We start from the raw sequence: 884,569 nt of genomic DNA on the forward strand, positions 1-884,569 counted from the left end.
CATCATTGGTTGAAAGTTCTTCCACAAAAGAAGAATCTTCGGCTGTAGAATCAAGTAAAGAATCTGAAAGTACTTCTGAGAGTCAAGCAGTAGTGGAAACTACTCCTTCAAGCAGCAGTGTTAGTCAAGGAGAAGCAACTCCTTCTTCATCTGTTGTAGATCAAGAGGAAGTACAACCTTCAAGTAGTGCGGCGGCTGAAACGACACCATCTTCTTCATCTACTGCGCCAGCAGGTTCAACTACAACGGTCCAATCAGGTGAAGGTCCTAAACAAGTTGCAGAGCGTGCAGGTATTACGATCGATCAACTGTTTGAATTAAATGGAATCGATCCAAACAACTACTTCCTTTACCCAGGACAAGAGTTACGAATTAAATAATCATGAGACATGTTAGAAAAAGAGTCATCTGATACTCAAGACTCTTTTTCTACAGTCTCTTTTTGTATGAAGGTAGATAAAAAAAGAGTGCATCCATGAAGTTGTTTGCACTGTTGACTGTAAAAAAAGAAGGCGCAGTGACTTTGGTCGCAGCCCCTTCTTTTTTGAGAAAAGGGAGTTAGAAAATGACAAGAATCAGTATTGCAATAGACGGACCTGCTTCTTCAGGAAAAAGTACTGTTGCGAAAATTTTAGCAAAAGATTTCAACTATATTTATACTGATACAGGAGCAATGTATCGCGCAGTGACCTATCTGGCTATAACTCATCAGATTGCTTTTTCAGACGAAACGAAGTTAGTAGAATTATTGGATCACTATCCGATTTCTTTTAGTCAAGAAATTGATGGGCAGCATGTATGGGTAGCAGACGAAGATGTTACAACAGCTATCCGTCAACCAGATGTGACTCGAGCTGTTTCGGAAGTTTCAGCACATAAAAAGCTTCGTGAAGCGTTAGTGGCGATCCAACGTCAAATTGCTAAAGACGGAGGAGTCGTGATGGATGGACGTGACATCGGAACTTCAGTATTGCCACAGGCAGAAGTGAAAATCTTTTTAGTTGCCAGTGTCACTGAACGAGCACAGCGACGATATAAAGAGAATCTCGAAAAAGGAATCCCTACAGATTTAGCGACATTGACGGAAGAGATCCAAGCACGCGACCATTATGATTCCACCAGAAAAGCATCACCATTGAAACAAGCAGAAGATGCAGTTCGAATCGATACCACTGGTAAATCGATCCCGCAAGTCGTGCAAGCAATCAAAGATGTAGTCAACGAAAAAGGCTATCGTTTGTGAAAAAATGAAAAATTACGAAAATTCCGCTTTTTTTAGAGTAAAACAAACGAAATCGCTTTATTTTTTTTAAGTAATCAATTAAACTTAAAGCAGTACCGTGGTTACGGCAGAATGTTGGTTAGGAGGACAAGTGTTATGACAGAATTTGAACAAAATCAAACAGATAACAATCAATCGATGGAAGATGCAATGAATAGCGTCCAAGAAGTAAATGTCGGTGATGTTGTCAAAGGCGAAGTGTTAGTAATCGAAGACAAACAAGTGGTTGTAGGGATCGAAGGGGCTGGAGTAGAAGGCGTCATTCCTGCAAAAGAGTTGTCAACTTCACCTGTCGAAGAGATCAACGATATAGTAAAAGTTGGAGATGTCTTGGATCTAGTTGTTATCAGTACGATTGGCAAAGATAAAGAAAACGGGAGCTATTTACTTTCCAAACGTCGTTTAGATGCGAAAAAAGTATGGGAAGATATCGAAAAAGATTTCCAAGCTGGAAATGTGATCGAAGCACCAGTGACAAACGTCGTGAAAGGCGGATTGGTCGTTGATGTAGGCGTTCGTGGCTTTGTACCAGCTTCAATGGTGGAAGACCATTTTGTTGCTGATTTTTCAGAATACAAAGGGCAAACGTTGACGTTCAAAATCGTTGAAATCGAACCTTCAGAAAATCGCTTGATCCTTTCACATAAAGCAGTTGTCGAAACTGAAAAAGAAGAGAAGAAAAAAGCAGTTTTAGCAAATATTCATGAAGGCGACACGATCGATGGTCGTGTAGCACGTCTTACTGATTTTGGTGCTTTCGTTGACTTAGGCGGAATCGATGGACTAGTCCATGTATCTGAGATTTCTCATAGCCATGTTGCTAAGCCAAGTGATGTCTTAGCTGTAGGCGATGAAGTAACAGTGAAAGTACTATCTATCAACCCAGAACAGGAACGTGTATCATTATCGATCAAAGATACGTTGCCTGGACCTTGGTCAGATATCGAAGAAAAAGCGCCAGCTGGATCAGTCTTAGACGGTAAAGTGAAGCGTTTGACAAGTTTTGGTGCCTTTGTGGAAGTATTCCCTGGGGTAGAAGGACTTGTTCACATTTCTCAAATCTCACATAAACATATCGCTACACCTCATGAAGTTCTTCATGAAGGCGACGATGTGAAAGTGAAAGTGCTAGAAGTAAATCCTGAAGAGCATCGTATTGCTCTTAGCATCAAAGCTTTAGAAGAAAAACCAGCTTCTGAAGAAGAACCTAAAGATGTAGAATCTTATGAATTGCCAGAAGAAAACACTGGATTTACAATGGGAGATCTTTTAGGGGATGCATTAAAAGAAGAAGTAGAAGGAAACACATCAGACGATTCAGAAAAATAATCGTATCGTTTGGTAAAATCAAAAGCAAGCGGATCGAAAATCTTAAAAAGGTTTTTGATTCGTTTTTTGTTTTTGATGGTTGTTTGAAGTTAGGGGGAAGTAGCGGAAATAGTAAATATGAATCCGTAACGTCGAGAGAACTTTTTAGTATAGTAGGCTAGAATAGACTTTTTTTGATTGTAACTTTCAAATAGGACAGGTTTTACGATCAAAAAGCTGTTTTTGACTGAAAGGAAGATAAATACTTTGTTTATTTGTCAGTCTATGCTTGAAAGTTAGTGAGACATTCGTTAAACTGAATAAGATTGGAAACTTGTGAGGAGGAAATAACTATGGCAAATCCAACAATTGCAATCGTTGGCCGCCCGAACGTCGGTAAGTCTACGATTTTTAACCGCATCGCTGGTGAGCGTATCTCGATTGTCGAAGATACTCCTGGAGTAACTCGCGATCGCATTTACGCAAAAGGTGAATGGTTAGGTCGTGAGTTTAGCGTGATCGATACAGGTGGGATCGATTTAGGTGATGAACCATTTATGGATCAGATCAAACACCAAGCTGAGATCGCCATCGAAGAAGCGGATGTGATCATCTGTGTGGTTAGTGGACGTGAAGGTGTCACTGACGCGGATGAGGTCGTTGCAAAAATATTATATCGTAGTAACAAACCAGTGATATTAGCTGTTAACAAAGTAGATAATCCTGAAATGAGAAATGACATCTATGAGTTCTACTCATTAGGGTTAGGCGATCCATACCCAGTATCTGGGAGCCATGGATTAGGTATTGGTGATATCTTGGATGAGGCAGTGAAATTCTTTTCTGATGAGAATGAAGAGGAAGATGATGATACGATCAAGTTTAGTCTGATTGGTCGTCCAAACGTCGGTAAATCTTCTTTGATCAATGCAATCTTGGGAGAAGATCGTGTCATTGTTTCTGATATTGAAGGAACTACACGTGATGCAATCGATACGCACTTTGTATCAGAAAATGGTCAAAAATTCTTGATGATCGATACCGCTGGGATGAGAAAGCGCGGCAAAGTCTACGAAAATACTGAGAAATACAGTGTGATGCGTGCGATGCGTGCCATCGATCGTTCTGATATTGTTTTGATGGTATTGAACGCAGAAGAAGGAATCCGCGAACAAGATAAACGAGTAGCGGGCTATGCTCATGAAGCTGGCCGTGGTGTGATCATTGTGGTAAATAAATGGGATCTTGTCGAGAAAGAAACGAATACGATGCGTGATTTTGAACAAGAAATCCGCGAAGAATTCCGCTATCTCGATTATGCACCGATCGTTTTTGTTTCTGCAGTCACAAAGCAACGGCTTGAACGTTTGCCTGAAATGATTGAAGATGTAAGCATGAATCAAAACTTACGGGTATCATCTGCTGTTCTTAATGATATCATCATGGATGCGGTGGCCATCAATCCGACACCAACGGATAAAGGAAAACGTTTAAAAATCTTCTATGCAACTCAAGTAGCTGTTAAGCCACCGACCTTCGTTGTTTTTGTCAATGAAGAAGAGTTGATGCACTTTTCTTATGAACGTTTCTTAGAAAACCAAATTCGAAAAGCATTTACCTTTGAAGGGACATCGATTCGCATCATTCCTAGAAGAAGAAAATAGGCATTTTAACACATCAAGTAGAATTTTTCAAAAAAAATAGTTGGTTTTAAATATTACGTTTTCATGACTAAAAAAAGCATGTGAAAATTGGTAAAAACCTTGCTATTAAGCGGTTCATATGATATCGTGATAACAGAATATTGAACTTGATCAATATTTCTTTTAAACTTCTGGACCACTCAGAATGTTTTTAACTAAACTGATGTTTTACATCATATCTCTTGTGGAGGAGGTGAATCTATCCATGGCAAACAAAGCAGAATTAATCGAAAAAGTTGCTTCAGCTACTGACTTAACTAAAAAAGATGCAACTGCAGCAGTAGATGCTGTATTTTCAACTATTCAAGATGCTTTAGCTAACGGCGAAAAAGTTCAATTAATCGGTTTTGGTAACTTTGAAGTTCGCGAACGCGCAGCTCGTAAAGGACGTAACCCACAAACTGGTGAAGAAATCGAAATCCCAGCTAGCAAAGTACCTGCATTCAAACCAGGTAAAGCATTGAAAGATGCTGTTAAATAAGACAGCTAAAAAGCACTTGTAGCTCTCCTGCTACAGGTGCTTTTCTTTATACATGACGTGGGGCCTAAGCATAAAAAATGAGAAAGGCTCCTCGTTCGCTCCCGTGAGTTGTAGGAACTAGCAAAGTTTCGTGGAGCGGGTCTTTTTACAACTTAGCCCATAGTGTTCAGAGACCAACTCCTTGAAAAAATCCATTCTTATTGTCAGCGGAGCTGAACGGTCTTTTCACAACCTTATCCACGGTGTTCAAGAAGCAACTCCTCAGCAATAAGCTCTAGATTTCCAAAATATGAGAAGCTATTTTAGAAATCTAGTTCTTATTTGCTCGGAACTGTGCGCTTCTTTCACAACCTTTATCCACGGTGTTCAAAGACCAACTCCTTGAAATAAGTCTGGATTTTTCAAAACATGGAGAGCTGTTTCGAAAAAATCCATTCTTATTGTCGGCGGAGCTGAATGCTCTTTTCACAACCTTATCCACGGTGTTCAAGAAGCAACTCCTCAGCAATAAGCTCTAGATTTCCAAAATATGAGAAGCTATTTTAGAAATCTAGTTCTTATTTGCTCGGAGCTGTGCGCTTCTTTCACAACCTTTATACATATCTTATCCTTTTTCGTTTTTACTTACTAATGTTAAAATAAGGGAAAGGAGGGATGCACATGGAATTGGATTATGAGTTGCATGGTGAAACAGCTAAAATCTTTTATGCAGAAACTTTAGTTAGTCAGTTAAAGTCGCTGAAGATCGAGCAATCTGTGCTGTTTTTGACGAATCAGCGGTATTATGACTTATTTGCTGATAAAATCAATCAGTTGTTTGCGAATCCTCGTAAGATTGATTGGTACATCTGTGCAAACACGCAATGCAATCATTTGATCGAATTAAGCAATCTACTTACTTTTGCCAAACGTTATCCTGAAAATGAAGCATTCCTCATTATTGGTTTCGGAAACGAAGGGATCATGGACTTGGCTGGCTTTTTTCAAAAACATACACCGCTGGAATCGAAGCTATGGCTTATTCCAGTATCTATTCGCTCGATGGCTCGGGCATTGACACCAGAGCGAATCATTTTGCAGCTGCCTAACCAAGTTGTTCTTCAAACGCAGACCCTCCCAGAACGAATCGTCTACGATCAAACCATCAGTGAAAAACAAATCAGTGGCAAACAAATCGATTTTTTGACTTTTGCTTTTTGTGGGATCCTATGCGACCACTCATTTTTACAGACATTATATAAAAATTATCCAACTACGCAGCAGTTATACCATCGGCCATTTACTGGGATGTTGGAAGAAATGATCTATTTTTATCAAGAAGAGGCTGACAAACTCACAAATTATGGTAAACTGTTTGAACAAGCTTTTTATTTGTCAGAAAACGGGCATTTATTATCTGCTAGTATGAAAAAATTACTAGGGATGCTTTTCCAATTTGTTTGGAACGTAGAGATCACAAAGATGCCTTTTCAACTAAAAAATTTTTTTATATGGTTAAAGCATCTCAATTATCCAATCGGTTGGCCAGAGCAGCTATCGAAAACGGATTATTTAGAAAATGTTCTGCAATTAGCTGAAAAAAGCAAAAAAATTCTCATTTTGGAAGAAATCGGTATAATAGGTGGTTACCAATCACCAACTGAGAAAGAATTATTGAAAACTATGGCAACTTACGAAAAGATTGTCAATGAGATAAGAGGGATTAAATGAATACAAATAGTGAAAAGATGCTACAAGCATTATCAGAGGAAGACTTAACGCAAGCACAGCTATATCTAGCACAGGCTCTAAAAGAAGATCCAGCAGATGTATTAGCTGAATTGGGAGAAGAATTATTAGCGCTCGGTTTCTTAGAAGAAGCGAAACAAATCTATGAGCAGTTACTCGTACAATATCCTGAAAATGACGAGTTGAATATTCCATTAGCGGAGATTGCGATCGAAGACAATGAGATCGATCAAGCGTTTGATTATTTAGAACGAATTTCTAAAGACAGTGAATATTACCCACAAGCTTTATTAGCGATTGCTGATCTATATCAAGTAATTGGCATACCAGAGGTCAGTGAAGCAAAATTGAAGGAAGCAGCAGTGTTATTACCAGAAGAACCGCTGATCCAATTTGCTTTAGCAGAACTTTATTTTTCAGTTGATCGTTTTAAAGAAGCAGCAATGATCTATGAACGTCTGCTATCTTCTGACATAGATGAAATCTCTGGTATTTCTATGCAAGAACGCATGGGTCAATCGCTTAGCATGCAAGGAGAATTTGAAGCGGCGATCGAACCATTAGAGAAAGCACTCCAAGAGGAACGAACAGATGACCGTCTTTTCCAACTTGCTTTTACGAATCTTCAACTAAAAGAAAATGAAAAAGCCATCAATTACCTCCAAGAGTTGCGAGAAGTCAATCCGCAATATCAGTCTTTATATCTTTATTTAGGACAAGCATTACAGGAAGAAGAACTGATCGAAGAGGCTCAAAAAGTTTTAGAAGAAGGAATAAAGGAAAATCCATATCAAGTAGAACTTTATCACTTGGCATCAGAGAATGCGTTTCGACTTCATGATAAAGAAAAGGCTGAAAAGCTGCTGTTAGAAGCGCTTGAGTTAGGAGAAAAACAAGATGAAACGTTATTGACGTTAAGTAATCTTTATCTAGATGATGAAAGATATGAAGATGTGATCGAAGTCGTGAACCAGATGGAGGAAACAGCTAATCCTTATGCAGAATGGAATCTAGCCCATGCGTATAATGAACTAGAAGATTTCGCTGTAGCTGCTGTCCATTATGAACAAGCGTATCATGAACTAGAACATGAACCAGACTTTCTGAAAGAGTATGCCTTTTTCTTACGTGAGGAAGGACAACTAGAGCGAACACGAGAATTACTTACCCATTATTTAGAACATGAACCTGGAGATTTGGAGGCATTGTCAGTCTTAGATGATCTAGCAGAGAGGTGAGAAAGATGCTGATAGATGTAAGAGAAAAAAAGAATTTTTTGACTTGGATGGTGAATCACGTCTCTTTTAGTCGAAGGGAAGTTTTTTGGATCTTAAATTATTTAGCAAACCATGAAGCGATATTGAGTAATGTTCACTTCGTGGAGGGAGCCAACCAAGCAAACCGCGGCTTACAGATTAGTGATCTGTCTTTCGATGGGGAGCCAATGAAGCTGTTTTTGGAAGGAAAAGAATTTACCGATACAGATCAAATTTTTCATGAGATCCGTTTGAATTGGAAAAGACCATTATATGTAGAATGCTTATTTGAGAATGCGTGGCAAACACGAGAGTATTTAATGATATTGGAGGATAATCCTTTTGCTTCATGGGATGATTCGATCAGTGAAGAAGATGCAGAATTGATCGAACATTACTTTAAAGAAAAAGAGCAAGAAGCACGGTTGAAGATGCTCTATGCACAAATCGATCAAGCATTAGAAAAAAAAGACAAAGATGCATTTCTTGCATTGTCAGATGAGGTCAATCGGCTCATTCTCAAAAATAGTTCGGAAATGAGCGAGCATACACGAGAACGTCCGTAACAAGGCGTAAAAAAGTATTTTAAAACCCCGTATTTCCAAAGTCAGGAAATACGGGGTTATTTTGATGGCGAAATCAGGCAGTTTGGTTATTATAATCGCTTCAACAATTTTGTTTGAGGTTTAAGATAAGTGAACCCTTCTCCTTCTACTTCATGGACGTTGATCACAGAAACAAATGCTTTTTCATCAATATCATGGATGATTCGCTTCACTTCGGTTATTTCACTTGAACTAACGACGATGTAGATGATTTTCTTCGACTGTCCAGAGAAACCACCTTCACCAGATAAAAACGTCACACCGCGTTCTAAACCTGTCATAAGGAGTGGGGCAATCTCTTCATTTTTATTCGATACGACCAAAATTCCCTTAGCAGCGTAGCCACCGTCTAAAATCGAATCAATGACTCGACTAAATACGTAAGAGACGATCAAGGTGTACATCATTCGTTTTAGATCAATATAAGAAAGGGAAGCAAGTAGGACAATGACATCTAGCGCCAACAGCGAACGCCCCATGGAGATGCCATAATTTTTCTCTAAGATCCGTGCGATGATGTCACTACCACCGGTTGTTCCACCCATCCGATAAACGAGACCGCTACCGATACCAGCAACTAATCCAGCAAGTAACGATACGATCAGCAGATCATGTTGTAGATTGATCTGTAAAGGTACACGTTGCCAGATCCAAAGAAATGCAGACAGCGAGAGCGTACCTAAGACGGTGTAAGCCAAGGAACGTTTACCGAGGATCTTACCACCGATAAGGATCAACGGTATATTGATAAATAAGGTAGAATAGGCGGGATCGATCCCAAAAAGTGCTTTAAGTATCAAGGTGATACCTGATACACCGCCTTCTGCTAATTGATTAGCGATATTCAAATAAACTAGACCAAAAGCATAGATGCTTGTCCCGATAATGATAAGCACTATCTCTTTGATTGTTTTTAATGAAGTCATCAAATCCCTACTTTCAAATGATTAATTTTTCAAAATATTTCAACTTTTTACATTTCCTTACATAATGTAGCATGGAATATTCATTTTCACAATTGCTCTTGCCTAGGATTTGACAGAAAATTTTGGTAAGATAGTGTGTGAGGTGAAACAGATGAGTGACGAACGTTCATTAAAAAGTATGCAAAAAGAAGTAGATGACTATATCCAACAATTCAAGGTGGGCTATTTTTCACCGCTGGCGCAGATGGCTCGATTAACCGAAGAAGTAGGCGAACTAGCACGAGAAGTGAACCATACATATGGAGAAAAAAGTAAAAAGGCCTCTGAACCTGACAATTCTGTTGCGGAAGAATTAGGAGATGTATTATTTGTGACGATGATCATGGCGAATTCTTTAGAAATAGATCTAACGGAGATCTTTGAAAAGAATATGGCGAAATTCAATCAGCGAGATCATGATCGATTTGAACGAAATGAAGAGAAATAAGAGACACGGAAGAGGGAAAATGATGAAATTAAAAGAATTACCACAGGAGTATGAAAAAGCCATCCCAGTATTGAAAAAACTAGAGAATGCAGGTTTTGAAGCATATTTTGTGGGAGGAAGTGTCAGAGATACCCTTTTGAAACAAAACATTCATGATGTGGATATCGCTACAAGCGCATTTCCAGAAGAAATCAAACAACTTTTCCCGAAAACAATCGATATTGGTATCGAACATGGCACAGTGTTGGCTCTAGTTGACGATGAGCAATACGAAATCACCACCTTTCGTACGGAATCGACGTATCAGGACTATAGAAGACCTGATAGTGTTGAATTTGTCCGTTCATTGGAAGAAGATCTCAAGCGACGGGATTTTACCATCAATGCATTTGCTTTAAAGGAAGATGGACAAATCATTGATCTGTTTGACGGACTATCTGATTTAGAGAACCAGGTCCTTCGAGCTGTGGGAAACCCCCATGAACGATTCCATGAAGATGCGTTGCGCATGATGCGTGGCTTGAGATTTGTTAGCCAGTTAGGATTCGAACTTGAGGCAGAGACGGCGCTAGCAATCCAAGAAAACCATCATCTATTAGAAAAAATCTCTGTAGAACGTATCAATGTCGAGTTTGTCAAGATGTTGCTAGGACAAGAGCGTTCGGCAGGACTTCGTGCCTTTGTTGAAACAGAATGCTACGTTTATTGTCCAGGATTGAAGGAATATGGGGAAGCATTATTGCGTTTCGCTGATTTACCTAAAAAACCGTTGAGAACAGAAAGTCAGGCATGGACATTGCTGATCGATCAATTAGGTCTTGAAGAAAAAGAAATCCGTTCATTTTTAAAACAATGGAAATGTTCCAATCAGATGATCAAAGAGGTCCAGTTATTAGTATATGGATTGAAACAACGTAAACAGCACTTTTTAGAGGCACTTGATTTATACCGTTTGGGAAGAGAATCCGCTTTGAACGTAGAGGAGCTGATCGGCTATTTTGCTGAAACACCTGAGTTGCAGCAAGTGGCGGCAAATTATGACAAGCTTCCTATCAAATCGTTAAGTGAACTTTCTATTGATGGAAATCTATTGTTAGAAACAAGTCAAAAAAAGCCTGGAAAATGGGTAAGTGAAGCGTTGCAATTAGCTGAACTTGGCGTTATTACAGGAGCAGTTGCTAACGATAAAGATGAACTACTTGTTTATTTAAAAGAGCAAAATATAGGAATCTGACAATTCAAAGGTATTGCTCACGAGTGTGGGACAAAAGTAAGAAACACTTTTGTCTCATTCTTTAAAAACGAATAAACGGTGGGAGCAAAAGCAACTCCTTCTTAAATAAGCCGAAATCCACAAAAATTTGAAAAGCAATTTTCGTTGATTTCTTCTTATTTCTCGGAGTTAAACACTTCTATCCCAGCCTCATTCCCGTAGAGGATTTTCTGGTAAAAAAACGTTAGATGTGACCATGAAGCGATGTTTATGCTAAACTAAAGATGAACCAGAATAAATGACGTCAAAAAGGGGATTTTTTAATGAGTAAAGAAATGACAGCGCTAAAATTTTATTTCCGAAACGGCGAAACTTGGACAATCAACCGTCGCCATATCGGGGACTTGTGGATCAAACAAATTACAACTAGCTTTGGTCGGATCAACGGCAGTGAGTTCATGGAGATCCATCCATGTGCTGGATTTAAAATCGAAATCTTCCATGAAGGGGATTCAGTGGCAACGCATGATATCAATTTGGGCGGACTTGAGATGGGAATGTTCAATCGCGCATTGAAATATGAAGATATCGAACGCATGGAAATCCTATACCGTAATGGTACGCCAGACCTTGTTTATTTCCCATACCTTGATAAAGGAACAGAAGGTCTAGATAATCAATATCAATCAACAAAAATCAGTGAAAAAACAGGCAATCTTTATATCGTAATCAATCCAGAGCAACGAGTAGATGATGTTTATGGAGAATTTTTTGAATAGATCCGTCATGTGAGCCGGACGATCATAAGCCAAGAAGGGGAGGACAGTCGCGTATAAATGTCCATTTTCTTGGCTTTTTTCTGTACTTGCTATTTTATGTTTTTTGGAATAGAATAAGCTTCGGAAATTGAAGCAAACTTATGAACAGCTAAAAGTATAGAATAGCTTAAGAGAAACTTGGTTGTTTTTCATTTACACTAGCTTTTGTTATAATGGTAAAAGTTTGTATATAGGAGATCTTAAAAATGAGAGAGAGTTTTGAACAACAAAAAAAATTGTTGTATGATCGTTACGGCGTGTTTTCAATGGAAGATCGTCGTCAAATTCTTTGTAAGCTACGTAAAAGAAATATACTCATGTACCGCCAGTTAGAGCGCTTGAAACATGATCTATTGCGTTTGGAATCCAAACGCGTACAGTGTGAACTGGAAGGAAATGCGATTCAAGTCGAAGCGGTAGAAAATAAAATATTGAAAAAGAAAGAACAATTTCTGAAGGTACTTGCTCAAAATAAAAAATAAAGGGGATGGACCATGGAATTTGCAGAGTTAGTTATTGTATTTGCAGTAACGATTACGCTATCTAATATAGCTAGCCGCATCTTACCAATGATTCCAGCTCCACTGATACAAATATTCCTAGGAATTGTCTTAGGCTTGACTAAATGGGGGCAATCCATCAATTTTGAACCGGAATTATTTCTGGTCATGATCATTGCCCCATTGCTATTTAGAGAAGGTGAAAAAGCAGATATCTCCTCGATACTTAAAAACTTCGATACGATTTTGTTTTTAGCTTTCGGTGGTGTGATTTTGACACTGGTCGGAGTTGGAGTGACCTTATCTTTTCTATTACCAAGTGTCCCGATTGCCGCTTGTTTTGCTTTTGGTGCAGCACTCGGCCCGACCGATGCTGTAGCAGTCAGCTCATTGTCTGGACGAGTAAATATCCCTAAAAAGGCGATGCACATTTTGGAAGGCGAAGGATTGTTGAATGACGCATCTGGCGTTACCGCGTTTCAATTTGCGTTAGCTGCTTTGATCACCGGTTCATTTTCAGCAGTCCATGCTGGATTTAGTTTAGTGATCTCAAGTATAGGCGGAGCAGTTGTGGGTTTCTTACTTGTTTGGGTCAAAAGAAAAGTCATCAACTTGATTGAGAAAGCTTCGGCTAGGGATGTCACAGGCTATTTATTGATTGAATTGTTATTGCCATTTTTAGCGTATGTTTTAGCAGAAGTATTTGATGTTTCAGGAATCATTGCCGCAGTGGCAGCCGGAATACTACAGGCTTCCGGTTTTAGAAAAATCACGGTGTTTGATGCAGAATTATCGAGTTTATCCAATAGTACATGGACAACGATTGCCTTTACCCTTAATGCGTTAGTGTTCATTTTTCTAGGGATCGAACTTACACAAGTCTTTTCACCTGTTTGGGGAGATGGTGTCTATCCAAACGGCTTGCTCCTAGCAACGATTTTGTTGATTTCTGTTATCTTGTTTGTGATCCGTTTTGTATCGATCAGCCTCTTTTATATCTTCAAAGATGGTTTTGAAAATTGTAAAAAACAATTGAATGAAATATTGATCTTGACGTTTGGTGGAGTAAAAGGAACAGTGAGTTTAGCAACGATCTTTATCCTACCTTTTTCGATCAATAACATGATGTTCTACCAACGATCGTTACTTTTGTTTTTGACCGCCGGAGTGATCTTGGTTACTCTGATCGTGGGTATCGTTGTGTTACCAATGTTGACTGAAACAGAAGAAGCGAAAAGCACGGATCTGAATGCATTGATGATCTTAGAAGAAGTTGTTGCTATATTAAAATCTGAAATGAAACAATTAGACAAGGATTCCAAAGAATTTTTAGCGACAGATGCGGTGATCGAAAACTATCAGGAACGGATTCGTGATTTATATTTAGCAGATCTTTCTGACGATGAGAAACAAGAAGTACAGGAGATCCAAGCACTCATACTATCGATCGAACGTGACGGATTAGATGAAAGTTTTCGTTCAGGAAAGCTTTCTGCTAATGGCTATCGTTTTTATTCTCGTTTTCTTTCGAACTTCGAGCACTCGATCACTAGTCAATTTCTCTCATTCGTCGGTTTTTGGTTTATCTTCGTTCGTCGATTGATCCGGATCATTTTGCATCCTAAGATGTTCTGGGAACGACGCCATTCTGATCGACAAACATTTATTTCAGAAAAAGATATACAGGAAATCCGAAATACCTATCAAAAAAATACACAATTGATCATTGAAAGTTTAGAAAACTTAACAGATGTTTACGATGAAACAATGGTTGATTTTTTTATTCAACAAAGAAAAATCCAAGGAATCAAAATGGTTTCAGGAAATCTTATTTCAGCGTGGCTGATCCAACAAGATAGTCTGTTTTCGAAAAGAATGCTGCGAGGCTATTACCTTGAACGTAAAATCGTTGATGAGTATGAAGAAGCAGAAAAGATAACGACATTTTCTGCGAACATTTACCGTAAAAATATCAACTTATTAGAATCCTATACAATGAATAAACCAACCGATAATTTTTCGTTTAGATTTGCTTTAAGAAAGAGGAGAAAACCTTTATCTGAAGCAGAAATGAACGATAGCAATGAAAAATGAATTCGTTGATTAGCAGCGAATAGTTGAAAACTTTCTTTCGGCTATTCGCTGTTTTTTATACTACGATCTAGACAAAACTGGAAGAGCAAAGAGCTACTCCATCGGAAAATAAATGGAAATTCACAAATACTTGAAAAGCGATTTCCATGAATCCTTTTTTATTTCTTGGCGTGAAATATTTCTGTCTCGACCGCTCCTTTTTATTAGAAAAACATATCTAAAAACAAATTGTTTATGATACAATGTCCAAGACGAGGAGGGAATGTATTGAAAGAATTAAAAGTAACTGACCTCAAAAAAACTTATGGAGAAAAAGATTTGTTCGATGGAATCTCCTTTTTGATCCATGAAAAAGATCGTATTGGTCTGATTGGGACAAATGGGACTGGGAAAACAAGTCTATTAAATATTTTAGCGGGAATCGATACAGGTGACGGAGATCGTCAGACTGTTTTTTATCCGAATGATTACCGAATTGGTTATCTTTCACAAGCATCAGCATTGGATGAAGGTTTAACGGTGCTACAAGCTGTTTTTCAAGGGAATAGCCCGATGATCCGTGTAGTAAGAGAATACGAAGAGGCGCTGATTGCTCTGTCTGCAAATGGGGATGATCCAGCAATCCAAAAACGTTACTCAAAAGCCGAAGAACAGATGAACAAAGAAGATGCTTGGACGACTGATACAAATGCTAAAATCATTTTACAGAAATTAGGCATCAGTGAATTAGAGAAAAAAATCGGTGAACTTTCTGGTGGGCAAAAGAAACGCGTAAGTTTAGCTCAAGTGTTAATCGATGAACCTGATTTACTATTATTAGATGAACCAACGAACCATCTTGATTATGAAGCAATCGAATGGTTAGAAAATTATCTTAGACAATACCGCGGCGCATTGCTGATGGTCACACATGATCGTTATTTCCTAGACCGCGTGACAAATCGAATCTTTGAACTTGCGTTTGGAAAACTCCACGAATACAAAGGAAATTATGAAGCCTATGTACTAGAAAAGGCAGAAAGAGACCGCGTGGAAGTTGAGCAGGAAGAAAAACGAAAACGTCTTTACAAACAGGAATTAGCTTGGATGCGTGCTGGAGTACAAGCAAGGGGAACAAAACAGCAGGCACGGATCAATCGATTTGAGGACCTCAAAGAAAATCTCTATCAAGTGAATCACGAAGAAGATCTTGAGTTGAATATCGCAACAAAACGTTTAGGGAAAAAAGTATTAGAAATAAAAGACGGTAGCTATGCTATTGATGGCAAACAGCTATTGGATCATTTTGAGTTATTGATCCAATCAAAGGAACGACTAGGTATTACTGGGAAAAACGGTGCTGGAAAATCAACATTACTGAATATCTTAGCAGGTCGTATCCCATTAGACAAAGGAACACTGTCGGTAGGAGAAACAGTACGTTTCGCTTACTACACGCAGGAAAATGAAGAAATGAATCCTGAAAAACGGATGATTGCTTATTTACAGGAAGCGGCAGAGGAAGCACAAACGGCGGATGGTACGCAGATCGGTGTAGCAGAATTACTCGAACGATTTTTGTTTCCACGATTTATGCATGGAACGTTGATCAAGAAACTTTCTGGTGGCGAAAAACGTCGCTTGTATTTGTTGAAATTATTGATCCAACAACCGAATGTGTTGCTTTTAGATGAACCAACGAATGATTTGGATATTGCGACTTTAACGATTTTAGAAGATTATTTTAGAAGTTTCCCAGGAGCTGTGATCACAGTTTCCCATGACCGTTATTTCTTAGATAAAGTTGCAGAAAAACTGTTGGTGTTCCAAGGAGATGCAAGACAAGTATTATATTATGGAAATATGTCGAGCTACTTGAGCAAACAAAAAGAAGCAGAGCAAACAAGTGACAAAACAAAAAGAAAAATAGAACCAGTAAAAGAAGCGGCAACGAAAAAGAAGCTTTCTTATATGGAACAAAAAGAATGGGAAACGATTGAAGATGAGATCGCTGTACTTGAAGAAAAGATCGACCAACTTCAAGAAGAAATGAATCATCAAGGAGATGATTTTACTCGCTTGCAGGAGTTGCAAACAGAGGTTTCACAGACTGAAAGTAAACTAGAAGAAAAGATGGCACGATGGGAATACCTAAGTGAATGGGCAGAAGAATAGGAGGAGTAACATGGAGCAAGCATATCTCGATTTAGGAAGAAAACTACTCGAAGAAGGACATGAAAAAGGCGATCGTACGGGTACAGGTACACGGAGCATATTTGGGTACCAAATGCGGTTTGATCTGCAAAAAGGCTTTCCATTACTGACGACTAAACGTGTTCCTTTCGGATTGATCAAAAGTGAATTGCTGTGGTTTTTAAAAGGAGATACGAATATCCGTTTTCTGTTGCAAAACAATAATCACATTTGGGATGAGTGGGCATTTGAACGTTATGTCAAAAGCGACGAATATCAAGGTCCTGACATGACAGACTTTGGTCACCGCAGTTTGACTGATCCAGTATTCAACGAGCAATACAAAGAACAACATCAGCTATTTTGTGAAAAAGTCTTGACTGACGATGCCTTTGCTAGAAAATTTGGCGATCTTGGACACATCTATGGATATCAATGGCGTCATTGGGAAACAAAAGAAGGGGGCTTCATTGATCAAATCAAAGAAGTGATTGAATCAATCAAAAAAACACCCGATTCAAGACGTTTGATCGTTTCAGCATGGAATCCAGAAGACGTACCAAGTATGGCATTACCACCGTGTCATACAATGTTTCAGTTCTACGTTGCTGACGGTCGTCTCAGCTGTCAGTTATACCAACGGAGTGGCGATGTCTTTTTAGGCGTACCATTCAATATTGCAAGTTATGCGTTATTGACACATCTGATCGCACATGAAACAGGTCTAGAAGTCGGAGAATTCATCCATACTTTAGGCGATGCACACTTGTATTCCAATCATGTCGAGCAAATGAAAGAACAATTATCACGCGAGGTTCGTGCATTTCCTACATTGAAGTTGAACACAGAAAAAGCCTCTGTTTTTGATTTTGATATGGAAGATATCAAAGTAGAAGGATATGATCCACATCCTTCTATCAAAGCACCTATCGCAGTATAAGATAGAGAGGATGAGCGTATGTTAGCTGCAATCTGGGCACAAGATGAGAATGGTTTGATTGGAAAAGAGAATAAGCTACCTTGGCGATTACCCAACGATCTGAAATTCTTCAAACAAATGACTGAATCGAACACTCTGGTCATGGGCAGAAAAACGTTTGAAGGAATGGGGAGTCGTCCGCTGTCAAATCGTCACACGATTGTATTGACGCACAATCGGGATTATACAGCAGAAGGTGTAATGGTGATGCATAGTATAGACGAAGTGTTAGCGTATGAGAAGGAAACGGATGGAATTATTTTTATTGCTGGAGGATCAACGATTTACAAGGAATTTCTCCCTTTTTGTACAGTCCTTTATCGTACAGTGATCCATCACACGTTCGAAGGCGATAGCTACTTTCCTACGCTTGACTGGGAGGATTGGTCAATGATCAATGTCAGTCAAGGAGAAACAGATGAAAAAAATCGTTACAATCACCAATTTGAAACCTATCAAAGAAAAGAAAACCAATCAGAAGAGTCTCCTGAATAAAAAAGATGAGTGTGAGGCAAAAGTAAAGAATACTTTTGCCTCACACTCAAGCATGAATATACGACCGAAACAGAAAGTGACTTTCACAGAGTTCACTACTTCTGTTTCGGTCTCTTTTTTTAGGTATAAAACAAGACTGAAAAGTAAATAAAACCAGCACCTAACATAACAAAGAGATGCCACACCACATGCATAAAACGAATGGAATGCAAACTATAAAAAAAGGCACCAATGGTATAGGAGAGACCGCCAGCAACTAGCAAAATCACCCCAGTTAGACTTAACGAGTGGTACAAAGGACCCGCTGCCACTACACAGAGCCATCCCATCAAAATATAAATAAGCGTGGAGATTTTTGAGACTCGCTGTTGTTTATGAAGGGTCAATGATTTATAAATGATCCCCAAAATCGCAAATAGCCAGATGGCCCCAAACAAAGTCCAACCTAGCCAGCCACGGATACTGATCAAACAAAAAGGAGTATAACTACCAGCAATCAACAGAAAAATCGTGCTGTGATCCAGTACTTGAAAGACTGTTTTTGCCTTCGTAAAAATCAGCGCATGAAACAAGGTAGAAGTCAAAAATAGCAAAATCATCATAGAGCCATAAATGGCATAGGAGACGACATGGACGGATGAATGGAGTCTAGCACCCTTCACTAAAAGAATCGCTAAACCAGCAATACTTAGCCCAGTTCCGATACCATGTGTGACAGCATTGAAGACTTCGTTTAAAATACGATAGGTACGATTGAATTTTGTGTTTTCCATGAAAACGGCTCCTTCCCGAATGTATTTAATGAAAAAACCAGACTTGTCTGTTATACTAAAAAGAGTAATTGCCTTTATTTTAGTTTACCACGAAGAAGGCATCTTGTTAAAGGAAGAGTGAGATAGAATGACAAACGTAAAAATCGTAACAGATTCTTCTTGTACAATCGAAAAAAGTGTGCGAGATAATTTAGATATCCACGTGATGCCGTTAGCGATAATGATCGACGGTGTGGTTTATCCTGATGATGATCAGTTAAGTGGAGAAAAGTTTATGGAAATGATGGCACAAGCAAAGTCATTGCCAAAAACGAGTCAGCCACCAATTGGGGAGTTTATTTCGATGTATGATTCTCTTGGAGAAGATGGCAGCGAAGTCATTTCGATCCATATGACAAAAGGATTAAGTGGAACTGTTGAAGCTGCTCGCCAAGCAAGTAATCTAACAAAAACAAAAGTAACGGTGATCGATAGCGACACCACCGACCAAGGGCTGTCTTTCCAAGTTATCCGAGCAGCTGAATTAGCAAAAGAAGGAAAATCGGCAGAAGAAATTCTAAAAGAAGTCCAAAAAGTACAAGAAAATACAACACTTTATATTGGAATATCTACTTTAGATAATTTGGTCAAGGGTGGCAGGATCAGTCGGACCACTGGGCTACTTTCTAGTGTCTTGAATATCCGCGTTGTCATGAATTTTACCCATGGTGAATTGATCCCAGTTGCAAAAGGCAGAGGCAAAAAGACATTTGATAAATGGTTCAACAATTTGAAAAAAGAACTAAAAGCTTTACCAAATGTTCGACAAATCGGTATCTCACATGCTGATGCCGCGGAACTCGCTCAAGAGTTTAAGGAAGGGCTGCAAGAATTATTCCCAGATATGAATATCCCCGTTTTGCACACAAATCCGGTTATTGCTACGCATACAGGTAAAAACGCCTTTGCGATCATGTATTACGTCGATTAGTTTAATTTGAGAGGATAAGACAGTGGCCGGTCCATTGTCTTATCCTTTTTCTTTTTCTTTTGGAAAAATTATTTATTTTTTTCGTAATTACTACTTTTTTAGTGGAAAGTTTGATAACATAAGAAACAATCGAATAATATGAGGTGAAAAGAATGAAATTTACAAAACGACAGGTATTGCTCGTTTTGTTCCCGCTACTGATTGCCGTTATCGTTTTTGCGGGATTATCGTTATCGGTCCCAAAAGCGGCGCCTTTGTTAAAACCAGCAGCAACTGCTAATAAGGCGACAGATCACAAGGAAAAGATCCATTATGTAGCAATCGGTGATTCCTTAACCGAAGGAATCGGCGATCAAACGAAACAAGGTGGTTTCGTTCCATTGGTTGCAAATGATTTGCAAGATCGATATGATTTGACAGCTGTTGAAATCGAAAACTATGGAGTAAATGGTGAACGAAGCGACCAGATCCTAAAAAGAGTGAAGAAAAAAGAAGCAATCCAAAAAAATATCGAATCTGCAGATTTTATTACATTGACAGTAGGTGGAAATGATTTGATGAAGGTCATCCAAAATGATCTTTTTGGAATCAGCATCAATTCGTTCAAGAAGCCAATGAAAAAATACCAAGAAAATGTAACAAAATTGATCGAAGAAATCAGATCTCTCAATGCACACGCACCGATATACGTGCTTGGTATCTATAATCCGTTCTATTTGAATTTCCCAGAAATAACGGATATGCAAACAATTGTGGACAACTGGAATGCTAGTACAGAAAAAGTTACTAAAGATTCTAAAGATTGCTATTTCATCCCAATCAATGATCTGCTCTACCAAGGATTGAATCAGGAAGTTGGAGTGGCTGAAGAAGGAACGACCCAATCTAGCACAGGTGAATCTTCTTCTGGCACAAAGAATAATGTGCTATATGAAGAGGATCATTTCCATCCCAATAATCTAGGCTATCAGTTAATGGCAAATGCTGTTCGTGATAAATTGATAGAAACGCAAGAACAATGGCTGCCAAAGGAGGATAAGTAGCGATGGAAAAACGCTCAAAAGATGTATCAACGGAATCAAAAAAGAAGAATTACTGGAAATTCGCTTTCTTGATCCTTTTAGGAATCGTACTCGGTTCGTCTATATTTTTAGGTACTCGGATTTTTGCTAATCGAGAGCCTGAGTTTGCCAAAGTACCGGAAATCACTGAACGACAAGGTGATCCAGTCTTAACGATCAATACGAATAAAGAAAAAGTCAATCAGATGATCAGCTTCTTTTTATCTGACTATCAAAAAGATCAAGATATCCAGTATAAATTTTATTTAGAAAATGAAGCAATGTTGAACGGTACGTTTGAAGTACTTGGTTTTCCAATCAATTTTTATCTTTATTTTGATCCTTATGTGATGGAAAATGGGAACGTCCAGTTAAAAGCTCGAAGCCTTTCAATCGGGACACTCAGCTTGCCGATCAAAGATGTCATGAATATGATCAAACGTAATTACAAATTACCTGATTGGATCGAAATCAACACGGACGAACTAACGATCATGCTTCGTTTAGATCAGTTCCGTATGCAAAATGGTATGTATATCAAAGCGAACAAAATCGATCTGGTCAATGATGACATTCGTTTTAGCTTATACCTTCCTAAAGATACGAAGCAAAAATCAACAAAAGAATCAACGAATGAAAAAACAACTGATAGTAAAAGTACAACACAGAGTAGCAAACAATAATGATTTTTAGGGGGAATTGAAATGGAACGAGCTATTTTCGCTGGTGGATGTTTTTGGTGTATGATCCAACCCTTTGATACATTACCGGGAATCCACACGATCATGTCAGGCTATACAGGAGGTCATGTCCAAAATCCAAGCTATGAACAAGTAAAGGCTAAGACAACAGGGCATACAGAGGCAGTAGAGATCATCTATGATCCGAAAAAGATCACGTATGAAGAATTGTTGGAAATCTATTGGCAACAAACGGACCCCACGGATGCATTCGGACAATTTGAAGACCGAGGAGAAAATTATCGACCTGTTATTTTCTATACTACAGAGGAGCAGCGTGTGATTGCTGAAAAAAGTAAGCAAAAATTAGCTGAAAGTGGACGATTTGATGAACCAATTGTTACCATGATCGAATCTGCGAAGCCTTTTTATTTAGCAGAGGATGAACACCAAGATTACTATAAAAGAAATCCTGAAAATTATGAACGAAACCATGCAAGAAGAGCAGCATTCATAAAAGATAACTGGGAGGAAAAAGAGTGAACCGAAGCTTTTACCATTATTTGATGACACTACGTGGAGGAAAACATACGGATATGATCTCCTCTTTTGCAACCGATGCTGGGAAGGATATTCAATTCCCAAAACACAGTACAAGCTACGAAGAAATTTCAGATTACTTAGAATTGAATGTTGATTACCTACCTTCAATGGATATTTTTGATGAAGTATGGGAAAAATATTTAGAAAATAGTCATTGAGCAGGTTGTCTGCGTAGATAATTGGATGAGCTCTTTGGGTCGCATGAACATCGCATTGGTTATTGTAACTGGACATCTTGCGGATGTTTTTGAATCATTTGTAAAAAGAGACGGGAACAAAAAAGTGTGCAACTTTCTAGCAAGAGATGCTTTTTGTTTCTGTCGTTTAAGCGTGTTTTGAGTGTGAGGCAAAAGCATTCCTTACTTTTGCCTAGCGCTCTTTTTTTGTAAAGATAGTGTTTTCAAATGAGGACGCATAAAAGTAAAAAAATGCGACTGATCACAATTTGTTAAAAATTTAAAAAAGCTACTCAGCTAGTCGCATTTTTTGGTTAGATTTTCTATAATGGAGAAAGAAGGAAAAAATTAAAGGATGGATTGATGGATATTGACAAAAAAACAACAATATATAGACCGTTTTTGGCTTGTATTTAAATATGTCCTCTGCTCCATTTTTATTGTATTCATCATCAGAGGATTTGTTCTGATTCCAGTTCCAGTTGAAGGAAATTCAATGGAGAACATACTGAAGCAAGGCGATATGGTAGTAATGGAAAAATTTTCAACAATTAAACGGTTCGACGTTGTTGTTTTTCAATTGGCAGATGGAACGATTTACATCAAACGAGTGATTGGCTTACCTGGTGAAACAATCAGCTACGAAAATGATCAGTTACGAGTAAATGGAAAAATAGTCAAAGAACCTTTTTTGACAAAAAATATCAAAACAGACCATGAAAGTTTACCGTATACGACAGATTTTACTTTAGAAGAATTGATCAATCAAAAAAAATTGCCAGAGAATAGCTATTTTGTTTTAGGAGATAATCGGCGGGTCTCAAAAGATAGTCGATCATTTGGTACGATTTCGCAAGAAGATATTTTAGGGAAAGCTCGGTTCGTTTATTATCCACTACACGAGATAAAATGGATTAGCTGAATCTGGCTATATGATGAGAAAAACGAATGAGCAAAAGTGTATAACTCCAATAAATAAGAAGAAAATAACGAAAATCACTTTTTAGATTTTTGTGACTTTTGACTTATTTATGAAGGAGTTATTTTTGTTTCCAATAGTTATTTTACGCTCTTTCTTTCAAGACTGTTATTCTAAACTAAAAATAAATTTTAGTACAGATATTTGAGGTGAATAATACAGTAATTAGTCAAAATAGTTGCCATTTTGAAGGAGAAAAGAGAAGATAGAACCAACAATTACATCAGATAAGAGGGGTTGCTCATGCGGTACCATATCATGGAAAGTCGAGATATCCGTAAAAATTTAGCCACTGAAGAATACTTAATGAATCATTATGCTGGCAACGAACCATTATTGCTGTTATACATTCAGGAACCATGTGTGATCATCGGCAGAAATCAAAATGTTTACGAGGAAATCAATCAAACTTACGTACAACAGAAAAAAATCACGATCACACGGCGAACTTCTGGCGGCGGAGCGGTGTATGATGATCTTGGGAATCTTAGTTTCAGCTTTGTCACAAAGAAAGATCAGACAGTATTTGGCGAATATAAAACTGTTACCTCACCTATTGTACAAGCGTTAAAAAACATGGGCGCAACAACTGTTGAAGCTAGTGGACGCAATGACCTGTATGTTGATGGTATGAAATTTTCAGGTAATGCAATGTATACGAAAAAGAATCGGTTATATTCCCATGGAACATTGATGTATGATGTGGATTTATCTGTATTAGATAAGATATTGACAGTCTCAAAAGAAAAGATAGAGTCCAAAGCAACGAAATCAGTACGGAAAAGCGTCACAAACATCAAGCCATACTTAAGTCCTGAATTCCAATATGTGCATATTGAAGATTTCCGTGATGCGCTTTTAAAAGAACTTTATCATGTCACTGATTTAGCTGAAATTGAAGATAAAAAATTAGTACTGACTTCTGCAGATAAGCAAAAAATCAGCGAATTAGTGAATGACCGCTACGGCAATGATGAGTGGATCTACGGTGAGACACCAGTGTTCACTTTGACTCGTCGTACACGCATTCCAGCAATAGGGATCATCGACATCCGTTTAGCAACAAAAAAAGGGAAAATCACAGATATCCGTTTTTTCGGCGATTTTTTTGGACAAAAGAATATCAGAGAGCTTGAAGAGGTTCTTAAAGGTCAGCCATTTCTATATGAATCGCTTAAAACTAAGCTGAATGAGGTCAATGTTTTAGAGTATATCACTCATTTTAGTACGGAAGGGTTACTTGATTTACTTTTCGGAGAGGACGTTTAGAATAGTTGCATTATCCTTTGACTGGTAAAAATCAAAAAATTAAATATATATTATTGAATAAAAATTAAAAAACTCTCAATATGCGAATGAACACAGTAAAAGATATTGTTACACTTTTTTTGCTCGTGTCGCTCGCTATGAGAGCTTTTTTGTTAAGGCATCTTCATCCAAACTGGTTCTAAAGTGTTTCCATCTAAGTCTTGGACTTCCAGGGAGAACATTTCTTCCTCTGGTATCCCCATATCGACTGCATGATAGTTACCGCCGTTTGCTTTTGCAATTTCTGCAAATTCTTTGACAGCATCTGCATTTTCTACACTAAACGAAATCAAGGCCCCACTAGATTTGTGATTGTCTGCAATTTCTTTATCTTTCAAGAACTTTTTATAAAAATCGTGAGAAAGTAGCATGATCCAAAAGGTATCATCCCAAACCATCGAACTCGCCTGTTCATTTGAAAATTCCTCGTTTTTTGTAAAACCTAATTTTTCATAGAAAGCGACAGAAGCATCCACATTCTCCACTGGAAAATTAACAAAAACCATACTATTCATTTTCAACAGCTCCTTTCTTTTACTCATCATCCGCCTTTTTGTAAACGTTGTCAAAAAATTTCAACTATTTGTTTAAGGAATATATACGAATTTACCTGAAAGTTTCTTGTTTTTCTGCTTTTGTATGTATTTTAAAAAATGTATATTAATTCTTAAATAGGATTATTTTTGTATGATAATTATCAATGTATATAAATCTTCAATGGTCTGTACTATAATTAAGAAGGAGGTGTGGTAAAAGTAAAGAAGCTTCCACCACAGCCTTAGTACTAGGATAGTATAGATACTAATATCAGAAAAATTTGACTTCTGCAGGAGGGATAAAAATGATTGTTCAACGTTTTTTATCATCTAAAATAAACGAATAGTGTTCAAACCGCTAGTTAATCGATTGATCGTATCAAAGAGTGTAAAGTGACAACTCGTTGTGACTACACACAGGCTAGTCTATCTCCTGATACATATTCCTTGAGGATGATCAAATCCATTGGTTACCTACTTAGGTCAACAGCACTATTAGTAGTGAAAAATGGAGGCCTTTATGAAAAACTATTTTTTGAATCACAAATATTTAACAATTGCTTATCTGCTTGCAGCCATCTTTGCTTCTTTTATGACAGTTTGTATTGCGTTCATTTATCAACTGTTATCCGATGCAGCCACCAAAGGAGAGATGGATCACTTCATCAAGATCGCGGTCATTGCCCTTATTTATTTCTTTGTTGAAGTGATTTCGGATTATTTATCCAGACTTACCTCAACTCGACTTGTCCAATCCATCATGGATTCGCTAAGAGATGACTTGATTGATCATTACATGGAAGATGACTTAAAAAAGAATATAGAAGAGCCCTCTTCAACTAGAGTGGCCCATGTTACCAATGACTTACAGATCGTTGAAATGAATTTTTTAAGACAACTGGTCTACTCAGTACAAGTTATTGCAGTATTTGTTTTTGCCCTGTTCTCATCATTCCTTGTCAATGGGTTATTAGCAAGTGTAATGATTTTATTGGCTTTTATCCCATTAGTTAGTCCAATATTGAGTAAACATGTCTTAAAAGGAAAACGTTCAAATTGGCAGAAAAAAAAGAATAGTTATTTAAAAAAATTTGAAGAGTTCTCAATGAACCTTCCGTTCATTAAAATGAGCAATGCAACAACTCGTTTTAAGAATCGATTGACAACTAGTAGCAATGAAACTAAGACTGCAGCAATCGACTTTGAATCCTCACAGGGCAAGACCTTCACGATCATCTATGGCTTAGGAAGTATTGTTTATTCAGGAACATGGATCGTGGGAGGGTTCTTTGTATTGACTAATCGAGCAACATTACCAGAACTAATTGCTATGACGACATTGATGGGAACGATTGCCGGTCCAATCCAAGCTTTTTCAACGTGTTATACTGAAATTACTTCAAGTAAACCAATCGCAGATCAACTCTTATCAATTATCAATGAGGACAAACAAGAAATCACGCGTGTCAATGAAATTTCGAATATTCAAAATATCAGCCTAGAACATGTTTCATTTGGCTATAAACAAAGCATCCTAACCGATATAAATTATGTGTTTAATCGGGGAAAAACGTATGCCATAAAAGGAAAAAGTGGTTCCGGGAAAAGTACGTTACTTGAGCTACTTATGGGGATCAGACAACCCGCAGTGGGTAAGATACGAATGAATGAAACTGAGATTAACACAATAAAAAGAAGTAGTTTATTTGATCAGATTGCGTATATCCCACAGAAAACTGCTATTTTTGAAGGTACATTTGTCGAAAATGTCACATTATTCCAAACGGCTGATGAAGTATTGTTAAAAGAATCATTAAGAAAGACAGGTTTGAATAAGTATATTTCTAACAATAATAATGAACCTCTTTACTTAAGTTCAGAAAATAAACTTAGTGGTGGAGAAGAGCGACGGTTGGACATTGCACGAGGAATTTATTCAGATGCAGATGTATTCATATTTGACGAGCCTACATCTGGTTTGGATCAAGAAAATGAAAATCTGATTTCAACCATTATAAATGAGATTACTGATAAAATTGTAATTGTAGTCACACACTCTGAAAATCATGCGTTTATTCACTCATTTGATACAGTATTACAACTAAAGAATAATCAGTTGTCAGAAATAAAAGATATCTCATAGTTGCTGAAAAAGAAAAAGTGAACTAGATTAACGTATAGATTAATGTATCCAATACACGCGGGATAATGGGAAACAAAATTATCAAGGAACTGCCAAAAACAGGGGTTAGTATTTAATATCGAAACAATTTATGATAAAATGTGAAAGATACTCAGCTATAAAATAACATATGATGAGAATGAGTTTTTTTAAATTGATGAAACTTATGAAGGCAATTTTAGCTAAAAGTATGGAAGATCAGGGTCAAAGAAACCTTGATACGAAAGGAGTTTATTTCACACTATGACTATCCAATGGTTCCCAGGTCACATGGCGAAAGCACGCCGTGAAGTATCTGAGAAAATGAAATATGTAGATATCGTTTTTGAATTGGTGGATGCGCGGTTACCTTTATCTTCAAGAAACCCGATGCTGGACCAGATCATCCAACAAAAACCACGATTAGTATTACTGAATAAGGCAGACTTGGCAGATCCCCAGCAGACTAGATTGTGGCAAGACTATTTTAAAAAGCAAGGTCATTCAGCACTTGCAATCACGGCACAAGAAAGTAAAGGAATCAAAGCACTGATTCCTGCGGCAAAAGAAGCCTTAAAAGAAAAACGGGAACGTGATGCAGCTAGAGGGATCAAGCCTCGTGCGATACGGGCAATGGTCCTAGGAATCCCCAATGTGGGTAAGTCAACATTGATGAATCGACTAGTTGGGAAAAAAATTGCACAGACAGGGAATAAACCCGGCGTAACAAAAGGTCAGCAATGGTTGCGTTTAGGCAGCGAACTCGAATTATTAGACACCCCAGGGATACTATGGCCTAAATTTGAAGATGAAGAAATCGGCAAAAAATTGGCATTGACTGGTGCAATCAAAGATCAACTTGTGCATTTAGATGATTTAGCGATCTATGGACTAGATTTTTTTGCGCGCTATTATCCAGGAAGAATAGCAGAACGCTATAACATATTGGAAGATCCAGAACAGAAATTAGGTTCTGAACTCCTGATGGATATTACCGCTAAACGGGGCTATAAGGATGACTATGAACGTGGGAGTGAAGTCGTCGTATTCGACATCCGTCAAGGAAAATTAGGACGCTACACATTAGACCGTTACGAAGAAGTGGTTCAAGAAGAACATGAGTGAGTCGATTCAAAGTATCAAAGAGCGCTTAAAAGCCATTCATTCGCTAACAGATCCAACTATTGAAGAATTTCGGCAGGACTCACGTAAAGGCGTAAAGCAAGCATTGGTTGCTTTTGAGAACCGCTTAAAAAAAGAAGCATTGATCAAAGAAAAATATCAAGAAATGTCGATTTTTGAAAAAAAGGGCTATGAAAGTGGTCATGAATGGATCGCAGGGATCGATGAAGTAGGTCGCGGACCATTAGCTGGACCAGTTGTGGCTGCAGCAGTCGTTTTACCTAAAAATGAAGAAATCCTTGGTTTAAATGACTCCAAACAATTGTCAGAGAAAAAACGAGAATTGCTTTATGCGCAAATCCAAGAAAAAGCGATTGCTATCGGGGTCGGGATAATTGATGAAAAGACGATTGACGAGGTCAATATTTACGAAGCAAGTAAACTTGCGATGATCCAAGCAGTTGAAAAACTAGCTGTAAAGCCTACGTATTTATTGATTGATGCGATGACGCTTGACTTACCGATCCAACAAGAAAAGCTCATCAAAGGGGATGCACGTTCTGTATCGATTGCTGCGGCAAGTATTATTGCCAAAGTTTATCGAGATGATCTGATGAAACAGTATGACAAGTTGTATCCTGGCTATGGTTTTGATCACAATGCAGGCTACGGCACGAAAGAGCATTTACTTGGTTTAGCAGAAAAAGGCGTGACACCGATCCATCGCAAAACATTTGCGCCTGTAAAAAACTATTTGCTTTAAAATAATTGATCGCCTCTTGCGCATGTTACTTATGAGAAAGAGAGGCGATCTTTGTTATGTATAAAATAGATTTATTTTTGGTAAAATTAGCATGCGTTAAAGGGTTGAGCATCCAAAGAAAATGGCAAGTGATTCAAGAGCTGCTGAAATCTGGGAAAAAAGAATTATCCCTAACAGAAATCATTGCTATTGCAAAAATCGGCGACTCCCGTCACCTATTTGAAGAGAGCTGGGCAGAGATTTGTGCAAAACAGGCAGATAGCTTGTCAAAACAATCAGTCGTGACATGCCTAGATAAAAAGTATCCATCGCAACTACTGCATCTTGCAGCGCCCCCTATTGCACTTTTTTACCAAGGTGATCTTTCGTTGTTGGAGAGAAAGATGATCAGTGTCGTTGGTGGAAGAAAAACGTCTGTTTTAGCAAAAAAAGTAGTGCACCATCTATTGGCTCCAGTCGTTGAAGCAGGAGTTGTGATCGTGAGTGGCTGTGCAAAAGGCATCGATACCTATGCACATCAAGCGGCAATCAATTACTCTGGCAAAACAATCGCTGTCATTGGCACAGGGATGAATAAAGTCTATCCTGAAGAAAATCGTGCATTACAAGCAGAGATAGGAAAAAATCATTTGCTACTCAGTGAATTCCTTCCTGATACAGGACCGAAGAAATATCATTTTCCGATGAGAAACCGGCTCATCGCAGCTTTATCAGAAGGAACCTGTGTGATTGAGACAAGAGAAAAGAGTGGTTCTCTGATCACTGTCCAGTACGCTTTGGAGTTGGGAAAACCCATTTTTTCTGTTCCAGGAAATATTTTGACAGAACATTCGAAAGGTTCCCATCAATTGATACAAGATGGCGCAGTTTGCGTGGTTTCTGGTCAAGATATAATGGTTGAATTAAAAGAATAACAACGAATTTATCATTGGCTTTTCTTGACAAACGTTTTCTGAATGGATATGATAAGCTACGATTTGTATGAATCCTATATATATATAGTAGGAACACGACAATGGAAAGGAGTCCATTCAGTAATGGCATATAAATATTTAGTGATCGTTGAATCACCTGCAAAGGCCAAAACGATAGAAAAATATCTTGGTCGTAATTATAAAGTAATGGCTAGTGTTGGCCATATACGTGATCTACCTAAAAGCAAAATGGGGATAGATGTTGAGAACAACTATGAGCCTCATTATATTTCAATTCGCGGTAAAGGCGATGTCATCAAAAGTTTGAAGTCTGCTGCCAAAAAAGCACAAAAAGTTTATCTCGCAAGTGACCCGGATAGAGAAGGGGAAGCAATTGCATGGCATCTTGCTTATTTATTAGGATTAGACTTAAATGACAAGAATCGGGTAGTTTTTAACGAAATCACAAAGGATGCGGTTAAAGCAGCCTTCAAAGAGCCACGAACGATCGATGTTGATCTAGTCGATGCCCAACAAGCACGAAGAGCATTGGATCGTCTAGTAGGTTACTCGATCAGTCCGATTCTTTGGCGCAAAGTGAAAAAGGGGCTAAGTGCTGGCCGAGTTCAATCCATAGCTCTGAAGATCATCATTGATCGCGAACAGGAAATCCGTGAATTTATTCCAGAAGAATATTGGAGTATTGATGGGAATTTCAAAAAAGCGCGTAAAAAATTCAAAGCGAATTTTTGGGGGATCGACGGGAAAAAGAAAAAATTACCAGACGCACAATCCGTGAAAGAAGTCACTGAGCGAATCGATGGACAAGATTTCACTGTTCAAAAAGTTGAGAAAAAAGAACGGAAGAGAAATCCAGCCAATCCGTTTACGACTAGTAGTCTTCAACAAGAAGCTGCCAGAAAACTCAACTTTAGAACACGTAAAACGATGATGGTCGCTCAACAACTATACGAAGGAATTTCTTTAGGAAAACAAGGAACAGTTGGTTTGATCACTTATATGCGTACTGACTCGACACGTATTGCTGAAACAGCGAAAGCGGAAGCGGCTGATTTTATCGAAGAAACATACGGAAAAGAATTTTCTAGTCATGCCAATCGTAAAATCAAAAACGCTCAAGGGGCACAAGATGCCCATGAGGCAGTACGACCAACGAGTGTATTGCGTACACCAGATGAAATCAAGCAGTATCTAGATAAAGATCAATTGAAACTTTATACATTGATCTGGTCACGGTTTGTAGCAAGCCAGATGACACCGGCGATCTTAGACACAATGAAGGTAACCATTGAACAAAACGGCGTGATTTTTATTGCGAATGGCTCAAAGGTTAAATTTAAAGGGTTCATGCAAGTGTATGTCGAAGGACGTGATGACGGCAAAGAAGACAAAGAAAATATTTTGCCAGATCTTGCCGAAGGAGACGTTGTCCAATCTACTGATATTGAACCAAAACAACATTTTACTCAACCACCAGCACGATTTAGTGAAGCAACGTTGATTCGTGCATTGGAAGAAAATGGAGTAGGACGTCCATCCACGTATGCACCAACTTTAGATACGATCCAACGTCGTTATTACGTCAAATTGACGCAAAAACGTTTTGAACCAACAGAACTTGGTGAAATCGTCAATTCATTGATTTGCGAGTTCTTCCCACAAATCGTCGATATCCACTTCACCGCTGAAATGGAAGGCGATTTAGATAAAGTGGAAGAAGGAAAAGAAGCTTGGGTCAAAGTAGTGGACCGTTTCTATAAACCTTTTGAAAAAGAACTAACAAATGCAGAAGAAAAAATCGAGAAGATCCAGATCAAGGATGAACCTGCTGGCTTTGATTGTGACATTTGTGGACATCCGATGGTCATTAAATTAGGTAAGTATGGTAAATTCTATGCATGCAGTAATTTTCCAGAATGTAGAAATACCAAACCAATCGTCAAAGAAATCGGTGTAACTTGCCCAGTTTGTCATGAAGGACAGGTCATCGAACGTAAATCTAAGAAAAATCGTATTTTTTATGGTTGTTCTCGTTTTCCAGAATGTGAGTTTACTTCATGGGATAAACCTGTCGGCAGAAATTGTCCAAAATGTGACCAATATCTTGTAGAGAAAAAGGTTAAAGGCGGCAAACAAGTCGTTTGTGTAAATGGCGATTACGAAGAAGACATCCAAAAATAAGAAATGAAAAGAGGTCAATCATTGAAAACTGTTAATGTTGTAGGAGCAGGTCTTGCTGGAAGTGAAGCTGCGTGGCAGATTGCGCAAGCAGGAGTCCCTGTTCGTTTATATGAAATGCGTCCAGTAAAATCAACTGAGGCACATCACACAAGTAATTTTGCTGAACTAGTCTGTTCCAACTCCCTAAGAGGCAATAGTCTAGCAAATGCGGTCGGTTTGTTGAAAGAAGAAATGCGTCGTTTGAATTCCGTAGTCATTACTTCAGCTGATGAAACAGCTGTTCCTGCTGGAGGAGCTTTAGCGGTTGACCGTGATTCCTTTTCTGAAACCATTACGCGAAAAGTCAAAGAACATCCTTTGGTAACAGTCGTCAACGAAGAAATAACTGCCATACCAGAGGGCATCACGATCATTGCGACAGGTCCGTTGACTTCTCATCCTTTGGCGGAAAGTATTAAAGAATTCAATGGATCAGAAGGATTTTACTTTTATGATGCGGCTGCGCCAATCGTCGATAAAGCAACGATCGACATGGACAAAGTCTACTTGAAATCTCGCTACAATAAAGGGGAAGCAGCTTATTTAAACTGTCCAATGACAGAAGAAGAGTTCAAGGCTTTTCATGAAGCATTAACGACAGCAGAAGTTGCCGAGTTGAAATCTTTTGAAAAAGAAAAATACTTTGACGGCTGTATGCCGATCGAAGTGATGGCACAAAGAGGCTTCAAAACAATGCTGTTTGGTCCTATGAAGCCAGTTGGATTAGAAGATCCAAAAACGGGCAAAAGACCGTATGCAGTCATTCAGCTACGCCAAGATAATGCGGCAGCATCTTTGTATAATATCGTCGGTTTTCAAACGCATTTGAAGTGGGGCGAACAAAAACGTGTTTTCCGGATGATCCCTGGATTAGAAAATGCTGAGTTCGTGCGTTATGGTGTGATGCACCGTAACAGTTTCATGAATTCGCCAGAATTATTGAAGCCTACGTATCAATCGACAAAACGCGAAGATTTATTTTTTGCCGGACAAATGACGGGTGTCGAAGGGTATGTTGAAAGTGCCGCCAGTGGTCTACTTGCAGGTATCAATGCCGCTCGTTTGGCAAAATCTGAAGAGCCAATTGAATTTCCACAAGAAACTGCTATCGGCAGCATGGCATACTATATCACACACGCAGAAGGCAAACATTTCCAACCGATGAATGCAAACTATGGATTGTTCCCTGAGTTACCGAAACGTATTCGTGATAAAAAAACACGCTATGAAACAATTGCTCAAAGAGCATTGGAAGTGGGCGAACAATTCAAACGTGAATTATTTGAAGAAGTTCCTGCCAATTAGACAAAAGAGGGTAGAAGCGTTTAACTACGAGAAATAAGAAAAATTTCATGGGGATTTCTTTTCAAATTTTTGTGGATTTTGATTTATTTTCGAGGGAGCTTCTTCTTCTACCCTCTACTCGTGTTGAGAGTGTGAGACAAAAGTGTTCCTTACTTTTGTCCACGCTCTTCTTTTGGTGGGGAACTTTTCTTTTCAATGGTCGATAAATAAAAGAAGACGCCTTCTTTTTGTCAAGATAATTGTTTTAATTGTGAATAAACTTAGAAATATTGGTTAAATTCTGACAATTTATTTGTCTTTTTATTTTTGCTATGCTAAATTTATCTCTGGGATCAAAAGGAAGGTGATGAAATGACAGAACAACCATGGAAAGAAAAATTTTTACGTTATTTAATCGTTGAACGAGGGTATTCCGAAAAAACAAGGGAAGCGTATGAAGAAGATATCAACAACTTCCATCAATTTTTGGCTGACTCTGGTGATGACGATTTGTTAAAAGTAAAACATATGGATGTACGCGTGTATTTGAGCTACTTGACTGATGAGATGTACAGCAGAAATTCGATTAGTCGAAAGATCGCCAGTCTACGTTCATTTTATCAGTACCTTTTAAAAGAAGAGCTAATCATTGAGAACCCTTTTTCCTATGTGCACCTCAAAAAGAAAAATTTAAAATTGCCCCGCTTTTTTTATGAAGATGAAATGCAGGCACTATTCGATAGTGTAACGGGAGAAAAACCGTTGGAACTGAGAAATCGAGCATTATTAGAGATTCTCTATGGTTCGGGTATCCGTTTAAGTGAATGCAGCAATCTGAAAATGTCGGATATCGATCTTGATTCGGAAGTCATGCTGGTCCATGGGAAAGGAAACAAAGAACGATATGCGCCGATTGGATCATTTGCACATGATGCTTTAATAGATTATGTTGAAAATGGCCGTCGAGTCCTGATGACGAAGTATCAGAAAGAGCATGATATCGTTTTTGTCAATCATCATGGAGAACCAATCACACCAACAGGCATTGAATATGTTCTAAACCAAATAATAAAAAAAAGCAGCTTAGATAGTTCGATTCATCCCCATATGCTTAGACATACATTTGCAACCCACCTATTGAATAATGGTGCAGATCTGCGTACGGTGCAAGAATTGCTTGGTCACGCGAACCTCTCAACGACCCAAATCTATGCGCATGTAACCAAAGAAAGCTTACAAAAAAATTACCGTTCTTTTCACCCAAGAGCGTGAGATAAAAGAGAAAGTTAACTATTTAGGAGGAAATAACTATGGTAGAATCACAATTCCATTCAACGACAATCTGTGCTGTTGAAAAAAACGGCAAGTTCGCAATGGCGGGCGATGGTCAAGTAACGATGGGAGAATCTGTTGTTATGAAAGGCACTGCCAGAAAAGTACGCCGCATCTACAATGATGAAGTGGTTGTCGGTTTTGCTGGAAGTGTGGCAGATGCTTTTACTTTAGAAGAAAAGTTTGAAGGAAAGCTAAATGAATATAACGGCAACTTGCAAAGAGCAGCAGTAGAATTGGCGCAAGAATGGCGCACACAACAATCGATGCAAAAATTAGAAGCAATGCTGATCGTTATGAATGATAAAGAAATGCTTCTAGTATCGGGGACTGGTGAAGTGATCACGCCTGATGATGGTATTTTGGCTATCGGTTCAGGAGGTAACTTCGCATTAGCTGCCGCCCGTGCAATGAAAAACTATGCTCAAAATGATATGAGTGCAAAAGAAATCGCAGAAAATGCATTGAATATCGCAGCAGATATTTGTATTTTCACAAATCATAATATCATCGTGGAAGAAATATAGAGGTGAACAAACTATGAATGAATTAAAACAAACACCAAGACAAATCGTCAGCGAATTGGACCAATACATCGTTGGTCAACATGACGCTAAAAAATCAGTTGCTGTAGCATTACGTAACCGCTACCGCCGTCTACAACTAGATGAAAAAATGCAACAAGATATCACACCTAAAAACATGTTGATGATCGGACCGACTGGGGTAGGTAAAACAGAAATTGCCCGCCGTTTAGCGAAAATCGTCAATGCACCTTTTGTCAAAGTCGAAGCAACTAAATTTACTGAAGTAGGTTATGTAGGGCGCGATGTCGAATCGATGGTGCGTGATCTAGTTGAAAATGCGATCCAAATCGTAGAAAAAGAACAATATAGCCGTGTATATATGGATGCGAAAAAGAATGCTGAAAAACGCTTAGTAAAAGTGTTGGTTCCTGGTATCAAAAAAGAACAAAAACAATCTGGCAATCAATTTGAACAGATGATGAATATGTTCAATATGGCGCAGCAAAATAATGCAGAACCTCAAGAAGATGTCACTGAAGACATCCGAGTGAATCGCAAAACGGTATTGGAACAGCTACAAAAAGGTCTTTTGGATAATCGCGAAGTAACGATTGAAGTGGAAGATCAAAAGAAACCAGCACCAATGATGAACAACGGACTAGAGCAAATGGGTATCGACTTGAATGAAACACTAGGAGCTTTGACACCTAAGAAAAAGGTCGAACGCACAGTGACAGTCAAAGAAGCCTTAGAATTATTGACAAAAGAAGAATCTGCTAAACTTGTCAAAGATGCGGATATCCATAGTGAAGCAATCAAATTAGCAGAATCAAGCGGGATCATTTTTATTGATGAAATCGATAAGATCACGTCAAAATCACAGCAATCCGGTGAAGTATCAAGAGAAGGGGTCCAACGTGACATTTTACCAATCGTTGAAGGCTCACAAGTAAATACGAAATATGGTACGATCCAGACTGACCATGTCTTGTTCATTGCTTCAGGGGCGTTCCATCTGTCAAAACCTAGCGACTTGATCCCTGAACTACAAGGACGTTTCCCGATCCGTGTTGAATTGGATGATCTGACGGCAGAAGACTTCATCAAGATCCTGACTGAACCAAACAATGCGTTGATCAAGCAATATGTGGCTTTGATCGGTACAGAAAATGTCTCAGTAACGTTCACAAAAGAAGCGATTGAGAAAATTGCACAAATCGCTTATGACGTGAACCGCGACACAGATAACATCGGTGCGCGTCGCTTGCACACGATTCTTGAAAAACTATTGGAAGATCTACTATTTGAAGCACCTGATATGCAGATGGGGGAAATAACCATCACAGAAGCATATGTGGATGAAAAGTTGGGCTCAATCGCGGCAAACGAAGACTTAAGCCGCTATATTTTATAAAATCGGAGGAAGAAAATGACGGATTTATTGACAAAGACCCGCAAGATAAATAAACTCTTGCAACAAAAAAATACTTTTGATATGCAAGCAGATTTACCTTACGATAAGATGGCTGTTACTCTAGGTGCTATTTTAGATAGTAATGTATATATCATCGGTAGTGATGGTGTACTTTTAGGTTATAATGAACGTCACGATGTAAACAACGATCGTGTAAAAAGCATGTTTGTTGAAAAGCAATTTCCCGATTCTTATACAGACACTGTTGGTCAACTAAATAAAACAGAAGCGAATATTCCTATCACCAGTGAAATCACTGCTTTTCCTTTTGAAACCAGAGAAAAGTATCCTTTTGGTTTAACCACTGTTGTACCGATCTTTGGTGCAGGGGAACGTTTAGGGACGATCATTCTTGCGAAAATGGAACAAGCTTTCAATGATGATGATCTAGTATTGGCTGAATACGGCGCAACAGTAGTTGGGATGCAGATCTTGTATCAAAAATCTCGAAGTATCGAAGCCGACGTTCGCAGTGCGACTGCGGTCCAGATGGCGATCAATACGTTATCATACAGTGAGTTAAAAGCGGTGCAGGCGATTTTTGATGCATTAGAGGGAGATGAAGGCCGTTTGACGGCTTCAAATATTGCTGACAAGATCGGCATCACTCGTTCAGTGATCGTGAATGCATTACGCAAATTAGAGTCAGCCGGTATCATTGAATCTCGTTCTCTGGGGATGAAGGGCACGTATCTAAAAGTTTTGAATTCTCGCTTTAAAGAAGAATTGACTAAGCACAGCTATTAACTGATTCAATCTAAAAAAGCAGTTCAACATTTATTCAAATAGAGGAAAAACTTATAGACCTGAGACACAGCTATCGTCTCAGGTTTTAGGATTTAATGATGGAGGAATTACTATGACTGTTATCATTCAAAATGATCAATTGATTGCTGAAATCGCTGAACATGGCGCAGAATTGATTAGTTTAAAATCAAAAGAATCAAATTTGGAATACATTTGGCAAGGTGATCCTGAATACTGGGGACGCCATGCGCCAGTATTATTTCCATTTGTCGGTCGCCTTAAAGATGACCAATATACTTATCAAGGGAAAACTTATTCGATGGGGCAGCATGGCTTTGCTAGAGATATGGATTTTGAGGTCATTGAGCAAGGCGAGGAATTAGCTAGTTTTATGCTAAAAAGTACTCCTGAAACAAAGAAAAATTATCCATTTGATTTTGAACTCGTCATTTCTTATGAACTAGGTGGGGATGGGATCACTGTTCATTACCAAGTAGCGAATGTTGGAGAAGAAGAAATGTTCTTTTCGATTGGTGGGCATCCTGCCTTTAACGTTCCACTTGAAGAAGGATTGATTTTTGAAGATTTTTATCTTGCATTCTCACCAAGAAAATCTAGATTGCGTTTACCTCTAAATGGTCCGTATATCGATATGGATCAAAAAACATTGGGCCAGACAAATACGAATCTTGCATTGATGCGTGAATTATTCGATCAGGATGCGTTGGTCTTTGAGACAAAAGGGTTGAACGCTTATGCTATCAGAAGCGAAAAATCGAGTCATAGTGTGACTTTGAGCTACAAAGATATGCCTTACGTGGGTATTTGGTCTCCTTATCCCAAAGAAGCGCCGTTCGTATGTATCGAACCTTGGTGTGGGATCGCGGATACAGTGGACAGCACAGGTAAGCTGATGGAAAAAGCCGGAATCAATCAATTAGGGGCACATGAAATCTTTAAAACAAAATATTCGATTACAGTAAAATAGAACAGAATTTCAAGAAATATGTTAAAAAACAATAAAAAAAAGCGTGGGACAAAAGTAAGAAACACTTTTGTCTCATTCTTTATAAACGAATAAACGGTGGGAGCAGAAGCAACTCCTTCTTAAATAAGCTGAAATTCACAAAAATTTGAAAAGCAATTTTCGTTGATTTCTTCTTATTTCTCGGAGTTGAACACTTCTGTCTCAACCTCTTTTTGTCTCACTTGCTCTCTGCTTTTCAATTATTCTTTTTGCTGCTGTTCAAGCCAAAAGGGACTCTACTTTCAGTTTTATCTTTGATACGTTTGATATTGTCTTTGTGACGATAAAAAATAAAAGATGACACTAAGAAGGCAATGATCGTAAGCAACCAGTTAGGCTCAGGTAAAATGCTAGGGGCAATATAAGGCAAGAAGATCGTGGATAATGTGATCAACACTGCACTGATCATACTGCTCAAACTAACCATGCTTGTACAAAAAAGACTAACGATGAAAATAATACACGAATAAACGAAAAAGAGTGGATTGAATCCCAAAAGCATGCCGGCACTTGTAGCTACAGCTTTTCCGCCCTTGAATCCTGCAAATATCGGGAATGTGTGCCCTAAAATCGCACAAACACCAAACCAAAGCGGATTAATGCTCGTAACGTGGAAAATAAACGGCAGACAAGTTGCCAATGTTCCTTTCAGGATATCCATGAACAAAACAATGGTTCCTGCGGTTTTACCTAGTACTCTGAATGTATTCGTCGTGCCAGTATTGCCGCTGCCGTGTTGACGAATATCTTTTTTAAAAAACAATTTGCCTACCCAAACGCCCGAAGGAATCGAACCTAAAAGGTATGCTACAATAAATAATAAGATCAATTTCATTTTTAACCCTCTTTCAAGTTGAAAACTAAGGTTTATTTTAGCATGAATAGTAAGCAGGAACAATCGGAAAAACTTGAAAGATCAGACGAAAGGAAGCGTAAAATAGATGGCATTTGAAAATCCAACGCAAGAAAGAATCTTTGATTATTTAAAAGAAGCGAAAACGATCGCGGTCATAGGCTTAAGTAATAAGGAAGAGCGTACGAGCTATAAAATTGCTCAGTTGCTCCAAGACAAGGGATATCGAATTTTACCAGTCAATCCTGTTTTAGCAGGACAGGAAGTCTTAGGAGAAAAAGTATTTGCACGTCTTTCAGATATAGATGAACCTATCGATATTGTCGATATTTTTCGTCGCAGTGAATTTTTACCAGAAATCGCCGAAGAGTTTTTACAGACGAATGCAAAAGTTTTTTGGGCGCAGTTAGGGATCCAAAATGAAGAAGCAGCGAACATACTCCAAAAAGCAAATCATGAAGATGTCGTGATGGACCGTTGTATCAAGATCGAGTGGAACAAAATGCAAGAACAGAACAATGGTTAGAAAAACTCAAAAGACAGAGAAATGCCAAAAGAGAAATGGCTCAAAAAGAGCATATGTGGGTAGGAAACGAGGTATTAAATAGTTTTTAATTCGCTTCTACCCTCTTTTTTTTCAGGAGCTTTTCTAGTATGATTATCGTGGTGCGGTTTTTACCGCAAAGTATTATTGAAGGAGCGTTTGCCTTGGCAAAAAAAGTAAAGAACGAATATAATGATGCGTCAATCCAGGTTCTTGAAGGATTAGAGGCAGTCAGAAAAAGACCAGGGATGTATATTGGGTCGACTGACAGCCGAGGCTTACATCATTTAGTCTATGAAATCGTCGATAATGCTGTAGATGAAGCATTATCAGGATATGGAAATGAAATTGGCGTAACGATACATGAAGACAATAGTATCACCGTCGTAGATAGCGGACGTGGAATGCCAGTAGGGATGCATGCATCAGGTATCCCAACAGTCGAAGTGATTTTTACGGTATTGCATGCCGGCGGGAAGTTCGGCCAAGGAGGATATAAAACCTCTGGAGGACTTCATGGTGTAGGTGCCAGCGTTGTAAATGCATTGTCAAAATGGCTGGTTGTCACGATCGTACGTGATGGCATTGAATATCAACAAAAATTCAGTAATGGCGGAAAACCAAACGGCACACTGAAAAAAATCGGCAAAACTAAAAAAGCAAATGGCACGACCGTCCATTTCTTGCCAGATGATTCGATTTTTTCTACCACAAAATTTTCTTATGAAATATTATCAGAACGTTTGAGAGAATCAGCTTTCCTATTACGCGGCGTACGGATCACTCTCTCTGATTTACGTGGAGAAGAGCCAGTTAATGAAGTCTTTCATTATGAAGAAGGAATCAAAGAATTTGTCGATTATTTGAATGAAGAAAAAGATACATTGACACCAGTTGTTTATTTCTCTGGTGAAAAAGACGGAATCGAAGTGGAAGTAGCTTATCAATATAATGATGGCTATTCTGAAAATGTCTTGTCTTTCGTTAACAATGTTCGAACAAAAGATGGTGGTACCCACGAAGCAGGAATGAAAACTGCTATGACAAAAGCATACAATGAATATGCTAGAAAAGTGGGCTTGCTGAAGGAGAGAGACAAGAACCTTGAAGGTAGTGATTTTAGAGAAGGTCTCGCCGCTGTCCTTTCAATTCGCGTGCCAGAAAACCTGCTTCAATTCGAAGGACAAACAAAAGAAAAACTAGGGACACCAGTAGCACGGACCGTCGTAGATAACGTCATTGGTGAACAAATGGGCTTTTATTTACAAGAAAATAGTGAAATGAGTCAAATGCTTGTTCGAAAGGCTGTAAAAGCCAGAGAAGCGCGAGAAGCAGCACGAAAAGCGCGAGAAGAAAGCCGCAACGGCAAGAAGCGCAAAAAAGGGGAATCTCTCTTATCAGGGAAATTGACGCCTGCGCAATCACGTAATCCCAAAAAGAATGAATTGTATTTAGTCGAAGGGGATTCAGCCGGTGGGTCAGCGAAACAAGGACGAGATCGCAAGTTCCAAGCTATTTTGCCGCTTCGAGGAAAAGTTATCAATACCGAAAAAGCGAAGATGCAAGATATTTTAAAAAATGAAGAAATCAATACCATGATCTATACGATCGGTGCGGGTGTCGGTCCAGAATTTTCGATTGAAGATTGCAATTATGACAAGATCATCATCATGACCGATGCAGATACGGATGGTGCACATATCCAAGTATTGTTGTTAACTTTCTTCTATCGCTACATGAAACCTTTGATCGAAGCCGGGAAAGTCTACATTGCTCTACCGCCATTATACAAAGTATCTAAGGGACAAGGGAAAAAACAAGTAATCGAATATGCTTGGACGGATGATGAGCTTGCAGCAACGATCAAGAAGATCGGTAAAGGCTATATGCTTCAACGTTACAAAGGGCTTGGAGAAATGAATGCGGAACAATTATGGGAAACAACGATGGACCCAACATCACGTACGTTGATCCGCGTTCGGATCGATGACGCAGCCCAAGCAGAGCGTCGTGTCACTACGTTGATGGGAGATAAAGTCGAGCCACGTCGTAAATGGATCGAAACCCATGTCCAGTTTACTTTGGAAGAAGATGGAAGTATCCTTGATAAAAAAGAAGAAGTTGAGATCACACCATCTGTTTCAAACGAATTACTGGATGAAGAGAAACAAACAGATCAAATTGTTGTAGAATAGGAGGTCACCTGATGGAAAATCGTCAAGAAGTACAAGAGCTAACGCTAGAAGAAGTAATGGGTGACCGCTTTGGACGTTACTCAAAATATATTATCCAAGAAAGAGCGTTGCCTGATATTCGTGATGGATTGAAACCCGTTCAAAGACGGATTTTATTTGCCATGAATAAAGATGGTAATACTTTTGATAAAGGCTTTAGAAAATCTGCTAAATCTGTTGGGAACATCATGGGGAACTATCACCCTCATGGAGATAGCAGTATCTATGAAGCAATGGTTCGTATGAGTCAAGATTGGAAACTAAGAGAAGTCTTGATCGAGATGCACGGAAACAATGGGAGTATGGATGGAGATCCACCAGCTGCCATGCGTTATACAGAAGCCCGATTATCACAGTTGAGTGGTGAAATGTTGGCAGACATCGAAAAAAACACAGTGGATCTTGTCTGGAACTTTGATGATACAGAAAAAGAACCTACTGTTTTACCAGCCAGATACCCTAATCTGCTGGTCAATGGATCGACAGGGATTTCAGCAGGGTATGCAACAGAGATCCCCACACATAACTTAGCGGAAGTGATCGATGGAACGATCTACATGATCGACCATCCAAAAGCCAGTTTAGACAAGTTGATGGAATTTATCCCAGGACCAGATTTCCCAACTGGCGGAATCTTACAAGGGAAAGATGAAATCAAAAAAGCCTATGAAACAGGACGGGGCAAGGTCATACTTCGTTCAAAGACAAAAATCGAGGCCATCAAAGGGAACAAACAACAAATCGTGATCTCTGAGATCCCATATGAAGTAAATAAAGCAACGCTTGTCAAGAAAATGGATGAGATCCGTTTGAATAAAAAAATCGATGGAATCGCTGAGGTACGGGATGAAAGTGACCGAACAGGGTTACAAATCGTCGTGGAACTAAAAAAAGATGCAAATGCACCTGGAATCTTAAATTATTTATTCAAAAATACAGAACTGCAAATCAACTACAATTTCAATATGGTCGCTATCGATCATATGACACCTCATCAAGTTGGCTTGGAAGATATCTTGAGTAGTTATATCGACCATCGAAAACAGGTGATCACGAAGCGTAGTCAATTTGATTTGGAAAAGGCGCAAAAACGTCAGCACATCGTTGAAGGATTGATGAAAGCTTTATCGATCCTTGATGAAGTGATTGCGACGATCCGTGAAAGTAAAGATAAAAAAGATGCAAAGAAAAATTTAGTGGATGTTTTCCAATTTACTGAAGAACAGGCAGAAGCAATCGTGACACTGCAATTGTATCGTTTAACGAATACAGATATCACGGAGTTACGTGCAGAGTCAGAAAGCCTGATTGCTCAAATCACTGAATTGAATAAGATCTTGTCTGATGACAAAGAACTATTCTCTGTGATGAAAAAAGAACTTAGCGAAGTCAAGAAAAAGTACGCGAATGCTCGTATGACGAAGATCGAAGATGAAATCGAAGAAATCAAAATCGATACCAAAGTATTGGTGGCACAAGAAGACGTTGTTGTCAGTGTGACCAGAGAAGGCTACGTGAAACGAACTAGTCTACGTTCATATAGCGCCTCTAAACCTGAAGAAATCGGGATGAGAGAGGGCGATTACTTGCTATATTCCGGAGAACTGAATACATTGGATCATCTTCTCCTCGTCACGAACAAAGCTAATGTCATTTATCGTCCGGTCCATGAGTTGCCTGATTTGAAATGGAAGGATGCAGGGGAACATATCTCGCAAACGATTTTAAATCTTTCTGTAGATGAGTCGATTTTGGCAGTCTTTCCTTACAAAAAAATCGATCCGGAGAAAACATTTGTGTTCATCAGTAAACAAGGATGGATCAAACAAACGAGAATGACAGAATTCGAACCATGGCGTACGTACAAGAGCCGTCCGCTTAGCGGGATGAAGCTGAAGAGCGAAGACGATGAATTAGTCGCCGTTTACCTTGAAGACGGTCAGACAGCCTTAGATGTCTTTTTAGTCACACATCAGGGCATGGGACTACGTTATCCGCTCCAAGAAGTGCCAGTAGTTGGGACAAAAGCAGCTGGTGTCAAATCGATCAATCTTAAAGAAGAAGATACTGTGGTCAATGGACTCTTAGTGATTGCTGAAGGAGATACACCGATCGTGATCGTTACTCAGCGTGGAGCCGTTAAACGAATGTTAGCACAAGAAATCAGTCAAACCTCGCGTGCGAAGCGTGGTGTCACAGTTTTGCGTGAATTAAAGAAAAATCCGCATCGTATCATTTACATGTCGGAAGGCAAATCGAAAGAGATGACAGTGATCAACCAAAAAGGACAAGAGCTAGTCATTGATCCAACGGACTATCCGATTGGTGACAGAACATCCAATGGTTCCTTTGCAATGGATGAAAAAAGCGGTGGCGAAGTCATCAAAGTAATTGATTCACCAGAGATTTCGATTGACGAGTAAACTGTTATGGTATTTTTTGATAAGAGGGTTATCTGTACTAATACAGATAACCCTCTTATTTCACGTTTGTTAATAAAATATTAATAGATATTGTTCAAAAATATGAAAGTGTTCACAATGGCTAAACACTGGTAAATCAACGTTGGTCCAATGTCTATACTAAAAAGCTTTTATTTTGTTAAATAAAAAACAAGAAAACCCTTGCAAAGGTCTGCTTCTGTGTTATACTAATCACGTAAAAACTGTTACATTAAACAGAAAATAGGAGGTCCATACAATGGAGCAATGGAATGGATTTAAAGGAACGAAATGGAAAGAAGGCGTGGATACACGCGATTTTATTCAAAATAACTACACGGAATACCGTGGGGATGACAGCTTCTTAGAAAAACCAACAGAAGCAACAGAAAAATTATGGGCAGAACTACAAAAATTAAATGATATCCAATTCGAACGTAACGGTGTTTACGATATGGATACAGAAATCGTATCAACGATCACTTCACATGACGCTGGCTACTTGGATAAAGACTTAGAAAAAGTTGTTGGTTTACAAACTGACAAACCATTGAAACAAGCATTCATGCCTTTTGGTGGAATCAACATGGCAAACAATGCACTAAAAAGTAATGGCTATACACCAAATGATGAATTGACACATATCTTTACTGATTGGAGAAAAACACATAACCAAGGTGTTTTCGATGCGTACACTGCTGAAATGCGTGCTGCACGTAAAAACAAGATCATCACTGGTTTACCAGATGCTTACGGCCGCGGACGTATCATTGGTGACTACCGTCGTATCGCTTTATATGGAATCGACTATTTGATGGAACAAAAGAAAAAAGATCATGATATGACTGGTTACCATACAATGAGTGAAGACGTGATTCGTCTTCGTGAAGAAATCACAGAACAATATCGTGCATTAGCTCAAATGAAAGAAATGGCTGCTAAATATGGCTATGATATTTCAAAACCAGCAGCAAATGCAAAAGAAGCTGTACAATGGTTGTACTTTGGTTATCTAGCTGCAATCAAATCACAAAATGGTGCTGCGATGTCTATCGGTCGTGTTTCTGCTTTCTTAGATATCTACATCCAACGTGACTTAGACAATGGTGTGATCACTGAACAAGAAGCACAAGAATTGATCGACCATTTAGTGATGAAACTTCGTATGGTAAAATTTGCTCGTACGCCAGAATATAACCAATTATTCTCAGGTTTCCCAATCTGGGCAACACTTTCCATTGCAGGTATGGGCTTAGATGGCCGTTCATTAGTAACGAAGAATGATTTCCGCCTATTGCATACATTGACAAACATGGGACCTTCTCCAGAACCAAACTTAACTGTTTTGTATTCAGAACATCTTCCAGAAGGATTTAGAACTTATGCAAGCAAGATCGCTATCGAAAGTTCTTCGATCCAATTTGAAAATGATAATCTATTACGTGAACAATGGGGTTCAGATGACTGCGCGATCGCATGTTGTGTATCTGCAACAGTTGTCGGTAAAGACATGCAGTTCTTCGGTGCCCGTGCAAACTTAGCGAAAGCTTTATTATATGCTATCAATGGTGGTGTAGATGAAGTTACAGGCGCACAAGTTGGACCAGAATATCGTCCGATTTCTTCTGAAACATTAGACTTTGAAGAAGTAAAACATAACTTCATGAATGTGATGGATTGGTTGGCTGAATTATATGTCAATACATTGAACATCATCCACTACATGCATGATAAATATTCTTATGAAGCAGCACAACTTGCATTGATGGATTCAGAATTGAAACGTACGTTTGCAACAGGTATCGCTGGTATCTCACATGCTGCTGACAGCTTGGCTGCAATCAAATATGCAAAAGTAAAACCAATCCGTAATGAAAAAGGAATCGCTGTAGACTTTGAAGTAGAAGGCGACTTCCCTAAATATGGTAATGACGATGATAATGCAGATAAATTAGCAGAATGGATCTTAGAATACTTCATGACACAGATCAAACGTCATAAAACTTACCGCAACTCTACACCAACAACATCATTGTTAACTATTACTTCAAATGTAGTGTACGGTAAAAATACAGGGAATACTCCGGATGGTCGTGAAGCTGGAAAACCTCTTGCACCAGGAGCAAACCCAAGTTATAATGCAGAACAAAATGGATTATTAGCAAGCTTGAACTCAACAGCTAAAATCAATTATGCATATGCTCGTGATGGTATCTCAAATACACAAACGATCAACCCAACTGGACTTGGTAAAGATGAAGATACAAGAATCGGTAATCTACGTAATGTATTAGATGGTTACTTCTCTAAAGGAGCTTACCATTTGAACGTGAATGTATTCAGTAATGATTTATTGCGCGATGCGATGGAAAATCCAATGAAATACCCTAACTTAACAATTCGTGTATCTGGCTATGCTGTTAAGTTCCGTGATTTGACAAGAGAACAACAACTAGACGTCTTGATGAGAACATCACACGACAGAATGTAATCAACTTGAGGGCAGGACGACTCATTGTCCTTGCCCTCATCTTTTAGCTTTGCTCAGAAGAATATTTTTATAAAATGAAATCAAAGAAAAGAAGTGATCCCTATGGTAGAAAAAACAATTGGCTATGTCCATTCGATTGAAACGTTTGGTTCAGTAGATGGCCCTGGAGTTAGATTTGTCGTTTTTATGCAAGGCTGTCGCATGCGCTGCGAGTTTTGCCACAATCCTGATACGTGGAATATCGGCGGAGGAAAAGAATATACGGCAGATGAGATTTTAGATCAAGCTGAACGTTATCGTTCTTATTGGGGCTCAGAAGGCGGTATCACCGTTAGTGGAGGAGAGCCGTTGTTACAGATCGATTTCTTGATCGAACTATTTCAAAAAGCAAAAAAACGCGGCATACACACCACACTAGATACATGTGGTAAACCTTTTACACGTGATGAACCTTTCTTTTCTCGTTTCCAAGAGTTGATGAAATATACTGATTTATTACTGTTTGATATCAAACATATCGATAATGAAGAACACAAAAAATTAACGCATTGGGGCAATGAAAATATTCTGGACATGGCTCAATATCTCTCTGAAACCGGCAAATCAGTCTGGATCAGACACGTGTTGGTCCCAGAGCGAAGTGACTATGATGAATATTTGATCCGCTTAGATGCATTTATCAAAACATTGACGAATGTAGCGAAAGTAGAGATCCTTCCTTATCACACGATGGGAAAATATAAATGGGAAACACTTGGCTTGAAATATCCTTTAGAAGGTATCGAACCACCAACAAAAGAGCGTGTTGAAAACGCCAAGCGCTTGCTTCATACCGAAGAATACAAAGGATATCTTACAAAATAGCGAGGGACGGAAAAGAAGATAAGTATTGCTTCTTTTCCGTTTTTTGCTATTATTAAATAGGAGAAATCACAAAGGAGCGAAAAAAATGTCAAAAATTTTAGTTTTTGGACACCAAAATCCGGATACAGATGCAATTGGAGCAGCGATTGCTTTCTCACATTTGCAAAATCAATTAGGTAAGGACACTGAAGCTGTGGCTTTAGGAGAACCTAGTGAAGAAACACAATATGCATTAGATTATTTCAAACTTGCTGCCCCTCGTGTCGTAGCTTCTGCGAAAGACGAAGCTGCACAAGTGATGCTTGTCGATCATAACGAATTCCAACAAAGTATTTCTGATATTGCCGATGTTGAGATCTTGTCAGTTGTCGATCATCATCGTATCGCTAATTTTGAAACAGCGAACCCACTTTACTATCGTGCAGAACCAGTCGGATGTACAAGTACGATCGTATTGAAGATGTACAAAGAAAATCAAGTGGCTATTCCGAAAGAGATCGCTGGGATCATGTTGTCTGCAATCATTTCAGATACACTGTTGTTCAAATCACCAACTTGCACACCAGAAGATGTAGCAGCAGCGAAAGAACTTGCTGAATTAGCCGAAGTTGAGTTAGAAGCTTATGGATTAGATATGCTAAAAGCTGGTACGAACTTAAGCGATAAAACAGCAGCAGTCCTTCTAGACTTAGATGCAAAAAGCTTCCCAATGGGTGAAGCAAATGTGCGGATCGCTCAAATCAATACCGTTGACCTAAACGAAGTCATGGATCGCCAAGCAGAGCTTGAACAAGCGATGGCTGAAGAGATGGCTAAGAATGGATATGATTTGTTTGTACTAGTTGTTACAAATATTTTAGATAGCGATTCTGAATTATTGGTAGCAGGAAATGCAATCGATAAAGTCGAAGAAGCTTTCCAAACAAAATTAACAAATAATCGGGCACTATTGAAAGGCGTTGTTTCTCGTAAGAAACAAGTTGTCCCTCAATTGACAGCGGCATTTAACTAAAAAATGATCAAATAGTGGCCAGTGAAAAGGTGGGATGAAAGTCAACGCGACGATTCTCCCGCCTTTTTTATTCAATGAGAAAACAACGAAGAAGGGAACTAAATGAACTATTTCTATTCAAATAGCAAGAAAAAAAAGCTAGGAAAAATAATCGAGCAACCGATTTTTTCGGAATTTGTGGCATATATGTATGAAAATCAACAGCACGAAATTATTTTAAGAGAACTAAAAACAAAATTTCCTCAGAAAAAATTCGAACATTTTTTAGATCAATTGATCGAAGAAAAATTGGTGCTCCGTGAAAATAGACGATACATGTTGAATTTTCCAATCTTCAACAATGAAAAAGACCTTACTGAAAGTCAAAACATCACAAAAGAACTCCTGCCACAACTGCGGGAATTATCACAAGAAGAACAGCAATTAGCTATGGGGGAAGAGGTTTGGCGTTATTGTTTTGAAGGTGAAGAAGATTATTTTTATGGAACAACTGCGGATATTCTTCTTGTCAACAAAGTAAGTGCTGGAAATGAAGAGTATCAGTTTATTTCAGTGAACCATGAGAAGGAACTACCAGTCACCTTGGCAAATTATTTCTACATTCAGAAAGAACAACTACCAATGCCAAAGAATTTTACGGACTTAGCACATACTATCGGTGATGTGAACGAATCCTATTTCTTCGACCAGATCGAGGTCAACTTAGAACGAATCCAAAAACAAAAATACAAAAAACGCCGACCAAGCATCTTTTTTGATGCACTTGTTTTATCGGCTACTATAGAAACAAATGAAATCGAAGAAATACGATTACCAATCTTTCATCCAAGTGAAGAAAAAATCGTTTTCCCTGTTTTGGACACCAAGATCGTTCCAGCAGAACGGGCATATATAAAAAGAAAAGTATATGAATCTTTGATTGCAAAATTATCTTTGACTGACTACTCTTACATTTTAGAAAAACGATAAAAGAGGTCGAGACAAAAGTGTTTCTTACTTTTGTTCCACGCTCTAAATAAAAAAGGCTGAAGCAGAAGCAACTCCTTCTTATTTCTCGGAGTTGATGACTTCTGTTTCCGCCTCTTTTTTCACTTTCCACATCATCCACCCAAGACTCAACATGAATAACAAATCTAAAAAGTTGCCGGTGATTTGAATATTTTCTGGGTCAAAGGTTGGTGCTAACGCTAAAATAAAGAAAGAAAACATGCTATAACCAAAACAAAAAAGTGGGATGAACTGGATATAACGCGGTAACTTTAACTTTTTAAAAACCAATGAGAAAATAAAATAGGTGAAAATAGATAAGATGACGACTAATCCATTGATTATAAAAAAGAATAATGAGGACTGATCAAACGAATAAAAGAAAACACTGATCAAAGAAAGAACTTTCAATGCAGTGAAAACTCCGGCAGCCTCATTCATCGTCCCTGGCAATTGGTAAAATACATAAGCTTGAAAGTAAACAGAAAACAAAAAACCGCACAGCGATGAAAGAATCAATAGATAAGGGAATTCTTCTATCTGAGTAAGCTCAGAGTGGTTCGATAATAACCAACCAAACGCATTGCAGGGAGTGCTAGACGTCTTCAAACAAGCGTAGCTTAAAAATAGGATAGTAGTTAATAAAACAAAAGTAGAGCCTGTCAGTAAAAATCTGGTGGTTCTTTTTTTTATATTCATAAGTTCTCCTGAAAATAGATTGATATGAATATAATAACAAAATGATGAGTATATGTCGATGGGTTTTAATCAAAATGAAAAGAAACGACTAATAGGAACAGACTAATTTCATTTTATTTCTTTTGATCGTTGAAAGAAACGCTCAATGTGATTGACGTTTACGTACTTTTTTCGTCCAGAATCCACCAGAAATGTATTTTGGTTCATAAGAGATGATAAATGCTCGTGCTTCGATTTCTTTTATCAAATGATAAAGTTCTCTTTCATTTTTTCTAGGAGAAAGAATTTCTAGTACAACACGTTCTCCTTCAAGACCCATAGCAGAACTTTGAGTAACGCCATACCCGTGTTGTCGCAAGATGAGTGGCAGATGTTGTTCTACTGTACTGCTAGTTGGCAAGATCGTAGTGACCATGATATAACCTAGTGCTAACTTGTCTTCGATCAAGATGCCAACGCTGATCCCAACAGCATAGCCTAGGGCATAGACAAACAGATTCAAAGGATTGTCTAGACGGTCTAACACAAGAGATAACCCGAGAATATAAATCGTGATCTCGACCATGCTGACTAACGGGGCAATCAGACGGTACCCCTTCATTGTTAACATAAAGCGTAGCGTATTAAGTGTGATATAAGCAAAATTAATAAAAAAAATCATCAGTAACATACGTGTATCGACCATAATAATCTCCCTTCAGTTCGTTCTAAAGTCCATATTATCCTAAAAATTATAGAAAAAATTAAAAAATGAGTTTTAAAATGCACAAAAAATGATAAAATGATTATAATAGAATTATAGAAAAATATAATACAGGTACAGGAAGATGGTGATAGAAATGAAAACAATCAATCGAATAATCAGTATAACTCATATAGCTAGTATTGTCGCTTGTGTATATCTCGGTGTATATTCCATACAACAACCGATCGAAACAAACGATCTACTATTCCAAATATCGTTGACTGATGGATTGATTTTAAGCATTTTTTTGTTTGCAACCATATTTATCGGAAATATTTTCGGAAGTATTGCAAGTTTCTTGAATTTCTCGATTTATCCTCTTCTTTCTTTAGGATTAGGTGTGACAGGAATTTGTGCACTTCTTTTATTTTCTAAATCTTTTAATTTATTTTTAATTTTATTTGGTATAATCAGTTTATTCCAAATTGTAGTTAGTATCTGGCTATTATTTCGGTATGTGACACTTATGAAGATAGGGGAGTAATCACTTGAGTCCACTCATATTGAAACGAACAGTAAAAAATATTCCACTTCTAGAGGTCGTATTGGAAGAGTTAAGAGATGAAAAGATTCCGATAGTCATCTATTATCATGGTTGGCAAACCAGTAAAGAACTTGTATTGACACAAGGAAGAAAATTTGCCAAGAAGGGCATTCGTGTTTTATTACCGGATGCGATGAACCACGGTGAACGAAAACAGCCAGTGTCTTCTGTCCCATCCTATACTTTTTGGAGTAGTATTTATGGGAATTTATTCGAATTTAGTACATTGATCGAACATTTAGATAAAAGAGGAATACTCCACGAAAAGGTAGCGGTAGGTGGTGTATCGATGGGCGGGATGACCACTTGTGCCTTGTTGACTCGACATCCACGTTTAGTTGGCGGTATCTGTTTGATGGGGTCACCAGCACCGATTCAATATGGAAAAGAAATCCAAAAAAGAGCAAATGAATACCATTATAAATTGCCCGCAGATTACTTTGATTTGATTTCTTGGGTCGAAAAATACGACTTGTCCTTACATCCAGAAAAATTAGGTGGACGCCCATTGTATTTTTGGCATGGTGAAAAAGATGAAAAGATCCCATTTGCACATACGAAAGAATTCGTTGATGAAAACCGAGATACAGCTTTTGGTGAGAAAATCGTTTTTCGTTCTTCTATAACCGAACGACATATGGTGAAGGTACCTTTGATGGAAGAAGCTGCTGATTTTCTAGCTAAGATGATGGATAAAATAGAATGAGGATGCAACAGTTTTATCTATAAAAGAATAGCACAAATAAATCGAAATGCCATTTCTTGGTCTAGATATGGATTTCGGTTTATTTGTTTGATCTAAGTTGCTGTATTTTTGATTTTTTGCATAATTACGGGTGGAAATTTGCTATACTATTCTTAATGAATAAAACGTTTTTACCATGGAGAGGAGTTTTTTATGCCGACTTTAGCCGATGTTGCCAAAAAGGCCAATGTTTCCAAAATGACTGTTTCCAGAGTGATCAATCATCCTGAACAAGTAACAGACGAATTGAAAGAGTTGGTTTTTTCTGCAATGGCAGAACTAGATTATCGCCCGAATATAGCTGCTAAAGCACTTGTTTCAAATCGTTCCCAAATAATCAAATTATTCATCTTGGAAGAGATCGATACCACCGAACCTTACTATATGAATTTGCTGATGGGAATCGCAAAATGTATCGGAAAAGCCCATTACTCTTTACAATTAGTGACAAACGATGCCTTCGATGTGGGTTCCTGTGACGGCTATATCATTACTGGTGTTAGAGAGAAAGATTTTGATTGGATCGATCGTTTGGAAAAGCCTGTGGTATTGTTTGGCGAAAATCGTTTTGGGTACGACTATGTAGATAGTGACAACCATTATGGAACGGCAAAAGCTACACAATATGCGTTAGATAACGGTTATCAGACGATCGTTTATATTGGTATCGATGAAGATGAGCCTTTTGAGTTATCTAGAGAGAAGGGCTATCTTTCCATAATGAAGGATCAAGATCTTCCATCTAAGATTTTACGGTTTCCGAATCATTCAACGATGGCTGAAAATTATTTGACAGAAAATTGGCAGGATTTTCAAGAAAAAACTTGTTTCATCTGTAGTTCTGATCGACTAGCCCTAGGTATCGTCAGAGGGATCACCAAAGAAAAAGGGCGAATACCAGATGATTTCGGCGTGATTGGCTTTGATGGTGTATTTCTTGATCAAATCAGTTCACCGAAATTGACTACAGTGAAGCAAGACATTGTTCGAATGGGAGAAGTATGTGGTGAAATGTTGCTGAAAAAAATCGCTGAAAAAGGTGAGAGTCAAGGATATCGTCGCTTTTTCCCTGAGTTGATATTAAGAGAAACCACTCGCTGAATGAGAAAGTAGTGGATTTTAGACGAGGTTACTATTGAAAACACCAAATTTATGCTATTATTTAGAAAAGCTCCATTGATGAGAAGGATGGTTTAAATGAAAGAAATTAGACGAAAGCATTTTCGTTTTCCCGCCTACGATGATGTAACAGGTGTAAAGCTACCGAAAAAAGAAAAACGTGTCTTGTTTGATGGACATGATGAGTTATTGACAGAAATAACAAAGCAACCAATGTTTGAACCAATGCAAGAATTCCATTTTGCAGAGGATAGTGAAAAAGAACAACGCAAACGGCGCAAAGTAGGTCATTCCAAGAAAACAACTGTCGTCAAAGAAGATTTGGAAAAATACAAAGAACATCTGCCTGATTACACAGGACACAAAGAAGTGGGAAAAACGTTACCGAAGACCCAAAACCGGTCATTTTCAACGACTAGATCTTCGAATGAAGGACGTACGCAAAGGACAACGGAGACGCATAGAACGAGAAGAGAACGTTCTTATTTTGTGCCAAAATATGTGCCAGCGTCGATTATTTCCGAACCGAAAGAGCAGACGATTCCGGATAGCGAATTGATCCAATCAATGAAAAAAACGGAAGATTCTTATTTATTATTTGATAATGAACAAGTACCTTATCAAGAAAAAAAAGTAGATGAACCTTCTGTCAAACTTTTCCATAAGGCAGAAAAGAGCACGCCAGAACAAAGTAAAAAAGAGCGTAGCCACGGTATTTTGGAACGATCTTTACAAGGATTGATCGAAGACCAAGGGAATTCGTTAGGTGAAAACAGTTATTTCAAAAAATAAAAGAGGCCGAGACAAAAGTCGTTTAAGTTTGAGAAATTGAAAAAAAAAAACGAACAATACGTTTTTTGTATTGCTCGTTTTTTTTTTGAAAATCAGTCAAATTGTTCGGCAGAATCCAATCCTTCAAATGGTTCAGAGGATGTTCTCTTGAAAGATTTGAATGAAAGTGGGATCTCCAGATACTTCACTTTGTTCAAAGTGTATGAGAGGATCGAGCAGCTGATCAATGTATAGAAGAAATGCCGTAGGTCCAAATAGAGCAAGGAAACGACTAAGATACTAAAAGTGATCAAAAATAAACTTTTTCCGATTTTTATCTGAAAATATTTTTCAAACGCTTGGTAGAGGATGTCTGTTCCGCCAGTACTTCCACCAAAGCGAAAAACAAGCCCACAACCAATCCCAGAAAGGAGCCCAGTCATCAGACTATTCACCAAAAGATTCTGCACCGCAAAATGTATATGAAGACTTTCCCATGTACGCAAAAAGAAAACCAAAGCAAAAGTACCAACAATTGTCCGTAAAAATGCTTGCTTTCCAAAAATGAACAATGAGAAAAGTAATAAAGGTAAATTGATCAACAAGGAAGTGATAGATGGAGCAAAGCCAAATAAATTATTTAATAAAAGTGCGATACCAGTAACGCCGCCATCTGCTAACTTTGATGGGATATTGATCCCGGTCACGGCTAAGCTGTAAAGTGCAGCCCCCAGAGTAATACCAACTAGATCAATCAATAAATTGTTTTTTTTCATGTCTAACCTCTTTCCTTTTGAAAATTTTCAGCAACTTCTTTATTATACTGATAGATACTTATTCTTCAATAGGAAAAATAAAAAAATAGTCAGAAAAGGGGAAAAAGATGCGCGCTGCAGATTTGTTGACAGTTTTGTCAAATCCACCTACAAAAAAAACTTACGAAAGCATCGAATTAACAGCCGACAGTCGATCCTATCCTTTGACCGGTGTCGAAATAACTGAAACTGGGCAATGCAATTTTTTATTTACCCAAGGACAAAAACAACTTCCGATGAAAGAACTATTGGTTTTTTTGATGAAAAATCGTGAGAAAGAAATCTTTTATCAAAAAGATAAAGAAAAATTACCTTTATATGGAATAAAAGAGAAGGATCAACAGTTGATCATTTAACAAAATATTTTTATTTTATTTAGGAAATAAGGGGAAAAGTACAACGTTTATGATCTCAAAACAACTGATTGTTACATTTTTAGTAAAAATAGTTGGTTTTCCAGTATAATAATCGTTGAACAAGCCAGTAAAAAAAATCTCCCCCACGAGGTCCAATATTTACTGGCTGTTTTAATTTATATTCGATAATCGCGCACTTTGTGTCTTAGAACATAAGGTGTGTATTTTTTTGCCTTTCTCCAAACAACTATCTTCAAAGAAAGAATATGAGGAAGTCGGAAGAAATTTTGAAGAGGTACGGATCAATGTATATTTTTTGTACCAGATTCTCTTCCCATAAATGAGAATGTTTGAGGAAAGCAGAAAGTATTTATCCATGCTGTTTTTGTACGAGGTCAATTTAGTTGGGGAATTGTTGTTCGTTGTTTATACTTGAATTATAGCTAGAAAGGAAGGTCTTATGAATAATTTTATACAAACGCTCAACGAGCGAAAAGGTGAGTTACTGACAGCTACCTTTCAACATCTATCCATATCACTGATTGCGTTGTTGATTGCGATCTTGATCGCGATACCAATTGCTATTTGGTCAGTCAACCATAAAAAAATGGCTGAAGTACTACTACAAACGACAAGTGTTCTTCAAACTATACCCTCACTGGCGTTATTGGGGTTGTTGATTCCATTTGTTGGAATCGGTACTTTGCCAGCATTGATCGCTTTGGTCATCTATGCGCTATTACCGATTTTTCAAAGTACGTATATTGGTCTGAGTGAGATCGATCCGTCAATTGAAGAGGCAGCTCGCGCATTTGGTATGTCTAGAATGAGGCGGCTGATCAAAGTAGAACTTCCTATTGCGCTTCCTGTCATTATTTCAGGTATTCGAACAGCTTTAGTGTTGATCATTGGTACGGCTACATTAGCAGCTTTGATCGGGGCTGGTGGTTTAGGAACATTCATTTTATTAGGGATCGACCGTAATACACCTGTCTTGACGTTGATTGGTGCGATCAGTTCAGCGTTACTAGCCATTGTCTTTAGTAGTTTGATCCGACTTCTGCAACATTTAAAGCCTAGATACACAGTGATTACATTGATCGTTATCCTGTTAGGAATCGGTGGTGCTTCATTGGCTCAGAGTGAGATATTCAAGGAAGAAAAGATCACTATTGCTGGTAAGCTTGGGGCGGAGCCAGATATATTGATCGAGATGTATAAGGAATTGATTGAGGAAGAAACAGACACTAAAGTTGAACTGAAACCTAATTTTGGTAAAACAAGTTTCTTGTTCAGTGCTTTGGAGAATCAACAAATCGATATTTATCCTGAATTCACAGGAACTGTTTTGGAAAGTTTAGTGAAGGTTCCTGACAGTTTAAAAAATAAAAAATTAAATGAAGAAGAAACCTATGAGCAAGCCAACACTTTATTGAATGAACAATTCAAGATGCGTTTGTTGCAACCGATGGCTTATCAGAATACGTATGCACTAGCGGTTAAAGCCAGCTTTGCACAGGAAAATGGACTAAAAACGATTTCTGACTTGAAGAAAATAGAAAATCAGATCAAAGCAGGATTTACTCTAGAATTTATTGATCGATCAGATGGTTATAAAGGCATTCAAGAAACATACGGATTGGATTTTCCAAGTGTACAGAGTATGGAACCTAGTCTAAGATACCAAGCAATCAATAATGGTGATGTGAACATCGTGGATGGCTATTCGACTGATAGTGAATTGAAGCAATATGGGTTAGTCACCTTAGAAGATGATCTAGGACTGTTTCCAGCTTATCAAGGGGCACCTTTGATGACAACTGAATTTGCCGATACACATCCGAGGATCGTTAAAGCACTAGAGAAACTTTCAAACAAAATCACTGAAGAACAGATGATCGACATGAACTACCAAGTAAACGTGGAGAAAAAACAACCTGCAGAAGTCGCTCATGCATTCTTGATAGAAGAGGGACTACTGAAGGAGGAAAGCAAATGACCAAGCTGATTGAATTTAATAAAGTCCAAAAAAAATATGGGGACAAATACGCAATTAAAGAATTAGATCTAGCCATCGAAGAAGGAGAAATCTTTGTGCTAGTGGGCCCTTCTGGTAGTGGAAAAACGACTTCATTGAAGATGATCAATGGTCTTTCTCAGCCTACTTCAGGTGAAGTCTCTTTCAAAGGGAAAGCATTGAAAGACTATGATCTGCAAAAAATGAGATGGAATATGGGGTACGTACTGCAGCAAATTGCACTGTTCCCGAATATGACGGTCAAACAAAACATTGAAGTCATTCCAGAAATGCTAGGTTGGGAAAAAACGAAAAGGGAACAGACGGCAGATCGTTTGTTAGAAAAAGTTGGACTTGATCCCACTAGCTATAGAAACAGGATGCCTCAGGAACTATCAGGGGGAGAACAACAGAGAATCGGGATTATTCGAGCATTAGCAGCAAATCCAGAGGTGCTTTTGATGGATGAGCCATTTAGTGCGCTAGATCCTTTGTCACGGGCCTCTTTACAGGACCTGGTATTGTCTTTGCATCAGGATCTAGGAACGACGATCGTCTTCGTTACGCATAATATGGATGAAGCAATCAAACTAGGAACAAGGATAGCGGTAATGAAGGATGGAGAGTTGATCCAATGCGAGACACCGGAACAATTATTGACCAATCCGAAGAACGAGTTTGTGCGAAGCTTTTTTGATGATTCCCTTTCTCAAAAAGAACAAACTGTAAAAGAGATCCTCTTGGCCAAGAATTACACAAAAGGAATCAGCGAAAAAGATCGTCCTGTGGTTCAATTCAATACACCATTGAATGAAGTTTTTGCATTGCTGGTTGACCATGAATCTGTAAATATTCAGGAAAATGAACGTATTTCTGGTGAAATCACGAGAGGAGATATGTTTGCTTTTCTAAGTAGAAAGGAAGAAGACAATGAAAAAGTATGATGCGGTCGTCATCGGTTCAGGAGTTGCTGGGTTAAGTGCTGCGTATGGGTTGAAAGCGGCAGAAAAACAGGTGCTTGTCGTGGAAGAAAACCTTTGGGGCGGAACTTGCCCAAATAGAGGATGTGACCCGAAGAAAATTCTATTAAATGGTGTTGAAGCAAGAAAAAGAATCGAACAACTCATTGGTAAAGGTTTCTCGGATGTACCTCCTGTTGATTGGGCAGAATTGCAAGCATTCAAACGAACATTCACAGATCCTGTTTCTAAAAATCGCCAAGAAGAACTAGCGGCTGCAAAAATCGATCATTTATCTGGTACTGCTCAGTTTATCGATTCACTAACGATCAAAGTGGGAGAAGAAACCATCACGGCTGAGCATTATATCCTTGCGACTGGGCAGCGACCAGCTATTTTACCTATTGAAGGAAAAGAATTTCTGCAAACTAGTACGGACTTTTTAGCGTTGGAAAAATTGCCAAAAGAGATTATTTTTATCGGTGCAGGTTATATTGCATTTGAATTAGCAATGATTGCTCATGCTGCTGGAAGCAAAGTAACAATCGTTCATCATAATCAGCAACCTTTAAAAGGATTTGAAGAAGAGTTGGTCAACAGTTTAGTTGAGCAAATGCAAAAGGCAGGGATCACTTTCATTTTTGACTTTGAGTCACAGCGTGTCATTCAAGAAGCATCTACGTATCGTCTTGTTTCAAAAGACAAAGAGTTACAGGCAGATGCAATTTTCGTTGCGACTGGTAGAAGACCGAATATTGAACATCTGCAACTTGAGCAGGCAGGTGTACACACAGTGAAGCAAGGAATCGTCGTCAATGAGTATTTACAGACGAGTAATCCGAATATCTTTGCATGTGGGGATATTATCGCAAAAAATGAACCCAAACTAACGCCTGTTGCGACGTTTGAAGGGACTTATGTTGCTGATTATTTAACGGGGAAAACAGCACCTATCCACTATCCGGTAATCCCAACGATCGTTTACAGCAGTCCGAAGGTGGCACAGGTCGGACGAACAAAAAAACAGGCAACTGAAAAAGACCAAGTGACCGATGTATCAATGACAGATTGGTTCACCTACCGTCGAGTAAACGAACCTCTAGCGAAGGCTCAACTTACCTATGATGCGAATGATTTTTTAGTTGGTGCTGCTGTTATCAGCGAACAAGCAGATGATTTGATCAATGATCTAACTCTATTGATCAATCAAAAAGTAAAAAAAGCAAAGCTAGATCAATGGATTCTCGGATATCCAACTTTAGCTAGTGATCTTTCCTATTTGCTGAAGTAAAGTACCTTGTTACTAAAAATAAGTTGTGTTACACTAAACGAAAATAAAGATTGTTTCTGGGGATGTCGTCGACGACATGAGAGTAAGTTGTGAACTTAGACCCATCGAACCTGTCAGTTAACACTGGTGAAGGGAGAAACGTAGTAAACGCTTGAAGTTGGGCTTTCTATGTTGCGCCCGATTTCAGGCGTTTTTGATGTGCCCTTGAAACATGTGAAAAGGAGGGGAGAAATGAAGAAAAAAATTTATCCAGTTGTAAGCATTATTTTCTTACTAGCCCTTTGGCAACTACTAGTAACGATTTTTCACACGCCTGCATTTATTTTACCAAGTCCGCTAAATGTCCTCTCAGCACTATTCGCAGATGGGGCTACGCTCGTTTATCATTCTCTCGTAACGTTAGAAGAAGCCGTCATCGGTTTGGTCATTGCGGCCTTACTTTCTTTTGTGACGGCTATTGCTATGGACCACTGGCAAATTTTTAAAAATTCTTTGTATCCACTTTTAGTCGTCTCACAAACATTACCGATCATGGTCCTTGGACCGCTTTTGGCGTTATGGTTCGGGTTTGGGCTGTTTCCTAAAGTGATTTTAGTTATTTTGATGAGCTACTTTCCTATTGTGGTTGCTTTTGCCGATGGGTTAAGTAAAGTTTCAAGTGAACAGATCAGCTTTTTTAAAACAATGGGAGCGAATGAATGGCAGCTGTATCGGATCATCAAGATTCCGCAAGGATCAAATGATTTCTTTTCGGGATTGAAAGTAGCTGCGACCTATTGTGTAAGTGGCGCAATCGTTGGAGAGTGGCTAAGTGCGCAAGCGGGTCTAGGGTATTATATGATTCGTGTAAAAAATAGTTATCAAATCGATAAGGTTTTTGCAGCTATTTTGTGTGTGATCATCCTAAGTCTATTGTTAAATATGCTCACTGTACTGTTAAAAAAAGGATATTACTATATCTTATATCATTCATAAAAGGAGAAAAAAATGAAAAAAATTTGGTTACTCATTCCTTTATTATTTGCTTTAACAGCTTGTAGTACAGGATCAAAAGCAGCACCGGAAGAAAAAGGATTAAAGAAAGTTACAGTAGTACTTGATTATGTGCCGAACACAAATCACACCGGTATCTATTTGGCAAAGGAAAAAGGGTATTATAAAGATGCAGGCTTAGATGTGAAGGTCATCGAACCAGGAGATGATTCAACGAGCATCGGTCTAGTCGGCGCAAACAAAGCTCAGTTTGGTGTCAGTTATCAAGAGGATGTGACGTATGCACATGTGGATGGTCAAAATATTCCCGTTAAGGCGATCGGCACGATTATCAAACATAACACATCAGGATTTGTTTCACTAAAAAATAGTGGAATCAACTCACCCAAAGACTTTGAAGGAAAAACGTATGCAGGGTGGCAAAGTCCAAGCGAAGAAGCTGTACTGAAAGCCACGATGAACAAAGAGGGAGCAGATTTTTCTAAATTGACGATCATTGGCAGCAATGGTGAAGGTCCTCAAAGCTTGGGGAAGGAAGCAGATATCCAATGGTACTTTGAAGGATGGGATATGATCAAAGCAAAAGAGTTGGGGATCGACTTGAATTATATGCCTTTAAGAGAATTGGATAAACGGTTAGACTATTATACTCCGCTGATCATCACGAATGATCAGATGATCAAAGAGGACCCTGATACAGTCCAAGCGTTTATGGATGCTACTAAAAAAGGTTATCAAGAAGCGATGGAAAATCCTAAAGAAGGCGCAAAAATCTTACACAATTACGCAAGTGACTACGAACAATCCTTTTTAGATGCTTCACAAGAATTCTTATCGAAAAATTATACGGATGATCCTGCTAAGTGGGGAATGATGGATGCGAAAGTATGGGATAACTATACTGACTTTATGAAGGAAAATGGTCTGATCAAAGAGAAAGTATCTGCGAAAGAATTATTTACGAATCAGTTTATCGAATAGGAGAAGGAAGCATGTCGATAGAAGTTGAACACCTCAGCGTAACCATCAATCAACTTGAAATTTTAAAAGAGATTGATCTGTCCATCCCCAAAAATACATTTACGTCGATCATTGCTCCAAGTGGTGCCGGAAAATCAACTTTATTGAAAGTGTTGACAGGAATTCTGGAACCTTCCTCTGGCAAAATTCTGATAGATGGTCAAGAAACAAGTAAGTTGGATACACTATTTAGTTATATGCCACAAGAAAATATGCTATTGCCATGGCTAAGTGTCTACCAAAATGTGACGTTATATCAAAAAATCAACCATAAGACAATTGATAAAAAACAAGTATTAGATGATTTAGCACTTTTTGGGTTAAAAGACTATCAGCATTTTTTGCCACCGCAACTTTCAGGTGGGATGCAGCAACGAACAGCGCTATTGCGAACAATGCTAAATCCGGCACCCTACCTTTTATTAGATGAACCATTTGGCTCGTTGGATGCGATGACATGCTCACAGATGCAAGATTGGTTACTTTCTCTTCCAGAAGAAATGAAACGGACGACTATTTTAGTCACCCATGATATCGAGGAAGCAATCTATCTTTCAGATCAGATTTTTGTCTTGTCGCCACGACCGGCGAAAGTTCTGACCACCATCAAGATTCCTTCGGTGGAAAGAACACGTGCATGGCTGATCGGTCAAGCTGCTTTAAAACAAGAAATCTACCAGTTATTGGGAGGTGATTCGATTGCTTAGTGATGCCCATTGCCACTTGGAAGGAAACCAAGAACTTGCAACACTCCAACAAGAAAATGATGTCTTGACGATCATCAATTGTGATTCTCCCGAGGAATGGCACAAGAATCAGCAATTAGCTGTTGGTCGTCATCAATATCTAAGTTTTGGTCTCCATCCCTGGAAAACAGAAGACTATACTTTTGAAGAAATCTACCCTTATCTTCAACAAGCAGCCATCATTGGTGAAATAGGGCTTGATCGTGTTTGGACCAATATTCCTTTAACGCACCAAGTCAAATTATTCCGAAAACAACTAGCGTATGCCGCATTAACGGATAAACCAGTTGTTTTGCATACCAAAGGATGTGAAAGAGAGATATTGACGTTCATCAAAGAATATCCGAATCGCTATCTTGTTCATTGGTACTCTTCTCTGGAATTACAAAAGGAATATATCGAAGCAGGTTGCTATTTTACGATCGGTGTCGATTTAAAAATAAATCAGGCAGTGCAACGACTAGCAAAAGGAGTCCCTTTCAATCGTCTATTAGTCGAAACAGACGGATTAGGGGCAATCGAATGGGCATTAGGAACTCCTGCTCCTACAAAGGAATACTTAATGCTACTTGAAGACCATTTCCATCAGATCAGTAAAATTAGGGAAGTTTCTCAAGAAAAGTTAGAGAAACAAGTTCAAACGAATTTGTTCGAGTTTTTAAGGATTTGAACATGCTTATGATTTCTTTTTGTTGAGTCTATGCAATGTACTGTCCTTGCATAACGAGTTGATTTTGACAGCGAATTTTTAAGTCAAAATGGTGCTCTTTATCAAAAAATGATTGCAAAAAAAGAGTCAAACTTCTGTCCGCTGAATTGCGAATGATGAAGTTTGGCTCATTCTTTTTCTTAGAAATTCTGGAATCTTAAAAGAAAGTCACCAGACCGCCCAATATAAGAATCATGATTGGCAGATAGCGTGGTTTAGCAGGCGAACTTTCCTTGTTGGTAGTAAAAATCTTGGCCAATAACCAATAACAAGCAAAGCCACAGACGCCACCAAAGGTATTTGCGAGCAAATCATTGATATCAGTTGCTCGATGCAAGGTAAACAGTTGGCTGAGTTCAATCGCAAGCGAAGCACAAAAGACCAACAAACAAGTATTTTTCAGCTTTTGAAAAACTGGGCTAATCCAAGGGGCTAAAAATCCCATAGGCATAAAAATGAGGATGTTCAAAATAAAGCTGCGGGAAAAGCCATCTGCGAGAAAGCCCCATTCGATGTTAGGATTGAAAATTTTCTCATCTAAATCATGCAAGCGGAAAAATTCCGCTAAACTTGGGGTACCAAAGATATTTGTTAAGGCAATCACCCAAAAAAAATACAGGCAACATGATGCCAGGCTGACGCGCAGTTTTTGCTTCCAACTGGCGTTTACCAACGAGAAGTGCAAGGAAACGAGCAAAACGAGCAAGCCCAAGATGCTGAGTGGACTGATAACAAATAAGTCCAAAATTGAGTCGAGTAAAGAAAGCTGTTGTTGCATCACGTCATCCTCCTTTAAGGGTTATTTTGGATACTAACGCGCCAATCTTCGAGCTTTAAGTGAGCGGAAAAAGCGCTTGATGCTAGAAAAGAAAACGACCACAAAACAAATCCCGCCACAAATGACAATTATAGTAAGTGTTGTCATCATCGTACTCATGAATGACACTTCAAAGTTGTACTGCAAGCCGCTCAGATAATAAGACCAAGGATTTTTTATGGCAAACACTAAGACAAAACTTGTGAGTACGGTCATGAAAAACCAAATTTGCCAACGGGATTCAGGTGTTAAAAGATACTCGCTTTCATGTTCCAAACTGATGACCTGAAACTTGCGGTATGCCCAGTAGATGAAAGAAATACTGATAAGTAAAAACAACAGGCTCATATACCAATGTCCAGTCGTTTTGCCGATTTCAAAAATAAATAAAGTGTTGAAGTCGAAATCACGTAAAAAGTGTGCGTGTAGCATGCGGATCATACTCAATAGACCACCTACGGCACTTGGAATTTGACATAAAAAAATCAAAAAGACAAACCAAGTCAATGGACCAAACACCAAATTACCTACCATTACTCCAACAAAGACACTTAGGCAAAAGAACACTATGATCAACGAAAAACTATTCACAACAGAGGCGAACATATCTCCTAGACTCGCATTTAAGTACGGTTGTGGGATTCCTAAACGAAGAATAGCCAAATAGATGAGTTGACCAACGAAAATCGTTGCTAAAAATGGTAAGGCAAGGTAGAGCAGCTTTTTGGCGAATAATTCTTTCCGACTGACAGGTAAGCTAAATAAAAAGCGTGTGAAATGGGTTTTCAGATCGACAAAAAATAAGCAAAAACCAATAAAAGAGGCTAAAAAAAGTGCGAACAGTGTAGCTAAGTTGCTCGATTGGTTGAAATAAGTTTGATTTGGGTCGGTTTTTGCGATATTTTGTCTGAAAAATCATTTTTATGGTAGACATACAGTTGGTGTTCGATATATTTTTCAAATGAAGCGTAGGGAATATGTTCTTGTTTTTTCTCATCCAAATAAGTGTAGTGCTCCGGATAGGCGTTAAAATCTGCTTTTAATTCTTTGTCGGTAGTTAGATAGCGCTCGTTATCATGCCAATTTTTAACATTACTCCAAGCATTGAAGGCAAACATGAGCAATATCAAACCAATCAATGGCAACAAGATTTTACTGTAACGCGTGAGATAGATATTTTTTACCATGTGATTCTTCCTTTCTAGCGGGGCATTTTTTCTTTTAAGTTGGCTTCGAACAAATCTTCTAAACTTAAGGGCAGCTCTTCAAATAAAACTGGTTGAAGTGTTTGGATCTTATTAGCCAAATCTTGATTAAAATCTTCAAAAATCGCAGTTATGACACGTCCTTGAATGGTCAATAATCTTGAGTGTTCTTTGACAAGTGATGGGATTTTTTTTGTTTTGAAAACCATTTGGATTTTTTTTGCGGATTCTCGCATTTCTTCCAGACGATAATCTTTAATGATGGTTTGATTTTTCAACAACAAGACGCGATCAGCTAAATTTTCAAGTTCATTTAAATTGTGTGATGCAATCAATGCGGTGCGCTGATTGTCACTGATATGTTCTAATAATAAGCCGATGACATCTTTGCGTACAATCACGTCCAAGCCATCAAAAGGTTCATCAAGCAATAAAAAGCGCGCGTTCGAGCTGATAGCTAAAATCATGTTAAACAAACCCTGCATACCTTTTGACAAGCCATGATAATTCACATGAAAGGGCAGCTGATGCGAGCCTGTCAATGTAAGAAATAAATCTTGGTTAAAATTCGGATAGGCAGTACGGTAAAACTGATTGATCGTTTTCAACGTGTAGGGTGCTAAAAAATTTTCTGCTTCATCAATGTAAAACAATTCTGATTTTGACTGTGTTGCGGTCAACAGCGAGATACCATCAAGTTCGATCTCTCCTTTGTCGGGTAAATATTGACCGGTCAGTGTACGAAACAAAGTGGTTTTGCCAGACCCATTACGACCAATCAAGCCGACGATTTCGTTTGCTTTAAGTTCAAAATGAACGTCGTTGAGAATTTGTTTACCTTCAATCATTTTGGAAAGTTTCATGACTTTCATGTTCAGGACCTCCTAAGGCTGCTTGAGTTTGTTCAATCCAAGTAATGAGCTCTTGTTCTGTGACTTTAAGATGTGTTGCTTCGATGACCAGATCGTTCATCTGGTCTTTTAACTGTGCAATGCGAAGTTCATCGCGCGGCAATTTTGCAAAATCTTTGACAAAGGTTCCTTTGCCTTTGATTGTGATTAAAACTTGCTCGGCTTCCAAAACTTTGTACGCTTTACTGACTGTGTTAGGATTCATCAACTGTTGTTTTGCCATTTCACGTACTGAGGGGATCTTGTCACCGGGCTGTAAAATACCTTGGAGAATCGCTTCTTTAATGCTAAGCATCAACTGTTCGTAATAGGGTTTGCTGCTGTTTTTATCAATCGTAATCATGGCGTTGCTCCTTCCATTTGATACCGTACCCTCGTGTACTAGTATACGTAGTACACTAGTGGATGTAAAGTTTTTTTCTAAAAAAGTTTTATAGAATACTGGACAATAAGACAGAAAGTTGAAGTGAATGGTGCCGAAGCGTATTAGTTCGTGAAGTGAGAAGAGGTCGAGACAGAAAGGTCGGTAGCTGAAACGGTTTTGTTCAGTTTTTTAGAATAGAAACTAATTTGAAATAGTTATATTTGTTATTAATAAATTTAGTACTGTTATTCAAACATAATTGTGCACATTGGTGTAATTATAAAATGATTTTTAATATTACTATGTTTATATCTTAATCTAGTTATAGACATCTTTCGTTTAGTAAATTAAAATTGAATTATGGGGGAGTAATAAAATGGCAAATAGTTCTATCAGGAGGGGAAAATGGAGGAAGTATTAAATAAGCAGAGTTTGATACAACTCGCTTTATTAGAGTTGTTGTGGAACAAAGAGTGGGTGACAGTTTCTGAAATAGTCAAGGAAATCGGCGGGGTTGAGAAAACGATCCGCACAGATATCAAACAGCTAAATGAGATTATTGAACCATTAACAATAGAGACATCCTTTAAACATGGCGTTTTTTTAAATAAAGAAATGTGTATTTCTAAGACACATCTGTATGCGCTCTTTTTACAAAAGAGTGTTGAATGTCAGCTACTTGAAATGATTCTTTTTAATCCTCATATCACGAAAGGAGAAGTGTGTGATCGACTGTATATTTCTGAAACACAATTGAATCGATTGCAAATGAAACTAAATAAAGGGTTTGAAAAATATGGCATAAAAATCACCACTAATTTAACAATTGTTGGGGACGAAAGGAATATCCGTAAATTACTTTCAAGTCTATTTTATGAGAAATATCTTTCCCCAGACCATTTTTTCAAAGAAAAAGAATTTCAATTGATTGATCAGGTGATCCGAAAATTCTATAAAGCAAATACGGCGATCATTGCTGCGAACAATCAATATCATTTTTTATTGAATAAAATGCGTATGAAAATACTTGTGGCGATCTATCGTTGTAAATCAGACTATTTTTTAGAGCAAAAGCAACATTTCTTCGATTATACGATGATTACTGAAGACAAAGAATTGAATAAACGGTGGCAAGTTGTCTTTGGAATCTCATTGACAGAAAAAGTTCTGCATAACATTTTTGAACATTATTATGCTCCTTTTAAAGTCACTGAAACCTGTCTTGAGTTAGGAACGAGCCAGTTTGCTTTAAAGACTAGACTTGAACAATTGATTGGTAGGATTTGTCAGCAACTGAAAATCGAATGCCGAAACCAAGATGCTTTGATCCATGCAATTTTATGGAGTAGTTTTCTAACAGTTGGTCCAAGTTATATTTTACACAATACGAAAGAAGAATTCGTGTTGGAATTATTGAGAGATAAGCAAGCAATCGCCAATGACTTACAAAAATATTTTGCCGACATTTATTCTGACCTATCCCTATCGGCTGAGGATAAAAATAATATTCTTTACCAGTCTATTTATACATTAGTGACCCAATGGCATGAGTTTCGTGTAGAGATTCGTAAGACGATCATGAAAATCAAAGCAGCATTGCTACTAGATGCGCCGGAAGAACATATGATCATGTTAAAAGAAGAAATCGAATATCACTTTAGAAATATGTATAAAGTAGATATTTTATTACCAGATGATCCAATCACTTTTTCCCGCTTGAATTGCTATGATTGTATTTTAACTAATTTATTAAATATTGATGAGTTGGGAGAAGTAAGCGTGATTGGTATACCAAACTATTTTGGAGAAGAGTTCATAAAGAAATTGCATCTTTTTTTTAATAGTAAAAAAAATGAGCGAAGGATTTAAAGCAACACTTTTGACATAGGTCTTGAGGAATAGAAGAATAAATAAGATACATAAAGAGATACGTTCAATCAGGCCTATCTCTATTTTTTTGAGTTTTTTTCTTGGACACGATTTTTATGTATCCTATTTTTATTATTTGAAAAAAACAGATGAAAAAATGCAATTCCAATTGGAGTTATTTATAAATGGTCGACTAGGAAATGTAAGAAGTCTTGACATAGAAAAAACTAAAATGTAACGTTGCTAATGTTATTTTACCAAGCGCTCGGTATATTACGGTTATTTTTAGGCGAGCGGTTGTGCTAAAAATTATTTAGAAGAGTTTTTTCGTTAAGACGAGAGGTGGAAGAAAAATGAGAGAAATATTAGACGGGCGCTTGAAACGTCAATTAAATATTTTAGAGATACTTTGGGAAACAGAATGGATCACGACTTCTGAATTAGCAGAAAAAGCTGATAGCTCGGAGAAAACGATCAGAAATGATCTTTCTCAAGTGAATGAGATGATCGCTCCGTTGTCTATTGAAACCTCTTTTCGATCAGGCGTCATTTTAAAAAAAGATCTGATGACCCCAAAGTCATTTATTTATTCTAAGATACTCGAAAAGAGCTTAGAATACACACTTTTAGAAACAGTATTTTTTGGAATTGTCCATTCTAAAGAAGAGCTAAGTGACATCTTGTACGTTTCAGAAACACAGGTGGCACGTGTCATTAACCGTATCAACCATGAGTTGCGCTTTTTTGATTTTCAAATAACTAAGCAACTGGAAATTATCGGTAATGAGGGAAACATTCGGGACTTTTTTGCAGTCTATTTTTCGGAAAAATATAGTTTGCCTGAGAAGTTGATCCAGAAAGACGAAATCAATTTGATCTCAGATATCATTGAATTGTTTATTAAAGAAAATATGATCTGGGCAATCGTATACAATGACAATCATCTATTTTTAGGAAATATAAAATTCCAATTGTTTGTTTGCTTAACCCGCTTGAAGCAAGGGTACAAGATGCCCTCAGATATTACTCCGTTTAGTTTTTCACATCTATCAAACAAAAAGAAAATAATTACCAATATACATAATATATTTGATGTAGAAATCAAAGAAGAGAATCTTCCACAATTATTCTATGAATTTTATCAACCAATCCATCCCACAGCACGATTCAATTATGAAGGAATCGACATTGATTCTGTAGCAATCAAAAATGAAATCAAAGCTGTCATCACTTTACTAGAAGAACAGTTCCATCTCCTTTGCGAGAATAAAGATAAGCTTGTTCATGATATTTATTGGACTACGTTAAGTGCTGTCAGGCCAACTTACGTCCTACATAATAAGAAGGCAGATTTTTTTGAAAATACGTTGAGAGATAGTCCAGATTTGATCAATGCATTAAGAGATGAGTTCTTTGATATTTATTTTTCGTTAGGAAATCCGTTTCTTTCTTATTTGGATGAAATGATCCATCAATCTGTTTTTAAATTGCTTACTTCCTGGTCTGAGTTATGGGTCCAAGTAAGAGCCAGCAAAGTCAGCATAAAGGTCGCCCTTTTATTGGATAGTTCGTATGATCACATGAGGATGCTGAAAGAAGAAATCCAGTTTTATTTTAGACACAATATCAAAATAGAGATAATGAATCCTTCAACGAGAATCCAAAAAGATTATTTGCAAAAGTTCGACTGTATTTTAACAGATATCTATTCGCAAGACTATTTTGGTATTCCTACCATTGGTATCTCAGACTATCTTGATGAAGATGTGATCAATAAATTAGTTGATTATTATCACACTAAATTGAATGCAGGAGCCAGAGTATGAACAGATGAACACTCAAGAGAGAGTAAGTATGATCTGGATGACTGACGTTTTGTTGAAGCGCTTTTTACATTTTTTAACAGGATGTTCAAGTGAGTTTTTCGTCAATTTACCAACCTATCGGTAAAACTTGGTTTTAATTATTTTTCGCTTTTTAGCATAATTATAGCTGTGGAAGTTGCGTCATTAAGTAATGGAGGTGAAGAATAAATAAAAAAATTTTTGTATATTTTGACAGGTATTATACTAATCAATTTAGGTATTACAACAAACTGTCATGCGCAAGCCACAGATACACAAAATGTTCGTGTCGAAGCAACGATAGGACCATGGGATGTCAGTTCAAACAATCAAGGAAATGGCGCTGGAACAAAAGAAAAACCAACTATAGCAATTCCACCATCTGATTCAGGTTCTTCTGCAAATCTTCCACAAACTGGCGTAAAAAAACAAGGTCATATTCTAGCAATCGGATTGCTGCTTTCTATTTTTTCGGTAGTGATGTTCGTCACTGTGAATCGGGAAAAAGACAGTTGGGGCAAAGTGGGTATCGCTATCAGAACGAAATAATTCACTATTTCAATAAGGAGAGAAAAAAGAAAAATGAAAAAATTGACAAGTATGATTCTTTTATCGTCTGTTTTACTAGGCGGCTTGGCTGTTGGAACGATGAATGCTAGTGCAGAAGATCTAGGTTGGATCCCTGGTCAACCAGATCCTGCACCAGGACAAACGATTAAAGGTGAAGACAATGCAAGCGTTGCTGTTTCTGGATGGGTCGGAGAATGGACGCCAGTAGATCCAGAAGATAAAACATATGTAGATATCACTGTTCCAACAACAGTTCGTTATGCGAATGCGATGTCTGAAGACGGAAAAATTCTTCCAGATATCTTATCTCCGCTATATACGATCACAAATAATTCAAAAGTACGTGATGTGATGGTTGAAGTAGCAAGTTTTTCTGAAACAGGAAAATCAGGTGTCAAACAAGACTTGTTCTTTACACCAGTCAATGAAGCAGGCGTACGTTTACAAAGTGCTGCAGGACAGTTATTAGATACACCGACTCATTTATCGACTATCGGTATGGGACAAAGTAAATATTTGAAATTCGAAGGTAAGATCGCTGAAGGATTCAAAGCGGATGAAGTCATCAAACCTTCTTATACAATGACGTTCAATTTTACAGCTTTAAAAAATTGAGTGACGCCAAGTAGTTAAATGTAGCATAGAGTTATTTTGGAAACCCGTGATCAGGTGTTTTCGCACATATTTTTTAGGTGAACAACGAGTCGATAGAGCAGCAAGATTACTCGAAATGAACATCAACTTAAAAATGTCACTATTTGCAAAAATCAAAGCAAAAGCAGCAACTTTCAGCAACGACAGAGAAGGGAGTGTTTAAAATAGCACATAGTAACAATGCAACACAAGACAAGAATAAAAAAAGAACATATATCCTCATAGCTCTAATAGTGTTGTTTTTCGCACTCGGAGTTGGTGGATACTATTATTTTAATCAATCTCCCCCAAAGGTCGTTACTGGACTTCCAGAATTAGACAAGAATATTTCTAAATTGAACAACGACGATCTATTGAAATTGATGCAAACTGAAGTAGATAAAGACAATATTCGGATTACATTAAAACATGAGATTGAAGTAGACAAGAACGGGAAAGCAAATGTCGATATTCGTAATAGTGGAGAGAATGCGTACAACATCCAAGTAGAATATTATTTAGCCACTAATCAGAAAAAATTGTACGTTTCAGGGTTAGTACCGCCAAATAATGGAATCGCCACTGTTCCTTTTGAAAACATACCGAATAAAGGGGAGCATACTGTAAAAATCTATTGTAAAATGTACGACAAACAAGAATTGATCAACACAACAACGATTGATGGAACCATAATCGTAAGTTGATGATTCAAAATAATGGGTAGCATAGACTTTGGGGTAGTGCTAGTACACATTGATTACTCATTTTGGCTAATGATTAAAGAGGATTTCTTTTGGGGAAGAAGTCCTCTTTTTTATGGCAAGGCGGCTTATATTTTTACCTAGAGGTAGGAAGATATAGGTTTGTTTTTAAGATCGACATTTCATAAAATAAGTATATAAGTAATTTGAGTTAGAGGAGGGAAGAAGATCAAGCCAATTAGTTTAGAAAGAAAAAATTATCGTTTTTATGAATTAGAAAAGGTTCAAATACACAATCAAAGAGAAATTTGCGAGTCACTGATCGTTCATTCTGAAAAGACCCTTTTGAATTATGATGTCTTGAACAAAAAAAATATAAACTATAAGAAAGCCATTAAACGTTGGTTGACACATCTATCTGCATCTAAGTCAGTCTGTTCTAATTGGACAGTCTTGGTTGAATGGCGTGTCTTGTTCGAGGAGTACTCTTTACAAAAATTATCAAGTAGAGAAATGAAATTATTCTTTTTACAAGTCGTACAGACATTTCAAAAATTTTATGGTATAGCAAATATTATTTATGCAAGTGTACATTTTGATGAAGAGCAACCACATCTACATATCGGTCTGATTCCAATGAAAGAAGGACGTTTGAATTCTGCTCAAATGATCACTAAATATAAAAAGAATGAGTTGGAAACTGAACTTTCTTTGAAGCTTGAGATGATTCTCAAACAAAAAAAGACCGTAATTTCTGGAAACAACACATCCAGAGCACATATTTCTTTAAATACGAATAGTCAGCGTTTAGAATACAAGCAGCTTTATGACAAAATCGTGAATACATCTATTTTGCCCTCAGAAATTGGAATAAAAAAGCCAGAGCAAAATAAACGAGATCCACAGAGCAAGTTTATGAGAAAAAAGAATAAAACAATAGAAGAATTTCAAAAAGAAAATGATTATTTGGAATATTTAGTAAAACAACTAAAAGCAGAAAAAAATTATTTAGTGAAGGTCATTCGAGAAGCTGAAAACAATATCCAGCAATTGGAAAAGCAATTGTTTTCGACCCAAGAGCCCAATCAGAAAGTAACAAAGTTTCAACAAAAAAAATACGCAAAAAAATTGGCTGAAACCTAAGGATTCCCGCCAATTTTTTTATTTTCTATTTGTACTTCTTAGTACCAACCGTTAGCTAACCAGAATGCTTGGGCAGCATCCCATGAACCATAACGTGAAGTAACATATTGATCGGCTACACGTTCTTGGTTAGCAGCAGAGTAGTCACCATTCAAGTATGAAGCATCTAATTGGTAACGTCCGATGTAACGGCCGTTAGTTGCTGTGTAAGAACCGCTTGATTCTCTTTGAGCGATCCATTCTTTCGCTGAGCTTGTGCTTGCAGCTGGTGCTGCAGTTTCAGTCACAACAGGTTGTGCTGCTTCTGCAGGAGCAGATTGAACTGCTTCTTGTTGGACAGGTGCGGCAGCTGGTTGTGCTTGTGTTTCTTGAGGTGCAGAGTAAGTTGTTTCTGCAACTGCTGCTTGGTCTCCTGTAGGGATCGTTAATTGTTGACCTGAATAGATCAGGTTAATATTTGAAATCGAATTATGTTCTGCAATAGTTTGGATCAAGGAGTTATCACCAACGTATTTTTGAGAAATCGTTGATAGTGTATCACCTGATTGAACGGTATATGCTTCGTCCGCATGTGCAGATGTACCCATAAAGAATAGAGCGCCGGCAGCCAAAGTTGTTCCTAAAAGTAATGTTTTAAGTGATTTCATGTAAAATCTCCTTCGTCGTTTTAAAAAGTATTTGTTGTGTTCAACGAGGATTACTTTAACACGTGAAAATATTTCATAGGTAATAGCTTCGTGACACTTTGTGACAAATCTACGTTTTTTGTAATAAACGAAGTAATATATGTAATTGAAAAAGCTTTCTTTGCTTTTAAATCAAGTAACTAAATTTATGAAATTCACAAAGCCAAACTATTAAGAAAAGGTAAAATAGGTAGGTTAATTATATTATTTGCACCGATTTTAGAGAATCAACATAAAAAAGCAGAGTTCGATACCTTAGGATTTATTTTCAAAAAATAAGAAAGAACGCTAAAAATTTGTATTTCTAATCCTTAAGAAATAGTAGCTTCTTTTTGAATAGATACCACTGTTTAACTAAGTGTAGAGGGTAAGATAAAAGCAACATCACTTTTATCTTACCCTCTACGATTTATTTAGTGTTTCTATTACACTCTTTTGTTTATATGAATGGATCTATCGTTCGACTCTATTTGTAAGTAGCGGAAAGAATTTCAAACAATAAATAGCACAAATACCTACGACAATATAGATGACTTTCGCTAAAATTGTTGTAGAACCGCCAGCAATCGTAGCAACTAGATCAAATTCTAATAACCCAACCAATAACCAATTCAATCCTCCAACGATCAATAGTGTTAAAGCAATTACGTCTAATGTTTTCATTGTTATTTCTCCTCTCCTATCTGACATAAGTTCATTATAAACGAATCTAGAGGCTACGGCTAAAATACTGCTTGTGAGGATTTTAGTGATGGAGCAATTTATTTGAAAAATACGCTATTTTTCGAATAAAGTTTGTGTGCTGATTGTACCCTAACAATGGTAACCCCGATAAGAAAAGCATTCTCAAAGCATAAGGTGAGTGGATCATATAAGAGTTGAGAGGGAGGATTAATAGGTGAAGGTGAAAAGTTTCGAACACAGCAAGAAACTTTTATCAAGTAACTAGCAGATAATTCTTGCAAAAGAGAACTTGTGTTCGTATAATTATTGTAAGAGGTGAGTAAAATGGAACATAAATATGGAACTGTAAGTAAAATCAGAACACTCAAACTTAATGCCCGTCCATTGATCCGTTTTACCTTAGATAACGTGAACTGTTTGATTGCTGCCCATAGTCTAAACTTCTTGGCAGAAGTCGATGAGGGAATGAAGCTATATGTGAAAGGCTACTATAACCAGCGAAATCAATTCGTTGTCAGGGATTATACGGTCTTAGGTAAATCCAAAATTGCTGTGATTTTCGAAAAGAGCAAGTATCCAAAGAGAAATTATTCAAAATAGATGATTGTAAGGAACATAGCTTTTTTATAGAAAACGTATCGTCTAGAAGGATGTGGTTAGACTATTTTCTTCTATATAATATAATTTTTGCGAGTGAGAGAAATTCTCTTTATAGATGAAGAGGATAGGGAGAGGGAATTAAAAGTTATCAAAAAAAGCGAAGGTACCTATAAACGCGTTTCTCACATGGCAGTCCCACGCTTTACTGAATATGATGAGGTCGTTATATCAGTAAGATTGGTCATCTACAGGTATGATCCATTATTGATCAATTGACATTTTGTGGAACCTATAGAAGATAATCCTTGCATTGTTTGGATATCCATGCTATATTAAATAAGTAATCTAATTTGAAACGTAATCTGAGCGATATATTCACACTATAAAAACTCCTTTTACTAAGTAATATTAATTGCAACAAAACACGTATGATATACGTATTAGGAGGAAATATATATGAATAACGGTACAGTAAAATGGTTTAACTCAGACAAAGGTTTTGGATTTATCACTGGTGAAGATGGACAAGATGTATTTGCACATTTCTCAGCTATCCAAGGCGAAGGTTTCAAAACATTAGACGAAGGTCAAGCAGTGACTTTTGATATTGAAGATGGTCAACGTGGCCCTCAAGCAGTAAATATCGTAAAATAATGTTGAACTTTAACCACCTCTTATGGGGTGGTTTTTTTATTTGTCGTAAAACTGTCTCCATACATTACATATGAAAATTGACAGGCTCAAAAAGTGCGGGTAAGATATTTATATCACCTTATACTTTATTGGGTCTGTTTTTTATTTTTTACTCTATCTGTAAGCTGAATAGTGAGAGGTGCCTGTTTTGCAACAGTTGCCGTCTAGCTGCAAAGTGTTCTCATTATGGAGTCAGCTGGCTCAGGGAGTTTACACCATTCAGTCATAGGATTTAGTCTTATAAGAATTTCAGATAAGAAGTGAGGAGGCGGAAAAATGGCGATTACTGTGAATATCTATTATAGTGGCAAAAATGGCAATGCAAAAAGATTTGCAAAAGAAATGATTTCAACTGGGACTGTCGATGCGATTCGTGCAGAAAAGGGTAATCTTAAATATGAATACTTTTTCCCTATGGATGATGAAGAAACGGTCCTTCTGATTGACAGCTGGACGGATCAGCGCGCAATTGATCATCATCATGATTCTCCTATGATGACCCGTATTGCTGAACTGAGAGAAAAATATGATCTGCATATGAAAGTAGAACGCTATATAACGGATGAAAATGGAATTCCTCAAGAAGATTCAACATTTATCAGAAAGTAGATAGATAACTGAAAATGCTATTACGTTTTTTTATAAGTTTCCTTATACATCTTTGAGAGAGTCACTGTTGCTCTTTTGGTGGGACGTGTATTCCTCCTATGAGAAAACGATAAAGAATCAAAATGAACTTTTTATAACAAAAAAGAGGGCAAGAAAAGCTGATCACTTTTCTCTAGCCCTCTTTTATTATGCAGATGATGGGACTCGAACCCACACGAGCGTTAGCTCACATGACCCTCAATCATGCTTGTCTGCCAATTCCAACACATCTGCGTGAATCTAAAAATTATAGTCCTACCAATAAAAAGCATGCCTACGTTATAATAGAAACAACAATTAATGATAGCGAGAAATGAGTTAGATGTCAAGCCGAAAAAGGAGTAGAAACATGAAGAAATACGATGGTGAATTTGCTTTATTGGGGATGCTTATCGGGATTCCAATTGGGATGATTTTCGAAAATTTGATGTTTGGTATCGTACTTGGAATCATCATTGGCATCGCGATGGATTGGTTAGCAAATTTATGGGATAAATATCGCTAAAACAAAGAAAATGACAATAAAAATTTTAAATAAAAAACAAATTTTATTTTGGTTTTATGAAAAATATAGCAAATTTGGAAAGAATAGAGTATGATATTGGAATAAATATGTAAATAATAAAAAATCAGAAATTTCTAACTTTTTTTGAAAAGAGGGATTGGATAGCGTTATGAGAAAATTTGAAAAATCCAATAAACTAGAAGGTGTCAGTTACGATGTACGTGGCCCAGTTCTGGAAGAAGCAGAACGTATGCAAGAAGAAGGGGTCAGCATCTTAAAATTAAATACTGGGAATCCAGCTCCCTTTGGCTTTGAAGCACCGAATGAAGTCATTCGTGATCTGATTATGAACGCCCGTGAGTCAGAAGGTTATTCTGATTCGAAAGGGATCTTTTCGGCAAGAAAGGCAATCCAACAATATTGTCAAGTCAAGAAATTCCCTAATGTGACTATCAACGATATTTATACTGGAAATGGTGTCAGTGAATTGATCACTATGTGTATGCAAGGGTTGTTGGATAATGGAGATGAAGTCTTAGTTCCAATGCCAGATTACCCTTTGTGGACAGCCTCTGTTTCTTTGGCAGGTGGTAATCCAGTTCATTATATTTGCGATGAAGAAGCAGAATGGTATCCAGATATTGCAGATATCAAAGCGAAAGTGACAAGTCGTACGAAAGCAATCGTCATCATCAATCCTAATAATCCGACTGGGGCGCTTTATCCAAAAGAACTTTTAGAAGAAATCGTAGAAGTCGCAAGACAAAACAATTTGATCATTTATTCAGATGAGATCTATGATCGTCTCGTTATGGATGGTAGGGAACATATTCCAATTGCGACCCTTGCACCTGATCTTTTTGTCGTTACCTTAAATGGGTTATCTAAATCACATCGAGTGGCAGGATTTCGCGTTGGCTGGATGGTGTTAAGTGGCGACAAATCAAATGTACAAGGCTATATAGAAGGACTAAACATGCTTTCTTCGATGCGTCTTTGTTCGAATGTCCTTTCGCAACAAATCATCCAGACCGCATTAGGTGGGTACCAGAGTGTGGATGAATTACTTCTGCCGGGTGGTCGAATCTATGAACAAAGAGAATATATCTACAATGCAATCAATGATATTCCAGGGCTTTCAGCAGTAAAACCTAAAGCAGCATTTTATATCTTTCCAAAGATCGATACAAAACGGTTCAATATTTTCGATGATGAAAAATTTGTACTAGACTTTCTCCATGAACACCATATTTTACTTGTTCACGGTGGAGGATTCAATTGGCCTCAACCTGACCATTTTAGAATCGTTTATCTACCAAAAATGGATGATTTAAAAACAACCGCTGTTAAAATGCGTGAATTTTTATCAACCTATCGACAACAATAAAATTCAAAGCAAAGTGTTTACCTGAAAAGAGCCAAACGCAAAGGTTTAGGCTCTTTTTGGTGTGAAGGCTAATAGAGTGAGGAGTAGAAACTAGCGAAGACTAAAATATTATGATGGGTCTTTTCTTGATGTTTCTTCAGTCGTAAAGTAAAATACTTGTATAATGCGAATATGCATATTTTGAGGAGGATACTTATGGAAACGTTAGTCGATTCCTTTGGTACAATCATAAAAGAAATTCGAAAAGAACAAAAAATGACACAAAAGATGCTTTCGCAAGATATCTGTTCACAAAGCGTTTTGAGCAGAATCGAAAATAACGAAGAATTACCAAATGTTGTTGTAATGGCACAAATCTGCCAGCGACTAGGGGTAACGATCGATCATGTCATGAATTTATCAAAGGGAAAAGTTCGTTCTGCCTTGAAGCAATTCGAATTAACAGATTTGTACTTCCAGCAGCGAGATTATCGAAAATTAGAACAAGTGATCAAATCATCAACGATGATCGAAAATCTCTATGATGCAGCAGATTATCAGAAATATTACTATTATTTAGGTGTGTGTGAGTTCACTCTTCGAAAAAATATTACTCAAGCACTTAGTTATTTAAAAGAAGCGTTAACTTATTCAAGCCAAAAAGATCGTATCCAAGTGTCAGATGTAGAGATCCAATTGATCAGTTGCATTGGAAAAATTTACGGTGTAGCTGGAAAAAGTGGTGAAGCAAGGTATTATCTGAGCCGCAGCATCCAATTATTCCATGAATCGATCCAGGATCGAACAAAGAGCGAATTTACGCAGATTTTTTATAACTATGGAAGCTTTTTATTGCATCAAGGAGAAATCGAGGCTGCCTTAGAACAGGTGAATCAGGGAATCAGATGGGCGCAAGAAAAGAACAGCTATTACTACTTGAACGATCTATTTATTTTGAAAAGTTTGATTTTTAAAAACAAAGGAGAAATAAATAAGGCGTTGTTCTATGAGGAATTAGCGCAAGCGGTGAAAAAAATCTCAAAAAGTTTATAAATGGTTTAGACCATTCTTGACTTCTCTCTGAAATAAGAGTACCTTAAAGGTAGCAAATCAAAGGAGAGAGTAGAATGAGAACATTTATCTATGCAGACAAATTCTTTTTGGCATCTGGTGTCAAAAATGCAGGTTATCTTGAAATCACTGATGGACTTTTTGGAGATTATTCTCAAAAAACACCAGAGGGAGAAGTCAATATCATCGACCAAAGCGGAAAATGGATCGCACCTGGTTTAGTGGATACACATATCCATGGTTATATGAACCATGATGTGATGGATAACGATGCAGAAGGCGTGAAAGCGATGTCTGAAGGCCTGTTGTCTTGTGGTGTTACATCATTCTTGCCAACAACGTTAACATCAAGCAAAGAACGCTTACGTGACGTTGCGGAAACGATCGGTAAGATGTATCAAGAAGCTCCAGGAGCAAAAATCAAAGGTATTTATTTTGAAGGACCTTTCTTTACAGAGGAACATAAAGGTGCGCAAAATCCAAGTTACTTTGGTGACCCAGATTTGAATACTTTCCATGAATGGCAAGAAGCTTCTGGCGGTTTGATCAAAAAGATCGCATTAGCTCCAGAACGTAATGGTGTAGAAGAGTTTGTTAAACAAGTAACTGAAGAAGGCGTGGTTGTTTCTTTAGGTCACAGTAATGCAACGCTTGACGAAGCACAAAAAGCAGTTGAAGCTGGTGCAAGTGTCTTTGTTCATGCTTATAACGGTATGCGTGGGTTGAATCATCGTGAACCTGGGATGGTTGGGGCATTATTGTCACTTGAACATGTTTTCTCAGAATTGATTTGTGACGGGCATCATGTCCATCCAAATGCTGCACAAATCCTAATGGAAAAAGCTGGCCATGACCATGTGGCATTGATCACTGACTGTATGATGGCTGGTGGGATGCCAGATGGAAACTACAATCTAGGCGAATTTCCTGTAGTAGTAAAAGAAGGTACAGCACGTTTAGAGTCTGGTAACCTTGCTGGAAGTATCTTAAAATTAAAAGAAGCAATCAAAAATGTCGTTGACTGGGGATTAGCTACACCAGAACAAGCAGTGATGATGGCAAGCTTAGTTCCAGCTATCAGCTGTAAGATCGATGATACTTGCGGAAAAATTGCTAAAGGACGCGATGCTGACTTTATCGTATTGAATCCTGATATGACGTTAGATGCCACATATTTAGATGGTGTAGAACGTTTCCACGCTTAAATTCCTATTGCTTAAGCGTGAATGGAACAGTTAACAGCAAAATAAAGTAGAGCATAACCGATTGGAGAAATAAAGTAGACTCCAATTCAATGACTATAAATAAAAAATGTATAAAAATAGTGGAACTCTTTTTATGATTGGTTCATAGAAGGCGTTTCAGTATGATAAAAAGTGGGGCGATGATCAAAAGACAATTTGATTATTGCCTCGCTTTTTTATAGAAGAACTATTAGCTCTAGGTACTTTCTTTATTGTTAGATATCTAATGATTAGAAATGTAATTATTTTGTTGACAATTTTGTATGATGCGTGTATATTCATTTCGAATAGTTAGATATCTAATTATTTTGAAAAGGGGGATTCATTTTGGATAAAATGGTCGTTTCCAATTTACTACGGTCAATCATGAACAAATCTCGCGAATCGATGGAGCAACGGGTCAAGGATATGGATGTCAGTCCGCAACAAGGGCGAATGATCTCTTATATTGCGCAAAATGAAGACAAGGGTTTGATTCAAAAGGACTTAGCAGAAGTATTTCAACGCCGTGGAGCAAGCATCACGAGTATGTTGCAAGGGTTAGAGAAAAAAGGGTATATCGAGCGACGCATTCCTGCAGATAACGAGCGACAAAAAAATATCTATGTTCTACCAAAAGGAAAAGCGTTAGTTGATGAAACAAATGAAGCCTTTTATGCAGCTGAGAAAGAATTGGTCCATGCGCTGAATGAAAAAGAAGTCCAACAATTGACGGAGTTGTTAAGAAAAATCGATCGCAGCCTTTAATCAACAAGCAGTGTTTACCTGCTTGTAGCAAAATAGTTAGAAATCTAACATTTGAAAATCTAACAAAAGAAGGAATTACCATGGAAGAATTTGAAGTGAATGAATCAAATATTTATTATTTAAAAGAAAGTCCGATTCGCAAAGCCATTGCTCATTTATCGATTCCAATGATGGTCGGGATCTCAGCGACAACGATTTACAATTTGATCAATGCGTACTTCATTGGTTTGATCCACGATACGAATATGATGTCCGCAATTACCTTAGCGATGCCTATCACGATTATTTTAATGGCTGTTGGAAATATGTTTGGCGTCGGTGGAGGCAGCTTTATCACACGGTTGCTAGGTAACGGAGACACCCAAAAAGGGAAGAAAGTTGCTGGCTATTCTTTCTACGCAAGCATCATTTTGGGGATTATCATCGGTATCGTAGCGATTATTTTTATGAATCCCATTGTTCATGTACTAGGTGCGGATGGTCAAACTATGCTTTATACTAAACAATATATCACGATTTTATTTGCTGGTGGCGGGGCTTTTATCTTGAACTTTGCCTTAGAACAATTGGTTCGTTCAGAAGGGGCTTCGAAAGAATCAATGTACGGTATGTTCATTAGTGTTGCGGTCAGTATCATATTAGATGCCTTGCTGATTTTAATCTTTAACCTCCATGTAATCGGCGCAGGGATATCGATCGTGATCGCAAATCTTGCCTCTACAATTTATTATATTTGGTTTTTGGAGAATAAAAGTGAATCATTGCAAGGTTTTTTAAAGCATTTTAGACTTTCATTCAAAGATCGGTTAGAAGTCTATAAAATTGGTATCTCTGAATTGTTTAAATCGGCTTTTATGATCGTTACAACATTATTATTGAATAATTTCTCTGTTGAATATGGTGACAATGTTGTTGCCAGCTTTGGTATTGCTGTTCGAATCACTCAGTTACCAGAATTTTTGACAATGGGCTTATTCCTAGGAGCAATGCCGCTATTTGCCTACAGTTTTTCTGCCCATAATACAAAACGTTTAAAAGAATCGTTGAAGGAAGTTTCGCTGTGGATCGGAGGTATCTCCGTTTTCTTTGCGCTCATTGTTTACCTATTCCGAGTGCCTGTATTGGAGTTATTTACTAGTGATCCAGGTGTCATCCAAGTAGGATTGACAATCCTGGCTGCACAATTGGTCTCTTCAGTGTTCAACGGCTTCTCAGGTCTATTTACTGGCATCTTCCAGGCCTCTGGTTATGGATTTCAGACAGGCGTGATGTCAACGATCCAAGGCACTTTTTTTATTCCAGTTGTTTCGCTATTGCATCACTTCTACGGCTTGGATGGTTTGATCTGGTCAATGACGATTACAGAAGGTATCGCGTTTATTGCTGGTGTAATCATGCTTGTTCCCTACTTGGGAAAATTGAGTAAAAATGAGCTACCAGCCTTGCAAGTACAATGAGAAGAGTAATCAAAAAGAGGTCGAGCGTGTGACAAAACTAAAAATCAGTTTTGCCACAGACTCTCGAATAAACGGTGGGAGCAAAAGTAACTCCTTCGGAAATAAGCCGAAATTCACAAAAATTTGAAAAGCAATTTTCGTGAATTTCTTCTTATTTCTCGGAGTTAAACACTTCTGTCCCAACCTCACATTGTTTCTATTTCTTTGGTTGGTTCCGAAAATGAGATTTTAGAAGTAGAAAGATACACAAACAAAGTTAATTGGAATGATTTCATTTAAGAAAATATCCATCTTGCAAAAAGCTTGGTATTTTATCGATCAGTATCTCTAACTTAAATGACACAAAGTGGTGAAACTGATTCACTTATGGAGAAAAGGGTCTTTCTGTAAGATCTCAGTTGGTAGATGTTTGACGTTAGTGATATTTTTCAACAAAAAATGAAATCGTTCTTGCTTTATTTGGTACGGTTAATAGTGGCGTATCAAAAAAGGGTTGACACACTCTTTATCTGTGCTATTATAATCCTATAAATAGAGAACGGTTGCAGACGTGCTGTAACCTTGAGGCGTGTTACTGTCAGAAGGCAAACCTCATACTTGTACCCGAGGGGTGAAGTATGAGGTTTTTTAGTGCCTAAAAATGGAGGAAAACATGAAAATCAAAAAGTTTTTAAATAATAATGTGGTGTTATTAAAAAAGGGTAGTAATGAAATCATCGGATTTTCTACAGGCATCAGCTTCAAGAAAAAAACAGGAGATGATGTGGAGGAGAGCGATTTTGAAAAGATTTTTGTCTTGGATACCCACGCGATGCTGGAACATTTTAGCTATCAATTAAGCAAGTGTGATCCCAAATATGTAAAGTTAGTTACTCAAATCGTTGAGTACGCTAAACAGAATTATCACTTAAGAGTGAACGACTATATTTATTTGACTCTTCTGGACCATATTGATTTTACAGTGAGACGTCTGAGGGAGAATATGGTCTTCAAAAGTCCGCTACAATATGAGGTTCGGCGTTTTTATCCTGACGAGTATGCAATCGGGGTGTACGCAGTGCAATTACTGGAACGAGAACTTGATTTGGAAATTCCAACCGAAGAAGCTATTTCAATTGCCTTGCATTTTGTAAATATTCAATCGACGAAAAGAGACATGACTGTTACCAATAAAATCACAAAATTTATTGAAGATGTCTTGACTATCGTTCGCTATGAATACACTCAAAGCTTTGACGAAAACAGCTTTCATTTTTCACGATTTGTCACACATCTACATTATTTTGCTCAAAATGTGATCAATCATACCATGCCTAGCTATGAGCAGACGGATTTATTCGAGCAAGTAGAAAAAATGTATCCTAAAGCGTTTCACTGTGTTGGGAAAATCAAAATCTATATTAAAAATACTTATAACATAACTATTTCTGAGAATGAAGAAATTTATTTAACCTTGCACATCCAAAAACTGACAGAACAAATTGAAAAGAGGTAAAGTCATGGACTACAAACAATTAGCTGCTGACATTTATGAAAAAGTTGGCGGAGCAAAAAATATTCAACATGTTACACATTGTGCTACCCGTTTACGGTTTACATTAGCCGATAGTAAAAAAGCGGATGCAGAAGGGATCAAACAGCTACGAGGTGTAACTGGATTAGTCGAAGGAAATGGACAATTCCAAGTAATTATCGGACCAGATGTTTCCAGTGTATATGCACAATTACCAGGGACGGGAACAGCTGAAGAAACAGCTGAAAAACAACAATCAGTTATTTCACGGTTGTTAGATTTTATTGCCGGATGCTTTACACCAATGATCGCAATTGTAGCAGCTGGTGGGATGCTACAAGTATTATTGTCTTTATTACAGCTTTCCGGATTATTAGCAAAAACAGATGACACATACCTTGTGCTTTATCAAGTTTCTCAAGCAGCATTCTTCTTTATTCCGGTATTTTTAGGTAACTCAGTTGCCAAACGATTGAAAATCGATCCATTTTTGGGTAGCTTTATTGGTGCTATTTTTGTGATGCCGGGGTTGACTGAATTGATCAGTCAAAAGGGCGGAATCTCTCTATTAGGCTTCGCGATTCCAAATGTCAGTTATAACGCATCAGTACTTCCAGTACTATTAAGTGTTTGGTTGATGTCCTATGTATACAAATTTGCAGATAAAATTTTACCCAACAGTGTAAAGTTTATCCTGCGTCCGCTGATCTCAGTGATTGTGATCACGCCTTTTGCTTTATTGCTTTTAGGCCCTTTAGGTGTGATGATTGGGAACTACGTAGCAGAATTCTTAAACTACTTAACAAATAATTTTGGACCATTGGCAGTCTTGTTTATGGGAGCCTTTGCACAATTGCTTGTGATGACAGGAATGCATACGACATTGACACCAATTTTATTAACCTCTTTAGCTACTTATGGCTACGACAATTTGATTGTACCAGGAATGCTTTTGGGGTTAGCAGCTGAAACAGCGATTTGTTTGGCTGCTGGAATCAAGGCGAAGGATACTGAATTCAAACAATTGAGCTTTTCTTCTGCAATCACAGCTTTGATGGGTGTGTCTGAACCAGCCTTATATGGTGTGACGTTGCGGTTGAAGAAACCGATTATCGGTATGATTTTAGGTGGAGCAGCTGGGGGTCTGTATTTCGGATTGATGAATATCAATACTACCGTCATCATTGCCTCTTTTGTTGCCTTGCCATCTTACAGCAATGTTTTACATGCGGTGATTGGTTCGTTGATCACGTTTGTTATTGCCTTTGGTTATACTTGGATCATGGTGAAAGATGCTGATTTTCCAAATGCGAATATACCAAGTAATCAAACTGCTGAAAAAAAAGAAACAAAAGCGGAACTTTTAAAACAGGTGGCGACTGAAACGATGATCGAGGCACCATTATCAGGTGCTGTGATTCCTTTAAGCGAAACGAATGATCAAGCCTTTTCTTCTTTAGCTTTAGGGAAAGGGTTAGCAATCAAACCGACAGACAATACAATCGTAGCTCCTTTTTCAGGAACAGTATCCGCAGTCTTTCCCGGGAATCATGCCATTGGTCTGACTAGTGATTCTGGAATTGAATTGTTGATCCATATTGGCATCGACACTGTGAATATGCAAGGAGAATCTTTTGTTCGAGAGGTCAATGAAGGCGATCACATTCACTCTGGTCAGAAACTGCTACGTTTTGATTCACAAAAGATCAGAGAGGCAGGTTATGAGGATACTGTGATGATCACAGTAACGAATACATCAGATTATTTGGATGTCATACCAGCGACGGATAGTAAACAAGTAAGCGCCAATGAGCAATTTTTGGCTGTATTTTAAGAAAGGCGGGAAAAGATAAATGAGTTTTCCAACAAATTTTTTATGGGGCGGTGCATCTGCTGCCAACCAATATGAAGGCGGATATAATGAAGGCGGAAAAGGCTTGGCCTGTGCGGATCTTATCAGCGGAGGAAGTCATACTACTTCACGCCAAATTACGACGACTGTAAAAGAAGAGCTACTCTATCCGAGTCATGAAGCAACGGATTTTTACCATCATTATAAAGAAGACATTGCCTTGTTTGCAGAAGCGGGTTTTAAAGCCTTTCGTCTATCGATCAACTGGACGCGGATTTTTCCAAAAGGGATGGATCAAGAGCCCAATGAAGCTGGACTGCAATTTTATGATCAGGTGTTTGACGAATGTAAAAAATACGGGATTGAACCTGTAGTAACGATTGCTCATTTTGATGTCCCTGCGTATTTAAGTGAACAATACAATGGATGGGCTAGTCGAGAAGTAATCGATCTATATGAACACTACGCTGCGACAATTTTTGATCGCTATCAAGACAAGGTCAACTATTGGATCACTTTCAATGAAATAAACACAGCGACATTAACGATTGGCAATTTTCTTTCTCTTGGTCTGCAGGTTGGAGAGTCTCCCTTCATTGAACAACCCGATGATCCACAAATGCGATATCAGGCATTACATCATCAATTTGTCGCCAGTGCGAAAGTGGTAAAGTTAGCACGGGAAAAATATCCGCATTTCCATATGGGCTGTATGATTTCCTATATGCCAAGATATCCATATACCTGTCATCCAAACGACGTCCTATTGGCTAAACAAGAAGAAAACATGCATTCAAAATTCTGTGGAGATGTTCAAGTAACTGGGAAATATCCGTATTATGCAAAAAACTACTTTGCAGAACATGGAATTGACATCACATTTGCTGAAGAAGATGCTGCGATACTTGCGGAAGGAACGGTAGATTACTATACATTTAGTTATTACTTGACCTTATGCGTCTCCGCGGATGACGAAGTAGAAAAAAATGGACACAGCATGATCGGCGGCTCTGGTGTAAACAATCCTTATCTCGAACAAACAGAATGGAACGCCATGATTGATCCAGTGGGCTTACGCATTGCGCTAAATGATATCTATGATCGCTACCACTTACCGATGATGATTGTTGAAAATGGGATTGGAGTGTCTGAAGAACTTACGTCAGAAGGAATGGTCCACGATCAGTATCGCATCGATTATCTGCAAAAGCACATTATTGAAATGGAGAAAGCATTAGAGGACGGGGTCGATTTATTTGGCTATACGATTTGGAGTGCAGTGGACATCGTTAGTGCCTCTACAGGTGAAATGAAGAAACGCTATGGCTTGATTTTCGTTGACAAATATGATGATGGTACTGGGACATTGAAGCGTTACAAGAAAGATAGTTTCTATTGGTACAAGGAATTGATTGAATCAAATGGCGCTAATCTGATAGTAAGATAAGAAACAGATTCCATTGTCATCGATTAGCTTACGATCAAAAAATACTCTCGTTAACTGTGAGGGGCGGGTTATTTAATTGGAAATGATGTCATAGCATTGAGAAAAAAGCTTCCTATATGAATGAGAAATTCCAGAAAAAATCACTTGATTTTTCATTTCTTTTATTGGTTCCGAGAATGAGATTTTAGGAATAGAAAAATTCGCAAACGACGGTGGTTATTTGAGCATCTGTAGCAAAACTGATTTTTAGATTTGTCCACATTCATTTTATCAAGCAATAACTCTAACTTAAATGACACAAAAATGATAGTTGAATACGAAGAATGATTCCAAAATAAAATGGATCTTAGATAATAGACACTGGTAAAAAAATGTCAGTGAAACCATTATCTAGGGTCCATTTTAAAATCTGGTCGTTTTTTATTAAAAATTCCTAATGTTTAAATGATTTTGGGAAGCTAGTTGTTCATTACTAGTGAAAGGTCAAAAACAGAAGGGAGAAATATGGAAAATAAAAATCAGAAACTATACCTCGCTCAGTTTGTTGCGACTATTTTTGTGGTAATGATTCATTCTGGAACGGTTATAGGAAACCCAATTGCACACTTCATCTTGAAAAGTATGATCTGTCGGTTAGCTGTCCCTTTTTTCTTTATCAATAATGCTTATTTTTTTCACATAAACGCCTCTAAGTCAGGCTATAAAAAAAGATGGTTAGTAAAAATACTAAAGACGTACTTAAAATTTTTTCTGCTATACATACCTTTTGGCATTCAATTGATAAGTCAGTCAATGGATAATCAATGGAACTATTTACCTATAGTCGTAGTTTTCAGCTTTCTTTATTCAGGAAGTTTTTATCATCTGTGGTATTTTCCAGCTCTACTTTTTTCACTATTGTTTGTCAGAATAGGTATCAATAAACTTGGTTATAGCTGTACGTTTAGTATTTGTTGCGGACTATTCATTGTAGGATCATTGGAGACATATTCAGCATATATATCTAATTACACCGTAGTTTCGATTTTACATAAGTATTTAGATTTATTCCTTACAACGAGAAATGGGTTGTTTTTCAGTCCGATTTTTGTTTTGGTTGGCTGCTATTTAGCGGATAATAGAAATAGATTAGTAGGAATGAAAAATAAGTTTTACTTGGGATTGGTCATATCTGGTTTGTTAGGAGTAGCAGAGGGAATTCTTGTTTTTCGAAATCAAGGAATAGATAAGAATTTTATGTATTTTACGATTGTATTTTGTGGCTGCTTGTTTGCTATTCTTTTACTTTCTGAAAATACAAATCGAGATTTTGAAAGCATAAAGTCCTATAGTCAGGGAATATTTTTGCTTCACATGATTCCAATACAATTATTTAATTTAGTGCAAAATGAGATAAGTCCTATGTACGGAGTTTGTCGTGGGATACTAGGGGTCACTATCCCTATAGTAGGCATCAGACTTTACAGATATGTAAAGAAACGCTCTTCTGGTGTTCATTTTTTAAAAATAGAGTGATTTCACAAAATAAAAAAACTAGCGAGGAGGTGAGAGCAATCAAAGATTACGTGATAATATTGAGAATTAAATCGGGAGACGTAGATGCATGGGGGTTACTAGTAGAAAAATATTACGATACAATCTTCAATTACTGCAGAAGAAGATTTTTTGGGAACACGATTTTAGCAGAAGATCTGACGCAGGATGTGTTTTTAAAAGTGATAAGTAACATTGATTCCTATAAATTTTCTGGGAAATTTTTCAATTACCTTTTCACTGTAGCGGTAAATGCATGCAATAATTACAGCAAAAAACAGAAGTTTGAAGAATCGGAGTTTGATGAATCCTATGCCGATCACTCCAATCTAAACTCAAAAAATAAAGAAGTAGCGGATAGTAAAGGGGATGAGATCCAGAATGCTTTAGATGCTCTCCCAGAATATCAACGAGAAGCAATCATCTTGCGATTTTACTATGACATGAAGGTGAAAGAAGTAGCAATGGTTACTGGTACAAGCGTGGCCACAGCTCAATCAAGAATTCAACAAGGCCTAGATAAGCTAAAGAGATTATTAAAAAGGGAGGACTTTTATTTTGAATAAAATAGAGCGAAAAGAAAAAAGTTCTGGTCGAAATGAGTTGGAAAAAAAGATAATTGAATTAGGTACAAAACAAATGCTCAAAAATCAATTAAGCCAAACATCTTACCTAAGTCTATTTTTTTCAGCGATAAGATTTGTAGGATGGAAACTTTGGGGGATACAAACATTTCTATTTATTTTTTCTCTGTTACTTTTAAATGCGAATACTGAAACGGATTTTGAGAATGTACTAAAAGGTATAACAGGTCTGGTTTTATTTTCTGGTGTTTTTTTTACAGATGCGTTGTTCAAGAGTTATACCAGCGATATGTGGGAGTTAGAACAGACCTTTAAGTATGATCTGAGACAACATACAACGATGAAGATGCTTGCTTTTGGGAGCTTTGATCTATTACTGATTATAGTACTCTCACTTTTTGCCAAAGAGCTTTTTTCAATTTCTTTTTTGCAGTTTGCTCTTTTCTTATTCGTTCCATTCAATATTTTTTGTATTGTTCTTTTTTCTGTATTCACTGTTTTACGAAAAAAGTTATCTACTGTTTTACTTTGGGGGAGTTCGGGAGCAATGGTTGGGCTCACGATAATATTGGAAGGTTTACTAAATGTCTATGAGCTGCCAGTTCACTATTGGGCAATTACATGTGTAATGACGTTATTTGGATTGGTATTGTTAGCCAAACAGATGATGAAACAGCATCATACGGGAGGAATATTCATATGAAACTCGAAATAAAAAATTTAACAAAAACATTTGATGGTGCAAAAGCTTTAACAAATGTATCAGTTACTTTAAATCCAGGAGTTTATGGATTACTAGGGGCGAATGGCTCAGGAAAAACAACGTTGTTCAGACTGATTTGCGGAGTAATTAAGGCAGATGAAGGGAAGATTATTTACAATGGTGAAGATATTTCGTTAAATGGGGAGATGTTTAGATCAGTATTAGGGTTTCTCCCCCAAGATTTCAGTTATTATGCAGACTTTACAGGGTTGAAGTTTATGCTCTATATCGCTGCATTAAAAGGCTTAAGAGGAAAGTTAGCGAAACAGAGATCCTTGGAATTACTTGATTTAGTTGGGTTATCGGAGCAAAAAGGCAAGAAAATCAAGAAATATTCAGGTGGAATGAAGCAACGCTTAGGTATTGCACAAGCGATGATCAATGACCCCGAAGTGTTGATTCTTGATGAACCTACAGTTGGGTTAGATCCGAAAGAACGGGTGAGATTCCGAAATTTGATCAGTTCGTTATCAGATAATAAGATAATCATTTTATCCACTCATATTGTTTCGGATGTTGAATCTATTTCGGATGAGGTACTTGTTTTAAATAAGGGAGTTATCCAGGATCGAGGTTCCGTGAATCAATTACTGAAAAAAATTGAAAATAGTGTTTGGGAAGTGAGAACAACACAGAGAGAAATGAAATCGTATTATCACAGTTTTTCTATCAGTAATCAAAAATATGAGGGAGATGATGTGGTATTACGGATAATATCCGCAAAAAAACCAGCAAATAATGCGGTCCAAGCTAAAGCAAATCTAGAGGATCTATACCTTTATTATTTCAGAACGGAGGTTTTAGGAGAATGCAGATTTTAAAATTTGAATTTTTAAAGATTTTTAAAAATAAATCATTCATTGGTGCTTGGGTCGTTCTATTGATGAGTATTATGGCTATCATATTCATTGGTTTTTTTCACTCACAATTGATGAGTGACAAGCATTCATCAATTTCAGGGCGAAGTGCTGTCGAAAGAAATCTAGAATTTGCAGAGAAGTACAAAGGTGAACTGACAGATAAAAAAGTAAAAACGATCATCACAGATTATTTGGACATCTACCAAGAAAAGGTAAAAGAAAAAAAGCAAATTTTTGATTATTTCCAATGGACGGTTGTCGATACCTTTACACCTGTTACTGAACAAGATATCTACATGGAAATGATCGATTCAGTTAGAGCAAAAAAAACATATACGATTGATAATGTAAAGATTTTATCAATGCACGATGTCGGTTATAAAACAAAAAAATTTCCAATCTATATTGGTAATTTTATGACTTGGACAGATCTATTACAAGTTAGCGCTAACGCATTTATTCCGATTGCTTTATTTGTCATCTTGTTTTGTTCCATCTTATTTGCAAATGATACATCAAAGAATTTAGTTCCATTGTTATTATCCACCAGATTTGGTCGAACAAAAATGATCCGTTCAAAAATTATTGTTGGCACGGTATTGACTATCGGTACGTTTTTGGTAGCTCAATTGATTATTCTTACTGTATTTGGATGTTTTTATGGATTTAGTGGATGGGATACAAGCGTACAGGCTAATCTAGATTGGCGAATAGTCGATTTTCCTCTTGAATGGAATATGTTACAGACATATATATTTGGTATTTGCTTCCACCTTATCGGCTTACTATTTGTTTCAGGTTTTACGATGTTAGTATCGAGTTTGTGTAGTTCGCCTTTTAGTACGTTGGCAATTTCTTTGGGGCTGTTTTTTGTCCCTCAAGCATTGAAGCAACTTCTTGTGACTGGTCTACCAAACAAAATTCTTTATCTTTTCCCAATCAACACTTTTGAAATAGACAAAGTATTGTTATGGATGAGTCGGGATAATATGTTTTTCTTTCACTCTTTTATCGCTAATATCAGCTTGATTGCGATGGTGATGTTGGGAATGAAATTTGGGAGCGATTTGTTGGTATATTTACGAATGAAAAAGTTAAGCTTAGCGTAATGTCAGACTCGACTAGCTAAATTTTTGAACAACGGATGGTTAAATGGAGGCTGGGACAGAAGTGTTTGACTCCGAGAAATAAGAAGAAATTAACGGAAATTGCTTTTCAAATTTTCGTTAATTTCGGCTTATTTAAGATGGAGTTGCTTCTTCTCCCACGCTCTATTTTGGTTTATTTGAAGTAGTGCTCCTTTGAACTGACCAATCGATCAAATGATTTTATTTAGAGAAAAAATAAGTGATCGATTGAGTAGAGTTTGCGTATTTAATTAGTAGATGGGCGAAACTAGCATGAAAGTGAAGAATCTCATCTGGAAAATGAGAACGTGGAAGCAACAATACTTGTTCTTCATTCGCAAATAAATGATCGCCATCGATCGTTCGAGCCACCAACCGATAGTTAGTGAATAGTTGCTCGAAAAATAGGGTATCAGAAGATTGGTCAGCCATTGTTGAAAAGATACTATTTTTTAAATGCGGTAGTGGGGGAAAGAACACTAATTCTTCGAAAGCATCGATTTGTTTTTTTCTTAACCATTCGAGTGTCTCGTCAAGGGAATATTTTTTTTTGGATAACTGCTCAAACAGAATAAACACCTACTTTTTATTTGGGATAACTACTTTGAAATCGATCGTTGTGTTAGGTGCCAGTCCTTTTGCCTCTAAAATGATGATTTCTGGGATCAATTCTTGTCCTGAATATTGAGGAATCACACGGTAGCGGATCGTTTCCCCTTTATTCAAAGCATGACGAATTTTTAATTCATAATAGTTCATATATGGATCATTTACAGGATACTGATATAAAGTGACCAGATTTTTAGGGTCATCACCGCTACCACCAAATTGTTTTGCGATCAAATGACCACGGGAATGATCGTATTTTGGACCAGAGATGAAACCAGGTGGGCGTATTTTTCGATTAGCACTGGTTCCAGTATTGATCATTGCCTTTTTCAATAAAGCTTCTGCGCCAGTTGGTCGTTTCAAATGATCAAGCGGATCGTAGCTGATCCAGCCTTCTGACGTATCCTTTAGCTCGCTGTTGGTAAAAGTGGCAGGACCTGATTCTTGAGGCCCACTGTTGGTTCCCACGGGTTTTAAGTCTGCTTTAGTGGGTAATCCAGAACTTCGGTGTCCAATTGAACTATCCGTGATTTTCGTATTCTCAGATACTTGATTTTGCGAAGTATCATGAGCGGATGGATCAAGTCCATACCAGCTGGCTGCGCCAACGATCAGTAGGGTGACCAATGTTCCCCACAGTTTAGTTAAGTTTTTCATTTTTTCACCTCGATTATTAGTATAAACGATAATCAAATGCAGGCAAAGAAGAACACGAAGAACAAATAAATCGATGTTATTTGCGAAAGAAGCTATACAGGAAATTCTTCTATTGGTATGATAGACGTAGAAGATGAAGGAGGCGAGAAAATGATAGGGGGAGTGTCACTAGAAGTTATCTATTGGTATACCTTATTGGTGTGCGCTGGAATAGCAATCATTCTAGTCGTTTTTGGAGATGTATTTGATTTTGATGGGCCGATCGACCCGATGCTTATCGTTCCTTGGTTGACGTTTACTAGTTTGTTTGGTTTTTTAGGAGAACGTTTAACACCGTTGCATTCCGTACTGATACTTATTATTAGTGGCGTTATTGCAACCGCTTTAGTTTTTTTGCTTAATTTTTACGTGCTGATGCCGATGAAGAACGCTGAATCGACCTTATCTGCGTCCGAAAAGACATTAGAAGGGCAAATGGCTGAGGTGGTCACACCGATACCGGTAAAAGGAATGGGTGAGATCAGACTAAAAAGTGTCACTGGTTCGATCAGCCGACCTGCCTGTTTTTATGCACCACAAGATTCACCTGCTGAACGTGGCGAACGAGTACTTATTATTGAAGTGAAAGATAGGGTCTGTTACGTCACACCTTATGAAGAGATGTTAAAAATGTAAAGGAAGTGTATTGGATGATAGTACCAGAGATTTTTGTAGTAATAGGTGTTGCAGTGTTAGTGTTATTGATGTTGTTGATTGTTTTTGTCGCAAAATACCAAACAGCTAAACCAGATGAAGCGCTGATCATCAGCGGTAGTTACTTAGGAAGTAAAAATGTCCATACCGATGACAGCAACAATAAAATCAAGATCGTACGAGGCGGAGGAGCGTTTGTTTTACCTGTGTTTCAGCGTTCGAACCGCATCAGTTTGCTTTCTAGTAAACTGGATGTATCCACGCCAGAAGTCTACACGGAACAAGGGGTCCCTGTGATGTGTGATGGAACTTCGATCATCAAAATCGGTTCGTCCGTAGAAGAAATCGCTACTGCTGCTGAACAGTTTTTAGGCAAAACAAAAGAAGAACTAGAAAATGAAGCACGAGAAGTATTAGAAGGACATCTGCGTTCGATCTTAGGTTCAATGACTGTGGAAGAGATCTATCAAAATCGTGATAAATTTAGCCAAAGTGTTCAAGAAGTCGCCTCAGTGGATCTAGCAAAAATGGGGCTGATCATCGTTTCCTTCACAATCAAAGAAGTACGAGACAAAAATGGATACTTAGATTCTTTAGGGAAACCAAGAATCGCTCAAGTGAAGCGTGATGCAGATATTGCCGAAGCCGAAGCGTTTAAAGAAACGCGTATCAAAAAAGCTGAAGCAGAAAAAGAATCACAAGCTGCTGAATTACAACGACAAACAGAAATCGCTGAAGCGTTGAAAGAAAAAGAACTGAAACTTGCTACTTACAAACAAGAACAAGATATAGCAAAGGCCAAAGCAGACCAAGCCTATAATTTGGAAAGTGCACGCGCGCAACAACAAGTTATTGAACAAGAAATGCAAGTGAAAGTCGTTGAAAGACAAAAACAAATCGAATTAGAAGAAAAAGAAATCATCCGCCGTGAAAAGCAATATGATTCAGAAGTGAAGAAAAGAGCAGATGCAGACCGTTATGCCAAAGAACAAGAAGCTCAAGCTCAAAAAGCTAGAGAAGTAGCAGAAGCGGAAGCTGAACAGTTCCGAGTAGAAGCGTTAGCACAAGCCGAAGCGAATCAAACACGATTGGCAGGGCAAGCCGAAGCGGAAGCAACGTTAGCCAAAGGAAAGGCAGAAGCCGAAGCAAAACAAAAAATTGCAGATGCTTTCAAAGAATATGGAGAAGCTGCTGTGTTGAGTATGGTGATCGAAATGTTGCCACAATTGATGCGAGAAGCTGCGCAGCCTTTAGGGAATATCGAAAAGATTTCTGTAGTGGATACAAGTAGCGGTACTGGAGAAAATAGCGGGGCGAATCGAGTAACAAGTTACGCAACGAATCTTTTATCATCCACTCAAGAAACATTAAAAGAAACGACTGGGTTAGATATCAAAGACATCATTGAGAACTTATCCAATCGCGGAACGATGAAACAAGTCAATCTATACGATACAAAAGCAGACTCAGAAAAATAACATCGAATAAATGGATAATGAAAAAACTAGTGTCTCTATCCGATAGATTCCCTTTAGCTTTAAAGAAATATTTAGGGATATCTGATGGGGGGACACTAGTTTTTTATATGTATTACTGGTCAAGATGATTGTTTTGTTTCTTGATCTGTTCCTCGACTTTTGCTAGATCCTCACGCAGTCGTTCTTCTCTTTTTTTTAGTTCAACAAGGTCTTCTGCTAATTCTTCTTTCTTCTCGATTTCTGGCGGGCGCAAGAAGAAATTGATTCCTATTGCAATAAATGTTCCGATAAAAGTATCTAGGACTCTTTGAATCGCATACAAGGAGGATTCACCTTGCGGAATACTTAAAGAAATCAAAAGTAGCGTAGAGATGGCGGAAATGATACCTGGATTATTATCGATTCCGTCAGATACAACAATGACAACGATAACTAAAAGAGGAAGCAAAAAAAGTTCTACGAGAAAATCATTGTGAAAATAGTTTTTGACAAAAAAATAGAAAATCCCTAAGAGTCCTCCTAATGTATTGCCGATGATTCGTGAACGGCCAAAGGAAACTGTAGTAGTCAAATCTTGTCTTAATGAGAAAACAGCAGACAAAGCGGCGATCATAGGAAGGCCGCGATTAGATACATGAAAAAACAAAATACATAAGAAAACGGCTAAAGCAGTTTTTGTGGTTCGCATACCGAGGCGAAAACGACCAAATTGCATAGAGTGATCTCCTTATTCTCCTTTTTAATAGGATAACTAATTTTCGGGAAGATTGCTAGTGTTTCGTTGTTGCTTTTAGTATAATCCTAAGAAAAGGAAGAGGTGACTTATGCGTATTGGATTACGAACAGTGAAAACGGTTTTGAGCAGTATGTTGTCGATGGCGGTTGCCCATGCCTGTTCCTTGTTGTTTTGGCCCTCAGCAGGGATCATTGCATTATTGAGTGTTGGGAATACGAAACGGTCGACTTTATACACAGGTATCTATCGAATCACGGCCTTTATTCTTGCTACATTGGTTGCTTTTATTAGTTTTTCTGTTTTAGGATATACGATTCTAGGTTTTGGGTTATTTTTATTGTTGTTCATACCTGTGACAGTCTATTTTAAATTGACCGAGGGAATCGTTGTCAATTCAGTATTAGTTACACACTATTTAAGTGAACAAAATATGAGTTGGTCTTTGATCGGCAACGAAGCAGGGTTGATGGCAATTGGCGTTTTATTTGCCCTGCTTGCAAATATCTATATGCCGAATACCAAACGAAGACTTCAAGAAAAACAATTGGTGATCGAAGAAAGATTTCGCATGATCTTAAAGAATATGGCTCAGTTTCTTCTTTCAGGTGAGCAGATAGAGAATGAAAAAGCCTGTGAAGAATTGCTTGTTTTTATTCGTACTAGTCAAACAGATGCCAGAACACACCAAGAAAACTTTTGGTTGAAACAGACACAATATTATGAGACTTATTTTTCGATGAGACGTGCGCAAGTGAATGTGATTAGAGATATGCAGGATACGCTTCAAAGAATCAAACGCCCAGATTTATATGGCAAACATATCTACGGTTTATTGATCTATACTGCAGAGACTTTTTCTGAAAGAAATGATGGGAAAGAGTTGCTAGAACGAATTGAAGCAGTGTATGACCTATATCGTGACATGCCATTACCAAAAGATCGATTAGAATTTGAGGAACGTGCAGAGTTATTCCAATTTCTACAATCTTTTAAGAGTTTTATTGAAATAAAAGCAGAATTTTCGCAACAAGTTAGTTTTTAGAAGAGAAATCACTGGATAACAGACGGAGAAACAGTACATTTCTAGGTGGATCACTAATGTAGCTTGATGTTTCTAAGCTTTATGGAGACGCGCAAAAAAGAAAACCTCCAGTTTTTGTTGTAACCAATGTGGAACAGAAGCGATATACGCGACAGTTGGGTTTACTGATACTGGAGGTCCATATTTTTAATGTGTGGTAGAGCCTATTTTTCTTTTTCCCAAAGTTTTTGCATGTCATCGAGGATAGCGATGACATCTTTCGTTAAGAAAAGTGATTTGTTAGGGCGCTCACCGGCGATTGTTTTAGTCATATTTTCAATTTCATAGTTCATTGCCTGTGCAGTATAACCACTTTCGATCCATTCTTTGGTGCCATCGTTATAGGTTATTTCTGCACGATCAGCACGAGGATAATCGGTGATCGTTAAGTAACCATTCTCAAAGGCAACGATCCCAACTTTCGGCATTTTGGCTTGGAATGTAAGACTGATCGTCGCCATTTCATTTTCTTTGTTCCTTAAAAGAGTGACAGATTGTTCATCGACGCCAGTCTTAAAGGGAACCATGCTGGATGCGATGACTTCTGGTTGAGAACTTAAAAAGAAACGAGCGAAGGACACTGCATAGGTACCGATATCTAACAAAGCTCCGCCAGCAAGTTCTGGATTAAAAAAGCGATTGGTTGGGTCAGGTTCTTTGTAACTGCCAAAGGGTGCTTGGATCATTTTTAACGCTCCTAGTTTTTGGGAGTCGATCAAAGAGCGTAATTGCTGATAAAGTGGCATATTGAAAATGGTCATAGCTTCCGCTAGAACTAACTGCTTTTCTTCTGCCAATTTCATGGCTTTTGCTAATTCATCTTTATTCATTGTGATTGCTTTTTCGCACAAGACGTGTTTGTTTGCATGCAGTGCTTGCAAAATATAGTCGATATGCTGCCGGTTAGGAACAGCGATATAAATGATATCGATTGCTTCATCATTCAAAAGTTCTGCATAACTGCCATATGCTTTAGGAATAGCGTAGCGTTTGGCGAAAGTTTCTGCTTTTTCTAATGTTCTTGAGGCAACCGCTGCCAATTCGCTCGTTTCTTGTTCAAAGCTGTTGGCAAATTCATGGGCGATCGAACCTAGACCGACGATGCCCCATTGATACTTTTTCATACTTCAAAACTCCTTCTCGTGTTATATTTAATAGAGAGTCTTATCATTTAGCACTCTGTGTTTCCTGACTTGATTATAGCAAATATCTCTTTGTTTTTTCAGTCAAAACACTTTAGTAAGAAAGAATAAAGAAGTAGTGATTTTTTTAGGAATTTTAAGTAAAATAAATTAGAGGAGGAGATTATCGTGCATCAAGTATACGTTGATCTTATTATTAGTGTATTACTCGAACAATTCGAGACAGAAAAGAATTTTTTAGATGATTATTTACTGATTAGCGAGGAGCAGTGGCAAGGTTGGAAAACTGGAGAAAAGAATCTTCCTTCTGAAGCCATGCAAAAGATCAAAAATCTCTTTACAGATTATGAATGGATGCTGACACAAAAGATTTTACGTCAGACGATCATTTTCCCTGAAAAAAGGACGACTGCTGTAGCAGAATATAAACAAATCAAAACGAGGATCGCTCAAAAATGGTTAGGAGCAGGGATCGCTAATGTAGAATTGATTCCGTTGAAAAATGATCAATATCTCAGTCGGTTTCTTGACTTGAAAGTAAGTATTAACTATGATGAATGGGGTTATGATGACATCTTGAATTTTCGTCTGCCTGCTGATATCCAAAAGCAGATCGAAGGAGAAAAGGTGGAACTCCTGGATTGGGTAAACGAAAATTTAGAAGAAACTTACGTTCATGAAAAGGAAGAACCAAAAGAAGAATGAAAGGATTTTTTAATTGAATAAAGTATTAGGATTTGCAGCGGTCGTGATCATGATCGGGGCTATGGGGTATGTCATAGTCAGTGAGCAACATACATCAACTGCCGTAGAAGCTGAAAAACAAACAACGGAGAAAGTTCAGACAACAACTTCATCCAGTAATGAAAAGAAGACAAGTACTTCAACTAAGAAAACAAAAAATAACCTACCAGATGTTAAGGCTGAGGACTGGGAGTTGATTCTTGTTGGACCCGATCATAAGCTCGATCAAGAAATTGATGAAGCAACACAATTGACTGCTTTAGACAATGGGTATATGATCGATAAACGCATCAAAGCAAATTACGAGGAACTTGAGAAAGCAGCTGAAGCAGCAGGGTTTCCGTTAGTGATGGTCTCGGCTTATCGTTCAGTTTCCTCTCAACAAGCTGTCTTTTCCCAAAATGTACAACAAGTGATGAGTAGTAAAGGTGTTTCTGAAGATGAAGCAACAAAGATCACAAAGCAGACGATCACAGTTCCTGGGTATAGTGAACATCATACGGGGCTGGCTGTCGATGTAGTAGATCACAATTGGTACAACAATTATACTTCTCAACTGCTAGACGCAAGTTATGGCGACCAGCCAGGTGCGAAATGGATCGCTGAGAATGCGCCGAAGTTTGGGTTCATCGTTCGATATCCAAAAGATCGTCAGGATATAACGAAAATCACTTATGAGCCATGGCATTTGCGTTATGTAGGAAAAGAAAGTGCGGAATATATCACGAAGCATGATCTGACGTTGGAAGAGTACTTGGATCAATTGAAAGAAAAATAGGAGTATCCGATGGCCAAAAAAAAATGGAAAAAGCAAAAGCGTAAAAATGTCCGTATTATTGCTGTTGTTTTGGGTGGCATATTGATCATGATGGCTTTTGTTCTTTCTTTACGAAGTTTGTCCACACCTTTTTCAGATCAACCACAAGAAACTGAAGCAAAAAGCCATCAACAGTTTATTGATCAGCTTGCTCCTCATGCGAAAGAATTACAAAACGGTTATGGAATCTTGCCTAGCATTATTTTAGGACAAGCGATCCTTGAATCGAATTGGGGAAAAAGCACCTTAGCTAGCGAATACCACAACCTTTTTGGGATCAAAGCATACGGGGATCAAAAAAAAGTAAATCTAGAAACCAAAGAATATGTGAATGAAGAATGGATCACGATCCAAGGCGATTTTCGCGTATATGATTCTTGGGAGCAATCGATGGATGATCACACACAACTTTTTGTGAATGGCGTGGACTGGAACCCTGCATTATACGAGAAAGTAATTACAGCAACGAATTATCGTGAAGCCGCACAAGCACTGCAAGATGCAGGGTATGCGACGGACCCGACCTATGCACAAAAGATCATTCAAGTCATTGAGACATATCATCTGGATCAGTACGATCAATAACAGTCAAAAGGAAGTGGCACTATGGCGGAACAATTTATTCCGGAGATCATGACAGAATTACGTAAAGATATCGTAAAAGTACCCGAAGTAATCATGGAAGCAAGTGGAATCAAGATTTTTGGGAAATTGATCCGCTCCATCATCTTTACCACAGATATAGCAATTGTCAGAAATACAAATGCAAATGCGGTCATTGCCGTCTATCCATTCACGCCACATCCAGCAATTACTAAAAGCATTATTGAAGCAGCAGATATCCCAGTATTCTCTGGTGTGGGCGGTGGTCTTACTCAAGGTGCGCGGTCTTCTTATATGAGTCTGTTTGCTGAAGCGCAAGGTTCCCTCGGGGTAGTACTTAATGGTCCAACGCCATTAGAAACGGTCCAAGAAGTATGCCAAGTGGTGGATATTCCTGTAATCAGTACGGTCACATCGAAATATACAGAAATCGATGAGAAGCTTGAAGCAGGAATCACGATCATTAACATTAGTGCAGGAAAAGAAACTGCTGAAACAGTCAAATATTTTCGAGAAAGATACCCAAAGCTGCCTATTATAGCTACAGGAGGGCCGACTGAAGAAAGTATCAGAGAAACGATAGAAGCAGGTGCCAACGCAATTACGTACACTCCGCCAAGTAATGGTGAGCTATTCAGTCGGAAAATGGAAAAATATCGAAAAATCGAAAAAAATGATCAATCTTGACATTCCTAAATAAAGTTGGAAACAAAAAAGAGTGGGATAAACAGTCTTTATTGCTTCTGACTTTATTTTTTTAGTTTGATCTTTAAGAAAACCCGAACAAAATCGACGTTCAAAATTAGAAATATTAGATTTTAGAAAAAAACGATGAAACTTGGTTGTCAGTTTCAGAAACAAATGTTAGACTATTTTCAATATTTGAAACATAACAGTCGTTCAAGTACTTGGATGACTACGAAAAAAACTATCTTGATTTATCCGCCTATTTTTGGCATTTTTCATAATAAAAGTCAGAAAAACGATTGTTTGATTATGTAAGAGCTAGCGTATGCTTCGTTCTAGTAGTTGGTTATAATTGTTTTTCTGATCATCCTCTACTTATATATCGTCATGATAAGGTTGACAGTATCTAGCCAGTACCGTAAATACTGGACTATAAGTAAAAGAGTGTTTTGTACACCCTTTTTTACTTATCGTTAAGTAAAAGGGTGTTTTTTATTCACGCTGAACCGAGCGGAAAATAGGAATAATTGGACTTTTCTGTGAAAAGTGGTTATTTTTGTATTAATAAATGAAAAAGGAGCAAATAAAGTGAAAGAATTAGTTGAACGTATTCAAAAAGATGGACATGTTTTGGGTGAAGGAGTGTTAAAAGTTGATAGCTTTGTCACACACCAAGTCGATCCAGTATTGATGGAACAAATGGGACAGCGTTTTGCAGAAGTATTCAAAGAACAAGGGATCACAAAAGTAGTAACGATTGAAGCTTCTGGTATCGCCCCAGCTTTATTTGCGGCAAAAGAGTTGAATGTACCGATGATCTTCGCCAGAAAAGCGAAAAGCTTAACAATGGATGAAGAATTATTGACAGCATCTGTTTATTCATTTACGAAACAAGTAACTAGTACGATCTCTATTTCTCGTAAGTTTTTGTCTGCAGAGGATAAAGTATTGATCATTGATGACTTTTTGGCGAATGGACAAGCGGCAAAAGGGTTGATCGAACTATGTCGTCAGGCTGGAGCAGAAGTCGAAGGTATTGGCATCGTCATCGAAAAATCTTTCCAAGATGGTCGTCAATTATTGGAAGAGATGGGATTAAGAGTTGTTTCACTTGCGCGGATTGCTTCTTTATCCAATGGGCAAGTCGAATTTCTTGAGGAGGACGCATAATCGTGGAAAAAGAAACACAAAATGGCAAAGCCGCTGTCCTAGGCTTACAACATTTACTGGCGATGTATGCAGGTGCTGTAGCTGTTCCATTGTTGATCGGTACAGGCTTAGGGTTTAATCAAGAACAAATGACTTATCTTATTTCCATCGATATCTTTATGTGTGGATTAGCCACGCTGCTACAATTGACTGTCAACCGCTTTTTCGGTATTGGCTTGCCGGTCGTGCTAGGATGTGCGATCCAAGCAGTGGCACCCTTGATTTTGATTGGTAGTAGTAAAGGTGTTGGTGCCATCTATGGTTCGATCATTGCTTCGGGGATCTTCGTTGTTTTGATTGCCGGTTTCTTTTCTAAAATCAAAAAATTATTTCCGCCGATCGTCACTGGAACAGTTATCACTGTTATTGGGCTAACATTGATCCCTGTTGCTATTGAAAAAATGGGTGGCGGGGATTCAGCTGCCTCAAACTTTGGCGATAAAACGAATTTGTTATTAGCGTTTGTGACCATCTTATTGATCGTGGGGGTTCAAATGTTAGGAAAAGGCTTCGTTCGTTCGATTGCTGTCCTGATTGGGTTAGTTGGTGGTAGTCTTTTAGCAGCGTTCATGGGATTGATCGATTTGAGTGCGATCGGTCAAGCACCATTATTCCATGTTCCGCAACCTTTTTACTTTGGTAAACCAACCTTCGATGTTTGGTCGATCCTATTGATGATCATCATTTCAATGGTCAGTATGGTTGAATCAACAGGTGTTTACTTTGCATTAGGGGATATTACAGGCAAAAAAGTCGGAGAAGAAGAATTGAAAAAAGGATATCGTGCAGAAGGTCTAGCTGTGATTTTGGGTGGGATCTTTAATACATTTCCTTATACTGGTTTTTCTCAAAATGTTGGTTTAGTTCAACTTTCAGGTATAAAAACTAGAAAACCAATTTATTTTTCTGCCTTTTTCTTGATCGTATTGGGTCTGTTTCCTAAAATCGGTGCATTGGCACAGATCATCCCTGAACCAGTATTGGGTGGCGGCATGCTTGTTATGTTCGGTATGGTTGCTGTCCAAGGAATCCGTATGTTATTAGAAGTTGATTTTACAAATGATAAAAATCTTTTGATTGCCGCAGTTTCGATTGGGTTTGGCCTAGGTTTCAATATCATGCCGAACTTATTCAGTCAGTTGCCTGAAACAGTACAAATGTTTACAGGAAACGGTATCGTCATGAGTAGTGTGACTGCAATTATTCTAAACTTGATCTTTAATGGGTTCAAAAAAGATGAAGAAATACTGGAAGAAGCGATAACAAGAAAAAATAAATAGAAAAAATCAAATATAGAGGTTGGGACAGAAGTGTTTAACTCCGAGAAATAAGAAGAAATTCACGAAAATTGCTTTTCAAATTTTTGTGAATTTCGCTTATTTCCGAAGGAGTTGCTTCTGCTCCCACCGTTTATTCGGAGTTAGAGTCTGTGGCAAAACTGATTTTTAGTTTTGTCCCACGCTCTATATTTTTGCTCTAGATAAAACACGAACGATTTTGCAAATCATTTAGATAATATTCGAAAATTCTTTGACAACAAAAAAACTCATTGCTAAAATATGGATGTAAAAGAGAGAGAGGAGAAAGACATGAGTGCAACGGTTTCTGTGATTATGGGAAGTACCTCCGATTGGGAGACGATGAAAAATACTTGTGACATTTTGGATGAATTCGAGATTCCTTACGAAAAAAAGGTGGTGTCTGCACATCGGACACCTGATTTGATGTTTCAATATGCGAAAGAAGCACGTGAGAGAGGAATCAAAGTGATTATTGCGGGGGCAGGTGGTGCTGCTCATCTACCGGGGATGGTGGCTTCTCAAACGACACTACCAGTTATTGGTGTGCCGGTACAAACACGAACATTGAATGGATTGGATTCGCTACTATCGATTGTTCAAATGCCTGGAGGAGTACCAGTTGCAACGACTGCAATCGGAAAAGCAGGGGCAATTAACGCTGGACTACTTGCGATAGAGATGCTTTCAATGTATGATTTAAAGTTGGAGGCTAAATTAGCGCAACGACGCTCAATGTTAGCAGAAACTGTTATAGAAAGTAGTGATCAACTTGGTTAAACCTTTGTTGCCTGGATCAACGATCGGGATCGTCGGTGGCGGTCAGCTTGGCCGCATGATGGCGATCAGCGCGAAAGAAATGGGCTTTAAAGTAGGTGTTCTTGATCCTGTAATTGATTGTCCAGCTGCACAAGTGGCAAATTGGACGATTCAAGGAACCTACGATGACACGTTTGCACTAGAAGAACTTGCTAGAAGAACAGATGTTATCACTTATGAATTTGAGAATGTCAGTGTCGAAGCACTTAATGCGATTTTACCAATGTCATTTATCCCCCAAGGAACGGATCTATTGGCTATCACACAGGACCGGCTGTTAGAAAAGTCCTTTTTGGAAACAAACAACATCGTCATCGCTCCTTATGCGACAATCGTTAGCCCAACGGATATCCAAGATGCAATTGACGGGATCGGGTACCCTTGTGTATTGAAAACAACGCGAGGAGGATACGATGGAAAGGGACAATATGTATTGAGAAGTCGCACAGATCTTGCTCCAGCGATGGATCTGTTAAGAGAAGGGACTTGCGTATTGGAAGCATGGATCCCTTTTGAAAAAGAAATCTCGATCATGGTAGCAGGGAATGGTCAAGGCGAATATAGTACATTTCCAGTAGTTGAAAATATCCATCGTAACAATATTTTACACGAAACGATTGCACCAGCTCATGTTTCTAGTGAAGTAATCGAAGAAGCAGAGCGGATCGCTCGAGTAATTGCCGAAGCAGTGAGCTTGTCGGGCGTTCTAGGTGTCGAGTTGTTTTTGACGAAATCAGGTGGATTATACGTGAATGAACTAGCACCACGTCCGCACAATTCAGGACATTACTCCATCGAAGCTTGTTCGATGAGTCAGTTTGATGCCCATATCCGTGGAATTTGTGGTTGGCCGTTGAGTGACAAAGTTCGTTTGCTCAGCGATGCAGTCATGGTAAACGTATTAGGAGAACAACTGCTTGAAAGTTATCATCTCATCGACAAGAAGCCTGACTGGCAATTTCATTTTTATGGTAAATCACAAGCGAAAAAAGGACGTAAAATGGGACATATCACCATTTTGACTGAAGATATCCAACAAACATTGGATGAAATAAAGAAAACCAATATTTGGGATTAAAGGAGAATAATTGATGCTAGAACGTTATACACGACCTGAAATGGGCAATATCTGGACAGAACAAAATAAATATCAAGCATGGCTTGAAGTGGAGATCTTAGCTGATGAAGCTTGGGCCGAATTAGGAGAAATCCCTAAAGAAGATGTACAAAAAATCAGAGAACATGCTTCATTCGATATTGACCGGATTTTAGAAATCGAAAAATCGACACGTCATGATGTTGTGGCCTTCACACGTGCAGTTTCGGAAACGTTAGGTGAAGAGAGCAAATGGGTCCATTACGGATTGACAAGTACAGATGTTGTCGATACAGCTTATGGCTATCAGATCAAACAAGCAAATGATATTTTAAGAGAAGATTTGAAACGTTTTACAGCAATTATTGGCGAAAAGGCAAAAGAACATAAGTTGACAGTCATGATGGGGAGAACGCATGGGGTACATGCTGAACCAACGACTTTTGGTTTGAAATTGGCTACTTGGTATTCTGAAATGAAGAGAAATATCGAACGTTTTGAACATGCTGCCAAAGGAGTGGAAGCTGGCAAAATCTCTGGTGCAGTGGGTACGTTTGCCAACATCCCGCCTTTTATCGAAGAATATGTTTGTGACAAGTTGGGTATTCGCCCACAAGAAGTGTCTACACAGGTTTTACCACGGGATCTACATGCAGAATATTTTGCAACAATGTCCTTGATTGCAACGAGTATTGAGCGTTTTGCGACGGAGATACGAGGATTGCAAAAATCTGAGACACGAGAAGTAGAAGAGTTTTTCGCTAAAGGTCAAAAGGGGTCCTCTGCAATGCCTCATAAGCGAAACCCGATTGGATCAGAGAATATGGCTGGGTTGGCGAGAGTGATCCGCGGTCATATGGTCACGGCGTATGAAAATGTATCATTGTGGCATGAAAGAGATATCTCACATTCTTCAGCAGAACGCATCATTTTACCTGATACGACGATCTTATTGGATTATATGTTGAATCGTTTTGGGAATATTGTTAAAAATCTAACGGTTTTCCCTGAAAATATGAAACGAAATATGTCTGCTACGTTTGGCTTGATCTATAGCCAACGTGTCATGCTCAAATTGATCGACAAGGGTATGACAAGGGAAGAAGCTTATGACTTGGTGCAACCAAAAACGGCATATGCTTGGGACAACCAAGTACAATTCCGTCCGTTATTAGAAGAAGATCCAGCCATTACTTCGGTTTTATCGAAAGAAGATATCGATGACGCGTTTGATTATCGTCATCATTTGAAAAATGTGGATGTGATTTTTAAACGGGTAGGATTAGAATAAACAACGAATAGTTGAATATAAAAAAGTTACTGCATTGCAACGATCACTAGATCGGTTGCGAACTATCAGAATAACCAAAAAGGGTACGACAAACGGATTGTCGTACCCTTTTTTGTATCTATGACTGCAAGGTTCAAAAACTACGCGTAAACAGCATGATCTCCATAAGCAAAATGTTGTGTATGAAGTAGCTGTAATAATTCTTCAATAAAAGTATAAGTGAATTCTTGTTGATCGTAGGTCACTTGAATTCGATAATGGTTTTTAAAAAGTCTTTGTTCATGAATTTGGCAGATGACCAAATGATGCTTCGTGTTTGTTTGGAACTGAAACGTTCTTTTACGGCATTCCGTTCGTCGTTTAGCCGCACGGCGGATTTTACGGAAGGTATAAAAGCTCGTATCTTTGTTACATAAATAGACATCTTTGATTGAGAGCAAGTCATTATACAGACGGGCTTTCTCTTCTGGTGATAATTCAGATAAAAAACGTTTGGCATAGGTTGACTCTTCCATTCAATTACCTCCTTGAACAAAGTATCCAAGTTTATTTAATTCTACTATAGCACCATTTTTTATCTGTGTAAACGCTTGTCAAGATTTTCCATCAGCTTTAAAAGATAAAAACACGAACATTAGACAATTTTAATGGTGAAAATGTACATATTTTTATTGATTGATCTGACAAGCCTTGTTAAAATCAAAAGTGAAAACACGAACAAAAAGAAGCGGTTTGCTGATGAACGTAAAGTAACTAAGGAGATGGAACTGTGGATAAAAGAGATTTGCTCTATGAAGGAAAAGCCAAGAAAATGTATCGTACTAGTGATGAAGAAGTGATTTGGATCGAGTATCTCGATCAAGCTACTGCGCTTAACGGTGCAATGAAAGATGAGATCGTTGGTAAAGCAGAACTGAACAATCAAATCACAAGTAAGATATTCAATTATCTAAACGAGCAAGGTATTGAGAATCATTTTATTAAACAGCTATCAAAACACGAACAATTAGTAAAAAAATTAAATATCATTCCTTTAGAAGTAGTCGTGCGTAATGTCGCTGCAGGGAGCTTTTCTAAACGTTTGGCGATACCAGAAGGACAAAAGTTACCTCAGCCTATCGTTGAATTTTATTACAAAAATGATCAACTAGATGATCCATTTATCAATGATGAACATGTTTTGTTTTTGAAGGTAGCAACGATGGCAGAAATTGCTGAATTAAAGGAACAAGCAAAACGAGTGAATGATGCTTTGGTACCATTGTTCAAACAGATCGGCTTACAACTGATCGATTTTAAATTGGAATTTGGTAAAACCAGTGCTGGAGCTATTCTTTTAGGAGATGAGATTTCTCCTGACACGTGTCGCCTTTGGGATCTAGAAACGGAAGCCCACATGGACAAAGATGTTTACCGCCGAAAAATCGGTGAGATCGTTCCTGTATATCAAGAAGTATTGAATCGCTTAGAAAAAATCAATCAATAAAAAAACAATGGGTAAAAGGAGAAAAGCACATGTATTTTGTAAAAGTCTATGTCACCTATAAAGATTCTGTTTTAGATCCTCAAGGAGAAGCGGTCAAGAATGCCGTTCATCGTTTAGGGTATAACACTGTAGAAGAGATTCGAATCGGCAAATACTTCGAGATCCAAGTCTCTGCAGAGAAACAGGCAGTTGAAGAAACGATCGAAGCAATCTGTGACAAATTGTTGGCGAATGTCAATATGGAAACGTATCGTTATGAAATCGAACAATTGGAGGAAATCTAATATGAGATTTGCTGTGGTCGTCTTTCCTGGATCAAATTGTGATGCAGATATGTTATGGGCAATACGTGAAATCATGGGTGTCGAAGCCGATTACGTTCGTTATGATGAAACTTCATTAGCAGGTTTTGATGGTGTTTTGCTTCCTGGTGGATTCTCCTATGGCGATTACTTGCGTTGTGGAGCGATTGCCCGTTTTTCATCGATCATGGAAGAAGTGATTCGTTTTGCAAATGAAGGAAAACCAGTTTTTGGTACGTGTAACGGTTTCCAAATATTGACTGAAGCAGGCCTGCTTCCAGGTGTCTTGAGAAGAAATGATTCTTTACGCTTTATCTGTAAATCAGTGCCATTAAAAGTGAATAACCAGACACCTTTTACTTCGGAATATGAGGCTGATGAAGTCATTCAGTTACCTGTAGCACATGGGGAAGGAAATTATTTTTGTGATGAAGAGACCTTACAGGAATTGAAAGAAAACAATCAGATTGCCTTTACTTACGCTACTGAAAATATTAATGGCAGTGTAGCAAATATCGCAGGAATCACGAATAAAAAGGGGAATGTACTAGGGATGATGCCTCATCCAGAAAGAGCGATGGAAGAATTGTTGGGTTCAGAAGATGGAAAACGATTTTTTGCTTCAATGATCAAGAACTTTGGAAAGGTGACTGTTTGAAATGAAAACATTAAGTGAACCGAGTGCTTTAGAAATCAAAGAGAAAAAAATCTATTCACAGTGGGGGTTGACTGATGAAGAATATCGCATGATCGAAGAAGATATTCTAGGAAGAATGCCTAACTATACAGAAACAGGTTTGTTCTCTGTGATGTGGAGCGAACATTGTTCTTATAAAAACTCGAAGCCCATCTTACGTAAATTCCCAACAAGCGGTCCGCAAGTCTTACAAGGTCCTGGTGAAGGGGCTGGGATCGTTGATATCGGTGATGGTCAAGCAGTTGTTTTCAAAGCGGAAAGCCATAACCATCCTTCAGCAGTTGAACCTTATGAAGGTGCAGCTACAGGAGTTGGAGGAATCATCAGGGATATTTTCAGTATGGGCGCACGACCAATCGCCATTCTAGATTCATTGCGTTTTGGTGAGTTAGATAATTCTCGTACGAAATATTTATTAGATGAAGTTGTAGCTGGTATCAGCGGTTATGGAAATTGTATCGGTATCCCAACTGTTGGTGGTGAGATTGCTTTTGATCCATGTTATGAAGGGAATCCATTAGTTAACGCAATGTGTGTAGGCTTGATCGATCATCAAAATATCCAAAAGGGACAAGCTTCAGGCGTCGGGAATTCAATCATGTATGTTGGTGCAAAAACCGGTCGCGATGGTATCCACGGTGCGACATTTGCTTCTGAAGAGTTCAGTCAAGAAGAAGAACAACAACGTTCAGCTGTTCAGGTAGGCGATCCATTTATGGAAAAACTTTTATTAGAGGCTTGTTTAGAACTTGTTTTAGATCATGCCGATATCCTAGTGGGGATCCAGGACATGGGGGCTGCTGGCTTGGTCTCTTCAAGTTCTGAGATGGCGTCTAAAGCTGGTTCGGGTTTGGTTTTGAGTCTAGACGATGTCCCACAACGGGAAAGCCATATGACACCTTATGAAATGATGCTTTCTGAATCACAGGAACGGATGTTGATTTGCGTCAAAAAAGGCGCAGAAGCACAAGTACAAGAGTTATTCAAAAAATATGATCTAGATGCTGTGACGATCGGTAAAGTGACAGATGATGGACTTTATCGTCTATACCATCATGGGGAAGAAGTAGCAAATTTACCAGTTGATGCGTTAGCAGAAGATGCACCAGTCTATGAAAAGGAAGCAAAAGAACCTGCCCGGATTAAAGAATTCAAAGAATTGGGTCAATATCAGCCAGTGCTCACTGATCCTAACGAAGTATTACTTGATCTATTACGTCAGCCAACGATTGCTTCGAAACATTCGATTTATGAAACGTATGATTCACAAGTACAAACGAATACAGTGGTCAGACCGGGAAGTGATGCGGCAGTTTTACGGATTCGTGGGACAGAAAAGGCATTGGCAATGACTACTGACTGTAATGCTCGCTATATCTATCTGAATCCTGAAATCGGTGGGCAGATCGCTGTAGCAGAAGCAGCAAGGAATATCGTTGCAAGCGGTGGGCAACCACTAGCAATCACAGATTGTTTGAATTATGGCTCTCCAGATAAACCAGAAGTATTCTGGGAATTAAAAACATCTGCTGAAGGTATCTCTGAAGCGTGCAGAGTGCTAGGGACGCCCGTTATTTCTGGGAATGTTTCTCTCTATAACGAAACAGATGGTCAAGCAATCTATCCAACACCGATGATCGGAATGGTCGGTTTGATTGAAAAACAACAGAATATCACGACACAAGAATTCAAAGAAGCAGGGGATCTTATCTATCTGCTTGGTGAAACTTACGAGGACTTCAATGGCAGTGAACTCCAAAAATTACAATTAGGAAAAATCCAAGGAGATATCGAACACTTTGATTTGACGATTGAAAAAGAGAACCAACAAATAGTGTTAGCAGCGATTAAGGCTGGAGTAGTCGCAAGTGCGCATGATTGCGCAGAAGGCGGGGTAGCGGTTGCCTTGGCAGAAGCAGCTTTTCCTAAAGGATTCGGCTTAGACGTACGGACGACAATGACAACAGCGAAACTATTCTCTGAAACACAGTCAAGATTCGTTTTGACGACTTCGCCAGAGAATAAAGCAGCTTTTGAAACAATCGTAGGCGAAAAAGCGACATTGATCGGGCAGGTAACCACGGAAAAAAGAATCACCATCCAAGCTTCTGATGGGAAAATTGATGTGGCTACTCAAGTTGCCTACAGAAACTGGAAGGAAGCGATCGAATGCCTTATGAAGTAAAGAGTTTAAATGAAGAGTGCGGGGTATTTGGCGTATGGGGGCATTCAGACGCTGCGAGTATCACTTACTTTGGTCTTCATAGTTTGCAACATCGTGGGCAAGAAGGAGCCGGGATCGTATCGAATGATCAAGGGAAACTGTTAGGTCATCGAGATCTCGGATTGCTTTCGGAAGTGTTCAAAGATCAAAGAAAATTAAAGGCGTTATCGGGTGAGGCTGCGATCGGACATGTCCGTTACGCAACGGCGGGAAATGGAAGTGTCGATAATATCCAGCCTTTCCTATTTAAATTTTATGATCAGTCAGTTGGTCTAGCGCACAATGGTAACTTAACGAATGCACGCTCACTACGAACAGAATTAGAAAAAGATGGAGCGATCTTTCATTCTAATTCTGATACAGAAATCCTGATGCATTTGATACGCCGAAGTGGTGAGCAGACGTTTCTTGGCAAACTAAAACATGCGTTGAATGAGGTGAAGGGTGGTTTTGCTTATCTTTTACTGACAGAAGACGCCATGATTGCGGCTCTTGATCCTAACGGTTTTCGTCCGCTTGCGATTGGACAAATGAAAAATGGTGCGTATGTGATTGCTTCGGAAACTTGTGCTCTGGAGGTAGTGGGTGCCAAGTTTGTGCGTGACGTTCGTCCAGGAGAAATCGTGATCATCGATGATTCAGGTTATCGTATCGAAACGTATACAAAAGATACGCAACTAGCCATCTGTTCAATGGAATATATCTATTTTGCGCGCCCCGATTCCAATATTGCAGGGGTCAATGTCCATACAGCGCGTAAGAATATGGGACGGAATTTAGCAAAAGAAGCGTTAGTCGATGCTGACATGGTAGTTGGTGTTCCTAATTCATCTTTGTCTGCTGCTAGCGGCTATGCTGAAGCAAGTGGTATTCCTTATGAAATTGGTTTAGTCAAAAACCAATATATTGCACGCACATTCATCCAACCAACCCCTGAATTGAGAGAACAAGGTGTCCGGATGAAACTCTCAGCAGTTCGCGGTGTGGTCGAAGGAAAGAGGATCGTGATGGTCGATGATTCGATCGTTCGAGGAACGACGAGTCGGCGGATCGTTCGTTTGCTGAAAGAAGCAGGGGCGAAAGAAGTCCATGTCCGGATTGCTTCACCACCATTGAAATATCCATGTTTTTATGGCATCGATATCCAAACAAGAAAAGAGCTGATTGCAGCGAATCATAGTGTAGAAGAAATCAGACAATGTATTGAAGCTGACTCACTTGAATTTTTAAGTGAAGAAGGATTGATCCAAGCAATCGGTCTAGCGGAGGATGCTCCATATTCTGGTTTGTGTATGGCTTATTTCAATGGGGATTATCCTACTCCACTCTACGATTACGAAGAAAAGTACCAGGAATCATTAAAAGAAAAAGTATCGTTTTTTTGATTATTAAGGAGGACACGAACGAGATGGGAAATGCTTATGCGAATGCGGGTGTGAATGTCGAAGCAGGTTATGAAGTAGTCGAAAGGATCAAAAAGCATGTCAAAAGGACAGAACGACTTGGTGTAATGGGGGCTCTTGGCGGTTTTGGCGGGTGTTTCGAGCTTAGCTCATTCAGCCATTTGAAGGAACCGGTCCTAGTTTCTGGTACAGACGGTGTGGGAACGAAATTACTCCTAGCGATCGAATCTGGGATACACGATACGATCGGAATTGATTGTGTAGCGATGTGTGTGAATGATATTCTTGCGCAAGGTGCTGAACCACTCTATTTTCTGGATTATTTGGCAACAGGAAAGAATTCTCCAGAAAAGTTAGAAAAAGTCGTAGCGGGAGTAGCTACTGGCTGTGTTGAGGCCAATATGGCTCTGATCGGCGGCGAAACAGCGGAAATGCCGGGGATGTACACAGAAGACGAGTATGATCTTGCTGGTTTTGCGGTAGGCATCGCTGAAAAAGCGCAATTGATCACAGGAAAAGCAATCAAAGCTGGGGATGTCCTTCTTGGCTTGCCCTCTAGTGGTATTCATTCTAATGGCTATTCATTGGTGCGCAAAATCTTCTTTGAGAAACATGACTTTACATTATCTGATACGATCAGCGGATTATCAGAACCGCTTAGTGCAGAGTTGCTAAAACCTACAAAAATCTATGTTTCTTCACTATTACCTATTATGAAAGAGCAAAAAATCAAAGGCGCAGCTCATATCACTGGTGGTGGGTTTGTTGAAAATATCCCCCGCATGCTGCCTGAAGAAACAGCGGCTCGCATCCAACTAGGTTCTTGGCCGACATTGCCGATCTTCGATTGTTTGGAAAAATACGGCGAAATCCCGACGAATGAAATGTATGAAATCTTTAATATGGGCATTGGGATGGTATTAGCAGTAGAAGCCACTGAAGCTGACGAGATCATGGCGAAAATACAAAAACAAGGGGAAGCTGTTTATCGTATTGGAGAAGTCGTACCGTTAGAAACAGAAAAAGTGGAATTTGCTGAGGCAACAAGATGAGGATCGCAGTATTTGCTTCGGGAAATGGCAGTAATTTTCAAGCGTTGGTTGAGTATTTCCGTGAAAAAGGGTTAACAGATCAATTTGTGTGGCTTTTTTGTGATCAACCGAATGCATACGTTTTAGAACGTGCGAGTAAACTGGATATTTCGACAAGTGTATTTTCTCCAAAAGAATTTCAGTCGAAAAAAGCATACGAAGAAAAAATATTGGAATGTTTGTTGGACAAAGAAGTAGATATGATTGTTTTAGCAGGATATATGCGGATCATCGGTTCTACTTTACTAGATCAATATGAATCACGGATCATCAATATCCATCCTTCTTTATTACCTGATTTTCCAGGATTACATGGTATTCGTGATGCGTTTGAAGCAGGAGTAAAGAAAACAGGAGTGACGATCCATTACATTGATAAAGGTGTTGATACTGGTCCGATCATTTGTCAAGAAAGTGTAGAAATCAAAAAAGAGGATACACTGGAAGAGTTAGAAAGGCGGATCCATCAAGTAGAACATCGAATCTACCCAAAAGTGATTGAACAAGTTGTAAAAGAAATGAAGACGATGGAGGCTCATATAAAATGACAAGAGCATTAATAAGTGTGTCAGATAAAAAAGGCGTTATTGCGTTTGCTGAAGGGCTAATAGAAAATGGCATTGAGATCATCTCTACTGGTGGGACGAAGAAAGTGCTTGATGAAGCAGGTATTCCCACGATTTCAATTGAAGAAGTAACGGATTTTCCTGAGATGATGGATGGTCGTGTCAAAACCCTTCACCCAAAGATCCATGGGGGATTGTTGGGTCGTCGAGATCTAGCTAGTCATATGGAGGCCATGGCAGCTTCGCAGATCACGCCAATTGATTTTGTCTGTGTCAATTTATATCCATTTAAAGAAACGATCATGAAATCCGGTGTAACGGAAGAAGAAGCAATTGAAAATATCGATATTGGTGGACCAAGTATGTTGCGTAGCGCAGCTAAAAACCATCAGTTTGTGACAGCAGTCGTTGATCCTGCAGACTATCCTATGGTTCTTTCGGAATTGAAAGAACAGGGGGGAACGTCCTTTGCAACGAGAAAAAAATTAGCTGCAAAGGTATTTCGCCATACTGCTGCATATGATGCTTTGATCGCACAGTATCTAACTGGTCAAGTAGCTGAACGAGAACCAGAAAAATTGACGCTTACCTTTGATCGAAAACAGGATCTTCGCTATGGAGAAAACAGTCATCAAAAGGCAGCGTTTTATGAAACGGCATTGCCGGAAAGTTATTCGATTGCCCAAGCACAACAACTTCATGGAAAAGAATTGTCCTTCAATAATATTCGTGATGCGGATGCGGCGCTACGGATCATGCGAGAGTATCAAGAACCGACTGTTGTTGCGTTGAAACATATGAACCCTTGTGGGATTGGTTCTGCTTCAACGATTTTTGCTGCTTGGAATGCTGCTTATGAAGCAGACCCTGTATCGATTTTTGGCGGAATCATCGTTCTCAACCGAGAAGTAGATCTGCCTACAGCTGAAGCGATGCATAAGCTTTTTCTAGAAATCATCATTGCACCATCGTTTACACCAGAGAGTTTAGAAGTATTGAAGACGAAGAAAAATATTCGCTTGCTGACTGTTGATTTTACTGTGAAAGAGTCCACGTATACGGAAGAAACGGTTTCTGTTTTAGGTGGATTATTAGTCCAAGACAAAGATGTTGCGATGGAAGAGAAACAAGATTGGCAAGTAGTGACTGATCGAAAACCGACTGAAGAGGAACTAGCTGCTATGGCTTTTGCTTGGCGAGCGGTGAAACATGTGAAGTCAAATGCGATTGTTTTGGCAAATGAACATCAAACAGTAGGAATCGGTGCGGGACAAATGAATCGTGTGGGTTCTGTTAAGATCGCTATTGAACAAGCAGGAGCTAAGACCAAGGATGCGGTGTTAGCAAGTGATGCTTATTTTCCAATGGATGACTCTGTCGAATATGCCGCAAAACACGGAATCAAAGCGATCATCCAACCAGGGGGGAGTATCAAAGACCAAGCATCCATCGATATGGCAAATAAATATGGTGTGGCAATGGTATTTACTGATGTACGTCATTTCAGACACTAATACAAAGGAGTAGCAGATGAATATATTGATTATAGGTGCTGGTGGCAGAGAGCATGCGATAGGAAAGAAAATAAAACAGAGTCCGAAAGTTAACAAGGTCTATTGTGCACCTGGTAATCCAGGGATGACCATCGATGGCATCGAACAAGTAGATATCCATGAACTGGATCATCAAAACTTGATTGAATTCGCCAAAAAAAATCAGATTACTTGGACGTTCGTTGGTCCAGAACAACCATTGTTGAATGGGATCGTCGATGACTTTCAAGCCGCTGGTCTAAAAATTTTTGGCCCAACTCAATCTGCGGCGATAATCGAAGGGTCGAAAAGTTTTGCAAAAGAACTGATGGGAAAATTTGGTATTCCAACAGCTAGATCAAAGAACTTTACGACTTTTACAGCTGCAAAACAATATATCGAAGAACAAGGGGCACCTATCGTTATCAAAGCGGATGGACTAGCTGCTGGTAAAGGTGTCGTAGTTGCTTTGACAGTGGAAGAAGCAGTTCAAGCTGCGAAAGAAATGTTAGAAGATCATCGCTTTGGAGACAGCGGAAAATTGATCGTTGTTGAAGAATTTTTATCGGGAGAGGAATTTTCTTTACTGGCATTCGTCAATGGGAATGAGATATATCCGATGCCGATCTCACAAGACCACAAACGAGCATACGACGAGGATCGAGGTCCAAATACAGGCGGAATGGGTGCGTATACGCCAGTGCCACAAATCGCCGACGAGTTAGTGGAAGAAGCGATTCAGAAAATCCTTCAGCCAGCTGCTGATGGAATGGTAGAACTGGGACGTCCGTTCGTTGGTATTTTGTATGCTGGTTTGATTGCAACACCAACGGGGCCCAAAGTGATTGAATTCAATGCAAGATTTGGAGACCCTGAAACGCAAGTCGTCTTATCCCGTTTGAAAAGTGACTTTGTCCAAGTAATTGATGAATTGCTTAAAGGGCAGGCACCAAGTGAACTTGTATGGGAGAATGAGGGGTATAACGTGGGTGTAGTTGTTGCAGCTGAAGGGTACCCGGGCGACTACTTAAAAGGGATGCCACTCCCTGATTTTTCAACTGAGGATGTGACCGTCTATTATGCAGGCGTAAGGAAAGAAGAGGGTAATTTAGTTGGATCAGGTGGGCGAATCTACTTGGTAGAGAGTTCTGGTAAAACCTTGACTGAGGCAAGAACAAACATCTACACAGCGCTTGCGGCAAAAGATACGAATCAGACATTCTATCGGACAGATATTGGGGCAAAAGGGCTACGCGTAACATCGAAAAGTTGAGACTAGGGCAAGACACCGTATTTTTCTGGAGAATAGAAAAATACGGTGTCTATTTTTAAAGCCTTTTCATTAAAGTTGTGGTAAAATTATCCCGAAAAGAAAGGAAGTTTTGAGATGAAACAGATTCAATTGGGTGCATCAAGTCAGATGGTTTCCTCTGTTATTCTTGGTTGTATGCGAATCAACGGAGCAAAGGATCCAGTAAAAGTGATTGAAACAGCTTACGATAATGGAATCAATTTTTTTGATCACGCCGATATTTACGGAGGCGGAGAATGTGAATCGATTTTTGCTGATGCGTTGGCAAAAACGTCGCTTAAACGAGAAGACTTATTTATCCAGACGAAGTGCGGGATAGTTCCTGGTGTTATGTTCGATTTTTCAAAAAAACATATCATTGAATCGGTAGAAGGAAGCCTTCAACGTTTGAAAATGGACTATGTAGATGCGCTTTTACTCCATCGTCCAGATACTTTAGTCGATCCTAGCGAAGTGGCTGAAGCGTTTGATGAATTAGAAAAATCAGGGAAAGTTCGCCATTTTGGTGTCAGCAATCAAAAACCAATGCAAATCGACTTGCTTAAGAAGTATGTGAAACAGCCATTACTAGCCAATCAATTGCAATTTGGCTTAAAGCATTCTGGAATGATCGACCAAGGAATCCATGTCAATATGACTGATGATGGAAGCGTTGACCATGACGGTAGTGTATTAGATTACTCACGCTTGAATGATATGACTATCCAGGCGTGGTCTCCTTACCAATACGGATTTTTTGAAGGAGTATTTATTGGAAATGAAAAATTCCCTGAGTTGAATCAAGCATTGGATAACTTAGCTGAAAAATACGGAACGACTCCGACCGGTTTAGCAGCGGCGTGGATCTTGCGTCATCCTGCAAATATGCAAGTAATTGCTGGGACGATGAATCCTGGAAGGATCGAAGAAATTGCGAAAGCGTCAGAAATCCAATTAACGCGCGAAGATTGGTATGAACTTTATCGTGCAGCAGGAAATATCCTTCCTTAAACAATATGAAGCCGTTAGTCAGTTGAGGTTGATCTAACGGCTTTTTTACATAGAATAAAAAACACATAAACAAATAAAGAAAGGAAGAAGAACATGGCGACACATAAAGAGCTGTTGAAAGCAGAGAAAAAAGCATTGAACAAGCTTTTTGTGAGGGAACTTTCCAATGTTAGGAAAGAAACTCATGAACTTGATCAACTACAAAAAGCGATCGTAGTCCACGTTAATTATGGGAATAGCAAAGATAGAACAACTTTAGAGCAAAAATACGTAGATAGTCAGGTCGTTGATTTGTTGAATCAATATAGGAAAAAGATAGATGATCATTTGCCGAGATTACGCAGGGTGAAACAAATTGAAAAAGATATCGATTACGCCAAAAAATATTCCTATTATCAGGGTAGCCATACATTCAAAAGACTGAACTATGAAGAAGGGTGGGCTACATGGAAATTAGAGAATGCTGAAGGAATATACTATCCTCCTCCGTTGAAAAAGTATATCGAGCGTTTGAATACCACTTATGATGACGTTCACCTAAATACAGTTATACCTGTACATCCAATGAAAAATAAACTATATCCAGGTACATATACCAAAAACAATTCCCTTAGCCGAAGAGTCCTACATACGCAAAAAGCTCGATTGAATAAAGAAGTGAAAGAACAAATAAAGGTGATTGAAATAAGTGAAAAGGAGTTAGATAAAGCTACCACAAGTATTCTCAACAGTTGTGAAGACATTGGCAAAACGATCAGTGAGCTTGAAACATTGGAGTATCAGAAGTTGTGTGTCAAGCATAGCGAGTGTTTTGTTACATACATCGATCAATTTGTGGCTCTGGATCAAGTAAGAACTAAGCTTCATCAAACAAGAATAGCGTTGGTACATCATACATCTTTGAATACAGAGAATAAAATAAAGTATATCAATGCTAGTCAAACACTCAAAAAAGTCAACTACACACAGGATTCGTTTGCTGGAAATCTTCAATTGGCGCTTAAAAAGTATCAATCTCCCCAAATCCTTGAATTTTATGATGTTTATACGAATCGAAGCAGTCGAGAGAGAATAGCTAAAGCATTAAAAAAATGGGCAAGCTCTTAGCGAAAGTCGATAAAGAAAAAGAAGTTGTCGAGAATACGCAACCTCCAAAAATACAGCAAGAAACTCTTAATCATCCGGTGATAGAACGTGCTCAAAGTAATCAGTCGATCAACTCTCGGCGACTTGGTGTCGTCATCAATCAAGCAGTCGCTAACAGCACGAATGAGTCCTATATAAAAAGAAATCGGGAAACGGCTAAAAAAGTTGACCAACCTGATAGGAGCTCGATGCTCTAAGGGCACGGGTCGCTCATTTTTATAATCAACTACGTAAATACCTTTAAAAACGAACAATGGGCAAAAAAAACAAAATCTGTGGGGAAATGCTGATTTTGTTTTTTTGTTTGCTTTTTCTCTTGATTTTTTATTTCAATTAGGTTAAATTACATAGGGCGCTAAAAATAAGTGCTTTGAAAGTAAATAATGTTCGTGTTTTACCGTATTCGAACATCAGGAGGATCATGTCAATGAAAGTATTTGATTACGAAGATATCCAACTAATTCCTAATAAATGTATCGTGAATAGCCGTTCAGAGTGTGATACGACCGTTACTCTAGGAAAACACACATTCAAGATGCCTGTAGTACCGGCGAACATGCAGACGATCATCGATGACTCGATTGCAGAATTTCTAGCAGAAAATGGCTATTTCTATATCATGCACCGTTTTGATGAAGCGGCAAGAATCCCATTTGTCAAAAAAATGAAGGAACGCCAATTGATCAGTTCGATCAGTGTCGGGGTGAAAAAGGAAGAGTATTCTTTTGTAGAAGAGTTAGCCAAACAAGGATTAGCGCCAGACTATATCACGATCGATATTGCACATGGTCATTCAAATTCTGTCATTGAAATGATCCAACATATCAAAGCGCATTTGCCAGAAACTTTTGTGATTGCTGGAAATGTTGGTACGCCAGAAGCAGTCCGTGAATTAGAGAATGCCGGTGCTGATGCCACGAAAGTCGGCATTGGACCTGGGAAAGTATGTATCACTAAAATCAAAACAGGGTTTGGTACTGGTGGTTGGCAACTGGCGGCTCTTAGATGGTGCGCAAAAGCAGCAAGAAAACCGATTATTGCAGATGGTGGTATTCGTACGCATGGTGATATTGCGAAATCAGTACGCTTTGGTGCAACGATGGTAATGATTGGCTCGCTTTTTGCAGGACATGAAGAATCACCTGGAGAAACTAAAGTGGAAAATGGTGTCGTATATAAAGAATATTTCGGTTCTGCATCAGAGTTCCAAAAAGGTGAAAAGAAAAATGTCGAAGGCAAGAAAATTTGGATCCAACATAAAGGATCATTAAAAGATACGCTGATTGAAATGCAGCAAGATCTACAGTCTTCGATCTCCTACGCAGGTGGAAGAGACCTTGAAGCTATTCGAAAAGTAGATTATGTAATCGTGAAAAATTCGATTTTCAACGGAGATACGATCTAAAGAAGATCAATGAAATAAAAACGGAACTAGCAGAAAGTGGACTTCAATAAATAAGAAAAAATTCAGAGGAGTTGTTTTTCAAATTCCTAAGAATCTTATGTTATTGACACGAAGCAGTGGTTAGCTCCGATTTAGAGGGTGCGACAAAGGTGACTTTTCCTTTTGTCGTGCTCTTATTTTTTATTTTCTGTTTCTTTCTACGGAAAATCCGTTAAAATAAAGAAAAAAACTGGAGAAAAAACATGTGGAAAGAAATAGATAAAACGAAGGGACCAATCTATCGGCAAATGATGGATCAGATAATGAAAAATATCGAAAATGGCAATCTAGCTCCTGGGGAAAGATTGCCTTCTGAACGAAAATTGGCGGCTGCTTTTAGGACGAATCGGACAACAGTGGTACGTGCGTTGGATGAATTGCGTGATCTGGGAGTTCTTACTAGTCGACAGGGAAGCGGACGCTATGTCAATCAAACGGAATGGGGAAAGTTTTCTGTTCCGCGAATCAATTGGCGTGAACTTTTTTCTCAGCGCTATGAGCAAGTAGATGACTGGTATGAAGAACGGATCAAGGAAGCAAAAAAACAACCAGATTTTCTGGATCTTTTCTCCAGTGAAATGCCGAATAAACTATTGCCTGATGTACAATTTCCGGCACATACGATGGCAGAAATGATCACTGAAGAGCAAAAAATGACGGATCTAGGTTATCTTCCGTTAGTAGAAAAAATTGAAGGATATTTAAGTGACGAGTTTCAATTTGATTTTTCCCGCACACAGTTATTAGTGACGGTGGGAGGGCAACAAGCTATTTTTTTGATTTTACAAACACTTCTCTCCAATGGAGATGCAGTAGCAGTCGAATCACCTTCCTTTTTCTATCGTTTGGCTTTGTTTAGAGCAACAGGGACTCGTCTATTTGGTATCCCGATGGATGATGAGGGGATAGATTTGGCTATTTTAGAAAAGTCCATCCAAAAAAATAAAATCAAAGCTGTACTAGTCAACCCTAATTTCCAAAATCCTACCGGGAAAGTCATGTCGCAAAAACGGCGAAATGATCTAGTCGTACTGTGTAGGAAGTATCAGGTCCCGATTGTTGAAGATGATGTTTTTAGTGATCTTTCGTTTCAGGAAGTTGAAAAAAGCCCTGTTTCTATCCATTCACTCGATCCTGAAAATGTTCTATATGTTGGTTCTTTATCTAGACTACTTGGGAAGACGACAAAAATCGGTTGGATAATCGGCCCGCAAACGTTGATCTTCAAATTAGCCAAAGCGCAACAAATGATGGAATTCTCCATGAGTATCTTTACACAAATTGCTGCCACTGCAGTTTTCGAAGAAAGTTATGATGCGAAACTAGCGCTTGTACGTAACCAGTTGCAGGAAAAAAGTTTGTTGTTGCAGAAATGGGCACAGAAGCAGAACTTTTTCAATGTCTGGCCAATCAAAGGTGGATATTATGCCTGGGTAACATGGGAAGGAAAGAAAATGACGGCAGAAATTGCAAGTGAAGCGGTGGCAAAAGGGTTAGGCGTAGCCCCTAGTTGGTTATTTGGTCGGGAGACGAATGGGATAAGGATCAATTTCAGCAGACTTGACCAAGATCGAATGATTGTTTTTGCCAAACGAATGGAAGAATTGGCAGGTTGGTTGCAAGCATGAACTAAATGAAGGAATAAATAGTGCAACAGTTTGGAAAAAACCTGACTGTTGCTTTTTAGTTGAAAAAAATGCACATATAGGAGTAAATTAGAATATAAGTGTTTGTTTATTTTATCACTAATATCTTTAGAGCTTTTGCTTGGTTCGTGAAAAAGGTATAACAATAAGCTTTGTTTATAGTAACAGCTAGTATAGTGAAGGCAAAAAAAACAAGGGATAATGGCAAAAAAATGTAAACCGCTTTCTTGATTGTGATTGACTTCACTAATGTTGTAATAAAGCGGATATCTGTAATTTTTTTAAATCGTGAAAATTTGGGCTTTAAGCTTGTGTTTCTTAATGATACGTGATAATTTATAAATGAAGACGGTTAAATAGTGATACAGATTATATCGCTGTTTCAATCGCAGAAAGAAGAGATTTTCTTATAGATGAGAGAGGAATGTGTGATAATGGCAAACAAGAAAGCACCTATCGACTTCACTGCATTATTAGAAGAAGTCAATTCAGATTTTCCAGTATACCAAGCACTAGACCAAGATGGTAAAGTAGTAAATGAAAACCTTGTTCCTGATTTATCAGATGAACAATTAGTTGAATTGATGACGAATATGGTTTGGTCTCGTGTTTTAGATCAACGGTCAACCGCTTTGAATCGTCAAGGACGTTTAGGATTTTTCGCCCCAACAGCAGGACAAGAAGCAAGTCAGCTTGCAAGTTCATTTGCATTTGATAAAGAGGATGTATTGCTCCCAGGTTATCGTGATGTCCCTCAATTGGTTAAACATGGTTTACCTTTATCGCAAGCATTCTTGTGGTCACGCGGACATGCGGCAGGAAACTTTTATCCAGAAGAATTGAAAGCTCTACCACCACAAATCATCATTGGCGCACAATATGTTCAAGCGGCTGGTGTAGCACTTGGCTTAAAGAAACGTAATAAGAAAAATGTAGTGTTCACTTACACAGGTGATGGCGGTTCTTCACAAGGAGATTTCTATGAAGCAATCAACTTTGCTGGTGCTTACCATGCCAACGCAGTATTCTACATTCAAAATAATGGTTTCGCTATCTCAACTCCTCGTGAAAAGCAAACAGCTGCTAAAACACTAGCACAAAAAGCTGTCGCTGCTGGTATTCCAGGTATCCAAGTTGATGGCATGGACCCATTAGCAGTTTACACTGTATCTAAGATGGCACGCGATTGGGCAGTAAGTGGTAATGGCCCTGTGTTGATCGAAACGTTAACTTACCGTTACGGACCACATACATTATCAGGAGATGATCCAACACGTTACCGTACGAAAGATACGGATGACGAGTGGCAGAAAAAAGATCCATTGATCCGTTTCCGTAATTATTTGACTGAAAAAGGATTATGGTCAGAAGAAAAAGAAGAACAAGTTATTGAACAAACAAAAGAAGAAATCAAAGCAGCAATTGCAGAAGCTGATAAAATGCCAAAACAAAAAGTATCAGATTTCTTGAAAAATATGTTTGAAGTTTCTCCCCAAACAATCAAAGAACAAATTGCAATCTATGAAGCGAAGGAGTCGAAATAATCATGGCACAAAAAACAATGATTCAAGCAATCACAGATGCCTTAGCGTTGGAACTAGAAAATGACGAAAATGTTCTCGTTTTTGGTGAAGATGTCGGTAAAAACGGTGGGGTATTCCGTGCAACAGAAGGATTGCAAGAAAAATTTGGCGAAGAACGCGTTTTTGACACTCCTTTAGCGGAATCAGGAATCGCTGGACTTGGATTTGGATTGGCTCTTGAAGGATTCCGTCCGGTACCAGAAATCCAGTTTTTCGGATTTATTTTCGAAGCAATGGATGAAGTCGTTGCACAAATGGCACGTACGAGATACCGCATGGGGGGAACAAGAAACTTACCGATCACGATCCGTTCACCATTCGGTGGGGGTGTTCATACACCAGAACTTCACTCGGATAATTTAGAAGGATTGATTGCTCAGTCACCAGGGATTCGCGTAGTCATCCCATCAAATCCGTACGATGCAAAAGGACTATTGATTTCAGCTATCCGAAGTAATGACCCAGTCGTCTACTTGGAACATATGAAACTATACCGTTCGTTCCGCGAGGAAGTGCCAGATGAAGCGTATGAAGTACCTTTAGATAAAGCAGCTGTCACACGTGAAGGGTCTGATGTTTCGATCATCACATATGGTGCAATGGTTCGTGAAGCAATCAAAGCAGCAGACAATCTTGCAAAAGAAGATATTTCAGTAGAAATCATCGATCTACGTACGGTAGCACCATTGGATGTCGACACGATCATTCAATCTGTTGAAAAAACTGGTCGTGTTGTAGTTGTGCAAGAAGCACAAAGACAAGCTGGCGTAAGTGCACAAGTGATTTCTGAAATCTCAGAACGCGCGATCCTTTCTTTAGAGGCACCAATCGGCCGTGTTGCAGCACCAGACACTGTCTTTCCTTTTGGACAAGCAGAAAATATCTGGTTACCTAATGCTGCTGATATTGAAGCAAAAGTGAAAGAAATCGCAGAATTCTAAGAAGAGGGGACGTAATTAAATCATGGCATATCAATTTAAATTACCTGATATCGGTGAAGGTATCGCAGAAGGTGAAATCGTCAAATGGTTTGTTAAAGCAGGAGATACGATCAATGAAGACGATACTTTATTAGAAGTACAAAATGATAAATCAGTTGAAGAAATTCCTTCTCCAGTCACAGGGACAGTCAAAAATGTTCTTGTACCAGAAGGCACAGTAGCAAATGTAGGGGATGTATTGGTAGAAATCGATGCTCCTGGACACGAAGATAACGAGGAAAGCGGTGGCGATGCTGGTGTAGCAGCCAAAGAACAAACACCAGAACAGCCTGCAGCTGAACCGACTGCTGACACTGAAACACAAGGGACAGACGGTGGCATGTTTGAATTCAAGTTGCCTGATATCGGTGAAGGTATCGCAGAAGGTGAAATCGTCAAATGGTTTGTTAAAGCAGGAGATACGATCAATGAAGACGATACTTTATTAGAAGTACAAAATGATAAATCAGTTGAAGAAATTCCTTCTCCAGTAACAGGGACAGTCAAAAATGTTCTTGTACCAGAAGGCACAGTGGCAAATGTAGGGGATGTATTAGTTGAAATCGATGCCCCTGGTCATAACACTGCTCCATCAAGTGCAAAACCAGCTGTACCTGCTTCTGAAAAAGTCGAAACATCGGGATCAGCCGCTGTTGTCGAAGCTTCAGATCCAGATAAACGTGTGTTGGCGATGCCATCTGTTCGTCAATTCGCTCGTGAAAAAGATGTTGACATCTCTCAAGTGACGGCTACAGGAAAAGGCGGACGTGTGACAAAAGAAGATATTGAAAACTTCATTTCTGGTGGGGCTCCTGCAAAAGCAGAAGAAGCAGCACCTGTAAAAGAAACTGCTCCTGCTGAAAAAGCTGAAACAAAACCAGCGAAACCAGCTCAAGCATTCAAGTCAAATCTAGGTGATCTAGAAGAACGCGTAGCATTGACTCCTACACGTAAAGCTATTGCGAAAGCCATGGTCAACAGCAAACAAACAGCGCCTCATGTGACGTTACATGATGAAGTTGAAGTTTCTAAATTGTGGGATAACCGCAAACGATTCAAGGAAGTTGCAGCAGCCAATGGAACAAAACTTACTTTCTTGCCATACGTGGTGAAAGCATTGACAGCTACAGTGAAAAAATTCCCTATCTTGAATGCTTCGATTGATGATGCAAAACAAGAAATCGTATATAAAAATTACTATAATATCGGTATCGCTACAGATACAGATCATGGGTTATATGTGCCAAACGTGAAAGATGCAGACCGCAAAGGAATGTTTGCCATCGCTGACGAAATCAACGAAAAAGCAAAACTAGCTCATGATGGAAAACTATCTGCTGATGATATGCGTAATGGAACGATCACCATCAGCAATATCGGTTCAGTTGGTGGCGGCTGGTTTACTCCAGTAATCAACTACCCAGAAGTAGCGATCTTAGGTGTCGGTACAATTGCACAACAACCGATCGTGAATGGTGAAGGTGAAATCGTCGTAGGTCGAGTAATGAAACTTTCTCTAAGTTTCGATCACCGGATCGTTGATGGTGCGACAGCACAACAAGCAATGAACAATATCAAACGTCTTTTAGCTGATCCAGAGCTATTAATGATGGAAGGATGATAAACAAATGGTAGTTGGAGATTTTGCTGTAGAATTAGATACAGTTGTAATCGGTGCGGGACCTGGCGGCTATGTAGCAGCCATCCGCGCTGCTGAAATGGGTCAAAAAGTTGCAATCATCGAAAGAGAATATATCGGTGGCGTTTGTTTGAATGTCGGCTGTATTCCTTCAAAAGCATTGATTGCTGCAGGACATCATTATCAAGAATCACTTGATTCCACTATTTTTGGTGTAACAAGCGAAAATGTTACTCTTGATTTTGAGAAAACACAAGATTGGAAAGAAAACAAGGTAGTTAAAACACTTACTTCCGGTGTTGGATTCTTACTAAAAAAACACAAAGTAGAAACGATTGAAGGAGAAGCTTTCTTCGTGGATGATCATACATTGCGTGTGATCCATCCAGATTCAGCACAAACGTATTCATTTAACAATGCAATCATTGCTACTGGTTCACGCCCTATCGAAATTCCAGGATTCAAATTTGGTGGACGTGTACTTGATTCAACTGGCGGTCTAGCATTGAAAGAAGTACCTAAGAAGTTTGTGATCATCGGTGGCGGTGTCATTGGTGCGGAACTCGGTGGTGCGTATGCAAATCTTGGAGCCGAAGTAACGATTCTTGAAGGTTCGCCACAAATCTTACCAACTTATGAAAAAGATTTGGTGAAACTAGTGGAAGACGACTTTAAGAAAAAAGGAGTAACCGTTGTAACCAATGCCATGGCAAAAGAAGCAGTAGATAATGGCGATAGCGTAACAGTCAAATATGCTGTTGACGGGAAAGAAGAAACTGTGACGGCTGATTATGTCATGGTAACAGTTGGTCGCCGTCCAAATACTGATGACATGGGCTTAGAACAAGCTGGTGTTGAAGTTGGCGAACGCGGATTGATCAAAGTGGATAAACAAGGGCGCACGAATGTTCCGAATATATATGCGATCGGCGATATCGTACCCGGTGCAGCATTAGCCCATAAAGCAAGCTATGAAGCGAAAATTGCAGCTGAAGCTATCTCAGGCAAAAAGGTAGCTGTCGACTATAAAGCAATGCCGGCAGTTGCATTTACGGATCCTGAATTGGCTTCTGTCGGAATGACGATCAAAGAAGCAAAAGAAGCTGGACTAGAAGCGACTGCTTATAAATTCCCATTTTCTGGAAATGGTCGTGCCTTGTCACTTGCGAAAACTGAAGGCTTCATTCGTTTAGTCACAACAAATGACGATAATGTGGTCATTGGCGCACAAATCGGTGGTGTTGGTGCCAGCGATATGGTGTCAGAATTAGCTTTAGCCATTGAATCAGGAATGAATGCGGAAGATATCGCTTTAACTATCCATCCACATCCATCCCTTGGAGAAATCACAATGGATGCATCAGAATTAGCATTAGGATTACCGATCCATATTTAAAGATTAAAGAGAACTCTCTCTATCATTGAGTGATAATTGATTATCAATACGAGCCAAGTACCTAATTCCATTGAGTTAGGTACTTGGCTTTTTGTATGTACGTTAATTCTCAAATATGAAAAAATGGGACATCTGTCTATCTGGTTATTTGTTAAGATTCTCTTAGCGAGTAAATCTTTAGAACGTAAGAAAGAATGGAGAACCGTAGTTTTTTGCTTTCAATCATAGATTGCTTGAATAAAAAAGGAGTGGAGAAAGTGAATAACCCAGAAAAAAATCCTGAAGAGGTTTATGTAACGCCAACAACTAGAGATCTTAGAAATCATCCTCAAAGTGATAAGATACGGCAGATATTTGTTCGAAGTGAGGAAAATTTCTTTCGTCATTTATCGGATCTCTTTGTAAAAGAACCTGAAGTTTACGCTAAAGTTGAGGAAATCATTTTTGACAAGTTCCAGTTGTCTGTTCCTTCGTTATTAGAAATGGTTGAACGAAAAGGAGAAAACATTCTACGTGCTCCAGTACTCTTGCCAGAATATGAAGAACAGCGAAAAGAAGCAGTAAAAAAACTATATCTTGCCTGTCGAGATGAAGCGGAAACTGCAATCTTCAATGCCTATCATCGAAATGGATATTGCATCGCTGAAATTGTTTCGCCAAGTTTCAACCGCCTTATTGAAGAAACGAAGAACTTTGAAAGAAGAAGAGACAATGTGCGTTTTGCCGCACGTGCGCTTGAAGCTTGTCTTAAAAATCTACGTAGAGATAAGCCTATCAATCTGATCAATTTTTATACAAAACCGGCGAGACAGGGCAATGATAGATGAGTAGTGGTTGTTCTTTAGTTACAAGTGAGCAACAACTTCTCCCTAATAAAAACATATTGATGAACGAAGAAAAATCCACCAAGAGGCGAACAAAAAATGAGTGAAATCAGGCAATGACTTAAATTGCCTGATTTTTTGCCGTGATTGGAATGAGGCGGGGACAGAAGTGTTTAACTCCAAGAAATAAGAAGAAATTACGAAAATTGCTTTTCAAATTTTTGTGAATTTCGGCTTATTTAAGAAGGAGTTGCTTCTGCTCTCACCGTTTATTCGTTTTTAAAAAATGTGACAAAAATGCTTCTTACTTTTTCTCCCACGCTCAAAGAATGACGGGGATAGGGAATATGGAAGTTTAATTTCATGTTACATAATTATATTATGTAAACTAAAAAAAGTAAAAATAGTTGGTTGCTTGTTCTTTTCTATGATACACTGATTTTGATTATGATGAATAGGAGAATGAGCGATGCAAGAGTATCAATATCCATTAGACCTTGATTGGACGACCGAAGAAATGGTGATCGTCATGAAAATGTGGGAGGACCTAGAAACTGCAAATGAAAAAGGAATCGCAAACGATCAGTTTCTAAAAACCTATCAAAACTTTAAAACAGTGATCAAATCGATCGGTGAAGAAAAACGACTAGGCAGAGAATTTGAGAAAGCTTCTGGCTATTCCTTATACCGAACGGTTCAGGAAGCAAAAAAGAATACGAATAAAATCTTGAAGATAAACGGGTGAAGGCATGGAAAAACGAATCAGTGTGATCAAAGAGTGGCTTTATGAAGCAGGAGAAAAAATAAAAAATGCTGAAAATAAAAAGTTGACGATTGATCAAAAGACTAGTCGAAATGATCTCGTCACTAATATGGATCGTGAAATCCAAGCTTTCTTGATCGACAAAATCCACAGATTCAATCCAGAAGCCAAAATCCTTGCAGAAGAAGATGGATACAGTAAGGTAAACGATTTTACAGGACAGCTTTTCGTGATTGATCCAATCGATGGCACACTTAATTTTGTCGTAGAACGTGAGAACTTTTGTATTATGTTAGGAGTCTACGAAGATGGTAAAGGTCAGTTAGGGTTTATTTACGATGTCGTCAAAGAAGAACTTTACTGGGGTGGTAATGGAATAGGAGTGTATAAAAACGAAGAAGCATTGCCAAAGCCCTCCAACATTGGATTATCTCAAGGATTATTAGGAGTAAATGGTTATTTATTTAGTCATAACCGATTCAATGTCCGAACGATTGCAGAAAAAAGTATGGGAGCCCGCCTTTATGGATGTGCTGGTCTAGAATTGATTGCGATGCTAAAAGGGCATCATATTGGCTATATCTCTAATCTAAGCCCTTGGGACTATGCAGCGGGGAATATCTTACTAGAAGAGTTCGGAATGAAGTACAGTGGCATACTCGGTGATAAATTAAAATTCGCAGGACGTGAATATTATCTCGCTGGGACCGAGAAGGCTTATGAAGAAATGCGACGATTGATAAACGATTCACAATCCTCAAAATCATAAAAAAACCGTAAGTTTAAGAGAAAAATGGCGAGAATATTAATTTTCTCGAAAAAATGAAAACATTTTACTATATTTCATGAAAAAAATTTGCTATAATAAACAGTCGAGTAAAATTGCACTGTCATAAAGAACCGAGAAGGAGTTAGTTACATTGAACTATAGAAACGATATCCGTAACGTAGCGATCATCGCTCACGTCGATCACGGAAAAACAACATTGGTTGATGAATTATTGAAACAATCCGATACATTAGACGCACACACACAATTACAAGAACGTGCGATGGATTCAAATGCTTTGGAAAAAGAACGTGGAATCACTATTTTAGCGAAAAATACAGCGGTTGATTATAAAAACTACCGTATCAATATCATGGATACCCCTGGACACGCGGACTTCGGTGGCGAAGTTGAACGTATCATGAAAATGGTAGACGGCGTTGTTCTAGTTGTTGATGCTTATGAAGGAACGATGCCACAAACACGTTTCGTATTGAAAAAAGCATTAGAACAACATATTACACCGATCGTCGTTGTAAATAAGATCGACAAACCATCTGCACGCCCAGAGTTTGTTGTTGATGAAGTACTAGAATTATTCATCGAATTGGGTGCTGATGATGATCAATTAGATTTCCCAGTTATTTACGCTTCGGCATTGAATGGAACTTCAAGCTTATCTGATGATCCTGCTGACCAAGAACCAACGATGGCACCAGTTTTCGATACGATCGTTGAAAAGATCCCTGCTCCAGTAGATAACAGCGACGAACCTTTACAATTCCAAGTATCATTGTTAGATTACAATGACTATGTTGGACGTATCGGGATCGGCCGTGTTTTCAGAGGAACCATCAAAGTAGGGGACCAAGTAGCCTTGATCAAACTTGACGGTTCAGTTAAAAAATTCCGTGTAACGAAATTGTTCGGTTTCTTCGGTCTAAAACGTTTAGAAATCCAAGAAGCAAAAGCTGGAGATTTGATTGCTGTGTCGGGTATGGAAGATATCTTCGTCGGCGAAACAGTTACACCTGTTGATCACCAAGAAGCATTACCGATCTTACACATCGATGAACCAACTTTACAAATGACATTCTTAGTAAATAATTCACCATTTGCTGGACGCGAAGGTAAATTCGTCACTGCACGTAAAATTGAAGAACGCTTGATGGCTGAACTTCAAACAGACGTTTCACTACGTGTTGAACCAACAAACTCTCCAGATGCCTGGACTGTTTCAGGTCGTGGGGAACTACATTTATCGATCTTGATCGAAAATATGCGTCGTGAAGGCTATGAATTACAAGTATCACGTCCAGAAGTTATAGAAAAAATCATCGATGGTGTAAAATGCGAACCATTTGAACGTGTTCAAATCGATACTCCAGAAGAATACATGGGTAGTGTAATCGAATCATTGAGCCTACGTAAAGGCGAAATGCAAGACATGATCCATACTGGAAATGGTCAGATCCGTTTGACATTCCTAACACCAGCACGTGGCTTGATCGGTTATTCTACTGAATTCCTTTCTATGACACGCGGATATGGAATCATGAACCATACCTTCGATCAATATTTACCAATGTTACCAGGACAAATCGGTGGACGCCACCAAGGTGCTCTTGTTTCGATCGATGCAGGGAAAGCAACAACTTATTCCATCATGAGTATTGAAGAACGTGGAACAGTCTTTGTTGAACCAGGTACAGAAGTATACGAAGGAATGATCATTGGCGAAAACAGCCGTGAAAATGACTTGACTGTCAACATTACAAAAGCAAAACAAATGACTAACGTACGTTCTGCTACGAAAGACCAAACATCTGTCATCAAAAAACCAAAACAATTAACATTAGAAGAATCATTAGAATTCTTGAATGATGATGAATATTGTGAAGTAACACCAGAAAGCATTCGTTTAAGAAAACAAATCTTGAACAAAAATGTTCGTGAAAAAGCGTCTAAAAAGAAAAAATAATGCGTGATCAAGCATCATAGGAGGAGGGGATAAAATCCCCTCCTTTTTTAGTTTATCAGTCACAGTACTGAAAGAAAATGATTCTTTAGGCGATATTATAAAAGTACAACTACAATCGAAACCGATAAATCTAGCTGGTTTTGTACATAGCTGAAAATATCTGATTCTCTAGTAATGTTGTTCAAATATAAAAAGTTCGTAGCATGGAGTGATCTAGTACATCAGGTTAAGTGTTATTTATCTATAAAAAATATTTTTGGTATGCTTAAGATAACAAGTGTGTAATTGCTGCTATCACTGTCGACTAAGTAGGATAAAAAGCCTTTAGCTATGCTATTTTACAAAGAGGCTGCAAAAATCAAAGGGCGTGATGAAGTGCGCGTTTCAGCTAATGTGTCACCTAACATGGAAAGAAAATAGTTTATTCTAAAAATTCGATTGTGGTGATTATGCTCAGCTATTTCTGTGGAGAAGTAGATTTAGAAATAGAGAAAAACACACGAAATAACGGAAAAAGTCTATTAAAAGACTTTTTAAAAACTCAAAATAAGCTCTCTGATGTTTCATAGATGCATTTTGTTTCACGGATAAAAGGGTTGTTCTGAGTGACAACGAGAAGTAAAATAGTTCTTGCGTAATCTATTTAAATGAATGAAATATTGCCATCATTTTCTTAAAATATGTATAAAGTAGGGATAAGATGAACGAATTACTAAAAAAATATTTTGGCTATGACGAATTTCGCCCAGGGCAAAGGGAAATCATTCAAAAAGTGATGGAACATGAAGATGTGCTGGGTATCATGCCGACAGGAAGTGGGAAATCGGTGTGCTATCAGTTGCCAGCGTTGATGCTAGATGGTTTGACGATCGTCGTTTCACCCTTGATATCCCTCATGAAAGATCAAGTAGATGCGGCTAACCAGTTAGGGATAGCTGCAACATTTATCAATAGTTCGTTGAATGGCTATGAAACAGCAAGACGTTTCCAAGAACTTGAACAGAGGGAGATCCAGTTGCTCTATGTTGCACCTGAACGCTTTATCATGCCAGATTTCATTCGTTCGATGCAACATTGGAATGTCCAACTGCTTGCCATTGATGAAGCACATTGTATTTCCCAATGGGGGCATGATTTCCGTCCAAGTTACCTTCAAATGGCAGAAAAGTTGAATGAGTTGATCCAACGGCCAATCATTGTTGCATTAACAGCAACTGCAACGATAGCTGTAGCCGAAGACATCAAAAGACTTTTAAAGATTCCGGTCAAAAATCATATCCAAACCGGGTTTGCTCGCGAAAATCTACGGTTGCAAGTAATCAAGGATCAAAAAAAAGAACAATATTTGGTCGAATATCTGCGTATGAATCAGAAACAATCCGGCATCATCTATGCGGCAACACGCAAAGAAGTTGACCGTATCTATCATTTATTAAAAAAGTTTGGTTTCAATGCTGGTAGGTATCATGGTGGCATGAGTGAACGGGAACGAACGAAAATGCAAGAAGCTTTTCTGTACGACCGCGTAGAGTTATTGGTGGCTACCAATGCTTTTGGAATGGGGATCAATAAAAGCAATATCCGCTTTGTCATCCATTATCAAATACCAGGTTCTTTGGAGGCTTATTATCAAGAAGCAGGTAGAGCGGGAAGAGATGGTCTTCTAAGTGATGCTATCTTGTTATTTGCACCGCAAGATATCCAGATCCAGAAATTTTTTATCCAGCAATCACAACGGGAAGATTCTCAAAAGCAAAAAGAATATGAAAAATTAAAAGCTATGACTGAGTATGTCTACATTGAGGATTGTTTGCAGCAATATATCTTAGCTTATTTTGGAGAAGATGGTGTACCTTGCGAGCGTTGCGGTAACTGTTTAGATGATCGAGAGTTGATCGATGTTACGAAGGAAACACAGATGGTTTTATCTTGTATCAAACGAATGGGCGAAAACTATGGGAAGCAGATGTTGATGAAAGTGTTAGCTGGATCGAAGGAGCAAAAAGTGAAAAACTTCGGATTTGATCGACTTTCTACGTACGGTTTATTAAAGAAATACGCGCAAAAAGATATCTTGCAGCTGATCGAATTCCTTATCTCTGGTGGTTACTTGCTCTCTGTGAGTGGAGAGTACCCCGTTTTGAAGGTCACAGAGTCAGGTATCGCTGTTCTTACTGGAAAAAAACAAGTATTTAAGAAAGAACCAAAGAAAGTAGTTCAACTTTCAGATGAAGCTGCAGACAGTCTGTTTGAAACATTACGAGAACTGCGAACAGACTTAGCTTCTGAAGCTGGTGTTCCGCCATATGTCGTTTTTTCTGATTCGACGTTAAAAGAAATGAGCCAACAAAGACCACAAAACCGACTGGCATTTCTGCAAATAAAAGGTGTCGGTCAAAGTAAATTAGATAAATACGGAGAAGCATTCCTAGCCGTTATCAAAGAAGCACAAAGCGAAAAATGAAAAGTGCGTCCATCGTGCAAAACAAAAGGATAAAAAAAGGGAAAATCACCTTACGAAAACCGTGATTTTTCCCCGTTGGATTTTTAAGTATGTTATAATAAATAAACTTAGAATGGGGGTAGGCGTAGATGGATTCTCTGTCAAATGAATTTGCAGTCCAAGTATTGAAAGATGAAGCTGAACGGATCAAACGCTTGATCAAAAATCAAAAAAACAGCTTATGTATCTCGCAATGTAAAGCTTTTGAAGAAGTAGTGGATACGCAAATGTATGGATTCTCACAACAAGTCAATTTTGCGATACGTGTGGGGATAGTCGAAAAAACAGAAGGTCAGCTATTGCTGAGTGAATTAGAGCGTGAACTGAACCATTTATATAGTGAAGTTTACCAAGAAAATTATGATAAAAAAGAAATTGGCAAGGAGGAGTAAACTTGCCTAAGAAAGTTAAAAAAAGGCATTTATTAGACTATAGCATATTGATCCCATATTTGATTCTATGTGTATTGGGATTGATCATGGTCTATAGTTCGTCATCATATTTATTAATGGAAAACGGGACAAGCCCTTCCGCATCATTTTTTAATCAAAGTATTTTTTGGGTCCTGAGTCTAATTGTAATCGGGCTGCTTTACAAAATGAAAACCGATGTTTTGAAGAATCAGCGGTTGATCATGGCAGCAATCGCTGTGCTGACGATTTTACTTTTGATCGTTTTATTTTTTGGTAAAGAGATCAATGGTGCAAAAGGATGGATTCAGATCGCTGGATTTACGATCCAACCTGCAGAGTATTTAAAGATCATCGCAATCTGGTATTTGTCTTGGACTCTTTCCAAACGACAATACAGCATCCAAAAAGATTTTATCGGCACGGTCAAACGACCTCTTGCTTTGGTATTGGTATTGACGGCTATCGTTGCAATCTTGCCCGATTTTGGGAACGCAACTGTCATCTTTTTGATTACGTTGGTTTTGCTTTTAGCAAGTGGTATCAACTATGTATATACATTGATCGTTGGATTTGGTGGAGTTGGTTTAAGTGTGTTTACTATCTGGCTAGTCAATATCACTCACGGGAAATTTCTTCCTGAACGATTGCAATATATCTATAATCGTTTTGCTATTTTTCAGAATCCTTTTTCCGATGAACTCAATAGAGGGCACCAAATGGTCAACGGCTATTATGCGATGTTCAACGGCGGTCTATTTGGCCGAGGATTAGGGAATAGTATCCAGAAAAAAGGCTTCTTACAAGAAGCACAAACCGATTTCATCTACGCGATCGTAGTAGAAGAACTAGGTGTTATCATGGGGATCCTGATCCTTGCTCTACTATTCTTTATGATCACTCGGATCATTTTAGTAGGGACGCGTTCAAAAGATCCATTCAATTCATTATTGTGTATCGGGATCGGAGCAATGTTCTTAGTTCAAGTGTTCGTAAACCTTGGAGGGATCACTGGTGTTATCCCATTGACAGGTATTACTTTCCCATTTTTGAGTCAGGGCGGTTCTAGTCTCTTGATGCTCTCGATCTGTATTGGTTTTGTATTGAATATCAGTGCAGATGAGAAAAGAAAAAGCTTAGGTTTATACTAAAAAAGATGTAGGAGTGGTTCGATGGAAAAAGTTTTAGTTGCTAACAGAGGAGAGATTGCGGTACGTGTGTTCCGTGCTTGCACAGAATTAGGAATTAAAACTGTTGGTATCTACGCTGAAGAAGATGAGTATTCAGTGCACCGGTTCAAAGCAGATGAAGCATATTTGATTGGACAAGGGAAAAAACCGATCGATGCGTATTTAGATATTGAAGGGATCATCTCGATTGCAAAACAATGCGGAGCAGATGCTATTCATCCAGGATATGGATTACTATCTGAAAATTTAGGTTTTGCACAACGTTGTAAAGAAGAGGGGATCACTTTTGTCGGTCCCGATTTACATCATCTTGATATTTTTGGAGATAAAATCAAAGCAAAAGCAGCAGCGATCGAAGCTGGGATCGCATCGATTCCTGGAACAGATGGCCCGATTGCGAGTGTAGAAGAAGCACTAGATTTTGGCGAACGCTATGGTTATCCAATCATGATCAAAGCAGCTTTAGGTGGTGGCGGACGTGGGATGCGTGTCGCTCATGATGAAAAAAGCGCTCGAGAAGGATATGAACGTGCAAAAAGCGAAGCAAAAGCAGCGTTTGGTAGCGATGAAGTCTATGTAGAAAAATATATAGCGAACCCTAAGCATATCGAAGTCCAAATCCTTGGAGATAAGCATGGCAATGTGATCCATTTATTTGAAAGAGATTGTTCTGTTCAAAGACGCCACCAAAAAGTTGTAGAAGTCGCACCTTGTGTGTCCATGAACGAAGAACAGCGTCAGCGGATCTGTGAAGCTGCTGTCCAATTGATGAAACATGTGGGCTATGTCAATGCTGGAACAGTCGAGTTTTTGGTTGAAGGAGACGATTTTTACTTTATCGAAGTCAATCCTCGAGTGCAAGTAGAGCATACGATCACTGAAATGATCACAGATGTCGATATTGTAACGACACAATTATTGATTGCACAAGGAAAAGATCTGCACAAAGAAATCGGTTTGCCAGAACAATCAGGGATCAAGCTTAATGGTTCGGCGATCCAGTGCCGAATCACGACAGAAGACCCGTTGAATCATTTTCTTCCTGACACAGGGAAAATCGATACTTACCGTTCTCCAGGTGGATTCGGCGTCCGTTTAGATGTCGGGAATGCTTATTCTGGTTATGTCGTTACTCCTTATTTTGACTCTTTATTAGTTAAAGTTTGTACGCATGCAGCTGATTTTGACACTGCGATCCAAAAAATGACACGTTGTCTGAAAGAATTTCGGATTCGTGGAGTAAAAACCAACATTCCATTTATGTTAAACGTTATTTCTCATCCTGTGTTCCAATCCGGTAATGCAAAAACAACGTTTATTGATAATACAAAAGAACTATTTGAATTTCCACGTTTGAGAGACCGTGGCAATAAAACTATGAAATACATCGGTGAAATCACTGTCAATGGCTTCCCAGGAATCAAAAAAGGGGAAAAACCATTCTATGATAAACCACGTCTACCTAAAAAACTGATCACTCGGGATGAGTATCTCACTGCGAAAAATGTTTTAGATAATGAGGGGGCTGATGGATTAGTCCAGTGGATCAAGAACCAAGAAAATCTGCTACTGACTGATACGACCTTTAGAGATGCGCATCAAAGTTTATTGGCAACTAGAGTACGGACAAAAGATTTCAAAGAAGTTGCCCGTTTAACAGGAGAGGGACTTCCAGAACTTTTCTCAAGTGAGATGTGGGGAGGCGCTACTTTTGATGTGGCCTATCGTTTCTTGAATGAAGACCCATGGCAAAGACTAAGAAAAATCCGTTCCTTGATGCCTAACACTTTATTGCAGATGCTGTTCAGAGGATCGAATGCAGTAGGATACTCGAATTATCCAGATAACGTGTTAGTGGAATTTGTGAAAGAAGCGGCGGCACAAGGAATTGATGTCTTCCGGATTTTTGACAGCTTGAACTGGACACCTCAAATGGAAAAAAGTATTCAAGCAGTCCGAGATACAGGGAAAATCGCAGAAGCCGCAATCTGCTATACTGGCGATATCAACGATCCAAGTCGCGCAAAATACAATGTGCAATATTATAAAGATATGGCAAAAGAGCTTGAACAACTAGGAGCGCACATCATTGCAATCAAAGATATGGCTGGATTATTAAAACCTCAGGCAGCCTATCGTTTGATTAGTGAATTGAAAGAAACAACTGTTTTACCGATCCATTTGCATACACATGATACTAGCGGAAATGGGATCATCACCTATTCAGCAGCAACCAAAGCTGGGGTGGACATTGTCGACGTAGCCATGAGTGCGATGAGTGGAAATACGAGTCAACCGAGCATGAGCAGTTTATATTATGCGTTAGTCAATGGTCCTCGCTTACCTGAGATCAATATCCAAAATGCACAACAATTGAACCATTATTGGGAAGATGTACGCATGTACTATAAACCATTTGAAAATGGGTTGAACGCCCCTGAAACAGAAGTCTATATGCACGAAATGCCAGGGGGACAATATTCAAATCTCCAACAACAGGCAAAAGCAGTCGGTCTAGGACACAAATGGGATGAAATCAAACAGATGTATCACACAGTCAATTTAATGTTTGGTGACATCGTTAAAGTAACACCGTCATCAAAAGTGGTGGGGGATATGGCGTTATTCATGGTCCAAAATGATTTGACGGAAGACGATATCTATGAAAAAGGAGACACCTTGAGTTTCCCAGAATCAGTTGTCACTTTCTTCCAAGGTGAGTTGGGACAACCAGTTGGCGGATTCCCTGAAAAATTACAAAAGATCATTTTGAAAGGAAGACCTGCAATCAATGTCCGTCCAGGTGCTTTAGCTGAACCAGTCGACTTTGAACAAGTCAAAAATGAGTTAGCTGAAAAAATCGGTTATGAGCCTAAAAATGAAGAAGTTTTGAGCTATTTGATGTATCCTCAAGTCTTTTTAGATTATCAAAAAGCATACAATCAATTTGGCGATGTGACTTTATTAGATACACCAACGTTCTTCCAAGGGATTCGCTTGGGTGAAACAGTGAATGTCCAAATCGAAAGAGGAAAAATCTTGATCATTCGGTTGGATGAGATCGGTGAACCAGATATTGAAGGAAATCGCGTGTTGTTCTTCAATCTGAATGGTCAACGCCGCGAAATACTGATCAAGGATACTTCGATCATCAGTTCAGTTCAAACACGTTTGAAAGCTGAACCAACGAATCGCGAACAAATCGGGGCAACGATGTCAGGTTCTGTGCTAGAAGTGTTAGTGAAAAAAGGCGATAAAGTGAAAAAAGGTGACACTTTGATGATCACAGAAGCGATGAAGATGGAAACGGCGATCGAAGCCCGTTTTGACGGAGAAATTGCCCATATCTATGTGGCAAACGGTGATTCGATTGCGTCAGGTGACCTCTTGATCGAAGTGACTGAAAAATAAAGGTGGTGGGTCAGCATGAAACGGCTAGGATTATTTATCTTGATATTGCTATCAGTGATCGTCGCATTCTACATGCAGCCGGTATTGTTCCCACCCGTGCTAGAGGCAAAAAAAAGCCAAGAACAACAGACACAAAACCAGATGACGACGTGGAAATACCAGGAGCTTAAAGCAACTGGTTTTTCCACCTATATCGGAAAGCCAATCGAAGAGTTAGAACAGCATTTTGGAAAACCATATGATCGCTTAACTTCTGGATTTGGCTTTGAAACTAGATACTATCAGGATACCCAAGGACAATGGTCTTTCGAAGCAAATATCCAAGATGATAAAGTAGAAGCCGTCAAAGTATTAAAAGCAGATCATGAAACGATCGCACCTTTTACGCTTGGTATGACGATGCAAGATTTAACGGATATCACGACCATTTATACAAATTTCACATTTGAGTATCAAGATACAGAAGTCGGTATTGAGCTGATGGAAGAGGATATGAATTATCGACCACTGCTCGCCTTTGACAATCAGACTTTTGGTATTTTGTTTTTTGATCAAAGTACAGGTGATTTGTTCTCAGTAGTATATTTGAGTAAAGATAGTTTACTCAAATTGTTGCCTTATCAAGTGTTTGGTGAAGGGTTACCTCATTATCAATTAGAGGATGATGCAGATTGGGAAGAAATCAATCAAGCAAAGGAAAATAAAAGTTTTATTTTGTTGAATTCTTTGAGAAAACAAGATGATTTACCACTCTATCGAAGAAACATCAATTTTTCCGATAAAACGAATTTATTACTACACGATTATTTGAAAAAGCCAGAAGAATTTCTTTCAGAAGATCGGTTAGCAGAATGGAAGCAAACATTGGGTAGTGCAAAAACGGCTACAAAATTCACCCTAGCCAAAGACGAACTGGATAAGTTAACAGGAAAAGGCAAATTACAGCATGTCAATGGTGTATTTACTCACCCTGTCATCGATCCAACGTTCACTTTTTTATTTTTGTATAGCGATCCATACTATCATGATCGTTTCTTGCTTGATTCCCCTGATCAGTTAGGAATTGCTTTTTCTAAAGAAAATATGATAGTCTTGATGCAAGAAGAAGTTGAGGAGAGTAGCGATAGCAGTGATAATCAATGAAGAATTATTTGTTTTAGAAGATCAATGTAAACGTTTGGCGAAATGTATCATTGAAAGTCATACAATGAGCGAATACATGAAAACAAAAAAACAGATGGAGCAATCGGAAGAAGTTGCGAAGTTAAAAGCTGATTTCTTCAAAAAAAAAGAAGACTATGAAAAGATTGCGCCCTACAAAGAGTGCGCACCAGGGTACAAAGAAACGTATTTGGCTGTTAGAAAAGCCAAAAGACAACTTGATTTGAATGACTCAGTCGCCGCCTTTCGGATACAAGAAACCCAACTTCAAAATATACTCGATGAAATCAGTCGAGAGCTTGCACAAGCTGTTTCTTCGGAGATCAAGATCGATGCAGGCAATCCTTTATTTGAAAAAGGAAGACATGCTGGATGTGGAGGAAACTGTCATGGAAACAGAAAACAATCAATTTGAAATAACGAAGCGACGTGGACTGATCGTCTGGGTCTATAGCCTGAAACAACTAAAGAATCTCAAGAAGTTTGGCTTGCTTCATTATGTTTCAAGGAAAATGAAATACGTGGTCATCTATTTGAACGAAGAAACATTCGATCAAACAGAAGAACGAATCAAAAAATTACATTTTGTACGCAATGTAGAGCGCTCATACCGCCCTGATATTGAAATGAATTTTGCAGAAAAAATCGGATCAAAAGCACAAGTGAAAGATGATGGGTTCGAAGTAGAAGAAGCCAATACCAAAATTCGCTTGGCAGACCATGTATTCTAATTTTCTATATGAATAAAAGGTTCTAAGTCAAATAGTGTTGTTTTGAATTAAATCATGAAAAGGAGACGTTTCGGCGTTTCCTTTTTTGTGTAATTAAATGATCTCGTAAAGATTTTGTGGCTCTTTGTCAATAAGGACTGATGAGTTTTGTAAAGTGAAATCTGGGATAGAAGGACTGACCTTCTGTCTCAGATTTTTTTGTTATTTCACTTGAATCAATTGATTGATCAAAAAAATCCTGATTTTCATGTTCTCAAATGATTTAAATCCATAAGATAATCGTTTCAGTGTCTTGATATGGGTATTTTTGGCCTCTATTTTGCCATTAGAATACGGGTAAATCATAGCATTGTAAATCCCTTCTTCGTAAGTTAAAAGGTTTTGAAGTTTCGTGCGAAATTGGACATCAAGTGTTTCAGGAAGATTTTTTAATAAGGTAAAAAATAAGTCAGGTTCTTTGTCTCGAAAGGCTTCGGTCAGCTCATGGAAAAAAGTATAGGCTTCCTTTAAAGGCGTTGAAAACGCCAGTAATCGATCGATCATCATTGCTTCAGTGAGTAGCGGGTATTTAGGTGCACGAAAACTGCGCCATGTTTTGTAGTCATAGTAATTGATTTTTTGACGGTTTTTTAGAAGAAAGCGCCAGTTCTTTTTCACTTTCTCGGCTTCTCTTCGTTGCCCTAACTGGTGTAATCTTTTCATTTCTTGTACACGAAAATCATTGAATGCCTGATTCAGATGTTTGGTGATATGAAAACGATCAATGACGACTTTCGCATTCGGTAAGACACGTTTTGTCAATTGGAAGTAGGCGGCATTCATATCTGTCACTAAGTATTCCACCGCTTCAGGATTCGTACAGCGACTAAAATAGTGTGTCAAACGCGATAATTTACGTGTAGGCAAAATATCAATGAGTTTTCCTGTCTCGCCATCCGCACAAATAAAGCTCATTTTATCCTCAATCGAAGCGTGCGAACGAAATTCATCCACCATCAATACTTTTGGCAGGGTCCTTTTTGACGGCTTCGGAAGATAGTTTTTCAACTCTTTCAATGTACGAATCACAGTCGTCAAAGATACCTGACAAAGCTTGGCAATCAATGATAAAGACATCTTTTCGGCGAGTAAAGCAGTGATTTTCCATTTGACATGATTGGCAATCGAATGTCTAGGACGGACAAAGTAGCTTTGGGCTGTCCAATGACGCAAACAGTTTTTACAGGTGTAGCGTTGCTTTTTCAAACGCATGATCAGTGGCATGTGGTTGTATTCTTCAAAGCGGACAATAGTTTTCTTCTTGCCATTCTTCACAATGGTCGTTTGACCGTGAGCATCGATTACAGAGGAACCGCAATGTGCACAAGCACAAGGAGCAGGAGAGAGAACCGCATCGATGACCATCGTTTTTTTGTTTTGAAACAGCTCGTAAGAAACTTCAGTGATTACTAAATTTTGGTCTATTAATCGCAACATTTTTTTGATAGAATCATTCATAGAACATATCGTCCTCTCGTAGTTTATTTTGTGGTGATTTAATCATACTAGAGAACGATATGTTTTTTAATACCTAAAATGAAAAATGGGGCTGAAGAATCAATTTTGATTCATCAGTCCCATAAATTATAGAGCCGATTTTGTTGGATCAGAATTCTCTTTCTAAGATGACAAAACGTTCTAAAGCCAAATGCGATTCTTTTGATGACTTTGATCAAGTTGTTTTTACCTTCCAGTTTGCCGTTAGAAAAAGAAATGTTCGAATCTTTAATATTTAGTAGTTGTTTGATCATTTTGTCTATGCTTTTTTCTTTCATTTTGATATTCTTATTAGTGGACATTTGGTTTTCCTCCTATGATTGGGTTCGGCGATTTAATTATAGGACAACCAGATGTCTTTTTGTTATAAAAATAATTGGCGTTCCTACTCCTAAGAGTAACAACTCCGAATATTATAGAACCTTTATTTTGTCATGATTTAATCATACTAGGGAACGATATGTTTTTTTAATATCTAAAATGAACAATGGGGCTGATGAATCAAAATTGATTCTTCAGTCCCATAAATTATAGAACCCCTTTTTTGAGTGTCCACACGTAAATTTGATTCATAGATACAATGCAACACTGTCTTTTAATCAGTCAAAATAAGTGGTGGATCATCTTCAGCAAAAATAGATCAGGTAGATGAAACAAGTGTTATTATTTGTATAGTTAACAAAATTTAAGGATAATAATAGTGGGTGTATTGTTGCTTTTTTCCACAAACAATTGAACAACTCAGTAATTAGAAAGGTAAAGGTGTAATTACAATGAAAAAGTTTGTCTATTCTATGATGTTATTCAGTTTGTTAGGTAATTTTTTCACACCCATCGTTGCAACAGCGATGGAAAACGGAGAAGGAGTATCTACTACTGCAAGTGAAAAAACCATAAATTCTACATCAGGTGATACCCCAAAAACACTGCAGACAGAATCTGTTCCTCCTACTAAAGAGTCATCAAGTACTGAAGAAAGTATTCCCGTCGAGAATCACCTTCAGTTTGATCAAGCAAGTGAGTTTGTTAGTACAGCTGAGAAGAATGAATTAGCATTGAATTTAGTCGGAAATATCACTAGTTCTACTGAAAACAATCAAGCGATCACTTTTGAAATGGCTAAGTTATTTGTATTGAAAGATGCCAAAGATGAAGAGAAGAATATCCTGAATGACCAAAAAGAAATAATCGGAAAGTATACGGTTGATACAACGAAAAATGGTACCCAATTTACATTAGATTTTAATAAACTAAGTAAAGGCGATAACCGTTTCCGGCTTGTTTTACTAGGGACGAATACACGCGGACCAAATCGAACGGTTGATTTTTATCAAAAAGATAAAAAAATATTTCAATTAAACTTGCCAAAAGAAACAGAGTCTACTACACAGACAATCGAAACCAAAGAAACGTCAACCGAGAATAGTCAATCTGACACTCAAACAACGGCAACCACTGAACGGACTAAAAACGCAAGTAGTAATCAAAGTAAGAATGTGAATAAAGCAGTCCTTTCACCCGAAACAAAGAGTGAAGATGCTGGAGCAACACAGGATTCTAAACAAATGGATGAATTATTTGAGAAGTATGCTCCTGGTGACAACTTCGTGAAAAAAATTAAATTGACAACTGAGACTAACCCAGCAACGATCGATTCAGTCGTTGTGTTTCAATTGGACTTTGAGATTCCTGATACTGTCTGAACTGAAATGATGCCTGGTGATTATTACGAGATGGATTTTACACAAGGATTAGAAATCAGGGACCCTTCACCAAAAGGAGATTTACTGGATAAGAATAAAAATAGCTATGGTACTTACGAGTTTGATGCAAATACGCAAAAATTGCGTATTGTTTTTACGAAACAAGACAGTATGGAGTTTTTGCCAGCCAGCAGTGGTTCAGTTTCAGCTGATGTACATTTTGATAAAAAGAAAATCACTCAACCAGGCGAGACAACGATCACTTATCCGAGTAAAACGAATATCCCACCTGCTACTTTCATAATAAAACCATCTAGTGGAGCCTCTCTTAGTAAAGCAGGTCATCCAGATAGAGTAAATAGTCCAGATAAAGTGATTTGGGATATAGACTTCAACAAAGATTATAGCGACTTATCTAAGCCATTGATACGTGAACATTTTCCTGATCAACTGGTATTTGATAAACAGGAGAAAGGCGCAGTTTCTGTTTATCCGTTGAATCTGGATTTTGATGGAAACGTGGTGGGAGTAGACACGATACCTCTTGATCCAAAACAATATACAGTAGAGAATGATGGCTCGATTCAATTCAATATGGCTATCCAACAACCTTACCGCATCGTTTATACTACAACGATCAAAGATTCAGTAAAACCCAGTGACGGTGGAAAGCTAACAATAGGAAACAACGTGGAATTAATTACAGATACAACGAATCTACAAGCTTCGGCTTCTGTCGACCTTACTTATGAAAAAGCATTAGAAAAAGTTAAAACTGATTATGATCCTGTCGAACAAGTCTATAGTTGGCTGATTCGTTACAACTATGGTCAAAAAGAATTAACAGCTGACAATGTGATCTCAGACACGTATTCGGCAAATATGGATGTCGATCCAGATAGCTTTGCTATTTACCAGGTCAATTTTGACAGTGATGGTACTCCAGTCAATGGCGCACCAATTGATCCGAGTGCTTATACAATTGACACGACCAATAATCCATTTAAAGTGACATTTAAAAATAATGTACAGGCTGAAAAAGCAATCAATATCACCTACAAAACAAAGGTCAATAAAATCGTCACAGACAACTCTGGTATAAAGATAACGAATCAGGCACGGACTGAAAACCTCTCTTCATCGGCAGAAGTCCAAGCGAACCCTACACAACAAGTAATCATCAAAAATAAACCAACACTTGATGTAGGAAGGAAATCAGCTCATTATGTGGTTGATATAAATAAAAATAAGTATGAACTGGAAAATGCCCTTTTTACTGATACAATGAGCTACACAGATGAGGGGTATGTAATTTTTCCAACTAAAGTAAAAGTACCAGACAAGCAATCAGACTATGGGGTGATCATCCGTGATGTCTCAGAAAATGATCACATTTTGACAGGAGCAGTCCAATTTTTGGATGTGCATGGAAATGTACTGAACATGATAGGGGATGAAACTACAGCTGACTATGTTCTTTCTGTGCATTTAACTGAGTCTCAAAAAGGATATACGGATTTTAAGATAAAATTCCAAAACAGCTACACAAAGACGAGACATCAGTTCCAAATGGAATATTATGTCTCCTATAATCAGTTTAATGAAGAGTTCGAAGACCCAAATACGAGTATCAATTATGCGAATACAATCAAAGTTAATTTTGACAATAACGGTGAATCCTATGAAGCTTCCAGCAGTGCAGAGTTTAAAACAAACACTCAAGAAACACAACAAGGAATGAAGTTTGGCAGCTATGATCCAGCAACGAAAGAATTCACATGGACGATCGTGACCAACTATAATAACTTAGGGGTATCAAGAATTTATTTTCATGACCCAATCACTGGAAATCAAGTCTATGAACCGAATTCATTAGAGGTAACACGAGGAACAATCAATCATAACGGGCAGTTTCAGGCAACTACCAGTGATCCCTATAAAGGCAATCAGGTGGGGAAAAAATATCTTAAAGTAACTGACCCAGCACCAACCAGCGAGAACCAAGGAACATTAACTATAGATCTGGGTACAGATGAAGAGTACATTCAAGGCTGGAACGTGACAGGGGCTCCAATGGTCTTTCAGATCCAGTTCAAAACATCTTTGAAAAATCAGATTGTGTACGATCAATCTACGTATAGTAATGTGGCAAATGTTGATGTCAAGGGGATTAAACAAGATTTACCCGCTTCAGTCTCCGTGGCGTTCGGCGGACAATCTATTTTAAAAGATGGAAAATACAATGCACAAACTGGTAAAGTTGATTGGCAATTGGTGATCAATCCAAATCAATCATGGCTATCAAACGTTAAAGTTGAAGACAAACCAAGTGCGAATCAATTCATAAAAGCAAGCAGCTTCAAACTTTATACAGGAAAATACTCAGGAACGGGCAGTTCGATCACTGTGGAGCCAGATCAGCCCGTACCGACCAATCAATACAAAGTTCAGATCGATACTGACTCGACTGTAGGACAACAAACATTTACTGTAGATATGTCCGGTATCAAAGAAAAAAAGGATCCAAATCATGAGAACGAGTTTTTAAACGGAGTAATCGAAAAACCGTATGTGTTGGTTTATGAAACTGAACCGAATTTTACATCTAAAACTGAAACGGTCACTAATGATGCCATCATTTCAAGTGAGGGTGCTGAATTACCTGGGAAAGACACAAAGAAAGATGTTCAAGTGACTATTCAAGAGTCCAATGGTTTAGCGTATGGAACAAAAGGAAAAATCATTGTTCAAAAGGAAAATGGGCAGGGGGGAGTCGTTCCTAATGCTGTTTTACAATTGCTACGAAAAAATACTAAGACCAACCAATCCGATATCATTTACCAAGTAACAACAGACAAGCAAGGAATGGCCATATTTGGTAATTTGATTGCTACTAGCCCAATATATGAATACTCTGTCAAGGAGATCGAAGCACCAGAAGGTTATACAATTTCTCCTGAGCTACTAGTAGGAAAAAAAGTATCGATCAATACGGACAGCACTCCATTGACTACTTTTATTAAAAATGAACCTATCAAATTAATTTTTAATAAAACAGATGGAGAAGGGAAGCCACTATCTGGCGGATTATTTAGTTTGTTAAAAAATAAAGGAACTAAAGAAGCACCAAATTATGTTTCCGTACAGACTTTTGCAGCGCGAGAAAGAGGCGTAGATTTATCAGGTCTTAGCGACGGCCAATATCAAATCAGCGAATCAATGGCACCGGAGGGGTACCAAATCAATTAAACACCGATCGATTTTGAAGTAAAGAAAAATGCCGACAATACACGAAATGTTTTCGTAAACGATCAAGTGGTCTCAGATGGCGTATTGACGCTAAAAAACTACCAAGGTTCAGCCGTATTGAAGAAAACCGATGAGGTAGGTAAAACTCTTGCTGGTGCCCAGTTCAATTTGCAACATGCAAAACTAAATACAGGTGATTTTAGTGATTATGGGAATCAAAAATCTTATATTACAGATAATAATGGACAGTTGAATCTAACTGGCCTAGCCCCAGGGAAGTATAAATTGAAAGAAAGCAAAGCACCAGAAGGTTACTACTTGAATACGGAAGAAATTGCTTTTGAAATTCCTCAAATAGCAACTGGCAATGAGGCACCAATCCAGTTGAATGATGGCAAAGCATTGATCAATTATCAAGGAACTGCGACAGTAACAAAGAAATCTGAATCTGGGGAATTATTACCAGATGCTATCTTTGAAGTCCAAACGAGTAGTGGAAAAACAGTCCAAACAAATTTAGTGACTGATGAGAATGGGAAAGTTACAGCTAAAAATCTTGCTCCTGGCGCGTATCAATTTGTCGAAACCAAAGCGCCAAATGGGTACATGCTCAACACCCAACCGTTACCATTTACCATTGATACAACATCGGCAGGAAAGCCAGCGGCAGTGACTGCTAATTTTGTAAACTACCAAGGCGGAGTTGAACTAATAAAAATCGACGCTGAGGATAGCAACAAATATTTGGCGAATGCGGAATTTCAATTACTTGATAGCAAGGAAACAGTCTTGCGTAAAGAACTTAAGACGAACGGGGAAGGAAAACTAGCGCTAAACGATTTGGCACCTGGAAAGTATTTCTTTAAAGAAACTAAAGCGCCAGAGGGCTACCAATTGTCAGATAAGCTAGTTGGATTTACGATCCCAACGAAACACAACGGTAAACCCAAACAAATGGAGGTAGTAGTAAAAAATAGTGCGAATACTCAAAGTAGAACGACTCAATCGACCAAATCGGATCAATCAATCAAACCGGATCAGTCTACCAAGCACCAGCAATCTGGAAAAGGATATTATCCGAAAACTGGTGAGACTAAAAGCATGATCATGATCATTGGAGGGGTGATCCTTGTTCTAGTTATCGTTGGAGCCACTTATCTACGAAGAAAGCAACACGAAAAATAAATTTAGAAGGGTGGAATAGCAGGATTCAACTCTGAGAAATAAGCTTGACTTATTCTCAAAGCAGTTACTCCTGTTTCCATCATTTGTGCATGTTTAGACTGTGAGGCAAAAGCATTTCTTGTTTTTGTCTCACGGTTTTTTTGTCTTTCGAGGAATCACTAAAAGGAACATGAACACACGTATGGATCTTTTTTTAGGGAAAGAACACGAAGACTGTGCCAAAACAAAGCCAAAAAAGCGTTATTGTAAATTTTGCGAAACTAAAAAACTCCTTTTGACTAAATGAATAGCTGTAACGATTCATTGATCAAAAGGAGTGTCTATCTTATCTCTATCATTTTTTGAGAAAAGGATTGAGGGTATGCAGCTCTAAAAATATAGATAAGAAATCAAATAGGCTATAAAAAACGCGTAGAGGCCACAAATAAGATTTAAAATACCTAATAGTCTGACTGATCGAACCACTTTATTCATTGTTTCAAGAGGACGTAAAACAACCATCAATGGGTTATCAGGGTGGGTTTCCAAATAATCCATCCAGAATGCATGTTCTTTATCAGGCTTTGGTGTAGACAAAGCGATCACTGAGATGTAGATGAAGAGTAATCCTAAACTGATATACTCGCCAATAAAATTATCGGAAATGATTAATCCTATCCCTACTCCAACTGTAATAAATAGCAAGAGTGTTAAAAAAATTACGAGTTTAAAATTAGAATAACCGGTAAAATAAATTTTAAAGTAGGCTCTAATACACTCTTGTCTGTATTTCAAATCCTTATCAGATAAATCGGGATATCTCTCTTTTAATAAAGCATTTTGTTCATCTATTCTGGTTTTGTTTCTTCTGCCTCGAAGAATCGCAAGAAAAAAGTTTAGAAATAAAAGTACACAAAAAATAATTAAGTGGATGTTCGGATTTAGATAACTGTCAATTTCCATAGGGATACCTCGCTTGATGTTTAGATTTTTCTTTAAAATAATCTTGTCTTGTAGAGCTTAAGACTTATGTTTTAAATTTCTTATGTCGGTATTGTATCGATCATAGCGGTATGTTCAGAATTATGAGATGTAGATTTGAGCGCCAAAGATGATCGTAGAAGTTCTTTTTTTGATTGATGTAATATTGTCAGAGACTTTCGCTCCTTTCATTTTGAAGGTATTTCTAAATCGACGAAGTCTAGAGCGAGAGTCGAAAGTGACGAGAAACTGCTGTTTGACTCTTACGTAGTTTCTTCCACTTTCTGAAACATTAAATGATTACTGGAGACCTTCATTTTTAAATTTAGTATCAGTTTTAACTTTAGCCATAGCTTTTGTCTCATTGGAATTATCGACGCATCTACTTAATGACAGAAAACCAATTAGCCAATAGTTATGATATAATTCTTTATTTGCTGGGAGTAAATCAGCTCACCACCCTTGATAGAATGGTAACTAGTTCTAAGACTTAAATATAGTTTAGTTATTTTAATGGAAAAGTCAAGACAATATAATGACAAGAAACTGAAATTGTCTGTATATTGTAAAAAATGTATCGCAGTTTCATAGACAGAAAAAGTGATTCTAGCTAATGGCTTTTTGCTTTAGAACCACCCATTTGAAAATTTTGATCTTATCGTTGATTGAACCCATACTAGTTTTTGGAAAAGGATGAGAGAATACATAGGAGATGAATCCACTGCTAATAATCGTGTAATATGTTCGTTCTAAATGTCTAGTTTACGGTAACGTTTGATGAAAGAGGAAAGATAATATGAAACCTTGTTCTACGAAGAATCACATATTCGTAATTGCCATAGGTGTGAGTAATATACTTGTTGTTTCCACTAATTTAATGGGAATCCAAGTTTTTTTTTCGCTTTTTTTGGTATACTAGTAGCAGTACGATTTTAAGAGGAGTGAGTAAATGCGAGTCATTTCAGGAGAGTATGGAGGACGGCGCTTGAAGAGCCTGTCTGGGCCTAACACACGTCCGACAACAGATAAAGTAAAAGAATCAATATTCAATATGATTGGCCCTTATTTCGATGGAGAAGAAGTATTAGACTTGTTTTCCGGAAGTGGTGGTTTAGCCATCGAAGCAGTATCTCGAGGTTGCTCGCATGCTGTTTGTGTAGATAAAAACTACCAAGCGTTGAAAATCATCAAAGAAAATATTGCAATAACAAAAGAGCCAGAAAAATTTACTACGCTGAAACTTGATGCAGACAAAGCAATCGAAAAATTAGCGCAACTTGGGAAAAAGTTTGACTATCTTTTTCTTGACCCACCTTATGCTAAACAACAGATCATCGAACAAATCGAAAAAATGTCGGCACTTGATCTTTTCAAAGAGGAAGCTGTCATTGTCTGTGAAACAGACAAAGCAGTGGAATTGCCAGAAAAAATCACTTGTTTCGAGCAAATCAGAAAACAAACTTACGGAATCACTTCTGTGACAATATACCGAAAAGAGGACGATAGATGAAAAGAGCGCTATTTCCAGGAAGCTTTGATCCATTGACAAATGGACATTTGAATACGATTGAACGAGCAGCGAAACTATTTGATGAAGTAGTGATTGGCGTGTTTGTGAATACCTCAAAGAAAAGCCTATTTCCTGCTGAGGAACGAGTGGCATTGATCAAACAGTCAGTCCTACATATTCCGAATGTCAGAGTCGTTCATCAGGAAAGTCAATTGACGGTAGAGACAGCTAAAGAATTGGGTGCAACTGTGTTGATCCGAGGAGTTCGCAATATCAAAGATTTTGAATATGAAAGAGATATCGCACAGATGAATCATCATTTGTCTAACGAACTTGAAACCGTCCTTTTATTAGCTGAACCAAAATATAGTCATATCAGTTCTAGTTTATTGAAAGAGGTTCTTTATTTTGGCGGAGATGTAACAGAATATTTACCAGATGCAATCAACGAAGCATTAGCTAGAAAGCGTGAATCTAATGAACTTTAAAAAGTGGTTAAAAACGATTCTTGTTATTTTTCTGGGAATCTTTATCGTTGGCTTCGTAGTCGTTCCCCTGCCTTACTATGTAGAGTCACCAGGAGCAACGATCAACTTAAAGGAACTGATCACAGTGAATGATCAACAGGATAAAGCATCTGGTTCATTCTCTTTGACTTCTGTCGGCATTCGCAAAGCAACAGGTTTTCTTGCAGTAAAAGCAAAATTATCTAAATTTGAAGACTTGATCAGTGAAGAAGAGTTGACTGGTGGTGCGACGAATGAAGAATACAATCAGATGCAGCGTTATTACATGGAATCCTCTCAAAATGCAGCAATCGAGCAAGCATTGAAGTTAGCAAAGCTCCCTTATGAGATGGAGTTTAAAGGTGTCTACGTCATGAGTGTAGAGAAAAACTCTAATTTCTACGGTAAATTATCTGTAGGAGATACCGTGACAAAAGTTGATGGACAAAGCTTTAAGAGTGCAGAAGCATTTATGGAGTATGTGAAGAGTCAAAAAGTAGGGGACACTGTCAGCATCACCTATCTGCATAATGGGACAGAAAAGGAAACTTCAGGGAAACTGATCAAACTTCCAACTGATAAAAAAGCAGGTATCGGAATCACTTTGACAGATCATACAGCCATCAAATCTGATACACAAGTAACGATTGATTCAGGATCGATTGGCGGACCATCTGCCGGTTTGATGTTTACACTTGAGATCTATGAACAATTGACAGGAAAGAATCTTCGTCAAGGCAAAGAAATCGCTGGGACCGGCACTATCAATAGTGCAGGGGAAGTTGGTCGGATCGGTGGGATCGACAAAAAAGTTGCTAGTGCAGATCAAGCAGGTGTCGAAGTATTCTTTGCACCAGATGATGAGATTTCTAAGGAAATGAAAAAAGAATACCCAGAGTTACAATCAAATTATGAGGAAGCAAAAAAAGCAGCGAAAGAACTCAATTCATCAATGAAAATCGTTCCTGTAAAAACAGTACAAGATGCATTGGACTATTTAGAAAACATGAAATAGTCTGCCTTTATTCATAGAGTGAGGTCGAGACAATAGTCGTTTAGGTTTGAGAAATTGGAGAGAAAAACGAGGTTGGGACAGAAGTGTTTAACTCCGAGAAATAAGAAGAAATGAACGAAAATTGCTTTTCAAATTTTTGTGAATTTCGGATTATTTCCGAAGGAGTTACTTCTGCTCCCACCGTTTATTCGGAGTTAGAGTCTGTGGCAAAACTGATTTTTAGTTTTGTCCCACGCTCGTTTTTTTTTTTTGAAATTTCCGAAAAACTGACTTTTGAAGGCCGTTTATTTGAGAGAGGCTGTGACAGAAGTGTAGAGTTGTCCCACATTATTTTTTATGAAAGAATGATCGTTTGAATGATAAATCCAACTTTTTTTTACGTATTTGATTGTGAAGAGCAAAGTAGCACTTATCACTAAGAAGACAGAGGTATTCGCTATATTCAGTGAAAGGAATTGAATGAATGAAAAAAATCTACCAACATATCATTGATTCGCCTAAGCTTATTATCAGTGTTTTATTGAGCATAGCTCTTTTATTTCTTGGAACAGGGCTATTAGTGGGGAGGATCATTAGTCAAAAGGATGATGGACATGTGCCATTGAACCTTTCCTTAAATAGTTCTAACAGTTCTAACAGTTCTAACAGTTCTAATAGTTCTATAGTTACAGAAGAAAATATGCGGGAGGAGAAGAAAACTTACAAAGAAACAAGTAAAGAAACTATTCTGGTGATCAATTATGTAGATGTAAAAGGGGCAGTGAACAGGCCAGGCATCTATTCCTTTTCTTTGGAAGAAAGAGTCCATGATGTAATAGAAAAAGCCGGGGGATTGACGGGTACAGCTGATGGGAATCAAATCAATCTAGCAGCAAAGTTGATAGACCAACAATTGATTTATGTACCCGTAATTGGAGAAGAGATACCTGTAGCAGCTAAGGGCCAACAGTCTCATCCAGTAGAAGAGACTGAAAAAGACGGTCAGGAAGAAAAGATAAATCTCAATACAGCAGACTTGGCACAATTACAGCAGATACCGGGGATCGGCAACGTAAAAGCGCAAGAGATCATTTGCTATAGGGAAGAAAAAGGTTCATTTCAAAAAATAGAAGAATTACAAGAAATAACAGGAATAGGCGCAAAGACAGTCGAACAGATTAGAAATTGGGTCACAGTCACTGGTGAATGAACTATTCAAACACTTACGGTCCACAGTTTTACATACTTTTATTTCATTAGAATGGATCATATGATTTGCAGTTGTCTAAGTATATATTTAGCAGCACATATACCAAAAATCGAGGGAATGTGGTAAAGTTTCAGTAGATGATTTACCTATAGTGATTAATAGATTCCCATGACTCTAAAAAATGTTCAACAAACTAAAAATAGTTTCGCAACTAACGTATGTTTTAAGTGAAGACTAGATCTCATTCAGTGAGTAAGTACGGCTGAATAGTTTTAACAGGTGGGAACGCAATCAGTAAGCTATACGAATCAAAGAATCACTATTTATTAAAAATGTAAATAACTTTCACTTTGAAAATGCGAGGTGCTAATGGATGATGGAAAATAATGAGAGACTAGACCATACAAACAATGAATCAGGAAAACAAACAAATGAGCGTATCCCATGGGATCAGTATTTTATGGCTCAAGCAGTGCTGTTATCTTTGAGAAGTACGTGTACTAGATTAGAAGTAGGTGCTACATTGGTCAGAGAAAAGCGGATCATCGCAGGTGGCTACAACGGAGCTGTCAGTGGCGATGTCCATTGCATCGACGAAGGATGTTATGTAGTAGATGGTCATTGTTTGCGTACCATCCACGCAGAGATGAACGCATTGTTGCAATGTGCTAAGCTAGGTATCCCGACAGAAGGATCGGAAATCTATGTGACACATTTTCCTTGCTTGGCTTGTACGAAAGCCTTGTTACAAGCGGGGATCAAAAAAATCAATTATCTTCATGACTATCGAAATGATCCTTACGCACAAGATCTGATCAAGCAACTAGGTGTATCCGTTCACCAAGTGTCTTTAGATTCAACTCATTTTTCAAAATTACAAAAAGAATTATCAGGGGAACATGTTTAACGAATATTGCGATCGATTGCAAAATCGGTTGATTTTTCCAGCGATTTCTTCGATTTTTATCTGTTTACTTTATTACGTAGACCAAGGGTATTGTCGAATGATTTTCGCTGGCTTTTTTTGTTTTTTTCTGATGAAAGAAGGAAAGTGGGTCGCATCCATCTGTATGTTATGCAGTATATTGGTATTGGTTTCTTGTTGGATCAGAGAAACAGAAGCGATTGATCTTCGAAAGAAAATAGAAATTGTTGGAGTTATTTCAGATTCCATCAAAATAAATGGCGATAAAGTGACCTTTTTTGGAAAGACAGCAAAGCAACAAAAGATCCAATTAGACTATCAGCTAGACACGCAGCAAGAACGGGATTCATTTATCCAAATGACAAAACAAACCGTTCAACTAAAAGTAACTGGTGAATATCAAGCCCTTGAAAGGAAGAGCAATGAATTTGCTTTTGATCAGACAGTATATTTTAAAAATCATCGAATAAGTGGGCGTTTTAAAGTGGCAGCGATCCAAAATGTCAGACAAAAGACAACCTGGAAAAACTTTCTAACACGAAAAAAGGGAGAATTTACTCGTGGGATCGAGGAAAGGTTCCAGCCCAAAACAAGTGTTTATATGAATGCACTTTTATTTGGTTATAAAGATCACCGATTTATAGAATCGGAGCCTCTTTTTAGAGAAACAGGTCTGTTACATCTTTTTAGCCTATCAGGGATGCATATCCAATATTTTTTGGGGTGTATGTATTATCTTTTTCGTAGGGTTGGGGTTAGACTATCGGTCAGCTTTCTTCCGTTAGCGATGTTAACTATGGGATATGCGATTTTAGCGGGAGGCTCGATTTCTGTTTTAAGAGCAAGCAGTCTCTTTTTAATAAAACTAGTCTTGAAGCTTTTGAATATCCAGCTGTCTTCATTAGATTGTTTTTCACTTACACTTTGGATCATCTTATTGATTGAACCACTTGCACTTTTTCAAGTAGGTGGGCAACTCAGTGTGCTGATCAGTTTTTTCTTTGTTCAATTATTTAGCAGTACACAAAAATATCAAGGAATCAGAAGGCTGTTGCTATTTACTTTAGCAGTCTTTCCGCTAACTGCTTGGCATTTCTACGAATGGCCTATTCTAGGGAGCGTCTTCACGGTTCTTTTTTCTCCTTTATTTATTTCTTTTTTTCTTCCTTCTTTTGTCCTGCTTTTTCTCTTTGGTCATTCTTTTCCGAATGAGTGTCTTGATTGGCTTGAAACTGGCATCCAGTTGTTCGAACATTTGCTTGGATCATTGGATTTTTCCAATGTGATCACTGGACGTCCACCGTTGCTATTCGTTTTTTTCGCTATTGTCTATATTTTATGGCTGAATGAAAAGAAGTCAGAGAAGCTATTCCCTTTGTTTGCAAAGGCATCGATTGTACCAACTCTCCTATTAGGAATGCGTTATTTTCGATTAGAGTCTAGTATCTCCTTTATTGATGTTGGACAAGGAGATGGGATGGTACTGACTGCGCCACATCATCAAGAAACAATAGTGATTGATACTGGAGGCATGTTTACATTTGAGAAAGAGGACTGGCAGAAGCGGACTGTAAGACCATCTGCAGAATACAATTTGGTTCCATTCTTAAAAGGAAAAGGTATCAGTCGAATTGATAAATTGGTTTTAACCCATGATGATATCGATCATATAGGTGAACTAGGAACACTTGTTAAGCATTTTAAGATCAGTAAGGTGTACATCGGTTGGGGAGCAGGAAGGACTGAGCCTCTTAAAACACATCTCTCAGATTTAGAAAAGGCTGGAACGATGATCGCTGAAGTCAAACAAGGGGACTATATCGAAGGGTACTTCAACTTGTTCGTAGTATCGCCTGATAAGAAGGGGGATGGGATGAATGAAGATTCCATTGCATTATCTATGCTACATAAAACGCACTCTTTTCTTTTTCTGGGAGATTTGGATAAACAGTCAGAAGAGCGTATAGGGGACAGGTATCCTGAATTAAGAGCGGATGTGGTGAAGTTAGGCCATCATGGGAGCCAGACGTCTAGCAGTAGTAACTTTATCGAACAGTTGAATCCAACCTATGGGATCATTTCTTGTGGTCAAAACAATCGATACGGGCACCCACATGCTGAAGTGTTGCAGGAGATGGATCGTTTACAGATAACGATTTTAAGAACAGATACACAAGGGAGCATTTCCTTTACCTGGCATCCATTTTGGGCACCTAAAGGCAGGATAGGAACAATGCTGGACTAGCATTTCATTCGCGCACATGGTAGGATAAATTGGAAAGTGGTGAGTGAGATGAGTATCCAAGCAGATTTACAAAAAATCCGAAAAGAAAAGCTTGCTCCTTGTTATCTTGTCTTAGGTACAGAAAAATTTTTACAAGATCAAGTGAGAACTGAAATCCTGAAAAAAATAAAGATTGATGGAGAAGATGATCTGAATTTTTTGAGTTTCGATATGGAAAATTCAAGTATTGATGAGGTCATCGCTGAAGCTGAAACCTTGCCTTTTTTTGGGGATCAACGGTTGGTTTTTGTTGAAAATCCCTATTTTTTAACTGGAGAAAAAGGAACGAATGGCATCGATCAAAATACGGACCTATTAGTGAATTATCTGAAAGAGCCATTAGAAACAACTGTATTAGTCATCTTTGCCCCTTATGAAAAGTTAGATGAACGTAAAAAAGTGACGAAACAGTTAAAGAAAACAGCAATCACAATTGATGTAAAACAATTAGATGAAAAAGCAGTGCGACAGTATTTATTGAATACATTAGAGAATTCAGAAATCAAGATGGATCGACAAGCCATCGATTTATTTTTGCGGCTAACGGACCTTGATTTGTCGAAGATGATGCGAGAATTACAAAAAATCTTACTTTATGGGCAAGAACAAGAAGTGATCACTGTTAAAGAAATTGAACAATTAGTGCCAAAAACATTAGAACACAATTTGTTCGACATGACGCAATATATCTTATCCGGCCGTACGGAACAGGCATTGCGACTTTTTCAAGACTTAGTGACTCAGGGGGAGGAAACAATCAAAATCAATGCGATTCTTCTTTCCCAGATACGTTTGTTCTTACAAACAAAATTCTTAGTAAAGATAGGTTATCAGCAAGCGAACATCGCTGAAACATTGAAGATCCATCCTTATCGAGTAAAATTGGCGATGCAAGAGGTACGGAAATTTGATGAACAAACCCTGAGAAGGTTATTTGATGAATTGGTGGAAATGGATTATGAAATCAAAAGTGGAAAGATTGAAAAAGAATTAAGCTTTCAACTTTTTGTATTACGGACAGGGGAATTATTGAAACGATAAAAGAAAATAGGCGGGCTTTGGTTTTTATGAAGGAAATCGAGTCAATCGAAGAGGTCGAGACAAAAATCGTTTAGGTTTGAGGAATTGGAGAGAAAAGAGCGTGGGACAGAAGTAAGAAACAATTTTGTCCCAGCCTCTAAAAATGAATAAACGGTGGGAGCAGAAGCAACTCCTTCTTAAATAAGCTGAAATTCACAAAAATTTGAAAAGCAATTTTCATTAATTTCTTCTTATTTCTCGGAGTTGAACACTTCTGTCCCAGCCTCTTGCTTATTTTAATAAAATAAAAAAACCGGCCGCAGCCGATTTCCTTATTTAGCGATTTTCTTGCTTAAACGAGATTTGTCGCGGTTAGCTTTGTTTTTATGGATTAGACCTTTTGATTCAGCCATATCAACAGCTTTAACAGCTTCTTTATATAACGCATCTACGTTGTCAGCACCTGAAGCTACAGCATCTTCAAATTTTTTGATTGCAGTACGCATAGCGCTTGTTTGAGATGAATTTTTTACATTCGCGTTTTCGCTTGTACGAACACGTTTGATTGCAGATTCAATGTTTGGCATTAGTTTCACCTCCGATAAAATAAGTTCTTACGCGTGTTACCGCATAATTCAACATTCATTATTATACCTAAATCATGCTATCTTTGCAATATCAACATGACAAGTTTTTTTCCTTAACACTAAAAGAAAGAAAGATTTAATAAATTGGTGCCTGTTACGAAAGAGTTACACAACCAAAAAACGCTATTGTGGGAGACAATAGCGTTCAACCAAACGAGATAAGATTATCTTTTTAAACAAAATTTGAATGGGACTGTTTGGTACCAAAACATTATATAACAAGGATAATCGTTTGCAAAGCTTTTTTTGAAAAGGGATACGAACCTTGTTGATAAAGGAATTAGAACGATACCATACTAAAGTTATTTTATAACCTGTAACCGTTGGCATTACTGGTATTATTCTGGAGTGCCGATAATTTTAATATATTCATCGATATTTTTGATCATCATTTTTTTGATGACTAATTGATTCCGGCGATTCCATTTTCCGCTAACTTCTAAAACATATTTGTTTAATGGCAAGCGTAAAATATATTTGGCAAGATAACGATCCTTCAAAAGACCATTGATCACTCGATCTTCAAGCTGAAGATTCAACCCAGTCAACATCATTGGTTGCTCTTGTAAAACATACGTATCAATTAAAAGACCTTCAAAAGTTTCCATGAGCGTCTTCCTTTCTATAGCTGAAACATAGGAACAAACTTTTACATAATAAGAGATAAAGTTGTTCTGCAGTCTAGTATAACAAAAAAAAGAAGAAGGAGGCAAAAAGAAACAATAATTTGTTCTCTAACGCCTCTCGTATTTAGCAAAAAGTATAAAAAAAACTACCAGACAGAATTTTTATCATGTCTAGTAGTTTTTTGCAATTTGTCTGTTTGATAGAAAGAATAAAATAGCATACACGTCATAACTGCCCAACAGCTGACAAGCTAAAAATAGGTATTAAATACATTTTGGATCAAATCGGGAAATAGGAGATAAGCTAATCCTAAAATCAATAAAATAGCTAACAAAAACCAGCCAATCGTACCGAAAAAATATCTTAATTTTTCTAACATGTAATCACCTCAGAATAATTATAGCACGAACAGCTGGAATCACTCAGCCAAAACACTTTAAAAATAGCTATTTCCCAAATGCAAACAATTGCAGGATACAGTAGGCAATCCCAGAAGCAATTACTGGACCTGCGGCAATCCCTTTTAAGAAAACAACGCCTAAGATCGTACCGAAGACTAAGGCTACAGTAATCTGCGGATCAGAAGCAATCAGTCCAACTCCTTTTGATGAAAGGACTGCTACCAAACCGCCACAAAAGATGGCAACCCAGCCCATCGGTGATTTAAATGCATCTAACAAATCTTTTAAACTGATCTCCCCAGTAGCGATAGGAACTAAAATTGCAGCCGTAATGATCGTAACGCCAATATTGATCCCTTTCCCTTGGAGCCAAGTCAAGATTAACTTTGATGAGGGAAGTAACTTGAGTAACAGAACAAAGCCTGTGGCGATGATCAAACTTTGGTTTTTAGCTAATAATGCGACGAGCATGATCAGTCCTAAAAAAAGCCAACTTTCCATAAATAAAGAACCTCACTTTCCTTCAATCCATCATATCATTTTTTTATATCGGACAAAAGGGAAGGAGGTAATAATAGGCAGATCAAGTTAGGTGGACCTTATATAAAGGACAATTTGCACAACGAGTGGTAGCTTCTTTCGACTCCTTTAACGGTTTTAATAAGCGTAGTCCATTCAGTATGACCAAGATCGTACTACCTTCATGCCCAATCACGCCAAAGGGTAGCGTCAGGAATTGGAAAAAATTAGATAAAATCAACAAGCAGATCACCGCAATGGAGAAAATGATATTTTGTTTGATGATCTTTTTCATTTTTAAGGACAACTGGTGTGCATAGACTAACTTATCTAAGGCGTTATGGACCAATACGATATCCGCAATCTCCATCGCTGCATCTGTTCCTTGGCCCATGGCGATCCCTAAAGACGCAGTAGCAAGTGCAGGAGCATCATTCACTCCATCTCCAACCATCGCATTTGTCTGGTATTTTTCTTTTTCAGTTTGGATATAGGCTGTTTTTTCAGCGGGTGTAGAATTCGCATAGAAAGAGTCGATTCCGACTTGAGAGGCAATTGCCTTTGCAGTACCTTCATTGTCACCAGTTATCATGCTAGTATGGATCTTTTGTGAACGAAAGTAGGCGATTGCTTCACTCGCATTTTCTTTTGGTACGTCTAGTAAACCGAGCACCGCCATCAATTGATCGTTTTTAGTCAGAGCAATCACTGTTTTTCCTTGCTCCTCTAACTGCTGGATCGTTTTGATTTTGTCTACATCTTCGGAAGAAAGAGCTGATTTATTTAATTTGCCAATAGCCCAATGTTCGTTTTGATAGATGGTTTGGAGACCCAAACCTGTGATTTCTTCAATGGACAGTTGCTGTATATCTTGTGGCAGTTCCAAATCGAAATGAGTGACGATTGCTTGGGCCAATGGGTGAGTGGTCTTTTTCTCCATTGAAACAAGGAGTTGTTGAGAAAGCTCTTTTTCTGCAAAAAAGTAACTATCTGTGACGACTGGGTTGCCTTTGGTCAACGTACCAGTTTTATCAAAAGCGATTGCTTTTAACTCAGCTAACTGTTCTAAATAGATGCCGCCTTTTATCAATACGCCTTTTTTAGCCGAGTTAGACAGAGCGGCTAAGGTAGCTGGTGTGGCTGATGCTACAAGGGCGCAAGGGGAGGCAACGACTAATAACACCATCCCACGATAAAAGCTTTCTTGAAAACTCCAACCGAAAATAAAATAAGAAATGGCGATCATCAAAGGGACAATCAACAAGACTAGTTTGACATACGTATTTTCGATACGTGAAATGAAGGAGGCAGTTTTAGTTGGTGTATTTTGTGCTGCTTCGACTAGTTTGATGATTTTAGCAAAAACGGTATCGTCACTTTTCTTTGTGACAGAGATAGTTAGAGGATTGCCTTGATTTAATGTACCCGCTAAAACTTCATCTTGAAAAACTTTTTCTACTGGAATCGATTCACCGCTGATCGTTGCTTCATCGATTATTGCTCGTGGGCTTTCTAATAGGCCGTCGATAGGGATCGTAGCGCCTTTTGCGACAAATACGCGATCACCAATAGACAAATTTTCGATTCCTGTTTCTTGGATCTCACCCGAATCGGTCAAACGTTGTGCGATCCGCGGTTGGATATTCATCAAAGCAGTGATCTCTTTTTGACTCTTACTTGTAGTATATTCTTCTAATGCACCACTGAGACAGAAGATGAATGTCAGCATGGCTCCTTCAAAAAAGTTACCGATCAAGCAAGCACCAATGGCAGCAAGAGCCATCAATAGATCCACATTCAATGTTCGGTCATTCCATAGCTCTAAGAGACCTTCTCGTGTTTGCTTGAACCCACCGACAATAATGGCACTTAGGTAAAGATATGGTGCCAGACTAGCAATAAAGTGATCGGAAAGCCAACCTGTAACCATTAGTAAAAGACAAGCGATTGCTAACATAAATGGATTGTATTTTATCTTGTTCATTGTTCTCCCTCCTTTGCAAAATCAATATAACATATAATGAGTCTAATTGATAATAAAATTAGCTAATTGAGAACGATAATAGTTATCAATTAGCTATACTCCGGTAATTTATCGAATTTAAATTATAATTATTATAAACACTAGAATAAAAATAAACCGGCTTATCTCGAAAATAGTGAAAACTATTTTCTGATAAGCCGATTTAAAAGATATAGTCGAATAGGTAATACCTGATTCTAAAAGCAGAGAAAGCTTATTCATGAGAGGCTACTACATGGCGATGAACCAGTATCCAATCAAAATAACACCTAAGATGATTCGGTACCAACCGAAAGCAGTAAAGTCATTTTTCTTCAAGTAATTCAATAAGAATTTGATAGCTAATACTGAAACAATAAATGAGACTAAAGTACCTACAAGTAGGACGATCGTTTCTTCTGTTTTGAAAGAATTTCCTTCAGCAAGATATTTGACGATCTTCAAACCACTTGCACCGAACATTACCGGTATACCCAAGAAGAATGAGAATTCAGTTGCGACAAATCTTGAAGCGCCAATCAAAATAGCTCCTAGGATCGTTGCCCCAGAACGTGAAGTGCCAGGCACTAGTGCTAGTACTTGGAATAATCCAACTAACAATGCTGCTTGGTAAGTAAAGTCGTTAAGGGTGGTCCAACGCGGTTTTTTCGTTTTATTTCTTTTTTCCACAATGATAAAGGCAATCCCGTAAACAATCAAAACGATTGCTACTGGCAAGAATTTATGGAAATGTTCTTCTAACCAATCATCTAATGGAAGACCAATAATAATAGCAGGGATACAAGCGACAACGACTTTAAACCAAAGAGTCCATGTATCCTTTTTTTCAATTGTTGTCTTGCTTGGTGAAAAGGGATTTAACTTGTGGAAATATAACACGACGACTGCCAAGATCGCTCCTAATTGGATCACGACATTGAACATCGACATGAACTGTGTGCTAGCATCCAGTTTGATAAACTGATCGGCCAGAATCAAATGACCAGTACTACTGATCGGCAGCCATTCAGTAATCCCTTCGATAATACCAAGAATTGCTGCTTTAATGATATTTGCAAAAAACATAGTTTCCTTCCTTCCCAAATAAAAATACATCATTTAGTATACCGTTCTTTGTTTCTAAAACCAAATTGTTTCTCAAAGTTAAGAAAAATTTGAGAATTTCCAAAGAAAAAGAGCTTGGACAAAAGTAAGAATACTTTTGCTTCAAGCTCTAAAAATGGGATAAGAGGTGAGAGTAGGAGTAGCTCTCTTGAACAATAAGCCGAAATTCACACAAGTCATAACAGATTTCCTGTATATTCCTTCTTATTCTTCGGAGTTAAACATTTCTGTCCCAATTTCTTGATAGGACAAGATAATCGCGCTGAACGAATTATAGAAATGATTCCTTCGTATGCGTTTTTCCTTGTTCAATATAGTGGACGTCATTGATCCCAGCGATAGAAAATGTACCATCTTCATAGGTAACTTTTGTGACACTACCATTTAGAAGTCCTGCACGTACTGGTTGTTTGGCATCGATTAAGTTCAGTAGAAAACCAATAGTCAAACCATGAGATACGACTAATACGTTTCCGCCGCCTTGTTTCTCGCATTGATGGGCAATATCTTCGAAACCAGACCAAACACGCGCTTTCAAAGTTTCATAAGGTTCTGCCCAACCAGCTGTATCGAGATCGTAAATCGCATGCGCAATTTGTTCAAATGTGACATCTGTAGTAAACATATCATCATATGTTTTGAAGTTCAAGACACGAGGAATGACTCCCCACATCTCCATATCATAGCCGCCTTCTAAAGAACCAAAGCACCATTCACGAATACGCTGATCGATAAAGTAAGGGATCTCTTTTCCTTTGGCATGTTCACTTAAAATGATTCGAGCAGTTTCGATTGCCCGCCCGCTGTCACTGGAATAGGCCAGAGAAAAATCGACGTCTTTCAATCCTTTCCCAAGATAGTGGATTCCTTCTTGACCTTGTTTCGTTAATGGCGTATCACACCAACCTTGTACTCGTTCGATCGTATTGAACATCGTTTTTCCGTGTCTGACGATATAAAGGGTCGTTTTAGTCATGTTTATTCCTCCTTGAATGTTAAATTAGTAGGTTGTGTTGAAAAATGGATTCGTACGTTTTTCATGTTCGATCGTTGTTGCTTCTCCATGCCCGGGATAAACGATAAATTCATCAGGTAAAATGAATAATTGTGTTTGGATACTGTGTAATAATTGTTCTAAATTGCCAGAATACAAATCAGTTCGACCGATGCTACCTCTAAATAATGCATCTCCTGATACAACGAAATCATCAAAAATGAAGCTGACACTACCGATCGAGTGGCCAGGGGTCGGTACGACCCGAAAGCTCATATTTCCCAGACGATAAGTTTTCATCTCAAATTCATATTCAGCAGGAGAGACGATGATGTTTTGGATGTCATCGTGGCGGCCTAGCCCAGAGAGGTTCAAAATTGGATCACCCAGCCATTCTTGCTCCAAAGGACTAACATAGACTGGAATTTGATAGAAGTGGCGAAGTTCTTCAACAGCTCCAATATGATCATAATGGGTGTGTGTCAGTAAAATAGCGACTGGTTGTTGCTGTGTTTTTTCGATTTGATTTTTGAGCATATTTGCATCTTCTCCTGGGTCGATGATCAACAATGCTTCGTCATTATAGACGAGATAGCAGTTTTCCTCGATCATCCCAGTTTTCAATCTTTGAATGTGCATAGACGTTCCTCCCAATGCGTTCTTTGTTTTAGTATAACTCAATTGATGAGAGGAAACAAAAATGCTCCCTTCATTTGAAGATTATCTGAATTATCAGACTATATGAAAAGTATTTATAGATTTTAAACGTAAGGGAAGGAAGTTTTCATTGCTTTTTAATATGTACTTGTTACAGTTAACTCATCCAAAAATCCAAATTCTATATCCTATATCCCTGCCTAATCAGCAGGGTGTTTTTTTGTATCTTTGCGTAACTTTCTTTTTTCAGGTAATCTTATACACAAAGGAGGCGGAATGGGTGAAACAGTCAAAAATCTCGGTACGAAATCTAGTAGAATTCATCTTGAGGCGCGGAAGTATCGATAATCGTAAAAAAAGTAACCATACCGCATTAGAGGGCGCCAAGATCCATCGAAAATTACAAAAAGAAGCAGGGGAAACCTACGAAAAGGAAGTCTTTTTAAAAACAACTGTAGAGTTAGACGATATTCAATTAACAATCGAAGGTCGCGCAGATGGTATTTTTCAAAAAGATGGTCTTTATTATATAGATGAAATCAAAACTTCAGAACCTCGATTTGAAGATCTAGAACAGGAACAAGTTGATCTATTTTTTCATCAAGCGCGAGTTTATGCGTATATTTATTGCCATAAACAAGAATTAACAGAAATCAATTTACAATTGACGTACTTTCAAACAACAGAAGAGCAGATCACCAGAAAAACGGAGTATCAAACTATTGAACAGTTAGACGAGTTTTTTAAAAAACTGATAGCAGACTATGAAGAATGGATGATTTTTCGAGAAAACTGGCGGACGGTTAGAAATGCCTCGTTGATGGCTCTGAAATTTCCCCATGATAACTATCGGAAGGGACAGAGGGAACTAGCTGTAGCAGCGTATAAAACGATCAAGACAAAGCAAAAGCTATTTGCTGAAGCACCAACAGGAACAGGGAAAACAGTTTCGACTTTGTTTCCTACGTTGAAAGCAATCGGTGAGGAATCAGGTGAACGGGTATTTTATTTGACAGCTAAAACGATCACGAGACAAGTCGCAGAAGACGCGATGGTCGCATTCAATGATGCGGGTGCTGAAGTTAAAAGTGTGACGTTGACCGCAAAAGATAAAATCTGCTTTTTAGATGAAACCACCTGTAACCCCGATCAATGCCCGTATGCAAATGGTTATTATGACCGCATCAATGAAGGACTATGGGATCTATTGAATCATGAAAATCAGATAACTAGAGAAGTCATTGAAACGTATGCCAAAAAACATACATTATGCCCATTCGAATTGTCTTTAGACGTTAGCCTATGGTGCGATGTCATTATCGGTGATTATAACTATTTATTCGATCCCACTGTTTATTTAAGAAGGTTCTTTGAAGAAGAAAAGAACGAGGACAATATCTTCCTCATTGATGAAGCACATAATCTAGTCAATCGTTCCAGAGAAATGTATTCAGCAGAGTTATCCTATCGAGGTGCGAAGAATGTCTATGCGATCGTGCCGAAAGAATTTAAAAAGCTTCGTCGGCGCATCAATAAATTGTTGAAAGAATTTGATAAGATCCAAGAGCTATCCAACGAAGGCGGTTGGGACTACCACCACCAAAAAGCGCCAGCTGAATCCTTGATCACAGCGGGGTATCAGCTGAGTGAAGTCATACAGGAATGGTTGGCAGAATTTCCTGAACATGCGATTCAAGAAACGATCCTGCCATTCTACTTCGATCTCCTACATTTTTTAAAAATCAGTGAATTCTATGATGATCATTATGAAACGACGGTCGAGAAGACTTACCACGATTTTGTGATCAAAGAGTTTTGTATCGATCCTAGTTTATTTTTAGAGCAATCGTTAGATAAGGGGAGAAGCAGTCTACTTTTTTCTGCTAGTTTTTCACCATTGTCCTATTATCAAGAAACACTAGGCGGAAAGGAGAGTTTAGCTTATCGTTTACCAAGTCCCTTTCCAGAAGAAAATCAACAGGTATTGATTGCTAATTATATCGAAACGACTTATCGAAAAAGAGAAGAAAGTTCACCTAGGTTAGTTGAAACTATCAACCAATTCATATCAGGGAAAACAGGAAACTACTTTATCTTTTTCCCATCATATCAATATCTGGATCAAACAGTAGAGGCATTTAAGGAGCGTTATCCTGAAGTTCGTGTGTTGATCCAAGAGACAGTGATGAACGAAACGGAAAGAGAAGATTTTTTAGCCAATTTTAAAATCGATCCTGCAGAGACCTTAGTGGCATTTTGTGTCCTAGGAGGCATTTTTTCGGAAGGAATCGATCTAAGAGGAACACGTTTGATTGGTAGCATGATCGTCGGTGTAGGATTACCACAAATGAACCATGAACAAGAATTGATCAAAGAGTACTACGATGAAAAAGACAATCTTGGATTTGCCTATGCCTATCAGTTACCAGGCATGAACAAGGTATTACAAGCAGCAGGTCGTGTCATTCGAGATACGACAGATGAAGGAATCGTCGTCTTAGCTGATCGACGGTTCGCAACCAGAAATTACCGTCAATTGTTCCCAAACCATTGGCACCAGGCTAAAAACGTCAATAATATAAATGAACTATCTAGTGAAATCCACCGATTTTGGACAACTAGAAAGGGTTGAATCCCCGCAGAGCTTTGAACGAATGATTCGCTTAAATATAAAAAATGATCTGGGTCCTAGAAGAAGCATTAACTTCTCTGGAATCCAGATCATGCATTGTTGTGTCATTAACTTGATTCTCACTCAACGGTAGTTCGTGAATTGTAATTCGATCGGCAAATCTAACTTTCTCAACAAAGCAATAACAGCCTGCAAGTCATCACGGTTTTTACCTGTTACACGGATTTGATCTTCTTGGATCTGTGCTTTGACTTTCATTTTAGAGTTCTTGATTTCTGTAGTGATTTTTTTCGCATTTTCACGGTCGATGCCACTCACCAATTCAGCCGTTTGACGAGCTTTTCCACCTAGTGCATGTTTAGAATCAGAAAAATGGATATTTTTAATCGGTACATTCCGTTTGTTCAATTTTCCTAAAAGGACATCCTTGATCTGCTCAATTTTAAAATCATCGTCTCCAACGACTACTAGTTGATTATTTTCTAGCTTGATTTCAATCATCGAACCTTTAAAATCAAAACGATTCGTTAATTCTTTGATGGTTTGTTGGATCGCATTTTTTACTTCCTCCATCGATACTTCTGAAACGATATCGAAACTTGCATCCTTTGCCATATACGTTCTCCTTTTTACTTTTTTCTTTTATTGTATCATAGCAAGAAATTTTTTTTGAATCTTTACTAAAATTCTTCTCATTTATGTGCGAAGTATTTTCATTTAATTGAGAACCTGTTATTCTTACACTTGGAATAACAATGGAAGGAAGAGGTGCTTGTGAGCAAGATCATGACTGTGTATCAAAGAAATGAAAAATTGAAAAAAATAGTGGTCGTTTTAGTCACCGGACTGACCGCAGCGATTGCCTTGAATTATTTTTTGATTCCTGCAAACGTCTTTTCTGCAGGGATGAATGGGATCGCCCAGATCATTGCCTCGCTATTATCTGAATGGTTCCACATACAAGTGGATACAGGTGCCTTTATCTTTATTTTGAATATCCCTGTTTTTATCTTAGGTTTTCTGAAAGTTGGGAAACGGGCAACGATCCTGAGTTTTGTCAATGTCGTAGCAGTCTCGGTAATGACTACACTATTACCTACAGGACAAGTTACGGATAACATATTGATGAATGCATTAGTAGGCGGCGTTTTACTAGGTGTGGGAGTTGGCTTATCACTAAAGATGGGATTTACGACTGGTGGAATGGACATCATCTCATTGGTTCTGTCACAAACTACAGGTAAAACAGTTGGAAACTATATGTTGCTACTGAATGGGATCATTGTGGTGATTGCCGGATTCCTCTTTAATTGGGAAAGTGCATTATATACGATTATTTCGATTTATGCCATGACACAAGTGATAGATGCTATCCATACGAGCCATCAAAAGGTCACGGCAATGATCGTGACAGTCAGACCCGATTTGGTGACCGAAGCTATCTCACAAAAAATGGTACGTGGAATGACTTTGCTGCCATCAGTCGGTGGATATTCTAAAAAAGAAGGAAAAATGATCATGATGGTGATCACGCGTTATGAAATGTATGATCTAGATCAAATCGTACATGAAATAGATGATGATGCCTTTATCAACATTTTGCCGACCCATTCTGTTTTTGGCCGATTTGCGAATGAATCCGAACAAAAAATGTACCGGTCAACGGGTGTTTTTCCAGAAATAAAAAATACTGCACGAAAAAAATAAGTAATGTACTTATTTTAGATTAGCGGTAGTTTTTACTGTTGAGGAAGCAAGCTAAATGAGAATAGATGTTCTTGATTCTCATTTACAAACATCTAAAAAAAGAGTATGATAAATGAAAATCGCATGAAGGAGTGTGCAGAATGAGCGAAGCGAACCGAGAATGGTCAGCACAAGAAGTTGAAGCAATCAAAGAACAAATCTTAGCCGCATTAGAAATGGTCATCGATCCAGAGTTAGGTATCGATATCGTCAATCTAGGCTTGATATATGAAGTAGATTTTGATCCAGAAAATGGAGAAACAGTCATCAAAATGACATTGACGACGATGGGGTGCCCATTAGCTGATATCTTGACTGATTCCATCCACGATGCATTGAAAGAAGTACCAGAAGTATCCAAAGTTGAAGTGAAACTTGTCTGGTACCCAGCTTGGACGACTGATAAAATGAGTCGTTATGCAAGAATCGCATTGGGGATCCGATAAAGATTTTCGTTGATTTAACAACGTTATTCATTGAGTATGTAGTCTGAGCTGATTTTTTGGACTTCGGATACCAGATGAAATGAGGGTATTTTCGATACGGTTACCATATCTAATGAGTAAATAACTTCTGAACTCTTTTATTGACTTTTAGACAAAGTTGATAAAAGAGTTTTTTGTTATGCAGAATTTTGTCTCTTCGTCAAATCGTGTTGGTGGAGTCAAATTTGGATAAAACTTAGTGCGATATGCGGCGTGTGCTGTGTGTCGCATATTTTTTAGGTTTCAAAGATCAGTCCCTGATGTACATCCGTGCACGAAAATCATAGAAGCTGCGATAATCAAAACTAAAGCTTTCCAGTGTCTCTTTTCTATATTTTTGTCCCACAAAAAAGATGTAGGCACAGTTCATTAACATCAAAAAGTATAGAGCCTATTTTTCTATTGTCTCTTTTTTGACAATGGAGAATTATTGCTTATGCGAAAAATAGTATTAGCCAAAAAAGTCTTTACTTTTATCTTGTTACCGTTTACAATCTACTTGTACACAGTTGTACATGATGGTTCAAAGTTGTCTACTGTTGTGTATGCTTGTATGTAAAGAAATAAGGAGGTGTTTGAATGATTATAAATCGTGAAGTCTCAAAGCCAATTTATCTTCAAGTCGCAGATTATTTACGCAATGGAATCTACGCAGAAGAGTGGGGAAAGGGGGAAAAAATACCGTCTGAAAATCAAATTATGGCAGATCTAGAAGTGAGTAGAGGCACAGTGAAGAAAGCGGTAAATATGCTGGTTGAAGAAGGACTTTTACAGCAAATTCAAGGAAAAGGTACTTATGTAACTGAAGGGAATATTTCTTACCCATTAGGGAAAGGACTCTTATCTTTTGCTGAATCGTTGGAAAGCCAAAAATTGTCTTATGAGACCAAAGTCATCGCTTCTGAATTTCATAAAGCAACGAAGGAAATTGCTTCTAAGTTAGGTATTAATGTTGGTGATGAGTATCTGTATATGAAACGAATTCGGTATGTTGAAGGCGAAAAAGTAATGTTAATCGAAAATCGATTAAATAGTAATTTATGTAAAGGTATTGAAAAGCATGATTTTAATTTAGAAAGTTTATTTAAAGTAATAGAGCAGATTACTGGTACAAAAATTGCTTTCTCTGAAAGTAGATATGCTGCAAGAGTAGTTGGGGAAAAAAGAGCAAAAGAATTGGAAGTAGCTCCAGACTCACCAGTATTACACCTTGAACAGCTTGTTTACTTGGAAGGAGGAACGCCAATCGAATTCGGTAATGTATGGTTAAAGGCTAATAAATACTACCTTGGAACAATTCTACAAAGGGAGGAAATTTAAATGCCATTAGTAAATGGATATACATTATTGGACATTATCAAAGAAAGAAAAGTAATTGCAGGTGCCTTTAATACAACAAATTTAGAAACCACTGTTGGAATTTTACAAGCTGTGGAAAAAAGTGGGATTCCCACATTTATTCAAGTTGCACCTACAAATATTTCATTAGCTGGATATGATTATCTAGTAGACATGGTTTCTCGTTATGCCGAGAATATGGATACACCTATTGCATTACATTTAGACCACGGGAAAAAATTTGAAGATGTAAAAAAAGCAATTCGTGCAGGTTTTACTTCGGTTATGATCGATGGAGCAGCTTTTGATTTTGAAGAGAATATTGCTTTTACCAAAAAAGCGGTAGATTTTGCAAAAGCATATGGTGTTCCAGTGGAAGCAGAACTAGGGGCAATTTTAGGAAAAGAAGATGACCATGTATCAGAAGCTGATTGTAAAACGGATCCAACTCAAGTGAAAGAGTTTGTGGAACGAACTGGTTGCGATATGCTAGCGATCTCAGTAGGAAATGTACATGGTTTGGAGGATGAACCCAAAATTGATTTTAGTTTACTGAAAGAAATAAATGAAGTCTCTCCAGTACCATTAGTCATTCATGGAGGATCTGGTATTCCTGACGAGCATATTCAACAAATGGTGAATTATAATGTTGCTAAAATCAATATTGCGAGTGATTTGCGACAAAGTTATATTCGAAGCGTAGGGCGGGCGTATGAATCTAATCCCAATGAAGCAAATCTAATTAAAGTATTACAGCATGCTGAAGATTCAGTGTTAGAGACCGTTTATAATAAGATTTTAAATATGAATAGTGTGGTGCAAAAATCTTGAGTACATCATTAACAGAATTAGAAAATATTTTTGTCGATTTAAAAGTCAATGACTTCAATGAATTGATTCCATTATTGGCTCAACCATTAATTAAAAATGAAGATGTTGTAGAAAGTTTTCCTAACCAAGTTATTGACCGTGAACATACTTTTCCAACCGGGTTACCAACTCAACCCTATGGAGTAGCAATTCCACATACAGATGCAGAATTTGTAATAAATAATAAAGTAACCATTGCCACATTAAAAACTCCAATTCAAATGGAAGTTATGGGTGGAATGAATGATGAAAAAATCGATGTTTCCATCATATTTTTATTAGCCTTAGGGCATTCAAATAAGCAATTAAATGTGTTGCAAAAATTAATGGGTATTTTGAATCAAGAAGATGTTTTGACAAAAATAAAAAATGGAACAAAAGAAGAAATTTATAAAATTGCAAAAGAAGAGATTCAACTTTAAAAATTGGAGGGAAATAAAATGACTAAAAATCTATTATTTGTATGTGCAACAGGAATTGCAACTTCAACAGCTGTAGCTGAAAAGGTAATGGGATTTTTGAAAGAAAGAGGGTTAACAGATGTCAATTACTCTCAGACAAATGTTGCTTCGGTACAGTCAAATTCTGATAATGCAGACTTGATTGTTTCAACATTAAAAATTCCGTACGAATTAGATGTACCTATTATCAATGGTTTAGCTTTAATTACAGGAATTAATGAAGATAAAGTATTGAACAGTATTTATTCTGAGTTAACAGAAGGTGAATAATATGGGAGATATTGGAGCAAAATTGTATGATGGTGTGCAGTATATTCTAGGATTTGGTCCCACTGTAATGTTGCCTTTAGTGTTATTTATTTTAGCATTGTTCTTTAAAATAAAGCCTGCCAAAGCATTACGCTCGTCATTAACCGTTGGTATTGGATTTGTTGGTATTTATGCAATTTTCGATATTTTAACAAACAATGTAGGTCCTGCAGCACAAGCTATGGTAGAACAAACTGGCATTAATCTCCCTGTAGTTGACTTAGGTTGGCCGCCTTTATCAGCAATTACATGGGGATCACCAATCGCCCCATTCGTTATTCCTTTGACTATGTTGATCAATGTTATCATGATTGCCATTAAACAAACACGAACAGTTGATGTCGATATGTGGAATTACTGGCATTTTGCACTAGCAGGAACCTTAGTATATTATAGCACAGGTAGTTTCTGGTTGGGAATATTAGCTTCAGCAGTCATTGCGATTATTGTGTTTAAATTAGCAGACTGGGCAGCGCCAATGGGAGCAGAATATTTTGGTTTGGAAGGAATCTCATTACCAACGGTCTCTTCAATTACCTTTTTCCCTATTGGTTTAATCGGAAATAAAATTATTGATATGATTCCTGGTGTCCGAAATATTGATATCAATCCTATGACAATTCAAAAACGATTCGGCATTTTTGGTGAGCCAATGATGGTAGGTACAGTTCTTGGTTTGCTTCTAGGTATTGTTGCGGGATATGATCTTCAAGGGATTTTAACAACAGGTATTAGTATCGGTGCAGTAATGTTTATTTTGCCTCGTATGGTGCGTATTTTGATGGAAGGATTATTGCCTTTATCAGAAGCAATCAAAAAGTTTTTAAATGAACGATATCCAGATAGAGATGATTTATATATAGGGCTAGATATTGCAGTCGCTGTTGGTAATCCAGCAATTATTTCTACAGCTTTATTATTAACACCAATTGCAGTTCTTCTAGCATTTGTTTTACCTGGAAATACTGTTTTGCCATTAGGTGATTTAGCAAATTTAGCTGTAATGGCTTCAATGGTTGTTTTATCAACAAAAGGAAATGTATTTAGAGCTGTAATAATTGCTATTCCAATTATAATTGGTGATCTGTATATTGCATCAGCAATTGCACCTTTTATTACAGGCATGGCAAAAGATGTAAATTTCAGTTTTCCAGAAGGATCGAGTGGATTAGTATCTAGTTTCTTAGATGGAGGGAATCCATTAAGATTCTGGCTATTACAAATATTCAACGGAAATATTCTTGCTCTTGGTTTGATTCCTGTAGTTGGAGTAATTATATTCTGGATTTATAAAGTAACGTATAAACAAACTCATTTGATCGATGAAGGAACTTCTAAATGAGTGGAAATCTAGCTATCACAATTGATGTTGGAACAACGAATTCTAAAGTATCTTTATTTGAAATTACTACAGGAAAATTAATTGATAGAGAAACATTTCAAACAGATAAAAAAGAAGATACTTTTGGAGAGCTATTTGATTTAGAGTCGATTTGGTATCGACTTTCAACGATTTTAAAAACGTTTATTTCTACCAACACTGGAAATATTGATTCAATCAACATTTCCAGTGTTGGTGAAGCTGGGGTTCTTGTTGATAATAATGGAGATATCATTACGCCGTTGATTGCTTGGTATGATAAGAGAGCTACCAAATATATTGATCGTTTAACAGACGAGGAAAAAGAAAAAATTTATGATATTACTGGGCTTCCTGCGCATACTAATTATAGTTTACCTAAAATAAAATGGATGGTGGAAGAGTTAAAAATCTCTACATCTCAGCCGTTAACTTGGCTCAATATTCCTGATTTGCTGTGCTTCTTTTTGACAGGGGAAATGAAAACTGAATTTTCTATGGCAAGTCGAACACTTTGCTATGATTTAAACAAAAGACAGTGGTCAAAAGAAATTTTGAAAATGTTTGAACTCGAGGAGATAATTTGCTTTCCTGAAGTTGTCCGTTCTGGAGAGATAGTGGGTTATACAGATAGTGGAGAATTAAATAAAGAGCATATTTCTGTGAGAATTGCTGGACATGATCATATGGTTGGAGCATTGGGAATAGGATTAGAGCCTGATGAATTGTTAAATTCAACAGGAACAACGGAAGGGTTGCTATTGATTAGTGATACTAATTTTAACGATAATAAACACCTGGAACATTCATTATCGAATGGAATTTATACAAGGCCTCAATATTATACGTTATTCTCTTCCATGCCTACTGGAGGTAGCGCTTTTGCTTGGTACCAAGAGTTATTCAATAAGAGTAATTTATCATTTCTAAAAGAATGTGAAAATTTGTATCAAGACTATATGAATAATCATGTAAAACTGAACGACTCATTATTGTTTCTGCCTCATTTAAATGGTTCAGGAGCACCTTTTAAAAACAGTAAATCGAAAGGGCTTTTGTACGGTTTGAAACTTGATACAACGTCAAAAGATATCTTGCTAGGAATTTTAGTAGGATTGTCTTTGGAGATGAAATACGTAGCTAATTGTTTTCCTTTAGAAAGTATAAAACGTTTAGCCGTGATTGGTCCAGCTATTAATAATTCCTTGTGGCTACAAATGAAAGCTGATGTTTTAAATATGGAGGTAAAAGTTATAAAGATGGACGAAGCAGTTTCGTTCGGTGCATTAAAATCAGCATATCCAACTTTCTCTACGAAAACAGTCTACGAAAAATTTTCACCAAATCCAAAAAGAGCATCTGAGATGCATTCATTATTAGAAAAGTATACAAGATTGTACAATGTAAAGAAACAATTGATCATTGGTGAGGGAGGAAACAATTAGATATTCAGGTAAGAAAATTGTATTAACCTCTAAAAGTTAGACCAAAATGTAGTACACTCATAAAACTGGACTTGGTATAATAAACTAGATAAAAAGTTAAGGGAAAGCGAGAATCCAGATTATACCAAGATGCTCATGTGATAAAATGTTTAAAATTGTCGCTGTAAAACTAGTCATTGAAGAAGTATTTTCTGTAAAAGAAATTAGTCTACAGCTAAAGATTCACGCTAATAGCTTGTATCGGCGGGTTCAAGAAGTTGAAAAATATGGAGAAAGTGCGTTTCCTGAGTAAGGGAGCGCACTTTTTGATGTCCATCATAAAATAAAGAAACTTGAACAAGAAGGTTGTTGCCTATATATGTTCAAATGAGAATGGTAGCTGCTATTGCATTGATTAGAGGGTATGATTTGAGAGATGATGAGGTTCAGACTTTTGTTTATAGTTGCTTAGTTGGCAATGCTATAGCAGATACATTTAAAAACACAGGTGTGCAAGTAGGGAATAAAATTGCTTTAAACGCGGTAAATAAAATTCCGGGTAAAGTTTTAACTAAAATAAATCAAAGAATAGGATTTAGGTTTATAACTAAGGCTGGAGCAAAGGGAACAATTAATTTAGTAAAAGTAGTTCCGGTTGTAGGCGCTGGTGTAGGGGCGTCTATTGATTTTTCAACGACATGGGCGATTGCTAAAAGAGCAAAAAAGGTTTTTGAAGGAAACAATAGCATCAATCTGGAATAAAAGCACAGCCAACTAGTAACTAAGATGCTATTTCCACTTTCCATTTAAAAAGTGTCTCTTACTGGGTTAAAGTCATCCAGCAAGAGACACGTTTTATTCTGTTTCAAGTTATTGGGTAAGTTTCCAAATTGATTGGCTTTTTTGATTTGCTCAACGACTCAATATAAAAGGGATACACATGATCAATACAATGATACCGAAGATGAGCGAGTACATAGATACAATGAAAATTTTTGACATAAGATCTTTTTTCTTGTTTCTTAATTTTCTAACTGAATCAACATCTTTATTTTCGATAAATGCCACGATTTCTTTATACGTTTGAACATCGCTTTCTTTTTTTATTTTTTCGATTTTCAATGCTGCATACATAGAGATCAACCATAGTATAAGTGGTGGGGCGATCCACCAATAATTTGGTAAAAATAAGGATGGTCCAATCGAGATAGCAGATAATATACTAAAAATCATCATGATTTTAGTATATTTATCCATGTTTACTGCAGAAATTTTTTCTTTCATTTTTTCAACATCTCCTTTGACTAATTCATCTAAAGAAACATCAAAAAGAACACTGAGTAATAACAGGTTATGGACATCAGGATAACTACGCTCGTTCTCCCAGTTGGAAATAGTCTGTCGTGAAACAAATAACTTCTCGGCTAATTCTTCTTGTGAAAAATCACATTGCTTCCTAAATTTTTTGATTTGTTTACTTAGGTTCATTTTATTCGCTCCTTCTTCCTAAAGAATAGATCAATCGTTTTTTTTCAACTATCAAATATCTTTATTTTAGTTGAAAAAACAGTGTAAAAGTTCTTTTACATAGTTGGAAATACTGATTTAACAGCATTTAAAAAATTTTTTTTTGCTTAATTATTAAAGAGTGATTTTAAAAAATAGTAATCATTAAAAAGACAGTGGGAGTAGATCAATGAATCACTGTGGTGAATTAGATTTTTTAAAGTAATGATTTACATTTTATTATAGCAAAATAGTTTCTGCTATCTTTCTACAAATGAGTAAAAATCATTCTTTTATTTTTCTAATCGTATTTATAGTTAGAAGAAATACCTCATCACAAATTTGAGTGTCAAAATTGAATTCTTAAAAAAGTAAGTGATGATTTTACCTGTTTTTTTAGAATGTCTAACGATATAAATTGTCTATGTAATAGGGAGCAGAGTGCAATTGAGAAGTTATTGAATCAAAATAAGGGATGTAGTGAGGATATCTGATTTGCACGTGAAATAAAAAGTTACATTTCCACAATAAACTAAGTAATTTACCGCAAAGGTCTGATTCGATGATAAGTTACTTAGTTTATTTTCTATATATTTTTCTTGAAATGCTAGGATCGTTTTTTTACAACGGCTAGAAGATAGCTGATTCCTGTTCCTAGAAAAACTAGGATACCGGAGAATAAAAAGATGTAGCCAAGCCCAAGTAAATAAAAGTTTTCATGTAGGATTCCTGCAGTGTCGATATATTCAACTGAGGTGGATTTGATAAAAAAGCAGAAGAATCCTAAGAATAATAACAAGGAACCAATGAGAGCAGTGATCATATTGTACTTTGCTCGTTTTGTTTTACTACTGTCGTTGATTAATTTTTCTGTCAGATGATTCATGTTGTTTCCTCCTAAAATCAATTCATCAAGTGAAAGATGAAAAATAGTGGAAATCAAAATCAACATTTCTAGATCAGGTAGGTTTCGATTGTTTTCCCAATTGGATACCGCCTGTCTAGTAACAGTTAATTTTGTTGCAAATTGCTCCTGTGTGAGTTTATTTTGTCTACGTAGTTCTTTGATTTTATCGCCAAATTCCATTTTTTATTTTCCTTCCTTGATGTGAGTTCATCATAAGAATTTCCTCTTTGTTTTTCAAGAAAGCATGACTTGCATACTGAAAAATCAGAGGACAGCGTTGCTTGCATACCTTGTTTTCTTGATATCTAGCACCATTTAACGTGTTTAAACAGTATATGTTTTTATACGCCATTATAGCAATGAATAAATTCTAAAACCAAGATTACGGGATAGCTAAATAGAAGTTTTAAATTTTAACGAGTACTCGTTCTGGGTTAAGTTAAATAGATATATTATAGAAAGCGATTTCATGATATGATAGTTACATAAACAAATAAGGAGAAAGCAAATGGCAAAACGTCGAAGTAACTACTTGATATAGTTGGTTGGATAGAACTATATCGAGTACTGGAGTTATCCAACCAATTGATATCGACCCTAAAAAAACTCAAAGACTAAGGGAGCTAATCAAATGGATGAACAACGATTAAAAAAAGAATGGTTACAAAGTGAAAAGAGACAAAAAGAGTTTTCTGGCTGGGATTTTTCCTATTTAAACGATCGGTGGTACTGCGAAGAGCCAGTTTGGAATTACCGAGAGTTGGTTCTAACACATTTAAGTAAAGAAATGATGCTTTTGGATATGGGAACTGGTGGAGGGGAGTTACTACAGACTTTCCATCATCCTTATAGAAAAACTGCTGTAACAGAAGGCTATTTACCTAATTATGAATTGTTAGTAAACGATTTACAGCCCAAAGGTGTGACAGTTCAATTTGTAGAAAAAGATGGATATTTAGCGTTTCCAGATGACTCATTCGACTTGGTTATCAATTCCCATGAATCATTTTCGCTAACAGAAGTAAAACGCGTGCTTAAAAAAGATGGCTTGTTTATCTCGCAGCAAGTTGGGGATTTCAATGGAGTAAATCTAGCTTCGCGGTTGCTTAAAGGGTATAAGAAGGAAAGTTTTGATTTTCATCTTGCAACTGTAAAAAAAGAATTGGAAAAAGCTGATTTTGACATTTTACGGGAGGATGAAGCCTATTTAAAACAACTTTTTTTCGATATGCCTGGTTTGATCTATTATTTACGAACGATCAAATGGGAATATCCTGATTTTTCAGTGGAAAAAAATTTTGAAGAGCTACTTTCATTGTATGAAGAGTTGTTGAGGCATGGTAGCATTTTTAACATGCAACACCGCTTCGTGTTTGTTGCTAAAAATAGAAAATAGGTATCTAGCATGAACACCTGTAAAGTGTAAAGAATAGTCTGTTCATAGCAAATGAAAAATTAAAACGAGTGTGGGACAAATCTAAAAATCAGTTTTGCTACAGACTCTCGAGTATACGGCGGGAGCAGAAGCAACTCCTTCGGAAATAAGCCGAAATTCACAAAAATTTGAAAAGCAATTTTCGTTCATTTCTTCTTATTTCTCGGAGTTAAACACTTCTGTCCCAGTCTCTTTGACACGAACTTGATAGAAGGATAAGAACGCAGTAAGTCACTCTCAAAATAGATGAATGAGTGATTGGAGTGAGATTATTTTTACAAATATTTATTGTTGGCTAATCTACATTATTCATTATTTCCTAATGGTCGGCGGCAGATTCCAAAAGAAATACCTTCATTTTCGCTTATTTTGCTTTTTACGTAAGGAAGTGGGGAATGGGCGTATAACTCCTCGATTTTTGTAGCAATCGTTTGATCAGAGGAGGGTTGTTTATTTTTCAATTCAGTAAACCATTGCTTGATTTCTGTGGGATAAATATTTCCAGCAATAGAAGAAATAGCATTGAATCCTAAAGCTAGTTTTTCTGTTACAGCTGATTCACCACCCATGTAGACTTTTAAAGGTTTTTCTATTTTGGCGAGAAGTTCAGGAAGATGAGCTGGATCTCCGGCTTCTTTTATTCCGATGACCCAATCGTCTTTTAAAAGTGTCAAATAGGTGTCTATAGTAATGTCAAAGCCGGTACGACGCGGATTGTTGTAGAGTATCGTTGGCTTATTGGCGAAGGAGATCACCGATTTCGCATAGGAAATAGCTTCCTGTTGTGAAGGAAGAATATAAGGAGGAAAACCTAATAAGATTCCTGTGACTTCATTCGAAGTATTGATTTTTTGAGCGAGGATCTCTGCCTCTTTTTGGCGAATACTAGATACACCAAAAATGATTTCCAAATCATTACGTGTATTTAGCTTTTTTAGCGCGTCAAGTAACTGTAATTTTTCTAGTAACGTCAATGAATGTTGTTCGCCAGTTGAGCCGCCTACTAAAACTGATTGAACACCTTGAGTAGCCAAATAATCAATATGTTGTAACGTGGCTTTTAAATTTAAGGTTTCATCTTCATAAAAAGCAGTAGGAACAGCTACTTGAAAATCTTCATTTAATACCATGACATTTCCTCCAATTTTTATCCTGAGTTACGATCAATGAATAGATTGAAAAAATCAATGTGAAGTGCGGATAGAGTCAATATAAAGTGTTTGTAGTTTCTTGGTGATTGCTCCACACTGGCCATCAGCAATCTGTTTACCGTCGATTGAAATGACTGGTACGATTTCATAAATACTATTGGAAATAAAACATTCAGTGATTTTATCTAACTGAGTGACAGAAAAAGGAGTTTCACAGACTTTTAGTCCATTTGCACGGGCTAATTTTAAAATCTACATTTTAGTGATACCTGGCAAAACAAGGTTGCCATCAGGGTGGGTATATAAAATGTCGTCAACGACAAACCAGACATTTGAGGCAGATGCTTCTGTGATCTTTCCGTCTCTTTGTAAAATAGCGTCATCGAATCCTTTTCTGGCAGCTTCATCGAGTGAGAGGATATTGCCAATCAGACTTAATGATTTGATGTCACAATGTAACCAGCGGGTATCTTCAATGACCGTTGCGCGGATTCCGTTTTTTTGCATTGCAACGGGTCGTTCAATGGGGATCGTGTAGGCGAGATAAATCGGTGTTGTCTTCTTAGAATCTGGGATCAGATGCTGTCTGGGCGATACGATTCCTCGAGAAATTTGAAAATAGATTTCTCCTTCACTCACATGGTTTTTCTGGATAAGTTGTTGAAATTGTTCTTGAAGTTCATGTTTTTCGAATGGAAGAGTTAAATGGATTTTCTCAGCCCCAACCTTTAAACGATCGAAATGTTCTGAAAACATGAACATCTGTTGATCGTAAACACGGACTACTTCATATAGACCATCCCCGAAATGATAGCCGCGATCATCAGGTGAAATAGTGATTTCATCTTTGGGAATAAGTTGACCATTAAAAATTGCGTTCATAAAAATACCTCCTAAAAGTTCTAAACAAACGAGTAATGGGTGATTAGTCAGAATATTCATACATTTTGTCTGTTTGAGACGTACTTTAGCAAAATATCATGGGAATTACAATGCTTTTTTCCAAATACCTGTAATCATTCGCTGGATCTGCGAGTGTTTGTTACAATCAAAATATAAAAATAAAACGTGTTAAGACAGAAAATAATAGGAGGAAGTACATGAGACCAAAATCAAAAGATGAATTGATTGTAGCAGCGAATCAAAAATTTTCTGAACTATGGGAACAGATTGCAAAATTGAGTGAAGAAGAACAGCAAGCACCATTCTTATTTGATGAAGCGTTTTTAGCGAAGAAAAAAGAGGCCCATTGGCGAAGAGATAAAGACTTAAAAGATGTTTTGATCCATCTTTATGAGTGGCATCAGCTTTTACTAAATTGGGTCCAAAAGAATCGGAAGCAAGAGAAAATTCCGTTGCAAAATCCTTCGTGCATCAAACACATGAACAAGTGATGTCATTAGCAGAGGAATTTGATAATGCTGAGCTATTTGAAAAGAAAAAATTTGACTGGACAGGGAACACGACTCTAGGGAGTTACTTTATTTCTTCGACAGCTAGCCATTATGATTGGGCGATCAAAAAAATAAAGCAATCTCAGAAGTAGTAAGTGCTAGTCTAGTTTGGAATCGAAGAAAGACTAATATCTCACTAAAGGCTGTGATATTGTTTCGTTTCTGGGCTGTTGAATGACTTTTGTTTCTAAAGAGAATCTTTCTTGGATTTTTTTCATGCTGTTTTTTTCGATTTGAGAGGATGTATGGCTTAAGTTTTTATGTATTTTTCTTTGCTGATTAGATAGATGTGACAGCTTCTTTTTTATTTTATAAATTGTTTTAGTGGATATATTAAACTCTTCCTGGAGTTCTTTATAAGTGGAATTTGGATGTTCCCTCAATTTTTGTTCAACACGTTGGAATTTCTCAGCACGGTAGGTAGATCTCACTCCTAGCTGTTTTTTGATGTAGGTGATAGTTGTATATGAAATCTGATATTCTTTAGCAATCTCTTTGTAGGAGTGGTTAGGGTTAGTCAAAAGTGCGTGGGCTGCTTTTTGTGTTCGCTCAAAGCGAAACGATCTTTTGCGATTATTTTTCCCGACTGGTATTGTTGGATTGATTTCTTGTTGATTTAAAGAGAGAGGTATTGTATTGTCTACCCGCAAACTGCTATATGAGTCATTTGGAGATACGAAGTTAAGGTCTGCGAAAAGCTGATACTCTTCTGTAGCAAGGTAATGTTCTGAATGAAAATCAGATGTGCAGGGGGTATCAACGAATGAAGAGGAAGGCCATTTCATTTGTGATTGAAAATCCGGACTGTTTTGGAAATTATTGACTTGAGAAAGTAGCTTATCTTCTATCTGGGCGGATAATATGGTTGAATTGGTGCGCTCAATGGGCATAAAGAAACCTCCTAAAAATGTTTCTTTTATTTTACTTCTGTTAGTACGAAGATGGAAGACCAGTTTTTCTGAAAAAATAAAAAAAGATAGATAACCTGTCAAAAGGCTATCTATCTTTTTATTTTTTAGCTTAGTACCAACCGTTAGCTAACCAGAATGCTTGGGCAGCATCCCATGAACCATAACGTGAAGTAACATATTGATCGGCTACACGTTCTTGGTTAGCAGCAGAGTAGTCACCATTCAAGTATGAAGCATCTAATTGGTAACGTCCGATGTAACGGCCATTAGTTGCTGTGTAAGAACCGCTTGATTCTCTTTGAGCAATCCATTCTTTCGCTGAGCTACTTGTAGCTGGTGCTGCAGTTTCAGTCACAACAGGTTGTGCTGCTTCTGCAGGAGCAGATTGAACTGCTTCTTGTTGGACAGGTGCGGCAGCTGGTTGTGCTTGTGTTTCTTGAGGTGCAGAGTAAGTTGTTTCTGCAACTGCTGCTTGGTCTCCTGTAGGGATCGTTAATTGTTGACCTGAATAGATCAGGTTAATATTTGAAATCGAATTATGTTCTGCAATAGTTTGGATCAAGGAGTTGTCACCAACGTATTTTTGAGAAATCGTTGATAGTGTATCACCTGATTGAACGGTATAAGCTTCGTCCGCATGTGCAGATGTACCCATAAAGAATAGAGTGCCGGCAGCCAAAGTTGTTCCTAAAAATAATGTTTTAAGTGATTTCATGTAAAATCTCCTTCGTCGTTTTAAAAAGTATTTGTTGTGTTCAACGAGGATTACTTTAACACGTGGAAATATTTCATAGGTAATAGCTTCATGACACTTTGTGACAAATCTACGTTTTTTGTAACAAACAGGTTATCGTAAAATGTGAATAAAAATGAGAAAAAAGCCATAAAGTTTTATTATAGGGGCGGATGTGGGCTATCAAAATTAGAAAGTAATCAAAGGTAAAAGTTCAATAAAACACTTTTTTTCTAAAAAAAATGAGTAAAAATAGTCAAAACAGCGTATTTTTTTTTTAATTTGAAGGAGGATGTTACAATGAAAGAAACAAGGAGGCGATGATATGAGTAATAGATATTCAAAGATAATGGTAGCGGTGGATGGATCAAAGCAAGCGGAAAAGGCATTTTTGGAAGCCCTTGATTTAGCGAAAGATAATGAAGCAGAGTTAATCATTGTTTCTATTATCAATAAAGTGGAGTTGACTCATAGTGCTTATGCCTTCTCAAAGATCTATGCAGAAGAGAAACAAAGGATCGAAGTTGAAATGTTAAAAAAAATCCATGATGCAAAAGAATATGGTTTGACTGAAATCCATGCAATTGTTGAGACAGGTGATCCACGACAGTTGATTGGTACTGTTTTTCCAACACAAGAAAATGTGGATTTGATCGTGATCGGGGCTACCGGAAAAGGTGCAATCCAACAAGCATTGGTTGGCTCGACAGCTTCCTTTGTCGTTGCTCATGCCTCTTGCAGTGTATTAGTAGTGAAATAAAAGAGGGAGGGAACTATCATGGTACGTCCACAAGAAGTAAAGGCACCAAAGGAAAAAATCGAAGTGCTTGCTATTTTAGAAGATGGCACAAAAACAAGAAAAGGCTATTCCGTTGCTTTAGTCAAATGGTATGCAAAAAAAGCAATCGCTATAAGATGGGATGGGGACGATGCACAGGACAAAGGATTCCCAGTAACAGTAAATGGGTACCATCCTGCATGGTTCGTTTTACCAGATAAATTAACGGAACTTTATAGTAAAGATTACAAAGAATTGATCAGTACGATGCGATTTATTGAGGATTTGGACAAATAAAACATACTAAGATTAGAGGGTAAATTCATCGACGGATGAAATTACCCTCTAACGCTCTTTTAAGCGTATAGTTGGTTGTGAAAGAAAGACCGACCACACTTTCTTGGACTACGAGTCCCAAACAAAAAATGGTCTTCTTCACTGTCATTTTAAAACCTGGTTTAAGTATGTTGGGGCTTCGAGCCCGTGTAAAGGAAATTAGGAACGAAATGAAGCAGTGAAGAATCTTTCAACACTTCTTAGGAGATGAAAATTATGTATGTACTTGCTTTAGATGTCTCAATGGGAAAAAGTTATGTCGTTATTTATCATGAAAATACTTGTCTTTTTGAACAAGAAATTCTTCACGATAAAACACATTTCAATGCACTTCTTCAAGAAATTTATGCTCTTCCAGAACGACCACAAATCGTTTTTGAAGCAACGGGGGTTTATTCAAGAGTCATTGAAACTTTTTGTCAAAAGAATCATTTCGCCTATTGTTTATTAAACCCTTTAGAAGCGAAAAGACAACTGAATATTGACTTACGTTCAGTCAAAACGGATAAACGAGATGCCCATCGACTGGCACAAACACACGGTCAATTTTTGCGGAAACAAAAACAATCTCAAACAGAAGTCTATAAACAAACACGCGATTTTGCACGCTTTTATCAACAAATTGAAAGGGACATTAAACGCACGAGAATGAACCTGCATACCGCTTTACAATTGACTTTCCCAGAATTGGAAACACTTTTCACGAACAGGTTATCAAAACTCGCCTTGAATCTTGTCGAACTTTTCCCCCACCCTGATTACTTGGCACACTTAAGCCAAACTAAGGTAAAAAATGTGTTAAAGAAAAATACGGATAAAAAAATCTCCGATCAAAAAGCCTTGGCTAAAGCACAAACCTTACTTTCACTTGCGCAAAATTCTTATCCAGCTGAATCTGGACAAAGTATTTCTGTTCAAAAAGTCGTGTATTATGCCCAACAATTGAAACAATTGCTTGTAACAAAAGAACAACTCGCCAAACAGCTAGTTGACATTGCGAAACAAACAATAGAATTTGATTTCTATCAAAGTATCCCTGGAATTGGTGAACTTTCTGCAGGACTCATTATTGGTGAATTAGGGGATATTCGGCGTTTTTCTTCTCATAAGCAATTGAATGCTTTCGTCGGTGTTGATACCAGAAGATATCAATCTGGAAAATATACAGCCAAAGAACACATGAATAAACATGGGAATCCGAAGGCCCGAAAAAATTTGTATTTTATTATGATGAACATGATTCGACAACAAGCGGCGGGGCCCAATCATCTTGTGGACTATTACTATAAACTAAAAACGCAACCTTCGCCCAAAAAGCATAAGGTTGCGCTCGTCGCCTGCATCAACAAGCTCTTGAAATGTCTCCATTCGATGGTACGACATTCAAGTCCGTATGATTACTCATACACGGCCTCTAACGACCAATAAGGAATATATCCTTACCTAGAATTATAGCATACCTAATAAAAAAATTTCTAATTTATTAGGCTTATTTCGTATACTTTTTTCTTGATAAAAACCAATAGAAAAAAGTACTTGACTAAACGTAGGAAGAATGTGGGACAAATCTAAAAATCAGGTTTGCTACAGATTCTCGAATAAACGGTGGGAGCAGAAGCAACTCCTTCGGAAATAAGCCGAAATTCACAAAAATTTGAAAAGCATTTTTCGTGAATTTCTTCTTATTTCTCGGAGTTAAACACTTCTGTCCCAACCTCGCTCTTTCAGGAGTAAAAAATGAAAAAAGGTTATTTGGGATGAGTAAACTATATGAATCCAACCTTAAATCTAGCTTAAAAAGAGTTCATTTTAAGAATGAAAAAATCTATTGTTATACGTAAAAAATAGTTAGATGTCTTGGATCAAACAGGCCCATCCAACTATTCTTTGAATTTGATATATATTACTTTTGCTGTTTATATAAGTAGTAAATCCAAAGAATCAGAAGTAAAGAAGATATCAGTAGTCCTGCGGTATTCTTCATCAGGACAATGGGCGTTTCCCAATGTCGAAAGGAAAAGATTTGATAAGTGAAGTAAGCGCAAGGGAGGCTAGCAACTAAAATGGAAAATTTTTTCTTCGTCCATTTTATGTAGTAAAAAAGGATGCTCAACATGATAAAAAAAGGAATATAAAATATCAGTTGTCCGATTGCAATCATATAACGCCTCCTATTATTTAAAATCCCTGATACAAAATAACACTTTGTGAGATTATACGCAAGCGATACGTGGAAGTTTTCTTTATAAATGTTGTTTTTTTCATTCTTTTGATTATCTCCTCTGTTCTTGCTATAATTGTGTCGAAAGAAAGGATGAAAATTTCATGGATCAAGTAATGTTAGAAGTCGATTTACATTTAGTAAACAATATCCGCGTCATTTACTATCTTGTAAGTAACAGCGTAGAAAAAAGAGTATTAATCAACAAAATCAACGGGATATTAGCAAAAAAAGATGTTCATCATTTTAGTAATGGAGAAGATAGCTATTATAGTATTCCAGTTGAGAAAGTACTTTACACAACGGTGAATGTAAGGAAGGATCTCGACACAAAAACAGTCCACGACCCAATTTTTACCACTTATTGATGGGGAACGGAGGAAAACGATGAATCCATATGAAGCACTTATCCAGGATTTGATTGATGGGAAAATTGAGAAAATAGATGTCAATAGAGAAGATGTCATGCTCTTTCGTGAAGCATGGCTCAAATTAGAGGATCGTAAATATGTTGTAGGTAAAGCGCTACTCAATGGCAATGTAACTTATCATTATGATCCAACACGTTTATATTAAGTAAGCTGCTCGAAATAATCAGTACGAAAAGAGAAGATCCAACTACCACAAAATGTTTCCTAATTTGTGGCAGTTGGATCTTTTTTGTGGAGATCGGGTTGTACATCTGTCTGTTTTTTGTTCTATTTCATCATACACACCATCTTTTTGACAACAAACATCTGAATACATTTGTTTTTTTATGGAGTATCTGCTATTTTCTGAGCCAAAGTATGAGAGAAAATTACAACCATAGACGGATGAGCCTTTGTTTTTTTATTTATATAATGGAAAAGTAATCAACTAGGAGGGAAAAAAATGAAGGTATTAAAGATTTTAGTCGGCATTGCTTGTATGGCCGGTGTTATGTTATTTGGTTTAAAAATATATACGCAACATTCTCATAGCGAGATGGCAGGAGTCATGGATCAGCTAAATCCCCTTGTGACTAGGGGAGAAGTATATGTGAAAACCACGAAGCCTGAAGAGGTCAACTCTTACGGTACAGCTAAATATGTCCAGACGGCTGCCGACAGTGACGGAAATGAACGGACAATCGAATATAATGGCATTTCAGTTTTAAAAGAGAACTGCTATTTAAAAATCACGAATAAAGGCGCACATGTTGAAACTTACGAAGAAATAGACAAACAAGCAGTACCAGAAAAAGCATTAGCAATTATTGGATAAACTATATTTTTATTATGTAAACCTACGAATGGTTAAATCATAAACTCGTTGTTTTTTTTTGAAAAAACAAGCCAGATCATCTAAGAAATAGACGAAGCTATTTCGGATGATCTGGCTTGTTTCGCGTAGTGGTGTGCCTTTACACTATTTTTATTGGGATGGCAGGGTTCGAACCTACAATTGCTTGATTCAGAGTCAAGTGCCTTACCAGTTTGGCTACATCCCATTCAATCAACAAAAATAGTTTAGCACTTAATTAAAAAACGCAAGTTATTAATCTTTTGTGTAGAGTACTTCTTTAAGTAGGACTACTCGTTTCTCTATTTTTTTGATCAAACTGGACGGAAGAGAAATCAACGTTGCTGCAGATAATACTGTAGTAAGAAGCAGATATTCTTCCTGTTGGTTGCCGAGTATTTGATAAATTGTAGCTAAGCGTTCAATATACTCAAAGCGCGTATAACCAGTTCGAGTGATCAAAAATTTTAAAAGATCGATCGCTTTTGAATAGTCTTTCTCAGAATAATAACTGAGAGCTTGACGATAAAGTTTTATTTCCAGCTCATTGAGAGAAGCAGGGCTATAGCGGGTTGTCCATTCTTTTACTGATACTTTTCGTTGAACATTCCCTTTGGTATCTCTAACAAAAATAATCGGCATGTCATTTGGGTCTATCTTTTTATGAATAAATCGTTCCATTTCCCTTGCTCCTTTCTCTTTTTCTTTAGCTAGAGTATAAGATACTTTCAAAAAAATACTAGCTTTTCTTTAAAGTCAGCATTTGGCCGCCCATTGCCGTAAAAATTTTATTGAAATCGTTTATTGGAACAGCTCGATTTTTTTCTCCATAAGGATCATTGACATAGATCGTTGTATCATCATAACCTGTGACCACACAAGCGTGTATCAAAGGGGTTACTTTGACTTCACCATTGTTGGTTGTCCATGTTGTGAAATCACTGTCAGTAGGTACCTGAAAATCAATAGTGACAGAAGTCCATACCGGTTCTTCTTTTTGCAACGCTTTTCTGATATCTTTCAAGGTCGCGTCTGTTTTTGGTTCAGTATAATAATCTGTGCCGACGATTTCTTGAGCTAAAGCAGCAATAGGAGGAACATAGACGCCCATTGCCCAATCACCGCCAGTAATATCACCAACGAAGCCTTCATTTGGATCACCGTGAGTACCGTCTGCATTGAAGACAGGGACATAAGTCAACTGATCTGCTAATTGGTTTTTCGTCGTAGTGTATCCATAATAAGCTAAAAGCATCGAAAGGGAAGTTACTTCACATCCATTTTCTAAAGCGGGTGCATCAAATTGATTTTCTAAAGGAACATCAAGCAAGACTTCTTTTTTTTCTTTTGAGGAGGAGTTGCTGACTTGTTCTGCTGTGGAGAGAGAGGCTTTCTCACCCTCGTTTCGATGCAGAACATAGTACGTGCTAGAAAGAAAAATCAATGCTAGACTACCTAAAAACATGATTTTTTTTGCGTGTTTTTTTTTCATTAGAATACTTCCTTCGTCTAGTCTGTCATATAGTATAATGGTTTTTATTTAAAAACAAATGAAATTTGACTTTTCTAATTAAAAAAGAACAAGTTTCCCTTAAGAAATAACGATTGTTCTGTAAAATAAATAAAATATTTTGACTTGCCAACTGTTTTAATTGTGAAAACGAAATCAATACGCTATAATGCCAATAAGGTTAAAGAACAATTAATAAAAAACGAACTTTTAAAGACAATGAAAATTGAGATAGTACTACTACTTTTTTTGAGGATTATTCGTCTGTAAGAGTTTTAGCAGTTTAGGAGGATTTTGATGACGGAAGAAATGATCAATTTAGGAGAGCAATACTCATGTAAGCCAATCGGGTTTACACAGACAGTCGTTGGCGAAGTAGTTTCAAAAATGACAAACTGTGCCGTAGTCAAAGTTGCTCAATGCGCTTCTGAGGACCAAGATTTACTAGAAGAAAAAGCCAGTATGGTTGTGGCAAAATATGATACATTTGAATAAGAAAGAAAATATGGACATGCAACAACAGGTTTGATGCTGCAAGTCCTTTTACTATGTAGAGGTTTATTTCTTTTTCTGTGTGAGAAAAGGAAAGAGGTGTAGGTAAATGATTAGTCTATTTACGATATTATTGTTTTTATTTGTACTAGCGATGTGCTTGTTTCTTTGGCTTGTCCGCAGAGAAATCATCTATAAGACAGTTAGAAATCGCTGGGTATATTTAGTGGTGCCTTTCTTAGCTATATTAGTGTTATGGTTTACACTTATCAGTGAACCAAGTGTAGATGATTTAGCGAAAGGGATTTTATCAGCATTAGTCTTCATCAGTTTTCTACTCGATAGTCGGGGGATAACGGAAGAAGGGTTAGTGTTAAATAGTTTTGATAAGCGAGGAGTGCCGTTTTCTGAAATCAACAAGATTGTTCTTTATCAGCCCAAAGGTTCAAACGAAATCAAAATGAACTTTTTTCGTAATGGTTGGCGGGGTCCACTAATGAAATTCTCTGTTTCGATGGAAGAATTAGTTTCTTTTTTAGCGCAACATCTAAATGAGGATGCTGAGATCGATATCATGATCGATTCAGATGAAGGATAGTGTGTTGTTGTGAACAAGCATAGAAGAGATCATGATTTAGAAATGACCTTAAAAAAGCTAGGTAGTTACGGTTTTCGTAACTACCTAGCTTTTCTTTAGGATGCTTGTTTAGTCAAATACGCGGAAACGATCTTCGTCATTCATGTATTCTTTTTCGCCAGCAGGTGTTTCTGGTGAACCGAATACTAATTGAGCGCGTAATTTCCAATTTGAAGGGATGTCCCATTCTTTAGCTACAGCATCATCAATTACTGGATTGTAATGTTGTAAGTTAGCGCCTAGTCCTTGGTCTGCTAATGCAACCCATGTATTTGCAGTAGCGATCCCGTTTGATTGTTCTGACCAATCTGGGAAATTATCTGCATATAATTCAAATTGTTCTTGAAGTCCTTTGACTACATCAGTGTCTTTAAAGAATAGAACAGTTCCGTATCCGTTTTTAAATCCGGCTAATTTGTTTTGTGTGTTTGGGAATGCTTCAGCAGGTGTCAATGGACGAAGTGCTTCTTCAGTCATTTCCCATAGTTTTTCATGTGCATCGCCAAAAAGAATCACGGCACGAGTAGACTGTGCGTTGAATGCTGTTGGGCTTTCTTTGATTGCTTCTTTGATCAATGCAGTTAGTTCGTCATTAGATAAAGTGACATTACGTCCTAAATGATAGATAGAACGACGGTTTTTCAATGTATTTGTAAAAGTTGTCATGTTAAAATCTCCTTTGATTGCGTAGTGCATATTTTTTATGAGTACAAAAAGGAGTATATCATCTTACAAAAAGTAAGTAAAAAGAAATGCTCAGTAAAAAGAAATAAATTTTTTCTCTATGAAAAATGAATCGAACACAATAAATAAGGGAACGGTTACATTGCGATTAAACGAACTTCAATTCGCTTTTTCAAGATTGACATCTATATAATTATTAAATTCGTATATGTTTTTTCTTATTATTTTCCAATCGTTTTTTACTGATTTTTATAGAAAATAAGTATATATTTCTAAAATAAGTTTTTTAGCTATTTTTTTCGGGAAGTGTATATGTTATTTTCTGAAAATTTAAAGAATTGGGGTATAGATTATGGAAAATCAGCAAGACAAAGGCTTCTTCGGCCAGCCGAAGGGGTTGTCAACACTGTTCTTTACTGAAATGTGGGAACGATTTAGTTATTATGGTATGCGTGCATTACTTATCTACTATATGTACGATACTGTTACAAACGGGGGCCTTGGATTACCTCGTGCGTCAGCATTGGCGATCATGTCCATTTATGGTTCATTGATTTATATGTCAAGTATCGTTGGTGGTTGGGTTTCTGACCGCGTTCTAGGTGCGAAACGGACAGTGTTTTTCGGTGGTATCTTCATCATGCTTGGACACATCGTTCTTGCTTTGCCATTCGGAGTTTCTACATTGTTTATTTCAATGGCTTTGATCATTATTGGTACAGCCTTTTTGAAACCAAATGTTTCGGGAATGGTTGGACATCTCTATTCGAAAACAGACTTGCGTCGTGATGCAGGTTTCTCTATTTTCTACATGGGGATTAACTTAGGTGCGATGATCGCTCCAATCATTGTAGGAACGCTTGGTCAAAATTATAACTACCATTTAGGTTTTTCACTAGCTGCTATCGGTATGTTCTTCGGTTTGTTGCAATATGTGATCCAAGGACGTAAAACGTTGGATGGTGTTGGAACAGTCGCACCAAATCCGTTGTCTCAAGAAGAACGTAAAGGATTTATCCGCAACTTAGTGATTGCGTTGATCGTTATCGTAGCTATTTTTGGTGGTGCACAAGTTACAGGACATTTAACAATTGATTTCTTTATAAATACAATCAGTGTCTTAGGTATTTTGTTGCCGTTGTACTACTTTATCAAAATGTTGACTTCAAAAGATGTAACAACAGATGAAAAACCAAAAGTTTGGGCATACATCCCACTATTTATTGCAGCAATCATCTTCTGGTCACTACAAGAACAAGGTTCTTCGATTTTAGCGTTGTTTGCTAGTGAACGTACACAATCTACATTGTTTGGAATGACTATTCCAGCAAGTTGGTACCAATCATTGAATCCGATCTTTATTTTTGCACTAACACCAGTATTCGTCACATTATGGACAAAATTAGGGAACCGTCAACCGTCAACAGTGGTTAAATTCTCTTTAGGACTACTATTTGCAGGGTTGTCTTTCTTATTGATGATGCTTCCAGGTATGCTTTATGGAACATCTGGTAAAGTTAGCCCATTATGGTTGATCGGTAGCTTCTTGATCGTGGTTATCGCTGAATTATGCTTATCACCAGTTGGTTTATCTGCGACAACAAAACTTGCACCAAAAGCATTTGAATCGCAAACGATTGCCATTTGGTTCTTAGCTGATGCTTCATCGCAAGCAATCAATGCGCAAATCGCTCGTTTCTACACACCAGGTACAGAATCAATGTACTTTGGAATTGTCGGTGTGGTAGCAATCGTTGGAGCTGTTTTACTCTTTACGATCAAAGAACCAATCAAAAAATTGATGGGATCGATCCGTTAATCCATAAACATTAAAAAGAGGCAGTCGTTTATCGATTGTCTCTTTTTTTATTGTTCAAAATAGAGATGAAAGAACAAATGTTCACTCATTTTTGCTATAATAGATAAGAAACGGAATTCGATCATTAAGGAGGAGGAAAATGACTTTACAATTTATTCTTGGAACGAATCGGAAGGATCATCGCGCCACGTTGATCGCCGAAGCGATGGAGTGGCTGGCGCAAGAAAAAGACCATCAAGTATTTTTCCTTGTACCCAATTATAATAAATTTGAACAAGAGCAAGAGATTTTGGCGCAGTTGCGTAAAGAAAATGGTAAGGAAACATTCAGCACAACGAACGTTCAAGTCTTTAGTTTTTATCGTTTAGCCTGGTATCTGTTAGCACAAACGACTCTATTGTCTGGCAATGAGCTTTCAGAAGCGGGTTCGGCAATGATCTTACGGCAAATATTGGAAAAAAACGAAGAAAAATTAACGATTTTTCGTGGGGAAATCAATAAAAAAGGCTTTATTCAACAATTGCAGGATCTTTACAATGAAATGCGTGTGGGAAATATTTCTCCAAGCGATCTAGTTCTTTTCAAAGAAGAGAGAACACCAAAGGAAGAAGACCAGCAATTGAAATTAAAAGACCTCCAGCTTATCTTCTCTGAGTTCGAGGAGGAATTGATGAAGCGGGCGCTTAAGTTTGAAGATACTTTGACTGTTTTAGCGAGCTACATGAAGACGCTAGATATGGAAAATGTCAAATTTATCATCAGCGGTTTTTCTCGATTGAACGCACAGGAATACCAATTGTTGCAACTCATGATGGAAAAAGGGCATTTAGTCGTGGATCTGGTACTTGATCGACCTTATATTGCCGAGATGCCAGAAGTACTGACTTTATTCCATGAAACTGGAAAACTGTATTTTCAGTTGATCACTAGCGCAAAAGAACGAAAAGTGCCGGTTTTTGTTGAAAAATATGCTGTCGATCGAGCACTGCCACCTGCATTGCAGAGTGTATTAACGGTCTGGGAAGATACTTCAAGCAATAAAAAAGCCAAGCCGATAAAACTGGGGCAGCAAGAAGACTTGCATATATGGGAGGCTGAGAATCCAACTGAAGAAGTCAGACAATTAGCTGTTGAGATCCGCCGATTAGTCAGTGAAGAAAATTATCGTTATCGCGATATCCAAGTCTTGACGAAGGAGATGGGGCTTTATGCGAATCTGCTGCAACCTATCTTTAAAGAAATGGCGATCCCTTACTATGTCGATGAAGATCAGCTGATGGAGAATCATCCGCTCATTGAATGGATCAATAGTTTGTTTGCATTAGATCGTTATGCGTATCGTTTGAATGACATCATGCGTTTTTTCAAAACAGAGCTGTTCATCTGCCGACAAGATGAGGTACTTGATTTAAAAAATTGGCAGGTGATGCGAAACCAATTCCGCACAAAACTGGATGTGACAGAAAACGTCGCATTAGCATATAACTATCAGGGAACTTATTGGACGAAAGAAAAGGACTGGCAATTTGTTTCCTATGATTTTGAAGCAGAACAATTAGAAGACGTTCAAAAGTTAGAAAAACAATCAAACGAGATCCGCCACTTCTTCAAAGAAATGGTTCCTCCTTTTTTTGAAAAAATCAAAGAATGTAAGACTGGACAAGAAGGTGCGTCCGTTTTTTACCAATTTTTAGTTCAGAGTGGTGTCCAGCAGCAATTACTGTTTTGGCGCAATCAGGAAATCGAACGTGGGAATCTAGCAGAAGCAAGGAACCATGAACAAACATGGGAAGCATTGATCGATCTATTGGATGAATATGCGTTGATCTACGGAGAAACACCATTTGATTGGAGCTTGTTCCAAGAAATCATGTCTAGCGGATTAGAGAATTTAAGCTATGGGAAGATCCCAACGGCAATCGATCAGGTCAGAATCAACCGTTTGGAACTTGTTCGGCCAAACCAGGCGAAAATCACTTTTGCCATTGGCCTAAATGATCAAGTTTTCCCTGATCGTCATGAAACGAAAGGACTGCTTTCAAGTGAAGAAAGAGAAACACTGAACGCAAGATTGGGAGAAGAACAGTTTCTATTTGATCCAGCTAAAGAAACGATGTCCTTCGAGCCTCTACAAGCCTATTTCGTCTTTTCTTCTGCTACGGAACGTTTGTACTTGAGTTATGCGGAAAGTTACGATACGAATACATTGAAAATGTCTCCGTATCTACGGCGTATCCTTGAATATTTAACGATCCCAATCGAACGAAAAGAACATCTCCACTTGGATGGCGATCCTAGTTGTTATGTCGGCACGTATCGAAGTGCGATCAATATCATCAATGGTGTCTATCGTTTAGCTAAAGAAGAGAAACAACCACTTGCTGCTTACTGGCAGGAGTTGCGGACTGTAGTCTTACAGTCGAGATGGCGTAATTTTGCTTTGCGTATTTTCGAAAGCCAAGATCATTTAAACGTACCTGTCTCACTGCCGCAAAAGATGCCAGAAGAGCTTTATGGCAAGGAAATCTATACGTCGATTTCCAGAATGGAGAACTTCTATAATTGCGAGTACAAATACTTTGTACAGTTTGGGCTGAAACTCAAAGAACGGATGGTTTATGGCCTAACGCCAGCGGCTACTGGAGATTTTTACCATGAGTCGCTAGACCGTTTCTTCAAATTGCTTTTCTCAAATCAGTTGTCATTAGTTGAAATGACGGACAAACAGCGAAAAGAATTTACGGAAAAAGTACTGCAGGAAGTGTTTGGCGAATTACGTTTTGAGATTCTGGATAGTTCTGCCCGTATGAATTACATTCGTTATCAATTGGGGCAAACGATTCAAAAAGTAGCTTGGGCGTTGCAAAAACAAAGTAGAAATACTGGGTTGAAACCATTGCAAACAGAGATTTTATTTGGTCAAATCGCAGGTGCAAATGGTATCCCTGGCTTAGAACTTCCGTTGAACAATGGCGGGAAATTACATGTACGTGGAAAAATCGATCGAGTGGATGTCGCTGTTGAAGAAGCAGAAACATGGTTGAGTGTCGTTGATTATAAATCTAGTGGTCGTTCCTTTGATGTGACGGAAGCATATTATGGGATGGCAATGCAATTATTGACCTACTTAGATGTGGCATTGATGGATGCTGTCCGTCTCACAGGCAAGGCAGCTGTTCGTCCTGCAGGTTCCTACTATCTGCATGTCCATAATCCGGTACTGACGGATACTAACGAAGTAGAAAAAGACACATTGAAGAAATTCAGCTATGATGGTGTGTTTGTCGATGATCCAGGATTGTTGGAAGTGTTGGACCATTCTTTAGAAGCTAAAGAAAATTCTTTGATCTACCCAGTGAAAAAGAATGCGAAGGACGAATATCAAAAAGGAAGTTTCAGCAAAGATAAATTCTATACAGAAGAAGAGTTGCAGCTTTTTATGGCGCATAACCGAGCGAATATGCGTTTAGCGGGAGACAAGATCACATCTGGTGAAATCAAGCTGAATCCAGCATATAAGGACAAAGAACGAATTGCTTGTCAATTTTGTCCGTTTAGAAGTGTATGCACATTTGATGTGATGCTGAAGGAAAACAACTATCACCGCTTAGAAAAATTGAACAAAGAAGAAGCACTGCGTAGAATACTAAAAAGGAGCGAAGAAGAGTGAATCAAATTCCTTTAAAACCAGAAAATGAAAGATTTACCGATGAACAATGGCAAGCTATTTTTGATCAAGGAGACAACTTGCTTGTTTCAGCTTCAGCAGGTTCTGGGAAAACAACAGTACTTGTACGCAGAGTCATCGAGAAATTGAAGATGGGGGTCAATCTGGACGAGTTGCTGATAGTGACGTTTACCGAAGCGGCCGCACGAGAAATGAAGGAACGAATCCAGGAGGCACTACAAGAAGCAGTCAATACAGAAAGTGATCCCATTCGACAACAGCACTTCACTAAGCAGTTGGTCCTATTGCCAACGGCCAATATCTCAACATTGCATGCGTTCTGTCTGACAGTGATACGCCGTTATTACTATTTGATCGACATTGATCCGGTTTTTCGAATGTTGACAGATGAAACCGAAACGATCTTGATGAAAGAAGATGTCTGGGATGAATTACGAGAGGCGTTCTATGCTGAAAATAGGGAAGAATTTTTCCGATTGACGATGAATTTCTCGAATGATCGTTCAGATGATGGCCTAACCAATCTGGTCTTTTCGCTTTATGAATTTGCTCGTGCGAATCCTGATCCAGAAGAGTGGTTAACAAAGTTAAGTGAGAGTTATCGCTTAGAGAATGGACTCGCTGATTCTGACCTATACAAAACACAGCTTCGTCCGCTGATTTTAGCTGATATGCATCAATGCGTGCAACTGTATGAGGAAATGGTGCAATTAGCACAGGAAGAAGGTCTTGAAAAAATGTACGATCAGGTATCTGGTGAAAAAGGCCAGATACAAGTGATCTATGAATATCTGTTACAAGACCAGATTCCAGAAGCCTACTCTGGATTAGAGGCGCTGACATTCACAACGTTTAAAAGTAGTCGGAAAGCCGAATTGAAAGAACGCTCTGCTGAGGTCAAAGAGTTAAGAGACCGTGCAAAAAAAATCATTCAGCAACTTGGTAAAAACTACTTTCCTGTGTCACCAGAACAAATGGAAGAGTTGACCCAAAAAGCATATCCGTTAGTGAAAGAAATGACAAAAGTCACAAAGGCATTTATGAATGGTTTTAGCCAGCGTAAACGTGAAAAAGGGCTATTGGATTTCAATGATCTAGAACACTTTGCTTTACAAATATTAACGAAAAAAACCGATGATACATGGTTGCCTAGCGAAGCCTCCGATCATTATCGCAAGCAATTCAAAGAAGTCATGGTGGATGAGTATCAAGATGTCAATCAGTTACAAGAAGCCATTCTTTACTGGTTGCGTGAACCAAATGAAACAAACGGTAACATGTTTATGGTAGGGGATGTCAAACAATCCATTTATTCGTTTCGTTTAGCAGACCCGAGCCTATTTATCCAAAAGTACGAAGCCTTTTCTAAAACAGAAGGAGGACGCCGTATCGTTTTAGCAGAAAATTTCCGTTCCAGAAAAGAAGTACTTTCATTCACAAATTTAGTCTTTGAACAAATCATGGACCCAGTAGTAGGTCAGATTTCGTATGATGATGCGGCAAAACTTGTTCTTGGTTTTCCTGATTTTCCAGAAACTGAACAATTTGAACCAGAAATATTGATTTACGAAAAAGAACAGGAAGAAACGACGATCGAATTGCCAGTGGATGATATTTTAGAAGACAAAACAGAAGGCGAATTGTTCATGACTGGATTGAAGATCCGCCAATTGATCGATGAAAAATTCATGATCTATGATAAAAAAATGAAAAAAAATCGACCTATCGAGTATAGAGATATCGTTCTTTTGACCCCTACAAAGAAAAATAATCTGACGATTTTAGAGATATTCAAGACATTTGATATCCCTTTGGAAATGAATGACGCACAGAACTATTTTCAAGCAACAGAGATCCGAACGATGGTCTCTTTACTGCAATTGATCGATAACCCTTATCAGGACATTCCTTTAGTATCTGTTTTACGTTCACCGATCGTTGGATTGATCGAACCAGAACTTGCTAGAATTCGTTTAGCAGATCGGTCACATACGTATTATGAAGCAGTACTTGCTTATCAAGCTGAACATACAGACGAACTTGCAGATAAGCTGAATCATTTTGGTGAACAGTTGGAGATATGGCGCGAACTAGCCCGCCGTTCTTCCATCACAGATCTTTTATGGTCTATCTATTATCAGACAGGTTACTTAGAATATGTAGCTGGGTTGCCAGCCGGGGCGCAACGCCAAGCAAATCTCTATGCGTTAGTCGATCGGGCAAAATCTTATGAAAAAAGCTCATTCAGAGGTCTTTATCAGTTTGTACGATTCATCGAAAAAATGCAGGAAAAAGACAAAGATCTTGCAGAACCAGTTCTTGCATCTGTAGATAATGCAGTGCGTGTCATGACGATCCATGCAAGTAAAGGGTTGGAATTCCCAGTTGTTTTTCTATTGGATATGACAAAACAATTCAATCTCCAAGATTTAAGAAAAAGGTATGCCTTTGAAGAAAAACTAGGGGCAGGTGTCCGTTACATGGATCCTGATACGCGCGTTCTCTACGACACATTGCCGTATCAAGCAATAAAATTAGCTAAACAAAATAAATTATTGTCTGAAGAAATGCGTAAATTATATGTAGGATTGACACGTGCCGAACAAAAACTGTTTATCGTGGGTTCCTACAAAAATAAGGAAGACACGTTGAAAATCTGGTCAGAAGTGGCTGACCAAACCTCCCTTGTTTTAGAGCCGTCGACTCGTTTGAAAGGAAAGGGCAGTTTGCTGAACTGGATCGGTTACAGCTTGATGCGTCATCCTAAAATGAAGGAATACGCGGAAGATACAACGGTCCATAATCAGTTGGGACAGTCGGAAAGCCGCTTTTCGATCACATGGATGAAGCAACAAGATATTGTAGAGAACCGCCAATCATTGGCAAGTGAGACGAAGAAAGAACTTGAATCAGTGAAGGTAGATCAAACACCACTTCAAGAATCATTGAAAGCCCGTTTAGCTTACAGTTATCCCTACAAAGCATCGACCCAGACAACAAGTTACCAATCCGTTTCAGAAATCAAGCGTTTATTTGAAGATCCAGATGATACGTCTGATTCCAAACTAGTTTGGGAAAACAATGAAAAACGGAGATATAATCAGCAATTCCGTTATACACAAGACACTTTGGCAGAGCCGAAATTCTTACAAAAAAGCCAAAAAATATCTGCTGCCTCTATTGGAACAGCTACACACTATTTATTGCAGTTGCTTCCATTAGAGATGCCAACGAACGACTCCATCCGTTCTCTCTTAGAAGAGTTGGTCGCTAAACGGCTAGTCGATGAAAAAGTCGCTAAAAAAATCGATCTTTCTGGTATTTTGTGGTTTTATCAGACTGAACTTGGGAAACGGTTGGTGCAACACAGCGAACTAGTGAAACGAGAACAGCCATTTTCGATGCTCTTGTCTGCTGATCAAGTGTTCGATCAGTATCCAAATGAAGACGATGAATTGCTGATCCATGGGATCGTCGATGGCTACATCGAATTTCCAGAGTTTATCGAGTTGTATGATTTCAAAACTGACTATATTTCAAATGGTGAAAATCAAGCGGAAATAGAAACAATCGTCCAAAAATATCAAGGGCAATTGAATTTATACAAAAAAGCTTTGTCAGAAGCACTAGACAAACCAGTGACAAATGTGTATCTTATTTTATTGGGTGCGAAGAAAATAATAAATCTTAATAAATAATAATAATTGAGCAACTGCGACTTACACTTTGTAAGTAATATGCTATACTCTAAAAAAGAGGTGAGTAAGATGGAGCTAACACAGACAGAATTCACTCTATGTCCTAAATTTGAAAAAACTTTTTCGATATTAGGAAAAAAATGGAATGGGTTGATTATCGATGTATTGCTCGAAAACGGTCCGCAACGCTTTGTTGATCTCGCAGCGAAAATACCTATGGTGAGTGATCGCGTTTTAGTTGAACGATTAAAAGAGCTCGAACGAGAACGAATCGTCACAAGAAACCTTTCATGTAATGATTCTGGTCGTTCTGAATATATGCTGACTGAAAAAGGCGCAGATCTCCAAAAAGCAATGGTCCAATTGCAAGTTTGGAGTGAGAAGTGGGTCACTGAGGAAGAATGCAGTTGATTTTGTTTAGAAAATCTTGTAAACTAACGTTAGTTGAATAGATAAAGAACGATGACGAAAAAGAGTAATTTGGATAAACCTGACCAGGGAGATCTGTCATAGACTGTAAGCAGATCCTGTGTTTGAAAAATGAAGTTCACTTTCCGAGTTCGTCTGATGATCCAGACCGGCAATTGTCGTTAAAGAAAGTAAGTGTACGGTTTCGACCGTAAATTAGGATGGTAACGCGAAGACCTCGTTCCTTTACAGGAATGAGGTCTTTTTTGTATTTGAATTTTGAAGGAGGAAACAGGCAAATGTCTTTACAAGCACAACTAAAAAGCTTGAAAGAAGCTACAATCGTTAAAATCACGACTGCACAAGATTTGAAAGAATTAAATCAAATCCGTATAGAAACTTTAGGAAAAAAAGGACCAATCACTGAAGTCTTACGTGGAATGAAAGATCTTAGTCCAGAAGAACGTCCTAAAGTAGGGAGTTTTGCAAACGAGATCCGTGACCTCTTAACAGCTGAAATCGAGCGTAAAAAACAAGAATTAGAAGAAGCTGCATTAAATGCTGCATTAGAAAAAGAAACGATCGACATTACTTTACCAGGTCGTCAGGTAAAACAAGGAACACGTCATATTTTGACACAGATCATGGAAGAAATTGAAGATATTTTTGTGGGAATGGGTTACCAGATCGTTGAAGGAAATGAAGTGGAATCAGACCATTACAATTTCGAACGGATGAATTTACCGAAAGATCATCCAGCCCGTGACATGCAAGATACTTTTTATATCTCTGAGGATATTTTGATCCGTACGCATACTTCACCTGTCCAAGCACGTACAATGGAAAAACATGATTTCTCTAAAGGTGCACTTCGAATGGTCTCTCCAGGAAAAGTTTTTCGTAGAGATACAGATGATGCAACCCACAGCCACCAGTTCCATCAAATTGAAGGACTAGTAGTTGATAAGAACGTTACGATGGGTGACTTAAAAGGAACATTAGAAGTCGTAATGAAAAAAATGTTTGGAGAAGACCGTGAAATCCGCTTACGCCCAAGCTACTTCCCATTTACTGAACCTTCTGTAGAAGTAGATGTGAGCTGTTTCAAATGTGGTGGTGCTGGCTGTAATGTCTGCAAACACACTGGCTGGATCGAAATCTTAGGTGCAGGGATGGTTCACCCGAATGTCTTGGAAATGTCAGGGATCGACCCAGAAGAATACTCTGGCTTTGCCTTTGGTCTTGGACCAGATCGAGTGGCAATGTTACGTTATGGTGTCAATGATATCCGTAATTTCTATCAAAATGACTTACGTTTCTTAAGTCAGTTCAAAGGGGAGTAAAAAAAGCATGTTAGTTTCTTATAAATGGCTAAATAAATATATCGATCTATCAGCAGTTTCACCAAAAGAACTGGCTGATAAAATGTCTGTGACAGGGATCGAAGTAGAAGGAATCACTGTTCCAGAAGAAGGTTTGAAAAAAATCGTCGTTGGTGAAGTCATGGAGTGTGTGCCACATCCAGATTCTGACCATTTGTCGATCTGCCAAGTAGATATCGGTGAAGAAGAACTGTCACAAATCGTCTGTGGTGCACCAAATGTGAAAAAAGGGATCAAAGTGATCGTTGCTTTACCAAATTCACGCATTGCAGGAAATGTAAAAATCAAAAAAGGAAAAATGCGCGGACAAGTATCAAATGGAATGATCTGTGCGTTACAAGAAATTGGTTACTCTGATAGCGTCGTTCCTAAAGAGTATGCAGAAGGAATCTATTATTTGCCTCAAGATGCGGTCAATGGAGAACCAGTCTTTTCTTACCTTGATATGGACGATGCGATCATTGAGCTGTCGATCACACCAAACCGTGCAGATGCGTTATCTATGCGCGGAGTTGCCTATGAAGTGGGAGCAATCTATCGTCAAACACCGAAATTTGCAGATGAAAAACTAGTTGAAGTTGCGCGTAAAGCAGCGGATAAAATCGATGTAACCGTAGAGGATCAAGAATTAGTCCCTGCCTACCAGATTCGGATCATTGAAAATGTCAAGATCCAACCAAGTCCGCAATGGTTGCAAAATCTATTGATGAATGAAGGCATTCGTCCAATCAATAATGTCGTGGATGTCACAAATTATATCTTGCTCTTATTTGGACAACCGCTTCATGCATTCGATTATGATAAATTAGGTTCTAAAGAAATCGTTGTTCGCCATGCAAAAGACGCAGAAACAATGGTCACATTAGATGGAGAAACTCGTAATTTGACATCAGATAATCTAGTGATCACAAATGGAAAAGAACCTGTTGCATTAGCTGGTGTGATGGGTGGCCTTGACTCTGAAATCACAGAAACAACGACAACAGTTGCACTGGAATCTGCCTTGTTTGATCCAGTTTCGATCCGTCGTACAGCAAAACAATTCAATTTGCGCAGTGAATCTTCTGCACGCTTTGAAAAAGGAATCAACAAAGCAACGGTTGGTGAAGCAAGTGATGTTGCTGCTGCCATGATCCAGTCACTAGCAGGAGGAGAAGTACTAGAAGGTGCTGTCAAAGGTTCTGAATATCAAGCAAATGAAGTAGAAGTATCGATCACCTTGCCGCGAATCAACCAATATCTAGGAACAGCATTAACAGTAACTGAAGTGAATGAAATTTTTGAGGCGTTAGGTTTTGGTTATCAAGTGACCGAGGAGACATATACGGTCGTTGTTCCACCTAGACGTTGGGATATTCAAATCGAAGCTGACATCATCGAGGAAGTTGCTCGGATTTACGGCTATGATCGTTTGCCTTCTACATTGCCTAGCGGAGCAACTGTCGCAGGAAGTTTGACGAGTGAACAAGCAGCCACACGTAAGATCCGTACTTTATTAGAAGGTAGCGGATTAAGTGAAGCAATCAGCTATGCATTGACAACAGAAGAAAAATCTCGCCAATTCACAACAAAGGAATCACAAATCACAAGACTGGACTGGCCAATGAGTGAAGAACGTTCTGTCTTAAGAATGAACTTGATCAGTGGTCTATTGGATAATGTCAACTACAATGTGGCAAGAAAGAATAGTGATGTAGCGTATTATGAAGTAGGTCGTGTCTTCTACCAAGAAAATGATCCGTTGACACACTTGCCACAAGAAGTGAAACATGTTGCTCTAGCCTTGACAGGGACATGGCAGGAAAAGAGCTGGCAAGAAAAACCTGAAACAGTTGATTTTTATACGATCAAAGGTGTATTGGAAAACTTGTTTGAACAACTAGCAGTGGCAGATGAAATCTCTTATCAGCCAACTACTACCATGAAAGACATGCATCCCGGAAGAACTGCGGAAATCTATCTAGGAGAAACGTATCTTGGTTTTGTCGGTCAAGTTCATCCAAGCACAGCAAAAGCATATGATATTCCAGAAACATATGTAGCGGAATTCGATTTGTCTTCAGTAGTGTCAGCCGCTCAAAAGGGTATCACATTCCAAGCAGTGACGAAATTCCCAAGTGTGACACGTGACATTGCAATGTTAGTGAAAGAAACAGTGACAAATCAAGAAGTAATGACTGTCATTCGTGCAGCAGCAGGGAAATTTTTAACGAGTATCCAATTGTTCGATGTCTATCAAGGACAAAATATTGAACCAGGATATAAATCGTTGGCGTACAGTTTGACGTTTACGAACCCAGAAGCAACAATGACTGATGAAGAAATCAATCAAGCGATGGCTAAAGTAGAGAAAAAACTGACCGAAACAGTCCAAGCAAATATTCGATAATAAAAAAACAATGACTAAATCAGTACGATTTAGTCATTGTTTTTTTGTTTATCCGATTAATTGAAGTAGTTGATACCCATTGCAGTTTTGACTTCTGCTAATGTTTTCGCTGCTACTTTTGCGGCTTTTGCGCTTCCTTCACGAAGAATCGCCATGACCGTATCTGGATCTTTGGCTAACTCTTCACGACGGGCGCGGATCGGCGCGAATTCTTCTTCTAAAACATCGATCAAGTAACGCTTGATCTTCACATCACCAAGTCCGCCACGACGATAATGAGCTTTCATCTCTTCGATTGCTTCTTTATCTTTTCCAAAGACATCTAAATAAGTGAAGACCATATTTCCTTCAACTTGTCCAGGATCTTCGACATGAATATGATTTGGATCAGTATACATACTCATAACTTTTTTCTTCACGACATCAGCAGGATCAGAGATGTAGATTCCGTTGCCTAATGATTTACTCATTTTTCCGTTACCATCAATACCAGGTAAGCGACCCATTCCTTTTGGTGGAAAAACACCTTTTGGTTCAACTAAGACATCACTGTACGTATGATTGAAACTTTGCACGATTTCTTGTGTTTGTTCCAACATTGGTTTTTGGTCTTCACCTACAGGAACTAGATTTGCTTTGAAGGCTGTGATATCAGCTGCTTGAGAAACGGGATAGATGAAGAACCCAGTGGGAACACTTTCACCGAATTTCTTTTGTTCAATTTCTGTTTTGACTGTAGGGTTACGACGCACACGACCTACGCTGACTAGATTCAAATAGTACATCGTCAACTCTGCTAATTCTGGTATTTGAGATTGAATAAAGAGCGTAGATTTTGCTGGATCAAGTCCTACTGCTAAATAATCAAGTGCAACCTCTAAGACATTAGAAGATACTTTTTCTGGGTTTTTAGCATTATCAGTCAATGCTTGCATATCAGCGATCATCACAAATAGTTGATTGTTCTCGTCTGCTTGCATGTCGACCCGTGTTTTTAATGAACCAACATAATGACCTAAGTGTAATTTTCCTGTTGGTCGATCGCCTGTTAAAATAATATTTTTCAAAAAAGACACCTCTTTACGATTTCTAAGACTAAGCACTTCATATCTTACCGTTTTTTAGAGGAAGACACAACAGTTGCCAATCAAAATTCAAGTAAAATAGAGAAAAAAACGGTAAGATAGTCAAAGACTTGCTGGAAAAAGTATCTAGGAAAATTTCAAAGAAACTTTACAAGTAGCTTACCTATCAGATATAATATGTTCTATTATATATCTTTAAAGGAAATCTTACTAAATAATAATGGGAGTGTAATGTGATGGCAATGATTAAATTTGATAACGTAGAGAAATACTACGGCAAATTCCAAGCTTTGAAAAACATAAACCTTGAGTTTGAGAAAGGGGAAGTCGTCGTTGTCATTGGTCCTTCTGGATCTGGGAAGAGCACTATGCTTCGATGTATCAATGGATTAGAAATGATCACTTCTGGAAAGCTGTTGATCAATGATATCGATCTACATGATAAAAAGACAAAGTTAACAGAAGTACGTAAAAATGTTGGGATGGTTTTTCAACATTTCAATCTTTATCCAAATAAAACTGTGTTAGAAAATATCACTTTGGCACCAATCAAAGTGTTGAAACAAGATCAGGCAAGTGCTGTAAAAAATGCAGAAAAATTTTTGAAGAAAGTCAATATGTTAGATAAAAAAGATTCTTATCCATCAATGTTGTCTGGTGGTCAACAACAGCGTGTAGCGATTGCTCGCGGACTTGCGATGAATCCTGAAATGCTGCTTTTTGACGAGCCAACTTCTGCACTTGATCCAGAAATGATCGGTGACGTTTTGGATGTTATGAAAAAATTAGCACATGATGGCATGTCAATGATCGTGGTTACTCACGAAATGGGATTTGCTAAAGAAGTAGCAGACCGCGTGATTTTCATGGCTGATGGAGAAGTGTTAGAGGACAGTCGTGATGTGAAGAATTTCTTTGAAAATCCAAAAGAAGAGCGAGCAAAACAATTCATCAGCAAAGTAATCAATCATTAATCATCAGTAGGAGGAATAAGATGCGTAAAAAATCGATTATTCGTTTATTTTTCCTTTTAGGGCTCATGTTTCTGGTATTGACTGGCTGTAAAGGAAAAAGTGTTGCAAATGAAAACATATTAGAACGTAGTAAAAAAACAGATACGATCGTTTGGGGCGTAAAATATGATACCCGATTGTTTGGTATGATGGACATCAAAAGCAGCAAAGTAGAAGGCTTTGATATTGATATTGCTAAAGCAATCACTGAGAAGATTCTAGGCAAACAAGGGAAAGCGGAATTTGTGGAAGTGACATCTAAAACACGTATTCCCCTATTGAAAAATGGGAACATTGATGCAATCATTGCGACGATGACGATCACGGATGAACGAAAAAAACAAGTTGACTTTTCGGAAGTCTATTTTGATGCAGGGCAGTCATTACTTGTCAAAAAAGGAAGTCCAATCAAAAGTGTGGATGATTTGAACGCGGATACAACGGTATTAGCGGTTAAAGGTTCAACTTCGGCCATCAATATCCGAAAACATGCGCCAGATGCAAAGATCCTTGAACTAGAAAACTATGCAGAAGCTTTTACAGCGTTGCAGTCAGGTCAAGGGGATGCGATGACAACAGATAATGCTATTTTATTAGGGATGGCAGATGAAAATCCTGAGTACACTTTAGCTGGAGGAGCGTTCACGAATGAGCCATATGGGATCGCAATCAATAAAGGGCAGAAGGATTTCTTGGATGCTGTCAACAAAGCGTTGAAGGACATGCTTGCAGATGGCACGTATGAAAAAATCTACCAAAAATGGTTCCCAGGTTCAACGCAAGGGAAAGTGGATTAAGGAGGAAAAAGAATGGGTGAATTGATACAAACATACGGATCCACCTTCGTAGATGGATTTAAAATCACGATTTATTCAAGTATCTTAGCCTTGTTATTCAGCTTGATCATCGGTACATTGATGGCAATTTTCCAATTGTCGAAAAACAAACTAATCAGCGGTTTAGCAAAAGCTTATGTTGAATTTTTTAGAAATATTCCATTATTGATCATTGTGATGTTTTTTTATGTCGTTGTTCCTCTCTATTGGATCAGCTTTGACGGATTCCAGGCAGGAACGATCGGTTTGACAATCTATACATCTGCATTTATTGCAGAAACAGTGCGCTCAGGGATCCAAACAGTGCCAAAAGGTCAAACAGAGGCTGGATTGTCTGCGGGTCTTACTTATTCGCAGACGATGCGTTATATCGTTTTGCCTCAAGCATTTAAGATCGTGGTACCGCCGCTTGGCAACCAGTTTATCAATTTAGTAAAAAATTCTTCGATCTTGGCCATTGTTGCCGGTTTGGATCTAATGTACCAAGGAGACTTGATTGCGAGTGAAACATTCAATACATTCGATACGTATATCATTGTTGGGCTCTTTTACTTAGTGATTACTTTGCCATTGTCTTATTTGATGGTTTATCTTGAAAAAAAATGGGCAGTTCGTTCATAGAAAGGGGAGAACAGAATGGATTTTAGTGGCGCTTTTTCATGGATGAATATCCGCTTTTTATTAGAAGGACTAAAAGTCACGGTAGAAGTATCGTTGTTCTCGATCGTTTTTAGCTTTTTGATTGGCGGTTTGACAGGGGTCATCCGTTTCTCGAATATTCCTTATTTTTCAAAAATCTTAGGATTTGTGATAGATATCATACGAAATCTACCGTTATTGCTGATCATCTTTTTCACGTATTTTGCTTTACCGCAGATCGGGATTCAAATGAATATCTTCTGGTCAGCTGTTGCAGCATTAACGATTTTTGAATCAGCAATGTTATCAGAAATTTTTCGTGCCGGGTTGAATGCTGTTCCTAAAGGACAAATGGAAGCAGGCCTTTCGACAGGTTTGACTTATGTTGAAACCATGAGAACCATTGTCTTACCGCAAGCCTTTAAATCAATGATTCCTGCTATCGTCAGCCAATTGATCTCATTGATCAAGGACACTTCTTTGGCAGTGATCATTTCATTACCTGAATTGACACACCAAGCACGAATCATCTACGGGCAAAACACGAATTATGTCTTACCGATGTTCGTCGCGATGACATTCATGTACTTCGTTGTTTGTTATGCATTATCATTGCTTTCTTCTTATCTAGAAAGAAGCAAATACAGTTATTAAACCAGCCAAAATCTAGGCTATCTCAAGCTTTAAAGGGAAGCATAAATCCACGATCATTAGAAAAAACCGCTATTCGTAAAACGGGGCATTTTACGAGTAACGGTTTTTTTGAATAAAACACATGTGATATTTACTTTAGTAGCGACAAAAGTTATTTTGCAGTCAAGCTTAAGTTATCGATTTGTCTTAATAAGTTTTGTTTTGACATCTTTTCTAAAAAAGTAAGCAGCATTATCTCTGATAAAATGGCAGAATATAACCAAAAAGCGATCAGAGATTTCACTAAGTCTAATTGGATGTGAGGAGAAGCAGAAATGGAGATACAGACGAAGCGTCTCAGCATACGGAAGTTTGTTTCTGGAGACATCGATAGCTTTATGGACTATCGAAACAATGTTGACTGGATGCGTTATCAAGGGTTTAAAGGAAAGTCAAAGGCGTTCTACGAAGCTGAATTACTTCAGGATGTCTCTTTGGAAAAAGGGCTGCAGCTTGCAATCATTCATACAGACAAAAAGCAGTTGGTGGGGGATATCTATTTGAGAAAGGAAAATGATACCTATTGGATCGGGTATACTATTCATCCACAATATGCCAGAAACGGCTACGCATCAGAAGCAGTGACTGGAACCATAAATTGGGTCATCGATCAAGGAGGCAAGGTGATAAAGGCGGGTGTTTTACCAGAAAATGATGCTTCAATCAGATTGCTTGAGAAACTTGATTTTACTTATGAGACGAAAATAGAGGACGAATTGATTTATACCTATAACTTGTATCAGCGGTGACCAAAATCTATATCTAACCATGTTATATGTCTGTTGGCAAACCTGATTTTTAGATTTGTACCACATTCGGTTTTCAAATAATAACTATAGAAATAGCGGACATCAATTAAGAATGTAGGACTTGAAAAATAAGGGCAAAAAGTCCACAATAAGGAAGATAGAATTTATTGAAAAAAGGATGATACGAGTGACTGATAAGCGCCCAATCGGTTTTATTGATTCAGGGGTCGGCGGCTTGACCGTAGTGAAAGAAGCCTTGAAACAATTGCCAAACGAAAATATTTTATATATGGGAGACACTGCACGTTGTCCTTATGGTCCAAGGCCCGCAGAGCAGGTCATCAAGTTTACGTGGGAAATGACAAACCATCTGGTGGAGCAAGGAATCAAGATGTTGGTGATTGCTTGCAATACAGCGACAGCGGTTGCGTTGGAAGAAATCAAAGAAACGCTTCCCATTCCAGTTATCGGAGTGATCCTACCTGGAACAAGAGCGGCAGTGAAGAAAACAAAAAATAAAAATGTTGGTATCATTGGTACACTAGGAACGGTAAAAAGTGGTGCGTATGAAACAGCCCTTAAAGAAAAAGTACCGGAATTAGTAGTGACTAGTTTGGCTTGTCCGAAATTTGTTTCGGTAGTCGAAAGTAATGAGTACCATTCATCAGTGGCAAAAAAAATAGTAGCGGAAACCTTGACACCGCTTCTCTCTAAAAATATCGATACGCTTGTTTTAGGATGTACACATTATCCATTGTTGCGTCCGATTATTCAAAATGTCATGGGAGAGGATGTTACACTGATTGATTCAGGAGCTGAAACAGTAGGTGAAGTATCCATGTTATTAGACTATTTTGAAATCAGTAATTCGCCAAAAAATGGCAGAGAGATTTGTCGATTTTATACAACAGGTTCTGCGAAACTTTTTAAAGAGATTGCAGAAGACTGGTTACCGATCGACCATATAAAAGTAGAACATATTGATCTAGGAGGAGTATGAGACATGCGTCATGATGGAAGACAGACACAGGAGTTAAGAAAAGTAACGATCCAAACAAATGTTTTTAAACATCCGGAAGGTTCTGTTATGATCAGGTTTGGTGATACGACTGTTGTATGTTCTGCAACGGTTGAAACCAGTGTTCCTCCTTTTTTGAGAGATACCGGTACAGGTTGGGTCACTGCTGAATACAGCATGCTTCCTCGTGCGACGAATACGAGAAACCGCAGAGAGAGTAGCAAAGGAAAATTATCAGGTCGAACGATGGAGATCCAACGTTTGATCGGTCGTTCTTTGCGAGCAGTCGTTGACCTAGAAAAACTAGGAGAACGTAGTATCATTGTGGATTGTGATGTTTTACAAGCAGATGGCGGGACGCGTACAGCAAGTATCACAGGTGCGTTTATAGCATTGAAACTAGCTGTCGACAAATTGCTTCAAGAGAAGAAATTAAAAGAAGACCCTATCAAAGAACACTTAGCAGCAATCAGTGTAGGGATTCTTCCAGATGGAACCTGTGCAACGGATTTAGATTATGAAGAAGACTCTGCTGCATTGGTGGATATGAATCTCGTGATGACTGAATCAGGAAAGTTTGTGGAGATCCAAGGGACTGGTGAAGAAGCCACTTTTGATGGCGAACAATTGAATGAAATGCTTTTTTATGGAAAGAGTGCGATTGAACAGCTGATCTTGGAACAAAAAAACAGCTTGTTCACTCCAGAAGTGTCAGATACTTTGGAAAAAGACAAGACAATCGTCATCGCTACTAGAAATGCAGGAAAAGCAGAAGAGTTCAAAGCGATGTTTGGTAAAGAAGGATACGAAGTGAAGACATTGTTCGACTATCCAGAGTTGCCAGACGTGGAAGAAACGGGTTCGACATTCGAAGAAAATGCACGCTTGAAAGCGGAAACGATTGCTCATTTACTGAATCAACCTGTGTTAGCAGATGATTCTGGATTAAAGGTGGATGCTTTAGGGGGCATGCCAGGCATCTATTCGGCACGCTTTGCAGGGGAACATAAAAGTGATGCTGGAAACAATGCAAAACTCCTTTATGAATTGACGGAAGTACCAGATGAAAAAAGAACTGCCCAATTTCATTGTACGTTGGTTTTTGCTGCACCAAACAAGGATAGTTTAGTAGTGGAGGCAGAATGGCCAGGGAAGATCGTTAGGATTCCGCAAGGTGAAAATGGGTTTGGTTATGATCCGTTATTTCTACCAGATGGGTCTGATAAAACAGCAGCAGAATTACCAAGTGAAGAAAAAAATAAAAAAAGCCATCGTGCGCAAGCGATGAAAAAACTAAGCAAACAATGGAAAACATGGCTGGAAGGTGGGAAATAAGTGCGGTATTTAGTAGTAAGTGATAATCATGGCGATCGAGATATCTTAGTACAGCTGGTCGAACGTTACCAAGGAAAGATAGATCATTTCTTCCATTGTGGGGACTCAGAATTATCAGCAGAAGATGTGTTGTGGAATGTTTTTAATGTCGTTCAAGGCAATTGTGATTTTGGTCCAGGATACGAAACAAAGCAATTTATCGATACAGGGGTCGATAAAATATTGATTACTCATGGACATCTAGCGAATGTCCGTTTTGGCCTGACTCAGTTAGCGATGGCAGCTAAAGAACTAGGAGCAAATATGGTCTTTTTTGGACATACTCATCAAATCGGTTGTGAATTTGACCAAGGCATTCTCTATTTAAATCCTGGCAGTATTTCACAGCCTCGTGGCCCAATCCAAATCCCATCGTATGCAATTATTGATAGTACAGCAACCAAAATAGAGGTACAGTACTATAATCGTGCACACCAACCAGTAGAGGAATTGGCATTTACGTATGCACGCTAACTTAAAATTCTCTAATTTTTGCTAAAAAATCAATTGATTTTATGATTTGTGCATCCGTTTTCGGTAAAATAAGATTGTTGAGTGAAATAGAAATGGAGGGCATCCGATGATTGGACCTATTGTAAGAGATTTATTACTACAAAATCAGGAAACTTTTTTGATTCCTGCTGAAAATGTAGCAAATGTGATGTATCAACATCCTTTATCACATGGGTTGCTCGTTTTATCGAAAGTTGGCTACACGAAGATTCCTGTTTTAGGAAAAGATGACCGTTTTGTTGGATTAGTTAGTCTATCCGATGTGGTAAACAAGATGATCGACCTTCAAACGATCAGTATGGATCCTTTAGAAGGGTTGACAGTAGCCGATGTGATGGAGACAAATGTTCCAACGATCGACGAGAACTGGGAACTAGAAGATGTCTTGCATTTGCTGGTGGATTCGCCATTTTTACCAGTTGTGACAGAAGAAAAAGTCTTTAAGGGGATCATTACCAGAAAAGAATTATTGAAGGCTGTGAACTATATGGTTCATGAATTAGAGCGTCGGAACATCGTCTCTCCTAAAGTAGAAGAATTAAAAGAGAAAATCAATATCGTCAGTTAGACGAATGAGTAAAAATAAGGCAGTCGACTTTCTACCTTAAATGAAAAGTGTTTCAAAAGCACCCACTGAGAAGCTGTTTCTCTGAAAAAAGTAACTTATTTCAGAGGATTCAATTTTCTCAAAGCGCTTTTGAAACACTTTTTTGGTATAAAGATGAGTGAGGCAAGAGTAAAGTCACGTTTTTGCTTAAGCTGCTTTTACTAGAATGACAAATCTAGATTATTTTAAAACGATCGGTGTATTAGGGATCGTAAAGCCAGCAGCAGTGAGCTCTTTGACATAAGAGCTTAGAAATTCTTCTTTTAACGCAAACTGTTTCCCATTTAACACGTAGCAAACCGTGCGGATCGCAAAGTTACTGTTCCCTAGATCAACTAGACCAAAAATCTCTGGTTGTGTTTGTAGTTCATCATTGTATTTTTCTGCTAAACGTGTATTTACTTGTTCGATGATACCGTAGATACGGTCATATCCTTCTTCTGGAACGATCCGAATATCTAATAAAACTTGCATATTTGCCCGTGAAAGATTGCTGATCGTTGTGATATTACGGTTAGGAATAAAATGGACTGTTCCATCCGTTGCTTTTAGCTGCAATGTTCGAATACCGACAGAAACAACTGTTCCTTCAATCGTCAAGTTCGCCAATTTTACATAGTCACCGACATCCATTTGCTGTTCCATAATAATGAAAAAGCCTGTGATGACATCGCTCATAAATCCTTGCGCACCTAACCCGATAGCAACCCCGGCAATTCCAGCTCCTGCTAATAGTGAGCCAATTGGAACACCGATCACTGATAAAATCGCATAGATGAAGAAGAAACCCATCGTATAATGAAAAATGGTATTTAAAAGACTGTGTAACGTTTTTAAACGACTCTCGTTAAGAACCGTCTTTTTAGCATACTGTTTAAATGATTTATCCATCAGATATTTTCCGATCCGATTGATTATGCCAAATAAGATGATCAAAAAGACTAAATAAAGTCCTTTTTGGATAAGTGTGGCTAGAATCCCATCCCAATCGATACCGTTCCAAAAACGTTGAAAGGCATTTACCTGGTTTGCTGCCTGTTCCGTCAATGTTTCTCCTGTAGAAGTGGTAGATGAAGCAGTAGCTATTTGTAAAAGCATAAAATCCCCTTTTCTATACTATTTGATGTACTTGTATTGTAACAATAACTGACACAAAAGAAAATCTCCATGAAAATATTTTAACGGGATATCTTAATTTCAGAAATTCACAAAAATTCAAATGACAAATAACAGTGATAGTGCTAAAATATTCAAAAAGCAATGATTGGTGGAATGAATATGCAATTGGATTGGAATAATTTGGGATTTTCATATATTAAAACTCCTTGGCGCTATGTAGCAAAATGGAAAGATGGGCAATGGGAAAAAGGGGAGTTGACAGAAGATAATTATTTAACAATCCACGAAGGTTCTCCAGCGCTTCATTATGGACAACAATGTTTTGAAGGATTGAAGGCTTACCGAAGAAAAGATGGAAAAGTAAACTTGTTTCGTCCAGACCAAAATAGTCAACGTTTGAATCAAAGTGCAAGACGGCTATTGATGCCGATGGTACCAGAAGAAATGTTTATCGATGCGGTCAAACAAGTCGTTAAGGCAAATGATGAATTTGTGCCTCCATACGGTACAGGAGCCACTTTGTATTTACGTCCCTTATTGATTGGGGTAGGAGAAAACATTGGCGTCCATCCAGCGCCAGAGTACTTGTTTGTTGTCTTTTGTACACCAGTAGGCGCATATTTCAAAGGTGGATTGAAACCAACAAAATTTATCGTATCTGATTATGATCGTGCTGCGCCAAAAGGTACAGGAGCTGCTAAAGTGGGCGGTAACTATGCCGCAAGCCTGTTACCAGGAACTGAAGCACAGGAATTGGATTATTCTGATTGTGTCTATCTTGATCCTGCTACCCACACAAAGATCGAAGAGGTAGGGGCTGCGAATTTCTTTGGAATCACGAAAGATGGTCAATTCATTACGCCACAATCACCATCTATTTTACCAAGTATCACGAAATATTCCTTGTTGCAATTAGCAGAAGAACGTTTGGGCTTAAAAGCGGTTGAAGGGGATATCTTTATTGATCAGTTGGATCAATTTGCAGAAGCAGGCGCATGTGGTACAGCAGCTGTCATCTCGCCAATCGGTGGTATTTACTATGAAAACAATCTTCATGTTTTCTATAGTGAAACGGAAGTCGGGCCTGTGACAAGACGCTTGTATGATGAATTGACAGGCATCCAATTTGGCGATGTAGAAGCGCCAGAAGGGTGGATCCAAGTGGTGGGATAAACCATTTGGAAAAAAATTTAATAAAAAAGGAAAGAATCCGCATCATACGGATTCTTTCCTTTTTAGTTAGATGATTAAGATAAATGAACACCTTTATCAACATAGATGATATCACCGATCATCCCGCTTGAAAGGGGACTGATCAAGAAGGCGCAGGCGTTCCCAACTTCTTCGATCGTAACACCTTGTTGGTCAGGTGTACGTGATTCAGATAACTGGATCAGTTTTTGATAATCTTTCACACCAGTAACGGCTAATGTTTTGATTGCTCCCGCAGAAATGCCGTTGACACGAATCCCTTTAGGTGAGAATTCTGCTGCCAAGTAACGGATAGCGGCTTCTAGTGATGCTTTGGCGATCCCCATCATATTGTAATTTGGTATCGCACGTTCTGATCCTAGATAAGACATGCTGACGATCCCACTGTTTGGTGCAAGATACTTTTGCGCATATTTTGAAACAGCAATCAAAGAATAACTGCTGATATCTTGCGCTAATTGATAACCATCTCTGGAAATATCAGATACGTTACCTGATAGTTCTTCTTTATTGGCATAGGCGATGGCATGCACCAATCCATGGATCTCTCCAGCATATTCACCGATCGCGTTCATCGCTGTTTCGATACTTTCATCACTTGCCACATCACATTCAACCGTAAATGCGTCTTCACCGACTAACTTAACCAATGATTTTTTCATTCGTTCATTTTGATAAGTATAGATGATTTCCGCACCTTGTTTCATCATCGCTTCAGCACAGCCCCAAGCAATACTACGCTTATTGGCAACTCCCATGATGACGATTTTCTTTCCTTCTAAAAAAGACATATTGACACTCCTTTGATCCTAGAAAAATTTGATAGGTCGTAATAATGAAAAAATAAATGCAATAAATAACCTCTTGATTTTCTATTATTAGGCAAAATGCTTTGATTGTCAAACTATTTTTTTACAGAATAAAAAAAGATTGCTAAAACTTTAAGAATATGATACTTTGATAATCAAAGTAATAAACTAGGCGTTTAGCCGGAAGAGGGAGTAATTTATGTCTTACGTATTATCAGCCACAGAAGTGATGGACTTGATTCCTAATCGCTATCCAATTTGTTATATCGACTATGTAGATACTTTGGAACCAGGGAAAAAAATCGTTGCCACGAAAAATGTAACGATCAATGAAGATTTTTTCCAAGGACATTTTCCAGATAATCCAGTAATGCCAGGCGCATTGATCTTAGAAACCTTAGCGCAAGCAGGCTCTATCCTTATTTTGAAATCGGAAGAATTCTTGGGTAAAAGAGCGTATATCGGAGGGATCAATAAAGCGAAATTCCGTCAAAAAGTAGTCCCAGGTGATGTGATGAAATGCCACTTTGAGATCACAAAGATGAAGGGTGCGGTGGGAACAGCGTTATCCGCAGCATATGTCGACGACAAAAAAGTATGTGAATGTGAATTTACATTTATCGTTAACAAAGATGCTTAAGTAAATAATAAATTTTCTTAAAGAAAAGGGTAGGAATGGAAAGAGGATTTTAAAAAAATAAAAATGTAATCGTAGAAATGAGATATTTGTTTTTATGAATACGACTTATTATTGGCGTAATCTCTTCTAGTTCTGTCATTACATTAGATTGAAAAAGGGTGGGTCCAAAGCAATTTTGCTTTGGACTCACCCTTTCGTTTATTTTGCTTCTTGTAAAATATTGATTTTCTCGATCTTGATATCTTCCTTCGGTTTATCCGAACTATCTGTTTCAGTAGCGGCGATCGTGTCAACGACATCCATGCCTTCAATTACTTGTCCGAAGACAGTATATTGACCATCTAATGTAGGGTAGCCACCTTTTTTATAAGCATCGATGATTGCTTGAGGATAGTCATCTTTTAAAAGTCCGTCATGGACATCGTCAGAGTTTTGGACGATAAAGAATTGACTGCCGTTGCTATTTGGGTCTTGGCTGCGAGCCATTGATAGGGCACCACGGATATTGTAAAGCTGGTTTGAGATCTCTGTTTCAAAGCCTTTGCCCCAAATGCTTTCACCGCCAGTACCGTCACCTTTTGGATCGCCTCCTTGGATCATAAAGTCTTTGATGACTCTATGGAAAGTCAACCCGTCATAATAGCCATCTTTGGCGTGGGTCATAAAATTTTCTACGGCTTTAGGTGCAAGTTCTGGGAATAGTTTGATTTTGATCGTCCCTTTATTTGTGACCATTTCAACCAAATCTTCATTAGTTGCTACTTCATTTGTCAATTGTGGCAAAGTCAAAGAATTAAGATCCACGCTTTCTTTCGTGCTAGTTTCTGTTGTTTTTTCAGTGGAGTCATTTGTAGTTGAAGAAGAACTCTCTGAATTATTTTGTGTACAACCTGCGAAGAATAGTAAGGTTGCTGCTAATCCAATGCTTAAAAATAATTTTTTTGCTTTCATTTTTCTTTCCTTTCAAGTTGAAATTATTGTTATCTATAATGATAACAAACTATGGTACGAATACCTATCTTTTTACCTATAAAATTTTCGTTAAATTTTCTTTTAGAGGAAAGGTGTAGACCATTTGAAGTGCTTTTGTTATAATGTAAGTGGATACAAAAAGAAAACACAGGGGGATTTTATTGATGGGAAAATTAGGTATTTCGATCTATCCAGAACGTTCAACTTTTGAAAAGGATAAAGCCTATCTTGATTTAGCACATAAATATGGCTTTAAACGTGTTTTTACAAGTCTACTTCAAATCGATGGAGATAAAGAGCAAGTCTTAGCTGATTTTACTAAAGTCGTGGAGTATGCTAACAGCTTAGGGATGGAAGTAATGGTGGACATCAATCCAGCCTTATTTGATCAACTTGAGATATCATACGATGATCTATCTTTCTTTGATAAGATGGGTGCTTATGGTATTCGCTTAGATGTAGGATTTACTGGTGCTGAAGAAGCGAAGATGACGCGTAATCCTTATGGCATAAAAATTGAGATCAATATGAGCTCAGGAACGAACTATGTGGACAACATCATGAGCTATTCACCAAATACTTCAAACTTGTTAGGTTCCCATAATTTCTATCCTCATCGCTATTCTGGGTTAGGGTATGATCACTTTGTTTACTGCTCAGAAAAGTTCAGAAAGTATAATTTAAATACAATGGCTTTTGTGAACTCACAGGCTGCTGATTTTGGGCCATGGCCAACACAAGATGGTTTATGTACGCTAGAAGATCACCGCGACTTAGAGATTTCTACACAAGTCAAACACTTGATCCTGACAGGACTGATCGACGATATCTCTATTGGAAATGCTTACGCAAGCGAGGCTGAACTACAAGCGATGGCAGAAGCATTCCAAGCAGATTATCCTACATTGAAAGTTGATGTGGCAGAAGACATCACAGAAGATGAACGAATTTGTTTGTTCGACAATCTGCATAGTTATCGCGGTGACCGCTCGGAATATATCCTACGATCAACGATGACTCGTGTATATTACAAAGACAAACCGTTTCCTGCGCATAATACGCGTGATATGACCCATGGAGATGTATTGATCGATAACGTAGGGTATGGTCAATATAAAGGGGAAACACAAATTGCGTTGAAAGAAATGAAAAATGATGGACGTGTGAACGTTGTTGGACGCATTGCTGATGATGAATTGTTCTTGTTAGATTTCTTGAAACCATGGTCAAACTTCAAATTGATCGAAAATAAATAGTTGGCTTTGATACGAAAAAACAACCGCCAATGAACGATTAAAAATATACAATTCATAGTCCGGCCTTCACCAAAAAATGGATAGAATAGACGAAAAGGCATCTCATGTTATCCCTACGATCAAAGTGGGTGTATCATGAGGTGCCTTTTTTAGGAGAACAGCTACTGGGAGGAAGGCATCTAGCGGTCCTCTTTTTGTGAAAACAACTGTTTTTCATAGTTATTTTCTAGTTGTGCGTTTTGCCAACGTGTTTCAAAGGCCTTTCTTTTTAGTACATGTAAATTATTTTTTTGATAAAAGAGGAAAAAGTTTTTCATCTGATTTTTGATTTCATCGCTTAAACGGGGGTTATTCATCATTGTTTCACTAATTTTTTGATGCATGGTTTTTGTAGAAATGGGCCAAGTGATGATGTTTGTTTTTTTAGTATTTCTTGCCCAGAGTGCATATTGCAAGCCAAATTGGGATTGTTTAAGGTAGCAATTTCCGACCTTTTGTTCCTCTTTGAATAGGAAATCCAGTGGTCTGTTGGACTGGGAAATCTTGAGCAATTGCTTCTGGATAACAAATTTCTCGTCGTGTTTTAAGTCGGGCATAAAAGCGCTAGCGTTTAAATAAGTTGCTAATCGATGGATCTTTTTCATTGGAATAATAAAACGATGAACCGGAGCTGTGTGCTTCAAAGGATAACTTAGGTGATACCGTGCCAGAGTATCAACAAGGTCGACATGTAATGATTCATTCTCTTTCTTTGTACAAACGAAGCAACAAGTGTGACCACTGTATTTTGATACATTGAATCCTGTTGGAAAAAGTAGAAAGGAATGTTTGTTTTCCGAATCTAACTTGGAAAGTGCTTTTTTTAAAAGCTGAACACTAGGATATACAGAAATACTTCGATAAATTGACTTAGCCACGGTCAACCGATTTTTTTTCTCGACAAACTTTCTTGAAAGATCATTCTTAATTATATTTAAATAGATAGAATAAAGTTCTTTGAGATCATCTGGGTGAGGGGTTAGTCGATTTTCTACTAGATCAAGGACTTGGTTATGTATTTCCAGCATTCGGCGACTATAATTGGGATCTTTGCGATAGGTGGCAGTAATGGTTTCGTTCCACGCAGTCGCGTCAGTTAATTTAGTATCCATAAGATCACTCCTTTTTATTCTAGCTTAACACCAAAAGAAAAGCGGGCAGAACTTTCTTTGATAAAAAACGAAGAATATGATCTATCTGTTATCAAGCTATCTGATTTTATTAGGTAGGCTTGCATCTATGGGGCTGATTATTTATACTGATTTTAGAAAAGAGTGTTGGAATATTGAAATAAAGGAAGGTATGACATGAAACTTTGGATCAAAATAGCCATAGGAATCATCATAGTGATTATCGTGGCATTATTATTTGCAGGAAATTATTTTTATAATTACGCAGTCGTACCATCTGAAAAAGATTTTTTAGAAGACGACACACCAGGTACATCACAGGTAGTGAAGGAAACAGAAGCACAAAAATGGTTCAATGACAAAGAAAATCGCAGTTATTGGCACCTTACTTCAAAAGATGGCTTGAAACTTTCAGCCATTTATCTACCGGCAGCAACAAAAAGTGAGAAAACAGTGATTGCCGCTCATGGCTATATGGGCAACGCAGAAACAATGGCAAATTACGCAAAAATGTTCCATGATTTAGGCTATAACGTGTTAGTCCCAGATGCTCGCGGCCACGGAGAAAGCGAAGGAGATTACATTGGATTTGGCTGGCCAGAACGAAAAGATTATGTCCAGTGGATCCATCAAATCATAGAAAAAGAGGGGCCATCGCAAAAAATCGTTCTTTATGGTATCAGTATGGGAGCAGCTACTGTTATGATGACTAGCGGGGAGAAACTGCCTAATAATGTAAAAGCAATCATTGAAGATTGTGGATATTCTTCCGTTAGCGATGAACTTAGCTATCAATTAGATGACATGTTTCATCTGCCGGCATTCCCATTGATCCCAGTGACGAGTTTAATGACGAAAGTCAGAGCAGGGTATTTCTTTGGCGAAGCTAGTGCGGTCGATCAGTTAGAAAAAAATAAGCGACCAATGTTATTTATTCATGGGGATGCGGACACCTTTGTTCCTTATGAAATGTTGGACAAAGTATATGATGCAACGAAAGGGCCAAAAGAGAAATACGTAGTCAAAGGTGCTGAACACGCAAAGGCGTATTCAATCGATCCAGAAAAATACCAAACGGTTGTAAAAGACTTCTTAAATAAATATGTCCAATGATTTTCAGTTGAAATAAAATTTTTGTAATCCGTGTGCTCGAACGGAATATACGAAAGTTTCTCTTAAAATCAACAAATGGCACTAGGCCGAATGATCCCAAGAATGTTTCTTTTTGGTGGTTGTTCGGCTTGTTTTTTATAGTTGAACACTTCATCGAGATGCGCAATGAGGTCGAGACAAAAGTTGTTTAGATCTGTCCCACTCTCGTAGATCAAATGAAACTGAGATTGGTTCGACCTGTCTGTGATATATAAAAAAAGAAACATGTATAATCAAACTTATTTTTACTCCATACAAGACGTTTTTTTATGTGTTAAGGATATTTTTAACACGAAAGGTCACTTTGTTGTTATTCTTTTAGTATAAAAATAGAAAGCGAGGGGGGATCGAGTGGGAGAAACTCAAAGAAATAAATTGTCGGCGGTGTAGAAAGTGTCAAACAATCGCACTATGGGGATAAGTGTGAAGAGTAGATTTCGAGGGATTCGGTAAAAAGTCGACTAGTTGCTGTTGAGTGGCTAGTCGTACGATCGGATGAGGAGAAAATCGTTGAAGGGTAAAAATTTCAACGATCCGATTCGATCAAGATAAAAAAAGTGAAATAGTTAAAATACTGGTTACTTAGTTGTTTATCATTAGCAAGCTTTACGTTGTAGACAAAAGTATCGATTTATTTTCTTGCGAAGAAGATAAGTAGATGCCTTTGTCTTTTTTTTCGTATGTACCCCAACCAAAGTGTTTAAGAAACGATCATAGCTAGTATCTGTTTCTAATAGTCGATAGGCCATTTTTCATTAGTTATCTGCTAGGCTTATTCAAGGTGTATCTTCTAGAGAAAACTAAATTTCCAGATACAAATAAAAAAAGGACTATTTGTTTGGCATTACAATATACACTAGTAGTCAGAAAACTACATTAAATGTTGGAAAATATGCGAAGTATACTAGTGGTCATAATTGTGGGAACAGCGAGCCACTAATAAAATATAAAGGAGGATCCAAATGGATGAGAAACCTTTGTTAGGAAAAAATTATCAAGTATCGGAAAAAAGACAGAAAAATATAGAAAAAGAATCCTTGAAAGAAAAATATCACTATCAAAAAGCTTTAAATAGAAAAACTATCTCTCGCGAACAGAGGAAAGCGGAGGAGGAAACAAGGATTTTTTTTACTGAATTATTCCAGAAAGATGAAGGGCCTGAGAAAATCGAGCAGTATCATGCAAGAATGGTAGGTTTAGCGTGTAGCAAAAGTGAGAAGCAATCGTTTGTTAACGAAGAGTTTAAATCGTATTTATCCTATTGGGCAACTCTATTTAAAAACGGTAGCTTAACAAAAGACGCACTAAATCCGATGAATACTCCAAAAATATTGTTTCACCTATTGAGTGTTTCGCTAGAGAAGAGTGCAATGTTTTTAACAAGTAAATATGGAACCATTCGTTCCTTATATGAATTGAGTGCAAATACCAAGTCTTCATTTTTAGTCTATCCAGCTTTTTTCACGTCTGAAAATACTAACAGGGGGAAAGTAGGTGGCGTCGTTATCCGTAAGATCGATGACATCAACTATGAAATAATTGTCATAGATAAACATAATACTTATTTTAAAGATATAAGGAACAAAGAGTTAGAAAAATTTTTATCACAGGGGCCTAATGTTGCTCTAACTAGGTATCTTGTTCCAACCGTTAGAACACATCTTATAGCAGATCTGTTAACGTCAACAAGAGAGAGCAATAATAAGTTTTCTACATATGATGGATTGGATAAGATAAGCGTACAGAAAGAATTTCGAAAATACGAAGAGGTAGATACCGTGGATAAAGGCGATATCAAAAATTTTGAATGTGCAGTAAATTATGCAGTTTGTTCGGGGATTTTCAATGAGGAGTTGGTAAAAGAACCGCAGATGCTTTCACTTCCAGAAAATGTTGAAATCATCCATCAACTAGTTATTGATCATCTTAAAGGCATCGAAAAAAATTCACCGACATTTACAAGCAAACAGAAAAATAATCTAGCGATAGCGATAAAAAATATAAAGGCATCTGATCTTTCGTATGAAAAATCCTTTAGTATTCATGAAAAAAAGCAAATAGAGGAGAAAAAACTTAGTGCATTCCAAAAAAGTATGGACACAATCAAAAAACATCGGAAGTTGCCTGCTAAGTCAGGTGGAATAGACAATCCAGCCTTTTATGAAAAAGCACATTCAAGTGATTCACCTACTATTTAGTAGAGGAAAATGAACAGGCAGAACAAGCAGACAATCAGCAAAAAAAGTAGCGTTTCTACACAAAGTCAGGTTATAAAAAAAGATCAGTCAGTATTAGTGTAAAAAAAAGAGTGCGTGGGACAAAACTAAAAATCAGTTTTGCCACAGACTCTCGAATAAACGGTGGGAGCAGAAGCAACTCCTTCGGAAATAAGCCGAAATTCACAAAAAATTTGAAAAGCAATTTTCGTTAATTTCTTCTTATTTCTCGGAGTTAAACACTTCTGTCCCAACCTCTCTGTTTATGTCATTATTCAATTAAAATCAAAGATTTGCAAATTTTTCTAATAGACGAATCATTTGGCAAGTGAACCCATATTCATTGTCGTACCAAGCAACTGTTTTCACTAATTGGAAATCACCTGCTGTAGTTACTTCAGTTTGTGTTGGGTCAAAAATTGAACCTTGAGTCGTTCCGATAACGTCACCAGAAACGATTTCGCGATCGTCATACCCAAATGAAGGATTATCAACAGTATGTTTCTTGATTGCTTCGTTAACTTCTTCAGCAGTTACTTTTGTTTTTAAGATTGAAACTAATTCTGTTAATGAGCCATCAACGACTGGAACACGTTGTGCATGTCCTTGAAGTTTTCCTTGTAATTCAGGAATAACTAAGCCGATTGCTTTTGCAGCACCAGTTGAGTGAGGGATGGTGTTATCTGCTGCAGAACGAGCAGCACGTAAGTTACCACCTTTTACTGGGCCGTCTAGTAACATTTGTGTAGAAGTATAAGCATGGACAGTTGTCATTGTTCCTACTTCAATCCCAAATTCATTATTTAAAAAGTAAGCCATTGGTGCTAAGCAGTTTGTTGTACAAGAACCAGCAGAAATGATTTTGTCATTTGCATCTAACGTATCATCATTTACGTTATAAACGATCGTTTTCATTGCTCCAGCTGGTGCAGAGATCACGACACGTTTAACGCCTGCGTTCAAGTGGGCTTGTGCTTTTTCTTCAGAAGTGTAAAAACCAGTACATTCTAAAACAATATCGACACCATTTTCTTTAACCCAAGGGATCTTACTTGCATCAGGTTCAGCATACACGCGTGTAGTTTCACCATCAACTACGATTGAGTCTTCTGTTGCAGTAACTGTACCTGGATACGTACCGTGTGTTGAATCAAATTGTAACAATTGAGCCAACATCGTTGGGCTAGTTAAGTCATTGATTGCTACTACTTCAATATCATCTGATACTTCTTTGATACGGCGGAACGCCAAACGTCCAATACGTCCAAATCCATTAATACCTACTTTTACTGTCATAATCAAAAGTTCCTCCTTTATTTGGAGATTGTCGAATGCCCAATCTTCATTAATACATCTATTATTTTCCTCCTGTTGTTTTCATTTGTCAAAAAATTATACTTACAAAAGTAAAGTAACCTTAATTATTTCCGTTTTTGAGTCTTCGCAAGTAAGTAGGCAAGTCAAATCAGAGATAAAACAGACAAAAGGGAGAAACTTTGGCTGAAAAGATGGACAAAATGGCTTTTCACCGATAAAATAAATAGGACTTTTGTTTATTGTGGAAATTCAGGCAGTCAAGTAATTAAATATAAATAAATTAATAGGAGGACTTAAAGATGTCCATGTTTTTAGATCAAGTGACGATCGATGTGAAAGCCGGTAAAGGCGGCGACGGAATGGTGGCATTCCGCAGAGAAAAATATGTACCTGATGGTGGTCCTGCTGGCGGTGATGGCGGACACGGGGGTGCGGTGATCTTAGTTGTTGACGAAGGATTACGCACATTGATGGATTTTCGTTTCAACCGTCATTTTAAAGCTCAACCTGGAGAAAACGGGATGAGTAAAGGTATGCATGGCCGTGGATCAGAAGATACGTATGTCAAGGTGCCACAGGGAACAACAGTGAGAGACGCAGAAACAGGTGCTTTACTAGGTGATTTGATTGAAAATGGTCAAACACTTGTTGTAGCAAAAGGTGGCCGCGGCGGTCGTGGAAATATCCGATTCGCTTCACCAAGAAATCCAGCACCTGAAATCGCCGAAAATGGCGAACCAGGTCAAGAAAGAAAAATCGAATTAGAATTGAAGGTACTGGCTGATGTAGGTTTGGTTGGTTTTCCTTCTGTAGGTAAATCCACACTTCTTTCAGTGATTTCTTCAGCTCGTCCGAAAATCGGTGCGTATCATTTTACGACCCTTGTTCCGAATCTCGGCATGGTTACAACCAGCGATGGCAGAAGTTTTGCAGCCGCTGATCTACCAGGTCTGATTGAAGGAGCTTCCCAAGGCGTTGGACTGGGAACTCAATTTTTACGTCACATCGAACGTACGCGCGTTATCCTACATGTGATCGACATGAGTGGAATGGAAGGAAGAGATCCATATGAAGATTATTTAGCAATCAATCATGAATTATCTTCTTATAATCTACGTTTACTCGAACGTCCACAGATCATTGTTGCAAATAAAATGGATATGCCAAACGCTGAAGAAAACTTGGCAAAATTCAAAGAGCAATTGAACAAAGAAAAAACAGACGAGTTTGCAGATGACATTCCTGTTTTCCCAATTTCAGGCGTGACTAGAAAAGGAATTGATCCATTATTGAATGCAACAGCGGATCTACTTGAGGTTACACCAGAATTTCCTCTATATGATGAAGAAATCGAGGAAGAAACAGTACAATATGGCTTTAATCCAGATGAGCCAGAATTCAAGATCGACCGTGATCCAGATGCTACTTGGATCTTATCTGGTGAAAAGATCGAGAAATTGTTCCAAATGACAAACTTCGACCATGATGAAACAGTTATGCGCTTTGCCCGTCAATTACGTGGAATGGGTGTCGACGAAGCATTACGTGCTAGAGGAGCTAAAGATGGCGACCTCGTAAGAATCGGCGAATTTGAATTTGAATTCGTTGAATAATGGTAAATTGTTTCAAGTAGTAAAATAATAAAAGTTTGTTTTTGAGTATCTAAAGAGTGAGAGAAAAGTAGATTTGCTTTTTTCTTGCTCTTTTTTGTTATTTTTAAAGGGTATTTCTTTTGTTTTTTTGAAATAAACGGTAGAATGAATAAAAAGAAGAAGGAGTGTTTTCGATGAATAAACGAGTAATCATTTTAAATTTTCCTGTAGAGAGTCAAGCCTATCAAGCGTTTTCTGAAATCAAAAAATTCCATGCTGCTCGTTCGATCAAAGGAGAGCAAATGGCAGTCATCCGTCATGAACCAAATGGGGCCCATCAATTCAAAATTGAAGATTTTCTAGATTTTACAGGCAACAACAAATCATCCACTGGCGGATTGATCGGCATGCTGGTTGGCATTCTGGGAGGACCACTAGGGATTCTGTTAGGCTGGTTTGCTGGCGGAATGATCGGAGCAACACAAGACGCGAAAGAAATCAAAGATGCACAGACAGTTTTCGATTTTGTAGGAAGTAAAATCAGTGAAGGTACGACTGGGCTGATTTTGATTGCTGAAGAAGAAGACAACCGTCCATTGAATCAATTAGTGACAATGGAATTAGGGGGAGAAATCACTCGTTTGGACTACGATGATGTAGAAAAAGATGTCCATGATGCCCGAGAAGTCGAGGATAAAGCAAAAGAAGCTGCCAAGAAAAACTGGCAAGACAAACATCCTCAACAGGATGCTGATTCCGATCATCCAGCTGAATAACGATGAATGTGGGACAAAAGTAAGAAACACTTTTGTCTCATTCTTTAAAAACGAATAAACGGTGGGAGCAGAAGCAACTCCTTCGTAAATAAGCCGAAATTCACAAAAATTTGAAAAGCAATTTTCGTGAATTTCTTCTTATTTCTCGGAGTTAAACACTTCTGTCCCAACATCGTTTTTTTCTCCAATTTCTCAAACCTAAACGATTTTTGTCTCGACCTCCTTTTCGATTTTGGTTTATTTCTTATGATTATTGAAGCATTTTAGACTTTCGGTTGATTATCAGTTGATTTTCCCATAAAATTAATAGGGAACTTAAAGAAAGTCAGGTAGATTATGGAATTACAATTTTTAGGAACAGGAGCAGGAGTACCTGCTAAACATAGAAATGTGACAAGTATTGCATTAAAACTCTTAGATGAAAGAAATGAAGTTTGGTTATTTGATTGTGGGGAAGGAACACAGATGCAGATCTTGCGTACGAGTATCCGCCCACGAAAAATCGAAAAAATATTCATCACCCATTTACATGGGGATCATATTTTTGGATTACCTGGTTTACTTAGCAGCCGCTCTTTTCAAGGGGGAGATACACCGCTTGAAATATACGGACCTAAAGGAATCGAAACGTTTATCAAAACTTCTTTAGCTGTTTCGCAAACTCGATTAGGTTATGCGTTGAAATTTATTGAATTGACTGAGGATCAGCCAATCTTTGAAGACCAACAATTTTCTGTTTATACAAAGAAACTGGATCATGGCATCGATAGTTTTGGCTATCGGGTCGTGGAGCATGACCATAAAGGAGAATTGCAAGTCGACAAACTGAAAGAATTAGCTATTCCAGCTGGACCGATCTATGGTAAGCTAAAAAAAGGTGAAACAGTCACTCTTGATGATGGACGGACCATTGATGGCAAAGCATTTGTGGGACCGGATAAAAAAGGTAGGATCGTCACGATTTTAGGCGATACTCGAAAAACAGGTAATTCTGTCCTTCTTGCTCAGGATAGTGATGTACTCGTTCATGAAAGTACATTTAACAAAAATGAGGAAAAAATGGCGCGTAATTATTACCATTCAACTACGCATCAAGCAGCGGAAATCGCGAAGGAAGCAAAAACTAACAAATTATTATTGACACATATCAGTGCTCGTTATTTAGGCAAAGCAGCATTGGAACTTGAAAATGAAGCAAAAGAAATCTTTCCTAATACGTTGATCATGAAAGATTTTGAAACAATTGAAGTACCGTTTCGTGAGGAGGAATAGGTGTGAATCTAGAAGATAAAGTAGTGCTAGTAACAGGTGGTTCTGGAGGATTAGGCGCTCAAATTTGTTATGAAGCAGCAAAACAAGGGGCAATCGTCATTACATGTGCGAGAAGGATCCAGATGATCGGCGAAGTAAAAGAAGAATGCAAAAGATTGAGTGGAACAGAGGCTTATGCTTTTCAAGTAGACGTCAGTGATCCCGATAGTGTCGATGCATTGTATGAAAAAGTAATGGATGAAGTCGGTCGAGTCGATGTGTTAGTCAATAATGCGGGTTTCGGTATTTTCGAAGATTTTCTAAGCTTTGATTTAGGCAAAGCGTACGACATGTTTGAAGTAAATGTGTTGGGAATGATGGTCTTGACTCAAAAATTTGCACTTGATATGGCTGAGCGAAGACAAGGGCATATCATCAATATCGCTTCGATGGCTGGCAAAATGGCTACAGCTAAATCAACGATCTATTCCGCTACGAAATTTGCTGTTTTGGGATTTTCCAATGCATTGAGATTAGAATTGAAACCATTAGGCGTAGCCGTTACTACTGTCAATCCTGGACCTGTCGCTACAGATTTCTTTGATAAAGCAGATCCTAGTGGCAGCTATTTAGAAAAAGTAGATCAACTTGTTTTGGATCCAACCAAATTAGCGAAAGCAATCGTTCGTAATATGAAATATCCGAAACGTGAAATCAATAAACCAGTGATCCTTGAAATCGCAGCTAAATTTTACACGCTCTTCCCAACAATTGGCGATTATTTAGCGAGTGGTATTTTCAATAAAAAGTAGGTGAAGAAAAGTGAAAAAACAAAGTGGTGTGATCATCGGTTTTCTACTTGTTTTAGTCATTGTACTATTTGCGGTATTGAATAACAAAAATGTGCCTGTTAGTTTCGGTGTTGCTTCGTTTTCTGCACCGCTGATCCTAGTCATCATAGGTTCTGCGATCATCGGCGCATTGATTGTTTTTGTCACCGCCTCAACGACATTATGGCAACAAAAAAAACAAATCAAACAGTTGACACAAGAACTAGCTGAAGCCCAAAAAGATGTTGAAGCAAAAGTGAACGAGGCAAAAGAAGAACAACAGCGTGAATTCAGAAATGAACGCGCAGAACTTGAAGCTGCTTATCAAGCAGAACTGCAAGCAACGAAAGAACAACTGCAACAGTTACAAACACCAAAGGAAAATAATACGCCATCACCTAAACAAAGCTATAATTATTTTGATTGATCGGTTTTATCATGAATGTTTAGGCTAAGAAAATTGATAAAGACTATTTCTTGCGAGGCCCGAAAAAGTTTTAGGATTCCTTCCTCTTTTCGGGCTTTCTTTTTGTTTCTTTCTTCTTTTTTTTAGCGTTTTCCTTTGCTATAATAACTAAGTTAGGAGTGAGAACGTGAGACAAGCAAACTATGATTGGAAGTTAAGTGATATGGAGCCTTCCACATCCTTTCTCCAAATGATCGAAAAACAAGGTATCTCTCCTTTTATCGGCAAGATGCTATGGCAACGCGGTTATCGAGAAGAAAAGGAATTACAACGATTTTTAAATCCAAAAGAACAATCTCTTTATGATCCTTACTTGATGCACAACATGGACAAAGCCATCAGTCGGATTCAAAAAGCTGTGATCGAGGGAGAAAAAATCTTGGTTTACGGCGACTATGATGCAGACGGAATCACTAGCACGACAGTAATGAAAGAGACACTGGAACTCTTAGGGGCAGAGGTCGAAACGTTTTTACCCAATCGTTTTCTCCATGGATACGGCCCAAATCCTACTGTATACAAAGAAAAAATCGAAACAGGGGTCCAATTGATCGTCACTGTCGATAATGGCGTAGCAGGGAATGAGGCTGTTTCCTATGCACAGGAAGCTGGGGTGGATGTGATCATTACAGATCATCACGAGTTACCTGATCATTTACCAGAGGCCTATGCCATCGTGCATCCCCGTCATCCAGAAGGAAATTATCCTTTTCCGGATCTTGCTGGAGTAGGTGTAGCTTTTAAAGTGGCCACTGCTCTACTAGAAGAACCTCCGGCTGAATTCTTAGATTTAGTTGCTATAGGTACGATTGCCGATCTGGTTTCGCTGACGGATGAAAACCGTGTGTTAGTTTCTCTAGGTTTGGATGCTATCAAGCACTCTGAACGCATCGGATTACAAGCACTTTTCTCAGAAAGTGGCGTGAAGGCGAAAGAGGCAGATGAAACAATGATCGGTTTTTCGATTGCGCCTCGATTGAATGCCATCGGCCGTATGGGTGATCCAAATCCAGCTGTGGAATTATTGGCTACTTTTGATGAAGAAGATGCAGCGAGACAAGCCAAGAAACTAAATGAGATCAATGATCAAAGAAAAAAAATAGTGGATGACATCGCTCAGGAAGCACTAGGGATGATCGACGAAACGAATCAGATCCATTTACTTGCACACCCTAGCTGGCATGAAGGTGTTTTGGGGATCGTAGCTGGTAAAATCATGAACCAAACAGGCAAACCAACTATTGTTCTGGGTATAAAAGAAGATGGAACAGCTAAAGGGTCTGGTCGCAGTGTTGACGCACTGAATCTATATGAAATGTTGGATAAGATGCGTGATCTATTTACATTCTTCGGAGGGCACCATGCAGCTGTCGGTCTAACGATGCCAAAAGAAAATATCTCAGCTTTACAAGAACGCATGAATCACTATGTTGTAGAACAAGGAATCGATTTAACTAAGGGTCCTGCTTTAAGGATTGATGAAATCTTGACACCAAAAGATGCAACAGTAGAGTTGATCGATGCCTTGAAGTTACTCGCACCATTTGGAACGGATAATCCGGTTCCGCAGTTTCTATTCCGTCAGACTTCAGCTGAAAATGTAAAAAGGATCGGTACAGCGCAACAACATTTAAAATTAACGCTAGTAGACGATGGTGCACAATTGGATGCTGTTGCTTTCGGATTTGGTAGTGAAGAAAACGAACTATTGAATAACCCCATTGATGTGGTGGGGAAACTTTCAGTCAATGAATGGAATGGCCGCAAGAAACCGCAGTTGATGGTAACGGATTTTGGCGTCAATGGTTTCCAGATATTCGATTGGCGTTCAAAACGGTATAGAACCCTAACCGAATTCAAAGAAGATATCTTTTACTTGGCTTTTGAAAAAAATTCTCTTAAAGAGTTGAACAAGGAAATAAGAGAGAAGATCATACTCTTTGAAAGCCTTGAAAAGACGAAAGAGTTAATTGAAGGAAAAAATTACCACGCATTGCTGCTCGTTGATTGTCCCACTGATCTCCTTGTTTTGGAAGAAATCCTTACGTTTGGTTCATTTGATCGAATGTATTTATTAGGGGTTTCCCATGATGAAGCGTATTTAAATGGTGTCGGTACAAGAGAACAGTATGCGAAATTGTTCAAATTGATCCATACGCAAGATAAAATCGATATCCGTTATAAGTTAGAAGCAATTTCAACCTATTTGAAAATACCACAAAAATTATTAATTTTTATGATTCAGGTGTTTTTTGAGTTGAAATTTGTTACAATAGAAAATGGCGTTTTACAAAAAGTCGAAAAACCTGAAAGTCATCCATTGACTGAAAGTCCGCTTTATCAGCGGCGACTTAAGAAGATCAAAGTGGAGGAATTTTTACTATTGAGTGATATTCCAACTATTAAAAAAAGGTTAACAACCTAGGAGGAAACAAAGAGTGGATTTAAAAGATTATATTGCAAGCATTCCTGATTACCCATCAAAAGGAATCATTTTTCGGGATATCTCCCCACTTATGGCAGATGGAGATGCCTACCGCGAGGCCACAAAACAAATCGTGGACTATGCAAAAGAAAAACGAATTGACATGGTAGTTGGACCTGAAGCTCGCGGATTTATCGTTGGTTGTCCGGTAGCCTATGAAATGGGCGTTGGTTTTGCTCCAGTACGTAAGAAAGGCAAACTTCCTCGTGAAACGATCGAAGTAACTTACGGTCTTGAATACGGTACAGATACATTGACGCTCCACAAAGATGCAATCAAACCAGGGCAACGCGTATTGATCTGCGATGATCTACTAGCGACAGGTGGTACGATCAAAGCAACGATCGACTTAGTGGAAGAACTAGGTGGTGTTGTAGTTGGCTGTGCATTCTTGATCGAATTGATGGAACTAAAAGGCCGCGAAAAAATCGAAGGCTATGACATGATCACATTGATGGAATACTAATTGAATTTCGATTGACCTGATAAGAAGGCTAAACCGAAATCACTAGTCTAAATCACTTTCTTTTAAGCAACACCAAAAATTATAGAACCATTTTTTGAACAAGTCAGACCCTCCCAAAATTGGAACAACTATTTTGGGAGGGTTCGGCTTGTTTTTTGGGCTCTTTGTCAAATGATGTTGGTAAAGAGAAATCTTAGAATAATTTGGACAGAACAGAAAGAAGAAACCCTCTTTCTGTTCTGTTTATTTGGTTAAAAATGTTTTGCCATGACGAATCATGATCCGTAGTTTGAAATTGTAAAAGTTGCGAAAGCCGTACGCATTGCGTTTTAATACTTTGATGTGGTTGTTTAAACATTCTAATGGTCCGTTTGAATAGCTGTAGTGAAGCGCATTTTGGATCTGTGGCAGAAAATTTTTAAACGTTCGTAAAGTGGTTGTATAGGTTTCAGGCAGACCGCTAATGTCTCTAGTTAAACAATCCTCAAATAGTGACTGATCTCTTTTCTTTACCGCATAAAGAATGTCTTGGTATAACTGATAGCCTTGGCGTAAGTTGGGACAAGCAGCTAACAGTCGATCGACAATCTCACTTTCAGTCAAATAATCTTTAAAACTGGCACGCCAAACCCGTTTTTCATAGTTTAACTTTGCTTCTTCTTTTTGTAGGAGTTTCCAATAACGTTTCATTTTTTTCCCTAGTCCTCGTTGAGACTGAGAAGATCCTTTAAGTCGTACAGTGGTTTCTTTCACTCGGTGATTCAAGAAAGTTCTGCCAATATGTTGGACGATGTGGAAACGGTCGATGATCAACTGAGCATTCGGGAAAAGCTTTTTAACTAACGAAACATAAGGCGCATACATATCAATAACAATCAATTGAACGGCTTCACGAGTCGCTAATGAAAACCGAGAAAAATAGCGTTCTAAATAAGGCAAGCGTCGATTTTCGACAATATCCAATAATGCATGGCTTTGTCCGTCCATCATGATAAAACTCATTGCACTGGCAACACTTCGAACCGATTTGAATTCATCAAAGCATAAGACCTTTGGCAAAGTCTGTTTGAAAGGATTCAATGGGCGGTAGAATCGCTTCATGACACGATAGACCGAAGAAGTGGAAATATTTTTCTGACGAGCGATTTCCGTCATGGAAGTATTCTCTTTTAAGCGAGCAATAACAGACCAACGAACTTTTTGAGTAATGAAACAGTGTTTTTCAGCAACAGAGGTATCCGCTACGAATGTTCTTTGGCAAGACTTACATTTAAATCGTTGTTTCTTCAACTCCAGATAAGTGCGATACTCAGACACATCATTCAGTAACAACCGAACGGTTGTCGTCCCCCAACGAATGATCCTAGAGGGGACGACACAAAGACAATGGGGACACTCTTCTGGCTTGTACAGAAGAGTTCCTTTGTAAATCAAGCAAATTTGCCCTTTATATTTTTCTTTAGTTAAACAATTTTCCTCGAAATAGATATTTAGGTCTAGAATATTTAGGGTATCTTTGATAAGCTGAGTATGAGACATCTTGAATCCTCCTATGAATTGGTAGCCAAATTAATTCTAAAGGATTTCAGGGTGTCTTTTCTATATTTTTTTATACAAAAAAGATGTTGGCGAAGTTCACCAACATCAAAAAGTATAGAGCCGTTTTTTGTCTCTTTGTCAAATCGTGTTGGTGGAGACAAATTTGAAAAAAGCATAGTCCGCTATGTAGTGCGTTTTGTACCATGATTTTTTTTATCTGCAAAAATTCGTTCAATGAGTTGTTTTCTAACTAATACAATTACTCTTAAAGTTATTTATACGATTAATATAAAAATAAAAATACTGAAAACAACACTTCGAATTTAGGTGATTGTCCACAGTCTATCGTCACTTTTTTTAAAAAAAAGAAATTATTGTTTGGATAATTATTTGTTTTTTCTGCAAGGTAGAGAACCTTTTCAAAGGAATCATAAAAATAATTCATTATGTTATTATCAGAGAATGAATTTTGAAAGTAAGCAGCTGATTGGGTTGCTGTTATAGCGATAATAGTGGAGGAAGTATACTAAGCATACAAATTCATAAAAAGAAATTAAACCTGATCAACTTCTAATTAATTGAATAAAATAATGTTATTTCGTTGTAGTTAACTCATTATTTCTATATTTTGAAAAGGCACATCAAAATTTTCTATCCTATAATCAAAGATAGGAAAGCTTGAGTGTTTTCGTGGGGATTATCATTTTTATTATATTAAGACTCTTGAGTTTTACCTTAGAGAAGCTTTCAGCAGTTGGTAGTCTGAAATACGGTTAAATTTGGTTGAGCAGATTTGAGTTATTAATAAGAGAGGATGATGAAAATGCCCCAGACAGATTTTAGAGAAAAAACTGGTCGATTCTATAATGAGATGAATGATGAGAACTATAGTCCAAAGGCCACACAAGAAAAGCTGAATTTTATTGCCGATTCTATTGGCCAACAACCAACACGAGAAGCCCTGTTATCTCCAACAGGAATACTTTTTCTATTAAGTATCTTACAAAATTTAGAATTACCTTCAGAAGGGGGACCAAAACAAGAAAATGCTGTTCAAAAAACCTCCGCAGCGTTTGAAGCAAACACGGTGGTACAAACGAGGCATGAAAGAGAAAAAGTAAGAATTGATTCATTTCTATCAAGTTCTACGGTGAACACTACACGTGTGAATCAGCCTACACCGCTGAATCGAACAGAAAAAAGTGACGCCATACAAGAATCATCATCAGGATCTTCGAGACGTGTTTATATTTTGTCAGAAGAAGTTCATAACCTGAGCCTGGAACTCCATAAGTTAGCCTATGGTATTAAGGAACTTTCAAATTGTACGACAGAAAAAGAAACTTTTCAGTTAGGTGGAACGATTGAAAAAACTCATTTTAATACGATTTGTCAAACAGCAACTGCTAAATCTAATCAAGTGAATAAACAGGATCCAATTCAATCAAAGGAGATTAAACACTTTTTGTTTGCAAGTTCTTCGGAAAAGAAAAAAGGAACAGCTAATTCTTTTTCAAGTGGAGAGGCAGCTCAAATGTTGAGAAAAAACTTTCAAGCATTCTTTGAAAAAGAATATGCACAGAGCCATAACTCTAACGATAATGTGGTTTCGCAGCAGGCATCTTTTTGGGAAGAACTAACTGAAACGTTTTCTTCTTTTTTTAGTCAATTTGAACAGACAACCTATTCAGAACAACAGGGAGGTGCGCCAGGTGACTCGATTATGGATTGCTTTTTAAGTATGATGATGCGGACTTTTTCGGTTCACTATGAGAACCCGGAGTCAGTGGCTCAACGAACGAAACGAGATGTCAGTTGGCTTATCAATTCACATATCTCAAATCATTCCGAAACCCCAAAATCAACGAAAACGAACCCGTCGGAGCCAGAAAATAAACCCTCAACTTCGGAACAAAATGAGTTTGTTTTGAAAGAAGACGAAGTAGTTTTTTTGTCAAAGATTAGTCAGTTAACTAGTGATCTAGCAACCAGGTTAGATAGCTTTGTTCAAAGAATAATCCCAACCTTTGGTATTGAAGCAAAGCCACTTTCCGAGCAAGAGCAATCTTTGATGACATCAACTGAAGCGATTTTAATGGACGAACAATCTGATAGACCAACATCTTTGACCGATGACTTTGAGAGAAAACAAGTCGATCAAATGAATGAAACGATTATCACTAAACAATTACTTCTCACACGTTTTCCAGAGCCATTACCGATATTTTTTTATAATAACGAACTTTTTCAGAGGAAAAATGAAACAAGTAACGTAAATAAAAAACTTAAAGAATTTTTCATGAAAGAAAAATGTGCGAACGATACTACTCCCGATGTAGAATTACTAGAAATTGCTCAAAAATGGATTGGAAATAAAGAGATAGATAAATTGGAAAGAAAACATTTTTTGGCGTACATTATCCTTGAAAATTACGGAATAGAGAACGTGAGGTGGGGAGAATTTATATCTGCCGGTAAACTGCAAGATATCTTTTTACAGTGGAAAACCAATACGTTATTAGAAGATTATACATACAAAGAAATCACTGGTAAGACGAGTCAATATGATTTGTCTAAAACAGACCCCATCTTAGTCACTGCTTTTAATGAATATAAAAAAGAAAGAGATTGCATATTCGCTGAATTTACGAAGGGGGTACCACACACTATTCCTAGCACTCAGATACTCTCTCCTATCTATCATGAGGATAGTTTGTTTCATGCACGTGGAAAAACAGAAGAGGTAAATGAAGAAGTTTGGCACTTTCTTGCTAGTCAAAAATTTTCAAAGGATCTTACATCGTCAAGAGAATTAGTTCAAAAGGTGCAAGAATGGATCTTTGCGGGAAAAAATTATGGAACGATTATAGAAAGACAACATCAAGTTGCTGAGTTAATTTGTAAAGTATATGGGGGGACAACTGAAAATATGTCTCCCACTATGGCACGGCTCTATTTATTGCAATGGGAAGATAACAATGCACAAGTAGGGTACAGCTTTAGAGAAGTTGAAAAGGAAAAAGATGGCGAATCCACGAAAGATAAAGCAACTGAAACAGAGAATCTTGAGAAAAAAATCGCGGATTTTATTCGGGAAAATGACATTGAAGTCCCACAACTAAATAAAAAACTACCTGAACTTGATGAAAAACAAAAAGAGAATCAGCGTATAGAAATTTCTTCTTTGTTAGCTAAAAATGGAATGCCTTACGTGTATTTTGATCCTAAAAGTCTTATTCAAGCGGTCACACAGTGGCTGTTTTTTGGGACAGTAAATTCGGAGCTAGTGCATTCTGTTGAGCTAGATGTAACCAACTCAGAACCATCGAATTCTCTTGGAATTAAGGAAACTAGCCCAGAAGCATTGTATGCTTTTAAAATCAAGCAATTAGCCAATGTGCTCCTTGAAAAGGAGGAAGGAGAAGAAATCTCAGAAGAACTAGCAAATGACATTGTAGGTGAATGGCTAGCTGATACAACTAAAGAAGAGACCGAATTACAGGAACTTAGAACAAAAGACGAGTTCATACCTAGTGGTGTTACTTCTGTATGGCAAAGCCCAAAATTGCTGGGAAAAGTGGAAGCTTTTTTGCGTCAAGAGAGTTTGTTGCCACCTGGCAGAGCAATAAAAGAAACAGTATTAATTGCCGCAGGGAAATGGCTCATGCCAGAGGATAATAAAAATGTTTTTCACAAAGAAAATCTTCAAGCATTCGTCAAAGTAATAACAAAAGAATTGAATTTTTATGGAGGAAAAGGCGAGGAAATATCAGATAAAGTTGCCGAAATGATGGTGAGGAAGTGGGTATTTGAGAATATACTCGGAGGATCATTCGAAGAATACTTAGCTAAGAAAATTATGGAAGCACCAGATCCATCCATGTTTACTGTCTCTCAACTTGAAAGTGATCTTTACGGCGCTTTATCTGACTTCAACCGTAGAATCCCTGTAGATGAGTTTAAGAATCAGGTAATCGAACAGCAACATAATTTTGTTATGCTATGGAAAAATTTAATTCAAACATCACTATCTGTTGACATTAATCAGCTAGAAAAACAGGATTTGATTTCTCGTTCTGGACTATTTCCACAGATGATAGGGGGAAAACTATTAGAGTTTGTAGGGAATCCTAAAGGAATTAATGATTCACAAAAGAAAAGTCTAGGTGTAGCTTTCATGGATAGCGTAGTTGAAAAAAAAGAACTACGTTTTGTTGAGTTACAGGCAATTTTACTGCCCGCATTGCTTGCAACAGCACAACTAGAACCAGAAGCATTACGTGAAGCTTTCACTAAAGGAAATTATAAAGAAGTGGCCCTGAGTACTTTCTTTGGATACTGGAAAAGAGGTTATTTCAGAGTAGTTGAAGAACAAAAAGCAGTAAATACTTTGTTACAATCCTATCAAAAAGCAGCGCTTAATTGGCGTAGTAAAAAAGCTTTAGCAGAAGAAGTGATTCAAGCGTGCTATGATGCCGATGCACCACTCGTGGGCGATGTAATTCTCCATCCATTGGGCACTCCACCGTTTCACCAAAAAACACGCGAAGAGGAGATCGACTACTATCTAAGTGGAGAAAATCCTTGTCCAACATTGAAGAGGCCGCTCCCTGTTTTGGAAGAAAAATATAAAGAGTTGACAAAAAATGTGGCAGATACTTATGCGCGACTGGATAAGAAGATGATTGAAATAGCACTGCATGCTATGAATTCAACTGAGTCCGAATTTCTTTTTTCGCAAAAGACACAGATTTATGAAGCATCTGCAGAACTTCGAAAAGAAACTGCTACTAGTCGAGGATTTCCTATGTGGAAAAATTTATCATTAAAAGACACCGATTTGTTCATGGCGAAACGTGGTAAGGAAGAACGAGTGTATGGATTGAAAAAGTTGGGAAAGGACTTAGGGTATGCTGTCTATCGAGTAGACAAGGATCCAGAATTGTACAATAAACATGAGTTTTTTGCGGAGAAGTACGTCTATACGCGTGATCGATTAGAATTTAGTGTGAATAAAGACAGTCAGCTATTTAGCTCTTTGCATAGTCAATCTCTTAGTGCTCAAGAGATATTTGCCAGAGGCTTAGGCACGCTGCACTATGATAAATTCTATGACCGAATGTATAAAAGTGGAGATGAAAAAACAAGGAGAGAAAAAGGGATTGACATCCTTTTGGGTCTTATTCCTTTTTATGACTGTGTGACAGGAATCATCGAAAAAGATGCAGAAAAGGCGGTTCCAGCCTGTGTGATGGATGTTCTTTTATGGCTTCCAATAGTAGGACAGACGATTGCAATGACTGCAAAATTTGGAACAGGTGTGTTAAGAGAACTTCTAAAAGGAGGGATAAAAGGTGTCTTACGAAATAGCAAATATTTTCTCCCTACCCGTGCTGAATTATTAAGTTTGGGGATTGAACTGATTCGATACATCGATCCAGGTATTGAAACTATATATGATATAAGCAAATTGCTGCCCAAATTAACGCACTTGAAATTTAGAGTCCAAAGCACGGAAATAAAGAATCTGGTTACGTCGTTAGAAAAACTAACAAAAGAAACCTCAGTTGCTTCGGGATCCATTGTGAAAGCCCGATTGCCAAAAGGCGGCCCAGAGGTACCAGTGAAACTCATAGATAAACGTCTATATGTACAGGTGATAAATTCAAATGGAGATAAATTCGGTCAATATTACCTATTGAAAAATAAACAGTTAGAAGTTTATAAAGGTCCAGTAAAATTTTCAGAAGATCAGAAAAAATTGATTAATCAAGTAGCAGTCAAAATAAATGATGATCTGAATGTGTATGACAGAATAAATGCAAACCCTCAAGCGTATGGTGAAGGGAACGTCAGGACGGTATCCGACTATCCTCATAAACCAGATGAACGCTTGATTCAATTAAACAATCAATGGGTTCCAGTCAAAGAAACGGTGATTGCAGGGCACAGTGTACGTTACGATGTAGAGTTTGAGGGAATCCTGTATCCTGTAAACTTCAACGGTGCCGAGTGGTATTTTGAAGCAGTGACTTCGCCTTTTTTAGGAAAAAAAGTGGGGAACAAAATTGGAAAAAAACTCAGAAATTTCGAAACTCATTCAAAGCCAATCCTGTTTTCGGCACCTAATGAGAGAGGATTAGTGCGAGATGCTTCGGGAAGAACGTATATTAAGATAAAAAATCATTATGTACCGCTCATCTTATTGGATGAGAGAGCAAGACGTTACCATTTGGTGAAAAAAAATGCGAATAGCCCCATGATGATTCTAAGATTCCACCCAGAATTCAATCAATTTCGTGTTGAAACAGTCTTGGAGAGAAAAATCTGGGAAGCTGAACTTAAGTTGGAGTATGATAAATTTGAGGCAAATTATCACAGAACTGGAGGATCACAACCAGGAGGATCACAACCAGTAGGACCGCAACCAGGAGGATCACAACAAGTAGCCCTGCCACAATTCGATTTGAGTACGCGCTTCAGTTTTATACAGGAGATAGACAAACTTCCTATTGGTCCAGATAGATCAGATATGTGGAATGCCGTAAGACAAGCATCTGTACTGCCTCCATCAAATCAAATGCCTCTAAGTCAAATAATGATACAACGATTGTCGGTTCCAATGGATCTAACGGTACAACCTCAGAAATTGACTAATTTTATTCCAAATAGACCTAATGAGGTTCTGGCCTCCTCTTTGGAAAACGAGATTTATCTAAAGACAAGCATGATGAAGAATGATCTGAATCCCCACTTCACTTCACTTCCTAACCGGCCTAAGCTCGATTTTCAAGTAATCAAGGGAGTCGATACAAGGAACTCACCTGATTTTCTCAAAGATTTTCAAGTAGATCTTAAAAAGGGAGTTGATAAGGGAAGACGCGCATTTTCATATCTAAAAGATCGATGCCAACAATTGGCGAGTGTCCCAGATATTTCAGCTACCAAAGAAGGGCAATATTTGGCACAAATGTTCACAATAGAACATGCAATAGATAAAAATCAGATACTAAAAGAGATTAATCAAAGATTGCTATCAATAGCAGAAAGAGGGGAACGAATCCTTCAAGCAACAATAGATACAGGCTTTGAAAATATTTGGATTGCATCTACTGATTTGGTTTTGAATCAAAATACAGGGAGATACGAAACACAATTAGTAAAAAAAGTGGGAGTTTATGCATTCGTGATACCAACTGATCCACAAGCTAGAATGGTCTTTCTGGCCGATACTTTTCATTTGCCACCTGATCCAGTTATTGAGAGAAGAAGGGATCTATTCAAAGTAATTCTACATGAATCGACACATCTTGGTGCACGTACGGGTGATATAGCGCTAGCCCCGAGTCCACGGAAAGGTTATGAAATAAGTGGTAAGGAGCTGTTAGATGATTATCATAAAAACTTTCCTCAAATAGTAAAATCTCCGGCCTTTCATAATTTTGTCGATCGATTAGCAGAACAGCAAAATTTGCCGAATTTATCGCCACAGGCAGTTGAGAGAGCTTTGATTTTCGATGATATGTTACGAGTGAATTTTCACATGGAAGATGCTGAAATGATAGCAGTTATCATCAGAGACCTTGCCGAGCAAAGAAGTTTTGACTTTAAAAAAAGGGTAACAAGAAATCTTGATGAGCAACCATTAGCAGACCAACTAGCAACGATATTTAAAAATTACGCCTTGTCTTCTCTTTTTAATTTAGATCAATATCACTTAAGTCCTCACTTGAATCGAACACAAGAACAAGAGAATATAAAAAATAGTGCTGATCCTCATGAGAAAATGGAAGCAGAAAAGGAAAAAGATAAAAATACACCAAATGTGAAAAGAGAAGAAGAGAAGAGAAGTATATTAAAGGCTATAGCAACAGGAATAGAAAAAAGCAATGCTAGAAGATCAGTGAATAGAAAAAGTTCGAAAATTGGGGAGCTAGCAATAAATTAGGGATAAATAGACAGTCGTTTTCTGATTTAAACTGCAGAAGTTTCACCTAAAAATAAGTGTTACAAGCGCTATTGAATATATAAAATAGGAAAGTGTAATCAAGAGATTCGACAAACATGTGAACTTGAAATAGATAGTTGCAACAGCCATTTTTAAGACGAGTTACATTATGGAATTCAGTAAGGCTTAACCAAGAGACAACGAAAACATCCGTCAGTTATACATGGTAAAGAATGTGGGATAAAACTAAAAATCAGTTTTGCAACAGACTCTCGAATAAACGAAAGGCCAAAAGACAGGTTTTTCGTAAAATTTAAAAAAAACGAGCAATACAAAAAGCGTATTGTTCGTTTTTTTCTTCAATTTCTCAAATCAAAACAACTTTTGTCCCACTCCCATTCTTTTTGAAGAAGGGGGAGGAATAGTAGATTTTTATTCTGAAAATAAACAATCAGCTCCTTGGTTCATTAGGAGTGTCTGGAACTGTAGTAGGATTCTTGATAAAAGGGATCATCATGATGCCGACGTCGTTCAGACTGACGGTATTTCTTTTCATCCCACAACATGAACCACAAAGCAAACAACGGAACAAACACTAAAAGTGCTGGTCGAATACCAAAGTTACCAATAACAATACCTAAGAATAATACCATTAATACCAAGCCAAGACGTCTCATTGATTTCATGATTTCTCACCTCATTATTTTATGCGAACAAAAGTTCGTATTTATAGTATACGAACTTTTGTTCGATTTGTAAAGAGGGAAGTTGAAAAAATGAGCTACACCTTTTTACGGCACAGCTCATTGCTTTTATCTATTTCGAAAATTCATAGCATTCTAGTAAATATGACTGCGGTAAAGACCTACTACGCGACCGAGAATGGACACTTGATCCAAAATGATTGGTTCTAACAAATCATTTTCTGGCTGTAGTCGGAAGTGGTCTTTTTCCTTGTAGAATCGTTTGCATGTTGCTTCATCTTCTGCTGTCATGGCAATGACGATATCACCGTTTTGTGCAGTTTCTTGTTTACGGACAATCACGTTGTCTCCGTCTAAAATACCTGCATTGATCATACTTTCGCCACGGATCGTTAACATGAACAAACTGCCTTCTTCAGAAGAAAGATTAGGCGGTACAGGGAAAAAATCCGAAGCATCTTCGACTGCTAAAATCGGCTCCCCAGCAGTAACCACCCCAAGTACGGGAATCGTGGAAGGTCGAACCCCGATTTTTGCCAATCCTTGTTTTGTCAATTCGATTGCACGAGGTTTTGTTGGGTCTCTTTGAATAAAGCCTTTTTTTTCAAGCCTTGCTAAATGGCCATGTACAGTAGAGGTAGAAGAAAGCTGAACGGCTTCCCCGATCTCTCTTACAGTTGGTGGGTAACCTTTTCGAGACACTTGTTCATGGATATATCGTAAGACTTCGATTTGTCTAGTTTCAGTTTGTCGGGCCACAAGGTACACCTTCTTTCAATTAATAACTAAATCATATCATATAAAAGGTCTTGTTTCAAACAAATGTTCGTATTTATATTAGTTTATCTAGTTGTTTTTTTTCCGTTTTTTATATAATATGAAGTAGAGTAAAAGGAGGTCTCCATATGCTATCACCCGAAAAAATCGAGCGAATCAACGAATTGGCTCGGATAAAGAAAGAAAAAGGCTTATCAGAAGCGGAAAAAAAAGAACAATTAGAGTTAAGAGAAGAGTATTTAAATGCCTTTCGCTCGGGAATGAGACATCATATTGAAGGAATGAAAATCGTCGATCCTGAAGGAAATGATGTCACACCAGATAAATTAAAAGAAATCCAGAAGAAAAAAGGCTTACACAACCGGAAAAACAACTTTTAGTAAAAAATACTAAAAATCATTGCTTTTTCTAGTGGTATCTTATAAAATGGTATGTGAGTAATAAAGGTAAAAAAAACCTAAATTAATAGGAGGGGTTATTTTGTTTGACAAAATCGACCAACTAGGCGTAAACACGATTCGTACATTAAGTATTGAAGCAGTTCAAAAGGCAAATTCTGGACATCCGGGGCTACCGATGGGGGCAGCACCAATGGCGTATGCACTATGGACAAAACATCTGAAAGTAAATCCGACTACTTCTAAAAACTGGGCGGATCGTGATCGATTCGTATTATCAGCTGGTCATGGTTCTGCGATGTTGTATAGCTTATTGCATCTGGCGGGTTATCAAGTTTCGATTGATGATTTAAAACAATTTCGTCAATGGGATTCAAAAACACCAGGACATCCTGAAGTGAACCATACAGACGGTGTCGAAGCAACTACTGGTCCATTAGGTCAAGGTATTGCGATGGCTGTTGGGATGGCAATGGCAGAAGCACACTTAGCAGCAACATATAACAGAGAAAACTTCAACATCGTGGATCATCACACCTACGCTATCTGTGGTGACGGCGATTTGATGGAGGGCGTTTCTCAAGAAGCTAGCTCAATGGCTGGTCACATGAAACTAGGAAAATTGATTGTTTTGTATGATTCAAATGATATTTCTTTAGATGGCCCAACGTCAAAAGCCTTCACGGAAAATGTAGGGGCTCGCTATGAAGCATATGGCTGGCAACATATTTTAGTCAAAGATGGCAATGATCTTGAAGCAATCTCTAAAGCAATCGAAGCTGCTAAAGCAGAGACAGACAAACCGACATTGATCGAAGTAAAAACAGTGATCGGGTATGGATCACCGAAAGAAGGGACTTCAGCAGTTCACGGAGCGCCAATCGGTGATGAAGGAATCAAGATGGCAAAAGGCGTCTATGGTTGGGAATATCCAGACTTTACAGTTCCTGAAGAAGTAGCTGCTCGTTTCCACCAAACAATGGTAGAGGAAGGCCAAAAAGCAGAAGCTGCTTGGCATGAAATGTTCAAAAACTATAAACATGCGTACCCTGAATTAGCGCAACAATTTGAAGATGCGTTTGCTGGGAAGTTGCCTGAAAACTGGGATGCTGAATTACCATCTTATGATGAAGGCAGCAGTCAAGCAAGTCGTGTATCAAGTAAAGAAGTGATCCAAGAGCTTTCTAAAGCAGTACCAAGCTTCTGGGGCGGTTCTGCTGATCTATCTGGTTCAAACAATACGATGGTCGCAGCAGACAAAGATTTCACTCCTGAACACTATGAAGGACGTAACATCTGGTTTGGTGTACGTGAATTTGCAATGGCATCGGCGATGAATGGTATCCAATTACATGGAGGCACACGTATCTATGGTGGTACATTCTTCGTATTCGTTGATTACTTGCGTCCAGCCGTTCGTTTAGCAGCTATCCAGAATACACCGGTAATTTATGTGTTGACACATGATTCAGTTGCTGTTGGTGAAGATGGACCAACCCACGAACCAATCGAGCAATTGGCATCTGTAAGATGTATGCCAGGGGTTCACGTGATTCGCCCAGCTGATGGAAATGAAACTCGTGCAGCTTGGAAAGTCGCAATGGAATCAACGGATACACCAACGATCTTAGTATTGAGTCGCCAAAACTTACCTGTACTTCCAACGACAAAAGAAGTTGCGGATACAATGGTGAAAAAAGGTGCATACGTGTTATCACCAGCAAAAGGAGAAACCCCTGAAGGTATCTTGATTGCTACTGGTTCTGAAGTAGATTTGGCTGTAAAAGCACAAAAAGAACTTGCTGATGCTGGCAAAGATGTTTCTGTTGTTTCAATGCCAAGTTTTGATCTTTTTGAAAAACAATCAGCGGAATACAAAGAAAGTGTCTTGCCAAAAAATGTCAAGAAACGCGTAGCAATTGAAGCTGCTGCTTCCTTTGGTTGGGAACGTTATGTCGGCACAGAAGGAACAACGATCACGATCGATCATTTTGGTGCATCTGCTCCAGGAAATAAAATTCTTGAAGAATTTGGCTTCACTGTTGAAAATGTCGTTCGTACATTTGAACAATTATAAAAAATACTGTCATATATTTGGCTCAAAAATAATCCGTGTTTGAATCCTCTGTTTTCTAATGTGTTTTAGAATGATGAGTTGACGTCCAAACACTGAGAAAAAACTATCGACCGAGATTCTGCACAAATCCTCGGTCGATAGTTTTGTGTTCATAAGGAAAGAGTCATCAATGTAGTTCTTGTGTGCGAGTAGATGATCAGCAAGGGTGGCTCGTGTGAGAATCAAAAAATGATGAAAACAGCGTGATTGGAGACGGCAAAAAACAGGAAAACTTTGTTCATCAAGGGAGCCGAATACTAGAAAACTTGACAAATGCTTCAAATTAGATTAAGTTGTTTCTTATCGCATCAACAGAAGGTGTTCGGTATTCTGTTTTACGATCGATTTATGTTACGGATTATTTCGCTAATGTTACTTAAAGATTACAAAAAGTAAATTTTTTAAGATTAGTTTGAGTTTCCTGAAATTTAAAAGTATAATTTAATTAATTAAGTTTGTTTAAAGATAGAAAATTTTATTTAGAGTTTTTTATTTTTTGAGGAGGAATTCGAATGCAAGAGCTGAAGACCCGCAGTGCCCGACACCAGAAAAGTAAAAGAACTTTGGTGATCAATAAGAAGGCAATTGCTCCTTTAGTAGGGACAACATTGCTCGTTGGGCCAATGATGGTTACAGCAGCACCACAACATGTACGTGCAGACGAACAAGCGCCGCAAAATACAACTGATCCTCAAGCGTTTATCAATCAAATTGGTTGGTCTGCTTCAGAAGTGGCTGCAAGTAATGACTTGTACGCTTCTGTAATGATAGCCCAAGCATTATTGGAAAGTGCTTATGGAACTTCAGGATTATCCAGTGCTCCGAATTATAATCTATTCGGTGTAAAAGGTAGTTATGGTGGGCAGGTTGTTTATATGGCTACGCAAGAATATATTGATGGACAATGGGTAACGATGAATGAACCTTTCCGCAAGTATTCTTCTTATTGGGAGTCTTTCCAAGATCATGCGAATGTTTTACGTTCGACTAGTTTTTCAACTGGCGATTATCATTATTCTGGCGTATGGAAAAGCAATACGACTAGTTTCTATGATGCGACTGCCTATTTGACAGGTAGATACGCGACTGATCCTGATTATGGTACAAAATTGAACTCATTGATTAATACGTATAATTTAACTCGTTTTGATACACCATCTACTGGATCAACATCGTCTTCAACAAGTACTACGACGACAACAAGTACAACCACAACGACGACAACGAGTAGCAAATCAACTGCATCTTCTGGTGGTACTTATACGGTCGTTTCAGGAGATACTTTATGGGATATCGCCCAAAAGTACGGAATGTCTGTTGACGATCTAATGGCCAAAAATGGAATGTCGATGTCCAACTATTCTTTACTAGTCGGTCAAGAGTTGAATGTGTAGCTTTACTTATTATTCAGGCTCTTTGTCAATAAGGACTGATGAGTTTTGTAAAATCAAATCTGGGATAGAAGGACTTAACCTTCTGTCTCAGATTTTTTTGTTATTTCACTTGAATCAATTGATTGATCAAAAAAATCCTGATTTTCATGTTCTCAAATGATTTAAATCCATAAGATAATCGTTTCAGTGTCTTGATATGGGTATTTTTGGCCTCTATTTTGCCATTAGAATACGGGTAAATCATAGCATTGTAAATCCCTTCTTCGTAAGTTAAAAGGTTTTGAAGTTTCGTGCGAAATTGGACATCAAGTGTTTCAGGAAGATTTTTTAATAAGGTAAAAAATAAGTCAGGTTCTTTGTCTCGAAAGGCTTCGGTCAGCTCATGGAAAAAAGTATAGGCTTCCTTTAAAGGCGTTGAAAACGCCAGTAATCGATCGATCATCATTGCTTCAGTGAGTAGCGGGTATTTAGGTGCACGAAAACTGCGCCATGTTTTGTAGTCATAGTAATTGATTTTTTGACGGTTTTTTAGAAGAAAGCGCCAGTTCTTTTTCACTTTCTCGGCTTCTCTTCGTTGCCCTAACTGGTGTAATCTTTTCATTTCTTGTACACGAAAATCATTGAATGCCTGATTCAGATGTTTGGTGATATGAAAACGATCAATGACGACTTTCGCATTCGGTAAGACACGTTTTGTCAATTGGAAGTAGGCGGCATTCATATCTGTCACTAAGTATTCCACCGCTTCAGGATTCGTACAGCGACTAAAATAGTGTGTCAAACGCGATAATTTACGTGTAGGCAAAATATCAATGAGTTTTCCTGTCTCGCCATCCGCACAAATAAAGCTCATTTTATCCTCAATCGAAGCGTGCGAACGAAATTCATCCACCATCAATACTTTTGGCAGGGTCCTTTTTGACGGCTTCGGAAGATAGTTTTTCAACTCTTTCAATGTACGAATCACAGTCGTCAAAGATACCTGACAAAGCTTGGCAATCAATGATAAAGACATCTTTTCGGCGAGTAAAGCAGTGATTTTCCATTTGACATGATTGGCAATCGAATGTCTAGGACGGACAAAGTAGCTTTGGGCTGTCCAATGACGCAAACAGTTTTTACAGGTGTAGCGTTGCTTTTTCAAACGCATGATCAGTGGCATGTGGTTGTATTCTTCAAAGCGGACAATAGTTTTCTTCTTGCCATTCTTCACAATGGTCGTTTGACCGTGAGCATCGATTACAGAGGAACCGCAATGTGCACAAGCACAAGGAGCAGGAGAGAGAACCGCATCGATGACCATCGTTTTTTTGTTTTGAAACAGCTCGTAAGAAACTTCAGTGATTACTAAATTTTGGTCTATTAATCGCAACATTTTTTTGATAGAATCATTCATAGAACATATCGTCCTCTCGTAGTTTATTTTGTGGTGATTTAATCATACTAGAGAACGATATGTTTTTTAATACCTAAAATGAAAAATGGGGCTGAAGAATCAATTTTGATTCATCAGTCCCATAAATTATAGAGCCATTATTCATAAGCAAAGAAATGTCTAAAATGATATTTCTTTGCTTTTTTGTATTATAATAGGAAAGACGAATTATTCGCCAGAAGCTTCTGATTTGTATTATGATAAAGAAGAAGACGAGATGAGGAGGAATATACACATGACACAATTATATCATTCAATTACAGAGTTGATTGGGAGAACCCCGATCGTCAAGCTAAACCACTTGGTTCCTGAAGGGTCAGCGGAAGTTTATGTGAAACTTGAATTTTTTAATCCTGGCGGCAGTGTAAAAGACCGGATCGCATTAAGTATGATTGAAAAAGCAGAACAAGATGGAATACTGAAACCTGGAGATACGATCATTGAACCAACCTCAGGTAATACTGGTATTGGTTTAGCCATGGTAGGGGTAGCTAAAGGGTATAAAGTGATTATTGTCATGCCTGAAACGATGAGTATGGAACGTCGGTTATTGATGAAGGGCTATGGAGCAGAATTGATTTTGACTCCAGGATCAGAAGCAATCAGTGGGTCGATCAAAGAAGCAAAACGCTTAGCAGAAGAACACGGCTATTTCATGCCACTTCAATTTGAAAATCCAGCGAATCCAGCGATCCATGAAAAAACAACAGGACATGAAATCCAAGAAGCTTTTGGCGTCAATGGACTAGATGCGTTTGTGGCTGGGATCGGTACAGGTGGAACAATCACTGGGGCAGGTAGAGAGTTAAAACGAGTATATCCATCAATTGAAATCGTTGGAGTCGAACCTGCTGAATCTGCTATCTTAGAAGGAAAAGCAGCGGGACCACATAAAATCCAAGGAATCGGTACAGGTTTTGTTCCTGGTACACTAGATACTTCTGTTTATGATAAGGTGGTTGGCATCACAGGTGACGAAGCAATGGAGACTGCGAGACGTGTTGGGAAAGAAGAAGGCATTTTAGTCGGAATTTCTTCTGGAGCAGCAATTGCAGCGGCACTCAAAGAAGCTGCACTTTTAGGAAAAGGCAAAAAAGTATTGGCTATCGTTCCTGATAATGGAGAACGTTATTTGTCTACACCGTTGTATCAAGAACTTTAATAAAAAAGATAGTTGATGATAAATAAGTGTTTAGGATAAAATAATAGAGTCAAAGGCGTAAAAAGAGGGATTCATTCTTGATTTACGCCTTTTTTCGCAATATTTTAATTATTTTGAAATTTCTTTTCACGAAAAGTAGATTTTAAAAAATAAAAATAGTATGATAAGACGAGAATAACAACTTTGGGGTGTTTAAAAAATGGAGAACAAAATAGTCGAAGAAGCAATTGGTAAGTTAAAAAAAGAAAATATACGAATTACACCTCAGCGGTACGCGGTGCTAGAATACCTGATCGAACATCATTCTCATCCAACAGCCGATGAGATTTATCGAGCTCTGGAGCATCGTTTTCCAAATATGAGTGTCGCAACGGTATATAATAATTTGAGATTGTTTACCTCAATCGGGTTCGTACAAGAGATGAAATATGGGGATGCATCTAGTCGATTCGATTTCAGTTCAAAACGTCATTATCATGTCATTTGCGAAAACTGCGGGAAAATCGTGGATTTCCATTATCCTGGCTTGGAAGATATCGAAATGGCGGCAAGTCGCTTAACTGACTTCGAAATCAAAGAACATCGTTTAGAATTATATGGTCTTTGCCCAGAATGCAAGGGGAAGTAGTTTTGGGTTGCTTAGGACAGTAAACAAATATGGATGAACCAAGTTAAAAAAGCTAGTTTGACAAAAAAGTCACTAGCTTTTTTTATTTTTTTCTTAATCATTCACAAACTAAAGGACAATTGTGTGTTTATTCACATAAGTAGAGCTATTAAATCGGTGTTTATCTAAAAGAATGCTTGCAATACAACAAGCTTATCTTTGTGAATTCACAAGCATTAAACTGTTGTATCCGTTTTATTTTTGATATAGTGAAGTTTGTCAAAGGACAAAACGTTAATCGGAGGGATTCACATATGAAAGTTGTAGTAATTGGCTGCACACATGCAGGAACAGCAGCCGTAAAAAGTATCTTAAAAAATCATCCAGAAGCAGATGTTACGGTATATGAGCGAAATGACAATGTTTCATTTTTATCCTGTGGGATCGCATTATATGTTGGTGGTGTAGTAAAAGACCCAGCCGGTTTATTCTATTCTAATCCTGAAGAGCTTCATTCTTTAGGGGCAACTGTAAAAATGGAACATGATGTCACTGATGTAGATACTGAAAATAAAAAAGTGACAGCGAAAGATTTGAATACGGGAGAAGTTGAAACCGTTTCTTACGATAAATTAGTCATGACTACAGGTTCATGGCCAATCATTCCACCAATCAAAGGAATCGAATCAGAAAACATTCTGTTATGTAAAAATTATAATCAAGCGAATGAGATCATTGCCAAGGCTGAAGAAGCAAAACGCGTAGTGATCGTAGGTGGAGGCTACATCGGGATCGAATTAGTCGAAGCATTTGTTGAATCAGGTAAACAAGTGACGTTGATCGATGGACTTGATCGTATTCTTAACAAATACCTTGATAAACCATTCACAGACATCCTTGAAAAAGAACTTGTCGATCGTGGCGTCACATTAGCCTTGGGAGAAAATGTTTCCGAATTTATTGCAGATGACAACGGTAAAGTGAAACAAGTCGCAACTCCAAAAGAAACATTTGATGCAGATATGGTTATTCTATGTGTTGGGTTTAGACCGAATACTACTTTGATTAAGGGTAAAGTAGATACATTGCCAAATGGTGCCATCAAAGTGAATGAGTACATGCAAACGAGTGACCCAGATATTTTTGCGGCTGGAGACTCTGCGGTAGTGAATTACAATCCAAGTGGAACACAAAACTATATTCCTCTTGCTACGAATGCAGTACGTCAAGGTTTGCTTGTAGGAAATAATCTAACGGAACATAAAATGGCCTATCGTGGTACACAAGGTACGTCTGGACTTTATTTATTTGGGTGGACGATTGGTTCAACAGGTGTGACAAAAGAAAGTGCACCTATGAATAATCTTGATGTAGAAGCAACTGTCTTTGAAGACAATTATCGTCCTGAGTTTATGCCAACGACTGAAAAAGTCATGATGGAATTAGTTTATGAAAAAGGAACGAACCGTATCGTTGGCGCTCAATTTATGTCTAAATACGATATTACGCAATCTGCGAATACGATGTCGTTAGCTGTTCAAAATAAAATGACCGTCGAAGATCTAGCACTTTCTGACTTTTTCTTCCAACCACATTTTGATCGCCCTTGGAACTACTTGAACTTGTTAGCTCAAGCAGCTCTTGGCGAAATCGAAACAGCACAATAGTTAGAAGGCACCTGTGTATTTTTTCGTTTTAGTTAATGATGAAGGGAGGCTGGGACAGAAGTGTTTAACTCCGAGAATTTCGGCTTATTTACGAAGGAGTTGCTTCTGCTCCCACCGCTTATTCGTTTTTAAAGCATGAGATAAAAGTGTTTCTTACTTTTGTCCCATGCTCTTCTTTTTTTAAAATCAGGGTAGTGCGACGAATTAGTTGTTTTCTAAAGGATTTTCTGCCAAAATAAATAGAGAAAGACAACTCATGGATAAACGAACATGGATCGTCAAGAATGATTGATGGGGAGGAATAGTAAGATGGAGAAAGAATATTTTGTACAACAAGAGGCATTTATGGAGGATTATCAACAATTAGCGGCGCAAAAAGATGTGACGATTGAGTCGCTAGCGGATAAGATAATCAACCAATTGAATCAGACACAAGAAGATTATTATGAGATGCCTGCAGAAGAAGCAAAAGATGGCGTATCTCACCGCTTCCCATTTTCTCGCCGTATCTATTCAGATGAAAATGATGGAACGTTGAACACAGAATATACTTACGAAGGCGAACCCTATATTTTACAAACGGAAGATGATTTTTAAAAATAATGCTTTTAGCTATAGCTAAGCTAGGGAATCGATTGACCTGTCTATTTCAAAAAAACTTTTGAAATAGATGGGTCATTTTTTATAGAAACCGAAACACCAAATCCATTTTATTTATTCCGAAAAGTGAAAAGCTGCAAAATAAAAACAAAAAAATAAACCAAATTACCCAAGGGGATGGTCACTTGCTTCATTTAATTTTTTTACGTATACTGAGAATGAAGCGGAGGAAAAACCATGTTGAACTTAGAAAATTATTTAAAATCAGGTCAAACGATCATATCGAATTTATTGCTAAAAAATTATCATCGGATTGGACTCCAGTCAGAAGAATTTTTATTTATATTGCAGATACACATGGCACAGCTAGAAGGTGATTCATTTCCAGATCTGCAGATGATTGCTCTAAACATGGGTGTCAAGCAAGACCGTATTTATCAACTATTGAATCGATTAGTCAGCAATGGCTTTATAAATATCAAAACAGAAACGATCGATGGTAAGAAAGTGGATCGCTATGACCTTTATCCGATATATGATGTTCTGGGAGATTTTTTGGAAAAACAAAGCCGTAAACTAGAAGATATGAGTCAGGAGAAAGAAGTCCAGTCTGTCTACCAGATGTTTGAACAAGAGTTTGGGCGGCCTCTGTCTGCGATTGAATTTCAGCGGATCGGTCAATGGCTTGAAGAAGATCATTACCAACCAGAGATCATCAAACTAGCATTACGTGAAGCTGTCTTGAACCAGGCATACAGTTTCAATTATGTAGATCGGATTTTGTTGTCTTGGGAGCGTAAAAATCTCAAGACAAAACAGCAAGTAGAGGAAGATCAAAAAAGAAGAAAGCAACAGCTTTTGCAAAAAGAAGTGGACTCATCAAATCAACAAGAAGAGGAGCTTCCCAAAGTATCATTGAAAAACTGGTTGGAGGACTAATATGTTAAGTAAGCAGAAAACCATGGAAGCAATTGAAAAAATGTATCAGATGTTTCCTGAGGCTCATGGTGAATTACAACATAACAACCCTTATGAATTACTGATAGCAGTCATCTTGAGTGCTCAAGCCACTGATGTTTCTGTAAATAAAGCAACTCCTGCCCTGTTTGAGGCATTTCCTACGCCTGAAGACTTAGCGGCTGCTTCAGTTGAAGAAATCATTCCTAAAATCAAGACGATCGGCCTTTATCGAAACAAAGCAAAAAATATCAAAGCATGCGCACAACAACTGATCGAAAACTTTGGCGGTCAAGTGCCAACTACTAGAGAAGCATTGGTATCATTGCCTGGAGTAGGGCGGAAAACAGCCAATGTTGTCCTTGGGGATGCATTCGGTATCCCGGCGATTGCTGTCGATACACATGTCGAACGAGTGTCGAAACGTCTGAGAATCTGTAAATTGAACGCTTCGGTACTAGAAGTAGAAGAAACGCTCATGAGAAAAATACCAGAAGACTTGTGGGTGAAAACACACCATACTTTGATTTTTTTTGGTAGGTATCATTGTACGGCAAGAAACCCGCGTTGTGAAGTATGTCCGCTACTGGATATGTGCCAAGAAGGTAAAAATAGGATGAAGTTGCATAATAAAGATAAGTCATGAAGATCGAACGATAAAAATCGAACGAATGTGGGACAAAAATAAGAATTGACTTTTGTCTCGACCTCATTCGTTTTGCATAAACAGTAGCAACAGACTTATTGAAACCATGTTGTCTGCTTACCTCATATGTAGAGCAAAATCCAGGGATTCGCATTGTTTTTTGCGAATCCCTGGATTTTATTAAGCATATCATCCAGCTGAACTGCCACTAGCTTGTGATTCATTCGCATTACTTGACGGCGTCGTTGGCTCAGAGGACTCTTGTGGTGCCGATGAGCTAGATGCCGGCGGAGTGCTGCTTGATGATGAAGGTGCAGTACTTGATGATGTTTCACTACTACTTGATGACTCAGAACTCTGACTAGATGTCGTGCTTTCTGTTGAACTTTGAGTCGTAGTACTTTCAGTAGTAGAAGATGTTGAACTTTCTGGTATTGTAACAGTCGAATATGGAACTGTACTTGACGGTGTGGTTCTTCTTTGCGTATTGTTCACTTGATCTCGATAGTATAACTCGCCACCATAGCGAACAAGTCCACTTGGCATTTCCCAATCTTCATTTGTCACATTTGCCGATACATATTTCATCAATTCTCTATAAACATCTGAAGCTACATGAGAAGATTCGGATGTTACAGGCGTTAGCTTCTCGTTGTATCCAGTCCAAACAGAAATCGCATAATTTGGTGTGTAGCCGGCAAATAAAATATCAGGATACACGCCACTCGAAAGACCTATTTTTGCATATTCCTCATCGGTATAGTTAGATGTCCCAGTTTTTCCAGCTTGGAAAAGTCCAGGGATGAGTGCATTCGATCCAGTTCCTTGTGTGATCGTATCTTTTAGGATATCAGTGACCATATAGGCAGTTTCTGGTGACATGGCAGTTTTTCCTTCAGGTTCATACGTTTGTTCAGTGCCATCTTGGAAGACGATCTTATTGACATATTGTGGTTTATAATAGGTTCCGCCGTTGGCAAAAGCAGCGTAGGCAGCAGCCATTTTCAGTGATGATGCACCATATTTTGTCCCATCTTGTTTTTCTGTGTTACTTGAGATTGCATTTGACTGATGGATCGTACTGTACTCGATGCCCAGATCCTTCAAGAATGAGCTTACTTTATCAGAGCCGACTTCATTAAATAGTTTTACGGCAGGGACGTTTCTAGAAAGATATAATGCTTGTCTTAATGTGATCGTACCTAGATAGCTGTTATCCCAGTTACCAACAGGAGTCGAAGTTCCTTCGTAGTTATAAGGAGCGTCAGTAATCATTTTTCCAGTTGAGTATTTTAAATACTCGAATGCAGGGCCGTAATCAGTGACAGGTTTCATTGTAGAACCGAAATCGCGTGAAGTATTCACTGCTAGATTCATTCCTAGAGTCACGTCATCTGCAACATGGCGACCACCGATCTGTGCTTTCACTTCTCCGGTCTTGGTATCGATCAGTGTCGATGCAACTTGCATTTTGTCGTCCGGGTAATTGACGTATTCATCCGTATTCACAATGTTATAAAGTTGTTTTTGTGCATCTAAATCTAAATTCGTATAGATATCTAGACCGTCAGTATAGACATTCTTATCTGTTTTTTCTTGGACCTCATTAATGACTTCTTTTACGTAGTTATCAACGATTTTTGAATTATCTGCCTCTTTTTTCAATTCTTGGAGACCTTCATTTATCGGTGTATTGACCGCATTGTCATAATCGGTTTGAGAAATCTTGTCATTTTGCAACATCGTGTACAAAACAGTATCACGACGCTTCTTTGCTTGTTCAGGATACTGATAAGGGTCATAGGCAGATGGTGCTTGCGGCATTCCAGCCAATAACGCAGTTTGTGGCAAAGATAAATCGCCTAGTTTCTTACCAAAATACATCTCTGAAGCAGTTTCCATGCCATATAGTCCATTTGACATATATACTTTGTTCACATAATAAGTCAATATTTCTTGTTTTGATTTTTTCTGTTCTAACCTCACAGCCATCCAAGCTTCTTGTGCTTTTCTTTTTAATGTTTGGTCAGAAGCGTTTGTCGAGAAGTAAGAAAGTTTGATCAATTGTTGTGTCAAAGTACTTCCTCCTTGCAGTCCGCCAGAAGTAAAGTTTGAGACAGCAGAACCAATGATCCGTACAGGGTCGATCCCGATATGTTTATAAAATCTTCGGTCTTCGACAGAAACGATTGCATTTTCTAGCGTCTTTGGTAATTCATTTGCAGAAATCTTTTCGCGTTTTTCTGCACCTAGGTCTTCGAACAGTTCACCATCTTGGGTATAAAGTTTAGAAGAGACGGTGGCATCTAACGCCTTGTCAGTCAATGCAGGTGCATCCTTTGCGTAGAACCAGAAAAGTCCGACTCCCGCTAAAAATGCTACGCATACTAGTGACAGCACGATCAGAAAGATTCGTGCAATCAGGCTTTTCGTATTTTTCCTAGGTTTTTTTCCAGACTTCTTCGGTCCTTTTTTAGAAGAAGGGGTACTGCTACGTCTGGAAGTTCTAGTTTGTTCATTTGCCATTCTTGTGTTCTCCTTCAATAGTTAGTGTTGAGAGATACTGATCGACTGCATCTAAATAAGGGATACGTGGCGAAAAGCCAGTTTGGATCTCGATCCCCACATTTTCTATCAAAGAGAGCGGCAGAGATTTCCTACCGTTTTCCTTTTGAGCATGCCAATAGTCGATCAGGTGTGTACTATTTAAATAAAAGCAGCGCTTCAAAGATGAAAACCATAATAAGACAAAACAAATCCCATTTTGTTGCAGACAAGCTTCCATATGGCTGATTTGATGCGCATGAAAGTTTTTAAATGGAAAAGAAGTTCTATTCTTCGTTTCTTTTGCTTCAAAATCCAAATAGAAACCTCGATATACACCGTTATAATCTGTTGTGGAAGCTTGGGTGAAATATGCTTCCTTAATAACAGCGGCGCTACGTCGAGGATAATCTACTTTAACGATTTGTATTGGTGTTGGTTTTTTATGGATAACAGCTATTTGGCGTGCAAGGTAATACTCATTACTTTCGTTGATTGCTTCTTCAAAACGCATACCTCGGTTGCCGAATTCTATCGGTGCTTTTCTTTTTTCTTGAATTTTCTCTTCTAAAGAGGCATTCTTATGGTATGGTTGGCCATTCGGATAGCGTAAAACCATTTTAATCACACTCCTAGGCCATATTATAGCAAAAAAGGCGAGAGAAAGAAAAGGAAACTGAGATGGATAGTGTAAAAGTCATTTACTTTTCGGGATATCGGAGTTTTGAACTTGGTGTATTTAAAGAAAATGATCCCAAAGTAGCAGTTATTAAAAAAGTCTTAAAAAGAGAGATCCAGCAATTAGCAGAAGAAGGATTGGAATGGATCATTGTAAGTGGGAACCTTGGTGTGGAATTGTGGGCAACGGAGATCGTAGCAGAATTGAAACTTGATTACCCCGAGTTGCATCTAGGGATCATTTATCCTTTCATGGCATTCGGTAGCAATTGGAATGAAAACAATCAAGAAAAGAAAAGACTAGCAGAACAACTTTCTGACTATGTTGAAGCTGTAAGTCATCAGCCCTACCAGTCGCCAAATCAATTAAGAAATCACACCCGTTTTCTCCTTGAACACACAGATGGTTGTCTATTGATTTATGACGAAGAATTTCCTGGGAAAACCCAGTATTTTTTAAGGGATGCAGAAAAATATCAAGAAGAACATCCCTATGAAATTCGTTTGATCAGTATGGACGATTTACAAAATTTCAGTGAATAAATGAGATAGTGTTTGATTTATCAATATTTTTCCGATACAATGAGAAAGTAGAAATGTTATTATGTAAATGAGAACTAGAGGTGTAAATATGGCGAACTTGGTTTATAGTCCTAAAGACATTTTACAACAAGAATTTAAAACAAAAATGCGTGGATATGACCCCATTGAAGTCGATGAATTCTTAGACAATATTATCAAAGATTATGAAACTTACAGCAAAGAACTCCTTGCTTTACAAGAAGAAAACGATAAGTTGAGCGCAAAAATCGCTCAATTATCAAAAACTCAAGGAGCTGCTCCAACACGGGTGCAACAAACTGAAACACCTAAGAGCACAGCAGTAACGAATTTCGATATCTTGAAACGTTTGTCAAATCTTGAACGTGAAGTTTTTGGAAAAAAATTGGATCAACAAGCAGCAGTAAAAGTTTCCCAACCAAATCCAAATAACTACACAAATGTAAGTGATGACGATGATAATGAAAAAACTCGTCAATTCTAACAAATGAACGATCTTTGCGGTTTTCGGGTAATCGCGGTCTGACTTGATCAGGCTGAGGAAAGTCCATGCTCGCACAGACTGTGATGTCTGTAGTGTTCGTGCTTAGCGAAAAAATAAGCTAAGGTACTCTTTCGGGAGTAACGGCAGGAAAACGAGCTAAGGTCATATGACTATGCTTTAGTATCCTTGAAAGTGCCACAGTGACGAAGCGAATAGGGAAACTTATTCGGTGGAACGCGGTAAACCCCTCGAGCGAGCAACCCAAACAACGGTAGGGGCGCTTTTTGTCGGGGAATTAAGAACGAGACAAAAGGGCAGGTTAACTGCAGATAGATGGTTACCACGTTCTCCTTTCTTCCCTGAAAAGGAGGACGTACAAAACATGGCTTACAGAAAACCGCAATAAAACAGGGAATACCTTCCAACCATGTTGTGAAGGTTTTTTTAACATTTGAGATTAAACTTTCGTTTTGATTTTTCAAAAGCTGGACGAATCGTTCAGCTTTTCTTATAAATAAGGAGAATGATATGGACATTAATAGAGAATTTAATCTTGTGGCGACGGCTGCAAGCGGCCTAGAAGCATTGGTCGGAAAAGAGTTACGTGATTTGGGAATCGAGTGCGAAGTCGAAAATGGGAGAGCCAGATTCAAAGGAACGATGGAAACGATCGCGACAGCCAATTTGTGGCTGAGAACTGCGGATAGAGTAAAAATCGTTGTTGGCGAGTTTGATGCGTTTACTTTTGATGAATTGTTCGAGAATGTGAAAGCTTTACCATGGGAAGACTTTCTTCCACTAGATGCCGAATTCCCAGTGGCGGGCAAATCGATCAAATCGAAGCTTTACAGTACCCCCGATTGTCAGGCAATCACTAAGAAAGCCATCGTTGATCGTCTACGTACGTACTATCATCGACCAGCTTCAGTGCCATTAACGGAAACAGGTGCGCATTTTCAATTAGAGGTTGCGTTGTTGAAAGACCATGTGATGATTACTTTAGATACGACTGGACCAAGCTTGTTTAAAAGAGGCTATCGTTTGGAAAAAGGTGGCGCACCGTTAAAAGAAAATATGGCAGCTGCCCTAGTGATGCTGACGAATTGGAGAAAAGACCGTCCATTTTATGATCCCGTTTGTGGTTCTGGAACGATTTGTATCGAAGCAGCTTTGATCGGTCACAATATCGCACCTGGATTCAACCGAGAATTTGCCTGTGAATCATGGGATTGGTTCAGCAACGAAGTGATGAAAAATGTACGAGCTGCAGCAGAAGAAAAAGCAGATTATGACATCGAACTAGATATCACTGGCTCAGATATCAATGGCCGAATGATCGAAATTGCTCAGGCAAATGCTGAAGAGATCGGTTTAGGGGATTCAATTACCTTCAAACAGCGAGCAGTGAAGGATTTCAAGACTGAAAAAGAATATGGCGTGATCGTTGCAAATCCTCCGTACGGGGAACGTCTTGGAGAAGAAGAAACAGTTAGACGTTTGTATGAAGAAATGGGCGATGTTTTCCGACCACTCAAAACATGGAGCAAGTATATTTTGACAAGTGATCTTGCCTTTGAAGAATATTACGGACAAAAAGCAACAAAAAAACGTAAATTATATAATGGTGCTTTGCGTACGGATCTATTTCAATATTGGGGAACGCGTCCTCCAAGAAAAAGTAAAGAAGCGTAAAAAATAAAAATGGATGTTTGGAGGAATTAGTAATGAAGGAAAAGGAATTGCTACAAGAACTAAAAGAAATCAATCTACTGCAACAAGCCTTAGGGATTTTGGATTGGGATATCCAAACAGGGATGCCTGAAAAGGCAAGTAATGAGCGAAGTGAAGTAAATAGCTATCTCTATAGTATTTATTTCTCAAAAAAAATCGGTCCTAAAATCAAAGAAGCCATTCATTACTTTTCTGAACATCCTGATGAATTGTCTGAAACAGGAAAAGTCATCTTTGAAAAAGTAAAAGAAGACTATGAGTTAGAATATAAAGTACCAGAAGAACTGATGACGGCATTAACAGCGGCAACTTCTAGCGCACAAGTGCAATGGCAAAAATCTCGTGAATCGAAAAAATTTACGGATTTCCAACCAGCGCTAACAAAGAATATCGAATTGACGAAAGAATTGATTCCTTATTGGAAAAAAGACGAAGCAACGGACTATGACGTTTTGTTGAATCAATATGAACCAGGAATGACCGTTGAGATCTTAGATCGGGTATTTAATCAGTTAAAAGCGGGAATCCTCAAGATTCGTCAAACATTAAAAGAAAAAGGACATGAGCCTAGAACAGATTTCCTTTCACGAAAAATGACAAAAGCGCAGCAAGAAAAATTCGTAGTCAGCGTCATTGAGCAATTAGGCTATGATTTTTCAAGAGGCCGTTTAGATGATACGATCCATCCTTTTATGCTTGGTATCAATCATAATGATGCACGGATCACTACACGTTGGAATGAGCATGATTTCAAAATGGCAGTTTTTGGTGTGATCCACGAAGCTGGCCATGGGATGTATGAACAGGATATCGATGAAAAATATGCATATACGCCAATTTATCAAGGTACTTCTATGGGAATCCACGAGTCACAATCCCTTTTCAATGAAATCATTATTGGAAGCAACCGCAATTTCTGGGAGAAACAGTATCCATTTTTCCAAGAATGTGCAGAAGGTACATTTGATGATATCTCATTTGATGATTTTTACCGATCATTAAAAAAAACACAATCTAGTTTAATACGGATCGAAGCAGATAGCTTAACTTATCCGTTGCATATCATTATTCGTTATGAAATCGAGAAAATGATCTTTAATGAAGGGGTAGCCATTGAAGAATTACCAGAAATTTGGAATGATAAATATGAAGAATATCTGGGTGTTCGTCCTGAAAATGATGTAGAGGGTATCTTACAGGATGTCCATTGGTCAGGGGCTAGTTTTGGCTACTTCCCATCTTATGCATTAGGCTATATGTATGCAGCACAACTGCTACATGAAATGGAAAAAGAACAATCAATTGATGAAATCTTAGCTTCAGATGATTATTCACCGATCAAAGAATGGATGAAAGAGCATATCCATCAATACGGTGCGTCACGTAAACCAACTCAATTGATCCAGGATGCTACAAATGAAGGATTGAATCCTCAATATTTGATCGATTACATGGAAAAAATCTATTTTTCTGTCTACCAAGTCGATTAAAAACAAGGAGAAGTATCATTTATGGAAAAACTAGCTCAAATTGCTGAATATAGCATGAAGCAGTTGGCAAATGATCAGACGGGTCATGGAAGTGACCACACGAAACGGGTGGTCAAGTTAGCCAAAAGGATCCTAGTGACTGAACCTCAAGCTGATCCATTTATCACGCTTGCTTCTGCTTATCTGCATGATACGATCGATGATAAAGTTGTTCAAGATGAACAAGTAGCGAAACAAGAATTAAAACAATTTCTAATAGCAATCGATTTAAAAAAAGAAACGATCGATGCAATTTTCTTCATCATTGAAAATATGTCTTTTTCAAAAGGGATATCTGAACAGGCGCCAGTGCTATCACTAGAAGGTCAAATCGTTCAGGATGCAGATCGGATCGAGGCATTAGGAGCGATCGGCATTTTGCGAACAGCCTATTTTGGTGGAGGACATGGCCACCCGATTTTTGATCCAAAAATCCAGCCGACAAATTATACCAATAAAGCCGACTACCGTAAGGGATCAACTGTTATCAATCACTTTTACGAAAAACTCTTCTTATTACCAGATTTGATGAATACAGCATATGGCAAAGAAGAAGCGAAGCGCCGAGAACGTTTCATGCGTGATTTCTTGGTCGAATTTTTTTATGAGTGGGGCATTGATGATCCGGATTTTACACCGGATAGTTGGATAAAGAAGTCATACTGATGAAGAGCATGTAAAAAAAAGCCGAAACAAACCTCGGCTTTCAACTTTGTTTTTAGAATTATCTTACTGGTTGCCAGTATAATTGTAAAAGCTATTTGAATCTTGGATAACGATGCTGATACACAAGAAACAAGACGAATTTTACGGACACGACCTTTCAAATGGTTGAGTATTTTTTTCAAATGAGTGTCTCTGTTCCCACCGTTTATTCGGATTTAGAGTCTGTGGCAAAACTGATTTTTAGTTTTGTCCCACGCTCTCTTTTTTTTGAAATTTCCGAAAAAACTGACTTTTGGATGACATTTATTCGAGAGTCTGTAGCAAAATTGATTGTTAGATTTGTCCCACATTCAGCTTTTTTAAGTATAAAGAAAGTATGAATTTTTTTCTTGTTGTTGAGAGCAGAACGAGTTCATTCAGTTTCTCTAAGGTAACCTTGCCAAGAATCCATTTCTAATTTTTTGAGGTTTTCAGCGCTATAAGCAATGCGATAACCAGCGTTTTTATGGGTATAAAAAGAAATTGGTTCGCCCCGATAAAAAAAGTCGATTATCAATGTAGAATTTAGCCCATCTTTTACCGAAAAATTAGTTATGTCACTTTTGTTATAAGTTGTAACGGATGCTTTTCCCGAAATTTTTATTGCAACTATTTTATCTTTTATAAATACTAGGCAATAAGGTTTTTCAAACAGATTGGTGATAATTGAGGTTCGAGCTGATAAAAACAACCAAGTAGCGGATTTAGCAACAGGATTCATTCGACTGCTAGCAAGAATGTAATTACTACGGGGGTGCAAGTTATTCGCCAAAAGTAGTTCTTCAGCTTTTGTTTTATTAGGTGGTAAAAAGGCCATGAAATTTTTCTCCTTTTGATTATAGTCTAAAATCATCAATCCATTGGTTGGCTCACAAAATCTGTTCCCACCGATCTTGCTCCTTTCAAGTGGCTATTTAAGCATAAAGTTTTTCACAAGAGGGTATTCTTATGTGATAAAGCAATGCTTGCATTTCAATCGGAGCGCGGTATGAAAGATGTTGAATGTTCAATTGTTATGAACCATGTTTTTTAAGTGCTTTTACATCACGGATGGTTGTATAAATATCATATAGCATTAATAGAGTTGCAAAAGCACAAGCAATCCCTATCACAAAAGTATTCGTTACATATCTTATTCCAAATAATACGAATAGATAGACCGATAACTTCACACCGATACCTATTTTCTCACGTTTCACCCTATGTCCTCCTATGGTCGCTAGTTTGTTAAATAAACAATAAACTAAAAATAATCGCTGAACAAGTCTTATTTGTAATCTGCTATTTTTTTTACGAGATATCCTGCAAAATTTTCTTACATAGAGCATGCCTCACACAAAAATTTTGCATTGCAAATGGAATATGAGAAAACACTAATAAAAACGATGATTAATTGTTTTTTTATCAAGTCAAGAAGAAGTGATTTAGTATTTAAATTACAAAAAAATTCAGAAAATAGTTACTATTTTTCTCTCTATTGCCTTAACAGCATTTCTATACAATGTAGAAAAAAATAAACTAAAAATAACTTGGAATCAAAAAATTAAATAAGTTGGTTGGATAATAATCGTTTCATAATAAAACGTTATGTTTGAAAAAAGCGGTTAGATAACTCTCATTATTGATGTAAGCGTTACCAATAACGGGCATAATAACAGACGGGAGGATACTGTTTTATTCTGCATATAGTGAATCCCTAGGTTTTTGTTTCAAAAAAATGGAGGTGGCGAAATGTCTTCAGAAATACTGTCAGATTATTTGGATCGCGAGTTATCTTTATTAAAGGACCAAGGATTGTACAATACGATCGACATTCTAGAAGGAGCGAATGCAGCAATCATCAATGTTGAAGGACGGCGGTTGATCAACTTAGCATCTAACAATTATTTAGGATTTGCCAACCGTGCAGAACTAAAGGACGCATGTATCGAGGCTACTATAAAGTATGGCGTTGGTGCTGGAGCAGTTCGGACGATCAATGGCTCGTTACAGATTCATCAAGAGTTAGAAAATAAAATTGCCGAGTTTAAAGGAACGGAAGCAGCGATTGCTTTTCAGTCTGGTTTCAATTGCAATATGGGCGCAATCTCAGCAATCATGACGAAAGATGATGCCATATTATCAGATGAATTGAATCATGCTTCGATCATCGACGGTTGTCGATTATCAGGGGCGAAGATCATTCGAGTGAAGCATCAGGACATGACCGACTTAGAAGAAAAAGCCAAGACAGCAGTGGAAAGTGGACGTTATAAAAAAATAATGTATATCACGGACGGTGTTTTTTCAATGGATGGGGACATAGCTAATTTGCCAGATATGATACCTATTGCGGAAAAATATGGCTTGATCACTTACGTAGATGATGCCCACGGATCTGGAGTAATGGGCAAAGGAGCTGGTACAGTGAAACATTTCGGTTTGAATCATAAAATCGACATGCAGATGGGAACATTATCAAAAGCAATTGGTGTGGTCGGTGGTTATGTGGCAGGCTCGAAGTTACTGATTGATTGGTTAAAATCGCGCAGTCGCCCATTCTTATTTTCGACTTCTCTTACACCAGGAGCCGCAGGCGCAGCCTTAACTTCTATTCAACTAATGCAAGATCATCCCGAATTAGTTGATAAGGTATGGGAAAACGCAGAATATTTTAAAAACGAGTTGAAAAAAATCGGGTATGATATCGGCGTTTCACAGACACCGATTACCCCAGTTATTTTAGGTGATGAAACAAAGACCCAACGTTTTTCAAGCAAATTGATTGAACAAGGGATCTATGTGAAGCCAATCGTTTTTCCAACTGTACCATTAGGAACCGGGCGGGTCCGCAATATGCCGACTGCGGAACATACAAAAGAGATGTTAGACCAAGCAATCGCTGTTTACTTGAAGGTAGGAAAAGAGATGGGGATCATTTAAGAAAAAAATTATTTCCTTCATTTGCCGTAGCTATTCAACGAGAGCCACAAATCGATTTGCTTTCGCTAGATAAGAATAGAAAAAATAATTTGCAAAGGAGCCTTACGATGAAAAAAGTGTTAGTTACTGGATGTTTAGGACAAATTGGATCAGAATTGGTTACGCGTCTCAGACAAGATCTAGGAAAAGAAAATGTTATTGCCACAGATATTCGTTTACCTGAACAAAGTACGGATGATGAACTATTCGAAATTTTAGATGTCATGGATTATGAAAAGATGCGTAGCTTAGTAGAAACCTATCAAGTAGATACGTTGATCCATTTGGCAGCGTTATTGTCCGCTGTCGCTGAAGCAAAGCCGAAATTTGCTTGGGATCTTAATATGGTAGGTTTAGTCAATTCTTTAGAAGTAGCACGCGAATTTGATTTGAAGTTTTTCACGCCAAGTTCGATCGGCGCATTCGGTCCGGATACTCCGAAAAAAAGTACACCACAAGATACACTCCAACGCCCTACTACGATGTATGGAGTAACAAAAGTCGCCGGTGAATTGCTTTGTGATTATTATCATACGAAATACGGGGTGGATACAAGAGGTGTTCGGTTCCCTGGTTTGATCTCTTACAAAACTCTACCAGGTGGAGGTACGACAGATTACGCGGTGGATATTTATTATTCAGCGATCAAAGAGGGGAAATACACTTGTTTCATTGGTCAAGGTACCTCAATGGATATGATGTATATGCCAGATGCGATCGAGGCGATCATCCAATTGATGAATGCTGATCCAAAGAAATTGATCCATCGCAATGCATTTAATATCTCAGCAATGGCGTTTGAACCAGAGGAAATCAAGGAAGCAATCCAAAAGTTCATCCCTGATTTTGAAATGACTTATGAGGTAGATCCTGTTAGACAAGCCATTGCTGAGTCTTGGCCAGACTCATTGAATATTAGTTGTGCACAAGAAGAATGGGGCTTCTGTCCGAAATATGATCTACACGCGATGACACAAGATATGTTGACGAAACTTCAAGAAAAATTAGCGACCACAGTCTAACCCCTTCAAAAAATATAAAAAAGTACTTGACTAAACGTAGGAAAGAGGCTGGGACAGAAGTGTTTAACTCCGAGAAATAAGAAGCAATTAACGGAAATTGCTTTTCAAATTTTTGTGAATTTCGGCTTATTTACGAAGGAGTTGCTTCTGCTCCCACCGTTTATTCGTTTTAAAGAATGGGACAAAAGTGTTTCTTACTTTTATCCCACGCTCAGGGAGGAAAAGGGAGATGGAGAATAACGAAGTAGCACAATTAAATATCGAAGGAAACGAAGAAGGTTTAAAAAGAACCATGGGCTTTTTTACTGCTCTATCCACTGTGATGGGTACGGTGATCGGAGCTGGAGTTTTCTTTAAAGCGGCAAGCGTCGCCGAAGTGACGGGCTCTGTCAGCTTACATATGTTCTCATGGTTTTTAGGAGGAGTGATTTCAGTTTGTGCAGGATTGACTGGTGCAGAATTAGCAGCAGCAATACCTGAAACAGGCGGAATGATCAAATATATCGAACGGATCTATGGAAAAACTGCTGCATTTTTACTAGGTTGGGCGCAAGTAATCATTTATTTTCCCGCAAATGTTGCCGCACTATCCATTATTTTCGGTACGCAATTCGTCAATCTTTTTGGCTTGACAAATTCCTCGATCGTGCCAGTCGCTATCATTGCAGCTGTAACGATCATGTTGATCAATTTTCTAGGATCAAAAGTGGGCGGCGCCTTTCAGTCGATCACTTTAGTTTGCAAATTGATTCCCTTACTGTTGATCGTTTTATTTGGACTGTCTCGCAGTGGTGGAGTAGAATTTCAGCTTTTCCCATTTGAAGCAGGGAAAGATCTTCCGTTGTTTTCGGCACTAGGAGCGGGACTTTTAGCGACGATGTTTGCTTATGATGGGTGGATCCATGTGGGGAATCTTGCCGGTGAATTGAAGAAGCCAGCCAAAGATCTACCTAAAGCTATTTCTATAGGAATCATTGGTATCATGGTGGTTTATTTATTAGTCAATGCAGTCTTTTTAAAAACTGCTTCAATCGAAGGTGTCAGTGGCAACAGCAATACAGCTAGTGAAGTAGCAACAATGATTTTTGGCGGTTTTGGCGGTAAGTTAGTCACGATCGGTATCTTGATCTCTGTTTATGGAACAATCAATGGCTATACGTTGACTGGTATGCGCCTTCCATACGTGATGGCGAAAGAAAAACGGTTACCATTTAGTCAGTATCTGGGCAAATTGACCAATCAGACGAAAATACCTTTAGTAGCAGGTATCTTAGAACTGAGCATTGCTGTAGGGATGATGATGGTTGGTGGGTTTGATATGCTGACAGATATGCTCGTCTTCGTTATCTGGATATTTTACACGATGGTCTTTATTGGCGTGATTATTTTAAGAAAAAAAGAACCAGACCTGAAAAGGCCCTATAAAGTACCCATCTATCCAGTGATCCCACTGGTCGCAATCGTGGGCGGGATCTTTATCGTTGCTAGTACCTTAGTAACCCAAACAGTGCTGGCAGCTAGCGGGATCGCAATAACATTAGCAGGCATTCCAATTTATATCTATTTGAAGAGAAAACATGGACCAGGAGAGAGAACATGAAAGATAAGTATTCGAGTGTCTTCGATATTATCGGCCCGATCATGGTTGGTCCTAGTAGTTCCCATACAGCAGGTGCTGCAAGGATCGGAAAGTTTGCCAGAGAAATGTTCCAGGAAAAACCGACAGAGGTCGATATCTATTTATATGGTTCTTTTGGGAAAACCTATCGCGGACATGGGACAGACGTTGCCTTAGTGGGTGGACTCCTCGGAATGCTGCCTGATGATCCTAACTTAGGAGAGTCGTTTGCACTAGCTTATCGCGAAGGAATCGAGGTATGCTTTATTCCTTCAAAAAAAGAAATGGATCATCCCAATACAGTGAAAATCATCTTAAAATCGATCAATAAAAGTGTAGCTGTCACTGGTATCTCAATTGGTGGTGGAAACATTGAGATCTGTAAAACAGAAGAATATAACGAAACAGAGACGATCCAACATACATAACTATGAATCATCAGGAGGTTACTATGAAAATCAATTGGCAAAATGAAGTAGAGTCAATAAAAGAAGAATTAATGAATGATCTAAAAGAACTTTTGGCTATCGATAGCGTACGAGACATTGAACATCGAACGGCAGAATATCCCTTAGGACCTGGACCAGCTTTAGCATTACAAAAAGTATTAGCGTTTGGCGAAAGAGATGGATTCAAAACGAAAAATATCGGTAATTTAGCTGGACATATCGATCATGGACCTGAAGAAGCAGAAATGTTCGGGATTCTTGGACATGTCGATGTAGTTCCTGCTGGTCAGGGGTGGGACACCGATCCTTTTGAGCCGGTCATCAAAGACGGAAAACTATTTGCCCGAGGGTCAAGTGACGATAAAGGACCTTCACTTGCTGCTTACTACGCTGTAAAACTGATCAAAAAATTGAATCTGCCAATCAATAAAAAAATCCGCTTTATTTTCGGAACAGATGAAGAAAGTGAATGGACAGGTATCCATCGCTATAAAGAAGTAGAAGAACTACCAAAAGTTGGCTTTTCACCAGATGCAAACTTTCCGATCATCAATGGAGAGAAGGGTATCATCTCCTGTGAATTATCGTTTGAAAGTCAAAAAAGTGAAGCGAGTAAGCTGAAATTGGCAAGTTTTACTTCGGGGTTACGTTCAAATATGGTACCTAGCGAGGCTGTTGCGGTCGTAAATATAATAAAACTAGAGTTGATCGATATACTGGCACATGATTTTGATCGTTTTTTAGAAGAAAACCAGTTGAAAGGTACATTTGAATTAGCGGAGGATATCGCAACATTCAAAGTTACTGGAAAAGCAGTCCATGCACAAGACCCTAAACAGGGAATCAATGCAGCTACTTATTTAGGCGAATTTTTAAACCGTTATCAATTTGATTCGGATGGGTCAAATTACCTTTCTGTGATTGCCAACTATCTACATAAAGATTTCAATGGACATTTGCTTAATATTTATTGGGAAGATGAAGTGATGGGTCAAGTGACTTCAAGTGCCAATGTATTCAGATATGATACTGATGAAAAGCAAATCATTATCAATATTCGTCATCCAAAAGGAACAACAAATGAAAAAATTTTACAAGAGATAAGTGAATTGTTACAACCATTCGCTGTTTCAGCAAAAATCATTGGGGATATCAAACTGCCCCATTATGTTTCTGCAGAAGATCCTTTTATCAAAACATTATTGGAAGTTTATGAAGAACATACAGGTGAAAAAGGAGAAGAGCGCACGATTGGCGGGGGTACTTATGGCAGAGTTCTAGAAAAAGGTTGTGCTTTTGGCGCTCTTTTCCCTGGCCGTGAAAATGTAATGCATCAACCAAATGAATATATGTATGTCGAAGATATCTATCAAGCGACTGCTATCTATGCAGATGCTATTTATCGTTTAGTCCAATAGAAAGTGTGATATCGCTGACAGTGAGGGAGAATAAAAGAATGGTAACAATAGCTGAACTGATTTCTCTAGCAGCTGATAGTAGTCTAGCTGAAGTGATGATTGATTTAGAAATGAAAGTAAGCGGACGGACAAAAGAAGACATCTGGGGAGAAATGGCGAGAAATTTAGTGGCAATGGAACAAGCAGTTGAAAAAGGCTTGACTGGTGTAGCCTCTGTGACGGGATTTTCAGGTGGTGATGCACCGAAGCTCACTGATTATTTAGGAAAAATGTCGCCTTTTAGCGGGAAAAACACGCTGCAAGCAGCAAGAAACGCTATTGCAACGAATGAATTGAACGCATCCATGGGTGTGATCTGCGCAACTCCAACCGCTGGAAGTGCCGGAGTATGTGCTGGCGTCATTACAATGATGAAAGAAGTCCATGGGGTGAATGAAAATCAGCAAGTCAACTTTTTGTTTACTGCAGGAGCAATAGGATTAGCAATTGCCAATCAGGCGTCTATTAGTGGTGCCCAAGGAGGCTGTCAGGCAGAAGTTGGTTCTGCTAGTGCAATGGCAAGTGCAGGCCTTGTTGAGCTTGCTGGGGGTACCTCTGAACAATGCGGTCATGCCGTAGCACTGACTTTGATGAACACGATGGGATTAGTCTGTGATCCGGTCGCAGGACTAGTGGAGATTCCCTGTATCACACGAAATGCAATGGGGGCGTCACTTGCTTTGTTAACGGCAGATATGGCCTTAGCAGGTATCAAGAGTGCGATACCCGCAGATGAGGTGATACAAGCGATGGATCAAGTGGGAAGAAAGATGCCAACCATGTTCAAAGAAACGGCAGAAGGTGGATTAGCCGATACACCAACTGGTAGAAAAATTGCAGCACAATTATTTGGAAAACAATAAAAAGAATGGATAGATGAGCTGGTTGGTATAGCGAGTAGAAGATCAAGTCCTTTTTAGGATGGGCACTATTCATTTGATATGTTTCATTCAAATGAAGCTATTCCTGTAGGGATTACTATCAAGTAAGTTTGTGCATCAGTTTAAGGAAGAATCAACTTCTTTGCCAACCGGCTACTTTTAAAGGAGATAAAAACAATGAAAGAAGGCGTAAAAAAGAATCATTCAAAATTAGATAAAATTTTAGATGGTGTAGAGAAACTGGGGAATCGTGTGCCACATCCCGCAATTATTTTCTTGATGCTCATCGTGTTTGTGGCTGTATTATCACAAATTTTTCAAATGATGGGGCAGAATGCCACTTATGAAGTATTTAATTCAGATAGTGGACAGTTGGAATCAACGACAGTTCACGTAAAGAGTTTGTTTAGCGGAGAAGGTATTCGCTTTATCTTAACTTCAACGGTTTCAAATCTAATGAGTTTTCAAGCACTTGGTGTGACTTTAGTGGCAATGGTAGGCGTAGGTTTTGCAGAAGAAGTTGGCTTGATCGGTGCAATGATCCGCAAATTAGTGAAAGTTGTTCCTAAATCATCTTTGACTGCAGTCTTAGTTTTACTAGGAGTCATGTCAAGTATCGCTTCTGATGCGGGTTACTTAGTTTTGATTCCACTAGGCGCAGCAGTCTTTTATAAAGTGGGACGGCATCCTTTAGCTGGTCTATCGGCGGCGTTTGCTGGTGTTTCAGGCGGGTTCGGTGTCAATCTTGTCATTACACCGATAGATGGGATGCTTACTGAGATTTTGAATGATGCTGTACATATCATAAACCCGGGTTACTCTGTTGATTTGATGGCTAATTTTTATTTTTCGATTGTTTCTAGTGTGTTGATCGTCATCGTTTGTACACTGATCAATGAAAAATTGATCGAACCACGTTTAGGGACATTCAAAGAAGAGGAAGCCATCGCAAATGACGAACTCGAGGATGAATCAAAAGGGTTGCGTTGGGCATTGGTCGGCTTTCTAGTTGTATTGACATTTATTTTACTGATCACGATCCCAGAAGGAGCAGCGTTGCGCCATCCAGAAACTGGAGAATTGATTGGTTCTACGCCTTTCATGGATAGTTTGATTTCATTGATCCTGATCGTCTTTTTGGTTCCAGCTATTTGCTTTGGAAAAGCAATTGGCAAGATCAAATCAAGTTTAGACGTCGTTATGCCAATCATCAAAGTATTTAGTAACTTAGGTGGGATGATCTTCTTGCTATTGATCATCAGCCAATTTATTGCTTACTTCAATTTTACCAATCTAGGAACGGTTTGGGCAGTAAACTCGGCGACGATCATCGAAGGAATGAATTTAAGTAGTTTGTCATTGTTGCTCAGTTTCTTAGCGTTAGTATTATTGCTTGACTTTGTATTGGTAGGAGCTGTGCCTAAATTTGCAATCTTAACCCCCATTTTTGTTCCATTATTGTATCAATTGGGGATTGCGCCAGAAGCTGTTTTAGCCGCTTACCGTGTAGCAGACTCTCCAATCAACATTATTACACCATTGATGCCTTATTTTGCACTGATCGTGACATTTGCAGCAAAGTATCAGAAAAAAACGGGTGTGGGAACGATCATCTCGATGATGTTGCCTCACTCAGTCGGCTTGATTATTACATGGGTGATTTTGTTCATTCTTTTCTATGTATTCAATATTCCATTAGGCCCCGGTATCGAGATGAATCTGCACTGATCACATTACACTAATCAAAAATAGAACGACCTTGAGTATTAGGAAGCTACCTAATCACACAAAGTCGTTTTTTTATGTTTTGTTTTTTAAGTAGTTGAAGCGGCGAAACGCCCGCAAAAGGTTGAGTATGATCAAAAAAATCGCAATGATAATTGGTACCCAAATCAGATAGATCGGATAACCTACTCTTTCAGAAAGAGCTTTTACTGAGAATTGATCCAATTCTTGTAAGGCCTGTTGCCACGTTTGAAGGTTGAAAACCAGCATAAATCCTGAGATGATCAGGAGGATAAAACCTAGATAGTGGATAGTCGTTTTTTTGCGTATGTACGCAAAAACAAAATAAAGGATCAATAAAAACATAGGAACCCCAAAAACAAAGTAGATATTCAACATTGTTCATTCCCCCTTCATGTTTATCATACTTCAATTGATTTAATTTTAAAAATAATACCTCCATTACTTGCATATTTTGTAACGGTACTGATAAGATAAATATACATCTGGTGGGGGGATTTTTATGTCAAGTTATATTGAACCGATACGATTTGCGCTGATTGTTTTTCCGTTTTTAGCATTAGCGATCTCATTGGTTTTCTTTATTTATGAATATCGAAAGTATGGAACATTTATTTTAACGAGAGCAATTGTTTTGTACTCATTTGTCTTTTATTTACTCTGTGCATATTTTTTGGTGATCTTGCCATTACCTACGAAAGAAGCTGTGGCACAGATGACAGGGCCAAAAATGGAATTGCACTTATTCGCTACTTGGGAACATTTTAGACAAAATACAGTCTTAGTTTTATCCGATCCAAGTACGTACTTGCCCGCGATGAGACAAAGTGTTTTCTTAGAGCCAGTGTTCAATTTATTACTGATTGTGCCTTTTGGTATCTATTTAAGGTACTATTTCCGTTTTTCTTTTATCAAAACTGTCATTGCAAGCTTTTGTCTCTCATTGTTTTTTGAGTTGACACAGTTGAGTGGTCTTTATTTTATCTACCCTAGACCATATCGTTTATTTGATGTAAATGATCTTCTCACAAATACCCTCGGTGGCGCATTGGGCTTCATCATCGAACCAGTTTTCACCTTTATGTTACCAACTAGAGCACGAATGGATGAAATCTCATATGAAAAGGGTAAGACGGTTTCGCTTACTAGACGGTTGGTCGCCTATTTGATTGATTGGGGTTTCTTGTCTGTTTTGACTTTTATCATTACGTTGTTATTGCAAGCGGCTTTTAAAATAGGAAGTATCACTTCAAGTGGTGGATGGATATTTATTGAAGTCATCTTATACTTTATGCTAGTACCTTATTTGACTAATGGGCGAACCCTTGGGAAGAGAATCGTTCGTATAAAGATCGTAGCAGATGATAACTCAAAACTTCGCTTCAAATCATTGTTTGTCCGCTATGCGTATCTCTACTTTATTTTCTATGGTTTAAGCTGGACCGCACAATTAGTGCAAGAAATCTCTAATCATACAACGGGTGTGACTCAGATGACTTCAGTATTTATATATCTTGGGATTTTGTTTGCACAATTTATTTTCGTTTTGAACATCATTCTATCTTTTATCCGAAAAAAACGAGTCTTATTTTATGAGAAGGCAAGCCATACGCATACGATCAGTACGATTGAAGACAAGCATAAACAATAAGTTTCAGGGAGGCAGAGCTTGAAATAAGGAAGCAAAAAATTCCCGTATGTGTTATAATTCGAAAGTCGTGAAAAAATGAAAGAGAAGAGGTGCTAAAATGAGTAATTTTGAACAATTCCATTTTAAACCATATATCAATGAAGCATTGATGGAAAAAGGGTTCAAACAACCCACTGAAGTCCAAGAACGATTGATCCCATTGATCGCTAAAGGGAAGAATATCATTGGTCAATCACAAACTGGCTCAGGGAAGACACACACATTCCTATTGCCATTATTTGAAAAAATAAATGCTGAAAAAGAAGAAGTTCAAGTGGTGATCACTGCCCCTAGTCGGGAACTTGCAACGCAAATCTATGATGCTGCTAGTCAGATTGCGAAATTTTCAAGTCCAGAAGTCCGTGTATCAAATTTTGTCGGCGGAACAGACAAGCAACGTCAATTGAATCGTTTGCATCACCAACAACCCCATGTTGTAGTTGGTACACCAGGTAGAATTTTAGACATGATGAATGAGCAAGCGTTGAAGATCCACACAGCTTTTGCTTTTGTAGTGGATGAAGCGGATATGACATTAGATATGGGCTTTTTAAATGAAGTCGATCAAATTGCCAGTCGTTTACCTGAAAAACTGCAATTCTTAGTGTTCTCAGCAACTATTCCTGAAAAACTACGTCCATTTTTACGTAAATATATGGTCAATCCGATCATTGAAGAAATCAAACCGAAAGCAGTCATTTCTGAAGATATTGAAAATTGGTTGATTTCAACTAAAGGGAAAGATAAAAATCGAATGATCTATCAATTGCTAACGATCGGTCATCCTTATCTGGCAATCGTTTTTGCAAATACTAAGCAAAATGTGGATGAAATTGCGGACTACTTGAAAAATCAAGGTCTTAAAGTCGCAAAAATTCATGGGGGAATCACACCTCGAGAAAGAAAACGTGTGATGCGTCAGGTACAAAACTTAGAGTATCAATATGTTGTTGCTACGGATCTAGCTGCTCGTGGAATCGATATCGAAGGAGTGTCCCATGTCATCAATGCGGAAGTTCCTGATGATTTAGATTTCTTTATCCATCGCGTTGGTCGTACAGGACGTAATGGGCTGAAAGGAACAGCAATCACGTTATATTCTCCAAGTGATGAACAAGCAATCGATGGTATTGAAAAAATCGGTGTGACGTTTGAACCGATGGAGATCAAGAATGACGAAATCGTTAAAACGTATGATCGAAACCGCCGAACGAAACGGGAAAAATCAAAAGATACTCTTGATCCAACATTGATTGGTCTTGTGAAAAAGAAAAAGAAAAAAATCAAACCAGGTTATAAGAAAAAAATCGATTGGGCAATTGCGGAGAAAAACAAACAAGAACGCAAGATCGAACGAAGACAACAAACAAGAACTGCTAAGAAGAACAAGAAAAATTCACATAAATAAAACTTCAAAAGTGAGCTAGTCATCCTGGCTCGCTTTTTTCTTGTAAATCTAACAATCTCTAAGCTAGGATAAATAGATTGAATCAATAATACTGAGTGTTAGTGTTGTCTTATCTAGATTTTAGATACCAATCTACCTTGATCTGTCAGGTGTTTTACTGTTGTTTTGGATAAATATAAGGCTGTTGCTTTTCTTGATGAATAGCAAGCTTGCTTTCTCTTTTTGAAAGGATTTCTTGTGATTATAATCTTTCAAGGCTATTTGAACAAAAAATGTTTATGGAACAAGGAAAGAAATCTTCGAGAGTTGTTGACAGAAGAAATGAGAATACGTATACTAATAAGGTACGAAAAGGACATGGTTTGTTTGTTCAAAGACTGACAGAAAATTCTTTCTAGGCTGGAAAAAGAATAGTCTACATCCAAATTGCTCCCTTTTTTCTCTTGATAGCAATATCAACGCCACTCAGCGTTATCGAGTTTAAGAGGTAATGATCGAACATCATTGCAATCAAGGTGGTACCGCGAGTTTTCGTCCTTGGCTGTGATGGTGTTTTTTTGTACTTTAAAATCAAGGAAGAAGGTTATGAAATGAAACAATTAAGTAGTGCGCAAGTTCGACAAATGTTTTTAGATTTCTTTCAATCAAAAGGGCATACAATCGAACCGAGTGCATCGTTAGTTCCAGTGAATGATCCAACTTTATTATGGATCAACTCTGGAGTTGCAACATTAAAAAAATATTTTGATGGTTCAGTCGTACCAGAAAATCCAAGAATCACAAATGCGCAAAAATCGATTCGTACGAACGATATTGAAAATGTTGGGAAGACAGCTCGCCACCACACGATGTTTGAGATGTTAGGGAACTTTTCAATCGGGGATTACTTTAAAAATGAAGCTATTCACTGGGCATGGGAATTTTTAACTGGTCCTGAATGGATGGCTTTCGATCCTGAGAAACTATATGTGACTGTTTATCCCAAAGATACAGAAGCAAAACGTATTTGGCATGAAGAAGTTGGGTTACCAATGGATCATATCATTGACGTGGAAGATAATTTCTGGGATATCGGTGCTGGTCCATGTGGTCCAGATACAGAAATCTTCTATGATCGCGGAGAAGCTTATAATGACTTAGCAGAAGATGATCCTGAAAATTATCCTGGTGGGGAAAATGAACGATACCTAGAAATCTGGAATCTTGTTTTTTCTGAATTCAACCACAAACCAGATAATACATTTGAACCATTGCCACATAAAAACATTGATACGGGAATGGGGCTTGAACGGATGGTTTCCATTGTTCAGGATGCTCCAACGAACTTCGAAACAGATTTATTCTTACCGATCATCCATGCGGTAGAAAAATTAAGTAAGCAAGTAAAATACGGTGAAAATCCTGTTACAGATATTTCTTATAAAGTTATTGCCGATCATATTCGTGCATTGTCTTTTGCTATTGGAGACGGGGCTTTACCATCTAACGAAGGACGCGGTTATGTACTACGTCGCTTACTACGTCGTGCTGTGATGCATGGTAAAAAATTAGGGATCGAAAAAGCATTTTTATATGACCTTGTGCCAGTTGTTGGAGAGATCATGGTTAGCTATTATCCTGAAGTCCTTCAACAAAAAGAATTCATTGAAAAAGTGGTTCGGACAGAGGAAGAACGATTTAATGAAACAATCAATGAAGGATTGGAGATCCTGAATCAAGTCATCGCGGATGTCAAAAAAGAAAACGGTACAACACTTTCTGGAAAAGATATCTTCAAACTTTATGATACCTATGGATTCCCAGTCGAATTAACAGAAGAAGTGGCGGAAGATGAAGGGCTAAAAGTAGATCATGCCGGCTTCGAAAAAGAAATGGAAGCACAAAGAGAACGTGCCCGCTCTGCGCGTAGCACTGAAAAGTCTATGGGCGTACAATCCGCTTTATTGACAGATATCAAGGTTGAAAGTAAATTTGTCGGCTATGATCATATTGAATCAAATAGCGAACTTTTGGTGATCGTCAAAGGTGAAGAACTTGTAAGCGAGCTTACAGAAGGTGAAGCACAACTTATTTTTGCTGAAACACCATTCTATGCAGAAATGGGTGGACAAGTAGCAGATACTGGTTGGATCATTGATGCCTCTGGTGATATTGTGGCAAATGTCGTTGATGTACAAAAAGCACCAAATGGTCAATTTATGCATACGGTCGAGGTTCTTTCAACGATCAAAGAAGGACAAGTCTACCATTTATTGATCGATGCACCTAGAAGAAATCGAATCATCAAAAATCATACAGCGACCCATTTATTGCATAAAGCATTAAAAGAAGTATTAGGAGAACATGCGAATCAAGCAGGTTCATTAGTTGCTCCAGGCCATTTACGTTTTGACTTTACTCACTTTGGTCAAATCACAACAGATGAATTGATCAAAATGGAAAAAATCGTCAATGAAAAAATCTGGGAAGCTATTCCAGTCGAAACGATCGAAACGGATATTGATACGGCTAAAAACATGGGAGCTATGGCGCTATTTGGTGAAAAATATGGTCGTGAAGTCCGTGTAGTCAATGTGGGTGATTGGTCGATCGAACTTTGTGGCGGAACGCATGTAGCAAATACTGAAAATATCGGGATATTCAAAATCGTTTCTGAGTCTGGTATTGGTGCAGGTGTTCGTCGTATTGAAGCAGTAACAAGTAAAGAAGCATATGAACTTCTTGAAGAAGAAGAACAACAGTTGAAAGATGTCGCTGCAATCGTAAAATCTCCTCAGTTGAAAGAAGTAGTGTCTAAAACAGAACAATTGCAACAACAACTGAAAGAACTGCAAAAAGAAAATGAACAATTGGCTAGCAAGTTGGCAAATCAACAAGCAGGCGATATATTCAAGAATAGCGAAACAATCAATGGAAAAACAATAATCACAGCTCAAGTCAAAGTGAAAGACATGAACCAATTGCGTCAATTAGCAGACCAATGGAAACAAAAAGCGATTTCCGACATCCTTGTTCTAGCAAACGAACAGGATGGAAAAGTCAGCTTATTGGCTGCGATGACAAAAGAAATGAATGAAGCTGGTTTGAAAGCTGGCGATTTGATCAAAGCAATCGCACCAAAAGTTGGCGGCGGTGGCGGTGGTCGACCTGACATGGCTCAAGCAGGTGGAAAAAATCCAGCGGGTATTCCAGATGCATTGTCAGAAGCGAAAGCATGGTTGGCGAATCAATAAGAACAGTTACCTAATTTGAATGTGCAATACTAAGAGAGTGGGACAAAAGTAAGAAACACTTTTGTCCCACTCTTTAAAAACGAATAAACGGTGGGAGCAGAAGCAACTCCTTCTTAAATAAGCTGAAATTAACAAAAATTTGAAAAGCAATTTTCGTTGATTTCTTCTTATTTCTCGGAGTTAAACACTTCTGTCCCAACCTCTTTCTTGTTTTGTGCTGATTTGTAACCAATTAGTTGACAAATAAGCAAAACCTTTTACGATTAGGATAAAGAAAATAAGGAGGGAAACAGATGAATACTAAAAATAAAACATTTCGTTTGGTCATTCGTGCGATTTTATTAGCAATCATCATTGTTCAAGCAATGGTACCGTGGTTAGGGTTCATTCCACTAGGTTTTATAAGCTTGACGATCATCCATATCACAGTAATTGTAGCAGCCGTTGTTTTAGGACCAAAAGACGGGATGGTTATTGGCTTGTTTTGGGGGATAGCAACAATCATTCGCGCATATGCAATGCCAACGACTCCATTTGATACACTTGTCTTTACGAATCCGATCATCTCTGTTGTTCCTCGTGTTTTAGTAGGTCTAGTGGCAGGTCTTGTTTTTCACTGGATCTATCGAAGATATCACTCAATAGTTGTTGGTTCGGCAGTTGCTGGCGTATTGGGTTCACTGGTAAACACAGTGTTGGTTTTAGGATTTATGGGATTGTTTTATACGGGGGCTACTGCAGAAGCGTATGGAGTCGATTCTTCTTTGCTATTCAAAACATTAGCAGGAATCGCTGCAATCAATGGTATTCCAGAAGCAATTGGTGCAGGTGTGATCACCCCGTTGATTGCAAAAGCACTATTTTCAGCAACACCCCTTAAACCAGAATAACGAGAGAAAGGGTAAAAAAGTGACAAAAAAGAAGAAAATAACATCTGCGGAACGAACAAAAAAAGGGATCTTAGCTGGCGTTTTAGGCTTGCTCTCCAATCTGATCTTATTTATTTCGAAGTTAACGATTGGTCTCTTTTCTGGAAGTGTCTCGATCATGGCAGATGCTATCAACAGTTTGTCAGACACCGCTTCGTCGATTTTAACCTTAGTGGGTTTTAAGATTGCGGCAAAACCGGCAGATCCAGAGCATCCTTATGGCCATGAGCGGTTTGAATATATCAGCGGTTTGTTTGTTTCGATCATTATCACGTATGTCGGGTTTCAATTTTTAGAGACCTCGATTGGAAAAATCATCCATCCGGAAAGTCTTACACTTTCTCCGATTATTTTTATAGTGTTACTCTTTTCCATCATTTTAAAATTTGTCCAAGGACGAATGTATGTAACGATCGCGCAATCCATCGATTCAGAAACCTTACGTGCAACAGCTAAAGACAGCTACAACGATGTTTATACAACATTAGCAGTTTTGCTTTCGGCAGGGATCGAATGGTTGATGGGCTGGCGAATCGATGGGTATGTTGGGTTTGCTTTGGCAGGGTATATCCTGTTAAGTGGCATCATGATGCTACGTGACTTTGTTTATGAATTATTAGGAAGTCGACCAACAAAAGAAGAAATTTTAGCGATGGAAAAACTGCTATTATCCTATGAGAACATCTTAGGGTTCCATGATCTCCTTGTTCATAATTATGGTCCAAGTAAAAAATTTGCTTCTGTTCATATCGAGGTAGATGACAGTCTTGATTTGAACCAAGCCCATAAAATCATGGACATCATCGAAAAAGACTTTAAAAAGACTTTAGATGTAGAATTGGTTTGTCACCTTGATCCAGTGCCGGTAAACAATGAAAATTATCGAGAAATACTAAAAGTTCTTAAAAAGATCATCAAGGAAACTGGAGAAGGCTTGAAACTCCATGATCTTCGTATGATCCGTAATGGAAAGGAACTGCAGTTCGATGTGGTGGTACCTGAGAAGTTCAACTTTTCTGATGAAGAATTAGAGCGTGTGCTTCGTGTCCAGATCGAGGAAAGAATCGGCAATTATGATTTAGATATCACATTTGATCATAATTATTTGCTGTATTAAAGAGTCTTTTAAAAGACTCTTTGATTTTACGCTGAATGGTTAAAAATGAGAAAGTGAGCATGGTACAAAAGTAAGAAACACTTTTGTACCATGCTTTAAAAACGAATAAACGGTGGGAGCAGAAGCAACTCCTTCTTAGATAAGCCGAAATTCACAAAAATTTGAAAAGCAATTTTCGTGAATTTCTTCTTATTTCTCGGAGTTAAACACTTCTGTCCCAGCCTCTTTATCCAAAAGTGCTTGTAAGGCTTGTCGGGCTAAATGGTCGGCTCCTTTATTTTTACTTTCAGGTATCCACTGAAGTATCAATAATGTGAATTCCGAGAGAAGTGTCTGGATGGCTTGGAAGTACGAGATAAAATTTTGATTGGATGTATGATCTTTATCGATCGTTGAAACTAACACTTTACTGTCTGAATAACACAAGATGGTTTCTTTTGTGAGACCTTTTTCCTTTAGAATTGTTAAAGTTTTTAAAAAGACTTCAAACTCAGCTTGATGGTTTGAGCCTTCTGAAAGAGGGACCTTAAGCTGTTCTTGTCGGTTTTCGTGGACAATCAGTATCCCACCGCCACTAAGGCCGGGGTTGCCTTTTGTCGAAGCATCCATATATACTTTTATCATAAGGGAAACACACTCCTTTTTATAAAAATAGTGTTATGCTATAATTATACCATTACTAATTGATGCGAGGTTGAAGGATGAAAAAAATAATTCGCTGGCAGCCTGAATGGGCGCAGACGATCATTTATTGGTCATTGACCTTGATTATTTTATTTTTCAGTTTGATCTTATCTCTTGAGAATACTAGACCGTATTGGAAAAGTAATTTAGTCTTGGGGCTATTTTTAATTTTCCTATTTCTTGGTCTAAGACGTGCGTTTGTTTTGAACTCTCATTCGATAAAGATCAGGTATGCTGCATTTTGGAAAGATCGTGTGATTACCGTACAAGAGATCGACAAAGTCATTCCAGAAAAGCGAGGAGTTAAAATCAAGTACGTAGGAAAGACAGAACCTTCCTTTTATCTAATGCAAAAAAAAGCTCAGGCTTCATTTGTGTCATTTTTCAAAGACAATGAACGACAAGAGCAACTAGAAAATAAAGCGGCAACAAGAGGATTTAGTTCGGAGAAATAACTGAGAAAAACAGGGATCTTTCAGCTGTTCAAAAGATTTGACTATTTAGATAAACTACAGCAGCTGCGAGCTTGAATAAAGACTAAAAAAACGGCTATGTTTATACATAGCCGTTTCAGTATCTTCAGTTATCAATTACTTGTTTCTTTACATGGGCCGCTTGTGTACCACGATTTCCTTCAATCACTTCAAATTCAACAGGTTGATTTTCCTCAAGTGATTTGAAACCTTCTTCTTCGATTGCAGTAAAATGGACGAATATTTCTTCTGTCTCATCATAACTGATAAATCCGTATCCTTTTTTATTGTCAAACCATTTCACGATTCCTGTGGTCAAAGCACTCACGACCTTTCTAAAGTCTGATCATAGACTTTATTATAAAGAGTATTTATAGGTACGTCAAATAAATTAAAAAAGCTATTTTTTTTTAAATTAAAAACAGGTATAATTACTATTATCTTAACAAATGATCTATTTTTTGGAAATATAGTTCGTAAAAAGGAGTGTTTTGATGAAGAGCGATTTACAAATTTCGCAAGAAACAACATTAAAGCCGATTATTGAAGTTGCAAAAACAATTGGTATCCAGGAGGACGATCTAGAATTATACGGAAAGTATAAAGCGAAAATCAATTTTTCCACGATCAATGATCTAAAACAGAAATCAGACGGACAGCTGATTTTAGTGACTTCGATCAACCCAACGCCTGCTGGTGAAGGAAAGTCGACAGTGACAGTTGGCCTAGGTGATGCATTGAATAAAATCGATAAAAAAACAGTTATCGCGCTACGAGAACCATCTTTAGGTCCAGTTATGGGAATCAAAGGAGGCGCAGCTGGTGGCGGCTATGCACAAGTGTTACCGATGGAAGATATCAATTTGCACTTCACTGGAGATATGCATGCGATCACTTCGGCAAATAATGCGTTATCTGCAATTTTGGATAATCACATCCATCAAGGAAATGAGTTGAATATCGACGCACGAAGAGTTATCTGGAAACGTGTCGTTGATTTGAACGATCGTGAATTGCGAAAAGTTATTGTTGGTCTAGGCGGTCCGATTCAAGGTGTGCCAAGAGAAGATGGATTTGATATCACTGTGGCTAGTGAAATCATGGCTATCCTCTGTTTAGCTACTGATATCGATGATCTAAAATTGCGTCTGGCTCGAATCGTGGTTGGGTATACATTCGATCGTCAGCCAGTGACTGCCGGGGATCTAAAAGCAGAAGGGGCACTTGCACTTTTATTGAAGGATGCAATCAAGCCGAATTTAGTACAAACGATCTATGGCACACCTGCATTCATACATGGTGGTCCATTTGCGAATATTGCCCATGGCTGCAACAGTATTTTAGCGACACATACTGCACTTAAATTAGGGGACTATGTAGTCACAGAAGCCGGATTTGGTGCAGATCTGGGTGGCGAGAAATTTTTAGATATCAAAGTTCCCAACTTGAAAAAAGCACCCGATGCGATCGTGGTCGTAGCAACTGTCCGTGCATTGAAAATGCATGGTGGGTTACAGAAAGATCAACTAAAGACAGAAGATCTTCCAGCTTTGAAATCAGGTTTTAGTAATCTAAAACGCCATATCCGTAATATGGAAAGCTATGGTATTCCTGTTATCGTAGCCATCAATGAGTTTGTTTCAGACACAGAAGCTGAACTGGCACTATTAGAAGAGCTATGTGAAGATCAAGGTGTGCTAGCAAAACGGACAAGTGTCTGGGAAAATGGTGCAGACGGTGGTATTGAACTTGCTAAAGCAGTGGTGCACTTGATCGATAGTCAACCCGCCAATTACCGCCCACTATATCACGTAGAAGACACGATTGCAGAGAAAACAGCTGCTATCGTCAAGAAAATCTACGGTGGTAAAGGGGTCACTCTCAGCAATAAAGCAGAAAAACAAATTGCAGAGTTTGCTAAAAATGGCTGGGATAAATTGCCGATCTGTATGGCAAAAACACAGTATTCATTTTCTGATGATCCTACTTTGTTGGGTGCGCCAGAAGAATTTACATTAACGATCCGCGAATTTGTTCCAAAGCTAGGGGCTGGTTTTATTGTCGCACTAACTGGCGATGTTATGACGATGCCAGGGCTTCCGAAAAAACCAGCAGCTTTGAATATGGATGTTACAAATGATGGCGAAGTCATTGGATTATTTTAACGTAATTTAGGTAGACATCGCCCATCTTCTATGGGCAGAGTAATTTCTAAACATTTATGTTCAAAGAGAACCACACGAATTAATAGGCCATATGATCCGAAAGAGAGTGTTTTCGAGATCATTTGGCTTTTTATTATGAGTAGATATCTGTGAATGAAGAAGTGGAGTAAATAATCGGGAAGTTCTATGACTTTCCAATCCTTTGCCTACAATGGGATCAAGGAAAAAATTCAGTGGGCAACTGCCTGACTCTTTCTTGTTGGTGTATTTTAAGGTATACTAAAACAGAATAGGAGGGTGCATGATGGAGATCAAACTGACGAGAAAAACTGGTTTTTATGGAATGGGCAGCCCGCTTGTTTTGTGGATCGATGGCAAGAAGACGAAAAGTATCAGTAATAATCAGTCGATCACTCTTGACGTAACAGCACCATTTACGATGCAAATCACTTTTTTTTGGTTAAAAAGTCCTATTTATACGATCACACATCCGGCTGCTAGCTATGTGGTAAAGATGAATCTCTTATTGTTACAACTTTATCCCTTCTTATTCTTGGCTAGTGGGTTAAGTGCTGTGTACGTGCAACAGTTCGTTTACAGTTTAGTAGTGATCTTAGTCATGCTGGTTTTCTTTTTTTATATCAAAAACCAGGCGTATATAATCAAGGAGGAATGAAATGGCAAACTCTGACATTTTTTTAAGTAGTTTCAATCGCATCGAAAAATGGATGAGAGATGCAATGGGCAATGCTCGGAATATGGGGTTCACTGAGTTGGTACGAAGATTGACGCAGAGAAAAAATGCGGTGATCAAGAAGTACGAAGAAGATTTACTACAACTGGCACAGCTAAGGAACGCCATCGTTCATGATCGTATCGCAGTAGATTTTGTGATTGCTGAGCCTAATGACTGGGCAGTCAATAAGATACAGCAGATCGAAGGAGAGTTGCTCCAACCAGAGAACGTATTGCCTCGATTTTCAAAACATGTGACTGGTTTCGAACGGGATCTCCCGTTGTCAGAGTTGCTAGGAACGATTGCGAGAAAACGTTATTCCCAATTTCCTCTTTATAATAAAGGGAAATTTGAAGCGTTGATCACTTTACGGGTGATCGGTTTTTGGCTAGCGAAAGAAAGTCAAAAAGGAACGATCGATCTTACACGGAAAAAAGCTGCCGACTTGATTTTTAAAGATGGTAAGTATACGAATTATCGCTTTGTCTCAGCGAGTACTTATATTTTTGAAGTCGAAGAGATGTTTCGTGAGCAAGGTACATTGGAAGCAATATTGATTACCAAAGATGGTAATCCTAATGGCAATTTATTAGGAATCATCAGACCAAGAGATATTTATCATCAAGTAGAAAAGGATTGATTTTTTGTTAGCTATTTATTTTATTATCAGTGGCTTGTTGATCGGACTTGATCAGTGGGTGAAATGGTGGATCGTCCATGATTTAGCATTGGGAGAAACAAGATCGTTGATTCCTAATATTTTATCATTGAACCATATTCGTAATACAGGAGCCGCATGGAGTTTGTTAGAAGGCAAAATGTGGTTTTTCGCTTTGATAACGATCATTGCGGTAGTTGTAGTCATCACATTGATGGTCAAAAACCGTAAAACTGGCAATCGTTGGTTTATGATCGGATTAAGTTTGATTTTAGCAGGGGCGATCGGTAATTTCATCGACCGTATGCGGTTGGGATATGTTGTAGACATGTTCCAGACTGATTTTATAAACTTCCCTATTTTTAACGTAGCAGATGTGACACTTGTTTGTGGAGTGATCTGTATTTTGATTTATACTATTTTAGATGAAAAGGACCAAAAGAAAAAATGACCGAATTAAAAGCAACGATCCACCAGGAAACTGGCCGGATCGATAAAGTACTCACAGGTTTGTTCCCTGACCATAGCCGTTCTCAAATACAGCTCTGGTTGAAAGAAGGAGCAGTGTCCGTCAACGGGCAACCAGTGAAAGCAAACTATAAAGTAAAACCAGCTGATGAAATAGTGGTACTGATCCCAGAGCCAGAAACTCTAGATATCATTGCGGAGGATATTCCGTTGGAGATCGTCTATGAAGATGAAGCTGTCGCAGTGGTCAACAAGCCACAAGGTATGGTCGTTCATCCATCTGCTGGGCATACACATGGAACAATGGTGAATGCGCTGATGTATCATGTCAAAGATCTTTCATCGATCAATGGCGTGATCCGTCCAGGGATCGTCCATCGAATCGACAAAGATACTTCAGGTTTATTGATGGTCGCGAAAAATGATCAAGCCCATGAATCTTTAGCCAAACAGTTGAAAGACAAGACTTCCTTGAGAAAGTATGTGGCACTTGTCCATGGTGTGATCCCACATGAAAAAGGAACGATCAATGCTCCGATTGGACGTTCAAAAGTCGATCGAAAGATGCAAGCAATCCGTGAAGATGGAAAACCAGCAGTGACACATTTTCAAGTATTGGAACGCTTTGCCGATTATACTTTGGTAGAGTTACAATTAGAAACCGGTCGCACACATCAAATCCGTGTACACATGAAATACATCGGCTACCCTTTAGCAGGTGACCCGACTTACGGACCGAAGAAGACATTAAAGGGACATGGACAATTCCTTCATGCGAGATTATTAGGATTTGAACATCCCGTCACTGGACAACAGATGGTATTTGAAGCACCGCTTCCAGAAGTTTTTGAAAAAACTTTAGAAAAATTGAGAAAAGATATTGCTTTTTAAATAAGTTAACGGTATAGTATTTAACAACGAAAGCATAAAAAAACTAAATATGATTTCCTTTAAGTTTAGTCCCGTGAGGCTAAGAAGGGTGTGAGCAAAGCGACATATGGTGCGCCATATCGAACGTTGCTCTCTAGCAGAGTATAACTATAAGTGTACCCAAAGTATACGCTCAGTCTAAAACATTCCTCCTGTCCTCTTAGGGCAGGAGTTTTTTTGTGTAAAAAATGGAGGGGACCACATGCAAGCAAAAGAAGTTGTTGATCAAGTAACGATGAAACGTGCACTGACACGAATCACTTATGAAATTATTGAAAGAAACCACAGTATCGATGATGTCGTTCTTGTGGGCATAAAAACGAGAGGGATATACATCGCTTCAAGAATCGCTGAACGCTTGAAACAATTGGAAGGTATCGAGGTACCAGTGGGAGAATTGGATATCACACTTTATCGCGATGATAAAAAAGAAACACCAGATGAACCGGAACTACACTCTTCTGATATCCCTGTTTCATTAGAAGGAAAAGAAGTCATTTTGATTGATGACGTTTTATACACAGGACGAACGATCCGAGCAGCGATGGATGCAGTGATGGACTTCGGACGTCCAAGAAAGATCTCTCTGGCGGTTCTTGTTGACCGAGGACACAGAGAATTACCGATCCGTGCCGATTACGTGGGGAAAAACATTCCCACATCTAAAGTCGAAGAAATTCTTGTGGAGATGCAAGAGCTAGATGGGCAAGATCGAATCATGATCTTGAAAGAGGAAGAATAGGGGAGAACAGTATGTCAGAGAAAAAAGAATTCCATAACGATAACGTAGTATTAGATATCCACGACCGCCCAACTGTAGGCCACTGGGTAGGATTGAGTTTACAGCATCTTTTCACCATGTTTGGAGCAACCGTGCTTGTACCGATCTTAGTCGGTATCGACCCAGGGATCGCCTTGGTGAGTTCAGGATTAGGAACATTAGTTTACCTTGTGACAACAAAAGGAAAAATCCCAGCTTACTTGGGAAGTAGCTTTGCCTTCATCGCAGCGATGCAGCTTTTGATGAAAACCGATGGGTATCCGGCGATTGCTCAAGGGGCGGTCACTACAGGACTTGTTTATCTGATCGTCGCTTTTATCATTAAAAAAATCGGCTCGTCTTGGTTGGATAAAATTCTGCCGCCTATCGTCGTTGGGCCAGTTATCATGGTTATTGGGTTAGGGCTTGCGGCTAATGCGGCAACGAACGCAATGTACAATCAAGGAAAATACGATTTTAAATATATCGCGGTCGCATTGATCACATTGGCACTAACGATTTTCTTCAATATGTGGTTAAAAGGTTTTCTCGGACTTATCCCGATCTTACTAGGAATCATTTGCGGATATATCGTTGCTTTATTATTCGGTATCGTCGACACGAAACCAATCGTTGATGCTGCATGGTTTGCTTTACCGAACTTCGAAATACCATTTGTCCAATATGAACCGAAACTTTATCTAGGAGCAATCACAACGATGGCACCTATCGCATTTGTCACGATGACAGAGCATATCGGTCACTTGATGGTCTTGAACAAACTAACAAAACGGAACTTTTTCGAAGATCCAGGCTTACACAAAACATTAATGGGAGATGGTCTGGCACAGATCGTTGCTGCATTTGTCGGTGGACCTCCAGTAACAAGTTACGGTGAAAATATCGGTGTCTTGGCAATCACTCGTGTACACAGTGTCTTTGTAATCGGCGGTGCTGCAGTCTTCGCAGTTATCTTAGGGTTTGTTGGGAAACTAAGTGCTTTGATCCTAAGTATCCCTGGACCAGTTATCTCAGGAATCAGCTTCATTTTGTTCGGTGTCATCGCTGCAAGCGGGATGAAGATCTTGATTGAAAATAAAGTTGATTTTGACAAAAAGAAAAATCTATTGATTGCCTCAGTGATCTTGGTTGTCGGTATCGGAGGCTTAGTCTTCGAGGTTGGCACGTTCACTTTATCAGCAATGGCTTTAGCAACTGTACTTGGTATCATCTTAAATCTTATCTTACCAGAAACTTCACGTAGCGAAGAAAACTAAGGAGGAATCATCGTGATCATCAAATCAGAACGCATTAGTTTAAAACATCTATTGACAGTGGAAGCTTTAACGGACCAGGAAGTAATGGGACTGATCCGTCGTGGGCAAGAATTTAAACAAGGAGCAAACTGGACACCGCAAAAATCACAATATTTTGCAACGAACCTATTTTTTGAGAATAGTACAAGAACCCACAAGAGTTTTGATGTTGCAGAAAAGAAATTGGGTCTAGAGGTCATCGAGTTTGAAGCAAGCACGAGTTCTGTACAAAAAGGTGAAACCTTGTACGACACAGTGTTGACGATGTCAGCTTTAGGGGTCGATGTTGCGGTCATCCGACATGGAGATGAAAATTATTATGACGAACTGATCCAAAGCAAAACGATCCAATGCTCGATTATAAATGGCGGCGACGGAAGTGGTCAGCATCCGACACAATGCCTTCTTGATTTGATGACGATTTATGAAGAATTTGGCCATTTCGATGGATTGAAAGTAGCAATCGTAGGGGATATCACCCACTCTCGTGTAGCGAAATCGAATATGCAGATGCTTAAACGACTAGGTGCTCAAGTCTTTTTCTCAGGCCCTAGAGAATGGTACGATAAAGAATTTGAAGTTTACGGCCATTACGTTCCACTGGATGAATTATTAGATACAGTTGATGTAATGATGATGCTCCGCGTTCAGCATGAACGTCATGATGGAAAAGAAAGCTTTTCGAAGGAAGCTTACCATCAGGAATACGGATTGACGATTGAACGAGCAAAAAAATTACAAAAACATGCAATTATCATGCACCCAGCGCCAGTCAACCGGGATGTGGAATTGGCAGATTCACTAGTTGAAGGGTTACAATCACGAATCGTTCAGCAAATGAGTAACGGTGTGTTTGTCAGAATGGCGATTTTAGAAGCGGTATTAAACGGAAAAGCGTAAAGCTAGGAGGAAGAAAACATGAAAACACTCATTAAAAACGGTCAAATCAATACTAGAAACAACGAAACAACACCTGCAGAAATTTGGATCGAAGATGGAAAAATCAAAGCGATAGGAACTGGTTTTTCCGAGACTGAATTTGATGAAGTGTATGATGCAAAAGGGCAATTGATCACCCCTGGTTTAGTAGACGTCCATGTCCACTTGAGAGAGCCGGGATTTACATACAAGGAGACGATCGAAGCCGGTTCGAAAGCAGCTGCTAGAGGCGGTTTCACGACTGTATGTGCAATGCCTAATCTGAATCCAGTACCTGATACAGCAGAAAAATTGAAAAATGTCTATGATCTGATCAAACAAAATGCGGTGGTGAAAGTGTTACAATATGCACCCATCACCGAAAACCTTCGCAGTGAAGTATTAGTAGATCAAGAAGCACTGATCACTGAAGGAGCATTTGCTTTTACGAATGATGGCGTGGGTGTCCAGACAGCAGGAACGATGTATCTTGCAATGAAAGAAGCAGCCAAAAACAAGAAAGCATTAGTCGCACATACCGAAGATGAATCATTATTGTTTGGCGGTGTGATGCATGCAGGCAAGAAAGCAGAAGAATTGGGCTTGCCGGGTATTTTAAGTGTAACTGAATCTTCACAAATCGCACGCGATCTCTTATTGGCGGAAGCGACTGGCGTTCATTATCATGTCTGTCACGTCTCCACAAAAGAAAGTGTGCGGGTAATTCGTGATGCCAAAAAAGCAGGAATTCACGTAACTGCGGAAGTTTCACCGCACCATTTGATCCTGATCGATGAAGATATACCGGAAGATTTTGGCTTTTGGAAAATGAACCCGCCTTTACGCGGAAAAGAAGACCGTGAAGCGTTGATCGAAGGGCTACTCGATGGAACGATCGATTGCATTGCCACTGACCATGCGCCACATGGATTAGAAGAAAAAAGTAAGAGTTTCTTAGAATCACCATTCGGTATCGTGGGAAGCGAAACAGCTTTTCAATTGATTTACACGCATTTCGTTGAAACCAAACGCTTCACACTGGAACAAGTCATCAATTGGATGGCTGTGAAACCAGCTGAGATCTTCCAATTGCATGCTGGCACATTAACGATCGGGGCGCCTGCTGATCTAGCCGTTTTCGCTATCGAACACCTTAGCGAGATCGATAAAAAAGATTTCCTTTCCAAAGGGGAAAACACACCTTTTGTTGGGTGGAAGGTCAAGGGAGAAACGTTATTGACGTTTGTTGACGGAAAACTTGCTTGGCAAAAGGGGGAATAACCGCATGGAAAGATTACTGATTTTGGAAGACGGTACGGTATTTAAAGGAAAAGCATTTGGTGCAAAAAACAACGTCTTTGGCGAGATCGTTTTTACGACTAGCATGACAGGCTATCAAGAAACGATCACTGACCAAAGTTTCAATGGACAAATCATCACTTTTACTTATCCAATGGTGGGAAATTATGGCGTCAATCGCGATGATTACGAATCCATTTCTCCAACTTGCAAAGGTGTAGTAGTGAAAGAACATGCACGAGTTGCTTCAAACTGGCGCAGCCAAATGACGCTAGATGAATTTTTAAAACGTAAAGGTATCCCAGGAATTTCTGGGATCGATACGAGAGCGCTGACGAGAAAAATCCGTGAAGTGGGAACGATGAAAGCGAGTATCGTTGATGCAGGTGATTCATTTGAGCATGCGTTTGATCAATTGAAGGCAACTGTGCTTGCTACCAATCAAGTACAACAAGTATCAACGAATAAACCTTACCCAAGTCCTGGAACAGGACGAAATGTCGTGGTGATCGATTTTGGTTTGAAACACAGCATTTTAAGAGAACTAAGTAAACGTAACTGTAATTTGACTGTCCTTCCTTATAATACGGATGCAAAAACGATTTTATCCTTAGCGCCTGATGGAGTCATGCTGACGAATGGTCCTGGTGATCCTAAAGACGTACCAGAAGCAATTGAGATGATCCGAGGTATCCAAGGAAAAATCCCGATTTTTGGCATCTGTCTTGGGCATCAACTCTTTGCATTAGCAAATGGAGCAGACACGTATAAAATGAAGTTTGGCCATCGTGGATTGAACCATCCAGTGCGAGAAATCGCTACTGGGCGGATCGATTTTACCTCACAGAATCACGGATATGCAGTGGATGAGAAAACGGTGGACCCAAAACGATTGATGGTGACCCATGTTGAAGTGAATGACGGAACAGTAGAAGGAATCAGACACCGAAATTATCCAGCATTCAGTGTTCAGTTCCATCCAGATGCTGCACCTGGGCCACATGATGCTTTACATTTATTCGACGAATTCATGGAAATGATGGATGCAGGAAGGGAGCAATAAGAATGCCAAAACGGACAGATATCAAAAAAATCATGGTGATCGGTTCAGGACCAATCATCATCGGACAAGCTGCTGAGTTTGATTATGCGGGAACACAAGCTTGTCTAGCCTTGAAAGAAGAAGGATATGAAGTCGTCTTGGTCAACTCTAATCCAGCGACGATCATGACAGATAAAGAAATTGCTGATCAAGTGTATATCGAACCGATCACTTTAGAATTCGTGTCGAGAATCTTAAGAAAAGAACGCCCTGATGCATTGTTGCCGACATTAGGAGGCCAAACAGGCTTGAATATGGCAATGGAACTAGCTGAATCTGGTATTTTAGATGAGTTAGATATTGAACTTTTAGGTACAAAATTATCCGCAATCGATCAGGCGGAAGATCGAGATTTATTCAAACAGTTGATGGAAGAATTGAATCAACCAATCCCCGAATCTGAAATCGTGACAACAGTAGAAGAAGCTGTTGATTTTGCAAATAAAATCGGCTACCCAATCATCGTCCGACCTGCCTTCACATTAGGTGGAACGGGCGGTGGCATGTGCGAAAATGAAGAAGAGCTACGTGTAATCGCTGAAAACGGCCTGAGTTTATCCCCTGTGACACAATGTTTGATCGAACGGAGTATCGCTGGATTCAAAGAAATCGAGTATGAAGTAATGCGAGATTCAGCTGATAATGCAATCGTTGTTTGTAACATGGAGAACTTTGATCCTGTTGGTATCCATACAGGCGATTCGATCGTTTTTGCACCAAGCCAAACATTATCTGATCATGAATACCAAATGTTGCGTGATGCTTCGCTTTCAATTATCCGAGCGTTGAAAATCGAAGGCGGCTGTAATGTGCAGTTAGCTTTAGATCCAAACAGTTTCAACTACTATGTGATTGAAGTGAATCCTCGTGTTTCACGGTCTTCTGCATTAGCAAGTAAAGCAACCGGCTATCCGATTGCAAAATTGGCAGCTAAAATTGCTTTAGGGCTGACGCTTGATGAGATGAAAAATCCGGTAACAGGTACGACCTATGCTGAATTTGAACCTGCACTCGACTATGTTGTAGCAAAAATCCCACGTTGGCCTTTCGATAAGTTTGAAAATGGTGAACGAGTGTTAGGGACCCAGATGAAGGCAACTGGTGAAGTAATGGCAATCGGGAGAAACATCGAGGAATCCCTTTTGAAAGCTGTTCGTTCTCTAGAAATCGGGACTTATCATATTGAATTGCCAGAGTTAAAGGATGTCGAAGATGATCTATTGATCAAAAAAATGGTCAGAGCGCAAGATGATCGTCTCTTCTACGTAGCAGAAGCAATCCGTCGAGGTTTCCCGATCGAAGAAATTGCGGAATTAACAAAAATCGATTTATTCTTTTTAGATAAACTCCTTCACATCGTCGAATTAGAAAACCAACTAGCAGCACAACCGAATGATCATGAGCTACTAACGTTTGTGAAACAAAATGGATTTACGGATCAAAAGATCGCGGATTTGTGGAAAACTACCGCAAAAGAGATCAGACAAATGCGAACTGAGCAAAATATCCTGCCCGTTTATAAAATGGTGGATACTTGTGCCGCTGAATTTGAGTCACAAACGCCTTATTTCTATAGCACATATGAATATGAAAACGAGAGTATCCGCTCCGAGAAAGAATCAGTCCTAGTTTTAGGATCAGGACCAATCAGAATTGGCCAAGGAGTGGAGTTTGATTATGCGACTGTCCATTCTGTCAAAGCAATCCAACAAGCTGGATATGAAGCAATCATCATGAACAGTAATCCAGAGACCGTATCGACTGATTTTTCTATCTCTGACAAATTGTACTTTGAACCATTGACTTTTGAAGACGTCATGAACGTTATTGATCTTGAACAGCCAATGGGTGTGATCGTCCAATTCGGTGGTCAGACTGCGATCAACTTAGCAGAGCCGCTTGTTAAAGCTGGTGTGAAAATTTTAGGGACAACGATCGAAGATTTGGATCATGCAGAAAACCGTGATCTTTTCGAACAGGCATTGAAGCAATTGGATGTTCCACAACCGTTAGGAGATACAGCGACAAGTAAAGCAGAAGCTGTCGCAATTGCTTCAACTATCGGTTACCCAGTATTAGTCAGACCAAGCTATGTTTTAGGCGGACGTGCAATGGAAATCGTTGAAAATCAACACGATCTTGAAGACTACATGGAACATGCAGTCAAAGCTTCCCCAGAACATCCTGTACTGATCGATCGTTATTTGCTTGGTAGTGAATGTGAAGTAGATGCCATTTGTGATGGAGAAACAGTACTGATCCCAGGAATCATGGAACATATCGAACGTGCAGGCGTCCATTCAGGTGACTCGATGGCTGTTTATCCGCCACAAGCACTATCCGCTGAAATCCAGAAGACGATCGAAGACTATACGATCCGCCTAGCGCGAGGGTTGAACTGCATTGGCATGATGAATATCCAATTTGTCATCCATGATAATAAAGTCTATGTGATCGAAGTGAATCCTCGTGCAAGTCGTACTGTACCATTTTTAAGTAAAGTTACAGGTATTCCGATGGCACAGATCGCAACAAAAGCAATCTTAGGGCAGAAACTAAAAGACTTAGGCTTTGAAACTGGCTTGTATCCTGAAACTGAGAATGTCCACGTAAAAGCACCAGTCTTTTCATTCACTAAACTTCATAAAGTAGATACGTATTTAGGGCCTGAAATGAAATCGACTGGGGAAGTCATGGGATCAGATCAAAATCTCGATAAGGCATTGTACAAAGCATTTGAGGCATCGGGACTTCGGTTACCAGATTATGGCTCCGTGTTGTTCACGATTGCGGATGAAACCAAAGAAGAAGCATTAGAATTAGCCAAACGCTTTTCAGAAATCGGCTACAGCTTGTTAGCAACGAAAAATACAGCTACCTTTTTCGAATCACATGGGTTGATCGTTACGAAGGTTGCCAAAATTTCTGAGCATGTCCATGAAAAAAATGTTGTCGATTTGATCCGTGAAGGAAAAGCGCAAGTCGTAGTCAATACCATTGACAAAGACAGAGGAAATGCTTCGAAAGATGGCTTTATCATTCGCCGAGAGGCTGTTGAACATGGAACTCCGTTATTTACTTCATTAGATACTGCAGATGCAATCATTCGAGTAATGGAATCACGAGCATTTTCAACAAAAGCGATCTAAAAAGAAACGAGATAATGAAAATGTGAAAAGTCATGTACAAAGGTATCAATTGAGAAGAGTCTCTTCTTAGTTGATACTTAGGCAGGACACACACTGGAACGTCTCAAATGAGGAGAGTAGATATGAAACAAGAATTAATGAAGGTTATCAATCAAAGACAACTGGCACCACGCATTTATGAACTCACGTTAAAAGGAGAATTAGTCAATGAAATGAATTCTCCAGGGCAGTTTCTGCATGTTCGAGTGCCTCTTGCTGATTTGCTACTAAGGCGACCAATCAGTATCAACCAGATTGATCATGAACATAAAACTTGTCGGATTATCTATCGAATCGAAGGAGAAGGGACAAAGATCTTCTCAGAATTGAACATGGGCGATACACTCGATGTGTTAGGTCCTTTAGGCAATGGGTTTGACTTGTCAGGATTAGAACCAGAAGATGAAGTCTTCATCGTTGGCGGTGGGATTGGTGTGCCTCCTCTCTATGAGTTATCAAAGCAATTAAAAGAAAAAGGGATCATTCCAATTCATTTTCTAGGATTCGCCTCAAAAGACGTATTATATTATGAAGAAGAATTCAATGAATTAGGAGAGACTCGCATTGCAACAGATGACGGCACCTACGGAATCCACGGCAATGTCGGAAATTTATTGTTGAGTACAAATAAAAAGCCTAAAGCAGTGTTTGCTTGTGGCGCAAATGGACTATTGAAGACCGTCGAACAACTTTATTCAGACCATCCCAATGTCCAGCTTTCATTAGAATCTAGGATGGCTTGCGGCGTCGGTGCTTGCTACGCATGTGTGTGCCATAAGCCAGATGATGAGACAGGAACGAAAAGTGTGAAGGTCTGTGATGAAGGACCTATCTTCAAAGTTGGGGAGGTCATTTTATGAGTGGAAATCCTTTAGCAGTAAAACTTCCAGGGTTAGATTTGAAAAATCCGATCATGCCAGCCAGTGGATGCTTTGGTTTCGGAAAAGAATATGGAAAATATTATGATCTGAATCAACTAGGATCGATCATGGTCAAAGCAACGACACCTAAGGCAAGATTTGGCAATCCTACGCCGAGAGTAGCAGAAACACCTTCTGGTATGCTGAACGCGATCGGCTTACAAAATCCTGGACTAGATGTTGTGATGAAAGAATTATTACCTGAATTAGCTCACTACCAGGAATTGCCGATCATTGCGAATGTCGCAGGGGCATGTGAAGAAGATTATGTAGAAGTTTGTGCAAAAATCGGTGACGCACCGAATGTGAAAGCTATTGAATTGAATATTTCCTGCCCAAATGTCAAACATGGAGGTATCGCTTTTGGTACTGACCCAGAAGTTGCTTTTCAATTGACACAAGCGGTCAAAAAAGTAGCAAAAGTTCCAGTGTACGTGAAACTTTCGCCTAATGTGACAGACATCGTGCCCATCGCTCAAGCAATCGAAAGTGGCGGAGCCGATGGTTTCACCATGATCAATACACTACTTGGCATGCGGATCGATCTTAAAACCAGAAAACCAATTTTAGCAAATCAAACAGGGGGACTGTCAGGTCCAGCAATCAAACCTGTGGCCATTCGCTTGATCAATCAGGTGGCGTCCGTTTCAAAACTACCGATTATTGGAATGGGTGGTGTCCAAACTGTTGACGATGTGTTAGAGATGTTCATGGCAGGTGCAAGTGCTGTTGCTGTTGGAACGGCTAACTTTACCGATCCCTACATCTGTCCTAAACTGATTGAAGGGTTGCCAGTTCGAATGGCAGAACTTGGTATCGAATCATTAGAGCAATTAATCAAGGAAGTAAGAGAGGAACGAAATCAATGAATCAACGACCAATTATCGCGTTAGACTTTTCAACTTGGCAAGAAGTAGAAGAGTTTCTACAATTATTCCCAGAAGATGAGAAATTATTTGTAAAAATCGGCATGGAATTATTCTACCAAGAAGGACCAATCATTGTTCGTTGGTTAAAAGACGCCGGACACGATGTCTTTTTAGACTTGAAACTCCATGATATTCCGAATACTGTTGAAAAAGCCATGACAGGCCTAGCTAAATTAGGTGTAGACGTGACTTGTGTCCATGCAGCTGGTGGCATCCGAATGATGGAGGCTGCTCTAAGAGGATTAGAAGCAGGTACGCCAGAAGACAAAAAACGCCCGCTGTTGTTGGCAATCACGCAATTAACTTCAACAAGTGAAGAAGAAATGCACCATGACCAATTGATCGATGTTCCTCTTGAGGAAAGTGTCATTCATTATGCCCGATGTGCCAAACAAGCTGGTCTTGACGGAGTAGTTTCATCCGCATGGGAAGTGAAATCCATCAAAGAACAAACTGACCCATCATTTATCTGTCTAACCCCTGGGATACGTCCAGAAGGAACAGTTGCAGGAGATCAAACAAGAATTGTGACACCGGCTAAAGCACATGAAATCGGTTCTACGTTCATTGTCGTTGGTCGTCCGATCACATTGGCGCAAGATCCATATCAAGCGTATCAATCAATTAAAGAAGAATGGAGCCATTAATATGAAGTCAATTGAAACCACGATCGCAAAAGATCTATTAGAAATCGAAGCTGTTTTTTTGAGCCCTAGTGAACCTTTTACTTGGGCAAGTGGCATCAAAAGTCCAATTTACTGTGACAATCGGATCACGATGAGCTATCCAAAAGTTAGAAAAGAAATTGCACAAGGGTTAGCAGACAAAATCAAAGAAGCATATCCAGATGTTGAAGTCATTGCAGGAACAGCTACTGCAGGCATCCCACATGCAGCATGGGTAGCTGAAATTTTAGATTTGCCGATGGTTTATATCAGAAGTAAAGCGAAAGATCATGGTAAAGGAAACCAAATCGAAGGACGTATTTTTGAAGGGCAAAAAATGGTCGTAATCGAAGATCTGATTTCCACTGGCGGAAGTGTACTAGAAGCAGCAGAAGCTGCTAAACGTGAAGGGGCGAATGTTTTAGGTGTGGCTGCTATCTTCACGTATGAATTACCAAAAGGAAAAGCAAACTTTGCTAATGCGGAAATGCCATTATTGACCCTTACGAATTATTCCGTGCTGATTGAAGCAGCACTTGAAGAAAAATACATTGATGAAACAGAATTAAACCTATTGAAGGAATGGAAACAAGATCCTGAAAACTGGAAGAAAAACTGATTGCTTAATATCTGTAAAAAATATTTTAGCCTCAGAAATAAAATGGTATACTAGTGTTGAATAAACAACAAATAAAGAAGTATTCAAGACGAAAGTTTTGCTATGGACGAGTAGCTCGGTGATAAATCACGTAGAAAAAATTTTTTCTACGAGGTTTTAGAGCTATGTTGTTTTGAATGCTTCCAAAACTATTGTCATGGCTGGCGCGAATGGCGGTTTGTTTTAGAGCTATGTTGTTTTGAATGTTTCCAAGTCAGCAACTGTTTTTGGGTAGTGTTATTTGAAAATACGATATACGAGTGGTAGAGACTAGAATGCTTTCTTCTGGTTTCTATTTTTTTATATAAATTGGGGATGATTTTGTTAAAATTATAAAAAAATCAATGAAAATAAAACGTGTTATTTGCAAATTTTAGTTATTTAATGGTAGGATTATCGGAAAAAGTATTCCATTAAGGGAGGTCTATTTATGGGATTGAATGAATTTATTTTGGGATTGAACAACTTAGAAAAAATCACTCGGGCTCCTGGTTTCTTTAAATTCACCGAGCATACGGTAGCGGCACACTCGTATCGAGTGGCTTCGATTGCTCAAGTTTTAGGGGATATCGAAGAAGTAAATGGTCAAAAGATCGACTGGAAACTGCTCTATGAAAAGGCACTGAACCATGATTATACCGAGCGCTTCATTGGTGACATCAAAACTCCAGTAAAATATGCAAGTAAAGAGTTGCGGGGGATGTTGCAAACGGTAGAAGAGAAAATGACGGACGAGTTTATTAATCAGGAAATTCCAGAAGAATTTCAGGAAACGTATCGTAAACGTCTTTTTGAAGGAAAAGATGACACGGTTGAGGGAGAGTTACTAGCAATCTCTGATAAAGTCGATTTATTGTATGAATCTTTTGAAGAAATCATCAAAAACAATCCGGAAAAAGTCTATAAAGAAATGTTTATCGAAGCGGTCACGACAATCAAGTCATTTGATCATCGTCCATCTGTTCAGTATTTCTTCAATGAGATCTTCCCAGAATTACTGAACCAAGAATTCTATGGAAAAGAAGATTTTTTAGCAACAGTTTCGACTATTGTCAAGAAGACCAACAAATAAAACGAAAAAGAAAGCTCTGGAGGTATGGATTTGAAGAAAAATATGGATGTTGAATGGGGCTACTCGGGAGATAGAGGACCTGAACACTGGGCTGAGTTATGTGATTGGTTTGCCAAAGGAGCAGCTTTTTCTTTGCAGTCACCTATTCAATTAACTACATGTGAGGAAACAGGCGAGTCAAGTGAAACATTATCTTTCCACTATGAAAGGCAACGATTCACGGACAAAGAATTTAAAAATACGATTCATTTAGTTCCTTACGATCAACTTAGTTACGTTGAATTTAAAGGTCAAAAATTTTATTTGACTGATATCCACTTCCATATGCCTTCTGAGCATTTGATCAATGGAAAACAGGAAGATATTGAGTTCCACTTTGTGCATATGAATGCCAAAAAAGAAAATTTGGTCGTAGGAGTCATGTATCATTTAGCAACTGGAGAAGGTTGGTTATATGATCGCGAGAATGGTGATTCTTGGGACGTGGAGAAACACGAACATTGGACGAACCCAATCGTTTTATTCCCAGAGCAAAAGAGCCATTATCACTATGTCGGGTCGTTAACCACACCGCCGACTAGCGGTCCTATACAGTGGTTTGTAATGGACCAGATCCAAAAATTGAATAAGGACTTTTTGATTCCTTTTAAAGGGCAATATGCACAACCAAATAATCGACCGATCCAACCGCTGAAAAACCGAGAAATCAACTATTACACGGAGGCAAATCAGTGAATTTTCAACAATTGAAATATGTGGTTGCTGTGGCAAACAATGGAAGTTTTAGAGAAGCGGCTAAAAAACTATATGTTGCACAACCTAGCTTGTCGGCAGGCATCAAGGAACTTGAAACAGAGCTTGGGATCACTCTTTTTACCCGAACCAATCGAGGCGCCTTTTTAACCGAAGAAGGCCAAGAGTTTTTAAAACGAGCAGAACGAATCTTAGTGCAACTGGAATCGTTAGAAGGATATTATCTTGCGAATGAAAAGCGAGACAGTTTTTCTATTGCCTCACAACACTATGATTTTTTAGGCCCTTTGACAGCAAAACTGATTACTTCATTCAAACAAGAAATCAAACAATTTCGGATCATTGAAACGACTACTGCAAAAGTGATAGAAGAAGTCAAAGAGCAACATAGTGAAATTGGTATCCTTTATATGAATGAACACAATCGTTCAGGGATCAAAAGATACTTGGAACAAGGAGAATTGGTGACACAGGCTTTAGGGACTTTCAAGACACATATCTTTTTACGTCAAGAACATCCACTAAGCCAAAAAAAGGAGATAGCCAAAGAGGAGCTATTTCCATATCCCCAAGTGAGATTTACTCAAGATGGTAGTAATTTTCCTTATTTTTATGAGGATTTGATCGAGATTCCTGACCAAGAAACGGTGATCTATACGAGTGATCGTGGTACATTGATGAATATCGTTCTGGAAACAGATGCTTATGCTTCTGGTTCTGGAATCGTGATCGGCGAGATGAAAGAATACCTTCGATTGATCCCACTAGCAGATAGTCAAGAAAATGAGTTGGTGATCATTTACTCCGTGAAACGACCATTAAGTAAAATCGCTCAACGGTTCATCCACCATCTCACACAGCTAATCAAACAGGAAGAACCTCATTAGAAACAATTGGAATGATCGCTTGTAAAAGCTATTGTTCCAATTGTTTTTTTGTCTGTTTTTTTCGCATTGTAAATGATAGGATTGAAAGTAGTAGGAAACGAAAAAAGTAGTAGAAAGGCGTGAGGTGATGAAACAAAAACTGTCTAGACGAAGTGTTATCGCAAGTGTGATTTTTGTAGGTACATTGATTGGCGGGTTTGTCATAGCACAACAATTACCTGAATACGAAAATGTCATCCTGACTATTTGTCTATTAGTCATGTTTTTTAGAATGAAAATAACTGATTTTATACTAAAAACGAACAAAAAATCAAGAATATCCGCATGACTACAATATCTATTCGCCTCCGCCAGACGTGAAAATCGCTTATTTAGGCGGTATAACAGTAAATGGTGTGATATAAACTACATCGTTTTTGCAGAAAGGGTAGGATTATGAAAGAAATCGAAATCAAAGACAGAACTCCTTTGCTTGTCGAGCAATTGGTTGATGTATGGGAAAAATCGGTAAGAGAAACGCATCTTTTCTTATCAGGTGAGGAAATAGAAGAGATAAAAAAATTTGTGCCGACTGCCTTGATGGCCGTGCCACACTTGCTTGTTGAAACTGATAAAAATGCAATGCCTGTCGCTTTTATGGGAATTGATGACGGAAAACTGGAAATGCTGTTCATTGCTCCAGAAGAGCGTGGCAGAGGATTAGGTAGAAAGCTGTTGGGATATGGAATGACGAAATATGGCATAAAAGAACTCGTTGTCAATGAACAAAATCCACAGGCAAAAGGATTTTATGAACATATAGGATTTAAAGTTCGTGAAAGGTCAGAGATGGATGAACAGGGAAATCCGTATCCTATCTTGTTTATGGAAATAAGGTAAGTGATACAATTAACTACTACATGTTTTAAAGACAGTTTCCTATAAAAAATAGGCTGTCTTTTTTTTGTTAAAGAACTAGCTGAGTTAGCTAACTAACTGCACTTCTTAACGTAACAAAACTATGCTATATAATTGCTGTTTAATCGACAAACAGTTAAGGCTATTTCAGAAATTAAATTCTGAGTGTACAGAAACGCGTGATGTATGAGTATGATATACTATTGTACATTTAAGTTTGTTTAAGTTATTATTGAAATATACTTAAAATCACTTATTCTCGTAAGGAGAGTTCTATCGATGAATCAACAAAAACGATTACTGATAATAATGGAAAGACTGGAGAAAGAACAGTCGTTAACTTTACAAGATATGATGCGACTCACGGGTGCTTCTAGAGACACGGCTAGGCGAGATACAATAAAACTAGCAGATAACAATCTCGTGATCAGAACTTACGGAGGTATTAGTTTAGCAAATGCATTTAATAAAATAGATGGATATTTAGGACGAACAAATCAAGAACTTCAAGTAAAAAAAGAACTAGCTCGAGAAGCAAGTAAACTATTAGAAGAAAAACAAAGCGTATATTTAGATGTGTCGACCACAATCTCTCTTTTGCCCCAATATTTAGCGAATAGAAACATAAAAAAAGCTGTAACGAATTCGATTGACATTGCTGATCAATTTTTAAAGACTACTTCAATCCCTACTACAATCCTTGGTGGAACATTAAATAAAGAAAGTCGTTCAGTTACTGGCGGATACCCAATCTGGGAATTAACTAAATATCAGTTTGATATTTCTTACTTAAGTTGTGCGGGTATCAATAATTACGGAATCTATTATGCACATGAAGAAGACATCGCAATGAAGCAAGCAATTCGAGAGAAAAGCAATAAAATCGTGCTGTTATGCGACCATACAAAAATCAATTTATCTCATAATTACCTTGTCTACAGTTTTGAAGAAATTGACTACTTGATAACGGATAAAATAATTCCTGAAGACTTAGCCGTTAGAATAGGAAAAGATAAAATCATCTACACAAAGGAGAAAAGCCATGATTAAAACGATATTATTTGATGTTGATGGAACGATAATTGATACAGAATATGTTATGACACATTCTCTACAAAAAACGTTGCGTGAAGAACTAGAGAAAGAGCTCCCAATCCAAGAATTACATTATATTTTAGGGATTCCTGGAAGAGAAGCGATTAAAAAGTTTGTAAATACTGAGGAAGAAGAGGATATTCTCTTATCAAAATGGGGTAAAAATGTTCTCTTATTAGCAGAGAATGTCCGAGTTTTTCCACATGTAGCAGAAATATTACAGAAGTTGCACATAAAAGGGATTCAACTAGGAATTGTTACATCTAAAACAAAGGAAGAAATGAAGAACGAATTTGACCGATTTGATTTAAATCAGTATTTTGATATACAAATTACAGCTTCAGATACTAACTTGCATAAACCTTTTCCAGATCCAATACAAAAGGCAATTGACGAGCTAAATGTAAAAAAAGAAGAGACGATTTATATTGGTGATTCATTATATGACATGAAAAGTGCGAAAGCATGTGGAGTCACTTTTGGTTTAGCTAAATGGGGAGCCCAAAATATTGAAAATTTTCAAAATGTCGACATAGTTATTGACTCTCCTCAAGAAATACTTGACTTATTATAAAAATAGAAAAAGAGCGTGAGAGAAGGATGCTATGCTCCCCTATATAGGAATTTTATATTTCTGTGTCTACTAGACGGGGAGCGCATCATCGTGTTTCACGCTCTTTTTTGGCTCTTTGTCAAATGATGTTGGTAAAGAGAAATCTTAGAATAATTTGGACAGAACAGAAAGAAGGAAACCTCTTTCTGTTCTGTTTATTTGGTTAAAAATGTTTTGCCATGACGAATCATGATCCGTAGTTTGAAATTGTAAAAGCTGCGAAAGCCGTACGCATTGCGTTTTAATACTTTGATGTGGTTGTTTAAACATTCCAATGGTCCGTTTGAATAGCTGTAGCGAAGCGCATTTTGAATCTGTGGCAGAAACTTTTTAAACGTTCGTAAAGTGGTTGTATAGGTTTCAGGCAGACCTCTAATGTCTCTAGTTAAACAATCCTCAAATAGTGACTGATCTCTTTTCTTTACCGCATAAAGAACGTCTTGGTATAACTGATAGCCTTGGCGCAGGTTGGGACAAGCAGCTAACAGTCGATCGACAATTTCACTTTCAGTCAAATAATCTTTAAAACTGGCACGCCAAATCCGTTTTTCGTAGTTTAACTTTGCTTCTTCTTTTTGTAGGAGTTTCCAATAGCGTTTCAATTTTTTCCCTAACCCTCGTTGAGAGTGGGCAGTTCCTTTAAGCCGTGCCGTGGTTTCTTTCACTCGATGATTCAAGAAGGTTCTGCCAATATGTTGGACGATGTGGAAACGGTCGATGATCAACTGAGCATTCGGGAAAAGCTTTTTAACTAACGAAACATAAGGCGCATACATATCAATAACAATCAATTGAACGGCTTCACGAGTCGCTAATGAAAACCGAGAAAAATAGCGTTCTAAATAAGGCAAGCGTCGATTTTCGACAATATCCAATAATGCATGGCTTTGTCCATCCATCATGATAAAACTCATTGCACTGGCAACACTTCGAACCGATGTGAATTCATCAAAGCATAAGACCTTTGGCAAAGTCTGTTTGAAAGGATTCAATGGGCGGTAGAATCGCTTCATAACACGATAGACTGAAGAAGTGGAAATATTTTTCTGACGAGCGATTTCCGTCATGGAAGTATTCTCTTTTAAGCGAGCAATGACAGACCAACGAACTTTTTGACTAATGAAACAGTGTTTTTCAGCGACAGAGGTATCCGCTACGAATGTTCTTTGACAAGACTTACATTTAAATCGTTGTTTCTTCAACTCCAGATAAGTGCGATACTCAGACACATCATTCAGTAACAACCGAACGGTTGTCGTCCCCTCTAGGATCATTCGTTGGGGGACGACACAAAGACAATGGGGACACTCTTCTGGCTTGTACAGAAGAGTTCCTTTGTAAATCAAGCAAATTTGTCCTTTGTATTTTTCTTTAGTTAAACAATTTTCCTCGAAATAGATATTTAGGTCTAGAATATTTAGGGTATCTTTGATAAGCTGAGTATGAGACATCTTGAATCCTCCTATGAATTGGTAGCCAAATTAATTCTAAAGGATTTCAGGGTGTCTTTTCTATATTTTTTTATACAAAAAAAGATGTTGGCAAAGTTCACCAACATCAAAAAGTATAGAGCCTCTTTTTTTGAGCGTGGGACAAAAGCAAGAAATGACTTTTGTCTTGACCTACTTTTAGCATATGAAATAGTGAAAAAGAGGAAAATACGATGAGTGAAAAATAGTACAGTTGTAAAAACAGTTTTCTCTCATGAAGTGAGTAAAAATATTGCTTTTTTTTTGGTTTTAGGGGATTATATAGCTATAAAATGGAGATTTTTCATTAATTCTTCGTTTGAATTGGATTTTTTTAGTTAAATTATTTTTTTCTTACTTATTTTTGTTGTACAGATTTTGAAGGTGTTATAATCATAGATTGGAGCGTTGCCATGATTGAGCTAAAGAATGTATCTAAGCAGTATGGAAATACTCAGGCATTGCAATCCATTGATTTTTCTGTCGATGAAGGAGAAATCATTGGAATCGTTGGGAAAAGTGGATCTGGGAAATCTACGTTGCTTCGCCTGTTGAATCTGATGGAGGACCCGAGTGGAGGAAAAATACTTTTGGATGGCGTAGATAGTCAAACTTTCACAAGAAATGGGCGTCGTCAGCAAAAACAACGGATGGGAATGATTTTTCAAAATTATAATCTATTGGATAATTTACGCGTATACGAAAACGTGGCATTACCTTTGAAATTACAAAAAAAAGTCAATGGGGATAAACTTACACAATTATTAGACTTTGTTGATATGAACCACAAAGCGCAAGCTTACCCAGCAAATCTTTCTGGAGGAGAAAAGCAACGGGTTTCGATTGCCAGAGCATTAAGTAGAGATCCTCGTATCCTATTATGTGATGAGGCGACCAGTTCATTGGATGAGGAAAATACTGAAAGCGTTATACGCCTATTGCAAAAAACGCACGAAGCGTTCCAACCGACTATTTTCTTTGTAAGTCATGAACTTGAAACAGTCAAAAGCCTCTGTAAACGGATTCTCGTTATGGAACATGGAGAACTGATTGGCGAATTATCCAACAATCCCGAATACTTTGAAGAGGAAAACCTTACTTATTTTGAAAAGATAAAAAGGGGGCTTGACCATTGACACATACTAGTTTTATGGAGTATTGGCCCGCATTGCTAACAAGTTTGAAGGAAACAGGGATCATGATGTCGATTTCAATGGTGATTTGCCTTTTGATTGGCTTGCCATTAGGCTTGAGTTTGTTTTTGACAAACCCAAAAATGAAGGGTCATCACCCATGGCTGTATTGGTTACTCAATTTTTTAGTTACAGTTGTCCGTTCATTTCCGTATTTATTGTTTGTGATTGCCTTAATTCCAGTTACACGTTCTGTCCTAGGGAAAGCTTTTGGCCCTGTTCCTTCATCCGTTCCATTGAGTATCGTAGCAATTGCGATTTTTGCTCGGTTAGTCGAGCAAGTACTATTAGATGTGCCAAAAGAGATTGGTGCTCTGGCTAACTCCTTAGGAACATCCAGATTACAATATGTTTGGTATTTTTTATTAGTTGAAGCACGTAGTGGATTAGTATTGGCTTATACGACCACGACCGTCAGTATGGTTTCCTATTCTACTGTTATGGGAGTCATTGGTGGTGGCGGAATTGGCGATTTCGCTGTACGTGTAGGTTATCAGCGTTATGAATACGGTATGATGTATGTCGCCATCGTGATCATGATTGCGTTGGTCTTCATTTTACAAATGTTCGGTAATTTCATTGCCCAAACACTAGACAAACGAAAATAGGAGGAAAAAGAATGAAAAAGGTTTATCTGATTGTATTGGCTGCTCTTGCAACTGTGATTTTGGCTGCTTGTGGTGGAGGTAAAGAGGGGAAAGAAGACAAAGAAATCACGGTAGCTGTCCAGTTAGAATCATCAAAAGATATTTTAGAAATTGCGAAAAAGACAGCTGAAAAAGAAGGCTACACAATCAATATCATGGAAGTTAGTGATAATGTCGCATATAATGATGCCGTCCAACATGATGAAGCAGATGCGAACTTCGCACAGCATGAACCATTTATGGAGATGTTCAATAAAGAGAAGAAAGCTGATCTTGTAGCTGTTCAACCGATTTATTATTTCTCTGGAGGATTTTATTCTAAGTCATATCAATCAGCAGATGAGTTACCTCAAAATGCCAAAGTAGGGATACCTAGTGATCCAACGAATGAGGGCCGCGCATTGGCAATTCTTGCTAAAAATGGAGTAATCACATTAAAAGAAGGTGTAGGGTTTGATGGGACAGTCGCTGATATTGTGAAAAATCCTAAAAATCTTACATTCGAAAGCATTGATTTATTGAATTTAGTAAAAGCCTATGATGAAAAAGATATCGCTATGGTCTTTTGTTATCCTGCTTATTTGGAGCCCGCTGGTTTAACGACTAAAGATGCGGTGCTATTAGAAGATGAAGAAGCAAGTGAACATTACGCATTGCAACTCGTTACGCGTGAAGGTGAAAAAGACAGCGAAAAAATCAAGGTACTCAAAAAAGCAATGACTACCCAAGAAGTAGCAGATTACATCAAAAATAATTCAAAAAGTTCAAATATTCCCGCTTTTTAGATTTTAGCTAAGGAGTACAGTTAACTTTCTAACATAAAACTCTTCAAGTACAGTAAAAATGATGGCTCCCCCCGATAATGGGACAATAAAACAATCAATGATTTTTTGAACTACTCTTTCATCTTTGGAGAGTAGTTTTTGCTATATCAAGGATAGTAAAGACCTGGTATAATTGTTGACTTTTCTACAAAAAAGAAATACGGTTAAAAAAACTGTCAATTTTTCTAGGAGTGAGTGCTGTGATTTCATTAAAAGACAAATTTTTAAAAGAAAATATCCCTTTTGAACTATATGACCACCGGGCGATTTATACGAATGAAGATGCACTAGTCGTGAAAAAAGAGCAAGGATTTACTGGAACGGAAACAAAAAGCCTCTTTTTGAAAGATAAGAAAGACAACTATTACATCTATTTGACCTTTACCACTAAAAAAAGCGATTTTAAAAAGGTAAGTAAGCTGATCGGTAAGAGAGTTTCTGTTGTTTCTTCAGAAAAAATGGAAGAATTGACAGGTCAAAAACCAGGTGCTGTTTCTCCGTTTGGCTATACGTTCCATGTACCTGTAATCATTGATGAAGAATTACTATCCCATCAAAAAATCGTCTTTGCACCTGGAAGACCTGATCAAACGATGGTCGTGGAAGTGGCGGATCTAGAAAAAATCATCCAAGTCTTAGGGTTGGAAGTCTACTATTTACCAGTGGGAGAATAAAGAATGTCTGGAATTTTACGAGAGATCGGTGTTTTTGCTCGTTCTTTGGCTTCAATCAGTAAATTTGAGTTCAAAGAGATCCATTTGAAAAAAGAGCAATAGTTGCCTCTAGCAAATATGAGTCATTCATCTTCCTTACATTGATGCCAAGAATAACACGCATTGGATATCAAACCCTATACACCAAGCTTGGATAGGGTCGAATCATCTAGTGTTCCAACATGAGTCATTGCCCAAAAAGTTTAGAGGGATCCGCTCGCTTTGAATGGGAAAAAGAATTTAATAGGTGCCAACTTAGCTATGGGGGAAGTACAAAAGAAAAGTCATTTTGTTACACGCATCGAATGCTTGAACGTTTGTATTCGAAAAGAACGTGGGGCAAAAGTAAGAAACACTTTTATCTCATTCTTTAAAAATGAATAGACAGTGGGAGCAGAAGCAACTCCTTCTTAAATAAGCCGAAATTCACAAAAATTTGAAAAGCAATTTTCGTGAATTCCGGCTTATTTCTCGGAGTTAAATACTTCTGTCCCAACCTCTTTTTTGATGCGAAAAGGGAACGAGGCTAAAAACAACCATTCAGTAAGGGAAGGGATTGTATCTTTTTTCTATGTTGGATGGTTGATTTTTTGCTATGGTGTAGTTATCGATAGGTGGAGGACGCTAACTTTTGATCTGTATCAGCCCCAGTTCAAGCCCTTTGATGATGGCAGATACTGTTGAGTTCACCTCTAATTTATTGTTGATAGAGCAGATATGGGAATTGACAGTACGGCGACTTATAAATAATTTTTTGGCAATTTCATGCTGTGTCTGTCCAGTAGCTGCTAGTTTCAAGACTTCTAATTCTCTATCCGTGATTTTATTTGCGATCGATTGATCTGGTGACAAGAGTGTATGACCTTTGGAAATAAATTTGATTTTGGTGATCAACTCATCTAGAGAAACAGTTTTATTTATAAAGGCTTTAGCACCTAGCTTGAATGCCTCATTACGATAGACTTGTAAATCATAACCAGAAAGAAAAATCAGTTTAGTATGTGGGACTTGTTCCATAATTTCTTTTCCGACAACTAATCCGTTGACACTACCCATACGGATATCTAACAGAACAATGTCTGGTTTATTCTTAATAATAACTTTTAAAATATCAACTTTTTCCGAAAAAATATCAAATCGTTCAAAATAAGTGGATAAGGAAAACTGCATCGCTTGGGCAAAAAGTGTATGATCATCAAATAAAATAATATGCATGTGGCTAGATCACTCCCCATCGATTGGAATCATAAATGTAGTACTTAGGCCGTTGATTTGTATGTATGCTTTTCATTTTAGGAATAGCAAAGTGTTCCATTTTTTGCTACTAAGTTGGCAAAATCACGAAGAGAATGAGTTCCTTATGAAACGTGTAGTTTGGATGTACCCATTCTATTTTACTGTATTTAAATTTACTTGAGAATCCGTATATTGTGCAATTTACAATATAGAATTTTACACAATGTACCGATGCTTTTTTAATTCGTTGTGAGATAAACTTATTATAAAGAGTATTGTGGACTTAATAAGCAGTAGATAGTCTGTTGTTGGCTAAGCTATGAATTGCCTGTAACAAAATTTGATGTGTTATTTTTATTTAATGAAGGACTAATAGGAGAGGAGGATTGAATTCATAATTTTCACTGAGTGTGATTACTATATTACGGAAAAGACTCAATAATCAGGTTAGACTGGCCAATAGCTGCTATTTTCGAATTATAAAAATAATCTTTTTATAAATAAAGGAGGATATTCAAATGAAAGCAAGATATATCATGTTAACAGGGTTACTAGTATTAGGAACTAATATTCTTAATCCTTTAACTTCTCATGCAGCAGAGAATACTATACAAGAAGTGACAGAAACTATTGCTAATAGCCAAAATATAGAAGTTCCACCAACAGAAGTTAAAGATTTAATAAAAAATTTTACTGAACAAACCTCGCACACTGTTGAACAAAAAATGCGTGCAGGTAAAACAGTAAGTTTTAATCGTGGAAGTGCACTGATGTGGTCAAAGGATATCATCAGTTTTAACTATAGTGGTGGAAGAGTGACTAGTAGCAGTGGACGTCAGGAAGTTGGGTGGGTCTTTCCAAATATTGTTAGAAAAAAAGGAATAAGCAGGTATAGTACGACTAATTCCACACATAAATGGCGTGGTCAAAAGACAATTGGAGCTGGCACGGTTACGCCATGGGGAGATATCAAAATTTATAATTATGATTATACAGATCATTATGGAGTGCATAGTAATGGTGGTAGCAGTTGGTATTAAAGCAAGGAGAAAATAGGATGCTGAAGCTGAGTGATTTTTCAAAGAGTTTTGGAAGGAAAGTACTTTTTGAAAAGGTTTCGTTCACTTTTTATCAAAACGTAACTTACTATATTTACGGAGAAAATGGTATTGGCAAAACGACCTTGTTCCATTGTATATTAGGACAAGAAAAATTTACTGGGATGATCGATAAAGAATCATCTAGTATATTTTGTGTTTTTGATGATACGCCATTCTTTTTAAATTTGACTGGAGTGGATAACCTAGTTTTCTTTACAAAAAATAAAAATATACGATTTGAGATAGAAAAATTAGAGTCTTCGTACTTATCGAAAGGATTGCTGTATAAATCACGTGTAAGAACCTATTCTTTAGGCGAACGAAAGATGTTGGCTTTACTACTTGTGAGATTGCTCCATCCTAAAATTCTCTTGTTAGATGAAGTTCTAAATGGATTGGATCAAATGAATCGATTGCTTCTTTTCAAGACGTTAAAATATTTAAAGAAACAAGGAACGTTGATAATAATGAGTGGGCATGAATCACTGTATTTAAAGCTTTGTGATGAGCATTTATGGGTGAAGAATAAAACGATCGAAGTTGTACCGGAACACAAAGTGCGTACATTATTTTCTGTCGTAGAAGAAGGTGGGGCTGTTGCTGAGTGAACTGCATTATCAATGGAAGTCAAAAAATTATTTGATTTTTTTAGTGATTTCGATTTTTGTGACTGCAATGATGTATCTATCCCAAAGAAATCTGGTGAATAGCCATTTAGGCAGTTTTTATCAAGCAGTGGAGGATGCCGTAGCAAATGGTGAAAACATTACTCAACTGTTAGACGGAGATTTCCGTTTAGAACGTTCTAAAAATATAGAAATAATCGATAATCCTACAAAATACTATTTTATGGCATATCAAGCAAGTTTAGTAGCGATGTTACCTAAAAACGGAATCAACCAATTATTGTCTTCTTCGTTTTTTATTATTTTTCCCTTTATGAGTGGTATTTACGGAGTTGTTATCGCAAACGCAGAAATAAAATATGGAACGAACAAAGTGCATCGAACAATCTGTTCGCAGTGGCAAATCAACCAGTCGAAACTAATCGCTAGTATGGTAACTCTGACTAGCGTATTACTTATTTCAATTATGGTTTTCGTCGTGTTACAGCTATTGACGCCTTGGTTATTCCCAGTGGAAGTAATTCCTTTGATAGAGTTAGACAGCATAAATCAACTCTCCTTTATGCATCATTCACTCTATCAGATCCTTTTTGTTTTAGGAAATAGCCTGTTCTATCTTTTGATTATGTTCTATCTTACTCTAGTTACAAAAAATATGTTAGTGAGCCTATTTGTACTAAGTACATATACTCTGTTTTTACCGATATTAGGGAGATTCGACTTGAAAAATATCATTTTGACAATTTATCCGAAAGTGTTCAACACGAATGCGACTACTTTTCACATAAATGAGGGTATTGATCTGTCATTGAACATCTGGGTAGTGTTGTTCCCGATTTTTCTGTTGCTCGTATACGGCATCATCATGGAAAAAATTTTACGTTTCAAAGGTACAGGCTAATAGTTTCTTCCAAGTGACTATCGTCGAAGAGAGGCACTTGATTGAGCTTATTTTCTCGTGTATTGAGGATTTTAGAAGAAGTGGTGCCACAAACTATACTTCACGGATGGATTGGAAACATGTTTGCTTCTATGTATGATAAAATCGTATGATAAAATCAACGAGTGTGTATCAACAGTAAGCGGCATTCTACTTCGCGTTCTAAAAAACGAATAAACGGCTGAAACAGACGTAGCTCCTTTGGTTTATCTTTCGGAGTTACTTTTGTTTCAGCCGTTTTTTGGATAAGCGTTACTCTTTTTCTAGTTGATTGATTTTTTCTTCATCAGGTGTCACGATGATCGTTTTTTGATTCTCATAAATGACAAATCCTGGTTTTGCTCCATTTGGTTTACGGATATGTTTAACTTGAACAAGGTCAACAGGTACCTGAGCCGAGTGACGATATTTTGAGAAGTATGCGGCTAATTCGGCAGCTTGTGTGATTGTTTCATCTGTGGGTCGATCACTTTTGATAATAACATGTGAACCTGGGATATTTTTTGCATGGAGCCAATAATCCGTCTTTTTCGCCGTTTTCATCGTTAACTGATCATTTTGTAAATTGTTTTTCCCAACCAGGATCAATGTGCCATCTGAAGAACGGTATTGATCGGGTTGCGAAGGTTTTTTTCGTTTTTGTTTTTTTTGTGTCTTCTTTTTTAGATAACCTTCAGCTGTTAATTCTTCTTTGATTACTTCGATATCCATTGGTCCAGCAATCTCTAATTGAGAGAGGACAGATTCTAAGTAATCGATCTCGCTTTTGGCTTCTTTGATTTGCTGGCCGATCAACTTGACTGCATTTTTCAGTTTTTGATAGCGGTGGAAGTACTTTTGTGCGTTCTGATTAGGCGAGAGTGCAGGATCAAGTTTGATTTTGATTGGTTGGTCTTCTTCATAATAGTTAGGGAGCGTTACTTCTGTTGCACCTCTTGGAACCTGTGTCATGAAGGTAGTCAACAACTCACCATTTCTACGATAACTTTCCGCATTCTCAGAATCTTTCAGTGTTTGTTCTCGTTTTTTTAGTTTATTTTTGTTTCGTTTCAATTCATTCTCGATTTTTCGGATCAGTTCGCCACCTTGTTGCTTTGCACGATCTTTTTCAGCTTTGTCATGATAAAAAGCATCAAGCAATGTACTGAGGGTGTCGTATGTTTCTTCAGAAGTGGCTGACTTTGCAAAATAGTCGTAGGCGATGGGTGTGAAATAATCTTTATTTTCCACTTCATAATAATGAGGAGCTAGTTCCTTTTCTACAGCGGAAAAAAACGTTTGCCAAACGAGCATTTTTTCATTTGGTCGTTCTGCTAAACGTGCGACTAGTTCCTGTGCGGTATCAAAACCAAGTCCTTGGAATTGTTGCTGGAGCGCTTTTGGTGAAAGCTCGGTTTGTGAGAGACGATGAAAGATTTTTTCGTTGTCTGCACTAAAAGGATCAAGTTGTTCTTGCTCGGGAGGTGAAACGTACTCAACCCCAGGAAGCAATGAACGGTAGGTATTTTGAGAGCTTCCTATGTGTTTGATCGCATCTAAGATTTTACCTGTTTCTTTATTGACCAAGACGATCGTACTGTGACGACCCATCAATTCAACAATCAACACAATATTTTGCAGGTCTCCAAGTTCATCTCGTTTAGAAAAATGGAAATGGATCACTCGATCATTATCGATTTGTTCGATTGCTTCTAAAATTGCACCATCTAAATATTTTCGAAGCATCATGACAAAATTAGGCGGATTGTCGGGATTTTGATAGTCGATTTGTGTGATTTGCACGCGTGCATAACTAGGATGCGCGGACAATAACAAGCGATGATTTTTACCGCGTGAGCGGATAACTAAAATGATTTCATTTTCATAAGGCTGGTGGATCTTGGAGATTCGACCAGACAGTAGAGTTTCACGCAATTCATTGACCATTGCATGGGTAAATACTCCATCGAAGGACATGGTTCATTCCTCATTTCTTTTCATAAGTAGTTCTATTATAACGAAAAAAAAGCAGAAAGACCAATTTGCAAAGTTTGGGCATAAAAAGCGAGATTCTCTAAACAAAATGGAGGAAGAGTAAAAAAAGTAAAGGTTTCTTTTCATATCTTGGCAGTTTTTAGCTATAATAAAAGAAAAGATGAAAAGAAGGTGACAGTGGCTTGGCGATGATTGAAGAATTGGGCAAAAGAATCAAGGCAAGTTATACTCATTTTGCTGCAGATTTCGCAGAGAATCCAACAACATATTTTACCCGAGTACTGTTGGTATTGTTTTTTTCTGGGATGCTTACCATCATGATGTTTGTTTTTCCAGAAAAAATCAGAGAGGAACAAATCGATAGTTTAGTCTATGCAGATATCACATCTACCAAACTGCAACCTTTAGTTTTAAGTGATGCTTCCAAGACGATTGCTGAAAATAAAGCAATTTCTGTGATGTTCTGTGTACCAAAGGGTAAGCAATATGAAACGTTATTGGCAATTTTTAATGATCCAAAAGAAATGGAAGAATTGAATCGGCCGATTTATTTTTATCCGCTTATTTACGATATAAAGGAAACGGAACAAAAATATAAGATCAATCAGGAGAAACCCACGGTGATCTTTTTTAAAGACGGTAAAGAAGCAAATCGCTTGACGATAGAAAAAAAAGACAATCAAGCAAAGTTAGCACAAGAAATGATTCCAGAATTGAACCGACTTCCGTTAGCAAATATCAAAAAACTAGAGGATGAAATGGCGAAATCAGAGTCCGCCTCGACAAAAATAACAGAGGATCAAACAAATACAACCACTCGCTCAACTGATGATAATTGAGAAGAGCAAAAATAAAATTGTAAAAAGTAGTTGACGTATAGGATAAATTCGATTAGACTAATATCAATTATTAAGGAAAGGGTGATCCACAATGAACTTATCAAACCAATTTTTAGCAGTAACGAATCAAGCTTGGCGTAACTGGCGTAGATAAGTTGTATTGATGGCGAACTTTTACCGTAGATACAACTTTTTAGAGTACAAATCTAAAATTTGTATCTATGCTAGACAAGAAATTTGACTACCGCATAGATAACGTCTATGCGGTTTTTTGTATGTAAAAAGACAATTGCCGTCTAGGTAATTGTCTTTTTTTCGTAAGTTCGTATGTAAACCAATCTTGAATAATTAGTCATTAAGGAGTCCATGGGGGGAAAGAAAATGAAAAATAAGCGATTGATAACAGTAGTAGCACTTATAATGATCTATTTAGTCGGAACATTCATTTATGAAAAAATAAATGATTCTTCCACAGAATCAGCAGAAAAAACAACAAAAACAACAGTAGTTGGGGTATTACAATATGTGAGCCACCCAGCATTAGACGAGATTTATCGAGGAATCAAAGATGGATTGAAGCAGTCGGGCCTTGAAGAAGGAAAAAATCTTGAAATCAAGTTCCAAAACGGTCAAGCAGATCAAAGCAAACTAGCAACGATGAGTCAACAACTGGTTCAAGCGGATCCTGATGTATTAGTTGGGATCGCGACACCAGCAGCGCAATCCTTAGCGAATGTGACGACAAAGATTCCGTTAGTATTAGGTGCTGTGACCGATCCCGTGGGTGCAGGGTTAGTGAAATCCCTTGATAAACCAGGTGGAAACATCACAGGTGTATCGGATCAACCCCCTGTAGAAGCACAAATCAAATTGGCATCAGAAATTTTACCTAATGCGAAAAAGATTGGGATTCTTTACGCCTCTTCTGAAGATAACTCAAAATATCAAGTGAGCCAAGCAGAAGCAGCGGCTAAAAAAGAAGGATTGACTTCTGTAAAATATGCTGTTCCATCAACAAATGAAATTGCTCAGACAGTTCAAGTGATGAGTCAACAAGTCGACTTCATCTATGTTCCTTTGGACAATACGATTGCGAACGCTATGCAGACAGTAGTGAAGGAAGCCAACAAATCAAAAATACCAGTTATTCCATCTGTTGATACGATGGTTGAACAAGGTGGATTAGCAACAATCGGCATCAACCAATATGATTTAGGCGTACAAAGTGGAAAAATGGCAGCAACGTTAGCAACAGGTAAAGAAAAACCAGCATCAACACCTGTTTACGTTTTTGATAAAGGCGATACGATCATCAACGAAAAACAAGCGGAACTCTTAGGGATAACGATCCCAAATAAATTAAAGAAAAATGCGAAAATCGTTTCGAGTGACACAACAGAAACGTCAACAAAGGAGGATGAAAAATGATCGTATCAGCAATTTCACAAGGGATGTTATGGGCAATTTTAGGTCTGGGGATTTTCATGACGTATCGAATTCTTGATTTCCCTGATATGACGACAGAAGGTTCATTTCCATTAGGCGGAGCAGTTTGTGTAACAGCAATCACTTATGGAGTCACACCGATTTTAGCAACGATTCTAGGCGTACTTGCAGGTATGGTTGCCGGATTGGTCACAGGTCTTCTCTATACAAAAGGAAAGATTCCAGTAATCCTTGCAGGGATTCTAGTGATGTCAGGTTTGAATTCAGTCATTCTCTTTGTGATGAAAACACCTAATTTATCATTGTTGAATCATCCGATTTTACAAGATACATTTAAAGGACTACACTTGCCAGATTATTTCGATACTGTTCTACTAGGCTTGATTGCTTTAGGTATTTTGATCAGTGTTTTACTCTTCTTTTTCAATACAGATTTAGGTCAAGGTTATATTGCAACTGGGGATAATGAAACAATGGCACGTTCACTGGGAATCAAGACTGATCGCATGAAGATCTTAGGATTGACACTATCAAATGGCGTGATTGCATTATCAGGTGCATTGATTGCCCAAAATGATGGTTATGCGGATGTCAATAAAGGAATTGGCGTGATCGTGATTGGTTTAGCTTCTATCATTATTGGCGAAGTGATTTTCCAAGAATTGACATTAGCAGAGCGTCTGATTGCTATTGTGGTCGGCAGCATCATCTATCAGCTGTTGATCTTGATCGTTATCAAACTTGGATTTGACACGACATACTTAAAACTGTTCTCAGCAATCATCTTAGCAATTTGTTTGATGATTCCACAAATGAAGAAAGCTTTGAATCTTAAAACTGGATTCGAAAAGGAGGTCTAGTTATGACAGCAATCATCACGATCAAAAATGGAAAAAAAGTAGTTAGTAATGGGATGCATGAAGAAAAAATATTACTAGAAGATATCAATTTGACAATCCATGAAGGAGACTTCATCACGGTACTTGGTGGAAATGGTGCAGGAAAAAGTACACTTTTCAATACCATCGCAGGCACGTTGGAACTCAGCCAAGGAACGATTTCTTTTAAAGATCAGCTGATTACCAAATACCCAGAAGAAAAACGAGCTGCTTTTCTCTCACGTGTTTTTCAAGATCCAAAGATGGGGACTGCCCCTCGAATGACCGTTGCTGAAAATTTATTGCTTGCTCAAAATAGAGGTAAAAAACGTAAATTCCGTTTGCGCAATTTAAAGAACCAAAAAGAACAATTCTTCAAATTATGTCAAGAGGTAGGAAATGGGTTGGAACAACATCTTGATACCCCGGCTGGAGAGCTTTCAGGCGGACAACGTCAAGCATTGAGCCTTTTGATGGCAACTATTGAAGCTCCTGAATTGTTGTTATTAGATGAACATACCGCTGCACTAGATCCTAAAACAGCGAAACAGCTGATGACACTAACAAATGAACGTATCACGGGACAAAAGTTAACTTGCTTGATGATCACTCATCGTATGGAAGATGCGTTGAATTACGGGAATCGCTTGATCGTGTTACAAAAAGGACGTATTGTCAAGGATTTGACGAAAGAGGAAAAAGCACAACTTTCCATGAGCGACTTATTACAATTCTTTGAAGAAGTATTAGACTAATTACTTTTATTTAGCTGATAGGCAGTACGTCAAGTCATCTGAACTTTGACTTTCTTAGGGTACAGATGTGTGCTACCTTATATAATTTTACCTGAAATGATTCACTGCCATCCATGTCATCGTACTCCTCATGCGAACGATGACATCTGATGGCAGTTTGTATAAAAGGAGGAACATCATGATTTCTGGAAAAACAAAATTGGCCGGATTTTTTGCTTCACCTGCTTCACATAGTTTATCGCCAATGATGCACAATACGTCTTTTGAAGCCTGTGGTGTCGATGCCATCTATTTGGCTTTTGATGTCGATCAAGAAAGTCTTGAACAGGCGGTGGCAAGTATCCGCACATTTTCTATGCTAGGTGTCAATGTTTCGATGCCAAACAAAACAGCAGTGATTGATTATTTAGATGAATTAAGTCCTGAAGCCAAATTGATTGGAGCAGTGAATACTATCGTGAATCGCGAAGGTCGCTTGACTGGTTATAATACGGATGGGATGGGCTTTGTACGTTCTGTAAAAGAAACTGGGCATTCAATCGAAAATCGCAAAATCACTGTTCTTGGAGCCGGTGGCGCTGCAAAAGCAATCATTGTCCAAATGGCCTTAGAAGGCGCGCGGGAAATCGTCGTTTATAAACGAAAAAATGCGACTTTTCTATCTTTGAAGAGTTATTTCGATCAGGTCGCAGCTCAAACAGGATGTCTGATCCGTGTGTGGGATTATGCGGATGAAGGTCAGCTTGCTAAAGATCTCGCGTCATCAGATGTATTAGTGAATGCGACGGATATCGGGATGGGGACAAAAAAAGACAGTTTACCAATTGCGAATGTCGGATTGTTACATGCTGATCTAGCAGTATTTGATTTGATCTATTCTCCTAAAGAAACAAGACTGCTTCAAGAAGCAAAGAAGATTGGTGCGAAAGGATACAATGGTTTAGGGATGCTGATCCATCAAGGGGCGATTGCGTTTGAACTCTGGACACAAAAAGAAATGCCAGTACAGTTAGTGAGAGAAAAGATCGAGGGAAGATAAATGATAATAATAATGAAGAAATCTGCAACTAATAGTGAAGTCCGCAAAGTCATTGAAAGAGCCGAAAAAGAAGGACTAACTGTCCAAGTGAACCGGTTAGAGGAACAACAAGTCCTTGGATTGGTTGGAGAAACACGGTTGATCCAAGATGTAGCTTTTCTACGTTATGAAGGAGTAGAAAATGTAGAACGGATCACGAATACGTATAAGTTAACTTCTCGTATCTTTCATCCTCAAGATACAGTCGTGGATGTCAATGGTGTGAAAATCGGGGCTGGAAATTTTGTAACGATGGCAGGCCCTTGTTCCATTGAAGGTTTAGAGCAGATACGGGAAACGGCGAAAATGGCCCAAAAAGGTGGTGCGCAGATCTTACAGGGTGGTGCATTTAAACCGAGAACTTCTCCTTATGCTTTTCAAGGTCTAGGAGAAGAAGGACTCCGCTACATTCGCCAAGCAGCAGATGAATGTGGGCTGCAGGTGATCACAGAAGTCATGGATGAAGGACATATCGACATGGTGGCGCACTACAGCGATATTTTACAGATAGGTGCACGTAATATGCAGAATTTTCGCTTATTAGAAGCAGCCGGGAAAACGGGCAAGCCGATTGGATTGAAACGTGACATCTCTGGAACCATTGATGAATGGTTGAATGCCGCTGAGTATATTGCTGTTCAAGGAAATCAAAAAATCATTTTTATCGAACGAGGCATTCGGACATATGAAACAGCTACAAGGAATACTTTCGATCTTAGCGCAGTCCCAGTCATCAAAAAATTAAGTCATTTTCCAATCATCGTAGATCCTAGTCATGGGACAGGCGTGTGGGATCTCGTTTCCCCAATGGCTAGAGCTGGAGTTGCAAGTGGAGCAGACGGCATGATCGTTGAGATCCATCCTGACCCACTTCATGCTTGGTCAGATGGCCCGCAATCATTGAATGAAAAACATTATCTACGGATGATGAAGGAAGTCAAGATCATGACAGACGCCATGAAAAAAATCAAAGAAGAGAATGCTTAGAACTGATTTCGTTATTTTTTATTAAATTGTTGTCATTTTCAGTGTTTTTGATTCCTTGATATCGTATTCTTTAATTATATATGAAACAAGGAGGAACGAACATGAGTCGGATGGATCGCTATAAGAACATCCATAAAAAAGTAAAACCTCTTAAAGACGATTCAAGCAGTATCTTTAGAAGAGAACGAAAAAAAGAAAAGTATGTTGAACAAGATGATGCTACACGTATCTATCAAAATCATCAGGAATCTTCCAACAGGTTTGATGAGAAAGAGGCGGCACATCAGCGGCAATCAACACCCTACACCTATCAAAAAGCAACTGAACAAGAGGAGTCTACTTTTAAGAAAAAAGGCTTCTTCCACCGTAACAAAGGGATAAAACCACCGAAACAACGAAAAAAACATTCCTGGAAAAGAATCGTACTAGGAATCATTTTCTTTCTTCTTATTTACTCGATTGGTTCGTTCTTTGTTGGCAAGTTTGTTGCAGAACATGATAAAAGTCTTGAAAGTGCAACGACGGAAACTTTTAATGGTGTCCAATCTTCGAGTGGGGCCCATAATATCTTGATCCTAGGTAGCGATACGCGAGGAGAAGATGCTGGACGGGCAGATACGATCATGGTCTTACAATTAGACGGACCTGCCCACAAACCTAAACTGATTTCCTTTATGAGAGATAGTTTTGTGACGATCCCCGGCGTCGGGCAAAACAAGATCAATTCTGCTTATGCTTATGGTGGCGCAGACCTTGTAAGACAAACACTCAAAGAAAACTTTGGGCTCGACTGTCAGTATTACGCAAAAGTGGATTTCAAATCTTTTGAGAAAGTGATCGATGCATTGTTTATGACCGGTGTTAAAATCGATGCGGAAAAAGATCTAAATCTTGATGGAGTGGATATCAAAAAAGGAGTCCAAAAAATGGATGGACACGTCCTTCTTCAATATGCTCGTTTCAGAATGGATGAAGAAGGGGACTTTGGTCGAGTAAGAAGACAACAGCAAGTAATGAACGCTATTTTTAGCCAGTTGAAAAATCCATTGAATCTTATTCGTGCGCCTTATGCGGCTGGTAAAGCAATCGGCTATACGTCAACAGATGTTACTGCGCTGTTCATTGCCAAAAATCTTTTCTCGATTGCTCGTGGAGCAGGAGGGATCGATCGATTAAGTGTTCCTGTAGACGGTTCTTGGGATTACGGAAATAGCGAGTATGCAGGAAGTATTTTAGTTATTGATAATGAAGCAAATAAATCGGCAATCAGTGAATTTTTAAGTAAATAAAGTAAAATCGTTTATACGAATTGAGCGGATGAGATGAAAGTGATAGTTACTTTTGTCTCGTTCGCTTGTTTTATTGATAGCTAAGAAATCAAATCATCTCAAAGATAAGAAATGTAACTCAAAAAAGAGGTTCAGTAAGCTGATTTTTGAGGACTTGCAGTACTTAGTCGGTTTCAGACTATCCGATTTTATTTTTTGGGGATCGGAAAGAGTGGACTACCTTTTTTCATAAGAAAACGATTTTCTTATTGTCAGATGCGAATGTTTGTTCCATAATAAAGAAGTCTGAAAAAAGGCAGAGATAACGGAGGGAGAAGCAATGAAAACAGTCATTCTAGCTGAAAAGCCTTCTCAAGCAAAAGCATATGCTGAAACGTTCAAGCAAAGGAAACGTCACCCAGGATATTACGAAATCGCTGATCCTTTGTTCACTGGTGAAGTTACGATCACTTACGGATTCGGTCATCTAGTCGATATGTTGCCTCCTGGTGCTTACGAAGAGCGTTGGGCGAAATGGTCTTTGGCGAACTTACCGATTTTCCCCGAGGAATTTCGCTACGAAGTACCTGCGGATAAACGTGAGCAATTCTCAATCGTAAAAAGAGAGCTTCAATCTGCAGATACGATCATCATTGCAACTGATGGTGATCGTGAAGGAGAAGCAATTGCTTGGTCGATCATCATACAGGCAAAAGCATTCACGAAAAAAAAGAAATACCTTCGTTTATGGATCAATTCGCTGGAAAAAGAAGCGATTTATGAAGGATTCAAGCAACTTAGACCGGGGGAGCATTATTTCTCTAAGTATAAAGAAGCAAAAGCAAGACAAAATGCGGATTGGCTGATTGGTATGAATGGCAGTCCTTTATATAGCTTGTTACTGCAACAAAAAGGGATCGATGGCAGTTTTTCTTTAGGGCGTGTCCAAACCCCAACGCTTTATATGATCTATCAACTGCAAGAATCGATCAGAAACTTCAAAAAAGAACCTTATTTTGAAAGTGAAGCGAAAATCGTTTCTAAAAATGGCCGATTCATTGGGAAGATGGACCCGAAGAAAAGCTTCAAGACATCAGAAGAGTTAGTGAAAGAAATCGAACGGTTAGGGGCACATCTAGGGAAACAGCCTGGAAAAATCTTAGACGTATCAAAAAAAGAGAAACAGCTCAGCAGTCCACGTTTATTTTCTCTATCAAGTTTGCAGTCGAAAATGAATCAGTTGATGAAAGCAAGCGCAAAAGCGACTCTCGATGCTGTCCAAGGATTATATGAAAGCAAATTTTTAAGTTATCCTAGAACAGATTCTTTTTACATCACAGAAAATGAACACCAGTATTTAGTAAGAAACCTTGCCAAGTACAAAACATTTTTAGGTATCGAAAATGTTCCAACGCCCGATACTTATGCGAAGAAAAGGTATGTTGATGCGAAGAAAGTGCAAGAACACCATGCAATCATTCCAACAAAGACGATTCCTTCAAAGGAACGTTTCGCTAAATTATCTCGTTTGCAACAAGCAATCTATCTTCAAGTCGTACGAACTACGATCGCCATGTTTGCTGAAAACTACATCTATGAAGAAACAGTTATTCAGACAGGCATAGAAAATTTACGATTGAAAAGTACTGGTAGAATTCCTGTCAAAAAAGGGTGGCAGGCTATTTTAGAAACAAAAAATAAAAAGAAAGACCTCCAACAATTGCCAGCAGTTGAAAAAGATGAAGTCGTTGAAGTTGATTTGGCGAGTATCGAAAAAGAAACACAACCGCCTAAACCTTACAACGAAGGTACGCTGATTACTGCCATGAAAACAGCGGGAAAAACGCTGGATGACGAAGAGGCACAAGAAATATTGAAAGAAGTAGAGGGCATCGGTACAGAGGCAACCCGAGCCAATATCATCGAAAACTTAAAGCAGCGTCACTATATCGAAGTCAACAAGAATGAAATCACGGTGACTGCCAAAGGGATTACCTTGTGCAAAGCCGTAACAGGTGAGCCACTATTGACCAGTGCAGAGATGACAGCCCGTTGGGAAGGTTATCTCAGAAAAATCGGAAATCGCGAAGGAACTCCAGAAGTATTCCTTGAAAATATCAAAAAATTCATTCTTCATTTATTGGAATCTGTTCCAAAACAAATAGAAAAAGTCGACTTGTCTAAAGAAATCACTGGCACAAGACAAATCAAAGCAATGGAGAAGAAAAATGATCAGTTGGGACATTGTCCTAAGTGCAAGCAAGGGATCATCATGTTGTATCCTAAAGTGGCAACTTGTACAAATCCAGCTTGCGAATTTAAACTATGGCCAACGATCGCGAAAAAGAAATTGACTAAAACAAATTTGCGAGAGTTATTGTCTAAAGGGAAAACTAGCAAAGTCATCAAAGGTTTTACAGGCAAAAAAGGTAAATTTGATGCTGTGCTAGTGTTGAAAGATGATCTCACGATCGGTTTTTCATTTCCCTGGATGGACAAAACAGGAGACACAAAAAAAGAGACTTAAAGTGATTCACATTCAGATAGTACGTAAAAGCCGCACTACCAATACACGAGCAAATAAAATCATTAGGGAAATAAGGAGTTTTACCATTTGAAAAAAGTTCATTCATTTTTAAACTATTTTATGGGAGCAATCATGATCGTTGCTATCTATCAAGCATTACTTAAATACCCAGAGTATGGGACAAAATTATTGTCGATCAAACAAGATCCTACAGCTTATTCTCCAACATTGATTTTATCTACTTTGACAGCAATAGCAAAAGGCGCTACTTATTTTTTACACAAGACAAGTAGTATGCTGAAACGTAAAAAACAACGTAAACAATTGATCATGGTGGTTATCGCGATGGTCATCATCTATTTCTTACCTGTTCTAACACAACTGTTTCATCAATACATCTGATCATTGATTTGAGGTCGAGACAAAAGTCGTTTAGGTTTGAGAAATTGGAGATAAAACCGGCTCTTTGCCAAATGATGTTGATAAAGAGAAATCTTAGAATAATTTGGACAGAACAGAAAGAAGAAACCTTCTTTCTGTTCTGTTTATGGCTCTTTGTCAAATCGCGTTGGTGGGACAAACAGTTAAGGAAAATTATCAACAGATAACTGGGAGAACTGCAAAAAAGAAATAATCCTGAATCGTTCATCCTTGTCAAAATGAGTCGATTTTCTAATTGTTTACTTGCTATAGCAATAGATTTGGGAGATAAAATGCATACCCTCCGTTGATACTCAAGTTTCCATCTTTTATTCAGAAAGTTGGTAGAGAGATCAAAATTTTTATCACTTTTTGCGCATTTTATAGTTGACTCTAATATAAGCTAAAATCTATTTTTTGACGTACGCTATAATTGGTTTACGAACAATTGTAAAAAGGGGAGGGTGAAGTATGGAAGTTATTTCTCCAACAAATGCGAGAAAAAATCTTTATGAAATCATCAAGCATGTTGTGTCAGACAGCCAGCCTATTGAAATTTCTAGTACAAAAGATGGCGAAAGTGTTGTTATGATTAGCAAAAGTGACTGGAACTCCTTACAAGAAACAATTTACTTACAGAATGCGGGTGTTTTAGATCAAATCCATCACTTTGAAAATGAAGAAAGTGAAGATTTGGGTGAAATTGATTGGGATACAATATAAAAATTAATAAGAATGCCGGAAAGACTTGCCCAAACTGAAAGGTGCCAATTTGAATGACAAGTTTGATGAGCTAATTACAGTCATTAGAGAAAACCCTTATCAGAATCCACCACCTTATGAAAGTTAATGGGGTTACTTTATTATTCGAGACGCATAAATATTAAATATCGTTTAGTTTATAGCGTAGAGGATCAAAATAAAACAATTACTATTGTTTCTGTATGGCCTCATTATGAACACGGGTTTTAAGATGTAATTTTATTTTCTACAGAAATAGTTAGAATTATAAAAAACGAAAAGGCAAAATGCAGTTTCCGATTCTTCGAGTAGGGACTGTTTTTTTGCTTTTTATATTCGAAAAATTGTTATTATCTTTTTAATATTTCCTCAGGTTATACGGTTATCCGTTGTGTTGATTTACAGTAGTGATCCATGCAAGCTCATCATACTCGTATGTTCGGAAGCATTTGTATTTTTTGCGTATGTTTAAGTGTATGCAGTACTGAAATCTAAATCCACGAGTTATGGGTTTTACATGTCGCTTTTTCTTCTTTTGAGTGATGAATCCCACAAAAAAGAGCAATCTCTCTAATGGAAATTGCTCATTCGTATGGCTGATCGTTTTTCAATTTCAGAGATCGATCTGAAACTGTTTATTTCAATGACGAGGAACCTGCTCTGTCCAATTATAAAATTGTGTCTTGTCTGAAAAATCTGCCATATATAATCCATTTAAACCAGCTTTTTTTCCAATGGCACTCAGACTTATAACGATTTTTTCTTCTTCTGGTGGGAAATAGATTTTTCCTTTGATTGCAGTACTGCGAATATATTGGACGAGTCTGTTAATCAAAGCTTCTGGATTTTTTGTCGTTCTCAATTTCTTTGATACTTCTAGCAATACATCAGTGATATCCAGCATCTCTGGTGTCTGATCTTTGCGTTCTCTCAAAAGGGAGTATAAATCTACAATATCCTTTAATGCTTTGTTTTCAATGGAACTCATTTTAGGTCACCTCTTATTAGAATAACTAAAGACTAGCACTAGTAGTTGAAACTGTCAAAGAATATATCGAACTAGGAGAACGCTTGCATGATATAAAAAGAGCAACTATGAAACACATAAAAAAACATCAAAAAAATTTGCAACAAAAGATCAAGAATAAATGATTGAAAAAAAGATTGCATCTTACATTTAAATCAGAAAAATCCCTCTTAGTTCTAATAGAGGGATGAACTTGATGCTAACGTCCCTTCGGCGAAACTTTAAAAATTGGTCTTTTGTCTGGATGTAGCTTTGATTTAGTGATAGGTCTTTAGAAATAATCACTCGAGTTATTTAAATATAGAAAATACATAGGATGGACTTGTTTTTTTCATACCTAATAATGTTTTCATCCTTTCCATATTGTATTGCTAAATCGTTATTTTTATGTTGGAATAGAAGAGATAGAAGGAAGAGTTTGTAGCTTGATGTACTACTATAACAATAAACCAAGTTGGAGGTGGACTTGATCAGAAGGATTAAACAAAAAAGAATCAATGTTCGAAGACTTCTAGGCATATTAGGCTCGTATCTCGTTGCTTTTTTACTTCCATTTTTATCTGTTTCGTGGATCTGGTATATTACAGCAACGGAAAGTACAGAACAACAAGTGCGCTTGATGGCAAAAAATCAGATGATGCAGATCAATTACTCGCTTGAGAGCAACTTTTTGAAGTTGGCACATCTCACGGAGCGGATCACTGACAATCGCCAACTCGCTTTAAGTTCGCTGGATCATCCGTATTATATCAAAGAAGGCAAATCAATATTACATACATACAAAATAACTAGTGAATTAGTTGAGGAAGTCTATCTCTATTATCGGAATGACCGCCCCGAGATGCTTTACTCCTCATCAGGAAATTACTCACTGGAACTGTTTCTTAGAAAAACAGTTAAGAACGATCATCAGCTGGAAAAGAGACTACAAGAACAATTGGCTACGACTGATGCCAAGTTTATCACTATTGCTTCTGATGAGGAATTGCCATCTTCTTCCTATCTGTATGTTGTTCCAATACAAAACAAGGAAGGTACCGTACATAGTATCGCAATCTACGAAATCAAAAAGAACACTCTTACTAAAGTACTCGATGCGTATAGTCCTGCTAGTACAAATCTAAACTATATCATCGATGAAAGCTATCAATTAGTGACAAAGACGAAAAGTGAGGAGCTGAATACTTTTCTCAGTACGCCTTATTCCGTAGAGAAACTAATGACAAAAGAAAATGTGAAGATCAAGCAAAAACGATATCTTATCCAAAGTTTGAAGAATCCTTATTTGAATCTCTCGCTCCTTTCTCTTGTCGATCCAACAACGGCATTGCTTACGATCGAACGAGTTCAGACCAAAATGATTGTTTTGATCTTAGTGATTTTGTTTATGGGGTTAGTGATCGTCGTTTTATTTAGTATGCGTAACTTGCGTCCTATTCAAAAAATCGAGTACTTAGCACAGCAATTTCAAGAAGACCCCACACTTACGGTTTCTTCACTTAAAGAAGTCTCTGATACATTAGCAAAATTTCTCATTGCACACCAAAAATTGACTATTCAGAATCAGCTACAGATCCCATATGCAAGGGAGCAAGTTTTCCAGCGCTTGCTTAACAGTCAATTAGTGATCGATTCCGAATTGGAGCAGTTACTGACAGCTGTCCATATCAACTTTTCGACGGAGTATTATTTTATTGCAACGATTGATCTCAAACAGTTGGATCAATCGAAAGAACGAGTAAATAATCAGTGGGCTGAAGCAATCACAAAAAACTATTGTGCTTATGGAGTCGAGAATATAGAAAATCAGACCTTTGTTTTCGCGATTGGGTGTACATCTCTTGACGAGCAGGTTGAACTCGTCCAAATGATTACCGAAAGATGTTCTCAACCTATTCGGATCGGGGTTGGCTCTATCGTTCATAGTCTCGGTCAGTTAAATCGTTCCTATATTGAATCGCGAGCAGCGCTACGTTATCCGAATGTGAAAGGAACAATCCGTTACTATTCAGAACTAACTACTAAAGATAATGCTCTGAGTATCGAGTATCCTAGTGATCTACGCTTAAAATTAGTGAACTATCTTGAAAATGGAGAGTTTGATCACGTTTTAGAAACTATCAGAGAACTGATATCTTATGGAGAACTGAACTTGAAATCAGAAAATCTGCAAAAGTTATATGGATACTATCTACTTAATACGATCCTCCAAATAGGAAACGAACTCATCGGTAAAGGGATTTTCCATCACTTGGAAGAATTGCCTGATTTTTCTAGTTTGATCGAACTTGAAAACTTTTTAAACGAACTAGCAGAACGAATTTGTAAAAAAATGGGCGAGATACCAAAAAAACAACCGGAATGTTTGGAAGAACAAATCTTGGTCTATCTACAGCAGAATTTCCAATCGGCACAGCTTAGTTTAGAATCAACAGCTACAGCTTTTTCTGTTTCAGTTTCCTTCGTCAGTCGTTCGATCCGCAAAGAAAGCGGACTGACTTTTTCAAAATATATCCAAATGTTGCGCTTTAGAAAAATAAAACAAGAATTGGCAGAAACTGAGTTGCCCATCAAGGTGATCATCCAACAGAATGGGTATTATGATATCTCTAATTTTACAAGAAAATTCCGACAGATCGTCGGGATGACACCAGGTAAATATCGAGAAATGAACCGTGAATAAGCGGTGTTTGCACTATTTGAACATGAAAACAAAAAGCAGCTTTCTATGGATTGACGTCCTTGAGTAGGACAGTCTAACCCTGGAAAGCTGTTTTTTAGTCGATCTGTTCGATATTGGTAATGATGGCATCAGTGATTTTCCATTCACCTGCTTCAATCATAAACGTGTAATGGATTTGAGCGATATGGTTTTGATAATGGGTTGTTCCTTGATTACTCGTTCGTTGGAATACTTCAACAAACAAAGAATCTGGCCGTTGCTCAAGTACCTTGAAAGCTATCAGCTCGTGTTCTAGATCATAAGAATCAATACTTGATAGTTCTTTTTTTGTGTCTGCCTGCGCTTTGTCAGACAAAGTAGCCAGATAAGCTTCAAGGTTTTTTTCAGTGGCTGCGGCTAAATTCTTTTTTACTAAGTCGAGACAATTTTGGGCACTTTCTTTATCCGTTATCTTTCCTGAAAGTGTAGCAGTTGTTTGCCTATTTGATACTGTATCTTGGTGATCACTACCTAGCCAAATGAAAAACAAAAAGAAAGAAATGAGTAAAAAAATAAAAATTCGAATCATTTTGTACATGTCTTGTTCCTCACAAGGTTCTCTCCACGTTGCATCGCCTGAAAAGTAAAAAAGCCGATTGGAAACAAAAATAATGGGATAGCTAAGAAACAGAATAAAGGACACCAGAATACAAGTGCTGAGGTGAGGATACTACTGACAACCATCGCTAATGTTTGGAAAGGATTTAAGAACATCAAGAGAAATACACGTATGAAGTATTGGCTAAATGTTAGCTGGTATCGTAGAAAGACAGGCAGAAGATAGAATCCTGCCAGAATGAACAGACATAAAAAGAGCAATAAACTCAGATGAACGAATGAATGGCACAGAAAGTGTGCAGCTATTCGTAGATCGAACCAAAGAAAAAGCAAGATGCTGCTGTAGAAGAATCCTAATCGATTGATTGCCTTGAACTGACGGTTAGTCGTTTTTTTATACCATGATGCCAATTCTTGAGGCACTTCTTTGTTCGTAAAAAGGAATAGAAAAACCTGAAAGATGGTAGCAGTCGCTGGAAAGAATCCAAAAATGATCCCGCCTTTCAAGAGAGTCAGTAGCCAGAAAAACTGTAGTTTAAGCAAAAGTATCAGAAACGTTCCCAAACGATAAGATAGGTCATAAAAGGCGTTAGATGTAGGCATAAGATCCTCCTTGCTACGTTTATTTACTAAAAAGATACTATGAAAAAATTGCGAATACCATAGTATTCCTGATATTACACATTGGCTTTTTTTACATATTGTTTTTTCTGTCTTTGCCCAGTAGGTTTAAAACAAAGGAGAGGTGTGTAATGGAAAAAATCCGAGGCGATATTGAACAATCGAAAAATAGAGATGAACAAGAAGAGATTTATCCAGAAACAAAAATGCTGGAACGACGTTTAAGTTGGTTCCAAGATTTGAAATTCGGTGTCATTTTTCACTATGGACTATATGCGCAAGCAGGTATCGTGGAGTCTTGGCAATTGTCTGAAAAAGATGAATGGGCACGAGCTGGTAGAGCCTATCGAGAGAATATAGCAGATTTACGAATGGATTATTGGCAACTTATAAGGGAATTCAACCCCAAAAAATTGAACGCCGAAAAGTGGGCGGAACTTTGTCAAAAGGCCGGTTTTAGGTATTGTTTATTCACAGCGAAGCATCATGATGGCTTCAATTTATACAATACACTGGAAACAGAGTACAAAATCGGAGGTAAATTAAGTCCTTTTAAAAGAGATGTGCTTAAAGAAGTTTTCACTGCTTTTCGATCTGCGGGGTTAGCGACAGGTGCCTATTATTCTAAAGCTGATTGGTACTCGCCTTTTTATTGGTTAGATGATTCAACTATCAAAGGTCGGCATGTCAGCTATGATACACAAAAGCACCCTGAACTGTGGGAAAGATATGTTTCTTTTGTTCATCATCAAATAAAGGAGATCACTACTCACTATGGACCGATCGATTTTCTGTGGTTGGATGCTGGTTGGTGTGGACAAGGCAAAGAAGATCTACAGATGGACCGTTTGGCAGAGATTGCCCGTGAGTCGCAACCAGAATTGATCATTGTAGATCGAATGATGGGGGGACGTCACGAAAATTATGTGACGCCAGAAAGAAAAATACCTGCGCATGATGAGATTCCTTCAAAACCCTGGGAAAGCAACATACCTATAGGAAACGACTGGGGGTACGTGCCAAATGACGTGTTCAAGACAAGTCAGGAATTGATTGAGATGCTGATTGATGTTGTCAGTAAAGGTGGAAATTTGATTTTAGGTGTAGGGCCTACTCCAGAAGGAACGATCACCAAGGAAGAAACATTCATCTTAGAAGAAATCGGTGCATGGTTGCAAAGGTATGGTGAAGGGATCTATCATACGCGACCTCTAGAAAAAAAACAGAGTGACAATACCGAGGGATGGTATTTTACTTCGCATAAAGAAAAAGATACATATTACGCATTTCGTAGCATTCTGGAAATACCGCAATCTTTTATCAAGTTAAGTGAAATCAAAGCGAGTATAGACACAGTCGTTGTAGATCTAGCAACAGAAAAGCAACTGTCATTTCATGAGATAGATGGCGAATATCATCTACTTAGCAGTGAAATCACACGTCCCGCAAACGGAGCAATCGGACTTCGAATAACAAATAACAAATAACAAATAACAAATAAAAATGAAAGCGCAAACTATTTGTAAAAAGGAGGTTAACCAATGGGTTATCCAAATATTCAGGTACCATCGACAGGCAAAAAAACAAAGTTCCAGCAACTCAAACTGAAACTGAAAAAGAATCAACAACTTTATTTATTTGTTTTGCCCGCTTTTCTGGTGATCCTGATTTTCTCTTACGGACCGATGTATGGGATCATCATTGCTTTTAAAGATTATATGCCTTCTCTTGGTATATTAGGTAGTCCTTGGGTGGGGTTGAAACACTTTCAGCGTTTTTTTGAATCCTACTATTTTTGGGATCTAATCAAAAATACTTTAGGTATCAGTGTGTACTCCCTCATCGTTGGGTTTCCGCTTCCAATCATCTTGGCTTTAGCATTGAATGAAATCAAGGATGGTCCGTTTAAAAAAATCACGCAAACAGTGACTTATGCGCCCAACTTTATTGCGGTGGTGGTCATGGTAGGGATGATCATTGCTTTCTTATCTCCTTCAACTGGGGTGATCAACCATTTGTTGGAGTTCGCTGGTCTGCAACGAATCAACTTTATGACTGATCCTAAGTGGTTCAAAACGATTTATGTTTTATCAGGTGTATGGCAAGGCACTGGATGGGGCTCTGTCATTTATTTAGCCGCTTTATCTGGTGTCGATACCCAATTACATGAAGCTGCCACGATCGATGGTGCTTCAAGGTTGCAAAGAGTTTGGTACATCAATTTGCCAACGATCATGCCAACGATGGTCATTTTATTGATCATGAGTTTTGGTAGTTTGATGTCGGTAGGATTCGAAAAAGTCATTCTAATGCAAAATCCCTTGAACATGGAATCGTCCAATGTCATTGCAACATTCGTGTATCAGCAGGGATTGTTGGATGCTCAATATAGTTTTGCATCTGCAGTCGGACTTTTTAATTCAGTGATCAATTCCATTTTACTGATTTCAGTAAATAGCATTGCCAAACGTTTGAGTAATTCCAGTCTGCTGTAAAAAGGAGGTGAAAAAATGAAAACAACCACTCTTATCAAAGATACCAAAGCAGATAAATTATTCCTGGGTGTCCTATACACTTTTTTAGCAATTGCGTTATTGATCGTGCTTTATCCCTTGATTTATATCGTTAGTGCCTCGATTTCAAACCCGCACCTTGTAAATTCGGGGGAGATGTGGCTATTTCCAAAGGGAGTAACTCTAGAAGGCTATCGTACGTTGTTGGGAAATAGTAACATTTGGCGAGGGTATTTAAATACGATTTATTATACTTCGCTAGGTACGATGATCAACCTTCTCGTCACATTGCCCTGTGCCTATGCTTTGGCAAGGGAAGATTTCTATGGAAGAAAAGCATTTACCAATTTTATGCTCGTAACGATGTTTCTTTCTGGAGGGCTGATTCCTTCTTATCTGCTGATTCGTAGTTTAGGGATGTTGAATACAGTCTGGGCTCTCGTGATTCCGGGATGTGTATCAGTCTATAACGTCGTTGTCACAAGAACTTTTTTTCAGACAACGATTCCTAGAGAGATGGAAGAAGCCGCTATCGTGGATGGCTGTTCTAATTTTCGTTTGTTCCTAAAAATCGTTTTACCATTATCGACACCGATCATCGCTGTGATGGCTTTGTTTTATGGTGTTGGTCATTGGAACAGCTTTTTCAGTGCATTGATCTATCTTTCAGACAAATCAATGTATCCTTTGCAGTTGGTATTACGTGAAATCTTGATTTTACAAGATATGTCTTCAAATACAGTGAGCAATATAAGTGCGGACACAGCGAACATGCTGTATAGCAAACAGCAATTAGCTGCTGTAATCAAATATGGTGTCATGATTGTTTCAACGTTACCAGTCATCATCGTCTATCCTTTCTTGCAAAAATATTTTGTCAAAGGGATGATGGTAGGTTCAATAAAAGGATAACTAAGAAGGAGGATAAAACTATGAAAAAGAAAGTTATACGGATCATTTGTCTTATTTTATGTGTTACAGCAATCAGTGCCTGTGGAAAATCTGACAAAAAGGATACGGCAAAAACAACAAAGGCTGAATTGAATACAGATGGTCAGTTTCCAATCATTAAAAAGGGTCAAAAATTAACATTGAATCTGATGGCACCCAATGCTGGTTTGGCAGAATGGGAAGATATGCCAACACTCAAAGATTATCAGAAAAAAACAGGGATCTCATTGAAATATACGACACCGCCCCTAGCTGATTTCAGTACACGTTTGAATCTAGCTTTTGCTTCTGGTGATTTGCCAGATATCGTTTATGGGGCTGGCTCGGGTTCTTTGACTTCTGCTATGGAAATCGATTACGGTTCACAGGGGATTTTACTTCCTTTAGAAGAATACATAACTCCAGAACTAATGCCTAATTTTTACGCATTGACGCAAGAAGACCCGTCTTTATTGAAATCGATCACGACGCCAGACGGACACGTTTATTCTCTACCGATGGTCACTAGAAATGCAACATCGATTTGGTGGCAAGGACCAATGTGGTATAACGGCACTTGGTTAGATAAGCTGAATGTGACGGAGCTGCCAAAGACAATAGATGAATTCTATGAACTTCTCCTTCGTTTTAAAAATGAAGATCCTAATGGGAATGGTAAAGCAGATGAGATTCCGCTAACTGATGTGGATATGAATGGAACAAGAGTCTGGTTGCTTGCGGCTTTTGGTTTGAGGACAAGAGGGATCCAAGTCGATAATGATCAGGTCATTTATACCCCCACCACTGAAAACTATAAAGGCTATTTGACATTCATGAATAAACTTTATAACGAAGGGTTACTTGACAAAGAAGTCTATGGACAATCGGATGAACAGAAAAAAGCGAAGGGACAGAATGATCAACTAGGGATATTTTCCGACTACTTTAGTTTCTTCACCACGGGCCGAACGGAAATAGAAGCATTGAATGACCCAATGTTCCAGCCTTTGACGTCTGAGTGGTCAACTGATGCAGTGATTCCAGGAAGTCCTCGTCTTTCTCGAGGGACTTTCGCATTGACGAAAGTGAATCCTTCACCAGAAGCTTCTGTGCGCTGGGTAGATTATTTTTATTCAGAGGAAGGATCGAAATATTTAGAACAAGGTCCAGAAGGTTCTTTATGGGAATATCAGAAAAATGCTGCCGGTGAGAAGGTTCGCGTGTACACAAAAGGGATCGATCTGAAAAATACGGAAGATGAACGGGGGAAAATCACGCCAGCATACGGATTGACTACACCGAACATCGTCACCGACACTGGAGAATATAAACTTTTAACAGCACCAGATGAAGAAAAAGACACTCGTTTTGATGAGTGGGTAGCAAAGGAAACACAAGAGAAAATGAACGATATTGCAAAAGTTCCTTTTCCTCTTCTTTATCTAACGGTGAAAGAAAATGACCAAGTTTCGGCAACGGCAACCGATTTATCGACTTATATCGAACAAATGGAAGCAAAATTCATTACGGGAGTCGAACCGCTTAGTAAATGGGACGATTTTAAGAAAACGGTAGAGTCGATGGGCATCGAAAAATATCTTGAAGTCTATCAAACAGCTTATAACCGATGGAAAGAAAACTAGCGATATGAGGCACAAGACCTGCGACTATTTTCTACACGAGGATGGTCCAGGTTTTTGATGCAAATGAAACATGAAATACGTAGGAGGAATGTGAAAATAGATGGAACCATTTGAATTTGAGCGTGCCCAAAGAATTTTAGGAGAATTAAAAAAAATATCGCGTACAAGAAGAACAACGTATCGAACCAATCTATAAGAAAAATGATGAATCATGGGAACTCTATCAACAAGGCACTTTTTTTGGAAAAAAGAACAGGCATTACACATTAAAAGGTAGCTTTTCAGTGCCTAGCGAATGGAAAAAGGCGACGGTAGCGTTACGAATAGAGACAGTACTAGGGGAATGGGATAATACGACTAACCCACAGATGAATGTTTCGATCGATGGAACACTTATCCAAAGTATCGATGTCAATCATAGAGAAATCATCTTGGATCACTTCTTTTTTGATCGTTCCTTGGATCTATCGATCGAACTGTGGGCTGGACGGACAGAAAAAAAGTTTCCTTTGTACGTTTCATTGATTAAAATCGATCCAGAGGTGGAGCAAACGATTTACGATCTTTTCACGTTCCTTGACTGTTGGCGAGCAATTCGACAATTCGGCGGTAAAACAGAGATGTACCAGAAATTTGTAACAAAAGCAGTCAATTCCTTGGATTTTAGACAACCTTATTCTACTCTTTTTTACAGCAGTCTAAAGAGCGCTCGCAGAATTTTCGAAGAACTCTATCACTCTGCGGGAGCAATTGAAGAAAGGGTAACGGCAGTCGGACATACACATATCGATCTAGCTTGGTTATGGACGGTACAGCAAGCAATCGAAAAGGGGCAACGAAGTTTTCAAACTGTCCTCAAACTGATGGAAGAGTTTCCTGAGTATACTTTTCTTCAAAGCCAACCGCAAATGTATCAGTTCATTAAGGAACAGGCACCAGAGTTGTACGATGAGATCAAGCGTAAAGTGGTTGAAGGAAAGTGGGAAGTAGAAGGGGCGATGTGGGTAGAAGCAGACTGTAACTTGACCTCAGGGGAATCGCTTGTTCGCCAACTCCTTTATGGAAAACGATTCATCAAAAAAGAATTTGGCATCGATAGTCAGATTTTGTGGCTACCCGACGTTTTTGGCTATTCTGCAGCTTTGCCACAACTGTTGTTAAAAACGAACACGCCTTATTTTATGACAACGAAACTATCTTGGAATCAATTCAATCAACTACCCTATGATTCGTTTTACTGGCAGGGAATCGATGGCAGTAGAGTGCTGACACATTTTATCACAACTATCAGTGAAGGCTACAGCCCTACTCCCTATTACACGACATATAATGGCCTTTTAGACCCTTATACGATCAAGGGCAGCTTTGATCGGTATCAGCAAAAAAGTGCGCACAATGAAATTCTTGTGGCGTATGGATATGGTGACGGTGGCGGTGGTCCCACAAGACAGATGTTGGAAGTCCAAAGACGTTTGCACCGTCCTCTACCTGAGATGCCAACGATCACTGGGAATCGAGCAAGCGAGTTTTATCAGAGATTGGAACATTCGTTGAATCTTGATGATCCACCTGTTTGGTACGGTGAGTTATATTTTGAATACCACCGGGGAACATTGACCTCGATTGGCAAAAACAAAAAAGCCAATCGTCAATCTGAATTTTTTCTTCAAACGATCGAGAAACTATATAGTTGCTATGGACTGGCGATTTACCCGCAAGAGTTGGAAAACCTATGTAAAAAACTCTTACTCAATCAGTTCCATGATATTTTGCCAGGTAGTTCTATAAAAGAAGTGTACCAAGAAACAGATCAAGACTATCAGCTGATCACAAACAATGGAAATGCATTGATCCAGCAATTAACTGATTTTCTGGCAGAACAGAATAAGGATCGACTGCCTTCTTTGAAAGGACAGGAATACCTAACAGTCTATAATCCATTAGGGATCCAACGAGATGTAATCATTTGTTTTGCGGCAGAGAAACAAAGCAAAGATGCAAAGTTCCAGCAGCGAACGCACGACGGACAACTGTTGGTGAAGCTACCTCATATGGCTAGTCTAAGTAATCGGATTGTTCAACTCGTGGAAAACACAAAGAAAGCACAAGTGGTCCAGCCTATACAAAAAGAGTTTGAAACAACTGACTTTATCGTAAAATTCAACCGTTCTTTTGAGATCATTTCTTTATATGACAAAAGATACCAGCGAGAAATATTACCTGAAGGCACGATACTGAATCAACTAATTGCTTATGAAGACCTACCGATGAATTACGATGCGTGGGATATCGATATCTATTACGATAAAAAAGCATATTTTGTCGATCAGCTAAGTGAAGCCAAGCTAGTTGAAAAGGGGCCTATTCGAGATACGATCAAAGTCATTCGCCCTTTTGAGAATTCCGCGATTTGCCAACTCATTCATTTTTACCATGATACTGGCCGTATTGATTTTGAAACCACTGTAGACTGGCATCTACACCATTTGCTATTGAAAGTGCAAATGCCGATCGCTGTCAATACCTTAGAAGCAACTTTCGATATCCAATTCGGGAATGTCAAGCGAGCAGTTCATCAAAATACTTCGTGGGATCTCGCACGTTTTGAAAGCTGTGGTCAAAAATGGGTCGATTTATCAGAAGAAGGGTTTGGAGTCAGCATTTTAACTGATTCGAAATATGGATTCAACACAGCATATCAAAAAGTAGGGATTTCTTTGATCAAAGCAGCAACTGATCCATATCCAGACGCAGATCAGGGAATCCATAAGTTCACCTATTCCTTGTATGCACATCATGGGACTTGGAAGGAAGCAGATACGATGGAGCAAGCCCTAGATTTGAATGTTCCTGCGTTGATCTTACCGATTCTTTTAGATTGTGAAGATACAGCGTATTTCTCTGTTGACGAAAAAAATATTTTACTCGATACAGTGAAAAAAGCAGAAGAGGAAGAAGCGGTCATTGTTCGATTATATGAATACCATAATCGTCAAACAGTCGGTTCCTTGTCAGCAAAACGACATATTGAACGCGCTTTTCTATGTAATTTATTGGAAGAAGAGGAAGAGGAGTTACCGGTGAATGGAAACTGTGTAAGCATCAACTTCAAACCATATGAGATCCACACAATCAAATTGTATATGGAGTAATGAGATGATCGAAAACCTTCTTAAAGAGATGACTATAAGGGAAAAAGTAGGACAACTGAATCAACGTCTCTACGGGTGGCAAGTTTACGAAAAAGTAAATGGAAGAATCGAATTGACTGATTACTTCAAAAAAGAAGTAGCATATTTTGGGTCGATTGGGTGGATCTATGGTGTTTTTCGGGCAGATCCTTGGACGAACAGAGATTTGAATACAGGCCTTACGCAAGAAGAAGCATTTGAAGTCAGCCAAATGATCCAAACCTATTTGAGTGAACATACAAGACTTAAAATCCCCGCTTTTTTGACTGAAGAATGCCCCCATGGACATCAAGGACTAGATGCTACGACAGTACCTGTTAATTTTTGCAGTGGAGCCAGTTGGAATCCTGGACTTTATCAAAAAGTCCAAGAATGTGTTGCAAAAGAAATTCGTACAACAGGGGCGCATGTCGGCTTGATTTCTGCCCTTGATATTGCTCGTGATCCAAGATGGGGGAGAACGGAAGAGTGCTTTAGCGAAGACCCTTTTCTGACCAGTTGTTTTGCGGAAGCAGCTGTTAGAGGACTGCAAAAAGAAGATGGGCATCCTTTAGTCTTGGCGGTGCTAAAGCATTTTGCCGCCCAAGGAGCCAGTATGGGTGGGCATAATGCGGGACCAGTAGCCATTGGTGAACGAGAATTACGTGAAATGCATCTTCCGGCAGCGCTGAGAAGTATTCGAGCAGGCACTTCAGCAATCATGGCTGCTTATAATGATATAGATGGAGTACCTTGCCATATCAATCCCTTTTTATTGCAGAAGTTTTTAAGAGAAGAGGGCGGGTTTGAAGGTATCGTCATGGCAGATGGATGTGCGTTAGATCGTATTGCTGAACACTTTGGTGACCCCATACGTGCAGCAGCAGAAGCATTAAAAAGTGGGGTGGACATCAGTTTATGGGATCAGGTCTTCCCAAGATTGGAACATGCTATCGAAATGGGGAAGGTTTCTGTTGAAGAGTTAGATGATGCCGTCTTTCGTGTGTTGAAATTGAAGGAGAGGATGGGGCTGTTCAGGAAACAGTTGCCTAAGATAGCGGAAGTAGATATCGAACAAACGAAACGGTTAACAATCCAATTAGCAGAAGAATCGGTGGTCTTGTTAAAAAATCAAGGTGTATTACCATTGAGTCAAACAGAATCATGCAAAATTGCAGTAATCGGTCCGCATAATGAAAGTATTTACCATCAATTAGGAGATTATACGCCGTTCAAGATGAGAGAGCGATGTTCGACTTTGTGGGATGGATTACAGCAGTACCAGAAGGATAATATCGTATTTACACAGGCTAAAGGGTGTGGAATGACTTCTGGTCGTAGGGAGTTATTAGAAGAAGCAAAAGAGATAGCGGAAGAAGCAGAGGTAGTCATTGTGACATTCGGTGGTTCAAGCATACGTGAGTTTGAGACTACTTTTGATACGAATGGTGCAGCATTGAGTGGTTCGAACGAAATGACTAGTGGGGAAAATATCGATCTGTCTGACTTAAGTGTACCTGATTGCCAATCAGAACTGATCCAGGAACTAGCAAAACTTGGAAAGCCTTTGATTGGTGTGGTCATTACTGGAAGACCAGTCATTGTTTCGCCGCTAGCAGATTATTTTGATTCTTTACTCTATGTGGGCTATCCTGGGCAATATGGTGGCGAAGCTTTAGCGAATATAATTTTTGGCAAACGAAATCCTAGTGGAAAATTAGCAGTATCGATACCAGATGCAGAAGGACAATTACCGGTTTTTTATAATTTTAGAGATACCGCTTTTAACGAGAACTATCTTCATTTATCAGGAAAACCAGTGTATCGGTTTGGCTATGGTTTAAGTTATAGCAACTTCGTCCTCAAACATTCTGAAGTTTCTCTAGAAGGAAAACAAATCATTGTGTCTGGAACTATCGCTAATGACTCAGCGATTGATGGCAAAGAAGTTATTCAAGTTTATTTGAAAAAATACACCAATAAATGGCTCCCTAGGACAAAAATATTAGTAGGATTCGATAAATCAACGATTTATCCAACCGAAAATCAGCAATTCCACATCAACCTATCAATTTCAGAACTTGAGTTTTTAGGTTTGATTGCTGATGATCTAGTAACTGTACCGTTTATTGTGCAAATCGAGTGTGCCAAACAAATCGTTCGATTCCGATATGATCCAATAAACACGCTCTTTAATAAAATCTGTGACTAAGACAATTTCTCATGGCAAGTTACAAGTCGAAACTGATAAAATTTCTTTGAAACGGAAATCTTTATCAGTTTTTTAGTTGCGACCGCTATTAACTAGCGAATTTATCTGATCGATTAAGATAGAAATCGATTTTTGTACGTAAATAATAAATGAAAAAGTGTAAATGCTAAAAATCCAAGCACTTTTCCAAGTACTTTATTGATAAACTAGGCATTTGAGAGGGAAAAGAGGGGAAAGATACATTGAAAATGACACGCAAGTATAAAATTAGAAAATCTGGCAATAGCGATATTACGACTATTCATCCAGAAACAAAAAAATATATAGGTGTAGAAACTGGAGAATCAATCATTTATATTTATCAAACAGATAATACAGTAAAAATAGCAAAAGCTGAGGAAAAACTCGATATCGATAGCATAGTTGATTCTGTTATGGATCAATATAATCAACCTTTGAAAGATTTAGTTGATTTATGATTTTAGCATACAGCAGTTCCAGTAGTTTTCCTGTAGTTCATTATGTTTAAATGTAAAGTTATTCTTCGTTATTCTAAAGGTAAAATGATTGCTGTAAAAGATTCCAGCGCTTTAGATATGGCAATCAATCAACCGTCTCAGTCATTTTTGGGCGAAGATTTATACCCAAGCATTTATGACAAAGCTTCCATATTAGCAATAAACCTCGCAAAGAAACATCCCTTTTATAATGGTAATAAGCGAACGGCACTGCTAGCAATGGTCACATTCCTTGAAATAAACGGCTATACGACTGCTTTTTCTCAGAATGAAGCAGTTCGATTTATCTTAGCTATCACAACTAGCAAAAAAGAATTTGATATTCTAAAAAAAGATATTGCAATCTATTTGAAAGAAACAAATAAAATCCAGAAAAAGTAAACCTATCTATAAAGGAAAATCAACATTCTGGTTTTAACCATTTATGCCTACAAGTGTTAAATGGTTATTTTTTTCGTTTTTTGCTAATTACGTTCATTAAAAGATATTAGAGATAGGTAAAATAGTGGGGAGAATAGCCTAATATAAAATTTTCATATTCTAGTTTACATAATATATATTATACAAAGTAGATTCAATGTGGCGAATGTTAAGATTAAGCGCAACTATACATTACTTTTATATAAATATAGTTCGTCTTTTGCTCTTTTAAACCCTGTCGGTAAACTTAAATTGATACGATTGTTCGACAAAAACATTTTATAACAAATGAAATAATCTCTTGAAAATATCATGTAATTCTCGCGTATTCTAGTTTAAACTTTTGAGCTGGTGTTTTCCAATTTAGAATTTTTCTTGGTCTAGTATTTAAGTTTTCTACAGCGTCATCGACGATACGTTGCGAGACATTCTTAAAATTAAACGGTTTAGGGAAATATTCTCTAAGTAATCCATTATGATTTTCGTTAGAACCACGTTCATGAGGTGCATACGGATTTGCATAGTAAATTTTGCACCCGAAGGTGTCTTCAATAAGACCGACTTGAAATTGATTTACAAATTCAGTTCCTCGATCACAAGTAATAGATTTTACCCCTTGAGGATACATTTCTATTAGTTTTTTAATCGCTGCCATCATAGCGCGGCCTGTTTTATTAGGGAGTTTAATTGCTACGTATTGTCGTGTCTTTCTTTCGATAAAAGTTGCTAGACAGGTTGATATGCCTCGTTTTGAAACTACTGTATCAGCTTCCCAATGACCAAATTCTGTACGAAGCTGAACAGCTTCTGGGCGCAAATCAATGGTTCTATTTTCAAAGAAAGCTCGATCAATGCGAATCTTCGATCCAGATGACTTTACTTTATATCTTTTTCCATGTCTCCTAAGCTTTTTGATGTTGAAATCAATGGTTTTTGAGTAAATCCAGTTATAGATCGTGGATGTACATACCTTTACGCTTTTAATGGAATGTGCAATTTGTTCTGGAGAATATTTTAGATTCAGATATTTTAAAATAGTTTTGGTATTGTGAATCGTGGCTTTTTTAGTAACTCCACAGTTTTTTTTCCGCAATTTAGCGATATTTTGTGCACTTGAAGCTTGATAAGGCAACCGTGCGATACTGTTGGCTTTTCTAGCTTCAGTCCCCCGTTGAATCTCCCGAGTGATTGTTGAACGATGGCGATCTAATCTACGTGCTATTTCAGCTGGTCGTAATCCTTCGTCAAGATAGGCTTCAATTTTTCCACGCTCTTCAGCGGTTAAATGTTTATATACCATGTATCAAACTAGCTCCCTTGCTCTATTAATTACTACGGCAACGAATGATTTGACAATGAACCTTCACAGATATGAGATCCGCTTCCAACTAGGAGCTAACTTAAGACAAGTCAGCTCAGCCGATACAAGGCTATCATATCTGTGTTCATAATCAAATCGTACTCCCTGCAGTATGCAGGCAAATCGTATCATATTAAATAACGAGCATCAATATAAGTTTGTGGAGGTTTGTTGCGCTTTATTTTACTATTCAGGAGTAGATTCAATGTGAAATCAAACCTACTTCATACCAATTTAAACCAAAATTTGCTATTTTTGTCTTATTCAAAATTATAAAAAAATTTTGCACTGTTTCTACTCGTAAATCTTTATTTGCTAGAAAAATTTTCTGATTTGTTCGTTACATATTCCAAGATTTTATTTTTCAAATAGTTGAAATTATATCGTATTCTGTGAAAAATTTTTTAGAATAAATTATTGTTAATGATTTGCGCAGCAACAATTTTATAATTGTTGTTCATTTGTTCGGTTTTAAGCTGTATTTTGTGTGTACAGTCATCCGCATCTAAATTAATTATGTATTGGTATTGGATCTTGATTATCTAAACAGCTTTTTTGTCCTATATTAGTCATACTTGAAACTTATTCAATTAATAGTATGCCATCTACACAAAATTCTGGTTTAAAATAAGTTGAACGGCCTTTCCCAAAAACATGAAGATTTAGCATGACCTTGTCTCCTTTGTTCAAATGGGAAATATCAATCTTATTTGTCACATGATAAGAAAACAAACGTTTTTTATCTTCTGGAAGCTTAAAAATCAATGTTTGAGTATACCATTTGTGACCAAAACGATTTACCTCATAAATATTGACTTTGTGAACGATTACATATTCAATGCTTGTATATACAGAGTTGCTCCTTCCTTTAAAGTGATTAAAAAGATTGAGATAAAAGTAAAAAACACTTTTACCTCAATCTTTGTTTATCCTAATTACATGTTTGCGAATTTCTGTTCAATATTCTTTAGCCATTTTTGTCTTTTTTCTACCTTGCTCATTTTGACCATGTTTAAACTGATCCAGTTCACGTTTTTCATACCTGATTTCTTGAATGTCCCTTTTATAAGTGCTTTTTTTAAGGCATTCCCATAGGTTAATTTGTACATGATCTTAGGTGTATTCATCGTTGTAATAACTGTTGTGGCCTTTAATTTGGGTAAAAGACTTACCATACTTATCCCATTCTCTTTGTAGTCATAAGTCAATCCTGGATAAATGACTTTATCGATAAACCCTTTTGTTAATGCTGGCATCATTTCCCACCAAATCGGGAAAATAAAGACCAGATAATCTGCTTCTTTGATTTTTTCTGCATAGCTTATAGCAATAGGGTCAACTGCTTGATGCTTTACAAACCCTAATAGATCAGCGGAAGTCATCACAGGGTTAAAGTTCTCTTTATCTAGATCAATGACTTCATATTTCCCTTGAGCTCTTGAGATTCCTTTTACTACTGATTCCAGAATGGCGTGATTGTAACTTCCTTCATATGGATGGTTATAGATAATCAATGTTTTCATATTCGTTTCGATCTCCCTTTTTCTTTTGTGACTAAAGAATACAGGGAAATCATATAACTGTAATTAACAAAAGATAATTCTACGATTTGATTCTCTTTTTTATTCTGCTTAAAGAGACCGGCGTGATCCCTAAAAATGAAGCAATATAATGATCTGGTACACGTCGTACTAGTTCTGGTCTTTTTTCGAGCAATGAAATATATCTTTTTTCTGGGGATTCTTTGATTCTTGATAAGAAATATTCGGTATAAGCGATAAAACGTTCCGATAACTGATTCATCATCAGATGTATTAAATCAGGTGATTCTGCTAATAAATGCTCCAGTTTTCTTTTTTCTAAGACTAATAAATCAGTATTTTCAATTGTTTCAATGGTAAATATACTTGGTTTCCCAAGATGAAAACTTTCATAAGAAGCGACGATTTGCCCTTCAAAGAAAAACTGAAACGTGATATCTTTTCCGTCATCGTTATTCCAAAGACGAAGAGCTCCTTTTTTAATAAAATAGATTTTATCTGCTACTTCTCCTTCGTAAAGAAGTGTAGTATTTTCAGGTACTGATTTTTTATACCAGTAGCTATTTTCCGTTTCATTTGTTAGTTTTAACAAATCAGAGTAACTATCCATAGACATTGTTCCTCACCTATTCTCTTTTAGTTTAGAAGGAGAAATTCCTTAATAACGTATTTCCTTCAATTATAACTACTTTAGGAGAATAGTAAAACGTTCCAAAAATATTCGCCTATAAAGGTCACTACGGGTATCCTGAACTTATTTTTTGAGCATTGCCATTCTCTTTGATGTTGGTCCCTTCAATTTCGCGTATAGAAAAGCAATTTAAGCTAAAATCGATAAACAAATGCATGATAGAAAATCAACGAAATATAGACGGCTAATATGATCAATAATACTAAAGCAATAACTAAAGGTGTGATGGCTGCTCCTGTCTTCTTTTCCCAACTGAATGTTCCTTTTTTTCGCTTCCAAAAAATGGCTAGTACAATCATAATGAAAGTGGCGAACCATAATAAAAAGGCGATACCTCCTATTTTTATGACTGTTTCGTTAATTATACTAATTCCCATAGATCCCCCTCTTAACTACTTGGTTCTATTGATTGATCCGATTAATTTGTTTTAGAATAACTTTTCTTAAATTCTTTTGAATCAGTTTTTCCTTTTTCGAAATTATCCTCAATCGTTTTTTTCTGTTTTTGCATTCCTTTTTTTACTAAACTTCTGTATCTATGACGTTTCTTAAAAGCAAATAATTCATTAAAAATATCAATTATTGCATAGATTAAAGGAATGATCATTCGCAAAACATAACCTAATGTAGCAATCGTTATAAGGATAAATATGATTTTTGTACTGATAGAATGCTCGTCCAAATCGCTGAACATCGTTTTTATCCAACTAAAATCCACGTTGTTTGTTCCCTTCTCCAGTTTTTAGGTTGCAACGGTCAATATGTAGACATATCTTTATTTTATAGTCTGGAAAACGGATTAATGAAACGATAATTTCAAATGCTAGAATAATTTGTTCTATAAAAAAAGCCGGGATAAGTAATATATCCCGACTTTCAAAAGCATATTCTTTGCAATCATTTTTTATAATACAGTATTCAAAACATTTCGTAATTCACTAACGGATTTATGGAACTGTGCTCTTTCATCTTTTGTGATAGATAACTCGATTACTTCACGTACTCCATTCTCATCGACGATTGAAGGAACACCTGTAAAGATATCTTCTTCTCCATATTGACCAGTCAAATAAGCTGAAACTGGCAATACAGCTTGTTCATTGTTCAAAACAGCTTTGACGATACGTGCTGTACTCATCCCAATCCCATAGTAAGTGGCTTTCTTACGATCAATGATTTCATATGCAGCATTCTTTACTTTATCTGCAATGATCGTTAAATCAGCTTCTTCGAGGCGGTGATCTTTTTCAACAAATTCCATGATTGGTTTTCCACCGACTGTTGTATGTGACCATGCAGCTACCTCTGAATCCCCATGTTCACCTAAGATATACCCATGGACACTTCGTGGATCTATTTTTAATTTCAATGCGATTTCTTTTCTGAAACGAGTAGTATCTAGCGTAGTTCCAGTACCAATAACACGTGAAGTTGGTAATCCTGATTCTTTCCAAGCGATATAGGTCAAAATATCCACTGGGTTTGATGCCACAACTAATACCCCGTCAAATCCTGATCCCATGATTTGTTTGACAATGTCACGCATGATGACTGAATTTGTTTTAACAAGATCTAAACGAGTTTGTCCTGGTTTTTGGTTTACTCCTGCGGTGATAACGACTAGATCTGCATCTGAACATTCGCTGTAATCTCCTGACCAAACAGCGACATTTTCTTCTCCCCAAGCCATACCATCTAAAAGGTCCAATGCTTCCCCTTCTGCTTTTTCTTGGTTCACGTCGATTAGAACGAGTTCATTAGAAATTCCTTGGTTGATCATTGCATAAGCAATACTTGTCCCAACAAAACCAGTACCAACAATGACTACTTTTCTACTTGTTTTTTTCATGATATATAACACGCTCCCTTTCATCTCTTATGTTATTTTCATGAAAATTATAATGCCGACTATGTCATTTATCAATATAATGAAAGTTATACTTACTATAATTTTTATTTATAGAAAAACTCAACTAGATTGTCTGGGTACGTTCCCAACTTCTTCTTTTCCCAGTATGTATCGCCTGTTCTTTACCAATAGTAGCATGCAGGTCTTCCATCGATGCTATTCTTTGAATCATTCCTTGCCTATTCTTTTTTGCATGAGTAATTCTAGCATGTAGAGAAGAATTTGAGCTTATAGTAAGATAGCTTGTATCGGTGGACATAGATCTAAGAGTTTCTTTACTGGAGTTACTTATCGAGCTATTGAAACTGCTCATTTCTTTTTGTTCTTTTAGTTTTTGATAAGTCTTCGTACGAAAGAATTTGTGGATCGGGTATATGAACTTTTTCACTGTTCTCTCCTCCTGTTGAATCGGTTATTTTATTAGGGCTTTTGTTTATTTTTTGCATTTTCGAGTAGTGTTTGTTCTTGTTGTCTATAAGCTTCTGCTAGTTGTTTTTTAAACTTTCGTTGATGTTTTCGGTGGCGTTGCCCTTTTAAATACTTCATAAAGGCACGAAGGATCACAATAAATAAGTACATAGCAAAAAAGGCTGAAAAACCATACCGCAGAATATAGAGGAAAAAGTAAGCATAGGATTCTGCTAGATGATTCATGGGTGGTAATCCATCTTGATAAAATAAGAATGCCAGAAGTAGATCCATTTATTTTCTCCTATAAGTAATAAAAAAGAGGCTGTATCGCTGTACTACCTCCCCTAGTTTAGTTACGTTTATCTGTATTTTTTGTATTGCCCTTGTTTTGTCGTCATTTTTCCTGATGATTTTTTGTTTGCTGGTCCACTTGCTGTCATTTTTTTACTAAGTAACAGTGTGACAATAATGATTACTGCGAGTCCGCCTAAAATAAACACTAAATGATCGGATAAATAGTCAGAGAATCGTTTGAATAGATCAGTCTGTGCTACGACACCTGATTTGATTGTTTGTTGCCAAAAGGTTTCCATATAATGCCTCCTAGTTTGAGTTGAGAATAGTAATTTGGTTTCACATCTTAAAGCATAATATAAAAAGAAACTAAGCGACTAACACTTTTTTCTAAGTCAGGAAAAAGTGTTTTTTTAATTTTGGTCATCATTTTTGAGGTCAAAAAACAATAGGATTTGTTAGTTCTAAGCAATATGGCACCGAATTGTATCGCTGACAGTAAAAAAGCCACAGACCCATTTTTTTGCTTCTGGGTCTGCGACTTCTATTGCTTTGATTTAAACACTCTTTAAAGAAAGTATCACACAATTAGCCTTTGTGTTCTTTTTTTGAAGTCAATTCTTCAAATTTTTCTTTGACTTCATCTGTCAGTTTCTCTACTTCATTTTCGAAACGATTAGGTTTTGTTGGTTCATCTTCTTCTACAGCATTTGATCCAGATAATGCTACTTCTTTTTCTTCGCCGGAGTTTGTACCAGATAATGCTTCTTGTTTTTCTTCTGTTTCGCCAGAATTTGTTCCAGCCAATGCTACTTCATCATCTGATTTAGGCGCCATTGAACCTCTCAGACGTTTTCCCTTTTCCCCATTGTAATTTGTCATAGTTCTACCTCCTAGTCTTTCTTTTCTTTATAGTACATAAGAATAAAATAACTGTCAAAATATGTGAATAGAAAAGGGTTTCTTTTCTTTCTTTTTTTAAAATCAGCAATCAGGATGTTTCTTTTTTTCTATAAAAAACAATCCAAAAAATCTGCGTAGCATTTGTAACATCTTAACTGATTTTATTTTTTTGTGACCGGCAGAGAAAAGTTCTGTACATATCGCTATTTCTTCCTACAGACATTTTCATAGGATTTCGGAAATTCCAAAAAAGAACGAACAATACAAAAAACGCATTGTTCGTTTTTCCTCCAATTTCTCAAACGTAAACGATTTTTGTCTCGACCTCATTTTCTGTGTTTGATTGTGAGTATTAGAAATGTTCCCTTTTATTCGTTGATTACGAAACAAAATGTGGCATCAGTGAGTGCTTTTTTCATTTTCCTGGATTTCTTTGATTCCTTCTTCCAAGATGTTCATTTGAAGCAAGGTTTCTTCGTCTTTTATGATTTTTTCTGCACCATTGATCAATGTTTCATAGATGCCTTCGTATACACGGCTGTAGTCACCAATCTCTGAAATGACTTTTTCTTCATGATAGGTTCCTTCGCCATCTATATAAGTCAAAGTGCCGTAGTGTTGAGGTAAATCGATCCCAAAGTCTTGATTGTCAGGCATATAGAACATTTTTAAATGTTCTTCCTGACGATCCTTCGTTTGTTTGACGAACATGCCTTTTTTTCCATAGACGACAAAACTAGGGCGCTCCTTGATTCGGAAATAACTGGATTTGACTGAAATTTTCATCGTACCATAATAAAAATCAAGGTCGAAATAATCATTCATACGTCCTTTACCCAATAATTGACGAACATCATAGTGGATCGTATCTGGTTCACCAAAGTAAGAAATGACTTGATCTACTGTATGACACGCATGGCCATAAAGATAACTATTCGCTGTTGAAAATTCAGTAGTATTTTCTGGGATTTCTGGTCTGAAATAATCATAATGCATTTCGATTTCTAAGATGTCACCAAGTTTTCCGCTTTCGATCACTTTTTGAACCGTGAGAAAATCGGAATCGAAGCGGCGATTTTGATAGCACTGGATGAATAGCCCTTTCTCCTTCGCTAACGCAAACAATTCTTTTGCTTCTTTTGACGTCTCTGCAAATGGTTTTTCGACTAATACGTTTTTGCCTTTTTCAAGAGCCATTTTTCCGTACTCATAGTGGAATTGACTAGGCGTAGTGATAACGACCAATTGAATCTCGGGATCATCCCAAAGATCAGATAGCTGATTTGTATATTCAATATCGTCAAATGTTTCCCAAACTGGTTTTGATGGGGAAAAGATTTTTTTGATCTTGATCTTATCGGTTAGTTTTCGTGAAAATGGCAGATGGTAACGATTGGTACTTTTTCCATTACCTAAATATGCGATTGTTAGCATAATTATCCCTCCTTAGTAGATACTGTGAGTATACAAGGAAATCGCAAGCGTTGGTTGTTTTCAGGACAAACAGGTAAAAATGTTCAGTAACTCAGGAAAATCTCTTCGCACGGTGACAAATATGTTTAATCGTACATTTTTGATTTGGATAGTCAAACACGTGGATTTTCAGTATGATAGAGTTGGAAGGTGATTGAAATGTTAATTGAAGATAAATTGATTCGCCAAGATACATTTACGACAACGGAGAAACGGATTGCTGATTATTTGCAAGCAAATTTTGAAGCTGCCGTCTATATGACTATCGAGGAACTAGCTAAAGCGACCTATACTTCTCATTCAGCCATCATTCGGCTATGTAAAAAATTAGGATTTACCGGTTTTAAAGAATTTCGCTTGGAATTAGGGCGTGAGGTCCATCAATTACTAGCGCAATTTGATCAAACGATCGATGCGAATTTCCCTTTCTCAGAGCAAGATGATGGAGCAACGATAGCGAAAAAAATGGCTGAATTATCGATTCAGGCTGTGAAGAAGGCACAGCTACAAATTGAAGATCAGCCATTAGATACAATTGCGGAAAAATTGACACAGGCGAAGCGGATTTTTGTCTTTGCCAAAGGAGATTCCCAGATCACTGCAAGGAAATTCCAAAATAAATTGGTCAAACTAAATAAGTTCTTGATCTTGGCTGAAGAATATAGTGATTCGTCTTGGAATGCTGCGAATCTAACTAAAGAAGATTGTGCTGTTTTTATTAGTTATAGTGGAAGAATCCACCACTATGAGAAAATCATGTCCTACTTGAAACATGTAGGGACACCCACCCTTCTTCTGACAGGAAACGAGCATTCTGAAATGGCAAAAAAGGCGAGCATGTGTCTCGTAATCTCTCAAGGCGAGTTGGATTTTGTAAAAGTCGCTACTTTTTCTTCCCAGATTGCTTTTGATTATGTTTTAAATACGCTATATTCGATCATGTATGCCCAAAATTATACGGCGAATGTTTTAAACTTGAAAGAAAAGCAACAATTGATCCAACATGGGTTATTGAAGGAGTACCGTCAATAAAAAACTAGCTCCCGCTTGTCTTGGAAGTGATAAAAACCACTTGCCAATCAGCAGGAGCTAGTTTTCGCTTTATTTTTGTTGCTCGTTTCTTTGGATCAACTGCGCAATCAGCGAACCTAAAAAATGATAGCCAAGTTGTGATGGATGTAATCCGTCTGATTGTAAATAGATCGTTGGATCAGTGAAAGAACGTTCATACTGATAGAAGTCGATAAACTCGCTAGCGGTTTGCTCCGCTACTTTTTTAGCTAGTTGGGTGTATTCCACTAGGATGACTGGATCTGTCTGAGTTTTAATCTTTTCATCTACATAACTTGGTCCTACTAAGATGATCCGACTGTCTTTAAATTGATCTATGATGTCCAACAGATTTTCTTGAAATGCTTTTTTGTTTTTACGATCGTTGATTGCGTCATTGATGCCAATGTTCAAAACGACATAATCAGCGGTTAATTCTTGGTCAATCTGTGTCAATCGTTCCAAAGCGCTAGTCGTAGAATCACCTCTTTTTCCTAGATTGGTTATAGTAAAATCTGGTAACCCTAACGCACGCAGCGTGTTCAAAAGCTGCTGATCTAAGGCGTGTATGACTTCTCCTTCAAAAAGTCCTGCAGCGATGCTATCGCCAAATATAATGATTTTTTTCATTTGTGTCATCCCTTTTCTTTTATACACTTCAATCTTAGCACCCTACATAAAAAAGGAAAACTCTAAAGGGTAAAGTATAAAAAGATTTTATCCTTCGATCAAAATATCTGATCGATAACTGTTAAGCACGATAGCAGACTCGGAATGTTTCACAATAGAGGATTTCTTTTTCCGTAAAGGTCAGCCCATAGGTATGAAACACCTCTTGAAAATAGTTCAGATGGGCATAGCGCCATTGCGCAAGACTACGATCGTCTTCACCCTCAAGGTAAGCAAAATCGGCTGGAACATCACAAAAAGCGATTTCGTCTACAGTTATTGTTTGGATGACTGCCTTGGGTTGGCTCTTGCCATCCAGGATGATACTGTATTCTTTTTCCTTGGGAAGTGGTTCATCGTCGTAGTCAAATAACTTTTTGGCAGAACAGGTTCCAGTCTTTTTCCCCTCCAACACTAAGGCAAGTAAACTATCTGCCATCGACGGATTGCTCCCGAAAGCCCATACCTCATATGTGCTGTCTTTAGCTTCAGGATGCATCGTTACAAATTTTTCCCATAATTCGAGTACTTCCATGTTAGTCTCCCATCTATTCCATGGTTTTATTCATAGAATCATTTGATGTAATAGATATAAGGTTCTTTTTTGGTTCTTTGAATGACTACTTTATTGTTTTGTCGTTTCAATCGGAACTGTTTGTCTTTAGGATGTCTGATGGATGCGCGGATTCTCCCACCATTATCAAAAAGAATAGCATATTTTCCGCCTGATAGCATTTCATTCACTTGTCCTTCTTCATTTGGTGTCACGTTGATTTTGGAAGGCTTCTTTTTGTTCAAGCTTTGTATCGTAATTGACTGGATTGTTTCGTTTTGTAGTTGGAAAGACAAAGGATATTTAGTGTGACGAATCACTTGGTTCCCCCAGATACGATAGCCGAGATAAGTGATTAGTCCAACAATAAGTAAAAGTGTTCCAATCAGTAGTAATAAAAAGAGCTGTTGCTGGTTTTGTACTTTTTTGGTTGCATTTTCTGCTTGTTCTGGAGAATAAGGGATCCGGTGTCCGCGAACCAATAGTCGATGGCTATTGATCATATAAGGCGTACAAGTCAAGAGTGTAACAAGATCCTTGTCCGGTTCGATCCTCAAATCATCTGTATCTGTTGGTTCGACGGTCTTGATCTGATCGACTTGATATGCGTGGATACTTTTGTTGATTTCAATCAAGAAGGTATCCCCAAGTACTAATTTCGGTAAGTCAGTGAATAATTTTGCTTGGGGTAATCCTCTATGACTTGAAAGAACTGCGTGGGTGCTTTTCCCGCCTGTTGGATAGGAGGTACCTTCAAGCAATGATGCACCTTTTTCCAGAAGTACTGCACTAGTCTGATCAAAAATAGGTAACCGAACATTGATTTTAGGGATCGTCAAGATTCCCAACGTATGTTTTTGCAAATAGGTATCATCTGCTTTTTCTGGTTGCTCTTTTGTCTTTTCAAAAGGATCTGCTCCCGGGTTATTGCCTTCTTTTGCTAATTGTCGGTTTTTTTCTTCCATTTTCTTTTGGATTTGTGTCATCTTTTCTTTGTTTTCTGAGGCTGCTTGTTTCTGATAATGACTGATTACTTGTTGATCCAAATAATTATTCAACGCATCACTGACAAAAGGATAGGCTAATGCAAGAATACCTCCGAGTAACACTAGAAGCATGAGACAATCCCAGAATCTTCTCTTTTTCTTATTCATACTTCTCTCCTTTCGTTTATAAAAATCTGTAGCATGAAAAATCTCTTTTCTTTTATCTAAAAAATCTGAATAAATAACGGTAATAGAAGTATTCATTTCGTAAATAAGCCAGAAATCTCAAAAATTTGAAAAAACAAATTTCTTGATTTCTGGCTTATTTAGTGGAGTCTGGGACAAATCTAAAAATCAGTTTTGCTACAGACGCTAATTCCGAATAAACGGTGTCCAAAAGTCAGGTTTTTCGAAATTTCCGAAAAACCTGACTTTTGTCTTGACTTCCTTTCAAGAATTCGATTAATAACTTTTTCTTCTTGTGAAGTAGATACCTGCAATTACAAGAAGTACCGCACCGATACCGATATAAAGGTAGATCCCTTTGCCACCAGTTGAAGGAAGTGTTCCTTTGTGTTTGTTAGGCACTTTTTCTGGTGAAACCAGTTCTCCAGTTGTTTGGTAAGATGAGTCGTTTACATCAAATGAGATGCGGTTCGTCAACGGTACATAATTTTCAGGTGCTTTTATTTCTTCAAGATAATACGTTCCGTATTTCAAACCAGTAACATCGATCAAACCATTTTTTTTCGTAGTGAAAACTGTTGCTTGATCTTTTGCCGTTGTCCAGCTGACTGCTTTTGTTTGAGGGTCGATCACTAAATAGTTTGCACTATCTGAATCTTGATCTCTGACAACGAATTCTGCATCAGCTAAAGGTTCATCAGCAGAAACATCTCCATCGATCTTAACAAACCGTTTTCCACCAGTTACGACATCCACTGTTGGTGGTGTTTTGTCTTCAGTGTGTCCATTGTCTACATTTGCTTCATTGGTAAATCCTTTTGTTGGATCAGCTTGTTCATTCAAATGCATGAAATAAGTGAATTTCAATGTAGCTCCTGGTGTCAAAGAAGGAATATAAGCTGGGTCCACTGCGACTGTAAAGCCGTTTCCTTGTTCTGTTACAGTATAGTGTGATTGATCGATGATCGTGTTGCCATCATATAAGACGTATCCAGTTTTACCAGTTGGTGTGTTACTGAAGGTCAAAGCAGCATCATGGGTATCGACTAAATTGAATTTAGTATATTTATTTGCTGTTCCTTCTTTATCGGCAATCCCTTGTGGAATATTGACAGAGATCTCATATTGGATATCTTCTCCGATAGCAACATCCTTTCCATCTAGTTGAGGCGTTGTTTTTTCAACGTGTGACGTATCATTTTTTATGGTTTTTTCAACAGGTGTTTGACTTTCTTCGATAATCTCAAATGGCGTTTTTGTTTGATTGTCGATCAACGCTGCGTTATCTGGTGCTTTGACTTCTTCCAAAATGTAAGAACCTACTTCTAGGCTATCTACTGTCAATTTCCCTTTATCTGTTGCCACTTCAGTGAAGTCTGTACTACCGATGTCATAGGCGTTTCCAGTCACGAAATGTTTTGCGGCATTCTTATCTGTAGTCCAAGTGTAAAGGCCGTCTTTTACACCTTCGATATATTTCACTATGGCCCCTTCTGTTTTAGAAATAATGAATTCTGCGCCGTTCAATGCTTCATTTTCAGCTGTACCGATTTTTTTGACAACTAACGTACCGTCACTAGTTACTGTATTTTTAGGATAGACATGCACTGTGTTCAATTCTTCTGTCCCATATTTATAAGAACCGTCTGATTGTTTGATCATTTCATAAACTGGGAAAGCAATCACCATGTTTGTTGCTCGAATGACCCCAGCTTTTGGCTGTTCTTTGATGACGTATACGGCATCTTTTCCGTTTTGTGTTTTTGGTAAAGACAAAGTAAGATTTCCTGCTGCATCTGTTACACCTGTCGCAATTGGATTACCAGGCGTCAAAGACTGCACCGCTTGTTTCGCGTCATCTACTGATTCTCCATTGTTGCGGTGATCGTAAAACTCTGTTGTGACATCATAAACTGAAAATGTCACATCACCCAATCCTTGATAATGATCAAACTCGCTCATTTCTTTCCCTGTGTTTTGGATCAGCGGGTCTGGTAGATCGGTCATTTTTTTCTTATGGATGATGACTTGTGCTGACGTGTCAGCTGCATAAACATCTGCCGCGCTAAACCAACTTGCTAGGATCGGAACGATCAACAATAATGCACTTATTACAATTCTCTTTTTCATTTTTTCACTCCTATTTTTCTTTTGATAAGCATACTTACAACGAATAAAATCATACCAAGCCCTACGACAAACCATAGTGTTCTTCGTTGTTCATTTGTTTTAGGCAAGAATCCTTTTCCCTTTTCTTTTTTATTTATAACTTTTAAAGGGGCTGTTTCTTTTCCAGATTGCTGATAGCTGTATTTGGTTACCTCGAAAAGAATCGGGGATTTATTTAAGATATACCCAACTGGTGATTGGACCTCTTCTAACTGATAGTTTCCATAAGCAAATCCAATGATCGAAAATTTCCCGTCTTTATCAGAAGTGACTGTAGTAGCTTCCTCACGTTTCGTTGTCCATGTAGTATGTCCACTTTTGCGAGATAGATAGTTTCCCTCACTATTTTTTACGATAAAGGTGGCACCAGCTAAACCTATTTGATTTTCGTTGGCTACTTTGATGAAATGTTTACCGCCTGTGTAGACAACAGCTTTGTCAATGTATGAAGAAGAACCAACGTCTAATTTTCCTTCATTATTGATTGTTTCATCTGGAATTGCTTTATCGTTCAAACACATCTGGTACGTGAGTTTGAGTGCTTTTCCAACGTATTTCTGTAAGAATGTAAGATCAAAATCGACCGTAAATCCATTTGATTCTGTGTGTAAGCGATAGCCTTCTGTCATTTTCTGGCCGTTGATAGAAAGACGGATTGTTTCAGGTAGAAGTGTCAACGCGGCATCTCCTTGATCGCTGATTTTGAACCTGCTGTAATCGAGAAGATTCACAGGTATAGTCGTATTCAATGAATAATTGATCTTGTCACCTATCGCAAAATCACGTTTGCCTTCTTCAACTTTTTTTTCAAAAGGTGGTGCTGGATAGGTATTTTCTTCATTTTTAGGATATAAATGAATGGTTGCCAATTCTTGGTTGTCTGCATCATTGATCGGTAGAGCAACAACAAGGTTGGCTGCTTTTTCTTTGACTATTTCTGGTGCTTTCACTTCTTCAAAGAGATAGACACTATCACGCCCTTGGTTGTCTTTGATTGGCAGTTGGAAATTAGCAATACCATCTTCATTTCCCACTGTCTGGGTCACTTGTTCTGCTATTTGGTTACCTGTGCTAGCACCTTGAGCAGCAATTTTTTGTTGCGCGTCTTCCACGCTCATTCCGTCTCTTCTCAGTTGATAGAACGTATCAGTCACGTCATAAGCGGCGAAGGTCACATCATTCAATCCTCGATAGTTCTGTAAAAAAGTTTGCTCCTGTCCGGTGTTTAGTTGAGTCTCTGGTAATTTTCCATTTTCAAAAAGTAATTTATGCAGAGTGAATTGAACAGTGCGTGTTTCACTCTGTGCCTGGTTCTCCTTTGGGAAACTAAAGAGACAGAATGGAATCAAACAAAGAACGAGCCATTTTAGTTTTTTCATTTCATCACGCCCTTTCCGTGATTTCTCATGAAGAGATAAACACCTGAAAGACCTAGAGCAATAAGTCCTATTAGATAGATGCCAAGGCGGCCGGAGCCACCAGTTTCAGGTAGCGGTACTTTTGCTTGGTTCGTGACATCTAAGCTGATTTGATTATGTTGTTCTCCATCAACTAAGACATTCTTCACTGCAGTGCCATCAATCATGACTGTACCATTTTCTTGGATCACGACTTTCACACTCTGTTTCAGTCCTTGATAGCCTTCTGGCGTGTATGTTTCTGTCAAGATATACGTACCTGGCTGTAGATTTTCGAATAGGAAGGTGTCTGTTGGTTGTCCATCTTTTGGCAATTCGATATCCACACCATTACCTTGTAAACGAAATTTTGCTCCAGGTAATGCTTTTCCATTGTCTTCTTTTTTGTGAACGGTCAAGTCAAAGGATTTTAAGTGATTTTCATGTGTTAATGTCCACTGATCTGCTGTTTCAACATTGTTTCCGTCATAGTGGATCTCCCCATATTTATCGATCGTAAACATATAGTTACCAGGAATCGTATCATAGCCTTCTGGTCCTTTGGTTTCTACGATTCGATATTCTCCAGGATCATTAGCGCTGAATAAGGCCAACCCGGCAGCATCTGTCTCTTTTGTGGCTATTGTCTGGTAGTTTCCTGTGCTTGTTTTTTTCTGTAAATCAAAAGTTGCCTTTGCTAGATTGACTTGTTTTCCTTCTTGGGTCGTATACTTGCGAATGCCTATTGGGATCTTTTTGAACTGATTCGTGACCGTAAGTGTAATCGTATTGTCTTTGATCGACGTGTCTTTATTATCAATGGTCACCTTTCCTTCATCGGATACCTTGATCGTCCAAGTCTGTTTCTGAGACAACTCATGACCTTGTGGGGCTTTTAGTTCGGTCAAAGTATAGGTTTCCCCTTTGTCTAACCGTGCGTTGTCTGGTAAAGAATAAGTGCCGTCATGGTTATCTTTCAGTGTTACATCAAGTGTCCCACCCTTCAATTGAAAAACAGCCCCTTCTAGAGGTTGTTCACCTGAAGATGATTGTTTGATTACTTTCAAGTTCAATGGTGTAAACTGTTTGATGTTTTTCCAAGTCGTGTTGTTCAGCATATCTGAGGTATAACCAGGCACATCAAGTTCCGCGATAGCTTGGTAAGTAAAATCTTTCCCTTGATTGTTGTACTTTGGTAAGAACAGGTTTTCTTGATAGCCAGCTCCGCTTGTTTCAGAAAGTTGGGTGACATCATTTCGTGTCCATGTATCCCCTGTGTCACTAGCTGGTTTATTCAATTGGACAAAGCCTGTTTGCCAACTGTTGGGATCAATCGTTTGGGTTCGTTTCACTTCATACGTTACATGATCTGGTCGACTACTTTTATCATGGTCGAATTCTTCCCATTGTTTCGTAAAGTTTAGTTTGACGCCAGGTGCTTTCGCTGAAGGAATACCAAATTCTGCTATCTCGCTTGAATCAGATAATGGTTGGAACGTTGTGGTGCCATTGATCTGATACCAATAATCCGGCTTGAAGTTTTTACTTTCTGTTTGGATACGTACTTGGTAATGGATTTGGATCTCTTGGTCTTTACCTAAATAGATTTGATTGCTTTTGATAGTCGTGCCATCCATTTGGATCGATGGTGTCACTGTCAGTTGTTTACTTCCTACACTTTTTACGCTTAACGTATTGGGTTGATACACAAATGGTTGAGCAATTGGATCTGTCACTGCCCCATTAACGACTGTACCGGATATTTGGACCGCTTTTTTAGCTAAATAATCAGAAATATCTGATGCATGATCTGCAGATTCATAATAAAGTGTGCCATTTTGGTCACTTGAGACCATTTGTCTCATTTTGGCTTCTACTTGTGCTTTGGAAAGGTTCGCTTGATTGTCACTTTGCAACTGGATACCTAAGCCGTGGATCTCAATACCGCGTTGTTTCAGTGCCATTGCTTCACCGATCGTGGCGATGAATGTACTATTGATCGTTTTTCGATTGCCGTTTTGGTCATCAACATTATAGGTGGGAGAAATTCTAGAGGTGCTCCCAGAACCTTCCTCATTATTTGAAAATTCTGTACCATAATAGCTACCATCTGATTCTGTAAATACTTTTTGGTTTTTATATGAAAAAGTTGGCACACCATCAGTCAGCAAAACAATGACCTTTTTATGACCGTTCGGAGTAGAAAGCATAGTTCCGGCATCTCGCAATGCTTTTTGTGTGAATGTCCCTCCACTAGTACTGGAAGGTGTCACAGATTTCACTTGATCTTTGACTGAATCAAATGGCCCCATTGGAACAGAACCGTTATTGTAGCCATCGCTTGAATAGCCGATATAGCCCATGCTGATTTTATCTGTGATGCCGCTATTGCTTAATGTGTCTACGAAACGATTGACGCCATCACGGACTTCACCGATCCGATTGTTGTTATTCATACTGCCTGACCAGTCAACAACTAAGGCGATATCTAAAGGTGTTGTTTCTTTTTGGACATTCCCTCGGACGTTCAAGTAAACATCAAAGAGCCCTGGAGTAGTTGTTTCTTCCGCAAATTTACGAACAGCATAATCAGCTTCGTTACCTGTTCCGCCATATTCAATGTATGAATTGGTTTTATTTGTTGGGTCGCCATCCCATGTTTTTACACCATCCCATTGGTCACTGGCATTTCTATTTCCTTGATGATTCAAAACATCAGTGTTGCCCGCTGGCTGCCAACTAGCTGTTGGATAAGTTCCTTGAGCGTCTGTTGTATAATCTGCGTGGATAGTTTGATTCACTCTTAGGGGTGCGCCATTTGCGGCTAGAGTTGGCAAACTGAAAGGTTTGACAGCTGGAGAGTGATTCGTTTCCTGTGAATCTGTTGCGGTCGTTTCCGTTGTGGCAGATTCTGTAGAAGAACTAGGTGCAGAATTGGCATCACTAGTTGTTGTCTTCGTTGCCTCTTCTCCTTGTGTTAACGGTGTAATTGGTATTTTTTTGTCATCTACCAAGAGTTCATTTGCTTTGTTTGTATATGATTTTTCGTCGATTTTTAAGGATAAACGAATAGACTGACGAATATGTGGCTCGATTTGTAGCGTGATTCCTTGACTGTCTACATGGTACGAATAGCCCTCTTCTTTCGTAGGATCTGTGAGAGATAAATAATTCGTTCCTAGACCAATTATTTTTTCTTGTTTTTCCGCCGTCTGATTATTTACATTTACTTCCAAATCCAAATAATGGCTGTTTTCATTCTCAGTTGTGATTTTAGCTGATGCTATATCAAAGACAGTTGATACTTCAGCCATCGCAGCAACAGGAATAAAATAAGAGAAAACTAATGAAAATAGCACACAAATTATCCCTAACCTCTTTTTTAAAGTAATCATTCTTCCCCTCCTAATTTAATTTTTCATCTACTCCAATGTAAAAACGATGAGATTAAAATAAATAATTGCTCTTATTTTTTATTTATTATAAACTGATAGTTATTATACGAATGGTTCAAAAGATAATCACACCAATTTTCAGACTGGGTAGTTTCATTTGTGGAATTGATTCCTCTATTCGATGGGAGTTTGATTATATAAAAGGGTTGAGGGAGAAAACTTATGATCAGGTTGTTGGAAGAAAACTATAGAAAAATGGAGCAAATCATCCGAGTGTTGTCCATTTCTGACCAGTGGATGACAAAAAAAGAACTTGCAAAAGAAATTGGAAGCTCTGAGTCAACATTTATTCGTTATATCGAAGAGATCAAAATTCGTTGGGGAACGAAAGTGACGATCGAAACATCAAGGAAATTAGGCTATCGGATCGAACATTTTAATGCAGCAATTTACCTAGATGTTTTGATGGATATGGCACAAAGCTCAACGAACAGCCAGTTGCTACATGAGATCATCATGAATCCTGGCCAAACGATCGAATACTATTGCGAGACCCTCTCAATCAGTCGCTCTTCGTTTACGCGCAAGCTAAAACGCTGTAATGAGATCTTAGAGTCTTATTTATTGAAAATCATTGTTGATCAAGGTTTTCAATTAACCAGTCAAAAAAGCGAGATCCAATTGAGAATATTTGTTACCTTTTTCTTTTTGAATTTTTATGGACGTCATGAACTTCCCTATACGATCGATAAAGCGGTGGTCAAAGACATCATGGAAAGAAATCACTGCCAAATAAGCTTATGCGGTCAAGGGAGTACGTATGAACAGTCTTTTTATATTATGTATTTCATGGTGCATCTAATGCGGGAAACACAAGGATTTTACTTGGATCATATGCCATCTAAGGATTTGCGAAACATGCATGAATTGAAGAATAAGGACTATCTACTTTTAAAAAAAGAATTAACTAATCTGAATTATGATAGTTATGAAAAAGTTATAGATTATTTTACTCGTTCTATTTTTCAACAGTTCTCTTTTTCAGAGCAAAAAGATATCAGAGATAAAATACAGAGAAATTTACAAATTTGTGTATTTTCAAAAACGGCTGAGTGGGATTCAGACAATCTGGATTTCATCGTTCACTTATTGACTAACATTTATTTTTTTTCTCGTCTGTTTCCTTTTGACACGACACATCTGACGTATCGTGCCACTTTTTTTGCGGAACAAATACGAGTTAGACACACGCCACTTTATGCACGCTTACGAGCAGAATTACAGTTTTTTTCTACCTTGTTGGATACCGATTTCTTGAATTATTTATCGAGTTATGTTTTTTGGATGTTAGTCATTAATCCAGATGCGAATCAGTCATTAGTCACGAAGCGGATATTGGTCGTTAGTGACCTAGGCATCCAACATAGTCGTTATGTTGAGTCTTACGTCAGCGATGTCTTGGCTGTACATCGCGTGCGCTCGATCACAGATGCGATCACAGATGAACAATTAAAGTCATTTGATCTGACAAACTATGATCTAGTCGTGTCGAACCAGCCCATTACCAATACGCAAATACCAAGTTTATTGATTGATGATAGTATTTCATTCAGTGATGAAGATGATTTGATCAATCTATTTGGATTATGACATTCTTTCATATTTTTCAATCTTCAGATTATTTCCTAACGTAGAACACTAGTAGCAATAAACAAATTATTTTTCACAAAAAAGGCGGAAGATTTTGAGAACAACGCAAACTGTTTTCAGAATCTTCCGTCTTACTTTTATTGTATTAAGTTATTTAATTCCTGATTCTAGCCACTTTCTTTTGAAACGGAATTCTTGGATCAATTGGTCTTTGCTCCACCGATTTGCGATAAAATCAGTTAGCGTATCCATTGTTAGGTCCATCGTGAAGTAAAGAAAACTCAAGGCCTCATCTTTGGAGTCAATTGCAAAGTGATTGGCAGCCAATAAGCTGTACCATTCCTTCAACATGGATGAATCATCCGGGATATCCCTTCTTCGGTGGTTATTTAAATCGGTGCTTTCGGTCAATAATTTGATTGTTTGCCAGTAATTGCTCCCAGGCTTCAATGTAGCACACCACCCAAGATAATTTTCGATCCCAAGAAAAAAATCTTGGCTATCTTTCTCGATATACTGTAGGATATCTCGGTGGATCTGTGCGGAAAAATAGGAGATAGTAAAACGATAGGCATCTTCTAGGTCTTCGAAATACTTATAAAATGCCCCTCTAGACATTCCTATTCCTGAAACGATAGCAGAGACTTTGACTTGACTGATATGCTGTTCTGAAAAGTTCTTTAGTAAGACGTTGATGATCGCTTGTCGCTTTTCTTCAGCCAAGTTTAGAAAGGTTTCTTTAGGCATCAGCTAACTCCTTTCGTTATTTTATGTCCGCCATGTCTTCTTCCACCAAGTAGCCATCTTTCATGCGATACACACGGTCGCTCCATTTGATCATTCGCGCATCATGTGTGACCATAACAGTGGCCTTTTGTTTTTCATGCGCTTCTTTCACCAATAATTTCACCACTTCATATGCATGGTCAGTATCAAGGCTTGCAGTTGGTTCATCTGCTAAGATCAGGCTAGGATCATTGAACAGTGCCCTAGCAATTGCTACACGTTGTCTTTCTCCACCAGATAAGTCTTTTGGATAGCTGTCTTTCAATTCATAGATATCCAGCGATTTCAGCAACTCATCGATCGTTGTTTCTGCTTTCTTTTGATGGCTGACCTTATCTACTAGATAAAACTGTTCTTTGACTTTTAAAAAGGGAATCAGATTGGAACTTTGAAGGATGAACCCAATTTCTTTAAAACGGAGATCCGCCCGTTTCTTCTCTGATAGATTCAAAAACGATTGCCCGTTAATCGTGATCTCTCCTGATGTTGGATTCTGCAATCCACCCGAAATCGTCAAGAAGGTACTTTTCCCTGATCCAGAAGGTCCGATGATGCTGACAAATTCTCCTTGCTTCACTGTAAAGTTGATGTCTTTCAAGGCGGTTACTTCTGTGTGCCCTTTGCCAAATTTTTTGACAATATTTTTCATCGTTAAAATATCTTTCATCTTCTTATCCTCCTATTGCCGTGATTGGATCAACTTTTGCAATGGTCCGAACGGAAAATACGCCGCCGAGCATAGCAACTACGATCAAAACGCCACTATATAGTAGCCATTGATTCCAGAAGATCGCAAATGGCATCGCACTTGGCAAGATCAAACTAGTAAGATAAGCAAATGCTACTGCTAAGACCACACCGATGACCCCTACAATAAATGATTGAGCAATCAATGATTTTGCAATAAAAGCATTGCGGATGCCTTGTGCCTTCATCACGCCAAAAATTGCTGTCTTTTGTAAAGTGATCACGTACATAAAGATCCCTACAACTGCCGCAACGACTAAGAATAGGAAATAAACCATTGCGTTAAGTGTCATATTCTGTGCAGAGTACCCAGGTAAACTGTCAATAAATTCTGGGATCGCTAATTTTTGGAGCGTTTTAGACGCAGCATCCTGATTGATCGTAGCCTTTTCTTTTGTCACGATGGCATTGATTGGTGCCTGACTTTCAGAAGCAAATGGCTGATCACCAAATTTCAGGTGGGTCCAAGTGGCTAAATTTGTATAAATCACTGGAGAAACAGTATAGTACGTTTCTGGGAAAATCCCAACGATCGTTAATTCCTGATCATAACTGCCAATCTTCAATTTATCTCCAACCTTATACGTATCTTCCGCCAGATTTTGAGAAATAATGATTTCATTTTCTTTGGTAAACATCTGACCTTTTGTTATTTTGGGAAGTAAAAATGCATCATTCGTCGTTCCGAAAACAGCGACATTTTCTTTGTTTTTCCCTTTCACTGCCCCACTATATAAGCCAATCGGTGCTTTTTCTTTTGCATCGACGTGGTCAAGATCCCCTCTGGTCAATTGTGAAGCGGCAAATACTTGATTGGCATCTTCTGATAAGACGATTTCTTGGGCTCCCCAATCATCGATGGCTTTTTTGAATTCTTCGGCAAGTCCACTCGCCAGTCCTGACAGCATGAAAACGACGTACGCGATCAAAAACATAATGCCGATGATCAGACCATAGCGTAATTTCGCATACCGCATTTCTTTCATTGCTAAAAACATCTTTCTTCCTCCTCTAACCAATTTCTTCCAAGTGACAAATTGTCACTACAGATGAAAGTATATCCCTCGAGTGACATTTTGTCACTTGATATATTCTGAAAAAAATAAATTTTTTAGTTTTTCTCTTTTTTGAAGCCTTTCTTCCACATTTTCTGACTTCCTCCTCTTAGTCAAATAGAGTAAGATCAGAACGAATAGAAGGTATTTTATCGAATATTTATAGAAATAACGGGCTTTAAGTTTTTTTTATGGTATCCATGATAAACTTGAGAAGACCAACTATAATGAGGTGAACGAATGATAAAATTACTAATAGTCGAAGATGATCGTGTATTATCTGACAACATCAAAGAAATTCTTTCAGGCATTGGCGATATCACACAAGTATATGATGGCAGTGAGGGACTTTATGAATTAGAAAGTGGCGTCTATGATCTAGCTATCCTTGATTTGATGATGCCTGAAATGGATGGTTATGAAGTAGTAGCACTTGCCAGAAAGGCAAAAATAAAGACCCCAGTTTTGATTTTGACTGCTAAAGATGGCTTAGACGATAAGATCCAAGGTTTTGAACGCGGCGCAGACGATTATTTGACTAAACCTTTTTACCGTGAAGAGTTGCTCATGCGGACCAAAGCTCTACTAAAACGGTCGTTAGGCCTCTTCGACGAAAATACGTTTGAATACAAAGGAATGATTTGTGATCTACACAAAAATACTGTTACTTTTGCTGAAACGGTTTTGCCGATCCAAGGAAAAGAATTTGAACTACTTGTTTACTTTTTACAAAACCAGCGAATCATTCTTACCAAAGAACAGATCTTTGACCGAATCTGGGGATTTGATTCGGATACGACGATCACTGTCGTCGAGGTCTACATGAGTAATTTACGTAAACATCTGCGTCAGACAGGACTCGACAAAGAAATCAGAACATTACGGAATGTCGGTTATATCATGCAAGGAGAGTGATTTGATGAACGGGAGTATCTCTCGAAAACAGCGTAGGCGCTTTTTTTTAGCCAACGTCACAGCTTTTGCCCTGATTTTCTTTTTATTAGGTTTGATCACGCTCCAAGTCTTGAACCAATCCGCTTATCGAGAAACGGATCTTTCACTGGAAAAAATAGAGCCCGACTCTCGAATGGTCCAGCTTGAAATTGCCCGTTATCAACAAGGCAATCCTTTTTTGAATGTCTCCCCTCCTGGACAGGAAAATTCGTCGCAGCAATTAGGACCTATAGGGGATCGTTTCAACACACAGATCGTTCTCTGGTCTGCTTCTGGTGACATCCTAAATAAAGATGCTATAGGGGGACGATTCAACCAGCTGGAAGAATTGAAGCTCGACACGAAAAATCTCGGTACGATCCAGTCCATCGAACTAAAATCAGAAGGTTCGGAAGCACCGTTATCTTTTCGTTCAGTGACCCAAAAAGCGAGTTCAGATCAAGGAGAAGTAGCCTATATCCAAGTGCTCTCCAATACGAATCAGATCAAGAATTCACTCGCTAATTTTCGAACGATCATGATTGCTTGCATGGTGTTTTTTTGGCTGATCTCGATCGCTATCAGTTATTACTTATCAAATTTAAGTATGCGCCCTATCTTGGCATCATGGCGCCGTCAAAAAGAATTCGTAGAAAATGCTTCCCACGAATTAAGAACACCTTTGACGATCATTCAAAATAGTTTAGAACATCTTTTTACGAAGCCAGATCACACGATCCTAGATGAATCGGAAAGTATTGCGCAAGCACTTGCTGAAACACGGCGACTTACAGGACTAACCTCTGATCTATTGACGATTGCACGAAATGACTCAGATGAACGAACGATTGACAAAACGGTGATCCAGTCGACAACATTTTTAACCGAACTAGTCAAACCATTTGCAGAAATGGCAAAAATCGATGAAAAAAGTTTCACCTGTGAGTTAGGTAAAGATGCAAACGTGCAAGTGGATGCTAAAAAGATCCATCAGGTACTAGTGATCCTTTTAGACAATGCGCTAAAATATACACAAGCTGGCGATCAGATCATCCTTACTTCCAGTACGACACACAAAGACTGGACGATCCATGTGATCAATACTGGTCCTTCTATCAGCAATCAAGAGAAACAACGGATCTTTGAACGTTTCTACCGAGAAGATCACTCGCGGTCTAAAGGAACTGGTGGATACGGACTGGGCCTTGCTATTGCTAAACAGATCGTTGAACAACACCAAGGTGAACTGACAGTAGCAGATCATCAGCCGCGTGGAGTCGATTTTAAAGTTCAGATTCCCATCAAATAACCCGATTTCTATTCGTACAGAGCCAACGAGCGGTGGACAAAAGTGTTTCTTACTTTTGTCCACCGCTCGTTTTTTTTGAAATTTCCGAAAAACCTGAATTTTTATTTATTTTTTGGCAGAATTGAGATTTAAACTAGTAAGCTTACAAATGACTTAAGTCTTTTATAACTGGGGAAAAAAGTAAAAATAAGGTACAATATTACTAAAGAAACGGAGGTGTTTTCATGGATCAGAAAACAAGAAAAAATATTCAAGAAAAGCTAAAAAAACGTACGATGCAGCTGCCTCCTATCTTCCAGGAATTTTTAAAGGAAAATCAAAAGACGTTGTCATTGAGCAGCCGTTATGAATACGCAAAAGACTTCCATTTATTTTCAGATTACTTAAGAGATACCTATGCAGAAGATGTGACCGATCAGCTGATCATTCATTTAGAAAAAAGGGACTATTTGAATTTCTTACAGAAAGTCTATCGCCATACTCGTTCTTTTCAAACAACCGCTGAACAAGAAACGAATCAGCAATTCAAAAACGGTTATTATGGATTATCTAGAAAACAATATTCTTTGAATCATTTTCTTCGTTATCTTTACCAAACAGGCCGATTAAAAAAAGAGATCTCACTTTTGGGTGAAACCTTGCCTGAAACGACATCAGCCGCACCGCGATATGTGGATGCTTCATTACTTGAGAACTTCGATACCTTATTTATTCCTAAAAAGGGGTTTAAAACAACAAGAGAAGCGAGTTTTGAAGAAAAAAATCGTCCAAGGAATCTAGCGATTTTAGCTGTTCTCTTTTATTGCGGACTAAAAATCCACGAAATTGTCGAATTAAAAAGAAAAAACATCGAATTGAATAAACAAATGATCTACATCGATCGAAAGGTAAATCGGCTAGACAAAGCAGTTATTCCCAATGAAGCCCTACCTTACCTCACCCATTATCTTGAACTTACTGAAAAAGATACAACAGCCGAATCATTTGTCTTTCGTTCCTCTCATGATCAGCAGATCTCTCCACGAACGATACGACAAATCTTAAGTAAAGTTACAATAGCCAACAACCTATCGCCTGAGTTATGCAGAAAAACCTTTGGCTATTACGTTGGGCTTTATTTGGATGATTTAGATACTGTCAATTATTTATATGGAAATCGTTACCTTGATCCTCATTCCTTTGAAGAGATCAGTGAAAAAATGCGGGAGTTTTCGTATAGAGAATTTGCGAAAGAAGCACGGAGGAACAATCACTCCCTAATGATATAGATATATGTTCGATCAAAAATTCGTCACCGCATGAGTAGTTGGCGAATTTTTGATCGTTATTCTTTCTGAACACTTATCCCGATATCAGTGATTTTTTCTAATTCTTCGACGGTCAAATAAGCCCCAGTTTTTATAATTTCATCATCAATGACCACAATCGGTAAACTTTCCAGATCTTTTGTTTCCAACAAAGAAAGAATTTTAGGATTACTAATAAAAGGCAAGATAGAGTCATTTAAAAAATATAGATTCGTTTCTATCTGTTTACTTTTTGTCCGATTATAAAATTCCTTTAACATCGTATCCTCGTGTAATGATTGAAAAACAAAAAGATTTTCATCATTGTTTCTATTTAAAGCATAGTAAGAAATAATCATTTTGTCTATCCTCCTGCCGTATAAGAAACTGTTCCTACATAAAATATGTCATAAACTTGCATAGCTAATTTCACACTGTAATACTGCCTCTTTCCAGTTGAAGTACATTCCCCCACCTGTTGTCTTTGATACCTCACCTGATTGTTCGACAACTGCGCTAGCTTTAACCATATTTCCAGAAATCCCAATGCCAATAAGAGAAACTACCAAAATAAAAATAGACTAAAAAATTTTTCATCGCTTTTCCCTCTTGCTTTTTTTAAAGAAAGCGCCCTTTCAATTTTACTATATATCTTATTCTAAAAATGTATACTGTTATCTCGAGAACAAACGCTATTTTTAGTTCGATTTTTGATCCTTCTTAGGCTTGTATTTTGCTACATATATTTTGATTCTCCCTCCTTTAATAACTCCCCTAAGATACTCTCGCAATCTCGCCAATTGCAATAAACATCTTGAACATTTTAAGCTTTGCACACTCTGAAAATTTATTATAGTACATATGTACAGGATTAAACTTATGACAAAAAATTCACAAAGTTATCTATTTTTTGTTTGGTATTTATGCTAAGATTGTAGCTGTATTTGGAAAGTAAGTGATTATTTTCACATAATAAATCTGCTTTCCATCTTGTATACTAAAGAAAAATGGAGTGTGACCTATGGAAACTGTTGCTTATTCACCACTAAATCTTTTTTCAAATTTTCAAGACGCAGCAAATCAAACACCAGATGCTGCAATCATCTTTGATCAGCCCCTTTCCGCTTTTCCCGAACTTGGTTTTAAAAGCACTTACAGCGACACCTGTGCTCGCGTATTGACTCGTGCATATCAATTGGCTTCTCTTGGAGTTGGTCTTGGGGATAAGATCATGATCTATAAAAGTTCTGCTTTCGACACTTATTTACTTGCTGTTGCTTCTGCTTATTTAGGTGCGATACCTGTAATGACTTCGTACCATTTACCAACGGCGACAATGGAAGTCTTTGTTGATCGTTTAGAAGATCCTTTTATCTTATTCGATGAAGAAACAGCCGGACGTGTCGCGGGTATCACGAATGGAACAAAAGCAAAGAAAATCTCTGTTACTCAATTACTGGAACAATCTGCTGAGCCAGTAGAACAAAAACAATTACCTGATGACGAGATTTCTTACATGACCCATACTTCAGGAACTACGGGTATTCCTAAATTGATCTGCCATTCAGCTAATTCAATGGGCTGGCGAACAACATGGCAAAAAACAGTCTTCACTAAAATTGCAGAAAAAAAATTAGTGGCTTTTCATATCTCCCCTGTTCATTCTCGTTTCAATATCGGGATTTCTTCTTTGATGGCTATGGGCTTCCCAATGATGCCTTTGGCGAATCCTCAAGGTGAACATGTGGTATCGATGTTACAAAAATATCCACCGATTGCTTTAGAAACGCATCCAAACAATTTTGTTCAATGGAGTTTTACCGCAAAAGAACATCCTGAAGCATTTGCTGGTATAAGATACTACCACTCTACTTTTGATGCAATCAATAATCAAACGATGGAATCATTCCTGAATACTTCTGATACGAAGGATGCTCTATTCTTACAAGTCTATGGCCAAAGCGAATGTGGACCGATGATCCTTAAAGCGCATACACTTGAAAGCTTACAGACAAGTAACGCCAGAGATATGGGTGTGGGGTTAGGAGAGTTGACAAAAGCGCGTATCACAGATGAAAGTGGCGAAGTTGTCCCTGTAAATACGGATGGACATATCCAGCTTTTATCTAAAGGCCGGGCGTTGACCTACTATAAAGAAGACCAACGTTTCCAAGAAAATGTTTATGGCGCTTGGTGGGATAGCGGAGATTATGGCAGTATGGATGAAAATGGCCATTTATACTTAAAAGACCGGCAAGTCGATTTGATCGATACGATCAATAGCAATCTAGCCATTGAAGATTTTTTACTTGATTCCCTAGACTTTCTAGCAGAAGTTGTGATCGTACGGGATAAGGAAAATGCACCACAACCTATCATCGCTTTAGCACCAAAACAAGCAATGGATTGGGATCGTTGGTGGAATCAAGTACATGAGTTGCCACGTTTAAATAAACCAATCATCATGGACTATGACGAAATTCCTCGGACAGCGACAATGAAAGTCCAACGGTTGCAAATCGAAAAAGACTTGAAAGCACAATAAAAGAAACAAAGATCAAAAAAGAAGTTATACCAGAAGTGATCCGCTTCTAGGTATAACTTCTTTTCTTGTTGGTACATATAGTTTGTTACTATTGAAAAACTCACATATGGGTAATATCCTCTTCTGGCTCTACTCTTTTTTTCCTGAGTCTTGCTTTTCGATCGGCCTTCTATCCCTATGTTCTGCCTCTATTAGTATGGCTCTTAAGGGTCTTCTATCAGTAGTTGGGTATTTCCATTCTGAAAGGATATAATTTAAATTGTTATAGGTATGTAGATCTTCTTCATCTGAGCGAATGGCTATCATTTGTTTTCCTTTTTTTGTTAACGGGCTGGTTGTTCCACAGAGGGCTTTCAGTTTCTTTTCCGCTTGCATCTTTTTATAATTGTATTCTATGTCCCCATTACCATAAGAAAAAATTTCTAACGCTGTTTCAAGTTCCTTTTTTTCACGATAAAGCATGACTGCCTCGCCCTTATATTGCTTGATTTGCCACATTTTTTGCTCTAGTGAGTCTTTATTTTTTTCTAGGATGTCATCCAAGAATGGCTTGAGGCCCAAATAGGGATGTTTTTTTACTTGCTGAATCAAGTCGTCAAAACCTTGAAAATTCTTCTTGAATTTTGAATAGGCTACTGGCTTTAATTCTTGTTTAAGTTCAGCTATTTGTGATTTTATTTGTTTCTCGTTCTTTTGAAGCTGCTTGAGTGTAGAGTCTCTTAACTCTGTGTATCCCCTTCTTTCGTTTAGCAGCAGCCGAAGTAGATCATCCATATAGCGCATATCATTAAAATAAAGCTGGTGATGAGTATTAGGTCTCCTGAACCACTTCCATCTGGTGGAATCTTTATCGTAAGTTGGATGGTACTTCATATTGTCATTAAAATAGTTGATGATGTGCTTCTGGATTTTTGATCGCACTTCTGGAACTGACAGTAGTTCCTTATCGATGTTCAAACAGTCATCATAAAGATTTTGATAGGTACGAGCCAACAGAGCAAAGTCTTTTTCGAGTGGAACAAGTTTAGGATTTTCATTGTTGATACATGCAACCAATAGATTCTCTTGAAGTGTTTCATCGGTTATTTTTGTGAATTTGTGGTTTTTTATATATCTAGAGTAAGTGTCTATTTCTTTTTTATAATGTTTGTCTTGGTAATGCACCCAAGTGTCATTTCTAGGGATCAATGTCACCGGTTTTGGTTCAATACCACTATTTCTAACCGAATGATCTTCTTTAGATTTGTTGGCGGTTGAGCTCAATTTTGTTCGTCCAGTCTTAGTAAATGGGCGACTGGTTCCGCAGAGTGCTCTTAGCTCCTCTTCTTTTTTCTGCTTTTCTCCGATAATCTCCTTCACTTCGACAGATTTTTTTACGTATTTTTCTTTAAAAGGATAACCTGAGAATTTAGCTTCGATTGCTATCAGCTCCGAATAGACCTTTCTGATTTTTTTCAACTCATCATCCATACGGTTTATTTCGTTTGGGATATCCTGTCTATCTATACCCGCTATATATGAATCAAGTTGAATGTCCGACTTTGTTTGAAGTTTTTCTACTAGTGCTGTCAGTTCTTCTGTTGATGATCGGGCTTTCAGCTTTCGATAAGCCTTTCGTGTGAGCTGTAGTTTTATTTCTTGCGTTTTTTCTTTGAGATTTTGATACTCTCTTTCCAGGACTTTTAGTGTAGTATACCGCAATAAGCTATCATTAGAATATGGGATAGATGCCATAAGGAAATCCCTCCTTTTTGATTTGATTTGTTGAGGATTATGATCTCAGCGCTTTTTTCTGTTTTTCGAAATGATTCTTCTCTTTTTCATCCAGTTAATCGAGACTAGTCCGAGATTTCTACACTGCAATAGCATGTTTTAAATATTAGACATATCATATATGGGTAATCATCATTTCTGGTTCTGTCCTTCTTCTACATACATCCTTACTCTCAGAAACGTTTTTTCGCTTCTCTTTCGCTTGGTCCATCCTATCTTTGAGGAGCTTCGTATTAGTAGCGGATAAATTTGGCTCTGAAAAGACATGAGGTGATTTGTTCTGTTCCTCTTTTGAGCGGAAGTACATCATTTGTTTTCCTTTGTCTGTAAATGGGCTGATTGTTCCACAAAGAGCTTTCAATTTCTTTTCCACTTGCTTCTTTTCAGTTTTTATGATGTTGTATTCTTCAGAGCCTTTGTCATAAGAAAAAGTTTCTAGCATTATTTCGAGTTCCTTTTTTTTACGGTAGAGCATCACTGTCTCATCCCTGTATGTATTGATTTGTCCTATTTTTGGTTCTAGTGAGTCTTTATTTTTTTCTAGGATATCATTTGAGAATTTTTTGAGCCCTTGATATGGATGTTTGTCTACTTGTTTGATCAAGTCACCAAATCCTTGGAAATTTTCTTTGAATTTTGAATAGGCTGTTGGTGTAAGTTGTTGTTCAAGTTCATTTGTCTGAGCATTTATTTGTTTCTCGTATTCTTTAAGAAAATTGAGTGCGGTGTTTCTCACATTTTTATACTCGGTTCTCTCATCTTTCACAAATTTACGTAGCTTATTGATATAATAATCGTCATCGTAAAAACGAAAGATTAGGATAGAGGAATGCATTTTTTTGATCCACTCCCACCTTTTTTCAGTTTGGGGATATTCTGTCAGTTGCTCATTAAAATAGTTGATGATATGGCTTTGGATTTTAGAACGTATCTCTGGAGTCGACACAAAATCCTTATCGATTTTTATGCAGAGATTATAGAGTTTTTGATAGGTTCGAGCCATCAAAGAAAATTCTTTTTCGAGTGGAATAAGTTTAGGATTTTTATTGTTGATACATGCAACTAATACTGTGTCCTGAAGTGAAGCATCGGTTATTTTTGTAAATTTATGTTTAATTACATATTTAGTGTAAGAGAACATTTCTTTGTCATAATCTTTACCCTGATGTTTCGCCCATATGTCTTCTCTAGGGATCAATGTCAAAGCAATACCAAAATCTATACCTATAAATGAAACGTCTCGTTTAGGAGTTTTAGTGGCTAAGTTCAACCTTGTTCGTCCAGTTTTAGTAAATGGGCGACTGGTTCCGCAGAGTGTCCTTAGCTCATCTTCTTTTTTCTGCTTATCCCAGATTATTTTCTTCACTTCGATGGATTTTTTTCCGTATTTTTCTTTAAAAGGGTAATCTGAAAAATTAGTTTCAAGTGCTTTCAGTTCCAAATACGCCTTTCTGATTTTTTTCAGTTCTTCATCCATACGATTTATTTCGTTTGGGATATCCTGTCTATTTATATTCTTGATATATCTTTTAAGTTGTGTGCCTGATCTTGTTTGAAGATTTTCTGATAGGTTGGACAGCTCTTGTTTTACTGATCGATTTTTCAGCGTTCGATAGGCCGTTCGCGTGAGCAATGGTTTTATTTCTAACGCTTTTTCTTTAAAACTTTGATAATCGCTTTCAATCTCTTTAAGTACAGCGTAACGTAATAAGTTCTTATCAGAATATGTTACATATGTCATAAGTAAATTCCTTCTTCTTTTGTTAAATCAAGTATTACCCGCACTAGTTTTTATATAGCGGAGCACTATTCTGCTATTTGACCTCTTCTCTTTGAATAAGCACATATTGTTACATACAGTACTCTTCTTCGCCCAGTTAGTTGAGACTAGTCAGAGGTTTCTACACTCCAATAGCATGTTTTAACTACTAGACATATCATATATGGGTAATCATCGTTTCTGGTTCTGTCCTTCTTCTGCCTATATCATTACTCTTAGAAACATTTTTTCGCTTCTCTTTCGCTTGGTCCATCCTATCTTTGAGGAGCTTCGTATTAGTAGCGGATAAATTTGGCTCTGAAAAGACATGAGGTGATTTGTTCTGTTCCTCTTTTGAGCGGAAGTACATCATTTGTTTTCCTTTGTCTGTAAATGGGCTGATTGTTCCACAGAGAGTTTTCAGTCTCATTTCTACTTGCGTCTTTTCAGTTTTCACCAGATTGTATTCATCAGAGCTTTTGTTATAAGGAAAAGTGTTTAGTGTTTTTTCAAGTTCCTTTTTTTCACGATAGAGCCTAATTGCCTCGTCCCTATAGTTATTGATCTGTGCTATTTTTGGCACTAATGCATCTTTGTTTTTTTCTAGTATATCGTTCAAGAATGGTTTGAGATCTAAATAAGGATGTTTTTTTACTTGACCAATCAAGTCGCTAAAACCTTGGAAATTCTCCTTGAATTTTGAATAGGCTGCTGGCGTCAACTGCTGTTTAAGTTCATTTGTTTCTATTTTTAGTTGCTGTTCATATTTTTTAAGAAAATTAAGTGTAGAGTCTCGTAATTCTGTATATTCAGTTCTTTCGGTTAGTAGAAAATTATGTAATTCATTAATATAGCTTCTATCGTTAAATTGAAGTCGATAATCATAAGTATAAACTGTAGCACACTCCCACGTATTTAAATCTTCGTCAAGCCGAATTTTGCGAGAATAACCAACGGGCACTTTAACCCGCGCCCATATAATTCCATATTCATCGTTATAGGGCGAATATCGAGCAAGAGTTTCAGTAAAATAGTCGATGATATGTTTCTGGATCTTAGATTGCACCTCTGGAACTGACATGAGCTTCTTATCGCTATTCAAACAGTTATCATAAAGATTTTGATAGGAACGAGCGATTACCGAATATTCATCTTCAAATGGAATAAGTTTAGGATTCTCATTATTGATACACATGACTAATGGATTCTTTTGAAGTGCTTCATCTGTCATTTTTGTAAATTTGCGTTCATTCACATAGTTAGTGTAAGTGTACGTTTCCTTCTTATAGCGATTATTCTGCTTTTTCGCCCATAATCCTTTTTTAGGGACTAACACAAAATCCTTTTGTTCTGCCTCACTTTTATCTAGTTCATTCGCTTGATATAAATTAGAGGGAACGTTCAATTGTTCCTTTCCTTTTTTAGTAAAAGGGTGACTGGTTCCACAAAGTTCTCTGAGTTTGTCTTCTTTTGCTTGCTTCTCCCAGATGAGCTGCTTGACTTCGGTGGATTTTTTTCCATATTTTTCTTTAAAAGGATACTCTGAAAGTTGCTTCTCAATTTTTTTCTTTTCTATATACACTTTTTTTATTTCTGCCAGCTGTTTGTCTATATTCTCTAGTTTGCTTTGGTTATCCTCTGCATTTTTCTTTTTTAGGTTCTTCAAGTAATTTTGGAGGTGCTTTTTATTTCTCTGTTGCATCTCCCAGATACTTTCGGTTTCACTATCTTCTTGCATAGCTTCCAATTGACTTACTAAGTCGCTTTCACCATATATTTCTTCTTGCATAGTTTCCAAGTTGCTTTCAGGTCCGACATATATCTCTTCTCGTATAGCTTCCAGTTGAGTTTTCAATCTTTCTTTCCCCGACCAAGTTTTAAGGTTTCGATAGACTTCTCGTGTAACCTGTGATTTTAACTCTTCCATTTTTTTTTTGGAAAATTCATAGTTTTTTGTACTAGCGATCATCGCATTGTAATATACTACATTCTTCTCATGATTTTTATAAAGTACCATAAATAAATCCCTCGCTTTTTATTTATTTTGTTAAGTAGCACAATTCTTTATACTGTATCAGCCAAAAAGTGAGTCTATTTATTCATAAAATTCTTTTTCTCATTTTTGAAATCAGCATATTTTGTTACACACAGTATAGTAGACATTTGAAATAGAACTGAAACTTTTTTCTTTTATTTTTGGAATAATTATTTTCTTCTTTCAATAGTTAGTATGAGGTTGAGGTATGAAGCAAAATCTTTACTTCGTACGGAAACCATGTATCTAAAATTGGCTGACTTGAATATCCTCCAATTGGCTGTTTTCTTCTGCTTTCAATTTAGGTATACTGACCCTTGTGAAGTGGAGGGAAACGAATGAAAAAGATATTGACGATTGGCGGATCGGATCCCTTTGCGGGTGGCGGAATCCAATCTGATCTAAAAACGTTTGAGAACTATCATCAGTTTGGAATGAGCGCACTTACTTGCGTAGGGATGTTAAATAACGAAGGTGATTTTATTTTGCAAAATGTTTCGCCTGAATGGTTGGAGCAACAACTTGTTTCAATTGATCAGATGGTCAACCTAGATGGAATAAAGATCGGCCTCCTAAATTCTATGGCAGCAATCGATGTTGTGACAGAATTTGTAAAGAGACAGACAGATATCCCTATCGTTCTTGATCCGGTTTTGGCTTTCAAGGAAACAGACGATCTAGCTCAAGATACGTATAGTAAACATTTAGTTGATCACTTATTCCCGTTGGCGGATGTTGTTACACCAAATTTAAAAGAGGCTGCCTTGCTTACCGGTAAAAACGATTCATTCCAACTAGAGGAAATACGAAAAATGGCCAAAGAAATATATTCATTTGGCAGTCGATCGGTGATAGTCAAAGGAGGCGCTGGTTTATTTGGTGAAGATGCAGTTGATGTATTATATAGTGAAGCGGGATTCGAAAGCTTCCACTTGAAAAAAAGATCTTCAGTAACTGTTAACGGTGCTGGTTGTACTTTCTCTTCTGCTATAACAGCTAATCTTGTGAATGGTACTTCCCTTTCTAAGTCAGTCGCTAATAGTAAAAAATACGTGTACCAATGCATTATAAACGGCGTCATGATGAAAGATGGCACAGGAAGTGTCTGGTCAGGTGGCGAAATAAAGGAGGATGATTGGATTGACTACTAAACACATAACAATTTATGCTTTGATGATTGCTTTAACTGTGGCACTTTCACTGACAGTATTGATTCCAGTACCAGCAACAAACGGATTTGTTACTCTTTGTGAAGCGGGAATCTATACGACTGCTTCCCTATTCGGTCCGCTCGGCGGTCTGACTGTGGGTGCAGCCAGTGGACTCTTGATCGACTTGATCTCAGGTTATCCTCAGTGGGCTATTTTTTCTTTTTTGATCCATGGTCTTCAAGGCTTGATAAGTGGCTATTTTGCTAAAAAATCAACAACAAGCTGGATCATTGGCTTAGTCTTGGGTACATTCGTCATGGTCGTTGGCTATTTGTTCGCTGGGTGGTTTTTGTATGGATGGCCTTCTGGCGTAGCTTCTATCCCAGGAAACATGATTCAAAACATTGTAGGAATTGGCTTAGCAATCCCATTGACTTCAGCGATCCAACGTCTGCAATTAAATAAAAAAATCAGCAAATAAAAATGGTTGTATATAAAAAAGGAATGGTAATTATGGAACTGACAGAAACTCAGTTAAAAAAACAATTAACAGAAATGGTCAACGATGTTCTGACCGAAGCACATTTAAAAGCCGGTGATCTTTTCGTATTAGGTTGCAGCACGAGTGAGGTTGTTGGTGGTCATATCGGTAAAAATTCAAGCGCTGAAGTTGGACAATGGATCATCCAGACACTCAAAGAAATACTTGATCCTTTGAATATTTCACTAGCTGTCCAAGGGTGCGAACATTTGAATCGAGCATTAGTTGTTGAACGAGCAGTGGCCGGAAACAAACAATTTGAGATCGTGTCTGTCAAACCAGCTCTGCATGCAGGTGGCGCCTGCTCTGTCGCAGCATTTGAACAGTTTTCAGATCCTGTGGAAGTTGAACATGTTGTTGCTCAAGCTGGTATTGATATTGGCGATACGGCCATCGGGATGCATGTCAAACATGTTCAAGTACCTGTTCGCCCTAGAAACAACACGCTTGGTGCTGCTCATGTAACAGCATTGCGCTCACGTCCAAAATTTATTGGCGGTCCTCGTGCCGTTTATGAATAAAAAGCTTAAACTTAGTAAGAGCTGTTCAAGTATACAGGTATAGAAAAGAAAAAACGATATAAAAATGAAAGTATGAAAAGAAAGCGAGACAAAAGTCGTTTAAGTTTGAGAAATTAGAGAGAAAAGAGGCTGGGATTAAAGTAAGAAACACTTATCTCCCAGCCTCTTTTTTTGAAATTTACAAAAGACCTGACTTTTGGACGGTGTTTATTCGGAATTAGCCTCTGTAACAGACTTGATTTTTAAATTTTTCCCACATTCTTTCAGCTTATTACAATCTTGTTTTATAAATATCGTCATTTTTTTCGTTCCACCCAAACTTATATGTAAATATAAACGCTAAAATAAACGTCACGCACGAACCAATGATGGTAGCAAGAAATCCTTTGTCGATCCCCGCTTCAGGACTAATCAGAGATGGGACTCCTAATATACCTGTCGCAAGGCTATATAGTTTTCCACCAAATAGTGATGTAATCAATCCGCCTATAGCTGCGCTGATGCTGCCAATTATAAATGGCCTTTTTGCTGGGATATTAATCCCAAATAAAGCAGGTTCAGTAATCCCAAATAGTCCTGAGATACCAGCTCCCATTGTTACAGATTTAATATTTTTAATTTTTGTTTTTTTGGCGATTGCAAAAACTGCTCCAGTTTGGCCCATGGCTGCAACAAAGAAAACAATTGCTCCAAAATAACTGAAGCCGTTAGTAGCAAACTCCGTAGCAAAGATAGAGATGAATGCTTTGCTGATTCCCATAAATACTAATAGTTGCCATAATCCTCCTACGAGAGTCCTTGTCAAAATTGGACTGATTTTATATAAAACGTTAATCACATAAGTCACACTATCCATCGCATAAGTCAAAATTGGCCCTAAAACTAATAAAGTTAATGGTACAATAATGATGATTGTACACATTGGGACAAAAATCATTTTCAATATATCTGGAATAATCTTTCGTAATCGTTTCTCAATTAACGATGCTACCCATGCAGCAACGATAATTGGAAAAACACTGCTGCTATAATCTCTAAGAAGCAAAGGTAATTGAGCAAAAGTCATTGTGCTCTTTCCTGTAACCGCTGACAAAATATCTGGATATAAAACAGTTGCCGCAATTGCCATAGAAATGAATGGTTTCCCGCCAAATTTATTGGCAGCCGTATACGCTAAGAAGAATGGCAGAAAGTAAAATATCCCTTTGCCCATCGCATTAATAACTAAGTAAGTACCGCTAGTTGTATCAACTACATCGAGAAAGGTTAAGAGAGCTAAAATACCCTGTAACGTACCACATCCACCAAGTACACCAATAATTGGAATAAAAATTGCTGAAGCAATATCTGAGATAGTATCGATAATTCCCATTCTCTTATCAGGTGCTCCATCATCTAACTGCTCATCAACAGATCCCTGTGTTTTTCCCTCTAACAATTTTTCAGCTTCTTGATAATACTCGGTAACTTTATTTCCTATAATTACCTGTAATTCTCCGCCGCGATCATATAGACCCATCACAGCTTGAAGAGCGTGCAACTCTTTATCGTTAACCTTCGTGCGATCCAATAATTTGAAGCGAAGTCTTGTGAAACAATGACTGACAGAATGGATATTATCTTGTGAGCCCACAAATTCAATAATTTTTTCAACCGATTCTCGTTTGTTCATTCTGATTTCTCCTTCTATTAATGACTTAGTTCTCCTAGTTTATCTCTAGCTATTACATTCTTGTTTTCTAAGTTCTCAAATTCCTTTACGCTCGGACGATTTGTATAAACCACGATAATTGTTGCAAGTTTCTCTAACTCTTTCAACATTTTCAAATTAATAGTGGCGATTTTCGTTTTTGGGGTAACTTTTTCTCCAATTTTTACAAATATTTCAAAGGGTATTCCTGCTAATTCAACGGCATCAATCCCAATATGCACAAGAATTTCATCTTTTGCTTTTGTTTGAATCCCAATTGCATGTTTTGTTGGAAATATCGTCGTGATCGTTCCATAAACAGGCGAATAAACTATTTCTTGATTTGGTTCGACTCCATAACCATCTCCCAACAATCGGTTAGAAAATACCGGGTCATCAATGTCACTGATTTTTATCAATTTACCTGTACTTGGTGCATAAAATGCACAGTCATTTGATTTTCCTTTAAAAAAGTTAAACATTTCTTTATCCTTTCTAGCTACTTGACACAAGAAATAATCGGCTACTACTTAACTATTTCTTCTTGAGTTACTATCAGTCCAATTTTTATTGACACCCCATCTAAATCTTTTTCAACGATTGAATCTAGCATATTGTCACCTCTTTAAATCACATGTTCATTTTCTATTGGTTAAAAGCTAGCAATCGTAGTTTTTTATCTTGATATTCTAGTATGGTCACACTTGAATTGGTAATTTCTTGGAAAACGTTTGTATCGGGACTAATTTTATTTACAATATGACGGATCGTATTTCCGTGTGTCACTATTAAGATATCTGTCATTTCATTTGCATTTTCAAGTATTTTTGCTATCCCTCGCTCAAGGCGCAGTTGAAATTCACCATAGGACTCTGCATCATTATACGGGTCTAATTCTTTCATCGTATCAGAAATTTGTTGTAGAGAGAGTTGTTGAAATACATCCTTCTCCAGTATTCCGTGCTTTTCTGCTATTTTTGGGTAAACATTCCAACCATAATCAGCTTCAAATGATCCAAAAAAAGTTTCTCTAAATTCCTTCATAGGTACAGTAGCACCTGAATTCACATATTTATTCTCTTCCAAAATCAAATGAGCGGTCTGAATCGTTCGTCCTAAATCGCTTGTATAGATTCCAGAGAATGGGATATTTCCAAGCCTTTTTCCTGTTTTTCGAGCAATGGCTTCACCTTCTTTTGTCAATGGTGAATCGGACCACCCTTGCATTTTTTTATACTTGTTTAAATAAGTTTCACCATGACGAACAAAATATAATTTCACTGCTTTCCCTCTTTTCCAGATATTTGAAATAGGAGGTTGGGACAGAAGTGTTTAACTCCGAGAAATAAGAAGAAATCAACGAAAATCGCTTTTCAAACTTTTGTGAATTTCGGCTTATTTAAGAAGGAGTTGCTTCTGCTCCCACCGTTTATTCGTTTTTAAAGCATGGGACAAAAGTGTTTCTTACTTTTGTCCCATGCGCCTATTTCTTTAGTCTATTTTCCAAGAATTTCTTTTTCCATAATTATATGACGTTGTAACATATCATAACCACTGACATACGCTTCATTTTCAAATTCTGACATGATATATCCCGAAAAATCAGATTCTTGGATGACAGGTAAAATTTCTTCATAAGGGATACTTGCCTCGCGATTATTCTCCAACATCCAATGATATTTTGCGTGGAATTCAAACGTGTAAGGAATGATTGCTTTCAGACCTTCTTTGTCCCAATTTTTATTGAATTGAACAAAACCGTACATTCCTTGAACTGCTGGATAGATGGCTTCAGCAGCACCTAATTCACGCATCTTTTTCATCACTACATCCATTGGTTCATCACCATAACGCATTTCAGCTGCTATTTTTAAATGTTCCTCAGAGGCACCTGCTGCGATTGCTTTATCCCAATGTGGTTTATTCGGTTTTGTGGCAAAACAACCAAAATCTGGAATAAATCCGATGTGACTAGAACCAGATCTTTTAATCACTGCCAAATTTTCTTGAATATATGGTGTAGAAGGCGTTTCAGGGTTATGTATTTCAATTCCAACCTTTACATCGTACAATTCTGCATAAGGTACAAGCCTTTCCAGAACAGTCGGAGGGAGCACAAATTGAGCTCTTAAAATACTGCACCCTAATTTGTGTGCACTTTGAATATCAACGATTGCTGCTTCTAGCAACTCATCTTCAGTCAAATTACGGTCATATCTCATTCCTAAATCATTACTAGCAGAGTAACAAATTGGTCCAATTCCATACTTTCTTTTGCAGTCGTTGACTAATTCTAAAAACTCATTACTAATGTAAGGATAAGATGGAATCATTTGGGTTGCTACAATTTCATAACCTTCTGCGCCGCATTCAGCAGCTTTTTTTACACAATCTTCAAATGTATATGTGCCATTAGCGTACTCCATCGTAAATGTAAAAAGAGTTGCACCAAGTTTAATATTGCTCATCCTCTCACTCCTTAATCGAATAATTGTACTTCTTTTTCTTGTCCGCTATCTAAAGGCATAAACTGATGCCCTTGTCCAATCTGCATATAAGGAATTCTCAGCATCAAATGAACCTTGATTTGATGAGTTCCGGTTGTCAGACCATTCTTTTTTATTACCATGATTGTCGCTGGATCTGTTAGATTCCAAAATTCAGTGAAACATTCTTTTAACTGATTAGGCGCAAATTTTTTCCCGTTAATACAAAACCTCAGATTTTGATTTTCTATTTTTTCTCCATCTACCGTTACTTCAAACTCGTCAATTGCTGATAGATAATGTCCACGATAGTAACCTAATCGAATATCAAACTGATAGCCTATTTTTTCTCCGTTCGCCCAATTATTTTTTAATGTGTGATCGGTAATTACATCTACAAATCGCATTTTCATCGCAAAAGCCATTACGTAATTCCTCCTATCATCTTTATCCGATTTTCACTTCTTTACCCAATTCCGCTGATGTATAAATTGAATCCAAAATTTGTGTAACAACAAACGCTTGCTCTGGCTTAACTAAAGGTTCAGTATTATTAGAGACTGCTTCCAACCATTGTTTTGCTTCTAATACTTCGGGTGCATTACTGGCACCTTCAAAATAAGCAATATTTCCGGCTGAACTCAATTCCTCTTGAGTAAGCATCCCATTATGAGACTGATTCAGAATCAATTCATTCGTTTTATAACTCATACCCGAATTGATTTGTGCTCCTGCCTTTGTTCCGCATAGTGTCGTAGCCGCTTCTTTCGATTCTAAAATATTCAAAGCCCATGAAGTTTCTAAGAAAATTGTTGCGCCATCTTTCATCTTAATGAAGCCAAATGCAGAATCCTCCACCTCAAAATTGTCCGTATCCCATGGACCAAACATATTCCCTTCATCCGCCCCTGGCAAAGTTCCTAATTTATGAAAGACTGAGCCATTTACAGATTCAGGCTCATAATTGTTCATCATCCATAATGTAATATCTAACGCATGTGTACCGATATCGATTAATGGTCCACCGCCTTGTTGCGATTTATCAGGGAATACTCCCCATGTTGGCACAGCTTTTCGTCGAAGTGCATGAGCTTTTGCAAAATAAATATCTCCAAGACCGCCTTTTTCACAGGATTCATGCAGAGATCGCACTTCTTCACGAAATCGATTTTGATAACCGATTGTAAATTTTTTACCAGATTTCTTCCAAGCATCCATCATTTTTTGCGCAGCCTCTGTATTGTGTGCCATCGGTTTCTCACATAAAACATGTTTTCCAGCTTCAAATGCTGCAACAGTGATGGGACTGTGACTTATGTTCGGGGTACAAACATGGATGACATCGATGGATGAATCAGCGAGTAGCTCATTGTAATCTTTATAATACTTCGCTCCTTCAACTCCAAATTTTTCGCAAGCTTCTTTTGCTCTTTCAACCTTAGTATCACAAAAAGCAACCATTTCAGCCTTGTCCTTTTGTAGTGTCAACGCGGGAAAATGCTTTTGATTCGCGATGCCACCACAACCAATAATTCCAATTTTAAGATTTGCCATTTTTCTTCCTCTTTTCTTTCGTTCAGATCACGAAATTTCTAAGATAGCGTGTGCTTAATGTGACTGATTTTTTGATGTCTTCATAATTTTTTTCGAATGCTTTATCCTCGATTTCAATACAGGTAGCTCCTTCATAACCGATATCTGTTAAAGCGGATACATATTTACCCCAATCGACATCTCCTAAACCTGGAAGTTTAGGACTCATATATTCCAATGGAGTTGCCATCATTCCGACATCCTCCAACTTATTCTGATAGACCTTGATATCTTTATAATGAACATGGAAAAGCTTCTCCTTAAACTCGTATAATGGCTTGATATAATCAATTTTTTGCCAAATAAAATGAGAAGGATCGTAATTGATTCCTAGGTAATCACTGTCAATGCAAGAGAAAATTTTACGCCAATTACTTGGTGACGTCATTAGATTCTGTCCGCCTGGCCACTCAACTTCAGTGAAGAGCATTGGACAGTTTTCAATACCGATTCGAACATTTTTTTCTTCGGCGTATTTCATGATCGGTTTCCACACTTTTGCTATTTCTTCTAAATTCTCAGAAATTGTTTTACTTGGCATTCTTCCAATAAATGTGGTTACCAAATTGATGCCTAAGAGTTTCGATGCATCAATCACCGAATAAAGATGCTTGATTACTTCTTTCCTTTTTTCCAAATTTTCATCGAGTGGATTTGGATAGTAGGCAAGAGCGGAAATTTCAACTCCTTTTTTCTTGCAATACGCTAAAATCTTTTGCGCCTTTTCACTTGTTAAATTTTTAGTGTCAATGTGTGAAACTCCTGAATATCGACGTTCCACTTTTCCTTTAGGCCAACATGCTACTTCAACACAATCCAATCCATTTTCCGCAACAATATCAATCATTTCTTCAAAATTGCTTTGATCAAAAATTGCACTGACAATTCCTAATTTCATTATCTTTCCTCCTTATTCAAAGCTTATTGATTGGTTCATTTCACTCGATTGAAAAATTGCTTCCATTATCGAAAGAACCTCTCGAACTTCCGAGACTTTTATTAATGGTTCTTCTCTCCCATTAACTGCAGCAACAACATTCTTATAAAAGTCAGTCCATTCAGTCTCTACTTCCGGTAGTGGATCCTCATATAACACTCCCGAGGGTTGTGGAGCAAATTGGCGGGTTGGTCCTGCGATTGTTTCCGCGATTCGAGCGGGTAATTTATTCAGGAGTTCACTCGTTCTTACAATTCCGCCATCGCAGCCAAAAGAATTGATATATACTGTTCCACGATTTCCAGCAGCTAACCATCGTGGTTGATATTTTAAAAAATAAGTTCCTAGTTCAATGTGATAAGTGACTCCATTATCGAATTTCAATGTAATATTGAAATAATCATCTACTTCATCATTGATGATACTTCTGATATCCGCAAAAATAGTGAGTAATTTAGCCCCCTTCATCATCTGCATTACTTGATCAATCAGATGTACTCCCCAGTCATACATCATTCCGCCACCATATTTCTTATATAAATGCCACTCATGTATTCGACCATTAGCAGTATGTAGGTTTGACTCGATCGTATAAACATCCCCCAATTCCTTTTCGGTGACTAACTTTTTTACAATTTGATAATCTCGATCCCATCGTCTATTTTGATGAACCGTAAAGAACACATTATTCTTTTCTACTGATTCAATCATCTCGTCAAATTCTTTCACATTCAATGCTGCAGGCTTTTCGTCTATAACATTAAGACCTGCATTGGCAGCTTTGATGGTCATTTCTTTGTGTAAATGATTAGGAAGTGTTAATAAAACTGTGTTTATGTCTGCTTTCTCGATCATTTCATCTGCTGATCTATAAATTTGATATCCTTTTTCTTCAATACTAATAATTTTTGTTGGATCAATATCACAAATGGCTTTGATTTCAATACCATCCACACACGTAGCATTCTTTTCGTGCCATTTTCCCATGCCACCAAAACCGATGATTCCTAATTTGATGTTCATCTCTTTTTACCTCCCTCTTAATGATTACAACTAAAGTTTATCAATTTAGAAAGAAGAAAACTTCTCACTTTTTGCTCTGTAATCACTTATTTTTTACATTTTTACCGCACAAACAAAAAAAGCTGTCAAAAAAAGATCATCTTTTTTTGACAACTTTATTCTTCCATAGGACTGATTGTAATATATGTAAACTCGTTAGGAACTAAACATTCATTCAAAACTAGATAGCCATTGAGATCACTAGAGACCTGCTTGATGGTGATCTTTGGAACAGATACCATCATTAGATATTCTAAGTCCTTACTAGAAAGTGAACTTCGATAACCAATATCCTTCCACCCAGAAATAATGTTGCCATATTCCTGATTTACTTTGAAGCTTTTTATCTCAAAATTTTTCCCAGGTTTAAAATAAAAAATTAATTCTATATTTCTGCTCTTGTCATTCGAGAAAAGTTTATTAAGATCTGAAATTTCAATCTCATCTTCTCCAATCAGAAAATATTTTATATTTGGTGAAATATAGTTATGTAGTATAATTCCATAACGCTCATCCTCATCCTTACTAACAATTAGACCCTTTTCGTTTAAAAGAATGTGATCGTTCAAGAAATTCATGAACCGAAATGCATGAAATACTGGCTTAGGTATTCCACCTTTAGCAATCAGGCCGGCTCCACCATGCAAAACATCCCTAGAATCAATAAATTCGCTAAACAAATCAGATCCTACCCAATAAGCAATTCCATCAACTTTATCCATAATCGAAGCAAAGTTCTTAATTAAGTAGCTTCCTTTAAAAAGACTATCGTTGATGACATTACGATTGGATATAGTATTATTCCATTCAGTAATGATGATTTCTTTTTTTTGATAAGGTGATTCTTCAACAACCTCTTTTAATTCTGATACGATATTTTCTAAAAAATCATCATTTTCAACACGAACAGATTTTTTTTCACCGCCAGCTCTTACTTGATAGGGATAAATCAAACAGGAAATAAAATCAAATGTTACTCTTTGTTGATTAAAATAGTGTAAATTTCTCTTGTAATTAAAGAACTCGTCATTTTGAGCCATCGTTCCCGGTCCGCCGATTTTAACAAAAGAATTACTTTTTCGAATAGTTTGATACGTCTTCTTATAATGAGAGATTAATTCATCTAACTCTTTCTCATTCTGATAATGTTCAAAACTAAACTCAAACATCCATTGATTAACTTCTTTTCGGCCATAACGATTATTTACATGTTTCATGAACTGATTAATCATATCGAACCATTCCGTGCTGTTCAGAATAAACTTGAAGTCTTCATTTTCAAGTATCAATGTTTCTCGAACTGACCGATGAATCCTTCGAATTTTATACCTAAGTTCAATAAACGGGCACATCTCTTCACTAACAATGAAATCCAAGACACTGTCGATTTTCTCGAAGTTATATTTTGTAGTGATAGAAGGATCCATATTCATATTTTTTGTAAACAGGTTCCAAAATCGCACATATTTAAATCTAAGATTTTCTTTCAGATATGTCATGTGTTTTCTCAAATCAACTCGTAAAAGATCTTCTGCACTGCCGATGTTAATGATATTTTTCCATGGCCAGCGATTTATTTCACTCGATTGGGAGGGAAATACTTTGAAATGTTGAACGTTAGTCTGGAGCATGACCTGATCAGGAATATGTTCAATCTGATTATTTATAGTATTTTTAGCTAAATTTCCTTCATCTTGAGAAAATTTTTTCCGATATTCCTTAGGTGTACAACCGTATTTCTCTTTAAATTTCTTATTAAAGCTATTGATGTTGCTAAACCCCTTTTGAGTAGCAATCTCAGAAATTTTCAAAGAGGAGTCTATTATACTTTTAGTTGCTTGCTCTAATCGGTAATATGTTAGATACTCCAAAAAATTACTTCCGGTTTTTTTCTTAAAATATCTTGAAAAATATGCTGGCGAGAAATCAAAGCGATCAGAAATATCATCAAGAGTTATCACACTAGAATAATGATTTTCTATATACAGCAGTATGTCAAAAATACATTCATTTGAACTACTATTCTGGAAAAATCGCTTGACGGAGAAATTATTTACGAGTATCTGTAGAGTTTCCAAGGATAATGCGGATAAATGAAAATCCATTTGTCCTTTATTCTGCCTAATATAGTGAATGATGTCATTCAACTTATCCATTAGCAATCTACCTGATGTTTCCTCTACATCGATGATTTTTGTTTCGAGTTGGATAGTGGACTTGTTTGAATGCGTATTCAAAAGTTTGTTTGATAATTGGTAAATAATCAAGTATGTCTCTTGGTCAATACTTTCAATTTGGATATCATCGGTACCACAGACCATGATACCCTGATCTTGTATAGTCTTATCGAAACCATGTATCTGGACTTTCAACTTGCCTCGCACCAAATGAAGAATAAAGTACGGTGTCTCAAAATGCTTTTTAGTAAAGCTTCCTTCATAAATAATCAATCCACACGTTTGGTTTTCTTTACCAAATATCTGGAACATACTATTCTAACCTCAGTTCAACAGTGTTTGTTCAACTATATCAATAGATAAACAAAGTTTCAATCGAATTTTTATTCCATTGAATATACTTATCATATCACCTGTTATAAAGTGGGGAAATCAGTAAGAATAGATGGACCACAACGAGTGAAATAGTTGTTGCTACAAACATATATTAGATTTCACTTTATTTAATAAATTTTGATTAATGAAAAGGCAAAAATTTAGCTGTTCCCGATTTGCCACGTTACGATTCTTTATAGAAAGTAGTTGACACTAATCTGGATCAGCTTATTGCAGCTATTTCCATAAAACGGATAGGAGCAGATGAAGGATAAATATACCACTCACAGCTAATACAATCAGGAGTACACTAGGCCATAACTTTTGTTCTCCGTTTTTCTTATCATAGGAATCCTTCGTCGTACCGCCAAACATTAAACCCCAAAAATCAAAAAGATTCACTATACTCCCCTCCTACTTTCTTTATTATTATATATAGTTTACCAAAAAACGCTTTCTTTGTTCCTAAAGATCCTGAATTGGTAGGAAAGTACTCCTGAAATACTACTAATTCTCTAATATACAATTTTTGGTGCTATTTGGTGCTAAAATTTTTTAGTTCTAAATGGTGTTGGAGTTACACACACTTTCGAAATAAGTGATGCAATCCTTCCCTAAAGATGATGTTTATAGTTGATTGGCATAGTCTTTATTAAAAGTATCAACCAAAGGAAACATTTGTACTACATAATTTTCTGGTTTGATCTGTTGATGGTTCCTCCAATGAATTGCTGAACCGTAAAGCGCCCAGTTCAGCATTACAGAAAACACCTCAATCTCTGATTATGTAAACAATTAATTATTGTTTGTGTTTATATAAACAAAATAATGTAATGTTTGCCATTTGACAAACAATAGTAAAAATATTAAGCTTATTTCAAACATAATAAATTTTGTTTGGAGTGAGTTAGATTAAAAATGATATTGTTTATGAAATAGCTGATTATGCTCGGGGGTATTATCAGGACCAGGATCACTTCCATTGTTTGTATTGTGAAGCAGAATTTGAGAATGGTTTGATTTATCCTAGTGAGACAGCAACTGATCCTTGGAAAACGGCAGAAAAAGCGATGCAACAACATTTACAGCAGGTTCATCAAGGCCCTCTTTTTGCTTTGTTACAACAGAATCGCGAAATTAGTGGACTGACAGATATCCAACAAACTATCTTGAATTTATTTGCCCAGAGATTGAGTGACACCGTGATTGCACAACGTCTAGGAATTTCTAGTTCAACTGTCCGCAACCATCGCTTCAAATTGAGAGAAAAAGAACGACAAGCTCGTGTTTTTTTAAGTATGATGAATTTATTGGAAAGTGAGGACTACTTGCCACCACATATCGGTGCAAAAATGGTAGATGAGCGCTACCAGATCACTGCTAGCGAAAAAGCAACCATCATCGCCAATTACTTTACTGAGGGTGGCCGCCTCCGCCAATTTCCTAGCAAAGAAAAGCGCAAGATTATCGTTTTAGGAGAAATCGCAAAGCAATTTGAACCTGCTAAAAACTATTCAGAAAAAGCAGTCAATGAGATCCTGAAACGGTTTATTGCTGATTTTGTCACTCTTCGCCGCTATTTGATCGAATACGGTTTTATGCAACGGACGAAAGATGGGAAAACTTATTGGGTGGTGACTGCATGAAGTGGCGAAAATTAGATTGGCCACAGGATCAAACGGAATTTCGGGATTTTCTATTTGCAAATAAAGATTACTTCACTGAGTATCAAATGTATTCCCCTAGTGATGAGGAAATCGAACAAGAGTTTTTCTTATCGATACCAGCACATACTCAACTAACACAAAAAGAAGTATTTGGTATCTACCAAGCTGACCAACTGATGGCCGCGGTAGACTTACTGCATGATTATGAGCGTGGGACAAAAGTAAGAAACACTTCTGTCCCAGCCACTTGTTTAATTGAGTTGATTAGTTATAAGGTTCATCTATTCACTTCAAAAAACTTTTAAAAATCTTTATTGTTTTTTGTCGGATATATAACCTATATGCTCATAAAACTGATGAGCATTCATTCTCTTCTCCGATGAATTCAACCGGATTCCAACAAGGTTTCTTCTTTTAGCTTCCTCTTCAAGTGCCTCCATCAAGGCTCTGCCTACCCCAGAAGTTTGACAGTGCTTCGTTACAGCTAGACCTAAAACGTTAAACATTGGTTCTGAATAGATACTTTCATACAATTCAGCGTGAACATAGCCAATAGGAATCCCTATCTCCTCTTTTTCATAAACGATAATAAAGTGCTTTTCTTCATCCACTCCCAATTTTTTTATCTGACGTTCCATCAACTCTAGTGTTACATCATACCCTAATTCTTCAGCTGTTATATCTCTTAGATATTTTGCATCTTTAATAGATACTTTTCGAATCATATGGCCCTCTTTTCTATTTAACCTATTAAATCAATCGCTATTATCAAAAAATTTTGGTTAAAATGATAGAAGATAGCGAATGTTTAATCAAGTAAATACGTGGTTTTATTTTGTTGCTCAAATCCCCTACTCAATGTAGCTAACTGCTGTATGTTGTAGATAAATTCCTGAACTCTTTTCTTCTGTTATTCTTCTCTTCCGTTTATCTATAAGATGAATGTAAAAAATGAGTAAAAAAAAACAAAATATGATTTTCACTGTTTTAGGCTGGAAATGTTGATGCATCACGTTATGATAACAATTGAAAAACAACTTCTCATTTTAAAACTCACTCATAATAAAGGGAATAGCGATCCGCTAAAGGCAAATGTCCAAGGGAAAAATCGGTAATACCTTGCGCTAATAATGAATCTAGCAGAACGGTAATCGTTGCTGATTGTTTCGTCAAAGGTAAATAAACTTTACCGTTTGGAATTAGAATCAAATCCAACTGATTTTCTTTTTGCCACAATTGTAAGCCTGGGGTTAATTTGGGAAATAATAGAACTTGTTCTTGCACTGTTTCTTTTTCTTGACGATAAATGAAGCCTCCATCTCGCAAAAAGAGAATTGTATCACTGTATTTTTCGAGATTTTCCAGTAAATGAGAAGCAAGTAAAATGGTTTTCCCCTCCCTTCGTTTTTCTAATAGCATCTGAGAAATCAATTCCACATTGGTAGGGTCCAGACCGTTCATTACTTCATCCATCAACATATAGCGGGTATTAGCAACTAACTGCATCGCAAAACATAAACGTTGACGCATCCCTAAAGAATATTGGGCGACTTTCTTTTTGACGTAACCGGACATGTGTAGTTTTTCTATTATAAGTTGCGGGTCAAGTGAGGTTTCTGACCACATTTTTTGATACATTGTTAAGTGTTCCAAACCGGAAAGATAATCGTAAAGGTCACTTTGATCAGGCATCAAGGAAATCAGTTGATGAATTTTTGGCTCGTTTTTTACGGATCGATAAGTTATTTTATCCTCACCAAAAGTCAGTGTGCCACTAGAAGGCTGTACATAATTCATTAATGTATTCAGTAAAGTCGATTTGCCTGTTCCATTTGGCGCCACCAAACCAGTAATCGAACCAGTTGGAAAAATGACCGATAAATCTGTTAGAACTTTTTTATCCTGGTATTGGACATTCAGTCCTTTAACTTCAATCATAATAACCTCCCCTTTCTTCGAGAAAAAATGCTCACGATCAAAATCATGATGGCACTACTAATAAATAAAGTAACTAATCCACTTTGTAACGTATAGCTAATGGAACTATAGAGAAAACTGCGATAGCCGGTAATGATCTCCCCGAACCGGACATATGAAGTGGGTAGCCAATCAAAGTGATAATAACTACCGATCCCTCGACGGAAATAGCTCTGCTCTGAAAAAATCAGTAATAAAAGTATCATCACATTAAGTACTTCGTTTTTGAAGAAAAAACTCAAACAAAAATTTAAGCTAATCAAAAATAGTAACCACAAAATCAGGAAGCCACTCCAAATCAATAAATAATTTCCCAGAGATATGGTGTGGAAGTGTCCATTATTTAAAAAGTCATTGGTATGGATTGGAATCGGTAGTGAAAGATTTCCAAACCCTTTTTGTAATCCAATCAACAAGAAACTTGGGAGAAAAGATAGCAGTATACCAATGATACCCGTAAAAATTACAAGTGTTTTAATGAATAATCGCTGAATTTTCCCCAATGGATAGCCATCCACGATGCTTTGTCGTTCACGGTCTTTCACTAAAGAATTACCAGCAAAAAAAGCCGTTATCGTTAATAATAACAAAGGCAGAATGCTCTGGCTCAATCGATAAATAGTTTGCTAAGCAGTTTTTTCATTGAAGATACTGATAGTCAGTGGATTTTTGCTTTTAGCTAGAGCTTGATACTTGGCAATTTCTCGTTGAAAGGCAAAATGACCATCGTAAAACCCATATGGATTCTGTTCGGCATAATATTGATCAGGATAACGTAAGCTGTCGACGAGTTTTTGTCGGTAGATCTTATCGCTAAAAGCGTACCATTTCGCCGTTGTTTCCGCATATGCTTGATAGTTCTTAGCTGCCAAACTGTCCAAGCGTTTCTTGTCTAGCTGGTTCCATTTAGGATAAGTTTGCTGAGCAAATTTAACTAGCGGATGGGAATTTTCAGATACATCCAGTTGATCTAAAAAGGCTTGGCGTTCTTGAAAACGAACTTGGATTGCTGACGGATTGACGACTTCAATAGGAGTTTCTTGGGGAAATATGTGCCATGCATAAAACAGACTGGCAAAAAAAGTAACAATAAAAATTACTTGATTTTTTCGGTCGTGAAAGAAAAATTTCAATTCAAGCTTAAAATAATTTTTCATTTTTTCATCCTCCTTGGCCACTTCCAGCTGATTAGCCCTAATAAAATACCGGCCCATAAAAATAAAATAGCAATTCCTGACCAATAATTCCCTAATTGTGAAGTAGCTAAGTGTGAACCTTCTAAAACAGCTACTGGATTCAAATAATTAAAAGGTAAAAACCATAGCATTTTTGTAGTATCACCTAAGAAATATGGTATAAAGAAAGCTGCGAAGGAGAGAAAAATCGATAAATATAGATTCTTGGTCAAAAGATTCAAGCTATAAGAAAATATTGCAGAAAAAAGAGCAATCAAGAAGCTTAGTCCTAGCAAAAAGCCAGTGTATTGCCAAAAAGGAACGGTCTTATAAGTGTTCAGGTAGATTGCGACTGGATAAGTCAAACTTCCACTAGGTACGAATAGACTGGTGGCTCCAGCAATGATTACAGGAATCAGGAGACCAATCAAACTAACCGTCAAGTAAAAGATCAATTTTGTACTAATCCGTTGAGTTTTTGAAATGGGAAATCCTTGTACTGTTCGTAGATGCAACTGATCGCTCAGCCAAATATTGCAATTCAGTAGCGAATTTAGTAAAAACCATCCAAAACTGAAAAAATTAAAAAAAACTAAGACCGCCAAAATCACGCGATCATTTTTTGCGTACAATGGTTGTTTAGTGGCTTTAATATTTTGATAAAAAACTTGTTTCAATGCGTTTTGTTGCGGAGTTGGAAAATTTGTAGCATACTTTTTTGCTTGTGGTAAACGGAAGAATTCAGCCCGAACCGCAGTCATTTCTACCGCCGCTTGATTAAATAAATCATTGTCTTCAAACAAAAGGGACTGCTCCATACGAGCCAATAATTCTGTCTGTTGATTGAGGTTTTTAACCAATATCTTATCATTTGTAGAGGTCGATGTATCTTGCTGAAAATTTGCTAGCGTATTTTTTACTCCACCACGATCGGCTCGAATTTCAGCAAACAAAAAATCATTTTTTGCTGTTAAAGTAGCTACGAAACTGATCAATGTCAAGCTGATAATCATAAAAAAGAAGACGAGAAACTTTGGATTTTTGCGTTCTGTCAAAAATAAAGTTGTAAAATAATTCACGGGTAACACCTGCTTTCTCGGGGGACGGTTTGAAGGTTTTCTCTTCTTATAAAATTAATTTATTTTAATCCATTACTTTCCATAAAGCAATGAAATAAATAAAATTTTCACAAATTTTTTCATGCTACTCCTAAGTGCTAAATCTGAATAGTATCTCGATAATTAGCTATGACATAACTATAGATATTCCCAAGTATCCGATTCTGTATAACGAAACGCATCAAGCATAGATCAATCAGCACAAAAAAGAAACAAGCCCATCTACCTCATATAAAGATTTACAGCTATCTGATACAACAAGTATTTTTGACAAGACAAAAAATTTTCGGGGTTTGGTCATTGAATAAACAAATAAAAGAATGTGAGACAAAAGCAAGAAACACTTTTGTCTCACATTCTTTAAAAACGGATAAACGGTGGGAGCAGAAGCAACTCCTTCTTAAAGAAGTCGAGATTCACAAAATATGAAAAGCAATTTTCGTTAATTGCTTCTTATTTCTCGGAGTTAAACACTTCTGTCCCAACCTCTTTTAACTTAGTCAAAGTGAATTTTTTCCGATATGTTTCCGGTCTACTATAAAAGCAATCCCTTACTCTGCAAAACCAATATCACATGAAAAATATACTTTTATAATTTAGTGGATTTTGTATTTTTTTACAATTTCTTATATAAGCATGCTTCATAAGGTTCTAATGTACCCGAACTCTTGAATAATCGATTTTGCTGATTTGTGTTGGTAAGCAACAATTGCCAAGCATGTTGGCTCACTTCTTCAGTGAATGTATATTCTGCAGGATCATTCGTTAAGTTGACGATCACTAAGTAACGATCTTGTTCTAAGACTCTTTCGTAACTATATACCTGTGAATGCTCCGCAAGATGTTCGATGAAAGAACCATAGATCAAACCCATATGGGCACGACGGATTCGAATCATTTTCTTATAAAATTGTAAGATCGATGCGGGATCTTCTTCCTGATCTTCCACATTCAATACTGGATAATTTGGGTTGATCATTAGCCATGGCTGATTAGTCGAAAATCCAGCAAAGTCTTCTGCTGACCATTGCATTGGTGTTCTACCGTTGTCTCGGGTCGTGTCTGCAACGATGTCCAGCGCTTCTGACTCTGATTTTCCTTCTTGAATCAATTGTCTGAATAGACGTTTGGAGTCGACTGCATCGATTTCCTCAATTGATGTAAAAGGTGCATTGGTCATGCCGATTTCTTGTCCTTGGTAAATAAAAGGCGTGCCTTGTAAAAAGAAATACATCATTGCAATTGCTTTGGCAGAAATCGCCCAAAATTCTTCGCTCGTATCGCCAAAAACAGAAACCGAACGAGGAACATCGTGGTTTTCCATGTACAAAGCATTCCAGCCTTTGCCATCTAAAGAAGTCTGCCAGGCACTCAAGGATTTTTTTAACTGCAACACATCAAGTTCGCCTTCTTTTTCATGTTTCCATATCGAGATATGGTCAAATTCAAAAATCATATCAAAATAGCCATCAGGTCCTACCCACTCTGGTCCTTCCTCTGCCGTCACCCCACTGGCTTCGCCAACAGTCAGGATGTCGTACTCGTCAAAGACATCTTTTAGTTCATTCAAATGTTCTTCAATTCCTGAGACATTTTGAAAAGGTGAAAAAGGATTTTCGGTAGCTTTCACGGAGTATTTATCTTTTTTGACATGGGAAATCGCATCTAAACGAAAGCCATCGATACCTTTATCTAACCACCAACGGATCATCGTGAACAATTCATTTTTCAACTGTGTACTTTCCCAGTTCAAATCTGGTTGTTCTTTTGCGAAAATATGCAGATAGTATTGTTTGATTTCCGGCTCATATTCCCAAACGGATCCACCAAAAATCGATTGCCACTCATTCGGTTTTTCCTCAGGTATGCCATCGACCCAAATATAATAGTCATGATAGGGATTTTCTTTTGATTTTTTTGCTTCAATAAACCATTCATGCTGGTCGGAGCTGTGATTGATAACCAGATCCATGATAATCTTGATACCTGCTTGATGGGCTTCTGTTAATAATAGATCGAAGTCTTCCATGGTCCCGAATTTACCAAGAATCCCTTGGTACTCACTGATATCGTAACCGTTATCAATAAACGGTGAAGGATAAATAGGATTGATCCAAATAAAACCGATGCCAAGATCTTTTAAATAAGGGATTTTTTCACGGATCCCATTTAGATCTCCTATTCCATCCCCATTGCTATCCTTGAAACTCGCAGGATAAATTTGGTAGCCGACAGCTTCCTTCCACCATGCTTTTGCGTATGTCATTTTGCAGACCTTCCTTCCTGTAACTTTCTTTCATTATAAAGGAAGTTGCACCAATTGTGTGTCTGTTACCGTTAACATATAGAAGGAAGCCAGTTCAGATAGAGTCAATGGCTCACGATTTATCATCGTATTTTTTAAGCTACCTACCTTTTGATTATTCCTCTGTTTCCAATTTACCCACTACGAAGATGTACGAGCATGCACCAACTAATGCAATAGCAGCTATGAAAACAAGTGCGGAAGAAAAATTCCCATTTGCTACAAGGTAACCAATGACGATCGGAATAACAATGGAAGAAAGAGCGCCACATAGATTGAAGATACCGCCAGCAAGACCAAGCAAATTACTAGGAGCCAAAAGAGTAACAAACACCCAGGTGATTGTTGCAAGTCCATTTCCGAAAAAGGCAACTGACATAAAAGTGATGATCAGATATGGATTTGATGTGTAATTTGCTCCCATGATCAATAGAGTCAATAGTAACCCTGTGATGACAGGTATTTTGCGTGACATACTTTTAGAAAAACCACGCTTACTTAATTTATCCGATACATAGCCAGCTAATATAACTCCGACAAAGGCAGCTAGATAAGGAATACTTGATAAAAAGCCAGTTTTGTTCAAGGAAATACCTTTTTCTTCAGTCAAATAGGATGGAAACCATGTTAAGAAGAACCAGAATGTTCCACTAATAGCAAATTGACCAATGTAAATACCGATCAGCTTTTTTGTAAATAATTTTTTCAAATTTTCTTTTGTTAAACTAGCCTTGGGAGCTGTATCGCTGACTTCTTCAAAAACTGCTCCACCAGCTTTGATATAAGCCAATTCTTGTTGGCTCACCCATTTATTCTTTTTTGGATCAGAATACAAAACGTACCAAACAAATGCCCAAATGATCCCGATCACTCCTGTGACAATGAATAATCCTCGCCAACCGATGGAGTTATGGATCGCATATAAGATTGGCATGGAAAATGCTAATCCTAAAAACTGTGCAGAAGAATAAATACCGATTGCTGTTCCTCTTTCATTTTCGGGGAACCAATAGGAAATTGCACGATTATTTGCAGGCATAACTGGAGATTCAAAGAAACCTACCCCTAAACGTAATCCTAAAAAGTGGCCAAAATTATGGATACTTGCTTGAAATAGTGTCATTAGTGACCAACCAAATAAACTAATGAAATACATGATTCGCGACCCAAACTTATCTAGCAGGATTCCACCTGGCACTTGCATGGCTGCATAAATCCAGCCAAATGCTGAAAAAATCAATCCTTGTTGGACTGTCGATAAGCCAATTTCTTTTGCCAATTCGGGCATTGCAATTGATACATTCGTACGATCCATATAATTGATAACGATGTTAACAAAAACTAAAGCTAGAATCACATAACGCATTTTAAACTTATTTTTTGGTTTTTCAACATTTTGTAGTGTATTCATGTTATTCTCCTCCATAGATTCGGACTTCATATAATGACTTGAAATTGCTACCATTTGTTTGATGTAAATGTAGTTCTAATTGGTTTGTTTTCACTTTTCGGAATAGATGATTCTTTTGTCTGCTACGATTATCCTCTTCTTTTGCAAGTCGTACTCTCTCTCCATCAACAAGCGCCCAAATTTCATAATCTTTGATCAATTCAGGAATAATGTCAAAAGTAGTTCGGTGATGATGAAGATTCACGAGGTCTTCATTGACGTCATCATTTAAAGTCAATAAAACTTCTGAAATCGTTTGCGGTGTCTCCCAATTGAAACAAAGGACTTCCGTTTCTTTTGAACCAAGCTTAGATACCCATACATTTGGCGAACCAAATGGACGTTTATACCCGTTTGTGATCTGTTCTTTTGAATAACTCGTAGTGGGAACATTGAATACCACATTTTTACGATTGATTTTTTGATTTGTCCAATAAAGGATAGGTGATTCTCGCACATAATCATGTAACTCTGGTTGACGTAATTCTTGGATCGGGTCTTCAGTGAAGCTTAACACTCCAGGGATAACTGTTTCGCTAAGATACGTTACTACATGTTGATTTTTCTTTAATATTACAAATAAGTTCTCTGGTTCTGCAAGTGTCGGTAAAACAACAGGATACCATGCACGTCCTTTTGCTGACAGTTGAACCGTTTGTGCCCCTACTTTTTTCTTTGGAATGTAATTTTCTTTCCTACCAGTCGTGTAAAATTCAATTTCTAATTCTGTCTCTGCTTCTGCTTTTAATAAGAGATTCACTGTTTTTGGGTGATTTTCCAGATAAAATTGGAAGCCGACACTTTTTGTCAGTGGAAATTCTTGCAGCTGTTCAGCCTCCGTATCGATCGTTTGCAAAGAGCTTGTGGCACTAATCTGAGCAGTACGTGCTAAATCTTTGGAGTCATTATTTTTCAGTCCAATAACTGAAGCATCATTTTTCAACATTCTTTGCTGATACTCATTGAGATATGACGTATAGATATCTCTAGGCGAGCAATGCAATTCACTAGCCATTGCTGCTGCTGTTCCTGCTGCTTCGCCTAAGATTGCACAAGTAGCCATTACTCGGATCGTTCCAAAAGCTACATGACTAGCTGAGACATTACGGCCAGCGAAATAGAGATTTTCGATATTTTTTGAGTACAGCATCCGGTAAGGTAAATGATAGATTCCATCTGCTACGACATGACGAGCGCCGGCTGCATCTGTGTACATTCCTGTTGAGGGATGTAGATCGATTGACCAACCACCAAATGCAATGCGATCTTCAAAAAATGTTTGATCCTCGATATCTTTTTGAGTAAGCACGTAATCGCCAATAAACCGACGTGACTCGCGTTTTCCAGGAAGAGTCCCTACCCATTCTAAATCTAATGTATCAGCTTCATATTCTCCTGAGTTTTTGATATGATCCCAAATACCATACACTACTGATAACAGTTCATCTCTGATCTTTTCATTATCGTGGATCGTATCCAGCTCCCCGCCCCATTCAATCCACCAATAGGCACAACCATTATCAGTTGGATTCAATGTTCGATTTTTTATGATGGTAGTATCTGTGATTTTTTTCGCAAATGATGGTGCAATAAATTTAGTCTTTTCTCCGGTATCTTTTGTATAAAAAAGCAATGTGCTTCCTAACATTCGATCATCTGCAACTTCAGGTGCAAGAGATTCATCATACATTTCTCGACTTTCTCTTCCCATATGGAATTCTGCTTTTGCACCCTCTCCAACTATGCCATCACCTGTACAATCAATGAAGTACTCTCCTAAAAACTGATAGGTATTTTCTGCTCCTTGTGTTCGACCAATCACAGATGTGATCGTGTGTCCTTCTACTGTAACATCAGTGACTTCCGTATTTAAATAAAGTTGGATATTTTGCTCTTCTTTGACTTTTTCAAGCAATAACAGATCCCACTGAAAAACATTCCCCTGTGGATTTCTAAACTGATTTTCTAAAAATAATTCACCCATGATCCCTGTCTCGCGTGCGTATCGATTTACACCGTGTTTTGTGGCGCCACACACCCAGACACGAATCTCACTACTGGAATTCCCCCCTAGAACACCGCGATTTTGAATCAATACTACCTGTTTTCCTTCTCTTGCTGCTGCAATTGCCGCACAGATGCCTGCTAAGCCACCACCAATAACGATGATTTCACTTTGTATCTTTTTCATGTAACCGCTCCCTAATTCATGATAGTTTTATTATAATTTTTGTGATATATTTAACAATATACAAATTAGTCTTGTTTTTGGCTTTTTTTGACTTTTGGAGGTAAAACATGGAAGTGATAAAAATAATCGATCATATCTGGTGGGAAGAAAAAGAAGAATTTTTATTGGCAGAAGACCAAGATAGTTTTTGGGTATTGTATTTATTGGTTGAAGGAGAGTGCTACTATAAAATTGGCGAGGTTTCTGGGATTGCTAAGAGTCCTTGCGTATTGATCTGTCCACCCCATACTGTTTTTGAAAGAAAAGTTCTTGCCCCTCTTTCCTTTCATTTTTTCCGTCTGGATGTTGTCCCTAACCAATCCTATTTGAATTTATCCGCTGGGATGCACCGATTGACGAAAGAACGTTTAGTCATGGATCAAATGGTTCTAAAACAATATGTCTATGATCTGTCTGGATTCAGTTTTTTTATACGAACCCATAGCATCATGGACATACTTCTATTCAGCAGTATTTCTTATCAAAAACCGAATCAGTCGATTCCCCCACTGCGGACCCATAATTCACGTATTATCGACTTGTTGCATTATCTCGATAATCATTATCAAGAGGATTTTTCGATCCAACAACTCAGTGAAAAATATTCTTTCAATGCGTCTTATCTTTCTCGTTTGTTCAAAAAAGAAACAGGCTATTCACCAAAAGAATATTTGCTGAAGGTCCGCTTAAAAAATGTACAAAATCTCCTCATCTCAACTAATTTACCTATGGAAGAGATTGCAGAACTAACGGGTTTTAAACATGGATACTATCTGTCCAAATACTTTAAGAAGATTTTCAAGATGTCCCCAAGTACGTTTCGGAAAAAGCATTTATTGTAGCAGGTCTTTTTTTGATGCCATTCAAATAGTTGCAGATAAAGAATCAAATTAAAAAATGTCGGCAAAAAAGTTCCGAAAACGAATGTGTGACAAATCTACAGTTTTGCTAGAGACTCTCGGATAAGCAGCGTCCAAAAGTCAAGTTCTTCGGAAATTTCAAAAAAAAACGAGCGTGGGACAAAACTAAAAATCAGTTTTGCCACAGACTCTCGAATAAACGGTGGGAGCAGAAGTAACTCCTTCTTAAATAAGCCGAAATTCACAAAAATTTGAAAAGCAATTTTCGTTAATTTCTTCTTATTTCTCGGAGTTAAACACTTCTGTCCCAACCTCGTTTTTTTCTCTAATTCTCAAACCTAACCGATCATTCTTACGGTATTTCATAAATAACGTGAGATCAATTGGATCAATTGTTTCGGAAACTCATTCAAGTCGGTGATATCAAGGAAACGATTTTCACCATAGATTACTTTTATTTCTTCTTTGTCTTGTCCGATTGCTGCAGAAACAAAGACCACGCCTTGGCGCTCAAACTCTGATAAGACTTCTTGTATATCCTGTTTTGCTTTCTTCCCTGTATAATCAGGTAAAGCTTTAGGTTGTCCATCACTGATCACTAGCATCAATTTTGTCGTTGCAGCTTGCTGGCTAAGCTTAGTTGCAGCAATCCTCAATGTGGCGCCATCACGGTTATTTTGTCGTGCTTTCATCGTTACTAACTTATCTGTTAACCAACTAAAGTCATCTGAGAATTCTTTGTAAGAAAATAAGGATGTTTTCTCTCTTGCAGATACGTCAGCGGTATCCCCATAGATCATCAACGGGATATTTACGCGCTGTGCAAATTCTGCGACTGCGATCGTTGCTTTTTTGGCGGCTTCGATCCGATCATCACGGATCATCGAGCCAGATTCATCGACCCTGATAGCAACTGCCAATGAAGGCTGTTCGTGTGGAGGATTTTTCTTATCGAAATTCCGAAGATCACCATATGCCACACGACTGGCATCGAAACGCTGCCCTTCATATCTACTCTTTTGATAGGTCGCTGATTCGTCGTTTTCAAGTAGATCGAGGATCTGTCTGCTTAAAGAGTCGACCACTGGTAACACTTGTTTCCTTAATTTACGTGCCTCTGGATCATTTGGCGTAAATGTTGGTCGATGAATGATCAGCCCTTCTTTTTCGTGAATGGTTCCTTTCATTGCTTGACGAGCTTCTTTGTTTAGTTCACGCTTGATTTCTTTGTCATGAGCTTCCATATCGGATACAGACATCTTGTTGGAAATATCTTCTGCCTGATCTTGGTCGTCTTGACTTTTCCCTTCTACGTCCTCGCTGCGTTCTTCCTGCGAAACGGGCAAAGTTTCCTCTTGCAGTTCTGTGTGCTCTTTTTCTAGCGCTTTTTCAGTAGCTTCATTTTCTGTTTCAATTTTCTTTTCACTTTCAGAAAGGGAAAAAGTTTCTTCTGCTAATTGGTCAATATTCCTTTGGTCCGCTTCTTCAGCTGTTAACACTCTTCCACGAGCAGACGTTTGAACGTCAGAAGGCTTTCCCCATTTTTGTAACTGAATAAGTGTGCGCAGTTCTTCTAAAAGACCACTCTCTTCTAAACGTTGGGTCAAAATCTTTAATTCTTCTGGATCAGTAGTTAATTTATACAGTACTTTGGGATACAAGGATTCCAATACATCTTGCCCTTGTTTCCAGGTATTTGCCCAATAGAAATAGGAACGCATGCCGGCAACGCCCTTGATGGCATTTGCTTTAGCAGTTTCATCTAGAAGTCGGATGATCTCAGCCATTTTAGCTAACAGTTCTGGTTCTTGGATATTCGTTTTTCCTATTGCACGTTCAACCATTACTTCAAGAGTGGGTAGATCCATTTTTTCAGCATGCTGCATCCGGTCACGCAAAGATTCATTCAGCGGACGATTTCCTTGATAGTTGCGATTTGTGGTAATGATGATTACACAATCAGCATGGCGAGGTACGACTCCTGTTGGTAGATTCAATAGCCCATTAGGCTCTAGAGCAGAATTCAAGGCCACTAGGACAGAGGCATCTCTGATCACTGTTGGTTCTTGGATCTCTAATAAATACCCTTTCTCGATCGCATGTACGATTTCAGAAGGGTAATATTTGTAGCGGACTGTTTCTGACTTTTGCTCATCGATACGTTGCACAAAGTCAGCTAACTTTTGTTTTGCTAGATCGTCGTTCACTTGATAGTGATCCTTGATAACTTGTAAAACAGCATTTAGCGTATCCGTTTGGTTGATGGCATCGATCAAAGCTTGGTCCTCTTCTTCGTCGGAATCAATGACTGGCAAAAGAGCGCCAAAAACATCCGATTTGTCCATATCTGCAAAACAAGTCACTTTTGTATAAGGAAGTTGCAAATCAGCAGACAAAGCTTTTGCTAATTGTGTCTTACCAGACCCTGCATCACCTTCTAATAAAATATTACTGATTTTCATTTCTGGGTCTTCCCAGTTTTCTTTGATTTCAGCCGCAATCCTTAGTTCCACAGAACTTGTTCGATGACTTGCAGGCTTTTGCCAGATCATTTGTCGTTCAATTGTTGAAAATGAGCGATGATCTGTTAATGAAAAGTTATCCATATGACTTTCCTCCTAATACCCTAAATCATCTAATAGACGTTTTAAGATACGGAAACGTTCACCAATCAGTTCGCCATCTTTTTGTAAAGTATCGTAATATAAGATGATATCTTCATCGATCTTAGGATTTTTGGTATCGACTTCTACAGTCATCCGGTTTCCTTGAAGGCCAATGATATCGATCATCGGATTTTCCGGATCATAGAATTTTTCATAGCGATATGCATCTTGAAAATACAAGCTTCCTTGTGCTGCCAGTATCGCTAGATCCAAAATACGTGTGATTGGAAGTTCTTCTGATTGGCGTGACCATTTTTCACCAGTATGGCGCCATACTTTTCCAGATATATCGACTTTTCCTCGATCATTCCATTGGGCCAATCCCAGTGAGAGCCCTTTTGCATCGGTATGAAGCGCATTTTTTCCGTCTACTTTATCATAATCTTCTACAACGATTACAGGTTTATGTTTTAAGTTTGTTGGTATTTCCATTGGTTAAGCACTCCTTTATTTAGTAATTTACTAAATTAGTAATTTACTAGTTTACTAAAATTTGTCTTTGATTATACGACAGGAGCAATAAAAAAGCAAAAACGAGTGTCTCGCTAGTTTATTCATCTGTATGATCGTAATCGTACAAAAAAAGAAAACCAATGAACGAATCATTGGTTTTCTTTTTCTTAGTTAATCAATAGCTAAGTATTTGAGTAGGCCATGCCTCTTTACAAAACACTTACGAGATTTCAAGAGAACAGTTCTCTCTATTGAAGGATACTTTCAAGTACTAGTCTTTCTTGCTTCTCTTTTCAAATGAATAGAATAAAGAGGAATTATTGCGCTGAGATAGCAAGTCCGATTGCTTTTTCGCCTAAATGACTGCCGATTACTGGGCCAAAATGACCGATTTCAATCTCTGCATTCGGATATTGTTTTTGTAGTTTGGCTTTTTCTTCTTTTGCTACTTCTAAATTATTTGCATGAATGACGTATAGTTTCACAGGTGGTGCAATTTCTTCATTTCTTTGACCGATGATTTTTTCGGCGCGAGCAAAAGCTTTTTTACTTGAACGGATTTTTTCAAATAAAACGATCTTTCCTTCAGAGAAAGTCAAAATTGGTTTGATTTTTAAAAGCCCAGCAATCAAAGCCGCTCCGTTGGTCAAACGACCACCGCGCACAAGGTTGTTTAAATCGTCCACGATCAGATACGCATAGGTATTATCTCTAATCCGATCTACGTGGGCAATGATTTCTTCTAAAGAATGTTCTTTACTACTCATATCTAGCGCTGCTTCGACCATATGGCCCATGGGCATACTTGTGATCTTTGAATCATACGGAACGATTGTGACACCTTCCACATCTTCTTTCAGCCCGTGCAATGTATTCACAAAGCCAGAAATACCTGATGATAGATGGATGCTTAAAATCGTATCGTATCCTTTGTTTTTCAACTCTTCGTAAAGTGCCAAAACTTCTCCAACAGCTGGCTGTGAAGTCGTTGGAAAATCTTTGCTATTTTTTAAGAGTCCATAATATTCATCCGCTTCAATATCGATTCCTTCGTTGTAGATCTTACCATCTAAAATCACTGGGATTGGGATCACGAATAAATCTGGATGATTCTTGATTCGTTCCGGCAAATATGCCGTACTATCAGTAACTACTGCAAGTTTCATTTAATTAAGTTCCTCGTTTCAAAGAATTTTACCAGTCTTCCTAACTATATCATAAGAAGACTTATATTTGAACCTTTGTAAGAAAAAGTGAAGAATCTACTTTGGATCGAGATACCAAAGCAGATCCAAGTGAAAAAACGGAATCTGTTAAAACCATTTTTCATGTTTTGGAATGTTTCAGCTGATTTCTAAAAATAATAACTTCTATTCATATCATTCAAGTTTTGAGGGTGAGAAAAAAGCAACTTTTACTTTCCTCTCACCCTCTCTCTTCATATTCTTTCAGAAAAGTTGTCGAATCATTTGTTAAAAAGACCACATAATCAGTTTTCTTGGTGGCGATTTTTGAAGTTGCGTACGTGTTGCAACCCGTTTCTCCCGAATTGTGCGAATAAGAACGTGATGCCACCAACGATCCCGATGACCCCACAATAAACGACTGTATGTGCTTTTGAGGTCATTGAAAGTTGTGTATTCAGCATTAGGAAGACCAATGAACATACCACCAGCATGAAGAAAGTTGAGCGGAATGTTTTTAAGAAATACTGACTGATTCGCACAAATGGCGCAATTCGATATTCTTTACACATGTACTGGTACCCGCGAATAAAGACAATCCCAAAAGCAATTGTATTTGAAAAGCTCATACCGTATCCGCCTAATAAAGCTAACCCGATCACTTGGAACACCAATTTCAAAATGATGGCTTCCACTGTTAAGCGAATCGCTACTAAATGGTGGTTCAAGGACTGCAACATCGTCGATAAAATCGTAAATAAAGAAAAGAATAACGACGCCAACAGAGCAAATTGGAAATAGCCCACGCTGTCTGGATCATACCCGAAAAACAACGTGTATAAAGGACCTGCCAATAAGGACATGCCTGCTAACGACGGCAATAAGATCAAAACGGCAATCGAAAAGCTGTCACCGACTGTTTTTTCGATTTGTAGTCGGTCTTTTTTCTTCAAAGTACTAAGGATCGGCAGACTACTGATTGCCACGGTACCCACCATAGAGATCAATATCAGCGTCAATTTATTTGGATTGACAGATGCTCGGCTAAATAAAAACTCTAACTGCTGATCTGCAATCGCTGGTCGAAAGAAATGGAGCAATGGCTTCATCGTTACTTGATCGATCATTTGAACGATCGTGATAACTGAACCAACGAAAATAAAAGGCAATGTTTCTCGAATGATCGATACAGAAGCAGAACGATTTTCTTTCTGGAAATATCGACTTGAAATCAAGAAATCTTTCAATCTAAAGTAGTCATTTTTACGTCCTACAAAATACATATGGATGATCGCTGCGAGTCCACCAAAAAATGATGCCACAGTACTGATCAATACCGCTTCAACGATCGAACCGTCTGTTAATACGCGCAAATAATACGTACCTGCTAAAATCACTAGCACACGTACAGCTTGCTCGATGATCAAAGAGCTACCATAAGGGCGTAAGTTGTTCTTTCCTTGAAAATAACCTCGCATTGCACTAAGAATCGGGATTGCCACTAATGAAGGGCACAGGCTGCGAATCGCTAGAATCCCATTATTCACATTGGCAATCGGGCTGATTCCAGCAAGCAATGGTGCAAAAAGATACATCAATGCTGCCGAAACGATCCCAATCACGAACATGATGTTGATCGTACTGCGGAAAATCACGCCACATGCCTCTTGATCTCCTTCCTTCGTTGCAACTGCCACTTTCTTGGCAATAGCATTTGGAAAGCCGACTGTTCCTAACATCAAAAACAAGCCATATGGGAGATACCCGACATTGTACAGTGTTGTTGCTAACATGCCATCTTGGTTGTTCCCCATCATACTTAACCAAGGAATCAGATAAACGACTCCTAAGACCTTACATAACAAATTGGCAAACGTTAACCAGAATGTTCCTTGCATCAATTTTTTATTCATTAAATTTTCCTCGACTATCTATAGTTAAATCAATATCTCCCCTATTATAGCAAAAAAAAGCGAGAGGACAAATCACTGCTGAAATTTTATGCGCAATGAAAATAAAAAAGCCGCTCTCTAAGTTTAGAGAAGGCGAACTTTTATAACATGGATAATAGAAATACAGAAGCTAATCCGGTTAATACCGACAAAGCCATCGAGCGTGATTTGTAGGCTACTCCTGCCACTAATACCATCGCTAGGACTTTGATATTCCATGCGATATCTAAATGCTCATGGGTAATGAACACATCTTTGAACGCTAGAGCCGCAAAAAGTGCTACCGGTACATATTTCATCCACTCGCTAAACCAAGATGGTACTTTACGGTGTGTAAAATAAAGCATCGGGAACAGCCTAGGAACATAGGCTACCACGAACAAGCTTAATACTAAAAGCAACAGATACGTCTTAGTCACGATGATTGACCTCCTGATCTGGGAAATTGAAAAGCGGTTCGTTGACATGTTTGCCACGATTCTTTAGTCTCTTTAGCTTCTTCGCTTTTTCTTTCTTAAATGCTTTTTCCAGACCAAATCCAGCTAAAGAAGCAATGATCGTCGCAGCAATCAATCCAAACGTATTTTGGAAAAGTACCATGAAGATGACACCTAAAACACCTGAAAGGACACCTGTCAAAATCAGCAGCGCATTTTTCATCTGCATCACGAACATAAAGATAAACATTGCTGTCAAAGCAAAGTGAACAAGATCTGCATCAACACGAATGACTGATCCAAAGAAGTTCCCAATCATGTTACTACCTGCCCAAGAAGCCATTGAAAACCAATTTACATATAACGCTTTTTGCTTGTTCCATGTAGGATCAGTTGAATATTTCAAATAATTGACTGCATAATTTTCATCATTTAAAGACTGTGAAAAAACAGCTAAAAAACGTTTTTTTTTCTTTTTTCATAAATCCGGAAAGACTTGATCCTAACAATGTATAGCGTAATTCCAAGAAAAATACCATCAAAAGTGTGGTTGCAAAAGATGCTTGTGTTGTAAGCATCGAAGCAACTAAAAATTGCGCCCCGCCAGAAAAAACCAAAATAGACAGCAGTCCAGCTAAAATTGGATCAAAGCCAACTTTTTGTAATAGCACTCCACAAGCCAATCCAACTGGGATATAACTTAAACAAAGTGGCATTACTGCGTGCAAAGACTGAAGCCATGGCGCACTTTTCTTTTTATCCATCAAAAATGTCTCCTTCAATTACAACAAATAAACAGCGGATTCATTGTAACATAAAAAAACGAAAATGTAGCCGTTTTATCTAAAAACAAAATTATTTTTTTCTCATTTTCCGACTAATTCCTGAAATATTGCATCAAAAAACTGGGGATTTCCACATAAATAATACTGTGAAAATCCCCAAGGGTTCTTATTGAATCCGTTGATAATTTGGATCATACTTATCCGTTTCGATGTAAATATATACTTTTTTATCTACTAGAGATTGACGGATCGATCTTTCGATCTCATTGACGATCCTGTAAGCTTCACTTTCGCTTGATTCAAAAATATCGATCTTTGCGGCTACTAGTATTTCAGTTGGGCCTAAGTGAACTGTTTTGACATCAATCAAATGGGATACTTCAGGTCGCTCAAAAGCTTTTTTGATTTTTAGCAAGTCACTAGCAGTGACACTTTCTCCAATGATCAAACTGTAAAATTCTTTTGCCAAGAAAATGGCTGCGCCCATCAAAAGTAAACCGATCAACATGCCACTGATTGCATCAAATTCTGCAATACCAGTAACCATCGTTAAGATCGTTCCAAGCAAAGCAAGGATTAAACCAATCACTGCACAGAAATCTTCCGTGAAAATAATCAAGATTTCACTATGACGGCTCTCACGTAAAAATTTAAGTGTCGATAACTTTTCAGTGTTCAACTCATGGATTTCCTTCATCGCAATACGTAAAGAACTGCCCTCGATTGCCAAGCCGAAAAGTAGAATGATAATTACGATTAGTGGATTACCAACTTCATGGGAAGGATGTGTCAGTTTTTCGAAAGCTTCCATCACACCAAGCGCACCACCACCGAAGAAAAGCATCATTGCTACGATCGTACTAAAGAAGTATTTTGCTCGCCCTTCACCAAATTGATGCAGTTCGCTTTGCCCGCGACTTGCCCGTTTATCTCCAAAAAGTAATAGTATCTGGTTGCTACAATCGACAATACTATGGATACTTTCATTTAGCATTGCTGCACTTCCGCTGATCGCATAGCCGATAAATTTACTGATGGCCACTAGGATATTCGCTCCTAGCGCAGCAATCACTGAAAACATCCCGCTTTTCTTTAAATTTTCCATTGTTTTTCCTTCTTTCTTCTAACAGAGGCTGGGAAAGAAGTGTTTAACTCCGAGAAATAAGAAGAAATAAACGAAAATTACTTTTCAAATTTTTGTGGATTTCGGCTTATTTAAGAAGGTGTTGCTTCTGCTCCCACCGTTTATTCGTTTTTAAAGAATGAGACAAAAGTGTTTCTTCCTTTTGTCCCAAGCTCATTTCCTTTTCTTGTTGGTGCGACTACAAATGCTTAGATTTTTGCTAAATCAAATACGATCTGCTGATTTTTCTTTAGCACAATCTCCTTTGCGCCTTTCGTTGCACTTTTTCCATCAATCGTGAATGTCCAATATTTTTGTTTCTGCTTATCTTGTTTGTGGCCATCAATCGATGTAATGAATCCCTGCTCTTCTTCAATAGCAAAATTTTCTTTTAAAACAGTCAAAAGGTTGTCACCCGTCTTAAAAGACACTGTTTTACTTGAGAGCTGTTTACCATCTTCCTGGATAATGATGGTCGTTGTTTGCTGTTTTTGTTGTGTCTGTTCCGTCTTAGATTGCTGATTTTCCTCTTTGGATGAATCAACAGTTGTGCAGCCACTCAACAACAAAAGAATACAGCCGACAAGACTGAACAAATAGATTTTTTTCATTTTTTCCTCCCATTTAATCGATCAAACCGTTCGATGACGGGTAAAGCAAGTAGAAAAAATACAAGATTTCCCGTCGCATGGAACAGATCAAAACTGAGTCCTTGGATATAGTATACAAAAGGATTCGTTAACTGATAAAGTATACTATCAAAAATCGTCATGAACAAGCCAAAGAATAAACCTGCCAAAAAAAAGCAACTACCCGTCAACCATTTTTTCTCTCGGTTAAGGTGTGTTTGTACAACCCAAAAAAGAATTAAAATCAGACTAAAACTAATCCATTGTCCGATCATCCACGGGCCAATCCCAAAATAAAGATTACTTAAAAGGAGCGATAGCGTCATGACAAGCAATGCATCTTGTAGACCAAAGTACAGCACGACAAAAAGAAAAATGGCTGTCATCGGCTGCACATTAGGAATTAACTGAAAAATGATCCTGCCAACCACACATGCTGCAGATAACAGACTCAACTGAGCTATTTTTTTGGTCGTCATTTTTTGGCAACTCCCCTTTCGCTTATTTATACGGAACAAAAAAACATGTGACGGTCGCTAATCTGACCGTCACATGTTTCTAACTCAAGCACCTAGTTCTTGCGAACCATCAGTGGTACTAAAAATTCATAATTGATAAAGAAATCAATGACAGATCGATGGTAATCGCCAGATGAGATCGTCAATCCCGTTTGATTCTGTTCGTTCTTCGTGATCGTCAACGATTGACCTTTGTCTAACAGAACTTTGAATTTTTCCTCGGTCAATTTTTCGAAATCATACTGTGGATTCTTCATTGCAACAATGAAGATATCATCCAATACTGATTCGCTAAATTCAAATTCACTCTGTAGATTCAAGTGAAGTGGTTTAGTGTTATCAAGCAATGTTTGATTCACGATGAAGCCTAATTTTCTTGCGTGTGCTAAAAGCTGGTTCAGCTTGTGATTGAAAATCGTGATCTGTCCTGCAGAAAAGACCCGATCGACTGACCAGTAACGGATCAGTGATAACACCCGATCATCCTGAACGGTGACCTCCATCGTTTCTGGGATCACTTCTAATAAATTGATCGATTCTACTTGGTAGCGTTGATCGATTGTAGGTAGAACAAAAGAAAAGATCAAATGATTTTGCTCATCTAAACTATAATTGATGGAGAAATGTCTGGTTTCCCAACGATCGTAGGTAGTGGTCGATAACTCTAACCCAATGTCGTTCAGGGGTTTCAACAATTCATAAGTAAAGTACTCGATCAAGCTTGTCTTTCCAATTGGGGAAATCGGCTCATCTTTAAGTAAATAACGGTCAAAAGAATCTAGTAATCCTGAGAAATCTGCTTCAATCAGATATTTCCGTAAACGCAGATCTGCTAATTCTATCTCTGCTGTTTCAATCATATTCACAATATCCAGATGGTCTTTTTCTTTGCTATCAAGGTAAAGTTGATTTTCATCGACCGCGGGTTTACGTTCTTCTACTGGCTCATTCTCTTCGATGGTATCAGTAATTGATTCTGTTTCTACCTCAGGAGCAGCTTCTACTGTTTCTTCATTTTCTTGTTCAGCCAGTCCATCTAGCGATTCGATTGCTTCATTTTCTTGTTCTATTGGTCTTGTTTCATCCTTATGGCTCATTCCTCAGGCCCTCCCTCTTGAAACGTTGGTTCAGGATTTTCACTACCTAAATAAGTCATCAAAAAGTGGTGGATGGCTTGGCTGAATCCTTCTTTCCCACCAAAGAAACGCTTGATTTGTCGTTGCTCTTTTTCGACGATTGCCGCTCGAAGTTGGTCTGACTTTGCTTCTTTTAATAGTGTTTCTTTTTGTTGCTGGATTTTTTCAGGTTCTTCTATATAAGGTAGCCAGCCTAATTTTTCATTTGATAAAATTTGTTTTTGTTTCTCTAGCTCTTGGATTTCCTCTTCAATCTTTTTACGGTTCAAGAAGCCTTTATTATCATCTAAACTAGTGATTTTACGATTGATTTCTTTTAGTTCTTCATCTAGTCTTTCGATCTCCGCCTTAGCCGTGATCACCTTGGCATCCAGTTCATTGACCTGTTTGCTAAAATCATTCGGTTGTTGTGTAGCATAAAAGCCCCACTCCTCATCGATTTTTGGTAGGACAAAAATCTCTGGTAAACTTGCATCGATCCCAATCGTTGGTCTTTCATGATAATAAGAGCCAATCTTATAATAGCTCATAGTTGGGGAAATCGTTTCGACTAATTCCATAAAAGGAAATTCTTGAATAAAACGATCATGGATTTTTCGCATCAATAACTGATCGATTTCATGATTTTCATTTGAACTTTTTTTCAGTTCTTCCGTTAATTCACTATTGTATAACTGATAGATCTCTGGAATGTTTTCTTCCCTAACAGCTTTTTCAAAGGCTTGTAATGCTTCTAATAGCTGAGAAAGATTGGTGCTTGCTTTTTCTTTGATATCGTAAAAAGAAGCTCCTTCTTCATTCTGATCAATCGTTTCTTGTGGTTCTATTGGATTGGATTCCTTCATCCTACTTACCTCCTTACATTCTTAAAAAAACTCTGTATAGATACTTTAATAGTACCATTTTATAGAAAAAATTGTTACAACGGGCATCTTCTCCTATGTAAAATTCATTTTGTTTCGCTGTACGTTCAGTTCTCTTGACTTTCTGCAAGGTAAAAGTAAAACGAAAGAGCGGGAGTTGTCCCACTCTTTCGCACTAATGAAAGTTTTTATTTATTAGGCAGATCTCTGGTTGTGAAGTGGATACGCTGATTCTCATCACGAGTTAAAAGTGTTTCTTCATTCAAGTAAGAAAATTTCAATTCTTCTAAATCAGTATTTTCTAGCATTTTTTCATAACCGGTAAAAATAGAACGAATATATTGTTTATACGCGTTTTTCTTTTTCTGTCTTTTTTTCATGTGACACCTTCCTTATCACTCACTATCATACCAATGAATGTTTTACTAGACAAGCAAGTTTTTGCTAAATTAGGCATACTTTTCGCAAGTTGCCCTTTGGTAGTTGACGAAATCGAAAAAAAATGAAAAAATGCTTTAGTACTTAAGGAGGGAAACTAGTGAAAAAAATCGGTTTTGATTCAGAGAAATATATTGAAGAACAGTCTGCATATATTTTAGAACGAGTAAATCACTATGATAAATTGTATTTAGAATTTGGCGGAAAATTGGTAGATGACAAACATGCCAAACGTGTATTGCCTGGCTTTGAGGAAGATGCAAAAATCAAACTGTTACAAAAATTGAAAGATCAAGCAGAAATTTTGATCTGCGTATACGCAGGAGATATCGAACGCAACAAGATCCGTGGAGATTATGGTATCACTTACGATATGGATATCTTGCGATTGATCGATGAACTCCGTGGCTACGGCTTATCCATCAACAGCGTCGTGATCACTCGTTATAATGGTCAACCAGCAACAAAAGTATTTATCAATAAACTTGAAAGACGTAACATCAAAGTCTATAAACATGCTGAAATCGAGGATTATCCTGTAAATGTGGAAAAAATCGTTTCAGAAGACGGCTTTGGAAAAAATGACTATATTGAAACGACGAAACCAATCGTTGTCGTTACTGCTCCTGGTCCCGGTAGCGGAAAATTAGCAACTTGCTTGAATCAGTTATATCATGAAAGTCAAAAAGGCCATGCCGCCGGGTACTCAAAATTTGAAACCTTCCCTGTATGGAATGTTCCATTGAAGCATCCATTGAATATCGCCTATGAAGCAGCCACAGTTGACTTGAAAGATGTCAACATGATCGACTCTTTCCATTTTGATGCGTATAACAAAATAGCCGTCAACTACAATCGGGATATTGAAACTTTCCCTGTGATCAAACGAATCATTGAAAAAATCACAGGCAAAGAATCTGTTTACTTGTCACCAACAGATATGGGTGTGAACCGTGTTGGTTTCGGTATCGTAGATGATGCGGTAGTCCAAGAAGCATCGAAACAAGAAATCATCCGTCGTTACTTCCAAACAGAATGTGATTTCAAAAAGGGCTTGATCGATGAAGAAGCAGTCAATCGAATCAAATTGATCATGGAAGAAGTCGGCTTGCGTCCTGAAGATCGTAAAGTGGTGCTGCCCGCACACGATTACGCCAAAACGATCCAAAGCCCTACGAAAGACCCTGTAGCTGTCATTGCGATCCAATTGCCGAATGAAGTAATCATTACCGGACGTACTAGTTCATTGATGGATGCTTCGGCTGCGGTCATCTTGAATGCAGTGAAACATTTGGCACATATCGCTGATGATATCCCGTTGCTTTCACCACTTGTTTTGGAAACGATCCAAGGAATGAAATCAACTGCGCTTCATTCTTCTGTGGATACCCTAAGTTTGAATGAAGTATTGATTGCTCTATCCATCAGCGCTGTAACAAATCCAATCGCACAAGTTGCCTATGAAAAACTTGCAGAACTAGATGGCGCTCAAGCCCATTCAACAGTGATGGTCAATAAAAATGATGAACAAACATTAAAACAATTAGGAATCGATATCACTAGCGCACCACTCTTCCCTTCTGAAAATCTATACTATCAATAATTCGAGTCCAAGGACTGGAATCCACAAAAAAACTCTTAAAAGTTTCGTGTCATGTTGCTCATAAAGAACATGCTCGCAGAAACTTTTAAGAGTTTTTATTTTGTATAGGCCCTGATTTTCTCATGTATACGTTTCACTCTAAAAAACAGATGAAAATTGAACAGAAAAATTAGTAATTTAAGCGTAAAACAGGTAAAATTAAACGGAATTTTGATTAGGAGTGATTTTTTGAGTCATATTTTAGGAATTATCGGTTTGATTTTTATTTTTGGGATTGCCTTCTTGATTAGTACGGACAAAAGAGCAATCAAAATGAAACCATTGTTGGTGATGTTCGTCTTACAATTGGTATTCGGTTTCGTATTATTGAGAACCACGTTCGGTACGACGGTTGTTTCGTTACTGGCAAAACTATTTGAACAGCTATTAGCCTTTGCAGGTGAAGGAGTAAACTTCGTCTTTGCAGGGGTAGCAAATAAAGGGAGTGCACCATTCTTTTTAACTGTTTTGATGCCTATCGTGTTTATTTCTGCGATCATTGGAATCTTACGTTATATCAAGATCCTCCCCCTATTTATGAAAGGCGTTGGGTTAGGTCTAAGTAAAATCAACGGCATGGGTAAACTTGAATCATACAATGGCGTCGCCTCTGCCATCTTAGGACAATCTGAAGTCTTTATTTCCATCAAAAAAGAATTACCATTTTTATCTGAAAAGCGTTTGTTCACCATGAGTGTTTCTGCGATGTCCACTGTTTCCATGTCCATCGTTGGTTCATATATGGCACTGATCAACTCAAAGTATGTGATTACTGCTCTTGTGTTGAATTTATTTGGTGGGTATATTCTGGCATCGATTGTTAATCCTTACCAGTTGGATGAAAAAGAAGATGAGCTGATCATCGAAGAAGACAAAGAACAAACCTTCTTCCAAATGTTGGGTGAATATATTCTGGATGGCTTCCACGTAGCAATCACCGTTGCAGCGATGCTGATCGGTTTTGTGGCATTGATTGCCATGATCAACGCGATTTTTAGTGGGATATTCGGGGTGACTTTCCAAGAAATCCTTGGGTACATCTTTGCCCCATTCGCATTCATCAGTGGCATACCTTGGAACGAAGCCGTTGATGCTGGAAGTCTGATGGCAACTAAATTAGTAACGAATGAATTCGTTGCGATGACTGAATTAGCAAAAGGCAATTTCCAGTTCACTGAACGGACTACAGCAATCATTTCTGTATTCCTAGTTTCCTTTGCCAACTTCTCTTCGATTGGGATCATTTCTGGTGCCATGAAAGGATTGAATGAAGAAAAAGGAAATCTAGTTGCTAAACACGGGCTGAAAATTCTATTAACAGCAACTTTAGTCAGCTTTTTAAGTGCTATCGTCACAGGTCTATTAGTATAATAAGCAACCATTCAATTGCATTTTCTGAAAATACGCACTGTCGATTTTTAGAAATGCAATTTTTGTTAAGGAGTATCAATCATTACAAGGATTATCTACAAGCGTGAGGAGAGTAGAAAGATGAATAAATGTTATGTTTTTATCGGTCCTTCAGGTTCAGGAAAAACTTCGATCGCCGAAAAAATTTTTCGTCAAGACCAAAAAATCATCACCTATACCACTCGACGTCCACGGACTGGGGAACAAGATCAAAAAGATTATTATTTTGTTTCTCCAGAAGAATTCAATCAGATGATCAATGATCGTGCATTTGTTGAATGGGATGAGTACGCTGGAAACAAATATGGATCTAGCAAAGAAGAAATCACACAAAAGCTGGCACAGGATGATTGCTACACGATTTTGACAGCACCAGGTTTTTGGGCAGTTCATGCTGTTTTTGGTGAAAAGATCCAACCGGTCTTCGTCACGATCTCTCACACTAAATTGGAAGAACGCTTGCGAAGTCGCGGCGACTCCGACACACAGATAAACCAACGACTTGCGTTATTCCAAAAAGATCTAGAAGAGTTGATCGCGTTACAAAAACTGCCCAAATTGATCTGCTTGACGAATGATGGGAACCTTTCAGATGCAGTCACCCAATTTTATGCACAACTCAAATAGCATCAGTTTCATGAAGCAAAAAAAGTGCCTGTCAAAATTATCGAAAAAACCATGCAAATAGCCTAAACAAAAAAGATGCCTTACTAGCAACTGTTTTTGTTTAGGCTATTTTTCTAGCGATTATTTTTTACTTTTCCTCAACGATGGAATAAAGTGCTTCTACCCTCTTGTCATTCCTAAAGAAAGAATGAGGACGATCCAATAATTGACTGATCAATTCTAAATGATGCAACAACGTCCATTTTTTTAGTACACCTAGCCCTGGAAACTTCTGTTGATGGTAAATCATCAATAACTCTAAGAGTCCTTCTGTAATCACTAGCTGATTATGATTCCTCATGACCCATCTTTCTAGTTTTTCCGCCGCTTCAAAAAATTTCAACGCTTGGTCTTTTGCAGATTCATTGGTATCAGAAACAAAGTGTTTCACCCGCAAATTTCCATAAGCATCGATATACGTCACATGCAATGCTAAAGCTCGTCTGGGAAACCCTTTGTCAAAGTAGTGACTCCCTTCGATGGTAAAATCAGAGAAACCAATATAGCCATCTTCTCGAAAAAAGAGATAATCATCGCTAAAGAAATCATCTATTTTTTCACCATAGGCTTCTACATGTTTCCTTGTTTTAAACGATTCTTTGATCACGATTTTATTTTCAGGCAGCCAAATACGAATACGGCTATTATCTGGAATCAGAAACTGTGCATGTGTGTTCGCTAGAGCTTTCCAAATTTGTATCTCCTGTGGTTGGTGTTGTCCATCAAAGATAATCATATCAGGTGGATGATCGATGAGCCGTTCGTAGTTTTCTGGTGTAATGATCGATGCATTACGTAATGAACTATCTTCGAGAACCTCCCATGTATGCAGATGTTGGTCAAAGAGTTTAAATTGTCCTACTTGCGGGTTATCGATGATCGTCAAAGGATGCTTTTTTTTCTGGAATAATTCAACGACTCCTTTTAATGTAGCCGAATCACGAACCGGTTCAATGATCGGTTCTATCCTCTTCGAAAGAAGCCCTCGATTCACACTTTCTTTGAGCGCCAGTAGATCGAATTGTTTCCCTCTTAAGTAGGGATAATACATGATTTATCACTCCAATGGTTCCGTCGGTAAACGTTTGACTTGTTTTTGTTGACGTAGATATTCATAGTCTTGTTGTAAGGCATAGACTTCTTCTTTCAAATCTTGGATCGCTTGATTTTCCGTTTCTTCAATAAAACGTTCATAATACCGTTCTTTAGCAAAAGGATTTTGACTATCAGAGCGCTTTTTTAATTCTTTATACAATTGATCCGTTGGAAAATACTTCACGCCACGTTCCATTTGTTTCGCTTTTCTTACTTCTCGGAATAATGAAGCCATGAAACGATTCGTCAATGCCTCCTCTGCCACACCCAGCTCTCTTTTTCTTGCTTTTTTTGCAATAAAAAAAGTCCCTGAAGCAGGCATTTCTTCCTCTAACGCATAGGGACGATAGACCAACACCCCGATGTCTGTGGGGATTTCATCTTTGACGTCTTCGTAAAGCGTGCTTGGTAACACAAAATAATTATAATGGCCTACAAAAGATAATTTTGCCGTTGAACGGAAATCAGCCTTCGTTACTTTTAATTCATAACAACGCCATTCTCTACTGCCATCGAATTTTGTCAGACAACTTAACGTATCTACGATTCCTTGATCTTCTGGCATGGTTACCTCTTCTACGACGATCCCACCTTGTTCGATACAATATTGATAAAGAGAAGATTCCATTTCGATTGTCAAAGGAGTTTTCAAGACCCCCACCTCCGAACGTATTTTCGCTTTTTTTATTGTACCTTAAATCCAAGAAAAAATCTATCTGGATATAAATAGTAAAAAAGACGGGAACAAAGTGCCTCAAGCGGTGACTTTTGTTCCCGTCCTTCAATCGATCTTACTTAGAGTTACAGTGCTAGTTCTTTTTTATCTGTTGCGTGTTTTCTTTCGTTCTTGCATTATTACCGATAGCTAGGTGGTAAATGGAATTTTCCATGTTCCTCAAATAACTCACCTATCTGAAACAGCAAGTCTTCTCTTCCTCTAGCTGCCATGAATTGGATACCCAGCGGTAAGGAGTCTTTCGTCAGATGTGTTGGTAAACTAATTGCTGGCTGACCGGTCAAGTTTGCTAGTTGAGTATATGGCGTAATTTGCAAGCTCTCTTCAAACATCTCTGAGATGACTTCTAAGCTTTCTTTTTCATTGTATTCTTGGATATTTGCAATTTTTTCTCGAATCGCATCGCTTTGGAGATCTCTTGCTACTTCAGGAGCAGAAAAGGCAGTGGTTGGGGAAAGAAACAGATCAACCTCTTGGAATAATTCTTCCATTGTTATAGCTGCATGATCCCAAACATGCAACGAGCGAATATAAGTAGACGCTGACACTTTATTTCCATACTGTAATAATGTCCAAGAGATCGGTTCAAGTTCTGTTTGTCGGACTTGTCGACCTAAGCCATCCTCGATAGACTGGATCATCGCCGCGGTCTCTGCTCCATTCATTTGATAATACGATTGGATAAGCCGACGTCCATCCAATGGATAGTTGATCTCGATTACTTCATGTCCTTGTTGCTCTAAAAATAGCACTGCGTTCGCTACAGCTTGCTTTGCTTCTTCACTGATAACTGATCCAATCGGTGATGCAGTACAAACAGCGATTTTCAAGTGTTTTTTCTTTTCATGCGTTTGCCATTCTGCTGGCGCTACTTGATAAGGAGCACCAGTGTGAATTCCTCGTAGTCCCGTAAACAACGCTTTTGTATCTCTCATCGAAACGGTTAAGCCAAAATCAATTGCCGCACCTTGCCACCCTCGCCAAGCTTGTGGACCTACAGGCATCGTTCCTCTGGAAGGCTTTAACCCGATAAGTCCGCAAAAAGACGCTGGAATCCGAATCGATCCTCCCCCATCGCTGGCACCAGCCAATGGTAGGATACCAGAAGCGACAACTGCTGCTGCACCACCACTTGAGCCACCAGGTGAATAATCTGTATTCCAAGGATTTCTAGCTGGACCATAGATCTGAGCATCGGTGATATTTTTAAAGCCAAATTCTGGTGAATTTGTTTGTCCTAATGGCATAAGACCGATAGATTCCACTTGATTGACAAAGTTGGAATTTTTTGATGCTCGTTGTGTTTGAAATAATCTGGAGCCAAAAGTTGCCAGCCAGCCTTTTTTCTCTTGACCAAGCATTTTCAGCGGGAATGGTACACCATGTAGCGGATGGTCTGATTTTTCATTGAATTGTCTCTTCTCATCCAGTATCTTCTCAGGCTCGAAAGTGACTAGAGCATTTAGTACAGGATTCTTCTCATTGACTTTTTTTATGATATCTGCCATTAACTCCTCATGACTCAACTGTTTGCTTTTCAGTTGCCTTGCTAGTTCAATTCCATCTTTCAAGTATATCACTCCTTTTCTATAATTTTCCCATAACCCTTCTAATTGTACAATGATTTCGTTTGCAACCAGTGCGTCTTCTTCCGATTTGCTACTTGCCACCAATTTTTTATAGCGAAGGCATTTGATCCTTCTTTAACATTCGGATATTTCGTTTGAAACGATAAGTTAAAAAAAGCGAACGTACGTATAAATCAATCCCAATCGCTAACCATACACCTGCAATTCCTAGATTCAATACTTTCCCCAACAGTAGCACACCTAAGACTCGTGTGACCCACATCCCGAAGGCCGTGCTGTAGAGAGGCGTTTTGGTATCTCCCATTCCTTGTAACACACCAGCTAATATCAAACTGATAGCTAATCCTGGTTGATTGAATGCATCAATTCTAAGCGCAATAGTGATTTGCTTGATTGCCTCAGCGTCGGTTGTAAACCAAGGAGCAATATAGGGTGTGCCAAAAAACAATCCTATACCCAGTATACTTAATACAATGACCCCGTATTTAACAGCATAAAGAGCCACAAGTTTCGTTTCTTCAAACTCTTTTTTTCCAATACTGTTTCCTGCTAAAGTTGCGGCAGCGGTAGCTAATCCATAGGCTGGCATATAGACAAAACTTTCAATGCTTCCTGCAATCGAATGGGCGGAATAAGTTTTAGCACCAATGGCTACGATCAAGCCAAAATACAATACTTGTCCTAAGCGCATAACCAGGCGCTCTAAAGCCGCAGGAAATGAGAGCTTCAGTAATTCCAGATAATTGCTGCGTTGGAATAGTGACATGAAAGGAAAAGCTAGAACGGATGCTTGCACTTTTCGATACAATAAAATAGTTCCTAAGACTCTTGCAATAAGCGTGCCGATAGCTGTTCCCACTACACCAAAAGCCGGTATCGGTCCTAAACCAAAAATCAATATGTAGTCAAGGATGATATTCAGAATATTAGTGATAAAACCGATTTTCATCGGGGACTTCGTATCACCGATTGCTCGTAACATACTTCCCAATAAAATCATCGTGGCAATAGCAATTGATCCGCCACCTACAATACTGAAAAATTGTAATGCATAGTCAAAGGTCTGTTTTGTCGCACCCATTAAATTCAACAGCTGCGGTCCTACCAGAAAACTTACTAGACCTAAGATTAGACCTGAAACAATTGCTAACAATAATGACTGTTTAGCAATCAATGTTGCTTTTTCACTATCTCCCGCTCCGATATTTCTAGAAATCAAGGAGGATGTGCCGATCCCTAAAGCAATAAATACAGCAATATAAACATTTAATATTGCATTGGCTATACCTATTCCTGCCACAGCAAACAACCCAATTTGTGCGATCATCAAAGAATCGATGAACCCAACAGAGGTTTCCAATATATTTTCGATCGTGGCAGGAAGCGCCAACTTGATCAATTTTCTTTTAATAGTTGAGTCGTTATTTGATCCTGGCTCTCTTATATCCATCATCCATCACTCAATTCATTTTATTATATTGGGTAATCACACGTTTTAAATGGTCCATCTCTTCCAATAAATCAGCACCTTCACTTACATGCATCAACGAATGATCGGCTTGAGCTTCCAAAAGAATCTGACTTATTTTTTGAATCGCTGATCGCGCGGAATTCAATTGGATCAAAATATCAGCATAATCTTTATTCGAGTTGACCATTTTCTTGATACCCACTACTTGTCCTTCGATTTTATTCAAGCGTTTGATCAACTCTTCGTTATGGTGTTCGATCAAATGTGACATACAATAACCCCTCCAAAATAGTTTTATGGGGGTACCCCCCATCCCCTATGAATATATGCTTTTGTTTATTAGTTGTCAAAGAAAGCTTTTTATAGGATCAAATCCTCTCGACAGCTAAGGAAGCCTTTATCTCTACAAGAACATAAAAAAAGACAAAAGCGAGGAACACTTTTGTCTGGTTTTGTAATATTGACTCAATAATTTATAGGACCAATTATGATCAAGTCTGATAACTGACTAAATTACACATATGAAACTAATTCAAAGATATTGATTTATATATTGCTATACTTCTGACAAATTCTTAATGAAGTCTTTTCTATCCGTATAACCACATAAAACTGAGCATACATCAAAGATAGAAAGAATGAATTCTACGTAAATTTTTTCAAAATCAATATCCTGTTCATTTATGTTTTTATAATCAATATTACCTTTTGGATAATTCAAATACCTTCGTGAAAGTGGACTTGACTCTAATTTTATAAATCCATTTCCATGAGCTAAACAATTTCTTAAAAGATTGAAAAAACTCATTCTATTTAAATAATGTTTTTTTATTTCATGAGAATCTCTCAATGTAGCTAGTTCAATCAATTGATATAATTTTTCATTAATTAAATCTCTATTCTTATTTTCTAAAGTTTTTAAAAGCAGATAATTTTCATCTTTATTAATAAAATGTTCAAAATCTTGTCTATTAATTTTAAGATCCTGTTTCTGCTTGCTTTTTATAAAAAAATCAAGCGTTTTATTGTAATTCTGTTCAAATAAGATTGCCGTTTTATCTATTATTAAATCAACCATACTTTCAAATGAAATAAAAGCAAATAAAAATGCTGTCTGAAAACTTTTTGCTTTAAAGAATTTAAATGATTGAACTAAATATTGACGCCAAATATTGCCTTCTAAATTAATACTGTAATACTCTATATTGTTAGTTATTTTTGCACTGTTTAAATCAAAACTATCATACTCATTGTATAATCCACAAAATGTATATTTATTTTCAAAGATATCTTTGCTAAGAATTTCCATATTAGTAAGGGCCTCATCACACTCCGTTGAAGTTTCGATATCATAACAGCCGAAGTAATTACTAGGATTGTAATCTAAGACTAATTTAGACTTATTAATTTTGACTTTCCCATGACCAAAAATAAAATATCTTTCTGATCTTTGATGATCAATGTAAGTATTATTGAAATGGCAAGTGGAAGTTAAATGGCCCCTAGTAGCGCCTACTAGTCCAGCGACAAAGTCCGTAAATGAAAAATTATCGATGTCACTATACTCATTAATAGCTAGATAATTGTGATCTTCATCAAAAAAATTATCAATAAAATAATCTCGGTTCATATTTTTACCCAAATACTTTAGCATTAAATCATTTAAAGATTTTTTATCCCTTTCTTTAGTAAACTGATTACGACTACCTTCTCTGTGCTCTTTTTTCATAAACTACTCTCCTTATTAATTTCCATTGTAATATCAATTCTATTTTTTAAGCTACTTACCCTTTACTCAACCAATTCAAAGCTTCTTGCAATATTTCTTGTCTGTTGCAGTCGCTTTAATGTAACTCTCCCATTTTTGTTGGTTGGCGTTTTCCAAATTTAGAAACTCTTTTTTGTCTCTGTAACAAAAGTTCGGAATAAATGGTATTTCTTAATTCTTGACCATTAAGTCTAATCCCTGAAATATTTACTGTTACAGACATAGTTGTGTCTTCAGGTAAACCTTTTGGGACGCCCATAATTCCATTATATCACTAGAATTTACATCCATGAAAGGTACTTCAATAGCTTGGAAGTTATCACAAATACAATATTCTTTGCCTTTATTTTTTATGTTTACTGAACTATATGTTATCTTCCATTCCATACCTGTATCTAGCCAAATTATACTCTCTTTTATTATCGGAAAAAGCCTCTTTATCTCTCACTGTCAGATGAGAAAGACAATGACTAAAAGCAAGTTGCTACTGACCCACACATTCGAGTCGCAACTAATGTAAAAGAAAACCACTCTACTGTGAATAGAGTGGTTTTTGTGTTCCATTGGTAAAAATTGATATCGCTTCGCACAAACGTTTCAACATAGCAAAAATGAAAAATGCGAGTTTTAAAATCCATTTCCATTGCAATTGATTTTTAAAACTCGCATCACATCATTCGTTTCATTCATTCATCGTTTTCAGTTTTCCACGAAACTCAGCAATCGAATCGTAGCCTTTTTCTTCCATGATCACTGCTAATTCTTTTGTGATACGGTCAAAAATCGCTGGACCTTCTTTATGGAGTTCCGTGCCGATCTGCAGCATCGTGGCGCCACATAGGAGATGTTCATAGGCATCCTGCCCATTACGGATACCCCCTGTACCGATAATTTTGATTTCAGGGTTCAATCGTGTATAAAACGCTCGAACATTGGCTAACGCAGTTGGTTTTACATACTCGCCGCCTAATCCACCAAAACCGTCTTTTGGTTTGATGACCACTGAATCACTTTTCGGATCGATATATAATCCATTCCCGATACTGTTGATCGAATTGACATAAGTCAACGGAAATTGATTCAAGATCGCTGCCATTTGATCAAAATGTGCGAAATCAAAATACGGAGGAAGTTTGATTCCTAATGGTTTCGTGAAGCGAGCAAAGACTTGTTTCAATAAATCGAATGTAGCGTCAAAATCATATGCCAACTGAGGTTTTCCTGGAACATTGGGACAAGAAAGATTTAACTCTGTGATTCCTTTGAACGCACTATTTTCAATCATCGTGAGCATCTCTAAGTTTTCAGCTGCGCTCATACCCGCAATCGAAAAGAACAAAGGCTGTTTCCCTTCGTTTTCTTTCTCATATGCTAATGCGTAGTCAAGATAATAAGAAAAGCCAAGATTTGGTAATCCCATGGAGTTGATACTACCTAGTGGAACGTCAAAGTAACGTGGTTCTGGATTGCCGGCACGTTCAGTGAGTGTACAACTCTTGGTAATAAAAGCTCCTGCGGATGAACGGTCCAATTCAGCCAATTCGCTGACAGTCATACAGTGAACACCCGAGGCATTCATAAAAGGATTTGCAAAAGTGTGATTGAAAAAAGTCGTTTCTAGCGTCAAGTTATTCTCTCCTTTGATAAATCATTTTTTCCAGTGTATCATTCTCTCTAAAAAATGCAACTAAGAGTTGATAAAAATCAATCCTCTGTTTCTGTGGAAAGAACCTCACCTGTTTGACTATTTAATTTCACCTTCGTTGTTTGTTTCCCATTTTCGACTTTTACTTCCCAATAAGTGGTGCCTAAGTCTTTATCTAGATCCCAGTCAGTTGCTGTACCTCCACCAACTTTTTCAACTGCTTTTTGAGCAGCTTCCTCCGTTGACAACAAATTCGTTGTATCTAAAGCATCTTCTTCTTTCTTTTGGCTGTCATCTGGATCGAGTTTTTCAGGCATTTGAGCTTCCAGATCTTCTGTGTTGGCATCGATTTTTACTTCATATTCATTTTGGTCATCGGCACCTTCGATCTTGTAAAAATAGCTTCCCCAATCACTATCCAATTCTAAACTCGTCACTGCAGCATCTGGGTATTTATTTTGGAAAAGTTCAATTGCTTTTGTGACAGAAACTTTGATCACTTGATTTGTCTCATTTCCTGTACTACTTTGACTGCTTTCTTTAGCAGAAGTTCCTGTACTTGTTGTATCGCTTGTCTTAGTTGTCATAGTAGTAGCTGTCGTTTGACTTACAGATGTGTTCTCAGACTTTGTCGGCTGGCAACCTGCAAGTAGAAATAAAGAAAATAACCCACAATAAATAACTTTTGGTTTCATTTTTTCATATCCCTTCTTTCATAAATAATCCGGTTTCTTTCAGTATACAGAAGAAAAAAGTAAAAGTCATTTTTATACTATTTGTTCTTTTAAATAAAAAAAGCAGCAAAGAAATCAAAAATGCCTCTCAAAAGTTAGTTTGTTCTAACTTTTGAGAGGCATTCATTTTTTTTACTACTTTCAACGATTATGCACGGTGCATTGGAATATCATTGTTACCTGGTTGAACTAATAGATATTGGATTACATCAATATTGCTTGATTCAAAGGAAGCTGCACAAGCTTGCAAATACATATCCCACATTCGGTAAAAAGAATCACCCATTTTTTCAGTGACTTTGTCTTGTACCGCGTGGAAATTTTTCGTCCAATGTTCTAGTGTTAATTGATAGTCACGGCGTAAGCTTTCCAAATCGATCAATTGAAGATCGTTTTTAGTGATATTATCGACTAATTCAGTGACACCTGGAACATAACCACCAGGGAAAATATATTTATTGATCCAAGCATTTGTTGCGCCACCTTGTTGACGACTGATTCCATGGATCAACGCGGTTCCTTTAGGATTCAATAAGTTTTTCACTACTTTGAAATAACCTTCAAGATTATCAGAACCGACATGTTCAAACATCCCTACACTGGTAATATGGTCAAATGTTTCGCCTTTAAGCTCGCGGTAGTCCATGAGTAGGACACGGCATTGATCTTCAAGATGTTCTTCTTTGATTCTTTTAGTGATGTGGTTATATTGTTCTTCACTCAATGTGATACCCGTCGTTTTCAAGTTATACTCTTTCGCTGCAGTAAACATCAATGTTCCCCAGCCGCAACCGATATCAAGTAATGTTTCATTTTCTTTAATGAACAATTTGTCTAGTATATGGTGTACTTTATTGATTTGTGCTTGTTCAAGCGTATCTTCTGGAGTTTCGAAGTATGCACAAGAATAAGTTAATGTAGGGTCAAGCCACATTTCATAAAAATCATTTCCTAGATCATAATGAGAGTGGATATCTTCTTTGTTTTGTTGCTTGGTATGCTTCTCTTTTTTAGGAAGCCATTTTAGATAATCTTTTCCTCGTAAAAAACTATTTGCTTGTTGATAAGCATCATTGATCAATGCTTGGATACTTCCCTCAATCTCGATGCGATGATCCATATAAGCTTCACCTAACGCAAGAGATGCATTGTTGGTGATCTCTTTCATAGGGATTTCTTCGTGGATATTGATTTTGATTTGGGGAGGATTACCCGTATCTCCGTATTGTTTTGTCGTACCATCCCAATAAGTAACTTCAACTGGAAGTGAGAAAGAATGTGAAAATAATTGATTGTATAAAGTCTTCTCTAACATGATTTTCCTCCTTAAAAAAAAACTACCCTATAACGTTAATACTAAAAATTAAAAGAATCAACTAAGAAGGTCTCTTTTTTTCAGAAATTTTTCTCAAAACACGTCAAATTTTCATTTTTTTCGCATACATTTTCTCATAATTCAAGATAGTCGTCACTTGTTCGGCTCATCTTTAAATCCAGTCTTAGCAAAAATCCATAAAAGCAGCAACACAGCAACCGTTGATTGGATTCCTAACATCAGTACAAAATCAAAATGGACCAACCCTACTACAGCAGAAATAATTGAACCAACCCCGATCACATTCAGCATCAGATTCGCACTCTCTTTAAATGTATGAATGGAAGAGAAACGACTTTTTCGTGTCATCCACAAAAAGAATGCAGCGCCAAATAGGATCAGCGCAGTCATGATGAACAAAATGATCCCAAGACTCAAGCTATATGAAAGGATGATCGTCGGCCGATTGCTGGCATAAAACGCTTGTTCAAGAAAGAGTTGAAATTCTTGCGGCGTAGTCACACTAGCAGGGTCAAATGAAGAAAGATAATTCATTTGATATGTTCTGGTTGTATCCCCTTCTTTTTGTTGGATCGTCCATTTGTTTTTTTCAAAGTTGATGAATGCATTTTTTTCTGATTGTTGTGCTTTTAATAGATCAGTACCAATGAGTAGTTCATCCGATTCACTAATGATCATTGGCGCTGACTCTAATTCACCATTTACTACTTTTAATTGTGAAAAACGATTGACTCCTGACTGATCGATCAGCGATTCAACTGTCAAAAATTGTGCCATAGGAATTGCTTTTACTTGATTGGCATAAAATAGGGTAACAGGCACAACCATCAATGATACTAAGAAAAGAAAGATCAAACTGAAGTTAAGCCACGAAAGCTGTTTTCTTCCTGCAAACAACTGCCTAGGTCCAATTAAAGCAGAAAAATAATTCAATGGGAATGTTTGCATATTAACACCTCTATCCTTTTGTTCCTCCAGAAGTTAATCCTGTGACAAAGTTTTTTTGTAAAAAGAAGAATAATAAACAAATCGGTAGCGCAATCAAGATGGCTCCAGCGGCAAATAATGAGACCCGCTGATTCGTTACATCCGAGATGAACGTTTGTAACCCTACAGCGACTGTTTGGTTTTCTGGTGTACGAAGCAAGAATTTCGCTAACATGAAATCACCAAATGGTCCCATGAACGCCCATAAAGCTTGAACTGCGAGCATCGGTTTGACCAACGGCAAAACGATCTGCAAGAAAATACGGAAATGACCTGCTCCATCTAATTTAGCGGATTCATCTAAATCGATTGGGACTGTATCGAAATACCCCTTCATCAACCAGGTATTCATTGGGATTCCTCCCCCGATATAGATCATCGTCAAGAACCAATAGTGATCTAATGCACCGAGTAGAAACGCCATCACATAGAAGGCCGTCAATGCAGCCATCGTCGGAACCATTTGGATCACCAAGAAGAACATCAAACTTGATTTTCGACCAACGAAACGATAGCGGCTATACGTATAACCAGCCAATGTCACCACCGTTACTTGGATAGCCATTGTCAAGATCGAAATGACCAACGTGTTTTTATACCATGTGCCATATAACGTTTCGCTGAATAACCGAGTAAAATTATCAAGTGTCCAATCACTCGATAGATCTAAACTGAATGCTGCAATATTTCCTGATTTGAATGCCGTACTAGCAGTGATCAGCAATGGATAAATAATGATGATCGATAGAAGAATAAGAAATAGATAGGTAAAAAAATGAGAAACTCTTCGTTGGAATTTTGCGCTTGAATTAAATTTTTTCATCGTTTAGTCCTCCATATTGAATGCATTTGTCTTTTTGAACACCAGCAAGGAGACACAGATAACGATCGCAGAAATGATCAACGTGATCGCAGAAGCCATGGAATACTGTGGAGACGTTCCTGTTGTCAATTTATAGATCCATGAGATCAGAATATCTGTAGAACCGGCACCGCCACCAACACTACCAGGACCACCATTATTAAACAGATAGATCATTGAGAAGTTATTGAAGTTTCCTGTATATTGAGTAATGAACGTTGGTGCAGCTACGAGAAAAATCGCCGGCAAAGTGATATTTGAAAAACGTTTCCAAGCATTTGCTCCATCGATTTTTGCTGCTTCATATAGATCCTCCGAAATCGACTGCAATATCCCTGTAACCATCACATAGATATACGGGAACCCTAGCCAGCCTTGGACCATGATGATTGCTACTTTTGTCCAATTAGGATCTGTTTTCCATGAAATAGCAGAAATATCGACAAATGGCAGATTATTCAAAAAAGGAATGACCTGTGTATTGATTGCTCCGACACTGTCGTTGAAAATATTCGAAAAACTCATGATAGTGATAAATGCTGGCACAGCCCATGGTAAAAGGAAAATGATCCCAAAGATCCGACGAAACTTGATGAACTTTTGATGTGCCACTACTGCTGTGAAAATCCCTAATGTGATTTGTAGCGTTGTTGCACAAAGTGTCCAGATCACTGTCCAAGAGAACACAGATAGGAATGTGTTTCGATAAGAGCTTAAGAAAAAGATACTAAAGAAATTTTTTGCTCCCACCCAGTCAATCAGACTAGCCGGAGGGATATGCTTGAAATCATAATTTGTGAATGCGGTGAACAATGTCACTAATACGGGAAAAATAATGGTAAAAATCATTAAGAGATATGCTGGAAGCGTAAGTAAATAAGGAAACCCCTCATCCCCTACATTATGTATGACTTCCTTCATCGTACGATTTACTTTTTTATTTTCCTTACGCAAAGTAGCGACTCTTTTTGCGTCTAGTAGATTCAATCCATAAAAAATGAAAAAGATGATCGTAATGATCAATTGGAGCGTTCCTTGAATCAAAATAAATAGAGAATGGTCTTCCATCGGTACGCTACCTAATGTGATCAATCCTATCAATGATTGAAACCCACCTAAAATCATTTGGATGATGAATGCTAGAAAAATAACGATAAAGACAATTCCTTTAAATCTTTGTCCATTGGCAAATTGCCCTATGCCGGGGATAAGTGATAGTAAGGTCACTTTTTTTACATTGACTTCATTTTTGTCTTGTTGCATCTTGATGCCCCCTTATACTGCTGATCTATACAAAACTTGCTACTTAATGATCCAACTCGTCAAACGGCTATCCCTGTCTTTTGACAATAAATCAAAAACTCTCAAAATAAGAAAAACTATTTCGAGAGTTTTCTTTTTTCTCACTTCTATCAAAACGCTTCTTTTACAACTTCTACACTTTCTGATAAAAGCTTTGCTTGGAACATCTATTTTTAATGGAAAACTCTATTACTTTCTAGTGCGTGATTTTAATATTTTTGTTCAATTGCTTCTTTGATTGTCTTAACTGCATCAGTTGCAGATTCTTTTGGTGTCTTCGTTCCAGAAGCAGCATCGAACATCAAGTTTTCAGCACCAGTCCAAACTTCTGCCATTTCAGGGATGTTTGGCATTGCTTGCGCATTTTCATACTGGTCAATAACCGCAGTAGTCAACTCGTCATTTTTTGATTTTGCTGTTTCACGTGCAGTTTGGTTTGCAGGGATCTCATTGACCATTTCAAAGAATTTTTCTTGGTTCTTTGTGTTTGTCACATAATCCAACCATTTTTGAGAAAGTTCTTTGTTCTTAGAGTAATTACTTGCAACCCAGCCTTTTCCGCCACCAAATGGTTGATATGCTTCACCGTTGTCCAATGTTGGGATTTTTGCTACGCCATAGTTCATTTTATTGTCTTTATATGTTTGTGCTTGCCAAGGTCCGTCAATGATTGCTGCTGATTTGTTATCCATGAATTGTTGGCTAACGAAGTCTCCAGCACTCTTGATATCTTGCATTCCTTTAGGCCATACATTTTGGAACCAGTTTGTTGCATACGTGATCCCTTCAATCGAACCAGCGTTATCCAAACCAATATCAGAAGGATCTGTACCGTTATCACCGAACACATAACCGCCATAACCAGCTAATAAGCCATAAGAATAATAGAAGTCTGTCCATTTCGCTAAGAAGCCGGTATTTTTACCTGATTCAGATTCAAAAGCAAAACGATCATCTTTTGCTAATGCTTCTAAGTCTTTGAATGTTGTTGGTGCTGTTTCTACTAGATCTTTGTTGTAATAAAGTACCAATGTTTCAATAACTGCAGGTTCTCCGTAAATTTTGCCATCGTAAGTGACCTGAGCTTTGTCTGTTTCGTCATAATCCGCTTCGTTCCCTAGTTTTACCTCTGCTAGGTGTCCTTGTTGCCCTAACGCACCGATTCTGTCATAAGCCGCCATCATTACGTCTGGTCCTTTTCCTGCAGGTCCATCAAGCGAAAGTGCTTCCAATTGTTCGAACATGTCTTTTTCGACTAATTTGATTTTTACATCATTTTCTTTTTCAAAATCACCTTTGATTTCATTGATGTAATCTTTGTATCCAGAATCGACCGATACCGTTAAAGTCTTTTCGTCGCTTTCGCTGCTGCTTGTTGAAGAACTTCCGTTACCACAAGCTGCTAAACCACCTAGAATACCAAGTGACACTAAACCTAACCCCAATTTTTTCACATAGTTTTTCTTCACTTTCTTTTCCTCCGCTTCTTTGGATTCGTTGCTATATAAAAAGTATACTGTTATAAAACCACCTTTTGCAAACGCTTTCTGCATGTTACCGGTAACAACTTATTCACACATAATCAAAAATCCATATTGTTGGATCTCTGCTTTGCCATCATTCAGCAGTTCGCTGTTTTGACTGAACATGACTTCGCTTTGTTGCTCAATGAGGTACGCTTCTTGTCCCTGATTGAAGATGGCATGGATTTTTTGTCCATTTAATTCTCGTGAAAAATGGATGACATTTCGACTGTCATCGACCAACTCCCAACAGGTTGTTCCATTGATCAAAATCTCAGATAGTCGTTTACGCAAATAAATCAATTCTTTAGTAAATCCATATAATTCCAAATCCTGTTGTTCTTCTTCCCAGATCATACATTTACGACAATCTGGGTCTTCACCGCCAGTCAAGCCGATTTCTGTGCCATAATAGATGCACGGTGCCCCTTTTTGCAGAAACATGAATGTCAAAACTGACTTCATCAGCTCTTTATTCTCCTGACATAATGTCAAGATTCGAGCAGTATCATGGGAATCTAATAGATTGAACGTTCCCTCATTGACCTGGTCTTGATACAGCATTTGCTGATGATTCATTCCACTTACCATTTGCTGCGCACTGATCTTTTGCTTCACAAAATAATCTTTTATAGAATCCGTATAGGCATAGTTCATCACTGCATGGAATTCATCCCCTTGTAACCAAGCTTGTGAAGAATGCCAGATCTCACCTAAAATATAAATATCCGGTTTGATTGCAGTTACCGTTTCATGGAATTTTTTCCAAAAATGATGATCGACTTCATTCGCTACATCTAGGCGCCAACCATCGATATCGAATTCTTTCACCCAGTAAGCCGCTATTTCCAGCAGATATGCTTGCACTTCTTTATTTGCTGTATTCAACTTCGGCATGAAAGGCGTAAACGCAAACGTGTCATAAGCTAAATTCGCCGCAGTTTCGGGGATTTCCGTCATTTGGTACGTATCTACAGGGAAAGAATGGATATGGAACCAATCTTTATATTCAGAGTGTTCCCCGTTTTTTACGACATCTTGCCATTGTGGCGAATCACTACCGATATGATTGAACACCGCATCAAGCATGATTTTCATCCCTTTTCGATGCGCTTTTTCAATCAATTCTTTCAATTGTTCTTCCGTCCCGAATGCGGGATCAACTGCGAAATAGTCGATCGTATCATATTTATGGTTCGACATTGCTTTGAAGATCGGACAAAAGTAAATTCCATTGATTCCTAGATCCGTCAGATAATCTAGATGATCGATCACCCCTTGAAGATCCCCGCCAAAGAAATCATCGCGGTCAGGCGCTTTACTGCCCCAAGGCAACGTACCTTCAGGATCATTACTAGTATCGCCATTTGCGAAACGTTCTGGGAAAATTTGATACCAAACGGTTTCTTTCGCCCATTGTGGAACTTTGAAGCGATCGATCTCATGGAAATAAGGAATGCGAAAATAATAATTTGCCTCTGCTAAAGTAGCTGGCTCGTAAGGGAAAATACCTTGATCTCCATAAAAACACTCCATTCCATCGATTCCAACGATATGGAAGCCATACTGTAAGCGTCTCGTATCACTCGTTTGTTCGATCTCCCAATAGTCATGTACGAGTGTACTCAATCCTTTTTTCATCGGAACTTCCTGTAAATACCATTTCTTAGACGTAATGGTATAAGGATCGCCACTGATAACATAAACTTTTTTAACATCGTCCTTACTAGTACGCAGACGAATTCGAAACGTATCTTTTTCGTACAAAAAAGCATATTCACTTTCTGGACGGTGATAAATTGCTGCCGTATTCATATATTTCCTCCTTTTTTTAAGATTACGTACTCACTATAAAAGACCAAAAAGAAAAAGACAACGCTTTCAAAAATGTTATCGGTAACAGAATTTATTTTAAGAAAAGAAAAAAACAGTTCCAAATAGTGAAAAATCACCTCTTACTTAATGGAACTGCTTCGTAAATTCCTATGAAATCAATCGTTCTTTTTTCGTGCAATACCGTTCGATCTTTTTTGGCGCCAAAGTTATCCCATTACCGCTCCCATTCGGAACAACCAGTTTGCCATCCCTCAATACTGCAGGTTCTTCAACGATATCATCATGATAGTATCGCTTCGAAGCAGAGATGTCTCCTGGAAAAGTAAACTCCGGCTGGCTTGCAAATTGTAAATTAAGGGCTCTTCCAACACCCGATTCAAACATCCCGCCTAGCCAAACAAGCAAACCCTGTTCACGACAATAATCCACAATCATTTGAGCTTCAGTAATGCCGCCTACTCTCGGAATCTTCAAGTTGATGGCTCGGCAACTACCTAAAGCATGAGCTGTTTTGACATCCTCTAGCGTACGGATATTCTCATCTAAGCAAATCGGCGTTTTTAATCTTCTTTGCAGTCGTGCATGATCAACAAAGTCCCGTGTAGCAAAAGGCTGTTCGATCATGGACAGCTCCAACTGATCCAGTTCATCGAAAAGTGCTAGATCATTTATCGTATACGCAGAATTAGCATCTGCCATCAACAGTAGATCTGGAAATTCTCTTCTTAAAAGTTGTAGTGGCCGAAGATCATACCCTGGTTTTATCTTTAATTTCAAACGTGTATATCCTTGTTCGACATATGTTTTTGCTTTTTTCAAAAGCTGTGCATCACTATCTTCCATCCCCATACTCACACCTACTGAAAGTTGCATTTGTCTTCCAGCAAAAAGCTGTTGCAGACTAACACCCTTTCTTCTTGCGTAAAGATCCCAAACAGCCGTTTCAATAGCTGATTTTGCCATGAAATTACCTTGTACTCCTTGAAAAAGCGAATGAACTTCAGTGGGTGCAGAAAATACATGATCCTGTAATAAGAGAATCAGCTCTTTTTTGATGATGGCACGACTCATCTCGATCGTCTCTTCGATATAATTCGCTTGATCAAATGAAACTAGTTCTCCTACTCCTTGGTTCCCCAATTCGTCTTTTAGTATGAGTAAATCAAACTTCTTTTCAGTCAATACGCCATAACTCGTTTGAAATGGGGCTATCAAAGGTAAGTGTAACTGAAGAAGTTCTGCTTTTTCAATTCTCATTTTTTCTCTCCTCCAACCAATCACTCATCACCGATTCAAACAAGCTAGGCTGTTCGATATGGATACAGTGACCACTCTCTTGAACAACAACAAATTCAAAACGGTCGTTCTTTGTAACTAGTTTCCGCCCGATCTCTCTAAATTTCCAATCATATTCACCGGCAAGAAACAGTACCGGTACCTGTAAATCTGGGAGGAAAGGCCAATAATTTTTCTGTTTACCCGTCCCCATATACCACAGACTCATGGCGAGTCCGAAACGCTTTTGCCCCAGTCTTTCTTTTTCTATCTTTTTTCTTACTGAAAGAGGCAAATGCTTTTGACTTTCGAATAACGGCAAAGCTGTCCAATGCTCAACAAAATGAGAAAGTGGCGCCGTCATAATGTTTTGAGCAAGGCGATTGTCTTTCTTTTGACGTTGCCTTTTTAGCGATGCCGTTTCGATCCCTGGTGTCCCACTTTCTAAAACCACCCCAAGAATCCCTTCAGGTTGCTCAAGTGTCCATGCTAGAGCTGTTCTTGCCCCCATTGAATAGCCAAGTAAATAGAAAGAGTCTATATGCAATTTTTTAACTAGTTGAGAAAGGTCCACAACCAATGACGACAGTTGATACCGATATGGATGGACAAAGACATCCGTCTTTCCATGGCCAATCAGATCAATCCCTAAAAGATTGAATGAAGGTATTGAAAAAGTAAAGGTAGCCATCGTACCAGTAAAACCATGTAAGCATACTAGCACCGGTTGATTAGGTTTCCATTGATTCAACTTGCTGTAGGCGTAGTCGACTCCATTCACTGTCATCTTTTCAGTACGCATTTTTCTCACCATATTCTCTCAGTATGTCTTTCCACAGCAAGACAGGATCTTCTTGTTTTCCTGCTACTTCAACTAACGCCCAACTCGCCTGCTTGCGGCTTTCTTCAATGCTTTTTGCAAATTCAGCCATTGATTTTGGTTGATAATAATAGCCATCATATAAATTTGCTACTTTTTGTAAGTCAAGATTCAGTGGTGTTGCAAAGAGTGGATCGAAATCTTTTTTTGTCAAACTGTTTTGTGGCAGGAAAGAAAAAATCCCTCCGCCATTATTGTTCAAAACGACCAATGTGACGGGCAACTTTAATTGTCTGATCATTTGAAGCCCATTCATGTCATGGAACAATGCCAAATCACCGATCAATAGAAATAGGCGTTGCTTTTGAGTAGCTGCTATGCCGGCCGCTGTTGAAACGATCCCGTCAATCCCATTTACACCACGGTTTCCATAAATCACGAAGGAACGTTCTGTTGGTGTTGCCAATCGGTCAATGAAGCGGATGGCGTTACTGTTAGAGAGAAACAAGCTTTCTCCTTTTTCAATCAGCTGAAATAATTTTCTGCTTGCTGAACTCTCGCTAAAAACAGCGGAAGCTAACTGTTCTTCGATTACTTCATGTGCGTTTGTTGCGTAAGATTGCCAAATCGCTGACCATTCGCTCGATTCAGGAAAAGCAACTTTCTTAGCAACTTGTTGCACCGCTTCTAAAAAGCTTGGTATGCTAACTGGCAAATAGTAATTGCCTAAGTGTAACCAGTCTTGTCGCTTTGCACGTTCATCAATGACCACATACGTTGCTTTTTCTTGTTTTTCAACAAAAAGCAAGCTGTTTTTTGATACAGGCAAATTACCAAATTGCCAAATGACTTCTGGCTGCTCTGTGATAGGCCATGAAAAAATCAGTTCAGCGTGGGGAAGATAGTTTTTGCTTAATTTCCCGCACGCACTTAGATTCGTTAGCGGGTCCCCGATGATTGGCCAATCAACGATTTCTGCAAGTTCGATCAGTTGCTGCGCTTGTTCAATAGTCAATTCTCGACCGACGATGATCAGCCCCTTTTTGGTTAGCCAAGTTGGCAACTCAGGCAGTTCAAAACACAAGGATTTTCCAGGCTGGATATCCGTTCTAACAAGATCAGTAGTATCCGTTTGCGTTAAGTCTGGCAATAGAGGTTCTCGAAGTGGTAGATTGACATGGACTGGTCCTGCTGGATATTCTTTAGCGATTGCAACAAGTTCGCTTCCTTGCCAAAAGCTATAGCGTTGCATTACTCGTCCAGCTTCTGGAAGAGCTAACGACAAAAATTTCTTCACATGACTCCCATAGAGGTTATGTTGTTCCATTGTTTGTGGCGCCCCAGCTCCTTGCGCTTCAGGTGGACGATCTGCAGTCAATACGACTAGCGGAATCTGAGAAGCTTCTGCCTCACAGATTGCTGGATAATAATTTGCAGCAGCCGTTCCTGACGTACATAATAATCCCACAACTGTTCTCTCCCCTTTTGCTAAACCCAAAGCAAAAAAACTTGCCGAACGTTCATCAACATTGATATACGTCTCGATTTCTGGATCACGATGAAGCAAAAGAGGAAGGGGTGTAGAACGAGATCCAGGGCTGATCACGATTTTATTTAGCCCCGATTGCTTCATTCCATGGATAAAAGCCAGTAGGTACTTCGTCATTTCTTGTTTTGTCGTCATTCTTTCACTCCTCTTAGCATCGGTTGAAATTTCAACTGTGTTTCTTGGCGTTCTTCCTCTGGATCTGAATCACCAACAATTCCGCACCCTGCATATAATCGCCCAGAATTTTCGCTGAAAACGCCTGAGCGAATCCCTACAGCAAACTCACCAATGTCTTCCATAACGTCACACCAACCGATAGGTGCCCCATATAATCCTCTTCCAGATGGTTCCTTCTTTGCAAGCCACTGTATTGCCAATTCCTTTGGTTCTCCACCTAACGCTGGGGAAGGATGGAGTGCTTGAATCACATCGAAAAGAGAGACTTTTGGTTTCCTAATCCCAGAGATTGTCAGATAAAGATGTTGGATATCACGGTTTTTTAAAAGTTTTTTGTTAGAAACACTCAAGTTTCCTTCTGTATAATTTGCCAACTGCTTTGTCAATTTCTTCACGACAATGGCATGTTCATTATTGTTTTTGAGTTTTTTAAAAGTTTTTCCCCAAGTATTCGATCTTCTTCGTCATTTTTTCCACGAGTAGTCGAGCCCGCGATGCTTGCCGTAAAAAAGTGAGTAGCTGAAGCATGGAGTAAATGTTCAGGAGTTGCTCCGACAAAACATCTTTTTGTTGTTTCTAAAGCAAATACGTAAGTGTTCGCTTGTTGCCTGATCAAATTGTCAATCAAACGCTCAACTGAAAAATGCTCCATCCTCAAGTCCATTTGTCTTGCAAGCACCACTTTTTCCATTGGATTTCTTGGGTCACGTATTTCTTCTACACTTTCTTTGATGGACTGAAGAAATGTTGTTACATCTAATTCTTTTTTTCTAACAAAACTTGTGTTTGCGGAAAAGATGGAGTGACCTTCTCAAGTAGCTGATCCAATATCTGTACCCAATCTGTTATTTCATCAAAAAGTCTTTTTAAAGACTTTCCCTTTTTTTTTACTGTTATAACAACGTTCAATTCTTTTTTTACTTGTTTGATCAATACACTAGGCAACACAAAATATCCCGTTGACAAGTCCGCCCAAAATGCTTCTGTTTCCCGATTATTTTTATTGAAAGGAAAGCCCCCGAAAAGCACTGGTCGTTCTTTTCTCTCACCCATAAAGTAAAAACTTTTAAAAAATTCTTTTTTGAGCTGCTTGATTTGTAGTACATCCCCTATGGTTGGCTCATCTAAAAGATTTTTACCTAGCCCGACCAATCCAAATTGCCGATCTGGTGTTTGCCAAAAAAAGCGTGTTCCTTTATAGGCACTTGCCTTCGCAAAAATTGCTTCAAGTGGTTGGTAAGGAATCATGTAACTATAGCTTAAATAACGTGTTCTCTTAGGAAGATCATCAAACATATCTTCAGTAAAGTCGGTAATCAATATATTTCACTCTTTCTTCGGTCAAAAAAATTCGTTTTATATTTTTTCCTGAAGGCGTCTTTGGTATAGTGTGAACAACAAATAATTCATCTGGATGTTTATACGACGCTAATGGTTGTAATAACTGGCGAAGTTCTGGCTCTTCTAGAGGATCAAGCAACTTTATATATGCTACGGGGCGTTGTCCCCAAGTATCGTCTGTTTTCCCGACGACGACCGCCTCACTTATCTTCTCACTTCTCAATAACGCCTCTTCGATTTCCGCTGGGTAGATATTTTCTCCACCTGAAATGATTTGTTCATTCATCCGGCTAACAAGAAACAATTCGCCCTCTTCATCTAAATATCCCCAGTCCCCGGTACAAAACCATCCATCTGACGTCCAAACTTCGTGGACATGTTCATCATCGAGATAATTGGAAATGATTGAGGGACCACGTAGCAGAATCTCACCCGCAACATACGGTTCGATAGTCCCCTTTATTTTTACACGCACATTTGCCAATGGATAGCCTGATGATCCAGGTTTACATTCCTTATTTGTGGCAACAACCTGTGAACAAGTTTCTGTCATTCCATAAGACAGTACAATCGGCAAATGCTTTTCTTGACACGCACGAATCACTGCTGTGTCTACAGGCCCACCTCCTAATAAAACTGTACAGAGCTGTTTTGGATAGCCTCCTACAGGAATTAGAGGGAGTTGGTCTTTAAGCATCTTGGTAACCATTGAAATGTGGTTCACCTTCCCCTTTAAGATGATCTTATTGATTTTCTCAGCATCGAAATTAGGCAAAAGGTATACACTTATTCCCAAAACAAGTGAACGTAGGACAATCGATAACCCACTGATATGGTACAAAGGGACACAGCATAACCAAGAATCGCCAACTTTTACAGACAGCTTTTCTTTCGTAGCTAAACTACTCGCACAATGATTGGCAAAAGTCTGTGGCACTCCTTTTGGCTTTCCTGTTGTTCCTGAAGTATACATGATCGAAGCAATCGATTCATTCATATACCCACTATCAATCGTAGAATCAGTAGAAATAGCTGCTACCTCTTTGATCTTGGGTAAGAAGATCATTTGGATTTCTCTCATAGCTTGCTTTACTGGTGCAATTAGCACATCCGTCTGTGCATGACTCAATTGGTCCAAGATCTCATTTTTAGTCAACCGTGTATTCAAAAATTGGATCTCGATCCCTAGCTCCCAGAGTCCTAAGATCGATAGGTACATCTCCTCGCAGTTTTCACTTAAAATTGCCACTCGCTGCACATTTTTATCTATTTTTTGTAAATAGTACTGGGCGTATTTTTGGACATAGTGATTTAATTCACTAAACGTTAGACAGCGATTTTTAGAATAAAGAGCTGGTTGTTCTGGATGAAGCAAAGCTTGTTGTTGTAACCAGCTATTTGGTCTTTTACTATGGGAATTTGGGAAATTGTTCAAAATCTGGTTCTCTTTTTTCTTTGAATGCATCTCGTCCTTCTTGCGCTTCATCCATTGTATAGTAAAGTAAAGTTGCATCACCTGCTAATTGTTGGATACCTGCTAGACCATCGGTGTCCGCATTCAATGAGGCTTTGATCATCCGCAAGGCTAACGGACTTTTCTTCAGCATTTCCTCTGCCCATTCGATTGTCACGTCTTCCACCTTATCCAAAGGAACAACGGTATTGATCCAATTCATAGCTAGCGCTTCTTGTGCCGAATATTGTTTCGTCATAAACCAGACTTCTTTTGCTTTTTTATGCCCGATGACCCGTGCTAAATAGCCCGAACCGTACCCACCATCAAAACTACCGACATTAGGTCCCGTTTGACCAAATTTTGCATTTTCAGCTGCAATTGTGATATCACACACGAGTTGCAGCACATTACCGCCACCAATGGACCACCCTTTGACCATGGCAATGATCGGTTTAGGGATTATGCGAATCAACCGTTGCAGATCAAGAACATTTAATCTTGGAACTTGATCCTCGCCAACATAGCCGCCATTTCCTCGAACTTTCTGGTCTCCACCAGAACAAAATGCAAGATCTCCCGCACCCGTCAAAATAATTACACCAATATCTGAACGATCCCGACAAATAGTAAATGCCTCGATCATCTCAAAAACAGTTTTCGGGGTAAACGCATTATGGACCTCTGGCCGATTGATTGTTATTTTTGCTATTCTATGGTATTGCTCAAAAAGAATTTCTTCATATTCTTTGATTGTTTGCCAATTTCTCATGTTATTCCTCCTCTATTTGAACATACCCATTATACACAAAACTCAAAGAAAACGTTTGTAATTTTATCATTACTTAAAAAAATTCTGTTATACTAAGCAAAAATACTTAAGGGATTGAATATGATGAATTTAATTGATTATTTAAAAATCGAGACAGTTGTACTCTCGAAAAAACGAGTGGAACTTCTACTCTCTCTCGCCGATATCCATCACCAACCGTTCGGGTACTTACACGGGGGGGTCAGTGGTGTTTTAGTCGAGACAGCTTGCAGTATGGGTGCAAATCAGCACTTGGATTCCTCGCACGCCGCTGTAGGGATCGATCTTCATGTGCAACACTTAGACAAAGCTAGGTATGGCACCTTGCGAGTCATTGCCATCCCAAAAAAAATCGGTAGAAACATCCAGTTTTGGTCGGCAGAAGTATTGCTAGATGAACATATAATGATTGCCAACGGTACTTGTACATTAGCAATCAAAGAAATCACGTCTTCTTGATAAATGCTTATAAAAAATAGTTCTTTAGTAAAAAAACACTTTCCTTTACCGAGAAAAAAGACATGTTCCCCACTTAGAACTAGACTTTTACCATTTCCCATTCGCAAAAAAGCTTATTACTAAAGGTACTTCACTCCGAGAAACAAACAAGGATTCACAGAAATTGCTTTTTGATTTATGGTGAATCCTTACTTATTTTCCGTTGATTCTTTTTCTGTTCCCTCCGTTTATCTACATTTAAGACATGAAATAAAAGCGTTTCTTTCCTTTATTCCATTTACTTTTTTAAGAAACCTCTTCAACTTCTTCCCTTTTTTTTATTCTTCCTTTAACATTTCTTAATGAGTCCTTATTAGCCTAAAGCAAGACAATAGTAGCAAAAAAAGTTAGGCGCATCCAACTTAAATGTTAAACTATTATTAACTTTTAGAGATTATTAGGTTATACTAATAACATAACAATAAAATTAAAATAGAATGAGGAAGTGAATGGATGAATAATATAAAAAAATCACTTGGACTTACATAAAAATAGTCTTTGCGTTAACGATCTTAGGGGTAAGTATCAATATGTTCTTAGGGCCCCATCATATTGCAGCAGGCGGTGTAAGCGGGCTTGGTATCCTCTTAGAATCTGCATTAGGATTTGACCGTGCAATGGTCATCTTGGTACTGAATATCATTATGCTAGTATTGGCTCTTCTTTTCTTAGGCAAACAACCTTTCTTTAAAGTTCTCTTTGGAAGTCTTGTCTTCCCGCTGATCATTGCCATCATTCCTGAAACAATGATTACTCCTGATCGTTTGCTCTCGGTCATCTTCGGTAGTGCCATCTTTGCACTCGGTGTAGCAATTTTGTACAAAAATAACTCATCAAGCGGCGGTACAACGATCCCTCCACTGATCTTCAAAAAATATTTCCATTTAAATACCTCAATTGGCCTACTATTTACTGATGCTGTTGTCGTTTCGCTGAATTTATTCGTCTTTGGATTTGAAGAATTCTTATATGCGATCCTCTCTATCGTCATCACGTCAATCGTCATGTCTTATATCGAAACAGGAACGAATCGAAAAAAATCGATCATGGTCATGAGCGAAGATTCGCTAGAAGAAATCAGACGCCGTTTGAGTGCGGAGATTGGGCGGGGATTGACTCTCTTGGAAGCTAAAGGCGGGTATAATCGAAAGTCGAAAGAAGTGTTACTGATTGTTGTCACTGATCATGAATTTTCACGAATCAAACCATTGATTGAAGAAATCGATCCAACTGCATTCGTTATCGTCAATAGTGTAGCTGAGGTAATGGGTAGTGGTTTTACGTACCATCCAATCGAGTGACCCTGATCCATAAGAGCATGGGACAAAAGTAAGAAACACTTTTGTCTCATGCTTTAAAAACGAATAAACGGCGGGAGCAGAAGCAACTCCTTCTTAAATAAGCCGGAATCCACAAAAATTTAAAAAGCAATTTTCGTTAATTTCTTCTTATTTCTCGGAGTTAAACACTTCTGCCCCAACCTCTTTTTTAAGGTTACGTGTTTATTTTGATGTTATCCCAAAAATCTTTTTTCATTCTTTTTCTCCTGATCGTTTGCTGAACGATCCACACGAAACAGCATAGCCCCAGATTCCTGAAACAGACGTTTCTATTTTGGCAATCTGGGTCTTTCTTTAGCCATTCTTGTCCTTCTCCAAGCTATTATGTTTCTCTCAATGACCTTTTTAACGAGTACTGAAATCTTTTAGTTTGCTCTTTTCCGTTTAGTTGTATACAATTAAATTGTACACAACTAAATTTAAAGGAGTGTTTCTTATGAAAAAAATGTATTCTACAAAAATGATCAATACAGGTGGACGTTCTGGAGAAGTGCATAACCCTGACCATTCATTCGAATTAAATATTGCTGCCCCTGGACGTCGTGTCGAAAATGCGACAAATCCGGAACAATTGTTTGCTGCCGGTTTCAGTGCTTGTTTCAATAGTGCGTTGGAATTGATCAAAAACCAAAAAAACATTGCTGGAGCTTCTACTATCAGTGCACAAGTGTCATTGTATGCTGAAAACGAAATGAGCTTTGTTTTAGGTGTCGAAATTGAAGGACATGTTGATGGTCTATCATTAGAAGAAACACAAGAATTATTGGAAGCAGCTCACAAGGTTTGTCCTTATTCAAAAGCAACAGCAGGAAATATCGAAGTGACCTTGACAGCCGTTGAAGGCTAGACATTTTTAAAAAAATCAGCTATGCTAACAAAGGATTCTAATGAATGGGGTGAATGAAAATGGAAGACTTATATTTAGAAAATCAGTTGTGCTTCCCTTTGTATGCAGCCTCAAAAGAAATCACCAAATATTATACGCCACTATTGAAACCATTAGGACTAACCTATACGCAATATTTAGTAATGCTTGTCTTGTGGGAAAAACATCAAGTGACGATGAAAGATTTGGGTAAAATCCTTTGTTTAGATTCTGGTACGTTGACACCAGTGATAAAAAAGCTAGCAGAAAAAGAATATCTTACACGGGCAAGAGGCACTTTAGATGAACGGATCGTTCGCATCAGTTTAACGGATAATGGTAGGATTCTAGCAAAAAAAGCAGAATCGATTCCATCAGAGATTTTTGCTCATCTTCCTTTAGAACCTGATGAATTAGTCCTTTTGCAAAAACTAACAACTAAAATGGTGAATAATTTTCGTCATACTACTTGATTTGAAGTTACTGCTGACTTTTTGTATAAATTGTCAGCAGTTTTTCTTTCTTATTCTTGGAATCCACACTATAATCAATTACATAAGCTATTATTTCATTACACTTGGAGGTTGTTGTGTTGTCTGTTTATCAGCGTTTCCTGGCGAATGAAAAAGTTCGTCGTTTAACTGTTTTATTATCGATCATCGTTGTTCTCTTTCTTGTAAGGAGCATGATCACCACTATTTTACTTACCTTTATTTTTACCTATCTGATGATCCATTTAGTTCAAGTCATCCAACGGTTTGTGAAAGTTCCGACTGGCGCATTGACGATCATCATTTATGCCTTAGTCGTTTATCTGATCTATCTTGCATTTACAAAGTATATCCCTGTGCTGATCCATCAGACATTCGACATGATCCAATCAGTGATCAATTTCTACGAACATCAGCCAAAAGATGCTGATCCTGTTCTCTTGTATATCCATAATTACATTGAACGAAACGATTTTTTTGAGCAACTACAAAATGGTGCATCAATCGCATTAGGCTATTTACAAGATATCGGTAAGTTAGCCGTTGCTTTTGCCATGTCATTCATCTTAAGTTTCTTCTTTATGATCGAGAAGAAAAAAACAGTTGTGTTCTCCCGATTGTTTTTAAAGAGTGAATTTGCTTGGTTTTTCCAGGATATCTATTATTTTGCCTATAAATTCGTCAATACATTTGGCTTGGTTTTAGAAGCCCAATTCATTATTGCCTTACTGAATACATTATTGACAACCGTTGCCTTAGCCGCTTTTGGTTTCAACCAATTATTAAGCTTAGCCATCATGGTTTTCTTTTTAAGTCTGATCCCAGTTGCAGGTGTGATCGTTTCATGTGTCCCTCTTTCGTTCATTGCTTATTCTCAGGGAGGGATCAAAGATGTCGTCTATATACTTTTAACGATCTTAGTCGTCCACTTGATTGAGTCGTATGTCTTGAACCCAAAATTGATGTCAAGCAAAACAGAATTACCGATTTTCTACACCTTTATCGTTCTATTAGTTAGTGAACGATTCTTCGGCGTCTGGGGTTTGATCGTCGGAATTCCGATCTTCACTTTCTTCCTTGATGTCTTAAAGGTGAAGGAAATTCCTCAACACGTCACAAAGGAAACCAATCCCTGACCTAGCGCTTATTCGTATTTAGAGTGAGGTCGAAACAAAAGTCGTTTAGGTTTGAGAAATTAGAAAAAAACGAACAATACGCTTGTTGTATTGCTCGTTTTTTTTTGATATTTCCGAAAAACTTGACTTTGGGACACCGTTTATTTGAGAGAGGCTGGGACAGAAGTGTTTAACTCCGAGAAATAAGAAGAAATGAACGAAAATTGCTTTTTCAAATTTTTGTTCATTTCGGCTTATTTCCGAAGGAGTTGCTTCTGCTCCCGCCGTTTATTCGAGTGTTTGTAGCAAAATTGATTTTTAGATTTGTTCCACATTCACTCTTTTTTGATCATCTATTTAGTTATTAGTGGAAAAAAATGAAAAATCGTCCTATGATTAAATTACCATCATCAAAGGAGGCAATGTACAATGTGTACATCGATTACTTATTCAACGAAAGATCATTATTTTGGTCGTAATTTGGATTTGGAGATTTCTTATCATGAAGTGGTAACCATCACTCCTAGAAATTATCCATTTAAATTTCGGAGAGTGACGGATATCCCCACCCATTATGCATTGATTGGTATGGCAACTGTTGTCAATGACTATCCTCTCTATTATGAAGCAACGAATGAAACTGGTTTAAGCATGGCAGGACTAAATTTCCCTGGGAATGCGCATTTCTTTGAAGAAATGTCCGAAAAAACCAACATTTCTCCATTTGAGTTTATCCCTTGGGTCCTAAGTCAATGCCAAAATGTCTTCGAAGCAAGAGCATTATTAAAGGAAATCAACTTAGTCAACATCGATTTCAGTGAAGACTTGCCACTTTCGCCTTTACACTGGATGATAGCAGATCAAAAAGAGTCGATCGTGGTCGAATCTACAGTTGATGGATTGAAAGTATACGATAATCCTATTGGTGTATTGACGAACAATCCTACTTTTGATTACCAACTCTTTAATTTAAACAACTATCGACATGTCTCTACTCATACCCCAGAGAACACTTTTTCTAAAGATCTAGAGTTGACTGTCTACAGTCGCGGCATGGGTAGCATTGGTTTACCAGGCGACTTATCTTCTAGTTCCCGATTTATCAAAGCTGCGTTTACCAAACTAAACTCAGTTTCAGGAGATTCAGAAGCCGAAAGCGTTGGACAATTTTTCCATATCTTAAAATCAGTGGAACAACAAAAAGGGTTATGCGATGTTGGAAATGGTCAATTTGAATACACTATCTATTCCTCTTGTTGCAATATGGACAAGGGAATCTACTACTATACGACCTACACAAATAGCCAGATCACAGCGATCGATATGCATAAAGTAGAGTTAGACGATTCAAAATTGTTCACCTATCCGTTAATTGAACAAGAACAAATCAACTACCTCAATTAAACACGAAAAAAAGAGGCCAAGACAAAAGTCATTTAGGTTTGATAAATTTCAAAAAAAAACGAACAATACGTTTTTGTATTGCTCGTTTTTTTTTGAAATTTCCGAAAAACTTGACCTTTGAGCACCGTTTATTTGAGAGAGGCTGGGACAGAAGTGCTTATTTCCGAAGGAGTTGCTTCTGCTCCCGCCGTTTACTCGAGAGTCTATAGCAAACCTGATTTTTTAGATTTACTCCACATTCGATTGCTCCACTTTTGTTCCAATTGCTTATCCACTTCACTTTTAGTCGTTATTCTACCTATTCTTTCCACACTCCACTTCTTTTGTTTTTGACCTTCTATTCTTTAAAAAGAAAAATCCTCTTTACTACCCTTTCTTCATGTAAATCAATATAATGAAGAAAAAGGAGAAAGGAGAACCTATGACAAATAAACTTTACACTATGCCTTTTTCTACTGTCTATCCTCTTTACATTGCAAAAGTCGAGAAAAAAGGACGTTCAAAAAACGAAGTTGATCAAGTGATCGAATGGCTGACTGGGTATGGACAAGATGCGTTGAGCCAACAAATACAAAATAAAGTCGATTTTCGTACTTTTTTTGCTGAAGCACCCCATTTGAATCCTAAACGTGATTTGATTACAGGACTCATTTGTGGTATCCGCGTAGAAGAGATCGACGAATCACTTATGCAGAATATTCGTTATTTAGATAAGTTGATCGATGAATTAGCCAAAGGAAAGAAAATGGAAAAAATCCTTAGAAATTAAAGGCTCCCATAAGTTATCATTTGGTAAAAACAACTTTTCCAGTTAGAATAGAATCAAAGGAGGTTTGTGTTATGTTTGATATGGTGCGAAAGAATTTCCAACGCTACGCTTTTCTACGAGCAGCAATTTACATTATCGCCGGTCTGGCTATTGTGATCAATCCGACTGCGGTCTTTCACTTTATCGGCTATCTGATCACTGCATATTTTGCACTACTAGGGTTGATAAATATTTTAGAAGCGCATAAAAATAAAAAACAAACAGGTGATTGGGGATTTGGCTTGGTAAGTGGCATCGTCTTTTTGATCATCGCCTTGATCGTTCTAGTTTTTGCCTCTGCTATTGTATCGATCTTACCAATCATTCTTGGACTAGTGATTATTTCAAATGGATTATTTCAATTGTTCTTTGGCCTAAATACTAAGTCAAAAGGTTGGAGCTTATATAGTGTCTTGCTATTGATCGGCGGATTGATCTTATTATTCAATCCCTTCAAAAGCTTGATGTTCCTTTTCCAAATTTTTGGCGCTATTTTGATTTTTATGGGTATATCAGAAATTGTCAGTTTTTTCCGAGTACGTAAAATGTATTCGTAGGTTTCTCAAAGAAAGCAAAAAAACCTTTTGCACCTTTCGTGTTTAAAGGTTTTTTTGTTGAAATAGAGAATATTTTTTCTTGCTTTTTAAATAATATTTGTTATTAAACAGAAGTTTGATTATTCGATTGAAAGGATTGTTCTATTTTATGGAATTCATCGGTATTCTATGTCTTATTTTGATTTCAACGACTATTGGTTCGCATGTATCAAGACGAATCGGTATCCCGGCAGTGATCGGACAGTTATTAGTCGGTGTGTTACTTGGAGAAGCTGGGTTAGGCTGGGTCCATCCTAGTGTATTAGTCCATGATTTTTCTGAAATCGGGGTCATCTTATTGATGTTCTTAGCTGGTCTAGAAAGTGACCTTTCTTTACTGAAAAAATACTTTAAGCCAGGGATGTTCGTCGCGATTTTAGGTATATTGTTCCCTGTCGTGTTTGGTTGGTTGACAGGAGAAGCGTTCCAAGTTTCCAATAATGAAGCGATTTTCTTCGGAATCATTTTAGCGGCAACTTCAGTGAGTATCTCCGTTGAAGTATTGAAAGAATTGAACGTTGTCAACACGAAAGAAGGCTCGACTATTTTAGGCGCCTCTGTCGTTGATGATATTTTAGTGGTCTTGGTGCTAAGTTTTAGTTTATCCTTTTTGACTGGGGAGTCTTCCAGCAACCTTCCCCTTCCGCTGTTATTGGCTGAACAAGTCATTTATTTCATTTTCATCTTCTTATTGGTGAAATGGATCGCACCTTTTTTGATGTCCTTTGCTGAAAAAATTTACGCGAATTCGGCTATCATCATCGTTTCATTGGTTATTTGTCTAGGCATGTCGTTTGTTGCAGATTTGATTGGCCTAAGTTCTGTCATCGGCGCCTTTTTTGCAGGTATCGCTGTCAGCCAAACGAAAGTCAAACATGAAGTTTATCATAATGTTGAAGCGTTAGGTTACGCTGTATTTATTCCTGTCTTCTTTGTCAGTGTTGGATTAGAAGTTGATTTTTCAAACTTTGGTGAACAACTTCTATTTATTCTTGTATTGACAATCATTGCTATCCTTACAAAACTTTTTGGAGGCTATTTAGGCGCAAAAGTAGCAGGTTTTTCAACAAACAGTTCATTGATGGTCGGCGCAGGAATGATTTCTCGTGGTGAGATGGCATTGATCATTTTACAGATTGGACAGCAAAGCAAATTGATCGAGCCTCACTACTATTCTCCACTTGTCATCGTTGTTCTGCTAAGTACTTTGATTTCACCTTTAGTGCTTAAACATTTCACGAAAAAAGTGCATGAAGTATAGCAAAGCGCCTTATAGTATATTATGATTAGGGAAATGGATCTTCGTTAAACTAAAAGAAAAAAGAGGTTGCTCAATGGACAAGAGAATAAATCTGATCAGTGAGATGCTTGATTTAGCAAATGAAATCACTTGGTTAAACAAGCCGAAACTTGAAGAGGCCATCGAGGGATATCCGCTAAATGAAATCGAGTTGATCGAGAAGATAGCGAAACTTCCTGAACCCAATGTCACAAAATTAGCAGCTGCCAGCTACCTGACACGTGGCGCTATCAGCAAACAAACAAAGAAGCTTTTGGCAAAACAGTTAATTGAAAGTTACCAAAAACCAGAAAATAAAAAAGAACTATATTTTCGTTTAACGGAAGAAGGTAAGCGGCTGAACGACCGACATCAGCAGCTTCATCAAGAATTCCTTAAAGAAAATGAAGCCGTATTTGAGCAGATGTCTGCAGATGAATTCGATACCGTCTTCCGCTTTATCGGACGTTTCAGAGAACAGCTAAAAAAAACCGCAAAAAAAGAGGACTCAGCCATTTAAGGGTTGAGTCCTCTTTTTTTGTTGACAAGGAAACAAAAATCATCTACACTACTATTTGTTTACTAGGAAACAAAAAAACAAATAGAGGGGCATTCTTTTGACAACTATACAAACAAAACATTCATTGATCTTTGGTTTCACATCTGTCTTCATGGTGGGGCTTGGCTTAACGCTCATCACCCCTGTTGTCCCATCGTTAGTCGCATCTTATACCACTTCACCGCATCAACAAGCGGTGGCAGTTTCATTGCTGACTTCCGTCTATGCATTTGCTATGTTTCTAGCTAGTCCTATACTTGGTGCTTTAAGTGACCGTTTTGGACGAAGAATCGTTTTGATCAGTAGCTTGATTGGGTCTTCCATTGGCTACTTGATCTTCGGGTTCGGTGGTGCGTTATGGGTGCTATTTTTAGGTAGACTCATTGAGGGACTGACTGGCGGTGAGATTTCCGCGATATTTGCATACTTCGCAGATATCACCACTGAAGAAAATCGAACAAAATATTTTGGTTGGGTCAGCGCAGTTGCAGGTATCGGAACAGCTATGGGGCCATTGATTGGCGGTGCTCTCAGCCATTTTGGTTCTGCTGTCCCGTTACTTGTGGCTTCCCTCCTTACCTTCATCAATGCAATCTATGGTTATTTCTTGATGCCTGAAAGCTTGAACAAAACAAAACGGGCTTCTAAGATTTTTTTAGGACAACTCAATCCTTTCAAGCAGTTACGATCGATTTTTTCCATCACCTCGGTGAAATGGCTCATGGTCTGCGGCTTTTTTATTTGGTTACCTAATGGCTCACTACAGGCTATTTTTGCTCAATTTTCGATTGATACCTTTTCTTTGAAACCTCTCGCAATTGGCCTTACATTTTCTTTGATGGGCATTATGGACATCTTCTCTCAGACTTTTGTCATGCCCCTACTCTTGAAGTATCTAAAAGATCAGCAGATCATCCAGTTAGGGATCAGTAACGAAATCATTGGCTATGGTTTGATTTTTTTATCCGTTTTTATTCCGAAAGTCTGGCTTTTCATCATAGGAATGATCTTCTTCGGTTTTGGTGACTCCATTTTTGGACCTTCCTTCAATGGGCTGCTCTCCAAAAAAGCAGATGCTCGCGACCAAGGAAAGATCCAAGGCGGCGCTCAAAGCATCCAGGCATTGGCTAGAGTAATCGGCCCCATTATCGGTGGACAACTTTATGCCAGTATCCATCATGGACTTCCCGCGCTTATGGGTATCTTTTTACTGATCTACTCTCTCTTCTTATTAAAGCAGAAAAGTCGTTCCGATTTGACTCCCTATCAACGATAAAGAAAAAAGCTTCGATCAACCAAAGAATATCCCTTGGTTGACCGAAGACACTTCCAATCATTACTTATTAGATCAAGCGGATCGTATAGCTACTAGCGTACTTGAACCCAAAGCCGATCGAGGGAACAGCCAGTCATCAGTTAGTTTCATTACAGCTATAGTTACGATCAATGACTTGGTTTTATTGATAGGTTTGATTCAAGTATTGTAACAGTTCAGGGGCCCGTTTCGTTGCAGAATCCCCTTCTTCTTTATTTTCCAGCATGCTGACCATCAAATAACCATTCGTATCTGGATTTACAGCAAACAAGAAGCTATTTTCCTGGCCTTTTTCATCTTGTTTTTCTTTAATTTCTGCTGTACCAGTTTTTGCAGCGATCGGGATATTCAGTGAAGCTAATGAATGGGCCGTTCCATTTACATCTTGGACAACGTCCTTCAAATCTGGGATGATCGTTTGCACCGCAGATTGGCTAATGACATTTTTCTTATCTTTTGTTTCATGATCTAAAACCAATTTTGGATACACAAGCGTTCCATTATTGGCAAAGACAGAGTACATCGTTGCTTGCTGGATCGGATTGATCAACAGCTGCCCTTGTCCATAGCCAGTGTCTGCTAACAAAATGTCTGAATTGAAACTTTCCTCATTAGAGATTTGCGCGGGATTCATACTAAGCGGTAGATCTAGTTCTTCGCCAAATATAAATTTATTCAACCCATCACGGAAGGCCTTTTCGCCCATTTTCAGCGTTTCTTGTGCCATATAGATATTATCAGAATATACTAACGCATCTTTTAGATTTACCTGAGGGACATCACTCACCCGTGTTACTTGATACGAACCCCATGACGAATCTTTTTGCCATTTCAACCCACTGATTGCTAGAGATTCTTCTGGATTGATCGTCTGATTATCTAAACCGATGGCTGCGGTGATCATCTTGAACGTCGATCCAGGAGCATAGCCTGTCGCAAAACGACTGATGAATGGTTGGTTCTTGTTTTCTGAATATGCTTTATAGTCTTCCTGAGAAATACCATTGGTCATTTTATTTGGATCATAGCTAGGCGAACTTGCTAATACCAATAAATCTCCTGTTTTTGGTGAAGTCGCAACAGTCGATCCTGGTTTTCCCCCTAAGCTATCATAGGCTATTTTTTGTGCATCTGCATCAAGAGTCAATTTGATATCCTGCCCGTTTTTTACTTCATGATCGATCAACACTTTTTTCTCTGTACCATTTTCATCCGTAATACTTAATTTTCCGCCATTCGTTCCTCTCAGCTCTTTGTCATACGCCATTTCTAAACCAGATCGGCCGATTTTCCCATTACTACTTAATTCTGCATTTTTCTTGATATCTTCGGCAGTGATTTCTCCAATATAGCCGACCAACTGGGCAGCTGCTTCGCCTAATGGATAATAACGACCGTCAACTTCTTGAATAGTGGCACCACTAGGTAGTTCTGGTGTTTCACCATCGATGATTTTTAGGGGAACAAAATAGTCGGGTTGTACCCAGCTTTGAGAAATCGCCTGATTGATTTCCTCTTCAGTCAAATCAAACGATTTAGCGATAGCCGAGATATTCGCTGTTTTTTCTTCGCCTTCTCCTAATTTACCTGGTACGATTCCTAACTGTTTCAATTTGCCAGTTGTCGCCAAAGGCTTTCCATTGCGATCCAAGATATTTCCTCGTTTTGCTGTTTCAGCGGTCAAGCTTACTTTATCGTTGCCTGACATTTGAGGGAAGATCAAGTTAGGTTGCCAGTTGATTTTGGTTTGATCATTTTTTTTCGATAGAGTCCCTTCATAAGAAAGACCCTTTAGCTCTCCTAACGTAGTATTCATTTTTGCTTTATAACCAAATGTATACGTGTCACTGTCTTTCTTATCGATTTTCAGATTTGAAACTTCGATTCCTTTGACATCGACTGCACCATAGATATTTTGATACTTCTCCAAAACTTCTTTTTTTGAAAAGCTATTCTTGCCTTTATTATCTACTTGGATAAGTGCCACTGCTTTTTCATAGTCGCCCTTATTTAGCTCTGTTACAAATTGTTGGATCGTTTTTTCACTGGCTTTGACTGCCTTTTCTTCTTGTTGATGCTGGTAAAGAAAATAGCCGCCACAAGCCGCTGCAAGAACCAGAATAACTCCGCCACCAACAATCAGACCTGTTTTTTTCTTTCGATGAGTATCACTTTGTTTCATCTTTTCCCTCCACTCGTCAAATATATTCCGTTCCATTCTAACACAAGAAAAGAAGCTAGAACATAGCTTTGATTGCTTGTTCTAGCTTCTTTTACGAAAAACTTACTAATCTAAAAATTGCTTGAGAGCCTCTTGATTTTTGGTCAAATCTAATTCCAATACACTGCCAGAAGGCGTATCGTTATTGAAATCCCAACTTCCATCCACAGGAACAGATAACGTAGATATTTTTTTGTCTTCATTCAAAAAATCAAGTCCGCAATCGATCAATACGCTTTCCGGTAAATTTGTTTTGATGCTTCCTAATAATTTGCCCACCGCTTTTGGCAATTTGAGAATCGAAGTCACATCTTTAAGCTGTGAAGAGAGAGCCTTGATCACTTGTTGCTGCCGTCTGATACGGCCAAAGTCGCCTTCTTCATCTTCTCTAAAGCGTGCATATTGCAGCAATGTATTGCCATCCATGGTTTGCTCCCCTTTTTTGATATAGACCTCATCTAAATCCAGATCTTTTTCTGCGTTGATCTTCACACCATCTGGAAATAGTTCGTTCACACAATCAATAAAATCTTGGAAAGTGATGCTTGCATAATAAGGAGCTTCAAATTTGAAGTTTTCCTTTAAGGTCTTGTTAAGCAGATCCACGCCTCCGTATGAATAGGCCGCATTGATCTTATTCATACCATAACCAGGAATATCGACGTATGAATCACGCATGATCGATACTAATTTTGCTTCTTTTGTTTTTTGGTTATACTGTGCCACCATCAAAGAGTCCGAACGCCCTTCTTCTTCTTTGGATCGAGCATCTGAACCTATCAATGCAACATTGATGATCGTAGGTACATCTTTTGCTTCTACTTTTTGGACACCAGCTGATTGGTTCCCAGATGAGAATCCATGAACGAATTCAAAGGAAAAATAGCCGACTACGATGGCGATCGTTGCCAAAAAAACTAGAATTATTTTTTGAAATGTTTTCATTTCATATTCCTCTTTCTAATAAGAATCTCTTACTTGAAAAATCGATCGTTGTCCTTTATGATAATCCAAGCTGAGAAATTCTCAGTTCTTCTTTTTTAGTACTTTGGGTCGATCGAGCTGCAACTCGTCGACCTGTTTGTTTCTTTGCGTTTGTCTAGAGGTGATATTCAGACTTAAACCAACTGCAAAGGATAAAATGAAATAACTCGTGCCACCATAGCTAACGAACGGCAATGGTACTCCCGTCATGGGGATCAAGCCTAAAATACTTCCGACATTGATGCTTGTTTGCATGAGTAACCACGTACCGACTCCGATCAAAATCAAACTTGCTTGCTGATTTTGTGATTGGACACTCCTTTGAAAAATCCTAAAATACATCAGAAAAAGCAATAGTAATACAAGCAACGCCCCAATCAATCCGAATTCTTCTGCAATGATCGAAAAAATAAAATCTGTTTCAGATTCTGGCAAATAGCCTTTTTTTGTGATGCTGTTTCCTAATCCGCGTCCAAATAACCCACCATTATAAAGCGCGTAATAAGAATTACTCATTTGATATCCTGCCCCATGTTCATCGAGGAACGGATCATGGACCATCGCAATACGGCTATAGGCGTGTTCAAAAAAAGAGGGTAACAGTCCATGTTTTTCGAATAATATTACCAGTCCTGCAATCAGGATCAGACCAGCAACAGAAGAAAAGATAAGCACTACTCCTTTTTTTATTGGAATCGCTGCTGCCCAGATCATTGCTCCAGCAATTGTTAAGATCATGATTGCCCCTGCTATTTTAGGTTGAAATAAAACAAGCAGCGCCATTGTGCCAACGAGTAATAGCGGCTTATGGATCTTATCTGGCACCTTGTCACCATCTCTAAAAAAACGGCTAAGGTATAAAATCAAAAAGATCATTCCCAGTTCAGAAGGCTGGAACTGAATCCCTCCGATAGATATCCATCGTTGCGCTCCATTGACTGTGACAGCGAATAGACCGACTTTCATCATGAGCAATAGTAAAATAGACACCATGATACCGTAGTTTATTTGTTTAGGTTTCAGCAGTATGCGCAACCTGACAGAAAATGTGAACGCAATCATGCACCAACTAAGCAGAATAAAGCAGAATTGACGAACAAACAGACTCTTCGGATCTTCTTGCGTCACGAGCAGTCGATACGAACTTGCGCTATAAATTTCTAAAAGACCGACAATTGACAAGGCCATATATGGACCTAAAATCAACCAGTCGATCTTTCTATTTTTCCACATCGCATTTCTCCCTTCTTTGACACAAGTTAGGTGAACCACGAGCGGGTAAGCATCAGTTATTTAAGCACAAGAAAAGGTCAGAAACCTTTTCGAACAAGAATTCTGACCTAGCATCATCTCATCGTCCGAGTTTTAGCACTATACAACGTAAAGAAAAATCCTTAGCTATTTGAAAAAGCCTTAATCCGACAATTCCTGTTTGACCCATTGGCGTCTTTCGACGTTTCTGAGCAATAGCTTGTGTTTGTATAGGAGCCTCACCTAACAAGGTTATTACTATTTTTATTTTTTACAGATTAATAGTAATCGTCTGATCGTTTTTACGCAATAAATTCTGGGATAAAAAAACGAAATTAAACAATCTTTAAGATATTTATTCATCAATTGAACTCTACATAAAAAAATTCCTCTAAGATACTATATATGTTTTAGTGCTTAGAGGAATCGCTTTTCACTTTTCGGAATAAAAAGAACTATTTTACTTGTTCAATAGATTGAACAGCCCACCGATCGTTTGATCTTTTAGTGTGACTTCTTCCCCATCGATCGTTGCTTTGATGACTTTGAAATGGTCTTGTAATGGTGGTACTTCTAGGTATTGACCTTGAAGAAACTCATTTACTGATCCGTATTCTTTTTCCATTGGTTTTGCATCTTCTGCTACTTGATAATAAATGTTTAACATGTTAAAGACCCCTTATCTATGGGATAACGATTGTTACCCTTTTATAAATTAATTTATTTTAGCATAAACAAAGAAAAATAACAGCAGTATTTTTTACCCAACAGTTAGTCTGGTCGTGCCAACGTGATGATTTCACCAATCGTAGCATAATCACTTCCAGCAAGCCGGCTGATTGCATGAAGCGCTTCAGGATCGATCCGTCCTGTTTCTGGATCATAAACCAATTCATCCAAGTGATACGCTTCAATAGATAGCAAAAATAGATCGGCGGTCGTTACTGTTTCATTTTTGATTTCTACATGATCGTAAAGACTCGTTTCAAAGGTAACTTTCGCCTCATTCAGAATCGGGATCGGTGTATTCTCTGACTTTCTTGTCGTTAGATTCGTCAAGGCCAGTTCACTTTCGTCGTTTGGAAGACTTGCCGCTGTTTTGTTCACTTCAAGTAAAATTTCTGCATCAAGTACTTGGATCACCGCTTTTTTTCTTCCTACGATGTTTCTTGCAGTATCCTTCATTTCACCATCTTTTCTCTGGATTGCTAAGGATAACATCGGTGGATTTGAACTCACGATATTAAAATAGCTGAATGGCGCAATATTCAACACCTCTTTGTCAGAAATTGTCGATACGACGGCTACTGGTCTAGGAATCACCGAGCCGATCAATAATTTATAATTTTCTCTTTCAGATAATTCTGAAGGCATACGTGTAATCACTAAATCTCCCTACTTTCTTTCAATAATTGCTTGTACGTAGCAAGTCAACGTTGCTTTTAACTATCTATGAAGGCTGTCTCTTTGTCAAGAAACTCTTCCTTTTAGCAAAAGCAACGCATGTTTTTAGATGCTCAATACTTCCCAAGTATAATAGTTGCCCTCATGTACATTTATCCATATGATAGTTAAAAGGAGGCGCTTTTATGAAACGTTTCTTCATACTATCACTCTTGGGCCTGAGTCCCTTGTTTCTCAGTGCTTGTATTCTTGATCCTCAAAAAGAGAACTCCCCTATTTCACAAACAACAGTCGTGACTTCAAGTACTGCTCAATTAGAATCTAGTCAAACAACAAAGGAGGAAACAGTCATGCCGATTGTTCCAGAAAGTTTATTACAAGCTGTCACTGCCAATGATTTTCAACAAGTACAAGAATTATTGAAAAATCCAGACTACCCCATTGATGAACAAAATGAAGCTGGTGAAACTCCGTTGATGATCGCTACTCATCTGAATCAGCTTGATATTGCAAAGACATTGATTGATCATGGAGCGGATATCAATCAACAAGATGGGATACAAGACAGTCCTTATCTCTATGCTAGCGCGCAAGGGAAAACAGAAATTTTAGACTATATGTTAAAAAATGGCGAACCAGATCAGCAAATCGTGAATCGCTTTGGTGGAAATGCACTGATACCCGCTGCAGAAAAAGGACATTTAGAAAATGTCAAACTCCTCTTAGCAGATGAACGAGTAAACATCGATCATCAAAACAACTACGGGTACACAGCGCTGATCGAAGCAGTCGCTTTGAGAGATGGTTCTGCTATCTATCAGGAAATCGTTCAAGTATTACTAGATAACGGAGCAAACAAGGAGCTACGGGATAATTATGGAAAGACAGCTGAGGACTATGCTAGAGAATTAGGTTATTCACAACTATTGACCCAATTGACCACTACTTCCTAAAGAAAAAAGAGATTTTTAGATAAAAAGAACAGCCCATCAAAAGGTTTCTTTCTGAACCTATGGTGGGCTGCTCTTTTCGTTACTTTAAAGATATTTTAGAATAATCCTGCTTAATCTTCACTTATTATGAGCCTACTGTCTTATTCAAAAGTTAGTTTACATAATATTTATATAGTAAATATTATGTCGTTATCTACTTCTCTCTTCATAAATAAAAAAATGGGATAAAAGTAATCACTCACTTTTACCTCATTTTTTATTTTGAATACTCAAGAAGAACAGCAGTCACCAAAAAGTAAAATTGGACAAAAATCAATGAGCCAATTTCTAGACTTCCTCTTAGTTCTTAAAGTTCTTCACTCGTTGCTCTACGGATAGTACCACTAATACTATTTAGAAAGTACTTTTTGTGTATCTTCAACGATTTGTGCAGGCGTTAAATGATAACGTTCGTAGAGTTCTTGCGTTGGAATGCTATCAGTAAATTCTTTTTTAGAACCAAAATTCAAGACATTGACAGAAGAATCACCATAATAACGGCTGATTTTTTCGCCAAAACCACCTGCCAGGCTACCATCTTCTAAAGTCACAACAACTTGATGGTTTTCTTTTAACTGATCCAATGTTTCACGATCAAATTCTGTGATTGTTCCAGGATTGATCAATGTTGCATCGATCCCTGCTTTTTTGAATTCTTCCACTGCTGCTTTTCCAAGTTCAAGGAACCCACCTAAAGCCAAAACAGCTACAGTTTCACCTTCATTCAACACTTGGTACGCTGGTGTCGAGTAATCTTTGGCAATTGCTTCACCATGTTGTACGCCATGTGTTGGAATTCTGATTGCTACTGGTTGTTTTGTTTGCGTCAATGCCCAGTCAAGCATTGAAAGTAGATCTTCTTTAGTTGCAGGTGCAAGATATTTGATATTAGGGATACTTGAAAGATACGCAATGTCAAATGTTCCTTGGTGTGTACGATCGCTTGCAGAGATCGTTCCACCCCCAACCAAAATCACGGCTGGATTTTCATTGATTGCTAAATCATGTGATAATTGGTCATACGCACGTTGTAAGAATGTGCTTGATTGGAACACTACTGGACGAACCCCTTGTGAAGCTAAAGCTGATGCAAAAGTAATCGAATGTTGTTCCGCGATACCTACGTCAAAATAATGATCTGGATGTTTTTTCTGATACTCTTTCAAACCAAACATACCTGGAATTGCCGCATTGACAGCAACGATTGGTGTCTCACTATTCGTTGTTTTTTCATCCAAGTAGGCAATGATTGCTTGATTCAACGTTTCGCCAGTTGCTGGATGTTTTGCTTCACCAGTTGCTAGATCAAAAGGAACATGCCAATGGTATTTCATCTTGTTTTCAATTGCAGGTTCATATCCGTGACCTTTTTCAGTATGCACATGAAGAACGATTGGATGATCGATATCCTTGATTTCTTTAAATACTTGGATAACTGTTTCAAGATCATTTCCATTTGCTACATAACGGTAGTCAAATCCCATCGCTTTGAACAAGTTATTGTCACTTTGACCATTGCTTTCACGCAATTCTGCCAAATTTTGATACAAGCTACCGTGATTTTCATCAATCGACATTTCATTGTCGTTGACCAATACGATCAGATTTGAGTCCAATGCTCCGCCGTTATTCAATCCTTCGTATGCCAAACCACCACTCATTGAACCATCACCGATAAATGCCATCACATTTCCTGTTTCATGTTTCAAATCACGGGCTTTTGCTAAGCCTACAGCCAAACTGATAGAAGTTGATGTATGCCCTACCGTAAAGTAGTCATGTTCACTTTCATGTTGATTAGAATAGCCTGTTACTTCATGATAATGTCCTTCTTCAAAACCGTTCTTACGGCCTGTCAATAATTTATGCCCGTAAGATTGATGGGACACATCCCAAACAATTTTATCCTTTGGTGAATCAAATACATAATGAAAGGCAATCGTTAATTCAGTTACTCCTAGGTTAGGACCCACATGTCCACCGACTGCGCTATCTTTCTGTAAAATCATTTGACGCATTTCATCAGCTAATAACGTCATTTCTTCAATTGTTAATTGTTTAACGTCTGCAGGACCATTTACTTTGTCCAATATACGTTCAGTTGTAGTCATGAATTGTTCTCTCCCTTATCAGCTACTTATCCGCGCTGCTTTTTGCAAGAAAATAGAGTTTCTAGCACAGGAATCATTGTACTACTTGGAGTCAACTCTAAGTCAAGGGGATTTTCAAAAAAAATAAAAAAAAGAGGAGCGATTTTTCTAGCAAGTAAACATCTATATGTAACTTTCTAAAATTTTTCATCAAACAGCTCTTTCTCTTTTCATTGTGAACACTTGCGGATATTATGAAAAGAAGGAGCCTGTCTCTTCATTTCGGTTCTGAGCTTCTTCTGTATAAAAGTATTTCATTCTCCATCTTTGCTTCTATAAATATTTCCTGAAAACTTAAAGGTCCTTGGATCTTCTATTGATATAGCTGCATCAATAGAAAAAAAATATTCCCAATGTTATGACCAAACTCATCACTAAATAGAAAAGTTTTGTCTTTCGCGACATTTGCGATTCCACGTCATTCCCAACTTTCTATAGTTTATTTATGTACAATTCGATTTTAGCATGTTGATTTTCTGTTGTTGTGAAGGTCTCCGAACATACTGAAAAAGCATCATGAACGACAAAAATCTTCGGCAATCGATAAGTATCAGATGCGTATATACTATTATTAGAAGTAAAAATATTGTTTGCAATGAAGACAAAAAAGTCCAAACGACGTCTGAACTCTTTCTATCCATAGAGAAAGGGACAGATGTGTTGTACTCCGAGAGATAAAGTCGAATCCCTGAAATTCATCAACGATGATTTTTAGGAAAGTCTTTTTATCCTCTTCACACATCTGTCCCTACTACATATTCTTACTTAATGGATCGACTTAAAAGTCCTCTTATAATTTACGAGCAAAGAAAGAGACGATCAATACAAGTATGATTGCTCCAATCAATGAAGGAACGATTGCCATTCCACCGATTACTGGACCCCATGAACCTAGTAAAGCTTGTCCGATTGCAGACCCAACTAAACCAGCGATCACGTTTGCAATGATGCCCATTGAAGACCCTTTATTTGTAATTGCTCCTGCAATTGCTCCGATAATACCACCAACGATTAATGACCAAATAAATCCCATTTTAATTTCCTCCTATATGCTACTTTTTCCAGTTTTTTTCTTTTTATTATTGTACACGAGGTTCCGCGTTATCTTTTACTTTTTGTGTTCCTTTGCTTACAGCAGATTTTGCTTTATCTGTTTGTTTTGAAGCAAATTGTCCTGTTGTTTTTGCTGCATCTGTCACTTTATCTTGGACAGTTTCTTGATCTTTTTCATATTCTTCTTGTGTTTTGATGTCTACGACGTTCACATTCACTTCGATCACATCTAAGTGAGTCATGTCGTTTACTTCGCGACTGATCAAGTCTTTGATTTGTTCGTAGATGTCTTCAATGTCTTTGCCATATTCAACAACAACGTCTAAATCAACAGCTACTTGTTTTTTGCCGACTTCTGCATTGATACCAGCAGTAACGTTATCTGTATTGACTAATTTTTCAGCAATGTTTGAGAAGAAGCCGCCGTCAAGTGTCAATAATCCGTCAACATCTTTCAATGCGTAACCAATGATCTTTTGGATGACTTTATCTTCATAAGTCAATTCACCTTTAGAGATATGGCTGTCTTCTGTGTGAGTACCGTTAGCAGTTACGTTCATGTTTTTCATCTCTTTGTTTTCCATCTTTTATTCCTCCTATGATTTAAAAAAATGATCTAAAATTTTTGTTTCTTTTAAATAAAAACCAATTCCTACGCCAATCGCAGTCATGATGATTATCAAAAGAGTTTTAAAAAAGCCTACTGTAAGCCATAAAATAGCTAGTAGTAACCCAAGTCCCCCGAAAATAATCGGGAGCTTGTATGTTGAAAATAATTCTTTCATTTTAAGTCCCTCCTATTCTACTCGAGAGTGCTTGTTGTCTCTAGTATTTTGCTCTTCATAGCCACTATATGTCACAGCTACACCAATATTTTGCTCTGTGCCAAGTACGTTTCTGACTTTTTGCTCGATTTCTCGCATCAATGCACTTGTTTTTCCAACTAATGAAGATGTACGTTTTAAATCGCCTTTCACATGAACGTTGATTTTGTTTTTCGTTGAACGTATTTTTACTTTCGGCGAACCAACAAATTCTTCTTCATGCAATTGTGATCGAACCAATCCTTCGATTGCTTTCTTGTCCAACGTCAGTGTACCGTCCTTTTGTTTTAGTACAAATGTGCCTTTTGATTTTGGATAGAATAGTACGACCAATAACAAAATAAACACAAGAATAGCAAAAACGACAGCTGCCCAAAATAGATATTGCTGCATATAGTAGTTTGTGATAACGAAGAAGCGAAATCTTTCCAACTGTTTTGGCATGATATACGGGGCATTGATCACAGCTACACCTAGAAGTACGGATAATAAAAACAAACTTGCGATAATACCGATTATCTTCCACCCTTTATTCATTTTCCACCTCCTACCCTTACTATACTGATGATATTTTTTCGTTATCTAAAAAATCCAACTGCCTAGAATATCGAAGCGCTACCAACCATTACTGACTCGGATAGGCGTTTTCTCTACTTCTAGCCTGATAAACATAAATAACGAATAAACTCAAAAGTATTTTTTGCTTTTTTTCTATTGGGTATAGTTAAAGGATAGTATCCAACATTAAAAATTGCAAAGATAATGCTCAATTAATATTACAAAAAATAAATAAATTATTAGAGTTTTCTGATTATTCATCAATTACAGGATTTTATGCAAGAATCAAAAACATGATGTTTTCAACGTTGTTACCCTTTTCAAAAAAGCATAAAATGAATTATACTGAAATTAGCTCATCTAATTTTTTTGAATGTAATAACCTAAAAAAAACAGATTCTTTTGAATCGATAAGTGAGGTGCTCTCATGGTAAAAAAAATCGTTTATGCCTGTATAACAACAATAATTTATCTAATAGTGTCAAATGTTGGTAATTTGTTTTTCGGTGTTTCGAAGGAATTCAGCTGGACGACTACGCTTTGGGAATCCTTTTTCTTCTTTATTTTTGTTCTTTTATTACAGAACTATCGAAAAAAGTAAGAAATTTTACAAGTTTTTTTCTCAACCAATCATACGTACGTTTCTATTGTTGCTGAATGTTTCAAAGGGTACAATCTTTAAAGAACTATTGCATCGATCAGTAGGACTATGAAAGATTTAACTATTTATTTTGTGCATATCATGCTATAATAAACAAAGTACGAAAAATATGTTATGCGACATTTTAATTTGTTTTGTTGAAATTTAATCCCACTGGCGTAACTTCAGGGTTACAAGGATGTATTAGTGGTTAGGGAATACATTGTTTAAATGAGAAATAGTTAATCTTTAGTAATGGTTTTACAGCTTTAAATAATAATATTGATTCGTTAGATCGCCTTTTCTCAAAAAGAAGAGGCTTTCGTTCACCTCTCTATTTATCGATAAACAATAAAGATATATCGTATAACGAAAAGGAATGATGTATATGAACGTATTTTTTACAAAAATAATGGTGGTTCTCTTAAATCTTGGTTTTATCCTTCTTGGATTGCTTTTAACCGTCCAAGTGACTACAAGCGCCCCCCACACCTATGATTGGCAAACCCTTCTAATGGTGGGTATGCTTTACTTTATTCTTTTGAACTGTCTATTCATTGGCAGTAGATTATTCCGATTATTGACCCAAGCAGCGAATAATCAAGTCTTTTCCTCAGCCAGCTTAGCTATCTTCAAACAACTACGTGGTGCCTTACTGCTGATTGTTCTAGCTGTTTGTGGCTTATTGCCTAAGTTTTATCTCTTAGCAGATTTGAGTGATTCACCTGGGATCATGCTTCTCGGTGGTTGTATCATTTTATTCCCATTCGCTATTTATGTGTTATCGACTACCATTTGTCGGCTACTGGAAGAAGCAATTTATTTAAAGAACGAGTCTGATTTAACTGTGTGAGGAGTGAGGAGATGGCAATAATTATCCATTTGGATGTGATGTTAGCAAAACGAAAAATGAGTGTAACTGACTTAAGTGACAAGGTTGGGATCACGATGGCCAATATCTCTATTTTAAAAAATGGCAAAGCAAAAGCGATCCGCTTTTCTACCCTCGACAAAATTTGTGAAGTCTTGCATTGTCAACCTGGAGATATTATCGAATATGTAAAAGATGAGCCAATGGAAAAATAACTACAAAAAAGCTGTCAAACTGATTCCTTAGTGTAGTCATCGAGTATAGGAAAAATCTAAAAATCAGGTTGCTATAGACTCTCGAATAAACGAAATTTCCAAAGTCATTTTTTTCGGAAATTTCAAAAGAAAAGCATGATACAAAAGTAAGAAACACTTTTGTATCATGCTTTAAAAACGAATAAACGGCAGGAGCAGAAGCAACTCCTCCTTAAATATGCCGAAATCCACAAAGATTTGAAAAGTAATTTTCGTGAATTTCTTCTTATTTCTCGGAGTTAAACACTTCTGTCACAGCCTCTCTCAAATAAACGAACGTCCAAAAGTCAGGTTTTTCGGAAATTTCAAAAAAAAACGAACAAAACAAAAAGCGTATTGTTCGTTTTTCTCTCCAATTTCTCAAACCGAAACGACTTTTGTCTCGACCTCTGTTCATTTTAGATATTAAAAAAAATCATCAGTCCTTATTGATAAAGAGCCGATTTTTCTCTATAAATCTATTTAACCTTTTCATATCATTAACTGATAGCATTCCAACTTTTTTAAAAGTTATGTTCTCTTTACTTTTGGGTATAGCCTTTAAAGTACCAACGTCAATCCATGATTGTTTTTGTAAGCCTGCTTCTTTCCATTCAGTAATTGGAAAATACACACTTTTTATTTTTTCTGATTTATTCTCATATTGGCTTGTGATTCCAAAGAACTCTACCCTATCTTTTTTATCACTAACTACCAAGATTGGTCTTCTTTTCCCACCATCTTTAAATGCTACATATACCGTCACTATTTCATTACGCTTCATCGAACCACACATCTAACTTTTCATCTGTATCTAGAACATCCACCGGCATATTCTTAGTTAGCTGTTGCAATCTGATTGCTTGCTTTTCTTCTTCACTTAGCTTTATATCTACTGGAAATTCGCCTCTAGCGACAACTTGTTTGTAAAGAATTGTAATTGCTGTTGTAGCATTTAAGCCCAACTCCTCCAGTATCATTTCTGCATTCTCTTTTAGTTCTTTGTCTATTCCAACTTGTATCCTACTTTTTTCAGTTGAATTTTTTACCTTCATTTACTTCCCCCCTTTGAGTGTTTTATACTCTTTATAATGCCATTATACTATATTTACGATTATAATATACTCTTTTTAGCTAATTTGCAAATAATCTAATCCATAGTTCTCAAGCTTGCGTCTTCATGTTCACGTAATACAATTTCATCTTCATTAATGTTTTTTAAAATTAGAAAAGGCCACACATTTTTTTTGAAATCAAATTTTCACTAGAAATGATCTTTGTGCCTAAATATATTTTAAAATCTTAAGAAGTGCATTTTGGTATCTTCTATCCACAGAGGAATTTGATAGAATAAATGACTGCCCCTCTGTACTAATTAAAGGAATATCCACTCCATCTTCATGAAGAACTTCAGAAAAATTGTACAACACAACCGTTTTAGATTCTGCATTCATTTCTGATCATTCAACTACATATTTTTCTTGATTAATTGTTGCTATAGGATCATCCGTAATTAGAAAAAGATAATAATCGACAAAATTTTTAAACTAATCTAGCCTATTCCTTGAAAGCTTTCCTGCATCAATAAATACGCTTCTAAGTTTTTAAAATTATTTGCTTTGTTCATAAATGTCTGCAAATGCAAATCTTTGGAGAGCTCATCCAAATTTCATTTTACAACTCATCAGTCCTTATTGATAAAGAGCCGATTTTTCCCACGGTATAGCATTCCCCAAATGGATCATTCGTCTAATTTTGGGAATGCTACACCATAAAAAAGATCAGTAACAGCTTACTTTTCAAAGAGAAAAGTCATTAACATTTTGTTGATGGAATTTGATTAAATTATGTATTTCTCTTGTCCTTGGCATAACTGAAATGCCAAAGACCGGTATATCAGAAGACTGACTGAGTGCCACTGTTGATATGATACAGTCATATGTGTTTTTGAGTCTTACCTGATCGCTCAAACATCCAAGATCGTTCTTTATGAACCGATAACGATTCCCTAAATACAGCTTTAATTTACCTACTATGTAATCTGCATGATGGATACCATCCATAACTAACAACGCCTTCACTTGTTTCCCAACTTCTCTTTCTTTTATCACCGCAGGCCAATGAAACACCAGCCAGGTCACGAGTTTTTCTAGCATCTCACTATCTACTTCATCGGCTTTTTCTTCTCTTACCAAATATTTTTCTAGCTCCACTTGGATGGATTTGATAAAGGGATGGAATTGCTGAAAAAATATCCGATACCTGTCATATAAGATATACGAGCACTCTTGCCTACCAGTGCTTCCATAAGCAACTCTTTCGATTACATCAGTACGATCGGTACATAAAATTTGATATTTTATTTCCAGATAAGTGATAGCTAAATCGATGATCGCCTGAATTTGGCTCATTTTTTCATGAATCATCTGTTGATCCAACCGCAAGATTTTACGAAGAAAGGGATGGTGGATCATTTGTTCGATCTGCTCTTTATACCAGTTATCCCAAGTCTCTTTGTCCTTCCCAGATTCTTTCCTCTCTTGTTCTGCCACACTTTCGTATTGTGTGAGTGTACTTGCAATGTAATAAAGCAATAAGTCGTTTTCTTTTTGATCTAGTTGCAGGATTCTTTCCTGAAGCTGGTGGTACATACCAAGTTCTGTCAGGAACAATCGGCTTTTTTGGCAAATGGTTGGCGAAAAAACTTCTTCTAAGCAAGTATACTTTTCTTGAAATAAACAAGCCATCAATTGAGTGATGGTTTCTTTTTTACCGATGATCTTGATTAGCCCACGTATAGTCAACTGATGTTTTTTAAGTACCTGATTGATTTTCTTCACTATCCGTCGCAAGGTACTTTCTGAAATGAACAATTCTTCGCATAGTTCCAAATACGAGCCATAGTGATTCAATAAAATCGCCTCTAAGAAACGGAATTCGATCGATTCCTTCAATATCGTCCGATAGATATAATCTTCTGTGATATGTGGCGCAATCGTTACAGTGACACCGACATCCCGATCCATTTGGATATGGATCTCTTTTGCGTATGAAATGATATCATTTAGGTCGTTTCTTACTGTTTTTGCAGAACAGGCCAGCTTTTTTTCTATGTCCTGAAAGCGATAGTTTTCTTTTTCAAAAAGCAACTCTAATAAATGAAGCTGACGTTTTAATTTATTTGATAAAATATCGAACATGTTATTCACCGTATTCTTTCATCTTGAATAAATTTAAAAAGCACTCAATTAAAGAGTATTTCATCTAATTGAGTGCTTCTATTCTTTATTTTAGAGAAGTTTGTTCGGGATAGAAAATTATTTTTTCTAAATTCAATAAAAAATGGTCTTGCGTTACTCTACTTTTTTATTTTCTGAATTGTCTTCTTTTTTTCGTTTCTTCCAAAACATCAGGAAGCTAGCCATTGCCACAAGAACGACACCAAAGATTGAAAAAGCAGCATTTCTGGTTGCATTGGTTTTAGGAAGGTTGCTACTATTGGCAGCTGCACCACCGGTTGCATCACCAGCTCCTCCTGCAGTTGTTCCATCAGCTGCGCCATCACCGCCGTTTCCTTGACCTGCTTGGCCTTCTTCCACAACTTCAAACGTGGCTTCTGTGTCTGCTGAAAATCCACCGTATGAGCGATCTGCTTTCACCGTTAATTTTACTGTTTGCGACCCAAGTTTTGAGGTATCGATTTCCATCTCTGGATCAAGCGTGACAGAATACGCATTTTTTGGAATATCTTTTCCATTCAATTTCACTTCTTTAAGCAATGATTTTAGATCCACTTGTTCTGTCCCTTTGACCAACTTCGCTTCTGCTGGCTCAACGATGAACTCGCCTGTTGGCTCAAATCCGTATTCTGTTACTTCGTAATACGCATAGTTCGAGCCATAGGTGAAGTTTCGTTCCATTTCTTCAGACATCAGTAAATTGCTATTGGAATCTGCATGATACACTTTGATGATCTCGCCAACTGTAACATTTAGCGGCTTTCCACTATTGAATCGTGAAATCGCCTGTTCGATCGTTTGGGTTCCACGGACTTCATATTTATACTTGCTACCTGAACGATTTAATACTTCGATACCATAATAGACCTCGTTGTCATCGAATTCTGTTACCCGATTGGATAACGTAGTCTGATCGTTGCCTTGCATGGATTGGATCTGCATTTGTTCTTTCTTCTTCAATAAGCCAAATGAACCAACAGTATCCCCATTACGATTCTTCAACTGGATCGTGCTGCCCCATTTAACTTCATATGGCACCGAAACATCCCTTGCAGTCACCCCATCTGCTGTCGCTACTTTGACATTCAGCGTTTTTGGTCCAGCTGTGTTCGTATCAAATGCATCCACTTGCTCTACAGTATAAAGGTTTTCGGCTAATTTTTGACCATTGAATCGAACATTTTCGATCAATTTCGTCGGATCTACTTCACTAGGATCTTCCCCTAAAGTCAATTCTTGTGTCACTGTATCTGCCTCGATATCTGTGATTGGTTCAAATTCATGGTTCGATACTTGATAATGGGCATAATTCGAGCCACCGGTAAAGTTTTTGACCAAATCATCCCGCATCAATAAGTTTCGACTTCCTGGTTCCGCATGATAGACTTTGATGACATCTCCTTCATCGATTGTCAAAGGCTGCCCTTTGTTGAAGCCTTTGATTGCTTGCCCAATCGTCATATTGCCAGTCACTTCATAGCTGTATTTCACTTTATCTGTGGATTCAGCTAACGGCATTCCCTCGTTAACGATCACTAGTGGCGGTTCTGAAGCTACAGTAGGCGCGCTGGTTTCAGTCATTTCTCCATTTTGTAAAGTTCTGATTGCTTCAAGTGGCGAGGCAACTTTCTTCGCATCAGGATTTTCCACGACCTCGATCCGGTAATACACATCTCGTCCAAAAACATTGTTGACAGGGTTTTCCAGAACAGTCGTATCTTCCCCTTTTGTTGCTTTGATCGACCAGTTATCATCTTGGTTGATCATACTGAAAGCACCCACTGTAGCATCTTCCAGTCCTTTTAAGATGACCGTACTGCCCCAACGTACTTTATAAGGCACGTCCATCTCAAGATCAGCTAATCCATCTTTCATTTCAAGGCGGATTTTAATCGTTTTATCCCCAATCGTACTTGTATCAAAATCAGATAATTTTTTGATCGTATATGCTTCCTCATCTACGGTCTCGCCATTGATCCGCACATCCGCAAACAAGTCATTCAATTTTGTTTCAGTTGTTTCTACGCCTAAGAAGAACTCCTTGTTGGCAGATTCAGCCTCCATCACTGGTAACGCTTTGAAGCCATAGGCGGTTACTTCATAATACGCATAAGGTGAACCATAGGTGAAATCTTCCTCTGATTCATTGACATATAACACAGAACTACCATCTGTTCGTTGTGGGTGATAAATCTTAACGACATCCCCGAACTGAACGCTGATCGCCTTATTGGTGCCAAAGTTATCCATTACCTGTTGCAACGTGGCACTGCCAGGAATTTCCTGACTATACGCAATCCGATCATCACGAAGGACTTCAATTGAATAGTACAAAGAAGAGTCGCTACTAATTTGTTCATTCGCTGGTGTGTCTAAGCCAGTGTGGATCGCTAACTGACGTCCAGAACCATTCGTTGTATGCAGTGAGAAGGCTCCCGCTGAATGATCATTTTCTGACTTAAGCAAGATCGTGTTGCCCCATTTGACTTCATAAGGCACAGTGATTTCTTTTGAGATATTACCATCTTTCGTATCAAATTGAATCCGCAGATCTTTTTTGCCAGCCGTTGTCGTATCAAATTTGCCTAGTTGTTTTACTGTGTATTGATCCGATGTCAATGGACTACCATTCACAGTCACACTGTTCACTAAACTAGCTCCGTCAACGTTCGTCGTGATGTCTCCTAATGTAAATTCTTGCGGTGATGAATCCACACTCACTGCTAAGATCGGTGTAAGTCCCTCTTCCGTCACTTCATAGTACGCTTCATTGGAACCCACTGTAAAGTCCTTCACCACTTCGTCCATCATAAAGAGGTTTTTGCCATTCGTTTCCGCATGATAGACTTTGATGACATCCCCTACAGCCATCGCAAGTGAGCTACCATTGTTAAAGCCCTTGATTGCCTCTCCGATCGTACTATTCCCTAAGACTTCATAGGTAAAGCTACTACTTACTCCTTTTATCACATCCAAGCGGTAATAGACTTGACGCCCGAGCAAGTTATTCACTGGGTTACTTAAGTTGGTGCCATCCACACCTTGAGTTGATTGAAGCAACCATTGTTTGTTTTGTTTAACTAAACTAAACGCACCAACAGTGGCATTATTCAGTCCTTTCAATACGAGAGAATCTCCCCACTTTACAGTATATTCTGCTTCGATCTCGTCAGATGACAAGCCGTCTTTCGCTGTCACTTTCAATTTTACTTTCCGCGTACCCACAGTCTGCGTACTTATATCTGATAATGTTTCTACCGTATAAAGATCTTCATCGATCTCCTGCCCATTGATTTTGACAGTTGAAACCAACTGATTTGCATCGATTGTGCGCGTCTCTTCCCCTAACAGAAGCTCTTTTTTCGCTCCTTCAGCTGTCATTACAGGGACAGGCACAAATCCTTGAGGTGTCACTTTATAGTAAGCATATTCTGTTCCATAGGTATAATCTTTTTCCTGCTCTCCGATCATAACAACTGAACTATTCGCTGTTTTCTCAGGATGGTAGATTTTAATGACATCATTGAGTTGAACATTCAATGATCCATTGCCATTATTAAAATCTTTTATTGCTTGATTTACTGTAAAGCGATTAGCTACTTCATATTCATATACACTTCGCTCATTTCGTAAAACCTCAAAAGAATAGTAAAGTCCATATGGATCATTTGTAGGTCCCACTGCATCTTCACCCGTTGTTGCTAGTCCCTTCGTCATGGCAATCTGGACCGATGAAGCACTCGTATCCCCAATCCGTAACGAAAAGGCACCAGCAGCGTCTCCAGTAGACGAACGCATCAGGATCGTATTGCCCCATTTCACTTCATACGGCACAGTGATTTCTTTAGAGACCATGCCATCTGTTGTTTCAAATTTGATCCGTAAGTTTTTAGATCCAGCAGAAGTAGTATCAAACTCTTCTAATTGAGTAACAGTATACAAATTATTCGTTAATTCGATTCCGTTGACTTTGATACTCTTGATTAGTTTGGTGCCATCGATTCCTTTCGTCGTTTCCCCTAGAGAAAATTCCTGAGGAGCAGCATCCGCTTCAACATTTAAAACGGCTTCTAATCCGTGGTCCGTCACTTTATAATACGCATAGTTTGAACCAACAGTGAAATCTTTGACTAACTCGTCTTCCATCAACAGATTTTTCCCGTTGGTTTCTGCGTGATAGACCTTGATCACATTCCCTTTCTCCACAATCAGAGGCTGCCCATTATTGAAGCCATTGATTGCCTCACGAATCGAACTATTTCCTGCTACTTCATAGTTGTATTTTCTGGTACTCCCATCTAACACTTCAATACTGTAATACGTCTCTCGCCCAAAATGATTATTGACGAAACCATTTAAGTTCGTTCCATTGATACCTTGACTTGACTGAAGTGCCCACTGACCGTTTTGATTTAATAAGCTATATGCACCTACAGTAGTATCATTCAAGCCTTTCAAGACAAACGTACTACCCCAACCAACGCTATAATTGATCTCAAATTCTTCTGAAGCAATCCCATCTTTCATCGTGATCCGGACACGCATTTTTCGAGAACCAATCGTACTTGTATCAAAATGACTAAGTGCTTCTACTGTGTATTGGTTTTTATCAAGTTTTTCACCGTTGATTGTTGCATTTTCGACTAAGCTCGCTGAATCAATATTGCGCGTGTCTTCACCTAAAACAAATACCTTCCCTGCACTTTCGGCTTCTACTACTGGTGCTGGTATAAGACCATTTTGTGTTACTCGATAATACGCGTAATCTGAACCATAGGTAAAATCATGTTCTTTTTCATCGATCATTACCACTGAACTTTTTGCAGATTTTTCTGGGTGGGTGATTTTGATGATATCGTTCATTTGAACGGTAATTTCATTACTGTTATTTCCAAAAGCATTCGTAATTTCCTGCAGTGTGGACCGATTAATTATCTCTTGTGCATATACTGGATTCCCGTTTCTTAACACCTCAAATTTATAATAGGGTGCAAACTGTAGTCCGTTGGGATTGACCGCTTCATCCCATGGAGAATCCAAGCCACGACGCATCACTATGGTAGCAGAAGAGGTATTCGCTTTATTTAGATTCAATGAAAAAGCACCTGCTGATCTACCATTTTGCGTACGCATCAAGATAGTATTTCCCCAAAAGACATTCACCGAGGTTTCAGCTGATCCTTTGATTAGCACATCACTATCAGGATGTTTCATTTGTAAGGTAAATTTTACCGGTTGCCTACCTACAACGTCATTTTTTGGTTCAATTGACTCCTCTGGTACAAATTGTACGGTATTCATATTGATTTCTCGGCCGTGCATGGTAACAGACTCCACATAATTTTTAAAAAAAGTTGCTAGTGTCGGATATGTTTGTCCTATCAGCCGATCCTCTATCGGTTTTAGCTTAATCGTCAACCCTTGATTTTTTTGGATATTCATTTTTATCTCTGCTTCTTCTTCTCTACCATCCGCCGTTTTCACGCGCGCTTTCCATGTTTGGACTCCCACACTTAGAGTATTGGGATTATTTATCCATTCTAATGTATAATTTTTTGCCGTTGCTACATCAAAATAATTTTTAGGATCAGGTACTTTGTCATATTGTAAAATATCAAAATTTTCTGCTTTAGGGGTGAGCAATGTATCTATCTTGATATTGAATGATGTTGTTGCACTTCTTCCCGTCTGATCGCTTACCCGAATCCTGACTGATTGACTACCAACTTTGCTAGTATCAGGTGCTACTTCCCATTGATAGGATACATTCCCACGTGAATTTCCAACATCAACATAATCTTTCGGATCAGGCACTGGCACGTGTTGTTCAAGCACATGTGTCCCTGATTTAGTTTTAGCAGTCAATGAACCAATATTCAATGGGATATCTACTTTGAACTCAGTTTGAACACCCACTGTAGTAAAACCCTCATCAGAACTGTCGTGATCCCACCAACTAAAAGAAACGGGCAACTTCGAAACCTTAAAGACTTCTTGTTGAGGAGGAGCTACTTTTAATCGAGTAAACGTAGCATTGATCTGCCCATTCGTACTGCCCGTAGTAGCAGCATCATCAGGCAACATACGCATTCGCCAATTTCCACTTTCAGAAACAACATCCATATAATAAATGGTGACAGGTGCATCTCCCCTTTCTTTTAAGATACCTATATATCTAACATCATAACTTAGATTAGGAAAACCTGGATAGTTATTTGGAACATGGATCGCACTAACACCTGACAATATATCATCAACTGAGATCGTATCTCCCACAACATAATTATCCTTTTCTGTCGAAAATTTAGCTGTGATTCTTCCTGCCACATAGTTGACCATCCAATTCGTAAGTCTTACATCACTACCTGTAGGCCTTGAAAGGGTATCTGGAATCGGTTTAGCCAACGAACGGGTCAGGTCGTCTCCTTTCAATATTGATTCCTCAAGCAAGGGAGTGCTGGCTTTTTCCGTTTTCTTTTTGCTCTCGTTTGTAGTACTTTTTTCTTTAGCTGTTGCAGATGTCGTCTCTTCTTTCTTCTTTTCTGAGGTACTCGTACTATCTGTTTTACTCGTGCTTCCAATTGTGGAACGTTCAACGGATTTTAGCGACGAGACTGCCTCAACAACTGGACCACTGATATTGCCAAAAGTCAGCCCTAAAATCAAGGAACTATGTAACAGTTTTTTACTGGTTTTCAACTATTTCTCCTCCTTTTATTCATTTATCCTTGAAACACTGGATTGCTAGTCACCTAGCTTTTTTCAATAGATTTTCATTTTGTGCATATGTAATTACATCTAAAAAAGCAAACTATCCTTTATTTGTTATTTATGATCGAAAGATAGATTATGTTCTAGCAATAAATTTCAAAAAAAGACTTGCTTTTTTTATTTGACCGAACTTGAAAAAGCTCTATCCTCTTAAATTTAAAGCAATTCACGTATGATTGAAATGTCATTTTTTCTATATCTATACGGAACAATTGAAAGAATCATCCCTCGTCTGTGCGTTATTCTATCGATTTCGTTACATTTGAATTGGGCCTATATAGGTAAAGGACCTATTCGTTACTTTTAATATAGAAGTACTTAAAACGAAAAAACACCAAAAGCAGCCTGCAAAGCATACTTTTGGTGTAAATATCCAATTATTCAACATGACTGCGTTTGTTCAATTCGCTCTTCTTTAAAGAACGTTCATTCAACTAACTACCTCATGTTCTGTTAGGATCTATCTTCGATTGCGCATTATTTAACTTCGGAGTCATGGTCCTTTGCTTGTTCTGTTTTTTCAGCAATTGCTTGTTTTGCCTTATCCGTTTGCTCAGAAGCAAATTGTCCGGTAGTTTTGGCTGCATTTGTTACTTTGTCTTGAACTGTTTCTTGTTTTGCGTCAAATTCTTCTTTTGACTGGATATCTGTAACATTGGCATTGATTTCGATCACATCTAAATGAGTCATGTTTTGTACTTCTTTACTAATGATCTCTTTTATTTGTTGATAGATGTCTTCGATGTCTTTCCCGTATTCCACGATGATCGACAAGTCAACAGCAACTTGTTTTTTACCGACTTCGGTATCGATCCCAGCAGTCGTATTATCTGTATTCACTAATTTCCCGGCAACATTTGAGAAGAAACCACCATCGACTGACAATAATCCATCGACTTGTTCTAATGCGATCCCGATGATTTTTTGGATCACTTTATCTTCGTAAGTCAAATCGCCGTTCATGTGCTCTTCCTTTCCATGTCCAGCTGGAGATTGTGGCGCATGGGGTGGAACTGGTCCACCAGGTGTATGTCCACCAGGTTTTGGTAGATCATGGGGAGCAGGTTGATGGTCCTCATGGTCTTTATCATGTTGATGTTTATCATTTTGATGTTTGTCGTGTTCGACTTTTTCTTCTACATTTGGCACAACTGGATCCGGATGTCCTGATACAGGTGCTGTTTTATTTTTTTCATCCGTGATTCCATTTGATTGGTTTGGTGTTACTGGATCTGGATGTGCAGAAACTGGTTTTCCCTGGTTATTATTTTGATTGTTTTGGTTGTTTTTTTCATTGTTATTCATATAATGTTCCTCCTAAGATTTGAAATAATCGTCTAAAAGATGCGTACGTTTCAAGTACATACCAACAGCTACACCAATGATCGCCATGATGATAACTAGTAGTGTTTTAAAAAAACCGATCGACAATAATAATATTGCTAGAATCAAGCCAATCACTCCGCAGATGATCGGGAGCTTGTACGTGGTCATAAATTCATTCATTTCGTCAGCCTCCCTATTCTACTCGCGCTTGATCTGCGCTTCTTTTATTCGTTGGTTCTTGATAACCTGTATACTTCACTGAAACTTGAACAGGTTCATCTTCTCCGAGTACATGTTTGATTTCTTTTTCGATATCTTTCATTAAGGTTCCTGTTTTCCCAATTAATGAAGATGTTCGTCTCAAATCGCCTTTGATCCCAACGGATAGCTTATTTTTAGTAGCTTTCACGTTGACTTTAGGGGAGTCGATAAAGTCATCTTGGTTCAAATGTGAACGAACCATGCCCTCGATAGCCTTTTTATCCAGCACTAATTCTCCGTTCCCTTTTTTCAGTAAGAAACTGCGGATCGTTTTTGGATAGAAAAGCAAGATCAGTATGCCAAGAATCAAGAGAATCGAAAAGGCGATTGCCACCCAAAAAATATAATGTCGCAGATAGAAATTCGTTAAAGAAAAGAAGCGGAAACGTTCTAACTGGAATGGTAATGGATAGATCGCACTGATCAAGATCACAAACAATAGCACGGACAATAGTAAAAGCGAAACGATTGTTCCAATGGTCTTTATTCCTTTATTCATTTTTCTCTCTCCAATCTTTCCTTATAGGTTGATTGCTTCGCCACCTGTGACACCGTAAATTTGTGCCGTCACATAGCTTGCTTTATTTGAAGCCAAGAAAACGTATACTGGTGCTAATTCAGCAGGTTGACCTGCTCGTTCTAACAGACTTTTTTGACCAAATTCTGGAATTGCATCCTCAGGTTGACCTTCATCTAGTTGAAGTGGCGTCCAAATAGGTCCAGGTGCCACACCGTTCACGCGGATTCCCTTCGGTGCCAACTGTTTTGCCAAACCAATCGTAAAGTTGGCAATTGCTGCTTTCGTCGCTGCATAATCTAATAAGTGCTCGCTTGGATTGGATGCTTGGACAGACGTTGTTGTAACAATTGCACCACCAGCTGGAATATGTGGAACAGCTTCTTTAACAAGTGCAAACATCGCAATGATATTGACCATGAACGTATCTTTTACTTGTTCCATCGGAAGATCGACAATCGATGGAGAAGAGATTTGCTGACCCGCATTTAAGACCAACGTGTCTAATCCCCTAAGTTCTGCAACGACTTTTTGGATAATTTCTTTTGGTGCAGTTTCTTCTCGTAGATCATACGGTAACAGCACAACTTTTCTGCCGGCTTTTTCGATATATGAAGCTACTTCTTTTGCATCTTCTTCTTCTCCTGGGAAAAAGTGCAACCCAATATCTGCCCCTTCTCTTGCATACGCAATCGCTGCGGCACGTCCGATACCAGAGTCGCCTCCAGTGATAAGAACACGTCTGTTTTCTAATTGATTCGAGCCTTCATAAGTTTCCTCCCCACAATCAGGGTTAGGACGCATTTCATTTTGTAACGCAGGTGTATCCTGGTCTTGTTTTGGAAATTTCTCTGTATGATAAAGGTTACGTGGGTCGATTAATTTTGGTTCAGTCATAGTTATCCTCCTAAATGTTAGTAAAACTGTTATTGATTATTTCGTGTAGTCTTTTCTGGTTAGATGATATCCAACAGCCGCCGCAATAACGATTGAGGCAATCACGACGAGTAAAAACCCTAATGTTGAGTTTTTTCCAGGGAGTCCACCAGTATTCATTCCCCAGACCCCAGCAATCATCGCTGGAACTGAGATGATCAAAGCGGCTGAATCTAAATATTTCATCAGATGGTTCAAGTGGTTGTCCATCATCCCGTTAAATAGATCGCCGATACTTTCTAATAGGTCACGGTAGATCAAGATCATTTTTTCAGTCTGACGTTGTCTCAGTTGGACATCATAAAGTAAACGGTCATCCGCTAATCCTTCGATGAATGTTTTGGAGTCCCATAAGGCATCCATTGTTCCTTTCTGATCTCTCAGCGTATGATCGATATAAACAATATCTCTTTCTAAATCCGCTTGTTTGTATAACTCTTCATTTTCCGTTGTTTTTCGGGCTTCTTGATCTAAAGAATCGATTCTTTTTTTCATTTCCTTCAATTCTTTCACATAATGGGTATAGATATCTAACACTGTGTATGCGATTACTTTTTCAAAAGAATCGATGTCCTCATGATGTTTTTCGATCAAATGTTCAAAAAAATCGGTTTCTTTTTCGACACAAGCAATCAATAGGTTATCTGATAAAACAAACGAAATCGGCGTCAAACGTTTCTCGATTTTTTCCTGTTTACTTGAGAGATTAAGTAATACCAAAGAAATCGGATGCTGCAACTTGGTCCCTGAAAGGTATTCCAGTCGAGACACTTCTTCGGGATAAGAATTCCCGATGAAGATGTCTTCTGGAAGTTGATACTTCTCGATGACTCTTCCGATTTCTTCAGTATCACTGTTGTTGATCACAAGCCAATTGAAATTTTTTTCATCTGTTTGTATTACTTTTTCTTTAATAAAGTAATAGTCCAGCATTATCAGTCTTCCCTTCTGTTTGTTTCGTCCTCAGATTAACTAAAGAAGCAGTGGCTGAGTTTGATATTGCGATCTAACACGGTAATTTCATTTTCTAAGGTAAAGCTATTCAGCTGTTGATTGTATTCCATACTTAATTGTCTACCTAAGTAAAATTGTTCAAGCTTAGAAGTATAGATCTCTAATACTGGATGATCGATCCGAGTGATATATTGGCCAAATTCATTCACAAACGGGATGATCTGAAAGAAGCTTCCTTTCGCACAGGCACTTTTCTCTCTTAAAAAGGGATCAGAATGATCAATCAAAGCTATAGCGATTTTCGAATGTTCCCCTACTTTTTCGATCAATGCTTTGGCAGCAGTTTTTGACATCGTGATTTCCATAGTCATCATCTCCTAGTGATTGTTTATTTAACAAATGTATTTCGATTACGATTTCGATTGACTTGTGCATACAATGGATATTGTGGAAACTTCTCTACACAGCGGAAAGCAGTCATGTTTGCATATTTTTCGTAATATTTTTTACTTGATCCTTTAAAATCTTTGCTCCACGGTTTCACATGTCCAGAGAAATGGATGATCGATGGGTTTTGGCGTGCTTCTTCGTATTCTTTTTCCCCTTTTGCAGTGGGATGTTTTTTCGCATTGGCCATGATGTAGCCTTGCGCATTCCATTTAGGATGAAGAGCAATCCAACGATCATGTAGTACAGCATTCAATGCATCTTGGTCATGGAATCGTAGTTTTTCTGGATTTTCTTCAATAAATTTTAGAACTTTATGCGTGATATCTTGTTCTAACCATTTTTCGACATTGATCAGCATCAAGCCAGAATTGAAGTAACGCATTGATTTAGCAGGAATCTCCATTTTTTCCAAACGTTGGTGGAACCCAGCATCTTCAATAGCTGCGACGATGGCACCATTGAAATCAAGAGACCATAATTTTGTTATGTCATCTAAAGCGACCATGTCACAGTCCATATATAAAATACGTTCGACATTTTTTCCTCTAAATAATTCTGGGATGGCGATTCTGTAATATGCTGTTTCCGGAATACGGTCACTCGTTACGACATTTTCAAAGAACTCTTTGTTGATTTTCAAAAACTCTACGTCAGTATTCATACGAGAATTTTTTACTGAAAAACGCAATAATTTTTTGCTTTCAGCATCGATATTGTCGTCAACGACATAAAATCTTACAAATGTTTTTGGATCACTGTTTTCTAATACTGATACAAAAAGCGCCGCTAGATGAGGCACAAATTTTGTATTACAACTTGATACGATCGCTATTTCTTTTCTTCTATTCATTTACCTCGCCTACTTTCATTAATGCGCTATGCGCTAATTTTTTTAAATAAATCGTTGTATATGGGTGGTCTTTCAATGTGTTCCACGGTTTATCGTGTCCTGTAAAGTGGACGATAGCTGGGGAAGCATTGCCTTCCTTATACAATTTTTCGTATGTTTCATCAGGTGCAGGATGACGTTCAAAGATAAGAGATGTCTGCATGTTCCAACGTGGTTCTAATTGTTCCCAGTTGCCATACAATACAGCATTCAATGCATCCTGGTCGTGATAGATGATTCGATCCCCATTTTCTTTCAAATAGTTGATCGTTTTTTCTGTAATCGATTGTTCATTCCAACGTTCGATGTCGATGATCATCACACCAGAGTTGAAATAATATTCGTTAGAATCAATGCCCAAGCGTTTCAACGCTTTGGTTTGTCCAGGATCGATCACTGCACCGATCGTATGATCGTTCAATGATGTGTCATATAGATCAACGATATCATCCAGTACTAAAATATCTGAATCAAGATAAAGTACTTCTTTATAGTTGTATTTCGTTAAAATTTTAGGTAAAGAAATTCTCAGGTAAGCAGTAGTCGTTATATGATCACTAACCAAAAAATCTTCGTACACATCTGTGTCAACTGTCAGGAACTGGATACTTGCATTTGCCGAATGATCACTCACCGTCTGTCTTAATCCTTCTTTGCTGTATTCAGAGATCCCGTCATCAATCACGTAAAAGTAAATGTGTCTTGATTTGTTACAATTGTCCAATGCTGTTGCGATCATTACGCTTAAATAAGGAGCGTAATTTTCATCTGAAGCAGTTACCACTGGAACGATCCCCTGTTTTTTCTCCATTAAAATCACTCCTTTTTTTAATCTTTTTCTAACCTTTTCTATATCTAGAATATGCCTGATCAAACGTTAAAGCAAAATATATGCTTCATTTTCAATGAATATTTTGCAAAAATAATGTTTTTTTTTAGCTTTGAAAACGTTAACTTATCAAGTTTTTTGCCTATTTATTCAAAGGTATTGACCAAATTGCTACTACTTATAGTCAAATGGAAATAGAGAATTTTTTTTGAAAAAATTCATCACGCAGTGCATTTTATTTTCATTTTTGGTATTTCTCATTTAATCTTAAAATAAGCACACAACAAAGGGAGCGAAAATTATGAAATTAGCTGCAATAGATCTAGATGGTACATTACTTGATCGAAGCGGAGAAATACCAGAAAAAAATATCGAGGCTTTACAAAACTTTGACAGAAATGGTGGAATTGTAACGGTTGCTACGGGACGCAACAGCATTTCAGCGAAAGATATTTTTGAAAAACTGGGCATTGGTGGCTATCTGATCTCTTCTAACGGTTCATTCGTTGCAGAAATGGAAAAAGGAAAAATCGTCAACGTCTTGAAACGTGCGAAAATCGAATTGCCAACATTGAAACGCGCCTTTTATCTCGCACAAAAAGCAAAAATCTCGATCATTGCAAGTCGCGAAACCCAAGATGACCAACTAACATTTGATGAATCTAGTTTAGTAAAAAATGACCCTTACTATAAACAATTCCGTTTACAGAAACAGTCATTTGAAGATATCGAAAAACTACTGGAGGACCCTTCTTTAAGCTATTTGAAATTAGCTTTGACAGATAGAGATGAGAGTAAGCTGCAACAGTTGCAACGTGATTTGGCTGATGAGGGAATCGACTCTGTCTTCTCAGACCCCCACTTTTTGGAGATCACACCTAAAGGCATCACAAAAGCACACTCACTCATCTTTTTAGGTCAATACTTGGGAATCGAGCCTAGTGAGATCATGGCATTTGGCGACCAAGAAAATGATATCGCGATGTTGAAAGTAAGTGGACTAAGTATCGCAATGGGCAATGCTCAACCACAAGTGAAAGACATCGCAAATGAAGTGACGAAGACCAACGAAGAAGCTGGCGTTGCGTATATCATCAAAAATTATTATTGAGTTTCACAAGGTGAATGGAGGGATCAACGTGTTAGTAATCATCGATATGCAAAACCAAGTGCTTGATCCAACGAGTGATTTTTATGTTCCAGGTTCTGAAGAGTTGGTGGATCGAATTGCGCAACGCTTAGCTAAAGCTAGGGAAAATAATGAATTGGTTTTATTTACTAGAGATATTCCCATCGAAAAAAAAGGCGTAGAGGAAGAAATCCCAGCACTACAATTGATTCCTAAGCTTGCCCCTCTACCAAATGAACGAGTGATCAAGAAATACTATTTCACTCAGCCACCAGAAAAACTTGTTGAGCTAAAAAACCAGTTATTTGATCGAAAAGATGAACAGAAATCAATCGAAGTTGTGGGCATAGAAACGAATCTATGTGTCTTGTCTAATACGATTGCTTTACAAAGTGCTTTTCCAGAGGCAGATTTTTTCCTTGATCCAGCGCTGTTATCAGAAAATCAACACGGTAAAATGGCCATCGAATTACTAAAGGACTTCAATGTATCGATTCTCTAAAAAGAGGTCGAGACAAAAGTCATTTAGGTTTGAGAAATTGTAGAAAAAAGAGGTTGGGACAAAAGTAATAAACACTTTTGTCCCAACCTCTTTTTGAATTTTCCGAAAAACCTGACTTTTGAACGCCGTTTATTTGAGAGAGGCTGGGACAGAAGTGTTTAGCTCCGAGAAATAAGCAGAAATTAACGAAAATTGCTTTTCGAATTTTTGTGAATTTCTGCTTATTTCCGAAGGAGTTGCTTCTGCTCCCGCCGTTTACTCGAAAGTCTGTAACAAACCTGATTTTTAGATTTGTATCACATTCTTTAAATCTTCTATCACCATTTATTTAGTTGAAAATACTTTGACAAATCTTTCTCAAACAATTGATTTATCAATTATTCCCGCTTATTTTACGAATTAAATAGATTTTTTCTTCTATTATATTACATTTATTCTGTACATACATTCAGTGTCTGGTCTGCCTTTCCCGTTTGTCGTGTTTTCATCACAAATTTGAGATTTCTGTTCAGTATTTCACCTATTCTCACATTTGCGGCTGAATTGATCAATAAAACACAGAATCATCGATTGTCTAGCTTAATCAATCTATTTATACTGGAAAGAATAGGATCAATCACCTACGTCCGATCATGTGTTGGTCGTTTTCCTCGTTTTTCTGCTAGCAACACTTTATTCGGTTATCTTTCACTAATATATCTATCTATTTTACTCCGCCAAATTCTGGCTGAGTTTTTAGTGAGGCAAAGCAAAAAATCAAATTTTTCCATATAAAAAAACGAAGACCAAATGATCCTCGTTTTTTCGAACTTGATGTACCCTGTAGGACTCGAACCTACGACCGGACGGTTATGAGCCGTCTGCTCTAACCAACTGAGCTAAGGGTACCTGTTAAAAATAACCTATTTTCACTATATCATGTAGATTTAGAAGAAACAATCTCAAATAAAACATCACATCTGTTTTTTAATATTTATTATTCCTCTAGCTTTCAATATTGTCACAACAATTGTATAATCTAAAAATCATGCTATTCTTATAAAAAAGGAGGAACCCTTATGCCATTTATCGCTATTCTTTTAGACCTGTTAGCCGCGGGTGCATATTTTTTACAGTTAAACCATCAAACAGAAACATTTCTGCTTATCGGTCTTATCTTTCAAGGGATCGTTACCCTCATCCTTTGTTTTATGACAATTACTTATAAAGGGAAACGATATGCTGCTATCCAACCTCGGCTGTTTATTCGTTACGTATCTATACGCTACGCAATCATCATTTACTCTTTTATAATAAATGCTGTTTTCTTATTTTTATACGTACTCAACTTCTTAGATATCAATCCCCTTGTCTTCCCCAAATAATATCATCTGACTCCATTTCATAGCATATTATTTGTTATGTTACCTAGAAAATGATATCTTTTATTTAAGGTGTTTTTTTACATCGTCTAATAGACGATGTAAATGATGCTTTTTTGATTGTCCTTTTATATTTTAGCGGCTGTTTAGCAAAAAAATTACAGGAGTTCATCTTATGATAACATTGGTTCGCCTTATTTTTTTAGTTCCGACCATCGTTCTTATTCCGGTTATTTGTTATTTCATAAGATGGAATAAAGAACGTATTCTTTTGGCACTATTTACTTTCCCCGCTTTATTTTTTATCAATAAAATACTAAACTATCAGTATTTCCAGTCAGATCAATTATTCGTTGAAGAACTGATTGGCTTTATTTTATCCTTATTTCTACCAATCGCATACTTGATTTATTTAAATAAGAAGCGATAATCGTATCAAAACGAATGGGAGGCATATCGATGAGCATTGAAGAAGCGATTTTATTAGATACATTACGTTGCAGACTGGATTTTTTGAGAAAAAAGAACAATCTGACAACTAGTGAAGTGGCTGAACAAGTAGCGATCCCTCTTGAAGAGTATCAGCAGTATGAAGAAGGCAACACATGTCCGACCGTGATAGAACTACTTTTTATAGCTGATTTTTACGATGTCTCAATTGACTATTTGATTGGCAGGTCTGAAAATCCAGAACGATTATCTTGACCTTAGAAGACAATTACTTATAGAAAAGGTGGATACCCATGCGATTATGGCATCAGGAACTAATTTCTTTATTACCAAGACAGCAGCTACTAGGACAGCATAGAGAATGCTGCGCGCTCCGGGGAAATGGTTGGGGCAAAAAGCATGCAACTGTCGATTATGTCTTTCACTATTCACCTTATAAGCTTTACCAATACCACCAACTAGTCCTTTTAGAAATGGAAAGTCGTGGTTATTTTCCCGCACCTGAATGGCGGATTGCTGAATACCGTGGAAAATCATGTGAAAGCTATCATAATCTTGTGCCAGTCGAGCAGACATCACCGATCTATCCAGAACATAATGAAAACTATCTAATGGAATGTTTAACTAATCTTAGACAAAAAGGAATTGAATTAGTTATCCCGCCAGTTGAATGATTTTTTTCTTCTAGTAGTGTTCAATTCAACTAATTGAGAGATTGGAACAGAAGATTGCTTCTGCTTCCATTATTTATTCATGCTTAGATGATGAATGTGGGACAAATCTAAAAATCAGGTTTGCTACAGACTCTCAAGTAAACGGCGGGAGCAGAAGCAACTCCTTCGGCTTATTTCTCGGAGTTAAACACTTCTGTCCCAGCCTCTCTCAAATAAACGGCATTCAAAAGTCAGTTTTTTCGGAAATTTCAAAAAAATGAGCAATACAAAAAACGCATTGTTCGTTTTTTTAATTTCTCAAACCTAAACGACTTTTGTCTCGACCTCATCATCTAATTTCCCATCAGATAGTTAAAAAAATTCTTTAGCAACTCTTCATATGCGTAAAGATCAATTTCCATTCGTTCTTCGTTCATTTATTTTGCTACTATCGTCTTTTTAGCTTTTTCTACTTATCCTCCATAAGGCAGACTAGAATGATGAAGATTGATCATTAGCTTTCCCTCATGATTTTTAATAAAGCCGAAAGTATATTCAGCTTTTGTTTCTTCGCCTGTTTTATCAGAAAAGTAATACTCTCCTGAAGCTACAGCAGAGTCCTCATCGATGATCGTGTCGTGATTCTCAAAACGGACCTTCTTCCAAGGTTGTAAGGCAAACCCATGATCTTCACTCACCTCGCCTCCCACAAAATAAGAAATAGCTTCTGCTTTTGTAGAACGAAATGGCTGTTGTGCTGCTTTCGTAGGTTTGAACAAAACCGTTCCTTCGTCAAAGGCATACTGCGATTCCACGACTTCTCTCGCTTTTTCCTTTGCTTTTTCCAAACTTTCTTCACTTGCTGCACCGATTGCAATGACTGCATTAGCCCAATCTTCTCGTGCTTTGTTTACTTCCATTACTGTAATTTGTTCTTTTTTTATTACCAATGGTCCTTTTGCATTTGTTGATTCTACACTACTTGTTGTAGTTTCCTCTTCTGAACGATGTATCGTACAACCTGCTAAAGTTAACGTCATTGCCGAAAACAAAAAAATTTTTTTAATCATATGTATGTATCTCCTTTCTAATAAAAGAGTAAATGAATAAGTAATTTTATTATTTTTTATAATAAATACTTAATAAAAAATTTACTATTTCAAAACAATTCGACTTCTTGTACTATACAAAACAAAAAAGCTCACTAATAAATGGACGGTTGCACAAAAAAAGACCTCTCATTTAAGAGAGGCCTTTTGTTCATTCAATGATTAAGCTTTAACGATGTTAACTGCTTGAGGGCCACGTTGACCGTCTTCAATATCAAAAGTCACTGCTTGACCTTCGTCTAATGTTTTGAATCCGTCACCTTGGATAGCTGAGAAATGTGCAAAAACATCATTTCCGTCTTCAGCTGTGATGAAACCAAAACCTTTATCTGCATTAAACCATTTTACTGTACCGTTATTCATGTATATTTCCTCCTGATACGTATCAAAATACGTTGATTGATGCAATAAATTATTGATAGGCAAAAGGAGTCTTAAACTAAAATAGTAGCTCGAATTACGTTTCAAAATAGATTACTTATATAATATACCATGGTTCAAATCGAAACACAAGAATAACGATTGCATCTTTAGCTATTTCTTTTTTAAGCGCATGGATCCTCCAATAGTCGGGGAATAAAATGGCGGTTCACTTCACTTCTTGCTCAATAAATCAGTCCAACATTCAATAGAGGTTTTTAATAAATCTGAGTTGTCTCACTAATAAAACAATATCCCGATCATTAAGTGATCTATGTGCTTTATTTCAACTATTATTTTCTGAGACTCGTCTTCTAACTTGGACTCATTGATCAATCAACTAAATGAAGATTCAAACTCCAGTTAAATCATTGCCATTTCACGACCATGCACTTTTTATTGAAGCTTACACTGTTGTTCATCTCTCTCCCCTACACTCCACAGGATTTTGTTCTTTGACCCCAATACTTTTTCAAAATGAGCTATTTTTTCTCATTTTATCGTCGCAATTACTGCCTTCTCATTTTGTTAATAAATATTTAAGTAGCAATTATTCGTTGTTTGTGTTATATTTAAAAGTGGAATTTCGTTATCAACGTGTAGTTGCCTTTCGTATGAAACAAAGAAAGGAGAATGAATTATGACATTCTATAACAAAGAATTACAATATCGCGTAACATTGGATACACAATTGAATCTATTTATCGTATTTGATAAAAAAGATGAAAATCGTGTGGCTACAGGTGTTACGATCGAACAAGCTGTCCAAGAATTGAAAAAATCCGCATAGGAGTGAAAAACTCAATGAACGATTGCAGTTCTAGTTCACTGTAAAAGCATCTACTTTTAACTGAAAGTAGGTGCTTTTTTGTTTCCAATTTTATTTTCTTCCATCTATAACAACGGTCATTTTTATTGAAAAATCATCATTTTTTTGTCCATTCACCTTTATTCTTTGGTGCTACTATAGTGGTGCAGTAAGATTTGAAGGAGGAAAATAAATGATCTTTTTATATACAATGCCTGGTTGCAACTCATGCCGTTTCGCTAGAAAGTGGCTCTATGACCACCAAATCGATTACAAAGAAAGAAGTTTGAATGCGCAGCCATTGACAAAAAAAGAATTTTTTATGATGCTTCACTTAACTAAAAATGGCTTGAATGAAGTTTTATCCACCCATTCATTCAGCTACAAAAAAATAAAGGATCAATTAGATTCTCTAACTCTTGAAGAGCTTTACCGAGAAATCCAAAAAGATCCATCTTTATTGAAGCGACCAATCATTACTGACCATCACAAAAAGTTTTTGACTGGATTCAGTGAAGATAAAATCAGGTTGTTTTTACCGAGAACAGCTCGTAAACAGGCATTAAATGACATCCTCCTGATCGATCATCTCACACAGTTCGATGCAAGCGAAGTTTCTCTACCTACATACGCTATGTTTAAATGATCGATCTTAATGAGTCAGTGTCATCTACTCAAGGAGCGACTGGATATTTTTGCCACGCAACTCCTTCATCACTGATTTAAGTCTTCGCCAATCATTTACTGTCGGTTGACCGCTCCAGTAAAAAACAGGTGTATTTTCTAACCCATAAACTTCTAGATCGATAGGATAATCACTGATCACTAAATCAGGTTTCTCAGAAAAATGTACACATTCCAAAGGACGATTTGTTGCATTAAGTATTCGTTTCTTTTCCCATAATTCTTGTGTTTTTCCGTATTTTGATTGCAATGAAAAAGTTAGCGGTTTTTCGTATTTGATAAATACGTCTCTAGTCAGCATACAGTACTGAAAAATCAAGCGTTGGTTCATCTCGTAATACTGAAGATATTGTTCCCTATCTTCAGAAAGTTCATAAAAGAACCGCTTCATCGTCGGATACATCATGGGAAAAGAACGTTGCAGCTCCTCTTCTCGCACTGTATTTCCAAAAGCATCGATTTTATTTTTCGTTCCAAATACCAGCGATGAACGGTGGATCATAGTCAAATTAACTAATAGATACATCCTTTCCTTATCCGCTAAAGTCACATGAAAATATTTTTCTAGATAATGGACGAAATATGCTTCTTCACTATTCCATCCTTCATTCCTTTTATGGATGTCTAAATCTTTTAAATCGCATTCTAAATACGTATTCATGACCCCATACATAAAGTAAAGAAAGTCACATTCTGTTTCAGCCATATCTTTTAATGAAACCAAATTAACTGCCAATAACGGCTTTAAGATCTTTTCCTTAAATCTTTCTTTTGTTATCAATGGATGCTGAAATACTTCTACATTGTCAGGTATTTCTTGCAGAAAATGCCCTTTTTTGATTCGTTGCAAAGAAATTGCTAGGAAAGCATTGAACTTTTGTCTATCGATTTCTCGCATATAAGGCGCATGCTCAGTGAAAATACTCATGATTTTTTGGTTTTTTTCTACTTTCTTAGTGCTCTCTTGTTCCTTCTCGTCAAATATTTGCCAATACATCAAATGGAAAAAATAGCGTATATGATACTCTTTCCCATCAAGTGGATTCATCCGTTTCAAGCTACATGTCAGATGATAATTCTCTAGAATCTTGTTCATCTCGCCTAATTTTCGTTGTATCGTACGAAGACTCATATAGTATTTTTGACTCAGGTGTTCCAACGAGTGATATTTTTCCTTAAAAAGTGAATCAAGCAACTTAAACCCCACAGAACGACTTAAAATCGTAGCATATATTTTACTTTTTAAAAACAAAGGGCTAAATTCGATCAATATCACCTTCTCTGCTTCAAAAAATGTTAGCTTGTATTCTGAGTAATATGTAGTAAACATTTCAGTATGTCTAATAACCGATAACAGTTTGCTTTGGGTATAATTCAATTCATACATTAATTCTTTTACAGAATAATGTGCTTTATTGTTGTCATAGCAATAACTCAAAAAATTATAGACATGCAACTCATTTGCATCGATCAATTTTGTAAACACTTGATGAACTCCTCTTTCTAAAAAACATCCGCCAGATACTTACCTACACTCCTAGTTTAGGAAACGCTTTGTGATAGTAGCATGAGTGATGCCTGTCTGTCAAAGTCTGGTAAAATCATTGGATTTGCGTATTGTATCTCTCTGACCAAAATGGTAGTTACTAGTGAAATGGCTCATATCCGCTTATTTGATTTTAGGACCATTTTCCGCCGTTTCTTTAAGTTTTTTCTAATTTTCAGCTAGTTTTTCCTTACCTTGACGAAAATTTTTACAGCTAAATAGATTATAGAGAAGAACTGCAAAAAGAACATGCCAAAATAGACTAAAAAAGCAATGATCTCTGTCGTTTTTAAATCGAAAAGCGACAGAGATCATTGCTAGGGATACGCATAAAGAAATTATTTCATTATATGCAAAAAAATTTAGGACATTCGACTCTTTGGAGATCGTTTTGGGAAGATGTCCTAAATTTTTCACATGTTCATTATCTCACAACGATAAAATGACGTCCACAATTTAGGCGTTGCGAACTTATTTTTTTAATACAGGCAACTCTTTTAGATTTTTCTCTCTTGTCCTAAAAACCTTTCACTATCTTAGAACTGAAGATTTATTCCAAGAAACTCAAATCTCTTTGCCCATTTACAAGAACATGCTATCATTTAGCATATGTGGGGGCTATAAGAGGGCGATAGTATGATTACTTTAAGCAAGTTATTATTTTGGGTTCCTTTTATTAGTATTATTCTTTTCTTGCTGCTGTTTACCAAATGGAATAAATACGACACGTTGATGTTTCTATCCGCTTTTCCAGCAATTTATTTTATGATTAAAATCATTGAATATTCTTACGAACAACCGATACAATTATTTGACTACTATCTTAAAGGGTTGGTTATTTCGCTTATCCTATACGTGATTTTCGTTTTTTTTATTATTAAAAAAAAATAAAGTATAAGAGCGAACGACTGTGGGACAAAAGTAAGAAACACTTTTGTCTCATTCTTTAAAAACGGATAAACGACTTTTGTCTCGATCTCACTCAATATGTCATCATCCTTTTGATTTTCCAATACTTTTTTGATACTTCTCTTCTATTATCCATCTTCTCTTTAAGGTATAATTGGTGTTACAGTGGACACACAAACCATTATCCAATTACTTAAATAGGAGGAAACAGATGAAACACATTATATATGTAGGAATGCTTCTACTATGTATTTTGATTGGATTGATCCTTTTACTTTTGAATATCATCAGCTGGTATTCCTATCTAGTCGTAGTAGCAATCGTCGGCATAACTACTTGGCTAGTTGACCCACAAAAAACTCAATCATCATGATCGATCTTTACTTAAAACTAGAGAAGAACCATTTTTTAGATACAGAAAACCTGATTTCTATCCCTTCATAGGATTTGTCAGAATCTCAGGTTTTCTTCACGTTTCATTTTTATTGTATTTCTAGACACTTTCTTCTGAAAGTTTTGATCATGTAACTATACATTCAAAAAAAGATGAGACAAAGTAACGATCACTTCATCTCACCTACGATATCCGAAAAAAGTTGTAAAAGGAAGTCCACGCTTTGCAATAGACGACCGTCCTCAAAAAGTTAGCAAAGTAAAAATCCTGCTGATTTTCTCAGGTTTTCATACTCCGACACTCACTTCTTTTAGTTCCTATAAGCTCTGCCGAATCTATTTTATCATCTAAAAATGAAAAAAATCATCAACTAAAATATTTATCCAAACATATATAGCTAAAAGATAAACTATAAAGTAGCAGCGAATTACTTAAAGATTCAATTAAATGAAAATCATCAACGACACTAAAAGTCCAAAAAAGCCAACAATCGGAATGATTCCCCAAGTTACAAAGGTTCGATCCTTAGCAAGCTTAGAGTCCCTCTGGTCATTATCCATTTCATTCACCTCTACTTTCTACTTAAATAAAACCATAATCTAAAACGTTTGTCAAAAATATATTATTTTTATTCGCAAGATCATTCGTCATTTGTCTAATTGCAAGATCATTTCGTTCTTGATCTGTTAAATTGCAGAACTCTCTGAGTGATTCGGCGAACATTGTCGAGCGTTTTCTTATATTGAACGATCCGAAAGATGTTCATTGATAAATACTATCCTCAGCATTATTTGTAACCCCATTCAAAAACAAATCTATTTTAAATATAAACTCTCAAATACAAATAAAAGCTTGATTAAATAAAGACAAGTTGTATAATTAAATCATCAGATAAATAACACTGATAAAAAATTAAGGGAGTGTAAGAATATGCCACTTTATATTGCGAATAAAAATCTTGATGATAGAGGCTACCACGAAATTCATGAAGCGTCTTGTTTCCGTTTACCAGATGAAAAAAATCAATTATCGATAGGAAGATTCACAGATTGTACCCAAGCGATTCTCGCTGCAAAATCCTCAGATCCGACCGTAAAATATGATGGGTGTTACTTCTGCTGTCCTGGCTGCCATAGAGGATAAATACTATTTCAGGAATTTTCCTATCGCCTATTGTGTTTTATTTCACAAAATACAAAAAATGACTAAAAAAGTGTTCGTCTCCATGCTGTTTTTGTCGCTCAAATTATTTTATAATGGAGTATATAAAAAAAGGAGACCTTTAAATGAAAAAATCGATCCTCTTGCTACTTCCAATCATCTTTTTGATTTCTGGTTGTAGTCAAAACGATTCTACTGACACAACGAGTTCAAAAAAGGCAACTCATGAGAGTACTTCCTCGGTTGAGACTAGTTCGACTGATAGCAGCACATCATCTACAAAACAAGTAACAAGTAGCACCAAAAAAGAAAGTAGCACATCTGATACTCAATCGACAACGACAACAAATTCTGCAGAAGCAACAACTGAGTCAGCCACCCAATCATCAGTTGCTGCAACTGACATTTTAGCCGGCTATTCTGATTTACAGATCGAATACGCTAGAGTCTGGTTAGCCACTATGGGGACGCAATATAAAGAATGGTTGACAGATCCAACTTTTGTGACGAAAATAACCATTCCCGACCTTATTTAAATTCGTTTTTTCCAAAAATGATACCCAAAAATCCGCAAAAACAGTAGCATAACAGGGAAATAGCTTTTTGAAGGTATTCATATTAAAGCTATTTGTCAACGTGAACAAATCATCTATTTGGGGAACAAATACCCCTTGCATGAACTGCTGATAAATTTTTTGCTTGACACATTCCTGTTTACTTTCGTCAAGTATTTTAAAGTATTCCTCAAACGTTTCAAGCCATCCGTCCGAAATCTTATGGTAGAATGCCTCCAATCGGGTATTTTCAAATGTCTGGATCGTTATAGGAACCTCATACATATCGGAGGTGTAGATGACTACGTATAAAAAGTGCCAATCCAATTGTGACCAACTGAAAAGACTCTCAGGCTGTTCAGGGAACTCCAGTGTTTCAAGAATCGATGCTTGGTATTCATCCAATTGCAATTCTTGATTATGTGAGCGTGAGAGATTGATACAAAACAGCCAAATAGCAAGTTCTTCCACCTGGATATCAAAGTGAGGGATAGCTAATTTTTCCAGGATATCTTTCGCCAGATCTAGTGTGAAAGACTTGTTTGCAACCCAAGGAATCCTTGAAAACTGCCTATGGATGCCTAATAAAAACAGATTAGTCATATTTCTTATATCGATCTCTGCACCAACAAAACTTGTCCTATTTGACACTGTGATATGAATCCTATAATTCAACAATGATTGGTTGATCATTTGTATCTTTCTTCTTAATGTGGACAAGCTTACCCCATTTTGGAAACAGAAATCATCGGTATGAAATATACGATGAACAATAAGTGTCTTGATAATTTGATAGGACAAATCTTGAGAAAATAACGACTCGAAAAAATACTGCAAGCTAGAGTTTGTTCGTAGTAAAGTGATCCCATTTTTTTCTATCAAAAGTTTTACTCGCCCGTCTGGATAAACATTTGAAAAAGTCTCTTGGATTTCTTTGCATGTATCTAAGATCAACGCTGAAGAACCTTCCCCGATTTTTTGCCGAAGCTCTCTGGAAGAGACTGGTTGCAGTTCCATATCTAAAATATCCACGATGTTCCTTTTCAAAATTGTTTTTTTATCTAACCCAAACATCCAAACACTCCAATCTTGAGTACAATTGAGTTTTTTGACAAATCACTGATTCTTGCTGATACTCGCAGACAATCCCTCCACTTTGCTTCGTTTAGCGAGAGGATCGATTTGGTAGGAGAAAGCTACTTTTATGTACATGCATAATTATCCAAAGCTGTCATCATGTAACATTTGTTGGGATAAAGACTTCCAACTTACTTCTGCCGTTTTAGATTTCTGCTTATACTATGAATTTATCAATTTTTACACAATTCGTCCATACAAAAAGGATATTTTTTCAATTTTTCAGTTGAATCAGATTATTTGAAGTGAATAAATTAAACAATATTTCGTAAAAGGTAGTGAAAGATTCAATTCCAAGTAGCCTGATTGATAATATCGCTCAAACTCTTCCATTACTTCCGAGTATGTGTCGTCAACTGATGCAGTTAACATCTCAACAAGAAGATAATTTAGGCGCGCATCTAAGTCTAATAGTTTCTTTACAGTAGGTAGGAAATCATCAGCCACTGGGTCACAATCAACAATTGCTTGGGCTTCTTCAGCGTAATGCTTGTAAAGTGCTAATAGTCTATCTGTTTGCGGAAAGCTACATGGAAAAACATTTCTGACTGCTTTGTCATTCTTTAATTGAACCAAAAATTTCTCTATATTTAGATTCCATAAATACATACCTACACCTTCATTTTTGCTAAAATGGCATTCGATCTTATTCATTTTTAGATGGACTACGCACTTCTTGTGATCATTCTTTTCTATTGCTCACAAGAAAATCCACAGTCATTGAGCATTTGTTTATACTTTTACAGAACAAACGAAATGAACATGCATGAGTACAAAAGAAAAAATAATTTCTACTTCTTCCATTCAATCCTTATAAATGATTAGAAACAGAAATAACCAATTTGGAAATAAGCCGAAAATCCCAAGAATTCCTATCAACGATAGATTTGATTTTGTTTCACCTGTTTTAGGATAACTTTTTTCCTGACTAGCTTCATTCGTCTTGAGAGGAACACTCGCTAAGGTACTGTTCGATTTTAAAGTTGTATTCGCAAAGTTACTGTTTGTTTTTACAGTTCCATTCGCTAAGGTCTTGTTCCCTTTTGACGATCCTTTTTGTGTCGAGACAGCTAGAGGAGAAACAACAGCTTGTTTTTCTTTAAGATGTTTAGCTATATCCTTTTTCTGATTGTTAGATTGGTCAATGATTGGTTTAGTTGGCACATTGGTTTTTGTAAGTGATACAACTGATCCATCTTGATTGGTTGGAGACTCTTCAACAAAGACTGCAGGTGGAACTGCTGCTTTTGTATAAACCTGGATTCCTTTACCAGCGATTGCTGTATTGTAAGTGACTGTTCGATTGCTATCTTTCAAAGAAGTCAAATCAGTCGTTGGCGCAATCCCCTGTTCCGCTACCTTTGTTTCATCTGGTATATAGGACCGTTGATTTCCTTCTGTGTCACTCGTTGCTGAAAGTTTTGGTGTATCGACTGCTTGATAGATGGCTTGCGGTGTAGCCACACCTTCTCCTGTCACTAAATCGGTATTGATTGCCCAAGTGATTTCTTGGACCTTATCCGCTGGTGCTTGAGTCGAACCGTCTGTTACAACATAATGGATCGTTCGTGTTGTTTTTTTGGTACTTGGTTTGATGGCATGTGTAAGATGCACATCATACACTTGATCAACCGTTTTATCCGTATCATATGCTAGATTTGCTGGCACTCCATCCGAAACAAGTCTATAGCCTTTAGACTGCAATTCATCCACACTAGCTGTAGTTGAATAATTGGCTGCTTCTCCTGATTTTCCTATAAGCTGATCTGTTTTTATAGTAGCCTTGGTCACATCATCAACATAAACGATACTTATATTTTGGTCAGCATCATCATCAACTTCGATCCCTTTGCCAGTAATTGCTGTATTGTAAGTGACTGTTAGATTGCTATCTTTCAAAGAAGTCAAATCAGTCGTTGGCGCAATAGCTTGTTCCGCTACTTTTGTTTCATCTGGTATATACGACCGTTGATTTTCTTCTGTGTCACTCGTTGCTGAAAGTTTTGGTGTATCGACTGCTTGATAGATGGCTTGCGGTGTAGCCACACCTTCTCCTGTCACTAAATCGGTATTGATTGCCCAAGTGATTTCTTGGACCTTATCCGCTGGTGCTTGAGTCGAACCGTCTGTTACAACATAATGGATCGTTCGCGTTGTTTTTTTAGTACTTGATTTGATGGCATGTGTAAGATGGACATCATACACTTGATCAACCGTTTTATCCGTATCATATGCTAGATTTGCTGATACTCCATCTGTCACAACGCTGTAACCATTCGATTGATATCCATCTAATGCAGTTGCCGTTGAATAGTTGGTTGGATCTCCTGATTTTCCCGTAAGTTGATCTGTTTTGAGTGTCGTTTGTGTAGCATCATCGATATACTTGACAGTGACATTTTGGTCTGATTTTTTGTATATATAAGTGACTGTTATATCTCCTTCCCCAAAGTTACCAGTAGGAGTTCCTATGTTACTCTGTAATTCATACCCAGTAAATGCCTTCTCTTGTGTTTGATAGGCATCTCCGATATGATAGATCGCTGTGTCAGTCACTGTTGGAGCCATTGTACGGTTCGAATCATCGAGATACGCTGTCTTCAAAGTATAATCGATTGCTTTGTAGATGTTCGTAATTTCTTTATCCTTTATGCCAAAGATACCAGTCAAATTACCAGTAGTTGATTGATACGTATAGCCTGGAATGTTAGTAGGTGTGATCGTATAGGCTTGTCCTGGTTGTCCCCCTACCACCTTATCGGCTGCAATCGTTTTTCCTGTGACATCCACAAAATGTTCCACGATCTTTGTATTCACTAGTACCCGTTCCGCATAACTAAAGGTAATGGATTGGTCTGGAACAAGCGTAGTTACAGGGGTTTCATACAAGATATCCGTGTCAACACCATTTTTTAAAATAGTTCCTTCTGCACCATTTGCAGTTACATATGCAGATCGATCAGTGGTATTTCATTCACCAGCAAATACGTTGCTATTAGCCACTGGCGAACAATACAAAGTAATCCCATCATTTTGGATGTATATCCCGCCATCACCGTCACTATAGATTGGGATTCTATCGTCACCATCCAACATAGTATCTAGACTGACCCCCATACCGCTCAACCCAGTAATAGCCTCAGAACTTTTGTTTCGGATCGTTACATCATGGCGAATTTCGCCATTTTGCGTGACTTGCACCGTCTCTGCGATTTGATAAGGACCAGTAGTAACGACACGAGCAAGCATTCCATTGCCTACGCTATTAGTAGAGGTGTAATACTTTACATTAGTCTTATCTTCATCAGCCATGCCTAACCAGCTAATAGAATTCGTATTACTAACATAAAAATGGGTAGTTACTGCACTACCACTATTGTAAGAGTAAGTATGTGTAACATTTTCTGATGTTTTTTTAATGGTATTTGCTTCTAATGGAATCAATCCGCCCATATACATTCCTGCTGTAGGAACAGTAGCACTATTAATGCTTGGTGCTTTAATTGTTACCTCATAGTTTGATTCATTGACTGTAAATGTACCAGCAGTAGTAATATAACTATCTACTCCAGTCCAATTGGAAAATTGCGCATTCAAGTCTCCGGTATTGTCAGTAGGACTGCTAGCTGCAACAGTTGGTACTGCTGCAAGGTTTGCAGCGAGAGGGGCAGCCGTATTTGTATCAGGTGTAGCAACAGTATTCGCGGCTGTGTTCGTAGAAGGCGCAACAGCAGTATGGGCCGTTGGATTCGTATCATTGATTACATTTGCTCCTTCATTTACAGTAGTATCTGTGCTTGGATTTACACCTGTACTAGAAGTTGTATTTTCATTCGCAGTAATACCTGTATTTTCAGTTGTATCAGGAGTGACAGTTGGGTTTGCAGCAGCGTTGCTAGTAGCACCAGCGCTCATATTCGTATCCGTGCTTGGATCAGCATTTTCATTATCTGCATTGTGATTAGCAGTCACACCAGTATTTTCAATCGCACCATCTGGAACAGCTGGATTTGTATTGTCGGCACTAGCGCTTACATTCGTATCATCACTTGTGCTTGTATCAACGTTTGCCGGAGTGACAGCTGACTGTGCCGTTTCACCAACTGTTGCTTTTTGACTATCTGTTACAGGTTTCGAATCACTAGCCGCCTGATTGGTAGAATCCGTATTCTCTGTGGAAACCGAAGTTACAATCGGAGTTGCTTGATTCACCTCATCTGCTTGGACATTTCCGGTATTTACAGCCATTACAGCTCCTGAACCTAAAAATAAAATGGCTCCATAGACCCAGTTTTTCTTCTTCTTCCACATTTTAAAACTTTTTTTTGACATCTCTTGTTGCCAGCGCATAATTTCTAATTCTCATCATGCTTGATCAGCTCCCTTTGCGTACTAACCTCACTATAATCAAAATAGAATGGTAGTTACGCTCAAAAATAAAGGGACTTGTCTAATTTTTTGAAATATTTCAAATATTGTGACTATTCGAAGGCAAATATAAACAATCAGCAACTAAAAAATTGTCTCGTTCTTAAAATAGAGAAAACTTTTTATGAACTTTAGTTTTCCATACTCGATAATAATCATAACTGAAGTCTGACACTTAGCTATAAATTATTATCCATATCAATAAAGAAATAATCGTTTCCATTTAAGAGTTTAGTACTATAGAATAGCTCACTAATTATAGTAATTCTTCCCAATTTCAATATCCAGTATATTCAATTTAGAAACACTAACCACGTTCTCCCCTCTCCGGTATTATTTATATTTAGATACTCTTTGTATTAAAAAGATGATAGAATTATTACAAGAACAAATGTATAATCATTTAAGTACTGCTATTGTTTATTAAATAGCCTCTATTATCGCTAGTGTATTAGCAATAGTACTCTAGTCATATCTGGTTGATTACTGGACTCTAGCTATAATTTAGATGGCGTAAGTTTCAATAGCTGAAACGCGCTAATATGTAAAAAATATCTTTACCGCAATCTTCCATGATATAAATTAAGGAATGATATTAGCTTTTTATCATTTGTGAAAAATAGTTCATAGTCATGAATCGTGTTCATTTGTTGAGGATACAAAAAAAATAATTGAAGGTAAGTGTAGAAGTATCTATTCACTTTTACTGGTGTTTAATCAAGCATTATGAATAGTGCCTCTCTCATTTGCGCCCACAAAATGAACTATATCATTTTCAAAAAATGTTATCTAAAGATTATTTCAAGAACTAAATGATTTTTTATCTATACTAAGAAACACTGATATTATCCGCGAGAAATCAGTTTGTAAACTCATCTATATGGGTTTTCAAAAATGTTTATAGTTTTTTTGAATTTTTGAATAATTAAGTATTGAATTTTTTGACTTTGTGGGGAAAGTCGCAATATAAATTGAATACTTTTTATTAATGGCGACTATCACTGCCTGCCGTAAGTGAAAGTACCAACTTTATTTATCAAATCATATTTTCAATAAGGAGGAGTAAATGAGTACATTTTTAATTTTAGTTGGATTTTTGGGGGTTATTTTTGGAGTATTTTCTTTAACATATACTTTTTTTTCTAAGAAAATACGTTTAAAGAAAAAGATTGGTATTGGGATTTTAGCAGCTTTTATAATTATGATAGTAGGTGGTACTCTTGCCCCACCTATTCAAGCAGACGTAAATAAAAAAACTAATGATTCATCGTCTAGTATATCCGCCTCTTCCGACAGCCGAGAAAAAGATGTAAAAAAAGATAAAGAAGAAGTTAAAAAGAAAAAAATTGGAGAAAAAAAGGCTAAAGAAAAAACTAAGAAGGAACAAAAAGCTAAGAAAAAGCAAAAAGAGAAACAAAAAACTAGCGAAACTAAGAAAAAACAAAAAGAGAGACAAAAAGCTAAAGAAGCTAAGAAAAAACAAAAAGAGAGACAAAAAGCTAAAGAAGCTAAGAAAAAACAAAAAAAAGAAGCTAAACTCAAAGCAGATCAAGAAGAAAAAAAACAAGAAGAAATTAGGCAAAAAACCTCAACAGCTAAAACTATTCTAGCACAAGCTGAAGCAGAGCCAACTAGAGATAATTACAATGCAGCATTGTCAGCTATTCAATCTATACCTGAGGAAAACCAAGAATTATTGAATCGCTTAGCCAGTGTTGATTCAACCATAAAATCTAATGAGGCAGCTGAAGCAGAGCGACAAAAGCAACAAGCTGAAGCCCAACGCCAAGCCCAAGAGCAGCAAGCTACACAACAAACTAATTCATACACTGCCGATGGACAATGGTCTGTTGCTACAAACGGTATGGTTTTCGCTCGTTCAGATAGTGGGAAATATTATTCTCGTGTTACAAATCCAAATAATTATCAATATATGAGCCAAATAGATGCTGATAATGCTGGGTATAGTCGTGCCACTCGAGGAAATCAATACGCTCGACCATAGTTTAATAGTGTTATATTGATTCTATAATAGTTGGTGTTGTTACTCTTATGAGTAGCAATGCCAATTATTTTTTTATAACAAAAAGACATCTTGGTTATCCTCTAATTAAATCGCCAAACCAATTTATAGGGAAAAATAGATGTCCAACATCAAGAAAATAGAAAGCATAGACAAAAGCATCAAACAAATACTAGATATCAAGGATTCAAATGTCTCTTTTCCTAAAGATACAATGAGTAAACAGGAGGTCCTCGGCCGGATGTGTAACAATCTACCATCCAAATTGTGGGTTTGGTTTTGTGACTCTCTATTCTTTAAAAAGCTAGATTCAACCGCTTCATTATCAATCTTCAAGGGACTTTGAAAAGAATTTTTGCTGATTCTATTAAGTGATTACCTATGTTTTCTTGATAACTCCGCCAAAGTACACATTTAATCGTTTTTTACAAATACAAAAATAATACTTCAAGTAATTATATTAAGATCAAATCGCTCCTCTATGTGATATAATGTAATTACCTTGGCAGGGGCAAATCATATTTGTCACGAGCAGTGAGCTATAATATAGCTTGCTGTTTTTTTAATGTCATTCCAATGATAAATATCCTTTTGTAGCCCCTTCCCCACTTCTTTATACTTTATGCTTAGCAATAAATTCATCGATATCTTTGATGTCATATTTTGGGTGGCTATTTTCGCCAAAAATAATTACTTTCAATCCTGCTTTTACCCATTCATTGATCCTTCCTGCTGAAGTACCTGTATACTTGACCGCTTCTTTTTCATTCAAGTAGCGTTTAGGAACATATCCTATAAGAAATGAATCTAAATCATTTTTATTGATAAATTTATCATCCATATTGATTTCTCCTTACATAATTTATAGTCAATCTAAAATATTAGAACCATGAAACAAAAAACAATAATGTTCGAAACGAGCACATACAATCATATTGAGTATTTAAAATAGATGCTTCATTTTCAAACAAATTCACACCATATTGGAGCATATAACTCATCTGCAAAGATAGAAATTTCAAGATATAACATTAAGAGACGAAAGAACTTCAAGTCAAAATAGAAATCCATTCCAATAGGCTACATGGTATAATTGAACTACCCAAAACCGAGAGGAGAACACCATGAAAAAAATAGTTTCATTCTGTATAATCGGAGGCTCAATAATTTTTTTAGCAAGTTGTGGCAATAATAACAATAGCAGTCATAGTTCTAGCACCTCGTCTTCATCTGTGGCTCTATCTTCTTCAGATTCTAATAATTCAATAACTATGTCTTCCTCCTCTACTCCCACAGGCACGGACACTACTAGCACAGAAACCGGAAGCGTGACATCCTCTAATAACCATTTTACTAATAGTACTGAATCTGGAAGCTTAGCATCGTCTAATAGTCAAACCACCAATAGCCTTGAAAGCGACTATTATCAAGCTATAAAAGATGCATGGAATAAACAGAGCAAGTACATTAGTTCTATAGAAGATCCCCAAGTAAAACAATCTGTTCAAACACCAAATAGTGCTGCAACTGCGGAGGCAACAAAACTACAAATGGAACATCCAGAAGACAGTGAACTTATAGAATCTGTACTTAACCAGATTTTAAGTGGGAATTAAGAGGCACATATGGAAACCCATTTTGATTTTAACTACCTTTTTTAAAATATGTACTGCCCTTCATATTTTTGAAGGGCTGTTTTCATTGGACATCTAATTTTATCTTTTTTAGATATAAACTTCTCTATAGTGATATCAGTAATATGAACTATGACTATTCATAAACAATAAACAGAGAAATAACCTTTAAAATACTAGTGTTTCCAATGTAGGCGAACTAATATTATCATGAATGTGGCCATCCTTTAAAACGATTGCTCTTGAAGATTGGCTAGCTAACTCTAGATCATGAGTAACCATAACAATCGTTTTTCCTTTACTCACCAATTCCTTCAATATTTCCATAATAAGTGCACGTGAGTGAGTATCTAATGTGCTAGTAGGTTCATCTAAAAACATGATATCTGGATCCGCTAATAGTGTGCGGCCAATTGCTACCTTTTGTTGCTCACCCCCTGAAAGAGCATCAATCGGCTGGTGTAAATCAGCTTTTAACTCCAATCGTTTTGCCAAAGAATACACATTTTCTTTTTTTATTTTATGACCATTTAAAGTTCCTGGAAGAACCATATTATCATAGGCGGACAGTGAAGGAATCAGTTGGAAATCTTGAAAATAAAGCCGATTTTTTTACGGCGAAACTTTGCCAATTTCGCTGCACTCCATCCATATGGTGATTTGCCATCGATCAACACCTCTCCATTTGTAGGAGGTAATAAGCTAGAAATACAATAAAGCAATGTTGTTTTTCCTGAACCAGAAGGCCCTACAATTGACACAAACTCTTGTTGCTCTACATCAAAAGAAATATCAGCAAGCACCTGTAAAAGATTTCCTTTAGCAAGCTCTATTTCTTTTTTTAATCCTGTGATTGAAATAACTATCTGTCTCATCGAAATTAACCTCCATAAAAATCAATCTAGTTTATAAATCTAATTCATATACAATAGCGCAGATCATAACTTTTTTGCTATAAACTATTTATAATCACCTACTTCCTTGCTTTTTTCAATTTAGGCTGCCGCTCTCTAATTATTTGATTTAATAAATGGTCTGATTCTTTTATTTATAATTCTACTCAACATACTTTTTTAACGAATGACGCTCAAACCAATAAATCACAATAAAGCCCAAACTGAACAAAAGAAAAGTGCCAAGTGACAACAAGATATTCACCGACCAATTTGCCTTAAAAATATTGCCTCCTCCTAGATAGGTAACTCTCAGTAATGGAATCGCAAATAATACCATTCCAATTAAAGTAGTCAATATTGAGATGATCGAGATCGTGCTAATTTCAATCATTCTTGTTTTGAAGATCCAATTTGGTGTACAACCTGTATGGAAATAGTTCTTTGATTCAACTCTTGTTTTCATTCTAAACAGACAAGTCGATGCAAAGATATTAGCTAAGCTTATAATTATTGGCGCACCAAATAAAAATTCAAGACTGAGTATTAGATCGGAAATATAGGAGCCACTGTTAGCCCCTTCAATCAATAATCTTGTATTAAGAAATAGTGCAATAAAATTTCCAAGCAATAGCGTGATGATACTAACTGGACGAATTAACTTAACCAACCCCTCCACGTTGTATTGCATGTTGTAAAATGCAATACGAACCATTGGATGCTTTGATATTTTAGGCAAATCAACAATTCTATTTACTATCGCTCGAAATATTGGTCGTACTAAAAAATTCATCCCAACAAGTAAAGAAAGCCACAAAAGAAGTAATATATTCATCGAATTATTCATGCTTCGTGTATATTCTTTGACTACAGCTGGATCTGGTACATTCTTAAAGTATAAATAAAAGGTTCCACATACACTGATGATCAACGCAAGTATCCCAAAAAATCTACCGTTCAATCTCGTTTTGATTGAGGCACCGTACGAGGAAAGAATCCCCTTTCTTTTTTTGAAGTTTTTAAGACAATAACGCATACAAGTAATCGTAATAATCGAAATTTGAAGTAAGAGGGTAATAAAAGTGACATTCCACGACAAATGAAGAGTTAAATGAGAAAAAGTTTGCCTAGCAGAATATGAGGGTAAAACACTGAAAAAGGCTTGTGCTGCTGGTATAGAAAAGAGACTACCGATAAAAGTACCTATGATGCCAACCAATAACATTTGACCTGTCATTAAGAAACTCAACTGTACTGGCGAGCCACCTAAAAGAAGCAGTATATCATTTGTATCATCAAAAAAATCTATGCACTGTTTCATTGTATTGGTCGTTAACAAGAGCAACATAACAGCTCCAGTTATTATAGGCATTTGCATGAAAACACTATAATCATCAATATCGACACTATTTACCCCTCGCATTTCATTTAATATAGTAAATGAAGTGCTAAAAACTAGCCCAGATGCCAAAAAAACAGGTAGTACAGATAACCATATCTTCCAATATCGCACAAATTGTTTCGTAATTAGTTTAACCATTGGTTCATCCCCTATACGATTTATTATTGTCACGATACCACAATAGAAAAACATCGCCATCGTCCTTAAGTCTAATTATTATGGAAAAATGCCCTATTTAATCGTCAAAAGCGATATGTACGAGTTAATTACACTTGATAAAACAATCGGATCAGTAAAATTGGGTTTTAGATATTTCTACAGAAGTTCTTTCTTCACAAATAAATGATTTTAATTTTTTGTATTAGTATGATGGAAATATATATATAAGACTTGGCACAACAGGTCAATCGCTAGTTATCCATAGAGGTGGCGTAATCTAACAACCTACTAAGCTTGACTGGGTTTTCCATCCTTTCCAACCTATACAGTACCGCCACGTTCGCACTCAGCTACAGCTATTCAAACGGACCATTGGAATGTTTAAACAACCACATCAAAGTATTAAAACGCAATGCGTACGGTTTTTGCAGCTTTTATAATTTCAAACTACAATTATAATTCGTTATTGCAAAGTCTTTTTAACCAAAATAGACAGAACAGAAAGAGTTTTTTTCTTCTTTCTGTTCTGTCTAAATTATGCTAAGATTTCTCTTTACCAACATTATTTGATAAAGAGCCCTAAAAAAATGAAAAAAGACACTATCGACATCTTCGAAAAGATGCTACGTGATAATGTCTTTTAGTCATCTCCCACTTTAATGTGGGAAAAATGTGGGGAAAGTTGTCACAGAGTTTCAATCATCAGAGCGAAACCCTTGCTATTTCTTCGGTTCGTCCTCATCCATTTTCAGAACGGCCATGAAGGCTTCTTTTCGCTAGGTTGCAACTATATGCTTCCCTCATAATCTGAAATACGCTCTAACTAACTGTTAATCAGTGTTCCAAAGGGAACGATTATACTCTGCTATTTTCAAACTTTCTTAAATCGTCTATGATAATCTCAGTTTATGGTGGCAAACTGGTGGCAATATTTTTTTGCTGCATTATTAAAAATAATATAAAAATTAATCACGATTTTTCCATTTCCATCATTACCTTACCAATTTCATTTTCAATTCTATCTAGAACTCTTTGTATTTCAGATCTAACATTGTAAATATCTTCAATATACTGTTGCGCTATATAATTATCTGGTATTTTATTATCACTAGGACTAGGGTCTTTAATTTCTAACAACCCTAATATTTGGTCGGGATACATATCAATTACCTTAAATTTCAAAGAAGATGCGTATAACCAAGATATTTTAATAGAAGGAAAGACACAATTATGGTTTAAATTTGATCCTTCGAATAGATTTATCAAAGATTTTTATAAAGTATGGGATTCAGAAGTTTTCTTTTTAGCAATTGAAGACAGTTTATTAATCAATCTCTACTATTCTAATAAGAACTACTTTAAAATTCCTGCTGCGAAAACGAGAATGAAGAAGGATGTATACTTTTTATTTGATGTGGTGACTGACGTGCCGGACGCACGTAGCGATCATCGGCGTTATGACTATATAAAGTATACTTTCGTTGATCCAGAAAGGTATAAAGATTAAAGTAGGCTACCTAAAAAGGTAGCCCGGAACGGATTTTATCACCATACTTATAAAAGGAGATATTTTTAAGTTAGTATTAAGATTGTGTAATATGATAATATCTATATTTTATAGTATCAGTGCTATAAAATCAAAAATAAGTCACTAATTAACTACTGCTCCAATTATAAGTCTTTTTCCCATTATTTTTTACAGTTATATGGTATGCTTTTTAATGGCTTCAAATATAAAAGAGTTTAAAGCGTAACACACTTATGGGGAAGTGGTTTGGGGTGCGCTTTAAACTCTTCTTTATTATTATCTCACAGCATGCTTAAAAGGTCTATAGATTAAGTTATGTAAAAAAGTGCCTCTTTAAACGTCCTAAAATCCAAACAAGGATAGCATAATATACACTATCGTTGATCCAGAAAACAGGTAAATAAATTTTGCAAAAGCAATAAGTTAAAAACATTACAAAAAAGACAAGGATATCACATCAAGAAAAAATGTTTTGAAAATATCTTTGCCTTTTTGTATTATATCTATATTAAATAATCAATCACAACACATTAACTAATTTATATATTTAATTTGTTGTTTTTCTATGATTGGATAACTAATTAACTTATGACTATCTAAGTCTTCTTTATTCATATCAATTGCAGTAATTTGACTGTCTTCATATGTTCGATAATAATAGATTCCTTTGTCAACATTGCAACAAGAAGAATAAATTGTATATTCATATTTTCCATCACCAACATCACACAAACCTTTTTGTTGTTCTACTGAACCTAAGATATGGAAAAATTGACTAATACTTTCTGACTCTGAATCTCCAGATACAGAATTCAGCTTCGTAAAAGTCGCTTTAACAAAACGAGATACTGAGGATAAATCTCCAGGCAAGCCTATCCCTCCCATACCGCGGCTATAGGCATTCAAACTTATTTGATTTGAAAAATTATTTTTAGGAGTTTCACTCGATAAGACACGATAATTGTTTAAATTAAATAATTGATAGTCAAATGAAGGATTATTGGTAAGAACGCCCACAGGGTTATCATATATATGAAGTCCATCTTTCATGCTTTCAATGACAATTGATTTTTCTTTATCAGCTAATAGCCAATGTAAAGGGGATAAAGGAAGTTCATCACTATAATTTATATTTGCTAAATTGATATTTTTTAACAATTTTTTAGCTTCTCCTACTGTTGAGCATTGTCCTAAAATCCAAGGAATAAATTCAAAAGGAGATACATTGTCTTTTCCTTCTTGTATTTCTTTATAATCAGCATACCCAGAAAAATTTAGCCCAGCCATACTCAATCCTTTTTCATTTGTCGCATCGTAATAAAGAGGGTAGTCAGCTATACCAGCGGCAATACCAATCATTGCATAATGAGTATCCAAATCATTTACCTTTCGAAAATTCAACTTATAATTTCTTGGAGTAACAGTGACTACTTCATTGTAAGATATTTCATAATCAAAATTCCTTCCAAAATAATGATCACTTGTTACATAAGTAATAGACGTACACATAGTTTATTCCTCCTAAATATTTTTCTGTCCACGTTCATTTTACTCCAAAGTTTTCCTCATTTCAAAAGAAAATCACAGAATACACGAAGAAGCGTTTCTATTTGTATAAACTATATCAAAGTTCTATACTTAAATTATCAAATAAAAAGGACGTGAAGATAAATGTCAAATTTAGAAAACAAAGAAGAAAAAGTTGTAAACAAAATTGTTTCTGTTGTCAATAAACTGGATAAAGAGTTAGACGAACTTGATACGTTATCTGAAAATACAGAAAAAAAACATAACCTAAAAAAATGGTTAGTTGAACGAAAGGCTATTCATGAAATTAAAAAAGTTCTTCATGAAGCTGATAAATATGAAAAATATGATGAAAAAGAACTTGATAAAGAATTTAAAGAAATCAATGACTTATTACTATAATTGATTTATACGACTCATTTTTGAGTCGTCAGACTGCAAACAACACTCTAAATTTAGGAGTTTGTCTACAGTCTGAATAAATTTAAAATTTATTGTCCATAATGTTATTATGAATTTATAGCATTAAGAAAAGAGATAAGACTTTACATTCCTAAAAAAATGTAAAGTCTTATCTCTTTTATTAATTGTACAATTAGTATTATTTGCACTACTTTCTAATTAAATAAATTTTTAGTTATTAACTTGATTAAAATCAGAGATAATATCATTTAATTCAGTTTGAAGGGTTGTAACGATTAAATGGAAATTTTCTTCATCTGTTTTATTATATGGGGATGTTTTCGTTATATATAACAACCTTTCTTTTTCGATTTTCATTAATAACTCTGTCGAAGTCTGTACTTTATCTTGATAATTAAATGCAGACATCCCACTTTGTATAATTGTAATTATTGCTGAAGCAATTGAAACAATCAATAGTAAAGACCTGTGTTCGGAAGCCTGATCAATTAATATTGGGATACTAGCTGATAAGACTATTTTTATAATATTTCCGATACCAATTACTCTATTATAAAATCGAATTTCTTTTTTTAATCTATCGATTGTAGAATCAATAGATTCGATAAACGCTTTTTGATCCATCATTTTCTCTCCAATCATTTTATTAAAATCATTAACAAAAATATTATAATAGGATTTAAGTAAGTTCTAACTAATCACACATAAAAATAAAAAAACATTTGTATTTTATCAAAGTTTTATTATACTTGTCAATTTGTGTACATCCTAAAAAATAAGCTATTTGTTTACTTCTGTAGAATATATACTTTGTTGTTAGATAAGTTGCACATGTTTATAGAATCTAAATAATAAATTTTTATGTACCACCCCTCAAAGAGGGGGGGATTTTTTATCGTTGTGGAATATTTAAATACCAACGCTTGTCATGAAAATCTTGTGCTCCGCCTTTAGTGTTCCCTTCTGGATCATTCGTTGCACGCATCATTACATAGACTTTCTTATTAGGAAAATTACGCATATTGAAAGATACATGATAACCAACATTTCCAGAAGTATTATAAGCTTGATTTACATCTGATCTATAATTTCCATCAGCTCTTACTCGAGCTAATTCTTTTCCAGTATTGTAATCCATAATGAAAATATACTCGTATTTATAGTTAGCAATGTGCCATCCAGCCACATGCAAGTTTGCATTTTCGATTTCTCCAAACTGATCAATGTGGGCGTAATTCGTTCCATCTGTCAGTGTAGGATTTGCTGCACCTGCTCTAGTTGGATCAATGACTGGTTTATCCTTCGAAGTAGTTGGATTTTCATCTGTAAATCCATGGGCTAAATCATATGCTAATTTTTCTTTACTTACGCCCATTTCAGAAAGATAACCGTAAGGATCTGTATGATCGCCCCAAATATTTTGTGTTACCCATAAATGCGATTTGATTCCTGGTTGGTTATAAGGTGTATCTAATGTTAATGGAATACCATATTTTATTGCTGAATCTCTAGCCAATTCAACGTATGCCTTGTAGTTTTTCTCAAACGTTGCTTTATCATGTGTGTGTTGTAACTCAATCTGCACAGGACTGTTGGCATTAGCATACGAACCAGCACCATACTGCACATAACCAGGTTGACCGACTTGATAAACAATTCCGCCGTCTCCCACAATGTAAGCAGTGTAAGCACTAGTCCATGAACGTTGCATATATTGCGCTTCATTGCGTCCTGTTGCTGTTTCGTTAGCCGTTTCATGCAATAAAATATATTGATTATTTGCTATTTGAGAGCTACCCTCATTAACGCCTAAATTAAATTCATTGTTAATCGTATAGGCGAACCCATTAATTGGCAACAAAAAAAGAGCCATTAAAAGGCTCAATGACAATACTATTTTCTTTTTCATTTGTTTCCTCCTTCTTCGCTTTCAGCCGAGAACATTTTGTAGGTTCGATTTGATACACCCAACACACTCCCTAAAAACGTGCCAAAACCAGTAATAATGACAACACAGATATCTGTGTACTGCCAATTGAACGCTTTACCAACTAACCCCACGAAAGTAGCTAGTGCGGGAATAATTACCAGTGCGAACCATTTTAGTACTTCGAACGTTTTATTATTCATTTTCTTCTCTCCCTAAACAAAGTTTTGATTTGTTGCGTGTGTTCCACCAATTTTTCTGTATGTGTATCTAATCTTTCATCGTGTTTCTTTAGTTCTTCATGAATCATCAATCGATCTGATTTGCTCGATTCTAAATCTTTAGTCAGCAAATCTAAATTGCGGCTTACTTTTGAAAGAGTTTCAGTAATCTTCGAGAAAGATGCAGTGACTGGTCTTATTACTAATAAAATCAAAGAAACAATCGCAGTGATTGATCCTGCGATTGTTCCCCATTCTCCTAAATTAATCATGTGACAACTCCTTTACCTTAAATAAAAACGCATCACTTAAGATGCGCTCTTATCTTTATTAATGATTTTATCTGCTTCTTCGTCTGTAATGCATAGTGGAACGAATAGTCGAACTTGATCGTCAGTAAAACAGCCCCAATCATACATCATTTTCACATCGCTAAAACTAAACATGCTACTCGCCTCCCTTTGAAGATGGATTTAATTTCTCTTTAATTTCTGCAATATCCTTGCTGTTTTTAAGCGAAGCAAGTATCGTTTTTGAATTGATTTGTGCTAAACTATCCGCTTTTTCTTTCAATGCAGTATTTTCCTGTTTAATTGCTACATCGCTTAGCATGAGTTTGGCATTTAGCTGTTTTAGGTTGTCGTTTTCATGTTCCAGAGCCTCGTACATCGCTTTGAGATTGTTTAAATCGTTGTGATCTAGTGCGTTCGCTAAAACAATCCATTGGTTCAGTTTAGGATCAAACATCTGATCAGCAATCGTTAGCGGTTCGCCACCAGCACGAATTCCTTCGAGTGGTGGAACATCGGTAAATGGAACAGTCATAACCATATCATCAAGCACTTGTCCAGCATACTCTCCACCTGTTCGTCCGTATTTCCAAATATTTTTCATTTTTATTCCTCCCCTACCCAATAATTACCGTGGAATGTAAACCATTCATTTGCAGCAAATTCGCTATTCGTAATAATTGTTCCTAAGTCTTTTCGCACGTACATCGCTTTTGATACACTACTTGTTCCTGACGGACCTGTAAGCATGCCATGAACAATTTTTGCGACAAATTCATCTGGTAAAACATCCTCGAGTGTTGTGCCGAATGGATATGCTTTTTTTAGCTTTACTGTTCCGTTCGCTATAACCGTTTTTCCGTGTTTAATAAATGTTGCATAGCCATCAATGAAGGATTTGCTGTTCGATGCATCTAGCGTGTATACAACATGGTCATTTTCACTATATATTTCTGGATGCTCCTTAGTAAACTTTTGCAAAAAAGCTTTTTTATCAAATCCATATTCCTCTTTTAAATCTTTCTTTGTAACGTATTTTTCTCCATTTTTTCTTTCCTTGACTAGACTTGAACCAATTCTTAGTTCTCTTTCTTTCAGGTAAAAGTAAACAGGGTTATTAGCATACACGTTATAATCATAGAAATAGTTCTCAATTTTACATACTATTGCTTTGGGAACCAAAATTACAGGCTTCCCCTCAATTACTAACATATCTTCATAACTATTATTCCAAGAGTGTAATTCCGTGTCCCAATAAATTCCAGACGGAGCATTGGTTAACGATATACCATGTAAGTACATTTGGTCTTTTGTATATTCAATTAAATGTTTTCTAATAACATTAATCGTCAAATCAGATAGTTTATCATGACCAATATTTGGGACAAATATTTTTATATCACTTGACGTATTGATTACACCGTCTTCTACTGCTTTACTTTCCATAATATAATTGAAAAGTTTGCTAGATTCATCTTTTCCTAATCCTTTACCATGTGTCCCCGATTTGGACAGTCCAAAACAAACTTCTTCAGGTTCATTAAATCTAAAATATTCTTTTGCCTTATTTTCTTCTCCTTTTTCCAAAAGATTCAAAACAAATTGAAAATAATTTTCCAATGTTCTATGAGCCTTTTTTGACCACTTGTCTTCTCTTATCGATAAAAAATACGGATCTAAAAATAAAGCTGTGTCATTATCCAAATCAATATCTACAAAATCCAATTCACTCTGATTACGTTCTAATTTCAATTTTTCACTTATCTTCAAAGATACCAACTCCAATTTAATTATCTAAACTTACTAGTTCTGTAGTTGATCAAAATAATAATTATTTACTTTATAGTTTCTATTATGAAAGCTTGATTATCTCATTTACACATATGTGCTAACTTTTTTCAACCAATCCCCACTAACAAAATACGGATTATCTTTATCGTTTTCTTTTTCAATTAAGATCACATCATCATGAGTTGCTGCTACAAAAAAAGATTCTCCTTTGGAATATTTAAGCCCACCATCGCCAACTCCGGTCTCTGTAAAAATGAAAGTTGTCAAACTGGCTTCTTCTATTTTTGATGCACTCTTTTTTTTAACCAATTTAACTACTTTCTTCCCCCCTGCTTCTACAGTTCTAATTATTGCGTAACCACCTGTAGCCACAAGTACTAATAAAATTTTTGGTCCACCAACTTTTTTTGCTAAAGTTGTCATTAATTGATACCAACTTAAATTTCCCATGTTATTTCCCTCCGTCATACATTTTGATTTTAGTCCTACTGATACCTTGAATCACTTAATCAACAACTCTAATTTTATTTAAAAATGATGTATTATATCCTCTTATTCAATTTGAAGTGTATCTCTCATATATTTCTTAAATGATTCATTCTTCCAAAAACCAATTCGCACGCCATCAATTCCCCTGGTTAGCAAAATATAATAGATGTTCAATACAAACAGTGTAAATTCATTTTTGTTCTCCGGATTAGCATCATTCTTTGAAAATTTACCATTTACATTGTGAAAATTATCGGGATTACCAAAAAGACGTCCTGACTCATCGACTTGTAAATCATTTCCAATCAATACCCCGACCTTATTCAAGTCAATTCCTTGAACAGCAAAAACCGATCCGACCTGGTCCTCTGCATCGGGATCTTTCGAATTAATCCAATTTTCTTGTGTAGAATTCCATCGTTTGTGAAGACTCCCTTCGTGCCAATGGGTAATCTCTGGATCCTTACCATCTGATTGTTTCCAAGGTTCAACCAATCCTCCCAAGACTCTATTAACATGATCACTATGATAATTTCTATCTTCTTCTATCCAATCAAACAAATTAGCTAAAGGGTTATCTTCAAAAAATCCGTAATAAGCATCGATATCCCTATCGCAAAATACTGACCGGTCAAAATTTGGATTATAATTTGTTTCTGATAATAAGTCGGTATCTTTATATAGTAAGTATTTGATACCATTTATATAGTCATCTGAAGTATACGATTTACCTTCAGGAGCTTGAATTCGAAATTGTGTAGTCAGATATTTCTTTTCGAAATTTTCTGTAGCTCTACTAAACTGCTCTCGAGTCATATTCGCTGGTCGAATTGCTTGTAAAACGTCGTACATCAGAATAAGTTGCTTCCCAATCTTTTTCAGAGGCTCTAGGTGATTATCATCTAAGTTGAATCTACCTTTGTATACATTATTGAACGAAGCCATTTGTTTAGCATATTTTCGTGATAGCTTATGAGACTCATCAACAATCACTACATCAAAGTCCTTATCCTGATTAATCAGTTGAGTAGAAGTTGCTACAGTAAGATTTTTTCCATTCATACCATACACTTTGAAAATTTCTTGAGCTGTCTTAATCCAATTTGGTTGTACAACTACAGCAATTGTTTTATCAGATTGCTCATCCAAAAATTTTGCAACCAAATGCGTTAATAGAACTGTTTTTCCCGTTCCTGCATCTCCATTGATTACAAAATTCTTTTCTGGATTTGAAAGTATTTCATTGATAAGATTCATTTGTTGTTGGGTCAATTCTTTTATCGGACTATATTTAACCAAAGCTTGATTTCTAAGTTCACCAATAGTAGGTGTTTTTACCCAACCTTTGCTATATAGCTCCTCCCAAAAAGGTAGAACCACTTCAGTAGCAATAGCCTCACGTTCTTTATAACTATTCGTGTCGTTCCCCTTAGTAAGATTGATTACTTCACTGGTTTCATACTCAACTAAATTTCTTCGTGATTTAGAATTATCAGCAAAAAAATAAGTGATAAGCTGATTCTCAACATCATTTAAAGCAGAGCCATTGAACAACGCAGAAAAAAGTACAATAACTTGATCAAAGTTTGCTTCATTAAATTTTTCTTCAGCCCCGTTATAATGTTGCTCATGTCTAGTTTTAAAATGTTTTGATTGACCGATATACACTTTATTGGACTTCGTACTTCTATAGATATAAATAATATCCCCTTTTTTTAATTTTTCTTGTTGTACTTTCCGTAATTGATTAAATCCAACAAGCGTCGTTCCTTCCACATCCAACATAATATAGGCATATTTCGCCATCCGATACCCACCTTAATATAATCAAATTTTCTCTACTCTAAACCAAATAATTAGAAGTTAGTATATTTCGTTTTTGATCCTTTACTCTTATTGATTGGATATTTCTGCTGATTTTTGTTTAATTTTTCTTTTACTACTTGCTCGATGTCCAAATTTAAATTATCTGCCAACATAAAAGAATAAATTAAAACATCGGCTAACTCATCCTTTAGGGCAAGCAGATTCTCAGTTCCCTCTTCTGATGTTTTCCATTGGAATAGCTCTAACAGTTCACTAGCTTCCAAAGAAATCGAAATAGCTAAATCCTTTTCATTATGAAATTGCCGCCAGTCTCTCTCATCACGAAATTTATTAATTAATTCGGTTAATTCTTGAATCTCTGACATAATTGAACCCACCTATCTTTTTATAACACTCATAACATAGTCTTCGGTATCCTTATCATTAAACCACAAGAAAATCCCTTTTCTTGCTCTTGTTAACAAGACATAGTATTGGTTTAAAAAAATCTCCAAAACTTCATCACAAGCTGCTTCAGAGTAATTATGCGAACTTAAAAAACGTTCAACCTGCTTAACAAAAGTTTGATCTTTAACTTTTACAAGATCAAAAACCCACTTGCTGAGGCTTTTATCCCACCGTAAATCGTCATACCAAATGAATCCCGTGTAATCATAATCCAATCCTTGTGCTGTATAGACGGATCCAACTTGATTAAAAGATATTTCATCAGTATCTTTATACCAATCGTACTGATTCCTCATGGGGTTCCACTGTTTTTGAAATTTCGTTCCATCTTTATCTCGAATCTCAATATCATTCCTAATAGTAAGATTATTTTTAGATTTCCAAGGCCAATCATACGGCGCAAACCATTTTGCAGTTTCACCTAATTCTTTCATCTTTAATAATTGCTCATCGATTACTTTCAAAGAGTGTGATAACACAATATCAAAGGTATTATTGCTTGAGGTTACTTTTTTACAATCAAAGAGTAATTTATGAATTCTATTTACATAATCACCCTGATTTCCTGATCTCTTTTGAACGATTAAATTGAAAATATCTGGTTCAATTCCTAACTTATATAGTGCCTTTTGATAATTTGAAAGCGTCCCGACTTCCTCTAATAAAACCCGTTGATGATCATCTTGTAGAAATACTACAATTTTGGGTCTTTTACTGTAGCTAAACAAACTTTTAATAGTCTTATTGATATCAGTATCTCTATGCGCTTCGTCAACTACAACTAATGAATAGTCCTTCAACGCAATACCATTCAAATAGGGAATATGTTGCATCAAACCTGCTTCATTTTTAACTACTTCTCGTAACATTCTACTTTTAGCGAAAGTAAAAACCATATCATTGATTTTAAGACCATGTTGCTGAGCAAGAAAAAGTAAGTGAATACCTATAATTGTTTTTCCAGTGCCCGCAGCACCTCTTATAATAATTGCCGTATTTCTATGGTTTTGAGCGAATTTTTTAAATAACTGGCTTATTTGTGCTGAAATTTCAATTTGATCTGCCAACATAATCGCATTATCTTTTTGATTGAGGACACTCCGCAAACCGTTAAAGCCAACTTGCCCAATAATGTATTTTCCCTCAAGAAACTCTGTAGCGACTTGCTCTCCGTTTATCGTTACATCGAAATGTTTTTTTAGGTGATTAACTAAAAGTCGCTCTTCCCCTTTAACAAAAAAACCGACAGATAATTTTTGATAGTCTTCATACATTTCAGAGAAAAAGGCATTTTTGTCTCCAATAAAATTATGTAAATATTGAATTGCATATAAATCGATTTTCTTATTGGCAACAATTTCATGATGGGCTTTTAAATCTCGTGTATAGTTCACTGTCTGGTAAATCGGATGTAACCTATACTCATTTCTATTCCCGATACAAACATTTACATTCGTTTTTTGTTTCTCGATATTAGGAGCAAGTTTTTCCCACTGTTTTAACTCAACAATAATTGCAGTAGGTTGCTGCTGACTAGAATAACCAAAGATAATAGCGTCAATTCTTCTATCTGCAGTTAGTGAATATTCAGCTGCTAGCCACAAATTGCCAAAACTTTGATCATTAAGAAGTTGGATCAGTAAGTATAAGGAATTTTTCCAGGATAATTGTTCTTGAATTGAATGATCAATATCGACTTGAAGCATGTTCTCTACTAAATCTTCACAAGATAAACGTGCTAACTTCGATATTTCGCCATTAAGCAAGCAACCCATCAAAACTGCTCCTCTCTAAAAATATATATACTTAATTATACGCTTCATATCGCTTTCAGAAAAGATTAACTCAATGGAATTATATTTACATATGATGGATCATATAGGTAGAATGATACTCCTCTAAAATTCATAAAGTTTAATTTCATAATGAACAAATAAAAAAAGGACAAACGAAACGTTGACCTAGCAAAACCGACTTCGTTACTCCTTTTTTTAATTTATTATGACAAACACAAACTTGTCTTCCATACACTTGCGAAAAATGTTGTTAACTTTTTTATGAATTATCTACGTTTATCTTAGATAATCTATTATCTGCAGTATGTAGCCAACAGCGTTCCTACCAAAATAAATAGTTAGTATAATTAATATTGCTGGTAAAACTAGCTCCTAGTTTAATTGGAGGTCCTTAATTATCACTCTTAATATTGAAAAGGTTATAAGAAAAAAATATAACTCTGAAAATTTCCTCATCAAAAATGAAAACTAATATTTTTCAAAATGTTTGATATAGAATACATATTAAATACTAATGCAATATTTGAAGAACAGGCAACTCTAATCAGTAATCCATATAGGCTCATACTCTCCACTAAACACATACGAAGCTGCAATGTCTACTATAGTCAGTATTGCTAACAATGCTTATCCTATCTCATGAAGTTATTCAATACTGGTCATTCTATTAATTGGCATAAAAAATTTCTTTACACGTTGTTCAATAAATCTACAACTAATCACAAGTAAAGCTCAGTGAAAAATAAAATGATTGATACTAAAACAAAGATATAAAGATTATTGCTCATTAAAATAGCGGCTATAACTAACCAGCTTATGAAGAAAAAAATTCGTTTATTTTTATTCCATGATCCCCACTTTTTTCTATCAATACCTACAAACATGCATACTAAAATTGGAAATATGATAATTGTTACATTAGAAGCTGTCTCTAACATTTCTCCTCACCTTTCTCCTAAACAAAATCACTAAATATCTTTGTGAGAATTCCTAAAAGCAGATAAAACATTATTACTGTAGCTCCAAAACTACAGAACACTGCATACCTTTTATTTAATCACCTAAAATCTCCCCAAAATATTAGCATCATCCTGTCATTTTGAAAGCAGTTATTTTTTGTAAATAGGTAAGGCTCCCGCTACTACTTGTTTTGAAGAATATAAAAAATTGTAGACATAATTCCACAGCAAAAGGCCAAAAGATAATTTCTTTGAGACAATGCAATCAACATCAATAACACGAATATAAGCTGAAGTCTTTTGAATTTCAATTTACTATTTCTTTTATGCTCCATAGATATTTCCTCCAAATTTTCTTTTTCACTTTAAAATTCTATTCTTTACAAGTTAGTATTATCAATCGACTAAATAGCACTATAAATGAATGTAATAAAGTTAATTATGCTAAATCCTAGCATTACTTATTTAGTTGTTTTTTTAATCACAACATAGCAAAATGTTACAAGTATCAAAACGGTTCCTATTATGACTATCACCATGTTTACAACATCCTTAGAAAATGGTGTCAAAAGAAAATATACTACCAATAAAAATAATACAAACAAAGTCAACACAATATGTTTTCGTTTCATTTTCACCCCCACCTCTGCAACATGCAGCTGCCATCCTTACTTTTATCCCTGTAAGTCTACTCTCTTCCGGAAGTTATATCGTCATTTTTTCCCGCGGCTAAGCAACTCATGATAATTGCTCCCAGCATACATCCTATAAATAAACCTAATAAAAACAGAAGCATAACCAAACCTCCCCTAATTTTTTTAATATCATTCAAAATCAAAGAAAGGTAGGTCCATAGCTTTGTGCCTACCTTTCGGGAATGCTAACAAAAACTGACTATACGATTATCTTTAAAAGTGATTATTCTGGAATATCAAATTTTTTTAGCGCTAAATATAATCTGATCATACACTCTTGATAGCAATCTTCATCAAAGTTCCCATTACGACAAGATTCTTTAACCAATAAGGGTTTAAAACTGTTAACAATTTGAGAAAAAGCCTCTTCATCATCCTTTTGAACAAGAATAACGAGTTCTGCCAATGACTTCATTTCACACACCCTCCATTTTTAGCACTGATTTTCAATAACTAGTGCTTCAGGAGGAGCACGAATCATATAGTTTTTTAAAATTAGGGAAGGAGATGTTTTCGAATTTTTCCTAGAATACGTTGGCGCTTTTTTGTTGCACCTTGCCGTGTCATTGATAGTTGAATAGAAATCTCATAGTCTGAATATCCAAAAATATATTTTTGAATTAGTAGAGATTGATCTTTATCAGACAGTTTTTGGAATTCATTGGCTAAGGCAAAATTAGAGAAATCTAGCGGAAATTTTTCAGATACTACCGTAACAGTTTCTTGTGGATACATTGCTTGCTCCTCGATAAAATAATCTAGGGCCTTTTGTCCAGGAACAAATTCAGTAACTTTTAGTCTGCTATTTTTAGCAAAATAATTAATTGCCGTATTATGAACTGTTTTTTGAATATAGCTAATAATCTGTGCATCATCATTTGCAAAATCAAAATTCTGATTCATCACTGTCACTTCTTCCTTTGAAAATTCGAAAGGAAAAAGATATACGGACAAATTAGGTTTTAAGTCTATATTGCCAATATCCTCTCATAGCACGTTCAACAGGGATTGATTCATCTCGATTAATTTTTGGAAGAATATTATTTACAAAATTGCGATAATCAGGAAAAATTTCATACGATTCTGTCCACTCATGATATATTTGCTTGGCGGATAACGGTTTTCCTGCCTCTTTCAAAATTGATGCAATAATAAACCCGTAATCTTTGTAAGATCGATGATGGTTGTCGATTGCTTTTCGCTGAGTAAAGTAATCTTGGAGCTCCTTTTCATTTTCTAGATTCATCGGCTCCAGTTCACGATGTATTGCTTTATCAGAATCTGTCGTGTCTTGATTATCTTCTAAATGAATCAAGTATTCTTTTAGATCAAAATACTGTTTTGAAAGCTCCCTTCTTTCCTCCATCAATAGTCTCAGTTGCTCGTACACTCGACATTTTTCATCACGAATATCCATATTCTTTCTTCCCCTTTCACTACTAAAAACAAAAAGGGAACACGAAACTGGACATTAAATCGAAAATTGTTTTAACAATGGCAAAAAATATTTATCTTCGGCTTTTTTTCTCGCCAGCGCTGCTTCACTTAGATTGTCATACGTACCCAGATAGTGTCGCTTTCCACGGAAAGTAATATAAGCTACCCACATTCCCTTACATCGATAAACTCCTTTTACGCCACTAGTATTGTTTTTGGCCAATTTAGCTTTCAAACATTCGACAATTGTTCCTTTTACACAAGTTCTACTTTCAACTCTTTTCAAACAACCACAACTTTTTGTGTGACCTGATGATAAGTTGCCATAGCTAACTTCACATAATTGACCGCAGCTACACTTACATCTCCATTTTGTTTTCCAATCTAACTTCTTATTTAATGGTTCAATGACGGTCAGGTTACCGAATATTTGTGTTTCAATGTGAAACTGTTTTTCCTTAAGACATCCACAACTCCGGATTTCTCCTCGTTGCAATCGTTTTGCCGATGCCATTATTTCATTTCCACACGAACATAGGCATTTCCATACAACGGTTCCTTCGCTACGTTCTTCTGTTGGGGTAAGGGCAACTAGTTCACCAAATTTTTTATTAGATAAATCCTTATATCTATGCCGATTTTTAACATTTCCACACCCGCAGCTTTTTGTTCGACCCGAGACTAAATTGGAATGATAAACAATTGTTTCTTGTCCACAATCACAAAGGCAGTGATACTTTTTATAGCCATTTTGAATTAATTCATCTAAAATAATCAGATGACCATATCTTTTTTGCATAACCCATCGCCTCATTACTCATGAAATCTATGTACTGAGATAACCAGGGGACCACCCTAGTTATCTCTACTAAATCACTTCAAATTTGAAGGTCATTTGGATGTTACATTTTGTATTTTGATATTTTCCGTAATATGCTCCTTTAATTTGAAATCCACCAACTGCTTGAGAATTTAAAATTCCCAATTCTTGATTTGCTACTGACGGATGCAACTCAATCATCGGAAACTGAAAATCTTCCAATGAGCTCAGACTTAATTTTACTTTTTCATCATTTCCACCAGGTTCGGCATCACTAGCCCGAATGACATCAATCGTTGAACTAGGATCCACCTGCGTTTTGGCTAGAGATACTTTAAGCTTTGCAGTTGAATTATTTTTCACTTCGTAACTCGGTGATGATACCTTACCGTTTTGAACATCTGTTGATCCAAAAATTACTTTTTGCGGGATAGTAACATCAATCAAATCTTTGGCATCTAAAATATTAATCGTGATATCTTTCGTAAGATTGCCAAGTTGGATCGTAGCAGTATAGGAGCCAAACTGAGGCTTTACATCATGCTTAATCACTTTAATTTGCTTAGATATTTCATTTCCACTTGATAGTTCCCACGCTTTAGATTGGCTTTCTTGCAAAATCCATTCTTCAATTTTTGAAGCAGGAACTTGGTTAGAATAGGCAGTGAAATTTTGCGAACTCAATACATATTGATTATCAAAGATACTATGATGATCATGTACAAAAACAGGCACAGTCACTTCTGACTTATTCCCATTTTGATCAGATAATTCAACTTTCGCATACGTTAAACCAATTTTAGATGTATCAGGTATTTTTACATATTTTGCCGTTATTTTTGAAGTATCATCGTTATCTTGCAAATTTTTTACTACATCAAGTGGGTTAGTTGATATACTGCCGTTAACAGGCACCATTTGTAAAATACCATCCCCGATAGGTGCAATAGCATCAGGATTCACGGTTAGCTTTGCTTGTGCTTTAGTACTGTTTCCAGACGGATCGCTCACGACAAGAAAAACATCCTGGCTTCCAATCTTTTTTACATCAGGAGCTGGTTTTGAAGGATCAAACGAAGTTCTCATTTTTCCGGTTTTATCATTATCAGTAATTGAACGAATAAAATCATTTGCATCTACTTTTGATCCATACTCAATGATTTTTTCCTTTGTGTTAACTAGTGGTGGAGTAGAATCCTGTACACCAATTGTTGACTTCAATAAAGATGCATTACCTGAACTATCTGTTAACTTCATTTCAAAGGGATGATTTCCCAAGCCCAAACTGTTAGGATCAGTATCTGAATAAATAGCAACAGGTTTTGTGTCATTATCCCAAGGCTCATATTCAAGAAAGTCTCTGATTTCAGCATTCGTGCCCAATTCCAAGAAAATTGGATTAATCAACTGTCCCGTTGGAGGAGTGGTATCAATAACAGTAAAGGGAATATCAACAGGTACTGTATGGCTATCGTCAAAAAAAATAAATTTCCCACTAGTTTCCCCTATTTTTGTATCATCAGGTTTCTCTTTCATGTAATAAGATACTTCACCTGTGTTTCCACTATAATCCACGAAGCTTAAAGGATCGTCTACCTTGATATCGAACAGATTTAATTGGATTTTATTTGTCTGTTTTGGAATTACTGTAAGATGTTTTTGTGCTACATTCACTGTAAAAGAATCCTTTATTATTGTCCCGCTTGGACCAAAGCGATCATTTACTGTCCACCAAACTCCAGCCACATTCTCTTTAACGTGAAAAGACCAATCTAGTTGATATTCAATATTTATTGTTACCTTAGGTGAGGAGCCACTTCCTCTTTTTAATTGAATATTATTTGAATTATAGCTAATACTCACAGTATTTGGATCACTACTAGTCATGCTTTTGATAATTCTTTTAGCTGGTCCAGTATATGCATACTCATTTTTATGCCAATCATTACAATAAAATTCAAAATCAGTAGATGTTTGGTATCCTCGAGTATAACCCTCATCAGCTGGAAGCACAGTTTGCTCAAAATAGACTTTCATGTCATTCCATTCTTTCTGTGTTGCATCTTGCGCTACGTCTCTAGCAGTATCACCAGAATCACTTGCAAAGCTATATGTGGGAAATGACAAACTTCCAATAATGCAAACGAAAGCCATAATCAAAGAAAAGCTACTTTTTTTCATAAGCGCCTCCCAATAGAAACCTCAGCTCTAAAGCGATAAGCATAAGGACCACTCCAATGAAGGAGAGAAATTTACTATTATCTCCTTCATTGCCTAATTGTGGTAATTTATCCATCTTATCATTTTGGTTTTCATCAATTACATTAGAATGTTGGTCGTTTCCTTTGCCAATGATTCCTTCAATCGGAATATGATTAAACTGAATACTTGATGACTCAGCGAAGGTCTCGATTGGACAGATAAAAGTTAGAAGGACTACTAACGATAGCAATATAAAACCATAGTATTTTTTCATATCAATTCCTATTGAACTTCAAACTTAAGAACTAAATCATATTGTGGATTTAAAGCATTTTTTTCAAAATTAAAACCTGTTGCTACCCCACCACTTAATTTAAATTCAAGCTTGTCTCCAGTTGGATTCAAAGTGCCAATTTCCGCCGGGAATTGAGCAGGATTTTGTGGGTCTGTCGTGTGCAAAGCGATGTCTTTGTTTGCAGTTTTATTGGTTAAGTTCAAAGTCAACTTATCACTAATTTTTTCAGCATCCGTTTGACTCCCAGATCCTCCCGGTGTACCACTATCCTTAAAAGCATTAACAGAAATCTTAACTCCTTTTGAGGAAAGATTTTCAATTTCATAAAGTGGAGAAATAATACCTGTACTTACATCCGTTTGACCAAATAAGATTTTTGTTGGAATTTTTACATCAACCCATGCAGGATCTGTTGGATCTGGATCTGGCTGAGTCGGGTCTGTTGGATCTGTTGGATCAAATTCTTTAAATGTTCCTTCTGCCGGAATAGTAGCAGAATCTTGTTTTTTGACTTCTTGTGGTTGAGTATTCGGATCTGGTTGACCATCTTCATAGGCAAACGCAGCTGACGGGCCTAATAATGCTGCTCCTCCAAACGCGACTACACCGAAAAGTGCTACAAATTGTGTTTTTTTCATTTTTGTTCCTCCATTGTTTCTATTATTTATAACTAGATATTCTAGTTATTCACAGATAATTGCCCTACTACTAGGGTTTCTCCAACCTTTTTTTGTGCCTTATCGTTCTCATAATAGGTGACTAAATTTCGTGTTTTATAAACACCTTTTTTGATGGTAGTGCTTAATTTACCTTGGGATACATATTGTTTTGGCTTAATGAGACCTGAATCATAAACAACTTTATTCTCTCCATCAATTGTAGTCTGAACGCGTATGGCATATTGATTACTTGCCGGATTTAATATACTGACCTCGCCAACCTCTGATGAAGATTCAAAGACCATATCAGAATTCATTTTCAAACGTACTTCGCTTTTATCAGCCTTCGCTTGAAGAAGCTCTTCAAATTCTTTTTCGCTCATCTCCTTAACAAACTCACCTGATTTCCCATCAGTTTCGCCAGCAACTACATTTGGTGCAGTTTGATGAGTTAAAAAATAGTAGTACACACTTCCCACTAACAGAGCTATCAACAAAATTAAAAGGATAATAATTCTTGATCGTTTTTTTCTTTCCATTCTCCTTACCTTCCATTGTTTTTCTTACTCTAATGTTGTTATAATAATTGTAGCTTGTCAGCTTACCTATGTTTCCAACAACGGTGATAACTATAGAACAATACTTCTCATTGAGAAAGTTCATTTTTAATCTAACGTTCGTTAACTATTGGAGGCTCCATATGGAAACATTATTAGAAAAAAACTTACAACGGCACTATCAAATCATTAAATTTCTCATTTATAGAGACTGGGAAAAAATTAGTACCATTTCGAAATTTACCCAAATCTCTGAAAGTACAGTTCGTAAAAGCATTGGGGATATCAACCGATACATCAGCCCAGCAAAACTGGAAAGTAGTAAGCAACTAGGTGTACGTCTAATTCTCATGCCTGATCAAAATCCTTTTTTTATTTTTTCTGCACTTTACAATCAGTCTGCAAGATTCTCCATACTTGAAGAAATCTTTTTAAGTAGACATACCAATTTGACCTCTCTGGCTGATCATCTTTTCCTCAGCATTTCTACATTAAAAAGAAAGATAGGAACAATCAATGAACTTTTAGCTCCCTTCGACTTTCACATTGACTGCACTTATATGGACATAATCGGTGATGAGAGAAAAATCTGCTGGTTCTATTTTTGCTATTTAATCGAAAAATATGGACTCATTGAAAAAGTACTTGCTGAGAGCGATGTTGAATTAATGGATGAGGTCATGCACGAGTTTATGGATCGCTACCCATTTTTACAAACACCTGCACGCCAATCCTATTCTTATGTAAATAAATTTAGAACTATGTTATTTATTAATTTTATACGCATTCGCAGAGGTCACTTACTTCCAAGCCAATCACGAAATGATCAAAAACATGGTTTTACTTTTTCAGAAGAGTTAACTCAAAAACTTTTTCAACACTATCACACTGAGATAAGCTCAAAGAGCATATATCGATTATTTTATATATTTTTTAATGACAAATATGCATGGTCAATGACAGATTTAAATCAAAAATGCTCCTTAAATCCAAAAATTAATCATCTTCGTGTTACGATAGAAAATACATTAAATTCAATTGTTGAAAAGGAAAATCTAATCCTATCTAATAAAGAAGAACTTATGCTTTGTCTATACAACGCAACCACTTATATTTGGGGACCTACAAAAATTCTTTATAATCCTAATGAAGAGTTTTTTATCAATCTCAATAATTATTACGTAGAATTCACACAAAGGATTAAAGAAATTATATCTCGTTATTTTTTAAATAGAGATTTACCAATTTATACAGATGATTCTGTTATTAATCGACTATTATTTATGATAGTCACTTCATGGGACTCATTATCTGATCAATTGGAACAAAAATCGCCAACTATTAAAACTGGACTCTTTTTCAATACAAGCTATGAGCACTGTTTTTTTTTAAAAGAAGATATTATGTATCATTTAAAAACACGAGTGAATGTGGATTTGATTGATGCTACTAGCCTTACCTCAGTTAGAGAAAGAATGTGTAAGTACGATCTTTTGATAACCAATCTTCCATCACTGTTCGTACCAGAATGTACCGTAGTATCTATTCATTCAAATCCTACTCCAAAAGATTTTGAGAACATACTCACTGTCTACAATGAAATCGTGAATAATAAGCAAGATTTTGATCTGTCCATAGTACAAAAACAGAATAGTATTTATAAGTATTAAAATAAGTCCAGCACTCAAAAGAGTGCTGGACTGTAGTTTTGTTTCATCAGTTCACATAAAAACCTCATACTATCTTTTCTCTATCTCTTGAAGTTAGTCTTTGCTTAAAACTATAAACAACTTAACTATATTTTTCAAAAAAAGTATCTAGTATGTTATATATACTGATTTCTTACAAAATCGTCAATATATGTTAGAAACAAATTTCATTAGATGTCCCAATTAGAAAAACCAAGAAAATTTTTATTAACGATTTTGATATAAAAAAACAAACTCTATTAATTCTTAATCTTTTTAAATGCAGCTGTTTGTTCTCTGATACCTTTTTCAGCTGCAAAGCGCTCAATACTGGAAGCACCAAAGAAACCATCAATTCCCTTTGTTTTTTCAATAATATATTTAGCATCTTCGGGTTCAGCAATTGGACCACCATGGCAAATTACCATGATTTCAGGGTTCACTTTTCTACCGGCATCAATAATTGCTTTAATTTTTTCTACACAATCGTCAAGGGTCAATGCTGTTTTGGCACCAATTGTACCTTTAGTGGTTAATCCCATATGTGCAACTAGAATATCCGCTCCAGCTTCTGCCATTTTTCGGGCTTGTTCAGGATCAAAGACATACGGTGTTGTTAACATGTCTAATTCATGTGCTTTTTTAATCATATCAACTTCTAAATCGTACCCCATCCCAGTTTCTTCCAAGTTTTGTCTAAATACACCATCGATTAAACCAACTGTAGGAAAATTTTGAACTCCATTAAATCCTTGTTCTTTCAACTGCTTCAAATAGATCTCCATTACTCGGAAAGGATCCGTTCCGCAAACACCGGCCAATACAGGTGTTTCATTCACAACAGGCAAAACTTCTTGTCCCATCTCAACAACAATTTGATTTGCATCTCCATAGGAAAGAAGGCCTGCTAATGAACCTCTCCCTGCCATTCTGTAACGACCAGAGTTGTAAACAATCAACATATCAGCTCCGCCAGCTTCACTACTTTTTGCAGTAATCCCTGTTCCAGCGCCTACGCCAACAAGAATCTCTCCCTTATTAACTTTCTCTTTAAAATTCGTAATGACTTCTTTTCGTGTTTGACTATTCATTGATTATGTCTCCTTCTTTATTCATTAAATTAATTAATTGTTGCGCAGAAAGTTCTGCAAATTCCTTATTATTTATTGCTTGTTCTTTTTCAATTATCCTTACATTGTCATTGTCAAGATTTTCCTTAATTGATTCAATTAGCGCTTTATCAGCTTCTGGATAATAGAATGGGCCATCTACAACATCAATAGAAGAAAAACCACCGTTTGGTATAAGCAGTACTGTCTCTATCTGTGCCATATTCAATTTTTTTGCTACGATTTTGCCCAATTCTCGACTTTCTTCAACAGAAGTTCTCATCAGAGTTACTGTTGGGTTATGCTTATAGAAGTTCCTATTTTTGAACTTCTCTGGAACTGTATCAAATGGTCCAAAATTTACCATATCCATTGCACCTAAAGATACAACTTGAGGAACTTTTGCTAAAGCTGCAGCTTCTAACCTATTTTCACCTGCCTTTAAAACTCCACCGACCAACTCGTCAGCCCATTCAGTCGTCGTCAAATCAAGTACTCCTGCAAAATACCCATCCGAAACTAGAGATTCCATGGTCTGACCGCCAATCCCAGTTGCATGAAATACCAATACTTCGTAACCATTTTGCTCAAGATATTCTCGAGCAAAATTTACAGCAGGCGTTGTCACACCAAACATAGTAGCGGCCACTAGAGGATGTTCATCCACTTCATTTTCAATACGATAATTTAGCAATCCAGCTATCGCTGAAACAGCATTCCCAAAAATTCGTTTTGATATCTTATTTAATCCTGATACATCTACAATTGAAGGCATCATGATGATGTCACTGGTCCCAACATAAACACTAGTATCTCCTGAAGCGACTGTTGAAACAATCATTTTGGGAATACCAATCGGTAATTTTCTCATGCCAGGTGCCACAAGCGAAGTCCCGCCAGTTCCCCCAAAGGATAGAACCCCATCAAAAAGCCCTTTTTTAAATAATTTAGGAAGCAACTGTTCTAACCCTTTAGACAAAACATCCGTAGCATAAGCTCGATCATTGCGCTTACGGATTGTCTCAATATTTTCTTGAACCTCGGCAGCAATTTCAGAAACATCAACATCTGGAATAAAAAATGGTTCAAATACCCCTGTATGAATGGTAAATACATTCAAATCAAGTTTTTCTAAAAGCTGTTTAATGTACTGGTACTCTGTCCCTTTTGAATCAAAAGTTCCTACTAAGGCAACAGTTTTCAATCGTTTTTACCTCCTTATTTAGTCACAGTTAACTGCTTACAAGTTGATTATAGGTATATCAGGACCGATTGAAAACGTTTCACATCGTGATGAAATAGTTTATATATTAGATTCTCTGTACTTTTTTGGTGATTGTTTCATATATTTTTTGAAAATCTTATTAAATTGTGCGTAATCAGAATAACCGACGCTACTTGCAATTTCTACCAATCTTAAGTTCGTTGAGTTCATTAATTCAATAGCCTTATTTAGCCGAAACTTGATTAGGTACTCAGTAAAACTTACACCTACTTTTCGTTTAAAAAGATCACTTAGATAGCTTGAAGATAAATTGGTAAAATCTGCTAAATCACTAATATAAATGGTTGTCGAATAATTTTCACTTATGTATTTTTTTACAAAGTCAACATAATCATAATATTCTTCAATACCTTCTAAAATCTGGATAGTTAAGTTATCGTGTTGTGTGTGCGTAGCATCTTTGAATGATTTAATCTGAGAAGAAAGGATTTGTTCTGAATTAATTCTTTCAAAGGTTGATCCACCAATATATCCCTTTATTTCAGGAAATTTATTATAAATGTAGCGCACTTCTGTTAAGTCATTTATTGGACCGCCGTAAACCATGATGATGCTCTTCGATTTCCGCTCAATCAACTTTGCACAAATTTCTTGAATAGTACTGAGCATATTTTCAAAGGAGTGCATTTTTTTTGCACCTAAATTTCCTCCTTCAGTAAGACCTAAGTGTATACACACAATATCTGGTCCAACCTTATCCATTTGTTCAGCTTCCTTCTTATTTGTTACAAACCCCATAGTAAATAACCCATTATTTTTGGCAAGCTCTATAAACTCTACCTCTTGAAAAAAGGTAATTTTCTCTTCTTCTAGAGCCTCTCTAAACTTGCCATCAATCAAACTAACCGTCGGATAATTTACAACCCCTGCAAAATTGTATTCTTTGATATAACGAATCAATTCATCTGATTTTATTAAGGGATCCGTTGCATTTACTCCAAATAATACAGGGAAATCATCCAACACAGGCAACAATTCTTTTGTAGAAAATTCCTTTACTAGATCATTACTGTTAGCAAATGGTAAATAACCTCCCAGTGAACTCCTCCCCATTTGTCTGAATTTGCCCGAATTTAAGGCTAGTATTAAATCTGCTCCACCTTGTTTAGCGTTAACTGCACTCATCCCAGTTGCCGTAGCAATACCTAAAAGAAACTTGCCACCATAAATCTGCCTTTTTAATTTGCTTAAAATGACTTCTCTTTTCATTGTACCAACCACACTTTCATAAAAAGTTTCTTTCTGCCACTCCAGTATACTTCAATAGTAAAATATCTCAACGATTGAAAAAAGACTTACAAGAAGACCTGTATCCAAGCGTAATCAATACCTTCCACAGTTTTTTTACAAAACTATATTCGTTCAAAATTACTTGTATATGAGTCTTAGCCACACTATCTGAATTATTACCTCATCATTTCATTTCTAAAAAACTATATCGATTCTGATATATGAAATATAAATTACAAGGAACCGCATCATTTACGATACGGTTTCCCATGACTAATTTACAATGCTCAAAAAACTAGGTTAGTCACCTCTTAGTTACAAATCTTTTTTTTGATTCAATAATCATCCAGGTTCCGTATTTTTGTATTTTCAATCTATATTGAAAATAATTAATTGCTTTTGAAAAAACATCGCAGTATTTCACATCAACATTGACTTGAATATCTTCGCCAATTCCTTGAAAAACGGTGTTAAATATTTCCACAAATTTTAAGTTAGAGTTGATTGGTTGCATTGCATCAGATTTTACGTAATAATCGAGTTCATTTTCTGATGCGGTCGGATAAATCTTGAAAAATGTCTCTAGAAATTCAGTAATTTCTTCTGTTGTTTTGGCATCAATTTCTGAATCATTTTCTACCTGTTTTACTTCATATTTTGCCTTATCTGGTTTTGCAATCATGGTAGGCAAACTCGTCACAATATGATTCCCTTTTTCATCTTCAAAAATCATCACACGGTATGCAGAAGAAATTGATTGCGTTTTTTTCCCCTCTACTACCTTTTGATCCACTAAAAATGAAACGACAAATTCTTCTGAATGTTTTTCTACATCTAGAATTTTTACTTCTTGAACTTCGGAACTAGTGGGAATATCTGCCCGGACCATATCTTTGCTCAAAGCGAGACCTTCTTCTGTGAGGTATTGTCCAAGAGTACTCATCCTCTTTTCAATTACTTCTTTGTTATTCTTCCATGAAAAATATTCTCTCGCAAAATCCTTCGTAAAACTTTCAACGCCAGAAGTATTCACTACCTTCTCTTGTACAACTATTTTTTCATGAGTCGTGTGTTGATCAATAGCAGTGAAATTTTTGTAGATGCCAAAAACAAGGCTACAAGTCAACAAAAGCCAAAGAGCAAGTACCATTTTTCGATGCTTGCCCACTGAAAAGATTCGTTCTTTCTTCTTTTTTTGAATCTTTTCCTTTTGATTCCGTTCAATTTTTATCTTCATTATTTTTCCTCTTTTCTCTTATTTGTACCGTCCAGCTCCGATAAGATGCTGCTGCCAATAGCTTTCCGTTAGATTCCTCCATCCCACCGGGTCTCCTGCGTGATACATCCGATTCTCTCCTGCGTAAATGCCCACATGAGTCACATAAGTACCGGCATCATAAGTCGAATGAAAGAAAATCAAATCACCTGGTTTGGCATCTTTCAAATCAATATGAGTCATGACATCATACTGATCCTGAGCCACCCGAGGAAGTTTCAGGCCAACTTTGGCATAATACCATTGGGTCAAGCCACTACAGTCAAATCCCGTTTCTGGACTTGAGCCACCAAATACATAGGCAGTACCTTCATACTTAAACGCCTCGTCAAAAATTCCTTGCACCGTTTTATCATCAAACTGTGTCGTGGTCAGATATTGCTTCACTAATAAGCAATAAAACATATTGCCATAGTTATAGCGCCACCCACCATTTTCTTTAATTGCGATAGGATTGGGGTAATCAACTTTCTGACCACCCGATTTTTCCTTTGAAAAAGATTCCGCTAAAGCAAAACTATGCTTCTTCCCGTTTTTCGCGACATAATCCAGATACCCGCCACCATAGTTATAAGCCTGAATAATGCTGTCCTGATTACAACCTAATTCTTTGGAACGCTTAACCAAGGAAGCAAAATAGAGACACCCTTGTTTGATGGATGCCTCGGTACTTAATGAATTCGGTGGCAACCCGGCTGACTCAGAACTCTGCATAACATCTTCAATTGTGCCGCTAGATTCCACTTGAATAATCGCCAAAAGAATCGGGACATATTCTGAGATGTTTGATTCTTTGGCATACTTTTCCACCATTGCACGGTGTTTCAAAACTTCTTCTGAAACACTAATTCCGCCAGGAGAAGTGCCAGAACTATCACTTCCTTCACTGTCTTCACCAAACAACAAACCCACACACATCAAGATACCCATAAATGAAATAGTCAGGAAAGTTAACGAAATAATACTCAATTTCTTCAAGTTCATTTTTTCTCACCCGACCTTGGCTTTGAGCGAGAATTCATTCTTATTTGTAGCTTTTGATTGGTCATCTTTGTAAGAGTAGACCGCTGTTTCACTTGTTGGAAAGAATTTTTCTTACCTGACGGTTGGTTTATTCCTTTTGAAATGATTTCTTGACTAGCGAGTTTTCGTTTGATTTCGGGATTCGAATTTACTCTCACAATCCGCTTTGGTGTTTCTTTTTTCGGCGGCCTATCTTTCTGAGGTTGGAGCTCTGTTTTTATCGGAACATTTTCCCTTCTTTTTCCATGACGATTCCCTGTTTCGTTCAATGCTTTGTACTTTTCAGCCATTTTTTCATCTCTACGTTGTCGTTGTTTTTCTCGTAACTCCGCTCGATCCGCTTTTTCTTGGACCAGTCCACGCTTGAACTCTTCTGGTGCTTTTTTCGTCTTTTCGATCCCTTTATGGAGGTTGTATTTCAAGCTAGTTGGTGTATTTCGTACCTGATCCTTTACTTGTTTGGTCTTATCTTTCACCAAAGCTTGGGTATCCAGTACTTTGCCGATTTTTCTCCCGGCCAAATTCATTCGAGATTGTTTCTTATTATTTGAAGTTGGCTTTTCCTTATTCAAGTCAGACGGTGTCTCGTGATTGTTAGATAATCGTGAATTCTTTCGTAGAGAAGAACCGGATGGATTAAATTTGGATTTTGATTGTTCCTTTGCCAACTTATTTCCGACTGCTGCACCACCACCAAAAGCCAAAGTACGTCCCACATTTCGATTAAGTTGCCGTAGCTTTCGGTTCATTAACATTTGCGGTTTTCGCATAACCCGTCTTCCCATTGATTGGCTATCATTACTTTGAAGGTTGAACATGCTCATAATGTCGCCCAATTTGAAATAGATACCGGCAAAGGTCACAATTTGTAGAAAAGCTACCATGAAGAAGGGATAGGTTGCCGAAATATTGAAAAACATCGTGGATATGCTAAATGCAGTCGTAATCACTAAGGTGACACCCGCTCGCATCATAATCGTGTTGAATAAGCGAATAATCGCCTTCTTGCCCAAACTTTCATAAGTCGGCAACATCGACAATAAGAAACTAATCGGCAAAAACATCGCAAAGATTATAAAGAGAATTTGCGAGAACAACATAATCCCTGTTAAAAGAAAAACAAAGAAGGAAATCCCGATATTGAACAACACCAAAAAGACCACGGTTCCTAAGCGGTTCATGGTCTTGGTAATACTTAAATTCGCGTTGTCATTGTCTTCAATCTCTGCCTTGACCGCTTCTTCCCGATCCTTGCCTTTGTTTTCATCCGGACTCACGGATAGTATCTTATTGACTCGGCCTTCGCCAATTTCTCCTATATTGGAATCATCGAATTGTAATAGTAACCAAGGTTGTTGGACTTGAATGGAAAACAAACTATCCCGAATCAAATCCACACTATCTTTTCCTTGGCTTTCTGAATTAGGTACAACGATCTCTGTCCCAAGGCTAAGAGCCGCTTCGCTAACATCTGAACTAAAGTCATTGATTTTTGTGATATAGGTGGGCGCATACGCAATGAACGAACCTGAAAGTAGAAAAATCATCACAAAATTAATCACGGCTCGAACAGCCTTTGTAGTTTCTCGTCTTAATAATCCGGTATACGCCACATAAACTCCTAGGGCTAAAATCATCAATAATAGAAACCCAAAGTAGAAGCCCGAGGTCTGTAATCCATTTTCGGTAATACCGGCTAAGGTTTGGATATTCTTTCCAATACTTTCAGCTGTATCCGAAATGAAATCTAACTTGTAAGCTTCTTGGACTACATAGCCCGTGGCGTTCGACAAATATAAACTAACGGTCCAAATAAAATTAGTAATGGCATAAAGACCATACATCACGCTCTTCCCTAGACCATCACCCCAATTCCAAGGCAGCCAGTCCCAAGAGCTATCCACAAAGAAATCTAGTTGGTAGTTGTTCAGTGAATATTTGGAATATAGATTTCCGGCTTCCACTGTATCATCAACCAGACCTGTCGCCTCAGCTACCGTACCGATTAAACCCAATAGAACTGTCAGAGTGACAATGCTAATAAAAACAATTCCCACAATCCAAAAAAGTTTCTTTTTCATCTCCTCACTCCATTCTCTCTTGAACCGGCGGACGGGTATCAAAGGCATGGAAGAGTTCTTCAAAGACTGGATGAACTTGAACCACACCTACTCGACCATACAAATCTTGCATCAAGCATTGACCGTTTTCCAAATCTCGCAGACGTTTTTGATTGCTTTCATCCTCTTGATCCAAGCCAAAGAATTCCAAGGTTTTTTTGATTTCATGAATATCAGTACTTCGAAAAGCAAATTTCAATCCGATATTGTTCTTCAAACGTTCATCCAGTAAGTCATCACTATTTTGCGTGACAAAGTAAACACCGGCATTCATCGCCCGCCCAGCACGAACTAATTTATTCGATAAGGTCTTTCCTTGTGCCACTTGAAGAAAACTCCAAGCTTCATCCAAATCTACAATCTTGAAAATTTCTCGATTACTATGGATAAAGTCCAAGGAAAAAGTCGAAATAACGATTAGCATCGAAACACTCAGCAATTCCATGGTGGTATATTCTTCAAAAGTGGTTTCTGCATCTGGTAAAACCAAATCCGCTACTTGAATGATATTTAACTGCTTATCTAAACTAATCGACTGGGTAATCGAACCATCTGAGAAAAGCAAATGGGCAAAATCATAATCGGTAAAAGACTCGATATGATCGGCGATATTTTCTGCAACTGGCGAGCCTTCATTTCGAAGTTCCTTAATGACTTGTAGCAATCCTCGTTGATCACTTTGAGTAACGGTTCGAATGGCCTTGCGTAAAACAGGGAACTTCTCCCCATCTCGACTAGAAATTCCTGTTAAAAAGGTCAGAATATCAATCGCTAAACTTTCTGAGTCTTTCTTTTTCTTCATGATGACATAGGGATCAAGTAAGCCTTGATTTTCTGGTTTACTAGTTAAGTTGAGGATATTGATTTCCTCCGCAATTTCTGGCAAGTTTTTTTTCCAGCCACCTCGTTCTCCTTTTGGATCAACAATCACGGCTTGCCCACCAAAAAGGACGGCGTAATAGACTAAGAGATTGTTACTGAAAGATTTTCCGCCACCAAGAGAACCGAGAAAAGCCGCAGCTAGTGCATTGGTTACTGAACCCTTTACCCCTTGTGAGGCCAATGCCGGTTTCAGGTAAACATCCCGCCCTGTATCTACGTTATAGCCAAAGTAAATTCCTTCCAATTCTCCTAGCATCTGTGTAGCTCCAAAGCCAAGTCCCGCCAAAAAATCAGAGGTAACATACTGAATATAGTCATTCATATAGCGTTTGCTTGAAGGTAAAAACTCTTCATGTAAGCCCATCATATCGCCAAAGGGCCGGACTAGTTTTACATTGGTATCATCATAAAAATCAAGTACTTCATCACATCGCCGCTTTAGTTCATCTACTGATTCGGCACTCACCCGAACCACATAGCTCAGTTTGTACATGGATTCTTTCGACTGATCTAAGGTAGTTTCCAATTCATCCACGGAATCCAACGCATCTAATACATTGGCATTCGTTTCATTATCGGATTGGTAAGCATGGTTGTCCAAATCTTTTAATTCCTTTTTCTTATTGCGAACGGTAGCAAGTGCTTTTTTGTTCGTCACAATCTCTACATTCATTGAAGTATCAATCGGAAAAGTGAATTGTTGTTGTTGGTAATAGAAAAGTTCTGAGGAAGGAAATTCCATCTCCCCTACGATCGTATTGATTGTCAGATACGCTACATACGATTCATGATTTTCATGTTCCATGCGTAAGTACCGAGGCTTTTCTTCAATCAAACAACGAGTGGGACGTAATAGGTCATAGTGTTTCACCAGCGTTTCTGATTTCAGCTTTTTCTTTGGTAACTGAAAATCATATTCTTCAAACGGTGTGCCTTTTTCACCATAGATATGTTCAATCAAATACGTCAGATCACTCGGTGTGACACGTCTGACTTTAAATCTTCGAGCCAATTTACTTTCCATTAGTTTTTCAAGCTTGGTATACCGGCGAATTTCTTCATTGGATAAGGAAACAAAATCACCCATCAAATGATGATTCACTCCATAGACAAATTCTTGAAGTCCAGAAAAGAAAGATTTCCTGAGATTCTTTAGGTTGAACTCTTCATCTGTCGCAATTAGTTTGAAGCCAATAAAAAAGCGATAATCAATCTGACTATCGCCAATCATGGATACTAATGCATCTGTCTGTAGGTCAATCCGTTGTTTCGCTACTTCTTTGAGTCTACCGGTGATTTCTTTTTTCGATCGTTCTTGCGTGGCACGAATACTACTTTCTGTGGCAATTTGCAATGCATGGATCTTGCCTTCACGATTCTGAGCAATCAATTGGCGAAAGCTATCGTGGATTTGATACTTCTGTTCAGGTGACAAAAAGGAGTAATTGTAAGGCACTAACTCATAGTAGGCAAAACACTCGCCTTCTTGGTTAAACACAAGATTATTTTCGATATACTTAATCGGGTACATAGTTCACACTCCTTACTAAGGTGGTTGGTTCGTCCCATCGTTTCTTCTGTTCTTTAACTTTCTTTCCTGCAAAAGTGATCTTAAACCGTAAGTGATAACTGATAAAGGATCGTAAAAATCCCAATGGTTTCTTACCGTCAAAGGTCTTTTGCGACATGAACCAAGTGACCGCCACCGGTATGCCCAAGTATTTAAAAAAAGCCCCCTCTATCATAGATAGTGGAGGCACATGGGCAAATACGATGACAAACAGCAAGGATAAAACAAACCAAGCCATTTGGTTAAATGTCACAGGAAAAGGCAGCTGAAAGTCATTAATCGCATAAATGACTTTTTCAACTGCCCAAATACTGGTGTAGCTTTTTATTTTTTTCATATTTCACCTCAATTTAAAATAAAGAACCACAGTGTACACACTGCAGTTCTTTGTTATTACTTATCTATGAGCATTGAAAGGTACTCTTTATTATCTTGATAGTCATTAAAATTCATGAGTTGATACTTGTCATTATTAAGCGTAATAATATTCAGTTCTAAATCATCATCGTACTCATTTCGATTAAACCCTAAAGTTGAAAGGATACACTGAGTATCAGTTTGAATATTTTCAAAAATATACTCAAATAGAGTCTCCTTTTTTTGATCATCAAGCTCACCATGGTTGGGACTGTCCATAACAATTGGAAATTCAATTGCTTCAGGATTGAATTCATTTTTTATTTTTAATAAATTCATATACCAAATTACAGTTGCAATAGGTTTATTACTACCAGAAGCTTTTACATTTTTCTCAACTTTTTCAATGGATGAATCTGGTATTTCTTTCAAGCCAAATTTTACGATATCTTGCTTCATAGATTTATAATAAAAGGCGTTCACTTCTTTTTTCTTTTTTGAATATGCTCTCAACTTCTTGCTTACATCATTATTTTCACTAGAGATTTTTCTATTATATAAGTCTTCCTCCGCCCATTCTAATTCTAACTTAGTCTTAAGATCAGAATATCCCTGTATCTTCAGAATCTCATCATGACTCTCTTTCGTTCCTTTAAGCAGCTTATTGTACCCGTTTAATCTAGAAAGATGTTTACTATAAACATGCTCCTTTTTTTCAATATGCCGATTGGTTTCTGAAATAAGTCGTTGTAGTTCAAGACTTACTTGCGACAAATCTTCGATATTGATATTTTTCACCATACGTACATCTAATGTATCTTCTAAATCCTGCTGACATAATGGACAAGAATGTTTTTCCAATACATGATTTATATCTCTAACCTCATGACGTTTACGCTTATTGACATCCTCCAAGGTTTTAATAATATTCACTTGATTACTTCTAAGGTTTGCCAGTTCATTTTTTACTTTTCTTAAATCATCGTATATAATCCTATATTTCTTTTCCTGCCGATTCAACTCTTCTCGCAATGCCTCTACTTGCTCTGGAACAGCTTCTGGTAGTTCTTGATCAATTTTTTTCAACATATTCCCAATAGTTACGAGTTCATTATCACTTACTTTCAACTTTTCTTTCAACTCATCTTGTTTAAGTCTCAAATCAAAATATTCCCGATTGAACAAACCAAAATGTGTATACAGCAATGCTTCTTGAAATCTTGTAAATTGCCCCAAACCAGAAAAAGATTCAAACTTGCTTCCTTTCATATGATCCTGATCAATAAAATTCAACATATACGCAAATGCCGGCGGAGCAATCATTAACTTTTTATCATTCCTTGATGGTAGATAAACTGAAAAGTCAAACAACGAATACAGCCTCTCAGCCAACTCTGTTCTTATATCCGTACTTAATAATAGATTTTTTTCAGAATCAAACAACTTGAAAAATTTCCCTAATCGCAACATAGTAAATTCACTATTATTGATCATAAAATCTATAACAAAAGTAACAGAATCTTTTTTTAAATTGTCATCAAAAAAACTATCTGCACCTAAAGTATGAAAAATGCTCTTTAAAATAAGAGATTTCCCTCTCTGATTACCATCTTCCTGATCAGAGGTGACAATGTTAATTCCTGAAGTAAAAGATACTTTCTTTGCCATTTGTGATGCTGTTGAGAACAGATATATATTTTTCACAATCAGCGACTTCGTCATCATAAAACCTCCTCCAATTTAATCAAAACTACCAAAGATAACAACTCTATCTCTTCTAAAGAGAATTCAACTGGAAAATCTACATCGGTAATCTCAATGAACTGCCTCACTAAGCTGAACATTTCATCTGCCTCTAAATCACTTGCTTTAGCGATTACATCTTTTTTTATTTTCTCTTCAAGCTTTTGCCAATAATAATCCATTCTTAACCGAGAAATTACATCAGGAATCATAGAAAAATATTTCAACCTTTCCCCCATATTCATTACAGAATCTTGGATATATTTTTTACACTGTTCTGCAATAGAAAAGGATTGCTCTGCATACCGCCCCATAATCAAATTTACTCGATCTGATGAAAGACCTTTTTTATCCAATACTTCTTGACGCGAAGTAATAGAAAATTCATAATTTGCTTTTAACTGTGCCTCTTCCGCTAAAAGATTTAATAATGCTCCAGGTTTAATAGGATCTTCACCAAACATCTGAATGAAAAAAGAATTAACACGACCTACCATCGTATCTTTATATGCAGAAATATTTAAATCACTATTAATAAAAAAAATATCTGATAAATCGATTTCTTCATCAGGAAATTCAGCTCTAATAGCTTTCAGAATTGATTCTCTATTTTTTTCATCCAACAGACTTAATTGAAATTCCGAGTTAGGTAATTTTGAATTACCTGGTACAGCTAAATGTAAGTTAGATACAATAGCTAGTTTAGATTTTGGGTGACCGGCAACATATTCGGTATGTCTTATTTGATATAAGGTACTAATTATTGAATTATTTTTCTTTGAATCTTTCTTTGTAAGGGATCCGATAGTATATGATTTAGCATTCTTTGTTTTAACTTGAAAAAATTCGAACCGATCTGGATGATGAATTTCAATATCACAAACATAATCAAAAACCATTGTGAAATCAGATGAAATAGCTAACTCATGTAGAAATTTATCAATTCCCCAATAAATTTCAAATGAAAAGCGATTTTTTGAACGTGCCCCAGAAACATCTGCTTGATAATTCAAATACGCCTCATCTATCCCCATAATTGTGCCTCCTTGAAAGTGCTGTTATTATTATAACACCTTCTTTGGAATGCTTGCTATACAGCATAAAAAAATCAGTTTAAACCATATTTAAGATATATATACAACCCGTTAATTTTATTAATTATTTTACTAAAACATCCCCTTTACATATTAGAACACTCGTTCCCCTTTTTAGTCAAGGAAATATATTTGTTATATTATATACAATATTCAAAAACACCACGACTAGTAGTCAAATAATTTCCACTTATTTCCAAGTCTCGGCCATAAGCTTCATAATCAATATAATTTTGTAGGTGTATAGGAACCTCTCCCAAAGCGCCTGTTTCTTCAATCAAATAATACGCCACATCACTCATATCAGCGCAATCCGGATAATAGACAATATCATCCACATGCTCTACCATTTCCTCGAAAGAATTGAAGAAAGCGTGTTGAATCTCAGAAGCAACTTCACCAATTGGCGTTCCTTCAAGCTCTTCTGCTAAGCTACACAACCGGTTAATCTCTTCAATTGGCGTATACTCATCAATCTCAAAAGGCAGTTCATAATCATGAATCGCGTACTCTTCGTATTCGTCATTTAATCCAATCCGTTCTTTGACCTCATCAAAATCGACAGGTGGGGTAAACCACGCCCCAACCAACTCACCTTCATTGTATTTTCCAAGGTTCGCAATATACACACGCATCTGTTCCATCGTGATTCCCCCTCAGGCACCGACAATTCGGTTAAACAAATTGAGTAAGACATCCTTCACTCCAGAAGCATTAAAGACCAGACCGACCGCAATCAAAGCAGTCACCAAGAAGCCAATCAGTTTGGAAAACTCACGTTTAAATCCTAAAAACAAACCAATGACCACAATCGCTAGTAAGACTAAAGATTGAGCATTGGTTAAAAACCATTGATATAAATTTTGTCCGAAATTCATCTTGTCACTTTCCTTTCTTTTCCATTGCTCGATCCGCTGCTGCACTTGCGTTCATCAAGCACATCACGGTAACGCCGAGCATACTACCACCAAATACCAATAACATATCTTTTACAATTCCCATCAAAATTCCTCTTTCATATAATCAAGTCTTCAATTGCCATACTTTGTTGCTCCAAAATCTTTTTATGCCGGTCTGATAACCGCGCATTCTGTACCATATCCTGGATATACGTTGTTTGATTCAATCGATCCAACTCCTTAGCCATTTTCCACGTAGGGGCGACTTGGCGTCCAAGCCAATTCAAGGTTCGTTCGATAGTATAAGGTTTCGGTTCAGAAGTTAATTGAATTTCCTTCCGATTCCGTCCAATAAAGCGCCCCCATTGTTCATTCAAGGGCCAGTTGGTCCGCCGTTTTCCTTCCACCTTATCCGCAAATCGCAAGTAACGATTGATAATGGAAAACGTGGTGCTCTCAATGCTACGACCTTTTAATAAATCTTGAATTGCATGATAAGCACGTTCATTTTTCAACCGAATCTCAAAGCGGTTTTTCGTTTCGGACTGGTCTAATGGAATTCCTAACTTGATATATTGCTCATAATCTTTTTCGTACAAACAGAAATAAACTTCACTTTTAAGGCTTCCAATATACAGGGTATTTCCCATACCATCCTTTTCATCAGCTTTCAACAGTTCTCCGGAACGATAGCTTTTAAAGGTACGGAACAAGGAAATACATTCTTCCTTCTGACATTTTTTCGTTAACTCAGGAATATCCAATAAGCCAACTCGATCATTGATTGCTAAATCCAAGCGTTTCATCACGCCACCAGCTTTTAGACAATCTTCGAAAAAATCGTACCAGCTACGCTTTTGAGCGAGTAAAAAAGTTTCAAATTGCCGACATCCTCGCCCTTTTAATTCCAAAAGAACGCCCTTATCTTCTTCATGTGACAACATCACCACAATATCGCCCATGACATATTGTTCCTGATAGGAGTAAAAGGCGTAATCCTCATGAAGCATATACTCAAATTTCAAATGGAGAATTTCTTGAATAATTTTCCGTACATCCGTTGTGGGGAAACGAATCCTTACATAGTCAAACAGTAACGTCAAAGGCAAATCGGGATTGAAACTTTCCAGTTGGTCAAAAATTTTCCTCATGGTCTTTGTAGAGGCGGTTACGCCACCGTTTTCTATCTGATTTAAATAGGGACGGCTAAGCCCGCAAGCCGTAGCCAATTTATTTTGTGAAACACCATATTCATTGCGTCGTTCTTTTAATAACCGATAATCTAAATTCCGTTGTGTCAAGTTCTCACCTCCAAGTTCAAGGTGTTAACTTTTTCAAATGAGTTAACACCTATGCAAATCGCTTAATATCCTTGATACAACAAGCATTTTTAATGGTTGCTTGCTTTTTTTTGTGTTTTTGTACCCCCCTGTTAGATACAGGGGGTGAGACATCATGGCCGGCTGCCGCCGTCCATGAACAGGCACAGCACCACGGAGGATTTCTGCTTCGCAAATCCCCCGCGGTCAGCGCCTATCAGTGGGTTATTTCCCTATTACTCCGCGGTGATACCCTCAATTTCCAATTCTGCTTTTATCTCAAACAAGTATTGGCGGATATCTGGTTCTTTGGCAAGGTCCGCAATCCGTTCAAATTCACTGATGACTTGATTCAACTCAATTCGAGTATCGGTTTCCTCGTCCATTACATACGAATCACTTGGGACCTTCACCCCGTTTTTACGAATATCGAAATTGAGCTGGTATAGTTCTTCCTCTAGTTCCGGATCGGATTGAATCTTACCAATCACCCAATAGATTTCCCCAATCAACTCATCATAAATCATCTATTTTTACCTCCTTCAATCTTCTGGCAATATCAAAAATGAACGAAACTGTGACTGAGTTTCCGGCCTGTTTATACAACTGACTATCTGAATTGACTTGAGATGCCCGGTCAAAGGCCCAATCGGGAAAGCCCTGAAGACGCCAGCACTCCCTAGGTGTTAACTTTCGAATCTGGTACTGATCTGTGACAACCGCTTGTTGGTCTCCTGTTAGTAACATATGCACACTTTGTTTTCCCAGACGGCCTCGACGATTTGTGGAATTAGGAAAAGCCAGGTTCACACTGTCCCCTGGCTTCACCTCTTGATATTCTGTTTTATTTTTCCGAATCATAATCTTCGTTCCCCCTTGCTTCGTTGACAAGGTGGGAGCTGTTCCGGTTACTTCATAGACCCGATTGCCTTGTTCAAAATTTCCTGACAACATACCCGCTACAGAAATTCCATCATTTACCGGTAAGGCAATTTTGATTCCTTCATCGCCGGTTAAGGTTGGAGCTACGCCATCTGATCCATAAACTTGACCACCCATTCCTCGATTGGAAGGATTGATATTCAACAAGTTTCTGATGTTTTGATCAGATGTTGCAGACGATCCAATGATAGGAAATACTTGTTCGGTACATGCGTCTCGAGAATGTCCGATAAGGAAGACCCGCTCGCGGCTTTGGGGAACGTAGGCCTTTGAGTTAAGCACCTGCCATTCCACATCATACCCCAATCCATCCAACGTTCGGAGGATCGTCTCGAACGTAGCCCCTCTTTCGTGATTGAGCAATCCTCGGACGTTCTCAAGGAATAGAAGCTTTGGTCGGAGAAGAGCGGCGAACCGAGCGATTTCAAAGAATAAAGTACCTCGAGTATCGGAAAATCCTTGCCGCTTTCCCGCAATTGAAAAAGCTTGGCACGGAAATCCGCCACAAAGGGTGTCCACTGGTCCGAGGGATTGAACAAACTCGTCTGATACACTTGTGATGTCATGCATTTCCACCTCCTTACTTGTATCATGGATTGCCTTATAACTCCGGCGAGCAAATTCATCAATTTCACAAAAGCCGATACACTGGTGGCCCGATTGTTCCATACCTAAGCGAAAACCACCAATCCCGGCGAATAAATCTAAAAATGTCATACATCACCTCATTCATTGCAAAGAAAAAAGCCAAGAACATTTTTGCTCTTGGCTCTTAAAACTATTTCAATTTCAAATTTATTTTTCTTTATCCAAACCAATCAATTCTCGTTGTTTTCGATTGGATTCATCTGCTACAAATTTAAAGACTGTCTTCAGCTCTTTCGCAGAGGCATTCTTTTGTAGTGTAGAAAAGTTACGGTTATACTTCTCCATAATTTCTTCAACTTTTTCTTTCTCAGTCATGTAGCTCTTCCTCCAATCTTTCTTTCGTATAACTGATTGGTAATGCTAACTCAACATTATCAATATCCATTAGGAAATCAGAAATCGTATTTTGAAAATCCTTCACTAAGATATTGATAGTTACTTTCTCTTGAAATTGTTTTTTCACCCGCATCAAATTTTTCTCGATTGGAAAAACGCATTGATAAAACGTTCTTTAGGAACAAAACGGCCCTCAACTTCTTCTCGCTTTTTAGTAAAGTTCCAAGCAATAAATTGATCTTGATAAACATAATAGATAAGCACATTATAATTCTTTTTGAGTGCCCGTTCAATATTTTGATTTACCTTAAAAGTCGCAAACGTGCCATCAAGAATAAAACTATAACCCTTTTTAAGAACTAAATCGAGAGCCGCATCTACCAAAAGTGCTGATCCTCGTTGAAATTCATCTGAATTATTCCCAACATAACCTGGGAATAATTCACGAAATTTATCAGCATCGATTACACAAAGATTACTATTCAATGCCGTCAAAGTTTGTGCAGCCTCAGTCTTTCCAGCCCCAGGACTTCCAGCCATAAAAATGGCAGTCTTTTCTTCCTCTTTTTCTTTCCCATCAGTAATAGAAGAAATTAATACTTTTTTGTTCTCTTTAGCATACTGTAAAGAATAATCCTCTGTCATTTTTATTGCACCTCCTGACGCTATCATCCCTAGTTTATCATACTTTTAGTCCGATACCCTAGAATACTAAATTTCTCTGTAGCTGTCATTTTTCTTTTGATTGCGCTACTTGTTTGATGGATTCCAAGAAATCATACCCTTTTGGTACAAGTGGCGTATAAAACTCACTAATAACACTGCCCCCTGTATCCACATAGCCTCGCCCCTTAATTCGTTTCATAAAGAAATTTTTATCAACTTCTCCATACATCATGGAATACCCGAGTTCACTCATGCGACCCAAAGCCACTCGGAAATTGAATTGATCCCGAATTCCGTCTCCTAAATATTTCGCATCTGGTCTTTGGCAGGCCAAAATCAGAAAGAACCCAGACTGACGACCTAGCATCACGATTTGTTTGAGCTTATTCAAAATTACCGCACTTTCCTTAGTTGTTAACATTTCCATATAAGCCACGTATTCATCAAAGATTAAAAAGTTTGGCGGAAGTCCAAGATAGGCATAATTCTCTCCTGTTTTATAGTTGGGCATTTCTTTCATTGCCTTGCTACGAGTCATCATACGTTGGTAAAAATCTTCCACACATGTAGAAATTTCTTCTTTTTGGGAGTATACGTGAGGCATCACCGTACCTAAATCGGCGAGGTCCGCATTTTTTGGATCAAGAACAAATAGTTCTGCATCTGACTTTAATAGTGCTTCGATAATGGTGAGAAGCAAATAGGTCTTTCCTCCACCTGTACCGCCAGCGATTAACATACGAGGCAAGGAATCATAGGCCCATACGTGATTTTTCATCAATCGCAGAGTTCCATTTTTTGCCACCACTTCTTCAATTCCAATTCGATTAGCAATCATATCGTATAACAAGGTGTATTCCACATAGGAGTCTTTGAGTTCCTTTTCTACTAACTCACAATACAGTCCGCTTTCTAACTTCTTTTCCAACTTTAAAAGCTGATCTTGGTATTTCCCAAGTGAAATTTGAACGCGAATAGAAAGTAAACCATCCTTCATTCGATAATAGATTTTGGGAAAGTAACTGATACTCTCTCTGGTCCGATTACTATTCAAATCTTTGAAAAAGCCTTCACTTTGAGTTTGCTTCACTTCATACCAATGATTTTCTAGAATCATCCGAGCCAGCTTTTGTCGATGCCATAAACTTCGCCAATGGTCCTGAAAAAAGTGAATATAAAGCAATATCATGCTTCCCGAAAGAGCGAGACTTCCTAGTAAGCAGAGTAAATCTTTCATGGACCAAACGATTTCACTAGTGGAGAATGTTACTTTAGAAATCTCAAATTGTCTAAGCTCTTGAAAATAAAAGACGCCCATCCAACCGATGAATAAAGCGATTAGCCACTCAAGAATAAAGTGATAAACCAAGTGCTGATCTCCTGCACGTATGCGATGTCCTTTGTACATTTTGATGGTTTCCACCTCCAGTCGAAAATTGCCCAATAAAATCATATTGGGCAATTTCAAAAAGTTATGCTAGTCATTTACTGCTACGGAGAGTTGTTTTGTTTCAACCAATTGCGTTAAGAAACCTTCAATGGCATCCGACATCTCCACACCAATTTCTTCCAAGACAGATTCCGCCTGCCGACATAAGTTTTCATTTACTTCGACAACCATAAAGAAGGACTCTTCTTCCCCTAACCAATTTAGTACATCAAAGTCTTCCTCATCAGTTTCAAAAAAATCCTGATTCATAATAAGAAATGCTTTTTCATCTATCGTCAAATCCTCGTTGACTTGTTCTTTGGTTAGTTCTCCTTTGCTATAACGATCTAGACAATCTAAAATATGTTCCACATTAATTTCCATACGCTTCACCTATTTCTTTCCTTCATTTTGGTTTGTAGGATTTCCTTGATTCGGTTGGCGTTTTAAGACTAAATCATCCGCCTTAATGAACCAATTGACAGTTGTTCCTTCTCGAAAAACATAGTTGGCAACGGTATCCACGATAGGATTGACCAGCTCTACCTCTGCATCATAAGCAAACTCACGTAAGGGTACATTTGCTGGGATACTAACTTGGATCATTCGACCTTGCGCGGAGGATTTCAAATTATAGGTTCGTTCTTTTACCTCATTACTAACCGTTCCATCCTCATTTTGTTTCCGTACTTCTCGACGTAATGCGGAAAAGCGCAACTTCCCAAACGTTAGTCCTAAATCTACGACAATACCTTCTGTTAATCTCATCTTCTTTTCCTCCTATGCTTTCACTAAATCATCGACATACAACACGTAATCGGTAAAACCGCGGTTTTCAATCTCATAGCCTTTGGCAACCAAGTGGGGATTCACGGCTTTTAGCGGTTGGTCTTGATCAAAATCCTTTTCGCCGGCTTCTGCAGCTACCACCACTTCAATATCATCGGCCCGTTGCTTACTGGAGTATAGATGATAACTGCGACCAATCACCGTAGTATTCCGACCATATCCTTCTGTTAAAATGTCACCTTCACCGGCATAACTTATCTTTCCAAAAGTTTCGGCCATATCCGGCACGACAAATTTCAATTCCATATTTTTTTCCTCTTTTCATTGTTAGTTTTGGATACAAAAATAGCGCGACCACTTTTTTAGGAGGCGGTCGCGCGCATTATTTTTTCCTATTTACTTGTTTCATCTCATCACCTTAGTTGCGGTGATTCCAGAAATAATAGCCAGCCGTCGCAAAGATTAAAGTAAAGCCAATGAACAGTAGCACATTGGAATTTTTCTCCCCAGTTTGAGGGAACGTCTTCACTGTGGAGCCAGAATCTTGAGAGTCGCTTGAAACAGTTGGTGTTTCCGGTTGTTCTGGTGTACTTGGTGTGGTCGGAACTTTTTTTGGAGTTAAGGTTTGGGATTTTTCTTTCAAATCTTCATTATGTTTTCCATTGATATTCCCATCTTTATCATAATTGATTTCCGCAAAAGTAAACTTGGTTCCTTCTGGATACTTTCCAGTGTCTACTTTTTCTGCAAGCACAGTTTTGGTAAATTCTTTGTCATTCACTTCGTAATCAATTTTGCCAGATTTCCAAGCTTCTTTGTTCGTGCCATCTGGTAATAAGGCATACAGAATTGTTTCAAAAGCTTCTTTTGAGCCATCCAGTACATCATGGGTAATGGACACATCATCAAACATATCCACCACATCACCATGAGTAAAGGTCTGAGAACCGTCTTCTAGGTGCGCTTTTGTTTGAATGGAAACATGACGTTCCACTGTACAATTGACAGTTTGGGCTTGATTATTCAAACTAGCATCCTTCGCTACTGGCTCATCGCCTGCTTTAAAGGCTTCCTTATTTTCATACACATAGTTGAACAAGACGATGGTTTTATCCAAAACTTGTTCGGCGGTTAATTTATGCAGAATTTCCCAAGTTCCTGTTTTTTCTTTATTCGCCAAAGTGGCCGTTGTTTCGGCAATCACGAGTGGTTTGGCTTTTTCATCTTTTTCTTGAGCAGCTTTTGTCTCCTCCACATCAATGACTTGTGCTACGATATACCAGTCCTCTTTGATTTCATGAAGATTGTAACTCAATTTATCAACTAGCTCGGTAGAATCAAGGGTAGTCAATTCTTTGTCTCCGTCTTTCCAAGTCGCAAGAGAAGTTACACTATCTTCTTCCTCAGGCAAATCATAGAGCATCAAACGGTTCAAGCTAACGGAAAATTCGTTGTTCGTCAGCTTCTCGTAAGGAACGGTCACCGTCTTAATTGGTTGTTTTTGGCCTTGTTCGGTAATGGTAAAGACATACTCACTCTTCACATAGTTGTCTTTGTTTTCTTTAAAAGTAGAACGGATTTCTAGTGGTGTAATCTTTTGAAACCCTTCCGGCGCTTCTACTTCTTCAAGTAAATAATCCCCATAAGGAAGATTTTCAAACTTGCCATAGCCATCAAAGCCTAATTGTTCGTTATAAGCAGTGATTGATTCATCTTCAGCTCCTGTAATCTCATTGGTTCCTTCCAACGGCGACACTTTAAAGGTCAGATCATTGAAGCCAGTTTCGGCAGTTCCCGCAGCTGATCCGGCAAACTTGAAGAAATCAAAACCAAAGCGAATTACTTGTTCTTTTGCCGTGATATCTCGGGTAATGACCGCATTCTCAGCGCTATCATCAACTTTCTTAATAGAAATAGGGTATTTAGTTTGATCTAAACTATATCCTTCTGGTGCTTTGGTTTCTTGCCAATAATACTCGTTGATTGCTAAGTGTTTAACGGCAACTTGATTCTTTTCATCCAAAGTCAAAGTCACTATTTCATCAGAAGCTTGCGTTCCTTTCACTAATTCTGGTTTAAAAGTTTCACTCCATTTAACAGCTTTTCCATCCCTAGCAGTAAACAAGGTGTATTCAGCTCCCTCGAAGACTGCTTTACCCTGTGTTTTATCTCCAGTATCTTTGTCTTCTTTTGTCAAAGTGGTTTCCCCAGTAATTTCTTGGTTTTGCCCTTTGACATTACTGGTAACAAGAGCTACGGTTTGATTGGCATACTTCAATTCGACTTTTAGTGGTTTGAAAGTATTCACGAAGCCATTAGATGCTTTGATTTCGGTCACGTAGTAAGTTCCCAATTCCAACGCGTTAGCAATCTCTTTTGGTGTTTCCGCATGACCTTTTTCATCCGTGGTCATTTCTTGGACGATTTCACCGGTTGGGCTATCTTTGCGAATGACAAACGTATTTCCAGCTAAAGAGTAATTGTCATTCCAAAGATCACTCCCTGTTTCAATCCCAGTTTTATCCAGAATGATTTGACCTTTTTCTCGCGTATTTTTTGAAGTCACAGAAATGGTTTCGCCTGCTTTAATCGTAGCAGTCATGGGTGTAGTATCAATCGTATAAGGCGCCAGTACCGATTTTTCGGTAATGGTTACCTTTGTACCATGAGGAATCCCATCCAATGTAGCAATGCCTTCTTTATCAGTAGTCACATCTTTTGCGGGTAAAGTTTTCCCAAAATCTAAATGGAAAATTGTCCCTGGGACAACATCACCTGATTCTTTATCGACTTTTTTTATCTTCAAAGAACCCTCAGTTTCTACGTCAATTTTAATCGTATAGCTATTAGGTTTATCAATTGCACCAGCCATGACTGTTTGAACCCCTGCTTTCTTATAGGCCACTGGAGTTCCAGTTCCAGCTGATTTTTTTAATGTTAATGTGCCTGACTTGGAATTAGGATTTGGTGTAAACACAAGTTGATTCCCACTTACTCGGTAATCAATATTTGCCGTATTTTGAACCACTTTATCAAACTCAGATAAATTTAAATCATTTTTATCCGTTAAAGTTGTCGATTGACCTAAAATTGTTTTTACCGTGGTATCATTAAAACTTGGCTTTTTTTGATAATCCTCAATTGCTTTGTTAATTTTTCCTTCAATAGAATTTATATCAACTGTTGCACCTCCTAATCGTTTTATTGAATGAAGGGTATAACCGTTTACTTCCTCCCAAATCATCTTTTGTGCCACCATATTTGTGTCCATATCTGTTCCTGCCTTTTTCCAAAGAACGGAAACTAGCTTCGCTTTTTCAGACATTGATGGTAATGGATTTTTTACATAACCTGGAGTAACTTCTGTTGGAATTGTAACTCCCGGTTCCATGCAAAAAACTGTTTGTTTCGAACCATTGTATTCAGCATATAGCGGGGTAGTACGTTCTGAGAGCATGCTGCCATCGCTAAAAGTTCCATCAACTTCATACAGTTTACTTACGTCATAATAAATTGTTACCTCTTGAGGGTGAGTAATTTCATCTGCAAAAGCAATCGTAGGACCAATCGCTCCACCAATTGTTTGGCCCAACAGAGCCAAAGTCGTAAACAATCGCCATTTTTTAAATATCGGTTTTTTCATATAATTAATCTCCTTTCCCATTTGGGTAATAGAAAAGAGACATCCATCTCTGAATGTCTCAAATGTTTAAAACTATTTTTTTCAAAAATTATCAGATACCATATATCAGAAACTCCAAAGAGACTTTTCCTATATAGGCATACTGGATAATGCGATCCGTATTTGGGATATCTTTTCCGTTCTCGTATTTGTCCATTGACCATTTTGTAATAGACGGCGAAAAAAACTTTCCAAAGTCTTCTCTTTCTAAACGATAATCTCTTCGAATCTTCCTGAATCTTAGTCCCATGCGGAAAGGATCCAACTTTTCAAATTGATTGATCATATTTCCCCTTCTCAACATCTTGCTAAAAGTCTCTCCATACAAAATATAAGGGACAGTCACTTTCCCAAGATAGGCAACATTCATTAATCTTTCAATATCAGGAATGTTCGCACCCTTTTCCCATCTATTCACAACATTCTTACCTGCTGGTCGAGTAAAGTTCTTACCAAATTTTTCCAGTGTCTCACCTCGATTTTTCCGAATCTCTTGGATTCGTTTTCCCATCGCTATTTTATCGATAAGGGGTAATTTAAACGAACCACCCTCTTGTTTTATATCCATCAAAATTTCTTTACCATCGTTAGAGAGAAACACAGCAATTTTTTGTTGCATTTCCTTCGATGGTTTTCTCTTTCCGTTTAAAACATAACTAAGTGATACTTCACTAGTCCCTACTTTAGTAGCCAACTCTTTATTGAGCAACTTGTTCATGTCTCTGTATGCAATTAGTTGATCAATAAGAAGCCCAACTCTATCCTTCTCATCTTTTAATAGAGTTTCTACATTCAGAATTTTACTTAGTGTATCATCTACATCTTTTGGAATTTTCCTTGTTCCTTTTTCATACTTGACTAAGGCACTTTGCGAAATCCCCGCTAAGTCGGCTAGCTTCTTTTGAGACATTTTTTTCTCTTTCCTTAAAGATTTAAGAAATTCTCCACTTATATTTTCAGACATGAAAAAAGCACCTCCTATGAGATGCTTTCATCATACGCTGACGGTTAAAAACCTTCAAGGAAAATATTCCATTTTTGTTAATTTTAACACAACCGTGACAACCGTATGACAGTTTAAACTTTTTTAAACGGGTAAATCACGAATTTTACACCACTCGAAAAGGTTGATTTAACAGGATTTATCGTTGATGAAAAGCTATTTCGCGTTATCCTGGTCGTCCATTTTCAGAACGGCCATGAAGGCTTCTTGTGGGACTTCTACTGAGCCGATTTGTTTCATGCGTTTCTTACCTTCTTTTTGTTTTTCAAGAAGTTTTCGTTTACGCGAAACATCTCCGCCATAACATTTTGCCAAAACGTTCTTACGCAACGCTTTGATGTCTGAACGGGCGACGATTTTTTGACCGATAGCGGCTTGGATCGGTACTTCGAATTGTTGTCGTGGAATCAGTTTTTTCAATTTTTCAACGATTGCTTTTCCTCGTTCATAGGCAAAGTCACGATGGACGATGAAGCTTAAGGCATCGACTGTTTCGCCGTTCAATAAAATATCCATTTTCACTAGCTTGCTCTTTTGATAGCCTGACATGTCATAATCAAGTGAGGCGTAGCCCTTCGTACTTGATTTTAGTTTATCAAAGAAGTCAAAAACGATTTCAGAAAGTGGAATATTATAAACGACATTTACGCGGTAATCATCTAAGTAATCCATGGTGATAAAATCTCCACGTTTTCTTTGTGAAAGTTCCATTACAGCTCCGACATACTCATTTGGTACCATGATTTGTGCCTTGACGAAAGGTTCTTCAACATCTTGGATGGTTACTGGTTCAGGAAAATCTGCTGGGTTGTCTACGACTGTCATAGAGCCGTCTGTTTTATTGACATGGTAGATTACGGATGGTGCAGTCGTGATCAGTTCTAAATTGAATTCACGTTCTAACCGTTCTTGAACGACATCCATGTGTAGCAATCCCAAGAATCCACAACGGAAACCGAAACCTAGTGCTTGAGAAGTTTCTGGTTCGAATTGGAGCGCAGCATCATTTAATTGTAACTTATCCAATGCGTCACGCAGATCATTGTAACGGGAAGTATCGATAGGATATAGTCCACAATAAACCATTGGATTCATTTTTCGATAACCTGGCAGTGCTTCTTTTGCTGGATTGTTAGCTAGAGTAACCGTATCCCCTACTCGTGTGTCTTGGACTGTTTTGATACTTGCAGTGATATAACCGACATCACCGACCATCAAAAAGTCTCTTGCAACAGCTTTAGGTGAAAAAACACCTACTTCCGTTACATCAAATGTTTTGCCGTTGCTCATCAACTGGATCTTATCTCCTGGTTTTACCACGCCATCTGTGATGCGGACATTTAATACGACCCCGCGATAGCTATCGTAGACTGAATCAAAGATCAGTGCTTTCAATGGTGCTTCTAAATCTCCAGATGGTGCAGGAACATATTCGACGATTTGTTCTAGGATCTCTTCAATACCGATCCCTGCTTTGGCACTGGCTAAAACTGCTTCGCTTGCATCGAGTCCAATGACATCTTCGATTTCTTGACGTACTCTTTCAGGGTCTGCTGCTGGTAGATCGATCTTATTGATGACTGGCAAGATCTCCAAATCATTATCTAAAGCCAAGTAAACATTTGCTAGTGTTTGTGCTTCGATTCCTTGGGCAGCATCGACGACTAAAACAGCTCCTTCACACGCAGCTAAACTTCGTGATACTTCATAGGTAAAATCGACATGTCCTGGGGTGTCGATGAGATGAAAAATATATAATTCTCCATTTTTAGCTGTATAGTTTAGTTCTACAGCATTTAATTTAATCGTGATCCCACGTTCACGCTCTAGATCCATTGAGTCTAATAGCTGATCTTGCATTTCACGAGACGTCACAGTGTTCGTCTTTTCCAAAATACGATCGGCCAATGTAGATTTCCCATGGTCGATATGAGCGATGATCGAGAAATTCCGAATTTGCTCTTGGCGTTGTTTCATTTTTTTTATATCCATAGCGTCTCCTCTTTTCTTATAATCAGCACTTTCCATTATATCAATGAAAAGAATGAATTTAAAGACTTTTTACCTAGTCGGCTTTAGAAGTTTTTTTGCTGAAATTTTGCTATACTAGTAACAAGTAAATAATTGGAGATGAAAGAATGGATCAAAGAGATTTCAGAGAAAATCTTGAATTAAAACCTGTTACAGAAGAACATGTGGATCAGTTCAATGAATTGCTCTCTTATGTCTTTCAAGTAACTGAAGCGGATATTGAAGAGAGCGGATTTGAAAGCAAGCGTGCCTTTATCCGCTCAAAACGACCAATCCTGGAGTTATCTGAAGTATTTGGTTGGTTCCACGAAGAAAAACTGATTTCACAGATTGCCATCTATCCCTGTGAAGTGAATATCCATGGTACGCCTTATAAAATGGGGGGTGTAACTGGTGTGGGAACTTATCCCGAATACGCAAATCATGGGTTGATGCAAGACTTGATCATCGTAGCATTAGATAATATGCGTAAAAACAAGCAATGGATTTCCTATCTTTACCCTTATAGTATTCCTTACTACCGTCGTAAGGGCTGGGAGATCATGTCTGATAAACTGTCTTTCAAGATACGTGATACCCAGTTACCAAAGCAAGTGCCGGTGAGTGGTATGGTGGAACGATTGCCTGTTGATCATCCGGATGTCTATAAAGTTTATCAAAAATTTGCTGGTCAAAATCATGGTGCATTGTTCCGAAGTGATTTCCACTGGGAAGAATACTGGCGTTTTGAGAATGAGGATGAACGGACGGCTGCTGTTTATTACAATTCTGCTCAAGAGCCGATTGGTGTTCTTTTTTATTGGGTAGCGGAAGAAATTTTCCATGTGAAGGAAATGTTCTATTTGAATCAAGAGGCGCGCAATGGTCTGTGGAATTTCATTTCTGCCCACTTCTCTATGATCTACTGGGTTCATGGCGATATCTATAAAAATGAACCATTAGCCTTTTTGATTGAAGATAGCCAGATCAAAGAACAGATCGAACCTTATTTTATGGCAAGAATCGTTGATGTGAAAGAATTCCTTGCACGTTTTCCTTTTGCCGCTTCTGCCAAACCTTTCCATTTTATCGTGGAAGATCCGGTAGCTCCTTGGAACAATGGTATCTTTGGCTTGGTTTGGGATGAGAATGAACACTTAAAAATAGTCAACGAACCTGTTGGCCAACCTGTTCGTCTTTCTGTTCAAACATTGACTTGTTTGATGATGAATTATCGCAGAGCTTCTTATTTGGCCAGGATCGAACGGATCGAAACAGATAAAGAAACATTAAAGACACTGGAATTGATTATTCCGAATATGGAAGCTTACTTCAGTGATTATTTCTAAATAAAGGATGATAAAAATGAATATATATTTTGCTGCCCCATTATTTGCTAAAAGTGATTTACTCTATAACGCCATGCTTGTAAAGAAGATCCGCGCTGTCTCAGAAGATCTGACTGTTTATTTGCCTCAGGAAAATGAAGCTATCAATGATAAAACAGCTTATGCAGATAGCAAAATGATTGCTTTAGCTGATACGGAAAAAGTTTTAGAAAGTGACTTGATGATTGCTTTACTTGATGGATTGACGATTGACGCTGGCGTTGCTTCAGAAATTGGTGTGGCTTACGCAAAAGGTATCCCGGTCATCGGTCTGTATACCGACAGCCGTCAACAAGGTGGTTCACACCCTAAGAAACTTGAGGCGTTGCAACAAGTCGCGGAAAATCAATTCCATTACCTTAATCTCTATACAGTTGGCCTGATCAAATTAAACGGATCGATCGTTTCTGATGAAACAGAACTGCTAGAAGCGTTGAAGGTCTATTTAAAAGGAGGACAATTGAATGAGTAAAACAGTAAAAAAGGTGCAGATTGCCCTTGTTGTTTTCGGTCTTTTTGTAGTTTGCTACAACATTTTTGAATTTATCACCAATAAATATTCGACGACTCAAGGGATTACATTTATTATTGAATCTTTAGCAGGAATCGTATTGATTTTTCTCCCTCAGATCATGAAGAAATTATTTCATTTGCATATTCCAGATGCTATCGTGCTATTTTATTGGTTTTTCTTGTTTATCTCGGTCTTTTTAGGAACTGGGATGCATTTGATCAGTATCATTTCTTTTTGGGATAAAATCTTACATGCGGTGAGTCCGATGGTGCTGACAGCATTGGGCTATGGACTGATCGGGTTGCTTCTCAAAAAAGCGCCTATTGCTAAAACAAGTCCTTGGTTGTTCTTGCTTTTCGGTTTTGCCTTTGCTGGTCTATGTGGTGTCTTTTGGGAATTCTGGGAATTTCTCTGCGATCAATTCTTAGGAATGAATCTGCAACGATTCGCGGCTTCTGATGGTACACTATTCGTTGGTCGGGCTGCTTTGATGGACACGATGGGGGACTTACTGACGAACACAGTTGGTGCCTTGCTCATGGGGATTTTTGCTTGGGTACAAGGAAAAAATGATCCGGCTTATTTTGAAAGCTACCGTTTAGAGATCATAAAAAGCAAATAGCTGAATGCACCTTACAGTTGTATGACATCTTAAGAAATTAAGTCGAGATTCGCGAAAACTTTTTTTAGTTTTTGAGAATTTCGACTTATTTTTTTCAAAAAGATCAACTTTTCGATGGTTATTCGATTTAATAGGTGCGATAAAAATACCACTTGCTTCCCTATCCCCTTTTTCTCTTCATTAGCTGTAGGTTAGTTTGATGGAGATCTTGTAAACTGAAGCTAATTTACTTTATCTTTCTACTGGATAAAAAAAAGCTTCCTGTTGCCTATCCAATACGCGTGGAACAAAAGTAAGGAATACTTCTGTCCCGCCTCATTTTGGAATGTGCTTCAGGAAGCTATTTTCAACTATCTATTTTATTGGTCAATGTTTCGTATCATACTTCTTCAACTAATTCTTCTGCTTTGAAATGAAGTTTTTCATCAAGTAAAGTGATCGTTACTTTTGATTTTGGTGTAATACGACCTGACACGATTTCTTTTGCCAAAGGTGTTTCCACTTCTTTCGTGATGAAGCGTTTCAATGGACGTGCACCATAAGCTGGCTCATACGCATTTTCAGCGATCCATGTTTTGGCTTCGTCGCTGATCGTCAAGAAGATTTCTTGATGTTCTAGTCGTTTGGCTAATTGTGCCACCATCTTATCGACGATGCCTTTTACATTGTCTAAACTTAACGGTGTGAAGAGGATCGTATCATCGATTCGATTCAAGAATTCGGGTTTGAAATTGCCACGAAGGATCGTTCGCACTTGTTCTTCGACTTCTTCTGGGATCGTACCTTCCGCTGTCACGCCTTCTAGTAATAATTGTGAACCAATATTACTTGTCATGATTAATACGGTATTTTTGAAATCTACGACACGTCCTTTAGAGTCAGTCAAACGCCCATCATCCAACACTTGCAATAAAATATTGAAGACATCAGGATGTGCTTTTTCGATTTCATCGAGTAAAACGATGGTATAAGGATTTCTTCTTACCGCTTCCGTTAGCTGACCGCCTTCTTCATAACCAACATAGCCTGGAGGAGCTCCTACTAAACGAGAGACGGCATGTTTTTCCATATACTCACTCATGTCGATCCGTACCATATGCTCTTCAGAATCAAATAAGTTTTCGGCTAATGCTTTGGCTAGTTCCGTTTTACCGACACCAGTTGGCCCTAAGAACAAGAATGAACCTAACGGACGGTTTGGATCTTGTAACCCAGCACGAGAGCGGATCACTGCATCACTGACTGCATCTACTGCTTCATCTTGTCCGATTACTCGTTTATGCAAGGTTTCGTTCAACTTCATTAGTTTTTCTCTTTCACCTTCAACTAATTTCGTCACAGGAATCCCTGTCAAACGACCGACTACTTGAGCAATCTCATTTTCAGTCACTGATTCTTGCACCATTTTGATGTCACTATCTTTAGCTTTTGCTTCTAATTCTTTTAATTCTTTTTCTAATTGTGGGATCGTTCCATGACGCAAAACAGCGGCACGTTCAAGATCATAATTGTTTTCTGCATCTTCTAGTTCATGTTTTGCTTTATCGATTTCTGCACGTTTAGAAGAAACTGTATTGACTTCTTCTTTTTCTGTTTCCCACTGCATTTTCATTGCATTTGCTTCTTCGCGCAAGTCCGCTAATTCTTCTTGCAAGTTCTTCAATCGCTTCTTGCTAGCATCATCTGATTCTTTCTTTAATGCCGCTTCTTCGATTTCCAATTGCATCAATCGGCGTGTGACTTGGTCCAACTCTGTTGGCATAGAATTCATTTCTACACGAATGGTTGCACTGGCTTCATCGATCAAATCGATTGCCTTATCTGGCAAGAATCGATCTGTGATATAGCGATCAGAAAGTGTAGCAGCAGCAACTAGTGCATTGTCATGGATATTGACTCCATGATGGATCTCAAAGCGTTCTTTTAAGCCACGTAAAATACTGATCGTATCTTCTACTGTTGGTTCCTTGACTAGTACTTTTTGGAAACGACGTTCCAATGCTTTGTCTTTTTCCATATATTGTCGATATTCATCCAACGTGGTTGCTCCGATCAAATGAAGCTCACCACGTGCTAGCATTGGTTTTAGCAAATTACCAGCATCCATGCTTCCTTCGGTCTTGCCTGCGCCGACGATGTTATGGATTTCATCGATAAATAGAATGATTCGACCATCGCTTTTCGTTACTTCTTTAAGAACAGCTTTTAGTCGTTCTTCAAATTCACCACGGAATTTTGCTCCCGCAACCAATGCGCCCATATCTAAAGAAAAAATCGTTTTGTCCTTTAGATTTTCTGGTACATCTTTGCGCACGATTCGTTGTGCTAATCCTTCAACGATCGCTGTTTTACCTACCCCTGGTTCCCCAATCAACACAGGGTTGTTTTTTGTTTTTCGAGAAAGGATGCGGATTACATCACGAATTTCTTCGTCACGGCCAATAATTGGGTCCATTTTACCTGAACGTACTTGTTGGACCAGATCCACTCCGTATTTTTCTAACGCTTTGTATTGTTCTTCTTGATTTTTTGAGGTCACTTTTTCTCCACCTCTCATTTCTTCAATATTGTTTCTAAGTTCTTTTTCCGATAATCCGTTTTTCGTTAAGTACACAGTCAACGGATAATTTTTCAATTTCATCAATGCCAAAATAACCACTTCAGTTGAAAGATATTCGTCACCGAAACTTTCTCTGATTTGGTCAGCTTCATTTAACAAATGAAATAGATTTTGGCTGAGATTTTGACCATATTGGACATTTCCTCCTGATACGGTCGGGTATTCGTCAAGCACACGGTCAACTTCTCTTTCAAAGCCCTCGACGTCTAAGCCGGCATCTGTGTATAGATTACGGCCAAAATGATTTGGTTGTAAAAAAATCTTCCATAAATGGGCAATGTCGATTTCTTGATGTTTCCGAGTGACAGCAATTTGTTGTGCTTCGGCAATCGCTTCTTGTAGCGTAGTTGTCATTTTTTCAATATTCATCTTCTTACCTCCTGAATAAAGAGTATGAATTGTTTTTCATCAATTCTTTACGATTATTATTATACTCGTTTGGTCAATATTGGTCAAAGAATAACGTTGCTTTTCTACCTTTTATCTTACACTTCTTTACCTATTTTTAAAAAAGAAACAGGCTGAAACAAAAAGTGATCTTCTGCTTCCACCTGTTACTATGTTTAGAGAATGTGGACAAATCTAAACGTCAGTTTTGTTACAGACTCTCGAATAAAGGGCGTCCAAAAGTCAGTTTTTTCGGAAATGTCAAAAAAAGTGAGGTTGGGACAAAACTAAAAATCAGTTTTGCCACAGACTCTAACTCCGAATGAACGGTGGGATCAGAAGTAACTCCTTCGGAAATAAGCCGAAATTCACAAAAATTTGAAAAGCAATTTTCGTTCATTTCTTCTTATTTCTCGGAGTTAAACACTTCTGTCTCAACCTCCTCTCTTATTTGATCAATGATTTTGCTCTTTTTCTCTTTTTACTTCTTTGATCTCTTTTTTTAGTACTTTTCTGCGATCAGCTACGACATAAAAGAACCCGTAGATAAATGGCAAAATAAATGAACTGAAACGATAGAGAAGTAAGGATGAAACTGCATCGACAGTCCCGACTAAAGGTTTGAATAATAACAGATAGACAAATTCAAATGAACCGATTCCCGCAGGAGTCGGGATCACGCCAGACAATACTACCGCAAAGCTAATAAATGAAAAGGTCAGTAAGAAATCAATATTCGGATGATTTTCAACCAAGAAGATATATGGCATCACATACCAGAACAAGAGCTTGAGCATATTCCAAAAATAGATTCGGAGCAATGCTGTTCGATCTTTTACGATCATCTGAACTGTTTCTCTTAGTGAATAGATTTGTGTATTGCAAGTATCGACCCATTTTCGCAATCTTTGACTTTTGAATAATTTATTTGACACACTGACAAAGAAAATTTGAAGGTTCAAACTTATTGAGATCAATAACAGAAAAGCAATAATGAGCCCCGTCAAGACGATCCCCGCAATAATGAACCAGATCATGGATGGTCCTTTAGAATAGAATAACGAGAACTGGACAATCAAACCGATGATGGCATACGTGATCACAGCCAGTTTGTACATGATCATGTGCAATGCAGTTACACCAGCGCCTTGAGAGAATTTCATTCCTTTTTTATTGTAGAAATAAATCTCCGAGATCAACGTTCCTGTACCGAACGATACGATCCGATAAAATGCAATATAACAGGATGTCCAGAAGCCGTCAATCGTAGAAAAATCATTGGCGAAAGGTTCTGCAATTTCTTTGATGGAGCGTCCTTCTACAAGTTGATAAAGTGTTCCTAATACTAATGCTGCAACAATAACAACTAAACTTGTCGATAGTAATTCAGCAAATATATCTGCAAATGATTGATTGATCAAATAATAAATAATGGCTAGTATTCCTATCAATAAAAGCAGATTTAAGGCTATTTTTGTTTTTGTTCCTTTAGTTGACATTGACTACTCCTTAATGAAAAAAATAAATCAAAATCAAATCAACGAGTACACCCGCCATAAATCCAATTGTAAATTTCTTTTTTCTCGTTTTATGATGAAAGACTTTTCGTGAAAGCAAGCCACCAATACCGCCGCCTAGTAAACTAACAAAGATCAAATTACTTTCTGGTACGCGCCATTTTCCTTTTTTTGCCTGACGTTTATCATACCCCATCAAACAAAACAAATAAATATTTACAAGTACCAGATAAAACCACAAAGGGTTATATAAAATTGCATTCATGTTTTTTCCTCCAACTAGTCAGAAAAATTATTTTGTTTCTTTTGGAACAAATACAGATAGTCCCTTGGGAACAACGACTAATTCAATTGGTAGATCATCGGTGGTATCACCATCTGTACGAGTGCCAACCTTTTTTTCCTGCGCTTGGATATTGATTTGGCTTGCTGTCAAATAAGTGATCCCAGGGACTGAATAGATTTTTCCTTTGATTATACGAGGAAGATAAAAGATAAATCGGAAAATATCAAGAGATGGAATGATCGTTATGTGGAATTTTCCATCATCTGGACTAGCAGAATCATCAAAATTCGTATACCCGCCAACAGAATTCGTCATCGTAACTGTCAGTAACTGCGTTTTTCCTTTCCAGTGTTCGTTCTCTGTTTTGATATCTAGATGATATTTTTTCTTTTTCAGCAATAGATTGACAAAACGCTTCATAAATATCCAAGATCCATATCGTTGTTTTTCTTTTTGGCTGATCCAAACAGCTGTATCAGCGAGTATCCCGATCGTTAATGTGGAAATGATCACTTCATCATTTACTTTTCCATAATCGATTTTACGAATGGCTTCCCCTAAAATAACATCTGCCGCTTCTTCTTTGTCTATAGGGATTCCAAGTAACTTTGCTAGATTATTGACTGTTCCACCGGGTAATAATCCTACTTGATAATGTTCTAGTTTCTTCTGGAAAGCTTGGACGATATGATGGATCGTTCCGTCTCCCCCAATGATGATCAAGGTATCTGCTTCGTGTTCTTCTGCTTTTTTTACAAGTGTCTTTTGTTTCACCGAGGGACCGGTTTCCGTTAAATAAACGGTTAGCTCTGGTCGCTTTTCACTCACGTAATCTTTGAACCATTTTGCTAATTTTTCGCCTTCGTCATTTCCTGAGCTTTCATTATAAAAGACCAGCAATTTTTCCATACTCTTTTACCTCCTAATTTCACACAAAAATCAAGGGGATAGACGGTTCCACTTGGAATTCGTCCTCCCCCCGACGTTTATCGAACCGCTCGACTAGCTGACTGATCCGACATCCTATTCAATTTTAAACGTTTGTGTTCAATTCCGCAATTTTTACAATTACATCTGCCGCTTTTTCCATTACTTGAAGAGAAACAAACTCGAAGCGTCCATGCATGTTTTCTCCACCAGCAAATAGGTTAGGGGTCGGAATACCTAGATATGAAATTTTTGAACCATCCGTTCCGCCACGGACTGGTTCAATGATCGGTTCGATTTCTAAATCGATCATTGCTTGTTTTGCTAGTTCGACGATACTCATGTCTTTTTCAATGATTTCACGCATATTGTAGTATTGATCGTACATATTGACTTTTACTCGTTCTTGGTCAAATCGACGGTTCAATTTTTCTTGGATCTCCGTGATCAATGCTTTGCGAGCTTCAAAATTTTCACGATTATGGTCGCGGATGATATAACTCATCGTTGCTTCTTCTGTATTTCCATTCAAGGCCATCAAATGGAAGAAGCCTTCATAACCTTCTGTTTTTTCCGGTACTTCATCTGCTGGCAGTTGGTTATGGAAATCAATCGCTAATTGCAGCGCATTGATCATCGTGTCTTTTGCTGTACCAGGATGGACATTTTTTCCTTGGATCGAAATCTCTGCTTGAGCTGCGCTAAATGTCTCATATTGCAATTCGCCTAATGGACCGCCATCGACAGTATATGCAAAATCAACATTGAATGCTTCAACATCAAACTTATCCGCCCCTACACCGATCTCTTCATCTGGACCAAATGCTACTTTGATTTCACCATGTGGAATCGTTGGGTTTTTGATCAAGATTTCCATTGCTGTCATGATTTCAGCGATCCCTGCTTTATCATCTGCTCCCAGTAGCGTACTGCCGTCTGTCGTAATCAATGTGTGGCCTTCATAATTCTTTAAATTAGGAAAGTCTTTAGTATTTAGCGTATAGCGTTCTTCGCTATCCAGTACGATCACTGATTCCCCATCATAATTCTCAATAATCTGAGGATTGACCCCTTCCGCATTGAAGTCAGCTGTATCCATATGGGAGATGAAACCGATCGAACGCACAGGACGATCCACATTGCTTGGTAATGTACCGATCACAAAACCATTTTCTTCATTGTAGAAAACATCCGACAATCCAAGTTCTTCTAGTTCTTTTTTTAGAACTTGTGCAAAAGCGACTTGTGTTTGAGTAGATGGTGTCGTTTGACTTGTTGCATCTGAGCGTGTTTCTGTTTTAACATAGCGTAAAAAACGAGGTAAAAGATTTTCGTACATAAAATTCTCTCCTTTTAGTTAAATTGAAATGGGTTGGTATCTGTTTCAGAAACAAAGAAGTCAATAGACCAATCCTCTTCTTTTTTCCAAGATTCAAATTTTTCGATAAACTTCTCTTTGCACAATGATTCGATATAATGTCCCGGATCAATGGCTGCAAGACCTGCGCTCTGCATGTCCTGTGCTGTATGGTAATAAATATCGCCAGTAATATAAACATCAGCTTTTTGAGACAGTGCATGAGGATAAAATTTTTCCCCACTGCCACCACAGATTGCCACTCGCTTGACCATTACTTCTTTTTCTGTGGGACGTACGACGCGAAGTCCGTCTAATTGGAACGCTTCTTTCACTTTGGCTACAAAAGTGTCGAGAGGCATTTCTTCTGATAATTCTCCGATACGGCCAAGTCCCCATGTTTTAGTTGGCTCATCGATTTTAAACAAATCATAAGCCACTTCTTCATATGGATGGACCGCGTACATCGCTCGAAGAATTTTTTGCTCAAGATGTTCAGGAAAAATGACTTCTACTTTCGCTTCTTGGACCTTCTCCAGTTGACCAGCTTCACCGATTGCAGGGTGAGCAGAATCATTTGGTCGAAAACGTCCTTGGCCGATCGTAGTAAAGCTGGTGGAGTCATAGTTTCCTTGTTGGCCTGCACCAGCTTGAGCCAATGCTTTACGTAATTCTTCAGCTTGTTCCACAGGTATATATACAGCTAGTTTTTTATAATGACGTTCATGTGTTTTGACTAAGTAGTTTTCGACCTTGACACCGAGCAATTCACAAAACCAATCATTTAACCCATCTTCAATGATATCCATATTGGTATGTGCAGCATACACAGCGATATCATGTTTCAATAGATCCGCATACATCTTTTCTTGCGGAACATCTGTATTTAAACGTTTCACTGGTCGAAAGATAGGCGGGTGTTTTGCAATCAATAGATCGATCTTTTTATCAATGGCTTCTTTTACGACTTCCGGTCGAACATCAAGCGTCATCATCACTCGTTGGATCGGTTTATTCAACGTCCCAATGTGTAGACCTACAGGATCGCCGTCTTCTGCCAGCCATTGAGGGCAGTATTCTTCAAATTTGCGAATGAACACATTGCCGTTGACTGTCATCAGCCCAGCACCTCCTCAATCATTTTGATTTCACTTTCCATTCGTTCTTTTCTGGCTTGCTGATTTGTTGCATGAGCCAGCTGTTGCAGAATCGTTTGTCGCTGTTTCAGTTCTCGTTGCCACTTATTGAGAAACACTTCATTGGACTCGTTCAATAAGTGGGGACCAAACATCAATTCTTTTTCACTATAGGTGACTTTCTCTTGTGTCTTTTCCGCCACAAGGATCTCATAGATTTTTTTATTTTCTTCTAAAATCGTTTCTGCAATGAGTTGATAATTGTTCTCTTGCAACCAGCTTCTCAATGTTCGTTCACCGATATTTGGCTGAAGAATCAGGCGTTCGTTCCCAGATAAGCGTTTTTTTTGTTTGCCAGCTTCTAGAATCTCCCGAATCAATGAACCACCCATTCCAGCAATCGTGATTGCATCAATCTGATCTTCTGGTTTGATTGCATCTAAGCCATTTGCCAGACGTACAGTGATCTGCTTTTCTAAGCCGTCCTTTCGCACTTGTTTCCTCGCTGATTCATAAGGACCTTTTACTACTTCGCCAGCAACTGCAAATTGGATTTTTCCTTTTAACATTAATGCCACTGGTAAATAAGCATGGTCAGAGCCAATATCTGCTAAACGAGCATTTTCTGGAACAAATTCTCCCACCTTCGCTAAACGTTTAGATAATTCCAAATGGTTCATACCTTCACTCCTTCCACGCCATTATAACATTTTCATTATAATTTAAGGAGATTCGAAAAGAAAAAATTTCAAATCTCCTTCATTTTTTTATTTTTTTCTAAAATCCTACTGTCTACGATTCAATACGTGCTATTTCGATCAAAGAATCAAGAAAGACTATCGGAGGATCCGACTTGGTCATTCGCAAATCCTTCAGTACAAACTTGATTTGATCACCAACATGTATTGAGTCTTTGCCATCTTTCAATTTTTCAGCAGTCGCTTTCAAAACCATATCACCAGCACGATCCTTTGATTCTTCTATGTTTTTTATATTCGTTACTATGATAGTAAATATCGATTTTTCACTTTCCGAAATACTGAAAATTTCTCCAGTGTAGACATACCGTTCTTTTTTTTCTGAGAGATAATCGTTCTCTTGGTTTCCGCAACCAGTCAAAGAAAGGAATACGATAGCGATTATCGATGAAAAAATACGTTTCATGAATACCTCCTTCAAATCATTGTCGTTCACTTATTTGACGATCGTGTCTAGCTATTTGCCTTTAGCAACTGCATTGGTTGTTCTTTGGTCCATGTAGATTCATTTATGTAAAAGAAGCTCGGACAAAGTGTTATGTCACAAGAAAAAAGCAAACATTCCAAAAATTTGTTTTTCAAATTCTTAAAAATCTGCTTTTTATGCTTTGGATTTGTTACTTTTGTTCCCGCTGCTTATTCTGTTTCGTTAGGAAGCGAATATGAGTTTTTTCTCACTACTTCCCTAACTTTGCGGTACTTATGTGGACTAGCAAACTATTAATTCAAGTTGATTTTTTAATAAGTGGTCCTATTCTTCGATCCGCGCTATTTCGACAATCGAATTACCAGGGATCTGCGGTGGGATCGACATTGTCATTATGGAATTTTCTACTAATATGATCTCAATCTGATCACCTTTCTCGAATGCCTCTTTTCCATCTTTTAGTTGCTCCTCAGACGCATTCAAAATGACACCATCATTTGTAAAAGAGCTTCCGATATTTTCCGGGTCTTTTATTTCTTTTACGTTGATCACTTTGATTTGGATCGTCGAATCATCCGGTTCTGAGATACTTTCGATTTCGCCATTAAAAATACTTTGACCTTGCGTTGCAGAGTTGCTTACTTCCGTCGATGTTTCCGCACTGATCGAATCGATCGATGCTTTACTTGAGTCTTCGTTTCCGCAGCCTGTTAATGTAAAAAGTAAACCAGCCGCAATCATTGTTGAAAATAAAATCTTCATAAAATTTCCTCCAGCTCATTTTTAGTTGACTTATTTTGATGGTTGCGCCCGACTACTATATGTTTGCCTAATAGATGGATTCGCTTCCCTTTAGGTAGTGCATATAATTATGTAAAGAGGGTGTGACAAAAATTGTCACACTCTCTTTTTTGAATACATGATGTTTCAAAAAATAGTTTTTCAAACGAAAATCCTACAAAATTTTAGCAGTATTTTACGGAAAACCTTTTTTCTTGAAGCTGAATACTTCTGTTCTATTTACTTTGATACTATCGTATATGGTGTAATGATTTCTGAACAAAACATCTTTCACAATTTTGTATGTTTTATTAAAGGCTCGGGAGAATTATTCAACCATTCCTTCGATTACGTCCAGTCATTTCGATTTCTTTGGTCAAATAACGGATCCGTTCCATGATCCTTTTGGCTTTTAATGGCTCTTCATCGCCACGCTGCGTGACAGATAAATGTTGTTCCAATTCATCCATCGTGAAGTTTGAAGAAAAAAATGTCGGAAGCTGTTCTTGCATCCGATATTGTAGGATCACACCGAATACTTCATCTCTGATCCAACTGCTCATTGCATCGGCGCCGATATCATCCATCATGAGGATTGGTGAACGCTTGACTGCGTCTAATTTCTCCGCCACTTGGTCTTTCCCGATCGCCTGTTTCATTTCTACCGCAAAAGTCGGGAAGTGTACGAGCGTGGTCGTGAACCCTTTGATAGCCAATTCTCTTGCTGTTGCACCTAGTAAATACGTTTTTCCGATCCCAAAACTACCGACTAGATATAGTCCCTTGTGGTACCCCTTAGGATCAGCACTATAGTGTTCGACAAAATCAAGCGCCTCGAAGCTGGCATAGCTCCGACCATCTGTACGTTCGAAATTTTTGAATGAGGCATCTTGGATATCTTTTGGCATATCCACTGCTTTGATCCGACTTTTGATCTCTTCTTGTCTTTTTTTCGCAAGCAAAGCTTCTGTTGGTACATACGTCACATCGACATAGTGAAAGTTCAGAGTCAATTTGGGCTCATAGCCTGGTGCGATCATCGTAGGATCATTTTTTTGATACTTCCGTTTTTCTTGAACAAATTCATACAGTTTAGCATAACTTTTTTCAATATCTGCTTGTGTCAAATCTTCTTGATGTTCTGATAAGAAACTTTGAACATCTGGATCGTTCAAGACTTCTTGGATCATCTCAGTAAATTTCTGCTGATAATCTCTTCTGCTAATGATTTTCTTTAGCTCTTTTCCGACATCTTCCACTAGCTATCGCCCTCCTTTTTTGCAAAATATTCTTTAAACCTACGTTCGATCTCTGCCTTTTTCTCACTACTGATTTTTTGTTCCTCTTTGGGTTTGTTTACCCAATCAGGGAGTTTTTCACGGCGTACATTGCGCCGCGTAGATGCGTATGACTGTGTTGTCTTTTTTTTCGTTTGTTTTGCTTGATTACTGATCGTACGGATATGCTCGATTGCCTCTTCTGGAGTAGTAATCTTATTTTGGGCCCATTCATTCGCAATCGTGTTGACGAAGCTTGCATTTAAGCTTGCTTGATTTCTTATGACCAACACATAGTTGACTAAAATATTGATCACACTACTTGATAAGCCTGAACGAGAAACTAAGTCTTGCATCAACCATGTTTCTTGTTTTGAGACAAAACCGCCTTTTTCTTGTTTTAATGCTTCAAGATACTTCATTGGTGGGATACTTTGGGCTTCTTTGATCAACTCTACTATGGCGTTCGGTAACGAACTATCAGCAGTAACCGTTTCTTCTATACCTGTTTCTGGACTTGTTGGATCACTTTTTTTTGGTTTTTGTGCTTGACTTGTCAAAACGATTCTTTGCAGTTCTTTTGTCGAGACTTTTTGTTCAGAAAAATCATAGGCTAGAACGATCCATTCACCGATAGTCAATTCATCCACGCCGTACAGCTGATGGTACATCTCGATTTGTTCTTTTAACGGATCTTCAAGAACTGGGATATGTTTTTTTGTCAGCCACTCTGTCAAAAAGGCCCAATCAAGTTTAGGTTGGTCTGAATCAGATACCAATGAACCTGGTTTTTCTTGTTGAAATCCTGCTTGCACATTTTCGATCTTGTCCTGATTAGCAGCATAAGCAGCTTCACTGAACCGATAAACGTCCAAAAATTTTTTCGTGATTTTCTGGTAGCTTTGAGACGAAAATGTCTTTGGTTGGAATAATTGGACTAACTGTTCATAGCGGCGTTCTCCCACCTTTTCTAAAAGCAAGAAGGAAAGTACGCTATCTTTGAAAAAAGCAAAGGCATCCATTGGTTCTAATAATTCATAAATAAAACAAGCTCCTAAGCTGGCGTCTTCTTTGTAAAAAACATCTAGAAGACCGATTCCTTCTAATCGCTTACGGGCTTCATAAAATTGGGGCAATCCACAACTCAAACTACTCAAGAGATCTGCATGCAATCCTTCTGGTGATTGACCATTTTCAGCTGATATTTCTGATAAGAGGGTCAAGTACAGACTTAGAGCTTCTCCACCGATCAATGGCTGATACAGGTACAACAAGGCGGATCTTCCATCTTCTTTTAGAGGATGACTTTTTCTTCCTTGGTAGATATTTTTGGGTTGAAGCTCTTTCCATGCATTATCCAAGGAAATAGGCCTCCTTACTTCTTATTTTTCTTTATTGTTTTCTTTTGCTTTATCAACGATATCTTGCAATTCCTTTAAGAAAACAGACATATCTTTAAACTGGCGGTAGACGCTTGCAAAACGAATATAGGCTATTTCATCAAGATTGACTAAATCTTCCATGACATATTCCCCGATCAATGTGGTCGATACTTCGTTTTCACCAAGGCTTCTGACCCGGTTTTCTACGTGGTTTACGATTTGTTCCATCTGCTCCATCGCAACTGGTCGTTTTTCTGCTGAGCGGATCAACCCACGCAAGATTTTGTCGCGATTGAATTCCTCACGTTCACCATTCTTTTTGATGACTAATAATGGTGCCGCTTCGATTCTTTCAAATGTAGTAAAACGAAAAGAACAACTTTCGCACTCTCTTCTTCTTCGGATTGCTCGTCCATCATCTGCCTGTCGGCTGTCAATGACGCGAGAATTATTATGTTGGCATCTAGGACATCTCATTTTCTTCACCTCTTCTTGTGAGTGTTTCTATCAAACTACTATTTTCATATCAAATACCCAAATCTTGAAAGTAGAAATGGCTGATTTGATGGACTTCGATTAAATGATCGTTGCTTACAATAGTAAATACGTTTTTTCTTATAAATATTTACATTTTTTACAAATTGCAACTAGTTGTATTATAACACGAAACGTGTGTTCAACGCGACTTTCCTGTACAAAAAAACGCGAATACAAGAACATTTTTTTCCAATTTTGTACGTAATTTGTTCGATTTCTATATTCACATTGGACGTGTGAAATAGAGTCCTAAACAACTAGCCTTGCCCCACTATCGAACATTAAGGCTGCTTATTTTGCATCGAGCACACTCGGTGTAAGATCGACAGGTATATTGTCTTATTTCTCTTTGTCCACCGAGAGCAATCGTATCAGCCCAACTGTACTATTTTATCATGTACGACTAAGATGATTATTTTCCCGCTCTCATTCAACTGGGGCGATATTTCTAAAAATTGTATCGCTATTCTTGGCTAGTTGATCCATCAGTAAGTCTAGCTTAGTTTGATTTTATTAGCACAATTACTTCAATCGTTCATCAAACAGATAAACACCGATCAGAACATTTTTGAGATTGACTGAACTTCTGGGCTATCTTTAGAAAATAAAAAATAAACCAAGATCCTCGGGTGTTACCAAGGATTTGGTTTATTCGTGTATTTATTCAACTCATTTTTTGCATGTAGATCGATCAAAGTTTTTCTTCGATACCCGTATAATGCTTCATACGTTGTTCGTCGATTTTTTGCTGATTAGGGATATGTTCTGCTTCAGGAAGCGGTGCTTTTTTGCGTTCATTTTTTGCTGTTCGTTCTTTCGTTAAATCTTGATTTTTCGCTTCTGCCTCTGCTTGCTCATCTTCAATTTCATTTATTCTGGCTTGATACTTTTCTTCATTTTCTTTCGCAATTTCTGCTTGAGTACGGCCTTCATCTTTTAATTCTTCCTTATTGATGAGTTCACCGATCTTTTCTTTTGCTGAGCCAACCACTTTATCTTTTTGATTTTTAAAAGTCCCCATAGCAATCCTCCTCTTCGATTTATATTCAGCATAGCAAAATTACTGGATATACTCAAAGAAATCGATTGCGAGGTTCCGCTAACCAATTTTTGATCTGTGCTTCGAGCATCTCTTTACTCCCGCTATTATCAAAAACGATATCAGCGAGTGCTTTTTTTTCTTCAATGGACAGCTGGCTGCTGACTCGCTGTTTTGCTTCTTCAAGGCTTAGATGATTTCTTTTCATCAGTCGCCGTATTTGGATGTTTTCAGGCAGATAAACCACTGCCACTGCATCCATGAGTTGCTCATAATGCCCCTCATAAAGAAGCGGGATGTCTGCCACAACTAACGGATATTCAGTTTTCAATTGTTCGATTTTTTCTGTGATCGCTGTACGGATGAACGGATCAAGTAGCCGATCCATCTTTTTTCGTTCCTCGGCAGAATTGAAAACGATTTGTCCCAACGCCTTCCGATCAAGGGTGCCATTTTTTTGGAGGATCACATCTCCAAATACACTGACTAGTGCCAATAAGCCTTCGCTTTTCGGTGCGACTACCTCACGAGCGATAATGTCCCCGTCAACAATTGGTATACCATGATTGCTAAAAATAGCCGCTGCTGTACTTTTTCCTGTAGCAATTCCACCTGTCAACCCTAATACAAACCCTATTTTATTTTCAGTCTTTGGCAATTTGGACAATAGTGCGTCCCCCTTTGCGCTACTTTAGTCTTAACAATTGGTGTATGACAGCGAACGCAAGGGTGGCCAGTTTGTCCATAGACATGTAGTGCTACTTGAAAACTACCCGCTTCACCTAATGCATTGAGGTAACTTCTGATCGTAGTTCCACCTGCTTCTATTGCACGTGACAATACATCAATGATTGCTTTTCTTAATAATTCGATTTCTTTTGGCTTCAATGTGTTGGCTGGTTGCTCTGGGTGTATTTTCGCTTCCCAGAGCGCTTCATCCACGTAGATATTTCCTAATCCTGTAACTAATTTTTGATCAAGTAATAAAGGCTTGATTGCCTTATGGGACTTACCAAGACCCAGAATAAACTGATCAAGCAAAAATTGATCTGGTAAAGGTTCCGGCCCTAATTTCAAAATACCTTTATACGTGTCACTCGCTCCCTTATCAACGAGTGTCATACGTCCAAACTTACGTACGTCATTGTATCTCAGCTGACTTCCATCTTCAAAGAAGAATAGGACGTGGGTATGCTTATCAATAGGCTGATTTGTTTCAACAAATTGATACTTCCCTTCCATTCGCAAATGGGAGATCAACTCATAATGGCTTAAATGGAAAATCAAAAATTTCCCTCTTCGTCCTATTGACTCGATTCGTTCACCAATCAATGTCGCTTCAAAAATCGGTGTTTCTGGCTGTTCAATGATTTTAGGCCACAATACTTGTACTTTTTTGATTGTTTTTCCAGCGACTAACCGCTCCAAGCCTTTTCGAACAGTTTCAACTTCTGGTAACTCTGGCATTATTTCACCTTCGATTCTTTCGCTCTTTCTTCACTTATTTTGCTTCATACCATGTTTTTCCCCAACTACTATCTGTAATCAACGGTACATGGAGGGAAACAGCGTGTTCCATTACTTCACTGACTAGGTGATCAAGTGTTTCTAATTCTTTTTCAGGTACTTCAAATACAAGTTCATCGTGCACTTGTAACAACATCGTTGCTTCCAATTTCTCTTCCTTCAAACGCTTGTCTAGTTCGATCATTGCGATTTTTAGAATGTCAGCGGCGCTTCCTTGTATCGGTGTGTTGATCGCCGTTCTTTCTGCAAATGAACGGATATTGTAATTTCGTGAGTTGATGTCTGGTAAATAGCGACGGCGATGGTACAACGTCTCAACAAATCCTTGATCTTTTGCTTCTCGAACGATACGTTCCATATACTCTTTGACCCCGGGATATTTTTCGAAATACGTATCAATGTACTGTTGTGCCGCTTTCCTAGTGATCCCCAAATTTTGCGATAATCCATAATCGGAGATACCATACACAATCCCAAAATTGACTGCTTTTGCCTGACGACGCATGTTTGGTGTCACATCTTCTGCTTTTTCGATTCCAAATACCCGCATTGCTGTACTTGCGTGGATGTCTTGCCCTTCAAGAAAGGCAGCTTTTAAATGTTCATCATTTGAGATATGGGCAAGGACACGCAATTCGATTTGAGAGTAATCTGATGAATAAATCAACCAATCTTTCTTTCTTGGTACAAACGCCTGACGGATTTTCCGTCCTTCGTCTAAACGAATCGGAATATTTTGCAGATTCGGATCAACTGAACTTAGACGTCCTGTCTGTGTCAAGGTTTGGACATATCTAGTATGGACCTTTCCGTCTGATTGGATCACTTTAAGTAACCCTTCAACATAAGTAGACTGGATTTTGGCGATTTGGCGATAGGTTAGGATATCATCAACGATTGGCGCTTGTTCTCTTAGTTGTTCCAATACATCGACGGCTGTGGAATAACCTGTTTTCGTTTTTTTGATAACTGGCAGTCCCATTTTCTCAAACAAGATGACTCCAAGTTGTTTAGGTGAATTCAAATTGAATTCTTCACCTGCTTCTTGGTAGATTTTTTGTTCGATTTCTCTCAAACGATCAGAAAACTCAACTTTCATTTCTTGTAAACGAGTCGCATCGACTTTGATCCCACTGATTTCCATTTCAGCCAAGATGATCGATAACGGCAATTCCATTTTTCTGAAAAGATCTTCTTGATTCTTTTCTGCTAATTCTTTGGTTAATTGAGGCGTTAGCACATTGATAGCAGAGACTTTTCGAGCTAAATGTGCAAAAAAGACTTCTTCATCTTCAGGTAATCCTTTTTTTGCTCCCTTGCCATAGACAGCTTCATCCGATTGCACTTCATGATAGCCGTAATGAGCGGCGATTCCTTCGATATCTGTACTTTTTTCGTTGGTATCCAGTAAATAGGCTCCCAATAACACATCAAAATCAATGCCCTTTGTTTTCGTTGTGTAACGATTCAAGGCAACATATGTGCGTTTTGCATCATACACTTTCTTCAACCGAGTAGGATCAGCTAACCAAGAATGGAAAGATTCGTTTTCAAAGATAGCCAGATCATTCGTCACATAGATTTTTTCCTTCGTTCCCCAAGCAACACCAACGATATCCTCAGTATGATAGTTGTCTCCCATCATTTCGACATATAGCGCCATATCTGTAGTGAACATGTCTTCATGGAACTCATGAACGACTTCAAATAAGATATCGGTCATTGGCGTTTCTTCTTCTACGATAGCCAGTTTAGAAAGAAACTGTTTGAATTCCATTTCCTTGTAGAATGGAACCAATTTATCCAAGTCTTTTCCTTCATATTTCAAAGAATCGATAGAGATTTCGACAGGCGCTTGCGTATTGATGGTCGCTAGTTCTTTGGATAAGAAGGCTTGATCTTTGTCATTTATAAGATTTTCTTTCATCTTGCTTTGTTTCATTTCATCGATATGTTCATAGATTCCTTCGACTGAACCATATTGTTTCAATAATTTGATTGCTGTTTTTTCACCGATCTTCGTTACTCCTGGTATATTGTCCGAGGCATCGCCAGCGAGTCCTTTCATATCGATGATCTGTTTTGGGGTCAATCCATCATATTTTTCAGCCACATGTTCAGGTGTATAACTTTCAATATCACTCACACCTTTGACAGTGATATCCACTTTGATTTCTTTACTAGCTAGCTGTGTCAAGTCACGGTCACCAGATAAAACGACCACATCAAATTCATCTTTATTGGCTTTTTCTGCTAGTGTACCGATGATATCATCTGCTTCATAATTCGGCAGTTCATAATATTTCACACCTAGACCAGTTAGTAATTCACGGATATAAGGCATCTGTTCTTTGAATTCTCCAGGAGTTTTGGAACGGCCACCCTTATATTCTGCGTACATCTCTGTTCTAAAAGTTGTTTTTCCCGCATCAAAGGCGACTAAAACATGGGTAGGTTGTTCTTTTTGCATCACATTCTCAAACATGTTATGGAACGCATAGATGGCATTTGTATGGAGACCGTTTCTATTTTTGAAGCGTTCTAATGAATTGTGGAGCGCAAAAAATGCCCGAAAGGCTACACTATTCCCATCAACGAGTAATAATTTATGTTTTGTCATTTGTTTAACTCCTTACTGTAAAGTTCTTCTTCATTCTAACAAAGAATACGTAGGAAAGCGAAAAGAAAAACGTGAGAAATTTTCTTCTATAAATAAAAAATACGGTTATTGCAGAAGTGCTTCTGCACCATTTATTCAAAAAAAGAGTGTGACAAGATTTTTGTCACACCCCTGTTAAATACGTTTTTTCTATTGTTAATTGTTTTTACCAAAAATTCTTAAAAAGGCTAAGAACAAGTTGATAAAATCAAGATACAATTGTAGTGCCAAGAAGACGGCGATCCCACTGTGGGCTGTTCCATTGCTTTGCACATAGATACTACGGATCTTTTGATTGTCATAAGCCGTGATCCCTGCAAAAATCAACACAAGCAGAAGCGAGATGAATAATTCAACTGCACTGCTTCGCAAAATGAAGATGTTCAATACCATTGCGATGATCACGCCGATCAATGCAGCCATTCCCGCACGACCAACGCCGCTTAGGTCTTTCTTCGTGACCATCCCGACAACTGACATCCCTAAAAACATACCTGTAGCAGAGATGAATGCTTTGGTAATGCTGCCGATATCATAATAGGATAATGTAACAGCCAATGTCAGCCCATTTAACAATGAGTAAGCGACAAAGCCACCGATTGCTAAGCTAGGATTCTTTTGTGCTTTCACTCCGAGAACCATGACTAAAATCAACTCTACGATCCACAACCCCATAAATCCTAACGGGAAGTTGTTGATGAATGAAGCGATTTGGTAAGGGAAAACTTGAAGTGTCAAATAAGACACGATGGCACTCAATGCAAGCCCTCCACCTAGAAAAGCATAAACCTTGGCATAAAATCGATTGATTCCTGCTGCCATAGTATTTTGATTGTTCATATTATTCACCTTCACTTTCAAGTGTAATTTCTAATTCTGGTTCTTCTGCTGGTTGAACCATTACTACAGCATCTAATACTCGATTTTCGACACTGTTGGTTGCTTCCACAGAAATTGTTACTACATTTTTCATTTTGTCTACTTTGATGACCTCAAACTGAAAAGTCAATGTTTCGTAATGGAAAACTGGTTCAATAAAATTCACAGAAAAATTTACGACATGTGAACCTGGTCCAGGCAGATGTTTCGAGATTGCACTGGTAATGATCCCCATCAACATCACCGATGGAACGATTGGTTGGTGGTATTCTGTTTTTTTAGCAAAATCATGTTGGATATACAAAGGATTGGCATCATTTGTCAAACCTAGATATAACAATAACTGGTTATCTTCGATCGATTCTGTTAAAGATAACGAGTCTCCTTCCTCGATTTCATTGATTGTTTTTCCTAATTTACGCGGTTTACCTGTGTTCAAGATAAAAACCCTCCAGTTTATATATTAATCATTACTCATTGTACCAAAACAAACAGAAAAGGCAAGTTCCACTAACTAAACACTAGATATACTTAAGAATCCTGCTGGTCCGACAATGATTCGCTTTTTCTTAGACTGCAGTTCTAAAAAAACGAGTGACTCGTTGGATATCTTTCCCCTTCATATAGCGTAATTTGACATTTAGACGCCCATTTCCTTCTCTCAACTGCAAACTAAGATGGGCTAAATCTTTACGGTAAAGAAAAGGCGTACTGGTTTCTTCGATCGATTGGACTTTTGCTCGGTCAATAAATGTTTGGACTTTTGTAAAATATTGGTAATTTTGGATACAAAGTCGCGACTCTGAAAGAAAAGCCAATCCTTGATTATGGCTATTCAGTAAGTCCGTTGCTATGCCAAAGAGCAGCCCCAACAATAGGATCGTTCCCAACCACCAGTAAAAGAAAAAAGAAATAATTGCTAGTGGCAATAGCACAGCGATGGACCAGCGGGAAAAATAAAACCAGCGTCCTCGTGAAACAGCTTGTATGGTTGGTTTTGCCATTTGCCAATCAGCATAGATCATTTGTAACACCGGATATAGTTCGCTTTCACTGATTATTGGTAGGAGCAGGACTTTAGCTGTGTTATCTGCATTTTCTTTTTGTTCTTGTCCACCTGCTAAAATCAATTCCACTGATGAGATCCCAAGTAATCTTCTCAATATATTTTGCTTGATTCGAATCCCTTGCACTTTGTTGAGTGGAATCTTTTGAACATGCTTTTCAAGTAATCCTCGTTCGATCGTCAATGTTTTCTCGAAATAGCTCACTTTGAAATGATAGTACGTAATCATGCTTTTGATCATTGCAAAAAGCATCGCAGCGATCATAAATAAAATTCCGAATGCCACAACGAACAGTCCACCAGTTTGGACAGCCGAGATCGTCACATCTGCAACCTCATCGACCCACTCTTTTGACATAAACCGTTCGATTGTCAATAACACAACGAAAATCCCCATAAACACACTTAGATCCGTGATGCCAAACAGAAAGATCTGACGATTTGTTAATTGGTATTTAACAGCTTGTTCTTCGTAAAGCGGACTCTTCTCAATAACCGCTTCATCTGCTTGCTGTTCAGGAAAGTTTTTTTCTTGTTTGTCGTTTGCATGCTGCCGGTAATGTTCGATTTCATTGAACACCCGGATCGGTATGGCTGGAATATTGACTTCTGGTTTGCTCTCTCCTCCAGCAGTCTCGATCTGTAGACTTACGACATGAAAGGGAACCAAAAAGAACCATTGGCGTTGCTTGATTGCCTGCATTCGTTCATACGTTACCTCGATTTCCTTTTTTCGGATGATCCCTTCATAGATGACCATTTTATCTGCATCGATCGTATAAGACTCAAAGAAGTATTTTACGCAGGCCCACATACTAAGCAACATGGCGGCTCCTCCAAAAATCAAAAGCGTCTCCCAACCATCTTTGAACCCATTCCTGATAATTCCGATGACTATAAATGGTATCCACGCTTTTAATGCAGATAAAATATGGAGAAGAATGGTCAACGGGTGATAATGAACCTTTTTAGACATCTTCCTTCGCCACCTTCACTAATTCGATGATCTGCTGACGCAAAGCTTGTGCTTCCTCCATATCTAAACCAGCTAATCGGTGGGTGGTGGCAGCCGTGTGGATTGCAATTTGAATCAGGTTTTGTTGGCGTAGGAAAGGTCCTTGCTCCGTTTCGACATGTTGGATTCGATTGATTGGGACATAGGTCGTTGAGCGAAAAATAAACCCTTTTTGAAAGACCAAGTCTTCTGGGGTGATCTCATAGCGATGAAATTCATAACGATAAGGAACAAGGTTGAATTTCAGAATAGTCACAATCAATACGATGAGAAAATAGCCAATGAGTATGCTACCCCACAGTGCTGACAGTTGATGTAAATAACGGAGTATCCCAAACATGATGATACCCAATAATAAGAAAATAACGCTAGTTAAGAATATGCTTTTTTGCCAAACTTTTTTGATGCGCTGTGGCATTTTTTGTGCTAATAATGGATAATTCATTCTTTCCCTCACCTTCATTCTAAGGAACAAAAAACATTTATTTCTACCAAGCAAACCGATTCTTATTCCATTAGTTATAGTTATTTGAAACCATTTTATTTAGTTAAGAATACTACTAGTTATCCCCTTTGCCAATGGATTTTTTTCAATAAATCGCTTATTTGTGCATTAGTTAACTAATTGCACAAAAAAGGGATGCGACGAAATATCGTCACATCCCTTCTCGCATCGAATGACCCATGTTCCAGAAATTTTTTCAAAAAACAAATCGAAATGTTTTAAAATCGCAACCAGCAATTTCCCAAAGATTTCTTTTCTTAGTTTCACTATTCCTGTCACATGCTATTCTTACGTATATTTAGTTCAACAAGAAATTACAAAACATTCTTTGTTGTACTGCTTAATAATTTTTCGTAGGCTTGTTCAAATTTTTGGACATCTCCCGCACCCATGAAAATAATCACTGCATCATGATAATCTAATAAAGGAGAGACATTGTCTTCTTTGATGACTTGTCCGCCTTTTTTGATCTTATCTCCTAAGTCTTCGATTTTTACATCGCCTTGTTTTTCACGTGCTGAACCAAAAATATCGCAAAGATATACTTTATCTGCAAGATCAAGTGCTTCAGCAAATTCATCCATCAACGCAATCGTACGTGTAAATGTATGTGGTTGGAAAACTGCAATGATTTCTTTGTCAGGATATTTTTGACGTGCACCATCGATCGTAGCTTTGATTTCTGCTGGGTGATGCGCATAGTCATCAACTACAGTCATATCGGCAACGATTTTTTCACTAAAACGACGTTTCACGCCTGGGAAAGTCAACATTTCTTTTGCGACTTCTTCAATATCTAAGTTTTCAAAGTAAGCGACCGCAATCACACCTAGTGCATTTAGAATGTTGTGTTTTCCAAAAGCTGGTACGACGAAATGTCCAACAAATTCCTCGCCATGATACACATCAAAAGCAGAACCAGTTGTTGTTCGTTCGATATTACGTGCTTGGATATCATCATTTTCAGATACACCATAATAATAGATCGGCACATCAGCTTCCAATTTTCTCAAGTACGCATCATCACCATAGGCAAAAATTGCTTTTTTGACTTGTTTAGCCATTGATTGGAACGCAGTGAACACATCATCGATACTTGTGTAGTAATCAGGATGATCAAAGTCGATATTTGTCATGATGACATAATCAGGTGAATAAGCCAAAAAGTGACGGCGATATTCACATGCTTCAAACGCAAAAAATTCGGCTTGAGGATCCCCATGACCTGTACCATCTCCGATCAAATAGCTCGTTGGACGGATACCTGTCAACATGTGGGAAAGTAGACCAGTCGTACTAGTTTTCCCATGTGAGCCAGTAACAGCGATACTGGTGTAATTTTGGATGAAATCTCCAATGAAATCATGGTAGCGAACAACTTCTAACCCTAGTTCCTTCGCTCTTTGGATTTCTTCATGTGTATCTGGAAAAGCATTACCAGCAATGATCGTCATCCCTGGTTTTACGTTATCCGCATTAAAAGGTAAAATTTTGATATTTGCTTTTTCTAAATCTCTTTGAGTAAAGAAATATTTTTCAATGTCTGATCCTTGCACGTTTAAACCTTGTTCATGTAAAACAAGAGCCAAGGAACTCATTCCTGATCCTTTGATACCAACGAAATGATACAATTTATTTTGATTTTCCATTTGAATCCTCTTCTCTTAACTATCATCCATTTTTTTCACTATATTCAACACGACACCCATTATCTTATAAACCTTTGAAAATTTCAACCAAATTTATTCGAAGAGGATCAAATCGTATTGGCTGTCAAAAAACAGAAATAAATGACGGAACTTTTCATTCTTTGACTAACCTTCGTTACTATGACCTACCGAACGAATCGCTCATCGAATTGAGCAGTGATCCGCCGATAAGCTGACCAAATGGTTTCAGGCATTTCTACGTGATTCATATAGCCCTTGCCATTTGGTCCATAGCCATTTTCATCGTCTTTCAAGCGAACCATTTCCCCTAGAACCAGTGCATAAAAGTATTCTTTTGACCATTGGCCATCCAACTCAGGCTGAGTAAACTGGATTTTTTCCCCAATAGCGACCACTTGAGGCACAAAAGGAACATAATTGATAAATTTGACATTTTCTGTTTGCCATACTTTTTCAAAAGTCGCTTTTGTCCTTCTTTGCAAAGTAGGATCGTTCATCAGTAAGATTTGGCGAGGAAGTTCTCCCTCTCGACGCAATATTGCTAAGGCGTTGCGGGCGTTCTCACCTGAATTGGTAGATGCAGTTTCTAAAAGGAATGCCTCGTTTGGGAGCCGATATTTTTCTTTGAGATACTGAAAGCACATCTCACTTTCACTCAATGTTGGATCTAAAAAAATCCCCTGCTTCTCAAAATTACGATGAAGTCTTGCCGTAGCATGTCCGATGCCACCAACAAGAAAGATTTTCTTCACTTGCCCTTTTTGATAAAGTTCTGCTGCTTTATCCGCTAACATGGGTAAGCAGTTACCCGCTAGAATCACTAAAGAAGCCTCATCTATTTGGCTAGAACTCTTGTCAGCTAAAAAAGTTAACAGCTGGTTCCAGTCTTGATAGTTTTCTGCCTGTTTATCCATTCTTTTCCCCCATCAGCATGACTTTTCTGCTACATTTTTTGTTTCTTTCCATACTAATTTTCCGTGACATTTTCCACAGACATAACGTTCTGTATTTATTTTTCGTTTGCGGTAAATGAGTGCTGAACAATTTTGACATTCGTAACATTCGATTTTTTTGACCTGATTGGTAGATACTCTCGGCGCATAACGTATACCGCCAGTTTTTTTCAAAAGGTTCTTAAAATCGGCATCTTGATGCCGATAGCCTTTGTTCCCTAAGTGTAAATGATAATGGCACAATTCATGTTTGATGATCCCAATCTTTGTCTTTTCATCTACCTCTTTGAACATCTTGAGATTAAAGTCTAGATGATGATCGCTTAAATGGTAACGGCCACCAGTGGACCTTAACCGAGCATTAAAAACAGCGCGATGCCTAAAAGGTAAATGGAAACTTTCGATTGAGATCTTTTCAACCAACTGTTGCAATTCTTCTTGAGTCACTGTTTATTCCTCATAAGGAGAAAGCATCGTCAAGCTGATTCGTCCTTTGTTCGTGTCGACTTGATCGATCCAAACAGTGACTACATCACCTACAGAAACGATATCAGTTGGATGTTTGACGAACTTTTTACTTAATTTGGAGATATGGACCAACCCATCTTGTTTGACCCCGATATCGACGAAAGCACCAAAATCGATTACGTTACGAACTGTCCCTTTCAATTCCATGCCAGGTTTTAGATCTTCTATGCTTAAAACATCTGAACGAAGCAATGGTGCTGGCATTTCATCACGCATGTCTCTTCCTGGTCTAGTCAGTCCATCTAATATATCAGCTAAGGTTTCTTCGCCTACAGTCAGTGTTTCAGCTAAACGAGTAGCGGATAAATGCGAAAGTATCTCAATGGCTTCTGCTTTCCCTAACTCTTTCTCAGACAACCCATTTGTTTTTAGAATCTCTTTGGCTACACTATAGCTTTCAGGATGGATGGCTGTATTATCCAATACATTTTTCCCACCAGGCACACGGATAAATCCGATTGCTTGCTCATAAGCTTTCGGTCCTAATCTTGGCACCTTCTTCAATTGTGTTCGCGTATCGAAAGCACCATTTTCCTCACGGTAAGTCACGATGTTTTGAGCTGTTGTTTTGTTCAATCCAGAAATGTGCTGCAATAATTGCGGGCTCGCTGTATTGACATCGACACCCACTTGGTTCACCGCTGTTTCAACCACGAAATCCAATTGTTCGGCTAATCGTTTTTGAGAGACGTCATGTTGGTATTGCCCTACTCCAACAGCTTTTGGATCGATCTTCACTAGTTCTGCTAGTGGATCTTGTAAGCGTCGAGCAATCGAGACAGCACTACGTTCTTCTACTTGTAGATTGGGAAACTCTTGACGGGCAATGTCACTGGCTGAATAGACCGATGCACCAGCTTCGTTGACAATCGCATAATATGCCTTGTGGTCAGCTGCTTTTAACTGTTCTGCGACGAACAACTCAGATTCACGACTAGCTGTGCCATTTCCTATCGCTACCATATCTACCTTGTACTGATTGATCAATTTGACAAAAGCCGGTCCTGCCGCTTCTCTTTTTGCTTGTGCTGCTGGTTTATGTGGGTAGATCACTTCGATTGCCAAAACCTTACCTGTGGCATCTACTACTGCCAACTTGCAGCCTGTACGATAAGCAGGATCAAACCCTAAAACAACTTTGCCTTTCAACGGTGGCTGTAACAACAAGTTACGGAGATTTTCGCCAAAAATCGCAATGGCTTGTTCATCTGCTTTTTCTGTCAGTTCATTACGTACTTCACGCTCGATGGCAGGCTGGATAAAACGTTTGTAACTATCTTGGTATGCTTCCCTTACCGCAACAGCTGCAGGTGAATCTGGATCTTTGATCATTTGGCGTTCTAAATAAGACAACACCGCCGATTCATCCACTTGTAACGATACTTTCAAGATATCCTCTTTTTCTCCTCGATTAGTTGCTAAAATACGGTGAGAAACAATTTTATGGATAGGCTCGGAAAATGCATAGTACATTTCATATACGCCTTTTTCATCGAGTTCTTTTTTCTTGACGGCACTGACATACAGTCCTTTGTTGTAAGTGTATGAGCGGATCCACGTTCTGAATTTTGCGTCATCACTGACTTGCTCAGCAATGATTTCATGCGCACCTTGTAGTGCCTCTTCTACGCTTTGTACTTCTTTTTCTTCACTTAGATACTTTTTCGCTTCTTCGCGAATATCCCCTTGCGTGAATTGGAGCAACCATTGTGCAAAAGGTTCGAGGCCTTTTTCTTTTGCAATCGTTGCTTTGGTACGACGCTTTTGTTTGTAAGGACGATAAAGATCTTCCACTTGCTGCATCTTCACTGCCAAAGTGATTGCCTTTTCCAACTCTGGTGTTAGTTTTTCCTGTTCATCAATCAATCGAATAACTTCTGTTTTACGTTTTTCTAGATTTTCCAAATACGCATATCGTTCTTCGATTTCTCGAATTTGGACTTCATCGAGACTGCCCGTCATTTCCTTACGATAACGTGCAATGAACGGCACTGTGTTTCCTTCATTTAATAAATTCAAGACCGTTACTAACTGTTTTGAATGATAATCAGCCAGTTCTTTTTGAACAAGCTGAACAATTGTTTGATTTAATTTCTCCGTCATTAAAAAACTCCTTTGCAAATAGAGACATCCTTACTCGTGACCGTCATCAAGAATGCCAAATAAATATAGTTCCTTTCTATTTTATCATATTTTATAGGAACTGATCACAAAACAAAAAAGCGACACAAAACAACTGTCACTTTTCTAGTTTTCTAGCCTCTCCAACCGCCTTCATTATTCTGATATTCGATATCTTGGACGATCCCTGATCGATCAAAAACAACGCCATGCAATGAACCACCAAAGACTGCCCCACCATCAATACCGATCAGATTGTCACCATACCATAGATCAGTCGTCTGCATATCACCATGCAACATAGGTGTGATGGTATGTCCAAAGACGATCGTTTTCCCTGTATTGTTTTTTCCTGTATGAAAAGGTTCTCGAATCCATAGAAAATCCCGATCACTTGTTTGTCGCCAATCTTTTTTTGTTAAATCAACGCCTGCATGAACAAATAAGTACTCTTCCCACTCATAATATAGCGGACGCTCACACAAAAAATCGATCAACTCAGGATATCTCGAACGGATCATCATGGCAATCTCGGTTGGGGAATATTCTTCTGTAGCTCCTGGGTGCAACAGACTTTCAAACGTTTCTTTGCCCCCATTGCGTACGTAGGGAGCGTACCAATCTTCCGGTGCTTGGAGAAACTGTAAAAAGTATTCTTCATGATTGCCACGAAGATAGACCGCATTCGTTTCCTTTACCAATTTCATTCCTAATAAAAAGCACTCTTTTGTACGTGGACCGCGATCATTTAAATCACCCAGCAGAACCAGTTGATGGATTGAGGGATCATAGTGTGCAACAAGTTTTTGAAAAAGATCATACTCTCCATGGACATCACCGATTGCATAAATATAAGGTTTCATTTCATTCCCCTCCTTTGCTCCTCAGTATAGCTCATATTTTTATCAGAGAACAGAAAAAAGAGGAAGATTCAAAAGTAAAAAAATACTTTTTCTCCTCCTCTTAAACTGACTAAACACTAGAACGAATATCCCTTTTTAGATGTCGAGATCCTCGAAAATCCAAAAAGTGAAATCCATGATTTTTCTCTTGTTTCTTACAGCTTTGTTCTCCGTTTTTCTAATAAATGATTTTAAGCAAAAACAGATAGCTTCGCTTCAATTTCTTCGCTCGTTAGTTGATGTTCTTTGATATAACGATTTTGAGGATGTTGTGCACAGGCAACAGAACAAGAACCCAAGTGTTTTTCTTCATTCTCTACAGATGTGAGGAACTGCCGATTGCATTCGGGATTGCCACAATTGATATAGCGCTCGCATGGCGTACCATCAAACCAATCTTTCCCAACGATCTGCTTGTCGACCTGATTGATATCTACTGCGATCCGTTCATCAAAGACATACATTTTTCCATCCCACAATTCTCCTTGGACTTCAGGATCTTTACCATATGTTGCAATGCCGCCGTGAAGTTGACCAACGTTCTTGAAGCCTTCTCTGACAAGCCAGCCAGAGAATTTTTCACAACGAATCCCTCCGGTACAATAAGTGACCACACGCTTTTCCATAAATTCTTCTTTATGTGCTTGCATCCACTCTGGCAATTCTCTAAAGCTGCGGATATCTGGGCGAACAGCACCGCGGAAATGACCAAGATCATATTCGTAGTCGTTTCTTGCGTCGATCACTACTGTATCTTCGTCCAAGATTGCCTCTTTGAATTCTGTAGGTGAAAGATACGCACCCGTTATTTCTTTGGGATCGACATCTTCTTCCAATTTAAGTGAAACAAGTTCCGGACGTGCTCGAACAAACATCTTTTTAAACGCATGCCCTTCACTAGGATCGATTTTGAAAAAGGTATCTGAGAAACGGGCATCCGCCTTCATCGCTTCCATATATTTTTCTGTATCTTCGATCGTTCCAGAAAGAGTGCCATTGATTCCTTCATGCGCAACTAAGATTCTGCCTTTTAGATTCAATGACTTGCAAAAAGCAAGATGGTCTTTCGCAAATTCTTCGGGATCAGTAATTGTCGTATAATTATAGTAGAGTAATACTTGGTAGTTCATTTTTTTCTTCCTTCCTTCTATTCCTTCCAAAATAGTATAAAAAAGGAAGTGTGCTTTGACGATTTTTATGCTTGTGTATTACTGTTCAAACCCAAAGTTTACATAATATAATTATTGTTTTTTATTTGGTAGTTGGTCACAAAATTTTACGCTATATGCTAGATTGTAACCCGTACACTCAATCACGGTTTGTCTTTGGAAAACAGGAAAAAAAAGACCACCAACATATATCCTTGGCAGTCTACTTTTCACAAATAGAGCGATCGTTTATTCTTTTCCTGTCACAGCAAAGTAATTACCGTCAGGGTCAGCAAAATTAAAGACATACTCTTCACCAATACGAACAAGGTCACCTAATGTAACACCGTATTCTTGCATCTTTTTATATAAGCCGAAAATATCTTGACTATAAAACATCAAAGAAGGTGAACTTCCAGCCGTTTCAGGTGAATGCTGTTCGATGAACGCACGATCATACAACACGAAAGATGTCGAAGCACCTTCTGTGGCAGCCACCTCAACGATCAATGTGCCATCCATTTCTTGACGATCTATTTCTTTAAAGCCGACAGCTGTCCAAAACGCTGTATTTTTTTCTACATCATCGACATACAACATGATTTTCAATTCATTGGTAAACATACTTTCCCTCCACATTACTCTAAAAAAGAGCCATAATCTCATCCAGTTTAGCATACAGCCTATTAAAAATCTATGTTTACCAATTCCTTCAAACTTTATCCTAAAACGTAAGAAAACCTTATCTCAAAAACCAGTCATCCATGTTGATTCTCTTTCCTCGAAATGTGTTATTGATAAAGATAAAGAACTTCGCCTTACTTTAAAAAGAGCGTGGGACAAAACTAAAAATCAGTTTTGTCACAGACTCTCGAATAAACGGTGGGAGCAGAAGTAGCTCCTTCTTAAATAAGCCGAAATTCACAAAAATTTGAAAAGCAATTTTCGTTAATTTCTTCTTATTTCTCGGAGTTAAACACTTCTGTCCCAACCTCTTTGCATAATTTTGTTCGTACATATACAGCTTACTTGCAAGACTCAACAATCTAAGCTAATATAAAGAAAAGGGACTATGCTCGAACATAGCCCCAATGTAGACCCGTTAAAAAGACGGTAGCTTTTGTTTTAATGGTTTAACCATCTACGCCTGCTAAAGTGTTAGATGGTTATTTTTTTGGTCTTTAGAGTCAATGATCAGCAAAACCAATGTCGCAAAAGCAATCATCAGTTGAATTGCTTCAAAAGTTGACACTTGTTTACTCCCTTCTGGGGATAAAGCGATGAACCATAGGCATCACCCCTTTTTCAAGAGATTAGCCACCACCTTTTCACTTTTCGGAATAATTAAAATGATTCTATCAATAGATCGAGATATGATAAACCTCGATGCGCTGAAATTGATCAAAGGGTTCATAAAAAAGCATGACTCGAACGGACAGTTTCTGTCTCACTCAGTCATGCTTTTCTTTTAATATTTAAGCATTTACGTCGATTACTTTTGAATCATCTTTAATTGCATCTCGATCTAGATCTTTGATCCTTGCACTTGTAACGATTCCGGCAACCATACTACCACTGACATTTGTTGCTGTTCGGGCCATATCGATCAATGGTTCTACGGAGATCACTAAGCCAACGATTGCAACTGGTAAGTTCATCGCACCTAATACGATCAATGAAGCAAATGTTGCTCCACCACCGACACCAGCAACACCAAATGAGCTGATCGTTACAATTGCTACCAACATCAAAATGAATTCTAAACTAAAGACATTGATTCCCGCAGCTGGTGCAACGATGGTTGCTAACATAGCTGGATAGACACCGGCACAGCCGTTCTGACCAATAGATAACCCAAAACTAGCAGAAAAGTTTGCAGTGGCTTCATCTACACCTAGCGCTTTTGTCTGCGTTTCAATATTCAATGGCAAAGCGCCTGCACTTGAACGGGATGTAAATGCAAAACTTAAGACAGGGAATGCTTTTTTGAAATAATCGATCGGATTCACTTTTACAGAAATCAAAATCAGTGAATGAACGATCAAAACAGCTAATAACGCAACATACGATGCCAATACAAATTTCCCTAAGTTGACGATCGCAACGAAATCGCTAGTTGCTAATACGTTCGTCATCAATGCAAAAACTCCATAAGGTGTCAAACGCAAGACTAATGTGACGATTCGCATCACGATTTTATATAAGCTATCAATCAAATTTGAAAAGAATTCTGCTTCTTTCGGTGCTTTTCTTTTTACTCCTAAGTAGGCGATCCCTACAAAGGCAGCAAAGATAACGACACCGATCGTACTTGTTGCACGAGTCCCAGCTAGATCGGCAAAAACATTCTTAGGAATAAAAGATAGGATCTGTTGGGGAATCGTCAAGCCGCTTACCGCTTCTTGTCTTGTGGCTAATTCAGAGATACGAGCGGTTTCCGCAGCACCTTCTGTGAATTTTGCTCCTTGAAGGCCAAAAAGCATCGTTGTACCGATCCCAATCAACGCTGCGATGGCAGTCGTCGCTAATAACGAAGTTAAAACAGTTGCACTGATTTTCCCTAATTTTTCAGAGACTTTCATTTTAGTAAATGCGCCAACGATCGACACGAACACTAATGGCATGATCAACATTTGTAAGAAGCCCACATAGCCTTCCCCTACGATATTGATCCATTGCATCGATTGACTCACAACTGGGTCATCTACTCCGAAAATCAATTGTAATAAGCCACCAAAAACGATCCCGATAGCTAGTGCCGTATAGACACGTGTTGAAAATTTTGTATGGCGCTTTTGCATTCGATAAAACACATATAATAATGCCGCAAAAACTAGAACCACTAAAACTGTGATGAGTGTTGTCATTTTTCTCCTCCTCTAATTTTGAATGACAAGTCCATCGAAGGAAGTAAAGGTTCCCGAAAATGACTCTTCAGACATTTTCCTGAAAAAAATTTTTTCAGTGACTTAACCATTTTAGACTATTCGAGAAGAAATAACAGTTATTTTGCTTACAATTAGTAATAGAAAAAATGATCGGTGATAGCTTTTAACTATCACCGATCATTTTACGCTTCTTTTTCAGATTGAAAATTCAGTTTCACGCCTGGTTGGTCCAAGGCAATCTCAGTCACTTCATATGCTAATCGTTTAACGATATCAAATAACGGAGCGACCAATTGATCGACCTCTTCTTGTGTTACATCACTTTGACCCTCGATTTTACGATTGAGGACATGGTTGATTTGACTTACACTTCCAGATAAAACATATGTATCGAAAACCAATCGAAACTCTAACCGAGCTCCTACGATACTGTGCTCTTTCGGATAGTTTTCAATGGTTTCCTTTAACGGTGAAAATCCTACCTTCAAGTCTGTTTCTACCTCTTGATCTTTTGGCTTCATATCATAATGAAATGACTCCACTACTTCTTTTTGTCTTCTGATTTCCATGTAATCACTCCTTTCCCAAATTATAACATACCTGTGATTGAAGAGGGATACTTATTTGTGAGCTCCCTCTAAATCGCAAGGATTTTCCTCAAGTCATCAATAACATAATCTGCAGGGATTTCTCCGAGAAAATGATCGATATCATATAGACAAGTGAGGACCCCCGCCCGTTTTCCAGCCTCGATATCTAAACGCCGATCACCGATCATCATCGTTTCTGATTTTTTCATCTCGAAACGTTCGATCAGATAATTCAAGGAGTCAGGGGAAGGCTTGCGGGGAAAATTCTGATCGATCCCGACAACTTCTTCAATCAGATCTGTCAGTCCGTATTTTCCAAGCAATTCCCATGTTGATTCCGTGAGACGATGGGTCAGAATAAAATGTCTAGCCCCATGATTTTTCAATGAACGCAAGACTTCTTCAGTTGCCGCAAATGGTTGTGGTTTCAAAGAACTTTCACGTTCATATTGATGGAATAACGGAGTGAATTCCTCTTCTTCAAGCTGATATTCCTCTCTAAGCTGACGGGTAGAAAATTTCTTCATTGTTTGGTAAATCTCTCCGGGATCTTTGATGATTCCAAAATCTTGAAGCGCTTTTGCTGCTCCTTCAACCATTGCTGGATAACTATCATATAATGTTCCGTCAAAATCCCAGATGCAATTCTTGATTTCCATGTGATTCTTTCCTTTATACAGTATTTTTTCGCTCAGTTTTTATAAAAGAGACTTCTCGATGATTTCCAACTGATCATTGAACGTGTACTGGATGGGTTGCGCATTTGGGATATCGATCGTATCCATCTGGTCTTCTGGCACATTTTCCAGATACTTCGTCAACGCCCGCAAGCTATTGCCATGTCCAACGACTAAAATGTTTTGCTGATCCAATAACCGCGGCGCCAAATTGTCTTGCCATAATGGGATCACCCGTTCAACGGTCATCTCTAAACTTTCACCGTGGGAGATCAATCGTGGATCAAGCTGGTCGTATCTGCGATCAAAGTGGTTTTCGGCTGCTAATGGAGGGACTTCTTTATACCCTCTGCGCCACTTTTTCACTTGTTCTGCACCAAACTCGGCTTTCATTTCCTCTTTGTTTTTCCCAACTAAAGCACCATAATGACGTTCATTCAATCGCCAAGTCTTATCAACAGGAAGATACAGTTGCCCCATTTCCTCTAATGCCACTTGGGAAGTTTTGATAGCTCTTTTTAACACAGACGTATAGACGTGATCGAAAAGCAATTCATTTTCTTTCATCTTATGACCAGCAGTTCTTGCTTGTTCCATTCCTTTTTCAGTCAGCGCGACATCAAGCCAACCTGTCCAGTAATTTTCAAAATTTGCTTCACTTTCACCATGTCTTAACAATACTAGTTTCATCACATTCCCACCTAAACTTTCGTTTCAAATTGAGTACCGCATTTTTTACAAGTCACACGTATCCGCCCTTTTCCTTTAGGTGCTCTTTGATTTTGATGACAAGTTGGACAAGCAAAGAATGTGTAGTGACTCACAGTCGCTTTCTTTGGTTGTTTGCTTGAAACCCGGTGTGCCTTCTCTTTTATCTGTTCAGCAAACTTCAAGAAACGCTGATTTTCATTCAGCCTTGGATAGATTTTCGTTGAAAGGAAACGATAAAGGATTACGCCTATCAAAAGAGCAAAAACGAAATAGCCGATAAAAAAAGGTAGCCATCTACGGAATAAACTGAACAACAATGCCCCAATCAGCAATAATCGATTCAGCGCATCGAACTTCCCATATCTCCCTTGCATCAGTCGATTGTAATTCCTTCTTAATTTTATTATACGTTCAAACCAAATTTGTGCCATAAGAATTCCTCCTATTCCTGTCTATTATGTCAAAAAAAGCAAAAAAGGAAAAGGCTCAATTAGCCTTTTCCAATGTCAAACGATGAAGAGCATTTCGATTTTTGGTAAAATCAATGACGATGACTTTCTTCTCATCTTCTCTTTTCACCACACGAAACGTGTCGTTTAGAGGAAGCGTCAGTTTTTTCGAAGGCACTTCTTTCAAGCGTAAAAAGCGTCTAATCAGTGAGATCAGTTGAGGAAACTGTATAGAGGTGTGCAGTAGTTCTGAATGTTTCTTTAGCAATTGTGTTGTTTTCAATAGATTTCGTTTTTTTCCGATTTCTTTTAGGAAACTTTTTAAAATCTTCTGCTGTCTTTGAAAGATGGAAAAAGAATTTTTTTCGTCCACCTGATAACGCATCTGATCTTGTAATTCTTGATCTGTCAGATGGATTTGCTGTTGGTTCTCTTCTATTGTCATCCCATTAGGAAACAATTCAAATACGACCTGATCCCAGCTCTCTAATGAAAGCTCAAGGTAATCTTTGACTGGCAACTCCAGTTCTTTATTGAAAAAAGCTAAGATAGCATCCAGTCCTTCTGATCGATAAATTTCTCCCAAAGTCAAGCCTTCTAAATGGAATTCTGGCGAAAAATGCAACAGCGTTTTATCTTCAGTTAATTGAACATAAAGAAAGGTTGAACGTTCAATGGCTTTGTCCTTTAAAACAACTAAAAAATTCATTTTACTCCTCCTTTATCTACTTTAAAATAGCATATTCAAAGGAAGTTGTCTGGAAAAAAGAGAGGGATTTCATAAAAATTTAGTAATTTACTTGTTTGTGCTTTTTGCCTGAAATTAGAATATTTTACTTATGAATCATCTTCTAGTAATTCTTTCATGCCGATCGTCTCACGGTATTGATGGATCTTCGTGATCCCGATCACTTTGTCGACGTCGATACTAAAACAGATCCCATTACCTGGTACATCGATATGTATCCCTTTGCCAATAGCATCCATCACTTCATTTGTGATACTGTCAGGAACAAGGGTCAAAACGATATCTTTTTCTGGTGAGATCTCCAACCCTAAAAATTTGCCCGTATCATGCACGCCAGATCCCCGACCATGTAGGATCGTCCCGCCTGCCGCTCCAGCAGCTTTGGAATAGTCGATCACATCTTCTCCTATTCCGCCGTCAACGATCGTGACGATCATATGCAAATTCAAAGCGACTAAATCTTTCATTGTGTTTCCTCCAACTGTTGTAATTTTAGTTTTTCTTTCTGATCTTTTTCATCTTTTCGCTTATAGATATAGCCCAAAACTAAAGTGGACAAGATTGGCGTCAGTGCAATCATCGCCACAACTCCGAATCCGTCGGTAATCGGATCTCTACCTTCGATTTGCGCTGCAATAGACACACACATGGATAAAAGAAAGGTCGAACACATCGGCCCTGTAGCTACTCCGCCATTGTCGAATGCCATAGCTAAAAAAAGTTTGTCTACTTTTCTACCTAAAATAAAGGCTAGACCGTAACCTGGAATCAGGAAGTAATAAAGAGAAAAACCGGCTAGTAATCGCCACATAGATAAACCTACAGCTAGTCCAATGCCAATCGATATCACTGCCAACATGACTTTTGCTCGAATCCTTCCTTCACTTAGTTCTTCCACCTGTTTTACCATGACATGGATCGCCGGTTCAGCAAAACCCACTAGAAAACCCATGATAAAACCTAACGGAATCAATAGATGATTGTGTTCAATTGCAGCAATCGCGCTTCCTAAATGCTGTCCCACCGGAACATAGGCCATATTGACACCATGCAAAAACAAAACCAATCCAATCGTCGTGATCAAAAAACCTTTAAGAATGTTCCAGAATCGTTTTCTGCGTATACGGAAACTAAAAAAATTCAGCAAAATAAATAGCAGAACAATTGGTAAAACTGCTAAGACCACTTCGTACAGGATCACTTCGATCCCAGCGAATAATTGTTGGATCGTACTCATTGGAAAATCACCCCCAAGATCATCACCGCTAGTATCGGACCTAAAGAAGCAATACCGACCATACCGAAACTATCATTTTCGTTTTTGCTTTGCCGGATCATACTCGTCATCCCTCCAGCTAATGCCAAAATAAAAGGAACTGTGACAGGGCCAGTCGTCACACCACCAGAATCGAATGCAATCGGCATGAATTCAGTAGTGGTAAAAAAAGATGCAATCAACACACCTAAGTAACCGATTGCCATCAAGCGATAATAAGATACTTTGAATACGACACGTAATAGAGCAAAAGCTAAAAAGACCCCCGTTCCGATACTCACGATCCCAATCAAAAGCAATCGGCCAATCTCACCATCTGAGATCTCATACACCTGCTGTCCCAATACTTGAACAGAAGGCTCCGCAATAGTGATAACGATTCCAATAATGAAGCCTAAACTGATCAAAATCGGTAGATTCCGTTTCTTGATCAGGTATTTACCAACCAAGTCGCCAACTTCCATCATTGAATAGTCCGCACCAAACAAGAATAATGTCATACCGATCATCATAATCGCCGCTCCAAATAGAAACGAACCCATCTCTTCTGAAGTGAGTGGAGCGAATATAACCGTTAAAATAACTATCAACACGGTCATCGGTACTATTGCTGTGATAACTTCTTTAAAGTTTTTTAGCATGTATCCCCCTCCTTTATTCCATTTTACCTGATATTCATCCAATTATCGAGCATAAACAGAAAACGTTCACATTTTATTTGGGAATTTCTGATCGATTTTTTTATAACAAAAATTTTAGTGGAGTGACAAATTTTGATGACGACACATTAGGATCAAAAGATTTATTAGACACTGGCATACTCGTCTACTCGCAAAATAAGTCGAATAATCCTGAAAATAGAAAAAGATATCCTCAGATTATTCGACTTATTCATTGACGTGTCCATGCTCTTTTCATTGACACTTATTTCACAGAACCGATCATCCCTTGCACGAACTGCTTTTGTAAGACAAAGAATACGATAGCTGTCGGTAACGTTGCAATCACTAGACCAGCCATGATCATGCCGTAATCTGGTGTATAAGAAGCACCCATTGCTGACAATACTAACGGAACTGTACGTTTGTCTGGTGATTGCAAAGCAACCAAAGGCCATAAATAATTGTTCCAACTACTCATAAAGGTAATGATCGCCGCAGCTGCGTATGTGTTCTTAGCCGTTGGCAAATAGACTCGAAAGAAGATACTTAACTCTTTTAGTCCATCCAATCGTGCAGCTTCGACTAGGTCTTTCGGAAAGGACTTTGCATTTTGACGGAAAAAGAAAATCAAAAACGCTGTACTCACGGAAGGAAGAATCACTACTAAGAAACTGTTGATACCTAAAACTGTGCCATTCAATTGTGAAAACATCCGATAGAGCGGGATCATCAACGCCGCAAAAGGCACCATCATCGATAAAAGCAAAATATTGAATACTTTTTCTTTTCGCTTACTTTTATAAATCTCAAATCCATACCCTGCCATAGAAGAGATCAACAGCGCAAAAACTGTTGTGACGACTGCGATCATCGCGGAATTTCCCAAGGAGCGCATAAAATTCAAGTCATTTGAAAAAAGGTTTTGAAAATTGACGATCAGATTGTCGCCGATTTTTAATTTTCCTCCCGAAATATCGATCGCTGTATTGGTCATTCCCAAAATCATCCATACAAAGGGAAAGATGGAAATAAACGAGATGATACTTAAAGCAGTGTATTTGAACAAATCAAGAAAACGAAAAGAACTGGTTTTCTTTTTTTCAACGGTTTTTACTACTTCATTCCTTTGAACGACTTCTTTCATCGACTTTCCCCTCCAACCTTAGTTTGTATAACTGATAGAAGTACGATAAAAATCACGATGACAAACGAAACTGCCGCCGCATAGCCAAAATTTGGAGTGAATTTATAGCTTAGATTATAGATGTATTGTGAAAGCGTGGTAGTTGCATTTGCAGGACCACCACCAGTGATGTTTTGTACTTCATCAAACAGTTGGAGTGTACCGATCGTCGAAGTGATCGATGTAAATAAAATGATCGGTTTTAAATTAGGGATCGTTACTTTAATGAATTGTTGCCACTTTGAAGCTCCATCGATTTCCGCCGCTTCATAGATCTCTGGATTGATATTTTGCATTCCAGATAAAAAGAAAATCATATTATACCCTGTCCATCGCCAAGTGATTGAAATAATAATCAAGACCTTAGCCCAAACCGGATGAGTCAACCAGCCAATTGGATCATCGATCAATCCAATCGATACAAGCATATTGTTGACCAGACCAGATTGTGAAAAGAGACTTTTCATAATTAGAGAATAACTGACCATTGAAGTGATACAAGGTAAAAAAATAGCTGTTCGGAACAATCCCTTCATCTTCAATTTCTTATCATTCAATAAATTGGATACAAAAAGTGCCAAAAACAACATGATTGGAACTTGTACCAGTAGATATAAAAAAGTATTAAAAAATGCTTTTTTGAATGTCGTATCGTTCAACATCCGCTGATAATTCCCCAACCCATTGAAGGTCATATTGACTGGGGGACCGCTTTGAAAAGATGTGATCAGCGCGAGAATCATAGGAATAAATACCATGATCGAAATCATTAGGACTGGTAGGATCAAAAAAGCATTCCCATTCTTAAATAAATCTTTTCCTCTCATTCTATTACCCACTTTCATTATACCGATTCTAACTTTCTTGCTACGAGGCTCCCGACAAAACAGTTAGAATTTTTTTGTAGGAGCTATACACGAAGCAGTTTGCTTAGACCTCGCTGATCTTCGCAGCGCTTCGTGCTAGCTACCTATCTACTTATTTAACAACCATTCATTTCATCAACGTCTTGACTAGACGAATCGTCCACTCAGTTGGATCATTTCCTTAATTTGCTAATTGTGCTTCTACTTGTTTTTGTGTATCTGCTAATACTTTATCTGTGTCTTCTCCATTGATGATCCGGTGCAACGATTCTGCTACAACCGCTTCGATCGCATACGTTTCTTGTCCATAATTCACTTCTGGTATCTCAGCTGTCCATTTAGAAAAATCATCGAATACTTTTTGGCCACTATAAAATTCAGAAGGTTCTTGATACACTTTTTGATCCTTAGCACTTAACATCGTTGAGACTAACCCGATTTCATTCGCTAAAGTTCCCATCAAGTCGGCATTAGTAGCAAACGTCTCTTTTAAGAAATCCTTGGCATTCTTTTCTCCAGAAACACCTTTGATCAGGTACCAGCCCGCACCACCTAAGTTTGACGCTTGTGCTTTTTGCATGTCAGCAGGAAGTGAAGGTGTTGGTGCAATTGCCCATTTTCCTGATTGATCTTTTGCTCCTTGGATCGTTGATGAATACCAAGCACCCGTAGGACTTGATGCTACAGCCCCAGACTGGATAGCTGTTACACCCGCATTCCAATCAGACGTTTGTTCCACTAAGTCTTCTTTCAACAATGTTGCAAAGAGATTCAATCCATATTTCAAAGATTGATTATTTTCGATAGTGACAGTTTTCCCGTCTTCTGCTGTATACCATTCACCAGCCTCTTGCATGATCATTCGAACTCTTCCAAGGTCAGATGGGTTGACTTCAGTGATTTTCTTGCCCGTCTTCTCTTTGACATCTCTCGCTACTTTTACATAATCATCCCAACTTAGATTTTGCATATCTTCTTGACTATACCCTGCTTCTTCAAGAAGGTCCGTACGATAAAAATTAGCAGTCACTCCTGAATCAAAAGGAACACCATAGATTTTATCGCCCACTTTGTTCACTGCGAATTTATAAGCCGCAAAATTATCTTCATCAACAATATCTGTTAGGTCCGCAAAGGCATCCGGATAGGAATTCAAATAGCCTTGAATACGATAATCTTCGATCAGGACGATGTTCGGTAAGCCATCGGTATTTCCACTCGCCAATGCCGTATTCAATTTTTGCACGATATCATCTTGTGACATAGTCACCACTTCCACATCAACGTCTTCATTCTCATAGACTTTCTTTGCTTCATTGACCGCCTTGATATTAAAAGTTTCATCCCAAGCCCACACTGTTACTTTGTCATCATTACTTGCTGCTGAATCAGAAGAATTCCCACATCCCGCAAATAAAGTTGCAGCAGCAGTTAAAATCGCGGCACTTGCTAAAATCTTTTTGAAATTCATAGTCAACCCGTCCTTTTTCATTTATTGTTTAGGTACAGTTTGTATATTACCAAACATTGTAACCGTTTTCTCTCATTTTCGTGTTCCTCCAAAAAAAGTCCTAAAATAAGAAAAAAATCCAAATATCCATTTGGTCAAAATGAACTACTTCGTTGAAATGTACTTGCATTTCTTTTTAAATCCACGTATTTTAAAATTAGCATTATTTAAAGGAGGTACTTTCTTGACAAATTTAATGTTCATCGATGATGAAAAAACCATTTTACACGGCTTGACGAATCTAGTTGATTGGTCTAGCCATGACATCAATATAGTAGGTGCCTTTTCCAATTCTTTGGAAGCGCTTGATTTTTTTGACCATCAACCTGTGGATATCGTAGTGACTGATCTGATCATGCCAGAATTGGATGGCATTGAACTTTCTCGCTTATTCAAAAAGAAACAACCAGATGTCCAAATCCTTGTTCTTTCAAGTCATGATGATTTTCAACTTGTAAAAGATTCTTTTGTTGGTGGCGTTTCGGACTATTTACTTAAACCAAAATTGAACCCGGAGAATCTACTTTCAGCAATCACGAAGTTAGTGCACAAGAAACAGAAACTCCCTTCCACAACGGAGTCTTTGAAGCAGGATTTAGCGAATTATTTTTCCGGACAAACAACTGCTTTATCCCCAAAAAAATTTTCCTATCCCATTTTTTATCTTGTTTATAACGAAATGAAAGAGCTGACTTATCTGAAAGAAAAATCTCTAACCAGTGAATGGCCGCTTGAATTTTTCCCTTTCACGACCCTCAATCGTGGATTCGGCTGCTTGATCAATACGGCTAGCACCGAGATTTACCCTCAACTTATCGACTATCTATCAGAAACCAGTAAGACGAAGGATACCCTTTGTATCCTCTCCAAGGAACTTGATTTTTCTGAACTTTATACTGAGTTTACGCTCCTCAAAAAGAATGGTAAGGGGCAGTTATTTTATCATTTGCACAAAGGATCACTGGTAGCAGATCAACTAACTCCGCTTGTTCCTCATTATGAAACGAGTACGAAAAGCTACCTCACAAAAATCGTGAACAAAGATTATTTGTCAGCAATCAGAGAATTGAGCGCTATAGTTGAAACGATGATCATCCTAAGAATCGATCCTTTATTTTTGAAACATGAAACAATGAATCGACTCTATGCGCTGATCCATGCAATGGACGATGAAGAAGAGAAACATTACGAATTGACCAAATTAAAAATGACTTTGACGGCACAATTTGCTGATGCCTTCGCTATTGAGCGTTTTGTACAAATATTTACCAACATCATTCAACAGTTGATGGTCTGGGTCGTTCCTGAAAAAAAAGAGAATTCTGCTATTTTAACATTGATTTATGAATACGTTCAGAAAAATTACCACGAAGACCTGTCTTTACAATCTATTTCAGAAAAATTCCACTTTTCTTATAGTTATCTTTCGACTATTTTCACGGAAAAATACGGCATCAACTTTACAAAATATCTAAAAAAAGTGCGTATCCAACATGCAAAACGACTCTTAACAGAAACAACTGACCCTCTTTCAGAAATCTGTTCTCAAGTGGGTTATACCGACTTAGGCTACTTTTCACGAGTCTTTAAAGAAGAAACAGGGATGAGTCCTTCCCATTACCGCAAAGGAAGCATGGTGAAATGAAAGCAAAACTCAAAGAATACGAATTATTTACAAAATTATTCATCATTTTGTTTATTGCACTGTTCACTCAAGCAATCATCATTTCACTTTTTATTTATCACCAATCAAAAGAGGCTTATATCAACCTATTTGATAAATCGAATGAACAAAGTTTAGTAAAGATCCAACGAGATTTTGAAATGCTGAATGATAATATCGAAAAGACATTATCTTCGATTGCCGAAAATTCAGGGGTAGAAAGTTACTTTTCTACGGAAAACCAGCCTGCGTTATCAAAGCTTTCAGATTTAAAGGAGATCCATCAGATGACACTCGGCTTCACCGCTATTTCTCCTTATATCGATTATGACCTGATGATTTTCGGAGAAAACGGGCGTACCTTTGTTGGAAATGACCTCATCGCTAGCATGGATGCGAACGCTTTTTTTCAATTGGAGATCCGCAATAAGATCGATCAGGTATCTGCGTCAACTCAAATGGTCTTTGTTGATTTTGGACTTACACAGAAAAATCAAGCAGAAAAAAGTATTCTTTTTGTCAAAAAATTGCAGACTTCGCTGAATCGAGTTTATGGCTATGCTGTCATTGCTATCTCTTCCAAACAAATGGCGCATCTCTTCAGCACCATGATCAATCCAGATATCTCAAAAATCTATTTGCTTAATGAAGAACAAACCGTTTTTTCATCAAACGAAGCTGCTATGATTGGTACGACTTCCGACTTGTTTACTGATTTGACAAGCAATGGAACAAAAACGTTCGGCTCTGCGCGCTTGACCAGGCTTCCCCTGTATCGACAAAATTCAACACTTATCAGTAAAGTCGATAGCAATTTAGTGACCAATCAGATGGGGATCCTCTTCCCAATCATTTTCTTCAATTTGATCATTCTTATCCTCGTGGGAGGCGTCGTTTTTAGCTACATGAACCGCCAGACGAAGTCGATCTATGCCTTGATCCATTCGATCAAACAAAACAAAGAAACGGCACCGAATGCCCATGTATCGATCCAAGGAACTTACGAAACAAAAGTACTAGGTTCTACGATCAATCAGTTACTTGATACGATCGAAGAGAGCCACGAGCGATCGATTAAAGCTGAAAAGAAAAAGCGTATCTTGGAGATACAGACGATGCAAGCGCAGATCCAGCCTCATTTTATTTACAACACATTGACAAGTTTGAAGTTCCTGATTTGGCAAGGAAAAAATGAAGAGACCATTACTGGGATCGATCATTTTATAGATTTGTTAAGAAGTACGATCGGGAAAAAGGAGGAACTGATCACAGTCGGTGAAGAATTGAACAGTGTGCAAAGTTATATCCACATTCTTGCACTTCGTTATGGGGACGAAATTTCTACCCGGATCATGGTACCTGAGGAATTATTTTCTTTCAAGGTCCCGAATATGATGATCCAACCAATCATTGAGAATGCCTATCTCCATGCTTTTCAATCGAAAAAAACAGGATTTATCACGTTATTTGGCAAGCTTCATGACGATTCTTTGATCTTTGAGGTAGTGGATAGCGGAGATGGATTCGATACTAGTTTAACGAAAAAAACGACTGATTTCTTTTCGGGAATAGGGATCAAAAACGTTGATGAACGCATCCGCTTATCCTTTGGTGAAGCATATGGTCTCACGATCGAATCTTTTATTGGCGTCGGTACGACCGTCAGGATCACTTTGCCGATCATAGAATAACTCTGAATTTCTGTAAAAAAATCCATTACCAACGTACGATTTTTCCGCTACAGTTTGCCCTCAGACTTCTTTTAGACAACAAATAGCAACCAAATCTCTCGATGGAGAAACTTGGTTGCTATTTGTTAGCTTTTTTAATTACTTTTTTGAATACGGCGGTCAGGTTACTTTATCACAAAAGAGAATTCATGATCTTCTTCTCCACTGATATGATAGTCGTCTTCCACATCTGCACCCCAACTGTTGATTCCACCTACACCTCGAACTTTCCCCAACATCGTCAAAACAGTTCTTCTTGCTGGTGGCAATTCTTCTCTATGGGTCGCGTTTTCCAATTCCTCTGCTGTATACGGCAATGCGGAAAAAGCGAAATCTCCTGTTACTTGTTCAAATCGCAAAGAAAATTTTTCCTTTTCTTTTTCTACATTGCTCAATGTAGTGTCTCTCGTTATCTCTACCCATTTTGTTTTCATATGGACACCGCAATCTTGTGGTACCAGATAAGGAGTCACTGGCAACCCAGTTATTTTGTAGATACCTTCTACTCCACCAGCCATTCGGTCAGGATACGTTTCCCCAGACAATCCTTCATAGGTAAAACTCGTCGCCTGCGTTGGCATGATAAACCGTATTCCTAAAAGAGGTAATTCTGGTACCCCTTTTTGGCCATGGTACACTACATTGACCTTGATTTCCCCAAGCGCATTGATCCGGTAGCTGACAACTACTTCCGTTTTTGGTACTGTATTGTATTCTAGTGTGAATAAGATCTCTGCAGAAGATACGTATTCTGTATTTGAATACTGATTATTGACCGGCGCGATCGGCAATTCGATGGCTGCATCTTCTATCTTTACCTGGATCTGTTTGACTTTTGGATACTTTCCTGCCCCCAACCATACAGATGAACGATAGCCAAACCCATTGCCGCGATCATTGTCTGTCAACGCTCGCCAAAAAGTAGGCAAGGTCTCACGATAAAGCCATTCTTTTCCATTTTTGTTCAATGATTCCATGCCACCTCTTGTATAAGAAAAAATATAATGGAATCCTTGCCCTTTCAGCCCCAGTGTACAATCCCCGTAAATGACCCTTAACTTAGTTGCTGTATTTTCCATAATAATATCTTACCTCCTGTAAAGCTGGCTTCTCTTCTCCATCTGCAAAGACGATCCCATTTCCAGAAAATTCATAATCACTAGGACGATCATCAAAATCTCCCCCATAACGCATCACCTTTTGATTCGTGATTGGATCGATCATTTGGATTGCTTGATCTTTAAAATCCCAAATGTATCCACCTTGATACATCGGATACTGTTCTAACAATTCCATGTACGAGGCCATACCCCCTAATGAATTGCCCATATCATGCATATATTCGCATAAAATAAAAGGTTTTTGCGCTTCTTTTTCAAGATAGGCACGAACATCTTCTGGGGAGGCATACATACAACTTTTCATATCTGAAATCGTTTCTTCAAATCGGGGGTTAGGGAAGTTCCCTTCATAATGCACCAACCGATCCGGGTCTTTTTCTTTGTAATAGTCATTCATCAAACGAATATTTTCTTCTGCATAGGATTCATTTCCGAGAGACCAAAATAAAATACTTGTATGATTCTTCAACGTCTCGAAATTTGTTTTTGCCCGATCCAATACATTTTCACGCCACTGGGGAATATTTCCAGGAACATTATAGGAGGGTTCGAATGCCCCCATCTTCTGCCAGGAGCCATGGGATTCTAAATTGGTTTCTGCCATAACATGGATACCTGCTTGATCACAAAGATAATACCAGGCGATCTGGTTAGGGTAATGGGAGGTTCGAACACCATTGATATGTGCGTTCTTAATGATCTTTACATCCCGTTCCATATCTTCAAGTGTGATTGCCCGTCCTTTTTCCGGATGCCATTCATGTCGGTTGACACCATTGATGATCAACCGTTTTCCATTTAGATACATGATCTTATCTTTGATCTCGATTTTACGGAAACCAAAAGGATAGTGGGTATATTCGGTTACTTCTCCGTCCTTACGGGTCTCCAGTTCGATCCGATACAAGCGTGGTTGGAAATGTCCCCAAAGTTCAACCTTTCCTAGATCGACACGATGAGAAAGTGAAGCAGTCAACACTAATTTTTCTTCATAGATTTTTCTTTCTGTCGGATCAAAGATACGAAGATGCACTTCACTGTCAGGAAGGATATTTTCAATCTGGATATCCATTTCCAACTGTCCATGTTGCAATGTTTCATCTAATTTAGGGCGCAACCAGATATCTGCTAAATGATTTTTTCCTTTTGCAATCAGTGTAACATCGCGAAATATCCCAAAGAAACGGAAGAAATCCTGATCCTCGATAAATGCTGCTGTACTTCGCTTATGGACTTCTACAGCCAGCTGGTTTTCTTCTTCCAGATAAGGTGTCAAATCAAATTCTGCAGGGGTAAAGGAGTCTTCTGCGTAACCAATAAAATGACCGTTCAGCCAAATATACATCGCCTGTTCTACACCTGCAAAATGGATCGAGACCTTTTCTTGTTTCATCTTCTCATCTAAACGAAATGTTGTGATATAGGAACCAACAGGATTATATTCTGCCTGAGAGAACAGTCCTTTCGTTTGTGCTATGCTAGCCGTTGTAAATGGTGGGCGACGAAACTCATGGCCTTCCCAAGGATACATCGTATTGATATAGTGGATCTTGTCATAGCCAGCTAACTCGATATGACCAGGAACAGCTATTTCGTCAAAATCACTGCTATCAAAATCCTTTTTATAGAAATCTACTGGACGACTCTGTGCATTTTTTGAGTACTTGAACTTCCATATCCCATTCAAGGATTGGATACGTGAGCTAGCTGTATTGATTTCTGATTTTGAGCCATAGATCACATGGTCACTGTGTGCTTCTAACTGATTTACTCGAAATACTTCTGGATCATCTAGCCAATCAATTGTTGCGTTCATTTGCGTTCTCTCCTTCTTCCACTTTGATAAAATGAATGAGCGATGTTTGAAAATCGCCATAAAAATCCGGATAATAAAGCCCTGCTGTCATCAATTCAGAACCAGAATAGATCTGCCCAGTTTCTTGATCACGGTAAAAATCTTCCTCCGCCAAACCAGCTAAACGGATTTCGTGGAAGTCCGGCTGCGCATTTGCTAATTTTCTGCTTAAAAACAATACCGCTTCTTCCTGATCTTTTGCGACAAAAATCCAAGAAGCAGTTGCTTGCTCAAAAGGATCATGCAAACGATAGAAATCGCCATACTGAACGGTTTGCCTGATTTCTTTATAAAAAGCGACTTGTTCCTTCACTTCGTTCTTTTCTTCCTCGGATAAGTGTGTCAGATCTAGTTCGTACCCAAACACGCCACCCATCGCAACATCACCACGTGTTTTCAAACTAGTCACACGCCCAGTCTGGTGATTTGGTACAGCAGAAACATGTGCAGTCATGGCAGAAATAGGATAGCCTAGACTTGTCCCATACTGGATATTGATCCGCTCCACAGCATCGGTATTGTCACTCGTCCATGACTGCGGCATATAGTACAACAAACCAGCATCAAATCTCCCGCCACCACCAGAGCACCCTTCCCAAAGGATCTCTGGATAATCCGTCGTAAGCCGTTCCATCAGTTCATATAAGCCTAAAACATAGCGATGGAGCACCTCTCCTTGATTCTCTTTTCCCAAAGAAGCAGAGTAAGCATCCGACAATGAGCGGTTCATATCCCATTTGACATAGTCGATGTCAACCGTATCCAGCAGTTTGCGTAATTGCGTTTCGATTGCCGCACGTACCTCTTCACGTGTAAAATCAAGCACATACTGAGAACGTGAAACAGCAGGTGTTCGATCAGGTTCAGACATCAAATAATCTGGATGATGCCGATAAAGTTTTGAATCAAGAGAAATCATTTCCGGTTCTACCCATATCCCAAACTGCAAGCCAGCTTGGTGGGTGTAATCAGCAAGCCCTTTTAATCCATTTGCTAACTTTCCCCGATATTCATACCAATCCCCCAAAGAAGAATTATCCGCATCCCTTTTGCCAAACCATCCATCATCTAAAACGAACATCTCAAGTCCAAGTTCTTTTGCCTCATCGATGATGGCTTCCAATTTTTTACTCGTAAAGTCAAAATAAGTCGCTTCCCAATTATTGACTAGAATCGGGCGCTGTTGGTATTGATGTTTTCCTCTGGCAACTCGTTCTTGTAACAACTGATGTGTGACTTGACTCATTTTGTTCAGTCCTTGATCAGAATAAGAAAGGAGGATCTCAGGAGTTTGAAAACTTTGATTTGCGGCTAATAGCCAATGGAAATTATAGGGATTGATACCCCCGATCACTCTGGTCTGATTGATTTGATCCTTTTCGATCTCAAAAGAATGGTTTCCTGAATACACAAGGTGTATACCGATGGCTTCGCCTGCAAACTCTGTCGTATGCTTATTCGTCAATGCAATAAACGAGTTCATCTGGTGACTGCTTGACCCTCGCCGGCTTTCAAAGGATTTGATTCCATCCAAAATTGGCTGTCTTGAGATTTGCCGTTCTTTTACGTGGGCGCCTGGTAATGCAATCACCTCATCAAATCTACCTGAATGAGTAAAATCGATCTGGAAAGAAGCTGCTTTCTCAATAGCGATCGTTTCTGTTGTTTGATTTCTGATATTCACACAGCGAGTGATCACCGAGCGATGGCGATAGATCGTATACATCAAATCAACATACACACCTAACTCACGATCCTTTAGCGTGATCACCAACGTTTCCGCTTCATTTGCTTGTAAAACATAGGCATGGGGCAATCCTGATAAAGCAGGTTTCCCCTCACTTATTTGATAATCATGGTATCTAAGATCCAGTAGATTAGAGCCATTTTCTCTACGAATCACCAGAGCAGGCAAGCGGTAATCCATCCCGCCGTGGCTAGAGTATTCTTGTGGCAGCGTATCTTTTGAAAAAGAACGATCATCATTTAACGGTGTATTCCCGGAGAATCCACGATCTCTTCTAGGATAGTTTTTATGATGTCGGTACCCCTTGATCCTCTTCCCAAAATAAACATGGGCTAAGACATCCGATTCTTCGATTTGGATAATGTAGGAAATCGTGTCATTCGCCAAATGAAATATTCGGTCTTTTTCATCGTATGTTACTAATTCAGCAAGCTCTATATCTTTTACTGTTTCCATCTCTTCACCTCTCCACAAATAGTAACCGTTTACTTTTCTTACATTTCCTGTATACTGTTTACTAAACAAATTTGTCAATAACAATTCAAAAAATTTTTTTCGAGGTGGTCATATGGTTGGTATTAGAGATGTAGCCAGAAAAGCGAATGTTTCCCCTACGACAGTTTCACGGGTCTTGAATGAGGATAAAACGATCAATGTAGCAGATCAAACAAGGGACCGGATTTTTGCAGTCGCTGCCAGTTTGAACTACGATATCAATAAACGAAAATATGTAAAAAAACGATTACCTTCAATTGGAGTCATTTCAACGATTAGTAAAGCCAGTGAAGAACAAGATAGTTACTATAAAGAATTACGTGCTGGATTGGAAGAAGAAGCCAGCCGTCTGCATATCGGCATGAATCGAATCTATAATCTATCCGATAATCCCACAGAATGGAAAGATTTGGATCAGTTAGGTGCGATCATCGTCGTTGGCACTGTGACGAAACAATCCATCTCTGATCTCCTAAAACAAAACAAACATTTAGTTGTAGTCGATAATCCAGACATCCAGCAAGAAGTTGATATGGTTTACGCAGATTTAGAACGAATGACTAACTCCGTATTAGAACTTTTTTTAGAAAATGGCCATCAGAGGATTGCCTATATTGGCGGATATCAAGTAGATATGGATGAATTCGGTGGGAAAACAATCACAGAAAATGAAAAAAGAAGTCGTGCCTATCTTCATTTTATGCGAGACCATCATTTAGAAAACCACACCACTCATTATTTGGGTGAATGGACGGAAGAATCAGGGGAACGACTTGCCAGTGAACTACTAGCTGACAATAAAACAAATTTACCCACAGCGATTCTTATCGGAAGTGATCCAATCGCACTTGGCGTTTACAAAGCACTAGAAAAACAAGAGATCCAAATCGGAAAAGACATCGTGCTTGTGAGTTTTGACAATATCGAAGCAATTTCGACTCTCTCCCCTGGGTTAACAAGTGTTGCCATCAGTGCAAAAGCGATTGGTAAATCGGCTGTTCGATTGGCTGTAGAACGAATCGACCACCTTAGGGAAGAACCAATCATCGTCACCTATCCGACACGACTGATCGTAAGAGAAAGTTTCATTCCACAAACGAAACAAACTTAAGGACAATAAAAAAGCGTTGGTTCGCTACCTGTTCAACACGTGAGAACAAGTAGCGTGCCAATGCTTTAATTGAGCGTGAGACAAAAGTAAGAAACGCTTTTGTCTCATTCTTTAAAAACGGATAAACGGTGGGAGCAGAAGCAACTCCTTCTTAAATAAGCCAAAATTCACAAAAATTTGAAAAGCAATTTTCATTGATTTCTTCTTATTTCTAGGAGTTAAACACTTCTGTCCCCGCCTCTTTTTCGATCAACTAAACAAATCATTTCCAGACTTCTTCTGCAATACTTTTGACGAATGCCAGCTTTTCCCATTGTTCCTCTTCAGTCAATATATTGCCTTCTTCAGTGGACGCAAAGCCACATTGTGGGCTAAGGCATAATCGATCTAAAGGCAGATATCGAGTTGCTTCGTAAATGCGTTCGATGATTTTCTGGCGATCTTCTAGTTCCCCACTTTTAGTAGTGATTAGTCCTAAAACCACTAATTTATCCTCGGATACTTTGGCAAGTGGTTCAAAGCCACCTGAACGTTCACTATCGTATTCCAAATAATACGCTTGGACATTTTCTTGCGTGAACAAAGGATCTGCCACATCCTCATACCCACCAGCTGCAGCCCATGTCGAGTGATAATTTCCGCGACAAACATGCGTGTTCAGCGTCAAATCGTCTGGCTGATCTGCTAAAACAGCGTTGTTGATCGTTAGGTACAGTTGCGCTAACTCCTTGCGCACTTCTCGTTCATCCTGTTGCGTTTCTGCTAAAAAGCCTTTAGGTAAAGGAGCAACTAATAGGCCCCACGTACAATCATCCAATTGGATCGTGCGGGCTCCGGCTTGATAAAGGTCCGCGATTACTTGGCGGTAAGCTGCAACGATGTCTTTGATCAATTCGTCATTTTCTGGATAGATTTCTCGAATCTTTGGTAAAATATCCGGACGAAGCAGTTCCACTAAAATTTGAGCAGGAGCAGGAATCGTTTGTTTTACTTCGATCCCGGCGCTAGTATGCTCACGAGTAAATCGAAAATGGTCAATAAACGGATGTTCTTCTCCTGAAATCTTGCCAGTGACAGTAATCGTCCCAGGACGTGTTTCTTCTCCATGGAAAAAGTAGCCGTGTTCTGGCACAAAAAACTCGATCCCATTTAGTCCATAGAAGAAATCCAAATGCCACCAACTTCTGCGGAATTCCCCATCTGTCACAGCCTTCAAGCCAAGAGCCTCTTGTTTTTTGATCAAGTCGATGATGGCTTCATCTTCTACTTTCGTCAATTCTGCTTGACTGATTTTTTGTTTGTTAAAGTCCTCTCTTGCTTGTTTCAATTTTTCTGGTCTTAAAAAACTCCCTACAATATCATAACGAAATGGTGATGTTCTACGTGTTGTCATGTGTTTTCCTCCTCTTTAACAAATGCGCGTGAAGTTTCACGGAGCAAAATGAAAAAAGCACCCGTCCCTTTTATCCATTACAGATAAAAGGGACGAATGCTTCGTGTTACCACCCTGATTCACATTATTCTCACAAACAATGTCTCAACAGTACCTAAGATACTCGGCAAGATAACGGTCACAGTCCGTTTGATTTGCGTGAACAAATCAAAATGCTCAGAGTTCATCTTCACTGACGAAAGGATCTCCTTTTCCACCCACCGGAGTCTCTTTGTTCCTTCACCATTCAGCTACTCTTCTCTTCAACGCTTCATTATTTGCTAATTAATATCCCACTTTCTTATCAGATTGTCAATGTTTTTTTCATTTTTCATAAAAGAAAACATCCCTATCACATAATCTCCAGCCATGCTTGGTAGTATTCCTCGAACACATCTTTCTTCGTTGTATTCGTCAATAGATATTGACCGATTACTCGTCCAGATTTTAGTCCCCGTTTTTCTAATTCATTTTTCACCTGATCAATATTGTTATTTTTAGTGTTCCCGACTTCGACTTTCAGCAAAAAACGACGATATTTTTTGGCTTGATCTTTTCGCCAAACGGTTTTAGACATGGGTAGAGCATTCGTCTGTTCATCTGTACAAAAACCATAGATCATTTCATCACTGATCGAAAAATCAAAGACACTGCCAAAACTGGCATACGTTTCTAAATAAGCTTTCGAATCTAAAATATCGTCAGAATCAACGGCAACGATGGCCTCAAAAGGTGGCGTTTCTTCTGAAAAGTCACTGTTTTCGTGTGCAAGCATGAGTTTCAATTGCTCTTTTCGTTTCAGGATTTCCTCATGCTTCTTTTGCAACTCTACTTTTTCCAGATAGATCCTTTGTTCTGTTTGAGCAATCGTTTCATAGTGTTCTTCCAGCGTTTTTCCATATAAATTTTGCATTTGTTTGATTGGAACATCAAGCTTTCGGTAAAAATCAATGTCATAGATTTGGAAAATAGCATCAATATCAAATAGTCGATAATCATTTTCCTCATGTCGGCTCGAATGGATCAAGCCTTGCTCGTCCCAATACCGAATCGTCGATTTTGGCACATTCAACAATTTGGATACTTCCCCGATCGTATACAGTTTTTCCATATTCTCACCCCATTTGCAGTTTAACTTTTTTTCCATTGACCTTCAAGCAACTTGAAGGTGTAGAATTCATATTTGTCAGAAAAAAAGGAGGAACATATATGCAATTACTAAAACAATTTTTACAGAAGAATAAAAAAATCGTTTTTTTTCACTTTTTTATTTATCTGTTTGCAGATCATCGGGACCCTTGGCGTTCCCAAGCTAGTCGCAACACTGATCGATGTCGGCATTGCCAGTGGTGAGAAAACGAAAATCTATGCGATTGGCGGGCAAATGCTGATCGTCGCATTATTCGGTTCACTGGCAGCAATTGCTTCCAGCTACTTTTCCGCACTAGTATCCGCTAAGTTTGGCTACCAAACACGTGAAAGATATTTTGCTAAGTTCCAGCAATTATCCATCAAAGATGCCGATCGCTTTGGTACTGGTTCTCTGTTAACGCGAATGACAAATGACGTGGACAACGTCCAACAGATGCTTGTCTTATTTTGTCAATTGATCTTGCCTGCACCGATCATTGCGGTCTTTACTTTGGTGATGATGTTCCAATACTCGTTTACCTTAACAATAATCACGTTGACTTCTGTGGTGGTTTATGCTGGGGTCATTTATTTTTTAATGAAAAAAGGTACGCCTCTTTCATTAAAGATCCAACCTAAAATGGACCGGATCACGATCACTTTAAGGGAGTTTTTTACTGGAGTCACCATGATCCGTGCATTCAACAATCAAGAGTATGAGGAACGACGGACAAATCAAACATTTGAAGAGTATGCAGACCAGATGATCAAAGTCAATCGGATATTCGCTTGGGTGACTCCAATTGCTTTCTTACTCATGGGGATCGTTTATAGTGCTATTTTGTGGTTTGGTGGCACATTGGTAAGTAATGGTTCGCTCCAGATCGGGATCGTTACAGCAATCGTTGAATATTCGATGTTGACCCTAGCTTATTTGATGACAGCGGCGATGGTCTTAGTTGTCATCCCTAAATCTATTTCTTCTCTGAAAAGAATAGAAGAAATACTTGAGGCACCGATTGAAATCAAAGAACCACAACAGCCAAAGAATGAGTTATTGTCTCTAACTGAGGAGCCAATTTTGTCTTTTAAGCATGTTTCATTTAGTTATTCAAAAGATTCTGAACCTGTACTAGAAGATCTACATTTTGATATTCTTAGAGGAAAAACAACTGCAATCGTAGGCGGTACTGGTTCCGGAAAAAGCACGATTGCTAAACTACTTCTACGTTTAAATGATACAACCAGTGGCGAAATCCTGCTTGGCGGGCAACCACTTCAAGAATTGGAACAAACAATGATCCGTCAAATAATCAGTTATGTGCCTCAAAAAGCTTTCTTGTTCAGCGGGACCATTCGTTCAAACCTTGCCATGGGAAATGAAGAAGCATCAAGCGAGCAACTAAACCAAGCGCTGCGCATCTCTCAATTGGAAGAAGTCTTAGCTAAATTACCCGCTGGTCTAGATAGTTTTGTGGCTCAAGGAGGCGACAACTATTCGGGCGGACAAAAACAAAGAATGTGTATTGCCAGAGCATTGATCAAGCCGGCTGAGATTTATGTGTTTGATGATAGTTTTTCAGCACTAGATTACAAAACTGATGCTACTTTAAGACAGGCTTTACAAGATGAGATGTCGGATAAAACGCTCGTCATTGTCGCACAAAGACTCAGCACGATCATGCACGCAGATACTATCATCGTTTTGGATAACGGTAAGATCGTCGGGGAAGGTACGCACGAACAACTACTCGCCAATTGCGATTCTTATCAGGAATTTGCGAAATCACAAGGAATAGTGAAGGAAGGGATAGCATGACGAAAAACAAAATGAATAGCAAAAAACAAAGTTTGATGCGTTTTTGGAAAATGATCCAAGCAGATCACCCTATTTTTTACGGCTTGCTTCTTTGCAGTTTGATCGGTAATTTATTAGTCGTCGCAATGCCGATGATCATGGGTATCGGCATCGACCAATTACTACAGCGGATCAGTGAAGTCGGCATGATGGATATGTCGCTCTCAGACATAAAAGATACCCTTTTGATGCCAGTCATATTACTGATTACCTTTTCTTTTCTCAGCAGTATCACTTCATTTATCCAAGAGCGGACAATGGCCACTTTAAGTGAAAAAATCGCCCTTACTGTTCGAAAAGAAATCACAAAAAAATTCAAAACACTACCGATGGCTTTCTTTGATCAACACCAGGTGGGCGAGATCATCAGTCGAACAACGACTGGATTGAATCAGGTATCTCAAGTCTTACTCACTGGGATCAACCAATTTCTCACGTCATTGGCGACGATAACATTTTCTATTGTAATGTTATTTTACATCAATACAAAGTTGACATTACTCGTTATCCTATTGATTATTGGGAGTGCCTACGTAACCCACCGATTTGCAAATAAAAACAAACAGATCTCAGATAAAAATCAAGCAGAACTTGGCTCTTTGAACAATAAAATGGAAGAATATCTTGCAGGAAATCTAGTGATCAAAACTTTTAATCAGCAGGATCAGGCCATCGAGTCGATACGCAAGATCAATCAAACGCACTATCAAGCCTTTAAAAAAGCACAATTTATGAATTTTGCGATTTATCCAGTCATTCGTCTAATGAATCAACTTGCTTTTATCGTTAGTGCCATTCTTGGAGGAATTCTGGTTTTATCTGGTGGCATCACCCTCGGCCTACTACAAGCATATCTCCAATACATCAATCAGATTTCAGAACCGATCTCCACTGCTTCTTACGTTATCAATGCTATCCAATCTGCGATGGCTGCGATCGACCGGATATTTGAGATCATGGATGAACCAAATGAACTACCTGATAGTCAAGAACAATACCTCTCTTCGCCTAAAGGAGCCATCGAATTTAAAGAGGTGCGCTTTGGCTATACTCCAGATAAACAATTGATGGAAAATGTAACTATTTCGGTCAAACCTAAACAGACGATTGCGATCGTTGGCCCTACTGGAGCAGGAAAAACAACACTCGTGAACCTATTGATGCGTTTTTACGAATTAACAAAAGGGAAAATCGAGTTTGACCAGATCGACATCACCAAGTTATCAAGAAATGAGTTGCGAAAGCATTTTGGGATGGTCTTACAGCATACTTGGTTGTTTGAAGGAACTGTTGCCGAGAATATCGCCTACGGGAAACGCCAAGCGACAAGAGCGCAGATCATCCATGCAGCTGAAATAGCGCAATGTGACCATTTCATCCGAACCTTACCAAACGGTTATGATACAATCATCTCAAGTGAAAACGGCACTCTCTCACAAGGCCAGCAGCAGCTTCTAACTATCGCTCGTGTCGTATTAGCTGATCCTGCTGTCGTAATCTTGGATGAAGCTACTTCTAGTGTAGATACACGAACAGAAGCATTGATCCAGCAAGCAATGAGTGCCTTGACAGAAAACCGTACTAGCTTTGTGATCGCACATCGACTGTCTACCATTGAAAATGCGGATTTGATCCTCGTCATGGAAAACGGTGATATCGTGGAACAAGGCACTCATACAGAACTATTGAGCAAACCCACGCTCTATGCTAGCTTGTATAACAGCCAATTTCAAACAACGTAAAAACGGTAAAGACTGTTCATGGTTCTTAGTGAAATCGTTCTTTCTTCAAACAAAAAAGCAAAAACATCTTCTGGACAGATCCCTTCTTTTTGGATCTGTCCATTGATGTTTTTACTTTCTTTAATAGTGTGCCTCACCGTTTAGTTCACTAATCATTGATATCTACTTGGGATAACTGCTGCTCAAATTGCCACGTCTCGCCATTATCAGTCGAGGTAAACAGACAAGCAAACATTTTCCCAATATCGATCGAATTTGCCTTCAAAAGATAAAATTTTGCTTCTAACTTATTTGCGCTGACTTGGGTCACCTCATTCGGCGATTGGAACAAGTCCAATCCTCCTGTTTGATAATCCGCAGGAATGGTCACAATAGATTCTTTGAACGACCTTCCGCCATTTGCTGTATAGTAGAGTTTTTCTCTGGTAGAAACAAAGCCGAGAGAAGTTGTTACAAAACTAACATTTTGGATTGGTTGGTCGATCACTGTGCCACCAGTTGATGTCCAAGACTTTCCTTTATCGTTTGTTGTATAGATCTGTAAATTTTCTGCAGACATCCCATTGTCAGTAGACAACATGACGATTCCTTGATCACTGTTCAAAAAAGTTGCTTTTCTATACCTCACTCGTTCTCCATGATTCATAATTAGATTTTTGCCCCAATTCTTCCCAGCGTCAGTCGAAGTCAGCATATATACATCTTGCTGATCAGGTGAATAGAGAAACCAAGAAAAATCAGGAGATAGATCAAATGTTTTATCCATCCAGTAACCAACTGGAACAGTTCCAGAAGTCAGTGTATAGTCTCCAAAGCGGACCCAGTCAAGCGCCAGCGGTACAAATCGCCACTGTTTACCTTGATCTGTTGTCATATATAATTTTTTCGTCTCCTGATCAATCTTCAAGTCATTCGTTTGACTTGCCACCAATTGAACTTCTTTTTTTGGATCTTTCAAGAGATCCCCATCATCGGACCGTTCTGAAGAATGTGTCACTGCGACTTTAGCGATCGTTGATCCATGTATCCCACTGATTGGACCTCCTGAAGCGTAGAAAAAAGCCCCGCCTAGACCTAACAGCAACAACCCTGCTCCTAGTGCAAAATGCCGACTGAACACAGTTCTTATTTCAGGAACAGTTTCCATTATTTCATCCGTTTCTATAAAAATAGCGTACCGATCCATGCCATACCACTTGTAAATACCCAAAAACAAGGACACATCATCAATCGTTTTGGAAAGAAAAAAACAATCCTTTTTTGCTACGATCATTTTCAATTCATTCTTTTCAAACAAAAAAATAGAAGGAAGATCTTGTATAGGGGCTTTGGCATAGAAATGATTTTCTACTCGTTTTTCGATCCACTGGTCAAAGTGCCGGGAAATATAGTGATATCTTCCCCATAAAAAAGAAAACAATAAGAACAAAATCAATATGACAAAAAACCCACATGCTTTGGAAAATCCATAGAGATTCGTTACACGATCAATCGAAGAATAAGAAATCCCTCTATTTAGTAGATACTGATGGACGATTCCCGCAAGTCCATAAAAAAAGAACAGCGCTCCGATAAAATAAAACCCCAACATTACACTCATTTTTTTCGTTTGCTTCTTGATAATCATCATTATTTTTTGTTTGGTGGAAAGTAATTCAATAATCAATAGTTCATTGTCCATAAAAGTCAGACTCCTTTTTTACAGTATGCCGTAAAAAAAGGAGTCTGACTAGTCTATTAAAAATCTATTTACCGTTTATTTACTTTTTTGTCTTTTTTTATAAATCAGTGTCAACGCTACAGCCAATATGCCAAACCCTAAAGCTGTTGCAAAAGAATAACGTTCACCTGTTTTAGGAAGGTTTTTTCCTTCATTAGCAATAGAACTTGCTGGCTTAGTTGTGGCTTTTGGCGTTGTGGTCTGCTGATTGTTCGTGTTGTCTGTTGGCGTTTGACCATTTTGATTAGGCGGTTTAGGTTTACTATTGGTTTCTTTCTTGACGACATGGATAAACACTGAAACAGATTTTCTACCATTTTTGTAAGTGACTGGGTAAATCCCGACTTTCGACGTGTCGACTGATCCGTCAACCATGTTCATCTCAAAAGGAACACTTTTTCCTTCTTTGTCTGTTGCCGAAAGAAAATTATCGATCGGATCCCACGAATCTCCTACGCTGAGTGTCGAATCCTTCGCATGGATCGTTTCTTTGTTTTCTTTGACCGTTACTGTTGTCTGTTGTTCAGCTTGTCCATTTCTAAATACCACTTTATAAGTTCCGATTTTCTTACTATCTACTACTCCACTCACCATCTCTTTTATAAAGAACAACGGACTCCCCGCCTTGTCTGTCGCTGAAATAAATTGATCCGCCGGGTTCCAAGTATCCCCTACATAAATCGTCAAATCTTTTACTACGATCGTTTCTTTATTTTCCTTAACAGTAACCTCTGCAAGCTGGCTCGCACTTCCATTCGTATAAGTTACCTGATAGTTGCCAGGGACTTTAACATTTACATCGCCAGTGACCATAGTAGGATCAAATGCAAGACTATTCCCATCTTTGTCTGTTGCCGAAACAAAATTTGCAGCCGGATCCCACTTATCTCCCACATACAATAATGAATTTCTGATGACGATACTTTCCATATTTTCTTTCACTGTGACAGTGCTTACTTGACTTGCGCTTCCATTCGTATAAGTGATCGGTGTTATGCCCGCCACAGAAGTATCTACTGTTCCAGTGACCATGCTAGGATCAAAATCCATCGCATTGCCGTCTTTATCAGTCGCAGAAATAAAGTTGTCTGCTGGGTCCCATAAGTCATTAACATAGAGAGTCGCATCTTTTACAGAAATCGATTCTAGGTTGAGCGTTTTTTGCCAAACATAGGTGTCCGCCATCGTACCAGTATAAGTAGCCATCAATTGATCCGAGGTCAGTATATGGTCTCCTTTTGGTATCGCTACTGTCCCTGCTCCGACATTTTGCCAATAGCCTGTATTAGGTTCAACTGTAGGAATAGCCGGAAGATTGGCCTCAGGCAGAAATTGAAAATTAGGTCTAAGTGTCAGAGTCGATAATTGTGACATTCCCGAAAATGATTGGTTCATTTCCTCTAATGCTCCTGTAGATACTGCGGAAATATCTAGTGCTTTTAATTTTGAACAATTTGTGAACATATAATTCATAAATTTGATTTTTGGTGTGGCAAAATTAGACACATCTACCACTGCAAGGGCACTACATCCATAAAACATATAGCTCATAGTCGTGACATTACGCGTATCAAAATTAGACACATCCACATCTGTCAGGTTGTTACAGCCATAAAACATGTAGCGCATTGAGGTTACTCGACTTGTGTCAAACCCCTCAACAGGCAAAGACGTCAGCGCGGCGCAGTTATAAAACATGTAATGCATGTTGAGGACCTTGGCTGTATCAAAATTCTGAAGTGACAGTGCCCTTAGTCCTGAACACCCATAAAACATAAATGACATATCCGTGACTTGGTGTGTATCGAGGCCCGACACATCCAGTTGGGTCAGCTTACTACAACTGCGAAACATATGGCTCATGTCATCGACATTTCTCGTATCAAAATTGGAGATATCCAATGTAGTGAGCTCTGAACAGTTGTAAAACATGTAGCTCATATTCGTCATTCCGCTCGTATCAAAGGAAGATACATTTAGTGAAGTGAGCGAATGGCAGTCATAAAAAATACTGCCCATCTGTGTCACATTGCTTGTGTTGAAAGTCGATAGATCCAGTGAGACAAGCTGTGAACAGCCATAGAACATATAGCTCATATTTGTCACATTCGTCGTGTCAAACCCAGATACATCCAGATTGGTCAATTTAGAACACCAGTAAAAGAAATACCTCATATCCCCTACATGACTCGTATCTAAATACTCTAGATTCTCAATCATCGTCACTTGGTTCATATCAAAAAACAGGCCAAGAGAGTGGGCATTTGCCAGCGTAGGTGCCGTAAAAATAATCTTAGTGATCGAAGAGCGATAAATATACCACGGTGCTCTGACACTCATTGTAGCTTCACCTAATTCGCCACCGTCTATGTATAATATCCCTTGCGCATCAATACGCCAAGGACTCGTTCCATATGTACCGCTTGCTAGATCTGTATCTTTTGCTATGTCAGTTGATTCCGTCGCTTTTTCTTTTTGCTCGTTTATTGCCGTTTTTTCTTGCTCATCCATCAGTACATTTTCGGGTGGGGAGGCTTCGGTAACCTCTTCCGCAATAGGGATATCTATCGTCTCATCGACAGGGGATTCTTCGCTAGGCTCAACTGGTTCCAATGGCTTCGTAGTTGCTTCCTCAGGTATTTTTTCAGGTAGTTGTTCTTCATTATTTTCTGGAGATGAAGTAACTGTATCATCTATCTTCCCATCATCTTTCTTCTCTTCATCTTGTGGAACGCTCATTTCTTGTTCAGCAACTTCTTCTGCGTAATGATTTGCCGCTGTAGAAATAAAAGTGTTGCCAGCAAGCATCAAAGCAAGCGAGACTTTAAAAAATTTCTGTCTGAACATTGGTCTTTTCCTCCTCATCCATAATCATGCACTTTAAATTTTACTGTTTATTTGCGACAAAAGATTTCTCTTTTTTTCTTTCAAAGAAAAAAAAGGACAAAATTTCATCTAAAAAATAAAAAGATAAATAAAAAAATACGTATATAAAAAGTAGTGATTACATGATCTAGGAGGTCTCTATGGATAATTTATTTTTTAGGCTACAGGAGAACAAACAATTCCAACGTCAGATACTGATCCTTCAATATTTAAATAAGAAAGACCACCCTTCTACATCGAAGGAACTAAGCAACGTAACAAAAACATCGTCACCGACTTTACGCTCTGATATTGAAGCTTTACGACAGATTCTCCCAAAAGAAATGGCGATCACATTTCAAAAAAGAATAGGTTACCAACTTATGGTACCTCGTTCTCCAAAAATCGAGACCATCATTTTAGATCTAGCAAAACACACGCCTGTCTTTCAATTGATCGATCAGTATTTCCGTGGACGGATACGCTCACTACAATCAGCAGCTGCCACCCTTTACTCATCGCAATCACGCATTCGAAAAATCATCAAACAACTGAACAAAGAACTGCAGACCTATCACTTGCAATGGCAGACATCTCCTATGAAAATCCAAGGAAGTGAGGCAGATATCCGTTGCTTTCTTTTTGATTTTTATCAAAGTTTCAATATTGATTTTACGGCAGAAGGCATTCCTGTTGATTCAAATTTTATGAAATTTGTTCAAACACTTATCGGCCTACCGATCGATCCTCTAAAAGCACAGCTCTGGCTGATTATTTTAACGAAACGATTATCTCATAAATATCCCATTGTACTTGACCTTGCATTAAAAGAAGACATTACTTTTCGAGAAAGCTTCACTCAGTTCAAGAAAAGAGTCAGGTACCTATTCAAAGCAACTTTCAGAACTCAGACGATTCCTCATGAGGAGTTGATTTGGCTGTACATAGTCTTTCTAAATTGTGTCGTCTATTCAAGCGATGCTGACCAATTCTGCTACCCTGAAGACCGTGAACACTACGATACATATCATCAGTTTTTTCTACCAATGATTCCCTCTGTTGAAAATACTGATGAACTATATGCTTTTTCCGTTAATCTAAGGCTTTTGTCTCATGTTTCTAGCCATTATCAAAAAAATCCCTTAAAAGACTCCTTTGATTTGCCGTTACATTTAAAAAAACTTTATGAAGACTGGTATATCTATTTAAAAACACCCAATGTACAGCAATTTTTCCCCATTCTTCATCCTGAACATGTTGCTTTGTCCTTTACCATGTTCCATTATTCTTTACTAAAGGCAGCTAACACGACCCAGATCAAGGTATTCTTTTCTTTTCATGGTAATGCCGGTCTCTCCTCTTACTTGCTGAAATTAGTGGAACAGATCATTCCTCGATCCATCCAGCCATTATTTGCAACAGGCACACATGCTTATAGAAAGGACCTTCCCTCTGACGTGTCATTGATCGTCTGCAATCATCTTTGGGAGGATTGGAAAAATTGCCCTGTTTTTACACTTTCTTCTCTGCCACAAGAAAAAGAGTGGTTGGACCTTCACCAACTACTTTTAAATCTGAGTGCGTTCAACTAAAAAGGGTGTGGGACAAATCTAAAAATCAGGTCTTTCGGCAATTTCAAAAAAAGAGGCTAGGACAAAGTAAGAAACACTTTTATCCCAACCTCTTTTCTCTCCAATTTCTCAAACCTAAACGACTTTTGTCTCGACCTCTTTTGCACAAATCGTTCCAACATAACTAGTTATTTCAAAAAATAAGTAAAAATATCCAAGAATATTGAAAATCACATGAATCTTTTCATACTCTTGACATTCAACCACTCTCTTCTTTAAACCTACTTGTTATATATTTTTGGTCCTTTACGCATATTGCTGCGATCATTTTTTGGTTCTTGCATTTTTTTTGAACGACCACCGCCTTGTTTCTTTTTGATCAATTCAAGCATTTTCTCTTTTGTGTCCACTGATTTTACACCTCTTTTGATTATCCTATTGATTTTCATTATTTTTTTCGCTAACCATTACAGGAAGACTGATATAGTATACCAATATTACTTCCTCTTTAGTAGTCTTCAAGAAGAAAATTAGCTATTTCTCTAAAATATACCCTACTTTAACGAAAAGATCCCTAAAAATTAGATTTTTCATCTAACCTTTAGAGATCCTTAGACTTTCGACATACCTATTTTTTTACGTTTGTCAGCATTGCTTCTAATACAGTATAGCCCTCTGCTTCCAAAAATTCTTTCAACTCTTTGACCTCTTGTGTAGAGATTTGGAATTCGATGATCGTTTCTGTTTCATTACGATTCACTACAACTGTTGCAATGTTATAGCCATGGGATGAAAGCACTTGGCAGACTTCAGCTAATACGCCTCGTTGGTCTTTTTCGATTCGAAGCTGGATTCTTGTGCCCCCATCTGTATAACCGGTGATTTTCAAAAAAGCGTCAAATATATCATTATTTGTGATGATTCCTACCAAGTTTTCTCTCATGTCTACGACTGGTAAGACCCCAATATTCTTCTTTCTCATCAGATAGATCGCATCTTCTAATAAATCATTCGGTGCAATAGTTTGTACGTCACGGATCATTACATCATTGACTGTGGTTTTATTCAATAGGTAATTTATTTCAAACACACTCAGACTGGTTGCTTGTGAAGGCATTGCTGCTTGGATCGTCCCTTCAGTGATCAAGCCAATTAAACTATTATTTTCAACGACAGGTAACCGATGGATCTCGTACTTTTTCATCAAATCAACTGCATCAAATATTTTTGTTTGAGGATCTACCACGACCAACTCTTTCGTCATAAAATCTTTTACGCTCATCCTTTATCCTCCCAAATATGCTTTTTTCACTTCTTCACTCGCTAGTAATTCCGCGCCAGTTCCTTGTAAAACAATTTTCCCCGTTTCGATTACATACCCGCGATCTGCAATTGACAAAGCCATTTTTGCATTTTGTTCAATCAATAAAACGGTGGTTCCTTGTTGTTGGATTTCCTGAATGATATTGAAAATCTCTTTAATGAAAATCGGTGCCAACCCCATTGATGGCTCATCAAGTAACAATAGACGTGGTTTAGACATCAATGCGCGCCCCATCGCAAGCATTTGCTGTTCTCCCCCCGACAAAGTGGAAGCATCCTGATTTTTACGTTCCTTTAGAATCGGAAAACGTTCGTAGATTTCAGAAAAACTTTTTTTGATTCCTTCATTATCTTTTCGTAAAAAGGCACCCATTTCTAAATTTTCTTGAACAGTCAATCCTGGAAACACATGACGCCCTTCTGGTACTTGCGAGATACCATGGGTCACGATTTTTTGTGGAGAGACCTTTTGGATTGGCTTTCCTTCAAATTCGATCGTTCCAGATGAAGGCTTAACGAGCCCTGAAATCGTCCGTAAAGCAGTCGTCTTACCTGCTCCATTTGCGCCAATCAATGTCACGATTTCCCCTTCATTAACTTCCAAACTGATTCCTCTCACTGCTTGGATCACACCATAATGGACAGATAGATCATTTACTTTCAACATTATAGGTCACCTCCAAGATATGCTTCGATCACTCGTTGGTTACTCCTGATTTCTTCAGGAAGTCCTTCCGCAATGATCTGTCCATATTCGAGTACATAGATTCGTTCACAAACTTCCATGACTAAACTCATATCATGTTCGATCAGCAAAATCGTGATATGGAATTCTTCTTGGATTTTTCGAATCAATTTGGTCAATTCAGCAGTTTCTTGTGGATTCATCCCCGCTGCAGGTTCATCTAAAAAGAGGATTTGCGGATCCGTCGCTAATGCACGGACAATCTCTAATCGTCGTTGTTCCCCATAAGGAAGGTTACTAGCTAAAGTTTCAGTTTTTTCAGCCAGATCGAATATTTCTAACAGTTGGCGTGCTTTGCTTTCCATCTTTTCTTCCTGTTTATAAAATGATGGTAAGCGGAAGATACTGCTAAGGAATCCCTCTTTATTTTTGGCATTCATCGCAATTAATACATTGTCCATAACTGTCAGTTCTTTGAAAAGTCGGATATTCTGAAATGTTCGGCTAAGGCCCAATGTAGCAATCTTATAAGGGGCTAATTTATTCAATAGTTCCGACTTTCCATCTTTTTCTAAACGAATTTCTCCTTCACTTGGTTCATATACACCAGTCAGTAAATTGAACAGCGTCGTTTTCCCTGCACCATTGGGGCCAATCAGCCCGACCAATTCATTTTTTTCTAAGGAAAGATTCACATTTGAGACCGCAGATAAGCCACCAAAATTTTTAGTAAGATGATCAACCTTTAGTATCGTCATTTACTGATCCTCCTTTTTTTCTAAAAATTTTTTTAGCAGACAATTCCCAAGTTCCTAACAAGCCACCTGGTTTGAAAATCATGATGATGATCAATGCCAAAGAATAAATGATCATTCGCAAAGAACCAAAATCCTGTAGATACATATTCAATACGCCTAGAACAATTGCGGCTACGATTGAACCGGTCACACTGCCTATTCCACCAAATACCACGATGATCAAGATATCGATGGACTTTTGAAACGCAAAGTTTTTCGGCGCAATTGATCCAATATAGCTTGCAGATAATGCACCTGCGATACTTGCAGTTGCCGCACCAATCACAAAAGCGATAACTTTGTATTTTGTTGTGTTGACTCCCATAGATTCTGCAGCAATCTCATCGTCACGAATCCCCATTGTTACCCGACCAGCACCACTATGGATATAGTTAACCGTGATCAGCGTTGTAACAATCACAAATCCATAGACTAAAGGCCAGTTGACGAAAGACGGAATCCCGAATAGTCCAGAAGGTCCGTTTGTTATACTTTCCATATTAACGATCGCAATACGAATGATTTCTGCAACCCCTAAAGTCGCAATCGCTAAATAATCTCCCTTTAGTCGTAAAGTTGGAATCCCTACAACAAGTGCAACCACTGAAGATAATAAAATTCCTACGACTATTCCTGTAAAGAAGCCACCCATCGTTGGATTGTTCATCGCAAATAGCGAACCACAATAGGCGCCGATCGCCATAAATCCTGCGTGGCCTAATGAGAACTGACCAGAAAAGCCAATAACCAAATTCAATCCAACGGCTAAAATAATATTGATGCCGATCGTTACGATAATATTATCGATAAATAAATTGACTAACCCACTGCTGTAAGCGGCGTACAGTACGCCATATATAGCCAGCAACAAAACTAGCAAAAAAATATTGAGTTTCAATCGTTTTTTCATGGCGTTCACCTACACTTTCTCTTTAACATTTTTCCCTAGTATTCCTGCAGGGAGAACCAGTAAAATCAAAATCAGTACAGCATACACAACAGCATCTTTATACATGGATAACCCGAGTGCATTCGCAATCGTTTCGATCATCCCAATCAAAAAGCCACCTAGAGCCGCTCCTGGAATACTGCCGATTCCACCTAATACTGCTGCGACAAATGCTTTCAACCCTGGCACAGTTCCCATCGTCGGATCGATCGAATTGTAATAAAGACCGATCAAGACACCAGCAGCAGCGGCTAAAGCTGATCCTAATGCAAAAGTAAAGGAAATCGTACGGTTGACATTGATCCCCATCAGTTGGGCTGCATCACTATCGACACTAACTGCCCGCATCGCCTTCCCCATCTTTGTCTTCTTGATGATCAACTGTAATAAAATCATCAAGATCAAGGCAATTGCTAAGATCAACAATTGGATATTACTGATCGTGATGAATCCTAAATGATATTCGACTCTTTTGATCACTTGAGGAAACGCCCGATTATTCGAACCGAAGAAATAGATCATGATATTTTGAAGAAAATACGAGACACCTATCGCTGTAATCAATGCAGCGATCCTCGTTGATTTTCTCAAAGGACGATAAGCTAAAAATTCGACTACTACCCCTAATATTGCCGCTCCGATCATTGAAATGATCATTGCGATAAAAAAGTTCAAGTGTAATTGGTTAATTAAGTAAAAACCAATGAAACTTCCAATCATATATACTTCACCATGAGCAAAGTTGATCAAGCCAATAATGCCATAAACCATTGTATAGCCTAATGCCAATAAGGCGTAAATGCTTCCTAGAAAAAGGCCATTTACTAACTGTTGAAGAATGACTTCCATATACTCACTTCCAATATCATTTATTTAAAAAGCAAACAACTCATGCTTTCGTACCAGATCCATATAAAACAAAAAAAATCATGGAACGATTTTTTATCCCATACCCGTTGCTTTTTTTTCAAAAAAGAAAGGGCAAGACAACCTTCATTGTCTCTGCCCTTCTTCCATTATTCTGGGTTTACTGCATCAGCTGAACTTTCTTTTCCGTTCGTCAAGCCAAGAACAACAGCAGATTTTTCAGGGTTATGATTTTTATCAATAGAGATCGACCCTGTTACGCCTTTAAAGTCTTTCAAATTCGCTAGACCTTTTTGGATAGAAGCGGAATCAGTTCCTTCTTTTTCTGCTGCTTGTTTAACCATATAAACAGCATCATACGCTAATGCGGCAAATTGAGAAGGTGCCGTATTGTATTTCTTTTGGAAAGCATCAACAAAGGCTGGGACTTTGTCGCTTGCAGGAGCACTTGTTGAAAAGTGAGCTGTGTAATAAATGTTCGATGCATTTGCTGCACCGGCAGTTTCAACGAATTTTTCATCCCCAAAACCGTCTGCGCCGACAATCGCTTGTTTGATACCCATTTCACGTGCTTGTTTAACAATCAAGCCTGCTTCTGTATAATAAGCTGGGATATAAAGAACATCGAAATCTTTATCTTTGATATTTGTCAAAATTGCTTGGAAGTCTTTATCGCCTGCTACAAAGTTTTCTTCATCAACGATTTGGCCTTTGTATTCATCTTTGAATGCTTTTGAAAGACCTTTTGCATAATCACTTGAACTATCACTTAGAATAACTGCTTTTTTCGAATTTAGTTTATTGCTAGCATATTGTGCTAAGATCGTTCCTTGGAAACTATCTTGGAAACAAGAACGGAAAGCATATTTTTGAACCTTGTCTCCGTCAACTGTGATCGAATCATCTGTACCTGATGGTGTGATCATCGGAACGCCTGCTTTTGTTAGGTTAGCCAATGAAGATTTAGAGGCACCGGAAGTCGCAGGTCCGATCTGGGCTACTACTTTCTCATTGGTTGCCAAGTTAGCTGAAACAGAAGCTGCTTCATCATTATCTGATTTATTGTCTTTATCGACGATTTCAATCTTCTTGCCGTCAATCCCTCCATCTTTATTGATTTCATCAACAGCCAGTTTGATACCGTCTGATTCTACATCTCCATATGCTGCTACGGCTCCAGATAATTCCAGATTCACACCTAACTTAAAGGTCTTCGCATCCGCGCTGTTCCCCTCTTTTTTTACGGAAGTCCCGCTTCCACAGCCGGCAAGTGCCAATGCAGCCGCTGCTACTAGAAATATCATTCTTTTTTTCATTTTTGTGTCCCCCTAATTAAGTTAAAGCTGAATATGTATTAAAATATACTCAAAAAGAAAACAGTTGTCAATGAATTTTCTGAAAATTTCGAGAATTCAATTTATTCTGTATATTACATCGCCTTGTGAACCATAAAAAAAGAATCAACCTGAGTATCCATCAGAATTGATTCTTTTTCGAGATTTTAATGAGGTTTTCTCATGTTTATTTAATTCTAATAAGAATGACTAATGTAGCTTCATTTCCTATTAGCTTTAAGAGAATGTTGCTCTTACTTTTCTAAAAAACAGCAACAACAGGACTATTTATTAGTTATTTTTATTTCTTTATTGTTTAACTTTTTTCATTCGGCTCAGTTAGTTACGCTTTGACATTGACAAGTCAACATTTTGGCATTTTTTCCCCATTGATGCCAAAGTTATACGCCCCATCGATCATACTGTTCACATGCTGAATTAGCAGTAAATATTATATACACGATGATCCCTTCAACACTAATACCCATTTTTATCCAACGCAAGCGTTACCCCTCTTTTTCATTTTTTAGACAGATCAGACTTAGTTTTTTAGTTGAAGGATTCTATCTAGGTACCATAGAAGCATCCACTTTTATTTGTTGGATTTTCTTCGCTTCAGGTCCACTATGGTACCATAATGTGACAATGTCTCCTTCATTCAATTCTCTATCGGCTTTTCCATAAACATTCATTGAACCTATAAAGGAAAGAATACAATAATAATTGACTTGCTTATTCACTGAAAAATAGTATTTATTATTGATTTCAACTCTATAACTGTCATTTAATTGAGTACTATTTCTCGGAATACTAAAATACACTTCTGTTCGGTTATCTTTATTCACAGCCACCGATAACTTGCCATCAAACGAAATATTGGTTTCTTCACTTGCATCAATGAACAATCCCTTCGCATCTTCTGGATTCCATTGTGCGTTGCCAGTATTTTCATGTGTCTGTACTACTTTATATTCCTTACCCTTGTAGCTAACGATTTCATTCAAATTGTATAACTCTGGATTTTCAATTGTACCCACTTTCCATTCTCTGACGCTTGTAGCTACCTCTTGGATGTTATTTTCTTGCATGACCGTCTGAGCAGCCCCCTGGATCGTCCCGCCAAACATACCAAGTGCGATTCCTAAAACTAACAAATTTTTCTTTTTCATAATTCTCCTCCGTTTTTTTGGTTTTTGTTACAATTTGATTATAATATGATTTGAAAACACTTTTCCTACACTTTTTACAAAAATAATTAAAAAATGTTATTTTATCATTAGGATAAGAGGTATAATAATGCTATTTCGAAAGTAATACGTATATTAAATACTGCTTAAATCGCTACTAATTTTGATATCTGATAAATTATACCTATCTGATAGTATATGTATGATATTTGTTGCTTTTAATTTACTTTGTTATTATTTATTGCTTACACCAAAAGAACAAGAGGTCGAGACAAATCTAAAATTAGCTTTGTCTCGACCTCTTGTTTTTCTTATCACTCCAATAAATGATAAAAATGAAAAGGACTAAAATATTTTTCATCTATTATCAAACAAACTATAACTAAAAGTTACTACGCTATGGTTTCTTATAGTTTAGAGGATAGTTAAATCGTAAACTGACTCCCACCATATAGATTGAAAACTCCCTAATCTATAAACTTCCTAAGTGACTAGATTATCCTTGAAATCATTTTTTTGCCACGTAAACCACTCGTACTTCATAAGGTGCTAATGAAAGCTGCTGTGGCACTGCCTGGTTGGTTTCCAAATCAACCACGTTACGAACCAGTGTCAGCTGCTGCTCTTGCTCAGAAAAATTCATGATAAAGTAGTAGTCTCGCTCAGCATTTGTTCTCCCTTGAATCGACACTTCTGGATTAGGCTTTGCAATAGCATCTTCTGTAAGATTAAGTTCACTAGCCAACTGTCCATAAAAATGTTTGAAAAAATCATGACTGGTACGAGCAGCTAAATAATAAGCTGTACCTCTGCCAAAACAATTCTTCGTTATTGCAGGTGTGCCATGATAAAACTCTGACTGATAGACTCCTAACACTTGCGCTGATTTTGCTTCGATAACTGCTGAATAATCCTTCGTCTCAAAAAAATGATCTTGATAGCTGATTTGATTATGTTCCTCTGGATAAAGAGTGTCTAACTCTAATACTTCTATCCCCCAAAGCTCCTTTAGCGGCTGTGGTACTCCACCAAGATATAACAGATCATTTTCATTGACCATACCAGTAAAGTAACTAGAAACTAACGTACCGCCAGTTGCCACATATTTGTTGAGTTTTTCCATTGTTACACTTGTCATCATATAAAGCATTGGAGCGACGACCAATGAATATTCGGAAAAATCTTGGTCAGGAGTCAAGATATCAACAGGAATGTCTTGTTCCCAGAAATAGCGATAATGTTCCTGCAATGTCTGAGGGTAGCGTCTAGTTGGTCGTCCAAAGCCGCCACCGCGTTTCAATGCCCAATTGCTTTCCCAGTCAAAGAGAAGCGCAACCTTCTTTTTTCTTGTCGTTCCTTGGATTTCTCCAATTTTTTCCAAACGTGCTCCGTAATCAGCAACTTCTTTGAAAACACGGTTCTTCACAGAATTATCATGTCCCACTACGGCTCCATGGAATTTTTCTGAATTTCCACGAGATTGGCGCCATTGAAAATACAGCGTACTATCAGAGCCGTGAGCAAGTTGTTGCATCCCACTCAGTTGGTGAACACCAGGCTTCTTCGCTTTATTGAATTGATGCCAATTGACAAAGCTTGGCGTGCATTCCATGATTAAGAAAGGTTGTTTCTTCAATGACCAATATTGATCATGAACATAAGCCGATTTCATTGCTGTAGCAGCTAATGTCTCAAAATCGTTATTCCAATCAGGATAACTATCCCAGCTTACGATGTCTACATACCGAGCAAATTTACTGTAATCAATACCTTCTAATGGAATAAAATCTTGTGTAGCATGTCCTTCTGCCATAAAATTAGTTGTTATCGGGATATCCGGAGTCTGCTCACGGATCGGCTCACATTCATGCAAATAAAAATCAATGGTCATATCGGTAACAAATCGCTTCCAATCGAGGTCCATTCCATGTACTTTATGTTCACCTAATGGCGAAGGTGGTAAGACTTGTGACCAATCCGAATAGTTATTCCCCCAAAAACTCATCCACCATGCATGGTTCAACGTTGCTAAGTCGCCATATTTTTTTTGCAACCATTTGCGCCAATTTTCCTGACAATAGCCACAAAAACATTCTCCAGAATATTCATTGGAAATGTGCCACATTGCTAACGCGGGATGTGATCCATAGCGTTTTGCCAACTGTTCATTGATTTGATGAACCTTTTTCCGATAGATTGGTGAAGAGTAGCAATGATTGTGGCGAAAACCATGCGTATGTTTTTGTCCTTGGGCATTGGTTCGATTCACTTCAGGATATTTTTGGCTCAACCATTGAGGTCGCCCACCACTTGGTGTTGCCAAAATGACCTTACCGCCAATCGCTTGAATTTGATCGAAAATTTCATCCAACCACTCAAGCCGATAGACACCTTCTTCTGGCTCTAGAGCACTCCAAGCAAAAACACCTAAAGTCACAGTATTAATATGTGCTTGCTTCATGTAGTCCAAATCATTTTTTAAAATTTCAGGATAGTCCAACCATTGATCTGGATTATAATCTCCACCATGCATAAAGTGTTGATCAAAAAATTTATTCATCATCCGTCTGCTCCTTTTTTTCAGCTAATTGTAGATGATACACATAGGATTGGAAATCACCGGTTACTTGAGCAGTCCCAGGATTGACCCCATTAAACTGATATGGCTTGCGTAACCCAATCTGTTTCAAAATTTGGCCAGAAACCTTTTCATCATTCGCCTGATATACTTGAGTTGGGTCGATGAATGTGAGCGGTAAAAAAGCTTCAGCTGTTGGATTTGCTTGTGCTAAAACTCTAAAAAAGCCAATCAATGCTTGCTCTTGTTGCGGGTCATAAACTGCCCAAGCAACTTCATTCCCTTGTCCTATCGGCTGTACTTGATAAAAAATACCAAATGTCAATAATTGTCGATGTTGTTTATAAAAAGCAATCTGAGTCTTAATCGCTTGCTTTTCTTCAGAAGATAGATTGAATAAATCCAATTCATATCCTAAAGGCCCAAACATCGCAACGTTTTGTCGAAAAGTTAGTGATGTGATTCGCCCAACTTGATGGTTAGGAGTAGCAGAAACGTGATTGCTAAAGGAAGAAAGCGGATATCCCAGTAAAGTTCCAGTCTGAATCGACAAACGTTCCACGGCGTCACTATCATCACTCGGCCAAATCTGAGGACTATAAAATAGGATTCCCAAGTCATACCTTCCGCCGCCACCTGCACAACCTTCAATCAAAATCGTAGGAAACTCAGCCAATATTTTTTGATACAGTGCATACACTCCCAAGATATAACGATGATAAAATTCAGTCTGAGCAATCCCTTGTTCAGCTAAATATGGTGAATATGCTTCGGTTATATTCCGATTCATATCCCATTTGATATAGTCTAATTTTGTTTCAGCAATAATTTTTTTCATTGCGTGAAAAATCCCATCAACAACTGCCGGATTAGCAAAATCCAGCACATATTGACCACGCCCCACTGAAATTCGTTCATAAGGATGCTTGACTACCCACTCTGGATGTGTTTGATATAACTGACTATCAGGTGAGACCATCTCTGGTTCAAACCAGATTCCCAACTGCATCCCGATGTCATGGATTTTTTCAGCAAATCGACCAATGCCTTGAGAAAATTTCAGCGGATCAGCTATCCAATCTCCTAAAGAACTACGATCATCGTTTCTTTTTCCAAACCAGCCATCGTCTAGAACAAAACATTCCATTCCTAGAGAATGGCTTTCTTTTGCTAAGGCCAGTAATTTTTCTTCATCAAAATCAAAATAAGTTGCTTCCCAATTATTGAAGACGATTGGTCGGTCACGCTTTTGCCAGTAGGGTGAAATCACATGTTTTTCGACAAATCGAGCAGATTCTTGGCTCAAACCATTCAGTCCATTTTCGGTAAACGTAAAGAGACATTCAGGTGCTTCAAAACACGCTCCTTGGTCAAGGGTCCAAGTGAATTGCGCAGGATGAATCCCCAACATCAAACGAACATTGTCCCATTCATCCATTTCTACTTGCGCCAAAAAATTTCCTGAATAGATCAGATTAGCACCATAAACTCGCCCCACATCATTGGTAGCACATTTCTCTTTCAATGCCACAAAAGGATTATGTTGGTGGCTAGAAGCCCCTTTTAACGAGCCAACACTGATTGTGCCCTGAGTAAGGAGTGTGGACTTGATATGTCGCTCTTTTAACCAAGCACCGGATAAATGGAGCAACTCAAAATCTTGATTTCTCAACTCAAGCACACCACTTAGTAAGCGTTCTAATTTTCGTGGCTTTGCGTCTAAATTAATTATTTTTTGCTTTCTAGTAATCGTGCCTAGCCCGTTGAAAATAGTATAGGTGATGTGCATTTTCAAATTCCGTTCCGTATCGGCTAATTCGAAAATAATGCTTTGGCTTTCATCAGTCTTCGCAAAACTAGCTGGCTGGGCGAGATCACGTTCTTTCCCTTGAAAACAATGGGCTTGTATAAATTTAAAATCCACATATAAAGGTGTCGCTTCCTCAAAGATCGATACCGCACCTTCCCGAAAATCAGAGGTTCCATAGACTGGCAGTTCCTGAAAACGGTCTGCCAATGTAAACAAATTGTCCGTTTCAAAAAATTTCACTGTACCCGCTGATTTATTTTCTTTCTTGACTAGATAACTTTGATCAAAGGAAGCAAGTTTTCCTAGCGATGGACCAAAGTATACATGTCCTAATTGCTGATTCGGTAAAATCGACATCACATAACTAATTTTTTCATTATATAAATGAAATAAGGTGTCGTTAATAATTTCTATCATTGTTCTTCCTCAAATTTTCCTATTTTCTTGTTTCTACTTTTTGGCACAGCTCTTCGAGATAACGCATTCTTTTCTTGACGCCACGATTGAAAAAGAATTTGTAAAAAAGCGCGACTAGCATAAAACTGTATGCCGTCCGTTGCTGAGCGAAATGGCTTTGTTCCGAGTACGTGACCTGCAGCTTGCCATTTTTCTGACTCGTCACTTGGTAACGCTGATCAATGACGCCTTCTTCATGAACGGTGTTTATCCAAAGTTCATCGGCTGTGATTTTTTTGACAGTCATCACCGCTGGAACCAACTGTGGCGCTGATTTAGTTTGGATCATGGTTTCGATTTGACACCCTTCTCCAAAGGATGTGGTCAAGTGTTTTGCCAAAAAGAATTTTTCTTGTTCACCAAGTAGAATACTGAAAAAAGTCGAAGATGTTGTATCCATTTGGTAACTACAGGTCAATGTATCAGTTCTCATGTTAAGTCCTTTCTGAGTTTGCTTTGCAACGTCATTTTCACCCATGTTAACTTTAGCTTCATTGCTCAACAATAAGGCTGTTTAATCATGTGATGCAATTTCATCTTTTTCATCTTTTAAGTAACCACGGTCCATCACAATTAAGAACGGTACCCAAATCAGTGTCATTACTACCACGGTTACTAATTGTAAAATCGCGCCGGCAATCGATCCAGTCCCAAGCCAACCAGATAAGAAAACAGGCGTTGTCCATACAACAGTTGCTCCGATAGGTCGTGGAACCAATCCGCTAGCAATCGCAAAATAAGAAATCACGGTACTGACTAATGGTGCTAAAATCCACGGCACAAAAGCAATTGGATTCAAAACAATGGGTAGTCCAAAAGTCATTGGCTCAGAAACGTTGAACACAGATGGTGCAACAACTGTCCTCATCAGTTTTTTCATCCGAATCGAGCGTGCGATAAAGAAAGCCATCGTAATCGAAATTCCCAGTTGCATACCTTGATTCACAAAAACACCCATAAAAGTCGTATTGATGATGTGTGGTAGCTGTTCAGCTCCAGATTTGTACGCTTCATAGTTTTCAATTGCCAAAGCATTCATAATTGGATCGATTACGGCGTTGACAACAAGAGTGCCATGGATCCCAAACCACCAGAAAAATTGAGTGAACAATACAGCAAGTAAAACAGCTGGCAAGGTCCCGCCTAAGCCCATCAATGGTTTTTGTAAAATTTCATAGACAAAGTCAACCGCATTTCCCCAAGAAGTAAAGGTAAATAAATAGCGAATCAAGTTAAAAAGAAACAGAGGTGCGGCGCCAGGAATAATTGCCATAAAAGATTCTGCAATCATCGGTGGTACAGAGTCCGGCATCTTGATGGTTAACCCTGCGGCACTGATTTTACAGTAGATCTGGGTTGCAATGATGGCCGTGATAATACCAACAAACATTCCTTCTGCCCCCAATTTGGACAAAGGAATCACAGTACCCATTTCATCCGAAGAGCCATAAGGCAAAAGCATTAAAAAGGAAGATAGAGAGATTGCTCCGGCAAATAATTTTGGCTGTCCATATTTACCAGCAAGTTGATACCCAATACCAAAAACGACAAAAATTGCTGTGATACTCATCGTTGCATTCCCAATTGGTCCAAAAAAGTCATTTAAGAAAGTCATGAATCCTTCTGGGAGTTTTTCAGAGAGTCCAAAAGTAGCGGGAAGATTTTGAATAATAATCATAATTGATGCAAACATCGTTGCAGGAAAAGCAACCATAAACCCATCTCGAAGACTTAATAAATACTTATTATTGGCAATTATCTGAGCAAATGGCACCATCTTTTCGGCTAATTTATCAATAAACTTCATACTTGTTCTCCTTTATTTTTTAATTGTAAACGTTTACTGAAATCAGTATATCTGTTTAGTTAATGTTTACACAACCCCTAAATAAAAAAAGATCAGTCATTTGACTAATCTTTTCTCTCTCCAATGGATTCTCTAATAATCAACTCACTGCCACAAATAACTCTAACTGGCATAGTACGAATACCAAGAATCTTATTTTTAGCCAATTCCACGCTCATTTGTCCCATCTCCGCTGCTTTCATTTTTACCGAGGACAGGGCTGGCGTCATAAACTGTGCCATCTCGATATCATCAAAGCTGACTACAGAGATATCTTTAGGTATCGACAACCCTTCTTCAGTGAGCGCCTTATACACACCAACTGCCATAGGGTCACTAGCTACAATGATCGCTGTTGGTCGCGGGTTCATCCGTGCGATTTTTTTCCCAAAATTTAAACCAGTTTCAGGAGACCACTTTCCTTGCAACACATGGATATACTTATCCAGTTTATTCAGAAGCATCCATTTCTTATAATTTTCCGCCCGGATTTCTTGCTCGTCATAAACAACTTCTCCAGAGATCGTCACTCGACTAGCTACTCCACCGATAAAAGCAATATTTTCGTGTCCTTTAGCCTGCAAAATATCCAAAATTTGATGTGTCTTTTGTGGAAAATCAGTTTGGATAGAATCATACAATAGTTCTTCACTGTAATTATCTACCAAAATGAGCTTATCATTGTGCTGACTGACTTCCGCTAAGGCCTCAGCTGTCATTTCGCCAATGATAATTACCGCACCATACTTAGCCAATTGGCCCAAGTCTTTGTTTGATTCACGCATTGAAAAGACGCGAATCGTTTTTAATCGCCATTTTGCAGCTTCTTTTTCGATACCGGTACGAATCATCCTAAAGTAAGGATCATTTCCTTCTGATGCACTATCATGTCGAGTGATGATAGCAATCGTATTTTTGTCTCCAACTTCACGTGAACTCAATTTATTTTTCTCTTTAGAGTAATTCAACTGATTCGCAATCTCAATGACCCGTCTTCTGGTGTTCTCATTGATACTAAATGTCTCATCATTATTTAAGATTCTGGAAACACTTGCTACGGAAACTCCCGCTATTTTTGCAATATCTCTCATACTTGCCATACTCGCACCTCGTCTGTTTACTGTTTACTAAACTTACTTTTAAGCATAGGCAATATCCCATAGACTGTCAACTATAATTTTTCAAATAAAAGAATACCACCCGATCGATGTGTAGAAAGAGTAAGTGCACAATAACATCCTATCCTCAACGCCACTTAAATTTATTAAGTACAAGGCTAGTTGTCGAAGTGTCGAATTATTTCTCGCTTAAGCTTTGTTTCGATGTTTTGCTCTAAACACAAGACTTTTTTCTACGCATTTTCTTGTATATAACATACCAATCAATCCACTCCAGCACACTAAAAATCAGCAATTTCTATCTAAAATCAAAAAAAGCAACCCAGATCTTACTCTGAATTGCTTCGCTGTGTTCGTATTAAGCTGTACGTGTTAGTAAGGCGACTAATTCCACGTGATACGTTTGTGGGAATAGATCGACTGGTTGGATCTTCTCAACTTGGTAGCCTGCATCAGCAAATAGTTTTGCGTCTCTTGCAAAGGTTGCTGGGTTGCACGAAATATAAACGATTTTTTCTGGTTCCATCGCAATTGCTGATTCGATAAAACGGCCATCTAATCCTTTTCTTGGTGGGTCAACAACAATGACAGACGGAGTAATCCCTTTGTCTTGCCATTTTTTCATGACAGTTTCTGCCTTACCGACTTCATAATGTGCGTTTTCAACTTTATTGGTCAACGCATTGAACTGAGCGTCTTCGATTGCTTCAGGGATCATTTCCATACCATAGACTTTTTTCACACGGTCTGCTAAAGATAAACCGATCGTACCGATTCCTGAGTAAGCATCCACGACTACATCTTGTTCATTCAAGTCTGCAAAATCAATAGCATTCTGGTACAATTTCTCAGTCTGCTCTGTATTTACTTGATAAAATGATTTTGAAGAGATACGGTACGTTTTTCCTAGTAGCTGGTCTTCAATATAACTTCTACCATATAAAACTTTTTCTTTATCTCCCAAAATAACATTCGTTTTCTCTTCATTGATATTTTGGATCACTGAAACAACTTCTGGTAATTCTTCATGGATCACTTCTGCAATTTCTTTTCCTTTAAAGAATTTTTCTTTACGTGTCACAAGTACAACCATCATTTCATGAGAATAATGTCCTCTTCGGATGATGATATGACGGATTTGACCTTCATTTTTTGCTTCATTGTAGCCTCGTACTTGGAAACGTTGCAATATTTCTCGCACAGCAATGATTGCTTGATCGATTGCAGGGTCTTGGATGTAAAAATCATCGATTTCAATAAGTTCATGGCTATTCTTTTTATAGAAACCTGTTGCTAAACGTCCATCGATTCTTCTTACTGGGATTTGGGCTTTATTTCGATAAGCGACTGGATTTTCCATACCAATTGTCGGTAAAATCTCTACTTCCGGCATTTTGGCAATTTTAGTCATTACATTTTGGATTTGCTTTTGTTTGAATTGAAGTTGTTGTTCATACTTTAAATGCGCTAACGGAGCAATTCCCGTGCGCAACAATCGGTTATCTTCTAAAGGTTGACGATCAGAAGATTCTTTTAGCCAATTCATTACCTTTGCATAACCGAATTTATTTCCAGTTTTTACTACAAGGATCTCCACTTGTTCGCCAGGAAGTGCGTTTTCAATAAAAAGTGGATACCCATCTACTTTGGCTACACCTAATCCTTCGTAACTTAAATCAATGATGTCAACGGTGTAACGTTCATTTTTTTTAACAGTTTGTTCTTTCATGATTAACTCCTTTATGAGGTACAGTGCTTGTACAGCTTTAAATTAAGAAGACACAGTATAAAATAGCTTTCATGCGCTGTCTTTATCTTCTGTTCAAGGCATTAGTCTCTGAAACATGCGTTCAGGTCGTGACAAAAATCTTTAGTTCTAAGTAGAAAGAAATGAGCGTGGGACAAAAGTAAGAAACACTTTTGTCTCACTCTTTAAAAACGGATAAACGGTGGGAGCAGAAGCAACTCCTTCTTAAATAAGCCGAAATTCACAAAATTTTGAAAAACAATTTTCGTTAAATTCTTATTTCTCGGAGTTAGACACTTCTGTACCAGCCTCATTGTTGATTCGCTTCTCGACAACGAAATCGTACTTTCTACCTTATTGATATTAACATACCACAGTTTTGTTGATTTTTCACAATAAAGAGGTATTATCCCAAGTATTCGTGTATTTCATCATACTTAAGTAAGATCAATCGTACTTTTTTCAGAAATAAGCCGGATCATCTCGAAAATATCGCAAGCTATTTTCGGGATGATCCGGCTTATTTTATCAAACTGATTACTTCTTTTCCCTCTTTTGAACTATTTTTCATTATCCGCGATTTTGCCATCGCCGTCAATGTCTTCATCAGTTAAGCGTTCCACTTCTTTGACGAATTCTTTTCCTACTTCATCTAATACTTCTTCATCCGTTCCAGTGATCGCTTCATCTGGGATCTGATCAGTATTTGCGTAAAATTCGATGTGTTGGTGTAGATTCTGGAAGTGCATTGGCGCATTACCGCCGTATTCGCCATCTAAGTTGATCATCACAGGACGATTGACGTCATCTTCGGTTTCCACAAACAGACTGCTAGTCTTTGTGTAAATGACACGTGGATCGTCTACATGGCGTCCACCATTCAACATCAACGCAGCGATATGCAGGATCTCAAAGATGTTGGCTGTTTTGACGATGATCAATGAAAATTTACCATCATCTAATTTGGCATCTGGAGAAATTTTTTCAAAACCACCTACAGAGTTCGTTAAACCAAGGAAGAACATCGAGGCATTGCCAATATATTCTCCTTCGTCATACTTCAGGCGCATCTTGATTGGTTTTACTCTCGGCAGCATTTCTGCGCCTTTGGCAAGGTAAGCAAGATAGCCGAAGATACTTTTCAGTTCTGAAGGAACTTCATAGGTTAGTTCTGTCAGATAACCTCCGGCAGCAATATTGATAAAATAGCTGTCATCCGTATGACCGATATCCATTTTAACCGTTTGATTCTTTTTGATCACCTCGGCCGCTGCTTTGATATTGTCACGCGGAATTTTTAATGCCCGTGCGTAGTCATTTGTTGTACCAGCAGGAATAATGGCCATTTTTGGTCGTTGCTCCAGTGATGCAATACCATTTACAACTTCATTGATCGTTCCGTCGCCGCCTGCTGCTACGATCAGGTCAAAACCTGCCTTTGCTGCTCTTGTCGCTTCATTTTTCGCTGAGTTTTCTTCTGGTGTCGTGGCATATGCACTTGCTTCATAGCCAGACTCCTCCAAAGCTTGGAGGATATCGGCTAGATTTTTTTTCAATAGTTCTTTTCCAGAGGTGGGATTATAAATCACTCGAGCTTTTTTCATCATTTACCTCTAGCGTTTTGCTAATTCTTCTTTAAGCAATTTATTGACAATACCAGGATTAGCTTGTCCTTTCGTTGCTTTCATAATTTGTCCAACTAAAAATCCAACTGCGCGGTCTTTCCCATTTTTAAAGTCATCAACGGATTGTTGATTGTTGTCTAAAATTTCATTGATGATCGGCAAAAGTTTTGCTGGATCAGATAGTTGTACCCAACCATTTTTCTCAACTACTTCTTGTGCATCTCCACCATCCGTGATCAACTCGCGGAAGACTTTTTTCGCGATTTTTGAACTGATTGTGCCATCAGCGATCAAGCGGATCATCCCTGAAAGATTTTCAGGTGTTAATTTTGTTTGGGCCAATTCAAGTTTTTCACTATTCAAGTATGCAGAAACTTCTCCCATCAACCAGTTAGAAGCTTGTTTTGCATCTGCGCCATTTGCTAATGTTTCTTCAAAGAAATCTGACATTTCTTTTGATAAAGTCAAGACCATTGCATCATATTCAGGTAATCCTAACTCTTGGATATATCGTTGGCGACGAGAAGCTGGCATTTCTGGTAGGCTTGCTTTCACTTTTTGGATCCATTCATCATCGATCACGAATTTTGGAATATCAGGTTCTGGGAAGTAACGGTAGTCACTTGATCCTTCTTTGACACGCATCAAAATCGTTTTGTTTGTTGTTTCATCAAAACGGCGTGTTTCTTGTTGGATCTCGCCGCCTGATAATAAGACTTTTGCTTGACGTTTTTCTTCAAACGCTAGTCCTTTTTTAACAAAAGAAAGAGAGTTCAAGTTTTTCAATTCTGCTTTTGTACCAAATTCTTCTTGACCATATGGGCGTAAAGAGATATTGGCATCACAACGCATTGACCCTTCTTCCATCTTCACATCACTGACTTCAGTAAATTGGATGATTGAACGTAGTGCTTCTAAATAAGCATAAGCTTCTTCAGGTGAGCGCATGTCTGCTTCAGAAACGATTTCGATCAGTGGCGTTCCTTGACGGTTCAAGTCAACATAGGAGTACCCACCGATTCCATGCATATTTTTTCCTGCATCTTCTTCTAGATGGACACGTTCGATACGGATTTTCTTTTTCTTGCCTTCTACTTCGATTTCGATCCAGCCATCATGTCCAATTGGTTGATCAAATTGAGAAATTTGGTACGCTTTGGGATTGTCTGGATAGAAATAGTTTTTACGGTCAAAATGAGTATCTTTTGAGATTTCACAGTTTAATGCAAGCGCTGCTTTCATCCCAAATTCTAACGCAGCTTTATTCATGACTGGCAATACCCCAGGATACCCCCAGTCGATCACATTTGTATTACTGTTTGGTTCAGCGCCGAAGTGAGCTGGTGCTGGAGAGAAGATTTTTGAGTTTGTCTTCAACTCAACGTGGACTTCAAGCCCGATGACTGTTTCAAAATTCATTAGTCTTTCCCTCCTAAGATTGCTGGTTTTTGATTTTTGAATTCTGTTGCTTGTTCAAAAGCATATGCTGCTTGATACATTGTTTTTTCATCAAAATAGTTCCCGATGATCTGTAAACCAACTGGCATGTTTTCAGATAATCCTGCAGGAACTGACATTCCTGGAAGACCTGCCAAATTGACTGGGATCGTCAAGATATCACTCATATACATCGTGATCGGATCATTGATATTTTCACCGATTCCGAAAGCTACGGTTGGCGAAGCTGGGCCGATGATCAAGTCATAGTCAGCAAAAACTTTCTCGAAGTCTTGTTTGATCAACGTGCGGACTTGTCCGGCTTTCTTGAAGTAAGCGTCATAATAACCTGCACTCAATGAGAATGTTCCTAACATGATACGGCGTTTAACTTCTTCACCGAATCCTTCTGTACGTGAGTTTACATATACATCTTCAAGATTTTTTACATTTTCTGAACGATAGCCGTAGCGGATACCGTCAAAACGTTGCAAGTTTGAGCTTGCTTCTGATGAAGCGATGATATAATACACAGCTACACCATATTTTGAATGGGGTAAGCTGACTTCTTCAACCGTTGCACCTAGGGAACGGAACGTATCCGCTGCTTTAAGGATTGCTTCTTTCACACCAGGAGCAACACCTTCACCAAGATATTCTTTAGGTAATGCGATCTTCATGCCTTTGATGTCACCTGTCAATCCTTCTGCGAAGTTAGGCACAGACACACCTGATGAAGTCCCATCTTTTTCGTCATACCCACTGATAGCTGTCAAAGCTAACGCATTGTCTTTGACTGTACGGGTCATTGGTCCGATTTGGTCAAGAGAAGATGCGAAGGCAATCAAACCAAAACGTGAAACACGACCATATGTTGGTTTCATCCCGACGATCCCGTTAAATGATGCGGGTTGGCGAATACTTCCGCCAGTGTCACTACCTAAAGAAACTGGGATTTGACCAGCTGCTACAGCCGCAGCTGAGCCCCCTGATGATCCACCAGGAACTTTTGTGTGATCCCATGCATTTTTTGTTTTCTTGAAGTAAGACGTTTCTGTACTACCACCCATAGCAAATTCATCCATATTCAATTTGCCGACTGGGATCATGTCTGCTTGGTAAACTTTATCCATTACTGTGGCATCATAGATTGGATCGAAATTGAATAAGATTTTTGAAGCAGCCGTAGTCAATAGGTCTTTTGTAACGATATTGTCTTTGATACCGATCGGAATACCTGCTAATACGTTACTTTCATCGATTCCTTTTTCATCAAGCGCTTTGGCAATCGCCATTGCTTTTTCTTCATTCAAGGTAATGAACGCATCGATTTCTGGTTCTGTTTCTTTGATACGGTCAAATGTTGCTTTTGTTAGATCTTGTGCAGTGATTTCTTTAGATACAAGCATTGCATGCAATTCTTCTAAAGAGTGATCATACAATTTTGTCATTATGCGCCAGCCTCCCCATTCTCAATAATTGCTGGCACTTTAATAAAGCCATCTTCTTTTTCTGGTACATTTCTCATTAATTCGTCGCGATTCCAACCTGAATTTGCTCGGTCTTGACGCATAACGTTTACAGTTTCAACCACATTTGATGTAAATGGAACACCTTCAGTATCTACTTCTTCCAGCAATTCCACCATATCAATGATTTTTCCTAATTGGTCGGTAAAACTTGCAAGTTCTTCATCTGCGAACGCAAGTTTTGCTAATTTGGCAACGTGTTTCACTTGTTCTTCACTGATCGCCATACTACCCCTTCTTTCTACACGAGTTAAAAACTTTGCTCTCTATTTTAACATAAGAGTTTGTTATCTGAAATTGTTTCTTGAAATTTATCTGAAAAAAGTTGGACTTCACTCTGGATTTGTCCGACTTTCAGCTAACGCCTCTGCCATTTCTTCTTCTGTCCAAACGTTGATCCCTAATTCTTGTGCTTTCGTCAGTTTGCTTCCAGCCTCTTCACCAGCCACGACGATATCTGTTTTTTTCGAAACACTTCCGGTTACTTTTCCGCCTAGATTCTCGATCGTCTCTTTTGCTTCTTCTCGAGTGAATCGCGTCAGTTTACCAGTTAACACAACTGTTTTGTCTTTAAATGGTGAATCGATCGTTGCGATTTGTGCTGGACGAATCCCTTTGTAGTCAAAATTGACTCCCGCTTGTTTCAGTTCAGCTAATAGATCATGGACCTCTTCATTACTAAAGTAGGTAACTACGCTGTCTGCGATGATATCACCAATCGTATCTAAAGAAATGATCGTTTCAAAATCGCTTTTGCTCAAGCTCTCCAAATCACCGAAATGTTCTGCTAAGATTTTTGCAGCTTTTGCGCCTACATGACGGATTCCTAGCCCAAAGATCAAGCGTTCCACTGAATTTTCTTTACTGTTGTCGATTGCAGTTAAAATATTGTTTGCGGATTTTTCTTTGATTTTATCCAGAGTCAATAATTGTTCTTCGGTCAAGTTATAGAGATCAGCTACATCAGACACCAATTTTTTGTCGTACATTTGTGCTAAAACTCTTGGTCCTAGTCCATCGATATTCATTGCATTACGAGAGACAAAATGATTGAGTCCTTCTTTTATTTGAGCCGGACATTTCGGATTGATACACCGCAAAGCGACTTCTTCATCTAAATGCACGAGCTCACTTTGACAGACTGGACAATGTGATGGTAACGGATACTCTTCACTGTCATCTGGTCGCTTCTCAAATACTACCTGAGCGACTTCTGGAATAATATCGCCAGCTTTGTAGATTTGAACGGTATCGTTCAAGCGGATGTCCTTCATTTTGATATAATCGCCATTGTGCAGACTTGCTCGACTGACTGTCGTACCAGCCACACGGACAGGGGTCATGATAGCAGTTGGTGTGACAACGCCGGTGCGCCCTACTGTCCATTCGATTGCTTCGATTTTGGTTTCTACCTCTTCAGGTGGAAATTTGTACGCTGCGGCCCAACGCGGTGCTTTTACAGTAAATCCTAATTGATCTTGCAAAGTAAAATCGTTGACTTTGATGACGATACCATCGATCTCATAAGGAAGATCTACCCGTTTTTCATGGTATTCTTCGATAAATGACCATACATCATCAATCGAATGGCACAAGCGTTTTTCCTGATTGATGTGGAAGCCGATCTTGTCTAATTCTTCTAGCGCTTCATACTGGGTCTTTGCTTTCATTGGACCAAAATCTGCTACTGTGTACAAAAAGGTATCCAGATTTCTTTTAGCTGTTATTTTAGAATCAAGCTGTCGCAAAGAACCTGCAGCTGCATTACGTGGATTTGCAAAGATATCTTGCCCTTCAACTTCCCTCGATTTGTTCAATTGAACAAATGACTTTTTCGGCATAAAGCATTCACCACGCACTTCGATACTGATCTGATTTTTTAGTTTCAAAGGTACGGATCGCACTGTCTTCAGATTTTCAGTGATGTTCTCGCCGACAGTTCCATCTCCTCGTGTAGCACCTCTGACAAATTCACCATTTTCATAGCGCAAAGAAACAGACAGCCCATCGATCTTCAATTCACAACAATAATCAACTGGATGCCCAATCGCTTTTTGGACACGCTGATCAAAAGCAAAGAGTTCTTCTTTACTAAAGACATCGTTCAAACTATACAATGGAATATCGTGAGTGACTTTTTCGAATCCTGTAAGGACCTTCCCTCCTACGCGTTGCGTAGGAGAATCTGATGTGATCAAATCGGGATACTGTTCTTCAATTGCCACTAATTGCGCATATGCTTTGTCATACACGTAATCTTCGACTGTTGGTTTATCTTCGACATAATACTGTTTAGACCACTGACTTAATCGGGTTCTCAACTCCTCCGCTCTTTTAGCGGCTTCGTCTATCGTCATTTCGTGTTCCATTTTCTTTCCTCCACTCAAGCTTTTTCAATTGGTGCAAAAGCAGCTAATAATCGTTTGACTCCTTGACTAGGAAATGCCACGTCTAGTTCTAGATCTTTTGCAGTACCGCTCACTCTTACGACTGTGCCAGCTCCCCATTTTTTATGTTTCACCTTGTCTCCTGCTTTCCAATCATTGCTTTCTCCGCCTGTAGTTGCTTTTGATGACACGACTGTTGTAGCAGGCTGCTTGTAGATTGGCGTAGCTGCTTTTGATGCAAAAGGTGTGCTTTTTTTCGGTGTAGGCCGCATTCCTTGGATGTCCAATAACTCTTGATCGATTTCTTCGACAAAACGAGAAGGGCGGTTATACTGTGTTCTACCATATAAAGTCCTTGAGAAGGCATTTGTTAGGTACAGTGATTCTTCTGCCCTAGTGATTCCAACATACGCAAGTCGGCGCTCTTCTTCAAGTTCGCTTTCTTCCATTAGTGCTCTTGACAAAGGGAAGACTCCTTCTTCTAGACCAATCAAAAAGACTACTGGAAATTCTAGACCTTTAGCTGCATGTAGTGTCATCAAGGTAACTTGGGTAGTTTCTTCTTCTAAGTTATCGATATCTGACACTAAGGCTAGATCATTTAAGAAGACAGTCAGCTTTTCATCTGGTGCGTCAGCATCTTCTTCATTTTGTTTTTCAAACTGTTTGTCAAACTCTTGTGTAACGGTTAAGAATTCTTCCAAGTTTTCTAATCTTGCTTGCGATTCTAACGTATTTTGGATCTTTAAGTCTTCTAGATAGCCGCTGCGCTCTAGGATTTCTTTCGTCAATTCAGTTACTGTCAGATAAGGCAACATTTGCGTCACTTCACTGATCATTTCACCGAATGCGCCCAATTGCTGTCCTGCTTTGCCGCTAATATTGGCTAAATCAACATTTTGAGCCGCTTCTAGCAGTGGCCACTGGTGCATCGTCGCAAAATTTCTTAGTTTCTCGATCGAACCTGGTCCGATTCCTCGTTTAGGCGAATTCACGATTCGTTCAAAACTGATGGAATCTTGCGGATTAGCGATCACATTCAAATACGCTAAAATATCTTTGATTTCTTTTCGGTCATAGAACTTATGCCCTCCGACCATCTTATAAGGGATATTGGCTTTGAGAAGCGTTTCTTCCATTACACGGGATTGGGCATTTGTTCGATATAAAATTGCAAAATCACCATAATCTCGTTGATTTTCTCTTATTTCTTCTTGCATACGGTCAACGATGAATCGTGTTTCATCTCTTTCGTTATCTGCACGATAGTAAGTGATTTTATTTCCTTCACGATTTTCTGTCCAAAGATTCTTTGGTTTACGGTTACTGTTATTTTCGATGACTTGATTCGCTGCACTTAAAATATTTTTTGTAGAGCGATAGTTTTGTTCTAACAAAATAACACTCGCATCTGGATAGTCTTTCTCAAAATCCAAGATGTTTTGCATATCTGCTCCACGCCAACCGTAAATACTTTGATCCGCATCACCTACAACACATAAGTTTCGGAATCTTTTCGCTAGTAGATTCACTAATGTATATTGGGCATGGTTCGTATCTTGGTATTCATCGACATGGATATAATGGAATTTATTTTGATAATAAGTCAATGAATCTGGATGTTCTTCAAACAATCGGATCGTATTCATGATCAAATCATCAAAGTCCATACATTGATTGTATTGTAGTTCTTTTTGGTAAGCCGCATAACACTTTGCCGCAATTTCTTCATAATAACTTCCTTGCATTTTTGCAAAGTCTTGTGGCGTTTGCAGACTATTTTTGGCTTGTGATACGGTCCCAAGGATACTTCTTGGATCATACTTTTTAGGATCGATATTCAATTCCTTTAAAATACGTTTCATCAGTGAAATCTGTTCTGACGAATCGATGATCGTAAAATTACGATTGTAGCCGATAAAATCGACATCTCTTCTTAAAATACGCACACACATTGAGTGAAAAGTCGATACCCAGACATCTTCTCCTCCGTGTTCTAAAATTTTATTGACCCGTTCTTTCATCTCTTTGGCTGCTTTGTTGGTAAAAGTAATCGCAAGGATGTTCCATGGATTTACTTCTTTTTCTTCAATTAAATACGCAATCCGATGGGTCAACACTCGCGTTTTTCCACTTCCTGCGCCAGCCATCAATAGTAATGGCCCTTCCGTGTGAAGAACCGCTTCTTTTTGACGAGGGTTCATCCCGTTCAATAATTCCGTCTTGGATGACATTAACAACATCCTTTCTTTTATCAATCTTCTAAATTATAGCATTTTCCGGCTCTTCCTTAAAGAAAATGTTCGCCACCTAAATATGCTGAAAATTAGACTAGTCTTGCATAAATAGATGAAAAGAAATTTTTTTCTTTCATTTAATCTTGTAAAATCATTCATTTCGCGATAAATTAAGTTGAAGCGAGGCGTTAAGATGGAAAAAAAAGCAACAGTAAAAAAAATTGATAAAACACAACTTTATTTTATTTTAAAAGGGATTGTAGTGGGGGTGTTTACTGGTATCGTCGTCAGTCTTTTTCGGTTAGCCATTGAAAAATTAGGCATACTCACGCAACACTTCTATGAATTGACACAAAGGGAACCGATTTACTTGATCCTTGGTGCAGTCATAAGCATCATTGTTGCATTACTGGTAGGGTTATTGATCAAAAGTGATCCGGATATCAAAGGTAGTGGGATTCCTCAAGTCGAAGGTCAATTGCAAGGTGAACTAACGATTTCCTGGTTTTCTGTTTTATGGAAGAAATTTGTTGGCGGGATACTTTCTGTTGGTTCTGGTTTGTTCTTAGGTAGAGAAGGCCCTTCTATACAGTTAGGTGCAGTGGTCGGTCAAGGAACAAGTCAACTCTTCCACAGTGTCTCCTCCGAACAGAAGATTCTGATTTCTAGTGGTGCAAGTGCGGGTCTTGCAGCTGCATTCAACGCACCGATTGCCGGTCTGCTATTCGTTTTAGAAGAAATCCACCACTCTTTTTCTCCATTAGTCTGGTTGACTTCATTTGCATCAGCGGTAACGGCAAATTTTGTTTCTCTTTATTTTTTTGGGCTAAAACCAGTTTTATCTCTAGGAGAATTACCTTCTTTGCCTTTAAAATATTATGGTTCTCTGATTGTTTTAGGAATCTTTTTAGGCGTATTGGGTTTTGTCTATCAACAGGTACTACTCAGTTTGCCCCGTATGTATGAAAAAGTACCTTTGCCTTCTTATTGGCATGGACTCGTTCCATTCTTACTTATTTTACCGATTGGCTATTTTTGGCCGACGATCTTAGGTGGCGGAAATCAAATCATTATCTCATTAGGTCATTCATCTTTACCTTTGATGATGATTTTTGGACTGTTTATCCTTCGATTTGTTTTTTCAATGGTCTCTTACGGTGCCAGTCTGCCTGGAGGAATATTTTTACCGATCCTCACTTTAGGCGCTTTATTAGGGAGTATTTACGGAACTATCTTGGTGCACACATTTGGAATGGACCCTATTTATATCAAAGATTTCATCGTTATTGCAATGGCTGGCTATTTTGCAGCGATCGGTAAAGCTCCGTTGACTGCCGTTATTTTGGTAACCGAGATGGTTGGCTCCTTGAATCATCTGATGCCCCTTGGCTTAGTGGCTCTAGTCGCTTATATCATCAATGACCTATTAGGCGGAAATCCGATCTATGAATCGTTGCTTGAACGTTTGCTTGCTCATAAACATCCTCCATTCCTAAAGGGGAAAACAACCTTTGAGTTTCCTATCACAGCAGAAAGCTTACTGGATGGCTTGATGGTTCGTGATTTCAATTGGCCACAGGACATGTTGCTTGTTTCGATTATTCGAGGAAAAAACGAACTATTGACCCACGGAGATACGATCATGCAAATGGGAGATATTTTAGTCATTTTGACAGATGAATCACATCTTTCTTCAGTCAAAAAAGAAATTGCTAAGCGTTCGTATCACCCTGCACTGAAACAATCTTTTTAAAATAAATCATCCGGCTAGAATCGATCAGCTTGAAAAGAACAGAAGATATTGACTATTGCTTCTTAAACTTTTTAAGCTCTCGGTTTATCCTTCGAAAAACGTAGTTGAAAAGAAGGTCAAGACAAAAGTCGTTTAGATTCTAGAAAAATTGAAGAAAAAACGAGCGTGGGACAAAACTAAAAATCAGTTTTGCCACAGACTCTAACTCCGAATAAACGGTGGGAGCAGAAGTAACTCCTTCGGAAATAAGCCGAAATTCACAAAAATTTGAAAAGCAATTTTCGTTACTTTCTTCTTATTTCTCGGAGTTAAACACTTCTGTCCCAACCTCGTTTTTTATGGTTCTTTAAGGTTCCATCCACGAAAAGGCATCCAATTGTAACGTCATCGTAAAGACTGGAGAACTTTTCGACACCGAATTCGAAGTCAATGTGCCACCATATCCAAAAGTCGTTGCAGACGGATAATTAGTCAATCCATCTGTAGTCAATTTCCCTTCCTTATTTGCTAAAGTAAATAAGTGGATGGGGCTACCAAAATTGATTAGTGTGCCGTTTGAAATCAGGGTCTCATCTGTTGTTGCTGTGGGTGATGTCAGAGTCAAAGCAGAGATATCCGCAATCGACTCGTTATTTGTTTGAACAAAATTGGTGATCGAAACATCTACCGGACGACTGGAATTATTCGTAATATTATAAGTTGGCGATTGGATCTTTTTTTGACCATTGACATTATAGAAAATCGTCGCAGTATCTACCGTCACATTGAGCCAATCTTCACTGCTTTCGTTGATTTCTTCCATCCGTTCACGGTCTACTCCCAATGATCCATTCACTTGGATATCCGCATGTTCTTTCTCGTTTATTTCTTCCGCTTGAGTGATCATCGGCACCGTGCCTCCGATAAAACTGCCTACTAATAATAAACGAATCAACAGTCTTTTCATCCACTTATCCTCCCTATTCGATCGTTAAATTGACTCCTGCGGCAACTTGTCCCTTTTTTTCTTTCGTAATCGGATCATAGAGACTAAACAATGCAACAGATGGATACTCCCCTTTTTTCAACTTTTGTTCCAAAGTCACTTCTTTTACTTCATAACCAGGTTCAATTGCTCCAGAAGTATAAATAAGTCGGTCGGTTGTTTTCTCCCGAATCTCCACATTGATAGGGTAACTATTTTTGCTTGGGTTTTTGATCTTCAAATCTCCTTTTAACGTTTGTTCACAGAATTTTGCTTCTGGCGAAATAACCAAATTGAATTTGCTTTTATCCAGTGCCGATTGCGCAAGTCTTGTCATTTCTTTATCAGATATTTTTTGCGCATCTTTTTGTTCAGGTAAAAAATCCCCGCTTACAACAGCCACTTTTTCTGTTTTTCCTTGAACATGATGCTGAGAAATGAACCAAGTAATAGTCAGTAGAATTGTGACGAACAAAATACCGACAACGTGCTGTTTGCGATTATTTTTCAACCTTTCCATCATGATTGTCCTCCTCACTATACAATGAACAACGTGGCAATCTCATACTTTCCAATATATTTGAATTTAGACGTACTTATATACTAAAGATAATTATATTTCCCACGAAAATGAATCATCATTTTCTAATTGCTTTCATCTTTACTGGTTGCTTTCAATGTAAAGATTTCTCTTCTCAATCACTCTCATCAAATTATAACATTCATTCATTTTCCGAACTAAAAAGAACGGTTTCGTTTTCTCCACTAAGTTTTATGTTCTTATTTATCACAAAAAAATACCAAAATTCCAAATAGTATTTTCAGCTATATTTGTAGATACACTATGTATTCACGAAAATTTTCTCAGTAATATAGATAATTTCAAATTTTTCAAAATTGAGAAATCCATCATTATTGGTCAATGCACTTTATTAATTTTTGATTATAAATAAATGATACTATACACATTTTACGCCGTCAAAGATTTGCACAAAAAAACTACTTGATTTCCTCAATAAAGGAAACCAAGTAGTTACTAGAACTGATTTTAAGCTTTTGCTAATTCGGGTGTTTTTCTCAATAGACCATAGATCACACCGGAAACAACTGCACCGATAGCAATAAATACAAGATACATGATTGGTTGACTTACTAGGAAAACAACGAAGATACCACCATGTGGTGCAAGTAATTTAATTCCCAATGCACCAACTAAGCAACCAGTTAGGGCTGAACCAATAATGAAACTTGGAATAGCACGAACAGGGTCAGCGGCTGCAAAAGGTATAGAACCTTCTGTAACAAAGGATAGCCCCATGATGATGTTTGTCAAACCAGCATCTTGATCTGTTTTGCTAAATTTATTTTTGAATAGACGTGTTGCTACGAAAATAGCTAATGGTGGAACCATACCACCTGCCATAACAGATGCCATGACTACACTTCCGCCAGTTGCAACAGTTGTAGCTAAAGTAGCTGTCCCAAATACATATGCTGCTTTATTGATTGGTCCACCAAGATCGGCTGCCATCATTCCAGCTAGCAAAGCACCAAGTAGTGCGGCATTTGAACCACTCATGCCAGTCAAAAAGCTATTCAATGCATCATTGATCGCCTTCATAGGGACATTGACCAGCAACATCAAGAATCCGGTAATCAATAAACCAAAGACTGGGTAAAATAGGATCGTTTTAATCCCATCCAATGATTTTGGCAAATTCTTGAATACTTTACGTAAGAACACGATCACATAACCTGCGATGAAACCACCGATCAATGCACCTAAGAATCCTGCACCACCAGTATTTGCTAAAGCACCAGCTGCAAAACCAACAACTAATCCAGGACGATCACCAATACTTGAAGCAATGAATCCCGCTAAGACTGGTAACATGAAGCCAAATGCAGCTTGACCGATTTGATTGAACCAACTAGCAAGTTGGTTATAATTTCCTAAGTGTGCCAATTGATCGTGAGGAACACCCATGAATTGGTCGATCATAAAGGAAAGAGCAATTGCGATCCCGCCACCAATAACAAACGGTAACATATGAGAAACACCATTCATCAAATCTTTATAGATTCTTTGACCAACTGTGCCATCAGCATTTCCTTCATCTGCTGCACCATCTTTTCCTTCTCCATGGAAAACTGGGGCAGTGTCATTCGTTGCCAATTGGATCAATTCTTCTGGCTTGCGGATACCATCGCTGACTGGTCGATTGACTAATTTTTTCCCATCGAAACGATCCATTTCAACTTTTTTATCTGCAGCGACGATGACCCCATCTGCTCGAGCGATATCTTCTGCTGTCAAACGATTCTTGATCCCTTCAGAACCATTTGTTTCAACTTTGATATCAACGCCCATTTCTTTTGCTTTTTTCTTAAGCGAATCTTCTGCCATATACGTATGAGCGATTCCTGTTGGGCAAGCAGTTACAGCAACGATATATTTCTTTTTAGGATCTAAACTTTTTTCTGTTGCTTGTGCTTCCTTTTCAGCTTTTTCTTCTGCTTCTTTTTGTTCTTCTGCTGTTTGGAATAATTCTTGAACAGCTTCTGGTGTTTCCACCTGTTTTAATTTTCCGACAAAATCTGGGTCGATCAAAAGGCGGGACAATGCTGCTAATGCTTGTAAATGAGTATCATTTGCCCCTTCTGGTGCAGCAATCATGAAAAACAAATATGTTGGTTGACCATCTAATGATTCATAGTCAACACCTTTTTTGCTTTTGGCAAACAAAACTGTTGCTTCTTTGACAGCTGCATTTTTTGCGTGAGGCATTGCAATACCATCACCTAAACCAGTTGATGTTTGTGCTTCACGTGCTAAAATACCGTCTTTGTAGGTTTTAATATCTGAAATACGACCTGCTTCATACATTTTTTGGACCATTTCATCAATTGCGCCTTTTTTATCAGTCGCTTGTAGGTCCATGATCATTGCATCTTTGATCATTAAGTCTTTAATATTCATGATAACCCTCCTAGAAATCAATCAATTTTTGTAATTTCAACTTCTGGTATTAATTCATCGATCAATGCCTTTGTTGCTAAATCATCAGAGAATGCTGTAGCACTTCCACATGCAACTCCCCATTTGAATGCTTCAACTGGATCTTGATCTTTGCTGTAAGATCCAATAAAACCAGCAATCATTGAATCTCCTGCTCCTACCGAATTTTTCAACGGACGTACTAAGACATTCGACTGATACGCACCATCTTTTGTGAAGAGTAAAGCACCATCACCGGCCATAGAGATCAATACGTTTTGAGCACCTTCTTCAAGTAATTTTTTACCATATGGAAGGATATCATCAATACTCTTGAATTCTGTGTGATATAGTTCAGCTAATTCATGATTGTTCGGCTTGATCAGTAATGGTCTTTTCGCTAAAGCATCTTTAAGATCATCACCTGTTGTATCAATCACAAATTCTGCTTCTTTTCCACGGATAATCTCAATTAATTCTTGGTAAAATCCGTTTCTTAAACTTGCTGGTGTGCTACCTGACAAAACAACGATATCGCCTTTTTTTACGTTATTCATCGCTTGTTTTAAATCTTCAATTTCTTTTTCAGAAAGAACTGGTCCTAATCCATTGATTTCCGTTTCAGTATCCGATTTCAATTTGATATTGATTCGTGTATCAGATTGGACGTTGGTAAAGGCTGTATTGATTTGCTCTTCCTTTAACCATTCAGAAATAAAATTGCCGGTAAATCCACCTAAAAATCCAAGAGCGGTCGATTCCGTGTCCATCCTTTTCAAGATCCTTGATACGTTGATACCTTTCCCACCAGGTAGTTTGAAGTCTTCTTTCATTCGATTCAAATCACCTAGTTTCAATCCATCAACTTTTACAATAAAGTCAATTGACGGGTTCAATGTTACTGTGTAAATCATTGTATAGCCTCCTTAATTGTTGTCCGTTCACGATATTGTTCCGCATATTCTGATGGACAACACTCGGTTACGATCGTAGCTGCTTCTAAAGGTGCGACAAAAGTAAAACTTAATTGATTGAATTTCGATTGATCGACTAAGACAAAACTTTCTTCTGAATGTGCCATCGCTAGACGTTTTACCGCAGCTTCTTCTGGGTCAGGCGTCGTAAAACCACGCTCAACATGGACACCATTCATCCCCATGAACGCTTTATTGAAATGAAAGTCTTTTAATTGCTCGATCACGCTAGAGCCTAATACTGCATTCGTTGATAACTTGATCATGCCTCCTAGAATGATTGTAGGAAGTTGTAAGTCAACTAGACTTGCAGCATGTTTGACTGAATTGGTGACAATAGTAATTTTTTTCCCCTGTAGATAAGGAATCATTTCCAATGTCGTTGAACCAGCATCCAAGTAGATCACGTCTTCATCATTGATCAATTCCGCCGCGATTTGGGCAATTTTATGTTTTTCGTGAACGTTTTTGAGCGTTTTTTCGCTCATTGCTTGTTCAAAGCCTAAAAGCTGTCCTTTTTTTGCACCACCATGGATACGTTCAAGAAGCCCATCGTTTTCTAAGTCCTGTAAATCGCGTCTGATTGTTGATTCAGAAGCATTTAGAAGGTTTACTAGATCCTGTGACTTCACGATCTTATGTTGATCCAATAAATGAAGTATTTTCTGTCTTCGTTCCTCTGTAAGCATTTCCACGATCACCTCATGACAAATAGTAGCACATTATTTTTATAAATTCAATATAAAACATTCAAAAACATTCAAAAATATTCTCTTACAACCATAAACGAATCATTTCATTCAAAATTCACCCTATATATCAAAAAAAGCGATAAATGACAGAACTTTGTATACGTCCACGTAAGTTCGAATACCACAAGTTTTTGTGTGCTTCGACGTTCTGTTATTTATCACTTATTTAACTATCACTTTCGGTCAACCAGCTGGTTAGCGATTAGACCTTTTCCTTTTGTTTACTTATTTTAGTTTTATGAAGGGTATAATAATAAAAGCCCAGTCCGCTAAGCATGACTAAAAATCCCAAAATTGAACGTATCGGTATTCTTAGAATCAAAAAAATGAGTAAAGCAAGTAATGCTGTAGGTAGCATGATGCGATAGTATAAACGTTTATCCATTTTTTTCACCTCAACTTTTTTGCGCTGTCGCTAACTGTTCTAACTTAGGATAATCTAAGATCTCTACTCTCAAATGATGGATATCTTTCTTTACGTCAAAAGCCAATCTACCTCTTCGTTTTCTAAATCTTTTGAACTTGATATCGGATAATTCCTCACGTATCTCATCCAGAGGCACTTTTTTTAAAATATCACTTGGGACATAAAGCCGCAAAATCAACAGGTATTCTTGATACTTTTCATCCTCTACCGCTACTTCCAAGTACTCTCGGATATAATAACAATAAGCTTGAATACCGTTATCTAGTGTAATGCTCGGATCGATTACTTTATAAGACATCATTTGCGCACGTTGCTCATCCACCCAAGGGAAGTAAGCTTGAGTATTCAATGCACCTTTTATCCTCTTTTCTCTATATTCATCTTTTTCAAAATTATAATTTCTAGTAACAAAAAAGGTAGCTTTCTTCTTGGGGGCAGGCTGCATCATTCTGTTTTGATATTGAACAGATTGAACACTTTTGTCTGTATAGGCATATTCTATAAAAGGAGTTTTCAATAGTCCTACGCCATTGTCCCACGCTAAATGATCAAATCCCAACTGATCGCGATAGTAAGCTTGAAATTGCTGATTGACTTCAGCTTTCCAATTGAAGGGGTCGCGATAAAGCTGTACAGCAACTACCTGATTCTCATACTCTTTGACCCATTCCACTTGTTGCACATCCAAGAAGATTTGCTTGGGAATCACACGATAATAGTAGGAACTGTAATACATTTCCCAGCAAGAAGTAAAACACAACCCTTGGTAAGATAGGTCATATCCAGAAAACTGATTACAATCAACGATGATTTCTCCATCTGCCCGTTTGATTTTTGGTAATAGACGAATTTCCTCTTTCGTTTCAATGAGCAAACGTTCATCTATATCTGTGGTATTGTTGTACACGAATTCATCGTAAGGTCTTATATACGCAAAAACACCATGCTGAAACATCTTTGTTCTGATATAATCTCGTATGACAGCAGCATGCTTATCCATCAGTTGCTTTTGAAAAATATTTTTCATCACTATTTCTTGTCCGTCAAAATGAATGCTGAATTCATTTCCGTCATTTCCTATGATGAACCAGCCAAAATCCAGCGGACCCTCCTGAAGTAACACTTGTTGGAATCTCTTCAATTCGAATGGTCTCATTCCTTGATGAGAAGATTGGAAATAGGACGGCGTAATCAACAATCGAATAAACGCAAGCCAATCCTCAATTTGATTTTTCTTCTCAAATTGATTCAATTCGGTCAGTTGGATCGTCATTAATAATTTATTCTCTTCCATACCTTTCTCACCTCTTTCAAATTATTTTATAATTAAATTATAACCAAATATAAGAAAAAACTAAAATTTAAAGTCTTGACTGCATTTACAAATATTCCATGGTAAAATGAAGCTATAAATTCTCAAACGAGGTGGACAAAATGGGCTTAAAATTTGAACGCACCGATAATCTTGATAAATTATTCGAATCATTTGCGGTTGATCCAGAAAAAACAGTTGCTTCTAAAGAAGAAATCGATCGCTTCTTAAAACCAAAAGATGATTTAAAAAAAGACAAGAAAAAGAAATAAAAAAAGACTTGTAGTAAATTTGAATTTCTCCATTCGTTGGAGTATCAAATTGCTACAAGTCTTTTTAACTTTTTTATTCTGCAATTGCCGCTTCAATAGCCTGCCACGCTTCTTCTTTTCCTTGCTTCGTTACAGAAGAAAACAAAATAAATTGATCGTTATGATCAAAATCAAGTGCTTTCTTTATTTCACTTTCGTGTTTATTCCATTTTCCTCTAGGGATTTTATCTGCTTTTGTAGCTACTACGATAACTGGAATATCATAGTACTTCAAAAATTCGTACATTTGGATATCTTCTTGTGAAGGTCTGTGGCGTAAATCAACTAACGAGACAACTGCACGCAATTGCTCCCTAGTTGTGATATAGGTTTCGATCATCTTTCCCCATTTTGCACGTTCTGTTTTTGATACTTTCGCATACCCATAACCTGGAACGTCAACAAAGTGCAACGCATTTTCAATCAAGTAAAAATTCAGTGTTTGTGTCTTACCAGGCTTGCCTGAAGTACGTGCCAAATTTTTGCGATCGATCAATGTATTGATAAATGATGACTTTCCCACATTTGATCTTCCTGCCAAAGCAATTTCAGGTAGATCTGTTTCTGGATATTGTTTTGGCGCGACCGCGCTGATCACGATATCCGCTTGATGTACTTTCATAACTCTTCTCTCCTTAAACACTACTAATCCTCAGTCAAACTGGTGGTATCATTCGATGCTTGACTAACAGCTTTTTTAAACTGCCTTTTGCTTTTTCCATTTGCTCCTTCGATACTAAAGAAAGAGCTGCCGCAAAAGCGATAAACGACTTTCGCAACAGCCTAAAGTTTTAGCCAGCTTTTTTCTCAGAATCTTTGTAGACAATCGTTGGCTCGCCAGTAAGTTCAGCAGCTTCTTTTGTGATGATCACTTTTTCGATTGCTTCATTTGATGGAATATCAAACATCACATCCATCATGATTTCTTCGATGATCGAACGCAAACCGCGCGCACCGGTATTTCTGTCGATTGCTTTTTTCGCAATTGCTTCTAGTGCATCTGGTTCAAATTCCAACTCAGTATCGTCTAAAGATAGCAATTTTTGATATTGTTTGACTAATGCATTTTTTGGTTCAGTCAAGATGCGAACAAGATCGGCAGCTGTTAGTTTTTCCAGAGCCGCCATTACTGGTAAGCGTCCGATGAATTCAGGAATCAGCCCAAACTTCAGTAAATCCTCTGGAATGATGTGTTGCATCACACTTTCATCCTCTGATAATTTCTGATTGTTCGTACCAAATCCAATCGTTTTCTCACCCATACGGTTTTTGACGATTGTCTCGATACCATCGAAAGCACCACCTACGATGAATAATACATTCGTAGTATCGATCTGGATGAATTCTTGATGAGGATGTTTACGTCCTCCTTGAGGTGGAACGCTCGCTACTGTACCTTCAAGAATTTTTAGTAAAGCTTGTTGTACTCCTTCACCCGAAACATCACGAGTGATTGAGACATTTTCGCTTTTACGCGCGATTTTATCGATTTCATCAATGTAGATGATCCCTTTTTCCGCACGCTCAACGTTATAATCAGCTGATTGCAATAGCTTCAACAAGATATTTTCTACATCTTCTCCGACATAACCCGCTTCTGTTAGACTTGTAGCATCCGCAATCGCAAAAGGAACATTCAATGTCTTCGCTAACGTTTGTGCTAAAAATGTTTTCCCTGATCCAGTAGGACCGATCAAACAGATATTACTCTTTTGTAGTTCTACTTCATCAGCATCATCTTGCGCTTGTTGGTTGACGCGTTTGTAATGATTGTACACAGCTACAGCTAATGATCGTTTTGCACGATCTTGACCAATCACATAACTATTTAAGACATCTAAAATTTCTGCTGGTTTCGGTACTTCTGTAAACTCGCGTACAGCTTCTTCATAAAATTCTTCATCAATGATTTCTTTACATAGGTCGATACATTCATTACAGATGTAGACCCCTGGACCTGCTACGATTTTTTTTACTTCTTCTTGTGTCTTTCCGCAAAAAGAACAACGTACGGTCTCGTTACCACTTGGATTATCATACATGGTCTTCACCCCTTAACTCGCACTTGAACATGCAAGAAACTATCACAGACTTTACAGTCTTTTACTATCATAACATAATTTAAATAAAAGCAAAAGTACAAAACAATCTACATAATCCCTAAGAAAGGGAAAAAGAGACAGGCTATGATCATAGCCTGTCTACTTTCGATTTTCATCTAGCAAAAATTATTCTGCTTCAGTTGCTGTACCAGTGATCAAATCGATTGCTTTTTTCATTGTTACATCGTGTTCTAACATATCATCTGTCAATACACGTTTGATTTGGTCGATAGGCATGTTGTAAGAATCAGCCAATTCTTGGATTTCTGCATTGATTTCTTCTTCAGTTGCTTCTAAGTTTTCAGCTTTAGCGATTGCTTCGATCACAAGGTTTGTTTTTGTACGAGTTTCCGCTTCACCTTCAAATTGTTTATGCAAGTCTTCTTCAGTAGAACCAGTTAATTGATAGTACATTTCTGGTGAGATTCCTTGACGTTGCATATTGTTCAAGAATTCGTCCATTGAACGGTGTACTTCATCGTGGACCATTACGTGTGGAAGGTCAACGATTTCAGCATTTTCAACAGCTAAACGGATAGCAGCTTCGTCTTTTGCATCATCTGCTGCTTTTTCTTTTGCTTCAGTTAATTCTTTAAGATATTTTTCTTTTAATTCAGCCAATGTAGATACTTCATCATCCACATCTTTTGCAAATTCATCGTCTAATTCAGGAACTTCTTTTGATTTTACTTCATGAACAGTCACTTTGAAGACTGCTTCTTTTCCAGCTAGATCTTCTGCTTGATAATCTTCTGGGAATGTCACAGTTACATCTAGGCTTTCTCCTGATTTTTTACCAACAAGTTGTTCTTCAAATCCAGGAATGAATGAGCCAGAACCTAATTCAAGTGAGTAGTTTTCACCTTTTCCACCGTCAAAAGCTTCGCCATCAACGAAACCTTCAAAATCGATCACTACTGTATCGCCATTTTCTGCTGCAGCGTCTTCTTTGATCACTAATTCAGCTTGTGCTTCTTGTTCGCGTTTGATACGTTCTTCAAGGTCTGCTTCTGTTACTTCACGGTCTTGTTTTTCAACGACTAAGTCTTTATATTGACCTAATTTCACTTCAGGTTTCACTGTTACTTCAGCAGTGATCACCCAGTCTTGGCCTTTTTCCATACTTTCAACATCGATTTGAGGTTGAGATACTGGGTCGATTCCAGCTTCTTTAACAGCAGCTTCATAAGCTTCTGGTAAAACAGCATTCAATGCATCTTCATAAAGTGCTTCTTCACCGTACATACGATTAAATACTTGACGAGAAACTTTTCCTTTACGGAATCCTGGTACATTCAAGTTTCCTTTAACTTTATTAAACGCAGTTGTTAGTCCTTTTTGGATTTCATCTTGCGCAATCGTAAATTTTAAAACACCATCATTTGTGCCTTTTTTTTCAAATGTTGCAGTCATTTAATTCCCTCCGAGTTTAGAAATTCATTTTATACATCAAAAACGTTTCATGCATACCTTTAAATAGTACACTAACCCTCTCAAATTGTAAACATATTGAGTGACTAGAATCCCCGTTTTTCATGACTTTTTTATCTTTTTAGTATCTGATCCCTTCTTGTAAGATCATCATTTCTTTCAAAATATCCGCTCTTTTATTCATGAATTCTGCTATTTCTACTTCTGTGTAGTCCGCAGGTAGGTCGTTGCGGTATACTGCTACAGTTAAGTTGAACCAGCTGTTGGGATCATTGATATATGTATCATAGATCGGATAAACGAGCGCAGATTGCATAGCAAACTCTTCTTTCAAAACTGTGCTTAAAAATGCGTCTTGGTTCTCAAATTCTTCTGCTAATCGACGAAGCTCTTGATAAGCAGGCTGTTTTTCTGGCATAGGCAGTGACTTAGGAATGAATTGGACTAATGTTTCGTTGATTGTCAAATACGAAATAGGATGACACTCTTTCACTTGGGTCAGTGATTCGAGCATCTTCGCTCTCGCCAATAACTGGACTTCAGGCATAATGATCAATTTTGTTACTACCTGAACAAATTCATGGTAGGGTAACTCTTCGATTTTTTTGATCATCAATAACTGTTCAGCCGGTGCCATTGTAGGTAATAACTCTGCCAAACGGTGGATTTCTCGAATATTTTGCCGTTCCATTTGGCTGGAAAATTGCTCCGCTTGTTGGACTTTATTGATAATAGACTGTTCAAATTCTTCTGGGAAAGTACAACTTGCAATCAATTTGCGGACATACAAAAAATCATTGTTTGCGATTAATAAATCAAAATAAAATCCAGCAAATTCTTCGCTTGCCAAATATTCACTTTCATGAAGCACTGCTTGACTCAACGCTTCTTGTTTTTCATCAAGTTCAAATAGACAAAAGACTAGCAGACTATTTGCCTCAAAGTTAGGTTCTAGGTCATATGCCCGTAACAATAGTTCTTTCGCCTGTGTGTACCGGTGGTCTGCTAAGGCTTGTTGCGCAATACGCATCAGATTTTCATATTTATCTGGAAAATCAATTTGGTCCACTTCTTCCCCCTCCTTTCAGTTCATCGCTTCCAATAGTAGCAAATAAAAAAAATCATGACAATATTTTTTGTATTATCATGATTTTTTTATGTTATGCATTCACTTCTTGGTTGAAAGCCTTGATCAAATTGATCGTTACAACACTCGTATTTGAGAAGTAATCACCAATATGCTGTTTTTTCTTGCTAAAGATAACTGGCAGATAACCTATAAACAACAATGGAAATTTTAGTATGAATCGGCATGCACCTTCTCTAACCAAAACAGTCGACCAACTTAATTCTGTCTCGTCAAAACCAACTACACGAATACCAAAAATCATTTTGCCGATCGTTTGTCCATGGTTAAGTTTCGTCAATAAAACAAAATAAGCTAAATAAATGACCAATGCCGCTCCACCATAGAAACTTAGGTAAGAATCCGCGTAATCGATCCAACCAAGATTCAAAGCGATACCTAATGTCAATCGAGTAATTGAACCTATACATAACAAATCAATCAAAAAGGCACCAAGCCTTACCCAAAACCCAGCATAAAAATACTTTGGGAAATCATTGACTTTTGGAACTTCTGGTCGTTCTTTTGTATACCTTTGCCAATTTTTCTGTTTCGTCTCAATTTCACTTTCCGTCAAAGGACGTTCTTTAAAAGATTGGAGAACTTTTTGAGAGAAATTAGGATCAGGTCCAACTGCTGGACGGTCATGATGCTCTTGCTCAGCTTTTGTTTGTTCCTCTTCTAAATGTTCAGACATTCTTACTCACCTCCGTAATAATACATTGCTTTTGGTGATTCCGCTGTCCCAAGATTTTCAAGAAGTGTCAAGATCTGATTGGTTTCTGAAGCTTTTAATCCTTGGAATTGAGCTAATTTAGAACCTAGCCACGTGTTAGCAAAACCAGTAGAACTAGCGGAATATTCAACTAACTGTGCATTTTCTAGTTTCTGTTCTTTACGCATTGCTTTTAGTGCATCCTCTGGATAAGCAATCTCATCGACTAACCCAATTTCTTTCGCTTGTGCCCCATCATAGATACGACCGTCAGCAATCTGTTTCACTTCAGCTTCTGTTTTGTGTCTTCCTTCGCTGACTACCTTCACAAACCGATTATAAGCACTATCGATGTACGCTTGGAGTACTTCTTGGTCTTCTTTCGTTGGTGGTCTAGTACTTGACCCCATATCTTTGAGCGCACCACTCTTCACAGTCGTATCTTCCACTCCGAGCTTTTCCAATAATCCTGAATAATTTAAACCAGACATGATTACTCCAATCGATCCAGTAACCGTTTCGTCTGTTGCAAAGATTTTGTCTGCTTGCGCAGAGATGTAATAGCCACCACTGGCTGCTGTGTTTTTCATACTCACATACATCGGGATTTTTCGATCTGTACGAATATCTTTCAGTGTCTTAGCAATTTCGGCGCTTTCATAAACGCCGCCTCCTGGAGAATTCACTTCTAAAAAGATTCCCTTTACACTCTTGTCTTCTTGAATTGCTTTTAATTGTTCCATAAAGTTTTCATGATTGTATCCTTCTGATGCAAACAGTCCCGATGAACCACCACTGGCTATCGTGCCATCAACAGTCAGTTTCACGATTTTTTCTGTACTATCCCCATCTTCAAGCACAGTTGGAGTCAACTCATCACTTCCATAAAGCAGACTATTCAAGCCAGTCATTTGTGTTTCTTCTTTCTCTTTCGTAGTTAAACTTGACGAGACTAACGAGATGACCAACAACCCAGCAGCAATCAAAACGGCGATCCAACGCTTTTTATTCATACGACTTCTCTCCTAATATAAATTTTTGATGACGATCACTTTTTCTTTTTTCTCTTCAGCATTCATTTTCTCTGCTTTTTCTTCTAATGCATAACCAATGAATTTTTCTTTTGTCAATTCATCTTCTACTGCAAAACGTTGTGCATCCTCCACTGCTAACGCGTCAGGAGAGATTTCTTGGATACTATCCCAACCTGTATCCAAAAATATTTTCGTTTCATCAGTGATCTCACTTGTTTTTTCAAGTTCGGCTAAACGTTGTTTTAACTGACCCAATGTCATGATTTCTATTTGCGCTTCCATTTTGCTCCTCCTTTTGTTTCTTAAATATTATTGTACCGAACTATTCAAAAAGATGATAGCTAAAATTAGGAATTTTACCAGTTGCGCCGACCATATATATACCAATTATATTTTTTTACTTATCCATTGACAAAACCAACATAAAAAAGTTATTATTTTAGATGTTTCCAGAAAAAATATTAAAAGGTGGTACGAATAGACCATTAACGGAATAGCGCCTGATCTGTAGCGACAGATGACGAGGAAGAGGTTTATCGAAATTTCGGCGGGTGACCTCAGGGAATGCACTCTATAGGATATTCAAAAAAACTATCTGTGAAGATAGAACAAAGGAATATCCATGCAGCTGGAAACTTTCTTAATGAGATTATTATAGAAAGTAGGATGTTTTTTTATGTGTGGAATTGTTGGAATGATAGGTTTAGAAAATGTAACTCCTGGTTTGATCAACGGACTTGAAAAATTAGAATACCGTGGCTACGATTCAGCTGGTATCTTTATTGCAAATGATGAAGTAGATTACTTGATCAAGGCGCAGGGCAGAATCCAAAATCTAAAGGATAAATTAACAGATGAAATGATCGGCTCCATTGGTATCGGTCATACAAGATGGGCAACTCACGGTGAACCGACTGAAGGAAATGCACATCCGCATACTTCACAAACAGGTCGTTTCGTTCTTGTCCATAACGGTGTGATCGAAAATTTTGAAGAAATAAAAACAAATTATTTGGCAAACGATACTTTTGTTGGAGAAACAGATACAGAGATCGTTGCTCATTTGATCGAATTTTTCGCAGATCAAGGATGGCCTACAAAAGTTGCATTCACTAAAGCATTACAATTGATCAAAGGTTCTTATGCTTTTGCATTGATAGACAGAACTCTTCCTAACACGATCTTCGTAGCAAAAAATAAAAGCCCTTTATTGATTGGCTTAGGGGATGGGTTCAATGTAGTTTCTAGCGACGCAATGGCAATGCTTTCTTATACTAGAGAGTTCGTCGAAATCGAAGATGGTGAAGTAGTCATCGTAACAAAAGACGATATATCTATCCAAACAATTGACGGTATTTCTGTGGATCGCCCTTCTTTCGAGGCACAAATCGATGCAACAGACATCGAAAAAGGCACATATCCTTACTATATGCTGAAAGAAATCGATGAACAGCCCATCGTGATGAGAAAAATCATCCAAGCATATACGAACCAACAGCATCAAATTGTGATGGATGAAAAAATGTTAGCTACCGCGAAAGAAAGTGATCGGATTTTCATCGTAGCTTGCGGAACGAGCTATCATGCGGGTCTAGCAGGTAAGCCAATACTCGAAAAATTGACGAATATTCCTGTAGAAGTCCACTTAGCTAGTGAATTTGGTTATTCGATGCCTTTACTTTCGGAAAAACCATTTTTTGTTTTCTTAAGTCAAAGTGGTGAAACAGCTGACAGTCGTCAGGTTTTAGTTAAAATCAATGAACTAGGGCACCCTACATTGACGATCACAAACGTTCCAGGTTCAACTTTATCAAGAGAAGCTTCTTTCACTCTTCTATTACATGCGGGACCTGAAATCGCTGTTGCATCAACCAAAGCCTATACAGCACAAATTGCTGTACTTGCACTGTTAGCGAAGGCCATTGGTGAAACAAAACAATTAACAAATGCACAAACATTCGATATTAGCCATGAACTTGGTATTGTAGCAAATGCCATGGAAGAGATCATCACACAAAAAGATGAACTGCATCAACTTGCTGCAGAGTATTTGACCGATACTCGAAATGCGTTTTATATCGGACGTGGAGCTGATTACGCTGTTTCACTGGAAGCTGCTTTGAAATTAAAGGAAATCAGCTATATCCAAGCGGAAGGATTTGCAGCCGGTGAATTAAAACACGGAACGATCGCTTTGATCGAAGAAGGAACACCAGTGATTGGGATCATTAGCGAGGCGGTTACTGGATCACATACAAGAGGTAATTTGAGAGAAGTAGAAAGCCGTGGAGCGAAAACATTAGTGATTGCGGCAAAGGGACTTGAAACAGAACAAGACCAACTCGTTCTTCCTGTAGTCCATCCATTATTGACAGCATTGGCTACAGTTATCCCTACTCAATTAATTGCCTATTACGCCACTCTTCTAAGAGGATTAGACGTCGATAAACCACGTAATCTCGCAAAATCAGTAACAGTAGAATGACAAAAAAACAGTCGAGGCAGAAGTATTTCACTCCGAACATCAGGACGGATTCACAGAAATCACTTTTCGATATTTTGTGAATTGTGACTTATTTTCTCAACAACATGCTTCTGCCTTACTGTTTATGCGTATACAGATTCTGAGACAAAAAGTATTACTTGCTTTTGTACCAGAATCTTTTTTATTTTCTCCGTTTCCTTATATAAAACAAACACAAACTAATTACTGTTATACCCACGCCACTCATCTTTACAAGTGCATTTTTTTGTGTACCTGTCATTGGCAATTTTTTAACACTATCTTTGGTCAATATTTTACTGATTTTTTGTATTGCCTCTGCATTTAGATTAAGTGAATGATCTACGGGGCGATTTTCCCCTTGATTTATCATCCCCGTTTGTTCTTTCTCCATTTTGTTACCAGAAGCATCTACTGTTGAGTTGCCTATATTCTCTTTTTGCGGAGGTCGAGGCACGCTTGGAGAAGGTTTTTCTTCTTTCGGCTTTTCTTCTACTATTGGAGGAAGGGTTGTTCCTTTGGTCGTGATGAGCAACGCTTTCGTTGCCACCGATACATTTCCAGCATGATCACAGGCGGTTATTGTAAAATAATATTTTGTTTTTTCAGATAAATTCGTATCTGTATAGGATAAGGTATCGCCTGGAAGGCTACCGACCAAAATACTATTTCGATACACTTGGTAACTTCTAATGCCACTCTCATCACTGGAAGCTTCCCAAAGTAAGGTCACTTTATTTTCTGTCACGACTGTCGCCCTTACATTCATCGGTGTCGTAGGCGGTGTGTGATCAACGATTCCCTTCGTTCTTACATTGATTCTATTGCTTGCTTCTGACTGATTCCCTGCTGCATCAAAAGCCCGTACCTCATATGTATATTCAGTGTCTTCCGTCAACCTAGTATCAGTAAACTGTTCTCCTTGAACCTCTTGGACCAACTGTTTATCCCGATAAACACGATAGCCGGCTACACCGATATTATCTGTAGATGCCCCCCATGACAAACTCACCGTATCAGAAGTAACACTTTCCACCAGTAGGTTTTGTGGAGTCGATGGACTCTCCAGATCCAACCAAGCGGCTTGAATATTATCAAATTTAGCTTCGCCATTGCCACTCGAAGCAAAGCGAATGACATAAGTATTCTCATCTGTTGGTGTTGTAAAAATAAATTTATGTTGTTTCCAAGCGATGTTATAATGCTTTTCTTCCTTCAGTGGATGGTATCCTTGGTCATGATTTAACGTGCCAAACTCGACAATCGCTGGAAAAACAGGATCACCAATCACGTAATACGCAAATCGATACGTAGAATTTGGTTTTAACTGAACATATTGGAGGATATTTTCACCATTCGTTGCTTTTACATATTGATTGCCGTTACTATCCACTACCAGAGATGGGTTGTTTTCTCCAGGACTTGAAACGATCCAATCTTTCAATCCTTCATTGAATTCTCCATTCTTGATGATCACCTCTTCAACTGATCCTTGTGTAGAAACGGCGACTGCTACAAAAGGTTTTATAAAAAGAAGTAGCATTGCAAATAAAGGCAGGTATTTCCTTATAGATTTCATCTTATCACTTTCCTTTCCTGAGGGTATTATCGCTGTTAGTTTAATACATCCAGTGTTTTTGGAAACACTATTTTTCTTACATAAAGAAAATAAAGTTGTCACATAACAGTTGTCTGCATTAGAGCACAGTACTTTGGAAATTCTCCTATCCAACTAGCTTTTCTATAACCTAGAAGGAAGGTCTAAAGAAATCGTGAAGGAGTTGACTTGTATGATTGGTTTTTGTGTCTCCTAGTGATTTTAAGAAAGAGCGGTCATTTTCAGTCCATCTTCTTTTTTGTACTACTCGTCCAACAAAAAAAGCAATCAATCTCAAAATTTGTTTTCCAAATTTAAAGATTGATTGCTTTTTTATTTAAAGCGATTCATTGACACCTTGGATAAAGTCTTGGTGTCGACTTATCACAAGAAAAATCACGTGACCAGATGTTAGTCTAATCCAATTTCTTCTCTTACAACTGCTGCGATTTTATCCACGTAATAATCAACTTTTTCATGTGTTGGTGCTTCAGCCATTACACGTAATAACGGTTCTGTTCCAGAAGGACGAACTAAAATTCTTCCTTCACCACCCATTTCTGCTTCTGCTTCTTCGATGACTGCTTTGATTGCAGGTACTTCCATCGCACCATTTTTGTTGCTGACACGGATATTTACTAATTTTTGCGGATAGATCGTTACTTCTGCCGCAAGTTCAGATAGTTTTTTACCTGTTTGCTTCATGATATTCAATAATTGGATTCCAGATAACATACCGTCTCCAGTAGTATTGAAATCTAAGAAAATCATGTGCCCAGATTGTTCCCCACCAAAATTGTAGTCATTCTTGCGCATTTCTTCTACTACATAGCGATCTCCTACTTGCGTGATCACATCTTTTAAGCCGATACTTTCCACTGCTTTATGGAATCCTAGATTACTCATGACCGTAGTAACGATCGTATCTTTCTTCAAACGATTCTTTTCAGAAAGATATTTCGCACAGATGAACATGATTTTATCGCCATCAACGATATTTCCTAATTCATCAACTGCAATGATACGGTCGCCATCACCATCGAAAGCTAAACCAGCATCTGCACCTTTTTCCACAACCATTTCTGCCAATTTTTCTGGATGTGTCGAACCAACTCCATCGTTGATGTTCAACCCATTTGGATTTGTTCCCATCGTATAGAAATCTGTTTCCAAATCTGCAAACAAGCGATTAACAGATGTTGAAGTCGCACCATTTGCAGCATCGACACAAATAGTCAATCCAGAAAGATCTCCATTGATCGTTTGTACTAGGAATTGAGAATATTTCAACAGACCTTCTGGAAATTCTTCTACTGTACCAAGCCCTTCAGCAGAAGGTCGTGGTAATTCGTCTACTTCTGCATCTAATAAAGCCTCAATCTCTAATTCTTGATCATCTACTAATTTAAATCCATCTGCACCGAAAAATTTGATTCCATTATCTTGCGCTGGATTATGAGAAGCAGAAATCATTACTCCGGCACTGGCTTTTTGTAATCTTGTTAAATAAGCGACTCCTGGAGTTGAAATCACGCCAAGTTGGAATACTTCAATACCAACAGATAATAATCCGGATATCAATGCTTCCTCTAACATTTGGCCTGAAATTCTTGTGTCACGTCCGACCAATACACGCGGGCGTTTTCCTTCTGTCTCATGCTGACTCAAGACATAACCGCCACATCTACCTAATTTAAACGCTAATTCTGGTGTCAGTTCTTTGTTTGCCTCGCCACGGACACCATCCGTTCCAAAATATTTACCCATAATTGTAAATTTGCTCCTTTAACTTAATTTTCCGATGAATTCGTTTGACTCATTTGAGTACTGCTACTTGTTGATTCACTCGAAACGCTACTTTCAGAGCCTTGACTAGACTCCGATTGTTGTGATGAAGACGATGTCGTCGAATTCGTCGTTGAAAAACTTGTATTTGTATTGTTCTCTTTTTCAGAACCTTGACTTCGATTGGTTGAAGAACTGCTATCAGATGAAGCTAAAATCGGTGTGATTTCAACACTCACTGACTTTGGTGAAATACTTAACCCTCGTTCAACCGGGATATCGATGTTTCTTGTTGTCCGATGAGTGATACCTGAGACATCGATTGGTACCGGAATACTGTCGCCAATCAATGCAAGCTGTTCATTCGAACCAGTGACCACTGCATCTAGTTCTGAAAATTTAAAGTCGTAACTCTTAACACCTGAACCTGGTGTGCCTTGTTGTGTTCCATATAGACGCACCGATTTTTTCGGTTTGATTGCATCTGCGGTCACTTTTACCTGAACAGGATCTGACACGATACTCAATGCCTCCCCTGCCTGATTCAACGCTTGAACAGGTACTTCACTATTGATGCCTTCATCTTTTATCATGGAAGGATCAACAACAGCTACTACTTGGTGGATCTCAGATAGTGTTTTATCTCCTGTCGTGATCGTCACTTCATCTGGATCAACCTTGGTTTTATCCAATTCATAACCAGATGGTGTAGAACCAGAAGGCACAACAGTTTCTACATCAAACGTTTTCGTCACTTTCTTTTCAATTGTAACGGTGATCGTTTCAGGTTGCAACCTCGATGTAACAGCACTGCTTAGGTTACGTACTTTCAATGATACTTCATGTGTGCCTTCACCAACATTCGTTAGATCAGCAGTAACTCTAAATGTTCGTGTATCTGCATTTGACTCTGCATTCAATTGCACACGGTTAGCACTACTAAGCTTTACAGTAGCTGTATTCTCATAGCCGTGGATATAGTATTTATCCGTATCATATAATAGTTGGATCGGCACATTTGAAACAGTTTGACTATACGACTCGTTTCCAGATAGCGTACTCTGAACTGTCTGTCCGTTGGCATTAAAGTAAAGAACGATACTGAACAGTAATGCCACGAAGCCATACAATAGACTGGTACGTCTCTCCTTTGAGATCATTTTCGATCCCCTCCCTTAGTCATTGCGTCCAAGAAAGATTGAATCCCATTTTTTTTGTTTTTAGGTTTTTCCTCAACAATCAACTGTTTTCGTAATATTGTGAGGTATTCTTCTTGTGATAATCCAGGAATCAATTGATTATCTAATGTGATACTGACGTCTCCTGTTTCTTCAGAGACAACGATTGTTATAGCATCGCTGACCTCACTGATACCGACAGCAGCTCGGTGACGGGTTCCGAATTCTTTCGGAATCAACATACTTTCAGATAAAGGCAGATACGCACTTGCTACTGCGATCTTCCCATTCTTAACAATGACCGCTCCATCATGTAACGGTGTATTTGGGATGAAGATATTGATAAGGAGTTCTCCAGTAATATCTGCATCAAGCGCTATCCCTGTTTCAATATATTCATCTAAACCCGTGTGGCGTTCAATTGTGATCAAGGCGCCAATCTTACGTTTAGACATATATTGGATTGCTTTGTCGAAGGATAAAATCATTTTTTCATCTTCTTGCTGCTCGCTTTTTGATTGTTTGAAAAGCGAACTTCGACCGAGATGTTCCAAGCCACGTCGTATTTCTGGCTGAAAAATAACGATTGCTGCGATCACACCATAAGTGATGACTTGATTCATCAACCATGATAGAGTATGCAGACCAATCAACTCAGCCACGATCCGAATGACAATGAAAATAGCCACCCCTTTTAGCAATTGGATTGCTTTCGTCCCTCTTAGTAGTTGGATCAGTTTATAGACCAAATACCATACTACCAGAATATCCAGTATGTTCACCAAAAAATTCAGAGAAAACAAGTCACCGGAAAACATTTGTTGCCAATAATCTAAGTTAAAAAGTTCTCCGATTTGAAATGACATAAAAAGCCTCTCTTCTCTTTTGAGATTTCTTCTTAAGTATATCATATGTTTGTATATCTGAGGCTTTTATGCCTGAATTTTTCCATTTTCACGACAATTTTTTTCAAGAAAATTACATAGTTTTATTTTTTCAAAAAGACAAGGATGAGTTAAAAGTAAAAATCACTTTTAACTCATCCTCTAGATCCGAATAATCAATGGAAACAGAAACCAGCTTTTCGAAAATGAAGTTCAGTTATCCTAAATCAAAAAATAACTTTCGTAAATCATTTCTTAGCTCTTAAATCTCCATTCTCCCATCAAACTTATCATTTATAAAAATATTTAAATCCATTTCTCTGAAACAAGACATTAAAATAGGAAAATGCCTATTTTCTACGTGCGGCACGTTCTGCTCTTCTTGCCGCTCTTCTTGCTTCGGCTTCTGGATCACTTTTTTTCTCTCTTTTTTCTCTTGCAGGCTTTTCGATCGTTTCCTTTTCTTCAGCAGGTTCTATTTTTGCTTTGATTTTATCCAATTGACCTGCTAATGAAGCATAGTTGTAGAAGCGTGTCTTCGCATCGTGAACTGTTTTTTCAAATAATTTTTCTGCTAATTGCGGATGCGCATTTTCCAATGATGAAAAACGTACTTGCTTACGCATAAAATCAGGCATTGTTGAAAAATCAGGTTTTTTGTAATCTAAAGTCATTGGTACTTTGTTCTTTTCGATTAATTCTGGATTGTATCGATATAGTGACCAATATCCAGAAGAAACGGCCTCTTTTGCTTCTTTGATTGATTCTTTCATTCCACCAAATAGACCGTGTGTGATACATGGTGTGTAGGCGATGATCAATGAAGGTCCAGGGAATTTTTCTGCCTCTTCGAACGCTTTGATTGTTTGCATTTGATTTGCTCCAGAAGCGATTTGGGCAACGTAGACATTGCCATACGTCATCGCCATCATCCCTAAATCCTTTTTCGAAGCATATTTCCCGCTCGCAGCAAATTTTGCGATAGCTGATGCAGGTGTTGCTTTAGACACTTGTCCTCCTGTATTAGAATAAACTTCATTATCCAACACGAGAATATTGACGTCTGCACCACTTGCTAATACATGATCGATCCCGCCGAAACCAATGTCATAGGCCCAACCATCGCCACCAATCATCCATTGGCTATTTTTCACAAAAATGTCTTTTTCTTTTAAAATTGCCCGCAATTCTGGAACGTCCACAACCTCTGATTCGATCGCTGCTTGAAGTTTTGCAGCTCTTTGCTGTGTGCCTTCGCTCTCGAATAAATGATTTAACCAATCCTCCATCAATGCCCGCAACTCTTGTGAAACTTTCGGCAACAATTCGCTCATTGCTTTTGCTAAAGCTTCGCGACGCGTTTGAGCCGCTAGCAACATACCATAACCAAACTCAGCATTGTCTTCTAGTAAAGAATTTGACCATGCTGGGCCTTGACCACATTCATTCGTTGTATATGGAGAAGCTGGTGAAGCTCCACCCCAGATTGAAGAACACCCTGTTGCATTCGCGATCATCATCCGATCCCCAAACATTTGTGTCAATAATTTGACGTAAGGTGTTTCTCCACAGCCTGAACAAGCTCCTGAAAATTCAAGCAATGGTTTATTGAACTGCGTAGATAACACTGAATTTTTACCCTTTACTGGATTTTCTTTTTGTTTCAAGGTCATAGCAAATGCCCAGTTGACAGCTTGTTCTTTTTGTTCTTCATAAGGTTTCATCACTAATGCTTTTCCTTTTGCTGGACAAGCTTCTACGCATAATCCACAACCTGTACAGTCTTCTACGGAAACTTGAATACGGTATTTTAGTCCATCTGGTCCTCTCATATCCCGTACGATAAATCCTTCAGGCGCCTCAGTCATTTCCTCATCATCTGCCAAAAATGGGCGAATGGCTGCATGGGGACAAACAAAAGCACATTCGTTACACATTGTGCAACGATCACTGATCCACTCAGGCACTTCTAACGCAACACCACGTTTTTCAACTTTCGCCGTCCCTAAAGGCATTTCACCAGTTGTCATCTGGTTTTCGACCAAAGTCCCAACGGATAAACTATTTCCTTCTTGTGCATTGATTGGTTCAAGCACTTCTTGAACATACTGTGATCGATACTGATTTGTTTTCACTGGGATCTCTAATGTTCGCCAGTGTTCAGGCACTTCCACTTTGTGAAGCAATTCCACTGTACGATCGATTGCCTGCACGTTTTTTTCAACGATCTTCATTGATTTATGTCCATAGCTTTTTAGTGCTTCTTCTTTTAAGAGTGGCATCACTTCCTCAAATGGAATGATGTTCGCTAATTTGAAAAAGGCTGTTTCCATCGCCGTGTTGATTCGGCGACCTAAACCTACTTCTTGTGCTAGTTGCATCGCATTGATCGTATAAAACTGTATGTCATTTTCAGACAAATATTTTTTTAAGCGGATAGGCAGATGGTTCTCCAACTGTTTTTCTGTCCATAACGTATTAAGTAAGAACGTTCCGCCTTTTTTCAAACCTTTTACTAAATCATAACTGTGTAGATACGCTGGGGTATGACACGCAACAAAGTCTGCATGTTCAACCAAATACGTCGAGCGAATAGGTGTGTCACCAAAACGCAAGTGCGAAACAGTTAGCCCACCAGATTTCTTAGAGTCATAGTAAAAGTATCCTTGTGCATATTTATCTGTATGGTCACCAATAATCTTGATTGCTGATTTATTCGCACCTACTGTACCATCTGAACCAAATCCCCAGAATTTTGCCTGATACGTGTTGGGATTCGTTAAATCTAACGTAGGTCTTTTTTCAAGTGATTGATAGGTTACATCATCAACGATCCCGATCGTGAACCGTTTCTTCATATCTCTTTTTTCTTTTTGCAGTTCATCATAAACGCTGATGATCTGATCTGGTGTCACGTCTTTTGAGCCCAGACCATAGCGACCACCAATCACTTTAGGTCGGATATCCGCATCATAAAGTGCGCTTTGCACATCTAACAATAGCGGTTCACCACCAGCGCCTGGTTCCTTGCTTCGATCTAACACAGCGATAGCTTTCGTTGACTCCGGTAATTTTTCCAATAGATTCTCAATAGGGAATGGGCGATACAAGTGGATATTCAAAAAGCCAACTTTACGACCATTTTTATTCAAATAATCGACCGTTTGTTCAATCGTCTGTGCTACTGAACCCATCGAAACGATCACTTCTTCTGCCTCAGGATCACCATGGTAAGTCACGAGGTCATATGCTGTTCCACGTAATTCATTGATTTTTTGCATATATTTTTGAACAATACTTGGCAATCGATCATAATAAGCATTGATTGTTTCCCTTTGTTGAAAGTGGATATCTGGATTTTGGTTGGTTCCACTGACCGTTGGATGATTTGGATTCATCCCTCTTTCTCGAAATGAGGCGAGTTTTTCCTGATTGATCAATGGTGCCAATTCTTCATATTCCAATACTTCGATCTTTTGGATCTCATGACTTGTTCGGAAACCATCAAAGAAATTCACAAAGGGCAGTTCCGCCTCAAGAGAAGCGAGGTGAGCTACTGGAGCTAGATCCATCACTTCTTGCACACTACTTTCCGAAAGCATAGCAAAACCTGTTTGACGTGCGGCCATGACATCTCCATGGTCCCCAAAGATGTTCAGTGCGTTTGTCGTGACTGCTCGGCTAGCTACGTGAAAAACGCTAGGAAGCAACTCACCTGCGATTTTGTACATATTAGGGATCATTAAAAGTAATCCTTGTGAAGCTGTATAGGTAGTTGTTAAAGCACCAGTTTTCAATGAACCATGAACGACACCTGCCGCTCCTGCTTCTGATTGCATCTCTACTACTTTGACCGGCTGCCCAAATATATTTTTCTTCCCACTTGCTGACCATTGATCGACTAGTTCAGCCATCGTGGAGCTAGGCGTAATTGGATAAATGGCTGCTAATTCCGTAAACGCATAAGAGATATATGCGGCAGCGGTATTCCCATCCATTGTTTTCATCTTTCGCATTTTTTCATCATCCTTGTTCAAATTCTCTTAAATATCTGTTCCATTATAACGTAAAAAAATCAGAAAACCTACTTAATTTGCAAATCTGCTCACGAACTTTCCTTAGATTGAATTATAAGACAAATCTAAAAATCAGTTTTGCTACAGAATCTAATTCTGAATAAAAGGCGTCCAAAAGCCAGTTTTTTCGGAAATTTCAAAAAAGAACAAAATACTATTATTTCTTCAAAAAAATGATTACAATAAATGAAAGAGGTGTTGAGAAATGGATATATCTGTGATTAAAGCTGAAAAAACAACTACAGCGAACGGTATCATGTATGGTGAAGATCAAGCACCAAAAAAAATGATCGAATTTATCAATCTAGCTTGTCCATATTGCCGTCAATGGTTCAATGACTCGTTTGACTTGCTTGAAGAAGCAGTTGAAGCGGGGAAAATCCAGCGTGTCATCAAACTTTTTGACAAAGAAAAAGAAAGTTTGCAACGGGGAAACGTCATGCACCATCACGTGACTGCTACTGATGGAAAAAAAGCATTGACTGAAATCAAAAAGATTTTCGATACGCAAGATGAATGGAAACATTTAGGCTTATCTGAAGTTGCAGATTATGCAAAAAATCAGTTAGGTTTGACGGAACAAAAAGATTTTGATGCATCACAGGCAATCATCAAAGAGGCGTCCGAGGCAAATATCCGCTTTGTGCCTACGGTCATTTTAGGTGAAGCCATTTTTGACGAGTCGATCACCCATGAAAAATTAACAGACTTGATTGACGCTTAGATTTAATGCCCATAAAAAAAATAGTTGGTCGAAAATCTAGGATATTTCTGATTTTCAGATCAACTATTTTTTTATCTTCTTTTAAAATTTAGGCTGGGACAGAAGTGTTTAACTCCGAGAAATAAGAAGAAATTAACGGAAATTGCTTTTCAAATTTTGTGAATTTCGGCTTATTTAAGAAGGAGTTGCTTCTGCTCCCACCGTTTATTCGTTTTTAAAGAATGAGACAACAGTGTTTTCTTACTTTTGTCTCAGCCTCTAAGTATAAACAGCAATTCTTCTTGTAACAAAAAATTATTTTTCTATGCTAAAGGAATGGTTTCTTGAAGTGGAAGCTTCTCTTGCGTCTTTCGTTTCATGTAAACTTTTATGAATGGCTCCCCATTTCAACTTATTTAGAGGCTCTTTTTTAACTGTCTGCTTTTTATCCCACTGTTCTCTTTTCTCTTTCACTTCCTGTGCTCTGCTTGCCATCCGACAAATGGTTATTTTACTCACATTAAAACGAGCAGTAGTTAGCTCTAAGCTTTTCGATGTATCTAAATAATTTAAAATTGCTTTTTGTTTTTCTTCCGGATACCATTCTTTTTTAAAGACCACATTTCTTTCACGGCTCACTCTTACACTTATTTGACGGACTGTATTTTTTGGAATTCCTGTGAGGTCTACAACTTCTTTAATCTTATGTCCCCTATTAAATAACTGTACCGCTCTTTTTTTCTGAGCGATTGTTGCTGAGTTGTTTGTTAATCGTTTAATATTAGGGTACCTTGCTAACGATGTATGTCCTATAATGTATATGATCGATTTTAACGGCAGATTGAATTTTTTTCTTACTTCTTCTCTTGTTATCCCGTTGTTTAAATCTGTAAGAATGGCCTCTTTTCTAATTTTTAGTACAGTTCTACGATTAATCGAAAATTGCTTTGCTATGGTGTTGATTTCTATTTTATTTTGACACAACTGAATGATCCCATTTTTTGTTTTTTCATCCACCTCAAAGTATTTTAGATTCTTTACTATTGAAGGTGCTTGCCGCTTACTCACGATCTTTGTCGCTATTGCTTTTTTCTCTATGATGTGCTGACTGGTATTTATTTTTTTATGAAGATGTACATATGTTTTACCTTCTAGAACTTTTTGTGCGATATACTGATTTCTGACTTTTTTGACCTTCTCACAATCAATGAATAATTCCGCTCCAATAACTTCAATTGTTTTTCCTTTTGCAAGCTTCGTAAGGATTGCCAAATTCTGAATCTTCGTGACAGTAGTCGTACTAAGATTTAATTGCTTCGCTACTTTTTTATGTGAGGGACATTTTTTTAAGGCCGTTCGAACCTGTTGATGTTGCTCATTTAATTCCTTTAGATAAGTTGGCTCAAACATTTTTTGCTCATAAACTGTCAATGGCTGTTCTTCACCGATTTTTTTGACCAAATGTTCAATTTGGATCGTCCAAATCTCTTCTAGACTCAATCTGAAGTCAAAGGCAACTTCTTCAAGCGTTCGTCCCGTGGAAATCTGCATGAGCATAGCTGTATGCCAAATCTCCTTTACCACTTTTTGTGCCATACCAAACTTCTTCCCCAACGATCGAAGAGACTCTCCTTCTTCAATTTTATTGACTAAATATGTATTGCGATACTGGATAATCTCTTCTAGGCCAATAGGTATTTTTTCTGAAAGAATAACTGGTGATACTCCTTGTTGTAATTGTTGTATCGTATAATCGTTTAGGATCTTGACGATTTCTGTCGGAAATTTATTTAAACTCTCTGCAATCATTTCCATCGTTTTTTTTGCTTTCAATTGCTCACAGATGTGGTCAACTAATAGTTGTTTGGTTTTTTCACTTGACATTAGATGCATTTTTTTTGAAATTGCAGTGATACTTGTTCCTTGTGCGATTTGGTCAATTACTTGTTGCTTGATCTTTTCATCTTCTTTCATTTTTTTCTTACCAGATTCTGTTTTTTCATCCATCGTCTGACCCACCTTCCTCATCTCCTAAAAAATGATTCTATGTACTAAGCTTACTAAAGATTCTCCAAAAAAAAGAAACTATTTTTACTTAAACCAAAAAAAAGAGGCCGGGCATTCGATTGTCCTGACTCTCTAAAAAATTGTATAAGAAAAATTCAAAAAAAGTTTTATTTTCGATATCCACACACAGATGAAAATAGGTCAATTTCGAGTTTATTTGTCGCAAAAAAAGCAAAGTCTGATGATCAACTTGCTTCTTCTTTCAATTTTTCCGCAAATTCATTGATTTTACGAATCCGATGGTTGATTCCCGATTTAGAGATTGCTCCTGACGGGATCATTTCTCCTAGTTCTTTCAAACTAACTTCTGGATGTTGTAATCTTAATTCGGCTATTTCTTGCAATTTTTCTGGTAATGCATGTAACCCCACTCTAGCTTCGATCAACTCAATGTTTTCAATTTGTTTTGACGCTGCATCAATTGTTTTATTAAGGTTAGCAGTTTCACAATTTACAAGCCGATTGACAGAGTTTCTCATATCCCGAACGATACGTACATCTTCAAATCGCAACATCGAATTCGTTGCACCGATCAACGTCAAAAAGTCTGCGATTTTTTCTGCACCTTTTAAATAGGAAATATAGCCGTTACGTCTTTCCAATGTCCGAGCATGGAGACCGTAGTAATTCAGCATATCGCAAATATCCTGATTGTGTTGTTCATAAATTGAAAAGATTTCTAAATGATAACGACTAGTTTCTGGATTATTGACAGAGCCAGAAGCCATAAATGCACCACGTAAATAGGACCGCATCTTTTGAGAATTCCCCATGATTTCATCCGAGACATGCCCATTGAACATCATGCCATCCATAATATCTAAATCCATCAATACGTTTTTTGTACCTTGCTTCAATCGCACGATATATACATTATTCTTTTTTAATTTCATTTTTTTCCGAACAAGTAATTCACTTCGAACATTATAATGATCTTTCAAAAGAGAATAGATACGCCTAGCGATTGCCGCATTTTCTGTCTGGACGTTCAAAATAAATTGTTGGTTCACGATGCCTAAAGAACCATTCATCCTTAGCAAGGCTGCTAATTCTGCTTTCGCATGTTCTCTGTGAACCTCTAACCCAGTCAGTTCTTTTTTCACATCTGCCGCAAAAGACATTCTATTCCCTCCTTTCTCTTTTCACTCATTTGTCTTAAAAATTTACAGTTTTGATCCAAATACTAAGCGGAAAAGTTCTTCCACTACTTTTTCACCATCATGGAATACGCCGCCATTTTTCAATTCTAAGAAATCCGTAGAAACGACACGGCACCCTTCATTTCTAAGTCCATTAAAATCATGTGCAACTTGCACGAGGTATTCATCATAGATTTCCGGGTCCATATATCCTTCAGGAACCTTTTCCGTATTTACCAAGACCGTGTCGATAAACGGTTGCTTCAAATGCTCATGAAGCACACGGATATGATCCGCATCGCTAAAGTGTTCGGTTTCTCCTTTTTGGGTCATGATGTTACAGATATAAACGACTTCAGCCTCTGTCTGCACGATTGCCTCACCAATTTCAGGGATGACTAGATTTGGCAGAATGCTAGTGAATAAACTACCTGGACCTAAGACGACCATATCTGCTTCCATGATCGCGGAAACTACTTTTCGTGCAGCCTTTGCTTCTTTATCATCTGTTGTATTTCTTACATAAACATGATCGATCGTTTTCCGATCGATGGCGATCTTTGATTCTCCGATTGCCGTTGTTCCATCTTTGAAAACAGCATGTAATGTCAGTGGTGTTTCAGAAGAAGGATAAATGTGACCATCAACATGCATCATTCTAGCTAATAGTTGAATTGCCTCATATGTACTTCCTCTCATTTCAGCTACTGCTGCAATGATCAGGTTTCCAATTGTATGGTTTGCTAAAAACTGATCTTCTTTTTTAAAACGATACTGAAAAATATCCTCATAAAATTGGGGCATGTCAGATAGAGAAACCAAAACATTTCTCAAATCACCTGGCGGAGCCATTGCAATTGATTCTCTGATTTCACCACTACTCCCGCCATCATCCGCCACAGTTACAATTGCGGTAATATCCGCACCTTGATTGCGCAAACTTTTCAATATGACAGGTAATCCCGTTCCACCGCCAACAACGACGATTTTAGGCTTGCGGATGCGATATGTCTTCATTTTCACGACCGATTCACCGTCTCTTTCCGCTTATCCTTATCACGATGAGTTACATTCACTTTGTACGTTTGACCTAGTGCTTCTGCTAGACGTTCTGTCAAGGCCACTGATCGATGCTGACCACCGGTACATCCGATTGCAACAGTAAGACTGCTTTTTCCTTCTTTAATGTATCCTGGCAATACGGTCTCTAGCAGATCCAAGAATTTACTATAGAATGACTGTGTTTCATCAAATGACATCACATAGTCATAGACAGGTTTGTCTTTTCCTGTTAACGGTCTTAACTCTGGGATATAATGTGGGTTTGGCAAGAAACGAACATCCATAACGATGTCTGAATCGATTGGCAACCCATATTTGAAGCCAAAAGAAACAAATTCGATGCGAAATCCTTGATCTCCCTTTGATTTGAAAGAATGATTGATTTTCTCACGAAGTTGGCGAGGAGTCAGCGTCGTCGTGTCAATGACTAACGATGCTTGCGTCTTCAAATCATTTAATATTGCACGCTCTTTACGGATACCTTCTGTCACTAAACCATCCATAGCCATAGGGTGGGTCCTTCTTGTTTCTTTGTAGCGGGCAACTAGTTCCTCATCTGAAGCATCTAAAAATAAAATCGATGTATCGATAAAATTAGTATTTTCAATTTCAACTAACATGTTTTGGATTTCTTCAAAAAACGAGCGCGAACGCAAATCGACGCCCAATGCCATTTTTGTCACTTTTCCTGATTCTTTGATCAATTCCCAGAATTTCGGGATCAGTCTTGGTGGCATGTTATCGATACAAAAATACCCCATATCTTCAAAACTTTGGATTGCTACCGTTTTACCTGCTCCACTCATTCCCGTAATAATCACTAATTGTAAATTATCAGCCATCGTGTAACGGCCTCCTCTCGTACATTATCTTTAAAATTATATCACTCCGGGCGTATCATTTCCACTTAAATCTATTTTTTATTAAAAATGAACCAATCCCTGAAGCAATTATTATGAATTTTTGAATCTCCCTATAGTAATACAAAGACTATTTTTCTCAAAAAAATAAGCCAGATCATTCGAAAATAAGATTGAGTATTTTCGAAATCATCTAGCTTATCCTTTTGAATAATCATACGTATGCTATTCCATCTACCTGTCTTTTGGAGTAGATCACACAGATTCAGGTAGCTTTTTTCGATTTTCTAATGCAAGTTCAATCGTCCGATCTGCAATCAACGATTGCGCATCAATCACTGGATAAGGATTATTTGATGCGAATTCTTGCATTAAAGATAACTCTGTGCAGCCTAAAATAACTTTTTCGCAATTCAAACGTCCGACTGCTTCATCTAAAATCTCAAAATATAAGTCTTTGTTCAACCGATCAGACTCTTTGATTTCATGATAAATCAAATAATTGATTTTTTCTTGAAGCAATTGATCAGGGATCACGACTTCAAACCCTAAATTTCTTACTTCAGCTTCATAAATACCAGCCTTCATACTGCCTTCAGTTCCTAAAATAGCTACTTTTCCAGATGTCTGTTGCCGAACAAGTTCATTGGCAGCTTCTCTTGGCATATGCAAGATTGGGATTGGTGTCGCGGCTTGCAATTCATCAAAAAAGTAATGTGCCGTATTGCATGTTAAAACAATAAAATTTGGTTCTAACAAATTTTGCTTTTTGATATCATCTAGCAAATAAGGCATTGGATCTTCCTTTTTATCGTCTAAGATGAACGCTGTACGATCGGGCACTGTTGCATGATTGAACAGAACATAGTTCAAATAGTCCTGATCTTTTGTCGCCTTTATTCGATGATTGATCAAGCGGATAAAGCTCTCAGTTGCCATCGTACCCATTCCACCTAAAATACTGAAAAAGTTTTCCATGAATTAGCCTTCTTTCACATGAAAGTATTTTTTGAATCGAGGAATGTAGTTTCTGAACATATATTTCATCAACAACCAACGTTTAAAAGATCGATCTTTCTCATAAAAAACAGTTGTTCCATAACGATTTTCTTTAATCATTTGTGTGGCGATCTTTTTGTCTTCGTTTTCTTTCGCATACTCTAAAAAGATTTTTTTAGGTACACCCATCCACAATTTTGCTTTGTCAGATTGATTCGTACCATACGTTGTTTCGGTAAAAGGTTCTCCGAATACGCGGTCTTCTGTTACAAATTTTGCTAGATTCAAACCATTTAAAGTAACAAAGAAACTACTTCTTCCTTGACGAAGATTGATTTCAAACAATTTGTATTCTCCATCTCTTGAATCATATTTCATATCAAAATTCGCAAAACCTGTATACTTGATTTCTTCTAAAAAACGTTTGATCGTTTGATAGATTTTTTCATTGTAATCAGGCATGATCACCACATAGTTTCCAATAGAAGCTGGTGTAGGATCTTCCAATAACGGATGACCTAAACACATCATACGTACTTGGTGATTTTCGTCTACATATGCATTCAAAACACGCATGTTGCTATCATCGCCAGGAATGAAATCTTGTACGATCATTTCACTCGTATAACCTGCTTCATAGATCCGTCCTAAAATCAAATCAAACTCTTCACGGTCGTTGATAATAAATGCTTTTTTACGGCCTTCAAAGCGAACCGATAAATATTCTACACTGTTTGCAGGTTTTAATGCGACAGGAAATTCAAATGGAATTTCTTGTTCTAACCGGCCACTTGCTAACATCTCTTTTCTTACGATTAATGTTTTTGGGTAAGGTAGTTTATACTCCTCACATACTTCATAAAAACTTACTTTGTTGATCAAACGTTCAAATAACGAGTAATCAATGTAAGGACAGATAAAGTATTCTGAAAGTTCTTCTTTGTGTTGAGAAATCAATTCAGCATATCCATCTCCACAAGCAATCAAAAGATATTTCTTGGTATCATCTGAATACTTTTCTTTTGCCAATCGTACGATTGTTTCGATAAACACTGGATCTTTGTCAAATCCTGGAATCACCTCTACATTGACGATCTTGCTGTACCGAGTGGGTGCTAATTGATTTGAGGCATACGCCTGACAAACTTTTCCATACGCTTCATGGAAGGAACGTGCCATGCCATAAACATTCATATCGCTGCCTAATAAAATAGGGATAAATTCTTCTTTTTCAATACTCTTCATTTTTATCTCTCACTTACTCATAATCTCTAGTTTTCTTTTCTAACTACACAAGGAATATCATACCATAAAGAAAAAAGCAATCAAAGGAAACTCCTCCGATTGCTCAATTCTTTTTTGAACGGATTGAACTTATAGGAAGTTTTTATCTATACTAATCAGTGTAGAAAGAACTACCATGTAACGTATTCTAGAATATAGCCGTTAATAACACAAGAGTTAATCCGCTCTTTTAATTCTTTTTTAACTATCATATAACATTTCTATTTTTTGTTCTTTAATCCATTACTTTTTTTAGGTAGCGACCTGTATAACTTTCTTTGACTTTGATCAATTCCTCAGGCGTGCCAGTAGCTAAAATCGTGCCACCGCCTTCTCCACCTTCTGGTCCTAGATCAATGATGTGATCTGCTGTTTTGATGACGTCGAGATTGTGTTCGATGACAAGCACTGTATTCCCCGCATCAACTAAACGTTGCAGTACATCGAGTAACCGTGCAATATCATCTGTGTGCAGTCCTGTTGTAGGTTCATCTAAGATATAAAAGTTTTTGCCATTAGAAATCTTGTGCAACTCACTTGCTAACTTCATCCGTTGTGCTTCCCCACCGGATAGCGTTGTCGCAGGTTGCCCCATCGTCACGTAACCTAAACCAACATCTACGATAGTTTGTAGTTTACGACGTATCTTAGGAATTGGTTCGAAAAATTCTACAGCATCTTCTACTGTCATCTCTAAGATATCTGCAATGCTTTTCCCTTTATAATGGACTTCCAGTGTTTCAGAGTTGTATCGTTTTCCATGACATACCTCACAAGGGACATATACATCTGGTAAGAAATGCATTTCGATCTTGATGATCCCATCTCCACGACAAGCCTCACAACGTCCACCTTTGACGTTGAAACTAAAACGCCCTTTTTTGTATCCGCGCATTTTTGCTTCATTGGTTTTAGCAAATAGATCTCTGATATCATCGAAGACACTTGTATACGTTGCTGGATTACTTCGTGGCGTTCTACCAATGGGACTTTGGTCGATATCGATGATTTTTTCAATGCTATCATATCCTGTGATCGTCTTGAACTTCCCAGGTTTTGCAGAGTTACGATTGATTTTTTGTGCAAGTGCTCGTTTCAAGATACTGTTCACTAACGTACTTTTTCCTGAACCAGATACTCCTGTAACGGCCACAAATTCGCCTAAAGGAAATTCAACTGAAACATTTTTCAAATTATTTTCCGTTGCCCCAGTGATTTTTATCGCTTTGCCATTTCCTTTACGTCGCGTTTTCGGAACCGAGATTCGTTTTTTACCTGATAGATATTGTCCTGTTAATGAATGTTCATCCGCAGCCACTTCTGCTGGCGTACCAGCCGCTACGATCTCGCCACCTTGATGCCCTGCACCAGGCCCTACATCAATCAGATAATCAGCAGCGCGCATCGTATCTTCATCATGTTCGACTACCACCAATGTATTTCCCAAGTCACGCATTTTTTTCAAAGAACCGATCAAACGATCATTGTCCCGTTGATGGAGACCAATCGATGGTTCATCTAAGATATATAACACACCGGAAAGATTTGACCCGATTTGAGTAGCTAGACGAATGCGTTGTGCTTCACCTCCTGATAACGTACCAGAAGCACGGCTCAATGTTAAATAATCCAAGCCAACATTTTCTAGAAATGACAAACGGTCATTGACTTCTTTCAATATTGGGCGAGCAATGATCTTTTCCTGTTCTGAAAGTGTCAAAGTAGAAAAGAAGTTCACGGCTTTTTGAATAGACAATTCATTTGTTTGACCAATATTCGTTCCATTGATCTGTACAGACAAAGCTTGCGGATTCAAGCGATATCCTTTACATGTTTGACATGTAAGTTCTGTCATATATTGTCTCATTTGTTCTCTTGTAAAATCACTATTCGTGTCATGGTATCTTCTTTTGATGTTTTTCAAAACACCTTCAAAGGTCGTTTCAACATCTCGAACACCGCCAAAATCGTTTTCGTAATGGAAATGAAAAATCTCATCTGTCCCATTCAAAATGATTTCTTGATGCTCTGTTGGCAACTCTTCGAATGGCGTATCCATATCAATGCCATAACTCTCACACGCTTGCGCTAACATTTGCGGATAATATTGTGAACTGATTGGGTTCCAAGGGATAATCGCTCCTTGGCTTAGTGTTTTCGTCCGATCCGGGATCACAAGATCTTGGTCCACTTCCAGTTTGACTCCTAAACCATCACAGTCAGGACACGCTCCAAATGGTGCATTGAAGGAAAACAATCTTGGTTCCAATTCTCCCACCGTAAATCCGCAATAAGGACATGAATAATGCTCGCTGAACAACATTTCATCTTCGCCGATCACATCAACTAGAACATACCCATCTGCTAAACGTAATGCTGCTTCGATCGAGTCAAATAATCTTGAGCGAATGCCCTCTTTGATGACGATCCGATCGATAACGATAGCAATATCGTGTTTTTTATTTTTTTCAAGTTCTGGTACTTCGCTTAGATCATAAATCTCACCATCTACACGCACCCGAACGTACCCTTCTTTTTGGATACGTTCAAACACTTTTTTATGTTGTCCTTTTTTCTTCACGATGATCGGCGCCAAAACCTGGATCTTTGTTCGTTCTGGCAATTCCAATACTTGATCCGCCATTTGGTCAACTGATTGACTCGTGATTTCGATATGATCATTCGGACAGATAGGATGACCGACACGAGCAAAAAGTAGGCGCAGATAGTCATTGATTTCTGTCACTGTTCCTACAGTTGATCGTGGATTTTTACTTGTCGTTTTTTGATCGATCGAAATTGCTGGACTCAGACCATCGATACTGTCGACATCTGGTTTATCCATCTGACCTAAAAACTGCCGTGCATAAGCAGAAAGACTTTCAACATACCTTCTTTGTCCTTCTGCATATAGTGTGTCGAAAGCTAGAGAACTTTTCCCTGAACCCGATAGTCCAGTTACCACCACGAACTTGTCTCTAGGGATCGTTACGTTCACATTTTTTAAGTTGTGTGCTCTTGCACCATGAATAATAATTTTATCGTTAGCCATGTCATCCTCCTACTCTGAAGCTTTTAATTCAAGAATCATATCCCGTACATTGGCGGCGGTCTCGAAATCTAAAGCTTTGGCAGCATCTTTCATTTCTTTTTCTAATTTCATTAATAATGTAGCTTTTTCCTCTCGGGACATTTCTTCGTAGGATACTTGGACTGTTTCTTTCGCATCATCTTCAGATTCCTTAGTAATGGAAATCAAATCACGAATTTCTTTGATGATCGTCTTAGGCACGATACCATGTTCTTTATTGTAAGCCTCTTGGACCGTACGACGTCGTGCAGTTTCATCCATCGCTAACCGCATAGAGTCAGTTACTCTGTCTGCATACATGATTACTTTACCTTCTGAGTTTCTTGCAGCACGCCCAATAGTTTGGACCAATGATCGCTCACTACGTAAGAATCCTTCTTTATCCGCATCCAAAATAGCCACTAGAGACACTTCAGGCACATCAAGTCCTTCACGAAGTAAATTGATTCCGACTAAAACATCAAATTCTCCTAGACGCAAGTCTCGGATAATCTCCGTTCGTTCAAGTGTTTTGATATCACTGTGAAGATATTTGACTTTGATTCCTAATTCTTTGAAATAATCCGTTAGATCCTCTGACATTTTTTTCGTTAACGTTGTCACAAAGACCCGCTGATCTTTTTCAACTCGTTCATTGATTTCTCCGACAAGATCATCGATTTGTCCCATGATCGGCCGTACTTCAATGATTGGGTCAAGCAATCCAGTTGGGCGAATAATCTGTTGAATTACCGTATCAGTCTGTTCATACTCATATGGTCCTGGTGTAGCAGAAACATAAACGATCTGATTTACATGTTTTTCAAACTCTTCTAGTCGTAAAGGTCGATTGTCCAGCGCAGATGGTAAACGGAACCCATAATCTACCAGCATTTGTTTTCTGGCACGGTCGCCATTATACATTCCTCGGATTTGTGGCATCGTAACATGTGACTCATCCACTACGATCAACGAATCTTCCGGGAAAAAGTCAAGTAACGTATAAGGCGGTTCTCCTTCTTTACGTCCGTCCATATGTCGCGAATAATTCTCGATCCCTGAGGTATATCCCATCTCCAACATCATTTCAATATCGTAATTTGTTCGCTGTTCCAACCGCTGTGCTTCAAGCAGCTTGTTTTCATTACGCAGAACGGCTAGTCGTTGCTCAAGTTCAGCTTTTATATTCGCCACTGCATGTTCCATATGTTCATCATTCGTTACAAAGTGAGTGGCTGGGAAGATAGCTACATGTTCCGTCTCGCCAAGTACTTCTCCTGTTAAGGCATTGACTTCTCTGATCCTCTCAACTTCATCACCAAAAAACTCTACTCGTAACGCCCGCTCATCACGTGAAGCTGGGAAAATTTCCACGACGTCACCGCGCACTCGAAAACGACCGCGCTGAAAATCAATATCATTTCGTTCAAATTGTATGCCTACCAAACTCCGAATCAATTGATTACGATCTAGTTCTGCTCCTTGTCTGATCGATACCACTTGTTTTTGGTATTCAAAGGGTGACCCCAATCCAAAAATACAAGAAACGGAGGCAATCACGATCACGTCGTTTCTTTCTAATAAAGAACTCGTCGCTGAATGTCGTAATTTATCGATCTCGTCGTTTACACTTGAATCTTTTTCAATATACGTATCGCTCGATGGCACATAAGCTTCTGGTTGATAATAATCATAATAAGAAACAAAGTATTCCACCGCATTATTCGGAAAGAACTCCTTAAACTCTCCATACAATTGACCAGCTAATGTCTTGTTATGGGCAATGATCAAGGTTGGCTTATTTACTTTCTCGATCAAATTCGAAATCGTATAAGTTTTCCCTGTTCCTGTTGCGCCTAATAGTATCTGTGCTTTTTTACCCTTTATCACGCCATCAACTAACTGAGTGATTGCTTCTGGCTGATCACCAGCTGGCTGATATTTCGACACTAGTTCAAAGTGGCGGGAGGTATCTCTTTCTATCATTTTTCATCCTCCTTTTCATTCTCTCCCTTTCATTTTACGACCCGCAAAAAGAAAAGGAAAGCAAAGGCATTCCCTGTTTAGAAATTATACCACACCGAACATACTTTCGCCACTTAAATGCGTCACGAAAGAATGTCAGCTTTTTTTATCACAAATGTCATATTTTATAACATAAGATGTTAGTAAAAGAGATTTTTTTCATTTTTTTATGCACAAAATCTTGTCTAGTTTATCTATTTTCGCCTATAATATAAAAACATGAAATAGTTATTGAAAAACTTAGGAGGTTGATTATGAAAAAAAGGCATTTGCTTTACTCAATTATTTTCATAATGACAGGACTTGTTACATTTGCCACTGGCTACAGTGTACAAGCTGACAATACAAAAACTACGGAATCAAGTACAAGCGAGACGATGCAAAAAATAGAGCCTAAAAAAGACACTTACGTCATTGCAAGCGATTCGGCTTTTGCACCATTCGAATTTCAGAATGCTGATGGTGAATATGAAGGAATTGACGTCAAACTCATGGAAGCTATCTCAAAACTCCAAGGCATCAATATCCGCATGGATTATCGCGGTTTCGCTGCTGCTCTACAAGCTCTAGACTCCGGCCAAGCCGACGGTATGATTTCAGGAATGACCGTAACAGATGAACGAAAACAAAGTTATGATTTTTCTGATCCTTATTTCAACAGCGGTATCCAAATCGCTGTCAAAAAGGGCGATACTTCAATCAAATCATATAAAGACCTAAAAAATAAAACTGTTGGCGCCAAGGTAGGAACTGAAAGTGCGGACTTTTTAGATGCTAATCAGAGTAAATATGGCTACAAAATCAAATATTTCGACGCAGCCGATCAATTGTATGACGGCTTGAAAGTTGGCGCCATCGACGCTATGATGGATGACTATCCAGTAATCGGTTATGCCATCAAACAAGGACAAGCACTTGAAACACCAATCAAAAGAGAATCAGGCGGTGTTTATGCATTTGCTGTCAAAAAAGGCCAAAACCAAGAACTTCTTCAGATGTTCAACGAAGGTTTAAAAGAATTAAAACGTACTGGCGAATACGATAAAATCATCAATAAATACATTTCAGATGACAGCAGTTCAGAAAAAACAAAAGCAAACGAATCAACAATCGTTGGTTTGATCCAAAATAATTACAAATCCTTACTTAAAGGTTTATGGAAAACGATTCTTTTAACGCTGATCTCATTTGCTTTAGCACTGATCGTGGGAATCATTTTCGGCTTATTCAGTGTAGCACCGATCCGTGCATTACGTACACTTGCTACCATCTATGTCGATATTATCCGTGGTATCCCAATGATGGTACTAGCATTTTTCATTTTCTTTGGACTACCAGGTATTCTTGGATTTACCATCCCTGATTTTATTGCCGGGATCATCACATTGACTTTGAATGCTAGCGCGTATATCGCTGAGATTGTCCGCGGTGGGATCAAAGCTGTACCAGTAGGTCAAATGGAAGCATCTCGCAGTCTAGGTTTGCCATACAACCGTACAATGCAAAAAATCATTTTGCCACAAGCAATCAAGATCATGTTACCATCATTCGTCAACCAATTTGTTATCTCATTAAAAGATACAACCATTATTTCAGCAATTGGCGTTGTCGAATTATTGCAAACTGGTAAAATCATCGTTGCCCGTACGACGCAAAGTACGTATGTGTACTTGATCATCGCAATCATGTATTTGATCTTGATCACTGCCCTAACTAAATTAGCAAAAGTTTTAGAAAAGAAGGTGAAATAACATGGCAGAAAAAATCTTGGTAGAACATCTTGTAAAAAAATACGGTGACAATACTGTTTTGAACGACATCAACGTTTCAATCAATGAAGGCGATGTTGTTTGTATCATCGGTCCTTCTGGTTCAGGAAAAAGTACTTTTCTTCGTTGTTTGAATCGTCTAGAAGAACCTTCAGATGGCGATATCATCATTGACGGCGCACATTTGATGGATAAAAATACAGACATCAATCTTGTGAGACAGCATATTGGAATGGTATTCCAACATTTCAACCTGTTCCCTCACCTTTCAGTTTTAGAAAATATCATTTTAGCTCCAATGGATCTTAAAAAAGAAACAAGAGAAGCCGCAGAGAAAAAAGCAATCAAATTGCTTCAAACTGTCGGTCTCGAAGATAAGAAAGATATGTATCCAGAAATGCTTTCCGGCGGACAAAAACAACGTGTCGCTATCGCACGCGCATTGGCGATGAATCCTGACATCATGTTATTCGATGAACCAACTTCTGCTCTTGATCCAGAAATGGTTGGCGATGTATTGAATGTTATGAAAAAGTTAGCCAAACAAGGAATGACCATGGTCATCGTTACCCATGAAATGGGCTTTGCTAAAGAAGTCGCTAATCGCGTCATGTTCATCGATGATGGAAACTTTCTAGAAGATGGCACACCACAACAAATCTTTGAACATCCACAAAATGAACGAACAAAAGATTTCTTAGATAAAGTATTGAACATCTGATCTCGTCAGATATTGAAATGAACACCATTCATAAAGAACTATAGGTACACAAAAAAACGGATCGAGGCTGGGCAAAAGTAAGAAACACTTCTGTCTCAGCCTCGATTCGCTTTTTTCATGTGCAAATACAAAATATCAGCAATATCCCATTCAGTATAAAAAGACCGAGTAAACAACAGCAATGCGATCCAACAGTTGTTACTCGGTCTTCATTTTTTAATTTGACTAAAACAATCGCCTTCAAGCTATCAAAAACGACTATTTACGCTTTTTTCCACCAAACGCATCCTTGACCTTATCAAAGAAGCCATCTTCTTGTTGTTCTTCAACCTTCATTCCACCTGCTTCAGCAAATGCACGCAAGGCTTCACGTTGTTGCTCATTAAGATTCTTAGGCGTGATCAGTTTCACTTTGACATGTTGGTCACCCGTAGCCCCACCACGAAGCTTAGGCGCACCCTTACCACGTAGACGGAAGTTTGTCCCAGTTTGAGTTCCCGCAGGAATTTTCAATTTCACATCCCCATGGACAGTCGGCACTTGTACTTCGTCACCTAACGCAGCTTGAACAAAACTCAAAGGTAATTCATAATAGATTTCTGAACCATCACGATCAAAGATATCACTTTCTTCTACACGGAAAATAACATAAAGATCACCGAAAGGCCCACCATTTTCACCAGCCTCACCTTGGCCAGCTAAACGCATTTGTTGCCCTTCTTCTACACCAGCTGGTACATTTACCTTCACTGAATGAGCTTTCTTTTCATGACCAGAACCATGACAAGTTGGACAAGGATCTTTGATTTCTTTCCCAGTACCATGACAGACATCACATGTTTGACGACTCATCACTCGTCCAAGTGGTGTCTGACGTTCTACATTGATCGTACCTGCTCCATGACATTTGTGACAAGTCGTTGGTTGTGTTCCTGGTTTTGCACCATTCCCATTACATGTGTGACAGACTTCTTCACGGTTGTATTTGATTTCTTTTTCAACACCAAAAATCGCTTCTTCAAAAGAAAGGTCTACAGTATATTGTAAATCCGCTCCTTGACGAGGGGCATTAGGATCAACCGTTCGGCCGCCTCCTCCAAAGAATGAATCAAAGATGTCTTCAAATCCACCAAAACCACCGCCAGAGAATCCACCGAATCCGCCGCCAAAGCCACCACCGGCTCCGCCAGCTCCATAATTAGGATCGGTACCAGCATGACCATATTGATCATAGGCAGCACGCTTTTGCGGGTCACTTAAAATCTCATAAGCTTCTGATACTTCTTTGAATTTTTCTTCTGCATCAGGTTCTTTATTGATATCTGGATGGTATTTCTTTGATAGCTTACGATAAGCTTTTTTGATTTCGTCTTCAGAAGCTCCTTTTGCGAGCCCTAAGACTTCATAATAATCACGTTTTGTTGCCATAGGCTTTCCTCCTATTGGTTCTCATCATTTCCACGTCGCTTGTTATCATATCATATTTTTACTAAAACAAAAACTGCAACTTTGAAGTATTTTCAAAAGAAAAAGCCAAAGTAGCAACTTTGGCTTTAAACATGCGCAGTCTTAAAGAAACAGAGCCATAAAACCATTATCGGCTGACTATTTCAAACTTTTATGGCTCTATCGTTTTCTTAGCGACCTCTGCTTACTAAAGTGTCCAAAGGCCTTTCTCTAATGAAGACAAGCTTGAACACGCGAAGAGATCTCAGCTCTATTCAAGACTTGTCTTCCATATAAATAGCCTATTTACAAACAACTCGACGAGTCAATTATTTTTTGTCGTCACCATCGACTTCTTCAAAGTCAGCATCGACAACGTCGTCAGCTCCACCTTGTGCTGCTTCTGGATTTTCTTGTGCTTGTTGTTGTGCAGCTTGTTCGTAAAGTTTTACAGTAAGGTTTTGTACGATTTCGTTCAATGCGTCTCGTTTTGTTTTCATTTCTTCGATATTGTTTGCTTCTACAGCTGCTTTTAATTCATCACGAGCTGCTTCTGCTTTTTTCACTTCTTCTTCGTCAACTTTACCTTCTAATTCTTTCAATGTTTTGTCAACAGAGAATAGTAATGCATCTACATCGTTACGAAGATCTACTTCTTCTTTACGAGCTTTATCTGCTTCTGCATTTGATTCAGCATCTTTGACCATACGTTCAATTTCTTCATCTGTTAAACCTGAAGAAGATTTAATTGTAATTTTTTGTTCTTTTTGTGTACCTAAATCTTTAGCTGACACGTTAACGATCCCGTTTTTGTCGATATCAAAAGTTACTTCGATTTGAGGGATTCCACGTGGTGCAGCAGGAATATCTGTCAATTGGAATCTACCCAATGTTTTATTGTCAGCAGCCATCGGACGTTCCCCTTGTAATACATGGATATCTACTGCTGGTTGATTATCTGCAGCTGTTGAGAATACTTGTGATTTACTTGTAGGGATCGTTGTATTGCGATCGATCAATTTTGTAAATACACCACCCATTGTTTCGATACCTAATGATAATGGAGTGACATCAAGTAAAACAACATCTTTCACATCACCAGTGATAACTCCACCTTGGATTGCAGCACCCATAGCAACTACTTCATCCGGGTTCACTGATTTATTTGGTTCTTTACCTGTTTCTTTTCGAACTGCTTCTACAACAGCAGGAATACGTGTTGAACCACCGACTAAGATCACTTCATCGATTTCTGATTGTGACAAACCAGCATCTTTCAACGCTTGACGTACTGGAACTTTTGTACGTTCAACTAAATCAGCTGTTAATTCATCAAATTTTGCACGAGTCAATGTCATTTCTAAGTGTAAAGGTCCAGCTTCTCCGGCAGTAATAAATGGCAAGCTGATTTGTGTGCTAGAAACACCTGATAAATCTTTTTTCGCTTTTTCTGCAGCATCTTTCAAACGTTGCAACGCCATTTTATCTTGTGCTAAGTCAATACCATTTTCTTTCTTGAATTCTGCAACCATGTAGTCGATGATCTTGTTATCGAAGTCATCCCCACCTAAATGGTTGTCCCCAGCAGTTGACAATACATCAAATACGCCATCTCCTAATTCAAGGATAGATACGTCAAATGTACCACCACCAAGGTCAAATACTAAGATTTTTTCGTCGCGGTCTGTTTTGTCTAAACCATAAGCAAGTGCTGCAGCTGTTGGTTCGTTAACGATACGTTCCACTTCTAACCCAGCGATTTTCCCAGCATCTTTTGTTGCTTGACGTTGCGCATCATTGAAGTAAGCAGGAACTGTAATAACAGCTTTTTCAACTTTTTCGCCTAAATAATCTTCAGCAAACCCTTTGATATATTGAAGGATCATTGCAGAGATTTCTTGAGGTGTATAAGATTTACCTTCAGCTTCTACTTTAAAGCCAGCTTCACCGATATGGCGTTTGATTGATGAAATCGTATTTGGGTTTGTAACTGCTTGACGTTTTGCTACTTCACCTACTTGGATTTCACCATTTTTAAATGATACAACAGAAGGAGTTGTACGATTACCTTCTGGATTTGCGATGATTTTTGCTTCGTTTCCTTCTAATACAGCAACAGCAGAGTTTGTTGTACCTAAGTCAATTCCGATAATTTTACTCATAATTAACGTCTCCTTATCTTTACTAAACTTTTTTTATTCAATCATGACTTTTTACTGCGCAACGATGACCATTGTCGGTCTCAACACGCGGTCATGTAATTTGTAGCCTTCTTGAAGCACTTCTACGATCGTATCCGCAGGAACATCTTCCGATGCCGGTACTGTTTGTACCGCTTGATGGAGATTTGGATCGAATGCTTCACCCTTTGCAGGGATTTTTTCAATACCTTCTTCTCTAAGTGCATGTCTCAAACTTTCCAAAACCATTTCCACACCTTTTTTCAGGCTGGCACCTTGGTCATCGGAAACTTCAGTTGATAATGCACGTTCTAAGTTATCGATAGAAGGTAATAATTTTTTTGCTAAATCTTGCGAACGATATTTTTGCAACTGTTCACGTTCGTTCTTCCCACGATTTGCCATATTCGCGATTTCTGCACGAGCACGCAAATATTTATCTTCCATTTCTTCAAGTTCAGCTTTCAAATTCTCGATTTCAAATTCTTCAGCTTCAATTTCAGAAACACCGGAATCTTCGACAGCTTCCATATCGATTTCCGGGTCGGGATGAGTATCCGTAACTTCTTGATCTAATTCTTCTTGGTTTTCTTTCACGATACAGTCTTCCTTTCATTATTCAGTCAGCTGTTTGATTGATTCAACCTTACTTGGAGAATCCAATCCTTACAATCCGTTTTAACACTAAGAACCTGATAAATCAAGCGAGCGATAATAGTCGGCAAGTTTCACCGCTAATTCCTGACGATAGACATCCACCAAACCAAACATCTTAGAATACGGCATGCTAGTTGGTCCTAACAATGCTATTGTACCTCGACCATGCCCGGCAATCTCGTAACTTGCTTGGATCATACTCATATTCTGCAAAAGATCGTTTCCTAGTTCAGTACCGATCTTGATATGGATATCACTATCCATCGGTACGATCATCTGCGTCAATTCATAGGTATCAGTCATAAAGGAAAACATCGACTTGAATTGGTCAAGATCCTGGTGTGGTTCATAATCTAATAGATTCATTTGTCCACTTACATAAACTTTATCTTCAAACGCATGACCGAGTACCGTATCAAAAAGATTAGACATCCCTTCAGTTGTTTGGAAGTACTTATGCAAGATCATTGGAATTTCTGTTCGCAATTTGTGATAGACCGTCACTAGAGGATCTCCCACTAGACGATCATTGACAATGCGAACCATTTTTTCTAGGTCTTGACTTCCTAAATTCTCTGGAAGTGTAAATACTTGGCTTTCCACATTGCCTTTGTCCGTCACGACGATTGCAATAATCTGTCGGCTATTCAAAGGAATGATTCGAAATCCAGTTAATCGGCGGTCTTTGATTTCTGGCCCTAACGAGAAAGTCGTATAACTAGTCAGCTGGGATAAAATTTCAGCAGATTGCTTGATGATCTCGTTGATTTCATGAAACTCTTTGCTTAAAGACTGCCGAATCTGTTGCAAATCATCGTTTGGCACACGAGCCGGCTTTAGCAAATGGTCCACGTAATAACGATAGCCAAGTACTGAAGGTATCCTTCCTGAAGACGAGTGAGTCTTAAGCAAAAGACCTTCATCTTCTAGTGCTTTCATATCATTGCGAATTGTTGCCGAGCTTGCCTCGACTCCTTCTTCCATTAACGTTTTGGAACCAACGGGCACGCCACTACTCGTATAGCTTTGGATGATCAGACGTAAAATCTCACTTTGTCTTTGTGTTAACATCTTCCTCACCTCTTGTTAGCACTCTTATCTTCTAAGTGCTAACCCACTTACTAATATAGCAAGAACCCCTACCTGTGTCAAGAAAAATAACTCTATTTTTAGCACTCTCTTAAGTCGAGTGCTAAAAACAGAGTTAACCAGTAAGACTATTGATCTATCAGTGTTTCATCAGCCTTTCAAACCTTTTTAAAAATACTTTTTTACTTTCTTTTTTTGCTTTTTATAAAAATTTAACGTTTTAAAAATGGTTTCAAATTTCATCTCCTAATAAAAAACGTTCAAATACATTGTTTCCTAAAAATATTCCTTTTGGTGTAAGATAGATTCTCTCATCATCATTAACAAGCAGCCCCTCTTTTTCTAACTCAATCAGCACAGTCGAATACAATGATTCTATTGAACATTGGTAACGCGTTCGGAAGTGTTTTTTTGAAATCCCCATTTTTTTCCGCAATCCCAAAAACATTTCTTCTTCTATCTGATTTTTCTTAGACAGTTCCTCTTTTTCTAAAATAGGCAACTCCCCTTGTCTCAATGGACGTAGATAATGTTGGATCGGTCCCTTATTTCGATAACGATTATTCCCAAGATAGCCACTAGCACCTGCACCAAAACCAAAATAGTGGTCATTGTTCCAATACATCAAATTATGCTGAGACTCATGCCCAGTCAAACCAAAATTACTGATTTCATATTGGTGACGCCCATGTTTCTCCATTGCCTCGATCGTTTCTTCAAACATCCTTGTCTCTGTTTCTTGATCTGGCAACTCCAGTCTCCCTTGTCGTACCCAATTCATAAACATTGTTTTATTTTCTAAAATCAATGAGTACAACGAATAATGAGGTAAATCAAGCGCTAAAGCTTGCTCTAATGTCTGCCGATATCCTTCAAGTGTTTGACCTGGAAGAGCATAAATCAGATCAATACTTACATTATTAAAATTCTCCGCATCCAAAAAGGACATCGTTTGATAAACATCTTCAGCGGTATGCTTTCGACCAATTTTTTTCAATAATTTATTGTCAAAAGTCTGCACTCCCATTGACAAACGATTAACCCCATAATTTTTCATCACCTGCAGCTTCTCACGCGTAAGGTCACCAGGATTGGCTTCCACAGTAAACTCTTTCCCCTCTTTAAAAGGTAAGATTTCCCGTGCGCCCGCCAACAAGCGATCTAACTGATTCGCTGACAGTGATGTTGGTGTGCCACCACCAACATATAACGTCTCTAAATCAGCCACCGGATATTTCTCCATCATGATTCTCATTTCTTCCAAAAGCCTCTCAACATATTCATCGACCGGCTGCCCCTCTAGAAAGACTTTATTAAAATCACAGTAATAACAAATATGCTCGCAAAACGGGATATGGATATACGCAGAAACCTTACGCTCTGCGGAATTTATTGTTTCATTCATTAATTTTCTTTCTCCTTACGTCGAAAAGTCGTACTGATTTTCGACCTTCTTTAAACGGTGTTCAAGTACTAGCTCCTTGAAATAATCCATAAATTTCTAAAACATGAAAAGCTGTTTGAGAAATTTCTTTCTTATTGTCATCGGAGCTACCTAGCACTCTCACGACCTCTTATCAAACGGTGCTCAAGCGATTGCTCCTGCGGAATTAAGTTCAAAAAATACAAAAATATGGAAAGCTATTTTCGATTTTTGCTCTTAATTCTTGGAGCAGATCATAGCTTTCACGACCTCTCATATACGCATACTAAACGTATTTGGTAAACAAATCCACTAAAAAATCCAAGAATCGACTTCTTGGATGACTTTTTCTTTGGTGGCATTCGTTACCTGATTATAAATTTCCAGTGTGGTTTTCATATTGGCATGGCCCACTCGATCCATGATGGCTTTGATGGGGACGTTGGCTTCTGCCAAGAGAGAAATATGCGTGTAGCGAAAAGTATGCGTAGTAACATGTTTATTAAACTCAGGATATTTTTCTCTTAAGATATCTTTCACGCATTTCACTGTTTTTTTATTATTACCCCGTCCATTCATAAACTCATTAAACGAATGATACACAACTGGCGTACCATTTTGGGTCTGAAAAATTGTGTTTGAAAAAAGAAAGTTCTCGGCAGCCTTCACTTTTTTGTGATAGGCAGTTTGATTCTTTCGCTGATATGTCCTTATAAAAGTTCCTTTTTCTCGTTGCCTCATTTCCTTTTGCCTCGCTTCATTTATTTGAATTCGATTTCGAATAATCGCAAGAGAACGATCATCCAGATCGATTTCTCGAATAGAGGAGATTGTTTTTGGTGGATTGCGTATGTATTGTTCAATGGTTCTACCAGCTGCCACTACGCCTTCATCAATCACTAACTTCTTCGACTGAAAATCCACTTTCTCAATCGTCAACGCACTTAACTCACCAATCCTCAATCCATTTCGAATTAGAAATTCTGCCATATCCAAGTAAAGTTTTCCCATCTTATTATTTTCATTATTTGTCTCATATTTCTCGTTGATTGCCTGAAAAAGTATACTGATTTCTTCTTTCTCTAGAAACTTCTTTTTTCTACGGTGGACCGCTGGAATTTTTCGATCATTTGGGATTTTCAAGACAATCTTATTCAAATCAAATAGAACTAAATCGTGGCGATAGCCATAAGCTAGAATTTGTTTGAGCAGGGAACGGATTTTTTCTAATGTAGCTTTTTCTAGAAATTTTTTTGTTTGTTTCGAGCGAATCGCCAGGATATCTGCCCAAGCACCTTCTACAAATAAGGGAGTTAACTGCTTCAGTCGCAGATCATCCGTAAAATACGGACATAGGTACCGTGCAAGAATCTCTTTTTGGTAGTGGACAGTCGTTTGACGAACAGTTGGTGACCAAGCTTTTAGCCAAAGAATTGTCAATTCACGAAACGTTTCACAATGGTTCGCATCAGAAAACATCGAATCCTTTTTAAACTCTTTTTCAATCTGTTCCTTTAGATAGCGCAATGCTTGTTTTTCACTTTTAAACCCTTTTGCTTTCCAATTGACACTTTTCTTTCTCGTCTTTCCTTTAATTGGATCATAGTAAGCCTGAAACGTACGTAAATAACTTTTTTTATCAATGGTTGTATAGGAACTTCGCAAATACTGTTTCAACTCTGACGACCGCAGCAATTCTCCCTCCTTTCATATAAAAAAAGCGCATAAGTGAAAGGTCTCCCTATCGCTTATGCGCTTTTCATCTTAATACTATATAATTTATCCAAACTTGATATCGGCTTATTCTTGCATTGAAATCAAACCTGAAAACTTTTTAAATGATTTTTTAAATATAAACCCATCATTTTTAAATTCTTTCAAAACCAAAAACTATATATCCCTCTTTTTGCTCATAATCGGTAATATATATGATTTTAACCGATATCTTTCTATCGGTATAGTTTCTCTTGGAATCTATTTCTTTTAAAATTACTATATCTCCTACTGAAAAATTTCGGTCGTTATTACGAATTTCAAATTTTTTTGAGTTATTTAGAATATCTTCGAAATAGATATTATCTATCTTTAATTCATGAATCACCTGTAACACCTCTTTATATTTCTAAATAAATTTTAATGAATTATTTTTTAATTAATTTAATGTTTCCATTGTTAGTATTCCTGCTTCAACGTGTTATAAGTCATTTCTGCTATTTTTCCATTTTCTACTCTCGCTAACAATAAAACTCGAATCGGTGAACCATTCTGAATACAATCAAGCAATACCGCATATTCATCTTGAGCATTTTGATAAATGAAAGTAATTTTGCCTTCACTGCCTAAAGCATTCCCTGTTTCGATATCGATCCCATTCATTTGAATACATTCTTCTGTCATGAGGCCTTTTAATTTCTCATTACGATGGTTGAGATTTCTAAAGTTATTATAGGATTCGCCATATTTTTGTACTAATTTAGTATGATCTTCTTTTTCTTTTGACTGTTTTATTGGATTATTATCTGGTTGTTTTTCTTTTGGTGTTGTTGATTCAGTTGGAACAGTCTTTTCTGCTTCTCTATCTATTTGACTAGAATCTACAGCTTCCATGAGTTGCACTTCTGCTGTAGTGGTTGTGTCTTGTTTTGTTTCTTCCTGGACACAACCACTCAAAAAACTGCCCCCACAAAGAAAACTAGCAAAAAGAAGGCTCTTTTTCTTCATTGATCTACCCGCTTTCGCTGGTCGGTTGGTACCCGAACCATTTCTTTTGCATAGACGATCTGTGAGATTTTACCTGTTGAAAATTTTATTTTGTATTCATGATTTTTCACCGAAACTAAATATCCATCCTCAAAACGTCGTACTGCAAATTCGTTTTTATGACATTGAAATTTTTCACAAATTTGATTGATTAGTTACTGAAGCTTCCTTAAATTTGCGCACGATCTCTAACTGTTTATTATTCGAATCACTCACCGCATCAACATCTAGTGAAAGATATTTAGCTAATCGCTCTAAACGTTCATTCTTTTTGTCTTCATCTACCGTAGTATCCATATTCAAATATTCTTTCGCAAAACTAGTGGCATAAAAAGTAAGCGCAGCATAATCATAGGTGGTACTCGTTTTCATCGGTTCATTGGCTGATTCAGATAATTTGCGAACTTGACCATCTAATTGATCAAAGTTACTAGCCACTACATTTGCTCGAATCACGCCTATTGCTGAAGTGCCAATAAGTAAACAGATTCCCGTCAAAACAACTTTGTTTGCTTTTTTCTGAGAGAGTTTTTTTACTTGCGGACGTTTCTCTTTTTTCTTGATCTTTTTAAAATCCATAGTTCCTCCTAGCAATTTTCTACGTTTTATTCATAAAAAAAATCTAGTTAAATCTCTCAGTTCAAGAGTTTTAACTAGATTTCATCTATTTATTTTTTTATAAAAAGAAATAGTCTCTTAATCATAGACATTTCTTCGGTGTCCCACTTGAATAGCAATGACAACCATTTGATTATCTTCTATTTCTACCAACACTCGATATTTGCCAATCCGATAACGCCATTGCCCTGAACGATTGGCTGTCAACCCTTTCCCGAATTTTCTCGGGTCATCAACGCCATCAATATGTTGATACAACCATCGAACAATCAATGTAGCTTGATATTTGTCCATTTTACGAAGTTGTTTCTGAATTTCAGGCGTGAATTCTAAATGATAGGTCACTTTAGTCCTCCAAATTCATTCAGTATTTCTTCCATGGATACAGTTGGCTTCCCACTTTCTATCCAATGTTTATGGGCAATTTCAGCTGTTTGTCGATCATATTCATCTTCTAATTGTTCCATCGAATAGGTTTTTAATAGTTCAGATAAAGTAATTCCATAAAATTCCGCCATATAAGAAAGCCATTCTTTTTCAGCATCACTCACACGTACCGTAATCATAGCCATGTTATCGCCTCCATTTGTATCACATTGTAATACAGATTAATCAAACTGTCAATTCTTGTGTCATTTATTTTTGGCTATTTTAACATTTCTAGGCAAAAAAATAGATCTAGTTATACTTGAGTTTTCAAGTTGATAACTAGATCTATATTCTATAATTATTACTAGACAGTAAAGTTTAATGACGGTGGCTATCCATTCGAAAGTGAGGTGGTGCTTATGCACATAATCTCAAACTTTAGAGAAAGGAGACGCCTTTTGTCTGTTGAAACAGCGTTAGGGCTAATGATTAGTTTCGGTTCGTTTACCGCAATGTTGATCTTCGGCATCCTAACCTTAGTCAACAAAAATGACAAAAAGAAATAGCCGTCACTTTAGCGAGCCGACTAGCTATTTCTTCTTGAAATATTTAGATTAAATCGTCACCGTCTTTAGCGGTGCTGTCAAAAGGGAACTGTTGACGCAGTTCCTTTTTTCATGTTTATTATATCATAGCTTTCCTTACTTTTTCAATTTTTAAAATGATTTGACTTTATTTAGTGCTTTTTAGATATCAGTAAAATTAGACTGACAAATAGATAACTTCCACTAAACGCAGCATTCAATTATTATCATGACCATCATCTTCTCCAATTGATTTCATTTCTTTTTTTAAACTCCAAAAAGAAGCAATACCAACAATCATTCCAGTAATACCTAAAAATGTCCAAAAATATCTTTTTTGAAGAAGTAAAATGACCGAGAAGATAGCCATGATAATTGAGCAAAATGTACCTATATTGATCAAATGATTGATTTTTTCTTTGGTTTTTCTTCGCATCCTATCATGCTCCTATTACGCTAAAATATAATTGCCGTCTTTATCCTTAGACCAATTTTTTCTAAAGAATCCTCCCAATAGTCATATTGTCTTATCGGACAATATAACTAAAAGTGTTAGATTAATTCCAATTGACTGCACCATTTAAGATTCTATTCATTCGTCCAATATCTATCTCTGTAAATTTTCTTTCACGGGAAACTTTTCCTGTGTGTTTCCAGACACTTGAGCTTTATCTTTTGTTTTCTGAGAAGCATTGGAAGCAATAGCATGAAATGATTGTTGGTCAGATTTCGCCACTGTTTGGCTTGGGGATTTTTGTAATTTTTGGAGTACAACTAGTTCTTCTTTATCAAAAAATATGGCATTTCTTCGTTCTAGTATCTTCGCTGGCTTTCCTATACTTGTTTCCTTATTCTGTTCATTTTTTTCCATGATCAACGCTCCATTTCAACCTTATTTTCAACTAAGTATACAGAAGAAAAGATTTTTCCGATGAACTCCTTTTTCATCCTGAAGGAAAAAGCGTTTTCGTTTCAACGATTCTTGATACTCTCTGTATGTCCACAATAAGCTACACAAGCATTAAAGTATTGCCCCGTTGTCCCATTCTGGCGTGGTATCATAATTCCTTTGTTGCATTTAGGACAAATTTTTATATTTTTAGGCAATGAATTCAATACTTGATATTTCAGCATCGTTTCCGGGATCAACTGATTTAACAGCTTTAAAAGTTCATATCTGTCATACCACTCGATTTTATGTGCTTTTTCATTTTCTGTTATTTGTTTATAAGCATAACTATTAAAAAAAGACGAAGTGATAAACATCTTTTTAGTCCAGTTTTTATCAGATATTCCTGCGAAATTTTTTACATCATTATCAGTGATCAATCGTTCATTCCTTGTACTATTTAAGCGCTTTGATTTTGCTTGAACTGCTATACGCTCATTTTCTTTAGTTAAAATCAAATCTACACCACCATCGCCAGTATATACACGCTTATCCTTCATAACCCTTTTCTTGGTGATTTCGACTTCATACCCCGCCAATCTAAACACTGCGGCTAAAAATCTCTCAAAATGATCCCCTTGTCTCACTCGATCTCGAATACTACTTCCAAAATCCCTATCCATATCGCTTATGAAATCTACAACAATTCTTTCATCATTGTTTAGTAAGAAAGATACTTCTTTCAATCCCTTTTTTTCTTCTGGGATAATTTCTTGAGCATCTATTCCATCTTCTGTCTTACTAGATTTTCCATTTAACTTCTGTAAAAATTTTAGAACCAATTTATTGTCTCCCTTCACAAAGTTATATATCACTTTTTATTGTAAATTAATAACAAGAGTATTAATTTGTTTGATCAAAAAAAATGCTCTTTTTGCGAAAGAATATGCTTTTTTTGACGAAGGAGCCAACTGTTTTATAAGCAAGTCATCTCTACAAAAAAATATCCTCTAGTACGTGGAATTTACTAGATGATACACTTCTATCGAAGCATATAGAATATTTAAGAAACATTACTACAAAAATGAACTAGAATTACTTCTTTATTTATCATAGAACTTAGTTTTACATAGAAGGCATAGCTCTCATTAGCTTATTTGTCACATAAAAATAAATTATGATATTTTAGAAAAGCTATATTCTCTTTTTTCAACGATCTTCAGCAATTTTTCTTTATCTTCAGGTAACTCAAGTTCATGAATTCTAGCGTGACAATTTGGGCATAGCGCGATACAGTTTTCAATCACATCTTTTCCGCCTTGCGACAAATATTCTATGTGGTGACAATGTAAATAAGGTATACCATCTTTTATAAATGGTCCTTTTTCTTGGCAAAGTTGACAAACACCTTTTGCAAGTCGTTTAACATATTCAGATACGATGGGATTACGTTTATAAACTTTTGTTTTTGAGAAGCAAAACTCCTCTTTGTTAACATATTTTGCAGCCATTTTTTTGTTATAACTACTAATTTTTTTGGCCTCTTCTTCTAATTTAATATCAGATAAATTACGAACATACCTAGTTTGACTTTTTTCCTGATTATATATTTCTTTATCTTCAATTAATTGCTCTTGATTTATTAAAGCTAAAGGAAATTTATATACCTTTCTACTGTTACCCGAGCTATCTTTTTCATAATCAGTATATATTTGTCCTGCTAAATATACTTCTCCCAAATACGTGTGTTCTTTTGGTTTAAATGTTTCAAATAAATGGATTTTTACAAAATTACTTTTCGAGTTAGCTAAAACTTTATTTTGATTCCTATCCAATACTTGATCCCCTTTTAGCCCCATACCTGTATATTGTAAAACACCATTTAACCACTTATCTTTATAAACATTACTTCCTGTTTGATCACTAAACAATACAAGAGTATTAGTTTGATGAGATCTTCTCATTCCACCCTGTCGAGAACATTTAAACTTCTCTGAAATTTCTTTGTTAGTATATACTCTACCGACTTCTATTTCACCTAATATGTTTTTAGACCAATTTTCTCGCCAGACAATAATTTTATCAAGATTAAACATTTCTCTCTCTCTTGGCATGCCATTTCTAATTAAATCAGCTAATACACCGGTAGAAATATCTAATTCTTTTAGTAATTCTTTCTTAGTAATCAATGTTGGATTCATAGCAATGCAGCTCCTAATGATATCAATATAATTGGCATCAGATAACTTGGAAATCGAAAAAAAATCATTTTATGTTCAAGTTATCTATAATATATAAAAACATCATTATTATACCTCATCTATGCTAATTTTTACTATTCTTATCTTAGCGTATTCTTCATAGGTGGTATATCAGAGCAAAATAAACTAAAAAAACGTAGTCTCTTTATGTAAAAACACCGTCTATTACTTATAACAACTTAGGTAAAACAATGGATGATTCAATTATAAAATTTTACGACGGATAATTTAGTAAGTACTACATATTTAATGGTTTAGAAATTTTGATGAAGTAGCTAGTTTCTTTTATAATAGTAAAGTAGACCTACATAAACATACTAAGATTAGAGGGTAAATTCATCGACGGATGAAATTACCCTCTAACGCTCTTTTAAGCGTATAGTTGGTTGTGAAAGAAAGACCTACCACACTTTCTTGGACTACGAGTCCCAAACAAAAAATGGTCTTCTTCACTGTCATTTTAAAACCTGGTTTAAGTATGTTGGGGCTTCGAGCCCGTGTAAAGGAAATTAGGAACGAAATGAAGCAGTGAAGAATCTTTCAACACTTCTTAGGAGATGAAAATTATGTATGTACTTGCTTTAGATGTCTCAATGGGAAAAAGTTATGTCGTTATTTATCATGAAAATACTTGTCTTTTTGAACAAGAAATTCTTCACGATAAAACACATTTCAATGCACTTCTTCAAGAAATTTATGCTCTTCCAGAACGACCACAAATCGTTTTTGAAGCAACGGGGGTTTATTCAAGAGTCATTGAAACTTTTTGTCAAAAGAATCATTTCGCCTATTGTTTATTAAACCCTTTAGAAGCGAAAAAACAACTGAATATTGACTTACGTTCAGTCAAAACGGATAAACGAGATGCCCATCGACTGGCACAAACACACGGTCAATTTTTGCGGAAACAAAAACAATCTCAAACAGAAGTCTATAAACAAACACGCGATTTTGCACGCTTTTATCAACAAATTGAAAGGGACATTAAACGTACGAGAATGAACCTGCATACCGCTTTACAATTGACTTTTCCAGAATTGGAAACACTTTTCACGAACAGGTTATCAAAACTCGCCTTGAATCTTGTCGAACTTTTCCCCCACCCTGATTACTTGGCACACTTAAGCCAAACTAAGGTAAAAAATGTGTTAAAGAAAAATACGGATAAAAAAATCTCCGATCAAAAAGCCTTGGCTAAAGCACAAACCTTACTTTCACTTGCGCAAAATTCTTATCCAGCAGAATCTGGACAAAGTATTTCTGTTCAAAAAGTCGTGTATTATGCCCAACAATTGAAACAATTGCTTGTAACAAAAGAACAACTCGCCAAACAGCTAGTTGAAATTGCGAAACAAACAATAGAATTTGATTTCTATCAAAGTATCCCTGGAATTGGTGAACTTTCTGCAGGACTCATTATTGGTGAATTAGGGGATATTCGGCGTTTTTCTTCTCATAAGCAATTGAATGCTTTCGTCGGTGTTGATACCAGAAGATATCAATCTGGAAAATATATAGCCAAAGAACACATGAATAAACATGGGAATCCGAAGGCCCGAAAAAATTTGTATTTTATTATGATGAACATGATTCGACAACAAGCGGCGGGGCCCAATCATCTTGTGGACTATTACTATAAACTAAAAACGCAACCTTCGCCCAAAAAGCATAAGGTTGCGCTCGTCGCCTGCATCAACAAGCTCTTGAAATGTCTCCATTCGATGGTACGACATTCAAGTCCGTATGATTACTCATACACGGCCTCTAACGACCAATAAGGAATATATCCTTACCTAGAATTATAGCATACCTAATAAAAAAATTTCTAATTTATTAGGCTTATTTCGTATACTTTTTTCTTGATAAAAACCAATAGAAAAAAGTACTTGACTAAACGTAGGAAGAAGAATGTGGGACAAATCTAAAAATCAGGGTTGCTATAGACTCTCGGATAAACGGCGAGAGCAGAAGCAACTCCTTCGGAAATAAGTCGAAATTCACAAAAATTTGAAAAGCAATTTTCGTTAATTTCTTCTTATTTCTCGGAGTTAAACACTTCTGTCCCAGCCTCTCTCAAATAAACGCCGTCCAAAAGTCAGGTTTTTCGGAAATTTCAAAAAAACGAGCAATACAAATAACGTATTGTTCGTTTTTTTCTCAAATTTCTCAAACCTAAACGACTTTTGTCTAGACCTCTTTTTTGATTTTAGGGTTATCCCTTTGTTTCATCATATTAACCAAGTAATCTCTCTCATCTTGACTATCGATAGTTTACAGCAAAATGTCAACGTCTTCCGTTTGTTAATCAAAAATTGGCGTAGCTCTTACCCCGATATAGCGAAACATTCCTTGATTCGCCATCGATATAGCTTTATCGAGTTCAAATATACCATAATAACTTAATAACGATTGCTCGTTTTTTTCTGGATTCAATAAATATTGTTTTATGATTGCTATTCCTTTATCGTTCATCTTATTCTTGTTGACCTTAGCTAGTGAAAAAGAACTTAGATTTGGTTCATCACTCCCACTGTAGCTTATGATCAAACTTAATTTATCATTTTTTTTACTTGTGTAAAGCGAAGCCGCTGCTTCTTTGCTTGCTTCCGATGTTTCAGTCGTTTTACACCAATAAAGAGGTCCTTGTCCAAACACCGCAAGAGAATCCAATAATTTTTCAGGGGCTTTTTTATTCAGCTCACTAGTCAGAAAATCATAGGAAATATCTTTACTTACAGAAGGATCAATAGCCTGATATGTAATATCTGCTTGAGGGGTTTGCGCATCTTTAGGACGAACCTTTTCAAGTCTAAAAAAAACAAGTTGCTTTGGATCATCACTATTTGCATTTTTCATGAATCCTAAATAATAACCATCTAGTTGAGCATAATTGATGATATTTATTGTTTTACTCTCCTCTTTTACTATATCCTCTTGTTTTATTTTATTAAAAAAATAGAAAATACTCACTGAAAAAAAAGCTATTACTATGATCAAGGACGTATATAAATACTCTTTTTTGACATTTTTTTTCATACTGTAGACTCCGTTCTAACTCATTTACCTTCGTCTATTTTAACGTAAATTTTATTGTTTGTGCGATTTAATTAAACAAAAAAAGATTGAACTAACTTAAGTGAGTGTGTGAAGCTTTCAATATTATTTTTCCATTTTAAATTATCAGGTATGTTTTCTGCCTTTCCCCATCTATAATCCGCATGTTCCTTTGATATTTTCACATATTTTTCGGTAGTAACCATTAAATATAACTGTTTGTCGATGACTAAATCAGCGTTTATCGCTACACTATATTTTCCAATTGAAAAAATACAATTATGTTCCACTATAATCCCTGTTTCCTCATATATTTATCTTATAGCAGCATTTTCAGACGATTCATTTCGTTTGATTCCACCTGTGATAGGTTGCCAAAAAGTAACAGCAGAATTACTAACTAAAAGTAACAAAAATTGTTTTTCTATTCGGTTGTATATCCAACATTCAATACTCTTTTTCCTCATGTTCTCTCCTGTCTATTCCACTTATTTTTCTAAATTTTGATCGTAAAATGATGAAAATCAACATTCGTGACACATAAAGTTACCCTTGTTCTGAATCACAATACGCAGCAGTTCCTAATTACTTTGTTAGTAAGCGGCTTTCCACAACTGCCCCTACAAGTAAAAACAAAAAGGCGAGTGATAGCATCTTTAATTCAGCAGAAGAATAGCTTATTTCTCTGAAAGAACGTACATGGGTTTTTTTCCCTGTTGTCAGAAGGATTCCTTTATCTATCGTAACACTATTTACCAGAACCAATGCTGAAAATTCCCATAGTGCGGAATACCGTGTGATTTTAAAAAGATCGAATAATTTTTGGGATAGCACCGCATTCTCTCTTACCACGCCAAACGAATTAGAGCCTAGTGTCAATCCGAAAATCGTACCTAAAACAAATAGCACGAGAAAGCCAGAGCCCCTATAGGCGTGTTCAGCGGTTTTTCTTTTGGAAAATAAGTTAGCCACAATGATTGCTAAAATCGACAGGAGATTAAAAAGAAAAATCTGAAGAATACTGACAAATAGATTTGAGGAAAAGCTAATATTCCCGCCTGTGTTATACTCTCTTAAAGAACCCTCGGATAAAAAATATTGTCCAATAAACAGGGCGATAAAAAAAGTTCCATAAAAAACACTTGCCGATTGGATGATTCCCTTAGAAAGTGATGTCTAATTCATAAAAGTCCTCCGTATTCCATAGATTGCACTACTTAAAGTATACCCTAATACTTAGGATAAATCCTTTTCAATAAAGATAGATATTGAACTACTATATTATTCTCACTGTCTATCAATGAATCGTGAAATACTCCTATTTTTCCAAACATCTCACCTGCCTCTTCTAACAAAAGTTCACCGAACAGTACCTGATACTTAGTGAGATTTACGTACTTTGTCTATTTTGGTAGTCACGCTCATTCAAGGGTAACGCCACTGCACCGGTCATCCATGACAGAATCAACCAATATGATTAACTGCGCCTCTCTTCAAAGCCATCAAACGTTGTGACTAAAAAATGAGTCAGAAGAAAAAATCCTCCTGACTCTCTTTATTGTGCTTCAAATTTGAAGATCATCGTGAAGTTACAGTGTGCAGATTTCTTATAGGAACCATAATAATTTCCTGAAAAGATGAAGTTACCTTTTTCTTGCGCATGTAAAATTCCTAACGTTTGTTTTAGTATCGTATCAACTGCAAATGATTGGTCGAGAAATCCTTCCGATGTGATTAATTTTAACTCTACACCTGCTTTTTTTTCTTCCGGTGAAGATGCCTGATCTAGCAAGGGAATAGTGGAAGCTGGATCAACTTTGATTTGAGCGATTTGGACATCCACAGGTACAGTAGAATGGTTGACGATCTCATATTTGGGTGAATTCACGGTCCCATGTTGGATATCCGTAGAACCGAAAATCACTTTTTGCGGAAGTGAAATATCGATCAATTCTTTGGCGTCCAATACATTGATCTGAATCGTCTGTGTCAATTGCCCTATCGCTAATGTTGCGGTGTATGTGCCGAATTTATTTTGGACATTCTGTGTGATTACTTTGATGTCTGATTTTTCTTTTCCTGAGGATATATCCCACGCTTTTGCTTTACTTTTTTTTAGTATAGTTTCATCAATCGTCGTTCCATCGACTTCATTAGAATAAAGTGTAAAATTTTGTGCGCTTAGGACATATTGTTTGTCGTATATACTATGATCGTCATAAACAAATACACCCACCTTTACTTGGCTCTTATTGCCATTTCGATCTGCTATTTCTACAGTTGTACTGGTTAAGCCTACTTTAGAGGTATCAGGAAGTACAAGATATTTGCAAGAAAGTTTTGTCACATCTTCATTATCTTTTAGATTTGTCACTGTCGTCAGTGGGTCAGTTGGCAAAGATCCATTTATCGGAACCATTTGTAAAATACCGTCTGCACTTGGGGCAGTTATATCAGGTTTGACAATCAAGCTTGCTTTCACCTTTACTGTGTTTTTTGATGCATCTGTAGCAAGAATGGTGACTTCTTGCGTACCACTTTGATACCTATCTGGTTGCTTTTCAAACGAGTATGCAATCCCACCATCGGGATCATTATCCGTAGCAGAAACAATGAAGTCACTTGGATCGATTTTTTCGCCATATTCAATTGTTGCACTCTTTGTGGCTACGTTTGGCGGAGTCGTATCCACTCCCTCGATCGTACTAGTCAATTTTGCTTGATTTTTTGACTGGTCTTCCAGAATCAATTGGATTGGCTGTGTTCCTTTTTTTAACTGTTTAAAATCAAAAGATGATAGAATATCCACCGTTTGCCAATCATTATCATATGGTTCATAGTCGAAAAGATCGACAAGATTAGGCAATGTTCCTAGTTCCATAGTCAAGGGGTCTTTCAATCTTCCAGTAGGTGGGGTCGTGTCGACTACGGTAAAGGGAATGACTACTGCCTGAGTGTATTTAGTATCTGAAAAGACAAACTTCCCCTGAGTAGCTCCTCATTTACTATCATCTGGTTTTTCCTGCATGTAACTCGTTACGGGGCCTGTATTTCCAGAATAATCTACAAATGTCAGTGGGTCTATCTTTTTGGGATCATAGAGATTCAATTCAATTCGATTGGTAGATTTTGGTGTAACAGTAAACTGTATTTGTTCCACAGTAACGTCTATAGAATCTGTAAATGTCCCAGTTGAGCCAATTTGATCGTTCACGCTCCACCATGTGCCAAGAACTTTTTCTTGTACTCGGAAGCTCCATTCCAAATGGTATTCGATCGTGACCAGTACGTGATCGTTGTTTCCTTTTCCACGTTTCATTTGAATAGTATGATTGGAATAGCTAACTTCGAGTGTATCAGGATCACTGGAAGTGATTTTCGTAATTATCCGTTTAGCAGAACCTGTATAATTGTATTCATTCCGTTCATGATACTGACAGCTTTGCTCAAAATCAGGTGAAAAATCTGTTCCTATCGTATATCCTTCTGTCGCAGCAACAGGGGTTTGAGAAAAATAATCCTTCATCATCTGCCATTGGGACTCGGTCACATCCTGTGCCACTTCTCTCGCAGTACTTCCTGAATCACTTGCATAACTATCTGTAGAAAAGGAACAGCAAAAAAACAACACGAAAAAGAGGGTTAGGCCTATTTTTTTTGTTTGATTCATTGATTGTTCCTCCTTATCCAACAAATATCAATTACGATCATCACTAACAATATGCCCAAAATAGAAAGGACAGTAGTACTTCCTGTAGCTTCGAATAGTTTTGGAAATGTATTTCTGGAAATGAACTCTGAAACTAATGGTTCATTTTTTACTACAGAAGGATTTCCGATGATCCCTTCAACAGGAATATCTCTATAGGACTCTACTGATTCTGCATAGCTGAAGGAAGGGTGCAAAAAGAGAAAAATAAGTAAGCTCATCACTGAAAAAATTTCTTTTTGCTTTTTCATTATTGCTCCTATTTTACTTCAAATTTCAAAACCATATCATACTGTGGCTGGATCGCTGTTTGACTAAACTGAAATCCTTTTGCTACATTTCCTGTCAATTGAAAAACGAGTTTTTCTCCTTGTGTGGTGATTGCACCTAAATCTGCAGGAAATTGGGCTGGATTCTTCGCGTCAGTTGTGTGTAGAGGAACAACTGTGTTACTTGTCACATTTTTCAAATCCAGGGTAAGCTGATCACTGATTTTTTCAGCATCCGACTTTCCTGTGGCGGGTTTTGCACGATCCTTGAAATCCATAATTGCTATTTCAACACTTTTTGATGAAAGATTTTTGATCTCATAATTTGGTGAGATGATACCTGAGCTAATATCCGTCTGTCCAAATAAGATTTTTGTAGGAATTTCTACATCTACCCAAGCTTTATCTGTGGGTCCTGGATTTGGTAGAGATGGATCAACTGGTTTCGTTGGATCAAATTCTTGGAATGTTCCTTCTGCTGGTAAGGTCGCAGAATCTTGTTTTTTGATTTCTTGTGTCTGTGTATTAGGATCATTTTGACCATTCTCATACGCATAACCTTTTGTTCCACTCAAAATTGCAAAACTACTGAACAGTAGTACGCCGGTAACTTTTATTAAATTTACTTTTTTCACTTTATTTTCCTCCATTTATTCTAAAACTACTGATTGATTGCAAGCTGGCCCACGATAACTGTTTCGCCGACTTTCTGTTTTAGATTTGTAAGTTCATAGTAAATAACATGATGGTTCACTTTATAAACACCCTGTGGTATGGCCTTTTTCAATTCACCATTCTCGACAAACTGTTTCGGTTTGATCATTCCTGAATCATAGATAATCGCTTCTTGGTTTTCGATTGTTGTTTGAACGCGAATTGCATAATGGTTACTGTTTGGGTTTAATATCGTGACTTTCCCCACCTTGTCTGCTTTCTCAAAAAACATATCCGATTCCATTTTTAAGCGAAATTGACTCTTGTCTGCTTGCCCTTGCAAATAAGCCGAAAAGTCTTTATCAGACATATTTTTGACATATTTAGATTCTGCCCCGTTTGTTTGATTTGCTACAACGACTGGTCTTGTATAATGTATGAAATAATAGTAGTAGCATGCCACCCCAATAAAGCAGCTACACAATAGAACCAAGACTATTCGTTTGACTTTTCTGAATTTTCCCAACTTTTTCTACCTTTCCTCTATTTTTTCGCTCCCTCTGTTGTTATAATCATGTTGGATTTACCTGTATAATTATTTGTCCAACGATGATAAAAATAACTATAAAACAATATTTATTGTCGCGCGAGTTCATTTTCAAACTATCGTTAGATGATAATAGGAGGAAAGTTATGGAAAAATTGTTGGAAAATAAATTATTGAAACATTATTTAATCATTAGTTACTTACTACCTCGAAAATGGGAAAAAATCAGAGATATTGCAAAAACAACAGGATTATCTGAAATTACGATTCGTCAAAATATCAGTGAAATCAACCAGTATATTCTGCCTGCAAAAATAAATAGTAGCCAACAGCGAGGAATACGTCTGTTTCTGCCACCACAGCAAAACGGCTTCTTTATTTTTTCGAAATTGTATAAACAATCATTGCGTTTTACATTATTGGAAGAAATCTTTATCAATCATTATCCTAATCTCACCTCACTGGCTGACAAGCTTTTTTTTAGTACCTCAACATTGAAGAGGAAAATTGCTGAACTTAATCAACTACTTGCTCCCTATAGTTTATTAGTTGACTCGAGTCAACTAGACATCGTCGGCGATGAACGAAAAATCTGCTGGTTTTCCTTTTGCTTTTTCACTGAAAAATATGGTGTTTCTGATGAATTTATACGTGATGATGCACTGGACTTATTCGATGATATCTACAGAGAATTTTTTTCTTACTATCCAGAATTGTTTGTTCCTCAACGACAAGTATATGCGTATCGCAATAAATTTCGGATCATGCTCTTTATTTGCTTTTCACGGATTCGCAAAGGTCATCTATTTACTAGCCAAACAAAGCAAACAGTCAGAAAAGATTTCCAATTGTCCCATCAAGTATGCAGTAAAATATATGAAAAATATAAGATAGCTGTAACTCCTCAAATCACTTACCAACTATTTTATGTCTTTTTCAATCAAAATTTTGCTTGGTCGATTGAAGAACTGCGGATAAAATCTCAAAAAAATAATCAAATCAATCAAATTAGATCTGCTCTCTTAGATTTATTGAATACCATTGAACAGCAAGAAAAGCTGACGGTGGAGAATAAAAATGACCTATTGCTTTATTTATATAATGCAACCACCTATGTTTGGGGGCCTGCGACGATTTTGTATAATCCCAATGAAGAATTTTTTAGCCAATTAAATAACTACTATTCTAGTTTTACCCAACGGATCTGCACGATTATCAAAGAATCACTTATGAAAGAACAGTTAGCGATCTATCTAGATACTTCCGTTATCAATAAATATTTATTTATGCTAGTTACTTCTTGGATCAGTTTATCTGAACAGTTGGAAACGATCGCACCTAAAGTGAAGACAGGCTTATTCTTTAATACAAGCTATGAACATAGCCTTTTTCTAAAAAATGATATCCAATACCATCTAGGGTTTCGCTTGGATATCCATTCTTTGAATCACCTTACATTGTCTGAAGTATGTCACTCTGCGAATAATTACGATTTGCTGGTTACTGATCTTCCATCTTTGAATCTAACAGAGTGCGAAGTCGTTTCTATCCACTCCAATCCTACTCCTGAAGACTTTAAAAATATTTTGCATTCTTACAATCGAATTGTAAACAATCATTGGAACCATGATTTTCTAAAACTTCAAAAACACAACAGTATTTATAAATATTAGAGGAATATATTTTTGTAATTTTCAGATTTTTTTTGTATAAGCTTGACACTGCATAATAATACAGCTATAATGACAAAAAATCATTGATAGAGAGAGTAACTGATAGATGGAAATCAAGAGAGCGATTGGGTGGTGTGAAATCGTATTTCCTCTATAAGTGAATGTAGCTCTGGAGATGCACAGGTGACGTAAGAAGTTTGTGACGGTGATCCCCGTTATCGGATAATGCGCTTCATTTTTTAATGAGTCGCTGAGAGATTGTTTGATTTTTCAAACAAAAAAACGGTGGTACCGCAATTGACTATTGCCCGTTGGAATAATAATTATTCCAGCGGGCTTTTTTGTATTTACCACCCACAGAAAGGAAGATGGATATGTATCTTAGCAAGGATGATCGAGTCTCATCAAAAATCACATTGCTCATTTTTAACTAAAAAGACAAGGGGTTTTTATGATGGAAAAATTATCTATAAAGAAATTATTATTAGTTGCTTCACTTATTTTTGGTATGTTTTTTGGTGCAGGAAACTTGATTTTCCCAGCACATTTAGGACAGCTTGCTGGCGACCATTGGCTATCTGCTGGTATCGGTTTTTTACTTAGTGCAACATTATTGCCTTTAGCTGCACTCGTTGCACTAAGTAAAACGAAATCGACTGGATTATACGATTTTGCGAAGCATGTCTCTCCATGGTATGGCGTTACTTTTCTGGTTATGAATCATCTTGCCTTAGGGCCAATGTTTGCTACGCCGAGAACTGCTGCCTTAGGTTATCAATTTAGCCTAGGAAATTTTTTACCTGCTAAATATTCAACGATTGGTTTATTGATTTTTTCTGCTATATTTTTTGGTCTTGCCTATTATCTATCAATTCATGAATCAAATTTACTTAAAATAATTGGGAAGTGGTTAAATCCTTTATTTTTAATAATCTTATTTCTTTTATTCATCGTTGCCTTCCTCTCTCCATTTGGACCACTAGACGGGACACCCATCGCTACTTACCAACATGGCGCCACTACGAATGGCTTTTTAGAAGGCTATAATACAATGGATGCATTGGCTGCTCTAGCTTTTGGTGTTACGATCATTCGTTCACTCCAAGGTATGGGGATCCATAAAGAAGACGCAATTGCCAAAAATACGATCAAAACTGGCTCTCTTGCTATGCTTTTATGTGGCGGGATTTACTTAGGAATCATCGCTTTAGGCTCAATGTCTCTTACACGATTCAGTGTTTCTGAAAATGGTGGGATTGCATTAACCCAAATCATTCAAGCTTATTTTGGAAAAGCCGGCTTAGCACTGATGGGAACAATGACGATTCTAGCCGTTTTCACTACTGCTATCGGGTTGATTGCCTCATTTGCTCAAGATTTTTCAGTTCGTTTCCCTATACTTAGTTATAAAGGTTGGCTTCGTGTCACTACGATTCTCTCTTTCACTACTGCTAATTTTGGTTTGAATACGATCATTTCTTGGACAATGCCATTTTTGATGCTCCTTTATCCTTTGGCAATGGCAATGATATTGCCAGCTCTTTGTTCTGGTTTATTCAAGAATCGCAAGATCGTTTATCAAATGACGACACTTTTCACAGTGATTCCAGCACTTTTAGATGGAATCAAAGCTTTACCCGTACAAAACTCTTTCACTTCTGCTTTAACTTCTTGGTATACACATACGATCCCATTTGCTGCGAATGGGCTTGGCTTTATTCTTCCTACTTTCGCAGGGTTCATTCTTGGGTTGCTTCTTTGTCTATTTGAAAAAAACTATTCGTATCAAAAAACGATTTCATCTAAATAAAATAAAGAGGTTGGGACAGAAGTGTTTAACTCCGAGAAATAAGAAGAAATTAACGAAAATTGCTTTTCAAATTTTTGTGAATTTCGGCTTATTTAAGAAGGAGTTGCTTCTGCCCCCACCGTTTATTCGGAGTTAGAGTCTGTGGCAAAACTGATTTTTAGATTTGTCCCACACTCCTTTTCTCTTTTGCTCTGCTTCTCTATTTTTCAGTATCTTCAAAGATACACAGCTAAGCAACCCTATACTATTTTAATAAGGAGCAATTTTTTATCTATTACGTGAATACAATGAAAAATGATACAGAATATTTGATGAATAAATAAATGTGATAGCTTGACCTTTTATTGTCAGTTATCAAAAATATCTACCATTTAGTAGGTAACTATTAGGAGAGAGATATATGAAAGATTATTATTCCGTACAAGAACTTGCGGAACAGCTGAATGTGACAACGCGTTCTATTCGAAATTATTTACAAGAAGGAAAACTACACGGAACTAAAGCAGGTGGTAAATGGCGTTTTACCGAACAAGATCTATATGATTTTTTATATGGCGTCGAAGAGACCAACCAAGACCAAGAAAACAAGCAGATTTTTGAAGCTCCTGTCACATTAAGATTTTCAATTGTCACTACTGATTTTTATGCAATGCAAAAGTTTAAAGATACTGTTTTTACTTATCATCTAGATGTCTATGCCAATAAAAAAGAGCGTCTACTTCACTATCAACACCTCAAACAGAACCACTATGAACTAACCATTGGGGGCAACTTCAATTATGTGATGAACTTTAGTCATTGGATCTACAAATTACTGCAAAAACAATCAGCGATTACCTTGAAAAAAATGGCAAGTTCTTAACAAGAGGACATACTGCAAAAAGCAATTGCTGACACAGATCTAGTTCCTTATACTCTGGTCAGCAATTGCTTTTGATCGCCTCTCGTGTGAGCAAATCATTCAAATCATCCACATAGATTAGACACGACTTTATCTAGAAGAATTTTTTAGGACCTCAGCTATTTATTCAAGATTGATTTCCCACATCCTACTCTTAGCCTTTTCCACCTTGGAAGGAAGGGTATAAGGTCATACCACCATCTACAAATAAGGTGATCCCTGTAACATAACTAGATTCTTCAGAAGCTAACCAAGCAGCAGCAGCGGCAATTTCTTTCGGTTGGCCAACTCGTGCCATCGGTATCATGTTTTCAAGTATTTCTTTTTGCTTTGGATCCTCAAATTTTTCCGCATTGATTGGCGTTTTTATGGCTCCCGGACCAATGCTGTTGATTCGAATATGATCTGGGGCATACTCCATAGCGACAGTTTCCGTAAACAATTTGACTCCACCTTTTGATGCAGCATAGTGGGTAAAAGTTGGCCACGGAATTTGTTCATGGACGGAAGACATATTGATGATATTTCCTTTTCGATTTTCGCCTTTAAAATAATTCAACGCTGCTTTTGTCCCTAAGAATACGCCTGTTAGATTCACTTTGATAACTTTTTCCCAATCTTCTAAGCTTAGTTCATGAGTTGCAGATTGATTTTCCATGCCTGCATTGTTTACCCAAATATCCAGTTGCCCGAATTTGTTGAGCGCTGTTTCTAACAGGCGATTGATTCCTTCTTCTGTGCTGACATCTGCCTGGACAGCAACTGCCTCTCCTCCTGCTTCTTTGATTGCAGCAACAGCTTCATCTGCTCCTTCTTTGTCTGAATTGTAATTAACAACGACCTTCATTTTTTCTTTACCAAAACGTTCTGAAATGGCTGTTCCGATTCCTTTTGAACCACCAGTTACTACGGCTACCTTGTTTTCAAGATCTTTATACATCTATATTTCCACCCTTCTTGATCTTTTATGATCAACTTATTTAAAGTGTACTATACGACCTACCATTTCAAGCAAACAATACGCTTACGAATAGTTGCACCAATAATATGCTGTACGTCAAAAAAAGGCATGAAACAAAAGAAATAAATACTTTCGCCTCACACCCTAAACACGAATAAATAGCAGAAGGAGTTTTTCCTTGGAAAAATAAGTCAACAATCCACAAAAGAATGAAAAGTAATTTTTGAGACTCATTTCCTCATAATGAACCATTTATGTCCTAGTTTCTTTTCCTAAAAATTAGTTGAAATAGTCGGCTGTCGCTTGTTCATCTGCTTTTAATTGGTCGATCAAAGCTTCCGCACTCGAAAATTTCACTTGATCTCTCAGGAAATGATTCCAACGGATAGTGACATGTTCCCCATAAATATCTTGTGCAAAATCTAAAATATACAGTTCAACAGTCAATTCACGGCCCTCGCCAAAGGTATCATTATGCCCAATCGAGCCCATTGCTCTATACCAAGTATCGCCAACTTTGATCTCAGTGACATAAACTCCTTCTTTAGGAAGATGAACGGTACTCTTGACTTTCACGTTAGCTGTAGGAAATCCTAACAAACGACCACGAGCATCACCATGTACGACTACACCTTCTACTTCATAAACCGATCCTAAAAGCTTAGTGACTTCTTCTAATTTGCCATTATCTAATAAGTGACGTATGCGCGTGGAGCTTATTTTTTCTCCTTCATTTTCTTCCTTCGGGATCGTCACAACTTCAAATCGCTTTTTAGCGTACTGTGGCAAGTGCGCAACATCTGCAATCTCTCTTGGACCATACGTATAATCGAAACCTGAAACAGCGTACTTTGCATGTAGTCCCACGATATATTGATCGACAAAATCTTGTGGGGCTAAATGTGCAAACGAAGAAGTAAAATCAATTTCATAGAGATAATCAACACCTAACGCTGCCATTTTTTCTTCTTTCTGTGCTAATGTCGTCAAATATTTAACCTGACTGGGATTGATTTTTTTAAAAACGATTGAAGGATGTTGATTGAAAGTCATCAATGCCAACTTTAATCCTTCTTTTTCCGCAATTTTTTTGCCTGTTTGTATTACTTTTTGATGTCCTTTATGCACACCATCAAAAAAGCCTAATACTAATACAACATCCTCTTTAGGGATTTGGTCCATTTGATAGGGATGTCTGATTTTGATGATTTTCATGTTTTTATACCTCGTTTCTCAACACTTTACTTGGTTTTAATTTATTTTTTTCTTTAGGGTTCGGTTGGTAAATGCTCACGACTTGGTCACGATAGAAAAGCGCAATTTCCTCTGTGGACATACGATCTAATTGAAAGACGTTGTATTCAAGACGCATCCCATTTTTAACCTTCTGCCATACATCATCACTGATATCTACCCGTTTGAAGCGAGCAACCCCAACTTCCAATGGCAGCAGATGCGCTTCTATCGTTCCACTTTCCATGTAATCTGCTACTTGTTGCAATGTAATTGCCTGTTCTTTTTTCATTCCGGCACTAGCCGTACGAGTCAAATCTGACATATGTGCAGGATAGCCTAGTTTTTTTCCTGTATCAACAGCTAATGTTCTGACGTAGGTACCCTTGCCGCATTCTACTTCGAAACGCCAAGACAATAGCCCATCTGTTTCATTCCAATGAATATCACTTGCTCGCTCAAAACGATAGATTTGGGCTTTGCGCACTGGTCTTTCTACTGTTTCGTTATTTCTGGCATATTCGTAAAGTCGTTTGCCATTCACTTTTACTGCGGAATACATCGGAGGAATCTGTGTGATTTCTCCAACAAAACTCTCCATCGCAGCATCTATTTGCTCTTCTTCTAAAGGTATACCCACACGTTTGCTCTCTACTTTTTCTCCGGAACGATCTTCGGTAGTTGTACTAAAGCCTAGGGTGATTTCTCCTTCGTATGTTTTACCTGAATCTGTTAAATATTCGATGACTTTCGTCGCTTTTCCAATACAAATCGGCAAAACACCATCTACATCAGGGTCCAATGTTCCGCCATGCCCGATTTTTTTCGTATGTAAAATTTTTCGTAATTTAAATACACAGTCATGACTGGTCATGCCACGTTCTTTCCATAAAGGTAATAAACCATCCATAATTTTTCTCCTTTTCATTTGAGGTATCAACTGTACAATTATAACACATGAAATGTATTTGCTAACGACTTTGAATCGCTTCTCTACGGTTTTTATTCTTTAGCAATACAACTGTAATAAATCTTCATCATCATGTAAATAGCTACTATGGTATGCTTTAATCAAAGGAGGGAACACTATGGAAAATTTTTTCTTTGTACCTTTTGATTGGCTATATGGATGGTTATCAGGCAAATAATCTTTCCCCTAGACTTTAGCGTTGATGAAATGATCCAGTCAGGTCGGAACAGAAGTGCTGAATCGCTCTTCTATTCGAAAAAGATGCTTCTGTTCCCACTGTTTATTCATATTTAAGCTGAAGGGGTTGCTTCTGCTCCCACCGTTTATTCGTTTTTAAAGAATGAGACAAAAGCGTTTCTTACTTTGGTCCAACACACCCTTTTTTTAATAAATACTTATCATTATACGTAGCTTATTAGTTTTTTTGGCTCTATAATTTATGGGACTGATGAATCAAAATTGATTCTTCAGCCCCATTTTTCATTTTAGGTATTAAAAAACATATCGTTCTCTAGTATGATTAAATCACCACAAAATAAACTACGAGAGGACGATATGTTCTATGAATGATTCTATCAAAAAAATGTTGCGATTAATAGACCAAAATTTAGTAATCACTGAAGTTTCTTACGAGCTGTTTCAAAACAAAAAAACGATGGTCATCGATGCGGTTCTCTCTCCTGCTCCTTGTGCTTGTGCACATTGCGGTTCCTCTGTAATCGATGCTCACGGTCAAACGACCATTGTGAAGAATGGCAAGAAGAAAACTATTGTCCGCTTTGAAGAATACAACCACATGCCACTGATCATGCGTTTGAAAAAGCAACGCTACACCTGTAAAAACTGTTTGCGTCATTGGACAGCCCAAAGCTACTTTGTCCGTCCTAGACATTCGATTGCCAATCATGTCAAATGGAAAATCACTGCTTTACTCGCCGAAAAGATGTCTTTATCATTGATTGCCAAGCTTTGTCAGGTATCTTTGACGACTGTGATTCGTACATTGAAAGAGTTGAAAAACTATCTTCCGAAGCCGTCAAAAAGGACCCTGCCAAAAGTATTGATGGTGGATGAATTTCGTTCGCACGCTTCGATTGAGGATAAAATGAGCTTTATTTGTGCGGATGGCGAGACAGGAAAACTCATTGATATTTTGCCTACACGTAAATTATCGCGTTTGACACACTATTTTAGTCGCTGTACGAATCCTGAAGCGGTGGAATACTTAGTGACAGATATGAATGCCGCCTACTTCCAATTGACAAAACGTGTCTTACCGAATGCGAAAGTCGTCATTGATCGTTTTCATATCACCAAACATCTGAATCAGGCATTCAATGATTTTCGTGTACAAGAAATGAAAAGATTACACCAGTTAGGGCAACGAAGAGAAGCCGAGAAAGTGAAAAAGAACTGGCGCTTTCTTCTAAAAAACCGTCAAAAAATCAATTACTATGACTACAAAACATGGCGCAGTTTTCGTGCACCTAAATACCCGCTACTCACTGAAGCAATGATGATCGATCGATTACTGGCGTTTTCAACGCCTTTAAAGGAAGCCTATACTTTTTTCCATGAGCTGACCGAAGCCTTTCGAGACAAAGAACCTGACTTATTTTTTACCTTATTAAAAAATCTTCCTGAAACACTTGATGTCCAATTTCGCACGAAACTTCAAAACCTTTTAACTTACGAAGAAGGGATTTACAATGCTATGATTTACCCGTATTCTAATGGCAAAATAGAGGCCAAAAATACCCATATCAAGACACTGAAACGATTATCTTATGGATTTAAATCATTTGAGAACATGAAAATCAGGATTTTTTTGATCAATCAATTGATTCAAGTGAAATAACAAAAAAATCTGAGACAGAAGGTCAGTCCTTCTATCCCAGATTTCACTTTACAAAACTCATCAGTCCTTATTGACAAAGAGCCCTTTTTTTGCTCTTCTCCTCAAGAAGATAGCCAAAAATATAGCAAAAAAACCGTTATTCACCAGGTATCTAAACTTGGTGAATAACGGTTTTAATATTGAACAAATTTGCCTTTAGGAGTAAGATCTAGTCTTTATTCAGGTTTCGTAATAATTGGTCGATATGGTTGCCGTAGACAACTGATTCATCAAGTTCAAAAGTCAATTCAGGTGTCTTATAAATACTCAAGTTATGCCCTAATTCACGGCGAATCAAGCCACTAGCTTTTTCTAAGCCTTCTTTTGCTTTTTTCTTATCCGATGCTAGATCAGATAAGATACTATAATAAATCGTTGCTTGTTGCAGATCTCCAGTTACATGAACATCGGTGATCGTAACATTTTCAACACGAGGATCACGTACTTTTTTACGTAATATATCATTTACTTCTTTTAAAATTTCTTGACCGACTCGGCGGTCACGATAGTTTGCCATATTGAGCGGCCTCCCCATTCATTTAGTCGTTTTTGATTTCTTCCATAATGAATCCTTCAATGACGTCATCTACTTTGATGTCGTTGAATTTTTCGATCATTGCGCCACATTCATAGCCCATTTTCACTTCTTTTACATCATCTTTGAAGCGTTTCAAGCTAGCAAGTTGGCCTTCATAGATAACAATTCCATCACGAATGACACGTACACCGCTATCTCTGCGGATATAGCCTTCTGTCACGTATGCTCCTGCAATCGTTCCGACTTTCGAAACTTTGAATGTTTCACGAACGATCATTTGCCCTGTGATTTTTTCTTCAAATTCTGGATCAAGCATGCCTTTCATCGCTGTTTCGATTTCTTCGATTGCTTTGTAGATGATACGGTGCAAACGAATGTCTACTTCTTCTGCATCTGCTTGACTCTTCGCTTGTGGTGTAGGACGAACGTTGAAACCGATGATGATCGCATTACTTGCAGCAGCAAGTGTGACATCACTTTCATTGATCGCACCAACTGCAGAATGGACGATTTTCACACGTACGCCTTCTACATCGATTTTATTCAATGATGCTGCTAATGCTTCGGCAGAACCTTGTACATCAGCCTTGATGATCACATTGACATCTTTCAATTCTCCCTCTTTCAAGCTTTCGAATAAAGTATCCAATGTGACACGGCTTGTAGCAGCACGATGTTCCAACAACGCACGTTTTGCACGTTCTTCACCGGCAGCACGAGCTGTTTTTTCATCTTCAAATACAACGAAATGATCACCAGCTTGTGGTACATCATTTAATCCAGTGATTTCAACTGGTGTTGCTGGACCGGCAGATTTTTCACGGCGGCCTAGATCGTTGTTCATCACACGTACACGTCCATAGGTATTCCCTACAACGATTGGATCCCCGACATTCAATGTTCCTTGTTGGACAAGTAATGTAGTTACAGGTCCTTTTCCTTTGTCAAGACGGGCTTCAATAACTGTACCGATTGCTCGTTGTGTAGGATCAGCTTTAAGATCTTCAACTTCAGCAACCAATAAGATCATTTCTAATAATTCATCGATATTTTGGCCAAATTTAGCCGAAATCTCAACAAAGATCGTTTCTCCGCCCCATGATTCTGGAATCAATTCATATTCACTTAATTCTTGCATGACGTGTTGTGGATTCGCACCTGGTTTATCGATTTTATTCACAGCAACGATGATTGGCACACCGGCTGCTTTTGCATGGTTGATGGCTTCCACTGTTTGTGGCATCACACCATCATCAGCTGCGACTACTAAAATCGTGATATCTGTGATACTTGCTCCACGCGCACGCATACTTGTAAACGCCGCATGTCCTGGTGTATCTAAGAATGTGATTGGTTTGCCGTCGATATCGATTTGATAGGCACCGATATGCTGCGTGATCCCGCCAGCTTCTCCACTTGTTACACGTGAATGACGTAAGGTATCAAGTAACGTAGTTTTCCCGTGGTCAACGTGTCCCATGATAGTTACAACTGGAGGACGAGATACTAGATTTTCAGGATTTACTTCTTCCGCTTCAAAGAATTTATCGATATCTGCGATATCTACTTGAACTTTTTCTTGAGGTTCCATCCCATAATCTGTTGCTAATAATTCGATCGTATCCTTATCTAAGGATTGGTTTTGATTGACCATTACACCAAGCAAGAATAATTTCTTGATGATCTCAGCTGGTTCACGATGGATTTTTTTAGCGATATCTGCCACATTCATTCCTTCAGTATATTCTAATACTTCTGGTAACTCACGGAATTTACGTGGTGGTACAGCTGGTTTATTTGATGTCTGTTGTTTGCCTTTTTTTCCTTTTTTATTAAAACGATTGCGGTTGTTATTGTTGAATTTTCCGCGATTGTTGTTTGTATTTCTGTTTTGGCTTTGATTTCCACCTTGGCGATTTTGGTTAGTAGCGCCTCCACTATTATTTCGGTTTTGAGTTGTTGATTGGTTTTTTCCTTGATTCACTTGACCGCTCCCTTGACCGCGATCTTGATAGTTGCGGTTATTTTTTTGTTGTTTTGGTTTTGTTTCGTTTTTAGGCTGATCGTTCGGCTGCTTTTTGGCTGGTTTTTGGCTTTCTTGCTGTGCTGTATGCTTATTTCCTTGTGGTTTAAATGCTTGTTGCAGTTTTTTTTCATCACTACTTGTGATGACTCCCATATGATTTTTCACATCAATACCGAGCTTCTGTGCTTTTTCCACAAGGTCTTTACTAGACTTATTCATTTCTTTTGCTAGTTCATAAATTCGTTTATTGCTCATGCAATCACCTTCCTAACCTTCAATTAGCTCCTTGGTTTTCTTCGCAAATCCGTTATCCAGGATCCCAAATACTTTGCGAGGTCTTCCGATCATCTGCGTGATTTCCGCTTCAGAAAATAGCTCAAAGCAAGGAACTTCATAGTATGAACTCTTATCTTTAATCTTTTTCTTCGTGTTTTCACTTGCATCATTCGCGACAAAGACGATTTTGGCTTTGTTTCTGCGGATATCTGCAATCGTTAGCTCTTCGCCCGTGACTAGTTTGCCAGCGCGCATCGCTAATCCAATGAGATTCATGGCTTTTTGCCGATTGACTTCTCTCATTTACCAAATAGCTCTTTTCGTGCTTTTTGGTGTGTGACATACTCTAATAATTCTTGATAAAATTCATCAGTCAAACTCGTTTCAAGTGCTCGATCGAGAATTTTTTTATCCCAAGCTTGTTGTACTTCATCTGGCTCAAGTGAGACATACGCGCCTCGTCCTGGCATTTTCCCAGTTGGATCGATTGATACTTCTCCTTCTTTCGAACGAGTAATACGAATCATCTCTTTTTTTGGTTTCATTTCACCTGAAACGACAGATTTGCGTAAAGGGATTTTCCTTTGTTTCATCTCTTTGCCTCCTAAGCTATCTGTTAAGCATCTTGGTCTGTTTCTTCGATAGTTTTTTCATCGTTGAACGCGATTGTTTCATATTCGTCATCTGTCAAATCAGATTGGATGATTGCTTCATCGTGTGCTTCTGCCACTGATTCATTACTTGCATCTTCAGTTTTATTTGCTTGTTCTTCATAATATGCAGCCATGTCTGACTCTGACTTGATGTCGATCTTATGGTTCGTTAGTTTTGCAGCTAATCGTGCATTTTGACCACGTTTACCGATTGCCAATGATAATTGATAATCAGGAACAACGACTGTACAAGCTTTTGGATTTTGTTCATCAAAGATGACATCCATGACTTGCGCTGGGTTCAATGCATTGGCGATGAATACTGCTGGATCTTCGTCCCATTCAACGATATCCATGTTTTCACCTTTTAATTCATTGACGATTGCTTGGACACGTTGCCCTTTCGGACCAACACAAGTTCCTACTGCATCGATATTTTCATCATTTGAGCGTACAGCAACTTTAGAACGGTCACCCGCTTCTCTTGCGACACTGACGATCTCAACGATACCATCGTATACTTCTGGTACTTCTTGTTCAAACAAACGTTTCAAAAGATCTGGATGGCTACGACTAACAAAAACTTGAGGACCTTTTGAGGTATTTTCTACTCGAGAAACATACACTTTGATCCGATCATGCGGTTGATAGAATTCATTCGGCATTTGATCTTGTTTAGATAACACTGCTTCGATTTTTCCAAGATTCACGTAAATGTAACGTTTATCTTGACGTTCAACGATTCCTTGCATGATATCTTTTTCATATGCACTGAACTCATTATAGATAATTGTTCTTTCTGCTTCTCTCACACGTTGCAAGATTACTTGTTTCGCTGTTTGCGCAGCAATGCGGCCAAAATCTTTTGGTGTAACTTCAAATCGGATCGTGTCGCCGATTTCATATGCTGGATTGATCAAAAGTGCATCTTTCAATGATACTTCCAACTGTGAATCCATGACTTCTTCTGTCACTTCTTTCACTGCATAGACGTGGATTTTCCCTTTCTTCTGGTCAAATTCTACTTCTACGTTTTGTGCTTGACCATAATGGCGTTTATATGCAGAAACTAAAGCTGCTTCTAAAGCGTCAATTACGATTTCTTTTGAAATTCCTTTTTCAGCTTCTAATGCATCTAACGCGTTCAACATTTCTTTACTCATTGTTCTGTTTCCTCTCCGTGATTAAAATTGGATTGCTAAGCGAGCTTTGGCAATGTTTTTTCGGTCAAGAATCAATTCTTTTTCCCGTGTTTTTATGCGTATTTTCAATGTAAGCTGGTCAGCATCAAATGACTGAAGAAATCCTTCAAATTGCTTTTCTCCATCCACTGGTTGGTAGAAAGACACATGGATGTATTCACCTAGTGCTTTTTCATAATCTGTTTCTTTTTTTAGCGGACGTTCTGCTCCTGGAGATGACACCTCTAGGAAATATGCTTGTGGGATTGGATCGGGATCTATTGCATCGAGTTTTTCACTTAATTTTTCACTGACATAGACACATTCTTCAATATCGATTCCACCATCTTTATCAATAAATACTCGCAAGAACCAACTTTTTCCTTCTTTCACAAACTCTACTTCTACAAGTTCAAAATTTTGTTCCTCTAAAATCGGAGTCACCATTTCTGTGACTGTTTCAACGACGCTACTCAAGAATTTCGCCTCCTTAAAAATTGAATCCATAATTCCATTAAAAAGAGTGAGCGAAAAATCCGCTCACTCACAGTTAGTATCATTACCTATAAATAACTATACCATAATTTCTCTGAAATGACAAGCAAGCTCGCTGTTGCCTACTATAACATATCAAAAAGCGACAATTGATTTTCGTCAGGAAGGTCTTTTAATACGCCATTATCATTCATATATTCAATCAAAGTCTTGGATACTTTTCCTCGTGTAGCCAGATCTTCTTTTGATAAGAACGGACCATCTTTCCTTGCTTCGACAATCTGTTTTGCCACGTTGGTACCTAAACTTGGTACAGCACGAAATGGCGCAATCAATGTATCTCCTTCGATTACAAAATTGACCGCATCTGATTTATACAAATCGATCATCCCGAATTTAAAGCCACGTTCTAACATTTCATTGGCCAATTCAAGTACTGTCAATTGATTTTTTTCTTTCACAGAGGCATCCATTCCTTTGTCTGTGATCTCTTTCATGGCTTGTTTGACTGCATCTTTTCCTTTGCACATGGAAACAAGATCAAAATCATCGGCACGAACAGAGAAGTACGCACAATAATACAGAATAGGGAAATATACTTTAAAATACGCTACACGTAATGCCATCAATACATACGCAGCCGCATGGGCTTTCGGGAACATGTACTTGATTTTTGAACAAGAATCAATATACCAATCTGGTACATTGTTTTCTTTCATCGCATTTAAATATGTCTCACGAAGTTCATCTGGGATTTTGTTCCACAGTCCCTTACGCACTGTTTCCATGATTTTAAATGCCATCCCACTGTCTAATCCGGCATGGATCAGATAGACCATGATGTCATCCCGACAACCAATTACTTCCGCTAGTGTCGCATCCCCACGTTTGATCAATTCTTCCGCATTTCCAAGCCAAACATCTGTCCCATGAGAGAGTCCAGAGATTTGCAGTAATTCAGCGAAAGTGGTTGGATGGGTTTCTTCCAACATCCCACGAACAAAACGAGTCCCGAATTCGGGGATACCTAGTGTACCTGTTTTAGAGTTGATTTGTTCTTGTGTCACGTTCAAGACTTCCGGTCCGGCAAATATCCGCATCACTTCTGGATCATCTGTAGGGATCGTTTGTGGATCGATCCCAGATAGATCTTGGAGCATCCGAATAACAGTCGGGTCATCATGTCCAAGAATATCAAGTTTCAATACATTATCATGGATCGAGTGGAAATCAAAGTGGGTCGTTTTCCATTCAGAATTTTGATCATCTGCTGGAAATTGGATGGGGGTGAAATCATAAACATCCATGTAATCAGGAATAACGATGATCCCCCCTGGATGCTGACCAGTCGTTCGTTTGACTCCAGTGGCTCCTTTAGCTAAGCGATCGACTTCTGCACTTCGAAATTGCAGATTATGGTCTCTTTCGTAGCCCTTAACAAAGCCATAAGCCGTTTTATCTGCCACCGTACCAATTGTTCCAGCACGATAAACATATTCTTCTCCAAATAATACTTTCGTATAATTATGGGCTTCTGCTTGATAGTCTCCCGAAAAGTTCAAATCGATATCGGGTACTTTATCACCATGAAATCCTAAGAACGTTTCAAAAGGAATATCATGTCCATCTTTGTTCAATCGAGCACCACATTTTGGACATTTTTTCTCAGGCATATCGAACCCAGAACCATATGTCCCATCCTCATAGAATTCAGAATACTGACATTCTGGACAATAATAATGTGGGGCTAAAGGATTAACTTCGGTGATCCCAGTCATCGTCGCAACAAAACTTGAGCCTACCGATCCACGCGAACCAACTAAATAGCCATCTTCATTACTTTTGTGTACGAGCTTTTGAGCAATCAGATAGATAACGGAGAACCCATTCCCGTTAATCGAATTCAATTCCTTTTCCAAACGTTTTTGAATGATCTCTGGTAAAGGATCACCATACAATTGTTTGGCTTTGGTATAACTCAATTCAGAGATTTCTTCTTCAGAACCAGGGATTTTCGGTGTGTAAAGTTCATCTTTCACAGGAATGACTTCTTCACAGCTATCTGCGATTTTATTTGTATTTTCTACAACGATCTCTTTTGCAAGAGACTCGCCTAAGAAGTTAAAAGCTGTCAACATCTCATCTGTTGTTCGAAAATGGACATCAGGTAGACTGTGACGGTTCAATGGATTGGCTCCTCCCATTGAATTGATCAAGATTTTACGATAAACCGCATCTTCTTCATTTAAGTAATGGACATTCCCTGTTGCCACCACTATTTTATCTAATGACTTCCCTATTTCAACTAAGTTTTGAATAATTTCCTCTAGATCACGTTCATTTTTTACTAATTCTTGTTCTAGCAAAGGTGCATAGACTGCTTTTGGCATCACTTCGATATAATCATAAAACTTCGCACGATTTCTTGCCTCTTCGACTCCTTTTTGCATCATCGCTTCAAAGATTTCGCCTTTATCACAAGCAGAGCCAATCAATAGGTTATCACGTAACTTGTTTAATTGTGACCGTGGGATTCGTGGGACACGTTCAAAATATTCCACGTTAGACATCGAGATCAGTTTGAACAGATCCTTTAACCCGTCTTGGTTTTTCGCAAGTAACGTTGCATGGAAAGGTCTTGCTCGTTTATAGGAGTCTCCTTCCCCGATATGTGCATTCAGTTGGTCGTGGTAAAACATGTCATGGTTTTCCATCGCTTCTTTGATAAAGATCCATGCAAGATGACCAGTAGCTTCTGCATCATAAATCGCCCGGTGATGTTGTTCCAGACTGACACCAAATTTCTTAGACAGTACACCCAACCCGAAACGTTTGAATTGAGGATAGAGATAGCGAGCTAACTCTAACGTATCGATTACGGGATTAGGCGCTTCTGGTATGCCATATTTTGCATAGCTTGTATTTAAAAATCCCATATCAAACGCCGCATTATGCGCTACAAGTATGGTATCTTTTGAGAATTCAAGAAATAGCCGTAAGACTTCTTCTTCCGATTTTGAACCACGTACCATTTCATCGGTAATCCCTGTCAAATCAACAGTTGTTCGTGAAAGTGGATGGCCTGGATCGATGAATTCATCAAAACTAGCAATCACATTTCCTTTGTACATCTTAACCGCAGCTAGTTCGATGATCGTATCGTAAACAGCAGATAGCCCCGTTGTTTCCACGTCAAATACTACATAGGTTCCTTCACTTAAGGATTCATGCACATCATTGTAGGCGATCGGCACGCCATCATCCACAACATTTGCTTCTACCCCATACAAAATTTTCACACCAGCTTTTTTCCCTGCGCTATGTGCTTCAGGAAATGCCTGTGCGCCGCCATGATCCGTAATGGCAATGGCACGATGACCCCATTTTCCTGCTTGAGCCACGATATCCGAAATGTTATTTGTTGCGTCCATCGTACTCATTTTACTATGGACATGTAACTCTACTCGTTTTTCACCTTCTGGCGCATAATCTTTTCGTGGAGCATGTTTCACTTCTACGATATCCTGTGCATTCATCACTAAGTCACGAACAAAGGTATCTTCTTGGATACTCCCTCTGACTTTCAACCAACTACCTGTGCTGATTGCTTCAAATATTTGTTCATCTTTTTCATTGTTTGAGAATTTTTTGACGATGAAGGACGACGTATAATCAGTGATTTTCAAGGTTAAGATTTTTCGTTTTGAGCGAAGCTCACGTACTTCTTTATCAAATACATACCCTTCTAATGTCACACGACGCTCTTCTTCTACAATATTTACCATTGGTGTAGTTGGTTCATCCATAGGAATATTTCGTCCCAATTGGATTGGTCCGTCTAAAGCAGGCAACTGCTCTTTCTTTTCTTTTTTCTTTTGTTCATGGACGATCAAGCTTTCTGCCGCTTGCTTCATAAAGGCTTCTGCTTGTTCTTGTTTCCGTTCTTCAAACAGTTTTAACACACGTTCTGCTTGTTGCTCGTCTACTTCTGGCTCGATCCTAAATTTAGGAAATCCGTAGCTGACAAATAAAGACTCTACTAATGGCAAATATTGTTGCTTCAAATAGCTGAGTGCGCCAGTACTATCGACAGGCAAGATGATTTTATGTTCCTTTAGTATTGGAACTTGTGTTTTTAAGACTTGTTGTGCAAGAGGTGTATCACATTGTTGGCTTTCCAATGCTTGTGCCCAATAATCTTGTAACAACTGTTCGTCAAATTGTTGATTTTCTGCCTTTATATTTAGTTTTACTTGTGCAATATCATGAAAGGCCAATGTCACATGTTGCACTAACGAACGATAAAGCATGATCGGTAAAATTTGAGAAAAGTGTAGCGTAAATTCCCATAAGCGTGATTTACGATGAACGACTACTCGTTCCACTTCGCCAGAAGAAATCAGAGGATGCTGTTTATCCGCTTCTTCCAGTTGGATCTGTTCCAGTAGTTTTTCAAATAACTCTCGTTTTTCTGACAAAACCATACGCCCTTTCTGATGAGAAACAATTAAAAAGCTTTTTTGTTCTCTTCTTTTTTCAGTACTATCTAGTATACTCGTTTTTTATTGATTTTACATTAAAAAATAAGGATGACAAAAGTGGGGTACCTAAAAGAACAAGAAAAAATCGATGAAAACTGCTTTTTCAAATTTTTGAGAATTTTGACTTCTTCTAAGAGACTACTTCTTTTCCGCCGTTTACTCGGGTTTAGAGAATGTGGGACAAATCTAAAAATAAGTTTTGCTATAGACTCTCGAATAAACAAAAGTCCAAAATTCAGGTTTTTCGGAAATTTCAAAAAAAACGAGCAATACAAAAAACGTATTGTTCGTTTTTTCTCCAATTTCTCAAGCCTAAATGACTTTTATCTCAATCTCTTCGTTTATCATTTATTGATTTAATAAGATTGGTAGTGTATTGGCTAATTCTTCCTTACGGACTTCAACCATTTCACCTGTTTTCTTGATTTTCACTTCTACGATCCCATCAACTGCTTTTTTACCGATCGTGATTCTGATTGGACATCCGATCAAATCGGAATCTGCGAATTTCACACCTGCACGTTCGTTGCGGTCATCGACCAATACTTGGTAGCCGGCTTTTGTCATCGCTTGCTCCACTTCGTTTGTCAAGTTTGTTTGATTTTCGTCTTTCAGATTCATTTGAACGACATGCAGATCGAATGGTGCAATCCCTTTTGGCCAATTGATGCCATTTTCATCAGAATTTTGTTCAACGATTGCAGAAAGTAAACGACTGACGCCGATTCCATAGCAACCCATGATCACAAATTTTTCACGACCATTCTCATCTAAAACAGTTGCTCCCATTGACTCACTGTAGCGCGTGCCTAACTTGAAGATGTGTCCGATCTCGATTCCGCGAGTAAAGGCCAACACACCATTATTGTCTGGAGATGGATCACCTTCTTGCACAAAACGCAGATCTTCATACGAAAGGACTGTAAAATCTCTTTCTGGATTGACATTGATATAATGATAACCTGTTTCATTAGCACCAGTAATGGCATTTGCAAGGTCTTGGACATGTCGGTCAGCATAGACCTTCACATCTTCTGATATGCCCACTGGACCAACAGAACCAAAATCAGCACCTAAAAATTTCGTTGCATCTTCTTCTGTTGCTTCTTCTAGGAAGTCAACGCCTAAGAAGTTCTTCAATTTGACATCATTCACTTCATGATCTCCGCGAACTAGCACAAGTACAGGTTCTTCATCCGCCATGAACAAAACAGATTTGATGATTTTTTGTGGTTCTGTCTCAAAGAAAGCTGCTACTTCTTCAATTGTTTTAACATCAGGTGTAGCTTTCTTTTCCAGTTCAAGTTGCGTTTCATGGGATTTTTTAGAAACATAATAACTCGTCGCCATTTCTAAGTTTGCTGCATAATCACTTTCAGTTGAATAACAGATCGTATCTTCACCGATTTCTGATATTGCCATGAACTCTTTTGAATCTTTCCCGCCCATTGCACCACCGTCACCGATGATTGCTCGGAATTCAAGTCCACAGCGTTTAAAGATTTCAGTATAAGCTTTTTCGTAGTCTTTGTACGCTTCATCTAGACTTTCTTCAGAAGCATGGAATGAGTAAGCATCTTTCATGATGAATTCCCGACCACGTAATAAACCGAAACGAGGACGTTTTTCATCTCGGTATTTTGTTTGGATCTGATAAAGATTCAATGGTAATTTTTTATATGAATTGATTTCATTACGAATCAAATCAGTAAATGTTTCTTCATGTGTTGGGCCTAAGATCATTTTACGATCATTACGATCATTCAGACGATACAAGTTTGGGCCATATGTTTCATAACGACCGGATTCTTCCCACAATTCTGCTGGTAAAATCGCCGGCATCAACATTTCAACTGCGCCGATCTTTTCAAATTCTTCTCGCATGATCGCTTTTAGTTTTTCTAACACACGATTTGCTAGTGGTAAATAAGAGTAGATTCCTGCAGATACTTGACGAATGTATCCAGCTCTCAATAAAATTTGATGACTTAATACTTCTGCATCATTTGGAACCTCTCTTAACGTAGGAATCAACATTTTTGATTGTCTCATTCTATATACTCCTCTATTCCTCAATAATAATCTATCGTTTGTAATTATACCCTATTTGTCAACTTTTTTAGAAAAAGAATCGTTGAATATCATTCCAAGTGACCAATACCATCAATAGCATCAATAACCCAAATCCTGCCAAAGTGATAAAGCCTTCTTTTTCTTGACTGAGAGGTTTTCCTCTCACACCTTCAAAGATGTTCAAGACGATTTTCCCACCATCTAATGCAGGAATCGGCAGTAAATTAACGATTCCTAGATTCATAGAAAGCAGGGCCATCAAGCTAATGACAGTCATCACACCTTGATTAGCAGCTTCAGAAGAAAGCTGGAACATCATCACGGGTCCACCTAATTTATCTAAGCTAAAGCCTGTGAACAATGAGCCTAACGCTTTGAATATCTCCATTGAACTACTGAATGCTCGACGGGCTCCACCAACTATTTTATCCAAAAAGCCAGTCTTCATTGGTGCTTGAATCCCTAGTTGGCCGACTTCTTTCCCATTGGCTTCAACTGCTTTCGGTGTTACGTCAAGCTGCTGTGTTTTGCCGTCACGTCTTACTTCAACATCTAATTTTTTTCCAGGATTTTCGGTGATCTCTGACGTCAAATCGTTCCATGAATGAACAGACTTGCCATCAATCGATACTATTTCATCATTTTCTTTCAACCCAGCAGCTGCGGCTGCGCCATTCGGCAAGACTTTTCCAATTTGATTGGTATCCGTTACTTGCACGCCACCTTGCATGAACGCAAGGATAATGAACAACAGGATCGCTAAAATAAAATTATTCATCGGCCCAGCGAAATTAGTCAGCATCCGTTGCCATAATTTCGCTGACTGGAATTGAACATCTCTAGGCGCAATTCGGATCTCTGTACCGTCCGCTTCAATGATGGACGCATCGTGTTCGACGTGATAGGTGACTTCCTGTGTTTCATCTCCATTCACATAACCTGTGATCGTTAAGTCGTCTTCAAGATCGTATGCGATCAATTCTAATGGAATCCCATTGGGCAGTTGCACTTTTTTGCTTACATTGATTTTCTCCACGATACCATCAGAATTTAACAAAAGAGATAACGGCATTCCAGGGGCCATTTCTGTTTCATCGTCTCCGTTTCCTGCCATTCTCACATAACCGCCGATCGGCAATAAACGCAATGTATAGGTAGTTCCGTCCTTTGCTTGGTGTCCATAGATTTTCGGACCCATTCCAATAGCAAACTCACGAACGAGAATTCCTGATCGTTTCGCAAAGAAGAAATGTCCAAACTCATGTACAATGACCAAAATACCGAAGACAATAATAAATGTGATAATTGTTTTCATTTTGCATTCTCCTTTACACGTTTTTCCTTTAACATTGAAACTCTTGATAAATAAAACACTTTAATTTTACCATATTATCAGCTGTTCACCAATAGTATCAGTGAGTTATAGAGAAAAAATCGGCCTTTGCTTTTAGTTTATTAAAATAACCACTTCGCTCTTATCAACTAGTCACATCATCTACAGTAACTAGGTTTCTAAAAACGATTTGTATCTAAAACTAAAGCAAAGACCCATATCCTCTTATTAAATTAATCCAAATAAATGCATGATCGGAAAGACGAACAACAGACTATCGAATCGGTCTAAGATTCCCCCATGCCCCGGTAAAATATTGCCAGAATCTTTTACATCATAGTGTCGTTTGATCGATGATTCGACTAGATCACCAAACTGGCCAACAATCGATAACAGGATCGTTAACAACAACATGACAAATAGTCCATGGCCAAACAATTCAGTCGACGGATAGAGTAAAAAGTAAAGAATAGCAACTACTAAAGCACTCCCAATACCGCCTAATGCGCCTTCAATGGTTTTGTTCGGTGAGACATCTGGACTTAATTTATGCTTTCCGTATTTTCGTCCGACCATATAGGCACCGATGTCAGTTGCCCAAACAATGAACAGACCAAACAGCAAAACAGGTAGTCCTTCTGTCCGCGCATTGACAAAATTCTGGAAGCCCATCCCAACATATAAACTCACGATTACTGGAAAGCCAGCTTCATCTATCGTATACGTATTTTTGGAAATGACTGCGGTGCCTAATAAGATCATCACAATCAGATAAAACAACATAAATGTATCTGTACCTTCTGATAAAAAGAAAAACCAACGTTCTTTAGGTAATACTAAAACAACTGCGCCAATCGCTGCTAATATCCCTTCAAAACTTAATAATGTCAATCCTTTCATCCTAAACAACTCATATACTCCGATAACAGCTAATAGAGCTGCTACTAATTCAACAGCCAGGCCTCCTAGCCAAAGAATCGGGATAAATAACGCCAATGCTACGACAGCAGTGATCACTCGTTGTCTCATGACTGATCTCCTTCTTTCTCCTTGTTTTTCACACCGCCAAAACGACGATCTCTATTTTGAAATGAAGCAATCGCCTCTTCTAGATGTGCTCCATCAAAATCAGGCCATAATGCTTTGGTAAAGTACAATTCACTATAAGCAAGTTGCCAAAGTAAAAAGTTGCTGATTCTTTCTTCTCCGCTTGTCCGAATGACAAGTTCAGGATCTCGAAGTTCAGTTGGTAAAAAACCCGTCATGAGATGTTCAGCAATCAGTGTATCATCGATCTCTTCAATTGATTTTTCTTCATTTCTGACTTCAGTAGCAATTGCTTTTACTGCCGTCACGATTTCCGCTCTACTTCCGTAGTTCAAAGCAAAGTTGAGTACCATCCCTGTATTGTCTTTTGTTTGTTCGATCGCACGTTTCACTGCATCCTGTGTATGTTCAGGTAATAGATCTTCATACCCCATCACATGGACCTTCACATTTTCCTTGATCAGCTCCGGTACGAATGTGTCAAAGAAGTCAACGGGAAGCTGCATCAAAAAGCTTACTTCATCCTTGGGCCTTTTCCAGTTTTCTGTGGAGAACGCATAAAGAGTCAATACTTTGACACCTAATCTGGAAGCTTGTTTCGTTACTTTTTTTACTGTTTCCATACCTTCTTTATGTCCAGCCACACGAGGCAATCGTCGGTTTTGTGCCCATCGCCCATTGCCATCCATAATGATTGCTATGTGTTGCGGAATTGGGCCATCACTATTGAAACGAAGCTCACTTTTTTCTTGAATATATTTGTTTTTTTGCGGAAAAAAACGTAACATTCTTTTTCCTCCTATACTAAAAAATTACCACTATCTCTGCTATTATAGCAATATATATAGTCATTTCCTACGGTCTAGCGGTTTTTTTTCTTTTTTTCACTAAGATTTTTCATTTTTTTAACTTTTGATTGCTATTAGTAAAATAAAGAAGCCACTTCTCTTATCAAAGCTTCTCTTTTTTGACACTTCCTATTGAGTAGTGCCACAACTTCAAAAAGAAAGCTGATTCCTCTCGTTAACAGCTTTCACTATTGGCGAGATGAACCAGCTTTTTCTACTTTCTGATCGATACACTGATCAAGAGACTCTTAGTTAAAAAAACATCGATTGATTTTTAAATAACGCTTAAACTTCTAATAGTTCTTTTTCTTTTTCAGCAGCGATTTTATCTACTTCTTTGATACTATTGTCAGTCAAGGTCTGTACTTCTTTTTCTAGACCACGTAGATCATCTTCTGTGATGTCTCCATTTTTTTGTTGTTTTTTATATTCATCAATTGCGTCACGACGAATATTACGTACAGCGATTTTTGCATTTTCTGCTTCTTTTTTTACGTCCTTCGCTAATTCTTTACGACGTTCTTCTGTTAATTGTGGAATCACTAAACGGATCACATTCCCATCATTTGTTGGGCTGATGCCGATATCACTTGTCATTATTGCTTTTTCTACATCTTGAAGAATACTTTTATCAAATGGTGTGATCATCAAAATGCGTGCTTCTGGAATTTGGATAGAAGCCATTTGGTTTAGTGGTGTAGGTACCCCGTAATAATTTACAGTGATACGGTCCAATAAGCTTGCATTGGCACGTCCTGCACGGATCTGTCCTAATTCACGTTGTAGATTTTGTGCTGCTTTATGCATTTTTTCTTTTGCTTCTGTCATAATTGCATCTGCCATTTTTATTTCCCCCTAACTGTAGTTCCGATATTTTCGCCTAAGATAGCGCGTCGGATATTTCCATGTTCATTCAAATTGAAGACAAGTAGCGGAATATCATTGTCCATGCTCAATGAGCTGGCAGTTGAATCCATCACTTGCAATCCTTTTGAGATAACTTCTAAATGAGTCAGTTCTTCAAATTTAACTGCGTTGGCATCCACTTTTGGATCGGCTGAATAAACACCATCAACATTGTTTTTAGCCATTAAAATAACGTCAGCTCCGATCTCAGCTGCTCTTAGTGCTGCTGTAGTATCTGTTGAAAAGTAAGGATTCCCTGTGCCACCTGCAAAAATGACGATCCGTCCCTTTTCTAAATGACGTTCTGCTTTTCTGCGGATATAAGGTTCCGCGATCTGGCGCATTTCGATTGAAGTTTGTACACGCGTTGGTACACCAACATTTTCTAACGTGTCTTGTAATGCTAAGGCATTCATCACCGTTGCCAGCATACCCATGTAATCTGCTTGAGCACGTTCCATCCCCATTTGAGCACCGATTTGTCCGCGCCAAATATTACCGCCACCAACAACGATTGCCATTTCAACGCCTAGTTCGTGCACCTCTTTGATTTCTTGGATAATTTCTTTGATGACTGGCGGTTTAATACCAAACCCTTCATCTCCAGCTAAAGCTTCTCCACTTAATTTTAAGACTACACGCTGATATTTCGGTGTGACCATGTTCATTCCTCCAATATTTTCTATTGCTATTTTACCATATCCAGATAATTTAGCCACTAAAGTCGAGCATTTTCTTTCTATGCCTAAAAAAAAGAGCTGTGACATACGTCGCTGCTCCTTGTTAAATTTCAGCTAAGCGTTGTTTCTAAACATCAGCTTCCAAGAACGATTCTTGAAAAGCTTTGATGTTTAGAGAACAGACGCTAAATAACTCTTGTGAATTATTTTTTCACTTGACTCATTACTTCTTCTACAAAGTTGTCTTCGCGTTTTTCGATACCTTCGCCGACTTCGAAACGTACGAATGTTTTCACAGTAGCACCTTTAGATGCAACATATTTTTCAACAGTCATATCAGGATCTTTAACGAAAGGTTGGTCAACCAATGCGATTTCTGCTTTGAATTTCTTCAAGCGGCCTTCAACCATTTTTTCAACGATTTTTGCAGGTTTGCCTTCGTTAAGTGCTTGTTCAGTAAGAACAGTTTTTTCATGTTCTAATTCTTCTTCTGGGATTTGAGTTTCGTTTACGTAACGAGGGTTGATAGCTGCTACGTGCATTGCTACATCTCTGGCAACAGTTTCGTCAGTTGTACCTTCCAAAACAGTTAATACAGCGATACGTCCGCCCATGTGTAAGTAGCCACCGAATGCTGCATTGTCATCTTTTTCAACAACTTCGAAACGACGGAAGCTGATTTTTTCACCGATAACTTGCGTTGCTTCAATCAAATCAGATTCGATTGTTCCTTTTTCTGTTTTGATTTTCATAGCTGCATCCATGTCTGCAGGTTTGTTTTCTGCAACAAGTTCAGCGATTTCTTTTACTAAATCTTGGAACATTTCATTTTTAGAAACAAAGTCAGTTTCTGAGTTTACTTCAACGATTGCAGCAGTGTTACCTTTCACTGCTACTGAAGCTAGACCTTCTGCTGCGATACGGTCATTTTTCTTCGCTGCTTTAGCCATTCCTTTTTCACGTAAAAGATCAACTGCTTTTTCCATGTCGCCTTCTACTTCAACTAATGCTCTTTTCGCATCCATCATACCTACGCCTGTCATTTCGCGTAGTTCTTTTACCATTTTAGCTGTTACGTCTGCCATTTTTTGTATCCTCCTGTATTTTCTTTTTAAAAAAAGCTGTTTCAAAGGAGAGTGAGGCTTGTCGCCTAGCCTTTGAAACAGCTCCATCATTTAAGAATTATTCTGCTGAAGAGTTGTCGCCTTCAACAACGTCAACGATTTCTTCGATTGATGTTGCAGTGTTTTCTGCTACAAAATCTTCTTCAACTACTTGATCTTCACCTTGGTTTCCTTCGATGAATGCATCAGCCATTTTTGAAGTGATCAATTTAACGGCACGGATTGCATCGTCATTTGAAGGGATAACTACGTCGATTTCATCTGGATCGCAGTTTGTATCAACCATAGCTACGATAGGGATATTTAATTTATGCGCTTCTTGAACAGCGATACGTTCTTTACGAGGGTCAACGATGTACATTACATCTGGGATTCTTGGCATATCAGCGATACCGCCTAAGAATTTTTCAAGACGTTCACGTTGTTTGTTCAAACCAGCAACTTCTTTTTTAGGTAGAACTTCAAAAGTTCCGTCTTCTTCCATTGCATTGATTTGTTTCAAACGGCTGATACGTTTTTGGATTGTATCCCAGTTAGTCAATGTTCCACCTAACCAACGATGGTTAACGTAGTATTGTCCAGCACGTGTTGCTTCATCTTTGATTGCTTCTTGTGCTTGTTTTTTAGTACCTACAAATAAAGCTACGCCGCCTTCTTCTGCAACGTTTTTCATGTAGTCGTAAGCTGCATCTACTAACTTAACTGTTTTTTGTAAGTCAATGATGTAGATTCCGTTTCTTTCTGTGAAGATATATTTCTTCATTTTTGGGTTCCAGCGACGTGTTTGGTGACCAAAGTGTACGCCAGCTTCTAGTAATTGTTTCATTGAAATTACTGCCATTTTTTGTTTCCTCCGATTTGGTTTTATTTTCCCTCTTCTTGTCTTCTACCTCGCTGACAAACTTTTGCAAGCACCTATCAACGATCCAACGAGAATGTGGATTTATTGATGCAGTTCAGCATCCTCGAGTATTATACAAGCAACTGACTTGCTACGCAATACTTAATAAGGATTTTCTGCTCAACATTCAATATTTTACCTGATATACTGTTAAATATCAAGAAAAATCTCATTCTTTATTTATAACTTTTAATCTTCCTGTTTTAAAATGATAGCGCAACCATAAAAGGAGCCTTATTTACTAGAGTTATCTCATAAAACAAATTATTATTGGGAAATTCTTTTATTTTTTGATATGATACATGTGAAATCTTTCGTAAAGGAGAAAGAATATGCGTAAAGCTGAGCGACATTTATTGATTAAACAGGTGATCGATGAATTTACGATCCGTACACAAGAAGAATTGTTAGCAAAATTGAGTGACTACGGTGTTAATGCTACTCAAGCAACGATTTCTCGCGATATCCGTGATTTAAAAATCGTCAAAGCCCCTGACGAGAATGGCATTTCACGCTTTGTGTTCTTTCAGGGAAAAGAAGGATCAGAAGCAAAAAACGAGGATGAAAAACGGCTGATCCAAATGATCGAAGATATTGTTTTAAAAGTAGAACGCGTCCACTTTTTGACAATCGTTCATACTTTACCGGACAACGCACCCCTTTTCGCTGCTGTGTTGGATGAAATCAAACCACCTCACATCGTTAGCACAATTGCCGGGTTCGATACTACGATCATCATTTCTCAAAACGAAGCGGATGCACAATTAGTTGAAGACTTTTTACATCATCCAAAAGATGCATCTATTTTTTAGTTCAGTAAGGGCTTATTGTATTTAGGATGTCCGTTCTCCCCTTGCTTACCTCATTCAAAAGAGCCGTCCATCACAAACTAGAGGGTCGTGATGGACAGCTTTTTTTTGGCTATTTAAAACAAAAACATTTGATTCACTCATCTGTTCTTCTGATGAGTTTTGGTACTTTCTAGTGGAATCGTGCCTTTTTACATTTTATCTGGCGCATGTAGACCAAGTAAGCGTAAATCTTCTTTCAAAAGCACTGATACTGCATACACAAGAGCTAAGCGAGATTCTTTTTGATCATCCTCCGCCAAGATTTTTGTATGTGCGTAATATTTATTGAACGCTTGTGCTAATTTGATTGCATGTTTTGCAATGATTGAAGGTTCATATTTTTCACCAGCTGATAGTACTGTTTCTGGATATTTTTGGATCAGCTTCACTACTTCCCAGCTGTTTTCATCATCTAATGCATATGTGTGTTCTTCTGATGGTTTAAATCCTGCTTTTTCCATCAAGCTGATGGCACGAGCATGTGTATATTGTACATATGGGCCAGTTTCACCTTCAAAACGAACGACTTCTTCAAGATTGAAGTCAAAGGTATTCAAACGATCATTTTTTAAATCATGGAAAATAACTGCCCCTACCCCAACTTGTTTAGCTACAACATCTTTATTTGCTAGATCAGGATTTTTCTCACTGATTTGTTCTTTTGCTGATTGAATTGCTTCATTAAGCACTTCTTCCAATAAAACGATCTTTCCTTTACGTGTTGATAATTTCTTACCACCTTGAGTGATCAATCCAAATGGAATATGATGCATATCATCTGACCAGTCAAATCCTAATTCTTTCAAGACAGCTTTTAATTGTTTGAAATGGTAACTTTGTTCATTCCCAACAACGTATAGAGATTGCTTGAAGTCATACGTACGTTTGCGATAAAGAGCAGCTGCCAAATCACGAGTGATGTATAGCGTTGCACCATCTGATTTTTTGATCAGTGCTGGATTCAAATCGTATTCTGAAAGGTCAACGATTTCCGCACCTTTATCTTCGTTCAATAAATGTTTTTCTTCTAAAAGTTCAACGATCTCATCCATCTTATCATTGTAGAATGCTTCTCCATTCAATGAATCAAAGCGAACTTCTAACAGGTCATAGATTTTGTTGAACTCTTTCATTGACTCATCGCGGAACCATTGCCATAGTTCGATTGCTTCTTTGTCGCCTTCTTCTAAACGTTTGAACCAAGAACGCGCTTCGTCATTCAATTCTGGTTCTGTTTCTGCTACTTCATGGAATTGGACATACAAACGTAATAATTCATTGATTGGTTCAGATTTTACTGCTTCTTCTGATCCCCATTTTTTATAGGCAACGATCAATTTACCAAACTGTGTGCCCCAGTCACCTAGGTGATTGATGCGGATTGGTTGATACCCTAATTTTTCCATAATAAATCCAATGGAATTTCCGATAACAGTAGAACGCAAATGTCCCATAGAAATTGGTTTTGCGATATTTGGTGAAGACATGTCGATCGGTACGCTTCCATTATTGCCGATCGTGCTGTCTCCGTAGTGTTCTTTTTCTTTTACGACAGAAGCTAGAACATCTTTACTGATCACTGCTTTGTTCATAAAGAAATTCAAATAGGGACCCACAACTTCGATTTTTTCAAAATTAGTTGAATCTATTTTTTCGGCTAAATCTGCCGCGATTTGCTGTGGTGCCTTTCGATAGATTTTTGCTAATGAGAAAGCAGGAAATGCCACATCTCCATGATCCGCAGATTTTGGATTTTCCAATAGTTTCTCTACTTCTTCGAGTGTTAAATCTTCTTTAACGACATCATAAACGGCTTTTGCAACCACATCTTTATTGTTCATTTGACTTCCTCCTATTGATACTTGGTTTGCTAAAAACAAAAAAAATCTCTAGTAATTATACATGTATAATTACTAGAGACGAGTTATCCCGCGGTACCACTCCAATTGTCCTATTCTTTAGGACCCACTTTATCTGTTAACGGCAGATGACCGTCTGTCTCAGACAGAGTTCTCCAAGTGCGCTTCATTGTATTTTCTTCGTTTGGCTTCCACCAGCTCCAAACTCGCTTTGATCAGATTTATACAATTACTCTCTTGTTCAGCAAACTGTAACTTATTAAACTTAACATGAATTATAACAGATAAAAAAATTAATGGCTAGGATTTCTTATAAAAAAATGTCCAGAAGGCCTAAAGGAGAATAAATTCCGACTGGACATTTTTTAGCAAAGTGAATGTTCTAAGGAGTCTCAATTGCTCTTACGCAGTTCATTTGTCTGCTACAATGATCGTTCCTTCTTCAGATGCTAGAAGATTTTCAATGTTCTCTAGTGAAGTAATGATAGCCTTCCCATCTGGTTTTGCTTCAACAAATGCAATGGCTGCTTCAACTTTAGGCAACATACTTCCTGGTGCAAATTGATTTTCATCAATATATTGTTTCATTTCTGATACTGTAACAGTTTCCAGTTTCTTTTGATCTGGTTTTTGATAATTTACATAGACATTATCGACACCTGTCAAAACAATCAATAGATCTGCATCAATGATCTCCGCTAACTTTTCAGAGGCAAAATCTTTATCGATGACTGCTTCTCTTCCTTCAAGACCAGTGGCTGTTTCTACCACTGGGATACCTCCGCCACCAACAGAAACAGTGATGACACCTTGTTCAACTAGTGCTTTGATAACTCGAGCTTCTTTGATTGAGATTGGTTTAGGGGAAGCAACCACTTTTCTCCATCCACGGCCTGCATCTTCTTTAAAGGTAGCAGCTGAGTCTGATTCCATTTGGCCTTTTGCTTCTTCTTCGGTGAAGAATGGTCCAACAGGCTTCGTTGGATTTTTGAAGGATGGGTCATTTTCATCAACGATTACTTGAGTGACTAAAGAAACAACATCCTTATCGATATTTTTTTCTTTGAGAACTTCACCCATAGCATTTTGCAACCAATAGCCGATAGAACCTTCCGTCATTGCGACACAAGTATCTAAAGGCATTGCTGGAGTTTTTTCTGAATCAGCAGCTTGTTGTTGGATCAATAAATTCCCAACTTGAGGTCCGTTCCCATGTGAGATGATCAGTTCATCTCCTTGTTCAATGAATTTCACTAAATATTTTGCTGTTTCCTTCAGTGCATCTTGTTGTGCTTTTGCGCTAGCATCAGTAGATAAAATTGCGTTGCCTCCTAATGCGACAACTACTTTACGATTGGCCATATTTCGTCTTCCTTTCTTCAGATAATTCTGAATTTTTCCGATGACAAAACAAGCCAGCAATTTGCTACAATGAGGAAAGCTGACTCGTTTTATCGATGAGATGAATGTGGTTAAACGTTAGACACGAGGGATGAACAAGTTTCCAAGTGTCGCTGCCATGATTGCTTTGATCGAATGCATACGATTTTCTGCTTGATCAAATTGGCGAGCATATTTACTGCGGAATACTTCGTCCGTTACTTCCATTTCTGTAATACCAAAACGTTCTTTCATTTGTTCACCGTAAACTGTGTTTGTATCGTGGAATGCTGGTAAGCAGTGTAAGAAAATCAAACGGTCTGTGTTATGTGTTTTTTCAACCATTTCCATGTTGATTTGATAAGGTTTCAATAATTTGATTCTTTCTTCAAATTTATCTTCTTCACCCATTGATACCCAAACATCTGAGTAAAGGACATCTGCTCCGTCCACACCTTTGTCGACGTCATCAGTGATCATTAATTTTGCACCAGATTTAGCAGCGAATCCTTCTGCCATCTTCACGATTTCTTCTTCTGGCTGTAAGTCTTTAGGTGCGACAATACGCATATTTGTTCCTAAAATAGCACCAGTTACAAGCAATGAATTAGCCATGTTGTTACGGCCGTCTCCACAGTAAGCCACTGTAATACCTTCAACAGTTCCAAAGTTTTCTTGGATAGTCAAGAAGTCAGCGATCATTTGTGTTGGGTGCCATTCATCTGTTAAACCATTCCATACAGGTACGCCTGAGAATTCAGCAAGTTCTTCAACCATTTTTTGGCTAAAGCCACGGAATTCAATACCGTCAAACATTCGACCTAATACTTTGGCAGTATCTTCAGTTGATTCTTTTTTGCCTAATTGGATGTCGTTTGCACCAAGATATTCAGGATGTGCACCTAGATCGATTGCTGCAGTAGTAAATGCTGAACGTGTACGAGTAGAAGTTTTTTCGAATAGAAGAGCAATATTTTTCCCTTCTAAGTAGTGATGAGGAATCCCGCGTTTTTTCAAATCTTTTAAGTGTTCAGAAAAATCGATCAAATACTGTAATTCTTCTTTTGTAAAATCTTTTTCTGCTAATAAACTTCTTCCTTGAAATACTGATTCTTTCATAACTAACATTCTCCTTTAGGTTGTTTTATTTAGTTTTTAAAGAGGAAACCCAGCGACAGCTGACAGTTAGACTGCCACTGGGAAACAAACTATTTCAAATCTTCACGTACTAATGGTTGGCTCATGCAGCGAGGACCGCCACGGCCACGTGACAATTCACTTGAATTGATTTCCAACACTTTGATACCATAGCTGCGTAACAATTCGTTAGAAACATAGTTACGGTTGTAAGTCACCACAACTCCAGGAGCGATTGCTAACGTATTTGAGCCGTCATTCCATTGTTCACGAGGAGCAACGATGGCATCGCCATTTCCGGTTGGGATCAAGACTAGATCGTCTAAGCCTAACGCTTCTTTCATTGTCGCATGAAGATCATCTGAGTGACTGATTTTAATGTCATCACCTGCAGGCTCGATCGTAAAGACATCGATTTTTCCTTCTTTGCTTTGGATTGCTGGATGAATCGTGAATTTATCGTGATCAACCATTGTAAATACCGTATCCAAATGCATCATTGCGCGGTTATTTGGAATCTTGATAGCCAATACTTTTTCAAATCCTGAATTTTTTTCGAATAAGTGACGTGCTAATTTTTCTAGCGCTTTGGCACTGGTACGTTGAGAAATCCCGACTGCGACTACTTTATCGCTTAGGATCAATTCATCGCCGCCTTCGATATGATCTGGGTTTTCACGATCTAACCAAACTTCTACCCCTTTGTTAGCGAAGCGAGGATGATGTTTCAAAATATATTCTGTAAACATCGATTCGCGTCGGCGAGCTTCAAATGTCATTTTGTTGACAGTCATCCCATTTCCCATTGATGCGGAAGGGTCGCGAGTGAAGTAAAGGTTTGGCATTGGATCCATATAAAACGGATAATCGTCATCAGCTGATAAGTCGTATAAACTATTTGAACGGACTTCGATATCTTTCGTACGTACCCCAGCCATGATTTTATCTACCATTTCTTGTGTTTCCATTGATAGAAGGAACTCATGAAGACCGTCTCTTACAGCAGCCGATGCAATGTGTGATTCGTCTAACATTTTGTTCAAGAATTGCTCTTTCACATTACCTGCATCGATTGCTTCTGCTGCTAATTTTTCCAGATACAAAGTTTCGACGCCTTCATTTTGCAATGTTTTTGCAAAATTATCATGTTCTTCTTGTGCGATTGGTAGATAGGGAATATCATCGAACAACAAACGGTCCATGATGTCTGGTGTTAAATTTTCCACTTCTTGTCCAGGTCGTTTCAATAAAACTGTCTTTAACTTTCCTATCTCAGAGAAAACGTGAATAGGTTTTTCCATGTTGTGTTGCCTCCTTCGTTTTGATTACATACTTAGAATACAGCCCTTTTGTAATCTCTTTCATAATTTCATCTCATCTAAAACGAGAGTTTTTTCACATTATTAAAGGATAATTAAATAATTAAACGTTTTTACATTTTTTATCAACTTTTCTCTCTTTATTTATACTGAAATCACTATCAAAAAAATATTTATTCATAAAAAAATATTTTTTGAATAAGCTAAAAAATACTTCTTTTTCAATCATGTTAGCGATTACTTTATTAGTGATTATTGTTTTTTATACAGAATAAGCAGGTGGAAAACGACATTATTCAAATCGAATGTATAATTTTTACATAATAACAAAAAAATTTTTTTATAAAGAAAAAAAACAGAAATTTTTATCCAAAGTAATAACTTTACTTTTTTCGAAAAAAAAGCCACAATATTAATAGTTAAAAGTAAGGAGCGGAAATTTTATGCGGGTAAATAGAATTGATTTTCACTTTTCAAAACTACGGTATCAACCTGATTTTGAAAACTTTACTGATGATGAATTTGAGCAGATAAAAGAACATGCAATCCTTCGTTCTTATAAAAAGGGACAAATTCTCTTTGATGAAGGAGACGAACGCCAACGTCTCTATATTCTTACAGAAGGTCTGGTTCGTTTAGAACGCTATGATGAAAGCGCCACGTATTATTATTATGACTATGTTGCTGCAAACAACCTCTTTCCTATGTCTGGAATTTTTGAAGAAAGCACTTATACCTACACAGCACAAGCAATGACTGACATCGAGACATTCTCTTTTCCAGTTTCTTTTTACGAAAAAATTGCTAAAAAAAATTCAAAATATCTGATTTATATGATCCATAAATTATCCAAAGTTGTTGAGATGCATGAACTTCGGATTCAAATCGGGTTGACTTCTAGCGCGTTCGACAGAGTGAAACAAAACTTATTTGTTTTAAAAGAAGAGCTAGGTGTTCCTACAGAAGATGGGCATATCCATATTCCTTACCCTATTACATTAAAAGAACTAGCTGTAAATAGTGGTACAACAAGAGAAACGGCAGGACAAGTAATCAAGCAATTAAAGGATTCAGGATTACTGGATTATGAAAAGAAACGATTTACTTTTTGCAAAGCGGCGGTCACGCCGGCATTAAGAGAATAACTATGAAGAGAATATGGGACAAATCTAATGATTAGTTTTGCTACAGACCATAATTTCGAATAAACAGCGTCCAAAAGTCAGGTTTTTCGGAAATTTCAAAAAAACGAGCAATACAAAAAAACGTATTGTTCGTTTTTTTCTCCAATTTTCCAAACCTAAACGACTTTTATCTCGACCTTTTTTTATCTCAACCATTCAATGTATCGACTACTTCACTTTTTTGAAGAAATAATCGATTACTGGGTTCACCTTACTTACTGCAGTCAAACTGAAATAGATCAAAAATCCCATACTAACTTGGAAAAGGTTTGTAAGTAATGTTGGTGGCATGTGGGTAGATACTATTCTTGTTCCCACCATCATGATCACAGCAGAAGAAAAAAATAAACAAATCTTCCTTAGGTTTGAAGCAACCATCTGGACCAAATGATGTGCAATTAATTTTTCACTTAACTATTGTACTTTTTTACCATAGATTCCTACTAAGCTAAAGGCCTTAATTGTGCTAAACATCCCACATTCAGATAAGGAAGTAGGTAATTTGGATTTTCTTGGATTGATCGATTCCACTCAGAGTTTATAATGGGAATGATGCCTATCGTTCGAATAAAGAAGCTAATCTATGTATTAGAGAACCCTCATATCTACTTCACTATCATTTCACGATTAAAACCGTGGGCTTTCTCGTTCAGAAGTTCTATAAATCGACCATTTTATCCTCCGTTCATCGATGATAATAGTAATAATCGTATTCACTGCTTTTCTTCACACCATTATAAACGATACCTAATATATTGGCTTTTGCAATGGCTAAAAGTTTTTTTGCTTTCAATAGATCTTTTTTGATCGTTTTTTCGCTCACGAACGACTAGCACTACTCCATCTGTTTTGGCTGATAATATTTGGGCATCAGTTACCGAGGCTACAGGTGGCGTATCAAAAATAATCAAGTCATATTGCTTTTTTAGCTCCGCAATGATATCCATCATGCGTTTAGAATCCAACATTTCTGAAGGATTTGGTGGTTTAGGTCCACTTGTCATCACCCATAAATTGTCGATCATCGTTTCAACAATACATTCCTGAATATCCTTTTCTTTGGAGCCTAATAAATTAGTTAATCCATTAATATTTGACAAATGAAATGTTAAAGCAACACTAGGTTTTCTTAAATCCGCATCTACTAGTAAGACTTTCTTTCCACTATTCGCAAAAACTACCGCTAGATTTGCTGAGGTTGTCGACTTCCCTTCACCTGGACCTGATGAAGTAACTACCAATGTTTTCAACTCTTGATCAATTGAAGTAAATTGGATATTTGAGCGTATCGCTCGGTATTGCTCAGGAATCGTAGCCGTTTGATCTGCTACGCTGATCAGCGAAACAGGCATAATCATGTTTTTCTTTTTCATCCAAACGCTCCTTAGACTTGATTTTGTTGTATTCGACTCTCTTTATTTCTCTATTTTCTGTTGTTTTATTTGTTACCTGAACAGCTCGTCCTTTATCAAGTTCTTTACTATTCATTTCGTTGACTGTACCCAAAATAGGAAGTGCAAGTGTTTCTGTAATAAAACGTTCATCTTTGACTGTTTTATCAAGAATTTCCAATAAAAATACAATTCCTATCCCTAATGCTAGACCAAACAAACCTCCAATAACCATGTTTAATTTTTTATTAGGCGAAACTGGCATCGCATTACTTTGCGCCTGTGAGGTGACTGTTACTCTACTCACATCCAAAACTTCTGTTGCTTTTTCTTTGAAGATCGTTGCAAGAATATTGGAAATAGCAGCTGATTTTTCCGGGTCATCAGTCGTTACCTTTATTTGAAACATCTGAGAATCCGCTGACTGGATGACATTTATCATCTCCGTCAGTTCACTTTTTGTCGCTTGGTAAGTTCTCTCAGACAATAATTTTTCATTTACTGCATTGAGGACGACATCTCCTAAAATCATATCTTTATATGTATTAATCAACAGTACATTCGCATTTACATCTGATTGAAGATTCACAACCGTACTATTATTTTTTGATTGAACGATCAATTCAGTTGATGCACTGAATTTAGGTGTAATAAAAAAATGAGTGACTGCCAATGCCCCTGCCAATCCTACTACTGTAGTCAGGATGATCAGCAATAATCGCTTCTTCAATAAGATGAACATTTCTCCCAAGCTGACCATTTCTTCCATTCTTTCGCCACCTTTTCTACTTAATTTTTGCTGGTTATTGTTTTTCGTCTGGTATATTCACTCCCCCAAAAGCAAATGATACTAATGCATAATATAACTCCCCCCCATTTGATGAACATCAAAATAAAATGATTCACATATGTCGTAAGAAAAAGATAAAGCGTTTTCGAAGAAATCCCTATTCTTTCAACGATTTGGTTTACATATAAAATAAGCGGAAGTGTCACTAACATTAAACTTGAACTACAAAGAATGTATGCTAAATAACGTAATACTCGATGCCAAAAACGTCTATTCAGAGAAAGGATGAACGCAAACAAACTGAAAGATACCGTCAAAGAAAACACAATGAATAAATCGATCATTTTTTTATAAGCAAGCAATTTCTTCCCATATATATTGAGCGAACGCATTTCAATCGCTTGTTGTACAGCAGTCACAGCTGATGCTTGTAGTGTCTCTATCGTCAATTGGACTGGCCCATCAAGTGGATAATTCTTATTTTTTGCATAATCCACAATTTTTTCTTTCACTGTTTGTTGCACTATGCTTGATCCTTTTATTTGAAAAACTGAATCTGAATACAAACTATGAATATAGCTCATGATGTTCTCTTCGACCTGTTTTTCTGTTACTACACTACTCAATACGTTTTCTGGGATATTGCTTCCTCTTCCAAGATCACTTATCGTATGATTAATCTCAGCCGTTACTATTTCAACATAATTTGACGATGCAACAGTATTTTCCATAAATAGTTGATTACATAATGTCATTCTAATGATTGTCAAAGTACACGCAAAATACACACTAAGAGAGCAGAGAAACGCTACGATCATTCTTGCTACTTTTCGCCATTTTTTTTTGCTCATTTTCTATTTTTCCAAAAATAAATTATCCACTTTTATTCTAAATGTTCTGAATAACGAAATACAATTTCCAAAACGTTTAGATGATCTATGTAATAATTAACTTCGGCGAGTCCTCCTTACGCTCTAATCTAAATTGAGAAAAAGCATACCTAAAATCGGGATATTTTTACCCAGATAATCATTTATGTTCTTGAATCAATGGACCTTTTATAAGATCAGCAAAAACGAATAGTCGTTGATCTGTCAGCCCAATACTATCGATGGGATAGCAAGTATAAAGGATCAATTTAGGTTGCTCTTTTTGTGTCAGTAATAATTTGATTTCTTCAGCATTTTTATCAAGCACAGCTATTTTATAAATCTGATAACTATAATCGCCATAACTTGCTATTATTTGGATCACATCGCTTTTTTTTATTGCGATCAATTTACCAAATTCATCTGCATTATGTCCTGCTACTAGAGTAGTCCCCAACTCGCCTGGATAGACCGAACCCATATATTGTCCAGCACCTTGACGTAGTATTTCAGCTGAATCTCCGTAATACAAAGGCACATCCAGACTTACCGAGTCTGCTACTACTCTTCCATATCGATAACCAGCTCGAGGATAAACAATTTGACTGGAAAAAATTGTTTGTTCATTGGTTTCGATCGTTTGCCTGTCTAATTCAGGCAATGTCTGCTCATTTTTTTCAAATTTTGGAAGCTCAGACAGAAGAAATAGTTGTAACGAAGACGAAGTAAAATGAATGACAGGTCGCCCTACGATATATACGAGAGAATAGCCACACAATAAGAAAAGGATTGGGATCACTATCATCCCCCGATCCTTTTTAATTTTTTTTGTTTTCTATGCAAGTTTTACTTTCTTACCGATTATGAACGCTCCTGTTGCGGTCAATAGCAATAAGCCAATTGCAAGAAAACTAGATATATGTACTGCGCCCGTTTGTTTGATTGGCTGCTCCGAACTAAAAACAGCTGAAGTCGTACCGTCTGGATTTTGAGTGCCTAATTCGACATGCCCCTCATTCCAACTTAGAACAACCAAACCCAACACGTCTGCTGATTCTGTGATAAGTCGCTGAAGTTCTACAACAGAATCTCTCGGAATGCGCTTAATTAATTCATCCAAAGAATGAACATTAGACAAGTCGGTATCTAAATTTTTGATCAACGATTTTGCTTGCCGAATATTATTGATCACAACCAGTGTTTGCGATTCCGCTAAATCATTTTGCTTTAAATAATTTTCTGTTTGTGTGATGTATGTTTCTGGAACTTGAAATTCATTTCCTTGGACTTCAAGTTTCTGAGTTAATTCATCCAAAATCAATTGCTCTTTTACCGAAATAGCCCCAGCAGCAGCTACAGAACTCGTAAAAAAGAAACTTAGTAACACTACTAATACATACTTTCCAACGTTTTTCATTTTGATTGGACCTCCTTTTTTTAAATTTGAAAGGCTTATACCCCCGAAATAAAAAAATAACATATATAAGCATCTCTACAATTTTATATTAGCATATACCTTTCTTTAAGACAATTGGATAAATAACGAATCCAAAAATAACAAACGCAATAAAATAGCTATACACACAAAAAATAAAAATAGAAAATGAATTCCAACTCTTTTTAATAAATCACAACACAAATATTATCAAGTATTATAAAAATAACAACAATTACTTTAAAAAACGGAAAAATAATCGTATTATTTATATAAAAAGCGAAAGAATCGAGAGTGTAAAATATTTTGTGTAAATAGAAAAAAGGAAGTCCCTTCTGTAGAATAGAGTTACCACAACACATTCACAGAAAAGAGGACTTCCATATGAACGATTTTACTACAGAAATTCTAAAGACTCTAGCGAACAAAGGCGATTTGAATGAATTATTCCGTGTCCATTTGGAAAAAGCTGTCAATACGCTTCTCAAAACGGAGTTAACGGCTTTCCTCGATTACGAAAAGTACGATCGCATTGGTTTTAACACGGGTAATTCTCGTAACGGCTCCTATGACCGTACGGTCAAGACCGAGTACGGGGAACTTCATCTCCAGATTCCGCGCGACCGCAACGGCGAGTTCAAGCAACAGACTGTTCCTGCTTATAGACGGACGAATGATACCTTAGAGGAGACCGTCATTCACCTCTTCCGAAAAGGTATTACCATGTCGGAAATCGCAGACTTGATTGAGAAAATGTATGGGCATCACTACACGCCCCAAACCATGTCCAACATGACTAAAGTGCTGACTGAAGAAGTAAATGCATTTAAAGTTAGAACTCTAAATGATAAGTATGTCGCTATTTTCATGGATGCTACTTATATTCCTTTAAAACGGCAAACCGTCTCCAAAGAAGCAATCTATATTGCCATTGGTATACGAGAAGACGGCACTAAAGAAGTACTAAGTTATGCGATTGCTCCGACTGAATCGACCTACGTTTGGAATGAGTTGTTAGAGGACATTTACTCCAGAGGGGTTCATGATGTCTTACTGTTTATTACCGATGGCTTAAAAGGCATGAAAGATACGATTCACCAGATTTATCCTAAAGCTAAATACCAACATTGCTGTGTTCACGTTTCCCGTAATATTGCTCATAAAGTACGTGTCAAAGATCGAAAAGAAATCTGTGATGATTTTAAGGCTGTTTATCAAGCTAGCTCAAAGGAAGAGGCAAATACCTTTTTAGGGAGTATGATTGAGAAGTGGCAGAAAACTTATCCTAAAGTGACGCAGTCACTGATAAAAAATCAAGATTTATTGACTTTTTATGAGTTTCCGCCTGGTATCCGCCGAAGCATTTACTCAACTAATTTAATCGAATCTTTCAATAAACAAATCAAGAAATACAGCCGCAGAAAAGAGCAGTTTCAAAATGAAGAATCACTAGAGCGTTTCCTAGTATCCATCTTTGATACATACAATCAAAAATTCTTAAATAGAAGCCATAAAGGCTTCCAACAAGTGACGGATACATTAGCTTCAATGTTTACTGAGTAACCCATTATTTTGCAGAAGGACGAGTTATTTACACAAAATTATTGACGCTCCCAAAGAATCTCATAAAAGACTAAAACTTATCTTATCCTTAGTTTATCTGTTATTTATATTTTATGTACGTATCGATCAGAAATTATTCGAACAAAAATTTCCATATCAAGAAATTTTTATTCCCATTTTTTTGATTTTATTACTTCTTTATTTTTTCTAAAAAACTAATTATTTATATGAGTACTAAGCGCACCTTATTCCATCGTGATAAAAATATTTTGACTAACTATTTCCTTGACCCTCTCAAAGAGAACTAGATCATGAGCACGTTGGTTGTAAATAGCCTGAAAAACGTGACGGATCAACCATCACTAAACCCCTTATAGAAATCATGCTCGTTGAATGAAGTAGAATATAAAAAAGTATGTGGGAAAAATCTAAAAATCAGTTTCGCTACAGACTCTCGAATAAACAAGTCAGGTTTTTCGGAAATTTTAAAAACATACTAAGATTAGAGGGTAAATTCATCGACGGATGAAATTACCCTCTAACGCTCTTTTAAGCGTATAGTTGGTTGTGAAAGAAAGACCGACCACACTTTCTTGGACTACGAGTCCCAAACAAAAAATGGTCTTCTTCACTGTCATTTTAAAACCTGGTTTAAGTATGTTGGGGCTTCGAGCCCGTGTAAAGGAAATTAGGAACGAAATGAAGCAGTGAAGAATCTTTCAACACTTCTTAGGAGATGAAAATTATGTATGTACTTGCTTTAGATGTCTCAATGGGAAAAAGTTATGTCGTTATTTATCATGAAAATACTTGTCTTTTTGAACAAGAAATTCTTCACGATAAAACACATTTCAATGCACTTCTTCAAGAAATTTATGCTCTTCCAGAACGACCACAAATCGTTTTTGAAGCAACGGGGGTTTATTCAAGAGTCATTGAAACTTTTTGTCAAAAGAATCATTTCGCCTATTGTTTATTAAACCCTTTAGAAGCGAAAAGACAACTGAATATTGACTTACGTTCAGTCAAAACGGATAAACGAGATGCCCATCGACTGGCACAAACACACGGTCAATTTTTGCGGAAACAAAAACAATCTCAAACAGAAGTCTATAAACAAACACGCGATTTTGCACGCTTTTATCAACAAATTGAAAGGGACATTAAACGCACGAGAATGAACCTGCATACCGCTTTACAATTGACTTTCCCAGAATTGGAAACACTTTTCACGAACAGGTTATCAAAACTCGCCTTGAATCTTGTCGAACTTTTCCCCCACCCTGATTACTTGGCACACTTAAGCCAAACTAAGGTAAAAAATGTGTTAAAGAAAAATACGGATAAAAAAATCTCCGATCAAAAAGCCTTGGCTAAAGCACAAACCTTACTTTCACTTGCGCAAAATTCTTATCCAGCTGAATCTGGACAAAGTATTTCTGTTCAAAAAGTCGTGTATTATGCCCAACAATTGAAACAATTGCTTGTAACAAAAGAACAACTCGCCAAACAGCTAGTTGACATTGCGAAACAAACAATAGAATTTGATTTCTATCAAAGTATCCCTGGAATTGGTGAACTTTCTGCAGGACTCATTATTGGTGAATTAGGGGATATTCGGCGTTTTTCTTCTCATAAGCAATTGAATGCTTTCGTCGGTGTTGATACCAGAAGATATCAATCTGGAAAATATACAGCCAAAGAACACATGAATAAACATGGGAATCCGAAGGCCCGAAAAAATTTGTATTTTATTATGATGAACATGATTCGACAACAAGCGGCGGGGCCCAATCATCTTGTGGACTATTACTATAAACTAAAAGCGCAACCTTCGCCCAAAAAGCATAAGGTTGCGCTCGTCGCCTGCATCAACAAGCTCTTGAAATGTCTCCATTCGATGGTACGACATTCAAGTCCGTATGATTACTCATACACGGCCTCTAACGACCAATAAGGAATATATCCTTACCTAGAATTATAGCATACCTAATAAAAAAATTTCTAATTTATTAGGCTTATTTCGTATACTTTTTTCTTGATAAAAACCAATAGAAAAAAGTACTTGACTAAACGTAGGAAAGAACGTGGAACAAAAGTAAGAAACACTTTTGTTCCACGTTCTTTAAAAACGCATAAACGGTGGGAGCGGCAAAGCCTTGATAGATACGTTTTAATTCAATATCAAACTAGGGTCTGCATTCAATCGATAGTCTGCAAAATGTTTCTTTTGTAATTCGACATGTGCAGCTGCTCCGATCATTGCTGCATTATCCCCACAAAGTCTTAATGGTGGGATACATAATTCTATCTCTGGTAAGGTTTCAGTTAGCGTTTGTTCAAGTGTTTCTCGTAACCCCTGATTAGAGGCTACTCCTCCAGCGACGATTAGTTGCTTCACAGGGTACTCTTGACAGGCTCGAATCGTTTTGTTTACCAAAACGTCGATCACACTTGCCTGAAAACTGGCAGCTAAATCATTTTTATCAAGTTTTTCACCACGTTGTTCTGCATTGTGCACAAGATTGATAAATGCGCTTTTTAACCCACTAAAACTGAAATCATAGTTATTTTCATGGATCATTGCTCGTGGAAAGTGATACGCATCTTGACCTTGGTGGGCTAGTTGATCGATTTCCTTGCCGCTTGGATAACTCAAGCCTAAGACACGACCTACTTTATCATACGCTTCACCAGCTGCATCATCTCTCGTTTCTCCAATGATTTCGTAGTCGCCATCTTCTTGCATGTAAACTAGTTCTGTATGTCCACCACTGACTAGTAACGCAAGTAATGGAAATTTAAATGGTTTTTCGAACCGAGCAGCATAGATATGACCTGCCATATGGTTGACAGGGATCAACGGCAAATGATTTGCCCAAGCAAATGCCTTAGCAGCAGAAATTCCAATCAATAACGAACCGACTAGACCTGGTCCATACGTAACTGCTACAGCACTTAACTCTTCAACTGTGACTTTCGCTTCTGTCATTGCTTCTTCAATACATAAAGTGATCTGTTCTACATGATGACGGCTTGCAACTTCAGGTACGACACCGCCAAACCGCTTATGGCTGTTTATTTGTGAGGCAACAATATTCGATAAGATCTCGTTTCCGTTCCTTACGATCGCTACGCTCGTTTCATCACAACTTGATTCAACTGCCAGAATCAATTCTTCATTCATTTTATCGTCTCCGTTTTTAACTTTGTACTCATAATAATCGCATCTTCTACCGGATTGTGGTAATAAGATTTTCGTTTACCTAACATCCGAAACTTCTCTGATTCATAAAGTTTTCGGGCGGGTGTATTGGATAGTCTTACTTCTAAAAAGACTGTATACGTGCCCGCTTTTTTCTCTTCAGCCAATAAAAATCTTAACAGAGTTCGCGCACAACCTCTATGTTGCATCGCTTTTGCCACTGCGATATTTGTGATTTCCGTCTCATCCATTACGTTAGAATAACTTAGAAACCCTTGAATTGTCGAATGTTCGACTAATATACAATAATCAGTATGCGGCTGAAGGATATCTGCTAAAAACTGACTCTTCGTCCAAGGCGACCCATATTCATAAGCTTCTTCGCAAAGGGTCCATAAACATTCCGCCAACTCTTCTGGTTTAAACTTATTTTTTTTATAAATCACTAGTTTCACTCATTTTCTAAAAATTTTACCATGTCTAAAGCGTCTTCGTTCGTTTGAGTATAGTAGCCTTTTCTTACTTTACGTGATTGGAACCCTAATTTTCGATAGAGTCTTTGCGCATCCTGATTACTGATCCTGACTTCTAAAGAAAGAGTCTCACAGCGATTCATTATAGCAAAATCTTCTATTTCGTCAATCAGTTTCGTTCCAAGATTTTTTCGTTGATAAGTTGGGATAACAGCAATATTCGTGATATGGCAATCAAACCCAAAGATTCTTGCACCAATAAAGCCTATAAGTTCGTTTCCCTGAAACACTCCCAGATATAGATTTAAAAAAGGCGATTTCATTTCTGATAAAAAAGCACTTTTTGTCCAAGGCAGCTCTCCGTCATATACAGCACGTTCAACCGCTAATAAATCTTTCACATCATTCGGATTCAATTCTTTGAACTGATAGGCTTGTCCTTTTATTTCTACAGTTTTCGTTGAGAAACTCTTTTTTTCGTAGAACAAACTTCTGGCATATGCTTTAAATTTTTTCAACATAACTTTCTTCTCCGGGACTATGAGTCTCTAACCATTTTTCTTCTGCTTCCACTTTCTTTAAGTAGCGCGGTAAAAAGTTTTGGATATCTTCAACAGGATCATCAGCGGCACCCATTTTAGCTATAGTCGCTCCATTAGGTATGTTCCATTCCGCAAGGCGATTGATTGTTGCTTCTGGTAAGTTTTCAGCAATCTCTGCAGAGAACTTTTGGCAGTCTTCCCCGACAAACAAAATAGATTCATTCGATCCTTTTAAATGGTCAAACAGCTCTGCTAGCGAGATATGAGTATCTGCTAACACTGTTTCAAGATCCCCATTCTTTTGACGATAGATTGCACTATAGACATTTTTTCTTCTTGCGTCGAAAATAGGCACGATAAGCCCTTCAATTCCGCTACAATTTGTTGCAATAGCCTTCAAACTTGATACGCCGACTAATTCTTTCTTTAATGTATATGCTAATGTCTTAGCTGTAGTCACACCGATCCGCAATCCTGTGTAGGAGCCAGGTCCTGCCGAAACAACGATCCGATCAACTGCATCGGGTGTCAATTGGATTGCTGAAAACAATTGATCAATAGTTGGCATCAAGCTGATACTATGATTCTTTTTTACATTGATTTGTACTTGACCCAAAATGTGATTATCATCGATCACTCCAACTGCTAAAGTTTGATTGGCTGTATCTATTCCTAATGTAATCATTTATTTATTCCTTTCTACTTACTACTGTCGTTTTATATTGTAGCATACTTCTAGCAAAGAAAAGAAAAAAGAATTTCAGCAAAAAAGAAAAAAAGTTGTAACAAATACACAACTCTTTTCCTTATTTATACTTATTCTATTACTTACTGATTGGGTTCGTTGATCCTCGCAAGATGAGATCCGTTCCGACAATTATCTTTCTTGAAACAGGAGATTTTTCATTCATCCCTTGAACCAGTGTTTCAACTGCAAGCTCTCCCATCCATTCTGTATAGACCTTCACCGTTGAAAGTGGCGGAGAAACATATTTTGCTACACTGACATCATTAAAACCGATCAGCGAAATATCTTGTGGAACTCTATAATTTTTTTCCGTAATAGCTTTTAATGCACCGATAGCTAATGCATCATTTGCCGCAAACAGCGCAGTTGGAACTTTCTGATGATTTTCTAAATGTTCCTTCATCACTTGGTACCCGGATTCTACGGAAAAATCTGCTTCGATAATTGTCCCCTGCAATCCCTCTGCAGCGATAAGCTGTTTGAATGCACTGCTCCTCGGATCACTGACTCTTTGGCGGCTCTTTTTTGTATACTCTTTGCCAGCAAGCATCGTGATCTCTCTTGCCCCTTGATTTTTGAAATAATCAATGATCTTTTTAATACTTGAAGAGAAATCAACGATCAAAGAATTGATACCGTGATTGGTCCCATCTGAATCAACTAAGAGAAGGTTCGCTTGTGATTTTTTCAATTCCACTAATTGATGTGTATCGAACTTACCTAAAGCAATTGTTCCATCTGCTGGCTTCTCACTTACCGAATCCCACGTTTCTTTTAGTAGCGCAATATTCAACTCTTCCGCTTTCTTCTCAATCCCCAGACGGATCGCAAGATAATACAGATCTTCTAATTCTTCCTGATCATTGTACCATTGGATCAGACGCACAGTTTGTTTGCTTGCAGAACCATTTCTAAGATGCTTCGTATAATTCAAACTTTCTGCGACCTCAAAAATTTTTTTCTTTGTCTCTAAAGCAACTGACAGCTCGCTATCATAGTTAAGAACTCTCGAAACGGTAGCAGGAGAAACACCTGCCAACCGAGCAATATCTTTAATTGTTGCCACTGTCTCTCCCGCCTCTCCGTTTTCCATCCATTTTCTTATAACCCTGCAGTAAAGCGTTCAAAAGCAGCTTGTCCTTCTTCATCACGTTTGAAAACACCCGCGTCTTCTAATACACGTGCAAAAACTTTTCCTACTGCTTCAAAGACGATATTGTCCACTGATTTCTCAGTCAATTCTGGGTGTTCAGCTTTGAGCTGATCCGCCCATTCCACATGATAATCCGCAATATGATGGTCTTTTCCTAATAGATAATTTTTAACCTCTGCTAATTCTGGTTTTAAGCGTGGCGGTAAAACTGCTATCCCCATGACTTCGATTAAGCCAATGTTTTCTTTCTTGATATGTTGGATATCCCGATGCGGATGGAAGATCCCTTCTGGATGTTCTTCTGACGTATTATTGTCACGTAACACTAAATCAAGTTCATAATAGTTATCCCGTTTTCTTGCTATCGGTGTAATCGTATGGTGTGGTGTTCCATCTGGAGAAAATGCATTGACTTCTACTGCTGGATCAGAATAGTTCTTCCATTTTCCCAACACGCTTGTAGCCGCTTCGACTAATACATGTCGATCTGTCGCTTGTAAACGGATCACAGACATCGGCCACTTGACGATTCCAGCAATTACTTGCGGATAATCAGATAATTTGATCAATTTTTCTATTGGCGCTTTTGCCATTGGAAATTCATGACGTCCTGCTTGATAGTGATCGTGAGATAAGATCGATCCCCCTACGATCGGTAAATCAGCGTTTGAACCAACAAAATAGTGTGGCAAGACTTCGGTAATCTTCAGTAAACGAGCGAAAGCCTCCTTCGTGATTCTCATTGGCCGATGTTCTTCTGAAAGAATGATCGAATGCTCATTGTAGTAAGCATAAGGTGAGTATTGAAATCCCCAACTTTCGCCATCCAAGTTCATACGAATGATCCGATGATTCGTCCGCGCTGGATAATTCAAGCGCCCCTTGTATCCTTCGTTTTCCATACACAGCATACATTTAGGGTAATCAACTTTCGCAGCTTGTCTTTCAGCTGCAATTTGTTTGGGATCTTTCTCAGGTTTCGATAAATTGATCGTGATTTCCAGCTCGCCATAATCTGATGGGTAGGTATATTGGATATTTTTTGCGATAGCTCGGGTCTTGATGTAGTCATTTCGCTTGCTCAAATCAAAGAAATAGTTCGTTGCCTCTTCAGGGTCGTTGGCATAATGTTGCGCAAAAAATGCATTGACTACAGAAGGTGGAGGAGTCAAAAAGTCCATCAGTTGTGCTTCGAAAATTTCTTTTTCCGCTGTTAAGTCAGAAACTATTCCATTTTTTTGTGCTTGCTCGACTAAACGATCCAATAAATCCACTGAACCCTCATTGACGGAACGGACTTGGTACACATCCATTGCCTCTTCGCCGATCATGCCGTTGATCCTATTTTGTAGATAGATCCGGTCCATCTCCATCCATCCACCCGCTTCGATCGCTAACGTAGTAAAATCGCAAATCGTTTGACTGATTGTCATCTTTCCTCTACTCCTCGTAACCATTAGGATGGCTGACATGCCAATCCCAAGCAGTTTTAATAATTTCTTTCACGTCTGTAAATTTCGGCTGCCAACCTAAAATCGCTTGTGCTTTTGCACTTGAAGCGACTAATCGACTTGGGTCGCCTGCTCGTCGAGGAGCAATTTTTGCTGGAATTTCTTTTCCTGTCACTTCTCGAGCTGCTTCAAGCATCTCTTGCACTGAATAGCCTTGATTACTTCCTAGATTGAAGAAGTTGCTTTCGTTACCGGCTTTTAGATATTCTAAAGCTAAGATGTGTGCGGCAATCAGATCTTCTACTTGTACATAATCTCTGACGCATGTCCCATCTGGTGTATCATAGTCATCCCCATAAATAGCTAATGCTTCACGTTGACCTAACGCTACTTGCAAGATGATTGGAACTAAATGGGTTTCTGGTGTATGATCTTCTCCTATAGAGGCATCCGATTTAGCACCAGCCACATTGAAGTAGCGTAAAGCGACATACCGCATTCCATAGGCATTATCACACCACTTCATCATTTTTTCCATCATCAGTTTGCTTTCACCATAAGGATTTTTAGGATTCGTTGGGGTACTTTCTGTAATCGGGAATTCTTTTGGCTCGCCATAGGTTGCAGCAGTCGAAGAGAATACGATATTTTTAACATCAAATTCATGCATGACTTCCAATAACACTTGCATACCATAGACATTGTTGTTGAAATATTTTAACGGTTTTTCGACTGACTCACCTACTAATGAACTAGCAGCAAAATGAAGAACTCCTTCAATCGTTTCTTTTTCAAAAACAGATTTCAAAAAAGTTTTGTCGCGAATATCGCCTTCATAAAAACATGCATCTGGATGGACTGCTGCTTTGTGACCAGTCAATAAATTATCCACCACGATTACTTCATAGCCTTTATTGATTAATTGATCCACAGCATGGGAACCAATATAACCTGCACCACCTAAAACTAAAATTGACATATGCCCACTCCTTTTTTCTTCTTTTTAATCAAACATTTACTTCTTGAAGAGCGTGGGACAAAAGTAAGAAACACTTTTGTCTCATTCTTCAAAAACGAATAAACGGTGGGAGCAGAAGCAACTCCTTCTTAAAAAAGCCGAAATCCACAAAAATTTGAAAAGCACTTTTCGTTAATTTCTTCTTATTTCTCGGAGTTAAACACTTCTGTCCCAGCCTTTTGTAAAATACTTTCTTTTTATTTAGTAAATTTATAATAAAACATTTAGTAAATTTTTTCAACAATTAATTGCAAAGGTTTTCAGTTTTTAGACCTCAGACTGGTCTTTTTTTCCATTTTGTTCCATAATAGAGGTAACAACTAATAAACGAGGTGTTTGAGATGAAAAAATTTGTATCAGGTATTTTAGTAGGTAGTCTGGCAACAGCCGCTGCAGTTGCTGGTTTAGTCGCTTCAGTCAAAAAAACAGTCATTGATCCAATCGATGAGAAGGAAGCATTGATCGAAGAAAATCGAAAAAAAGCAATGCGTAAACGTGTTTCTCGCTAATTTTGCTTTAAGAAAAGACCTAAGAGACGCCCTTTCTTAAAAGAGTCGTACTTTTAGGTCTTTTTTTATATCCTTTTACTCTGCAATATATGTTGTGCGATTTGGTCGATTTGTCTTAAATTCCAAGGATCAGTGTAAGGTCTTGAAACGGCAGCCGTCAACCAAGCTACGCCTTCAACTGGGATACCGATACAATAAACCGTCTCCTCTACCTTTCCTTTTTGGTTCACAACTTGGTTTGTTCCTCGAATGACATCAACTGCATTTGTATGGTACTGTTTTTTCTGGTCTTGATAAGTATACGAACGAATAAGCTGATTATTTCTTAGACTCTTTAAAGCTGGGTTTTCTGTGTGAAGGAGGTCATTTTTAGGTACACGTGCTTCAATCAAAAACCTACTTTTGACCGTTACATCTTTATAATCTACAGAAAAACAACCTTCTGACATACGGATATCAATAGGGGGCTCGACCAAGTGAAAAATCCCGGCATCAATCAGAGCAGCTAGTTCTCTTGTTCGAACTGCTGGTGGGCCAATCGTAAGAAACGCATTCAGACGAGTGAACCAACCCCATAACAATTCTTCATATTCCTTTACTGTAAAAATTTCCCATTCGATCGCTTGCCGTATCGGATCACGCCAATCTTTCAATGCATCGAATGTCGACGCAATCGCACCTGTACAGTTTTCCTTTAAAGCTTCATTGATCTGATATGCAATAAACTGTCTGCTTGCTGGTATAAAATCTTGACTAGAACTCAATGGGTCAGCAAAGAAATCCCACGACCAGTGATAAGACATTAGCTCAGGGTACTTCTGTTGCCACAGCTCTTCTTTATCAGAAAGAAAGTCTTGCTCAAATACCGCACTTGAAATCTCTAGCTGATATTCTTCAATGATTTTTTTGTAATAGAACAATTCTGTATCCTTTTTCAATAATTCAAAAAATAAGGTTCCTGTCAATTTCTTCGAATGATACAGCTTTGACAGATTTTCTCTCGTGATCAATCTTGGCAAAGCCATAGCACCTCCCTGTTTTTGATTCTTTCCCCGAGGAAAATAAGGAAGTCCTTTTCTCGAACCGCAATAGACAACTGGTTCCAACCCAGAAGGATGATAAATCAATTTTTCCCCTTTATCTTCAAAATAACCGCCACGGCCAATTGTGAACAGCCCTACGTAGTCGAAAAAACTTAATCCTAATCCTTTCAAAATGACATTTTCTTTTGATGGGATCGATTGAACAGGAACGTCTGCCGGATTTGCAGGGGGCTGATAGAATAAGTTCTCTTTCATTGCGTGATCATAAAGTGTCTTCTCTTCCCCAATCAGTTCATTTTCCCAATGTCCTGTAGCCAAAACCAATTGATCTACCATAAATACTTGTTTGTCCGTCTCCAGTTGATACTGCAGCTCTTTTTTTTGGATTTCAGTAACTAGCCCTTTGACCAAAGTCAGATTTTTGGGGTATGCTTCATTTAATTGTGTATAAAACCAGTGCTGATAGAGTCCGTAAAAGCAGCGGGAACATTGTTCATCCTTTTTTAACTCCCTTGATTCCTTGATAAAATCAGCTTTCATTGGTATATTTTGCTGTTCAATGAAGTCAACTGCGTTTGTCTTACTCCATTGATAAAGATTGGGACCAGGTGAAATAACTCCTCCGCTTGATAACGTTTCATCTGTGAAAAGTGTCACTTGTTGAGATACAGAATTCATTAGTAATTCAGAAGGTTGATCAAGTCGCCAGACTCTGCCACCCGGTCCTACTGGATCAAATAGAATAAGTTCAAGTGCTTGCTCATTTGCCCCATTGCGCAACAATCGTTCAGCCATGCTCAATCCTCTTGGCCCACCGCCTACAATGCCAATTTTCATCCACCGATACTCCTCTCGAGATATTCTTTCAATACGACCGCTTGATTTTGTTTTTCATCCTTTGCGCCATAGACTAGCGTCACTACCGGATAAGTTTCAAGAAGCAACTTTAACTGGGTAATTGCTATCCGTTTTTCTTCCTCTTTTGTCAATTCCTCGCTATATCGTTTAGAAAATTCTGCAAAATGCTTTGGATCATGTCCAAAAAACTTTCTTAATTCTGTACTCGGTGCAACTTCTTTGAGCCACAAATCAAGATGTGCTTTTTCTTTCGATATTCCTCGAGGCCATATACGATCAACTAAAACCCGAACCCCATCATTTTCTTCTCTTTCTTGATAAATTCTCTTTAATTTAATCATTGACTCCACGTTCCTCTTCTATTTCGATCATAGCATAAATGATTCAAATCATAGTCGATTTTGTCCAATTCTACAAAAACTGATCATAAAGAAAAAGTCTAAGAATCTTGAAAATATAAAAAATATTTTCAGATACTCAGACTTTTTAAAAGGATCTTTACTGATTCCTTCAAGTATTGAAGAAATGTTACACTCTTTTACTTTTTACTTTACCTGACCAACCATCATATCCACCTTTTAAGATATAGATATCTTTGTAGCCAGCTTTTCTTAGTTTATTTGCTGTACGTATGCTTAAACTTTTCTTTTGATCATAAATGTACACTGGTTGGTCTTTACGAATCGATCCTAGTGAATCTTTCAAAACTGTATAAGGAATGTTTCTTGCGCCTAGGATGTGTCCTGCATCAAAAACATCTTTTTCACGAACATCAATGACTTGTGCTTTTCGCATGTTTTCTCGGAATTCTTCTTCTTCCAGCGTTTTCGCAGAACGTTTTGCCATTACTCGCAAATAGACTTCCCAAAATACGATTGCAAGAATAATTAGTAGCAATACGATGTTAATAACCCATAAAACCATGTAATTCCTCCACTTTGTTAAGCAAACTTCAAGGCTAATGAAGCAGCACCGATCACACCGGCTTCATTTCCTAATTCCGCTAATTTGATTTTTGTTGATTCTCTTACTTGTGGGAATGTGAATTGATTGAAATATTTTTCGACACGGCTGCGTAAAAATTCACCTGCAGCTGAAACGCCCCCACCTAGAACGATGCTTGAAGGGTTCATTGTATTCCCTAGATTGCCGCAAGCCAAACCTAAGTAGAAGCATACGCGGTCTACAACCATCAAACCAAAAGGATCATTGCCCTCTGCCAATTCAAAGATGTCTTTACTTGTCACTTCTTCACCATCATCAAGCATCTTTTTAAGTGTTGAGTCACCAGCGTATTCTTCGGCTAAGAAGCGTGCTAAACGAACCACACCAGTTGCGCTTGAGACCGTTTCAAGACAGCCACGTTTACCGCAAGTACACTCAAAACCTTCTGGATCAACTGTGATATGGCCAATTTCGCCCCCAGCACCAGCAACGCCATGGATCAAGTTGCCAGAAGCTATGATACCACCGCCCACACCGGTTCCTAGCGTAACGAAGATAACGTCTGGGTCATTTTCCCCAGCGCCTTTCCATCGTTCGCCTAAAGCTGCCACATTGGCATCATTGTCGATTGCAAATTTGATTCCTGTACCTTCTTCAATTTGCTTTCTTACGTATTGAAGTTCAGTCCAGTTTAAATTGTAGGCACCAATGACTGTCCCAGCATCGCTGTCGACACTACCAGGTGTCCCCATACCGATCCCAATAAAATTTTCAGCTTTCATGTTGTATAAATTCAAACGATGATTGATTGATTCAACAATCTCAGGAATGATGCGCGTGCCATCATCCAAAATATTGGTATCGATACTCCACTTTTGTTGAATTTCTCCTTCCGGTGTTAAAATTGCAAATTTTGCTGTTGTACCACCTAAATCAATCCCAATAATTTTTTTGTCCATTACAAGTTTCCTTTCTTTCGGCTTTCTTCTACTCGGTGCTCTCTTTTCAGTATATGCCACGCTGTCATGTATGTATCATGATCGATCAACCGATTATCATAAAGATTCCTCAATTCGATCGTCATCAACTCAATATCATAGATACGTGACCCCACATAGACAAAGATGCCAAACCTTTTGAATAGTTGTTGCACATCATACAAGCTCTCCATCTCTAAGCACTTCCTTCATATTATACAAGTAATCCATATTTTTTTAAACCCAATAAAACACATATTATTAAAAGAAATCCAAAAACGAGAAGTGAAAGTATTCGCTGATGGATCGAATAATCGGTCATTTTTTTGGGTAAACCTAAACAATTCCCTAAAAGCAAACCACCAATGATTCCTCCCACATGTCCCCAGATATCCACCGATGTATCCATGAGACCAAAAACAAAGCTCATCGCAATAAACAGCATATAATGACGAATCATTTGTCTTACCTGATAATCATTTTTGAAATGAAAACCTAATATGAATAATGCGCCAAACAATCCAAATAATGAGGTACTTGCCCCACCAGAAAGGACGCCGGCTTGATTGAACGCAAAGCTAGCTGCATTCCCCATGATTCCGCTGAATAGGTAGATTATAAAAAAGCGCCAATGCCCATAGAGCGTTTCAATTTGTTCACCCATAAAATAGAGAATCAATGAATTCATGGCAAAATGCATCAGACCAAAATGGATAAAGATAGGTGTGATGAATCGCCACCATTCATTCATATAAACGACGAATGGTCCATACATTCCCATAGATGCAGCAATATTATTTGATGGGATGAATTCCATCGCTAAGAATACGATTGTCTGGATTGCCAAGAAAAAGTAAGTGATGATCGGCCTTCTTAACCAAGCCTTTAATTTTATCTGTTGTTGATAATTCATGAAATCCTCCTTTTAAACATCCGTAAATAGTTGTTGGATTTTTTTGTCAAAACTTTCAGGGAGCCATTCGTTATTGATAAGCTCATGGAAAACAAGGCTGCACGTAGCATTGGGGTAATTTTGCAAATATCGATCATAATATCCTCCGCCAAAACCGATGCGATACCCACATTCATGAAAAATGATCCCCGGGACAATCAGCAAGTCAATTTCATCAGGCGAATAATACCGATCAGAAATTGGTTCAAACACACCAAAACTTGATTTTTCAAATGTTGTCTCTTGATCAACCTGATAAAAGGCCATTTGACGTTTAGGTAGTGTTTTCGGAACAGCGATGCTTTTCCCTGCACTTTGAGCTGATTCAATAAGCGGTTGGGTCGAAATTTCAAAGCCATTCGCTATTGTTAGCCCAATAGTTCTTGCCCTTTGCCACTTGCTGCTTTCATACAATTTTTGATAGAGCTTTCGTTCTTTTGCTTCTTTCTCGCCACTCTCGGCTATCCTTTGCAGTTGTTGTATACCAAATTTCCGCAGGTCTTCTTTTGTACGTTCCAAAAAAGTCACCCTTCCTCTTGTTAAAATGGTAGCGGAAAATGCTCAAAATAGCAATTTAACTTTTCAAATAAATGCAGTTTCTTTAAAAAGAAGAGCATGTGGGACAAATCTAAAAATCAGTTTTTTCGGAAATTAAAAAAAAACGAGCAATACAAAAAACGTATTGTCCGTTTTTCTCTCCAATCTCTCAAATCGAAACGACTTTTATCTCGACCTCTTCAAATACAGATAAACAGCAAAAACAGGAACAGCTCCTTCTTAAATAAGCCAAAATCCATAAAATTTGAAAAGTAATTTCACAAATCTTTTCTTAGTCCTCGGAAACAAACATTTTTGTACTAGACTCTTCTTAAAGCTAGGTCAACTTAGAATCTGTTTTTGTTTGGAAAAGAGTAAATACAAGAAATAAGGTGCGCCAATGATGGCAATCAAGATTCCAGTAGGGATTTCTCCGCTTGGTAGAATGATTCGAGCAATACTATCAGCACTATTGACAAAAAGTGCGCCAAATAATCCACTTAAAAGAAATGACCATTGATTTTCTCGTCGCACGATTAGTTTTGCTGCATGGGGTGCAAGTAAACCGACAAAAGAAAGACTACCAGCGACAGCAACACTTCCACAAGCTAAAGCGACAGCAAGTAATAAAAGGATCTGCTGACTTCTTGTTACATTCAAGCCCAAGCTACGTGCTCTTTCTTGCCCTAAGGATAATAGTCCGATCCGGCCACTGAAAAATACCGTAAGAATGAGTATAACAGCTGTCCAAGGGATCAATACCCATACATATGGCCAACTTGCTCCCCAAATCGAACCTGCTAGCCAAGAATTAACAAATCCATAGCTTTCTTTTGACAACTTGATCGTACACAATAACATCAAAGCAGATAACCCTGCATTCACAGCGATACCTGCCAGTAAAATGCGGTTCATGCCAAGCAGTCCATTCCGCTTATGGGCAACGGCATATACTAAGAACGCCGCAAAAGCGCCTCCTAAAAAAGCTACCAATAACAATAAAAACGGGGAAGAGTCATTTGCATAGAATCCTAGATACAGCATCACAAAAAATCCCGCACCCGCGTTTATTCCTAATAAACTAGAGTCCGCTAACTCATTTCTAGTCACTCCTTGTAGTAAGTAACCGGACACCCCAAGGCTCAAACCCGCAACAAGACTAATCAATAAGCGAGGCAGCCGAAATTCAGACACCACCAAAGAATGGAGAGCTTGCCCTTTTCCTACCATCAAGTCGAAGATCTGATCTAGAGAAATAAATGGAGTGCCGATCATCAGACTAGCTAGTGAAGTAATGACAAGTAAAAAAAACAATAAAAAGATAGCATATTGGATCTTTTTCATGCATGTTCCCTCCTAACTTGAAACAATAAGAACGGAACACCAATCAATGCAACCACTAGACCAAAAGGAGTTTCAAAGGGTGGATTGATCATTCGCGCCACATAATCCGCAAACATCACGAATCCCCCACCTAATAAGAATGATGCAGGTAAGACATACCGATAATCCGAACCAACTAAGCCTCGAACCACCGGAGGCACCATCAAGCCGATAAATGATACTGGACCTACCAGTGAAACTGCAATTGCTGCTAAAACAGCTACTAATAAAAATACGACGATCCTAGTCCGCTTAGGATGTCCTCCAAGAGCCAAAGCGTGTGCCTCGCTTAGATTTACTAAAGAAACAGATTTACCTAGTACAAACGAACAACCAACTGCCACTATATAAACAGGCGCAATCACTTTTAGTTGCTGCCAAGTTATGTTTGCAGCTCCTCCGACAAACCAAAAAGCCAAATCTTGTTGAAGATCAAACAATTGGGTCAATGCTTGACTAATAGCAGTAAAAAAGGAACTAATTGCCACACCAATTAAAATAAGCTGAATGGGATTCATCCCCACCCTAGAAAGACTCAAACAAAAAAATACAAGTAACGTAACTAGGAACGACCCTAATAATGAAATCAAGAACACACCAAATGCTGATGTTTTTGGCAAAAAAATAAAACTGACTGCCATTGCTAGCGATGCCCCAGAATTGATACCAAGTAATCCAGAGTCCGCTAAATTATTCCTAGTCACCCCTTGCATCAACGCACCACTAAGTGCAAAGCAGCTTCCCACCAAAAAAGAACCTAAGACTCTAGGGAGCCGAATCGTTCGTATGATCTGTTGTGTTTGAACACTAGCATCAAACTGAAAAATTGCCCGCCACAGATTGGAGAAGCCGATAGACACTGCCCCATTTGATAAAGAAATCACAAAAATAATGAAGATGGCTACTATAAACAATACAAGCGTAAAAAATTTTCTTTTCTGTTTCACTTTTCTCCCTCCTTACGATTAGTCATCAAATCGTAAGATAGAAAGACAGGTTTATTCGTCTCTGGAAGTAGGACGATCTGTGCATCAATTTCAAAGATTTCACGCATCCATTCTTTTGTGACTACTTCTGCTGGTGTTCCTTGAACTACCAATTTCCCATCCTTCATCCCAATCAAACAGTCTGAAAAACGTGAAGCATGATTGATGTCATGGATGGACATCAAAATGGTCGTATGCTTTGCACGATTGATTTCTACTAACAATTCTAAGATTTCTAATTGATGGGCTGGATCTAAATACGTGGTTGGTTCATCCAAGATCAAAATATCCGTCTCTTGCGCCAACGCCATGGCAATCCAAACTCTTTGCGCTTGTCCACCAGATAAACTAGCTAAATCTCTTTCACGAAACTCCAACAAATGAGTGACCTCTAATGCCCAATCGATCGCAGAGAGATCCTTTTCATTCATTCCGCTAAAAAGTTTTTGATAAGGATAACGTCCATATGAAACAACTTCTTCTACCGACATGCCTAAAGGATGCTCACTACTTTGCGCCAGCAATGAAATCTTTCGCGCTAATTCTTTTGGTGCATATGTCGCAATATCAGAACCCGCTACCATGATCTTTCCTTTTTGAACGGGAAGAATTCGTGTAAAACTTTTTAATAAAGTGGATTTACCACTACCATTTGGTCCAATTAGACTGGTAATTTTTCCTTCAGGGATCTTAACAGATAATTTTTCACTGATCTGCTTATTCAGGTAACCTGTCGAAATCTCAACGGCTTCCAATATTGTCATTTTTTTCACCCTTCCATTGAAAATCATTCTCAATTATGAAGGCACTTCACAAATTCGTCAAGCATTACTTTGCCCCTTAGAACTTCTCTAAAAACGGTTGACACCACTTCTATTATCATGAATAATAGCAAATGAGAAAGATTCTCAATTAAAGACGGAGGAAAAAAATGAATCTAAAAACTAAATTATGTACAATCACTAGTACTTTATTGCTGATTGGTCTTTTAGGAGCCTGTTCGTCAACAGACAAAACAAAAACAGCCGAGACTTCTACAACAGAAACTACTAACGCAACGCATACTGTAACAGATACTTTAGGTCATAAAGTCGCAATACCCAATCAACCGAAACGAATCATCGGTAGTTATCTGGAAGACTATCTGATTGCATTAGGAGAAAAACCAGTAGCACAGTGGACAGTTGGCAGTGGCTCAATCCAAGATTATCTGCAAAGCGAGCTTAAAGGTGTTCCTACAATTTCCTATGACCTCCCTTACGAGAAAGTTTTGAGTTTTGAACCTGATCTATTACTGATCTCCTCTTCTGCTACAGTTGAAGGTGGCAAATACGATCAATATAGTAAGATTGCTCCAACCTACGTCGTAGAAAATGGCACAGAGGTCACTTGGGAAACACAACTGAAAGATATCGGAAAAGTCCTTGATAAAAAGGAACAAGCAGATAAGATCATCTCTGATTATCAGAAAAAAGTCACAGAGACACGCACCGAATTAGCAGATAAGATCAATGGCAAAACAGCCGCAGTCTTATGGGTAACCAACAATTCTGCTTTCATGGTAAGCGAAAATCGTTCAAGCGGACGAATCGTCTACGGTGATCTACAGTTTGGAGTCCCTCCTCTAGTTGCAGAAGTTTCTAAAGAAGCCACTTCTGATTGGTCTGCTGTTTCTTCTGAAAAACTAGCAGAATTAGATGCAGACTATATTATTTTAGTCAACAGTGATAAAAAAGCAGCCATGTTCAACGAAGCCACTTGGAAAAATCTTAAAGCAGTCAAAGCAAACAATGTATTAGAGTTTGGCCCTGAATCAAGTTGGCTATACAATGGTCCTATTGCGAGTGAACAAATGGTCGACGATATCAAAGAGCGATTAAACTAAGAATCACTATCATGAAAAAAGCCTTGTCTCCAATGAAATATTTCTCCGTATCAATCGATGATCCAATCGAACTTTTAAGGAAAAATCCCATTGGTCCAAGGCTCTTTTTCTATTTTTTTCAAAATCAATTAGCCTATTTGCTTTTTCTCAAATGATCGTTCGTTTATAGGATCAAAATCAAGCAATTTCAGATGATTGCTCAAAGAAAGATACAAAATTTGGTTTCTCTGTTACGCATCAAAATCAATTTTTGCATTTTGATAAAAATACTTCAATACTGCATATGTTCTATTAGGCATTTTAAACATGATGAGCGTGGGAGCAGAAGCAACTCCTTCGAAATTAAACCGAAATTCACAAAAATTTGAAAAGCAATTTTCGTTAATTTCTTCTTATTTCTCGGAGTTAAACAATTCTGTCCCCACCTCATTCAGCCTTCGCCACTCGTCTTTGCCATTTCTGAAAACGATGAGGATACTGATTTTCTTCATCAACTATGCCCACATGTTCTTCCACGAGGTCAAAATCAGAAAAATCGATCTCACCGATAAATGTATCTCCTTCAAAGGTAGCATCAATCAATGTACGCCAAATAATCCCAGTTTCTGGTAATAATTCCTGAAAAATCCGACTGCCACCTGATACATAAATATCCTCTGAACAATTCTTCGCATACGCAAGTAGTTCTTCAATTGAATGCATCACTTCTGCGTTCTCTTCTACTTTAAAATCAGTTTGGCTTGTTAAGACGATAATCTTTCGGTAGGGTAAGGACAATTTTCCCATGCCTTCATAGGTTTTTCTCCCCATCACCAATATTCTATTCATTGTATGTTCTCTAAAAAAACGCATATCATTAGGCAATTTCCATGGAAGTAACCCATCTTTGCCAATCAACCCATTTCTATCTTGTGCCCACATTGAAATAAACATCTGTCTCATCCTCTCTGGTATGCTATAAAAAGCATACACATTTATCGAAAAAATAACCAGTTATTAAGCAAAAAAGACTGAACCATCCTCAGATGTCCAGTCCTTTTTGCTAAGTCTTATCCATCATATACAAATGAACAAGAACTTTATTTATGCTTATTTAGTTTCACGGTGTAAAGTAACTTTACGTTCGCGTGGGCAATATTTTTGTTTTTCCAAACGATCAGGGTTGTTACGTTTGTTTTTGCTTGTCAAATAGTTACGTTCTTTACAAGAAGTACATTCTAAAGTAATGTTTACGCGCATGTTTTTCCCTCCCATTTTTACTAGAATCCTCTAAGATGACTCTCAGACTTGACTATCTTACCATGATTTCCACCAGATTACTAGCCTTTTCCTGAAATTTGTTAAGTAGATTTACTTGACGAAGAAAGAATAAATCATGATGCTGTAAACAAATTCTTTTTCTTTTTTATAGCTTACGTTTACACTATGGATTATAGAAGGAAATGCAAGAAGAATAATACAATCATTTAAAGGAGGAAACATTCATGCCATGGAATATGACAGACTACCCACCTTCAATGAAAAACCTAGAAGAACTTGTTCGAAAAAAAGCCATTGCTATCGGCAATGCGTTATTATCTGATGGATATCCAGATGACCGAGCGATCCCTATTGCGATCAAGCAGGCAAAGGAATGGTATGAAAATGCTGACAAATCAGAGAAAAAAGAATTTTCAGAAGAAAAAAATCCCTCTAAAACAGACAAACACGAAAAAAATCCACGAGCATCAGAGTTGATCAATGCCAATGTGAACGTCAGATTTGAAGAGGATCAATGGATCGTCATATCAGATGGCGCAAAAAAAGCAAGTCAACGCTTTGCAACAAAAAAAGAAGCCATTGAAAAAGGCAAAGAGATCGCTCAAAATAAAGAAACAACTTTGACTATCTACAAAAAAGATGACAGCAAAGAAAAAGAAATCAGCTATTCTGCTGAAAAGAATTAACACCAACCAACACACCTTGATTTTTTACTATCGTGGATGGGGAGAATTCAACCCCATCAGTTGGATATCATTGAGCAAAAAGAGCATGAGACAAAAGTAAGAAACACTTTTGTCTCATGCTTTAAAAACAAATAAACGGTGGGAGCAGAAGCAACTCCTTCTTAAATAAGCCGAAATTCACAAAAATTTGAAAAGCAATTTTCATTAATTTCTTCTTATTTCTCGGAGTTAAACACTTCTGTCCCAGCCTCTTTCACTTTGAATAATTGTCAGAAAAAAACTTAGCTTCAGACAGTTACATAATCAATTGCTTCTGCTTGAGGAACTGTTTCTTCAACAAAGAACACGTTGTACCAAGTCAAAAAGCTGAAAATCGTCCAAATTTTCCGTTGTTCTTCTTTACGGCCTTCATAATGATCATTCAATAACTTCATGATTTTTTCTTGATCAAAGAATTCTTTCGCAAAATCTGCTTCAAATAATTCTTTTACTTGTCGATAGCCATGGTCTTCTTTTAACCAAGCTTTGATTGGTACAGGGAAGCCTAATTTCACTCGGTTCGACCATTCTTCTGGTAGATGTTTATTCGCTGCTTGACGGAAAACATCTTTCGTGTTGTTTTGATTCAACAGATATTTACTTGGAATCTGTTGTGCCAGTTTCATGACTTCGATATCCAATAAAGGCACTCGGACTTCCAGAGAACTTGCCATTGAAAGTTTATCAGCTTTCAGCAAAATATCCTTCGGCATCCATTGATGAAGATCGACATACTGCATTTTATTGACCTCATCAGCAATTTTATCTGTGTTCGCATAATGAGCAGCCATAATATCCTTGACTGTTGGCGCTTGTTGGAAATCATCAGTTAAAATATCTGCAGCTTCCGCTTCTTCAAATACCCGTGCATGCCCGATAAAATATTCTTTAGCAGGTGCTAGAGATTCGTATAAATGGATTCTCCCATGGAAATTTTTCATTTTCCCAATTTTACGGCCAAGATTATATCTTGTCCCTTTAGGCAATTTTTTCAATCCTTGCGCAATTACACGAATAAATTTTGAATTAGTATGGAATCCATACGTTTGGTAACCAGCAAATAGTTCATCTGCGCCTTCACCAGATTGGACAACTCTCACACTTTGCGATGCTAGATTTGCTAAAAAATAGAGCGGCACACATGAGGGATTTGAATCAGGTTCATCTAAATGATACTGGATCAAAGGAAAAGCCTTGAAGGACATATCGCCATCGATCACAGCCGCGGTATTGTCTAGATCCAAACGCTCAGTCAATTTTCTCGCTTCGATTGCTTCGTTATACGTCTTGTCATCAAATCCAATAGAAAACGAATGATCTGGTTTAAGCACTGAAGTCACATAACTAGAATCAACACCACTAGATAAGAATGAACCGACTTCTACATCGCTTATTTTATGTGCTGCAATAGAAGACTGCACTGTTTCATCAATCTTGTCGATCCATTCTTGTCTTGAGTGTTCTCCTTTTGTTTCAAAGTCGGCATCCCAATATTGTTGGATATCCAGTTGTCCATCTTTATACGTAAAATAATGGCCTTCTGGTAAGCGGTGGACACCCTTGAAAAATGTTTCGCCATTCAATGGTGAGTATTGGAAAGTCATATATGGTTTCAACGCTGATTTATTTAATTCTTTTTTGAAATCTGGATGTGGTAAAAAACTCTTTATTTCTGATCCAAACATGAATGTTCCATTCATTTCAGCATAATAATAAGGTTTGATACCAAAATGGTCACGTGCCCCAAATAATTCATTTTTTTCATTATCCCAAATAGCAAATGCGAACATCCCACGTACTTTTTGTAAAAGATCAGTACCCCATTCTTCATATCCATGCAACAATACTTCTGTATCTGCGTGGGTTTGGAAAATATGACCTGCCTTGATCAATTCTTCTCTCAAAGGTTGGTAATTGTAAATTTCACCATTGAAAATAATGATTTTCGTACGATCTTCATTATAAATAGGCTGTGAACCGCCTTCCAAATCAATGATACTTAAACGTCTAAACCCTAAAGCAACAGATTGATCAATATATTCTCCAGCACTATTTGGTCCTCGATGAACGATTCGATCCATCATTGCATTCACTATTGCTTTTTTATTATCTTTGTTATTAACAAATCCTACAATTCCGCACATCTATTTTTCACATCCTAAATAAATAGTTACACTCATTAATATCCGTTCATGTGCATCTTATCATAGTAAACACGCATAGAACGAGTAATTACACCCTTACACTTTCGTCACATGAAAATAAATTGAAACCTTACATTTATCTTATAAAAAAAAGAAGGCTCGTCAACTAATTTACCACTTTTTTTGCTACGGCGCTATCTTTTATTCCAGGTTTTAAAAATAATCCTTGTTACTTAATCATGAATACAATTTACATCTATGACAATTCAATATCTCGTCTGATTTATGTATCAGCTTTCAAATTGATCTACTCCGATCTTGGACACTGAAAAAGTAATTTTTCGCACCTCCTCTATTAGCTGAGTTAGACGAACTTTTACTCAATAGCTCGTTGGTTCGAATCCTGACAATCTGGTACAAAATTTTTGCTATGAGTAGCTGGCCAATGTACAATATAATAAAGCGCTCTCATTAAGCCGTTCAGGGATAGATCAAATGAAGATTATTTATTACTCTATAGATAAACAACAAGAATGGAGGTTAACCAAAATGAAAAATTTATTAGCAGCTGGCTTCATGTTTGTTGGTGGTGCGATACTTATGTTAGCAGAAGAATATGCCAACTGGGTCCCGATTGCAGGAAGTATCATTGCCCTCATCGGTTTGGGAATGTTGATCTATTATTTGTTCAGCAAAGATGGAACTTACAATGGAAACTAAACAGCTCTTCGTGAACATGAGATGCACAAATCTACTAGAAAGAGAGTGGGATAAAAGTAAGAAACACTTTTGTCTTATTCTTTAAAAACGAATAAACGGTGGGAGCAGAAGCAACTCCTTCGGCTTATTTCTCGGAGTTAAACACTTCTGTCCCAACCTCTTTTTAATTCTTACTTTACAGGAGCGATTAGTAGAATCCGTACTCATCATGTAAAATAATCTTAAACGAATTACTATTCATGGTCTTAGACGTACACATACCTCTCGCCTCTTTGAATCTGGTGCTTCTTTAAAAGATGTTCAGGAACGTTTAGGGCATGCAGATATTCAAACTACTTCAAATATTTACACTCATGTAACTGAAACTCAAAACAAAAAAGTCATCAATAATTTTGTAGCATTTATGAAGAATAGTCCTCAGAGGGAGTCGAAAGGGGAGTCAAAAAATATTTCGGGCTAAAAATACAACAAAAAAGACACGATATAAATCGTGTCTAATCGTTGATATATAAGGAAGGTACAGGATTTGAACCTGCGCGCCGGTATTAGCCGGTTCGCCGGATTTCGAGTCCGGTGCATTACCACTCTGCCAACCTTCCGTACGTATTATTTTTAAACTTTTCGGAACAAATGTCAAGTCCGTTTTTTTATTTCTATGAATTTTTTCATGTAGGTATAGACAAAAACACAAGAATCATTTTTCCCACTCCCAATGAAGACCATTTTCGGTCAAACAACTGACAAAAGAATGTTTGAATGAGTCTTGTGTAAGATAACGTAAAGTAGTTACTCGTTTTATCTGATTTGTTCAGGATCTTCTAAAGCTAAAATTGAATCGATTGTTCGTTTGATGAATGAGATGATTTGCTCTTCTGTTGGGTGCATGATATTTGAAGACATCAATGATGCGATACCAGTTACGGCAATCCATGTTCCTGTATGGAGTGCATCAATATATTCATCAGATAATTGATTGTATCGTTTGTCTTCTTTCACAATTTCTCGGAAATAATTATAAGAGAAATCATGCATTTTTTGACCATCCCCATGCTCATCGATGTACAAAGCCATGTAAAGACTATGTTGCTTCTTTGCGAAGTAAATGTAATTCAAACCAAGGTCAATGATTTTGTCCCCTGTTCGCTCTACTGGGAAAACCGTTTCTTTAAGATGTTCAAAAATAGAGTCTAACAAAGTATTCTTGAGATCCTCCATGTTTTTGAACTCCAGATAGATCGGCTGAGTAGAGATACCCATTTTTTTCGCAATGTTTCTAGCAGTAAAGCCTTTGAAACCTTCCTTTGCAACGACATCATAAGCAGCTTTCAGAATTTGATCTTTTGTATAGACTTTTCTTCTCATTAAAACTCCCCCACTTCTTACTGCAATATATGTTGTTTTATTGTAACCGATTTTGGATGTTTTTTGCAAACATTTTACTCAAAACGTTATATTTTAAATTTTTTTCTTATTTTTTTTAACAATTACACATAATTATTTAAAAATTGGCAAAATTACTGGTTACCCTTACAAAATTTGATATAAATGTAAATCAGAGTTGACCAAAACTTTTATTTCACGTTATAGTTAAAGAAAAAGAAAAAGAAGGTGTGTAATGGACAACGAAACTAACGTTATTTATATTCATCCTCAGAAAAGAATCATTTCACAAAAGAAGAAGTATTTTTATTTAACGTTTACCGGACTTTTTTTCCTGAGTATCGGTTTGATTTCTGCTGATCCTATCAAAAATATCAAGGGTTTATATACGATCATCACTTCTCCGAGTAATCTTCTGACCGATTATTTAGCTTTAGGTGGTTTTGGAAGCGCATTTATAAATGTTGGTACGTTAACTTTGCTTTCAATTCTATTAGCGTATCGGCATAATGTCAATTTGAATGGTCCAATGTTTGCTTCGATTTTGACCGTTACAGGTTTTTCCTTTTTTGGAAAAAATCTCTATAATTCAATTTCGATTATTTTAGGTGTCTATCTCTATGCTCGCTTTGTCCACAAGCCTTTCTCACAATATATCATGGTAGGTCTATTTGCTAGTGCACTATCGCCTGTTGTTAGTTACATTACATTTGGCATGTCTTTACCGTTATTGACAGGAATGTTGTTAGGCAACCTTGTAGGGATCGCCATTGGTTTTGTACTACCACCATTAGCAGCACAAACCTTGATTTTCCACAGAGGTTTTACTCTCTACAATATTGGGTTTACTTCGGGATTGATTGCAATGACTATTACCAATATTCTACGATTATTTAATTTTTCAATTGAATCACACTCAGTCCTTTCTACAGACTATCATCGTAGCTTGACCATGATCATGCTTATTTTCTTTTCTTTGACTGCAATCTGTGGTTTTTTCTTCAATTCATTTAAACTGACAGGCATGCGGGCAATTTTCCAAACCTCGGGAAAAGTAACAACTGATTTCATTTCAATCTCTGGAATTGGTGCAACGTTGATCAACATGGGGCTTGTAGGTGCGATGCTTTGCGTGTATGTTTTACTGATTGGCGGCAAAGTAAATGGTCCGATCGTTGGAGCAATCTTGTCCGTCGCTGGTTTCAGTGCTTTCGGTAGTCATTTAAAAAACTGTTTTCCTATTTTAGTTGGTATCTATTTGGCCTCTTTATTTGGTACAGTATACAAAGTGAATCAAACAACGATGATCGTAGCGGCAATTTTTGGTACCGGACTTGCACCTATCAGTGGATTTTACGGCAGTATTTACGGTGTACTCGCTGGATTTTTACATATTGCTTTAGTCCACAATGTCAACACTTTGCATGGGGGATTAAGTTTATATAATAGCGGATTCTCAACGGGATTCGTGGCAGGTATTCTTGTACCTATTTTAGACAGCTTTACTGTCGTTAGAAAGGAAAAGAATTTATTTGGAAAAAGAATTATCAAAAAGGATCATTGATGAGTTTCTTACGTATCTGTACTCACATGATATAACAGAAATACGCATTGGACTTGACTACACCGAAGAAGGGCTTTTTGTTGAAATACAGGGAAAAATTGCTGAACAGCCAAATGATCTATCCGAGCTGGCAAAGCTTTTAGACACTCCTCGGGACCCAAGCATGGATATCTACTATCAAGAATTGTTAGGCAGTACTTCTCACGACCGTGAAGACTATCATTTGTTGGGAAGCTTGATCGATGATGTCGAAATCATGTACGATCAACCAATCATAAATATCAAGATTTTCCGGAAGATTTCTTAAGTATTCATAAAAATTGGTGAACAGAACACGTAAAATAGACAGCTAAATCTTGCAAGAGTGTCATTTGCGAGATTTAGCTGTCTTTGAGTCGTTCAGGTTTTCTATCAACATATATTGAAAAAATCTTACCAAGGTTGAGTAGTCGGTCCCACAGTAAATTCACTGACATTTACATCACTTGGTTGATTGATTGCAAAAGCAACTACATTTGCTATACGATCTGGTGAGATCCCATGTTGTTCATACAGTGCGTTCATGCCGCTTGCAGCCGATTCATCTGTAATCGTGTCTAACAATTCTGTGTTGATTGCGGCTGGGTAGATTGTTGCTGTTCGAATATTTGTCCCTTCTTGAGCGGATTCCATTCTTAATACTTCCATCAGGTTGCGGACAGCCCATTTCGTAGCACCGTAGACCCCACTGCCAGGATATGCTTTGATACCGGCAACTGATGACGTAGTGATCACATGCCCAGATTTTTGCTCTATGAACTCTGGCAACACTGCTGCTAATCCATTAAGCACACCTTTTAAGTTGATGTCTACCATTTGATTCCACTCCTCCACTTTCAAAGCAGAAAGTGGTGAACTTGGCATGATCCCTGCATTCAAGAAAATCACATCGACTTTTCCATATACTTCCTTCGCACGTGCAACTAGACGTTCATTCTCTTTTGAGTTCGTCACATCTGTTACTTGGTAGATTGCTTCTCCGCCTTCCGATATGATCGCATCAACGATTGCTTTCAATTTTTCTTCTCTTCTAGCTGCTAAAACTAATTTTGCGCCTTCCTTCGCCAATAAGCGAGCAGTCGCTTCTCCAATACCGCTGGACGCTCCAGTGATAATCACAACTTTGTCTTTGATGTTATTCATCTATATTCCCCCATTTAATAAAAATCATAAGTTATTGTATTGTTCATCTGTCACAGGTTCCATAAACTTGGATGCTCCTGATGTGATGGCAAGATGTTCGAACCAACTGTCTTTCGTTGCACCATGCCAATGTTTGATTCCTTTGTGAGTTACTACAACATCGCCTGGAAGTAGTTTTCTCGCTGCTTCGCCTTCTTCTTGGTACCACCCTTCACCACCAGTCACTAACAAAATTTGATAGCCATCTGTGTGGACATGCCAGTTGTTTCGACAACCTGGTTCAAAGGTCACATTTCCTACAGCAACTGAAACTTCAGGATCATTAACTAACATCTTCAAAAAGCTTTGACCAGTAAATACATCGGCGTATGCTTCATTTTTGTCTCCCACGGGGAAGATTATTCCGTTCTTTACTTCTTCATTTTTTGCCATTATACATTCACTCTTCTTTCTGGGTATGAATTTCATCAACTGGATAGATTTCTTTTGCTATATTGAATGCTGACCATGCTTTTGGCCAACCAACGTAAAATGAAAGGTGTGTGATTACTTCAGAGATTTCTTCTTTTGTAATACCATTTTGTTTACCTATTCTTAAATGAGCAGGTAATTGTTCAAAGTTCCCCGCTGAAATCAATGCAGAAATAGTGATCAAACTTCTTTGATGAGGGGCTAATTCTTCTTCTCTAGACCAGACTTCTCCAAATAAAATGTCATCATTCAATTCAGCGAACTTTGGCGCGAAATCGCCTAATTGATCATGACCTGCTGTTTGTTTTTGTGCCATTATAACCTACCCCTTTTATATTTTATTTCGTTTCTTTACACTCTCATCCTATCGCCAAAACATTCTCTCGTCTAATACCTCGCTCAAACTCTTGATATGCTTACTAAGCATAGTTTTATTAAAAAATACAAATAATAAATTTCTTTAAATACATCTTTGGTTGGATGTATTTTCCTTGTATCTCTTTTATACTAAAGTCAAACTTACAAAACTGTTTGACTTTTGTCATTTAAAATAGTGGCGCAAAGGCTTACTTTTAAAGTAAAGTAGTAGTATAAAGAAAAGTATCGGAGGAGTTGATAGACGATGAATGTTGCAGTATCACGAAAATTGATTAATTTTATCTCGATCGTTGGATTGGGAATTTCGATTGCTTTAACCATTTACTTCATCAATTTAGGTGTATTCAAAGATTTGGATTCTTTAAGAGGTTTAGTCGGAGATTCAATCATTTTAGGCCCGATCATTTTCATCTTGATCCAGATTTTGCAAGTTGTCATTCCTATCATTCCTGGTGGGATCAGCACTGCTGCTGGTGTGTTGATCTTTGGCCCATATGCCGGTTTTATTTATAACTACGTAGGAATCTGTATTGGCTCCATTATCATTTTCCTCTTAGGAAGACGCTATGGAAAACCATTCATTCTTTCAATGATCAGTGATAAAACATACAATAAATATATTGGCTGGCTGGATAACCAAAACCGATTTGAAAAATTGTTTGCTTTAGCTATCTTCTTACCGGTCGCTCCAGACGACGCGCTATGCTTGATGGCTGGGTTAACCAATATCTCAGTTAAAAAGTTTACATGGATCATCCTTTTAGCAAAACCGCTATCAATTTTCTTATATAGTATGGCTTTGATTTACGGTGGTCATTTCTTGACTGGTTTATTTGGATAAATCGATAGTGAATGTGCGAGTATCACGTAAACAACATTACGTGGTACTCTCATTTTTTTTGAATATACGCTATAATATTGGCGAGTAGGTGATTGAATGTTAACGTATTTGAAAAGAAGTTTAGGAAATGCTTGGGACTTTCTTAAAGGGACTCAGGCCTATTTTCGTGATGTTCTGATTATGCACGGATTTATTTTATTTATTTGTTTGCCCTTATTAGGGAGCACCACACGTTTCATTTTACGTCGTGGGGCGATTGATTATCTGTCTAGTGACAACATAACTATCATTATTTCGCAGCATCCAGGAGTGTTACTTTCTTTGATTGCTGTTCTATTGACGATACTATTGCTAGTATATTTTGAATTTACTTTTTTACTGATGAGCGTTTATTTCATCAAAAAACAGGTTCCTGTTTCATTGAAGCAATTATTGGAACTAACTTTTTTTCAATTGAAAAAGATCCGTCCACTGACTTTTCTATTTTTTCTCGCTTATTTTTTACTGATTTTACCCATCAGCGGGTTGAGTTTTAATTCCGATCTACTTTCTAAAGTAAAGATACCTGCTTTTATTATGGACTTTATTTTTGCTAATCGTTGGATCGTAGTTAGTACCTTTATTATTTTCTATTTGCTTTTGGCATATATAGGCATCCGCTTGATTTTTGCCCTTCCCGAAATGATTTTACGAGATCGCCCGTTCAAACAAGCGGTAAAAGAAAGTTGGTTGCTCACAAAAGCAAGATTTTTTGCGATATTGGGGCAGTTCGTTGTTATTGGAGGCAGTATTTTACTTTTATCGACTGCGGGTTATCTACTGATTATCACTTTGCAGATAATCGTAGAAGAATTTCTACCTGATTATTCCTTGATAAGTGCTGTTTTTGCAATGTCTGTTCTTCAAGGCGTATTGCTGTTCAATATCGTGATGTCAACTGTTGGGATCTTCTACATCATTGTTGATTTCATGGACGATGAAGGATTTCTACCTGATATCCCTAAATGGTTCACGCCTCAACCGTCAAATGAGAAATATTCGGCAGTAAAAAACACTGGGATTATTCTGTTTGCTGTATTTTTCGGTATCGGTGTTTGCCTATATAATATGGATTATCTTACCTCTGCCGCGCAAACTCGACCAATAACGGTTTCTCACCGTGGGGTCAGTGGGAATAATAGTGCGCAAAATACTCTGGCAGCTTTGGAAAAGACGAGCGCCGCATATCATCCGGACTATGTCGAAATGGACGTTCAAGAAACAAAAGATGGACAATTCGTGGTGATGCACGATTTCAATCTACGGCAATTGACTGGCGTGGATAAAGCACCGCAAGATCTAACATTGAAAGAGCTCGAAAAATTAACGGTTAAGGAAAACGGTGTGGAAGAACCGGTTGTCTCATTCGATGATTATCTAAAAAAAGCCGATGAACTGAACCAGAAACTTCTCATCGAGATCAAAAATTCAAAAAAAGATTCGAAAGATATCATTACTCGTTTTGTTACAAAATACGAAAAAAATATCTTAGAAAAAAAACATATTTTACAAAGTTTAACTTATCAAACTGTTTCTGATTTGAAAAAAGCCAATCCAAATTTTTATGTAGGATATATTTTACCTTTCAATATTGTTGGTCCTCCAGTCACACCTGCTGATTTCCTTACGATGGAATATAGTACAATCAATCGAAATTTTATTGATTCTGCCCACCAAGATGGAAAAAAAGTATATGTATGGACAATCAATGATTCAGATGCGATTAGCCGAATGATGTTTTATGGCGTTGATGGTATCATTACAGATAGAATGGACCTGTTGAATGAAAATGTTAAGATAACCGATGAAGAAATCACTTACTCTGACAAATTATTGAACTTTGTCTTGGGTGTAGGATAAAAAAGAATGTAGAACAAAACTAGAAATCAGGTTTGCCACAGGCTCTCAAATAAACAGCATCCAAAAATCAGGTTTTTCGGAAATTCCGAAAAAAAAAGAGCAATACAAAAATCGTATTGCTCTTTTTTGGCTCTATACTTTTTGATGTTGGTGAACTTCGCCAACATCTTTTTTGTATAAAAAAATATAGAAAAGACACCCTGAAATCCTTTAGAATTAATTTGGCTACCAATTCATAGGAGGATTCAAGATGTCTCATACTCAGCTTATCAAAGATACCCTAAATATTCTAGACCTAAATATCTATTTCGAGGAAAATTGTTTAACTAAAGAAAAATATAAAGGGCAAATTTGCTTGATTTACAAAGGAACTCTTCTGTACAAGCCAGAAGAGTGTCCCCATTGTCTTTGTGTCGTCCCCTCTAGGATCATTCGTTGGGGGACGACAACCGTTCGGTTGTTACTGAATGATGTGTCTGAGTATCGCACTTATCTGGAGTTGAAGAAACAACGATTTAAATGTAAGTCTTGCCAAAGAACATTCGTAGCGGATACCTCTGTTGCTGAAAAACACTGTTTCATTACTCAAAAAGTTCGTTGGTCTGTTATTGCTCGCTTAAAAGAGAATACTTCCATGACGGAAATCGCTCGTCAGAAAAATATTTCCACTTCTTCGGTCTATCGTGTCATGAAGCGATTCTACCGCCCATTGAATCCTTTCAAACAGACTTTGCCAAAGGTCTTATGCTTTGATGAATTCAAATCGGTTCGAAGTGTTGCCAGTGCAATGAGTTTTATCATGATGGACGGACAAAGCCATGCATTATTGGATATTGTCGAAAATCGACGCTTGCCTTATTTAGAACGCTATTTTTCTCGGTTTTCATTAGCGACTCGTGAAGCCGTTCAATTGATTGTTATTGATATGTATGCGCCTTATGTTTCGTTGGTGAAAAAGCTTTTCCCGAATGCTCAGTTGATCATCGACCGTTTCCACATCGTCCAACATATTGGCAGAACTTTCTTGAATCACCGAGTGAAAGAAACCACTGTACGACTTAAAGGATCTTCTCAGTCTCAACGAGGACTAGGGAAAAAAATGAAACGTTATTGGAAACTCCTACAAAAAGAAGAAGCAAAGTTAAACTATGAAAAACGGGTTTGGCGTGCCAGTTTTAAAGATTATTTGACTGAAAGTGAGATTGTCGATCGACTGTTAGCTGCTTGTCCCAACTTACGCCAAGGCTATCAGTTATACCAAGACATTCTTTATGCGGTAAAGAAAAGAGATCAGTCACTATTTGAGGATTGTTTAACTAGAGACATTAGCGGTCTGCCTGAAACCTATACAACCACTTTACGAACGTTTAAAAATTTTCTGCCACAGATCCAAAATGCGCTTCACTACAGCTATTCAAACGGACCATTAGAATGTTTAAACAACCACATCAAAGTATTAAAACGCAATGCGTACGGCTTTCGCAACTTTTACAATTTCAAACTACGGATCATGATTCGTCATGGCAAAACATTTTTAACCAAATAAACAGAACAGAAAGAGGGTTTCTTCTTTCTGTTCTGTCCAAATTATTCTAAGATTTCTCTTTACCAACATCATTTGACAAAGAGCCTCTTTTTTTCTACAATTTCTCAAACCTAAACGACTTTTATCTCGACCACTTTTTTAAATAAACGATAAAAGAAGCTTCTTCTAAAAATCATCCCTAATTTAAGAATTGATTTTTGCGATTCTTCTTTTATTTCTTAAAGCAAACTATTTCTCACATAATCACTTTTTAAACTTCTTTTGATCCTTTTACTGCTCGGACAATCGCTAATATTGCAGGTATAGCAGAAATAACCGCTAAAATAATCCCTAATTTACTTGAACTTTTTCTTTTTTGCATGGTTTTTCGCTCCCTTCTCTCTTAGTTTCATTATAGTGAAGTTTACAAAATTACTCAAAAAAATTGTTTATGATACTAATTCCGTTTTACTTGCTGAATACATATCACAAAACTTAACTAGTAACCTATACTTTCTGTCATAAATGACTGAACGATCTCTTTGATCATAACGCTCAACATAAATAACAGCTGTATTCGTATATGTACATTCAACGTACCCGATAACTTCGTAATTTGTCCCAACTGGTTTGCATATGTATGACTTACCTACTTCTATTTCACTCATCAGATTATCACCTTTCAGTTATTCTTTTCTTAGATTTATAATAACAAAAAACAAACAATTTGAAAACGTTTTATTTTATTTTTTATTAAGAACATCTGATTTTATATAGAGAGACGTAATACGAAACATAACTCACTCAACTAGTGATTTTTTACAAAGTGACGTTATTGTTTGATGCTGTAAGCTGCTTGTTCGTGTTATTTACTTGCTAGTCTTATAGAATAAGAATAAGGAGGGATTTTCTATGATTTATATCCAGGCCGCTATTTTTATCATTTTAATCATCTGTTTACTAATTGGGTTAACGGAAAACTGATACTCACAGTCTTAAATAGCAATTAATTGCTAAAAAAAATAAGAGGTGCTAAACTTGTAATAGATAGGAAAGTTTAACAGAAAATTACACTATCTATTTACATTAAAATTAAAAAGGAGGAAAGTATATGACATTTACAAAAACGAACATGAAATATCGTGTTGCATTTGATACAACAACGAACCAATTTATGGCTATCGATGCTTCTAATGAAAAAAATGTTGCCTTTGGCGTAACAATTGAACAAGCTGTCCGAGCATTGAACGAATCTAAATAAGGAGTGACTCATTTCTAATGGTAGAAGCCAACTCGGAATCTAATAAACAATAAAAGACGTTTGCCTGAATTTCATGCAAACGTCTTTTATTGTTTATTTTTTTACATTCTTTGCTTTTTTCCACTGTACCCTACTCATCCCTAGCAATATCAAAACGATCGCAGTCTGCATGATAGGCACTCCAGCACCTGTATAGACACTTAAAAAGTACTCTTTTTGTTCTGGCGAATAAGAGCAGAACCATGAAACTCCAAATAAAAACAGGAATTGCGTCAGAACTAACCCTAAAAAAATCACCAAAATTGAACAATAAAGTTTTTTATCCTTTTTCGCATGGAAAACTCCAATCGCTAAAAACAGGCTGCTTACTAGAGAAAAGATAAGAATCACACCACTGGTCTTCTGATAAAGTGTAATGAAGCTTGTAGCTATTTTTGCTGGTCTCGATAGAACCAAGACCGGTGTATGCGGGTCTTCACTATTGATCCAATTATTTAATAGAGGGACTCGCAATAATTTTTGTGCTTGCTCTACTTCATCATGGGTACCAAAGCTATAATTTCCGCCTTGATGGAAGTCTTTGTAAAAAAGATTGTAGGTATATGCTGTTTTAAAAAAGTCGAGCAGTACAGGAACATCACTTGCTATCTTTCCATCTCCAGTTCCCATTAAATAGAACTCTTTCTTTTTCTTCAATTTTCCCGTCTCATATGCTTTTGCTAATTCCTCGTTCACTTTTTTCCAAAAATCATTTGTTTGTTTCGCATTATTATGATAATACCCAGATTCACTGATCACGTCTCTTAATGCCCAAAAAATGATATCTCCTTTTAATTCCTTCACTTTTCCTGCTTCCGTCCAAGCATGTGTAGTATACAATTCATTGATTCGATCAGCTTCTTTTGAAAAAGTTGGCGAAGCCGCCACTGCTTTATTTAGTGCTTCATGTGATACCCAAATCCGACTATTTTTTTCATTTATATCTGTTCCATCATCTAAACGGATCAGATTTTTCATTACTTGCGCAAATTCGCCACTGGAACGGTCGTTTAGTGTATTTAACCCATATACTTCCTCATTCTTATGTCCTAAGAATTGAGACGTTAACATGAAAGTCACTGCAGGAAGTACAAATAAACACAGCTTTCCTACTTTTTGTTTATTAATTTCCAACTGGGCTGCCATCAATTTTTTCTCTTTTTTTATTTTAAAATCTGGTCCTATAATTATTTGGATAAAACTAATCAATAATGCCATTACAACAAATGGAAGCAACCAAATGGAGTCCTCACGTATAAACCAGTAAAAAGGAAAAATAATGGCTAGTATAGTAATCCACGGTAAAATACTTTTGATGGAGCGATATTTTCTAAAATAGATAGCTAATAAGCAAGCCACTATCACTGTCACTGATGGGATAACAATTGCATTTCGATAGATTCGAGTAGAATATTCAGTTGTAAAACTAATCGGTGAAAACAAGAAATAGAGATAGATAATAAGTAAGTACCCTCGATTTTTAGCAATAGGTCGTAAACTTAATGCCATCAAGAAACTCGCAAGAATATTGAAACTTCCAAATAGTATCGAGTATGGAAGATGCAGCTTATTTGCTAAAGCTAGAAACAAACTGTAAGAAATCCCTTTTGAGAGAGTTTTCGAATCATAATCTCCTAACCAATTCCCTTTTAACAAATTTTGTGCATGATGAATAAACAGCTGATCGTCATACGCCGCTGTCATATCGATACTGTATGTTGCTTTATAGTATAAGTAAAGACGAAACAATGTAAGTATAATGGCAGTTCCTAGAATAAAATAAATTGCTTTGCCTTTGCAATAAGTAAGTGCTGCTTGCATTTTCTTCATTGATCAAATCCTTTCCTTCGGTTTAACTCACCTTTTGTTCTCCTATTGAGAAAATCATTTTTTACCTGATTCAACATCGTCACCCCTTGATTTGTTCTCGAAATAATTATATCAAAATAAACTGACAACAACGCAACTTTATGGAAATTTATGTACTTGTTCGCTAAATGAATCTCTGTGATACAGTCCATTAAACCAATCATTTCGTGTGTGATAGGCTATTATTCTTTGAATTTCTTTAAAAGGACAAGTCATTACCTCCCCCCTTTCGGTTAGTCTATTTTTAATAATCAGTTACCTACTATCTACAAATAAAATATTGATCAATCAATAATCTGAATTTAAAGTACTGAATCCATAATACTTATTAAATCAATAAGCCAAAAATAAATAACAAACGTGTTTTATCAATGATCTATTATACTTTTACTATAAAAAATCTCTATACTAAATAAAAATTACTTATTAAATCTAATTAACTAAAGAAAAAAATCTTTAATTTCCTACAAAAAAAACGTTCTCATTTTTTTAATATGAAAAAATAAACATAAAATTATTTGCTGTTTTTTTACAAAATTAATGATAAAATTACAAATATAATAATTAAATTATTGAAGATAAAATTACAATTTCGAATATGAATTTTGTGATATTTTCACAGTATATTTACATTTTTCTATTCTTAAATAGTTATTTCATTCGATAATAATTTAAGTGTGTGGCTTGGTGGGGAAAGTCAAATACACTTATTATTTAGGTCTATTGCATTCTACCTTAAAATGAAAGCGAAATATTTTTTTTAAGGAGGAACTAATGGGTAATTTTTTTGTGTTAATTGGGTTTATTGGTTTTTGTTGGGGAATAGGTGGATTGATTAAATCTTTTCATAAAAAGAAAACGAGAAAAAGACCACTACTAATTCTTGGAGCTGCATTCATAGTAATGGCGATTGGCTTTGCTAATGTTCAACCTTCAAACAACGCATCTAGCTCTGAAGTAAAAATACAGTCCGAAAAAAAGGTTGAAACAAAAAAAGAAAAGCAAGGAAATAAACGCAAAACTCAAGAAGAAAAACAAAAGCAAGAAGATGAACAAAAAGATCAAGAGGAAAAGCAAAAACAAGAAGATGAGCGTAAAGCTCAAGAGGAAAAACAAAAGCAAGAAGATGAGCGTAAAGCTCAAGAGGAAAAACAAAAGCAAGAAGATGAGCGCAAAGCTCAAGAGGAAAAGCAAAAACAAGAAGAAATCAATCAAAGAACAGTAGATGCTACGAATAAATTAGCACAAGCTGAGGCTAGCCCAACTAATGAAAATTATCAAGCTGCTTTGACTGCCATTCAGGCTATTCCGAATGGAAATCAAGACTTGTCTAATCGTTTAGTAGTTGTTGATTCAACTATCAAAGCAAACGAGGCAGCTGAACAGCAGAGACAACAGCAAGCGGCGGCTCAAGCACAGCAACAAGCTGCTGCAGAAGCACAACAGCAAGCAGCACAACAAGCGGCCCAACAAGCACAGCAACAAAATAACGAACAAGTTGTTTATATCGCTCCTGATCATGGGACTAAATATCATCTTAACCCAAATTGCTCAGGTTTGAACAACGCTAATTCTGTAGTTCCTATGCCGCTAAGTGAGGCACTTGCCAAAGGCTATACTTTATGCAAAAGAGGCTAGTTAAAAATTTTCAAGATAACACCCAATTATTCTTTATAAAAACTGCAAATAGGCTAGCTAACTGCTAGCCTATTTTTTATATTTAAATGTCTTCTTGTATTTAAATTGTCTTCTTTAATCATGAATTTGGCTCTGATCTTCTGATAATCTGAAGATTTTTTTACCCACGTTGCTAAACATATAGTTCTTCTACCTCATGTTATAGACTTTTAGAAGAACTAAAAGTCTTGTTGGAATATACGTAGCAACACTGATACACATGCCTCTTCTCTTGTAAACGAAAAAGTAATTAAACAAGCCATCTCCTTGAAGAATCAAGCGGAAGCAGTAGCAAAGCACTCATTGATTTCCATACAAAAAAGACAGTCATTAAAAGACTGTCTTTTTGCTTGTAGTACCATTTGTAGTACTAAATATAAAATGATACAAACATGTTTCTATCACTGATTTTTTAAATCTAGCGACAAACCCTTATCTTACAGGCGTTCGTTCAATTCTTTGGCAAGGTCTTCAAAGCCTGGTTTGCCTAGAAGTGCGAACATGTTTTTCTTATGAGAACCGCCCTTTTCATTTGTTCCAAAGGCATATAAATGTTGATGCATCAATGTTTATACTTATTTTTCTATTTACATAAATTTCTTCGTTTTTGGTAAATGGGTACTAGTTTGGGTACCGGTAGCTATCCTATTTTTATCCTTTACAAAAAGAACGTTAGTTCGTATACTTTCGTTGAGGTGAAAAACATGACAATCGAGCTAGAGGAACATCTGCTTTGGTTTAAATACGATCCATCAGAAAAATTTGTCAAAGATTTATATAAAGTCTGGGATACTGAAGTAATCTTTTTAGCAATTGAAACTAGCCTGCTAGTTAATCTCTATTACTCTAATAAGAACTACTTTAAAATTCCTGCTGCGAAAACTAGAATGAAGAAAGATGTATATTTTTTGTTTGATATCGTGACTGACGTGCCAGACGCACGGAGCGATCATCGGCGTTATGACTATATAAAGTATACTTTCGTTGATCCAGAAAGGTATAAAGATTAAAGTAGGCTACCTAAAAAGGTAGCCCAGAACGGATTTTATCACCATACTTATAAAAGGAAATATTTTTAAGTTAGTATTAAGATTGTGTAATATGATAATATCTATATTTTATAGTATCAGTGCTATAAAATCAAAAATAAGTCACTAATTAACTACCACTCCAATTGTAAGCCTTTTTTCTCGCTTTTTTTCAAAAATATGGTATGCTTTTTAATGGCTTCAAATATAAAAGAGTTTAAAGCGTAACACACTTATGGGGAAGTGGTTTTTGGGGAACGCTTTAAACTCTTCTTTATTATTATCTCACAATTTAACCCAAATGTCTTTCTATTTAAAAATCAAAGTAAAACTTTTCAAATATACAGAAGTATAACTATGTGAAACATCCTTTCATTAATCCATAAAAGAATACATAAAAAAGCCACTCATTTGAGTGGCAATGAAGAAAAGCTTTAGCTTGTATAATACTCTTCAAAAAATTCTAACACAGAACGATTCAAATGGCTACATTAATGTACCCTTTAGGACTCGAACCTACGACCGGACGGTTATGAGCCGTTTGCTCTGACCAACTGAGCTAAGGGTACGGAAAGCCATCACAACTACTGCAAAACAAAAAGAATGGACATAGACTAGATAATAATGGGTTTCATTCTTTTGTTGTGATGGCATATTTATTATTACACATTTAATAGCAAAAAACTAGATTGTACTTATTCTTTGTAAAATATATTATTTATGCTACTATTTCCAAGTCATAAAAAGAAAAAAGCTTCAGATACTTATCTTTTTGGGGAAAGACTCTAGGGTGAGGGAGTATCTGAAGCTTTTTTCTATGTTCATTATCTCACATGGTTATTTTTTAGTCTATTATTTGATTAGATTTTTTCAGAAAAAATGAAAAAACCCTCAGCCAAGGATGATTGGTTGAGGTTTTTGTTTTGCAAATTTAAATCTTTTTAAATTTACTATACGCTTGTTTAACGTTGTAATAGATACTTGCAATAATTAGTTTTACTATTTTAACTTCATAATCATTACAACTAATCCACTGTTTGTTTCATAATTTTCAATAACCTCAAAACCAAAGTCTCTATAGAAATCAATTAACCTCGGAACATTTTCACATTCAATCCATACATATCTAGCATTAATAATTTTTTTTGCCTGTAAAACCGTATCATAAGCTATCGTCAATATCTGGGTTCCATTTATAGCCTCTATTTTTTGAGCTTCTTCAGAATAATTTTTACCAACTTGCCCTATCAAATAACTATTAACTATGTAACCACCAGTTTCAGTTTTTGAACCATTCTGACACAATCTTCTTTGTTGGGACTTACTGAGATTGTTATAATTTTTTTTGCTCATAATTAAAGATTTGTTAGCTAAAGAAAAATAACCAACTAATATAGATTTATCTTTATATGAGCTAAATAAAAGATGCGTAGTTGCTAAAGCAGCTTTCTCGAATTCTATTGCTTTTTGATGCAAAAAATATTCCACATCATTAACTTGACCAGTTATAGGATGTGGAATAGATTTAAATGTCTTTAGTATGTTATTTACACTTTCTAAATCCGGAGCAACCTCTAATAAATCACTTAAACTGATAATCTGTATTCCCATCTAACTATTACTTCCAAAAAAAATATTTTTTATTTTTTCTTTGTCATCGATTACTTTTAAATTAGTTACCAACTGTTTTCTAGGTGATTTATCATTAGATAATGCATTAATTAAAGAGTTAGCGTTCTTTTTTGTAAACCTATACTCCTCAGTAAAACTTTTAGTAGCCATAACAATCGCCTCCGTTTATGTACCTACGCAAAAAGTATATAGGAAAAAACACGTCAAAATAATGTACTTGTACAAAACAATCATACACCACTTTACGCTTTAACTTTCCTTTGCTGTAAGTTCAATATACCATCATTGGTTTAATTGTACAAGAGAGATGACTAAAAAATCAGCTAATTTTGTTAGCAATTTTGTTAGTATATCTGATAATAAATCAATAATGAAAGTGCATGTATATAAAGAACAAAACGTATTTTTACTATCTAAATTTGTATACAGCTTTGCTAACAAATTAGCTAACAATATTAGCAACTATATTGAAAACTATATGTACTGCCCCTCAACGAGGGGCTATTTTTATAGTGTCAAATAAATATCAGAGATACGCACATCATTTACTGCACCTTCACCGTTTGACTGATTGCATCGACGTAAAAGGATATCGATCTTCTTACCTTTTAACCAATCAGTATCGAACGTCACATCGAATCCTAAAGCATCGCCACCCTGATAGCCGTATGCCTTCTTCACATCTGGCCGAGCGATTCCTTTAGACTGGTAGCGAGTTAATTCTTTGTTTGTTCCATGCTCCATAATCAAAATGAAGGCATATTTGCCGATCGGCCCTTGTGGTTTATCTGGAACTAACCAAGCAGCCACGCGAGCTTTGCCTTTTGAAAACACGTTGAATACATCTAATTTTCCCCAAGCATTACCCTGATGTTTTGGCTTGCTTGCTACAACTGCTGCATCATGCGTATTGTTACTTGGTTTTGATGGTGTTGGCGTAGTATTGCTGGAATTAGATGAGCCATCAGTCTTCAAATTTGGATTGTTATAGTATCGTGCAATCTGACTAATAAAGTAATCTTGCATTTGAGTGGTGATTACTGCAGGAACGGCTAGCGTGGAATCATACCCACAGTGCTCCATCAGCGAACGCTTAGGGCATTCAGTTGCTGAAAATTGATGATGGCATTTCACGGTGTCCCTATTAACTGGTAATCCATAAAATCGAAGATCTTCTGCTGCTTGCCAAAATGCGTTCTGTTCTGCTTGAAGGAAGACTGCTTTCGGCGTTTCCCGATTGCCTCGTACTTCATATCCGATATAACTGTTATTGCCATCAGAATTAGCAACATGCCAGGCACGATTGAATGTGTCTTCGGTACGAATGATCGTATTTTCATCACAATAGTAATGAGCAAATCCTGCTTCTAGCTGTTTATCTGTCAATCCTGCTAAACGATTCATTTCTTGTTCTGCAGTCGTGTTGGTCCAGGTATTATGAATGACTACACCTTTAACATTACCAACACGTTTTCCTGCGACACCACGACATACTGAATTATTAATAATATTGACCATTATTTTTTTCCTCCCAGAGTATTATTTTTATCTTTCCCTTGTTCTTCAGATGAATCTTTTAATTTGCTGAATCGATCTTTCACAAAATCTGGAACTGGGATACCAAGTTGCCCAAGATTTTCTATGACTGAAATTCCATATACGGCAATGTACGAAAGCACGAATGCTGTTGCGACTCCTTCGAAATTCATGATTTTTAGATACGGATAAGCAATCAAAACAAGTGCTACAACTAACAGATGTTTCACTACTCCCATCAGACCTTTGGTGCTATTCGCTTGTTTTCCAGCTAAACCCTTGCAGATTCCTGTCGCAATATCTGCAATCACTAACCAAACCAAAATTTGAATATAGATATTACTTACTAAATTTTTAAACTCCGATAACAAGACTAAATTATCAATTATCACCATGTTTCCACCCTTCACTTTCTATTTTTTGACATACAAAAAGCGCACTCGTTCGAGTACGCTTCGTCTATTCTGCTAATTCTGGTAAGTCCATATCAACAAGCACATCTTTTACTTGCTGCTCAATTATGCTTGGTACATCTTCAATTGTCTTTTTCCCTTTAATAATCAAAGTTGCATAAACCACTACCATTGTCTTAACCTCCTTTCTTAATAAATAAAAAGCAATCTTATCCCTCATTTGATTGAGACAAGATTGCCTGAACTTCTTCTTTGTGCCTCTCGGGAACATCGTCAATCGTTTTCAGCCCCTTGATAATTAAATCTGCATAGATAGGACCCATTATTTTGCTTCACCTCCGATCACCGTTTCGTAAACCTCTGTCAAAGCCAATTGAGTATCAGTTAATTGTGTGCTATAGCTATTCGTTCGCTGCTCTAACACTGAATTTTGTTTTTCTAAAACAGTGAAAAGAGCATCGAGATTGTCTAATTTTTCTTGGTTTAATCCATTAATAATTTCTTTCCATCTGTTTTCTGATGGAATAAAGAACTGATCTTCTAACTTGATTTCTTTGATCGAATGGTCCTCTAACTCAATCTCTTTTAACGGTGGTACATCAGTAAATGGTACTTGAATAGGAAAATCATCTGATACCTCTAATTCTTTTCCGCCAGTCCGACCATACTGCCATATTTTTTTCAATTTTATTCCTCCCCTACCCAGTAATTGCCATTAAATGTAAACCATTCATTGATAGCAAAATCATTATTTGTCCTGATTGTTCCTGTGTCTTTTTGTATATAAAGTGCTTTTGCAATATTATTGGATCCTGTCGAGCCAATAAGCATTCCGTGAACAATTTTTGCACTAAATTCATCTGGTAAAATATCATCAAGCGTTGTTCCAAATGGATATGCTTTTTTTAGCTTTACTGTTCCGTTCGCTATAACAGTTTTTCCGTGTTTAATAAATGTTGCATAACCGTCGCTAAAAGATTTACTATTTGATGGATCTAATGTATACACAGCATGATCATTTTCACTAACTACTTGATCACCGTCTATTTGAATCCCATCTTCAAAGTTTTTAAGTCCTAAAACCGTTTCTGGTTCAGTCAGACTGACCGTATTGTTCAAGCTTTTTTCAGCATATTCTGGTGTAATATCCCAGCTGTAATCATTTGGGTCATCGCTGTCTTTCAAGCCTTCGCCGAAGTATTTATATTGTTCAATATTCGGTGTTCGTGTTCCGCCTTTTTCGATTTTTAACCAGTCAATTTGGCATGCACCCAGTGTCGTATTTGGCGCTTGATAAATAGACAGTAGTTTTGGTGATGTGGCGGAAACTTTTGTAGGAATAAAATTACACGACCACACATCTGTTAACCCCTCGACTGGCGCAAAATATCCTAGAGGCGTATCACCATCATTGTATGCCCTGAACTGTTGAGTTGAGGGTTTAGTGGCTTTTATCGTGAGAGTATACGTTTGACCTACCTTAAATTCTTCTAACATATTTACACCATACAAACGATACCCGCTTGTTTTTATTGGAAATTGCACACTAGGGTCTGCAATATTTTCACCCAACGGCACTTTACTCAAATAGTATGGAGCATCGAGAAAATCTGATAAAGACGATCCTTTTCCACCAAAATCAATGCTATTAGAGTACATCCTTTTCAGCTGACCGAGGTCGCCGATTTGCTGATTGGTTTGATCAATACGATCATTTGCCTTATCAATATTAGTATTGAGAGTTGTGACATCTTGATTGGCTTTCGTGATTTTGTCGTTTGTATCTTTTAATTTCGTATCAATTTGTGTTTCGGATTTCGCGACCTTTTCGTCAATTTCTGCCTTTGCATCAGAAATTATTTTTTCAACTTTATCAATTGTCTGACTGAACCCATTGAAATAATAATCTTCTAGTTCTGGTGTACTATCATCAATTGGACTCCGTTTGATAGAAAAAGTAAAACGACCAGCTGTATCCAACGAGCGGTCGTTTGGGAAATCAATATATACGCTACCTTCTACGGTGCCTACGTATCCCAGTATATTATCCTCTAACACAATAGAAACAATTCCATTCACAGGATCTTCTACCGTAGCTAGATAGTCATGTTTACCATAACCACCTTCTGCCGTTGCAGATTTAAACATCAGACGAATAGGAACCGTAGTTCCTTCTGGTAGGCTCTGAGGAATCCCATTTTTTCTTACTAACTTCATTCGAAGCTTGGCTGTTCCACGATCATGCGACCAAAAGACAACATCTGTCCTGTTTGGACGGATTGCTTCTGCTTGAATCACAATAATCGATTCATTAATTTTGTATACCATTAAGACAACACCGTGCCTTTCGTGATAACTAGTCCATAACCAGAAATTTTGGTTGGTGTAGTCGCAAAAGAAGTTGATACAGTTCCTCGTACAGTGCCATTCTCGCACAAAATTCCTACGTCGTTTCCTGAACCAAACGCACTGACAAAAATTTCACCCATCAATACAGCGTAAATTGCCACTTTCTGGTTAATCAACGTCGTGTCTCCGTACATGTTAATCTTTGATGTTCCGCCGACATAAACTGCATTATATCTTGCAAGTGTTTTTGTATTCTCTGCGAATTTACATCTATTGATTGCCATGTAGCCGCTTTGCTCATTTCTGATTCCATAGTCTGCTCCGTTTGCTGTATCCACAATTTGCATTCCAGCAACTTGACAATAACCTTTACACGCGGTGAAGCAGATGGACCGAACTTTGACAGGTAAATCTGTTTTTGAGGGATCAACAGCATTGAAATTATCTATGGGACGAATCAAAAAGGATGTAAAATTTAGATTCTGAATCATCACATCTTCTAAGTAAACTCCGCTATCAATCCAAACCGTGATAGATCCTGTGGTAATCAGAGGAATATTATTCACTGCTGTTTGGATGGTAAGGAATGGCTTTTCTTCTGATCCGTCACCAGAAATATCGCTACCGTTTTTTGAAACGTACATATTTATTGGCTCACTATACCCACCAATAATCTGTTGAACAGACTTGTTCAATTGTTGAACTTGCTCTTTTTGACTATCCATGTTTGTATTCAGTTCGCTAATTTGTTCGTCCGACAGATTTTCATGTTCTAATAGTCTGCCATGCAGTGTATCAAATATTTCTCCCTTATTATTAACTCGTGCATCAACCACTTCGTTCGGCGATTCTCCGCCTGAATGCATTACTAAATTATCAATTCGACTGTTCGTTGATTTGTCTTGATCAGACAGTTTCTTTTCGAGATTGTTTAGGTAGTCAATATTTTTATTAAACTTTTCTTTCCACTCTTTAGAAATGCGATTACTGAATAGTTTTAATAATCCCATCAGATCACTCCTTTCTGCGCCATTTCAGCTAATATTGACGTCATCGTTTTCTTAGTATTACTCAATATGATCTCAGGTGGCTTATTTGGTATCGCTGGATACGTCTTAATTCCAACAACTTGAATGTACGTATTGATATTCAAAGGCTCATAAATAAATGGAACATGATTGCCTTTGCTTGGACTTATCTTCCATTTCAGCGTTACGGATCCTGAGATACTTGGATAATCCTGCAAGTCTGCCTTTAGTCGCTCTAGCATATTTCCTGATACGATATATCGTTCATCACTGACTGGATCTTGTATCCTAATTCCCCATTTTTCTGATTCTGGACTCGTATAAGTGATAGGTGTAAAGACGTAATCACTGTCTTTGGGATTCTCAGTGTTAGCGCCCTCTTTCAGTTTTCCATAACCCTTTATTTGAGTTTTCAAGCTGTACGTATCAATATCAAAGGAAACTTCGTCTGTATTGTATTTGTAGCGAATTTGCTCTTCCGTTTTCTGACCATATTCGCTTGCGTGATAAAAAGTTAGATGTTTATTATTTGGTATCACAACAGCATTGTAATCAGACAAAATCTCATTGATTAGCTTCAAATAATTGGCATTCCCGAAATTTTCTTGTTCAACGGTGAGGAACTTTTTATTTGGATCAATGACTTCCCACGTGAAACCTCGGCTACCCGCACTAAATACATGCGTGAGTAACTGGCTGATGGATCTTGTACCAGTCACTTTGTTGTATTGATAGCCATCTTGAACCGTGTAATAGATATGTGTCGCAACTACTTGTTTCGTCAACAGTCGTCCGACCGCTTTGCGAGTCATTTCTTTAATCACGAATTCCTGTCCGTTATAAAAAACAGAAGACTCGTATTCCACCAAATCAAACACTTCTTGATTTGTCCAATTATTGGTAACTGTAAACCCGATTTCCCATGTCTCGTTTTGTTGCCAGTTCTCATAAAAAGCGTCCTTATCGTAACCGACAAGGATTTCTTCTTTAGTTTGTTCATAATTTCGAATAATTAAATCGATCACTCAATCACCTACTTGTACAAGAAGCGGAAATCCCAAGAAGATTTCACTCGAGTAATATTTTGAATCTCAATTTCATTGATACCCTCAACTAAATTGATCAGCCCATGATTGGTATCGATCCCACAGCTTACTCCATTTAGCTTTGGGATCACACCATCTAAAACTAAGGTCTGGCCAAGATTCGTAGAGAGTGAGGGATAGTAAATAAATCGATCACCAGTTGTTTTATTAAAGATGGTTACATTACCTTCTGATTCTCCTTCTAATGTGATTCGTAGATAATGCTCTCGTGGATCAATTTCAAAACTTCCAGCATTGTAAATGATAAAATTACTCGTTTGGTGCGTATACTTATAATCTTCCGCAACTAGCCCTTGCGAGAATTGCCATTCATCATCTAAACTAAAATCTGAAAGTGTCGTCGCAATTGATTCAGCACAACCTCGAAGTGCTTGCAAATGCACTATGTATCTTATATAAAGTGCGCCTTTTCTCTCATCTTCGATTGATTCATAAGCAACCTGATATTTTTTACCAGGTTCTTTGCTGTAAATCAAATAAAATTCGGGTTCTCTAGTAAAGAGTTCCCGAATTTCAGTTTTTTGTAAAGTTAGATCAAACATAGATTGCTCAGCGCTTCTACTATCAAACGATAGTGTGATGGGGAATGCATCAAACGCACTATTTGAAAGTCGTTTTCCATTCGTTCCAGAAAATTCTACATATTCATTTTTAGCAACTGGCATTCCTATGTCGATATCAATCAATCGTATATGCGGATTTTCAGTAAGTTCAATAGTCTCGTTGGAAAATTCAAGATATACAATAGTTTTTTCTTTCATCTAGCTATCCTCCATTCGTATATTTTCTACGATTGATCGTCTTTCCAAAACGTTGGTCCATATTGTCACCTACTAAGGTTCCATCTAAATAACTTGAAACCTCCAAAGGCTGGTTAGCGATTATTTGAGCAAGTTTTTCAACATCGAGTTGTTTTTGATTATTGTAAGTGTTATTAACAATCTGCGATCCAACAGATGCCATGCCCATTCTCGAAGTGCCAAGTGCTGATTCTGGCGTGATAGAATTCATCAAACCATCAGAAAGCTTATTCATAGCTGAGTATGCGGATTTCGCATCTGCTTCGATACCAACAGCAATCCCTTGAGGAATAAATTTACCAACGTAATCTCGCATCCAACGTGATGGAGAGTGAATACCTAACGCACCAGTAATTTTATCTTTAATCCCACCGGCCACCTCTGATATTTTAGAAGCAACTGCTCCAGCCATTGAGCCGATACCGTTGATTAATCCTTGTATGATGTTTTTCCCTGTACTATATAAACTGTCAGGTACGAAAACACCAACAATAGCATCTAATAAATTTAATGCAGCACCTCGAACTTCTTCTTGTCGGCTTCGAATGTTATTGGCAAAACCATTAATTAATGTAATTGCTGCATTCATCAAACGACCTTGAGCCTGGATGATACCACGAACCATAGCATCGACTAAATCCATCGCTGCATTGACAATAGTATTGATACGACTGGCAATCCCTCGTAAAAATGCAACAATTAAATTGACAGCTGCATTTATTATTGGCTGCAAATTCGAAGCGATTCCGTTAACAAAATTGACTATTAAATTAACAGCAGATTTCACAATATCTGGCATTCTTGAAGCTAATGAATTCACGAAATTAACCATCAAATTAACTGCTGCGTTAACAATGGTTGGCATATTTTGTGCAATCACTTGAGCAAAATTGATAACAATATCTAAAGCTTTTTGCGCTACCTGACCGATATTATTCGCAATTCCTTGTAAGAATGTGATCAGTAGATTAAACCCTGCCTCCATAATCATTGGCATATAAGCGTTTAAAGAAATCAGCCACGTGGTAATCAACAAAGCCATATTTTCAACCAGAGTTGGTAATTGCTGTGTAATTCCTTGTAGTAAAGCATTTATCAGCCCAGCTCCTGCAGCGATAATTTGCGGAAGTGCCAATGTCATCGCTTCGAGGAACGATGTAATGATTGATGTAGCCGCTAAAACGATAGTCGGAATTAAGATTACAATAGCTTCTGTGAAAGAGGTAATCAATTGCGCTGCAGCAATTGCAAGTTGAGGGAGGCCTTGAGCAATCCCAGAAACAAAACCAGCAATCACTTGCAATCCCCCTGAAACGATGCCAGGCAGTGCACTTGCGATACTTGCTAATATTCCTTCGAGTGCCTTTCCGAAGTTACTACCTAGCTGTGGACCATACATTTTTATACCGTTGGCCAATCCTGAAAATGAATCTAAGATCGTATCGATACCTTTACCGATATCTCCACCACCTAAAACTTTTGCAATCAGCTCAAATGCTTTTATAGCTAGTCCAAACGGGCCTAACAATGCAAGAACTATCCCTTTTAGAACTTTTGCGCCGATGCTGAAAATATCGAATGATTTACTTGCGCTGTTTGCAGGTGTAATTAAATTTTCAAACCATGTGATCACATTTTTAACTGCCTCGCCTATTGCCATAATTCTTTTGGTAGTATCGTAAGAGAATATGCCTCCTAAAAAATACTCGAGTTCGCCAAAGCTACCAATAGATCCCGATATAATTTTCCCAATAGCTACGATACCTAGTTTTAAATCATTTATTTTAGCGGAAAAGTTTATCATTTTTTTCCACAATTCTTCAGGAAATAGTTGAATAAACTGCTCCCTTAACTGAGCTATTTTCTCACCTGGACCATTTGTTAACATTTCTGAAAAACCTTGACCTAATAGTTTTACTCCCTTGAACACAGTGTCAATTGGTGCAATAAAGCTTTTTAACGAATCGACAATACCATCAACTTTGCTTCGAAACACTTCGCTAGTTTTATAAAAATAGATAAATGCGCCAGCAAGTGCACCTATTGCTGCAATAACAAGTCCAAAAGGATTTGCTAGTAATACCGTCTTCATTAGTGTAAATGCTGTCTTTACGCCCAATATCGCAGTTTTTACAGAGTTAAAAATTCCTATGGCGCCTTTAAAAGCCGCAAAACCTGCAACTGCTCCAATAAGAACCGAACCAAATAATTTAAAAGCTGCGGCGTTCTTACTAATGAAATCAAATAAGTTACTTAGAATCGGTACACTATCGCTAATCGAAGCAAGCAATTCCCCAAAGGCTTGCTTTACATAAGGAATAGCGGCTTTGATAAAAGTCGCAATTGCCCCAGGTAAAGCTTTCAAAATGTTTCCAACCATTGGTATAAAGTTTCCGAAAAGGAATGTGGAAGTTGTTTCTGCTAGTTGATTCAACGCTGGTTTGATGTCTTGACCTAACGCCATTTTCCCTAAAACATTGGATAGTGAAGCTTTCATTGACTCAAAGGAACCGCTCAAGGTGGAGGCAGCTTCTTTTGCAGTTGTCCCTGTAATATCAAGCTTTCCTTGAATCGCATGAATAGCATTATAGACATCACTTAAATTGTTAATATCATACTTTACACCCGTTAGTTTTTCCGCATCAGAAAGCAAGCGTTGCATCTCTTCCTTTGTACCGCCATAACCTAATTTCAAGTTATCCAACATGGTATAGTTTTGTTTTGCAAAACCTTGATAAGCATTTTGAATGTCTCCCATATTAGAGCCCATTTTATTAGCATTATCGGACATGTCTATCATGGCCATGTTTGCGACATCCGCAGCTTTTTCAGTATCTCCACTAACCGATTGCAATAGACTGGCACTAAAACTGGTAACATTTTCCATGTAAGCATTTGCGGACAATCCAGAAGTTTTATAAGCTTCGTCTGCATATCTCTTTACTTTATCTGCGCTTCCTTTGAATAAAGTTTCAACGCCGCCTAGTGACTGTTGTAGATTTGCACCTTCAGAAATTGCAGCAGAAAAAGCTGTTTTCATTGCCGAATAAGCCTTGCTAATAGCTGCAGAAGCAACCTTTACTAATCCCATCGAAACAGCTAAATTTTTTATAGACAATCCAGATTTGTTACTACTACTCTCTAATTGATCAAGTTGACTATTTAATATTGCAACATCTTTGCCTTTAACGTCTACGTCAATTACAACCTGTCCATCAGCCATCGTCTTCACCTACCTCAAAATTTGGTAGCGTATATTTTTGTTGTAACTTTCGCATTCGTTCTTTTTCTTTGGTAGATTCACCTTTGCTGGGTTCCCACGTCCTGATCTGAATGATTCGAGCAAGAATGGTGTCGTCTGGCAAACTTTCAAGTAATGCTTGGAATTCCTCCCACATCATCCGCCCCTGCTCTTCAAATAGGTTTATGCCAATTTGTCTGAACGATGCATAGATGTATTTAGCATCATGAACCAAACTAATAGTGTTTTTTTCTTTAACGGCATTTGGCATAGGATTCCCCAGGCGATCAGTTTCAACCGTCTCTGAACCACCTACAGAAATATAATTTTCTAAAATATGGTTAAATAATAAAAACTGTTGTTCAGTTGAGCCTTGAAAAATTTTTTCAAAGTCACTGATCAACAGTTCTAAACACATATTTATTTTTTCTTCTGGAAATAAATCGACATCTTCCAAAACATCAAAAACATCAAGTACATTATCGAATGTTAAATTGATAGGGAATTCTGCACCATCAAACTCTATCGAAGTGACTAATGGGTCATTTAACCGCATTTAATCACCTACTTCTTTTTCTTATTTTTCAGTGCTTTCTTTTTCAATAAATCAGCTTTCTTTTTAGAAACACTATCTTTGCGTTTCAGTGCTTCTTTTTCGATTGCTTCGGCAATTTCAAAAGAAATTGGATCAAATAATTCAATTAGTTGATCGGCATCGGGATAAACAGAATAAATTTTCTCAAATGCCCCTTCGCCAAATAACGAATCATATTCAGCCTTGGCCAAATCTTTCGTCAAAGCAATAATCTTAATTGCATCTTCTTTTTCTGGTTGTTCGATATTTTTAATTTGCTCAAGTTGCGGCTTGAGTTCCTTAATTTTTTCATCAAATTCGGCTTGAACATCAAAAAAACGTGTCAGTTCTTCTGGAGTAGTGCCGAAAAAGAATTCAACTTCTCCAATATTGACAGGAAAACCTTTTTTCTCTAATTGGAATGATAATTTGTTAGTCATGTAATCCTCCTAAAAAAGTTGCCTAAATAAACAACTTACATTTATTTTTTGATCAATATTATTGGTTTGGACCAAGCCGAACCTACAAACTCTCCATCGTGCAAATAGCGTGCTTTCTCAACGTCATTCGATCCGACCCCGACCTTGTCATAAGCTTGCACATAGAAATAGAGTTTGTCGCCGCTTTCTGTCGTAGGTACGTTCGAACTGAACAATGTCCATGCGTTGCTTTCTGTGTAGCCCATGTAAATTGCTTGCTTTGGATCAGACTGGTTAGCATCTGCGTAATGAATCAAGTATGATTTCGCCCCTTCGACAGGATCAAAAGCGATAGAGACTGCTCCATCGCTCTCAAATTTACCTGTAACATTTTGGGGCGTGTTAGGGAGTAACCTTTACATCTTCTGCTTCTGGTGTACTGTCAAATGCAATACCACATGAAAAATCTCCATAAGCTGTAGCATCGCCGACTTGAGCAACTGGTTCTGTTACTGTTGCTTTCCCAACACGTTGTTTTTTGCCAGAAGCAGAAACTACTTTAAACCAGATTTTTCGCGCATCGCCAGATTTACCAATCATATTTTCGATTGCTGCCATTGCAGGATCTTCTTCGTCATATAGTCCAGTAAACGAATAGCCCAGTTGATGAGAAGTGACATCCGTTTCCCCTTCTCCATTTCCATCATAGAATCCTGTTGTCTCTGATTCTTCATTTGAATTATCATCAACGTTTGAAATCCATTTAGCTAGTTCTAAGTAGCCGTCTTCCGTTGGCGCATCAGTATTAGTTGTCGTAATTGGTTGAATAAAATAGCTTTGCAATGCATTTTTTAATCTCATTTATTTTTCCCCCTCAAATGTGGTTAGTTTTGTTTGAAAATCTAATAAAAAAACGAACCAACCTTGTTCATCTGCATCGTTGATGAAAGGCTTGCTCGTTATAGTTAAATTGTTAAATTCAAAAGATTCATCAGAACTAGCAACATCTGACATGCGCTCTAATGAATCAGAGATAAGCCAAAGTGTTTGTTCAACTTTAGAACCGTCTTTTGACTTCATCGCAATTTCAAAATTTAGTTGTACATCTTTAATGCCGTCATAATATTCCACAAGGTTTTGCCCACCTGGTAACGGGTAAATTACTAAGCTTTCGTCAGCAGAAAGATAGCCTTTTTTCATTTTTAACGGCAGTTCTGGAATACTATTAATCTTATCTTTTATCCGATCGATAAAATCCATTACTTAATTCCAGCTCCTTTCAGATACGCTTTTTTCCAAGAAGGCATATACAGTGATTTCGCTTTAAGATCCCATCTTGGTCCTGTTCCTGGAGTAGTGTATTTTTTCCCATTTAAATAGAATTGCTTTCTTGCATACTTAGTCTCATAGAGAATAGCACTACCATCACTTTTAACATGTGAACTTTGACGTAAGATATTATTCTTTTTTGGGACAAAAGGGCTCATATCTGCCATTGCTTGATTGGCTAATGCATATCTCCCTTGCTTCATAGCCTGCGGACTAACTTTAGCTCTAACCCCTCCAAGCTCAACTTTAACCCCCATTCAAACCACCTCTAGTTCGTATGAATAAACGATATTCGAATAAGCTTCTGTCACTGTATCGATTTTTGTGAGGATGTGTTCTTTCCCATCGTAAATAATTAGTGATTGTTCTTTGAAATTCGGTAAAGGGGTAGTTAATGAGTCGTAACAAAAAATCACTGCATTATAAAGCAACTGCTTGCCGCTTGATGAAAAAGAATACTGACTTCCTCGATCAATCCGACAATTTTCTATAGTCACATAATCCCCATAGATAGGTTTGTTATAGTCCCCTTCTCCTAAATATTCTCGATAAATAAAAGAATCTACTAGAAATTGAATTGGTGGTTTAGGCATTACCATGGAGGAACACCTCGATATAACAAGCCCGTTCCTTCTAAATAGATGTAAATATCCTCAGAAACTAGAGACTTACTTTCGTTCTCTCCTGATGGATTGTATCTGCTGGCATTAGAAATACTTGTTCTGCCTGCTGAAAAACTCTGCGGAGCGTTGTTGATACTCTCATACGTATCAGCTCCGACTTCATCAAAGTAGATTATTTGAGAGCAGAGAGCTAATTTGAACTGTTTTACACGAAAACCAATCGGATCATCTTTAATTTCATTTAATTGATAAAATCGATTGGTAATATTATCCAAAGCAGCCGATGCTTTTGTTAAATACTTTTTGAAGGTGGGTTCGAAATCATCTTCTTTTCCTGTTAAATCTTTGAATTCTTCAAAATCGATATAAGGCATGTTGATCCCTCCTTATTAAAAGAAGAGGGAACTATGCCCCTCCTCCTGCTTCTGTTACAGTAACTTCACAAGTTGCTGTCTTACCATTTACTGTTGTTCCAGTAATCGTTGTTGTTCCTTTGGCAACACCTGCCGCTTTACCTTGTTTTGGCGTTACGCTTGCGATAGATGCATCACTAGAACTAAAAGTTACTGTTTTATCTGTAGCTCCTTCTGGTAAAACCGTAGCCACCAATGTTTCTGTAGCCCCTACTTCAAGCGTTAGAGTTGTTTTATTTAACGTTACGCTTGAAGGGGCTAGGCTTTTGGGACGTAAGAAACATAGATGGCTTTTTTAGCGTTGTCGAATACGATAGCATCATAGTAGTCTAATCCCTTCACCGTATCGCGGTAACCATTGCGATCTTGACTAGCTGGTACAGTGTCAACAGTGCCAAATTTAACAACAGGAGCAACTGCTGTTAATGGAGTAATAATGAAGTTGACAGTGTCTTCAATGCTGATACCTTTAATACGATCTTTTGCAACTTTGAGAATTGGCACGCCACCATCAATTTGCGCTACCGTACGATTAATTCCAGCGATTTGCATTTGATTCGTTGAGAAAGTCTTGCTTACACCCTTAGCGTTTTTTAATAAACGATAAGTTGCTGCAGAAACAAACATTACATACCCGCCAGGGACTTCATTGTCTGTCATGTATTCTTCTGCTGCATCATATGCTGCTAGAATGGTATCTTCAGTCAATGTTTCAGAAACTTTAGTTCCTGCATTGTCAAAAAGAACTTGTACAGCAACTTTGTCGCGGTGCGGAGTGGTAATTAGTCGCTTGTGTTCAGTCACAACGTTATTGATTGTCAATGCCGCACTTTCTGATTGATCCAACTGATCAACATCATAAGCCATCCAGTCTTCATGAGTTAATTTGATTGTCTCTTTTTCGATTGAGATCGCATTTCGGGCATTGTCTTGGTTACGCTTGTATTGCGTTGCATCAACAAATCCACTCATTTTATTAATGCGAACTTCATTCGCTCCCACAAAATCAGCGGCAGTGATGCTTTTTGCTCCTTGAGTTAAAACGTCCCAAACCTGAGAGTCAGCTTTGAATTCTTTGTCAATTGTTGCCAAATCTTTCGAATCTAATACTAAAGCCATATTTATTCACCTAATCTTTCTTGAATTTTTTGTACAATACTTTTATCGCCTGGCGTAGGACCAGTAGGGTTTCCGCCAGCCAAAATTTGCGGAGTCGTCGGGTTGGAGCTATCTTTTTCTTGAAATAAGAACGATTTACTTTCTTGTAATCCCGCTAGTTGTTCTTTAAAACCTTGCAGACCGCTGTCAGTAACTTTGATTGTGTCTCGATCTAAAAGACCCAAGACGATGTTCTCATCAAGTGCATTCGCTTCTTTTAAAGCTAACTTGATAGCAAAGTCTTTCTGCTGTTCAGCAAGCTTTGTTTCAGAATCGTTCTTTACAGAATCGAATTTCTCTTGTAGCTCTGCTAACTGTTGTGTTAATTCTTCGTTACCTTTCGCAGATTCTTTGAGGGCATCTAACTCTGTCTGGTTAGAATCAAGCTGTTCTTTGAACTGATCACGTTCTTGTTCTGCAGTAGCAAGAGTTTTGTTCAATTCAGTAACAGTCTGACCGTGTAACCCCATAACAGAATTCACTTGTTCATCTGTCAAACCTAATTCTTTCAGTTGTTCTCTCTTCATTTCTCTTCATCCTTTCGTGTTTTAACGTGGCTACGACCACGATGGAGCAGTTTATCTTTTACGCCTTAACAAGCTAAACAAGGCATTGCTGGGGATGAAATAGGCAAGCAAGATTATGCTATTCAATAAAAAAGATCAGCCTTCGGGCTTTTCTTTTTAAACACAAAAGAACATAAGTTCGTATTCGATATTTATGTATACGAGATTACACTTGATTTAATTTCGTATAAGACGGTATGTATATATAAATTCTTACTAATTAGAACAAACTACGAAAGGATTGATTTTTAATGATGACACCATACGAATTGCGCGATAGATTAAGACAAGATGTTCCAGAGGTGCAGATTTACCCTATACTAACAAACGATTACTATAGTGAAGAAGAATATCAAGAAGTCTTACTTAAACAATTGAAAATAAAAGAAGATATTGAAACTGGCAACATGGTAACCATGCCCCTATTCTCTCCACAAGAAAAAGAATTAAAAATGGATAAGTTTTATGAAAAAGGATGGTATAAACCAGAAGTGTATTCATTGCCAAAATCTATGTTTAGGAGTGTAGAATAATGGCTACTATCAAATCATACACAACTAAGTCTGGCGTGGAAAAATGGGAGTATTTTGTTTATGCTGGGACACATAAAGGAAAAGGATATTCTAAAAAAATTCACAAAAAAAATTTTGCCACTGAAAAAGAAGCCAGAAAAGCAGCTAAAATTCTTGAAGGAGAACTAGCTGCTGGCACCCACAAAACTAATAATCCTAAACAATTATCCTTAAGTGAATACTTAGAGATTTGGATAACTCAATACAAAACCAATGTTAAAGAAGGCACTAGAATTGTTCATAGAGAAAATATTGAAACCTACATCAATCCTTATATAGGTAACTATAAACTTGAAAATTATGACCGTTCTGCACACCAAGCGTTCATCAACGAACTACTCACAAAAAAAGGTCTTGGGCGATCAAAGCAAGGGTTATCTTATAACACTGTAAAAGTAGTAAACGCTACTCTCTCCAACGCTTTTAAAAAAGCAATACAATTAGGTTATATAAATGAAAATCCGACTTTATACACTAAGTTCCCTAAAAAAGCTCAAGAGAAAGTACTTAACTTCTATTCTCTTGAACAAGTAGATAAGTTTCTAGAGTATGCTGCGAAGGAAAGAGATCCTCTTTGGTATCCATTTTTTCTAGCGATTTATGATTGCGGTCTGCGAAAAGCTGAGGTTATGGCCCTGAAATGGTCAGACATTGACCTACGTAACAAGTATATCGATGTGAACAAGCAAAGAATATATAGAGCTGAAAGTAAACTAAATTCTGGTCAAATAGCTATTGATAATCCGAAAACATTAAATAGCACTCGTAAAATGATCATGACTGATCGAGCACAACAAGGTTTTATTGATTTTTATAACTATTTTTATAACACTTCTTATACTCTTCCTTTTACTAAAACAATAGATGATTTTATATTTATTTTTACTACTGGAAAATCTAAAGGGAATATTATTCGTAGTCGTAGCACAAACGGAGCAAGTGATAGAATCGCTAGAAAAGCAGGCTTACCCAAAATCAAAGTCCACGATGGTAGACATACTTATGCAGTAACTCTTCGAAAGGCTGGTGTTCCACTTGAGGATATAAAAGAGTTGTTGGGACACAAAGATATTTCTACTACTCAAATTTATGCTCAAGTTTCAACGGAGGTCATTGAACGAGCATCAAATAAGTTCAATGATTACATCAATAATCAGGAACGAAAAGTTTCTGGCCAAATCATTTCGTTACCAAAAAAGGATGGCTAAAAAAAGCCATCCTTTCGTTTTGGGTACCTGAATGGGTACCATATTTCATCTTAAAGCCAACATGTTTTGGATACACCTTTTTAATAAACGCTTAAGAACCCTTATTTTACAGGCGTTCGTTCAATTCTTTAGCAAGGTCTTCAAAGCCTGGTTTGCCTAGAAGTGCGAACATGTTTTTCTTATACGCTTCAACACCTGGTTGGTCAAATGGATTGATGCCATTTAGGTAACCTGAGATACCTACAGCAATTTCAAAGAAGTACATTGTGTAACCTAATGTGTAAGCATCCATTTCTGGAATTTTAACTAATAAGTTTGGCACGTCGCCATCAGTGTGCGCTAGTAATGTTCCTTCGAAAGCTTTTGTATTTACAAAATCAACTTCTTTTCCTTGTAAGTAGCCTAATCCATCTAGATCTTCTGCTTGTTCAGGAATTGTGATTGATTTACGAGGTTTTTCCACTTTAACGATCGTTTCAAAGATATTGCGACGACCTTCTTGGATATATTGACCTAATGAGTGTAAGTCAGTAGAGAAGTTTGCGCTTGAAGGATAAATGCCTTTTTGGTCTTTTCCTTCTGATTCGCCGAATAATTGTTTCCACCATTCTGAGAAGTATTGCATTCCTGGTTCATAGTTGATCAACAATTCTGTTACTTTGCCTTTACGGTAAAGGATATTACGCATTGCAGCGTATTGATAAGCTTCGTTTTCTTCAAGTTTGTCACTTGAGTATGCTTTACTTGCATCGGCAGCACCTTGCATCAATGCATCGATATCTGCTCCGCTAACTGCGATTGGTAATAAACCTACAGCAGTCAATACAGAGAAACGTCCACCAATATCATCAGGAATAACAAATGTTTGCCATCCTTCTGCATCTGCTTCTACTTTAACAGCACCTTTTGCTTTATCAGTTGTAGCGTAAATACGTTTGTTTGCTTCTTCTTGTCCGTATTTTTTAACAAGTAATTCTTTAAAGACACGGAAGGCAATCGCTGGTTCAGTAGTTGTTCCAGATTTTGAAATAACGTTAACTGAGAAATCACGATCTCCGATTACTTCGATCAAGTCAGAAATATACGTTGAACTGATTGAATTTCCGGCAAAGAAGATTTGAGGTGCTTGACGTTTGTCCCCATCTAATAGATTGTAGAATGTGTGATTCAAGAAATCGATCGCAGCACGGGCACCTAGGTATGAACCACCGATACCGATAACTACTAATACTTCAGAATCAGATTGGATTTTTTTAGCTGCTTCTTTGATACGCGCAAATTCTTCTTTGTCATAATTCGTAGGTAGGTCGATCCAACCACGGAAGTCGCTTCCTGCACCTGTACCCTCACGTAATACTTTGTCAGCCATTGATACTTGGCTTTGCATGTAACCTAACTCATGTTCATTGACAAATGGTGCAACTTTTGAATAATCAAAATGAATATGTGCCATTTTTTTATTCCTCCTTAAAAGATCAATATACAGGTTATACTTTACGTTTTTTTTTACAATTTTTCAAGCAAATAAGTAATTTGAGGTTAATATTTCCAAGAAAATTTCAATTATTACACCAAACCTTGGGCATACATTACTTTTGCGACTTTTTCAAAGCCTGCGACATTTGCACCTAATAAAAGATTTTTTTCATTGCCATATTCCGCAGCAGTCTTACGACAAGTTTGATAAATCGTCTGCATGATCTCATCTAATTGCTGATCGACTTTTTCACTTTCCCACGATAATCGTTGTGAATTTTGGCTCATTTCTAGTGCTGAAACAGCAACTCCACCGGCATTTGCTGCTTTTCCTGGACAGTACCAGACATCCGCTTGTTCAAAGACAGAAACAGCATCAAAGGTACATGGCATGTTTGCTCCTTCTGCTACGATCGTTATCCCATTTTCTACTAAATTGCGGGCGAGATCTTCAGTGATTTCATTTTGTGTTGCACAAGGAAGAGCGATTTCTCCTTTTTCCTTTAATGTCCAAACAGAAGCGTCCGCATGATAGACAGCAGATTGACGTACTTTAGCATATTCCGTCAATCTCTGACGTTTTTCTTCCTTGATTTCTTTCAATAAAGAGATATCTATCCCTTCTGGATCGTAAATATAGCCACTTGAATCAGAGCATGTAACTACTTTACCACCTAGTTCATGTACTTTTTCTATCGCATAAATAGCGACATTCCCACTGCCAGAAACAAAAACTGTTTTATTTGCGAATGAATCGTTTTCTGCATGTAAGAGATGCTTAACATAATAAACTAGCCCGTAGCCAGTTGCTTCTGTACGAATCTTACTTCCCCAGAAATCAAGCGGTTTACCTGTCAAAACACCAGCATCGTATTGTTTCAATCGTTTATATTCTCCAAACAAGTAGCCGATTTCTCTTGCACCTACTCCAATATCTCCAGCAGGAACATCAATAGAAGGTCTGATATGTTTCGACAATTCTAGCATGAAACTTTGACAAAAGCGCATGATTTCATCATCCGATTTTCCTTTAGGATCAAAATCACTTCCGCCTTTTCCGCCACCGATTGGCAAACCAGTCAAACTATTTTTGAAAATCTGTTCAAATGCAAGAAACTTTAAAATACTTAAATTGACGCTTGGATGAAATCTCAATCCGCCCTTGTAAGGTCCGATAGCTGAATTGTATTGGATTCGATACCCGCGATTCACTTGCCAGTTTCCTTCGTCATCTTGCCATGGTACTCGAAATTGAATGATTCTTTCTGGTTCGGTCAGTATACCCAAGATGTTACGATTGATGTATTCAGGATGTTTCTCTAAAAACTTGGTAGCTGATGGCATAAACTCATCAATTGCCTGCAGAAATTCTTCTTGTCCATTGTCTTGTTGATGAAGTTTTTCTTGAATCAATCGTACATACTCTGTTGCATTTGTCATCGTTTCACGCTCCTTTTATGATCTTCTTACATTTTAGCCTATTTACCCTCGTTCCTCAAAACATTTTCTGCTTTCTTTCCTCGAAATATGCTACACTTTCTTTGAGGTGAGAAAATGGAAATGACGTACGATGTAATTGTTGTTGGTGCAGGTACGAGCGGCATGATGGCTGCTATCAGTGCTGCAGAACATGGTGCAAAAGTACTTTTGATTGAGAAAAACAAAAAGGCTGGAAAAAAATTATTAATGACCGGCGGTGGCAGATGTAATGTCACGAATAATCGTCCTGTTGAGGATTTGATTGCACATATCCCTGGAAACGGTAAATTTTTGTATAGTACCTTTTCTCAATGGAATAACTTTGACATCATGGATTTCTTTGAATCCGAAGGTGTGCATTTAAAAGAAGAAGACCACGGGAGAATGTTTCCTGTGACAAATAAATCAAAAACAATCATTGAAGCATTGCTTCATCGCTTAAAGGAACTGGGCGTCACGATGTTATTTGGGGCACGTGTAGAAAAATTAGTCCATCGAGATGGGAAAATTTATGGTGTACGGACTGAATTTGAAGAATTCAATTCACCATGCGTTATTTTGACCACTGGCGGACGGACATATCCTTCCACTGGTTCTACAGGAGATGGCTATAAAATCCTGAAAAAAGTAGGGCATACCATTACGCCACTTTACGCAACGGAATCCCCACTGATTTCAGAAGAACCATTTATCACAGATAAGTTATTACAAGGACTTTCTCTACAAGATATTTCTCTAAGTGTTCTGAATAGTAAAGGAAAAGTAGTAACCGAACATGTAATGGATCTGCTCTTCACTCATTTCGGTATTTCTGGGCCTGCTGCTCTTCGATGCTCCAGTTTTATCAATCAAGAACTGAAAAAAACAGATAAGCCTGTTACTGTAGTATTAGATTGTTTTCCTACACGTTCAGTGCAGGAATTAACGAGTGAACTGACACAAAAAAGCAAGCAATCGAAAAAAACTTTAGCAAATGCTTGGCATGGATTTTTACCAGAAAGACTACTTCTCTTTTTCTTAGAAAAAAGTCAGCTAACAGATCAACTAGGTTTGCACACGACTGAAAAAGAGATTCAGGCTTTCATACAGCTTTGTAAGTCTTTCACTTTCAAAATCAGTAAGACTTTCCCGATTGAAAAATCGTTTGTCACTGGTGGCGGAGTCTCCCTCAAGGAAGTTAATCCAAAAACTTTAGAAAGTAAATTGCTCCAAGGTTTATTTTTTGCAGGAGAACTACTAGATGTCAATGGCTATACAGGAGGGTTCAACATTACCGCAGCTTTTGCAACTGGACATGTCGCTGGAATGAATGCCGCATTTTTGCGCTAAATGGATATAGAGAAATCAAAAAGGGCGTGGGACAAAAGTAAGAAACACTTTTGTCTCATTCTTTAAAAACGAATAAACGGTGGGAGCAGAAGCAACTCCTTCGGAAATAAGCCGAAATTCACAAAAATTTGAAAAGCAATTTTCGTGAATTTCGGCTTATTTCTCGGAGTTAAACACTTCTGTCCCAACCTCTTTTAAGTTTGTTATTGCTTTTCTTTAGAGGATAAGATCTGCAAACTTCCCATTCGTCAACGTACAGATTGCATCTGGCGCTAGTTCCATTTGAAGTCCGCGCTTGCCAGCTGAAATAATGATCGTTTCATGAGTCTGAGCTGTTTTTTCTAAATACGTGGGAAATAATTTTTTCATTCCAATAGGCGAACAGCCGCCACGGATATAACCTGTTGTTGCTTCTAGATCTCTTAAGTGAAGCATCTCAACTTTTTTATTTCCCGATTCCTTGGCTAATTTTTTCAGATCAAGTTCGTTGTTCCCCGGTATGACCGCTACTAATGGTCCTGTCTTGTTACCAACAGCCACAAGCGTTTTATAGATTCGATCCTCACCATCAGAAAGTTTTTCAGCTACAGCAGCAGCACTCAAATGATTTTCATCCCACTCATACTCATGCTCTGTGTAAGGGATTTTCTTTTGTTCTACCAAGCGAATTGCATTGGTTTTTACTTGTTTCTTTTTTGCCACATTCTCGCCATTTAAAGTCGTTAGGATCTGCTTTAGCTCCTTGATTGGAATTTGTCCTGGAGCAGAAGCTTTTTCGGTTGTTAAAGCGCCAAATGTCATGACTGATCCGGTTAAATGCCCCGATAAACGAGTGACCATCCCAAGTTCGCCCATGGACATCGTGATCAATGGCATAGAAACAAACGCACCCGCTCGTCTTGTCAATTCCATCAACCGTAACACATCTCGCTCATTATTGGGCATAACTGCAAGTTTTCCAAAATCTGCGCCAAAGTGTTCCATCATATTCAAACGATACAATAAAACTGGATCAGCCGGAGTTTCTTTAAAGTCATGACTGCTGATGATCATTGGTATTCCTAGCCGCTTGATTTCTTCCAGCAAACCTTTTTCGAGACTTTCAATTTTAAATAATTCTAAATCGATCATGTCGATCAGACCTGTATGAATAATTGCTTGGTATAGATCATGGTATTCTCGGATCGATATATCTTGCTTTCCTCCCTCTTCCACAGTTCGAAAGGTAAAAAGCAATGGCAAGCCATCTAGCATTTCTTGTAGGAGTACTAATGTCTCAATCACTTGATCCTGTTGAAATACTTCTTTGTAACAATCTACACGCCATTCAACTAGATCTGCCCCTGCTTCTTTAGCAAGTATCGCCTCACGTAAAAGTTCTTCACGTGTTTCGCCGACCATGGGGGCACAAATTTTAGGTCGTCCTGTGCCTATAGTAAGTTTTTTAACTTGGACCATATTCTACCCCTCCTTCTTATTTCCTGATCTGATAGATAAATACCTTTAGATAATCTCCTTCTGGAAAGGCGTCGATGGTTTGAAAATCCTGCGGCAAGTGATAGTGCCCTATTTGTTCAAATTTGACATTTGCTGAGATGAATTCTTCTTCGATCATCTCTCTGAATTGCTCAGTACTCACGTTCGCTGCATTTGTTGAAGCTATCAGCTGTCCATTATTTGTCAAAATGTCGAGACTGTCTTTTACTAACTCGCCATAATTTTTTGCCACTCGAAAAACTTTTTTCTTATTTCTAGCAAAACTTGGTGGGTCTAGTACGATTAAATCATAAGTCATCTTTTTTCGTTTTGCGTATTTAAAGTATTCAAATACGTCCATAACAATGATCTTTTGTGCCGCAACATCTAGTCCATTCACTTCGAATTGTTCCTGTGTTTTTTTCAAACTACGCTTCGCTAGATCCACACTCGTTGTTTCTAGAGCACCACCCATCGCTGCAGCAACTGAAAACGCACCTGTATAACTGAACATATTTAAAACCGTTTTTCCTAAAGCTAATCCATCGATCAAAGTACCTCTAACCTCTTTTTGGTCCAAAAAGATGCCTGTCATGAGTCCTTCATTTAGATAAGTTGCGTAACGCACGCCATTTTCTTTGATCACTAAAGGCTCTGGCGCTTCTTTTCCAAAAATAAAGCTACTTTCCGGTAACTCATTGTTTTCGAAGCGGATCTTTTCATAAGCGCCTTCGATTTCTGGATACATTTGTTGAAACGCAGCAACTATTGATTGACGGTAAGTATAAAGAGTCTCATTGTACCAAGAAAAAACAGCAAAGCGATCATAATAATCAATGATCAGTCCGCCAATCCCATCTCCTTCACCGTTAAACAAACGAAAAGCGTTCGTTTGTTCATCCGATAAAAAAGAAGCACGTTTTTCTTTTGATTCTAAAAATTTTCTTTCAAAAAAGGATTGATCGAATGGTTCGTTTTTTCGACTTAAGACCCAACCGATTCCTTTATTCTGTTTTCCTAAATACCCTTTAGCTAAAAAGTTCCCTTGCTGATCGACTAACTCGATCCATTCCGTTGTTTCTCCACAATTTTGGGCTAGATCTTCTTTTTGGATCAGTGGGTATCCTTTTTTTATACGATTTCCAGCTTTTTTCTTTATTTGTACTTTCATGGACTCACCTACTTTAACTTTTTCATTCCTCAGTATACCAAAAATCAGGTCTTCTGTCTTAGTGCTAGCGTTCACAAAACATAAAGAAATCCTTAATCAGGCATGAAAGCGTTTGGTTTCGATTGACACTTATTTTTCATACTAGTAGAATAAAGGGGAATATATAAAATGAGGAATATTAGCTTCACAACACTCAGAACATTTTTGAGTGCGGAAAGGAAGATAGATGTTGAAACGAATAAAAACACCCAACTTTTTGAATAAAAGGCTTGGATTTTTTTCTTTATTAGCTGTTTTATTATGGCTAAAAACAATTTTTGCCTACTTATTTGATTTTCACTTGGGCATAGAAAGCGGGATACAATATTTTATATTGTTCATCAACCCGATTGCTACAACTTTACTGTTATTAGGGATCGCACTATACGTGAGACGGACAAAGGCGTCTTATATCACTATGATGGTCATTTATTTTCTTTTGACCCTCCTCCTTTTCTCTAATGTGACTTATTATCGTGAATTTACCGATTTTATCACGATCAATACGATTTTAGGTGCAGGAAAAGTAGCAAGTGGTTTAGGAGAAAGTGCCATCCGTTTGTTCAGACCTTACGATATCCTTTATTGGATCGATTTTGTGGTCATCGCTGTTTTATTGATCACTAAAAAAATCAAGATGGACCCACAACCTATCCGTGCAAGAATGGCCTTTGCTATTTCCACTTTAGCAGTCATGATTTTTTCTGGTAACCTCTTCTTAGCAGAAGCTGATCGCCCAGAATTACTCACTCGTACATTTTCACGCGACTATCTTGTCAAATATCTAGGTCTGAATGCTTTCATGGTTTATGACGGTGTTCAAACGTACCAAACAAACCAAGTCCGTGCAGAAGCTAGTCCGAATGACATGAAACAGGTAGAAAGCTATGTCAAAGAGCACTACGCTCAACCAAATGAGGATATGTTCGGTATCGCCAAAGGCAGAAATGTCATCTATATCCATTTGGAAAGCTTCCAACAATTTTTACTGGATTATAAGTTAAAAGATGAAAATGGTGTCGAACATGAAGTTACACCATTCCTTAATAGCTTATATCACAGTAATAGCACATTTAGTTTCGATAATTTTTTCCATCAAGTCAAAGCAGGTAAAACAAGTGATGCTGAAACACTGATGGAAAATTCATTATTTGGATTAAATCAAGGTTCCTTGTTTACCCAACTGGGTGGCAAAAATACCTTCCAAGCAGCTCCTGATATTTTGAGTCAGACACAAGGTTATACAAGTGCAGCCTTCCATGGTAACGCTGGTACATTCTGGAATCGGAATGAAACATATAAAAACTTGGGATATGATTATTTCTTTGATGCTTCTTACTATGATGTCAATGATGATAATTCATTCCAATATGGCTTGCATGACAAACCATTTTTCCAACAATCTGTACAATATCTAGAACATCTGCAACAACCGTTCTATTCAAAATTTATTGCCGTATCGAATCACTATCCTTATTCGAAATTCACGAATGATGAAGGTGGGTTCCCGTTAGCTTCGACAAATGATGAAACGATCAATGGCTACTTTGCAACTGCAAATTATCTAGATACAGCTGTTGAGGAATTCTTTAATTATTTGAAAGCAAGCGGTCTTTACGACAATTCAGTGATCGTGTTATATGGTGACCACTATGGTATTTCTAATTCAAGAAATAAATCATTAGCTGAGCTTGTTGGCAAAACAAGTGATACTTGGAGCAATTACGACAATGCCCAAATGCAGCGGGTGCCTTACATGATCCATGTACCAGGACAAACCAATGGTGGTATCAATCATACTTACGGTGGCCAAGTCGATGCACTTCCTACTCTGCTCCACCTTTTAGGGGTAGATACAAAGAATTATATCCAATTGGGACAAGACCTGTTCTCTAAAAATCATGAGCAACTTGTTGCTTTCCGAGATGGCGATTTTGTTACACCTAAATATACGTTCTATGGTGGTACGATATATGATAACAACACAGGTGAAGCAATCACTGAGCCAAGCCAAGAAGTACAAAATGAGATTGATGCACTGAAAGAAAAAGTAAACAAACAATTGGCTGTTTCTGACCAAATCAATAACGGCGATTTACTCCGCTTCTCTACGGACACCGGTTTAAAACCAATCGAAGCTACTGATTTTGATTATAAGAAACAACTTGAACAATTGACCGAAAAAGAAAAAACACTTGGCGATAAATCAACAAGTGTCTTCAGTAAAAACAATAAACAATCAACAAAAGATCTCTACGAAACAAAGACATACCAACAATTACACGGTACAACTTCAACTGAATCATCAGAACCAGCAGAAACAGATAAATAGCACTAAAAGCAAGCTCGATCTATTGGGCTTGCTTTTTTATTATCAAAAAAAGGAATTCGTTATTTCACTATACGAATTTCATAATTTATTCATATTCATTTTTTATAATTGATTAGAGGTGAAAAAAGATGAGAATGATTCGGTATTCAACAGCTCGTTTAGTCTACTATAAAAAACAGACGATATTTTATTGTCTTTTTTCAAGTATTGCTGCCTTTTTATTGATGCTTGCCTGTAACCTTTACCATGTACAAACAACTATCTATAGTCAAGTACAGGAACGTCTCAATTTTTTAGATATTACTGCAGTAAAAGCAAACTTGCCCTCAATCGTTACGATAAGACAATTCTATTTGAAAGTTATTGTCATACTATTGACTATATTTTCTGTGATGTTCATTTTTTTCTTTCAACGATCGCTCCGTCAGGATAGTCAAGAGTTGATCAACTGGCGTTTAGCTGGACTATCTAAAGGAAAAATTTTTCTTTTTATTGCCTGGCAATTGATGTTGCCTCTATTGATTTGTTGTACGGTCTTATTCCTATGGATCGTGCTCTTCCAACGTTCTTACCAAGAAATGATTCAACAAATTAACTTTCTCTGTTTGAAATTCTTTGATATGCCAGATATCCATTCTTTAGCAACTACATCAAAATTAGCTATTCCAATGGATCAACAAACATTTTTTAAGATTGAGTTTGTGAATGATCTTTTCCTTATTGACACATTAAAAGGATTTTACCAAACAGTTCTTATGCTGGCAGGTACCAGTATGACCTTGAGTATTCTCCAATTCTCTATATTTTATCATCGGTTAAAAAAAGGAAGGATGATTTTTTTTGACACCATTTGATCGTACCCTTTCCAACGGTAAACTCACTGCGATACTCTATCAAAAGAGTGACCACAACAATCTTGAGCTTTTGAAGGAACTAAAAAAGCAAGTTTTTCTTACAAGTAAAAATGAACCTCTACTTGTTCAGAAAGATTGGCCATTGTTTCCTTATTTAAAAGTTAAAGATCAAGTACTCTTGAACATTCCCGAAAATAAGCAGTCCCGTTTGATGTTCCAAGAAGAACTAAATGTAGACTCGTTTTTACTAGATCAAGAGCCAGATGATCTTACTCTTTTTGAAAAGATCAAATTACAATTATTACATGCTTTATTAGCAAAAAAACAGCAAATCATTCTAGAAGATTTTTTTGATCTATTAACTGTTGCCGAAACTCAAGAACTGCTCGATTTACTTGAACGTCTAGTCAAAAAACAAAACGTAGCGCTATTACTTCTTACACACGATGAGACGATTGCTCGCAGTCAATACGTAGATTCCTTACAAGATAAATAAAAAGAATGTGGACAAATCTAAAAATCAGTTTTTTCGGAAATTTCAAAAAAACGAACAATACGAAAAACGTATTGTTCGTTTTTTTTTTCTCCAATTTCTCAAACCTAAACAACCTAAATAACTTTTGTCTCGATCTCTTTTTCCATATACTCTAGAGTTCAACATCTGGCAATTTAACTGTAAAGGTTGTTCCTTTCCCTAGTTCACTCTCAACTTCCAATTTACCTTTGTGGAGTCGAACCAATTGCTGAACGATCGGCAAGCCTAATCCAGATTCACCATATTTGGTATTTTTTCTTGACGGGTCTACTTTATAGTAACGATCCCAAATGCTCTTCATCTGCTGTTCTGACATCCCGATACCGGTATCTTGTATTTTGATGATCGTTTCCAGATACCCCTTTTCCAAAGAGATCGTAATCGTTCCATTTTCTGTAAATTGAATCGCATTTTGAATGATATTGACCATGATCTGAACAAAGCGATCATAATCTGCATATATTTCTATATCTGGTTCTGCATTCAATACCAAAGCATCGCCAGCCGCCTCTGCTTTCGCTTCTAATTGTGCAACGATATTTTCCAGCGTTTCTGTTCCATTGAATTTCTTGATGACCATACTGATCTGATTCGTTCGTATTTTTTCATAGTCTAAATTCTCGTTGACCAAGCGAATCAACCGCTCTGTTTCATTTTTCATCAACTTGATGGCATTGTCCCGTTGATTCTCTGGAATTGCATTATATTCTAACCCTTCAAGTAATCCATTAATCGTCGTTAAAGGTGTACGCATTTCATGCGACGCATCTGCCATAAACTGCCTTCTACGATTTTCTTGCTCTTCGATCTCTGCTTGTGACTCTTTTAGAGAATTCGTCATTTTATTGAAATCATCAGCTAGTTCGTCAAATTCGTCTTTATCATGTACAGGTAATTGAACATCAAAATTACCATTCGTCACTTCTTTTGTCGCATTTCTTAAACGATTGATCCGTTTCACCTGAAAAGCTGCAAATCCGTAACTTCCGATAATGGCAATAATACTCGAAAAAATGAATCCTTTGAAAAGATTCAGAGTAACGGAACGTACACTATTATCAATGTTTCTAGCTGGCTGACTAACCACCAATCCGCCATAAAATTCATGGTCTAAGTTAAAAGGAACAAGTGCATAAGAGGTTGCTTGGTTTTGTCCTAAAATATTCTTGTTCGAGGTATATTTTACTTGTCGACCACTTCGCAGATTTTCCCACTGATTCGAATTTATCGAAAAAGCCAATATCGTATTATTTGTTGGATAGATGACTCGCTCATTTTTGTCAATAAAAATAAAATTGACATTTTGTTCAGACAAGACTTGTTCAGTGAAAAAGAGTGCATTTTGAAATGCTTGATCTTGTGTCATCTGCGGAAATGTATCCGAATAAGTTTGCGTCGATTTTTCAACTGACTCTGCATAACCAAACAATTGTTGATAGTTGTTTTCTTCGATCGTTTGTTTCGTCAATTGTGTAAACGAAACCCCTACGATCAAAATAATCAGGACGATCATTCCACAAAAAGCTAATAATTGTTGATAAAGATACCGCATTAGGCAACACCAGAATCATCAAATTTGTAGCCCACGCCCCAAACTGTTTGGATAACTTGCGGCCCTACTTTTTCAATTTTTTGGCGTAATTTTTTGATATGCGCATCAACCGTGCGTTCATCTCCAAAATATTGATAATCCCACACCAATTCCAAAAGTTGTTCCCGTGAAAACACCTGGCGAGGTTTTTTGGCTAACGTAAACAATAAATCAAATTCTTTTGGTGTCAATCCTTCGATTGGTTTTTCATTTAAATAAGCTTCCCGTGTTTTCGTGTTCATTTTAAAATGGTCCGTTTGGATATCAAAATGCTGATCGGAACTCCCAGCTTCATCCTTTGTTTCGACTAATTCACTGCGGCGATGCAATGCCTTCATACGTGCAATCAAAGTCAATGGACTAAAGGGTTTTGTAACATAATCATCTGCCCCCATCTCTAAGCCGATCACTTGATCACTCTCTGAATCCCGTGCTGTCAGCATAATGATAGGTACCGTGCTAGACACTTTTCTGATCTCACGTCCGACAATCATTCCATCCATCGTTGGTAAATTCAAATCTAACGTCACCATATCCCAGTAGTTCGGTTTCTCTAGAAATGCATCTAGCCCCTCTTTACCATCGTATTTGAATGTTGCTTCCCATCCTTCATTCAAAAAAAACATCTGCATCATTTCTGATACGGATTGATTATCTTCGATCATCAAAATATTCATCTTTATTCCTCCCAAGTTCATCATCCATTTTTTGAAGTCTTTTTTCCGTTAATATAAAAATAGGCATGATTGGAAAAACCAACACCAGCATTTCAATTATAAAAAAATTCGTATGTCCCGTAATTTTTAGCCAATAGCCTATAAGCGCCATCAATAAGCCAAAAAGCAAAAAGTATTTACCACTCGTTTTTTGCGCTAAGCGAAAATGTTCTTCTGACTGGACTGCACGTGGTGAATGGTAGCCATAAAACGGGATATTCCCTTTAGAAGGTACAAGTAAAAACAGCATCCCAATGAATGACAATCCGATTCCGACAGTAAAAAAAATCATCCAATCCCCTCCTAAATCTCTCCTTCTAGTATACTCTAAAAGTTGGTTTGAACCAATATATTCAGGAATTCTTCACGAAACGTTTGTCTTTTATTCAAACTTTGTTAAGATAGAGTTAATCCAATAATAAAGGGGTTTTTTGTGTGTCAAATTATCGTGCGATTACTTTTTTCGATCTTGATGGAACCTTATTAGATTCTCGTTCAAAGATCACACCCGAAGTGGCAAACGCTATGGAAGCATTGAAAAAAAATAATGTTTTGCCAGTCATTGCGACGGGTCGAACAGAAGCAGAGATCAAGCATATCATGTCTGATGCCGGTATTACTTCTGCGGTAACGATGAATGGTTCCTACATCAGCGTAGATGGAAAAGAAATCCATTCAGAAAAATTCTCTACCGATGAGTGTCAGAGAATGCTCGATCATGTCACTAGCCAAGGTCACCAGTTATCTTTTTATAATCATCAAAATATTTGGTGTACTGGCCACGATCAAACAATGATCGAAGCGTACGATTTCATTCATTCAACTGTTCCAGAAATCAATCCGTATGCTTTCTTGGATCATCCAATCAACATGTTATTGATCCTGTCAAAATCAGGTGATGAATACTACCATGAACATTTTCCAGAATTGACATTTTATCGAAATGGCCCTTACTCTATCGATACCGTTAAAAAAGGGATTTCTAAAGGTGTTGGTGTCAAACGTCTAAAACAAGAAATGGATTTGGCAGATGTACCGACATTTGGATTTGGCGATGGTCCAAACGACTTTGCTCTACTAGAAGCCTGTGACAATAAAATCGCTATGGGAAATGCGTATGATGGCTTGAAAGAACTTTCGACCTTTATTACAAAGAAAAATACTGAAGGTGGGATCGTCCACGCATTGAAACATTTCGATTTGATTTAGATCAAACAGGAAATGATGCGGTAACTCCTTATGCTAAGAACTGTTGGTGCTTACCGTATCATCTAATGTTTCTGTCTATGGATGAATTAACTCTTTATCCTTGAAAAAAAGAACGATTATGGTATACTATGCTTTGTATGAAAATATACGTAACCCTTGTATCTTTACGGGGACGTTACGGATTCGACAGGCACAGTTCGAGCTTGAATTGCGTTTCGTAGGTTACGTCTACGTTAAAACGTTACAGTTAAATATAACTGCTAAAAACGAAAACAACTCTTACGCTTTAGCTGCCTAAAAACAGTTAGCGTAGATCCTCTCGGCATCGCCCATGTGCTCGAGTAAGGGTCTCAAATTTAGTGGGATACGTTAAACTTTTCCGTCTGTAAAGTTTAAAAGAGATCATCAGACTAGCAATACAGAATGCCTGTCACTCGGCAAGCTGTAAAGCGAAACCTCAAATGAGTTGACTATGAACGTAGATTTTTAAGTGTCGATGTGTTTGGACGCGGGTTCGACTCCCGCCGTCTCCATTGTGAGATTTTGGTAGATTTCGCATAACGCTCAAATCCTTATTAAACAAGGGTTTGAGCGTTTTTTATTTTCACTAAAATTCGTTAAATAATTATAAATGGCATTCAAAATGGCATTCAAAAAATACATTCTTTCATGTTGCATACTTTATATATGCAACTTACTTAACTTTACAAAAAGAACTTTAGTTCGTATACTTTCGTTGAGGTGAAAAACATGACAATCGAGCTAGAGGAACATCTGCTTTGGTTTAAATACGATCCGTCAGAAAAATTTGTCAAAGATTTATATAAAGTCTGGGATACTGAAGTAGTCTTTTTAGCAATTGAAACTAGCCTGCTAGTCAATCTCCATTATTCTAATAAGAACTACTTTAAAATTCCTGCTGCGAAAACGAGAATGAATCTAGATGCCTATTTTTTATTTGATGTAGTAACCAATGTCCCAGATGTTAGAGCAAAACATAAACGATTTGACTATGTAAAGTATACTTTTGTTGATCCAGAAAGGTATAAAGATTAAAATAGGCTACCTAAAAAGGTAGCCCGGAACGGATTTTATCACCATACTTATGAAAGGAGATATTTTTTAAGTTATTATTAAGATTGTGTAATATGATGATATCTATATTTTATAGTATCAGTGCTATAAAATCAAAAATAAGTCACTAATTAACTACCACTCCAATTGTAAGCCTTTTTTCTCGCTTTTTTTCAAAAATATGGTATGCTTTTTAATGGCTTCAAATATAAAAGAGTTTAAAGCGTAACACACTTATGGGGAAGTGGTTTTCGGGGAACGCTTTAAACTCTTCTTTATTATTATCTCACAATTTAACCCAAATGTCTTTCTATTTAAAAATCAAAGTAAAACTTTTCAAATATACAGAAGTATAACTATGTGAAACATCCTTTCATTAATCCATAAAAGAATACATAAAAAAGCCACTCATTTGAGTGGCAATGAAGAAAAGCTTTAGCTTGTATAATACTCTTCAAAAAATTCTAACACAGAACAATTCAATTGGCTACATTAATGTACCCTGTAGGACTCGAACCTACGACCGGACGGTTATGAGCCGTCTGCTCTGACCAACTGAGCTAAGAGTACAGGTTGTTGCCACATAAAGCCATAAACAATCAACCAGTAGAATGTGTGGCAACAAACCTGTTATCGCATATCTTGGAGTGTGACTATTTATGAGTGATAGTGAAGATATGCAATAACATTACTATTTTATCGAATGATTTTTATAGTTTTCAATATAATTATGTACCGCCCCTCAACGAGGGGCTGTTTTTATCGTTGTGGAATATTCAAGTACCATCGTTTATCATGAAAATCTTGTGTTCCGCCTTTAGTGTTCCCTTCTGGATCATTCGTTGCACGCATCATTACATAGACTTTCTTATTAGGAAAATTACGCATGTTGAACGATACATGATAACCAACGTTTCCATAAGTACTATAAGATTGGTTTACATCTGGACGTGAAACGCCATTAGCATTTACTCGTGCTAACTCTTTTCCAGTATTATAGTCCATGATAAAAATGTACTCGTATTTATAGTTAGCAATGTGCCAGCCAGCCACATGCAAGTTTGCGTTTTCGATTTCTCCGAACTGATCAATGTGAGAATGATTCGTTCCATCTGTTAAAGTCGGATTAGCTGCACCAGCTCGTGTTGGATCAATGACAGGCTTGTTTTCAGAAGTTGTTGGATTTTCATCGGTAAATCCATGAGCTAAATCATATGCTAATTTTTCTTTACTTACGCCCATTTCAGAAAGATAACCGTAAGGATCTGTATGATCACCCCAAATATTTTGTGTTACCCATAAATGCGATTTGATTCCTGGTTGGTTATAAGGCGTGTCTAATGTAAGTGGAATACCATATTTCATTGCTGAATCTCTAGCCAATTCAACGTATGCCTTGTAGTTTTTCTCAAACGTTGCTTTATCATGTGTGTGTTGTAACTCAATCTGCACAGGACTGTTAGCATTAGAATACGAACCAGCACCGTACTGTACATAACCAGGTTGACCGACTTGATAAACAATTCCGCCGTCTCCCACAATGTAAGCAGTGTAAGCACTAGTCCATGAACGTTGCATATACTGTGCTTCATTGCGTCCTGTTGCTGTTTCATTAGCCGTTTCATGCAGTAAAATGTACTGATTATTTGCTACTTGAGAGCTACCTTCATTTACACCTAAAGCGAACTCATCGTTGATCGTGTAAGCAAAGGTATTTATCGGCAATAAAAAAAGAGCCGTTAATAGGCTCAATGATAAAATGATTTTCTTCTTCATTTGTTTCCTCCTATTTTTTTGAGTTGTTATATGCAGAAACACCAGTGATAACGCCTAAAAATGTTGCTACTGCATTGATAGTGAGTACTGTCATATCTGTTCCGTTCCATCCATATGCCTTTCCAAGTGTCGCAACCAACACAGAAACAGCTGGCAATACCGTCAATACTGCCCATTTGATTATTTGATAGTATTTGTCTGGTAAAATCATTTTTTCGCTTCCTTTATAGTTTAGTTAGGAAATAGCCAATGATCGTAATGCCTAAGCCAATCATATAGCCCCAAGCCCATTTATTATTGTTTTTCATTTCTTTGATATCTTCTGCGTTGTTTAGCGCTACTGAGTAGGCTTTGTCTGCCAAATCTTTTGCACTATCAGCCTTTTCTCTAAGTGATTCGTAGTTGTCTAATTTTGTTTCAATTCTTACTAGCCTTTCTACAACGTCTTGAAGTGCTTCTTCTTTCATGTTCCACCAACTTTCCAACAAAAAAGCACATCAATTAAGATGCGCTCTTATCTTTATTAATGATTTTATCTGCTTCTTCGTCTGTAATGCATAGTGGAACGAATAGACGAACTTGATCGTCAGTAAAACAGCCCCAATCATACATCATTTTCACATCGCTAAAGCTAAACATACTACTCACCTCCCTTTGAAGCTGGATTTAGTTGCTCTTTAATTTCTGAAATATCTTTGCTATTTTGTAACGAAGCAAGCATCATTTTTGAATTGATTTGTGCTAAACTATCCGCTTTTTCTTTCAATGCAGCATTTTCCTGTTTAATCGCTACATCGTTTAGCATGATTTTGGCATTGAGCTGCTTTAGGTTATCGTTTTCATGTTCCAGAGCCTCGTACATCGCTTTGAGATTGTTTAAATCGTTGTGATCTAGTGCGTTCGCTAACACAATCCATTGATTCAATTTAGGATCAAACATCTGATCAGCAATCGTTAGCGGTTCGCCATCAGCACGAATTCCTTCAAGCGGCGGCTGATCCGTGTAAGGAACGGATACAAGCATGTCGTCCAATACTTTTCCTGCGTACTCTCCGCCAGTACGTCCATATTGCCAAATTGTTTTCATAGTTATTCCTCCCCGACCCAGTAAACACCATTGAATGTAAACCACTCGTTGATGGCAAATTCACTATTGGTCATTATCGATTTAAAGCCTTGTCTTACGTATATCATTTTTGCGCTATTGGAAGTACCGGATGCTCCGATTATCATTCCATTAACTCCTCTTGCAATAAATTCTTCGGGGACTTCATCATCAAGTGGTACACCAAAGGCATAAGCTTTTTTGAACTTTACTGTTCCATTAACGATTACTATTTTCCCATGTTTGATGAATGTAGCGTAGCCATCAATGAAGGATTTGCTGTTCGATGCATCTAGCGTGTATACAACATGTTCATTCTCACCAACTACACGATCACCAGCTATTTGAATACCATCAGAAAAATTTTTTAGCCCTAAAACAGTTTGTGGTTCAGTCAGACTGACCGTATTGTTCAAGCTTTTTTCAGCATATTCTGGTGTGATATCCCAGCTGTAATCATTTGGATTGTCGCTGTCTTTCAATCCTTCGCCGAAGTATTTAAACTGACTGATATTTGGTGTACGTGTAGCGCCTTTTTCGATTTTGAGCCAATTAATAGTACATGCTCCAACTGTTGCGCCAGGCTGTTGAAGTATTTGGAGCAAGTTCGGATGGTCTTGGCTAACTTTTGAGGTAGTAAATGTTAGAGACCACGTGTTTACGAGACCTTCAACTGGTTCCAAGCCCCCGTAATTATAATCTTCAACAGCTTGCCCATACACTCTGAACGCTTGTGTAGATGGTTTGGTCCCTTCTAACGTTATTGTGTAAGTATTACCCACAACAAATGGTTCTTGCATTTTAGCTGAGTAGAGGGTATATTTACTCGAACTGATTGGAAACTGTACAGCTGTATTCGCAATGTTTTCTTGCAGGGGTACTTTACTCAAATAGTATGGAGCATCGAGAAAATCTGATAAAGACGATCCTTTTCCACCAAAATCAATACTATTAGAGTACATCCTTTTCAGCTGACCGAGATCGCCGATTTGTTGATTCGTTTGATCAATACGATCATTGGCTTTATCGATATTCGTATTGAGAGTTGCGACATCTTGATTGGCTTTCGTGATTTTGTCGTTTGCGTCTTTTAATTTCGCATCAATCTGCGTTTCAGATTCCGCAATTTTCTGTTCAATCTCTTGCTTTCCATCAGCTAGAATTTTTTCGATTTTATCGATTGTCTGGCTAAAACCATTAAAATAATAATCTTCTAGTTCTGGCGTACTATCATCGATTGGACTGCGTTTGATGTAAAAAGTAAAACGACCAGCTGTATCTAACGAGCGGTCGCCTGGGAAATCAATATATACGCTACCTTCGACAAGTCCAACATAACCTAAAATGTTGTCTTCTAGCACGATAGACACAATACCGTTCACGCGATCTTCGATGGTGGCGAGATAGTCATGTTTTCCATATCCCCCTTCTGCTGTTGCAGACCGAAACATCAATCGAATTGGAACAGTCGTTCCTTCTGGTAAGCTTTGAGTTATTTCATTTTTTCGAACGAGTTGCATTCGAAGCTTAGCTGTTCCTCGATCATGCGACCAAAAGACAACACCTGTATTATTGGGATTAGTTGCTTCTGCTTGAATCACAATGATCGATTCATTAATTTTATACACCATTAAGCCAACACCGTACCTTTCGTGATAACTAGCCCATAACTAGAAATTTTAGTTGGGGTAGTTGCAAAAGAAGTTGATACAGTTCCTCTGACGGTGCCATTCTCACACAAGATTCCTACGTCATTTCCTGAACCAAAAGCACTGACAAAAATTTCACCCATCAATACAGCGTAAATTGCCACTTTCTGGTTAATAAACGTCGTGTCTCCGTACATATTAATCTTTGATGTTCCGCCTACATAAACGGCATTATATCTTGCAAGTGATTTTGTATTCTCTGAGAATTTACACTTGTTAATTGCCATGTAGCCGCTCTGCTCATTTCTGATTCCATAGTCTGCTCCGTTTGCTGTATCCACAATTTGCATTCCAGCAACTTGACAATAACCTTTGCAAGCAGTGAAACAAATGGATCGAACTTTGACAGGTAAATCTGTTTTTGAGGGATCAACAGCATTGAAATTATCTATGGGACGAATCAAAAAGGATGTAAAATTTAGATTCTGAATCATCACATCCTCCAAGTAAACTCCGCTATCAATCCAAACCGTAATAGAACCTGTTGTAATCAGAGGAATATTATTGACTGCTGTTTGGATGGTAAGAAATGGCTTTTCTTCTGATCCATCACCAGAAATATCGCTACCGTTTTTTGAAACGTACATATTTATTGGCTCACTATACCCACCAATAATCTGTTGGACAGACTTGTTCAATTGTTGAACTTGCTCTTTTTGACTATCCATGTTTGTATTCAGTTCACTAATTTGTTCGTCTGACAGGTTTTCATGTTCTAATAATCGGCCGTGCAATGTATCAAAGTTTTCTCCTTTGTTATTAACACGTGCATCCACTACTTCATTAGGAGAATCACCGCCTGAATGAAGCACGAGATTATCAATTCGACTGTTCGTTGATTTGTCTTGATCAGATAGTTTCTTTTCAAGGCTGTTTAGGTAGTCAATGTTTTTATTAAATTTCTCTTTCCATTCCGTAGAGATACGGTTACTGATTAATTTTAATAACCCCATCAAATCACTCCTTTCTTCGCCATTTCAGCGAGTATCGACGTCATTGTTTTCTTTGTGTTGCTCAATGTGATTTCTGGTGGCTTATTTGGTATCGCTGGATACGTCTTGATTCCTACCACTTGAATATAGGTATTGACACCTAACGGCTCATAGACAAACGCCACGTAATCGCCCTTATTAGGCTCTACACGCCATTTCATAGTAACTGTGCCAGTGATTGTTGGATAGTCTTGCAAGTCTGTCTTTAACCGCTCGAGCATGTTCCCTGAAACGGTGTAACGATCATCACTGACTGGACTTTGAACACGTATACCCCATTTTTCCGACTGCTTACTTGTATATGTGATTGGCGTGAAGTAGTAAGTGTCGTCTTCTTTTTTCTTGCCAAATCCTTTTATCTGTGTTTTCAAATTCAAAGTATCAATATCAAATTTCACGGAATCGGTATTGTATTTGTAGCGTATTTGTTCTTCGGTTTTTTTACCATATTCTGAACGAGGGAAGAAAGTAAGGTTTTTGTTGTCCGGAATCACTATCGCATCATAGTCTTTCAAAATTTCTTCAACCAGTTTCAAATAGTTCCCATTCCCGAAGTTTTCTTGTTCAACTGGCAAAAACTTCTTGTTCGGATCTACAACATTCCATGTAAATCCACGGTTATCAGGTTTGAAAACATGCGCTAGCAGTTGGTTGATAGAGCGTGTTCCTGTGATTGTGTCGTACTGAAAGCCATCTTGCATGGTGTAGTAAATGTGCGTGGCTGTAACTGTTTTTGTGATTGCTGCCCCTTCGGCAGAAACGCCCATTTGTTTTACGATAAACTCTTGTCCATTGAAAAATACTGAATTTTCGTAATCGACTAAATCAAAAGCCAATTCATTGAATTTTGTTTTGACAATAGTGAACGAAATTTCCCACGTTTCGTTCTCTTGCCAATTTTCAGTAAATGTACTTTTATCGTAGTCAGTCAATATTTCTTTTTTTGTTTTCTCGTAGTCTTGGATAAAAATATCTTTCAAATTCCCACCTACTTATACAAAAAAATGAAGTCCCATTTTGACTCCACTCTAGTAACATTTTGTATTTCAATTTCATTCGTTCCAACCGCTAACGTTATCAAACCTAAATTCGTGTCAATTCCGCAATTTACACCGTTCAACTTCGGATAAACACGGTCTAAAGTCAAAGTTTGGCCTAGCAACGTAGAAAACTCCGGATAGTAGATGAATCGTTCCCCTGTCGTTTTGTTGAAAATAGTCACGTTGCCTTCTGATTCACCTTCCAAAGTGATTTTTAGAGCATGTTCACGTGGATCAATAGCAAAATCGCCAGCATTATAAATGATAAAATTACTGGTTCGGTGCGTATACTTATAATCTTCCGCAACTAGACCTTGTGAAAATTGCCATTCATTAGACAGTAAAAAATCCGATAACGTGGAAGCCATCGATTCGGAACAACCTCTAAAAACAGTGAAAGTCGCCTTGTAAGTTGCGTATCTTAGACCAACTTCATTCACTTCTACTGAGTTAGGACGGACAAAGTATTTTTTGCCCGGTTCTCTATCTGTAAAAACATAATATCCTTCGTCATCGAATAGAAACGCATATAATTCAGTTTCTTTTAGTTGATAGTCATACATATTTTTGAATTCAGCATAAAATTCCACTTCGATAGTGAACGATTTGAAACTTTTTTCGACTTCTCTCGAACCGTTTGACCCTGAAAATTCTTGGTATTCTACATTTAGTTGTGGTGCTTTTCGTGCAAAAGAAATACACTCTATGCCCAATTTTTCTTTTAGAGATACTATCTCTTGATTTTTTATGAAGCGAAAATCGATTAAATAGCCATTCACTTTATCCCTCCTAACCTCTTGTATATAGCGAACGTTTAAACTGGTTACCTAAGTATCCATTTGTATTGTCTGCAATTGGTTTACCATCAAGTTTGACACTTGTGTCTTTTGCTAAAAGTTTAGATAGCAAGTTATTCTGCTGAATCATCAGTGAAACTAATGTTTCTAACGTTCCGCTCGAATCGCTACTATTATTTACGCTTTTTGGCTTTACTCCTAACTTATCTTGAGCAATCGCAAGCAACTGCATCGCTCTTGATCGTTTAGCCTTATCTAACGGAATAATAATTTCTGGCTTGTTTCCTTCTGCGATTTCCGCAATTTGATGTTGGTTTACAATTCCACCGTTTGCGTAACCGTGTCCACGCCCAATCACTCCTAACATTCCCGAACCATAGCGTTTCTTAGCGTAGTTGATAGCTGCTAAGATATTATCGAAACCGCTCATTATATTGCCGTATCCTGGAAAAGCATTCGCAGCAAATGTTCCCGGTTTTGTTTGGAGCAATCCAGTAGCATTACCGTCTGCTAAGCCGTCATTTCCACCAATGGCAAGCGGATTGCCACCTGATTCTGTTTGGATTTGTCGCATCCACGCATCAACATAAGCGGATGAGGTTGGTAAGTTATTCATTTTCAAAGCACGTTTTACGTATGGCCGCCAGCGTTCTACGCCACTTCCACCAACGCTATCGCCACCGCTAACAAGTCCGCCCTGCGGATCTCTTACACCGTTTAAATGCACGTGGTCGTAGTGGTCGCCATCAGGCCATGTCCGCCAATCATCATGCACACCTGTACCTGATTGTCCTGAACGGTCACGAACCTTACCATTTGTGATAACATAGCCGATTTTGTTTGCAAACTTCTCAAATGCGTAATTGGCTGCTTCTGTGTATCTAGGGGAACCATTCACGACTCCCGGTAGCGCAATATCAATTGCATTGTGCTTTCCGTGTGAGTATGGATCGCCTTCACGATAACCTGAGGTTACTTGAAAGCCCGGGAATTTCTTCATTACTGCAACTGCAACGTCCGCCAAGTATTTGTAAACGCCTTGCATGCCCATTGAAGTGTCTAAACTGCCACTGCTGAATAGTTCTGTGATTTTGTTCGTCAATGCTTCGGTAGCCTTGCTTAGAATACCTTTACCAACATCTAAAGGATATTTGACAAGCCCTTCCAGTACGCCAAGACCATTTAACACTTTCCTAGCCAACGCTCCCGGGTCTGTTACAAAATCCCATACATCGCCGACTACATCTTTCAGCTTGTTTCCAACATCTCCAGCAAATCCTTTGACGTTGTTCCATAGATTTCCGAAAAAGCCTGTACCTTTGGCGTATCTATATCTTGGTGCTTTGTTTCCAGTCATATAAGCTGTTTCTTCAGCTGTTAGAACGTGTGTGCCTTTTTGGGCATTCAATACTACGTTACGTCCTTTAGGTATGAATGCTCTACCATCTGGTGTGATAACTGTTTCTGCTCCACGTCCATCATTAACCATCATTGGTCCATTAATTGGGTGTCCACCGGCTGGTGTACCTTTTGCGTATTGTGGTACTTCCCATTCTTTTAGCGGTTCTCCGCCTAACTTCTCAAGCACCCATGACGCACCCTTAATGATACCATTTACTGGTTTCCCAATGGCTCTCAGTGCAGCATTGAAAACTTCTTTAAATGCTGCTACTACTGGATTTTTGCCGTTTCTGATAGCTTCCACCATTTTCTGTGGAATTTTTGTAAAGATATCAAAAATGAATGTTGGTAGACCAAGCATTATACCTGTGGCTGTATCCCAAATTGCTTGGAACACCTTTTTATTTTCTTCAAAGAACTTCCAAATAGTTGCTAGAATTTTACCTAGGAACGTGTTTTTGATATTTTGCCATATTGCATTACCAATACGCTCATACATGTTCTTTATTTCTTCCCAAGCTGTAGACCAGTCACCTTTGAAAATATCACTCCAAATCTTGATTGTACTAGAAATAATAATCATAGCTGTTTCTATTGCTGCCATGATGAGCCCAAGTTTTAATTTCAGTGTTTCCCATAGTATAGTGAATGCCTCAATAATAACATTACTATTGTGTTTTCCTGATCCACCAAACCTGTCTAGTGCCCCAGTAATGACTGATAAGTCACCTGTGATACGACTGAGCCATCCAGAGAACTGTTGGAACAGAGGTAATAAATCAGGTGCAATCTTGTCATCCCAAATCTTAACTAAATCTTTCCAGGATTGAATCATTTTATCCAAGCCATCTTCAAGAAGTTTTATTATTACCTCTTTCACAGAATCAAAAGCAGTCTTAATATTTTCTTTCGCTGTTTCCAGTGCTTCTATGTCTTCTTGACTCATTCCTAATGAACGTAGTAATGAGTATCCTTGCATTTGGGTGGCTTCATCACCAGTAAACAGTTGCCAGAAACCTTTAATATACTGAGTTAATACTTCACCTTTCTCCTTAACCTGTGTGATGAAGTCATCTAGCGCCCAGATACTTTCCCAACTGAACCCCATCATGTTTAAAATGTGTTGGTCACTTACTGTGTCCTGTCCAGACCACAGTTTACCAATAACATCTTTTAAATTTGAGATGAATGTACCAATATAAGAGAAAAAGAAATCTAGTGTTTTCATAGCATTAGGCAATGTATTATTAAAGAAATTCTCAATCGGTTGTGTCATCCCACCAGTGAACTCTTGTGCCCAGATGGCTATTGAGTTGACAGTTCCTTTCACCCCATTAGTGAAGGCTTCCCATGCTGTAGTATTAGACATGGTGTTATTAAGTTCTTCTGCACTACTCTTAGTTTCACCAAAGGAAGTACTAGCACCTGCCATAGCTTTGATAACTTTAAGTGAATTATCTTCACCTAGAGCAGACCATACTGTACCTGCTCTGTTTAGGGCGTCATATCCACCTTCCATATTCGCAAAGTCATTCATCATACCCTTGACTACTTCACCCTGAGTCGCTTTGCCGTTTTTCCACTCATTAAATAAGTTCCTTGTTGATTCGCTGAACATGTCTGCGTTTTCTTCAAAACGTCCGTCTGTTAAGGATATACCCATTTCTTTGATTAAATCATTTACTTTGTCTAAGTTATATGCTCCACCATCTAACCCAGCTTCAAGTAAACTAAATGTCTCATCTGCTGTAAATCCCATTTGACCAAACAGTTGCGAGTACTCAGCCATATTATCTGCTAATTCATTTGATTGATTCAATCCATTTTGTGCACCTGCAGTTAGTAAGTCAAACGCTTCTTCAGCACTGATCCCAAAGTTTTCCATCATACGTGACGCACCACGCATGGTCTCATTTACATCTGTATCAAATGTTTTACTGAATGAAATAGCGTATTTGGTTAATTGTTTCAATCCTTCTGGCGTAACTTTTTTACCAGCTGTTTGGTAGACTTGTGTGATAGCCTCTTGAGCTTCTTCCAAGGTATCTACCATTCCTGATTTTACTAACTCATTCGCAAAAGTTAGGAATTGTTTAGATTCACCTTTCGTGATTCCCATTTTACCCTGAAAAGTATTTGAGGCTTCTACTACTTCATTAAATGATTCTTTCAATGCGTCTGCAGCGGCAATCGCCATATCCAGTGCTTTTGTAGATATAGAAACAGCTAACCCTGTAGCCAATGCACTAAATTCTTTAGTAGCACTCTTGAAACCATCTTCTGCTTTATTACCTTGTTTACCAGCTTCTTCTAGTGAGTCTCCCGCTTTATCTACTTTATCATCTACATTAGAGGCTTCTCTTTTCAACTCAGATAGTGCGTTAGTTACCCCTTCTAATTGTCTACTGGATATTTGGCTTTGTCGTTCTAACTTTTCTAGTGCCCTTTTTGCATCTTCGGTTTCATTTGCTGAATCGCCAAACTCATCAGCCATAAGTTTCACAACTTTGCGCTGTTCTTCGATAGCTTTCTCGGATAATTCCGTTTGTTTGGCAAGCCCTTTTTGTTTTGCTTCAAACGCACCAGATTCATCACCAGCGGCTTTCAACGCTTTGACTTCGGCGTTCATTTGCCGTTCATTTTCTTTGATTTCATTAGATAAATCATTGACGGCTGTTTTGGAATACACCAATTCTTTTTTTGTGTCGTTCAACTGGCGACTGTAAGCATTATATTTTGCGGTAGCATTGTTTATCTGTGTGTTAAGGTTAGCAACTTGTTTCGATTCCTCGCCATACTTGCTAATCGCTTCATCACGGCGCTTTGTTAATTCTCTTACTTTGGCGTTTTGCCCTTCCATAACCGTAGACAAGTCTTTCGTCTTTTGACTAAGTGCTTCGTATGAACGTCCTGCCGAATCATAAGCCTTTAGATTGGCACGCATATTCGATTCTGCTTGTTTGACTTTCGCATTGATTTCGTCCAGCGTGTTACCAAAATTAGTGCTATCTAAACTAATCCCTAGCTTGATATTTCCTGCCGGTTGTCCTTTTCCTGCCATTATTTACCTCCTTCCTCAAGTTTTACCAAGTCTTCAGCCGATAAAAATTGTTTGATGAAATCAGCACCATCTACATATTCTTCGCCACTCTCCACTTCTCCAAAAAGGTGTAACAAATAATGATAGTCGGCTTCGTCCACATCTCTCATCGTCCAACCTGCTTCGATTAAATCTTTGTAGATTTGATCCATTGCTTTCCTGGCTTCAGAAAAACTTATCTCTTTTTGCTCGCCGTCTGCTTTTTTTCATTGTTTCCCAGTTCATTGATTTGTTCAAAAACACTTTCTAATGCCGGTACTAACTCGCTCGCAGTCAAACCATCTAAAATAGCATCAAATGTAACTGCTGGATCTTGGAAAATATCTGCTGTAATTGCAATCATTGAATCAATTGCTTCTAAATCAGTTAGGTCTGCTTTTTCCGCTTTCTCGTAAAATTTGATACACTCACGCATTGCACGTGCGGAAATATCTTGTTGTTTGAATGTTTTTTTCTTTCCGTCAAGTTTTAATTGCAATTCAATCATTTGTTTTCCTCCTTGTTTTTACAAAAAATAAGGCTAGCCAAAAATGGCTAACCTTGTGTATCAATTTTTGGTTCTGGTTCTTTTGGTGTCCCTGTATCTGTCGTTGGTGTAGATGCAGGGTTAACTACTCCCCCGCTTTGTTATTTACCAAGTCCTTGAATTTTTGTAAGGTCATCGTTTCTGATTCTACGGCTGTTAAGTATACATAGCCACGTTCATCAGAAATGAATTCCCCTTCGATAGAATCGGTTTGCAATTCTACCCCTTTTTCTTCAGCTGTTTTCATGTTGATATCTGGATGACTGAATTTTCCTTTTGCCAATCCCATGAATAAGCGTTTTCCTTCTTTGTTCGCTGTAACCATGACTACCGACACGTAAGGCGCTTCAGTTTCTGAACCAATTACATTTGCACCATCCACGGTTTTAGCACCAATGATTTCGCTGTAAATGCCGTTATCCATTAAGTCTGCCACGTCAAGCGTAACTTTTGGCGACGAAACCCCTTTACTTGCAATGAAAAATGGTACGTTTGAAGCGTATGTCGTGTTAGAAGTTGCGCCTAATCCAGTAATTTTAGCTTCGATCGCTCCACCTTTCGACTTATCTGCTACTAATTCTTTTAGAGTACCGTCTGCACCTGTTTTTACGCCAAAAATGACGCTCTCAAATCCTACTGTTGCCATCTATTTTCTCTCCTTTTAGTTTAGTGAAATATTTGCTACATATCGTTTGATAATCCGCTTTGCACCTTCCAAGTCCTCGTCATCTGTTTGTTCCGTGTATGCGCATTGCCAACCATTCCCCCTCATAACCTCATCAAGGGCAAAATAAAAGGCATCAACCTCTTTCATGGTTGACACCCATACATCTACCTGTACGTTAAATTGAATGGTCAAAGGATTGTTGCTTGCGAAATCTTCATAGTTGCCGGATATCTCTGTAATTCTGCCAACTGGAAGGCTAGGTACTGTTTGAGCTGATTCCGGAACACTATTGGTGTAAAAATCAATGTTCTTTGTTTTTTCATTGCTATTCAGAATTGAATAGACTTGTGATACTGCCGTTTTCAAAGTCCTAGCCTCCTTTTTACTTCGTCAGCAATGATTTGTGTTACTTGTTTTTCGATTTGCTTTTGTGTTTTTTGTACAAAACCTTTTGGACGTTGTTTGATTGTTCCGAACTCGATAAAGTGCATCCGCCAAGAAACATCTTTGTCATAGCCGACTTCTATCAATCCGTTTTTTACCGAGCTTGTAACCACATTGTTCTTAGCATGTTCTTGCATATACGAACCACGTTTACCGTTTGACTTCGTTCCATCCCAGTAAGGTGTGTTTTGTCGTAACTTTTCTTGAGCGTACTCCCCAGCTTTTCTAAGTGCTGGGCTTTCCACTCGTTGAACGTTTGCTTTTACTTCCCTAAGCGCTTTGTACACTTCGGTTGCATCGACTTCTACACTCATTTTGAAACCTCTTTTGCAATGATTGTCGTGAAGTCCTTCGCAAACTCGCCTTTCGTAATCGTAATGATTTCAAACGTTTTTCCATTCCAACGCACTTTCATATCATTGGTTAGCTCTGATTTTTGTTGGTAGCGGATAATGAACGTCAGTGTTCCTTCCAAAGCCGTACCAATCGACGCCTTAACGTCACTCAAGCGTTGTGTTTGAACGCAAGACCAACACGAAAAAACCGTTTTTTCTGTTTTGATTGGTTGACCATCTTCGTCTTTTCCGTTAGTAACCTTTACAACTTCCACACGTTGCGTTAGATCACTCGTCTTGATTAGCGCCATGTTCCAACCCCCTCAACTGATGAATCAAAGCAGTAACTCCAAACGGAATTTCATTCAGCGCCTGCGTAGAAGTACCTACTCTGTTTTCGTACCAGTTAGAAACAAGCAACGTCACAGCGTAATCAAAGCGTTTATCAGCAGTCATTTCTACCTCAATCGAGCCTAAAATGAATTCTTCTGCTGTTTTTTGGAGCATTGCGAGTAAATCATCATCCAAGTCATGATCCACTCGCAAAAAGTTTTTCAACTCGCTTAATTCCATTCAATCACCGCCTATTCAGCAGTTACGGTAACTTCACACACCGCAGTTTTTCCGTTTGCAGTTGTTGCAGTGATTGTTGCTGTACCAGCTGCAATACCTGTGATTTTGCCTTGAACCGGCGTTACTGTGGCAATTGCCTCATCGCTAGAACTGTATTTAACCGATTTGTCCGTTGCGTCAGCTGGCAAGACAGTCGCTGACAGTGTTTCTGATGCCCCCACCGCAAGCGTAGTCGTTGTTTTGTTTAACGTTACGCCGGATGGGTCTATGCTTTTGGGCCCAGTGTTACGTAAAAGCCTGCAGCAGTGTCGGCTACTTCAACATCGAAACGAACAAAGCCAGCTAATAGTTGACCATATACATCATTGTCTACCCAACGTACTGAAGCTTGTTGACGGTCAAAGAATTTAACAAAAAGTGAAGGGTCGCCCACGAATGCTACTTTGTCTCCTGCTGTTTTTCCAATTACATCATCCGCCATTACAACAACTTCACGCCCTAATAGTTTGTAACCAGACGCGACAGTCACATCTTGCTGCAATAAATAACGTCCGTCATTGTCTTTCATTTTGTCTAACTCGTTAAAGAAGCTTTGAGAAGCAATGAATTTCACGTTGTAAGCTGGGTCAATCGTTACATTTACAATATCTTTCAAACCATCAATATCAGTCACTGTTTTCGCTGTTGCAGTTTGCAATTTTGCAGCAATTGCAGCGTTTGATGTATTCAAAGATTGGCGTTGGATATGTTCAGCGACCAAACCGCCTAGATCGATATCGGAATCGTCTAATGCTTCTTGAGAAACTGGAATGTATCCACGGTAAGTGTCAATTTCGTAGTTTACTTTTGTAAATTCAGGGTTAGCTAACGCTGGGTTTTTAGCCAATTCAGCCACAGAGATCATTTTATTTTTGTTAGCTCTCAAAATTGGATATGATCCTGTACCTGTTGTTACTGGCACGCGTCCTACGTGTTGACGTAAGTCGACAACTGTTTCGGGTTGTTTTTCTGGTTTAGTGATACGGTCAACTGGAATAACTGCTTCTGCTCCGACTGTTGTCAATCCGTCGCGTTTTTCTCCTTTTGTACGAATGAATTGATTGATCGAGCGTGTGTACGTTTCTTTTTTGTCGTTTAGGATAACTTCCATTGATCTTTTCTCCTCTTCTTTCTTTTTTTCGTCCTTTTTAGGCGGAATAGGTGGTACTTCTTCCTTTTTTTCTAGTTCTTTATCCTTTTCAGGATCAGCCGGTTCTTCTGTTTCAGGCTCTGTTTTAGGTTCATCAGAAGCGCCTAGACCTTTTAGTTCGTCTTCTAGCTCTGTCTTGAGTTGTGCTTGCGTTTCTTCTTGCTCTTTATTAGCCCGAATCTGAGCTAACAAGCCTTTTGCTTTTTCCAAGTCGCCTGAATCAAGCGCTTTTTGCGCTTCTGCTTTTAACTTTTCGTTATCCAAAATCTTTCCTCCTTTTGTTTTTGGGCATAAAAAAAGAACCTCTAGTAATTTAGAAGTTCTAGCTCTATCTGTAGTTTTCGTTTTTCTTGCTCATCGATAGCTCGTTTTAGTGAACGCTGTGCAAGTGCTGCATCCGTTCCGTTATATGCTGGAATTGATACGATTGATATCTCAAAGAGTTCATCAATACTGTTTAAATTCCGAATGTACGTACCGTTTTCTTGTGTCCATGTTTGAGAGTCGTCTCTAACGACAAAACCAAATGAACATTCATTGATATCTCCTCTGCTAATTGACTCATACAAATCGTTCGCATAAGAGGTGTTCGGCAACTGACATCTAAAATGCAGTCCAATATCATCAACAGTCAGTTCTAATGTTTGCGAAGCTGTACGTCCTAAAACCATGCTGGAATCGTGATCCACAAAACATCGAACATCAGATAGATCAGTGTTTGCTAGTGCTTCAGGAGAAATAATCTCTTTGAAGCCCCCCAAATCTTTGCTTAATGAATTAAATTTAAGTGCGTAGCCTTCAATCGTTCGGTTCTCCCCTGATTGAACTTCCGCTAGGCTCCGAATTTCCATTTCCATTATTTACACCTCCTTTCGCTGTGGTTTTGGTGTAGATAACGTTTCCTCCAGGGATATCAGCTAATCCGTAATAATTCCTGATTTCGTTAACTAACAGATATCCGTCTCCACCGTTGCCACCGTCCATAGCTTTATTCATACGAGAAGCCATGTCTTGACCAGTTAGCGTTGAGAAATCCAACTCCACATTGATTCCTAGCTTAATGAACAGCTCATCTGTAATCATCCGAGAAAGCGCACGTAGCGTACTTGATACATACACATCGTTTGCAGCGTCGTCTTTGGTGTTCACTAGTTCCATACCAAAACGTGAAAGTGGAATACCAAATGCTTTAGCAATCTGTTTCGTCGAGTACACATTATTTTGAATCATTTTCAAAATGTCAGTGTTAATTTCAAACTGTTTGAATTCCTGTGTATCGTCCAAAACAATTACGCTATTAGCGTTTGAAGCACCGCTGTTTACCTCTTCAAAATCCTGTTTAATCTGTTTCTTCGAAGAATTATTAAGCGTGCCTTTATTTAGTTTCAGCACACCGCCAGCTTGAATACCTTTTTTGAAAAACGAACTCAACATCTTATTGCCATTATCTAGCATTGAAAGCTCAGTTTTTAGAGCGTCTAATGGACTGATACCAGTTTTTCCGTTTACAGTCACATATTTAAAATGAAGCATTTCCGAACTATCAACTTTATAAGACGTTCCAGCTTTGTTGGTGTACTCATACCTCAACAAGCCTGTCTCTAAGTCCTCATAAACAACTACTTGAGACGGTTTAGCAAACTCTAACCAGTCATCATGGATAATCGCGAATGAGTTACCAGACAGGAGCATTTGGGCCATCGTCGCAAACATGAAAGTGTATGGCGTCATAGATGAGTTAGGCTTAGCATTTAATAAATCTAATTTTTGAGGATTCGTATTCTTTTCGTCCACAAACTTGAACTTGCTTGCTGCAATATCACCAGATAAGATTTTAATTGCGGTGAAAACATCGGATTGTTCTAACGCTGTTTCCCCATCAAAATTAATTGTCACTGTTCCATCTGCATTCGTTATCAGATCCATCATTGATTCAGAACGACTCGACAAGCTTCGGTGCTCTGTTTTAAAAAATAATCCCATTGATTCACCTCCCCTCAGCTATAGTCCATATGACTATCGTATATTTTTTTTGACAGCACTTTTTTTCGATTGAATTTGTTAAATGCATATCCTTCTTTTTTTAATCCTCGATAGTATACATTTCTTCTTCTAGAGTCATCCCAACTTATATTAATAAATATTTTCTTATGACAATCAGCATATTTTTCAACAATAAATTTTTCAAAATCTAAAATCGCAGTCTTAGCAAAAAGAAGCGTTTTTAGACCATCTTTGCCAGTCTCGTGTAAAACTATATTGCTTATTTGTTTTCTCTTTCTAAATACAGTCAACCACACACTAAACTCTGCAGTTCTTTGGTTATCCCAATGAACACCTTGGAAAGTAATTCTAGTTGTCATTCCACTAGCCATTTTTTTCTCCGTGACAAAAGTATATTCATTTTTGTTAGGCATACAGAATTCCATACTGATTCTCTCCTACATTCCAGACTCTCGAACCAAAATAAAAACAGTCAGCATCAAACAGATACCAACTGTTAAAAAACCAACTACCAAATTAAACAAAAAAGCCGCGACTACGAATGAAGCTAGTCCCAGCACATAAAGTAAAATTACTAATATTCGCAATAAGTTACCAACCAAATCCGTACTCTCCTTTTTCAATTAATTCATTTATGTCTTCTTCATCAAAATCATGGTACATTGCCTGCGTGTAAGCATTAATCAACGCATCTAAAGGATCAATCTTGTTTCGATTCATTGCTTTATCAATCATGATTGTGTCGTTATTCTCTTTCGTGATTGCATTCCTAATCGCCCGATTTAGTAGAGGGTTGTTGGAATGAACCGTCTTGCCCTGAATAATGTCAGTCCTCAATTGCTTCGTTGGTGCGTTCAAAGTAATCAATCCTTGGCGTGTTTCAATCATTTCTTTTTCATAGAATTTCGATAGATCAGTAATAACATTGCCAGCGTTGTATGGATCATAAAAAATTCCTTTTAGTTCAAAACTATTACTTTCTATGAAATCAGTTATCCAATCAACTAAATCATGATAATCGATTAAGCCGTCTGGACTACTGCTGATCGTACAGTATCCCGCCTTTTCGTACTGCCTGTATGGCGTTTTGTCTTCTTTTTCTTTTGCTTCAATTCCGCCACGATTGGCTACAAAGGAATAGCTATCAACAAAAAACTTACTTTCTTCTCTGATTGGAATGACCCACGAAATAGAAGTTAAGTCATTCACTCGTGATAAATCGACACCAACATAAATTTCTCGACCTGTTAAATCTGTTTTTTTGATGTAATCAGGTGCAATAGCTGCAAGCCATTCTTCTTCATTCATGTAGCTTTCCTGAGACGACTGCACCCACATATTAAATTCTTTTGTAAGAGCATTGGATATGCTACCTTTTGCTCTACCTTCATTTAGCATGTTTTGTTTTTTCTCTGTAAGTCTTTCTTTTTGTTCAGGAATTTCCATCAAAGGATTAGACTTTATCCATGTTTCAGGATCAGCAATTTCCTTCGCATTGTCCTGTTCCCAACATAGCGCTAAATACTCATCGCCTACCACTTCTTCTTTTAGTAACTTCTTTACATACTGATACTCTATCGAGTACATTGGATAGTTTAGTTTACTTGAAGCCGTTGAAATGATAATCGTTAGCGGTTCGATTTGTTGCCCCATTGACGTTTCGATAACATCCATCATTTCCGTTGTTTTAGACAGGGCATACTCATCAAAAATGCCCAATAATGTATCGAGACCGTCTAATGTATCTGCATCAGCAGACAGTGGTTTCATAAATGAATCATCTGTCGTAGTAAGCTCGTTTTGTAGAACCTTTGTAAATTTCTGGATCGCTTTACTTTTTCCACGTAAGGCTTTTAGTTGTGACTTAACCATAGTGAAAACGATTTTCGCTTGATCTCGTTTGTTAGCAGTAGCGTATATCTGTCTTGCTTGTCGTGGATTTCGTTCGTAAATTAGACAGTACAGCGCAATCCCTGAAACGATCAACGATTTTCCTTGCTTACGTGCTAGCGAAAGATAGGCTTTTCTGAAACGCTTAGTATTGTCTTTCTTTCTACGCCAGCCCCACAGCATGCCTAAAATGAATTTTTGAAACTTAGCTAGTTTATTCGGCTTACCAGATTTTGGGTCAGGAAGCATTGAAATAAACTTAACAATATTTTTCGCATATTTTGGATCATAATAAAATGGATAATCATCTTGCTTCGATTTCTCAATATCTGATTTATGACGATCAATAGCTTGCTGTATTTTCTCTCCAACTAAAATATCGCCTGCTTCCACTGCATCGATGTATTTTTGAACGTGATCAATCATCACTATCAACTTCGTTCATCATTTCAGCAAAAGGGTCGTCAGGCTCTTTCTCTAACTCTTGAGGATTAACGATCTTTAACCGAGAGTTGATTGTCAGCCCTAAATCATTAGTGGCTGTTTTTAGTTCTTTCGAGAATGAATTGACAGTATCGATCAAAGGATTCTTACGACCATCGATCAAAAAACCTTGTTCGTCTAACTCTTTGCTCGCTTTGTCGTACAGATACGAGTAGTTGCAGTAGCGAATCATTGTTTGTTGGTCTAGTTCTGAAATAGGCAAGTCCTGAATGTAGCGAGAGATTCTATCCCACTCTTTTTTCGCTTCTTTCAAAAGTCCGACCGGATAATTTGAAAAGTCCAGTCTTGGATAGTTGTATAGCTTTTCTTCTTCGGCTTTTTTAGCTTCAATTTCTTCTTTTGTGTAATTCTTTTTGCTTGCGTTAAGCAATTTCTTCGGCCTGCCTTTGCTCATTTCATCACTCCTATCTATTTTACAAATTTTCTAAAGGGAATTTTTTTTCGAGAAGGGAGGGCATCGATTTTCTTCGTTCTAGCGACATAGGGGGGCTTATTTTTTATCAAAACTATTATTTAGTATATTTATATACACTTTAGGTAAAACGCCTTAGAACGCAAATTAGAGCCTTTTAAGGCTATATGCCTTTTTATGTTCTTTGTTGTGGCACGACTGGCAAATACTTTCTAACGTATCGTAGTCTAACCTTTTATCCCAATCTTCTTTTACTTCCGTTTTGTGATGGACTATCGTAGCACTGGTTATTTTCCCATTTCTCAAACACTCCTCACATAGTGGTTGGTCTGCCAGCTTGCTACGTCTTAGCTTCTTCCATTGGCTTGAAGCATAGAAGCGAGCATATTTCATGTTCTCTTTGTTGTGTCTTACTTCTCTGTTATACGTCTTGTCTGCATTGCCTTTGTGTTTCTCGCAATATCTTTCGGGCAAGTCTACATACTCACGACACCAAGCGACCGAGCATTTCCTTTTAGGCATTCTCGTGTACCCAACCAAAGAACCTTGTCCAGCCTTCCATCTGCTCTGCCTTGCTGTATGTATCCGCGTAGGTATTCGTATGACTGCTTTCTGTCTTTAGCACGTGAAGGACAATTTCTTCTTTTGTGTAGCTGTCAGGAAATTTATTCTTAGAATGCATGTAGCAACGTTTCAAATGTTCGAGGTAACTCATCTATCTATCCACCTCTCTATGTTGTATTGGATATACTCGTCTTTCCAATAGCCATGACCGCAATATATCAGCTTGCATTTATCCACTTCGTTTGGTGTAGCTTCTCTTAGCATTTCGACAATAGAGTACTTCCCTTTCATTTGTACAGAACGCACAACACGCACTGAACAATCATCAATGGTTCGAGGATATTCATTAGTTAGCGATATATACCAGTAGTTTCTCATTATGTAGCCTCCTTTACGCAAAATAAAAAGACCACTCAATGAGTGATCTTTTTGTGCTTATTTATTAATGAACCCTTTCTTTTCAGGATCAGATTCAAAAACTATCTCCAAACTCAAAATTATTGTTTGTAAAGACAATGCCATAAATAAGCCTGAGCAGAACATCCATATATAAAATATTACAAATGAAAAAAGGGTTTCTTTATATTGAAATATTTGGAGTAACATCGATAATATCAAAGTTGTAAAAGCACTCAACAAGGATATAAATAATTGATATTTCAATTTTTTCTCTATAGCAGAACCCCGTATATTCTTCATAAAGCTGGTTTCTTTTATCGTTATAAGAATTCCATAAAATGCTGAATAGAATCCTATAATAATTGATGTGAAATTAATCATAGAATCTAACAAATTATCAAATCCTTCATCAGTATAGGAAAATTGAGTTAGCCAACATACCCAAACAAACGCAGCACCCGTAAGAAATGGGAAAATCCAAAAAAACGTATGATGTTTCTTGTTCATGATATCTCACCACTCTTCTTTAGATTATTTTAAAGCCTCGATAACTTGCCTTCTATATCCACCTTCACTAGGATGAAAATAATAATTTTTAATATTATCTATAACGCTATCTGATTTTAAAAATCCGCCTTCTGGCAGATTGAAAGAACGATATACATAAAGTTTTCCATTTATTAGGTCATATTTTTCAACTGGTATTTCTTTTGATTTTTTTGCTGAAACAATTGCCGAACTAAACAAACTCTTATCTTCCTCAATCGCAGTTATTATTTCTTTCATTTTTTCTTCAGATAAATCTTTTCTCGATCTGCCCGAACTAATTTCAATAACAAAATTAGTTCCCTCAAATTGTTCAAACATTTCTAAAAAAGGACCCAATATTCTTCCTATCCCATTCATATCCTTACTCGTGTTCGCTGACCCCGCCCTTAACTCTAGCTTACGGAACTTCTCATTAGATAAAGCTTTAGCGATAATTGATTTATTAACAACTGGCAATAGTTCAATTTCTACCCCGTCTGAACTCATTTCGGTAAAATATTCTTCAATACCTGAAGGGGATAAACTATGTATATTTCTTTGTACCATTAAAACAGATAATTCTCTGTCATACAAACAACTAATATCCTCAGCTATATATTCACCAGGATTTAGCGGGATTTCTTTCAATACTTCATTGTTTAGTTCAACATATGCAGGTTTATCATTTCTTAATCTAGTAAAATGCATCGCGTATAGTTCAGGACTACTAGATATTTCGAAAAATCTATCCATTCTAACTTTTTCTCCAAAAAGGATGACATCTCTATCAGTAAACTGGTTCATTCTATTTATCTCATCAGCCAATGGATATAAATCAAATAATCCTTTTTCTACTTTACCCTCTTCTTGATATTTTCCATTTACTTGAAAAAACTCAAATCTTACTTGTCTTTTTTTATTCACCATTAATGAACACTCCTTATTTGAATATCTGCTACATTAATTAAATCAAAAAGAAGTCGAGAAAACAATCGCTTTCTAAACTTCTTTTCTAGCAGATATAATCATAAGGATTATGATAATAAGATACCACGAACTTACGTTCCCCGTCAATGACCAATAATAGACAGCAACGGATGATAGATAATAAGAACAATTTAGAAGGAGTTAAAATTCACATCCTTATTCTTAATATTTCCGCTGCTGTCTATCGAAGCTTAATTGTGAAACAATAATAAAACGATGTTCCTTTTATTATTATTTTGTCTTAGACCTATCACTAATCTTTCGACACTATCATAATATCACGTTAAACCGCTCAAAAACCCTACACTATCCCTACAAAAACCCTACAAAATCAACGATACTTAACTAATACGCCTTTTTTATATGCTTCTGCAAATTCGATCAACGCGATGGATTTCAACTTCTCTACATTCTTCTCTCCGTATCCTCGTATCAATTGACCTATTTCATAATTAGAGTGCTTATTTACGTCACAGAAGCTGTAGTAGAGTATCTGGCGACTAATCAGACTAAGAGCCATCAAAGCCGCTAAAATCGCGTCTCTCTCCGCTTCTATATCCATCAACTGAATGATCGCGTCTTCTGTCTTATTGCCGTGCTTCGGTGCCTTCGGCATATCCGTAATAATCGGAGACTTAATATCTATCAAAGAGCGACCTACCATCCGCTCCAAACGCCGAAAGTTCTTCAGCACATCTCTCGCATTACATCTTGTCTGTTTGAAATCTACCTCTCGTAACAATTGCATCAAGTCAAACCGCTCCTTTATGTGATATAATAAATGTGTTGGATTTATTGAATCAGTCGGAGCGATCCGGCTTTTTTTATTTGCCGAGTTACACTTCTCGACTTACATAGCTCACAACAGCTGCATAGTAATTTGCATAACCTCTCTTAGAAGTTGCTAAAGATATATGCTGAATCTCATTGTTTTTCGCAAAATCGTTTAATTCTTTTTCTAATTTATAACGAGTGTCCTCTTCAAAGATTTTAAATTTCATTGTTTATAACCTCCATATCCACCAATCTCGCTACAGCTAAATTCTCTTTGCTTTTCGCTAACCACTTATCGCATTCCATTGTGTTTTCAATACGAATGATCGCTGAGTGATTATAGACGTGTTCTACATATCCACGAAACGGATAAATGAACTCTTCTGCTTCACAGCGAACCATGTCACCGACTTTGACTTTTGGTTTCTTACGTTTTTTAGGATTCTTTGTCGGCATATCTAGCATTAAACCGCCGATACCATGACTACTAGCGTAAAATCCGTCTTTTAGTTTCATTCTTTATCCTCCCATTTACGATCATCACTTAATATCGAAATTCCAAACTTACGAATAGCATCACTTGCATCAGCAACACACTGACTTGCCACTTTATATGTTTCTTCTGCTGAAATTCCATATTCTTTTTCAAACTTTGTCTTTAGTACATTCAGTTCCTGTTTTCTTAGTTTTGTTATTCTGCGGTGTCTGTTGTTCATTGTCAATCAACTCCCTAATCTGAAAGTGTCGTCTATACTTGATCGAAATTCTTTTAAATGGTTCTCTACCACAGAATCAGTCACGTTAAAACGATCAATTAATACTGGAGCTGCCATATCTTTCAAATAACTTTGTCTGATGACTAATTCAGTACCATCAGGAAGTTCTATGTTAACCTCCCGACCATTGATAATTGCTTGAATGCCCGCTTCACTTAGTGGTATTTCGTATTTCATTCCGCTTCCTCCTCAATCGTCCAAGCATTTGTAAATTTCTCTAAGCTTATTAGTTCATCTTCATTTAAATATCCGTAACCATATAAGGATTCTAAAAGGTCTTCTTTTGAATAGCCTCTAAAATCAAGTCTGAGACCGCTTAGGATGTATACAAAGGTTTTATTTCCATAAAACTTGATTGTGTATGTTTTCATCCCGCTTCCTCCTGTTCTAATCCCCATTGAGCGAATGCTGTTAGGACTTCGAATTGCTCTTTGTCTGTTAATTCCATCAAAGGATCCCTTAATTCGTCTAAATGCCCCCATGCTGCATTATTCATCATCCAAAATACAACTTGCATTGGCTTTCCTGTTGGCGCAGTTAGTTTCAACCACTCCAACACGATTTTCTGGTTGTCGTTGAGTTGAGGTTGCTTTAACATAGCCTCTTTTACTTTCTCCATTGCTACACCTTCCGTTATAGCGCCAGATTTATACATGGACAGCCAGTAATAGGCATCTGTCAATGCTTTTTCATCTTCACTCACATTCATTCCTCGCTTTCTGCTATTTCCACTTTTTCCACTGTTCCACCGATTGTCTGAGCAGTACGCTCGGCATCTGATTTCGAATCAAATATCTTAATCTCTTTATTACAGTCAGGCATAATCAACGCGCCTCTTCCTTGATACTCAACGAAATATCCCTCGCCTATTTTAACTCTGTACAACGGCTCTTTCTCGACCTCGTAGCCGTATCGCAACGCATCACACAGTATATAAAGCGTGTCAGCATCGTTAGCTAACCATTCGTAAAAATCGGTAGACCACCTCCACTTACTGTCAATGAAACCATCGGAATCTGTTGCGCAAGTGACTTCTATAAATAAATTGACTACATCAGATGGCGCACAGTGCCCTTCTATCCATTGCTCTGCACATTTCGGCACAACTGGCTTTTGCGGTTCGTACGATGGGAAACGTTTAATCGTTTCTAAAGCGTCACTATTAGATCCCACACCAGGTATTTTCATTAATTCATCAATCAATGCTTGTTTATCAATTAATACTTTTTTATTCATCGCTGTTCCTCCAATAACTCGCTATTCTCGTAGATATTTCCGATAACATTTAAATTGCGATAATCCGTCAGGAAATTACCGGCATCCCATTTAAAACAAAATTGAGCGTAATCTTTGTCATATACAACTTCACAAGCTTCAAATGTTTCCCAATCACCATTTAAATTATCGTCATGCTCTACCAAATCCCCTTCAAATATCTCCACACCATTCTTATCTTTCATTCCTGTGGATTGCATGAGCACATATTTATCTGGAGCCATTTCAGCATGAGTGATCAACCTTCCTGCTTGTCCATATTTCATTTCTTGTCCAATTGTTTTACCATTAAATGGTGTGTACCAAGCTCTAAACTTCGGTATCATTTGCTGCCCTCCTTCAAAATAGAAGCCATTTCTGATTTTTTTAAACTAGTCCTTATTTCCTCAGACCAACTATCAAAAACAGTCTGAATATAGGCTACGAGTATTTTTCGATTTTGGCTTAAAGCAATATACGGATCAATCAAAGCAACTTCTGCGTGTAGACGATAATAAGCAATACAATCTATTTCTAAAAATCTCAAACGATCAATAGCATCATTAATCATAAAATCTGTAACGTTTTCTGCTGTATTTAAACCATCTGCATATTCAGGCAGGACTTCATTATTGATGAATTCAGCCACATCTTTTGGACATAAATCAGTCAGTTCTTGTTGTGTATAGTTCATTTGCTGTCCTCCTTCTGTAACTCGCCGTAAATTGAACATCTACGGCGAATGGCTTTTACTCTGCGTTCATTTTCGATGGTGGGATGGATTTTGTACGCTCTTTTTGCCATTTTCAATTGATTTCTAGCACCTCTTAATGCATCTGAATAGATTTCTTTTGGCATCATCATTCGCTGTCCTCCTCAAAATATTCTTTCAATGTTCTAACTAAGCTTTCGTACAATGGTTTAAATGATTCACTAGCTATCAACTTGATATTTTCTAGATTAGTAAAGTGTTCTTCTAGTTATTCTTTTAATGTTTCCTCATCTACTGTTTGTCCTCCTAATTCTTCATCCAAAACATAAATCGCACCAAATCTTCTTGTGTACCATTTACATAAAGATTCAGTTCTGCTCCAACTGCAACTAGAATTCCGATAATTAACAGGACAATACCTGTCACTGTATATTTTCTTCCTTTTCTACTTTCACAGATGAGGTAGTATCCTAGAAATGCTAGTAAGCCACCAATCGCACACCAAAATATTGTTAAACCTATCATTCGCTTTCCTCCAAATCACTCGACTTCACGAATACACCATCTACCATTTTCCCTGTGCGTCCTTTGATTTCGTTGTATGCTTGGTTCAGACACTCGTACAAATCCATATCATTTTGCATAGCTAAAATAATCAAGGTTACTACTACGTCTCCAATTCCGTCTCTTAAACCATGTTCATCTTTTCTAGCTAGAGAAGCGGCAACTGCCCCAATCTCTTCGATTGTTTTTAACATTTGCTTGCTGGAATCAGCTTGATCCAATCCCTTATCTTTTGCCCACTGCTCTACTTTTGTGATTAGTTCGTCCATTTTTTCTCCTCCACATACTTAAATTGTCGTCCTTTAGAATCAATATCCATATTCTTCGCTCTATCCCAGATAATGTTTTTGCTCAGACCAGTAATTTCAGATAACTGTTCAGCAGTACCTGTTACTAGAATTCGATCACCATGCCAGATTGCGATTTTTCTCGGCATTTTCCGTTTGGTTTTTTCAGTCCACATTGATTTACCAAGCTTTTGGACTTCTGCAACTATTTCTTTGTCTTCTTGCCAAGATTCTGACTTGGTTAATTCAGCAATTCGTTTCATTGTCGCTTTCTTATCCACGCTCATTCCTCCAATCTACGAATTTCCCTTCTTAAATTCTCTATGTGCAAATCGATTGCCTTTCTAGCCGTTTCATTGACCATCACTGCCTTTGTTCGTTCCAGATCGTCAATTTCACGTTGGATGTTTCGAATGCGCATTTGAATCACTTCTTCTGTTGTCATGATGGATCACCTCGTTAAAACCGTTCTTCCTTGAACGTATTCCGATATTTCTTCGCTAAGATCAGCGGTACTCGATATTGACTGCAGAAGAGTTTCGCTTTGATTTTGAAATCTTTTGTCTGCATCCCTTTAACATCTACGACTTTGACAAGTTTGCCGTTTTTATAAAATGTGAAGTCGGGAATATACTCGATCTTGCGATACTTCTTTCCGTCTAGTTCAAATTTCGGCATCAGCTCAAATCTTTCCTGAAGTTTTACTTTCCAGCCGTTCGCTTCAGCTTGCCATAAGGCTAGATCGTAGTACTCTGCTTCTGCGATAGAATCGAACTTGATACCTCGATGAACAGTTTTCTTATTACGGTATTTATTCATGCGATACTACCTTTCACTGGTTTTATGCGCTTGTCTGCTGTTTGTTGGAATTTCAGCGCATAACCTTCTGAATTCTTAAATATCCTAGAAACAATTCTTTCGCCGTAGGCTTCTCTTAGTTCAGGACCAGATAAGTTTGTTGTGATGATCGTTGCCTTGTTCTGTCTGGCTTCTAAGAGCGTGTTTAACGTGTTGTTTGTAAACTGCCTACTATTTGATACCCCGCTACCTAATTCAGCTCCAATATCGTCAAAAACCACCAAATCAGTTGTTTTAATATCGGCTATAAGTGATCCTTCAATTTCTTTTCTCAGTTCAGCATTGTTATAAGAAAACTTTATTTGCTCTAATAATTCTTGATAGCTTATAAAAAGTATTTTCTTGTCATAATTTGAGCGCTCAAGTATTTCCCAAGCTGTGGCCATTGATAAGTGGCTTTTTCCGCTTCCTGATTTCCCTGATAGAATGAAATGTGCAGGATGATTCAGTAGGACATCATTTACATAGCTTTTAGCTCTTTCTAAAGCAATTTTCGTTTCTTGGTCTACTACGTGATAATTCTCCATTTTGCATTTAAACAAAGTTTTATCTGTTAATACCGAACCATTTTGAAAAAAACTCAACGCTCGTGCTTTTAAGCTGTCGTTATATATCCGTTCGGTCTGTATATCCTCTTTCACACGTAACGCTTTATAACCACAACTCATGCATGTTGGTTTACAACGTTCTGAACCATCCTTATTTTTAGCTCGCCAACTATACAAAGGTTCGCTACATTCTGGACATTTTCCGCTTTGCACTAATACTCTTCTTATTAGCTTCTCCATAGCATTTGCTAGGCTTTCCATGTGATGCATCTCCTTTTTAAATTGGCAAGTCGTCATATTCACTAGGATTGCTGTACTGTAGTTTTTGACTTTGCTTTTTATGATTATTTTTATCTGCTTTGATTTCGAATTTGAGCTTCTCAAATTTTTCTCTCAATTTCTTAGCACTTCTAATATTTCCAAACCAAAATTCATTTGTAGGTAGCCAATTGATCACATACTCAATCGCTTCTATAGATGCTTTGTCTCTTTCTTCCATCAACCTGATTGTGTCTGCCCATTTTTCGATATCTACTTTGTTCATTTCTTTTGGAAAATCTTCAGTTAAATTACTTTGCAATTTTTTAGCAAGGCGTAAGTGTTCGTCAGAATACTTACCTTTCTTTTCTTCTTTATCTATATCTATATCTTTCTCTATCTCTATCTCTATCTCTAACTCTGGTGTAGTTTTGTCTGGACATTTGTCCGACACTTGTCCTCCAGTTATTAAATTCCGTTTTGCCTCTTCTATTTTCTTTCTGTATTCTCTTTTTCTATCTGCTTCAGTTGAGGATTTTCCAATGAAACTTTGTATATCAGACATATAAATTGCTCCGTTATCTAATACGTCAATAAGTTGCAAATCACGGAAAATTTGTACCGCTTTTTCTACGACTCCTACAGAATGTCTTGTAATAGTTGCGAGCATTGTAGAGTTAAATGGAATCCTGTCATTAAACATCAACTTACCTTCGTGTTTTAGACTTCTTAAATAAAGTTTGAGAAGAATATTAGAATAAATATAGCCATCTGGCATACTTTCTAAGAGAACCATCTCGTCACTATCGAAAAAATTCTCTTTTAGTTTTAAATAGTAGTAGCGTTTGTTGTCAGACAATATTTTTTACCCTCCTATTCTAAGTTTCTTAATTGTTTCCTGGTTTAACTTAATCCCTTTGATTTGATATTTATTTTTGAAATTGATCACACCTATCTTGTGTTTCTCCGTGTGATGAATCCTGCAGAGTGCTGCAAATGTGTACTCTGAATGATCAACTTCTTTGCGCTTCCGTCTTCCCAGCGCTTTGTCAAAGTGATCAATATCAGCTCCTGTTTTGCCACAGATACAGCAGACTCTTTTTGTGATGCATTTGTAGAAGTAATATTCTTGATTCGCTGGTAAAATCTCATAGCCTTCTTTGAAAGGAATATGATGTTCAAAGATGAAATCTAAGATGATATTTGCTAAGACATTAGCATCACTCACAGTTGTATTCGATTCGTCTTTGAGGCTTATTTTGCGCCCTGTGACACCTTCAAAACGGAAGTAGAAGAATTCCTTCCAGAAGTCCGTTGGCATGCCTGTATCGATGAAAATATCGCCTATGAGTGCATAGATGAAGTTTCGTTGCTGTACGGTGAACCGACGTGGATCAATAAAACGAATTTCAATGATTCGATCGCCATCATAGCCGTCATACATCGTTTTCAGCCGTTCGATATTTACTTCTTCGTTGATTGTTGCACCAATGTCGTTACCTTTAAATTTCTTTAGTACCGCCGAGTATGAATCTATTAGTGGTTTAAACACTCATATCACTTCTTATCCAATTCTTTTCTCTTAGCTGCTATTGCTCGCTCCATCAAGGCGCATTGCTCATAGCTTAACTGTTCAATAGTTTCAACGTTATCAGCTAAGAGCCCTAATTTATCTGTCTGCTCATTAACATATTCAATTAAGGTTTTGGTCATATCTTTACCCATCTGCTCATTGAAAGCTTCTAGAATCGTCTCTAGCATGCTTAATTTCTTTGTATCGATTCTAGGTGGCGTTGGAATATCTTCCCCTTGAAATACATATAATCCCAGTCCGTGTAGAGCCAATGCTTTCACAAAGCATCGCTTCAATGAGTTATTGATTTGCATAGCATTTGGTTTAACAACTGGTTGGTTTCGATAATCTAAAACTGGAAATAACTCGGTTTCCGTGTGTCCTTTAACCGTTACTGAGACAGATACATAAGTCCCTGTTTCGTCCATAAGAAAAGGTTTGTATTCCTCAACAAGAAAGTCTTGATGAGTTCCAGAAACAACTCTGTAGTGTTTGTACTCATTAATAGTTACCGTTGCCTGTGGATCATTCTTTTTCATAATCTCCCATGCGTGAGCCCAAGATAAATAATCAAAATTTCCTTTTTTCTTGAGAATTTTATTTAACTTACGACTAAAAAGTTTTTCAAAGTTCGTTGTCCCTTTGATTTCACTCATCAAATTCTGCCTCCATTTCAGCAATGTATTTCTTACCTGATCCGTAATAAGAGATATCAATCAAGTTATCTCTGTCGTACTCTTCTAGTGCATCAATCAAGCCATCTTCGATGACATAGATGTATTCAGGTTTTCTTGGCTGCTTCCATAGATGGATAAGGTAGACATGTCCCTAAATACTCACAAAATTGCCCAAATCGTCTTGATCACATGCTAGTTCTTCATCTGTCAAAAGATTTCTTCTGATTTTTCGACCACTTGTTTCCTCAATTTTCGACTTGCCCCATTCGGGATCAGTTAAATATTGATCTAGAGTGGAAAGTTCTTTTTCCATGTGGTAACATCTCCTTAGATGTATTTTGTTTGCGACTCAATGCTTGCCGGCGGAGTCGCTTTTTATTTGTTGCCATGCTTTTTGCTTATCAATATGTTGTTGGCTTAGGATGTTTGGTTTATTGTGTCTCCACCAGCGATTAGCAATTACCGTCCCTATTCTTAGCGCTTCAGCCCTATTCATTTTCATCACCGAAAAGTCTTTGTTGTCTGTTCAGTTGATCGATTTCCATACGGATTGCAGTTTCTGGTAACCACATTTCAATAAATGAAACAGCATCATCGAATCTCTTACGAGGTAACTCGCCATATCTTGGGATTGAAAAGGTACGTTTAAATTCAGACCAAAATTTTGAGAATACTTTTTTACTGATTTCTTCATAAGCTCGGCTTTCTTTACCTCCTAAAACTTCCATAACTTTCATATTTCCTTTTTGCTTAATTTCAAACTCTTGTTGTCCGCTAATTCGCATAGTATCTTTAAGCATGGAGACATCTTTTTTTACATCTTTCATTTCTTCTAATTGGTAGATCATCATGTCTTCAATCGTTTGAGGAACAGTATTTTTACGAATGACATCTTCCATCTCGTTGAATGCTTCAATAAATTTGAGTTTGAAACTTATTGCTTTACTTCCAGTGAATCCCATAGCTAACAAGGAAAATCCATCTCTATTCATGAAAAAAACTCTCCGACTCCTCCCATACGTGTCCGGCTCGTTTCCTTCTACAAACATCTGCTCAAAATTGAGCACATCTTCAACATTGGCCGAATTTTCGACCGATCTTTTTACTGATTCAATTGCTTCTAGCACATGCTTATGTTTCTTTTCGAAAGCTTCAGCTACTTGCAAGCTCGTAGTCACAGCTTCTTTATTTTTCAAAATTACTAATTCTTGCATTATTTCTTCTCTCCTTTTGGTATAATTTAGGTAAAAACTGGATGGTGAAAAAATGAGTTTTGATAACACGATCACAATTTCGATTATCCTAGCTTTAGTAGCTCTTATATCCCCTTTGATTACAGCGGTTATAAATAATAAGCATGCTGAATCGATGAAGGATAAAGAAATTGAATTACAAAAACACGATTCGAAAACCCAAACAATACAAACAACTTTCTCAACATTTCTCAACAACGTGGGTATTTGTATTGGTAGTAACACTGATAAAAATATATCTGCTGTAAAAGCATCAGGTTATGCAGTCCTGCCATATATTCAAAATGAAGATATAGAGGTTATGAAAATTTTCTTAAGCCGTTTTGGTTACGGCAACACTAATGCAGAACAAAAATCTCTTGAAACTTATTTGATTGACAAAGTATTACCTATTTTGAATAAATCATTAGAAAAATTGTAAGCATTAGACATACTAGAACCGCATAGGATGTATACCAGTATTCGCCGCGTTTTCTCATGTAGTTATTTCCTAAAACGGCCACGAGATAAACACCTAATAAACAGAACCACACTTTAGTCAGCCCCCTCGGTTGGCTTTTTCGCTCTGTACTCAGCTTCATCAAGCCCCATAAAAATCCAAACCATGTAAACAATCGTTCCTATCAACGCTTGTCTACTTCCCCAAAGCCCTAAAGCATAGACGATTAGCGGTGCGCTGAATACTAGTGCTCTGTTGAATTTACCCATCCGCTTACCTCCTCTAAACTTTGTATTTCGCCATGAATTCATCAATATCTTTGATGTCATATTTCGGACGGCTGTTTTCACCGAATATGATTACTTTCAACCCTTTTTTTACCCATTCGTTAATAGTTCCTGCTGACGTTCCTGTATAATGAACTGCTTCTTTTTGAGTCAGATAGCGTTTAGGAACGTAGCCTATAAGAAATGAATCTAAATCATTTTTGTTGATTAGTTCTTGTGCCATTTCGTTTTCCCCCTCTACAATTCGTACATAGTGATAATCGAATCTATAATTCTGTTTGCTTCTGCAGAAGTCTTTTTACCGTTTAAAATTAAAGATAAGTAGCTTTTGCTAATGCCGAATCTTTCAGCGAGCATGGTATAAGTTAAGAACTTTGAACTTTCGACATATTCTTTGATTTTTTCTCTATCTCGTTGAGTGATTTCTGCAATGTCAGTCATACTAAAACTCCTTTCTTTTATATTCGTAAACAAATTTAACAACTTTTTAAAAAACTTCGTTGACTAAATTAACATACAGTGTTAAAATCAGAACATAGTTAAACAAGACATATAAACATTGATTTTAAAAGCTTTCTTGGCGGTTGGCGTTTAATAATCAAAAGTGTTTTTTGTTGTCTTTTTAGTTGTTAAATTTGTTTACAAGAATGATATTAACACCTTTTGTTAAAATAGTCAACTAATTTTAACAAATAAAGTTAAATATCTTTTCTTGAACGAAAGGAATATTGATATGATAACGTTTGAGAGAATAAAAGAGTTAGCGAAAAAACAGGGAAAATCATTAAATAAAGTTGAAGAAGACCTAGGTTATGGTAAAAACGTCTTATATAGACTTAAGAACTCAAACCCCTCTACAGAACGTTTGCAAGAAATTGCTGACTATTTCGATGTCTCTGTAGACTATCTTCTGGGGCGCGAAGAAAAAGAAACCCCTAAACATGTGGATTTATCAGAAGACGATACTGTATTCTCTTTTGACGGAAAAGAAATATCTAAGGAGACAATGCGTAAAGCGATTGCAATTGCTAAAGCTTTAGAAGAAAATGAATAGTTGGAGTGATGGGTTGTATGTATTTAAAGTTGAAAGAAATGCTGAGTGAGTATAATTTAAAGTTAATCTATATGGAAATGGAAGAACCAGGTTTTTATTATCCAAAACCAAGAATAGTATTTTTGAATGAAAAACTACACGAAGACAGTTCTGAAGCTTTTCATTTAGCCCACGAGCTCGGTCATTTCATTGCTTCACATTTTGAATATTCAGCACTGTACGATAACTCTACAACTTTTCATTCAAAGTTCGAAGCTGAAGCTGATAGAATCGCTATTATGATTCTACTTAATATCTTTATTGAGAATGAATTAACAGATGAATCTCAGTTCAAATTGGAAAATTTCATGGAGTTCTACTCTATCAATAATAAGTTAAGAACAGAATGTTTTAATGTTTGCCTGTCTTATTTCAAGAAAAAATACTCTTACGCACAATAAAAAAGCCCGTGCTGCAACACGGACTCATACCTCATTTCTGAGATCACAAATATATTATACCAGAAAAGAGGGAAACGAAATGAAAAAGTCTATTTTATGCGTTGGGGTTTTAGGTTTGAGTTTAGCTGTTTTAGGGGCTTGCTCGTCTAATGATGGTGGCAATAAAACCGCTGAGGAATCAACTACAACAATTTCAAGCTCTACCACTACGGAAATCCAAGCATCGGCTCAACAAACATCCGAAAGAGATGTGATTGAAATGTCGTTTAAAGACAAAACGTTGACTGGACCTGGTTACAAACTCACTATCGATAAGACGCAGGTCGGAAAAGACAATTTTTCCGGAGAAGACGGATTGATTATTTGGTACACGCTAGACAATCAGACAGAAGCAAATATGGTGCCTAGCGATATGTTTTCAATGCTCACTTTTAGCCAGCAAGATGATACGTCCGAATATGATCTAACATCTAGTGTAGGTACTTTTGGCGTGTCTGAGGCGCTCTATCCTATGTACAACGAAGACGGAAGCCCACTCGAAGATGACGCTGCTTATGATGAAGCTGTAACTAATCAAAATAACTTTTTGGATGAAGTAGACGCTAAATCTGACGCTGAACTGTTGCCGGGTAAAAGTGTACAATGCGTCACGGGAGTCGTTTTAAATAATACTCAAGGCGAAGTAAAAATTAAGCTCGGAGAAGACTTCCCCGCAAGCGAAAATCAAGAACTGATAGTTAGTCTAAATTAACAAAAAACACGCCCCACCGACCAAAGTTTGTGGACGTGGGATGTTAAACCTATAGTAGGCTTATTTACAGCTTATTAATCAAAGAAATGGGGAGTAAAAAATGAAAAAAAGTGTCTCTTTTAGGTGTTTTGCCGAGTAGTTTCTTAATTGTTGGTTGTTCACAAAAAGAAACTACAAAAGAATCATCGGATATTTCTAGCATTGAAATATCCACTAATACAAAAGAAACAAAACAAAGCGCTACTGATTCTAAGTCAATAACAAGTTCCTCTGAATCGAGCTGGAATTTCTTTAGATCAGTTATTTCAATTAAATGGTATGGACCCAAATAATTTCTTAACGCACCCAGGAGATCGTTTTAGAGTTAAATAAATAGTAGAAAGAAGGAAAAGAATATGCCAAATTACGTTGTATTGCAAGTTGTATTAAAAGAAAAATTTATAGGAAAAGGGTCGCAAAACCTATCAGAACTTGAAAACACTATAAATAGACAGTGTTCTAAAGGTTATCGATTACACACTATTTCCACTACAAACGGTGGTAGTAAAGGTTTCGGTGGTGGCGATAGAATCCAAGCTACTTTAGTTTTCGAAAGTCTGTAAAATAAAAAAACACGCCCCACCGACCAAAGCGAGCGTGTTCTAAGAAAAAACACTAAAGGATTTTAATATTTTTTTGCAATTCAGTTGATTTATTAAATAAAACCCTATAGAATGAAATTAAGAGATAAGTGTTGGAATCTCTACGGGGACCAACGCGAAAACCTTCATTCTATATGGATGGAGGTTTTTTTGTTGAAAAATTTCGAAAATTTGCATAAGCAATTAACAATACTGAACAACCGTGGAGTTATTATTCCAAATTACCAAAGAGCTAAACAATATCTACTTACAAACAATTATTACAACATAATTAATGGATATAGTAAATATTTTATGAGCAATCAAAATAATTATTTGCCAGGTACTACTTTTGACGAAATAACTCATTTATATTATTTTGACAAAGAGATTAAGCACGCTCTTTTCCGCGCAATTACTGAGGCAGAAAACCATATCAAAAGCATTTTGTCATATCGTTTTGCAGAGGTTTATAATAATAAGCCATATGCATACCTTGATATTAATTGTTATGATAATTCAAAAACTTTAGAGTTAGGATGGTTAATTTCAAGGTTAACGAAAATCATTAATTCCAATAAGAAGAGTACTGAAAATAATTCTATAAAGCATTATGTAAAAAAATATAATGACGTACCTATATGGGTTCTTATAGATTACCTTGATTTTGGAGAAATGAATACCTTAATTAAAAATTTACCAGTTTTTTTACAAAACAACATAGCAAAAAATATCTGCAGTTTCGTATCAGAAAATATTCATATGACAGCCCCTTTTACGCCGGAAATAATGATATCTTTTACAGAAAATACCAGACAAATACGTAATATTTGTGCCCATAATAACAGATTATTAGATTCTAAATGTAAATCCGATATTAAATATTATCGAGATTTACATTCTATATATGGAATTTCCAAAAATTCCCAAAGAAACAATACTTACAACGTCTTTCTTTGTCTGCAGTGCTTTCTCAGTAAAATTCAATACGCTCAATTGCACAATACTATCAGAAAAAGAATTTCGACTTTGGATAACAGGCTAAATACTATCGATATTAATACTATTTTAAAAAGTTTAGGTTTCCCAAACGATTGGCATATAAATACACCAACTCTAAAACAAAACTAAAAAAACACGCCCACCGACCAAAGCTAGCGTGTTCTAAGAAAAAACAAACCTACACAATAGGCTTATTCACGTGTCTATTGTATCAGAGAAAGAGAGTAGATTCAATTGGCTAAATTTGAACAATATAAGAAAAAGAACGGTGAAAAAGCGTGGAAGTTCCAAGCATATTTAGGAATCAACCCCGAAACAGGAAAGCCTGTTAAAACTACTCGTCGAAATTTTAAAACTCAACGTGAAGCAAAATTAGCACTCGCAAGATTGCAAAGTGAATACGAGGACAATTTATTAAAAAAAGATAAGCCAAAAACATATAAAGACGTATATGATTTATGGATGACTGAATACAAAAGAACAGTACGAGGATCTACATTATTAAAAACAGAAAGAATTTTTAAAAATCATGTATTAGAAGAACTCGGCGACATATATATTTCTGAAATCACGCCTATCAAAATTCAAAAATTAATGGATAAATGGGCAAATAAATATGATACAGCTCCTAAAATGATGAATTACACAGGACTAGTTTTTAAATACGCCGTTCGATTTGGTATAATAGAGTCCAATCCTACAGATGCCATACGCAAACCGAAAAGAAGGAAAGAAGCAACAGTTGAAGAACCATTCTATGATAAAAACCAATTGAAATTGTTTCTTGATGAACTATATAATCAGCCAAACCTAAAGATTCAAGCTTTTTTTAGATTACTAGCTATGACTGGTATGCGAAAACAAGAAGCAGGCGCTCTTGAGTGGAGAGATATAGATTTCAAGGCTAAAACAGTCAATATCTATAAAGCCGTTACTAGAACAGCAAATGGACTAGAAATTGACACCACTAAAACGGTTGGATCTAGCCGAATAATTTCAATCGATCAAGGTACTTTAGATAAGCTTCTTGAATGGAAAGAAGCTGTTCTTCCTCCATCTGACGAATGGCTCATTTTTGGACATTCAAGTGCAAAAAAACCACATGATATAATGAGTCTTGATACCTCTCGAAAGTGGCTTATGAGTATACAAGACAAAATGGACAAGAAGCAAAAGAAAAAACTACCTAGAATTACCGTACATGGTTTCAGACATACTCAAGCAAGCTTGTTGATCGAAATGGGAGCATCACTTAAAGAAGTACAGTTTCGTTTAGGACATGAAGATATTCAAACTACCATGAACACGTACGCCCATGTATCAAAACTTGCTAAAGAACAATTAGCAGATAAGTTCAATAAATTTATAGATTTCTAGCTATGTGGCATTCAAAATGGCATTCAATTAAATTTAAGTATTGATATAATAGCATTTAAGCAACTCCCGCCGTCTCCATTGTGAGATTTTGGTAGATTTCGCATAACGCTCAAATCCTTATTAAACAAGGGTTTGAGCGTTTTTTATTTTCACTAAAATTCGTTAAATAATTATAAATGGCATTCAAAATGGCATTCAAAAAATACATTCTTTCATGTTGCATACTTTATATATGCAACTTACTTAACTTTACAAAAAGAACTTTAGTTCGTATACTTTCGTTGAGGTGAAAAACATGACAATCGAGCTAGAGGAACATCTGCTTTGGTTTAAATACGATCCGTCAGAAAAATTTGTCAAAGATTTATATAAAGTCTGGGATACTGAAGTAGTCTTTTTAGCAATTGAAACTAGCCTGCTAGTCAATCTCCATTATTCTAATAAGAACTACTTTAAAATTCCTGCTGCGAAAACGAGAATGAATCTAGATGCCTATTTTTTATTTGATGTAGTAACCAATGTCCCAGATGTTAGAGCAAAACATAAACGATTTGACTATGTAAAGTATACTTTTGTTGATCCAGAAAGGTATAAAGATTAAAATAGGCTACCTAAAAAGGTAGCCCGGAACGGATTTTATCACCATACTTATGAAAGGAGATATTTTTTAAGTTATTATTAAGATTGTGTAATATGATGATATCTATATTTTATAGTATCAGTGCTATAAAATCAAAAATAAGTCACTAATTAACTACCACTCCAATTGTAAGCCTTTTTTCTCGCTTTTTTTCAAAAATATGGTATGCTTTTTAATGGCTTCAAATATAAAAGAGTTTAAAGCGTAACACACTTATGGGGAAGTGGTTTTCGGGGAACGCTTTAAACTCTTCTTTATTATTATCTCACAATTTAACCCAAATGTCTTTCTATTTAAAAATCAAAGTAAAACTTTTCAAATATACAGAAGTATAACTATGTGAAACATCCTTTCATTAATCCATAAAAGAATACATAAAAAAGCCACTCATTTGAGTGGCAATGAAGAAAAGCTTTAGCTTGTATAATACTCTTCAAAAAATTCTAACACAGAACAATTCAATTGGCTACATTAATGTACCCTGTAGGACTCGAACCTACGACCGGACGGTTATGAGCCGTCTGCTCTGACCAACTGAGCTAAGAGTACAGGTTGTTGCCACATAAAGCCATAAACAATCAACCAGTAGAATGTGTGGCAACAAACCTGTTATCGCATATCTTGGAGTGTGACTATTTATGAGTGATAGTGAAGATATGCAATAACATTACTATTTTATCGAATGATTTTTATAGTTTTCAATATAATTATGTACCGCCCCTCAACGAGGGGCTGTTTTTATCGTTGTGGAATATTCAAGTACCATCGTTTATCATGAAAATCTTGTGTTCCGCCTTTAGTGTTCCCTTCTGGATCATTCGTTGCACGCATCATTACATAGACTTTCTTATTAGGAAAATTACGCATGTTGAACGATACATGATAACCAACGTTTCCATAAGTACTATAAGATTGGTTTACATCTGGACGTGAAACGCCATTAGCATTTACTCGTGCTAACTCTTTTCCAGTATTATAGTCCATGATAAAAATGTACTCGTATTTATAGTTAGCAATGTGCCAGCCAGCCACATGCAAGTTTGCGTTTTCGATTTCTCCGAACTGATCAATGTGAGAATGATTCGTTCCATCTGTTAAAGTCGGATTAGCTGCACCAGCTCGTGTTGGATCAATGACAGGCTTGTTTTCAGAAGTTGTTGGATTTTCATCGGTAAATCCATGAGCTAAATCATATGCTAATTTTTCTTTACTTACGCCCATTTCAGAAAGATAACCGTAAGGATCTGTATGATCACCCCAAATATTTTGTGTTACCCATAAATGCGATTTGATTCCTGGTTGGTTATAAGGCGTGTCTAATGTAAGTGGAATACCATATTTCATTGCTGAATCTCTAGCCAATTCAACGTATGCCTTGTAGTTTTTCTCAAACGTTGCTTTATCATGTGTGTGTTGTAACTCAATCTGCACAGGACTGTTAGCATTAGAATACGAACCAGCACCGTACTGTACATAACCAGGTTGACCGACTTGATAAACAATTCCGCCGTCTCCCACAATGTAAGCAGTGTAAGCACTAGTCCATGAACGTTGCATATACTGTGCTTCATTGCGTCCTGTTGCTGTTTCATTAGCCGTTTCATGCAGTAAAATGTACTGATTATTTGCTACTTGAGAGCTACCTTCATTTACACCTAAAGCGAACTCATCGTTGATCGTGTAAGCAAAGGTATTTATCGGCAATAAAAAAAGAGCCGTTAATAGGCTCAATGATAAAATGATTTTCTTCTTCATTTGTTTCCTCCTATTTTTTTGAGTTGTTATATGCAGAAACACCAGTGATAACGCCTAAAAATGTTGCTACTGCATTGATAGTGAGTACTGTCATATCTGTTCCGTTCCATCCATATGCCTTTCCAAGTGTCGCAACCAACACAGAAACAGCTGGCAATACCGTCAATACTGCCCATTTGATTATTTGATAGTATTTGTCTGGTAAAATCATTTTTTCGCTTCCTTTATAGTTTAGTTAGGAAATAGCCAATGATCGTAATGCCTAAGCCAATCATATAGCCCCAAGCCCATTTATTATTGTTTTTCATTTCTTTGATATCTTCTGCGTTGTTTAGCGCTACTGAGTAGGCTTTGTCTGCCAAATCTTTTGCACTATCAGCCTTTTCTCTAAGTGATTCGTAGTTGTCTAATTTTGTTTCAATTCTTACTAGCCTTTCTACAACGTCTTGAAGTGCTTCTTCTTTCATGTTCCACCAACTTTCCAACAAAAAAGCACATCAATTAAGATGCGCTCTTATCTTTATTAATGATTTTATCTGCTTCTTCGTCTGTAATGCATAGTGGAACGAATAGACGAACTTGATCGTCAGTAAAACAGCCCCAATCATACATCATTTTCACATCGCTAAAGCTAAACATACTACTCACCTCCCTTTGAAGCTGGATTTAGTTGCTCTTTAATTTCTGAAATATCTTTGCTATTTTGTAACGAAGCAAGCATCATTTTTGAATTGATTTGTGCTAAACTATCCGCTTTTTCTTTCAATGCAGCATTTTCCTGTTTAATCGCTACATCGTTTAGCATGATTTTGGCATTGAGCTGCTTTAGGTTATCGTTTTCATGTTCCAGAGCCTCGTACATCGCTTTGAGATTGTTTAAATCGTTGTGATCTAGTGCGTTCGCTAACACAATCCATTGATTCAATTTAGGATCAAACATCTGATCAGCAATCGTTAGCGGTTCGCCATCAGCACGAATTCCTTCAAGCGGCGGCTGATCCGTGTAAGGAACGGATACAAGCATGTCGTCCAATACTTTTCCTGCGTACTCTCCGCCAGTACGTCCATATTGCCAAATTGTTTTCATAGTTATTCCTCCCCGACCCAGTAAACACCATTGAATGTAAACCACTCGTTGATGGCAAATTCACTATTGGTCATTATCGATTTAAAGCCTTGTCTTACGTATATCATTTTTGCGCTATTGGAAGTACCGGATGCTCCGATTATCATTCCATTAACTCCTCTTGCAATAAATTCTTCGGGGACTTCATCATCAAGTGGTACACCAAAGGCATAAGCTTTTTTGAACTTTACTGTTCCATTAACGATTACTATTTTCCCATGTTTGATGAATGTAGCGTAGCCATCAATGAAGGATTTGCTGTTCGATGCATCTAGCGTGTATACAACATGTTCATTCTCACCAACTACACGATCACCAGCTATTTGAATACCATCAGAAAAATTTTTTAGCCCTAAAACAGTTTGTGGTTCAGTCAGACTGACCGTATTGTTCAAGCTTTTTTCAGCATATTCTGGTGTGATATCCCAGCTGTAATCATTTGGATTGTCGCTGTCTTTCAATCCTTCGCCGAAGTATTTAAACTGACTGATATTTGGTGTACGTGTAGCGCCTTTTTCGATTTTGAGCCAATTAATAGTACATGCTCCAACTGTTGCGCCAGGCTGTTGAAGTATTTGGAGCAAGTTCGGATGGTCTTGGCTAACTTTTGAGGTAGTAAATGTTAGAGACCACGTGTTTACGAGACCTTCAACTGGTTCCAAGCCCCCGTAATTATAATCTTCAACAGCTTGCCCATACACTCTGAACGCTTGTGTAGATGGTTTGGTCCCTTCTAACGTTATTGTGTAAGTATTACCCACAACAAATGGTTCTTGCATTTTAGCTGAGTAGAGGGTATATTTACTCGAACTGATTGGAAACTGTACAGCTGTATTCGCAATGTTTTCTTGCAGGGGTACTTTACTCAAATAGTATGGAGCATCGAGAAAATCTGATAAAGACGATCCTTTTCCACCAAAATCAATACTATTAGAGTACATCCTTTTCAGCTGACCGAGATCGCCGATTTGTTGATTCGTTTGATCAATACGATCATTGGCTTTATCGATATTCGTATTGAGAGTTGCGACATCTTGATTGGCTTTCGTGATTTTGTCGTTTGCGTCTTTTAATTTCGCATCAATCTGCGTTTCAGATTCCGCAATTTTCTGTTCAATCTCTTGCTTTCCATCAGCTAGAATTTTTTCGATTTTATCGATTGTCTGGCTAAAACCATTAAAATAATAATCTTCTAGTTCTGGCGTACTATCATCGATTGGACTGCGTTTGATGTAAAAAGTAAAACGACCAGCTGTATCTAACGAGCGGTCGCCTGGGAAATCAATATATACGCTACCTTCGACAAGTCCAACATAACCTAAAATGTTGTCTTCTAGCACGATAGACACAATACCGTTCACGCGATCTTCGATGGTGGCGAGATAGTCATGTTTTCCATATCCCCCTTCTGCTGTTGCAGACCGAAACATCAATCGAATTGGAACAGTCGTTCCTTCTGGTAAGCTTTGAGTTATTTCATTTTTTCGAACGAGTTGCATTCGAAGCTTAGCTGTTCCTCGATCATGCGACCAAAAGACAACACCTGTATTATTGGGATTAGTTGCTTCTGCTTGAATCACAATGATCGATTCATTAATTTTATACACCATTAAGCCAACACCGTACCTTTCGTGATAACTAGCCCATAACTAGAAATTTTAGTTGGGGTAGTTGCAAAAGAAGTTGATACAGTTCCTCTGACGGTGCCATTCTCACACAAGATTCCTACGTCATTTCCTGAACCAAAAGCACTGACAAAAATTTCACCCATCAATACAGCGTAAATTGCCACTTTCTGGTTAATAAACGTCGTGTCTCCGTACATATTAATCTTTGATGTTCCGCCTACATAAACGGCATTATATCTTGCAAGTGATTTTGTATTCTCTGAGAATTTACACTTGTTAATTGCCATGTAGCCGCTCTGCTCATTTCTGATTCCATAGTCTGCTCCGTTTGCTGTATCCACAATTTGCATTCCAGCAACTTGACAATAACCTTTGCAAGCAGTGAAACAAATGGATCGAACTTTGACAGGTAAATCTGTTTTTGAGGGATCAACAGCATTGAAATTATCTATGGGACGAATCAAAAAGGATGTAAAATTTAGATTCTGAATCATCACATCCTCCAAGTAAACTCCGCTATCAATCCAAACCGTAATAGAACCTGTTGTAATCAGAGGAATATTATTGACTGCTGTTTGGATGGTAAGAAATGGCTTTTCTTCTGATCCATCACCAGAAATATCGCTACCGTTTTTTGAAACGTACATATTTATTGGCTCACTATACCCACCAATAATCTGTTGGACAGACTTGTTCAATTGTTGAACTTGCTCTTTTTGACTATCCATGTTTGTATTCAGTTCACTAATTTGTTCGTCTGACAGGTTTTCATGTTCTAATAATCGGCCGTGCAATGTATCAAAGTTTTCTCCTTTGTTATTAACACGTGCATCCACTACTTCATTAGGAGAATCACCGCCTGAATGAAGCACGAGATTATCAATTCGACTGTTCGTTGATTTGTCTTGATCAGATAGTTTCTTTTCAAGGCTGTTTAGGTAGTCAATGTTTTTATTAAATTTCTCTTTCCATTCCGTAGAGATACGGTTACTGATTAATTTTAATAACCCATCAAATCACTCCTTTCTTCGCCATTTCAGCGAGTATCGACGTCATTGTTTTCTTTGTGTTGCTCAATGTGATTTCTGGTGGCTTATTTGGTATCGCTGGATACGTCTTGATTCCTACCACTTGAATATAGGTATTGACACCTAACGGCTCATAGACAAACGCCACGTAATCGCCCTTATTAGGCTCTACACGCCATTTCATAGTAACTGTGCCAGTGATTGTTGGATAGTCTTGCAAGTCTGTCTTTAACCGCTCGAGCATGTTCCCTGAAACGGTGTAACGATCATCACTGACTGGACTTTGAACACGTATACCCCATTTTTCCGACTGCTTACTTGTATATGTGATTGGCGTGAAGTAGTAAGTGTCGTCTTCTTTTTTCTTGCCAAATCCTTTTATCTGTGTTTTCAAATTCAAAGTATCAATATCAAATTTCACGGAATCGGTATTGTATTTGTAGCGTATTTGTTCTTCGGTTTTTTTACCATATTCTGAACGAGGGAAGAAAGTAAGGTTTTTGTTGTCCGGAATCACTATCGCATCATAGTCTTTCAAAATTTCTTCAACCAGTTTCAAATAGTTCCCATTCCCGAAGTTTTCTTGTTCAACTGGCAAAAACTTCTTGTTCGGATCTACAACATTCCATGTAAATCCACGGTTATCAGGTTTTGAAAACATGCGCTAGCAGTTGGTTGATAGAGCGTGTTCCTGTGATTGTGTCGTACTGAAAAGCCATCTTGCATGGTGTAGTAAATGTGCGTGGCTGTAACTGTTTTTGTGATTGCTGCCCCTTCGGCAGAAACGCCCATTTGTTTTACGATAAACTCTTGTCCATTGAAAAATACTGAATTTTCGTAATCGACTAAATCAAAAGCCAATTCATTGAATTTTGTTTTGACAATAGTGAACGAAATTTCCCACGTTTCGTTCTCTTGCCAATTTTCAGTAAATGTACTTTTATCGTAGTCAGTCAATATTTCTTTTTTTGTTTTCTCGTAGTCTTGGATAAAAATATCTTTCAAATTCCCACCTACTTATACAAAAAAATGAAGTCCCATTTTGACTCCACTCTAGTAACATTTTGTATTTCAATTTCATTCGTTCCAACCGCTAACGTTATCAAACCTAAATTCGTGTCAATTCCGCAATTTACACCGTTCAACTTCGGATAAACACGGTCTAAAGTCAAAGTTTGGCCTAGCAACGTAGAAAACTCCGGATAGTAGATGAATCGTTCCCCTGTCGTTTTGTTGAAAATAGTCACGTTGCCTTCTGATTCACCTTCCAAAGTGATTTTTAGAGCATGTTCACGTGGATCAATAGCAAAATCGCCAGCATTATAAATGATAAAATTACTGGTTCGGTGCGTATACTTATAATCTTCCGCAACTAGACCTTGTGAAAATTGCCATTCATTAGACAGTAAAAAATCCGATAACGTGGAAGCCATCGATTCGGAACAACCTCTAAAAACAGTGAAAGTCGCCTTGTAAGTTGCGTATCTTAGACCAACTTCATTCACTTCTACTGAGTTAGGACGGACAAAGTATTTTTTGCCCGGTTCTCTATCTGTAAAAACATAATATCCTTCGTCATCGAATAGAAACGCATATAATTCAGTTTCTTTTAGTTGATAGTCATACATATTTTTGAATTCAGCATAAAATTCCACTTCGATAGTGAACGATTTGAAACTTTTTTCGACTTCTCTCGAACCGTTTGACCCTGAAAATTCTTGGTATTCTACATTTAGTTGTGGTGCTTTTCGTGCAAAAGAAATACACTCTATGCCCAATTTTTCTTTTAGAGATACTATCTCTTGATTTTTTATGAAGCGAAAATCGATTAAATAGCCATTCACTTTATCCCTCCTAACCTCTTGTATATAGCGAACGTTTAAACTGGTTACCTAAGTATCCATTTGTATTGTCTGCAATTGGTTTACCATCAAGTTTGACACTTGTGTCTTTTGCTAAAAGTTTAGATAGCAAGTTATTCTGCTGAATCATCAGTGAAACTAATGTTTCTAACGTTCCGCTCGAATCGCTACTATTATTTACGCTTTTTGGCTTTACTCCTAACTTATCTTGAGCAATCGCAAGCAACTGCATCGCTCTTGATCGTTTAGCCTTATCTAACGGAATAATAATTTCTGGCTTGTTTCCTTCTGCGATTTCCGCAATTTGATGTTGGTTTACAATTCCACCGTTTGCGTAACCGTGTCCACGCCCAATCACTCCTAACATTCCCGAACCATAGCGTTTCTTAGCGTAGTTGATAGCTGCTAAGATATTATCGAAACCGCTCATTATATTGCCGTATCCTGGAAAAGCATTCGCAGCAAATGTTCCCGTTTTGTTTGGAGCAATCCAGTAGCATTACCGTCTGCTAAGCCGTCATTTCCACCAATGGCAAGCGGATTGCCACCTGATTCTGTTTGGATTTGTCGCATCCACGCATCAACATAAGCGGATGAGGTTGGTAAGTTATTCATTTTCAAAGCACGTTTTACGTATGGCCGCCAGCGTTCTACGCCACTTCCACCAACGCTATCGCCACCGCTAACAAGTCCGCCCTGCGGATCTCTTACACCGTTTAAATGCACGTGGTCGTAGTGGTCGCCATCAGGCCATGTCCGCCAATCATCATGCACACCTGTACCTGATTGTCCTGAACGGTCACGAACCTTACCATTTGTGATAACATAGCCGATTTTGTTTGCAAACTTCTCAAATGCGTAATTGGCTGCTTCTGTGTATCTAGGGGAACCATTCACGACTCCCGGTAGCGCAATATCAATTGCATTGTGCTTTCCGTGTGAGTATGGATCGCCTTCACGATAACCTGAGGTTACTTGAAAGCCCGGGAATTTCTTCATTACTGCAACTGCAACGTCCGCCAAGTATTTGTAAACGCCTTGCATGCCCATTGAAGTGTCTAAACTGCCACTGCTGAATAGTTCTGTGATTTTGTTCGTCAATGCTTCGGTAGCCTTGCTTAGAATACCTTTACCAACATCTAAAGGATATTTGACAAGCCCTTCCAGTACGCCAAGACCATTTAACACTTTCCTAGCCAACGCTCCCGGGTCTGTTACAAAATCCCATACATCGCCGACTACATCTTTCAGCTTGTTTCCAACATCTCCAGCAAATCCTTTGACGTTGTTCCATAGATTTCCGAAAAAGCCTGTACCTTTGGCGTATCTATATCTTGGTGCTTTGTTTCCAGTCATATAAGCTGTTTCTTCAGCTGTTAGAAACGTGTGTGCCTTTTTGGGCATTCAATACTACGTTACGTCCTTTAGGTATGAATGCTCTACCATCTGGTGTGATAACTGTTTCTGCTCCACGTCCATCATTAACCATCATTGGTCCATTAATTGGGTGTCCACCGGCTGGTGTACCTTTTGCGTATTGTGGTACTTCCCATTCTTTTAGCGGTTCTCCGCCTAACTTCTCAAGCACCCATGACGCACCCTTAATGATACCATTTACTGGTTTCCCAATGGCTCTCAGTGCAGCATTGAAAACTTCTTTAAATGCTGCTACTACTGGATTTTTGCCGTTTCTGATAGCTTCCACCATTTTCTGTGGAATTTTTGTAAAGATATCAAAAATGAATGTTGGTAGACCAAGCATTATACCTGTGGCTGTATCCCAAATTGCTTGGAACACCTTTTTATTTTCTTCAAAGAACTTCCAAATAGTTGCTAGAATTTTACCTAGGAACGTGTTTTTGATATTTTGCCATATTGCATTACCAATACGCTCATACATGTTCTTTATTTCTTCCCAAGCTGTAGACCAGTCACCTTTGAAAATATCACTCCAAATCTTGATTGTACTAGAAATAATAATCATAGCTGTTTCTATTGCTGCCATGATGAGCCCAAGTTTTAATTTCAGTGTTTCCCATAGTATAGTGAATGCCTCAATAATAACATTACTATTGTGTTTTCCTGATCACCAACCTGTCTAGTGCCCCAGTAATGACTGATAATCACTGTGATACGACTGAGCCATCCAGGAAACTGTTGGAACAGAAGGTAATAAATCAGGTGCAATCTTGTCATCCCAAATCTTAACTAAATCTTTCCAGGATTGAATCATTTTATCCAAGCCATCTTCAAGAAGTTTTATTATTACCTCTTTCACAGAATCAAAAGCAGTCTTAATATTTCTTTCGCTGTTTCCAGTGCTTCTATGTCTTCTTGACTCATTCCTAATGAACGTAGTAATGAGTATCCTTGCATTTGGGTGGCTTCATCACCAGTAAACAGTTGCCAGAAACCTTTAATATACTGAGTTAATACTTCACCTTTCTCCTTAACCTGTTGATGAAGTATCTAGGCCCAGATACTTCCCAACTGAACCCCATCATGTTTAAAATGTGTTGGCACTTAATGTGTCTGTCCAGACCAAGTTTACCCAATAACATCTTTTAAATTTGAGAATGAATGTACCAATATAAGAGAAAAAAGAAATCTAGTGTTTTCATAGCATTAGGCAATGTATTATTAAAGAAATTCTCAATCGGTTGTGTCATCCCACCAGTGAACTCTTGTGCCAGATGGCTATTGAGTTGACAGTTCTTTCACCCATAGTGAAGGCTTCCATGCTGTAGTATTAGACATGGTGTTATTAAGTTCTTCTGCACTACTCTTAGTTTCACCAAAGGAAGTACTAGCACCTGCCATAGCTTTGATAACTTTAAGTAATTATCTTCACCTAGAGCAGACCATACTGTACCTGCTCTGTTTAGCGTCATATCCACCTTCCATATTCGCAAAGTCATTCATCATACCCTTGACTACTTCACCCTGAGTCGCTTGCCGTTTTTCCACTCATTAAATAAGTTCCTTGTTGATTCGCTGAACATGTCTGCGTTTTCTTCAAAACGTCCGTCTGTTAAGGATATACCCATTTCTTTGATTAAATCATTTACTTTGTCTAAGTTATATGCTCCACCATCTAACCAGCTTCAAGTAAACTAAATGTCTCATCTGCTGTAAATCCCATTTGACCAAACAGTTGCGTACTCAGCCATATTATCTGCTAATTCATTTGATTGATTCAATCCATTTTGTGCACCTGCAGTTAGTAAGTCAAACGCTTCTTCAGCACTGATCCCAAAAGTTTTCCATCATACGTGACGCACCACGCATGGTCTCATTTACATCTGTATCAAATGTTTTACTGAATGAAATAGCGTATTTGGTTAATTGTTTCAATCCTTCTGGCGTAACTTTTTTACCAGCTGTTTGGTAGACTTGTGTGATAGCCTCTTGAGCTTCTTCCAAGGTATCTACCATTCCTGATTTTACTAACTCATTCGCAAAAGTTAGGAATTGTTTAGATTCCTTTCGTGATTCCCATTTTACCCTGAAAAGTATTTGAGGCTTCTACTACTTCATTAAATGATTCTTTCAATGCGTCTGCAGCGGCAATCGCCATATCCAGTGCTTTTGTAGATAGAAACAGCTAACCCTGTAGCCAATGCACTAAATTCTTTAGTAGCACTCTTGAAACCATCTTCTGCTTTATTACCTTGTTTACCAGCTTCTTCTAGTGAGTCTCCCGCTTTATCTACTTTATCATCTACATTAGAGGCTTCTCTTTTCAACTCAGATAGTGCGTTAGTTACCCCTTCTAATTGTCTACTGGATATTTGGCTTTGTCGTTCTAACTTTTCTAGTGCCCTTTTTGCATCTTCGGTTTCATTTGCTGAATCGCCAAACTCATCAGCCATAAGTTTCACAACTTTGCGCTGTTCTTCGATAGCTTTCTCGGATAATTCCGTTTGTTTGGCAAGCCCTTTTTGTTTTGCTTCAAACGCACCAGATTCATCACCAGCGGCTTTCAACGCTTTGACTTCGGCGTTCATTTGCCGTTCATTTTCTTTGATTTCATTAGATAAATCATTGACGGCTGTTTTGGAATACACCAATTCTTTTTTTGTGTCGTTCAACTGGCGACTGTAAGCATTATATTTTGCGGTAGCATTGTTTATCTGTGTGTTAAGGTTAGCAACTTGTTTCGATTCCTCGCCATACTTGCTAATCGCTTCATCACGGCGCTTTGTTAATTCTCTTACTTTGGCGTTTTGCCCTTCCATAACCGTAGACAAGTCTTTCGTCTTTTGACTAAGTGCTTCGTATGAACGTCCTGCCGAATCATAAGCCTTTAGATTGGCACGCATATTCGATTCTGCTTGTTTGACTTTCGCATTGATTTCGTCCAGCGTGTTACCAAAATTAGTGCTATCTAAACTAATCCCTAGCTTGATATTTCCTGCCGGTTGTCCTTTTCCTGCCATTATTTACCTCCTTCCTCAAGTTTTACCAAGTCTTCAGCCGATAAAAATTGTTTGATGAAATCAGCACCATCTACATATTCTTCGCCACTCTCCACTTCTCCAAAAAGGTGTAACAAATAATGATAGTCGGCTTCGTCCACATCTCTCATCGTCCAACCTGCTTCGATTAAATCTTTGTAGATTTGATCCATTGCTTTCCTGGCTTCAGAAAAAACTTATCTCTTTTTGCTCGCCGTCTGCTTTTTTTCATTGTTTCCCAGTTCATTGATTTGTTCAAAAACACTTTCTAATGCCGGTACTAACTCGCTCGCAGTCAAACCATCTAAAATAGCATCAAATGTAACTGCTGGATCTTGGAAAATATCTGCTGTAATTGCAATCATTGAATCAATTGCTTCTAAATCAGTTAGGTCTGCTTTTTCCGCTTTCTCGTAAAATTTGATACACTCACGCATTGCACGTGCGGAAATATCTTGTTGTTTGAATGTTTTTTTCTTTCCGTCAAGTTTTAATTGCAATTCAATCATTTGTTTTCCTCCTTGTTTTTACAAAAAATAAGGCTAGCCAAAAATGGCTAACCTTGTGTATCAATTTTTGGTTCTGGTTCTTTTGGTGTCCCTGTATCTGTCGTTGGTGTAGATGCAGGGTTAACTACTCCCGCTTTGTTATTTACCAAGTCCTTGAATTTTGTAAGGTCATCGTTTCTGATTCTACGGCTGTTAAGTATACATAGCACGTTCATCAGAAATGAATTCCCCTTCGATAGAATCGGTTTGCAATTCTACCCCTTTTTCTTCAGCTGTTTTCATGTTGATATCTGGATGACTGAATTTTCCTTTTGCCAATCCCATGAATAAGCGTTTTCCTTCTTTGTTCGCTGTAACCATGACTACCGACACGTAAGCGCTTCAGTTTCTGAACCAATTACATTTGCACCATCCACGGTTTTAGCACCAATGATTTCGCTGTAAATGCCGTTATCCATTAAGTCTGCCACGTCAAGCGTAACTTTTGGCGACGAAACCCCTTTACTTGCAATGAAAAATGGTACGTTTGAAGCGTATGTCGTGTTAGAAGTTGCGCCTAATCCAGTAATTTTAGCTTCGATCGCTCCACCTTTCGACTTATCTGCTACTAATTCTTTTAGAGTACCGTCTGCACCTGTTTTTACGCCAAAAATGACGCTCTCAAATCCTACTGTTGCCATCTATTTTCTCTCCTTTTAGTTTAGTGAAATATTTGCTACATATCGTTTGATAATCCGCTTTGCACCTTCCAAGTCCTCGTCATCTGTTTGTTCCGTGTATGCGCATTGCCAACCATTCCCCCTCATAACCTCATCAAGGGCAAAAAAAGGCATCAACCTCTTTCATGGTTGACACCCATACATCTACCTGTACGTTAAATTGAATGGTCAAAGGATTGTTGCTTGCGAAATCTTCATAGTTGCCGGATATCTCTGTAATTCTGCCAACTGGAAGGCTAGGTACTGTTTGAGCTGATTCCGGAACACTATTGGTGTAAAAATCAATGTTCTTTGTTTTTTCATTGCTATTCAGAATTGAATAGACTTGTGATACTGCCGTTTTCAAAGTCCTAGCCTCCTTTTTACTTCGTCAGCAATGATTTGTGTTACTTGTTTTTCGATTTGCTTTTGTGTTTTTTGTACAAAACCTTTTGGACGTTGTTTGATTGTTCCGAACTCGATAAAGTGCATCCGCCAAGAAACATCTTTGTCATAGCCGACTTCTATCAATCCGTTTTTTACCGAGCTTGTAACCACATTGTTCTTAGCATGTTCTTGCATATACGAACCACGTTTACCGTTTGACTTCGTTCCATCCCAGTAAGGTGTGTTTTGTCGTAACTTTTCTTGAGCGTACTCCCCAGCTTTTCTAAGTGCTGGGCTTTCCACTCGTTGAACGTTTGCTTTTACTTCCCTAAGCGCTTTGTACTTCGGTTGCATCGACTTCTACACTCATTTTGAAACCTCTTTTGCAATGATTGTCGTGAAGTCCTTCGCAAACTCGCCTTTCGTAATCGTAATGATTTCAAACGTTTTTCCATTCCAACGCACTTTCATATCATTGGTTAGCTCTGATTTTTGTTGGTAGGATAATGAACGTCAGTGTTCCTTCCAAAGCCGTACCAATCGACGCCTTAACGTCACTCAAGCGTTGTGTTTGAACGCAAGACCAACACGAAAAAACCGTTTTTTCTGTTTTGATTGGTTGACCATCTTCGTCTTTTCCGTTAGTAACCTTTACAACTTCCACACGTTGCGTTAGATCACTCGTCTTGATTAGCGCCATGTTCCAACCCCCTCAACTGATGAATCAAAGCAGTAACTCCAAACGGAAATTTCATTCAGCGCCTGCGTAGAAGTACCTACTCTTTTCGTACCAGTTAGAAACAAGCAACGTCACAGCGTAATCAAAGCGTTTATCAGCAGTCATTTCTACCTCAATCGAGCCTAAAATGAATTCTTCTGCTGTTTTTTGGAGCATTGCGAGTAAATCATCATCCAAGTCATGATCCACTCGCAAAAAGTTTTTCAACTCGCTTAATTCCATTCAATCACCGCCTATTCAGCAGTTACGGTAACTTCACACACCGCAGTTTTTCCGTTTGCAGTTGTTGCAGTGATTGTTGCTGTACCAGCTGCAATACCTGTGATTTTGCCTTGAACCGGCGTTACTGTGGCAATTGCCTCATCGCTAGAACTGTATTTAACCGATTTGTCCGTTGCGTCAGCTGGCAAGACAGTCGCTGACAGTGTTTCTGATGCCCCCACCGCAAGCGTAGTCGTTGTTTTGTTTAACGTTACGCCGGATGGGTCTATGCTTTTGGGCCCAGTGTTACGTAAAAGCCTGCAGCAGTGTCGGCTACTTCAACATCGAAAACAAAGCCAGCTAATAGTTGACCATATACATCATTGTCTACCCAACGTACTGAAGCTTGTTGACGGTCAAAGAATTTAACAAAAAGTGAAGGGTCGCCCACGAATGCTACTTTGTCTCCTGCTGTTTTTCCAATTACATCATCCGCCATTACAACAACTTCACGCCCTAATAGTTTGTAACCAGACGCGACAGTCACATCTTGCTGCAATAAATAACGTCCGTCATTGTCTTTCATTTTGTCTAACTCGTTAAAGAAGCTTTGAGAAGCAATGAATTTCACGTTGTAAGCTGGGTCAATCGTTACATTTACAATATCTTTCAAACCATCAATATCAGTCACTGTTTTCGCTGTTGCAGTTTGCAATTTTGCAGCAATTGCAGCGTTTGATGTATTCAAAGATTGGCGTTGGATATGTTCAGCGACCAAACCGCCTAGATCGATATCGGAATCGTCTAATGCTTCTTGAGAAACTGGAATGTATCCACGGTAAGTGTCAATTTCGTAGTTTACTTTTGTAAATTCAGGGTTAGCTAACGCTGGGTTTTTAGCCAATTCAGCCACAGAGATCATTTTATTTTTTTTAGCTCTCAAAATTGGATATGATCCTGTACCTGTTGTTACT

The 884,569-nt window shown here is 37.8% G+C and carries 832 protein-coding genes, 7 tRNA genes, 2 other RNA genes, 32 pseudogenes, 3 riboswitches and 3 other annotated features (1 of these 879 only partly in view); of the genes and pseudogenes, 359 read left to right on the forward strand and 514 right to left on the reverse strand.

Annotated features, from left to right (window positions below):
- From CJZ72_RS10030 to CJZ72_RS10065, 8 genes are all read left to right on the forward strand, one after another.
- Window positions 1-380, forward strand: partial view of an SAG1386/EF1546 family surface-associated protein gene (locus CJZ72_RS10030; protein WP_095443803.1) — the 3' portion only. The gene continues 256 nt to the left of window position 1, outside the view; the window shows 380 of its 636 coding nt (coding positions 257-636); its start codon lies off the left edge, out of view; it ends in the stop codon at window positions 378-380.
- Window positions 381-565: 185 nt separating this feature from the next.
- Window positions 566-1,243, forward strand: a complete 678-nt coding sequence (gene cmk / locus CJZ72_RS10035) for a (d)CMP kinase (RefSeq protein ID WP_005878569.1) — start codon at window positions 566-568, stop codon at window positions 1,241-1,243.
- A gap of 135 nt (window positions 1,244-1,378) precedes the next feature.
- Entirely contained in the window at window positions 1,379-2,611 is a 1,233-nt protein-coding gene (gene rpsA, locus CJZ72_RS10040) for a 30S ribosomal protein S1 (protein WP_081134410.1), read from the forward strand.
- A gap of 332 nt (window positions 2,612-2,943) precedes the next feature.
- Window positions 2,944-4,254: a ribosome biogenesis GTPase Der gene (gene der, locus CJZ72_RS10045; protein ID WP_005878566.1), complete on the forward strand. Its 1,311-nt coding sequence runs from the start codon at window positions 2,944-2,946 to the stop codon at window positions 4,252-4,254.
- A gap of 244 nt (window positions 4,255-4,498) precedes the next feature.
- Window positions 4,499-4,774 (forward strand): HU family DNA-binding protein, encoded by a 276-nt coding sequence (locus CJZ72_RS10050; RefSeq protein WP_002290178.1) that lies wholly within the window; start codon window positions 4,499-4,501, stop codon window positions 4,772-4,774.
- Window positions 4,775-5,434: 660 nt separating this feature from the next.
- The gene (locus tag CJZ72_RS10055; RefSeq protein ID WP_081134409.1) at window positions 5,435-6,484 is read left to right on the forward strand and encodes a hypothetical protein; all 1,050 of its coding nucleotides are present in this window, start codon (window positions 5,435-5,437) and stop codon (window positions 6,482-6,484) included.
- Window positions 6,481-7,740, forward strand: a complete 1,260-nt coding sequence (locus tag CJZ72_RS10060; RefSeq protein ID WP_005878560.1) for a tetratricopeptide repeat protein — start codon at window positions 6,481-6,483, stop codon at window positions 7,738-7,740. Before CJZ72_RS10055 ends, CJZ72_RS10060 begins: the two co-directional genes overlap by 4 nt.
- Before the next feature lie 5 nt (window positions 7,741-7,745).
- The gene (locus CJZ72_RS10065) at window positions 7,746-8,324 is read left to right on the forward strand and encodes a ReoY family proteolytic degradation factor (RefSeq protein ID WP_081134408.1); all 579 of its coding nucleotides are present in this window, start codon (window positions 7,746-7,748) and stop codon (window positions 8,322-8,324) included.
- An 89-nt stretch (window positions 8,325-8,413) separates the two neighbouring features.
- Here the strand turns inward: CJZ72_RS10065 and CJZ72_RS10070 are convergent, their stop codons facing one another.
- Window positions 8,414-9,289: a YitT family protein gene (locus CJZ72_RS10070; RefSeq protein WP_005878555.1), complete on the reverse strand. Its 876-nt coding sequence runs from the start codon at window positions 9,287-9,289 to the stop codon at window positions 8,414-8,416.
- 151 nt (window positions 9,290-9,440) lie between these two features.
- Here CJZ72_RS10070 and CJZ72_RS10075 point away from each other — a divergent pair, with 151 nt between their 5' ends.
- Window positions 9,441-9,776 carry a nucleotide pyrophosphohydrolase gene (locus CJZ72_RS10075; RefSeq protein WP_005878553.1) on the forward strand — a complete coding sequence of 112 codons (336 nt, stop codon included), beginning with the start codon at window positions 9,441-9,443 and terminating at the stop codon, window positions 9,774-9,776.
- A 22-nt stretch (window positions 9,777-9,798) separates the two neighbouring features.
- Window positions 9,799-11,010 (forward strand): CCA tRNA nucleotidyltransferase, encoded by a 1,212-nt coding sequence (locus CJZ72_RS10080; RefSeq protein WP_095443804.1) that lies wholly within the window; start codon window positions 9,799-9,801, stop codon window positions 11,008-11,010.
- 61 nt (window positions 11,011-11,071) lie between these two features.
- Here CJZ72_RS10080 and CJZ72_RS15290 read toward each other — a convergent pair.
- Window positions 11,072-11,188, reverse strand: a pseudogene (locus tag CJZ72_RS15290) (DUF3788 family protein); the annotation flags it as partial.
- 124 nt (window positions 11,189-11,312) lie between these two features.
- Between CJZ72_RS15290 and CJZ72_RS10085 the strand changes: the two are divergent.
- The 6 genes from CJZ72_RS10085 (at window position 11,313) to CJZ72_RS10110 (ending at window position 18,047) form a co-directional block, all read left to right on the forward strand.
- Window positions 11,313-11,768 (forward strand): hypothetical protein, encoded by a 456-nt coding sequence (locus CJZ72_RS10085; protein WP_005878550.1) that lies wholly within the window; start codon window positions 11,313-11,315, stop codon window positions 11,766-11,768.
- Window positions 11,769-12,013: 245 nt separating this feature from the next.
- Entirely contained in the window at window positions 12,014-12,289 is a 276-nt protein-coding gene (locus tag CJZ72_RS10090) for a hypothetical protein (protein WP_005878548.1), read from the forward strand.
- A 12-nt stretch (window positions 12,290-12,301) separates the two neighbouring features.
- Window positions 12,302-14,401: a cation:proton antiporter gene (locus tag CJZ72_RS10095; RefSeq protein ID WP_081134406.1), complete on the forward strand. Its 2,100-nt coding sequence runs from the start codon at window positions 12,302-12,304 to the stop codon at window positions 14,399-14,401.
- A gap of 267 nt (window positions 14,402-14,668) precedes the next feature.
- Window positions 14,669-16,555: an ABC-F family ATP-binding cassette domain-containing protein gene (locus CJZ72_RS10100; protein ID WP_081134405.1), complete on the forward strand. Its 1,887-nt coding sequence runs from the start codon at window positions 14,669-14,671 to the stop codon at window positions 16,553-16,555.
- A gap of 10 nt (window positions 16,556-16,565) precedes the next feature.
- Window positions 16,566-17,513: a thymidylate synthase gene (locus tag CJZ72_RS10105; RefSeq protein ID WP_081134404.1), complete on the forward strand. Its 948-nt coding sequence runs from the start codon at window positions 16,566-16,568 to the stop codon at window positions 17,511-17,513.
- Window positions 17,514-17,531: 18 nt separating this feature from the next.
- Window positions 17,532-18,047 (forward strand): dihydrofolate reductase, encoded by a 516-nt coding sequence (locus CJZ72_RS10110; protein WP_095443805.1) that lies wholly within the window; start codon window positions 17,532-17,534, stop codon window positions 18,045-18,047.
- 119 nt (window positions 18,048-18,166) lie between these two features.
- Here CJZ72_RS10110 and trhA read toward each other — a convergent pair whose 3' ends face one another.
- Window positions 18,167-18,820: a PAQR family membrane homeostasis protein TrhA gene (gene trhA / locus CJZ72_RS10115; protein WP_005878539.1), complete on the reverse strand. Its 654-nt coding sequence runs from the start codon at window positions 18,818-18,820 to the stop codon at window positions 18,167-18,169.
- A 127-nt stretch (window positions 18,821-18,947) separates the two neighbouring features.
- Between trhA and CJZ72_RS10120 the strand changes: the two genes are divergently transcribed.
- From CJZ72_RS10120 to CJZ72_RS10150, 7 genes are all read left to right on the forward strand, one after another.
- Window positions 18,948-19,790: a DegV family protein gene (locus CJZ72_RS10120; RefSeq protein ID WP_005878537.1), complete on the forward strand. Its 843-nt coding sequence runs from the start codon at window positions 18,948-18,950 to the stop codon at window positions 19,788-19,790.
- A 152-nt stretch (window positions 19,791-19,942) separates the two neighbouring features.
- Window positions 19,943-20,833, forward strand: a complete 891-nt coding sequence (locus CJZ72_RS10125; RefSeq protein WP_081134402.1) for an SGNH/GDSL hydrolase family protein — start codon at window positions 19,943-19,945, stop codon at window positions 20,831-20,833.
- Between the two features lie 2 nt (window positions 20,834-20,835).
- Window positions 20,836-21,534, forward strand: a complete 699-nt coding sequence (locus tag CJZ72_RS10130) for a YpmS family protein (RefSeq protein ID WP_005878533.1) — start codon at window positions 20,836-20,838, stop codon at window positions 21,532-21,534.
- 21 nt (window positions 21,535-21,555) lie between these two features.
- Entirely contained in the window at window positions 21,556-22,074 is a 519-nt protein-coding gene (msrA, locus tag CJZ72_RS10135) for a peptide-methionine (S)-S-oxide reductase MsrA (protein ID WP_081134401.1), read from the forward strand.
- Window positions 22,071-22,292 carry a YozE family protein gene (locus CJZ72_RS10140; protein WP_005878529.1) on the forward strand — a complete coding sequence of 74 codons (222 nt, stop codon included), beginning with the start codon at window positions 22,071-22,073 and terminating at the stop codon, window positions 22,290-22,292. Before msrA ends, CJZ72_RS10140 begins: the two co-directional genes overlap by 4 nt.
- A 388-nt stretch (window positions 22,293-22,680) precedes the next feature.
- On the forward strand, window positions 22,681-23,232 hold the full coding sequence (gene lepB / locus CJZ72_RS10145; RefSeq protein WP_081134400.1) for a signal peptidase I: 552 nt from the start codon (window positions 22,681-22,683) through the stop codon (window positions 23,230-23,232).
- Between the two features lie 300 nt (window positions 23,233-23,532).
- On the forward strand, window positions 23,533-24,558 hold the full coding sequence (locus CJZ72_RS10150) for a lipoate--protein ligase (RefSeq protein WP_081134399.1): 1,026 nt from the start codon (window positions 23,533-23,535) through the stop codon (window positions 24,556-24,558).
- A 152-nt stretch (window positions 24,559-24,710) separates the two neighbouring features.
- Here the strand turns inward: CJZ72_RS10150 and CJZ72_RS10155 are convergent, their stop codons facing one another.
- Window positions 24,711-25,112 carry a VOC family protein gene (locus tag CJZ72_RS10155; protein ID WP_081134398.1) on the reverse strand — a complete coding sequence of 134 codons (402 nt, stop codon included), beginning with the start codon at window positions 25,110-25,112 and terminating at the stop codon, window positions 24,711-24,713.
- A gap of 541 nt (window positions 25,113-25,653) precedes the next feature.
- On the opposite strand from CJZ72_RS10155, the gene CJZ72_RS10160 reads away from it, so the two are divergent.
- From CJZ72_RS10160 to CJZ72_RS10210, 11 genes are all read left to right on the forward strand, one after another.
- Entirely contained in the window at window positions 25,654-27,276 is a 1,623-nt protein-coding gene (locus CJZ72_RS10160; protein ID WP_081134397.1) for an ATP-binding cassette domain-containing protein, read from the forward strand.
- A gap of 282 nt (window positions 27,277-27,558) precedes the next feature.
- Window positions 27,559-28,419 (forward strand): ribosome biogenesis GTPase YlqF, encoded by an 861-nt coding sequence (ylqF, locus tag CJZ72_RS10165; protein ID WP_095443806.1) that lies wholly within the window; start codon window positions 27,559-27,561, stop codon window positions 28,417-28,419.
- Complete coding sequence (locus CJZ72_RS10170) at window positions 28,412-29,179, forward strand: ribonuclease HII (RefSeq protein WP_095443807.1); 768 nt, start codon at window positions 28,412-28,414, stop codon at window positions 29,177-29,179. Before ylqF ends, CJZ72_RS10170 begins: the two co-directional genes overlap by 8 nt.
- 56 nt (window positions 29,180-29,235) lie before the next feature.
- Window positions 29,236-30,093 (forward strand): DNA-processing protein DprA, encoded by an 858-nt coding sequence (dprA, locus tag CJZ72_RS10175; RefSeq protein ID WP_081134394.1) that lies wholly within the window; start codon window positions 29,236-29,238, stop codon window positions 30,091-30,093.
- A gap of 123 nt (window positions 30,094-30,216) precedes the next feature.
- Window positions 30,217-32,295, forward strand: coding sequence for a type I DNA topoisomerase (gene topA / locus CJZ72_RS10180; RefSeq protein ID WP_081134393.1), 2,079 nt, complete (start codon window positions 30,217-30,219; stop codon window positions 32,293-32,295).
- Window positions 32,296-32,316: 21 nt separating this feature from the next.
- Entirely contained in the window at window positions 32,317-33,639 is a 1,323-nt protein-coding gene (trmFO, locus tag CJZ72_RS10185) for an FADH(2)-oxidizing methylenetetrahydrofolate--tRNA-(uracil(54)-C(5))-methyltransferase TrmFO (protein WP_081134392.1), read from the forward strand.
- A gap of 351 nt (window positions 33,640-33,990) precedes the next feature.
- Entirely contained in the window at window positions 33,991-34,890 is a 900-nt protein-coding gene (xerC, locus tag CJZ72_RS10190) for a tyrosine recombinase XerC (RefSeq protein WP_081134391.1), read from the forward strand.
- Window positions 34,891-34,928: 38 nt separating this feature from the next.
- A complete protein-coding gene (gene hslV / locus CJZ72_RS10195) occupies window positions 34,929-35,477 on the forward strand; it encodes an HslVU peptidase proteolytic subunit (RefSeq protein WP_005878157.1) in 549 nt (182 codons plus the stop codon).
- A 13-nt stretch (window positions 35,478-35,490) separates the two neighbouring features.
- Window positions 35,491-36,891: an ATP-dependent protease ATPase subunit HslU gene (gene hslU / locus CJZ72_RS10200; protein WP_016176813.1), complete on the forward strand. Its 1,401-nt coding sequence runs from the start codon at window positions 35,491-35,493 to the stop codon at window positions 36,889-36,891.
- A gap of 15 nt (window positions 36,892-36,906) precedes the next feature.
- Window positions 36,907-37,698, forward strand: a complete 792-nt coding sequence (gene codY / locus CJZ72_RS10205; RefSeq protein WP_005878161.1) for a GTP-sensing pleiotropic transcriptional regulator CodY — start codon at window positions 36,907-36,909, stop codon at window positions 37,696-37,698.
- 112 nt (window positions 37,699-37,810) lie between these two features.
- Complete coding sequence (locus tag CJZ72_RS10210) at window positions 37,811-38,686, forward strand: aldose 1-epimerase family protein (protein ID WP_081134390.1); 876 nt, start codon at window positions 37,811-37,813, stop codon at window positions 38,684-38,686.
- A gap of 235 nt (window positions 38,687-38,921) precedes the next feature.
- Here CJZ72_RS10210 and plsY read toward each other — a convergent pair whose 3' ends face one another.
- A complete protein-coding gene (gene plsY, locus CJZ72_RS10215; protein WP_005878164.1) occupies window positions 38,922-39,560 on the reverse strand; it encodes a glycerol-3-phosphate 1-O-acyltransferase PlsY in 639 nt (212 codons plus the stop codon).
- Window positions 39,561-39,666: 106 nt separating this feature from the next.
- Here plsY and CJZ72_RS10220 point away from each other — a divergent pair, with 106 nt between their 5' ends.
- The 7 genes from CJZ72_RS10220 (at window position 39,667) to CJZ72_RS10250 (ending at window position 50,133) form a co-directional block, all read left to right on the forward strand.
- The gene (locus tag CJZ72_RS10220) at window positions 39,667-40,104 is read left to right on the forward strand and encodes a CoA-binding protein (RefSeq protein WP_081134388.1); all 438 of its coding nucleotides are present in this window, start codon (window positions 39,667-39,669) and stop codon (window positions 40,102-40,104) included.
- 182 nt (window positions 40,105-40,286) lie between these two features.
- Window positions 40,287-42,317: a DNA topoisomerase IV subunit B gene (gene parE, locus CJZ72_RS10225; RefSeq protein ID WP_025479917.1), complete on the forward strand. Its 2,031-nt coding sequence runs from the start codon at window positions 40,287-40,289 to the stop codon at window positions 42,315-42,317.
- Between the two features lie 11 nt (window positions 42,318-42,328).
- On the forward strand, window positions 42,329-44,779 hold the full coding sequence (parC, locus tag CJZ72_RS10230) for a DNA topoisomerase IV subunit A (protein WP_081134387.1): 2,451 nt from the start codon (window positions 42,329-42,331) through the stop codon (window positions 44,777-44,779).
- A 277-nt stretch (window positions 44,780-45,056) separates the two neighbouring features.
- Window positions 45,057-47,288, forward strand: a complete 2,232-nt coding sequence (pflB, locus tag CJZ72_RS10235; protein ID WP_005878172.1) for a formate C-acetyltransferase — start codon at window positions 45,057-45,059, stop codon at window positions 47,286-47,288.
- Window positions 47,289-47,390: 102 nt separating this feature from the next.
- Window positions 47,391-48,152 (forward strand): pyruvate formate-lyase-activating protein, encoded by a 762-nt coding sequence (pflA, locus tag CJZ72_RS10240; RefSeq protein ID WP_081134386.1) that lies wholly within the window; start codon window positions 47,391-47,393, stop codon window positions 48,150-48,152.
- Window positions 48,153-48,237: 85 nt separating this feature from the next.
- Window positions 48,238-49,164 carry a manganese-dependent inorganic pyrophosphatase gene (locus tag CJZ72_RS10245; RefSeq protein WP_081134385.1) on the forward strand — a complete coding sequence of 309 codons (927 nt, stop codon included), beginning with the start codon at window positions 48,238-48,240 and terminating at the stop codon, window positions 49,162-49,164.
- A 102-nt stretch (window positions 49,165-49,266) separates the two neighbouring features.
- A complete protein-coding gene (locus tag CJZ72_RS10250) occupies window positions 49,267-50,133 on the forward strand; it encodes a DUF1803 domain-containing protein (protein ID WP_095443808.1) in 867 nt (288 codons plus the stop codon).
- A 78-nt stretch (window positions 50,134-50,211) separates the two neighbouring features.
- Here CJZ72_RS10250 and CJZ72_RS10255 read toward each other — a convergent pair whose 3' ends face one another.
- Complete coding sequence (locus CJZ72_RS10255) at window positions 50,212-50,850, reverse strand: hypothetical protein (RefSeq protein ID WP_171024599.1); 639 nt, start codon at window positions 50,848-50,850, stop codon at window positions 50,212-50,214.
- Window positions 50,851-50,992: 142 nt separating this feature from the next.
- Window positions 50,993-51,535 (reverse strand): DUF2179 domain-containing protein, encoded by a 543-nt coding sequence (locus CJZ72_RS10260; protein ID WP_005878182.1) that lies wholly within the window; start codon window positions 51,533-51,535, stop codon window positions 50,993-50,995.
- A gap of 154 nt (window positions 51,536-51,689) precedes the next feature.
- Between CJZ72_RS10260 and CJZ72_RS14770 the strand changes: the two genes are divergently transcribed.
- The 4 genes from CJZ72_RS14770 to CJZ72_RS10280 all read left to right on the forward strand — a co-directional run bounded on the left by CJZ72_RS14770 (window position 51,690) and on the right by CJZ72_RS10280 (window position 54,795).
- Complete coding sequence (locus CJZ72_RS14770) at window positions 51,690-52,079, forward strand: hypothetical protein (protein ID WP_025481341.1); 390 nt, start codon at window positions 51,690-51,692, stop codon at window positions 52,077-52,079.
- A 4-nt stretch (window positions 52,080-52,083) separates the two neighbouring features.
- The gene (locus CJZ72_RS10270) at window positions 52,084-52,845 is read left to right on the forward strand and encodes an alpha/beta fold hydrolase (RefSeq protein ID WP_081134383.1); all 762 of its coding nucleotides are present in this window, start codon (window positions 52,084-52,086) and stop codon (window positions 52,843-52,845) included.
- A gap of 192 nt (window positions 52,846-53,037) precedes the next feature.
- Complete coding sequence (locus CJZ72_RS10275; protein WP_005878189.1) at window positions 53,038-53,985, forward strand: LacI family DNA-binding transcriptional regulator; 948 nt, start codon at window positions 53,038-53,040, stop codon at window positions 53,983-53,985.
- Between the two features lie 96 nt (window positions 53,986-54,081).
- The gene (locus tag CJZ72_RS10280; protein WP_095443809.1) at window positions 54,082-54,795 is read left to right on the forward strand and encodes a hypothetical protein; all 714 of its coding nucleotides are present in this window, start codon (window positions 54,082-54,084) and stop codon (window positions 54,793-54,795) included.
- A gap of 92 nt (window positions 54,796-54,887) precedes the next feature.
- Here the strand turns inward: CJZ72_RS10280 and CJZ72_RS10285 are convergent, their stop codons facing one another.
- Window positions 54,888-55,550, reverse strand: a complete 663-nt coding sequence (locus CJZ72_RS10285) for a YitT family protein (protein WP_005879433.1) — start codon at window positions 55,548-55,550, stop codon at window positions 54,888-54,890.
- Window positions 55,551-55,657: 107 nt separating this feature from the next.
- On the opposite strand from CJZ72_RS10285, the gene CJZ72_RS10290 reads away from it, so the two are divergent.
- From CJZ72_RS10290 to CJZ72_RS10325, 8 genes are all read left to right on the forward strand, one after another.
- Entirely contained in the window at window positions 55,658-55,945 is a 288-nt protein-coding gene (locus CJZ72_RS10290) for a hypothetical protein (RefSeq protein WP_081134382.1), read from the forward strand.
- Window positions 55,946-56,405: 460 nt separating this feature from the next.
- Window positions 56,406-57,944, forward strand: coding sequence for an ABC transporter permease/substrate-binding protein (locus tag CJZ72_RS10295; RefSeq protein ID WP_081133403.1), 1,539 nt, complete (start codon window positions 56,406-56,408; stop codon window positions 57,942-57,944).
- The gene (locus CJZ72_RS10300; RefSeq protein WP_081133404.1) at window positions 57,941-58,906 is read left to right on the forward strand and encodes an ABC transporter ATP-binding protein; all 966 of its coding nucleotides are present in this window, start codon (window positions 57,941-57,943) and stop codon (window positions 58,904-58,906) included. Before CJZ72_RS10295 ends, CJZ72_RS10300 begins: the two co-directional genes overlap by 4 nt.
- Window positions 58,893-60,212, forward strand: a complete 1,320-nt coding sequence (locus tag CJZ72_RS10305; RefSeq protein WP_081133405.1) for a dihydrolipoyl dehydrogenase family protein — start codon at window positions 58,893-58,895, stop codon at window positions 60,210-60,212. Before CJZ72_RS10300 ends, CJZ72_RS10305 begins: the two co-directional genes overlap by 14 nt.
- A 47-nt stretch (window positions 60,213-60,259) precedes the next feature.
- Window positions 60,260-60,364, forward strand: a riboswitch (TPP riboswitch).
- Window positions 60,365-60,443: 79 nt separating this feature from the next.
- Window positions 60,444-61,187, forward strand: a complete 744-nt coding sequence (locus CJZ72_RS10310) for an ABC transporter permease (protein ID WP_081133406.1) — start codon at window positions 60,444-60,446, stop codon at window positions 61,185-61,187.
- A gap of 12 nt (window positions 61,188-61,199) precedes the next feature.
- Window positions 61,200-62,186 carry an ABC transporter substrate-binding protein gene (locus CJZ72_RS10315; RefSeq protein WP_081133407.1) on the forward strand — a complete coding sequence of 329 codons (987 nt, stop codon included), beginning with the start codon at window positions 61,200-61,202 and terminating at the stop codon, window positions 62,184-62,186.
- Between the two features lie 11 nt (window positions 62,187-62,197).
- Window positions 62,198-62,932 (forward strand): ABC transporter ATP-binding protein, encoded by a 735-nt coding sequence (locus CJZ72_RS10320; protein ID WP_095443810.1) that lies wholly within the window; start codon window positions 62,198-62,200, stop codon window positions 62,930-62,932.
- Window positions 62,925-63,641, forward strand: coding sequence for a TatD family hydrolase (locus tag CJZ72_RS10325; protein WP_081133409.1), 717 nt, complete (start codon window positions 62,925-62,927; stop codon window positions 63,639-63,641). Before CJZ72_RS10320 ends, CJZ72_RS10325 begins: the two co-directional genes overlap by 8 nt.
- A gap of 196 nt (window positions 63,642-63,837) precedes the next feature.
- Here the strand turns inward: CJZ72_RS10325 and CJZ72_RS10330 are convergent, their stop codons facing one another.
- The 5 genes from CJZ72_RS10330 to CJZ72_RS10350 form a co-directional block, all read right to left on the reverse strand.
- Window positions 63,838-64,458 carry a VanZ family protein gene (locus CJZ72_RS10330; RefSeq protein WP_095443811.1) on the reverse strand — a complete coding sequence of 207 codons (621 nt, stop codon included), beginning with the start codon at window positions 64,456-64,458 and terminating at the stop codon, window positions 63,838-63,840.
- Between the two features lie 33 nt (window positions 64,459-64,491).
- Window positions 64,492-65,031: a hypothetical protein gene (locus CJZ72_RS10335; RefSeq protein WP_332459840.1), complete on the reverse strand. Its 540-nt coding sequence runs from the start codon at window positions 65,029-65,031 to the stop codon at window positions 64,492-64,494.
- Window positions 65,032-65,345: 314 nt separating this feature from the next.
- Window positions 65,346-65,684, reverse strand: a complete 339-nt coding sequence (locus tag CJZ72_RS14775; RefSeq protein WP_232509729.1) for a hypothetical protein — start codon at window positions 65,682-65,684, stop codon at window positions 65,346-65,348.
- A 14-nt stretch (window positions 65,685-65,698) separates the two neighbouring features.
- On the reverse strand, window positions 65,699-66,574 hold the full coding sequence (locus CJZ72_RS10345; RefSeq protein WP_179135121.1) for an ATP-binding cassette domain-containing protein: 876 nt from the start codon (window positions 66,572-66,574) through the stop codon (window positions 65,699-65,701).
- Complete coding sequence (locus CJZ72_RS10350; protein WP_005877124.1) at window positions 66,543-66,956, reverse strand: GntR family transcriptional regulator; 414 nt, start codon at window positions 66,954-66,956, stop codon at window positions 66,543-66,545. The genes CJZ72_RS10345 and CJZ72_RS10350 overlap by 32 nt, the downstream gene beginning before the upstream one ends.
- Window positions 66,957-67,382: 426 nt before the next feature.
- Between CJZ72_RS10350 and CJZ72_RS10355 the strand changes: the two genes are divergently transcribed.
- The 6 genes from CJZ72_RS10355 (at window position 67,383) to CJZ72_RS10380 (ending at window position 73,737) form a co-directional block, all read left to right on the forward strand.
- Entirely contained in the window at window positions 67,383-68,846 is a 1,464-nt protein-coding gene (locus tag CJZ72_RS10355; protein ID WP_095443812.1) for a helix-turn-helix domain-containing protein, read from the forward strand.
- A gap of 353 nt (window positions 68,847-69,199) precedes the next feature.
- On the forward strand, window positions 69,200-70,672 hold the full coding sequence (locus CJZ72_RS10360; RefSeq protein ID WP_081133413.1) for a helix-turn-helix domain-containing protein: 1,473 nt from the start codon (window positions 69,200-69,202) through the stop codon (window positions 70,670-70,672).
- 228 nt (window positions 70,673-70,900) lie between these two features.
- A complete protein-coding gene (locus CJZ72_RS10365; protein WP_016176792.1) occupies window positions 70,901-71,239 on the forward strand; it encodes an LPXTG cell wall anchor domain-containing protein in 339 nt (112 codons plus the stop codon).
- A 33-nt stretch (window positions 71,240-71,272) separates the two neighbouring features.
- Window positions 71,273-71,875 carry a hypothetical protein gene (locus tag CJZ72_RS10370; protein ID WP_095443813.1) on the forward strand — a complete coding sequence of 201 codons (603 nt, stop codon included), beginning with the start codon at window positions 71,273-71,275 and terminating at the stop codon, window positions 71,873-71,875.
- A gap of 272 nt (window positions 71,876-72,147) precedes the next feature.
- On the forward strand, window positions 72,148-72,597 hold the full coding sequence (locus CJZ72_RS10375; protein WP_232509730.1) for a hypothetical protein: 450 nt from the start codon (window positions 72,148-72,150) through the stop codon (window positions 72,595-72,597).
- A 234-nt stretch (window positions 72,598-72,831) separates the two neighbouring features.
- Complete coding sequence (locus CJZ72_RS10380) at window positions 72,832-73,737, forward strand: plasmid recombination protein (protein WP_095443814.1); 906 nt, start codon at window positions 72,832-72,834, stop codon at window positions 73,735-73,737.
- A 38-nt stretch (window positions 73,738-73,775) separates the two neighbouring features.
- Here CJZ72_RS10380 and apf (CJZ72_RS10385) read toward each other — a convergent pair whose 3' ends face one another.
- On the reverse strand, window positions 73,776-74,384 hold the full coding sequence (gene apf, locus CJZ72_RS10385; protein WP_053108946.1) for an aggregation-promoting factor: 609 nt from the start codon (window positions 74,382-74,384) through the stop codon (window positions 73,776-73,778).
- 492 nt (window positions 74,385-74,876) lie between these two features.
- Complete coding sequence (locus CJZ72_RS10390) at window positions 74,877-75,086, reverse strand: DUF378 domain-containing protein (protein ID WP_081133416.1); 210 nt, start codon at window positions 75,084-75,086, stop codon at window positions 74,877-74,879.
- A gap of 345 nt (window positions 75,087-75,431) precedes the next feature.
- Between CJZ72_RS10390 and CJZ72_RS10395 the strand changes: the two genes are divergently transcribed.
- The 3 genes from CJZ72_RS10395 (at window position 75,432) to CJZ72_RS10405 (ending at window position 77,009) form a co-directional block, all read left to right on the forward strand.
- Window positions 75,432-75,707: a hypothetical protein gene (locus CJZ72_RS10395; RefSeq protein WP_081133417.1), complete on the forward strand. Its 276-nt coding sequence runs from the start codon at window positions 75,432-75,434 to the stop codon at window positions 75,705-75,707.
- A gap of 456 nt (window positions 75,708-76,163) precedes the next feature.
- Complete coding sequence (locus CJZ72_RS10400; RefSeq protein ID WP_005876389.1) at window positions 76,164-76,361, forward strand: cold-shock protein; 198 nt, start codon at window positions 76,164-76,166, stop codon at window positions 76,359-76,361.
- A gap of 315 nt (window positions 76,362-76,676) precedes the next feature.
- Window positions 76,677-77,009: a putative quinol monooxygenase gene (locus CJZ72_RS10405; protein ID WP_005876391.1), complete on the forward strand. Its 333-nt coding sequence runs from the start codon at window positions 76,677-76,679 to the stop codon at window positions 77,007-77,009.
- A 189-nt stretch (window positions 77,010-77,198) separates the two neighbouring features.
- Here CJZ72_RS10405 and CJZ72_RS10410 read toward each other — a convergent pair.
- Window positions 77,199-77,282: transfer RNA gene (locus CJZ72_RS10410), tRNA-Leu, on the reverse strand.
- Between the two features lie 115 nt (window positions 77,283-77,397).
- Here CJZ72_RS10410 and CJZ72_RS14525 point away from each other — a divergent pair.
- From CJZ72_RS14525 to CJZ72_RS10435, 6 genes are all read left to right on the forward strand, one after another.
- Window positions 77,398-77,553, forward strand: a complete 156-nt coding sequence (locus tag CJZ72_RS14525) for a hypothetical protein (protein WP_167592120.1) — start codon at window positions 77,398-77,400, stop codon at window positions 77,551-77,553.
- A 169-nt stretch (window positions 77,554-77,722) separates the two neighbouring features.
- Complete coding sequence (locus tag CJZ72_RS10415) at window positions 77,723-78,940, forward strand: pyridoxal phosphate-dependent aminotransferase (RefSeq protein WP_005876395.1); 1,218 nt, start codon at window positions 77,723-77,725, stop codon at window positions 78,938-78,940.
- A gap of 195 nt (window positions 78,941-79,135) precedes the next feature.
- Window positions 79,136-79,972 (forward strand): helix-turn-helix domain-containing protein, encoded by an 837-nt coding sequence (locus CJZ72_RS10420; protein ID WP_095443815.1) that lies wholly within the window; start codon window positions 79,136-79,138, stop codon window positions 79,970-79,972.
- Window positions 79,973-80,046: 74 nt separating this feature from the next.
- Complete coding sequence (gene nagA, locus CJZ72_RS10425; RefSeq protein ID WP_005876400.1) at window positions 80,047-81,195, forward strand: N-acetylglucosamine-6-phosphate deacetylase; 1,149 nt, start codon at window positions 80,047-80,049, stop codon at window positions 81,193-81,195.
- 366 nt (window positions 81,196-81,561) lie between these two features.
- Window positions 81,562-81,981, forward strand: coding sequence for a MarR family winged helix-turn-helix transcriptional regulator (locus CJZ72_RS10430; RefSeq protein ID WP_081133419.1), 420 nt, complete (start codon window positions 81,562-81,564; stop codon window positions 81,979-81,981).
- Window positions 81,982-82,061: 80 nt separating this feature from the next.
- Entirely contained in the window at window positions 82,062-83,438 is a 1,377-nt protein-coding gene (locus CJZ72_RS10435) for an MATE family efflux transporter (RefSeq protein ID WP_081133420.1), read from the forward strand.
- Between the two features lie 63 nt (window positions 83,439-83,501).
- On the opposite strand, the pseudogene CJZ72_RS15125 reads toward CJZ72_RS10435, so the two are convergent.
- A pseudogene (locus tag CJZ72_RS15125) lies at window positions 83,502-83,627 on the reverse strand (DUF3788 family protein); the annotation flags it as partial.
- Window positions 83,628-84,090: 463 nt separating this feature from the next.
- Between CJZ72_RS15125 and CJZ72_RS10445 the strand changes: the two are divergent.
- From CJZ72_RS10445 to CJZ72_RS10480, 8 genes are all read left to right on the forward strand, one after another.
- Complete coding sequence (locus tag CJZ72_RS10445) at window positions 84,091-84,933, forward strand: PRD domain-containing protein (protein WP_081133422.1); 843 nt, start codon at window positions 84,091-84,093, stop codon at window positions 84,931-84,933.
- Between the two features lie 4 nt (window positions 84,934-84,937).
- On the forward strand, window positions 84,938-86,785 hold the full coding sequence (locus CJZ72_RS10450) for a beta-glucoside-specific PTS transporter subunit IIABC (protein ID WP_081133423.1): 1,848 nt from the start codon (window positions 84,938-84,940) through the stop codon (window positions 86,783-86,785).
- Between the two features lie 19 nt (window positions 86,786-86,804).
- On the forward strand, window positions 86,805-88,250 hold the full coding sequence (locus CJZ72_RS10455) for a glycoside hydrolase family 1 protein (protein WP_081133424.1): 1,446 nt from the start codon (window positions 86,805-86,807) through the stop codon (window positions 88,248-88,250).
- 504 nt (window positions 88,251-88,754) lie between these two features.
- Window positions 88,755-89,765: an acyltransferase family protein gene (locus CJZ72_RS10460; RefSeq protein WP_143348093.1), complete on the forward strand. Its 1,011-nt coding sequence runs from the start codon at window positions 88,755-88,757 to the stop codon at window positions 89,763-89,765.
- A 29-nt stretch (window positions 89,766-89,794) separates the two neighbouring features.
- Window positions 89,795-90,349 carry an RNA polymerase sigma factor gene (locus CJZ72_RS10465; protein ID WP_081133645.1) on the forward strand — a complete coding sequence of 185 codons (555 nt, stop codon included), beginning with the start codon at window positions 89,795-89,797 and terminating at the stop codon, window positions 90,347-90,349.
- Complete coding sequence (locus tag CJZ72_RS10470; protein ID WP_081133425.1) at window positions 90,342-91,070, forward strand: hypothetical protein; 729 nt, start codon at window positions 90,342-90,344, stop codon at window positions 91,068-91,070. Before CJZ72_RS10465 ends, CJZ72_RS10470 begins: the two co-directional genes overlap by 8 nt.
- Complete coding sequence (locus tag CJZ72_RS10475; protein ID WP_081133426.1) at window positions 91,067-91,951, forward strand: ABC transporter ATP-binding protein; 885 nt, start codon at window positions 91,067-91,069, stop codon at window positions 91,949-91,951. The genes CJZ72_RS10470 and CJZ72_RS10475 overlap by 4 nt, the downstream gene beginning before the upstream one ends.
- Window positions 91,939-93,099, forward strand: coding sequence for an ABC transporter permease subunit (locus CJZ72_RS10480; protein ID WP_081133427.1), 1,161 nt, complete (start codon window positions 91,939-91,941; stop codon window positions 93,097-93,099). The genes CJZ72_RS10475 and CJZ72_RS10480 overlap by 13 nt, the downstream gene beginning before the upstream one ends.
- Before the next feature lie 219 nt (window positions 93,100-93,318).
- Here CJZ72_RS10480 and CJZ72_RS10485 read toward each other — a convergent pair whose 3' ends face one another.
- Both CJZ72_RS10485 and CJZ72_RS10490 read right to left on the reverse strand, forming a co-directional pair.
- Window positions 93,319-93,696, reverse strand: a complete 378-nt coding sequence (locus CJZ72_RS10485; protein ID WP_005876427.1) for a hypothetical protein — start codon at window positions 93,694-93,696, stop codon at window positions 93,319-93,321.
- On the reverse strand, window positions 93,697-94,383 hold the full coding sequence (locus CJZ72_RS10490) for a DNA/RNA non-specific endonuclease (RefSeq protein WP_081133428.1): 687 nt from the start codon (window positions 94,381-94,383) through the stop codon (window positions 93,697-93,699).
- A gap of 150 nt (window positions 94,384-94,533) precedes the next feature.
- Here CJZ72_RS10490 and CJZ72_RS10495 point away from each other — a divergent pair, with 150 nt between their 5' ends.
- Window positions 94,534-95,058: an NfeD family protein gene (locus tag CJZ72_RS10495; RefSeq protein WP_005876431.1), complete on the forward strand. Its 525-nt coding sequence runs from the start codon at window positions 94,534-94,536 to the stop codon at window positions 95,056-95,058.
- Window positions 95,059-95,072: 14 nt separating this feature from the next.
- Window positions 95,073-96,554 carry a flotillin family protein gene (locus tag CJZ72_RS10500; protein ID WP_081133429.1) on the forward strand — a complete coding sequence of 494 codons (1,482 nt, stop codon included), beginning with the start codon at window positions 95,073-95,075 and terminating at the stop codon, window positions 96,552-96,554.
- A gap of 112 nt (window positions 96,555-96,666) precedes the next feature.
- On the opposite strand, the gene CJZ72_RS10505 is transcribed toward CJZ72_RS10500, so the two are convergent.
- Complete coding sequence (locus CJZ72_RS10505; RefSeq protein ID WP_081133430.1) at window positions 96,667-97,269, reverse strand: FUSC family protein; 603 nt, start codon at window positions 97,267-97,269, stop codon at window positions 96,667-96,669.
- 109 nt (window positions 97,270-97,378) lie between these two features.
- Here CJZ72_RS10505 and CJZ72_RS10510 point away from each other — a divergent pair, with 109 nt between their 5' ends.
- Window positions 97,379-98,332, forward strand: coding sequence for an aromatic acid exporter family protein (locus CJZ72_RS10510; RefSeq protein ID WP_081133431.1), 954 nt, complete (start codon window positions 97,379-97,381; stop codon window positions 98,330-98,332).
- Between the two features lie 203 nt (window positions 98,333-98,535).
- On the opposite strand, the gene CJZ72_RS10515 is transcribed toward CJZ72_RS10510, so the two are convergent.
- Window positions 98,536-99,495, reverse strand: a complete 960-nt coding sequence (locus CJZ72_RS10515; protein ID WP_081133432.1) for a Gfo/Idh/MocA family protein — start codon at window positions 99,493-99,495, stop codon at window positions 98,536-98,538.
- Between the two features lie 186 nt (window positions 99,496-99,681).
- Between CJZ72_RS10515 and CJZ72_RS10520 the strand changes: the two genes are divergently transcribed.
- The 9 genes from CJZ72_RS10520 to purB all read left to right on the forward strand — a co-directional run bounded on the left by CJZ72_RS10520 (window position 99,682) and on the right by purB (window position 108,077).
- The gene (locus CJZ72_RS10520; RefSeq protein WP_081133433.1) at window positions 99,682-100,218 is read left to right on the forward strand and encodes a hypothetical protein; all 537 of its coding nucleotides are present in this window, start codon (window positions 99,682-99,684) and stop codon (window positions 100,216-100,218) included.
- 13 nt (window positions 100,219-100,231) lie between these two features.
- Window positions 100,232-101,035 (forward strand): M15 family metallopeptidase, encoded by an 804-nt coding sequence (locus CJZ72_RS10525; RefSeq protein WP_005876442.1) that lies wholly within the window; start codon window positions 100,232-100,234, stop codon window positions 101,033-101,035.
- 9 nt (window positions 101,036-101,044) lie between these two features.
- Window positions 101,045-101,659, forward strand: coding sequence for a glycoside hydrolase family 73 protein (locus CJZ72_RS10530; RefSeq protein ID WP_005876445.1), 615 nt, complete (start codon window positions 101,045-101,047; stop codon window positions 101,657-101,659).
- A gap of 21 nt (window positions 101,660-101,680) precedes the next feature.
- Complete coding sequence (locus CJZ72_RS10535; RefSeq protein ID WP_005876447.1) at window positions 101,681-102,364, forward strand: beta/alpha barrel domain-containing protein; 684 nt, start codon at window positions 101,681-101,683, stop codon at window positions 102,362-102,364.
- A gap of 355 nt (window positions 102,365-102,719) precedes the next feature.
- Window positions 102,720-102,817: riboswitch (purine riboswitch) on the forward strand.
- A 135-nt stretch (window positions 102,818-102,952) separates the two neighbouring features.
- Window positions 102,953-103,534, forward strand: a complete 582-nt coding sequence (locus CJZ72_RS10540) for a xanthine phosphoribosyltransferase (protein WP_005876449.1) — start codon at window positions 102,953-102,955, stop codon at window positions 103,532-103,534.
- A 2-nt stretch (window positions 103,535-103,536) separates the two neighbouring features.
- The gene (locus tag CJZ72_RS10545; RefSeq protein WP_005876451.1) at window positions 103,537-104,853 is read left to right on the forward strand and encodes a nucleobase:cation symporter-2 family protein; all 1,317 of its coding nucleotides are present in this window, start codon (window positions 103,537-103,539) and stop codon (window positions 104,851-104,853) included.
- Window positions 104,854-105,162: 309 nt separating this feature from the next.
- A complete protein-coding gene (gene purE / locus CJZ72_RS10550; protein WP_095443816.1) occupies window positions 105,163-105,651 on the forward strand; it encodes a 5-(carboxyamino)imidazole ribonucleotide mutase in 489 nt (162 codons plus the stop codon).
- Window positions 105,644-106,768, forward strand: a complete 1,125-nt coding sequence (gene purK, locus CJZ72_RS10555; RefSeq protein WP_005876455.1) for a 5-(carboxyamino)imidazole ribonucleotide synthase — start codon at window positions 105,644-105,646, stop codon at window positions 106,766-106,768. The genes purE and purK overlap by 8 nt, the downstream gene beginning before the upstream one ends.
- A 13-nt stretch (window positions 106,769-106,781) precedes the next feature.
- A complete protein-coding gene (purB, locus tag CJZ72_RS10560; RefSeq protein WP_005876456.1) occupies window positions 106,782-108,077 on the forward strand; it encodes an adenylosuccinate lyase in 1,296 nt (431 codons plus the stop codon).
- Window positions 108,078-108,217: 140 nt separating this feature from the next.
- Here purB and CJZ72_RS10565 read toward each other — a convergent pair whose 3' ends face one another.
- Window positions 108,218-108,592 carry a hypothetical protein gene (locus CJZ72_RS10565; protein ID WP_005876458.1) on the reverse strand — a complete coding sequence of 125 codons (375 nt, stop codon included), beginning with the start codon at window positions 108,590-108,592 and terminating at the stop codon, window positions 108,218-108,220.
- A gap of 254 nt (window positions 108,593-108,846) precedes the next feature.
- Between CJZ72_RS10565 and purC the strand changes: the two genes are divergently transcribed.
- The 29 genes from purC to CJZ72_RS10705 all read left to right on the forward strand — a co-directional run bounded on the left by purC (window position 108,847) and on the right by CJZ72_RS10705 (window position 143,257).
- On the forward strand, window positions 108,847-109,563 hold the full coding sequence (gene purC / locus CJZ72_RS10570) for a phosphoribosylaminoimidazolesuccinocarboxamide synthase (protein ID WP_081133435.1): 717 nt from the start codon (window positions 108,847-108,849) through the stop codon (window positions 109,561-109,563).
- A 29-nt stretch (window positions 109,564-109,592) separates the two neighbouring features.
- Window positions 109,593-109,847, forward strand: coding sequence for a phosphoribosylformylglycinamidine synthase subunit PurS (gene purS / locus CJZ72_RS10575; protein ID WP_081133436.1), 255 nt, complete (start codon window positions 109,593-109,595; stop codon window positions 109,845-109,847).
- Window position 109,848: 1 nt separating this feature from the next.
- Window positions 109,849-110,523, forward strand: a complete 675-nt coding sequence (purQ, locus tag CJZ72_RS10580; RefSeq protein WP_081133437.1) for a phosphoribosylformylglycinamidine synthase subunit PurQ — start codon at window positions 109,849-109,851, stop codon at window positions 110,521-110,523.
- 1 nt (window position 110,524) lies between these two features.
- Complete coding sequence (gene purL / locus CJZ72_RS10585) at window positions 110,525-112,747, forward strand: phosphoribosylformylglycinamidine synthase subunit PurL (protein WP_081133438.1); 2,223 nt, start codon at window positions 110,525-110,527, stop codon at window positions 112,745-112,747.
- Window positions 112,732-114,171, forward strand: coding sequence for an amidophosphoribosyltransferase (gene purF / locus CJZ72_RS10590; RefSeq protein ID WP_081133439.1), 1,440 nt, complete (start codon window positions 112,732-112,734; stop codon window positions 114,169-114,171). The genes purL and purF overlap by 16 nt, the downstream gene beginning before the upstream one ends.
- A gap of 23 nt (window positions 114,172-114,194) precedes the next feature.
- Window positions 114,195-115,241, forward strand: a complete 1,047-nt coding sequence (purM, locus tag CJZ72_RS10595; RefSeq protein ID WP_081133440.1) for a phosphoribosylformylglycinamidine cyclo-ligase — start codon at window positions 114,195-114,197, stop codon at window positions 115,239-115,241.
- Complete coding sequence (purN, locus tag CJZ72_RS10600; protein ID WP_081133441.1) at window positions 115,238-115,828, forward strand: phosphoribosylglycinamide formyltransferase; 591 nt, start codon at window positions 115,238-115,240, stop codon at window positions 115,826-115,828. The genes purM and purN overlap by 4 nt, the downstream gene beginning before the upstream one ends.
- Window positions 115,825-117,360, forward strand: a complete 1,536-nt coding sequence (purH, locus tag CJZ72_RS10605) for a bifunctional phosphoribosylaminoimidazolecarboxamide formyltransferase/IMP cyclohydrolase (protein ID WP_095443817.1) — start codon at window positions 115,825-115,827, stop codon at window positions 117,358-117,360. Before purN ends, purH begins: the two co-directional genes overlap by 4 nt.
- Window positions 117,361-117,376: 16 nt before the next feature.
- Window positions 117,377-118,651, forward strand: coding sequence for a phosphoribosylamine--glycine ligase (purD, locus tag CJZ72_RS10610; RefSeq protein ID WP_081133443.1), 1,275 nt, complete (start codon window positions 117,377-117,379; stop codon window positions 118,649-118,651).
- 114 nt (window positions 118,652-118,765) lie between these two features.
- Window positions 118,766-119,680 (forward strand): aldo/keto reductase, encoded by a 915-nt coding sequence (locus tag CJZ72_RS10615; protein ID WP_081133444.1) that lies wholly within the window; start codon window positions 118,766-118,768, stop codon window positions 119,678-119,680.
- Window positions 119,681-119,794: 114 nt separating this feature from the next.
- Entirely contained in the window at window positions 119,795-120,787 is a 993-nt protein-coding gene (locus CJZ72_RS10620; protein WP_232509733.1) for a hypothetical protein, read from the forward strand.
- Window positions 120,772-121,023, forward strand: a complete 252-nt coding sequence (locus tag CJZ72_RS14780) for a hypothetical protein (protein WP_232509734.1) — start codon at window positions 120,772-120,774, stop codon at window positions 121,021-121,023. The genes CJZ72_RS10620 and CJZ72_RS14780 overlap by 16 nt, the downstream gene beginning before the upstream one ends.
- Window positions 121,024-121,253: 230 nt before the next feature.
- Window positions 121,254-122,231 carry a GMP reductase gene (gene guaC, locus CJZ72_RS10625; protein WP_005876481.1) on the forward strand — a complete coding sequence of 326 codons (978 nt, stop codon included), beginning with the start codon at window positions 121,254-121,256 and terminating at the stop codon, window positions 122,229-122,231.
- Window positions 122,232-122,473: 242 nt separating this feature from the next.
- Window positions 122,474-123,898 (forward strand): aminotransferase-like domain-containing protein, encoded by a 1,425-nt coding sequence (locus tag CJZ72_RS10630; RefSeq protein ID WP_081133446.1) that lies wholly within the window; start codon window positions 122,474-122,476, stop codon window positions 123,896-123,898.
- A gap of 452 nt (window positions 123,899-124,350) precedes the next feature.
- Entirely contained in the window at window positions 124,351-125,460 is a 1,110-nt protein-coding gene (pdhA, locus tag CJZ72_RS10635; protein ID WP_005876485.1) for a pyruvate dehydrogenase (acetyl-transferring) E1 component subunit alpha, read from the forward strand.
- Window positions 125,461-125,462: 2 nt separating this feature from the next.
- Window positions 125,463-126,440, forward strand: coding sequence for an alpha-ketoacid dehydrogenase subunit beta (locus CJZ72_RS10640; protein ID WP_005876487.1), 978 nt, complete (start codon window positions 125,463-125,465; stop codon window positions 126,438-126,440).
- Window positions 126,441-126,462: 22 nt separating this feature from the next.
- Complete coding sequence (locus CJZ72_RS10645; RefSeq protein WP_095443819.1) at window positions 126,463-128,100, forward strand: dihydrolipoyllysine-residue acetyltransferase; 1,638 nt, start codon at window positions 126,463-126,465, stop codon at window positions 128,098-128,100.
- 7 nt (window positions 128,101-128,107) lie between these two features.
- Complete coding sequence (gene lpdA / locus CJZ72_RS10650; protein WP_005876491.1) at window positions 128,108-129,514, forward strand: dihydrolipoyl dehydrogenase; 1,407 nt, start codon at window positions 128,108-128,110, stop codon at window positions 129,512-129,514.
- A 257-nt stretch (window positions 129,515-129,771) separates the two neighbouring features.
- A complete protein-coding gene (locus CJZ72_RS10655) occupies window positions 129,772-130,341 on the forward strand; it encodes a hypothetical protein (protein ID WP_095443820.1) in 570 nt (189 codons plus the stop codon).
- Between the two features lie 466 nt (window positions 130,342-130,807).
- Window positions 130,808-131,083, forward strand: a complete 276-nt coding sequence (locus CJZ72_RS10660) for a UPF0223 family protein (protein ID WP_081133450.1) — start codon at window positions 130,808-130,810, stop codon at window positions 131,081-131,083.
- A gap of 4 nt (window positions 131,084-131,087) precedes the next feature.
- Window positions 131,088-131,870, forward strand: coding sequence for an inositol monophosphatase family protein (locus CJZ72_RS10665; protein ID WP_081133451.1), 783 nt, complete (start codon window positions 131,088-131,090; stop codon window positions 131,868-131,870).
- Between the two features lie 151 nt (window positions 131,871-132,021).
- Window positions 132,022-133,851 carry a translational GTPase TypA gene (typA, locus tag CJZ72_RS10670; RefSeq protein ID WP_081133452.1) on the forward strand — a complete coding sequence of 610 codons (1,830 nt, stop codon included), beginning with the start codon at window positions 132,022-132,024 and terminating at the stop codon, window positions 133,849-133,851.
- A gap of 700 nt (window positions 133,852-134,551) precedes the next feature.
- Complete coding sequence (recQ, locus tag CJZ72_RS10675; RefSeq protein ID WP_095443821.1) at window positions 134,552-136,315, forward strand: DNA helicase RecQ; 1,764 nt, start codon at window positions 134,552-134,554, stop codon at window positions 136,313-136,315.
- 128 nt (window positions 136,316-136,443) lie between these two features.
- A complete protein-coding gene (locus CJZ72_RS10680; RefSeq protein WP_005876504.1) occupies window positions 136,444-136,746 on the forward strand; it encodes a DUF1507 family protein in 303 nt (100 codons plus the stop codon).
- A gap of 2 nt (window positions 136,747-136,748) precedes the next feature.
- On the forward strand, window positions 136,749-137,915 hold the full coding sequence (locus tag CJZ72_RS10685) for an FtsW/RodA/SpoVE family cell cycle protein (protein ID WP_005876506.1): 1,167 nt from the start codon (window positions 136,749-136,751) through the stop codon (window positions 137,913-137,915).
- A 21-nt stretch (window positions 137,916-137,936) separates the two neighbouring features.
- Window positions 137,937-141,365 carry a pyruvate carboxylase gene (locus CJZ72_RS10690; protein WP_095443822.1) on the forward strand — a complete coding sequence of 1,143 codons (3,429 nt, stop codon included), beginning with the start codon at window positions 137,937-137,939 and terminating at the stop codon, window positions 141,363-141,365.
- A gap of 15 nt (window positions 141,366-141,380) precedes the next feature.
- Window positions 141,381-142,508, forward strand: coding sequence for a CAP-associated domain-containing protein (locus CJZ72_RS10695; protein WP_005876510.1), 1,128 nt, complete (start codon window positions 141,381-141,383; stop codon window positions 142,506-142,508).
- Entirely contained in the window at window positions 142,495-142,941 is a 447-nt protein-coding gene (locus CJZ72_RS10700) for a YlbF family regulator (protein ID WP_095443823.1), read from the forward strand. Before CJZ72_RS10695 ends, CJZ72_RS10700 begins: the two co-directional genes overlap by 14 nt.
- Entirely contained in the window at window positions 142,916-143,257 is a 342-nt protein-coding gene (locus CJZ72_RS10705) for a YlbG family protein (protein WP_005876514.1), read from the forward strand. Before CJZ72_RS10700 ends, CJZ72_RS10705 begins: the two co-directional genes overlap by 26 nt.
- Window positions 143,258-143,458: 201 nt before the next feature.
- Here CJZ72_RS10705 and CJZ72_RS10710 read toward each other — a convergent pair whose 3' ends face one another.
- Together CJZ72_RS10710 and CJZ72_RS10715 are read right to left on the reverse strand one after the other, a co-directional pair.
- Entirely contained in the window at window positions 143,459-144,754 is a 1,296-nt protein-coding gene (locus CJZ72_RS10710) for an ISL3 family transposase (protein ID WP_081135856.1), read from the reverse strand.
- Window positions 144,755-144,867: 113 nt separating this feature from the next.
- Window positions 144,868-145,077, reverse strand: a complete 210-nt coding sequence (locus tag CJZ72_RS10715; protein ID WP_269768797.1) for a transposase — start codon at window positions 145,075-145,077, stop codon at window positions 144,868-144,870.
- Between the two features lie 489 nt (window positions 145,078-145,566).
- Between CJZ72_RS10715 and CJZ72_RS14785 the strand changes: the two genes are divergently transcribed.
- The 3 genes from CJZ72_RS14785 to CJZ72_RS14795 all read left to right on the forward strand — a co-directional run bounded on the left by CJZ72_RS14785 (window position 145,567) and on the right by CJZ72_RS14795 (window position 150,930).
- On the forward strand, window positions 145,567-146,496 hold the full coding sequence (locus CJZ72_RS14785) for a hypothetical protein (RefSeq protein ID WP_227260328.1): 930 nt from the start codon (window positions 145,567-145,569) through the stop codon (window positions 146,494-146,496).
- A 30-nt stretch (window positions 146,497-146,526) separates the two neighbouring features.
- On the forward strand, window positions 146,527-149,745 hold the full coding sequence (locus tag CJZ72_RS14790; protein ID WP_232509735.1) for a collagen binding domain-containing protein: 3,219 nt from the start codon (window positions 146,527-146,529) through the stop codon (window positions 149,743-149,745).
- Between the two features lie 66 nt (window positions 149,746-149,811).
- The gene (locus tag CJZ72_RS14795) at window positions 149,812-150,930 is read left to right on the forward strand and encodes a SpaA isopeptide-forming pilin-related protein (protein ID WP_232509736.1); all 1,119 of its coding nucleotides are present in this window, start codon (window positions 149,812-149,814) and stop codon (window positions 150,928-150,930) included.
- A gap of 369 nt (window positions 150,931-151,299) precedes the next feature.
- Here the strand turns inward: CJZ72_RS14795 and CJZ72_RS14800 are convergent, their stop codons facing one another.
- The gene (locus CJZ72_RS14800; protein ID WP_226103243.1) at window positions 151,300-151,872 is read right to left on the reverse strand and encodes a hypothetical protein; all 573 of its coding nucleotides are present in this window, start codon (window positions 151,870-151,872) and stop codon (window positions 151,300-151,302) included.
- A 967-nt stretch (window positions 151,873-152,839) separates the two neighbouring features.
- On the opposite strand from CJZ72_RS14800, the gene rsmD reads away from it, so the two are divergent.
- The 7 genes from rsmD to holA all read left to right on the forward strand — a co-directional run bounded on the left by rsmD (window position 152,840) and on the right by holA (window position 160,360).
- Window positions 152,840-153,400, forward strand: coding sequence for a 16S rRNA (guanine(966)-N(2))-methyltransferase RsmD (rsmD, locus tag CJZ72_RS10730; RefSeq protein ID WP_016176752.1), 561 nt, complete (start codon window positions 152,840-152,842; stop codon window positions 153,398-153,400).
- Window positions 153,397-153,888 (forward strand): pantetheine-phosphate adenylyltransferase, encoded by a 492-nt coding sequence (gene coaD, locus CJZ72_RS10735; protein WP_081133456.1) that lies wholly within the window; start codon window positions 153,397-153,399, stop codon window positions 153,886-153,888. The genes rsmD and coaD overlap by 4 nt, the downstream gene beginning before the upstream one ends.
- Window positions 153,878-154,921 carry a SepM family pheromone-processing serine protease gene (locus CJZ72_RS10740; protein ID WP_081133457.1) on the forward strand — a complete coding sequence of 348 codons (1,044 nt, stop codon included), beginning with the start codon at window positions 153,878-153,880 and terminating at the stop codon, window positions 154,919-154,921. Before coaD ends, CJZ72_RS10740 begins: the two co-directional genes overlap by 11 nt.
- Window positions 154,922-155,384: 463 nt before the next feature.
- Window positions 155,385-156,110, forward strand: a complete 726-nt coding sequence (locus CJZ72_RS10745) for a helix-hairpin-helix domain-containing protein (RefSeq protein ID WP_095443824.1) — start codon at window positions 155,385-155,387, stop codon at window positions 156,108-156,110.
- 373 nt (window positions 156,111-156,483) lie between these two features.
- Window positions 156,484-157,017: a ComE operon protein 2 gene (locus tag CJZ72_RS10750; RefSeq protein ID WP_005878694.1), complete on the forward strand. Its 534-nt coding sequence runs from the start codon at window positions 156,484-156,486 to the stop codon at window positions 157,015-157,017.
- A 163-nt stretch (window positions 157,018-157,180) separates the two neighbouring features.
- A complete protein-coding gene (locus CJZ72_RS10755) occupies window positions 157,181-159,280 on the forward strand; it encodes a DNA internalization-related competence protein ComEC/Rec2 (protein ID WP_232509737.1) in 2,100 nt (699 codons plus the stop codon).
- Window positions 159,281-159,316: 36 nt separating this feature from the next.
- Complete coding sequence (gene holA, locus CJZ72_RS10760; RefSeq protein WP_016176749.1) at window positions 159,317-160,360, forward strand: DNA polymerase III subunit delta; 1,044 nt, start codon at window positions 159,317-159,319, stop codon at window positions 160,358-160,360.
- A 311-nt stretch (window positions 160,361-160,671) separates the two neighbouring features.
- On the opposite strand, the gene rpsT is transcribed toward holA, so the two are convergent.
- The 8 genes from rpsT to CJZ72_RS10795 form a co-directional block, all read right to left on the reverse strand.
- Complete coding sequence (gene rpsT, locus CJZ72_RS10765) at window positions 160,672-160,926, reverse strand: 30S ribosomal protein S20 (RefSeq protein ID WP_005878687.1); 255 nt, start codon at window positions 160,924-160,926, stop codon at window positions 160,672-160,674.
- Window positions 160,927-161,324: 398 nt separating this feature from the next.
- Window positions 161,325-161,594 carry a hypothetical protein gene (locus CJZ72_RS10770; RefSeq protein WP_005878685.1) on the reverse strand — a complete coding sequence of 90 codons (270 nt, stop codon included), beginning with the start codon at window positions 161,592-161,594 and terminating at the stop codon, window positions 161,325-161,327.
- A 269-nt stretch (window positions 161,595-161,863) separates the two neighbouring features.
- The gene (locus CJZ72_RS14935) at window positions 161,864-161,992 is read right to left on the reverse strand and encodes a hypothetical protein (RefSeq protein ID WP_005878682.1); all 129 of its coding nucleotides are present in this window, start codon (window positions 161,990-161,992) and stop codon (window positions 161,864-161,866) included.
- A 67-nt stretch (window positions 161,993-162,059) separates the two neighbouring features.
- Complete coding sequence (locus tag CJZ72_RS10775) at window positions 162,060-162,515, reverse strand: DUF441 domain-containing protein (protein ID WP_005878680.1); 456 nt, start codon at window positions 162,513-162,515, stop codon at window positions 162,060-162,062.
- Between the two features lie 82 nt (window positions 162,516-162,597).
- Window positions 162,598-164,517 carry a heavy metal translocating P-type ATPase gene (locus CJZ72_RS10780; protein ID WP_095443825.1) on the reverse strand — a complete coding sequence of 640 codons (1,920 nt, stop codon included), beginning with the start codon at window positions 164,515-164,517 and terminating at the stop codon, window positions 162,598-162,600.
- A 270-nt stretch (window positions 164,518-164,787) separates the two neighbouring features.
- Window positions 164,788-165,621, reverse strand: coding sequence for an undecaprenyl-diphosphate phosphatase (locus tag CJZ72_RS10785; protein ID WP_005878677.1), 834 nt, complete (start codon window positions 165,619-165,621; stop codon window positions 164,788-164,790).
- Between the two features lie 310 nt (window positions 165,622-165,931).
- Window positions 165,932-166,636, reverse strand: coding sequence for a histidine phosphatase family protein (locus CJZ72_RS10790; RefSeq protein ID WP_081133460.1), 705 nt, complete (start codon window positions 166,634-166,636; stop codon window positions 165,932-165,934).
- A gap of 24 nt (window positions 166,637-166,660) precedes the next feature.
- On the reverse strand, window positions 166,661-167,293 hold the full coding sequence (locus CJZ72_RS10795; RefSeq protein ID WP_081133461.1) for an MBL fold metallo-hydrolase: 633 nt from the start codon (window positions 167,291-167,293) through the stop codon (window positions 166,661-166,663).
- A 298-nt stretch (window positions 167,294-167,591) separates the two neighbouring features.
- On the opposite strand from CJZ72_RS10795, the gene CJZ72_RS10800 reads away from it, so the two are divergent.
- Window positions 167,592-169,943, forward strand: a complete 2,352-nt coding sequence (locus CJZ72_RS10800) for a helicase C-terminal domain-containing protein (RefSeq protein WP_095443826.1) — start codon at window positions 167,592-167,594, stop codon at window positions 169,941-169,943.
- A 123-nt stretch (window positions 169,944-170,066) separates the two neighbouring features.
- On the opposite strand, the gene CJZ72_RS10805 is transcribed toward CJZ72_RS10800, so the two are convergent.
- A complete protein-coding gene (locus tag CJZ72_RS10805; protein ID WP_095443827.1) occupies window positions 170,067-170,558 on the reverse strand; it encodes a YajQ family cyclic di-GMP-binding protein in 492 nt (163 codons plus the stop codon).
- 171 nt (window positions 170,559-170,729) lie between these two features.
- Here CJZ72_RS10805 and CJZ72_RS10810 point away from each other — a divergent pair, with 171 nt between their 5' ends.
- The 11 genes and pseudogenes from CJZ72_RS10810 to CJZ72_RS10850 all read left to right on the forward strand — a co-directional run bounded on the left by CJZ72_RS10810 (window position 170,730) and on the right by CJZ72_RS10850 (window position 178,698).
- Window positions 170,730-171,650: a YitT family protein gene (locus CJZ72_RS10810; RefSeq protein ID WP_081133646.1), complete on the forward strand. Its 921-nt coding sequence runs from the start codon at window positions 170,730-170,732 to the stop codon at window positions 171,648-171,650.
- A gap of 140 nt (window positions 171,651-171,790) precedes the next feature.
- Entirely contained in the window at window positions 171,791-172,135 is a 345-nt protein-coding gene (locus CJZ72_RS10815) for a metal-sulfur cluster assembly factor (protein WP_005875052.1), read from the forward strand.
- A 475-nt stretch (window positions 172,136-172,610) separates the two neighbouring features.
- On the forward strand, window positions 172,611-172,733 hold the full coding sequence (locus tag CJZ72_RS14940) for a hypothetical protein (RefSeq protein ID WP_258547460.1): 123 nt from the start codon (window positions 172,611-172,613) through the stop codon (window positions 172,731-172,733).
- Window positions 172,734-172,753: 20 nt separating this feature from the next.
- Window positions 172,754-173,494 carry a GntR family transcriptional regulator gene (locus CJZ72_RS10820; protein ID WP_081133464.1) on the forward strand — a complete coding sequence of 247 codons (741 nt, stop codon included), beginning with the start codon at window positions 172,754-172,756 and terminating at the stop codon, window positions 173,492-173,494.
- Window positions 173,495-174,343, forward strand: a complete 849-nt coding sequence (locus CJZ72_RS10825; protein WP_081133465.1) for a class II aldolase — start codon at window positions 173,495-173,497, stop codon at window positions 174,341-174,343.
- Entirely contained in the window at window positions 174,340-174,804 is a 465-nt protein-coding gene (locus CJZ72_RS10830; RefSeq protein WP_081133466.1) for a PTS sugar transporter subunit IIA, read from the forward strand. Before CJZ72_RS10825 ends, CJZ72_RS10830 begins: the two co-directional genes overlap by 4 nt.
- Before the next feature lie 18 nt (window positions 174,805-174,822).
- Window positions 174,823-175,113: a PTS sugar transporter subunit IIB gene (locus CJZ72_RS10835; RefSeq protein WP_095443828.1), complete on the forward strand. Its 291-nt coding sequence runs from the start codon at window positions 174,823-174,825 to the stop codon at window positions 175,111-175,113.
- Window position 175,114: 1 nt separating this feature from the next.
- Window positions 175,115-176,494, forward strand: a complete 1,380-nt coding sequence (locus CJZ72_RS10840) for a PTS galactitol transporter subunit IIC (RefSeq protein WP_081133468.1) — start codon at window positions 175,115-175,117, stop codon at window positions 176,492-176,494.
- Window positions 176,491-177,957: an FGGY-family carbohydrate kinase gene (locus CJZ72_RS10845; RefSeq protein WP_081133469.1), complete on the forward strand. Its 1,467-nt coding sequence runs from the start codon at window positions 176,491-176,493 to the stop codon at window positions 177,955-177,957. Before CJZ72_RS10840 ends, CJZ72_RS10845 begins: the two co-directional genes overlap by 4 nt.
- 145 nt (window positions 177,958-178,102) lie before the next feature.
- Window positions 178,103-178,246: pseudogene (locus tag CJZ72_RS14410) on the forward strand (transposase); the annotation flags it as partial.
- An 83-nt stretch (window positions 178,247-178,329) separates the two neighbouring features.
- Entirely contained in the window at window positions 178,330-178,698 is a 369-nt protein-coding gene (locus CJZ72_RS10850; RefSeq protein ID WP_211355387.1) for a hypothetical protein, read from the forward strand.
- A 150-nt stretch (window positions 178,699-178,848) separates the two neighbouring features.
- On the opposite strand, the gene CJZ72_RS10855 is transcribed toward CJZ72_RS10850, so the two are convergent.
- Both CJZ72_RS10855 and CJZ72_RS10860 read right to left on the reverse strand, forming a co-directional pair.
- On the reverse strand, window positions 178,849-179,424 hold the full coding sequence (locus CJZ72_RS10855; RefSeq protein ID WP_081133470.1) for a helix-turn-helix domain-containing protein: 576 nt from the start codon (window positions 179,422-179,424) through the stop codon (window positions 178,849-178,851).
- 625 nt (window positions 179,425-180,049) lie between these two features.
- The gene (locus tag CJZ72_RS10860; RefSeq protein ID WP_095443829.1) at window positions 180,050-180,529 is read right to left on the reverse strand and encodes a DUF3955 domain-containing protein; all 480 of its coding nucleotides are present in this window, start codon (window positions 180,527-180,529) and stop codon (window positions 180,050-180,052) included.
- Window positions 180,530-180,980: 451 nt separating this feature from the next.
- Here CJZ72_RS10860 and CJZ72_RS10865 point away from each other — a divergent pair, with 451 nt between their 5' ends.
- On the forward strand, window positions 180,981-181,745 hold the full coding sequence (locus CJZ72_RS10865; RefSeq protein ID WP_095443830.1) for a class I SAM-dependent methyltransferase: 765 nt from the start codon (window positions 180,981-180,983) through the stop codon (window positions 181,743-181,745).
- A gap of 59 nt (window positions 181,746-181,804) precedes the next feature.
- On the opposite strand, the pseudogene CJZ72_RS15130 reads toward CJZ72_RS10865, so the two are convergent.
- The 3 genes and pseudogenes from CJZ72_RS15130 to dat form a co-directional block, all read right to left on the reverse strand.
- Window positions 181,805-181,993: pseudogene (locus CJZ72_RS15130) on the reverse strand (hypothetical protein).
- Between the two features lie 96 nt (window positions 181,994-182,089).
- The gene (locus CJZ72_RS10875) at window positions 182,090-182,914 is read right to left on the reverse strand and encodes a dihydrodipicolinate synthase family protein (RefSeq protein WP_081133472.1); all 825 of its coding nucleotides are present in this window, start codon (window positions 182,912-182,914) and stop codon (window positions 182,090-182,092) included.
- Window positions 182,915-182,968: 54 nt separating this feature from the next.
- Window positions 182,969-183,817: pseudogene (gene dat, locus CJZ72_RS10880) on the reverse strand (D-amino-acid transaminase).
- Window positions 183,818-184,035: 218 nt separating this feature from the next.
- On the opposite strand from dat, the pseudogene CJZ72_RS10885 reads away from it, so the two are divergent.
- A pseudogene (locus CJZ72_RS10885) lies at window positions 184,036-184,481 on the forward strand (ClbS/DfsB family four-helix bundle protein).
- A 33-nt stretch (window positions 184,482-184,514) separates the two neighbouring features.
- Here CJZ72_RS10885 and CJZ72_RS10890 read toward each other — a convergent pair.
- Both CJZ72_RS10890 and apf (CJZ72_RS10895) read right to left on the reverse strand, forming a co-directional pair.
- Window positions 184,515-185,381 (reverse strand): hypothetical protein, encoded by an 867-nt coding sequence (locus CJZ72_RS10890; RefSeq protein WP_232509738.1) that lies wholly within the window; start codon window positions 185,379-185,381, stop codon window positions 184,515-184,517.
- 28 nt (window positions 185,382-185,409) lie between these two features.
- Window positions 185,410-186,015: an aggregation-promoting factor gene (apf, locus tag CJZ72_RS10895; protein ID WP_081133473.1), complete on the reverse strand. Its 606-nt coding sequence runs from the start codon at window positions 186,013-186,015 to the stop codon at window positions 185,410-185,412.
- Window positions 186,016-186,358: 343 nt separating this feature from the next.
- Between apf (CJZ72_RS10895) and CJZ72_RS10900 the strand changes: the two genes are divergently transcribed.
- The 3 genes from CJZ72_RS10900 to CJZ72_RS10910 all read left to right on the forward strand — a co-directional run bounded on the left by CJZ72_RS10900 (window position 186,359) and on the right by CJZ72_RS10910 (window position 188,575).
- On the forward strand, window positions 186,359-186,793 hold the full coding sequence (locus CJZ72_RS10900; protein ID WP_095443831.1) for a universal stress protein: 435 nt from the start codon (window positions 186,359-186,361) through the stop codon (window positions 186,791-186,793).
- 18 nt (window positions 186,794-186,811) lie between these two features.
- Window positions 186,812-187,108 carry a hypothetical protein gene (locus CJZ72_RS10905; RefSeq protein WP_005877056.1) on the forward strand — a complete coding sequence of 99 codons (297 nt, stop codon included), beginning with the start codon at window positions 186,812-186,814 and terminating at the stop codon, window positions 187,106-187,108.
- Window positions 187,109-187,354: 246 nt separating this feature from the next.
- Window positions 187,355-188,575, forward strand: a complete 1,221-nt coding sequence (locus CJZ72_RS10910; protein ID WP_095443576.1) for an IS110 family RNA-guided transposase — start codon at window positions 187,355-187,357, stop codon at window positions 188,573-188,575.
- Between the two features lie 166 nt (window positions 188,576-188,741).
- Here the strand turns inward: CJZ72_RS10910 and CJZ72_RS15295 are convergent.
- Together CJZ72_RS15295 and CJZ72_RS14805 are read right to left on the reverse strand one after the other, a co-directional pair.
- Window positions 188,742-188,861: pseudogene (locus tag CJZ72_RS15295) on the reverse strand (DUF3788 family protein); the annotation flags it as partial.
- Between the two features lie 189 nt (window positions 188,862-189,050).
- Window positions 189,051-189,308 (reverse strand): glucose uptake protein, encoded by a 258-nt coding sequence (locus CJZ72_RS14805; RefSeq protein WP_081133476.1) that lies wholly within the window; start codon window positions 189,306-189,308, stop codon window positions 189,051-189,053.
- A gap of 164 nt (window positions 189,309-189,472) precedes the next feature.
- Between CJZ72_RS14805 and CJZ72_RS10925 the strand changes: the two genes are divergently transcribed.
- The 3 genes from CJZ72_RS10925 (at window position 189,473) to CJZ72_RS10935 (ending at window position 190,613) form a co-directional block, all read left to right on the forward strand.
- Window positions 189,473-189,736: a hypothetical protein gene (locus tag CJZ72_RS10925; RefSeq protein ID WP_005877059.1), complete on the forward strand. Its 264-nt coding sequence runs from the start codon at window positions 189,473-189,475 to the stop codon at window positions 189,734-189,736.
- A 19-nt stretch (window positions 189,737-189,755) separates the two neighbouring features.
- On the forward strand, window positions 189,756-189,944 hold the full coding sequence (locus CJZ72_RS10930) for a hypothetical protein (protein WP_005877061.1): 189 nt from the start codon (window positions 189,756-189,758) through the stop codon (window positions 189,942-189,944).
- 297 nt (window positions 189,945-190,241) lie between these two features.
- Window positions 190,242-190,613, forward strand: a complete 372-nt coding sequence (locus CJZ72_RS10935; RefSeq protein ID WP_005877063.1) for a YxeA family protein — start codon at window positions 190,242-190,244, stop codon at window positions 190,611-190,613.
- Between the two features lie 153 nt (window positions 190,614-190,766).
- Here the strand turns inward: CJZ72_RS10935 and CJZ72_RS10940 are convergent.
- The 3 genes from CJZ72_RS10940 to CJZ72_RS10950 form a co-directional block, all read right to left on the reverse strand.
- Window positions 190,767-190,839, reverse strand: a tRNA-Gln gene (locus CJZ72_RS10940).
- A gap of 47 nt (window positions 190,840-190,886) precedes the next feature.
- Window positions 190,887-191,312 carry an outer membrane protein assembly factor BamD gene (locus CJZ72_RS10945; protein ID WP_095443832.1) on the reverse strand — a complete coding sequence of 142 codons (426 nt, stop codon included), beginning with the start codon at window positions 191,310-191,312 and terminating at the stop codon, window positions 190,887-190,889.
- A gap of 58 nt (window positions 191,313-191,370) precedes the next feature.
- A complete protein-coding gene (locus CJZ72_RS10950) occupies window positions 191,371-192,123 on the reverse strand; it encodes a C39 family peptidase (RefSeq protein WP_172616586.1) in 753 nt (250 codons plus the stop codon).
- 315 nt (window positions 192,124-192,438) lie between these two features.
- Here CJZ72_RS10950 and CJZ72_RS10955 point away from each other — a divergent pair, with 315 nt between their 5' ends.
- Window positions 192,439-192,636: a hypothetical protein gene (locus CJZ72_RS10955; RefSeq protein ID WP_005877067.1), complete on the forward strand. Its 198-nt coding sequence runs from the start codon at window positions 192,439-192,441 to the stop codon at window positions 192,634-192,636.
- Between the two features lie 106 nt (window positions 192,637-192,742).
- Window positions 192,743-193,231 (forward strand): hypothetical protein, encoded by a 489-nt coding sequence (locus tag CJZ72_RS10960; RefSeq protein ID WP_081133477.1) that lies wholly within the window; start codon window positions 192,743-192,745, stop codon window positions 193,229-193,231.
- 108 nt (window positions 193,232-193,339) lie between these two features.
- On the opposite strand, the gene CJZ72_RS10965 is transcribed toward CJZ72_RS10960, so the two are convergent.
- Window positions 193,340-193,936: a nitroreductase family protein gene (locus CJZ72_RS10965; RefSeq protein ID WP_081133478.1), complete on the reverse strand. Its 597-nt coding sequence runs from the start codon at window positions 193,934-193,936 to the stop codon at window positions 193,340-193,342.
- A 370-nt stretch (window positions 193,937-194,306) separates the two neighbouring features.
- On the opposite strand from CJZ72_RS10965, the gene CJZ72_RS10970 reads away from it, so the two are divergent.
- The 6 genes from CJZ72_RS10970 (at window position 194,307) to pheT (ending at window position 207,338) form a co-directional block, all read left to right on the forward strand.
- Complete coding sequence (locus tag CJZ72_RS10970) at window positions 194,307-195,773, forward strand: peptide MFS transporter (RefSeq protein WP_081133479.1); 1,467 nt, start codon at window positions 194,307-194,309, stop codon at window positions 195,771-195,773.
- Window positions 195,774-195,912: 139 nt separating this feature from the next.
- Window positions 195,913-199,443 (forward strand): PD-(D/E)XK nuclease family protein, encoded by a 3,531-nt coding sequence (locus CJZ72_RS10975; protein WP_095443833.1) that lies wholly within the window; start codon window positions 195,913-195,915, stop codon window positions 199,441-199,443.
- Window positions 199,440-203,159, forward strand: a complete 3,720-nt coding sequence (gene addA, locus CJZ72_RS10980) for a helicase-exonuclease AddAB subunit AddA (RefSeq protein ID WP_081133480.1) — start codon at window positions 199,440-199,442, stop codon at window positions 203,157-203,159. Before CJZ72_RS10975 ends, addA begins: the two co-directional genes overlap by 4 nt.
- 69 nt (window positions 203,160-203,228) lie before the next feature.
- Window positions 203,229-203,570, forward strand: a complete 342-nt coding sequence (locus CJZ72_RS10985) for a winged helix-turn-helix transcriptional regulator (RefSeq protein ID WP_005877078.1) — start codon at window positions 203,229-203,231, stop codon at window positions 203,568-203,570.
- Between the two features lie 296 nt (window positions 203,571-203,866).
- A complete protein-coding gene (pheS, locus tag CJZ72_RS10990; protein WP_095443834.1) occupies window positions 203,867-204,910 on the forward strand; it encodes a phenylalanine--tRNA ligase subunit alpha in 1,044 nt (347 codons plus the stop codon).
- A 7-nt stretch (window positions 204,911-204,917) separates the two neighbouring features.
- Entirely contained in the window at window positions 204,918-207,338 is a 2,421-nt protein-coding gene (gene pheT, locus CJZ72_RS10995; RefSeq protein WP_081133481.1) for a phenylalanine--tRNA ligase subunit beta, read from the forward strand.
- Window positions 207,339-207,394: 56 nt separating this feature from the next.
- On the opposite strand, the gene trpS is transcribed toward pheT, so the two are convergent.
- Complete coding sequence (gene trpS, locus CJZ72_RS11000) at window positions 207,395-208,405, reverse strand: tryptophan--tRNA ligase (protein WP_081133482.1); 1,011 nt, start codon at window positions 208,403-208,405, stop codon at window positions 207,395-207,397.
- A gap of 254 nt (window positions 208,406-208,659) precedes the next feature.
- Between trpS and CJZ72_RS11005 the strand changes: the two genes are divergently transcribed.
- The 9 genes from CJZ72_RS11005 (at window position 208,660) to cbpB (ending at window position 215,826) form a co-directional block, all read left to right on the forward strand.
- On the forward strand, window positions 208,660-209,397 hold the full coding sequence (locus tag CJZ72_RS11005; RefSeq protein ID WP_016176731.1) for an amino acid ABC transporter ATP-binding protein: 738 nt from the start codon (window positions 208,660-208,662) through the stop codon (window positions 209,395-209,397).
- Between the two features lie 20 nt (window positions 209,398-209,417).
- On the forward strand, window positions 209,418-210,233 hold the full coding sequence (locus CJZ72_RS11010) for a transporter substrate-binding domain-containing protein (RefSeq protein ID WP_005877086.1): 816 nt from the start codon (window positions 209,418-209,420) through the stop codon (window positions 210,231-210,233).
- Between the two features lie 12 nt (window positions 210,234-210,245).
- Entirely contained in the window at window positions 210,246-210,893 is a 648-nt protein-coding gene (locus CJZ72_RS11015) for an amino acid ABC transporter permease (protein ID WP_016176730.1), read from the forward strand.
- Between the two features lie 15 nt (window positions 210,894-210,908).
- Complete coding sequence (locus CJZ72_RS11020; protein WP_005877089.1) at window positions 210,909-211,565, forward strand: amino acid ABC transporter permease; 657 nt, start codon at window positions 210,909-210,911, stop codon at window positions 211,563-211,565.
- Between the two features lie 314 nt (window positions 211,566-211,879).
- Window positions 211,880-212,353 (forward strand): GNAT family N-acetyltransferase, encoded by a 474-nt coding sequence (locus tag CJZ72_RS11025; protein ID WP_081133484.1) that lies wholly within the window; start codon window positions 211,880-211,882, stop codon window positions 212,351-212,353.
- A 178-nt stretch (window positions 212,354-212,531) separates the two neighbouring features.
- Window positions 212,532-213,353 carry a glutamate racemase gene (gene racE, locus CJZ72_RS11030; protein WP_081133485.1) on the forward strand — a complete coding sequence of 274 codons (822 nt, stop codon included), beginning with the start codon at window positions 212,532-212,534 and terminating at the stop codon, window positions 213,351-213,353.
- A 3-nt stretch (window positions 213,354-213,356) separates the two neighbouring features.
- Entirely contained in the window at window positions 213,357-214,706 is a 1,350-nt protein-coding gene (gene rph / locus CJZ72_RS11035) for a ribonuclease PH (protein WP_081133486.1), read from the forward strand.
- Window positions 214,707-215,219: a metallophosphoesterase gene (locus CJZ72_RS11040; protein WP_005877099.1), complete on the forward strand. Its 513-nt coding sequence runs from the start codon at window positions 214,707-214,709 to the stop codon at window positions 215,217-215,219.
- A gap of 106 nt (window positions 215,220-215,325) precedes the next feature.
- Window positions 215,326-215,826: a cyclic-di-AMP-binding protein CbpB gene (gene cbpB / locus CJZ72_RS11045; protein WP_005877101.1), complete on the forward strand. Its 501-nt coding sequence runs from the start codon at window positions 215,326-215,328 to the stop codon at window positions 215,824-215,826.
- 219 nt (window positions 215,827-216,045) lie between these two features.
- Here cbpB and CJZ72_RS11050 read toward each other — a convergent pair whose 3' ends face one another.
- Complete coding sequence (locus tag CJZ72_RS11050) at window positions 216,046-216,963, reverse strand: mechanosensitive ion channel family protein (RefSeq protein WP_081133487.1); 918 nt, start codon at window positions 216,961-216,963, stop codon at window positions 216,046-216,048.
- 180 nt (window positions 216,964-217,143) lie between these two features.
- Between CJZ72_RS11050 and CJZ72_RS11055 the strand changes: the two genes are divergently transcribed.
- Window positions 217,144-218,157 carry a branched-chain amino acid aminotransferase gene (locus CJZ72_RS11055; RefSeq protein ID WP_016176727.1) on the forward strand — a complete coding sequence of 338 codons (1,014 nt, stop codon included), beginning with the start codon at window positions 217,144-217,146 and terminating at the stop codon, window positions 218,155-218,157.
- A 74-nt stretch (window positions 218,158-218,231) separates the two neighbouring features.
- On the opposite strand, the gene fabI is transcribed toward CJZ72_RS11055, so the two are convergent.
- Entirely contained in the window at window positions 218,232-218,987 is a 756-nt protein-coding gene (gene fabI / locus CJZ72_RS11060; RefSeq protein WP_005877106.1) for an enoyl-ACP reductase FabI, read from the reverse strand.
- A gap of 217 nt (window positions 218,988-219,204) precedes the next feature.
- Between fabI and fabZ the strand changes: the two genes are divergently transcribed.
- Window positions 219,205-219,645 carry a 3-hydroxyacyl-ACP dehydratase FabZ gene (gene fabZ / locus CJZ72_RS11065; RefSeq protein ID WP_005877108.1) on the forward strand — a complete coding sequence of 147 codons (441 nt, stop codon included), beginning with the start codon at window positions 219,205-219,207 and terminating at the stop codon, window positions 219,643-219,645.
- A gap of 198 nt (window positions 219,646-219,843) precedes the next feature.
- Here the strand turns inward: fabZ and CJZ72_RS11070 are convergent, their stop codons facing one another.
- Window positions 219,844-220,596 (reverse strand): peptidylprolyl isomerase, encoded by a 753-nt coding sequence (locus CJZ72_RS11070; protein ID WP_081133488.1) that lies wholly within the window; start codon window positions 220,594-220,596, stop codon window positions 219,844-219,846.
- A 185-nt stretch (window positions 220,597-220,781) separates the two neighbouring features.
- On the opposite strand from CJZ72_RS11070, the gene CJZ72_RS11075 reads away from it, so the two are divergent.
- Window positions 220,782-221,873 (forward strand): DUF871 domain-containing protein, encoded by a 1,092-nt coding sequence (locus CJZ72_RS11075; protein WP_081133489.1) that lies wholly within the window; start codon window positions 220,782-220,784, stop codon window positions 221,871-221,873.
- Window positions 221,874-222,052: 179 nt separating this feature from the next.
- Here the strand turns inward: CJZ72_RS11075 and CJZ72_RS11080 are convergent, their stop codons facing one another.
- Complete coding sequence (locus CJZ72_RS11080; RefSeq protein WP_095443835.1) at window positions 222,053-223,024, reverse strand: hypothetical protein; 972 nt, start codon at window positions 223,022-223,024, stop codon at window positions 222,053-222,055.
- 195 nt (window positions 223,025-223,219) lie between these two features.
- Between CJZ72_RS11080 and CJZ72_RS11085 the strand changes: the two genes are divergently transcribed.
- Entirely contained in the window at window positions 223,220-224,155 is a 936-nt protein-coding gene (locus CJZ72_RS11085) for an alpha/beta hydrolase (protein ID WP_081133491.1), read from the forward strand.
- A gap of 1,001 nt (window positions 224,156-225,156) precedes the next feature.
- Window positions 225,157-226,392, forward strand: coding sequence for a hypothetical protein (locus tag CJZ72_RS11090; RefSeq protein ID WP_081133492.1), 1,236 nt, complete (start codon window positions 225,157-225,159; stop codon window positions 226,390-226,392).
- A gap of 151 nt (window positions 226,393-226,543) precedes the next feature.
- On the opposite strand, the pseudogene CJZ72_RS15135 reads toward CJZ72_RS11090, so the two are convergent.
- Window positions 226,544-226,664: pseudogene (locus tag CJZ72_RS15135) on the reverse strand (DUF3788 family protein); the annotation flags it as partial.
- 31 nt (window positions 226,665-226,695) lie between these two features.
- Complete coding sequence (gene gap / locus CJZ72_RS11100; RefSeq protein ID WP_081133494.1) at window positions 226,696-227,706, reverse strand: type I glyceraldehyde-3-phosphate dehydrogenase; 1,011 nt, start codon at window positions 227,704-227,706, stop codon at window positions 226,696-226,698.
- 320 nt (window positions 227,707-228,026) lie between these two features.
- On the opposite strand from gap, the gene obgE reads away from it, so the two are divergent.
- From obgE to CJZ72_RS11135, 7 genes are all read left to right on the forward strand, one after another.
- The gene (obgE, locus tag CJZ72_RS11105; protein WP_016176722.1) at window positions 228,027-229,340 is read left to right on the forward strand and encodes a GTPase ObgE; all 1,314 of its coding nucleotides are present in this window, start codon (window positions 228,027-228,029) and stop codon (window positions 229,338-229,340) included.
- A 173-nt stretch (window positions 229,341-229,513) separates the two neighbouring features.
- Window positions 229,514-230,095 carry a DUF1269 domain-containing protein gene (locus CJZ72_RS11110; protein WP_081133496.1) on the forward strand — a complete coding sequence of 194 codons (582 nt, stop codon included), beginning with the start codon at window positions 229,514-229,516 and terminating at the stop codon, window positions 230,093-230,095.
- Window positions 230,096-230,431: 336 nt separating this feature from the next.
- A complete protein-coding gene (gene rnz / locus CJZ72_RS11115) occupies window positions 230,432-231,367 on the forward strand; it encodes a ribonuclease Z (protein WP_081133497.1) in 936 nt (311 codons plus the stop codon).
- Window positions 231,368-231,369: 2 nt separating this feature from the next.
- Entirely contained in the window at window positions 231,370-232,158 is a 789-nt protein-coding gene (locus tag CJZ72_RS11120) for an SDR family NAD(P)-dependent oxidoreductase (RefSeq protein WP_005875872.1), read from the forward strand.
- Window positions 232,159-232,168: 10 nt separating this feature from the next.
- The gene (locus CJZ72_RS11125; protein WP_081133498.1) at window positions 232,169-232,603 is read left to right on the forward strand and encodes a LapA family protein; all 435 of its coding nucleotides are present in this window, start codon (window positions 232,169-232,171) and stop codon (window positions 232,601-232,603) included.
- Window positions 232,604-232,769: 166 nt separating this feature from the next.
- The gene (recJ, locus tag CJZ72_RS11130; protein ID WP_095443836.1) at window positions 232,770-235,067 is read left to right on the forward strand and encodes a single-stranded-DNA-specific exonuclease RecJ; all 2,298 of its coding nucleotides are present in this window, start codon (window positions 232,770-232,772) and stop codon (window positions 235,065-235,067) included.
- A gap of 13 nt (window positions 235,068-235,080) precedes the next feature.
- Window positions 235,081-235,593, forward strand: a complete 513-nt coding sequence (locus CJZ72_RS11135) for an adenine phosphoribosyltransferase (RefSeq protein WP_005875866.1) — start codon at window positions 235,081-235,083, stop codon at window positions 235,591-235,593.
- Between the two features lie 243 nt (window positions 235,594-235,836).
- On the opposite strand, the gene CJZ72_RS11140 is transcribed toward CJZ72_RS11135, so the two are convergent.
- On the reverse strand, window positions 235,837-237,132 hold the full coding sequence (locus CJZ72_RS11140; protein WP_095443582.1) for an ISL3 family transposase: 1,296 nt from the start codon (window positions 237,130-237,132) through the stop codon (window positions 235,837-235,839).
- Between the two features lie 823 nt (window positions 237,133-237,955).
- Here CJZ72_RS11140 and CJZ72_RS11145 point away from each other — a divergent pair.
- Complete coding sequence (locus CJZ72_RS11145) at window positions 237,956-245,080, forward strand: QWxxN domain (RefSeq protein WP_232509739.1); 7,125 nt, start codon at window positions 237,956-237,958, stop codon at window positions 245,078-245,080.
- A 467-nt stretch (window positions 245,081-245,547) separates the two neighbouring features.
- Here the strand turns inward: CJZ72_RS11145 and CJZ72_RS11155 are convergent, their stop codons facing one another.
- Both CJZ72_RS11155 and lexA read right to left on the reverse strand, forming a co-directional pair.
- Window positions 245,548-245,766 (reverse strand): hypothetical protein, encoded by a 219-nt coding sequence (locus CJZ72_RS11155; protein WP_005875860.1) that lies wholly within the window; start codon window positions 245,764-245,766, stop codon window positions 245,548-245,550.
- Window positions 245,767-245,919: 153 nt separating this feature from the next.
- Window positions 245,920-246,543: a transcriptional repressor LexA gene (gene lexA, locus CJZ72_RS11160; RefSeq protein ID WP_005875859.1), complete on the reverse strand. Its 624-nt coding sequence runs from the start codon at window positions 246,541-246,543 to the stop codon at window positions 245,920-245,922.
- Between the two features lie 146 nt (window positions 246,544-246,689).
- On the opposite strand from lexA, the gene CJZ72_RS11165 reads away from it, so the two are divergent.
- The 3 genes from CJZ72_RS11165 (at window position 246,690) to CJZ72_RS11175 (ending at window position 250,469) form a co-directional block, all read left to right on the forward strand.
- A complete protein-coding gene (locus CJZ72_RS11165; protein WP_081133500.1) occupies window positions 246,690-246,941 on the forward strand; it encodes a DUF896 family protein in 252 nt (83 codons plus the stop codon).
- Between the two features lie 100 nt (window positions 246,942-247,041).
- Window positions 247,042-249,036, forward strand: coding sequence for a transketolase (tkt, locus tag CJZ72_RS11170; protein ID WP_081133501.1), 1,995 nt, complete (start codon window positions 247,042-247,044; stop codon window positions 249,034-249,036).
- A gap of 551 nt (window positions 249,037-249,587) precedes the next feature.
- On the forward strand, window positions 249,588-250,469 hold the full coding sequence (locus tag CJZ72_RS11175; protein WP_005875853.1) for a glucosaminidase domain-containing protein: 882 nt from the start codon (window positions 249,588-249,590) through the stop codon (window positions 250,467-250,469).
- Window positions 250,470-250,569: 100 nt separating this feature from the next.
- Here the strand turns inward: CJZ72_RS11175 and CJZ72_RS11180 are convergent, their stop codons facing one another.
- On the reverse strand, window positions 250,570-251,865 hold the full coding sequence (locus CJZ72_RS11180) for an ISL3 family transposase (RefSeq protein WP_081135856.1): 1,296 nt from the start codon (window positions 251,863-251,865) through the stop codon (window positions 250,570-250,572).
- Between the two features lie 274 nt (window positions 251,866-252,139).
- On the opposite strand from CJZ72_RS11180, the gene cysK reads away from it, so the two are divergent.
- The 6 genes from cysK to nth all read left to right on the forward strand — a co-directional run bounded on the left by cysK (window position 252,140) and on the right by nth (window position 257,543).
- Window positions 252,140-253,066 carry a cysteine synthase A gene (gene cysK, locus CJZ72_RS11185; RefSeq protein WP_081133502.1) on the forward strand — a complete coding sequence of 309 codons (927 nt, stop codon included), beginning with the start codon at window positions 252,140-252,142 and terminating at the stop codon, window positions 253,064-253,066.
- A gap of 199 nt (window positions 253,067-253,265) precedes the next feature.
- Window positions 253,266-253,694, forward strand: a complete 429-nt coding sequence (locus CJZ72_RS11190) for a Fur family transcriptional regulator (RefSeq protein WP_005875849.1) — start codon at window positions 253,266-253,268, stop codon at window positions 253,692-253,694.
- Window positions 253,695-253,987: 293 nt separating this feature from the next.
- The gene (locus tag CJZ72_RS11195) at window positions 253,988-255,340 is read left to right on the forward strand and encodes an NADH oxidase (protein ID WP_081133503.1); all 1,353 of its coding nucleotides are present in this window, start codon (window positions 253,988-253,990) and stop codon (window positions 255,338-255,340) included.
- Window positions 255,341-255,649: 309 nt separating this feature from the next.
- Complete coding sequence (locus tag CJZ72_RS11205; protein WP_005875845.1) at window positions 255,650-255,937, forward strand: DUF5960 family protein; 288 nt, start codon at window positions 255,650-255,652, stop codon at window positions 255,935-255,937.
- 240 nt (window positions 255,938-256,177) lie between these two features.
- Entirely contained in the window at window positions 256,178-256,879 is a 702-nt protein-coding gene (locus CJZ72_RS11210) for a DnaD domain protein (RefSeq protein WP_005875843.1), read from the forward strand.
- 1 nt (window position 256,880) lies between these two features.
- Window positions 256,881-257,543: an endonuclease III gene (nth, locus tag CJZ72_RS11215; RefSeq protein ID WP_081133504.1), complete on the forward strand. Its 663-nt coding sequence runs from the start codon at window positions 256,881-256,883 to the stop codon at window positions 257,541-257,543.
- A 189-nt stretch (window positions 257,544-257,732) separates the two neighbouring features.
- Here nth and CJZ72_RS11220 read toward each other — a convergent pair whose 3' ends face one another.
- Both CJZ72_RS11220 and recU read right to left on the reverse strand, forming a co-directional pair.
- Window positions 257,733-260,069 carry a PBP1A family penicillin-binding protein gene (locus CJZ72_RS11220; protein WP_081133505.1) on the reverse strand — a complete coding sequence of 779 codons (2,337 nt, stop codon included), beginning with the start codon at window positions 260,067-260,069 and terminating at the stop codon, window positions 257,733-257,735.
- Window positions 260,059-260,706 (reverse strand): Holliday junction resolvase RecU, encoded by a 648-nt coding sequence (recU, locus tag CJZ72_RS11225; RefSeq protein WP_095443838.1) that lies wholly within the window; start codon window positions 260,704-260,706, stop codon window positions 260,059-260,061. The genes CJZ72_RS11220 and recU overlap by 11 nt, the downstream gene beginning before the upstream one ends.
- A gap of 62 nt (window positions 260,707-260,768) precedes the next feature.
- On the opposite strand from recU, the gene CJZ72_RS11230 reads away from it, so the two are divergent.
- From CJZ72_RS11230 to CJZ72_RS11255, 6 genes are all read left to right on the forward strand, one after another.
- Window positions 260,769-261,308, forward strand: a complete 540-nt coding sequence (locus CJZ72_RS11230; RefSeq protein ID WP_005875834.1) for a DUF1273 domain-containing protein — start codon at window positions 260,769-260,771, stop codon at window positions 261,306-261,308.
- An 88-nt stretch (window positions 261,309-261,396) separates the two neighbouring features.
- Entirely contained in the window at window positions 261,397-261,810 is a 414-nt protein-coding gene (gene gpsB / locus CJZ72_RS11235; RefSeq protein ID WP_081133507.1) for a cell division regulator GpsB, read from the forward strand.
- 19 nt (window positions 261,811-261,829) lie between these two features.
- Window positions 261,830-262,205, forward strand: an RNA gene (gene rnpB, locus CJZ72_RS11240) — RNase P RNA component class B.
- Between the two features lie 133 nt (window positions 262,206-262,338).
- Window positions 262,339-263,502: a THUMP domain-containing class I SAM-dependent RNA methyltransferase gene (locus tag CJZ72_RS11245; RefSeq protein WP_005875830.1), complete on the forward strand. Its 1,164-nt coding sequence runs from the start codon at window positions 262,339-262,341 to the stop codon at window positions 263,500-263,502.
- Between the two features lie 32 nt (window positions 263,503-263,534).
- Window positions 263,535-265,031 (forward strand): carboxypeptidase M32, encoded by a 1,497-nt coding sequence (locus tag CJZ72_RS11250; protein WP_081133508.1) that lies wholly within the window; start codon window positions 263,535-263,537, stop codon window positions 265,029-265,031.
- A 21-nt stretch (window positions 265,032-265,052) separates the two neighbouring features.
- On the forward strand, window positions 265,053-265,736 hold the full coding sequence (locus CJZ72_RS11255; protein ID WP_081133509.1) for an HD domain-containing protein: 684 nt from the start codon (window positions 265,053-265,055) through the stop codon (window positions 265,734-265,736).
- 412 nt (window positions 265,737-266,148) lie between these two features.
- Here the strand turns inward: CJZ72_RS11255 and CJZ72_RS11260 are convergent, their stop codons facing one another.
- Window positions 266,149-266,592, reverse strand: a complete 444-nt coding sequence (locus CJZ72_RS11260) for a hypothetical protein (protein WP_095443839.1) — start codon at window positions 266,590-266,592, stop codon at window positions 266,149-266,151.
- A gap of 196 nt (window positions 266,593-266,788) precedes the next feature.
- Window positions 266,789-266,974 (reverse strand): hypothetical protein, encoded by a 186-nt coding sequence (locus CJZ72_RS11265; protein WP_081133511.1) that lies wholly within the window; start codon window positions 266,972-266,974, stop codon window positions 266,789-266,791.
- A gap of 532 nt (window positions 266,975-267,506) precedes the next feature.
- Between CJZ72_RS11265 and CJZ72_RS11270 the strand changes: the two genes are divergently transcribed.
- The 8 genes and pseudogenes from CJZ72_RS11270 to CJZ72_RS11305 all read left to right on the forward strand — a co-directional run bounded on the left by CJZ72_RS11270 (window position 267,507) and on the right by CJZ72_RS11305 (window position 275,891).
- Window positions 267,507-268,697, forward strand: a complete 1,191-nt coding sequence (locus CJZ72_RS11270) for a glycine C-acetyltransferase (protein WP_095443840.1) — start codon at window positions 267,507-267,509, stop codon at window positions 268,695-268,697.
- A 107-nt stretch (window positions 268,698-268,804) separates the two neighbouring features.
- On the forward strand, window positions 268,805-269,758 hold the full coding sequence (locus CJZ72_RS11275) for an L-threonine 3-dehydrogenase (RefSeq protein ID WP_081133513.1): 954 nt from the start codon (window positions 268,805-268,807) through the stop codon (window positions 269,756-269,758).
- 48 nt (window positions 269,759-269,806) lie between these two features.
- Window positions 269,807-269,926 (forward strand): annotated as a pseudogene (locus CJZ72_RS15140) (DUF3788 family protein); the annotation flags it as partial.
- Window positions 269,927-269,987: 61 nt separating this feature from the next.
- Window positions 269,988-271,358 (forward strand): APC family permease, encoded by a 1,371-nt coding sequence (locus tag CJZ72_RS11285; RefSeq protein ID WP_095443841.1) that lies wholly within the window; start codon window positions 269,988-269,990, stop codon window positions 271,356-271,358.
- Window positions 271,355-271,756 (forward strand): annotated as a pseudogene (locus CJZ72_RS11290) (serine dehydratase beta chain); the annotation flags it as partial. The gene CJZ72_RS11285 and the pseudogene CJZ72_RS11290, both read left to right, overlap by 4 nt.
- Window positions 271,757-271,827: 71 nt before the next feature.
- Window positions 271,828-273,243, forward strand: coding sequence for a dipeptidase PepV (pepV, locus tag CJZ72_RS11295; protein ID WP_095443843.1), 1,416 nt, complete (start codon window positions 271,828-271,830; stop codon window positions 273,241-273,243).
- A gap of 38 nt (window positions 273,244-273,281) precedes the next feature.
- Window positions 273,282-274,145, forward strand: a complete 864-nt coding sequence (gene sdaAA / locus CJZ72_RS11300; protein ID WP_095443844.1) for an L-serine ammonia-lyase, iron-sulfur-dependent, subunit alpha — start codon at window positions 273,282-273,284, stop codon at window positions 274,143-274,145.
- Window positions 274,146-274,340: 195 nt separating this feature from the next.
- On the forward strand, window positions 274,341-275,891 hold the full coding sequence (locus tag CJZ72_RS11305; protein ID WP_081133518.1) for an AbgT family transporter: 1,551 nt from the start codon (window positions 274,341-274,343) through the stop codon (window positions 275,889-275,891).
- Window positions 275,892-275,963: 72 nt separating this feature from the next.
- On the opposite strand, the gene CJZ72_RS11310 is transcribed toward CJZ72_RS11305, so the two are convergent.
- The gene (locus CJZ72_RS11310) at window positions 275,964-276,287 is read right to left on the reverse strand and encodes a hypothetical protein (RefSeq protein WP_081133519.1); all 324 of its coding nucleotides are present in this window, start codon (window positions 276,285-276,287) and stop codon (window positions 275,964-275,966) included.
- 124 nt (window positions 276,288-276,411) lie between these two features.
- On the opposite strand from CJZ72_RS11310, the gene CJZ72_RS11315 reads away from it, so the two are divergent.
- From CJZ72_RS11315 to CJZ72_RS11340, 5 genes are all read left to right on the forward strand, one after another.
- Window positions 276,412-277,560 carry a VanZ family protein gene (locus CJZ72_RS11315; protein WP_095443845.1) on the forward strand — a complete coding sequence of 383 codons (1,149 nt, stop codon included), beginning with the start codon at window positions 276,412-276,414 and terminating at the stop codon, window positions 277,558-277,560.
- A 97-nt stretch (window positions 277,561-277,657) separates the two neighbouring features.
- Window positions 277,658-279,007 carry a DEAD/DEAH box helicase gene (locus CJZ72_RS11320; protein ID WP_005879118.1) on the forward strand — a complete coding sequence of 450 codons (1,350 nt, stop codon included), beginning with the start codon at window positions 277,658-277,660 and terminating at the stop codon, window positions 279,005-279,007.
- Window positions 279,008-279,597: 590 nt separating this feature from the next.
- Window positions 279,598-282,240 carry an alanine--tRNA ligase gene (gene alaS, locus CJZ72_RS11325; RefSeq protein WP_081133648.1) on the forward strand — a complete coding sequence of 881 codons (2,643 nt, stop codon included), beginning with the start codon at window positions 279,598-279,600 and terminating at the stop codon, window positions 282,238-282,240.
- A gap of 293 nt (window positions 282,241-282,533) precedes the next feature.
- Window positions 282,534-283,130: an ECF transporter S component gene (locus tag CJZ72_RS11335; RefSeq protein WP_095443847.1), complete on the forward strand. Its 597-nt coding sequence runs from the start codon at window positions 282,534-282,536 to the stop codon at window positions 283,128-283,130.
- Window positions 283,131-283,149: 19 nt separating this feature from the next.
- The gene (locus CJZ72_RS11340; protein ID WP_081133522.1) at window positions 283,150-284,286 is read left to right on the forward strand and encodes a cation diffusion facilitator family transporter; all 1,137 of its coding nucleotides are present in this window, start codon (window positions 283,150-283,152) and stop codon (window positions 284,284-284,286) included.
- A gap of 189 nt (window positions 284,287-284,475) precedes the next feature.
- Here CJZ72_RS11340 and CJZ72_RS11345 read toward each other — a convergent pair whose 3' ends face one another.
- Window positions 284,476-284,910, reverse strand: coding sequence for a ribonuclease HI family protein (locus CJZ72_RS11345; RefSeq protein WP_081133523.1), 435 nt, complete (start codon window positions 284,908-284,910; stop codon window positions 284,476-284,478).
- 77 nt (window positions 284,911-284,987) lie between these two features.
- Between CJZ72_RS11345 and CJZ72_RS11350 the strand changes: the two genes are divergently transcribed.
- Entirely contained in the window at window positions 284,988-285,425 is a 438-nt protein-coding gene (locus CJZ72_RS11350; protein ID WP_081133524.1) for an EbsA family protein, read from the forward strand.
- Window positions 285,426-285,549: 124 nt separating this feature from the next.
- Here the strand turns inward: CJZ72_RS11350 and CJZ72_RS11355 are convergent, their stop codons facing one another.
- Window positions 285,550-285,762, reverse strand: a complete 213-nt coding sequence (locus CJZ72_RS11355) for a cold-shock protein (RefSeq protein WP_005879125.1) — start codon at window positions 285,760-285,762, stop codon at window positions 285,550-285,552.
- A gap of 175 nt (window positions 285,763-285,937) precedes the next feature.
- On the opposite strand from CJZ72_RS11355, the gene CJZ72_RS11360 reads away from it, so the two are divergent.
- The 22 genes from CJZ72_RS11360 (at window position 285,938) to CJZ72_RS11465 (ending at window position 307,433) form a co-directional block, all read left to right on the forward strand.
- Complete coding sequence (locus tag CJZ72_RS11360) at window positions 285,938-287,608, forward strand: formate--tetrahydrofolate ligase (RefSeq protein WP_081133525.1); 1,671 nt, start codon at window positions 285,938-285,940, stop codon at window positions 287,606-287,608.
- 304 nt (window positions 287,609-287,912) lie between these two features.
- Window positions 287,913-288,284: a hypothetical protein gene (locus CJZ72_RS11365; protein ID WP_081133526.1), complete on the forward strand. Its 372-nt coding sequence runs from the start codon at window positions 287,913-287,915 to the stop codon at window positions 288,282-288,284.
- Between the two features lies 1 nt (window position 288,285).
- Window positions 288,286-288,984 (forward strand): CBS domain-containing protein, encoded by a 699-nt coding sequence (locus CJZ72_RS11370; protein ID WP_081133527.1) that lies wholly within the window; start codon window positions 288,286-288,288, stop codon window positions 288,982-288,984.
- Between the two features lie 4 nt (window positions 288,985-288,988).
- A complete protein-coding gene (gene lspA, locus CJZ72_RS11375; RefSeq protein WP_005879682.1) occupies window positions 288,989-289,453 on the forward strand; it encodes a signal peptidase II in 465 nt (154 codons plus the stop codon).
- On the forward strand, window positions 289,450-290,361 hold the full coding sequence (locus CJZ72_RS11380; RefSeq protein WP_081133528.1) for an RluA family pseudouridine synthase: 912 nt from the start codon (window positions 289,450-289,452) through the stop codon (window positions 290,359-290,361). Before lspA ends, CJZ72_RS11380 begins: the two co-directional genes overlap by 4 nt.
- 241 nt (window positions 290,362-290,602) lie before the next feature.
- Complete coding sequence (pyrR, locus tag CJZ72_RS11385) at window positions 290,603-291,142, forward strand: bifunctional pyr operon transcriptional regulator/uracil phosphoribosyltransferase PyrR (protein WP_005879678.1); 540 nt, start codon at window positions 290,603-290,605, stop codon at window positions 291,140-291,142.
- A gap of 11 nt (window positions 291,143-291,153) precedes the next feature.
- On the forward strand, window positions 291,154-292,437 hold the full coding sequence (locus CJZ72_RS11390; protein WP_016176697.1) for a solute carrier family 23 protein: 1,284 nt from the start codon (window positions 291,154-291,156) through the stop codon (window positions 292,435-292,437).
- A 12-nt stretch (window positions 292,438-292,449) separates the two neighbouring features.
- Window positions 292,450-293,376, forward strand: a complete 927-nt coding sequence (locus CJZ72_RS11395; RefSeq protein ID WP_095443848.1) for an aspartate carbamoyltransferase catalytic subunit — start codon at window positions 292,450-292,452, stop codon at window positions 293,374-293,376.
- 18 nt (window positions 293,377-293,394) lie between these two features.
- Entirely contained in the window at window positions 293,395-294,675 is a 1,281-nt protein-coding gene (locus CJZ72_RS11400; protein ID WP_095443849.1) for a dihydroorotase, read from the forward strand.
- Between the two features lie 4 nt (window positions 294,676-294,679).
- Window positions 294,680-295,756 (forward strand): carbamoyl phosphate synthase small subunit, encoded by a 1,077-nt coding sequence (locus tag CJZ72_RS11405; RefSeq protein WP_016176695.1) that lies wholly within the window; start codon window positions 294,680-294,682, stop codon window positions 295,754-295,756.
- A gap of 2 nt (window positions 295,757-295,758) precedes the next feature.
- Window positions 295,759-298,944: a carbamoyl-phosphate synthase large subunit gene (carB, locus tag CJZ72_RS11410; protein WP_095443850.1), complete on the forward strand. Its 3,186-nt coding sequence runs from the start codon at window positions 295,759-295,761 to the stop codon at window positions 298,942-298,944.
- A gap of 122 nt (window positions 298,945-299,066) precedes the next feature.
- Window positions 299,067-299,843 carry a dihydroorotate dehydrogenase electron transfer subunit gene (locus tag CJZ72_RS11415; protein WP_232509740.1) on the forward strand — a complete coding sequence of 259 codons (777 nt, stop codon included), beginning with the start codon at window positions 299,067-299,069 and terminating at the stop codon, window positions 299,841-299,843.
- Window positions 299,840-300,772, forward strand: a complete 933-nt coding sequence (locus tag CJZ72_RS11420) for a dihydroorotate dehydrogenase (RefSeq protein WP_095443852.1) — start codon at window positions 299,840-299,842, stop codon at window positions 300,770-300,772. Before CJZ72_RS11415 ends, CJZ72_RS11420 begins: the two co-directional genes overlap by 4 nt.
- Window positions 300,769-301,479: an orotidine-5'-phosphate decarboxylase gene (pyrF, locus tag CJZ72_RS11425; RefSeq protein WP_005879663.1), complete on the forward strand. Its 711-nt coding sequence runs from the start codon at window positions 300,769-300,771 to the stop codon at window positions 301,477-301,479. Before CJZ72_RS11420 ends, pyrF begins: the two co-directional genes overlap by 4 nt.
- A gap of 1 nt (window position 301,480) precedes the next feature.
- Window positions 301,481-302,116 carry an orotate phosphoribosyltransferase gene (gene pyrE, locus CJZ72_RS11430; protein ID WP_005879661.1) on the forward strand — a complete coding sequence of 212 codons (636 nt, stop codon included), beginning with the start codon at window positions 301,481-301,483 and terminating at the stop codon, window positions 302,114-302,116.
- 469 nt (window positions 302,117-302,585) lie between these two features.
- Window positions 302,586-303,227, forward strand: coding sequence for a YfbR-like 5'-deoxynucleotidase (locus CJZ72_RS11435; protein WP_081133533.1), 642 nt, complete (start codon window positions 302,586-302,588; stop codon window positions 303,225-303,227).
- Between the two features lie 30 nt (window positions 303,228-303,257).
- A complete protein-coding gene (locus tag CJZ72_RS11440; protein WP_081133649.1) occupies window positions 303,258-303,962 on the forward strand; it encodes a carbonic anhydrase family protein in 705 nt (234 codons plus the stop codon).
- Window positions 303,959-304,867: a LysR family transcriptional regulator gene (locus tag CJZ72_RS11445; RefSeq protein WP_081133534.1), complete on the forward strand. Its 909-nt coding sequence runs from the start codon at window positions 303,959-303,961 to the stop codon at window positions 304,865-304,867. The genes CJZ72_RS11440 and CJZ72_RS11445 overlap by 4 nt, the downstream gene beginning before the upstream one ends.
- A 127-nt stretch (window positions 304,868-304,994) precedes the next feature.
- Window positions 304,995-305,195, forward strand: coding sequence for a hypothetical protein (locus CJZ72_RS11450; protein WP_081133535.1), 201 nt, complete (start codon window positions 304,995-304,997; stop codon window positions 305,193-305,195).
- Between the two features lie 107 nt (window positions 305,196-305,302).
- On the forward strand, window positions 305,303-305,746 hold the full coding sequence (locus tag CJZ72_RS11455; protein WP_081133536.1) for a GNAT family N-acetyltransferase: 444 nt from the start codon (window positions 305,303-305,305) through the stop codon (window positions 305,744-305,746).
- A 297-nt stretch (window positions 305,747-306,043) separates the two neighbouring features.
- Window positions 306,044-306,814 carry a DeoR/GlpR family DNA-binding transcription regulator gene (locus CJZ72_RS11460; protein WP_081133537.1) on the forward strand — a complete coding sequence of 257 codons (771 nt, stop codon included), beginning with the start codon at window positions 306,044-306,046 and terminating at the stop codon, window positions 306,812-306,814.
- The gene (locus CJZ72_RS11465; RefSeq protein WP_081133538.1) at window positions 306,807-307,433 is read left to right on the forward strand and encodes an HAD family hydrolase; all 627 of its coding nucleotides are present in this window, start codon (window positions 306,807-306,809) and stop codon (window positions 307,431-307,433) included. Before CJZ72_RS11460 ends, CJZ72_RS11465 begins: the two co-directional genes overlap by 8 nt.
- A gap of 194 nt (window positions 307,434-307,627) precedes the next feature.
- Here the strand turns inward: CJZ72_RS11465 and CJZ72_RS11470 are convergent, their stop codons facing one another.
- Window positions 307,628-308,923, reverse strand: coding sequence for an ISL3 family transposase (locus tag CJZ72_RS11470; RefSeq protein WP_081133539.1), 1,296 nt, complete (start codon window positions 308,921-308,923; stop codon window positions 307,628-307,630).
- 431 nt (window positions 308,924-309,354) lie between these two features.
- Between CJZ72_RS11470 and CJZ72_RS11475 the strand changes: the two genes are divergently transcribed.
- From CJZ72_RS11475 to CJZ72_RS11490, 4 genes are all read left to right on the forward strand, one after another.
- Window positions 309,355-310,077 carry an ATP-binding cassette domain-containing protein gene (locus CJZ72_RS11475; RefSeq protein ID WP_081133540.1) on the forward strand — a complete coding sequence of 241 codons (723 nt, stop codon included), beginning with the start codon at window positions 309,355-309,357 and terminating at the stop codon, window positions 310,075-310,077.
- A 14-nt stretch (window positions 310,078-310,091) separates the two neighbouring features.
- A complete protein-coding gene (locus CJZ72_RS11480; protein ID WP_081133650.1) occupies window positions 310,092-310,742 on the forward strand; it encodes a methionine ABC transporter permease in 651 nt (216 codons plus the stop codon).
- Window positions 310,743-310,753: 11 nt separating this feature from the next.
- Window positions 310,754-311,566 carry a MetQ/NlpA family ABC transporter substrate-binding protein gene (locus CJZ72_RS11485; RefSeq protein ID WP_081133541.1) on the forward strand — a complete coding sequence of 271 codons (813 nt, stop codon included), beginning with the start codon at window positions 310,754-310,756 and terminating at the stop codon, window positions 311,564-311,566.
- Between the two features lie 239 nt (window positions 311,567-311,805).
- A complete protein-coding gene (locus tag CJZ72_RS11490) occupies window positions 311,806-312,279 on the forward strand; it encodes a YbaK/EbsC family protein (protein ID WP_081133542.1) in 474 nt (157 codons plus the stop codon).
- A 663-nt stretch (window positions 312,280-312,942) separates the two neighbouring features.
- Here the strand turns inward: CJZ72_RS11490 and CJZ72_RS11495 are convergent.
- A complete protein-coding gene (locus CJZ72_RS11495) occupies window positions 312,943-313,533 on the reverse strand; it encodes a response regulator transcription factor (protein WP_095443854.1) in 591 nt (196 codons plus the stop codon).
- Between the two features lie 539 nt (window positions 313,534-314,072).
- Between CJZ72_RS11495 and CJZ72_RS11500 the strand changes: the two genes are divergently transcribed.
- The 3 genes from CJZ72_RS11500 to CJZ72_RS11510 are packed head-to-tail and all read left to right on the forward strand — an operon-like array spanning window position 314,073 to window position 316,181.
- Entirely contained in the window at window positions 314,073-314,594 is a 522-nt protein-coding gene (locus CJZ72_RS11500) for a hypothetical protein (protein ID WP_081133544.1), read from the forward strand.
- 17 nt (window positions 314,595-314,611) lie between these two features.
- Entirely contained in the window at window positions 314,612-315,262 is a 651-nt protein-coding gene (locus CJZ72_RS11505; protein WP_081133545.1) for an ATP-binding cassette domain-containing protein, read from the forward strand.
- The gene (locus CJZ72_RS11510; RefSeq protein ID WP_227260342.1) at window positions 315,243-316,181 is read left to right on the forward strand and encodes a hypothetical protein; all 939 of its coding nucleotides are present in this window, start codon (window positions 315,243-315,245) and stop codon (window positions 316,179-316,181) included. Before CJZ72_RS11505 ends, CJZ72_RS11510 begins: the two co-directional genes overlap by 20 nt.
- Window positions 316,182-316,472: 291 nt before the next feature.
- Here CJZ72_RS11510 and efbA read toward each other — a convergent pair whose 3' ends face one another.
- Window positions 316,473-318,176 (reverse strand): fibronectin-binding protein EfbA, encoded by a 1,704-nt coding sequence (gene efbA, locus CJZ72_RS11515; RefSeq protein WP_081133547.1) that lies wholly within the window; start codon window positions 318,174-318,176, stop codon window positions 316,473-316,475.
- A 206-nt stretch (window positions 318,177-318,382) separates the two neighbouring features.
- Between efbA and CJZ72_RS11520 the strand changes: the two genes are divergently transcribed.
- From CJZ72_RS11520 to CJZ72_RS11565, 10 genes are all read left to right on the forward strand, one after another.
- Window positions 318,383-319,033 carry a hypothetical protein gene (locus CJZ72_RS11520; RefSeq protein ID WP_051057954.1) on the forward strand — a complete coding sequence of 217 codons (651 nt, stop codon included), beginning with the start codon at window positions 318,383-318,385 and terminating at the stop codon, window positions 319,031-319,033.
- A 381-nt stretch (window positions 319,034-319,414) separates the two neighbouring features.
- Window positions 319,415-320,461 (forward strand): tryptophan ABC transporter substrate-binding protein, encoded by a 1,047-nt coding sequence (trpX, locus tag CJZ72_RS11525; protein WP_081133548.1) that lies wholly within the window; start codon window positions 319,415-319,417, stop codon window positions 320,459-320,461.
- On the forward strand, window positions 320,458-321,339 hold the full coding sequence (locus CJZ72_RS11530) for an ABC transporter permease (RefSeq protein WP_005876043.1): 882 nt from the start codon (window positions 320,458-320,460) through the stop codon (window positions 321,337-321,339). Before trpX ends, CJZ72_RS11530 begins: the two co-directional genes overlap by 4 nt.
- 2 nt (window positions 321,340-321,341) lie before the next feature.
- The gene (locus tag CJZ72_RS11535) at window positions 321,342-322,112 is read left to right on the forward strand and encodes an ABC transporter ATP-binding protein (protein WP_095443855.1); all 771 of its coding nucleotides are present in this window, start codon (window positions 321,342-321,344) and stop codon (window positions 322,110-322,112) included.
- Window positions 322,113-322,290: 178 nt separating this feature from the next.
- On the forward strand, window positions 322,291-323,151 hold the full coding sequence (locus CJZ72_RS11540) for a shikimate dehydrogenase (protein WP_081133550.1): 861 nt from the start codon (window positions 322,291-322,293) through the stop codon (window positions 323,149-323,151).
- Window positions 323,152-324,177, forward strand: a complete 1,026-nt coding sequence (gene aroF, locus CJZ72_RS11545) for a 3-deoxy-7-phosphoheptulonate synthase (RefSeq protein ID WP_095443856.1) — start codon at window positions 323,152-323,154, stop codon at window positions 324,175-324,177.
- Between the two features lie 101 nt (window positions 324,178-324,278).
- The gene (locus tag CJZ72_RS11550) at window positions 324,279-325,466 is read left to right on the forward strand and encodes an LCP family protein (protein WP_095443857.1); all 1,188 of its coding nucleotides are present in this window, start codon (window positions 324,279-324,281) and stop codon (window positions 325,464-325,466) included.
- A 319-nt stretch (window positions 325,467-325,785) separates the two neighbouring features.
- Window positions 325,786-327,972, forward strand: coding sequence for a type IA DNA topoisomerase (gene topB, locus CJZ72_RS11555; protein ID WP_081133553.1), 2,187 nt, complete (start codon window positions 325,786-325,788; stop codon window positions 327,970-327,972).
- Between the two features lie 120 nt (window positions 327,973-328,092).
- Window positions 328,093-328,374: a hypothetical protein gene (locus tag CJZ72_RS11560; protein ID WP_171024578.1), complete on the forward strand. Its 282-nt coding sequence runs from the start codon at window positions 328,093-328,095 to the stop codon at window positions 328,372-328,374.
- A gap of 489 nt (window positions 328,375-328,863) precedes the next feature.
- Window positions 328,864-329,115, forward strand: coding sequence for a type II toxin-antitoxin system Phd/YefM family antitoxin (locus CJZ72_RS11565; protein WP_016176676.1), 252 nt, complete (start codon window positions 328,864-328,866; stop codon window positions 329,113-329,115).
- A gap of 658 nt (window positions 329,116-329,773) precedes the next feature.
- Here the strand turns inward: CJZ72_RS11565 and CJZ72_RS11575 are convergent.
- Window positions 329,774-330,121: a bacteriocin immunity protein gene (locus tag CJZ72_RS11575; protein WP_081133554.1), complete on the reverse strand. Its 348-nt coding sequence runs from the start codon at window positions 330,119-330,121 to the stop codon at window positions 329,774-329,776.
- A 499-nt stretch (window positions 330,122-330,620) separates the two neighbouring features.
- Between CJZ72_RS11575 and CJZ72_RS11580 the strand changes: the two genes are divergently transcribed.
- The gene (locus CJZ72_RS11580; protein WP_227326392.1) at window positions 330,621-332,843 is read left to right on the forward strand and encodes a helix-turn-helix domain-containing protein; all 2,223 of its coding nucleotides are present in this window, start codon (window positions 330,621-330,623) and stop codon (window positions 332,841-332,843) included.
- 94 nt (window positions 332,844-332,937) lie between these two features.
- Here CJZ72_RS11580 and CJZ72_RS14810 read toward each other — a convergent pair whose 3' ends face one another.
- Both CJZ72_RS14810 and CJZ72_RS11590 read right to left on the reverse strand, forming a co-directional pair.
- Window positions 332,938-333,420, reverse strand: a complete 483-nt coding sequence (locus tag CJZ72_RS14810; RefSeq protein ID WP_081133556.1) for a hypothetical protein — start codon at window positions 333,418-333,420, stop codon at window positions 332,938-332,940.
- On the reverse strand, window positions 333,408-334,043 hold the full coding sequence (locus CJZ72_RS11590) for a DUF624 domain-containing protein (protein WP_081133557.1): 636 nt from the start codon (window positions 334,041-334,043) through the stop codon (window positions 333,408-333,410). The genes CJZ72_RS14810 and CJZ72_RS11590 overlap by 13 nt, the downstream gene beginning before the upstream one ends.
- A gap of 149 nt (window positions 334,044-334,192) precedes the next feature.
- On the opposite strand from CJZ72_RS11590, the gene CJZ72_RS11595 reads away from it, so the two are divergent.
- The 8 genes and pseudogenes from CJZ72_RS11595 to CJZ72_RS11630 all read left to right on the forward strand — a co-directional run bounded on the left by CJZ72_RS11595 (window position 334,193) and on the right by CJZ72_RS11630 (window position 345,428).
- Window positions 334,193-335,548, forward strand: coding sequence for an alpha-L-fucosidase (locus CJZ72_RS11595; protein WP_095443858.1), 1,356 nt, complete (start codon window positions 334,193-334,195; stop codon window positions 335,546-335,548).
- A 54-nt stretch (window positions 335,549-335,602) separates the two neighbouring features.
- A complete protein-coding gene (locus CJZ72_RS11600) occupies window positions 335,603-336,556 on the forward strand; it encodes an ABC transporter permease (protein WP_081133559.1) in 954 nt (317 codons plus the stop codon).
- Between the two features lie 15 nt (window positions 336,557-336,571).
- Complete coding sequence (locus CJZ72_RS11605) at window positions 336,572-337,486, forward strand: carbohydrate ABC transporter permease (RefSeq protein WP_016176670.1); 915 nt, start codon at window positions 336,572-336,574, stop codon at window positions 337,484-337,486.
- A 20-nt stretch (window positions 337,487-337,506) separates the two neighbouring features.
- Complete coding sequence (locus tag CJZ72_RS11610) at window positions 337,507-339,147, forward strand: type 2 periplasmic-binding domain-containing protein (RefSeq protein WP_081133560.1); 1,641 nt, start codon at window positions 337,507-337,509, stop codon at window positions 339,145-339,147.
- 100 nt (window positions 339,148-339,247) lie between these two features.
- Window positions 339,248-342,299 (forward strand): annotated as a pseudogene (locus tag CJZ72_RS11615) (alpha-mannosidase).
- 4 nt (window positions 342,300-342,303) lie between these two features.
- Window positions 342,304-344,529 (forward strand): glycoside hydrolase family 3 protein, encoded by a 2,226-nt coding sequence (locus CJZ72_RS11620; protein ID WP_081133562.1) that lies wholly within the window; start codon window positions 342,304-342,306, stop codon window positions 344,527-344,529.
- Between the two features lie 242 nt (window positions 344,530-344,771).
- Window positions 344,772-345,008 carry an AbrB/MazE/SpoVT family DNA-binding domain-containing protein gene (locus tag CJZ72_RS11625; protein ID WP_179135122.1) on the forward strand — a complete coding sequence of 79 codons (237 nt, stop codon included), beginning with the start codon at window positions 344,772-344,774 and terminating at the stop codon, window positions 345,006-345,008.
- Window positions 345,009-345,050: 42 nt separating this feature from the next.
- The gene (locus CJZ72_RS11630) at window positions 345,051-345,428 is read left to right on the forward strand and encodes a type II toxin-antitoxin system death-on-curing family toxin (protein ID WP_143348094.1); all 378 of its coding nucleotides are present in this window, start codon (window positions 345,051-345,053) and stop codon (window positions 345,426-345,428) included.
- Window positions 345,429-345,777: 349 nt separating this feature from the next.
- Here CJZ72_RS11630 and CJZ72_RS11635 read toward each other — a convergent pair whose 3' ends face one another.
- The 10 genes from CJZ72_RS11635 to CJZ72_RS11690 all read right to left on the reverse strand — a co-directional run bounded on the left by CJZ72_RS11635 (window position 345,778) and on the right by CJZ72_RS11690 (window position 354,010).
- Window positions 345,778-346,767: an IS30 family transposase gene (locus CJZ72_RS11635; protein ID WP_002337512.1), complete on the reverse strand. Its 990-nt coding sequence runs from the start codon at window positions 346,765-346,767 to the stop codon at window positions 345,778-345,780.
- Between the two features lie 995 nt (window positions 346,768-347,762).
- Window positions 347,763-348,350: an NAD(P)H-dependent oxidoreductase gene (locus CJZ72_RS11645; RefSeq protein WP_081133564.1), complete on the reverse strand. Its 588-nt coding sequence runs from the start codon at window positions 348,348-348,350 to the stop codon at window positions 347,763-347,765.
- A 79-nt stretch (window positions 348,351-348,429) separates the two neighbouring features.
- The gene (locus CJZ72_RS11650) at window positions 348,430-348,978 is read right to left on the reverse strand and encodes a Crp/Fnr family transcriptional regulator (protein WP_095444047.1); all 549 of its coding nucleotides are present in this window, start codon (window positions 348,976-348,978) and stop codon (window positions 348,430-348,432) included.
- Between the two features lie 215 nt (window positions 348,979-349,193).
- Entirely contained in the window at window positions 349,194-349,436 is a 243-nt protein-coding gene (locus CJZ72_RS11655) for a hypothetical protein (RefSeq protein ID WP_081133565.1), read from the reverse strand.
- Window positions 349,437-349,477: 41 nt separating this feature from the next.
- Window positions 349,478-349,777 (reverse strand): hypothetical protein, encoded by a 300-nt coding sequence (locus CJZ72_RS11660; protein WP_081133566.1) that lies wholly within the window; start codon window positions 349,775-349,777, stop codon window positions 349,478-349,480.
- Window positions 349,778-349,963: 186 nt separating this feature from the next.
- Window positions 349,964-350,908, reverse strand: a complete 945-nt coding sequence (locus CJZ72_RS11665; protein ID WP_005877741.1) for an L-lactate dehydrogenase — start codon at window positions 350,906-350,908, stop codon at window positions 349,964-349,966.
- Between the two features lie 480 nt (window positions 350,909-351,388).
- Window positions 351,389-351,670 carry a hypothetical protein gene (locus CJZ72_RS11675; protein ID WP_081133569.1) on the reverse strand — a complete coding sequence of 94 codons (282 nt, stop codon included), beginning with the start codon at window positions 351,668-351,670 and terminating at the stop codon, window positions 351,389-351,391.
- A gap of 68 nt (window positions 351,671-351,738) precedes the next feature.
- The gene (locus tag CJZ72_RS11680; protein WP_005877736.1) at window positions 351,739-351,972 is read right to left on the reverse strand and encodes a hypothetical protein; all 234 of its coding nucleotides are present in this window, start codon (window positions 351,970-351,972) and stop codon (window positions 351,739-351,741) included.
- A 289-nt stretch (window positions 351,973-352,261) separates the two neighbouring features.
- Window positions 352,262-352,555 (reverse strand): rRNA processing protein, encoded by a 294-nt coding sequence (locus CJZ72_RS11685; RefSeq protein WP_081133570.1) that lies wholly within the window; start codon window positions 352,553-352,555, stop codon window positions 352,262-352,264.
- A 420-nt stretch (window positions 352,556-352,975) separates the two neighbouring features.
- Window positions 352,976-354,010, reverse strand: coding sequence for a Gfo/Idh/MocA family oxidoreductase (locus tag CJZ72_RS11690; protein ID WP_005877732.1), 1,035 nt, complete (start codon window positions 354,008-354,010; stop codon window positions 352,976-352,978).
- Between the two features lie 198 nt (window positions 354,011-354,208).
- On the opposite strand from CJZ72_RS11690, the gene CJZ72_RS11695 reads away from it, so the two are divergent.
- Window positions 354,209-355,081 carry a MurR/RpiR family transcriptional regulator gene (locus CJZ72_RS11695; RefSeq protein WP_081133571.1) on the forward strand — a complete coding sequence of 291 codons (873 nt, stop codon included), beginning with the start codon at window positions 354,209-354,211 and terminating at the stop codon, window positions 355,079-355,081.
- Between the two features lie 69 nt (window positions 355,082-355,150).
- Here the strand turns inward: CJZ72_RS11695 and CJZ72_RS11700 are convergent, their stop codons facing one another.
- The 6 genes and pseudogenes from CJZ72_RS11700 to CJZ72_RS11725 all read right to left on the reverse strand — a co-directional run bounded on the left by CJZ72_RS11700 (window position 355,151) and on the right by CJZ72_RS11725 (window position 364,454).
- Window positions 355,151-355,729 carry an SGNH/GDSL hydrolase family protein gene (locus CJZ72_RS11700; RefSeq protein WP_081133572.1) on the reverse strand — a complete coding sequence of 193 codons (579 nt, stop codon included), beginning with the start codon at window positions 355,727-355,729 and terminating at the stop codon, window positions 355,151-355,153.
- Between the two features lie 121 nt (window positions 355,730-355,850).
- Window positions 355,851-356,303 (reverse strand): ASCH domain-containing protein, encoded by a 453-nt coding sequence (locus CJZ72_RS11705; protein WP_073490767.1) that lies wholly within the window; start codon window positions 356,301-356,303, stop codon window positions 355,851-355,853.
- 472 nt (window positions 356,304-356,775) lie between these two features.
- Window positions 356,776-357,475, reverse strand: a pseudogene (locus CJZ72_RS11710) (class C sortase); the annotation flags it as partial.
- Between the two features lie 294 nt (window positions 357,476-357,769).
- Window positions 357,770-359,623 carry a SpaH/EbpB family LPXTG-anchored major pilin gene (locus tag CJZ72_RS11715; RefSeq protein ID WP_095443859.1) on the reverse strand — a complete coding sequence of 618 codons (1,854 nt, stop codon included), beginning with the start codon at window positions 359,621-359,623 and terminating at the stop codon, window positions 357,770-357,772.
- On the reverse strand, window positions 359,620-361,041 hold the full coding sequence (locus CJZ72_RS11720) for a SpaH/EbpB family LPXTG-anchored major pilin (RefSeq protein WP_081133574.1): 1,422 nt from the start codon (window positions 361,039-361,041) through the stop codon (window positions 359,620-359,622). The genes CJZ72_RS11715 and CJZ72_RS11720 overlap by 4 nt, the downstream gene beginning before the upstream one ends.
- The gene (locus tag CJZ72_RS11725) at window positions 361,038-364,454 is read right to left on the reverse strand and encodes a SpaA isopeptide-forming pilin-related protein (RefSeq protein ID WP_157728890.1); all 3,417 of its coding nucleotides are present in this window, start codon (window positions 364,452-364,454) and stop codon (window positions 361,038-361,040) included. Before CJZ72_RS11725 ends, CJZ72_RS11720 begins: the two co-directional genes overlap by 4 nt.
- Window positions 364,455-364,676: 222 nt before the next feature.
- Between CJZ72_RS11725 and CJZ72_RS11730 the strand changes: the two genes are divergently transcribed.
- Window positions 364,677-366,104, forward strand: coding sequence for a helix-turn-helix domain-containing protein (locus tag CJZ72_RS11730; protein ID WP_095443860.1), 1,428 nt, complete (start codon window positions 364,677-364,679; stop codon window positions 366,102-366,104).
- A 150-nt stretch (window positions 366,105-366,254) separates the two neighbouring features.
- Here CJZ72_RS11730 and CJZ72_RS11735 read toward each other — a convergent pair whose 3' ends face one another.
- From CJZ72_RS11735 to CJZ72_RS11745, 3 genes are read right to left on the reverse strand one after another with little or no spacing between them, the layout of a single operon-like run.
- Window positions 366,255-366,851 carry a TetR family transcriptional regulator gene (locus CJZ72_RS11735; protein WP_005877714.1) on the reverse strand — a complete coding sequence of 199 codons (597 nt, stop codon included), beginning with the start codon at window positions 366,849-366,851 and terminating at the stop codon, window positions 366,255-366,257.
- Between the two features lie 16 nt (window positions 366,852-366,867).
- Entirely contained in the window at window positions 366,868-367,557 is a 690-nt protein-coding gene (locus CJZ72_RS11740) for an ABC transporter ATP-binding protein (RefSeq protein WP_081133576.1), read from the reverse strand.
- 4 nt (window positions 367,558-367,561) lie between these two features.
- A complete protein-coding gene (locus tag CJZ72_RS11745) occupies window positions 367,562-368,635 on the reverse strand; it encodes an ABC transporter permease (protein ID WP_095443861.1) in 1,074 nt (357 codons plus the stop codon).
- Window positions 368,636-368,932: 297 nt separating this feature from the next.
- On the opposite strand from CJZ72_RS11745, the gene CJZ72_RS11750 reads away from it, so the two are divergent.
- From CJZ72_RS11750 to CJZ72_RS11760, 3 genes are all read left to right on the forward strand, one after another.
- The gene (locus tag CJZ72_RS11750; protein WP_081133578.1) at window positions 368,933-369,607 is read left to right on the forward strand and encodes a response regulator transcription factor; all 675 of its coding nucleotides are present in this window, start codon (window positions 368,933-368,935) and stop codon (window positions 369,605-369,607) included.
- Between the two features lie 4 nt (window positions 369,608-369,611).
- Window positions 369,612-370,934: a sensor histidine kinase gene (locus CJZ72_RS11755; RefSeq protein ID WP_095443862.1), complete on the forward strand. Its 1,323-nt coding sequence runs from the start codon at window positions 369,612-369,614 to the stop codon at window positions 370,932-370,934.
- A 224-nt stretch (window positions 370,935-371,158) separates the two neighbouring features.
- The gene (locus tag CJZ72_RS11760; protein WP_081133580.1) at window positions 371,159-372,202 is read left to right on the forward strand and encodes a tyrosine-type recombinase/integrase; all 1,044 of its coding nucleotides are present in this window, start codon (window positions 371,159-371,161) and stop codon (window positions 372,200-372,202) included.
- A gap of 56 nt (window positions 372,203-372,258) precedes the next feature.
- Here CJZ72_RS11760 and CJZ72_RS11765 read toward each other — a convergent pair whose 3' ends face one another.
- Both CJZ72_RS11765 and CJZ72_RS14945 read right to left on the reverse strand, forming a co-directional pair.
- Complete coding sequence (locus tag CJZ72_RS11765) at window positions 372,259-372,579, reverse strand: arsenic metallochaperone ArsD family protein (RefSeq protein WP_081133581.1); 321 nt, start codon at window positions 372,577-372,579, stop codon at window positions 372,259-372,261.
- Window positions 372,580-372,627: 48 nt separating this feature from the next.
- On the reverse strand, window positions 372,628-372,750 hold the full coding sequence (locus tag CJZ72_RS14945) for a hypothetical protein (RefSeq protein WP_260453077.1): 123 nt from the start codon (window positions 372,748-372,750) through the stop codon (window positions 372,628-372,630).
- A 491-nt stretch (window positions 372,751-373,241) separates the two neighbouring features.
- On the opposite strand from CJZ72_RS14945, the gene CJZ72_RS11775 reads away from it, so the two are divergent.
- Window positions 373,242-374,765, forward strand: a complete 1,524-nt coding sequence (locus CJZ72_RS11775; RefSeq protein WP_081133583.1) for an AMP-binding protein — start codon at window positions 373,242-373,244, stop codon at window positions 374,763-374,765.
- A 129-nt stretch (window positions 374,766-374,894) separates the two neighbouring features.
- On the opposite strand, the gene CJZ72_RS11780 is transcribed toward CJZ72_RS11775, so the two are convergent.
- The 3 genes from CJZ72_RS11780 to CJZ72_RS11790 form a co-directional block, all read right to left on the reverse strand.
- Complete coding sequence (locus CJZ72_RS11780; RefSeq protein ID WP_227260484.1) at window positions 374,895-376,499, reverse strand: hypothetical protein; 1,605 nt, start codon at window positions 376,497-376,499, stop codon at window positions 374,895-374,897.
- A gap of 154 nt (window positions 376,500-376,653) precedes the next feature.
- The gene (locus CJZ72_RS11785; protein WP_227260482.1) at window positions 376,654-377,979 is read right to left on the reverse strand and encodes a hypothetical protein; all 1,326 of its coding nucleotides are present in this window, start codon (window positions 377,977-377,979) and stop codon (window positions 376,654-376,656) included.
- A gap of 496 nt (window positions 377,980-378,475) precedes the next feature.
- Complete coding sequence (locus CJZ72_RS11790) at window positions 378,476-380,224, reverse strand: hypothetical protein (protein WP_232509742.1); 1,749 nt, start codon at window positions 380,222-380,224, stop codon at window positions 378,476-378,478.
- Between the two features lie 446 nt (window positions 380,225-380,670).
- Here CJZ72_RS11790 and CJZ72_RS11795 point away from each other — a divergent pair, with 446 nt between their 5' ends.
- From CJZ72_RS11795 to CJZ72_RS11805, 3 genes are read left to right on the forward strand one after another with little or no spacing between them, the layout of a single operon-like run.
- Window positions 380,671-381,483: a hydroxymethylpyrimidine/phosphomethylpyrimidine kinase gene (locus tag CJZ72_RS11795; RefSeq protein WP_081133585.1), complete on the forward strand. Its 813-nt coding sequence runs from the start codon at window positions 380,671-380,673 to the stop codon at window positions 381,481-381,483.
- Entirely contained in the window at window positions 381,473-381,964 is a 492-nt protein-coding gene (locus tag CJZ72_RS11800) for an ECF transporter S component (protein ID WP_095444049.1), read from the forward strand. Before CJZ72_RS11795 ends, CJZ72_RS11800 begins: the two co-directional genes overlap by 11 nt.
- A 32-nt stretch (window positions 381,965-381,996) precedes the next feature.
- Window positions 381,997-382,545: a TIGR01440 family protein gene (locus tag CJZ72_RS11805; protein WP_081133586.1), complete on the forward strand. Its 549-nt coding sequence runs from the start codon at window positions 381,997-381,999 to the stop codon at window positions 382,543-382,545.
- Window positions 382,546-382,816: 271 nt separating this feature from the next.
- Here the strand turns inward: CJZ72_RS11805 and CJZ72_RS11810 are convergent, their stop codons facing one another.
- The 10 genes from CJZ72_RS11810 to CJZ72_RS14950 form a co-directional block, all read right to left on the reverse strand.
- Window positions 382,817-384,217, reverse strand: a complete 1,401-nt coding sequence (locus tag CJZ72_RS11810; RefSeq protein ID WP_095443865.1) for a PTS transporter subunit EIIC — start codon at window positions 384,215-384,217, stop codon at window positions 382,817-382,819.
- Between the two features lie 17 nt (window positions 384,218-384,234).
- The gene (locus CJZ72_RS11815; protein ID WP_081133588.1) at window positions 384,235-384,717 is read right to left on the reverse strand and encodes a PTS sugar transporter subunit IIA; all 483 of its coding nucleotides are present in this window, start codon (window positions 384,715-384,717) and stop codon (window positions 384,235-384,237) included.
- Between the two features lie 163 nt (window positions 384,718-384,880).
- A complete protein-coding gene (locus CJZ72_RS11820) occupies window positions 384,881-385,516 on the reverse strand; it encodes a histidine phosphatase family protein (RefSeq protein WP_095443866.1) in 636 nt (211 codons plus the stop codon).
- A gap of 215 nt (window positions 385,517-385,731) precedes the next feature.
- Window positions 385,732-386,703, reverse strand: coding sequence for a sugar phosphate isomerase/epimerase family protein (locus CJZ72_RS11825; RefSeq protein WP_081133590.1), 972 nt, complete (start codon window positions 386,701-386,703; stop codon window positions 385,732-385,734).
- 11 nt (window positions 386,704-386,714) lie between these two features.
- Complete coding sequence (locus tag CJZ72_RS11830) at window positions 386,715-387,146, reverse strand: C-glycoside deglycosidase beta subunit domain-containing protein (protein ID WP_081133591.1); 432 nt, start codon at window positions 387,144-387,146, stop codon at window positions 386,715-386,717.
- Window positions 387,147-387,168: 22 nt separating this feature from the next.
- Window positions 387,169-388,275: a Gfo/Idh/MocA family protein gene (locus tag CJZ72_RS11835; RefSeq protein ID WP_081133592.1), complete on the reverse strand. Its 1,107-nt coding sequence runs from the start codon at window positions 388,273-388,275 to the stop codon at window positions 387,169-387,171.
- 22 nt (window positions 388,276-388,297) lie between these two features.
- Window positions 388,298-389,212: a sugar phosphate isomerase/epimerase family protein gene (locus CJZ72_RS11840; protein WP_081133593.1), complete on the reverse strand. Its 915-nt coding sequence runs from the start codon at window positions 389,210-389,212 to the stop codon at window positions 388,298-388,300.
- A 12-nt stretch (window positions 389,213-389,224) separates the two neighbouring features.
- On the reverse strand, window positions 389,225-390,274 hold the full coding sequence (locus CJZ72_RS11845; protein WP_095443867.1) for a Gfo/Idh/MocA family protein: 1,050 nt from the start codon (window positions 390,272-390,274) through the stop codon (window positions 389,225-389,227).
- 155 nt (window positions 390,275-390,429) lie between these two features.
- Window positions 390,430-392,763 carry a GH39 family glycosyl hydrolase gene (locus CJZ72_RS11850; RefSeq protein ID WP_198324537.1) on the reverse strand — a complete coding sequence of 778 codons (2,334 nt, stop codon included), beginning with the start codon at window positions 392,761-392,763 and terminating at the stop codon, window positions 390,430-390,432.
- A gap of 729 nt (window positions 392,764-393,492) precedes the next feature.
- Window positions 393,493-393,624: a hypothetical protein gene (locus CJZ72_RS14950; RefSeq protein ID WP_260453165.1), complete on the reverse strand. Its 132-nt coding sequence runs from the start codon at window positions 393,622-393,624 to the stop codon at window positions 393,493-393,495.
- Between the two features lie 152 nt (window positions 393,625-393,776).
- On the opposite strand from CJZ72_RS14950, the gene CJZ72_RS11860 reads away from it, so the two are divergent.
- Window positions 393,777-394,511 carry a DUF2087 domain-containing protein gene (locus CJZ72_RS11860; protein ID WP_081133596.1) on the forward strand — a complete coding sequence of 245 codons (735 nt, stop codon included), beginning with the start codon at window positions 393,777-393,779 and terminating at the stop codon, window positions 394,509-394,511.
- Window positions 394,508-394,837: a hypothetical protein gene (locus CJZ72_RS11865; protein WP_227260296.1), complete on the forward strand. Its 330-nt coding sequence runs from the start codon at window positions 394,508-394,510 to the stop codon at window positions 394,835-394,837. The genes CJZ72_RS11860 and CJZ72_RS11865 overlap by 4 nt, the downstream gene beginning before the upstream one ends.
- Before the next feature lie 6 nt (window positions 394,838-394,843).
- Here the strand turns inward: CJZ72_RS11865 and CJZ72_RS11870 are convergent, their stop codons facing one another.
- From CJZ72_RS11870 to CJZ72_RS11905, 8 genes are all read right to left on the reverse strand, one after another.
- Window positions 394,844-395,257: a GNAT family N-acetyltransferase gene (locus CJZ72_RS11870; RefSeq protein ID WP_095443868.1), complete on the reverse strand. Its 414-nt coding sequence runs from the start codon at window positions 395,255-395,257 to the stop codon at window positions 394,844-394,846.
- Window positions 395,258-395,585: 328 nt separating this feature from the next.
- On the reverse strand, window positions 395,586-396,470 hold the full coding sequence (locus tag CJZ72_RS11875; RefSeq protein ID WP_081133598.1) for an ABC transporter ATP-binding protein: 885 nt from the start codon (window positions 396,468-396,470) through the stop codon (window positions 395,586-395,588).
- Window positions 396,467-397,120, reverse strand: coding sequence for a hypothetical protein (locus CJZ72_RS11880; protein WP_157728891.1), 654 nt, complete (start codon window positions 397,118-397,120; stop codon window positions 396,467-396,469). The genes CJZ72_RS11875 and CJZ72_RS11880 overlap by 4 nt, the downstream gene beginning before the upstream one ends.
- A 15-nt stretch (window positions 397,121-397,135) precedes the next feature.
- A complete protein-coding gene (locus tag CJZ72_RS11885) occupies window positions 397,136-397,666 on the reverse strand; it encodes a hypothetical protein (RefSeq protein ID WP_081133600.1) in 531 nt (176 codons plus the stop codon).
- On the reverse strand, window positions 397,663-398,697 hold the full coding sequence (locus tag CJZ72_RS11890; RefSeq protein WP_151194931.1) for a hypothetical protein: 1,035 nt from the start codon (window positions 398,695-398,697) through the stop codon (window positions 397,663-397,665). Before CJZ72_RS11890 ends, CJZ72_RS11885 begins: the two co-directional genes overlap by 4 nt.
- Before the next feature lie 721 nt (window positions 398,698-399,418).
- Window positions 399,419-401,068 carry a glycoside hydrolase family 13 protein gene (locus CJZ72_RS11895; RefSeq protein WP_095443870.1) on the reverse strand — a complete coding sequence of 550 codons (1,650 nt, stop codon included), beginning with the start codon at window positions 401,066-401,068 and terminating at the stop codon, window positions 399,419-399,421.
- Between the two features lie 154 nt (window positions 401,069-401,222).
- Window positions 401,223-402,518, reverse strand: a complete 1,296-nt coding sequence (locus CJZ72_RS11900; RefSeq protein WP_095443871.1) for an MFS transporter — start codon at window positions 402,516-402,518, stop codon at window positions 401,223-401,225.
- A gap of 1 nt (window position 402,519) precedes the next feature.
- Complete coding sequence (locus CJZ72_RS11905) at window positions 402,520-404,748, reverse strand: FAD-dependent oxidoreductase (RefSeq protein WP_095443872.1); 2,229 nt, start codon at window positions 404,746-404,748, stop codon at window positions 402,520-402,522.
- Between the two features lie 107 nt (window positions 404,749-404,855).
- Here CJZ72_RS11905 and CJZ72_RS11910 point away from each other — a divergent pair, with 107 nt between their 5' ends.
- A complete protein-coding gene (locus CJZ72_RS11910) occupies window positions 404,856-405,629 on the forward strand; it encodes a helix-turn-helix domain-containing protein (RefSeq protein WP_081133604.1) in 774 nt (257 codons plus the stop codon).
- 209 nt (window positions 405,630-405,838) lie between these two features.
- On the opposite strand, the pseudogene CJZ72_RS15145 reads toward CJZ72_RS11910, so the two are convergent.
- From CJZ72_RS15145 to CJZ72_RS11975, 13 genes and pseudogenes are all read right to left on the reverse strand, one after another.
- A pseudogene (locus CJZ72_RS15145) lies at window positions 405,839-405,958 on the reverse strand (DUF3788 family protein); the annotation flags it as partial.
- A 51-nt stretch (window positions 405,959-406,009) separates the two neighbouring features.
- Window positions 406,010-408,253, reverse strand: coding sequence for an AAA family ATPase (locus tag CJZ72_RS11920; RefSeq protein ID WP_081133605.1), 2,244 nt, complete (start codon window positions 408,251-408,253; stop codon window positions 406,010-406,012).
- 12 nt (window positions 408,254-408,265) lie between these two features.
- Window positions 408,266-408,745 carry a DUF6530 family protein gene (locus CJZ72_RS11925; protein WP_005877670.1) on the reverse strand — a complete coding sequence of 160 codons (480 nt, stop codon included), beginning with the start codon at window positions 408,743-408,745 and terminating at the stop codon, window positions 408,266-408,268.
- A 338-nt stretch (window positions 408,746-409,083) separates the two neighbouring features.
- The gene (locus tag CJZ72_RS11930) at window positions 409,084-409,932 is read right to left on the reverse strand and encodes a DegV family protein (RefSeq protein WP_081133606.1); all 849 of its coding nucleotides are present in this window, start codon (window positions 409,930-409,932) and stop codon (window positions 409,084-409,086) included.
- A gap of 323 nt (window positions 409,933-410,255) precedes the next feature.
- Window positions 410,256-411,863, reverse strand: coding sequence for a polysaccharide biosynthesis protein (locus CJZ72_RS11935; protein WP_095443873.1), 1,608 nt, complete (start codon window positions 411,861-411,863; stop codon window positions 410,256-410,258).
- Between the two features lie 140 nt (window positions 411,864-412,003).
- Window positions 412,004-412,321 (reverse strand): AzlD domain-containing protein, encoded by a 318-nt coding sequence (locus CJZ72_RS11940; RefSeq protein WP_005877655.1) that lies wholly within the window; start codon window positions 412,319-412,321, stop codon window positions 412,004-412,006.
- Window positions 412,314-413,103: pseudogene (locus CJZ72_RS11945) on the reverse strand (AzlC family ABC transporter permease). Before CJZ72_RS11945 ends, CJZ72_RS11940 begins: the two are co-directional and overlap by 8 nt.
- 187 nt (window positions 413,104-413,290) lie before the next feature.
- The gene (locus CJZ72_RS11950; RefSeq protein WP_005877651.1) at window positions 413,291-414,229 is read right to left on the reverse strand and encodes a cation diffusion facilitator family transporter; all 939 of its coding nucleotides are present in this window, start codon (window positions 414,227-414,229) and stop codon (window positions 413,291-413,293) included.
- Between the two features lie 227 nt (window positions 414,230-414,456).
- On the reverse strand, window positions 414,457-414,858 hold the full coding sequence (locus CJZ72_RS11955; RefSeq protein WP_081133609.1) for a DUF4430 domain-containing protein: 402 nt from the start codon (window positions 414,856-414,858) through the stop codon (window positions 414,457-414,459).
- Window positions 414,855-415,355 carry a hypothetical protein gene (locus tag CJZ72_RS11960; protein WP_005877645.1) on the reverse strand — a complete coding sequence of 167 codons (501 nt, stop codon included), beginning with the start codon at window positions 415,353-415,355 and terminating at the stop codon, window positions 414,855-414,857. The genes CJZ72_RS11955 and CJZ72_RS11960 overlap by 4 nt, the downstream gene beginning before the upstream one ends.
- A gap of 92 nt (window positions 415,356-415,447) precedes the next feature.
- Window positions 415,448-416,491, reverse strand: a complete 1,044-nt coding sequence (locus CJZ72_RS11965; RefSeq protein WP_005877643.1) for a hypothetical protein — start codon at window positions 416,489-416,491, stop codon at window positions 415,448-415,450.
- On the reverse strand, window positions 416,488-417,375 hold the full coding sequence (locus CJZ72_RS11970; RefSeq protein ID WP_005877641.1) for a V-type ATP synthase subunit I domain-containing protein: 888 nt from the start codon (window positions 417,373-417,375) through the stop codon (window positions 416,488-416,490). The genes CJZ72_RS11965 and CJZ72_RS11970 overlap by 4 nt, the downstream gene beginning before the upstream one ends.
- 206 nt (window positions 417,376-417,581) lie before the next feature.
- Complete coding sequence (locus CJZ72_RS11975) at window positions 417,582-417,773, reverse strand: hypothetical protein (RefSeq protein WP_005877639.1); 192 nt, start codon at window positions 417,771-417,773, stop codon at window positions 417,582-417,584.
- A gap of 158 nt (window positions 417,774-417,931) precedes the next feature.
- Here CJZ72_RS11975 and CJZ72_RS11980 point away from each other — a divergent pair, with 158 nt between their 5' ends.
- The 3 genes from CJZ72_RS11980 (at window position 417,932) to CJZ72_RS11990 (ending at window position 421,510) form a co-directional block, all read left to right on the forward strand.
- A complete protein-coding gene (locus tag CJZ72_RS11980) occupies window positions 417,932-419,434 on the forward strand; it encodes a DUF1846 domain-containing protein (protein ID WP_081133610.1) in 1,503 nt (500 codons plus the stop codon).
- A 228-nt stretch (window positions 419,435-419,662) separates the two neighbouring features.
- Complete coding sequence (locus CJZ72_RS11985) at window positions 419,663-420,844, forward strand: NupC/NupG family nucleoside CNT transporter (RefSeq protein WP_016176634.1); 1,182 nt, start codon at window positions 419,663-419,665, stop codon at window positions 420,842-420,844.
- Window positions 420,845-420,964: 120 nt separating this feature from the next.
- A complete protein-coding gene (locus CJZ72_RS11990) occupies window positions 420,965-421,510 on the forward strand; it encodes a guanylate kinase (RefSeq protein ID WP_081133611.1) in 546 nt (181 codons plus the stop codon).
- A 127-nt stretch (window positions 421,511-421,637) separates the two neighbouring features.
- Here the strand turns inward: CJZ72_RS11990 and CJZ72_RS11995 are convergent, their stop codons facing one another.
- The 21 genes and pseudogenes from CJZ72_RS11995 to menB form a co-directional block, all read right to left on the reverse strand.
- Window positions 421,638-422,600, reverse strand: a complete 963-nt coding sequence (locus CJZ72_RS11995) for a sce7725 family protein (protein WP_081133612.1) — start codon at window positions 422,598-422,600, stop codon at window positions 421,638-421,640.
- Between the two features lie 6 nt (window positions 422,601-422,606).
- Window positions 422,607-423,296, reverse strand: a complete 690-nt coding sequence (locus CJZ72_RS12000) for a hypothetical protein (protein ID WP_081133613.1) — start codon at window positions 423,294-423,296, stop codon at window positions 422,607-422,609.
- A gap of 203 nt (window positions 423,297-423,499) precedes the next feature.
- Complete coding sequence (locus CJZ72_RS12005) at window positions 423,500-424,951, reverse strand: amidase (RefSeq protein WP_081133655.1); 1,452 nt, start codon at window positions 424,949-424,951, stop codon at window positions 423,500-423,502.
- Window positions 424,952-425,057: 106 nt separating this feature from the next.
- Window positions 425,058-426,419: an MATE family efflux transporter gene (locus tag CJZ72_RS12010; RefSeq protein WP_081133614.1), complete on the reverse strand. Its 1,362-nt coding sequence runs from the start codon at window positions 426,417-426,419 to the stop codon at window positions 425,058-425,060.
- Window positions 426,420-426,429: 10 nt separating this feature from the next.
- On the reverse strand, window positions 426,430-426,711 hold the full coding sequence (locus CJZ72_RS12015) for a metal-sensitive transcriptional regulator (RefSeq protein ID WP_053109022.1): 282 nt from the start codon (window positions 426,709-426,711) through the stop codon (window positions 426,430-426,432).
- Window positions 426,712-426,996: 285 nt separating this feature from the next.
- Window positions 426,997-428,169 (reverse strand): hypothetical protein, encoded by a 1,173-nt coding sequence (locus CJZ72_RS12020; RefSeq protein WP_081133615.1) that lies wholly within the window; start codon window positions 428,167-428,169, stop codon window positions 426,997-426,999.
- 721 nt (window positions 428,170-428,890) lie between these two features.
- A complete protein-coding gene (locus CJZ72_RS12025) occupies window positions 428,891-429,835 on the reverse strand; it encodes a dihydroorotate oxidase (RefSeq protein ID WP_053109023.1) in 945 nt (314 codons plus the stop codon).
- Window positions 429,836-429,912: 77 nt separating this feature from the next.
- Complete coding sequence (locus CJZ72_RS12030; RefSeq protein ID WP_081133617.1) at window positions 429,913-430,548, reverse strand: PepSY domain-containing protein; 636 nt, start codon at window positions 430,546-430,548, stop codon at window positions 429,913-429,915.
- A 187-nt stretch (window positions 430,549-430,735) separates the two neighbouring features.
- Window positions 430,736-431,902 carry a class I SAM-dependent methyltransferase gene (locus CJZ72_RS12035; protein WP_081133618.1) on the reverse strand — a complete coding sequence of 389 codons (1,167 nt, stop codon included), beginning with the start codon at window positions 431,900-431,902 and terminating at the stop codon, window positions 430,736-430,738.
- A gap of 153 nt (window positions 431,903-432,055) precedes the next feature.
- Window positions 432,056-432,871: a maltodextrose utilization protein MalA gene (locus CJZ72_RS12040; RefSeq protein ID WP_081133619.1), complete on the reverse strand. Its 816-nt coding sequence runs from the start codon at window positions 432,869-432,871 to the stop codon at window positions 432,056-432,058.
- Window positions 432,872-432,881: 10 nt separating this feature from the next.
- On the reverse strand, window positions 432,882-433,733 hold the full coding sequence (locus CJZ72_RS12045) for a sugar ABC transporter permease (RefSeq protein ID WP_005877615.1): 852 nt from the start codon (window positions 433,731-433,733) through the stop codon (window positions 432,882-432,884).
- A 3-nt stretch (window positions 433,734-433,736) separates the two neighbouring features.
- A complete protein-coding gene (locus CJZ72_RS12050; protein WP_081133620.1) occupies window positions 433,737-435,035 on the reverse strand; it encodes a carbohydrate ABC transporter permease in 1,299 nt (432 codons plus the stop codon).
- 248 nt (window positions 435,036-435,283) lie between these two features.
- A complete protein-coding gene (locus tag CJZ72_RS12055; RefSeq protein WP_016176626.1) occupies window positions 435,284-436,543 on the reverse strand; it encodes an extracellular solute-binding protein in 1,260 nt (419 codons plus the stop codon).
- 99 nt (window positions 436,544-436,642) lie between these two features.
- Window positions 436,643-438,412: a glycoside hydrolase family 13 protein gene (locus CJZ72_RS12060; protein WP_081133621.1), complete on the reverse strand. Its 1,770-nt coding sequence runs from the start codon at window positions 438,410-438,412 to the stop codon at window positions 436,643-436,645.
- A gap of 168 nt (window positions 438,413-438,580) precedes the next feature.
- Window positions 438,581-439,690 (reverse strand): o-succinylbenzoate synthase, encoded by a 1,110-nt coding sequence (menC, locus tag CJZ72_RS12065; RefSeq protein ID WP_081133622.1) that lies wholly within the window; start codon window positions 439,688-439,690, stop codon window positions 438,581-438,583.
- Entirely contained in the window at window positions 439,680-440,495 is an 816-nt protein-coding gene (menH, locus tag CJZ72_RS12070) for a 2-succinyl-6-hydroxy-2,4-cyclohexadiene-1-carboxylate synthase (protein WP_227326449.1), read from the reverse strand. The genes menC and menH overlap by 11 nt, the downstream gene beginning before the upstream one ends.
- 4 nt (window positions 440,496-440,499) lie before the next feature.
- Window positions 440,500-442,212, reverse strand: coding sequence for a 2-succinyl-5-enolpyruvyl-6-hydroxy-3-cyclohexene-1-carboxylic-acid synthase (menD, locus tag CJZ72_RS12075; RefSeq protein ID WP_081133624.1), 1,713 nt, complete (start codon window positions 442,210-442,212; stop codon window positions 440,500-440,502).
- Window positions 442,209-442,945: pseudogene (locus tag CJZ72_RS15300) on the reverse strand (isochorismate synthase). The gene menD and the pseudogene CJZ72_RS15300 overlap by 4 nt, the downstream one beginning before the upstream one ends.
- A gap of 65 nt (window positions 442,946-443,010) precedes the next feature.
- Window positions 443,011-443,574 (reverse strand): isochorismate synthase, encoded by a 564-nt coding sequence (locus CJZ72_RS14825; protein ID WP_232509745.1) that lies wholly within the window; start codon window positions 443,572-443,574, stop codon window positions 443,011-443,013.
- Window positions 443,555-445,030 (reverse strand): o-succinylbenzoate--CoA ligase, encoded by a 1,476-nt coding sequence (gene menE / locus CJZ72_RS12085; RefSeq protein WP_332459842.1) that lies wholly within the window; start codon window positions 445,028-445,030, stop codon window positions 443,555-443,557. The genes CJZ72_RS14825 and menE overlap by 20 nt, the downstream gene beginning before the upstream one ends.
- Window positions 445,005-445,820, reverse strand: coding sequence for a 1,4-dihydroxy-2-naphthoyl-CoA synthase (menB, locus tag CJZ72_RS12090; protein ID WP_081133626.1), 816 nt, complete (start codon window positions 445,818-445,820; stop codon window positions 445,005-445,007). Before menB ends, menE begins: the two co-directional genes overlap by 26 nt.
- A gap of 120 nt (window positions 445,821-445,940) precedes the next feature.
- Here menB and CJZ72_RS12095 point away from each other — a divergent pair, with 120 nt between their 5' ends.
- The 13 genes and pseudogenes from CJZ72_RS12095 (at window position 445,941) to CJZ72_RS14420 (ending at window position 456,301) form a co-directional block, all read left to right on the forward strand.
- Window positions 445,941-446,318: a PaaI family thioesterase gene (locus CJZ72_RS12095; RefSeq protein WP_332459843.1), complete on the forward strand. Its 378-nt coding sequence runs from the start codon at window positions 445,941-445,943 to the stop codon at window positions 446,316-446,318.
- Window positions 446,319-446,827: 509 nt separating this feature from the next.
- Window positions 446,828-447,658: a YitT family protein gene (locus CJZ72_RS12100; RefSeq protein ID WP_095443876.1), complete on the forward strand. Its 831-nt coding sequence runs from the start codon at window positions 446,828-446,830 to the stop codon at window positions 447,656-447,658.
- Between the two features lie 475 nt (window positions 447,659-448,133).
- The gene (locus tag CJZ72_RS12105; RefSeq protein ID WP_081133627.1) at window positions 448,134-448,544 is read left to right on the forward strand and encodes an organic hydroperoxide resistance protein; all 411 of its coding nucleotides are present in this window, start codon (window positions 448,134-448,136) and stop codon (window positions 448,542-448,544) included.
- A gap of 59 nt (window positions 448,545-448,603) precedes the next feature.
- Window positions 448,604-449,035 carry a MarR family winged helix-turn-helix transcriptional regulator gene (locus tag CJZ72_RS12110; RefSeq protein WP_095443877.1) on the forward strand — a complete coding sequence of 144 codons (432 nt, stop codon included), beginning with the start codon at window positions 448,604-448,606 and terminating at the stop codon, window positions 449,033-449,035.
- Window positions 449,036-449,154: 119 nt separating this feature from the next.
- Window positions 449,155-450,189, forward strand: coding sequence for an AI-2E family transporter (locus CJZ72_RS12115; RefSeq protein ID WP_025481333.1), 1,035 nt, complete (start codon window positions 449,155-449,157; stop codon window positions 450,187-450,189).
- A 154-nt stretch (window positions 450,190-450,343) separates the two neighbouring features.
- A pseudogene (locus CJZ72_RS15150) lies at window positions 450,344-450,467 on the forward strand (DUF3788 family protein); the annotation flags it as partial.
- A 130-nt stretch (window positions 450,468-450,597) separates the two neighbouring features.
- The gene (bsh, locus tag CJZ72_RS12120; protein ID WP_081133629.1) at window positions 450,598-451,572 is read left to right on the forward strand and encodes a choloylglycine hydrolase; all 975 of its coding nucleotides are present in this window, start codon (window positions 450,598-450,600) and stop codon (window positions 451,570-451,572) included.
- A 421-nt stretch (window positions 451,573-451,993) separates the two neighbouring features.
- On the forward strand, window positions 451,994-452,341 hold the full coding sequence (locus CJZ72_RS12125) for a DUF2200 domain-containing protein (RefSeq protein ID WP_081133630.1): 348 nt from the start codon (window positions 451,994-451,996) through the stop codon (window positions 452,339-452,341).
- Window positions 452,342-452,412: 71 nt separating this feature from the next.
- Window positions 452,413-452,937, forward strand: a complete 525-nt coding sequence (locus CJZ72_RS12130) for an HdeD family acid-resistance protein (RefSeq protein ID WP_081133631.1) — start codon at window positions 452,413-452,415, stop codon at window positions 452,935-452,937.
- A 148-nt stretch (window positions 452,938-453,085) separates the two neighbouring features.
- Window positions 453,086-454,237, forward strand: a complete 1,152-nt coding sequence (locus CJZ72_RS12135) for a cation:proton antiporter (protein ID WP_081133632.1) — start codon at window positions 453,086-453,088, stop codon at window positions 454,235-454,237.
- Between the two features lie 73 nt (window positions 454,238-454,310).
- Complete coding sequence (locus tag CJZ72_RS12140) at window positions 454,311-454,775, forward strand: MarR family transcriptional regulator (protein WP_081133633.1); 465 nt, start codon at window positions 454,311-454,313, stop codon at window positions 454,773-454,775.
- A 97-nt stretch (window positions 454,776-454,872) separates the two neighbouring features.
- A complete protein-coding gene (locus tag CJZ72_RS12145) occupies window positions 454,873-456,090 on the forward strand; it encodes an MFS transporter (protein ID WP_095443878.1) in 1,218 nt (405 codons plus the stop codon).
- Between the two features lie 37 nt (window positions 456,091-456,127).
- Window positions 456,128-456,301, forward strand: a complete 174-nt coding sequence (locus CJZ72_RS14420) for a hypothetical protein (protein WP_157728892.1) — start codon at window positions 456,128-456,130, stop codon at window positions 456,299-456,301.
- Here CJZ72_RS14420 and pbp4 read toward each other — a convergent pair.
- The 5 genes from pbp4 to CJZ72_RS12170 all read right to left on the reverse strand — a co-directional run bounded on the left by pbp4 (window position 456,272) and on the right by CJZ72_RS12170 (window position 461,971).
- Window positions 456,272-458,311: a penicillin-binding protein PBP4(5) gene (gene pbp4, locus CJZ72_RS12150; protein ID WP_081133635.1), complete on the reverse strand. Its 2,040-nt coding sequence runs from the start codon at window positions 458,309-458,311 to the stop codon at window positions 456,272-456,274. The genes CJZ72_RS14420 and pbp4 overlap by 30 nt on opposite strands.
- A gap of 105 nt (window positions 458,312-458,416) precedes the next feature.
- Window positions 458,417-459,295 (reverse strand): LCP family protein, encoded by an 879-nt coding sequence (locus CJZ72_RS12155; protein WP_081133636.1) that lies wholly within the window; start codon window positions 459,293-459,295, stop codon window positions 458,417-458,419.
- A gap of 81 nt (window positions 459,296-459,376) precedes the next feature.
- Entirely contained in the window at window positions 459,377-460,567 is a 1,191-nt protein-coding gene (locus CJZ72_RS12160) for an FtsW/RodA/SpoVE family cell cycle protein (RefSeq protein ID WP_081133637.1), read from the reverse strand.
- A gap of 110 nt (window positions 460,568-460,677) precedes the next feature.
- A riboswitch (M-box (ykoK) riboswitch) is annotated at window positions 460,678-460,843 on the reverse strand.
- A gap of 202 nt (window positions 460,844-461,045) precedes the next feature.
- The gene (locus CJZ72_RS12165) at window positions 461,046-461,252 is read right to left on the reverse strand and encodes a hypothetical protein (protein ID WP_016176610.1); all 207 of its coding nucleotides are present in this window, start codon (window positions 461,250-461,252) and stop codon (window positions 461,046-461,048) included.
- Between the two features lie 104 nt (window positions 461,253-461,356).
- Complete coding sequence (locus CJZ72_RS12170; protein WP_081133638.1) at window positions 461,357-461,971, reverse strand: flavin reductase family protein; 615 nt, start codon at window positions 461,969-461,971, stop codon at window positions 461,357-461,359.
- Window positions 461,972-462,174: 203 nt separating this feature from the next.
- Here CJZ72_RS12170 and CJZ72_RS12175 point away from each other — a divergent pair, with 203 nt between their 5' ends.
- Window positions 462,175-462,942, forward strand: coding sequence for an ankyrin repeat domain-containing protein (locus CJZ72_RS12175; RefSeq protein ID WP_081133639.1), 768 nt, complete (start codon window positions 462,175-462,177; stop codon window positions 462,940-462,942).
- Between the two features lie 389 nt (window positions 462,943-463,331).
- On the opposite strand, the gene CJZ72_RS12180 is transcribed toward CJZ72_RS12175, so the two are convergent.
- From CJZ72_RS12180 to amaP (CJZ72_RS12200), 5 genes are all read right to left on the reverse strand, one after another.
- On the reverse strand, window positions 463,332-465,092 hold the full coding sequence (locus tag CJZ72_RS12180) for a 1-deoxy-D-xylulose-5-phosphate synthase (RefSeq protein ID WP_081133640.1): 1,761 nt from the start codon (window positions 465,090-465,092) through the stop codon (window positions 463,332-463,334).
- A gap of 829 nt (window positions 465,093-465,921) precedes the next feature.
- The gene (locus tag CJZ72_RS12185) at window positions 465,922-466,164 is read right to left on the reverse strand and encodes a GlsB/YeaQ/YmgE family stress response membrane protein (protein ID WP_081133641.1); all 243 of its coding nucleotides are present in this window, start codon (window positions 466,162-466,164) and stop codon (window positions 465,922-465,924) included.
- A gap of 46 nt (window positions 466,165-466,210) precedes the next feature.
- Window positions 466,211-466,768: an Asp23/Gls24 family envelope stress response protein gene (locus CJZ72_RS12190; protein WP_016176606.1), complete on the reverse strand. Its 558-nt coding sequence runs from the start codon at window positions 466,766-466,768 to the stop codon at window positions 466,211-466,213.
- Between the two features lie 12 nt (window positions 466,769-466,780).
- Window positions 466,781-466,969, reverse strand: a complete 189-nt coding sequence (locus tag CJZ72_RS12195; protein ID WP_005875246.1) for a DUF2273 domain-containing protein — start codon at window positions 466,967-466,969, stop codon at window positions 466,781-466,783.
- Between the two features lie 12 nt (window positions 466,970-466,981).
- On the reverse strand, window positions 466,982-467,545 hold the full coding sequence (amaP, locus tag CJZ72_RS12200) for an alkaline shock response membrane anchor protein AmaP (RefSeq protein WP_005875247.1): 564 nt from the start codon (window positions 467,543-467,545) through the stop codon (window positions 466,982-466,984).
- A 1,049-nt stretch (window positions 467,546-468,594) separates the two neighbouring features.
- Here amaP (CJZ72_RS12200) and CJZ72_RS12205 point away from each other — a divergent pair.
- A complete protein-coding gene (locus CJZ72_RS12205) occupies window positions 468,595-469,059 on the forward strand; it encodes a DUF2975 domain-containing protein (RefSeq protein WP_081133642.1) in 465 nt (154 codons plus the stop codon).
- 11 nt (window positions 469,060-469,070) lie between these two features.
- Window positions 469,071-469,292 carry a helix-turn-helix domain-containing protein gene (locus tag CJZ72_RS12210; RefSeq protein WP_005875249.1) on the forward strand — a complete coding sequence of 74 codons (222 nt, stop codon included), beginning with the start codon at window positions 469,071-469,073 and terminating at the stop codon, window positions 469,290-469,292.
- A gap of 171 nt (window positions 469,293-469,463) precedes the next feature.
- On the opposite strand, the pseudogene CJZ72_RS15305 reads toward CJZ72_RS12210, so the two are convergent.
- The 13 genes and pseudogenes from CJZ72_RS15305 to CJZ72_RS12275 form a co-directional block, all read right to left on the reverse strand.
- Window positions 469,464-469,583 (reverse strand): annotated as a pseudogene (locus CJZ72_RS15305) (DUF3788 family protein); the annotation flags it as partial.
- A gap of 166 nt (window positions 469,584-469,749) precedes the next feature.
- Window positions 469,750-470,094 (reverse strand): type II toxin-antitoxin system PemK/MazF family toxin, encoded by a 345-nt coding sequence (locus tag CJZ72_RS12215; protein ID WP_081135353.1) that lies wholly within the window; start codon window positions 470,092-470,094, stop codon window positions 469,750-469,752.
- The gene (locus CJZ72_RS12220; protein WP_053109036.1) at window positions 470,084-470,365 is read right to left on the reverse strand and encodes a type II toxin-antitoxin system RelB/DinJ family antitoxin; all 282 of its coding nucleotides are present in this window, start codon (window positions 470,363-470,365) and stop codon (window positions 470,084-470,086) included. Before CJZ72_RS12220 ends, CJZ72_RS12215 begins: the two co-directional genes overlap by 11 nt.
- A gap of 744 nt (window positions 470,366-471,109) precedes the next feature.
- On the reverse strand, window positions 471,110-472,510 hold the full coding sequence (locus CJZ72_RS12230; protein ID WP_227260324.1) for a helix-turn-helix domain-containing protein: 1,401 nt from the start codon (window positions 472,508-472,510) through the stop codon (window positions 471,110-471,112).
- A 153-nt stretch (window positions 472,511-472,663) separates the two neighbouring features.
- On the reverse strand, window positions 472,664-479,248 hold the full coding sequence (locus tag CJZ72_RS14830) for an LPXTG cell wall anchor domain-containing protein (protein WP_095443879.1): 6,585 nt from the start codon (window positions 479,246-479,248) through the stop codon (window positions 472,664-472,666).
- 549 nt (window positions 479,249-479,797) lie between these two features.
- On the reverse strand, window positions 479,798-480,625 hold the full coding sequence (locus tag CJZ72_RS12240; RefSeq protein WP_081135358.1) for an Asp23/Gls24 family envelope stress response protein: 828 nt from the start codon (window positions 480,623-480,625) through the stop codon (window positions 479,798-479,800).
- Between the two features lie 12 nt (window positions 480,626-480,637).
- On the reverse strand, window positions 480,638-480,826 hold the full coding sequence (locus CJZ72_RS12245; protein WP_005878105.1) for a DUF2273 domain-containing protein: 189 nt from the start codon (window positions 480,824-480,826) through the stop codon (window positions 480,638-480,640).
- A 13-nt stretch (window positions 480,827-480,839) separates the two neighbouring features.
- Window positions 480,840-481,406 (reverse strand): alkaline shock response membrane anchor protein AmaP, encoded by a 567-nt coding sequence (gene amaP, locus CJZ72_RS12250; protein ID WP_081135360.1) that lies wholly within the window; start codon window positions 481,404-481,406, stop codon window positions 480,840-480,842.
- Window positions 481,407-481,427: 21 nt separating this feature from the next.
- Complete coding sequence (locus CJZ72_RS12255; protein WP_095443880.1) at window positions 481,428-482,321, reverse strand: SDR family oxidoreductase; 894 nt, start codon at window positions 482,319-482,321, stop codon at window positions 481,428-481,430.
- Between the two features lie 36 nt (window positions 482,322-482,357).
- Window positions 482,358-483,293 (reverse strand): magnesium transporter CorA family protein, encoded by a 936-nt coding sequence (locus CJZ72_RS12260; protein ID WP_095443881.1) that lies wholly within the window; start codon window positions 483,291-483,293, stop codon window positions 482,358-482,360.
- A gap of 35 nt (window positions 483,294-483,328) precedes the next feature.
- Entirely contained in the window at window positions 483,329-483,679 is a 351-nt protein-coding gene (locus CJZ72_RS12265; protein WP_053109038.1) for an iron-sulfur cluster biosynthesis family protein, read from the reverse strand.
- 23 nt (window positions 483,680-483,702) lie between these two features.
- Window positions 483,703-484,614, reverse strand: coding sequence for a glycosyltransferase family 8 protein (locus CJZ72_RS12270; protein ID WP_081135368.1), 912 nt, complete (start codon window positions 484,612-484,614; stop codon window positions 483,703-483,705).
- Complete coding sequence (locus CJZ72_RS12275) at window positions 484,607-485,464, reverse strand: glycosyltransferase family 8 protein (protein ID WP_095443882.1); 858 nt, start codon at window positions 485,462-485,464, stop codon at window positions 484,607-484,609. Before CJZ72_RS12275 ends, CJZ72_RS12270 begins: the two co-directional genes overlap by 8 nt.
- 319 nt (window positions 485,465-485,783) lie before the next feature.
- Here CJZ72_RS12275 and CJZ72_RS12280 point away from each other — a divergent pair, with 319 nt between their 5' ends.
- From CJZ72_RS12280 to CJZ72_RS15155, 3 genes and pseudogenes are all read left to right on the forward strand, one after another.
- Window positions 485,784-486,593 (forward strand): Cof-type HAD-IIB family hydrolase, encoded by an 810-nt coding sequence (locus CJZ72_RS12280; RefSeq protein ID WP_005878118.1) that lies wholly within the window; start codon window positions 485,784-485,786, stop codon window positions 486,591-486,593.
- A gap of 28 nt (window positions 486,594-486,621) precedes the next feature.
- Complete coding sequence (locus CJZ72_RS12285; RefSeq protein WP_095443883.1) at window positions 486,622-487,113, forward strand: isochorismatase family cysteine hydrolase; 492 nt, start codon at window positions 486,622-486,624, stop codon at window positions 487,111-487,113.
- 143 nt (window positions 487,114-487,256) lie between these two features.
- Window positions 487,257-487,376, forward strand: a pseudogene (locus tag CJZ72_RS15155) (DUF3788 family protein); the annotation flags it as partial.
- A 551-nt stretch (window positions 487,377-487,927) separates the two neighbouring features.
- Here CJZ72_RS15155 and CJZ72_RS12295 read toward each other — a convergent pair.
- Window positions 487,928-488,001, reverse strand: a tRNA-Ile gene (locus CJZ72_RS12295).
- A gap of 170 nt (window positions 488,002-488,171) precedes the next feature.
- Between CJZ72_RS12295 and CJZ72_RS12300 the strand changes: the two genes are divergently transcribed.
- The 4 genes from CJZ72_RS12300 to CJZ72_RS12315 all read left to right on the forward strand — a co-directional run bounded on the left by CJZ72_RS12300 (window position 488,172) and on the right by CJZ72_RS12315 (window position 489,598).
- The gene (locus CJZ72_RS12300; protein ID WP_081135375.1) at window positions 488,172-488,477 is read left to right on the forward strand and encodes a hypothetical protein; all 306 of its coding nucleotides are present in this window, start codon (window positions 488,172-488,174) and stop codon (window positions 488,475-488,477) included.
- Window positions 488,478-488,649: 172 nt separating this feature from the next.
- Complete coding sequence (locus tag CJZ72_RS12305; RefSeq protein WP_005878123.1) at window positions 488,650-488,904, forward strand: hypothetical protein; 255 nt, start codon at window positions 488,650-488,652, stop codon at window positions 488,902-488,904.
- Window positions 488,905-488,933: 29 nt separating this feature from the next.
- Window positions 488,934-489,179, forward strand: coding sequence for a helix-turn-helix domain-containing protein (locus tag CJZ72_RS12310; RefSeq protein ID WP_081135378.1), 246 nt, complete (start codon window positions 488,934-488,936; stop codon window positions 489,177-489,179).
- A gap of 38 nt (window positions 489,180-489,217) precedes the next feature.
- The gene (locus tag CJZ72_RS12315; protein ID WP_095443884.1) at window positions 489,218-489,598 is read left to right on the forward strand and encodes a TIGR02328 family protein; all 381 of its coding nucleotides are present in this window, start codon (window positions 489,218-489,220) and stop codon (window positions 489,596-489,598) included.
- 452 nt (window positions 489,599-490,050) lie between these two features.
- Here CJZ72_RS12315 and CJZ72_RS12320 read toward each other — a convergent pair whose 3' ends face one another.
- Together CJZ72_RS12320 and CJZ72_RS12325 are read right to left on the reverse strand one after the other, a co-directional pair.
- Window positions 490,051-490,647, reverse strand: a complete 597-nt coding sequence (locus CJZ72_RS12320; RefSeq protein ID WP_081135386.1) for a hypothetical protein — start codon at window positions 490,645-490,647, stop codon at window positions 490,051-490,053.
- A gap of 201 nt (window positions 490,648-490,848) precedes the next feature.
- Window positions 490,849-491,049 carry a cold-shock protein gene (locus CJZ72_RS12325; RefSeq protein WP_005878127.1) on the reverse strand — a complete coding sequence of 67 codons (201 nt, stop codon included), beginning with the start codon at window positions 491,047-491,049 and terminating at the stop codon, window positions 490,849-490,851.
- 697 nt (window positions 491,050-491,746) lie between these two features.
- Between CJZ72_RS12325 and CJZ72_RS14550 the strand changes: the two genes are divergently transcribed.
- Window positions 491,747-491,896: a hypothetical protein gene (locus CJZ72_RS14550; protein WP_005878128.1), complete on the forward strand. Its 150-nt coding sequence runs from the start codon at window positions 491,747-491,749 to the stop codon at window positions 491,894-491,896.
- 211 nt (window positions 491,897-492,107) lie between these two features.
- Window positions 492,108-492,560 (forward strand): Spx/MgsR family RNA polymerase-binding regulatory protein, encoded by a 453-nt coding sequence (locus CJZ72_RS12330; RefSeq protein ID WP_081135388.1) that lies wholly within the window; start codon window positions 492,108-492,110, stop codon window positions 492,558-492,560.
- A gap of 24 nt (window positions 492,561-492,584) precedes the next feature.
- Here the strand turns inward: CJZ72_RS12330 and CJZ72_RS12335 are convergent, their stop codons facing one another.
- On the reverse strand, window positions 492,585-494,084 hold the full coding sequence (locus tag CJZ72_RS12335) for a helix-turn-helix domain-containing protein (RefSeq protein ID WP_232509746.1): 1,500 nt from the start codon (window positions 494,082-494,084) through the stop codon (window positions 492,585-492,587).
- Between the two features lie 696 nt (window positions 494,085-494,780).
- Between CJZ72_RS12335 and CJZ72_RS12340 the strand changes: the two genes are divergently transcribed.
- The 3 genes from CJZ72_RS12340 to CJZ72_RS12350 all read left to right on the forward strand — a co-directional run bounded on the left by CJZ72_RS12340 (window position 494,781) and on the right by CJZ72_RS12350 (window position 497,144).
- Complete coding sequence (locus CJZ72_RS12340; RefSeq protein ID WP_005878130.1) at window positions 494,781-495,035, forward strand: hypothetical protein; 255 nt, start codon at window positions 494,781-494,783, stop codon at window positions 495,033-495,035.
- Between the two features lie 229 nt (window positions 495,036-495,264).
- Entirely contained in the window at window positions 495,265-495,426 is a 162-nt protein-coding gene (locus CJZ72_RS14555) for a hypothetical protein (protein WP_179135156.1), read from the forward strand.
- Between the two features lie 1,307 nt (window positions 495,427-496,733).
- Window positions 496,734-497,144, forward strand: a complete 411-nt coding sequence (locus CJZ72_RS12350) for a hypothetical protein (protein WP_081135394.1) — start codon at window positions 496,734-496,736, stop codon at window positions 497,142-497,144.
- Here CJZ72_RS12350 and CJZ72_RS12355 read toward each other — a convergent pair.
- From CJZ72_RS12355 to CJZ72_RS12370, 4 genes are all read right to left on the reverse strand, one after another.
- Window positions 497,061-498,236, reverse strand: coding sequence for a helix-turn-helix domain-containing protein (locus CJZ72_RS12355; protein ID WP_081135396.1), 1,176 nt, complete (start codon window positions 498,234-498,236; stop codon window positions 497,061-497,063). The genes CJZ72_RS12350 and CJZ72_RS12355 overlap by 84 nt on opposite strands.
- Before the next feature lie 294 nt (window positions 498,237-498,530).
- Window positions 498,531-498,953: a beta/alpha barrel domain-containing protein gene (locus CJZ72_RS12360; protein ID WP_157728893.1), complete on the reverse strand. Its 423-nt coding sequence runs from the start codon at window positions 498,951-498,953 to the stop codon at window positions 498,531-498,533.
- A gap of 150 nt (window positions 498,954-499,103) precedes the next feature.
- Window positions 499,104-501,188 carry a mucin-binding protein gene (locus CJZ72_RS12365; RefSeq protein ID WP_095443886.1) on the reverse strand — a complete coding sequence of 695 codons (2,085 nt, stop codon included), beginning with the start codon at window positions 501,186-501,188 and terminating at the stop codon, window positions 499,104-499,106.
- 81 nt (window positions 501,189-501,269) lie between these two features.
- Window positions 501,270-502,649, reverse strand: coding sequence for a KxYKxGKxW signal peptide domain-containing protein (locus CJZ72_RS12370; protein WP_081135405.1), 1,380 nt, complete (start codon window positions 502,647-502,649; stop codon window positions 501,270-501,272).
- Between the two features lie 1,144 nt (window positions 502,650-503,793).
- Here CJZ72_RS12370 and CJZ72_RS12375 point away from each other — a divergent pair.
- A complete protein-coding gene (locus CJZ72_RS12375) occupies window positions 503,794-504,732 on the forward strand; it encodes a hypothetical protein (protein ID WP_081135407.1) in 939 nt (312 codons plus the stop codon).
- Between the two features lie 631 nt (window positions 504,733-505,363).
- Here CJZ72_RS12375 and CJZ72_RS12385 read toward each other — a convergent pair.
- Entirely contained in the window at window positions 505,364-505,591 is a 228-nt protein-coding gene (locus tag CJZ72_RS12385) for a DNA-binding protein (protein WP_081135412.1), read from the reverse strand.
- A gap of 283 nt (window positions 505,592-505,874) precedes the next feature.
- Here CJZ72_RS12385 and CJZ72_RS12390 point away from each other — a divergent pair, with 283 nt between their 5' ends.
- Window positions 505,875-506,366 carry a hypothetical protein gene (locus CJZ72_RS12390; protein ID WP_081135415.1) on the forward strand — a complete coding sequence of 164 codons (492 nt, stop codon included), beginning with the start codon at window positions 505,875-505,877 and terminating at the stop codon, window positions 506,364-506,366.
- 186 nt (window positions 506,367-506,552) lie between these two features.
- Here CJZ72_RS12390 and CJZ72_RS12395 read toward each other — a convergent pair.
- Window positions 506,553-507,259 (reverse strand): annotated as a pseudogene (locus CJZ72_RS12395) (ABC transporter ATP-binding protein).
- Window positions 507,260-507,440: 181 nt separating this feature from the next.
- Window positions 507,441-508,817: a hypothetical protein gene (locus tag CJZ72_RS12400; protein WP_095443888.1), complete on the reverse strand. Its 1,377-nt coding sequence runs from the start codon at window positions 508,815-508,817 to the stop codon at window positions 507,441-507,443.
- A 363-nt stretch (window positions 508,818-509,180) separates the two neighbouring features.
- Between CJZ72_RS12400 and CJZ72_RS12405 the strand changes: the two are divergent.
- A pseudogene (locus CJZ72_RS12405) lies at window positions 509,181-509,297 on the forward strand (transposase); the annotation flags it as partial.
- Window positions 509,298-509,807: 510 nt separating this feature from the next.
- Here the strand turns inward: CJZ72_RS12405 and CJZ72_RS14835 are convergent.
- Window positions 509,808-510,104, reverse strand: a complete 297-nt coding sequence (locus CJZ72_RS14835) for a hypothetical protein (protein ID WP_232509747.1) — start codon at window positions 510,102-510,104, stop codon at window positions 509,808-509,810.
- Between CJZ72_RS14835 and CJZ72_RS12415 the strand changes: the two genes are divergently transcribed.
- Window positions 510,043-510,345: a DUF5960 family protein gene (locus tag CJZ72_RS12415; RefSeq protein ID WP_002329382.1), complete on the forward strand. Its 303-nt coding sequence runs from the start codon at window positions 510,043-510,045 to the stop codon at window positions 510,343-510,345. The two genes, CJZ72_RS14835 and CJZ72_RS12415, sit on opposite strands and share 62 nt — an antisense overlap.
- A gap of 555 nt (window positions 510,346-510,900) precedes the next feature.
- Here the strand turns inward: CJZ72_RS12415 and bsh (CJZ72_RS12420) are convergent.
- Complete coding sequence (gene bsh / locus CJZ72_RS12420) at window positions 510,901-511,875, reverse strand: choloylglycine hydrolase (RefSeq protein WP_002287105.1); 975 nt, start codon at window positions 511,873-511,875, stop codon at window positions 510,901-510,903.
- Between the two features lie 162 nt (window positions 511,876-512,037).
- Between bsh (CJZ72_RS12420) and CJZ72_RS12425 the strand changes: the two genes are divergently transcribed.
- Window positions 512,038-512,295 (forward strand): hypothetical protein, encoded by a 258-nt coding sequence (locus CJZ72_RS12425; RefSeq protein WP_095443891.1) that lies wholly within the window; start codon window positions 512,038-512,040, stop codon window positions 512,293-512,295.
- Window positions 512,296-512,526: 231 nt separating this feature from the next.
- Here the strand turns inward: CJZ72_RS12425 and CJZ72_RS12430 are convergent, their stop codons facing one another.
- The 19 genes from CJZ72_RS12430 to CJZ72_RS12525 form a co-directional block, all read right to left on the reverse strand.
- Window positions 512,527-512,958, reverse strand: coding sequence for a DUF4231 domain-containing protein (locus CJZ72_RS12430; RefSeq protein ID WP_198324538.1), 432 nt, complete (start codon window positions 512,956-512,958; stop codon window positions 512,527-512,529).
- A gap of 250 nt (window positions 512,959-513,208) precedes the next feature.
- Window positions 513,209-514,225 carry a peptidoglycan recognition protein family protein gene (locus CJZ72_RS12435; protein WP_095443893.1) on the reverse strand — a complete coding sequence of 339 codons (1,017 nt, stop codon included), beginning with the start codon at window positions 514,223-514,225 and terminating at the stop codon, window positions 513,209-513,211.
- Window positions 514,222-514,446, reverse strand: a complete 225-nt coding sequence (locus CJZ72_RS12440) for a phage holin (RefSeq protein WP_095443894.1) — start codon at window positions 514,444-514,446, stop codon at window positions 514,222-514,224. The genes CJZ72_RS12435 and CJZ72_RS12440 overlap by 4 nt, the downstream gene beginning before the upstream one ends.
- Window positions 514,443-514,736, reverse strand: a complete 294-nt coding sequence (locus CJZ72_RS12445) for a hypothetical protein (RefSeq protein WP_002330267.1) — start codon at window positions 514,734-514,736, stop codon at window positions 514,443-514,445. The genes CJZ72_RS12440 and CJZ72_RS12445 overlap by 4 nt, the downstream gene beginning before the upstream one ends.
- Window positions 514,737-514,772: 36 nt before the next feature.
- Complete coding sequence (locus CJZ72_RS12450) at window positions 514,773-514,910, reverse strand: XkdX family protein (RefSeq protein WP_002327992.1); 138 nt, start codon at window positions 514,908-514,910, stop codon at window positions 514,773-514,775.
- A gap of 1 nt (window position 514,911) precedes the next feature.
- Window positions 514,912-515,358: a hypothetical protein gene (locus CJZ72_RS12455; protein WP_095443895.1), complete on the reverse strand. Its 447-nt coding sequence runs from the start codon at window positions 515,356-515,358 to the stop codon at window positions 514,912-514,914.
- 2 nt (window positions 515,359-515,360) lie between these two features.
- The gene (locus tag CJZ72_RS12460; protein ID WP_157728895.1) at window positions 515,361-516,524 is read right to left on the reverse strand and encodes a hypothetical protein; all 1,164 of its coding nucleotides are present in this window, start codon (window positions 516,522-516,524) and stop codon (window positions 515,361-515,363) included.
- Between the two features lie 105 nt (window positions 516,525-516,629).
- Window positions 516,630-516,995, reverse strand: coding sequence for a hypothetical protein (locus CJZ72_RS12465; RefSeq protein ID WP_095443896.1), 366 nt, complete (start codon window positions 516,993-516,995; stop codon window positions 516,630-516,632).
- Window positions 516,996-517,097: 102 nt separating this feature from the next.
- A complete protein-coding gene (locus CJZ72_RS12470; RefSeq protein ID WP_095443897.1) occupies window positions 517,098-518,840 on the reverse strand; it encodes a DUF2075 domain-containing protein in 1,743 nt (580 codons plus the stop codon).
- Window positions 518,841-518,890: 50 nt separating this feature from the next.
- A complete protein-coding gene (locus CJZ72_RS12475) occupies window positions 518,891-519,226 on the reverse strand; it encodes a nucleotide pyrophosphohydrolase (RefSeq protein WP_095443898.1) in 336 nt (111 codons plus the stop codon).
- 12 nt (window positions 519,227-519,238) lie between these two features.
- Window positions 519,239-521,083, reverse strand: coding sequence for a DNA/RNA helicase domain-containing protein (locus tag CJZ72_RS12480; protein WP_095443899.1), 1,845 nt, complete (start codon window positions 521,081-521,083; stop codon window positions 519,239-519,241).
- A 1,898-nt stretch (window positions 521,084-522,981) separates the two neighbouring features.
- On the reverse strand, window positions 522,982-523,173 hold the full coding sequence (locus CJZ72_RS12490) for a helix-turn-helix domain-containing protein (RefSeq protein ID WP_095443901.1): 192 nt from the start codon (window positions 523,171-523,173) through the stop codon (window positions 522,982-522,984).
- Between the two features lie 80 nt (window positions 523,174-523,253).
- Window positions 523,254-523,661: a sigma-70 family RNA polymerase sigma factor gene (locus CJZ72_RS12495; RefSeq protein WP_095444051.1), complete on the reverse strand. Its 408-nt coding sequence runs from the start codon at window positions 523,659-523,661 to the stop codon at window positions 523,254-523,256.
- Window positions 523,662-523,713: 52 nt separating this feature from the next.
- Window positions 523,714-524,175, reverse strand: a complete 462-nt coding sequence (locus tag CJZ72_RS12500) for a hypothetical protein (RefSeq protein ID WP_095443902.1) — start codon at window positions 524,173-524,175, stop codon at window positions 523,714-523,716.
- 54 nt (window positions 524,176-524,229) lie between these two features.
- Entirely contained in the window at window positions 524,230-524,994 is a 765-nt protein-coding gene (locus tag CJZ72_RS12505) for an AP2/ERF family transcription factor (protein ID WP_075492083.1), read from the reverse strand.
- Window positions 524,995-525,063: 69 nt separating this feature from the next.
- Window positions 525,064-527,196 carry a hypothetical protein gene (locus tag CJZ72_RS12510; RefSeq protein ID WP_095443903.1) on the reverse strand — a complete coding sequence of 711 codons (2,133 nt, stop codon included), beginning with the start codon at window positions 527,194-527,196 and terminating at the stop codon, window positions 525,064-525,066.
- The gene (locus CJZ72_RS12515) at window positions 527,183-527,491 is read right to left on the reverse strand and encodes a hypothetical protein (protein WP_095443904.1); all 309 of its coding nucleotides are present in this window, start codon (window positions 527,489-527,491) and stop codon (window positions 527,183-527,185) included. The genes CJZ72_RS12510 and CJZ72_RS12515 overlap by 14 nt, the downstream gene beginning before the upstream one ends.
- 8 nt (window positions 527,492-527,499) lie before the next feature.
- Window positions 527,500-528,150, reverse strand: a complete 651-nt coding sequence (locus CJZ72_RS12520) for a hypothetical protein (RefSeq protein ID WP_095443905.1) — start codon at window positions 528,148-528,150, stop codon at window positions 527,500-527,502.
- 41 nt (window positions 528,151-528,191) lie between these two features.
- Window positions 528,192-528,710, reverse strand: coding sequence for a hypothetical protein (locus CJZ72_RS12525; protein ID WP_095443906.1), 519 nt, complete (start codon window positions 528,708-528,710; stop codon window positions 528,192-528,194).
- 161 nt (window positions 528,711-528,871) lie between these two features.
- Here CJZ72_RS12525 and CJZ72_RS12530 point away from each other — a divergent pair, with 161 nt between their 5' ends.
- Entirely contained in the window at window positions 528,872-530,398 is a 1,527-nt protein-coding gene (locus CJZ72_RS12530) for a helix-turn-helix domain-containing protein (protein WP_095443907.1), read from the forward strand.
- A gap of 278 nt (window positions 530,399-530,676) precedes the next feature.
- Here CJZ72_RS12530 and CJZ72_RS12535 read toward each other — a convergent pair whose 3' ends face one another.
- The 25 genes and pseudogenes from CJZ72_RS12535 to lepA all read right to left on the reverse strand — a co-directional run bounded on the left by CJZ72_RS12535 (window position 530,677) and on the right by lepA (window position 557,810).
- Complete coding sequence (locus tag CJZ72_RS12535; RefSeq protein ID WP_095443908.1) at window positions 530,677-531,507, reverse strand: phosphoenolpyruvate hydrolase family protein; 831 nt, start codon at window positions 531,505-531,507, stop codon at window positions 530,677-530,679.
- Complete coding sequence (locus tag CJZ72_RS12540) at window positions 531,500-532,729, reverse strand: Tm-1-like ATP-binding domain-containing protein (protein WP_095443909.1); 1,230 nt, start codon at window positions 532,727-532,729, stop codon at window positions 531,500-531,502. The genes CJZ72_RS12535 and CJZ72_RS12540 overlap by 8 nt, the downstream gene beginning before the upstream one ends.
- Before the next feature lie 99 nt (window positions 532,730-532,828).
- Window positions 532,829-534,031, reverse strand: coding sequence for a phosphoenolpyruvate hydrolase family protein (locus CJZ72_RS12545; RefSeq protein WP_232509749.1), 1,203 nt, complete (start codon window positions 534,029-534,031; stop codon window positions 532,829-532,831).
- Between the two features lie 313 nt (window positions 534,032-534,344).
- Window positions 534,345-535,277 carry a conjugal transfer protein gene (locus CJZ72_RS12550; protein ID WP_095443911.1) on the reverse strand — a complete coding sequence of 311 codons (933 nt, stop codon included), beginning with the start codon at window positions 535,275-535,277 and terminating at the stop codon, window positions 534,345-534,347.
- An 18-nt stretch (window positions 535,278-535,295) separates the two neighbouring features.
- Window positions 535,296-536,300, reverse strand: coding sequence for a bifunctional lytic transglycosylase/C40 family peptidase (locus tag CJZ72_RS12555; RefSeq protein WP_095443912.1), 1,005 nt, complete (start codon window positions 536,298-536,300; stop codon window positions 535,296-535,298).
- Window positions 536,297-538,420, reverse strand: a complete 2,124-nt coding sequence (locus CJZ72_RS12560) for an FUSC family protein (protein ID WP_095443913.1) — start codon at window positions 538,418-538,420, stop codon at window positions 536,297-536,299. The genes CJZ72_RS12555 and CJZ72_RS12560 overlap by 4 nt, the downstream gene beginning before the upstream one ends.
- Before the next feature lie 4 nt (window positions 538,421-538,424).
- The gene (gene tcpF, locus CJZ72_RS12565; protein WP_095443914.1) at window positions 538,425-540,872 is read right to left on the reverse strand and encodes a conjugal transfer ATPase TcpF; all 2,448 of its coding nucleotides are present in this window, start codon (window positions 540,870-540,872) and stop codon (window positions 538,425-538,427) included.
- On the reverse strand, window positions 540,859-541,248 hold the full coding sequence (locus CJZ72_RS12570) for a conjugal transfer protein (RefSeq protein ID WP_095443915.1): 390 nt from the start codon (window positions 541,246-541,248) through the stop codon (window positions 540,859-540,861). The genes tcpF and CJZ72_RS12570 overlap by 14 nt, the downstream gene beginning before the upstream one ends.
- 56 nt (window positions 541,249-541,304) lie before the next feature.
- Window positions 541,305-542,990, reverse strand: a complete 1,686-nt coding sequence (locus CJZ72_RS12575; protein ID WP_095443916.1) for a coiled-coil domain-containing protein — start codon at window positions 542,988-542,990, stop codon at window positions 541,305-541,307.
- A complete protein-coding gene (locus CJZ72_RS12580; RefSeq protein ID WP_095443917.1) occupies window positions 542,990-544,045 on the reverse strand; it encodes a dsDNA nuclease domain-containing protein in 1,056 nt (351 codons plus the stop codon). The genes CJZ72_RS12575 and CJZ72_RS12580 overlap by 1 nt, the downstream gene beginning before the upstream one ends.
- A gap of 200 nt (window positions 544,046-544,245) precedes the next feature.
- Complete coding sequence (locus tag CJZ72_RS12585; protein ID WP_095443918.1) at window positions 544,246-544,749, reverse strand: antirestriction protein ArdA; 504 nt, start codon at window positions 544,747-544,749, stop codon at window positions 544,246-544,248.
- Window positions 544,750-544,761: 12 nt separating this feature from the next.
- Window positions 544,762-544,983, reverse strand: a complete 222-nt coding sequence (locus tag CJZ72_RS12590) for a hypothetical protein (protein WP_095443919.1) — start codon at window positions 544,981-544,983, stop codon at window positions 544,762-544,764.
- Between the two features lie 4 nt (window positions 544,984-544,987).
- Complete coding sequence (locus tag CJZ72_RS12595; RefSeq protein ID WP_095443920.1) at window positions 544,988-545,107, reverse strand: DUF3789 domain-containing protein; 120 nt, start codon at window positions 545,105-545,107, stop codon at window positions 544,988-544,990.
- Between the two features lie 13 nt (window positions 545,108-545,120).
- Window positions 545,121-546,305, reverse strand: coding sequence for a MobT family relaxase (mobT, locus tag CJZ72_RS12600; protein WP_095443921.1), 1,185 nt, complete (start codon window positions 546,303-546,305; stop codon window positions 545,121-545,123).
- Window positions 546,306-546,559: 254 nt separating this feature from the next.
- Entirely contained in the window at window positions 546,560-546,850 is a 291-nt protein-coding gene (locus CJZ72_RS12605; protein ID WP_095443922.1) for a hypothetical protein, read from the reverse strand.
- Entirely contained in the window at window positions 546,840-547,982 is a 1,143-nt protein-coding gene (locus CJZ72_RS12610) for a DNA cytosine methyltransferase (RefSeq protein WP_095443923.1), read from the reverse strand. Before CJZ72_RS12610 ends, CJZ72_RS12605 begins: the two co-directional genes overlap by 11 nt.
- A 78-nt stretch (window positions 547,983-548,060) precedes the next feature.
- Window positions 548,061-548,228 (reverse strand): hypothetical protein, encoded by a 168-nt coding sequence (locus tag CJZ72_RS12615; protein WP_002298811.1) that lies wholly within the window; start codon window positions 548,226-548,228, stop codon window positions 548,061-548,063.
- Window positions 548,221-548,894, reverse strand: a pseudogene (locus CJZ72_RS12620) (zeta toxin family protein). The gene CJZ72_RS12615 and the pseudogene CJZ72_RS12620 overlap by 8 nt, the downstream one beginning before the upstream one ends.
- A gap of 85 nt (window positions 548,895-548,979) precedes the next feature.
- Window positions 548,980-550,323 carry an FtsK/SpoIIIE domain-containing protein gene (locus CJZ72_RS12625; protein WP_095443924.1) on the reverse strand — a complete coding sequence of 448 codons (1,344 nt, stop codon included), beginning with the start codon at window positions 550,321-550,323 and terminating at the stop codon, window positions 548,980-548,982.
- Window positions 550,324-550,392: 69 nt separating this feature from the next.
- A complete protein-coding gene (locus CJZ72_RS12630; RefSeq protein ID WP_095444052.1) occupies window positions 550,393-550,728 on the reverse strand; it encodes a type II toxin-antitoxin system RelB/DinJ family antitoxin in 336 nt (111 codons plus the stop codon).
- A 9-nt stretch (window positions 550,729-550,737) separates the two neighbouring features.
- Window positions 550,738-551,112, reverse strand: coding sequence for a YdcP family protein (locus CJZ72_RS12635; RefSeq protein WP_095443925.1), 375 nt, complete (start codon window positions 551,110-551,112; stop codon window positions 550,738-550,740).
- Window positions 551,113-551,124: 12 nt separating this feature from the next.
- Window positions 551,125-551,439 carry a YdcP family protein gene (locus CJZ72_RS12640; RefSeq protein WP_095443926.1) on the reverse strand — a complete coding sequence of 105 codons (315 nt, stop codon included), beginning with the start codon at window positions 551,437-551,439 and terminating at the stop codon, window positions 551,125-551,127.
- A 112-nt stretch (window positions 551,440-551,551) separates the two neighbouring features.
- Complete coding sequence (gene fss3 / locus CJZ72_RS12645) at window positions 551,552-554,776, reverse strand: fibrinogen-binding MSCRAMM adhesin Fss3 (protein ID WP_095443927.1); 3,225 nt, start codon at window positions 554,774-554,776, stop codon at window positions 551,552-551,554.
- A gap of 91 nt (window positions 554,777-554,867) precedes the next feature.
- A complete protein-coding gene (locus CJZ72_RS12650; protein WP_095443928.1) occupies window positions 554,868-555,779 on the reverse strand; it encodes a helix-turn-helix domain-containing protein in 912 nt (303 codons plus the stop codon).
- Window positions 555,780-555,974: 195 nt separating this feature from the next.
- Window positions 555,975-557,810: a translation elongation factor 4 gene (gene lepA, locus CJZ72_RS12655; protein WP_095443929.1), complete on the reverse strand. Its 1,836-nt coding sequence runs from the start codon at window positions 557,808-557,810 to the stop codon at window positions 555,975-555,977.
- A 146-nt stretch (window positions 557,811-557,956) separates the two neighbouring features.
- On the opposite strand from lepA, the gene CJZ72_RS12660 reads away from it, so the two are divergent.
- The 3 genes from CJZ72_RS12660 to CJZ72_RS12670 are packed head-to-tail and all read left to right on the forward strand — an operon-like array spanning window position 557,957 to window position 560,352.
- Window positions 557,957-559,177, forward strand: a complete 1,221-nt coding sequence (locus CJZ72_RS12660) for a GNAT family N-acetyltransferase (protein WP_081134483.1) — start codon at window positions 557,957-557,959, stop codon at window positions 559,175-559,177.
- A 16-nt stretch (window positions 559,178-559,193) separates the two neighbouring features.
- On the forward strand, window positions 559,194-559,688 hold the full coding sequence (locus CJZ72_RS12665; protein ID WP_081134484.1) for a nucleoside 2-deoxyribosyltransferase: 495 nt from the start codon (window positions 559,194-559,196) through the stop codon (window positions 559,686-559,688).
- Window positions 559,681-560,352, forward strand: coding sequence for a hypothetical protein (locus tag CJZ72_RS12670; protein ID WP_005879840.1), 672 nt, complete (start codon window positions 559,681-559,683; stop codon window positions 560,350-560,352). Before CJZ72_RS12665 ends, CJZ72_RS12670 begins: the two co-directional genes overlap by 8 nt.
- Before the next feature lie 379 nt (window positions 560,353-560,731).
- Here CJZ72_RS12670 and clpB read toward each other — a convergent pair whose 3' ends face one another.
- The 41 genes from clpB to CJZ72_RS12870 all read right to left on the reverse strand — a co-directional run bounded on the left by clpB (window position 560,732) and on the right by CJZ72_RS12870 (window position 601,276).
- Window positions 560,732-563,341, reverse strand: a complete 2,610-nt coding sequence (clpB, locus tag CJZ72_RS12675) for an ATP-dependent chaperone ClpB (protein ID WP_081134485.1) — start codon at window positions 563,339-563,341, stop codon at window positions 560,732-560,734.
- Between the two features lie 473 nt (window positions 563,342-563,814).
- Entirely contained in the window at window positions 563,815-564,858 is a 1,044-nt protein-coding gene (locus CJZ72_RS12680) for a lysylphosphatidylglycerol synthase transmembrane domain-containing protein (RefSeq protein ID WP_081134486.1), read from the reverse strand.
- A 10-nt stretch (window positions 564,859-564,868) separates the two neighbouring features.
- The gene (locus CJZ72_RS12685; RefSeq protein ID WP_005879846.1) at window positions 564,869-565,141 is read right to left on the reverse strand and encodes a DUF1294 domain-containing protein; all 273 of its coding nucleotides are present in this window, start codon (window positions 565,139-565,141) and stop codon (window positions 564,869-564,871) included.
- A gap of 27 nt (window positions 565,142-565,168) precedes the next feature.
- Window positions 565,169-566,071, reverse strand: coding sequence for a diacylglycerol/lipid kinase family protein (locus tag CJZ72_RS12690; RefSeq protein WP_095443930.1), 903 nt, complete (start codon window positions 566,069-566,071; stop codon window positions 565,169-565,171).
- 124 nt (window positions 566,072-566,195) lie between these two features.
- Complete coding sequence (gene pepT / locus CJZ72_RS12695; RefSeq protein WP_005879849.1) at window positions 566,196-567,428, reverse strand: peptidase T; 1,233 nt, start codon at window positions 567,426-567,428, stop codon at window positions 566,196-566,198.
- A 14-nt stretch (window positions 567,429-567,442) separates the two neighbouring features.
- Window positions 567,443-568,564, reverse strand: coding sequence for a Nif3-like dinuclear metal center hexameric protein (locus CJZ72_RS12700; RefSeq protein ID WP_081134487.1), 1,122 nt, complete (start codon window positions 568,562-568,564; stop codon window positions 567,443-567,445).
- Window positions 568,564-569,262 (reverse strand): tRNA (adenine(22)-N(1))-methyltransferase, encoded by a 699-nt coding sequence (locus tag CJZ72_RS12705; RefSeq protein ID WP_081134488.1) that lies wholly within the window; start codon window positions 569,260-569,262, stop codon window positions 568,564-568,566. The genes CJZ72_RS12700 and CJZ72_RS12705 overlap by 1 nt, the downstream gene beginning before the upstream one ends.
- Before the next feature lie 112 nt (window positions 569,263-569,374).
- Window positions 569,375-569,746, reverse strand: a complete 372-nt coding sequence (locus tag CJZ72_RS12710) for a hypothetical protein (RefSeq protein ID WP_005879855.1) — start codon at window positions 569,744-569,746, stop codon at window positions 569,375-569,377.
- A 345-nt stretch (window positions 569,747-570,091) separates the two neighbouring features.
- Window positions 570,092-570,529, reverse strand: coding sequence for an LptM family lipoprotein (locus CJZ72_RS12715; protein WP_005879857.1), 438 nt, complete (start codon window positions 570,527-570,529; stop codon window positions 570,092-570,094).
- 350 nt (window positions 570,530-570,879) lie between these two features.
- Window positions 570,880-571,806 (reverse strand): primosomal protein DnaI, encoded by a 927-nt coding sequence (gene dnaI, locus CJZ72_RS12720; RefSeq protein WP_095443931.1) that lies wholly within the window; start codon window positions 571,804-571,806, stop codon window positions 570,880-570,882.
- Window positions 571,806-573,185, reverse strand: coding sequence for a replication initiation and membrane attachment family protein (locus tag CJZ72_RS12725; RefSeq protein WP_081134490.1), 1,380 nt, complete (start codon window positions 573,183-573,185; stop codon window positions 571,806-571,808). The genes dnaI and CJZ72_RS12725 overlap by 1 nt, the downstream gene beginning before the upstream one ends.
- A 21-nt stretch (window positions 573,186-573,206) precedes the next feature.
- The gene (gene nrdR / locus CJZ72_RS12730; protein WP_005879863.1) at window positions 573,207-573,683 is read right to left on the reverse strand and encodes a transcriptional regulator NrdR; all 477 of its coding nucleotides are present in this window, start codon (window positions 573,681-573,683) and stop codon (window positions 573,207-573,209) included.
- Between the two features lie 751 nt (window positions 573,684-574,434).
- Complete coding sequence (locus CJZ72_RS12735) at window positions 574,435-574,764, reverse strand: CsbD family protein (RefSeq protein ID WP_081134491.1); 330 nt, start codon at window positions 574,762-574,764, stop codon at window positions 574,435-574,437.
- A 52-nt stretch (window positions 574,765-574,816) separates the two neighbouring features.
- Window positions 574,817-575,449: a dephospho-CoA kinase gene (gene coaE / locus CJZ72_RS12740; RefSeq protein ID WP_081134492.1), complete on the reverse strand. Its 633-nt coding sequence runs from the start codon at window positions 575,447-575,449 to the stop codon at window positions 574,817-574,819.
- Entirely contained in the window at window positions 575,416-576,249 is an 834-nt protein-coding gene (mutM, locus tag CJZ72_RS12745; RefSeq protein WP_005879869.1) for a DNA-formamidopyrimidine glycosylase, read from the reverse strand. The genes coaE and mutM overlap by 34 nt, the downstream gene beginning before the upstream one ends.
- A gap of 34 nt (window positions 576,250-576,283) precedes the next feature.
- Window positions 576,284-578,929, reverse strand: coding sequence for a DNA polymerase I (gene polA / locus CJZ72_RS12750; protein ID WP_081134493.1), 2,646 nt, complete (start codon window positions 578,927-578,929; stop codon window positions 576,284-576,286).
- Window positions 578,930-579,124: 195 nt separating this feature from the next.
- Complete coding sequence (locus CJZ72_RS12755; protein WP_081134494.1) at window positions 579,125-579,808, reverse strand: Bax inhibitor-1/YccA family protein; 684 nt, start codon at window positions 579,806-579,808, stop codon at window positions 579,125-579,127.
- Window position 579,809: 1 nt separating this feature from the next.
- Window positions 579,810-580,286 carry a MaoC/PaaZ C-terminal domain-containing protein gene (locus CJZ72_RS12760; protein ID WP_095443932.1) on the reverse strand — a complete coding sequence of 159 codons (477 nt, stop codon included), beginning with the start codon at window positions 580,284-580,286 and terminating at the stop codon, window positions 579,810-579,812.
- 130 nt (window positions 580,287-580,416) lie between these two features.
- Window positions 580,417-581,889: a PH domain-containing protein gene (locus tag CJZ72_RS12765; protein WP_095443933.1), complete on the reverse strand. Its 1,473-nt coding sequence runs from the start codon at window positions 581,887-581,889 to the stop codon at window positions 580,417-580,419.
- Window positions 581,882-582,373 carry a PH domain-containing protein gene (locus CJZ72_RS12770; protein WP_081134497.1) on the reverse strand — a complete coding sequence of 164 codons (492 nt, stop codon included), beginning with the start codon at window positions 582,371-582,373 and terminating at the stop codon, window positions 581,882-581,884. Before CJZ72_RS12770 ends, CJZ72_RS12765 begins: the two co-directional genes overlap by 8 nt.
- 374 nt (window positions 582,374-582,747) lie before the next feature.
- On the reverse strand, window positions 582,748-584,082 hold the full coding sequence (gene murC, locus CJZ72_RS12775; RefSeq protein WP_005879880.1) for a UDP-N-acetylmuramate--L-alanine ligase: 1,335 nt from the start codon (window positions 584,080-584,082) through the stop codon (window positions 582,748-582,750).
- Window positions 584,083-584,267: 185 nt separating this feature from the next.
- Entirely contained in the window at window positions 584,268-585,017 is a 750-nt protein-coding gene (locus CJZ72_RS12780; protein WP_081134498.1) for a YdcF family protein, read from the reverse strand.
- A 12-nt stretch (window positions 585,018-585,029) separates the two neighbouring features.
- The gene (locus tag CJZ72_RS12785; RefSeq protein WP_081134499.1) at window positions 585,030-585,503 is read right to left on the reverse strand and encodes a SprT family protein; all 474 of its coding nucleotides are present in this window, start codon (window positions 585,501-585,503) and stop codon (window positions 585,030-585,032) included.
- A 3-nt stretch (window positions 585,504-585,506) separates the two neighbouring features.
- Window positions 585,507-587,687, reverse strand: a complete 2,181-nt coding sequence (locus CJZ72_RS12790) for a Tex family protein (RefSeq protein WP_095443934.1) — start codon at window positions 587,685-587,687, stop codon at window positions 585,507-585,509.
- 152 nt (window positions 587,688-587,839) lie between these two features.
- Complete coding sequence (locus CJZ72_RS12795) at window positions 587,840-588,568, reverse strand: metallophosphoesterase family protein (RefSeq protein WP_081134501.1); 729 nt, start codon at window positions 588,566-588,568, stop codon at window positions 587,840-587,842.
- 230 nt (window positions 588,569-588,798) lie between these two features.
- The gene (gene trhO / locus CJZ72_RS12800) at window positions 588,799-589,737 is read right to left on the reverse strand and encodes an oxygen-dependent tRNA uridine(34) hydroxylase TrhO (protein ID WP_081134502.1); all 939 of its coding nucleotides are present in this window, start codon (window positions 589,735-589,737) and stop codon (window positions 588,799-588,801) included.
- Window positions 589,738-590,004: 267 nt separating this feature from the next.
- On the reverse strand, window positions 590,005-590,379 hold the full coding sequence (locus CJZ72_RS12805) for a VOC family protein (protein ID WP_005879892.1): 375 nt from the start codon (window positions 590,377-590,379) through the stop codon (window positions 590,005-590,007).
- A gap of 199 nt (window positions 590,380-590,578) precedes the next feature.
- A complete protein-coding gene (locus tag CJZ72_RS15310; protein ID WP_095443935.1) occupies window positions 590,579-590,773 on the reverse strand; it encodes a hypothetical protein in 195 nt (64 codons plus the stop codon).
- A gap of 132 nt (window positions 590,774-590,905) precedes the next feature.
- Window positions 590,906-591,007, reverse strand: coding sequence for a putative holin-like toxin (locus CJZ72_RS14840; protein ID WP_221695663.1), 102 nt, complete (start codon window positions 591,005-591,007; stop codon window positions 590,906-590,908).
- A gap of 223 nt (window positions 591,008-591,230) precedes the next feature.
- The gene (locus CJZ72_RS12815) at window positions 591,231-592,622 is read right to left on the reverse strand and encodes an L-cystine transporter (RefSeq protein WP_081134504.1); all 1,392 of its coding nucleotides are present in this window, start codon (window positions 592,620-592,622) and stop codon (window positions 591,231-591,233) included.
- Between the two features lie 203 nt (window positions 592,623-592,825).
- Window positions 592,826-593,212: a DUF1149 family protein gene (locus CJZ72_RS12820; RefSeq protein WP_005879896.1), complete on the reverse strand. Its 387-nt coding sequence runs from the start codon at window positions 593,210-593,212 to the stop codon at window positions 592,826-592,828.
- A 68-nt stretch (window positions 593,213-593,280) separates the two neighbouring features.
- Window positions 593,281-593,886: an HAD-IA family hydrolase gene (locus CJZ72_RS12825; RefSeq protein ID WP_198324553.1), complete on the reverse strand. Its 606-nt coding sequence runs from the start codon at window positions 593,884-593,886 to the stop codon at window positions 593,281-593,283.
- 45 nt (window positions 593,887-593,931) lie between these two features.
- Complete coding sequence (locus CJZ72_RS12830; RefSeq protein ID WP_081134507.1) at window positions 593,932-594,600, reverse strand: 2,3-bisphosphoglycerate-dependent phosphoglycerate mutase; 669 nt, start codon at window positions 594,598-594,600, stop codon at window positions 593,932-593,934.
- A gap of 11 nt (window positions 594,601-594,611) precedes the next feature.
- The gene (locus CJZ72_RS12835) at window positions 594,612-595,052 is read right to left on the reverse strand and encodes a hypothetical protein (protein WP_081134508.1); all 441 of its coding nucleotides are present in this window, start codon (window positions 595,050-595,052) and stop codon (window positions 594,612-594,614) included.
- Window positions 595,053-595,107: 55 nt separating this feature from the next.
- A complete protein-coding gene (locus CJZ72_RS12840) occupies window positions 595,108-595,779 on the reverse strand; it encodes an LCP family protein (RefSeq protein WP_081134509.1) in 672 nt (223 codons plus the stop codon).
- A 128-nt stretch (window positions 595,780-595,907) separates the two neighbouring features.
- On the reverse strand, window positions 595,908-596,285 hold the full coding sequence (locus CJZ72_RS12845) for a P-II family nitrogen regulator (RefSeq protein ID WP_005879906.1): 378 nt from the start codon (window positions 596,283-596,285) through the stop codon (window positions 595,908-595,910).
- Window positions 596,282-597,055, reverse strand: a complete 774-nt coding sequence (locus tag CJZ72_RS12850; RefSeq protein WP_095443937.1) for a DUF1538 domain-containing protein — start codon at window positions 597,053-597,055, stop codon at window positions 596,282-596,284. Before CJZ72_RS12850 ends, CJZ72_RS12845 begins: the two co-directional genes overlap by 4 nt.
- Window positions 597,052-597,735, reverse strand: coding sequence for a DUF1538 domain-containing protein (locus CJZ72_RS12855; RefSeq protein ID WP_005879910.1), 684 nt, complete (start codon window positions 597,733-597,735; stop codon window positions 597,052-597,054). Before CJZ72_RS12855 ends, CJZ72_RS12850 begins: the two co-directional genes overlap by 4 nt.
- A gap of 283 nt (window positions 597,736-598,018) precedes the next feature.
- Window positions 598,019-598,900, reverse strand: a complete 882-nt coding sequence (locus tag CJZ72_RS12860) for a carbohydrate ABC transporter permease (RefSeq protein WP_005879912.1) — start codon at window positions 598,898-598,900, stop codon at window positions 598,019-598,021.
- A complete protein-coding gene (locus CJZ72_RS12865) occupies window positions 598,897-599,766 on the reverse strand; it encodes a carbohydrate ABC transporter permease (protein WP_081134511.1) in 870 nt (289 codons plus the stop codon). The genes CJZ72_RS12860 and CJZ72_RS12865 overlap by 4 nt, the downstream gene beginning before the upstream one ends.
- A 220-nt stretch (window positions 599,767-599,986) precedes the next feature.
- The gene (locus CJZ72_RS12870; RefSeq protein WP_081134512.1) at window positions 599,987-601,276 is read right to left on the reverse strand and encodes an ABC transporter substrate-binding protein; all 1,290 of its coding nucleotides are present in this window, start codon (window positions 601,274-601,276) and stop codon (window positions 599,987-599,989) included.
- A 139-nt stretch (window positions 601,277-601,415) separates the two neighbouring features.
- On the opposite strand from CJZ72_RS12870, the gene CJZ72_RS12875 reads away from it, so the two are divergent.
- Window positions 601,416-602,960 (forward strand): response regulator transcription factor, encoded by a 1,545-nt coding sequence (locus CJZ72_RS12875; RefSeq protein ID WP_095443938.1) that lies wholly within the window; start codon window positions 601,416-601,418, stop codon window positions 602,958-602,960.
- Window positions 602,957-604,669, forward strand: a complete 1,713-nt coding sequence (locus tag CJZ72_RS12880; RefSeq protein ID WP_081134514.1) for a cache domain-containing sensor histidine kinase — start codon at window positions 602,957-602,959, stop codon at window positions 604,667-604,669. Before CJZ72_RS12875 ends, CJZ72_RS12880 begins: the two co-directional genes overlap by 4 nt.
- A gap of 164 nt (window positions 604,670-604,833) precedes the next feature.
- Here the strand turns inward: CJZ72_RS12880 and CJZ72_RS12885 are convergent, their stop codons facing one another.
- Genes CJZ72_RS12885 through CJZ72_RS12895 form a run of 3 tightly spaced genes read right to left on the reverse strand, consistent with a single transcriptional unit; the run spans window position 604,834 to window position 609,887 of the window.
- Window positions 604,834-605,787, reverse strand: a complete 954-nt coding sequence (locus CJZ72_RS12885; RefSeq protein WP_081134515.1) for a beta-galactosidase small subunit — start codon at window positions 605,785-605,787, stop codon at window positions 604,834-604,836.
- Window positions 605,768-607,645 carry a glycoside hydrolase family 2 TIM barrel-domain containing protein gene (locus CJZ72_RS12890; protein ID WP_081134516.1) on the reverse strand — a complete coding sequence of 626 codons (1,878 nt, stop codon included), beginning with the start codon at window positions 607,643-607,645 and terminating at the stop codon, window positions 605,768-605,770. Before CJZ72_RS12890 ends, CJZ72_RS12885 begins: the two co-directional genes overlap by 20 nt.
- The gene (locus CJZ72_RS12895; protein WP_081134517.1) at window positions 607,629-609,887 is read right to left on the reverse strand and encodes an alpha-galactosidase; all 2,259 of its coding nucleotides are present in this window, start codon (window positions 609,885-609,887) and stop codon (window positions 607,629-607,631) included. The genes CJZ72_RS12890 and CJZ72_RS12895 overlap by 17 nt, the downstream gene beginning before the upstream one ends.
- A gap of 112 nt (window positions 609,888-609,999) precedes the next feature.
- Here CJZ72_RS12895 and CJZ72_RS12900 point away from each other — a divergent pair, with 112 nt between their 5' ends.
- The gene (locus tag CJZ72_RS12900; protein WP_081134518.1) at window positions 610,000-611,037 is read left to right on the forward strand and encodes a LacI family DNA-binding transcriptional regulator; all 1,038 of its coding nucleotides are present in this window, start codon (window positions 610,000-610,002) and stop codon (window positions 611,035-611,037) included.
- Window positions 611,038-611,148: 111 nt separating this feature from the next.
- Here CJZ72_RS12900 and CJZ72_RS15160 read toward each other — a convergent pair.
- The 3 genes and pseudogenes from CJZ72_RS15160 to CJZ72_RS12910 form a co-directional block, all read right to left on the reverse strand.
- Window positions 611,149-611,283: pseudogene (locus CJZ72_RS15160) on the reverse strand (DUF3788 family protein); the annotation flags it as partial.
- 16 nt (window positions 611,284-611,299) lie between these two features.
- The gene (locus CJZ72_RS12905; RefSeq protein ID WP_095443939.1) at window positions 611,300-612,430 is read right to left on the reverse strand and encodes a 5-methyltetrahydropteroyltriglutamate--homocysteine S-methyltransferase; all 1,131 of its coding nucleotides are present in this window, start codon (window positions 612,428-612,430) and stop codon (window positions 611,300-611,302) included.
- Window positions 612,431-612,515: 85 nt separating this feature from the next.
- Window positions 612,516-612,745: a binding site (T-box leader), on the reverse strand.
- Window positions 612,746-612,821: 76 nt separating this feature from the next.
- Window positions 612,822-613,580: a MerR family transcriptional regulator gene (locus CJZ72_RS12910; RefSeq protein ID WP_095443940.1), complete on the reverse strand. Its 759-nt coding sequence runs from the start codon at window positions 613,578-613,580 to the stop codon at window positions 612,822-612,824.
- Window positions 613,581-613,678: 98 nt separating this feature from the next.
- Between CJZ72_RS12910 and CJZ72_RS12915 the strand changes: the two are divergent.
- A pseudogene (locus CJZ72_RS12915) lies at window positions 613,679-615,419 on the forward strand (ABC transporter ATP-binding protein).
- Window positions 615,416-617,200: an ABC transporter ATP-binding protein gene (locus CJZ72_RS12920; protein ID WP_081134522.1), complete on the forward strand. Its 1,785-nt coding sequence runs from the start codon at window positions 615,416-615,418 to the stop codon at window positions 617,198-617,200. The pseudogene CJZ72_RS12915 and the gene CJZ72_RS12920 overlap by 4 nt, the downstream one beginning before the upstream one ends.
- 148 nt (window positions 617,201-617,348) lie before the next feature.
- Here the strand turns inward: CJZ72_RS12920 and CJZ72_RS12925 are convergent, their stop codons facing one another.
- Both CJZ72_RS12925 and CJZ72_RS12930 read right to left on the reverse strand, forming a co-directional pair.
- The gene (locus tag CJZ72_RS12925) at window positions 617,349-618,881 is read right to left on the reverse strand and encodes a WD40/YVTN/BNR-like repeat-containing protein (protein ID WP_095443941.1); all 1,533 of its coding nucleotides are present in this window, start codon (window positions 618,879-618,881) and stop codon (window positions 617,349-617,351) included.
- A 75-nt stretch (window positions 618,882-618,956) separates the two neighbouring features.
- Window positions 618,957-621,767 carry a bacterial Ig-like domain-containing protein gene (locus tag CJZ72_RS12930; RefSeq protein ID WP_095443942.1) on the reverse strand — a complete coding sequence of 937 codons (2,811 nt, stop codon included), beginning with the start codon at window positions 621,765-621,767 and terminating at the stop codon, window positions 618,957-618,959.
- Window positions 621,768-621,946: 179 nt separating this feature from the next.
- Between CJZ72_RS12930 and CJZ72_RS12935 the strand changes: the two genes are divergently transcribed.
- Entirely contained in the window at window positions 621,947-623,377 is a 1,431-nt protein-coding gene (locus CJZ72_RS12935) for a helix-turn-helix domain-containing protein (protein WP_227260025.1), read from the forward strand.
- A gap of 260 nt (window positions 623,378-623,637) precedes the next feature.
- On the opposite strand, the gene CJZ72_RS14955 is transcribed toward CJZ72_RS12935, so the two are convergent.
- From CJZ72_RS14955 to pcrA, 20 genes are all read right to left on the reverse strand, one after another.
- Entirely contained in the window at window positions 623,638-623,766 is a 129-nt protein-coding gene (locus tag CJZ72_RS14955; protein ID WP_005879939.1) for a hypothetical protein, read from the reverse strand.
- 218 nt (window positions 623,767-623,984) lie between these two features.
- Window positions 623,985-624,638 (reverse strand): CBS and ACT domain-containing protein, encoded by a 654-nt coding sequence (locus CJZ72_RS12940; RefSeq protein WP_005879941.1) that lies wholly within the window; start codon window positions 624,636-624,638, stop codon window positions 623,985-623,987.
- 3 nt (window positions 624,639-624,641) lie between these two features.
- The gene (locus CJZ72_RS12945; protein WP_081134525.1) at window positions 624,642-625,346 is read right to left on the reverse strand and encodes an ABC transporter ATP-binding protein; all 705 of its coding nucleotides are present in this window, start codon (window positions 625,344-625,346) and stop codon (window positions 624,642-624,644) included.
- Window positions 625,346-626,122: an ABC transporter ATP-binding protein gene (locus tag CJZ72_RS12950; protein ID WP_095443943.1), complete on the reverse strand. Its 777-nt coding sequence runs from the start codon at window positions 626,120-626,122 to the stop codon at window positions 625,346-625,348. The genes CJZ72_RS12945 and CJZ72_RS12950 overlap by 1 nt, the downstream gene beginning before the upstream one ends.
- Complete coding sequence (locus tag CJZ72_RS12955) at window positions 626,103-627,071, reverse strand: branched-chain amino acid ABC transporter permease (protein ID WP_095443944.1); 969 nt, start codon at window positions 627,069-627,071, stop codon at window positions 626,103-626,105. Before CJZ72_RS12955 ends, CJZ72_RS12950 begins: the two co-directional genes overlap by 20 nt.
- A 9-nt stretch (window positions 627,072-627,080) precedes the next feature.
- Complete coding sequence (locus CJZ72_RS12960; RefSeq protein WP_016176514.1) at window positions 627,081-627,959, reverse strand: branched-chain amino acid ABC transporter permease; 879 nt, start codon at window positions 627,957-627,959, stop codon at window positions 627,081-627,083.
- Between the two features lie 167 nt (window positions 627,960-628,126).
- Window positions 628,127-629,293 (reverse strand): ABC transporter substrate-binding protein, encoded by a 1,167-nt coding sequence (locus tag CJZ72_RS12965; RefSeq protein ID WP_081134527.1) that lies wholly within the window; start codon window positions 629,291-629,293, stop codon window positions 628,127-628,129.
- Between the two features lie 581 nt (window positions 629,294-629,874).
- Window positions 629,875-630,480: a carbohydrate-binding protein gene (locus CJZ72_RS12970; RefSeq protein ID WP_095443945.1), complete on the reverse strand. Its 606-nt coding sequence runs from the start codon at window positions 630,478-630,480 to the stop codon at window positions 629,875-629,877.
- A gap of 526 nt (window positions 630,481-631,006) precedes the next feature.
- Window positions 631,007-633,061, reverse strand: a complete 2,055-nt coding sequence (locus CJZ72_RS12975) for a beta-galactosidase (protein ID WP_179135158.1) — start codon at window positions 633,059-633,061, stop codon at window positions 631,007-631,009.
- Entirely contained in the window at window positions 633,051-635,303 is a 2,253-nt protein-coding gene (locus CJZ72_RS12980; protein WP_081135480.1) for an alpha-galactosidase, read from the reverse strand. Before CJZ72_RS12980 ends, CJZ72_RS12975 begins: the two co-directional genes overlap by 11 nt.
- Before the next feature lie 19 nt (window positions 635,304-635,322).
- Window positions 635,323-635,775, reverse strand: a complete 453-nt coding sequence (locus CJZ72_RS12985; protein ID WP_081135488.1) for a hypothetical protein — start codon at window positions 635,773-635,775, stop codon at window positions 635,323-635,325.
- Between the two features lie 81 nt (window positions 635,776-635,856).
- A complete protein-coding gene (locus CJZ72_RS12990) occupies window positions 635,857-637,149 on the reverse strand; it encodes a PTS sugar transporter subunit IIC (RefSeq protein ID WP_081135478.1) in 1,293 nt (430 codons plus the stop codon).
- Window positions 637,150-637,253: 104 nt separating this feature from the next.
- A complete protein-coding gene (locus tag CJZ72_RS12995) occupies window positions 637,254-638,288 on the reverse strand; it encodes a LacI family DNA-binding transcriptional regulator (RefSeq protein WP_095443946.1) in 1,035 nt (344 codons plus the stop codon).
- 376 nt (window positions 638,289-638,664) lie between these two features.
- On the reverse strand, window positions 638,665-640,035 hold the full coding sequence (gene rlmD / locus CJZ72_RS13000) for a 23S rRNA (uracil(1939)-C(5))-methyltransferase RlmD (RefSeq protein WP_095443947.1): 1,371 nt from the start codon (window positions 640,033-640,035) through the stop codon (window positions 638,665-638,667).
- Between the two features lie 578 nt (window positions 640,036-640,613).
- Window positions 640,614-641,657 carry a diacylglycerol kinase gene (locus CJZ72_RS13005; protein WP_081135470.1) on the reverse strand — a complete coding sequence of 348 codons (1,044 nt, stop codon included), beginning with the start codon at window positions 641,655-641,657 and terminating at the stop codon, window positions 640,614-640,616.
- A gap of 9 nt (window positions 641,658-641,666) precedes the next feature.
- Complete coding sequence (gatB, locus tag CJZ72_RS13010; protein ID WP_005879971.1) at window positions 641,667-643,097, reverse strand: Asp-tRNA(Asn)/Glu-tRNA(Gln) amidotransferase subunit GatB; 1,431 nt, start codon at window positions 643,095-643,097, stop codon at window positions 641,667-641,669.
- Window positions 643,097-644,566, reverse strand: a complete 1,470-nt coding sequence (gene gatA, locus CJZ72_RS13015; RefSeq protein ID WP_081135467.1) for an Asp-tRNA(Asn)/Glu-tRNA(Gln) amidotransferase subunit GatA — start codon at window positions 644,564-644,566, stop codon at window positions 643,097-643,099. Before gatA ends, gatB begins: the two co-directional genes overlap by 1 nt.
- Window positions 644,566-644,871: an Asp-tRNA(Asn)/Glu-tRNA(Gln) amidotransferase subunit GatC gene (gatC, locus tag CJZ72_RS13020; RefSeq protein WP_005879975.1), complete on the reverse strand. Its 306-nt coding sequence runs from the start codon at window positions 644,869-644,871 to the stop codon at window positions 644,566-644,568. The genes gatA and gatC overlap by 1 nt, the downstream gene beginning before the upstream one ends.
- 105 nt (window positions 644,872-644,976) lie before the next feature.
- Window positions 644,977-647,013, reverse strand: coding sequence for an NAD-dependent DNA ligase LigA (gene ligA / locus CJZ72_RS13025; protein ID WP_081135465.1), 2,037 nt, complete (start codon window positions 647,011-647,013; stop codon window positions 644,977-644,979).
- 14 nt (window positions 647,014-647,027) lie between these two features.
- Window positions 647,028-649,265, reverse strand: coding sequence for a DNA helicase PcrA (pcrA, locus tag CJZ72_RS13030; RefSeq protein ID WP_081135462.1), 2,238 nt, complete (start codon window positions 649,263-649,265; stop codon window positions 647,028-647,030).
- Between the two features lie 196 nt (window positions 649,266-649,461).
- Here pcrA and CJZ72_RS13035 point away from each other — a divergent pair, with 196 nt between their 5' ends.
- Window positions 649,462-651,021: a ClC family H(+)/Cl(-) exchange transporter gene (locus tag CJZ72_RS13035; protein WP_081135460.1), complete on the forward strand. Its 1,560-nt coding sequence runs from the start codon at window positions 649,462-649,464 to the stop codon at window positions 651,019-651,021.
- Window positions 651,022-651,367: 346 nt separating this feature from the next.
- Here CJZ72_RS13035 and CJZ72_RS13040 read toward each other — a convergent pair whose 3' ends face one another.
- The 7 genes from CJZ72_RS13040 to CJZ72_RS13070 form a co-directional block, all read right to left on the reverse strand.
- Window positions 651,368-651,967 carry a hypothetical protein gene (locus CJZ72_RS13040; RefSeq protein WP_081135457.1) on the reverse strand — a complete coding sequence of 200 codons (600 nt, stop codon included), beginning with the start codon at window positions 651,965-651,967 and terminating at the stop codon, window positions 651,368-651,370.
- Window positions 651,968-651,980: 13 nt separating this feature from the next.
- A complete protein-coding gene (locus CJZ72_RS13045; RefSeq protein WP_179135159.1) occupies window positions 651,981-652,505 on the reverse strand; it encodes a hypothetical protein in 525 nt (174 codons plus the stop codon).
- 528 nt (window positions 652,506-653,033) lie between these two features.
- A complete protein-coding gene (locus CJZ72_RS13050) occupies window positions 653,034-654,965 on the reverse strand; it encodes a PTS fructose transporter subunit IIABC (protein ID WP_081135455.1) in 1,932 nt (643 codons plus the stop codon).
- 17 nt (window positions 654,966-654,982) lie between these two features.
- Window positions 654,983-655,897, reverse strand: a complete 915-nt coding sequence (pfkB, locus tag CJZ72_RS13055) for a 1-phosphofructokinase (protein WP_081135452.1) — start codon at window positions 655,895-655,897, stop codon at window positions 654,983-654,985.
- Window positions 655,894-656,646, reverse strand: a complete 753-nt coding sequence (locus CJZ72_RS13060) for a DeoR/GlpR family DNA-binding transcription regulator (RefSeq protein ID WP_081135449.1) — start codon at window positions 656,644-656,646, stop codon at window positions 655,894-655,896. Before CJZ72_RS13060 ends, pfkB begins: the two co-directional genes overlap by 4 nt.
- Window positions 656,647-656,911: 265 nt before the next feature.
- A complete protein-coding gene (locus tag CJZ72_RS14845; RefSeq protein WP_095443948.1) occupies window positions 656,912-657,094 on the reverse strand; it encodes a hypothetical protein in 183 nt (60 codons plus the stop codon).
- Between the two features lie 10 nt (window positions 657,095-657,104).
- Window positions 657,105-658,430, reverse strand: coding sequence for a hypothetical protein (locus CJZ72_RS13070; RefSeq protein ID WP_179135157.1), 1,326 nt, complete (start codon window positions 658,428-658,430; stop codon window positions 657,105-657,107).
- A 140-nt stretch (window positions 658,431-658,570) separates the two neighbouring features.
- On the opposite strand from CJZ72_RS13070, the gene CJZ72_RS14565 reads away from it, so the two are divergent.
- Entirely contained in the window at window positions 658,571-658,720 is a 150-nt protein-coding gene (locus CJZ72_RS14565) for an SPJ_0845 family protein (protein ID WP_005879995.1), read from the forward strand.
- 73 nt (window positions 658,721-658,793) lie between these two features.
- Here CJZ72_RS14565 and yihA read toward each other — a convergent pair whose 3' ends face one another.
- From yihA to CJZ72_RS13110, 8 genes are all read right to left on the reverse strand, one after another.
- Window positions 658,794-659,381, reverse strand: a complete 588-nt coding sequence (yihA, locus tag CJZ72_RS13080; RefSeq protein ID WP_081135444.1) for a ribosome biogenesis GTP-binding protein YihA/YsxC — start codon at window positions 659,379-659,381, stop codon at window positions 658,794-658,796.
- A gap of 34 nt (window positions 659,382-659,415) precedes the next feature.
- Complete coding sequence (locus CJZ72_RS14960) at window positions 659,416-659,538, reverse strand: hypothetical protein (RefSeq protein ID WP_264475184.1); 123 nt, start codon at window positions 659,536-659,538, stop codon at window positions 659,416-659,418.
- 12 nt (window positions 659,539-659,550) lie between these two features.
- The gene (gene clpX / locus CJZ72_RS13085) at window positions 659,551-660,801 is read right to left on the reverse strand and encodes an ATP-dependent Clp protease ATP-binding subunit ClpX (protein ID WP_005879999.1); all 1,251 of its coding nucleotides are present in this window, start codon (window positions 660,799-660,801) and stop codon (window positions 659,551-659,553) included.
- A 186-nt stretch (window positions 660,802-660,987) separates the two neighbouring features.
- Window positions 660,988-662,274, reverse strand: coding sequence for a trigger factor (gene tig / locus CJZ72_RS13090; protein ID WP_081135441.1), 1,287 nt, complete (start codon window positions 662,272-662,274; stop codon window positions 660,988-660,990).
- A gap of 139 nt (window positions 662,275-662,413) precedes the next feature.
- Window positions 662,414-663,361, reverse strand: a complete 948-nt coding sequence (locus CJZ72_RS13095; RefSeq protein ID WP_081135439.1) for a hypothetical protein — start codon at window positions 663,359-663,361, stop codon at window positions 662,414-662,416.
- A gap of 91 nt (window positions 663,362-663,452) precedes the next feature.
- On the reverse strand, window positions 663,453-664,115 hold the full coding sequence (locus tag CJZ72_RS13100; protein WP_081135437.1) for an RDD family protein: 663 nt from the start codon (window positions 664,113-664,115) through the stop codon (window positions 663,453-663,455).
- Window positions 664,116-664,117: 2 nt separating this feature from the next.
- Window positions 664,118-665,146 (reverse strand): signal peptide peptidase SppA, encoded by a 1,029-nt coding sequence (gene sppA / locus CJZ72_RS13105; protein WP_081135435.1) that lies wholly within the window; start codon window positions 665,144-665,146, stop codon window positions 664,118-664,120.
- 12 nt (window positions 665,147-665,158) lie between these two features.
- Complete coding sequence (locus CJZ72_RS13110; protein ID WP_081135432.1) at window positions 665,159-665,449, reverse strand: hypothetical protein; 291 nt, start codon at window positions 665,447-665,449, stop codon at window positions 665,159-665,161.
- 394 nt (window positions 665,450-665,843) lie between these two features.
- Here CJZ72_RS13110 and glmS point away from each other — a divergent pair, with 394 nt between their 5' ends.
- Window positions 665,844-667,652, forward strand: a complete 1,809-nt coding sequence (gene glmS / locus CJZ72_RS13115; RefSeq protein ID WP_095443949.1) for a glutamine--fructose-6-phosphate transaminase (isomerizing) — start codon at window positions 665,844-665,846, stop codon at window positions 667,650-667,652.
- Window positions 667,653-667,833: 181 nt separating this feature from the next.
- On the opposite strand, the gene CJZ72_RS13120 is transcribed toward glmS, so the two are convergent.
- The 5 genes from CJZ72_RS13120 to nifJ form a co-directional block, all read right to left on the reverse strand.
- Window positions 667,834-669,249 (reverse strand): fibronectin type III domain-containing protein, encoded by a 1,416-nt coding sequence (locus CJZ72_RS13120; RefSeq protein WP_095443950.1) that lies wholly within the window; start codon window positions 669,247-669,249, stop codon window positions 667,834-667,836.
- Between the two features lie 429 nt (window positions 669,250-669,678).
- Window positions 669,679-671,034 (reverse strand): phosphoglucosamine mutase, encoded by a 1,356-nt coding sequence (gene glmM / locus CJZ72_RS13125; protein ID WP_081135543.1) that lies wholly within the window; start codon window positions 671,032-671,034, stop codon window positions 669,679-669,681.
- Between the two features lie 23 nt (window positions 671,035-671,057).
- Window positions 671,058-672,212: a CdaR family protein gene (locus CJZ72_RS13130; protein WP_081135541.1), complete on the reverse strand. Its 1,155-nt coding sequence runs from the start codon at window positions 672,210-672,212 to the stop codon at window positions 671,058-671,060.
- Window positions 672,209-673,096, reverse strand: a complete 888-nt coding sequence (gene cdaA / locus CJZ72_RS13135; RefSeq protein WP_005880019.1) for a diadenylate cyclase CdaA — start codon at window positions 673,094-673,096, stop codon at window positions 672,209-672,211. Before cdaA ends, CJZ72_RS13130 begins: the two co-directional genes overlap by 4 nt.
- A gap of 368 nt (window positions 673,097-673,464) precedes the next feature.
- Complete coding sequence (nifJ, locus tag CJZ72_RS13140) at window positions 673,465-677,130, reverse strand: pyruvate:ferredoxin (flavodoxin) oxidoreductase (protein WP_095443951.1); 3,666 nt, start codon at window positions 677,128-677,130, stop codon at window positions 673,465-673,467.
- Window positions 677,131-677,395: 265 nt separating this feature from the next.
- On the opposite strand from nifJ, the gene CJZ72_RS13145 reads away from it, so the two are divergent.
- A complete protein-coding gene (locus tag CJZ72_RS13145) occupies window positions 677,396-677,914 on the forward strand; it encodes a thioredoxin domain-containing protein (protein WP_081135536.1) in 519 nt (172 codons plus the stop codon).
- A 294-nt stretch (window positions 677,915-678,208) separates the two neighbouring features.
- Here the strand turns inward: CJZ72_RS13145 and CJZ72_RS13150 are convergent, their stop codons facing one another.
- The 8 genes from CJZ72_RS13150 to uvrB all read right to left on the reverse strand — a co-directional run bounded on the left by CJZ72_RS13150 (window position 678,209) and on the right by uvrB (window position 690,360).
- Window positions 678,209-679,777, reverse strand: a complete 1,569-nt coding sequence (locus CJZ72_RS13150; RefSeq protein WP_232509750.1) for a hypothetical protein — start codon at window positions 679,775-679,777, stop codon at window positions 678,209-678,211.
- A gap of 368 nt (window positions 679,778-680,145) precedes the next feature.
- Window positions 680,146-681,081: a DNA-binding protein WhiA gene (gene whiA, locus CJZ72_RS13155; protein WP_005880027.1), complete on the reverse strand. Its 936-nt coding sequence runs from the start codon at window positions 681,079-681,081 to the stop codon at window positions 680,146-680,148.
- Window positions 681,082-681,123: 42 nt separating this feature from the next.
- Window positions 681,124-682,122: a gluconeogenesis factor YvcK family protein gene (locus CJZ72_RS13160; protein WP_081135531.1), complete on the reverse strand. Its 999-nt coding sequence runs from the start codon at window positions 682,120-682,122 to the stop codon at window positions 681,124-681,126.
- Window positions 682,119-683,003, reverse strand: coding sequence for an RNase adapter RapZ (gene rapZ / locus CJZ72_RS13165; RefSeq protein ID WP_081135528.1), 885 nt, complete (start codon window positions 683,001-683,003; stop codon window positions 682,119-682,121). The genes CJZ72_RS13160 and rapZ overlap by 4 nt, the downstream gene beginning before the upstream one ends.
- A 273-nt stretch (window positions 683,004-683,276) precedes the next feature.
- A complete protein-coding gene (locus tag CJZ72_RS13170; RefSeq protein ID WP_081135526.1) occupies window positions 683,277-683,999 on the reverse strand; it encodes an amino acid racemase in 723 nt (240 codons plus the stop codon).
- A gap of 3 nt (window positions 684,000-684,002) precedes the next feature.
- Window positions 684,003-685,265 (reverse strand): D-aspartate ligase, encoded by a 1,263-nt coding sequence (locus CJZ72_RS13175; RefSeq protein WP_005880035.1) that lies wholly within the window; start codon window positions 685,263-685,265, stop codon window positions 684,003-684,005.
- Window positions 685,266-685,539: 274 nt separating this feature from the next.
- A complete protein-coding gene (gene uvrA, locus CJZ72_RS13180) occupies window positions 685,540-688,356 on the reverse strand; it encodes an excinuclease ABC subunit UvrA (protein ID WP_005880037.1) in 2,817 nt (938 codons plus the stop codon).
- Between the two features lie 9 nt (window positions 688,357-688,365).
- Window positions 688,366-690,360 (reverse strand): excinuclease ABC subunit UvrB, encoded by a 1,995-nt coding sequence (uvrB, locus tag CJZ72_RS13185; protein WP_081135521.1) that lies wholly within the window; start codon window positions 690,358-690,360, stop codon window positions 688,366-688,368.
- Window positions 690,361-690,653: 293 nt separating this feature from the next.
- On the opposite strand from uvrB, the gene CJZ72_RS13190 reads away from it, so the two are divergent.
- Both CJZ72_RS13190 and CJZ72_RS13195 read left to right on the forward strand, forming a co-directional pair.
- Window positions 690,654-692,150, forward strand: coding sequence for an amino acid ABC transporter substrate-binding protein/permease (locus tag CJZ72_RS13190; RefSeq protein WP_081135518.1), 1,497 nt, complete (start codon window positions 690,654-690,656; stop codon window positions 692,148-692,150).
- A 1-nt stretch (window position 692,151) separates the two neighbouring features.
- A complete protein-coding gene (locus tag CJZ72_RS13195) occupies window positions 692,152-692,889 on the forward strand; it encodes an amino acid ABC transporter ATP-binding protein (RefSeq protein WP_005880043.1) in 738 nt (245 codons plus the stop codon).
- 258 nt (window positions 692,890-693,147) lie between these two features.
- Here CJZ72_RS13195 and dnaJ read toward each other — a convergent pair whose 3' ends face one another.
- From dnaJ to relB, 11 genes are all read right to left on the reverse strand, one after another.
- Window positions 693,148-694,317 (reverse strand): molecular chaperone DnaJ, encoded by a 1,170-nt coding sequence (gene dnaJ / locus CJZ72_RS13200; protein ID WP_005880045.1) that lies wholly within the window; start codon window positions 694,315-694,317, stop codon window positions 693,148-693,150.
- 347 nt (window positions 694,318-694,664) lie between these two features.
- Entirely contained in the window at window positions 694,665-696,497 is a 1,833-nt protein-coding gene (dnaK, locus tag CJZ72_RS13205) for a molecular chaperone DnaK (RefSeq protein ID WP_005880047.1), read from the reverse strand.
- Window positions 696,498-696,548: 51 nt separating this feature from the next.
- Window positions 696,549-697,112 (reverse strand): nucleotide exchange factor GrpE, encoded by a 564-nt coding sequence (gene grpE / locus CJZ72_RS13210; RefSeq protein WP_005880049.1) that lies wholly within the window; start codon window positions 697,110-697,112, stop codon window positions 696,549-696,551.
- Between the two features lie 87 nt (window positions 697,113-697,199).
- On the reverse strand, window positions 697,200-698,243 hold the full coding sequence (gene hrcA, locus CJZ72_RS13215) for a heat-inducible transcriptional repressor HrcA (RefSeq protein WP_081135513.1): 1,044 nt from the start codon (window positions 698,241-698,243) through the stop codon (window positions 697,200-697,202).
- Window positions 698,244-698,493: 250 nt separating this feature from the next.
- Window positions 698,494-699,666, reverse strand: coding sequence for a radical SAM family heme chaperone HemW (gene hemW / locus CJZ72_RS13220; RefSeq protein ID WP_081135511.1), 1,173 nt, complete (start codon window positions 699,664-699,666; stop codon window positions 698,494-698,496).
- Window positions 699,667-699,996: 330 nt separating this feature from the next.
- On the reverse strand, window positions 699,997-701,379 hold the full coding sequence (locus CJZ72_RS13230) for a tyrosine-type recombinase/integrase (RefSeq protein WP_081135508.1): 1,383 nt from the start codon (window positions 701,377-701,379) through the stop codon (window positions 699,997-699,999).
- A 172-nt stretch (window positions 701,380-701,551) separates the two neighbouring features.
- Window positions 701,552-701,785, reverse strand: a complete 234-nt coding sequence (locus CJZ72_RS13235) for a DUF3850 domain-containing protein (RefSeq protein ID WP_081135506.1) — start codon at window positions 701,783-701,785, stop codon at window positions 701,552-701,554.
- A 71-nt stretch (window positions 701,786-701,856) separates the two neighbouring features.
- Window positions 701,857-702,405, reverse strand: a complete 549-nt coding sequence (locus tag CJZ72_RS13240) for an EF0163 family protein (RefSeq protein WP_095443952.1) — start codon at window positions 702,403-702,405, stop codon at window positions 701,857-701,859.
- Between the two features lie 174 nt (window positions 702,406-702,579).
- Window positions 702,580-703,023, reverse strand: a complete 444-nt coding sequence (locus tag CJZ72_RS13250; protein WP_198324557.1) for a conjugal transfer protein — start codon at window positions 703,021-703,023, stop codon at window positions 702,580-702,582.
- Window positions 703,024-703,140: 117 nt separating this feature from the next.
- Window positions 703,141-703,407, reverse strand: coding sequence for a type II toxin-antitoxin system RelE family toxin (locus CJZ72_RS13255; protein ID WP_005880058.1), 267 nt, complete (start codon window positions 703,405-703,407; stop codon window positions 703,141-703,143).
- On the reverse strand, window positions 703,404-703,634 hold the full coding sequence (gene relB / locus CJZ72_RS13260; protein WP_005880060.1) for a type II toxin-antitoxin system RelB family antitoxin: 231 nt from the start codon (window positions 703,632-703,634) through the stop codon (window positions 703,404-703,406). The genes CJZ72_RS13255 and relB overlap by 4 nt, the downstream gene beginning before the upstream one ends.
- A 255-nt stretch (window positions 703,635-703,889) precedes the next feature.
- Between relB and comI the strand changes: the two genes are divergently transcribed.
- Window positions 703,890-703,997 (forward strand): competence inhibitor ComI, encoded by a 108-nt coding sequence (comI, locus tag CJZ72_RS13265; RefSeq protein WP_227326304.1) that lies wholly within the window; start codon window positions 703,890-703,892, stop codon window positions 703,995-703,997.
- Between the two features lie 235 nt (window positions 703,998-704,232).
- Here the strand turns inward: comI and CJZ72_RS13270 are convergent, their stop codons facing one another.
- From CJZ72_RS13270 to CJZ72_RS13290, 4 genes are all read right to left on the reverse strand, one after another.
- The gene (locus CJZ72_RS13270; protein WP_081135496.1) at window positions 704,233-704,451 is read right to left on the reverse strand and encodes a hypothetical protein; all 219 of its coding nucleotides are present in this window, start codon (window positions 704,449-704,451) and stop codon (window positions 704,233-704,235) included.
- A 171-nt stretch (window positions 704,452-704,622) separates the two neighbouring features.
- Window positions 704,623-704,886 carry a hypothetical protein gene (locus tag CJZ72_RS13275; RefSeq protein WP_081135493.1) on the reverse strand — a complete coding sequence of 88 codons (264 nt, stop codon included), beginning with the start codon at window positions 704,884-704,886 and terminating at the stop codon, window positions 704,623-704,625.
- Between the two features lie 101 nt (window positions 704,887-704,987).
- Window positions 704,988-705,746, reverse strand: coding sequence for a restriction endonuclease (locus CJZ72_RS13280; protein WP_005880068.1), 759 nt, complete (start codon window positions 705,744-705,746; stop codon window positions 704,988-704,990).
- Between the two features lie 333 nt (window positions 705,747-706,079).
- Window positions 706,080-707,105: an HNH endonuclease gene (locus CJZ72_RS13290; protein WP_016176475.1), complete on the reverse strand. Its 1,026-nt coding sequence runs from the start codon at window positions 707,103-707,105 to the stop codon at window positions 706,080-706,082.
- 617 nt (window positions 707,106-707,722) lie between these two features.
- Here CJZ72_RS13290 and CJZ72_RS13295 point away from each other — a divergent pair.
- Window positions 707,723-708,943, forward strand: a complete 1,221-nt coding sequence (locus CJZ72_RS13295; RefSeq protein ID WP_095443953.1) for an IS110 family RNA-guided transposase — start codon at window positions 707,723-707,725, stop codon at window positions 708,941-708,943.
- 169 nt (window positions 708,944-709,112) lie between these two features.
- On the opposite strand, the pseudogene CJZ72_RS15315 reads toward CJZ72_RS13295, so the two are convergent.
- The 10 genes and pseudogenes from CJZ72_RS15315 to CJZ72_RS13330 form a co-directional block, all read right to left on the reverse strand.
- Window positions 709,113-709,232, reverse strand: a pseudogene (locus CJZ72_RS15315) (DUF3788 family protein); the annotation flags it as partial.
- Window positions 709,233-709,466: 234 nt separating this feature from the next.
- Window positions 709,467-710,201 carry a hypothetical protein gene (locus CJZ72_RS13300; RefSeq protein ID WP_095443954.1) on the reverse strand — a complete coding sequence of 245 codons (735 nt, stop codon included), beginning with the start codon at window positions 710,199-710,201 and terminating at the stop codon, window positions 709,467-709,469.
- A gap of 71 nt (window positions 710,202-710,272) precedes the next feature.
- Window positions 710,273-710,509 carry a hypothetical protein gene (locus CJZ72_RS14855; RefSeq protein WP_232509752.1) on the reverse strand — a complete coding sequence of 79 codons (237 nt, stop codon included), beginning with the start codon at window positions 710,507-710,509 and terminating at the stop codon, window positions 710,273-710,275.
- A gap of 24 nt (window positions 710,510-710,533) precedes the next feature.
- Window positions 710,534-710,686 (reverse strand): NUDIX hydrolase, encoded by a 153-nt coding sequence (locus tag CJZ72_RS14860; protein ID WP_227326483.1) that lies wholly within the window; start codon window positions 710,684-710,686, stop codon window positions 710,534-710,536.
- Window positions 710,687-710,804: 118 nt separating this feature from the next.
- On the reverse strand, window positions 710,805-711,128 hold the full coding sequence (locus tag CJZ72_RS14865) for a hypothetical protein (protein WP_227260376.1): 324 nt from the start codon (window positions 711,126-711,128) through the stop codon (window positions 710,805-710,807).
- Between the two features lie 646 nt (window positions 711,129-711,774).
- Window positions 711,775-713,100, reverse strand: a complete 1,326-nt coding sequence (locus CJZ72_RS13315; RefSeq protein ID WP_232509753.1) for a hypothetical protein — start codon at window positions 713,098-713,100, stop codon at window positions 711,775-711,777.
- 117 nt (window positions 713,101-713,217) lie between these two features.
- Entirely contained in the window at window positions 713,218-713,889 is a 672-nt protein-coding gene (locus CJZ72_RS14870) for a hypothetical protein (RefSeq protein WP_232509754.1), read from the reverse strand.
- Window positions 713,886-714,179 (reverse strand): hypothetical protein, encoded by a 294-nt coding sequence (locus CJZ72_RS13320; RefSeq protein ID WP_095443955.1) that lies wholly within the window; start codon window positions 714,177-714,179, stop codon window positions 713,886-713,888. Before CJZ72_RS13320 ends, CJZ72_RS14870 begins: the two co-directional genes overlap by 4 nt.
- Window positions 714,180-714,187: 8 nt before the next feature.
- The gene (locus CJZ72_RS13325; RefSeq protein WP_171024618.1) at window positions 714,188-714,832 is read right to left on the reverse strand and encodes a hypothetical protein; all 645 of its coding nucleotides are present in this window, start codon (window positions 714,830-714,832) and stop codon (window positions 714,188-714,190) included.
- A 26-nt stretch (window positions 714,833-714,858) separates the two neighbouring features.
- Entirely contained in the window at window positions 714,859-715,377 is a 519-nt protein-coding gene (locus tag CJZ72_RS13330; RefSeq protein ID WP_081135760.1) for a hypothetical protein, read from the reverse strand.
- 167 nt (window positions 715,378-715,544) lie between these two features.
- Here CJZ72_RS13330 and CJZ72_RS13335 point away from each other — a divergent pair, with 167 nt between their 5' ends.
- From CJZ72_RS13335 to CJZ72_RS13350, 3 genes are all read left to right on the forward strand, one after another.
- Window positions 715,545-717,071: a helix-turn-helix domain-containing protein gene (locus CJZ72_RS13335; protein ID WP_095443956.1), complete on the forward strand. Its 1,527-nt coding sequence runs from the start codon at window positions 715,545-715,547 to the stop codon at window positions 717,069-717,071.
- A gap of 74 nt (window positions 717,072-717,145) precedes the next feature.
- Window positions 717,146-717,386: a binding site (T-box leader), on the forward strand.
- A 136-nt stretch (window positions 717,387-717,522) separates the two neighbouring features.
- Window positions 717,523-718,881: a branched-chain amino acid transport system II carrier protein gene (brnQ, locus tag CJZ72_RS13340; protein ID WP_081135755.1), complete on the forward strand. Its 1,359-nt coding sequence runs from the start codon at window positions 717,523-717,525 to the stop codon at window positions 718,879-718,881.
- Between the two features lie 400 nt (window positions 718,882-719,281).
- Window positions 719,282-719,743 carry a helix-turn-helix domain-containing protein gene (locus CJZ72_RS13350; RefSeq protein WP_081135750.1) on the forward strand — a complete coding sequence of 154 codons (462 nt, stop codon included), beginning with the start codon at window positions 719,282-719,284 and terminating at the stop codon, window positions 719,741-719,743.
- Between the two features lie 193 nt (window positions 719,744-719,936).
- On the opposite strand, the gene CJZ72_RS13355 is transcribed toward CJZ72_RS13350, so the two are convergent.
- From CJZ72_RS13355 to truB, 3 genes are all read right to left on the reverse strand, one after another.
- Window positions 719,937-720,722: a glucose-1-dehydrogenase gene (locus tag CJZ72_RS13355; protein WP_095443957.1), complete on the reverse strand. Its 786-nt coding sequence runs from the start codon at window positions 720,720-720,722 to the stop codon at window positions 719,937-719,939.
- Window positions 720,723-721,022: 300 nt separating this feature from the next.
- Complete coding sequence (ribF, locus tag CJZ72_RS13360) at window positions 721,023-721,958, reverse strand: riboflavin biosynthesis protein RibF (RefSeq protein ID WP_005875909.1); 936 nt, start codon at window positions 721,956-721,958, stop codon at window positions 721,023-721,025.
- A gap of 4 nt (window positions 721,959-721,962) precedes the next feature.
- A complete protein-coding gene (truB, locus tag CJZ72_RS13365; RefSeq protein WP_081135745.1) occupies window positions 721,963-722,886 on the reverse strand; it encodes a tRNA pseudouridine(55) synthase TruB in 924 nt (307 codons plus the stop codon).
- A 622-nt stretch (window positions 722,887-723,508) separates the two neighbouring features.
- Here truB and CJZ72_RS13370 point away from each other — a divergent pair.
- On the forward strand, window positions 723,509-724,804 hold the full coding sequence (locus tag CJZ72_RS13370) for an ISL3 family transposase (RefSeq protein WP_081135856.1): 1,296 nt from the start codon (window positions 723,509-723,511) through the stop codon (window positions 724,802-724,804).
- A gap of 208 nt (window positions 724,805-725,012) precedes the next feature.
- Here the strand turns inward: CJZ72_RS13370 and rbfA are convergent, their stop codons facing one another.
- From rbfA to rpsB, 15 genes are all read right to left on the reverse strand, one after another.
- The gene (gene rbfA / locus CJZ72_RS13375) at window positions 725,013-725,360 is read right to left on the reverse strand and encodes a 30S ribosome-binding factor RbfA (protein ID WP_005875913.1); all 348 of its coding nucleotides are present in this window, start codon (window positions 725,358-725,360) and stop codon (window positions 725,013-725,015) included.
- A 22-nt stretch (window positions 725,361-725,382) separates the two neighbouring features.
- Window positions 725,383-727,662, reverse strand: a complete 2,280-nt coding sequence (gene infB, locus CJZ72_RS13380; protein ID WP_095443958.1) for a translation initiation factor IF-2 — start codon at window positions 727,660-727,662, stop codon at window positions 725,383-725,385.
- Window positions 727,663-727,674: 12 nt separating this feature from the next.
- Window positions 727,675-727,986, reverse strand: coding sequence for a YlxQ-related RNA-binding protein (locus tag CJZ72_RS13385; protein WP_005875918.1), 312 nt, complete (start codon window positions 727,984-727,986; stop codon window positions 727,675-727,677).
- On the reverse strand, window positions 727,983-728,276 hold the full coding sequence (gene rnpM, locus CJZ72_RS13390) for an RNase P modulator RnpM (protein WP_005875920.1): 294 nt from the start codon (window positions 728,274-728,276) through the stop codon (window positions 727,983-727,985). Before rnpM ends, CJZ72_RS13385 begins: the two co-directional genes overlap by 4 nt.
- Window positions 728,277-728,299: 23 nt before the next feature.
- Entirely contained in the window at window positions 728,300-729,499 is a 1,200-nt protein-coding gene (nusA, locus tag CJZ72_RS13395; protein ID WP_081134993.1) for a transcription termination factor NusA, read from the reverse strand.
- A gap of 21 nt (window positions 729,500-729,520) precedes the next feature.
- Window positions 729,521-729,994: a ribosome maturation factor RimP gene (gene rimP / locus CJZ72_RS13400; RefSeq protein WP_081134991.1), complete on the reverse strand. Its 474-nt coding sequence runs from the start codon at window positions 729,992-729,994 to the stop codon at window positions 729,521-729,523.
- Window positions 729,995-730,137: 143 nt separating this feature from the next.
- Window positions 730,138-734,490, reverse strand: a complete 4,353-nt coding sequence (locus tag CJZ72_RS13405; RefSeq protein WP_081134997.1) for a PolC-type DNA polymerase III — start codon at window positions 734,488-734,490, stop codon at window positions 730,138-730,140.
- 411 nt (window positions 734,491-734,901) lie between these two features.
- Window positions 734,902-736,605 carry a proline--tRNA ligase gene (locus CJZ72_RS13415; RefSeq protein WP_005875927.1) on the reverse strand — a complete coding sequence of 568 codons (1,704 nt, stop codon included), beginning with the start codon at window positions 736,603-736,605 and terminating at the stop codon, window positions 734,902-734,904.
- 67 nt (window positions 736,606-736,672) lie between these two features.
- Window positions 736,673-737,941, reverse strand: a complete 1,269-nt coding sequence (gene rseP, locus CJZ72_RS13420) for an RIP metalloprotease RseP (protein WP_005875929.1) — start codon at window positions 737,939-737,941, stop codon at window positions 736,673-736,675.
- 246 nt (window positions 737,942-738,187) lie between these two features.
- Window positions 738,188-738,988, reverse strand: coding sequence for a phosphatidate cytidylyltransferase (locus tag CJZ72_RS13425; RefSeq protein WP_005875931.1), 801 nt, complete (start codon window positions 738,986-738,988; stop codon window positions 738,188-738,190).
- Complete coding sequence (locus tag CJZ72_RS13430) at window positions 738,985-739,794, reverse strand: isoprenyl transferase (RefSeq protein ID WP_005875933.1); 810 nt, start codon at window positions 739,792-739,794, stop codon at window positions 738,985-738,987. The genes CJZ72_RS13425 and CJZ72_RS13430 overlap by 4 nt, the downstream gene beginning before the upstream one ends.
- A 345-nt stretch (window positions 739,795-740,139) precedes the next feature.
- The gene (gene frr / locus CJZ72_RS13435) at window positions 740,140-740,697 is read right to left on the reverse strand and encodes a ribosome recycling factor (protein ID WP_005875935.1); all 558 of its coding nucleotides are present in this window, start codon (window positions 740,695-740,697) and stop codon (window positions 740,140-740,142) included.
- 2 nt (window positions 740,698-740,699) lie between these two features.
- Window positions 740,700-741,422: a UMP kinase gene (pyrH, locus tag CJZ72_RS13440; protein ID WP_005875937.1), complete on the reverse strand. Its 723-nt coding sequence runs from the start codon at window positions 741,420-741,422 to the stop codon at window positions 740,700-740,702.
- A 221-nt stretch (window positions 741,423-741,643) separates the two neighbouring features.
- The gene (gene tsf / locus CJZ72_RS13445; RefSeq protein ID WP_081134988.1) at window positions 741,644-742,525 is read right to left on the reverse strand and encodes a translation elongation factor Ts; all 882 of its coding nucleotides are present in this window, start codon (window positions 742,523-742,525) and stop codon (window positions 741,644-741,646) included.
- A gap of 97 nt (window positions 742,526-742,622) precedes the next feature.
- Complete coding sequence (rpsB, locus tag CJZ72_RS13450) at window positions 742,623-743,405, reverse strand: 30S ribosomal protein S2 (RefSeq protein WP_005875940.1); 783 nt, start codon at window positions 743,403-743,405, stop codon at window positions 742,623-742,625.
- Between the two features lie 392 nt (window positions 743,406-743,797).
- Between rpsB and CJZ72_RS13455 the strand changes: the two genes are divergently transcribed.
- On the forward strand, window positions 743,798-744,277 hold the full coding sequence (locus CJZ72_RS13455; RefSeq protein WP_081134987.1) for an arginine repressor: 480 nt from the start codon (window positions 743,798-743,800) through the stop codon (window positions 744,275-744,277).
- A gap of 188 nt (window positions 744,278-744,465) precedes the next feature.
- Here the strand turns inward: CJZ72_RS13455 and argS are convergent, their stop codons facing one another.
- From argS to arcA, 4 genes are all read right to left on the reverse strand, one after another.
- A complete protein-coding gene (argS, locus tag CJZ72_RS13460; protein WP_005875943.1) occupies window positions 744,466-746,157 on the reverse strand; it encodes an arginine--tRNA ligase in 1,692 nt (563 codons plus the stop codon).
- Between the two features lie 71 nt (window positions 746,158-746,228).
- Window positions 746,229-746,429, reverse strand: a binding site (T-box leader).
- A gap of 157 nt (window positions 746,430-746,586) precedes the next feature.
- Complete coding sequence (gene arcC, locus CJZ72_RS13465; protein WP_016176452.1) at window positions 746,587-747,537, reverse strand: carbamate kinase; 951 nt, start codon at window positions 747,535-747,537, stop codon at window positions 746,587-746,589.
- Between the two features lie 117 nt (window positions 747,538-747,654).
- Window positions 747,655-748,674: an ornithine carbamoyltransferase gene (argF, locus tag CJZ72_RS13470; RefSeq protein ID WP_005875947.1), complete on the reverse strand. Its 1,020-nt coding sequence runs from the start codon at window positions 748,672-748,674 to the stop codon at window positions 747,655-747,657.
- Between the two features lie 89 nt (window positions 748,675-748,763).
- Window positions 748,764-749,993 (reverse strand): arginine deiminase, encoded by a 1,230-nt coding sequence (gene arcA / locus CJZ72_RS13475; RefSeq protein ID WP_005875949.1) that lies wholly within the window; start codon window positions 749,991-749,993, stop codon window positions 748,764-748,766.
- A gap of 461 nt (window positions 749,994-750,454) precedes the next feature.
- On the opposite strand from arcA, the gene CJZ72_RS13480 reads away from it, so the two are divergent.
- Window positions 750,455-751,156 carry a Crp/Fnr family transcriptional regulator gene (locus CJZ72_RS13480; RefSeq protein ID WP_005875951.1) on the forward strand — a complete coding sequence of 234 codons (702 nt, stop codon included), beginning with the start codon at window positions 750,455-750,457 and terminating at the stop codon, window positions 751,154-751,156.
- 207 nt (window positions 751,157-751,363) lie between these two features.
- Here the strand turns inward: CJZ72_RS13480 and CJZ72_RS14430 are convergent, their stop codons facing one another.
- From CJZ72_RS14430 to CJZ72_RS13505, 6 genes and pseudogenes are all read right to left on the reverse strand, one after another.
- Entirely contained in the window at window positions 751,364-751,573 is a 210-nt protein-coding gene (locus tag CJZ72_RS14430; RefSeq protein ID WP_151194949.1) for a hypothetical protein, read from the reverse strand.
- 307 nt (window positions 751,574-751,880) lie between these two features.
- Window positions 751,881-752,553: pseudogene (locus tag CJZ72_RS13485) on the reverse strand (CpsD/CapB family tyrosine-protein kinase).
- Window positions 752,498-753,355: a YveK family protein gene (locus CJZ72_RS13490; protein WP_081134985.1), complete on the reverse strand. Its 858-nt coding sequence runs from the start codon at window positions 753,353-753,355 to the stop codon at window positions 752,498-752,500. The pseudogene CJZ72_RS13485 and the gene CJZ72_RS13490 overlap by 56 nt, the downstream one beginning before the upstream one ends.
- 20 nt (window positions 753,356-753,375) lie before the next feature.
- Entirely contained in the window at window positions 753,376-754,227 is an 852-nt protein-coding gene (locus tag CJZ72_RS13495) for a hypothetical protein (RefSeq protein ID WP_227260540.1), read from the reverse strand.
- A 178-nt stretch (window positions 754,228-754,405) separates the two neighbouring features.
- A complete protein-coding gene (locus CJZ72_RS13500) occupies window positions 754,406-755,050 on the reverse strand; it encodes a class D sortase (RefSeq protein WP_081134984.1) in 645 nt (214 codons plus the stop codon).
- Between the two features lie 30 nt (window positions 755,051-755,080).
- The gene (locus CJZ72_RS13505) at window positions 755,081-755,662 is read right to left on the reverse strand and encodes a hypothetical protein (RefSeq protein ID WP_081134982.1); all 582 of its coding nucleotides are present in this window, start codon (window positions 755,660-755,662) and stop codon (window positions 755,081-755,083) included.
- 402 nt (window positions 755,663-756,064) lie between these two features.
- Between CJZ72_RS13505 and CJZ72_RS13510 the strand changes: the two genes are divergently transcribed.
- Window positions 756,065-757,243: an IS256-like element ISEfm2 family transposase gene (locus CJZ72_RS13510; protein ID WP_081133701.1), complete on the forward strand. Its 1,179-nt coding sequence runs from the start codon at window positions 756,065-756,067 to the stop codon at window positions 757,241-757,243.
- A gap of 736 nt (window positions 757,244-757,979) precedes the next feature.
- Complete coding sequence (locus CJZ72_RS13515; protein WP_095443959.1) at window positions 757,980-759,200, forward strand: IS110 family RNA-guided transposase; 1,221 nt, start codon at window positions 757,980-757,982, stop codon at window positions 759,198-759,200.
- Between the two features lie 216 nt (window positions 759,201-759,416).
- Here the strand turns inward: CJZ72_RS13515 and tsaD are convergent, their stop codons facing one another.
- The 7 genes from tsaD to galE form a co-directional block, all read right to left on the reverse strand.
- Window positions 759,417-760,430 (reverse strand): tRNA (adenosine(37)-N6)-threonylcarbamoyltransferase complex transferase subunit TsaD, encoded by a 1,014-nt coding sequence (gene tsaD / locus CJZ72_RS13520; RefSeq protein ID WP_081134981.1) that lies wholly within the window; start codon window positions 760,428-760,430, stop codon window positions 759,417-759,419.
- Entirely contained in the window at window positions 760,427-760,894 is a 468-nt protein-coding gene (rimI, locus tag CJZ72_RS13525; protein WP_025479857.1) for a ribosomal protein S18-alanine N-acetyltransferase, read from the reverse strand. The genes tsaD and rimI (CJZ72_RS13525) overlap by 4 nt, the downstream gene beginning before the upstream one ends.
- A gap of 5 nt (window positions 760,895-760,899) precedes the next feature.
- Window positions 760,900-761,442, reverse strand: coding sequence for a ribosomal protein S18-alanine N-acetyltransferase (gene rimI / locus CJZ72_RS13530; RefSeq protein ID WP_005875967.1), 543 nt, complete (start codon window positions 761,440-761,442; stop codon window positions 760,900-760,902).
- Window positions 761,426-762,148 (reverse strand): tRNA (adenosine(37)-N6)-threonylcarbamoyltransferase complex dimerization subunit type 1 TsaB, encoded by a 723-nt coding sequence (gene tsaB / locus CJZ72_RS13535; protein ID WP_005875969.1) that lies wholly within the window; start codon window positions 762,146-762,148, stop codon window positions 761,426-761,428. Before tsaB ends, rimI (CJZ72_RS13530) begins: the two co-directional genes overlap by 17 nt.
- Before the next feature lie 139 nt (window positions 762,149-762,287).
- Entirely contained in the window at window positions 762,288-763,277 is a 990-nt protein-coding gene (locus CJZ72_RS13540) for a LacI family DNA-binding transcriptional regulator (protein ID WP_005875971.1), read from the reverse strand.
- 35 nt (window positions 763,278-763,312) lie between these two features.
- Window positions 763,313-764,797, reverse strand: coding sequence for a UDP-glucose--hexose-1-phosphate uridylyltransferase (gene galT / locus CJZ72_RS13545; RefSeq protein ID WP_095443960.1), 1,485 nt, complete (start codon window positions 764,795-764,797; stop codon window positions 763,313-763,315).
- Between the two features lie 7 nt (window positions 764,798-764,804).
- Window positions 764,805-765,794 (reverse strand): UDP-glucose 4-epimerase GalE, encoded by a 990-nt coding sequence (galE, locus tag CJZ72_RS13550; RefSeq protein WP_095443961.1) that lies wholly within the window; start codon window positions 765,792-765,794, stop codon window positions 764,805-764,807.
- A 380-nt stretch (window positions 765,795-766,174) separates the two neighbouring features.
- Here galE and CJZ72_RS13560 point away from each other — a divergent pair, with 380 nt between their 5' ends.
- Window positions 766,175-766,342 (forward strand): DUF3042 family protein, encoded by a 168-nt coding sequence (locus tag CJZ72_RS13560; protein WP_081134976.1) that lies wholly within the window; start codon window positions 766,175-766,177, stop codon window positions 766,340-766,342.
- 65 nt (window positions 766,343-766,407) lie between these two features.
- Here the strand turns inward: CJZ72_RS13560 and CJZ72_RS13565 are convergent, their stop codons facing one another.
- The 10 genes from CJZ72_RS13565 to CJZ72_RS13610 form a co-directional block, all read right to left on the reverse strand.
- Entirely contained in the window at window positions 766,408-768,222 is a 1,815-nt protein-coding gene (locus CJZ72_RS13565; RefSeq protein WP_095443963.1) for an FAD/NAD(P)-binding protein, read from the reverse strand.
- Complete coding sequence (locus tag CJZ72_RS13570) at window positions 768,219-768,584, reverse strand: DUF488 domain-containing protein (protein ID WP_005875980.1); 366 nt, start codon at window positions 768,582-768,584, stop codon at window positions 768,219-768,221. Before CJZ72_RS13570 ends, CJZ72_RS13565 begins: the two co-directional genes overlap by 4 nt.
- A 187-nt stretch (window positions 768,585-768,771) precedes the next feature.
- Entirely contained in the window at window positions 768,772-769,167 is a 396-nt protein-coding gene (locus CJZ72_RS13575) for a rhodanese-like domain-containing protein (protein ID WP_005879493.1), read from the reverse strand.
- 17 nt (window positions 769,168-769,184) lie between these two features.
- Entirely contained in the window at window positions 769,185-770,147 is a 963-nt protein-coding gene (locus CJZ72_RS13580) for an ROK family glucokinase (protein ID WP_095443964.1), read from the reverse strand.
- A complete protein-coding gene (locus CJZ72_RS13585) occupies window positions 770,147-770,359 on the reverse strand; it encodes a YqgQ family protein (protein ID WP_005879489.1) in 213 nt (70 codons plus the stop codon). Before CJZ72_RS13585 ends, CJZ72_RS13580 begins: the two co-directional genes overlap by 1 nt.
- A 20-nt stretch (window positions 770,360-770,379) precedes the next feature.
- A complete protein-coding gene (locus tag CJZ72_RS13590) occupies window positions 770,380-771,078 on the reverse strand; it encodes a rhomboid family intramembrane serine protease (protein WP_005879488.1) in 699 nt (232 codons plus the stop codon).
- 12 nt (window positions 771,079-771,090) lie between these two features.
- Entirely contained in the window at window positions 771,091-771,636 is a 546-nt protein-coding gene (locus CJZ72_RS13595; protein WP_179135153.1) for a 5-formyltetrahydrofolate cyclo-ligase, read from the reverse strand.
- Between the two features lie 360 nt (window positions 771,637-771,996).
- Complete coding sequence (locus CJZ72_RS13600; protein WP_081134971.1) at window positions 771,997-772,998, reverse strand: FecCD family ABC transporter permease; 1,002 nt, start codon at window positions 772,996-772,998, stop codon at window positions 771,997-771,999.
- A complete protein-coding gene (locus CJZ72_RS13605) occupies window positions 772,995-773,984 on the reverse strand; it encodes a FecCD family ABC transporter permease (protein ID WP_081134970.1) in 990 nt (329 codons plus the stop codon). Before CJZ72_RS13605 ends, CJZ72_RS13600 begins: the two co-directional genes overlap by 4 nt.
- Entirely contained in the window at window positions 773,981-774,787 is an 807-nt protein-coding gene (locus CJZ72_RS13610) for an ABC transporter ATP-binding protein (RefSeq protein WP_081134968.1), read from the reverse strand. Before CJZ72_RS13610 ends, CJZ72_RS13605 begins: the two co-directional genes overlap by 4 nt.
- Before the next feature lie 167 nt (window positions 774,788-774,954).
- On the opposite strand from CJZ72_RS13610, the gene CJZ72_RS13615 reads away from it, so the two are divergent.
- Window positions 774,955-775,908, forward strand: coding sequence for an iron-hydroxamate ABC transporter substrate-binding protein (locus tag CJZ72_RS13615; protein WP_081134966.1), 954 nt, complete (start codon window positions 774,955-774,957; stop codon window positions 775,906-775,908).
- A 426-nt stretch (window positions 775,909-776,334) separates the two neighbouring features.
- Here CJZ72_RS13615 and CJZ72_RS13620 read toward each other — a convergent pair whose 3' ends face one another.
- On the reverse strand, window positions 776,335-776,841 hold the full coding sequence (locus tag CJZ72_RS13620) for a dihydrofolate reductase (protein ID WP_081134965.1): 507 nt from the start codon (window positions 776,839-776,841) through the stop codon (window positions 776,335-776,337).
- Window positions 776,842-776,997: 156 nt separating this feature from the next.
- A complete protein-coding gene (gene rpmG, locus CJZ72_RS13625) occupies window positions 776,998-777,162 on the reverse strand; it encodes a 50S ribosomal protein L33 (RefSeq protein ID WP_002320810.1) in 165 nt (54 codons plus the stop codon).
- A gap of 230 nt (window positions 777,163-777,392) precedes the next feature.
- Between rpmG and CJZ72_RS13630 the strand changes: the two genes are divergently transcribed.
- Window positions 777,393-777,854, forward strand: a complete 462-nt coding sequence (locus CJZ72_RS13630; RefSeq protein ID WP_081134963.1) for a DUF2188 domain-containing protein — start codon at window positions 777,393-777,395, stop codon at window positions 777,852-777,854.
- A gap of 287 nt (window positions 777,855-778,141) precedes the next feature.
- On the opposite strand, the gene asnB is transcribed toward CJZ72_RS13630, so the two are convergent.
- Window positions 778,142-780,037, reverse strand: coding sequence for an asparagine synthase (glutamine-hydrolyzing) (gene asnB, locus CJZ72_RS13635; protein WP_081134961.1), 1,896 nt, complete (start codon window positions 780,035-780,037; stop codon window positions 778,142-778,144).
- Window positions 780,038-780,586: 549 nt separating this feature from the next.
- On the opposite strand from asnB, the gene CJZ72_RS14570 reads away from it, so the two are divergent.
- A complete protein-coding gene (locus CJZ72_RS14570) occupies window positions 780,587-780,757 on the forward strand; it encodes a hypothetical protein (protein WP_005879469.1) in 171 nt (56 codons plus the stop codon).
- 235 nt (window positions 780,758-780,992) lie between these two features.
- Complete coding sequence (locus CJZ72_RS13640) at window positions 780,993-781,217, forward strand: tyrosine-type recombinase/integrase (protein ID WP_227326413.1); 225 nt, start codon at window positions 780,993-780,995, stop codon at window positions 781,215-781,217.
- A 51-nt stretch (window positions 781,218-781,268) separates the two neighbouring features.
- Here the strand turns inward: CJZ72_RS13640 and CJZ72_RS13645 are convergent.
- A tRNA-Ser gene (locus CJZ72_RS13645) sits at window positions 781,269-781,356 on the reverse strand.
- Window positions 781,357-781,552: 196 nt separating this feature from the next.
- Window positions 781,553-782,119, reverse strand: a complete 567-nt coding sequence (locus tag CJZ72_RS13650; protein WP_005879467.1) for a TetR/AcrR family transcriptional regulator — start codon at window positions 782,117-782,119, stop codon at window positions 781,553-781,555.
- 253 nt (window positions 782,120-782,372) lie between these two features.
- On the opposite strand from CJZ72_RS13650, the gene CJZ72_RS13655 reads away from it, so the two are divergent.
- A complete protein-coding gene (locus tag CJZ72_RS13655) occupies window positions 782,373-783,701 on the forward strand; it encodes a DUF1576 domain-containing protein (protein ID WP_095443965.1) in 1,329 nt (442 codons plus the stop codon).
- Complete coding sequence (locus tag CJZ72_RS13660) at window positions 783,670-784,008, forward strand: hypothetical protein (RefSeq protein ID WP_081134958.1); 339 nt, start codon at window positions 783,670-783,672, stop codon at window positions 784,006-784,008. Before CJZ72_RS13655 ends, CJZ72_RS13660 begins: the two co-directional genes overlap by 32 nt.
- Window positions 784,009-784,133: 125 nt before the next feature.
- Here CJZ72_RS13660 and CJZ72_RS13665 read toward each other — a convergent pair whose 3' ends face one another.
- From CJZ72_RS13665 to CJZ72_RS13675, 3 genes are read right to left on the reverse strand one after another with little or no spacing between them, the layout of a single operon-like run.
- Window positions 784,134-784,883 (reverse strand): SDR family oxidoreductase, encoded by a 750-nt coding sequence (locus CJZ72_RS13665; protein WP_081134956.1) that lies wholly within the window; start codon window positions 784,881-784,883, stop codon window positions 784,134-784,136.
- 24 nt (window positions 784,884-784,907) lie between these two features.
- Window positions 784,908-785,318 (reverse strand): cupin domain-containing protein, encoded by a 411-nt coding sequence (locus CJZ72_RS13670; protein WP_025481317.1) that lies wholly within the window; start codon window positions 785,316-785,318, stop codon window positions 784,908-784,910.
- A gap of 4 nt (window positions 785,319-785,322) precedes the next feature.
- On the reverse strand, window positions 785,323-785,670 hold the full coding sequence (locus CJZ72_RS13675; protein WP_081134954.1) for a carboxymuconolactone decarboxylase family protein: 348 nt from the start codon (window positions 785,668-785,670) through the stop codon (window positions 785,323-785,325).
- Window positions 785,671-785,976: 306 nt separating this feature from the next.
- Here CJZ72_RS13675 and CJZ72_RS13680 point away from each other — a divergent pair, with 306 nt between their 5' ends.
- The 3 genes from CJZ72_RS13680 (at window position 785,977) to CJZ72_RS13690 (ending at window position 790,018) form a co-directional block, all read left to right on the forward strand.
- On the forward strand, window positions 785,977-786,573 hold the full coding sequence (locus CJZ72_RS13680) for a TVP38/TMEM64 family protein (RefSeq protein ID WP_005879455.1): 597 nt from the start codon (window positions 785,977-785,979) through the stop codon (window positions 786,571-786,573).
- A gap of 96 nt (window positions 786,574-786,669) precedes the next feature.
- Complete coding sequence (locus tag CJZ72_RS13685) at window positions 786,670-788,472, forward strand: glycerophosphoryl diester phosphodiesterase membrane domain-containing protein (RefSeq protein ID WP_081134952.1); 1,803 nt, start codon at window positions 786,670-786,672, stop codon at window positions 788,470-788,472.
- A 250-nt stretch (window positions 788,473-788,722) separates the two neighbouring features.
- Window positions 788,723-790,018 (forward strand): ISL3 family transposase, encoded by a 1,296-nt coding sequence (locus tag CJZ72_RS13690; protein WP_095443582.1) that lies wholly within the window; start codon window positions 788,723-788,725, stop codon window positions 790,016-790,018.
- Window positions 790,019-790,446: 428 nt separating this feature from the next.
- On the opposite strand, the gene CJZ72_RS15165 is transcribed toward CJZ72_RS13690, so the two are convergent.
- Window positions 790,447-790,665: a hypothetical protein gene (locus CJZ72_RS15165; RefSeq protein ID WP_095443966.1), complete on the reverse strand. Its 219-nt coding sequence runs from the start codon at window positions 790,663-790,665 to the stop codon at window positions 790,447-790,449.
- 443 nt (window positions 790,666-791,108) lie between these two features.
- Here CJZ72_RS15165 and CJZ72_RS14575 point away from each other — a divergent pair, with 443 nt between their 5' ends.
- Window positions 791,109-791,258 carry a hypothetical protein gene (locus CJZ72_RS14575; RefSeq protein ID WP_005879449.1) on the forward strand — a complete coding sequence of 50 codons (150 nt, stop codon included), beginning with the start codon at window positions 791,109-791,111 and terminating at the stop codon, window positions 791,256-791,258.
- A gap of 93 nt (window positions 791,259-791,351) precedes the next feature.
- On the opposite strand, the gene CJZ72_RS13705 is transcribed toward CJZ72_RS14575, so the two are convergent.
- Window positions 791,352-793,127, reverse strand: coding sequence for a glucosyltransferase (locus CJZ72_RS13705; protein WP_081134948.1), 1,776 nt, complete (start codon window positions 793,125-793,127; stop codon window positions 791,352-791,354).
- Between the two features lie 813 nt (window positions 793,128-793,940).
- On the opposite strand from CJZ72_RS13705, the gene CJZ72_RS13710 reads away from it, so the two are divergent.
- The gene (locus CJZ72_RS13710; protein ID WP_081135738.1) at window positions 793,941-794,804 is read left to right on the forward strand and encodes a hypothetical protein; all 864 of its coding nucleotides are present in this window, start codon (window positions 793,941-793,943) and stop codon (window positions 794,802-794,804) included.
- A gap of 476 nt (window positions 794,805-795,280) precedes the next feature.
- On the opposite strand, the gene CJZ72_RS14965 is transcribed toward CJZ72_RS13710, so the two are convergent.
- Window positions 795,281-795,406 (reverse strand): hypothetical protein, encoded by a 126-nt coding sequence (locus CJZ72_RS14965; RefSeq protein WP_265585990.1) that lies wholly within the window; start codon window positions 795,404-795,406, stop codon window positions 795,281-795,283.
- 141 nt (window positions 795,407-795,547) lie between these two features.
- Between CJZ72_RS14965 and CJZ72_RS13720 the strand changes: the two genes are divergently transcribed.
- Window positions 795,548-795,853, forward strand: a complete 306-nt coding sequence (locus CJZ72_RS13720; RefSeq protein ID WP_095443967.1) for a DUF5960 family protein — start codon at window positions 795,548-795,550, stop codon at window positions 795,851-795,853.
- A gap of 513 nt (window positions 795,854-796,366) precedes the next feature.
- Here the strand turns inward: CJZ72_RS13720 and CJZ72_RS13725 are convergent.
- The 24 genes from CJZ72_RS13725 to CJZ72_RS13825 all read right to left on the reverse strand — a co-directional run bounded on the left by CJZ72_RS13725 (window position 796,367) and on the right by CJZ72_RS13825 (window position 813,019).
- Window positions 796,367-796,440: transfer RNA gene (locus CJZ72_RS13725), tRNA-Ile, on the reverse strand.
- A gap of 430 nt (window positions 796,441-796,870) precedes the next feature.
- Window positions 796,871-797,482, reverse strand: a complete 612-nt coding sequence (locus CJZ72_RS13730; protein ID WP_002337239.1) for a hypothetical protein — start codon at window positions 797,480-797,482, stop codon at window positions 796,871-796,873.
- Window positions 797,483-797,653 (reverse strand): hypothetical protein, encoded by a 171-nt coding sequence (locus CJZ72_RS14580; protein WP_002337240.1) that lies wholly within the window; start codon window positions 797,651-797,653, stop codon window positions 797,483-797,485.
- Between the two features lie 357 nt (window positions 797,654-798,010).
- Complete coding sequence (locus CJZ72_RS13735; RefSeq protein ID WP_095443968.1) at window positions 798,011-799,021, reverse strand: peptidoglycan recognition protein family protein; 1,011 nt, start codon at window positions 799,019-799,021, stop codon at window positions 798,011-798,013.
- A complete protein-coding gene (locus tag CJZ72_RS13740; RefSeq protein WP_095443969.1) occupies window positions 799,021-799,434 on the reverse strand; it encodes a phage holin family protein in 414 nt (137 codons plus the stop codon). Before CJZ72_RS13740 ends, CJZ72_RS13735 begins: the two co-directional genes overlap by 1 nt.
- Before the next feature lie 64 nt (window positions 799,435-799,498).
- Complete coding sequence (locus CJZ72_RS14970; RefSeq protein WP_265586003.1) at window positions 799,499-799,624, reverse strand: CD1375 family protein; 126 nt, start codon at window positions 799,622-799,624, stop codon at window positions 799,499-799,501.
- A gap of 37 nt (window positions 799,625-799,661) precedes the next feature.
- Entirely contained in the window at window positions 799,662-799,775 is a 114-nt protein-coding gene (locus CJZ72_RS14975) for a CD1375 family protein (RefSeq protein ID WP_258547485.1), read from the reverse strand.
- Window positions 799,775-800,137, reverse strand: coding sequence for a type I restriction-modification system subunit M N-terminal domain-containing protein (locus CJZ72_RS13745; protein ID WP_095443970.1), 363 nt, complete (start codon window positions 800,135-800,137; stop codon window positions 799,775-799,777). The genes CJZ72_RS14975 and CJZ72_RS13745 overlap by 1 nt, the downstream gene beginning before the upstream one ends.
- Window positions 800,138-800,139: 2 nt before the next feature.
- The gene (locus CJZ72_RS13750; RefSeq protein WP_095443971.1) at window positions 800,140-801,780 is read right to left on the reverse strand and encodes a BppU family phage baseplate upper protein; all 1,641 of its coding nucleotides are present in this window, start codon (window positions 801,778-801,780) and stop codon (window positions 800,140-800,142) included.
- Window positions 801,780-802,811 carry a hypothetical protein gene (locus tag CJZ72_RS13755; protein WP_095443972.1) on the reverse strand — a complete coding sequence of 344 codons (1,032 nt, stop codon included), beginning with the start codon at window positions 802,809-802,811 and terminating at the stop codon, window positions 801,780-801,782. Before CJZ72_RS13755 ends, CJZ72_RS13750 begins: the two co-directional genes overlap by 1 nt.
- Window positions 802,811-803,854 (reverse strand): phage tail protein, encoded by a 1,044-nt coding sequence (locus CJZ72_RS13760; RefSeq protein ID WP_095443973.1) that lies wholly within the window; start codon window positions 803,852-803,854, stop codon window positions 802,811-802,813. Before CJZ72_RS13760 ends, CJZ72_RS13755 begins: the two co-directional genes overlap by 1 nt.
- An 8-nt stretch (window positions 803,855-803,862) precedes the next feature.
- A complete protein-coding gene (locus CJZ72_RS13765; protein ID WP_095443974.1) occupies window positions 803,863-804,696 on the reverse strand; it encodes a phage tail domain-containing protein in 834 nt (277 codons plus the stop codon).
- A gap of 4 nt (window positions 804,697-804,700) precedes the next feature.
- On the reverse strand, window positions 804,701-807,958 hold the full coding sequence (locus CJZ72_RS13770; RefSeq protein ID WP_198324540.1) for a hypothetical protein: 3,258 nt from the start codon (window positions 807,956-807,958) through the stop codon (window positions 804,701-804,703).
- Entirely contained in the window at window positions 807,951-808,532 is a 582-nt protein-coding gene (locus tag CJZ72_RS13775) for a Gp15 family bacteriophage protein (protein WP_095443975.1), read from the reverse strand. The genes CJZ72_RS13770 and CJZ72_RS13775 overlap by 8 nt, the downstream gene beginning before the upstream one ends.
- Window positions 808,533-808,540: 8 nt before the next feature.
- The gene (locus CJZ72_RS13780) at window positions 808,541-808,990 is read right to left on the reverse strand and encodes a hypothetical protein (RefSeq protein ID WP_095443976.1); all 450 of its coding nucleotides are present in this window, start codon (window positions 808,988-808,990) and stop codon (window positions 808,541-808,543) included.
- 41 nt (window positions 808,991-809,031) lie between these two features.
- Window positions 809,032-809,286, reverse strand: a complete 255-nt coding sequence (locus tag CJZ72_RS13785) for a fibronectin type III domain-containing protein (protein ID WP_232509755.1) — start codon at window positions 809,284-809,286, stop codon at window positions 809,032-809,034.
- Window positions 809,287-809,371: 85 nt separating this feature from the next.
- Window positions 809,372-809,830, reverse strand: coding sequence for a phage tail tube protein (locus CJZ72_RS13790; RefSeq protein ID WP_095443978.1), 459 nt, complete (start codon window positions 809,828-809,830; stop codon window positions 809,372-809,374).
- On the reverse strand, window positions 809,831-810,229 hold the full coding sequence (locus CJZ72_RS13795) for a minor capsid protein (protein ID WP_095443979.1): 399 nt from the start codon (window positions 810,227-810,229) through the stop codon (window positions 809,831-809,833).
- Window positions 810,229-810,555, reverse strand: a complete 327-nt coding sequence (locus tag CJZ72_RS13800) for a minor capsid protein (protein WP_095443980.1) — start codon at window positions 810,553-810,555, stop codon at window positions 810,229-810,231. Before CJZ72_RS13800 ends, CJZ72_RS13795 begins: the two co-directional genes overlap by 1 nt.
- The gene (locus tag CJZ72_RS13805; RefSeq protein WP_095443981.1) at window positions 810,556-810,897 is read right to left on the reverse strand and encodes a putative minor capsid protein; all 342 of its coding nucleotides are present in this window, start codon (window positions 810,895-810,897) and stop codon (window positions 810,556-810,558) included.
- Entirely contained in the window at window positions 810,891-811,295 is a 405-nt protein-coding gene (locus CJZ72_RS13810; RefSeq protein ID WP_095443982.1) for a head-tail connector protein, read from the reverse strand. The genes CJZ72_RS13805 and CJZ72_RS13810 overlap by 7 nt, the downstream gene beginning before the upstream one ends.
- A gap of 31 nt (window positions 811,296-811,326) precedes the next feature.
- Window positions 811,327-811,530: an Ig-like domain-containing protein gene (locus CJZ72_RS13815; RefSeq protein WP_232509756.1), complete on the reverse strand. Its 204-nt coding sequence runs from the start codon at window positions 811,528-811,530 to the stop codon at window positions 811,327-811,329.
- Between the two features lie 62 nt (window positions 811,531-811,592).
- On the reverse strand, window positions 811,593-812,453 hold the full coding sequence (locus CJZ72_RS13820) for a capsid protein (protein WP_095443983.1): 861 nt from the start codon (window positions 812,451-812,453) through the stop codon (window positions 811,593-811,595).
- 2 nt (window positions 812,454-812,455) lie between these two features.
- Complete coding sequence (locus CJZ72_RS13825) at window positions 812,456-813,019, reverse strand: phage scaffolding protein (protein ID WP_095443984.1); 564 nt, start codon at window positions 813,017-813,019, stop codon at window positions 812,456-812,458.
- 290 nt (window positions 813,020-813,309) lie between these two features.
- Between CJZ72_RS13825 and CJZ72_RS13830 the strand changes: the two genes are divergently transcribed.
- Together CJZ72_RS13830 and CJZ72_RS13835 are read left to right on the forward strand one after the other, a co-directional pair.
- Window positions 813,310-813,591 carry a hypothetical protein gene (locus tag CJZ72_RS13830; RefSeq protein ID WP_095443985.1) on the forward strand — a complete coding sequence of 94 codons (282 nt, stop codon included), beginning with the start codon at window positions 813,310-813,312 and terminating at the stop codon, window positions 813,589-813,591.
- Window positions 813,591-814,838, forward strand: a complete 1,248-nt coding sequence (locus tag CJZ72_RS13835; RefSeq protein ID WP_095443986.1) for a tyrosine-type recombinase/integrase — start codon at window positions 813,591-813,593, stop codon at window positions 814,836-814,838. Before CJZ72_RS13830 ends, CJZ72_RS13835 begins: the two co-directional genes overlap by 1 nt.
- A 106-nt stretch (window positions 814,839-814,944) precedes the next feature.
- Here CJZ72_RS13835 and CJZ72_RS13840 read toward each other — a convergent pair whose 3' ends face one another.
- Complete coding sequence (locus tag CJZ72_RS13840) at window positions 814,945-816,291, reverse strand: glucose-6-phosphate isomerase (protein WP_081135736.1); 1,347 nt, start codon at window positions 816,289-816,291, stop codon at window positions 814,945-814,947.
- Window positions 816,292-816,404: 113 nt separating this feature from the next.
- Window positions 816,405-817,754 carry an NADP-specific glutamate dehydrogenase gene (gene gdhA / locus CJZ72_RS13845; protein WP_081135733.1) on the reverse strand — a complete coding sequence of 450 codons (1,350 nt, stop codon included), beginning with the start codon at window positions 817,752-817,754 and terminating at the stop codon, window positions 816,405-816,407.
- A gap of 114 nt (window positions 817,755-817,868) precedes the next feature.
- On the opposite strand from gdhA, the gene CJZ72_RS13850 reads away from it, so the two are divergent.
- Window positions 817,869-819,122, forward strand: coding sequence for a BaiN/RdsA family NAD(P)/FAD-dependent oxidoreductase (locus tag CJZ72_RS13850; RefSeq protein WP_095443987.1), 1,254 nt, complete (start codon window positions 817,869-817,871; stop codon window positions 819,120-819,122).
- 216 nt (window positions 819,123-819,338) lie between these two features.
- Here CJZ72_RS13850 and ybaK read toward each other — a convergent pair whose 3' ends face one another.
- The 3 genes and pseudogenes from ybaK to CJZ72_RS13860 all read right to left on the reverse strand — a co-directional run bounded on the left by ybaK (window position 819,339) and on the right by CJZ72_RS13860 (window position 821,769).
- Window positions 819,339-819,824: a Cys-tRNA(Pro) deacylase gene (gene ybaK / locus CJZ72_RS14585; protein WP_025479887.1), complete on the reverse strand. Its 486-nt coding sequence runs from the start codon at window positions 819,822-819,824 to the stop codon at window positions 819,339-819,341.
- 9 nt (window positions 819,825-819,833) lie between these two features.
- Window positions 819,834-820,580 (reverse strand): annotated as a pseudogene (gene aroD, locus CJZ72_RS14590) (type I 3-dehydroquinate dehydratase); the annotation flags it as partial.
- 16 nt (window positions 820,581-820,596) lie between these two features.
- Complete coding sequence (locus tag CJZ72_RS13860) at window positions 820,597-821,769, reverse strand: class I SAM-dependent rRNA methyltransferase (RefSeq protein ID WP_081135721.1); 1,173 nt, start codon at window positions 821,767-821,769, stop codon at window positions 820,597-820,599.
- A gap of 229 nt (window positions 821,770-821,998) precedes the next feature.
- On the opposite strand from CJZ72_RS13860, the gene CJZ72_RS13865 reads away from it, so the two are divergent.
- The 3 genes from CJZ72_RS13865 (at window position 821,999) to CJZ72_RS13875 (ending at window position 825,490) form a co-directional block, all read left to right on the forward strand.
- On the forward strand, window positions 821,999-824,140 hold the full coding sequence (locus tag CJZ72_RS13865; protein ID WP_081135741.1) for an LTA synthase family protein: 2,142 nt from the start codon (window positions 821,999-822,001) through the stop codon (window positions 824,138-824,140).
- Between the two features lie 128 nt (window positions 824,141-824,268).
- The gene (locus CJZ72_RS13870; RefSeq protein WP_081135719.1) at window positions 824,269-824,994 is read left to right on the forward strand and encodes a hypothetical protein; all 726 of its coding nucleotides are present in this window, start codon (window positions 824,269-824,271) and stop codon (window positions 824,992-824,994) included.
- Window positions 824,981-825,490: a hypothetical protein gene (locus CJZ72_RS13875; protein WP_081135716.1), complete on the forward strand. Its 510-nt coding sequence runs from the start codon at window positions 824,981-824,983 to the stop codon at window positions 825,488-825,490. The genes CJZ72_RS13870 and CJZ72_RS13875 overlap by 14 nt, the downstream gene beginning before the upstream one ends.
- A gap of 151 nt (window positions 825,491-825,641) precedes the next feature.
- Here the strand turns inward: CJZ72_RS13875 and CJZ72_RS13880 are convergent, their stop codons facing one another.
- Genes CJZ72_RS13880 through CJZ72_RS13890 form a run of 3 tightly spaced genes read right to left on the reverse strand, consistent with a single transcriptional unit; the run spans window position 825,642 to window position 828,128 of the window.
- Window positions 825,642-827,081, reverse strand: coding sequence for a sensor histidine kinase (locus tag CJZ72_RS13880; RefSeq protein ID WP_005876860.1), 1,440 nt, complete (start codon window positions 827,079-827,081; stop codon window positions 825,642-825,644).
- A complete protein-coding gene (locus CJZ72_RS13885; RefSeq protein ID WP_005876858.1) occupies window positions 827,081-827,797 on the reverse strand; it encodes a response regulator transcription factor in 717 nt (238 codons plus the stop codon). The genes CJZ72_RS13880 and CJZ72_RS13885 overlap by 1 nt, the downstream gene beginning before the upstream one ends.
- Entirely contained in the window at window positions 827,772-828,128 is a 357-nt protein-coding gene (locus tag CJZ72_RS13890) for an SdpI family protein (protein WP_005876856.1), read from the reverse strand. Before CJZ72_RS13890 ends, CJZ72_RS13885 begins: the two co-directional genes overlap by 26 nt.
- Before the next feature lie 143 nt (window positions 828,129-828,271).
- On the opposite strand from CJZ72_RS13890, the gene CJZ72_RS13895 reads away from it, so the two are divergent.
- The 3 genes from CJZ72_RS13895 to CJZ72_RS13905 all read left to right on the forward strand — a co-directional run bounded on the left by CJZ72_RS13895 (window position 828,272) and on the right by CJZ72_RS13905 (window position 830,101).
- Window positions 828,272-829,045 (forward strand): Cof-type HAD-IIB family hydrolase, encoded by a 774-nt coding sequence (locus tag CJZ72_RS13895; protein WP_081135714.1) that lies wholly within the window; start codon window positions 828,272-828,274, stop codon window positions 829,043-829,045.
- A gap of 168 nt (window positions 829,046-829,213) precedes the next feature.
- Window positions 829,214-829,581, forward strand: a transfer-messenger RNA (tmRNA) gene (ssrA, locus tag CJZ72_RS13900).
- Between the two features lie 214 nt (window positions 829,582-829,795).
- Window positions 829,796-830,101, forward strand: coding sequence for a DUF5960 family protein (locus tag CJZ72_RS13905; protein WP_095443989.1), 306 nt, complete (start codon window positions 829,796-829,798; stop codon window positions 830,099-830,101).
- 514 nt (window positions 830,102-830,615) lie between these two features.
- Here CJZ72_RS13905 and CJZ72_RS13910 read toward each other — a convergent pair.
- From CJZ72_RS13910 to CJZ72_RS14155, 53 genes and pseudogenes are all read right to left on the reverse strand, one after another.
- Window positions 830,616-830,689: transfer RNA gene (locus CJZ72_RS13910), tRNA-Ile, on the reverse strand.
- 189 nt (window positions 830,690-830,878) lie between these two features.
- Entirely contained in the window at window positions 830,879-831,895 is a 1,017-nt protein-coding gene (locus CJZ72_RS13915; RefSeq protein WP_095443990.1) for a peptidoglycan recognition protein family protein, read from the reverse strand.
- A 10-nt stretch (window positions 831,896-831,905) separates the two neighbouring features.
- Entirely contained in the window at window positions 831,906-832,106 is a 201-nt protein-coding gene (locus CJZ72_RS13920; RefSeq protein WP_095443991.1) for a phage holin, read from the reverse strand.
- A gap of 13 nt (window positions 832,107-832,119) precedes the next feature.
- Window positions 832,120-832,362 (reverse strand): hemolysin XhlA family protein, encoded by a 243-nt coding sequence (locus CJZ72_RS13925; RefSeq protein ID WP_002312831.1) that lies wholly within the window; start codon window positions 832,360-832,362, stop codon window positions 832,120-832,122.
- 34 nt (window positions 832,363-832,396) lie between these two features.
- The gene (locus tag CJZ72_RS13930; RefSeq protein WP_002327992.1) at window positions 832,397-832,534 is read right to left on the reverse strand and encodes an XkdX family protein; all 138 of its coding nucleotides are present in this window, start codon (window positions 832,532-832,534) and stop codon (window positions 832,397-832,399) included.
- Window position 832,535: 1 nt separating this feature from the next.
- Complete coding sequence (locus CJZ72_RS13935; RefSeq protein ID WP_095443992.1) at window positions 832,536-832,982, reverse strand: hypothetical protein; 447 nt, start codon at window positions 832,980-832,982, stop codon at window positions 832,536-832,538.
- A 2-nt stretch (window positions 832,983-832,984) separates the two neighbouring features.
- The gene (locus tag CJZ72_RS13940) at window positions 832,985-834,631 is read right to left on the reverse strand and encodes a BppU family phage baseplate upper protein (protein ID WP_095443993.1); all 1,647 of its coding nucleotides are present in this window, start codon (window positions 834,629-834,631) and stop codon (window positions 832,985-832,987) included.
- Window positions 834,631-835,662 (reverse strand): hypothetical protein, encoded by a 1,032-nt coding sequence (locus CJZ72_RS13945; RefSeq protein ID WP_095443994.1) that lies wholly within the window; start codon window positions 835,660-835,662, stop codon window positions 834,631-834,633. Before CJZ72_RS13945 ends, CJZ72_RS13940 begins: the two co-directional genes overlap by 1 nt.
- Window positions 835,662-836,681: a phage tail protein gene (locus tag CJZ72_RS13950; protein ID WP_095443995.1), complete on the reverse strand. Its 1,020-nt coding sequence runs from the start codon at window positions 836,679-836,681 to the stop codon at window positions 835,662-835,664. Before CJZ72_RS13950 ends, CJZ72_RS13945 begins: the two co-directional genes overlap by 1 nt.
- A gap of 8 nt (window positions 836,682-836,689) precedes the next feature.
- Window positions 836,690-837,520 (reverse strand): phage tail family protein, encoded by an 831-nt coding sequence (locus tag CJZ72_RS13955; protein ID WP_095443996.1) that lies wholly within the window; start codon window positions 837,518-837,520, stop codon window positions 836,690-836,692.
- Between the two features lie 10 nt (window positions 837,521-837,530).
- On the reverse strand, window positions 837,531-842,000 hold the full coding sequence (locus CJZ72_RS13960) for a phage tail tape measure protein (protein WP_095443997.1): 4,470 nt from the start codon (window positions 841,998-842,000) through the stop codon (window positions 837,531-837,533).
- Window positions 842,000-842,191, reverse strand: coding sequence for a hypothetical protein (locus CJZ72_RS13965; protein ID WP_002290636.1), 192 nt, complete (start codon window positions 842,189-842,191; stop codon window positions 842,000-842,002). The genes CJZ72_RS13960 and CJZ72_RS13965 overlap by 1 nt, the downstream gene beginning before the upstream one ends.
- Window positions 842,192-842,214: 23 nt before the next feature.
- Complete coding sequence (gpG, locus tag CJZ72_RS13970) at window positions 842,215-842,526, reverse strand: phage tail assembly chaperone G (RefSeq protein WP_002290638.1); 312 nt, start codon at window positions 842,524-842,526, stop codon at window positions 842,215-842,217.
- A gap of 124 nt (window positions 842,527-842,650) precedes the next feature.
- Window positions 842,651-843,211, reverse strand: coding sequence for a major tail protein (locus tag CJZ72_RS13975; protein ID WP_095443998.1), 561 nt, complete (start codon window positions 843,209-843,211; stop codon window positions 842,651-842,653).
- A 15-nt stretch (window positions 843,212-843,226) separates the two neighbouring features.
- Window positions 843,227-843,598 (reverse strand): hypothetical protein, encoded by a 372-nt coding sequence (locus CJZ72_RS13980; protein WP_002329393.1) that lies wholly within the window; start codon window positions 843,596-843,598, stop codon window positions 843,227-843,229.
- Entirely contained in the window at window positions 843,595-843,990 is a 396-nt protein-coding gene (locus CJZ72_RS13985) for an HK97-gp10 family putative phage morphogenesis protein (RefSeq protein ID WP_095443999.1), read from the reverse strand. Before CJZ72_RS13985 ends, CJZ72_RS13980 begins: the two co-directional genes overlap by 4 nt.
- Window positions 843,987-844,322, reverse strand: a complete 336-nt coding sequence (locus tag CJZ72_RS13990; RefSeq protein ID WP_095444000.1) for a phage head closure protein — start codon at window positions 844,320-844,322, stop codon at window positions 843,987-843,989. Before CJZ72_RS13990 ends, CJZ72_RS13985 begins: the two co-directional genes overlap by 4 nt.
- Window positions 844,300-844,584: a head-tail connector protein gene (locus CJZ72_RS13995; RefSeq protein ID WP_095444001.1), complete on the reverse strand. Its 285-nt coding sequence runs from the start codon at window positions 844,582-844,584 to the stop codon at window positions 844,300-844,302. The genes CJZ72_RS13990 and CJZ72_RS13995 overlap by 23 nt, the downstream gene beginning before the upstream one ends.
- An 11-nt stretch (window positions 844,585-844,595) precedes the next feature.
- Entirely contained in the window at window positions 844,596-844,853 is a 258-nt protein-coding gene (locus tag CJZ72_RS14000) for an Ig-like domain-containing protein (protein ID WP_080105918.1), read from the reverse strand.
- A complete protein-coding gene (locus CJZ72_RS14005; RefSeq protein WP_095444002.1) occupies window positions 844,850-846,037 on the reverse strand; it encodes a phage major capsid protein in 1,188 nt (395 codons plus the stop codon). Before CJZ72_RS14005 ends, CJZ72_RS14000 begins: the two co-directional genes overlap by 4 nt.
- A gap of 41 nt (window positions 846,038-846,078) precedes the next feature.
- Window positions 846,079-846,630, reverse strand: coding sequence for an HK97 family phage prohead protease (locus CJZ72_RS14010; RefSeq protein ID WP_058128655.1), 552 nt, complete (start codon window positions 846,628-846,630; stop codon window positions 846,079-846,081).
- Window positions 846,572-847,756 carry a phage portal protein gene (locus CJZ72_RS14015; RefSeq protein WP_095444003.1) on the reverse strand — a complete coding sequence of 395 codons (1,185 nt, stop codon included), beginning with the start codon at window positions 847,754-847,756 and terminating at the stop codon, window positions 846,572-846,574. The genes CJZ72_RS14010 and CJZ72_RS14015 overlap by 59 nt, the downstream gene beginning before the upstream one ends.
- Window positions 847,757-847,770: 14 nt before the next feature.
- Window positions 847,771-848,202, reverse strand: coding sequence for a hypothetical protein (locus CJZ72_RS14020; RefSeq protein ID WP_095444004.1), 432 nt, complete (start codon window positions 848,200-848,202; stop codon window positions 847,771-847,773).
- A 12-nt stretch (window positions 848,203-848,214) separates the two neighbouring features.
- Complete coding sequence (locus tag CJZ72_RS14595) at window positions 848,215-848,379, reverse strand: hypothetical protein (protein WP_173302534.1); 165 nt, start codon at window positions 848,377-848,379, stop codon at window positions 848,215-848,217.
- Window positions 848,369-850,093 carry a terminase large subunit gene (locus CJZ72_RS14025; protein ID WP_095444005.1) on the reverse strand — a complete coding sequence of 575 codons (1,725 nt, stop codon included), beginning with the start codon at window positions 850,091-850,093 and terminating at the stop codon, window positions 848,369-848,371. Before CJZ72_RS14025 ends, CJZ72_RS14595 begins: the two co-directional genes overlap by 11 nt.
- The gene (locus CJZ72_RS14030) at window positions 850,086-850,565 is read right to left on the reverse strand and encodes a phage terminase small subunit P27 family (protein WP_095444006.1); all 480 of its coding nucleotides are present in this window, start codon (window positions 850,563-850,565) and stop codon (window positions 850,086-850,088) included. The genes CJZ72_RS14025 and CJZ72_RS14030 overlap by 8 nt, the downstream gene beginning before the upstream one ends.
- Before the next feature lie 165 nt (window positions 850,566-850,730).
- Window positions 850,731-851,105 (reverse strand): HNH endonuclease signature motif containing protein, encoded by a 375-nt coding sequence (locus tag CJZ72_RS14035; protein WP_025480154.1) that lies wholly within the window; start codon window positions 851,103-851,105, stop codon window positions 850,731-850,733.
- Window positions 851,098-851,298, reverse strand: a complete 201-nt coding sequence (locus CJZ72_RS14040) for a hypothetical protein (RefSeq protein ID WP_002335852.1) — start codon at window positions 851,296-851,298, stop codon at window positions 851,098-851,100. The genes CJZ72_RS14035 and CJZ72_RS14040 overlap by 8 nt, the downstream gene beginning before the upstream one ends.
- On the reverse strand, window positions 851,295-851,525 hold the full coding sequence (locus CJZ72_RS14045) for a hypothetical protein (protein WP_010725646.1): 231 nt from the start codon (window positions 851,523-851,525) through the stop codon (window positions 851,295-851,297). The genes CJZ72_RS14040 and CJZ72_RS14045 overlap by 4 nt, the downstream gene beginning before the upstream one ends.
- A gap of 57 nt (window positions 851,526-851,582) precedes the next feature.
- The gene (locus tag CJZ72_RS14050) at window positions 851,583-852,053 is read right to left on the reverse strand and encodes a hypothetical protein (RefSeq protein ID WP_095444007.1); all 471 of its coding nucleotides are present in this window, start codon (window positions 852,051-852,053) and stop codon (window positions 851,583-851,585) included.
- A 24-nt stretch (window positions 852,054-852,077) separates the two neighbouring features.
- The gene (locus CJZ72_RS14055) at window positions 852,078-853,001 is read right to left on the reverse strand and encodes a DUF6731 family protein (RefSeq protein WP_095444008.1); all 924 of its coding nucleotides are present in this window, start codon (window positions 852,999-853,001) and stop codon (window positions 852,078-852,080) included.
- 391 nt (window positions 853,002-853,392) lie between these two features.
- Window positions 853,393-853,809: an ArpU family phage packaging/lysis transcriptional regulator gene (locus CJZ72_RS14060; RefSeq protein WP_095444009.1), complete on the reverse strand. Its 417-nt coding sequence runs from the start codon at window positions 853,807-853,809 to the stop codon at window positions 853,393-853,395.
- An 88-nt stretch (window positions 853,810-853,897) separates the two neighbouring features.
- Window positions 853,898-854,062: a hypothetical protein gene (locus CJZ72_RS14600; RefSeq protein ID WP_002304478.1), complete on the reverse strand. Its 165-nt coding sequence runs from the start codon at window positions 854,060-854,062 to the stop codon at window positions 853,898-853,900.
- On the reverse strand, window positions 854,052-854,351 hold the full coding sequence (locus CJZ72_RS14065; protein WP_095444010.1) for a hypothetical protein: 300 nt from the start codon (window positions 854,349-854,351) through the stop codon (window positions 854,052-854,054). The genes CJZ72_RS14600 and CJZ72_RS14065 overlap by 11 nt, the downstream gene beginning before the upstream one ends.
- Window positions 854,348-854,551 (reverse strand): toxin PIN, encoded by a 204-nt coding sequence (locus CJZ72_RS14070; protein WP_095444011.1) that lies wholly within the window; start codon window positions 854,549-854,551, stop codon window positions 854,348-854,350. Before CJZ72_RS14070 ends, CJZ72_RS14065 begins: the two co-directional genes overlap by 4 nt.
- A 6-nt stretch (window positions 854,552-854,557) precedes the next feature.
- Window positions 854,558-854,788 carry a hypothetical protein gene (locus tag CJZ72_RS14075; RefSeq protein WP_002335857.1) on the reverse strand — a complete coding sequence of 77 codons (231 nt, stop codon included), beginning with the start codon at window positions 854,786-854,788 and terminating at the stop codon, window positions 854,558-854,560.
- On the reverse strand, window positions 854,785-854,982 hold the full coding sequence (locus CJZ72_RS14080; RefSeq protein WP_073981115.1) for a hypothetical protein: 198 nt from the start codon (window positions 854,980-854,982) through the stop codon (window positions 854,785-854,787). Before CJZ72_RS14080 ends, CJZ72_RS14075 begins: the two co-directional genes overlap by 4 nt.
- Window positions 854,979-855,320 (reverse strand): hypothetical protein, encoded by a 342-nt coding sequence (locus CJZ72_RS14875; protein WP_232509757.1) that lies wholly within the window; start codon window positions 855,318-855,320, stop codon window positions 854,979-854,981. The genes CJZ72_RS14080 and CJZ72_RS14875 overlap by 4 nt, the downstream gene beginning before the upstream one ends.
- Complete coding sequence (locus tag CJZ72_RS14090; protein ID WP_095444012.1) at window positions 855,317-855,847, reverse strand: DUF1642 domain-containing protein; 531 nt, start codon at window positions 855,845-855,847, stop codon at window positions 855,317-855,319. Before CJZ72_RS14090 ends, CJZ72_RS14875 begins: the two co-directional genes overlap by 4 nt.
- Window positions 855,844-856,212 carry a YopX family protein gene (locus CJZ72_RS14095; protein ID WP_095444013.1) on the reverse strand — a complete coding sequence of 123 codons (369 nt, stop codon included), beginning with the start codon at window positions 856,210-856,212 and terminating at the stop codon, window positions 855,844-855,846. Before CJZ72_RS14095 ends, CJZ72_RS14090 begins: the two co-directional genes overlap by 4 nt.
- Complete coding sequence (locus CJZ72_RS14100) at window positions 856,209-856,559, reverse strand: hypothetical protein (protein ID WP_002329408.1); 351 nt, start codon at window positions 856,557-856,559, stop codon at window positions 856,209-856,211. Before CJZ72_RS14100 ends, CJZ72_RS14095 begins: the two co-directional genes overlap by 4 nt.
- Complete coding sequence (locus tag CJZ72_RS14605) at window positions 856,556-856,729, reverse strand: hypothetical protein (RefSeq protein WP_162836632.1); 174 nt, start codon at window positions 856,727-856,729, stop codon at window positions 856,556-856,558. Before CJZ72_RS14605 ends, CJZ72_RS14100 begins: the two co-directional genes overlap by 4 nt.
- A 154-nt stretch (window positions 856,730-856,883) precedes the next feature.
- Window positions 856,884-857,102, reverse strand: coding sequence for a hypothetical protein (locus tag CJZ72_RS14105; RefSeq protein WP_002371788.1), 219 nt, complete (start codon window positions 857,100-857,102; stop codon window positions 856,884-856,886).
- Entirely contained in the window at window positions 857,099-857,410 is a 312-nt protein-coding gene (locus CJZ72_RS14110; RefSeq protein WP_095444014.1) for a MazG-like family protein, read from the reverse strand. Before CJZ72_RS14110 ends, CJZ72_RS14105 begins: the two co-directional genes overlap by 4 nt.
- On the reverse strand, window positions 857,398-857,709 hold the full coding sequence (locus CJZ72_RS14115) for a hypothetical protein (RefSeq protein WP_095444015.1): 312 nt from the start codon (window positions 857,707-857,709) through the stop codon (window positions 857,398-857,400). Before CJZ72_RS14115 ends, CJZ72_RS14110 begins: the two co-directional genes overlap by 13 nt.
- A gap of 2 nt (window positions 857,710-857,711) precedes the next feature.
- Window positions 857,712-857,873 (reverse strand): hypothetical protein, encoded by a 162-nt coding sequence (locus CJZ72_RS14120; RefSeq protein WP_002290675.1) that lies wholly within the window; start codon window positions 857,871-857,873, stop codon window positions 857,712-857,714.
- 14 nt (window positions 857,874-857,887) lie between these two features.
- The gene (locus CJZ72_RS14125) at window positions 857,888-858,247 is read right to left on the reverse strand and encodes a DUF1064 domain-containing protein (RefSeq protein ID WP_002317837.1); all 360 of its coding nucleotides are present in this window, start codon (window positions 858,245-858,247) and stop codon (window positions 857,888-857,890) included.
- On the reverse strand, window positions 858,244-859,095 hold the full coding sequence (locus CJZ72_RS14130) for an ATP-binding protein (RefSeq protein WP_002323158.1): 852 nt from the start codon (window positions 859,093-859,095) through the stop codon (window positions 858,244-858,246). Before CJZ72_RS14130 ends, CJZ72_RS14125 begins: the two co-directional genes overlap by 4 nt.
- 16 nt (window positions 859,096-859,111) lie before the next feature.
- Window positions 859,112-859,951 (reverse strand): phage replisome organizer N-terminal domain-containing protein, encoded by an 840-nt coding sequence (locus CJZ72_RS14135; RefSeq protein WP_095444016.1) that lies wholly within the window; start codon window positions 859,949-859,951, stop codon window positions 859,112-859,114.
- A 6-nt stretch (window positions 859,952-859,957) separates the two neighbouring features.
- Window positions 859,958-860,644 carry a putative HNHc nuclease gene (locus tag CJZ72_RS14140; protein WP_002342028.1) on the reverse strand — a complete coding sequence of 229 codons (687 nt, stop codon included), beginning with the start codon at window positions 860,642-860,644 and terminating at the stop codon, window positions 859,958-859,960.
- A 5-nt stretch (window positions 860,645-860,649) separates the two neighbouring features.
- Entirely contained in the window at window positions 860,650-861,321 is a 672-nt protein-coding gene (locus CJZ72_RS14145) for a Sak single strand annealing protein (protein ID WP_002323155.1), read from the reverse strand.
- Window positions 861,314-861,655: pseudogene (locus CJZ72_RS14150) on the reverse strand (hypothetical protein). The gene CJZ72_RS14145 and the pseudogene CJZ72_RS14150 overlap by 8 nt, the downstream one beginning before the upstream one ends.
- Window positions 861,656-861,830: 175 nt before the next feature.
- On the reverse strand, window positions 861,831-862,556 hold the full coding sequence (locus CJZ72_RS14155; protein WP_002347913.1) for a Rha family transcriptional regulator: 726 nt from the start codon (window positions 862,554-862,556) through the stop codon (window positions 861,831-861,833).
- A 52-nt stretch (window positions 862,557-862,608) separates the two neighbouring features.
- Between CJZ72_RS14155 and CJZ72_RS14160 the strand changes: the two genes are divergently transcribed.
- Window positions 862,609-863,016 (forward strand): hypothetical protein, encoded by a 408-nt coding sequence (locus CJZ72_RS14160; RefSeq protein WP_095444017.1) that lies wholly within the window; start codon window positions 862,609-862,611, stop codon window positions 863,014-863,016.
- A gap of 113 nt (window positions 863,017-863,129) precedes the next feature.
- On the opposite strand, the gene CJZ72_RS14435 is transcribed toward CJZ72_RS14160, so the two are convergent.
- Genes CJZ72_RS14435 through CJZ72_RS14170 form a run of 3 tightly spaced genes read right to left on the reverse strand, consistent with a single transcriptional unit; the run spans window position 863,130 to window position 863,762 of the window.
- Window positions 863,130-863,303 carry a hypothetical protein gene (locus tag CJZ72_RS14435; RefSeq protein ID WP_002290313.1) on the reverse strand — a complete coding sequence of 58 codons (174 nt, stop codon included), beginning with the start codon at window positions 863,301-863,303 and terminating at the stop codon, window positions 863,130-863,132.
- A gap of 13 nt (window positions 863,304-863,316) precedes the next feature.
- Window positions 863,317-863,544: a helix-turn-helix transcriptional regulator gene (locus CJZ72_RS14165; RefSeq protein WP_095444018.1), complete on the reverse strand. Its 228-nt coding sequence runs from the start codon at window positions 863,542-863,544 to the stop codon at window positions 863,317-863,319.
- A gap of 14 nt (window positions 863,545-863,558) precedes the next feature.
- On the reverse strand, window positions 863,559-863,762 hold the full coding sequence (locus CJZ72_RS14170; RefSeq protein WP_002296611.1) for a helix-turn-helix domain-containing protein: 204 nt from the start codon (window positions 863,760-863,762) through the stop codon (window positions 863,559-863,561).
- 292 nt (window positions 863,763-864,054) lie between these two features.
- Between CJZ72_RS14170 and CJZ72_RS14175 the strand changes: the two genes are divergently transcribed.
- From CJZ72_RS14175 to CJZ72_RS14210, 8 genes and pseudogenes are all read left to right on the forward strand, one after another.
- Window positions 864,055-864,375: a helix-turn-helix domain-containing protein gene (locus CJZ72_RS14175; RefSeq protein WP_002293178.1), complete on the forward strand. Its 321-nt coding sequence runs from the start codon at window positions 864,055-864,057 to the stop codon at window positions 864,373-864,375.
- 17 nt (window positions 864,376-864,392) lie between these two features.
- Entirely contained in the window at window positions 864,393-864,815 is a 423-nt protein-coding gene (locus tag CJZ72_RS14180; RefSeq protein ID WP_095444019.1) for an ImmA/IrrE family metallo-endopeptidase, read from the forward strand.
- Window positions 864,816-864,894: 79 nt separating this feature from the next.
- Window positions 864,895-865,566, forward strand: a complete 672-nt coding sequence (locus CJZ72_RS14185) for a DUF5067 domain-containing protein (RefSeq protein ID WP_095444020.1) — start codon at window positions 864,895-864,897, stop codon at window positions 865,564-865,566.
- Window positions 865,567-865,842: 276 nt separating this feature from the next.
- A pseudogene (locus CJZ72_RS14880) lies at window positions 865,843-865,938 on the forward strand (SAG1386/EF1546 family surface-associated protein); the annotation flags it as partial.
- A gap of 23 nt (window positions 865,939-865,961) precedes the next feature.
- Window positions 865,962-866,168: a DUF4177 domain-containing protein gene (locus CJZ72_RS14195; protein WP_086309998.1), complete on the forward strand. Its 207-nt coding sequence runs from the start codon at window positions 865,962-865,964 to the stop codon at window positions 866,166-866,168.
- 192 nt (window positions 866,169-866,360) lie between these two features.
- The gene (locus tag CJZ72_RS14200) at window positions 866,361-867,317 is read left to right on the forward strand and encodes an Abi family protein (protein WP_095444021.1); all 957 of its coding nucleotides are present in this window, start codon (window positions 866,361-866,363) and stop codon (window positions 867,315-867,317) included.
- 105 nt (window positions 867,318-867,422) lie between these two features.
- The gene (locus CJZ72_RS14205; RefSeq protein WP_095444022.1) at window positions 867,423-868,565 is read left to right on the forward strand and encodes a tyrosine-type recombinase/integrase; all 1,143 of its coding nucleotides are present in this window, start codon (window positions 867,423-867,425) and stop codon (window positions 868,563-868,565) included.
- Window positions 868,566-868,860: 295 nt separating this feature from the next.
- Entirely contained in the window at window positions 868,861-869,166 is a 306-nt protein-coding gene (locus CJZ72_RS14210; protein ID WP_095443989.1) for a DUF5960 family protein, read from the forward strand.
- A 514-nt stretch (window positions 869,167-869,680) separates the two neighbouring features.
- On the opposite strand, the gene CJZ72_RS14215 is transcribed toward CJZ72_RS14210, so the two are convergent.
- The 21 genes and pseudogenes from CJZ72_RS14215 to CJZ72_RS14310 form a co-directional block, all read right to left on the reverse strand.
- Window positions 869,681-869,754: transfer RNA gene (locus CJZ72_RS14215), tRNA-Ile, on the reverse strand.
- Between the two features lie 189 nt (window positions 869,755-869,943).
- Window positions 869,944-870,960: a peptidoglycan recognition protein family protein gene (locus CJZ72_RS14220; protein ID WP_095443990.1), complete on the reverse strand. Its 1,017-nt coding sequence runs from the start codon at window positions 870,958-870,960 to the stop codon at window positions 869,944-869,946.
- Window positions 870,961-870,970: 10 nt separating this feature from the next.
- Window positions 870,971-871,171, reverse strand: coding sequence for a phage holin (locus CJZ72_RS14225; RefSeq protein ID WP_095443991.1), 201 nt, complete (start codon window positions 871,169-871,171; stop codon window positions 870,971-870,973).
- Window positions 871,172-871,184: 13 nt separating this feature from the next.
- Entirely contained in the window at window positions 871,185-871,427 is a 243-nt protein-coding gene (locus CJZ72_RS14230; RefSeq protein ID WP_002312831.1) for a hemolysin XhlA family protein, read from the reverse strand.
- 34 nt (window positions 871,428-871,461) lie between these two features.
- A complete protein-coding gene (locus CJZ72_RS14235) occupies window positions 871,462-871,599 on the reverse strand; it encodes an XkdX family protein (RefSeq protein WP_002327992.1) in 138 nt (45 codons plus the stop codon).
- Window position 871,600: 1 nt separating this feature from the next.
- A complete protein-coding gene (locus CJZ72_RS14240) occupies window positions 871,601-872,047 on the reverse strand; it encodes a hypothetical protein (RefSeq protein WP_095443992.1) in 447 nt (148 codons plus the stop codon).
- A gap of 2 nt (window positions 872,048-872,049) precedes the next feature.
- Window positions 872,050-873,696, reverse strand: coding sequence for a BppU family phage baseplate upper protein (locus tag CJZ72_RS14245; protein WP_095443993.1), 1,647 nt, complete (start codon window positions 873,694-873,696; stop codon window positions 872,050-872,052).
- Window positions 873,696-874,709: a hypothetical protein gene (locus CJZ72_RS14250; protein WP_095444023.1), complete on the reverse strand. Its 1,014-nt coding sequence runs from the start codon at window positions 874,707-874,709 to the stop codon at window positions 873,696-873,698. Before CJZ72_RS14250 ends, CJZ72_RS14245 begins: the two co-directional genes overlap by 1 nt.
- A 16-nt stretch (window positions 874,710-874,725) precedes the next feature.
- Window positions 874,726-875,747 (reverse strand): annotated as a pseudogene (locus CJZ72_RS14255) (phage tail protein).
- Window positions 875,748-875,755: 8 nt separating this feature from the next.
- Window positions 875,756-876,586: a phage tail family protein gene (locus CJZ72_RS14260; protein WP_095443996.1), complete on the reverse strand. Its 831-nt coding sequence runs from the start codon at window positions 876,584-876,586 to the stop codon at window positions 875,756-875,758.
- 10 nt (window positions 876,587-876,596) lie between these two features.
- The gene (locus CJZ72_RS15320; protein WP_456298186.1) at window positions 876,597-877,034 is read right to left on the reverse strand and encodes a hypothetical protein; all 438 of its coding nucleotides are present in this window, start codon (window positions 877,032-877,034) and stop codon (window positions 876,597-876,599) included.
- Window positions 877,035-877,198: 164 nt separating this feature from the next.
- Window positions 877,199-881,043: pseudogene (locus tag CJZ72_RS14885) on the reverse strand (phage tail tape measure protein); the annotation flags it as partial.
- Window positions 881,043-881,234 carry a hypothetical protein gene (locus CJZ72_RS14270; protein ID WP_002290636.1) on the reverse strand — a complete coding sequence of 64 codons (192 nt, stop codon included), beginning with the start codon at window positions 881,232-881,234 and terminating at the stop codon, window positions 881,043-881,045. The gene CJZ72_RS14270 and the pseudogene CJZ72_RS14885, both read right to left, overlap by 1 nt.
- Window positions 881,235-881,258: 24 nt before the next feature.
- Window positions 881,259-881,570 carry a phage tail assembly chaperone G gene (gpG, locus tag CJZ72_RS14275; protein WP_002290638.1) on the reverse strand — a complete coding sequence of 104 codons (312 nt, stop codon included), beginning with the start codon at window positions 881,568-881,570 and terminating at the stop codon, window positions 881,259-881,261.
- Between the two features lie 128 nt (window positions 881,571-881,698).
- Window positions 881,699-882,250 (reverse strand): annotated as a pseudogene (locus CJZ72_RS15170) (major tail protein); the annotation flags it as partial.
- Window positions 882,251-882,383: 133 nt separating this feature from the next.
- Window positions 882,384-882,635, reverse strand: coding sequence for a hypothetical protein (locus CJZ72_RS14285; protein WP_232509760.1), 252 nt, complete (start codon window positions 882,633-882,635; stop codon window positions 882,384-882,386).
- Entirely contained in the window at window positions 882,632-883,009 is a 378-nt protein-coding gene (locus tag CJZ72_RS14290; protein WP_232509762.1) for an HK97-gp10 family putative phage morphogenesis protein, read from the reverse strand. Before CJZ72_RS14290 ends, CJZ72_RS14285 begins: the two co-directional genes overlap by 4 nt.
- Before the next feature lie 12 nt (window positions 883,010-883,021).
- Window positions 883,022-883,355, reverse strand: a pseudogene (locus tag CJZ72_RS14295) (phage head closure protein).
- Between the two features lie 51 nt (window positions 883,356-883,406).
- Complete coding sequence (locus CJZ72_RS14300; protein WP_232509764.1) at window positions 883,407-883,616, reverse strand: head-tail connector protein; 210 nt, start codon at window positions 883,614-883,616, stop codon at window positions 883,407-883,409.
- Window positions 883,617-883,627: 11 nt separating this feature from the next.
- Window positions 883,628-883,885 carry an Ig-like domain-containing protein gene (locus CJZ72_RS14305; RefSeq protein ID WP_080105918.1) on the reverse strand — a complete coding sequence of 86 codons (258 nt, stop codon included), beginning with the start codon at window positions 883,883-883,885 and terminating at the stop codon, window positions 883,628-883,630.
- On the reverse strand, window positions 883,882-884,517 hold the full coding sequence (locus CJZ72_RS14310) for a phage major capsid protein (protein WP_232509765.1): 636 nt from the start codon (window positions 884,515-884,517) through the stop codon (window positions 883,882-883,884). Before CJZ72_RS14310 ends, CJZ72_RS14305 begins: the two co-directional genes overlap by 4 nt.
- Window positions 884,518-884,569: the final 52 nt, after the last annotated feature.

Source organism: Enterococcus durans (genome assembly GCF_002277935.1).
Lineage (GTDB): Bacteria > Bacillota > Bacilli > Lactobacillales > Enterococcaceae > Enterococcus_B > Enterococcus_B durans.

Coding starts and splice junctions, on each gene's coding strand:
- fabI (WP_005877106.1), bottom strand. CDS start 218,987: ATGTCTTTTTTAGAAGGAAAGAAAATCGTCATCATGGGAGTTGCCAAT.
- CJZ72_RS14195 (WP_086309998.1), top strand. CDS start 865,962: ATGCCAAATTACGTTGTATTGCAAGTTGTATTAAAAGAAAAATTTATA.
- CJZ72_RS12985 (WP_081135488.1), bottom strand. CDS start 635,775: ATGAGAACTGATACATTGACCTGTAGTTACCAAATGGATACAACATCT.
- rph (WP_081133486.1), top strand. CDS start 213,357: ATGCGTCATGATGGAAGACAGACACAGGAGTTAAGAAAAGTAACGATC.
- CJZ72_RS10900 (WP_095443831.1), top strand. CDS start 186,359: ATGAGTAATAGATATTCAAAGATAATGGTAGCGGTGGATGGATCAAAG.
- CJZ72_RS14935 (WP_005878682.1), bottom strand. CDS start 161,992: ATGTTAGAAAAATTAAGATATTTTTTCGGTACGATTGGCTGGTTTTTG.
- CJZ72_RS11485 (WP_081133541.1), top strand. CDS start 310,754: ATGAAAAAGGTTTATCTGATTGTATTGGCTGCTCTTGCAACTGTGATT.
- CJZ72_RS12640 (WP_095443926.1), bottom strand. CDS start 551,439: ATGGAATTGAAATTTGTCGTGCCGGATATGGCCGAAACTTTTGGAAAG.
- CJZ72_RS11140 (WP_095443582.1), bottom strand. CDS start 237,132: ATGTCTCATACTCAGCTTATCAAAGATACCCTAAATATTCTAGACCTA.
- CJZ72_RS13370 (WP_081135856.1), top strand. CDS start 723,509: ATGAATGATTCTATCAAAAAAATGTTGCGATTAATAGACCAAAATTTA.
- CJZ72_RS13940 (WP_095443993.1), bottom strand. CDS start 834,631: ATGGTGTATAAAATTAATGAATCGATCATTGTGATTCAAGCAGAAGCA.
- CJZ72_RS11230 (WP_005875834.1), top strand. CDS start 260,769: ATGGATAGTGTAAAAGTCATTTACTTTTCGGGATATCGGAGTTTTGAA.
- ligA (WP_081135465.1), bottom strand. CDS start 647,013: ATGGAACACGAAATGACGATAGACGAAGCCGCTAAAAGAGCGGAGGAG.
- CJZ72_RS10260 (WP_005878182.1), bottom strand. CDS start 51,535: ATGGTCGATACACGTATGTTACTGATGATTTTTTTTATTAATTTTGCT.
- gpG (WP_002290638.1), bottom strand. CDS start 881,570: ATGATTGAATTGCAATTAAAACTTGACGGAAAGAAAAAAACATTCAAA.
- CJZ72_RS11180 (WP_081135856.1), bottom strand. CDS start 251,865: ATGAATGATTCTATCAAAAAAATGTTGCGATTAATAGACCAAAATTTA.
- CJZ72_RS14050 (WP_095444007.1), bottom strand. CDS start 852,053: ATGAACAAGAAACATCATACGTTTTTTTGGATTTTCCCATTTCTTACG.
- CJZ72_RS12605 (WP_095443922.1), bottom strand. CDS start 546,850: ATGATTTATGATGAGTTGATTGGGGAAATCTATTGGGTGATTGGTAAG.
- CJZ72_RS13130 (WP_081135541.1), bottom strand. CDS start 672,212: ATGATCTCAAAGGAGAGACGTACCAGTCTATTGTATGGCTTCGTGGCA.
- CJZ72_RS12135 (WP_081133632.1), top strand. CDS start 453,086: ATGGAATTCATCGGTATTCTATGTCTTATTTTGATTTCAACGACTATT.
- CJZ72_RS11560 (WP_171024578.1), top strand. CDS start 328,093: ATGGGAGCAATCATGATCGTTGCTATCTATCAAGCATTACTTAAATAC.
- CJZ72_RS12240 (WP_081135358.1), bottom strand. CDS start 480,625: ATGAATAACAATGAAAAAAACAACCAAAACAATCAAAATAATAACCAG.
- purE (WP_095443816.1), top strand. CDS start 105,163: ATGAGTGCAACGGTTTCTGTGATTATGGGAAGTACCTCCGATTGGGAG.
- CJZ72_RS12440 (WP_095443894.1), bottom strand. CDS start 514,446: ATGAATAATAAAACGTTCGAAGTACTAAAATGGTTCGCACTGGTAATT.
- sppA (WP_081135435.1), bottom strand. CDS start 665,146: ATGAATAAAAAGCGTTGGATCGCCGTTTTGATTGCTGCTGGGTTGTTG.
- CJZ72_RS12110 (WP_095443877.1), top strand. CDS start 448,604: ATGGAAGACTTATATTTAGAAAATCAGTTGTGCTTCCCTTTGTATGCA.
- CJZ72_RS11415 (WP_232509740.1), top strand. CDS start 299,067: ATGAAACAAGAATTAATGAAGGTTATCAATCAAAGACAACTGGCACCA.
- CJZ72_RS12305 (WP_005878123.1), top strand. CDS start 488,650: ATGATAACATTGGTTCGCCTTATTTTTTTAGTTCCGACCATCGTTCTT.
- CJZ72_RS12570 (WP_095443915.1), bottom strand. CDS start 541,248: ATGAAAAAAATAAAAAGCTACACCAGTATTTGGGCAGTTGAAAAAGTC.
- CJZ72_RS13120 (WP_095443950.1), bottom strand. CDS start 669,249: ATGAAATCTATAAGGAAATACCTGCCTTTATTTGCAATGCTACTTCTT.
- CJZ72_RS10390 (WP_081133416.1), bottom strand. CDS start 75,086: ATGAAAACATTAGACGTAATTGCTTTAACACTATTGATCGTTGGAGGA.
- CJZ72_RS10220 (WP_081134388.1), top strand. CDS start 39,667: ATGGCATTTGAAAATCCAACGCAAGAAAGAATCTTTGATTATTTAAAA.
- CJZ72_RS13765 (WP_095443974.1), bottom strand. CDS start 804,696: ATGAAAGAAAAAACTATTGTATATCTTGAATTTTCCAACGAGACTATT.
- CJZ72_RS10450 (WP_081133423.1), top strand. CDS start 84,938: ATGGACTACAAACAATTAGCTGCTGACATTTATGAAAAAGTTGGCGGA.
- CJZ72_RS12790 (WP_095443934.1), bottom strand. CDS start 587,687: ATGACGGAGAAATTAAATCAAACAATTGTTCAGCTTGTTCAAAAAGAA.
- CJZ72_RS13610 (WP_081134968.1), bottom strand. CDS start 774,787: ATGACAATATTGGAAGCCGTTGAGATTTCGACAGGTTACCTGAATAAG.
- CJZ72_RS11055 (WP_016176727.1), top strand. CDS start 217,144: ATGCAATTGGATTGGAATAATTTGGGATTTTCATATATTAAAACTCCT.
- CJZ72_RS11380 (WP_081133528.1), top strand. CDS start 289,450: ATGACCGAATTAAAAGCAACGATCCACCAGGAAACTGGCCGGATCGAT.
- CJZ72_RS15310 (WP_095443935.1), bottom strand. CDS start 590,773: ATGTACGAACAAAATTATGCAAAGAGGTTGGGACAGAAGTGTTTAACT.
- purB (WP_005876456.1), top strand. CDS start 106,782: ATGCTAGAACGTTATACACGACCTGAAATGGGCAATATCTGGACAGAA.
- lepA (WP_095443929.1), bottom strand. CDS start 557,810: ATGGATATAAAAAAAATGAAACAACGCCAAGAGCAAATTCGGAATTTC.
- CJZ72_RS13960 (WP_095443997.1), bottom strand. CDS start 842,000: ATGGCAGGAAAAGGACAACCGGCAGGAAATATCAAGCTAGGGATTAGT.
- argS (WP_005875943.1), bottom strand. CDS start 746,157: ATGAACAATAAAGATGTGGTTGCAAAAGCCGTTTATGATGTCGTTAAA.
- gatA (WP_081135467.1), bottom strand. CDS start 644,566: ATGACAAAATTGTATGATCACTCTTTAGAAGAATTGCATGCAATGCTT.
- CJZ72_RS12455 (WP_095443895.1), bottom strand. CDS start 515,358: ATGAAAAATATTTGGAAATACGGACGAACAGGTGGAGAGTATGCTGGA.
- clpX (WP_005879999.1), bottom strand. CDS start 660,801: ATGTATGATAATCCAAGTGGTAACGAGACCGTACGTTGTTCTTTTTGC.
- CJZ72_RS12805 (WP_005879892.1), bottom strand. CDS start 590,379: ATGTTTACCAATGAATTGAAAATCATGTTGTATGTCGATGATGTAGAA.
- CJZ72_RS11910 (WP_081133604.1), top strand. CDS start 404,856: ATGGAAGTGATAAAAATAATCGATCATATCTGGTGGGAAGAAAAAGAA.
- CJZ72_RS14040 (WP_002335852.1), bottom strand. CDS start 851,298: ATGAGTTACCTCGAACATTTGAAACGTTGCTACATGCATTCTAAGAAT.
- relB (WP_005880060.1), bottom strand. CDS start 703,634: ATGGCTATGATTACGGTACGTGTGAGTGATGCTGAAAAAGAATGGCTT.
- CJZ72_RS11310 (WP_081133519.1), bottom strand. CDS start 276,287: ATGTTGAATATCTACTTTGTTTTTGGGGTTCCTATGTTTTTATTGATC.
- CJZ72_RS11715 (WP_095443859.1), bottom strand. CDS start 359,623: ATGAAAAAGAGAATTGTAATAAGTGCATTATTGTTGATCGTTCCGATC.
- CJZ72_RS10530 (WP_005876445.1), top strand. CDS start 101,045: ATGGCCAAAAAAAAATGGAAAAAGCAAAAGCGTAAAAATGTCCGTATT.
- hslV (WP_005878157.1), top strand. CDS start 34,929: ATGGTAGAATCACAATTCCATTCAACGACAATCTGTGCTGTTGAAAAA.
- CJZ72_RS14580 (WP_002337240.1), bottom strand. CDS start 797,653: ATGGCTACTAAAAGTTTTACTGAGGAGTATAGGTTTACAAAAAAGAAC.
- CJZ72_RS12480 (WP_095443899.1), bottom strand. CDS start 521,083: ATGGGTTGCTTGCTTAATGGCGAAATATCGAAGTTAGCACGTTTATCT.
- CJZ72_RS10810 (WP_081133646.1), top strand. CDS start 170,730: ATGACTGTGTATCAAAGAAATGAAAAATTGAAAAAAATAGTGGTCGTT.
- CJZ72_RS14120 (WP_002290675.1), bottom strand. CDS start 857,873: ATGACAACAGAAGAAGTGATTCAAATGCGCATTCGAAACATCCAACGT.
- CJZ72_RS13775 (WP_095443975.1), bottom strand. CDS start 808,532: ATGCGGTTAAATGACCCATTAGTCACTTCGATAGAGTTTGATGGTGCA.
- CJZ72_RS12635 (WP_095443925.1), bottom strand. CDS start 551,112: ATGAGATTAACAGAAGGTATTGTCGTAGATTTAGGACTAACGTTTGGG.
- CJZ72_RS12875 (WP_095443938.1), top strand. CDS start 601,416: ATGAACTACTTCGTTGAAATGTACTTGCATTTCTTTTTAAATCCACGT.
- CJZ72_RS14310 (WP_232509765.1), bottom strand. CDS start 884,517: ATGATCTCTGTGGCTGAATTGGCTAAAAACCCAGCGTTAGCTAACCCT.
- CJZ72_RS13920 (WP_095443991.1), bottom strand. CDS start 832,106: ATGATTTTACCAGACAAATACTATCAAATAATCAAATGGGCAGTATTG.
- CJZ72_RS13965 (WP_002290636.1), bottom strand. CDS start 842,191: ATGGATCAAATCTACAAAGATTTAATCGAAGCAGGTTGGACGATGAGA.
- CJZ72_RS11565 (WP_016176676.1), top strand. CDS start 328,864: ATGGAAGTTATTTCTCCAACAAATGCGAGAAAAAATCTTTATGAAATC.
- CJZ72_RS12945 (WP_081134525.1), bottom strand. CDS start 625,346: ATGTTGAAAGTAAATGATCTATCTGTCCATTATGGTGTGATCCAAGCA.
- CJZ72_RS11085 (WP_081133491.1), top strand. CDS start 223,220: ATGAAACTTTGGATCAAAATAGCCATAGGAATCATCATAGTGATTATC.
- CJZ72_RS13880 (WP_005876860.1), bottom strand. CDS start 827,081: ATGCGGTATCTTTATCAACAATTATTAGCTTTTTGTGGAATGATCGTC.
- CJZ72_RS13585 (WP_005879489.1), bottom strand. CDS start 770,359: ATGGAGAGCTTGTATGATGTGCAACAACTATTCAAAAGGTTTGGCATC.
- CJZ72_RS10445 (WP_081133422.1), top strand. CDS start 84,091: ATGAAAATCAAAAAGTTTTTAAATAATAATGTGGTGTTATTAAAAAAG.
- CJZ72_RS13290 (WP_016176475.1), bottom strand. CDS start 707,105: ATGAATCCAACATTGATTACTAAGAAAGAATTACTAAAAGAATTAGAT.
- rnpM (WP_005875920.1), bottom strand. CDS start 728,276: ATGAAACAAAGGAAAATCCCTTTACGCAAATCTGTCGTTTCAGGTGAA.
- bsh (WP_081133629.1), top strand. CDS start 450,598: ATGTGTACATCGATTACTTATTCAACGAAAGATCATTATTTTGGTCGT.
- CJZ72_RS13805 (WP_095443981.1), bottom strand. CDS start 810,897: ATGGTAATGCCTAAACCACCAATTCAATTTCTAGTAGATTCTTTTATT.
- CJZ72_RS11760 (WP_081133580.1), top strand. CDS start 371,159: ATGGATCAGAAAACAAGAAAAAATATTCAAGAAAAGCTAAAAAAACGT.
- CJZ72_RS14095 (WP_095444013.1), bottom strand. CDS start 856,212: ATGATACCGAAGTTTAGAGCTTGGTACACACCATTTAATGGTAAAACA.
- CJZ72_RS11665 (WP_005877741.1), bottom strand. CDS start 350,908: ATGAAAAAAACAAGTAGAAAAGTAGTCATTGTTGGTACTGGTTTTGTT.
- CJZ72_RS10970 (WP_081133479.1), top strand. CDS start 194,307: ATGGAAAATCAGCAAGACAAAGGCTTCTTCGGCCAGCCGAAGGGGTTG.
- CJZ72_RS13820 (WP_095443983.1), bottom strand. CDS start 812,453: ATGGCTTTAGTATTAGATTCGAAAGATTTGGCAACAATTGACAAAGAA.
- CJZ72_RS11685 (WP_081133570.1), bottom strand. CDS start 352,555: ATGACAAATTACAATGGGGAAAAGGGAAAACGTCTGAGAGGTTCAATG.
- topA (WP_081134393.1), top strand. CDS start 30,217: ATGGCATATAAATATTTAGTGATCGTTGAATCACCTGCAAAGGCCAAA.
- CJZ72_RS13100 (WP_081135437.1), bottom strand. CDS start 664,115: ATGTCTGAACATTTAGAAGAGGAACAAACAAAAGCTGAGCAAGAGCAT.
- CJZ72_RS10335 (WP_332459840.1), bottom strand. CDS start 65,031: ATGGTAGGTAATTTGGTGTTTGGTCCATTGACTTGGTTTGTCTTTTTG.
- CJZ72_RS12855 (WP_005879910.1), bottom strand. CDS start 597,735: ATGCTAAAAAACTTTAAAGAAGTTATCACAGCAATAGTACCGATGACC.
- CJZ72_RS14245 (WP_095443993.1), bottom strand. CDS start 873,696: ATGGTGTATAAAATTAATGAATCGATCATTGTGATTCAAGCAGAAGCA.
- CJZ72_RS11155 (WP_005875860.1), bottom strand. CDS start 245,766: ATGAAATCAATGAGACGTCTTGGCTTGGTATTAATGGTATTATTCTTA.
- CJZ72_RS14160 (WP_095444017.1), top strand. CDS start 862,609: ATGAGTTTTGATAACACGATCACAATTTCGATTATCCTAGCTTTAGTA.
- CJZ72_RS11175 (WP_005875853.1), top strand. CDS start 249,588: ATGCAAGAGCTGAAGACCCGCAGTGCCCGACACCAGAAAAGTAAAAGA.
- CJZ72_RS12890 (WP_081134516.1), bottom strand. CDS start 607,645: ATGAACGCAACAATTGATTGGCTAGATGATCCAGAAGTATTTCGAGTA.
- aroF (WP_095443856.1), top strand. CDS start 323,152: ATGATAATAATAATGAAGAAATCTGCAACTAATAGTGAAGTCCGCAAA.
- CJZ72_RS14785 (WP_227260328.1), top strand. CDS start 145,567: ATGAAAAAGTTTGTCTATTCTATGATGTTATTCAGTTTGTTAGGTAAT.
- CJZ72_RS10795 (WP_081133461.1), bottom strand. CDS start 167,293: ATGCACATTCAAAGATTGAAAACTGGGATGATCGAGGAAAACTGCTAT.
- CJZ72_RS11725 (WP_157728890.1), bottom strand. CDS start 364,454: ATGATTACTTTAAAAAAGAGGTTAGGGATAATTTGTGTGCTATTTTCA.
- msrA (WP_081134401.1), top strand. CDS start 21,556: ATGGAACGAGCTATTTTCGCTGGTGGATGTTTTTGGTGTATGATCCAA.
- CJZ72_RS11260 (WP_095443839.1), bottom strand. CDS start 266,592: ATGGCCTTTTTACCACCTAATAAAACAAAAGCTGAAGAACTACTTTTG.
- arcC (WP_016176452.1), bottom strand. CDS start 747,537: ATGGCCAATCGTAAAGTAGTTGTCGCATTAGGAGGCAACGCAATTTTA.
- purH (WP_095443817.1), top strand. CDS start 115,825: ATGACAAGAGCATTAATAAGTGTGTCAGATAAAAAAGGCGTTATTGCG.
- alaS (WP_081133648.1), top strand. CDS start 279,598: ATGAAACAATTAAGTAGTGCGCAAGTTCGACAAATGTTTTTAGATTTC.
- gpG (WP_002290638.1), bottom strand. CDS start 842,526: ATGATTGAATTGCAATTAAAACTTGACGGAAAGAAAAAAACATTCAAA.
- CJZ72_RS11995 (WP_081133612.1), bottom strand. CDS start 422,600: ATGTATTATCCCTACTTAAGAGGGAAACAATTCGATCTACTGGCGCTC.
- CJZ72_RS11935 (WP_095443873.1), bottom strand. CDS start 411,863: ATGAATAAAAAATTGATGCAAGGAACATTCTGGTTAACGTTTGCCAAT.
- CJZ72_RS10155 (WP_081134398.1), bottom strand. CDS start 25,112: ATGAATAGTATGGTTTTTGTTAATTTTCCAGTGGAGAATGTGGATGCT.
- CJZ72_RS14875 (WP_232509757.1), bottom strand. CDS start 855,320: ATGAATGTGAGTGAAGATGAAAAAGCATTGACAGATGCCTATTACTGG.
- CJZ72_RS10935 (WP_005877063.1), top strand. CDS start 190,242: ATGAAGGTATTAAAGATTTTAGTCGGCATTGCTTGTATGGCCGGTGTT.
- CJZ72_RS11790 (WP_232509742.1), bottom strand. CDS start 380,224: ATGGAAGAGTTAAAATCACAGGTTACACGAGAAGTCTATCGAAACCTT.
- CJZ72_RS12955 (WP_095443944.1), bottom strand. CDS start 627,071: ATGAAAAAACGATTGAAACTCAATATTTTTTTGCTAGTTTTGTTGCTG.
- CJZ72_RS12030 (WP_081133617.1), bottom strand. CDS start 430,548: ATGAAACCAAAAGTTATTTATTGTGGGTTATTTTCTTTATTTCTACTT.
- CJZ72_RS12510 (WP_095443903.1), bottom strand. CDS start 527,196: ATGAAAAAAAGTAGCTTTTCTTTGATTATGGCTTTCGTTTGCATTATT.
- rlmD (WP_095443947.1), bottom strand. CDS start 640,035: ATGAAAGAACAAACTGTTAAAAAAAATGAACGTTACACCGTTGACATC.
- topB (WP_081133553.1), top strand. CDS start 325,786: ATGAAAACAGTCATTCTAGCTGAAAAGCCTTCTCAAGCAAAAGCATAT.
- apf (WP_081133473.1), bottom strand. CDS start 186,015: ATGAAATCACTTAAAACATTATTTTTAGGAACAACTTTGGCTGCCGGC.
- CJZ72_RS12245 (WP_005878105.1), bottom strand. CDS start 480,826: ATGAATGAATTTATGACCACGTACAAGCTCCCGATCATCTGCGGAGTG.
- CJZ72_RS10825 (WP_081133465.1), top strand. CDS start 173,495: ATGCCATTAGTAAATGGATATACATTATTGGACATTATCAAAGAAAGA.
- CJZ72_RS10780 (WP_095443825.1), bottom strand. CDS start 164,517: ATGAACAAGATAAAATACAATCCATTTATGTTAGCAATCGCTTGTCTT.
- CJZ72_RS11520 (WP_051057954.1), top strand. CDS start 318,383: ATGATTGAAGAATTGGGCAAAAGAATCAAGGCAAGTTATACTCATTTT.
- CJZ72_RS10370 (WP_095443813.1), top strand. CDS start 71,273: ATGAAAAAATTGACAAGTATGATTCTTTTATCGTCTGTTTTACTAGGC.
- CJZ72_RS14945 (WP_260453077.1), bottom strand. CDS start 372,750: ATGGTTAAAGCTAGCGCAGTTGTCGAACAATCAGGTGAGGTATCAAAG.
- CJZ72_RS12615 (WP_002298811.1), bottom strand. CDS start 548,228: ATGACTGAGAAAGAAAAAGTTGAAGAAATTATGGAGAAGTATAACCGT.
- nusA (WP_081134993.1), bottom strand. CDS start 729,499: ATGAGTAAAGAAATGTTGAACGCGTTAGATGCATTAGAAGCTGAAAAA.
- CJZ72_RS13565 (WP_095443963.1), bottom strand. CDS start 768,222: ATGAAAATTGGCATTGTAGGCGGTGGGCCAAGAGGATTGAGCATGGCT.
- CJZ72_RS12045 (WP_005877615.1), bottom strand. CDS start 433,733: ATGAAAAAATTTAATTCAAGCGCAAAATTCCAACGAAGAGTTTCTCAT.
- purQ (WP_081133437.1), top strand. CDS start 109,849: ATGAGATTTGCTGTGGTCGTCTTTCCTGGATCAAATTGTGATGCAGAT.
- CJZ72_RS13455 (WP_081134987.1), top strand. CDS start 743,798: ATGCGTAAAGCTGAGCGACATTTATTGATTAAACAGGTGATCGATGAA.
- CJZ72_RS10910 (WP_095443576.1), top strand. CDS start 187,355: ATGAAAATTATGTATGTACTTGCTTTAGATGTCTCAATGGGAAAAAGT.
- CJZ72_RS10865 (WP_095443830.1), top strand. CDS start 180,981: ATGGATGAACAACGATTAAAAAAAGAATGGTTACAAAGTGAAAAGAGA.
- CJZ72_RS11090 (WP_081133492.1), top strand. CDS start 225,157: ATGGATGAGAAACCTTTGTTAGGAAAAAATTATCAAGTATCGGAAAAA.
- CJZ72_RS11195 (WP_081133503.1), top strand. CDS start 253,988: ATGAAAGTTGTAGTAATTGGCTGCACACATGCAGGAACAGCAGCCGTA.
- CJZ72_RS11275 (WP_081133513.1), top strand. CDS start 268,805: ATGAAAAAAGTGTTAGTTACTGGATGTTTAGGACAAATTGGATCAGAA.
- CJZ72_RS11705 (WP_073490767.1), bottom strand. CDS start 356,303: ATGGAAGTACTCGAATTATGGGAAAAATTTGTAACGATGCATCCTGAA.
- obgE (WP_016176722.1), top strand. CDS start 228,027: ATGTCCATGTTTTTAGATCAAGTGACGATCGATGTGAAAGCCGGTAAA.
- CJZ72_RS11535 (WP_095443855.1), top strand. CDS start 321,342: ATGACAGCAATCATCACGATCAAAAATGGAAAAAAAGTAGTTAGTAAT.
- CJZ72_RS13505 (WP_081134982.1), bottom strand. CDS start 755,662: ATGAAAAACGTTGGAAAGTATGTATTAGTAGTGTTACTAAGTTTCTTT.
- CJZ72_RS10950 (WP_172616586.1), bottom strand. CDS start 192,123: ATGAAAAAAAAACACGCAAAAAAAATCATGTTTTTAGGTAGTCTAGCA.
- CJZ72_RS10160 (WP_081134397.1), top strand. CDS start 25,654: ATGAAAAACTATTTTTTGAATCACAAATATTTAACAATTGCTTATCTG.
- CJZ72_RS13720 (WP_095443967.1), top strand. CDS start 795,548: ATGACAATCGAGCTAGAGGAACATCTGCTTTGGTTTAAATACGATCCA.
- cbpB (WP_005877101.1), top strand. CDS start 215,326: ATGATTGGACCTATTGTAAGAGATTTATTACTACAAAATCAGGAAACT.
- CJZ72_RS12555 (WP_095443912.1), bottom strand. CDS start 536,300: ATGAACTTGAAGAAATTGAGTATTATTTCGTTAACTTTCCTGACTATT.
- CJZ72_RS12050 (WP_081133620.1), bottom strand. CDS start 435,035: ATGCAACAAGACAAAAATGAAGTCAATGTAAAAAAAGTGACCTTACTA.
- CJZ72_RS14210 (WP_095443989.1), top strand. CDS start 868,861: ATGACAATCGAGCTAGAGGAACATCTGCTTTGGTTTAAATACGATCCG.
- CJZ72_RS13620 (WP_081134965.1), bottom strand. CDS start 776,841: ATGTTTATTTCAATGTGGGCACAAGATAGAAATGGGTTGATTGGCAAA.
- CJZ72_RS13560 (WP_081134976.1), top strand. CDS start 766,175: ATGAAAAAATTTGTATCAGGTATTTTAGTAGGTAGTCTGGCAACAGCC.
- CJZ72_RS13665 (WP_081134956.1), bottom strand. CDS start 784,883: ATGAATAACATCAAAGACAAAGTTGTGATTATCACTGGAGCGTCCAGC.
- CJZ72_RS11305 (WP_081133518.1), top strand. CDS start 274,341: ATGAAAGAAGGCGTAAAAAAGAATCATTCAAAATTAGATAAAATTTTA.
- CJZ72_RS14870 (WP_232509754.1), bottom strand. CDS start 713,889: ATGAATCAAACAAAAAAAATAGGCCTAACCCTCTTTTTCGTGTTGTTT.
- galE (WP_095443961.1), bottom strand. CDS start 765,794: ATGTCAATTTTAGTTTTAGGTGGTGCAGGTTATATTGGTTCCCATGCT.
- CJZ72_RS14045 (WP_010725646.1), bottom strand. CDS start 851,525: ATGAGAAACTACTGGTATATATCGCTAACTAATGAATATCCTCGAACC.
- frr (WP_005875935.1), bottom strand. CDS start 740,697: ATGGCAGATGCAATTATGACAGAAGCAAAAGAAAAAATGCATAAAGCA.
- CJZ72_RS14100 (WP_002329408.1), bottom strand. CDS start 856,559: ATGAACTATACACAACAAGAACTGACTGATTTATGTCCAAAAGATGTG.
- pflB (WP_005878172.1), top strand. CDS start 45,057: ATGGAGCAATGGAATGGATTTAAAGGAACGAAATGGAAAGAAGGCGTG.
- CJZ72_RS13905 (WP_095443989.1), top strand. CDS start 829,796: ATGACAATCGAGCTAGAGGAACATCTGCTTTGGTTTAAATACGATCCG.
- CJZ72_RS10535 (WP_005876447.1), top strand. CDS start 101,681: ATGGCGGAACAATTTATTCCGGAGATCATGACAGAATTACGTAAAGAT.
- CJZ72_RS14080 (WP_073981115.1), bottom strand. CDS start 854,982: ATGAAAACATACACAATCAAGTTTTATGGAAATAAAACCTTTGTATAC.
- CJZ72_RS11890 (WP_151194931.1), bottom strand. CDS start 398,697: ATGATTATCAGCTTGACATTGATCAGTTTCGTAGCTACTTTAACAGCA.
- CJZ72_RS14180 (WP_095444019.1), top strand. CDS start 864,393: ATGTATTTAAAGTTGAAAGAAATGCTGAGTGAGTATAATTTAAAGTTA.
- CJZ72_RS10405 (WP_005876391.1), top strand. CDS start 76,677: ATGGCGATTACTGTGAATATCTATTATAGTGGCAAAAATGGCAATGCA.
- CJZ72_RS13600 (WP_081134971.1), bottom strand. CDS start 772,998: ATGAAAAAGATCCAATATGCTATCTTTTTATTGTTTTTTTTACTTGTC.
- CJZ72_RS11420 (WP_095443852.1), top strand. CDS start 299,840: ATGAGTGGAAATCCTTTAGCAGTAAAACTTCCAGGGTTAGATTTGAAA.
- CJZ72_RS11750 (WP_081133578.1), top strand. CDS start 368,933: ATGATAAAATTACTAATAGTCGAAGATGATCGTGTATTATCTGACAAC.
- polA (WP_081134493.1), bottom strand. CDS start 578,929: ATGACAAAACATAAATTATTACTCGTTGATGGGAATAGTGTAGCCTTT.
- CJZ72_RS11840 (WP_081133593.1), bottom strand. CDS start 389,212: ATGAAATTAGGAATTGTCAGTGCAATTTTTGATCAAAGCAATTTTGAA.
- CJZ72_RS10770 (WP_005878685.1), bottom strand. CDS start 161,594: ATGGAAACTTTTGAAGGTCTTTTAATTGATACGTATGTTTTACAAGAG.
- CJZ72_RS14300 (WP_232509764.1), bottom strand. CDS start 883,616: ATGGAATTAAGCGAGTTGAAAAACTTTTTGCGAGTGGATCATGACTTG.
- CJZ72_RS14950 (WP_260453165.1), bottom strand. CDS start 393,624: ATGCTGAACTGGGCGCTTTACGGTTCAGCAATTCATTGGAGGAACCAT.
- gap (WP_081133494.1), bottom strand. CDS start 227,706: ATGACAGTAAAAGTAGGTATTAATGGATTTGGACGTATTGGACGTTTG.
- CJZ72_RS10855 (WP_081133470.1), bottom strand. CDS start 179,424: ATGAACCTAAGTAAACAAATCAAAAAATTTAGGAAGCAATGTGATTTT.
- CJZ72_RS12960 (WP_016176514.1), bottom strand. CDS start 627,959: ATGGAAGTCATTCTTCAACAGTTAGTAAATGGCCTTTTTCTAGGAAGC.
- CJZ72_RS10105 (WP_081134404.1), top strand. CDS start 16,566: ATGGAGCAAGCATATCTCGATTTAGGAAGAAAACTACTCGAAGAAGGA.
- CJZ72_RS10210 (WP_081134390.1), top strand. CDS start 37,811: ATGACTGTTATCATTCAAAATGATCAATTGATTGCTGAAATCGCTGAA.
- CJZ72_RS12140 (WP_081133633.1), top strand. CDS start 454,311: ATGGACAAGAGAATAAATCTGATCAGTGAGATGCTTGATTTAGCAAAT.
- CJZ72_RS12830 (WP_081134507.1), bottom strand. CDS start 594,600: ATGAAACTAGTATTGTTAAGACATGGTGAAAGTGAAGCAAATTTTGAA.
- CJZ72_RS11810 (WP_095443865.1), bottom strand. CDS start 384,217: ATGAACAAACGAGAATCGGTTGAAAAAATTATTGAATTTGTGGGCTCA.
- CJZ72_RS12260 (WP_095443881.1), bottom strand. CDS start 483,293: ATGCTGGACTATTACTTTATTAAAGAAAAAGTAATACAAACAGATGAA.
- CJZ72_RS10460 (WP_143348093.1), top strand. CDS start 88,755: ATGGAAAATAAAAATCAGAAACTATACCTCGCTCAGTTTGTTGCGACT.
- CJZ72_RS12925 (WP_095443941.1), bottom strand. CDS start 618,881: ATGGACAATGAACTATTGATTATTGAATTACTTTCCACCAAACAAAAA.
- CJZ72_RS14550 (WP_005878128.1), top strand. CDS start 491,747: ATGACATTCTATAACAAAGAATTACAATATCGCGTAACATTGGATACA.
- CJZ72_RS10055 (WP_081134409.1), top strand. CDS start 5,435: ATGGAATTGGATTATGAGTTGCATGGTGAAACAGCTAAAATCTTTTAT.
- CJZ72_RS10050 (WP_002290178.1), top strand. CDS start 4,499: ATGGCAAACAAAGCAGAATTAATCGAAAAAGTTGCTTCAGCTACTGAC.
- CJZ72_RS12920 (WP_081134522.1), top strand. CDS start 615,416: ATGACGAAAAACAAAATGAATAGCAAAAAACAAAGTTTGATGCGTTTT.
- CJZ72_RS12230 (WP_227260324.1), bottom strand. CDS start 472,510: ATGTTCGATATTTTATCAAATAAATTAAAACGTCAGCTTCATTTATTA.
- rapZ (WP_081135528.1), bottom strand. CDS start 683,003: ATGGCTGATAATTTACAATTAGTGATTATTACGGGAATGAGTGGAGCA.
- CJZ72_RS10850 (WP_211355387.1), top strand. CDS start 178,330: ATGGTAGCTGCTATTGCATTGATTAGAGGGTATGATTTGAGAGATGAT.
- CJZ72_RS14105 (WP_002371788.1), bottom strand. CDS start 857,102: ATGATAGGTTTAACAATATTTTGGTGTGCGATTGGTGGCTTACTAGCA.
- CJZ72_RS13580 (WP_095443964.1), bottom strand. CDS start 770,147: ATGGACAAAAAAATTATTGGGATTGATTTAGGTGGTACAACAGCAAAA.
- CJZ72_RS11970 (WP_005877641.1), bottom strand. CDS start 417,375: ATGAAGGAATCCAATCCAATAGAACCACAAGAAACGATTGATCAGAAT.
- rnz (WP_081133497.1), top strand. CDS start 230,432: ATGGAATTACAATTTTTAGGAACAGGAGCAGGAGTACCTGCTAAACAT.
- CJZ72_RS11465 (WP_081133538.1), top strand. CDS start 306,807: ATGATTAAAACGATATTATTTGATGTTGATGGAACGATAATTGATACA.
- CJZ72_RS14600 (WP_002304478.1), bottom strand. CDS start 854,062: ATGAAATTTAAAATCTTTGAAGAGGACACTCGTTATAAATTAGAAAAA.
- CJZ72_RS11390 (WP_016176697.1), top strand. CDS start 291,154: ATGTCAGAGAAAAAAGAATTCCATAACGATAACGTAGTATTAGATATC.
- rsmD (WP_016176752.1), top strand. CDS start 152,840: ATGCGAGTCATTTCAGGAGAGTATGGAGGACGGCGCTTGAAGAGCCTG.
- CJZ72_RS12965 (WP_081134527.1), bottom strand. CDS start 629,293: ATGAAAAAAAGAATGATATTTCTAGTAGCAGCGGCTGCATTGGCACTT.
- CJZ72_RS12865 (WP_081134511.1), bottom strand. CDS start 599,766: ATGAGAGGAAAAGATTTATTTAAGAATGGGAATGCTTTTTTGATCCTA.
- CJZ72_RS13655 (WP_095443965.1), top strand. CDS start 782,373: ATGGACAACGAAACTAACGTTATTTATATTCATCCTCAGAAAAGAATC.
- CJZ72_RS10350 (WP_005877124.1), bottom strand. CDS start 66,956: ATGATTACGATTGATAAAAACAGCAGCAAACCCTATTACGAACAGTTG.
- CJZ72_RS12765 (WP_095443933.1), bottom strand. CDS start 581,889: ATGTCTAAAAAGGTTCATTATCACCCGTTGACCATTCTTCTCCATATT.
- CJZ72_RS10095 (WP_081134406.1), top strand. CDS start 12,302: ATGGAATTTGCAGAGTTAGTTATTGTATTTGCAGTAACGATTACGCTA.
- CJZ72_RS12525 (WP_095443906.1), bottom strand. CDS start 528,710: ATGGAAAGAAAAAAACGATCAAGAATTATTATCCTTTTAATTTTGTTG.
- CJZ72_RS11835 (WP_081133592.1), bottom strand. CDS start 388,275: ATGGCAAATCTTAAAATTGGAATTATTGGTTGTGGTGGCATCGCGAAT.
- CJZ72_RS10710 (WP_081135856.1), bottom strand. CDS start 144,754: ATGAATGATTCTATCAAAAAAATGTTGCGATTAATAGACCAAAATTTA.
- CJZ72_RS13800 (WP_095443980.1), bottom strand. CDS start 810,555: ATGGGGGTTAAAGTTGAGCTTGGAGGGGTTAGAGCTAAAGTTAGTCCG.
- CJZ72_RS12780 (WP_081134498.1), bottom strand. CDS start 585,017: ATGGATAAACAGGCAGAAAACTATCAAGACTGGAACCAGCTGTTAACT.
- CJZ72_RS11480 (WP_081133650.1), top strand. CDS start 310,092: ATGGAGTATTGGCCCGCATTGCTAACAAGTTTGAAGGAAACAGGGATC.
- CJZ72_RS13835 (WP_095443986.1), top strand. CDS start 813,591: ATGGCTACTATCAAATCATACACAACTAAGTCTGGCGTGGAAAAATGG.
- CJZ72_RS12010 (WP_081133614.1), bottom strand. CDS start 426,419: ATGGATATAAGAGAGCCAGGATCAAATAACGACTCAACTATTAAAAGA.
- der (WP_005878566.1), top strand. CDS start 2,944: ATGGCAAATCCAACAATTGCAATCGTTGGCCGCCCGAACGTCGGTAAG.
- tsf (WP_081134988.1), bottom strand. CDS start 742,525: ATGGCAGACGTAACAGCTAAAATGGTAAAAGAACTACGCGAAATGACA.
- CJZ72_RS13495 (WP_227260540.1), bottom strand. CDS start 754,227: ATGAGCAAAAAAAAATGGCGAAAAGTAGCAAGAATGATCGTAGCGTTT.
- CJZ72_RS12820 (WP_005879896.1), bottom strand. CDS start 593,212: ATGGAAATCAGAAGACAAAAAGAAGTAGTGGAGTCATTTCATTATGAT.
- CJZ72_RS14940 (WP_258547460.1), top strand. CDS start 172,611: ATGCGAAAAATAGTATTAGCCAAAAAAGTCTTTACTTTTATCTTGTTA.
- CJZ72_RS11930 (WP_081133606.1), bottom strand. CDS start 409,932: ATGAAACTTGCAGTAGTTACTGATAGTACGGCATATTTGCCGGAACGA.
- CJZ72_RS12325 (WP_005878127.1), bottom strand. CDS start 491,049: ATGAATAACGGTACAGTAAAATGGTTTAATGCAGATAAAGGTTTTGGT.
- nrdR (WP_005879863.1), bottom strand. CDS start 573,683: ATGAGATGTCCTAGATGCCAACATAATAATTCTCGCGTCATTGACAGC.
- CJZ72_RS11165 (WP_081133500.1), top strand. CDS start 246,690: ATGCTATCACCCGAAAAAATCGAGCGAATCAACGAATTGGCTCGGATA.
- CJZ72_RS10090 (WP_005878548.1), top strand. CDS start 12,014: ATGAGAGAGAGTTTTGAACAACAAAAAAAATTGTTGTATGATCGTTAC.
- CJZ72_RS12815 (WP_081134504.1), bottom strand. CDS start 592,622: ATGACAACACTCATCACAGTTTTAGTGGTTCTAGTTTTTGCGGCATTA.
- CJZ72_RS13935 (WP_095443992.1), bottom strand. CDS start 832,982: ATGAAAACAATTTGGCAATATGGACGTACTGGCGGAGAGTACGCAGGA.
- CJZ72_RS12350 (WP_081135394.1), top strand. CDS start 496,734: ATGAAAAAATCGATCCTCTTGCTACTTCCAATCATCTTTTTGATTTCT.
- CJZ72_RS13425 (WP_005875931.1), bottom strand. CDS start 738,988: ATGAGACAACGAGTGATCACTGCTGTCGTAGCATTGGCGTTATTTATC.
- CJZ72_RS12970 (WP_095443945.1), bottom strand. CDS start 630,480: ATGAAAAAGAAAAATTTGTTAGTTTTAGGAATCGCACTTGGTATGTTT.
- CJZ72_RS12270 (WP_081135368.1), bottom strand. CDS start 484,614: ATGAATAGAAGAAAAGAAATAGCGATCGTATCAAGTTGTAATACAAAA.
- CJZ72_RS13995 (WP_095444001.1), bottom strand. CDS start 844,584: ATGGAATTAAGCGAGTTGAAAAACTTTTTGCGAGTGGATCATGACTTG.
- CJZ72_RS12160 (WP_081133637.1), bottom strand. CDS start 460,567: ATGTGGAAAAATAGAAAGATCGACTGGTTGATTTTAGGTCCATATATG.
- CJZ72_RS14565 (WP_005879995.1), top strand. CDS start 658,571: ATGGGCTTAAAATTTGAACGCACCGATAATCTTGATAAATTATTCGAA.
- trhO (WP_081134502.1), bottom strand. CDS start 589,737: ATGAACTACCAAGTATTACTCTACTATAATTATACGACAATTACTGAT.
- CJZ72_RS11675 (WP_081133569.1), bottom strand. CDS start 351,670: ATGGATCTACTTCTGGCATTCTTATTTTATCAAGATGGATTACCACCC.
- CJZ72_RS12900 (WP_081134518.1), top strand. CDS start 610,000: ATGGTTGGTATTAGAGATGTAGCCAGAAAAGCGAATGTTTCCCCTACG.
- CJZ72_RS11505 (WP_081133545.1), top strand. CDS start 314,612: ATGCTGAAGCTGAGTGATTTTTCAAAGAGTTTTGGAAGGAAAGTACTT.
- trpX (WP_081133548.1), top strand. CDS start 319,415: ATGAAAAATAAGCGATTGATAACAGTAGTAGCACTTATAATGATCTAT.
- CJZ72_RS12275 (WP_095443882.1), bottom strand. CDS start 485,464: ATGGAGAAAAAACAGGGGATCGTTCCAGTGGTAACTGCTTCAGATGAA.
- CJZ72_RS11830 (WP_081133591.1), bottom strand. CDS start 387,146: ATGGCTTTTGCGATGAAAATGCGATTTGTAGATGTAATTACCGATCAC.
- CJZ72_RS10400 (WP_005876389.1), top strand. CDS start 76,164: ATGAATAACGGTACAGTAAAATGGTTTAACTCAGACAAAGGTTTTGGA.
- CJZ72_RS11450 (WP_081133535.1), top strand. CDS start 304,995: ATGAAACAAAAACTGTCTAGACGAAGTGTTATCGCAAGTGTGATTTTT.
- CJZ72_RS12795 (WP_081134501.1), bottom strand. CDS start 588,568: ATGAAACCTTATATTTATGCAATCGGTGATGTCCATGGAGAGTATGAT.
- CJZ72_RS13675 (WP_081134954.1), bottom strand. CDS start 785,670: ATGGCACAAAAACAAACAGCAGGTCATGATCAATTAGGCGATTTCGCG.
- CJZ72_RS10680 (WP_005876504.1), top strand. CDS start 136,444: ATGGATTCTCTGTCAAATGAATTTGCAGTCCAAGTATTGAAAGATGAA.
- CJZ72_RS14805 (WP_081133476.1), bottom strand. CDS start 189,308: ATGATTGCAATCGGACAACTGATATTTTATATTCCTTTTTTTATCATG.
- CJZ72_RS14030 (WP_095444006.1), bottom strand. CDS start 850,565: ATGAGCAAAGGCAGGCCGAAGAAATTGCTTAACGCAAGCAAAAAGAAT.
- CJZ72_RS10645 (WP_095443819.1), top strand. CDS start 126,463: ATGGCATATCAATTTAAATTACCTGATATCGGTGAAGGTATCGCAGAA.
- CJZ72_RS10330 (WP_095443811.1), bottom strand. CDS start 64,458: ATGCAACAACAGCTTTCTTTACTCGACTCAATTTTGGACTTATTTGTT.
- CJZ72_RS10360 (WP_081133413.1), top strand. CDS start 69,200: ATGAGAGAAATATTAGACGGGCGCTTGAAACGTCAATTAAATATTTTA.
- CJZ72_RS12060 (WP_081133621.1), bottom strand. CDS start 438,412: ATGAATACGGCAGCAATTTATCACCGTCCAGAAAGTGAATATGCTTTT.
- CJZ72_RS14965 (WP_265585990.1), bottom strand. CDS start 795,406: ATGCATCAACATTTATATGCCTTTGGAACAAATGAAAAGGGCGGTTCT.
- CJZ72_RS12910 (WP_095443940.1), bottom strand. CDS start 613,580: ATGGAAAAACTGTATACGATCGGGGAAGTATCCAAATTGTTGAATGTG.
- CJZ72_RS11405 (WP_016176695.1), top strand. CDS start 294,680: ATGGAAAGATTACTGATTTTGGAAGACGGTACGGTATTTAAAGGAAAA.
- CJZ72_RS12435 (WP_095443893.1), bottom strand. CDS start 514,225: ATGAAAAAGAAAATAGTATTGTCATTGAGCCTTTTAATGGCTCTTTTT.
- CJZ72_RS14090 (WP_095444012.1), bottom strand. CDS start 855,847: ATGAATAAAAAAGTATTAATTGATAAACAAGCATTGATTGATGAATTA.
- CJZ72_RS12585 (WP_095443918.1), bottom strand. CDS start 544,749: ATGGAACAGATGCGTGTGTATATTGCGAACCTTGGAAAATACAATGAA.
- CJZ72_RS10305 (WP_081133405.1), top strand. CDS start 58,893: ATGAAAAAGTATGATGCGGTCGTCATCGGTTCAGGAGTTGCTGGGTTA.
- CJZ72_RS11900 (WP_095443871.1), bottom strand. CDS start 402,518: ATGAATACACTACAAAATGTTGAAAAACCAAAAAATAAGTTTAAAATG.
- CJZ72_RS13915 (WP_095443990.1), bottom strand. CDS start 831,895: ATGAAGAAGAAAATCATTTTATCATTGAGCCTATTAACGGCTCTTTTT.
- CJZ72_RS11460 (WP_081133537.1), top strand. CDS start 306,044: ATGAATCAACAAAAACGATTACTGATAATAATGGAAAGACTGGAGAAA.
- CJZ72_RS14770 (WP_025481341.1), top strand. CDS start 51,690: ATGAAAACAATCAATCGAATAATCAGTATAACTCATATAGCTAGTATT.
- CJZ72_RS10925 (WP_005877059.1), top strand. CDS start 189,473: ATGGATCAAGTAATGTTAGAAGTCGATTTACATTTAGTAAACAATATC.
- CJZ72_RS12515 (WP_095443904.1), bottom strand. CDS start 527,491: ATGAAAAAATACTATGGTTTTATATTGCTATCGTTAGTAGTCCTTCTA.
- CJZ72_RS10820 (WP_081133464.1), top strand. CDS start 172,754: ATGATTATAAATCGTGAAGTCTCAAAGCCAATTTATCTTCAAGTCGCA.
- CJZ72_RS10490 (WP_081133428.1), bottom strand. CDS start 94,383: ATGAAAAACTTAACTAAACTGTGGGGAACATTGGTCACCCTACTGATC.
- CJZ72_RS12310 (WP_081135378.1), top strand. CDS start 488,934: ATGAGCATTGAAGAAGCGATTTTATTAGATACATTACGTTGCAGACTG.
- CJZ72_RS12265 (WP_053109038.1), bottom strand. CDS start 483,679: ATGGAAATCACGATGTCAAAAACTGCTGCCAAAGCATTGATCGAAAAA.
- CJZ72_RS12280 (WP_005878118.1), top strand. CDS start 485,784: ATGAAATTAGCTGCAATAGATCTAGATGGTACATTACTTGATCGAAGC.
- CJZ72_RS13045 (WP_179135159.1), bottom strand. CDS start 652,505: ATGGAAAGGTTGAAAAATAATCGCAAACAGCACGTTGTCGGTATTTTG.
- CJZ72_RS10835 (WP_095443828.1), top strand. CDS start 174,823: ATGACTAAAAATCTATTATTTGTATGTGCAACAGGAATTGCAACTTCA.
- CJZ72_RS13990 (WP_095444000.1), bottom strand. CDS start 844,322: ATGGCGCTAATCAAGACGAGTGATCTAACGCAACGTGTGGAAGTTGTA.
- tcpF (WP_095443914.1), bottom strand. CDS start 540,872: ATGTACCCGATTAAGTATATCGAAAATAATCTTGTGTTTAACCAAGAA.
- CJZ72_RS10110 (WP_095443805.1), top strand. CDS start 17,532: ATGTTAGCTGCAATCTGGGCACAAGATGAGAATGGTTTGATTGGAAAA.
- CJZ72_RS14170 (WP_002296611.1), bottom strand. CDS start 863,762: ATGACTGACATTGCAGAAATCACTCAACGAGATAGAGAAAAAATCAAA.
- CJZ72_RS14430 (WP_151194949.1), bottom strand. CDS start 751,573: ATGGTTGCTTCAAACCTAAGGAAGATTTGTTTATTTTTTTCTTCTGCT.
- CJZ72_RS10695 (WP_005876510.1), top strand. CDS start 141,381: ATGAAACGGCTAGGATTATTTATCTTGATATTGCTATCAGTGATCGTC.
- CJZ72_RS10745 (WP_095443824.1), top strand. CDS start 155,385: ATGAAAAAAATCTACCAACATATCATTGATTCGCCTAAGCTTATTATC.
- CJZ72_RS11990 (WP_081133611.1), top strand. CDS start 420,965: ATGAATAAATGTTATGTTTTTATCGGTCCTTCAGGTTCAGGAAAAACT.
- efbA (WP_081133547.1), bottom strand. CDS start 318,176: ATGTCCTTCGATGGAGTATTTACCCATGCAATGGTCAATGAATTGCGT.
- CJZ72_RS13680 (WP_005879455.1), top strand. CDS start 785,977: ATGAATGTTGCAGTATCACGAAAATTGATTAATTTTATCTCGATCGTT.
- CJZ72_RS11575 (WP_081133554.1), bottom strand. CDS start 330,121: ATGAGTTCCATTGAAAACAAAGCATTAAAGGATATTGTAGATTTATAC.
- CJZ72_RS11645 (WP_081133564.1), bottom strand. CDS start 348,350: ATGAAAACATTGATTATCTATAACCATCCATATGAAGGAAGTTACAAT.
- CJZ72_RS13825 (WP_095443984.1), bottom strand. CDS start 813,019: ATGAAGAGAGAACAACTGAAAGAATTAGGTTTGACAGATGAACAAGTG.
- whiA (WP_005880027.1), bottom strand. CDS start 681,081: ATGTCTTTTGCGGCAGATGTGAAAAAAGAACTGACTGGGTTAGAGGTT.
- CJZ72_RS11755 (WP_095443862.1), top strand. CDS start 369,612: ATGAACGGGAGTATCTCTCGAAAACAGCGTAGGCGCTTTTTTTTAGCC.
- CJZ72_RS11435 (WP_081133533.1), top strand. CDS start 302,586: ATGGGATTGAATGAATTTATTTTGGGATTGAACAACTTAGAAAAAATC.
- CJZ72_RS12315 (WP_095443884.1), top strand. CDS start 489,218: ATGCGATTATGGCATCAGGAACTAATTTCTTTATTACCAAGACAGCAG.
- CJZ72_RS12095 (WP_332459843.1), top strand. CDS start 445,941: ATGATGAATTTAATTGATTATTTAAAAATCGAGACAGTTGTACTCTCG.
- CJZ72_RS10395 (WP_081133417.1), top strand. CDS start 75,432: ATGGAACATAAATATGGAACTGTAAGTAAAATCAGAACACTCAAACTT.
- CJZ72_RS12975 (WP_179135158.1), bottom strand. CDS start 633,061: ATGATGAATAAATTTTTTGATCAACACTTTATGCATGGTGGAGATTAT.
- CJZ72_RS12530 (WP_095443907.1), top strand. CDS start 528,872: ATGGAAACATTATTAGAAAAAAACTTACAACGGCACTATCAAATCATT.
- CJZ72_RS14020 (WP_095444004.1), bottom strand. CDS start 848,202: ATGGAATTCTGTATGCCTAACAAAAATGAATATACTTTTGTCACGGAG.
- CJZ72_RS12940 (WP_005879941.1), bottom strand. CDS start 624,638: ATGAGCGTAAAAGATTTTATGACGAAAGAGTTGGTCGTGGTAGATCCT.
- CJZ72_RS10505 (WP_081133430.1), bottom strand. CDS start 97,269: ATGCAATTTGGTCGTTTTCGCCTCGGTATGCGAACCACAAAAACTGCT.
- pbp4 (WP_081133635.1), bottom strand. CDS start 458,311: ATGAAACAAAGTGATACTCATCGAAAGAAAAAAACAGGTCTGATTGTT.
- purN (WP_081133441.1), top strand. CDS start 115,238: ATGAGGATCGCAGTATTTGCTTCGGGAAATGGCAGTAATTTTCAAGCG.
- CJZ72_RS11110 (WP_081133496.1), top strand. CDS start 229,514: ATGAATAAACGAGTAATCATTTTAAATTTTCCTGTAGAGAGTCAAGCC.
- CJZ72_RS10565 (WP_005876458.1), bottom strand. CDS start 108,592: ATGGAAGAGTCAACCTATGCCAAACGTTTTTTATCTGAATTATCACCA.
- CJZ72_RS11950 (WP_005877651.1), bottom strand. CDS start 414,229: ATGGAAAATTTAAAGAAAAGCGGGATGTTTTCAGTGATTGCTGCGCTA.
- pyrR (WP_005879678.1), top strand. CDS start 290,603: ATGCAAGCAAAAGAAGTTGTTGATCAAGTAACGATGAAACGTGCACTG.
- CJZ72_RS10355 (WP_095443812.1), top strand. CDS start 67,383: ATGGAGGAAGTATTAAATAAGCAGAGTTTGATACAACTCGCTTTATTA.
- CJZ72_RS12625 (WP_095443924.1), bottom strand. CDS start 550,323: ATGTACAAAGGACATCGCATACGTGCAGGAGATCAGCACTTGGTTTAT.
- CJZ72_RS14975 (WP_258547485.1), bottom strand. CDS start 799,775: ATGGGTCCTATCTATGCAGATTTAATTATCAAGGGGCTGAAAACGATT.
- hslU (WP_016176813.1), top strand. CDS start 35,491: ATGAATGAATTAAAACAAACACCAAGACAAATCGTCAGCGAATTGGAC.
- CJZ72_RS10075 (WP_005878553.1), top strand. CDS start 9,441: ATGAGTGACGAACGTTCATTAAAAAGTATGCAAAAAGAAGTAGATGAC.
- glmS (WP_095443949.1), top strand. CDS start 665,844: ATGTGTGGAATTGTTGGAATGATAGGTTTAGAAAATGTAACTCCTGGT.
- CJZ72_RS12880 (WP_081134514.1), top strand. CDS start 602,957: ATGAAAGCAAAACTCAAAGAATACGAATTATTTACAAAATTATTCATC.
- CJZ72_RS11720 (WP_081133574.1), bottom strand. CDS start 361,041: ATGAAAAAACTAAAATGGCTCGTTCTTTGTTTGATTCCATTCTGTCTC.
- CJZ72_RS13295 (WP_095443953.1), top strand. CDS start 707,723: ATGAAAATTATGTATGTACTTGCTTTAGATGTCTCAATGGGAAAAAGT.
- CJZ72_RS13170 (WP_081135526.1), bottom strand. CDS start 683,999: ATGGAAAACTTTTTCAGTATTTTAGGTGGAATGGGTACGATGGCAACT.
- CJZ72_RS14075 (WP_002335857.1), bottom strand. CDS start 854,788: ATGAAATACGAAATACCACTAAGTGAAGCGGGCATTCAAGCAATTATC.
- CJZ72_RS13790 (WP_095443978.1), bottom strand. CDS start 809,830: ATGAGATTAAAAAATGCATTGCAAAGCTATTTTATTCAACCAATTACG.
- CJZ72_RS10930 (WP_005877061.1), top strand. CDS start 189,756: ATGAATCCATATGAAGCACTTATCCAGGATTTGATTGATGGGAAAATT.
- CJZ72_RS10255 (WP_171024599.1), bottom strand. CDS start 50,850: ATGAATATAAAAAAAAGAACCACCAGATTTTTACTGACAGGCTCTACT.
- CJZ72_RS11050 (WP_081133487.1), bottom strand. CDS start 216,963: ATGCTTTTACAAATAGCTACTGCTTCATCTACCACTTCTACAGGAGAA.
- guaC (WP_005876481.1), top strand. CDS start 121,254: ATGAAAGTATTTGATTACGAAGATATCCAACTAATTCCTAATAAATGT.
- CJZ72_RS12370 (WP_081135405.1), bottom strand. CDS start 502,649: ATGCGCTGGCAACAAGAGATGTCAAAAAAAAGTTTTAAAATGTGGAAG.
- CJZ72_RS11695 (WP_081133571.1), top strand. CDS start 354,209: ATGTTAATTGAAGATAAATTGATTCGCCAAGATACATTTACGACAACG.
- argF (WP_005875947.1), bottom strand. CDS start 748,674: ATGAAAGAATCAGTATTTCAAGGAAGAAGTTTATTAGCAGAAAAAGAT.
- CJZ72_RS10125 (WP_081134402.1), top strand. CDS start 19,943: ATGAAATTTACAAAACGACAGGTATTGCTCGTTTTGTTCCCGCTACTG.
- pflA (WP_081134386.1), top strand. CDS start 47,391: ATGGTAGAAAAAACAATTGGCTATGTCCATTCGATTGAAACGTTTGGT.
- CJZ72_RS11740 (WP_081133576.1), bottom strand. CDS start 367,557: ATGAAAGATATTTTAACGATGAAAAATATTGTCAAAAAATTTGGCAAA.
- CJZ72_RS10500 (WP_081133429.1), top strand. CDS start 95,073: ATGATAGTACCAGAGATTTTTGTAGTAATAGGTGTTGCAGTGTTAGTG.
- CJZ72_RS12610 (WP_095443923.1), bottom strand. CDS start 547,982: ATGACATTTTTAGATTTATTCGCCGGGATTGGTGGTTTTCGCTTAGGT.
- CJZ72_RS10455 (WP_081133424.1), top strand. CDS start 86,805: ATGAGTTTTCCAACAAATTTTTTATGGGGCGGTGCATCTGCTGCCAAC.
- CJZ72_RS11190 (WP_005875849.1), top strand. CDS start 253,266: ATGGAGAACAAAATAGTCGAAGAAGCAATTGGTAAGTTAAAAAAAGAA.
- CJZ72_RS12105 (WP_081133627.1), top strand. CDS start 448,134: ATGAAAAAAATGTATTCTACAAAAATGATCAATACAGGTGGACGTTCT.
- CJZ72_RS13430 (WP_005875933.1), bottom strand. CDS start 739,794: ATGTTACGTTTTTTTCCGCAAAAAAACAAATATATTCAAGAAAAAAGT.
- CJZ72_RS10775 (WP_005878680.1), bottom strand. CDS start 162,515: ATGGAAAGTTGGCTTTTTTTAGGACTGATCATGCTCGTCGCATTATTA.
- rpsA (WP_081134410.1), top strand. CDS start 1,379: ATGACAGAATTTGAACAAAATCAAACAGATAACAATCAATCGATGGAA.
- CJZ72_RS12040 (WP_081133619.1), bottom strand. CDS start 432,871: ATGCAAACATTCCCATTGAATTATTTTTCTGCTTTAATTGGACCTAGG.
- CJZ72_RS10790 (WP_081133460.1), bottom strand. CDS start 166,636: ATGACTAAAACGACCCTTTATATCGTCAGACACGGAAAAACGATGTTC.
- CJZ72_RS12165 (WP_016176610.1), bottom strand. CDS start 461,252: ATGTTAAACATTTATTATCAAGTAGCAGAAGATGCAAAACCAATGGAA.
- CJZ72_RS10250 (WP_095443808.1), top strand. CDS start 49,267: ATGAACTATTTCTATTCAAATAGCAAGAAAAAAAAGCTAGGAAAAATA.
- ribF (WP_005875909.1), bottom strand. CDS start 721,958: ATGAAAATCATCAAAATCAGACATCCCTATCAAATGGACCAAATCCCT.
- rpsB (WP_005875940.1), bottom strand. CDS start 743,405: ATGGCAGTAATTTCAATGAAACAATTACTAGAAGCTGGCGTACACTTT.
- CJZ72_RS13650 (WP_005879467.1), bottom strand. CDS start 782,119: ATGAGAAGAAAAGTCTATACAAAAGATCAAATTCTGAAAGCTGCTTAT.
- CJZ72_RS12550 (WP_095443911.1), bottom strand. CDS start 535,277: ATGAAGATAAAAATTGAACGGAATCAAAAGGAAAAGATTCAAAAAAAG.
- CJZ72_RS12885 (WP_081134515.1), bottom strand. CDS start 605,787: ATGGAAAATACAGCAACTAAGTTAAGGGTCATTTACGGGGATTGTACA.
- ylqF (WP_095443806.1), top strand. CDS start 27,559: ATGACTATCCAATGGTTCCCAGGTCACATGGCGAAAGCACGCCGTGAA.
- CJZ72_RS12340 (WP_005878130.1), top strand. CDS start 494,781: ATGATTACTTTAAGCAAGTTATTATTTTGGGTTCCTTTTATTAGTATT.
- CJZ72_RS10170 (WP_095443807.1), top strand. CDS start 28,412: ATGAGTGAGTCGATTCAAAGTATCAAAGAGCGCTTAAAAGCCATTCAT.
- CJZ72_RS12710 (WP_005879855.1), bottom strand. CDS start 569,746: ATGAAACGTATTTTTTCATCGATAATCGCTATCGTATTCCTTTCTTTG.
- CJZ72_RS10805 (WP_095443827.1), bottom strand. CDS start 170,558: ATGGCAAAGGATGCAAGTTTCGATATCGTTTCAGAAGTATCGATGGAG.
- CJZ72_RS13190 (WP_081135518.1), top strand. CDS start 690,654: ATGAAAAAAAGGCATTTGCTTTACTCAATTATTTTCATAATGACAGGA.
- CJZ72_RS10290 (WP_081134382.1), top strand. CDS start 55,658: ATGCGCGCTGCAGATTTGTTGACAGTTTTGTCAAATCCACCTACAAAA.
- CJZ72_RS12020 (WP_081133615.1), bottom strand. CDS start 428,169: ATGAAAAAAGAGCACAGAGAAGGTAGTCGTAATCAGTTTACTAAAGAA.
- CJZ72_RS13735 (WP_095443968.1), bottom strand. CDS start 799,021: ATGGTCAATATTATTAATAATTCAGTATGTCGTGGTGTCGCAGGAAAA.
- pepV (WP_095443843.1), top strand. CDS start 271,828: ATGAAAATCAATTGGCAAAATGAAGTAGAGTCAATAAAAGAAGAATTA.
- CJZ72_RS12130 (WP_081133631.1), top strand. CDS start 452,413: ATGTTTGATATGGTGCGAAAGAATTTCCAACGCTACGCTTTTCTACGA.
- CJZ72_RS13755 (WP_095443972.1), bottom strand. CDS start 802,811: ATGGGATTATTAAAACTATTCAGTAATCGCATTTCTAAAGAGTGGAAA.
- CJZ72_RS11865 (WP_227260296.1), top strand. CDS start 394,508: ATGAAGTGGCGAAAATTAGATTGGCCACAGGATCAAACGGAATTTCGG.
- CJZ72_RS12215 (WP_081135353.1), bottom strand. CDS start 470,094: ATGAAGCGTAATGAAATAGTGACGGTATATGTAGCATTTAAAGATGGT.
- CJZ72_RS14605 (WP_162836632.1), bottom strand. CDS start 856,729: ATGATGATGCCAAAAGAAATCTATTCAGATGCATTAAGAGGTGCTAGA.
- CJZ72_RS12210 (WP_005875249.1), top strand. CDS start 469,071: ATGGCAATAATTATCCATTTGGATGTGATGTTAGCAAAACGAAAAATG.
- CJZ72_RS12220 (WP_053109036.1), bottom strand. CDS start 470,365: ATGAAGGTAAAAAATTCAACTGAAAAAAGTAGGATACAAGTTGGAATA.
- CJZ72_RS10665 (WP_081133451.1), top strand. CDS start 131,088: ATGGAAAAACGAATCAGTGTGATCAAAGAGTGGCTTTATGAAGCAGGA.
- CJZ72_RS12385 (WP_081135412.1), bottom strand. CDS start 505,591: ATGGATGATAAATTTATCAATAAAAATGATTTAGATTCATTTCTTATA.
- CJZ72_RS11005 (WP_016176731.1), top strand. CDS start 208,660: ATGGCAATGATTAAATTTGATAACGTAGAGAAATACTACGGCAAATTC.
- CJZ72_RS12575 (WP_095443916.1), bottom strand. CDS start 542,990: ATGACGAAGTCGCTGATTGTGAAAAATATATATCTGTTCTCAACAGCA.
- CJZ72_RS12375 (WP_081135407.1), top strand. CDS start 503,794: ATGAGTACATTTTTAATTTTAGTTGGATTTTTGGGGGTTATTTTTGGA.
- CJZ72_RS13730 (WP_002337239.1), bottom strand. CDS start 797,482: ATGGGAATACAGATTATCAGTTTAAGTGATTTATTAGAGGTTGCTCCG.
- nagA (WP_005876400.1), top strand. CDS start 80,047: ATGAGAACATTTATCTATGCAGACAAATTCTTTTTGGCATCTGGTGTC.
- tsaB (WP_005875969.1), bottom strand. CDS start 762,148: ATGATTACATTAGGAATAGATACAGCCAATCAAACTTTAGCAGTTGGA.
- CJZ72_RS13885 (WP_005876858.1), bottom strand. CDS start 827,797: ATGAATATTTTGATGATCGAAGATAATCAATCCGTATCAGAAATGATG.
- CJZ72_RS10415 (WP_005876395.1), top strand. CDS start 77,723: ATGAGAAAATTTGAAAAATCCAATAAACTAGAAGGTGTCAGTTACGAT.
- amaP (WP_005875247.1), bottom strand. CDS start 467,545: ATGAATAAAGGGTGGAAGATAATCGGTATTATCGCAAGTTTGTTTTTA.
- CJZ72_RS11350 (WP_081133524.1), top strand. CDS start 284,988: ATGAAAAAAATAATTCGCTGGCAGCCTGAATGGGCGCAGACGATCATT.
- CJZ72_RS12495 (WP_095444051.1), bottom strand. CDS start 523,661: ATGAATCAGAATTTTGATTTTGCAAATGATGATGCACAGATTATTAGC.
- truB (WP_081135745.1), bottom strand. CDS start 722,886: ATGGATGGTTTATTACCTTTATGGAAAGAACGTGGCATGACCAGTCAT.
- gdhA (WP_081135733.1), bottom strand. CDS start 817,754: ATGACAAATGCAACAGAGTATGTACGATTGATTCAAGAAAAACTTCAT.
- CJZ72_RS12355 (WP_081135396.1), bottom strand. CDS start 498,236: ATGTTTGGGTTAGATAAAAAAACAATTTTGAAAAGGAACATCGTGGAT.
- CJZ72_RS13110 (WP_081135432.1), bottom strand. CDS start 665,449: ATGGAAGCGCAAATAGAAATCATGACATTGGGTCAGTTAAAACAACGT.
- yihA (WP_081135444.1), bottom strand. CDS start 659,381: ATGAAAGTACATCAAGCGGATATCGTGATCAGCGCGGTCGCGCCAAAA.
- CJZ72_RS14010 (WP_058128655.1), bottom strand. CDS start 846,630: ATGGAAATGGAAATTCGGAGCCTAGCGGAAGTTCAATCAGGGGAGAAC.
- purL (WP_081133438.1), top strand. CDS start 110,525: ATGAAAACATTAAGTGAACCGAGTGCTTTAGAAATCAAAGAGAAAAAA.
- galT (WP_095443960.1), bottom strand. CDS start 764,797: ATGACAATCAGTCAAACGATTTGCGATTTTACTACGTTAGCGATCGAA.
- CJZ72_RS13050 (WP_081135455.1), bottom strand. CDS start 654,965: ATGAATATTAAAGACTTAATGATCAAAGATGCAATGATCATGGACCTA.
- CJZ72_RS14570 (WP_005879469.1), top strand. CDS start 780,587: ATGAAAAATTTATTAGCAGCTGGCTTCATGTTTGTTGGTGGTGCGATA.
- CJZ72_RS11630 (WP_143348094.1), top strand. CDS start 345,051: ATGTTTAAATGTAAAGTTATTCTTCGTTATTCTAAAGGTAAAATGATT.
- CJZ72_RS13150 (WP_232509750.1), bottom strand. CDS start 679,777: ATGTCAAGTGAAAAAACCAAACAACTATTAGTTGACCACATCTGTGAG.
- CJZ72_RS13870 (WP_081135719.1), top strand. CDS start 824,269: ATGAGAATGATTCGGTATTCAACAGCTCGTTTAGTCTACTATAAAAAA.
- CJZ72_RS14065 (WP_095444010.1), bottom strand. CDS start 854,351: ATGAAACTAAAAGACGGATTTTACGCTAGTAGTCATGGTATCGGCGGT.
- CJZ72_RS10660 (WP_081133450.1), top strand. CDS start 130,808: ATGCAAGAGTATCAATATCCATTAGACCTTGATTGGACGACCGAAGAA.
- CJZ72_RS10615 (WP_081133444.1), top strand. CDS start 118,766: ATGAAACAGATTCAATTGGGTGCATCAAGTCAGATGGTTTCCTCTGTT.
- CJZ72_RS13250 (WP_198324557.1), bottom strand. CDS start 703,023: ATGGATTTTAAAAAGATCAAGAAAAAAGAGAAACGTCCGCAAGTAAAA.
- CJZ72_RS11690 (WP_005877732.1), bottom strand. CDS start 354,010: ATGCTAACAATCGCATATTTAGGTAATGGAAAAAGTACCAATCGTTAC.
- CJZ72_RS13890 (WP_005876856.1), bottom strand. CDS start 828,128: ATGATTTTTTTTACTGTCGGAATCGGATTGTCATTCATTGGGATGCTG.
- CJZ72_RS11650 (WP_095444047.1), bottom strand. CDS start 348,978: ATGGATAGTTACTCTGATTTGTTAAAACTAACAAATGAAACGGAAAAT.
- CJZ72_RS11965 (WP_005877643.1), bottom strand. CDS start 416,491: ATGAGCCATAAGGATGAAACAAGACCAATAGAACAAGAAAATGAAGCA.
- menD (WP_081133624.1), bottom strand. CDS start 442,212: ATGACGACAAAACAAGAAATGACGAAGTACCTACTGGCTTTTATCCAT.
- fabZ (WP_005877108.1), top strand. CDS start 219,205: ATGTCTTACGTATTATCAGCCACAGAAGTGATGGACTTGATTCCTAAT.
- CJZ72_RS11955 (WP_081133609.1), bottom strand. CDS start 414,858: ATGAAAAAAATCTATTTGTTCAGTCTTGTCGGCTGTATTCTTTTGTTG.
- CJZ72_RS11020 (WP_005877089.1), top strand. CDS start 210,909: ATGGATTTTAGTGGCGCTTTTTCATGGATGAATATCCGCTTTTTATTA.
- CJZ72_RS13415 (WP_005875927.1), bottom strand. CDS start 736,605: ATGAGACAATCAAAAATGTTGATTCCTACGTTAAGAGAGGTTCCAAAT.
- CJZ72_RS12580 (WP_095443917.1), bottom strand. CDS start 544,045: ATGGGGATAGATGAGGCGTATTTGAATTATCAAGCAGATGTTTCTGGG.
- purS (WP_081133436.1), top strand. CDS start 109,593: ATGTATTTTGTAAAAGTCTATGTCACCTATAAAGATTCTGTTTTAGAT.
- CJZ72_RS12505 (WP_075492083.1), bottom strand. CDS start 524,994: ATGCAAAAAAGATATGGTCATCTGATTATTTTAGATGAATTAATTCAA.
- CJZ72_RS10065 (WP_081134408.1), top strand. CDS start 7,746: ATGCTGATAGATGTAAGAGAAAAAAAGAATTTTTTGACTTGGATGGTG.
- pfkB (WP_081135452.1), bottom strand. CDS start 655,897: ATGATTTACACAGTAACATTGAACCCGTCAATTGACTTTATTGTAAAA.
- CJZ72_RS11010 (WP_005877086.1), top strand. CDS start 209,418: ATGCGTAAAAAATCGATTATTCGTTTATTTTTCCTTTTAGGGCTCATG.
- CJZ72_RS13590 (WP_005879488.1), bottom strand. CDS start 771,078: ATGAATTATCAACAACAGATAAAATTAAAGGCTTGGTTAAGAAGGCCG.
- CJZ72_RS12705 (WP_081134488.1), bottom strand. CDS start 569,262: ATGAACCATTTGGAATTATCTAAACGTTTAGCGAAGGTGGGAGAATTT.
- rpmG (WP_002320810.1), bottom strand. CDS start 777,162: ATGGGAGGGAAAAACATGCGCGTAAACATTACTTTAGAATGTACTTCT.
- gatB (WP_005879971.1), bottom strand. CDS start 643,097: ATGAATTTTGAAACAGTCATCGGGCTTGAAGTCCACGTTGAGTTGAAG.
- glmM (WP_081135543.1), bottom strand. CDS start 671,034: ATGGGTAAATATTTTGGAACGGATGGTGTCCGTGGCGAGGCAAACAAA.
- CJZ72_RS14435 (WP_002290313.1), bottom strand. CDS start 863,303: ATGGGTAAATTCAACAGAGCACTAGTATTCAGCGCACCGCTAATCGTC.
- pcrA (WP_081135462.1), bottom strand. CDS start 649,265: ATGTCATCCAAGACGGAATTATTGAACGGGATGAACCCTCGTCAAAAA.
- CJZ72_RS12430 (WP_198324538.1), bottom strand. CDS start 512,958: ATGATTGGAGAGAAAATGATGGATCAAAAAGCGTTTATCGAATCTATT.
- tsaD (WP_081134981.1), bottom strand. CDS start 760,430: ATGAATGAAGAATTGATTCTGGCAGTTGAATCAAGTTGTGATGAAACG.
- hrcA (WP_081135513.1), bottom strand. CDS start 698,243: ATGTTAACACAAAGACAAAGTGAGATTTTACGTCTGATCATCCAAAGC.
- CJZ72_RS12935 (WP_227260025.1), top strand. CDS start 621,947: ATGGATAATTTATTTTTTAGGCTACAGGAGAACAAACAATTCCAACGT.
- CJZ72_RS10300 (WP_081133404.1), top strand. CDS start 57,941: ATGACCAAGCTGATTGAATTTAATAAAGTCCAAAAAAAATATGGGGAC.
- CJZ72_RS13690 (WP_095443582.1), top strand. CDS start 788,723: ATGTCTCATACTCAGCTTATCAAAGATACCCTAAATATTCTAGACCTA.
- CJZ72_RS13240 (WP_095443952.1), bottom strand. CDS start 702,405: ATGAAGAAAAAGAGCCTTCTTTTTGCTAGTTTTCTTTGTGGGGGCAGT.
- CJZ72_RS11680 (WP_005877736.1), bottom strand. CDS start 351,972: ATGGAAACCTTTTGGCAACAAACAATCAAATCAGGTGTCGTAGCACAG.
- CJZ72_RS11320 (WP_005879118.1), top strand. CDS start 277,658: ATGAGTAATTTTGAACAATTCCATTTTAAACCATATATCAATGAAGCA.
- CJZ72_RS10945 (WP_095443832.1), bottom strand. CDS start 191,312: ATGGAACGATTTATTCATAAAAAGATAGACCCAAATGACATGCCGATT.
- asnB (WP_081134961.1), bottom strand. CDS start 780,037: ATGTGCGGAATTGTAGGATTTGTTAATAACAAAGATAATAAAAAAGCA.
- CJZ72_RS11875 (WP_081133598.1), bottom strand. CDS start 396,470: ATGATTGAAGTTAAAGGACTGAATGTCCAATACCAGGATAAAAAAGTT.
- CJZ72_RS12035 (WP_081133618.1), bottom strand. CDS start 431,902: ATGTTAGAGAAGACTTTATACAATCAATTATTTTCACATTCTTTCTCA.
- CJZ72_RS12155 (WP_081133636.1), bottom strand. CDS start 459,295: ATGAAAACATTTCAAAAAATAATTCTAGTTTTTTTGGCAACGATCGCC.
- CJZ72_RS10320 (WP_095443810.1), top strand. CDS start 62,198: ATGTCGATAGAAGTTGAACACCTCAGCGTAACCATCAATCAACTTGAA.
- CJZ72_RS13975 (WP_095443998.1), bottom strand. CDS start 843,211: ATGGCAACAGTAGGATTTGAGAGCGTCATTTTTGGCGTAAAAACAGGT.
- CJZ72_RS11870 (WP_095443868.1), bottom strand. CDS start 395,257: ATGATTCGAAAAGTATCTATTAAAGATGCAAAATATCTAAGAGATATA.
- CJZ72_RS13850 (WP_095443987.1), top strand. CDS start 817,869: ATGGAAATGACGTACGATGTAATTGTTGTTGGTGCAGGTACGAGCGGC.
- CJZ72_RS13795 (WP_095443979.1), bottom strand. CDS start 810,229: ATGGATTTTATCGATCGGATAAAAGATAAGATTAATAGTATTCCAGAA.
- CJZ72_RS14130 (WP_002323158.1), bottom strand. CDS start 859,095: ATGGAAAGCCTAGCAAATGCTATGGAGAAGCTAATAAGAAGAGTATTA.
- CJZ72_RS11500 (WP_081133544.1), top strand. CDS start 314,073: ATGAAAGCAAGATATATCATGTTAACAGGGTTACTAGTATTAGGAACT.
- purF (WP_081133439.1), top strand. CDS start 112,732: ATGCCTTATGAAGTAAAGAGTTTAAATGAAGAGTGCGGGGTATTTGGC.
- CJZ72_RS14025 (WP_095444005.1), bottom strand. CDS start 850,093: ATGATTGATCACGTTCAAAAATACATCGATGCAGTGGAAGCAGGCGAT.
- CJZ72_RS12990 (WP_081135478.1), bottom strand. CDS start 637,149: ATGAAGTTTATTGATAAATTAGCCGAAAAGATGGTGCCATTTGCTCAG.
- CJZ72_RS14235 (WP_002327992.1), bottom strand. CDS start 871,599: ATGTTTAGCTTTAGCGATGTGAAAATGATGTATGATTGGGGCTGTTTT.
- CJZ72_RS11210 (WP_005875843.1), top strand. CDS start 256,178: ATGTTGAACTTAGAAAATTATTTAAAATCAGGTCAAACGATCATATCG.
- CJZ72_RS12255 (WP_095443880.1), bottom strand. CDS start 482,321: ATGACTGAACCAAAATTAATCGACCCACGTAACCTTTATCATACAGAG.
- CJZ72_RS13740 (WP_095443969.1), bottom strand. CDS start 799,434: ATGGTGATAATTGATAATTTAGTCTTGTTATCGGAGTTTAAAAATTTA.
- CJZ72_RS13040 (WP_081135457.1), bottom strand. CDS start 651,967: ATGAAAAGACTGTTGATTCGTTTATTATTAGTAGGCAGTTTTATCGGA.
- CJZ72_RS10860 (WP_095443829.1), bottom strand. CDS start 180,529: ATGGAATTTGGCGATAAAATCAAAGAACTACGTAGACAAAATAAACTC.
- CJZ72_RS11075 (WP_081133489.1), top strand. CDS start 220,782: ATGGGAAAATTAGGTATTTCGATCTATCCAGAACGTTCAACTTTTGAA.
- CJZ72_RS12015 (WP_053109022.1), bottom strand. CDS start 426,711: ATGTCACATTTGATCGAACACCATAACGAAGAGTTGATCAAACGCTTG.
- racE (WP_081133485.1), top strand. CDS start 212,532: ATGATACGAGTGACTGATAAGCGCCCAATCGGTTTTATTGATTCAGGG.
- CJZ72_RS11780 (WP_227260484.1), bottom strand. CDS start 376,499: ATGGCATCTATCCCATATTCTAATGATAGCTTATTGCGGTATACTACA.
- CJZ72_RS12870 (WP_081134512.1), bottom strand. CDS start 601,276: ATGAATTTCAAAAAGATTTTAGCAAGTGCCGCGATTTTAACTGCTGCT.
- CJZ72_RS12995 (WP_095443946.1), bottom strand. CDS start 638,288: ATGGCAAGTATGAGAGATATTGCAAAAATAGCGGGAGTTTCCGTAGCA.
- nifJ (WP_095443951.1), bottom strand. CDS start 677,130: ATGCGAAAGATGAAAACAATGGATGGGAATACCGCTGCCGCATATATC.
- sdaAA (WP_095443844.1), top strand. CDS start 273,282: ATGGTAACAATAGCTGAACTGATTTCTCTAGCAGCTGATAGTAGTCTA.
- CJZ72_RS10495 (WP_005876431.1), top strand. CDS start 94,534: ATGATAGGGGGAGTGTCACTAGAAGTTATCTATTGGTATACCTTATTG.
- cmk (WP_005878569.1), top strand. CDS start 566: ATGACAAGAATCAGTATTGCAATAGACGGACCTGCTTCTTCAGGAAAA.
- CJZ72_RS13300 (WP_095443954.1), bottom strand. CDS start 710,201: ATGAAAAAAAATGTCAAAAAAGAGTATTTATATACGTCCTTGATCATA.
- CJZ72_RS11470 (WP_081133539.1), bottom strand. CDS start 308,923: ATGTCTCATACTCAGCTTATCAAAGATACCCTAAATATTCTAGACCTA.
- CJZ72_RS11745 (WP_095443861.1), bottom strand. CDS start 368,635: ATGTTTTTAGCAATGAAAGAAATGCGGTATGCGAAATTACGCTATGGT.
- recQ (WP_095443821.1), top strand. CDS start 134,552: ATGAACGAATTACTAAAAAAATATTTTGGCTATGACGAATTTCGCCCA.
- CJZ72_RS12755 (WP_081134494.1), bottom strand. CDS start 579,808: ATGAACAATCAAAATACTATGGCAGCAGGAATCAATCGATTTTATGCC.
- CJZ72_RS14110 (WP_095444014.1), bottom strand. CDS start 857,410: ATGGACGAACTAATCACAAAAGTAGAGCAGTGGGCAAAAGATAAGGGA.
- CJZ72_RS14185 (WP_095444020.1), top strand. CDS start 864,895: ATGAAAAAGTCTATTTTATGCGTTGGGGTTTTAGGTTTGAGTTTAGCT.
- rbfA (WP_005875913.1), bottom strand. CDS start 725,360: ATGGCAAACTATCGTGACCGCCGAGTCGGTCAAGAAATTTTAAAAGAA.
- CJZ72_RS11145 (WP_232509739.1), top strand. CDS start 237,956: ATGCCCCAGACAGATTTTAGAGAAAAAACTGGTCGATTCTATAATGAG.
- mutM (WP_005879869.1), bottom strand. CDS start 576,249: ATGCCAGAGTTACCAGAAGTTGAAACTGTTCGAAAAGGCTTGGAGCGG.
- tig (WP_081135441.1), bottom strand. CDS start 662,274: ATGACTGCAACATTTGAAAAAAAAGGCACAAATGATGGTGTTTTAAAA.
- gpsB (WP_081133507.1), top strand. CDS start 261,397: ATGGCGAACTTGGTTTATAGTCCTAAAGACATTTTACAACAAGAATTT.
- CJZ72_RS10875 (WP_081133472.1), bottom strand. CDS start 182,914: ATGGTATTAAATGAAGATTTTCAAGTAGCTGTTCCTACTGCTTTTTAT.
- CJZ72_RS13490 (WP_081134985.1), bottom strand. CDS start 753,355: ATGGAAGAAATGGTCAGCTTGGGAGAAATGTTCATCTTATTGAAGAAG.
- CJZ72_RS11270 (WP_095443840.1), top strand. CDS start 267,507: ATGTCTTCAGAAATACTGTCAGATTATTTGGATCGCGAGTTATCTTTA.
- CJZ72_RS12465 (WP_095443896.1), bottom strand. CDS start 516,995: ATGGGAAATTTAAGTTGGTATCAATTAATGACAACTTTAGCAAAAAAA.
- CJZ72_RS14165 (WP_095444018.1), bottom strand. CDS start 863,544: ATGGCACAAGAACTAATCAACAAAAATGATTTAGATTCATTTCTTATA.
- CJZ72_RS11365 (WP_081133526.1), top strand. CDS start 287,913: ATGGAGATCAAACTGACGAGAAAAACTGGTTTTTATGGAATGGGCAGC.
- CJZ72_RS10630 (WP_081133446.1), top strand. CDS start 122,474: ATGTGGAAAGAAATAGATAAAACGAAGGGACCAATCTATCGGCAAATG.
- CJZ72_RS11620 (WP_081133562.1), top strand. CDS start 342,304: ATGATCGAAAACCTTCTTAAAGAGATGACTATAAGGGAAAAAGTAGGA.
- CJZ72_RS12665 (WP_081134484.1), top strand. CDS start 559,194: ATGAATATATATTTTGCTGCCCCATTATTTGCTAAAAGTGATTTACTC.
- CJZ72_RS11220 (WP_081133505.1), bottom strand. CDS start 260,069: ATGGCAAATGAACAAACTAGAACTTCCAGACGTAGCAGTACCCCTTCT.
- menB (WP_081133626.1), bottom strand. CDS start 445,820: ATGAGAAATTGGCAAACAATCAAAGAATATGAAGAAATTCTTTTTGAG.
- CJZ72_RS12320 (WP_081135386.1), bottom strand. CDS start 490,647: ATGATTAAAAAAATTTTTTTGTTTTCGGCAATGACGTTAACTTTAGCA.
- CJZ72_RS12700 (WP_081134487.1), bottom strand. CDS start 568,564: ATGACAGTCAACGGCAATGTGTTCATTCGCAAATTTGAAGAATACTGC.
- CJZ72_RS14800 (WP_226103243.1), bottom strand. CDS start 151,872: ATGGAAATTGACAGTTATCTAAATCCGAACATCCACTTAATTATTTTT.
- CJZ72_RS13930 (WP_002327992.1), bottom strand. CDS start 832,534: ATGTTTAGCTTTAGCGATGTGAAAATGATGTATGATTGGGGCTGTTTT.
- dnaJ (WP_005880045.1), bottom strand. CDS start 694,317: ATGGCAACAAAACGTGATTATTATGAAGTCTTAGGGCTCGCAAAAGGA.
- CJZ72_RS13335 (WP_095443956.1), top strand. CDS start 715,545: ATGGAAAAATTGTTGGAAAATAAATTATTGAAACATTATTTAATCATT.
- CJZ72_RS14060 (WP_095444009.1), bottom strand. CDS start 853,809: ATGCAATTGTTACGAGAGGTAGATTTCAAACAGACAAGATGTAATGCG.
- CJZ72_RS12180 (WP_081133640.1), bottom strand. CDS start 465,092: ATGACTACAACTGAACGTATATTGGACAAAGTAAATGGTCCTGCAGAC.
- CJZ72_RS11975 (WP_005877639.1), bottom strand. CDS start 417,773: ATGAAAAAAAGACAGAAAAAGAAAAACGCGTATAAACAATATATTCGT.
- CJZ72_RS12670 (WP_005879840.1), top strand. CDS start 559,681: ATGAGTAAAACAGTAAAAAAGGTGCAGATTGCCCTTGTTGTTTTCGGT.
- CJZ72_RS10815 (WP_005875052.1), top strand. CDS start 171,791: ATGAGCGAAGCGAACCGAGAATGGTCAGCACAAGAAGTTGAAGCAATC.
- CJZ72_RS11540 (WP_081133550.1), top strand. CDS start 322,291: ATGATTTCTGGAAAAACAAAATTGGCCGGATTTTTTGCTTCACCTGCT.
- dnaK (WP_005880047.1), bottom strand. CDS start 696,497: ATGAGTAAAATTATCGGAATTGACTTAGGTACAACAAACTCTGCTGTT.
- CJZ72_RS12680 (WP_081134486.1), bottom strand. CDS start 564,858: ATGTCAACTAAAGGAACAAAAACAAAAATAGCCTTAAATCTGCTTTTA.
- uvrB (WP_081135521.1), bottom strand. CDS start 690,360: ATGATAGAAAGAGATACCTCCCGCCACTTTGAACTAGTGTCGAAATAT.
- recU (WP_095443838.1), bottom strand. CDS start 260,706: ATGGTTTTACGCTATCCGAATGGCCAACCATACCATAAGAATGCCTCT.
- menC (WP_081133622.1), bottom strand. CDS start 439,690: ATGAGAATTGAAAAAGCAGAACTTCTTCAGTTACACTTACCTTTGATA.
- rseP (WP_005875929.1), bottom strand. CDS start 737,941: ATGAAAACAATTATCACATTTATTATTGTCTTCGGTATTTTGGTCATT.
- CJZ72_RS10690 (WP_095443822.1), top strand. CDS start 137,937: ATGGAAAAAGTTTTAGTTGCTAACAGAGGAGAGATTGCGGTACGTGTG.
- CJZ72_RS10080 (WP_095443804.1), top strand. CDS start 9,799: ATGAAATTAAAAGAATTACCACAGGAGTATGAAAAAGCCATCCCAGTA.
- CJZ72_RS10840 (WP_081133468.1), top strand. CDS start 175,115: ATGGGAGATATTGGAGCAAAATTGTATGATGGTGTGCAGTATATTCTA.
- CJZ72_RS11370 (WP_081133527.1), top strand. CDS start 288,286: ATGGCAAACTCTGACATTTTTTTAAGTAGTTTCAATCGCATCGAAAAA.
- CJZ72_RS10975 (WP_095443833.1), top strand. CDS start 195,913: ATGACTTTACAATTTATTCTTGGAACGAATCGGAAGGATCATCGCGCC.
- pyrE (WP_005879661.1), top strand. CDS start 301,481: ATGAAGTCAATTGAAACCACGATCGCAAAAGATCTATTAGAAATCGAA.
- CJZ72_RS10640 (WP_005876487.1), top strand. CDS start 125,463: ATGGCACAAAAAACAATGATTCAAGCAATCACAGATGCCTTAGCGTTG.
- CJZ72_RS12125 (WP_081133630.1), top strand. CDS start 451,994: ATGACAAATAAACTTTACACTATGCCTTTTTCTACTGTCTATCCTCTT.
- CJZ72_RS12470 (WP_095443897.1), bottom strand. CDS start 518,840: ATGGCGAAATATGCCTATATTATGTTGGATGTGGAAGGAACGACGCTT.
- CJZ72_RS10755 (WP_232509737.1), top strand. CDS start 157,181: ATGTTATGCAGTATATTGGTATTGGTTTCTTGTTGGATCAGAGAAACA.
- CJZ72_RS14775 (WP_232509729.1), bottom strand. CDS start 65,684: ATGGTAAAAAATATCTATCTCACGCGTTACAGTAAAATCTTGTTGCCA.
- CJZ72_RS11015 (WP_016176730.1), top strand. CDS start 210,246: ATGGGTGAATTGATACAAACATACGGATCCACCTTCGTAGATGGATTT.
- CJZ72_RS10475 (WP_081133426.1), top strand. CDS start 91,067: ATGAAACTCGAAATAAAAAATTTAACAAAAACATTTGATGGTGCAAAA.
- CJZ72_RS12930 (WP_095443942.1), bottom strand. CDS start 621,767: ATGTTCAGACAGAAATTTTTTAAAGTCTCGCTTGCTTTGATGCTTGCT.
- CJZ72_RS10510 (WP_081133431.1), top strand. CDS start 97,379: ATGCGTATTGGATTACGAACAGTGAAAACGGTTTTGAGCAGTATGTTG.
- CJZ72_RS14270 (WP_002290636.1), bottom strand. CDS start 881,234: ATGGATCAAATCTACAAAGATTTAATCGAAGCAGGTTGGACGATGAGA.
- menH (WP_227326449.1), bottom strand. CDS start 440,495: ATGACAGTGAATGGAGTCGACTACGCCTACAGCAAGTTGAATCAATGG.
- CJZ72_RS13705 (WP_081134948.1), bottom strand. CDS start 793,127: ATGAAGAAAATGCAAGCAGCACTTACTTATTGCAAAGGCAAAGCAATT.
- CJZ72_RS12630 (WP_095444052.1), bottom strand. CDS start 550,728: ATGGAAATTAATGTGGAACATATTTTAGATTGTCTAGATCGTTATAGC.
- CJZ72_RS12685 (WP_005879846.1), bottom strand. CDS start 565,141: ATGAATGCAATTTTATATAACCCTTTGTGGTTTTATCTGGTACTTGTA.
- CJZ72_RS14555 (WP_179135156.1), top strand. CDS start 495,265: ATGAAACACATTATATATGTAGGAATGCTTCTACTATGTATTTTGATT.
- CJZ72_RS12715 (WP_005879857.1), bottom strand. CDS start 570,529: ATGAAGATTTTATTTTCAACAATGATTGCGGCTGGTTTACTTTTTACA.
- CJZ72_RS13685 (WP_081134952.1), top strand. CDS start 786,670: ATGTTAACGTATTTGAAAAGAAGTTTAGGAAATGCTTGGGACTTTCTT.
- purM (WP_081133440.1), top strand. CDS start 114,195: ATGGGAAATGCTTATGCGAATGCGGGTGTGAATGTCGAAGCAGGTTAT.
- CJZ72_RS12425 (WP_095443891.1), top strand. CDS start 512,038: ATGTCAAATTTAGAAAACAAAGAAGAAAAAGTTGTAAACAAAATTGTT.
- CJZ72_RS13195 (WP_005880043.1), top strand. CDS start 692,152: ATGGCAGAAAAAATCTTGGTAGAACATCTTGTAAAAAAATACGGTGAC.
- CJZ72_RS10960 (WP_081133477.1), top strand. CDS start 192,743: ATGATTAGTCTATTTACGATATTATTGTTTTTATTTGTACTAGCGATG.
- CJZ72_RS14810 (WP_081133556.1), bottom strand. CDS start 333,420: ATGTACAAAATGATTCGAATTTTTATTTTTTTACTCATTTCTTTCTTT.
- CJZ72_RS12735 (WP_081134491.1), bottom strand. CDS start 574,764: ATGGGGACTTTTAAAAATCAAAAAGATAAAGTGGTTGGCTCAGCAAAA.
- CJZ72_RS11700 (WP_081133572.1), bottom strand. CDS start 355,729: ATGAAAAAAATCATTATATTTGGCGATAGCATCGCTGCAGGACTTTTT.
- CJZ72_RS12835 (WP_081134508.1), bottom strand. CDS start 595,052: ATGGCACAAATTTGGTTTGAACGTATAATAAAATTAAGAAGGAATTAC.
- CJZ72_RS13840 (WP_081135736.1), bottom strand. CDS start 816,291: ATGGCACATATTCATTTTGATTATTCAAAAGTTGCACCATTTGTCAAT.
- CJZ72_RS12475 (WP_095443898.1), bottom strand. CDS start 519,226: ATGTCAGAGATTCAAGAATTAACCGAATTAATTAATAAATTTCGTGAT.
- CJZ72_RS11655 (WP_081133565.1), bottom strand. CDS start 349,436: ATGGGAATTAGTATAATTAACGAAACAGTCATAAAAATAGGAGGTATC.
- CJZ72_RS11905 (WP_095443872.1), bottom strand. CDS start 404,748: ATGAAAAAGATACAAAGTGAAATCATCGTTATTGGTGGTGGCTTAGCA.
- CJZ72_RS12660 (WP_081134483.1), top strand. CDS start 557,957: ATGGATCAAAGAGATTTCAGAGAAAATCTTGAATTAAAACCTGTTACA.
- CJZ72_RS12905 (WP_095443939.1), bottom strand. CDS start 612,430: ATGACAACACGTAGAACATCACCATTTCGTTATGATATTGTAGGGAGT.
- CJZ72_RS14125 (WP_002317837.1), bottom strand. CDS start 858,247: ATGAATAAATACCGTAATAAGAAAACTGTTCATCGAGGTATCAAGTTC.
- CJZ72_RS11550 (WP_095443857.1), top strand. CDS start 324,279: ATGAGTCGGATGGATCGCTATAAGAACATCCATAAAAAAGTAAAACCT.
- infB (WP_095443958.1), bottom strand. CDS start 727,662: ATGAGCAATAAACGAATTTATGAACTAGCAAAAGAAATGAATAAGTCT.
- CJZ72_RS13750 (WP_095443971.1), bottom strand. CDS start 801,780: ATGGTATACAAAATTAATGAATCGATTATTGTGATTCAAGCAGAAGCA.
- CJZ72_RS10785 (WP_005878677.1), bottom strand. CDS start 165,621: ATGTTTTTTGCAAATATCATTAAAGCAGCAATTCTTGGTATTATCGAA.
- CJZ72_RS14230 (WP_002312831.1), bottom strand. CDS start 871,427: ATGAAAGAAGAAGCACTTCAAGACGTTGTAGAAAGGCTAGTAAGAATT.
- CJZ72_RS12360 (WP_157728893.1), bottom strand. CDS start 498,953: ATGAATAAGATCGAATGCCATTTTAGCAAAAATGAAGGTGTAGGTATG.
- CJZ72_RS11795 (WP_081133585.1), top strand. CDS start 380,671: ATGAAAAAGATATTGACGATTGGCGGATCGGATCCCTTTGCGGGTGGC.
- CJZ72_RS10985 (WP_005877078.1), top strand. CDS start 203,229: ATGGAGCTAACACAGACAGAATTCACTCTATGTCCTAAATTTGAAAAA.
- CJZ72_RS13355 (WP_095443957.1), bottom strand. CDS start 720,722: ATGTATAAAGATCTTGAAAACAAGGTAGCCGTAGTAACTGGTGGTTCA.
- CJZ72_RS12185 (WP_081133641.1), bottom strand. CDS start 466,164: ATGGGATTTATTTGGTCATTAATCGTTGGTGGTATTATCGGAGCAATT.
- pepT (WP_005879849.1), bottom strand. CDS start 567,428: ATGTACGAAAATCTTTTACCTCGTTTTTTACGCTATGTTAAAACAGAA.
- xerC (WP_081134391.1), top strand. CDS start 33,991: ATGACAGAACAACCATGGAAAGAAAAATTTTTACGTTATTTAATCGTT.
- CJZ72_RS11080 (WP_095443835.1), bottom strand. CDS start 223,024: ATGGATACTAAATTAACTGACGCGACTGCGTGGAACGAAACCATTACT.
- CJZ72_RS12490 (WP_095443901.1), bottom strand. CDS start 523,173: ATGAAGTCATTGGCAGAACTCGTTATTCTTGTTCAAAAGGATGATGAA.
- gatC (WP_005879975.1), bottom strand. CDS start 644,871: ATGGCGATCAGTGAAGAACAAGTGAAACACGTTGCCAAATTAGCAAAA.
- trhA (WP_005878539.1), bottom strand. CDS start 18,820: ATGGAAAACACAAAATTCAATCGTACCTATCGTATTTTAAACGAAGTC.
- CJZ72_RS13070 (WP_179135157.1), bottom strand. CDS start 658,430: ATGGAAGAGAATAAATTATTAATGACGATCCAACTGACCGAATTGAAT.
- CJZ72_RS10245 (WP_081134385.1), top strand. CDS start 48,238: ATGTCAAAAATTTTAGTTTTTGGACACCAAAATCCGGATACAGATGCA.
- CJZ72_RS12195 (WP_005875246.1), bottom strand. CDS start 466,969: ATGAAAGAATTATTTTCAACATACAAGCTCCCGATTATTTTCGGGGGA.
- carB (WP_095443850.1), top strand. CDS start 295,759: ATGCCAAAACGGACAGATATCAAAAAAATCATGGTGATCGGTTCAGGA.
- pdhA (WP_005876485.1), top strand. CDS start 124,351: ATGGCAAACAAGAAAGCACCTATCGACTTCACTGCATTATTAGAAGAA.
- CJZ72_RS14240 (WP_095443992.1), bottom strand. CDS start 872,047: ATGAAAACAATTTGGCAATATGGACGTACTGGCGGAGAGTACGCAGGA.
- CJZ72_RS12175 (WP_081133639.1), top strand. CDS start 462,175: ATGAAACGTTTCTTCATACTATCACTCTTGGGCCTGAGTCCCTTGTTT.
- CJZ72_RS10085 (WP_005878550.1), top strand. CDS start 11,313: ATGAGTAAAGAAATGACAGCGCTAAAATTTTATTTCCGAAACGGCGAA.
- pheT (WP_081133481.1), top strand. CDS start 204,918: ATGTTAGTTTCTTATAAATGGCTAAATAAATATATCGATCTATCAGCA.
- CJZ72_RS10315 (WP_081133407.1), top strand. CDS start 61,200: ATGAAAAAAATTTGGTTACTCATTCCTTTATTATTTGCTTTAACAGCT.
- CJZ72_RS10060 (WP_005878560.1), top strand. CDS start 6,481: ATGAATACAAATAGTGAAAAGATGCTACAAGCATTATCAGAGGAAGAC.
- CJZ72_RS13515 (WP_095443959.1), top strand. CDS start 757,980: ATGAAAATTATGTATGTACTTGCTTTAGATGTCTCAATGGGAAAAAGT.
- CJZ72_RS12840 (WP_081134509.1), bottom strand. CDS start 595,779: ATGAATTTTTTAGTTGTTTTAAAGGACAAAGCCATTGAACGTTCAACC.
- CJZ72_RS13385 (WP_005875918.1), bottom strand. CDS start 727,986: ATGAGAGAAGTCAATCGGCAAAAAGCCATGAATCTCATTGGATTAGCG.
- CJZ72_RS13860 (WP_081135721.1), bottom strand. CDS start 821,769: ATGAAAGTACAAATAAAGAAAAAAGCTGGAAATCGTATAAAAAAAGGA.
- rpsT (WP_005878687.1), bottom strand. CDS start 160,926: ATGCCAAACATTGAATCTGCAATCAAACGTGTTCGTACAAGCGAAAAC.
- hemW (WP_081135511.1), bottom strand. CDS start 699,666: ATGAATGAAACAATAAATTCCGCAGAGCGTAAGGTTTCTGCGTATATC.
- CJZ72_RS13615 (WP_081134966.1), top strand. CDS start 774,955: ATGAATCTAAAAACTAAATTATGTACAATCACTAGTACTTTATTGCTG.
- CJZ72_RS11455 (WP_081133536.1), top strand. CDS start 305,303: ATGAAAGAAATCGAAATCAAAGACAGAACTCCTTTGCTTGTCGAGCAA.
- cdaA (WP_005880019.1), bottom strand. CDS start 673,096: ATGTCATTTCAAATCGGAGAACTTTTTAACTTAGATTATTGGCAACAA.
- CJZ72_RS13985 (WP_095443999.1), bottom strand. CDS start 843,990: ATGAGTGTAGAAGTCGATGCAACCGAAGTGTACAAAGCGCTTAGGGAA.
- rimI (WP_005875967.1), bottom strand. CDS start 761,442: ATGTTGAAAAAATTTAAAGCATATGCCAGAAGTTTGTTCTACGAAAAA.
- CJZ72_RS11360 (WP_081133525.1), top strand. CDS start 285,938: ATGAAGAGCGATTTACAAATTTCGCAAGAAACAACATTAAAGCCGATT.
- CJZ72_RS12595 (WP_095443920.1), bottom strand. CDS start 545,107: ATGGGAATTGTAAAAGATATGTTATTGGTATTTGGTGGTAGTATGCTC.
- CJZ72_RS11345 (WP_081133523.1), bottom strand. CDS start 284,910: ATGATAAAAGTATATATGGATGCTTCGACAAAAGGCAACCCCGGCCTT.
- CJZ72_RS14175 (WP_002293178.1), top strand. CDS start 864,055: ATGATAACGTTTGAGAGAATAAAAGAGTTAGCGAAAAAACAGGGAAAA.
- CJZ72_RS12400 (WP_095443888.1), bottom strand. CDS start 508,817: ATGGTTAAACTAATTACGAAACAATTTGTGCGATATTGGAAGATATGG.
- CJZ72_RS12980 (WP_081135480.1), bottom strand. CDS start 635,303: ATGATAGAAATTATTAACGACACCTTATTTCATTTATATAATGAAAAA.
- CJZ72_RS12390 (WP_081135415.1), top strand. CDS start 505,875: ATGAAAAAAATAGTTTCATTCTGTATAATCGGAGGCTCAATAATTTTT.
- CJZ72_RS12590 (WP_095443919.1), bottom strand. CDS start 544,983: ATGAATTTCGGACAAAATTTATATCAATGGTTTTTAACCAATGCTCAA.
- CJZ72_RS11815 (WP_081133588.1), bottom strand. CDS start 384,717: ATGTTTAACTTTTTTAAAGGAAAATCAAATGACTGTGCATTTTATGCA.
- CJZ72_RS14970 (WP_265586003.1), bottom strand. CDS start 799,624: ATGGTAGTGGTTTATGCAACTTTGATTATTAAAGGGAAAAAGACAATT.
- CJZ72_RS12650 (WP_095443928.1), bottom strand. CDS start 555,779: ATGTCTGAAAATATAAGTGGAGAATTTCTTAAATCTTTAAGGAAAGAG.
- CJZ72_RS12190 (WP_016176606.1), bottom strand. CDS start 466,768: ATGGAAAACAAAGAGATGAAAAACATGAACGTAACTGCTAACGGTACT.
- CJZ72_RS11285 (WP_095443841.1), top strand. CDS start 269,988: ATGGAGAATAACGAAGTAGCACAATTAAATATCGAAGGAAACGAAGAA.
- CJZ72_RS11315 (WP_095443845.1), top strand. CDS start 276,412: ATGTCAAGTTATATTGAACCGATACGATTTGCGCTGATTGTTTTTCCG.
- CJZ72_RS12950 (WP_095443943.1), bottom strand. CDS start 626,122: ATGACGATACTAAAGGTTGATCATCTTACTAAAAATTTTGGTGGCTTA.
- CJZ72_RS11495 (WP_095443854.1), bottom strand. CDS start 313,533: ATGCATATTATTTTATTTGATGATCATACACTTTTTGCCCAAGCGATG.
- CJZ72_RS10955 (WP_005877067.1), top strand. CDS start 192,439: ATGACGGAAGAAATGATCAATTTAGGAGAGCAATACTCATGTAAGCCA.
- CJZ72_RS12330 (WP_081135388.1), top strand. CDS start 492,108: ATGATCTTTTTATATACAATGCCTGGTTGCAACTCATGCCGTTTCGCT.
- CJZ72_RS11895 (WP_095443870.1), bottom strand. CDS start 401,068: ATGACATACGCAAAAGCATGGTGGAAGGAAGCTGTCGGCTACCAAATT.
- CJZ72_RS12770 (WP_081134497.1), bottom strand. CDS start 582,373: ATGAATTATCCATTATTAGCACAAAAAATGCCACAGCGCATCAAAAAA.
- CJZ72_RS12850 (WP_095443937.1), bottom strand. CDS start 597,055: ATGAGTACGATCCAACAATTATTCGCTGGGATCGAAGTGATCCTGTAC.
- CJZ72_RS13320 (WP_095443955.1), bottom strand. CDS start 714,179: ATGAAAAAGCAAAAAGAAATTTTTTCAGTGATGAGCTTACTTATTTTT.
- CJZ72_RS11885 (WP_081133600.1), bottom strand. CDS start 397,666: ATGAAAAATTATTTTAAGCTTGAATTGAAATTTTTCTTTCACGACCGA.
- bsh (WP_002287105.1), bottom strand. CDS start 511,875: ATGTGTACGTCTATTACTTATGTAACAAGTGATCATTATTTTGGAAGG.
- plsY (WP_005878164.1), bottom strand. CDS start 39,560: ATGAAATTGATCTTATTATTTATTGTAGCATACCTTTTAGGTTCGATT.
- apf (WP_053108946.1), bottom strand. CDS start 74,384: ATGAAATCACTTAAAACATTACTTTTAGGAACAACTTTGGCTGCCGGC.
- CJZ72_RS10420 (WP_095443815.1), top strand. CDS start 79,136: ATGGAAACGTTAGTCGATTCCTTTGGTACAATCATAAAAGAAATTCGA.
- CJZ72_RS10070 (WP_005878555.1), bottom strand. CDS start 9,289: ATGACTTCATTAAAAACAATCAAAGAGATAGTGCTTATCATTATCGGG.
- CJZ72_RS13770 (WP_198324540.1), bottom strand. CDS start 807,958: ATGGCTGATGGACAGGTTGTAATTGACGTAGACGTTAAAGGCAAAGAT.
- pyrF (WP_005879663.1), top strand. CDS start 300,769: ATGAATCAACGACCAATTATCGCGTTAGACTTTTCAACTTGGCAAGAA.
- CJZ72_RS12500 (WP_095443902.1), bottom strand. CDS start 524,175: ATGGATATTCGTGATGAAAAATGTCGAGTGTACGAGCAACTGAGACTA.
- CJZ72_RS10130 (WP_005878533.1), top strand. CDS start 20,836: ATGGAAAAACGCTCAAAAGATGTATCAACGGAATCAAAAAAGAAGAAT.
- CJZ72_RS12520 (WP_095443905.1), bottom strand. CDS start 528,150: ATGAAAAAAACACAATTTGTAGCACTTTTCGGTGTAGTCGCGTTTGGA.
- CJZ72_RS13830 (WP_095443985.1), top strand. CDS start 813,310: ATGATGACACCATACGAATTGCGCGATAGATTAAGACAAGATGTTCCA.
- CJZ72_RS11605 (WP_016176670.1), top strand. CDS start 336,572: ATGAAAACAACCACTCTTATCAAAGATACCAAAGCAGATAAATTATTC.
- CJZ72_RS10295 (WP_081133403.1), top strand. CDS start 56,406: ATGAATAATTTTATACAAACGCTCAACGAGCGAAAAGGTGAGTTACTG.
- CJZ72_RS10150 (WP_081134399.1), top strand. CDS start 23,533: ATGCGGTACCATATCATGGAAAGTCGAGATATCCGTAAAAATTTAGCC.
- CJZ72_RS11635 (WP_002337512.1), bottom strand. CDS start 346,767: ATGGTATATAAACATTTAACCGCTGAAGAGCGTGGAAAAATTGAAGCC.
- coaD (WP_081133456.1), top strand. CDS start 153,397: ATGAAAAGAGCGCTATTTCCAGGAAGCTTTGATCCATTGACAAATGGA.
- CJZ72_RS10965 (WP_081133478.1), bottom strand. CDS start 193,936: ATGACAACTTTTACAAATACATTGAAAAACCGTCGTTCTATCTATCAT.
- CJZ72_RS14070 (WP_095444011.1), bottom strand. CDS start 854,551: ATGAACAACAGACACCGCAGAATAACAAAACTAAGAAAACAGGAACTG.
- CJZ72_RS13315 (WP_232509753.1), bottom strand. CDS start 713,100: ATGGAACTAGGAACATTGCCTAATCTTGTCGATCTTTTCGACTATGAA.
- CJZ72_RS14155 (WP_002347913.1), bottom strand. CDS start 862,556: ATGCAAGAATTAGTAATTTTGAAAAATAAAGAAGCTGTGACTACGAGC.
- CJZ72_RS10275 (WP_005878189.1), top strand. CDS start 53,038: ATGCCGACTTTAGCCGATGTTGCCAAAAAGGCCAATGTTTCCAAAATG.
- CJZ72_RS11775 (WP_081133583.1), top strand. CDS start 373,242: ATGGAAACTGTTGCTTATTCACCACTAAATCTTTTTTCAAATTTTCAA.
- CJZ72_RS12560 (WP_095443913.1), bottom strand. CDS start 538,420: ATGAAAAAGAAACTTTTTTGGATTGTGGGAATTGTTTTTATTAGCATT.
- CJZ72_RS15320 (WP_456298186.1), bottom strand. CDS start 877,034: ATGAGCGGTTTCGATAATATCTTAGCAGCTATCAACTACGCTAAGAAA.
- CJZ72_RS14860 (WP_227326483.1), bottom strand. CDS start 710,686: ATGAGGAAAAAGAGTATTGAATGTTGGATATACAACCGAATAGAAAAA.
- CJZ72_RS12450 (WP_002327992.1), bottom strand. CDS start 514,910: ATGTTTAGTTTTAGCGATGTGAAAATGATGTATGATTGGGGCTGTTTT.
- CJZ72_RS10280 (WP_095443809.1), top strand. CDS start 54,082: ATGAAAGAAATTAGACGAAAGCATTTTCGTTTTCCCGCCTACGATGAT.
- CJZ72_RS11070 (WP_081133488.1), bottom strand. CDS start 220,596: ATGAAAGCAAAAAAATTATTTTTAAGCATTGGATTAGCAGCAACCTTA.
- CJZ72_RS12845 (WP_005879906.1), bottom strand. CDS start 596,285: ATGAAAGATTTAGTCGCTTTGAATTTGCATATGATCGTCACGATCGTT.
- CJZ72_RS13145 (WP_081135536.1), top strand. CDS start 677,396: ATGGATATATCTGTGATTAAAGCTGAAAAAACAACTACAGCGAACGGT.
- CJZ72_RS13060 (WP_081135449.1), bottom strand. CDS start 656,646: ATGCTTACAGAGGAACGAAGACAGAAAATACTTCATTTATTGGATCAA.
- arcA (WP_005875949.1), bottom strand. CDS start 749,993: ATGGAAAAACCTATTCACGTTTTCTCTGAGATAGGAAAGTTAAAGACA.
- fss3 (WP_095443927.1), bottom strand. CDS start 554,776: ATGAAAAAACCGATATTTAAAAAATGGCGATTGTTTACGACTTTGGCT.
- CJZ72_RS13275 (WP_081135493.1), bottom strand. CDS start 704,886: ATGGAAAAAAATGAACAGAATAAGGAAACAAGTATAGGAAAGCCAGCG.
- purD (WP_081133443.1), top strand. CDS start 117,377: ATGAATATATTGATTATAGGTGCTGGTGGCAGAGAGCATGCGATAGGA.
- CJZ72_RS13710 (WP_081135738.1), top strand. CDS start 793,941: ATGGGTAATTTTTTTGTGTTAATTGGGTTTATTGGTTTTTGTTGGGGA.
- CJZ72_RS11250 (WP_081133508.1), top strand. CDS start 263,535: ATGAAGGAAAAGGAATTGCTACAAGAACTAAAAGAAATCAATCTACTG.
- CJZ72_RS11255 (WP_081133509.1), top strand. CDS start 265,053: ATGGAAAAACTAGCTCAAATTGCTGAATATAGCATGAAGCAGTTGGCA.
- CJZ72_RS11475 (WP_081133540.1), top strand. CDS start 309,355: ATGATTGAGCTAAAGAATGTATCTAAGCAGTATGGAAATACTCAGGCA.
- CJZ72_RS10515 (WP_081133432.1), bottom strand. CDS start 99,495: ATGAAAAAGTATCAATGGGGCATCGTCGGTCTAGGTTCGATCGCCCAT.
- CJZ72_RS11600 (WP_081133559.1), top strand. CDS start 335,603: ATGGGTTATCCAAATATTCAGGTACCATCGACAGGCAAAAAAACAAAG.
- CJZ72_RS11610 (WP_081133560.1), top strand. CDS start 337,507: ATGAAAAAGAAAGTTATACGGATCATTTGTCTTATTTTATGTGTTACA.
- CJZ72_RS10345 (WP_179135121.1), bottom strand. CDS start 66,574: ATGAAAGTCATGAAACTTTCCAAAATGATTGAAGGTAAACAAATTCTC.
- pyrH (WP_005875937.1), bottom strand. CDS start 741,422: ATGGTCACACCGAAATATCAGCGTGTAGTCTTAAAATTAAGTGGAGAA.
- pheS (WP_095443834.1), top strand. CDS start 203,867: ATGTCTTTACAAGCACAACTAAAAAGCTTGAAAGAAGCTACAATCGTT.
- lpdA (WP_005876491.1), top strand. CDS start 128,108: ATGGTAGTTGGAGATTTTGCTGTAGAATTAGATACAGTTGTAATCGGT.
- CJZ72_RS10845 (WP_081133469.1), top strand. CDS start 176,491: ATGAGTGGAAATCTAGCTATCACAATTGATGTTGGAACAACGAATTCT.
- CJZ72_RS10740 (WP_081133457.1), top strand. CDS start 153,878: ATGAACTTTAAAAAGTGGTTAAAAACGATTCTTGTTATTTTTCTGGGA.
- CJZ72_RS13575 (WP_005879493.1), bottom strand. CDS start 769,167: ATGGTTTTATGGGTTATTAACATCGTATTGCTACTAATTATTCTTGCA.
- CJZ72_RS11205 (WP_005875845.1), top strand. CDS start 255,650: ATGGAGAAAGAATATTTTGTACAACAAGAGGCATTTATGGAGGATTAT.
- CJZ72_RS13480 (WP_005875951.1), top strand. CDS start 750,455: ATGCGGGTAAATAGAATTGATTTTCACTTTTCAAAACTACGGTATCAA.
- CJZ72_RS11765 (WP_081133581.1), bottom strand. CDS start 372,579: ATGATTATTTCTTACTATGCTTTAAATAGAAACAATGATGAAAATCTT.
- CJZ72_RS13005 (WP_081135470.1), bottom strand. CDS start 641,657: ATGAAAAAAGCTCGAGTGATTTATAATCCCACCTCTGGAAAAGAACTA.
- CJZ72_RS10120 (WP_005878537.1), top strand. CDS start 18,948: ATGACAAACGTAAAAATCGTAACAGATTCTTCTTGTACAATCGAAAAA.
- CJZ72_RS13500 (WP_081134984.1), bottom strand. CDS start 755,050: ATGATAGTGATCCCAATCCTTTTCTTATTGTGTGGCTATTCTCTCGTA.
- CJZ72_RS13945 (WP_095443994.1), bottom strand. CDS start 835,662: ATGGGGTTATTAAAATTAATCAGTAACCGTATCTCTACGGAATGGAAA.
- codY (WP_005878161.1), top strand. CDS start 36,907: ATGACGGATTTATTGACAAAGACCCGCAAGATAAATAAACTCTTGCAA.
- parC (WP_081134387.1), top strand. CDS start 42,329: ATGGAAAATCGTCAAGAAGTACAAGAGCTAACGCTAGAAGAAGTAATG.
- CJZ72_RS12205 (WP_081133642.1), top strand. CDS start 468,595: ATGAACGTATTTTTTACAAAAATAATGGTGGTTCTCTTAAATCTTGGT.
- CJZ72_RS13350 (WP_081135750.1), top strand. CDS start 719,282: ATGAAAGATTATTATTCCGTACAAGAACTTGCGGAACAGCTGAATGTG.
- CJZ72_RS12895 (WP_081134517.1), bottom strand. CDS start 609,887: ATGGAAACAGTAAAAGATATAGAGCTTGCTGAATTAGTAACATACGAT.
- amaP (WP_081135360.1), bottom strand. CDS start 481,406: ATGAATAAAGGAATAAAGACCATTGGAACAATCGTTTCGCTTTTACTA.
- CJZ72_RS11245 (WP_005875830.1), top strand. CDS start 262,339: ATGGACATTAATAGAGAATTTAATCTTGTGGCGACGGCTGCAAGCGGC.
- CJZ72_RS11925 (WP_005877670.1), bottom strand. CDS start 408,745: ATGGAAATACCAACAAACTTAAAACATAAACCTGTAATCGTTGTAGAA.
- CJZ72_RS13510 (WP_081133701.1), top strand. CDS start 756,065: ATGAACGATTTTACTACAGAAATTCTAAAGACTCTAGCGAACAAAGGC.
- CJZ72_RS13035 (WP_081135460.1), top strand. CDS start 649,462: ATGGAAAAAAAAGCAACAGTAAAAAAAATTGATAAAACACAACTTTAT.
- CJZ72_RS12860 (WP_005879912.1), bottom strand. CDS start 598,900: ATGAAAGAAGTCGTTCAAAGGAATGAAGTAGTAAAAACCGTTGAAAAA.
- CJZ72_RS14575 (WP_005879449.1), top strand. CDS start 791,109: ATGACATTTACAAAAACGAACATGAAATATCGTGTTGCATTTGATACA.
- CJZ72_RS13570 (WP_005875980.1), bottom strand. CDS start 768,584: ATGATTAAATTAAAGAGAATTTATCAAGAAAGAGAAGAAAATGATGGG.
- CJZ72_RS12445 (WP_002330267.1), bottom strand. CDS start 514,736: ATGATTAATTTAGGAGAATGGGGAACAATCGCAGGATCAATCACTGCG.
- CJZ72_RS10435 (WP_081133420.1), top strand. CDS start 82,062: ATGGAAGAATTTGAAGTGAATGAATCAAATATTTATTATTTAAAAGAA.
- CJZ72_RS10285 (WP_005879433.1), bottom strand. CDS start 55,550: ATGAAAAAAAACAATTTATTGATTGATCTAGTTGGTATTACTCTGGGG.
- CJZ72_RS10705 (WP_005876514.1), top strand. CDS start 142,916: ATGGAAACAGAAAACAATCAATTTGAAATAACGAAGCGACGTGGACTG.
- CJZ72_RS15165 (WP_095443966.1), bottom strand. CDS start 790,665: ATGAGTGAAATAGAAGTAGGTAAGTCATACATATGCAAACCAGTTGGG.
- CJZ72_RS11960 (WP_005877645.1), bottom strand. CDS start 415,355: ATGACGACCAAAAAAATAGCTCAGTTGAGTCTGTTATCTGCAGCATGT.
- CJZ72_RS11400 (WP_095443849.1), top strand. CDS start 293,395: ATGAAAACACTCATTAAAAACGGTCAAATCAATACTAGAAACAACGAA.
- nth (WP_081133504.1), top strand. CDS start 256,881: ATGTTAAGTAAGCAGAAAACCATGGAAGCAATTGAAAAAATGTATCAG.
- CJZ72_RS12300 (WP_081135375.1), top strand. CDS start 488,172: ATGCCATTTATCGCTATTCTTTTAGACCTGTTAGCCGCGGGTGCATAT.
- CJZ72_RS13175 (WP_005880035.1), bottom strand. CDS start 685,265: ATGAAGAGTATTGAAAAAGAAGAATTTATCCCTATTTTATTAGGCAGC.
- murC (WP_005879880.1), bottom strand. CDS start 584,082: ATGGAAAATCAAAATAAATTGTATCATTTCGTTGGTATCAAAGGATCA.
- CJZ72_RS14225 (WP_095443991.1), bottom strand. CDS start 871,171: ATGATTTTACCAGACAAATACTATCAAATAATCAAATGGGCAGTATTG.
- CJZ72_RS14845 (WP_095443948.1), bottom strand. CDS start 657,094: ATGGATAAACGTTTATACTATCGCATCATGCTACCTACAGCATTACTT.
- CJZ72_RS11025 (WP_081133484.1), top strand. CDS start 211,880: ATGGAGATACAGACGAAGCGTCTCAGCATACGGAAGTTTGTTTCTGGA.
- CJZ72_RS11595 (WP_095443858.1), top strand. CDS start 334,193: ATGGAAAAAATCCGAGGCGATATTGAACAATCGAAAAATAGAGATGAA.
- CJZ72_RS14780 (WP_232509734.1), top strand. CDS start 120,772: ATGGGCAAGCTCTTAGCGAAAGTCGATAAAGAAAAAGAAGTTGTCGAG.
- CJZ72_RS11805 (WP_081133586.1), top strand. CDS start 381,997: ATGGAACTGACAGAAACTCAGTTAAAAAAACAATTAACAGAAATGGTC.
- CJZ72_RS11730 (WP_095443860.1), top strand. CDS start 364,677: ATGATCAGGTTGTTGGAAGAAAACTATAGAAAAATGGAGCAAATCATC.
- CJZ72_RS14035 (WP_025480154.1), bottom strand. CDS start 851,105: ATGCCTAAAAGGAAATGCTCGGTCGCTTGGTGTCGTGAGTATGTAGAC.
- CJZ72_RS11590 (WP_081133557.1), bottom strand. CDS start 334,043: ATGCCTACATCTAACGCCTTTTATGACCTATCTTATCGTTTGGGAACG.
- CJZ72_RS11735 (WP_005877714.1), bottom strand. CDS start 366,851: ATGCCTAAAGAAACCTTTCTAAACTTGGCTGAAGAAAAGCGACAAGCG.
- CJZ72_RS14290 (WP_232509762.1), bottom strand. CDS start 883,009: ATGCAACCGAAGTACAAAGCGCTTAGGGAAGTAAAAGCAAACGTTCAA.
- CJZ72_RS11825 (WP_081133590.1), bottom strand. CDS start 386,703: ATGAGCAATATTAAACTTGGTGCAACTCTTTTTACATTTACGATGGAG.
- cysK (WP_081133502.1), top strand. CDS start 252,140: ATGACACAATTATATCATTCAATTACAGAGTTGATTGGGAGAACCCCG.
- CJZ72_RS12690 (WP_095443930.1), bottom strand. CDS start 566,071: ATGGAAAAATTGCTGGTCTTTTATAATGAAAGCTCAGGAAATGACGAA.
- clpB (WP_081134485.1), bottom strand. CDS start 563,341: ATGAATATTGAAAAAATGACAACTACGCTACAAGAAGCGATTGCCGAA.
- dprA (WP_081134394.1), top strand. CDS start 29,236: ATGTATAAAATAGATTTATTTTTGGTAAAATTAGCATGCGTTAAAGGG.
- CJZ72_RS10310 (WP_081133406.1), top strand. CDS start 60,444: ATGAAGAAAAAAATTTATCCAGTTGTAAGCATTATTTTCTTACTAGCC.
- CJZ72_RS14145 (WP_002323155.1), bottom strand. CDS start 861,321: ATGAGTGAAATCAAAGGGACAACGAACTTTGAAAAACTTTTTAGTCGT.
- CJZ72_RS11335 (WP_095443847.1), top strand. CDS start 282,534: ATGAATACTAAAAATAAAACATTTCGTTTGGTCATTCGTGCGATTTTA.
- CJZ72_RS10480 (WP_081133427.1), top strand. CDS start 91,939: ATGCAGATTTTAAAATTTGAATTTTTAAAGATTTTTAAAAATAAATCA.
- CJZ72_RS13925 (WP_002312831.1), bottom strand. CDS start 832,362: ATGAAAGAAGAAGCACTTCAAGACGTTGTAGAAAGGCTAGTAAGAATT.
- CJZ72_RS13630 (WP_081134963.1), top strand. CDS start 777,393: ATGCCATGGAATATGACAGACTACCCACCTTCAATGAAAAACCTAGAA.
- CJZ72_RS14220 (WP_095443990.1), bottom strand. CDS start 870,960: ATGAAGAAGAAAATCATTTTATCATTGAGCCTATTAACGGCTCTTTTT.
- CJZ72_RS14790 (WP_232509735.1), top strand. CDS start 146,527: ATGGATTTTACACAAGGATTAGAAATCAGGGACCCTTCACCAAAAGGA.
- CJZ72_RS13270 (WP_081135496.1), bottom strand. CDS start 704,451: ATGCGAAGAAAAACCAAAGAAAAAATCAATCATTTGATCAATATAGGT.
- uvrA (WP_005880037.1), bottom strand. CDS start 688,356: ATGGCTAACGATAAAATTATTATTCATGGTGCAAGAGCACACAACTTA.
- CJZ72_RS12535 (WP_095443908.1), bottom strand. CDS start 531,507: ATGAATAGTCAAACACGAAAAGAAGTCATTACGAATTTTAAAGAGAAA.
- CJZ72_RS14055 (WP_095444008.1), bottom strand. CDS start 853,001: ATGGTGAATAAAAAAAGACAAGTAAGATTTGAGTTTTTTCAAGTAAAT.
- CJZ72_RS11845 (WP_095443867.1), bottom strand. CDS start 390,274: ATGAACATCAAATTAGGAATCATCGGTTTTGGTGGCATGGGAAAATGG.
- brnQ (WP_081135755.1), top strand. CDS start 717,523: ATGATGGAAAAATTATCTATAAAGAAATTATTATTAGTTGCTTCACTT.
- CJZ72_RS10905 (WP_005877056.1), top strand. CDS start 186,812: ATGGTACGTCCACAAGAAGTAAAGGCACCAAAGGAAAAAATCGAAGTG.
- CJZ72_RS14525 (WP_167592120.1), top strand. CDS start 77,398: ATGAAGAAATACGATGGTGAATTTGCTTTATTGGGGATGCTTATCGGG.
- CJZ72_RS11530 (WP_005876043.1), top strand. CDS start 320,458: ATGATCGTATCAGCAATTTCACAAGGGATGTTATGGGCAATTTTAGGT.
- CJZ72_RS10750 (WP_005878694.1), top strand. CDS start 156,484: ATGATGGAAAATAATGAGAGACTAGACCATACAAACAATGAATCAGGA.
- CJZ72_RS13780 (WP_095443976.1), bottom strand. CDS start 808,990: ATGACTAACAAATTATCATTCCAATTAGAGAAAAAAGGTTTTCCTGTC.
- CJZ72_RS14015 (WP_095444003.1), bottom strand. CDS start 847,756: ATGGGATTATTTTTTAAAACAGAGCACCGAAGCTTGTCGAGTCGTTCT.
- CJZ72_RS13810 (WP_095443982.1), bottom strand. CDS start 811,295: ATGCCTTATATCGATTTTGAAGAATTCAAAGATTTAACAGGAAAAGAA.
- CJZ72_RS11920 (WP_081133605.1), bottom strand. CDS start 408,253: ATGGATAACTTTTCATTAACAGATCATCGCTCATTTTCAACAATTGAA.